Source organism: Acinetobacter sp. NCu2D-2 (assembly GCF_001647675.1).
Lineage (GTDB): Bacteria > Pseudomonadota > Gammaproteobacteria > Pseudomonadales > Moraxellaceae > Acinetobacter.
On record NZ_CP015594.1, the window covers coordinates 1,960,833 to 2,738,313 of the forward strand.

At 40.9% G+C, this 777,481-nt stretch carries 716 protein-coding genes, 23 tRNA genes, 15 rRNA genes and 18 pseudogenes (1 of these 772 running past the window's edge); 341 read left to right on the forward strand and 431 right to left on the reverse strand.

Going from position 1 to position 777,481, the window contains the following annotated elements; all coding sequences use genetic code 11:
• The 18 genes from A3K93_RS09360 to A3K93_RS09440 all read right to left on the reverse strand — a co-directional run.
• Window positions 1–349: the beginning of a carbohydrate porin gene (locus tag A3K93_RS09360; protein ID WP_067731000.1), read on the reverse strand. It extends 911 nt beyond the left edge of the window; 349 of the gene's 1,260 nt are visible here — the first part of the coding sequence; the start codon lies at window positions 347–349; the stop codon falls past the left edge of the window.
• 302 nt (window positions 350–651) lie between these two features.
• On the reverse strand, window positions 652–1,956 hold the full coding sequence (locus A3K93_RS09365; protein ID WP_067728195.1) for an IS4 family transposase: 1,305 nt from the start codon (window positions 1,954–1,956) through the stop codon (window positions 652–654).
• 97 nt (window positions 1,957–2,053) lie between these two features.
• Window positions 2,054–9,958: an Ig-like domain-containing protein gene (locus A3K93_RS09370; RefSeq protein WP_067731001.1), complete on the reverse strand. Its 7,905-nt coding sequence runs from the start codon at window positions 9,956–9,958 to the stop codon at window positions 2,054–2,056.
• Window positions 9,959–10,336: 378 nt separating this feature from the next.
• Window positions 10,337–11,212: an IS982-like element ISAba825 family transposase gene (locus A3K93_RS09375; RefSeq protein ID WP_067730024.1), complete on the reverse strand. Its 876-nt coding sequence runs from the start codon at window positions 11,210–11,212 to the stop codon at window positions 10,337–10,339.
• Window positions 11,213–11,374: 162 nt separating this feature from the next.
• Window positions 11,375–12,019 (reverse strand): HAD-IA family hydrolase, encoded by a 645-nt coding sequence (locus A3K93_RS09380; RefSeq protein WP_067731002.1) that lies wholly within the window; start codon window positions 12,017–12,019, stop codon window positions 11,375–11,377.
• A 99-nt stretch (window positions 12,020–12,118) separates the two neighbouring features.
• Window positions 12,119–12,574, reverse strand: a complete 456-nt coding sequence (locus A3K93_RS09385) for a nuclear transport factor 2 family protein (protein ID WP_067731003.1) — start codon at window positions 12,572–12,574, stop codon at window positions 12,119–12,121.
• 298 nt (window positions 12,575–12,872) lie between these two features.
• Window positions 12,873–13,244 carry a 5-carboxymethyl-2-hydroxymuconate Delta-isomerase gene (locus tag A3K93_RS09390; protein WP_067731004.1) on the reverse strand — a complete coding sequence of 124 codons (372 nt, stop codon included), beginning with the start codon at window positions 13,242–13,244 and terminating at the stop codon, window positions 12,873–12,875.
• A 136-nt stretch (window positions 13,245–13,380) separates the two neighbouring features.
• Window positions 13,381–13,719 (reverse strand): zinc ribbon domain-containing protein YjdM, encoded by a 339-nt coding sequence (locus A3K93_RS09395; protein ID WP_067731005.1) that lies wholly within the window; start codon window positions 13,717–13,719, stop codon window positions 13,381–13,383.
• A gap of 75 nt (window positions 13,720–13,794) precedes the next feature.
• Window positions 13,795–14,241 carry an SRPBCC family protein gene (locus A3K93_RS09400; protein ID WP_067731006.1) on the reverse strand — a complete coding sequence of 149 codons (447 nt, stop codon included), beginning with the start codon at window positions 14,239–14,241 and terminating at the stop codon, window positions 13,795–13,797.
• 199 nt (window positions 14,242–14,440) lie between these two features.
• Window positions 14,441–14,824, reverse strand: a complete 384-nt coding sequence (locus A3K93_RS09405) for a ribonuclease E inhibitor RraB (protein WP_067731007.1) — start codon at window positions 14,822–14,824, stop codon at window positions 14,441–14,443.
• Between the two features lie 189 nt (window positions 14,825–15,013).
• The gene (locus A3K93_RS09410; protein ID WP_067731008.1) at window positions 15,014–15,949 is read right to left on the reverse strand and encodes a DUF4041 domain-containing protein; all 936 of its coding nucleotides are present in this window, start codon (window positions 15,947–15,949) and stop codon (window positions 15,014–15,016) included.
• A gap of 468 nt (window positions 15,950–16,417) precedes the next feature.
• Window positions 16,418–17,083, reverse strand: coding sequence for a pseudouridine synthase (locus A3K93_RS09415; protein WP_067731009.1), 666 nt, complete (start codon window positions 17,081–17,083; stop codon window positions 16,418–16,420).
• A gap of 90 nt (window positions 17,084–17,173) precedes the next feature.
• Window positions 17,174–17,629, reverse strand: coding sequence for a hypothetical protein (locus A3K93_RS09420; protein WP_067731010.1), 456 nt, complete (start codon window positions 17,627–17,629; stop codon window positions 17,174–17,176).
• A 698-nt stretch (window positions 17,630–18,327) separates the two neighbouring features.
• Window positions 18,328–18,585, reverse strand: coding sequence for a hypothetical protein (locus A3K93_RS09425; protein ID WP_067731011.1), 258 nt, complete (start codon window positions 18,583–18,585; stop codon window positions 18,328–18,330).
• A 116-nt stretch (window positions 18,586–18,701) separates the two neighbouring features.
• Window positions 18,702–19,412 (reverse strand): hypothetical protein, encoded by a 711-nt coding sequence (locus A3K93_RS09430; RefSeq protein ID WP_067731012.1) that lies wholly within the window; start codon window positions 19,410–19,412, stop codon window positions 18,702–18,704.
• Window positions 19,413–19,485: 73 nt separating this feature from the next.
• Window positions 19,486–20,064: a DUF4126 domain-containing protein gene (locus A3K93_RS09435; RefSeq protein ID WP_067731013.1), complete on the reverse strand. Its 579-nt coding sequence runs from the start codon at window positions 20,062–20,064 to the stop codon at window positions 19,486–19,488.
• 122 nt (window positions 20,065–20,186) lie between these two features.
• Window positions 20,187–20,321, reverse strand: a complete 135-nt coding sequence (locus A3K93_RS15070; protein WP_227509865.1) for a zinc ribbon-containing protein — start codon at window positions 20,319–20,321, stop codon at window positions 20,187–20,189.
• Window positions 20,322–20,454: 133 nt separating this feature from the next.
• A complete protein-coding gene (locus A3K93_RS09440) occupies window positions 20,455–20,757 on the reverse strand; it encodes a hypothetical protein (protein ID WP_067731014.1) in 303 nt (100 codons plus the stop codon).
• Between the two features lie 199 nt (window positions 20,758–20,956).
• Between A3K93_RS09440 and A3K93_RS09445 the strand changes: the two genes are divergently transcribed.
• Complete coding sequence (locus A3K93_RS09445; protein ID WP_081408502.1) at window positions 20,957–21,889, forward strand: IS5-like element IS17 family transposase; 933 nt, start codon at window positions 20,957–20,959, stop codon at window positions 21,887–21,889.
• A 29-nt stretch (window positions 21,890–21,918) separates the two neighbouring features.
• On the opposite strand, the gene A3K93_RS14920 is transcribed toward A3K93_RS09445, so the two are convergent.
• The 3 genes from A3K93_RS14920 to acnD form a co-directional block, all read right to left on the reverse strand.
• Window positions 21,919–22,335, reverse strand: a complete 417-nt coding sequence (locus A3K93_RS14920) for a hypothetical protein (protein WP_067731015.1) — start codon at window positions 22,333–22,335, stop codon at window positions 21,919–21,921.
• Window positions 22,319–22,573, reverse strand: coding sequence for a hypothetical protein (locus tag A3K93_RS15075; RefSeq protein WP_067731016.1), 255 nt, complete (start codon window positions 22,571–22,573; stop codon window positions 22,319–22,321). Before A3K93_RS15075 ends, A3K93_RS14920 begins: the two co-directional genes overlap by 17 nt.
• Before the next feature lie 139 nt (window positions 22,574–22,712).
• On the reverse strand, window positions 22,713–25,316 hold the full coding sequence (gene acnD, locus A3K93_RS09460) for a Fe/S-dependent 2-methylisocitrate dehydratase AcnD (protein ID WP_067731017.1): 2,604 nt from the start codon (window positions 25,314–25,316) through the stop codon (window positions 22,713–22,715).
• A gap of 258 nt (window positions 25,317–25,574) precedes the next feature.
• On the opposite strand from acnD, the gene ygfZ reads away from it, so the two are divergent.
• Together ygfZ and A3K93_RS09470 are read left to right on the forward strand one after the other, a co-directional pair.
• The gene (gene ygfZ, locus A3K93_RS09465; protein ID WP_067731018.1) at window positions 25,575–26,297 is read left to right on the forward strand and encodes a CAF17-like 4Fe-4S cluster assembly/insertion protein YgfZ; all 723 of its coding nucleotides are present in this window, start codon (window positions 25,575–25,577) and stop codon (window positions 26,295–26,297) included.
• Window positions 26,298–26,366: 69 nt separating this feature from the next.
• A complete protein-coding gene (locus tag A3K93_RS09470) occupies window positions 26,367–26,900 on the forward strand; it encodes a hypothetical protein (protein ID WP_067731019.1) in 534 nt (177 codons plus the stop codon).
• A gap of 30 nt (window positions 26,901–26,930) precedes the next feature.
• Here the strand turns inward: A3K93_RS09470 and A3K93_RS09475 are convergent, their stop codons facing one another.
• Complete coding sequence (locus A3K93_RS09475) at window positions 26,931–27,182, reverse strand: hypothetical protein (RefSeq protein WP_067731020.1); 252 nt, start codon at window positions 27,180–27,182, stop codon at window positions 26,931–26,933.
• A 252-nt stretch (window positions 27,183–27,434) separates the two neighbouring features.
• On the opposite strand from A3K93_RS09475, the gene A3K93_RS09480 reads away from it, so the two are divergent.
• Window positions 27,435–28,259, forward strand: coding sequence for a tetratricopeptide repeat protein (locus A3K93_RS09480; RefSeq protein ID WP_067731021.1), 825 nt, complete (start codon window positions 27,435–27,437; stop codon window positions 28,257–28,259).
• 58 nt (window positions 28,260–28,317) lie between these two features.
• Here the strand turns inward: A3K93_RS09480 and A3K93_RS09485 are convergent, their stop codons facing one another.
• The 3 genes from A3K93_RS09485 to A3K93_RS09495 all read right to left on the reverse strand — a co-directional run bounded on the left by A3K93_RS09485 (window position 28,318) and on the right by A3K93_RS09495 (window position 31,794).
• Window positions 28,318–29,253: an AEC family transporter gene (locus A3K93_RS09485; protein WP_067731022.1), complete on the reverse strand. Its 936-nt coding sequence runs from the start codon at window positions 29,251–29,253 to the stop codon at window positions 28,318–28,320.
• A gap of 47 nt (window positions 29,254–29,300) precedes the next feature.
• Complete coding sequence (locus A3K93_RS09490; RefSeq protein WP_067731023.1) at window positions 29,301–30,416, reverse strand: NADH:flavin oxidoreductase/NADH oxidase; 1,116 nt, start codon at window positions 30,414–30,416, stop codon at window positions 29,301–29,303.
• Between the two features lie 91 nt (window positions 30,417–30,507).
• Window positions 30,508–31,794, reverse strand: coding sequence for a carbohydrate porin (locus tag A3K93_RS09495; protein WP_067731024.1), 1,287 nt, complete (start codon window positions 31,792–31,794; stop codon window positions 30,508–30,510).
• Window positions 31,795–32,132: 338 nt separating this feature from the next.
• Between A3K93_RS09495 and mutM the strand changes: the two genes are divergently transcribed.
• Complete coding sequence (gene mutM / locus A3K93_RS09500; protein WP_067731025.1) at window positions 32,133–32,984, forward strand: bifunctional DNA-formamidopyrimidine glycosylase/DNA-(apurinic or apyrimidinic site) lyase; 852 nt, start codon at window positions 32,133–32,135, stop codon at window positions 32,982–32,984.
• A 2-nt stretch (window positions 32,985–32,986) separates the two neighbouring features.
• Window positions 32,987–33,271 (forward strand): peptidylprolyl isomerase, encoded by a 285-nt coding sequence (locus A3K93_RS09505; protein WP_067731719.1) that lies wholly within the window; start codon window positions 32,987–32,989, stop codon window positions 33,269–33,271.
• Between the two features lie 52 nt (window positions 33,272–33,323).
• Here A3K93_RS09505 and A3K93_RS09510 read toward each other — a convergent pair whose 3' ends face one another.
• The 3 genes from A3K93_RS09510 to typA all read right to left on the reverse strand — a co-directional run bounded on the left by A3K93_RS09510 (window position 33,324) and on the right by typA (window position 37,241).
• Complete coding sequence (locus tag A3K93_RS09510) at window positions 33,324–34,628, reverse strand: IS4 family transposase (RefSeq protein ID WP_067728078.1); 1,305 nt, start codon at window positions 34,626–34,628, stop codon at window positions 33,324–33,326.
• A gap of 167 nt (window positions 34,629–34,795) precedes the next feature.
• Entirely contained in the window at window positions 34,796–35,230 is a 435-nt protein-coding gene (gene mscL, locus A3K93_RS09515; RefSeq protein ID WP_067731026.1) for a large conductance mechanosensitive channel protein MscL, read from the reverse strand.
• A gap of 175 nt (window positions 35,231–35,405) precedes the next feature.
• Complete coding sequence (typA, locus tag A3K93_RS09520) at window positions 35,406–37,241, reverse strand: translational GTPase TypA (RefSeq protein ID WP_067731027.1); 1,836 nt, start codon at window positions 37,239–37,241, stop codon at window positions 35,406–35,408.
• 173 nt (window positions 37,242–37,414) lie between these two features.
• Between typA and A3K93_RS09525 the strand changes: the two genes are divergently transcribed.
• From A3K93_RS09525 to A3K93_RS09535, 3 genes are all read left to right on the forward strand, one after another.
• Window positions 37,415–38,785, forward strand: a complete 1,371-nt coding sequence (locus tag A3K93_RS09525) for a uracil-xanthine permease family protein (RefSeq protein WP_067731028.1) — start codon at window positions 37,415–37,417, stop codon at window positions 38,783–38,785.
• Window positions 38,786–38,851: 66 nt separating this feature from the next.
• Window positions 38,852–39,886, forward strand: a complete 1,035-nt coding sequence (locus A3K93_RS09530) for a methyltransferase (RefSeq protein ID WP_067731029.1) — start codon at window positions 38,852–38,854, stop codon at window positions 39,884–39,886.
• Window positions 39,886–41,349, forward strand: coding sequence for an amino acid permease (locus tag A3K93_RS09535; RefSeq protein ID WP_067731030.1), 1,464 nt, complete (start codon window positions 39,886–39,888; stop codon window positions 41,347–41,349). The genes A3K93_RS09530 and A3K93_RS09535 overlap by 1 nt, the downstream gene beginning before the upstream one ends.
• Before the next feature lie 37 nt (window positions 41,350–41,386).
• Here the strand turns inward: A3K93_RS09535 and A3K93_RS09540 are convergent, their stop codons facing one another.
• Window positions 41,387–41,923, reverse strand: coding sequence for a cysteine peptidase family C39 domain-containing protein (locus A3K93_RS09540; protein WP_067731031.1), 537 nt, complete (start codon window positions 41,921–41,923; stop codon window positions 41,387–41,389).
• A 101-nt stretch (window positions 41,924–42,024) separates the two neighbouring features.
• Complete coding sequence (gene omp38, locus A3K93_RS09545) at window positions 42,025–43,068, reverse strand: outer membrane protein Omp38 (protein WP_067731032.1); 1,044 nt, start codon at window positions 43,066–43,068, stop codon at window positions 42,025–42,027.
• A 373-nt stretch (window positions 43,069–43,441) separates the two neighbouring features.
• On the opposite strand from omp38, the gene A3K93_RS09550 reads away from it, so the two are divergent.
• Both A3K93_RS09550 and A3K93_RS09555 read left to right on the forward strand, forming a co-directional pair.
• On the forward strand, window positions 43,442–43,963 hold the full coding sequence (locus A3K93_RS09550) for a GspH/FimT family pseudopilin (RefSeq protein ID WP_067731033.1): 522 nt from the start codon (window positions 43,442–43,444) through the stop codon (window positions 43,961–43,963).
• A gap of 108 nt (window positions 43,964–44,071) precedes the next feature.
• Window positions 44,072–45,247 (forward strand): thiolase family protein, encoded by a 1,176-nt coding sequence (locus A3K93_RS09555; protein ID WP_067731034.1) that lies wholly within the window; start codon window positions 44,072–44,074, stop codon window positions 45,245–45,247.
• A gap of 183 nt (window positions 45,248–45,430) precedes the next feature.
• On the opposite strand, the gene A3K93_RS09560 is transcribed toward A3K93_RS09555, so the two are convergent.
• From A3K93_RS09560 to A3K93_RS09570, 3 genes are all read right to left on the reverse strand, one after another.
• Window positions 45,431–45,916, reverse strand: coding sequence for a DUF934 domain-containing protein (locus A3K93_RS09560; protein ID WP_067731035.1), 486 nt, complete (start codon window positions 45,914–45,916; stop codon window positions 45,431–45,433).
• The gene (locus A3K93_RS09565; protein WP_067731036.1) at window positions 45,909–47,552 is read right to left on the reverse strand and encodes a nitrite/sulfite reductase; all 1,644 of its coding nucleotides are present in this window, start codon (window positions 47,550–47,552) and stop codon (window positions 45,909–45,911) included. The genes A3K93_RS09560 and A3K93_RS09565 overlap by 8 nt, the downstream gene beginning before the upstream one ends.
• Before the next feature lie 236 nt (window positions 47,553–47,788).
• Window positions 47,789–48,910 carry a CaiB/BaiF CoA transferase family protein gene (locus tag A3K93_RS09570; RefSeq protein ID WP_067731037.1) on the reverse strand — a complete coding sequence of 374 codons (1,122 nt, stop codon included), beginning with the start codon at window positions 48,908–48,910 and terminating at the stop codon, window positions 47,789–47,791.
• Window positions 48,911–49,093: 183 nt separating this feature from the next.
• Here A3K93_RS09570 and A3K93_RS09575 point away from each other — a divergent pair, with 183 nt between their 5' ends.
• The 4 genes from A3K93_RS09575 to A3K93_RS09590 all read left to right on the forward strand — a co-directional run bounded on the left by A3K93_RS09575 (window position 49,094) and on the right by A3K93_RS09590 (window position 54,080).
• A complete protein-coding gene (locus tag A3K93_RS09575) occupies window positions 49,094–50,134 on the forward strand; it encodes an AraC family transcriptional regulator (protein WP_067731038.1) in 1,041 nt (346 codons plus the stop codon).
• A gap of 160 nt (window positions 50,135–50,294) precedes the next feature.
• Window positions 50,295–51,500: an acetyl-CoA C-acetyltransferase gene (locus tag A3K93_RS09580; protein ID WP_067731039.1), complete on the forward strand. Its 1,206-nt coding sequence runs from the start codon at window positions 50,295–50,297 to the stop codon at window positions 51,498–51,500.
• A gap of 11 nt (window positions 51,501–51,511) precedes the next feature.
• Window positions 51,512–53,644, forward strand: coding sequence for a 3-hydroxyacyl-CoA dehydrogenase NAD-binding domain-containing protein (locus A3K93_RS09585; protein WP_067731040.1), 2,133 nt, complete (start codon window positions 51,512–51,514; stop codon window positions 53,642–53,644).
• A 160-nt stretch (window positions 53,645–53,804) separates the two neighbouring features.
• Window positions 53,805–54,080, forward strand: coding sequence for a hypothetical protein (locus A3K93_RS09590; RefSeq protein WP_067731041.1), 276 nt, complete (start codon window positions 53,805–53,807; stop codon window positions 54,078–54,080).
• Window positions 54,081–54,129: 49 nt separating this feature from the next.
• Here the strand turns inward: A3K93_RS09590 and A3K93_RS09595 are convergent, their stop codons facing one another.
• Complete coding sequence (locus A3K93_RS09595) at window positions 54,130–54,573, reverse strand: GNAT family N-acetyltransferase (RefSeq protein WP_067731042.1); 444 nt, start codon at window positions 54,571–54,573, stop codon at window positions 54,130–54,132.
• Window positions 54,567–55,784, reverse strand: coding sequence for a class I SAM-dependent methyltransferase (locus tag A3K93_RS09600; protein WP_067731043.1), 1,218 nt, complete (start codon window positions 55,782–55,784; stop codon window positions 54,567–54,569). The genes A3K93_RS09595 and A3K93_RS09600 overlap by 7 nt, the downstream gene beginning before the upstream one ends.
• Window positions 55,785–55,885: 101 nt before the next feature.
• Between A3K93_RS09600 and trhA the strand changes: the two genes are divergently transcribed.
• The 3 genes from trhA (at window position 55,886) to A3K93_RS09615 (ending at window position 58,766) form a co-directional block, all read left to right on the forward strand.
• A complete protein-coding gene (gene trhA / locus A3K93_RS09605; protein ID WP_067731044.1) occupies window positions 55,886–56,527 on the forward strand; it encodes a PAQR family membrane homeostasis protein TrhA in 642 nt (213 codons plus the stop codon).
• 142 nt (window positions 56,528–56,669) lie between these two features.
• Window positions 56,670–57,983, forward strand: coding sequence for an MFS transporter (locus A3K93_RS09610; protein ID WP_067731045.1), 1,314 nt, complete (start codon window positions 56,670–56,672; stop codon window positions 57,981–57,983).
• A gap of 147 nt (window positions 57,984–58,130) precedes the next feature.
• Complete coding sequence (locus A3K93_RS09615) at window positions 58,131–58,766, forward strand: hypothetical protein (protein ID WP_067731046.1); 636 nt, start codon at window positions 58,131–58,133, stop codon at window positions 58,764–58,766.
• Here A3K93_RS09615 and A3K93_RS09620 read toward each other — a convergent pair.
• Window positions 58,763–59,772: pseudogene (locus A3K93_RS09620) on the reverse strand (metallophosphoesterase). The gene A3K93_RS09615 and the pseudogene A3K93_RS09620 sit on opposite strands and share 4 nt — an antisense overlap.
• Window positions 59,773–59,866: 94 nt before the next feature.
• On the opposite strand from A3K93_RS09620, the gene A3K93_RS09625 reads away from it, so the two are divergent.
• Window positions 59,867–61,498 carry a phospholipase D family protein gene (locus A3K93_RS09625; protein WP_067731047.1) on the forward strand — a complete coding sequence of 544 codons (1,632 nt, stop codon included), beginning with the start codon at window positions 59,867–59,869 and terminating at the stop codon, window positions 61,496–61,498.
• A 20-nt stretch (window positions 61,499–61,518) separates the two neighbouring features.
• On the opposite strand, the gene A3K93_RS09630 is transcribed toward A3K93_RS09625, so the two are convergent.
• The gene (locus A3K93_RS09630) at window positions 61,519–62,328 is read right to left on the reverse strand and encodes a lysophospholipid acyltransferase family protein (protein ID WP_067731048.1); all 810 of its coding nucleotides are present in this window, start codon (window positions 62,326–62,328) and stop codon (window positions 61,519–61,521) included.
• A gap of 443 nt (window positions 62,329–62,771) precedes the next feature.
• Between A3K93_RS09630 and hflX the strand changes: the two genes are divergently transcribed.
• From hflX to A3K93_RS09655, 5 genes are all read left to right on the forward strand, one after another.
• Complete coding sequence (hflX, locus tag A3K93_RS09635) at window positions 62,772–64,052, forward strand: ribosome rescue GTPase HflX (protein ID WP_442855658.1); 1,281 nt, start codon at window positions 62,772–62,774, stop codon at window positions 64,050–64,052.
• Window positions 64,053–64,093: 41 nt separating this feature from the next.
• Window positions 64,094–64,465 carry a hypothetical protein gene (locus A3K93_RS09640; protein ID WP_067731050.1) on the forward strand — a complete coding sequence of 124 codons (372 nt, stop codon included), beginning with the start codon at window positions 64,094–64,096 and terminating at the stop codon, window positions 64,463–64,465.
• A 10-nt stretch (window positions 64,466–64,475) separates the two neighbouring features.
• Window positions 64,476–65,150, forward strand: a complete 675-nt coding sequence (locus tag A3K93_RS09645) for an LrgB family protein (protein WP_067731051.1) — start codon at window positions 64,476–64,478, stop codon at window positions 65,148–65,150.
• A 482-nt stretch (window positions 65,151–65,632) separates the two neighbouring features.
• Window positions 65,633–66,076, forward strand: coding sequence for a DUF2147 domain-containing protein (locus A3K93_RS09650; protein WP_067731052.1), 444 nt, complete (start codon window positions 65,633–65,635; stop codon window positions 66,074–66,076).
• Window positions 66,077–66,125: 49 nt separating this feature from the next.
• A complete protein-coding gene (locus A3K93_RS09655) occupies window positions 66,126–66,575 on the forward strand; it encodes a DUF2147 domain-containing protein (protein ID WP_067731053.1) in 450 nt (149 codons plus the stop codon).
• 65 nt (window positions 66,576–66,640) lie between these two features.
• Here A3K93_RS09655 and A3K93_RS09660 read toward each other — a convergent pair whose 3' ends face one another.
• The 3 genes from A3K93_RS09660 to pdxA are packed head-to-tail and all read right to left on the reverse strand — an operon-like array spanning window position 66,641 to window position 69,303.
• Window positions 66,641–67,489, reverse strand: a complete 849-nt coding sequence (locus tag A3K93_RS09660; RefSeq protein ID WP_067731054.1) for a symmetrical bis(5'-nucleosyl)-tetraphosphatase — start codon at window positions 67,487–67,489, stop codon at window positions 66,641–66,643.
• On the reverse strand, window positions 67,490–68,302 hold the full coding sequence (rsmA, locus tag A3K93_RS09665) for a 16S rRNA (adenine(1518)-N(6)/adenine(1519)-N(6))-dimethyltransferase RsmA (protein WP_067731055.1): 813 nt from the start codon (window positions 68,300–68,302) through the stop codon (window positions 67,490–67,492).
• Between the two features lie 32 nt (window positions 68,303–68,334).
• On the reverse strand, window positions 68,335–69,303 hold the full coding sequence (gene pdxA / locus A3K93_RS09670) for a 4-hydroxythreonine-4-phosphate dehydrogenase PdxA (protein WP_067731056.1): 969 nt from the start codon (window positions 69,301–69,303) through the stop codon (window positions 68,335–68,337).
• Window positions 69,304–69,594: 291 nt separating this feature from the next.
• Between pdxA and rplM the strand changes: the two genes are divergently transcribed.
• The 6 genes from rplM (at window position 69,595) to A3K93_RS09705 (ending at window position 73,782) form a co-directional block, all read left to right on the forward strand.
• The gene (rplM, locus tag A3K93_RS09675; protein WP_004811299.1) at window positions 69,595–70,023 is read left to right on the forward strand and encodes a 50S ribosomal protein L13; all 429 of its coding nucleotides are present in this window, start codon (window positions 69,595–69,597) and stop codon (window positions 70,021–70,023) included.
• A gap of 12 nt (window positions 70,024–70,035) precedes the next feature.
• Window positions 70,036–70,422, forward strand: a complete 387-nt coding sequence (rpsI, locus tag A3K93_RS09680) for a 30S ribosomal protein S9 (protein WP_067731057.1) — start codon at window positions 70,036–70,038, stop codon at window positions 70,420–70,422.
• 105 nt (window positions 70,423–70,527) lie between these two features.
• Window positions 70,528–71,750 (forward strand): IS3 family transposase gene (locus tag A3K93_RS14730; protein WP_101494813.1). Its coding sequence is split into 2 segments (ribosomal slippage): window positions 70,528–70,864 and window positions 70,864–71,750, totalling 1,224 coding nucleotides; the frame shifts between segments, so codons are not numbered across the junction.
• Between the two features lie 276 nt (window positions 71,751–72,026).
• Window positions 72,027–72,680: a glutathione S-transferase N-terminal domain-containing protein gene (locus A3K93_RS09695; RefSeq protein ID WP_067731058.1), complete on the forward strand. Its 654-nt coding sequence runs from the start codon at window positions 72,027–72,029 to the stop codon at window positions 72,678–72,680.
• Between the two features lie 9 nt (window positions 72,681–72,689).
• Entirely contained in the window at window positions 72,690–73,118 is a 429-nt protein-coding gene (locus A3K93_RS09700) for a ClpXP protease specificity-enhancing factor (protein WP_067731059.1), read from the forward strand.
• 16 nt (window positions 73,119–73,134) lie between these two features.
• Complete coding sequence (locus A3K93_RS09705; RefSeq protein WP_067731060.1) at window positions 73,135–73,782, forward strand: hypothetical protein; 648 nt, start codon at window positions 73,135–73,137, stop codon at window positions 73,780–73,782.
• A gap of 109 nt (window positions 73,783–73,891) precedes the next feature.
• Here the strand turns inward: A3K93_RS09705 and A3K93_RS09710 are convergent, their stop codons facing one another.
• Window positions 73,892–74,824: an IS5-like element IS17 family transposase gene (locus A3K93_RS09710; RefSeq protein ID WP_000743272.1), complete on the reverse strand. Its 933-nt coding sequence runs from the start codon at window positions 74,822–74,824 to the stop codon at window positions 73,892–73,894.
• Window positions 74,825–74,868: 44 nt separating this feature from the next.
• Here A3K93_RS09710 and A3K93_RS14925 point away from each other — a divergent pair.
• Both A3K93_RS14925 and A3K93_RS09715 read left to right on the forward strand, forming a co-directional pair.
• Window positions 74,869–75,039, forward strand: a pseudogene (locus A3K93_RS14925) (roadblock/LC7 domain-containing protein); the annotation flags it as partial.
• A 184-nt stretch (window positions 75,040–75,223) separates the two neighbouring features.
• Window positions 75,224–76,186 carry an IS30 family transposase gene (locus A3K93_RS09715; protein ID WP_067731061.1) on the forward strand — a complete coding sequence of 321 codons (963 nt, stop codon included), beginning with the start codon at window positions 75,224–75,226 and terminating at the stop codon, window positions 76,184–76,186.
• 77 nt (window positions 76,187–76,263) lie between these two features.
• Here A3K93_RS09715 and rrf (A3K93_RS09720) read toward each other — a convergent pair.
• The 5 genes from rrf (A3K93_RS09720) to A3K93_RS09740 form a co-directional block, all read right to left on the reverse strand.
• A 5S ribosomal RNA gene (gene rrf / locus A3K93_RS09720) occupies window positions 76,264–76,378 on the reverse strand.
• A gap of 231 nt (window positions 76,379–76,609) precedes the next feature.
• Window positions 76,610–79,503: ribosomal RNA gene (locus A3K93_RS09725) — 23S ribosomal RNA — on the reverse strand.
• A gap of 414 nt (window positions 79,504–79,917) precedes the next feature.
• Window positions 79,918–79,993: transfer RNA gene (locus A3K93_RS09730), tRNA-Ala, on the reverse strand.
• Between the two features lie 43 nt (window positions 79,994–80,036).
• Window positions 80,037–80,113: transfer RNA gene (locus A3K93_RS09735), tRNA-Ile, on the reverse strand.
• 61 nt (window positions 80,114–80,174) lie between these two features.
• Window positions 80,175–81,712: ribosomal RNA gene (locus A3K93_RS09740) — 16S ribosomal RNA — on the reverse strand.
• Between the two features lie 543 nt (window positions 81,713–82,255).
• On the opposite strand from A3K93_RS09740, the gene A3K93_RS09745 reads away from it, so the two are divergent.
• From A3K93_RS09745 to A3K93_RS09765, 5 genes are all read left to right on the forward strand, one after another.
• Window positions 82,256–83,143, forward strand: coding sequence for an MlaA family lipoprotein (locus A3K93_RS09745; RefSeq protein ID WP_067731062.1), 888 nt, complete (start codon window positions 82,256–82,258; stop codon window positions 83,141–83,143).
• A gap of 100 nt (window positions 83,144–83,243) precedes the next feature.
• On the forward strand, window positions 83,244–84,212 hold the full coding sequence (gene gigA / locus A3K93_RS09750; RefSeq protein WP_067731063.1) for an RsbU family protein phosphatase GigA: 969 nt from the start codon (window positions 83,244–83,246) through the stop codon (window positions 84,210–84,212).
• A gap of 112 nt (window positions 84,213–84,324) precedes the next feature.
• On the forward strand, window positions 84,325–84,843 hold the full coding sequence (gene gigB, locus A3K93_RS09755; RefSeq protein ID WP_067731064.1) for an anti-anti-sigma factor GigB: 519 nt from the start codon (window positions 84,325–84,327) through the stop codon (window positions 84,841–84,843).
• Window positions 84,844–84,866: 23 nt separating this feature from the next.
• Window positions 84,867–85,691, forward strand: a complete 825-nt coding sequence (locus tag A3K93_RS09760; RefSeq protein ID WP_067731720.1) for a carbon-nitrogen hydrolase family protein — start codon at window positions 84,867–84,869, stop codon at window positions 85,689–85,691.
• Between the two features lie 130 nt (window positions 85,692–85,821).
• On the forward strand, window positions 85,822–86,247 hold the full coding sequence (locus A3K93_RS09765) for an organic hydroperoxide resistance protein (protein ID WP_067731065.1): 426 nt from the start codon (window positions 85,822–85,824) through the stop codon (window positions 86,245–86,247).
• A 32-nt stretch (window positions 86,248–86,279) separates the two neighbouring features.
• Here A3K93_RS09765 and gspE read toward each other — a convergent pair whose 3' ends face one another.
• Window positions 86,280–87,767 (reverse strand): type II secretion system ATPase GspE, encoded by a 1,488-nt coding sequence (gene gspE / locus A3K93_RS09770; protein WP_067731721.1) that lies wholly within the window; start codon window positions 87,765–87,767, stop codon window positions 86,280–86,282.
• A gap of 140 nt (window positions 87,768–87,907) precedes the next feature.
• Between gspE and A3K93_RS09775 the strand changes: the two genes are divergently transcribed.
• Together A3K93_RS09775 and A3K93_RS09780 are read left to right on the forward strand one after the other, a co-directional pair.
• Window positions 87,908–88,690 (forward strand): hypothetical protein, encoded by a 783-nt coding sequence (locus A3K93_RS09775; RefSeq protein ID WP_067731722.1) that lies wholly within the window; start codon window positions 87,908–87,910, stop codon window positions 88,688–88,690.
• Window positions 88,691–88,699: 9 nt separating this feature from the next.
• Window positions 88,700–89,623: a mechanosensitive ion channel family protein gene (locus A3K93_RS09780; protein ID WP_067731066.1), complete on the forward strand. Its 924-nt coding sequence runs from the start codon at window positions 88,700–88,702 to the stop codon at window positions 89,621–89,623.
• Between the two features lie 72 nt (window positions 89,624–89,695).
• Here A3K93_RS09780 and A3K93_RS09785 read toward each other — a convergent pair whose 3' ends face one another.
• Window positions 89,696–92,404: a DUF2339 domain-containing protein gene (locus A3K93_RS09785; RefSeq protein WP_067731067.1), complete on the reverse strand. Its 2,709-nt coding sequence runs from the start codon at window positions 92,402–92,404 to the stop codon at window positions 89,696–89,698.
• Between the two features lie 158 nt (window positions 92,405–92,562).
• On the opposite strand from A3K93_RS09785, the gene polA reads away from it, so the two are divergent.
• Window positions 92,563–95,316: a DNA polymerase I gene (gene polA / locus A3K93_RS09790; protein ID WP_067731068.1), complete on the forward strand. Its 2,754-nt coding sequence runs from the start codon at window positions 92,563–92,565 to the stop codon at window positions 95,314–95,316.
• Window positions 95,317–95,476: 160 nt separating this feature from the next.
• Here the strand turns inward: polA and A3K93_RS09795 are convergent, their stop codons facing one another.
• Genes A3K93_RS09795 through ppx form a run of 5 tightly spaced genes read right to left on the reverse strand, consistent with a single transcriptional unit; the run spans window position 95,477 to window position 100,592 of the window.
• Window positions 95,477–96,046 carry a YggT family protein gene (locus A3K93_RS09795; RefSeq protein ID WP_067731069.1) on the reverse strand — a complete coding sequence of 190 codons (570 nt, stop codon included), beginning with the start codon at window positions 96,044–96,046 and terminating at the stop codon, window positions 95,477–95,479.
• Window positions 96,047–96,065: 19 nt separating this feature from the next.
• On the reverse strand, window positions 96,066–96,905 hold the full coding sequence (gene proC, locus A3K93_RS09800) for a pyrroline-5-carboxylate reductase (RefSeq protein WP_067731070.1): 840 nt from the start codon (window positions 96,903–96,905) through the stop codon (window positions 96,066–96,068).
• Window positions 96,906–96,933: 28 nt separating this feature from the next.
• Window positions 96,934–98,280, reverse strand: a complete 1,347-nt coding sequence (gene tilS / locus A3K93_RS09805; RefSeq protein WP_081408530.1) for a tRNA lysidine(34) synthetase TilS — start codon at window positions 98,278–98,280, stop codon at window positions 96,934–96,936.
• Entirely contained in the window at window positions 98,217–99,041 is an 825-nt protein-coding gene (locus A3K93_RS09810; RefSeq protein WP_067731071.1) for an acetyl-CoA carboxylase carboxyltransferase subunit alpha, read from the reverse strand. Before A3K93_RS09810 ends, tilS begins: the two co-directional genes overlap by 64 nt.
• Before the next feature lie 30 nt (window positions 99,042–99,071).
• Window positions 99,072–100,592, reverse strand: a complete 1,521-nt coding sequence (gene ppx / locus A3K93_RS09815; protein WP_067731072.1) for an exopolyphosphatase — start codon at window positions 100,590–100,592, stop codon at window positions 99,072–99,074.
• 265 nt (window positions 100,593–100,857) lie between these two features.
• Here ppx and trxA point away from each other — a divergent pair, with 265 nt between their 5' ends.
• From trxA to A3K93_RS09830, 3 genes are all read left to right on the forward strand, one after another.
• The gene (gene trxA, locus A3K93_RS09820) at window positions 100,858–101,184 is read left to right on the forward strand and encodes a thioredoxin (RefSeq protein WP_067731073.1); all 327 of its coding nucleotides are present in this window, start codon (window positions 100,858–100,860) and stop codon (window positions 101,182–101,184) included.
• 318 nt (window positions 101,185–101,502) lie between these two features.
• Window positions 101,503–102,771, forward strand: coding sequence for a transcription termination factor Rho (rho, locus tag A3K93_RS09825; protein ID WP_067731074.1), 1,269 nt, complete (start codon window positions 101,503–101,505; stop codon window positions 102,769–102,771).
• Between the two features lie 417 nt (window positions 102,772–103,188).
• Window positions 103,189–103,422 (forward strand): hypothetical protein, encoded by a 234-nt coding sequence (locus tag A3K93_RS09830; RefSeq protein WP_067731075.1) that lies wholly within the window; start codon window positions 103,189–103,191, stop codon window positions 103,420–103,422.
• Between the two features lie 110 nt (window positions 103,423–103,532).
• Here A3K93_RS09830 and A3K93_RS09835 read toward each other — a convergent pair whose 3' ends face one another.
• The 3 genes from A3K93_RS09835 to pheS form a co-directional block, all read right to left on the reverse strand.
• Window positions 103,533–103,829, reverse strand: a complete 297-nt coding sequence (locus A3K93_RS09835; RefSeq protein WP_067731076.1) for an integration host factor subunit alpha — start codon at window positions 103,827–103,829, stop codon at window positions 103,533–103,535.
• Window positions 103,826–106,207, reverse strand: coding sequence for a phenylalanine--tRNA ligase subunit beta (gene pheT, locus A3K93_RS09840; protein ID WP_067731077.1), 2,382 nt, complete (start codon window positions 106,205–106,207; stop codon window positions 103,826–103,828). The genes A3K93_RS09835 and pheT overlap by 4 nt, the downstream gene beginning before the upstream one ends.
• A gap of 175 nt (window positions 106,208–106,382) precedes the next feature.
• Window positions 106,383–107,363 (reverse strand): phenylalanine--tRNA ligase subunit alpha, encoded by a 981-nt coding sequence (gene pheS / locus A3K93_RS09845; RefSeq protein WP_067731078.1) that lies wholly within the window; start codon window positions 107,361–107,363, stop codon window positions 106,383–106,385.
• 159 nt (window positions 107,364–107,522) lie between these two features.
• On the opposite strand from pheS, the gene A3K93_RS09850 reads away from it, so the two are divergent.
• Window positions 107,523–108,542 carry a hypothetical protein gene (locus A3K93_RS09850; RefSeq protein ID WP_067731079.1) on the forward strand — a complete coding sequence of 340 codons (1,020 nt, stop codon included), beginning with the start codon at window positions 107,523–107,525 and terminating at the stop codon, window positions 108,540–108,542.
• Here A3K93_RS09850 and A3K93_RS09855 read toward each other — a convergent pair.
• The 4 genes from A3K93_RS09855 to rpmI form a co-directional block, all read right to left on the reverse strand.
• On the reverse strand, window positions 108,502–109,068 hold the full coding sequence (locus tag A3K93_RS09855) for an adenylate kinase (protein ID WP_067731080.1): 567 nt from the start codon (window positions 109,066–109,068) through the stop codon (window positions 108,502–108,504). The genes A3K93_RS09850 and A3K93_RS09855 overlap by 41 nt on opposite strands.
• A gap of 8 nt (window positions 109,069–109,076) precedes the next feature.
• Window positions 109,077–109,274, reverse strand: a complete 198-nt coding sequence (locus tag A3K93_RS09860; protein WP_067731081.1) for a hypothetical protein — start codon at window positions 109,272–109,274, stop codon at window positions 109,077–109,079.
• 163 nt (window positions 109,275–109,437) lie between these two features.
• Entirely contained in the window at window positions 109,438–109,797 is a 360-nt protein-coding gene (gene rplT, locus A3K93_RS09865) for a 50S ribosomal protein L20 (protein WP_067731082.1), read from the reverse strand.
• A gap of 11 nt (window positions 109,798–109,808) precedes the next feature.
• A complete protein-coding gene (gene rpmI, locus A3K93_RS09870) occupies window positions 109,809–110,003 on the reverse strand; it encodes a 50S ribosomal protein L35 (protein ID WP_004278281.1) in 195 nt (64 codons plus the stop codon).
• Between the two features lie 230 nt (window positions 110,004–110,233).
• On the opposite strand from rpmI, the gene A3K93_RS09875 reads away from it, so the two are divergent.
• Window positions 110,234–111,490, forward strand: coding sequence for an MFS transporter (locus tag A3K93_RS09875; RefSeq protein ID WP_067731083.1), 1,257 nt, complete (start codon window positions 110,234–110,236; stop codon window positions 111,488–111,490).
• Window positions 111,491–111,579: 89 nt separating this feature from the next.
• Window positions 111,580–112,305 (forward strand): energy transducer TonB, encoded by a 726-nt coding sequence (locus A3K93_RS09880; RefSeq protein ID WP_067731084.1) that lies wholly within the window; start codon window positions 111,580–111,582, stop codon window positions 112,303–112,305.
• 42 nt (window positions 112,306–112,347) lie between these two features.
• Here A3K93_RS09880 and A3K93_RS09885 read toward each other — a convergent pair whose 3' ends face one another.
• From A3K93_RS09885 to A3K93_RS09895, 3 genes are all read right to left on the reverse strand, one after another.
• A complete protein-coding gene (locus tag A3K93_RS09885; protein ID WP_067731085.1) occupies window positions 112,348–112,773 on the reverse strand; it encodes a YqaA family protein in 426 nt (141 codons plus the stop codon).
• A 7-nt stretch (window positions 112,774–112,780) separates the two neighbouring features.
• Window positions 112,781–113,068, reverse strand: a complete 288-nt coding sequence (locus A3K93_RS09890; RefSeq protein WP_067731724.1) for a hypothetical protein — start codon at window positions 113,066–113,068, stop codon at window positions 112,781–112,783.
• 69 nt (window positions 113,069–113,137) lie between these two features.
• A complete protein-coding gene (locus tag A3K93_RS09895; protein ID WP_067731086.1) occupies window positions 113,138–113,761 on the reverse strand; it encodes a glutathione S-transferase family protein in 624 nt (207 codons plus the stop codon).
• 282 nt (window positions 113,762–114,043) lie between these two features.
• On the opposite strand from A3K93_RS09895, the gene A3K93_RS09900 reads away from it, so the two are divergent.
• On the forward strand, window positions 114,044–114,517 hold the full coding sequence (locus A3K93_RS09900; protein WP_067731087.1) for an Hsp20 family protein: 474 nt from the start codon (window positions 114,044–114,046) through the stop codon (window positions 114,515–114,517).
• A gap of 108 nt (window positions 114,518–114,625) precedes the next feature.
• On the opposite strand, the pseudogene A3K93_RS09905 reads toward A3K93_RS09900, so the two are convergent.
• The 3 genes and pseudogenes from A3K93_RS09905 to thrS all read right to left on the reverse strand — a co-directional run bounded on the left by A3K93_RS09905 (window position 114,626) and on the right by thrS (window position 118,514).
• A pseudogene (locus A3K93_RS09905) lies at window positions 114,626–115,929 on the reverse strand (IS4 family transposase).
• A 105-nt stretch (window positions 115,930–116,034) separates the two neighbouring features.
• On the reverse strand, window positions 116,035–116,586 hold the full coding sequence (infC, locus tag A3K93_RS09910) for a translation initiation factor IF-3 (RefSeq protein ID WP_081408531.1): 552 nt from the start codon (window positions 116,584–116,586) through the stop codon (window positions 116,035–116,037).
• A 5-nt stretch (window positions 116,587–116,591) separates the two neighbouring features.
• Window positions 116,592–118,514, reverse strand: a complete 1,923-nt coding sequence (thrS, locus tag A3K93_RS09915; RefSeq protein WP_067731088.1) for a threonine--tRNA ligase — start codon at window positions 118,512–118,514, stop codon at window positions 116,592–116,594.
• A 308-nt stretch (window positions 118,515–118,822) separates the two neighbouring features.
• Here thrS and A3K93_RS15100 point away from each other — a divergent pair, with 308 nt between their 5' ends.
• The gene (locus tag A3K93_RS15100) at window positions 118,823–119,416 is read left to right on the forward strand and encodes a Rieske (2Fe-2S) protein (RefSeq protein WP_201787400.1); all 594 of its coding nucleotides are present in this window, start codon (window positions 118,823–118,825) and stop codon (window positions 119,414–119,416) included.
• The gene (locus A3K93_RS09920) at window positions 119,305–120,441 is read left to right on the forward strand and encodes an FMN-binding glutamate synthase family protein (RefSeq protein ID WP_201787401.1); all 1,137 of its coding nucleotides are present in this window, start codon (window positions 119,305–119,307) and stop codon (window positions 120,439–120,441) included. The genes A3K93_RS15100 and A3K93_RS09920 overlap by 112 nt, the downstream gene beginning before the upstream one ends.
• 37 nt (window positions 120,442–120,478) lie before the next feature.
• Here the strand turns inward: A3K93_RS09920 and A3K93_RS09925 are convergent, their stop codons facing one another.
• Both A3K93_RS09925 and A3K93_RS09930 read right to left on the reverse strand, forming a co-directional pair.
• The gene (locus tag A3K93_RS09925; RefSeq protein WP_067731089.1) at window positions 120,479–121,636 is read right to left on the reverse strand and encodes an alanine racemase; all 1,158 of its coding nucleotides are present in this window, start codon (window positions 121,634–121,636) and stop codon (window positions 120,479–120,481) included.
• 18 nt (window positions 121,637–121,654) lie between these two features.
• Entirely contained in the window at window positions 121,655–122,932 is a 1,278-nt protein-coding gene (locus A3K93_RS09930; protein ID WP_067731090.1) for a D-arabinono-1,4-lactone oxidase, read from the reverse strand.
• Window positions 122,933–123,267: 335 nt separating this feature from the next.
• On the opposite strand from A3K93_RS09930, the gene A3K93_RS09935 reads away from it, so the two are divergent.
• Window positions 123,268–124,908: an acyl-CoA synthetase gene (locus A3K93_RS09935; RefSeq protein WP_067731091.1), complete on the forward strand. Its 1,641-nt coding sequence runs from the start codon at window positions 123,268–123,270 to the stop codon at window positions 124,906–124,908.
• A 56-nt stretch (window positions 124,909–124,964) separates the two neighbouring features.
• Here A3K93_RS09935 and queA read toward each other — a convergent pair whose 3' ends face one another.
• Complete coding sequence (queA, locus tag A3K93_RS09940; protein WP_067731092.1) at window positions 124,965–125,999, reverse strand: tRNA preQ1(34) S-adenosylmethionine ribosyltransferase-isomerase QueA; 1,035 nt, start codon at window positions 125,997–125,999, stop codon at window positions 124,965–124,967.
• 163 nt (window positions 126,000–126,162) lie between these two features.
• Between queA and A3K93_RS09945 the strand changes: the two genes are divergently transcribed.
• From A3K93_RS09945 to secF, 9 genes are all read left to right on the forward strand, one after another.
• Window positions 126,163–126,249, forward strand: a tRNA-Leu gene (locus A3K93_RS09945).
• Window positions 126,250–126,619: 370 nt separating this feature from the next.
• On the forward strand, window positions 126,620–127,648 hold the full coding sequence (locus tag A3K93_RS09950) for a hypothetical protein (protein ID WP_067731093.1): 1,029 nt from the start codon (window positions 126,620–126,622) through the stop codon (window positions 127,646–127,648).
• 22 nt (window positions 127,649–127,670) lie between these two features.
• Window positions 127,671–128,237, forward strand: a complete 567-nt coding sequence (locus tag A3K93_RS09955; protein ID WP_067731094.1) for a LemA family protein — start codon at window positions 127,671–127,673, stop codon at window positions 128,235–128,237.
• A gap of 102 nt (window positions 128,238–128,339) precedes the next feature.
• Entirely contained in the window at window positions 128,340–128,789 is a 450-nt protein-coding gene (locus tag A3K93_RS15125; protein WP_335622335.1) for a DUF4303 domain-containing protein, read from the forward strand.
• Window positions 128,768–129,169 (forward strand): hypothetical protein, encoded by a 402-nt coding sequence (locus tag A3K93_RS15130; protein ID WP_335622336.1) that lies wholly within the window; start codon window positions 128,768–128,770, stop codon window positions 129,167–129,169. The genes A3K93_RS15125 and A3K93_RS15130 overlap by 22 nt, the downstream gene beginning before the upstream one ends.
• Window positions 129,170–129,297: 128 nt before the next feature.
• The gene (tgt, locus tag A3K93_RS09965; protein WP_067731095.1) at window positions 129,298–130,428 is read left to right on the forward strand and encodes a tRNA guanosine(34) transglycosylase Tgt; all 1,131 of its coding nucleotides are present in this window, start codon (window positions 129,298–129,300) and stop codon (window positions 130,426–130,428) included.
• A 103-nt stretch (window positions 130,429–130,531) separates the two neighbouring features.
• Window positions 130,532–130,861, forward strand: a complete 330-nt coding sequence (gene yajC / locus A3K93_RS09970) for a preprotein translocase subunit YajC (protein ID WP_067731096.1) — start codon at window positions 130,532–130,534, stop codon at window positions 130,859–130,861.
• 51 nt (window positions 130,862–130,912) lie between these two features.
• Entirely contained in the window at window positions 130,913–132,811 is a 1,899-nt protein-coding gene (gene secD, locus A3K93_RS09975) for a protein translocase subunit SecD (RefSeq protein WP_067731097.1), read from the forward strand.
• 7 nt (window positions 132,812–132,818) lie between these two features.
• The gene (secF, locus tag A3K93_RS09980; protein WP_171255067.1) at window positions 132,819–133,790 is read left to right on the forward strand and encodes a protein translocase subunit SecF; all 972 of its coding nucleotides are present in this window, start codon (window positions 132,819–132,821) and stop codon (window positions 133,788–133,790) included.
• A 64-nt stretch (window positions 133,791–133,854) separates the two neighbouring features.
• On the opposite strand, the gene A3K93_RS09985 is transcribed toward secF, so the two are convergent.
• The 5 genes from A3K93_RS09985 to cysM form a co-directional block, all read right to left on the reverse strand.
• Window positions 133,855–134,481 (reverse strand): hypothetical protein, encoded by a 627-nt coding sequence (locus A3K93_RS09985; protein ID WP_067731099.1) that lies wholly within the window; start codon window positions 134,479–134,481, stop codon window positions 133,855–133,857.
• Window positions 134,482–134,576: 95 nt separating this feature from the next.
• A complete protein-coding gene (locus A3K93_RS09990; RefSeq protein ID WP_067731100.1) occupies window positions 134,577–136,883 on the reverse strand; it encodes a RelA/SpoT family protein in 2,307 nt (768 codons plus the stop codon).
• 32 nt (window positions 136,884–136,915) lie between these two features.
• Window positions 136,916–138,304, reverse strand: a complete 1,389-nt coding sequence (gene rlmD, locus A3K93_RS09995; RefSeq protein WP_067731101.1) for a 23S rRNA (uracil(1939)-C(5))-methyltransferase RlmD — start codon at window positions 138,302–138,304, stop codon at window positions 136,916–136,918.
• Window positions 138,305–138,310: 6 nt separating this feature from the next.
• Window positions 138,311–139,129, reverse strand: coding sequence for a 3'-5' exonuclease (locus tag A3K93_RS10000; RefSeq protein WP_067731102.1), 819 nt, complete (start codon window positions 139,127–139,129; stop codon window positions 138,311–138,313).
• Window positions 139,130–139,145: 16 nt separating this feature from the next.
• Window positions 139,146–140,066 carry a cysteine synthase CysM gene (gene cysM / locus A3K93_RS10005; protein ID WP_067731103.1) on the reverse strand — a complete coding sequence of 307 codons (921 nt, stop codon included), beginning with the start codon at window positions 140,064–140,066 and terminating at the stop codon, window positions 139,146–139,148.
• Between the two features lie 323 nt (window positions 140,067–140,389).
• Here cysM and A3K93_RS10010 point away from each other — a divergent pair, with 323 nt between their 5' ends.
• The 5 genes from A3K93_RS10010 to rsfS all read left to right on the forward strand — a co-directional run bounded on the left by A3K93_RS10010 (window position 140,390) and on the right by rsfS (window position 146,276).
• A complete protein-coding gene (locus tag A3K93_RS10010) occupies window positions 140,390–143,197 on the forward strand; it encodes a GacS-like sensor histidine kinase (protein WP_067731104.1) in 2,808 nt (935 codons plus the stop codon).
• Between the two features lie 87 nt (window positions 143,198–143,284).
• Window positions 143,285–144,073, forward strand: a complete 789-nt coding sequence (locus A3K93_RS10015; protein WP_067731726.1) for a crotonase/enoyl-CoA hydratase family protein — start codon at window positions 143,285–143,287, stop codon at window positions 144,071–144,073.
• Window positions 144,074–144,108: 35 nt separating this feature from the next.
• Window positions 144,109–144,972, forward strand: coding sequence for an NAD(P)-dependent oxidoreductase (locus A3K93_RS10020; RefSeq protein WP_067731105.1), 864 nt, complete (start codon window positions 144,109–144,111; stop codon window positions 144,970–144,972).
• A 31-nt stretch (window positions 144,973–145,003) separates the two neighbouring features.
• Window positions 145,004–145,786 carry a hydroxypyruvate isomerase family protein gene (locus A3K93_RS10025; protein WP_067731106.1) on the forward strand — a complete coding sequence of 261 codons (783 nt, stop codon included), beginning with the start codon at window positions 145,004–145,006 and terminating at the stop codon, window positions 145,784–145,786.
• Between the two features lie 88 nt (window positions 145,787–145,874).
• Window positions 145,875–146,276 (forward strand): ribosome silencing factor, encoded by a 402-nt coding sequence (gene rsfS / locus A3K93_RS10030; RefSeq protein WP_067731107.1) that lies wholly within the window; start codon window positions 145,875–145,877, stop codon window positions 146,274–146,276.
• A 57-nt stretch (window positions 146,277–146,333) separates the two neighbouring features.
• Here rsfS and A3K93_RS10035 read toward each other — a convergent pair whose 3' ends face one another.
• From A3K93_RS10035 to A3K93_RS10055, 5 genes are all read right to left on the reverse strand, one after another.
• Window positions 146,334–146,948 carry a hypothetical protein gene (locus tag A3K93_RS10035; RefSeq protein WP_067731108.1) on the reverse strand — a complete coding sequence of 205 codons (615 nt, stop codon included), beginning with the start codon at window positions 146,946–146,948 and terminating at the stop codon, window positions 146,334–146,336.
• A 14-nt stretch (window positions 146,949–146,962) separates the two neighbouring features.
• Window positions 146,963–148,297 carry an ammonium transporter gene (locus tag A3K93_RS10040; protein WP_067731109.1) on the reverse strand — a complete coding sequence of 445 codons (1,335 nt, stop codon included), beginning with the start codon at window positions 148,295–148,297 and terminating at the stop codon, window positions 146,963–146,965.
• Window positions 148,298–148,581: 284 nt separating this feature from the next.
• Window positions 148,582–150,027 (reverse strand): NAD(P)(+) transhydrogenase (Re/Si-specific) subunit beta, encoded by a 1,446-nt coding sequence (locus A3K93_RS10045; protein ID WP_067731110.1) that lies wholly within the window; start codon window positions 150,025–150,027, stop codon window positions 148,582–148,584.
• A 3-nt stretch (window positions 150,028–150,030) separates the two neighbouring features.
• Window positions 150,031–150,354 (reverse strand): proton-translocating transhydrogenase family protein, encoded by a 324-nt coding sequence (locus A3K93_RS10050; protein ID WP_067731111.1) that lies wholly within the window; start codon window positions 150,352–150,354, stop codon window positions 150,031–150,033.
• A gap of 11 nt (window positions 150,355–150,365) precedes the next feature.
• Window positions 150,366–151,493 (reverse strand): Re/Si-specific NAD(P)(+) transhydrogenase subunit alpha, encoded by a 1,128-nt coding sequence (locus tag A3K93_RS10055; RefSeq protein ID WP_067731112.1) that lies wholly within the window; start codon window positions 151,491–151,493, stop codon window positions 150,366–150,368.
• Between the two features lie 862 nt (window positions 151,494–152,355).
• Between A3K93_RS10055 and A3K93_RS10060 the strand changes: the two genes are divergently transcribed.
• Window positions 152,356–153,540, forward strand: coding sequence for an MFS transporter (locus A3K93_RS10060; RefSeq protein WP_067731113.1), 1,185 nt, complete (start codon window positions 152,356–152,358; stop codon window positions 153,538–153,540).
• A gap of 160 nt (window positions 153,541–153,700) precedes the next feature.
• Window positions 153,701–154,723, forward strand: coding sequence for a tRNA dihydrouridine(20/20a) synthase DusA (dusA, locus tag A3K93_RS10065; RefSeq protein WP_067731114.1), 1,023 nt, complete (start codon window positions 153,701–153,703; stop codon window positions 154,721–154,723).
• A 50-nt stretch (window positions 154,724–154,773) separates the two neighbouring features.
• On the opposite strand, the gene A3K93_RS10070 is transcribed toward dusA, so the two are convergent.
• Both A3K93_RS10070 and coaBC read right to left on the reverse strand, forming a co-directional pair.
• Window positions 154,774–155,250 (reverse strand): hypothetical protein, encoded by a 477-nt coding sequence (locus A3K93_RS10070; protein ID WP_227509866.1) that lies wholly within the window; start codon window positions 155,248–155,250, stop codon window positions 154,774–154,776.
• A gap of 222 nt (window positions 155,251–155,472) precedes the next feature.
• Window positions 155,473–156,747, reverse strand: coding sequence for a bifunctional phosphopantothenoylcysteine decarboxylase/phosphopantothenate--cysteine ligase CoaBC (gene coaBC, locus A3K93_RS10075; protein ID WP_067731116.1), 1,275 nt, complete (start codon window positions 156,745–156,747; stop codon window positions 155,473–155,475).
• A gap of 113 nt (window positions 156,748–156,860) precedes the next feature.
• Between coaBC and radC the strand changes: the two genes are divergently transcribed.
• The 3 genes from radC to A3K93_RS10090 all read left to right on the forward strand — a co-directional run bounded on the left by radC (window position 156,861) and on the right by A3K93_RS10090 (window position 159,647).
• The gene (gene radC, locus A3K93_RS10080; protein ID WP_067731117.1) at window positions 156,861–157,562 is read left to right on the forward strand and encodes a RadC family protein; all 702 of its coding nucleotides are present in this window, start codon (window positions 156,861–156,863) and stop codon (window positions 157,560–157,562) included.
• A gap of 64 nt (window positions 157,563–157,626) precedes the next feature.
• Window positions 157,627–158,538 (forward strand): bestrophin family protein, encoded by a 912-nt coding sequence (locus A3K93_RS10085; protein ID WP_067731118.1) that lies wholly within the window; start codon window positions 157,627–157,629, stop codon window positions 158,536–158,538.
• Window positions 158,539–158,882: 344 nt separating this feature from the next.
• Window positions 158,883–159,647, forward strand: coding sequence for a hypothetical protein (locus A3K93_RS10090; protein ID WP_157883275.1), 765 nt, complete (start codon window positions 158,883–158,885; stop codon window positions 159,645–159,647).
• Here the strand turns inward: A3K93_RS10090 and A3K93_RS10095 are convergent.
• Window positions 159,641–160,492 carry a PHP domain-containing protein gene (locus A3K93_RS10095; RefSeq protein ID WP_067731120.1) on the reverse strand — a complete coding sequence of 284 codons (852 nt, stop codon included), beginning with the start codon at window positions 160,490–160,492 and terminating at the stop codon, window positions 159,641–159,643. The two genes, A3K93_RS10090 and A3K93_RS10095, sit on opposite strands and share 7 nt — an antisense overlap.
• A gap of 44 nt (window positions 160,493–160,536) precedes the next feature.
• Between A3K93_RS10095 and A3K93_RS10100 the strand changes: the two genes are divergently transcribed.
• From A3K93_RS10100 to mnmC, 4 genes are read left to right on the forward strand one after another with little or no spacing between them, the layout of a single operon-like run.
• A complete protein-coding gene (locus A3K93_RS10100; protein WP_067731121.1) occupies window positions 160,537–161,148 on the forward strand; it encodes a septation protein IspZ in 612 nt (203 codons plus the stop codon).
• Between the two features lie 29 nt (window positions 161,149–161,177).
• Window positions 161,178–161,480, forward strand: coding sequence for a YciI family protein (locus A3K93_RS10105; RefSeq protein ID WP_067731122.1), 303 nt, complete (start codon window positions 161,178–161,180; stop codon window positions 161,478–161,480).
• Window positions 161,481–161,485: 5 nt separating this feature from the next.
• A complete protein-coding gene (locus tag A3K93_RS10110) occupies window positions 161,486–162,004 on the forward strand; it encodes a hypothetical protein (protein ID WP_067731123.1) in 519 nt (172 codons plus the stop codon).
• 38 nt (window positions 162,005–162,042) lie between these two features.
• The gene (mnmC, locus tag A3K93_RS10115) at window positions 162,043–163,941 is read left to right on the forward strand and encodes an FAD-dependent 5-carboxymethylaminomethyl-2-thiouridine(34) oxidoreductase MnmC (RefSeq protein WP_067731124.1); all 1,899 of its coding nucleotides are present in this window, start codon (window positions 162,043–162,045) and stop codon (window positions 163,939–163,941) included.
• A 151-nt stretch (window positions 163,942–164,092) separates the two neighbouring features.
• Here mnmC and A3K93_RS10120 read toward each other — a convergent pair whose 3' ends face one another.
• The gene (locus tag A3K93_RS10120; protein WP_067731125.1) at window positions 164,093–164,407 is read right to left on the reverse strand and encodes a rhodanese-like domain-containing protein; all 315 of its coding nucleotides are present in this window, start codon (window positions 164,405–164,407) and stop codon (window positions 164,093–164,095) included.
• Between the two features lie 91 nt (window positions 164,408–164,498).
• Between A3K93_RS10120 and A3K93_RS10125 the strand changes: the two genes are divergently transcribed.
• Both A3K93_RS10125 and A3K93_RS10130 read left to right on the forward strand, forming a co-directional pair.
• On the forward strand, window positions 164,499–164,987 hold the full coding sequence (locus A3K93_RS10125) for a YajQ family cyclic di-GMP-binding protein (protein WP_067731126.1): 489 nt from the start codon (window positions 164,499–164,501) through the stop codon (window positions 164,985–164,987).
• Window positions 164,988–165,014: 27 nt separating this feature from the next.
• The gene (locus A3K93_RS10130; RefSeq protein ID WP_101494824.1) at window positions 165,015–165,527 is read left to right on the forward strand and encodes a DUF4442 domain-containing protein; all 513 of its coding nucleotides are present in this window, start codon (window positions 165,015–165,017) and stop codon (window positions 165,525–165,527) included.
• 95 nt (window positions 165,528–165,622) lie between these two features.
• On the opposite strand, the gene A3K93_RS10135 is transcribed toward A3K93_RS10130, so the two are convergent.
• The 3 genes from A3K93_RS10135 to A3K93_RS10145 are packed head-to-tail and all read right to left on the reverse strand — an operon-like array spanning window position 165,623 to window position 167,398.
• A complete protein-coding gene (locus A3K93_RS10135; protein WP_067731128.1) occupies window positions 165,623–166,051 on the reverse strand; it encodes an acyl-CoA thioesterase in 429 nt (142 codons plus the stop codon).
• A gap of 24 nt (window positions 166,052–166,075) precedes the next feature.
• Window positions 166,076–166,501, reverse strand: coding sequence for a thioredoxin TrxC (gene trxC, locus A3K93_RS10140; protein WP_067731129.1), 426 nt, complete (start codon window positions 166,499–166,501; stop codon window positions 166,076–166,078).
• Window positions 166,502–167,398 (reverse strand): alpha/beta hydrolase, encoded by an 897-nt coding sequence (locus A3K93_RS10145; protein WP_067731130.1) that lies wholly within the window; start codon window positions 167,396–167,398, stop codon window positions 166,502–166,504.
• A gap of 123 nt (window positions 167,399–167,521) precedes the next feature.
• Here A3K93_RS10145 and A3K93_RS10150 point away from each other — a divergent pair, with 123 nt between their 5' ends.
• The 3 genes from A3K93_RS10150 to A3K93_RS10160 all read left to right on the forward strand — a co-directional run bounded on the left by A3K93_RS10150 (window position 167,522) and on the right by A3K93_RS10160 (window position 169,854).
• Entirely contained in the window at window positions 167,522–167,857 is a 336-nt protein-coding gene (locus A3K93_RS10150; RefSeq protein ID WP_067731131.1) for a TIGR01244 family sulfur transferase, read from the forward strand.
• Window positions 167,850–168,272 carry a beta-lactamase hydrolase domain-containing protein gene (locus A3K93_RS10155; protein ID WP_067731132.1) on the forward strand — a complete coding sequence of 141 codons (423 nt, stop codon included), beginning with the start codon at window positions 167,850–167,852 and terminating at the stop codon, window positions 168,270–168,272. The genes A3K93_RS10150 and A3K93_RS10155 overlap by 8 nt, the downstream gene beginning before the upstream one ends.
• A gap of 199 nt (window positions 168,273–168,471) precedes the next feature.
• On the forward strand, window positions 168,472–169,854 hold the full coding sequence (locus A3K93_RS10160; protein WP_067731133.1) for a dihydrolipoyl dehydrogenase: 1,383 nt from the start codon (window positions 168,472–168,474) through the stop codon (window positions 169,852–169,854).
• Between the two features lie 4 nt (window positions 169,855–169,858).
• On the opposite strand, the gene A3K93_RS10165 is transcribed toward A3K93_RS10160, so the two are convergent.
• From A3K93_RS10165 to A3K93_RS10205, 9 genes are all read right to left on the reverse strand, one after another.
• Window positions 169,859–170,182: a hypothetical protein gene (locus tag A3K93_RS10165; RefSeq protein ID WP_227509867.1), complete on the reverse strand. Its 324-nt coding sequence runs from the start codon at window positions 170,180–170,182 to the stop codon at window positions 169,859–169,861.
• A gap of 172 nt (window positions 170,183–170,354) precedes the next feature.
• Window positions 170,355–170,469 (reverse strand): 5S ribosomal RNA (rrf, locus tag A3K93_RS10170).
• 167 nt (window positions 170,470–170,636) lie between these two features.
• A 23S ribosomal RNA gene (locus A3K93_RS10175) occupies window positions 170,637–173,530 on the reverse strand.
• A gap of 414 nt (window positions 173,531–173,944) precedes the next feature.
• Window positions 173,945–174,020: transfer RNA gene (locus A3K93_RS10180), tRNA-Ala, on the reverse strand.
• Between the two features lie 43 nt (window positions 174,021–174,063).
• Window positions 174,064–174,140, reverse strand: a tRNA-Ile gene (locus tag A3K93_RS10185).
• Between the two features lie 61 nt (window positions 174,141–174,201).
• Window positions 174,202–175,739: ribosomal RNA gene (locus A3K93_RS10190) — 16S ribosomal RNA — on the reverse strand.
• A 427-nt stretch (window positions 175,740–176,166) separates the two neighbouring features.
• The gene (locus A3K93_RS10195; RefSeq protein WP_067731135.1) at window positions 176,167–177,240 is read right to left on the reverse strand and encodes a DUF6670 family protein; all 1,074 of its coding nucleotides are present in this window, start codon (window positions 177,238–177,240) and stop codon (window positions 176,167–176,169) included.
• A 23-nt stretch (window positions 177,241–177,263) separates the two neighbouring features.
• On the reverse strand, window positions 177,264–178,076 hold the full coding sequence (gene pssA, locus A3K93_RS10200; RefSeq protein ID WP_067731136.1) for a CDP-diacylglycerol--serine O-phosphatidyltransferase: 813 nt from the start codon (window positions 178,074–178,076) through the stop codon (window positions 177,264–177,266).
• Window positions 178,077–178,118: 42 nt separating this feature from the next.
• Window positions 178,119–178,976, reverse strand: a complete 858-nt coding sequence (locus tag A3K93_RS10205; RefSeq protein ID WP_067731137.1) for a 23S rRNA (adenine(2030)-N(6))-methyltransferase RlmJ — start codon at window positions 178,974–178,976, stop codon at window positions 178,119–178,121.
• A 115-nt stretch (window positions 178,977–179,091) separates the two neighbouring features.
• Between A3K93_RS10205 and A3K93_RS10210 the strand changes: the two genes are divergently transcribed.
• A complete protein-coding gene (locus A3K93_RS10210; protein ID WP_067731138.1) occupies window positions 179,092–179,694 on the forward strand; it encodes a 2OG-Fe(II) oxygenase in 603 nt (200 codons plus the stop codon).
• A gap of 58 nt (window positions 179,695–179,752) precedes the next feature.
• Window positions 179,753–180,280 (forward strand): hypothetical protein, encoded by a 528-nt coding sequence (locus A3K93_RS10215; protein ID WP_067731139.1) that lies wholly within the window; start codon window positions 179,753–179,755, stop codon window positions 180,278–180,280.
• A 43-nt stretch (window positions 180,281–180,323) separates the two neighbouring features.
• On the opposite strand, the gene A3K93_RS10220 is transcribed toward A3K93_RS10215, so the two are convergent.
• The 6 genes from A3K93_RS10220 to A3K93_RS10245 form a co-directional block, all read right to left on the reverse strand.
• Window positions 180,324–181,628 carry an IS4 family transposase gene (locus A3K93_RS10220; RefSeq protein ID WP_067728195.1) on the reverse strand — a complete coding sequence of 435 codons (1,305 nt, stop codon included), beginning with the start codon at window positions 181,626–181,628 and terminating at the stop codon, window positions 180,324–180,326.
• Window positions 181,629–181,703: 75 nt separating this feature from the next.
• The gene (locus tag A3K93_RS10225; RefSeq protein ID WP_067731140.1) at window positions 181,704–181,982 is read right to left on the reverse strand and encodes a DUF2789 family protein; all 279 of its coding nucleotides are present in this window, start codon (window positions 181,980–181,982) and stop codon (window positions 181,704–181,706) included.
• A gap of 121 nt (window positions 181,983–182,103) precedes the next feature.
• On the reverse strand, window positions 182,104–182,349 hold the full coding sequence (locus A3K93_RS10230) for a DUF2789 family protein (protein ID WP_067731141.1): 246 nt from the start codon (window positions 182,347–182,349) through the stop codon (window positions 182,104–182,106).
• A 148-nt stretch (window positions 182,350–182,497) separates the two neighbouring features.
• A complete protein-coding gene (locus tag A3K93_RS10235) occupies window positions 182,498–183,484 on the reverse strand; it encodes a malate dehydrogenase (protein ID WP_067731142.1) in 987 nt (328 codons plus the stop codon).
• Window positions 183,485–183,656: 172 nt separating this feature from the next.
• On the reverse strand, window positions 183,657–184,289 hold the full coding sequence (locus A3K93_RS10240) for a ribonuclease T2 family protein (protein WP_067731143.1): 633 nt from the start codon (window positions 184,287–184,289) through the stop codon (window positions 183,657–183,659).
• 32 nt (window positions 184,290–184,321) lie between these two features.
• Window positions 184,322–186,280 (reverse strand): lytic transglycosylase domain-containing protein, encoded by a 1,959-nt coding sequence (locus tag A3K93_RS10245; RefSeq protein ID WP_067731144.1) that lies wholly within the window; start codon window positions 186,278–186,280, stop codon window positions 184,322–184,324.
• A gap of 317 nt (window positions 186,281–186,597) precedes the next feature.
• Here A3K93_RS10245 and miaB point away from each other — a divergent pair, with 317 nt between their 5' ends.
• The 4 genes from miaB to A3K93_RS10265 all read left to right on the forward strand — a co-directional run bounded on the left by miaB (window position 186,598) and on the right by A3K93_RS10265 (window position 191,222).
• Window positions 186,598–188,055, forward strand: coding sequence for a tRNA (N6-isopentenyl adenosine(37)-C2)-methylthiotransferase MiaB (gene miaB / locus A3K93_RS10250; RefSeq protein ID WP_067731145.1), 1,458 nt, complete (start codon window positions 186,598–186,600; stop codon window positions 188,053–188,055).
• Window positions 188,056–188,093: 38 nt separating this feature from the next.
• Window positions 188,094–189,176, forward strand: a complete 1,083-nt coding sequence (locus A3K93_RS10255) for a PhoH family protein (RefSeq protein WP_067731146.1) — start codon at window positions 188,094–188,096, stop codon at window positions 189,174–189,176.
• A gap of 15 nt (window positions 189,177–189,191) precedes the next feature.
• The gene (ybeY, locus tag A3K93_RS10260) at window positions 189,192–189,674 is read left to right on the forward strand and encodes an rRNA maturation RNase YbeY (RefSeq protein WP_067731147.1); all 483 of its coding nucleotides are present in this window, start codon (window positions 189,192–189,194) and stop codon (window positions 189,672–189,674) included.
• A 243-nt stretch (window positions 189,675–189,917) separates the two neighbouring features.
• On the forward strand, window positions 189,918–191,222 hold the full coding sequence (locus tag A3K93_RS10265) for a transposase (RefSeq protein ID WP_442855632.1): 1,305 nt from the start codon (window positions 189,918–189,920) through the stop codon (window positions 191,220–191,222).
• 52 nt (window positions 191,223–191,274) lie between these two features.
• On the opposite strand, the gene A3K93_RS10270 is transcribed toward A3K93_RS10265, so the two are convergent.
• Entirely contained in the window at window positions 191,275–192,138 is an 864-nt protein-coding gene (locus tag A3K93_RS10270; protein ID WP_171255106.1) for an energy transducer TonB, read from the reverse strand.
• A 257-nt stretch (window positions 192,139–192,395) separates the two neighbouring features.
• Between A3K93_RS10270 and A3K93_RS10275 the strand changes: the two genes are divergently transcribed.
• The 3 genes from A3K93_RS10275 (at window position 192,396) to A3K93_RS10285 (ending at window position 194,614) form a co-directional block, all read left to right on the forward strand.
• Entirely contained in the window at window positions 192,396–193,067 is a 672-nt protein-coding gene (locus A3K93_RS10275; protein ID WP_067731149.1) for a hypothetical protein, read from the forward strand.
• Between the two features lie 164 nt (window positions 193,068–193,231).
• Window positions 193,232–193,948 (forward strand): DUF3108 domain-containing protein, encoded by a 717-nt coding sequence (locus A3K93_RS10280; protein ID WP_067731150.1) that lies wholly within the window; start codon window positions 193,232–193,234, stop codon window positions 193,946–193,948.
• Between the two features lie 90 nt (window positions 193,949–194,038).
• Window positions 194,039–194,614: a xanthine phosphoribosyltransferase gene (locus A3K93_RS10285; RefSeq protein WP_067731151.1), complete on the forward strand. Its 576-nt coding sequence runs from the start codon at window positions 194,039–194,041 to the stop codon at window positions 194,612–194,614.
• A gap of 31 nt (window positions 194,615–194,645) precedes the next feature.
• Here A3K93_RS10285 and A3K93_RS10290 read toward each other — a convergent pair whose 3' ends face one another.
• Entirely contained in the window at window positions 194,646–194,840 is a 195-nt protein-coding gene (locus tag A3K93_RS10290) for a hypothetical protein (protein WP_067731152.1), read from the reverse strand.
• 12 nt (window positions 194,841–194,852) lie between these two features.
• Here A3K93_RS10290 and A3K93_RS10295 point away from each other — a divergent pair, with 12 nt between their 5' ends.
• On the forward strand, window positions 194,853–195,275 hold the full coding sequence (locus A3K93_RS10295; RefSeq protein ID WP_067731153.1) for a hypothetical protein: 423 nt from the start codon (window positions 194,853–194,855) through the stop codon (window positions 195,273–195,275).
• A 20-nt stretch (window positions 195,276–195,295) separates the two neighbouring features.
• Here A3K93_RS10295 and wrbA read toward each other — a convergent pair whose 3' ends face one another.
• The gene (gene wrbA / locus A3K93_RS10300; RefSeq protein ID WP_067731154.1) at window positions 195,296–195,886 is read right to left on the reverse strand and encodes an NAD(P)H:quinone oxidoreductase; all 591 of its coding nucleotides are present in this window, start codon (window positions 195,884–195,886) and stop codon (window positions 195,296–195,298) included.
• Between the two features lie 112 nt (window positions 195,887–195,998).
• Here wrbA and A3K93_RS10305 point away from each other — a divergent pair, with 112 nt between their 5' ends.
• Window positions 195,999–197,246 (forward strand): YihY family inner membrane protein, encoded by a 1,248-nt coding sequence (locus tag A3K93_RS10305; RefSeq protein WP_067731155.1) that lies wholly within the window; start codon window positions 195,999–196,001, stop codon window positions 197,244–197,246.
• A 52-nt stretch (window positions 197,247–197,298) separates the two neighbouring features.
• On the opposite strand, the gene A3K93_RS10310 is transcribed toward A3K93_RS10305, so the two are convergent.
• The 3 genes from A3K93_RS10310 to A3K93_RS10320 all read right to left on the reverse strand — a co-directional run bounded on the left by A3K93_RS10310 (window position 197,299) and on the right by A3K93_RS10320 (window position 199,653).
• Entirely contained in the window at window positions 197,299–198,222 is a 924-nt protein-coding gene (locus A3K93_RS10310; RefSeq protein WP_067731156.1) for a DMT family transporter, read from the reverse strand.
• 265 nt (window positions 198,223–198,487) lie between these two features.
• Complete coding sequence (locus tag A3K93_RS10315; RefSeq protein ID WP_067731157.1) at window positions 198,488–199,129, reverse strand: fumarylacetoacetate hydrolase family protein; 642 nt, start codon at window positions 199,127–199,129, stop codon at window positions 198,488–198,490.
• Between the two features lie 26 nt (window positions 199,130–199,155).
• Window positions 199,156–199,653 carry a YcxB family protein gene (locus A3K93_RS10320; RefSeq protein ID WP_067731158.1) on the reverse strand — a complete coding sequence of 166 codons (498 nt, stop codon included), beginning with the start codon at window positions 199,651–199,653 and terminating at the stop codon, window positions 199,156–199,158.
• 164 nt (window positions 199,654–199,817) lie between these two features.
• Between A3K93_RS10320 and A3K93_RS10325 the strand changes: the two genes are divergently transcribed.
• Window positions 199,818–201,119: a hypothetical protein gene (locus tag A3K93_RS10325; protein WP_067731159.1), complete on the forward strand. Its 1,302-nt coding sequence runs from the start codon at window positions 199,818–199,820 to the stop codon at window positions 201,117–201,119.
• Between the two features lie 98 nt (window positions 201,120–201,217).
• Here the strand turns inward: A3K93_RS10325 and A3K93_RS10330 are convergent.
• The 4 genes from A3K93_RS10330 to A3K93_RS10345 all read right to left on the reverse strand — a co-directional run bounded on the left by A3K93_RS10330 (window position 201,218) and on the right by A3K93_RS10345 (window position 201,895).
• Window positions 201,218–201,294 (reverse strand) — tRNA-Arg (locus A3K93_RS10330).
• Window positions 201,295–201,590: 296 nt separating this feature from the next.
• Window positions 201,591–201,667, reverse strand: a tRNA-Arg gene (locus A3K93_RS10335).
• Window positions 201,668–201,714: 47 nt separating this feature from the next.
• A tRNA-Arg gene (locus tag A3K93_RS10340) sits at window positions 201,715–201,791 on the reverse strand.
• Between the two features lie 14 nt (window positions 201,792–201,805).
• A tRNA-Ser gene (locus A3K93_RS10345) sits at window positions 201,806–201,895 on the reverse strand.
• Between the two features lie 262 nt (window positions 201,896–202,157).
• Between A3K93_RS10345 and rnr the strand changes: the two genes are divergently transcribed.
• The 6 genes from rnr to A3K93_RS10375 all read left to right on the forward strand — a co-directional run bounded on the left by rnr (window position 202,158) and on the right by A3K93_RS10375 (window position 209,004).
• Complete coding sequence (rnr, locus tag A3K93_RS10350; RefSeq protein WP_067731160.1) at window positions 202,158–204,599, forward strand: ribonuclease R; 2,442 nt, start codon at window positions 202,158–202,160, stop codon at window positions 204,597–204,599.
• A 78-nt stretch (window positions 204,600–204,677) separates the two neighbouring features.
• Window positions 204,678–205,265 (forward strand): hypothetical protein, encoded by a 588-nt coding sequence (locus A3K93_RS10355; protein WP_004896106.1) that lies wholly within the window; start codon window positions 204,678–204,680, stop codon window positions 205,263–205,265.
• 74 nt (window positions 205,266–205,339) lie between these two features.
• Window positions 205,340–207,379, forward strand: a complete 2,040-nt coding sequence (locus tag A3K93_RS10360) for a M3 family metallopeptidase (protein ID WP_067731161.1) — start codon at window positions 205,340–205,342, stop codon at window positions 207,377–207,379.
• Window positions 207,380–207,419: 40 nt separating this feature from the next.
• Window positions 207,420–207,620 carry a YheV family putative zinc ribbon protein gene (locus A3K93_RS10365; protein ID WP_171255107.1) on the forward strand — a complete coding sequence of 67 codons (201 nt, stop codon included), beginning with the start codon at window positions 207,420–207,422 and terminating at the stop codon, window positions 207,618–207,620.
• Window positions 207,621–207,647: 27 nt separating this feature from the next.
• The gene (locus A3K93_RS10370) at window positions 207,648–208,076 is read left to right on the forward strand and encodes a hypothetical protein (protein ID WP_067731163.1); all 429 of its coding nucleotides are present in this window, start codon (window positions 207,648–207,650) and stop codon (window positions 208,074–208,076) included.
• Window positions 208,077–208,128: 52 nt separating this feature from the next.
• Window positions 208,129–209,004 carry a DMT family transporter gene (locus A3K93_RS10375; RefSeq protein ID WP_067731164.1) on the forward strand — a complete coding sequence of 292 codons (876 nt, stop codon included), beginning with the start codon at window positions 208,129–208,131 and terminating at the stop codon, window positions 209,002–209,004.
• Window positions 209,005–209,047: 43 nt separating this feature from the next.
• Here the strand turns inward: A3K93_RS10375 and A3K93_RS10380 are convergent, their stop codons facing one another.
• The 5 genes from A3K93_RS10380 to A3K93_RS10400 all read right to left on the reverse strand — a co-directional run bounded on the left by A3K93_RS10380 (window position 209,048) and on the right by A3K93_RS10400 (window position 214,215).
• Window positions 209,048–211,234, reverse strand: coding sequence for a TRAP transporter large permease subunit (locus tag A3K93_RS10380; RefSeq protein ID WP_067731165.1), 2,187 nt, complete (start codon window positions 211,232–211,234; stop codon window positions 209,048–209,050).
• 157 nt (window positions 211,235–211,391) lie between these two features.
• A complete protein-coding gene (rrtA, locus tag A3K93_RS10385) occupies window positions 211,392–211,973 on the reverse strand; it encodes a rhombosortase (RefSeq protein WP_067731166.1) in 582 nt (193 codons plus the stop codon).
• An 80-nt stretch (window positions 211,974–212,053) separates the two neighbouring features.
• Window positions 212,054–213,085, reverse strand: coding sequence for a hypothetical protein (locus tag A3K93_RS10390; protein ID WP_067731167.1), 1,032 nt, complete (start codon window positions 213,083–213,085; stop codon window positions 212,054–212,056).
• A gap of 496 nt (window positions 213,086–213,581) precedes the next feature.
• Window positions 213,582–213,965 carry a hypothetical protein gene (locus A3K93_RS10395; protein ID WP_067731168.1) on the reverse strand — a complete coding sequence of 128 codons (384 nt, stop codon included), beginning with the start codon at window positions 213,963–213,965 and terminating at the stop codon, window positions 213,582–213,584.
• Entirely contained in the window at window positions 213,958–214,215 is a 258-nt protein-coding gene (locus A3K93_RS10400; protein WP_067731169.1) for an FAD assembly factor SdhE, read from the reverse strand. Before A3K93_RS10400 ends, A3K93_RS10395 begins: the two co-directional genes overlap by 8 nt.
• 184 nt (window positions 214,216–214,399) lie before the next feature.
• Between A3K93_RS10400 and A3K93_RS10405 the strand changes: the two genes are divergently transcribed.
• Window positions 214,400–215,572 carry an acyl-CoA dehydrogenase family protein gene (locus A3K93_RS10405; protein ID WP_067731170.1) on the forward strand — a complete coding sequence of 391 codons (1,173 nt, stop codon included), beginning with the start codon at window positions 214,400–214,402 and terminating at the stop codon, window positions 215,570–215,572.
• Between the two features lie 57 nt (window positions 215,573–215,629).
• Here A3K93_RS10405 and A3K93_RS10410 read toward each other — a convergent pair whose 3' ends face one another.
• The 30 genes and pseudogenes from A3K93_RS10410 to A3K93_RS10555 all read right to left on the reverse strand — a co-directional run bounded on the left by A3K93_RS10410 (window position 215,630) and on the right by A3K93_RS10555 (window position 231,887).
• Entirely contained in the window at window positions 215,630–217,120 is a 1,491-nt protein-coding gene (locus A3K93_RS10410; RefSeq protein ID WP_067731171.1) for a flavin-containing monooxygenase, read from the reverse strand.
• 206 nt (window positions 217,121–217,326) lie between these two features.
• Window positions 217,327–217,692: a 50S ribosomal protein L17 gene (gene rplQ, locus A3K93_RS10415; protein WP_004691290.1), complete on the reverse strand. Its 366-nt coding sequence runs from the start codon at window positions 217,690–217,692 to the stop codon at window positions 217,327–217,329.
• A gap of 18 nt (window positions 217,693–217,710) precedes the next feature.
• Entirely contained in the window at window positions 217,711–218,718 is a 1,008-nt protein-coding gene (locus A3K93_RS10420; RefSeq protein ID WP_004869497.1) for a DNA-directed RNA polymerase subunit alpha, read from the reverse strand.
• A gap of 16 nt (window positions 218,719–218,734) precedes the next feature.
• Window positions 218,735–219,361 carry a 30S ribosomal protein S4 gene (rpsD, locus tag A3K93_RS10425; RefSeq protein ID WP_067731172.1) on the reverse strand — a complete coding sequence of 209 codons (627 nt, stop codon included), beginning with the start codon at window positions 219,359–219,361 and terminating at the stop codon, window positions 218,735–218,737.
• A 12-nt stretch (window positions 219,362–219,373) separates the two neighbouring features.
• Window positions 219,374–219,760, reverse strand: a complete 387-nt coding sequence (gene rpsK, locus A3K93_RS10430; protein ID WP_001040166.1) for a 30S ribosomal protein S11 — start codon at window positions 219,758–219,760, stop codon at window positions 219,374–219,376.
• A 19-nt stretch (window positions 219,761–219,779) separates the two neighbouring features.
• A complete protein-coding gene (gene rpsM, locus A3K93_RS10435; RefSeq protein WP_004281492.1) occupies window positions 219,780–220,136 on the reverse strand; it encodes a 30S ribosomal protein S13 in 357 nt (118 codons plus the stop codon).
• 107 nt (window positions 220,137–220,243) lie between these two features.
• A complete protein-coding gene (gene rpmJ, locus A3K93_RS10440; protein ID WP_000867907.1) occupies window positions 220,244–220,360 on the reverse strand; it encodes a 50S ribosomal protein L36 in 117 nt (38 codons plus the stop codon).
• Between the two features lie 19 nt (window positions 220,361–220,379).
• Window positions 220,380–221,699 (reverse strand): preprotein translocase subunit SecY, encoded by a 1,320-nt coding sequence (secY, locus tag A3K93_RS10445; protein WP_171255108.1) that lies wholly within the window; start codon window positions 221,697–221,699, stop codon window positions 220,380–220,382.
• Window positions 221,700–221,744: 45 nt separating this feature from the next.
• The gene (gene rplO / locus A3K93_RS10450; RefSeq protein WP_067731174.1) at window positions 221,745–222,185 is read right to left on the reverse strand and encodes a 50S ribosomal protein L15; all 441 of its coding nucleotides are present in this window, start codon (window positions 222,183–222,185) and stop codon (window positions 221,745–221,747) included.
• A 3-nt stretch (window positions 222,186–222,188) separates the two neighbouring features.
• The gene (rpmD, locus tag A3K93_RS10455; protein WP_067731175.1) at window positions 222,189–222,365 is read right to left on the reverse strand and encodes a 50S ribosomal protein L30; all 177 of its coding nucleotides are present in this window, start codon (window positions 222,363–222,365) and stop codon (window positions 222,189–222,191) included.
• A 5-nt stretch (window positions 222,366–222,370) separates the two neighbouring features.
• Entirely contained in the window at window positions 222,371–222,868 is a 498-nt protein-coding gene (gene rpsE / locus A3K93_RS10460; protein WP_067731176.1) for a 30S ribosomal protein S5, read from the reverse strand.
• 2 nt (window positions 222,869–222,870) lie between these two features.
• The gene (gene rplR / locus A3K93_RS10465; RefSeq protein WP_067731177.1) at window positions 222,871–223,221 is read right to left on the reverse strand and encodes a 50S ribosomal protein L18; all 351 of its coding nucleotides are present in this window, start codon (window positions 223,219–223,221) and stop codon (window positions 222,871–222,873) included.
• 14 nt (window positions 223,222–223,235) lie between these two features.
• Complete coding sequence (rplF, locus tag A3K93_RS10470; RefSeq protein ID WP_067731178.1) at window positions 223,236–223,769, reverse strand: 50S ribosomal protein L6; 534 nt, start codon at window positions 223,767–223,769, stop codon at window positions 223,236–223,238.
• 13 nt (window positions 223,770–223,782) lie between these two features.
• Window positions 223,783–224,178: a 30S ribosomal protein S8 gene (gene rpsH, locus A3K93_RS10475; protein WP_067731179.1), complete on the reverse strand. Its 396-nt coding sequence runs from the start codon at window positions 224,176–224,178 to the stop codon at window positions 223,783–223,785.
• A 12-nt stretch (window positions 224,179–224,190) separates the two neighbouring features.
• Window positions 224,191–224,496 (reverse strand): 30S ribosomal protein S14, encoded by a 306-nt coding sequence (gene rpsN / locus A3K93_RS10480; protein ID WP_067731180.1) that lies wholly within the window; start codon window positions 224,494–224,496, stop codon window positions 224,191–224,193.
• A gap of 9 nt (window positions 224,497–224,505) precedes the next feature.
• Window positions 224,506–225,042 (reverse strand): 50S ribosomal protein L5, encoded by a 537-nt coding sequence (gene rplE / locus A3K93_RS10485; RefSeq protein ID WP_067731181.1) that lies wholly within the window; start codon window positions 225,040–225,042, stop codon window positions 224,506–224,508.
• 16 nt (window positions 225,043–225,058) lie between these two features.
• A complete protein-coding gene (rplX, locus tag A3K93_RS10490; protein ID WP_067731182.1) occupies window positions 225,059–225,376 on the reverse strand; it encodes a 50S ribosomal protein L24 in 318 nt (105 codons plus the stop codon).
• A gap of 9 nt (window positions 225,377–225,385) precedes the next feature.
• Complete coding sequence (gene rplN / locus A3K93_RS10495) at window positions 225,386–225,754, reverse strand: 50S ribosomal protein L14 (protein ID WP_004725701.1); 369 nt, start codon at window positions 225,752–225,754, stop codon at window positions 225,386–225,388.
• Between the two features lie 91 nt (window positions 225,755–225,845).
• Entirely contained in the window at window positions 225,846–226,103 is a 258-nt protein-coding gene (gene rpsQ, locus A3K93_RS10500; RefSeq protein ID WP_067731183.1) for a 30S ribosomal protein S17, read from the reverse strand.
• Window positions 226,100–226,297 (reverse strand): 50S ribosomal protein L29, encoded by a 198-nt coding sequence (gene rpmC / locus A3K93_RS10505; protein ID WP_067731184.1) that lies wholly within the window; start codon window positions 226,295–226,297, stop codon window positions 226,100–226,102. Before rpmC ends, rpsQ begins: the two co-directional genes overlap by 4 nt.
• On the reverse strand, window positions 226,297–226,710 hold the full coding sequence (gene rplP, locus A3K93_RS10510; RefSeq protein ID WP_067731185.1) for a 50S ribosomal protein L16: 414 nt from the start codon (window positions 226,708–226,710) through the stop codon (window positions 226,297–226,299). Before rplP ends, rpmC begins: the two co-directional genes overlap by 1 nt.
• A pseudogene (rpsC, locus tag A3K93_RS10515) lies at window positions 226,650–227,466 on the reverse strand (30S ribosomal protein S3). Before rpsC ends, rplP begins: the two are co-directional and overlap by 61 nt.
• Window position 227,467: 1 nt before the next feature.
• The gene (gene rplV, locus A3K93_RS10520; protein ID WP_035265103.1) at window positions 227,468–227,797 is read right to left on the reverse strand and encodes a 50S ribosomal protein L22; all 330 of its coding nucleotides are present in this window, start codon (window positions 227,795–227,797) and stop codon (window positions 227,468–227,470) included.
• Between the two features lie 11 nt (window positions 227,798–227,808).
• The gene (gene rpsS / locus A3K93_RS10525; RefSeq protein ID WP_004281508.1) at window positions 227,809–228,084 is read right to left on the reverse strand and encodes a 30S ribosomal protein S19; all 276 of its coding nucleotides are present in this window, start codon (window positions 228,082–228,084) and stop codon (window positions 227,809–227,811) included.
• Between the two features lie 19 nt (window positions 228,085–228,103).
• The gene (gene rplB / locus A3K93_RS10530; protein WP_067731187.1) at window positions 228,104–228,928 is read right to left on the reverse strand and encodes a 50S ribosomal protein L2; all 825 of its coding nucleotides are present in this window, start codon (window positions 228,926–228,928) and stop codon (window positions 228,104–228,106) included.
• Between the two features lie 11 nt (window positions 228,929–228,939).
• Window positions 228,940–229,260 (reverse strand): 50S ribosomal protein L23, encoded by a 321-nt coding sequence (gene rplW / locus A3K93_RS10535; RefSeq protein ID WP_067731188.1) that lies wholly within the window; start codon window positions 229,258–229,260, stop codon window positions 228,940–228,942.
• Window positions 229,257–229,859, reverse strand: coding sequence for a 50S ribosomal protein L4 (gene rplD, locus A3K93_RS10540; protein WP_067731189.1), 603 nt, complete (start codon window positions 229,857–229,859; stop codon window positions 229,257–229,259). The genes rplW and rplD overlap by 4 nt, the downstream gene beginning before the upstream one ends.
• 11 nt (window positions 229,860–229,870) lie before the next feature.
• Window positions 229,871–230,509, reverse strand: a complete 639-nt coding sequence (rplC, locus tag A3K93_RS10545) for a 50S ribosomal protein L3 (protein WP_067731190.1) — start codon at window positions 230,507–230,509, stop codon at window positions 229,871–229,873.
• A 60-nt stretch (window positions 230,510–230,569) separates the two neighbouring features.
• Window positions 230,570–230,881 carry a 30S ribosomal protein S10 gene (rpsJ, locus tag A3K93_RS10550; RefSeq protein ID WP_000070912.1) on the reverse strand — a complete coding sequence of 104 codons (312 nt, stop codon included), beginning with the start codon at window positions 230,879–230,881 and terminating at the stop codon, window positions 230,570–230,572.
• Window positions 230,882–231,149: 268 nt separating this feature from the next.
• On the reverse strand, window positions 231,150–231,887 hold the full coding sequence (locus tag A3K93_RS10555; protein WP_067731191.1) for a type 1 glutamine amidotransferase: 738 nt from the start codon (window positions 231,885–231,887) through the stop codon (window positions 231,150–231,152).
• Window positions 231,888–232,051: 164 nt separating this feature from the next.
• Between A3K93_RS10555 and A3K93_RS10560 the strand changes: the two genes are divergently transcribed.
• The 6 genes and pseudogenes from A3K93_RS10560 (at window position 232,052) to A3K93_RS10585 (ending at window position 238,716) form a co-directional block, all read left to right on the forward strand.
• A complete protein-coding gene (locus A3K93_RS10560) occupies window positions 232,052–233,254 on the forward strand; it encodes a PLP-dependent transferase (RefSeq protein WP_067731727.1) in 1,203 nt (400 codons plus the stop codon).
• 18 nt (window positions 233,255–233,272) lie between these two features.
• On the forward strand, window positions 233,273–234,823 hold the full coding sequence (locus A3K93_RS10565; RefSeq protein ID WP_067731192.1) for a helicase HerA-like domain-containing protein: 1,551 nt from the start codon (window positions 233,273–233,275) through the stop codon (window positions 234,821–234,823).
• 155 nt (window positions 234,824–234,978) lie between these two features.
• Window positions 234,979–236,187 carry an NO-inducible flavohemoprotein gene (gene hmpA, locus A3K93_RS10570; RefSeq protein ID WP_067731193.1) on the forward strand — a complete coding sequence of 403 codons (1,209 nt, stop codon included), beginning with the start codon at window positions 234,979–234,981 and terminating at the stop codon, window positions 236,185–236,187.
• An 85-nt stretch (window positions 236,188–236,272) separates the two neighbouring features.
• Window positions 236,273–236,713: an RrF2 family transcriptional regulator gene (locus A3K93_RS10575; RefSeq protein WP_067731194.1), complete on the forward strand. Its 441-nt coding sequence runs from the start codon at window positions 236,273–236,275 to the stop codon at window positions 236,711–236,713.
• Window positions 236,714–236,815: 102 nt separating this feature from the next.
• Window positions 236,816–237,670, forward strand: a complete 855-nt coding sequence (gene yihA / locus A3K93_RS10580) for a ribosome biogenesis GTP-binding protein YihA/YsxC (protein ID WP_067731195.1) — start codon at window positions 236,816–236,818, stop codon at window positions 237,668–237,670.
• Window positions 237,671–237,778: 108 nt separating this feature from the next.
• Window positions 237,779–238,716: pseudogene (locus tag A3K93_RS10585) on the forward strand (metal-dependent hydrolase).
• Window positions 238,717–238,762: 46 nt separating this feature from the next.
• On the opposite strand, the gene A3K93_RS10590 reads toward A3K93_RS10585, so the two are convergent.
• Window positions 238,763–240,007, reverse strand: coding sequence for a dicarboxylate/amino acid:cation symporter (locus A3K93_RS10590; RefSeq protein WP_067731196.1), 1,245 nt, complete (start codon window positions 240,005–240,007; stop codon window positions 238,763–238,765).
• Between the two features lie 189 nt (window positions 240,008–240,196).
• Between A3K93_RS10590 and A3K93_RS15115 the strand changes: the two genes are divergently transcribed.
• Window positions 240,197–240,331 (forward strand): hypothetical protein, encoded by a 135-nt coding sequence (locus tag A3K93_RS15115; protein WP_257736110.1) that lies wholly within the window; start codon window positions 240,197–240,199, stop codon window positions 240,329–240,331.
• A 46-nt stretch (window positions 240,332–240,377) separates the two neighbouring features.
• On the opposite strand, the gene A3K93_RS10595 is transcribed toward A3K93_RS15115, so the two are convergent.
• Window positions 240,378–241,250: an acyl-CoA thioesterase gene (locus tag A3K93_RS10595; RefSeq protein WP_067731197.1), complete on the reverse strand. Its 873-nt coding sequence runs from the start codon at window positions 241,248–241,250 to the stop codon at window positions 240,378–240,380.
• Between the two features lie 281 nt (window positions 241,251–241,531).
• On the opposite strand from A3K93_RS10595, the gene plsB reads away from it, so the two are divergent.
• Window positions 241,532–244,093 carry a glycerol-3-phosphate 1-O-acyltransferase PlsB gene (gene plsB, locus A3K93_RS10600; protein ID WP_067731198.1) on the forward strand — a complete coding sequence of 854 codons (2,562 nt, stop codon included), beginning with the start codon at window positions 241,532–241,534 and terminating at the stop codon, window positions 244,091–244,093.
• A gap of 125 nt (window positions 244,094–244,218) precedes the next feature.
• Here plsB and A3K93_RS10605 read toward each other — a convergent pair whose 3' ends face one another.
• On the reverse strand, window positions 244,219–245,019 hold the full coding sequence (locus A3K93_RS10605) for an NAD-dependent epimerase/dehydratase family protein (RefSeq protein WP_067731199.1): 801 nt from the start codon (window positions 245,017–245,019) through the stop codon (window positions 244,219–244,221).
• Window positions 245,020–245,052: 33 nt separating this feature from the next.
• Between A3K93_RS10605 and recG the strand changes: the two genes are divergently transcribed.
• Both recG and A3K93_RS10615 read left to right on the forward strand, forming a co-directional pair.
• A complete protein-coding gene (gene recG / locus A3K93_RS10610) occupies window positions 245,053–247,098 on the forward strand; it encodes an ATP-dependent DNA helicase RecG (RefSeq protein ID WP_067731200.1) in 2,046 nt (681 codons plus the stop codon).
• Entirely contained in the window at window positions 247,085–247,720 is a 636-nt protein-coding gene (locus A3K93_RS10615) for a ComF family protein (RefSeq protein ID WP_067731201.1), read from the forward strand. The genes recG and A3K93_RS10615 overlap by 14 nt, the downstream gene beginning before the upstream one ends.
• A 1-nt stretch (window position 247,721) precedes the next feature.
• Here A3K93_RS10615 and A3K93_RS10620 read toward each other — a convergent pair whose 3' ends face one another.
• Together A3K93_RS10620 and A3K93_RS10625 are read right to left on the reverse strand one after the other, a co-directional pair.
• Window positions 247,722–248,123, reverse strand: coding sequence for an NUDIX hydrolase (locus tag A3K93_RS10620; protein WP_067731202.1), 402 nt, complete (start codon window positions 248,121–248,123; stop codon window positions 247,722–247,724).
• A gap of 25 nt (window positions 248,124–248,148) precedes the next feature.
• Window positions 248,149–248,739, reverse strand: coding sequence for a TIGR00730 family Rossman fold protein (locus A3K93_RS10625; protein ID WP_067731203.1), 591 nt, complete (start codon window positions 248,737–248,739; stop codon window positions 248,149–248,151).
• 153 nt (window positions 248,740–248,892) lie between these two features.
• Here A3K93_RS10625 and A3K93_RS10630 point away from each other — a divergent pair, with 153 nt between their 5' ends.
• Window positions 248,893–249,906, forward strand: a complete 1,014-nt coding sequence (locus A3K93_RS10630) for a CorA family divalent cation transporter (protein WP_067731204.1) — start codon at window positions 248,893–248,895, stop codon at window positions 249,904–249,906.
• A gap of 129 nt (window positions 249,907–250,035) precedes the next feature.
• On the opposite strand, the gene A3K93_RS10635 is transcribed toward A3K93_RS10630, so the two are convergent.
• From A3K93_RS10635 to dxs, 8 genes are all read right to left on the reverse strand, one after another.
• Entirely contained in the window at window positions 250,036–250,323 is a 288-nt protein-coding gene (locus tag A3K93_RS10635; protein WP_067731205.1) for an STAS domain-containing protein, read from the reverse strand.
• A gap of 15 nt (window positions 250,324–250,338) precedes the next feature.
• Window positions 250,339–250,965, reverse strand: coding sequence for an MlaC/ttg2D family ABC transporter substrate-binding protein (locus tag A3K93_RS10640; RefSeq protein ID WP_067731728.1), 627 nt, complete (start codon window positions 250,963–250,965; stop codon window positions 250,339–250,341).
• Window positions 250,966–250,982: 17 nt separating this feature from the next.
• On the reverse strand, window positions 250,983–251,654 hold the full coding sequence (mlaD, locus tag A3K93_RS10645; protein ID WP_067731206.1) for an outer membrane lipid asymmetry maintenance protein MlaD: 672 nt from the start codon (window positions 251,652–251,654) through the stop codon (window positions 250,983–250,985).
• Window positions 251,654–252,433 (reverse strand): lipid asymmetry maintenance ABC transporter permease subunit MlaE, encoded by a 780-nt coding sequence (gene mlaE / locus A3K93_RS10650; protein ID WP_067731207.1) that lies wholly within the window; start codon window positions 252,431–252,433, stop codon window positions 251,654–251,656. The genes mlaD and mlaE overlap by 1 nt, the downstream gene beginning before the upstream one ends.
• Entirely contained in the window at window positions 252,430–253,248 is an 819-nt protein-coding gene (locus tag A3K93_RS10655) for an ABC transporter ATP-binding protein (protein ID WP_067731208.1), read from the reverse strand. Before A3K93_RS10655 ends, mlaE begins: the two co-directional genes overlap by 4 nt.
• A 391-nt stretch (window positions 253,249–253,639) precedes the next feature.
• Entirely contained in the window at window positions 253,640–255,439 is a 1,800-nt protein-coding gene (locus A3K93_RS10660; protein ID WP_067731209.1) for a DEAD/DEAH box helicase, read from the reverse strand.
• Between the two features lie 530 nt (window positions 255,440–255,969).
• Window positions 255,970–256,800 (reverse strand): inositol monophosphatase family protein, encoded by an 831-nt coding sequence (locus A3K93_RS10665; RefSeq protein WP_067731210.1) that lies wholly within the window; start codon window positions 256,798–256,800, stop codon window positions 255,970–255,972.
• 120 nt (window positions 256,801–256,920) lie between these two features.
• Window positions 256,921–258,825 carry a 1-deoxy-D-xylulose-5-phosphate synthase gene (dxs, locus tag A3K93_RS10670; RefSeq protein ID WP_067731211.1) on the reverse strand — a complete coding sequence of 635 codons (1,905 nt, stop codon included), beginning with the start codon at window positions 258,823–258,825 and terminating at the stop codon, window positions 256,921–256,923.
• Between the two features lie 308 nt (window positions 258,826–259,133).
• On the opposite strand from dxs, the gene ribA reads away from it, so the two are divergent.
• Entirely contained in the window at window positions 259,134–259,736 is a 603-nt protein-coding gene (gene ribA, locus A3K93_RS10675) for a GTP cyclohydrolase II (protein ID WP_067731212.1), read from the forward strand.
• Between the two features lie 153 nt (window positions 259,737–259,889).
• Here ribA and hemN read toward each other — a convergent pair whose 3' ends face one another.
• On the reverse strand, window positions 259,890–261,263 hold the full coding sequence (gene hemN / locus A3K93_RS10680) for an oxygen-independent coproporphyrinogen III oxidase (protein ID WP_067731213.1): 1,374 nt from the start codon (window positions 261,261–261,263) through the stop codon (window positions 259,890–259,892).
• 227 nt (window positions 261,264–261,490) lie between these two features.
• Between hemN and hemF the strand changes: the two genes are divergently transcribed.
• The 4 genes from hemF (at window position 261,491) to A3K93_RS10700 (ending at window position 265,884) form a co-directional block, all read left to right on the forward strand.
• Window positions 261,491–262,435 carry an oxygen-dependent coproporphyrinogen oxidase gene (hemF, locus tag A3K93_RS10685; RefSeq protein WP_067731214.1) on the forward strand — a complete coding sequence of 315 codons (945 nt, stop codon included), beginning with the start codon at window positions 261,491–261,493 and terminating at the stop codon, window positions 262,433–262,435.
• A gap of 161 nt (window positions 262,436–262,596) precedes the next feature.
• Window positions 262,597–262,803, forward strand: a complete 207-nt coding sequence (locus A3K93_RS10690) for a hypothetical protein (protein ID WP_067731215.1) — start codon at window positions 262,597–262,599, stop codon at window positions 262,801–262,803.
• 91 nt (window positions 262,804–262,894) lie between these two features.
• Window positions 262,895–263,683, forward strand: coding sequence for a shikimate dehydrogenase (gene aroE / locus A3K93_RS10695; RefSeq protein WP_067731216.1), 789 nt, complete (start codon window positions 262,895–262,897; stop codon window positions 263,681–263,683).
• A gap of 377 nt (window positions 263,684–264,060) precedes the next feature.
• Window positions 264,061–265,884 carry an acyl-CoA dehydrogenase C-terminal domain-containing protein gene (locus tag A3K93_RS10700; protein WP_067731217.1) on the forward strand — a complete coding sequence of 608 codons (1,824 nt, stop codon included), beginning with the start codon at window positions 264,061–264,063 and terminating at the stop codon, window positions 265,882–265,884.
• A gap of 118 nt (window positions 265,885–266,002) precedes the next feature.
• Here A3K93_RS10700 and A3K93_RS10705 read toward each other — a convergent pair whose 3' ends face one another.
• On the reverse strand, window positions 266,003–266,965 hold the full coding sequence (locus tag A3K93_RS10705) for an IS30 family transposase (RefSeq protein WP_067729673.1): 963 nt from the start codon (window positions 266,963–266,965) through the stop codon (window positions 266,003–266,005).
• A gap of 349 nt (window positions 266,966–267,314) precedes the next feature.
• On the opposite strand from A3K93_RS10705, the gene A3K93_RS10710 reads away from it, so the two are divergent.
• Window positions 267,315–267,524: a cold-shock protein gene (locus A3K93_RS10710; protein WP_004786992.1), complete on the forward strand. Its 210-nt coding sequence runs from the start codon at window positions 267,315–267,317 to the stop codon at window positions 267,522–267,524.
• A 323-nt stretch (window positions 267,525–267,847) separates the two neighbouring features.
• Window positions 267,848–268,099: a hypothetical protein gene (locus tag A3K93_RS10715; protein WP_067731218.1), complete on the forward strand. Its 252-nt coding sequence runs from the start codon at window positions 267,848–267,850 to the stop codon at window positions 268,097–268,099.
• Window positions 268,100–268,144: 45 nt separating this feature from the next.
• Here the strand turns inward: A3K93_RS10715 and hemW are convergent, their stop codons facing one another.
• The gene (hemW, locus tag A3K93_RS10720; protein ID WP_067731219.1) at window positions 268,145–269,299 is read right to left on the reverse strand and encodes a radical SAM family heme chaperone HemW; all 1,155 of its coding nucleotides are present in this window, start codon (window positions 269,297–269,299) and stop codon (window positions 268,145–268,147) included.
• 125 nt (window positions 269,300–269,424) lie between these two features.
• Here hemW and A3K93_RS10725 point away from each other — a divergent pair, with 125 nt between their 5' ends.
• Both A3K93_RS10725 and A3K93_RS10730 read left to right on the forward strand, forming a co-directional pair.
• Window positions 269,425–269,883: a DMT family transporter gene (locus A3K93_RS10725; RefSeq protein WP_067731220.1), complete on the forward strand. Its 459-nt coding sequence runs from the start codon at window positions 269,425–269,427 to the stop codon at window positions 269,881–269,883.
• A 50-nt stretch (window positions 269,884–269,933) separates the two neighbouring features.
• Complete coding sequence (locus tag A3K93_RS10730; RefSeq protein ID WP_171255109.1) at window positions 269,934–271,280, forward strand: MATE family efflux transporter; 1,347 nt, start codon at window positions 269,934–269,936, stop codon at window positions 271,278–271,280.
• 55 nt (window positions 271,281–271,335) lie between these two features.
• Here the strand turns inward: A3K93_RS10730 and A3K93_RS10735 are convergent, their stop codons facing one another.
• On the reverse strand, window positions 271,336–271,548 hold the full coding sequence (locus tag A3K93_RS10735) for a DUF1737 domain-containing protein (RefSeq protein WP_067731222.1): 213 nt from the start codon (window positions 271,546–271,548) through the stop codon (window positions 271,336–271,338).
• 226 nt (window positions 271,549–271,774) lie between these two features.
• Between A3K93_RS10735 and A3K93_RS10740 the strand changes: the two genes are divergently transcribed.
• Complete coding sequence (locus tag A3K93_RS10740; RefSeq protein ID WP_067731223.1) at window positions 271,775–273,073, forward strand: ABC1 kinase family protein; 1,299 nt, start codon at window positions 271,775–271,777, stop codon at window positions 273,071–273,073.
• Between the two features lie 111 nt (window positions 273,074–273,184).
• Window positions 273,185–273,439: a type B 50S ribosomal protein L31 gene (locus tag A3K93_RS10745; RefSeq protein WP_067731224.1), complete on the forward strand. Its 255-nt coding sequence runs from the start codon at window positions 273,185–273,187 to the stop codon at window positions 273,437–273,439.
• Window positions 273,440–273,519: 80 nt separating this feature from the next.
• Here the strand turns inward: A3K93_RS10745 and crcB are convergent, their stop codons facing one another.
• Entirely contained in the window at window positions 273,520–273,894 is a 375-nt protein-coding gene (gene crcB / locus A3K93_RS10750) for a fluoride efflux transporter CrcB (protein WP_067731729.1), read from the reverse strand.
• A 175-nt stretch (window positions 273,895–274,069) separates the two neighbouring features.
• Here crcB and A3K93_RS10755 point away from each other — a divergent pair, with 175 nt between their 5' ends.
• Window positions 274,070–274,402 (forward strand): HopJ type III effector protein, encoded by a 333-nt coding sequence (locus A3K93_RS10755; protein ID WP_067731225.1) that lies wholly within the window; start codon window positions 274,070–274,072, stop codon window positions 274,400–274,402.
• Window positions 274,403–274,461: 59 nt separating this feature from the next.
• Here the strand turns inward: A3K93_RS10755 and A3K93_RS10760 are convergent, their stop codons facing one another.
• Entirely contained in the window at window positions 274,462–274,983 is a 522-nt protein-coding gene (locus A3K93_RS10760) for a hypothetical protein (protein ID WP_442855659.1), read from the reverse strand.
• A gap of 221 nt (window positions 274,984–275,204) precedes the next feature.
• Here A3K93_RS10760 and A3K93_RS10765 point away from each other — a divergent pair, with 221 nt between their 5' ends.
• Entirely contained in the window at window positions 275,205–275,831 is a 627-nt protein-coding gene (locus A3K93_RS10765) for a class I SAM-dependent methyltransferase (RefSeq protein WP_067731226.1), read from the forward strand.
• Here A3K93_RS10765 and A3K93_RS10770 read toward each other — a convergent pair.
• A complete protein-coding gene (locus tag A3K93_RS10770; protein ID WP_067731227.1) occupies window positions 275,828–276,412 on the reverse strand; it encodes a hypothetical protein in 585 nt (194 codons plus the stop codon). The two genes, A3K93_RS10765 and A3K93_RS10770, sit on opposite strands and share 4 nt — an antisense overlap.
• An 18-nt stretch (window positions 276,413–276,430) precedes the next feature.
• On the reverse strand, window positions 276,431–276,898 hold the full coding sequence (locus A3K93_RS10775) for a Holliday junction resolvase-like protein (protein ID WP_067731228.1): 468 nt from the start codon (window positions 276,896–276,898) through the stop codon (window positions 276,431–276,433).
• 119 nt (window positions 276,899–277,017) lie between these two features.
• On the opposite strand from A3K93_RS10775, the gene A3K93_RS10780 reads away from it, so the two are divergent.
• The 4 genes from A3K93_RS10780 (at window position 277,018) to A3K93_RS10795 (ending at window position 280,081) form a co-directional block, all read left to right on the forward strand.
• Window positions 277,018–277,662 carry a ParA family protein gene (locus A3K93_RS10780; RefSeq protein WP_067731229.1) on the forward strand — a complete coding sequence of 215 codons (645 nt, stop codon included), beginning with the start codon at window positions 277,018–277,020 and terminating at the stop codon, window positions 277,660–277,662.
• 121 nt (window positions 277,663–277,783) lie between these two features.
• Window positions 277,784–278,908 (forward strand): AI-2E family transporter, encoded by a 1,125-nt coding sequence (locus A3K93_RS10785; protein ID WP_442855641.1) that lies wholly within the window; start codon window positions 277,784–277,786, stop codon window positions 278,906–278,908.
• A 113-nt stretch (window positions 278,909–279,021) separates the two neighbouring features.
• Complete coding sequence (sodC, locus tag A3K93_RS10790; protein WP_067731231.1) at window positions 279,022–279,591, forward strand: superoxide dismutase family protein; 570 nt, start codon at window positions 279,022–279,024, stop codon at window positions 279,589–279,591.
• Window positions 279,592–279,781: 190 nt separating this feature from the next.
• Window positions 279,782–280,081: a DUF3817 domain-containing protein gene (locus A3K93_RS10795; protein WP_067731232.1), complete on the forward strand. Its 300-nt coding sequence runs from the start codon at window positions 279,782–279,784 to the stop codon at window positions 280,079–280,081.
• A 39-nt stretch (window positions 280,082–280,120) separates the two neighbouring features.
• Here A3K93_RS10795 and craA read toward each other — a convergent pair.
• The 4 genes and pseudogenes from craA to A3K93_RS10815 form a co-directional block, all read right to left on the reverse strand.
• Window positions 280,121–281,350 (reverse strand): annotated as a pseudogene (gene craA / locus A3K93_RS10800) (chloramphenicol efflux MFS transporter CraA).
• Between the two features lie 163 nt (window positions 281,351–281,513).
• Window positions 281,514–281,888, reverse strand: a complete 375-nt coding sequence (locus A3K93_RS10805) for a hypothetical protein (RefSeq protein WP_067731233.1) — start codon at window positions 281,886–281,888, stop codon at window positions 281,514–281,516.
• A 144-nt stretch (window positions 281,889–282,032) separates the two neighbouring features.
• Window positions 282,033–282,533, reverse strand: coding sequence for a hypothetical protein (locus A3K93_RS10810; RefSeq protein ID WP_067731234.1), 501 nt, complete (start codon window positions 282,531–282,533; stop codon window positions 282,033–282,035).
• 116 nt (window positions 282,534–282,649) lie between these two features.
• Window positions 282,650–284,059 (reverse strand): FAD-binding oxidoreductase, encoded by a 1,410-nt coding sequence (locus tag A3K93_RS10815; RefSeq protein ID WP_067731235.1) that lies wholly within the window; start codon window positions 284,057–284,059, stop codon window positions 282,650–282,652.
• Window positions 284,060–284,413: 354 nt separating this feature from the next.
• On the opposite strand from A3K93_RS10815, the gene serA reads away from it, so the two are divergent.
• From serA to A3K93_RS10830, 3 genes are all read left to right on the forward strand, one after another.
• Complete coding sequence (gene serA, locus A3K93_RS10820) at window positions 284,414–285,646, forward strand: phosphoglycerate dehydrogenase (RefSeq protein ID WP_067731236.1); 1,233 nt, start codon at window positions 284,414–284,416, stop codon at window positions 285,644–285,646.
• Window positions 285,647–285,757: 111 nt separating this feature from the next.
• Window positions 285,758–286,627: an EamA family transporter gene (locus A3K93_RS10825; RefSeq protein WP_067731237.1), complete on the forward strand. Its 870-nt coding sequence runs from the start codon at window positions 285,758–285,760 to the stop codon at window positions 286,625–286,627.
• A gap of 101 nt (window positions 286,628–286,728) precedes the next feature.
• Entirely contained in the window at window positions 286,729–287,598 is an 870-nt protein-coding gene (locus tag A3K93_RS10830) for an EamA family transporter (RefSeq protein WP_067731238.1), read from the forward strand.
• A gap of 34 nt (window positions 287,599–287,632) precedes the next feature.
• Here the strand turns inward: A3K93_RS10830 and A3K93_RS10835 are convergent, their stop codons facing one another.
• From A3K93_RS10835 to truB, 3 genes are all read right to left on the reverse strand, one after another.
• Window positions 287,633–288,094, reverse strand: coding sequence for a hemerythrin domain-containing protein (locus tag A3K93_RS10835; RefSeq protein ID WP_067731239.1), 462 nt, complete (start codon window positions 288,092–288,094; stop codon window positions 287,633–287,635).
• 124 nt (window positions 288,095–288,218) lie between these two features.
• Complete coding sequence (locus A3K93_RS10840; RefSeq protein WP_067731240.1) at window positions 288,219–288,989, reverse strand: sulfite exporter TauE/SafE family protein; 771 nt, start codon at window positions 288,987–288,989, stop codon at window positions 288,219–288,221.
• Window positions 288,990–289,000: 11 nt separating this feature from the next.
• Window positions 289,001–289,906, reverse strand: coding sequence for a tRNA pseudouridine(55) synthase TruB (gene truB, locus A3K93_RS10845; RefSeq protein ID WP_067731241.1), 906 nt, complete (start codon window positions 289,904–289,906; stop codon window positions 289,001–289,003).
• Window positions 289,907–290,063: 157 nt separating this feature from the next.
• On the opposite strand from truB, the gene A3K93_RS10850 reads away from it, so the two are divergent.
• The 10 genes and pseudogenes from A3K93_RS10850 to A3K93_RS10895 all read left to right on the forward strand — a co-directional run.
• Complete coding sequence (locus A3K93_RS10850; RefSeq protein ID WP_067731242.1) at window positions 290,064–291,089, forward strand: lipase secretion chaperone; 1,026 nt, start codon at window positions 290,064–290,066, stop codon at window positions 291,087–291,089.
• A 378-nt stretch (window positions 291,090–291,467) separates the two neighbouring features.
• Window positions 291,468–292,478, forward strand: a complete 1,011-nt coding sequence (locus A3K93_RS10855; protein ID WP_067731243.1) for a lipase family alpha/beta hydrolase — start codon at window positions 291,468–291,470, stop codon at window positions 292,476–292,478.
• Between the two features lie 82 nt (window positions 292,479–292,560).
• On the forward strand, window positions 292,561–293,523 hold the full coding sequence (locus A3K93_RS10860; RefSeq protein ID WP_067731244.1) for an esterase/lipase family protein: 963 nt from the start codon (window positions 292,561–292,563) through the stop codon (window positions 293,521–293,523).
• Between the two features lie 152 nt (window positions 293,524–293,675).
• Entirely contained in the window at window positions 293,676–294,644 is a 969-nt protein-coding gene (locus tag A3K93_RS10865; protein ID WP_067731245.1) for an esterase/lipase family protein, read from the forward strand.
• An 85-nt stretch (window positions 294,645–294,729) separates the two neighbouring features.
• Window positions 294,730–295,677, forward strand: coding sequence for an esterase/lipase family protein (locus tag A3K93_RS10870; protein WP_067731246.1), 948 nt, complete (start codon window positions 294,730–294,732; stop codon window positions 295,675–295,677).
• 82 nt (window positions 295,678–295,759) lie between these two features.
• Window positions 295,760–296,143 (forward strand): IS66-like element accessory protein TnpA, encoded by a 384-nt coding sequence (gene tnpA, locus A3K93_RS10875; RefSeq protein WP_067731247.1) that lies wholly within the window; start codon window positions 295,760–295,762, stop codon window positions 296,141–296,143.
• Window positions 296,140–296,475, forward strand: a complete 336-nt coding sequence (tnpB, locus tag A3K93_RS10880) for an IS66 family insertion sequence element accessory protein TnpB (RefSeq protein WP_067728626.1) — start codon at window positions 296,140–296,142, stop codon at window positions 296,473–296,475. Before tnpA (A3K93_RS10875) ends, tnpB (A3K93_RS10880) begins: the two co-directional genes overlap by 4 nt.
• Before the next feature lie 74 nt (window positions 296,476–296,549).
• Window positions 296,550–297,929, forward strand: a pseudogene (gene tnpC, locus A3K93_RS10885) (IS66 family transposase); the annotation flags it as partial.
• Between the two features lie 575 nt (window positions 297,930–298,504).
• Entirely contained in the window at window positions 298,505–300,166 is a 1,662-nt protein-coding gene (gene ltrA / locus A3K93_RS10890; RefSeq protein WP_067731731.1) for a group II intron reverse transcriptase/maturase, read from the forward strand.
• Between the two features lie 104 nt (window positions 300,167–300,270).
• Window positions 300,271–300,498 (forward strand): annotated as a pseudogene (locus A3K93_RS10895) (transposase domain-containing protein); the annotation flags it as partial.
• 128 nt (window positions 300,499–300,626) lie between these two features.
• Here A3K93_RS10895 and rplS read toward each other — a convergent pair.
• The 5 genes from rplS to A3K93_RS10920 all read right to left on the reverse strand — a co-directional run bounded on the left by rplS (window position 300,627) and on the right by A3K93_RS10920 (window position 304,447).
• Window positions 300,627–301,001 (reverse strand): 50S ribosomal protein L19, encoded by a 375-nt coding sequence (rplS, locus tag A3K93_RS10900; protein ID WP_067731248.1) that lies wholly within the window; start codon window positions 300,999–301,001, stop codon window positions 300,627–300,629.
• Between the two features lie 172 nt (window positions 301,002–301,173).
• A complete protein-coding gene (gene trmD / locus A3K93_RS10905; protein ID WP_067731249.1) occupies window positions 301,174–301,923 on the reverse strand; it encodes a tRNA (guanosine(37)-N1)-methyltransferase TrmD in 750 nt (249 codons plus the stop codon).
• A gap of 26 nt (window positions 301,924–301,949) precedes the next feature.
• The gene (rimM, locus tag A3K93_RS10910) at window positions 301,950–302,498 is read right to left on the reverse strand and encodes a ribosome maturation factor RimM (protein WP_067731250.1); all 549 of its coding nucleotides are present in this window, start codon (window positions 302,496–302,498) and stop codon (window positions 301,950–301,952) included.
• 18 nt (window positions 302,499–302,516) lie between these two features.
• Window positions 302,517–302,774 (reverse strand): 30S ribosomal protein S16, encoded by a 258-nt coding sequence (gene rpsP / locus A3K93_RS10915; protein WP_004826436.1) that lies wholly within the window; start codon window positions 302,772–302,774, stop codon window positions 302,517–302,519.
• 368 nt (window positions 302,775–303,142) lie between these two features.
• Window positions 303,143–304,447, reverse strand: coding sequence for an RNA-guided endonuclease InsQ/TnpB family protein (locus A3K93_RS10920; protein WP_067731251.1), 1,305 nt, complete (start codon window positions 304,445–304,447; stop codon window positions 303,143–303,145).
• 58 nt (window positions 304,448–304,505) lie between these two features.
• Here A3K93_RS10920 and tnpA (A3K93_RS10925) point away from each other — a divergent pair, with 58 nt between their 5' ends.
• The gene (gene tnpA, locus A3K93_RS10925) at window positions 304,506–304,904 is read left to right on the forward strand and encodes an IS200/IS605 family transposase (RefSeq protein ID WP_067727883.1); all 399 of its coding nucleotides are present in this window, start codon (window positions 304,506–304,508) and stop codon (window positions 304,902–304,904) included.
• Between the two features lie 149 nt (window positions 304,905–305,053).
• Here tnpA (A3K93_RS10925) and A3K93_RS10930 read toward each other — a convergent pair.
• The 3 genes and pseudogenes from A3K93_RS10930 to A3K93_RS15080 all read right to left on the reverse strand — a co-directional run.
• Window positions 305,054–305,242 (reverse strand): annotated as a pseudogene (locus A3K93_RS10930) (type IV pilin protein); the annotation flags it as partial.
• Window positions 305,236–305,721 (reverse strand): type IV pilin protein, encoded by a 486-nt coding sequence (locus tag A3K93_RS10935; protein WP_269465702.1) that lies wholly within the window; start codon window positions 305,719–305,721, stop codon window positions 305,236–305,238. The pseudogene A3K93_RS10930 and the gene A3K93_RS10935, both read right to left, overlap by 7 nt.
• On the reverse strand, window positions 305,708–306,160 hold the full coding sequence (locus A3K93_RS15080; RefSeq protein ID WP_067731253.1) for a hypothetical protein: 453 nt from the start codon (window positions 306,158–306,160) through the stop codon (window positions 305,708–305,710). The genes A3K93_RS10935 and A3K93_RS15080 overlap by 14 nt, the downstream gene beginning before the upstream one ends.
• A gap of 385 nt (window positions 306,161–306,545) precedes the next feature.
• Between A3K93_RS15080 and A3K93_RS10945 the strand changes: the two genes are divergently transcribed.
• Window positions 306,546–307,532, forward strand: a complete 987-nt coding sequence (locus A3K93_RS10945; RefSeq protein ID WP_067731254.1) for an IS110 family transposase — start codon at window positions 306,546–306,548, stop codon at window positions 307,530–307,532.
• Between the two features lie 24 nt (window positions 307,533–307,556).
• Window positions 307,557–307,697, forward strand: a pseudogene (locus A3K93_RS14840) (IS3 family transposase); the annotation flags it as partial.
• On the opposite strand, the gene A3K93_RS10950 reads toward A3K93_RS14840, so the two are convergent.
• The gene (locus tag A3K93_RS10950; protein ID WP_067731732.1) at window positions 307,665–308,126 is read right to left on the reverse strand and encodes a pilus assembly FimT family protein; all 462 of its coding nucleotides are present in this window, start codon (window positions 308,124–308,126) and stop codon (window positions 307,665–307,667) included. The pseudogene A3K93_RS14840 and the gene A3K93_RS10950 overlap by 33 nt on opposite strands.
• A gap of 158 nt (window positions 308,127–308,284) precedes the next feature.
• Window positions 308,285–309,235 (reverse strand): 4-hydroxy-3-methylbut-2-enyl diphosphate reductase, encoded by a 951-nt coding sequence (gene ispH / locus A3K93_RS10955; protein WP_067731255.1) that lies wholly within the window; start codon window positions 309,233–309,235, stop codon window positions 308,285–308,287.
• Window positions 309,236–309,367: 132 nt separating this feature from the next.
• On the opposite strand from ispH, the gene gmk reads away from it, so the two are divergent.
• The 6 genes from gmk (at window position 309,368) to bfr (ending at window position 314,195) form a co-directional block, all read left to right on the forward strand.
• The gene (gmk, locus tag A3K93_RS10960; RefSeq protein WP_067731256.1) at window positions 309,368–309,991 is read left to right on the forward strand and encodes a guanylate kinase; all 624 of its coding nucleotides are present in this window, start codon (window positions 309,368–309,370) and stop codon (window positions 309,989–309,991) included.
• Window positions 309,992–310,065: 74 nt separating this feature from the next.
• On the forward strand, window positions 310,066–310,347 hold the full coding sequence (rpoZ, locus tag A3K93_RS10965) for a DNA-directed RNA polymerase subunit omega (RefSeq protein WP_067731257.1): 282 nt from the start codon (window positions 310,066–310,068) through the stop codon (window positions 310,345–310,347).
• A 215-nt stretch (window positions 310,348–310,562) separates the two neighbouring features.
• Window positions 310,563–312,665: a RelA/SpoT family protein gene (locus tag A3K93_RS10970; protein ID WP_067731258.1), complete on the forward strand. Its 2,103-nt coding sequence runs from the start codon at window positions 310,563–310,565 to the stop codon at window positions 312,663–312,665.
• A 75-nt stretch (window positions 312,666–312,740) separates the two neighbouring features.
• Window positions 312,741–313,124 carry a RidA family protein gene (locus tag A3K93_RS10975; protein ID WP_067731259.1) on the forward strand — a complete coding sequence of 128 codons (384 nt, stop codon included), beginning with the start codon at window positions 312,741–312,743 and terminating at the stop codon, window positions 313,122–313,124.
• 191 nt (window positions 313,125–313,315) lie between these two features.
• On the forward strand, window positions 313,316–313,510 hold the full coding sequence (locus A3K93_RS10980; protein WP_067731260.1) for a bacterioferritin-associated ferredoxin: 195 nt from the start codon (window positions 313,316–313,318) through the stop codon (window positions 313,508–313,510).
• Window positions 313,511–313,730: 220 nt separating this feature from the next.
• On the forward strand, window positions 313,731–314,195 hold the full coding sequence (gene bfr, locus A3K93_RS10985) for a heteropolymeric bacterioferritin subunit Bfr (protein ID WP_067731261.1): 465 nt from the start codon (window positions 313,731–313,733) through the stop codon (window positions 314,193–314,195).
• A 51-nt stretch (window positions 314,196–314,246) separates the two neighbouring features.
• Here the strand turns inward: bfr and A3K93_RS10990 are convergent, their stop codons facing one another.
• A complete protein-coding gene (locus A3K93_RS10990; RefSeq protein WP_067731262.1) occupies window positions 314,247–315,881 on the reverse strand; it encodes a PglL family O-oligosaccharyltransferase in 1,635 nt (544 codons plus the stop codon).
• Between the two features lie 238 nt (window positions 315,882–316,119).
• Here A3K93_RS10990 and A3K93_RS14740 point away from each other — a divergent pair.
• Window positions 316,120–317,252, forward strand: a protein-coding gene (locus A3K93_RS14740; protein WP_227509860.1) for an IS3 family transposase whose coding sequence is annotated in 2 segments (ribosomal slippage) — window positions 316,120–316,372 and window positions 316,372–317,252 — 1,134 coding nt in all. Because the reading frame shifts where the segments join, the coding sequence is not laid out codon by codon here.
• A gap of 31 nt (window positions 317,253–317,283) precedes the next feature.
• Here the strand turns inward: A3K93_RS14740 and tfpZ are convergent.
• A complete protein-coding gene (gene tfpZ / locus A3K93_RS11005) occupies window positions 317,284–317,985 on the reverse strand; it encodes a TfpX/TfpZ family type IV pilin accessory protein (RefSeq protein ID WP_067731263.1) in 702 nt (233 codons plus the stop codon).
• 178 nt (window positions 317,986–318,163) lie between these two features.
• On the opposite strand from tfpZ, the gene A3K93_RS11015 reads away from it, so the two are divergent.
• Window positions 318,164–319,239 (forward strand): IS3 family transposase gene (locus A3K93_RS11015; protein WP_101494812.1). Its coding sequence is split into 2 segments (ribosomal slippage): window positions 318,164–318,416 and window positions 318,416–319,239, totalling 1,077 coding nucleotides; the frame shifts between segments, so codons are not numbered across the junction.
• A 9-nt stretch (window positions 319,240–319,248) separates the two neighbouring features.
• Here the strand turns inward: A3K93_RS11015 and A3K93_RS11020 are convergent.
• The gene (locus tag A3K93_RS11020) at window positions 319,249–319,815 is read right to left on the reverse strand and encodes a pilin (RefSeq protein WP_067731264.1); all 567 of its coding nucleotides are present in this window, start codon (window positions 319,813–319,815) and stop codon (window positions 319,249–319,251) included.
• A gap of 281 nt (window positions 319,816–320,096) precedes the next feature.
• Between A3K93_RS11020 and A3K93_RS11025 the strand changes: the two genes are divergently transcribed.
• The 7 genes and pseudogenes from A3K93_RS11025 (at window position 320,097) to A3K93_RS11055 (ending at window position 327,689) form a co-directional block, all read left to right on the forward strand.
• Window positions 320,097–321,998 carry an acyltransferase family protein gene (locus A3K93_RS11025; protein WP_067731265.1) on the forward strand — a complete coding sequence of 634 codons (1,902 nt, stop codon included), beginning with the start codon at window positions 320,097–320,099 and terminating at the stop codon, window positions 321,996–321,998.
• A 198-nt stretch (window positions 321,999–322,196) separates the two neighbouring features.
• Window positions 322,197–322,580, forward strand: a complete 384-nt coding sequence (locus A3K93_RS11030) for a transposase (protein ID WP_001055589.1) — start codon at window positions 322,197–322,199, stop codon at window positions 322,578–322,580.
• A complete protein-coding gene (tnpB, locus tag A3K93_RS11035; RefSeq protein WP_067731266.1) occupies window positions 322,577–322,912 on the forward strand; it encodes an IS66 family insertion sequence element accessory protein TnpB in 336 nt (111 codons plus the stop codon). Before A3K93_RS11030 ends, tnpB (A3K93_RS11035) begins: the two co-directional genes overlap by 4 nt.
• A gap of 74 nt (window positions 322,913–322,986) precedes the next feature.
• A pseudogene (gene tnpC, locus A3K93_RS11040) lies at window positions 322,987–324,387 on the forward strand (IS66 family transposase); the annotation flags it as partial.
• A gap of 575 nt (window positions 324,388–324,962) precedes the next feature.
• Window positions 324,963–326,624, forward strand: coding sequence for a group II intron reverse transcriptase/maturase (ltrA, locus tag A3K93_RS11045; protein ID WP_067731626.1), 1,662 nt, complete (start codon window positions 324,963–324,965; stop codon window positions 326,622–326,624).
• A gap of 104 nt (window positions 326,625–326,728) precedes the next feature.
• Window positions 326,729–326,956 (forward strand): annotated as a pseudogene (locus A3K93_RS11050) (transposase domain-containing protein); the annotation flags it as partial.
• A 310-nt stretch (window positions 326,957–327,266) separates the two neighbouring features.
• Window positions 327,267–327,689: a pilin gene (locus A3K93_RS11055; RefSeq protein ID WP_442855660.1), complete on the forward strand. Its 423-nt coding sequence runs from the start codon at window positions 327,267–327,269 to the stop codon at window positions 327,687–327,689.
• 158 nt (window positions 327,690–327,847) lie between these two features.
• On the opposite strand, the gene A3K93_RS11060 is transcribed toward A3K93_RS11055, so the two are convergent.
• Entirely contained in the window at window positions 327,848–328,780 is a 933-nt protein-coding gene (locus A3K93_RS11060) for an IS5-like element IS17 family transposase (protein ID WP_081408534.1), read from the reverse strand.
• Between the two features lie 71 nt (window positions 328,781–328,851).
• Here A3K93_RS11060 and A3K93_RS11065 point away from each other — a divergent pair, with 71 nt between their 5' ends.
• The 3 genes from A3K93_RS11065 to A3K93_RS11075 all read left to right on the forward strand — a co-directional run bounded on the left by A3K93_RS11065 (window position 328,852) and on the right by A3K93_RS11075 (window position 331,611).
• A complete protein-coding gene (locus A3K93_RS11065) occupies window positions 328,852–329,211 on the forward strand; it encodes a hypothetical protein (protein ID WP_067731268.1) in 360 nt (119 codons plus the stop codon).
• Between the two features lie 172 nt (window positions 329,212–329,383).
• Entirely contained in the window at window positions 329,384–330,520 is a 1,137-nt protein-coding gene (locus A3K93_RS11070) for a glycosyltransferase family 4 protein (protein ID WP_067731269.1), read from the forward strand.
• Window positions 330,505–331,611, forward strand: a complete 1,107-nt coding sequence (locus A3K93_RS11075; RefSeq protein ID WP_157883276.1) for a glycosyltransferase family 4 protein — start codon at window positions 330,505–330,507, stop codon at window positions 331,609–331,611. The genes A3K93_RS11070 and A3K93_RS11075 overlap by 16 nt, the downstream gene beginning before the upstream one ends.
• Here the strand turns inward: A3K93_RS11075 and A3K93_RS11080 are convergent.
• Genes A3K93_RS11080 through A3K93_RS11095 form a run of 4 tightly spaced genes read right to left on the reverse strand, consistent with a single transcriptional unit; the run spans window position 331,592 to window position 335,747 of the window.
• The gene (locus tag A3K93_RS11080) at window positions 331,592–332,878 is read right to left on the reverse strand and encodes a CDP-glycerol glycerophosphotransferase family protein (RefSeq protein WP_067731271.1); all 1,287 of its coding nucleotides are present in this window, start codon (window positions 332,876–332,878) and stop codon (window positions 331,592–331,594) included. The genes A3K93_RS11075 and A3K93_RS11080 overlap by 20 nt on opposite strands.
• Window positions 332,865–334,229 carry a 2-C-methyl-D-erythritol 4-phosphate cytidylyltransferase gene (ispD, locus tag A3K93_RS11085; RefSeq protein WP_067731272.1) on the reverse strand — a complete coding sequence of 455 codons (1,365 nt, stop codon included), beginning with the start codon at window positions 334,227–334,229 and terminating at the stop codon, window positions 332,865–332,867. Before ispD ends, A3K93_RS11080 begins: the two co-directional genes overlap by 14 nt.
• Complete coding sequence (locus A3K93_RS11090) at window positions 334,226–335,137, reverse strand: LicD family protein (protein ID WP_067731273.1); 912 nt, start codon at window positions 335,135–335,137, stop codon at window positions 334,226–334,228. Before A3K93_RS11090 ends, ispD begins: the two co-directional genes overlap by 4 nt.
• Window positions 335,127–335,747, reverse strand: coding sequence for a class I SAM-dependent methyltransferase (locus tag A3K93_RS11095; RefSeq protein ID WP_067731274.1), 621 nt, complete (start codon window positions 335,745–335,747; stop codon window positions 335,127–335,129). The genes A3K93_RS11090 and A3K93_RS11095 overlap by 11 nt, the downstream gene beginning before the upstream one ends.
• A 145-nt stretch (window positions 335,748–335,892) precedes the next feature.
• Between A3K93_RS11095 and A3K93_RS11100 the strand changes: the two genes are divergently transcribed.
• Entirely contained in the window at window positions 335,893–336,855 is a 963-nt protein-coding gene (locus A3K93_RS11100) for an IS30 family transposase (protein WP_067729673.1), read from the forward strand.
• Here the strand turns inward: A3K93_RS11100 and A3K93_RS11105 are convergent.
• The 5 genes from A3K93_RS11105 to A3K93_RS11125 are packed head-to-tail and all read right to left on the reverse strand — an operon-like array spanning window position 336,831 to window position 343,114.
• Window positions 336,831–337,544 (reverse strand): aspartate/glutamate racemase family protein, encoded by a 714-nt coding sequence (locus tag A3K93_RS11105; protein ID WP_067731275.1) that lies wholly within the window; start codon window positions 337,542–337,544, stop codon window positions 336,831–336,833. The genes A3K93_RS11100 and A3K93_RS11105 overlap by 25 nt on opposite strands.
• Before the next feature lie 9 nt (window positions 337,545–337,553).
• Window positions 337,554–338,546 carry an adenylyltransferase/cytidyltransferase family protein gene (locus tag A3K93_RS11110; protein ID WP_067731276.1) on the reverse strand — a complete coding sequence of 331 codons (993 nt, stop codon included), beginning with the start codon at window positions 338,544–338,546 and terminating at the stop codon, window positions 337,554–337,556.
• 34 nt (window positions 338,547–338,580) lie between these two features.
• On the reverse strand, window positions 338,581–340,296 hold the full coding sequence (locus A3K93_RS11115; protein ID WP_067731277.1) for an ABC transporter ATP-binding protein: 1,716 nt from the start codon (window positions 340,294–340,296) through the stop codon (window positions 338,581–338,583).
• A gap of 3 nt (window positions 340,297–340,299) precedes the next feature.
• On the reverse strand, window positions 340,300–341,151 hold the full coding sequence (locus A3K93_RS11120; RefSeq protein WP_067731734.1) for a glycosyltransferase family 2 protein: 852 nt from the start codon (window positions 341,149–341,151) through the stop codon (window positions 340,300–340,302).
• On the reverse strand, window positions 341,141–343,114 hold the full coding sequence (locus A3K93_RS11125) for a hypothetical protein (protein WP_067731278.1): 1,974 nt from the start codon (window positions 343,112–343,114) through the stop codon (window positions 341,141–341,143). The genes A3K93_RS11120 and A3K93_RS11125 overlap by 11 nt, the downstream gene beginning before the upstream one ends.
• Window positions 343,115–343,229: 115 nt before the next feature.
• Here A3K93_RS11125 and A3K93_RS11130 point away from each other — a divergent pair, with 115 nt between their 5' ends.
• Window positions 343,230–344,162: an IS5-like element IS17 family transposase gene (locus A3K93_RS11130; protein WP_081408534.1), complete on the forward strand. Its 933-nt coding sequence runs from the start codon at window positions 343,230–343,232 to the stop codon at window positions 344,160–344,162.
• A gap of 7 nt (window positions 344,163–344,169) precedes the next feature.
• On the opposite strand, the gene A3K93_RS11135 is transcribed toward A3K93_RS11130, so the two are convergent.
• The 15 genes from A3K93_RS11135 to A3K93_RS11205 all read right to left on the reverse strand — a co-directional run bounded on the left by A3K93_RS11135 (window position 344,170) and on the right by A3K93_RS11205 (window position 362,453).
• Window positions 344,170–344,670, reverse strand: coding sequence for a hypothetical protein (locus A3K93_RS11135; RefSeq protein ID WP_067731279.1), 501 nt, complete (start codon window positions 344,668–344,670; stop codon window positions 344,170–344,172).
• A 308-nt stretch (window positions 344,671–344,978) separates the two neighbouring features.
• Window positions 344,979–345,539: a TPM domain-containing protein gene (locus tag A3K93_RS11140; protein ID WP_067731280.1), complete on the reverse strand. Its 561-nt coding sequence runs from the start codon at window positions 345,537–345,539 to the stop codon at window positions 344,979–344,981.
• Window positions 345,533–346,597, reverse strand: coding sequence for a TPM domain-containing protein (locus A3K93_RS11145; protein ID WP_067731281.1), 1,065 nt, complete (start codon window positions 346,595–346,597; stop codon window positions 345,533–345,535). The genes A3K93_RS11140 and A3K93_RS11145 overlap by 7 nt, the downstream gene beginning before the upstream one ends.
• 24 nt (window positions 346,598–346,621) lie before the next feature.
• A complete protein-coding gene (locus tag A3K93_RS11150) occupies window positions 346,622–347,212 on the reverse strand; it encodes a LemA family protein (protein WP_067731282.1) in 591 nt (196 codons plus the stop codon).
• A 134-nt stretch (window positions 347,213–347,346) separates the two neighbouring features.
• On the reverse strand, window positions 347,347–348,231 hold the full coding sequence (locus A3K93_RS11155; RefSeq protein WP_067731283.1) for a metal-dependent hydrolase: 885 nt from the start codon (window positions 348,229–348,231) through the stop codon (window positions 347,347–347,349).
• 205 nt (window positions 348,232–348,436) lie between these two features.
• Window positions 348,437–349,858 (reverse strand): FAD-dependent oxidoreductase, encoded by a 1,422-nt coding sequence (locus A3K93_RS11160; RefSeq protein ID WP_067731284.1) that lies wholly within the window; start codon window positions 349,856–349,858, stop codon window positions 348,437–348,439.
• Window positions 349,859–349,933: 75 nt separating this feature from the next.
• Entirely contained in the window at window positions 349,934–354,409 is a 4,476-nt protein-coding gene (gene gltB, locus A3K93_RS11165; RefSeq protein ID WP_171255070.1) for a glutamate synthase large subunit, read from the reverse strand.
• A gap of 441 nt (window positions 354,410–354,850) precedes the next feature.
• Complete coding sequence (locus A3K93_RS11170) at window positions 354,851–355,702, reverse strand: hypothetical protein (RefSeq protein WP_067731286.1); 852 nt, start codon at window positions 355,700–355,702, stop codon at window positions 354,851–354,853.
• 12 nt (window positions 355,703–355,714) lie between these two features.
• Entirely contained in the window at window positions 355,715–356,794 is a 1,080-nt protein-coding gene (gene aroB, locus A3K93_RS11175) for a 3-dehydroquinate synthase (RefSeq protein ID WP_067731287.1), read from the reverse strand.
• A gap of 26 nt (window positions 356,795–356,820) precedes the next feature.
• Window positions 356,821–357,357: a shikimate kinase AroK gene (gene aroK, locus A3K93_RS11180; protein ID WP_067731288.1), complete on the reverse strand. Its 537-nt coding sequence runs from the start codon at window positions 357,355–357,357 to the stop codon at window positions 356,821–356,823.
• A gap of 36 nt (window positions 357,358–357,393) precedes the next feature.
• Entirely contained in the window at window positions 357,394–359,499 is a 2,106-nt protein-coding gene (locus A3K93_RS11185; protein ID WP_067731289.1) for a type IV pilus secretin PilQ, read from the reverse strand.
• Between the two features lie 17 nt (window positions 359,500–359,516).
• Window positions 359,517–360,044, reverse strand: a complete 528-nt coding sequence (locus A3K93_RS11190) for a pilus assembly protein PilP (protein WP_067731290.1) — start codon at window positions 360,042–360,044, stop codon at window positions 359,517–359,519.
• Entirely contained in the window at window positions 360,044–360,754 is a 711-nt protein-coding gene (locus A3K93_RS11195) for a type 4a pilus biogenesis protein PilO (RefSeq protein ID WP_067731291.1), read from the reverse strand. The genes A3K93_RS11190 and A3K93_RS11195 overlap by 1 nt, the downstream gene beginning before the upstream one ends.
• Window positions 360,751–361,395, reverse strand: a complete 645-nt coding sequence (locus A3K93_RS11200; RefSeq protein ID WP_067731292.1) for a PilN domain-containing protein — start codon at window positions 361,393–361,395, stop codon at window positions 360,751–360,753. The genes A3K93_RS11195 and A3K93_RS11200 overlap by 4 nt, the downstream gene beginning before the upstream one ends.
• Window positions 361,395–362,453, reverse strand: a complete 1,059-nt coding sequence (locus A3K93_RS11205; protein ID WP_067731293.1) for a pilus assembly protein PilM — start codon at window positions 362,451–362,453, stop codon at window positions 361,395–361,397. Before A3K93_RS11205 ends, A3K93_RS11200 begins: the two co-directional genes overlap by 1 nt.
• 166 nt (window positions 362,454–362,619) lie before the next feature.
• Between A3K93_RS11205 and ponA the strand changes: the two genes are divergently transcribed.
• Window positions 362,620–365,148, forward strand: coding sequence for a penicillin-binding protein PBP1a (gene ponA / locus A3K93_RS11210; RefSeq protein WP_067731294.1), 2,529 nt, complete (start codon window positions 362,620–362,622; stop codon window positions 365,146–365,148).
• Window positions 365,149–365,190: 42 nt separating this feature from the next.
• Here ponA and A3K93_RS11215 read toward each other — a convergent pair whose 3' ends face one another.
• Genes A3K93_RS11215 through rsmH form a run of 7 tightly spaced genes read right to left on the reverse strand, consistent with a single transcriptional unit; the run spans window position 365,191 to window position 373,199 of the window.
• Window positions 365,191–365,994, reverse strand: a complete 804-nt coding sequence (locus A3K93_RS11215) for a putative RNA methyltransferase (protein WP_067731735.1) — start codon at window positions 365,992–365,994, stop codon at window positions 365,191–365,193.
• A 57-nt stretch (window positions 365,995–366,051) separates the two neighbouring features.
• Entirely contained in the window at window positions 366,052–367,170 is a 1,119-nt protein-coding gene (gene mraY, locus A3K93_RS11220; protein ID WP_067731295.1) for a phospho-N-acetylmuramoyl-pentapeptide-transferase, read from the reverse strand.
• Window positions 367,171–368,574 carry a UDP-N-acetylmuramoyl-tripeptide--D-alanyl-D-alanine ligase gene (locus A3K93_RS11225; RefSeq protein ID WP_067731296.1) on the reverse strand — a complete coding sequence of 468 codons (1,404 nt, stop codon included), beginning with the start codon at window positions 368,572–368,574 and terminating at the stop codon, window positions 367,171–367,173.
• Between the two features lie 15 nt (window positions 368,575–368,589).
• Window positions 368,590–370,086, reverse strand: coding sequence for a UDP-N-acetylmuramoyl-L-alanyl-D-glutamate--2,6-diaminopimelate ligase (locus A3K93_RS11230; protein WP_067731297.1), 1,497 nt, complete (start codon window positions 370,084–370,086; stop codon window positions 368,590–368,592).
• Between the two features lie 13 nt (window positions 370,087–370,099).
• Entirely contained in the window at window positions 370,100–371,926 is a 1,827-nt protein-coding gene (gene ftsI, locus A3K93_RS11235; RefSeq protein ID WP_067731298.1) for a penicillin-binding protein PBP3, read from the reverse strand.
• Between the two features lie 15 nt (window positions 371,927–371,941).
• A complete protein-coding gene (ftsL, locus tag A3K93_RS11240; RefSeq protein WP_067731299.1) occupies window positions 371,942–372,277 on the reverse strand; it encodes a cell division protein FtsL in 336 nt (111 codons plus the stop codon).
• A gap of 10 nt (window positions 372,278–372,287) precedes the next feature.
• Window positions 372,288–373,199, reverse strand: coding sequence for a 16S rRNA (cytosine(1402)-N(4))-methyltransferase RsmH (gene rsmH / locus A3K93_RS11245; protein ID WP_067731300.1), 912 nt, complete (start codon window positions 373,197–373,199; stop codon window positions 372,288–372,290).
• Window positions 373,200–373,488: 289 nt separating this feature from the next.
• On the opposite strand from rsmH, the gene A3K93_RS11250 reads away from it, so the two are divergent.
• Window positions 373,489–373,827: a hypothetical protein gene (locus A3K93_RS11250; protein ID WP_067731301.1), complete on the forward strand. Its 339-nt coding sequence runs from the start codon at window positions 373,489–373,491 to the stop codon at window positions 373,825–373,827.
• A 56-nt stretch (window positions 373,828–373,883) separates the two neighbouring features.
• Here A3K93_RS11250 and A3K93_RS14745 read toward each other — a convergent pair.
• The 3 genes from A3K93_RS14745 to A3K93_RS11270 form a co-directional block, all read right to left on the reverse strand.
• Window positions 373,884–375,106 (reverse strand): IS3 family transposase gene (locus A3K93_RS14745; protein ID WP_101494813.1). Its coding sequence is split into 2 segments (ribosomal slippage): window positions 373,884–374,770 and window positions 374,770–375,106, totalling 1,224 coding nucleotides; the frame shifts between segments, so codons are not numbered across the junction.
• Window positions 375,107–375,201: 95 nt separating this feature from the next.
• Window positions 375,202–376,221 carry a sulfate ABC transporter substrate-binding protein gene (locus A3K93_RS11265; RefSeq protein ID WP_067731736.1) on the reverse strand — a complete coding sequence of 340 codons (1,020 nt, stop codon included), beginning with the start codon at window positions 376,219–376,221 and terminating at the stop codon, window positions 375,202–375,204.
• A 248-nt stretch (window positions 376,222–376,469) separates the two neighbouring features.
• A complete protein-coding gene (locus A3K93_RS11270; protein WP_067731302.1) occupies window positions 376,470–377,471 on the reverse strand; it encodes a sulfate ABC transporter substrate-binding protein in 1,002 nt (333 codons plus the stop codon).
• A gap of 389 nt (window positions 377,472–377,860) precedes the next feature.
• Between A3K93_RS11270 and A3K93_RS11275 the strand changes: the two genes are divergently transcribed.
• From A3K93_RS11275 to A3K93_RS11290, 4 genes are all read left to right on the forward strand, one after another.
• Window positions 377,861–378,163, forward strand: a complete 303-nt coding sequence (locus A3K93_RS11275; RefSeq protein ID WP_067731303.1) for a hypothetical protein — start codon at window positions 377,861–377,863, stop codon at window positions 378,161–378,163.
• A gap of 115 nt (window positions 378,164–378,278) precedes the next feature.
• Window positions 378,279–379,787, forward strand: coding sequence for a glutamate--tRNA ligase (gene gltX / locus A3K93_RS11280; protein ID WP_067731304.1), 1,509 nt, complete (start codon window positions 378,279–378,281; stop codon window positions 379,785–379,787).
• 91 nt (window positions 379,788–379,878) lie between these two features.
• A tRNA-Glu gene (locus tag A3K93_RS11285) sits at window positions 379,879–379,954 on the forward strand.
• 162 nt (window positions 379,955–380,116) lie between these two features.
• Window positions 380,117–380,458 (forward strand): hypothetical protein, encoded by a 342-nt coding sequence (locus tag A3K93_RS11290; protein WP_067731305.1) that lies wholly within the window; start codon window positions 380,117–380,119, stop codon window positions 380,456–380,458.
• 64 nt (window positions 380,459–380,522) lie between these two features.
• Here the strand turns inward: A3K93_RS11290 and ettA are convergent, their stop codons facing one another.
• On the reverse strand, window positions 380,523–382,184 hold the full coding sequence (gene ettA, locus A3K93_RS11295; protein WP_067731306.1) for an energy-dependent translational throttle protein EttA: 1,662 nt from the start codon (window positions 382,182–382,184) through the stop codon (window positions 380,523–380,525).
• Window positions 382,185–382,493: 309 nt separating this feature from the next.
• Between ettA and A3K93_RS11300 the strand changes: the two genes are divergently transcribed.
• The 4 genes from A3K93_RS11300 (at window position 382,494) to A3K93_RS11315 (ending at window position 387,430) form a co-directional block, all read left to right on the forward strand.
• A complete protein-coding gene (locus A3K93_RS11300) occupies window positions 382,494–383,771 on the forward strand; it encodes an O-acetylhomoserine aminocarboxypropyltransferase/cysteine synthase family protein (RefSeq protein WP_067731307.1) in 1,278 nt (425 codons plus the stop codon).
• 265 nt (window positions 383,772–384,036) lie between these two features.
• A complete protein-coding gene (locus tag A3K93_RS11305) occupies window positions 384,037–384,939 on the forward strand; it encodes an SDR family NAD(P)-dependent oxidoreductase (protein WP_442855644.1) in 903 nt (300 codons plus the stop codon).
• Window positions 384,940–385,130: 191 nt separating this feature from the next.
• Complete coding sequence (gene hisIE / locus A3K93_RS11310; RefSeq protein ID WP_067731737.1) at window positions 385,131–385,913, forward strand: bifunctional phosphoribosyl-AMP cyclohydrolase/phosphoribosyl-ATP diphosphatase HisIE; 783 nt, start codon at window positions 385,131–385,133, stop codon at window positions 385,911–385,913.
• Window positions 385,914–385,927: 14 nt separating this feature from the next.
• Window positions 385,928–387,430 carry a UvrD-helicase domain-containing protein gene (locus A3K93_RS11315; protein ID WP_067731738.1) on the forward strand — a complete coding sequence of 501 codons (1,503 nt, stop codon included), beginning with the start codon at window positions 385,928–385,930 and terminating at the stop codon, window positions 387,428–387,430.
• Window positions 387,431–387,495: 65 nt separating this feature from the next.
• On the opposite strand, the gene A3K93_RS11320 is transcribed toward A3K93_RS11315, so the two are convergent.
• Window positions 387,496–388,800 carry an RNA-guided endonuclease InsQ/TnpB family protein gene (locus A3K93_RS11320; RefSeq protein ID WP_067731309.1) on the reverse strand — a complete coding sequence of 435 codons (1,305 nt, stop codon included), beginning with the start codon at window positions 388,798–388,800 and terminating at the stop codon, window positions 387,496–387,498.
• Between the two features lie 58 nt (window positions 388,801–388,858).
• On the opposite strand from A3K93_RS11320, the gene tnpA (A3K93_RS11325) reads away from it, so the two are divergent.
• The 8 genes from tnpA (A3K93_RS11325) to A3K93_RS11360 all read left to right on the forward strand — a co-directional run bounded on the left by tnpA (A3K93_RS11325) (window position 388,859) and on the right by A3K93_RS11360 (window position 397,331).
• Window positions 388,859–389,257 carry an IS200/IS605 family transposase gene (gene tnpA / locus A3K93_RS11325; RefSeq protein WP_067727883.1) on the forward strand — a complete coding sequence of 133 codons (399 nt, stop codon included), beginning with the start codon at window positions 388,859–388,861 and terminating at the stop codon, window positions 389,255–389,257.
• 86 nt (window positions 389,258–389,343) lie between these two features.
• On the forward strand, window positions 389,344–390,726 hold the full coding sequence (locus tag A3K93_RS11330) for an AAA family ATPase (RefSeq protein WP_067731310.1): 1,383 nt from the start codon (window positions 389,344–389,346) through the stop codon (window positions 390,724–390,726).
• 395 nt (window positions 390,727–391,121) lie between these two features.
• Window positions 391,122–393,959: a monovalent cation/H+ antiporter subunit A gene (locus A3K93_RS11335; RefSeq protein ID WP_067731311.1), complete on the forward strand. Its 2,838-nt coding sequence runs from the start codon at window positions 391,122–391,124 to the stop codon at window positions 393,957–393,959.
• A gap of 4 nt (window positions 393,960–393,963) precedes the next feature.
• Complete coding sequence (locus A3K93_RS11340) at window positions 393,964–394,326, forward strand: Na+/H+ antiporter subunit C (protein ID WP_067731312.1); 363 nt, start codon at window positions 393,964–393,966, stop codon at window positions 394,324–394,326.
• Window positions 394,326–396,134: a monovalent cation/H+ antiporter subunit D gene (locus A3K93_RS11345; RefSeq protein ID WP_067731313.1), complete on the forward strand. Its 1,809-nt coding sequence runs from the start codon at window positions 394,326–394,328 to the stop codon at window positions 396,132–396,134. Before A3K93_RS11340 ends, A3K93_RS11345 begins: the two co-directional genes overlap by 1 nt.
• Window positions 396,134–396,649, forward strand: a complete 516-nt coding sequence (locus A3K93_RS11350) for a Na+/H+ antiporter subunit E (RefSeq protein ID WP_067731314.1) — start codon at window positions 396,134–396,136, stop codon at window positions 396,647–396,649. The genes A3K93_RS11345 and A3K93_RS11350 overlap by 1 nt, the downstream gene beginning before the upstream one ends.
• Window positions 396,646–396,921 carry a monovalent cation/H+ antiporter subunit F gene (locus A3K93_RS11355; protein ID WP_067731315.1) on the forward strand — a complete coding sequence of 92 codons (276 nt, stop codon included), beginning with the start codon at window positions 396,646–396,648 and terminating at the stop codon, window positions 396,919–396,921. The genes A3K93_RS11350 and A3K93_RS11355 overlap by 4 nt, the downstream gene beginning before the upstream one ends.
• A gap of 11 nt (window positions 396,922–396,932) precedes the next feature.
• The gene (locus tag A3K93_RS11360; RefSeq protein ID WP_067731316.1) at window positions 396,933–397,331 is read left to right on the forward strand and encodes a Na+/H+ antiporter subunit G; all 399 of its coding nucleotides are present in this window, start codon (window positions 396,933–396,935) and stop codon (window positions 397,329–397,331) included.
• A gap of 59 nt (window positions 397,332–397,390) precedes the next feature.
• Here A3K93_RS11360 and A3K93_RS11365 read toward each other — a convergent pair whose 3' ends face one another.
• From A3K93_RS11365 to tpiA, 11 genes are all read right to left on the reverse strand, one after another.
• Window positions 397,391–397,795 (reverse strand): ribosome-binding factor A, encoded by a 405-nt coding sequence (locus A3K93_RS11365; protein ID WP_054580942.1) that lies wholly within the window; start codon window positions 397,793–397,795, stop codon window positions 397,391–397,393.
• On the reverse strand, window positions 397,795–400,500 hold the full coding sequence (infB, locus tag A3K93_RS11370; protein WP_067731317.1) for a translation initiation factor IF-2: 2,706 nt from the start codon (window positions 400,498–400,500) through the stop codon (window positions 397,795–397,797). Before infB ends, A3K93_RS11365 begins: the two co-directional genes overlap by 1 nt.
• 10 nt (window positions 400,501–400,510) lie before the next feature.
• Window positions 400,511–401,995: a transcription termination factor NusA gene (nusA, locus tag A3K93_RS11375; RefSeq protein WP_067731318.1), complete on the reverse strand. Its 1,485-nt coding sequence runs from the start codon at window positions 401,993–401,995 to the stop codon at window positions 400,511–400,513.
• 35 nt (window positions 401,996–402,030) lie between these two features.
• Window positions 402,031–402,555 (reverse strand): ribosome maturation factor RimP, encoded by a 525-nt coding sequence (rimP, locus tag A3K93_RS11380; RefSeq protein WP_067731319.1) that lies wholly within the window; start codon window positions 402,553–402,555, stop codon window positions 402,031–402,033.
• Between the two features lie 223 nt (window positions 402,556–402,778).
• Window positions 402,779–402,855: transfer RNA gene (locus A3K93_RS11385), tRNA-Met, on the reverse strand.
• A gap of 87 nt (window positions 402,856–402,942) precedes the next feature.
• Window positions 402,943–403,019, reverse strand: a tRNA-Met gene (locus A3K93_RS11390).
• A 64-nt stretch (window positions 403,020–403,083) separates the two neighbouring features.
• Window positions 403,084–403,160 (reverse strand) — tRNA-Met (locus A3K93_RS11395).
• 80 nt (window positions 403,161–403,240) lie between these two features.
• Window positions 403,241–403,317: transfer RNA gene (locus tag A3K93_RS11400), tRNA-Met, on the reverse strand.
• A 54-nt stretch (window positions 403,318–403,371) separates the two neighbouring features.
• Window positions 403,372–403,456: transfer RNA gene (locus A3K93_RS11405), tRNA-Leu, on the reverse strand.
• Window positions 403,457–403,510: 54 nt separating this feature from the next.
• A complete protein-coding gene (secG, locus tag A3K93_RS11410; protein ID WP_067731320.1) occupies window positions 403,511–403,840 on the reverse strand; it encodes a preprotein translocase subunit SecG in 330 nt (109 codons plus the stop codon).
• Between the two features lie 13 nt (window positions 403,841–403,853).
• The gene (tpiA, locus tag A3K93_RS11415; RefSeq protein WP_067731321.1) at window positions 403,854–404,645 is read right to left on the reverse strand and encodes a triose-phosphate isomerase; all 792 of its coding nucleotides are present in this window, start codon (window positions 404,643–404,645) and stop codon (window positions 403,854–403,856) included.
• A 284-nt stretch (window positions 404,646–404,929) separates the two neighbouring features.
• On the opposite strand from tpiA, the gene pilB reads away from it, so the two are divergent.
• The 4 genes from pilB to coaE are packed head-to-tail and all read left to right on the forward strand — an operon-like array spanning window position 404,930 to window position 409,360.
• Window positions 404,930–406,639, forward strand: a complete 1,710-nt coding sequence (gene pilB, locus A3K93_RS11420) for a type IV-A pilus assembly ATPase PilB (protein ID WP_067731322.1) — start codon at window positions 404,930–404,932, stop codon at window positions 406,637–406,639.
• Window positions 406,640–406,672: 33 nt separating this feature from the next.
• Complete coding sequence (locus tag A3K93_RS11425) at window positions 406,673–407,902, forward strand: type II secretion system F family protein (RefSeq protein WP_067731323.1); 1,230 nt, start codon at window positions 406,673–406,675, stop codon at window positions 407,900–407,902.
• Window positions 407,902–408,762 (forward strand): prepilin peptidase, encoded by an 861-nt coding sequence (locus tag A3K93_RS11430; protein WP_067731324.1) that lies wholly within the window; start codon window positions 407,902–407,904, stop codon window positions 408,760–408,762. The genes A3K93_RS11425 and A3K93_RS11430 overlap by 1 nt, the downstream gene beginning before the upstream one ends.
• Window position 408,763: 1 nt before the next feature.
• On the forward strand, window positions 408,764–409,360 hold the full coding sequence (gene coaE / locus A3K93_RS11435) for a dephospho-CoA kinase (RefSeq protein ID WP_067731325.1): 597 nt from the start codon (window positions 408,764–408,766) through the stop codon (window positions 409,358–409,360).
• Between the two features lie 18 nt (window positions 409,361–409,378).
• Here the strand turns inward: coaE and A3K93_RS11440 are convergent, their stop codons facing one another.
• The 3 genes from A3K93_RS11440 to ppnP form a co-directional block, all read right to left on the reverse strand.
• Complete coding sequence (locus A3K93_RS11440; protein ID WP_081408536.1) at window positions 409,379–410,299, reverse strand: DMT family transporter; 921 nt, start codon at window positions 410,297–410,299, stop codon at window positions 409,379–409,381.
• A 33-nt stretch (window positions 410,300–410,332) separates the two neighbouring features.
• Complete coding sequence (gene rlmB, locus A3K93_RS11445; RefSeq protein WP_067731326.1) at window positions 410,333–411,082, reverse strand: 23S rRNA (guanosine(2251)-2'-O)-methyltransferase RlmB; 750 nt, start codon at window positions 411,080–411,082, stop codon at window positions 410,333–410,335.
• Window positions 411,083–411,222: 140 nt separating this feature from the next.
• Window positions 411,223–411,546 (reverse strand): pyrimidine/purine nucleoside phosphorylase, encoded by a 324-nt coding sequence (gene ppnP / locus A3K93_RS11450; protein WP_067731327.1) that lies wholly within the window; start codon window positions 411,544–411,546, stop codon window positions 411,223–411,225.
• 413 nt (window positions 411,547–411,959) lie between these two features.
• Here ppnP and recN point away from each other — a divergent pair, with 413 nt between their 5' ends.
• The 3 genes from recN (at window position 411,960) to ruvX (ending at window position 414,728) form a co-directional block, all read left to right on the forward strand.
• The gene (gene recN / locus A3K93_RS11455; RefSeq protein ID WP_067731328.1) at window positions 411,960–413,621 is read left to right on the forward strand and encodes a DNA repair protein RecN; all 1,662 of its coding nucleotides are present in this window, start codon (window positions 411,960–411,962) and stop codon (window positions 413,619–413,621) included.
• Between the two features lie 116 nt (window positions 413,622–413,737).
• Complete coding sequence (locus tag A3K93_RS11460; RefSeq protein WP_067731329.1) at window positions 413,738–414,292, forward strand: YqgE/AlgH family protein; 555 nt, start codon at window positions 413,738–413,740, stop codon at window positions 414,290–414,292.
• The gene (gene ruvX / locus A3K93_RS11465; protein ID WP_067731330.1) at window positions 414,285–414,728 is read left to right on the forward strand and encodes a Holliday junction resolvase RuvX; all 444 of its coding nucleotides are present in this window, start codon (window positions 414,285–414,287) and stop codon (window positions 414,726–414,728) included. Before A3K93_RS11460 ends, ruvX begins: the two co-directional genes overlap by 8 nt.
• 54 nt (window positions 414,729–414,782) lie before the next feature.
• Here ruvX and A3K93_RS11470 read toward each other — a convergent pair whose 3' ends face one another.
• Genes A3K93_RS11470 through A3K93_RS11480 form a run of 3 tightly spaced genes read right to left on the reverse strand, consistent with a single transcriptional unit; the run spans window position 414,783 to window position 418,092 of the window.
• On the reverse strand, window positions 414,783–415,784 hold the full coding sequence (locus A3K93_RS11470) for an HlyD family secretion protein (protein ID WP_067731331.1): 1,002 nt from the start codon (window positions 415,782–415,784) through the stop codon (window positions 414,783–414,785).
• A gap of 38 nt (window positions 415,785–415,822) precedes the next feature.
• A complete protein-coding gene (locus A3K93_RS11475) occupies window positions 415,823–416,017 on the reverse strand; it encodes a DUF1656 domain-containing protein (protein ID WP_067731332.1) in 195 nt (64 codons plus the stop codon).
• On the reverse strand, window positions 416,005–418,092 hold the full coding sequence (locus A3K93_RS11480) for an FUSC family protein (protein ID WP_067731333.1): 2,088 nt from the start codon (window positions 418,090–418,092) through the stop codon (window positions 416,005–416,007). Before A3K93_RS11480 ends, A3K93_RS11475 begins: the two co-directional genes overlap by 13 nt.
• 441 nt (window positions 418,093–418,533) lie before the next feature.
• Between A3K93_RS11480 and A3K93_RS11485 the strand changes: the two genes are divergently transcribed.
• Window positions 418,534–419,316: an IclR family transcriptional regulator gene (locus tag A3K93_RS11485; RefSeq protein WP_067731334.1), complete on the forward strand. Its 783-nt coding sequence runs from the start codon at window positions 418,534–418,536 to the stop codon at window positions 419,314–419,316.
• Here the strand turns inward: A3K93_RS11485 and A3K93_RS11490 are convergent, their stop codons facing one another.
• On the reverse strand, window positions 419,317–419,943 hold the full coding sequence (locus A3K93_RS11490; protein WP_067731335.1) for an alpha-ketoglutarate-dependent dioxygenase AlkB family protein: 627 nt from the start codon (window positions 419,941–419,943) through the stop codon (window positions 419,317–419,319).
• Window positions 419,944–420,095: 152 nt separating this feature from the next.
• Here A3K93_RS11490 and A3K93_RS11495 point away from each other — a divergent pair, with 152 nt between their 5' ends.
• Window positions 420,096–421,898 carry an ABC transporter ATP-binding protein gene (locus tag A3K93_RS11495; protein WP_067731336.1) on the forward strand — a complete coding sequence of 601 codons (1,803 nt, stop codon included), beginning with the start codon at window positions 420,096–420,098 and terminating at the stop codon, window positions 421,896–421,898.
• Window positions 421,899–422,124: 226 nt separating this feature from the next.
• Here A3K93_RS11495 and phoU read toward each other — a convergent pair whose 3' ends face one another.
• Both phoU and A3K93_RS11505 read right to left on the reverse strand, forming a co-directional pair.
• Window positions 422,125–422,844, reverse strand: coding sequence for a phosphate signaling complex protein PhoU (gene phoU, locus A3K93_RS11500; RefSeq protein ID WP_067731337.1), 720 nt, complete (start codon window positions 422,842–422,844; stop codon window positions 422,125–422,127).
• An 88-nt stretch (window positions 422,845–422,932) separates the two neighbouring features.
• Window positions 422,933–424,264, reverse strand: a complete 1,332-nt coding sequence (locus A3K93_RS11505; RefSeq protein WP_067731338.1) for a TolC family outer membrane protein — start codon at window positions 424,262–424,264, stop codon at window positions 422,933–422,935.
• Between the two features lie 356 nt (window positions 424,265–424,620).
• On the opposite strand from A3K93_RS11505, the gene A3K93_RS11510 reads away from it, so the two are divergent.
• The 7 genes from A3K93_RS11510 to A3K93_RS11540 all read left to right on the forward strand — a co-directional run bounded on the left by A3K93_RS11510 (window position 424,621) and on the right by A3K93_RS11540 (window position 430,312).
• Window positions 424,621–425,652, forward strand: coding sequence for a hypothetical protein (locus A3K93_RS11510; RefSeq protein WP_067731339.1), 1,032 nt, complete (start codon window positions 424,621–424,623; stop codon window positions 425,650–425,652).
• 86 nt (window positions 425,653–425,738) lie between these two features.
• Entirely contained in the window at window positions 425,739–426,767 is a 1,029-nt protein-coding gene (locus A3K93_RS11515) for an IS701 family transposase (protein ID WP_081408506.1), read from the forward strand.
• 135 nt (window positions 426,768–426,902) lie between these two features.
• Entirely contained in the window at window positions 426,903–427,538 is a 636-nt protein-coding gene (locus A3K93_RS11520; protein WP_067731340.1) for an NUDIX domain-containing protein, read from the forward strand.
• A complete protein-coding gene (locus tag A3K93_RS11525) occupies window positions 427,535–428,344 on the forward strand; it encodes a metallophosphoesterase (RefSeq protein ID WP_067731341.1) in 810 nt (269 codons plus the stop codon). The genes A3K93_RS11520 and A3K93_RS11525 overlap by 4 nt, the downstream gene beginning before the upstream one ends.
• 211 nt (window positions 428,345–428,555) lie before the next feature.
• Entirely contained in the window at window positions 428,556–429,083 is a 528-nt protein-coding gene (gene dksA / locus A3K93_RS11530) for an RNA polymerase-binding protein DksA (RefSeq protein WP_067731342.1), read from the forward strand.
• A gap of 2 nt (window positions 429,084–429,085) precedes the next feature.
• Entirely contained in the window at window positions 429,086–430,003 is a 918-nt protein-coding gene (gluQRS, locus tag A3K93_RS11535; protein WP_171255071.1) for a tRNA glutamyl-Q(34) synthetase GluQRS, read from the forward strand.
• A gap of 48 nt (window positions 430,004–430,051) precedes the next feature.
• On the forward strand, window positions 430,052–430,312 hold the full coding sequence (locus A3K93_RS11540; RefSeq protein WP_067731344.1) for a zinc ribbon domain-containing protein: 261 nt from the start codon (window positions 430,052–430,054) through the stop codon (window positions 430,310–430,312).
• Here the strand turns inward: A3K93_RS11540 and ftsW are convergent.
• The 5 genes from ftsW to A3K93_RS11565 all read right to left on the reverse strand — a co-directional run bounded on the left by ftsW (window position 430,301) and on the right by A3K93_RS11565 (window position 435,422).
• A complete protein-coding gene (ftsW, locus tag A3K93_RS11545) occupies window positions 430,301–431,497 on the reverse strand; it encodes a putative lipid II flippase FtsW (RefSeq protein WP_067731345.1) in 1,197 nt (398 codons plus the stop codon). The genes A3K93_RS11540 and ftsW overlap by 12 nt on opposite strands.
• A 20-nt stretch (window positions 431,498–431,517) precedes the next feature.
• A complete protein-coding gene (gene murD / locus A3K93_RS11550) occupies window positions 431,518–432,864 on the reverse strand; it encodes a UDP-N-acetylmuramoyl-L-alanine--D-glutamate ligase (RefSeq protein ID WP_067731346.1) in 1,347 nt (448 codons plus the stop codon).
• A 161-nt stretch (window positions 432,865–433,025) separates the two neighbouring features.
• A complete protein-coding gene (locus A3K93_RS11555) occupies window positions 433,026–433,277 on the reverse strand; it encodes a DUF6587 family protein (RefSeq protein WP_067731347.1) in 252 nt (83 codons plus the stop codon).
• Window positions 433,278–433,311: 34 nt separating this feature from the next.
• Window positions 433,312–435,168 (reverse strand): ferrous iron transporter B, encoded by a 1,857-nt coding sequence (gene feoB, locus A3K93_RS11560; protein ID WP_067731348.1) that lies wholly within the window; start codon window positions 435,166–435,168, stop codon window positions 433,312–433,314.
• Complete coding sequence (locus A3K93_RS11565) at window positions 435,165–435,422, reverse strand: FeoA family protein (RefSeq protein WP_067731740.1); 258 nt, start codon at window positions 435,420–435,422, stop codon at window positions 435,165–435,167. The genes feoB and A3K93_RS11565 overlap by 4 nt, the downstream gene beginning before the upstream one ends.
• Window positions 435,423–435,598: 176 nt before the next feature.
• On the opposite strand from A3K93_RS11565, the gene xerD reads away from it, so the two are divergent.
• Window positions 435,599–436,516, forward strand: coding sequence for a site-specific tyrosine recombinase XerD (gene xerD / locus A3K93_RS11570; RefSeq protein WP_067731349.1), 918 nt, complete (start codon window positions 435,599–435,601; stop codon window positions 436,514–436,516).
• Between the two features lie 69 nt (window positions 436,517–436,585).
• Here the strand turns inward: xerD and A3K93_RS11575 are convergent, their stop codons facing one another.
• The gene (locus A3K93_RS11575) at window positions 436,586–437,890 is read right to left on the reverse strand and encodes an RNA-guided endonuclease InsQ/TnpB family protein (protein WP_067727884.1); all 1,305 of its coding nucleotides are present in this window, start codon (window positions 437,888–437,890) and stop codon (window positions 436,586–436,588) included.
• 58 nt (window positions 437,891–437,948) lie between these two features.
• Between A3K93_RS11575 and tnpA (A3K93_RS11580) the strand changes: the two genes are divergently transcribed.
• From tnpA (A3K93_RS11580) to thrC, 4 genes are all read left to right on the forward strand, one after another.
• On the forward strand, window positions 437,949–438,347 hold the full coding sequence (gene tnpA, locus A3K93_RS11580) for an IS200/IS605 family transposase (RefSeq protein ID WP_067727883.1): 399 nt from the start codon (window positions 437,949–437,951) through the stop codon (window positions 438,345–438,347).
• A 143-nt stretch (window positions 438,348–438,490) separates the two neighbouring features.
• Window positions 438,491–439,306, forward strand: coding sequence for a DsbC family protein (locus A3K93_RS11585; protein ID WP_067731350.1), 816 nt, complete (start codon window positions 438,491–438,493; stop codon window positions 439,304–439,306).
• Window positions 439,307–439,435: 129 nt separating this feature from the next.
• Window positions 439,436–440,740 carry a homoserine dehydrogenase gene (locus A3K93_RS11590; RefSeq protein WP_067731351.1) on the forward strand — a complete coding sequence of 435 codons (1,305 nt, stop codon included), beginning with the start codon at window positions 439,436–439,438 and terminating at the stop codon, window positions 440,738–440,740.
• Between the two features lie 57 nt (window positions 440,741–440,797).
• A complete protein-coding gene (gene thrC / locus A3K93_RS11595) occupies window positions 440,798–441,937 on the forward strand; it encodes a threonine synthase (protein WP_067731352.1) in 1,140 nt (379 codons plus the stop codon).
• A 61-nt stretch (window positions 441,938–441,998) separates the two neighbouring features.
• Here the strand turns inward: thrC and A3K93_RS11600 are convergent, their stop codons facing one another.
• Window positions 441,999–443,045 (reverse strand): D-alanyl-D-alanine endopeptidase, encoded by a 1,047-nt coding sequence (locus A3K93_RS11600; RefSeq protein ID WP_269465703.1) that lies wholly within the window; start codon window positions 443,043–443,045, stop codon window positions 441,999–442,001.
• Between the two features lie 217 nt (window positions 443,046–443,262).
• Between A3K93_RS11600 and gacA the strand changes: the two genes are divergently transcribed.
• The 3 genes from gacA (at window position 443,263) to A3K93_RS11615 (ending at window position 446,917) form a co-directional block, all read left to right on the forward strand.
• Window positions 443,263–443,898: a response regulator transcription factor GacA gene (gene gacA / locus A3K93_RS11605; RefSeq protein WP_067731354.1), complete on the forward strand. Its 636-nt coding sequence runs from the start codon at window positions 443,263–443,265 to the stop codon at window positions 443,896–443,898.
• 20 nt (window positions 443,899–443,918) lie between these two features.
• Window positions 443,919–445,484 (forward strand): sensor histidine kinase, encoded by a 1,566-nt coding sequence (locus A3K93_RS11610; RefSeq protein WP_067731355.1) that lies wholly within the window; start codon window positions 443,919–443,921, stop codon window positions 445,482–445,484.
• A gap of 74 nt (window positions 445,485–445,558) precedes the next feature.
• Window positions 445,559–446,917: a sigma-54-dependent transcriptional regulator gene (locus tag A3K93_RS11615; protein ID WP_236761088.1), complete on the forward strand. Its 1,359-nt coding sequence runs from the start codon at window positions 445,559–445,561 to the stop codon at window positions 446,915–446,917.
• Between the two features lie 4 nt (window positions 446,918–446,921).
• Here the strand turns inward: A3K93_RS11615 and A3K93_RS11620 are convergent, their stop codons facing one another.
• From A3K93_RS11620 to lptF, 4 genes are all read right to left on the reverse strand, one after another.
• On the reverse strand, window positions 446,922–448,094 hold the full coding sequence (locus A3K93_RS11620; protein ID WP_067731357.1) for a S41 family peptidase: 1,173 nt from the start codon (window positions 448,092–448,094) through the stop codon (window positions 446,922–446,924).
• Between the two features lie 16 nt (window positions 448,095–448,110).
• On the reverse strand, window positions 448,111–449,661 hold the full coding sequence (gene gpmI / locus A3K93_RS11625) for a 2,3-bisphosphoglycerate-independent phosphoglycerate mutase (RefSeq protein ID WP_067731358.1): 1,551 nt from the start codon (window positions 449,659–449,661) through the stop codon (window positions 448,111–448,113).
• A gap of 122 nt (window positions 449,662–449,783) precedes the next feature.
• Window positions 449,784–450,854 carry an LPS export ABC transporter permease LptG gene (gene lptG, locus A3K93_RS11630; RefSeq protein ID WP_067731359.1) on the reverse strand — a complete coding sequence of 357 codons (1,071 nt, stop codon included), beginning with the start codon at window positions 450,852–450,854 and terminating at the stop codon, window positions 449,784–449,786.
• A 2-nt stretch (window positions 450,855–450,856) separates the two neighbouring features.
• A complete protein-coding gene (lptF, locus tag A3K93_RS11635; RefSeq protein WP_067731360.1) occupies window positions 450,857–451,960 on the reverse strand; it encodes an LPS export ABC transporter permease LptF in 1,104 nt (367 codons plus the stop codon).
• Window positions 451,961–452,119: 159 nt separating this feature from the next.
• Here lptF and A3K93_RS11640 point away from each other — a divergent pair, with 159 nt between their 5' ends.
• From A3K93_RS11640 to blhA, 3 genes are read left to right on the forward strand one after another with little or no spacing between them, the layout of a single operon-like run.
• On the forward strand, window positions 452,120–453,568 hold the full coding sequence (locus tag A3K93_RS11640; RefSeq protein WP_067731361.1) for a leucyl aminopeptidase: 1,449 nt from the start codon (window positions 452,120–452,122) through the stop codon (window positions 453,566–453,568).
• Complete coding sequence (locus A3K93_RS11645) at window positions 453,561–453,968, forward strand: DNA polymerase III subunit chi (protein WP_067731362.1); 408 nt, start codon at window positions 453,561–453,563, stop codon at window positions 453,966–453,968. The genes A3K93_RS11640 and A3K93_RS11645 overlap by 8 nt, the downstream gene beginning before the upstream one ends.
• A gap of 22 nt (window positions 453,969–453,990) precedes the next feature.
• Window positions 453,991–454,620 carry a cell division protein BlhA gene (gene blhA, locus A3K93_RS11650; protein WP_067731741.1) on the forward strand — a complete coding sequence of 210 codons (630 nt, stop codon included), beginning with the start codon at window positions 453,991–453,993 and terminating at the stop codon, window positions 454,618–454,620.
• A gap of 52 nt (window positions 454,621–454,672) precedes the next feature.
• On the opposite strand, the gene A3K93_RS11655 is transcribed toward blhA, so the two are convergent.
• The 7 genes from A3K93_RS11655 to glnK form a co-directional block, all read right to left on the reverse strand.
• Window positions 454,673–455,218, reverse strand: coding sequence for a VTT domain-containing protein (locus tag A3K93_RS11655; RefSeq protein ID WP_067731363.1), 546 nt, complete (start codon window positions 455,216–455,218; stop codon window positions 454,673–454,675).
• 107 nt (window positions 455,219–455,325) lie between these two features.
• Entirely contained in the window at window positions 455,326–455,985 is a 660-nt protein-coding gene (locus A3K93_RS11660; protein ID WP_067731364.1) for a riboflavin synthase, read from the reverse strand.
• Window positions 455,986–456,009: 24 nt separating this feature from the next.
• On the reverse strand, window positions 456,010–457,302 hold the full coding sequence (locus A3K93_RS11665; RefSeq protein WP_067731365.1) for a DNA adenine methylase: 1,293 nt from the start codon (window positions 457,300–457,302) through the stop codon (window positions 456,010–456,012).
• On the reverse strand, window positions 457,299–458,387 hold the full coding sequence (gene ribD / locus A3K93_RS11670; RefSeq protein ID WP_067731366.1) for a bifunctional diaminohydroxyphosphoribosylaminopyrimidine deaminase/5-amino-6-(5-phosphoribosylamino)uracil reductase RibD: 1,089 nt from the start codon (window positions 458,385–458,387) through the stop codon (window positions 457,299–457,301). The genes A3K93_RS11665 and ribD overlap by 4 nt, the downstream gene beginning before the upstream one ends.
• A gap of 2 nt (window positions 458,388–458,389) precedes the next feature.
• The gene (gene nrdR, locus A3K93_RS11675) at window positions 458,390–458,854 is read right to left on the reverse strand and encodes a transcriptional regulator NrdR (protein WP_067731367.1); all 465 of its coding nucleotides are present in this window, start codon (window positions 458,852–458,854) and stop codon (window positions 458,390–458,392) included.
• A gap of 138 nt (window positions 458,855–458,992) precedes the next feature.
• Complete coding sequence (amt, locus tag A3K93_RS11680) at window positions 458,993–460,405, reverse strand: ammonium transporter (RefSeq protein ID WP_067731368.1); 1,413 nt, start codon at window positions 460,403–460,405, stop codon at window positions 458,993–458,995.
• Window positions 460,406–460,464: 59 nt separating this feature from the next.
• Window positions 460,465–460,803, reverse strand: a complete 339-nt coding sequence (glnK, locus tag A3K93_RS11685) for a P-II family nitrogen regulator (RefSeq protein ID WP_005094485.1) — start codon at window positions 460,801–460,803, stop codon at window positions 460,465–460,467.
• A gap of 277 nt (window positions 460,804–461,080) precedes the next feature.
• Here glnK and A3K93_RS11690 point away from each other — a divergent pair, with 277 nt between their 5' ends.
• Together A3K93_RS11690 and A3K93_RS11695 are read left to right on the forward strand one after the other, a co-directional pair.
• A complete protein-coding gene (locus tag A3K93_RS11690; RefSeq protein WP_067731742.1) occupies window positions 461,081–461,308 on the forward strand; it encodes an accessory factor UbiK family protein in 228 nt (75 codons plus the stop codon).
• Window positions 461,309–461,373: 65 nt separating this feature from the next.
• Window positions 461,374–462,867 (forward strand): YifB family Mg chelatase-like AAA ATPase, encoded by a 1,494-nt coding sequence (locus A3K93_RS11695; protein ID WP_067731369.1) that lies wholly within the window; start codon window positions 461,374–461,376, stop codon window positions 462,865–462,867.
• A gap of 37 nt (window positions 462,868–462,904) precedes the next feature.
• Here the strand turns inward: A3K93_RS11695 and A3K93_RS11700 are convergent, their stop codons facing one another.
• Complete coding sequence (locus A3K93_RS11700) at window positions 462,905–463,630, reverse strand: TorF family putative porin (protein ID WP_067731370.1); 726 nt, start codon at window positions 463,628–463,630, stop codon at window positions 462,905–462,907.
• Between the two features lie 754 nt (window positions 463,631–464,384).
• Between A3K93_RS11700 and A3K93_RS11705 the strand changes: the two genes are divergently transcribed.
• Window positions 464,385–465,683 carry an OprD family outer membrane porin gene (locus tag A3K93_RS11705; RefSeq protein ID WP_067731371.1) on the forward strand — a complete coding sequence of 433 codons (1,299 nt, stop codon included), beginning with the start codon at window positions 464,385–464,387 and terminating at the stop codon, window positions 465,681–465,683.
• Window positions 465,684–465,774: 91 nt separating this feature from the next.
• Here A3K93_RS11705 and ppa read toward each other — a convergent pair whose 3' ends face one another.
• Together ppa and A3K93_RS11715 are read right to left on the reverse strand one after the other, a co-directional pair.
• The gene (ppa, locus tag A3K93_RS11710; protein ID WP_067731372.1) at window positions 465,775–466,311 is read right to left on the reverse strand and encodes an inorganic diphosphatase; all 537 of its coding nucleotides are present in this window, start codon (window positions 466,309–466,311) and stop codon (window positions 465,775–465,777) included.
• A 122-nt stretch (window positions 466,312–466,433) separates the two neighbouring features.
• Window positions 466,434–466,832, reverse strand: coding sequence for an MAPEG family protein (locus tag A3K93_RS11715; RefSeq protein WP_067731373.1), 399 nt, complete (start codon window positions 466,830–466,832; stop codon window positions 466,434–466,436).
• Between the two features lie 99 nt (window positions 466,833–466,931).
• Here A3K93_RS11715 and A3K93_RS11720 point away from each other — a divergent pair, with 99 nt between their 5' ends.
• Window positions 466,932–467,312 (forward strand): hypothetical protein, encoded by a 381-nt coding sequence (locus A3K93_RS11720; protein ID WP_067731374.1) that lies wholly within the window; start codon window positions 466,932–466,934, stop codon window positions 467,310–467,312.
• A gap of 51 nt (window positions 467,313–467,363) precedes the next feature.
• Here A3K93_RS11720 and A3K93_RS11725 read toward each other — a convergent pair whose 3' ends face one another.
• From A3K93_RS11725 to A3K93_RS11750, 6 genes are all read right to left on the reverse strand, one after another.
• Complete coding sequence (locus tag A3K93_RS11725) at window positions 467,364–469,040, reverse strand: AMP-binding protein (RefSeq protein WP_067731743.1); 1,677 nt, start codon at window positions 469,038–469,040, stop codon at window positions 467,364–467,366.
• A gap of 150 nt (window positions 469,041–469,190) precedes the next feature.
• Window positions 469,191–471,410 (reverse strand): DNA topoisomerase IV subunit A, encoded by a 2,220-nt coding sequence (parC, locus tag A3K93_RS11730; protein ID WP_067731375.1) that lies wholly within the window; start codon window positions 471,408–471,410, stop codon window positions 469,191–469,193.
• A gap of 168 nt (window positions 471,411–471,578) precedes the next feature.
• Window positions 471,579–472,898, reverse strand: coding sequence for a niacin transporter NiaP (gene niaP, locus A3K93_RS11735; protein WP_067731376.1), 1,320 nt, complete (start codon window positions 472,896–472,898; stop codon window positions 471,579–471,581).
• Window positions 472,899–473,026: 128 nt separating this feature from the next.
• Window positions 473,027–473,671 (reverse strand): trimeric intracellular cation channel family protein, encoded by a 645-nt coding sequence (locus tag A3K93_RS11740; protein ID WP_067731377.1) that lies wholly within the window; start codon window positions 473,669–473,671, stop codon window positions 473,027–473,029.
• Between the two features lie 61 nt (window positions 473,672–473,732).
• Window positions 473,733–474,197: a YchJ family protein gene (locus A3K93_RS11745; protein WP_067731378.1), complete on the reverse strand. Its 465-nt coding sequence runs from the start codon at window positions 474,195–474,197 to the stop codon at window positions 473,733–473,735.
• Between the two features lie 71 nt (window positions 474,198–474,268).
• Window positions 474,269–475,846 carry a TerC family protein gene (locus A3K93_RS11750; RefSeq protein WP_067731379.1) on the reverse strand — a complete coding sequence of 526 codons (1,578 nt, stop codon included), beginning with the start codon at window positions 475,844–475,846 and terminating at the stop codon, window positions 474,269–474,271.
• 302 nt (window positions 475,847–476,148) lie between these two features.
• On the opposite strand from A3K93_RS11750, the gene A3K93_RS11755 reads away from it, so the two are divergent.
• A complete protein-coding gene (locus A3K93_RS11755) occupies window positions 476,149–476,769 on the forward strand; it encodes a TIGR00730 family Rossman fold protein (protein ID WP_067731380.1) in 621 nt (206 codons plus the stop codon).
• A 61-nt stretch (window positions 476,770–476,830) separates the two neighbouring features.
• On the opposite strand, the gene A3K93_RS11760 is transcribed toward A3K93_RS11755, so the two are convergent.
• Window positions 476,831–477,805: a hypothetical protein gene (locus tag A3K93_RS11760; protein ID WP_067731381.1), complete on the reverse strand. Its 975-nt coding sequence runs from the start codon at window positions 477,803–477,805 to the stop codon at window positions 476,831–476,833.
• Between the two features lie 523 nt (window positions 477,806–478,328).
• On the opposite strand from A3K93_RS11760, the gene mdtD reads away from it, so the two are divergent.
• The 5 genes from mdtD to A3K93_RS11785 all read left to right on the forward strand — a co-directional run bounded on the left by mdtD (window position 478,329) and on the right by A3K93_RS11785 (window position 483,599).
• Window positions 478,329–479,720 (forward strand): multidrug transporter subunit MdtD, encoded by a 1,392-nt coding sequence (gene mdtD / locus A3K93_RS11765; RefSeq protein WP_067731382.1) that lies wholly within the window; start codon window positions 478,329–478,331, stop codon window positions 479,718–479,720.
• 110 nt (window positions 479,721–479,830) lie between these two features.
• A complete protein-coding gene (locus tag A3K93_RS11770) occupies window positions 479,831–480,550 on the forward strand; it encodes a glycoside hydrolase family 25 protein (protein WP_227509900.1) in 720 nt (239 codons plus the stop codon).
• Window positions 480,551–480,665: 115 nt separating this feature from the next.
• Window positions 480,666–481,721: a DNA polymerase IV gene (dinB, locus tag A3K93_RS11775; protein WP_067731384.1), complete on the forward strand. Its 1,056-nt coding sequence runs from the start codon at window positions 480,666–480,668 to the stop codon at window positions 481,719–481,721.
• Between the two features lie 220 nt (window positions 481,722–481,941).
• Window positions 481,942–483,237: a shikimate transporter gene (gene shiA, locus A3K93_RS11780; protein WP_067731385.1), complete on the forward strand. Its 1,296-nt coding sequence runs from the start codon at window positions 481,942–481,944 to the stop codon at window positions 483,235–483,237.
• Between the two features lie 5 nt (window positions 483,238–483,242).
• Window positions 483,243–483,599, forward strand: a complete 357-nt coding sequence (locus A3K93_RS11785; protein ID WP_067731386.1) for a RidA family protein — start codon at window positions 483,243–483,245, stop codon at window positions 483,597–483,599.
• Window positions 483,600–483,644: 45 nt separating this feature from the next.
• Here the strand turns inward: A3K93_RS11785 and A3K93_RS11790 are convergent, their stop codons facing one another.
• The 10 genes from A3K93_RS11790 to def form a co-directional block, all read right to left on the reverse strand.
• Window positions 483,645–484,193 carry a DUF2726 domain-containing protein gene (locus tag A3K93_RS11790; protein ID WP_067731387.1) on the reverse strand — a complete coding sequence of 183 codons (549 nt, stop codon included), beginning with the start codon at window positions 484,191–484,193 and terminating at the stop codon, window positions 483,645–483,647.
• A 362-nt stretch (window positions 484,194–484,555) separates the two neighbouring features.
• Window positions 484,556–486,931 carry a YgiQ family radical SAM protein gene (locus A3K93_RS11795; RefSeq protein ID WP_067731388.1) on the reverse strand — a complete coding sequence of 792 codons (2,376 nt, stop codon included), beginning with the start codon at window positions 486,929–486,931 and terminating at the stop codon, window positions 484,556–484,558.
• Window positions 486,932–487,171: 240 nt separating this feature from the next.
• Window positions 487,172–487,286, reverse strand: a 5S ribosomal RNA gene (gene rrf, locus A3K93_RS11800).
• Window positions 487,287–487,453: 167 nt separating this feature from the next.
• Window positions 487,454–490,347: ribosomal RNA gene (locus A3K93_RS11805) — 23S ribosomal RNA — on the reverse strand.
• 414 nt (window positions 490,348–490,761) lie between these two features.
• A tRNA-Ala gene (locus tag A3K93_RS11810) sits at window positions 490,762–490,837 on the reverse strand.
• Between the two features lie 43 nt (window positions 490,838–490,880).
• Window positions 490,881–490,957, reverse strand: a tRNA-Ile gene (locus A3K93_RS11815).
• Between the two features lie 61 nt (window positions 490,958–491,018).
• A 16S ribosomal RNA gene (locus tag A3K93_RS11820) occupies window positions 491,019–492,556 on the reverse strand.
• 586 nt (window positions 492,557–493,142) lie between these two features.
• Window positions 493,143–495,239 (reverse strand): TonB-dependent copper receptor, encoded by a 2,097-nt coding sequence (locus tag A3K93_RS11825; RefSeq protein WP_067731389.1) that lies wholly within the window; start codon window positions 495,237–495,239, stop codon window positions 493,143–493,145.
• 69 nt (window positions 495,240–495,308) lie between these two features.
• A complete protein-coding gene (locus A3K93_RS11830; protein ID WP_067731744.1) occupies window positions 495,309–495,728 on the reverse strand; it encodes a DUF2946 family protein in 420 nt (139 codons plus the stop codon).
• Between the two features lie 95 nt (window positions 495,729–495,823).
• Window positions 495,824–496,354: a peptide deformylase gene (def, locus tag A3K93_RS11835; protein WP_067731390.1), complete on the reverse strand. Its 531-nt coding sequence runs from the start codon at window positions 496,352–496,354 to the stop codon at window positions 495,824–495,826.
• A gap of 120 nt (window positions 496,355–496,474) precedes the next feature.
• On the opposite strand from def, the gene A3K93_RS11840 reads away from it, so the two are divergent.
• From A3K93_RS11840 to A3K93_RS11850, 3 genes are all read left to right on the forward strand, one after another.
• The gene (locus A3K93_RS11840) at window positions 496,475–497,629 is read left to right on the forward strand and encodes a LysM peptidoglycan-binding domain-containing protein (RefSeq protein ID WP_067731391.1); all 1,155 of its coding nucleotides are present in this window, start codon (window positions 496,475–496,477) and stop codon (window positions 497,627–497,629) included.
• A 94-nt stretch (window positions 497,630–497,723) separates the two neighbouring features.
• Complete coding sequence (dprA, locus tag A3K93_RS11845) at window positions 497,724–498,863, forward strand: DNA-processing protein DprA (RefSeq protein WP_067731392.1); 1,140 nt, start codon at window positions 497,724–497,726, stop codon at window positions 498,861–498,863.
• Window positions 498,864–498,905: 42 nt separating this feature from the next.
• On the forward strand, window positions 498,906–499,475 hold the full coding sequence (locus A3K93_RS11850) for a Sua5/YciO/YrdC/YwlC family protein (protein ID WP_067731393.1): 570 nt from the start codon (window positions 498,906–498,908) through the stop codon (window positions 499,473–499,475).
• Window positions 499,476–499,891: 416 nt separating this feature from the next.
• Here the strand turns inward: A3K93_RS11850 and A3K93_RS11855 are convergent, their stop codons facing one another.
• On the reverse strand, window positions 499,892–500,800 hold the full coding sequence (locus tag A3K93_RS11855; protein WP_067731394.1) for a DMT family transporter: 909 nt from the start codon (window positions 500,798–500,800) through the stop codon (window positions 499,892–499,894).
• A gap of 186 nt (window positions 500,801–500,986) precedes the next feature.
• Here A3K93_RS11855 and A3K93_RS11860 point away from each other — a divergent pair, with 186 nt between their 5' ends.
• The 8 genes and pseudogenes from A3K93_RS11860 to A3K93_RS15160 all read left to right on the forward strand — a co-directional run.
• Window positions 500,987–501,532, forward strand: coding sequence for a glutathione peroxidase (locus tag A3K93_RS11860; RefSeq protein ID WP_067731395.1), 546 nt, complete (start codon window positions 500,987–500,989; stop codon window positions 501,530–501,532).
• A 173-nt stretch (window positions 501,533–501,705) separates the two neighbouring features.
• Entirely contained in the window at window positions 501,706–502,734 is a 1,029-nt protein-coding gene (locus A3K93_RS11865; RefSeq protein ID WP_081408506.1) for an IS701 family transposase, read from the forward strand.
• A 154-nt stretch (window positions 502,735–502,888) separates the two neighbouring features.
• The gene (locus tag A3K93_RS11870) at window positions 502,889–503,254 is read left to right on the forward strand and encodes an RcnB family protein (RefSeq protein WP_067731396.1); all 366 of its coding nucleotides are present in this window, start codon (window positions 502,889–502,891) and stop codon (window positions 503,252–503,254) included.
• A gap of 153 nt (window positions 503,255–503,407) precedes the next feature.
• A complete protein-coding gene (locus A3K93_RS11875; protein ID WP_067731397.1) occupies window positions 503,408–504,022 on the forward strand; it encodes a hypothetical protein in 615 nt (204 codons plus the stop codon).
• 115 nt (window positions 504,023–504,137) lie between these two features.
• A complete protein-coding gene (locus tag A3K93_RS11880) occupies window positions 504,138–505,136 on the forward strand; it encodes a pirin family protein (protein ID WP_067731398.1) in 999 nt (332 codons plus the stop codon).
• Between the two features lie 62 nt (window positions 505,137–505,198).
• Complete coding sequence (locus A3K93_RS11885; protein ID WP_067731399.1) at window positions 505,199–505,639, forward strand: AAA family ATPase; 441 nt, start codon at window positions 505,199–505,201, stop codon at window positions 505,637–505,639.
• 90 nt (window positions 505,640–505,729) lie between these two features.
• Window positions 505,730–506,245 (forward strand): annotated as a pseudogene (locus A3K93_RS15155) (RelA/SpoT domain-containing protein); the annotation flags it as partial.
• A gap of 339 nt (window positions 506,246–506,584) precedes the next feature.
• Window positions 506,585–506,659: pseudogene (locus A3K93_RS15160) on the forward strand (hypothetical protein); the annotation flags it as partial.
• Between the two features lie 58 nt (window positions 506,660–506,717).
• Here A3K93_RS15160 and A3K93_RS11895 read toward each other — a convergent pair.
• The 10 genes from A3K93_RS11895 to A3K93_RS11940 all read right to left on the reverse strand — a co-directional run bounded on the left by A3K93_RS11895 (window position 506,718) and on the right by A3K93_RS11940 (window position 514,911).
• Window positions 506,718–507,137: a F0F1 ATP synthase subunit epsilon gene (locus tag A3K93_RS11895; RefSeq protein ID WP_067731401.1), complete on the reverse strand. Its 420-nt coding sequence runs from the start codon at window positions 507,135–507,137 to the stop codon at window positions 506,718–506,720.
• A gap of 26 nt (window positions 507,138–507,163) precedes the next feature.
• The gene (gene atpD / locus A3K93_RS11900) at window positions 507,164–508,558 is read right to left on the reverse strand and encodes a F0F1 ATP synthase subunit beta (RefSeq protein WP_067731402.1); all 1,395 of its coding nucleotides are present in this window, start codon (window positions 508,556–508,558) and stop codon (window positions 507,164–507,166) included.
• 30 nt (window positions 508,559–508,588) lie between these two features.
• The gene (atpG, locus tag A3K93_RS11905) at window positions 508,589–509,458 is read right to left on the reverse strand and encodes a F0F1 ATP synthase subunit gamma (RefSeq protein ID WP_067731403.1); all 870 of its coding nucleotides are present in this window, start codon (window positions 509,456–509,458) and stop codon (window positions 508,589–508,591) included.
• Between the two features lie 89 nt (window positions 509,459–509,547).
• Window positions 509,548–511,092, reverse strand: a complete 1,545-nt coding sequence (gene atpA, locus A3K93_RS11910) for a F0F1 ATP synthase subunit alpha (RefSeq protein WP_067731404.1) — start codon at window positions 511,090–511,092, stop codon at window positions 509,548–509,550.
• Window positions 511,093–511,135: 43 nt separating this feature from the next.
• A complete protein-coding gene (locus tag A3K93_RS11915; protein ID WP_067731405.1) occupies window positions 511,136–511,672 on the reverse strand; it encodes a F0F1 ATP synthase subunit delta in 537 nt (178 codons plus the stop codon).
• A gap of 12 nt (window positions 511,673–511,684) precedes the next feature.
• Entirely contained in the window at window positions 511,685–512,155 is a 471-nt protein-coding gene (locus tag A3K93_RS11920; RefSeq protein ID WP_067731406.1) for a F0F1 ATP synthase subunit B, read from the reverse strand.
• Between the two features lie 39 nt (window positions 512,156–512,194).
• On the reverse strand, window positions 512,195–512,440 hold the full coding sequence (gene atpE, locus A3K93_RS11925; RefSeq protein WP_000424060.1) for a F0F1 ATP synthase subunit C: 246 nt from the start codon (window positions 512,438–512,440) through the stop codon (window positions 512,195–512,197).
• Window positions 512,441–512,522: 82 nt separating this feature from the next.
• Window positions 512,523–513,398 (reverse strand): F0F1 ATP synthase subunit A, encoded by an 876-nt coding sequence (atpB, locus tag A3K93_RS11930; RefSeq protein ID WP_067731407.1) that lies wholly within the window; start codon window positions 513,396–513,398, stop codon window positions 512,523–512,525.
• A 104-nt stretch (window positions 513,399–513,502) separates the two neighbouring features.
• Complete coding sequence (locus A3K93_RS11935; RefSeq protein WP_067731408.1) at window positions 513,503–513,901, reverse strand: ATP synthase subunit I; 399 nt, start codon at window positions 513,899–513,901, stop codon at window positions 513,503–513,505.
• Window positions 513,902–514,074: 173 nt separating this feature from the next.
• On the reverse strand, window positions 514,075–514,911 hold the full coding sequence (locus A3K93_RS11940; RefSeq protein ID WP_067731409.1) for a metal ABC transporter solute-binding protein, Zn/Mn family: 837 nt from the start codon (window positions 514,909–514,911) through the stop codon (window positions 514,075–514,077).
• A 138-nt stretch (window positions 514,912–515,049) separates the two neighbouring features.
• On the opposite strand from A3K93_RS11940, the gene A3K93_RS11945 reads away from it, so the two are divergent.
• From A3K93_RS11945 to A3K93_RS11960, 4 genes are read left to right on the forward strand one after another with little or no spacing between them, the layout of a single operon-like run.
• On the forward strand, window positions 515,050–515,547 hold the full coding sequence (locus A3K93_RS11945; RefSeq protein ID WP_067731410.1) for a transcriptional repressor: 498 nt from the start codon (window positions 515,050–515,052) through the stop codon (window positions 515,545–515,547).
• Window positions 515,520–516,311, forward strand: coding sequence for a zinc ABC transporter ATP-binding protein ZnuC (gene znuC / locus A3K93_RS11950; protein ID WP_067731411.1), 792 nt, complete (start codon window positions 515,520–515,522; stop codon window positions 516,309–516,311). The genes A3K93_RS11945 and znuC overlap by 28 nt, the downstream gene beginning before the upstream one ends.
• Window positions 516,312–516,314: 3 nt before the next feature.
• Entirely contained in the window at window positions 516,315–517,115 is an 801-nt protein-coding gene (znuB, locus tag A3K93_RS11955; RefSeq protein ID WP_067731412.1) for a zinc ABC transporter permease subunit ZnuB, read from the forward strand.
• A gap of 5 nt (window positions 517,116–517,120) precedes the next feature.
• Window positions 517,121–517,600, forward strand: coding sequence for a DUF523 domain-containing protein (locus A3K93_RS11960; protein ID WP_067731413.1), 480 nt, complete (start codon window positions 517,121–517,123; stop codon window positions 517,598–517,600).
• A 50-nt stretch (window positions 517,601–517,650) separates the two neighbouring features.
• On the opposite strand, the gene A3K93_RS11965 is transcribed toward A3K93_RS11960, so the two are convergent.
• Window positions 517,651–518,895 carry a mechanosensitive ion channel family protein gene (locus tag A3K93_RS11965; protein WP_067731745.1) on the reverse strand — a complete coding sequence of 415 codons (1,245 nt, stop codon included), beginning with the start codon at window positions 518,893–518,895 and terminating at the stop codon, window positions 517,651–517,653.
• A gap of 152 nt (window positions 518,896–519,047) precedes the next feature.
• Complete coding sequence (locus tag A3K93_RS11970; protein WP_067731414.1) at window positions 519,048–519,668, reverse strand: LysE family transporter; 621 nt, start codon at window positions 519,666–519,668, stop codon at window positions 519,048–519,050.
• 160 nt (window positions 519,669–519,828) lie between these two features.
• On the opposite strand from A3K93_RS11970, the gene A3K93_RS11975 reads away from it, so the two are divergent.
• From A3K93_RS11975 to A3K93_RS11985, 3 genes are all read left to right on the forward strand, one after another.
• Window positions 519,829–520,752, forward strand: a complete 924-nt coding sequence (locus A3K93_RS11975) for a Dyp-type peroxidase (protein ID WP_067731415.1) — start codon at window positions 519,829–519,831, stop codon at window positions 520,750–520,752.
• A gap of 136 nt (window positions 520,753–520,888) precedes the next feature.
• Window positions 520,889–522,043: a methionine aminotransferase gene (locus A3K93_RS11980; RefSeq protein ID WP_067731416.1), complete on the forward strand. Its 1,155-nt coding sequence runs from the start codon at window positions 520,889–520,891 to the stop codon at window positions 522,041–522,043.
• A gap of 114 nt (window positions 522,044–522,157) precedes the next feature.
• A complete protein-coding gene (locus tag A3K93_RS11985; RefSeq protein ID WP_067731417.1) occupies window positions 522,158–523,522 on the forward strand; it encodes an MATE family efflux transporter in 1,365 nt (454 codons plus the stop codon).
• Between the two features lie 24 nt (window positions 523,523–523,546).
• On the opposite strand, the gene A3K93_RS11990 is transcribed toward A3K93_RS11985, so the two are convergent.
• The 3 genes from A3K93_RS11990 to A3K93_RS12000 form a co-directional block, all read right to left on the reverse strand.
• A complete protein-coding gene (locus tag A3K93_RS11990; protein WP_067731418.1) occupies window positions 523,547–524,371 on the reverse strand; it encodes an ABC transporter ATP-binding protein in 825 nt (274 codons plus the stop codon).
• A 33-nt stretch (window positions 524,372–524,404) separates the two neighbouring features.
• A complete protein-coding gene (locus A3K93_RS11995) occupies window positions 524,405–524,620 on the reverse strand; it encodes a TOBE domain-containing protein (protein ID WP_067731419.1) in 216 nt (71 codons plus the stop codon).
• Between the two features lie 329 nt (window positions 524,621–524,949).
• Window positions 524,950–525,786, reverse strand: a complete 837-nt coding sequence (locus tag A3K93_RS12000; protein WP_067731420.1) for an SDR family NAD(P)-dependent oxidoreductase — start codon at window positions 525,784–525,786, stop codon at window positions 524,950–524,952.
• Between the two features lie 219 nt (window positions 525,787–526,005).
• Between A3K93_RS12000 and A3K93_RS12005 the strand changes: the two genes are divergently transcribed.
• The 3 genes from A3K93_RS12005 (at window position 526,006) to phoR (ending at window position 529,013) form a co-directional block, all read left to right on the forward strand.
• Window positions 526,006–526,686, forward strand: a complete 681-nt coding sequence (locus A3K93_RS12005) for a TetR/AcrR family transcriptional regulator (protein ID WP_067731421.1) — start codon at window positions 526,006–526,008, stop codon at window positions 526,684–526,686.
• A gap of 235 nt (window positions 526,687–526,921) precedes the next feature.
• Complete coding sequence (gene phoB, locus A3K93_RS12010) at window positions 526,922–527,632, forward strand: phosphate regulon transcriptional regulator PhoB (RefSeq protein WP_067731422.1); 711 nt, start codon at window positions 526,922–526,924, stop codon at window positions 527,630–527,632.
• Window positions 527,633–527,654: 22 nt separating this feature from the next.
• Window positions 527,655–529,013 carry a phosphate regulon sensor histidine kinase PhoR gene (phoR, locus tag A3K93_RS12015; RefSeq protein WP_067731423.1) on the forward strand — a complete coding sequence of 453 codons (1,359 nt, stop codon included), beginning with the start codon at window positions 527,655–527,657 and terminating at the stop codon, window positions 529,011–529,013.
• A 30-nt stretch (window positions 529,014–529,043) separates the two neighbouring features.
• Here the strand turns inward: phoR and A3K93_RS12020 are convergent, their stop codons facing one another.
• From A3K93_RS12020 to A3K93_RS12030, 3 genes are all read right to left on the reverse strand, one after another.
• The gene (locus tag A3K93_RS12020) at window positions 529,044–529,691 is read right to left on the reverse strand and encodes a glutathione S-transferase (RefSeq protein WP_067731424.1); all 648 of its coding nucleotides are present in this window, start codon (window positions 529,689–529,691) and stop codon (window positions 529,044–529,046) included.
• A 107-nt stretch (window positions 529,692–529,798) separates the two neighbouring features.
• Entirely contained in the window at window positions 529,799–530,200 is a 402-nt protein-coding gene (locus A3K93_RS12025; RefSeq protein ID WP_067731425.1) for an OsmC family protein, read from the reverse strand.
• A gap of 19 nt (window positions 530,201–530,219) precedes the next feature.
• Complete coding sequence (locus A3K93_RS12030; protein WP_067731426.1) at window positions 530,220–531,167, reverse strand: pirin family protein; 948 nt, start codon at window positions 531,165–531,167, stop codon at window positions 530,220–530,222.
• 388 nt (window positions 531,168–531,555) lie between these two features.
• Here A3K93_RS12030 and A3K93_RS12035 point away from each other — a divergent pair, with 388 nt between their 5' ends.
• The 4 genes from A3K93_RS12035 to A3K93_RS12055 all read left to right on the forward strand — a co-directional run bounded on the left by A3K93_RS12035 (window position 531,556) and on the right by A3K93_RS12055 (window position 535,160).
• A complete protein-coding gene (locus tag A3K93_RS12035; protein WP_067731427.1) occupies window positions 531,556–532,905 on the forward strand; it encodes a GGDEF domain-containing protein in 1,350 nt (449 codons plus the stop codon).
• A gap of 140 nt (window positions 532,906–533,045) precedes the next feature.
• Window positions 533,046–533,525, forward strand: coding sequence for a hypothetical protein (locus A3K93_RS12040; protein WP_081408537.1), 480 nt, complete (start codon window positions 533,046–533,048; stop codon window positions 533,523–533,525).
• A gap of 21 nt (window positions 533,526–533,546) precedes the next feature.
• Window positions 533,547–534,360, forward strand: a protein-coding gene (locus tag A3K93_RS14750; protein ID WP_442855646.1) for an IS5 family transposase whose coding sequence is annotated in 2 segments (ribosomal slippage) — window positions 533,547–533,929 and window positions 533,928–534,360 — 816 coding nt in all. Because the reading frame shifts where the segments join, the coding sequence is not laid out codon by codon here.
• Window positions 534,342–535,160: a GGDEF domain-containing protein gene (locus tag A3K93_RS12055; RefSeq protein ID WP_227509869.1), complete on the forward strand. Its 819-nt coding sequence runs from the start codon at window positions 534,342–534,344 to the stop codon at window positions 535,158–535,160. Before A3K93_RS14750 ends, A3K93_RS12055 begins: the two co-directional genes overlap by 19 nt.
• Before the next feature lie 125 nt (window positions 535,161–535,285).
• On the opposite strand, the gene guaA is transcribed toward A3K93_RS12055, so the two are convergent.
• The 3 genes from guaA to A3K93_RS12070 form a co-directional block, all read right to left on the reverse strand.
• On the reverse strand, window positions 535,286–536,854 hold the full coding sequence (gene guaA / locus A3K93_RS12060; RefSeq protein WP_067731428.1) for a glutamine-hydrolyzing GMP synthase: 1,569 nt from the start codon (window positions 536,852–536,854) through the stop codon (window positions 535,286–535,288).
• A gap of 176 nt (window positions 536,855–537,030) precedes the next feature.
• Window positions 537,031–537,399: a NirD/YgiW/YdeI family stress tolerance protein gene (locus A3K93_RS12065; protein ID WP_067731429.1), complete on the reverse strand. Its 369-nt coding sequence runs from the start codon at window positions 537,397–537,399 to the stop codon at window positions 537,031–537,033.
• A gap of 142 nt (window positions 537,400–537,541) precedes the next feature.
• Window positions 537,542–537,961, reverse strand: a complete 420-nt coding sequence (locus A3K93_RS12070; protein WP_067731430.1) for a DoxX family protein — start codon at window positions 537,959–537,961, stop codon at window positions 537,542–537,544.
• 190 nt (window positions 537,962–538,151) lie between these two features.
• On the opposite strand from A3K93_RS12070, the gene A3K93_RS12075 reads away from it, so the two are divergent.
• A complete protein-coding gene (locus A3K93_RS12075; RefSeq protein ID WP_067731431.1) occupies window positions 538,152–538,790 on the forward strand; it encodes a DedA family protein in 639 nt (212 codons plus the stop codon).
• 10 nt (window positions 538,791–538,800) lie between these two features.
• Here the strand turns inward: A3K93_RS12075 and A3K93_RS12080 are convergent, their stop codons facing one another.
• From A3K93_RS12080 to A3K93_RS12100, 5 genes are all read right to left on the reverse strand, one after another.
• Entirely contained in the window at window positions 538,801–539,394 is a 594-nt protein-coding gene (locus A3K93_RS12080) for a LysE family translocator (protein ID WP_067731432.1), read from the reverse strand.
• A gap of 171 nt (window positions 539,395–539,565) precedes the next feature.
• Window positions 539,566–539,955: a hypothetical protein gene (locus A3K93_RS12085; RefSeq protein WP_067731433.1), complete on the reverse strand. Its 390-nt coding sequence runs from the start codon at window positions 539,953–539,955 to the stop codon at window positions 539,566–539,568.
• 15 nt (window positions 539,956–539,970) lie between these two features.
• On the reverse strand, window positions 539,971–540,807 hold the full coding sequence (locus A3K93_RS12090) for a ParA family protein (RefSeq protein ID WP_067731434.1): 837 nt from the start codon (window positions 540,805–540,807) through the stop codon (window positions 539,971–539,973).
• Window positions 540,808–540,874: 67 nt separating this feature from the next.
• Window positions 540,875–541,267 carry a SirB2 family protein gene (locus tag A3K93_RS12095; RefSeq protein ID WP_067731435.1) on the reverse strand — a complete coding sequence of 131 codons (393 nt, stop codon included), beginning with the start codon at window positions 541,265–541,267 and terminating at the stop codon, window positions 540,875–540,877.
• Between the two features lie 9 nt (window positions 541,268–541,276).
• Entirely contained in the window at window positions 541,277–541,585 is a 309-nt protein-coding gene (locus A3K93_RS12100) for a BolA family protein (protein WP_067731436.1), read from the reverse strand.
• Between the two features lie 241 nt (window positions 541,586–541,826).
• Between A3K93_RS12100 and A3K93_RS12105 the strand changes: the two genes are divergently transcribed.
• The 17 genes from A3K93_RS12105 to A3K93_RS12185 all read left to right on the forward strand — a co-directional run bounded on the left by A3K93_RS12105 (window position 541,827) and on the right by A3K93_RS12185 (window position 561,796).
• Window positions 541,827–541,899 (forward strand) — tRNA-Gly (locus A3K93_RS12105).
• A gap of 48 nt (window positions 541,900–541,947) precedes the next feature.
• Window positions 541,948–542,023, forward strand: a tRNA-Gly gene (locus tag A3K93_RS12110).
• 122 nt (window positions 542,024–542,145) lie between these two features.
• Entirely contained in the window at window positions 542,146–543,108 is a 963-nt protein-coding gene (locus A3K93_RS12115) for an alpha/beta hydrolase (RefSeq protein WP_067731437.1), read from the forward strand.
• A gap of 371 nt (window positions 543,109–543,479) precedes the next feature.
• Window positions 543,480–544,991 carry an acetaldehyde dehydrogenase ExaC gene (exaC, locus tag A3K93_RS12120; RefSeq protein ID WP_067731438.1) on the forward strand — a complete coding sequence of 504 codons (1,512 nt, stop codon included), beginning with the start codon at window positions 543,480–543,482 and terminating at the stop codon, window positions 544,989–544,991.
• Between the two features lie 406 nt (window positions 544,992–545,397).
• Window positions 545,398–546,519: a bifunctional 3,4-dihydroxy-2-butanone-4-phosphate synthase/GTP cyclohydrolase II gene (gene ribBA / locus A3K93_RS12125; protein WP_067731439.1), complete on the forward strand. Its 1,122-nt coding sequence runs from the start codon at window positions 545,398–545,400 to the stop codon at window positions 546,517–546,519.
• 11 nt (window positions 546,520–546,530) lie between these two features.
• Window positions 546,531–547,001 carry a 6,7-dimethyl-8-ribityllumazine synthase gene (gene ribH / locus A3K93_RS12130; protein ID WP_067731440.1) on the forward strand — a complete coding sequence of 157 codons (471 nt, stop codon included), beginning with the start codon at window positions 546,531–546,533 and terminating at the stop codon, window positions 546,999–547,001.
• Between the two features lie 4 nt (window positions 547,002–547,005).
• Window positions 547,006–547,455, forward strand: a complete 450-nt coding sequence (gene nusB, locus A3K93_RS12135; protein ID WP_067731441.1) for a transcription antitermination factor NusB — start codon at window positions 547,006–547,008, stop codon at window positions 547,453–547,455.
• Between the two features lie 20 nt (window positions 547,456–547,475).
• Window positions 547,476–548,393 (forward strand): thiamine-phosphate kinase, encoded by a 918-nt coding sequence (gene thiL, locus A3K93_RS12140; RefSeq protein WP_067731442.1) that lies wholly within the window; start codon window positions 547,476–547,478, stop codon window positions 548,391–548,393.
• A complete protein-coding gene (locus A3K93_RS12145; protein ID WP_067731443.1) occupies window positions 548,371–548,892 on the forward strand; it encodes a phosphatidylglycerophosphatase A family protein in 522 nt (173 codons plus the stop codon). Before thiL ends, A3K93_RS12145 begins: the two co-directional genes overlap by 23 nt.
• A gap of 21 nt (window positions 548,893–548,913) precedes the next feature.
• The gene (gene glmU, locus A3K93_RS12150) at window positions 548,914–550,278 is read left to right on the forward strand and encodes a bifunctional UDP-N-acetylglucosamine diphosphorylase/glucosamine-1-phosphate N-acetyltransferase GlmU (RefSeq protein ID WP_067731444.1); all 1,365 of its coding nucleotides are present in this window, start codon (window positions 548,914–548,916) and stop codon (window positions 550,276–550,278) included.
• Window positions 550,279–550,290: 12 nt separating this feature from the next.
• Window positions 550,291–552,129, forward strand: coding sequence for a glutamine--fructose-6-phosphate transaminase (isomerizing) (glmS, locus tag A3K93_RS12155; RefSeq protein ID WP_067731445.1), 1,839 nt, complete (start codon window positions 550,291–550,293; stop codon window positions 552,127–552,129).
• A gap of 153 nt (window positions 552,130–552,282) precedes the next feature.
• Window positions 552,283–553,086, forward strand: a complete 804-nt coding sequence (locus A3K93_RS12160) for a heteromeric transposase endonuclease subunit TnsA (RefSeq protein WP_067731446.1) — start codon at window positions 552,283–552,285, stop codon at window positions 553,084–553,086.
• Window positions 553,070–555,232: a DDE-type integrase/transposase/recombinase gene (locus tag A3K93_RS12165; protein WP_067731447.1), complete on the forward strand. Its 2,163-nt coding sequence runs from the start codon at window positions 553,070–553,072 to the stop codon at window positions 555,230–555,232. Before A3K93_RS12160 ends, A3K93_RS12165 begins: the two co-directional genes overlap by 17 nt.
• Window positions 555,233–555,265: 33 nt before the next feature.
• On the forward strand, window positions 555,266–556,948 hold the full coding sequence (locus A3K93_RS12170; RefSeq protein ID WP_067731448.1) for an AAA family ATPase: 1,683 nt from the start codon (window positions 555,266–555,268) through the stop codon (window positions 556,946–556,948).
• Between the two features lie 2 nt (window positions 556,949–556,950).
• Window positions 556,951–558,483: a TnsD family Tn7-like transposition protein gene (locus A3K93_RS12175; protein ID WP_067731449.1), complete on the forward strand. Its 1,533-nt coding sequence runs from the start codon at window positions 556,951–556,953 to the stop codon at window positions 558,481–558,483.
• 111 nt (window positions 558,484–558,594) lie between these two features.
• Complete coding sequence (locus A3K93_RS12180; RefSeq protein ID WP_067731450.1) at window positions 558,595–560,193, forward strand: Tn7-like element transposition protein TnsE; 1,599 nt, start codon at window positions 558,595–558,597, stop codon at window positions 560,191–560,193.
• Window positions 560,194–560,428: 235 nt separating this feature from the next.
• A complete protein-coding gene (locus A3K93_RS12185; RefSeq protein WP_067731451.1) occupies window positions 560,429–561,796 on the forward strand; it encodes a phosphomannomutase/phosphoglucomutase in 1,368 nt (455 codons plus the stop codon).
• A gap of 60 nt (window positions 561,797–561,856) precedes the next feature.
• On the opposite strand, the gene galE is transcribed toward A3K93_RS12185, so the two are convergent.
• Genes galE through galU form a run of 4 tightly spaced genes read right to left on the reverse strand, consistent with a single transcriptional unit; the run spans window position 561,857 to window position 566,684 of the window.
• On the reverse strand, window positions 561,857–562,876 hold the full coding sequence (gene galE / locus A3K93_RS12190; RefSeq protein ID WP_067731452.1) for a UDP-glucose 4-epimerase GalE: 1,020 nt from the start codon (window positions 562,874–562,876) through the stop codon (window positions 561,857–561,859).
• Window positions 562,869–564,539 (reverse strand): glucose-6-phosphate isomerase, encoded by a 1,671-nt coding sequence (gene pgi / locus A3K93_RS12195; protein ID WP_067731453.1) that lies wholly within the window; start codon window positions 564,537–564,539, stop codon window positions 562,869–562,871. The genes galE and pgi overlap by 8 nt, the downstream gene beginning before the upstream one ends.
• A 2-nt stretch (window positions 564,540–564,541) precedes the next feature.
• Window positions 564,542–565,798, reverse strand: coding sequence for a UDP binding domain-containing protein (locus tag A3K93_RS12200; RefSeq protein WP_067731454.1), 1,257 nt, complete (start codon window positions 565,796–565,798; stop codon window positions 564,542–564,544).
• 10 nt (window positions 565,799–565,808) lie between these two features.
• Window positions 565,809–566,684: a UTP--glucose-1-phosphate uridylyltransferase GalU gene (galU, locus tag A3K93_RS12205; RefSeq protein WP_067731455.1), complete on the reverse strand. Its 876-nt coding sequence runs from the start codon at window positions 566,682–566,684 to the stop codon at window positions 565,809–565,811.
• A 222-nt stretch (window positions 566,685–566,906) separates the two neighbouring features.
• On the opposite strand from galU, the gene A3K93_RS12210 reads away from it, so the two are divergent.
• Together A3K93_RS12210 and A3K93_RS12215 are read left to right on the forward strand one after the other, a co-directional pair.
• Window positions 566,907–567,548 (forward strand): sugar transferase, encoded by a 642-nt coding sequence (locus tag A3K93_RS12210; protein WP_067731456.1) that lies wholly within the window; start codon window positions 566,907–566,909, stop codon window positions 567,546–567,548.
• A gap of 28 nt (window positions 567,549–567,576) precedes the next feature.
• Window positions 567,577–568,377 carry a glycosyltransferase gene (locus tag A3K93_RS12215; protein WP_067731457.1) on the forward strand — a complete coding sequence of 267 codons (801 nt, stop codon included), beginning with the start codon at window positions 567,577–567,579 and terminating at the stop codon, window positions 568,375–568,377.
• A 7-nt stretch (window positions 568,378–568,384) separates the two neighbouring features.
• Here the strand turns inward: A3K93_RS12215 and A3K93_RS12220 are convergent, their stop codons facing one another.
• The 12 genes from A3K93_RS12220 to A3K93_RS12275 all read right to left on the reverse strand — a co-directional run bounded on the left by A3K93_RS12220 (window position 568,385) and on the right by A3K93_RS12275 (window position 581,659).
• Window positions 568,385–569,242 (reverse strand): glycosyltransferase family 2 protein, encoded by an 858-nt coding sequence (locus A3K93_RS12220; RefSeq protein WP_157883277.1) that lies wholly within the window; start codon window positions 569,240–569,242, stop codon window positions 568,385–568,387.
• A gap of 132 nt (window positions 569,243–569,374) precedes the next feature.
• Window positions 569,375–570,544: a glycosyltransferase family 4 protein gene (locus A3K93_RS12225; RefSeq protein ID WP_067731459.1), complete on the reverse strand. Its 1,170-nt coding sequence runs from the start codon at window positions 570,542–570,544 to the stop codon at window positions 569,375–569,377.
• Complete coding sequence (gene rfbC, locus A3K93_RS12230) at window positions 570,545–571,102, reverse strand: dTDP-4-dehydrorhamnose 3,5-epimerase (protein ID WP_067731460.1); 558 nt, start codon at window positions 571,100–571,102, stop codon at window positions 570,545–570,547.
• A gap of 61 nt (window positions 571,103–571,163) precedes the next feature.
• Entirely contained in the window at window positions 571,164–572,063 is a 900-nt protein-coding gene (gene rfbA, locus A3K93_RS12235; protein ID WP_067731461.1) for a glucose-1-phosphate thymidylyltransferase RfbA, read from the reverse strand.
• 1 nt (window position 572,064) lies between these two features.
• Window positions 572,065–572,970: a dTDP-4-dehydrorhamnose reductase gene (gene rfbD / locus A3K93_RS12240; RefSeq protein WP_067731462.1), complete on the reverse strand. Its 906-nt coding sequence runs from the start codon at window positions 572,968–572,970 to the stop codon at window positions 572,065–572,067.
• Window positions 572,971–572,984: 14 nt separating this feature from the next.
• On the reverse strand, window positions 572,985–574,055 hold the full coding sequence (gene rfbB / locus A3K93_RS12245) for a dTDP-glucose 4,6-dehydratase (protein WP_067731463.1): 1,071 nt from the start codon (window positions 574,053–574,055) through the stop codon (window positions 572,985–572,987).
• Window positions 574,056–574,262: 207 nt separating this feature from the next.
• Window positions 574,263–575,315, reverse strand: a complete 1,053-nt coding sequence (locus A3K93_RS15165) for an EpsG family protein (protein ID WP_067731464.1) — start codon at window positions 575,313–575,315, stop codon at window positions 574,263–574,265.
• Window positions 575,316–575,483: 168 nt separating this feature from the next.
• Window positions 575,484–576,458: a glycosyltransferase family 2 protein gene (locus tag A3K93_RS12255; RefSeq protein ID WP_067731465.1), complete on the reverse strand. Its 975-nt coding sequence runs from the start codon at window positions 576,456–576,458 to the stop codon at window positions 575,484–575,486.
• Entirely contained in the window at window positions 576,455–577,582 is a 1,128-nt protein-coding gene (locus A3K93_RS12260) for a polysaccharide pyruvyl transferase family protein (RefSeq protein ID WP_067731466.1), read from the reverse strand. Before A3K93_RS12260 ends, A3K93_RS12255 begins: the two co-directional genes overlap by 4 nt.
• A gap of 7 nt (window positions 577,583–577,589) precedes the next feature.
• Window positions 577,590–578,924 carry a Coenzyme F420 hydrogenase/dehydrogenase, beta subunit C-terminal domain gene (locus A3K93_RS12265; protein WP_067731467.1) on the reverse strand — a complete coding sequence of 445 codons (1,335 nt, stop codon included), beginning with the start codon at window positions 578,922–578,924 and terminating at the stop codon, window positions 577,590–577,592.
• A complete protein-coding gene (locus A3K93_RS12270) occupies window positions 578,921–580,447 on the reverse strand; it encodes a hypothetical protein (RefSeq protein ID WP_067731468.1) in 1,527 nt (508 codons plus the stop codon). Before A3K93_RS12270 ends, A3K93_RS12265 begins: the two co-directional genes overlap by 4 nt.
• 45 nt (window positions 580,448–580,492) lie before the next feature.
• Window positions 580,493–581,659, reverse strand: a complete 1,167-nt coding sequence (locus A3K93_RS12275) for a nucleotide sugar dehydrogenase (protein WP_067731469.1) — start codon at window positions 581,657–581,659, stop codon at window positions 580,493–580,495.
• 302 nt (window positions 581,660–581,961) lie between these two features.
• Between A3K93_RS12275 and A3K93_RS12280 the strand changes: the two genes are divergently transcribed.
• Genes A3K93_RS12280 through A3K93_RS12290 form a run of 3 tightly spaced genes read left to right on the forward strand, consistent with a single transcriptional unit; the run spans window position 581,962 to window position 583,591 of the window.
• Entirely contained in the window at window positions 581,962–582,894 is a 933-nt protein-coding gene (locus A3K93_RS12280; RefSeq protein ID WP_067731470.1) for an IS5 family transposase, read from the forward strand.
• Between the two features lie 60 nt (window positions 582,895–582,954).
• Window positions 582,955–583,350 (forward strand): transposase family protein, encoded by a 396-nt coding sequence (locus A3K93_RS12285; RefSeq protein ID WP_067731471.1) that lies wholly within the window; start codon window positions 582,955–582,957, stop codon window positions 583,348–583,350.
• On the forward strand, window positions 583,298–583,591 hold the full coding sequence (locus A3K93_RS12290) for a transposase (RefSeq protein ID WP_067731472.1): 294 nt from the start codon (window positions 583,298–583,300) through the stop codon (window positions 583,589–583,591). Before A3K93_RS12285 ends, A3K93_RS12290 begins: the two co-directional genes overlap by 53 nt.
• 16 nt (window positions 583,592–583,607) lie before the next feature.
• Here the strand turns inward: A3K93_RS12290 and tnpC (A3K93_RS12295) are convergent, their stop codons facing one another.
• From tnpC (A3K93_RS12295) to tnpA (A3K93_RS12305), 3 genes are all read right to left on the reverse strand, one after another.
• Window positions 583,608–585,191, reverse strand: coding sequence for an IS66 family transposase (gene tnpC, locus A3K93_RS12295; RefSeq protein ID WP_067728624.1), 1,584 nt, complete (start codon window positions 585,189–585,191; stop codon window positions 583,608–583,610).
• Window positions 585,192–585,265: 74 nt separating this feature from the next.
• Entirely contained in the window at window positions 585,266–585,601 is a 336-nt protein-coding gene (tnpB, locus tag A3K93_RS12300; protein WP_067728626.1) for an IS66 family insertion sequence element accessory protein TnpB, read from the reverse strand.
• Window positions 585,598–585,981, reverse strand: coding sequence for an IS66-like element accessory protein TnpA (gene tnpA, locus A3K93_RS12305; protein ID WP_005404026.1), 384 nt, complete (start codon window positions 585,979–585,981; stop codon window positions 585,598–585,600). The genes tnpB (A3K93_RS12300) and tnpA (A3K93_RS12305) overlap by 4 nt, the downstream gene beginning before the upstream one ends.
• An 85-nt stretch (window positions 585,982–586,066) precedes the next feature.
• Between tnpA (A3K93_RS12305) and A3K93_RS14755 the strand changes: the two are divergent.
• Window positions 586,067–586,267: pseudogene (locus tag A3K93_RS14755) on the forward strand (transposase family protein); the annotation flags it as partial.
• Window positions 586,268–586,302: 35 nt separating this feature from the next.
• Here the strand turns inward: A3K93_RS14755 and A3K93_RS12310 are convergent.
• From A3K93_RS12310 to tviB, 12 genes are all read right to left on the reverse strand, one after another.
• The gene (locus A3K93_RS12310; protein WP_067731473.1) at window positions 586,303–588,153 is read right to left on the reverse strand and encodes a polysaccharide biosynthesis protein; all 1,851 of its coding nucleotides are present in this window, start codon (window positions 588,151–588,153) and stop codon (window positions 586,303–586,305) included.
• A gap of 50 nt (window positions 588,154–588,203) precedes the next feature.
• Window positions 588,204–589,379, reverse strand: a complete 1,176-nt coding sequence (locus A3K93_RS12315; protein WP_067731474.1) for a DegT/DnrJ/EryC1/StrS family aminotransferase — start codon at window positions 589,377–589,379, stop codon at window positions 588,204–588,206.
• Window positions 589,380–589,395: 16 nt separating this feature from the next.
• Window positions 589,396–590,058 carry an acetyltransferase gene (locus A3K93_RS12320; protein WP_067731475.1) on the reverse strand — a complete coding sequence of 221 codons (663 nt, stop codon included), beginning with the start codon at window positions 590,056–590,058 and terminating at the stop codon, window positions 589,396–589,398.
• Complete coding sequence (locus tag A3K93_RS12325; protein WP_067731476.1) at window positions 590,058–590,660, reverse strand: sugar transferase; 603 nt, start codon at window positions 590,658–590,660, stop codon at window positions 590,058–590,060. The genes A3K93_RS12320 and A3K93_RS12325 overlap by 1 nt, the downstream gene beginning before the upstream one ends.
• Window positions 590,657–591,799: a glycosyltransferase family 4 protein gene (locus A3K93_RS12330; protein ID WP_067731477.1), complete on the reverse strand. Its 1,143-nt coding sequence runs from the start codon at window positions 591,797–591,799 to the stop codon at window positions 590,657–590,659. Before A3K93_RS12330 ends, A3K93_RS12325 begins: the two co-directional genes overlap by 4 nt.
• Window positions 591,796–592,890 carry a glycosyltransferase gene (locus tag A3K93_RS12335; RefSeq protein ID WP_067731478.1) on the reverse strand — a complete coding sequence of 365 codons (1,095 nt, stop codon included), beginning with the start codon at window positions 592,888–592,890 and terminating at the stop codon, window positions 591,796–591,798. The genes A3K93_RS12330 and A3K93_RS12335 overlap by 4 nt, the downstream gene beginning before the upstream one ends.
• Window positions 592,887–594,005, reverse strand: a complete 1,119-nt coding sequence (locus tag A3K93_RS12340; protein ID WP_067731479.1) for a glycosyltransferase — start codon at window positions 594,003–594,005, stop codon at window positions 592,887–592,889. Before A3K93_RS12340 ends, A3K93_RS12335 begins: the two co-directional genes overlap by 4 nt.
• A gap of 29 nt (window positions 594,006–594,034) precedes the next feature.
• Window positions 594,035–594,580 (reverse strand): acyltransferase, encoded by a 546-nt coding sequence (locus tag A3K93_RS12345; RefSeq protein WP_067731480.1) that lies wholly within the window; start codon window positions 594,578–594,580, stop codon window positions 594,035–594,037.
• A gap of 106 nt (window positions 594,581–594,686) precedes the next feature.
• Window positions 594,687–595,280 carry an acyltransferase gene (locus A3K93_RS12350; protein ID WP_067731481.1) on the reverse strand — a complete coding sequence of 198 codons (594 nt, stop codon included), beginning with the start codon at window positions 595,278–595,280 and terminating at the stop codon, window positions 594,687–594,689.
• A complete protein-coding gene (locus tag A3K93_RS12355) occupies window positions 595,280–596,452 on the reverse strand; it encodes a lipopolysaccharide biosynthesis protein (protein WP_067731482.1) in 1,173 nt (390 codons plus the stop codon). Before A3K93_RS12355 ends, A3K93_RS12350 begins: the two co-directional genes overlap by 1 nt.
• A gap of 10 nt (window positions 596,453–596,462) precedes the next feature.
• Window positions 596,463–597,485, reverse strand: a complete 1,023-nt coding sequence (locus A3K93_RS12360; RefSeq protein WP_067731483.1) for an NAD-dependent epimerase/dehydratase family protein — start codon at window positions 597,483–597,485, stop codon at window positions 596,463–596,465.
• Window positions 597,486–597,497: 12 nt separating this feature from the next.
• Window positions 597,498–598,775, reverse strand: a complete 1,278-nt coding sequence (tviB, locus tag A3K93_RS12365) for a Vi polysaccharide biosynthesis UDP-N-acetylglucosamine C-6 dehydrogenase TviB (protein WP_067731484.1) — start codon at window positions 598,773–598,775, stop codon at window positions 597,498–597,500.
• Between the two features lie 403 nt (window positions 598,776–599,178).
• On the opposite strand from tviB, the gene A3K93_RS12370 reads away from it, so the two are divergent.
• The 12 genes from A3K93_RS12370 (at window position 599,179) to ahr (ending at window position 609,422) form a co-directional block, all read left to right on the forward strand.
• On the forward strand, window positions 599,179–600,234 hold the full coding sequence (locus tag A3K93_RS12370) for a polysaccharide biosynthesis/export family protein (RefSeq protein ID WP_081408555.1): 1,056 nt from the start codon (window positions 599,179–599,181) through the stop codon (window positions 600,232–600,234).
• A complete protein-coding gene (locus A3K93_RS12375; protein WP_067731486.1) occupies window positions 600,234–600,662 on the forward strand; it encodes a low molecular weight protein-tyrosine-phosphatase in 429 nt (142 codons plus the stop codon). The genes A3K93_RS12370 and A3K93_RS12375 overlap by 1 nt, the downstream gene beginning before the upstream one ends.
• Before the next feature lie 16 nt (window positions 600,663–600,678).
• A complete protein-coding gene (locus tag A3K93_RS12380) occupies window positions 600,679–602,859 on the forward strand; it encodes a polysaccharide biosynthesis tyrosine autokinase (RefSeq protein WP_067731487.1) in 2,181 nt (726 codons plus the stop codon).
• Between the two features lie 170 nt (window positions 602,860–603,029).
• On the forward strand, window positions 603,030–603,734 hold the full coding sequence (locus A3K93_RS12385; protein WP_067731488.1) for an FKBP-type peptidyl-prolyl cis-trans isomerase: 705 nt from the start codon (window positions 603,030–603,032) through the stop codon (window positions 603,732–603,734).
• 50 nt (window positions 603,735–603,784) lie between these two features.
• Window positions 603,785–604,477 (forward strand): FKBP-type peptidyl-prolyl cis-trans isomerase, encoded by a 693-nt coding sequence (locus A3K93_RS12390; RefSeq protein ID WP_067731489.1) that lies wholly within the window; start codon window positions 603,785–603,787, stop codon window positions 604,475–604,477.
• 141 nt (window positions 604,478–604,618) lie between these two features.
• Window positions 604,619–605,353, forward strand: coding sequence for a dienelactone hydrolase family protein (locus A3K93_RS12395; protein ID WP_067731490.1), 735 nt, complete (start codon window positions 604,619–604,621; stop codon window positions 605,351–605,353).
• A 60-nt stretch (window positions 605,354–605,413) separates the two neighbouring features.
• Entirely contained in the window at window positions 605,414–605,773 is a 360-nt protein-coding gene (locus tag A3K93_RS12400) for an HIT family protein (protein WP_067731491.1), read from the forward strand.
• Between the two features lie 146 nt (window positions 605,774–605,919).
• Complete coding sequence (gene mutY, locus A3K93_RS12405; RefSeq protein ID WP_067731492.1) at window positions 605,920–606,948, forward strand: A/G-specific adenine glycosylase; 1,029 nt, start codon at window positions 605,920–605,922, stop codon at window positions 606,946–606,948.
• Window positions 606,949–606,987: 39 nt separating this feature from the next.
• Window positions 606,988–607,536 (forward strand): M23 family metallopeptidase, encoded by a 549-nt coding sequence (locus A3K93_RS12410; RefSeq protein ID WP_067731493.1) that lies wholly within the window; start codon window positions 606,988–606,990, stop codon window positions 607,534–607,536.
• A gap of 14 nt (window positions 607,537–607,550) precedes the next feature.
• Window positions 607,551–607,796: a hypothetical protein gene (locus tag A3K93_RS12415; RefSeq protein ID WP_067731494.1), complete on the forward strand. Its 246-nt coding sequence runs from the start codon at window positions 607,551–607,553 to the stop codon at window positions 607,794–607,796.
• A 16-nt stretch (window positions 607,797–607,812) separates the two neighbouring features.
• Window positions 607,813–608,394 carry a DNA-3-methyladenine glycosylase I gene (locus tag A3K93_RS12420; RefSeq protein ID WP_067731495.1) on the forward strand — a complete coding sequence of 194 codons (582 nt, stop codon included), beginning with the start codon at window positions 607,813–607,815 and terminating at the stop codon, window positions 608,392–608,394.
• A gap of 5 nt (window positions 608,395–608,399) precedes the next feature.
• Entirely contained in the window at window positions 608,400–609,422 is a 1,023-nt protein-coding gene (ahr, locus tag A3K93_RS12425) for an NADPH-dependent aldehyde reductase Ahr (protein ID WP_067731496.1), read from the forward strand.
• A 3-nt stretch (window positions 609,423–609,425) separates the two neighbouring features.
• Here the strand turns inward: ahr and A3K93_RS12430 are convergent, their stop codons facing one another.
• Entirely contained in the window at window positions 609,426–610,859 is a 1,434-nt protein-coding gene (locus A3K93_RS12430) for an aminotransferase-like domain-containing protein (RefSeq protein ID WP_067731497.1), read from the reverse strand.
• Between the two features lie 89 nt (window positions 610,860–610,948).
• Here A3K93_RS12430 and A3K93_RS12435 point away from each other — a divergent pair, with 89 nt between their 5' ends.
• Window positions 610,949–611,350 carry a hypothetical protein gene (locus A3K93_RS12435; protein WP_067731498.1) on the forward strand — a complete coding sequence of 134 codons (402 nt, stop codon included), beginning with the start codon at window positions 610,949–610,951 and terminating at the stop codon, window positions 611,348–611,350.
• 14 nt (window positions 611,351–611,364) lie between these two features.
• Here the strand turns inward: A3K93_RS12435 and A3K93_RS12440 are convergent, their stop codons facing one another.
• From A3K93_RS12440 to A3K93_RS12465, 6 genes are all read right to left on the reverse strand, one after another.
• The gene (locus tag A3K93_RS12440; protein ID WP_067731499.1) at window positions 611,365–612,009 is read right to left on the reverse strand and encodes an START domain-containing protein; all 645 of its coding nucleotides are present in this window, start codon (window positions 612,007–612,009) and stop codon (window positions 611,365–611,367) included.
• Window positions 612,010–612,065: 56 nt separating this feature from the next.
• Entirely contained in the window at window positions 612,066–612,887 is an 822-nt protein-coding gene (gene dapB / locus A3K93_RS12445) for a 4-hydroxy-tetrahydrodipicolinate reductase (protein WP_067731500.1), read from the reverse strand.
• Between the two features lie 174 nt (window positions 612,888–613,061).
• The gene (dnaJ, locus tag A3K93_RS12450) at window positions 613,062–614,180 is read right to left on the reverse strand and encodes a molecular chaperone DnaJ (protein ID WP_067731501.1); all 1,119 of its coding nucleotides are present in this window, start codon (window positions 614,178–614,180) and stop codon (window positions 613,062–613,064) included.
• Between the two features lie 104 nt (window positions 614,181–614,284).
• Window positions 614,285–614,662: a hypothetical protein gene (locus A3K93_RS12455; protein WP_067731746.1), complete on the reverse strand. Its 378-nt coding sequence runs from the start codon at window positions 614,660–614,662 to the stop codon at window positions 614,285–614,287.
• Between the two features lie 136 nt (window positions 614,663–614,798).
• A complete protein-coding gene (locus A3K93_RS12460; protein WP_067731502.1) occupies window positions 614,799–617,933 on the reverse strand; it encodes an efflux RND transporter permease subunit in 3,135 nt (1,044 codons plus the stop codon).
• A 2-nt stretch (window positions 617,934–617,935) separates the two neighbouring features.
• Window positions 617,936–619,039, reverse strand: a complete 1,104-nt coding sequence (locus A3K93_RS12465; RefSeq protein ID WP_067731503.1) for an efflux RND transporter periplasmic adaptor subunit — start codon at window positions 619,037–619,039, stop codon at window positions 617,936–617,938.
• Window positions 619,040–619,186: 147 nt separating this feature from the next.
• On the opposite strand from A3K93_RS12465, the gene A3K93_RS12470 reads away from it, so the two are divergent.
• The 4 genes from A3K93_RS12470 (at window position 619,187) to A3K93_RS12485 (ending at window position 625,234) form a co-directional block, all read left to right on the forward strand.
• Window positions 619,187–619,807 carry a TetR/AcrR family transcriptional regulator gene (locus tag A3K93_RS12470; protein ID WP_171255072.1) on the forward strand — a complete coding sequence of 207 codons (621 nt, stop codon included), beginning with the start codon at window positions 619,187–619,189 and terminating at the stop codon, window positions 619,805–619,807.
• A gap of 146 nt (window positions 619,808–619,953) precedes the next feature.
• Complete coding sequence (gene ppc, locus A3K93_RS12475; protein WP_067731505.1) at window positions 619,954–622,638, forward strand: phosphoenolpyruvate carboxylase; 2,685 nt, start codon at window positions 619,954–619,956, stop codon at window positions 622,636–622,638.
• A gap of 297 nt (window positions 622,639–622,935) precedes the next feature.
• Window positions 622,936–624,231: a solute carrier family 23 protein gene (locus A3K93_RS12480; protein WP_067731747.1), complete on the forward strand. Its 1,296-nt coding sequence runs from the start codon at window positions 622,936–622,938 to the stop codon at window positions 624,229–624,231.
• A 97-nt stretch (window positions 624,232–624,328) separates the two neighbouring features.
• Complete coding sequence (locus A3K93_RS12485) at window positions 624,329–625,234, forward strand: LysR family transcriptional regulator (RefSeq protein WP_067731506.1); 906 nt, start codon at window positions 624,329–624,331, stop codon at window positions 625,232–625,234.
• On the opposite strand, the gene A3K93_RS12490 is transcribed toward A3K93_RS12485, so the two are convergent.
• From A3K93_RS12490 to ilvD (A3K93_RS12515), 6 genes are all read right to left on the reverse strand, one after another.
• Window positions 625,231–625,968 (reverse strand): sulfite exporter TauE/SafE family protein, encoded by a 738-nt coding sequence (locus A3K93_RS12490; protein WP_067731507.1) that lies wholly within the window; start codon window positions 625,966–625,968, stop codon window positions 625,231–625,233. The genes A3K93_RS12485 and A3K93_RS12490 overlap by 4 nt on opposite strands.
• 136 nt (window positions 625,969–626,104) lie before the next feature.
• Window positions 626,105–626,392, reverse strand: a complete 288-nt coding sequence (locus A3K93_RS12495; RefSeq protein WP_067731508.1) for a chorismate mutase — start codon at window positions 626,390–626,392, stop codon at window positions 626,105–626,107.
• A 17-nt stretch (window positions 626,393–626,409) separates the two neighbouring features.
• On the reverse strand, window positions 626,410–627,696 hold the full coding sequence (locus A3K93_RS12500; protein ID WP_067731509.1) for a hypothetical protein: 1,287 nt from the start codon (window positions 627,694–627,696) through the stop codon (window positions 626,410–626,412).
• Window positions 627,697–627,848: 152 nt separating this feature from the next.
• Entirely contained in the window at window positions 627,849–629,534 is a 1,686-nt protein-coding gene (gene ilvD, locus A3K93_RS12505) for a dihydroxy-acid dehydratase (RefSeq protein WP_067731510.1), read from the reverse strand.
• A 293-nt stretch (window positions 629,535–629,827) separates the two neighbouring features.
• Window positions 629,828–630,031 (reverse strand): hypothetical protein, encoded by a 204-nt coding sequence (locus tag A3K93_RS12510; RefSeq protein ID WP_067731511.1) that lies wholly within the window; start codon window positions 630,029–630,031, stop codon window positions 629,828–629,830.
• A 198-nt stretch (window positions 630,032–630,229) separates the two neighbouring features.
• Entirely contained in the window at window positions 630,230–632,059 is a 1,830-nt protein-coding gene (gene ilvD, locus A3K93_RS12515; RefSeq protein WP_067731512.1) for a dihydroxy-acid dehydratase, read from the reverse strand.
• Window positions 632,060–632,466: 407 nt separating this feature from the next.
• Here ilvD (A3K93_RS12515) and fmt point away from each other — a divergent pair, with 407 nt between their 5' ends.
• Both fmt and rsmB read left to right on the forward strand, forming a co-directional pair.
• The gene (gene fmt / locus A3K93_RS12520; RefSeq protein WP_067731513.1) at window positions 632,467–633,426 is read left to right on the forward strand and encodes a methionyl-tRNA formyltransferase; all 960 of its coding nucleotides are present in this window, start codon (window positions 632,467–632,469) and stop codon (window positions 633,424–633,426) included.
• The gene (gene rsmB / locus A3K93_RS12525; protein WP_067731514.1) at window positions 633,426–634,733 is read left to right on the forward strand and encodes a 16S rRNA (cytosine(967)-C(5))-methyltransferase RsmB; all 1,308 of its coding nucleotides are present in this window, start codon (window positions 633,426–633,428) and stop codon (window positions 634,731–634,733) included. The genes fmt and rsmB overlap by 1 nt, the downstream gene beginning before the upstream one ends.
• A gap of 46 nt (window positions 634,734–634,779) precedes the next feature.
• Here the strand turns inward: rsmB and A3K93_RS14760 are convergent, their stop codons facing one another.
• Window positions 634,780–634,887: a methionine/alanine import family NSS transporter small subunit gene (locus A3K93_RS14760; RefSeq protein WP_081408539.1), complete on the reverse strand. Its 108-nt coding sequence runs from the start codon at window positions 634,885–634,887 to the stop codon at window positions 634,780–634,782.
• A 4-nt stretch (window positions 634,888–634,891) separates the two neighbouring features.
• The gene (locus A3K93_RS12530; RefSeq protein ID WP_067731515.1) at window positions 634,892–636,373 is read right to left on the reverse strand and encodes a sodium-dependent transporter; all 1,482 of its coding nucleotides are present in this window, start codon (window positions 636,371–636,373) and stop codon (window positions 634,892–634,894) included.
• Between the two features lie 900 nt (window positions 636,374–637,273).
• On the opposite strand from A3K93_RS12530, the gene A3K93_RS12535 reads away from it, so the two are divergent.
• On the forward strand, window positions 637,274–637,816 hold the full coding sequence (locus A3K93_RS12535) for a type 1 glutamine amidotransferase domain-containing protein (protein WP_067731516.1): 543 nt from the start codon (window positions 637,274–637,276) through the stop codon (window positions 637,814–637,816).
• A 48-nt stretch (window positions 637,817–637,864) separates the two neighbouring features.
• Here the strand turns inward: A3K93_RS12535 and A3K93_RS12540 are convergent, their stop codons facing one another.
• From A3K93_RS12540 to A3K93_RS12580, 9 genes are all read right to left on the reverse strand, one after another.
• The gene (locus A3K93_RS12540; RefSeq protein ID WP_067731517.1) at window positions 637,865–638,176 is read right to left on the reverse strand and encodes an ankyrin repeat domain-containing protein; all 312 of its coding nucleotides are present in this window, start codon (window positions 638,174–638,176) and stop codon (window positions 637,865–637,867) included.
• A gap of 93 nt (window positions 638,177–638,269) precedes the next feature.
• Window positions 638,270–638,683 carry a hypothetical protein gene (locus tag A3K93_RS12545; RefSeq protein ID WP_157883278.1) on the reverse strand — a complete coding sequence of 138 codons (414 nt, stop codon included), beginning with the start codon at window positions 638,681–638,683 and terminating at the stop codon, window positions 638,270–638,272.
• 90 nt (window positions 638,684–638,773) lie between these two features.
• Window positions 638,774–640,123, reverse strand: coding sequence for an aromatic acid/H+ symport family MFS transporter (locus A3K93_RS12550; protein ID WP_067731519.1), 1,350 nt, complete (start codon window positions 640,121–640,123; stop codon window positions 638,774–638,776).
• Between the two features lie 527 nt (window positions 640,124–640,650).
• Window positions 640,651–640,765, reverse strand: a 5S ribosomal RNA gene (gene rrf, locus A3K93_RS12555).
• Between the two features lie 168 nt (window positions 640,766–640,933).
• Window positions 640,934–643,827, reverse strand: a 23S ribosomal RNA gene (locus tag A3K93_RS12560).
• Between the two features lie 414 nt (window positions 643,828–644,241).
• Window positions 644,242–644,317, reverse strand: a tRNA-Ala gene (locus A3K93_RS12565).
• A gap of 43 nt (window positions 644,318–644,360) precedes the next feature.
• A tRNA-Ile gene (locus A3K93_RS12570) sits at window positions 644,361–644,437 on the reverse strand.
• 61 nt (window positions 644,438–644,498) lie between these two features.
• A 16S ribosomal RNA gene (locus A3K93_RS12575) occupies window positions 644,499–646,036 on the reverse strand.
• A 423-nt stretch (window positions 646,037–646,459) separates the two neighbouring features.
• A complete protein-coding gene (locus A3K93_RS12580; RefSeq protein ID WP_067731520.1) occupies window positions 646,460–647,035 on the reverse strand; it encodes a peptidylprolyl isomerase in 576 nt (191 codons plus the stop codon).
• 99 nt (window positions 647,036–647,134) lie between these two features.
• On the opposite strand from A3K93_RS12580, the gene A3K93_RS12585 reads away from it, so the two are divergent.
• Window positions 647,135–647,806: an acetoacetate decarboxylase family protein gene (locus tag A3K93_RS12585; RefSeq protein WP_067731521.1), complete on the forward strand. Its 672-nt coding sequence runs from the start codon at window positions 647,135–647,137 to the stop codon at window positions 647,804–647,806.
• A gap of 40 nt (window positions 647,807–647,846) precedes the next feature.
• Here A3K93_RS12585 and A3K93_RS12590 read toward each other — a convergent pair whose 3' ends face one another.
• On the reverse strand, window positions 647,847–648,917 hold the full coding sequence (locus A3K93_RS12590) for an alpha/beta hydrolase (RefSeq protein ID WP_067731522.1): 1,071 nt from the start codon (window positions 648,915–648,917) through the stop codon (window positions 647,847–647,849).
• A 201-nt stretch (window positions 648,918–649,118) separates the two neighbouring features.
• Between A3K93_RS12590 and A3K93_RS12595 the strand changes: the two genes are divergently transcribed.
• The 3 genes from A3K93_RS12595 to dnaK all read left to right on the forward strand — a co-directional run bounded on the left by A3K93_RS12595 (window position 649,119) and on the right by dnaK (window position 653,311).
• Entirely contained in the window at window positions 649,119–649,679 is a 561-nt protein-coding gene (locus A3K93_RS12595; RefSeq protein WP_067731523.1) for a hypothetical protein, read from the forward strand.
• Between the two features lie 998 nt (window positions 649,680–650,677).
• Window positions 650,678–651,217, forward strand: coding sequence for a nucleotide exchange factor GrpE (gene grpE / locus A3K93_RS12600; protein ID WP_067731748.1), 540 nt, complete (start codon window positions 650,678–650,680; stop codon window positions 651,215–651,217).
• Window positions 651,218–651,370: 153 nt separating this feature from the next.
• The gene (gene dnaK / locus A3K93_RS12605; protein WP_067731524.1) at window positions 651,371–653,311 is read left to right on the forward strand and encodes a molecular chaperone DnaK; all 1,941 of its coding nucleotides are present in this window, start codon (window positions 651,371–651,373) and stop codon (window positions 653,309–653,311) included.
• 52 nt (window positions 653,312–653,363) lie between these two features.
• On the opposite strand, the gene A3K93_RS12610 is transcribed toward dnaK, so the two are convergent.
• Window positions 653,364–654,134 (reverse strand): hypothetical protein, encoded by a 771-nt coding sequence (locus A3K93_RS12610; RefSeq protein ID WP_067731749.1) that lies wholly within the window; start codon window positions 654,132–654,134, stop codon window positions 653,364–653,366.
• A gap of 210 nt (window positions 654,135–654,344) precedes the next feature.
• Between A3K93_RS12610 and A3K93_RS12615 the strand changes: the two genes are divergently transcribed.
• Window positions 654,345–655,208 (forward strand): matrixin family metalloprotease, encoded by an 864-nt coding sequence (locus A3K93_RS12615; protein ID WP_157883279.1) that lies wholly within the window; start codon window positions 654,345–654,347, stop codon window positions 655,206–655,208.
• Window positions 655,209–655,313: 105 nt separating this feature from the next.
• Window positions 655,314–655,685, forward strand: a complete 372-nt coding sequence (locus A3K93_RS12620) for a hypothetical protein (RefSeq protein WP_067731526.1) — start codon at window positions 655,314–655,316, stop codon at window positions 655,683–655,685.
• 49 nt (window positions 655,686–655,734) lie between these two features.
• Here the strand turns inward: A3K93_RS12620 and erpA are convergent, their stop codons facing one another.
• From erpA to A3K93_RS12640, 4 genes are all read right to left on the reverse strand, one after another.
• Window positions 655,735–656,070, reverse strand: coding sequence for an iron-sulfur cluster insertion protein ErpA (gene erpA, locus A3K93_RS12625; RefSeq protein WP_067731527.1), 336 nt, complete (start codon window positions 656,068–656,070; stop codon window positions 655,735–655,737).
• Window positions 656,071–656,191: 121 nt separating this feature from the next.
• The gene (locus A3K93_RS12630; protein WP_067731528.1) at window positions 656,192–657,199 is read right to left on the reverse strand and encodes a putative solute-binding protein; all 1,008 of its coding nucleotides are present in this window, start codon (window positions 657,197–657,199) and stop codon (window positions 656,192–656,194) included.
• 178 nt (window positions 657,200–657,377) lie between these two features.
• Window positions 657,378–658,388, reverse strand: coding sequence for a putative solute-binding protein (locus A3K93_RS12635; RefSeq protein ID WP_067731529.1), 1,011 nt, complete (start codon window positions 658,386–658,388; stop codon window positions 657,378–657,380).
• A 254-nt stretch (window positions 658,389–658,642) separates the two neighbouring features.
• Window positions 658,643–659,650, reverse strand: a complete 1,008-nt coding sequence (locus A3K93_RS12640) for a putative solute-binding protein (protein ID WP_067731530.1) — start codon at window positions 659,648–659,650, stop codon at window positions 658,643–658,645.
• A 213-nt stretch (window positions 659,651–659,863) separates the two neighbouring features.
• On the opposite strand from A3K93_RS12640, the gene A3K93_RS12645 reads away from it, so the two are divergent.
• Both A3K93_RS12645 and A3K93_RS12650 read left to right on the forward strand, forming a co-directional pair.
• On the forward strand, window positions 659,864–661,801 hold the full coding sequence (locus A3K93_RS12645; RefSeq protein ID WP_067731531.1) for an ATP-binding cassette domain-containing protein: 1,938 nt from the start codon (window positions 659,864–659,866) through the stop codon (window positions 661,799–661,801).
• 330 nt (window positions 661,802–662,131) lie between these two features.
• The gene (locus tag A3K93_RS12650) at window positions 662,132–663,295 is read left to right on the forward strand and encodes a zinc-dependent alcohol dehydrogenase (RefSeq protein ID WP_067731532.1); all 1,164 of its coding nucleotides are present in this window, start codon (window positions 662,132–662,134) and stop codon (window positions 663,293–663,295) included.
• A gap of 399 nt (window positions 663,296–663,694) precedes the next feature.
• Here A3K93_RS12650 and A3K93_RS12655 read toward each other — a convergent pair whose 3' ends face one another.
• The 5 genes from A3K93_RS12655 to dnaA all read right to left on the reverse strand — a co-directional run bounded on the left by A3K93_RS12655 (window position 663,695) and on the right by dnaA (window position 670,481).
• A complete protein-coding gene (locus A3K93_RS12655) occupies window positions 663,695–664,042 on the reverse strand; it encodes a hypothetical protein (protein ID WP_067731533.1) in 348 nt (115 codons plus the stop codon).
• A gap of 168 nt (window positions 664,043–664,210) precedes the next feature.
• The gene (gene gyrB / locus A3K93_RS12660) at window positions 664,211–666,679 is read right to left on the reverse strand and encodes a DNA topoisomerase (ATP-hydrolyzing) subunit B (RefSeq protein ID WP_067731534.1); all 2,469 of its coding nucleotides are present in this window, start codon (window positions 666,677–666,679) and stop codon (window positions 664,211–664,213) included.
• Between the two features lie 54 nt (window positions 666,680–666,733).
• Entirely contained in the window at window positions 666,734–667,816 is a 1,083-nt protein-coding gene (gene recF / locus A3K93_RS12665) for a DNA replication/repair protein RecF (RefSeq protein ID WP_067731535.1), read from the reverse strand.
• Between the two features lie 24 nt (window positions 667,817–667,840).
• A complete protein-coding gene (dnaN, locus tag A3K93_RS12670) occupies window positions 667,841–668,989 on the reverse strand; it encodes a DNA polymerase III subunit beta (protein WP_067731536.1) in 1,149 nt (382 codons plus the stop codon).
• A 109-nt stretch (window positions 668,990–669,098) separates the two neighbouring features.
• Window positions 669,099–670,481, reverse strand: coding sequence for a chromosomal replication initiator protein DnaA (gene dnaA, locus A3K93_RS12675; protein ID WP_067731537.1), 1,383 nt, complete (start codon window positions 670,479–670,481; stop codon window positions 669,099–669,101).
• Window positions 670,482–671,139: 658 nt separating this feature from the next.
• Here dnaA and rpmH point away from each other — a divergent pair.
• The 5 genes and pseudogenes from rpmH (at window position 671,140) to mnmE (ending at window position 675,243) form a co-directional block, all read left to right on the forward strand.
• Window positions 671,140–671,274 (forward strand): 50S ribosomal protein L34, encoded by a 135-nt coding sequence (gene rpmH, locus A3K93_RS12680; RefSeq protein WP_000831329.1) that lies wholly within the window; start codon window positions 671,140–671,142, stop codon window positions 671,272–671,274.
• Between the two features lie 29 nt (window positions 671,275–671,303).
• On the forward strand, window positions 671,304–671,696 hold the full coding sequence (rnpA, locus tag A3K93_RS12685) for a ribonuclease P protein component (RefSeq protein WP_067731538.1): 393 nt from the start codon (window positions 671,304–671,306) through the stop codon (window positions 671,694–671,696).
• A 9-nt stretch (window positions 671,697–671,705) separates the two neighbouring features.
• Window positions 671,706–672,027: pseudogene (gene yidD, locus A3K93_RS12690) on the forward strand (membrane protein insertion efficiency factor YidD).
• Between the two features lie 5 nt (window positions 672,028–672,032).
• Entirely contained in the window at window positions 672,033–673,796 is a 1,764-nt protein-coding gene (gene yidC / locus A3K93_RS12695; protein WP_067731540.1) for a membrane protein insertase YidC, read from the forward strand.
• 91 nt (window positions 673,797–673,887) lie between these two features.
• On the forward strand, window positions 673,888–675,243 hold the full coding sequence (gene mnmE / locus A3K93_RS12700; protein WP_067731541.1) for a tRNA uridine-5-carboxymethylaminomethyl(34) synthesis GTPase MnmE: 1,356 nt from the start codon (window positions 673,888–673,890) through the stop codon (window positions 675,241–675,243).
• A 24-nt stretch (window positions 675,244–675,267) separates the two neighbouring features.
• On the opposite strand, the gene A3K93_RS12705 is transcribed toward mnmE, so the two are convergent.
• Window positions 675,268–676,461, reverse strand: a complete 1,194-nt coding sequence (locus A3K93_RS12705; RefSeq protein WP_227509870.1) for an MFS transporter — start codon at window positions 676,459–676,461, stop codon at window positions 675,268–675,270.
• Window positions 676,462–676,962: 501 nt separating this feature from the next.
• Here A3K93_RS12705 and A3K93_RS12710 point away from each other — a divergent pair.
• The gene (locus A3K93_RS12710) at window positions 676,963–677,664 is read left to right on the forward strand and encodes a DsbC family protein (protein ID WP_067731751.1); all 702 of its coding nucleotides are present in this window, start codon (window positions 676,963–676,965) and stop codon (window positions 677,662–677,664) included.
• Between the two features lie 65 nt (window positions 677,665–677,729).
• On the opposite strand, the gene A3K93_RS12715 is transcribed toward A3K93_RS12710, so the two are convergent.
• The 5 genes from A3K93_RS12715 to A3K93_RS12735 form a co-directional block, all read right to left on the reverse strand.
• Entirely contained in the window at window positions 677,730–677,987 is a 258-nt protein-coding gene (locus A3K93_RS12715; protein WP_067731542.1) for a GlsB/YeaQ/YmgE family stress response membrane protein, read from the reverse strand.
• 166 nt (window positions 677,988–678,153) lie between these two features.
• Window positions 678,154–678,681, reverse strand: coding sequence for a hypoxanthine phosphoribosyltransferase (gene hpt, locus A3K93_RS12720; protein WP_067731543.1), 528 nt, complete (start codon window positions 678,679–678,681; stop codon window positions 678,154–678,156).
• A gap of 215 nt (window positions 678,682–678,896) precedes the next feature.
• A complete protein-coding gene (gene guaD, locus A3K93_RS12725) occupies window positions 678,897–680,219 on the reverse strand; it encodes a guanine deaminase (protein ID WP_067731544.1) in 1,323 nt (440 codons plus the stop codon).
• 154 nt (window positions 680,220–680,373) lie between these two features.
• The gene (locus tag A3K93_RS12730; protein WP_067731752.1) at window positions 680,374–681,336 is read right to left on the reverse strand and encodes a TerC family protein; all 963 of its coding nucleotides are present in this window, start codon (window positions 681,334–681,336) and stop codon (window positions 680,374–680,376) included.
• A 324-nt stretch (window positions 681,337–681,660) separates the two neighbouring features.
• A complete protein-coding gene (locus A3K93_RS12735; protein WP_067731545.1) occupies window positions 681,661–682,857 on the reverse strand; it encodes a sugar transporter in 1,197 nt (398 codons plus the stop codon).
• 161 nt (window positions 682,858–683,018) lie between these two features.
• Here A3K93_RS12735 and A3K93_RS12740 point away from each other — a divergent pair, with 161 nt between their 5' ends.
• Together A3K93_RS12740 and A3K93_RS12745 are read left to right on the forward strand one after the other, a co-directional pair.
• Window positions 683,019–683,300, forward strand: coding sequence for a GNAT family N-acetyltransferase (locus tag A3K93_RS12740; RefSeq protein WP_067731546.1), 282 nt, complete (start codon window positions 683,019–683,021; stop codon window positions 683,298–683,300).
• Between the two features lie 16 nt (window positions 683,301–683,316).
• A complete protein-coding gene (locus tag A3K93_RS12745; protein ID WP_067731547.1) occupies window positions 683,317–683,607 on the forward strand; it encodes a GNAT family N-acetyltransferase in 291 nt (96 codons plus the stop codon).
• Between the two features lie 625 nt (window positions 683,608–684,232).
• Here A3K93_RS12745 and mpl read toward each other — a convergent pair.
• The gene (gene mpl / locus A3K93_RS12750) at window positions 684,233–685,597 is read right to left on the reverse strand and encodes a UDP-N-acetylmuramate:L-alanyl-gamma-D-glutamyl-meso-diaminopimelate ligase (RefSeq protein ID WP_067731548.1); all 1,365 of its coding nucleotides are present in this window, start codon (window positions 685,595–685,597) and stop codon (window positions 684,233–684,235) included.
• Window positions 685,598–685,830: 233 nt separating this feature from the next.
• Between mpl and A3K93_RS12755 the strand changes: the two genes are divergently transcribed.
• The gene (locus tag A3K93_RS12755) at window positions 685,831–686,172 is read left to right on the forward strand and encodes a DMT family protein (RefSeq protein ID WP_067731549.1); all 342 of its coding nucleotides are present in this window, start codon (window positions 685,831–685,833) and stop codon (window positions 686,170–686,172) included.
• Here A3K93_RS12755 and A3K93_RS12760 read toward each other — a convergent pair.
• Together A3K93_RS12760 and tnpA (A3K93_RS12765) are read right to left on the reverse strand one after the other, a co-directional pair.
• Window positions 686,134–686,460 (reverse strand): hypothetical protein, encoded by a 327-nt coding sequence (locus A3K93_RS12760; protein ID WP_157883280.1) that lies wholly within the window; start codon window positions 686,458–686,460, stop codon window positions 686,134–686,136. The two genes, A3K93_RS12755 and A3K93_RS12760, sit on opposite strands and share 39 nt — an antisense overlap.
• A gap of 86 nt (window positions 686,461–686,546) precedes the next feature.
• A complete protein-coding gene (gene tnpA / locus A3K93_RS12765) occupies window positions 686,547–686,945 on the reverse strand; it encodes an IS200/IS605 family transposase (protein WP_067727883.1) in 399 nt (132 codons plus the stop codon).
• Window positions 686,946–687,003: 58 nt separating this feature from the next.
• Here tnpA (A3K93_RS12765) and A3K93_RS12770 point away from each other — a divergent pair, with 58 nt between their 5' ends.
• The 4 genes from A3K93_RS12770 to A3K93_RS12795 all read left to right on the forward strand — a co-directional run bounded on the left by A3K93_RS12770 (window position 687,004) and on the right by A3K93_RS12795 (window position 692,344).
• A complete protein-coding gene (locus A3K93_RS12770) occupies window positions 687,004–688,308 on the forward strand; it encodes an RNA-guided endonuclease InsQ/TnpB family protein (protein ID WP_067731551.1) in 1,305 nt (434 codons plus the stop codon).
• A 452-nt stretch (window positions 688,309–688,760) separates the two neighbouring features.
• Window positions 688,761–689,273 (forward strand): 5-(carboxyamino)imidazole ribonucleotide mutase, encoded by a 513-nt coding sequence (gene purE, locus A3K93_RS12780; protein ID WP_067731553.1) that lies wholly within the window; start codon window positions 688,761–688,763, stop codon window positions 689,271–689,273.
• Window positions 689,274–689,301: 28 nt separating this feature from the next.
• Window positions 689,302–690,423, forward strand: coding sequence for a 5-(carboxyamino)imidazole ribonucleotide synthase (locus A3K93_RS12785; RefSeq protein WP_067731554.1), 1,122 nt, complete (start codon window positions 689,302–689,304; stop codon window positions 690,421–690,423).
• Between the two features lie 637 nt (window positions 690,424–691,060).
• Complete coding sequence (locus A3K93_RS12795) at window positions 691,061–692,344, forward strand: lytic murein transglycosylase (protein ID WP_067731556.1); 1,284 nt, start codon at window positions 691,061–691,063, stop codon at window positions 692,342–692,344.
• 73 nt (window positions 692,345–692,417) lie between these two features.
• Here the strand turns inward: A3K93_RS12795 and A3K93_RS12800 are convergent, their stop codons facing one another.
• A complete protein-coding gene (locus A3K93_RS12800; RefSeq protein ID WP_067731557.1) occupies window positions 692,418–693,545 on the reverse strand; it encodes an anhydro-N-acetylmuramic acid kinase in 1,128 nt (375 codons plus the stop codon).
• Window positions 693,546–693,608: 63 nt separating this feature from the next.
• On the opposite strand from A3K93_RS12800, the gene tyrS reads away from it, so the two are divergent.
• Window positions 693,609–694,841 carry a tyrosine--tRNA ligase gene (gene tyrS / locus A3K93_RS12805; RefSeq protein ID WP_171255114.1) on the forward strand — a complete coding sequence of 411 codons (1,233 nt, stop codon included), beginning with the start codon at window positions 693,609–693,611 and terminating at the stop codon, window positions 694,839–694,841.
• A gap of 375 nt (window positions 694,842–695,216) precedes the next feature.
• Here tyrS and A3K93_RS12810 read toward each other — a convergent pair whose 3' ends face one another.
• Window positions 695,217–695,819, reverse strand: a complete 603-nt coding sequence (locus A3K93_RS12810) for a YczE/YyaS/YitT family protein (protein ID WP_067731559.1) — start codon at window positions 695,817–695,819, stop codon at window positions 695,217–695,219.
• Window positions 695,820–696,037: 218 nt separating this feature from the next.
• Here A3K93_RS12810 and A3K93_RS12815 point away from each other — a divergent pair, with 218 nt between their 5' ends.
• From A3K93_RS12815 to A3K93_RS12850, 8 genes are all read left to right on the forward strand, one after another.
• Window positions 696,038–696,310: a hypothetical protein gene (locus A3K93_RS12815; RefSeq protein ID WP_067731560.1), complete on the forward strand. Its 273-nt coding sequence runs from the start codon at window positions 696,038–696,040 to the stop codon at window positions 696,308–696,310.
• Between the two features lie 467 nt (window positions 696,311–696,777).
• Window positions 696,778–698,315 (forward strand): 16S ribosomal RNA (locus A3K93_RS12820).
• A gap of 61 nt (window positions 698,316–698,376) precedes the next feature.
• Window positions 698,377–698,453 (forward strand) — tRNA-Ile (locus tag A3K93_RS12825).
• A gap of 43 nt (window positions 698,454–698,496) precedes the next feature.
• Window positions 698,497–698,572, forward strand: a tRNA-Ala gene (locus A3K93_RS12830).
• Window positions 698,573–698,986: 414 nt separating this feature from the next.
• A 23S ribosomal RNA gene (locus A3K93_RS12835) occupies window positions 698,987–701,880 on the forward strand.
• Window positions 701,881–702,117: 237 nt separating this feature from the next.
• Window positions 702,118–702,232 (forward strand): 5S ribosomal RNA (gene rrf, locus A3K93_RS12840).
• Between the two features lie 244 nt (window positions 702,233–702,476).
• Complete coding sequence (locus tag A3K93_RS12845; RefSeq protein ID WP_157883281.1) at window positions 702,477–704,231, forward strand: sensor domain-containing diguanylate cyclase; 1,755 nt, start codon at window positions 702,477–702,479, stop codon at window positions 704,229–704,231.
• Window positions 704,232–704,362: 131 nt separating this feature from the next.
• Window positions 704,363–705,541, forward strand: a complete 1,179-nt coding sequence (locus A3K93_RS12850) for a PQQ-dependent sugar dehydrogenase (protein ID WP_067731562.1) — start codon at window positions 704,363–704,365, stop codon at window positions 705,539–705,541.
• A gap of 434 nt (window positions 705,542–705,975) precedes the next feature.
• Here the strand turns inward: A3K93_RS12850 and A3K93_RS12855 are convergent, their stop codons facing one another.
• From A3K93_RS12855 to ribF, 5 genes are all read right to left on the reverse strand, one after another.
• The gene (locus A3K93_RS12855) at window positions 705,976–706,518 is read right to left on the reverse strand and encodes an NADPH-dependent FMN reductase (RefSeq protein WP_067731563.1); all 543 of its coding nucleotides are present in this window, start codon (window positions 706,516–706,518) and stop codon (window positions 705,976–705,978) included.
• Window positions 706,519–706,647: 129 nt separating this feature from the next.
• On the reverse strand, window positions 706,648–707,130 hold the full coding sequence (locus tag A3K93_RS12860; protein ID WP_067731564.1) for an FKBP-type peptidyl-prolyl cis-trans isomerase: 483 nt from the start codon (window positions 707,128–707,130) through the stop codon (window positions 706,648–706,650).
• Entirely contained in the window at window positions 707,123–707,662 is a 540-nt protein-coding gene (gene lspA / locus A3K93_RS12865; RefSeq protein WP_067731565.1) for a signal peptidase II, read from the reverse strand. The genes A3K93_RS12860 and lspA overlap by 8 nt, the downstream gene beginning before the upstream one ends.
• The gene (gene ileS / locus A3K93_RS12870) at window positions 707,655–710,501 is read right to left on the reverse strand and encodes an isoleucine--tRNA ligase (protein WP_067731566.1); all 2,847 of its coding nucleotides are present in this window, start codon (window positions 710,499–710,501) and stop codon (window positions 707,655–707,657) included. Before ileS ends, lspA begins: the two co-directional genes overlap by 8 nt.
• A gap of 64 nt (window positions 710,502–710,565) precedes the next feature.
• On the reverse strand, window positions 710,566–711,567 hold the full coding sequence (ribF, locus tag A3K93_RS12875; protein ID WP_067731567.1) for a bifunctional riboflavin kinase/FAD synthetase: 1,002 nt from the start codon (window positions 711,565–711,567) through the stop codon (window positions 710,566–710,568).
• 173 nt (window positions 711,568–711,740) lie between these two features.
• On the opposite strand from ribF, the gene A3K93_RS12880 reads away from it, so the two are divergent.
• Window positions 711,741–712,310: a phosphorylase family protein gene (locus tag A3K93_RS12880; RefSeq protein WP_067731568.1), complete on the forward strand. Its 570-nt coding sequence runs from the start codon at window positions 711,741–711,743 to the stop codon at window positions 712,308–712,310.
• Window positions 712,311–712,373: 63 nt separating this feature from the next.
• Here A3K93_RS12880 and A3K93_RS12885 read toward each other — a convergent pair whose 3' ends face one another.
• The 15 genes from A3K93_RS12885 to ubiG all read right to left on the reverse strand — a co-directional run bounded on the left by A3K93_RS12885 (window position 712,374) and on the right by ubiG (window position 725,353).
• Complete coding sequence (locus A3K93_RS12885) at window positions 712,374–712,994, reverse strand: TetR/AcrR family transcriptional regulator (protein WP_067731569.1); 621 nt, start codon at window positions 712,992–712,994, stop codon at window positions 712,374–712,376.
• 271 nt (window positions 712,995–713,265) lie between these two features.
• Entirely contained in the window at window positions 713,266–714,228 is a 963-nt protein-coding gene (locus tag A3K93_RS12890) for an IS30 family transposase (RefSeq protein WP_067728081.1), read from the reverse strand.
• 190 nt (window positions 714,229–714,418) lie between these two features.
• Complete coding sequence (locus A3K93_RS12895) at window positions 714,419–715,228, reverse strand: ABC transporter ATP-binding protein (RefSeq protein WP_067731570.1); 810 nt, start codon at window positions 715,226–715,228, stop codon at window positions 714,419–714,421.
• A gap of 20 nt (window positions 715,229–715,248) precedes the next feature.
• Window positions 715,249–716,064, reverse strand: a complete 816-nt coding sequence (ssuC, locus tag A3K93_RS12900) for an aliphatic sulfonate ABC transporter permease SsuC (protein ID WP_067731571.1) — start codon at window positions 716,062–716,064, stop codon at window positions 715,249–715,251.
• Window positions 716,064–717,239: an FMNH2-dependent alkanesulfonate monooxygenase gene (gene ssuD / locus A3K93_RS12905; RefSeq protein ID WP_067731572.1), complete on the reverse strand. Its 1,176-nt coding sequence runs from the start codon at window positions 717,237–717,239 to the stop codon at window positions 716,064–716,066. Before ssuD ends, ssuC begins: the two co-directional genes overlap by 1 nt.
• Window positions 717,240–717,275: 36 nt before the next feature.
• Window positions 717,276–718,262, reverse strand: coding sequence for an aliphatic sulfonate ABC transporter substrate-binding protein (locus A3K93_RS12910; protein WP_067731573.1), 987 nt, complete (start codon window positions 718,260–718,262; stop codon window positions 717,276–717,278).
• Between the two features lie 14 nt (window positions 718,263–718,276).
• Window positions 718,277–719,233 carry a sulfonate ABC transporter substrate-binding protein gene (locus tag A3K93_RS12915; RefSeq protein ID WP_067731574.1) on the reverse strand — a complete coding sequence of 319 codons (957 nt, stop codon included), beginning with the start codon at window positions 719,231–719,233 and terminating at the stop codon, window positions 718,277–718,279.
• 448 nt (window positions 719,234–719,681) lie between these two features.
• Window positions 719,682–721,028: an amino-acid N-acetyltransferase gene (gene argA, locus A3K93_RS12920; protein WP_067731575.1), complete on the reverse strand. Its 1,347-nt coding sequence runs from the start codon at window positions 721,026–721,028 to the stop codon at window positions 719,682–719,684.
• Window positions 721,029–721,160: 132 nt separating this feature from the next.
• Complete coding sequence (locus A3K93_RS12925; protein WP_067731753.1) at window positions 721,161–721,532, reverse strand: RcnB family protein; 372 nt, start codon at window positions 721,530–721,532, stop codon at window positions 721,161–721,163.
• Window positions 721,533–721,730: 198 nt separating this feature from the next.
• Entirely contained in the window at window positions 721,731–722,093 is a 363-nt protein-coding gene (locus tag A3K93_RS12930) for an RcnB family protein (protein WP_067731576.1), read from the reverse strand.
• A 193-nt stretch (window positions 722,094–722,286) separates the two neighbouring features.
• The gene (locus A3K93_RS14980) at window positions 722,287–722,442 is read right to left on the reverse strand and encodes a hypothetical protein (protein ID WP_171255073.1); all 156 of its coding nucleotides are present in this window, start codon (window positions 722,440–722,442) and stop codon (window positions 722,287–722,289) included.
• Between the two features lie 153 nt (window positions 722,443–722,595).
• The gene (locus tag A3K93_RS12935) at window positions 722,596–723,015 is read right to left on the reverse strand and encodes a hypothetical protein (RefSeq protein ID WP_067731577.1); all 420 of its coding nucleotides are present in this window, start codon (window positions 723,013–723,015) and stop codon (window positions 722,596–722,598) included.
• Between the two features lie 154 nt (window positions 723,016–723,169).
• Window positions 723,170–723,916, reverse strand: a complete 747-nt coding sequence (locus A3K93_RS12940) for a YciK family oxidoreductase (protein WP_067731578.1) — start codon at window positions 723,914–723,916, stop codon at window positions 723,170–723,172.
• 34 nt (window positions 723,917–723,950) lie between these two features.
• Complete coding sequence (locus A3K93_RS12945; RefSeq protein WP_067731579.1) at window positions 723,951–724,640, reverse strand: HAD family hydrolase; 690 nt, start codon at window positions 724,638–724,640, stop codon at window positions 723,951–723,953.
• Entirely contained in the window at window positions 724,637–725,353 is a 717-nt protein-coding gene (gene ubiG / locus A3K93_RS12950; RefSeq protein ID WP_067731580.1) for a bifunctional 2-polyprenyl-6-hydroxyphenol methylase/3-demethylubiquinol 3-O-methyltransferase UbiG, read from the reverse strand. The genes A3K93_RS12945 and ubiG overlap by 4 nt, the downstream gene beginning before the upstream one ends.
• Before the next feature lie 217 nt (window positions 725,354–725,570).
• On the opposite strand from ubiG, the gene A3K93_RS12955 reads away from it, so the two are divergent.
• On the forward strand, window positions 725,571–726,191 hold the full coding sequence (locus tag A3K93_RS12955; RefSeq protein ID WP_067731581.1) for a thiol:disulfide interchange protein DsbA/DsbL: 621 nt from the start codon (window positions 725,571–725,573) through the stop codon (window positions 726,189–726,191).
• Window positions 726,192–726,233: 42 nt separating this feature from the next.
• On the opposite strand, the gene A3K93_RS12960 is transcribed toward A3K93_RS12955, so the two are convergent.
• A complete protein-coding gene (locus tag A3K93_RS12960) occupies window positions 726,234–726,854 on the reverse strand; it encodes a TetR family transcriptional regulator (RefSeq protein WP_067731582.1) in 621 nt (206 codons plus the stop codon).
• A gap of 197 nt (window positions 726,855–727,051) precedes the next feature.
• Here A3K93_RS12960 and rph point away from each other — a divergent pair, with 197 nt between their 5' ends.
• Entirely contained in the window at window positions 727,052–727,768 is a 717-nt protein-coding gene (rph, locus tag A3K93_RS12965) for a ribonuclease PH (RefSeq protein ID WP_067731583.1), read from the forward strand.
• A gap of 180 nt (window positions 727,769–727,948) precedes the next feature.
• On the opposite strand, the gene nadC is transcribed toward rph, so the two are convergent.
• On the reverse strand, window positions 727,949–728,794 hold the full coding sequence (nadC, locus tag A3K93_RS12970) for a carboxylating nicotinate-nucleotide diphosphorylase (protein WP_067731584.1): 846 nt from the start codon (window positions 728,792–728,794) through the stop codon (window positions 727,949–727,951).
• A 179-nt stretch (window positions 728,795–728,973) separates the two neighbouring features.
• On the opposite strand from nadC, the gene ampD reads away from it, so the two are divergent.
• On the forward strand, window positions 728,974–729,546 hold the full coding sequence (gene ampD, locus A3K93_RS12975; RefSeq protein ID WP_067731585.1) for a 1,6-anhydro-N-acetylmuramyl-L-alanine amidase AmpD: 573 nt from the start codon (window positions 728,974–728,976) through the stop codon (window positions 729,544–729,546).
• Between the two features lie 77 nt (window positions 729,547–729,623).
• Complete coding sequence (gene murJ, locus A3K93_RS12980) at window positions 729,624–731,174, forward strand: murein biosynthesis integral membrane protein MurJ (RefSeq protein ID WP_171255074.1); 1,551 nt, start codon at window positions 729,624–729,626, stop codon at window positions 731,172–731,174.
• A gap of 93 nt (window positions 731,175–731,267) precedes the next feature.
• On the opposite strand, the gene A3K93_RS12985 is transcribed toward murJ, so the two are convergent.
• A complete protein-coding gene (locus A3K93_RS12985) occupies window positions 731,268–731,426 on the reverse strand; it encodes a DUF1328 domain-containing protein (protein ID WP_005006601.1) in 159 nt (52 codons plus the stop codon).
• 190 nt (window positions 731,427–731,616) lie between these two features.
• Between A3K93_RS12985 and A3K93_RS12990 the strand changes: the two genes are divergently transcribed.
• Entirely contained in the window at window positions 731,617–732,069 is a 453-nt protein-coding gene (locus tag A3K93_RS12990) for a YcgN family cysteine cluster protein (protein ID WP_067731754.1), read from the forward strand.
• Window positions 732,070–732,072: 3 nt separating this feature from the next.
• On the opposite strand, the gene A3K93_RS12995 is transcribed toward A3K93_RS12990, so the two are convergent.
• Window positions 732,073–734,208, reverse strand: coding sequence for a putative bifunctional diguanylate cyclase/phosphodiesterase (locus A3K93_RS12995; protein ID WP_067731755.1), 2,136 nt, complete (start codon window positions 734,206–734,208; stop codon window positions 732,073–732,075).
• Between the two features lie 265 nt (window positions 734,209–734,473).
• Between A3K93_RS12995 and A3K93_RS13000 the strand changes: the two genes are divergently transcribed.
• Window positions 734,474–735,748, forward strand: a complete 1,275-nt coding sequence (locus tag A3K93_RS13000; RefSeq protein ID WP_067731587.1) for a replication-associated recombination protein A — start codon at window positions 734,474–734,476, stop codon at window positions 735,746–735,748.
• A 296-nt stretch (window positions 735,749–736,044) separates the two neighbouring features.
• On the opposite strand, the gene purC is transcribed toward A3K93_RS13000, so the two are convergent.
• From purC to dapA, 3 genes are read right to left on the reverse strand one after another with little or no spacing between them, the layout of a single operon-like run.
• A complete protein-coding gene (gene purC / locus A3K93_RS13005; RefSeq protein ID WP_067731588.1) occupies window positions 736,045–736,764 on the reverse strand; it encodes a phosphoribosylaminoimidazolesuccinocarboxamide synthase in 720 nt (239 codons plus the stop codon).
• Window positions 736,765–736,802: 38 nt separating this feature from the next.
• Entirely contained in the window at window positions 736,803–737,408 is a 606-nt protein-coding gene (locus tag A3K93_RS13010) for a lipoprotein-34 precursor (NlpB) (protein WP_067731589.1), read from the reverse strand.
• 13 nt (window positions 737,409–737,421) lie between these two features.
• Entirely contained in the window at window positions 737,422–738,321 is a 900-nt protein-coding gene (gene dapA / locus A3K93_RS13015) for a 4-hydroxy-tetrahydrodipicolinate synthase (protein ID WP_067731590.1), read from the reverse strand.
• A 724-nt stretch (window positions 738,322–739,045) separates the two neighbouring features.
• Here dapA and mhpT point away from each other — a divergent pair.
• The 3 genes from mhpT (at window position 739,046) to A3K93_RS13030 (ending at window position 742,078) form a co-directional block, all read left to right on the forward strand.
• Window positions 739,046–740,251: a 3-(3-hydroxy-phenyl)propionate transporter MhpT gene (gene mhpT / locus A3K93_RS13020; RefSeq protein ID WP_067731591.1), complete on the forward strand. Its 1,206-nt coding sequence runs from the start codon at window positions 739,046–739,048 to the stop codon at window positions 740,249–740,251.
• Window positions 740,252–740,375: 124 nt separating this feature from the next.
• The gene (gene pncA / locus A3K93_RS13025) at window positions 740,376–741,011 is read left to right on the forward strand and encodes a bifunctional nicotinamidase/pyrazinamidase (protein ID WP_067731756.1); all 636 of its coding nucleotides are present in this window, start codon (window positions 740,376–740,378) and stop codon (window positions 741,009–741,011) included.
• A gap of 122 nt (window positions 741,012–741,133) precedes the next feature.
• Entirely contained in the window at window positions 741,134–742,078 is a 945-nt protein-coding gene (locus A3K93_RS13030; protein ID WP_067731592.1) for a bile acid:sodium symporter family protein, read from the forward strand.
• A gap of 65 nt (window positions 742,079–742,143) precedes the next feature.
• Here the strand turns inward: A3K93_RS13030 and A3K93_RS13035 are convergent, their stop codons facing one another.
• The gene (locus A3K93_RS13035) at window positions 742,144–743,397 is read right to left on the reverse strand and encodes a hypothetical protein (protein ID WP_067731593.1); all 1,254 of its coding nucleotides are present in this window, start codon (window positions 743,395–743,397) and stop codon (window positions 742,144–742,146) included.
• Window positions 743,398–743,474: 77 nt separating this feature from the next.
• Here A3K93_RS13035 and serB point away from each other — a divergent pair, with 77 nt between their 5' ends.
• The 4 genes and pseudogenes from serB (at window position 743,475) to A3K93_RS13055 (ending at window position 747,542) form a co-directional block, all read left to right on the forward strand.
• A complete protein-coding gene (gene serB, locus A3K93_RS13040; protein WP_067731594.1) occupies window positions 743,475–744,698 on the forward strand; it encodes a phosphoserine phosphatase SerB in 1,224 nt (407 codons plus the stop codon).
• Between the two features lie 410 nt (window positions 744,699–745,108).
• On the forward strand, window positions 745,109–745,444 hold the full coding sequence (gene aciT, locus A3K93_RS13045) for an AciT family ciprofloxacin tolerance protein (protein WP_067731595.1): 336 nt from the start codon (window positions 745,109–745,111) through the stop codon (window positions 745,442–745,444).
• Between the two features lie 140 nt (window positions 745,445–745,584).
• Window positions 745,585–746,064 (forward strand): SCP-2 sterol transfer family protein, encoded by a 480-nt coding sequence (locus A3K93_RS13050; protein ID WP_067731596.1) that lies wholly within the window; start codon window positions 745,585–745,587, stop codon window positions 746,062–746,064.
• 174 nt (window positions 746,065–746,238) lie between these two features.
• A pseudogene (locus A3K93_RS13055) lies at window positions 746,239–747,542 on the forward strand (IS4 family transposase).
• A 38-nt stretch (window positions 747,543–747,580) separates the two neighbouring features.
• Here A3K93_RS13055 and dtd read toward each other — a convergent pair.
• Entirely contained in the window at window positions 747,581–748,021 is a 441-nt protein-coding gene (dtd, locus tag A3K93_RS13060) for a D-aminoacyl-tRNA deacylase (protein WP_067731597.1), read from the reverse strand.
• Between the two features lie 219 nt (window positions 748,022–748,240).
• On the opposite strand from dtd, the gene A3K93_RS13065 reads away from it, so the two are divergent.
• The 3 genes from A3K93_RS13065 (at window position 748,241) to A3K93_RS13075 (ending at window position 750,857) form a co-directional block, all read left to right on the forward strand.
• Entirely contained in the window at window positions 748,241–749,758 is a 1,518-nt protein-coding gene (locus tag A3K93_RS13065) for a catalase (RefSeq protein ID WP_067731598.1), read from the forward strand.
• Between the two features lie 180 nt (window positions 749,759–749,938).
• The gene (locus tag A3K93_RS13070; protein WP_067731599.1) at window positions 749,939–750,469 is read left to right on the forward strand and encodes an ankyrin repeat domain-containing protein; all 531 of its coding nucleotides are present in this window, start codon (window positions 749,939–749,941) and stop codon (window positions 750,467–750,469) included.
• Window positions 750,470–750,674: 205 nt separating this feature from the next.
• The gene (locus tag A3K93_RS13075) at window positions 750,675–750,857 is read left to right on the forward strand and encodes a CopG family transcriptional regulator (RefSeq protein ID WP_067731757.1); all 183 of its coding nucleotides are present in this window, start codon (window positions 750,675–750,677) and stop codon (window positions 750,855–750,857) included.
• Between the two features lie 70 nt (window positions 750,858–750,927).
• Here the strand turns inward: A3K93_RS13075 and A3K93_RS14930 are convergent.
• Window positions 750,928–751,065 (reverse strand): annotated as a pseudogene (locus tag A3K93_RS14930) (roadblock/LC7 domain-containing protein); the annotation flags it as partial.
• A 430-nt stretch (window positions 751,066–751,495) separates the two neighbouring features.
• Here A3K93_RS14930 and pncB point away from each other — a divergent pair.
• From pncB to asd, 3 genes are all read left to right on the forward strand, one after another.
• Complete coding sequence (pncB, locus tag A3K93_RS13080) at window positions 751,496–752,707, forward strand: nicotinate phosphoribosyltransferase (protein WP_067731600.1); 1,212 nt, start codon at window positions 751,496–751,498, stop codon at window positions 752,705–752,707.
• Between the two features lie 177 nt (window positions 752,708–752,884).
• Window positions 752,885–753,727: a sulfurtransferase gene (locus A3K93_RS13085; RefSeq protein WP_067731601.1), complete on the forward strand. Its 843-nt coding sequence runs from the start codon at window positions 752,885–752,887 to the stop codon at window positions 753,725–753,727.
• Window positions 753,724–754,575 (forward strand): archaetidylserine decarboxylase, encoded by an 852-nt coding sequence (asd, locus tag A3K93_RS13090; RefSeq protein ID WP_067731602.1) that lies wholly within the window; start codon window positions 753,724–753,726, stop codon window positions 754,573–754,575. Before A3K93_RS13085 ends, asd begins: the two co-directional genes overlap by 4 nt.
• Window positions 754,576–754,801: 226 nt before the next feature.
• Here the strand turns inward: asd and A3K93_RS13095 are convergent, their stop codons facing one another.
• Together A3K93_RS13095 and argS are read right to left on the reverse strand one after the other, a co-directional pair.
• Window positions 754,802–755,404 (reverse strand): SPOR domain-containing protein, encoded by a 603-nt coding sequence (locus tag A3K93_RS13095; protein WP_067731603.1) that lies wholly within the window; start codon window positions 755,402–755,404, stop codon window positions 754,802–754,804.
• Window positions 755,405–755,685: 281 nt separating this feature from the next.
• Window positions 755,686–757,476 carry an arginine--tRNA ligase gene (gene argS / locus A3K93_RS13100; RefSeq protein WP_067731604.1) on the reverse strand — a complete coding sequence of 597 codons (1,791 nt, stop codon included), beginning with the start codon at window positions 757,474–757,476 and terminating at the stop codon, window positions 755,686–755,688.
• A gap of 245 nt (window positions 757,477–757,721) precedes the next feature.
• Here argS and A3K93_RS13105 point away from each other — a divergent pair, with 245 nt between their 5' ends.
• On the forward strand, window positions 757,722–758,000 hold the full coding sequence (locus A3K93_RS13105; protein WP_067731605.1) for a DUF2798 domain-containing protein: 279 nt from the start codon (window positions 757,722–757,724) through the stop codon (window positions 757,998–758,000).
• 18 nt (window positions 758,001–758,018) lie between these two features.
• Here the strand turns inward: A3K93_RS13105 and A3K93_RS13110 are convergent, their stop codons facing one another.
• The 3 genes from A3K93_RS13110 to A3K93_RS13120 are packed head-to-tail and all read right to left on the reverse strand — an operon-like array spanning window position 758,019 to window position 760,465.
• Complete coding sequence (locus A3K93_RS13110) at window positions 758,019–759,320, reverse strand: DUF445 domain-containing protein (RefSeq protein WP_067731606.1); 1,302 nt, start codon at window positions 759,318–759,320, stop codon at window positions 758,019–758,021.
• A gap of 13 nt (window positions 759,321–759,333) precedes the next feature.
• Window positions 759,334–759,882: a CC0125/CC1285 family lipoprotein gene (locus tag A3K93_RS13115; RefSeq protein WP_067731607.1), complete on the reverse strand. Its 549-nt coding sequence runs from the start codon at window positions 759,880–759,882 to the stop codon at window positions 759,334–759,336.
• Window positions 759,883–759,925: 43 nt separating this feature from the next.
• On the reverse strand, window positions 759,926–760,465 hold the full coding sequence (locus A3K93_RS13120; RefSeq protein ID WP_067731608.1) for a DUF924 family protein: 540 nt from the start codon (window positions 760,463–760,465) through the stop codon (window positions 759,926–759,928).
• A gap of 211 nt (window positions 760,466–760,676) precedes the next feature.
• On the opposite strand from A3K93_RS13120, the gene gshA reads away from it, so the two are divergent.
• The 3 genes from gshA to A3K93_RS13135 all read left to right on the forward strand — a co-directional run bounded on the left by gshA (window position 760,677) and on the right by A3K93_RS13135 (window position 764,202).
• Entirely contained in the window at window positions 760,677–762,254 is a 1,578-nt protein-coding gene (gene gshA / locus A3K93_RS13125) for a glutamate--cysteine ligase (protein ID WP_067731609.1), read from the forward strand.
• 21 nt (window positions 762,255–762,275) lie between these two features.
• Window positions 762,276–762,803 carry a disulfide bond formation protein B gene (locus A3K93_RS13130; RefSeq protein ID WP_067731610.1) on the forward strand — a complete coding sequence of 176 codons (528 nt, stop codon included), beginning with the start codon at window positions 762,276–762,278 and terminating at the stop codon, window positions 762,801–762,803.
• A 94-nt stretch (window positions 762,804–762,897) separates the two neighbouring features.
• On the forward strand, window positions 762,898–764,202 hold the full coding sequence (locus A3K93_RS13135; RefSeq protein ID WP_067728078.1) for an IS4 family transposase: 1,305 nt from the start codon (window positions 762,898–762,900) through the stop codon (window positions 764,200–764,202).
• A gap of 31 nt (window positions 764,203–764,233) precedes the next feature.
• Here A3K93_RS13135 and A3K93_RS13140 read toward each other — a convergent pair whose 3' ends face one another.
• The gene (locus A3K93_RS13140; protein ID WP_067731611.1) at window positions 764,234–765,565 is read right to left on the reverse strand and encodes a PGAP1-like alpha/beta domain-containing protein; all 1,332 of its coding nucleotides are present in this window, start codon (window positions 765,563–765,565) and stop codon (window positions 764,234–764,236) included.
• 251 nt (window positions 765,566–765,816) lie between these two features.
• Between A3K93_RS13140 and A3K93_RS13145 the strand changes: the two genes are divergently transcribed.
• On the forward strand, window positions 765,817–766,410 hold the full coding sequence (locus tag A3K93_RS13145; RefSeq protein ID WP_067731612.1) for a YqiA/YcfP family alpha/beta fold hydrolase: 594 nt from the start codon (window positions 765,817–765,819) through the stop codon (window positions 766,408–766,410).
• Between the two features lies 1 nt (window position 766,411).
• Window positions 766,412–768,292, forward strand: coding sequence for a DNA topoisomerase IV subunit B (gene parE / locus A3K93_RS13150; RefSeq protein WP_067731613.1), 1,881 nt, complete (start codon window positions 766,412–766,414; stop codon window positions 768,290–768,292).
• A 57-nt stretch (window positions 768,293–768,349) separates the two neighbouring features.
• Here parE and A3K93_RS13155 read toward each other — a convergent pair whose 3' ends face one another.
• The 9 genes from A3K93_RS13155 to urtA form a co-directional block, all read right to left on the reverse strand.
• Window positions 768,350–768,646 (reverse strand): FmdB family zinc ribbon protein, encoded by a 297-nt coding sequence (locus A3K93_RS13155; RefSeq protein WP_067731614.1) that lies wholly within the window; start codon window positions 768,644–768,646, stop codon window positions 768,350–768,352.
• Window positions 768,647–768,756: 110 nt separating this feature from the next.
• Entirely contained in the window at window positions 768,757–769,935 is a 1,179-nt protein-coding gene (gene fmdA, locus A3K93_RS13160; RefSeq protein WP_067731615.1) for a formamidase, read from the reverse strand.
• Window positions 769,936–769,966: 31 nt separating this feature from the next.
• Window positions 769,967–771,091, reverse strand: a complete 1,125-nt coding sequence (locus A3K93_RS13165; protein WP_067731616.1) for an AAA family ATPase — start codon at window positions 771,089–771,091, stop codon at window positions 769,967–769,969.
• Between the two features lie 25 nt (window positions 771,092–771,116).
• Window positions 771,117–772,160, reverse strand: a complete 1,044-nt coding sequence (locus A3K93_RS13170; RefSeq protein WP_067731617.1) for an aliphatic amidase — start codon at window positions 772,158–772,160, stop codon at window positions 771,117–771,119.
• Window positions 772,161–772,386: 226 nt separating this feature from the next.
• Window positions 772,387–773,085, reverse strand: a complete 699-nt coding sequence (gene urtE, locus A3K93_RS13175) for an urea ABC transporter ATP-binding subunit UrtE (RefSeq protein WP_067731618.1) — start codon at window positions 773,083–773,085, stop codon at window positions 772,387–772,389.
• 12 nt (window positions 773,086–773,097) lie between these two features.
• Window positions 773,098–773,856, reverse strand: a complete 759-nt coding sequence (gene urtD, locus A3K93_RS13180) for an urea ABC transporter ATP-binding protein UrtD (RefSeq protein ID WP_067731619.1) — start codon at window positions 773,854–773,856, stop codon at window positions 773,098–773,100.
• Window positions 773,853–775,016, reverse strand: a complete 1,164-nt coding sequence (gene urtC, locus A3K93_RS13185; protein ID WP_067731620.1) for an urea ABC transporter permease subunit UrtC — start codon at window positions 775,014–775,016, stop codon at window positions 773,853–773,855. The genes urtD and urtC overlap by 4 nt, the downstream gene beginning before the upstream one ends.
• A gap of 17 nt (window positions 775,017–775,033) precedes the next feature.
• Complete coding sequence (gene urtB, locus A3K93_RS13190; protein ID WP_067731621.1) at window positions 775,034–775,954, reverse strand: urea ABC transporter permease subunit UrtB; 921 nt, start codon at window positions 775,952–775,954, stop codon at window positions 775,034–775,036.
• A gap of 81 nt (window positions 775,955–776,035) precedes the next feature.
• Complete coding sequence (urtA, locus tag A3K93_RS13195) at window positions 776,036–777,274, reverse strand: urea ABC transporter substrate-binding protein (RefSeq protein ID WP_067731622.1); 1,239 nt, start codon at window positions 777,272–777,274, stop codon at window positions 776,036–776,038.
• Window positions 777,275–777,481 lie beyond the last annotated feature (207 nt).

A 777,481-nucleotide genomic window follows, 5' to 3' on the forward strand; every position in this document is an offset into this window, starting at 1 on the left:
TATTAGAGAGATTGCGACCATTACGTTCAGTCACGGTAATTTGTGCTTCAGTGTCTTTCCAACCTGCAATTTTTTCGAGGTCAAGATGAGCACCTAACGCAAATTGATCTGCATATTCAGTACCATGGCTAGTCGAACGTTTTGCATCAAGCACAGTTGCCATTTCGCCAGTATAACCAAAGCTGAAATCGACACCTTTTTGTTGAAGTGCAGTACGTTGACCATTCCAATCACCAAGCATCCATTGACCTTCTGGGTCGAATGCATCAGCAGCATGTGTAGCTGTATTTGCCAATAGCAAAGCAGCTAAGGATGTGTATACAGCCTTAGATAACGGGGAGAGAAACATTAAATGATCGCCTTAATCACACACTTAGTTGGGATATTTTACACTGTTTTAGTTTAATATTTGTTAGTTATAGATAATAAGTCTATATAAATTAACAAAAGAATATGAATTTATGTAATATTTTTGTGAATTTTTCTACACATTTCTCGATTAATTTTAATAAATTAGCTCTATTTTTTACCTTTTCTTCACTTATAGAAATCATCAACCAAATTTGTTATTTGTTTTTCCTATAAGTTATTTGTTTCATATCTAAAGGTTATGGATTTAAAAAACCCCGCCGAGGCGGTAATGCCAGTCAGTTAAGAAATTGACTGGCATTTTCTTGGATATTTTTGTGCTTTAATTTTCACTACTCGCGGACATTGCCTTTGCCTTTTTTCAGGTAATACAAATATTTTAGATTGTTCAAATAATTGTGCTAAATGTTTGGGTAGATTTCCTGCTGATTCTAAAGGTGTGTGCCTTAAGATATTGATAATACTCATAGATGCAATATGGAAACTGATCCTTAAAGGACTCACCTTTGCATGTTCAGCGATAAACCTCATCTGTCTTCTTAAGATATTATAAGCAATAAATACCCCCCACAATTCTTGATAGACCAAATCAGGTTGTTTGCTTCTTAAAATTCTTGCATCCTGTAAATCACTTTTAATTTCCCGATAACACATTTCTATTTCCCAACGCTGGATATAAAGCATTGCAAGGTCTTTGAATGGATAAACTTCAGAATCTGTTAATGATGTAATGTAACGTCTTATTTTTCCTGCATATTCAACTTCAATTAAACGTGCTTCCCAATAGTCACCCAATGACGGATTTATCTTTTTTGCTCTTGCTGAAACAGGCATTTTGATCTGAAAGTCATGGGCCGCATTATGATGAATCACTTCATAACGCAGGTTGTCCTTTGCTCGCATCAACCAATGACTCTCTTCTGCCTGAGATTGCCAACTCACTAAAAAATCAGCAGAGAAGTAAGCACGATCAAATAGGGTAATACTGCGAACTGGTGCTTTTAATTGACTGGCTAAGGTTAATTCACCTTGATCCATACTGCCAATTTGGGCATCAATCATTTCATGTGTATTGGTATTCACCAGGCAAGTCGCTCTGACTTGTGGGTAAGGGGCAGCTGCTGTTTTGCCTTTGGATGAACCAAAGTGCTTAAAGTTTTCTTCTGTATGAGGCATAGACCAAACCACACCATCTACAGCACAAACGCATAGACCGTGAAAGTTGCTATATTGTTGTTGTGAGTCTTTAAACCATGCCTGACTTAATGTCGAAAATAAAGCACTCATGGGCTCTAAGCCTAAGCGCTGTCTTGCTTGTACGGATGCACTCGGTACACAGTATTCTGCCGTACCGAAAACAAGTTGCAATTGTTGAACCACATACCAAATCGGTTGATTTCGAAATAGAGCAAGTCCGATTACCAGCCAAACAACATGTTCAGCAGGCAGTTTTCTTTTTCGAATTGATGCTTTACCTGTTTGGTTTAAGCAATCTTCAATCCAGTTTAAATCAATCAATTCACTGAATTGTGAAAGTGAAGGTAGGGTTTGTTTTAATGTTAAATCTAAATTCTGAGATAAATTCATAAAAAAAGAGCGTATTTACATACGCTCTTTTTACAGTATTTTAACTTTTTTTGCTTAACTGACTGGCATTACCGCCGAGGCGGGGTTTTTGGATTTCCTAGAATAGAATTGATTTATTTTGTAGTAGATCTTCAAGCGTAATTGCTGAAGTTTGATTTGTTAACTCAATTAATGCTGTCGAAATAAGTGGACCACTACTGCCATCTCGATCAATTGATAAAGTTACTGTAGATACAGCCTCATTATAAGTTAAACTGATATATTGATCCAAATTATGTGCATTCACACTTTGTCCCTGGAGCAGCTCTGAAATATCAATTTTATCACCTTGCATCAGACTAAAATCAGTCCAAGTATCTTTACCATTACCACCTGTAGCATCCGTATTATTAAGTAAATCAAAGACTACTGTATCAGCACCAAGTCCACCAGTAATAGTATCATTACCAGAACCACCATTTAGATAGTCATCACCTGCTCCACCATTGAGGGTATCATTACCTGATCCACCACGGATGATGTCGTTAGCCGAACCACCCGTAAGCACATCATCACCATCGTATCCATAAATACGAACTGCACTAGTCAAAGTTGAGAAATTTAACTCATTATCAGTATCGTCACCTTCTTTTAAGTAGCTTGGAGTGTCGCCACCTAATAAACCATCTAACAAGTTGAGATTTACTAAGCTACCGACGTTTTGTGTAGTTGAACCTACACTATCAGTAGCGACAACTGTCACAGATTGGCCTATATTCAATCCAAGTAAAGATAAGCTCGATCTTACAGAGCCCAACATTTCTGTAATTTCTTGGATATCTAAGTACTCACCAGAAGCAGATTCAATAATAATATTCACACTTCCAGTATAAGTAGAGATAGCCGGTGTAACAACTACACCACCTATGATCACGGCAGGTATCGTAATTTCCGTCCAATCTGGTGTTACAGATACACTGTAGCCAAATTCATTAGCTAAAGTTTGCGAGAACAACCAAGTTGGAATAGAAGTACCAACACCTCCTGTAATAGCTAGCTTTAACTCTACTTTCGTCAGATCATCATTTAAATCGCCGACTACAAATTGTTGCTGTGATAAATCAATTAGATCTGCAGCATTACCACCTATTAAGCCTAGCAAGCTACCATCACTCGATTGAACCATAGGACGCACACTATCTACAACTGTGTACTCAAATGTATCAGTTGTTGTATTATCTGCAAGGTCAGTTACTCTCGCAGTAAAAGTATAGGTTCCTGGGGCTGGATTTGATCCTTCATCGAAGATAAATGACCAATTACCATTAGACCCAATAGTGCCAGTCGCTGGATTGTTTGTACTACCTGGGTTTCCAGCCGTAAGTTGATCTGACCATACTTCAATAAATGCTCCAGGCTCTCCTCGACCATAAAGTGTAGGAGCATTATCATCTGTCACTTCGCCAAAGTAGAAGTTACCCGTTTGACCCACAGCATCATAACCAGAAATAAAGTTCACATTAATTGATTGATCAACCGTAATTTGACCTAAATCGAAAGTACCACTTTCTGAACCAACTGCATTAAGTTGACGTACTTCAACTGAAGTATAGACACCTTCCTCCAGTACAAAGCTTGTACCTACACCATTGATCCATGGACCATCATCTGTACGGTATTGCCAAGTTGCACCTGCTTCTAGACCACTAACAGTAATTTCACCATTACTGGTATTACCATCAGTTTGACTTGAACCCGTATCAATATATGTTGCAGTTGGAACTGTAACATCAACATCGCCAATATTAATAGTAAGCGTCGCTTGACCACTTAATTCACCGTTCGCTGCGGTATAAGTAAATACTTCCGTTTGCCCTAAACCGTCTGTATTAGTCAAAGTATAGGTATAACCACCATCCGTATTGAGTACTAATACACCGTATGTTGTTTGAATTGTGATATTGCCGTTACCATCAGGTGAGTAAATCAAGCCATCATATTCCACACGACTTACGGTTGTACCAGCTGTTGGGAAATCAGCACCTGAATCACCATCTTCAATAATCACTTCACCTTCTAAAGAAGTATTAGTTAATTGAATCTCATTGACTTGCGTAATTACGGTAGTTTCCTGCCATACTGTCAACAAATTACTAAGCAAAGCATCTGCAATAGCATCTACAATCTCATCAGCATAATTGACAAGGCCTACTGAATTTAAAGTTTCCCTCACAATATTAACAAGTACACCTACACCTAGCCCATCGACAAGATCAAGTGCAACTTCTAAAGCACTACGTACTGGAGTCAATAGAATCGGTAAAATATTAAATTGATCAGTTAAGGTATTGATAACAGTATCTAAGATCAGGTCTTGATTATCTTGACCAAGTACAACGCCATTTTCACCTAAATCAGCTAATGTTAAACCATTAACCAAACTACCTAACGTACTTTCATCATTGCTTACAACGACTGTATAGGCTCCAGCAGGTAATCCTTCTACTGTCACAGTTAAGCCATCGTCACCAATTAAACCAAGTACTTGCAAACCAGCAACATCGCCCAAAAGTGAATTTTCAGTGACTGCTGAATACACAACAACACCATACTCATTTACGATATCTAAACGGAACGCATCAGCCACAGCAAGTAATGACGTTTGTTGAATTGTCACTGTTAAAGTACTTAGAGGACCCAAAGTGACAGAAACGACTGAATCAGTACCCGAGGTTGATTGACCTAAACCAATAACGTCAATATTGTTATTCACAACAGGATCGCCGACTACAACAGCGAATGTGCCAACATCAAGATCATCAAAGTCATCGTTGGCATCTAGAGGTAAAGTGACCGTTGTTGTAGATGAATCTGACTCATTACCGGCAGCGTCGGTCGCAGTAGCTGTTACCACGTCACCTGCAGAAAGACCTGGATTTGGCACACTCCAGTTGCCATTTGTACCTGCTATAGCGGTCGCTGTTGTATTGTCTGGGAATGTGACTGTCACTGTTGAACCAGGCTCTGATTTACCAGTGATATCAGGAGCAGGATCTAAACCAAGATCTTGGATAAGATTAATCACTGGAGGCTGAGGTGCAGTCACATCAAGTAAACCAATATTTATAGTTAAAGTTGCATCATCTGTATAGGTGCCATTTACAGCGGTATATGTAAATACTTCAGTTTGATCAATACCATTTAGATCGTTCAAGGTATAAACATAGCTACCTGTAGTTGGATTGATAACTAAGATGCCATATTCTGTTTGAACTGTAATTTCTCCATCGACTGGTAAGAATACCTCACCCTCATATAAAACTTGAGTAATTGTAGTTCCGGCTACCGGTGCATCAGCGCCTTGGCCATCATCAGCAATCAATTCACCAGTAAGAACATTGTCAGCAAAAGTAACCGCATCTAATTGGGTGGTAACTGTAGTTTCTTGCAATACTGTAAGTAAATTACTTAGTAAAGCATTTGAAACAGCATCGATGATCTCATCAGCATAGCTCACAAGTCCGAAGGTATTTAATGTATTCGTAATAACGCCTACAGCTACCCCCACACCCACACCATCTAACACATCAAGTGCAAGCTCAAGTGCTGCACGTAATGGATTTAAAACTATCGGTAGAATATTAAACTGATCACTTAATGCATTGACTACTGTATCTAGGATTAAATCTTGGTTATCTTGACCAAGCACAACTCCATTTTCACCTAAATCAGCAAGAGTTAAACCATCAAGCAACTGATCTACGGTTCCTTGGTCATTGCGTACTAAAACATAATAGGTTCCTGGTGCAAGCCCTTCGATAGTGGCTGTTAAACCATCATCTCCGACAATACCAAGTATTGGTAAACCTGCAACATCACCTAGCAATGAGTTTTGGGTAACTGCCGAATATACAACTACACCATTTTCGTCGACCAAATCTAGACGGAAAGCATCACCTACTGCAAGTAAAGCTGCTTGCTTTACGGTGACAGTTAAGTTACCTAAACTATTTGGTTGGACAACCACTTCAACTGCAGCATCAGTACCATCACTTGATTCGAGTAAACCAATTACGTCGACGTTTGACGTAGAATTTGGTTCTCCTGGTGTAACTACTGGCTCATCTAGCACTAGATTATCGATATCGTCATTTGCGACAAATAATTTGACTTCATACGCTAACGATTCACTCACAGGATCTGATGGATTACCTGCTGCATCATTCACCACCACACTGACAGTCACTTCTGGAGTTGTGGCACCCGCGAGTACATCACCTGGGATCGACGCTGTGAAACTGCCATCACTGTTGTATGTCGCTGGATAGTCTTCTCCATCAATCGTCACTGTGACTTCAACAGTTGCTGGATCTGCATCATCTGGTAAGCCGTCAATTTGCCCTGTGATTTCGATCTCACCTTCTGATTCTGCAAGATTGACTACACCATCTTCCGCGATCGGATCAATCGTGATCTCAATCTCACTGTTATCTGGTGCTTCAAGGTCTATGTCATATGCCTGTGTTTCAGTGACAGGATCCGATGGGTTACCTGCTGCATCACTCACCACCACACTGACAGTCACTTCTGGAGTTGTAGCTCCCGCAAGTACATCACCTGGGATCGATGCTGTGAAACTGCCATCACTGTTGTATGTCGCTGGATAGTCTTCGCCATCAATCATAACTGTGACTTCAACAGTTGCTGGATCTGCATCATCTGGTAAGCCGTCAATTTGCCCTGTGATTTCGATCTCACCTTCTGATTCTGCAAGATTGACTACACCATCTTCCGCGATCGGATCAATCGTGATCTCAATCTCACTGTTATCTGGTGCTTCAAGGTCTATGTCATATGCCTGTGTTTCAGTGACAGGATCCGATGGGTTACCTGCTGCATCACTCACCACCACACTGACAGTCACTTCTGGAGTTGCAGCTCCCGCAAGTACATCACCTGGGATCGATGCTGTGAAACTGCCATCACTGTTGTATGTCGCTGGATAGTCTTCTCCATCAATCGTAACCGTGACTTCAACACTTGCTGGATCTGCATCATCTGGTAAGCCGTCAATTTGCCCTGTGATTTCGATCTCACCTTCTGATTCTGCAAGATTGACTACACCATCTTCCGCGATCAGATCAATCGTAATTTCTATCTCAGTACTGTCTGGTGGGGTTTGATCTACAGTAAAGCTATCAGTCACTGTTTGAGAAATAACGCCGTCATATTCCGCATACACTTCAACATTATACGTATCATCTACCAAGCTACCCACTGGTACATTCGCTGTCCATGTACCATCGAGACCCACTATCGCTGAAATTAATTCTCCATTCAATAAAACATGAACATCAGCTTCGACATGACTCACTGTGCCTGAAAGAATTAAAGTTGGTGCGAGTGCGGCTAACTCTGCAGCATTCAGATAATCATCATCAGCTACATCGTTTAAGGTAACCAATGGTAATTTCACGACCACCGGATCACTAACATTACCTGCAGCATCTTGGGCTGAAATATTGATATTTTGATCGAGTGGTAAGTCATTCGATAAAATTACTGACCAATCACCATCCGTGTCGTCTGCTATCACGATGATTGGGATAGATGAATCAGGAATCGTAATTACAACTGTGGCACCAGGTTCAGTTATACCTTTTAAATCATAGTTCCCGTCATCTCCTGGAGTAATTGTGATATTGATTAGTTCTGGTACATCAACATCAACTTCATAAGCTAACGATTCACTCACAGGATCTGATGGGTTACCTGCTGCATCATTCACCACCACACTGACGGTCACTTCTGGAGTTGCAGCTCCCGCAAGTACATCACCTGGGATCGATGTTGTGAAACTGCCATCACTGTTATATGTCGCTGGATAGTCTTCTCCATCAATCGTCACTGTGACTTCAACAGTTGCTGGATCTGTATCATCTGGTAAGCCGTCAATTTGCCCTGTGATTTCGATCTCACCTTCTGATTCTGCAAGATTGACTACACCATCTTCCGCGATCGGATCAATCGTGATCTCAATCTCACTGTTATCTGGTGCTTCAAGGTCTATGTCATATGCCTGTGTTTCAGTGACAGGATCCGATGGGTTACCTGCTGCATCACTCACCACCACACTGACAGTCACTTCTGGAGTTGTAGCTCCCGCAAGTACATCACCTGGGATCGATGCTGTGAAACTGCCATCACTGTTGTATGTCGCTGGATAGTCTTCGCCATCAATCATAACTGTGACTTCAACAGTTGCTGGATCTGCATCATCTGGTAAGCCGTCAATTTGCCCTGTGATTTCGATCTCACCTTCTGATTCTGCAAGATTGACTACACCATCTTCCGCGATCGGATCAATCGTGATCTCAATCTCACTGTTATCTGGTGCTTCAAGGTCTATGTCATATGCCTGTGTTTCAGTGACAGGATCCGATGGGTTACCTGCTGCATCACTCACCACCACACTGACGGTCACTTCTGGAGTTGTAGCTCCCGCGAGTACATCACCTGGGATCGATGCTGTGAAACTGCCATCACTGTTGTATGTCGCTGGATAGTCTTCTCCATCAATCGTAACCGTGACTTCAACACTTGCTGGATCTGCATCATCTGGTAAGCCGTCAATTTGCCCTGTGATTTCGATCTCATCTTCTGATTCTGCGAGATTGACTGTGCCATCTCCTGCAATTGGATCAATCGTGATCTCAATCTCACTGTTATCCGGTGCTGTGGTATCTGGTGCATTGACAGTGGTTGGTTCAGACTCGTTACCTGCTTCATCTTTAGCAACAACATTGATTTCTTCACCATTGGTCAGCGGCTCATCTAGCTCTACACTAAAGTCACCATTTTCATCCGCAGTGTCTTCACCAATCACATTACCGTCTTTATCAGTGATAATGACCGTTGCCCCCGATTCAGTTTTACCCGTCACCGTTGTGCCGTCTTCGCTCACTACAACATCAGTTGGTGCACCCGGTGCTTCAAGGTCGATGTCATATGCCTGTGTTTCAGTGACAGGATCTGATGGATTACCTGCTGCATCACTCACCACCACACTGACGGTCACTTCTGGAGTTGTAGCTCCCGCGAGTACATCACCTGGGATCGATGCTGTGAAACTGCCATCACTGTTGTATGTCGCTGGATAGTCTTCTCCATCAATCGTAACCGTGACTTCAACACTTGCTGGATCTGCATCATCTGGTAAGCCGTCAATTTGCCCTGTGATTTCGATCTCATCTTCTGATTCTGCGAGATTGACTGTGCCATCTCCTGCAATTGGATCAATCGTGATCTCAATCTCACTGTTATCCGGTGCTGTGGTATCTGGTGCATTGACAGTGGTTGGTTCAGATTCATTGCCTGCTTCGTCTTTGGCAACAACATTGATTTCTTCACCATTGGTCAGTGGCTCATCAAGTTCAACCGTAAAGTCGCCATTTTCATCCGCAGTATCTTCACCAATCACGTTACCATCTTTATCAGTGATAATGACCGTTGCCCCCGATTCAGTTTTACCTATCACTGTTGTGCCGTCTTCGCTTACCACTACATCACTTGGCGGATTTGGCGGGGTCTTATCTATAAAGTTTCCTCCACTAGAACTACCCCCATCAGCTGCAGCTGCGATTCCACCTACAGCAGCAATACCTGCAATCCAAGGCCAAATTGCCCCACCTTCATTTAAAGGAGCATCTGTTATTGGATGATATTTAATTACATTTAATAAATTGCCAGCATCATCTGTAAATTCAACCCAATATAATTTCTCACCATTCTGAAACTCAATACGATTTTGCTCTAAAGGAAAATCAAAATAGTTTTCAATAACAATCACATCACCGTTTTTTAATGTAATTACGGCTGACTGACCATTTCTTGTTATATTTGCGACATCGTTAATGTCAGCTTCAATTCTAACGATAGAATTACGATCTAAAATTACTACATTATTTTGAACATTTTGGATGGGTTGCCCATCTTGACTTGAAAACACATTGATATTCGCCATTTTTAATTCTCCACCATGCTTTTCGAATATTTATTCATAAAATCTTGTTTTAGATATCAGCAAAAAAAAGGTTCAGGAATGGCATTTTTTAGTGCGTGTACTTACAAATTTAACGTTCCATAAAAAAATCGTTACACCACTTAAACAACAAAAATTAAGATATTGTTTTTTATAAATTTTATAAAAAACTTAATAAATCACAAAATTAAAAATAACTGTTTAAAGAAGCACATTATTGGTAAAAAAAATGAAGTAAATCACACTAAAAATTTTTATTATTATTTTGTTATCAAAATTACATGAATTAACGTAAATTAATATTTAGCAATAAACATTTAAATACTATAAATTTATATAATATTTACGCCAATCTCAACTTTAAATAAGCTTTTCAAATTGAATCGGCGAATAACCACATTTTTTATTCATAACGACGCAGACCGTATGTGACAAAATCTTTCTGATAAAACGATGCGATAAGTGCCATAAATCTCTTGCCCTTACTTTTTGAATATTAAAGCGATCAGTTAATTGACCAATGACCGTTTCAATTTTCCTTCGTGCTCTCATAAGCAACCTCATTGATTCTTGAGATCTAGAGTCCGGCATATTCTTTCTTAAAGGAGTTTGTAGATCAACATACTGAAATTTATAGTATTCTTTCAAGCTGGGTCTTAAGTAACCTTTATCTGCACCTAGTAACCCATGAATATTTTCTGTGATTTCTGGTGCAACATCACGCTCATCTACATTTGCTGGAGCGAAAGTATAGCCAGTAATCATACCCTCCAAATTAATTACAAGATGCCCTTTAAAACCATAGTATTTCTCTTGTTGTGCAGCACAATAACTAAAACCTGCATGTTCTTTGAAATTCTTGTGTCTTTTTGCTCGACTATAACGACAAACAGGTATAGGAAATCCATCAATAAAATGAATATGATCCTGACCATAATGTGCAGTTAATTGGGCTGTGATTTTTTGATGAACTTGCCATAAGTTTGCACAATGCTTACAAAAGTTAGGATATGAACCTAAATGAGGGAACCAACTTAAGTAATTGTTTTTAAAAAATATCCATATGCTTTTATCCGTATCCATTTTGAGACACTCACCAACAATTTGCATTGTGATAATTTCAATATCGGTTAAAGCCGGTGGAAAACCACGTTTTCTTAATGGTTCAGAGACTATAGTTGGGTAAATTTCCTCTATGATTAAATAGACAATGATGATAAATTCTTCAGTGGACATAACTGTAATTTTATTTTCATAGACGGATTTAAAATGAGGTTATGTCCTTTTTATTTCAATGACTTAAAAAGTTGAGATTGGCGTAATATTTATGAATATATTTTTAATATTCTTATTAAATTGACTGATTGCCTCTCACACAGTAAGAGGCAAATTTTTTGGTTAAAAGTATTTAAGTAATTCCGAAAATTGATCAATTTCGGCATAAGGTTTTGCAGCTTTTAGCTCATCCGCCGTGCCATAACCATATCGAACCGCAATCGTTTCAATTCCACTTCGACGAGCACCTAAAATGTCATGCTCACGATCGCCAACCATAAAGCATTCCTCAGGTTTTAAATGCTCTGTCGCAAGAATATACTCGATTAAATCACCTTTATTGGTACGCTCGCCTGTTAGCTCACTTCCATAAATCTTTTCAAAGCATTGTGCTAACTCAAAATGTTCTAAAATTTGAACTGCATATATAGTTGGCTTAGCTGTCGCAATAAAAAGTCGATATCCTTTTTGCTTTAGTCTTTCTAAGGTTTCTTTTACAGTTGGATAAACTTTATTCTCATAAAGCCCAGTGACTGCAAAACGCTCACGATATCCACACAGCGCTTGCTCAGCTAAATCATCCTCAGAATCGACATTCAGTAATTTGGCTAATGAGGCTTTTAAGGGGGGGCCAATAATCCAGTCAATATTGATATCGTCTTGTATCGGAAATCCGACCTTAGCCAGTCCATAACGTGCTGAAGTGGTGATTCCTACTTTAGGGTCTGTTAATGTCCCATCCAAATCGATCAGAATATTTTTAATCACCCACACACCTCATATATCGTATTTTTGCAAAAGCTGATTTCAAAAATCGACACATATTAACTGAATTCAGTTTTTTAAGGGTATGCTCATTGAAGTGATTTATAAAGCATCAGGCTCAAAATTCATTGGTTTAACTTGCATCGTCATCATATCGGCAGGTAAAGAAATATGCAGATGATTTACTTTCCAATTCTCATTCTTTTTTATAAAACCCATGGTAACTCGGCACCATTTCACTTTAGAAATACGTATTGGTTGAGTTTGATCAATCTTGCAATAACAGCTCAAAAAAGCTAAATCTCGACTGGCAAAAACCTTCATTTTTTGACGATGAACCTGGATCTCACCTGATAAGAAAGGTACATACTTATCCCAAAATTCGCGATAAGTTTTAAACCCTTCAAGCTGATAACCGATATCAAAGATATCTAAATTTTCATCACATAAGGGGGCAAGTTTTGATATGTCTAATTTGGAGATCGCATCATCCCACTGTTTTAGTTTAAAAATCACTGCGTGAGCGGACTGTTCATCTCCAACAATGTCTACATTCATTTTGAACCCTTTTAATGCGCTAGGCGCCTATACTTTTCTAGTTTTAATTTGCAATCTCGACATCCTATCGAGGTGCTCTATATCGTTTTGACATACAAGATCAAAACCACACATCGCTATTTGCAATAACATTCATAAGAATAATTTAAGAATTAATATTATATCTGTCGTAGGCTTTATATCATACTTTTTTAGTTTTTCTGATTAAATATTGAGTATAAATATATATTTAAGCCGAATAAATACTTTATTAATCCATAAAAAAAACCTTGATCGGTCTTTTCTTAATTCTAAAATTCTAAAATTCAGTTGCAAGCGTAACTTTGCTGTAGCAGCATTTTGGCATTTCAATGATTTCAACACAAATCTGCACTTCAAGATGATTCGGCTGCTGAAAGTGAGCTTGCGTCGCTTTAAGCACAGTATTGGAAATTTTTGCTTTGGTTTCGTCATCGCGACCACTAAGTAAAGCCACTTTTACATGTAAGTAACCGATGTCCTTTTCCCCTAAACCCACCAAATAATCCGACTGCATCAGAGCACGACTTTTTAGCTCATCCGCACTTTTTACAAATTGACCATCAAGCATACTTTGATTAATCGCTTTTAAAATGGGCTGAGTCTCAATTGTTTTTAGGTTTTCAGAATACTCAAGATAGATATGTGGCATAACGCTGACCTCGTGCTTCGGCAGCCTTTTTATAACATGTTATAAATCGAAGCTAACGTCGAGATATTCCACTTGGTTTTATTTTAAGCAAAAAAATGAGGACAAAAGCCTCATTTTTAAATCAGTTTTAAACGATTTAAACTTTCTTTACGTATTCAGATTTAAGTTTCATTGCCCCAATACCATCAATTTTACAGTCAATATCATGACCATCTGATGCATCATGGAGCAAACGAATTGATTTCACTTTTGTACCGACTTTGACTACCGATGATGAGCCTTTGATTTTCAAATCTTTGATGACAGTGACGCTATCACCATCTGCCAAGATATTACCATTAGCATCCTTAATCACGACCACATCATCAAGTTCCTCTCCCTCTCGCCATTCATGTGCACATTCTGGGCAAATTAATAAGTCCCCATCTTCATACGTATAAGTGGACTGGCATTTAGGGCAAGCAGGTAGAGACATCGCGACCTCAAAGGATAAAAATTAAAAAATCACTATAGCATTAGATCACTATATATCTGAAATATTTAAATTATTTTATTCATCTGGAATTTGTGGATTCACCAGCCATGACAAAAGCTGTAACGACTCTTGCCAACTTAGATGACATGCTGCAGGTGGAATCAAATCAGGATAACCCACTTGCGTAATATGTAAGCTCGTTCCTACCGAAACTTTTTCAAAAATCACCGTCATTTCAATTTCACCGCTTAATTCTGGTGTTGTGAAATTGTCGGTATATCGGAGTAATTGATTCGGAACAACTTCATGATAGTTGCCATGAAACACATGCTTAGTACCTGTGGAAAAATTGGTAAAGCTAATTTTATAACTCCCCCCTGTTTTCACCTCTGAATGTTCAACTTTGGCAATAAAACCATGTGGAGGTAGCCATTTAATAATGGCATCAGGGTTAGTAAAGGCACGATATACACGCTCTGGTGGTGCGCTAAATACACGGTGCAATTTCAGGGTATAACTCATGATTGACGTCCTTGATTATTTTATTTCATCTTTTTATTGTGTAACGACGATCATCCATCCGATGATCCAAATCATGTCTGAACGACATGAGCTTGAATGACACAGTATTTTATTGAGGTCATTCCATTAATCTTAAAATTATAAATAAACAATACAACAATGAAGCCCAAAATATCGGGCTTCATATAAACCAAACTTTTTAGCTCGATAGTGGCTCTTCATCATCGTCAATATCATCATAGACATATGCCATACAGCCCCAACCGTCGTACTCACCTTGGAAGTCTTCGGCTATTTTGCTAAACCACTGCTCTAGATCAACAATATCTTCGTAGGCAGGTTCCATATAAACATAAATCGTGATCACCCACTCTAAGCGGTCACTTTCTTCATCTTGGAATAGGCTAATTTTTTGCTCTTCTTTCAGCAAATGTAGTGCACAGCGATCGGCATTTTCTTCGGCTGTAAATGCGATTGAAAACTCAATTTCATGCGGTTCTGTTAGATCATCACCATCCTGATGCATTTGCCAAAGCACTTCACCATTTTCATCATCTGGAAACTGTTGGTAATCACGTGACATGAAAAAATCCTTATTATGATGCTGTTATTCTTATTTTTAGATTAGCTTATTTTTTAAACTTTAACGATAGATAGATCTAAAATATTTTTAAACCCAACACACCCGTTTAATTTTATTATTTAAATACAAAACAATGATTTAATAAAATTTTAATCACTCTTTAACCTTATATTTACATCTTGAATCAACTTATCCCATCTGTTCATCACGGACTTGGGTACGTTCTAACTGCTTTAAAACAGCGGCGAACTTTAATTCTTCCAGCCTTAACTCCAAATAGCTTTCGAGTATGTGTGCCTGACTTAAATCCGTGCCTTTAAAGTTAATCAATACATAATCATCGCGTAGCGCCTGTAACAACTCACCTAAATTATCCGCAGTAAGCTGTTGTAAATACAAATCTGCCTTACTATTAAATGCCATGCCAATCAGTTCAACTGTTGTATTACGACGACTGTCATCGACATAGTTACAGGTCGCAATTTGACCTTGTTGTTTAGCTTGCTCGATCCGCTCACGAATATCTGTTAAACGCTTTACAGCATCATGTTGGTTAAAATCATCAATAAGCTGCTGCATAAAATGATCAGCAGAATAATTCAAGGTCGTTGGATAGCCTTGAATTTTATGTTCCAGTGCAGTAATCACTTCACTTAAACGCTGCTGCTCTTCCGCCTGTTTAAAATAACCTTTTAGCTTTTCACGCGCCTGTTCATCTACATTTTGAAGCGCTTGCTTTTGGTAGCGATTGATATAGTCCTTTACACGCTCGATATAAGCTTTAATGTCCTCAATCATGATTGATGCATCGACCTTGGTCATTTCGACAAAGTTTTCAGCTTGCAGTGTTCTTGAAATAATATATTGCTCGATATCGCAGATATCTTGATACTTCAGATACTTATTTAAATCAGTTTTAAGACTACTGACTTGTACACGTAGTTGGGTTAATTCGTAGTTTAAATCATGTGTCTGGGTTTCATATTCAGCAAGTTTGGCTCGAGAATGATCAAGGTTTTCTTGCAGGGAACGAATATTGGTTCGTAATTGTTTACGTACTTGGATTGAATATAAAAATTGCAGAATCAAGGCAATGGCCAAAGCGAATACCGCGATCATCCACATGATATTTTCCTTATTAAAATACGAACAACCCAACACAAGGTGTGCAGGCGCATATTTTCACACGGTTTACAATTCAGTTACAAAGCTATTCATCTGATAATAGAAATGTTTTTATTATTGATATTTAAAGTGATTTTTATATTAATTCATTTTAAAGGCACCAATTCTTAAATCAAATACACTTTTAAGTTCGCCTAAAATTAGCATTTCATGATCATAATATTCAAAGAATATAAGAGATATAATCTTTAAAAATTACATTTTAAATTGAAATAGTTTAGTTGACCATTGCAACTCCTGAGGATGCTTCAAAGCTGTTCGGCCCAGCTTTTTTAGCTTAATACTGAATTAAAACTCCTATTTATCCATTCTGAATTATGTAGATTTTTTGACGCAAAAAATTGCTTATTTCATTCATATAACGAAATAAGCTGTAACATAATTTTGGTCAATCGAGCTTTTCAGCTTTTAAAAAGGTACTGATGACTCGATCTGCATAGGTTGCTGAGTAATGGGATGATGAAATGCCAAATAGCATGCATGTAATGCCAAACGCTTGAGTGGGCTTTGAGTCGGTGCAGGATGATAAATTTCGTCACCAGTAATCGGATGGCCGAGATGCATCATGTGAACGCGCAGTTGATGTGAACGTCCGGTAATTGGGGTGAGCACGACGCGCGTCATATCTTGGTTGGCATCATAATGGACAGCTTCATATAAAGTTTGTGAAGGCTTACCCAACTCAAAATGCACCATTTGACGTGGACGATTTTCCCAATCTGTAATCAGCGGAACATCCACACATCCAGATCCACTCAAATGCCCTTGAACCAAAGCTTCATAGCGTTTAGACACCGTTCTTGCCTGAAACATTTTACTGATTGCCACTTCTGCATCACGATGCTTGGCAAACATCAAAATGCCCGACGTTGCCATATCTAAACGATGGGTAATTTTCGCCGTGGGGAACTGCTCAACCACACGTAGATAAGCACTGTCATGATGCTCAGGTAGACGCCCTGGGACAGAAAGTAATCCAGCAGGTTTATCAATAATGATAATGTCATCATCCTGATACAAAATATTCAGTGGGTCTTGCGGTGGAGCATAGACGAAGTTGTCGTTAAGTGGCATGAAAATGACAATATGGGAGAAAAAGCGCAAAATAACAATGTCACGCTAGACTGTCAATGTACGCTTTCTATTTTTGGCAAAGGCATAATTTTAAGCACGTGAGGTCGCTGCAAAATGTGTGGCATGCCCTGCTTGGTATTCATTGATCATACTTTGAATATCATGGTTTAAAAAAGCCGTGAGGCAATTTTGTGTGCTTTGCAAACTCATGTGCTCGAATGCCACGTAATCTGTGCGTTTCATTTTCAATAACCCGAATAAATTATGGGTTTCTACTTCAATTTCAATGTCTGTGTCTGCTGAAAACTCAAGTTGATGTGTCGGTGAGAGTGCATTTAATTTGATCTGTAAGCTGTGCTCCGTTTCTGTATTGGTCACTGTAAACAGCACATCTGAACCTTGCATCTGTAATTGTAATATTTGTAATTGTTTCCAATTCATCGTATTGAACTTTTTTAAGATCTCAACAGCTTCAAACTCGCCTAATTGTTCGGCATCATCAATGCTTTTATGATGAGGATAATTGATCTCCAATGCGAATTTCATAACATGACTCCTCTATGGCCAGTTCAATTCATCTTAACATTGCTCAAATAACAACCATCATTTAATTTCTGAATAACCTTTTGATTATCATCATTTTTAAAAATTATTTTTTATGATGTATTTCAAATAATTAGTTTTATTTTTTGATCAATTATTCAGCTTATACATTACAGCGAGAATTGCGCTTTGCTCTGCACGAAATATGTGGAATATATAGATAATCTCAACAACAATGTGTTGTTAATAATAGGTTTGAAGAAAAATGTGTGGTGAAAATAAAGAAGAAGATATTTTTATTTTGAATTGTTATGAAGTTTTGAGGGTCTGGGAAAACTCTTGATGGTTTACTTCAACTGACAAGCTTGGTAAGACTTGACCTTATAGCCTATAAACTTTTGATCTATAGCGTCCTAAGCCGAATCGAGACCTTTTGGGTTCGTACTGCACTCGCGTTTTGCGCCGCTGACAGCATACTACTCTTTTCGATCCCATCACACCCTTGAGATTTATAGTAGCTAAAATGCAGTGGGATTAATTTCCGATGTTTTCTTAATTTTTCTATTTTTTGAAAATTAATCCCAAGAAATTATCATTTAATAAAAAAAATATTCAAACCACCCTCTTAATTGCGTTTTTATCCCTAGTTTAGGTTCTTTTTAAGAATATTTTGTCTGCATTTTTTGGGTCTCATCTTATGCTTACATCATGCGTTGTAGCCACTGTGCTGTGAACCACCATCCACTAATGGCAGTCATTCCACACATTAGGTTAGCCAAAATTTTATTCAGTTTGGTAAGTTCAGAGCCGTAAATTTTTAAATTGATGATATAAGCCAGCACGCCATAGGTCAGACCAATCGCGCCACCAAATAGCGCTAAAATCATCGGCCATGCTGAATAGAAATGTGCAGTGCGGTCTACTTTGCTTTTTTCAGGTGCATGTTCTAGGGTGGTCATATGAAATCTCCCGATTTTTGAGGCATGGTAATGCACTCATATGGTTCATTTTCTTGATATGGATGAGCACCTGCTCCCCCTACCCTAAAATTGCAAAATCTAAGCCAAGTTTTGTTTTAATCTAAAAAGTTTAATGCATCAAAGTCTTTAACTTTAGACAAATAAATCGGTGCGTACTGAATCTTGCTCCATGTCTCTTTAAAGCGTTCAGGCTGTTCGACATCATGTTTATTAAGATTGTCTTTCACCAATTTTTTAGCGGTTAGAAAATTAATACTGATATAAGTTTGCACAGTGGGACCATAATTTTCCGAGCGATCATAACCAATTAAACGCATATCGTTAGCGACCGTTTGGAATTTAAAGACCTGATAGCCATAGCGACCATGTTGATAATTTAAATGCAGCACGCCCTGCTTAATCTCAGGAATAAGTTCAGGTGGAAAGTACACGCCACCATTTTCCTGATCGGAACTCATAGCCGTTAAGTTTTGAGTCAGTAACTGATATTTGTTTGTTGCCTTTTGCCCGAGCAAGACTACGATGCCCCGTCGATTGCGGTCATAGGTTTTGCCATTTTCTTGCACGATGCCTTGTGGTTTCGTGGCTTTGACAATTAATACAGCATCTTGAATATGGTCTTTATTTAAATCACTACGGGTGACTGAAAAGAGTGTATAGCCTTTAGGAATAAAGGCTTTGAAGGTTTTACTGTCTTTTTTAAGCTGTAATTGTTCAGCCGATATTTGAGTTTGTGCCATGAGATTTGGCGTACAGATACCGAATATCATCGCTATAGTGAATGATTTGAGATGCTGCTTCATCATATCTTTCTCCTATCTAGCTCTATCTATCAATGAATTGAGCTTTTATAAGTGGATAGTGCATCATCTATATTGATTATGAAGCAGTGTGATCAAGTCTTTGCTGTTTCTTTTGTTTAATCCAACGCACGATCCAAATCATTGCAATAATCCCGACAATGACCACCAATACAGGCACTAAAAACGATAATACGGAAAGGATGACGGCGCTGATCCATTCACCTGTTGAAAATACAGGATTTGCCACACCACCTGTGGTTGCTGTAGAAAGCCCTCGTACCGCCACGGTACTCATCTGCACTGCGCCTGCTGTTCCGCCGCCGACAATAATCGCCGCTGCCCAACTGGCAAACTGTGACATTTCCCCTGAGCTGACTGCCATAGTGGTGAGTGTGCCTGCGACCATCGCTGCAGGTGTAGCAATGGTGTCTAAGGCATTATCTACCCATGGAATATAATAGGCTGCAATTTCACATACGGTTGCAATGCCTAACGCTAAACATACACTTGGCATGGCAAGCCATTCAAAGCCTTTCATCGGTTCGAACCAGCCAACAAGCGAGGCAAGGCTCATAATAAGTAATGGCACAAAGACACGAAAACCACATGCGGCACTCAGTCCAATGCCGATACATAAGCCTAAAATTGTTTCCATGTGGTCTACCTGTTTTTATATGTCTATTGTCTTTCTATAAGCTAACAAAAAAGCCCTATGGAGTAATAGGGCTTTTGTTAAAACAGGGGGTGTCTGTTTTAGTATTTTTTGCTTTTGTAATCTTATTTTTTAAATTGATTGCATAAGCATTTGGTACACGGTGGTAAACGATCCGTACCAATTTCTAAGTAAGCGCGTTTTCCGCACTGAACGCAAAAATAGAAACCTGTTCCCGGTTTAGAGCCAGCATTTACCATTTTTGTTCTCCATGTGTTCTAGAAATGGTCGAACGAGTATAGCCCCACTATTTGTTAAAGGTATTGTCCTTTTTGTTATAGGATTGTGGCAGTTGGGCGAAATATATTTGTAAACTACTTTTAAATCTTCAGTTTACAAATTTTGATTGAACAACTTCGGAACAATTACTTCTAACTTTTTATTTAATGGGAAAATTTTTGTACTTGATACATACATAAATCCCTCATTTGGTGGTTCAGTTACAACTCCAAAACAGCGACAATAGAAAAAAATTCCGTAAACATTTTTTAGAATATCTAATTTTAGTAAATTTTCATATTCCGACATAAAATATTCGCCCAAGAAGATATTGACCTTTTTCACAAGTATCATTGTATTCTTATGATTTGTTTCAGCTATTAACTTACCGACATTAATAACTTCAGTAATATCCACAAATATCAATCCAAAATCATGTATTGAATCAACCTTACTATCTATTTGTTTAGCTGCTTTTTTATATTTTTTATAATTGAACTGGGACTTTTAATTCTCTTACATTCAACATAAACAGTATCTTTTCCTTTTTTTAGTTTAATATGGCTTTGTTGCACAAACCTATCTATAAAGGCTTTTTCAGCGATATAATTTCCAAATGAATAAGCCTACACAGAAAATCTACCGCACAACCAATTGGCCCGCATATAACCGAGCACTCATGAGTCGCGGAAATATTGCCATTTGGTTTGATCCTGCTACGCAATGGTATGCGCCATCAAAAGGCAAACAAGGGCGAAATCAAACCTACTCCGACGCAGCCATCCAATGCTGCTTAATGATTAAATCCTTATTCCGTCTATCTTTACGTATGGTCACTGGCTTTGTGCAAAGTCTGATTAAACTTTGCGGATTAAATTGGACCGCACCAGATTACAGTACGCTTTGTAGAAGACAAAAGCATATTGATATTGCAATCAGCTACCAAAAAAGTAGCGATGGGCTGCATCTACTCGTAGACTCTACAGGCATGAAGTTTCTAGGTGAGGGCGAATGGAAACGCAAGAAACATGGAGCTGAATATCGTCGCCAATGGCGTAAACTACATATTGGTATAGATGCCAAAACCCTACAAATACGCGCTATTCAGCTCACAACCAATAATGTCAGTGATTCACAGGTGCTTGGTGATTTACTTAATCAGATTCCACAAGATGAGCAGATTGACTCTGTTTATACCGATGGAGCTTATGACACCAAGCAATGCCGTCAGGTTATTGCAGATCGGCAAGCACATGCGGTGATTCCACCTAGAAAAAATGCGAAACCATGGAAAGATACAAAAAGTAGCTCGCTAGAGCGAAATGAATTACTTCGAACAGTTAAACGTTTAGGCAGGACATTATGGAAAAAATGGTCAGGCTATCATCGCCGCAGTTTGGTGGAAACCAAGATGCATTGCATCAAATTATTAGGCGATAAATTAATGGCAAGAAGCTTTCCTAGTCAGGTGAATGAAATTCATGCACGTGTAGCAGTCCTCAACAGATTTACGGAATTAGGTCGACCACTTACCCAAGTTACGCCTTAAATTTGGCTCAATTAGGGGCGCTTTGCATTTCAAATCTTTGTGCAACAAAGCCGTTTAATATCAGAATCAGTATTTAATTCAATCTTATATTCTTTTGCATAAACAAATTTACTGGCAATCAGCAGTTCAAAAAGAAAATCACGCGATTGATCACTACTAGCAGCAAACTCCTGCCCTTTAAATAAAAATTTAGCTTGTCTTGACCAATTATCAATATTTATATGCTTTAAATTATTATAGATTTTTAAAAAATCAATCATTTCTAAATAAGCATTTTCAAGTTCAAAAACATATTTTTCATTAGCTACAAAATTATCTATATCTTTTAATTTTTTTTCATAAAATTTATACCTAGTTCTAGAATAATCGAAACCTATTGACGTAAACCATTTACAAGCTTCATCAAGTTTCCCAAGTAAATCATAGTGATTATATGCAAAATACATTAATACTACCCAATATCTTAATCGTATTTATATTTACATTTAGATTAATATACGAATTTAGTCCATCTCCTGAAGTAGCTAAGATTTTCATTCTATCCACGTGAAATTTTCCCGACTTTCCTGCATAACTGTAGGTATAAATTTTCGCTGTTCCATTAAATTTGACTCTGATGTAAGTATCCCCAATATCGTAATGTGTTACATTCGAATCATTATTGATATCTTTATAAATTTCCAATTGTTTTCCCTAAAATAAAAACGCCCCAATTCACATTAGAGCGTTTTTTAAACAATTTCAATCACTTTAATCCTCACCAACCCTCCTTTAAAAAAGGAGGGAGTTCCCCTCTTTAGAAAAGAGGGGTCAGGGGAGATTCTTAAACATTCCCCTCCAAGAAATCCTGCGCAAAACGTTGCAACACCCCACCCGCTTCATACACAGACACTTCTTCTTCGGTATCTAAACGACAGGTCACAGGCACTTTGATAATCTCATTCTTACCATCTGTCGTTGAACGCTCAATGACTAAAGTCAGGTCAGAACGTGGCGCAATATTGCCAATCACGCTATAGAGTTCCGTACCATCCAACTTCAAAGTCTTACGATCTGTGCCTGCTTTAAACTCCAGTGGCAACACGCCCATACCGACCAAATTGGTACGATGAATACGCTCAAAACCTTCCGCGACAATCGCTTCCACACCTGCAAGGCGCACACCTTTAGCAGCCCAGTCACGACTTGAACCTTGTCCGTAGTCTTTACCTGCAATCACGATGAGCGGCTGTTTGCGGTTCATATAGGTTTCTATCGCTTCCCACATACGCATCACTTCGCCTTCAGGCTCAACACGCGCTTTCGACCCTTGCTTAATCGTACCGTCAGAACGCACCACCATTTCATTAAACAGTTTCGGGTTGGCAAGCGTTGCCCGTTGTGCCGTTAAATGGTCGCCACGGTGTGTTGCATAAGAGTTAAAGTCTTCCTCAGGCAAGCCCATTTTCGCCAAATACTCACCCGCAGCCGAATCCAATACAATCGCATTTGATGGTGATAAATGATCGGTGGTAATGTTATCGCCCAAAATTGCCAGTGGACGCATATTGGCTAAAGTACGCGGTGCTGCCAATGCTCCTTCCCAATATGGCGGACGACGGATATAGGTACTTTGCGGACGCCAATCATAGAGTGGACTTGGTGCTTTCTCAGCCTCACCCAAATCAAACATTGGAATATAAACTTTCTTAAACTGCTCAGGCTTTACCGAAGTTTTGACCAAAGCATCAATTTCTTCATCGGATGGCCAAATATCTTTCAGGTAAATTGGATTGCCGTCTTTGTCCGTACCCAAAGCATCTTTTTCAATGTCAAAACGAATCGTCCCTGCAATCGCATAAGCCACAACCAATGGCGGAGAAGCCAAGAAGGCTTGTTTTGCATAAGGATGAATACGACCATCGAAGTTACGGTTACCCGAAAGTACTGCTGTGGCATATAGGTCACGGTCGATGATTTCTTGCTGAATCTTTGGATCTAACGCACCCGACATGCCGTTACAGGTGGTACATGCATACGCCACAATACCAAAACCAAGCTGTTCTAAATCTTTGAGTACGCCTGCTTCTTCCAAATACAACGCTGCTGCTTTAGACCCCGGTGCAAAAGATGATTTCACCCACGGTTTACGCACTAAGCCGAGTTCATTCGCTTTACGAGCAAGCAAACCCGCAGCAACCGTATTACGTGGGTTTGAGGTATTGGTACATGAGGTAATGGCAGCGATGATGATTGCGCCATCAGGCATTAAACCATCGGTACGATTTTCTACCACGCCTGCAATGCCTTTTTCTTTTAAATCACTTGTCGATACACGCGCATGTGGATTCGATGGCCCTGCAATATTACGGGTTACGGTTGATAAATCGAAACGTAACACGCGTGGATATTCCGCTTGCTTCATGCTTGAGGCCCAAAGACCAATTTCTTTGGCATAGGTTTCAACCAGTTTGACTTGCTCAGGCTCACGACCGGTCAGGGTTAAATAATCAATGGTGTTTTGATCAATATAGAACATCGCAGCCGTTGCGCCATATTCAGGGGTCATATTGGAAATCGTGGCACGATCCCCCACCGACATACTGTCTGCACCTTCACCAAAAAATTCTAAATACGCACCGACCACACGTTCTTTACGTAAAAACTCGGTTAATGCCAACACAATATCGGTTGCGGTAATCCCTGCTTGACGCTGACCTACAAGCTCGACACCAATAATATCGGGTAGACGCATCCAAGATGCACGACCAAGCATCACGTTCTCAGCCTCTAAGCCACCAACACCAATCGAAATCACACCCAAAGCATCGGTATGTGGCGTGTGTGAATCTGTACCTACACAGGTATCAGGGAAAGCCACACCATCACGGTTTTGAATCACCGGTGACATTTTTTCTAAGTTAATTTGATGCATAATGCCGTTGCCTGCCGGAATCACATCGACATTTTCAAAGGCGGTTTTGGTCCATTCAATAAAGTGGAATCGGTCTTCATTTCGACGGTCTTCTACCGCACGGTTCTTCTCAAAAGCATCGGGGTCGAAACCGCCATATTCCACTGCCAATGAATGATCGACAATCAGTTGTGTCGGCACGACTGGATTGACTTTAGATGGGTCGCCACCTTGTTCTGCAATGGCATCACGTAATCCTGCCAAATCGACCAATGCGGTTTGACCTAAGATGTCATGACACACCACACGCGCTGGATACCAAGGAAAATCATGCTCTTGCTTACGTTCAATCAGCTGACGTAAAGACTGTTCTAAAATGGCAGGATCACAACGGCGTACCAACTGTTCTGCCAGTACTTTTGAGGTATATGGAAGTTTTGCATAAGCGCCTGGCTGAATATCTTCAACGGCTTGACGCACGTCATAGTATTCAAGCTGAGTACCTTGCAATGGTTTACGGTAGTTGTTATTCATAGCGTTCCTGCCTGATGTGACTTGTTCTAGCTTTGTGTTTTATGGATGTTTCATCCTATTTATGCAGGCATAGTACACTGTCAAAACCCCATTTCCCAAATCTTATATTTTTCATAAACTTAAGACATATTTTGAGCATTTTTCTCTATTTTCAGCGCTTTAGTTTTAGAATTTATGCTCTAAATATGATTTTTTTTGAAAAATAGCGCAAAATTAGCCTTATTCTTTAGTCTTAAAATGTATACGCAAAGGTCATTTATGAGCGATTTAGCCTTCTCCTCTTTTACTCTTAACGGTGTTGATGCCCAAAAGTTCTTACAAGGACAAGTGACCTTACATGTGGAACGTTTAGAGGAAAACACCACCCGCTATACCAGCATTTGTAATTTAAAAGGTCGTATTGTATTTGGTTTATGGCTGACCAAAATCAACAGCGAAAGTTTTGAAATTGTCACGGTAGCTGACCAAGCAGAAGACTTTGCCAAACACATTAAAAAGTTTGGTGCATTTTCAAAAATGAAACTTGAAGAAGCAGGTTCTGTATACCCAACTGCAAATGGTATTCAAACCATATTTACCGCTGAGCCGACAGATATTCAAGCATGGATTTTAACTGCGATTGAATCAGGTCAAGCTTTTATTCAAGCAGCAAGCGCAGAACTCTTCCAACCACAAGAATTACGTATGCATCAACGTGATGGCATTCACTACGACAAAGGCTGTTACTTGGGTCAGGAAGTGATTGCCCGTCTTTGGTTTAAAGCACAACCCAAAGCATGGTTGCATCTCATTTCAGGCACTACTGCTGCACCTCAAGTGGGTGAACAGTTACATAACAATGTCCAAGTCATCAATAGTGTTGCTGTAGACGGCGGTTATAAAGCGCTTGTGGTAGCAAAACCTGAAGCTCTAACAGACATTGATGTGACAGTACTTGAACTGCCAGAAGCTTTAAGTGGTGATGTAGCGCGTCCACAATAACAGAGCTTGAAAAAGCCAAAGTATTTAGGTATTTTGGCTTTTAACTAAAAGTTAAATAAAAACAATAATATGAAAAATCAAACATTCGATTGGAATCATCATCTTATTGCAATTTACTATGGCATATTCTCATGCATTGCATTGTATAGACTCGTTCCCAATTATCTAGAATACAAAGAGTATCTTTCTTTTTTAGAACATGTCACATGCCTCAGTTTAATGGTGCAGGCAGGTATCGCTTTAGTCGGGATGTATTGGTATTGGAAGCAAGATACCCGAGGTTTAGTCGCCTTATATTGGATTAGCTTAAGCCTTAGTTTTGCGATTTTAACGCCGATTATTTTCCATATTCCTCAATTTACAATCACATTGATGCCGTATTTTGATTTCTCCAGCATGCATAACTCAACTGGATTCTTCTTTAAAATAGCCGACACATCTCAGTTGAGTCTTTTTAACCATCAAGGTTTTGGTTTTGGCATAAATATTATTGAGCTTTGCTTATTTTTAAGATTTAGAAAAATAGCCAAAAAAATAAATATATCTGTACATCCTTCTAAATTATTGAATAAGAGTAGACCATCCACCCCTTTTCCATTGTAAAAAATCCTCCTATCTGGAGGATTTTTTTATTTAAAGATTAAAGTCATGGAATAACTTATTCATATCTTTAATCACATAGTCTTTAAAATGAAAAGCACGCGCATGTTTGGCATCAATACGGGCTGTTTTGCCTTCATGTTCAAAAATATACACTCGGTCTTCATGACTTACTAAAAACTTTTCACCCAAACGCATCAACAACGCATCAAATTTGTCTTCATCTGCAATACTGTCATCTTTGGCGATTTGATCGTACGCACGTTTAATGCCTTTTATAAACATGATGTCATTTCCTTGCCAATTTGAGAGCAGCGATTAAAACAAAGATTGATCAAGATAGAAAGCCATTCATAAGTTTTCTCAAGCAATATGACATTAACCTATCTCATCTATACACAAATTCGATATTTACAAAGTTTAAAATCGTTTTATGATGGTTATAGATTTGACTCAAGACCAGAATCAAATAACAACGAATTTTTGCTTTAAACAACACCAAGGAATTAGGTGCTGAATAATATAGGTTTAGGAACCATGAAAAAAATCTTACTTGCTGCGTTAGTTGCAGTGTCTACTCAATTCACCTTTGCAAATACGGCGCCTGCTAGCACGCAAAAGGTCGATCCTGAATTTGCAAAAATTGAACAACTTGTAAATCAAAAGAATTTTAAAGGCGCATACAATGCCCTTTCAGCATTGGCAAACAAAGGCAATGCACAAGCCATTTACAACTTAGGCTATTTAACACAAACAGGTCAAGGCACGAAGAAAGATGAGAAACGTGCTATTCAGCTTTACCAACAAGCATCTGACAAAGGCTATCCAATTGCGAGCTATGTTCTCGGCAAAAACTATGCGGCAGGTACACTTGGTTTAACTCAAGACATCAACAAAGCAAAACAGCTTTTTGATAAAGCATCTAAAAATGGCTTAATGGATGCATCCATCGATTATGCCGTATTGATGTTCTCTGAGAACAAACCTGAATCTGACAAAAAAGGTTTAGAGCGTTTAGCTCCACTGATCAAAGCAGGCAATCAGCAAGCCATTCATGCTAAAGCCTTATATGACATCAGTAATGGCTTTAAGCTCAAAGATGACAAGCCAATTAAAGCAGGCTTAGAAAGCATTCAAAATTTGGCAAAACAAGGTTATATCCCAGCTTTAATGGCAATGGGTAATATGCTGGCGAATGGTAAAATTGTGGAACAAAACCTGCCAGAAGCGAAAAAAATCTTTGGTGCTTTAGCAGAAAACAATGTACCTCAGGCAAAAGAATCTCTACAAACTGTTGAGAAAATGATTGCTGAACAAGGGAAAAAACCTGCTCAATCTGCAACAACACAAAAGAAAAGCTAATCTCTAAATTAAAAAAGCCCGAATAATCGGGCTTTTTCATGGCTGTTTTAAACTCATTCTAGGATAGATAATGCACCGCTTGGGTTAACCAAATACTTGTGATCACAAAACCAAAGACTGTACTCAAGACCAATGCGGGTAAGGCTTTATCCTGTACACCATAATACTGTGCGAAAATCCCAAAGACAATTGGCATCGGCAATACCGCAATTAAAGTCCCCACATATAAAGTTTCACGATCTGCACCGAACAGTTTTAAGCTGCCAAATATTACCAACGGCATCAAAATGCCTTTAATCAGCACCAAGCTTATCCCTTGCAGATTCATTTGCTTGAATTGCATCCCCATCAAACTAGCACCAATCACAAACAGTGCCAAAGGCGATGCTGTTAAACCGATACCTTTCAAAGTTTGAGCGACGACATCTGGTAGTTTAATACCCATCAATACACAGCCAATCCCAAGGACAATTGAGAGAATGACTGGATTCTTACAAATCCGAAGTAGCGTATCTTTTAACATCTGACCATGATGATCCTGACGCAGATGTAATCCCCTTTCTGCCAAGATCATCATTAAAGTCACGATCAATAAATTTTCAACAATCAAGGTCAGGGATAAATAAACCGCAGCATGTGAACCAATCAGCAAAGTCAGCACTGCAGTACCAATAAACCCTGTATTTGACATCGAGCCACCGACCGCAAGCACACTCGATTCTGTCAGAGAAGATTTAAAATATCCTCGGCATAGATAAAACCCGATCGCATAAATCAGTAAAGAGCCTAGACCATAGGCTAAAAAATACGTTGGATGCCAAATTTGTGCTAAATCTTTTGAAGCCAATGCCTGTAATAAAAAAGCAGGCAACGCAATTTTAATGACAAATTGACTCATGCCTGTGATTAAAGCACTTTGAATAAATCCCGTTTTCGCAGAGAAATAACCTAAAGCCACCACAGCAAAGATAGGAAATAAAATATTTAACAGCATGAATCAATGCACCATTTCAACATGATGGACAATATCCCTTAATCTGCTTATTCAGAGAATGCTGTGAATAATTTTTTGTATTCATGCGGCTGACAGCGTAAATATTGCGGTGCAATTTCAATTTGTTCGCCTAACTCGGCAGCGGCTAACCATGGCCAACGTGGGTTAAATAGAATCGCACGCGCAATACCAATCGCGTCCGCGTGTTCATTCACTAAAATATCTTCAGCTTGCTGTGCTTGAGTAATTAGCCCTACTGCAATTACAGGTGTCTGAACTACTTTCTTAATAGCTGCGGCATGTGGTACTTGGTAATTCGGTCCAATCGCAATATTTTGATCAGGATGTAAACCTGCTGTAGAGACATGAATATAAGCAACATCCAGTTGTTCCAACGCTTTCGCGAGCTGAATGGAAGATTCTACATCCCAGCCATTCGCCTGATCCATCCAATCAGTTGCTGAAATTCGCACCCCCACAGGATATCCTTCAGGTACAACTGCTTTAATTGCTTGTACCACTTCAAGTACTAGGCGCATACGGTTTTCTAAGCAACCACCATAATTGTCTTGACGATGATTCGACAGCGGCGATAAAAACTGATGGAGTAAATAGCCATGCGCTGCATGGATTTCGATTAATGCAAAGCCAGCGTCTACAGCACGTTTTGCACTGGCAGCGAAGTCTTGAATGAGCGTTTGTATTTCTTGCTCAGACAGTGCAAGCGGTGGATGATCTGATAATTGAAAAGCAATGTCACTCGGTGCAACTGTCTGCCAGCCACGCGCTTGGTGAGGTGCAATCTGCCCTTTACCTGTCCATGGTTTATCCACCGATGCTTTACGTCCCGCATGTGCAAGCTGCACTGCAAACGGCATCGGTGAAATATGCTGAATTTTATTTAATAAATCTTTTATTTTTGTAGCTTGTTGATCATTCCAAAGACCAATATCTCCGTCACTAATTCGCCCATTGGGCTGCACAGCCGTGGCTTCAACAATGCATAAGCCTGCACCTGACAAGGCATAATTTGCCCATTGTTGCTCATGCCAATACGTCACTTCAGCATCCGTATTTGCCGAATATTGGCACATCGGGGCAATCACGATACGGTTCTTTAATTCTAATGAAGCAAAATGAATCGGTTGAAAGAGCTGAGCCATAAACATAATCCTTGTGATGCCAAACCATAATACGCATGCATAAAAAACAGGCTACGAGAGCCTGTTCTTTTATAACCTTATTCCTCTAATATTAGAAGATAATTCGGCTTGTTAAACCTAATACCAACGCATTATCTACGTTATTTGTAGAGCCTGGATTAATCACATATTGAACATTTGGACGTAACATTAACCATGATGTTGCATTGTAGCTATAGTTTAATTCTACGTTATATTCAGCACTTGCGTTGTAAGCAAAATTTGGCTTTTCTTTAGTTTCTTGGCTAGCAATGAAACGATCATTAACATGAACACGGTTTACAGCCAAACCTAAAATATCATTTGGATGGCTATCAACGAGACCAATGTATTTCACACCAACTTGTTGCGAATTATCGACTTTAGTTGTTACTCGATCATGCCAAGTAAAGTTTGCAAAGCTGTGTAAGCCTTGAAGGCCTGAACCCGTAGAAGTCAACTGTTGCTCAACCGCAATCCAACCACCAAAGGTACGATCTTCAGGCTGACCCGTTGCGATATCTTTTTGGTTCTTAACATCATCCGCGGTGTTATACATACCACCGATACGGTAACTACCCGGTAAACCATTTACAGCTTGTTTAGGTGTCCAAATCAATTCCACAGGAATGCTTACACCATCAGCATTGTCAGTGTCCAAACTCCAACCTTGTCCTTCGGCTTTAGCATTACCATTATCAGGATTGAATTCGTATACACCGACTTGTGCAGCAAGTTCTGGCGTTGCTTGATATTTAACACGACCACCCCATTGTGCTACAGGTGTGTTCATCCAAATTGTGCCTTGCCATTTACCCATTTGCGCTGCACAAAATGCGGTGCTGGCAAAGTCACATGCCATCACGTTAAAGTCCATACCTAGACCTAAACGACCTGCTTTTACACTAATGCCTTGTTCTTTGAAATTCTTTTCAATCGAAAGCTCAGTTAAGCGGCTGTCTTGGTTACCACGACCAAATGTTCCCTGAACATTCGCCAATTGCGGTGCACTGCTATCTTGTAAGTCACGTACCGTAGTACTTTGACCTTGACGCGCTGTCATGACTGCACGAACAGTTACATCATTCCAACCCGCAAGTTTACCCATATCTAACTGAGTACCTAACCATAATTGTGATGATGTCAAAGGATCTTGCCCTTCATCACGGCCACCCTCTGCCAAGTAAGTGGTATCCGCTAATACATTCGCTTCAAACTTAATCCCTTGGTCCGCAAGTTCAGTACGTTTACCATTCCAGTCACCAAATAGGTATTTACCGTTTGGATCAAATGCAGATTCAGCATGAACTTGTGTCATACCAGCGAGGATAGCGATTAAAGCGATGTTCAAATTTTTCATAAGAAACCTAAATGCAGAGAGAGCTATGAAATCACCGAAGTGAGTAACATTTAGATGACAAAATTACATAACTTTTCATATATTTTCGCGACTTTATTTTTATCTTTTTGATAACTTTTTTTTATAATAAAACAATACAATGTATTAATCTAAACTTAAGGCCCTGTTTTTCAAATATTTTTAAACATTTAAAAATTAGATATATCCTCAAAAAATAGTCATAATTTAGTTTATTTCTATTCTATCCACACCATCATCAGACTCTTACTCATCATAAAAGCTTGCAATCATCTTCAATTCACCCAATATATGCATCATCTTTAACGCTCTATACAAATATGCCTGAATTACCCGAAGTCGAAACCACCAAAACCAGTCTTCTGCCACTTTTAGATCAAAAAGTGTTGGATGTGACGGTGCATCAGTCAAGTTTACGTTGGCCTATCCCCGCTGATATTGCCAAGTTAAAAAACCAAAAATTAGTCAAACTGACCCGACGTTCGAAGTATATTTTGGCTGAATTTGAACAGGATTCGATGCTGTGGCATTTAGGTATGTCTGGCAGTTTTAGACTGTGTGAAATGGATGAGCCATTACGCAAACACGATCATTTGATTATTCAGTTCGAAGATATTCAATTGCGCTACCACGACCCGCGCCGTTTTGGCTGTATTTTGTGGCTCGATGCGCATTCACAAAGCAAATTATTAGATACTTTAGGCCCTGAACCTTTAAGTGACTCTTTTACCGCGAACTATCTCTTTGAAAAACTGAAAAATAAAAACGTTGGCACTAAAGTTGCAATTATGGATAACCATGTCGTTGTTGGTGTAGGCAACATCTATGCAACGGAAAGTTTATTTAATTTAGGTATACACCCTGCTCAACCTGCGAAAGATTTAAGTTTTAGCCAAGTTGAAGCTTTAGTCATTGAGATCAAACGAATCCTAAAACAGGCGATCGATTTAGGTGGCTCTACCCTTCGCGACTATACCAATGCCATGGGTGAGAATGGTTATTTTCAACAGACTTTATTGGCTTATGGACGCGCTGGGGAAATGTGTGTGAACTGCGAAACACCATTGCAAAATATCAAATTGGGTCAGCGAGCTTCGGTATTTTGCCCTGAATGCCAACCTTTAAAGAAACCTAAAGCATCGGTTAAATTAGCGGAAGTACGAGGCAAATGATTATGAAAACTGCAATTGTTCGTCACATCCTCGTTAAGGATAAAGAAACTGCTGAACAGCTGAAAAAGAAGATTTTATCAGGTGCAGATTTCGCCAAAATTGCGAAACAATATTCCACCTGTAATTCTGCCAAACGTGGCGGTGAATTGGGTGAAGTGAAAAAAGGACAACTTGTCCCCGTCATCGATAAATTAGTCTTTACCGCCGCTGAACGGGTTTTACATGGGCCTGTAAAAAGTCAGTTTGGTTTTCACTTGGTGGAAGTGAAGTTTCGGATGGATTTTTAATCCCCCTAAATCACCCTTTAAAAAAGGGGGACTTCTCCTTAATGCCAGTCAGTTAAGAAATTGACTGGCATTTTCTTGGATATTTTTGTGCTTTAATTTTCACTACTCGCGGACATTGCCTTTGCCTTTTTTCAGGTAATACAAATATTTTAGATTGTTCAAATAATTGTGCTAAATGTTTGGGTAGATTTCCTGCTGATTCTAAAGGTGTGTGCCTTAAGATATTGATAATACTCATAGATGCAATATGGAAACTGATCCTTAAAGGACTCACCTTTGCATGTTCAGCGATAAACCTCATCTGTCTTCTTAAGATATTATAAGCAATAAATACCCCCCACAATTCTTGATAGACCAAATCAGGTTGTTTGCTTCTTAAAATTCTTGCATCCTGTAAATCACTTTTAATTTCCCGATAACACATTTCTATTTCCCAACGCTGGATATAAAGCATTGCAAGGTCTTTGAATGGATAAACTTCAGAATCTGTTAATGATGTAATGTAACGTCTTATTTTTCCTGCATATTCAACTTCAATTAAACGTGCTTCCCAATAGTCACCCAATGACGGATTTATCTTTTTTGCTCTTGCTGAAACAGGCATTTTGATCTGAAAGTCATGGGCCGCATTATGATGAATCACTTCATAACGCAGGTTGTCCTTTGCTCGCATCAACCAATGACTCTCTTCTGCCTGAGATTGCCAACTCACTAAAAAATCAGCAGAGAAGTAAGCACGATCAAATAGGGTAATACTGCGAACTGGTGCTTTTAATTGACTGGCTAAGGTTAATTCACCTTGATCCATACTGCCAATTTGGGCATCAATCATTTCATGTGTATTGGTATTCACCAGGCAAGTCGCTCTGACTTGTGGGTAAGGGGTAGCTGCTGTTTTGCCTTTGGATGAACCAAAGTGCTTAAAGTTTTCTTCTGTATGAGGCATAGACCAAACCACACCATCTACAGCACAAACGCATAGACCGTGAAAGTTGCTATATTGTTGTTGTGAGTCTTTAAACCATGCCTGACTTAATGTCGAAAATAAAGCACTCATGGGCTCTAAGCCTAAGCGCTGTCTTGCTTGTACGGATGCACTCGGTACACAGTATTCTGCCGTACCGAAAACAAGTTGCAATTGTTGAACCACATACCAAATCGGTTGATTTCGAAATAGAGCAAGTCCGATTACCAGCCAAACAACATGTTCAGCAGGCAGTTTTCTTTTTCGAATTGATGCTTTACCTGTTTGGTTTAAGCAATCTTCAATCCAGTTTAAATCAATCAATTCACTGAATTGTGAAAGTGAAGGTAGGGTTTGTTTTAATGTTAAATCTAAATTCTGAGATAAATTCATAAAAAAAGAGCGTATTTACATACGCTCTTTTTACAGTATTTTAACTTTTTTTGCTTAACTGACTGGCATTAGGACTTCTCCTCCCTTTTTAAAGGGTGAGAAGCACTGCTTCGCAAGAGGCATTCAATAAAAAAACGGCGCACGCAGCGCCGTTTTTTATAAAGGTATTAACCTTTACGTTTTAATTCGTCACGAATTTCACGAAGCAATTCGATATCTTCGGGTGTTGCAGCTGGTGCTTCTTCTTCCACAGTTTTGTCACGACGGATTTTATTCATCACTTTAACAAGCAAGAAGACTACCCATGCCAATAACAAGAAGTTAATTAATACGGTGAGGAAACTACCGTAAGCAAAAACATTAAGACCCGCTTCTTGCGCCGCAGCGAGTGTTTGTACATTATTCGGATTATCGCCCAATACTAAGAACCAGTTTGAATAATCAACCTCACCACCTAAAATCCATGAGATTAAAGGCATGATGATGTCTTTCACCATTGAATCAATAATTTTACCGAAAGCACCACCGATGATCACACCGATAGCCAAATCCATAACATTGCCTTTGACAGCAAACTCTTTAAATTCCTGAATAATACTCATAAAGACTCCACAATGTTTGTTTTGAAATTTTGTGATGGATTATACATTATTTCATTGCCAGCATTTTTATCTAATTTACTAGATTTGAGTAACTTTGAGCATCACCTTTCATCCATAAAAAAACCGTAACCTTCGAAAAGATTACGGTTTCTTATTCAACCGAATAAACTAAAGATTAGTCGTTACGGTGACGTTTACGTTCGTTTTCAGTCAAGTAACGTTTACGGATACGGATTGACTTCGGTGTTACTTCAACTAGTTCGTCATCTTCGATGAATTCAAGCGCTTGCTCAAGTGTGAACTCGATATTCGGAACAAGAGTCAACGCATCATCAGTACCAGAAGCACGTACGTTTGTTAATTGTTTCGCTTTAGTTGGGTTAACAGTCATGTCGTCTGAACGAGAGTTAATACCTACGATCATACCTTCATAAACTTCTAACTGTGGTTTAGCGAATAGACGACCACGGTCTTGCAAGCTGAACAATGCATAGCCCAAGCAAGTACCTTGAACCATAGAGATCAACACACCATTTTGACGTTTAGCAACAGTACCTTGCTTCATCGGGCCATAGTGCGAGAAGCTTGAAGTCATGATACCAGTACCTGAAGTCATAGTCAGAAATTCAGAACGGAAACCAATCAAGCCACGTGAAGGTACAGTTGCTTCAATACGGATACGGCCTTTACCGTCAACTTCCATATTGGTCATTTCGCCTTTACGGTGACCCATTTGTTCCATTACAGCACCTTGATGCTGTTCTTCAACGTCAAATGTAACGTTTTCATAAGGTTCTTGTTTTTCACCATCAATTTCTTTGATGATTACTTGTGGACGTGATACGCCCATTTCGAAACCTTCACGACGCATGTTTTCAATTAATACTGAAAGGTGAAGTTCACCACGACCAGACACTTTGAAACGGTCAGGACTGTCAGTATCTTCAACACGAAGTGCTACGTTGTGAATCAATTCGCGGTCAAGACGTTCACGGATGTTACGTGAAGTTACGAATTTACCTTCTTTACCAGCAAACGGCGAGTTGTTGACTTGGAAAGTCATAGATACAGTCGGTTCGTCTACAGAAAGTGCAGGTAATGCTTCAACTGCTTTAGGATCACAAATTGTGTCAGAGATATGAAGTTCATCAATACCAGTTACACATACGATGTCACCAGCAGAAGCAGATTCAACATCAATACGCTCTAGACCATGGTAACCCATGATTTTTAAGATACGACCGTTACGTGTTTTGCCATCTTTGTCGATAACAGTAACAGGTGTATTTAATTTAACAGAACCACGTTGAATACGACCAACACCGATAACACCTACGAAGCTGTTATAGTCAAGTGAAGACACTTGCATTTGGAATGGACCGTCAACGTCAACTTTTGGTGGTTCAACGATGTCTACAATTGTTTGGAACAATGGAGTCATGTCGTCAGCAAGTTCTTCAGGAGAAGGACCCGCAACACCACGTAGACCAGAAGCATAAACCACTGGGAAGTCTAACTGTTCATCAGTACCACCAAGGTTGTCGAACAAATCGAATACTTGGTCAATGACCCAGTCAGGACGCGCGTTTGGTTTATCAACTTTGTTGATAATTACGATTGGTTTCAAACCACGTGCGAACGCTTTTTGCGTTACGAAACGAGTTTGTGGCATTGGGCCTTCTTGTGAATCGACAAGAAGAAGTACACAGTCAACCATCGACATTACACGTTCAACTTCACCACCGAAGTCGGCGTGTCCAGGGGTGTCCACGATGTTGATACGGTATTCAGTATCAGTACGTTTGTCTAACCATTTAATTGCAGTGTTTTTTGCAAGAATGGTAATACCACGTTCACTTTCAATAGCGCCCGAATCCATGACACGTTCGATCTCGCCTGCGCGATCGCCAAGAGCACCTGATTGCTGTAAAAGTTTGTCTACAAGAGTCGTTTTACCATGGTCGACGTGCGCGATGATGGCAATGTTACGGAGAGTTTTAATATCTGACATGTAAATTCGATACGCTTTAAATTTGAGGGCAAATTATACAGAAAAATAGAAAACTTTTGTAGTGACTGTTTACACACTACATCGATTTTTTTTCAGAAATGCTGCCTTTTGGTTTTGTAATGCTGTGTAAACAGATTAGAATAGCGCCACCCAGCCTTAACTTGCATGCACACATGTCTGATTTTAATCAATCTCCTCAAGCCAAAGATCAACTCGATTTAGTCTATGGGCTTGAAGATCGTCCAAAACCGTTGGTCGCTTTTTTAGCAGCTTTTCAACATTTACTTGCCATTATTGTTCCAATTGTGACGCCAGGACTGTTAATTTGTCTTGCTTTAGGCGTTTCAAAAGAAGACACCAACATGATTTTATCCATGTCATTGGTGATCTCAGGGATTGCAACATTTTTACAATGTAAGAAAGTTGGACCATTTGGTGCAGGTCTTCTGATTGTCCAAGGCACAAGCTTTAACTTTATCGGTCCTATTATCGGAATTGGTTCAGCAATGGTTGCAGCAGGTACACCCGTTGAAGCCGTGATGGCGTCAATTTTTGGTGTGGTGATTGCCGGTGCATTCATTGAGATGGGCGTATCGCGCATTCTGCCATGGGTGAAAAAACTGATTACTCCGCTTGTAACAGGTATTGTGGTATTGCTGATTGGTTTAACCTTAATTAAAGAAGGTTTGATCAGTATGGGTGGCGGTTATCAAGCCATGAGTGATAAAACATTCGCCAATGCAGATAACCTCATCATGTCATGTACGGTGCTTGCGCTGATTATTTTGCTCAACCGCATTCGTATTACATGGGTGAAAAGCTCAGCAATCTTAATTGCGCTAGTGGTGGGCTATATCCTTGCAGGCTTTATGGGTCATTTAAACTTTGATGGTTTAAAAGATGCGCCATTCGTTCAGATTCCAACACCTATGCACTTTGGCTTAAGCTTCTCTTGGAGCTTATTCATTCCAATGGCCTTTATTTACCTTGTTACTTCTTTAGAAGCGATTGGTGATATTACTGCGACCTCTAAATTATCCAACCAGCCTGTCGATGGTCCAGCTTGGATGAAACGTATTAAAGGTGGTGTATTGGTGAATGGTGCGAACTCACTATTGGCAGGTCTATTTAATACTTTCCCAAGTTCTGTATTTGCGCAAAATAATGGCGTCATTCAATTAACAGGCGTGGCAAGTCGTTATGTGGGGATCTGGATTGCAGCACTACTTGTGATTCTTGGTTTGTTGCCATCTGTTGCAGGAATTATCCAAGCGGTACCACAAGCAGTACTTGGTGGTGCTGTTATGGTCATGTTTGGTGCTGTTGCGGCTTCGGGTATTAATATTTTATCCGGTATTCAACTTGACCGCCGTGCCCTACTGATTATTGCGATTTCATTGGCACTCGGTTTAGGTGTTGCACAAGTTCCACAAATTTTGGAACATCTGCCTGAATTATTCCGTAATATCTTTAGTTCAGGTGTTGCGACAGGTGGTATTGCTGCCCTTATTTTAAATATCGTACTTCCTGAAAATAAGAAGTAATGTCACACCCAAAGAACACTGCTTAAGCATGTCTTAGGTGGTGTTTTTTTATTTAGAGAATTTTTCATGGACGCTAAAAGCGAAGTTCTGCTCAGACAACATGACTATTTAAAGGGTCGTGTCTTACTCATTAATGCCCCTACAGATGAATTACGTAGTGAGCTTGATGCATCTATTGTTCCAACATTTTGGACGTGGAACTTTAATGAGTTTCAATATTTTCAAAATCAAGGCACAGATGTTCATTTTGGCGTCGATTTGCCTGACCAAGACTTTGATCAGGCCATTATCTTTGTACCAAAGTCTAAAGAATTACTAAACTATATCATTCATAATATAGCCGTGAAATTAAGCCAAGGCTGCCATGTGTTCTTGGTGGGTGAAAAGAAAGGTGGTGTTGAGCGTGCTGCGAAACAGTTACAGCCTTATGGTAAAATCATCAAATTAGACAGTGCACGACATTGCCAACTTTGGCAATTGACTCTAGACTGCGCTGTCAAAGCCAAAGCCTTAGCCGATTGGGCACAAACTTATACAGTAAATACACCGAAAGGTGATTTAACCGTTTGTGCATTGCCTGGCGTATTTAGTCAAAATCGTTTAGATGTCGGCACTGCCGTCTTCTTGCCGTATTTGAACCAAGTCACCTCAGGTAAAATTGCTGACTTTGGCTGTGGTGCTGGTGTGATTAGTGCTTATTTAGCTAAACTTAATCCATCAAATCGTATCTTTGCCCTAGATGTCGATGCCTTTGCATTAGCATCGACACAAATGACATTTGAGAAAAATCAGCTCACTCCTGAACAGCTTGAGATTAAAGCGGTTTCGGGAATTGAAGATGCACCACTATTTTTACATGCGATTGTGAGTAACCCTCCCTTCCATCAAGGTATCCAGACCAACTACGATGCAAGCGAAAACTTATGTAAGACTTCGCGCCGTCATCTTAAGTCTGGTGGTGAATTGTGGATTGTTGCGAATCGCTTCTTAAATTATCCGATTTTAGTTGAACAAAGTTTTGGTGAGTGTACTGTCAAGACAGATCAACAAGGCTTCAAGGTGCTATTCGCGAGCACCAAAAAAAATGTTAAGGAATTTTGATGAGCGAAACTCAAAACAACACGCAACTTCAGCGTAAGCTTGGTGCTCGTCATCTCAATATGATCGCGATTGGCGGTTCAATCGGTACAGGTTTATTCCTTGCCTCAGGTGCGACGATTGCCAATGCAGGACCCGGTGGTGCTTTACTTGCTTACGCACTGATTGGTGTCATGATCTATTTCTTGATGACGAGTCTGGGTGAGCTTGCGACACATAACCCTACTTCAGGTGCATTTTTCACTTATGGTAGTAAATATGTCGAGGGCGGTTTTGGTTTCGCATTAGGTTGGAACTATTGGTATAACTGGGCAATTACCGTTGCGTTTGAATTGGTTGCAGTCCAATTCATCATGAAATTTTGGTTCCCAGATATTCCTGGTTTCTACTGGAGTGCCCTATTCCTTGCAATTGTATTTGCCATCAATGCCCTGACTGTAAAAGGCTTTGGTGAATCAGAATTTGTGTTCTCTCTTGTTAAAGTTTTAGCAATTGTAGTCTTTATTATCATTGGCTTAGCTATGATTGTGAAGATTATGCTCAGTACAGGTACAGCTGCTTTTGGTAACTGGACAAAGGGCGAAGCACCATTTGTAGGTGGTCTTTCTGCGCTGATTGGTGTTGCGATGATTGCTGGATTCTCTTTCCAAGGTACCGAAATGGTTGGCGTTGCCGCAGGTGAATCTAAAGACCCACAAAAAACGATTCCTGTTGCAATTAAGCAAATTTTCTGGCGTATTTTATTGTTCTATATCGTGTGTATCTTCATTATTGGTACACTGATTAGCTATGATGATCCACGTCTGTTACAAGCTGCTGCAAGTGATAACGTCGCACTTTCGCCATTTACATTACTCTATGAAAAAGCAGGTTTTGCTTTTGCTGCGAGCTTAATGAATGCCGTGATTTTAACTGCGATTTTATCTGCAGGTAACTCAGGCATGTATTCATCAACACGTATGTTGTTTGATATGGCACGTAAAGGCAGCGCCCCTAAAGTCTTTGGACGTTTAGATGCACGTGGTGTGCCAATGAATGCGCTTTATGCAACGACTGCTATTGCTGCCCTTTGCTTCCTCACCACATTTATTGGGGAACAAGAAGTCTTTAACTGGCTACTTAATATGTCAGGCATGTGTGGTTTTATTGTTTGGCTCGGTATTGCGGTTTCTCATTACCGTTTCCGTAAAGGTTATATCGCCCAAGGCTATAAACTTGAAGATCTCGCTTATAAAGCTAAATTCTTCCCATTTGCGCCGTGGTTCGCCTTTGTACTTTGTGCAATTGTGGTACTCGGTCAAAACTATCAAGCTGTACTGGATGGTGAATGGCTTGCAGTGCTTTCAACCTATATTGGGATCTTATTGTTCTTGGTAATTTGGTTGGTTTATAAATTTAAATATAAAACCAAGCTGATTTCTTATCAGGAAATGGATGTTAAACCGATTAAGATTGATCGTGAATAAACTAAAAAAGGCAGCCTATGAGCTGCCTTTTTTATCATCATCCTATTTGTCTTTCTACAAAATTTCGATCATCAATCACGATCACTTGCTGACATATTCCTTCGACTTTGCGCTGTTGTTCAAATATAGCTTTAGGCATACTTTCAAAACTATCAAAGAAACTAATTTCCTGACCATTTATCTCGTAAACAAGCGAATGATTACCTACACCCTCTAAAGTATCGTAGAAGACAATAATAAAACGTCCCGCTTCGTATTCATTTTGAATCTCTTCATAGCTTAATACACGTTGTTCAACTTGGATCTTTAAATCTGCTGCGTTTTTATAGAATTTTAATTCTTTATCTTGAATATCCGGATCATGATCCGTATAGAATTTTACATCCAACCCAAGTATTTTTAATGCAACACTGAGTGCAATGCTCGATGCTCCATATTCATCATCATGCTCACATAGACTAACTAAATCAGAAATATTGAGCTCGATGCCATAATGATGGAAGATCATCCATATTGCATAAATTCCACTATTTGCTTCAAGGTTCTGCAACTCTTCGGGAATTTGTATACTCATGCATCTATCTCATTTCTATTTCAAAATAAAAGCAGTGTAGCCAAAATACAGACATAAAAAAAGCGACTCAGAAGAGTCGCTTTCTTTTGCTTTAACTCAAATTATTGAGCAGCAGCTTCAGGTTGTACAGTTACTGTACGGCTACCAGAAATCGTAGCGAATACGCGACGGTTCATAGCACGACCTTCTTTAGTGTTGTTGTCAGCAATCGGTTGATCCCAAGCGAAACCTTGAGTAGACAAACGAGCTGCATCAACGTTGTATTCATTTACAAGTGAAGATTTAACAGAGTTAGCACGAGCAAGTGATAAACGTTCGTTTAGCGCACGTGGACCAGTGTTATCTGTGTGACCTTCGATGCGAGCAGTAGCGTTAGGGTATTCAACTAACTTCTCAGCAACTTTAGCAATTTCTGGTTTGTATTGATCTTTGATGTTTGATTTGTTTGTATCAAAGAACACACGAAGTTCCATGTTAAGGTCTTCAGTCAACTCTTGTGGAGCTGGAGCAACAGGTGCTACAGGAGCAACTGGAGCAACTTCAACTACAGGAGCAGCTGGTTTCAAGTGACCGCCAAGAACTACGTTAAGACCAGCTAAAGCTGTGTAATCCCAGAATTCATTGTCAAAGTTATAAGTAGCACGAGCTTCAGTACGTAGAGAAAGTGCATCATTTAAGCGCCAGAAAGCCCCTAGACCTGTATTACCAACAGTGCTCTCGTCAAATGTACCCACGCCGTCAGCTTTGTATTTTACGTGACCAGCACCTAAAAGTACGTATGGCTTGATTTTGCTGTCATAGTTTTTAGTGATTAAGTCAGAAGTTGCATAGAAGTTACCAGCAAGCTGAGTCTTTTTGTATTCACCAACAGTTTCATCAGTACTTGGCTGTTCTACATCACCTTTTACTTGTGAGTATTCAGCCTCAAAACCTAACCATGGAGTCAATTCAACACCAAGTGCAGCACCAACAAATAAATCGTCCTGAAGCTCACGATCTGCAGCATCAGCAATTAATTTATCATTGTTGTGTTTAGTGTCTACAAAGTTATAACCCACTAGTAGTGGAGTTACAGTTACACCTGCGTTTGCAGCAGCTAAAGGAGCAGCTACGAGCATCGCTAAAGCAATACGACTCATTTTCATGGATTTATCCTCCAGAGATAACAATTGTTGTTCAAGCTTAAGCCATAAATCGGCTCTATCTGAGATAGATTTTTGAATACCCCAGTTTTATTCTCAAGCTATTCACACGAAATCATACAAACACTTTGGTTTTTTTCCAAGTGCTTGATAAATCTAATCAAGTAAATTATTGACAAAATTACTTACAATTTCCGTTGTAATTCGGTAAATTTTTACTCAATTTTTTGTTGTGAATAACTTATTGTCCTTGTTCTACATTTTAACAGCTTTAGAACCAGATATGTAATAATTTATTACACATCTCGATAAGCGATTAAAAACACATAATAAATAACACGAAAAAAAAATAAAAATATATTAATCAGGTAACTCTATGTATATGAAATTTATTAGAGCTTTTACATTTGTAGAGCTCATGGTGACTCTTGCTGTCTTAGCAATTGTTGTATCTATTGCGCTGCCCCACTTTCACGAATATCTGGCTAAACTTGAAGCACAAACTACTCACAAAAAGATTATCTCTGCTTTAAATTATGCTCGCTCACAGGCTGCACTTCATCGTCAAAATATTGTGATCTGTCCTTCATCTAATTTTATCCAATGCGAGCCGAATAAATGGCAACAAGGTTACTTAATTTTTATTGATCAGAATAAAAATCGAAGAATTGATGACAATGAAATACTCATACATAAAGAAAATTTAGCTTTAAAATATGCAAATCTAGAATGGCGTGGTGCACTCAGTATTCCAAGTGTGACTTATCAGGCTATGACCGCGATGCCTATTGGTTCAAATGGCAGCTTTTATTATTGCCCTTTTAATGGTCAGGAAAATAAAAAAATTATTCTTAGTAAAATGGGACACACACGTAGTGAACCGATCAATCAATGCTAAATAACTCAACAGTCTGTATTTGCCGATCAAATATGCTTTTTTTCACTCCAATTTCAAATATACTGCTTCGGCAAAATAATTGATTAAAATGCATACGGAGATAATACAATGACTGACATCGTAATTGTCAATGGAGCTCGTACCGCAATGGGTGGCTTTCAAGGCAGCCTTTCAGCACTTACAGCACCTGAACTTGGTGCAGCTTCCATTAAAGAAGCAATTGCACGCTCAGGTTTACAACCAACCGATATCGAAGAAGTCATCATGGGTTGTGTTCTTCCTGCGGGATTAAAACAAGGTCCTGCTCGTCAAGCGATGCGTCTAGCAGGTCTACCTGATACGACAGGTGCAGTGACCATTAATAAACTCTGTGGTTCAGGTATGAAAGCTGTTATGCAAGCCGCAGATATGATTAGAGCAGGCTCTGCGACTTATGTGGTTGCTGGCGGAATGGAATCTATGACCAATGCGCCTTATGTCGTACCAAAAGCACGTGGCGGTTTCCGTATGGGCCATGGTGAAATTAAAGATCATATGTTCTTAGATGGCCTAGAAGATGCAGAAACTGGTCGCTTAATGGGTTCATTTGCCCAAGATATGGCAAATACCAAAGGTTATACTCGTGAGCAAATGGATGATTTTGCGATTCGTTCATTGAAACGTGCCCAAACTGCGATCACTGAAGGTTATTTCGCAGACGAAATCGTACCTGTAACCGTGAAGACACGTAAAGGGGATGTGGTTGTAGACAAAGATGAACAACCGTTTAATGCCAATATTGAAAAAATTCCAACATTACGCCCTGCCTTCGCTAAAGACGGTACGATTACTGCTGCCAATGCGAGCTCGATTTCAGACGGCGCATCTGCACTCGTTTTAACTTCAGCAGAGCAAGCTCAAGCGAAAGGTTTAAGCCCTCTAGCGAAAATTGTCGCTTATGCATCAAATTCACAGCATCCTTCAGAATTTACGATTGCCCCTGTCGGTGCAATTCAAAAAGTGTTGAACCAAACAGGTTGGAATGCACAAGACGTTGACCTATGGGAAATCAATGAAGCGTTTGCTATGGTGACTATGTGCCCAATGGATGAATTCAAACTTGACCCTGAAAAAGTCAACATCAATGGTGGTGCATGTGCACTTGGTCATCCTGTCGGTTCTACAGGTTCACGTATTATTTTAACCTTGATTCACGCATTAAAACGTACCGGTGGCAAACGTGGCATTGCCGCACTCTGTATTGGTGGTGGTGAAGCGACTGCGGTTGCGATTGAATTGATTTAAGCATTTAAGCCCCTCTTTCTCAAAGAGGGGTTTTGGGGGAGATTCTTCTAAAATAACCCCCTCTAAATCTCCCTCTTAAAAAGGGAGTTTCAAATAATCCTCCACTAACCCCTCCTTTACCAAAGGAGGGGAAATTAGGAAATAAAAAAGCCTCCACTTAGGAGGCTTTTTTATTTCGACAGATTATTTACCTGTTTGATAATTCGGTTGTGGTACAGCCGTTGACGCTTGATATGGGTGGGTAAAGTCGTTTAAACCTGCAGCTGCTTCCTGAATATCTTTACCTTCTTTAATGACGAAAGTATCAAAACCAGAACGCTTCATATAATTTAAAACGTCTTTGAATACATCACCTGTTGCACGAAGTTCGCCTTGGAAGCCTTGGCGACGCAATAGTGCAGCAAATGAATAACCACGACCATCATTAAAGCCTGCAAACTCGATAAAAATAGCATCAAGCTGATCAAGTGGGAATTCATTGCTTTCAGGTGACGCATTAACGGTTAAGTACAATGCTTTTTTACCTGAAATGTTAGCAATTTGATCTAACTGCTCAACGGTGAGAACGACATCACCTTGCGGCAATACACCATCTTCACCAATCAATTGGTAAGTATTGTCTGCAATCGTGCCATCTTTAGAGAGCACTTGTAGTGCGGTATTAAGCATATGCGCGCTCCTTAAATGGTTGAATGCCGACACGGCGATAGGTATCAATAAACTCTTCGCCTTCCTGACGCAAATCAAGATAAGTGTTTAGAATTTCTTCCACGACATCAGGAATACGATCTGCTGCAAATGATGGCCCTAAGATATCACCAATTGATGCATCATGGTCGGCATTACCACCTAGGGTAATTTGGTAGAATTCAGCGCCTTTTTTATCTACACCCAAAATACCAATGTTACCGACATGGTGATGACCACACGCGTTCATACAACCTGAGATGTTCAGATCCAATTTACCTAAGTTGTAAATCGTATCTAAGTCATCAAAACGGCGTGAAATTGCTTCAGAAATTGGAATAGATTTCGCATTGGCCAATGAACAGAAGTCACCGCCTGGGCAGCAAATAATATCGGTTAAGAAACCAATATGCGCACGCGCCAAGTTTGCTTGATCTAGCGTTTGCCAAAGTTCAAACAAATCTTTTTGTGGTACATCAACAAGCGCAATGTTTTGCTCATGCGTAGTACGTAATTCACCGAAGGTGTACTTGTCTGCCAGGTCTGCAATCAAGTTCATTTCTTCAGTAGTCACATCACCCGGTGCAACGCCTGCACGTTTGAGTGAAATGGTTACAATACGGTAGCCTTTCACTTTATGCGCATTGGTATTGATATTGAACCATTGCTTGAATTTTGGATGTGCAGCAAATAGTTCAGTGAAATCTTCATCGGCATAATCTTGGTAGTCAAATGGCGTAAAGTTTTCATCCATTTTCGCCAAAGTTTCTGCATCGATTTTCAATGTTTTAATCGTATGCGCGAATTCAGCTTCAACTTTCTCAGCAAACACTTCAGGTGTTAAAGCTTTAACTAAGATTTTGATACGTGCTTTATATTTGTTGTCACGACGACCATGCAAGTTATACACGCGAAGCACTGCCTCTAGGTAAGCAATTAAGTCTTCACGTGGCAAGAACTCACGAATAAAGCTACCGATGACAGGTGTACGGCCTAAACCACCACCGACTTTGATTTTGTAACCAATTTCGCCTGCTTCATTTTTCACGATATATACACCAATATCGTGGAATGCAGTTGCTGCACGGTCAATTTCTTCTAATGCAGATACCGCAATCTTGAACTTACGTGGCAAGAAAGCAAATTCAGGATGGAAAGTTGACCACTGACGAATCAATTCACAGGTTGGACGTGGATCCGCAATTTCACCTGCAACCACACCTGCATATTGGTCAGTTGTGGTATTACGAATACAGTTACCTGAAGTTTGAATCGCATGCATTTGTACTGATGCCAACTCTGCCAACATATCCGGTACGTTTTCTAACGCAGGCCAGTTAAATTGGAAGTTTTGACGCGTTGAAACGTGCGCATAACCACGGTCATACTCTTTTGCCAATTCCGCAATTTTACGTAATTGTTTTGAGTTCATTAAGCCATATGGCACCGCTACACGCAGCATCGGTGCATAACGCTGAACATAAAGACCATTTTGAAGGCGGAGTGGACGGTATTCATCTTCCGTCAATTTACCCGCTAAATAACGTTCCGTTTGGTCACGGAACTGTGCAACACGTTCATTAATCAGTTGCTGATCGAAATCAGTATATAAATACATGGCGTACAGCTAGTAGTTTCTATTATATCGTGGGCAAGGATAACGAGATTAAATCTATCAATAAAATGCTTTTTTTACATATTTAATAGCGGTTTTATTGATAAGCCTAAATCAAAATCAATGATTTCAGTATTTGCTGTAAATTTTCTACTATTTATCTAATAATGATTTATTTTTTAGATCTTTAGCATTTTTTATCATAAGCAAATGTTTAATCAGTAGCTCGAATGATTTGTTTACCAATCATCCGATTCACCCAAGTTTTGACCGATGAATTCATAACGTATTTTTGAACGTGAAAATTTAATCGGACAAGCAAGCTGTTGTTCAAATTCCGAACTATTTTCTCGTCTAGGTACTTGGACTGTCCAATCACGTTCTTGTGCTAGTTCTGAATGCAAAGCTTCCTCCAATCTCAATACGGGTTCCACACAAACATCATGGTGTTGGAAAATATCCTGCCAGTCCTGCAAGGACTTGGTTTTGATTTTGTCCTGGATCGCTTGTTTGACTATAGCTTGATCTTTGAGCTGATAGGTTAGCCCTTTTTCAATAAGGATCGGCAAATCTAAGATTTGAGCCAAACCGGATAAAAACTGTGGCTCTAAACTTCCAATTGCTAAATAACGCTGATCCAAAGTCTCATAATAGTCATAGAACGTGCCGCCATTTAAGTGACTTGATTCAGGTCTCGCTTGTTGTTTGGCAGCAAGGCTTGCTGCTGCAGCCATATTATTTAAAGGGACTGCGCAATCAGTTATCGAAATATCAATATATTGTCCTCTACCGCTTTTATGTCGTTCAATGACTGCGGCCAAGATTGCAACCATCGCATGCATTGAACCGCCCGCAATATCGGCAATTTGAATCCCTAATGCGGGCGGACGTTCACCCACCCGACCGCTATGCCCTGCAATCCCAGACAATGCCAAATAATTAATATCGTGTCCGGCTTTATCTTTATATGGACCTGTTTGACCATATCCAGTGATCGAACAATAGATGAGGCGCGGATTAATTTCTGAAAGTTCCGCATAGTCCAATCCTAGGCGTTGCATTACCCCAGGACGAAATTGCTCTATCACAATATCGTAATCCGAAATTTTACTTTTAATGAGATTAATATTCTTCGGATCTTTTAAATCCAAGGCAACAGACTGCTTATTTCGGTTCAAATAATTGTGTGAAACTGCTTGCCCATAGTTGAATGGTGGCATCAGCCTGAGTAAATCTGGTCGATTTGGTGATTCGATATGAACAACTGTTGCTCCCATGTCTGCCAAGTACATACTGGCAAAGGGCCCAGGTAAAAGTGTAGAAAAATCGAGGACTTTGAGACCGTCTAGTGCAAAATTCATTGGAGTATTTACTCTAATTATGTTGATTTTTTATCCATCTTACGAATATAAATGAGGCTTTACAATGTCATGTTCAGCCATTTACCTTGATCATTTCGGCAATTTAATATTGTCACAAATGGCAAATCAGATTTTGTAAATTGCCATTGCATTGTTATTTTTTGTCAATTAGGTCAAATATTAGTGAACATTAAAGAGACTGAAGGATTAAACGTTAGTCGCGATACGATCAGTATTCATTTCGTCAACGCAGCTTTATCTGGCGTGAAACGCCTTGGCATGGATGTCGATACTTTATTGTCTCATGTTGGCATTGAGGCTGAACTTTTGCATCAACCTAAAGCCCGTATTTCACCTGAACAATATACCCGTTTCATTAAAATGTTATGGATGGTGACACAAGACGAACATGTCGGCTTCGACAGTCAACCTCGTCGTTTAGGTACCTTTGCCATTATGTGTCAACTAATTATCCATGCAAAAACCTTAGGCGATGCACTCGAACTGTCTTCTCAGTTCTATAAGTTATTTGGTGATGATTGGGCAGTAACCTTAGAGCGTGATAAGCATGAAGCACGTTTGGTACCGCAAATTCCAGCAAGCATGGATCCAGATCATTTCATTACTGAAAGTATGCTGATGATTTGGCATGGTTTGGCTTCTTGGCTAATTGAACGTCGCTTACCTTTGGAACGTGTACATTTTAGTTATCCACGTCCAAACCATGCAGATGAATACGATGCGCTTTTCTTTGCACCTGTGATGCAATTTGATGCACCGCGTACAGAGATCACTTTTGCAGCCGATTATTTAGACCTACCTATTCGTCAAAACGAAGAAACCTTGGAAGAATTCCTTAAAGCTGCTCCTGCTCAACTGTTAGTGAAATTCAAAAATACCAACTCGCTTACTTCACGTATTCGTGATGTGTTAAAGAGCCAAATTGGCGAAGAAATGCCAACACTGAACGATGTTGCATCGATGCTGTATTTATCTCCGCAAACCTTGCGTCGTCGTTTAGCGGCTGAAGGCAAGAGCTATCAAGGTGTGAAAGATGCACTACGTCGTGATGCTGCGATTCATTTGTTACTAAACCCGTCTTTAACACTTGAAGATGTCGCTCAGCAAGTGGGTTTTAGTGAAACCAGTACCTTCCACCGCGCATTTAAGAAGTGGACAGGCGTAACACCGGGGCTATACCGTCAATTACACGGTTACCATTAATTTAAAAATCACCCTTCTCCTGCCCAAGCCTCAAAACTTGGGCTTTTTTTATTGGCAAAAATCACCAAATGATCTGATCCGTTCTCGTCATTGCACATCAAAAATTAATCATTACACTCAATAGCAACAATAATTTTTAAAATACGACAAGGATAAAGCGATGAGCGAAGCCTATATCATTGATGCCATTCGCACGCCGCGTGGCAAAGGCAAAAAAGATGGATCTTTACATGAAGTCAAACCGATTTCTTTACTCACAGGTTTACTCAATGAACTGCAAGCCCGCCATCAATTTGACACCTCAAAAGTCGATGATATCGTGCTTGGCTGCGTGACACCGATTGGTGATCAAGGTGCAGATATCGCAAAAACGGCCGCAATTGCAGCCGGTTGGGATAATGATGTCGCAGGCGTTCAAATTAACCGTTTTTGTGCATCAGGTTTAGAAGCTGTTAATTTAGCAGCACAAAAAGTGCGTTCAGGTTGGGAAGATTTAGTGGTCGCAGGTGGTGTAGAGAGCATGTCCCGTGTACCAATGGGTAGTGATGGTGGTCCTTGGGCACTCGATCCTGAAACCAATATGGCCTGCGATTTTATTCCACAAGGTATTGGTGCGGACTTAATTGCGACCATTGATGGCTATACACGAACTAATGTCGATGAGTTTGCAGCCGATTCGCAAAAAAAAGCCGCAGCGGCACAAGCCAATGGCTACTTTAACCAATCAGTGGTTCCTGTCAAAGATAAAGCGGGCGTCATCATTTTAGAAAAAGATGAGTTTATTAAACCAACGACAACTGTAGAAGGCTTAGCCAAGCTTAATCCAAGCTTTGCCATGATGGGACAAATGGGGTTCGATGCTATTGCCTTACAAAAATATCCTGAAGTAGGACAAGTCAATCATGTCCATCATGCAGGGAACTCCTCTGGTATTGTTGATGGTGCTGCAGTCGTACTCCTTGCATCAGAAAAAGCAGTCAAAGAACAAAATTTAAAACCACGTGCCAAAGTGTTAGCAACTGCACTCGTAGGGACTGATCCAACGATCATGCTGACCGGTCCTGCTCCAGCTGCACGCAAAGCCTTAGAAAAAGCAGGTTTAAGCATTGAGGATATTGACCTATTTGAAGTGAATGAAGCCTTTGCTGCGGTGGTCATGCATTTTATTAAGGAACTGAACGTTGACCCAAGCAAAGTTAATGTCAATGGCGGTGCGATTGCCATGGGCCATCCACTCGGAGCTACAGGTGCGATGATTTTGGGGACATTGCTGGATGAGTTAGAACGTCAGGGTAAAAAGCGTGGACTCGCAACACTTTGTGTCGGTGGCGGTATGGGTATCGCAACCATTATTGAGTTGGTATAAGGAGAATCATAATGAGCGCCATTCAATTTGAAAAAAACGCCGACAATATTGTCATCTTAACGCTAGATTCTCCAAACCAATCTGCCAACACCATGAATGCAGATTTTCGTCAGGCACTGAGCACAACTGTTGAACAACTCAAAGCTGATGAAAATATCGCAGGCATCATTTTCCGTTCCAATAAAAAAACCTTCTTTGCCGGTGGAGATTTAGACGAGCTGATTCAGGCTAAACCTGAAAACGCCACTGAATTTTTCCACATGATTGAAGATTTAAAAGCCAATTTACGTTACATCGAAACCCGTGACATTCCCGTAGTTGCAGCTCTGAATGGCACGGCTTTGGGCGGTGGCTGGGAACTCGCTTTAGGCTGTCATTATCGTATTGCGTTAAATGACCCAAAAACCAAATTTGGTTTACCTGAAGTCACGTTAGGCTTACTACCAGGTGGCGGTGGGATTGTGCGCATGGTGCGCTTATTAGGCTTACAAAATGCGTTGCCTTATTTAATAGAAGGCAAACAATTTGGCGTAGACAAAGCCAAAAGCTTAGGTTTAATTCATGATACGGCTGAAACATCAGAGGAACTTTTGGAAAAGGCCCTAACTTGGATCAAAGCCAATCCAAAATCGGCACAGCCCTTTGATGTCAAAGGCTATAAAATTCCAGGAGGAAGTCCATCCTCTCCAGCCGTGGCGCAGATGCTCGCCATTGCCCCTGCTATGCTACGTGATAAAACAAAAGGGTGTTATCCTGCGCCCGAAGCCATTCTTTCAGCTGCTGTTGAAGGTGCTCAAGTCGATCTCGATACAGCACTCACCATTGAATCACGTTACTTTACCTATCTTGCCACCGGTCAAATTTCTAAAAATATGATTGGCACTTTCTGGCATGGTCTCAATGCGATTAAATCCGGTGCAAGCCGCCCTCAAAATATTGAACGTTGGAAAGCACAAAAAGTCGGTATTTTAGGTGCTGGAATGATGGGTGCCGGTATTACCTATGTCACTGCATCTAAAGGTATTTCGGTTGTCCTTAAAGATGTATCGATAGAGGCTGCAGAAAAAGGTAAAGCCTATAGCCAAAAACTACTTGATAAAAAAGTATCTCAAGGTCGTTTAAGCACGGAACAGCGTGATCAGATTCTTGCACTTATTCAAACCACAGCCCAGGCAAGCGATTTACAAAGCTGCGACTTAATCATTGAAGCAGTCTTTGAAAATCCTATGCTGAAAGCACAAGTCACCCAAGAAACTGAAAGTTACTTAACTGAAAATGGCATATTTGCCTCAAATACCTCAACTTTACCCATTACAGAGTTAGCTCAGGCATCAAAGAATCAAGCCAACTTTATAGGTTTACACTTCTTTAGCCCTGTCGATAAAATGCAATTGGTAGAAATCATCAAAGGCAAACAGACCTCCGCCGAGACACTCGCTAAAGCCTTTGACTTTGTTCAGCAAATTGGAAAAACGCCAATTGTGGTCAATGACAGCCGTGGTTTCTTCACCAGTCGTGTATTTGGCACCTTCGTTCAGGAAGGTTTACGCTTACTTGCCGAAGGCGTACACCCTGCCCATATTGAAATGGCAGCACTCAAAGCAGGTATGCCTGTAGGACCACTTGCTATTCAGGATGAGGTCTCTTTAACACTTTCTGAACACGTTGCCACTGAAGCACGTAAAGCCTTACAAGCTCAAGGCAAAGATCTATCTTTGTCGAGTGCAGATGACGTTATTCATACCATGATTCATGAGTTTGGACGTAAAGGCAAAGCTGCAGGTGCGGGTTTCTATGATTATCCTGAAGGTGGTAAAAAACAGCTTTGGGAAGGCTTAAAGCATTGGACTAAAGACCATGATCTTTCAGAACAAGAAATGATTGACCGTTTCCTGTTTGTTCAGGCTTTAGACAGTTTACGTTGTCTAGAAGAAGGTGTCTTAGTATCTGCCAATGATGGTAATGTCGGTTCCATTTTTGGTATTGGTTTCCCTGCATGGACTGGCGGTGCAATTCAATTTTTAAACCAATACGGTTTATCGAAAGCCCTTGCCCGCGCAAATGTGCTTGAGAAAAAATACGGCGCTCGTTTTAAAGCATCGCAATTATTAATCGATCGTGCACGCAGCGAACACCATATCTAATCTATCTATAAAAAAAAGAGGGGTATATTGCCCCTCTTTTTTTATTAAATGCTTAATTCCATATAAAAACTATGTGTTTAAGCATTAAACATAAAAATCACAGTCTATTTGTGTTATAACAAGTTATTAGCTTACGTTATCTTTTGTTAGGATCGGCTTTATGAGCGATACATCTTCTGCTAAAAAATCACTATTACGTTCACCTGCCGTTTATATCGCAGTGATTCTTAGCTGTTTATTTTTAGGATTTTTCTATTTGGCTGTGACCAATGAACCAGATTATATGCCAAGTCAGCAAAATAAGAATGCACATGCTACGCATCAAGCTGCGCCAAGCTCTAGTTCAGAACCAACAGCAAGCGAAATGGGCATGACAGAAGAAGAACATGCAAATATGGACAGTAATCAAGAAACAAGTGCTGCACATGGACACTAATGTTTAGATCTAAAAAAAGCGAGATAATCATCTCGCTTTTTTATTGTTTTTAATCCGTCTTAGTCATTTGTAAATACATATCTATATGTGGAATACCACAATCTAAGTATTCTTGCCCTTGAACTTGAAAACCAAGACCCTCATAAAAACCAAGCGCATGCACTTGTGAAGATAATTGCAGAAATGGTCTGTATTCTTGCTTGGCAAAATCGATGATAAATTGCATCAATTGCTGACCAATATGAAGACCACGATAGTCTCTTAAAACTGCAACGCGTCCAATATGGTGATCTAGCAACAAACGTGCAGTTGCGACAGGCTGCTCACCTACATACACCACAAAATGTTCAGATACGGCATCCATCTCATCCCATTCATCTTCAGGCTGAATGTTTTGCTCTTGAATAAACACCGCCTCACGAATAGCTTTGGCATCTTTCATCAAAACCTGCCAAGTACCCGAACGGATGAAGAATTCTGCTGTCATCAACATTTACATCCAATATCTTGCTGATCCCACTCGCCTTTTAGCAATAATTCCAGCGAATGTTTTTGAATACCATACATTTCCTTTAAGGCTTGGATTTGTTCCATCACCTCAGGATCAGGTTCAGTCACATTTTTACGCTTCGTTGCCAAGATCATTTTATTTTTACTTGTATGCTCAAGTGCCACAAATTCAAACACTTTGGTTTCGTAGCCATAAGCTTTGAGTAAAAGAGCACGAATCGTATCGGTGAGCATTTCTGCTTGTTGTCCGGCATGAATACCAAATTGCAACATTGGCGCGAGCACTTTAGGCGCCTGTAACTGTGGACGTAATTCTTTATGACAACACGGCGCACACATAATCATTTGTGCATTTAAGCGAATCCCGGTATGAATCGCAAAATCAGTTGCAACATCACACGCATGCAATGCAATCATCACATCGAGTCGTTCAGGCTCGTAAGTTCTTACATCACCTTGGAAAAATTTTAGCTGATTAAAACCGGATTGATCCGCGACATTTTGGCAAAACTCGACCATTTTCGGATTCAGCTCTACCCCTGTCACATTCGGGGTCTGACCATGCTTTTGCATATAGTCATATAACGCACAGGTTAAATAGCCTTTACCCGAACCAAAGTCCACCACACGCAAGGCATGATCATCAGCTTGAATCTGACTAAGCGCACCAGAAAAAATTTCAACAAATTTATTAATCTGTTTCCATTTACGCGCCATGCTTGGAATGACTTGGGCTTTGGCATCGGTAACACCTAAGTGCTGTAAGAAGCTCGCATCCTGATCGACATAGCGCTGTTTAATACGGTCGTGTCCCTGCTCGAGCGGCTTTTTAACTTCAGTTTTAGTTTTGCTGCGTGTAAGCATGGCTTTCTTTTTATTCTTTTTAAGCTGTAACTCTTCTGTCATTGAAAATAAATTGGCTTGTTTACTCGCGAGCAGCATTACACCAACCACAGTTTCAGCCTGTGCTAAGGGATAGTTTTTGGTGACGTCTTGAGTCTTATACCGATACAGACATTGCAACACTTGCTCGCCTTGTAAGTGAATCACCCGCCAAGTCATTTTCTCTAAATCTTGGAGTTCGCCTTTATATTGGCTTAGAATTAAACGATCAAAACTTTGTGTTTCAATGGCTTGAACAAATGCTGCGAGAAATTCTTGCTCTTGTGGGAAAGGAGAAGCCAAAGACGACATAATAAAAGCCTAGTGTAAGTTACATTTCAATTTTAAATCTTCTTACACTAAATGCAAAATTGAATTACTATACAGTTGTATATTTATAAAGTTGGTTGCTTATGAACGCTCCACTGGTACAAGATTATTATCCACGAGAAGAACAAATCAATGCTTGGACACATGCAATTGGTGCTGTTGCAGCATGCTTTGCTGCTGCCATGATGATTATCAAAGGTTCGTACTTGCCGACAGGACAATGGATCGGACTTTGGGTCTACGGTTTTAGCATGATTTTATTGTTTACCGGTTCGGCACTGTATCACTTCTGCAAAACACCAGAAAAAAGAGCGTGGTATAAAAAACTCGACCATACAGCCATCTATTATTTAATTGCAGGCACCTACACGCCCTTTCTTGCAATTGCGATTCCTACTGCAAAAGCCCACTATTTATTAATCGCACTTTGGGTCATTGCCCTCATTGGAACACTATTCAAGTTAATCTTCATCCATCGTTTTCAAAAGATTTCACTGGCTGCCTATTTGGTCATGGGATGGCTCGCAGTGCTTGTCATTGATGATATGCAACGCTTTTTATCTGAACAAGCATTAACTTATTTAGTCATTGGCGGTCTTTCTTACACGGTCGGTGCATTGTTTTATGCATTAAAAAGAGTAAGATATACCCACGCTATCTGGCATATTTTTGTATTGATAGGCGCAGGATCACAATTTCTGTCTATCTATCTCTACGTGATTTAATCATCTCTTTCTTCATTCAGTGACCCTGAACGAGTCGAATCGAGAAGATTGCCGTTGTTTTTTTAAGAAATTACGCCTTTTTTTAAAAAGATTACGCTTTTAAAACTAAGTTTTTTTATTTTTAGTAAGTGTAAGGTCCTTCATGGCGTCATCAAATTCAGCTGCAACTCAAGAAGTAGCTACAAATTCAAAATATCGTGTACTTACAGCCAGTCTTGTAGGTACGACTATCGAATTCTTCGATTTCTATATTTACGCCACTGCGGCTGTAATTATTTTCCCGCATTTGTTCTTCCCTGCAAGTACAGATCCAACGACCGCCACAATTCAGTCTCTTGCAACATTCGCAATTGCCTTTATTGCACGTCCAATTGGTGCTGCCGTGTTTGGACACTTAGGTGACCGAATCGGTCGTAAAGCCACCTTGGTTGCCGCCCTGTTGACCATGGGTCTATCGACTGTCTGTATCGGTTTACTTCCAACCTATGCACAAGTGGGTATTGCTGCACCGCTTATGCTTGCACTTTGCCGTTTAGGTCAAGGTTTGGGTCTTGGTGGTGAATGGTCTGGTGCTGTACTTCTAGCGACAGAAAATGCACCTGAAGGTAAACGTGCTTGGTACGGTATGTTCCCTCAACTCGGTGCACCAATCGGCTTCATCTTGGCTACAGGCTCATTCTTGACCCTTGGCGCATTAATGTCTGAAGAAGCATTCATGACTTGGGGCTGGCGTATTCCGTTTATCTCAAGTGCCATCTTAGTGATTATGGGTCTTTGGATCCGTTTGAAACTGCATGAAACGCCTGCATTCCAAAAAGTACTGACTAAGCAAAAAGAAGTAAACGTACCGTTTAAAGAAGTGATTGTAAAACACTGGGGTATGTTGATTCTGGGTACGATTGCGGCGGTTTGTACTTTCGTTGTGTTCTACCTCACAACCGTATTTGCGCTGAACTGGGGTACAACAAAACTTGGTTATAGCCGTGCCGAATTCTTGGAATTACAGCTCGTTGCAACACTCTGCTTTGCTGCATTCATTCCGCTTTCTGCTGTATTTGCCGAAAAATTTGGTCGTAAAACTACCTCTATCGCTGTGTGCGTAATTTCTGCATTGTTCGGCCTTGTATTCTCAAGCATGCTGGAATCAGGTAGCACGGTTGTGGTGTTCTTGTTCTTATGTATCGGCTTAGCGATCATGGGCTTAACTTATGGTCCAATCGGTACTGTATTGTCGGAAATTTTCCCAACATCTGTACGCTATACAGGTTCAGCACTGACTTTCAACTTAGCTGGTATTTTAGGGGCTTCATTTGCGCCATTAATCGCAACAAAACTTGCAACTGATTATGGTCTTTATGCAGTAGGTTATTACCTTTCTGCGGCATCTATTCTTTCACTTTTAGCATTCTTGCTGATCCGTGAAACAAAACATGATGATGTAAACAATCAAATTTGATAGTTACATCGCATTAATGAAAGCCAACGTGTTGACGTTGGCTTTTTTTATTCTAAAAAACAAAAACTTGAAACAAAAAACAGATATAACTTACTGATTAATTGATCAATACTATTTCCTAAATATACAAGAACAAAGGACAAACGTATGCATCAACATCTATTAAAAATAAGTCCAGAACAACTCCAACAACTTGTGTCATTCATCGACCAAAATCAACGTGCCGAAGCCATCGATTATATTGCGGAGGAAACTTCACTTAACCAAATTCAGGCACTTCGTGTGATTGAAGTCATTCAAAATGAACGTGAAACTATTTTTGATGAACATACAGTCGCTTACGAAAATCAACCGGAAGAAATTTTTGATGAGAATATTTCACCCTTAGAAAATCAGGCTGAAACGGTTGTAGACATAACATTAAGTTCAAAAGAAGAATATTCAGAAAATACGCTGACGACTCAAGATGAAACATCCAATTCCGACTTGAATATTGAACCATCTCAAGAACATTTAACGACTCAAGCGCAAACAACTGAATCGATTCAAGCCCCTATTTTTGAACACAATGCAACATCAGATACTCAAACGATTGAACCAGAATTACCACTCTTTGCCAGTGAAACAGTCGCAACAGCATTGAAAGATTCCGATACGCACGAACAGCAACATTATGTGGCGGATGTCGTAGATCATATTCAAAGTGATAACCATAAAAACCTAATGATTATTGGCGCTGTATTTGTCGTAGTTCTGGCTATTCTCATTTGGGCAATGAGTTAAATCAGTTCAATCATATCAATCGTTGGCGGTACACGGAATCGGAATGGAACGCCGACCATTCCTGTACCGACCGTCACAAAGACATCGGCATGTTCATGGCGATACAAGCCCTTCTTATGCCCCAAGATAGACACTTTCTTCATGACATAATCCGTGAGCCATGGCAACTCGACCTGCCCCCATGGGTGTGACCAGCAAGCATTAATGGGCGATTCGGCAATTTAGGCACCATATCGACGGTATCGGGATTGTGCGACAGAATCACCCAAGGTTTATCTTGTGGTAAATCTGGCATAAAGCGCATATCGGCTTTACCTGCCCATAAATCACCAATACCAATCAGTCGAAACTCTTCAAAATCGACTACTTGCCCTTCAATATCCATGACCTGATTTTCTTCCAGTGCTTGTTTTAACAAAGCTTGAATTGGAGGTCCTGGGTATTGTTCATCATGGTTCCCATTTACGGAATAGACCGGTGCTTGAATCTCTTTTAATACAGCCAATTCTTCTACAAGTTTGTTTTCAGGCTCATAGGTCCAATCCCCTGCGACAACCACAAGGTCTGGCTGCTCAGCATTTAATTTTTCCACAATAAGTTTCAGTTGCTTTTCTCGACCAGAGAACAACCCGATATGAAGGTCTGCAATCAGCGCAATTTTAACAGGTCGATTCAGTGAGGCATCTTGTAGAATTTGGTACTGGGTATGCTGAACCTGGATCTGATGTGGCTCGATAAACCGCGCATAAATCATTACGCCAGTAATAAGGAAGATAAAGATCGATTCATGCCATGAGTAATAGCCAATAAACCCTGCAATTAAACTAAAAAGAAACAGAGGAATCAGCAAATATGAAAGATAATATGCCAACAAATGGACGAAAGCTTTTAAAGGATGAATCGTTTCGGTGTTCGCCTGACTCCTCCACGCTTGCACAATAGCCCACACCGCCAATAGTGCGAATGAAGCCCAGAACAAATAGACAAGCGTTGTTGTTAAAGTCATGTTGCGTTTACACCCTCGTCGAATATCGTTTCATTATTTATCTTTTCACAGCTGCCCCTTATACTCAAACCTTATTTTAGATTCATCGAGCTCTATGGCCACTCCAGATTGTTTTAACGCGCGAGCGAGTTCTTCTTCCCGATTATCTGGCTCTCGTAAAGCCCAGATATTATTGGCTTTTAGTTTAAGTTTAGGGTTATCGGCATGTAGTACCCTGCCCAAGCAAGTCGAATTAAAACAACATATGGCTTTTGAGCGTGATACCTCACAAACATCGCTTGCCAAAATTATTGAACCATTACGCAATAAAAATATTGGCTTAACGGGTTATCACGTTTTATATGATCCCCTTGAAGCTTTAGCCGCCCGCATTCAGCTAATTCATAAGGCAGAGAAAACTTTAGATCTGCAATACTACATTTGGGATAACGATAAAATTGGCGCGATGGCATTGAATGCCATTATTCAAGCTGCAGATCGTGGCGTGCATGTCCGCCTACTCATAGATGATAATAATGCCAAGAAAATGGAAGGGATTTACCTCGCCCTAGACCAACATCAAAATATTGATGTGCGTTTATATAATCCATACCGCTTCCGCCAATATCGCCCAATGGATATGGTGCTCGATTTAAAACGTATTAATCGACGTATGCATAACAAGAGCTTTATTGTCGATAATCAGATTGCCCTGATTGGCGGTCGCAACATGAGCAATCAATACTATAACGTCAGTGACACGTATCAGTTCTCTGATGTTGATGTGCTATTGGTCGGTGCAGCCTCTGATGAAATTATTCATTCCTTTGATGAATACTGGAATGATGAATATGCCTATAGCGTGAAAACTATTGTCAATCCACGCCATTACACCCTACGCTACGACAGCCTGAAGCAACAATTGGATGATTATAATCACGAAGCAACGGTTCAGAATTATCTTGATCTCGCCAATCGTTCACAGCGATTTAATCAGTGGTTAGATCACAGCATTGATTTAGATTGGGTGGAAGCTGAGGTGGTCAAAGATCACCCAAGCAAGATCAAATCAAAAGCTAAGAAAGAAGAACATCTCAATTTCCAACTGTTACAGCATTTAGAAAAGCCAGAACACAGCATTGATATTGTTTCTGCCTATTTTGTACCTGAGAAAAAAGGTGCTGATCGCCTGATCAATGTTGCAAATGACAAGGTTGAAGTTCGCGTATTAACCAATTCATATAAAGCCAATGACGTTCCCTTAGTACATGCTTTTTATGCAAAATATCGTCAACGGCTTTTAGAAAATAATGTGCAACTCTATGAGTTTCTATCTGCGCCTGAAGCTCAGAACCTCAATGAAAATACCCAAGAAATTGCGGAAAAATCCAAAGTCAGTCTTAAAGGCTTAAGCCGTTCGAGCTTACATGCCAAACTGATGGCACTTGATGAGAAACAAGTATTTATTGGATCATTTAACTTTGACCCACGTTCGGCCTACTTAAATACCGAGATTGGTGTTTTACTGAATAGCCCGAAACTTGCACGTACTGTGCATGAAACCATGGATAAAAATTTAAGCAAGTTCGCTTATAAATTGGTTTTAGATACTGAAAATCAGATTAATTGGAAGATTAAAAAAACCAGTGGTGAAGTCAAAACTTACACCTCTGAACCCAGCATGAAATGGTATGAAAAAGCTGCCATGAAGTTTGTTTCTTGGTTGCCGATCGAAGGCTTTATGTAAAACTTCATTTAAAAAGCCGCTTATTGCGGCTTTTTTAATACACGTGACTGTAAATCTTTCAAACCAGATAGCATTTTTTCTTGCACCAGCGCCGTAAGACTTTCTACCGTATGACCTTCCACCTGTATAGCCGGTAATGCCAATAGATGGGCGGTTACTTTTGGCATCTCAAGGACATTTTGAACATGCGCTGCAAAACTAATATCATCAATGTACGGCGCAACTAAATCCAGTTCACCATTTTGATTCACATAGCAAATTAAACAAATCTGCACGGGTCGATTGGCTTCAATCGCTGCACCTAAAAGACGCCCATGAACCTTTTTAATCGAACGACCGTCAGACGTCGTCGCTTCCGGGAAGAATAAAACTGGGATATCTTGTTTTAAGAACCCTGTAATTTGTTCACGAATACGGATTGAATCGCCTGAACCCCGCTTGATAAAGAGCGTACCGCCCCCTTTCGCCAGCTTTCCTAATAATGGCCATTTTTCAATTTCAGCCTTTGCTAAAAAGAAAACACGGGTACCTGAACCCAAAACGGCGACATCCAACCATGACACGTGATTACTCACCCACAGTGCAGGCTCACGTGGAATATTGCCATGGACTTGTACTTCAATATTAAAGACTTTACAAAGCTGACGGCAGAAATACTGCACATAGCGCGTATTTTCTGCATGATTTGGATTTTTATACAAACGATAGCGATAGACCAAATAAAAGCCTTCAATAATGGCAACTAGCATCGCAAAAAATTTGTGAGTGTAGAGAAAAATTTTCTTAAAGCCTTTTATTTCAGGGCTTTGTTGTTCAACAATGGGCTTCATAAAAAATCACTAGTCTGTATCAATACAAGTAAACGTCCGTGTCGCGAATTTATTCTATACGCTTCATCACAAACATGCATTGATAATAAAAACCGTATAACGCGATCATCTAATTCAATTTAAATCTTAAAACCAAATCAAATACAATATATTTATCGTATTTTTAGATCAGACAAACTATGCACTTACATTCTTCTAGTTCATCAGCGCTTCCATCAAAAATGGCAACAGTGCTTTATCTTGCCTTTGGGACACTCTGCTATATGGGTATCTTCATCTTATTTGCTTACTTCTTCTCACTTACACTCTAAGACAAGATTTGCCTGTGTTTATGCTATCTGCACAGTATATTTTGCTCTAAACTAGAGTTTTAAAAGTGGAGATTCGCCTGCGTGGAACATATTGTGCATCAACAAAAACAAGAACGTGTCATCTTAGTCAGTATGACCGTACAAATGTTAGAAAATCTAGATGCCGACGAGTTTCACCTTTTAGCGACCTCTGCAGGTGCAGAAGTCATTGAACATCTGTTTGTCACTCGTGTTAAACCTGATGCCAAATACTTTATTGGTTCAGGTAAAGCGGAAGAAATTGCCACACAGGTTGAAGCACAAGACATTAGTTTAGTGATTTTTGATCACTCATTAACACCAGCTCAAGTACGTAACCTTGAACAAGTGATGAAATGTCGTGTGATTGACCGGACTGAACTCATCCTAGATATTTTCGCCTTACGTGCGCGTACCTACGAAGGTAAATTACAAGTTGAATTGGCTCAGCTACAGCATCTTTCCTCACGTTTAATTCGTAGCCGAGGCAACCTAGACAGTCAAAAAGGCGGGATTGGGCTACGGGGTCCAGGTGAAACATTACTTGAAACTGACCGTCGTTTACTTCGCGTGCGAATGGGCCAACTGAAAGCTCGTTTAGAAAAAGTCCGTCAGACGCGTGAACAAGGTCGTGTCGCTCGTCAAAAAGCAGCTGTTCCAACCGTGTCATTGGTCGGTTATACCAATGCGGGCAAATCTACTCTGTTTAATATTTTAGCGGGTAGTGATGTTTATGCAGCAAACCAATTATTCGCGACGCTAGATCCGACATTACGGCGTTTAGATTGGCAAGGGATTGGTACTGTTGTCCTTGCCGATACAGTGGGTTTCGTCCGTAATCTTTCCCACTCACTGGTGGAATCTTTTAAAGCGACCCTTGAAGAAACGCTTGAGGCGACCTTACTTCTGCATGTCATTGATTCAAGCAGCCCTGAAATGCTGGAGCAGATCGATGCAGTAGAACAAGTATTGAAAGAAATTGGTGTCGATGTGCCAATTTTAAGGGTATACAACAAAATCGATTGTACAGACGAAGAAGCAAAAATCATCTATGCATCAAAAGATGTTCCTGAACGGGTCTATGTTTCTGCACACCAAGGTTTAGGCTTAGACCTGTTAAGAAAAGCAGTACATCAATCTTTAATGGGCAATATTCAAAATTTCCAACTTACCTTACAACCCTCACACGGTAAATTGCGTAATCAACTTTATGCGCTCAATGTTATCCAGTCGGAACAATATGACGAGCAAGGTCATTTAATTTTAAACGTCCATATGGCAGCCTCGAAACTCGAGCAGCTCTTGCGTCAGGCGCATCTTTCACTCGTTGAAATTCTGGGTGAGCAAGCACGCCAATTTGAACGTCCACTTGAAGAGTTTGAAATCAAAGAGTAGATTGCTCTTACGTGATAAGTAAACTTTCGAATGATGCACAAATGAAATTTCTAAAGCATATTGATTGGCCTGCATGGATTGGCACGCTATTTTTAATTATTGCCTTCCGTGAAGGTGCTGTTTGGTTAATGACCATGATCAATCACCCAGAATTAGGGAATTTGGTTGGATTATTAAGTTTACTTGCAGTGCTTTTTTTATGGCGACGTTTTTCTAAAATTCCGGCTCGTTTGGTCGACACCAATAATAAAATTATGAAAGAAAGTGCTTTTGCCTTTCTCCCTGTCAGCGCTGGTGCATTAATGATGCTGGTACATATGGGACAAAAAATACCGGTGTTCTTAATTGTTCTTTGTGCAAGTACGCTGATTCCGCTTTGGGTATATGCCAAGATGGCAAAACGTTGGTTATAAGGACTTCAAAATGTTTTCAATTATTTATGGCTTTTTGATTGCCCTTGTTGCTTATCTTTTGGCAAAACCGTGCAACCGTTTTATCCCACAAATTCCGGTGATCGTATTTAGTATGGTCATCATTTTATTGTTGCTTCTTGGCTTAGGTATGCCATATGAACAGTATATCGATACCGTCAATCCACTCTTTAATCATTTATTGGGTTATGTGACTGTGGCGCTGGCGATTCCACTCGCTGCGATGCGCTATGATGATTTACCTCTAAAAGGCATTGTCGGTATATTGGTATTTGCCAGTGTGAGTGCTGTTGCCCTGCCGATGGGACTTGCCTATTTACTTCATATGTCATCTGCTGACATCTTGGCATTTGCAACGCGCGCTGTAACTACCCCAATTGCAATTAATGTAGCAACCTTACTCGATGCTCCTGTGCATATGGCCATTTTGATTGTGATTTTATCTGGTGTAATTGGCGCTGCCTTTTCTCCATTTATTTTACGTCGCATTAATGATGAACGCGCAGCAGGTCTCGCACTTGGGCTAGCGGCACATGCCATTGGTACTGCACAAGCATGGCAACGAGGGAGTGTCGCAGGACGTTATGCTGCCTTTGGTATGGCAGTAAATGCAGTATTTACAGCAATCTGGTTGCCGACATTCATACTCATGTTGCATAAAATGTGACTAGTCAATCAATCTTTTTTAATTGATTTGAATAAATTCTATACTTATCATCATTATAGAACTGAATAATTCCTTTAATAAGGCTTCAGTTCTATGGATAAGTTCTTAAACAGTTGTACGCGTTTTAATTTAGCCATTATTCTTTAATTTATTTTAACAATTACATATTAAGTTAAAATACATTTGTATTTTTAAACTAAAAATATTCAGCATGAAAAATAAGATATCGATCGTTAATTCCTGATTATATTTTAGGCCAAAAACATATGATTTAAATATTGAAAATGGACTAGAGAATATATTGATTTATTATTCAATTTAACCAATTAATGCTAAATAAATCACAAAATCCAATTACTTATCGCTTAAATTTTAATCTTTATCTTTATTTTGAGATTATATATTGATTATTTTTATAATCCTGCTTAACATCAAAATCAGATACAAGGATATTTAATAGCTAAAAAGGATTAAAGGATAAAATGATTAAAATATATTCCGTAATCGCTGCTGCTCTTTTAACAAGTACAATTAGTTTTGCTCAAGATTTAACTGGAACTTGGCAGCAAATTGATGATAAAACTGGTTCACCAAAAGCATTAATTGATATTAAAAAATTGGGAGATGGCACATATACAGGAACGATTACGAAAGTAACACCTCGACCAGGTTATAAGCCTCAAGAAAATTGTGTTCAGTGCCCTGCTCCATATACCGACAAACCGATACTTGGTTTAGAGCTGATTAAAGGACTCAAAGAAAGTGCTCCTGATAATTACTCAGGCGGTAAAGTCTTAGATCCCTTAACCGGAAAAATTTATAACTTAAAAGGACGCATTTCGACGAACGGAAAGCGTTTAACCTTACGTGGCTACCTGGGTGTCTCTGCGATAGGACGTTCGCAAACTTGGTTACGCGTAAATTAATTAACAACACTTCACTTCCATTCATTTTATTAATAAGGGAATAAATATAATGAAAGCATTAAAACTTAGTCTAATGATGATTGGCTCATTATGGGCTGGATCAATTTATGCAAATGATCTTACTGGGACTTGGTTGCAAATCGATGATAAAACTGGATCATCTAAGGCTGTCATTGAAATCCGTAAAGATTCAAACGATTCTTATATTGGTAAAATCGTAAAAGTGACACCTCGTCCGGGTTATACACCTCAAAAAACCTGTAATAAGTGTCCTGCTCCATATACCAACCAAGCTATTTTAGGTATGGATGTTTTGACGGGTTTAAAACATATTGACGGCACAAATAACTACGATAAAGGTAAAGTGATCGACCCACTTGCTGGCAAAATCTATGATGCTAAAGTCCGTTTAGCTGCCAATGGCAAACGCTTAACCTTGCGCGGTTATATGGGTGTTTCAGCTTTAGGTCGTAGCCAAACTTGGATTCGCCAAGAATAAATTTAGCAATAAAAAAAGCCACGAAAAACGTGGCTTTTTTATATCTTTCACTTCGATATTACGTATTAAAACACTGGATTATCTACAGAAAATAAAGTCCTATCTTCTAGACGATAAGCAATCAACTGATTGCCCCATACACAGCCACCATCCAAATTTTGAATTTTCTCAGAAATGGTTTTTCCTTGAAGCGCAGCCCAATGACCAAATAACACTTGGTGTGTTTTAGTAGCTTTTGATTCAAACGCAAACCATGGTTTAAATCCTTCAGGCATCGGCTCATCTAGGCTGTCTTTAAAACTGAATTCTAAACGTCCTGTCTCATCTGTAAGACGCATACGAGTGAGATAATTGGTAATACAACGTAAGCGTGCATTGCCTGTTAAATCATCCGACCAAAGATCTGGCTTTTTGCCATACATCTCTTTTAAAAAGTCATCGACAACATCAAAATCGTCATGTGAAATCACCGCCTCTACTTCTTTTGCTAAAGCAGCCGTTTGCTCAACCGTCCAATTGAGTGGAATGCCTGCATGCGTGAGTACTGTTTCATCATTCGGAAATAGACAAAGTGGTTGCTTGCGTAACCATTCAATCAGGTCATCACTTTCTAAGGCATGAATCACATCATCAATATTGTCTTTCGGGTTAATGTCTTTAATCCCACGTGCCACGGCCAATAGGTTTAAATCATGATTTCCCAACACTGTCGCAGCGACACCGCTATCAACCATTTTTTTGATAAAGCGCAAAGCACCAATCGAGTTTTCACCACGCGCGACTAAATCACCGGCAAACCATAGAAAATCCTGGTCTGCATCGAATTTAATTTCACGAAGTAAGGCTTTCAAGGCTTCAAAGCAGCCTTGAACATCACCAATCACATAGTTGTATCGAACGTTTTCACGTGACATTTATGCATCTACCATTTGATCTGCAAGTGCAACAAACTGAGCAAGTGTCAAAGTTTCAGGGCGCGCCATCGGATCAACACCTGCTTTTTCAAAACCATCTTCAACCAACATGCCTTTTAAGCTGTTACGCAATGTTTTACGACGTTGGGTAAAGACATGCGATACCAAACGTGCCAAAGCTTTTTCATTTTTTGCCACAATCGGTTTCACATCATAAGGCTCTAAACGGAATACCGCAGAAGTGACTTTTGGTGGTGGGTTAAATGAACCCGGTGGCACTTCAAACAAGAATGTTGGCTTACAGTAATACTGAATCATCACCGACAAACGACCGTATTCTTTAGTATTTGGTTCTGCCGTAATACGATCGACCACTTCTTTTTGTAGCATGAAGTGCATGTCTTTAACTTTGTCACCAAATTCCAAGAGATGGAATAAAAGTGGTGTCGAAATGTTATACGGCAAGTTACCTACGACACGCAGCGGACGACCATCAAACAGTTCCGTAAAGTCGTATTTCAATGCATCGGTTTCAACAATAGTCAAACGCTCAGGATGTGGCACACGACCCGGTAAACCTGCTGCCAAATCACGGTCAAGTTCAATCACGGTCAATGCATCACATTCACCGATTAAAGGCGAGGTTAAAGCAGCCAAACCTGGGCCGATCTCAACAATATTGTCACCTGTACGCGGATTCACTGAACGTACAATTTTGGCAATGACACGTTGGTCATGTAAGAAGTTTTGACCAAAACGCTTACGCGTGTGATGCCCTTCATCTTTTGGGTTTAAGGCATTAATCTGATACATAAAAGATGTTCCAACGTGTAATTAAGACAAGATCACTGACGCGCTAAATCGAGCGCCAAGTCCACAGCCACATGTAAGCTCGAGCTTTTCGCAAGTCCTGTACCTGCGAGGGAGAGTGCTGTGCCATGATCGACAGAAGTGCGAATAAACGGTAAGCCCAAAGTAATATTAATGGCTTCACCAAATCCTTGCGATTTTAACACAGGTAAGCCTTGATCGTGATACATGGCTAAAACTGCATCGGCATCTTTTAGATTTTCAGGGGTAAATAAAGTATCAGCAGGAAGGCTCAGACTCATATTAATCCCCTGCGCGCGATATGTTTCAAGCACAGGATTGATCACTTCAATCTCTTCCATACCCAAATAACCGCCCTCACCTGCATGTGGGTTTAAACCACAGACGAGAATGTGTGGATGTTCAATCTTGAATTTTGATTTTAAATCATGAATGAGTATGTCGATGACTTGATGCAAACGTTCGGGGGTAATCGCATCTGCCACTGCACGAAGCGGTAAATGTGTCGTTGCAAGCGCCACACGTAAGGTTTTGGTCGCAAGCATCATCACTACTCGTGGTACACCAGCAAATTCTTGATAGAACTCGGTATGACCGCTGAAATGAATCCCGGCATCATTGATGACAGACTTTTGCACCGGTGCGGTTGCCACACCGACGCTTTTGCCTGTCATGGCATAGTCAGCAGATCGACGCAGTTGTTCAAGGACATAGGCTGCATTTTGTGCATTCAACTCGCCTAATACCACTGGGGTATTTAAAGGTACATGCTCGACGTAGAGCTGACCTTTTAGAGAAGATTCAGTTTGTCCACGATATTCAACAAATTCAACATCTGTTTTAAGCTGGGCTGCACGTGTCTGTAACAAGCTAAGGTCTGCAAGTACGACAATCGGTCGTTCATCAACACGATCTGCCAAACTCAAGCAAATGTCAGGACCAATACCAGCAGGCTCACCACTGGTTACATATAAAGGCAGCATAGTCATCTCAATCTATTCAGATACAGCTTAATTATAACGCGATCAGAACCTGCTGTTTGTAGCTAAATATCAAGCTTTTATATCTATAAGTAGAGATTAGGCATAGTCACTGATCGGCTCTGACATTTTTATGTATATTTTTTCTTCCTTTCTATGCCGACATTGTATAAAATATAGCGCTTGAAATTTTACTTTTTCATTTGTGATTCTAGGCTACATCGTTTAGAATCGCGTCTCCTTTTGTTTGGACAGATTCCATAGTCCAAACCAACTATAATAGGTAGTGGTTTAATGAAAACTCTCAGCGCTAAGCCAGCTGAAGTTCAACACGACTGGTACGTTGTTGATGCTTCTGGCAAAACTTTAGGTCGCCTTGCGACTGAAATCGCTCGTCGTTTACGCGGTAAGCACAAAACTTCTTATACTCCTCACGTTGACACTGGCGATTACATCGTTGTTATTAACGCTGAACAAGTTCAAGTGACTGGTAAAAAATCACTTGATAAGAAATATTATCGCCACACTGGTTTCCCTGGTGGTATCCGTGAAACTAATTTCGAAAAATTAGTTGCTCACAAACCAGAAGAAATCTTCCAACGTGCTGTTAAAGGCATGTTACCAAAAGGTCCTCTTGGTTATGCAATGATCAAGAAAATGAAAGTGTACGCTGGTACTGAGCATCCTCATACAGCTCAACAGCCACAAGTTTTGGACATCTAAGGGATACAGCACATGGCTACTAACTATGGTACAGGTCGCCGTAAGACCGCAACTGCACGTGTTTTCCTATCAGCTGGTACTGGTAAACTCGTTATTAACAACCGTTCTTTAGAACAATACTTCGGTCGTGAGACTGCTCGTATGGTTGTTAACCAACCGCTTGAGCTTCTTGAAGCGACTAACAAATATGACCTTTACATCACTGTTGCTGGTGGTGGTATCGGTGGTCAAGCAGGCGCTATCCGTCACGGTATTACTCGTGCATTGATCGCTTCTGACGAAACTTTAAAACCTGCTCTTCGTCAAGCTGGTTTCGTTACTCGTGATGCTCGTGAAGTTGAACGTAAGAAACTTGGTTTACGTAAAGCTCGTAAACGTCCACAATTCTCTAAACGTTAATTCGTTTTCCGAATTCGGACAAAAAAGCCTTGGTTTATCCAAGGCTTTTTTTATGCTTATCATGTCCCGTCCTGAAATAAGTTTACACCTTAAGAGACTTATTTTATGGAACATAAACGAGAACAACGAGTTAAACGTACACAACGTGACTATAGCTTTGCCTTTAAAATGATGGTGGTACATGAAGTAGAAAAAGGGCAAATTACTTATAAGCAAGCTCAGGCAAAATATGGTATTCAAGGAAGATCAACTGTGCTGGTATGGTTACGCAAGCACGGACAACAGGACTGGACTTCGAATATGCCGACTTCTTCTAAACGCCAATTGACACCCCAACAACGAATCCGCCAATTAGAAAAGCAGTTAGCCGCAGAAAAGCTTAAAACTGAATTTATTCAGGATGTGATTTATCACATTGATAAAGAATGTGGGACTGATCTTGGAAAAAAGTATACCGAGCACGTTTCAAAGATTGGCAAAGCCAAAGAAGACTAAGCGTTTCACGTTATTGTCAGTGGTTGGGAATCACCCGACAAGCTTATTATCAAGCAGAAAAACGTGCTCAAATGACTGCACAAGCAACTGAACAAATACTTGAGTTGGTTATGGAATATCGCTGTCTCATGCCAAGTATCGGAACACGTAAGCTGTATTGGCTTATTAAAGGCAAATTGTTGCAACGTGGTTTAAAGTGTGGACGGGATCAGTTATTTAAAATATTGAAAGAAAATAACTTATTGATTCGCCCTAAGCGTTGCTATACAAAAACTACGGATAGCAAGCATTGGATGAAGAAGCATCCAAATTTATTAAAGGATTATTCAGCAGTGCAAGCCAATGAAGTCTTTGTTAGTGATATTACCTATGTTGAGAGTGCTGAAGGTGTGCATTATTTATCCTTGGTGACAGATGCTTATACCCGACAGATTAAAGGTTATAAGTTATCGAATGATATGCGTGCGGAGAATGTTGTGCAGGCTCTACATATGGCGATGCAGCAAGCGACAGATCGAGCGACTAGGATGATTCATCATTCAGATAGAGGTGCTCAATATTGCTCTGAGCTATATCAATCGGCATTGCGCCATTATGGGATATGTCCTTCCATGACAGATGGCAAGGACTGTTATCAGAATGCATTAGCAGAGCGAATTAATGGAATATTAAAGCAGGAGTTTTTAACCACGCGATGTCAAACCATGAAGGAGTTAGATCACTTAATTGCGGAATCTATCATGATTTACAATTGTTATAGACCGCATTTAAGTTTAAATATGAACACCCCGAATCAGATGTATGAGCAAACAAAAACCGAGCTAATTGCTTAACTCGGTTTGAAGTGGAATACTGTCAATCTATTTCAGGACAAGACATCATTGTTGATGAACGTCCTCACCCCATACACCCTCATGGCACCAATACGATTTCGTCAAATAGTAATTTAAACAGCCAATTACAATTAATAAAACCCAAAATAAGACCTGTATTAGCATTGAAAGACCCTCTTGTTGTTTTATATCGTGCTTAGATCATCTACCGACAGTCCGTGCTTTTTCAGTTGAATTTTAGTATCCTATTCCATTCACTAATCATTGCATCGGAATATGTCTGTCGAAACAACTCAAATTCAAGGCATTACACTTTATAGCCATGCTGATGACTTTCGCTCTCATTGGATCCGCTATGTCCTCACCGAGAAACAAATCAAATATAACTTGATCGTCGTCGATGAAGATGATGAAGATCTTGCCAGTTTAAATCCGTATAATCAGTTACCTATGCTGATTGAAAATGATCTCAAACTCTTTAATACCAATATCATTTCAGAATATATTGATGATCGCTATCGACAGAATAAGTTATATGCCGATGCACCAATGCCGAGAGCAGAACAACGACAATATATTTGGCGTTTTGAAAATGATTGGTTAAAACTTGCAGATATTATGCTGCGTCATCCAGATACGCTTGATCAGCAGCAAATGAAAAAAGCGCAAAAACAGCTACAAGATATTCTGATTTCACTGACGCCGCTGTTTCAGCATTTTCCTTATTTTATGTCAGAGCATTTTAGTATTTTGGACTGCATGCTTGCACCAATCTTTATTCGTTTAAACAGTATGGGAATTCATCTTCCTGTACAGCAATGCAGACCATTTCATTTGTATTGTCAGCGTATTTTCAGTCGTCCTGCTTTCATCAAATCCATGACCATGCAGGAAAAAAATCGCTTCCAAACATTATTACCGAAACAGTAGAGAATATTCATGTCTGAACAAGAAATCCAACTTACACCGACACGTCCCTATATGGCTCGCGCAATTTATGAATGGATCTGTGACAATAACTTAACACCTTATCTTTTGGTCGATGCCACAATTCCAAATACAATGGTGCCAGAGCAATTTATTAAAGATGGTCAAATTGTCTTAAATATCGCTCCACACGCTGTACATGCGTTACACATGAGTAATGATGCCATCACCTTCTCTGCACGCTTTGGTGGTGTTTCACGTGATATCTATGTACCGATCTCAGCTGTAATTGGCATCTATGCACGAGAAAATGGTCAAGGTCTTTTCTTTGATCCAAATGAATATCAGCATACACAAATTGAATCAGATGCTTTAGAATCAGAAGCACAAGAAACAGTTGAAAAACCTAAGAAAAAACCAAGCCTAAGATTATTAGATTAAAACATGGAGTAAGTGAATGGCTTTTGATTTAGTACAATATTTTGTTGAACAAGTAGAATCTCAAAAGCCTGAGCTTCTAGCACAATATACGAGACAGGAACGTCGTCGTTTAAGTGCAGAGATTAATGCGCTCAGTTTAGGTAAATTGATCAGTGAATGGCGTCTAAATTCCAACAAGGTGTATCACGAAATCATTCATCCTGATGACTTATATGTTGAAGAAATTGCACGTCATTTAAGTACTTCAAAAAACAATAAATCAGAGTTAAGCCATGCAGTGCTAGAGCAAAGTATTTTTCAAACTTTGCAGCTTCAATTATTAGAACTAAAACAATTACATGATACTGGTGGACATAATCTCCATAGCATTCAAGAATTACTCTTAGGTCAAATTGAACATTTATCTGGTCAGGCTGATGATTGGGTTTGGTTAACAAACGACCTAATAGAATTAGTCGGTTCTAAACCTATCATTGAAGAGACGTTATCATTAGATGAGTCTTTAAAGGAGTTTAATCAAATGGTCAGCCAAAATCATACGACTGATGTAGATACAGTAAATACAACAGCTTCAGTTCCAACTTGGTCGAAAGTAGTTGAACCAATTGTTTCAATTGTCATTCTATGGATCTTATATGGTGCGCTAAGTAATATCTTTGCTTAAAAACATAATATTTAATTAAAAAAACCTGCATATATGCAGGTTTTTTTAATTTGTAATGGCTTTGTTGCACAAAGATTTGAAATGCAAAGCGCCCCTAATTGAGCCAAATTTAAGGCGTAACTTGGGTAAGTGGTCGACCTAATTCCGTAAATCTGTTGAGGACTGCTACACGTGCATGAATTTCATTCACCTGACTAGGAAAGCTTCTTGCCATTAATTTATCGCCTAATAATTTGATGCAATGCATCTTGGTTTCCACCAAACTGCGGCGATGATAGCCTGACCATTTTTTCCATAATGTCCTGCCTAAACGTTTAACTGTTCGAAGTAATTCATTTCGCTCTAGCGAGCTACTCTTTGTATCTTTCCATGGTTTCGCATTTTTTCTAGGTGGAATCACCGCATGTGCTTGCCGATCTGCAATGACCTGACGGCATTGCTTGGTGTCATAAGCTCCATCGGTATAAACAGAGTCAATCTGCTCATCTTGTGGAATCTGATTAAGTAAATCACCAAGCACCTGTGAATCACTGACATTATTGGTTGTGAGCTGAATAGCGCGTATTTGTAGGGTTTTGGCATCTATACCAATATGTAGTTTACGCCATTGGCGACGATATTCAGCTCCATGTTTCTTACGTTTCCATTCGCCCTCACCTAGAAACTTCATGCCTGTAGAGTCTACGAGTAGATGCAGCCCATCGCTACTTTTTTGGTAGCTGATTGCAATATCAATATGCTTTTGTCTTCTACAAAGCGTACTGTAATCTGGTGCGGTCCAATTTAATCCGCAAAGTTTAATCAGACTTTGCACAAAGCCAGTGACCATACGTAAAGATAGACGGAATAAGGATTTAATCATTAAGCAGCATTGGATAGCTGCGTCGGAGTAGGTTTGATTTCGCCCTTGTTTGCCTTTTGATGGAGCATACCATTGCGTAGCAGGATCAAACCAAATGGCAATATTTCCGCGACTCATGAGTGCTCGGTTATATGCGGGCCAATTGGTTGTGCGGTAGATTTTGTGTGTAGGCTTCTTCATTTGAAAATTATATCGCTGAAAAAGCCTTTACAGATAGGTTTGTGCAACAAAGCCCTTTAGATGCTGAAAATGGTAAAGCCATCCTATCAGCCGTACCTGCACCTAAACATCCTATGATCATTGTCGCACTTACTGAGAAAGATATTCTACTAGGGCAAGCTTTGTATGCACTTAAAGCTGCTACACAATCAATATCAGCTGCTGATATCTCATAAACACTCATCTTTCTTAGTTTTTAAATTACTTAACCTAGCGAATGCTAGGTTTTTTAATTAAATACCTCTTTTAATTTATACGCAGATTCAAATCCCAAGTGCAACACATTTGTAGTTAGTTGAAAAAGTTAGGTGTATTCATAGAATCATTAGACTTTTTCAACTCGCAATTGGAAAGCACACAATGAAGAAATACACCCAACTTTCTCAAGATGAAAGATACGAAATTTATGCTACTTTGAAAAGTAAAAGTTCAATCGCTACCCTTGCTCGGGAGTTAGGACGTTCACGATCAACCATCTACCGTGAAATAAAAAGAAATACTGGGCAACGTGGATATAGAGCTCAACAGGCAGCTAAATTTGCAAGTCAAAGACGGTACCGTCCTTCATCATCAATGACAGCATTTGCCTTCGCTTATATTGATTATTTGATTGGTTTGGACTGGTCACCAGAACAAATTTCAGGTGCTTTAACACAACGCGGTTGGCTGGATGTACCTTCACATGAGTGGATTTACCAGTACATTTATCAAGATAAATCACAAGGAGGTAAACTCCATCTACACTTAAGGCATCAGAAGAAATATCGAAAACGCGGTTACAAAAACACGGATCGTAGGGGGCAAATCATTGATAAAACAAGTATTCACTGCAGAGACCAGGTCATTGATCAACGACAACGTTTAGGAGATTTCGAAGGTGACACGGTGATTGGTAAACATCATAAAGGTGCTTTATTGACACTCGTTGATCGAAAGAGCCTGTATGTACATATTGTTCATTTAGGGCCAACGAGAGCATCCTCTCAAACGATTACTTGTGCATTAGATCGTTTACAAATGAGCCATGCTTATAGTGTGACATTTGATAATGGCAAAGAATTTTCCGAACACAAAAGAATTACTGATGCCGGCATAGATACGTATTTTGCTGATCCTTACAAGTCTATTCAACGAGCAAGGAATGAAAATACGAATGGTTTAATCCGGCAATATCTGCCAAAATCATCATCGTTTGATGACGTGTCAAACGAACAAATAGAGCAGATAGAATTTGCACTCAACCATCGTCCTAGAAAAACACTAGGTTGGTATACACCGAGTGAAGTTATGGCTGGTTTTTATACTGTTGCACTTGCCGTTTGAATCCGCCATAAATAACTTTTCTTCTTGCATAAAAAAATCCCCCCTGCTATTGAGCTAGGGGGGATTTTGGAATAATGAGCTGGCGATGACTTACTCTCACATGGCAAATGCCACACTACCATCAGCGCTAAGAGGTTTCACTTCTGAGTTCGGGAAGGGATCAGGTGGTTCACTCTTGCTATTGTCGCCAGCACAACTGTTTATGCTTACTCACTTAGGTCTTATTTAGATGCCTAGCTTTCGTCAAATAGAATTCATTAACAGGGATACTTGAGTTGTGAGTGTAACATAAAGCGTAGCTTTATGCCTTGCACTCAGGCAAACGCTTTCGCGTTTGCTTATTCTTCGTTCATCTTTAGCGTTAACTAAATCAAGTTATTGTGATGATGATTTGATCAACAACACCAACTGTTTGGGTGTTGTATAGTCAAGCCTCACGAGCAATTAGTATTGGTCAGCTTCATGCGTCACCGCACTTCCACATCCAACCTATCAACGTCGTAGTCTTCAACGGCTCTTTAGGAGACATAAAGTCTCGGGGAAATCTTATCTTGAGGTAGGCTTCCCGCTTAGATGCTTTCAGCGGTTATCCCTTCCGAACATAGCTACCCGGCGATGCGACTGGCGTCACAACCGGTACACCAGAGGTTCGTCCACTCTGGTCCTCTCGTACTAGGAGCAGATCCTCTCAAATTTCCAACGCCCACGGTAGATAGGGACCGAACTGTCTCACGACGTTCTAAACCCAGCTCGCGTACCTCTTTAAATGGCGAACAGCCATACCCTTGGGACCTGCTTCAGCCCCAGGATGAGATGAGCCGACATCGAGGTGCCAAACACCGCCGTCGATATGAACTCTTGGGCGGTATCAGCCTGTTATCCCCAGAGTACCTTTTATCCGTTGAGCGATGGCCCTTCCATACAGAACCACCGGATCACTAAGACCTACTTTCGTACCTGCTCGACTTGTGGGTCTCGCAGTTAAGCGCGCTTTTGCCTTTATACTCTACGCGTGATTTCCGACCACGCTGAGCGCACCTTCGTACTCCTCCGTTACTCTTTAGGAGGAGACCGCCCCAGTCAAACTACCCACCAGACATGGTCCTCGTCCCGGATTACGGGACAGAGTTAGAACCTCAATATTACCAGGGTGGTATTTCAAGATTGGCTCCATCGCAACTAGCGTCACGACTTCAAAGCCTCCCACCTATCCTACACAAGTAAGATCAAAGTTCAATGTCAAGCTGCAGTAAAGGTTCACGGGGTCTTTCCGTCTAGCCGCGGGTACACCGCATCTTCACGGCGATTTCGATTTCACTGAGCCTCTGCTGGAGACAGCGCCCCCATCATTATGCCATTCGTGCAGGTCGGAACTTACCCGACAAGGAATTTCGCTACCTTAGGACCGTTATAGTTACGGCCGCCGTTTACTGGGGCTTCGATCAATAGCTTCGCTTGCGCTAACCACATCAATTAACCTTCCAGCACCGGGCAGGCATCACACCCTATACGTCCACTTTCGTGTTTGCAGAGTGCTATGTTTTTAATAAACAGTTGCAGGGGCCTGGTTTCTGTGGCTGCTCTCAGCTCAGGAAGCAAGTTCCATCACCAAAAGCAGCGTACCTTCTCCCGAAGTTACGGTACCATTTTGCCTAGTTCCTTCAGCAGAGTTCTCTCAAGCGCTTTGGTCTACTCGACCTGACCACCTGTGTCGGTTTCGGGTACGATTCCTGTTTAACTGAAGCTTAGAGACTTTTCCTGGAAGTATGGTATCAGCCACTTCGCTGTACAAGTACAGCTTGCTATCAACTCTCAGCATAGAGCACCCCGGATTTGCCTAAGATGCATGCCTACTGTCTTCCACCTGGACAACCAACGCCAGGCTGACTTAACCTTCTCCGTCCTCTCATCGCATTAAACAGAAGTATTGGAATATTAACCAATTTCCCATCGACTACGCCTCTCGGCCTCGCCTTAGGGGTCGACTCACCCAGCCCCGATTAACGTTGGACTGGAACCCTTGGTCTTTCAGCGAACGGGTTTTTCACCCGTTTTATCGTTACTCACGTCAGCATTCGCACTTCTGATACCTCCAGCATGCTTCTCAACACACCTTCATCGGCTTACAGAACGCTCCCCTACCACTTGCAATAAATTGCAAATCCGCAGCTTCGGCATATAGTTTTAGCCCCGTTACATCTTCCGCGCAGGCCGACTCGACTAGTGAGCTATTACGCTTTCTTTAAAGGGTGGCTGCTTCTAAGCCAACCTCCTAGCTGTCTATGCCTTCCCACATCGTTTCCCACTTAACTATAATTTAGGGGCCTTAGCTGGCGGTCTGGATTGTTTTCCTCTTGACTACGGACGTTAGCACCCGCAGTCTGTCTCCCGGATAGTACTCATTGGTATTCGGAGTTTGCATCGGTTTGGTAAGTCGGGATGACCCCCTAGCCGAAACAGTGCTCTACCCCCAATGGTATTCGTCCGAGGCGCTACCTAAATAGCTTTCGGGGAGAACCAGCTATCACCGAGTTTGATTAGCCTTTCACCCCTATCCACAAGTCATCCCCTGGCTTTTCAACGACAGTGGGTTCGGTCCTCCAGTTAGTGTTACCCAACCTTCAACCTGCTCATGGATAGATCACCCGGTTTCGGGTCTACACCCAGCAACTAAACGCCCTATTAAGACTCGGTTTCCCTACGGCTCCCCTATACGGTTAACCTCGCTACTGAATGTAAGTCGCTGACCCATTATACAAAAGGTACGCAGTCACATCACGAAGATGCTCCCACTGCTTGTATGCATGCGGTTTCAGGATCTATTTCACTCCCCTCACAGGGGTTCTTTTCGCCTTTCCCTCACGGTACTGGTTCACTATCGGTCAGTCAGGAGTATTTAGCCTTAGAGGATGGTCCCCCTATATTCAGACAAGGTTTCACGTGCCTCGCCCTACTCGACATCATCATATAAGCCCTTTCGTGTACAGGACTATCACCATCTATGGTCGCACTTCCCAGAGCGTTCCACTAAAGCTTATATGACTTAATGGGCTGATCCCCGTTCGCTCGCCGCTACTGAGGGAATCTCAATTGATTTCTTTTCCTAAGGGTACTGAGATGTTTCACTTCCCCTCGTTTGCCTCATTAACCTATGTATTCAGTTAATGATACCTACCTTATGGTAAGTGGGTTTCCCCATTCAGAAATCTCCGGATCACAGGATATTTGCCGCCTCCCCGGAGCTTATCGCAGGCTATTACGTCTTTCATCGCCTCTGACTGCCAAGGCATCCACCACATGCACTTAATTACTTGACTATACAACCCCAAACAGTCGATCGATCCTACAAGTAGATCAACCAACAAGTCTTACGACTCACAGTTCGTTGTTCGTGTACTTAAACACTGTACAGCTTCAATCAAATTCACATACCAAAACGCTTGATTCAGTTTAATCGCTAGTACTCATTAATCTTTAAACAATTGCTTGTTTAAGTCTTAACGAGTATGAACAAATTATTTCAACTCAAATATATTCTGTTAATGATTTAATGCATCTTCGTCAGATTGCATTACTGTGATAAATCACAGAGATTATCAAGTGGTGCGTATCATAACGCTTCTACTTGTTAATCTCTAGGATCTAATCACTTGATCGCTTAGGAACTAAACATTCATCTTACTGAATGGTTATTCTTAACTCATTCTACTCAAATCTGATGATTTAAGTGATGGTGGAGACTAGGAGAGTCGAACTCCTGACCTCCTGCGTGCAAAGCAGGCGCTCTACCAACTAAGCTAAGTCCCCAGCTTATCAATAAGTCAATGTACTGATTACTGTCTATTGCAGATGGTGGGTCTGACAAGACTTGAACTTGTGACCCCACGCTTATCAAGCGTGTGCTCTAACCAACTGAGCTACAGACCCTCAGATACATCGTCATGAAGAACAACTTGTTGTGGATTCTTACCAATCGTCAATCTTTCGTTAAGGAGGTGATCCAGCCGCAGGTTCCCCTACGGCTACCTTGTTACGACTTCACCCCAGTCATCGGCCACACCGTGGTAAGCGTCCTCCCTAAGGTTAGACTACCTACTTCTGGTGCAACAAACTCCCATGGTGTGACGGGCGGTGTGTACAAGGCCCGGGAACGTATTCACCGCGGCATTCTGATCCGCGATTACTAGCGATTCCGACTTCATGGAGTCGAGTTGCAGACTCCAATCCGGACTACGATCGGCTTTTTGAGATTAGCATCCTATCGCTAGGTAGCAACCCTTTGTACCGACCATTGTAGCACGTGTGTAGCCCTGGTCGTAAGGGCCATGATGACTTGACGTCGTCCCCGCCTTCCTCCAGTTTGTCACTGGCAGTATCCTTAAAGTTCCCACCCGAAGTGCTGGCAAATAAGGAAAAGGGTTGCGCTCGTTGCGGGACTTAACCCAACATCTCACGACACGAGCTGACGACAGCCATGCAGCACCTGTATGTAAGCTCCCGAAGGCACCAATCCATCTCTGGAAAGTTCTTACTATGTCAAGACCAGGTAAGGTTCTTCGCGTTGCATCGAATTAAACCACATGCTCCACCGCTTGTGCGGGCCCCCGTCAATTCATTTGAGTTTTAGTCTTGCGACCGTACTCCCCAGGCGGTCTACTTATCGCGTTAGCTGCGCCACTAAAGCCTCAAAGGCCCCAACGGCTAGTAGACATCGTTTACGGCATGGACTACCAGGGTATCTAATCCTGTTTGCTCCCCATGCTTTCGCACCTCAGTGTCAGTATTAGGCCAGATGGCTGCCTTCGCCATCGGTATTCCTCCAGATCTCTACGCATTTCACCGCTACACCTGGAATTCTACCATCCTCTCCCATACTCTAGCCAACCAGTATCGAATGCAATTCCCAAGTTAAGCTCGGGGATTTCACATTTGACTTAATTGGCCACCTACGCGCGCTTTACGCCCAGTAAATCCGATTAACGCTTGCACCCTCTGTATTACCGCGGCTGCTGGCACAGAGTTAGCCGGTGCTTATTCTGCGAGTAACGTCCACTCTCTGTAGGTATTATCTACAGGAGCCTCCTCCTCGCTTAAAGTGCTTTACAACCAAAAGGCCTTCTTCACACACGCGGCATGGCTGGATCAGGGTTCCCCCCATTGTCCAATATTCCCCACTGCTGCCTCCCGTAGGAGTCTGGGCCGTGTCTCAGTCCCAGTGTGGCGGATCATCCTCTCAGACCCGCTACAGATCGTCGCCTTGGTAGGCCTTTACCCCACCAACTAGCTAATCCGACTTAGGCTCATCTATTAGCGCAAGGTCCGAAGATCCCCTGCTTTCCCCCGTAGGGCGTATGCGGTATTAGCAGCCGTTTCCAACTGTTGTCCCCCACTAATAGGCAGATTCCTAAGTATTACTCACCCGTCCGCCGCTAGGAATCAGTAGCAAGCTACCTATCCCCGCTCGACTTGCATGTGTTAAGCCTGCCGCCAGCGTTCAATCTGAGCCATGATCAAACTCTTCAGTTTAAAATCAGTAGCACCTTAAAGGGTGCCAATCTTGGCTCATCAATTTTCTGACAAATATTTCTCAAATAAACTTCGAGTAATTTCTACCATCAATCAATGAAAATAATTTCGATCAATCAACCAGTAAAAATCCACACAAGTTGTTCTTCATAATCTCTTAATGATCTTCTTGTTGGTTCGTCACCAGCAAGCTAGGTCGGCTATATTACGCTTTCTTTTCAGAAAGTCAACTGGTAATGAAAACTATTTTTAAACTTTCTTTCTAAAACCCAACTTAACCACTTTATGCTAAGTTACTGTTTTATCAGAAGTTTTAATCTTCATCACCGCCGATGGATGTGCATTCTACAGCATTTCAGAGCACACGCAACACCTTTTTCAAACATTTTATTACAACTGTATTATTTTTATTCTTTTTTGAGCTTTTTAATTAAAAATCACACAATTTTCACCTAAAATGGTTAATTTATGCAGATTATGTTTATAATTTTTCAAAAAATTCGTGGCATTAAGAAGTACTTTTAATAAGCATTGGGATGAATCATGCGCTTAACCTCTTATCTATATATAAGTTTATTTTCTGTTTTATCCCTATCTTCCGCTTGGGCTGCAGATGAATCTCAATCTAATTTAAGTAAGTCTGCAAAAATCAAAGAACGCGTGTCTACAAATATTCAGCATTTAAAAGAACAAATAAATGTTGATGCAAATGCAGCCCAATCTGATGAAGTAAAAGATCCGTTCCAAGCCATTAATAGAAAAATTTACGGATTTAATGATGTCTTAGACCAAAATATTGCCCGCCCTCTTGCGGTTCAATATGTTGCTAAATTTCCATCGGATGTTCGTGATTCGGCACGCTTGTTTAGAAAGAACTTAGGTGAGCCATGGAATGCTTTAAACCAATTAATGCAAGGTCGTCTAGTACGCTCAGCTCAAACTCTTGGTCGTTTTTCAATTAATACCATTACGACATTAGGTCTTGCTGATGTTGCCACACATTTCGGCCTGCCTTCTGAAGAAGAAGACTTTGGTACAACACTCGGCTACTTTGGTGTACCTTCTGGTCCTTACGTTATGCTACCTGTGTTAGGTCCTAGTTCATTCCGAGATACTGTAGGACGTGTCGTTGATAGCCAAGCTCGACCACAAAAATATATTCTTGAAGACCATGACGAAATTTATTATCCAGAACAAATCTGGCGTGGAATTGATGCCCGCTCTCAAGTTTTAGATATAGATCAAGTTTTACAAGGCGATAAGTACGCTCAATTGCGTGATATTTATTTACAACGCCAAAGCTTTACTATCGCGCAGAAAAAAGGTCTAGAAGAAGAAAGCTTATTTAGGAATGATGATTTTGATACTGAAGACTTTGAAGAAGACTCATCTGAATCTATAGTAGAGTCTTCTGACGAAGCAGAATCTTGATTTCATTTCATGGATCATTGCGAGTAAAATGTTTTCTCTCGCAATGATTTGCTTGATATAGTACATCTTATAAACAATCTAAGGATCGAAACACACTTATATGTATTTCATTCAACCCACTCGTGATATTTCATACTTAGAGCAAGTCATTGATGCTTTACCTGAAGTACAGATGATTTTCCTCGAAGATCGAGAGTTGTATGATCCTACGATTATTACTATTGCGGATGTCCACGACTATTTAAAATATAAATGGTCTCTACCTACAATTGTTCTGGCTTTAGAAAATGAAGGGAATGAACTGGCTCAAGCATGGGAACAAGGTGCTTTAGCGGGTTGGATTTGGAATAAACTTCCAGCCAATCCCGTCAATGCACTTAAAAAAATTGATGCCCAATATAAACGTAATCAAGATAGTCGTGACCTCCCTTCCGCTGCTGACCTGCAAAAACGTTTACTTCCAAATCCGATTGATTTAACCAATTATAAAGTTGAAACCTTATTCCAACCTTCTGCTTATTTATCTGGAGATTGGTATGACTACTGGAAAATTAGCGATAAAGAAGTGATGTTTTACTTGGCAGATGTCTCAGGACATGGTGTGACCAGTTCATTATTAACTTCTTGGATGGCTGCTTTTCATGGTCGTTCAAAAACGCCACGTGAATTAATTAAAAAATTAAATGGCATGTTGGTACAGGAAAATATTGAAAAGCACATCACCATGATTGCTGGCATTTTGAATCTTGAAACCCACACAATTAAGTGGTCAAGTGCTGGGCATTATCCACCACCGATTATCTTTGAACCTAATGAAGCACCCAAAATTCTATCGACTAGTAGCTTCCCTTTAGGCTTAACCGAAGAACTTGAGGTTCAAGAACAAGAATGTATTTTGACCAAAAATGCACGTTTTATTATCTGCTCTGATGGTGCGCTTGAGCTATATGATGGCGGTCTTAGCGAACAGTTCGCTCAACTGGTAAATCATCTTCAAAATCAATCATTTCAAGCACCTGAACATGTTGCAGATGACATCGCCATCTTAAGTTTAAGAAGAATAATTTAATAATATAATCATTGTCTTAATAAAGACTTAATTTGACTACAACTTTCAGCTACTTGAGTATAAATGTGCCCTATGGGATAATTTAATATCCTTCTCTGCAAATGGCATTTATATGTCAACAGGTCATGTTGAATATGCAAGTTTGAATGGAACGCATATTTTTAAGCTTATTGGCGAAGTGCGTGCCCAATCTTGTATTAGTCTAGACAAACTTTTAAACAAAATTGAACAGCAAGACGGTGTTGTCGGTGCGATTGTCGATCTTACCGAAACCAGTTTTATTGATAGTACTGTGCTTGGCATTCTTGCCAAACTTGGTTTAAAGCTAAAACAGGCACATCAAATTCAAGCAGTCATGCTGTCTACAAACTCCGATATCACAACTTTGGCAAATAGCATGGGCTTAGGTCAGGTTTTCGTGATTTTGGATTATTGTGGTGATCCAAATGTATGTACTCGTGCGTTAATCGATGAGCATATTACTCACCGTAATATGCTGAGCACTGTTTTAGATGCTCACAAAACACTAATGAAGCTTAATGAAAGCAATCAAAATATGTTTGAGCCATTAGTGAAACAACTTCAAAAAGAGCAAGAAAACTTAGATAACTTGTCTCAACAAAACGTATGACGCTTAATTTCGAGAGCGACATCATGACTTTACTTTCCGTTGCACAAATGAATTCACAAAACGATATTGATGCCAATTTCGTTGTGATTGAATCCTTGATGCAGCAAAGTAAAGCTGATGGTGCAGAGCTAATTGTTTTTCCCGAAAACTTTGTTTGTTTTGCCGCAGGCAAGCAACGTGAAACTGCAGCTCGGTTTGAAGAAATTCAACAACGTCTCGAAAGACTTGCACAGCAATACCAACTTTGGATCGTTGCAGGCACTCTCCCATGCCCGTTTCGTCCAGATGGTTCTATCATTGAAGATGGTCGAGTGCGTACTGTCAGTTTATGTATCAGTCCCGAAAAAACTGAAGCGCGTTATGACAAAATTCACTTGTTCGATGTGCAAGTCGGCGATGCGGTGGGCGGTTATCAAGAATCAGCTTTTTTTGAGCCGGGTAATGAATTAGTGGTTGCCAAAACACCTTTTGGTAATATTGGCATGATGGTCTGCTATGACCTACGCTTTCCTGAGTTAGCTTTAAAATTACGTGCCCAAGGTGCCAATATTTTAACTACGCCTGCTGCATTTACTTACACCACCGGACAGATGCACTGGCAATTATTGCTTCAAGCTCGTGCTATGGATAGTCAATGTCAGGTTTTAGGTGCAGCACAACAAGGTTGGCATGGTGAAAAGCGTCAAACTTGGGGACATGCTTCTGCCGCAAACAGTCGCGGACAACTTTTAGATATGATTCATACTGAAGGTGCACAATTAATTACTGTCCCTTTTGATTTAGATGAACAAAAGCAGGTACGTGAATCGATGCCTTTGATTCAACATCGCACTTTAATTGAACTTTAATTCTATCAACCTTTCTCATCCAACTTTCTGCATTTGTTGTTCTTGTACAGCATAATTTTACAAAATTACTGCTTTATCTTTGCCCTAAATCCCACAGGATAAAAACTCATCAAATATGAGGGATCTAATAATGGCATTAGAAAAAGCAGTATATACGGCTCACGCCAAAGCCACTGGTGGCCGCGATGGTCGTGCAACATCTTCAGATGGCAGTTTTGATATTCAACTTGCTGTTCCTAAGGAAATGGGTGGTTCAGGTGGTGGAGCCAATCCTGAACAGCTTTTTGCAGCCGGCTATTCGGCGTGTTTCTTAGGCGCAATGAAATTTGTTGCAAGTCGCGATAAAATTAGTCTGAGTAAAGATGCTTATATTGAAGGTGATGTAGGAATTGGTCCTATTCCAAATGGTTTTGGTATCGAAGTGACTCTGAATATTCATTTAGAAGGCATGGACGCTGCTGAAGCACAAAAGCTTGTAGATGCTGCACATATTGTATGTCCATATTCTAATGCGACACGTGGCAATATTGATGTCACCTTGAACGTTATTACCTAAAATAAAAAGCCCACATAGGTGGGCTTTCGTATTTATTCACCTGCTTCATTGGTTACACGCAGGACTTCTTCAACGGTCGTTTTACCTGTTAAGACTTTACGCAATCCATCATCACGAATAGAGCCGGAAAGTTGACGAGCATAATTTTCAATTTCATATTCAGCGGCATTACCATGAATCAGACGGCGCATATGATCATCGACAGGCACAATCTCATAAATTGCAGTTCGTCCTGTAAAACCTGTATGGCTGCAACGCTCACAGCCTTTAGGCTTAGGCAATTCTAACTGAGAACCTGAATGCAAATGGGCAAATAATCCTTGCTCAAACTCATCAGCTTGATGCCAAGTGGCACAATGTGAACACAAGGTTCGCACCAAACGCTGCGCAATCACCCCAATGAGTGAGCTGGACAATAAAAATGGCTCGATGCCCATATCTTTTAAACGGGTCACTGCACCAATGGCAGTATTGGTATGTAATGTAGATAACACCAAATGACCTGTAAGAGAGGCTTGTACGGCAATTTCTGCAGTTTCCAAATCTCGGATCTCACCGACCATCACTACATCGGGATCCTGACGCAGCATCGCTTTTAAGGCACGGGCAAATGTCATATCCACTTTAGTGTTGACCTGAGTTTGTCCAATTCCTTCCAGTTGATATTCAATTGGATCTTCGGCCGTCAAGATATTCTTAGAGCCATCATTTAAATCAGAAAGTGCAGCATATAAGGTTGTGGTTTTACCTGAACCTGTTGGCCCTGTGACCAAGATAATCCCATGTGGGCGATGCACCAATGTTTTTAAGCGATCATAATCATTATTCATTAAACCCAAATGAGTCATATTGAGTCGACCCGCTTGCTTATCGAGAAGACGCATCACCACACGTTCGCCATAAGATGATGGCAAGGTCGAAACACGGACATCTACCTCACGCCCTGCAAGACGTAAAGAGATACGACCATCTTGTGGAATACGTTTCTCCGCAATATCTAGTTTGGCCATGACTTTAATACGCGATACCAAAAGCGGAGCAAGTTCACGACGCGGTTGTACAATCTCGCGAAGCTGTCCATCGACACGTAAACGTACTGATAATTTTTTTTCAAAAGATTCAATATGAATATCAGAAGCACCGACTCGAATAGCTTCTGATAACAATGCATTGATTAAACGGACAATGGGCGCATCATCTTCCTGATCCATCAAATCTTCAGCTTCAGGAACTGAATCTGCAAGACTCATTAAATCAGGATGATCTTCAAGTCCCGCTGCAACTTGTTGTGATTCTCCACTATCCCCTGCAAAACTACTGCTGAGCAGTTGATTAAATTCTTGTTCGGTACAAAGTTGATATTGTGCAGGATGTCCAAGTACACGACGCGCTTCCTGTAATGCAAGCATAGAGGTATTCTCACGACGCACAATAATCGCTTGATCTCCTTCATAGCGAAGCAGCACACCATGGCGTTTGGCAAAACTATAAGGAATTTGTAATTGTTTAAGTACTTGCATCACAGTTTTATAATAATGATGAAAAAATTTAAATTGAGTGTACTCTAAGCACATGACAGCGTGAAGTATATTTCAAAGAATTCGCTAGAAAGGACTGGACATTGCCATTAGATCAAAGCTCATCGACCGAACCAACCCAAATGATTCCTTGGTGGGGAGAATATTCCTTTGAAATCAATGAATCTAAAGCATGGCAATTTGGCTCATTGCTCTTCCGCTTGACCCGTGGGTTGCAAGAATGGCGCATGGAATACTATCGCCCAACTGTGCAATATGACTATGAGCAAAAATGGTTTCAGATTGAGGATCCTCATTTTGGTTTTCCTCAACCGGTCAAAATTGAACGTTACATGTTCCAAAGTACCCAAGGCAAAATTCAGCTCATGCCGCGTTTGGCGGATCGTTCAGTCGTAATCAAACCTGTCGATCCAATCTACATTCCTGCGGGTCAAAGTGGCACACTTTATATCAGTACACCATTATGGATTGCTGGATTTATCGATGGCCAACGCGAACCAATTTTTGATATTCCGGTGATCTTGCCGAAAGATACATGGTTTGGACCAAATCATCGTTCAGGTGAAATCTGTTATGCGACCGCAGTTGATGGTAGAACTGAGCTAAAGCTCTTACGCCCTCGTGCCTTCCGTGCTGTCACCCCTATTGAGTTTCATAATAGTAGCCATAAACAATTACGTTTCGATCGTATGAATGTGCCGGTGGTAGCTTTACCGTTGTTCTTTAGTGCCAGTACCCAACGACTTTGGACCTCTCAGATCAAAGTTTTACATGAAAGCTCAGATCGTCCACCACGAATTCGTATTGAAAATCGCACACCACCACATGCAGGTGAAGTGGAATACTTGCATCCACCACGCGATGCAGCAAGTACTCTTTTTAATATGTTTGATTCATTTTTCTAAGGAGGCATGATGGCTAATTCAAGCATTTCAGGCGAAGTCACCAATAGCCTCAAAGGAATTTTCACCAATATCAATACCGATCGTTTGACGGAAATCTTAGTTGCGGTCGTTTTAAGTTTTATTGGTTTTTTAGTCGCTCGCTTTATATCAAATGCTTTTATTCGCACCATTGGTACGCGCTTCAATGCACATCAGCAGTTGGTTTGGCGTCGCGGGATTTTCTATTTTATTTTCTTGATCTTCGTGATGGCGAGCCTGAAAGAAGCGGGTTTTAAACTTAGTGTATTTTTAGGTGCTGCTGGTATTTTAACAGTTGCATTGGGTTTCGCTTCACAAACCTCAGCTTCAAACTTAATCAGCGGTATGTTCTTGATTGGTGAAGGCTCATTTGAAGTCGGTGATACCATTCAACTGACGCTTATTCGTGGACATACGGTTGAAGGCGAAGTGATTTCCATTGACCTTCTCTCTGTCAAACTTCTGACCAATGACAATGTTTATGTGCGTGTTCCGAATGAACAATTGATTCGAGCTCCTGTACACAACCTGTCGAAATTCCCAATACGGCGCATTCCGATTACTCTCGCCATTAATTTCCATGAAGACATTATTAAAGTACGTGAAGTGCTATTGGATGTTGCTAATAAATATCCATTGGTTTTGGCCGACCCAAAACCTGCGGTGACTGTAACTGCGTTTCGTGAGTCTTCAATTGAACTGTTATTTGCTGTTTGGTGTCAGCAAGAGAACTTCTTAAAAGTGAAAGATGAAATGCACGAACGCATTCGTAATGGTTTTGTGGAAAATCAGATTGAAATTCCTGTGCCGAAAATGGGCTTTGTTGGTCAACCACCTTCCCAAGCCTTAGACAATGAAGAAATTGATCAATATTCAAATGCACAAGAACTGAAACGTGAACCTGATTTGAAATAACATTAATCCCTCCTAGCCTCCCTTTAAAAAAGGGAGGAATGATCTTTTTTAAAGGGAGAAAAGTTTTGGAAATTAAGCTTTCTTCTCTACCTCTGGCATAGGGGCGATATAAGCAATTAACAACATACCCCCACCTGCTAACAAGAATGAAATCACACGCGTTAAAGTGCCCGTATGAGATAAGTCAAGTAACACTAACTTCAGGGTCACCACTACCAAAATACTGCCACCTAAAATCCACATTGGCTGAATTTTTTTCCAAGTTGCCGACCACATAGTGATAAAAGCCAAGACCACCCAAAGAATAGTTAAGCTGAGTTGAATTGTGGCATTGGACCAAATTTCGATTGAATTAAATGGTGTCTGCACATACATATGTAATGCACGTAGCACGATATAACTTGATAGCCACAGTAGACTTAGCACCATCATTACCGCAACGAGACCTTTATCTCGCCCGACTTTAGCTTGTTGTAGCAACATCCATATAAATGCTGTGAGCATACCAAGACTGACCAAATCAAATGGATTGAAAACGGGCATTAAATAATAAGCAAAGGCCTGCTGGCTAAAGAGCTGCGAGCAGACGATCCAAGCGAGCATGAGCGCTAAAGTACTTTTACTTTGCCAAAGTTGTTGCCAGTTTGAGTCTTGAGGTTGCTTGTAACACCAGAGTCCAAATAACAGCGGTAAAATCACCATACTGATATAAGGTAGCGCTGGTACAATACACAAACTTGCCAGTGTCAAACTGACAAATGCACCTGCACTGACAATTTCATTGGATAAGCGGATTGAGCTATTGAGATAAAGCCATAAACGCACCAACAACAAACTACTGAATGCAAAAATCAATTGTTCAATAGGTTGATCCCACAGAATCATCGCCTGGGTGCTATGACTGAATAAAATAGCCATCGCAATCAGCATTAAAGAAAGTAATCCACTCCACTTTGGCAACTGCCATGTCCATGATTGCGTTCGACGAGAAATCATTTCATTTAAAATAGCTAAAACTAGCGTGATAACACCAAGGCTCATGACCTCATTATTTGCCAAATTCCATTGATCTTCTAATAACAGCGCGATGGTTAAACTACTTAAAAAACTTAGAATACAAACAAAAGTCACGCCTGATGTTGCCAATTGTTGTCGATAACTGGCTTTTAACTGACTTAAGACCACAACCAGTAAATAACAAATACTGAGTACCCAGAAAATATGCGTCGGGGTTGGATTCATCTCAACGAGATAATACATACTGGTCAACCCTGCCATGATCAACAGCCCCATAGCAAGATTACGCGCGATAGCCTGCTGTTTCTCAAGTGACCATAAATAAATGATAAACCCTTCTATTGCCCATCCCATTACACTGAATTCTTGATGCAGCAAAATCGGTGGAATCAGGGCTAAAAAAATCAGCATCAAGCTAAAATAGCTATGTGCTACCACAGGCAAGTTGCTACGACGTGCAACCCATTGCCAGCAGACAGCAAAAATCAGAGCATAAAATAAGCTTAAGTCTGCTTGCCACATCACATCATTGAAATGTAAGAGATAAAGAAAAGCATATGCGGTGATGGGTGCAGCAAAAATTAATCCGACATCTAGAAGAGATTTTATCTTGGCTTGTTTAAAGTCGTGAATGCTAAGTAGTTGACTATATCGAAGACCTAACCATATAAAGATTGCACTATGTGCTAACACAAGTATAGTCAGCACCACATGATCTTTCTGATCAGCGTATATAAATGCATGAACACCAGCAAAAATGGCTGTCATGAGAAAGGCGATTTGATTCAACACCTTCCACGGTCGGACAGTCGTCAAACACGCAATACCTATATTGATAAATAAATAGTATGTAACCAACTCAACCGTACTAATCTTCAAATTTGGTAAGGTAAATGGCGCAATATAAGCAACAATGACGGCGATTAAGACCAGCTCGACACTCTCTTGCTTTAAGCTCAGCATCACCGTGGTCGCCATAATTAAAGTAAATAATAGGCTGGCAAAACCAAGCGTCGCGATCACTTGATTGGAATAAGCAAAAAATAAGGTTAAGAACAGTACTGCAAGCCCCAAGCCTTCAATTGCAAGTGCAAAACTCCGATTTCGTCGATGCAGTCCGAAACCACCTGCAACTGTCAACAGACTCACTATAGCAACTAGCCCAAGTTTAACGGCCAAACTTAATTGCCAATTTTCAGTCGCAAATCTGAGTAATAAAATTACCCCAATGACCAAGATTACAATCGCCGCTTTTAAAACCGGATTACCTTTAAATGCCCAATTCTGAATTTGATCAAGCAAAGACTCAGACTGATGCTGTGATGGTGACGATTGTGCTGTTGTGACATCCTGCTGATGATCTGGGATTGACTCAGGTTGAACATGTAAAGACGGATGTTTTAAGACCTGTTGTAGGATTCGCATCGAGGCTTCAATACGTTGCAACCATCGAAGCAAAAAGAAAATCCAAGCCGTGATGCCAACACCCATCAGGCCATCAAGTCCAGTTACACCGCCAATGATTGCGACAATAGAGGAAATATATAAAGGGACTTTTGAGCTTCGCTGAATGGGAGCCTGTAATGCTTCAGCAGTTGTATTCAGTGGAGTCTGAACAGCACTGACATATTGCATCACACTGATCATCAGACCCAAGCCACAAAACAAACTTAACATTAGCTGATCAAGATACCATGCCCCTGCCGCAACAATAATCAAACTGATCAGCCAAATCATTCGCAATTCATTTTGCCCTGTTGTCATTCTTGTCTTTCCTGTTCTGCATTTGGCTATGATATATCAGCTCAAGCGTGTTATTTCATCTTGCAACAATATTCGATAAGCTGTGCTCAGACTTGTCACAGCGTATAACATTAAAATCACGTACAATAGTGCGGTTATTTGAATAAGGAATTGATTACATGCCACCATTTGTCTTGGTCGATGGCTCTTACTTTTTATTTCGTGCCTTTCACGCAGTGCCACCGTTAACCACGTCAACCGGTTTGCACACCAATGCAGTCCGTGGTGCGATTTCTGCCATTCAAAAACTGATGCGCCGCATTGGACCAACACACATGGCGGTTATTTTCGATACGCCAGAGCCAACGTTCCGTCACGAATTGTCACCAATTTATAAAGGTGACCGTCCAAAAATGCCGGACGAATTGTCACAACAAATTCCATATTTGCATGCCCTAATTAAAGCTTTAGGTATTCCACTACATATGCTGCCAGGTGCTGAAGCCGATGATATTATCGGGACTTTAGCCAAACGTGCCGAAGCCTTAGGTCATCAAGTACTTATTTCAACTGGCGATAAAGATATGGCTCAGTTGGTGACAGACAAAGTGACTTTAGAAGACAGTTTTAAAGAACGTCCACTGGATGTCGATGGGGTCTTCGAAAAATTTGGCGTTTGGCCAAACCAAATTATTGATTATTTAACTCTGATGGGTGATGCCTCTGATGGCATTATGGGTGTACCAGGCGTAGGTGCAAAAACAGCAGCGAAACTTTTAAATGAATACGGCTCGATTGGCGGCATTTTAGAAAATGTCGATAAAATTAAAGGTAAAGTTGGTCAAAATATTAAAGACAATGTCGAAGGCATTGCACTCGATCATCAGCTTGCCAGCATTGTGATTGATCTTGATCTTAGCTTTGGTTATGACGATTTAAAACTGCAAGAACCGAATGTAGAAGCCCTACGTGCTTTATATACTGAACTTGAGTTCCGTAATCAGTTACAGTCTTTGGATCATCCGAATAATCCAAATAATGCAAAATATAAACAAGCTGCAAAAGCAGCGGTAACTACTGATGCTGCACCTGCAGAAGATCAAGCTTCAGTGACAAGTAATGATGATCAATTGGGTCAAGCGACATATCACACTGTATTAACTCAAGCAGATTGGGATGCTTTATTCCAACGCTTAAGTACAGAAAAACGTTTTGCTTTTGATACCGAAACCACAAGTTTAGATTATCGTATTGCTCAAGTGGTCGGCTTCTCTATTGCCTTTGATGCCAAAGATGCCTATTACGTTCCACTGGCACACGACTATGAGGGTGCGCCTGAACAGCTTGATCGTGACAGCATCTTGAATCAAATCAAGCCTATTTTAGAAAATGAAACCATTGAAAAGATTGGTCATCATTTAAAATATGATGCACACGTTTTAGAAAATCATGGCATTCATTTGGCAGGTTGGTATTTTGATACCATGTTGGCTTCTTATGTTCTGAATTCTGTTGCAACACGTCACGGCATGGATGATGTAGCACGTTTATATTTGAGTCATTTCACCACCACTTTCGAACAGATTGCAGGTAAAGGCGTTAAGCAAAAAACTTTCAATCAAATTGAGATTGAAACTGCTGCGCACTATGCTGCAGAAGACGCCCATGTGACCTATCGTCTATATGAAGTATTGAGCCAAAAACTTCAGCCACATCCTGAGTTGGTTAATATTCTGCATAATATTGAAATGCCTGTTGCACGTGTGCTGACCAGCATGGAAGAAAATGGGATTGCACTGGATACTGAGTTTTTAGGTCAACTCAGTACTGACTTTGCTGAAACCATGCAAAGTCTCGAAGCGAAGATTACTGAAATTGCGGGTGAAGCCTTTAATGTCAGCTCACCAAAACAAGTCGGTGAAGTGCTATTTGAAAAATTAGGTCTGAAAGGCGGTAAAAAAACTTCTACAGGTCAATACAGTACCAGTGAAAGTATTCTGGAAAAAATTGAGCACCCAATTGCTGAATTGATTTTGGATTATCGAGGACTGTCTAAACTGAAAAGTACATATACCGATGGTTTGCAAAAACAAGCTAATAATGACTCACATCGTGTACACACCAGCTATCATCAAGCATTAACCGCGACAGGTCGTTTGTCGTCAACCGATCCAAACTTACAAAACATTCCTGTACGTGAAGAAATTGGTCGTCAAATTCGTAAAGCCTTTGTCGCGCCTAAAGGTCGTGTTTTACTTGCAGCCGATTACTCACAAATCGAATTACGCCTCATGGCGCATTTCTCACAAGATGATGCCTTAGTTGATGCCTTCAATCACGGTCAGGACGTCCACCGTCGTACTGCATCTGAAGTTCTAGGTGTTGCGCTTGAAGATGTCACTAATGATCAACGTCGCCAAGCAAAAGCAGTTAACTTCGGTCTGCTGTATGGTATGTCTGAGTTTGGTTTAATTCGTCAACTTGGCTTTACTCGCCAAGAATCTCAGGAATATATCAAACAATACTTCCATCGTTACCCTGGTATTTACGAATACATGCAACGCACTCGCCAAGTCGCACTTGAGCAAGGCTTTGTCGAAACAATTCTGGGACGTCGTTTATATACGCCTGATATTGATGCACGTAACATGATGGTACGTAAAGCTGCAGAACGCGCTGCAATTAATGCCCCATTACAAGGTTCAGCGGCAGACATCATTAAACTTGCGATGATTGAAGTGGATAAAATGCTACCGAAAGATCAAGCCAAAATGTTACTTCAAGTACACGATGAATTGGTCTTTGAAGTAGATGAAGACATTGCGGATGATCTTGCACCAAAACTTGCAGAAGTCATGCAGTCAGTCTTACCAATTTCTGTGCCGCTAGTGGTTGAGGTGGGTAAAGGTATGAATTGGGATGAGGCGCATTAATACGCCTTGAAGCCCCTCTTTACCTTGCACTTCGTTAAAAGCAATACTTTTAACTTGTTCAGGGTTTGGGGAGATAAAAAAATCCCTCCCAACCTCCCTTTTTAAAGGGAGGAGTTAAATAAAAAAGGACGCCTAAGCGTCCTTTTTTATTTGGTTTAGATTACAAACCCGTCAGCAATACAAATGCCACCTGATTCATAATCATTTCAATAATAATCAGTGCCAAAATCGCCAAAATTGGAGACAAGTCAATCATTCCCATATTCGGCATAATACGGCGGAATGGTGCCAATAATGGTTCTGCAAGTTCTTGAATCACTTCAATATAAGGTGAACGAGATTGGGTAAACATGACCACCCAACTTAAAATAATCGTTGCGAAAATTAAGTAACGGCAGAAACGGATCAAATCCTGAATCATGGTGACAAAAGTCAGGATAATTAAATGCACTGGGCTATTTGGCATACCACCAGACAAATGCATAGTGCCGTAAATTTTCAAAAGATACAGCAACACTAGCAGTACAAGCGCAGCAGTATTTACACGCCCTTTTGCAAGCGTTGGAATAATACGGCTAAAGACATCAACAATCTTAGTGGCTTTGACCGTTGAAAGCACAACAGGATTGTAAGGACTTACCGCAGCCAACTGCATTAAGAATCTAAAGAATACGAGCAAAATCGCAACGTTAATGATAATGCCGAAAATTAGCGCAGAATTTGCACCCATATTGGAATATTCCTAAAAATTAAACTGAAGTTTTATTTGCTTCACTTAGCTCTTGCGCAAGTTCTTGACTGCGTTTTTGAGCTGCAGCAAGTGCAACTTGAATATTTTGCGAAATGTGTGCGCGATCGAACACTTCTAAAGCCGCTTGCGTTGTACCATTTGGCGAGGTTACGTTCTTCCGTAACTCAGCCGGTGTATTGGCGCTGGTAATTGCCATTTGTGCAGCACCAAGTGCAGTTTGCAAGGTCAATTCTGTGGCAACTTTTTCATCTAAACCCAAGTTTTTACCCGCACGGATCATGCTTTCCATCATATAGAAAAAGTAAGCAGGACCTGAACCTGAAACCGCAGTCACAGCATCAATTTGTGCTTCAGTTTTGACCCAAATAGTTAAACCTGTCGATGCCAAAACTTGGCTTGCGAGTTCGCGGTCTTGTGCTGAAACATTTTCATAGGCAAAAAGACCATGTGCGCCAGTTTGAACCAATGCTGGTGTATTTGGCATGACACGTACAATACGATCTGTACCGAGTAATGCGCCGACAGTTTTGATTTCAGCACCCGCCACAATCGAAATGACCAATTTACCGTCCAACAAACCGTTTAATGGTTTTAACACATTGGCTAAAACTTGCGGTTTTACTGCAAACAAAACAATTTGAGCATCTTGAATCGCAGCCTGATTATTGTCAGTCACATTCACACCTTTTTCTGCAAGAAGTGAACGTACTTTTTCAACCGGATCTGAAACTGTAATACGAGAAGGTGCTAAACCACGTGAAATCAAGCCACCAATAAGGGCTTGAGCCATGTTACCACCACCAATAAAACTAATATTACAATCTAAAGCTGCACTCATGATTTATGCTCGTCGTTGAGTTCTAAGGTTAAGAGGACCGAAGCGGTAGCCAACCATCCGCCACACAATAGGCAGATTGTGCTAACCAAAATCCGTTAGGAGTAAACACCCCTAGGATAACATTATCTTTACTTAATATTTGAATAGTATGGCGTTGCCAAGGAAAAATTTGCGCTTCCTGAATGGCTTTTTTTAGTGGCCATGTCCCGACTCGACCGTGTAAATGAACTTTTTCACCACCAGCACGAAACTGAATATGCAATGTTTGATGGAATAAATCTGGGGATAATCCGTACTCAGCCTGAGCAATACAAAACTCACCCGAAGGCAGAGTTAAAGGAAGATCGGGATGAATTTCTATGGGAGTTGTCCCCACATACTGGTTTGGATCAAATACATATTCCGAGCGATGCAAGCGAAAAAGTTGTCGCTGATAACGGACGTAGTAAAAATCTTTATAATGCAGCTCTGTTTTGGCATCGGGTTTGGCTTGAATCACTTCGCGTTGTAGCCGTTCCACCATATCTAAACTTGGACGATATTGATCCTGCCCTTTCATCCATGCAGATAAAAGTTGACGCTGCCGAGCCAGTGACAGCTCACTCAATTTATCTAGATTAAGCTGCTTATCATCACCGCACTGCTTTAAATCCTCAGACAATACATCCGCTAAAATATGTTGAGCATCCCGCATCAGCTCCGCCGTACGACTGAGTGCCATTTGCATTTTAGGAAAGCGTTCAGTGAGTAATGGCCATAACTGTTGTCTCGCCCATGCACGATCGTAATGAGTATCGAGATTGGTGGGATCTTCAATATGAGAAATATTTAAATCATCTGCCCATTGGCAAATCTGCTCACGAGATACATCTAAGAGTGGACGCCATATCGTGAAATCTTCACGAATATCGATGGCTTTCATTGCTGCCAAACCATCAACACCTGCACCAGATAACAAACGCAGCATTAATGTTTCCGCCTGATCTTGCTGGTGATGGGCGAGGACTAAAATTTCATGGTCTTTAAGATGCTGAGCATATGCTGCATAACGCGAATGTCGTGCTTGTTGTTCAAGATTTCCGCTTGCAACTGTCACTGTTTGAACGATACAGGGAATATTCAGCTTCTTACATTCTGCTGCAACAAATTCACCCCAGCTAGCGCTGACCGCTTGAAGCTGATGATCGACATAAATGGCGGTTATTTTTTCAGGGCACAAAAAAAACATCAGATGCAACAGCAGCATAGAATCTATGCCGCCACTACATCCAATGAGAAATTTTGTTTCTGCAGGAAAGTCTTGCAGTTGTTTTAAGACACGAGTCCTGAGTTGTCGCTGCCAAACTTCATTAAACGTTGGTAACGTGCTTCGCATCGTTCTTGAGCTTCCATTGGTTGCAATTCATTCAATGCTTCTTTAAGCACTGATTTTAAACTGTCCATGACCTGTTGCGTATTGATGTGAGCACCCTCACCTTCATCTACAACATATTCCACGATACCCATTTGCTGAAGTTTTTCAGCAGTTAATGCCAATGCTTCACTGGCTTGTTCCGCTTTTTCAGCAGTTTTCCACAAAATAGAAGCACAACCTTCAGGAGAAATCACTGAATAAATACTGTGTGACAACATTACTACACGGTCAGCAACACCAATACCAAGTGCACCACCTGAACCACCTTCACCTAAAACGGTTGCAATGACAGGCACTTTCAAATTAGAAAGCTGTGCCAAACTTGTGGCAATAGCTTCTGCCTGACCACGTTCTTCAGCACCAACGCCAGGGTATGCACCCATAGTATCAATAAAGGTAAATACGGGTAGATTGAAACGCTCAGCCATATCGAGTAAGCGCTGTGCTTTACGGTAACCTTCAGGGTTAGACATCCCGAAGTTGTGTTGTAATTTTTCGCGTGTACTACGACCACGGTGCTGACCCACAACCATGACAGGTTGACCATCAAGGCGAGCCAAACCACCGATCATTGCCCCATCATCACCAAATAGACGGTCACCATGTAAAGCATCAAATTCAGTGAATATTTCACCTACATAATCCAAAAATTGTGGACGTTCAGGATGACGTGCAATTTGCACCGTCGCCCACGCTTTTGATGGAGTTGCTTTATTTTTCATAGCTCAACCGTTTTCATCCCTAGAGAGGTATTAATCAACAAATTGTTCAGATTGAATCGAGAGTTCAATGTCCCAATTTTTAAATTGCACTTGTTCATCGTGCAATTCAGCAACCAGTAACGGCCATTGTTTGGCATCACCAGCGACACTGAGCTTCCATTGTTGCGCATTCTTAACCTTAAGTTCAATGGCAGGAAGCATCTCATCGCTGCGACTGTGATTGACCAAAATCGCCAGACGAAGTAACAGACATAACTGTAAAAGTTTCGTTCCACCGACTTTCATCACATCATGCTTGGCATCAGCGCGCAATTTACGACGGTGATGTGCGACCAAATGTGACAAATAGTTTTGATCAACCTGTGAGAAACCTGCGATATCTGAGTGTTGTAGCAGATACGCCCCATGACGATGATAACCACTGTGACTAATAGCTAAACCAATCTCATGCAAATAGGCTGCACGACGTAACAAGTCACCATCGTCACTGTTTAAATGCAGATCAGCCGCAACATTCTCAAATAAATGCTGTGCTGTGTTTACCACACGTTCTGCTTGCTTGCTGTCTGCATTATAACGCCCCATTAAGGCATGGACAGAACGATCACGGATGTCTTCGTGCTGAAAACGACCTAATAGGTCATACATGACCCCTTCACGTAGCGCACCATCTGAATACACCAGTGACTTGATATTTAAGACTTCAAAAACTGCATATAAAATCGCAATCCCTGCAGGTAATACGGCACGGCGGTCTTCTTTAAGGCCTTCAAATTCCATATCAGAAACATGCTTATACTTAAGCAGTTTATCTTTGAGTTTGTCTAAACCTTCACGGGTCAGCTCTTGTTTATCATTGCTCCAACCCATATTTACACAAATCTGACGACAGGCTTTGATAGTTCCACTTGAACCAACAACCGCTTCCCAACCCGCTGATTTATAAGTATTCACGATACCTGAAATTTCTTTACGGGCAGCAGTCATCGCTTTATCAAACGCTTTTTGTGTAATCTCACCATCTTGGAAATAGGCTTTGGTAAATGTCACACAGCCCATCTGAACAGATTCAGTATGAATCGGTTCAAATTCTTCACCAATAATCAGTTCAGTTGAACCACCACCGATATCAACAACCAAACGACGACCAGAATTGGCCATGGTATGTGAAACACCCAAATAAATTAGACGAGCTTCTTCACGACCCGCAATAATTTCAATCGGTTTCGGTAAAATTTCTGCGGCTTTTTGAATAAATTCGTGACCATTTTTAGCTTGGCGTAGCGCATTGGTGGCCACAATTCTTAAACGTTTTGGTTGAACTGAACCTAAACGACCGACAAAACGAGCCAAACAGGCCAAACCACGCTGCTGTGCGGCCTCAGTTAAATTTTTATTTTCATCTAGACCTGCAGCTAGCTGAACTTTTTCGGACATCGATGCGACTTTTTTTACTTCGCCATGATCTACTCGGGCAATGGCCAAATGGAAGCTGTTGGATCCCATATCAATGGCTGCAAGTAGTTCTTCATCAATTAAAAAGTCAGACATTACAGAAATAAACCTTGAACGCATTGTGCTTAGAGTAATTCACCTACATGCAATTGAAAAGCCATTTATATCGAGAATTTAACGCGTTACTGTTTTGCATGCTTTTATGACGATTGTGTTACACGATGATGGCTATCGTGATCATCCATTAGACAAAATATAATTATACGTTGAAAATTTGCATATATCCCTACATTGTTAAAGTTGGCTATGTAATACTTATATCCATATAGCTATCTTTTTATAAAATATTTTGGAGCATTACATGTCTGCTAACATCGTAAATACAACTGACGCTAACTTCGAAGCGGACGTACTTCAATCTGACGTTCCTGTACTTGTTGACTTTTGGGCTGGCTGGTGCGCGCCTTGTAAAGCCATTGCACCTGTACTTGAAGTTCTTTCTGAAGAATACCAAGGCAAAGTAAAAATCGTAAAAGTAGATGTAACTTCTTGCGAACAAACTGCAGTGAACTACAACATTCGTAACATCCCTGCTTTATTAATGTTCAAAAATGGTGAAGTTGTAGCAACTCAAGTTGGTGCTGCACCGAAGTCTAAATTGACTGCATTTATTGACGAAAATATCTAATATTTGACGTTAAGTGAAATACGCGGCACTGCCCGCGTATTTTTTTCGCCTATAAATTGACAAACTTAGTGCGATCTCTTATATTGCTTGTTCAAGAGATCAAGGATGTCAAATCCTGTCAATTTCTTACAAGACACAATACATAAGATGCCGCTCGGCAATAGAAATTGTTTTTCACATTTTTCATTGAAACAATCAATCAGACCTCTGAATTGTTCTTGTGCAAATTCAATTGCTTTCGTTTGAATGCTTGTATGCGGCCGAATGTTACTCCCTATCCAACCTGCACCTCAGAATTTTGATTCTATCTGACCACCTATGAATTTAACTGAACTTAAGAAAAAACCAATTGGCGAACTCATCAAGATTGCCGAGTTTATGGGCCTTGAAGGTATGGCTCGTAACCGTAAGCAAGACATTATCTTTGCCATCTTAAAACGTCATGCGATGAATGGCGAAGAGATCTTTGGTGATGGCGTTCTAGAAATTTTGTCGGATGGTTTTGGTTTCTTGCGCTCTGCGGCAGGTTCTTATTTGGCTGGTCCTGACGATATCTATGTCAGCCCTTCACAAATTCGTCGTTTTAACCTCCGTACGGGTGACACCATTACAGGTACAATTCGCCCACCAAAAGAAGGTGAACGTTATTTTGCTCTGTTAAAAGTTAACCAAATTAACTACGACACACCAGAAAACTCACGTAATAAAATTCTATTCGAAAACTTAACGCCTTTGTTCCCAACTGAACAATTGGTGATGGAACTTGGTAACGGCACAACTGAAGATTTAACTGCACGTGTGGTCGATCTTGTTGCACCAATCGGTAAAGGTCAACGTTCAATCATCGTTGCACCGCCTAAAGCCGGTAAAACCATGTTGCTACAAAACATCGCGCAATCGATTGTACGTAACAACCCTGAATGTTTCCTTATTGTGCTTCTTATTGACGAACGTCCTGAAGAAGTAACAGAAATGGAACGTACAGTACGTGGTGAAGTTGTTGCTTCTACATTCGATGAATCTCCTGCTCGTCACGTACAAGTGGCAGAAATGGTGATTGAGAAAGCAAAACGTCTGGTTGAACACAAGAAAGATGTTGTGATTCTGCTTGACTCAATTACCCGTCTTGCACGTGCGTACAACACTGTGATTCCTTCATCAGGTAAAGTATTAACGGGTGGTGTGGATGCACACGCACTTGAACGTCCAAAACGTTTCTTTGGTGCTGCACGTAATATCGAAGAAGGTGGCTCATTGACTATCATCTCAACCGCCCTGATCGAAACAGGTAGTAAGATGGATGAAGTGATTTACGAAGAATTCAAAGGTACAGGTAACCAAGAAATCACGCTTGATCGCCGTATTGCTGAAAAACGCGTATTCCCTGCCATGAACATCAAAAAATCTGGCACACGCCGTGAAGAACGTTTAATGTCTGAAGATAACTTACGTAAAGTGTGGATTCTACGTAAGCTGCTTCATACGCAAGACGAACTTGCAGCGATGGAATTCCTGCTTGATCGTATGAAAGAAACCAAGACCAATGATGATTTCTTCGATCAAATGAAACGCAAAGCTTCTAATTAAGTTTAAAGACAAGTTTTATTTCAAATGAAAGGTCACCTATATGGTGGCCTTTTTTAGGTTGACAAAATTTACATAAATACACAAAGTGGACTTTAAATTGTAATTTTATTTGCAAGTTAATGATTAATAAAAAAATCAGTAAAAAAAGCTTTTGAATTTTATGGGCTTATATTGCCTTTACCCAATGTAAATCATTCTATTAATTGTTATTTTCTGTTAAAAACCTCACGCTTTTAGTCGTTTTTTATCACTTTTTTGAGTCTACCCAGTAGCATTTAAAAATGCGCAGTGATAGCATATTTGCAGACCAGTTAGACTGCTCCTGCGTTGTTAGTACCTAACACAATTAGGAATAATAAAAGCACACAACAGGCTAACGTCGGTTATTTTTAATCTCAAATTTTAGAGAGTGATGCCATGTTATTCAAAAAAATCGCTATTGCTGCTGCAGTTGCTACTACTTTAGCTTTCGTTGGTTGTGCTAAAAAAACTGAAGAAGCTCCTGCTGCTGAAGCTGCTGCTTCTGAAGCTGTAGAAGCTGCTTCTGAAGCTTCTGCTGCTGCTGACGCTGCTGCTGTTGAAGCATCTGCTGCTGTTGAAGCTGCTTCTGAAGTTGCTGCTTCTGAAGTTGCTGCTTCTGAAGCTCAATAATCTATTACAGATTATTAAGTCAAAAAAAGAGAGCCATTGGCTCTCTTTTTTTATGTCTATAAAAATTAAAAAATTTAAATAAACACAATTAGCTTAAAGAAAAAAGCAGATCAATCGACCTGCTCTGTTCCCACGCGTTGACGGAATTTTTGTCCCGCACGGAAGGTCACAACACGGCGTGCAGAAATCGGAATCTCTTCACCCGTTTTAGGGTTACGGCCTGGGCGCTGACGTTTATCACGTAGCTCGAAGTTACCGAAACCTGATAGTTTCACCTGTTCGCCTGAGATTAGCGCTTGGCTAATCTCATCGAAGAACAACTCGACCATTTGTTTAGCTTCACGACGATTTAAACTCGTGAGCTCACTTAAATGATCAGCCATCTCTGCTTTAGTTAGTGCTGTCATGAAGCCCTCAATGTCGCTTGGTAAGTGTTTTCCAACACTTGTAGGATATTATCCATACCTGATTTAATTTCAGCATCTTCCAAAGTACGGGTCGGATGCTGCCAAAGAATTGCAAATGCAAGTGAGCGTTTGCCTTCCTCAACCCCTTGTCCAGTATACACATCGAACAACCAAGTAGAGTCTAGAAGCTCACCACCTGTTTTTTCGATAAGTTGCTGAATTTCGCTAACATTAATCTTATCACTAATTAAAAGCGCAATATCACGTCGAACCGACGGAAAACGTGATAATTCTGTAAAATTAGATACATAAGTTTGCAAAACAGCCTTTTGATCAAGTTCAGCGACCCAAGTGGTTGCCAAATCAAGCTCATCTTCAAGTGATGGGTGCAAGCGACCTAAGTAACCGATTGATTTTCCATCAACTAAAATTTCAGCAGATTGACCAGGATGTAACCAGCTACGCTCTGAACGGACATATTGAACGTTTAAACGTGCAGCATCTAAAATCTCTTCAATATCGCCTTTAAAGTCAAAGAAGTCCATTGGCTGAGCTTTGCCGTGCCAAGATTCAGTCGTACGTGAACCTGTTGCCACCATCGCAAAAGTTGGAATTTGTTTAAGGTCATGAATTGAAGCAGCATTTTGATAATCAAAACGCAAACCAAGTTCATAGAAACGTACACGGCTTTGCTGACGATTCACATTGTACTGTACACATGGAATCAAGCTTGAAAGCAATGTTGAACGCATTACTGCTAAATCACTTGAGATTGGGTTTGCCAATGCCAATGGATTTACCGCGGGGTTTAATTGTTTTTCAAGTTTTAAGTCGGCGAAACTAAAGCTAATTGCCTCTTGGTAACCTAAAGTCACAGCAGTTTGACGTAATTGAGCCAATTCAAATTGATCTTGATATTTAGCAAGTTTGACATCAATCACAGGTAAGCTGATTTGAATGTTGTCATAACCATGAATACGCGCAACTTCTTCAATCAAGTCTTGGTAAATCGTCATATCAAAACGATGTGATGGAGGAACAACTGTCCACTCACCTTCCGCTTTTACAGTCACCGCACAACCTAGGCGTGTTAAAGCATCGGTAATGAAGTCAGATTCAACTTTATAACCCAAAAGTTGATCCACTTGTGCTTGATTTAACTCAATCGCTTCACGTTTCGGTAGAAGCTCAGGTTTTTCAGCAACAGTGATTGGACCAAATTCACCGCCTGCAAGTTCAGCAATCAATTGTGATGCACGATGCATTGCCACCAATGGTAATTCAAAGTCAACACCACGTTCATAACGTTGTGATGCATCGGTATGTAAACCAAAGCTACGTGCACGACCAGCAATATACAATTGATCAAAGAATGCAGATTCCAGGAAGATCTCAGTCGTGGTATCTGAAACAGCAGATGATAAACCGCCCATGATCCCTGCAATGGCTAATGCTTTATTATCATCCGCAATCACCATCACTTTTTCAGAGAGCTCCACTTCTTGTTCATTCAGAAGTGTCAGTTTTTCTGAAGCAGTTGCTTGGCGAACATGGATAGAACCTTCCACTTTACCGCCATCAAAAGCGTGAAGCGGTTGACCCAATTCCATCAATACATAGTTGGTAATATCGACCAAAATGCTGTGCTGACGAATACCCGCACGTGCAAGTGCTCGTTCCATCCATTCAGGCGTTGGCGCTTTGGTGTTGACGTTTTTGATCACACGACCCAAGTAACGTGGACAACCGTCAGTTTCAACAACCACTTTCTTTTCATCAGGGATTGTTGCAGCTACTTCTTTAATTTCAGGCGCAGTCACAGGAAGTTGGTTAATCACACCAATTTCACGTGCAATACCACGGATACTGAAGCAGTCACCACGGTTCGGTGTGATACTGATATCAATCACATGATCATCTAAGTCTAGATATTCACGGATGTTCACACCAACAGGAGCATCAGCAGGAAGCTCTAATAGACCATCAATTTTGTCTTCTAAATCAATTTCAGAAGCACCGCAAAGCATACCGTGTGATTCAACACCACGTAGTTTGCCTTTTTTGATTTTGAAATCGCCCGGTAACACTGCACCAATCGTCGCAACAGGTGCTTTCATGCCAGCACGTACGTTTGGTGCGCCGCATACGATTTGTAAAGGTTCACCTGAACCGATGTTCACTGTGGTTACACGTAGACGATCCGCATCTGGATGTTGTTCTACAGTCAACACTTCACCAACCACAACACCTGTAAATGGTTTAGCAGCAGGTGCAAGTTCATCCACTTCTAGACCTAACATGGTCAATTGATCAGATAAAGTATTGCTATCGATGGCTGGGTTGACCCATGTGCGTAGCCAATTTTCGCTAATTTTCATACATTCATTTCCTGAATCTCCCCTAACCCCTCTTTAACCAAGAGGGGAACACCCACACTTTTATTTGTTTCGTGTAAGTCCCCCTTTTTCAAAGGGGGATTTAGGGGGATTTTTAAAATCCAAAAATAATCTATTCTCCTCACCCATTGTTAGGGAGAGGATTTAATAAAAAGTTTTAAGCAAACTGGCGTAAGAAACGCACATCATTTTGGTAGAACATACGCAAGTCGTTAATGCCATAACGCAGCATCGCAAAACGTTCAACACCTAAACCAAATGCAAAGCCTTTGTATTTGTCTGGGTCAATACCTGCAGCGCGTAGAACATTTGGATGCACCATACCGCAACCTAAAACTTCTAACCATTTGCCACGCTCATCCATAATATCCACTTCTGCACTTGGCTCAGTGAATGGGAAATAAGATGGACGGAAACGAACTTTTAAGTCTTTTTCGAAGAACTCGTTCAACAAGTTCACAAGCAAACCTTTCAGTTCAGCGAAGCTGGTGTTCTCAGCCACGTATAGACCTTCGATTTGATGGAACATTGGTGAATGCGTTTGATCCGAATCACAGCGGTATACACGGCCAGGACATACAATACGAATTGGCGGTTGTTGTGTTTCCATGGTACGAATCTGCACACCAGACGTATGCGTACGTAGCAAATGGTTCACATCAAAATAGAACGTGTCGTGCATCGCACGTGCTGGGTGATGACCCGGGATATTTAGAGCTTCAAAGTTGTGATAATCATCTTCAACTTCAGGGCCCGTTGCAACAGTAAAACCAGCTTTGGTAAAGAACTGACAAATACGCTCTTGTACTTGGGTCACTGGGTGGATACTGCCCACCTGTTGGCCACGACCGGGCAAAGTAATATCAATTGTTTCACTTGCTAATTTTTGTTCTAGCGCAGCTTTTTGCAATGCTGCTTGACGCTCGCTTAATGCACCGGTAATTGCTTCACGTACAGCGTGAATTTGTGCACCAAACTCTTTACGTTGTTCAGGATCCATTTTACCAAGCGACTTAGATTGTTCCGCGAGCTGGCTTTTTTTCCCCGTAAATTGCACTCGTACTTGATCAAGTGCAGCAAGGTCTTGAGCTGCTGCAATCGCAGCGAGCGCTTCAGTGGTCAGGGCTTCCAGTGACATAGTAACTCTCAAAGCAACAGGTTAAAAATATTTTTAAAAACCACATATTCTAACAGTTTTTAGGCACTATGATGAAGTGTCGTTTTAATGAAAATTAGAATAGCGTCAATAAATATAAAAAGTATAAGATAAACACATTATCAATCAGATCAAATCATTATGGCACTCGATCAAATTTGGAAGCAGCAACTCACTTTAGTGACCTACGGCAATGAATTTTTAAATCAAGATTTAAGCTTTAGCCGCTGGGTGCAGCATTCTATTTTTAATCAGCATGCCTTTGCTTTTCGTGATTTAATCTCGCAACATCTATTGGCACAACATTTTCAGGTTTGGCTTGAAGGTTTAAAAAAACAAGGGGTTAAACGACTTAGTCTGCATCGCTCTACCCTTCTGATTGATGAACAGAATCCAAATCCAAATGTTGAGCTTTTGGCTTTAGACCATTTCATTGTCAGTCATGAGTCACATAAGAAGCATGCATGGATCATTGGTAAAGAACTCGCAGAATGGTATAACGCAGATAATGACTATGAAGCGCCTGACGCTCAACGTTCGAAAATACGTTTTGAAACCATGTGGCGTTATGAACTCAGTCCAAAATTTGCAAAACGTATTGATGCTGACCTAGAACAACCGAAATGGAAAGATATTCAGGTCTTTACCAACCACGAATTATTTGAAAGCAAATTTGCACAAGACTTCCAGGATCCAACACAAATTGGGCAACCCTATTACGGTTTAAAATCCGCATTAGATGTCGGTATCAGTACGAAATTGGCACTCATTCCAACCGATTATCAAGCCGATTATGCCCATGAAACGCTTTATCGTTTCGATGCGCTCTATGATTTTATTCAAGCTCAAATTCAGCATCCGTATAACAACGAGGGTGAAACATTAACTCCTGAACAACAACTGGATTTACGCCATTTTGCTGAAAAGATTGAGGATTTACATTCTAAATTTGTTGTGAAAGTTGCTAATCATTATAAGACTGCACACATTCAACCACAGATGGTTTCTGACCCACTTGCAGGCGTAAGCACCGAAAACCGCCACGGTTTCAGTAAACCTGAACGTCCTAATTTGGCTCAAAGTTCAGGGGCATCTAGTGTGATTAAACTGATTTTAATTACTATTGTGATCTGTGTGATTGGCTATTACTTTGGGCTTTAAACATATTCATTAACAAAGTCAGTTGCTTCGGTTTTCGAATGCGAAGCCATTGGATATGTTGATACTCAGGTGCATGCATTAACTTCAAATAATGCTGTCGATTCTTGCGATGTGTTTTTACCATCCACCAAATAATTGAGTCTTGCCCAAAGAGTTTTGTTAGATTTTCCCGATTGTTTGAACTCGGCCAAAGTTTATGTTGCGTCCATGCACGATGGATTGCCCGTTGTATTGACCGTTTGAAATTGACATAAAACGGATAATCAAGCCAGATAATCGTATCGATGTTTGCCCATTTAATCGGAATGGTTCGGGTATAGTTTCCATCAATGACATAACCCTGCGGAGCATGATCAATCGCCTGCTGAATTTTCTGGAAAAAATCCTGATCCTGACTTTGTTCCCAGTTATCCAACCAAAATAAATCATCAAGTTCAATATAAGCTAAACCTAATTTATTCGCCAAACTTCGCGCAAAGGTAGATTTACCTGATGCCGAGATTCCAACAACATTGATTCTCTGCATACAACCAATTAATTAATAGGGCGAAGTTCTATTTTTATGCGCTGTTTTTGGGTAGATGTATGAATGTAATGTGTAATGGCTGCAATTTCAGCTTCAATTTCATTGCCTGAGTCATCGACAAAACGTAGATACTCCCCTTCACGCGGAATGACGGCCAAATCAATCTCAAGTGCTGTTTCATTTAGACCCACAATTTCTACACGCATATTGCACACCTTTTTTTATAATGAAATGATTTAGATCTTATTTAGCGTGATTTTTTTCAATAAGCCTAGATGAATTCTGTAATCAAAGATGAACAACTCATCCCATTAAAAATAAAGCAAAAAAAAGACCGCTTAAAGCGGTCTTTTTTTAAGTCATAAAGACTTATGCAGCCAATGCGTCTTTAGCTTTAGCAGCTAGAGCAGAAAACGCAACTGCGTCATGCATAGCGATGTCAGCAAGTACGCGACGGTCGATAATCACTTGAGCTTTTTTCAAGCCAGCGATCATACGGCTGTACGACAAACCATTTTGACGTGCACCAGCGTTGATACGTGCAATCCATAAAGCGCGGAATTGACGTTTCTTTTGACGACGGTCACGGTAAGCATATTGACCAGCTTTGATTACCGCTTGGAACGCTACGCGGTAAACGCGTGAACGAGCACCATAGTAACCTTTAGCGCGAGCAAGAATTTTTTTGTGACGGCGATGAGCCTGTACACCACGTTTTACACGAGCCATTTATAATCTCCTTAGATGTACGGGCACATACGGCGAACTGAAGCAACGTCACTTACGTGAACCATTACACAGCCGCGTAATTGACGAATACGCTTAGCAGATTTTTTGGTCAAAATGTGGCGTTTGAACGCTTGTTTACGCTTAAAACCGTTAGCAGTCGCTTTAAAGCGTTTAGCTGCACCACGGCGAGTTTTCATCTTAGGCATAACAACCTCTTTTGAACACCTGTTCGGCTCGTTTGCACCATTACAAAACGACCTGCAGGTAAGGGAGCGCATATTCTAATTCATATCGCTTCAAAACAAAAGCATTGCTCGTCGTTTATTCAATTCTTTTGCTCCCCCTACCAAATAACATGAGTAATACAGCAAGAAATGATTGGATTGTATAAAGATCACTCTATAATTCATCTACTGATTTTTGCCTTCATTTTCCCATGCTAAAACAAACAGATGCTTTTGCAGCGCTGCGGTATCGTGATTTCTCTATTGTGACTTTGAATCAATTTTTCCTGACTTTAGCGATTTTGATTCAGGAAATTATTGTGGCTTACTCCCTCTATAAAATTACCAAAGATCCGCTCACACTCGGTCTTATTGGGTTAGCGGAAGCAATTCCTTTTATTGCACTTTCGCTTTGGGGTGGCTATTTTGCTGACCGTTTTAATAAGCAGACCATTATGAAAATCTGTTTATTTTTCTCGATTCCGATGCCACTCATTTTATGGAATTTATTCCACCAACATATCTTAAATCACATCTCTACCCTGCAACTTTCTCTCGGCATTTATGCAGTGATCTTTTGTTTAGGGACAATTCGCGGTTTTTATGCACCTTCTGCAACTTCTCTTAAGCCGTTTCTAATTCCTCGTGAGCTTTATACCAATGGTGCAACATGGACGACAATTGGCTGGCAAAGTGGTGTGATTATCGGACCCATGCTCGGTGGATTTATGCTGGCATTTTTAGGACGTGAAACCAGCCTGTTTAGCGTGGCAGGCTTATTAGTCATCTGTTTCATTTTGATTCATCTATTAGAAAAAAGAGTTTTTCCGAAAATTGAAACCGATGACGTGCTGCGTAGTTTAGGTGATGGTTTTCGCTTTATTTGGGGCAATAAAATCGTGCTGTGGTCGATTTCTTTAGACCTTGTTTCAGTACTGTTTGGTGGCGTAATTGCCCTGCTTCCAATCTTCGCAGAAGACATATTAAAAGTCGGTCCTGAAGGATTAGGTTATTTACGTGCAGCCCCTTCCATCGGTGCATTGCTGACCATGATTGCCTTAACTCGTTTCCCACCAACACATCATGCATGGCGCAACATGTTGTTGGCTGTCGCAGGTTTTGGCTTCTTTACCCTCTTGTTTGCCGTATCCAATTCAATGTGGCTATCGCTTTTTGCATTGGCAATGACAGGTGCATGTGACAGCGTGTCAGTTGTGGTTCGACAAACCATTTTACAGATCTATCCACCTGAAAATATGCGTGGCCGTGTCGCTGCCGTAAATGGCATGTTTGTGTCATCCAGTAATGAATTAGGTGCTTTTGAATCAGGTCTTGCGGCCAAATACATGGGTACCATTATGGCGACTGTATTTGGAGGATGTATGACCTTGGTTGTGGTTGCGATCAGCTGGGCAAAAACCAAAGATTTATTTAGTGTAGATATCACCAAAGCATCAAAACCCGATTAATACAGCAATTGGACTTGTCAGTATTTCTGTTTCGAGAAATACTGCACAAGCTCTAGCACTCTACTCATGCGATTCAGAACTTTTAATTTATGAAATATGCACTTCCTCTTGCTGTGATTGCGAGTTTCACAGCAACCAGCACTTATGCAGACAAGATTCATCAACTCCCATCACAAAGCATTCAAGTGAGTTCTGCACATCTCACCACCCGCATTGAATGGCAAAAATTCCCACACATTAAGATTAATGATTCTGATCTTAAAGATTCACCACGTTCGGCAGTGGTCCGCATTCATGCCAATACCCAAGGCAAAGTGAACCATGCTGAGATTCAAGACAGTACTGGTTTAAAGGCGCTCGATCAGAAAATTATTCAAGCCGTTCTAAACGCACGCGTTAAACCGCATATTGAAAATGACATTGCAATGCCGATCATTGGTTATCAAGTTTTCAACCTTAAACCTTCTGAAGAGCATGAAGCATGTCAATACACATTTAACTCTCAGCTTTGGCAAAAACAGCAAAAGAATCCTAAAGCACAGTTTCAGTATTTAGAACAACCCAATCTACATATCAGCACTTTAGATTTAAAAGGTTCAGATCGTAAGATTATCTATAAAATGAAGCTAAAACATGATCAGATCCAAAGTATTAAGATCATTCAAGGTTCGGGGATCTATACTTTAGACCAGCAATTCAAGTCGGATTTACAAGGGACGAAAGTTCGTATAAAAGCCAAAGCATCTCATCTTTGGTTATATAAGCCACGCCAGATCAAAGACCAAATAACATTTAAATTAACAAGCTGTTCTTAATGAATAGCTTGTTTTTTGAGGCTGTGTTATTGAGTTATGATTTTACAAAACATTGAGAAAAATGAGATAGACACACAGATAACGCCCTATCTTTGCAATGCTAACCATCAATAGAAAACGGTAAAAATTTTCTTTCATTAAGCCCGCAATCAGGGTAATAGGATCGCCAATAATCGGCAGCCAACTCAGCAATAAAGACCAAAACCCATAGCGTTGATACAGTCTCTGGGCTTTAGATAATTGTTTCTGTGAAACAGGAAACCATTTCTTATTTTTGAAATGCTCAATTCGAAGCCCTAGATACCAATTGACACAAGACCCAAGTACGTTACCAATACTCGCCACTACAATAAGAACGAAGACAGAATCTTGTGCTTGTGCCAATAAAGCTAAAAGTACAGCCTCAGATTGCAAAGGTAAAAGAGTTGCTGCACCAAAGGCTGAAATAAAGAGCAGGATTAAGCTCATAGAGCGATTATTTTAATCCCAATTGTTTTTTAGTTTTTGAATATTCAAAGCTCGACCAAACCACCATTGCAAGAATGGCAAAAATACGCGCCCATTTATATGAACTTGCAATCGGATCAATGGCTGCAGACAAAATTGCCAGATCATGTGTATTTAAGCTTGTCAGGACATTTTGAATATGCACAATTTCAGCCACAAATAAAGCCAAGCATGCCACCACACCTAAAATAATGCTCCAATACACTTTGGGATTTGTTTCGACAATACGCGTCGCATTTAAGAAAAATGATTTCATAACATTACCTAATAAAAAACCACCCGAAGGCGGTTTATTCAATGAAGGATATCTTAGCATAAAGTCCAATCAAGGCTTGACCTCAATTGCCAATGCTTTTTGCACAGCAGAACGGGCTTTAATACGCTCTACATAATTTTGTATATTAGGATAGTCGACTAAATCTATCCCTTGCCATTCATAGCGCAGAATCCATGGGAAGATGGCCATATCTGCAATTGAGTATTCCCCTGCAACAAAGTCCTGCCCAACCAGATGTTTATTTAGAACACCATACAGACGCTTGGTTTCCTCTACATAACGATTGGTCGCATAAGGAATACGCTCAGGTGCAAATCGACTGAAATGATGGTTTTGTCCCAGCATTGGCCCAAAACCACCCATTTGCCACATCAGCCACTGCTCGACTTGAATACGATCTACTTCATTACTCGGGTAAAATTGACCTGTTTTACGACCTAAATATTGCAAGATCGCACCCGACTCAAATACAGAAATCGCTTCGTGATTTGGACCATCCTGATCGACGATAGCGGGAATTTTATTATTTGGTGAAATGGCTAAAAAGTCAGGTTGAAATTGATCATTAGCTAAAATATTAATGGGAATAATCTGATAATCGAGCCCCATTTCTTCCAATGCGATACTGATTTTTAGACCGTTTGGTGTACCCCAATAATACAGATCAATCATTTTTGTTATGCTCAATTAAAGCCATTTTTGGCGTGCGTTTACACCTTAATGCATTTCAAAAAAAACAACAAGATTGATTTTATAAAATTTTAATTTGTTTTATATCAATACCTTGTTTAAATATTTTAAAAAACTTCCCACTTTTATTCTTGAAAATCTTGGTACTGATCATATATTTATTTTGCATAAGGATTGAAGCAATCTTATGCACTGTTGATGTCCAACATGACAGATTGAATATCTTGTTTTTATAACTTTGCTTGATTTGAGAGAGTTCTAATCATGAGTAACTTAAATCTTCATCCATTATTTCGTCGTAGCATCGGTTTCGATCGCTTAAATGATTACATTGACTACGCAATGCAAAGCGATACCCCTAACTACCCACCTTATAACATTGAGAAATTAGGTGAAAATAGCTATCGCATTGTGGTTGCTACAGCAGGATTCTTACAAAGTGAGCTTGAGATTAATCTAGAAAATCAGCTGCTGACTATTTCAGGTAAACCAGAAGCTGTAACTGATGAAACCATTGAATATTTACATAAAGGCATTGCACGCCGTTCATTCAAACTGTCTTTACGTTTAGATGAATATATCGAAGTTCAACAAGCTGATTATGAAAATGGTCTGCTTGTGATCGACTTACAACGTGTTATTCCTGAAGAAAAATTACCACGTAAAATTCCAATTGGTAAAAAACTACTGTTAGAAACAGCTGAAAGTAATGAAAAAACTGTGAATGCGGAATCATAACTTATAACTAAGAAAGACCCGAATATGGGTCTTTCTTTTTATGTAATCATTGTTATTCATTTGAGCAAAACATAAAAAAAGCCCTGCAATTGCAGTAATGCCAGTCAGTTAAGAAATTGACTGGCATTTTCTTGGATATTTTTGTGCTTTAATTTTCACTACTCGCGGACATTGCCTTTGCCTTTTTTCAGGTAATACAAATATTTTAGATTGTTCAAATAATTGTGCTAAATGTTTGGGTAGATTTCCTGCTGATTCTAAAGGTGTGTGCCTTAAGATATTGATAATACTCATAGATGCAATATGGAAACTGATCCTTAAAGGACTCACCTTTGCATGTTCAGCGATAAACCTCATCTGTCTTCTTAAGATATTATAAGCAATAAATACCCCCACAATTCTTGATAGACCAAATCAGGTTGTTTGCTTCTTAAAATTCTTGCATCCTGTAAATCACTTTTAATTTCCCGATAACACATTTCTATTTCCCAACGCTGGATATAAAGCATTGCAAGGTCTTTGAATGGATAAACTTCAGAATCTGTTAATGATGTAATGTAACGTCTTATTTTTCCTGCATATTCAACTTCAATTAAACGTGCTTCCCAATAGTCACCCAATGACGGATTTATCTTTTTTGCTCTTGCTGAAACAGGCATTTTGATCTGAAAGTCATGGGCCGCATTATAATGAATCACTTCATAACGCAGGTTGTCCTTTGCTCGCATCAACCAATGACTCTCTTCTGCCTGAGATTGCCAACTCACTAAAAAATCAGCAGAGAAGTAAGCACGATCAAATAGGGTAATACTGCGAACTGGTGCTTTTAATTGACTGGCTAAGGTTAATTCACCTTGATCCATACTGCCAATTTGGGCATCAATCATTTCATGTGTATTGGTATTCACCAGGCAAGTCGCTCTGACTTGTGGGTAAGGGGTAGCTGCTGTTTTGCCTTTGGATGAACCAAAGTGCTTAAAGTTTTCTTCTGTATGAGGCATAGACCAAACCACACCATCTACAGCACAAACGCATAGACCGTGAAAGTTGCTATATTGTTGTTGTGAGTCTTTAAACCATGCCTGACTTAATGTCGAAAATAAAGCACTCATGGGCTCTAAGCCTAAGCGCTGTCTTGCTTGTACGGATGCACTCGGTACACAGTATTCTGCCGTACCGAAAACAAGTTGCAATTGTTGAACCACATACCAAATCGGTTGATTTCGAAATAGAGCAAGTCCGATTACCAGCCAAACAACATGTTCAGCAGGCAGTTTTCTTTTTCGAATTGATGCTTTACCTGTTTGGTTTAAGCAATCTTCAATCCAGTTTAAATCAATCAATTCACTGAATTGTGAAAGTGAAGGTAGGGTTTGTTTTAATGTTAAATCTAAATTCTGAGATAAATTCATAAAAAAAGAGCGTATTTACATACGCTCTTTTTACAGTATTTTAACTTTTTTTGCTTAACTGACTGGCATTACTGCAATTGCAGGGCTTTTTCGATCAATGGATGCTTACTTTTTACGTTTAGGTCCAAGTAGCATACCCATTTGACGACCTTCCATTTTAGGTGTTTGTTCAACTACACCAACTTCAGCTACGTCAGCTTCAATTTTTTGCAATTGAGCAAGACCCAATTGTTGGTGAGCCATTTCACGACCACGGAAACGAAGGGTGATTTTTACCTTGTTGCCTTCTTCAAGGAACTTGATAATTGCACGTAGTTTTACGTTGTAATCACCAACATCAGTACCAGGGCGTAGCTTGATTTCTTTCACCTGTACTTGATGCTGTTTTTTCTTCGCTTCTTTTTGCTTTTGCTTAAGATCAAACAAATGCTTGTTGAAGTCCATGATTTTACAAACAGGTGGCTCTGCATTGGCTACGATCTCAACAAGGTCAAGATCAACGGCTTCTGCTGCACGTAAAGCTTCAGCCAAGCTTACGATACCTTTTTGCTCACCATTTTCGTCTACAAGACGGACTTCTTTTGCACGAATTTCATCATTCAACGCAGGACGGTTTGACTTGTTACCGCCCTGTTGATTACGGTCAGGCTGTTTAATCGCTGTTACTCCACAATGTACCGGCCGCGTTCGGCTACGGCTGTTTTTACCAGGTCAACGAAAGCATCGATTGACATAGTACCCAAATTTTTTCCTGAGCGGGTACGGACATTTACTGTACCTTCCTCGACTTCACGGTCCCCAAGTACCAATAAGTAAGGAATACGCTCTAAAGTGCGTTCACGAATCTTAAAGCCGATTTTCTCATTTCTCAAGTCGGAAATCGAACGAATACCGCTTTCTTTAAGTTTTGCGACGACTGACTCGCAAGCCTCAGCTTGTGAATCTGTAATATTCATCACACACGCTTGCACTGGTGATAACCAAGGCGGCATAAAGCCAGCGTAGTGTTCGATTAGTATACCAATAAAACGCTCGAAACTGCCAAGAATTGCACGATGTAACATTACCGGCTGATCACGATCGTTATCTTCAGTCACATAAGAGGCATCTAAACGTTCAGGCAAGTTAAAGTCGCACTGAATTGTACCGCATTGCCATACACGGCCTAAGCAGTCTTTCAATGAGAATTCAATCTTAGGACCATAGAATGCGCCCTCACCTGGTTGAAGCTCCCATTCAAGACCTGCTGCATCCAAAGCATCTGCCAAAGATTTTTCAGCCATATCCCAAAGCGCATCATCACCCACACGTTTTTCAGGACGTGTAGACAGTTTCATTTGCACTTCTTCAAAGCCAAAGTCTTTATAAACATCTAAAGTCAGTTTAATAAAGTCCGCAACTTCAGAACCAATTTGTTCTTTAGTACAGAAGATATGTGCGTCATCTTGAGTAAAGCCACGTACACGCATAATACCGTGAAGTGAACCCGATGGCTCATTACGGTGACATGAACCAAATTCAGCTAAACGAATCGGAAGATCACGGTAAGATTTTAAACCTTGGTTAAACACTTGAACATGACATGGGCAGTTCATTGGTTTTACCGCATAGTTGCGGCTTTCTGAACTGGTGGTAAACATGTTTTCAGCATAGTTTGCCGCATGACCTGATTTTTCCCAAAGGGTGAAGTCCACCACTTGTGGAGTACGGATTTCAAGGTAGCCGTTTTCTTGCTGAACTTTACGCATGTATTGTTCAAGTACTTGGTAAATGGTCCAGCCGTTCGGATGCCAGAACACCATACCTGGTGCTTCTTCTTGCATATGGAACAGGTCAAGCGCTTTACCAATTTTACGGTGATCGCGTTTTTCAGCTTCTTCAATACGTTTTACATATGCTGCAAGCTGTTTCTTGTCTGCCCAAGCAGTACCATAGATCCGTTGTAGCTGTTCGTTTTTCGCATCACCACGCCAATAAGCGCCAGAGATTTTAGTGAGCTTGAACGATTTTAAGAATTTAGTATTTGGTACATGCGGACCACGGCACATATCCAAGTAGTCTTGATGGTAGTACAAGCCCATTTCAGTTTCGTCAGGCATGTCTTCGATCAGACGTAATTTGTATTCTTCGCCACGTTTAGTGAATTCTGCAATCACTTCATCACGTGGAGTCATTTTTTTGATGACGTCATAGTCTTGGTCGATGAGCTTTTTCATACGCTCTTCGATCGCTGCCATGTCGTCTAAAGTAAATGGACGTGGCATCCAGATGTCATAGTAGAAACCTTCTTCAATGACAGGACCAATCACCATTTTTGCTTCTGGGAAAAGTTGCTTAACTGCATGTCCCACCAAGTGAGCACATGAGTGACGAATGATGTGAATACCATCTTCATCTTTAGGCGTAATAATTTGTAAGGTTGCGTCTTCAGTAATTAAGTCAGATGCATCAACTAAACGATCGTTCACACGACCTGCAACTGTATTTTTCGCAAGACCAGGACCGATGCTTTGAGCAACTTCCATCACAGATACGGCTTGATCAAATTGTTTTTGATCGCCATTTGGCAAAGTGATAATTGGCATAAAAAATCCTTAAGGAGTGATGCCCCGTACAATAGAGCATGTCACCGCGAGATTATGATCGAGGAGAACCTCAAAAGATAAAAACGGTGGATAAATAAAAAATCGATTGGAATTTTACACGTCTTAGGCATTTTAATAAACCGTTAATGCCATTTCGTTGCGTTCTAGTCACATTTGTCAAAAATATAAGTGCTTACATTTTGGGGCAGAAAAATCCTGTTTTTCATATTATGTTGATCAACGTTATTTTTAATTTGTTATTTAAACCATAACTTTTTCGCCCACCCCAAAAATAATAGGCAGGCCATATGACAACAAAAGCCCTTCTTACCTTCTCCTCACTTGAACCCTTAAAACCAGCATACGCTTTAGCAGCAAATGTAGATCTCGTTGTAGTACGTTTAGCGGATGATGACCCGGAACAAGTGGTGGTCATGTATGGTCGCTGTCAGCATCGGGGGGCTTTAATGTCAGATGCCCATATTCAAGGTGATAAAATTGTCTGCGGCTTACATGGCTCACATTACATGTATAAAACAGGTATAAACCCACGCTACCTCAATAAAAACTTACAGAAATTTAAAGCCTGGGTTGAAAACGATCAGGTCATGGTCGATTTAGAAGAAATAGAAGCTTGGGAAAAACGCAATCCACAGCAATTCAATCGTGAACGCTACCAAGGGCTGTATGCAGATTCACAACCTGCACCCGAAGAACCACATAACCGTTTTATTTTAGACTTAGCCCGTAATGGTTTAAAAATGTTGGCCATCATGGACCCACTTCAGCTATGGGCGTGCCTTTCGATAAACTTCCAAAGTGGGAAGACATTCAACTGGTCACAGCACAGTTGTGGAAAGTGCCACTGCTTGATGATGCTCCTGTCGCCACCAAAGTGGTGATTGGCCCCAATGCAAAAAAACCGCTTGTACTCGATATTCCGTTATTTGTTTCAGATATGAGTTTTGGTGCATTGTCGCAAGAAGCCAAAACAGCTCTCGCCATGGGTGCGGAGCTTGCAGGTACAGGCATCTGCTCCGGTGAAGGAGGCATGCTCACCAATGAACAAGCAGCGAACTCACGTTATTTTTATGAATTAGCTTCAGGGCGTTTTGGTTATGACATTGAGAAAGTGAAAAAATGCCAAGCCTTTCATTTTAAAGGTGGCCAAGCAGCCAAAACCGGTACAGGCGGACATCTACCTGGACATAAAGTCGTGGGTAAAATTGCTGAAGTTCGTGGTTTACCTGAGGGCGAAGCGGCGATTTCCCCTGCCACTTTCCCCGATTGGACTGAGCTTTCGCAGTACAAGGACTTTGCTGAGTACGTTCGTAAGGAAACAGGCGGTATTCCGATTGGCTTTAAACTCTCGGCACAGCATATTGAGAAAGACATTGATGCTGCCCTTGCCATCGGTGTGGATTACATCATTTTAGATGGTCGTGGTGGCGGTACAGGTGCAGCGCCAACCCTATTCCGTGACAATATTTCCGTACCAACCATTCCTGCACTGGCACGAGCACGTCGCCATTTAGACCGCTTAGGACGCCGTGATATTAGCTTGGTGATTACTGGTGGCTTACGCGTGCCTGCCGACTTTATTAAAGCGCTAGCACTGGGTGCAGATGCCATTGCGGTGTCCAATTCTGCGATGCAAGCCATTGGCTGTTTAGGAATGCGTGCCTGTCAAACTAATGACTGTCCTGTGGGGATTGCCACACAGCAAGATCATTTACGCCGCCGCTTAGAAATTGAAAAATCCGCACAGCAACTAGCAAATTTCTTTAACGCTTCGGTTGAATTGATGCAAGTCATGGCACGTGCTTGCGGTCATGATGCTTTAAGTAAGTTTAGCTTGGATGACCTCACCACTTGGAAAAAAGACATAAGTGAGCTAACGGGCATTCATTATGGTGGAATTGTTTAATGTCTAAATAAGATGATCAGATCGCTGATCGTTCTGATCATTCTCTTAAATTTTCCCACACCTTAAATGTATCACTGTCATCATTTACATAGAGTTCAGCAAATTGCGGCAAAATGGACTCACTTTGCGCGGGTCTCAAAAACACATAATCATCTACATCAACTGCAGCATCGTTGGATATATTTAGAACTTCTTGATTGGTACTTCGACCAAAGAGCACATGCGGTTGCACACCCTTGGGATAAACATACTCACCACGCCAATAGCCCCCGTAAACACAAATACCTTGTTGTTTAGGTTGTACCGCTTGAAACTTTTCTAATCCTGGCACCTGAATATGATCAAGCACCTTCAAAATCGGGGCCGCTATCAGGAGCGCAGGTTTAAGCTGCGCTAACACGGATAATTCAAAGTCTAAAGGTTTAAGTAAAAGTGACCCAAACGAAAGATCGTTGCAGACGGTTTGGATAAAATGATGATGCAAGGTCGTACTTCCTGCACCATTAAAACACAACATTGAAACATCAATAGTTGGGAAAAACTGTTCAATAATTTGAATAAATTCTTGATATCGCTGTTGTGATTTTTGAAAGGCTTTAATTGGAGAAAATACCACTTTTGGAAGCTTTCTCACGTGTGCATCGTAGCCCATCAGTCCTGTTAGTTTTAAGTACTTCGAGTGATGCTGAATAAGTGTTAATGCTTGCTGAAATTGCACCAAGTCCTCAAAGCCTCCCCGATGTAAGCCAATATCAATTTCTAGATTAATATTCAGCTGTAATTGCTGCGACTGAGCTAAAGCCAAATACTGCCCTAGCCTTGAAACAGAATCGATTAACCAATGTACCTGAGTAGCTAAATAACTATGTTCTTTCAGCAAAGCGGTTACTCCTGATATGGGCATCGGTTTACCCAGCAACATATCTGCATCAGGGATCAAGTAGTACAGCGGTCTAATATGCGCAAGGTGAAAAACCATAAATGCTTTGGTTTGAAATTCATCCGCTGTGAGTTTCAATAGATTCAAATTAGCCAGCGATTTCACCACCAACCTTGGGGTTAAATGCTGGGGCCATTGACTGAGAATATGAGCAATATTGTGTTTAAAGCGCTTTAGATCCAGTATCAACTGAGGCTGTCCATTTCCCACTCGCTTGAGTTTTTCGTTCAATGCCTGAAAATATTGAGTCTGCATGATCCTTTGCCTCTTCAACTATGAAGTCAGTAACTGTTCCATATAGGGATTTAACCATTTCTTATGCGGATCCAATTCACGTCTTAAACGCATAAAATCATCCCATTTGGGGTATAAATGTCTCAGTTGCTGCGCACCCAATGAGTGTAATTTACCCCAATGTGGTCGACCGCCATATTTCAGAAAAATCGGCTCCACCAAATCAAAAATTAAAGCGTAATCTTGCTTATAAAATTGATGGATTGAGATAGACACCGAATCACGTTCAAAAAAAGGACTCAACCAAATATCATCAGCGCGTACATAACGGAACTCAATGGGGAAAAATACAGGTGCTTTTTGACGTTTTAATACCGTCATGATTTCCTGAAAACATTCTAGTCCGCGATCAACAGGTAACTGATATTCCATTTCATTAAAACGAGTAGCACGTGCACTTGGGAATAATCGCGTAGACCAATCCACAACGGTACTCGGTTGAATTGCAACATTGAGTAAGCGCTGCAAATATGGATTGAGTAATGGACATAATCGTGTCAGCTCAGAGCAAAGATGCAAAATAAAATCTTCATCTATCCAGGTTTTTTTTCGCTCCTGAATATCCTCTAAAGTTTCATCCAAAGTTTTTAAAATCACGTCCTGAGCATGGATAAAAGCAAAAAATTCGACATGTCGATGTTGATGTTTCCATTGGTCAATAGACTGATAAATCTCTGACAATGGAGATAGACGAATTTGTTCTTTGAGCCGATACATCGGGCGATTTTGTAGTTGGATTTTGGTCATTACACCAAAACTACCGAGTGCCACCCGCCCCGCCGCAAAAATATCTGTATGCTGCGTTGGATTGCACTGCAAAAGGCTGCCATCAGCCGTTAACAACTCAAAACCAGACACAAAAGCAGATAAACACGGCAGTTCAATACCTGTACCATGCGTACCTGTGGCAATCGCACCACCTAAAGATTGCTGATCGATATCCCCTTGATTCATTAAGGCTTGATCGACAACTGCAAGCTTTTCTCCTAGATCAAATAAGCGTGTACCTGCATAAAACTCACTTTGATAATGCTCGGCATCATGATTCAACATGCCTTTTAGATGATCTAATGACACCAAGACATCATTCGTCTTAGCTAAAGCACTAAATGAATGCCCTGCACCAACCACACGAACTTTAGGATACATGTCTGTAATTTGCTTTAGCGTATCTATGTGGTGCGGGTAAAAAATTTGCGGGTGTGATTGTTGTGATCCCGACCAATTTGACCATAATACATGTTGATCACTTGTCATTATTCTAATCCTTTGCCCCGCCGCTTATACGTGGAGGCCATACTTCTTTTTCTTGTTATTTCAATGGTTGTTTAAGCTTGAATAATGCTTTATAGAGACGGCTTAAGTCAATTTGATTGTCTATAGATATTTGTTAAAACCACAGTTTATATAGGGCACGGGTAGCGTTGTATTTGAACTAGAAAATAAACTTCAATGTGTGCTTAATCCTATCCAAGACCAGATGAAGTGTTGATTCACCCCGTTTACGAGTTATCGACTAAAGCATAACTGTGTCTTTCAATAAATACCCATATATTTAGAGTAATTACACAAAAATATCATGGAGTAGAATAATGGTCAGTGCATACGACGATTTACCACGTACACCAGCCAACTTTGTTGCCTTGTCCCCTTTACGTTATCTCGAGCGCGCGGCTTATATCTACCCTCAGCAAGATGCCATTATCCATGGCAATCGCCATATTTCTTGGCGTGAAACCTATCAACGTTGCCGCCAATTTGCATCACAACTACAACAGCTTGGCGTAGCTAAAAACGATACTGTTTCCACGCTTTTACCCAATATCCCTGCCATGATTGAAGCGCATTTTGCTGTTCCGATGGCAGGTGCAGTACTCAATACTTTAAATACTCGACTAGATGCAAAAACCATTGCGTTTATGCTTGAACATGCGGAAAGTAAAGTCCTTTTAGTCGATCCTGAATTTGCAGATTTAGCTCAAGAAGCCTTGGCACTCTTAGATCAAGAGATCTATGTCATTGATGTTGCGGATAGCGAATATGACGGCGTGTCTCGCACCATTGGTCAAATTGAATATGAAACATGGATTGCACAAGGGAATGCAGAATTTGAATGGCATTTACCACAAGATGAATGGGATGCGATCAGTTTAAGTTACACCTCAGGTACGACAGGTAGTCCAAAAGGTGTGGTTTATCATCACCGTGGTGCTTATATCAATGCAGCAAGTAATATCATTGCCTGCGGTATGCGTCCACGTGCAACTTATTTGTGGACACTACCCCTGTTCCACTGCAATGGCTGGTGTTTTGGTTGGACCATGGCAGCCAATGGCGGCACTAATATCTGTTTACGTAAAGTTGATCCTGAGTTGATCTATCAATTGATTGCCAAACATAAAGTTGATTATTTCTGTGGTGCGCCAATCGTTCTATCAATGCTGATCAACACCCCTGAAGAGAAAAAAGTACCATTTGACCATCCTGTCGAAGTCATGGTGGCTGGTGCTGCACCTCCAGCGGCCATTATTGAAGGCATGCGTCGTCAAGGCATTAATGTCACTCATGTCTATGGTCTGACAGAAACTTATGGTCCATCTGCCCTCTGTGCTTCACAAGCAGGTTGGTCTGATTTATCTATTCAGGAACAGGCACAATTGCATTCACGCCAAGGTGTACCGTATCCATTACAAGATGGTATGAAGGTGCTTGATCCTGAGACCATGCAGGAAGTGCCACATGATGGTCAAACTATGGGTGAAATCATGTTCCGCGGCAATATTGTAATGAAGGGTTATCTGAAAAATCCTCAAGCTACAGAGGAAGCCTTTGCCGGTGGCTGGTTCCATACTGGTGATTTGGCGGTCTGCCAACCTGATGGTTATGCCAAAATTACCGACCGCTCTAAAGATGTGATTATTTCAGGAGGTGAAAATATTTCATCGCTTGAAGTGGAAGAAGTACTGTATCAACACCCTGCAATTCTAACTGCAGCTGTGGTTGCTAAACCTGACCCACGCTGGCAAGAAGTTCCATGTGCGTTTATTGAGCTCAAGCAAGGGATGCAAGCCACGGAAGAAGAAATTATTGCCTTCTGTCGCGAGCATTTAGCACGCTTTAAAGTACCAAAAGATGTGGTCATTACTGAAATTCCAAAAACGTCGACCGGTAAGCTGCAAAAATTTGTCTTACGTGACTGGGCAAAAGAACGTTCCCAAGGTGAATTTAGCTAATTACTGTAAACATAAAAAAAGCCATGACGTATCATGGCTTTTTTATTCATTCAATTTTAGTTGATATTGTCGATCAACATTGCATCGCCATAACTAAAGAAGCGATATTTGCTTTCAACTGCATGATGATAAACATTCAAAATATTGTCACGATTTGACAATGCAGACACCAACATCAAAAGCGTAGATTCAGGTAAATGGAAGTTGGTAATTAAACGGTCAACCACTTTAAACTCATAACCTGGGTAGATAAAGATTTGGGTATCCCCTGTCCAGCCTTTAAGTTCACCACCATTGGCTTGTGCTGCACTTTCAGTTGCACGTGTTGCAGTTGTACCTACCGCAATCACTTTATTGCCACGTTCTTTAGTCGCTTTAATCAATGCCATTGATTCATCAGACACTTGGCACCATTCGCTGTGCATAATGTGATTTTCAATATCATTGGTACGTACAGGTAAGAAGGTACCTGCACCAACATGCAAAGTGACAAACGTTTTTTGAATGCCTTTTTCATCCAACTTTTGCAGTAATGCTTCATCAAAATGCAAACTTGCTGTTGGCGCTGCAACACTGGCAATTTTGGTCGGGTCATTGAATACGGTTTGATAACGCTCAGTATCAATATCTTCCGCTTCACGGTTGAAGTAAGGTGGAATTGGCAAAGCACCGTATTTATCCAAAACATCTAGAATCGGTTGAGAAAATTCAACAATAAATAGATTTTCATGGCGACCTTGAACCGTCACTTTGACTTCATCAGGACCAATGAACAATTCAGCACCGGCTTTAGGCGTGTTGCTGGCTTTAATATGGCAGTGTGCGATACGTTGATCCATCATACGTTCAACCAAGACTTCAACAGCACCACCCGATGCACGTTTGCCTTTTAAACGCGCTTTCATCACTTTGGTGTCATTCAACACCAATAAATCACCTTCATCTAACAAGTCTAAAATGTCAGTAAAATGATGGTCATGGTATTGACCGTTAGCATCTAGATAAAGCAGACGCGATGCACTACGAGTTTCAAGTGGGTAACGAGCAATCAGCTCATCTGGGAGATCAAAGTTAAAATCAGAAAGTTGCATGACGATTTACAATAAAAAAAACTGCGCCTAGTATAAACTTTTTTCCTTTTTATGGCTGAAATTGCCTAGTTTTGCTTCAAAAAATTAAGAGTTGTTTTAAAATTAAGCAAATGCAATTGTTCTGCGTTGACAAGTTTTTGAAACAGGGTAATATAGCTCCCATCCCGAGGTGGTGAAATTGGTAGACGCGGTGGATTCAAAATCCACTATCAGAGATGATGTGTCGGTTCGAGTCCGACCCTCGGGACCAGTTAACGAAAAGCCCTTAAGCACTATAAGACTTAAGGGCTTTTTTATTGTCTTAAACAATAACTTAGAACAAATTTCCGTATTATCTATTTAATTACATTAGCTATCCTTCAGGTGGTCACTTCGTAAAATGAGCACCTAAATAAGCACCTAAACGTGAATTTGGGTACTCATGGTATAATTCTCTAGCTAAAGACTGAATCGCCACAGATTTTATAGACACCTTTTATTTTATATCCACGCTTTCGATTCGCATAAATTTATAAATATTACGGTCTTCTGCTCTCGACCTTGCTCAACTGTATCTATTATGATCAGGTTTTCATCAAAATTATTTCGATTTTACAATAACAAATTCTAAGGAAGATAACGTGCCTATTGATGCAGTTCTCCACTCTATTCATCTGCGTCGTAAGAAAAATGCGGTGGTTTTTCGCAATATTGATCGACTTTGGGATTTAGCAAGAACCGCTCAAAGTCATCAAGACCTGCTCGATGGTTTGCACCCTTGGAATGCGTCTACTACTTTAAAATTTGAAAATACGCTGCCTATATTTCTTGCAGGATTTGGCTTCCTGCAAATGCTGAGCCTAATCATTGCACCAGCGAACATTTGGTTTCAACTCAATTTTGGAATGGGTTGTTTCATGCTGTTTTGGGCTTACTTGGTTTATGAAACCAAACAACCCATACAGGATGTGATTCTCCATTTAGAAGAAACAGCACTCTCTAAAAAATATGCACTTCAGTTTGATCAACAACCTCAATATCTAAATGTAAAGTTCAACACCTTACAATTTATCGGTCATCTTAAACGTCTGTTCCCCATTTTTGACCGTGGCACACTGAGTAATGAAATTAATCGCTTTGCCAGTACGGTTTGGGAAGATGAATCAGGCCAAAAGCATGATCTCGTTATTTTTCAATATCACTATATTGATGAACTACAAATTCGAGATAAAAACGGCGATCGTGTGACGGTTAAGGAAATCCATAAAGATCTTTGGGGCGTGTTTGTCTTTAATATTGAAACCCAAGGTCTAGCCGTCACCACCAATAATCGTAAGTTTTATTATCCCTATACCTCTCCTTGGCACAGCAGTGATATTCAGGCCAATCAAAGACTTAAATTCTATGGCACAGATTCACTGCAAACCGCCAAAATGATGAGTCCTGGTTTTGTCTTAAGATTGACTGAATTCTTCCACGACCGACAAGGTGATTTGCTGTTTCATCCTGAACAGCGTGTCATGTGTTACTTAGGTCCGCATGACTTATTTAAAGTCAGCAGTCGTCAAAAACAGATTACGGATATTTCGACATTGCGTGGACATTTAAGAACGTTTAAATTAGCAGAATTAGAGCGATTACAAAGTGCGCTCCTCACATTTTTAAAATAACGATTGATATGAGTATAACCCTATGGGATTTTTAATTTTTTTTGTCATACCTGTTTGCATCATCATTGCCATTATCTTTATACGTAATAGCATTGTTCGTCATCATAATGCCACGGTACGTGCATGGTCAGATGTTGCAAGTTATGAACGTCAAAAATTAAAAATTCTAGATGGCTTACAACCTTTGGTCGAGCAATATTCAAGTTTTGAGAAAGGCACACTTGAGAAAGTGACTGAACTGCGTCAAAACATTATGAATCTTAATTTAAATAATACTGATGTATCCCAACTACAAAAAATTGAAAGTCTGAATCAGGAATTGATGCGCAGCCTTAACCTTGTCATTGAAAATTATCCTGAGTTAAAAGCTAATGAAATTTATTTAAAAATGATGAATGAAATTGAAGAACAAAATGAAAATGTAGGCGCTGCCATCACAATTTTTAACCGCAACGTTGAGCTGTTTAATAATCAGATTCAGATTTTCCCACACAATATTATTAATAATATGTTGTTACGCAAAAAAGCAGTACGCCCGTTTCGCGATCAAACTGCTATGCAAAGTTTTGATTATCGACCAAATTTTTAAAATTCAAACAATTCGTGTAAGCTAAAAAGAATAACAACGGACATTCAGAATCTTTTAATTTCTCTGAATGCTCAGATTAAAAATATATAAAGAATAAAAACGATGCTGACACATATTGATGCCTTAAAAGATTTATTGGTGGAAAGCTTTTTAACGCTCTATCAGCGCTATCAACAAGATGAAATCTACGCGTGCTGTCTGATTCTGAACGATTTTCTCTTGATTGAAGATTTAGCTATTTCCACCGAGCAAAGTATTTTCAATGATCAGGAAGACCGCAAACAGTATTTAGCCGAACACGATCGCTGGAATGTCAGTAAGTGGCGTTATCGTGCGCAAACGACCAATGAGCAGCATCTTAAAAGTGCCCGTACGTTGCTGACAGAATATTTCCAAAGCCAATATCGTTTGAGTGCAGGCATACAGCATGAAAGCCATTTGACCCTGATCATCAATCGTTTTAACGCGGCCATTGATACGCTTAAAGATCAGCATAGAATTGATCCGACAAAGCTCATTTTTTTGTCAGTTTGCCTACGCATAAAAAAATAGACATCGAATCTGCAAATTTACTCAATAAAGATAGTCATTTATTACGTCAATTTTTAGCGAGTAAAACTCATAAAAGAGTTCAATCACCTCTTAGCCGACCTAAACTTTCTCAATCTGACAAAGACATCCTGATTGATCTTGCACAAATGGTCGAAGTCGAGCCTTATGACTATTTACAGGTGGCACATCAAGCCTACTTACTTACGCTGGAACCTTACTTTGTAGATATCAATATCTATATCAAAAAGTTAATTGAGAATATTGCAGCCATGGCATTTGAAACGGATGGTAGCTGTGCAATGACAAAACAAGAGATATTACAGCGACTTGAGCAATTCCATCATCAAGCAGAGCCTATTTTTTCAGATATTCCAATCTGAATTATGGAGAAGAAATTTACAGAGTTACTTCACTACAATGCTAGCGTTTAAAGCAGGAATCAAGGAAAATAACGCGTTTTAGCATTAGCAATCAGCGAACTGTTTTTTCGCCTCGATTTGGAACTCTTATGAAGTTTGAAAAATTAGCGCAGTCTGGTCGTGCTCGTCGCGGTCGTCTGACTTTAGAACATGGTGTGGTTGAAACGCCCATGTTCATGCCTGTAGGTACTTACGGCACAGTGAAAGGTGTTTTACCCCGGGATATTAAAGAGATCAAATCTCAAGTGATTTTGGGTAATACCTTCCATTTATATCTACGCCCAGGTTTAGATGTCATTCGTGAACACGGCGGTCTACACCAGTTTATGAAATGGAATAACCCGATTCTGACCGATTCAGGCGGTTTCCAAGTCTTTAGTTTAGGTGCAATGCGTAAGATTAAAGAAGAAGGTGTTACTTTCCGCTCTCCAATTGATGGTTCAAAAGTCTTTTTATCACCAGAAATTTCGATGGATATTCAACATACGTTGAACTCTGACATCGTGATGATTTTTGATGAATGTACACCTTACCCAGCCACTCACGAAGAAGCGCAAAAATCTTTGCAGCTCTCACTTCGCTGGGCGAAACGCTGTAAAACCCAACATCATGACGTTCTAAAAAACCATAATGCCCTATTCGGTATTATCCAAGGCGGCATGTATGAAGACCTTCGTGATGAATCACTCAATGGTCTAAAAGAAATTGGTTTTGATGGCTATGCAATTGGCGGTTTATCGGTTGGTGAACCAAAAGAAGAAATGATCAAGGTGCTTGATTATCTTCCGAACAAAATGCCAGAAGACAAGCCGCGTTATTTGATGGGCGTTGGTAAGCCTGAAGATATCGTGGAAGCGGTGCGCCGTGGTGTCGATATGTTCGACTGTGTGATGCCAACACGTAATGCACGTAACGGTCATTATTTTGTGACTGGCGGTTTAGTTCGTATTCGTAATGCGAAATATCGTCATGACCAAAGCCCATTGGATGCTGAGTGCGATTGCTACACTTGCCAAAACTTTACCCGTTCTTATTTGTTCCATCTTGAGAAATGTGGTGAAATGCTAGGCTCTATGCTCGGTACGATTCATAACCTACGTTATTACTTACGTCTGACTGAAGCAATGCGTGATGCACTGGATAACGGTACATTTGATGAATTTGTGAAAGACTTTTATGCACGCCGTGGTCAAGAAGTACCGCCTTGCCCTGAAGATTAATCTTTCAGCATTTGCACTGTCTAAAAAGACCATGTAAATTGCAGAACAAGTCTATGATTTATCAATTCGTTGATAACCTGTTTTTTTAGTTTAGGAAAATCTAATGAGCCTATTTATTTCAACTGCTCACGCTGCAGGTGAAGCTGCACAACAACCAAGCTTAATCGCAAACTTAGGTATGATTGCTGTCTTTATCGCAATCTTCTACTTCTTGATCTGGCGTCCACAATCAAAACGCGCTAAAGAACACCGTGCTTTAATTGAAAGCCTTGGTGTTGGTAGCGAAGTTGTGTTCGCAGGTGGCTTGATGGGTAAAATCACAAAAATTGAAGGTGATTTTGCAGTGGTTGAATTGAGTCGTGGCGTTGAAGTTAAAGTACAACGTGCAAGTGTGATTTCAGTTCTTCCTGAAGGCACTTTAAATAACATTTAATCAAAAGAAGTCGTGCTCTCGCACGGCTTTTTCATTTTAAGAAGAAAACAAATGCGTTACCCAGCATGGAAATATGTACTGATCCTTGTGGTACTCGTGATCAGTACTTTATATGCCCTGCCAAGTTTGTATCCAGATGAACCTGCTGTTCAGATTTCAGGTGCCAAAGCTGGTACTCAAATTGATGCAAGCATCGTACAAAAAGCAGAGCAAATTTTAAAAACTGAAAATATTGCCAGTCATGACAATAGCTTTGGTAACAACGCTGCATTATTACGTGTTGATTCAAGTGAATCGCAACTTAAAGCCAAAGAAGCTTTACGTCGTGGTTTAGGTGATGATTATGTTGTAGCGTTAAACCTTGCACCAACAACCCCAGAATGGCTACAAAAAATTGGTGCTAAACCAATGAAGCTCGGTCTGGACTTACGTGGTGGTGTTCACTTCTTGCTTGAAGTGGATATGGACAAAGCCATTGCTCAACGTTTAGAAACATCAGCAACTGACCTTCGTCGTCAATTGCGCGATAACAATCTTAAATTTAACAGTCTGTCATTGAACAACAACACCATTACTTTGCAGTTTGCAAACAATGATGACCGTTCAGCAGTGATGGACTTTTTACGTCGTAACGGCAATGAATATACACAACAAGCTGTAGCGACTGAGTCTGGTTCAACTTTACGTTTGAACTATACCGACGTACGTAAACAAGAAATTGAATCGTATGCTGTTAACCAAAACTTAACTACTCTACGTAACCGTATTAACGAACTCGGTGTAGCTGAAGCATTGGTACAAACCCAAGGTAGCAACCGTATTGTGGTTGAATTACCGGGTGTTCAAGATACTGCAGAAGCAAAACGTGTCCTTGGTCGTACAGCGAACTTAGAGTTCCGTTTGGTTTCTGACCTAAACGATCAAAGTATTGACCCGTACACAGGTCAAGTCAAAACCCCGACTCCTGCGGGCACAGAAGCATTTGCGTATGAGTCTTTGGACAGTGGTCGTCAACTTCTGTTGAACCGTACCCGTATTTTGACAGGTGAACGTGTTCAAAATGCATCAAGTGGTTTTAGCCAAGACACGGGTGGTGCTGAAGTAAACATTACGTTGGACAGCGCTGGCGGTAAGCTAATGTCAGATGCAACACGTAATGCTGTCGGCAAACGCATGGCGGTATTGTTCATTGAGAACAAACAAAAAATTAGCTATGTGACTGACCCTGAAACAGGTGCACAAGTTGAAGTACGTACACCGTATACCGAATCTGTGGTGATTAATGCTGCAACAATTCAAGCAGTATTAGGCTCAAGCTTCCGTATTACAGGTCTAGATTCACCACAAGAAGCAGCGGAACTTGCATTGATGCTTCGTGCAGGTGCTTTGGCGGCTCCAATGTACTTTGTTGAAGAACGTGTCATTGGTCCAAGTCTAGGCCAAGAAAACATTGATAAAGGTGTACTTTCAACTCAGATTGGTTTCTTGCTCGTTGCGATCTGGATGGTGGTGTTCTTCCGTGTGTTTGGTCTGATTGCTAACTTTGCCTTGGTCGTGAACTTAGCCATGATCTTAACCGTGATGTCGTGGATTGGCGCGTCACTGACCTTGCCAGGTATTGCCGGGATCGTGATCACGATTGGTATGGCGGTCGATGCCAACGTACTGATCTGTGAGCGAATACGGGAAGAAATGAAATGGGGTGCTTCACCGAAACAAGCGATTGTCGCGGGTTATGAACGTGCCTATAACACCATTTTCGACTCGAACTTAACCACATTCTTAGTGGCGTTTATTCTATTCGCCATTGGTACAGGTCCGATCAAAGGCTTTGCTGTTACTTTGATGATTGGTATTGTCTGCTCGATGTTCACAGCGATTACTGTAACTCGTGCGATCGTACAAATCATTTACGGCAAAAAACGTAACTTGAAAAAGTTGAGCATTTAGGAGATCCATGATGACTGAAAATACTCAACTCGATTCAAACAAATACGGCCGTCCTGATGAGCGTGTAATTCCGTTCATGAAGATTGCGCTACCTGCAGCAATTTTTTCAATTATCTTGACGCTTGGTAGTATCTTCTTTATCGCAACAAAAGGTCTAAACCTCGGCTTAGACTTTACCGGCGGTGTTTCCGCTGAGCTGAATTATACCCAGCCGGTTAAACCTGAAGATGTTACACAAGCCTTAGCCAAAGCTGGCTTTAAAGATGCTGTGGTGCAAACCCTCGGCTCTGACCGTGACCTTATGGTACGTATGCCTGTTCAGGAAGATGAACCTGCGGAAGATCTGACTAAAGATATTACTGCTGCGGTTCAGTTACCGAATAATGCAGCACAAGTGCCGAAAGTCGATGTGGTCGGTGGTCAAGTCGGTAATGAGCTTTATGTTCGTTCTGCGGGTGCCGTTGCCCTTGCCCTACTCTTGATGCTGGTTTACGTGACCATTCGTTTCGAGTTTAAACTGGCAATGGGTGCAGTACTGTCATTGTTCCACGATATCGTGGTGACCATTGGTATTTTTGCCATGATGCAATGGCCATTTGACTTGACTGTTCTCGCTGCAGTATTGGCGATTATCGGTTTCTCACTCAACGATAACATCGTGGTATCTGACCGTATCCGTGAGAACTTCCGTAAGATTCGTGGTGCTGAACCTGTTGAAATCATTAACATTGCGTTAACTGAAACCTTACGTCGTACCATTCATACCTCGATGACATTATTACTTGTTGTTGTCGCGATGATGATTATGGGCGGTGACGGTCTGAAATGGTTCTCTATTGCAATGTTTATTGGTGTATTCGTTGGTACTTACTCATCGATCTACATCGGTACAGCCTTCGCTTTATGGCGTGGTCTAAACCGTCAAGACTTCATTGTTCAAGTGAAGCCTGAATTTGATGAAGAAAATGAAATTCCATAATTTCATCTTTTAGATTCAAGCATAAAAAAGCCCATCAACTGATGGGCTTTGTTGCACTCTAATTTTAAGGACTGACAATCGCAACGATACGATCAATCTTTTTAATATCATCCTGATTAAGCTGAATCTTTCGTTTTCCATCCAAACTTTGGAATGCAACGTATTTGTCATCCTGATGCATAAATGTCAAAAAAAGTTGATAACCATTACTGAGATACACACAGCTACGATCTTGATCTTTAAGCTCTGCCGCTTGTTCACAAATCACCAAACTCGCTGCAGGAATAATCGGTTGATAGATAGTTGAGCTCATCTCAATTAAATAATGCGTATTGTTCAAGTTTAGAATGGAGATCGAACCTAAATCAAAGGCTTTCCGTTGTAATTGAAACAGTTCGGACTCAATTGTCTTCATACCATAACAGGCAACTGTCACAGTTTGACCCTCAGATACATCGAGATCTTTCTGATCTAAACTGCCTTTTTTAAGTGCTAATTTTTGTTCTAATTCTCGTGCTGCTTTTTCACCTATTTGCTTTTTAGTATTGAGTAATTGTGCAATATAGGTCGGTTCGATCTCAAAATATTCACACATCGCCTTACCTGTTTCAAAGCGTTTTGAAGCAATCCAATGATCAATCAATTTGGATAAATTTTCCCGCCTTAAATCAAATAATGCTGTCGCTGACATGCGAATAACATCCCTCTCATTTTATTTATGCATCTACATTACAATAAAAAAGCCCACATGAATATGTGAGCTTTTTTTTTAAAATGGCTTTAATTTTAACTGCCTTGAACCAGTCGACGTGCGCTAATAATGCCGGGCTGTTGCTCTAGACGTGCTAACAGTTTAGATAACTGTGCTAAGCCTTTTACTTCAATTAACAGTTTCATATTGGCAATACCATCTGCCTCAGAAATTGTATTAACCTGACGAATATTAATTTGATCTGAGAAGATAACTTGGGTTAAATCTTTCAACAGACCACGACGGTCGTATGCTTCCACCACAATCTGAACACTTTGACCACGAGTTGGCTGCATCTCCCAATCGGCTTCCACCGCGCGCTCAGGCTCTTGAGAAATCATGCGAACATAGTCAGGACACGCGACCTTATGGATACTTACACCACGGTTTAAGGTGATGTAACCTGCGATCGATTCACCATGTACAGGCTGACAGCACTGAGCGATGTGAAGCTCAACGTTATCCAAACCATCAATCAAAATACCATGTGCAGACAATGTATGGCTTGCACGTGGGTTCAATGTCGGTTTTAACACCAGCTCAGGTTCATCCTGATCAAGGTGCATATGACGGTTTACTTGATTGATTAAGGCATGTAGACTGATATCGCCATTGACGATCCCAATCAGAATATCTTCACCCGTTTTGACATTAAAGTGACTGCAATAGTCGCCTAAATCGATAGATTTCGGGTGAATCGCCAAACGTGAAAGTTCTTTATTGAGAATCTCACGTCCCACTTCCAAGTTCTTACTGCGGTCTTGCTGACGGAACCAATGGCGTAACTTGTCACGTGCGCGTGCAGTCTTAATATAACCAAGCGAATTCACCAACCAGTCACGGTTTGGCTCACGATCTTTCTTGGTTAAAATCTCAACTTGCTCACCTGTTTTTAAGGTATAAGTCAGCGGTACATAACGTTGGTTAACCCGTGCTGCATAGCACTTGTTCCCCACTTCCGTATGTACGTGATAAGCAAAGTCTAAAACCGTAGAACCACGTGGTAATTCTTTAATATCACCATCACGACTGAACACATAAATCTTTTCAAAGCTTTCAAAGTCCGGTACCTGTTCATAGGTTTCCAAATCTTCTTCGGCTTTATGTACGTTGGTATCACTACGTTCTTGATAATGCTCAAGTACAGCACGAAGTGAATGTAAGCGATGATTAAAGGAATGATCCGTGGTTTTCGCACCTTCTTTATAATTAAAGTGCGAACATACCCCAAGCTCAGCTTCGTTATGCATTGAATAAGTACGAATCTGAACTTCAAGTGATTTATTTTCGGCAATCACCGCAGTATGCAATGAGCGATAACCATTGGCTTTCGGGTTAGTAATATAGTCATCAAACTGATGTGGAATATGACGCCAAATTTGATGCACGATCCCTAAAGTGTGATAACACTCAGGTACACCTTTGACCAAAACACGTAAAGCACGAATGTCATAAAGCTGATCGAAGCTTAAATTCTTGCTTTTCATTTTTCGATAAATCGAATAAATGTGTTTCACCCGGCCATTTATCTCGGCTTCAATGCCGTGACTGGCTAACTCATCACGCAACTTATCGATTACGAATTGAATGTATTGCTCACGCTCCAAGCGCTTTTCATTCAGTAAAGATGCAATTTCTTTATAGCGGTCAGGGGCTAAATAACGGAACGCTAAATCTTCAAGCTCCCATTTAAGCTGTGCGATCCCTAAACGATGCGCCAATGGCGAATAGATGGTTAAAATTTCGCGAGCCACACGTTCCTGACGTTCACGTGAAGAACTGGTCAATTCACGTAAAGTATAGGTACGTTCTGCAAGCTTGATTAATACAACACGAACATCTTCAGTTACGGCAATCAGCATTTTGTAAATGCCTGACAGATGTTCACGTTGGTTATTATTAAAGTGATCTTCTAAACGTTTATTTTGCTCAATCAGTTCAGACAGCTTACCCATCGCCAAAGTACCTTTGACGAGGTTATGGACATTCTCACCGAATTTTTCCAAGACTTCTGCTAGAGGCATCACGCCTTCGCGCACGGAACGGTACAGCATTGCCGCAGATAAAGTATCTTCATCTACATGTAAATGCGCAAGAATATCTGCCATCTCAATACCGGTATAAAAGGTATTGGAACGATGTTCAACCGTAGATTCTAATTCACGTTGCAAGGTTAAATGCGCAACTTCTTCGAGCTGCTTCAAAGGTGCATCGTCTAATATGCCACGAACACGATCTAACCATTCGGTTAAATCATGATGAGCTTGTTCGGCATGCTCTACAGTCGTCTCCTGCGACAACTCATTGAGTCGCCCAGGGAGTTGCTCACGTACTGTGACCATACCCATCTCCTACTTTTATATACATCATTACTTTAATCGTTTATACAATCTTGTTTTTCGAACAGTGCTATCGATTCCACATGTGCGGTATGGGTAAACATATCCATCACACCCGCTTTACTGAGTCGATAACCTTGTTGTACCAAGAGCCCAGCATCTCTGGCAAGGGTCGCTGGGTTACATGATACATAAACGATTCTTTTTGCACCAAATTTAGGCAAATATTGCATCACCTCTTCCGCACCTGAGCGCGGTGGATCAATTAACAAAGCATCAAATGCTTGTTTTGCCCAACTATGTTGCGAAAAATCTTGTGTTAAGTCTTGTGAATAAAATGTGACGTTAGCTAAGCCATTGTTTTTGGCATTTTCCGCACCACGCTGGACCATTTCTTCACTTCCCTCAACAGCCACCACTTGACCAGTCGCACCAACACGACGCGCTAGTGGTAATGAGAAATTTCCTAAGCCACAGAAAAGATCAAGAACACGTTCACCTGATTGTAGGTCTAGCAAATCACATGCCAATCGCACCATTTGAGGGTTAATCGTTGAATTGACTTGGGTAAAGTCTAAAGGGTTAAAACCGAATTCAACATTAAAATCATCTAAACGGTAATGGAGTCGAGATGCTTGGTTTGGCTGATCTACTCGTGATAAATCGCTTTTACCTGCAGATTGAATATAGAGCTGCCACCCTTTACTTAACGTAAATGCTCGCAATTGGTTGACATCTTCAGCAGATAATTCGGCTGTTTCACGAACCAATAGCGAAATCTCTTGATCGCCCATAGCCAATTCTATATGACCAATGTCTGCCTTACCATTTAGACTTTGGATCAATTGTTTAAGACGTGTAACAGAACCAAACTGCTCATCTAAAATCATACAACAATCAATAGAGGTCAATTTATTCGATTGGCTTTCACGGAAACCGACCACCAATTTGTCATTATGCGGCAAGTAACGTACGCCAATACGGGCTTTACGGCGGTAATCTTCACGCGTTGATCGCAGTGGCGCTAACCATTCTTCAGGTTGAATTCCAGCAAAATGCTGTAAATGAGACTGTAAAACCTGTTGTTTATGCACAATCTGTGCATCTGCATCCACATGCTGCATATTACAGCCACCACAAATACCGTAGTGTGGACATTTCGGCTCAACACGAATATCTGATGGTTCACTTAATAGTGCAACGCTATCGGCTTCTTCAAGTTTTTTAACCACATTGGTAATGCGTGCACGTACCGTTTCACCCGGTAATGCATAGCGGATAAAGACTTTTTTACCGTGTTTTTCGACAGGATGATCTGGATGTGAACCATAGTGAGCAATGCCACGTCCCTCATGCGAAAGTGATTCAACTTGAAAAATATACTCAGGTTGTTGCGTTGGGCGTGGTTTAGCTCGATGTTTCATGAAAACCTAATCTGTGGGAGTGGGAAAATCAAATTGCGTAAATGCTGTCTGACGTGAGGTTTCACGCCACACCGCCAAAAATTCCGCATGTTGCGGTTGAGTGTGTAAATACTGAATCGTACTTTGTACCAAGTGCTGATAGTCAGGAAGTAATAACTGTCCTTTCAACAAAAGCCAGCGAATGTAGACCAACCAAGTATTTAAAACATCACCTTCACAGTAGCTGGTGAGTTTTGTCCATTCCTGATTGCGGACATATTCAGGCACATGGTAGCCACCATCACCGCGCTTACCGGGATAACCCAATAAATGCGCCACATCATCAAGTTTTTGAAAATGACGTGCATGGAACATGGCCATGACATCCATTAAATCGACATGACGCTGGTGGTAACGATTCTGATAGTTATTATAACGCTTTTGCGTATCAATTTCGCCCTGATCAAACAAACTCGGTGCAGACAGTCCGTGATACATGGCACGATACAAAATAACCGGCAAATCAAATTGTGAACCATTCCAACTTACAAGCGTTGGATGGCGCTTATCAAAAATAGACAGGAATTTTTTTAAAATTTCAGCTTCAGAATGCTGTTCACGGCTAAATGAAAACAGCTTCATGCCCTGCTCATCAATCCACATTCCTGAAATACAGACAATTTCATGCAGCGGTAAACGCTGAAAATCTGTGCCTGATTCCTGACGGCGTAATTTGGTGAGTGCCTGATCAAGTGAAGCTTCAGGCAAATCCAGACCAAACAAATGCGCGCCTGATTTTAGATCGGTTTGGGTTTCAATATCGAAAGTTAAAACAGGCAAGCGCATAAGCGATCTCAAATAATTATTCAGGGTCTTCTACAGAGAATAAACCAGTTGATAAGTAACGGTCACCTCGGTCACAAACAATACATACAATCACAGCATCAGGATGCTGTTCTGCAAGTTTAATAGATGCCCATACTGCACCACCTGAAGAGACACCCGCGCTAATCCCTTCTTGACGTGCAAGACGGCGCGCTGTTTTTTCTGCTTCAATTTGTGGGATATCCATAATTTGATCAACACGAGACGGATCAAAAATGGTTGGAAGATATTCTTTTGGCCAACGGCGAATACCTGCGATATTTGAACCTTCAGAGGGCTGTAAACCGACAATTTGAATCTCAGGATTTTTTTCTTTTAGGTATTTAGAAATACCCATGATAGTTCCTGTGGTGCCCATTGAACTCACAAAGTGAGTGATTTTTCCACCTGTTTGTTCCCAAATTTCAGGACCAGTCGTCAAATAATGTGCTTCAACATTGTCTGGGTTACCAAACTGATTGAGTACCAAGCCAATACCGTCTTGCTGCATTTGCAGCGCCATATCACGCGCTTGTTCCATATTTTCAGATTCAATCAATTCAGCACCGTAAGCACGCATGGCATCCTTACGCTCTTGACTCGAGCTGGCTGGCATAATGAGTTTCATCTTATAGCCACGCATGGCAGCAACCATGGCAAGTGCAATCCCGGTATTTCCGCTCGTCGCCTCAATTAAAGTATCACCCGGTTTAATTTGCCCGCGTTTTTCTGCTTGCATAATCATGTTATATGCTGGGCGGTCTTTCACCGAACCCGCTGGGTTATTACCTTCAAGTTTTGCTAAAACTGTCGCTTGAGTGTGACTTGCAAGACGCTGTAAACGCACAAGCGGTGTTTTACCGACAAAATGGTCTAACAGGTATTCGTCTTTTTTGAAATCAGGATTTGTATTACTCATTATTTGCACCTATATCGAGGTGCGGCTATTGTATGAAAAAATGCCTTTGCCTGCACTCATTTGCACCAGCTTTTTCCAAAGTCCGTTTATTTTATCATCAGCACCTGAATCCAAAGTTCAGCAATTCATCTATATATCTTGAGATATCCTTGCTTAGATAAAACGTTGAAGCTTAGAGCTATCATCATTTTGATGCAGCAATTCTTTTAAGCTCAAACACAGTTTAGTATTTGCTGTAAATACCACGAAAATCATTGATGAAATTTTAACTGATGATTTAAAGCATGCTAATATGCGGGCATAGGGAAAACGCTGCTTAAATCATGTCGAATATCAATAAAAAGCTGTTTAAACGTCTACACTTAAATCACGCTTATGGACAGCTGATTGCACTTATTTTCGTGCCGATTATGATTTTGGCATTCGTGGGTGCCATGTTGGTGACCTCTGAAACTTCCAATGCAGCACGTGCCCAACAAAAACAAATGGCGATTGCGATTTTAACGCGCTTTCAAAGCACAGCCGAATCTGCATTACAAATCGTCAAAGATTACCCTTGGCAGTACGAGCAAGCCCGTATTGCCATGCAAAATATGCTCAATGAGAAGCATTTAATTCGTGCAGGCGTGGTCGATCTTAAAGGTGTTAATCGTTTAAGTATTGGTTATCAAGATCAAGCTCCTTGGCCAAAATTCAATACCAATGCCTCATTTATCGGTCCTATTCTGCACGATAAAAATCATATTTATGCCATTCACATTAATGAGAACACCAATAGCCCAGGTTGGTTTGCCGTTGAAATTGATAATCAGCCTTTAGAAATCGCACGTTACCGTGTTCTGATTGTGCTCGTTGCCACAGGCCTGCTGACGCTCTTATTACTTCTACTCTGTTTGAATTTTTATTCTCGTCGTTGGATTGCCCCAATGTACGAGATTCGCATGCAGCTACAACGCCTAAATGCCGACACCTTAGATCAGCATATGGTGATTAACAGTACTGGAGAACTGCGCTTATTACAGCGTGATATTGCCAATGTAGTGAAGCGTCTGCATTTCAGCTTTTTAGAATTACGCGAACACACGGAACAAACTGAGGACGATTTAAGACGAACACTAGATACGCTTGAAGTGCAAAACATTACTTATCGTCAAGCCCGTGACCAAGCAATTTCTGCCAACCAAGCCAAGTCGGTTTTTCTTGCCAATATTTCCCATGAACTTCGAACACCTTTAAATAGTATCGACGGTTTTATCCATTTATTACTACGTCAGGGCAATCTAAGTAACGAACAACGTTTATACCTACAAACCATTCGTAAATCTTCAGCGCATCTTTTGGCACTGATCAATGATGTTTTAGATTTTTCTAAAATTGATGCAGGTAAACTTGAACTCGAAACCGCACCGTTTGATCTGGAAGAAGCGATTTTCGATGTCATGGATATGCTCTCTCCGCTTGCCGCACAAAAGCATATTGATATGGCGTTCTACTATGCTGATAACGTGCCGAAATATGTCATTGGCGATGCACTGCGCTTTAAACAGATTCTGACCAACTTAATTTCCAATGCGATTAAATTCACCCCTGATGGTGAAATTATTGTGCGTGTGCGTATGGAACATGACGATATTGGTCAATGTCTACTGCACTTTAGCGTACAGGACAGTGGTATTGGCTTAAGCGGCACCGATCGTAAAAAGCTGTTTGAATCCTTCTCTCAAGGGGATACTTCAGTAACGCGTCAATTTGGTGGAACAGGTTTAGGTCTTGCAATCTCCAAACAACTGGTCAGTTTGATGCATGGTCAAATTGGCTTTGAAGATAACCAAGAACGCGCACCAACAGAAAAAGGGTCAACATTCTGGTTTACTGCACAGTTTACAACCAATGATGATGAACTGATTGAACATCCGGACTTTAATGATTTAACTGTTGTCTCTTATTTGGCGCATCCTGCAACAGCAAATGTTTTACGTCATTACTTGGAAAATTATCGCGTACAGCACACCGAGACATCATCAATTCTGGATTTATTCAGTCGCTTGAATCATTTGCAGCATAGTGAAAATACATGGCTGATTGTCGATCATAGTGGTGATACTGAAGCCCTACTGACTGAAATCCGCCTGCGTTATAGTGGCAATATTGCAGTTTACGGCTATCAGATGGCACTTGATCCAAATATGCTCAATGAACATCGTGCACGTCCATTGCATCAACCACTTAGCCGTAGCGCCTTGATTCAACTATTAAGCAATCAACCAATCTTTGAACAGGATGTACATGAAGACTTTAATGGACAGGGTCTACATATTTTAGCGATCGATGACCATTTACCGAACTTAATTGTGCTGGAAGCATTATTAGGTGAACTCAATGTCAAAACCACTAAAGCAACCAGTGGACAAGAAGCGATTGATATTATTCAAAACCGTTATGAAAAAGGTTTAACGGCTTTTGATCTAGTCTTTATGGATATTCAAATGCCTGTGATGTCAGGTATTGATACCACACGTGCCATCCGTTCACTTGAATCAACGTTTGAAAATCATCGTCGTCTACCGATTATTGCCCTGACAGCTCATGCCCTGTCCGATGAAAAACAAAAATTGCTGCAAGGCGGTATGGATGATTATGTTACCAAGCCGATTCAGATTGAACAGATTATTCAAATTTTGACACAGTGGACGACCGAGAACTTTAAAAAGATCCCTGTCCTAGAACGTGCGAATGTGATTGATGCACTAGATACCTCAATTATTGATTGGCAACAAAGTTTGCAACTCGCTGCCAATAAAGAAGACTTGGCTGTGGATTTATTACGGATGTTGCTCGACAGTTTTGAAACTGAATTAAATGAGATGCAAGAATTGATTGAAGTGGAAGACTTCCCTCAACTTGAACATGTACTACACCGTTTATATGGTGCAACACGCTATGTCGGTGTGCCAAGTCTACAAAAAGTCTCTGGTGATTTTGAGCAATTTGTTTCAACCCTACGTAAAGAACGCCGTAAAGCCGATGATGCCTTTATGACAGAGGTGGCTAAACGCTTCGATGAACTTAAAACTGTGATTGATCAAGTGAAGCAAGCAGCTACACAAATTTTAAATCAGCACAGTGTATAAGATTGAATGATTAAGGGTGACTTGTGTGTCATGCAATTCAAATCTGGCTCATGCTATGCTCAAGCCATAAAAATGAAGGGTAAATCTATGTCAGTCGTCCGTTTAGAAAAAAATAATGGCATTGCCACAGTCAGCTTAAACCGTCCTGAAAAACGTAATGCCATGAGCTTTGCGTTATTACGTGAATTGGTTGAAACCGCAAAAAAAATTAAAAAAGACAAAAGTATCCGCTGTGTCATCCTGACAGGTGAAGCAGAAGTTTTTAGTGCAGGCATCGACTTAAGTGACCTAAATAACCCCAAAAATCGTGCTTATGCCGCATGGGAACTACTTAAACCCGGACAAAGTTTATTTCAAAAAGCCTTCCTAATTTGGCAGGAACTTCCCGTTCCTGTAATTGCAGCCATTGAAGGTTATTGTTTTGGTGCAGGGATGCAACTTGCGTTGGCTGCCGACATTCGTGTAGCGCATCAAAATACGCAAATGTCGATTATGGAAAGTCGTTGGGGCTTGGTGCCTGATATGGGGCTCACGCGCTCACTTAAAGGCTTGATTGGCTTGGACCTTGCCAAGGAATTAACCTTAACTGCACGAATCTTTGATGCTGCTTATGCCCATCAAATTGGCTTGGTTACTCATCTAGATGAAAAGCCTCTTGCTAAAGCACAGGCATTAGCCGAAGAAATGTTACAGCGTTCTCCAGATGCATTGATGGCTTCTAAATTCGTGCTTGATGCCATGGAACACCGTCCAAACAAATCACTAAGGATGGAAAAAATTTGGCAATTCAAACTATTGCTGGGTAAGAATAGTCAATTGGCACGTAAGAAAGATAAAAATCCAGACATCAATTTTTTACCACGCCAATATAAATAATCACAGTCAGTTTTCAGAGGGATGTGAGCATCATCATGCATATTCAGCAGCAAAAAATTGCCTTTTTAGGTATGGGCTTAATGGGTAGCCGTATGGCCAAACGACTTTTAGATGCCAACTTTCAGGTCGGCGTTTGGAACCGTACTGCGAGTGCCTGTGATGCTTTAGTAAAACGCGGTGCGGAAGCCATCGCTTTAGACCAAATTGCTGATTATCCTATTGTGCTGCTCTGCCTTGCTGATGATGATGCAGTCGAGAGTGTGTTTCGCCAGATCGAAAATCATATGACTGCCCAACACGTGCTGGTCGATTTTTCGAGTTTATCTGTACAAAAAACCAAGCACTTGGCTCAGCGCGCAACACATCGTCAGGCAATCTGGATTGATTCGCCTGTATCAGGTGGCACCATAGGTGCGGAAGATGGTAGCTTGGTTATTTTCGCGGGTGGTGATGCCGAAGTGATTCAACAATTAAGTCCTATCTATGATGTGCTATCACAACGCGTTACGCGAATGGGCGATACAGGAACTGGGCAGGCAACCAAAATTTGTAATCAACTGATTGTTGCGGCAAATAGCACACTCATCGCTGAAGCGGTTGCCTTGGCAGGTTTAGCTGGCGTTGACACCACACTCCTTGCCCCGGCACTCTCAGGCGGTTTTGCCGACTCAAAACCTTTTCAAATTTTAGCACCCCGTATGGCGACCCATACGTTTGAGCCCGTGCAGTGGAAAGTGCAAACGCTCTCGAAAGATTTAAATAATGCTGTCACTTTGGCAACAGAACTGAAATTAAACATTCCAGTTGCAGAAAAAGCACTAACACAACTGAAAACACACCAAAACTCGGGTTATGCTGAAGCTGATTTAGCGACTGTAATTCAACAAGTTAAAGCCTAAATGAAGTATTCAAAGATAAAGGAATGCCGCCATGATTAAATTGGCCGTTAATCTCTCGATGATTTTTACTGAAGTGCCTTTAATTGAGCGTTTTGCCGAAGCACGCGCCCATGGCTTTGATCATGTTGAAATACAATTTCCTTATGAATTAAGTATTGAGGAAATTCAGCAAAAACTTCATGAATACAATTTAAGTCTTTGCCTGATTAATGTCCCTGCCGGTGATTTGATGCAAGGTGGCAATGGACTGGCAGGCGTGCCTGGACAAGAAGTTGCATTTCGCCAAGCAGTGAATCAAGCCATAGAATATGCAACAGCATTAAATGTACCGAGCGTGAATATCTTGGCAGGCAAACAACCGACCGATAGTGATTTACTACCATGCCTAAAAACATTAGCCAGTAATCTAAAAATGGCTTGTTCAATGTTGATGGATTATCATATTCAACCTGTCTTTGAAATGATCAATGGCAAAGATATGCCACGTTTTCTAATCCAAAATGTAGCTCAAGCGCAAGAAATGCTAGAAGCCGTAAATCATCCTGCCTTAAAAATGCAATACGATTGCTATCACATGGCAATGATGGGTGAAGATGTTTTAGATGCCTTAAAAGAAAATATTGCTGATATTGGACATATCCAGTTTGCAGACTGTCCTGGTCGTCATGAACCCAATACAGCTGCCGTTAACTATAGCGATATATTTCAATGGCTAGAGCGAAGCAACTACACAGGATATGTAGCAGCAGAGTATCGACCAAGCAATCATTCCAATGAATCTTTTGCGTGGAAAGGTCGTTATTTTCAGAGTTAAGCACTGATCAATTCGGCAGCAAATTTGAAATCTGGCGACAAAACCGCTATATTAGATCATGCATAATTGTTAGGAAATTATACCCCCCATGAATTTAGAACCATCGCCCAGCGCTTCTAATTCTCACAATCAAACCTCAAATTCACATGAGCAAGCAGTACAAGATTGTGTAAACGTTGTACTGAACGCGCTTGAAGATGTAAAAGCAAAAGAAATCGTTAAAATTGATGTCGCTGGTATCAGCAATGTTGCTGATGCTATGATCATCGCAAGTGGTACATCTACCCGTCACATTAAATCATTGGCTGATAACGTTGCTGAAGAAGCACGTAAAGCTGGCTTCCGTCCCATCGGTATTGAAGGCGAACGTGATGCTGAGTGGATCTTAATCGACTTAGGTTACGTTGTTGTACACTGCATGTTACCTACTGCACGTAAGTTCTATGACCTAGAGAGCTTATGGCGCAACACTACAGACTCTGTAGCATAAACACAGTGTAAAAAAAGCGACCCTTTTGGTCGCTTTTTTTATGCCTGTCATTTTCATCTACAACAATTGATGCAAATCTAAATCTGGATATTTAAACTTGATTTCATTTTTATGTGCTGCATAGAGTCGGTCTGTTTTCTGAGGACCATAAAAATCACAATAGACCGTATATAACGCTGTCACCGCTTGAGCAACAGAATGTGTTTCAATACAAGCCATTAATTTTTCGCTTTGATAGATGCGTTCTGCACGTTCTCCTACGAGTAAATTTTTCGCAATCACATGTCGACGTAGTTCCAAGAAAAAATCTTCACGATCTGAACTTGGAACACTGTGTAAAATCGCCTCAACAAAATCTTGATACGCTGTTTTAAGTGTATGAGTGTCTTGAACTTCGACCTCAGTTTCAAGCTGCAAGATTTCTGTCTTTTCAATATTGGTCAGTTCATACAAGACATCTTTTAGCATGTCCTTACGGCTTTGCTTCAACTCATCTGTTGTGCAAATATCACTTAAAAAACGATTTAACACGAAAGCAGGTTTTTCACTATATTCCTGCTCCCAATAACCCACCACCTGTTCAAGTGCTGTCCCTTGAAAATAGTGCTTCAGTCCGCGTTGAATTGCTTGACGGCGTTGAGCCACATTGAGCACTTCATGTTCTGCTTCCATCTGTGTCTCCTGAATTAATGACGCTTATGAATATCATCAGTTTCAAAGGTCAGATCACGTTGAAACTCGGGATAAGAGAGCTCCGCATGCTCGGTATAATCCAAACCGCGTTGTTCATGTTGTGCACTGACACGCAGTCCACCCAACAATTTAGACAGGATTTTAAAGACGATAAATGCAACACCAAAGCCCCACGCAAAACCGGCTGCTACACCAATGGCTTGAACCATAATCACTTCACTGTTAAAGAGATTGGTTTCCAAAAAAATCCCCGCTGCAAGCGTGCCCCATGCACCGCAAAAGCCATGTACGGTAACCGCATCAACAACGTCATCGACACGAAATTTTTCTAGTAATTGTGGTAAAGTACTAACCATCAAACCAGCAATAGCACCGGTTAAAATTGCAAATACAGGGTTCATCGTTGCACAACCCGCAGTAATGCCGACCAAACCACCCAGCGATGCATTGATTGTAGTTTTAATTAAAATCGCTTTACCACAGACTAAGGCATACCCCATATAAGCCACAGCACCTGCGCAAGCAGCCAAATGTGTATTTAACGCGATACGTCCAATGCTCACATCGGCATTTACTGTGGATGCAGCGTTAAAACCAAACCAAGCCAACCAGAGAATAAAACCACCCAATGCCACTAAAGGTAAGCTATGTCCTGGTAAATCATGCACTTGACCATTCCGCCCAAAACGTCCTAAACGTGGCCCAAGTACAATAATTCCTGCCAGTGCCACCCAACCACCAATCGAATGCACCACAGTTGAACCTGCAAAGTCGATAAAGCCCAGTGCTTTTAACCAACCATCGCCACCAAAAATACTTCCCCATGCCCAGCTACCAAAGACTGGATAAATCAGACCACTGACAAAGCCCGCACTCACTACATATGCCACAAAATGAATACGCTCTGCCATCGCACCACTGGCAATAGTCGTTGCAGTAGCAGCAAACATCATTTGGAAAAATAGAAGATTCCAATGCCAGCTATCTAACTCACTCGGTGCAAAATGCGAAAAACCGAACCAGCCAGTGTGATTGATCCCAAACATTAATCCAAAGCCTAAAAGCCAGAAGATCAATCCACCAAAACATGCATCCATATAATTCTTCATCAGAACATTCACGGTATTTTTACTTCTTACCGAGCCGCTCTCTATCAGTGCAAAACCTGCTTGCATGAAGAAAACCAAGATACCGCCCATTACCACCCAAACACTGTCGAGTGAGATTCGTATTTCTTGTACATTCTTAGCAATATCGACTGGTTCTGCTGCATATACAGAAGAACTGAATACTAAACACAGCAGCCAGAATAATTTATTTTTGTTCATCGTTATCCCCCAATATTAAGCAAGGGATAGCAAGAACAATGCCATATAAGAAGTGAACGATCACTACATTATTGCAATGGTTTTAAACCTTGACCTGCAGTAAAAATTATTGATTGTTAAACAGTTATGCACTGAATTAAAACATTAAAGAAAATAGATGATTTATTAGAGTGAATTGGTCTAAAAAATGACCTATTTTCTCGCATACACAACTTTATATAGCTGTCAAAATAAAAAATCCCCCTGCAATGAGGGGGATTTTTTATTTTGAATGATTTACGTCTTTAGTGACCTGTACCATTAATGGCTTTAGTCATATCTTCAACTACTTTTTTCGCATCACCGAAGATCATCATGGTCTTGTCGTTATAGAACAAGTCATTATCTAGACCAGCATAACCTGTTGCCATAGAACGTTTGATGACCATAATTGTACGTGCTTTATGAGCTTCCAAAATTGGCATACCGTAAATTGGAGAGTTTGGATCGTCTTTCGCTGCTGGGTTTACAACGTCGTTTGCACCAATCACAAGCACCACGTCCGTTGCAGGGAAGTCAGAGTTGATTTCGTCCATCTCTAAAATATCTTCATACGGTACGTCAGCTTCAGCAAGCAATACGTTCATATGACCTGGCATACGACCAGCAACTGGGTGAATCGCAAAGCGTACAGTAACACCTTGTTCTTTCAACAAGTTGGCTAATTCTTTTACCGCATTTTGCGCACGACCTTGTGCCATACCATAACCCGGTACGATCACAACGCTGTCCGCATTTGACATCAAGAAACCTGCGTCATCTGCTGAACCTGAACGATAATTGCGCTGAACTGCTGCACCCGCCGCTGCCGTAGGAGCCGCTGCACCGCCCATTGCACCGCCGAATAATACGTTGATGATTGAACGGTTCATTGCTTTACACATGATGTAAGACAGAATCGCACCTGATGAACCCACCAGTGAACCAGCAACAATCAACATGTTGTTTTCTAAAGTGAAACCAATCCCTGCTGCAGCCCAACCTGAGAATGAGTTTAATAGTGATACCACGACTGGCATATCACCACCACCGACTGGTGCAATCCATACCCAACCGAACACTAACGCAAAGCCCGTCATTGCCCAGAATGAGTTCATGTTACCTGTAAGGAAGAAGTGAATTCCTGCTGCCAGCATGGCAATAAAGATCAGTGCTTGAACTGGTTTAACCCAGCCACCTGAAATGGTTTTTGCCCATTTTTTTGCAGCCAATTTACCGTATGCAAATACAGATGCAGTAAAGGTAATCGCACCCACGAAACAGCCCACAAACAATTCAAACAAATGAACTTTGCTCATCGCATGGAAGCTGACATTGTTTGCTGCAAGTAGGTCTGTGCCCACTTCAACCAATTTGTTGTTATGCAAGATTGCAGCAATCGCAATCAGTACCGCAGCAAGACCCACTAATGAGTGCATTAATGCAACTGTTTCAGGCATTTGTGTCATTGGTACAGTACGCGCACGCGCAATACCGACAATTGCACCCAATACCATTGCACCGACAATCATCCAAACCACTGGACTTTCAGCAACAAAGAATGTGGTCACTACCGCAATCGCCATTGCGATCATACCGTAACGGTTACCTGCAATTGCAGTTTTAGGACCTGATAAACCACGTAAGGTTAAGATAAAGAGAATGGCACCAATCAGGTAGAACCAGTTTGCATATTCACGAATGAATTCCATGGCTTAACCCTCTTTTTTCTTTTGTTTTGGTTTAAACATTTCCAGCATACGTGCAGTTACCGCAAAGCCACCAAAAATATTGATACTTGCTAGGAATACCGCAATCGCACCCAATACACTCACCACATTAATGGTTTGGAAATCTACATTGCCTTCAACACCAACCACCGGCAAACCTACGGTTTGAATCATTGCACCGACAATAATGATCGATGAAAGTGCATTGGTCACTGCCATTAATGGCGTATGTAATGCAGGCGTAACACCCCAAACCACGTAGTAACCTACGAAAATGGCAAGAACAAAAATCGTAATCGTTTCAACCATGAGTCTTCTCCTTAACCACGTTTCAACAGCACTTGGCCGCCGTGAGTTACAAGTAGTGCTTTTTGGATTTCATCTTCTTGATTGATGGCAAAATTCTTTTCACTATCAAATAATGTTTCAACAAAGTTATAGACGTTACGTGCATATAAAGCTGATGCTTCAGTCGATACTGTCGATGGAATATTAGGTACACCTAAAATCTTCACACCATTTTCAGTCACAACAGTTTCACCGCACTTCGAGCCTTCAACGTTACCGCCAGTCTCAACCGCCATATCTAAGATGACTGAACCTGGTTTCATTTTGACAACCGTTTCCGCACGGATCAGACGCGGTGCATCACGACCTGGAAGTAGTGCCGTAGTAATCACGATGTCAGCATTCGATACAGCTTTATCGACAATCACAGCTTGGTCTTTAATGTATTGCTCGCCCGGCATCCAGCCATAACCGTTTTTTGCAGCGTCAGCGGCTTTTTGTTGTTCTTCTTCAGACATTGGCACATCAAGCCATTTACCGCCTAAAGATTCAACTTGGTCTTTTGCTGTTGGACGTAAATCTGTGGCTTCAACCACAGCGCCTAAACGTTTGGCTGTTGCAATCGCTTGTAAACCTGCAACACCAACACCCATGATCACGACACGTGCAGGTTTTACTGTTCCTGCTGCCGTCATCAGCATTGGGAACATACGTTGATATTCAGCTGCGGCTAAAAGCACAGATTTATAACCCGCAAGGTTGGCTTGAGAAGACAATACGTCCATGTTTTGCGCACGAGATAAAGTACGTGGCAAAAGTTCCAATGCAAATGCCGATACATTTTGCGAAGCAAATTGGTCAAGCTCAGTATTACGGTACGGGTCAAACATAGCGACCACGGTTGCATTTGGATTCAGTTTTTGAATTTCATCACCAGCAGGTGCACGAACTTTCAAAACCAATTGACTGCCGTTATAAGCATCATCCGTAATGGTTGCGCCAACTTGTTCATAAGCACTATCGATGTAAGCAGCTTTAAGCCCTGCTCCACGTTCGATCACAACATGATGACCTGCGCTGATCAATTTCTTGACTGTCTCAGGCGTCGCAGCGACGCGATTTTCACCGACAACAGTTTCGGCTGGAATTCCGATTTGCATGAGCGTCCCTCAAGCTAATTTTTCTTAAGTAAACACCGAATAAACGATGTTTCCCCTCAGGATGTTTTTTATTGAATTTTTGGATTCTAAATAAACTTTTCGAAAATACTACCTAATATTTATTTAATAAATACCCATATAATGAACTGATGATTCATAAAAATGCACTTTCTTGATGCCAAATTTTAAAATCTAATTCGACGTTTAGATGGACATCTCAGCTCATTCATTGTTATAGACAATAAATAACTTCCATAATTTGCCAAATTGACAATTAAAAATTGAGAAATATTCACTTACATTGATCATTCTGACATTCAGACAGAATGAATATAAAGCATCAAACATCATCGGAACGGCTGCTTTTGCTTTTCAAATCAGTGCTTTTATTTCATTTAAATATCACTTTGACATAAATGACATTTTTGGACCTTTTTAGAATTTTTAGATTGGCTTTTTTTACTGAATCTTCGGGCAGAATCATCAATCGTGTTCTAAATAAACATCATGATCCACCATCTAAGTTATGTGATTATCGGCTCCCCAAAAATTGACCGAAAAGCCCTAAATGAAAACCTCAAATTAAATTCAAAAAAAGTTAAAAAAGTTGTATAGATATTCAGCAATGAAATAATAGTCTGAAAAACTCTATATAAATATGCACCAAATTAGCGCTTTAAAATTTAAAAGATGAGAATGCACTCCCAACTCATTGTTTCTATTTGATTTAAAAAATATTTAACCCGTTACATCTACAAAATCAGAACTAAATTAAAAACAGACATTCTTTTATCACGATGGTTTTTGACCTATAGTGCCGCCTGAAACATCCAAATAAAACCATGACGTGAGGGGAAATCACATGCAAATCGACATTAGTCAGGATCGGTCTTTGCTCTGGCTTATGGCAATTGCATGCGGGTTATGTGCAGGTGCAAATTACTACTGTCAGCCGCTCATTTCCTCAATTCAAGCCTATTATCGCGTTGCTGAAGCGCAAGTCGCTTTGACGGTCACCTTTGCCCAAGTCTCATATGCTCTCGGTCTACTGTTTATTGTACCTTTAGGCGATATGCTCAATAAAAAGAAACTAATACCTTACTTAATGCTTGGGGCAGCCTGTGGTCTATTTCTTTGTGCAACGGCTATTAATATTCAAATGCTTTGGCTCGGTACGATTATTACAGGTCTATTTTCTGTGGCTGCCCAAGTGTTAATTCCCCTTGCGACCATGGCCGTTAAACCTGAAAAAACAGGTGAAGTTGTCGGTTTTCTTATGAGTGGTTTATTGGTGGGTATTCTGCTGTCGACCAGTATTGCAGGCTTACTTTCTGATCTAATTCATTGGAAAGCGATTTATATTTTAAGTGGGGTGATGATGCTGTTTTTAAGTTTCTACTTAAAATCTAAGCTTCCCACTATGCCAAAATTTAGAATCAGTTATTTCGACATTTTTAAGTCGATGGGACAATTGCTGAAGCAAGAGCCACGTTTAGTCTTTCGCTCACTCACAGGCGCGTGCGCCTTTGCCGCAATGAGTATGCTATTTTCAACCATCGCACTTCTTTTAACACAAAAGCCATTTCATTTATCGGATGTGATGGTCGGTTTAGTCACTTTAGTCGGTGTATTTGGTGCATTGTCGACACAACAAATTGGTAAATGGGCCGATCAAGGTTATATCAAAATTCTCACTTGGGTGGGTTGTTCAATTCTAGTGGGAAGCTGGTTACTGCTTTATTTTGGTAGCGTGTCTTTAATCAGTTATATCGTCGGCTATGGACTGATTAACCTTGGTTTAGCGATTACGCATAGCTGCAATCAAAATGTGATCTTTCGCCTAAGACCCAATGCAAAATCTCGAATTAACTCGATTTATATGACCTTGTATTTTATTGGTGGTGCATGTGGTTCAGCACTCGGCGTATATGCTTGGCATTTAGGTGGATGGCATTACACCTGTTATTTTGGTTTAGCATTAGCACTTGGTGCAGCATTCTTTAACTTGCTAGATCAATACGTCCATACCCAGGCACAAGCCGAATAAGAAGCATACGCTTTTTAACTCGTTAAGCACTCATTGAGCACATACATCTGACACAAACTGATTTTCATTTTTTATGCTAATATTGCGCCCTAATTTTATGAGCCACCCAATCAATGATCGGGTTTGCTCGCCCCTCCCATCTGTTAAGGCGTGATTGTGAATGACTGATCTCAATTCCATTGATAATAAACTTCAACCACGAATCAGTGTTGCGCCAATGATGGATTGGACCACCAAAGATTATCGTTTTTTTGCGCGTCTATTTAATCCCAATGTTATCCTTTACACAGAAATGGTGACCACGGGTGCCATTATTCATGGCGATGCCAAACGTCATTTGGATTTTAATGGTGAAGAACACCCGATTGTGTTGCAACTTGGCGGTTCAAATCCGAAAGATTTAGCACTGTGTACAAAAATGGCTCAAGATTGGGGATATAACGAAGTTAACCTCAACGTGGGTTGTCCTAGTGATCGCGTGCAAAATAATAAAATTGGTGCCTGCTTAATGGCAGAGCCTGATTTGGTTGCAGAATGTATCGCTGAAATGCAAAATGCAGTCGATATTCCAGTAACGGTAAAACATCGTATTGGCATTGATGATATGCAGTCTTATGAAGAGATGCTGAATTTTGTCGATACAGTTGCAAAAACTGGCTGCAACAATTTTATCGTGCATGCCCGTATTGCCCTATTAAAAGGTTTATCGCCAAAAGAAAACCGCGACATTCCACCATTACGCTATGAAGAAGTCTATCGTTTAAAACAAGAACGCCCTGAACTATTGATTGAAATTAATGGTGGGGTCAAAACGTATGCGGAAACTTTAGAACATTTAAAGCATGTGGATGGCGTGATGATTGGTCGTGAGGCCTACCACAATCCTTATCTTTTGGCTGAGCTTGGTCAGTTGTGGAATCTTGAAATGCCTGATCGTTTTGAGATTATGCAGCAAATGATGCCCTATATTGCACAGCGTGTTGCTGAAGGTGCACCACTTTCAATTATTACCCGTCATATTTTAGGTTTATTCCAAAACTTACCTGGGGCACGTAAATGGCGTCAGGCTTTAAGTGGTGGTAATGCCAAAACCTTAAAAGATGTCGAAAATGCATTGTTAAATATTCAGGATGCGATGAAACGTACTGAAGATTATTTACGAGAGCATCAAGATCAGGCTTAATTACCTTAAACCTGTCGATAAAAAAGCACCTCAATGAAGGTGCTTTTTTATTATTTGCTGTATGCCGTAACATTCCCCACAGGATATGGCTGTTCGTCATAGCTCTTCACGGTATAGCTCGAATCAGTATTGGATGTTTGATTGGCTTGATACGTTATGACCACAACTTGTGGCTCTTTTTCAATCGATTGTGCAATGAGCCTTAACTCATCATCTAATTGTTGCTGATATTTTGCAATTTCAATTTCATCAATAAAACTAAATGCATCATGGTCAATTTTCCAGCCAAACCCGCCATTTTCTTTGTAAATTACAACGTCAATAACAAAAGGTTGTCCTTGATATTTCAGTTTTGAAATTGCTTTAAATTCATTTCCCTTGCGTTCAGTAATTTGCACATCATCCACCACCAAATGATAATTCTTATACTCGATATTGGCATTAAACTCGCGCTGCATCTGTGCTTCCACATGGCGCGCAACTTCATCTATGGATACAAAATAACTGCAGCCTGATAATGCAGCCATACACATCATTAATCCAACTTTCAATCTCTTTCCCCCTTAGAGATCTCAACCCAAATGGGTTAAACCTTATTTTTATTATGTGTTTTCATTTTAAATGGCTTTTAATTTTTAGACTATATATTGAACAATTTATTTTCTAGAACATAAAGTCACTTTTATCGTAGATACCTACTTTTCCTCATAAAAAAGCCCCGAACCATCGGGGCTTTTTACTTTAAATTTTTACAGCTCATCATCTGCTTGAATGGTGTGATGCAGTGCATCATGCATCGCTTCAACCAATTGCTGTGCAATTTCTTGTTTGGATGCTTTTTCTAAATCACGTTTATCCAACTGATATTGTTCAGCGAAAAATACAGTCATGGCATTTTCATCTGAAGCAAACCCAATATCTGCACGCGATACATCGTTACACGCAATCATATCCAGCTTTTTCGCCACCAACTTGCCAGCAGCATATTCTTCGATATTACGCGTTTCTGCAGCAAAGCCAACCATAAATGGACGTTTTGCTTGCTGGGCAATTGTTGCAACAATATCTGGGTTTTTAATCAAGGCAACATTGAGTTCATCGCCGGCTTTTTTAATTTTATGCTCTGCAACTTGCGCCACACGATAATCGGCCACAGCAGCAGTTGCAATAAAGATGTCACAGCCTTCATCAAGCTGCGCCAAACTCTGATCTAACATTTGAATGGCAGAAGATACATTTTTACGTTGCACACCATTCGGTGTATCGAGACTTACAGGACCCGCAATGAGGGTCACATCCGCCCCTGCTGCATAACACGCTGCCGCTAAAGCAAAGCCCATTTTCCCTGTACTATGATTAGAGATATAACGTACAGGATCAATTGCTTCACGGGTTGGACCTGCGGTAATAGTGACTTTTTTACCCGCAAGTAAGCCAAATTTTTCTGCAATGGCACGCTGCGCTTTATGAAAATATTGTGTTACTTGATGGGCAATATCTTCAGGCTCAGGCATACGGCCCAATCCAACATCGCCACAGGCTTGTGATCCGGCATCCGGCATGATGACGTGCACACCATCTTCAATTAAAGTTGCCAAATTACGTTGTGTCGCTTTTGCTGCCCACATTTGCTGATTCATGGCAGGCGCCACCCAAACAGGTGCTTTAGTTGCTAAATATAAGGTACTAAGTAAATCATCTGCCAAACCAGCAGCAAATTTTGCCAAGGTGTCGCAGCTTGCAGGTGCCACCAAAACCAAATCAGCCCAACGCGCCAATTCGATATGCCCCATTCCCGCTTCGGCTTCAGGGTCTAATAATTGTGTATGAACTGGATTGCCAGAAAGGGCTTGAAAGGTCAGAGGGGTAATAAAAGCTTGTGCACCCTCAGTCATCACAACGCGGACGTTAAAACCTGCGTCTTTTAAACGGCGTACCAGAATTGCACTTTTATAAGCAGCAATACCACCGGTTACGGCTAAAATGATATTTTTATGTGGAATAACACTGAGATCGAAGCTCACGAACAGGCTACCTTTCTGTTGCAGTGGCGCTCACAATAGCATTAAATAATCCCATACCCAAGAGAATCACTCATGGGAAAACTGATAATTCATAATAAATAAGTCTAATAACCATGCAATTTTCAATTAAACATTGGCCTGAAAATGAACGGCCTCGCGAACGCCTGATTCAACATGGTGCTGAAAGTCTTTCAGATGCTGAACTGCTGGCCATCTTTTTACGTTCCGGTTCACAAAAACATTCTGCCGTTGAATTGGCTCGGCTTTTAATTCAGCACTTTGGCGATTTAACCCAACTCCTCAATGCATCAATCGATGAACTGAGTCAGTTTCATGGCATGGGGGTGAGCAAATTTACCCAACTCATGGCAATTAAAGAATTAGGACGGCGTTATGTTTCCATGCAGCTACATCAAGAAATGCTCCAGCTACAGGACTCTACCCGTTTAATGGACTATTTACGCTTTGAACTGTTATCTGAACAACAGGAAGTATTTGCCGTCTTATGTTTAGATGCCAATTTGCGCAAAATCCATTTTAAAAAATTATTTTATGGCTCAACGCATTATTGCGATATTTCCATTAATCAAATTCTTCGCTATGCCATCAGTCAAAATGCCAGTGCCATTGTGATTGCACACAACCATCCTGCTGCAGAAGCACAGCCATCTCCTGCAGATCGAGAGCTGACCGAGCAAATTCAAAAAGCGTGTGCCCTAGTGGAAATTCAGTTGATTGATCATTGTATTATTGCGAAAAATACAAATTTTTCTTTCGCTGAACATCAACTCATCAATACCACAACAACGGGCTAATTTGACCTTGACAAAGCCCACAGTTATACAGAAGATCAGGAGAAATTTAAGATGACTAAATTCCATGATTGTCCGTGATCAACTCAATGTGTTTAAACTGCTATTTTCATGGCGTGGCACAATTTTGCCAAAGGTTTTACCGCCTTTAGGCTTCGTGATGTTGATCTCAGCCATTATTGGTGGATTGTCTTATAGCGATTATTTTCATTTCCCTGAATTACCCTTAGTCGGCTTCACTCTAATTGGGGTTGTACTCTCTATTTTCTTAGGTTTTAAAAATACGGCGTGTTATGACCGTTGGTGGGAAGCGCGAAAATTATGGGGTATTCTGATTGCCAACTCACGTCACTTTGACCGTGATGCCCGAATTCTCACTCAAGGTCGCCGTGAACGTGTCATCCAACATGTGATTGTATTTGCCAACGTCCTTCGTGACCGCTTACGTCATCAAACTGCAAATCCGACTGCATTGATTGAAACCAGTGGCATGTCTGCCCAAGCATTAACTCAGCTCTATCAACAAGCCAATGCACCGCAATACACCTTAAGCCTGATTCAATGGGAATTGATGCAAGCACTTAAGGAAGGTGAAATTTCCGATATCATCTATACCCAAATGAATCAGCATATTGCTGAACTGAGTATTGTACAAACAGGTTGTGATCGTATTGCGACCACACCTTTGCCTTTTGCGTATTCAGTTTTATTAAACCGTACCGTTTACTTCTTCTGTTTTATGTTGCCGTTTAGCTTAGGCTCAACTTTAGGTCTAGCAACACCGCTTTTGGTCGGAATTCTGGCTTATACCTTCTTAGGTTTAGATGCATTAAGTTCAGAAATTGAAGAACCATTTGGTATGCAAAGCAATGACTTACCTTTAGATGCCATGGTACGCACCATCGAAATTGAACTTTTGGGAACACTCGGCAAACCGACACCACCACCTATTCAAGCACAAGACAACAATTTACTATAAATGCCTTGATCTTAGGCTTGAGTCGAGATAACACTTAAGCCAATTAAAAACATAATTTATATTGCTCGAAGATGAAAACAAGAAGACGTATTCGGCTATTTACCCCGCAATATATTGCGCGCCCTTGGCGTGCAATTGGCATCTTTTCACTATTTAGCCTGATCATTTTTTTAGTGCTAATCAGTTCTGCTTACTTTATTTTCGAGAAGAATCTTATCAGCGATAAAATTATTACGCTTGTCATCATCAGTCCACTATTGGTTCTAGGCCTATTTTTTGACACAAAAGTTTTTTTAAGATTTCCCTATTTTATTCAGCGTCATTTAATTCATCCACATTTAAAAATGGATTTGAAAAATGTTGCGCTTCGTAGCTCCGATGGAAAAATTCTTAACTTCCGCACACAAAAGTCCGCTTTTTGGCGCCCTGCACAAACTCAGTTACTGATCCAATGTCATGATCTTGCTGAGCCAATCTGGTTCAATATTGATTTAACCCATGTGTTCAGCACACAGTATTTTCGTCAAATTGAAGTCGAAGCTAATCCTAAACTCATTGGACAACAGGTACATTTTTATTATCTGGCCGCTTCAAAGTGCATTATTCAAATGTACAGCCAAAGCCAAAATAATGATTTCAGTATCTTAAAACGCTATTTGGAACAGCCCTATGCACACCAAGTCATTATTGAGCAAATTCCTACCCGTCTTATTCAAGACTTACCAAATATCATTCGGATTGAGGCAGTGCGTGATCATCAAAAATCTTTCGACCTAAAATTACGGACTAGCTACGGGCATATTTATCAAGTGCAATCGAGCGCTAAAGCTTTTGACCAATTGGAATTGGCACTTGCTTCATTACTGGACTTTGTCAGCTATCGACGTTTTAAGCAGAATTTAGATATTAAGCACAGTATCGTGTCTAAGCCGCATCCTTATCGTTACCGCAATCTCATAATCTACAGTCTGCTGCTGATTTTGCCTATATTGAGTGTGGTTACAGGGAATTGGCTGTTTGTGATTTTGGCCATCGGAATTTATTGGTTTTATATTAAAACCAGTATCCAGCAGCAAGTCCCACCGTTTATTTCAGAAGAACATTACTGAAAGCTTTCCCAAATCCCGACCTGCCCTTCTTTTAAACTCGGGATATTGCCTAGTTTAATCCACGGCATATAGTCCCCATGGAAATCACTCCCCACCGAAACTTTTAGACCATTCTCAGCAATCATACGATCAACCATTTGCCGTGTGGACGCTGGATCAATAGCAGGTGGCAGTTCGACTGCATCTCCGCCCAGTTTGGCAAAGAGTTCAATTAAGTATCGAACATTGGTTGCAGACAAATCATAGCGTGTGGGATGTGCCAATACGGCGAAACCACCACTCTCATGAATGACTTGGATTGTTTCTTCAAGTCCTAAACCATCAAATTTGACGTAGGCTTTCTTGCCTTCTTTAATATATTTATCAAAAGCCTGCTGTGGACGTGCCACTATGCCTTTTTCCACCAGCGTTTTGGCAATATGAGAACGTGTCACTCGATCGGGAACATGATCCACTTTCGCAAGCACATCAGGGTAAATATCTTGCCCAACCAATGGAATTAATAAATCACAGATTTTTTTAGAACGCTCGGCACGAATAATTTTTTGTTGAATCAGAACATCCTGCAAGGGCTTAGGATTTTGCATATTCAGCGCAACAATATGTACACCATAGGTTTTCTTGGTTGCAGGACGCGACCATTGGCTGGAAATTTCAACCCCAGAGATTAGTTTAATCTGATGTTTTTCTGCGGTTTCTTGAGCCAAAGCTAAGCCATCCATGGTGTCATGATCCGTCAATGCCAAAGTATGCACGAACTTCTCTGCCGCAGCTTCGACCAGTTGCTGCGGACTCAAGGTTCCATCAGAAATATTACTATGTGTATGTAAATCTACGCCGTGCATCTCTATACTATGACATTTATTTAATCAGATTCAGATACTCTAACATGAAAGCACTTTTAGACTTTGTGCCACTCATTATTTTCTTTTATTTATATAAAACTGTAGATCCAAAAGATACTCAACATCCTCTTCTACAATTGATCGGTTCTGCGGGTGGAGTCGATAACAATAATATTCTTGTGGCGACGACAGGTCTGATTATTTCAATGTTAGTGGTGTATGGCGCACTCTTTGTCATGCAAAAATTCCGTCTTGATAAACAACAGTGGATTGTATTGTTTATGACGGTGATTTTTGGTGGTATCACCCTGATGTTATCTGATGATTTTTACATCCGTCTGAAAGCAGTTTTGCTCAATTTGGTCTTTGCGGGTGTATTCTTACTCTCTCCATGGTTTAGTAAAGATAAGAAACCGCTGATTCAGCGTTTGTTTGGTCCAGTGTTTAATCTAACCAGTAAAGGTTGGATGAAATTAAACATCGCGTGGGCAATTATGTTCGCCGTAATGTCATTTTTACACTGCTTCTTTGCTTACATTTGGATGGATGGAAAATATTGGGGTGAATTCACCGCATTCGGTGACATGATCGTCATGTTTTCATTTATCATTGTTCAGTTTATTGTATTGCGTAAATACTTTAAAACATCTGAATAAATACAAATTCACTGTAATTGAGAACCATCATGCCATTATTTGTCGTTAGCTGCACTGATCAAGAAGGTACAGTTGAAAAACGTCTTGCCACTCGTCCTCAACATTTAGCACGTTTAGAACAGCTCGATGCAGAAGGTCGTTTAATTGTTGCGGGTGCAATGCCAAAAGACCCAAGTAATCCGCAAGCTGGCTTTTATGGCAGTACGATTATTGTTGACTTTGACAGTCGTGAAGCACTTGATGCTTGGCTTGCTGAAGAACCTTTCTTAAAAGAAGGTGTTTATTCACATATTGACGTGAAACCATTTAATAAAGCATTCCCTAAAGGATAAGCCCCATGCGTGTTGTTTTCGCAAGCATCCTAACGCTAAGTTTAGCAAGTCAAATGGTCTGGGCAGTTGAACCTGCTCAGCCTGCAAATCCACAGCCTACAGCTGCGCCTGCTACCACAGCTCAGCCTGCTGTCGCGACGACACAAAAACCGCAAACTTTAGCAGCAAACAAGACAGGCTTTGCTACAGCGAATGCAACGCAGGCCAGCCTTGAAAATGGTGAAAAGCCATTAACGGCTGAACAAATTGCCAAAAATAAGGCACAGCAGGATGCGAAGGTTAAAGCTTTAGTCAAAGACCAAGCGACACGTTTACAACAGCTTGAAAAAGCCAATCTCGAAGCACTTGCTCAAAACCAAGAGTTACAGCTCAAAAACGATAACTTAGGTGTTCAAGTTCAAGTACTGCAAAGTGAACGTAGTGCACAAATGTTCTTATACGGCGCTGCGACCATTGCTGTGGGTGTACTTTTAGGCTTTTTGATCGCGAGCTACGTTTATACCAAACGTCGTCGTCAGTGGTAATTTCTCCCTCTTCTTTACATATTTAAGGTTGTTCTGTTTTGTCTCATGCAATCCAAACTGCAGATCTCGATTGGCAAATGGTGGATGGCATTGACATCCCTGTATCCAAACAATTCGGTGATGTTTACTTTTCCAAAGATAATGGTCTTTTAGAAACACGACATGTGTTTTTAAATGGTAATGATCTCAGTACTCGACTCGCCGAACTGAAAGCATTCGAATATTTTTGTGTCGGTGAGACAGGTTTCGGAACAGGCTTAAATATTTTGGCGCTGTGGCAACTCTGGCAACAGGTTCGTCCAAATAATCAAAGTCATTTACATGCGATTTCCGTGGAAAAATTTCCACTGACCAAACAAGACCTGACACGTGCGTTAAATGTATGGCCAGAACTCAAGCCATTCGCAGATCAGCTCTTAGCACAATACCCTATGCCAATTGCAGGTTGCCATCGTTTAAGTTTTCCTGAAGAACGCTTCTCTATCGATCTTTGGCTCGGTGATGCCCACGACGTCTTTCCTGTAATCGAGAAAACTGCACCTGTAAATGCTTGGTTCTTAGATGGCTTTGCGCCATCCTGCAATCCTGACATGTGGGAAGATAAAGTGCTAAGCAATATCGTGCGCTTATCTGACATAGGAACAACTTTCTCATCATTTAGTGTTGCCGGTGTCCTAAAACGTGGTTTAAAGCAACACGGTATTTCAATCTCACGTCCGCGTGGTTTTGGACATAAACGTGAAATGCTTAAAGCAATTTGGAACTTGCCTGAAGATGAGCAAAATCCTGATAAATTAGAAACAGCTCAAAAAAAAACTGTAAATGATCCTGAAGCGATTCAGCACCCGCGTCAAATCGCGATTATTGGCGCAGGAATCGCAGGTTTAAGCAGCGCTTGGGTATTTGCTCGTCGCGGACATCAGGTGTGCATTTACGATCGAACAGCGCCACTTTCAGGTGGGTCGGGTAATCCTTTAGCCCTACTCAATCCCAAACTTTGCCCGATTGAACAAAGTCACGAGCATTTGATGACTTTGGCATGGCAACATGCCTTAAATCACTACAAAAAATTTAAAGCCTTTCGCCCAATTCAGGTCAATCAACTGGCTTTGAAAAATACTGATGCCCTGCTCGGCCTTGCATCTGAATATCCAAAAGATGTACTCAGCATGCAGTCTGCAAACGAACAAGATATTCAAACAGAATATCCAAGTCTGAATCTGTTACAGGCAGGCACCATTGCTCCACATATCTTAAAAGATGAAATTCTGCAGCATCCTCATATTGAATATCATCAAGCGAGAATCACGCGGATTGAGCAAGACACTCAAGTCAAAGTATATGCAAATGATCAATTGCTCGGTGTCTATGACCATGTGATTGTCTGCACTGCACGAGATACAAGTCAATTCTTTGAAAATTATCCAGTGCTTAAACCAATTCGCGGCCAAGTCAGTTGGCTCAACAATCAAGACTGTCCTTTAGAACAAGACAAAGCGTATAGCTATGGCGGTTATTGCATGCAGCTAGATTCCGAGCATTTAATTCTCGGGGCATCATTCTATCCAAACCGCGATGATGCTGAAATTCTGTTGGAAGATCATGTGCATAACTATGATCTTATCCACAGTGTCTTTCCAAATTATGCACAATCCTTAGCCGATGTCAGTACGTGGCAAGGTCGTGCTTCGGTTCGTGCTCAAAGTCAGGACTATTTCCCTTTACTTGGAAAAATGAAATCTGATGAAGAGATTTATAGTTTTGCTGGACTGGGTTCCAAAGGCTTTTTATTTGCCCCGCTCTGTAGTGAAATTCTAGTCGCTCAAATTCTAGGTGAGGCGTGCCCTGTACCCTCAAATCTTGTGAAAAAACTGAGTGCTAAGCGCTTTCAAAAGAAAGTCAAAGCGAAGAAACCTTATTTTAAGCCTGAAGGTTAAAGCCCCTCCCTTTATAAAAGGGAGGTTGGGAGGGATTTATAGAAAGAATTTAATCCCCCTAAATCCCCCTAAATCCCCCTTTTTCAAAGGGGGACGTTGAAGAAATATAGCCAACAAAAAAGCGCCTTTCGGCGCTTTTTTAAATGCTTAATTACGCACCTTGTTCAAGGGGTAATCCCGCATCACGAGCAGCACGAGTACCGCCCATTAAAATGACATATTCACGTGAGCTGTCCAAACCCTCTAATAGTTCAGCTGCACGTGGGGCCTTGCTGCCGCCACCACATAGAATATAAATCGGCTGATCCGCTGACACCTGAGTCAGGCTGTCTGCTGAGAGGCTTGCAATGGGCTGATTAACAGCGCCTTTGATATGCGCTTCAGCATAAGCACTCGTATCTCGTACATCCCAGATAATGGCATTTTCTGGGAACTCAAATGTTGTAATTTCTTGTTTACGGATCATTGTGCACTCCTTTGATGTAAACAACACTTGGCAAATGAAGAAAACATCCCTAGCATCTCAGATATTCTTTCCATTTGTAAAGGTCTAAACCATGCCTTCTTTTGATATTGTTTCTGAATTAGAAATTTTTGAAGTGAACCATGCCGTTCAAAACACGCAAAAAGAGATTGCGACTCGTTTTGACTTCCGTGGTCAAGACGTATCTATTGAATTAAATGAGAAAAATAAGGAAATCAAAATTTCGACTGAAAGTGATTTCCAATGTGAGCAAGTCTATACCATGCTTGAAAACCACTTCTTTAAACGTAAAGTGGATATCCAAGCACTTGACCCACAAAAAATGACAGCTTCTGGTAAAAATGTCATTCAAGTGATCAAACTTAAAGACGGTCTTGACTCAGATACAGCAAAAAAAATTAATAAAGCCATTAAAGAGAGCGGCATTAAAGCGCAATCTTCTATTCAAGGTGACAAAATTCGTGTGACAGATAAGAAACGTGATACTTTGCAACAAGTAATGGCTTTCTTAAAAGAGCAACAATTTGGTCTACCTTTACAGTTCAATAACTTTAAAGACTAAGATCATTCTTGATCTTGCTGAGGGATCATTATGCCGACCAATCGACTTTCTAAACTTGTAAAAGCTAGCTCTAAACTGCCTAAAGCTATACAGAGCACTCTACTTAGTAAAACGTTTGGTCGTATTGTCCCGATGGTTGGCAGTGCAAAGATTCGCTATGTTGAAGTCACAGCTTCAAAAGTGGAAGTGACACTTGCCAACCATAAATCTGTACAAAATCATATCGGACAAGTTCATGCCTGTGCGATGGCTTTACTCGCAGAAACCGCCACTGGCTTTGTCACTGCGATGAATGTCCCAGACTCAGCCATTGTACTAATCAAAACCATCAAAATTGACTATAAGCGCCCAACCAAAGGGGCTATGCGTGCGATTGCAACGCTCACCGATGAACAGCGCCAATTAATGCAAAACAGCGAAAAAGGTGAAACCTTAGTTCAAGTTTCCGTTACAGATGAATCAAATGAAGCGCCGATCCAATGCGAAATGTTATGGGCGTGGGTATCGAAATCACATCTTAAAAATAAAAATACAAACTAAGTCATTTAGAGTTTAGCGAGAAAAGCTAATTATTCTTTCTAAAATTTAAACATAAAAAAGCCAGACCGATAGTCTGGCTTTTTTGATGAAGCAAGTTAAGCTTGAGCCTGTTGTAGCTCAGCAAACTTCTGCTTAGATTCTTCAGGAATAGGGCGTTTATTGCCTTTTACATCTACAGCAACAAAGGTAAATACACCTTCAGTCACACGTTTCGCTTCGCGTGAACTGTCATGACTATCCCAAACTTCAATTTGCATTTGAATTGAGGTATTGCCAACTTTCAAAATCTTGGTATAGACGCTGATGACATCACCGACTTTGACTGGCACCAAAAATGTCATTTGATTAATGGAAATGGTCGCACAACGTCCTTTAGAAAAACGCTCTGCATGGATTGCTCCTGCCAAGTCCATTTGTGACACAATCCATCCACCAAATACATCGCCGCTCCAGTTGGTATCGGCAGGCATTGCAATTGTCTGTAGGGATAATGTTCCCTCTGGTTTTACATGAGATTCTGACACGTTCACTCCAAAATTCTGATTGGATTAGGCATTTAGCTGCTGATCAAGCCATTGTTGTAACTCAGGCGTTCTAAGCGCACCGCTTATTCTAGCAACTTCTGTTGTTTTATTCATCAACACCAGTGTTGGAATACTACGAACATTAAATGCTGCACTTAAGCGTGGATTTGCTTCTGTGTCTATTTTAGCAAAAACCACATTTGGGTACATCTTGGCTACATTGGCAAAATGCGGTGCCATCATTTTACAAGGACCGCACCAGTCCGCCCATAAATCAATCAGAATGGGTAGATCACTATGAGTAATGAACTGACTAAAATTTTGCTCATTCAGCTCAATAGGTGCCAATGGCACTAAACTTTGATGACATTGTCCACAAGCAGGACTTTCTGCCAATTTTTCTTCTGGCACGCGATTTTTTGCCTGACATGACGGGCATACAATGATCATCTAAGAAACTCCAATATGTTGATGCAAGAATTCTAATTGGGTCGAAACTGCTTTTTCAAACCATTCACCATGATAAATATCAAAATGTTGCATATTCCATTCATGATATTCAGCAAAAGGTGCAATATTGGTCGCAGTTTCACGACTGGACTCAATCGAGATGATGCTATCTTGTTTTGCCGCGATAAACAGTACAGGAATGGTGATTTTCCTGACATCTTGTATCGGTCGATAACGAATTAAATTAAAAAATACCCGTGCAGGAATTTCACCGCTCCAATAATAATCTGGATTGACAATCGAACGATAACCAGCATAACCATCTGCTGTTGGCATAAAACACAAGTCAGTTTGATGAATCACAGGTAAAGTCCGTGGACTCATCCCCACTTTCGACCCCATATAATCCTGACTGGATATTTTCAATGCTTTAGGCAGTTGTTGTAAGGGATATAACTTCGCGCTTTCAGCACCATCGACAAATGGAATTTGTGTAATCACCGCTTGAATATTCTGCAGTTGTGAAGCGAGCGTTAAAACATAACCGCCACTTAATGAAGTTCCCCATAACACTACTCTTTTGCTATCAATCGAGCGTCTTTGCTTAATATGAGCGATCATTGTCCGCCAATCTTCAAGCTGGGCACTCAAGGAGACCAATTCGCGTGGACGGCCTGTACTCCCACCCCAATAACGATAATCAAACAGCACAACGGCATAGCCTGCCTGTGCAAATCGTTTCGCATATTCAATTAATTTAAACTGACGCAGTGCGGCTAAACCATGTGCCATTAATATAACAGCGGGTTTTTCAATATTTTTTGGGCGATAAAAATCCGCAGCAATCACGTCCTGATCACTTTTGACATACAGTGGTTCGACTGTATAAGCGTACATAAGCGCTCCATTGCGTTATTTTTAGTATGAATCGTTTATAAAGTTTTAAGAAGGTTCTGCTCATTTTTGTGCTTAATGCTATCATAAAGCATATCCCGATGAATAAAATGATGGAGTGACATCATGAGCGAAAATGTAGGCTTTGCAGGTCAAATTGGTCCTGAGCATGTTTCTCAAGTGGTTGAAAAAGGTTTTAAATCAATCATCAATAACCGTCCAGATATGGAAGGTGGTCCAGAACAACCGACCAGCGCACAAATTGAAGAAGTCGCTCGCCAAGCAGGTTTAGACTATGTGCATCAACCTGTAGTCGCAGGTCAAATTACTGAAATTGACGTTCGTGCTTTCGCAAATCACTACAATGAATTACCAAAACCAATCTTGATGTTCTGCCGTACAGGTAATCGTTCGAACAATCTTTACCAACTTGCTAAACAAATGGATCTTCTTGATGACTAAACTATTGTTGAAAAGTGCAGCTTTATTTTGCATTTTTACAATAGCTTCCCTTACTCATGCTGCCGAAGCATTGAGCCGTGCCTTAAATAGCAAGGTCAGTGTCAGTGGGCACATGAGTATTGATAAGTTTCAGCAGTTGCTAAAAGATGGCTATAGATCTGTCATTGTGAATCAGCCTGATCAAGAACAAGGTAATGCGGTAAGCGTAAGTCAATTACGTAATATTGCAGAAAAGTCACATGTTAGCGTGATTTACCAACCTGTGGTTAATGGTCAGTTGAATCAAGCAAATGTAAATGAATTTGCTAAATATTATAATGAGTTACCAAAGCCTATCTTAATGATTTGTCGTACTGGTGCTCGTTCAGCAGATTTATTTAATCAAGCAAAAGCACAAGGATTATTACATGAATAAAGTACTTTTGATTTTATGCTGTGCACTCGCATTAACCGCTTGTAGCTCAATGAATGTGAGACCTACTGTCGGTGTGAGTGTTGGTTCTACGCTTTAAGATAAAACGGCTTTTAAGCCGTTTTTCTTTGCAAAATTCATCTAGGCGCTTACCCGCTTCTATGCTAAGAATAATTTAAATAGATAGCTTTATAACGACACAATGTACGACTTAATTATTATTGGTGCTGGAACCGCTGGAATCTCTGCTTATAAAGAGGCAATTAAATATACCAATAACCTCCTGATCATCAATGATGGGCCTTGGGATACCACCTGTGCACGTGTCGGTTGTATGCCGAGTAAAGTACTCATTGCCAGTGCCAATCGTGCCTATGAGATGCAACACTTTAGCAGCTTAGGCTTATCTGCTGAAGTTAAGCTTGATACTTCACAAGTCATGCAACATGTACAACAACTGCGTGATCGTTTTACTAAAGCAACCTTAAAAGATGTCGACTCTTGGAAAGCTGAACACAAGATTTCAGGTCGTGCTGAATTCATTGATGAGCATACTGTTCAAGTTGGAGACCAACAATTCCATGCCAAAACCTTTATTATTGCAGTGGGCAGTACGCCAAATATTGATACTAATTTAAAACAACAACTTAAAGACAGACTGATTACTACAGATCAAATCTTTGAATTAAAGCAATTACCCACATCGCTTGCTGTGATAGGCAGCGGTGTAATTGCAATTGAACTTGCTCAAGCCATGCATCGTTTAGGGGTTCTAACAGATATTTTTGCACGTAGTCGTAAAGTAGGCTCACTCAGTAGCCCAGATTTGCAAAAGCTCGCACAAGAACAATTATCCAAAGAATTAAATCTGCATTTCGAAACTTTGCCAGATCAATATCACTATCAAGATGACGGTATTGAAATCCAATATACCGATGCTAGTGAAGCTAAAACAATTAAGGTCGAATACGTACTCACAGCGACTGGACGTAAATCACGTTTAAATTCATTAAAATTAGAAAATATAAATGCAGAATATCGTGATCTTAAATCACTTCCTGTTGATGCTAAAACCAAGCAGTTGGCGAACTATTCGATCTATATCGCAGGCGATGCTCATACAACTACCCCGATACAACATGAAGCAGCACATGAAGGTAGAATGCTTGCCCAAATGATTTGTAAAAATCAAAATTCAAAAATAGTTAAAATACTGACCCCGTTAGGGATTATGTTTAGTTCACCAGAGATGGCTGCTATTGGTAAAACTTATAAACAACTGACTGAAGAAAAGATTGAGTTTGTTACTGGATATATTGATTATTCAAAACAAGGGCGTTCAATTGTGAATGCAAAGAATCAAGGTGCAGCAGAAATTTATGTAGATAAAACCTCACGCAAAGTCTTAGGTGCTGAATTGTTTTGTTATGAAGCGGAACACCTCGCCCATTTATTGGCGTGGATGATTGCTGAATCGCTGACGATTGATGATTTGCTTAATAAGCCGTTCTACCATCCAACAGTTGAAGAAGGACTAAGAACTGCATTAAAGCATGCGAGAAGGCAATTAAACGCAAATGAATAATAATTCAGGGAGTATAGTAATAACTCATATTACCTGTTGATAATGCCGTAATAAAAGCATATTCCACATAGTGTTGAGTCAAATTTAAGAAATAAAGTGTAGTGCAAGCAATAACGAAAACAACGGTCCCAGACATTACAGGTGCCGCTTTATGTTCTGCATGGTTATATTTTCGCGTCTGTACAACGATATTTTTAAGCTTCTTACGATTGATATAAAAGTCTTTAAAAATTGGTAAATGCAGAATGACAAAATGCATGAAGAAGATGCCGATGATCCAACTCAGTCCTATCATCCAATAATTCAAATGTAAGTTTGTAGGATACATGACAATAACTATAAAAATCGATGAAACTAAAATATTGAGCAATAGGTAATTGAAATAAAATTTCCGGTACATTTCTTATAGATTTTTTTAGGATTAATTTTTAACTATAACTTTTCTTCTTGCATAAAAAAATCCCCCCTGCTATTGAGCTAGGGGGGATTTTGGAATAATGAGCTGGCGATGACTTACTCTCACATGGCAAATGCCACACTACCATCAGCGCTAAGAGGTTTCACTTCTGAGTTCGGGAAGGGATCAGGTGGTTCACTCTTGCTATTGTCGCCAGCACAACTGTTTATGCTTACTCGCTTAGGTCTTATTTAGATGCCTAGCTTTCGTCAAATAGAATTCATTAACAGGGATACTTGAGTTGTATAGTTTGATCTTTAGCGTTAACTAAATCAAGTTATTGTGATGATGATTTGATCAACAACACCAACTGTTTGGGTGTTGTATAGTCAAGCCTCACGAGCAATTAGTATTGGTCAGCTTCATGCGTCACCGCACTTCCACATCCAACCTATCAACGTCGTAGTCTTCAACGGCTCTTTAGGAGACATAAAGTCTCGGGGAAATCTTATCTTGAGGTAGGCTTCCCGCTTAGATGCTTTCAGCGGTTATCCCTTCCGAACATAGCTACCCGGCGATGCGACTGGCGTCACAACCGGTACACCAGAGGTTCGTCCACTCTGGTCCTCTCGTACTAGGAGCAGATCCTCTCAAATTTCCAACGCCCACGGTAGATAGGGACCGAACTGTCTCACGACGTTCTAAACCCAGCTCGCGTACCTCTTTAAATGGCGAACAGCCATACCCTTGGGACCTGCTTCAGCCCCAGGATGAGATGAGCCGACATCGAGGTGCCAAACACCGCCGTCGATATGAACTCTTGGGCGGTATCAGCCTGTTATCCCCAGAGTACCTTTTATCCGTTGAGCGATGGCCCTTCCATACAGAACCACCGGATCACTAAGACCTACTTTCGTACCTGCTCGACTTGTGGGTCTCGCAGTTAAGCGCGCTTTTGCCTTTATACTCTACGCGTGATTTCCGACCACGCTGAGCGCACCTTCGTACTCCTCCGTTACTCTTTAGGAGGAGACCGCCCCAGTCAAACTACCCACCAGACATGGTCCTCGTCCCGGATTACGGGACAGAGTTAGAACCTCAATATTACCAGGGTGGTATTTCAAGATTGGCTCCATCGCAACTAGCGTCACGACTTCAAAGCCTCCCACCTATCCTACACAAGTAAGATCAAAGTTCAATGTCAAGCTGCAGTAAAGGTTCACGGGGTCTTTCCGTCTAGCCGCGGGTACACCGCATCTTCACGGCGATTTCGATTTCACTGAGCCTCTGCTGGAGACAGCGCCCCCATCATTATGCCATTCGTGCAGGTCGGAACTTACCCGACAAGGAATTTCGCTACCTTAGGACCGTTATAGTTACGGCCGCCGTTTACTGGGGCTTCGATCAATAGCTTCGCTTGCGCTAACCACATCAATTAACCTTCCAGCACCGGGCAGGCATCACACCCTATACGTCCACTTTCGTGTTTGCAGAGTGCTATGTTTTTAATAAACAGTTGCAGGGGCCTGGTTTCTGTGGCTGCTCTCAGCTCAGGAAGCAAGTTCCATCACCAAAAGCAGCGTACCTTCTCCCGAAGTTACGGTACCATTTTGCCTAGTTCCTTCAGCAGAGTTCTCTCAAGCGCTTTGGTCTACTCGACCTGACCACCTGTGTCGGTTTCGGGTACGATTCCTGTTTAACTGAAGCTTAGAGACTTTTCCTGGAAGTATGGTATCAGCCACTTCGCTGTACAAGTACAGCTTGCTATCAACTCTCAGCATAGAGCACCCCGGATTTGCCTAAGATGCATGCCTACTGTCTTCCACCTGGACAACCAACGCCAGGCTGACTTAACCTTCTCCGTCCTCTCATCGCATTAAACAGAAGTATTGGAATATTAACCAATTTCCCATCGACTACGCCTCTCGGCCTCGCCTTAGGGGTCGACTCACCCAGCCCCGATTAACGTTGGACTGGAACCCTTGGTCTTTCAGCGAACGGGTTTTTCACCCGTTTTATCGTTACTCACGTCAGCATTCGCACTTCTGATACCTCCAGCAGACTTCTCAATCCACCTTCATCGGCTTACAGAACGCTCCCCTACCACTTGCAATAAATTGCAAATCCGCAGCTTCGGCATATAGTTTTAGCCCCGTTACATCTTCCGCGCAGGCCGACTCGACTAGTGAGCTATTACGCTTTCTTTAAAGGGTGGCTGCTTCTAAGCCAACCTCCTAGCTGTCTATGCCTTCCCACATCGTTTCCCACTTAACTATAATTTAGGGGCCTTAGCTGGCGGTCTGGATTGTTTTCCTCTTGACTACGGACGTTAGCACCCGCAGTCTGTCTCCCGGATAGTACTCATTGGTATTCGGAGTTTGCATCGGTTTGGTAAGTCGGGATGACCCCCTAGCCGAAACAGTGCTCTACCCCCAATGGTATTCGTCCGAGGCGCTACCTAAATAGCTTTCGGGGAGAACCAGCTATCACCGAGTTTGATTAGCCTTTCACCCCTATCCACAAGTCATCCCCTGGCTTTTCAACGACAGTGGGTTCGGTCCTCCAGTTAGTGTTACCCAACCTTCAACCTGCTCATGGATAGATCACCCGGTTTCGGGTCTACACCCAGCAACTAAACGCCCTATTAAGACTCGGTTTCCCTACGGCTCCCCTATACGGTTAACCTCGCTACTGAATGTAAGTCGCTGACCCATTATACAAAAGGTACGCAGTCACATCACGAAGATGCTCCCACTGCTTGTATGCATGCGGTTTCAGGATCTATTTCACTCCCCTCACAGGGGTTCTTTTCGCCTTTCCCTCACGGTACTGGTTCACTATCGGTCAGTCAGGAGTATTTAGCCTTAGAGGATGGTCCCCCTATATTCAGACAAGGTTTCACGTGCCTCGCCCTACTCGACATCATCATATAAGCCCTTTCGTGTACAGGACTATCACCATCTATGGTCGCACTTCCCAGAGCGTTCCACTAAAGCTTATATGACTTAATGGGCTGATCCCCGTTCGCTCGCCGCTACTGAGGGAATCTCAATTGATTTCTTTTCCTAAGGGTACTGAGATGTTTCACTTCCCCTCGTTTGCCTCATTAACCTATGTATTCAGTTAATGATACCTACCTTATGGTAAGTGGGTTTCCCCATTCAGAAATCTCCGGATCACAGGATATTTGCCGCCTCCCCGGAGCTTATCGCAGGCTATTACGTCTTTCATCGCCTCTGACTGCCAAGGCATCCACCACATGCACTTAATTACTTGACTATACAACCCCAAACAGTCGATCAATCCTACAAGTAGATCAACCAACAAGTCCTAAGACTCACAGTTCGTTGTTTGTGTACTTAAACACTGTACAGCTTCAATCAAATTCACATACCAAAACGCTTGATTCAGTTTAATCGCTAGTACTCATTAATCTTTAAACAATTGCTTGTTTAAGTCTTAACGAGTATGAACAAATTATTTCAACTCAAATATATTCTGTTAATGATTTAATGCATCTTCGTCAGATTGCATTACTGTGATAAATCACAGAGATTATCAAGTGGTGCGTATCATAACGCTTCTACTTGTTAATCTCTAGGATCTAATCACTTGATCGCTTAGGAACTAAACATTCATCTTACTGAATGGTTATTCTTAACTCATTCTACTTAAATCTGATGATTTAAGTGATGGTGGAGACTAGGAGAGTCGAACTCCTGACCTCCTGCGTGCAAAGCAGGCGCTCTACCAACTAAGCTAAGTCCCCAGCTTATCAATAAGTCAATGTATCGATTACTGTCTATTGCAGATGGTGGGTCTGACAAGACTTGAACTTGTGACCCCACGCTTATCAAGCGTGTGCTCTAACCAACTGAGCTACAGACCCTCAGATACATCGTCATGAAGAACAACTTGTTGTGGATTCTTACCAATCGTCAATCTTTCGTTAAGGAGGTGATCCAGCCGCAGGTTCCCCTACGGCTACCTTGTTACGACTTCACCCCAGTCATCGGCCACACCGTGGTAAGCGTCCTCCCTAAGGTTAGACTACCTACTTCTGGTGCAACAAACTCCCATGGTGTGACGGGCGGTGTGTACAAGGCCCGGGAACGTATTCACCGCGGCATTCTGATCCGCGATTACTAGCGATTCCGACTTCATGGAGTCGAGTTGCAGACTCCAATCCGGACTACGATCGGCTTTTTGAGATTAGCATCCTATCGCTAGGTAGCAACCCTTTGTACCGACCATTGTAGCACGTGTGTAGCCCTGGTCGTAAGGGCCATGATGACTTGACGTCGTCCCCGCCTTCCTCCAGTTTGTCACTGGCAGTATCCTTAAAGTTCCCACCCGAAGTGCTGGCAAATAAGGAAAAGGGTTGCGCTCGTTGCGGGACTTAACCCAACATCTCACGACACGAGCTGACGACAGCCATGCAGCACCTGTATGTAAGCTCCCGAAGGCACCAATCCATCTCTGGAAAGTTCTTACTATGTCAAGACCAGGTAAGGTTCTTCGCGTTGCATCGAATTAAACCACATGCTCCACCGCTTGTGCGGGCCCCCGTCAATTCATTTGAGTTTTAGTCTTGCGACCGTACTCCCCAGGCGGTCTACTTATCGCGTTAGCTGCGCCACTAAAGCCTCAAAGGCCCCAACGGCTAGTAGACATCGTTTACGGCATGGACTACCAGGGTATCTAATCCTGTTTGCTCCCCATGCTTTCGCACCTCAGTGTCAGTATTAGGCCAGATGGCTGCCTTCGCCATCGGTATTCCTCCAGATCTCTACGCATTTCACCGCTACACCTGGAATTCTACCATCCTCTCCCATACTCTAGCCAACCAGTATCGAATGCAATTCCCAAGTTAAGCTCGGGGATTTCACATTTGACTTAATTGGCCACCTACGCGCGCTTTACGCCCAGTAAATCCGATTAACGCTTGCACCCTCTGTATTACCGCGGCTGCTGGCACAGAGTTAGCCGGTGCTTATTCTGCGAGTAACGTCCACTCTCTGTAGGTATTATCTACAGGAGCCTCCTCCTCGCTTAAAGTGCTTTACAACCAAAAGGCCTTCTTCACACACGCGGCATGGCTGGATCAGGGTTCCCCCCATTGTCCAATATTCCCCACTGCTGCCTCCCGTAGGAGTCTGGGCCGTGTCTCAGTCCCAGTGTGGCGGATCATCCTCTCAGACCCGCTACAGATCGTCGCCTTGGTAGGCCTTTACCCCACCAACTAGCTAATCCGACTTAGGCTCATCTATTAGCGCAAGGTCCGAAGATCCCCTGCTTTCCCCCGTAGGGCGTATGCGGTATTAGCAGCCGTTTCCAACTGTTGTCCCCCACTAATAGGCAGATTCCTAAGTATTACTCACCCGTCCGCCGCTAGGAATCAGTAGCAAGCTACCTATCCCCGCTCGACTTGCATGTGTTAAGCCTGCCGCCAGCGTTCAATCTGAGCCATGATCAAACTCTTCAGTTTAAAATCAGTAGCACCTTAAAGGGTGCCAATCTTGGCTCATCAATTTTCTGACAAATATTTCTCAAATAAACTTCGAGTAATTTCTACCATCAATCAATGAAAATAATTTCGATCAATCAACCAGTAAAAATCCACACAAGTTGTTCTTCATAATCTCTTAATGATCTTCTTGTTGGTTCGTCACCAGCAAGCTAGGTCGGCTATATTACGCTTTCTTTTCAGAAAGTCAACTGGTAATGAAAACTATTTTTAAACTTTCTTTCTAAAACCCAACTTAACCACTTTATGCTAAGTTACTGTTTTATCAGAAGTTTTAATCTTCATCACCGCCGATGGATGTGCATTCTACAGCATTTCACACCTAACACAACCCCTATTTTTAACAAAATTTATCGTCTGTTTATTTATTCTACAAATTTGAAGGTTTTTAATGTTTTTTGCGTATTAATACAGCAACTTCTGCAAAATATTTTGGATTTTTATTTAAATCATCTAATTCTTGAAACTTTAAATTCCTGCAATCGACATATTGAACATACCCCCCTGCCCCATTTTCCAATACGCCATTTATTTTTAAATTGAAATCGAAACTACCGACATAACCTGCACCATATCCAAATTTATAATCCCCAATACAATTTCCGGATATTTCTATATTTAAATCTTTGTCTTGGTATTGCCATTCAAATTCACGAGGTAAATACATTGTTCGACCATAAGAATTGGTTACCTGAGGAAAAACCCTGTGAACCTTAAAATATACATTTTGCTCAAAGCTCAATGATTCATTTTGGACTAAATCACGTAAATACATTTTTGATTGTACGACTCGATTAAACAAATCACGAAGTTGCATACATAGTAACTGACGATCTCCGCTAATATTCATGACCATATATACCATGTAGGCAATCGGCAATGCAGGCAAATCTACACTGCGCGCATATTCAAAGCTCCCAAGGCTACTGATGTCATAAATTTTATTTTGGTATTTAAGATGCCCCTCACATTTCACCAACACAGACCAATGCTCAAATAAACCCAATTGCATTTTTTTGAAGTAGGACATGTACTGAGTAGTAAAGATTTTTAAATCACAGCTCAATTCATCATCATCGCGTTTCAATTCAAAGATCGGAAAATCTCCACTAAGAATTTCTCTTTGTGAAAAGTCGAAATTACCCTGCTGTAAATGACATTCTTGTTGAAGCGAATATGTGTGTAAGTGATGTTGCATATGCGGACTTACACTAGACATCACTGTGACACAATCCAGTACTTGCTCTCGATTGAGCTGTTGATTTTGAAATATAGGAAGTGAGGGTTGCCCCATTAGACTATAGAAATTGAAATATCTTAAAGGCGTAGCAAGGTTGGGAAGAATAAGAGCTTGATGAACGATTTTATATTTATTATTCGGTGGGTGATAGGCAAGTTTCAAGGCTGCCTCGGAAGTCTGAGGATCTCGCTTTCGATCAAATAATCTTTGGAAAAAGCGCATCTCAGACTCCTAGGCCATGAACGCTAGCCTTTTTTTGCCATCAGTGTTGTGACAAAACCTGAAAGTGCGTAAATCAGTGAAATCACCAAAATACCGACAGGAATATTATAAGTCATTGCTGCAAAAATAAACACAGCAATCGGTAACACAAAGAATGGAACACGCTTACGTTCTACCGTCTTAAAAGAGTAGTACTTGATGTTTGAAATCATCAATAAGCCTGAAATAATAATTACAGCAGCATTGGCGATTTGAACCGATGTTTCACGAGTATCAAAGATTTGTGGGAAATCTAAACCAACCCACACCCATGAAATAATCATGACGGCAGCCAGTGGACTTGCCACACCAATAAAGTAACGCTTATCGACCACACCAATTTGTACATTAAAGCGCGCTAAGCGGAACGCAGCACATGCCGTAAAGACAAAACATGCCGCCAAGCCAATGCGACCTAAATCGTGTAATGCCCAGCTATACATTAAAATTGCTGGCGCAACACCAAATGCCAACATATCAGACAATGAGTCGAACTGCTCACCAAAAGGACTTTGTGCGCCAATGGCACGCGCAACACGACCATCAAGTCCATCAAATAATGCAGCTAGGAAAATGGCATAGATCGCTTGCTGGAAATTACCATCCATACTGGCAATGATTGAATAAAAACCTGACAACAACGCAGCCGTTGTAATCAAGTTCGGCCATAGATAGATACCACGACGTTTGACTTTTAAGCCTTCAGGATTTTGCTCTTCTTCCTCAACTTCAAAAGTAATGCCATCAAAAGGCAAATCAGTTGAAGACTCACTTTCTGGCTTATGTATATTTGTCATTTTTATCGATCCATTCTATCTATGAACTAGGTATTGTCCGTTTTATTCGCCAACCAACCAACGTACAGCAGCATGTCCGCCATTTTCAGCCATACGTAAGTGTGGGAATAACCATTGAAGTGCTTCATCTGCATCTTCAGAGAATTTCCAAGGTGGATTGATCACCAGTAAACCACAACCATTCAGACCTACTGGCGTATCATCTGGCCATACACATACTTCACAAATCAGCTGACGACGAATACCCGTTTTAAACATTTTCTTTTCAAAACGTTCAATCATCGCGCGGTCTTTAATTGGATACCAAACTGCAAAACAGCCTGTCGGCCATTTTTTATAAGCAGCCGCAATCAGTTCAACCAATTGTGGAAAATCTTTACGCTCTAATTCATAAGGCGGATCGATAATGACCATGCCGCGCTTTTCTTTCGGAGGAATAACCGCCAAAAGCCCTTCATAAGCATCACGCTCATGCAAGCCTGCACGTTTGTCAAAAATGTTATGACGTAACTGCTGGAAGACATCGCGCTGCATTTCAAAGATCGTTGCTTTATCTATTTCACGCATGGCTTCAAGAGCAAACCACGGTGAACCCGGATAAGCACCCTTACCGAAGTTTTCACGCATTTTTTCAACAACTTTTAAATATTGTTGAACACCTTCAGGCGCAGTACGTTTCACTGAATCATCAAGCTTCACTAGTCGATGAATACCGTTTAAAAACTCACCTGACTTTTGTGCTTCAGCAGTCGAAAGATCGTATTTACCTGCTCCACCGTGCGTATCGATATAGCGATAAGGTTTATCTTTCGCGTTTAAACGGGTCAAGATCTGCATTAATAAGACATGCTTCATGACATCGGCAAAGTTGCCGGCATGAAAATGGTGACGGTAATTCATGTTTCGTTTATTCCTAATATCAATGACTATTTTAACATGAAAAAATGTTTCGTTCAGTTTCCTTTCTTACACTAGAATAGCAGCGCTCTTGATTCTGCATTTTTAGGTTATTGTTATGGATACAATTCAACTCCCAAAGTCATGGTCTGTTGATCAAATTTTAGATGATTTAGATCAACAGGGTTTCAGTATCATCGATGATGCTTATGACACTGAATATATTCAGAACTTAATTCAGGAATGCACCACCAATTTAGAACGTTTCCGCGATGCCGCGATTCAAAACGGCGTTGTCAGTAACATTCGTAGCGATCATATTTTATGGCTGAACGAAGAATTACCCATTTCGAATGTACATGTCGAAAATTTATCTCACATGGGACAGATCTTTAATCGCGCCTTCTTTCTAGGAATTAAAGATGTGGAAGCACATTTTGCCTGCTATAACGCAGGTGAATTCTATGCCTTACATCGTGATAATCCACAAGGCAAAAATGGTCGTATGATCTCGAGTGTGTACTATCTCCATGATGATTGGCACAGTGATTGGGGCGGTCAACTTCGTTTACAGGATAAAAATGATCAATGGCATATCATTGAACCGCGACCCAATCGAATTGCATTTTTCCAAAGTGATTTATTACACGAAGTTCTTGAAGCAAAACATCAGCGTTTATCAATTACGGCATGGCTGCGCAGTGATGCAGGCATTATTTAACTTTAAATCGTAATTTTCAGCCTCATATAGCTGATATAGAGAAATGAGGACATCGTTCATGCGATTAACTACCAAGCAAATCATTACGCGCATTGGTGAAACCGACCAATTGTTTTTGCAAGGCAATAGCCCTGAGCTTGCGCTTGAACGTGCCGATCTACGTTTACAACTGGTGACTTTGAGTCAGGTTCGCCAAGAACAAGTGCATTTCCTTCAAGAAGCCATTGTGTTACTTGAGCAATCACGAGTTGAATTTGAGGAAATGCCGCTCAGTCTTTATATCAACTTGTCATTGCATTTGGCGAAGGCTTATATGATCTTCTTTGAACTGACCAAAGAAAATCGTTATGCCATTATTACGCAGCAAATCATGAAACCGATGGTCAATTACGGACATGGCGATATTTTGTTTTTCTTGGCTTATGCCTATGCAAGCAATAAAGAACCGTCTTTAACACGTCATTGGCTAAGTAAATATGCCAAAACTAAAGAGTTTGACTTAGAGCTATTGCAGCAACATCCAGCCTTTGAAGATTATCGTTCTCTTGATTGGTTTAAGACGATTTTAAAAAGTCGTATGCATTAATCTATAAAAATAAAAAAGCCTCACTATGAGTAATGCCAGTCAGTTAAGAAATTGACTGGCATTTTCTTGGATATTTTTGTGCTTTAATTTTCACTACTCGCGGACATTGCCTTTGCCTTTTTTCAGGTAATACAAATATTTTAGATTGTTCAAATAATTGTGCTAAATGTTTGGGTAGATTTCCTGCTGATTCTAAAGGTGTGTGCCTTAAGATATTGATAATACTCATAGATGCAATATGGAAACTGATCCTTAAAGGACTCACCTTTGCATGTTCAGCGATAAACCTCATCTGTCTTCTTAAGATATTATAAGCAATAAATACCCCCCACAATTCTTGATAGACCAAATCAGGTTGTTTGCTTCTTAAAATTCTTGCATCCTGTAAATCACTTTTAATTTCCCGATAACACATTTCTATTTCCCAACGCTGGATATAAAGCATTGCAAGGTCTTTGAATGGATAAACTTCAGAATCTGTTAATGATGTAATGTAACGTCTTATTTTTCCTGCATATTCAACTTCAATTAAACGTGCTTCCCAATAGTCACCCAATGACGGATTTATCTTTTTTGCTCTTGCTGAAACAGGCATTTTGATCTGAAAGTCATGGGCCGCATTATGATGAATCACTTCATAACGCAGGTTGTCCTTTGCTCGCATCAACCAATGACTCTCTTCTGCCTGAGATTGCCAACTCACTAAAAAATCAGCAGAGAAGTAAGCACGATCAAATAGGGTAATACTGCGAACTGGTGCTTTTAATTGACTGGCTAAGGTTAATTCACCTTGATCCATACTGCCAATTTGGGCATCAATCATTTCATGTGTATTGGTATTCACCAGGCAAGTCGCTCTGACTTGTGGGTAAGGGGCAGCTGCTGTTTTGCCTTTGGATGAACCAAAGTGCTTAAAGTTTTCTTCTGTATGAGGCATAGACCAAACCACACCATCTACAGCACAAACGCATAGACCGTGAAAGTTGCTATATTGTTGTTGTGAGTCTTTAAACCATGCCTGACTTAATGTCGAAAATAAAGCACTCATGGGCTCTAAGCCTAAGCGCTGTCTTGCTTGTACGGATGCACTCGGTACACAGTATTCTGCCGTACCGAAAACAAGTTGCAATTGTTGAACCACATACCAAATCGGTTGATTTCGAAATAGAGCAAGTCCGATTACCAGCCAAACAACATGTTCAGCAGGCAGTTTTCTTTTTCGAATTGATGCTTTACCTGTTTGGTTTAAGCAATCTTCTATCCAGTTTAAATCAATCAATTCACTGAATTGTGAAAGTGAAGGTAGGGTTTGTTTTAATGTTAAATCTAAATTCTGAGATAAATTCATAAAAAAAGAGCGTATTTACATACGCTCTTTTTACAGTATTTTAACTTTTTTTGCTTAACTGACTGGCATTACTCACTATGAGGCTTTTTTATCGAGTAATCGTTGTCGATTTTTATAGGCATCGAGATGTAACTGTTGATTCAGCTCATCGACCCAAATCGCCCAATCATCATCCTGTACCAAATGACTAATTAACAATGAGCGCTGTCCTTTATTCCAAAATGGTGCATCATGGAGTGAAAGCTCGGCTGGAAGTTGATGAGTACGCACATAAAGCTCAATTGCAGCAGGACTGTTGGCTAAACCGAGTTGTGAAAAAAGTAGTTCTAAGGATGGTTTCTGTTGAGTGAGCATCTCGCCCTCCTTATCAATAATTTTGTGATTATTTATTCATCAAACTTATTATATATTGCAAAAAAAACCTAGCTGCTCAGCTAGGTTTGTTGTTTCAAATTGTAGTTGTGTTTTTGAGTGTCTAATCAACACCATCATTTTGATGTAAGAGTGCATTCAATTCATCTACCACGATGGCCCACTCATCATCCTTTTTCCAATGACTGATAATAAAATTTTTCTGATTTTCATTCCAAAACGGCGCCTGATGAAGTGCTGTGTTCTGGTCAAGCTGATGCGATTCAACAAATGCCTCAATTTGCTCCTGACTACTGTCTAGTCCCAATTGATCAAACAGCAGTTCGAGCGTAACGTGCATATCTAACATATGTACCTTCCTTTGATTTATTGTTATCCCTACCCTACTCGGCATAGCCGTAAGATTCAGCTATAAGATTTTTGCAAGATGTTATTTTTTGTGCATAAAAAAAGCACCCCAAATGGAGTGCTTTTTTCTAACTTAGTTTAATACTAAATTATTTTACCATGTCAGCGATAGCTGCACGTTCGTCTTCAAGTTCTTGAAGAGTTACGTTAATGCGTTCACGGCTGAATTCGTCGATTTCAAGACCTTGAACGATTTTGTATTCGCCATTTTCAGTTGTTACAGGGAAGCCGAACATTACGCCTTCAGGAATACCGTAAGAACCGTCAGATGGGATACCCATAGTTACCCATTTGCCGTTTGTGCCAAGAGCCCAATCGCGCATATGGTCGATTGCAGCGTTTGCAGCAGAAGCAGCAGAAGATAGACCACGTGCTTCGATAATTGCAGCACCACGTTTACCAACAGTTGGAAGGAATACGTCTTTGTTCCAAGCTGCATCGTTGATTTTGTCTTTTAAGCTTTCGCCGTTCACATTTGCAAAACGGTAGTCAGCATACATTGTTGGAGAGTGGTTACCCCAAACAGTCATGTTTTCGATGTCAGAAACTGCAACACCCGCTTTTTGAGCAAGTTGAGTTAACGCACGGTTGTGGTCAAGACGTAACATTGCTGTGAAGTTTTTCGCTGGAAGATCTGGAGCAGATTTCATTGCGATGTAAGCGTTAGTGTTCGCAGGGTTACCTACAACAAGAACTTTAACGTCACGGCTAGCAACTTCGTTAAGTGCTTTACCTTGACCGATGAAGATTTCGCCGTTTACTTTAAGAAGGTCAGCACGTTCCATACCTGGACCACGTGGACGTGAACCAACTAAAAGAGCGTAGTCAGCATCTTTGAAAGCTACTTTAGGATCATCAGTACCGATCATGCCCGCCAATAATGGGAAAGCACAGTCGTCTAGTTCCATCATTACGCCTTTAAGCGCTTGCTGAGCTTTCTCAACAGGAATTTCTAATAATTGAAGAATAACTGGTTGGTCTTTACCAAGCATTTCACCGCTTGCGATACGGAATAATAGGCTGTAACCAATTTGACCAGCAGCGCCAGTAACGGCAACGCGAACAGGTTGCTTCATGTAATTATCTCCAATTGAGAGGATCGTCATAATGATTAAATAGCTGTTCTATCTAATCTTAATAATCATAAACGGCAAAGATTGTACTCTAATCCTTTTCGAGATGCATTTAAAAGACAATGATTTTCAACAAAAGTCTGATAGGAAATATGAATTAAATTGTAAAAAATACTTAATAGGTCCCTTTAATTAACACATTATGTGCGCATGTGTTAATTACGTTACTCGGGCATTGTTTATACTTACCATTGTGGTAATAACAAATTTTGATTGAGGTTAATAAACTGCCTTTTGCTACCTTCTGACAGCTAAATTTCACCCCATGACTCGGCAATCCTGGATTGATTTTTAGGAATTTACTACGTAAAGACTCAATTGGCATGACAATGTTTTCTTGCCCTGTCAGCTCCTCTGGAACTTTAAGATGAGCCGCATAATTAATAATATTTCTAAAATATTGTGTCGCATTCATCGGCATACATCCACCAATATTCCGCCACAATAATGTCCGACTTTGTTCATCAGGCATGACACGAGCAACAACTTTAGATTGTAAAGGCGATAATTTTGCAGAAGAGGTCGTGGTGCAATCCCCTGACGGATGTTCAGGATATAACCCTGCAATATTGAGTGAATACCCTTCAAGACATTTACGTTTTTTTGAAAAATCAGCATGTAAACTACAGACAGCAGGAACGAGCTGCACATCCATAATATAATTTGGGGTTGCTGCAGATACAGTGTTGCCCGCCCCAGCCAATAAGACTGAAGCGACAACAAGCAGACGATTACTCATTACTCCCATGAATAAATCACCATTCCCCAATAGTTCAAAATTTATTGTTGTGTGTTTCTAAGCGGGATTTGCTGCATGCGCTTCCCAATGGATTGAGCACCCTGTCCTAATAAAATACCGTAATGTGTGGCATTCGTCATAACATGTTTCACATAATCTCGTGTTTCCAAAAGTGGAATCGTTTCTGTGTACTGGTCAGCCGCGATCGGTTGGTTTTCAGGTTGCCAACGACGTGCACGGTTCGGTCCTGCATTGTAGCCTGCTGTTGCAAGTACTGGGCTACCACTGAGCTGACCCAAAATTGTCGACAAATAATAAGTACCGTAACGGATATTGGTATTCATATCGGTTAGCGCTGCTGGGTTATACGTCTCACCCATTTTCTTTGCCACAAGTTTTGCGGTATCTGGCATGATTTGCATCAAACCACCTGCCCCAACATTAGAGCGCGCACCAGTATTAAACCGACTTTCTTGACGCATCAAACCATAAGCCCATGCAGGATCAATGCCAGCGTTTTGGCTATGACTCACGACATAGTTTTGATGTGGCATTGGATAACGATAGGTATAGTTATGTTTTTTAGTGGTGCGGTCTGCGGCATAAATCGCACGATCATGCCACCCCATATCTAAAGCACGTTTTGCAGCAGCCAAAATCAGATCATCATCATTTTTTAAATAGGCCTGACGTACTGCCCAGTTCCACTCACGGTTAATATAGGTTGCCGGTGCACCAATATCACGTAAGGCAAATGCACGGCGGAAATGAATATCTTGATTCAAACGCTGCATCGCTTGATTGGATGGCTGTGCTTGTGTATTTGACCCCAAAGTCAGTTGTCCAATGCGGTCACGTGCCAATAAATTATAGTAGTCATCGCCAGTGGCTAAGCGTTTATAAATTTCTTCAGCTGCTTTTTTCGATGCACGATCACTCCGCTGTTCCGATGCACGTGCTAACCAATATTGCCAACGATCTTCCTGCTTTTGCGTAACACTCATGGCATCAATAGCACGAATTAAACTTTCCCACGCACTAAAACGAATCGCTTGGCGTGCATAAATTTCGGCTTCTTCAGGGCTAAATGGCAAGCCATAACTCGCATCTAAGTAATTGAGTACTTCACGGTTAAAATTATTTTTCATTACCGTGGTACCACCAATATAACCTACGGTTCTGTATAAAGCTTTTTGAACATTTTCAGGTGTTCCAGCAGCAGATTGCTTCACGATTGCAAATGCAGAATTCAAATCATTATTGGCTAAGCGCCCCATGGCATAAATCAAATACGCGTAGTCTGCTGCATTGGTTTTAGGCGCAGTCCACAAATATTGCTGCGGATTGGCTTGGATTGAATTAAGCTGCGCCAAACTTAGACTTTGACCAATACTTTGCGCTGTCGCAATGGCTTGACCCGATTGTCCTGCACGAAGCTGCGCCCATAAGCGTTGCTGACGATCTTCCGTTGTCAGTAAAGGACTTGAGAGCATCATACGCCCTAAACCTGTACATGATTCAGGTTGCGACTCAGTGGTTAGCCATACATCTTTAAATTCTGCATAAACCAAAGGATCGCCAGTTTTTGCCCGCACTTGAGCTACAGCACAGGCTTCCGCGCGGTCAGCATTAGTCACAAAAGAAAGTACCGGTTGTGCAGTTGCAAAGTCGGCTTGTTTAACTTTTTCTTCAACATAGTCCGCACTGAGTTTTTCCGCCATAGCCGATTGAGGATAGCGCTGAGCGAAACTTAAAATTGCTGATACAGGTTGCTGTGCAAGGTTTTGATTGAGTAACCAATATTCAGGGTAATACCCTAAGGCATCATTTTGCATAGCAGCACGATATTGCTGCAACAATTCAGTATTACCTGCATTTGCTGCACTTAAAGCATCATTAAATTGTTGCTCAGCAGCTTGAATCTCGGTTATTGCAAAGCAGGCCACACTTAAGCCCAAGAATTTAGAATAATTATGTGTTTTAAACTTTAGCTTTAACATCCACTCGCCTTCTCTAATCTCTTGCGCTCTCAAACTGTCCTATGCAGCCTGACTTTTAGCTAGTTTAGTAGCTCTAAACTGGCATATTGTTCTGTATATGTAACCTTATGATTAAGCAATATTAATTTTCAAACACTTTTCGTTCATAAATCAATCTTTTTACGTGCTTAATTATCTCTACAAGTTTAAGCGACTTTCCTGCTAAAATACGTGCCTTTCCAAAATTTCATGCTGTGAATTGAATTTTAATTGTCCCGATCATACCTTGATTCGGCTTATTTGTTCACATTTTCTCCGCATTACCCTCAGGAGCGTACATGACGGTTCAAACCTTCATTCCGAATGGTGCCCCAGCTGCCTCAGAAAACACTGTCACCCAGCCAGCGCACACCCCAGCCACCGATGGTTCAGTTAAAAAACTGTATATCGAAACGCAAGGGTGTCAGATGAATGAGTATGACAGTCATCGTATGGCAGACCTTTTAGGCGATTCACATGGCTATGTGCTGACTACAGATCCTAAAGAAGCAGATATTCTACTGATGAACACCTGTTCAATTCGAGAGAAAGCACAAGAAAAAGTATTCTCAGAATTGGGTCGCTGGCGCAAACTCAAAGAAAAAAATCCCGATGTGATTATTGGTGTCGGTGGATGTGTCGCCTCTCAAGAAGGTGACAACATTCAAAAACGTGCCAATTATGTGGATATGATTTTTGGTCCACAAACCTTGCACCGTTTGCCACAAATGCTGGATCAGCACTTTGAGCAAGTTGAAAAACCGAAAAAAGAAAAAATCAAATTGGTGGATATTTCCTTCCCCGATATTGAAAAATTCGACTTTTTACCTGAACCACGTGTTGAAGGTTATAAAGCTTTTGTTTCGATTATGGAAGGCTGTTCAAAATACTGCTCATTCTGTGTTGTACCGTACACACGCGGTGAAGAAGTATCTCGCCCGCTTGATGATGTCCTTGCCGAAATTGCTGGTCTTGCTGAAAAAGGTGTTCGTGAGGTTTCGCTTCTTGGTCAAAATGTGAATGGTTATCGCGGTGAAACTTTCGATGGCAAAATCTGTACCTTTGCCGACTTACTGCGTTTGGTTGCTGAAATTCCAGGAATCGGTCGTATTCGTTACACCACCTCGCATCCGCTTGAATTTAACGATGACTTAATTCAATGCTACCGTGACTTGCCACAAATGGTGTCGCATCTGCATTTACCTGTGCAATCAGGTTCAAATGATGTCTTGCAAGCGATGAAACGTAACCACACCATTGATGTGTATATCGAAAAGATTAAAAAGTTACGTGCAGTACGCCCAGATATGCATTTGTCGAGTGACTTTATTATTGGTTTCCCTGGCGAAACGGATGAAAACTTTAACGAGACTTATCAATTCATCCAAGATTTAGACTTCGATCATTCATACAGCTTTATCTATTCAAAACGTCCGGGTACACCGGCATCTGAACTCGAAGATACAACGCCTGAAGATGTGAAGAAAGAACGCTTGGCGAAAGTTCAAGAATGGATTCGTCAGTCAAGTATCGATAAGACTGATGCCATGCTGGGTACTATTCAACGTGTACTGATTGAAAAAGTTTCTGATAAAGATCCAAACCTTTTGGTCGGTACAGCAGATAATACACGTTACGTGACATTTATTGGCGACCCGGCTTGGGTTGGACGTTTTGCCGAGATCGAAATCACCGAAATTAAAACTTTAAATTTAGTTTATGGTGAGCTCTTGAATCTTGAGCCTGACGTGGCGTAATGTAGAAGTCATAGCGAAAACTTCTATAAGGAACTCTCTTGACTGCAGCGATTCGACGTACAGTAGCTTTTCCTGGGCTTTCAATGGAACGTTTACAAAGCATGCTTGGTGCTTATAACGGTCATTTGAAACAAATAGAACAACGTTTAGACGTCAAAATTTCCCAGCGCGGCGAAACTTTTTCGCTTGATGGTGAAATCGATGCCGTTGAGAGAGCCGAAATTCTCTTGCAACGCTTGCATGAAGAGTCTGAACATAGCCATCAAATCAGTGCCGATACTTTGCATTTAATGATTCAAGGCAGTCAGACTGACCGAGAACTGCAAGAAGATTTTTCCGACAATGACCACACAGGTTTAGATGCAGTTTGGTTACAAACTCGTAAAGGTCGCATCAATCCACGTGGTGCCAACCAGAAACGTTATGTGCAGCGCATTTTGCAAAGCGATATTTCCTTCGGGATTGGTCCTGCCGGTACAGGTAAAACTTACCTTGCCGTGGCAGCTGCAGTCGACATGCTTGAGCGTAACGAAATTCAGCGTATTTTGTTGGTGCGTCCTGCGGTAGAAGCCGGTGAAAAACTTGGTTTCTTACCAGGTGATTTAACCCAAAAAATCGATCCCTACTTACGTCCGCTTTACGATGCCTTATACGAAATGTTGGGCTTTGAAAAAGTCGCGAAACTGATTGAGCGTCAAGTGATTGAAGTTGCGCCACTCGCTTATATGCGTGGTCGTACCCTCAATCATTCTTTCGTAATTTTGGATGAAGCGCAAAACACCACACCTGAACAGATGAAAATGTTCCTGACCCGTCTAGGTTTTGGTTCACGTGCCGTGATTACTGGTGACGTAACACAGGTCGATTTACCGCGTGGTCAACAATCCGGGCTATCACATGCGCTGCGTGTGGTGGAAAAGATTAAAGAAATTCATATTACCCGCTTCCACTCTCGTGATGTGGTGCGTCATCAATTGGTGCAAAAGATTGTTGAAGCCTACGAGGGTTGGGACAGTGAACAACAGCGTTTAAGTGCAGAAGCACGTGCCGAACGCAAAGCACGTCAGGAAGCCTTAATCGCTGAAAATGATGCTAAAGCTGATGAGCAGCATCAAGATTAACTTTAAGGATTCATTTTGAAACTTAGTCTCTCACTACAACAGAACGTTCAAGCGCCAGAATTGGTCTTGAAACGTGCCCACATTAAAAAAGTTGTAGAAACTGCATTACGTCATATCGACACACAAAGCGATTGCGAAATTGGGATTGCCTGTGTCGACAATGACGAAAGTCATAAGCTGAATTTGGAATATCGCGGTAAAGACAAACCGACCAATGTGCTGTCTTTCCCAAGTGATATACCAGATGAAATGGCTGAAATTTTGGATGCATTTCCAATCGGTGATTTAGTGATTTGTATTCCTATAGTTTTACGTGAAGCTCAGGAGCAACAAAAAGTACCACTCACCCATTTCACCCATATGCTTGTGCATGGCACTTTACATTTGATGGGCTATGACCACGAAACTTCAGATGAAGATGCTGAAGAAATGGAAGCATTGGAAATTGAGATTTTGGCGAAACTCGGTTTTGACAACCCATACTTAGAACGCGACTAAGTTTCTTATGCAAGAAAAAGTGAGCTGCGGCTCGCTTTTTTTATTTCTGCACGTTCACTCTCCCATGGAAAGGATTAGAGAGATTTTTTTATGTAAAAGCCCCTCATCCTAACCTTCTCCCAAAGGGAGAAGGAACTTCAATGGAAGTCTATGCTTCTTATAGCAAGGATAAGAGCATTATTCCCTCTCCTTACAGGCATAGGTATCTACACAATTTCCATGTTTTGCGTTAAATTGAAGAGCATGCTCTTCAATTTTAACATCTCTCGCTTAGATCAGCGCCTTGTCAAACGTTACAACAACCTTGTTCAACTCAATATGAATCCTCTTGCTTCACTTGCTCCTGCAATCAAAGATATTGCCTCTGCTCAAAAAAATAGTTTCGCAACGACGCAAGCTGTATGGCGGTTTTTAAATAATGATAAAATCTCATTTAAACAATTAAATGAACCTATTCAAAAACTTGCTTGTGATCAGATTAAGACATCGCTGCATCGTTATGCTTTAGTTATTCATGATTGGTCACAAATCCAATATGTGACACATCGTAATAAAACCCAAAAACTCCAAAGGACACATCAGTACGACTCAGGCTATGAATTACAAACGAGCTTACTTGTTGATGCTGCTTCTGGACTTCCTGTTGCTCCATTAGCTCAGACCCTTTCTAGTGCTTCAGGTTGCTATTCGACATTCAATGAGCAACAGACCGAACGTAAAACCCATTTAGACTCCCTTTCTGAACAAATTCAAAAAGTTGAACAGTTTCCTCTTGATAAAACCTGCGTACATATTATTGATCGTGAAGGAGATTCCATTGCTCATCTCAGGGAATTAAGCAGTCATGGTTTTCAATGGCTTATTCGAGCAAAGGAAGGAAATCGGATTGAGCATCAGGGTGAAATATGTAAAGTTGGAGAAGTTGCTGAACGTATCGAAATACAGCAAGTGAAACCCATTTCTTATAAGGGTAATCAACATATGCTTTATGTTGGAGAAACCAATGTTCGGCTTACCCGTGCTGCAAAATCAAATAAAAAAGATTGTTTAGGTCAAAGAGTTACTCCTCAGAAAGGTGCTGCAATTGAGGCTAGACTGATTATTGCGGTGGTTAAAGATATTAATGAAAAGACAGTTGCAAGATGGTCATTGATCAGTAATGTACCAACTGAGATTACCGCAGTAGAACTGACGACTTGGTATTACTGGCGTTGGTCAATCGAATGTTATTTCAAACTTCTCAAGCAAGCAGGCCATGATATTGAGTCATGGCTTCAGACTACGCCAGAAGCGATTTTAAGGCGTTTGCTAATCAGTTGTATGGCTTGTGTGTTGACGTGGAGAGTACAGCGCTGTACAGATGAACAAAATCAGAAAGTCCGTGCATTTTTGACTAGACTTTCAGGTAGACAACAGAAAAGAGGCAAGGTAGAGAGTGCGCCTGCCATATTGGCAGGACTCTCGATTTTACTAAATACTCTTCAACTGCTCTCAGAATATTCAATAGATGAACTGAATGAAATCGCAACTATTGCACTAGGTACCTAAAGATGTGTAGATACCTATGCCTTACAGGAGAGGGTTAGGGAGAGGTCAATATTTAACGCACTTCAAATTCTGCCTCCGCAGGATCAAAACGCCATGTGCGAATAATGCGTAGCTCAGAAATTTCCTTCATATTGGCATCGAAGCATCCATACGGCGCAGACTTACGTACTGAGGCTTTAGCTGCTTCATCTAAAATCGCATGACCTGAAGAATCAATGAGTCGAATCGCGCGAATACCACCATTGGAGTTCAGAATCACCATCAAACGCACTTCACCCGATAATCGCTGAGCACGTGCTGCTTCGGGATAAAACTTATTCCCATAGAATTCGACTTTTTGACGGAACTTTTCTAAATACGCCGCAGAAACATCTTGTTTCGCTTGAATTCCATCGACGGTTTTGATTTTTTGCTGACGACTAAAGTTTTTTTGTCGCTGTAAATATTGTGCTTCTAAACTTGCCACCATCGCAGCCTTAGCTTGAAATTGACTATTGAGCTGTTCCTGAATCTTTTTACGTTTCGCATCTTCGGCTTGTTTCTGCCAACTTAAGGTCGTCATCAAGACTTTTTCTTCAAAACTCAGTTCTTGCTGTTGTTGGGTCAAATCTGTGCTTTGTTGTTCTTGCTGCTCTTCCCCTGCTTTTTGTTCAATCATCGGTGCAGGCATGTCACTCGACATTTTATGGGCTTCACGGAATTGCCCTGAACCATCCTGATGTGTCTGCGCCAAGAAATCGACATGATCTGGCTCTTTTTCAGCTGTTCTTAGACTAATGGCAATTTCTTTGGTTTGAGCGCTATTTTCTTGAGGCATACCAAATTGCAGGGTCAAAATCAGCGTGTGTAAGATCGCAGCAATGATTACAGCTGTACTAAAAACAGGATCTTTCCACCATGACTTAACCAATGGCATGACTGACATCGTTTACATGCTTCCTGCTGAAATTTCGATAAAAATTTCAGTCCCCAAAAGAGCGAAATGCCCAAAATAGATAGAGTTTTCATTTGTGCCTGATTATGCCAAATGTATCAAAAAATACACGATACATAACCAAAACCATAAAAATGGTGCAATTTATTTTGTTAAACTGCAAGTCTAAATACTTGTATTTTTCAAATAATTAGACAAGATACATCACAAGTAAACTTTGTCGCTAGGACGCTTCAAGCATGCAGACACTCATTTCCAGTATTTCAAAACGTATACGCCGGGTTTATCAAAAGGCGGAAGGTTTTATTGAAGATGAGCGTGAATTCCCTCTCTCGCAAGTTTTTCTAAATGCCACCTTTCAACGCTTTGTCACAGACAATGTGCAAATGCTCAAAGACTTGCATGCCGATTTGCATGATGATTGGTTACGCCTGTATGCAACGCTCGACTATAACGGACTCAATATTACACTATCGGTCGATTTAAAACTGGTGCAAATGGAACTGAACAAAGATAAGCAATTAATTGTCTTTGAACAGATCAGTGATACCCAGTTGATCGAAGCGAAATATCCAAATATTTTCTACAAATGGGGCGTCAAATTTGCCCTGTTCTTTTATCAGCGTGTTCTCAATAAAGACCCATTGGGCATGATTCTGGAAAAATTAGGCGTCATTAAAGTGGTTGATGATTTACTGCATCTGGATCTTAATCGTTGGTTAGGCAAGAGTCGTTCCATCATAGACACCTTAGCCAAAGTACACGTCAACCATGCTGTCTTACGTGAAGCAGAATTGGTGGTGATGGGCAATGTTAACTTGACTGCTCTATTTACCAAACTCTCTGAAGATAAAGACGACTGGGATGATGAATATAGCGAATCGGAAGTGACGCCAATCCGACAAAAGTGATTTATTTTTATTGCATGAGTTGTTTATATAGACAATCGACTGATCCAACTACAGTAAATATACATTTAGTACGTTTTTATCAGTTCATTCTTCACAATTCAAAGCAATAATAAAGCAGTGGTAAACAAATGATTTACCTGATAACTGCATAGGAAACATAACTTATGGCACATTCAACTTTAAAACGATTTGGTTTAACTGCAAGTTTAACGACTGCTGTGGTCTTTACTGCAGCATTGACTGGTCAAGCCTTTGCCATGAGTCCTTTCCAAGCCAGCTATCAATTTAGCTATAACGGTAAAAATGTCGGTTCCGCAACGCGTACACTGAGTCATTCAGGCAATAATTGGACTTATGTCTTTGCTGCTAAAGCTGCGGGTATAGCATCTGCGACAGAAACCAGTCACTTTACTTTTAATAACGGCAAGATTAGTTCAAGCTCATTTAGCCGTACCAGTAAAGTGCTCGTTCATAACAACACAATGAGCATTAAATTTAACCCAAGCTCAAAAACCATTAACACCAAGAAAGATGATAAAGCACGTTCATTTGCTTGGCGTTCAGATGTATTAGATGAACTGAATGCTGAATTACAGATTCGTGAGGACTTAAAATCTTCAGGCTTAAAATCAAGTTATCACCTTGCTGATGCCAAAGAAATTGAATCTCGTCGCTTTGTGAAGTCAGGCACTGAAAATGTAAAAACCAACTATGGCACATTCAGTACCATTAAAGTGGTGATGAAACATGATAAACCTGGACGTGAAACTATTTTCTGGTTAGCACCAAAACTAGATTATTTACCGGTTAAAGTGACTCATGTAGACAAAAAATCTTCATATGGTTTATTGCTGACTGGCTATAAAGGTACAACCCATTAAATATTTTTCGTGAATTTCGCTTGATTTTTTTCAGTTGCTTTTTAAAATACGCTTTTGCTTTAAAAAGCATCTGCCCTTGAGGAATCTCCCGTGCACGCACTAGAACAGAAAATCTTGGCTGAAGGTATCGTTCTATCTGAAGAAGTCTTGAAAGTCGATTCATTTCTAAATCACCAAATTGATCCAGTAATGATGCAGCAAATTGGTCAAGAATTTGCACGTCTATTTAAAGACGCTGGTATTACCAAAATCATCACGATCGAAGCTTCAGGTATTGCACCTGCTGTTATGGCTGGTTTGGAACTTGGCGTTCCTGTTATCTTTGCACGCAAATATCAATCTTTAACGCTTAAAGATGATTTGTATCGCTCAAAAGTGTTCTCGTTTACTAAACAAACTGAAAGCACGATTGCGATTTCTAAAAAACACATCGATTCAACTGACAAAGTTTTAGTGATCGATGACTTCCTAGCAAATGGTCAAGCTGCGCTTGGTCTCGCTGATCTAATTCATCAAGCAGCTGCATCTGTTGTAGGTATTGGTATTGTGATTGAAAAATCATTCCAACCAGGCCGCGATATTCTGCTTGAAAAAGGTTACCGTGTTGAATCTCTTGCACGTGTTAAATCTTTGGCAAACGGTACTGTTGAATTTGTTCGTGACTAATTCAATATTGCTCTTGCAACAATTAAGGCGCCTAATGTGGCGCTTTTTTTGTGCCGTAGATTATCATTCTTTCATTTTTTATGATTATATTTTTGATGATCTTGGCAATTGCATTTGTTTCACTAAAGCCCAAAATGGAACTCAACAATTCATAACCAATCATGACTTTATTTAAAGCCTTGTTCTTGTTATTTATTGTATTGATCAAATCACTCGCCACAATCATGGAATGACCAATATGCAATGTCCCAAATGCGGTTCAACTGACATTCAACAACGCGACCACGAACAACACTTGAAAAAAATTGGTGGCATTTTAATGACATCGGCTGGCGCAACTGCTGGTACTGTTGGCGGTGCAGCATCGGGTGCATCCATTGGCGCGGCAATCGGCACAGTCGCTGGACCTTTAGGTGTCATTGTAGGTGGAACAGTGGGCACATTTGTAGGTGCCATTGGTGTCGGCATTACTGGTGGTGTCATTGGTAATATCTTTGGTAAAAAAGCTGGGATCTCTGTTGACCGCAATCTATTTCAAGACTATCAATGCCTGAAGTGCAAACATCGTTTTAGTGCAGCGAAAGACACTAAAACTAAAAATAAGAAAGATGATAAACAAGTCAAATCAGACAATGCATCAGATGAAAAAAATGAAGCTTAATCGCTTCATTTTTTTGTTCATTAATTTAATTTCAATGCGACTTCCGCCAAACGTTTCCCTTGTGTCTCACACAAAATACGCTCATCTTGACTGAGTGATTGATCATGGCGTGGACCACTGACATGCGAAGCACCATACGGCGTTCCACCTGTTTTTGTGTTTGATAGCGCAGGCTGTGCATTGCTCAAGCCCATAATCATCATGCCGTGATGAAACAGCGGTGGAAGCATGGTAAGCAATGTACTTTCTTGCCCACCATGCATCGAACCTGATGAGGTAAAGACACAAGCAGGTTTACCGTGTAAGGTACCATTTAGCCAAAGACTGGTGGTTTGATCCCAAAAATATTTCATTTCGGATGCCATATTACCAAAGCGTGTTGGTGAACCAAGTGCCAGAGCAGAACATTGTGCAAGTTCATCTAAAGTGCAGTAAATATCACCCTCTTCAGGAATACTTGGCTCAGCTTCCTTTACCACAGTTGAAAGATTTGGCACTGTTCTAATTTTGACTGCCATACTTGCCGATTCAACGCCATTGGCAATTAAATGCGCCATTTCCTTGGTCGAACCATATTTGCTGTAATATAAAACAAGGACATAAGGTTGCATAAGAATGATGCCCAAAACTCAAAAAAGAAAACTATACGGTATTTTTGTGCATTTTTGGGTAAGCTGATACATGAAAATTCATGATGTATAAGAATATTGAGATTGAAAGCGCATGATCGTTGAATATTTAAAGAAGTTACCCTTTTATGAGAAACATTGGTTTCAGTTTATTTTATTTGTTTTACGACGCTTTGAAGCCGACCGTTGCCGCGAACAAGCAGGCTCTTTAACCTATACCACCTTGTTTGCGGTTGTCCCAATGCTGACCGTGTTTCTTGTGATCATTTCTTCAATTAAGGCCTTAGAACCTGCAAGGCAGCAATTACAGCAAATGATTTATACCAACTTTTTGCCGAAAACCACGATTGCTTTTGATAAAGCCTTAGGTGCATTTACGGATAAATCCAGTAATCTGACCATTATTGGTATTTTGTTCTTGTTTGTAACGACTGTGCTGATGCTCACCAGCATCGAAACCGTGTTTAACCGCATCTGGCGTGTGACTGAAACACGTGGTGGCATTATTGGCTTTATGCGCTATTGGACCATTATTTCTCTAGGGCCGATTCTGCTCGGCAGTGCATTTGTGATTTCATCAACGGTCGCATCGATGAATGTATTGAGTAATAACTTTGCAGGTTATGAACTGAATGGCGCCTTTATTTTATGGGCAATTTCATTTTCTTTAACTATTTTGGGTTTCTTCATTCTGAATTGGACGATTCCAAATCGTAGCGTTCCAATTAAGTCAGCTTTGGTCGGTGGCTTGTTTAGCGCGATCGTTTTCGAACTACTGAAAAATTTATTTGGTTTTGTAATGTCCAACTTCACCAGTTATGAGTTGGTCTATGGTGCGTTCGCTGCGGTGCCTATTTTCCTGTTATGGATTTATCTGTCTTGGAACATCATTTTACTGGGTGTAGAAATCAGCTATGCCATGACAGCATTTGAATCAGGTCAAGATCAGAAACGTCACCCAATCGTGATGCTTGTGGATTTATTAGCGCTGTTTTATGCCAAACAAAAAACTGGTGAAAGTATCAGTGAAAGCCAAGCGCTTGAAGTGTTGGGTCGCGATGAAATCGGACGCTGGCCAAGTTATGTCTCTATGTTTGAAAAGCAAAATTTGATTAAACGTACCGATGATAATGAATATGTTTTGGTACGAGATTTAGATCAGGTCAATTTTTGGGATTTCTATCAACAGCTTCCTTATCCACTCCCGCAAGATCAACAATTAGAAAATGTGCATGTCGATGATCAGTGGATGCAAACCCTTTCACCTTCATTAAAAGATGCCAATCGTTATTTAAAAGAAAAACTCAGCTTTCCACTCTCTTCATTATTTCAGCAGCGTTAAAAGTAAAAAGCCTCTCACATGAGAGGCTTTTTCATCGTATTGATCTATTTTTTTAAAACAGTTTTTTCCATTGTTCAGCAAGCCAAGTATGTAGGCTGACCATCAAAACACCACACATGACTAACACGGTACCAATCACAAAGTTCATTTCAACATGTTCATCGAGCAAAATTACACCAAAAACCAGACCAAAAATTGGGGTTAAAAATGAGAATACCCCAAGCCGTGAAGCTAAATATTTTTTCAGAAGCCAAAACCAAATTAAATAACTGGCAAAGGAAATCACTACAGTATGGAAAATCAAACTACCAATCGCCAACCCCGACCAATGAATCTCTGCCTGCCCTGTTATATAGCTGACTGGAATTAAAAACAGCCCTGCCATAAACAATTGATAAAATAAGGTTTGGGTTGCAGGAGCTTCTGAAAGTCTAGTTAAGCGAACACTAATCGTTGTAGCTGCCCAAAATACCCCTGCCAGTAAAGCAATAAAATCACCGAATAGGACATTCGGTTGGGCTGACTGCTGTGTTTGATCCCGCAGTAGAAAACTCACCACAATGCCAAGGAATGCAACTAAAATCCCAGACCATTGCAAACGCGATAAACGCTCAGATGGCAACTTATAATGCAGACCTAAAGCCACGAAAATTGGTGCGGTATAGAGCAAAACCACGGTATGAGCAGCCGAGGTAAAACGTAAAGCTTCAGCAACCAAGAAGAACTCAACTGCAAATAAGCTCCCGACCAATATGCCTGCACCTAAGAATTCTTTTTTCCATAAGCGACGGCGCAAACTGACATGAATTAAGGGATATACCATCAGTGCTGAAGCGGCAGAACGAATCCCAACTTGCATGAGTGCAGAAATATCTGTTGACGCAAGTTTCAATACGACCTGCTGTAATCCCCACAACATACAGAGTACAAACATAATTGTAGATGCTTGTACATCGAGTGCTTTACGCTGTTCCACACCAATGACCTATTCAAATATTACGCGGGCTACTATAGCGCTATATTGAAGAAAAGATAGCGATAAGTTTCCACCATTTAGGCATCTATCAAACGATATTTATATAAAGTCTTTAGATCAAAATGGAGTCTGATGCGTGATCATATTTATCCTTTTTTAATCATTCATATACTAGCTTAAGTTGTGAGTTGCTGATTCAGCTAACAATTAAAGAAAACATAAAATAAAAAAAGGCTGCGAGATGCAGCCTTTTTGAATACCTTGATTATTTTACAAAGGTTGTCCAAACATAATCTTTGGACTGACCTTTCAATGTCATCTTCAGTTGATCGCCTGACTGTAGTGCTGCTACACCTGCAGGTGTGCCTGTCATCACCACATCGCCTGGTTCTAGACTAAATGCTTGGCTGATATCACAGAGCAGACTTGCGATATCAAAGATCAAATATGACGTATCACCTTTCTGACGAACTTCATCATTCACTTCTAAAGTGTAATGTACGGCATTCCAATCCGAAATCACCTCGGCAGTAGCCACCCAGTCAGACAATACACAAGCACCATAAAATGCTTTTGAGCGTTCCCAAGGCTGACCTTTCTTTTTCAAATCATCTTGTAGGTCACGTAAGGTTAAGTCCAAACCTAACGTTACCGCACCGACAGCTGCCAATGCTTTTGCTGGATCTGTTTCATTTTTTAAAGGCTGATCAATACGCAGGGTCAGTTCACATTCATAATGACAGCTGCCTAGGTCACGATTCCAATCAATTCCCGCTTCTAAAGTTGTTAGTGCACTCGGTGGCTTCATAAACAAAACCGGTGAAGTCGGCACAGCATTACCAAGTTCTTTCGCATGATCAGCATAGCTACGACCGACGCAAACAATTTTAGATGGGCGTGAATTCATGAGAGTATTTTCCTTGACTGTAATCGTTACTTCTTAAATGTATTTTCAAATAAATGCTGTTCAGTTGTATCTTTAAATGCACGCTTCGGCACGATCACAACTGTTTTATTTTTTAATTCGATCATATAGGTTAGTTTGCCTGTCGCAAAATGAGCCACTTCATTGTAATGCACGACTTTACTGCGACCGTTGTGATAAAGCTCTGCATAATCCTGATACAAAGCAATGCCTTGTTCACTTTTGCCAAATTGATGTTTTAAAAATTGACGCTTAAACATCATCGGCAAGAACCAATAACGCATGACCAACTGCATTACTAAAAAAAATGCACCTAGTGCAACGTAGTAGCGCCCTACACCATTAAAGCCCATAGAAAAGCCCCAAATGATGATCCCGATACTCACCAAAGGCGTTAAAAATTGGGTAAATTGTTTTTTACCAAAGGTCGCCAATGCGAAACCATCTTGAGATTCTTCTAATGTCAGAAAATAACGCGTAGATAAAGTCGGGTTTGACTCAGACATAACATCACATAAAAAATATAAAATCTTGGTTCAATACTATACCAAAATCCTGCCTAGCCCTTATCAATTCCGTGCAAGTTTTACATATATTTGCTTTCGTTTTCTCTTCAAATCGTTTTTAATTTTCAGCAAATAAAACAAGAAAATTCACAACAGGATGTTGTATGAGATTATTCAAAGCAGGACTATTACTCACCACTTTAATTGCTATAACACCGCTCTCTTTCGCCAAAATTTTACCGTGGAACGCTCAGATTCCCAGTAGTTTAGAAGGCTTTAAAGGTGATGCCCAAGACCTCGCCACACTCACTGCAAACCATATTTTTATATACGCACATCCCACTGAAAAAATAAAACTACCCACGTTTAAATCTAATCATCCACAAAATGCGCAGTTTTATAGTGCTGCCGTAGTTTTACCGACACCAATTGCTCAAGTCGAACGTGTACTCAAAAACTATGAACAATATGTCGGGCTATTTCCAACTTTAAAATCAGCCACCACGCTTGAAAGTGCGGGTGATATTAAGCAAGTGAAATATCAGATTCATATTCCCACCCCAATCCCTGTTTTAAACTTTAAAGAAACCGTCATCATGCAGCATCAAGTTGGTAAAAATAGTATTGATACCTTAATTATTGATGCCCCGATTCCCTTTGCTGCTGGAAAATTAGAATGGTTTGCCTTGGATAACAATAAGACGCTGGTCACTGTTACCCAGTGGGGGGATTTGAATCAACCCAAAGGTTTTTTATTTTCAAAAATTCTAAATGCCTTACCTGAAGCTAAACTTGGCATCCCCACAGGGGTAAATGGCTTTTTACTTGAAGCCTTACAACAACGCTTTAAGAAACAAAGCTCTCTGAATCTAAGTCTAGATCAAATACCTCAGCCGCAGCTTACAGCACAACAGCTCAGTAAAATATCGACTTTAAGTCAACGCTCGATGCAGCCTGTGACGTTTATTTTGCCGAACTATAAACTTAAAGATGCTAAAAAAACGGAAAATTTAAGATTTAGCACTGCTTTTCATTATTACCCTCATGCATCCAACAAACTGCAACCGTGGCTTGCCGCCAATGCCAGTCAACAACTTTTTCCACGACAAATTAAACGTGTCCATATTCAACCGATCGATCCGCAAAATGTCGATGCTGACTTTAAAGTGTCTGTTGGTTTAGGTGTGATTCAAATTCCATTTCATTTTAAAGTTCGATTTAAACAAATGGATGCTTTGCAAACCCAATATCACGCAATAGGGGGTGATTTAAAATATGTGAAGGGTGGAATGAAACTTATTCCTCAAACACAAGGCACACTTTTTCAAATGACCAGCAGTCTAAAAATTGACAATCAAGCACCCTTTTTACTTCGTGCTATGCGAAGTATGCCTTATCACGATATCCTGCCTGCCGCAGGTGCAAACACAGTATATGCTTTAAAAATACACCAGAAACTAAAATAAACTCATGTGAGTTATTGTTTTTAAGTCTTTTTATTCAAAACATACAGACGTAAAAAAACCGCATCAATGTGCGGTTTTTTCGGAATTCTTATCAAGATTGGTGCGCTCAGAGAGATTCGAACTCCCGACCCCTTAGTTCGTAGCCAAGTGCTCTATCCAGCTGAGCTATGAGCGCGACGTCTTGATGGAGTGCATTATATATGTTTTTTAACGCTTGTTAAGTCTTTTTTAATAAAAACCCAATCAAACGTACAACAAATAAACGATAACCCAATATTCTTGATTTTTCGTGTAAATAAACAACAGATTTAGAGTTAAAAGCAATTAATCGATGCTCGTCGAACTCATCTATAGACGATCTATAAAGTTCAGAAATCTTGAATGAAAAAATACATTGAGGATGCTCAAACATCTACATCACTAAATTTTAGGCACAAAAAAACCGCTGCTAAAGCGGTTTAATGTTCAAGTTGGTGCGCTCAGAGAGATTCGAACTCCCGACCCCTTAGTTCGTAGCCAAGTGCTCTATCCAGCTGAGCTATGAGCGCGTAACTTGTGTCGTCTTAAAAGACTTACGTTTAAAATCTTTACTTATTGGTGCGCTCAGAGAGATTCGAACTCCCGACCCCTTAGTTCGTAGCCAAGTGCTCTATCCAGCTGAGCTATGAGCGCGACATAAGTAAAGTTGGCGGTGAGAGAGGGATTCGAACCCTCGATACAGTTGCCCGTATGCATCCTTAGCAGGGATGTGGTTTCAGCCACTCACCCATCTCACCGTAACGTGCCGCCATAATACAAAGTTCGGCATAGCACTGCAAGCACAGCCGTAAAAAAAAGTGCATATTTTTGCTCATTTAAATACTTTTTAAACAATTTATAATAATTCGTTCATTCCTTGAGCAAAAAATATTTCAAATTTTCCAATTATCTAAAATAATCCCAAAATCTAAAACTTACACAGTTTATTGCAATCATTTACGTGCAGTCTGCGCGTACATGACTTATGCTAAACCTATCTCCTATAGATAAATTTAAGACATGATGAAAAATTGGGTCGATCCTGAAGCAAAAGCTGAAGCCGAACGTTATGACAACCCTATTCCTAGCCGAACTTTGATTCTCGAAGTCGTAGAAAAAAATGAATCCCAGTCACATGCTGAACTGGTGGAATATTTTGAAATTGCTGACCAAAAAAGTATTGATGCTTTAAGTCACCGCCTGATTGCAATGGTACGTGATGGTCAGTTAATGAAAGATGGTTATAAGTTCCAAATTGCGGCAAAGCAACCTGAACATGAAGCGACGGTCTATATCAATTCCAAAGGTATGGGCACAGCAAATATTTCAGGTCAGGACGATTTACTTTTACCTGAACGTGAATTACGCCAAGTCTTTAATGGCGATCGCGTCAAAGTACGTCAGACTTCTGTCGATCGTAAAGGTAAAGCATGGGGCTTTATTACAGAAGTCGTGCAGCACCGCGTTAAACAAATTATTGGTAAAGTGGCAGTGCATGAGGGCGAATACTTTATTCAGCCCGGCAATCCGAATGCCCATCAGCCAATTACCTTAGAAAAAGAATTGATTGAACACGCCAAAGTAAATGTAGGCGATTCAGTTCGTATTGCGATTGATGACTATCCAACAAAAGAAGAATTGGCGACTGGTCACATCGTACAATCGATGGCAGACAAAGCCGATACTGAAATTATTATTCCGCAAACCATTTTAGAATTTGGTCTGCCTTACGAATTCCCTGAAGACGTAGTCAAAGAAGCCGAAAGCTTTAAAGAACCAAGTGCAAAAGATCGTGAAGGTCGTATCGACTTACGTGACTTAGCTTTAGTCACTATTGATGGTGAAGATGCACGTGACTTTGACGATGCAGTCTATGCCGAAAAACGTCCAGGTGGCGGTTACCGTGTCGTAGTTGCGATTGCCGATGTCAGTCACTATGTGCGTCCAGGTAAACCCTTAGATGATGAAGCACAAGAACGTGGTACATCGGTGTATTTTCCACATTTCGTCTTACCAATGTTGCCTGAAGCATTATCAAACGGACTTTGTTCACTCAATCCAAACGTTGACCGCTTATGTATGGTCTGCGACCTGAAACTGTCTCGTGCAGGTCGTGTGACAGGTTATGAGTTCTACCCTTCTGTAATGCATTCAAAAGCGCGTCTTACTTATGATCAAGTTGCGCAATATTTTGAAGGCGATAGCCAAGCCATTACTGAAGATCGTGATGTACGTAAATCCCTGAATACGCTATTCCAGTTGTATCAAGTGCTTAAAGGTCTTCGTGCTGAACGCCACGCAATGGAATTCGAAACTGTTGAAACATACATGACATTCGATGAACTCGGTGGAATCAACGAAATCTTACCGCGCACCCGCAATGATGCACATAAGCTGATTGAAGAATGTATGTTGCTTGCTAACGTTGCTGCTGCAGAATATTCATTAAAAAATGAAATTCCAATGCTATACCGTGTGCATGAGCCACCTGAATTCTCTCGCATTCAAAAAGTTCGCGATTTCGTTAAACTTTTAGGTTTGAATTTCCCTGAGCAACCAACTCAAGCTGATTATCAAGCGGTGATTGAAGCAACCAAAGATCGTATTGATGCGCCAAGTATTCATGCGGTTTTATTGCGTTCTATGATGCAGGCCTACTATGGTGCAAACAACGCAGGTCACTTCGGTTTGGCTTATGATGCCTATACGCATTTCACATCACCAATTCGTCGCTACCCTGACTTGCTATTACACCGTGCGATCAAAGCACAGTTAGCTAAAAAACCATATCCAATTTCAGGTGCTGCACTTGATGATGCCGGTGAACATTTCTCTGCAACAGAGCGCCGTGCAGATGAAGCCTCTCGTTCTGTAACCACTTGGCTGAAATGTCATTATATGAAACAGCATTTGGGCGAGGAATTTGTTGGGACTATCAGTGCTACTGCTGAATTTGGTTTGTTCGTCACCTTAAAAGACCTTTATGTTGATGGCATGATCCATGTCAGCCAACTCGGTGATGACTTCTTTGTGTTTGATCAAGCAAGTCAAAACTTAGTCGGTCAAAACCGTGGTCAAATCTTTGGTTTAGGCGATGAAGTTAAAATCAAAGTGGCAGGTGTAAACCTTGAAGAACGTAAAATTGACTTTGAACTGATTCAACAATTGTCTCATGCGGGTCGTCCAATTCGCGAACGTGCACCACGTGTGGCGAATAAAGCGAAAGCACCTCGTGTAGAGCCGCAAGAAGATGTCTTTATTAAAGACCGTCCCCGGCTTGCAAGTAGCGAAGACAACGGAGACCAGCCCAGACGAAAGAAAGGCAAAGGAAAGCCAAGCTCCTACAGCAAAAAGCCTGCTAAGAAATCTGCAGGAAAGTCTGAAACAAAGGCTAAAGATAAAGTAAAGAAAAAAGCCAAAGCGAAAAAGAAAAAATCCAATGCCAAAGCAAAGGGTGAATGATTTTTGCTAAATAAAAAGAGCGCTACGGCGCTCTTTTTGTTTTAATATATCCATATAAAAATAAGCTACTTAAAAACAATGAATCCGCAAAAGATCTCGAAATATGATTATCACAACTATGTCTTGTTCGCATTTTTCTTGCTGACGATCTCAGCGCTTTTTGCCATCTTTAGCTTAGATTTCACCCCAACGGATCACGTCAAAATATGTGCTTTCATTTTAGCAATCGTTATGTATTTGGTGATTTTGATCTACTTTTATATGCTCCATCGACAGGGTGAATGGGTCATTCCCCGCACATGGAAAAATGCAAAGAAAAAACCGAAATTCTATTTCTTACTGCTACTGCCTCTTTTTGCAATTTTGATTTGTTATTTGAATCTGGTGTTTTATCCCCCTCTACTGCATACCCTTGTTTTTGGTACACCTAGTGTCGTGACCGTTGAGACAAGTGCAGTGAAAGAGCAGACATATAAACATGGCGTCAGCTATTTTTTGGATACAGCGTATGATGGATCTGGTATTTTTCGACTCAGTTCAAATGAATATGAACACTATAAAAATCAGGTTTTACAGATAAAGCTGTCCGTCATCCAAGGGCAATTTGGGACTTACATCAAAAAGATCGAATCCATCCAAATTGTCAAAGCAACACAGAATAAATAGCACCCAAGGCTTGATTTATCCTTCTAGAAGCCTTACTTCTAGAATTAACACAGGAAATAAATCAGTAGACCGATATGACTTTAGAAAAGGCAACGTTGCCTGTACCACTGTTTGACCAAATTACACTTGCGGATTTAAAACAACAAATTGAAAACACTATTCAATCTGGACAGCAATTTTTAGATGCGTTGACTGCTACGCCTGAAAGCGTGGTCGAACAGTTAAAAACCCTAGAACAGATCGATACGCTTGAAAATGAGATGAGCGAATCATGGGGTGTACTTTCGCATTTAAATGCCGTGATGAATAACGCGGAAACACGCGAAGTTTATCAGTCTTTATTACCTGCACTGAGTGAATACTATACTGCACTCGGTCAACATACGGCGCTTTATCAAGCCTATCAGCACGTACATGACTCACCTGTATTTAACGACTTACCTGCTGCACAACAAAGTGCAATTAAACTTGCACTGCGTGACTTCAAATTGTCAGGCGTCGCTTTAGTAGGTGACGCGAAAAAACGTTATGCCGAAATCTCTGCACGTTTATCTCAGTTATCTTCTGATTTCTCCAATCACGTGTTAGACGCCACTCAAGCCTATTTCAAACCACTCAATGAAGAACAGCTTAAAGGTCTTCCTAAAAGTAGTATTGAGCTGCTTAAACAATATGGTCAGCAACGTGAGCTAGAACAGCCTGTCGCAACTTTAGATTTTCCGTCGTATTTAGCGATTATGACCTATGCTGAAAATCGTGAATTACGTGAAGAACTGTATAAAGCCTATACCACACGTGCATCAGATCAGTCTGATAAAACTGAATTTGATAATACGCCTGTCATCGAAGAAATCTTAAGTCTGCGTCATGAAATGGCACATTTACTCGGCTTTGACAGCTATGCAGATTTATCTTTAGCTAGCAAAATGGCACCGAGTGTTACTGCTGTCGATGAGTTTCTACGTGATTTGGCTGAACATGCTCGTGAACCTGCAACGAAAGAAATTGCTGAACTCAAAGCGATTGCTGCACAGGATGGCATTACCGAGTTACAACCGTGGGACAGCACGTATTATTCTGAAAAACTCAAAGTCCAGCAGTTCAATTTATCTCAAGAAGCCTTAAAACCGTATTTCCCTGCACCCAAAGTAGTAAAAGGTTTATTCAGCATCGTAAACCGCCTATACGGTATTAAAGTCATTGAACGTGAAGCGCCTGTTTGGCATCCCGATGCACGTTACTTCGAACTGGAAGATCAAGGTCAAGTGATTGGCGGTTTCTACTTTGACTTATATGCACGTCAAGGCAAACGTGGCGGTGCTTGGATGAGTGGCTTCCGTTCACGCATGCAAACTTCAAATGGCTTGCAAAAACCAATTTGCTATATGGTCGGTAACTTTACCCCTGCCATTGGTGATCAACCTGCCCTGCTCACCCATGATGAAGTGATTACTTTATTCCACGAATTTGGTCATGGCTTACATCATATGCTGACTGAAGTGGATAACATTGCTGTTGCGGGTACACATGGCGTAGCGTGGGATGCCGTAGAATTACCAAGTCAGTTTATGGAATTCTGGGCGTGGGATAAAGAAAGTTTAGATGTATTAAGTGAGCATATTGAGAGTAAAGAAACGCTACCTGCCGATTTATTAAAATCTTTGCTCGATGCACGTTTCTTCCAATCCGGTATGCAAACTTTACGTCAACTTGAATTTGCATTATTTGACTTAAGCATTCATAAAGCAACTTCCGCATTAAATGCTGAACAAGTTCAACAGACACTGAACGAAATTCGTGCCCAATATACTGTCTTACCGACCACAGCTTATAACCGATTCCAACATAGCTTTAGTCATATCTTCGCAGGTGGGTATGCTGCGGGTTATTACTCATATAAATGGGCGGAAGTCTTAGCCAGTGATGCCTTTGACCGTTTTGAAAATGAAGGAATTTTCAATACTGAAACAGGTAAAGCATTCCGTAAAAATATTCTTGCGGTCGGTGGTAAAGACACCGCACTTGATGCATTCGTGAATTTCCGTGGACGTGAACCAAAAATTGATGCCTTACTGCGTCATCAAGGTTGGACGAATGGCGCTAAAAACGCTTAAACTACTGTTTTAAGTTGTTCACAAGGTGAGTATGATGACGATAAAACGACGCTTCATTGCGGGTGCGAAATGTCCAAAATGTCAGGCAATGGATCGGGTTGTCATGCTGACCTCAGGTGATGATGAATGGATTGAGTGTATTGACTGCGGTTACGAAGAAAACCGTCCAACACATGTCGACCAACCTGAGCAACCTGCTGTACCCGACGAAATTGGAGTGATTCAATTTAAACCGCGCTAAACACAAAATATGATTCAGGTTTAAGCCATGTCAGTGAATGAAAAAAATAATCAAAAACTTTTGATGGGGATTATTGGGGGATTAATAGCAATTGTTGCACTGATTGCTGGTTATCAATGGTTCATGTCTTCTCAGCAAACCGAACAAGCTGAGGAGGTGCTTATTGCACCTACTTCCTCAAAAGAAGACAACTCACCTTCCTCTACAATTCAAACTGATGTTACACCTGAATCATCACAAACTAAAAAACTGGTAGATGATGATTTACTTCAAGCCGAGATTCCAGAAAATCCAACCTTGGCTCAGGACGAATTAGCCAAGTTAGATGATATTCAGGCACAGCTTAAGGAACAGCAGCAAACACTTGCCGCTCAACACCAAGATGCGGATCAACTGATTGCGCTGAAAGAAGAACAAATTAAATTATTAGGAGCTCAACTCGCTCAAGGCAAATAATGTGCATAAAATAAGCTAGAATATTCAAATATTTCCTAGCTTAGAATGCACTATGACAGCAGCACCTCCTTCTCAGTTGCTCAAAGCAATTTTATGTTTGACTTGCTCCGCGCTGCTCTTTTCCATTATGGGCGTTTGCATTCGTTACGCCTCAGGAAGCGTTGATAATTTCACGATTGTATTTTTTAGAAATGTCGTCGGACTCTTTCTGTTCATGCCTTTTATTTTGACTAAAGGCATTCAACATTTTAAAACTGAAAAACTTTGGATGCATACCTGGCGGGCAATTATTGGCTCAATTGCTATGTATGGCTTTTTCTATGCGATTGCCCATTTAAAACTCTCCAATGCCATGGTGTTCACCTATTCAGCGCCTATTTTTATTCCTTTAATTGCATGGTTATTTCTTAAAGAGCAAGTCACAGCCAGCATGATTGTGGCTGCATCGATTGGGTTCTTAGGCGTACTTTGTGTTGCGAAACCCGATGCGGGTCTATTTGATCTCATGTCCTTCGTCGGACTGACTGCAAGTTTTATGGCAGCCTTGGCATTTGTAACAGTGCGCGCACTGACTCAAACAGAACCACCAGAGCGAATCGTGTTTTATTTTTGCCTGATTGGAACAATCATCTCAATCATTCCGATGTTTTGGCTATGGCGACCCTATACATGGACGGAATTAACATATTTAGTGGTGGCTGGAATTCTCGCTAATGTCAGTCAAATCTTTTTATCCTATGCCTATAAACTTGCACCTGCGGGTCAAATCGGACCTGTAAATTATATTGCGATTATTTTTGCGGGAATTTGGGGATATCTATTTTGGAATGAGCTACCTGATTTTTATAGTTTAATCGGTCTAAGTCTGATCTTCTGTGCAATTGTACTCTGTAGCCCAATGCTACAAAAACGTCTCAATCGAAATTAAGACATATAAAAAAGCACCCGAAGGTGCTTTTTTTATTTCTGACTTATTGATACCAACCAAACAACTTAAAGATGTATGGCACATAGGCAATGATCAGCATCGCCGGTAACAATACAATCACTGGCAGAATCCACCGTTCATAACGATAGTAGAAGGACATATGACGGACTTCTGCATCGGCTGCCGCAACCTCTTCATCACCAATGGACTGCCTAGCCAATAAGTGATTCAGTGCCACAGGTGGGGTCACATAACCCAATTCAAAACCAATCAACGTAATCATCCAGAAATGTACTGGATCAATACCATATTGATAAGCCACTGGTGCAACTGTCGCAGAAATCAGAATCACAGCACCGAATGGGTCCATGATCATCCCCACAAAGATCATTAAGCCGACAATCATCGTAATCACTAAAATTGTACTGTTAATATCTGTCGGGAACGCTTCCATAATTTCCATACGTTCAAGTAGGCCACCCACACTGACAGACAACGCCATTAAGATAACCAGTGCCCCAATGTGCCCTACTGTTTCACTGGTAGAGATATGCATTGATTTCCAGAAACCAAGTTGACGTTGTGGCGCTTCTGGACGTTCCTCTGGAGCAGGGGCATGACCTGTGGTATTGACATCTAGTGCAGCATCCCAATGTCCAACTGGTGGCAGTGGTGCAGGCTCATGACGTAATTTATCAAATAACACCACCATCAGTAGAATCACTGGCATCATGACTGGTGCAGTAAACTCATTTAGATCGGTAGATAGTGCATATTTGTAGAATACCCATGTCATTAAGAAAATAATCACATATGGCACAACAGCAACCAATGCACGACCAGAATCAGGTGCGGCTACACTTGGTTTTGCAATACGGAACTTACTTTCTGCAAAGAATAATGAAATCAGTAAGAAGAGTGTTGAACTCACAAGGAACACATACACGCCATAGTGGTAAAGCAGATCTGTTGTCACCTCTTTGTTGAGAGATGCCACTACGACAATCAATAGACATGGACGTAGTACGACACCCAATGAGCCTGACATTGCTGTTGCAGCCAAGGCAAATTGACGGCGCCCTCCTGCATTCCACACTTCTTTATAAATGATTGCACCGGCAGCAATCACGAAAATCCCTGATGCACCGGTATATGCCGTTGGTAATGCTGCTGCAATCAAAATTAACCACGTCAGCGTTTCAGGTGCCAAGTTCCAAGGGCGTAAAACATTCAGGAATTTGTCGACCACACGAGTTTGTTTCAGCAACATACCCGCCCAAATAAACAATGCCAAGTTTAAGAAAATACTGGAGAACTCAACCAACTGACCGAGATAAATCCCCTGTCCCATTGGGTAATCCATTAGGAAAGTAAAATTAAATCCTGTTGAAATCGCCATATAGGCATAGAGTGGAATACTCAAGAATGCCATGCCGATACTGCCACCCTCTTTAGTTGGCTTCGGCTGCTTAACCATTTGGAATAGGCTGATCAGGGTTAAGGTGCTAAATAAAATCATCCATAACCAATAGATGTATTTCATTTCCCCCATTGGCACGCCGGAATTCAGTACCGATTGATATTGACTATAAGCAGAGAATGCCAAGAACCCATTGGCAATCAACATTGCAATACTGTAAAGCCTGAAATCAATTTTAGTTGCAGGGCTGCGTAAGCCAATATGATGGGTTTTTAAAGTCGCGCTAATTGCTGCAAACACCACCATAATCACTAAGAGTAATGCACGATTTTCAGTACCGAATTTGAATAAACCAAAGAATGTGGTTTCAAACTGACGGTACGCTCTGATACTTGGATTGGCTTTAATATGCTCAACCGCTTTATCGTAGAACGTATAGGATTCTTCACAGACTTGCTGTGCTTGCATAATTGCGCCACGTACATCTGCTTCTGAACGCACACCAAAGAAATCTGCATATTCATCTGCAGCATCTTCTTTCATTTGTTTTTGTACCGCAGCATCGACGTCGATATTACGATTACATTGTGGCGCTGTCGGCTCTGCTCGAAGGAATGAATACTGCATACCTGTCGCAGGGTCGCCATAAAGACGTTCACCCATACGTAATAATTGGCCGTGAATCATTTCACCCGTACCAATCACCAAGGTGAGAAGCAGCAGAATAAGGACAACGAAGGTCGAGATCCATTCGGTCCATATATAACTCAACAGACCTTGTCCTGATCTGTTTTGATCATCTTGTTGCATGTAATTTCCTATTCTTCTTTTCGAGCACCCTACAGCGCTTCTTCCTTTTGCTTTGAAAATATCCTTTTCTCAGCACCTTATTTATTTTGCTTTTGACTCTGCCTTAAATTTGGCAGGATTAAAATGACAATTTAAATTTTCTTTTGCGATTTTTTGATCAATTTCCATCACGGTCGAGCCAGTAATCACCTGCGATATACACTATTGCGACCACAATCCCCCAAATCACACCTAGCAAATGGGCTTCGACCAAGACAGGGGTACCAATTAACTGCGCTGTCCCTGTACTGCCAATGGTATTTTCCCAAATCAATTTTACGAATATTAAAAACAGTACCCCTGCAGCAAATTGTCGTTCACGTTTATAAAGTAAATGTACACAGGCGACTGCAGCATAAGCACCATGTAATAAACCTGATAAACCGGCATAAGCGCCAATATCCGTGAGGTAATAGTAAAAACTTAAGCTCACCAGTGGCGGAATGATGAGAAATAAAGCAATAAAATGAGCGACAGAAACACGTGGAAAAATGAAAGGTAAACACGCAAATGCGAGAATATTAAGAAAATAATGAATCCAACCGACATGAACCCAATGTGCCGTCCATAAACGCCAAGGTTCACTTAAGATATAATCTTGCCAATAGATAAAAGTATCTTTAAAAATTTGAAGGCAAGCCGAAATCGAGACCACAACCGCAATAAAAATAATTTTATGTTGCAGATGGTGTTCCTTCATCGGCTGCTCCAATTTAATCTCTCAAGAGATGTCGCAATTGCACGATACCTCTCGAATATCCATCATCAGATAACACTGACTTAATTAAATAATTCATCCAAATCTGATGAATCTTCTGTGTCATCCCAGAAACGCTCTAAACCTTCATCTGTACTACGTACACCGGTATTTTCAGTCCAATAGCGATCTGCGATGCCGTGCACCATACTCGCTGCCATACTATCAATCAGCTTGAACTGCGGGTTAATTGGTTTCTCTTCACTCCGTGCTTGTGAGAATGTTCTTAAAGCATCACGGATTTTGGCATCATCACCACTGGCTTGTGCAGCGACAGCATACAATGCATGAGATAAACGTACACCCTTTTGCTCACCAATTTGTGTAGATTGTTTCAAGGTTTGGTACGGATCTGGTTTACCATCCCCTGCACCTGGCAGTAATGTCCAAATCACAGCACGAGTCGCGTTTGGTGCACCCCAGAATTTAGTATTGTCCAAGCACACCATGCCGCGCTCTACCACAGCAGCAATATCTTTTGGTACTTGTACTGCACCACCAGAATTGATGTCATTGGTCATCGCCTGAAGACCACTTAACATACCGAGTAAATAAACGGTTTGTTCGATATCACTATTCATACGTGGGCAGCTATCACCCAGCGGCTTCTTGTATTTTTTCTCATAACGCGTCTGGAACAGTTGATAACCTGTGTATTGGCGCTGTGCTGCTAGTGCTGCCCAACGTTTTTGCTCTACACGGGCATCTTGAGCTTCAGCCACTTTATGATCTTTTGAAGCTCGCATATAACGCAGTTCAGCATCTAAGGCTTTTTGTTCCGCACAAATACCTGCTGCCGAGTACATCAGCACGGCAACACGGGTCGGATCGGCCCCCATATCTTTGGTTGCCATAATTGCTGGCGTTAAAGAATTACCAGAATTACACACCATTTCAGCATCATCCATCGCCAAAATAGGTGGAACAATATGTTTTTCAGTGAAACCGAGTGCAACATTGGCACCTGTTTTAATGACTTGAGAACAACCGGTTAATACTGTTGTTGTTATTGCAATTGCAGCCACACCTTGGCATATTTTTTGGACGCTCGACATTTTCCTGTCCTCTATAATTGTGATTATGTCCTTCCCGATAAACATATCAGATGCATTTTATGATGAAAAGAGTAATTACTCTAAATTAGACGATTCACTTTGACATGAATGACCACAACTGCAATTGACTGAAGCTCGACTTTATCCAAATTTTAGGCAAAAAAAAGTAGCATTGCGACGGTTCAGCACATGCTACTTATTAACTGAGAAAGTGTTTCTCACACTTATTTTTCCGAAAACTGATCCTTCAGCAATGTTCCAAGTCGTCCAATGACTATGGCCATAACAATGGCTACGATTAGAAACACCCACATTGGCAAAACGACCATAACGATCTCCTTTGTTTGCTGTTGGTGAATTTACTGTACATATTTTGACGAGAAGAAAAAGGGATAATTGTCAGACAATTTAGATATTTATAAACTTTTTATTGATTTTGTCTGACAATTTGAGAGTTAAAATGCGGCTAAATTGAGCGCATTTTTATAAAGATAACTCAAGCAAGCTGGGTAAATGCTTTTAAGGCTTTCCATTGTTGCATAGGCAATTGATCACACCAAATCAAGAGTGGACGTGCTTTAGCATGACGAAAATACACCACGATATACACTTGATGATCGATCACATGGCTAATCTCAACCCGTTTGACTTGGTCTTGACAAGAAATACTCCATTCCCGTCCATCCAAATATTCAAACTGATCAATCTTAGGTGATTTTTGATAAAACAGTTGATACATCACCAGTCCTGCGATCACACACATCGCCCATAACCACAGTGGCACCAACTGGTACAATACAAACATCAATATAATAAAAATCAAAAGCTGAAACCCAAGCGCAAACCAACTGCGTTTCAGCTTAAAACAGCGACTATCCATGAACGTAAAATTTCAACTTCTTAATAAAATCTTTTAATTCAGGACGTGGTGGCTCAGAGACTTCCATAAACCAATCGAGTAAATCTGGATCTTCTTGTGCAACTAAATCTGCAAACATCTGTTTTTCTTCCGCAGATGCCGACAAATAGTGATTTTTCACATACGGATCAAAATATACATCAATTTCTTTTAAACCACGACGTGCGCGGTAAATGACTTTGCGTTCTTCTAGGCTGATGTCATCAGTCATCGCATACCCCAATCATCAATGAATCTGAATAGTTTACCCGATCCCAAGCTACTTGTTGACTAGAAATCAAGAGATTGACCAAATCCATCATGCATTTATTCATAATTGAGCACACTGCACATTGTGAGCGTGCCGCAAGTCTTTTACTTTGGTTTCATCACAATAAGACTGAGATAAAAACAATATGCAATCTGCTGCGATTCGTCCCTTAAGCAATATGTTACCGCGCCAACTATTTAACAGTGAACATGAAGCATTCCGTGACACTGTACGACGCTTTTACGAAAGTGAAGTAATTCCAAATACCGAAAAATATGAGCAGCAACAGCATGTTGATCGAGCGCTCTGGAATAAAGCAGGCGAACTTGGACTACTCTGCTCCACAATGCCTGAAGAATATGGCGGCTCAGGTGTAGATCGCTTATATAGCATGATCCTGATTGAAGAACAGGCCTATGCGGGTGATTCTGCGACAGGCTTTTCACTGCATTCCGATATTGTCGCCAATTATATTTATAACTTTGGCAACGAAACCCAAAAACAAAATTGGCTCCCAAAAATGGCAACAGGCGAAGTCGTTACTGCTATTGCGATGACGGAACCGGGTACGGGTTCAGATTTACAGTCCGTACGAACCAGTGCTGTTGCCGATGGTGATGACTACATTATTAATGGATCAAAGATTTTCATTACTAATGGTTATTTGTGTGACATGGCGATTGTGGTATGTAAAACAGGTCAAAATGAAAAAGGTTCAGCCAACCTCTCACTCATCATAGTCGAAGCAGATCGCGCGGGTTTTTCTAAGGGTAAACCTTTAAATAAAATTGGTATGAAAGGCCAAGATACCTGTGAGCTATTCTTTGACAATGTTCGTGTACCGAAAAGCAATCTATTAGGTGCAGAAGGTATGGGCTTTATGATGCTCATGAAAGAGCTAGCATGGGAACGGCTCATTGTGGCAATTATCTGCCAAGCAGGTTCAGAAGCGGCTTTTGCGCATACCGTGAAATACACCAAAGAACGTCAAGCGTTTGGCAAACCGATTTCGTCATTTCAAAATACCCGTTTTAAACTCGCGGAACTCAGAACAGAAATCGATTTCTGCCGTGCATACTTAGACCATTGTATGCAACTACAAATTAAAAATGAATTAGGTATTGATGCGGCAGCAGCGGCTAAATACAAAATTTCAGATTTATACAGCAAAGTCGTCGATGAATGCTTACAACTGCATGGTGGCTATGGCTATATGATGGAATATCCAATTGCACGTGCCTATATCGACCATCGTGCCAATCGTATTTATGCAGGCACCAATGAAATTATGAAAGAGCTGATCTCTAGAACACTATAAAAGCCCGTCTAAGAAACAAAAAAAAGAGCACATGATGTGCTCTTTTTTATATCTAAATTACGATACCAATTTTGGCTTACGATCTAACTGATGTTCACGCTTATGAAATTTAAGCACAGCATCGGTAAAACTTGAGTTCTTTAACTCTTTACGATCAGCTAGATAATTATTGGTTACTTTCCATGGTGCGTGTTTACCCTGCTTAGGCATCACATTGGCAGCACGTGCAATATAACCTGAAGTCAGGCTACCCATCACCGTATCATCCATCAACTCTGTGGCATCACCTGTGGCAACCACTTCATCGTATTGGTTTTGATCCATGTGATTCAGTAAGCGACAAATATATTCCGCAGCGATATCGACTTTTAATGTCCATGATGCGTTGATATAACCAATAATCATGGCCATATTTGGTACATCACTCACCATTACACCTTTGTAAAGCATATGTTTTGAAGTGTCTAAAGGCTTACCATCAACTGTACCCTGAATACCACCTAGAATTTGGATATTCAAGCCTGTCGCTGAGACAATAATATCAGCATCTAAATGTTTACCCGATTTAAGCTGAATACCATTTTCAGTAAATTGTTCGATTTGATCAGTTTCAACTGATGCTTTACCTGAACGTAAGATTTTAAATAAGTCACCATCTGGCACAACACATAAACGCTGATCCCATGGATTATAGTCAGGGGTAAAGTGTTTCATATCCACTTTACCTTTAAGCTGTAACTCAATCGATTTCAATAGGAATTTACGTAATAGCTTTGGTTGTTTTTGCGCAACTGCATAAATCGCACGCTGTACACCAATATTTCGTGCACGGGTTAACTTATAAGCAACATCTTCAGGCAAAAGTTTACGCATTTTTTCGTAAACAATATCAATAGATGGTATTGAAGCGATATACGTCGGTGAACGCTGTAACATCGTTACATGCGCTGCCCCACCCTTAGACATAGCAGGTACAAGGGTAATTGCAGTTGCACCACTACCAATGATCACGACTTTTTTACCTGTGTAATCTAAATTTTCCGGCCAATGTTGCGGATGAATAAATTGTCCTTTAAATGCAGATTGATTTGGAAAATCAGGCTGGAAGCCGGCATCGTAATTGTAATAGCCCGTACAGCCTAAAACGAAATTCGCCACCCAGGTTTCTTTTTTGCCTTTAGCGTTTTCAATCTCAGCAGTCCATTTTTTGGTGGTTGAGTCATAGTTCGCAGTCAAAACACGATATTTAAAATGAATTTTTTCTTTCAGTTTAAATTCATCAATCACTTCTGATAAATAATTTTTAATCGCTGGTCCTTCAGCCAAAACATTGGCTTTTTTCCACGGTTTGAAGTTAAAACCGAACGTTGACATATCTGAGTCAGAACGTATACCCGGATATTTAAATAAATCCCATGTACCGCCAAAACTTTCACGGCGTTCAATGATATCGAAGCTACGTTGCGGACAGTGCTTAGAAAGGTGGGCAGCTAGACCTAAACCTGAAATACCTGCACCGACAATTAGAATATCAACTTGCTTTTCCATGTTGTTCTTTTAACCTAAGTGATCTCATTTATTTTATTAAAACACAAAATTGACAATACACAATGTCAAGTTTAGTTAAAACAGTCCTATTATTTATCTTTTGAGGTCATTTATATTTTTTGTCTGACAATACTATAACCATAAAAAAAGGCCGGTTTATTCAACCGACCTTTTTCGAGAACAACTGAGTTGTTTTCTACACGAAATTATTTAACTTCGCGATCTACTAGCTCAACGTAAGCCATTGGCGCAGCATCACCTGCACGGAAGCCCGCTTTAAGAACACGTAGATAACCGCCGTTACGTTCTTTGTAACGAGGGCCAAGAACGGTAAATAATTTACCAACAGTTGCTGCTGAACGAGTACGAGCAAACGCTAAACGGCGGTTTGCAACAGTATCGTTTTTAGCTAAAGTGATTAAAGGCTCAGCTACACGACGTAACTCTTTTGCTTTAGGCACAGTAGTTTTGATTAACTCGTGCTCGAACAAAGAATTAGCCATGTTTTGGAACATCGCTTTACGATGACTGCTTGTACGGCCTAATTTCACACCACTATTACGATGACGCATGGTGATAGTCCTACTTAATTAACGGCTACGATAGGCGAAACGATCGTCCATACGGAGACTAGCTGGTGGCCAGTTCTCTAAACGCATGCCGAGTTGTAAGCCTTTAGAAGCCAGAACATCTTTGATCTCAGTAAGCGATTTTTTACCAAGGTTAGGAGTTTTAAGCAACTCAACCTCAGTACGCTGTACAAGATCACCAATGTAGTAAATGTTTTCTGCTTTCAAACAGTTAGCAGAACGAACAGTAAGCTCTAGATCATCTACTGGACGAAGCAAAATCGGATCAACTTCTTCACGAGGTTCTTGAGCAACAGGTGCTTGATCTTTTTGAAGGTCAACGAAGATCGCAATTTGTTGCTGCAAGATTGTTGCAGCTTTGCGGATCGCTTCTTCAGGATCTACAGTACCGTTGGTTTCAAGATCAATGATCAGTTTATCAAGGTCAGTACGTTGTTCTACACGAGCATTTTCTACTGTGTAAGACACACGTTTGATTGGGCTATAAGACGCATCTAACTGCAAACGACCCACTGGGCGAGTTTCGCCTTCTGGGAAACGAGAGTCAGAAGTCTCGTAGCCACGACCTTGAGAAACTTTCAGGCGCATCTTAAGATTGCCTGAAGCACTTAAAGTACCGATCAAATGTTCAGGGTTAACCACTTCAACATTATGAGGTAAACGAAGGTCAGCGGCTGTTACGTCGCCAGGACCTTGTTTTTCTAATGTCAAATAAGCTTCATTTTGATCGAACAGCTTAATAGACAATCCTTTTAGGTTCAGCAAGAGCTCGACGATGTCCTGCTGCAAGCCTTCCAAAGTACTGTACTCGTGCTCAACACCCTCAATTTCAACTTCAACCACAGCAGCGCCAGGTAAAGAAGAAAGAAGGATGCGACGTAAAGCATTACCAAGAGTATGACCAAAGCCACGCTCTAAGGGTTCTAGAATAACTTTTGCCGAGGTCCCGCTTGCCGCTTCGACCTTGATCGCTTGCGGTGTTAGAAACTCATTTGCAGTACGCGTCATATTGCTACCTCAAGGATTATTTAGAATACAATTCTACAATCAAGCTTTCGTTGATTTCAGCAGGTAAATCAGAACGATCTGGTGCAGCTTTGAACGTACCTTCTAATTTAGAATGGTCTACTTCCATCCAAGAAGGAGTACCACGTTGAGCAGCTAATTCAATTGCGTTTTTGATACGTAATTGTTGTTTAGCGCCTTCGTGTACTGCAACAACGTCACCAGCTTTAACTTGGATAGACGCGATGTTAACGCGACGGCCATTTAAAGTGATTGAACGGTGAGATACAAGCTGACGAGCTTCTGCACGTGTAGAACCAAAACCCATGCGATAAACAACGTTATCAAGACGGCTTTCAAGCAATTTCAACAAGTTTTCACCTGTTGCGCCTTTAACACGAGCTGCTTCTTTGTAGTAGTTACTAAATTGACGTTCTAAAACACCGTACATACGACGTACTTTTTGTTTTTCACGTAATTGTAGTGAGTACTCAGATTGTTTGCCGCCACGAGCTCCACCGTGTTGACCAGGAGCTTTAGCGTGTTTTTTAGTCTTAACGTCAAATGGTTTAACGCCAGATTTTAATTGCAGGTCTGTCCCTTCGCGGCGAGAGAGTTTGCATTTTGGACCAATATAACGAGCCATGAATGATTCTCCTTAGACGCGACGTTTTTTAGGTGGACGGCAACCGTTGTGAGGAATTGGAGTCACATCGGTAATGCTATTAATTTTATAACCCACTGCACCTAAAGCACGAACCGCAGATTCACGACCTGGACCAGGACCTTTAACAAGGACGTCCAAGTTTTTCAAACCGTAATCCAAAGCTGCTTTACCAGCAACTTCAGCAGCTACCTGAGCAGCGAACGGAGTTGATTTACGTGATCCACGGAAGCCTTGTCCACCTGAAGTGGCCCAAGCCAGTGCATTACCTTGACGATCGGTAATAGTCACAATGGTGTTATTAAAAGAAGCGTGAATGTGTGCAACACCTTCAGAGACGGTACGAGTGACCTTCTTGCGTGTGCGTGTATCTTTAGCCATCTTTTAGCTTCCAGAAATCTTATTTCTTAATTGGTTTGCGCGGACCTTTACGGGTACGTGCGTTAGTTTTGGTGCGTTGACCACGGACAGGCAAGCTGCGACGATGACGAAGACCGCGGTAGCAGCCTAAATCCATTAAACGTTTAATGTTCATGGAAATTTCGCGACGTAAATCACCTTCGGTCGGAACCTTAGCAACTTCTGCACGAATCGCATCAAGCTGAGCGTCATCTAGTTCACGAATCTTAGTAGTTGGAGCAATACCAGCAGCAGCTAAGATAGCTTTTGAAGTATGGCGACCAATACCAAAGATATACGTTAGAGAGATAACAGCATGCTTGTTATCCGGAATGTTTACACCGGCAATACGAGCCATTCAATTTTCTCCAAAAAGGCAGTAGAGATAATCAACCGCCCCACAAAAATCTTGAGGGGCGGATAATAACCTAATTCGCCTACTGAAATCAACAGGTCTTGATCAGATTAACCTTGACGCTGCTTATGACGAGGTTCTGCGCTACAAATTACGCGGATAACCCCATTACGACGGATAACTTTGCAGCTACCACAAATTTTCTTTACAGAAGCTTGTACTTTCATGATGAAACCTCAAGTGCGCTTATCCCTTAGGATGAGCAGTCGTTTTTCTCATTAATGTTTGACTATCGTACTGGTGCGAAGTGAGATGTGCTTGTAGCTGAGCCATAAAGTCCATCACAACAACCACTACAATCAGTAACGATGTACCACCTAAGCTAAATGGAATACCAAATGAGCTTTGTAGAATCATCGGCATTAAACAGATGACTGTGATATAGATCGCGCCAATAAAGGTCAAACGATTGAGAATATGATCTAAGTAACGAGCAGTTTGCTCACCTGGACGTATACCAGGCACATAAGCTCCGCTGCGTTTCAAGTTCTCTGACACTTCTTTAGGACTGAACACAAGTGCAGTATAGAAGTAGCAGAAAAAGATAATTAACGCACCAAAGAGCACCAAATACAACGGCTGACCAGGCGATAAAACTAGTGCCAAATCTTGTAGACTACGCTGAATAATACCCGCTTTAGGATCTGCACTACCCACCCACTGACCTAAGCTCGCAGGGAACAAAAGCAGTGAACTTGCGAAAATCGCTGGAATCACACCCGCCATATTAATTTTTAATGGCAAATGTGTTTGTTGTGCAGTAAATACGCGACGACCTTGTTGTTTTTGAGCATAGTTTACTGGAATACGACGTTGCGCTTTCTCAATAAACACGATTGCTGCAAGTACAGCCACTGATAACAAAGCGAATACAGCCAAGCCAATCAAGCTTGATTGTCCGTTATCAACAGAAGTTAAAGATTGCATAACCAAGTTAGGCAACCCTGCAACAATACCCGCGAAGATGATCATGGAAATACCATTACCCACCCCACGCTCGGTGATCTGTTCACCCAACCACATCAAGAACATTGTACCTGCAACCAGTGAAGTTACAGCCGGCACATAAAATGCTAAGCCTGAAGTCAAAGTAATGCCCTGACTAATCAAACCTGCACACATACCAACAGACTGCACAAATGCAAGTAACAACGTACCTTGTCGTGTGTACTGATTTATCTTACGTTTGCCTTGTTCGCCTTCTTTTTTCAAAGCTTCCAGCGAAGGAATTACCGTAGACATTAACTGCACGATAATCGAAGCAGAAATGTACGGCATAATCCCAAGAGCAAGAATAGACATTCGCTCTAATGCACCGCCTGAGAACATATTAAACAAACCCAGGATGGTGCCTGAGTTTGCATTAAATAAATTCTCTAAAGCGGCACTATTAATGCCTGGTACTGGAATATGCGCTCCTAGTCGAAACACCAACAACGCACCAATGAGAAACATCATTCGGCGAATAATTTCACGGTATTTCACATGAAACGGTTGGCCTTTCATCATATTGACATGACCTGTAGAACTAGGAGACATAGACACTGGAGATTACTCCTCGACTTTGCCGCCAGCAGCTTCAACAGCAGCTTTAGCGCCTTTAGTCAAAGCAACACCTTGAACAGTGAATGCACGAGTAATTTCACCAGAAAGCACGATACGAGCACGAAGCATATCTTTACGTACAACGTTCGCAGCTTTTAAAGTTTCAAGAGACACGATGTCGCCTTCAACTTTGCTAAGCTCAGATAAACGTACTTCAGCAGTTTTCAAAGCTTGTTGGCTAGTGAAACCGAATTTAGGTAGACGACGGTAGATCGCAGTTTGACCACCTTCGAAACCTGGACGAGTACCACCGCTCTTACGAGAGTTTTGACCTTTGACACCACGGCCACCAGTCTTACCAACGCCAGAACCGATACCACGACCTAAACGTAAGTTATTACGTTTAGCACCTTCTGCAGGTGCAATAGTATTTAAACGCAGAGTCATGGCTTATTCCTCTACACTAACCATATAGTAAACTTGGTTGATCATACCACGGTTAGAAGGTGTATCTTGCACTTCTACAGTATGACCAATACGACGCAGACCTAAACCTTTGAGGCTAAGCTTGTGATTTTTCAAGCGGTGCGCTGCAGATTTAGTCTGGGTAACTTTAATCGTTTTCATGATTATTACCCTTGAATTTGTTCAACAGTAAGACCACGTTTCGCAGCGACTTTCTCAGGAGAAGTCATATCACGCAAACCGTTGAAAGTTGCGTTTACTACGTTAGCAGCATTTGTAGAACCATAACATTTAGTTAATACGTTACGTACACCAACAGCTTCTAAAACTGCACGCATAGCGCCACCAGCAATTACACCAGTACCTTCAGAAGCAGGTTGCATGTAAACGCGGCTTGCACCGTGACGAGCGTTAATAGGGTGTTGTACAGTACCGTTAACAAGTTCAACAGTAATCATGTTACGACGAGCAGCTTCAAGTGCTTTAGAGATAGCAGCTGGAACTTCACGTGCTTTACCACGACCAAAACCTACACGACCGTTACCGTCGCCCACAACAGTTAATGCTGTGAAAGAGAAGATACGACCACCCTTAACAACTTTGGCTACACGATCAACGGCAACCAGCTTTTCAACAAGACCTTCGTTTTGTTCAACTTTAGCCATGATTAGAACTCCAAGCCGTTTTCACGAGCAGCATCAGCCAAGGCTTTGATACGACCATGATATTTGAAACCAGAACGGTCAAATGCAACTTTAGTAATACCAGCTGCTTTAGCGCGTTCTGCGATTAAAGCACCTACTTTTTGAGCTGCTTCAACATTACCAGTTGTACCCGCACGTAAAGTAGCGTCTAAAGTAGAAGCTTGCGCTAATACTTTGCCACCATCTGCTGAGATAACTTGAGCATAGATGTGACGCGGAGTGCGGTTTACACACAAACGAGTCGCACCCAATGCACGAATGTGCAAGCGTGTGCTTTTCGCACGACGCAAACGGGATTGTTTCTTTTCGTTCATAAGAACCTCGCGCCTTATTTCTTCTTAGCTTCTTTACGAAGTACAACTTCATCAGAATAACGAACACCTTTACCTTTATAAGGCTCTGGTGGACGGTAACCACGGATATCTGCAGCAACTTGACCTAAACGTGCTTTATCAGCAGATTTAAGAACGATTTCAGTTGCTGTTGGAGTTTCAGCAGTTACACCTTCAGGAAGGTTGTAGTCGATCGGGTGAGAGAAACCAAGGTTAAGGTTAATAACATTACCTTTAACCGCAGCTTTATAACCAACACCGATAAGCTGTAACTTACGTTCGAAACCTTCGCTAACACCTTTTACAAGGTTGTTAAGCACAGCGCGAGCAGTACCAGCTTGCATCCAAGCATCTTTCGATTCAGCTTTTGGAGCAACAACTAGAGTACCGTCTTCCTGTTTAAGCTCGACCAGCGCATGCAGGTTGAAAGACAATGTACCTTTAGTGCCTTTCACTTCGACCTGCCGGCCGTTCTGAGTAACTGTTACACCGTTAGGTACAGTTACTGGGGCTTTAGCCACACGAGACATGAGGAATCACCTATTAAGAAACAAAAGCAATAACTTCACCACCAACGCCTGCAGCACGTGCAGCGCGATCAGTCATGATGCCTTTGCTTGTAGAAACAATTGCAATACCTAAACCTTGCTTAACGCTAGGAAGTGCATCTTTACCGCGATATTGACGTAGACCTGGACGGCTTACGCGTTTCACAGTTTCGATAACTGGTTTGCCTTCGAAATATTTTAACGTAATTGTTAAAGTTGGTTTGCCTTCAGCTTCCGCAACTTCTACGTTAGAGATGTAACCTTCTTGTTGAAGTACGTTAGCAATCGCAACTTTCAACTTAGAATTAGGCATAGAAACAGTTTGTTTCTTCGCCATTTGAGCGTTACGAACACGAGTTAACATGTCGGCAACGGTATCTTGCATACTCATTTATAGTGCTCCTTACCAGCTTGCCTTAACAACGCCCGGTACATCACCTTGCATTACTGTATCGCGTAATTTGTTACGGCTTAGACCGAACTTACGGAAGTAACCATGAGGACGACCAGTTAAACCACAACGGTTACGTAGACGTACTGGAGATGCATTACGTGGTAATGCTTGTAATTTCATCATCGCTTCGAAACGTTCTTCGTCTGATGCATTTACGTTTGCAATAACAGCTTTTAATTCAGCACGTTTTGCAGCGTATTTAGCAACAGTAGCTTCGCGTTTCAATTCGCGATTAATCATACCTTTCTTAGCCATATCGACCTCTTATTTGAACGGGAAGCCGAATGCACGCATAAGCGCACGGCCTTCGTCATCGGTGCGAGCAGTCGTAGTGATGGTAATGTCCATACCACGAATACGATCAATCTTATCAAAATCGATCTCAGGGAACATGATTTGTTCTTTAAGACCCATTGAGTAGTTACCACGACCGTCGAACGATTTCGCAGAGAAACCGCGGAAGTCACGGATACGAGGAATCGCAATCGAGATCAAACGGTCTAAGAATTCGTACATACGTTCGCCGCGTAAAGTAACTTTACAACCAATCGGCCAACCATCACGGATTTTGAAACCAGCGATAGATTTACGAGCTAACGTAAGAACTGGTTTTTGACCAGCAATCGCTTGCATATCTGCAAGAGCACCATCAAGGAGTTTTTTGTCAGCAGAAGCTGCACCAACACCCATGTTGATTGTGATTTTAGTGATGCGAGGAATATCCATCACATTCTTAACGCCCAATGTCTCTTGTAATTGAGCTTTAAGTTCGTCGTTGTAACGCGCTTTAAGTCTGGCCATTGCCTATTTCAACCTATTACTTCGCTACCGCCACTGATTCACCATTTGATTTGTAAACGCGAGTTTTCACGCCGTCAATCACTTGGTAACCAACACGGTCAGCCTTTTGGGTTGTAGCATTAAAAATTGCCACGTTAGAAATATGAAGCGAAGCTTCTTGAGTTACGATTGCGCCTTCAGCGCCTGTAGCTCGGTTCGGCTTTTGATGCTTCTTAACTAAGTTAAGACCTTCAACCTTAACTTGGTCGTTAGAAACTGACAATACAGTACCCTGTTTGCCTTTTTCTTTACCTGCGATCACAATTACTTGATCGCCCTTTTTAATCTTAGCCATGATCGCCTCTTATAGAACTTCAGGAGCCAATGAAATAATTTTCATGAACTGTTCAGTACGAAGTTCACGAGTCACTGGTCCAAAAATACGAGTTGCAATCGGTGCTTTGTTGTTGTTCAAAATAACAGCAGCGTTATCATCGAAACGAATAACAGAACCATCTGGACGACGGATACCGAATTTTGTACGTACAACTACTGCATTCATTACGTCGCCTTTTTTAACACGGCCACGTGGAATTGCTTCTTTTACAGTAACTTTAATAATATCGCCAACTGAAGCATAACGACGATGTGAACCACCAAGTACTTTAATACATTGTACGCGGCGTGCACCACTGTTGTCTGCTACGTCGAGCATACTTTCGGTCTGAATCATTGCCCTACTCCAAAACCGAGCAACACCGGTCGAAAATTCGAAAGGCTCAAAGAGTACTCGAAATCGACCGATGATGCAACAAGAACGTTAATTACTCAGCAGCTGCTTCAACAACTTCAACTAAAGTCCAAGACTTAGTTTTAGAAATTGGGCGGCTTTCTTTGATAGTCACAACATCGCCAAGTTTAGCTGTGTTGTTCTCATCATGAGCATGTAATTTTGTTGAACGGCGGATTAATTTGCCATACAACGGGTGTTGAACACGACGTTCGATAAGCACAACAATAGACTTGTCCATTTTGTCGCTTACTACTTTGCCTGTTAACGTGCGGACTGTTTGTTCACTCATTGTCCGTTCCCCTGTTTTTCGGTAAGGAGGGTCTTGATGCGAGCAATAGTCTTACGAGTAAGCGCTACTTCGTGCGATTTACCCAATTGACCAGTTGCCTTAGCCATACGAAGACGGAATTGGTTCAACTGTTGCTCATCAAGCAAAGTTTTCAACTCTTCTACCGACTTTTCACGTAGATCTTTAGTTTTCATTACATTACCGTCCGAGTCACGATAGCGGTTTTGAACGGAAGCTTAGCAGCAGCAAGCGTGAACGCTTCGCGAGCCAATTCTTCGTTAACACCATCAATTTCGTACAAGACTTTACCTGGTTTGATTTGACAAACCCAATATTCCACAGAACCTTTACCTTTACCCATACGCACTTCAAGTGGTTTAGAAGTAATAGGCTTGTCCGGGAATACACGGATAAAGATTTTACCACCACGTTTAATACGACGGCTAATTGTACGACGCGCTGCTTCAATTTGACGCGCAGTCATTTGACCACGTTCAATTGATTTAAGAGCGATAGTACCAAAAGATACTGTGCTACCGCGGTGTGCTAGACCAGTGTTACGGCCTTTTTGCACTTTACGGAATTTAGTACGTTTAGGTTGCAACATGGATTATTCTCCTTTTTCAGCAGAACGATCATTGCGACGACCACGACGCTCTTGACCTTCACCACGACCGCGACCGCGTTTAGCTGGACGTTCTTCAGCAGGAGCTGGGTTCATGACTTGTTTCATGCCGCCCAAGATCTCACCACGGAAGATCCAAACTTTAACACCGATCGTACCGTAAGTAGTCTCAGCACGCATAGTAGCGTAGTCGATGTCTGCACGAAGAGTATGTAGAGGTACACGACCTTCACGATACCATTCAGTACGAGCAATTTCAGCACCGCCTAAACGACCTGATACTTCAACTTTGATACCTTTCGCACCAGCACGCATAGTGTTTTGAACCGCACGTTTCATAGCACGACGGAACATAACGCGTTTTTCTAATTGAGAAGCAATTGCTTCAGCAACTAAACGAGCGTCTAAGTCTGGACGATCAATTTCATTGATACTTACTTGCGCAGGAACACCCATGATAGATGTTAATTCGCGTTGTAATTTCTCAATATCTTCGCCTTTTTTACCGATCACGATACCAGGGCGCGCAGTGCTAATAGTCACTTTCGCAGCGCCTGTAGGGCGTTCGATAAGAATATTGCTTACCATTGCATTCTTAAGTTTTTTAGTTAAAAACTCACGAACTTGCAAATCTTTAAGCAAGTATTCTGCGTATTGTTTCGGACTCGCATACCAGTTAGCGTTATGACGTTTCACAACACCTAGGCGGATACCGATTGGATGAACCTTCTGACCCATATCAAACCCCTACCTTAACGGTAATGTGACAAGTACGCTTAGTAATACGATCTGCACGGCCTTTAGCACGTGGCAAAATACGTTTCAGGCTCATGCCTTCATCAACGTAGATCGTAGAAACTTTAAGGTCGTCTACATCTAAACTGTTATTGTGTTCAGCGTTTGCAATCGCAGACTCTAACGCTTTCTTAACTAAAACTGCAGCTTTTTTGTTGCTGAAGTTCAAAATGTTAAGTGCGTGCGCAACAGATTTGCCGCGGATAAGATCTGCAACCAAACGAGCTTTCTGTGCCGAGATAGCGGCACCGCGTAATTTAGCAGTTACTTCCATCATAGCACCTATTAACGTTTAGACTTCTTGTCAACACCGTGACCGCGATAAGTACGAGTTGGTGCAAATTCACCAAGCTTGTGACCAACCATGTGTTCAGAAACGATCACAGGTACGTGGTTACGGCCATTGTGTACAGAAATTGTTAGACCAACAAAATCTGGGAGGATCATCGAACGACGCGACCAAGTTTTGATCGGCTTACGGTTATTAGCCGCGATAGCCGCTTCAACCTTAGCGAACAAGTGCGCATCGACGAATGGGCCTTTTTTCAGAGAACGAGGCATTGTCAGATTCCTTTACTTGTTACTTAACGCGACGGTCGCGAATAATCATCTTAGTCGTACGCTTGTTGGTACGTGTTTTGTACCCTTTAGCTTTTTGACCCCATGGGCTTACAGGTTGAATACCTTTGCTACGACCTTCACCACCACCGTGCGGGTGATCAACTGGGTTCATCGCCATACCACGAACGGTAGGACGAACGCCACGCCAGCGAGCTGCACCAGCTTTACCTAGTGAACGAAGGTTGCTTTCTGAGTTAGATACTTCACCTAACACAGCGCGACATTCAACATGCACTTTACGCATTTCGCCTGAACGAAGACGAATGATTGCGTAAGAACCGTCACGACCCAACAACTGCGCTGAAGTACCAGCAGAACGCACTAATTGAGCGCCTTTACCGATTTTAAGCTCGATGTTGTGAAGAGTAGAACCGATAGGCATGTTACGAAGTGGTAAGCAGTTACCTGGACGAATTGGAGCATCGTTACCAGATTGAACTGAATCACCAGCACGTAAACCTTTAGGCGCGATGATGTAGCGACGTTCACCGTCAGCATACTTCAACAACGCAATGTGCGCAGTACGGTTTGGATCGTATTCAATACGTTCAACTACAGCAGGGATGCCGTCTTTGTTACGTTTGAAGTCTACGATACGGTAGTGTTGCTTATGACCGCCACCAACGTGACGAGTCGTGATGTGACCGTTGTTATTACGGCCGCCAGTACGTTTTTTAGCTTCAACTAGTGGAGCATAAGGCGCGCCTTTGTGAAGGTGATTATGAACCACTTTCTCTACAAAGCGACGTCCTGGAGACGTTGGCTTACATTTTTGAATAGGCATAGTTTTCGTCCTTATTCCGCTGCGCTTTCAGCGGCATCGCCCAAGTCAGCCATTTCAACATCTTGGCCAGCTTTCAGGGTGACGTATGCTTTTTTAACATCAGAACGACGTCCGATAGTTTTACCAAAGCGTTTAGTCTTACCTTTAGTGATCGTAGTGTTAACTTTAACAACTTGAACACCAAACAATTGTTCAACTGCTTTTTTGATTTCAAGTTTGTTTGCATCAAGTGCAACTTTGAAAACTTGAACACCAGCAGTCTCACCTAAAACTTGCGCTTTTTCTGAGAAAACAGGTCCTTGAAGGACTTGATATAAACGTTCGTTGTTCATCCGAGTTCTACCTCAATTTTCTTAGCAGCAGCTACAGACATAACAACTTTATCGAACGCGATCAAGCTAACAGGATCGATTGCAGTCGCATCAACCACATCTACGTGTGGAATGTTGCGTGCAGCAAGATACAAGTTCTCATCAACAGCATCAGTAACGATCAATGCGCGAGTCGCATTTAAGTCGTTAAGTTTTGCAAGCAATTCTTTAGTTTTTGGAGCTGCAACAGCAAACTCTTCAACTAATACCAAGCGATCTTGACGAACAAGTTCAGCAAGGATGCATTGCATAGCACCGCGGTACATTTTACGGTTTACTTTTTGAGACCAGTCTTGTGGACGAGCAGCAAAAGTTTTACCACCGCCAACCCAGATTGGGCTACGAATAGAACCAGCACGAGCGCGGCCAGTACCTTTTTGACGGAATGGTTTTTTACCACCGCCAGAAACGTCTGCGCGTGATTTTTGAGCTTTAGAACCTTGACGACCACCAGCTAAATAAGCTGTAACAACTTGGTGTACAAGAGCTTCATTAAATTCACGACCGAACGCAACTTCTGATAATTCAACAGCAGAGCCGGAAACAGTATTTAAATTCACGTTATTTCCCCTCAGGCCTTGATAGTAGGACGAACAGTTACGTCGCCACCAGTAGCACCAGGAACCGCGCCTTTAACAACAAGAACTGAACGTTCTGCGTCGATTGCAACGATTTCAAGACCCTGTGTAGTTACGCGTTCAGCACCTAAATGGCCAGCCATTTTTTTGCCTTTGAATACGCGACCAGGAGTCTGGTTTTGACCTGTAGAACCTAGAACACGGTGAGAAACAGAGTTACCGTGAGTAGCGTCTTGGGTACGGAAGTTCCAACGTTTAACACCACCTTGGAAACCTTTACCTTTAGATGTACCAGTTACGTCAACAATTTGACCAACTGTGAACAAATCTACACCGATAGTAGCGCCAACTTCACGACCTTCAAGCTCAGCTTCTGAAACGCGGAATTCTTGAACTAGACGACCAGCAGCAACACCCGCTTTCGCGAAGTGACCTTTCTGAGCGTTAGTCACGCGAGATTCGCGACGTTCACCAGTAGTGATTTGAATCGCTTGATAACCATCAGTTTCAAGCGTTTTGATTTGAGTGATGCGGTTAGGATCAACCTCAATCACTGTAACAGGCACAGAAACACCAGCATCTGTAAAGATACGTGTCATACCGCACTTGCGACCGACTAAACCAATAGCCATGTGCATAAACCTCTAAAAAAGCGGCCTAATTAACTCAGAGTGTTAATTAACCCGAAAGCCTTAACCCAATGCGATCTGAACATCAACACCAGCTGCAAGATCTAACTTCATCAACGCATCTACAGTTTTGTCTGTAGGTTGAACGATGTCGATCAAACGTTTGTAAGTGCGGATCTCGTATTGGTCACGCGCATCTTTGTTAACGTGTGGTGATGTTAAAACGTTAAAACGTTCAATGCGTGTAGGCATTGGAATTGGACCACAAACTTGTGCGCCAGTACGTTTTGCTGTTTCTACGATTTCTTGAGCTGATTGATCAATTAGACGGTGATCAAAAGACTTAAGACGGATACGAATTCTCTGGTTAGACATACCAGTTAACTCCAAGCCAAATATATAAAGAATCACCCTTGACGCATCTCACCCCACTAAATAAGGCAAGTGTCAAAGGCAGTGAGTTATCACTAAGGTCATGATCGATGCCACGACTGTAACGATAGTTAACTACTTTCTTCGCAGTTAACCCCCTTTCATTAAAGGGTCGCTTATTATAGCTATTGTTTATTGCATAAGCAAATCTCTTTTTACTGTTTTCTCTAACAATTCAAATTATTCCGCAAATCAAGAGCTTATTTTTTAATCACTGGTATGTTTTTTCTACAACATATTGAATCGCATTATTAAGCAATTGATTTCCTTGTATAAATTTTTCTTTTGGTGATTTTCTCAAGCTTTCGAAATCTTGCACATACTTCCCTTTAAATATCGCAATTTCATCATCATCTTCCAAAAACAACGCTAAAGATTCAGGTGTAATTTCTGGGTGAAACTGAAAGCCAAGAACATTTTGTCCAAGTTGGTACATTTGATTACGACAAGCGTCATTTTCAGCTAAGTGCACTGCACCTTTAGGAATTTCAAAAGTTTCGCTATGCCACTGCAGCACTTCTATTTCTTTTGGTAGCAAAAAGACATCATTGGGTACATTGGCAATACGGCGTACACTACTCCAACCTAATTCTTGTTCTGGATTACGACTCACTGCTGCCCCCAAAGCATTCGCAATGAGCTGTCCACCTAGACACAATCCGATGGCAGGTTTTCCTTGTGCCAAGTAACGTCTTAGCCAGCGTTTTTCGACTTTTAACCATGGGTAATTTGCTTCATCATTGACACTCATGGTGCCACCCATGATGATGAGTAAATCCACTTCTTCAACCGTTGGTAATGCTTCGATATCCAAGGGACGATCTACAGGTAATGCAAAAAACTCGGTTGCTGTGATTTTTGCATTGTGTTCCTTTAAATACTGATAGCAACTACCAAAACCTTCACCAGCAATATGCTGAAAATAATGAACTCTTAAATGCGACTTCATGCGCTACAAACCTATTGTTTTATCTCTATGATTGAAGGTTTTGCAAAAATGAAGCCAACTTTTTAGATGACGTGTTGTTTTTAAACAATTTGCAACTGAACTGGCGTGAATACCGAGATTCTCTTAAAGTAGAGCAATATTTGATTACATTTAAGAGCATTGGCGTGAAAATAAATCCTCAAACTTCTCTTATTCATGCACCACGAAAGGCCCCACAATATATTTCAACCGTACAACCTCCCCTCTATCGTGCATCGACCATTATTTTTAACAACACCGATGCCCTATTTAATCGCCATTGGACGGATGCTTATGACTATAGTTATGGCACACATGGGACACCAACGACTTTTACCCTAGGCGACAACATTGCTCAACTTGAAGGCGGAACACATCATCTGCTCTGCCCAAGTGGTTTATCAGCTATTAATTTGGTGAATTCATGCTTTTTAAGTCATGGAGATGAAGTTTGGGTCGCAGATAATATCTATGGTCCAAATATGGAGCATCTACGCAACTTAGAAACACGCTATGGCATTCACGTTAAGGTATATAACCCCATTGATGTGAACACCTTTACTCCAAGCGATAAAGCTAAGCTGCTTTGGCTCGAAGCTGCTGGCTCTGTGACGCTTGAATTTCCAGACTTAACAGGACTCGTAAAAAAAGCTCAAGCCCACAATATACTGACTGCACTCGATAATACTTGGGGTGCAGGCCTTGCATTTAATGCGTTTGATTTTGGTGATGAACATTTAAGTGTAGACATCACCGTACATGCCCTCACTAAATACCCAAGTGGTGGTGGCGATATCTTGATGGGATCTGTAGTAACGCGCGATCAGAAACTCCATCACAAATTGTTCCGTATGCATGCAATTCAAGGTATTAGTGTATCTGGCGATGACACTGCACAAATTCAGCGTAGTCTTGCCTCTATGCGTGTACGTTATGAAGCGCAAGCACAAAGTGCATTAATACTGAAAGATTGGCTAAAACAACAAACAGAATTTGTACAAGTCCTACACCCAGCAGATGAAAACTCAGCAGGTCATGATTATTGGAAAGAAATTTGCAAGGATCAGCAGAGCGCAGGTTTAGTCAGTGTCGTTTTTGATGCGAAATATGACCTACAAGATATTCGCAACTTTTGTGATGCCTTAGCACTATTCAAACTTGGCTTTAGCTGGGGTGGCCCGGTCAGCCTTGTGATGCTGTATAACTTAAAAGAGATGCGCAGCCTTGCTCATAAACATTTACAACAAGGTTTATTGGTTCGTTTTTGTATAGGACTAGAACATCCACAAGATTTAATACAAGATATCGAACACGCTTTAAAACAAATGAATCAACAAAAAATTGAATAAAAACCAATAGGTGAAAATATGGGAACACCAATCGTTATTGCAAAAAAAACCTCAGATACCTCACAAGAAATTGTTTTACATTCAGAGTTCGCTAACCGGCACGGTTTAATTGCGGGTGCAACAGGAACAGGTAAAACGGTGACCTTAAAGGTACTGGCAGAAAATTTTTCACGAATTGGTGTACCCGTTTTTTTAGCCGATGCTAAAGGTGATGTGTCGAGTCTTGCCCAAGCGGGAGAAAGTAACCCAAAATTTGACGAACGTATTCAGAGCTTAAATATTGATTCAATACCCTTTGCTGCCTCACCTGTGGTGTTTTGGGATTTGTTTGCTGAACAAGGTCACCCCATTCGCACCACCATTTCCGAAATCGGCCCACTACTCTTAGCACGCATACTTAATTTGAACGATACACAAGAAGGTGTCCTCTCCGCTGTTTTTAGAATAGCAGATGATCAAGGCTTATTGCTGATTGATTTTAAAGACTTAAAAGCCATGATCAGCTATGTGTCAGAACATGCTGCAGAGTTTAAAAAGGACTACGGCAATTTATCCCCTGCGAGCCTAGGTGCAATTCAACGTAATTTATTAGCACTCGCTGACCAAGGTGGTGACCAATTCTTTGGTGAACCCGCTTTAGATATTATGGATTTTATCCAAACTGACAGCCAAGGTCGTGGCAATATCAACATCTTGGCTGCCGATAAACTCATGAATACACCAAAGCTGTATGCCACTTTTTTGCTATGGATGTTATCGGAACTGTTTGAGCAACTCCCTGAAGTGGGCGACTTAGATCAACCGAAACTCGTATTCTTCTTTGATGAAGCACATCTACTGTTCGACAATGCCAGCCCTGCCCTTCAAGACAAGATCGAACAGGTGGTGCGTCTGATCCGCTCCAAAGGTGTCGGGATTTACTTTGTTACCCAGAATCCACTGGATCTACCGGAAAGTGTGCTTGGCCAGCTCGGTAATCGTATCCAGCATGCCCTTCGTGCCTTTACCCCAAAAGACCAGAAAGCGGTTAAAACGGCAGCGGATACTTTCCGGGCTAATCCGGAGTTTAAAGTGCAGGAAGCCATCACTGAACTTGCTGTGGGTGAAGCCTTGATTAGCTGTCTGGATGAGAAAGGTACGCCACAGATCGTAGAGCGCGGCTGGATCATGCCACCGCATTCCTCTTTTAGCCCGATTATACCTGAAGAACGTAAAGTACTAATGCAGCAAAGCATTGTTGCGGGCATTTATGAGCAGCAGGTCGACCGGGATAGTGCACATGAAATGCTGCAGCAAAAAGTACAGGAACGTCAGCAGCAGGCACAGGCCGCTGAACTTGCCAAACAACAAGCCAAAGAACAGGAAGCACTCGCTAAGCAGCAAGCCAAGGAACAGGAACGTCTGGCCCGTGAACAGCAGAAAGAAGTGGAACGTGCCGCCAAGCAGCGTGAAAAACTCACCCAGGACATTGTCGGCACTTTTGCAAAAAATGCAGCTCGCAGCCTTGGAAGCAACACTGGGCAGAAAATTGTCCGTGGCTTATTAGGTTCCCTCTTCGGCCGCAAATAATCCTCTCCTTTCTCCGATCAAAAGCATCATTTTTATGGGATATTTTTATATCCCATAATTTTTTTCATGGTTTTAATTTAAAGATGCATTGCAAATACATCTTTAAAGATGTATTTTAAATACATCTTATAAATAACAGCCATGAGAGATCAGCTATGACTCCACAGCAAATTGAACTTGTAAAAGCAACTGTTCCTGTTCTTCGTGAAAACGGTGTTGCACTCACTGGTTATTTCTATAACCGTATGCTGGGCAATAACCCGGATCTGAAAGAAACTTTTAATATGGGTCATCAGCGTAGTGGCGCGCAGGCACAAGCCCTGGCAGGTGCGGTACTGGCATACGCAGAAAATATTGAAGATCCTTCTGTGCTGTTACCTGTGGTTGAGCTGATCGCACACAAACACGTGAGTCTGAACATTAAGGCGCCGGATTACAGCATTGTTGGGGAAAACCTGCTGCATTCCATCAGTGAAGTGCTCAACATTTCAATGGATGATCCACTGATTGAGGCGTGGGCTGCAGCGTATGGTCAACTGGCGGATCTGTTCATCGCGACTGAAAAAGCGATTTACGACCAACATGAACAAACTAAAGGTAGCTGGTTAGGCTGGCGCAACTTCAAAATTGCTAAGAAAGTGGTGGAAAGTGACGAAATCACTTCCTTCTACCTGGCTCCTGTCGACGGCGGTCCTTTACCAAAATATGAAGCGGGCCAATACATTTCAGTACGTGTATTCGTACCTGAACTCAACCTGAGACAGCCACGTCAATACACTCTGTCGACTTGTCCACAAGCGGATTACCTGCGTATTTCGGTAAAACGTGAAGACCAGAAAGGTGACATGGTGCCAGGCTGGGTATCCAACACCCTACACAGCCTGCCAGAAGGTTCGGAAATTGAAGTGTCAGCGCCAACAGGTAACTTCTACCTGATCGATCCAAACAAACGTAATGTGTTTATCAGTGGTGGTGTAGGTCTGACTCCAATGGTCGCCATGCTGAACCAGCTAGTGACACTGGATATGCCACAACCTGTAACTTTCATTCATGCCTGCCGTAGCAAACAGGTACATGCGATGAAACAGCACATTCATGACCTGAAAGCAAAATATCCACGCCTGCATACGGTAACTGCCTACGAATTCCCGCATGCCAGTGACAAGCTGGGTGAGGATTATAATTTTGCTGGCCGTCTGGATCTAAGCATAATTGACCGTGCACTACTTCCAGAAAATGCCGACTATTACCTGTGTGGTCCAATACCATTTATGGCTGCACAGCATAAAGCACTGGTTGCCCGAGGCATACCTGCCGAGAATATTCACAGTGAAGCCTTCGGCACTGGTGGTGTTCACCACTAAGCAGCCAGTTTAAACTGAAAGCATACAAGGGCTAGTCTGGCTGTGTTAGACTAGCCCTGACTTTTATGAAAACTCCTGTTTTATAATGCAGTTAAATAAATTTACCGATTACGCTTTACGGATTCTTATGTACATCGCCCAGCCGAAAGAAGTGCCGTACAACATTGCGGAACTGGCAAATGAGCTGCAGGTGTCCGAGAATCATGCCATGAAAATTGTACATTTCATGGCAAAGCAGGACTGGCTGATTACTACCCGTGGTCGTGGTGGCGGTATTCGCCTGAATCCGGTCACCCTGAAAATTCCTTTGGGCCAAATCGTACGTGTACTACAACAAGACAGCCAGGTGGTGGAATGCAATACCCCACCCTGCGTGCTGCGGAGTAACTGTGGCTTGAAAGGTATTTTAGACAATGCCGTTGAGCAATTTTATGCCAGTCTGGACCAATATAGCTTGAGCGATGTCGTGACTCCTTTGCAGGGACATTACAGCACCCAGTCACCGATCAGCCTGATCAATCTTTAATTTTCCTTTCATTTCTCCCTATATGACTTTTCCGGAAAGTTCGCTTGCCCGGATGACTTCCTTTATAATGGCTGCTTGTAAATTTAAGTTTGAAGTTGAGCCATGCACCACAGCAGAGGAAAGTCGAAAAACAGTAAGGCAGCCAATGCCCCAAAGCAAAAGATTAGCTATGCCAAAAAAGTTGATCCGGCCATTACTGAATATTCGCGGCAAGCCCTCAACTGGCTGCGCAAAGCTGAATTCCTGATGAGTGCGCCAAAGCTCAGCCTATGCGTAGAAGATATTGGTTTTGAGGTCGCATTTGCAGGTCGTTCTAATGCGGGCAAATCAAGTGCGATTAATGCCTTAACCAATCAAAAACAGCTTGCACGCGCGTCAAAGAAACCTGGTCGTACACAAATGATCAACTTCTTTAGCTTGGGCAATCCAAATCAACGTCTAGTCGATTTGCCGGGTTATGGATATGCCGCAGTTCCTGAAGCGATGAAAATCGTGTGGCAAAAAGAACTTGAAAACTACCTCATTCATCGTGAAAGTTTACAAGGCCTAGTGTTATTGATGGATATTCGTCATCCATTACAACACTTTGACGTGATGATGCTGGAATGGGCATATTCACGCCAACTGTTTGTGCATGTGCTGTTAACCAAGTCAGATAAACTTAACCGCGGTCCTGCCTCAAAAGCCTTACAAGAAGTCAAAGCTGCATTGAAAAAAATGAAGCTTAACTTCTCAATTCAATTATTCTCATCTTTAAACAAAGAAGGCTTAGAAGAATTGGCGAGCGTGATGGGTGGTCGTTTAAACTTCACCCTTGGCGAGCAAGTTGAATATAACTTTGATGCAATTCCTGAAGTTAGCGAAGACGACATTGAAGAAGATTTTGATGAAGTCGATGGCAAAATTACTGAAGTTCTTGAGCCAGAAGAAAACTCAAAATCAGAGCAACAAAACTAAACATTTTGTGATATAATTGACAAATAACTGTCCCGTATTGCTTTAAGCTGTACGGGATTTTTTATTGATACTGTGAGCATAACCCTTTATGGATAGCGTTATGGTACTATTTTCAATGTTAAAAAAACAAAAATTGGTTCTTCCATTTCCTATTTTATTCAGCCACGAAAAGTAAAATTTGAATGGCAAGATACCCCTTTAGACTGGATTCCAAATCAGGCGTTTGCCAGCTATTTTATTAATGAGATTAATAATATTCTTCCCGCTGGTGAATTTTGGTTCTGTCGCCTCTACAACAAAGTCCTACCGCAGATTACGGATGAAAAATTAAAAAATGATGTACAGGCATTCATTCGCCAAGAAGCTATGCATGCTCAGGCACATAACAGTGCCAATAAAGAATACTTAAATGAACGTAATATTGATGTTCAGCGCAATTTGGATGTCATGAATTTTTTATTCAACAAACTGCTTGCCGATCAACCCTTGGGTTATCAGCTTCCTAAGTTTGCTGAACATCAATGGGATTTGTTCCGTTTGGGTATCGTGGCAACTGTTGAGCACATGACTTGTGTGCTGGGCAAATATGTTCTGTATAATACTGAATGGCAAAAATTGGGTGCAGATCCGAATATGCTCGATTTGGTCAAATGGCACGGTGCGGAAGAAATCGAACATCGCAGTGTGGCTTTTGACTTATATCGCCATTTAGGTGGAAGTTATATTGCGCGTTATTACTTAAGTGTTGCTGTTATTATCGGTGTAATTGGGCTATGGGTGGATGGTGCAGCACATATCTACTGTCGCAAGACCCGCGTTTCAAATCCATCAAACCAAAAGTTTATAAACCTTGGATTTGGCGTGAGTGGGCGAGTTTAGCGAAAGACAACCACAATATTATGCCGCATCCACTTTGGTTGGTGTCACAACAGCTTGGCTATCTCATGCCATGGTATGACCCTGTACATGAAGCAAGTACAGAAGATGCGCTAGATTATTTAAATCAATCTGCTGCAGCAAAACGCGCACTGATGAAAATCGCATAATTGATGATTATAAAAAAAGCAGGGAGAGCACCCTGCTTTTTTTATTTTAGGCAGATGTCTCTGACTCTATATTTTTGGTGTATCGATCGACGACCACACTGATCATCATATCCCCTTGAACATTGACTACCGTACGTACGGTATCAAGTAAACGGTCAATCGGCAGTAAAATCGCAATCGCTTCAGCAGGTAAACCGACAGATTGCAAAACCATAATCATGGTCACCATACCCGCACTTGGAATACCTGGAGCACCGAGTGAGGCAATCATTGCTGTGGCACACACCACGAGCTGCTGCCCCAGTGTTAAATCCAATCCCATTAAATTCGCAATAAATAAGGCAGCGGCTGCTTCATACAGTGCTGTACCATCCATATTTAATTGCGTGCCGAGTGGAATTACAAAACCTGCAGTTTGTGGGCGTACGCCAAGGTTTTCCTGAGCGCATTTCATGGATAAAGGCATGGTTGCCGAACTGGAACTGGTTGCAAATGCTGTAATCAATGCTGATCGTGTTCCTCTGAAAAACGTCAACGGATTCATCTTGCCAAAGATCCACAATAACAGCGGTAACACCACAGCACCATGGAAAATAGTCGTTCCTGTCACCACTGCTGCAAACTCAGCTAAACGGCTGAGTACACTAATATCTTCAGCAGCGACCAATTTAGCTAATAACGCAAAAATACCAATTGGTGCAATTTTCATAATCCAGCCAATGATCAACATCATGATGTCAAAAAACTGCTGGGTTAGTTGGCGTACGCTTTTAAACTTTTCTCCACCTGCCACCAATGCCACACCTATAAACAGCGCAAAAACAACCACTGCTAACACATTGCCTTCCGCAAATGCTTTAAAGGGGTTAATTAAGGTGTTTTGGATAAAATTGGTAAAGAATGAAGACGGCGTTAACGTATCTGGTGTTTGATGTGCTGACATAGCATCTTTAAACATCACCACGTCCACACCCTTTCCAACATCAAACAGGTGCGCACAGCTTAAGCCTAAAATCAGCGCTAAAGTTGTGGTCGTTACACAGCAAGCCAAGGTAATTTTCCATGTCCGACTGAGTTGCCCCCCTGATTGCAAGTTAGATACACCCACCACAATTGATGTAAAAATCAGTGGGATCAGAATCATCTTTAGCAAGCCAATAAATACGCTGCTGCCGATGCCTAACAGATACAAACCATTGCTATAAAATGCGGTTTCAGGAAAAAGTGTGAGTACAAAACCAAACAACACACCCAATATTGCGGCAATTAGAATTTGTGTATTCAGGCTCATTATTGAAGCTATTCAATATCCATATTAAGCGTCACTATGCCATGCTCAAATCAGATAATCGAGTACTATTTTGGCAGTTTGATGTTAATCACAAACCGATAAAAATGAATAAAAACAGTATATAAATTGGCACATTCTGTGCTTCAACAGTGCAATCTATTGTCCAATAAATAAGGATTAATCACCATAATGAAACATCTTGTTATTAGCATTGCACTTATTTGCAGCATTGGTCAGGCTTTTGCACACTCATCGAGCCATCAAGGTCAAGGAAAAGAAGGTTGTCATAAACATGACAATGAAAAAGTTGTACATTGCCATTAAACAAAAAAAGCCGAATCAATGATTCAGCTTTTTTATCTTTTATACTTTATTGAGTTTCGATTTCACGTAAGCGAATAAGACCCTCTTGGGTCGTACTACAGACTAACTCACCATTTTGCCACATACGTCCAAAGTTCAGACCACGTGAACTTGCACTGACTGTCGCATCCATATCATAAAGCATCCATTCATCTGCTCTGAATGGTTTATGGAAATACATGGCATGGTCAATGCTTGCGCATTGTAGACTTGGCGAAATATAACTTAGACCATGTGGACGCAAGGCTGTGGTCATTAAAGTAAAGTCTGAATAGAATGCCGCAATCGCTTGGTGTAGTGAAACCTCATCTACGTCCTGAGCAATCTTATCGTGAGTACGAATATAGTGTGCATACGTTGGTGCTTCAGGCTGAGGCTGGAATGGATTCACTGGCATCACTGGACGAAGCTCAACATGACGATCACGCATAAATGAAGCACGTACATTTTCAGGGACAAATTCAACGATTTGTTTTTTCAATTCCGCTTCATTTTTTAAAGTTTCAACTGCAGGATATTCAGGTTCTGAAATTTGATAGTTCAACCCTTCTTCTTGTTCCGCAAATGACACCATACACATAAAAATGGTTTTGCCATGCTGAATAGCGCGTACTTGGCGACTAACAAAACTACGACCATCACGAATACGGTCTACTTCATAAATAATCGGTGCATTTACATCACCACCAAATAAGAAGTATGCATGCAATGAATGCGCTGGACGATCCGTTGTATAAGACGCTGCACGTAATGCCTGACCGAGCACTTGCCCACCAAACACACGTTTACCCACCAGATTACGACTCTGACCTCGAAAAATATTTTCTTCCAGTTTTTCTAAGCTGAGCAAATCAACCAATTCTTGGGTTAAAGCATTCATAAGCGACCTATAGTATATTTGGGATATCCAAAATGGACCGATAAAAATCTATATCACAATGCCTGTATTTTGCCATAAATTCCAACTAAAACTCTAAACTTAGATTGACTACGCTGTCATAGTGAATTTGTTAATTTCTAGAAAAAACACCTTCTTTCAGGCTAAAATCAAACAACTTCTGTGAATTTGTCAGAAAATGACATATTGTTTTTAACAAGAATCACGCAAAATATTTTCCCCTCAGACGTTCTGTGGTTTTGCTCAGTAAATTAGGAGTTTGTATGTCCAAGAGTGGCTTTGGTCAAATGTATCGCAAGTTATCAAGTAAGATGCTTGATCTTGTGGTAACCCCACATGTTTTAGGGGATGTACCAACTGAAGCACCAGCTCCAGCATCAACTGAACAAGCACAGAAAAAAGTGGTTTGCTACGTCTTACAAACACATTCACGTAGTAATGCGCTGGTGGTGGATGGTGAAACCCGTCGTTTAAAATTACCTGCGGCACTCGATCCGATGGATTTAGGCAATGCAAAAGAAAAAGCCTCTGTGCTGTTTTTACAACATCGTGATGAAAATAATTTACTCAGCACACCGCCGCATGCGTTCCCCCCGCGCCTACTCCGTTTAATCGAGTTATTAGAAAAAAATCCCGAGCTTGATGTTGAACTGATTCCAGTGACCGTGCTTTGGGGTCGTGATCCTGAAAAAGAAGATTCTTGGTTTAAATTACTCTTTACCGATACGTGGTCTACCCCAAGTCGCGTAAAACAGCTCGTCAATATTGGCTTACATGGTCGTCAATCCTATTTAGAATTCCATGAAGGTCAGTCACTACGTTCATTAGTTGAATACGCCAAAACCACACATCCAAATTTATCGCCAGCGACTTATATCGTTAGCACATTAAACGACTACTTAGATGCTCAGCGTGAAGTGGTCTTGGGTCCAGACTTATCTGACCGTCGTAATGTCATGCAAGGTCTGATCAAATCTGCAGATGTACAAGCAGCCATCCGTAATGAAAGTATCCGCAGCAAAATTAGTATGCTGGATGCAGAGCGCCGTGCGATTGGCTATTTAAACGAAATCGTATCTGACTACTCGCATTCAACAGTTCGTTTTGCAGATAAATTATTAACCCGTTTATGGACGCAGCTGTATGACGGTGTTGAAGTGCATAACTTCAGTACAGTACGTGAACTGGCAAAAGACTACGAAATTGTCTACACCCCATGTCACCGTAGTCATATCGATTATTTGTTATTGTCTTATGTGATTTATAGCCGTGGTTTGATGGTGCCGTATATTGCTGCGGGTGATAACTTAAATATGCCATTTGTGGGGCAAATTCTTCGTGGTGGTGGTGCATTCTTTATTCGCCGTACTTTCCGCGGCAATGCACTTTACACCACCGTATTTAAAGAATACCTCTACAGTATTTTGTCTCGTAACAACCCACTGGAATACTTCATTGAAGGTGGTCGTTCACGTACCGGACGTTTGCTTCCACCAAAAACCGGTATGTTGGCAATGACCGTTCATGGTCATTTACGCGGCAAGGCTAAACCGATTGTGTTCTTACCAACTTATATTGGTTACGAACGTCTGATGGAAGGTGCGACTTATGTTGGTGAAATGAATGGTAAGGAAAAAGAAGCGGAATCGATCTTTGGTATTCTAAAAACCTTACGCAAAATTGAACGTATCTTCGGTAAAGTCCATCTGAACTTTGGTGAACCCGTTTTCCTTGATGACATTCTCAAAGAACACGGTGCAGAGCACGTGAAGATTGAAAAGAATGATGACCCTATTCCACATGAAGTGTCGGAAGCGGTGAATTCATCCGCACAAGCGATTTTGGAAAATATTAACCGTGCAGCCGTGGTGAATCCGATCTCATTGTTATCGTTAATCTTACTGGCAACACCAAAACATACGCTTGATGAAGAAATTTGTATTAAGCAATTAGATACTTACCGTAACTTGCTTCAATCACTTCCATATGACAATCGTATGCAAGTGACACCATTGTCCGGTAAAGAAATTATTGCTTATGCACTGAAGCTCAAACATATCAAACGTGTCAGCCATGTACTCGGTGATATTATTGCCATTGAAGATGGTCAAGCTGTATTGCTCACCTACTTCCGTAATAATATTTTGCACGCTTTTGTTGTGCCGTCATTGGTTGCTGCTTTGGTGAATCATAATGGCATTATTCGACGCAGTGATGTGTTGAATATGAGTGCAACACTTTATCCATTCTTAAAAGCAGAACTGTTCTTAAAATGGCGTGAAGATGAAATTGCAGATCAAGTTAATGCCTATATTGATGGATTGATTCAAGCCAAATTGATGACGGTGGATGGCGAAAATCTCGTTGCGCCTACACCAAACAGTGAAGCACATCATCAGCTAGAAGTCCTTGCAGCACCTGTAATGCAAAGTATCGAACGCTACTACATGACGCTTGCGCTCATTACTCAGCGTGGTTCAGGTACGATGTCGACACGCCAAGTTGAAGAGCTCAGTCAATTGGTGGGCCAACGTTTATCCGTTCTTTATGAATTCAACTCACCAGAGTTCTTCGATAAAGCGCTCTTCCAAACCTTCATTAAGGTATTGACGCAAAAAGGTTATATCAGTACCAATGATGATAATGCGATTGTCTTTGATGAGAACTTTAGCCAAATCGCGCAATATGCCGACTTAGTACTTGATGAAGTAAAACTGCAAATGTTGCATAACATCACTTCATTTAACGATGAAGAATTGAAAGAAGCTTTAGAAGCACTTGCTGCTGCGAAAGCCAAGAAAAATCAGAAGCGGAAGAAGAAATAGGACTGATCAAAAACCCTTCTCCCTTTGGATAAGGAATATATTCCGCAAGAGGATAAGGGTATATAAAATCCCTCCTAACCTCCCTTTATTAAAGGGAGGAAGTTCCCTCCTTTGAAAAAGGAGGGTTAACTCATCAATTCCAAATAATCCTTCAAACAATCTTGATGTTTTAATTCAAAACCCATTTTTTGCATTCGTGTTGCATAAAGTCTTTTTCCTGTCACTTCATCACGTTCCACACTCAGCAATGGTAAATTCATCTGCTTTTGAAACCACTGAATCGTTTCTTGTAAAAGCTGTGGTTGGTTATTGGTTAAAATATAAGAATTTTCAAAATATTCCACGTGAATCATCCGTGACAAGAAAAATGATAAGTCATCAATATGGATACGGTTCGACCAATGTAAATTTGGATAGCTCGCTAAGTTCCTCGCCATGTTTTGCATACGGGCAACTGATGTGCCATAAATGCCACTCGGACGAATGATCGTACAGCGTTCAGGAAATGCCTTGAGATACGCTTTTTCCATCTGATACAAAATTTCACCTTGAGCATCATTGGGTTGAATTAAGCTCTCATCATTTACGATTTCACCAGCATTCTGACCATACACACGAGTCGAAGAAACCACAATCATGCGTTTGATAGGATGAAATTTTAAAGCGCTAACAATAGGTTGTACGGAATCCAAATAAGTTTCTTGATAGCCTTTTACACTACTATCTTTCGGGCTTAACAATATATAAACCCAATCAATCGGCTGATGCTGAGATAACTCAAGCTGATGAACATCCTGAATCTGATGAGTAGCAAATAGATCTGTTTTAGCACTGAGACTGATTGTGCTAATTTGATGTCCTTGTTCAAATAATTGTTTGGCAATGCGCGCGGATGTTTTACCATAACCTATAAATAAAATATGCATTTACACCGAATCACGAACTTGAGTTGAGAGGAAATGGCTGCAGTACAACAGTTACAAGGCGTCGGCAATGCCGCTGCTGCTTTACTCGAAAAACTAAATATTTTTAATACGGACGATTTACTTTTTCATCTGCCGCGTGACTACGAAGACCGTAGCACGATCATTCCCATGAATCAATTGAACGTGGGTCGCAGCTATTTATTGGAAGGTATCGTCAAAGGTGTAGATTTTCCACCCGGTAAACGCAAGTCGATGGCGGTTTTGCTTGATGACGAGAGTGGCAAAGTCACCTTACGTTTTTATCATATTTATAAAGGCATTACCGATCGTTGCAAACTTGGTGCTCGCTTACGTGTCTTTGGCGAAGTCCGTGTCGGTGCGCGTGGTTTGGAAATGTATCATCCTGAACTGCAACTGATTACTGAGCATACACCACTCCCACAAACTGAACTCACCGCAATTTACCCTGCCACTGAAGGTTTAACGCAACCTAAACTACGTGAATTTATTAAACAGGCTTTGGCACAATACAGTGATGATCTTCCTGAGTTACTGCCGAAAAAATTCACCAATGGCTATGCCCTCAAGCAATCACTCGAATATATCCACCATCCGCCTGTGGATGCCAATATGTTGCAATTGGCTCAAGGTACTCATCCTGCTCAGCAGCGCTTGATTTTTGAAGAACTAGTTGCACATCAGATCAGCTTATTAACGCGCCGTGCTTATGTACAACAAATCGAAGCGCCCTCATTTTCACCCAGCAAAACTTTTGCTCAACGTTTGCTCGCTACACTTCCCTTTGAGATGACGGGTGCACAAAAACGAGTATCCAACGAAATTGCACAAGACCTGAAAGGCAATAAACCCATGCTTCGTCTAGTGCAGGGTGATGTCGGTGCAGGTAAAACACTGGTTGCAGGCGTTGCAGCGTGTCATGCACTTGAAGAAGGTTGGCAAGTGGCACTCATGGCACCCACTGAAATTTTGGCAGAACAACATTATTTAAATTTTAAAAAATGGCTTGAGCCACTCGGTCTTAATATTGCTTGGCTGTCAGGCAAGCAAAAAGGAAAAGCCCGTGCTGCCGCTGAACAAATGATTCGCGATGGTTCAGCACATATGGTGGTGGGTACGCATGCCCTATTCCAAGACAATATTGTGTTTGCCAAACTTGGACTCGTGATTATTGATGAACAGCATCGTTTTGGTGTCGATCAGCGTTTAGCACTACGCAATAAAGGTCTAAATGGCATGTCACCGCATCAACTGGTGATGACTGCAACCCCAATTCCACGCACACTGGCGATGTCGGCTTATGGGGATTTAGATACCTCTGTGATTGATGAACTTCCACCAGGTCGTACACCCATTCAGACTGTAACCATCCCGCTCGATCGACGTGCAGAAGTACTAGACCGTATTGCCACAAATTGTGCCGAAGGCAAACAAGCCTATTGGGTATGTACTTTGGTGGAGCAATCCGAAACTTTAGATGCACAAGCCGCTGAAGCAACCTTTGCTGAAATTCAGGAAAAATATCCGCATCTAAACATCGGCTTGGTGCATGGCAAAATGAAAGCAGATGAAAAACAAGCCGTGATGCAGCAATTTAAAAATAATGAGTTGCAATTACTCATTGCAACAACTGTCATTGAGGTCGGTGTCGATGTGCCTAATGCGTCTATCATGGTGATTGAAAATGCGGAACGCTTAGGACTGTCACAGCTGCATCAGTTACGTGGTCGTGTTGGACGTGGTGCAACAGCCAGCTTCTGTGCCCTACTATATAAGCATCCATTGTCGCAAAATGGACAAGAACGTCTGCGCATTATGCGTGAAACCAATGATGGCTTTATGATTGCTGAAAAAGATTTGGAAATCCGTGGTCCCGGTGAATTGCTTGGCACTAAACAAACAGGCGATATGAATTTTCGGGTCGCGAAACTCGAACGCGATGACCATTTGCTCAGTCAGGCGCATTACGTGGCACAGCAAATGTTAAAAGATTATCCAAAACAGGCAGAAGCACTTTTAAAACGTTGGCTTCCAGAGGCACCTCGATATGCCTATGTTTAATCTGCTGCAAACAGCGCAGACTTGGCTCAGACATTTACAGCCATGTCAGCTTTGCCATGCAGATTATCAAACACACTATGCACTCTGTCAGGACTGCTGGAACAGTTTGCCTTGGTCAAGAACAGTTATCCAACGACAAGCACTCGATATTCATATTGCCTGTGACTATGCCTATCCGATGGATCGACTCATTCAATTATTTAAATATGAACAAAAACTACATTTGCAGTCGATTTTGGCTGGGAGTTTACTGAGCTTAAGGTTACCCAAAGTCAGCGCGATCGTCCCCATGCCAATCTCAACAGAACGTATCATTGAGCGTGGTTATAATCAATCCTTAGTGTTAGCTAAGCATATAGCGAAGCACTTAAATGTTCCGGTGTGGCAACCAATTACACGTCGCGCACAACATTCACAAAAAGGTTTAAGCCGACTCGAGCGAATTGAAGATATTGATTCCCAATTTGAGATCAATAATCCATCTAAACTGTGTTATCGCCGTGTGCTGATTATTGATGATGTCGTGACTACAGGCAGTTCGATCCGCGCACTCAGCGATCAACTTAAACTACTTGGCTGCACGCATATACATGCAGCCTGTATCGCTGGTGCAAAAATCTGAATTAGGCTTGGGCTAATAGATATTCTTTGACCCAAGGCATGACAATTTCTGTGGTTAACGGCGCTAATCGTGTTTCAGTATCATCAAGATTAACCCATTTCATTTCAGCAATTTCTGCTTCAATATGTGGTGTATCATCTAAAGTTACATGATACAGATAACTCACCAACTGATGATCTGGCTCATTTGCCGTTTTAGTTTCAAATCGTCCAATAAAAGATTCAATTTGAGCATCGCAACAAATTTCTTCTTTAATCTCACGTAGCATGGCAAGTTCTGCTGCTTCATTTGGTTCAAGCTTTCCGCCCACCTGCATAAAACATGCTGTGCCTTTCTTACGCACCACCAATAGCTGATGGGCTTCATTTAAAATGACCGCAGCAGCAACTGTAATAACTTTCATGAATTTCTATCTTCTGTAAATGAGCTTATTTGACAAGATCTTGCTGATCAACCATCCCCCATTTTGCTTGAGGTGCTTGATACTGTTCAAATTGATCTAAAATAGATTCAAAGTCTGTATCTACAATCAATTTTTCAGCGAAACGTTCTTTGGTAAAACCTTGCTCAGTGGTATGTTGGATAAATTGAATCAATCCTGTATAGAAATTTTCTGCATTTAAAAATGCACAAGGTTTCTCATGAATCCCGAGCTGCGCCCAAGTCCACTGTTCGAAAATTTCTTCAAGCGTACCGACACCACCAGGAATCGCTACAAAGCCATCAGCCAATTCTGACATTTTGGTCTTACGCTCATGCATATTTTCAACCACATGCAACTCGGTTAAATGTGGATGTGCAAGCTCGTGATCCACCAACTGAGTTGGAATCACACCAATCACTTTACCGCCTGCCGCCAAAGCAGCATCAGCCACGATACCCATCAAACCTGAACGACCACCACCATAGACCAAGGTCATGTTACGGTTTGCCAGGCTTTGTCCAACTTTCTCTGCGATTGCAGCGTACACTGGGCTATTGCCCAATGCTGAACCACAAAAGATTGCGATAGAATTCATGAATATGCTCCATTACAGCCAAAGACTGAATAATCAGCTCTAAGTTTAGGCAATTTTTTAAAAAATTAACCGTTTAATCAGTGTTTTTATTTAAATCCTTGTCTAAAATACACCCATTCGGATTTACATACGGCGCAAGGGAGAAAAGACAACATGCTTGAAGCCTTTTACGCCACTGAGCGCGGTAGTCTAGAAGACGTTACCATTAACGGTGATTTCGATTTACATCAAGATCTGGTCTGGCTAGATTTAATTGCGCCTTCACAAGAAGAACAGCAATGGATTTTAGATGCTTATGATCAAAATCTCCCGACATTAAAATCTCTTGAAGACATTTCATCGAGCGCACGATTCTATCGTGACGATGATGGCATTCTACATATCAGTACGTATTTTTTAACAAAAAATAAAAATTATCAGGTCGATGATGAGACCGAAGACCAATCGAGTATTTTAGCCACGGTACAAACGGTTGCCTTTATTTTGCATAAAGATCGGTTATTCACTTTACGTGGTGAAAAACTCGTTGCTTTCCGTGCCTTTCGTGCCCGTGCGCGCCGTAATGATTATGAAATCGATTATAAAGATCCGACTTGGATTTTACTTGGCTTACTGGAAGCAAAACTCGATGAGCTTGCGGATATTCTTGAAGATGTTCATAAAGATTTAGAAAAATATTCAACTGAAGTTTTGAATAACCGTCATCGTGAACAAATTTTAGATTTAGATGACATGATTACCCGACTCGCTCAACTCGAAGATATGCTCGGGAAAGCACAGCTATGTTTAATCGATTTACGTCGCGTGTTGACCTTCTTGTCACGTCCACGTGCGTTGGGTAGTCATATTTATGATGCCGATATTCGAGAACTTAGTGAGGATGTTCGCTCATTGGTCGAACATGATGCCTTCTTGTTCCAAAAAGTGCGATTCTTGCTCGACACCACATCGGGATTCATTAACACAGAACAGAACGATACGATTCGTCGATTCTCGATTTTACCAAGTATGCTCGCGCCCCCCATGCTTGTAGCAAGCGTCTATGGTATGAATACCGAAGTGCTACCATTTGCGCATGGCACCACGAGTTTTGTGATTGTCAGTATTATTTTGCTCGCGTTCTTTATTGGTCCATTGATTTACTTTAGATGGAAAAAATGGATTTGATACTACATGTGTCCTTATCTCCCTCAGGGAGATAAGCAGCACTGCTGCGCTTTTAATCCCTCCTAACCTCCCTTTAATAAAGGGAGGAACTCAATGCAATAAAAAAAGCACCTTACGGTGCTTTTTTAATTAGATGATTTTTAGGTCATGCTCAAGATGACACGCTTGTATGATCTTCATCATCTTTTCAGGAACTGACTTAAATGCTAGGCCCTGAGCCTTAGGTGTTTGACGCAGCCAACGCACTAATACAGCCAATGCTACCGTACTACCACTGTCTAATTTTTCTAAGTTTACCGTAATGGGTGCACTAGAATATTTTTGGACATACTCAAGCCCTTTTAAATAATAAGCCTGCGCATTGTCATAGTCGATTTTGCCTGAAACATGCAATTCCTGATCTTTGAATTCAATCACATCTCACCTACAGTCTTATTTTTTATCAATATCAGCATCTGGTTTAAAGTTAGCAATGGCTTTATCAAGGTTGCCACCATTACGCTTCACTGTTGCTGCAAACTGATTACGGAACTGTAAGCCTAGATCAATACCTGAGACGTTAATGTTACGAATTTTCCATGTAGAACCTTTGTCGACTAACTGGAACGAAACTGGAATTTTTTCGCCTTTGTTATTGAAATCGATTGTCACTACAGGGTTCTTACTGGTGCTCGCTTTATAAGGACGCATGGTATAGGTTTGATTAGTAAACTTAGCGAATGCTGATCCGTAGTTTTCGATCAAAGTTTCACGGAAGTTCTTTTCAAACTGAGCACGTTGTGCCGCACTACTGTATTGATTGGTCGCATAAGTCCCCATCACAATACGGGTAAACGATTGGGAATCGATATATGGGTCTAAGTTCTGACGAACAATTGAACGTGTTAAAGCTGGATTATTTTGCAATTTTGCATGATCTGCTTTTAAACGTGCAATCAGATTATCAGCCACTTTTTTAACAAAAGCAGGTGGAGTTTCAGTTGGCGCAGCAAATACGCTTCCAGCAACAAAAGTCGATAGAATGCTCGCAGCAAGTGTTTGTTTAACTAATGTTTTCACTAAAATCTCCTCAATCATTACTCAACAAATGACGGTTCTGCATCTGTTGTTTCAGTCGCTTCATCACCCGATGCATCAGCTGATTTATCTTTTTCACCCGCACCACCTGTGACGAACTTAGTGACTAAGTCTTCAATTTCCATGGTGCCTTGGGTATTTGCGATTTGCTCACCACGTTTTAGGTAATTCAAACCACCGCCCGGAACAATTTTCAAATACTTCTCACCGAGCAAACCATTCGTCGCTACAGATATATAAGCATCTTCATCCAAGTTTGTGATGGATTTCATGTTTTCTAAGAGTTGCTTTTCTTGCTGTTTTTGTAATTCAGGTGTTGCTTCCTGATATTCAGCGTTATAGCGTAGCTCTTCAAGTGCTTGTTGTTGCACTTGTTTTAACTGTTCGGCATTGAAACTTGTTAATGAGCCGTCCATTGTCATATGCACAGTCGCTAAACGTGTGACAGGATCAAGAGTAATCGAATCAACTTGACCGACTTTTACACCGCTCATTGCAACTTTAGCGCGTGGCTTAATGCCATTAATATTTTCAAATACCGCGGTCATTTGATAACTGTCTTTCATATTGGTTCCGACTAATCCACTGACGCGCATTGCCAAGAAGAAAATCGCAATCCCAAATAAAATGACAAAAATACCGACTGCTAGCTCACTAGTACGTGATTTCATTAAACACCTCCGAACATGACCGCAGTCAACACGAAATCAAAACCTAAAACACAAAGCGATGAATACACCACAGTTCTCGTGGTCGATGTAGCAATCCCTTCAGATGTCGGTACACAAGCATAACCTTGATACACCGCAATCCATGTACAAATCAGGGCAAACACTAAACTTTTAATTAATGTGCCATTAAAGACATCTTTTAGAAATTGCACGCTGCTTTGCATGCCACTCCAATATGCCCCTTCATCTGCACCCAAGAAGTCAACACCAACTAACTTACCGCCCATAATGCCAACCGCTGCAAAGATCACTGCAAGCATAGGCAGACTGAAAATCCCCGCCCATAAACGTGGTGAAATCACACGTTTTAACGGATCAACCCCAATCATTTCCATGCTCGACAATTGTTCGGTGGCTTTCATCAAACCAATTTCGGCAGTTAAAGCAGAGCCTGCTCGGCCGGCAAATAACAGTGCCGCTACCACAGGTGCAAGCTCACGTAATAATGTCAGTGCAACTGCTGTACCGAGCATCGACTCACTACCAAAGGTCGATAAAATGCTAAACATTTGCAGACCAAGTACAGCACCGATAAACAGTCCTGACACCACAATAATCAGCAATGACATTACACCTACACGATACATTTGGTAGATGAATAATTTAAAACCCAGCCATGTCGGCATAGAAAAAAGAATCTGTAGCAACATTAAGGTTGCTGTACCAATTCCTTGTACACGTTCAATGACGCGTCTACCTAATAAGGCAATACCATTCATGAACGTACCTCATCACTTAAATAAGCTTGATGGCTAAACTGATAATCCACTGGTCCTTCAACAGAACCTGTTAAGAACTGTTGTACAAATGCGGAAGGATGAGATTTTAATTGTTCAGGTGTGCCCTCACCTTGTACCTTACCTTCCGCCACAACATAAATGTAATCGGCAATCGATAAGGTTTCAGCCACATCATGCGACACGATAATCGTGGTAAGGTCTAATGCCTCACGAAGAGAGCGAATTAAACGAGTTAAGACACCCATGACAATTGGGTCTTGGCCTGCAAAAGGCTCGTCATACATAATCAGTTCAGGGTCAAGCGCAATTGCTCGTGCTAATGCAACACGTCGATTCATACCGCCTGAAAGCTCTGAAGGCATCATGTGCTCAGCACCACGCAAGCCAACTGATTCAAGCTTCAGTGCCACAATTTCTGCAATTAAATGCTCAGGTAGTTTGGTATGCGCACGAATTGGAAAAGCGACATTTTCATATACCGACATATCGGTAAATAATGCACCACTTTGAAAAAGCATCCCCATACGAGCACGTGAAGCGAACAATTCACTACGAGACATCTTGGCAATATCTTGACCATCAAGCAAAACCTGACCTGCATCTGGCGTCAGCTGTCCGCCAATTAAACGAAGCAATGTAGTTTTACCCGTTCCAGATGGTCCCATAATCGCGGTGATTTGCCCTCGACGAATGTTCAAACTGACATTGTCGTAAATCACACGATCGCCTCGTTTAAAGCTCAAATTTTTGACTTCAATCAAAGACTGCGCATCAAACGTTGTTTGATTTTTCATAGCTGAGCTTATTCCTGCATTTTTTCAGCATGCGTAATATAAAGGATTGAAAATTAAATTGTTAGCAATGAATCAGCAATCCTCGTAAAGATAAGTAATTTGCTGAATGGTAAATTCTTATAGATTGGGCGCAAAGATAACACAAGAAATAGGATAATTTATGAACTAATTCAAAAAATTATATAAATAAAAGATGATATTGCACAGCAACAATGTCAGAGCAAGATAAGGCATAAAAAACCCCAAAAATATTATATTGAGCACAGCAGCTCATATTGTTGTTATTAGCATAAACTATTTTTTTGTTGATTTAGTATACATTTTATTTCAAAAAGTAAAAACATCACGCAAAAAAAGACCAGCTTAACGCTGGTCTTTTTCTTTCATTCAATTAGTCGTTAAATTTACGACGTGGACGGTCTTCACCGCCGAATGAACGTTCGCCACGAGGTTTATCATCGAAGCTACGACGTGGACGATCACCGAAATCACGTTTTGGACGATCATCACCAAATGAACGCTGTGGACGGTCACCGAATGAACGTTGTGGACGGTCGCCAAAGTCACGTTTTGGACGATCAAAACCGCCTTCACGTGGTTTGTAGTCTACGCGGTTACCACGGTTGTCATCGTTAGAACGAGGACGATCACCGAAATCACGTTTTGGACGATCATCGAAAGAACGTTGTGGACGGTCACCGAAGCCACCTTCACGGCGTGGACGATCGTTGTTAAATTCGCGACGCGGACGATCTTCATTGAAGTCACGACGTGGACGATCACCGAAACCGCCTTCACGACGTGGACGATCATTGTTAAATTCGCGACGTGGACGATCTTCGCCACCGAAACGCTCACCACGTGGTTTGTCATCGAAGTTACGACGTGGACGATCATCACCGCCTTCACGACGTTTGAAGTTACCTTCACCTTCGAAGCGACGACCACCGCCGAAGCCACCACGACCGCCATCACGACGACCACGACCACGACCTGCACCATCACGGCTACCACGCGCTGGAGGTGGAGATGGCTCAAGACCTTCAATTTCAGACACGTTCAAACGTGCTTCAAGGAAGTCTTCTAGCGCACGGATTTTACCGCGTTCACGGTACGTCGCTAAAGTAATTGCTTTACCCGTACGACCAGCACGACCTGTACGACCGATACGGTGTACATAATCTTCGTTCTTCATAGGAAGACCGAAGTTAATTACGTGAGAAATCGTTGGTACGTCAAGACCACGTGCTGCAACGTCAGTTGCAACTAAGATTTTTGCACGACCTTCACGGATGCTGCGTAGACGACGGTTACGTACAGTTTGTGGCATAGCACCGTGAAGTGCTACAACAGATAAACCAGCTTCAGCAAGTTCTTCAGCCAACATGTCTGTATCTTCTTGAGTAGAAGCAAACACAACTGCTTGATCAACGTCTTCTTCGTTCAACCAGTGAGTTAAAAGTTTTTTCTTATGTTCAAAACCGTCAGTCCAATGCAAAGTCTGAGTAATATCAGTATTTGTAGAGTGACCAGTTTCAATCGAAATACGCATTGGATCATTCATCATGCGTTCTGCAAGTGTAATGATACGTGGTGCGAATGTCGCAGAGAACATCAATGTTTGTTTACGATTTGCAGCTAAGTCACCGATTGCTTCTAGGTCTTCAGAGAAACCAAGATCAAGCATACGGTCTGCTTCGTCGACGATTAATGCATCAACATTGTCAAGTTTGATTTGACGACGGTTTACTAAGTCAAGTAGACGACCTGGAGTCGCTACAACCACTTGTGCACCTTTTAATTGTTGAATTTGTTTACCGAAAGGCATACCACCCATGATTGCAGCAATACGAACACCTTTCATGTGACGTACAAATGCAATCGCGTCTTGACATACTTGTTGTGCCAATTCACGAGTCGGTGAAATCACCAAAATGTTCGGTTGTGTAATCGCTTTCATACGTTCTTTAAACGGAACGAATGTATCTTGATTTGCTAACGCGTTTAACGTTGGAAGTAAGAATGCTGCAGTTTTACCAGAACCTGTTTGGCTTGATACAAGAAGGTCTTTACCTTCAAGTGCTGCTGGAATCGCCTGTTCTTGTACAGGTGTTGGGGTAGTAAAACCTAAACCTTCGAGAGCCTGCTTTAGAGAGTCATCAAGGGGAAAATCAGCAAAAGTTTTGCTCATAGAGTCTTTCACCCGAAAAATGGGTGCTCCATCAAAAATAAAGTCAAATGAACATCGACAAAAAGCGGTACAGCAATAAACACTGAAAAGAGATTATTCAGCGGCGATCCGAGTAACGACGATGTGATATAACGCACGCATGATTACGGCATAACCTGAAGGAATCGCTTTAGCGATTGGGGCGCGAGATATCGTCCTCTCTATGGACCGCACGCGCATACACAATGATAAGAAGAGAAATGTTCAGGTGACGAACAGAAATTAAGTGCGTGGGCGGATTATAGCAGGATTTTTAATAATGTCATTAAGTTTTATTGTTATTTTCGTCATAGATAATTTAAATGATAATTTTTAATCACTTATACAAATTTTAATGTGTAAATTATTGTACAGATGGTCAATTTTTCATTTTAAAAGCTGTTTTCAAGCATTAAATAAGTTCTATTTTTTAATTGATGATTCTTATATTCATAAAAAAGGCATCCCCAAGGATGCCTTTTTTGATTTAGACGAATGTCATCTAAACTCGATTATTTTGCTGCTTCACCCCAAGCAGGAACAACCGCTTGCATTAAAGGTTTAAGCATTTTCATTGAACAAGCCAAGACTTGACCATTTTCCATAGATTCGCTACCACCACGCGCATCTACAACTGTACCGCCTGCTTCTTTCACAATGAGTTCGCCTGCTGCGATATCCCAAGGTTTAAGACCAAGTTCGAAGTAACCATCTAAACGACCAGCAGCCACATAAGCAAGGTCAAGTGCAGCAGAACCAGAACGACGGTATTGAGCACCCGCTTCAGTCACGTTTAAAAGTGATTCGAAATGATTTTTTGCATACGACACGACTTCGCCACCGCGTTTAGCGCGGTAAGCATGACCAACGGCCATGAACGTATTTTGTAAGCTGTCTTTGACATTTACGCGAATACGGCGTTGATTCAACATCGCACCACGACCACGACTTGCAGAGAATAGCTCATCTTTCACAGGGTCATAAATAACACCGTGTTGAGTTACACCTTTATGTTGTACAGCGATAGAGATACAGAAATGCGGGAAACCATTGATGAAGTTTAAAGTACCGTCAAGTGGGTCAATAATCCAACACCAATCAGCGTCGTGACCTTTACCTTCTTGTAAACCAAACTCTTCACCAAGGAAGCTGTGATTTTTATAGCTTTTACGTAGCGTATCGATAGTCAATTGTTCCAAGTAACGGTCTACACGCGTTACAGGACCATCAATTCCTTTTTCTTCGACTTGTAAATCGAGTTTATGACGATTTTGATGCGCTTTTAAAAGCTCTTGACCAACTAATTGAGCCGCACGCGCAGCCATCACCACCATAGGTTCCATTGAACACCCATTACAAATTTGAAGATATTGATAAAGAATAATGCATAAAAGCCCTTACATTTTAGCAAATATAAGGGCTTTTAGGGGAAAAAATGTTTCTAAAATTTATACACGGTGTAATCAAACATTCTGTGCAAGCGCAGACCATGCCTGATTAATTGATTTTTCAATACCTTGCGCATCGAGACCAGACTGTTGCAACATTTGTGCATGAGTCGCCTGTGCCATGAAGTGATCGGCCAAACCAAGGTTTAAGATTGGTTTGATGATCTGTGCTTGTGCTAAATATTCATTGACCGCACTGCCCGCGCCTGCCATTACCGCATGCTCTTCAACAGTCACAAACAATTGTGTATTAGTCGCAATTGTATCAAGCATTTGAGTATCAAGTGGTTTAATGAAACGCATATTGATCACACGGATCGCCACCTCGTGCTGCGCTGCAAAACGTTCAACGGCTTGAACTGCAGCCTGAACACGACTACCAAAAGCTAATACTGAAATGTAATCATCAAATTGTTCATTCAAGGTCGCCACAATTTCAGATTGACCAATTGGAATTTCTGTCATGTCCTGTTGAATTTCGACACCTAGGCCATTACCGCGTGGGTAACGGACTGCCGCAGGACCATTATATAAATAAGCCGTATGCAGCATTTGACGACATTCATTTTCGTCTTTTGGTGCCATCAACACTAAATTTGGAATAGTCCGCATATAGGCATAGTCATAGGCCCCTGCATGAGTTGGGCCATCCTCTCCGACTAAACCTGCGCGGTCGATACCAAAGGTAACATCCAAATTTTGTAAAGCAACATCATGAACCAATTGGTCATAACCGCGTTGCAAGAAAGTCGAATAAATTGCAACAACAGGTTTTAAACCTTCACAGGCCATACCTGCAGCCAAAGTCACCGCATGCTGTTCCGCAATCGCCACATCAAAGAAGCGCTCAGGATAGTCTTTGGCAAATTTTACCATGCCTGAGCCTTCGCACATCGCAGGAGTAATTGCCAATAAACGTTGATCTTGCGCTGCTTCATCACAGAGCCATTGACCAAATACATCTGAATATTTCGGTGCAGCAGTTGAAGATGTTGCTGTATTTAATTTGCTAATGGCGTGGTATTTGATTTGATCTGCTTCTGCAGGCGCAAAACCTTTACCCTTCTTGGTATAGATATGGATTAAACGTGGACCTTTACGTTTTTTCATTGCATTGAACACATGCACAAGTCCTTGCACATCATGTCCGTCAAATGGTCCAAAGTAGTCAAAGCCAATGGCTTTAAATAAATTATCTGCTGCATCCGTTGCTGCGCTATGCAAACGTGAGTTGTAGCTCCACTCAGGATACGGCTTTACAAATGCTTCACCATCATCGGAAATATCAACCGATTCCCCACGCTCCCAAATGGCAGCCAAATGCTTGGCAAAACCACCGGTACTGCATGAGATCGACATATCGTTATCATTGAGTATGACCATCATGTCCGCGTTATGCGCCACAGCATCATTCATGGCTTCAAACGCCATACCTGCAGTCATCGCACCATCACCAATAATCGCCACAACTTCACGAGCAATGTCTTGATAACGTGTTGCCAACGCCATACCTAGGCCTGCAGAAATCGCAGTGGATGAATGCCCTACCCCAAAAGTATCGAATTCTGATTCTTCACGTGATGGAAATGCGGCTAGACCATCTTTTGCGCGAATTGTGGTGAGCTGTTCACGGCGACCCGTTAATGCTTTATGCGGATAAGCTTGATGACCCACATCCCAGATCAAACGATCATTGGGTGTGTTAAAACAATAGTGCAATGCGACGCTCAGTTCGATTACACCTAAGTTTGCGCCAAAGTGTCCACCACTTTGACCTGCAGCATACAAAATAAACTGACGTAACTCATCTGCCACTTGCTCTAACTGGCTTTGCTCAAGTGCCCGCAATTGCTGAGGATGATCAATTGTATCCAGCAATGGGGTAACAGGGCGTTGAGTTGGTATTTCTGTATACAGCATAAATGGCAAAGCCTTCTAAAGCCTGGCAAATCCTAAGCTAGGTAAATGGGGAGTACCCGATCATATAGTTGAATTGTAGCAGCTTCAATTCAGTAACGCTCAAGGCGATGTAATGTTAAACAATCGTTTTATCGGGCTAAAAAAATTGCAGGCTACGATTATCCTGAATAACATTACTAATTATCAACTATTATCGTGTGCTTTATACAAAAAAGAAAATGTTCTCCATAAATTCCTATATGCAATCCTACTAATGTTTAATCATTACGCTATACTTTGAGCAATTTCAGGATTTAACAGGTTTAGTTGTGCCGATCGAATTTGTTGCGACTTCAAGATTACCTACCGCACATGGTGAATTTAAAATTTCAGTGTTTCAAGATCCTCAAACAGGTGAAGAACATGTGGCTTTATCTAAAGGTTTAGAAGAAGCATCTGATGAGCCAGTAGTGGTACGTATTCATTCTGAATGTTTAACGGGTGATGCTTTTGCCTCACTCAAATGCGACTGTGGTCCACAGCTACAAGCCACTCAAAAACTAATTAATGAAATTGGTCGTGGTGTGATTTTATATTTGCGCCAAGAAGGTCGCGGGATTGGTCTGACCAATAAAATTCGTGCCTATGCCTTGCAAGATCAAGGGCATGATACGGTTGATGCCAACCTCATGCTCAACCTCCCCGCCGATGCACGTAAGTATGATATGTGTAGCATTATGCTAGATCATTTAAATGTTAAAGCAGTGCGCTTAGTCACCAACAATCCACTGAAGATTCAAGCATTAAAAGATCAAGGCATTAATGTGGTCGGTCGTGTGCCATTAACTGTGGGCTTAAACCCGTTTAATGAGCAATATTTAAAAACCAAACATGACCGTATGTCACATATGTATCAAAAGGAAGATTTTTGATTAAAGCTTTCCTACCCTCCTCTTAAGAATCCCTCCAAACCTCCCTTTAAAAAAGGGAGGCTTCCCATTTTAGCTTAAGAAGGGCGTTCCCCCTCCTTTTCAAAGAAATGGCAATCCCTCCTTTCCTAAAGGAGGGTTGGGGTGGATTACCAATTAAATCGTCATCGAAAAAATCCGATTCTCAGGCTTGTTGCGCTTCAGTCTTAAATCAAAGGCCATACAAATATTACGAACGAAAGGCTTGCCCGCTTCTAAAATTGTGACCGATGCGTCTTCAATTTGAATCAAACCATCTTGCTGCATTTCTGCTAATTGTGCCAAAACAGACTTAATCTCGGGAAATTGCATGTCGGGATTGACCCATGAGGTTTGGAAGCTACACATCAAATTTAAAATATGTTTACGGATGATCAAATCTTCCTGATTCAAGATATGCCCTTTAAAGACGGGAATCTGATTTTGCTCGAGCAAGGCATAGTATTCATCTAAAGTTTTCACGTTTTGCGCAAAGCTGTACCAACTGTCACTAATCGATGAAATCCCGAGACCAATCATCACTTGCGTTTTTGATGCGGTATAGCCCATAAAGTTCCGATGCAAACTTCCTGCTTTAAAGGACTGATACATGCTGTCTTTTGCGAGAGCAAAATGATCCATACCAATTTCATGATAGCCATGCTGTAGCAGTTTCTTTTTGCCCTTTTCATAACATTGACGTTTGATGTCATCTTTCGGGACATCTGCATCTTTAAAACCGCGTTGACCATTGCCTTTAATCCATGGCACATGCGCATAGCTATACAAAGCCAAACGATCCGGCATTAAGGTATTGGTTTGATCAATTGTATTTAAAACATCTTCTAAACTTTGAAATGGCAGGCCAAAGACTAAATCATGTGAAATAGAGGTATAGCCAATCTCACGCGCCCACTCAGTGACGTTTTTGACATTTTCATAGGGTTGAATACGGTGAATGGCTTTCTGCACAGTTTCGTTATAGTCCTGCACGCCATAACTGACACGTCGAAATCCGACATCATAGAGCGCCTGCAAATGTTCACGTGTGGTGTTGTTGGGATGTCCCTCAAAACTAAACTCATGCTCATCTGCAACTTCAGCTTTAGCCAATATTCCCTTAATCAACTGTGTTAAATGTTCAGGACTAAAAAATGTCGGGGTTCCCCCACCCAAATGAATTTCTTTAATACGTGGTTTATCGACCAACAGATCACAATAGAGCTGCCATTCTTTTAGCACCGCCTGAATATAAGGTTGTTCCATTTCATGCTTTTTGGTCACACGTTTATGACAACCGCAAAAGGTACATAAGCTTTCACAAAAAGGCAGATGAATATAAAGACTGATCCCTTCACTTACATTCGACTCATCAAAGGAAGTTTTCAGTGTGTGTTGCCACTCTTTCAGTGAAAAATGCTCATTTTCCCAATACGGCACGGTTGGATAACTGGTATAGCGCGGCCCTGGCACATTATATTTTTGAATCAATGAATTGACAGATCCCGACATAATCAGCGCACCTTAAAAAAGAAAAAATGACATCGCAATTGCTGCGTATTCCTGCATTGTGATCAGCCACAAATAACATTTCAACCTAGCAGATTGGTCGGAATTCAGTGGCATGACACAAGGTATTCTCTATTTTCCCAATAAGCTTGATTGAGAAATACACCTTAATTTTTTATGTAATTTATGCTTTGATGTGACATATTTTATTTTCCTCTATGAGGACTGTTATGCAGCATCCAAACTCAGCGGATATTCAACGTGTTCGCGATTATCTCACCGATCTTCAAGCACGCATTTGTGCAGCACTCGAACAACAAGAACAACTCGGTGGTGGACAGGCACAATTTGAGATTGATGAATGGCAACGACCTGAAGGTGGGGGTGGTCGCTCACGTGTCCTTGAAAATGGCACCGTGATTGAAAAAGGCGGTGTGATGTTCTCACACATCGATATTTCAAAACTACCTGCGTCTGCAACTGCACGCCATCCGCAAATTGCTGGCGCCAAAGCACAAGCGATGGGTGTCTCCCTGGTGATTCATCCAAAGAACCCAAACGTGCCAACATCACACGCCAACGTGCGTTTATTTGTGGCGGAAAAAGAAGGTCAAGACCCAATTTGGTGGTTTGGAGGTGGCTTTGATTTAACGCCATTTTATCCAAATGACGAAGACGTGCTGTCTTGGCATCAAACAGCACATGATTTATGTGCACCGTTTGGCGAACAGATTTATGCAGAACATAAAAAATGGTGTGATGATTATTTCTATTTAAAGCATCGTGATGAACAGCGTGGTGTGGGTGGTTTATTCTTTGATGATTTAAACCAATGGGACTTCGAAACGTGCTTTCAATATATGCAAGCCGTAGGGAATGGTTACTTAGAGGCAATTCTCCCGATCTTTAAGCGCAATCAAGACAAGCCGTATAGCGATGAACAGCGTGAGTTCCAACTTTACCGTCGTGGTCGTTATGTTGAATATAACTTGGTATATGACCGAGGTACATTATTTGGTTTACAAACGGGTGGTCGGATTGAATCAATCTTAGTCAGTCTGCCGCCATTGACCGGATGGCGTTATCGCCCTGAATGGGAAGAAGGTTCTGCTGAAAAACGATTAACCGACTATTATCTAAAACCACACGATTGGTTAACTGAACTTAAAAAATAATCCTAAAAAAAGCCTCACTTTGTGAGGTTTTTTTAAATAAAAAAGACTTCTCGATTTTTTTGCTGCATACTGTTTTTAGAAATAGATGTCAGATTTTTTAATCATGCACGTAGTGAACGAAATCGCTCTATTCATTACCTGTACTGAACAAGGATTAAGACATGAATCAACAAAAAATTAGCAGTCGTCCAATTTTATTTTGGACCTTGGCCATTGCCCTACTTAGCTCAATTAGCACAGTCATCTTTAGTGAAACGATCTTAAACGACAGTCTTGGTACACTCATGATTGTGATGAGTTCTATCGGCTTAGTCATCTATGGCTCACTTCGCCTTTTAGAAGGTATTTATAATATCTGTAACCCATAGAATATTTGAGCTTTTCATTTTATTGTAGGCTTTAGCCGATCTATATTTTGCCGTATAGTATTGCCAAAATTTCAACACTCGGATCTCGGCTATGAGTAAACAATTCGCAGTTATTGGCAATCCCATTGAGCAATCACGCTCCCCTGAACTTCATCATGCGTTCGCAGCCAAAACTGGAATTGATTTAACCTATAGCAAGCGCCTTGCCCCACTTGATGGTTTTGATGCGAGTGTCGAAGATTTCTTCTCTCATGGCGGCATTGGTATGAATGTCACTGTGCCATTTAAAGAACAAGCCTTTGCGAAATGCCAAGTCTTGACTGAACGTGCTCAGATTGCCAAAGCAGTCAATACGCTGTGGGTGGAAGATGGTGTATTGCATGGTGACAACACCGATGGACAAGGTTTGGTCGATGCCATTCATGCACTCGACTGGTCATTAAACAATACAGATATTTTGATCATTGGTGCAGGCGGTGCAACACGCGGCGTCATTTATCCATTGGTACAAGCAGGTGCAAAAAAAATTGTGATTGCCAATCGCACTTTAGCGCGTGCTGAACAGTTGGTTGCAGATCTACGCGATGCTGTTCCACAAGCGGAACTTGCAGCGATTTCACTGAATGATCTCGCGGGTGAATTTGATTTAGTGATTAATGCGACGTCTGCAAGTTTAAGTGGCGATGTACTGGTTTTACCAGAAAGCTTACAGTTTACACATGCCTACGAAATGGCCTATGGCAAACCATCGAGTTTTATTGATCAAGCCCAAGCACGCAATATTCCGACATCTGAGGGCTATGGCATGCTTGTGGGTCAAGCGATTGAGTCCTTTAGAATTTGGAATGGCGTTAAACCAAACCTAAAAGATTTTCTCTAAGATTTAAGACAGTGAATTTTAAAAGCCGCATAATGCGGCTTTTGTTTCTTTGAATGACACTTAAAATATCCTATTGGTTTTTTTGACGTAAAATTTTATACCGATAAAATTCGACATCTGTTTATTATTCACACAAAATTTAACTTGTATAAAATTCATCTTTAACGCTAAATAATGATCACAACGATACTTTTATAATTTTAATTTGGGTTTGATGGAATTCTTTTCACATTGTTTTTGCGAATACTAATAAAACTTTCAATTCGCCTTTCTGACATTTTAAATGGCTCACCTTATCAATGTTTTTTACAGCGCAATGTGAATAATCAAAGAATCGATACAGATAATCCAATACTATTTTAATCAGGATTAAACGCATGCCAGCTTATAAAGCCCCTTTACATGACATTCGCTTCTTAATGAACGAAGTGCTTGATTACCCTGCTCACTATCAAAAACTGTCAAATGGTGAAAATGCTGATCCAGATACAGTAGATATGATTTTAGAAGGTGCGGCAGATTTCTGTGAAAATGTTCTCTCACCTTTAAATCAAAGTGGTGATGAAGAAGGCTGTCATTTTAAAGACGGCGAAGTCACTACACCGAAAGGCTTTAAAGAAGCATACGACCAGTTCGTACAAGGTGGTTGGCAAGGTTTATCTTATCCTGAAGAATTTGGTGGTCAGAATCTGCCTCAATCATTGAACCTTGTTAAGTCTGAAATGATGGGTACGGCTAACTGGTCATTCCAAATGTATCCTGGTTTGAGTGTTGGCTGTATCAACACCATCATTCAATTCGGTTCAGATGAGCAAAAGAATCTTTATCTTCCTCATCTCGTTGCAGGTACATGGTCAGGTACGATGTGTTTGACTGAACCACAATGTGGTACTGACTTGGGTCAGGTCAAAACCAAAGCTGAACCGAATGCAGATGGTACCTACTCAATTTCTGGTACAAAAATCTTCATCTCTGCAGGTGAACATGATTTAACTGAAAATATCATCCATATCGTGCTTGCACGTCTTCCAGATGCGCCAGTAGGTACACGTGGTATTTCACTCTTCATCGTACCTAAGTTTATTGCCAATACAGATGGCAGCATCGGTGAACGTAACCCTGTAAATTGTGGTTCAATCGAGCACAAAATGGGGATCCGTGCCTCTGCGACAGCAGTATTAAACTTTGATAATGCTGTTGGTTACCTCATTGGTGAAAAACATAAAGGTTTACACGCAATGTTTACCTTTATGAACACAGCGCGTATTGGTACAGCAATTCAAGGTATCTGTCATGCAGAATTGGCATTCCAAGGTGCATTGCCTTATGCCAAAGAACGTATGTCGATGCGTGCGCTTTCAGGTAAAAAAGACCCTGAAAAAGTGGCTGATGCCATCATTCACCATGCTGACGTACGTCGTATGTTATTGACACAAAAAGCCATCGCTGAAGGTGGTCGCTCAATGATTTATTATGCCGCGCAAATCGCAGATAAAATGACGGATGCCCTACTTCGTGGTGATACCGCAGAGTTTGAACAGCACGATGATCATTTAGGCTTCTATACACCAATTCTAAAAGGCTTCTTGACTGAAATGGGTTATGAAGCAGCAAACCATGGTATGCAAGTGTATGGTGGTCATGGCTATATTAAAGAATGGGGTATGGAGCAAATCGTACGTGACTCACGTATCTCTACTCTTTACGAAGGAACAACTGGTGTACAAGCACTGGATTTGATCGGTCGTAAAGTTTTACTAACCTCTAAAGGTAAAGTGATTCGTGACTATACCGCTGAAATCTTGAAGTTCTGTGGTCAGCACGCACGTAACAAATACATGCGCCGTTTTGCATGGGACTTAACTAAGCTATGTGCACAGTGGAATGCTTTAACTGTACGTATTATGCTTGCTGCACGTAAAGACCGTGACATCGTGTCATCTGCTTCTGTTGATTTCTTGATGTTCTCAGGTTACGTGATGATGGCTTACTTCTGGGCTCAACAAGCAGCCGTTGCATCTGCAAAATTGGCATCAGGTGATGGTGCTGAAGTCCCTGAATTCTATAAAGCGAAAATCAAAACAGCGGACTTCTACTTCGAACGCATGTTGCCACGTGCACAAGGTCATGCTGAAGCAATGGTGAATCCATCTAAGACCATGACTTCTCTTGCTGCTGAACATTTTAGTTTTGACTATTAATTCAAAAAGTTAGCATTAAATAGAGAGCACTTCGGTGCTCTTTATTTTTTTAAGATGATAAATTTCAAGTTTGCTTATTCTTTAATCACTCATTTTCTATTTTTTAAATGTGGCGGATTCAAACGGCAAGTGCAACAGTATAAAAACCAGCCATAACTTCACTCGGTGTATACCAACCTAGTGTTTTTCTAGGACGATGGTTGAGTGCAAATTCTATCTGCTCTATTTGTTCGTTTGACACATCATCAAACGATGATGATTTTGGCAGATATTGACGGATTAAACCATTCGTATTTTCATTTCTAGCTCGCTGAATAGACTTGTAAGGATCAGCAAAATACGTCTCTATCCCAGCATCAGTAATTCTTTTGTGTTCGGAAAATTCTTTGCCATTATCAAATGTCACACTATAAGCATGGCTCATTTGTAAACGATCTAATGCACAAGTAATCGTTTGAGAGGATGCTCTCGTTGGCCCTAAATGAACAATATGTACATACAGGCTCTTTCGATCAACGAGTGTCAATAAAGCACCTTTATGATGTTTACCAATCACCGTGTCACCTTCGAAATCTCCTAAACGTTGTCGTTGATCAATGACCTGGTCTCTGCAGTGAATACTTGTTTTATCAATGATTTGCCCCCTACGATCCGTGTTTTTGTAACCGCGTTTTCGATATTTCTTCTGATGCCTTAAGTGTAGATGGAGTTTACCTCCTTGTGATTTATCTTGATAAATGTACTGGTAAATCCACTCATGTGAAGGTACATCCAGCCAACCGCGTTGTGTTAAAGCACCTGAAATTTGTTCTGGTGACCAGTCCAAACCAATCAAATAATCAATATAAGCGAAGGCAAATGCTGTCATTGATGATGAAGGACGGTACCGTCTTTGACTTGCAAATTTAGCTGCCTGTTGAGCTCTATATCCACGTTGCCCAGTATTTCTTTTTATTTCACGGTAGATGGTTGATCGTGAACGTCCTAACTCCCGAGCAAGGGTAGCAATTGAACTTTTACTTTTCAAAGTAGCATAAATTTCGTATCTTTCATCTTGAGAAAGTTGGGTGTATTTCTTCATTGTGTGCTTTCCAATTGCGAGTTGAAAAAGTCTAATGATTCTATGAATACACCTAACTTTTTCAACTAACTACAAATGTGTTGCACTTGGGATTTGAATATGCGTGTCTATATTTCAAATGCATATAAAATAATGCGCATAATATTCTTGAATAATTCCGAATTCAGGGTATGATGAATGCAACTAGAAAAATTCTTGTTTTGGTAAGTCTTCTTTAAGTATCGCAGTTTTAGTCATAAACCTTCGTTTTTTATAGATCAAAAGCTCCATCCTTTTTATTTTTCAAAGTTACAGTTTAGTCATCTTCAAGCTTGGCTATGAATCAATATAAAACTCTATAGGTTACACTATGTCTAATACAGTTACTGGTACAGTAAAATGGTTTAACGAAACTAAAGGTTTCGGTTTCATTCAACAAGACAACGGTCCAGATGTTTTCGCTCACTTCAGCGAAATCCAAGGTTCAGGTTTCAAAACTTTAGCTGAAGGCCAAAAGGTTTCTTTCAGCGTTGCTCAAGGTCAAAAAGGCCCTACAGCGACTAACATCACTGCAATCTAATTTGTTGCATTGACGCTAGATAAAAAAGCACTCTGTTGAGTGCTTTTTTTGTGCCTGATGAAATCTCATCAGTCCATTTGAACAATCTTTAAAAATTGATTCAGAACTGTAAAACATGAAGAAAATAAGAAGAATATCTGTTTAAAGCCTATCCTATTTTTGTCTAAATATAATTCAAAATTTTATAATTAATATTATTTATTAAATACTTAAATCTACTTAAAAAGATTTTTTTTAAATTTACAATTGATAGCATAAGGACTTCATAGTCTCTCCATTGCTGCACACTATGCTTAAGTCATTGAATAACACAGAGCATTACCATGAAAAAATTGATTTCTTCTCTTATGATTGGTCTTATTGCAACAACAGCATCAATCTCTGCAATGGCTGCACCACACTTTGATCATAAGCAACCAGCTCATGCTGCACATTTTGATAAAAAGCCAGCGCCACATAAAGTGTTCCATAAAGCACCACCAAAACCGCATTTTAATAAACATAACAAACATGATCGCTTTGATAAGAAGCCACATCACAGCTTCTTCCATAAAACAGACAAACATCATCGTTAATCAACAATAAAAAAGAGCGCATCAGCGCTCTTTTTTATGTCTCGTTTATAAGAATTCTTCTAAAACAGAATTTAAGAAAATATGCCCCTGCTCGGTACAGGCAAGACGTTGCTCGTCATCTAACATCAATTTACGCTCACGCAAAGAATTTAAGAGTGTAGACAAAGTGTTGAGTTCAATCCCTGTACGCTCTACATATAACTTTGCCTCTACCCCAGTATTTAAACGCAGGGCATTCATCATAAACTCAAATGGCATATCCTCAGCTTCAATGCGCTTAAACTGCAAATGTTCAGCGGGGACTTTTGCCAAATAGTCTCTGGGTAAGCGAGTTTTTTGATAACGATACACACCATCAGGCAAAGTAACTTTACCATGTGCCCCTGCCCCAATAGCCAAATAGTCACCAAATTGCCAGTAATTTAAATTATGTGCCGATGGTTTCTCTTTACGCCATGCAGACACTTCATAATTGATAAAGCCCTGCTCAATTAAATAGGCTTCGCCTTGTTCCTGAATTGCTTCTAAAACTTCATCTGTAGGCAAAATAGGCTTGGTACGGAAGAAAACGGTATTGGGTTCAATGGTGAGTTGATACCATGAAATATGGGTTGCGCCATTTTCCACCGCCAATTTCAAATCGAGCAAGCCCTGCTCTAAGGTCTGTTCAGGCAGACCATGCATTAAATCAACATTAATCCGCTTAAATCCTGCTTCGCGCGCATGTGCAATGGCGGAGATCGCATCTTCATTACTATGAATACGGCCAAGCTTTTTTAAGTGTTCAGTATTAAAACTTTGCACCCCAAGCGATAGACGATTAATCCCTGCTACCAAATAACCTGCAAATGGATCATGTTCTACAGTACCGGGATTGGCTTCAAGGGTAATTTCGCAATCCTGCTCAAAAGGTAACAATGCTTTTAACTCAGTAAAGAGCCACTGATACCCTTGAGCCGAAATTAAAGATGGCGTGCCTCCGCCAATGAAAACACTATGAATCTCTCGACCTTGAGCAAAATCGAGTTGTGTTTTGAAGTCCTCAACCAATGCCTGTAAATATTCCTGTTCCAAATCGAGTGATAGCTTGCCATCGGGTACGGCATGCGAGTTAAAGTCACAATACGGACACTTACGCACACACCACGGCATATGAATGTACAAAGACAAAGGAATATTGGCAGGGTTTAAATCGGACAAGGACAACGCTCAAAATAAATTTACGAAGAATAATTAATTCTAACATGACCACATCAAACTACTTATGAATTCTCTGCAGCTATAGGCTAAGCTTGTGATGACGTTATAAAAATAAAATTCAGAGTATGAAAATATCTTCAGAGTTATTAATCTTCCTACCACTTTCACTGCTGATTGGTATTGTCCTAACCTTCCAAACAGCGATTAATACCCAATTAAGGGTCTATTTATATTCTCCTCTACAGGCCGCGCTTTTATCATTTTTGGTTGGTACAATAGTGCTGGCAATCATGGTGTGTTTTCAAAATACTGAAAAACCTAATTTAAGTCAGCTTTTGTCTATGCCTTGGTATTTATGGCTAGGTGGATGCTTGGGTGTTTATGCCATTAGCGTCAGTATTTACGCAGCACCAAAGCTTGGCTTTTTGACGTTGTCCGGCATGGTGATTTTTGGTCAAATTCTGATGTCCATGATTGTCGATCAGCTGGGTTTATTGGGCAATGAAAAAATGCCGATAAACTGGCAACGTTTTTTGGGTGGCGTGGTGATTTTTATAGGTGTGCTTCTCACTCTACAACGCTAAACCTTTCTCTAAGCACATGATGAACATGAGTAATTTTTGTGTCTTCTACAATGGCTGTAACTACAACCAGTTTTGAAATAAAGAAACTCTTTACCCTAATGATTCCCATCCTGATTACGCAGTTTGCGCAAGCAGGATTTGGTCTGATTGATACCATTATGGCAGGTCATTTGTCTGCCAATGATTTGGCTGCAATTGCGGTCGGTGTCGGACTTTGGGTGCCGATTATGGTGCTCTTTAGTGGCATCATGATTGCAACGACACCATTGGTAGCTGAAGCCAACGGTGCACGTACACCGGAAAAAATTGCCACCATTACTCGGCAATCTTTATGGGTCGCGCTCTTTCTTGGCATTATTGCAGCATTGATTCTGCAAGCCATGCCGTTATTGCTTCCTGTGTTTGGTGTTCCTGAAGCATTACAATCGAAAGCAGGTCTATTCCTACATGCGATTGGTTTTGGTATGCCCGCTGTGACCATGTATGCTGCATTACGCGGTTACTCTGAAGCCATTGGTTATCCACGTCCTGTGACCGCACTGAGTCTTGTTGCACTATTGGTTTTAATTCCGCTTAACTTTATTTTTATGTATGGCATGGGCCCAATTCCTGCATTAGGTAGTGCTGGCTGCGGTTTTGCGACCGCCATCCTACAATGGTTAATGCTTTTTGCACTTGCAGCTTATATTTTTAAAAATAATCGTTACCGTGCAACCCAACCTTTTACCCAATGGGAAAGCTTACATTCGCTGTGGATCAGACGCATTTTAAAATTGGGACTACCGATCGGTTTAGCCATTTTCTTTGAAGTGAGTATTTTCAGTACTGCTGCAATTGTACTTAGTCCACTCGGTGAAATTACCATTGCGGCACATCAAATTGCGATTTCGGTCACTACGCAGTTATTTATGATTCCGATGTCACTGGCGATTGCACTCACTATTCGAGTCGGCACCTATTATGGTGAAAAGAACTGGGCAAATATGCGTAAGGTGCAATGGGTCGGTTTAGCGACAGCAACTTTGCTGGCTTGTATGACTATGCTGTTGTTGTTCTTCTTCCGCTATGAAATTGTTGCGCTATATACCTCAGATGTCTTCGTGACACAGATTGCCGTTGCCTTAGTATTCTATGCGATTGCTTATCAACTTATGGATGGCTGGCAAGTCAGTGCAGCGGGTTGCCTTCGCGGTATGCAAGATACCAAAGCACCAATGTGGATTACCATGATTGCCTATTGGGTCATTGCCTTCCCGATCGGTGTTTATCTATCACGCTTTACTGAAATGGGTGCAGCAGGCGTTTGGATCGGTTTGATTGTCGGCTTATCTGTCGCTTGTGTATTGCTGATCACACGTCTGTATTTAAATAATAAGAAGCTCAGCCAACAAAGCTAAGCGTAACAACAATTAAAAAGTATCAAGCTTAAAGACAGTTTCAAGATTCTCGTCTTTAAGCTTGTGCATCCATTGCAGCCTTTAAGCCTTGAGGCACTTCTGACTCATCCGCAACATCTTTAATCACGACCTGTCCAACAATGACATCAGTGCCATTAAACGTCATGGTAGGCGCACCATATAACTCATAGCCGTCATTTAATGCCTTAGTCACTCGGGCGCAAAAGTGAACATCATCTTTGCCAGTAAAGTAACGATAAATTTTCATCTCAGAACCATTTTTAAATATCGGGATTATTTTAATCCTTATCTGCAAATTCCTGCAGAATAATTATTTTTTAACGTGACTAAGCAAATTAAAACAAGATATACGGAGAAAATATGAAGAAAGCTTTGCACTTGACACATAACGGCAACAATTAATTCTAGGCAAGATTGAACTTGTCGCCTATGATCAAAGACAACACATCGCTGCTGATCTGAAGGACTTTCGCATGGCTAAATCGGCTAGTACACCCGGTCGCCGCTTTATGAAGCTTGCTGGCATGACCGCAAGTATTGCAACAAAAACCTTATCGAATTCAATTAAGAATATCACTGCCGATGAAGAACAGAAAAATGCCTCACGCAGCCGTTTGTTCCAAGATATCGGACTTCAAATTGCAGACACCTTAGGTGAAATGAAAGGTGCTGTGATGAAAGTCGGTCAAATTGCTTCACAATATAAAGATATTTTTCCGCCTGAAGTGGCTCGTGCCATCGCAAAGCTGCAACGCCAAGCACCACCAATGCCTTTTTCTCAGATCAAAGCCCAAGTTGAAAAAGAACTGGGTAAACCCCTCAGTGAAAGCTTTAAGCATTTTGAAGAACAGCCTTTCGCTGCAGCCTCAATTGGACAGGTACATAAAGCGACCTTACCCAACGGGCAAAATGTCGTCGTGAAGGTGCAATATCCTGGAGTCGATGAAGCTTGTGAAAGTGATCTAAAACAAGTACGTTTGGCTTTACGCTTAATGGGCGTACTGAAAATTGATCGTAAACTTCAGGATCAACTGTTTAAAGAAATTCAGCAAAGTTTGGATGATGAGCTTAACTACGAAGTTGAAGCACAAAATCTAGAAGTAGCACGTGCCTTCCATGAAGCATTGGATTCCAAAATTGTGATTCCAAAAGTCTTTAATGATTACTCATCACGCCATATTTTAACTTTAAGCCTAGAACAAGGTAACAGTATTGAAACTGCCAGCACATGGCCCGTTGAAGTGCGCAATGATTTAGGTCGTCGTTTGCTTCGCGCAATTGGTCAGGAAATCTTTTATCTAAAACGTTTCCACTGCGACCCTCATCCGGGTAATTTTGCATTTCGCGAAGATGGCACCGTGATCATTTATGACTTCGGTGGCGTAAAAACCTTATCGACCGATGTCGTCGCTTCATTTAAAGCACTGATTCATGCAGCCCGTGAACATGACATTGCCAATATTGAAAAAGAGTTAGATTCACTGCATTCACTGACCGAGCTGGGCAAATTCCCAACTGAGTTATACGAACAATGGCTAGAGGTTCTCTTACGTCCTTTAAGCGGTCCTTATGATTTTGCAGAAAACTCAGCCCACCATGACGGCGTTGAATTAATTAAACCCTCATTAAAATATTGGGATGTTTTTAAACCCTCCCCTGATACCCTCATGGTCAACCGTACGATCTCTGGACATTATTGGAATCTAATCCACTTAAAAGTGGACGATGACTTAAGCGATGTGTTTGAAGAATTGGTGCCTCTACGGTCATAAATAACCCAAAGCACCCTAAACCCAGTTACATAAAGTTACTGGGTTTTATTGATTGAGTTATTGTTATATTATAACATTACATAAAAGATTAATTTGAATGAGGGCTGTAACATGCGTGCAAATATTCATCCTGAATACCGTGAAGTATTGTTCCATGACACCAATGCCGATGTGTATTTCGTAATTGGAAGTACTTTAAATTCAACACAAACGCGTGAATATGAAGGCAAGACTTATCCATATATCAGTTTAGATATTTCCAGTGCTTCGCATCCGTTCTATACGGGTGAACAACGTCAAACCAGTAATGAAGGACGTGTGGCAAGTTTCAATAAACGCTTTGCTCGTTTCAATCGCTCACGATAAATCCATATTTAGCCAAGTTTTATGGCTTAAGATAAATCTATTGAAAGCCCAAGCCTTATCCTCCAGCTTGGGCTTCTTTTTTAGCGTAAAACCAATCGACACAACATATAAGCAACAATCAGCGCGATGACACCAACCACTACACTACTCAATACATAACTGAGCGCAAGACCAGAGTGACCTTGTCGCAGCAATTGAAACGTTTCTAAACCAAAACTCGAAAATGTGGTAAACCCACCTAAAATGCCGACCATCAAAAACAGGCGCGCCTCTTGTTGTAAGACCGGAAATTTCTGACTGAATGCGAAAAATATCCCTGCACATGCACAACCGATAATATTGATCCACCATGTTGGCCACGGAAATTGCAGATGTGGTTTCAGTAACAATAGTCCTGCACCGTAACGCAAACTTGCTCCAATTGCCCCACCCATTGCGACCAATAGCCAATTCATCATTCAATACTCTTACCTTGTGTATAACGTTTAATTTATCCACAGTTTTGCTCGATTCTGTGGATAGTTTAGACAATATCTTGAACCTAAATTTTATGAATTACCATGGAAGTTCTAGAAAAAATTGGTATATTCATCGCCATTGGAACTCAATGATCTCAAGGTTGAATACATCATGGCACAAGAACTTTTAGCACAATTGGCAGCAGGCGAAGCAAAATTTAGCGATGTGATTGCACACATCGATGCTGCATATACACATACGCCAACAGCGTTTAAAAATGGTTTACAACACAATGCTGCAACTGAAAACCAAGGCAGTGCTAAAGTTTTTTCTTTTGCTAAATTAAATGGGTTAGATCAAGCACAGACCTTAAGTTTATTTGCTGAACATTATGCTGCTGTACTGGCAACACCTGATGCAACTGACCATCAAAACATTCGTCAATTTATGATTAATGGCTGGGATGGCATCGAATTTGAAGGCACGGCTCTTATTGCTAAATAATGTCAAATTCTAAAAAAACCGCTCATTTGAGCGGTTTTTTTAGAATTTGAACGGCAAGATTAACTGCGTGAAACTTTCTCAATCCATTGGATTGAATTGACACGGAATACTTCACACGCACCATCACCAATATCGGTCGGTGTTAATGATGATGTCCAGACCATATCTTTATCTTTGACTTCAACTAATTCACCTTTCAAACGCACTAAATCACCACGTTGGACATTTTTAATGGCTTTGGCAATTTGTGGATTGGCAGGGATGATATGCATATTTGAAACCATCTGCATAGCCTGTTCTTTAGGAACAGGGACACGGTCCATTTTCCAATTTAAAAAGCGGTCATATTGATTCACCGTAATATGACGGGCAATTTCAGGCTCTGCAAATAAGCCCCAACTCACAGCATAATCAATTGGGGAAAACTTCGCTTGTTCATCATCTTGATATTCTTTTGAACCCAAAATACGAAAATCACCCTTAAATGGTTTTAGCACTGAAATAGACTGACCTTGAGCCACAGGAGGTAAACCTTTCGCAATATTGTGCTCAATCGATGCTTGGCTATACATCGGAATCATTAAACATGCCACAAGCGCAGAAACAGTCAGTGTTTTGAACATCATTTTGCGATTCATTCCATATATCATTTGAACCATCATGCATTGATACTAATGCTTTTTGCCCATTCAAACTGTTGAATTGGGTAACAAATTGCAGAATATTGTGCAAATCATGAAGTTCACAAAAGCTGTTTTTATGCTTAAGCTAGATGCAATATCTTTATTATTCTTAGAACATCATGCTTTATAAACTCTATCAAAAACATATTTTTCCGCATGTTTTAAACCAAGTCATGCAAACCCCGTCTTTAATGGATTTACGTCGTGAACTTCTGCTGGATGTTTCTGGTGAAGTTTTAGAAATTGGCTTTGGTTCAGGTCTCAATTTAGCTTTTTATCAACGGGTAGATTGCGTTTTTGCGCTCGAGCCAAATATGGAAATTTTCCAATTGGCAGAGGAACGGATCAAACTTGCGCCTTTTCAGGTTGAGCACATTCAATCAGGTGCAGAAGCCATTGCTTTAGCGGACAACAGCATTGTACATGTCGTATCGACATGGACTTTATGCAGCATTCAACAACTTGAGCAAAGTCTGCAAGAAATTTATCGCGTCCTACAACCAGGTGGTATGTTCCATGTCGTGGAGCATGTGTTGAACCGCGAACATCTTAATATTCAACGGTTACAGCATCTTCTTACCCCTATTCAAAAACGTGTTGCTGATGGATGTCATCTTAATCGGGATATTGAAACAGCCATCTTAAGTACAGGTTTTGAGATCGAAAAACTGAATTATGTCGATGCTGAAGGCATTCCGAGTATTGGGAAGCGGATGCTCTTAGCGCATTTTAAAAAACCTTATTAAAGCGGTTTAATATCTCGAACTAAAAAAAGATGACACTGCGAATTATTTTTATGGCGAAAACCCACCAAATAAGGCTGCTTGGTTTTCGCAGCATTCACTTTGACCCAATCCCCCTCAAGTTGAATGGTCTGTTTCGACTTTAAATGCCGAATCTGAGCAGCGACTTCATCGGTGGCTGCAATCACAGAAAGATTTAACAATTGCGGAATCAGCGATTTTAATTGTTGAGGGGATAGGTCTTGAGCAATGACCTCAAAACAACGCTGATCTTGCTCAAAGTCGAATCCTTTTAAGCTCCCTAGACTTAAAGATTTTGGTGCGAGTAAGACATCAATATTACTCAAGTATGCTAAATCATTAAAACTAGAAACCATCGGTGCGGCGGGATGAAGCATACGCTGACCTGGACTGTAATAACGTTTATCCACCACCTGGTAAGTACCACTGTGTGGCTCGACAACCTCAACATTAAAATTCTTGAGTACACCGACTTGTTCTAGATGTGGGATAGCACGGAAATATTCCGACCAAATCCACAACCCAAGCGCAAATAATGCAGCCGTGATCAGAAGCTTTTCCATGCTGCTCTTCCCTATTTTTTAATCATCAAAATCAATTCGAATGGTTTCAAAGCGAACGCGGCCTTCACTAATCGCACGAGCAATGGCTTGCTGTCCTTTGGTTAAGCGTGCACCACCACTTTTAATATCAATTAAGACCACCTCAATATCATCTGCACTGCCTTCACCATCCCGAAAATCGGTATAGCCATCAAATACGACATAGTCGACAGGATCACCTAAGAACTTGGCATCACTCGGTAAATACTGAAATTCAGGCATAATGGGCGCAAGTTGCTCTGCCATTTTGCCTTTAAGCACCGCACGACTGGTATTCACACTGCGTTTTTGCGCAGCACTGAGTGCCTGTTGATGCTCTAATTCAAGTTCCGCAATGTAGCGTTCATATTCTGCTTTAATACGTCCATTTCGTGATTGACCCAAAATTAATGTGGTCAGTACCACACCAATACATGCACCGATCAACATTGCCATCCATATGGACATCTTTATTTCCCTGCTTCTTACTGTCTTAGTTCACTCGACTGAAGTCGAACACTTGCGTCATTGGTCATGATTAAAAGAATGATATGCTAGCCGTATAGAGAATAAAATCATTCAGGGTCATGAAAACGATATTAGTTGCCAATCAAAAAGGCGGTTGCGGTAAAACTTTAACAGCCATTACATTGGCTTCGGCACTGTCTGTCAAAGGTTATCGTGTGGCGCTGGCCGATGCCGATCCGCAAAAATCAGCCGCGCAGTGGTTAAAGCAACGTCCTGATTCCGCAGCGCCCATCGTCCATTTAGATTGGCGACGTCATAAATCGATTGGTGATGTACCGAAAGACTTCGACTATTTAATTATCGATGCACCTGGCACTTATGATGAAAATCAAATGAATGCATTGATTGCAGAGTCCGACACTATTTTGACGCCATTACAGCCTTCTTTTTTTGATATCGATGCGACACGCCGCTTTTTAAAGAAAATTAAAGACATTAAAAAAATTCGTAAAGCCAAGGTTGATCTTTTGTTATTGGCAAATCGAACTAAAGCCAACAGTGCACAGCATGCTGATATTCAGCAATTCTTTGAAAAAATTGAACAACAACCTGTGGCATGGATTGCAGAACGTACCGCTTACAACCGCCTTGCTGCACAAGGTTTAGCGATTTTTGATCAATCTCAGAAAGCCTATCAAGAACTCCATGCACAGTGGCAACCTGTCCTCAATGCCACTGTTGATGACCCGAGCCAATGGTTCTAATGCTGGCTCTTTTTAACAAAGCATCGACTTAAATCTGCAGTCGAGTTGCATCGGTACGTTTTCGTGTGCTTTTTTTTCAGTTAATATGCTGAATAAGCCTTACAAAAAATCATGGAAGTCTGTGCAACCCTACGCGCCTACATTACAAAAAGTCTTGTTGTTTGGACTGTTCTTTATCCTGCTGTTTTTGAGTTTCAGCATTCTCAAATACTTTATCGTGCCTGTGGTTTGGGCTGCGATTATTGCTTATATGACGTGGCCACTCTATCAAAAAGTCATGCATATGTGCGGACAGCGTCGAACGGTCAGTGCGACAGTGATGATTTTGATGGTACTGTTGGTACTGGGCTTACCTTTTATTTTTGCAATCTTTATGTTGCAACATGAAGGCCGTAATTTATATTTCGAATTGCAAAAGCAAGTCTTTTCCGGGCATCTGCATGTACCTGATTTTATTCGTCAACTGCCTTTTGTGGGTAAAGAAATTGCCCGTACAATTCGTGATATCAATACCGATCCGAATAGCATTATTCAAACCGTGTCTGCATGGATTCAAGGTCACCTAAATTACGGTAAAGTTCTGTTTAATGAAATCAGTAAAAATATTTTTAAACTGGTTTTTGCCGTCATGTCGCTGTTTTTCTTCTACCGTGATGGTCAAACCATTTTAAATCAGGTACGTAAAGCCTTCGAAATGGTCGTTGGTCCGCGTATTCATCATTACTTAGATACAATTTCAGATACCACACGTGCCGTAGTTTATGGTGTCGGTCTAACCGCTGTCGCACAGGCTTTGCTTGCAGGCGTGAGTTATTTTGTTGCGGGTGTACCAAATCCAATGGTGCTGACCATTGTGACCTTTATCTTTGCTTTAATTCCATTTGGTCCACCTCTAGCGTATAGCTCCGTGGCTCTATGGCTCTTTTCACAGGGTCAAACTATTGAAGCTGTAGGTGTAATGGTCTGGGGTGTATGTGTGGTGAGTACCGCAGACAACGTCATTCGTCCATTGGTGATTTCAGGTGCAACCCAAATTCCATTCTTACTGATTATGTTTGGTGTATTGGGCGGTATCGCCAGTTTTGGTTTAGTTGGGGTATTTATTGGTCCAGTGATTTTGGCGGTGTTACTCGCAATTTGGCGTGAATGGTTGCATGAGACCAATCAAAATGAACCATTGATGATGCCAAAAGCCACGATGGCACATGATATTGATCCTGATATCGACGATAAATCACCACTTTAAAGTTTTAAAAAACTTACAAAGCTAAACATTTCAGCCGCTTATTATTTACTGAATTCGCAGAGCAATGATGTTTCAATTTATTCAGTTCATCACAATAAATTGGAAGTATCTGTATGACGAATTCAGTAAAAATGACCGCATTAGCTGCTTTCTGCGCCCTCGGCTTTAGCGCATGTAGCACGACCTCAGAACCAAACCATCAAAATAACAGCACAACTGCACATGGTCATGCACGCACTGTCACCATCAATGCGGTTTCTGCCAATGGCATTGGTCAGTCTATTGGTACGCTGCAAATGTTCGATAGTGCTGAAGGTCTTGTGATTCAAACCAATTTACGCAATTTGCCATCGGGTCCGCATGGTTTCCATGTGCATGAAAAAGGCTCATGTGCACCAGCCATGAAAGATGGAAAAATGGGCGCTGCACTTGCCGCAGGTGGACATTACAATCCAACCAATGCCAAAAATCACGGTACGCCTTTAACAGGACATTTAGGTGACTTGCCTGCCCTGTTAGTGGCAATTGACGGCACAGCAAAAGTCAATGTTATTGCGCCACGACTTAAACTGGCTGACGTAAAAGGTCGTGCCATTATGATTCACGCCGGTGGTGATAACTACGCTGATGACCCTAAACCATTAGGCGGTGGCGGTGATCGTATTGCTTGTGGCGTGATCTAAACATCAATTTAAAAAGAGCACCTATTTGGGGTGCTTTTTTTATGGCACTTTTCAAGTTTAACACCATAAAAACAGACCAATTCACTCAGAATTATTATTTAAATACAGGCACTTAATATTTATTTTCACTATTTCTCTATGCTTGTATTTCCGTTACACTCAAAACAATTATTAGATGATATGAAACACTATGACGATTAAAACATTACGCCTTGTAGGCTTATTCGAAGGTATTTCCTTTTTATTGCTGTTATTCATTGCCATGCCTGTGAAATACATGATGGATAATCCCATCTTGGTCAAATACATCGGTATGGGACATGGCGTTTTGTTCGTTTTATTCTTGGTCGTGCTATTTACGGTATGCGAAAAACAAAAATGGTCTTTAGGCATGTTTATTATGGGCTTGATTGCTTCAATCGTGCCATTTGGACCTTTCATTTTCGACTTAAAATTAAAGAAAATGCAGCAGCCTACTGCGAAAGCCTAAACGGTTTAAGATCAATTGGCTTCATAGGGAGTTTGTAGTTTAGAACTCCCCATTATCCTGCCGTTCTTGCATCAACTGTTTGAGCTGCATACGTGGTATGCCAAACCAAAAAGCAATAAAGATAAAACATACTGTGATGTAAGCCACAAGGTCAAATGCTTCATATAACATTCTGACCAGTTCAATGACGGTAAAGAAAGTCAGCATCATCAATACAGATACGGCAGCAGCGACCGTGCCTTTAGCAACATCTGATGACATGAGCGCAAAGCGATACATCACGGCAAAGCTAATCCCCTCGCCAAAACTGATCATGGTCATGCCGACAATCAAACAATGCACAAAATAATCCGGCATATATAAGCCTGCAACAATGACAAGTGTGCCAATGAACATCATCGGTACAGCACGCATCACGGTTTGTCCAAGTGGCAGTGTGTCGATAATTTTCAGTAACACCAAATTGCCAGCAATGAGTCCGCCCAATACCGGAATTTGCGCCAAGCCATATTGCATACTTGTTAGACCTAGACGTTCTACAAGCATCACTGGTGATAAGGCAATCCATAACATCAGTGGCATACTAATGGTCGGCAAGGACAGAGTTAAAATTAAAAAGCGTTTATTTTTCAGAACCTGTTTAAAGTCATCCCATACATAGCTGAGCGGCTGTTTTACTACATTAAGGGTCGGATTCGGCATTTTGGCTTTTAATCCAAACCAACTCACAAATGCCAAAGCCGCAATTCCGATAAAGCCCCAATGCCATGACACATGCTCAATCATAAATGCGCCAAGCACCGGTCCGAGCAAAGGTGCAAGTAGGGACACATTGGCCATGAGTGCCATGACTTTAATCGCATCGCGTTCTTCAAAGGTTTCTTGAATGGCGGCATAACCCACTGCCCCAATGACAGACAACCCAAAACCTTGTAAGAAGCGTAATGCAAGAAAACTTTCAATATTGGGTGTGAGCAAAATAGCAAGGCAAGTCACAACAAAAAATGCCACCCCACCGAGCAATACGGCTTTTCGTCCAAGTCGGTCTGACAGCGGCCCAAGCAAAATGGCAATAAATGCCCCACCTCATAAGTAAAATGACATGGACGAGGGTGCCCATGTGCTACTTACGCCAAAGTCTTTGGTAATGGCAAGCATGGCGGGTTGTACAAGGTCATTGCCAATATAAACAGAGAACTCAAACAACACCAATGCCAAAGGAAACATGAGTGTGGCACGGGTGAGTTTAGAAGTTTGAGTGCTTTGCATAAGGTCTAAGCGCTTTTCAATCGCTTGAATTTGAATGAATTTTAGACAGTTTAACAGAGTTTAGGATTCAAAACTGTTATGGATCAACATCAAGATAGGCTCAATCAAAAAGCACATCCTAAGATACGCTTTTAAAGAATTTTTGCTTAAAAAGCAAACAATATTATGGACAATTTGCCGTTTGGAAATCTTTGGTATTTTTGCCGCGTGCACAGCGATGCTCATGCTTTTTGCCCACTTGCACCCACTTATGATCGACCAATTTAAAATTATAGGTGGTGCGTTTAGCAGCAACCGAATCATCCATTAAACCGGTTTGGGTAACTTTGACTTCCGCTAAAGTCGGATTTTCAACATTATTAAAGTATTGGCGGAATTCAACTGTGGCAAGTTCATGTACCAAATCAGCGCGCTCTTTTAAAATTTGTTCCAACGGCGTATTGGGGCTTTGTACTTTAGAAATGACCTGTTGTGTTGTAGCACAACCCGATAATGTCGCAGCCAAGATCAAACCCGAAACCACTAAAAAACGCTGCATCATGCCTCCTTATTGTTTTGTCATTTTTATCTGCAACTATGATGCCGCGGTTTCTAACTCAAAACTATTGATGCTATGTAATTCCATTTACACAAAAACAAAAAAAGCGCTCCTTTCGAAGCGCTTTTTTGTAAAAAGAATGCTTTATTCATCAGATCGACCTTGAATTAAGTATTGATCATTTTGTTGAATAAAATTGAATACATAGCGTATTTTTTCGCTATTATTTAGCATGATTTCTGCCTGACATGTCATTGTACTGCCTGACTCTGTATCTAGTTGTTTAGTTTGAACAGTAATAGCTTTAAGGTTTAGACTTAAGGCATATTGGCTTTGATCAAATGCCGATTTCATTTGATTATAAGCGCCTGTCGAATCACATGATCTCATCTCATTCTCAGTCACAACATCACTATTTGGATTCAGCATTCGTAAAACGTGTACACGGACATCAGGTGCCATCGCAAGAAATACAACAACACCGAACACAATACTGCCTATCCAACCCCAAATTGAATTATCGTCGCTATCTTTTTCAGCTTGATTTACTTGTGATAAATCGTCATTTGGCGCTCCACAATGAATGCAAGTCGGTGCTCTTAAACTATACTGTTTCCCGCAATCCTGACAATTTTTTAAGTTCATACGCCCTCATTATATTTATCTATATTTTGGGCCCATCATAACGCAAGTCGTTCTTTATTTTTATTTTTTAATAAAAAAAGCGCTCCTTTCGAAGCGCTTTTTTGTAAATGTTTCGATTATAAATCGAATAATTTACCTGGGTTCATAATCCCTTGAGGGTCAAATACTTGTTTGAGTGCCTTCATGTATTGGATTTCTTCTGCTGAACGGGTGTAATCAAGATACGGTTTTTTGGTCATACCCACACCGTGTTCCGCTGAAATTGAACCATCGTATTTTTTAACAGTATCAAATACGTATTTGTTCACCACCTGACATTTACCAAAGAACTCGTCTTTGCTTAAATTCTCAGGTTTTAAAATATTTAAGTGCAAGTTACCGTCACCAATATGACCGAACCAACAAATTTCAAAGTCAGGGTAGTTTTCATTCACGATCGCATCAATTTCTTTAATAAATGCAGGAACGTGCGTAATTAACACTGAAATATCATTTTTGTATGGTGTAAATGGTGCGATTGACTCAGAAATGTCTTCGCGTAAACGCCATAAGTTATGTACTTGCTCAAGGCTTTGGCTCATCACGCCATCAAGCACCCAACCTTGTTCCATACAGTGTTCAAAGATTTCCATCGCTGAATCCATAATCGGTTCAAATGGTGCTTCAAACTCAAGCAATACATAGAATGGACATTCAGTTTCAAATGGACGTTGTACATGACCATTGGCCAAGACTTTTTGCATTGCAAGTTCACCAAAGAACTCAAATGCAGTGAGGTCGATTTTCTTTTGGAATGCGTGAAGGACTGGCATCACCGCATCAAAATCAGGAACACCAAGCACTAACACTTGTAAGTCGTGCGGTTGACGTTCAAGTTTAATTTCAGCTTCAGTCACTAAACCTAATGTGCCTTCACCACCAATAAATAAGTGTTGAAGTGCATAACCGGTTGCGTTTTTGATCATGCCTTTGTTCAAACGCAGGATGTCGCCTTTACCTGTCACGACAGTCAGACCTAGCACCCAATTACGTGTCATGCCGTATTTGATGACTTTAATACCACCGGCATTTGTACCGATGTTACCGCCAATTTGACTTGAACCTGATGATGCAAAATCGACTGGGTAATACATGCCTTGTTCTTCGGCATAGTTTTGCAGTTGTTCAGTCACTACACCTGCTTGCACACGCACCATACGGTCTGCTGGGTAGAAGTCCAAGATTTGGTTCATCTTGTCCATGCTCACCACGATTTCACCGTTCGCTGCTACCGCACCTGCAGAAAGACCGGTACGACCGCCACTTGGGGTAATCGCTACATTGAACTGATTAGCAAGTTTTACAATCGCTTGAACTTGTTCAGTCGAAGATGGGAAAACGATGACAGATGGGTTTGGATCAAAGTGCTTAGTATGATCGCGACCCCAATTTTGGAGACTATCCGTATCGGTTTTAATACGGTTTTCACCCACAATTGCAGTCAATTGGGTCAATAACTCAGGGGTTAAAGCGACTGGAGCATTCATCGTTTGCAGACCTAGCGTGATATAAACAGGAAAGACTTCATCTGATCGTTTGCACAGTTTTTAAGCATAAAAATCTGTATAAATCCTAGACGAAACATGCACATTAAAGCACCAAAACGCACGGCTTTAAAAGCATGGCGCAATATTATAAGCTATTTTTTGAGGTTTCCCTGAAAAAATGACATTTTTCATAATATACCTTTGAAAATGCACATTTAATTCAACCATCCTTACCATTTTTACTGATATCACTTGCAAAAATAGTTGATGTTTTGGTCATAAAGGAAATATATATCCTGTTCTGTCCTATGCTATGATATGCGCACTAAATTTGGCCTTTGTAGCGGAGCCGTAATGAGCCAACATCTATCTCTACCTAAAGATAAAATCCGTTTCTTATTGTTAGAAGGCGTTCATCAAAACGCAATCGACACATTAAATGCTGCTGGATATACCAACATCGACTATCGCAAAACAGCGCTTGAGGGTGAAGCACTGAAAGAAGCGATCAAAGATGCGCATTTCATTGGTATTCGTTCACGTACTCAATTGACTGAAGAAATCTTCGAAGCTGCGAACAAACTGATCGCTGTGGGTTGTTTCTGTATTGGTACGAACCAAGTGAACTTAGATGCAGCCATGCGTCGCGGTATTCCAGTATTTAACGCACCTTACTCAAATACACGTTCGGTTGCTGAACTTGTACTTGCTGAAGCAATTCTTCTTCTTCGCCGTGTCCCTGAAAAATCAACAGATACACACGCTGGCGGTTGGAACAAATCTGCAGTCGGTTCGTTTGAAACTCGTGGTAAGACTTTAGGTATCGTAGGTTACGGTTCAATTGGTTCACAACTTTCTGTCCTTGCTGAAAGCATGGGTATGAAAGTAATTTACTTCGACACAGTGACTAAATTACCGCTTGGTAATGCACGTCAAGTTGGCTCAATGGGCGAATTGCTTGCAAATGCAGACGTGGTATCAATCCACGTACCTGACGTTCCGTCTACTCGTAACTTCATGGGTAAAGAACAGTTTGCTCAAATGAAAGAAGGTTCAATCTTCATCAATGCGGCACGTGGTACATGTGTTGTGATTGAAGACTTGGCTGAAGCGTTGAAATCAGGTCACCTTGCAGGTGCTGCGGTTGACGTATTCCCGAAAGAACCGAAAGCGAACGGTGAAGAGTTTGTTTCTCCACTTCGTAACATCCCGAACGTGATCTTAACACCGCACGTGGGTGGTTCGACCATGGAAGCGCAAGCCAACATCGGTCTTGAAGTGGGCGAGAAATTCGTAGCTTACTCTGATAAAGGTATGACTTTATCTGCAGTGAACTTCCCTGAAATCGCACTTCCATTGACTGAAGGTAAACACCGTTTACTTCACATTCATAAAAACATTCCAGGCGTCTTGTCAAAAATCAATAACTTGTTTGCTGAGCATGGCATCAACATTTCTGGTCAGTCTTTAATGACTAAAGGCGATGTGGGTTACTTAGTGATGGATGTTGATGCAACTGCATCTTCAGAAGCACTCGATACTCTGCACGAAGTTGAAGGTACAATCCGCGTTCGCGTATTGTTCTAAGCAACGCTTGCTCCAAAAACCACAGCCTTACGCTGTGGTTTTTTATTTCTGCTATTTATATTTATTGCTTAGCACGTCATATTTTTATTCTGAATACCCCTACTCTGTTTTATGCCCAATTTTAGAATTGCACCTGCGGTGCAAGCACCACTAATTTTACTGATTGCGATGATCAGCATGCAAAGCAGTGGTTCATTCGCCAAAATACTCTTTGAGCAATTTCCAATTGTGACGGTTTCAGCAATGCGTTTACTGTTGGGCGCTTTGGTTTTGGCACTGATTTTTAAAATTTGGCAGATCAATTGTCAGCAAGTGAAATGGAAAGCCATTATTAGTTATGGTGTCGCGCTTGCCGGTATGAATCTATTGTTCTATCTCGCGATTCATCGCTTACCGCTTGGCATTGCGGTGTCGTTTGAATTTATTGGTCCATTGTCAGTGGCATTATTTCATGCGCGGCAAAAGTTTGATTTTATTTGGGTTGGTCTTGCCATTCTTGGTTTAATTTTACTATTCCCATTCAATCAAGCTATAGAACCACTCGACCCGATTGGAATTTTATTTGCCTTAGGGGCTGGGAGCTGTTGGGCACTATATATTGTGGCAGGACAAAAACCATCCGGTGTTTCAGGCAACCATACTGTATGTCTCGGTATGTTTGTGGGGATGTGTATTTTAATGCCAATTGCCCTCTGTTTAAGGATGCCTGCACATACCTTTGAGCCGATCAGCCTGATGTATTTTTTAGGCTTAGCAGTTTTAGCAAGTGCGCTGCCTTTTACTTTAGAAATGATTGCACTGCGTAATTTAACAGCACTGAGTTTTGGCACACTCATGAGCTTAGAACCTGCCATTGCAGCATTATCCGGTTTTGTATTTTTAGGTGAGTCTTTACTATGGACACAGTGGCTAGCACTTGCCACCATTATCAGCGCGTCCATTGGCTGTACCGTGACGATGCAAAAACGCAAAGCACGATAAAGTAAATTTTCAAGCCAAAGTACTCATCAAAATTTAACCAATTTGCTATAATTCATCTTTCCTTTTGCCCCCAATTGCACCGTTTGGTGTAGCGCTCTCCCATGCCAAATGCTCAATTACTTGCTGTGCTGTATATGGTCTTATCCATGACCTCATACCAAATCAGCGCATCCTTTGCGAAACAGCTATTTAGCGTACTTGACCCTGTCACTGTTACCATTTTACGGCTGTGTTTTGCATCGATTATTGTCTGTGTGATGTTCCGTTCATGGAAGATTTTATCTCGCCTGCCTTATTTAAAATGGAAAGACTTATTGTGCTATAGCACAGCATTGGGATTGATGAATATTCTATTTTATATGTCCCTCGGCAAATTACCGCAAGGAATTGCTGTCGGTTTAGAGTTTGTTGGACCATTAGGGTTAGCATTGCTGTCAATCAAAAACCGTGGCGATTATATTTGGGTGATTTTGGCGATTTTAGGCATTGGTTTGATGGTGCCATGGAGTCAGGCTGCACATCATCAATTTGATTTATGGGGCGCAGCCTGTGCCTTAGGTGCGGGATTGTGCTGGGCATTTTATATTTTCTTTGGGCAACGTGTGGTGCAGCAAAACATTGGGATGCATGCGCTGACCATCGCAATCAGTATTTCTGCTCTATGCTTACTACCTATTGGACTCTATAACAACGCCGCTCAAGTGGTAGATACTCAATACTGGGGCAAAGCCATTGTGATTGCGATTTTAGCGACTGCGATTCCTTATGCACTCGATTTAAAAGCGCTGAAACAGTTAAATAAAATGAGCTATGGCACGCTGTCGAGTTTATCCCCTGCACTTGCAGCACTCACCGGTTTTATTCTGCTCGGTGAACGCATTGGCATACTGCAATGGATTGCCTTAGGCTGCATCATGCTGGCTTCCGTTGGAGTAACATTCCGAGCGGCACGACAAACCAAACAGGCATAAAAAAGATGGCACGTGCCATCTTTTTATTTTCAACTTAGACCAAACTGTCTTTATCGAGCTTTTTATATTTTTTATATTCAGTCTGATATTTTTTCGCAAGGCTCTCTTTTTGCTTATCTTCTAAAATTTTACCGGCTTGTTGGAAAAAGCCATGCTCTTCTTCTTCCAAATGGTGATGAACCGTTTCAGAAAGTTTTTTCGCAATTGCCAACCACCCCGGATTACTAAATTCAGTTTCTGTCAGTTGCTCTAATAATTCATCCATTTCATGATGTTCTGCCAAAGCGTGACGGGTGATATTCAGACCTGAATCGGTCATCATTAAAGGAATATAAAAGTAACGGTCTTCTGCAACAGCATGCGCAAATAATTCATTTTTAAGCTGATCAAATAGCTCACGACGTTCAGGTGTGTCCCCTGAGGTTTGCACTAATTTTTCTGCCAATTCACGCTGTACATCATGACTTTCACGCAGTGCTTCAAAAATAGTTGTCATGTGTTCAAGCTCCTTTTTTTGTTATGTATGTGCAGCATCATAACCAAATGGTTACGTCAACTCAGGGTATTTTATGCGCGTAATTTGTATAGAAAACTTTAATATTGAGAATGGTTTACATCTTTTAAACAGCAAACCACATTTGATAACTCAGACGTAAAATTAAAAGACTGACTAAAATGAGAAATAAAATTCGAATAAAACCACTGCCGTATTTCAGTGCGAGCTTTACTCCAACAAGTGATCCACAAATATTTGCAACCGCCATCATGGCACCAATTTGAAAGAGCACATGCCCTGTCGGCACAAAAAAGCTTAATGCCGCTAAATTGGTGGTGAAATTACCGAGTTTCGACAATGCAGAAGCATGTAGAAAATCGACTTTTAAATAACGAATAAAGAAGAAAATAAAGAAACTGCCCGTTCCCGGACCAAAGATTCCATCATAAAAACCAATCGCAAGACTACCTAGTGCAGCAAGGATAAGGATCCTTGTGGTCAGCTCAGTTTCGACATGAACACGACCAAACTGCTTTTTAAGTAAGGTATAGATCGCAATCACGATCAACATTACGAGAACTAGAGGTTTTAAAACATCGACAGGAATCAGCGTGACACTGGCTGCGCCAATAAAGGCGCTGACGAAACTGCATAGCGCAATCACACCAAGTAGCAGCCAAGGCAATTTGACTTGTTTTAAATACGACAAAGTAGCGGATGCCGTACCAAAAATCGATGCCAATTTATTGGTGCCAAATACCGTCGCGGGCACTAAATGCGGCAGGCTTCCCATAATGGCGGGAATTTGAATCAGACCACCACCGCCCACTGCAGCATCAATTGCCCCTGCCATAAAAGCAAAGACAATTAAACTGATGATGATCTCAATTTCCATAAATGTGCTGCTTAGAGATTGAGTACGCGTTTAGGGATCAGGCGTTTTTTATCGTTAATTTCTGCCAATCCTAAACATTTTTCCCCATCAAAAACTAACACCTGTGGCTCTGCTGCATGTTCAATATTACTTTCCATACCACGGCTAAAAGATTCTCCGCGACCTTCAGGCACCTGAACCTGTGGCAAATGTTGAACCGGTGCATACGCAGGCAAGAGCAATGCTTCACGTTCTTGTTCGGTCAAGCTTTCCAAATATTCAATGGTATATGTAGGAATCAGATCAAATAGACCGGTTTTGGTACGGTGCAAATAGGTTAAATGCCCATACGTGCCTAGAGCTTTGGCAATATCTTCACCAAGCACACGGATATACGTGCCTTTTGAACAAGTTACATCAAGGGTAATACTGTTTTCAGTCCATGATAAAAGTTCAATCGCTGAAATGGTAATTGGACGCACTTCACGTTCAATTTCAATGCCTTGACGCGCTAGCTCGTATAAAGGACGACCTTCTTTTTTTAATGCCGAATACATCGGTGGCACTTGTTGAATATCACCCACAAACTTTGCAAGTGTCTCTTGAATGAATTGCTCTGAAAGTTCAGGGACTGCTTTTTCTAAAAGCACTTCACCCTCAACATCACCCGTTGTGGTGCTATGTCCAAGTTGGATCGTGGTTTGGTAGCGTTTAACTGAGTCGAGTAAATAATGCGAAAACTTGGTCGCTTCACCCAAACAAATTGGCAATAAACCTGAAGCGAGTGGATCTAGCGCGCCGGTATGTCCTGCTTTTTGTGCACGATACAACCATCGCACTTTTTGCAACGCGCCATTTGAGCTAATACCCAAAGGTTTATTGAGTAGAAATACACCGCTGATATGACGACGCTGAATTTTAGGAGATGATGCTTTCATGACAAAAAATCAGACAATATAAAAAATTGGCGCAATGGTAAAACCCTGATGAATTATTTACAACTTTTCTATGTTATTCGAAACGATTTATGGCATATTGAGCCGATTAAAAATTGCTAAAAAATTCTGAAATAATTAAAAATTAGGTGCATAGGATATGCAGAAATATAAAATTTGGATCATTATTGCCATCATCCTCGCTTGTTTAGTGGGTCTGATTATGTGGTTAGCACCATCGAAGGATCAACGTGCACAGGATGCCGACCTCAGCCCCGAAAGCAGTATTGAACAGTCCCAATTGGCGGCTTTAAATTCAGGATCAGACAGTATATTTCCAAGTCGTAGCCAACAAGATACTGAAATTAATTGCCAGATGCAGCTAGATGCCGGTAATCGTTTGATTGTGAATGAACTTACCCGCAATTGTTTTGAATATTTTATTACCCAATACGGCGAAAAATCCTTAGAAAAAATTCAGAAAGACTTTAAGACATATATTAGCCAAAACCACAAAGAACCGGCATTGTCACAAATTATTGATTTATGGACGCGCTATATCGATTACCGCAAATCTTTAGGTGAAATCACTGCCCCCGCTGGTCTTAATCAAGAAGATCCTGCTTACTACCGCAGTATTTATAATAGTACCCAAAGTCTAAGAAAACGCTTCTTCTCCAATTATGAAATTGAAGGATTATTTGGCACAGAAGACACCTATCATGAATATACCTTAGATCGTATGGCAGTTTTGGATGATAAAAATTTAACTGAAGCACAAAAAGCTGAAAAACTAAAAGCCTTATTCGATGCCCTTCCAGAGGATTGGAAAGAAAACCTTGAACAGATCAATAAACTCGATGATTTACGTAAGCTGACAGCCGACATTAAAGCGCGCGGTGGCTCAAGCGAAGATATCCGTCAGATGCGACTTAAATTGGTCGGGCCTGAGGCAACCCAACGTTTAGAGAATCTCGACAGTGAACGTGTGCAATGGAAAAACAGCGTTAATCAATATCTATCCGAGCGAGATCAAATTGTAAAAAGCACGATGAGTGATTCAGCAAAACAACAAGCAATTCAACAGCTACGTAATCAGCACTTTAATAAACCGGAAGATAAATTACGTATTGAAACTTTTGAGCAAGTGCATGATCAGGGTGGCAAATTACCTTTTGCTGATTAAGCAGCCCTTTTTATATAGAACTCACTTAACTAAAATACAGCCTTTTATTTTGAAACCGCGAATATACTGATTTCGCGGTTTTTTTTGTCTTATTTTTTATCCCACATAAATGTTACCAATTATGTCTGTAAATCATAAATTACTTAATTAATTTCAAACACTTATAATTAACTTAAAAATACTTCAACTTAATATGCTGACTTTCCCGACCAACGTACAGGTGCTGTCCTGAAATGACATGGTTTTCACAGCATAAGCTGAAAAAATAAGCGCCTGAAAATAATTAAAACATGAACTGGCAAAACCACCTATGCCACTTCTCAGGCCCTATAAACACAATTCGATCACCCATTAAAAATACATAAAGGATTATTCAATATGCGAAGTTTTTTAAAAATTGCGACCCCGCTAACCCTTGGGCTTAGCACTGCTTTCGCCACTGGCTTAAGTACAGAAACGAGTGCTGCTGTAAATGCGGTACAAGTGGTTGAAAAAGCAAAATCTGACTATGCCAAAACCAAATATCCAATTTTAATGGTACACGGTTGGTTAGGTTGGCAACGTATGGGCACCAATACCATTGGACTGGATTATTGGTATCAAATTTTGCCAGACATGGCACGCAATGGGTCTACAGTTTTTGCAGCTCAGCTCTCTCCTGCCAATACCACAGCACATCGTGGTGAACAACTCATTCAACAGGTTGAAGATGTGTTGGCCATTACAGGTAAGCCAAAACTGAATTTAATTGGTCACTCACATGGTGGACCAACAGTGCTTTATGTTGCACAGACCAAACCTCAATACATTGCTTCGATCACAGGCGTTGCTGGTACATATCACGGTTCTAAAGTTGCCGATGACATCCAAAACAGTTCTTTACTGCGAACTGCATTTAATATTGTTGGTGATTATCTGCTTGGTCCACTGATTGCCTTAGCGCAATTGAAACCTGAATTAGAAATTAACTTTGATGCCTCGATGAAATCGCTCACTCAAACGGGTTCTAAAAGCTTCAATGACACTGTAGCTCAAAATGCAGTAAAAGATGGCGTACTTGCAGCAACTGAAAATTGCAATAAAAACTTAAAAACCAAGGACAGTAAAGGGATCTATTACTACTCATGGACTGGGGTGGCTCAAGCGACCAACGCTTTAGATATCGATACCATCTTGATGCAACTCGGTCCTTTATCTTATGGCAATAAAGATAATGACGGTATGGTGTCACGTTGCAGTGCATATATCGGCAAGGTCATCAACGACAACTACAGACTTAATCATACCGACCTTGCCAATATGATGTTTGGTCTGACAGGTTTACTAGCGCCTGATCCAGTTGCAACTTATCGCCAACATGCCAACCGTTTAAAACTACAAGGTTTATAAGCAAACTCGCGCCTTTATCCTCTAGATAAAGGCGTTTTAAATACGCTTTATCACCCCAATGTAAAATGGATGCGTAGCCACAATGAAAACAATATTTACGCTTGGTGCATTGAGCTTTATGTTTAGCTCGCTGGTTCATGCTTCAGCATTACAGGACTATAAAACCAATTTTGTCATGTCGACTTATGCCAAGACGCAATATCCAATTATATTTGTTCATGGCTTTGGTTTGGGTTTTAACAGGATTGGTACAGATCGCATTGGCTTAGATTATTGGTACCAAATTCCACAAGATTTAAGTCGTCATGGTGCACGTGTATTTGCTGCTGAACTCTCTGCTGTGGGTTCCAATGGAATTCGTGGTGAACAACTGTTACAGCAAATTGATGAAGTCTTGGCAATTACAGGGAAAACTAAAGTCAATTTAATTGGTCATAGCCAAGGTGGCCCAACCATTCAATATATTGAGGGTGTAGCACCTCAAAAAGCAGCTTCCCTGACTGCTATTGCTGGCGCAATGAAAGGCACACCTGTCTTTATCAATGCAGCTAAAACACCGCTACTTGAACCATTTATTCAGGCATTTGGCACACTACTGGGCTATGCCATGAACGTGTTAACAACCAATCGATATCCTGTCGACATTGAAGCAGCACTCGATGCAATGAATCCAAATCGTATCGATAGTTTTAACACGAAATATGGCTCAAGTGCTATTCCAAAAGACTGCAAGTCACAAGGGACAAAACGTACAAGCAATGGGATTTATCATTATTCATGGATGGGCAATCGACAAGTCACCAATCCACTGGATGTTATCGAAAGTACTGTGGTCAGCTTAGGTGGAACCTTTTTAAAAGGTGAAGCCAATGATGGTGCATTACCTTTATGTAGTGGTCGCTATGGGCAGATTATTCGACAAGATTATTATCACAATCATTTTGATGAAGTAAATCAGTTCTTTGGCATTTTATCTCCTTTTGCACAAGACCCGATTGGATTGTATCGCCAACATGCCAACCGTTTAAAACTACAAGGTTTATAAAGTCTATTTTAAGGAAAGGAATTTTTTAAGATATTTACCCGTGTTTAAGTCGTTTACACAAGCCTCTATAAAACACAGCATTTTTTATAAAAATCAGCTTTACACTAATTTATGGCTTGGAAAGCCATAAAAACAAAAATGAGGAAATAACAATGAAATATGGACTGTTAAGCCTAGGCTTAATCGCGGCTTCGATGGCAATGTTAACGCAAGCCTCCACACATGCCAGCCAAGTGACAGCTAAATCAAACAGCACCTATGCAAAAACCAAATACCCAATTGTGTTCTCACACGGTATGGCTGGTTTTATTCGTATTGGTACCGATCAATTCGGTATGGACTACTGGTACCAAATCTTGCCTGACCTAGCACGTAATGGCACTAATGTATGGGCAACTCGCGTTTCACCATTTAACTCATCGGAAGTTCGTGGTGAACAACTTCTTCAACAGGTTCAAGAAATCACAGCAATTACCGGTGCTAAAAAGGTAAACCTAATTGGGCATTCACACGGTGGCCCAACGATTCGTTATGTCGCTGGTGTTGCGCCACAACTGGTTGCGTCATTAACAGGTGTCGGTGCGCCACATAAAGGTTCTCCTGTTGCAGATTTAATTTTATCTGCTGAAGGTACTCCAATTGAAAATCCACTTGTTGGTACAGTGAACTTTGTTTCTAAAGCCATCACATGGGCACAAGGTTTAGATCCAAAAAGCTTCCCACATGATGCACTAGCTGGTGGTAAAAGCTTAACTCTTGCCGGCTCTGCTGATTTTAATAAACGCTTCCCACTCGGCATGCCAACGACAGCGTGTGGTGAAGGTAAAGCTGTCGATGGTGGGATCTATAACTATACCTTTACGGGCACAGGTACAGTCACCAACATCTTAGATCCTGATTCAGCACTAAAAGTCACCAGCCTGTTAATTGATAAAGGTAAAAATAACGACGGTCTTGTTTCAGTGTGTAGTGCGCGTTTCGGTAAAACCATCCGTGATAATTACAACTGGAACCATATGGATGAAGTGAATATGGTACTTGGCTTACGCAATATCTTTGCGCCAGATCCAGTCGATGTCTATCGTCAACATGCCAATCGTTTAAAGCTACAAGGCCTATAAAAATTTAAACAAGAAAATAGTCAACCCAGCGAGTCATATAGGAATGTATGGCTTGCTGTTTTAATTCGGGGAATAAAATGAAAAAATATTGCTTACTGCAAGCTTAATTTTAAGCAGTGGATTTTTCAACGCACAAGCATCTGAAGCCACTCAAGTCACTGCAAAAGCAACGTCGACTTATGCCAAAACCAAATATCCGATTGTATTTACTCACGGTATGGCAGGCTTTATACGTGTAGGAACGGATCAGTTTGGTCTAGATTACTGGTATCAAATTCTGCCTGATTTAGCACGTAATGGTGCAAATGTATGGGCAACTCGTGTTTCACCTTTTAATTTAACAGAAATTCGTGGTGAACAACTGCTTCAGCAAGTCGAAGATATTCGCGCTGTCACAGGTGCTGCTAAAGTGAACCTCATCGGGCATTCACATGGTGGACCTACGATTCGTTATGTGGCAGGGGTTAAACCACAATATGTTGCATCTTTAACCGGTGTGGGTGCAACCAATAAAGGCTCCCCTGTCTCAGATCTTATTCTAACCATTCGTGATATTGCACCTGTATTAGAAACGCCTGTAACAACAGTCGTAAATGGTCTGTCTAAAGCGATTACATGGGCTCAAGGATTAGATCCAAATAGCTATCCACATGATTCCTTGGCAAGTGCGAACAGCTTAAGTACACAAGGCTCAGCTCAATTCGCAAAACAATATCCTTTAGGGATGCCTACTACTCAATGTGGTGAAGGTAAGGCTTTAGACGGCGGCATCTATCACTATTCTTTTACTGGTGTAGGGACTGTGACCAATCTACTCGATGTAGACTCTATTTTAAAAGCAACCAGTCTTTTAATTGATGGTGGTCGAGATAATGATGGTTTAGTGCCATGTTGCAGCGCTAAATTCGGTAAAACCATTCGCGATAACTACAATTGGAATCACCTTGATGAAGTGAACCAAGTCCTAGGTCTAAAAGCACTCTTTGCTCCAGATCCTGTAGACGTCTACCGCCAACATGCCAATCGTTTGTAAGCGTCCGCTGAACACACCTTATGAATTCATCCTATAAGCCTTAATTTAGTCCCCACTTAAAAACAAGTGGGGACTAAAATTTATGACTACAAATCACCAGACATCCATCGCATCTCTTGCGAAAAAACGAAGAACATACAGTGCTGAATTTAAACAGCAGATCGTTCAGGCTTGTAAAGCACCGAACGTTTTAATTGCTTCGGTCGCTTTGCAACATGGATTGAATACAAATCTTGTATCCAAATGGATTCGCTTAATTGATGGTAAGCCAGGGAATGATCGCTCACCACTACCGAATAAACCTGCATTTATTGCCTTATCTTGCTCTGCACCATTAGATCCTACTCCTACTGACATGTTAACGGTTCAAATTACTTTACCCCACTCAAAAGCAGAAATTGGCTTGAAATGGCAAGTATCAGAAATATCTACTTTAGCAGAATTACTCAAGGCACTTGCAACATGATCCGCATTGATGAAATCTGGCTTTCTACCCAACCTCTGGATATGCGAGCAGGGATGGATACTGTCATGGCTCAGGTGGTGAGAGCCTTTGGCTACATTAAACCGCATTGTGCTTACCTGTTCTGTAATAAACGTGGCCATCGCATGAAAGTGCTGGTACATGATGGACTGGGCATCTGGCTGTGTGCCCGGCGGCTGGAACAGGGAAAATTCCACTGGGCGCAGGTTCACCAGGGTGAAAGCATGGCGATCAGTCCGGAACAGTTACAAGCACTGATCCAGGGTTTACCTTGGCAGCGCATTGGACGACAGCAGGTGGTGACGATGCTTTAAACCAGGCTGGTCCATTCTGCTATTCTCCAAACGTTCTATTTCCTCTGCGTCATGACCTCAGGCATACTGCGGTCATGAATACGCTGCCAGACTTAAGCCAACTGACCCATGAACAACTGCTGGAATTTACCAGACAGTTGGCAATGCAGCATCAGTCTCTGGCACAATCAAATCAAGAATTAGAAAAATCAAACCAGCAATTGGATGCCAAAGTTCAGCATCTTTCTATTCTCAATCAAAAATACGAGCATGAACTGGCGCTGTTTAAACAGCACAAATTCGGTAGTAAAAACGAACATCTCACCGCAAAACAAATCCATCTGTGGGATGAGGCGGTCGAAGAAGATATCGCAGCAGTTGATTTGGAACTGGAGCGGCTGAATGCAGATAAAACCGATGCATCGACAGAGAAAGCCACAGTCAACAAACCTAAACGTCGACTGCTGCCCGATCATCTACACACCATCCGTATTGAGCATGAACCTGCATCAACCCAATGCAGTTGTGGCTGCCAGTTACGTCGTATCGGCGAAGATATCAGTGAAAAACTGCATTTCAGACCGGCACAGTTCTACAAGGAACAGCATGTCCGTGGCAAATGGGTCTGTGATCAGTGTGACACCCTGACTCAGCAAGCGATGCCTGCCTATGTGATTGATAAAGGCATTGCTTCACCTGAACTGCTCAGCCATGTGCTGGTATCGAAGTATGCCGATCATTTACCGCTGTACCGTCAACGTCTGATCTATCAGCGGGCGGGAATCGAGCTTTCTAGATCAACGTTATCTGACTGGATAGGTCGCTGCGGTGTGGAACTGGAACCTCTGGCCAATGCCTTAAAACAGGTGGTGCTGCAACAGCGGGTGATCCATGCCGATGAAACGCCGGTCACCATCATGCGGATGGGTGAGAATGATAAAAAACCGAAGAAAGGTTATGTCTGGGCCTATGCCACTACACAGTACAATCCAGTTCAGGCGGTGATCTATGACTTTCAGGATAGTCGTTCAGGCCAGCATGCTGCAGAGTTCTTGAAAGGCTGGCAGGGCAATCTAGTCTGTGATGATTACAGTGGTTATAAAGCACGCTTTAAATCAGGCCAGGTCATCGAGGTGGGCTGCATGGCCCATGCACGTCGTAAATTCCATGAACTGCATGTGACCGGGAAAAGTCAGGTCGCTGCACAGGCATTGGTGCTGATTCAGAAACTGTATGCGATAGAAGCAGAACTCAGGAAAAAGACCGATGGTACAGTGGAAGACCGCCGCGAATACCGACAACAGCATAGTCAACCAGTGATGCAACAACTATATGAATGGCTCAACCAACATCAACTGACGGTACCATCGAGTTCTCCAACCGCCAAGGCGATCAATTACACTCTGAAGCGTTGGCCAGCCTTAAGCCGCTATCTGGATGATGGCAATTTACCTATAGATAATAATTGGGTTGAGGTGCGACACGAAGTCGCTTAATGAAGTTGTTCCCCCTGCGGGAACCACCCGTGTCACCGGGTGAATCTAGAAGGCTGAATAAAGAGCGCCTTCGACAATGTAACGAGGCACCGCAAGGTGCGGGGTATCAATCGTGAGAGGCGTACCCTTCTGGCAGCCATAGCCGGACAAGGGCTAGATAATCGGTATGGTGAACACATGTGAATCTGCGTAACGATCGTTAAGTTGAACGAGCGGAAATGGCTGATACGCTCGAACCAAAACGGTAATGGAGGTGGGAATTGCGTCTTTCGACTACGCATTCGTGACCCATACGCCTCCCGGTCGATAGCAGGCACCTAAGCCGATGTACTTCAGTAAGCGGAACGTGGAAATCCCGTATTACTCCCATTGGGAAAGCAGTTTGCAAAAACTGCCCATGGTGATGCGGGCGAAGGAACGAGGAAAAAGCGAATGCCAGTCTGTAATGGGTTGGATAGAGGTTGAAACATTACCCCACGCGAAAGCGGGCTGACGTCCTTATGGTCTCTCATCACAAGAGAGTGTGTAGAACCCTTTTAATGGAGGGAGAGCAAATGAATGCAGCAGTATCAGCGTGTGCACCTTCCAGCACATCGTGGGACAGCATCGATTGGATTGCTGTACAGCGTCATGTCAGAGGGCTGCAAGCGCGTATTGTGAAGGCGGTACAAGACGGCAGGCATAACAAGGCGAAAGCTTTGCAATGGCTGCTGACTCACTCGTTTAGTGGCAAAGCATTGGCCGTCAAACGAGTGTCTGAAAACAAAGGCAAAAACACGGCTGGGGTCGACAAGGTGACTTGGAATACACCCAAGGCCAAGACCGGTGCGATGATGTCGTTGAAGAGGCGAGGTTACACGCCCCTTCCGCTTCGGAGAGTCCTTATTCCGAAGAAAAATGGCAAGATGAGACCTCTCGGGATACCCACGATGAAATGCCGGGCCATGCAGGCGCTCCATCTGCTGGCTTTGGAACCCATCGCGGAGACCATCGCTGATCGGAACTCTTATGGGTTCAGACCGCAACGCTCAACCGCGGATGCTGCAGCACAGTGCTTTGGTGTGCTGTCAAGAAAAGTAAGTGCGGAGTGGGTGCTAGAGGGTGACATTCAAGGCTGTTTCGACAATATCAGCCATGACTGGATGATCGCCAACCTCCCAATGGACAAGGTGATTCTACGGAAATGGCTCAAAGCCGGTTACGTCTACCAAAGCAAGCTGTTTCCCAGTCTTTCCGGAACACCGCAAGGAGGTATTATCTCCCCGGTGCTGGCCAACATGACCTTGGACGGACTGGAAACGATGCTGGCTAAGAGGTTCTCTAACGCCAAATGGACAGGCAAAAAGCTGCAACTGGTACGGTATGCGGATGATTTCATCATCACGGGGTATTCTAAAGAGTGGCTCGAAAATGAAGTTCGTCCTGCCGTGGTTGAATTTCTGGCGCAGCGCGGTCTCGTGCTCTCTCAGGAAAAGACCAAAATCACGCACATAGGGAACGGGTTCGATTTTCTTGGCTGGAACGTACGTAAGTACAACGGCAAGCTACTGATCAAGCCGTCAAAGGCAAACATCAGCGCTCACCTTGACAAGCTGCGAGCATTAATCAATGCAAATAAAGCGACACGACAGGCCACTTTGATCGGTTTGCTCAACCCGATTCTAAGGGGTTGGGCCAACTATCATAGTCATGTCGTTGCCAAGAAGGTTTTCAACCAGGTAGACAACGCAGTGTGGGAAATGCTCTGGCGATGGGCTGTACGTCGCCACCCTCGCAAGACACTCCGATGGGTCAAAGATCGGTATTTCAAAGTACAAGGAGCGCGTCGATGGGTGTTCTCATGTGATGAACAGTCCGCCGATGGTCGGAAGCGACAATACACATTAGTGTCTGCCTCGGACACGCCAATTGTGCGACATATCAAGATCAAGGCTGCTGCTAACCCTCATGACCCCGCATGGGATGAGTACTTCGAATCCCGATGGGGTAAAAGAATGCTGGTCTCCGCAAAGGGGCGAGCCAAGCTGTATCGGGTGTGGCTAAAACAAGGTGGTCGCTGCTGCGCCTGTCTTAAACCAGTCACCAAAGATACACCATGGCACAGCCGTCATATTGTGAAGCTAAGTCATGGTGGAACGGATGCAGTTGCTAATCTTGAGATTTACCATCTGTATTGTCCGAGGAATGTTCAGTTTGCCAATGTCAACGATGTATAACCGGGTGCCGAATGGCGCCTTAGCAGAGGCTTGAGCCGTGTGCTGGGAAACTCGCATGCACGGTTCTTAGGGGGTTGGACGTAGGTAACTGCGTCTGACTACCCGACAACCAGATGCGCCCCTGGGCGTTGGGACGTAAGAACTGGTTATTTGCAGGTTCGCTGCGCAGCGGTCAGCGAGCAGCCAATATCATGACTTTAATCCAGTCAGCAAAGCTGAATGGGTTGGATCCGTATGCCTATTTAAGTGATGTGCTGAAAAGGTTGCCGACACATAAAGTGACTCAGATTGAAGAATTGCTACCACACCGCTGGAAACCTGAACCGAATTAAAAAATAGGCATGGGGTTCAGCGGACGCTTACAATCGTTTAAAACTCCAAGGCTTATAAAGCAGCCCAATTTTAGACATAAAAAAATGCGCCAAAAGGCGCATTTTTTAACTCATTAAAACAGCAACAATTAAGCTGAAGTTTTACGAGCTGGTAATTTTTCACGGATACGTGCAGCTTTACCAGACAATTCGCGTAGGTAGTAAAGTTTAGCACGACGTACGTCACCACGACGTTTCACATCGATTTTAGCAACGATTGGTGAGTGAGTTTGGAAAACACGTTCAACACCAACACCGCTAGAAATTTTACGTACTGTGAACGCAGAGTTCAAACCACGGTTTTTCTTAGCGATTACAACGCCTTCGAACGCTTGTAGACGTTCACGGTCGCCTTCTTTTACTTTTACTTGAACAACTACTGTGTCACCAGGAGCAAAAGCAGGGATGTCTTGTTTAAGCTGAGCATTTTCTACAGCTTGTACTAAAGGATGTTTACCGCTCATGGGGTATCTCCAATATGTGCGAGTTAGAAGAGGTCTAATCATCGCTGGGGCTAGAGGCTAAAGCGCATAGACCCGATTAGCTTTCCCTTTATGCTTGACCGCTTCAATGCATAAAGAGCCTATTTAATACTTAATCCGAAGATCAAGCTTTTCATTGTGCGCAGAGCATAAATTAAGCTTTATGTTCTGGCAAATCTTTTAGCCATTTTTTTTGCTTTTTAGTCAGCTCGACTTGTTCAACCAATTCAGGTCGACGTTCAAGTGTACGCTGATAACGCTGCAAAAACCGCCATTTTTCTATGTTTGCATGGTGACCTGATTTAAGTACCTCAGGCACATCCAAACCTTCAAAATGATCTGGCTTGGTATATTGTGGGCAATCTAAAAGACCATCCACAAAGGAGTCTTGCACATGGGATTGTTCATCAGACATGGCACCCGGAAGTCTCCGAATAATACTGTCTAATAACACCATCGCAGGCAACTCACCACCCGATAACACGTAATCCCCGATTGACCATTCCTGATCAACGTATTTTTGGATTAAGCGTTCATCAACACCTTCATAACGACCACAGAGTACAATCAATCCATCATATTTGACGAAATCCTGTACTGCAGGTTCATTTAAGGTTTTGCCTTGCGGTGACATATACACCACAGGAACATGGGTTACACCTGCTTCACAAGCAAGCTCTTTGGCACGGTGGATTGCTTTTGCCAATGGCTCAGCCATCATCACCATACCGGGACCACCACCAAATGGACGTTCATCCACTCGTTTGTAATTCCCTTCAGCATAGTCACGAGGATTAATACAATGCACTTGTATTAAGTTACGCTGTGCTGCGCGCCCGCTAATACCGAAACGTGTAATCGCTTCAAACATTTCAGGAAAAAGCGTAATGACTGCAAAAAACATCGCAGACTCCCGTATTTCCAAAAATGTTAGTAGTCTACGCCCCAATTGACGTAAATACGACCCGCTTCGAGATCAACGCGTTGTACCACATCTTTATGCCATGGAATCATGCGTTCTTCGCCATCGACGCTGTCTGAAGTTGCACGAACTACCATCACATCGTTGGCACCTGTCTCAAACAATTCATGGATTTGACCGAGATTCACTTCTTGTTCTTCATCGTCCAGACCTAACACTGTTAGACCTTTTAAATCAGACCAATAATACTCGTCCACGCCCGGTTGAGGCAGTTGCGCTTTTGAAATCCAGATATTTGCGCCAACCAGTTCGTCTGCTCCAGTGCGATCGCTCACACCTTTTAAGCTAACAACCAGGCCTTTGCCATGTGGTTTCCAACGTTTTACATCTGCTACTTGCCAACCTGCTTTAGTCTCAATGTACCAAGGCAGGTAGTCAAAGATATTGCTCATAGGTTCTGTATTGGAATAAACCCAGAGCCACCCATTTAATCCATATGCTGAACGTAGCTGTCCAATCTGAATACGATCTTCGGGAACATTCTGTGTTGGTGTCATGGGCTAGCTACTACCGTATTACGCAGCAGCTGCAGCTTTTTTAGCTTGAGCAGCTAAAGAAGCAACACGTTCAGAAGGTTGAGCACCTTGAGAAACCCAGTGAGCAAAACGGTCAGCGTCTAAACGAAGTTTTTCTGCTTTACCTTGAGCTGTAGGGTTGAAGAAACCGATACGTTCGATGAAACGACCGTCACGTGCATTACGGCTATCAGTCACAATGATTTGATAGAACGGACGTTTTTTAGCACCACCGCGTGCAAGACGAATAACAACCATGATAGAACCTTATAGTTTTTACGGATTATCCCTGCACCGACCATCGATACAATTCAAACCCCTTTCATAGAGGGCAGTATTTTACGTGAACTTTGCCCTGAATGAAAGATCAAAAATTGTTTGGCTACAATTTTGATTTTTTATTTACCGTCCCAATTGGTAGTTGCAGATGGTGTACACGATGAACCTTTATACCAACATTTTTCACCGCGGTGGTTAAGCCTGTTATGACCATCCGTTTGTTGGACAGTACCTGAAATAGGCACTGCATTTAAAACCCATGTATTTGCTGTAACATCAGTAAGACTATTGACACACTCCCACCACTTTCGACTAGCTCAAGTGGAGGATTCTAAAAGCAAAAGCTCTTAGGCGACTTCCTCACGGATTTCACTTGCTTTCTGCTTCACAAGGCGACCTTTACCGCATCCACCCTCCACAGACAAAACGGTGTGTCCCACCGCCAAAATATTGCGAGAAGCATTTATATCCGCATTCTCGCTAAAACCACACTCAATACAGTTAAAGTTTGCCTGAGTGAGCCTATTTTCTTTTGCAACATGACCACATGAACTACAAGTCTGACTTGTATATTTAGGGTCAACTTTAACAAGTAAGCCACCTCGCCATTGTTGCTTATACTCCAACATATCAACAAGCATTGACCACCCTTGATCTAGGATTGATTTGTTTAAGCCTGATTTGGCTTTAACATTCTTTCCTTTTTTCTCAATTGAGCCTTTTGCAGACTTCGACATATTAGCTACTTTTAAGTCCTCAACTACGATCATTGCGTGGTTTTTGCTGAGAGTTGTAGTGACTTTGTGCAAGTAGTCATGCCGAATATTGGCAATATGATGATGTAGTTTGTTAACTTTTAAATTAAGTTTTTTCCAATTTTCACTGAACTTGGTTTTCTTTTTCAACTTGCGTTGAAGTCTAGCTAATTTCACTTGATTGGCTTTAAAACTATTGATCGGGTTGAATACCTGACCATTAGAGGTTGTGACCAATTTCTTGATGCCAAGATCAACACCAATAGCTGATTTAGATGGGTGAATTGGTGTTTCAATTGTGTTTTCAACACCAAAAGAGATATACCACTTGCCAACATGCTTTGAGATTGTGACGTTCTTAATCTCGCCTAAAATATCTTGTGATTTTCTAAATTTTACAACGCCAATATCACTAGGCAATTTAACTTGGTTGCCTTTAACCCAACAATACCTATTAAATTGAACAATACGAATTGAATCATAACCATCTGATTTTTTCTTGAATCGTGGCATGAGTGGTCTAAGTTGAATTTCATTACCATCGGGTAATTTAAAAAATTTTGGCTTCTTAGCTTTGAATGGTTTTTGCTTTAGCTTGGCTTGTTCTTTTTTATCGAAGAATTTACCCCAAGCATCACCAAGATCACGAACTTTTTGTTGAAGTGAGACACCATTTGAACTGTTTTCTAAAAAAGCACACTCAGGCTTTTTGCGTAATTCAGGGATTTTATTAACTAAATTAACTTTGTTAATTCGCTCATTATTAGCAAGCATCTCGAATGATGCAGCCAATATCTGATTCCAAACAAAACGTGCAGAACCAAGCAACTTGTTTAAAACAAGCTCCTGTTCTGCATTAGGCTCAAGCCTAAATTTGTACGCTTTGTTGATTTTCATAAATGAGTGTGTATGTGTTAATATGTATAAATACTACCACTAATTAAGCCATTTACCAATGACAGAAATATATAAAAACCGACATTCAGCCTTTAATTTGCATGTACATTTAGTGTTTATTACTAAGTACAGAAAGAAAATTCTAGGTGAGTTGCATCATAAGTATTTTATTGAGTGTGCATCTGAAATCTGCAAAGAGTTTGATGCGGAATTAAAGGAGTGTAATGGTGAAGCTGACCATGTTCATATGCTTATTCAGTACCCACCGACAGTTCAACTCAGTAAATTGGTAAATAACTTAAAATCAGTAACAAGCAGAAGAATGAGAAATGAGTTTTTAGATTTACGTGGTAGTTATGCAAAACCTGTTTTGTGGTCACGCTCATATTTTGCAGGGTCTTGTGGTGGCGCACCTTTGGATATTATTAAAAAATACATTGAAAACCAACAAGGTTAAAATCCTTGAAATTCACCTCCACCCTGACTGTCGGGTGGAGTCCTCTTTCACTTTAAGATAGTATAGAGCGCTTGACCTTGTCTTGGATATGATATTGTTGCTGTTTCCCCTATATTCGCCAATGTAATTGGATTACCATTTGCTTGTAAATAGCGAAAATTTGCCACTTTATAACGTTGTAGTTTTTTAGCGATATCTAACATTTCTGACTGCACTGCAACACGATGTGTCTTACGCACATATTCCTGATACGACGGGTATGCAATCGCAGCCAAAATACCAATAATGGTAACGACAATCATGATCTCAATGAGCGTAAAACCTGTATTTTTTACCATGGTTCGCTCCCGACAGTACCACAATTTTCAAATGAAATATTAGCAAGTGTCTTATTCTTACAGCGCATGCCTGTGCTCGTCAGTAAATAAGAGAAATTTTTATTGTCCGTACTCAAAGCACGCATGACCCAGTTACGACCCGATGCATTTGCATCGGTAAGCATCGAATCTGTATCGTCTGCATCAAAAATTTCAATATTGTACTTAATCGTACTTCCTGTAGCATTAGCAGGACTCGTCGCCGTAGTAGTTGCAAAATTCTGGTACGAAAAACTTCGTGCTTTATGCCGCTCTAATAAGTTAGAGATTCGTAACATTTCCTGTTCAACCTGACTGGCAGCAACTCGTCGGGTATAACTTTGATAGGATGGAATCGCAATAGCTGCAAACATAGCTAAAATCACCACCACTATCATCAGTTCAACCAAAGTAAATCCTAAGGATTGTTTTTGCATCATATACTCCTTAACGCTGGTCATACCAACGCTGCGGAATTAACTGGTTAGCAGTGTTATAGCGTTTTTGTAAAATTGCATTATTTGAGATACCGGTAGAATCAACGTTCGCCACGATTAGACGCTGCATACCAGATCCACCCCCCGCACCGATAGCACCACCTACAATACCAGCCCCCAAGTTCAAACGGTAAGATGACACTGAACCACCGTTACATTGACCATAAGGCATGCAGAATAATGTCATAAAACTTTCACCCTTAACGCCTGCACCACAATCGCCAGCAAGACCATCTTTACTACCGTCAAATGTTGTCACATAAAGGTCATTGTTGATAACAATTGGGGTTGACATGACCTTTTCACTTTGTAATTTAAAGCTCTTAAATTTATAGAACCAACCATGCGTTGTCGCATAAGGTGCATGACGTGTAGCGGTCGAAAAACGATTGGTATCGGTCAATTCAATAAGTTTAGATGCTGAATCTGTGGTTCCCCCTGTGACGGTACTAGACTGTAAAGTGATATCTGATCCTAGACAAAATAATGGACAGCACGTCCCTCTAAAGATAACGTAACTTTAATCTTTGGAGATTCAAGAAATGGCTATCTTGCACAGCAATGCTGCTTGTATCTTGATTGATATAGTGATTAGCTACCACTATACGCAAATTGTAGAGTTTGGAATGCTGCTAAAATCTTAAATTTGAACCTGAGATAAAACCTACAATTTGCCCTTATCCCTCATACAACTCTGAACGGTAACTAAGCACTTTGATGCTGTATTCACAAGGTAAGATGATGGTTAATGGGATAAAAATCATAGCTTAAACTCAAGGAATATCACCATGATTATGCTAGGTATTGATGTCAGTAAAACCAAAATAGATTGTTGCATTTTCCCTCAAGGTTTGACTGGAAAAAGAAAAAATAAAATATTTACTAATACAGAAAGTGGCTTTGGCAGTCTGCTCAAATGGCTCATCACTCTTAAAATTGAACCTGATCAAGTGACAGCAATCATGGAAGCGACTTCGGTTTATCATGAGAATTTGGGATATTATCTATATGATGCAGGTGTAAAGGTTTGTGTGGCTAATCCTTCACGAGTAAGAGCCTTTGCCAAAGGCATGTCCATGCTAAATAAAACGGATAAAGCTGATAGTGAAGCTCTTTCACGTTATGGTTACACCGCAAAGTTAATCATATGGCAGCCTGAACCTGAAAATGTCAGATTATTAAAAGCTTTACTAGGCAGACGAGATGTCTATCTAGGTAGTCTATTACAGGAAAAGAATCGACTTGAAAAGGCGCAGTCTACTCATACCTCCGTTGTTGTGATTAAATTACTTGAAGAGAATATTGAGTATTTAAATCAGCAACTTGAACATATTGATAAGTTAATAAATAATCATATAGATCAAAATCCAACATTGAAACAGGATTTGAAATTACTGCAAACTATTCCTTCAATCGGTGAACGATCAGGCTTATTACTGTTGGGGTTATTTCATTCGCACAAGTTTGAAAAAGCAAGTCAAGCTGCTGCATATGTAGGTTTGGTTCCAGTACATCAGTTGTCTGGCAGTTCAGTCAACAAGCAAAGTCACTTATCAAAAGCAGGTGACAGTAAAATACGCTCAGTATTGTATATGTCAGCATTAACAGCGATTAAATATAATCCACACATTGAAGCTTTATATCAACGATTATTAAGCCAGGGTAAAAATAAAATGTGTGCTTTAGGTGCTGCAATGCGCAAGCTTATACATCTGTGTTATGGCGTTTTAAAACATCAGACTGCCTATCAAAGAGATTATTTATTGGTCGAATAATCTCAAAACCTGATTGACTACTAAGACGGTATCTTGTTTGACTATATTGAGATTTATTACAATCGGGTCAGAAGGCATTCTGCAAACGGTTGGTTAAGTCCAGAAGCCTTTGAACAGAAATATATTAAAAGTTTAGAGGGATCGATTGTCCACGATACTGTCTAGGATCATCGTCCCCATACGCGAAATGGATATAATTTTTGATGTGGTGGGGTCATCTGCTCGGTCACATACTTCAAATGTAGTCGTTGTGGTGATTACACGTAAGGTTGCTGGATCTTGCACCATTCCATTCGGCATAAACGTAATGACAGTCGGTGTAGATTGCAGTGTAGCCTTCCCAGAAGGTATCCAATGTAGCGTCTCATCATCATCTGTACCCGCTGTACCGATGTTGACACTAATTTCTCTACGATCTAATGCAGCTTTAGATCTTGCCTGAGCTAAAATATTCACTAACTCAGTACTACTTTTATTTAAATTTTGACGATCTAACATAGTGCCAAACGAAGGTGCTGCCATCACAGCAACAATGGCCACGACAGCTATCGTCACCATCAACTCTACCAAGGTGAATCCACTCTTCCTTCGCATAAACTTACCAAGCACATAAAATCCCTATTACAAATCTTAACCAAATTATTGTGAAATACATTCTCTATAAAGACGGATGGCATAAAAAAACAGACAATTGTCATTCGACAACTGTCTGTTAGATAAGAATTAAATTAACGTATTAAATAAGATTCAATCTAAGCCTGAGTAACAGGAATTCTGAGTTCTTTAGGTAAACTAAACGTGATGTTCTCTTCACGGCCTTCAAGTTCTTTAGGTACTGCCGCACCCCAATCTTGTAGACGCTGTAAAACTTGTTTAATTAAGATTTCAGGTGCAGATGCCCCAGCAGTCACTCCAATTTTGGAATTTGCCTCAAACCAGTCTTGTTGAAGTTCATCGGCATTATCCACCAAGTATGCAGATTTACCCATACGCTCAGCCAATTCACGCAAACGATTTGAATTAGATGAATTCGGTGATCCAACAACCAATACAACATCACACTGTTCAGATAAATCTCTCACTGCATCCTGACGATTTTGCGTTGCATAACAAATATCATCTTTGCGAGGACCTTGAATTTCGGGGTATTTACTGCGTAATGCATCAATCACTTTCGCTGTATCATCAATTGAAAGTGTAGTCTGAGTGACGAAAGCGACTTTTTGAGGATTACGCACATTAAGTGCAGCCACATCTTCTTCGTCTTCGACTAAATAAATGTCACCACCATTATTTTTATCGTACTGCCCCATGGTTCCTTCAACTTCAGGATGCCCTTCATGACCAATTAAAATCGCTTCTACGCCTTCACGAGCATATTTCGTCACCTCAATATGGACTTTAGTCACCAATGGACAGGTCGCATCAAAAACTTTTAGACCACGGCGTGCTGCTTCTTGTTGAACAGCTTTAGAAACACCATGTGCACTAAAAATCACAATATTATCATCTGGCACTTCATCAAGTTCATCGACAAAGATCGCACCCCGTTGACGTAGATCATCAACTACAAATTTATTATGAACTACTTCGTGTCGGACATAGATGGGAGGATTAAAACATTCTAGTGCGCGGTTCACGATCGCAATCGCTCGATCTACACCTGCACAAAAACCACGTGGGTTTGCTAAAACAATTTCCATAAAATCCTCAATGCCGACTAATTTATAGGGGGTGATTTGAAATAAATGTAAACAATCGACGCACAACTATTTAGTTTAATGCCCGTCTACTCTAAAATAGAGAAGATATTTTATCATATCAGGAAAAATATCATGTCGGGTCTCTTGTTTGTCGTTTCTGCTGCGTCTGGAACAGGCAAAACATCCCTCGTTAAAGCACTACTTGAACGTGTGAATAATCTTCATGTTTCGGTTTCACATACAACACGTGGTCAACGACCTGGCGAACTTGATGGTGTTCACTATCATTTTGCAACCAAAGAAGACTTCTTAAACCTTGTCAATGAAGGTGGTTTTATTGAATACGCTGAAGTATTTGGTAACTACTACGGTACTGCTCAGGCGACTGTGAAAGAGCAACTTGCTAAAGGTCATGATGTTCTTCTAGAGATTGATTGGCAAGGTGCTGAGCAAGTTCGTAAGCTTTTTCCTGAATCTAAACAAATTTTCATTTTACCACCAAGCCAGTTTGATTTACGTCAGCGTTTATCAAATCGTGGTACCGATTCTGTGGAAGTTATTGAACATCGTTTAAGCTGTGCGGTTGAAGACATGCAGCAATATGTGAACTTTGACTATGTCATTATTAATGATGACTTTAATAAAGCATTGCATGATCTTGAAGCGGTAATTATTGCCAATCGTTTAGTGTTATCACAACAGTCAGAACGCCACCAAAAGTTGATTGAAAAGTTAATTACTCCGACAGAACAGTGATTAAAACTTGAGTCTATAGACAAAGCATTTTATACTTTGCAGTCTGTTAAAATATTACTCAAACGAGATTTCTTATGGCACGCGTCACCGTTGAAGACTGTTTAGAGCACGTAGACAACCGCTTTGAGCTTGTATTAGTGGCAAGCAAACGCGCGCGTCAATTGGCACGTCAAGGCATTGAACCTACTGTTGAATGGGACAATGACAAGCCAACTGTTGTTGCGTTGCGTGAAATCGCTGAAGGTCATGTATCTAAAGATATTTTGAAACAACGTGATCAAGATTATCAAACGTCTAGTTTAGACCTTGCGCTTTCTGCAAATAATCTAAACTTGGATGGTTTTTCTTTCCAATAAGATCACCATCGTAAAAAAGCCTAGTTTTTAACTAGGCTTTTTTTATATGCATACTTTTATCTTGGCGTCAGAACAGTTATAACATAAGGTTGAAGAATATCGTTTGTGTAAATTTTACGCCATTTTCAGCTTAAAAAATTGACAAGCGTCGCGATATGCATTTCATTAAAGTATTAACCTATTTTTTGTAGAATTTTTAGTTTTAAAGGTGTTTTATGCCAGGCCCACAGGTCAGCCAAGCCAAGCAGCAGCTTAAAATCATTATCGACGAATACTTAGCACCAAGTGACGTCGAGCGTGTACTTGCGGCCTGTGATTATGCCGATATGGCGCATGATGGAATCACCCGAAAAAGTGGTGAGCCCTATGTGTTACACCCTATTGCAGTAGCCAGCATTTTGGCGCATATGCGACTAGATACTGAAACGCTCATGGCTGCACTTTTACATGATGTGATTGAAGACACCGAATTTTCCAAAGAAGATATTACCAATACCTTTAGTAAAACAGTGGCTGAACTGGTCGATGGGGTGACGAAACTCAGCCATTCAAGCGACAAAGAATTTAATAAAGCGGCTTCTTTCCGAAAAATTCTACAAGCTACCTTACAAGATCCACGTGTCATTATTGTGAAACTCGCTGACCGTTATCACAACATGACGACTTTAGAAGCCTTGCGTCCAGATAAACGTGCTCGTATTGCCAAAGAAACCTTTGAAATATTTGTGCCTATGGCACGCTTGGTCGGCATGAATGAAATTGCCGACAATCTAGAACATCTTTGTTATCAAAATCTCGATTTAGATATGTATAACGATGTTCAAGCTGCCTTGCAGCAAACCAAATCCAAACGCTGTGAATATCAAGCCATTTGGGAAAAGAAACTCTCTGAAATTCTTGAAAAACAAAATATCCAAGGGCGTATTAAGAAAAAAGATAATAATATTGAGTTGCTTCGCCACTTTGTAAAAAATGACATTGATCTACAAGAACTCACCCACAGCCATGCCTTCGAAATTATTCTGCAAAATATTGCTGACTGTGACCGCTTCGCAGAACTAATGAAAGAAAGCTTTAAAGTACTCAGTTTTCAAGATCATATTCGCCAACCACTTCCTGGTGGCAACCAATCCTTAATGATGCGGATTAAGGGTGAAAAAACCACGCTCTCTTTGACCATCCAAACCGAGTTGATGCGTAAAGCGGCTCGATTAGGTGTGGTACTTGGCGAAAATGCTCCTCAGGCCTGTCGTTCTGCAATTCAAGCCTCAATGCAAAACTTAAATGTGCTCGTTGATGGTGAGTGTGCTAAAACAACCTTTAGCGAATTACTTGATTATTTACACCAAGAAAAAATTTGGGTGTATACCCCGCAAGGTCATTTACACGAACTCCCTCAAGGGGCAACTGCAGTCGATTTTGCTTACTCTGCAAGTTTATTTTTAGGTAACCATGCGGTTGGTAGTAAGGTTAATGGCGAGATTAAACCGCTTTCGACCCCGCTTGCAAGTGGTCAAGTGATTGAAATCATCACCGATGTCCTTGCCACGCCAAATCCTGATTGGCTGAGCTTTATTAATACACAAAAAGCGCGTCGTGCCATCCAAAATATTTTGCGTGAGCAAGATCGGGATGAACAAATTTTGGTAGGCCAGCAAGCCTTAAATCGTGCATTAAAACTCTTCAATCGTTCAATTCACGATTTGACCCAACAAGATTGGGAATCACTACTCACTTGGCGTCATATTCAAGAAAAAGACCGATTATTTGAGCAAATTGCGGTTGGTGATTTACTACCGCAGTTGGTTGCCAATCATCTTTTTGCACATGACAGCCAAGATGAATCAGCATCAAGTCGACTGATTAAAGGTACTGAAGGTGCTGATGTTAAATATGCGCATTGCTGCAACCCTGTTCTCGGCGATCCAATCCAAGGCCATTTAACCCGTCGCGGTTTGATTGTGCATCGTGCGCGTTGTCATAATTTATTGCATGAACAGCATTTGCACCCTGAAAATATCATGCCGTTAAGCTGGGCTACGGATGACAGTGAAGATATTAGTTTCACCGCTTATCTCTGCATCGATCTAGCGATGAATGATGAGCAAATTTCAGATCTGATTTATCAATGTCGTAAAGCTAAGTCTGGGGTGGAGTCGGTACGTAATTATGAAGGCAAAACCTATGTAAATGTCGTCGTGCATAACCGTAAGCAAATTGCTCAACTGATTCGTGATCTGCGTATGAATTACGGCTTCCCACGCATCACCCGTTTGCCGCAACCCATTACCATTGCGGAAACTTCTAAGGCAAGTTAATCATTTAAAACGATAGTGCTTTCGTCTTTTGACAAGTGCTAATATGATGTATGTAGATGATAATAGGAGAAATTGATGTCCCGCCAAGTGATCCATACTGAAAATGCCCCTGCAGCGATTGGTACTTACTCTCAAGCGATTTTAGTGGGCGATACGCTATATCTTTCTGGCCAAATTGGCTTAGATCCATATAGCATGGAATTGGTTGAAGGCATTGAAGCTCAAATTCGTCGTGTGTTTGATAATTTAAAAGCAGTTTGTGAAGCCGCTGGAGGCTCCCTCGCTGATATTGCGAAATTAAATATTTTCTTGACTGATTTATCCCACTTTCAATTGGTCAATCAAATTATGGGTGAGTATTTTGCTCAACCGTATCCTGCACGTGCAGCCCTAGGTGTTGCAAGCCTACCAAAAGGTGCATTGGTGGAAATGGATGGCGTGGTCATTATTCAACAATAATTTTACAACCTTTTCGTTTTTATAAAACCTGAGCAAGATTGCGAGTCATACTCACTTTTCCGCTCAGGTTTTATTTTGCCATCTAAAACATCAATGAGCTTAAATCCTTTTTTAAATGATTTTTATTGACAAACGATAACAATTATCAATAATATTACTTATCTTATTTAATCACTGTGGTTATCTACAATATGTACGTTTGTTTGTGCCGTGGCATTACAGATCAAGACATTAAAGATGCGATTGCAAATGGTGCTGAAAGTTATCGTGAAATCCGCGAATTACTTGATTTAGGTACATGTTGTGGGCGTTGTGCTCCTGAAGCAAAAATGATCATTAGTGATGAAATATCTCAAATTGCCGCTCGATTGGCTGTTGCTGCTTAAATATTAAAGATAAACATAAGCAAAAAATAAATGGTCTTAAGATCATTACTCCTCCCCCGCCCTTGACTCTGGCGGGTTTTATTTTTTATACACATTTAAACTGATTGCGATTTTCATTTGCTGTTCAATAAATTACTCGCCATCTACATAACAGTTCGATTAAGATAAGTGTTATACGCTTCTGATTCAGAAGTTTTGCAACATGGAATGGAGTACGTGCATGAAAGGCAATCGTGATGTTATTAATCAGCTGAATCAGGTGCTTTATCACCATCTCACTGCGATTAACCAATATTTTCTACATTCACGTATGTTCAATGATTGGGGAATTGAACAACTGGGTTCTGCAGAATATAAAGAATCTATTCGTCAGATGAAGCATGCAGATAAGATTATAGAGCGTATTTTATTTTTAGAAGGTCTGCCAAACTTACAACATTTAGGCAAACTTTATATTGGTCAGCACACTGTTGAAGTGTTGCAATGCGACGTTCGCAAAGTGAAAGAAAATATTGAAGCGATCCAGAAATCAGTCGAGCTTGCTGAAGCTACGATGGATTATGTGACTCGTGACTTGCTGCAAGAAATTCTTGAAAAAGAAGAAGAATATTTGGATTGGGCCACAACTCAGCTCGATTTAGCTGAAACAGTGGGTATTGAAAACTACATTCAAAGCCAACTTTAATCTTTGAACAAAAAGCCAGCAAATGCTGGCTTTTTTATTGATCTATTCAGATTACTCAGCAATCATTTCAAGTAACTCTTCATAACTCAAATCAACTTTTTGAATCAATTTCAAACGAAGTAACTGATGATATGCTTCTTGCTCATAGCCATTATAAGCAAGTAGTTTTGCATACTTCATTAAGTTGTAACGAGTTGGATAGCTTAAAACTAAATGCTCACCCTCTTGAATGATTGATGGATCAACTTTGCTTAGTGGATTCAAACAAATCCATTCAATACGATGATTTAATTCACTCAATAAATAAATTGGCTGTTGATTTTGAATTTTCTCAGGCTGCTTTTCATAGCGCATAGATTCACCTATCTTCGCTACAGCGACATCATAATCGCGAACAATGACACAGGTTAAAATGATCGCTATAACCACTATAAGCTTTGACCAAATTGCATTTAGCGTAATGACTTTTAAATCTTTTTCTTGCGCGAGAATCGTCCCAATAATAAAGCCTACAGGTAAAAGGAAATAAGCATAGTTCTGAGGGAATTCAAACATCGTATGGGTAATGAAAGCGCCAATCATCAAAATACCGATGACTGATTCAGGACTGTTTACCCATTTTTGTAAGCGATATGCCAGATAACCAAAATAAGCCAAGAATGGCACACCAACGATCACACCATTCCATAAAATAAAGTCGAGAATAAAATTATGTGCACTACGTACCCAAACTGGTCCTTGAACCGTTTCTGAAATCGACGTGAATGCTGTACTAGTTTGATACCAACCATAACCAAACCAAGGACGTGCTTCAATTGCAGCGATCATTTGTTGCCAAATTGCAAGACGCGACATATCCCCTGTTGCACGAGACACTACACTGCGGCTACGGATAACTTCGGCATCCATGGCTTGAACTGCAAGCTGACTGAGTATTGGGAATAACCAGATAAAGCCAATAAATAAACCTAACCATAACAGGCTATAGAACCATTTAAGGCGAATAACACTTTTATATTGATAGAAACTTAAATAACAAACGATTGCGATTGCCGCGACCCATGCAGTACGTGACTGGCTTAAGGCTAAGCCCATTATCATAATAAGTGCCGCGGGAACTAACCAAACTGTTCTGAGTTTATTTTTCTCATACAGATATAGTGTTGCCATTAATGCCATGAGCAAAAATGTCGCCATGTTATTTGGCTGGGCAAAATTGGCAAATGGGCGTGTTGTGCCACTGATATTCATAACACCAGGGATAATTGCATCTAGATTTGACCATTGGCATAGCGCAATTAGGCCTGTCAGAACACCTGAAATAGCAAAGGTTTGACTTAAATAAGTAAAGGTTTGCTCTCGAGAATATTGCTCAGCAGACAACTGTCGACCAAGTATCAGCGCTAACCAAAAACTCAAAATATACAAACATCCCATTAGAGCGATACTTGAGAAAAAGACCTGATCTAGAAAATATTTAAAGATAGGAACAGTTGCGAGAGCAATTAAAGGTAAACTCACTTTTGGAATAGTCAATTTATCTTTAAAGCATATTGCGGCAAGCGCAATTAAGGCAATAAATGCATAGAGCTCGCCCGTATAAGTCACCCACGGACGGTAATGTACTGGGCTAAGCCATGCAAGAGAGATAAGGAATGCAGCTATAAGTGCAAGGACAGTTTTCATGACCAATTCGGAAATATTAAATTGGGCATATGATAATTAAAAAGCAGATTAAAAGATAATCTGCTTTTTTAGTACTAAAAATGTAACTCAATTCCATGGACGCAGATCTATAATTTCGACTATTTCTGCATTTTCTCTATTAATTAAGACAGAGATGGATCCGGAAATTTGAACAACTCCTATAAGTGATATTCTGCTCCTCAAATGATGTTATAAACATCAATATATGGAGTATTTTATGGCACGTAGACCAAGAAGAAATCATTCAAACGACTTTAAAGCTAAGGTAGCACTTGCTGCGATCAAAGCAGAAAAAACACTTGCTGAATTGAGTTCTGAGTTTGATGTTCATCAAAACCAAATTATTGACTGGAAAAATCAATTGATCTCAGCTTCCTCGCAAGCTTTCGATCAATCAAAAGCTCCATCAGAACCCCCCATTGATCTTAAAAAGTTACATGCAAAAATCGGTGAGCAGGCATTAGAAATTGATTTTTTAGAAGGTGTGTTGAAGAAACTGGGCCGCTTCAACCACAAAAGTTAATCGATCACTCACTTCAGATTTCAGTATCTAAACAGGCTAAGTTACTGAAAGTCTCTCGTGGTTGTTATTATTATCGCCCAAAACCTGTTAGCTCATCAGATCTGAAGCTGATGCGATGTATTGATGAATTACATATGCAATATCCTTTTGCAGGCAGTCGTATGATGCGTGATTTGTTGAATCGTCAAGGGCATCATATAGGACGACGTCATACACGTACTTTAATGAAGAAAATGGGTATTCAGGCGTTATATTGCAAACCAAATTTAAGCCAGGCTAATCAAGCTCACCGTAAATATCCATATCTGCTCAAAGGGTTGGCTATTCTGCGCAGTAATCAAGTGTGGTCTACGGATATAACGTATATCCCTATGGCAAAAGGCTTTGTTTATTTATGTGCTGTGATTGATTGGCATAGCCGCAAGGTACTTGCGCATAGGGTATCGATTAGTATGGAGGTGGATTTTTGTATTTCGGCTTTAAATGAAGCAATTGAAAAATATGGATCACCTGAAATATTTAATACAGACCAAGGCAGTCAGTTCACCAGTGATGCATTTATTGATGTATTGAAATCAAATGGCATTCAAATCAGTATGGATGGTAAAGGTCGATGGATTGATAATGTGATGGTTGAACGATTATGGCGGAGCGTTAAATATGAAGAGGTGTATCTCAAAGCTTATAGCAGTGTCACAGATGCGAAAAAGCAATTGAGTGCATATTTTGAGTTTTATAATTTGAAACGACCTCATTCGAGTCTAGACAAATTGACACCAAATGAGTTTTACTATGATCAGCTACCCCAACAAAACAAGGTGGCTTAACTAGAGCGGAATATCACTTATAAATACGCTTTTAGTTGTTCAAACAAGTGGGACCACCTCTGACTACCATATCAACAGCATTAGCTTTCAATGGTAACCACGCATTTGCCTGAGAATATTTTTGCAGAAATGATTTAACATGAATTGATTCGTTAAATGCCTCTAACTTGTGAAGATCTTGAGCACGATACACCATATCTTGTCGAATATCTTTTAATGCAAAGTAACGTTCAGGACGTTGTGCAATTGAAATCCCTCCGAGTGCTTCCACAAATAAATCTTCATTCTTTTGCTCTACATCGGAAGCAACTTTGACTGCAGCCCACTTTGGCCCAAACCAACCAACATGTGAAAATGCTGTTTCAGGTTTTTTTTCTGATAAAATAAGATCAGTATTACGAATCAATTCAAAACGGTCTGTATTGAATACAATCCATGCTGGACGTGCCTGTGCAATATTATAGATACCAAAACTAAGTGCTGATATTTGAATCAAAATAATAATGCTTAGGTCAAATTTGAGTGATTTTTTTGCTTTTTTATAAACTACAAAACCCAGCAAAGGACCCAAAACCACGTCAGTCGCTAATAACATCAGAAAGATAGGTGTCACGCCCACAGCCATTGCAAAGGGTGCTGGATACCATAGCCCATATACGAGACTGAGTACAACGAGAGCAATACACAAGGAGACAACCAAATGCCCCACAAAAAACCGTAACCGTTTAGACATAGTCGTGTTCTTTTTAGCAATATTTAAAACAAAGTAATTATGACTATACATAAAAAAAGCTGACCTAAGTCAGCTTTTATTTATAAAGATATTAGTTAAGGTCATCTGGTAATCCCCCCTAAAAATAATAGGATCTAAAAGTAGAATTTTCTCTTAAGATACGAGCAGGAGATTCTGCATGAAAACATCTAAATTTACTGACAGTCAGATCATGTCCATCTTGAAACAGGCAGAATCTGGCACACCTGTAGCGACCCTTTGCCGTGAACACGGCATGAGTAATGCTACCTTTTATAAATGGCGTGCCAAATATGGTGGTATGGATACATCATTAATGGCTCGACTGAAAGAGCTAGAAGCCGAAAATACCAGACTTAAAAAGATGTATGCGGAAGAGCGATTAAAGGCCGAAATCATCCAGGAAGCGATGGTAAAAAAGTGGTAAAGCCATCTTGCCGGCGTAAGATGGCACAACAGGCAGTTGCCCAGCATGCCATTAGTATTCGTTTGGCTTGTAAAGCATTTGGCATTAGTGAAACCTGCTACCGCTATCAAGCCAAACTCAGCGATGACAATGCACTCATTGCTGAACAGCTCATTGAACTCACTGAGGAAAATTCCGACTGGGGCTTTGGTTTGTGCTTCTCGTATTTACGGCATGTTGAGAGTTGCTGCTGGAATCACAAGCGGGTTTACCGCATTTACTGTGAGTTGGCACTGAATCTGCGTATTAAACCGAGAAGAAGACTAAAACGGCATGCGCCTGAACCATTGAAAGAACCAATCCGAGAAAATCAGGTTTGGTCATTAGATTTTATGCATGATCAGCTTTCCGATGGTCGCAAGTTTCGATTATTGAATGTGATTGATGATTACCGCCGCGAAGGCCTAGCCATTGAAGCAGGGTTCTCATTGCCCACAATCAGGGTTATTCGTACGTTGAATCAATTGCTGGAGTGGAGAGAAAAACCGTTAGTGATCCGATGCGATAATGGTCCCGAATTTATCAGTCACGAATTTGTGCGCTGGGCTACTGAGCACGGTATTCGTATTGAATATATTCAACCGGGTAAGCCACAGCAGAATGCGTATATTGAACGCTATAATCGGACCATACGTTATAGTTGGCTGAGCAAGCATTTATTTGATACTTTGGATGAAGTACAAGATTATGCAACAAACTGGTTGTGGCATTACAACCATGAAAGACCACATCAAGCTAACAAAGGAAAGCCACCTCTAATGGCTGCTTAACCTCTACTTTTAACTTCGGTTATTTATGGGAGGATTACCATCTAAATTTACACGACAGCTAGCTGGTAGGTACTTCGCTGGTGTTGGTGTACCATTACCTGAAGCAGCTGGCCCACAAGCCCACTCAGAAATAGTTGCTGCAGCAACATTACCAAAATCCCACTTATCTGCATCCTCATCGTAATTACCTTTTAATGCTACATTAGACGCAGTTAAAGGAACCATCGTAATTGAACTCTCAGAAGCAGCTTTTAATTCGTTTAGTTTTTCAAACTTCACAGTAATCTGACCTGGTGTCGCTGGCTCTGAGCTTACTTTAATTGTTGAAACAAATTTAGATGCACGTTCTGCTTGTACAGGAGGATTACTTCCAATTGCATCTTGAGCCGTTACTCCTTGTTCACAACCCCATTTACCTTGCTCAGGAATCATGCCATTTTGAATTGCTTCTGTTACCGCAGTACGGCAAGACGACGCAGCAAGAATACCTTCAGACACTTTTGCACGTACTGTATAGTCTTGGTACGCAGGAAGTGCTACTGCAGCAAGAATACCGATAATCGCAACAACGATCATTAATTCAATTCATTCCATAAGTCACTTTGTATGGACACACACCAAACTATTGAATTCTATTCATTTACTCAATTTTATATTTTGTCCATATAGACATGCCTTTATAACGACAAATTTTTCAAGTTTGTCCACATCAAACAAGGAGCTATGTCAGTTTGAATTAAAGCAACTAACTATTCTGATATCTGAAAAACTGCAAAAAATAATAAGGCATTCTCAAATCGCAATTCTTCTGCTACATTTCCTTAAATTTTTATTTATAAAAAATGACTTAGCATCCTATGAAGTCCGAATATCAATCGCATATCGATATTTTACGTGCACTTGCAGTATTACTAGTAATACTGAATCATTTAGATTTTTCTTTTTTTTCAGGTGGATTTATAGGCGTAGATGTCTTTTTTGTTATTTCAGGATATCTCATTACAAAAAATATTCTGTCGGAAAAAAAGAAATCAGGATCATTTTCTTTCAAACACTTCTACCAAAGAAGAGTGCTACGTCTAGCGCCAGCTTTTTTTACTGTATTATCAATTTGCTCTATTGCTTTTTACTTCATTCTTACCCCTGAAGAATGGTTTCAGTATTTAAAAACAGCAGCAGCAACTGTCACTCTCACATCCAATATTTATTACACCACTTTATTAAACGATTATTTTAGTATTTCAGGGAAATCAACACCTCTCTTACATATTTGGTCTTTAAGCCTAGAAGAGCAATTTTATTTAATTTGGCCGTTATTACTTTTAGGGATCATTCAACTATCAAAAAATTTTAAAATTTTTTCATTATTTTTTATTACTATACTCTCATTGATTACCTCTCACCTACTAATTCAAAGTAATCCAATTGCTGCCTACTATTTGCTTCCTTCTCGAATATTTGAATTTACAATCGGTGCTGCTTTAGTATTTTTACCTTCTTCAAATCTCGATAAAAATACATCAATATTATTAAGCATTCTTTTTATTTTTATCATTGTTGCATCAAGTTCTTTTATTGATAGTCGATCTCTATTTCCTTCTTTTACAGCCTTACTCCCTTGTCTTTCTGCTGCAGGGTTTATCTACTTTGGAAAGTACTCCACTGGACTTTCAACCAAATGGATAGAGTATATTGGAAAAATTTCATATCCAATGTACTTGTGGCATTGGCCTATTATCGTTTATTTAACAATACTTTCTATTAGTTTAAATTTAATTGTAAAAATTTTAATTTTAGTTTTTACGATTGTATTTTCTGTCTTAACTTATGAAAAAATTGAGAAAAAAATTAAAAAAACTTCAAAAACAGCAACTATGCCCATAAAAAAATTATTTATCCTTCCATCCTTATTTATTATTTTTCTCAGTACAAGTAGTTCACTATTTCACCAAAAAGAAGAAAATAATAATACACTGGATACACCAATCATAAAATGTATTGACCAAAATCAACACCCCATTAACGATTGTTTAATGGGTAATAAAAATGCTGAAAAAATTTCTGTATTATTGATTGGAGATAGTCATGCTAATGCACAATCAGGCTTCATCAATCACCTTTTATTAGATGCCAATTTACAAGGTTATGAACTCACAAAGTCTTCCTCAGCCTTTTTATACGGACTGCACAGATCTGTACAAAATCCAAAAAGCAAGGAGATTCATTTAATATCAGATTATTACCCCCATAACACAACAGTTGCTAATCTCATACATGCAAATAAATTTAAGTATGTCGTTATGGGTGGTTACTTCCCTCATAACTGGAAGCGCAATCTTTACTCTACAAATACAACTCCTTCCACCTCTTCCTCTAAAGCATTCTTTATAGAAGGATTGAAGAATTCTATAACTCTGATTGAAAATTCAGGTGCTATACCTGTTTTAATGAATGACAATCCAATTCTTACAGACGTGGATGTCAACTGTCATGTGAGATCTTCTTTTTCAGATTGCAGTTTTGAAAGAAAAAAATATGAAGAAGACTTTATGGAATGGCATGAAATATTAAACATAATTAAAAAAGAACATAAAAATCTTGTGGTTATAGATTTTAACAATATAATTTGTAATAAGAATTCTTGTTTTTCTTCACTTAATAATGTTGCTTTATATAGAGATAATCAACATCTAACTTACGCTGGTTCTAAGCAAATTGGTATCGAGTACTTAAAACAGCACACAAATCCTTTTCAATAGCCAAGATGACAAAACTTAACTACTATTTCAAATAGCATATTACGTTGATCCGCATAGTTGCGAATTATCACAAGCTTACTGCATACAAATGGACAAGCAACTTAAGTGAGTCGTAAGCATCCGGCTAACACAGCCTTACCAAGCGATCCTATAAGCCTTAATTTAGTTCCCACCTAAAAACAAGTGGGGACTTAATCCATGAACATGGATATATATTCAGCAACACCTCCTGTTGCTAAAAAACGCAGAACATACAGCAAAGAATTCAAACTCAGTATTGTCAATGCCTGCAAAAATCCTAATACCTCGATCGCTTCGGTCGCACTGCAACATAGTATTAATGCCAACCTTGTCAGTCGTTGGATCAGGATCTTCAGCCATCATGAGGGTGCCGTGCAGGATCCTACTCATGTGAATCCAGCATTTATTGCTTTGCCTTACACTGCTGCAATCAGCCAACCTATTGATGAGAGGATCACGTTGTGTATCACCGTGCCTCATACGAATAATGATATTCAGCTAAAATGGCAGACATCAGAAATACCTGCCTTGGCAGAATTACTCAAGGCACTTGCAACATGATCCGCATTGATGAAATCTGGTTGTCTACTCAGCCCATGGACATGCGTGCAGGTATGGATACGACCATGGCTCAGGTGGTGAGAGCCTTTGGCTACATCAAACCGCATTGTGCTTACCTGTTCTGTAATAAACGTGGCCATCGCATGAAAGTACTGGTACATGATGGATTGGGCATCTGGCTGTGTGCCCGGCGGCTGGAACAGGGCAAATTTCACTGGGCTCAAGTTCACCAAGGTGAAACCGTGGCCCTCAGCCCGGAACAGTTACAGGCACTGATCCAAGGTTTGCCCTGGCAGCGCATTGGACGACAGCAGGTGGTGGCGATGCTTTAAACCAGGCTGCTCCATTCTGCTATTCTCCAAACGTTCTATTTCATTCTTCTCATGACCTCAGGCATACTGCGGTCATGAATACGCTGCCTGACTTAAGCCAACTGACCCATGAACAACTGCTGGAATTCACCAGGCAGTTGGCGCTGCAGCATCAGTCTCTAGCACAATCAAACCAGCAATTAGATGCCAGAGTTCAACATCTTGAAGTCACCAATCAGCAATTAGATTCTAAAGTTCAACATCTTTCTATTCTCAATCAAAAATACGAGCATGAACTCGCACTATTTAAACAGCACAAATTCGGCAGTAAAAACGAACATCTTACTGCAAAACAAATCCATCTCTGGGATGAAGCGGTCGAAGAAGATATTGCAGCCGTTGATCTGGAACTGGAACGGCTGAATGCAGATAAAACCGATGCAGCGACACACAAAGCCAAAGCAAATAAACCTAAACGTCGACTGCTGCCCGATCATCTACACACCATCCGTATTGAGCATGAACCTGCATCAACCCAATGCAGTTGTGGCTGCCAGTTACGTCGTATCGGCGAAGATATCAGTGAAAAACTGCATTTCAGACCGGCACAGTTCTACAAGGAACAGCATGTCCGTGGCAAATGGGTCTGTGATCAGTGTGACACCCTGACTCAGCAAGCGATGCCTGCCTATGTGATTGATAAAGGCATTGCTTCACCTGAACTGCTCAGCCATGTGCTGGTATCGAAGTATGCCGATCATTTACCGCTGTACCGTCAACGTCTGATCTATCAGCGGGCGGGAATCGAGCTTTCTAGATCAACGTTATCTGACTGGATAGGTCGCTGCGGTGTGGAACTGGAACCTCTGGCCAATGCCTTAAAACAGGTGGTGCTGCAACAGCGGGTGATCCATGCCGATGAAACGCCGGTCACCATCATGCGGATGGGTGAGAATGATAAAAAACCGAAGAAAGGTTATGTCTGGGCCTATGCCACTACACAGTACAATCCAGTTCAGGCGGTGATCTATGACTTTCAGGATAGTCGTTCAGGCCAGCATGCTGCAGAGTTCTTGAAAGGCTGGCAGGGCAATCTAGTCTGTGATGATTACAGTGGTTATAAAGCACGCTTTAAATCAGGCCAGGTCATCGAGGTGGGCTGCATGGCCCATGCACGTCGTAAATTCCATGAACTGCATGTGACCGGGAAAAGTCAGGTCGCTGCACAGGCATTGGTGCTGATTCAGAAACTGTATGCGATAGAAGCAGAACTCAGGAAAAAGACCGATGGTACAGTGGAAGACCGCCGCGAATACCGACAACAGCATAGTCAACCAGTGATGCAACAACTATATGAATGGCTCAACCAACATCAACTGACGGTACCATCGAGTTCTCCAACCGCCAAGGCGATCAATTACACTCTGAAGCGTTGGCCAGCCTTAAGCCGCTATCTGGATGATGGCAATTTACCTATAGATAATAATTGGGTTGAGGTGCGACACGAAGTCGCTTAATGAAGTTGTTCCCCCTGCGGGAACCACCCGTGTCACCGGGTGAATCTAGAAGGCTGAATAAAGAGCGCCTTCGACAATGTAACGAGGCACCGCAAGGTGCGGGGTATCAATCGTGAGAGGCGTACCCTTCTGGCAGCCATAGCCGGACAAGGGCTAGATAATCGGTATGGTGAACACATGTGAATCTGCGTAACGATCGTTAAGTTGAACGAGCGGAAATGGCTGATACGCTCGAACCAAAACGGTAATGGAGGTGGGAATTGCGTCTTTCGACTACGCATTCGTGACCCATACGCCTCCCGGTCGATAGCAGGCACCTAAGCCGATGTACTTCAGTAAGCGGAACGTGGAAATCCCGTATTACTCCCATTGGGAAAGCAGTTTGCAAAAACTGCCCATGGTGATGCGGGCGAAGGAACGAGGAAAAAGCGAATGCCAGTCTGTAATGGGTTGGATAGAGGTTGAAACATTACCCCACGCGAAAGCGGGCTGACGTCCTTATGGTCTCTCATCACAAGAGAGTGTGTAGAACCCTTTTAATGGAGGGAGAGCAAATGAATGCAGCAGTATCAGCGTGTGCACCTTCCAGCACATCGTGGGACAGCATCGATTGGATTGCTGTACAGCGTCATGTCAGAGGGCTGCAAGCGCGTATTGTGAAGGCGGTACAAGACGGCAGGCATAACAAGGCGAAAGCTTTGCAATGGCTGCTGACTCACTCGTTTAGTGGCAAAGCATTGGCCGTCAAACGAGTGTCTGAAAACAAAGGCAAAAACACGGCTGGGGTCGACAAGGTGACTTGGAATACACCCAAGGCCAAGACCGGTGCGATGATGTCGTTGAAGAGGCGAGGTTACACGCCCCTTCCGCTTCGGAGAGTCCTTATTCCGAAGAAAAATGGCAAGATGAGACCTCTCGGGATACCCACGATGAAATGCCGGGCCATGCAGGCGCTCCATCTGCTGGCTTTGGAACCCATCGCGGAGACCATCGCTGATCGGAACTCTTATGGGTTCAGACCGCAACGCTCAACCGCGGATGCTGCAGCACAGTGCTTTGGTGTGCTGTCAAGAAAAGTAAGTGCGGAGTGGGTGCTAGAGGGTGACATTCAAGGCTGTTTCGACAATATCAGCCATGACTGGATGATCGCCAACCTCCCAATGGACAAGGTGATTCTACGGAAATGGCTCAAAGCCGGTTACGTCTACCAAAGCAAGCTGTTTCCCAGTCTTTCCGGAACACCGCAAGGAGGTATTATCTCCCCGGTGCTGGCCAACATGACCTTGGACGGACTGGAAACGATGCTGGCTAAGAGGTTCTCTAACGCCAAATGGACAGGCAAAAAGCTGCAACTGGTACGGTATGCGGATGATTTCATCATCACGGGGTATTCTAAAGAGTGGCTCGAAAATGAAGTTCGTCCTGCCGTGGTTGAATTTCTGGCGCAGCGCGGTCTCGTGCTCTCTCAGGAAAAGACCAAAATCACGCACATAGGGAACGGGTTCGATTTTCTTGGCTGGAACGTACGTAAGTACAACGGCAAGCTACTGATCAAGCCGTCAAAGGCAAACATCAGCGCTCACCTTGACAAGCTGCGAGCATTAATCAATGCAAACAAAGCGACACGACAGGCCACTTTGATCGGTTTGCTCAACCCGACTCTAAGGGGTTGGGCCAACTATCATAGTCATGTCGTTGCCAAGAAGGTTTTCAACCAGGTAGACAACGCAGTGTGGGAAATGCTCTGGCGATGGGCTGTACGTCGCCACCCTCGCAAGACACTCCGATGGGTCAAAGATCGGTATTTCAAAGTACAAGGAGCGCGTCGATGGGTGTTCTCATGTGATGAACAGTCCGCCGATGGTCGGAAGCGACAATACACATTAGTGTCTGCCTCGGACACGCCAATTGTGCGACATATCAAGATCAAGGCTGCTGCTAACCCTCATGACCCCGCATGGGATGAGTACTTCGAATCCCGATGGGGTAAAAGAATGCTGGTCTCCGCAAAGGGGCGAGCCAAGCTGTATCGGGTGTGGCTAAAACAAGGTGGTCGCTGCTGCGCCTGTCTTAAACCAGTCACCAAAGATACACCATGGCACAGCCGTCATATTGTGAAGCTAAGTCATGGTGGAACGGATGCAGTTGCTAATCTTGAGATTTACCATCTGTATTGTCCGAGGAATGTTCAGTTTGCCAATGTCAACGATGTATAACCGGGTGCCGAATGGCGCCTTAGCAGAGGCTTGAGCCGTGTGCTGGGAAACTCGCATGCACGGTTCTTAGGGGGTTGGACGTAGGTAACTGCGTCTGACTACCCGACAATCAGATGCGCCCCTGGGCGTTGGGACGTAAGAACTGGCTGTTTGCTGGCTCGCTGCGCAGCGGCCAACGAGCTGCCAATATCATGACTTTAATCCAGTCAGCAAAGCTGAATGGCTTGGATCCGTATGCCTATTTAAGTGATGTGCTGAAAAGGCTGCCGACACATAAAGTGACCCAGATTGAAGAGTTACTGCCACACTGCTGGAAACCTAAATCGGATTAAAAATTGGTATGGGATTCAGCGGACGCTTACAGTGAGTCTCGTTATACTTCCACTGCTTAGCTTAAAAATGTGATATAAATCACATAATGACAATATTTGTCTAAATCACAGAACACTGCCTGACAATAATTGTCACTTTTTAACAAAAATATACAGATGAATTAGTGGTCTGAATTTTTTTATGTATAAGATGCTGTTTTTCTGTGTAAATTGTCTATAATAAAAGTTGGCGCGTTTAGTGCTAATATTAAAATAGCTTACAAAGCTTATAACTAAATTAACAACATTTGTGGAGAATGTTATGAATACAATGCAGAAGGGCTTCACGCTCATCGAGCTTATGATTGTGGTCGCTATTATCGGTATTCTTGCTGCAATTGCGATTCCTGCTTATCAGAACTATACGAAACGTTCACACGTTTCTGAAGGTTTAAGTTTGGCTGGTGGTGCTAAAACAGGTATTACTGAGTTTTATTCATCTAATAATCGTTGGCCTGGCGCTACCGGTAATGCTTCAGTTGGCTTGGCACCTGCTGGCAGTATTAAGGGTAATGCTGTAAGATCTGTGCTTGTAAATGGTAGTACGATTGTTATTACTTATAATACTAAAGTTGCTGCAGGCGAAACTTTAATTATGAAAGGTACTCCATCAGGTGGTGGTATGGAGTGGTCTTGTTCCGGTTCAACTAGTGGTACTTTAGATCCTAAATTCCGTCCTTCAAATTGTCGCTAATTTATATTAAGAGGCTATTTAGGTTTTTAATATATGAAAATCACCGCAATATGGTTTAAAATTAATCATATTGCGGTTTTATTTAAATTAATTTTACTGTTTTTTAGGCTTTGTTGCACAAAGATTTGAAATGCAAAGTGCCCCTAATTGAGCCAAATTTAAGGCGTAACTTGGGTAAGTGGTCGACCTAATTCCGTAAATCTGTTGAGGACTGCTACACGTGCATGAATTTCATTCACCTGACTAGGAAAGCTTCTTGCCATTAATTTATCGCCTAATAATTTGATGCAATGCATCTTGGTTTCCACCAAACTGCGGCGATGATAGCCTGACCATTTTTTCCATAATGTCCTGCCTAAACGTTTAACTGTTCGAAGTAATTCATTTCGCTCTAGCGAGCTACTCTTTGTATCTTTCCATGGTTTCGCATTTTTTCTAGGTGGAATCACCGCATGTGCTTGCCGATCTGCAATGACCTGACGGCATTGCTTGGTGTCATAAGCTCCATCGGTATAAACAGAGTCAATCTGCTCATCTTGTGGAATCTGATTAAGTAAATCACCAAGCACCTGTGAATCACTGACATTATTGGTTGTGAGCTGAATAGCGCGTATTTGTAGGGTTTTGGCATCTATACCAATATGTAGTTTACGCCATTGGCGACGATATTCAGATCCATGTTTCTTGCGTTTCCATTCGCCCTCACCTAGAAACTTCATGCCTGTAGAGTCTACGAGTAGATGCAGCCCATCGCTACTTTTTTGGTAGCTGATTGCAATATCAATATGCTTTTGTCTTCTACAAAGCGTACTGTAATCTGGTGCGGTCCAATTTAATCCGCAAAGTTTAATCAGACTTTGCACAAAGCCAGTGACCATACGTAAAGATAGACGGAATAAGGATTTAATCATTAAGCAGCATTGGATAGCTGCGTCGGAGTAGGTTTGATTTCGCCCTTGTTTGCCTTTTGATGGAGCATACCATTGCGTAGCAGGATCAAACCAAATGGCAATATTTCCGCGACTTATGAGTGCTCGGTTATATGCGGGCCAATTGGTTGTGCGGTAGATTTTGTGTGTAGGCTTCTTCATTTGAAAATTATATCGCTGAAAAAGCCTTTACAGATAGGTTTGTGCAACAAAGCCATATTGAGGTGTAAAATATGAGTGCACTTAATGATTATTACGCTGCTTTAGAGCGATTAAAAGCTAACAAACCGATTGTTCTACCGAAAGGCTCTGCCATTAATAACGATACGGTTGCAATGGAGGCTGGACGTAAACGAGGCTCAATTAAAAAGAGCCGTCATGCTGCATTAATTGAGGCAATTGAGCTAGCTGCACAGGCAGCAGGGCAAAATCTTCTTTCGCCTGCCCAGCAAATTGAGCAAGCGAAAACTAAGACCAAGGCGGTGAAAAGTGATTATGAGCAGCTGAAAGAAGATTATGAAAAACTGCTGGAAAAGTGCAATTCGCTGTTGCTGGAAAATTTTGAGTTGAAGCAAAGTGCTCGGACTATTTGATTGATATAGCCACTAAGTTTGATAATTTAGTGGCTTTTTAGTCTTTATTTCTTTTTTTCCAGTTACAGGGGTAAAATGCTATATTTGTTCATTCTTTTATCTTAGAAAATATTTAAGATACTTTAGGTTTAAGTATTTCAAAGGTAGGCTTTGAATTGGGGAAAATTAAAAAATGAAGAAGCAACGTATTCTTCTTATAACACGTAATTTACCACCTCTGGTTGGTGGAATGGAGCGGCTAAACTGGCACATGGCAGATGAATTATCTAAATATCATCAGGTAACCGTCATTGCACCTAAAGGGTCTAAAGCACTAAAACCTGCCAATGTGGATATTATCGAAGTTCCATTAAAGCCGTTATTTCTATTTTTATGGTGTGCATTTTTCAAAGGGTTTGTTCTAACACTTAAACTACAGCCAAAGGTACTACTTGCAGGCAGTGGTTTAACTGCGCCACTTGTATGGTTACTGGCTAAATTAAACCATGCTAAGGCGATTGCTTATTTACATGGTTTGGATATTACAGCAAACCAAATGGTATATCGCCTACTATGGCGTTCTCGTTTTAAACGGTTAGATCGTGTGATCGTCAATAGCAGCCCAACTAAAGCATTGGCAATGCAGGCAGGTGTAGCAGCAGAGAAGTTAGATATTGTTTCTCCAGGAGTGAGTATCCCCGACACAATGCAACCTCAGGACAGCATTCACGCTTTTAAGCAGCAGCATGGTTTGGTAGGCAAAAAGATCCTACTTTCCGTTGGGCGCTTGACGACACGTAAAGGATTAAGAGAGTTTGTTGAAAACTCATTACTTGATATTGTTCAGTCTGTACCTGAAACGGTACTAGTAGTTGTGGGCGAAGCGCCAAAAAACTCTCTAGGTGCAAGTATTCAGACCATAGACAGCATCCAACAATCTGCTACGCTGCACAACGTAGCTGCGCATATTTTGTTTTTAGGTGTGGTTACAGATCCACAGCAGCTCGCAATCGTATATGAAGCTGCGGATATTCATGTTTTCCCTGTGCGGTATATTCCCGATGATCCAGAAGGTTTTGGTATGGTGGCAGTCGAAGCAGCAGCACATGGTACCCCTACGGTGGCATTTGCAACAGGTGGTATTGTGGATGCGGTAGCGGAAGGTATCTCGGGTTATCTTGTCGAAAAGAACAACTATAGCCAGCTGAGTAAACAAGTTATTGCATTATTAGCTGTTCCTCTACCAAAAGAGAACATCCAAGATTTTGCGAGGCAGTTTGAGTGGGGGCGTTTTGGTAGTAAGGTTAAAAGTGTGTGCTCAAGAATATGATAAATATTTTATTTATAGGTAAGCGCTTTAACACTAATCGTGACGCCCTGCTGGAGAAATTTGGACGCAACTACCAATTCCCACTGCACCTAGCAAAAAATAACAACGTAACATTATGGCTGGTGGATTATCACAGCAAGCAAACCATCACGACTCAGAATGATACATTAAGTATCACCTCCACGCCTGTAAAAAACCTGTCATTAGCTACGCACTACTGGCAACAAAGCCGCCAGCGTCCTACTGTGGACGTTGTAATAGCCAGCGGTGATTGCTACATCGCATTCATGGCCTATCGGCTGGCACAAAAACTCAAGACCAAGTTTGTATTTGACGTGTATGACAAATATGACGAGTTTGGCGGCTATGTACGGCCTTTTGGTTTTGATCTGTTTGGTTATCTACTGAAAAAAGCCGACATGCGCCTGTTTGCCAGTCATGCGCTGCTGCGCGACCTAGGGCAAGACGGCATAGATGCTATTTTGAGCAACGGTATAGATGCCGAGCACTTTCGCCCGATAGACCAAGCTCTGGCACGACAAAAACTACAACTTCCCGCTGATGCTTGCTATGTGGGCTATTTCGGCAGCATGGAGCCAGACCGTGGTGTACAAGACCTCATTGCCGCCGTGCAGCTGTTGCGTAAACAAGGGCAGAACATAGAACTGCTGTTGGGCGGCAAAGCTGCCGCTGACCTTGACCTCACTCAAGACGGCATTCACTATCTGGGCAATGTGCTGTTTCAAGATGTGCCTTATGCGCAGGCCGCGTGTGATGTTTTAGCGATTCCACATCGCCGCTCGCCATTCTTAGATGCTGCTGCACCCAATAAAGTAAGCGAGGCCATGATTATGCAACGGCCGATCGTAGCTACTCACGCACCAAACTTGACTGCGAACTTTCCCGAGTTAGTAGAACAGTTGACCCCTTATTTAGCCAGCCCTGGAAATCCAAGCAGCCTCGCACAAGCAATAAAAAAACAAATGACAGACCGTTTTGTGATGATTGGTTCTAGAGGGTTTTATTGGAATGATATTACCGAAAAAATAGAAAAACATTTGTACAGGTTGACTAGCGAACACCCCGAGTAGTCTGAATATTAGATCTTAACCACCCTTTTTCCAGTATCAACTGCAATATTTTGGGTGTTGCCTCTTCTTGAGGCAAGCCGTCAAATGCTTTTAATGCCAAATCTTGTCGCTGTGAACAGTAACTATCACTTTTCCACTGCTGCTCCAGCGCACAAATCAATTCACCCCATGTTTTAACTTTCGGACCTGGCGTCATCGTCGCATAATCAAACTGAATCTGACGATCATACTGCACATAATCCTCCATATCCGGAACCAAAAATAGCACCGGTTTATCAAGCAGCAAGAAATCCATATAAATGGACGAATAATCTGTCACCATGGCATCGACGCAGGACATCAATGGATATAAGTCTGCTCCTGATTCATATTGATGAAGGTGTTTTCCTGCAATTTCAGTTGCACCCTTTTCCGACGCATGGAACTTAAACACAAATTCTATCTCGTTTATTTCACACCAGTTATCCAGAATATTTCGGGTAGTTACATCAAGTCCTATCGGTGTAGAGCGAGAATCCCTAAATGTGGGCACAACCAACACTACTTTGCGCCCTGAGCTTTTCCAGGCTTTAGCTTTATGGATGATATGAGCATCAGTACCTATCAGCGCCTTATCAGAGCAGTCGAAGGTATTGCGCGGATAGCCTGATACAAGAAAATAGTGACTGGAAAAAGCAGGTCGAAAAACCTCATCCAGATAAAAGCGGGATGTCGTATTAACCAGATCATAGCGGATATTTCGGCCTGTCAAAAATCGTAAGCCCGAGCGTAAACGTGCTATCAGCGGATTACTAATCCATTTCTTTGTACTGGCCTCATGTTGTACTTTGTTGCTTTCAATCCGCTTGAAACCAACACCATGCCAGAGTTGAACTTTGCGAGAGCCTGACAATAAAAAGCGACGCATTCGCAAGTGCCAATCAACAGAATCCACCACCAAGATACCAGCACGCATAAGCAACCAAACACCCCGCCATGATGGATAGGCGGCGACAGGCAAACCACAGCTTTCTAGCTTTGTTTGCTCATGATGGAAAGAAGACAGCCAAACGCACCTCACGCCAGAGGGTAAAAGGCTTTGCGCCTGTAGAAAAAAATATTTTGTATTGTCGGTAAACTTGCCGCCATCCCGCCCAATCACCACAATCAAATCTTTGCGGCGTGGCACCAGCCAAACCAAAGGGACAATCAATAACCAGCCAGCCAGTGCCAAAGCAGATTGCAGCAGCAACCTCCAACCTTCACGCACCCATTTAACGCCTGACATCAATCACCTGCCCGGTCCGTTCGGTCAACAAGACCCGAAGCGTCGCACCAGCGACTGTCTTTGCATCCAGCAAGGAATCATGCGGCTCGTTACCAAAGTTTTCTGTACGCATCGGGGTGGCTGTGCGCTCCGGGTTGATTGCGTTGATACGCACATTGAACGGCAAATATTCTTCAGCCAGGCCCTGCATCAAGTTGACCACAGCTGCCTTGGTGGCTGAATAAACGGCTGAGCGGGCGCGCCCCCTCGTATATGAGCTAGAGGCAAACAGAGCAATACTGCCCCCTTGCTCTTTTAGCACTTCAAACGCTTCACGCGCAACGACAATACTGCCACGCAAGTTAGTTAAAAGTTGCTCGTCAATTACCTCATCACTCTGCCCCGCCAGCAAGCCTGTATGCAGCACCCCGGCCGTATTAACCACATAATCAATACGACCAAACTGCTCCATGGCGCTTGTAAACAGATGCCTTACCGCCTGGCTGTTGGCAACATCCATTCCACTACTGCGCGAAGCTGCCACTATATGAGCACCGTGCAGTTCTGCCAGCTGTTGCACTGCCTGCCCAATTCCCTTACTGGCCCCCAGAACTACAACTACTTTGTTTTGTAAGGCGGAAAGGTTTTCATCTGCCTGGAATGTGCCCGAGCGCAGTTGAAATAAGCGATCAGCAAGGTAAACATCTGACGGATATGTAATTTTGATATTGCTGGTATCTCCGGCGACCACATGCACCTTGCCCAGTCCATAATGCAAAATCAATCCACAATCATCCGTAACCTTGAGCTCTGAATCAGTGGCAGCCAGTGCATGTGCCTTGCGCAATAAGCCCGCCCGAAATGCCTGCGGAGTTTGCCCAAGACGCAACTGCTCACGGTCGGGAATCTTTGTAATACAGTTTTCTGCATCCACCTGAATCACTGTATCTGGGGAAGGTACTCCAGTATCAACGGCGTCAAAGTGTTCCAATGCATTCAGACACCGGTCAATGGTGGCAGCATCCAGCAAAGGTCGCACCGCATCATGGACGAGGACTTTGTGGTTGTCCCCTTTGATCGCTGCAATACCAGCAGCCGAACTAGCCTGCCGTGTATCGCCACCTAGCAACACTCGTGTGACCTTGCTGTAATCACCATGCAGAATAATTTCCTCCATAAGCGCTATTTGCTCACGGGAAGTGACGATGATGATTTCATCAATGCCTGCATGGTTCTGAAAACAATCCAGCGTGTGTTCAATGACACGCTTGCCGGCTAGCTTTAGAAATTGTTTAGGAGTTTCTGAGCGAAAGCGGGTGCCAGAACCAGAGGCAAGGATAATGGCGATATTTCGAACATTATTAGGCATCATAACGTATCTTTCATTTTATCTAATATTTTTTGGGTTATATCTGTGTCGAAAATAACGGTAGAGAAATGGTGAGTATTACGTTTATCGATCGGAGGCGGCTGCATGTAGCTTGAACCATAAAATATGGGCAATACATTTTCAGGTCTGTGCGGTGCGTTCACTTCTATACTTTCAAACTTGATGCGCTGTAAGGGAAAGATATCATTTTTCTTAAATATTCTTTTCCAATAAACATCGAATCCATAACCAAGATCTCCATTGGTTTCGTCATTGAAAGGGCGATAAATAAATCTTTTTCGAACCCAGTTGCGAAAAAGCCTTATGGGAGTATCGGCCTTTAATCGTAATAAGCCAGTCATTAAAAAATGAAACATAACGAGTACCTTATCAATAAAGGTTGCGTTCCGCTGTGGCTTATAGAGTTTGCAAAGATATCGATAAATGACCTTGGCGCATATTTCTAACACCCGCCGAGGACCTGAAACATGAAAACTGTCTATCGGTATAATATCAATAAAAAGTCCGCGATTAAGATGAACTGTACTTTTTGTCTCAATAATTTTGGTGCGTTTATCTCGGATTCGACAGGGAATGGCATAGTCTGCATCTTGTTCGATGTTGGCATGGTCAATTTCTATGTAGTCAGGGAATAATTTATGAGCCTTTGCCAAAAAACGTTTCAGTTCATTTCGTGGCATACAAATATCAATATCATCATCCCAAGGGATAAAACCACCATGCCTGATCGCTCCAAGTAGCGTGCCACCGTCAATCCAGTAAAGAATGTTCTCGTCGCGACAAACTTTATCAAGCTCTTTAAGAAGCTGTAACTCTACAAGCTGTATTTTTCGTAGCTGTCCTGTAGCTGGCGGTATGCTTTCCTGCTGGGGCTCGGTTTTATTTTTCATTGTCAGGAAGCTTGCGCCAAACACAGGTGGCTATGTCGCGTTTAATGGGTGTTTCAATCGTAAACTCACGACTGTCGATAAGCTCAAAACCGGCATCATAAAAGGCACGTTGATACATGTTTCTATTACGAATTACTCCACCAAACGCCATATAAATTTTGTGTTCAACATCGGTTAATCCATCACGCGTAATCAATAAACCACCTGCTTGAAGGGCATTGGCCATCTTATTGATAGCCGAAACAAAGGCGTGGTCTTCTGAAATGCAGTAAAGCAGCCCCAAACAAAGTGTGAGGTCGTATTGAGTGTTTGGAAAAAAAGATTTGAAATCGCCATGCTCGAAAGTCGTGGTGATGTTTTTTTCTGCGGTATAGATGGGGCGAGCTGCGTTCAGTGAATCAGCCGAAATATCAAGCAAGGTGATTTGGCTAGTTTTCGATGACAATCGTTTTGCAAGCTTAAGAGAGTGACCCGTTGAACTACCGCCAACATCTAAAATATTTGGAATTTCAATATTGTCTAAGTTCAGATTATCAAAAACATCATATAACTGCTGTGTTTTTTTGTCTGTTTGCGGAGCGTCAGACTCGCTCACATATTTATAGCGCATGTATGTACGGGCATCGGATACAGCATCAAGAAACTGAGTATCGCATATTCAAATCCCAAGTGCAACACATTTGTAGTTAGTTGAAAAAGTTAGGTGTATTCATAGAATCATTAGACTTTTTCAACTCGCAATTGGAAAGCACACAATGAAGAAATACACCCAACTTTCTCAAGATGAAAGATACGAAATTTATGCTACTTTGAAAAGTAAAAGTTCAATTGCTACCCTTGCTCGGGAGTTAGGACGTTCACGATCAACCATCTACCGTGAAATAAAAAGAAATACTGGGCAACGTGGATATAGAGCTCAACAGGCAGCTAAATTTGCAAGTCAAAGACGGTACCGTCCTTCATCATCAATGACAGCATTTGCCTTCGCTTATATTGATTATTTGATTGGTTTGGACTGGTCACCAGAACAAATTTCAGGTGCTTTAACACAACGCGGTTGGCTGGATGTACCTTCACATGAGTGGATTTACCAGTACATTTATCAAGATAAATCACAAGGAGGTAAACTCCATCTACACTTAAGGCATCAGAAGAAATATCGAAAACGCGGTTACAAAAACACGGATCGTAGGGGGCAAATCATTGATAAAACAAGTATTCACTGCAGAGACCAGGTCATTGATCAACGACAACGTTTAGGAGATTTCGAAGGTGACACGGTGATTGGTAAACATCATAAAGGTGCTTTATTGACACTCGTTGATCGAAAGAGCCTGTATGTACATATTGTTCATTTAGGGCCAACGAGAGCATCCTCTCAAACGATTACTTGTGCATTAGATCGTTTACAAATGAGCCATGCTTATAGTGTGACATTTGATAATGGCAAAGAATTTTCCGAACACAAAAGAATTACTGATGCTGGGATAGAGACGTATTTTGCTGATCCTTACAAGTCTATTCAGCGAGCTAGAAATGAAAATACGAATGGTTTAATCCGTCAATATCTGCCAAAATCATCATCGTTTGATGATGTGTCAAACGAACAAATAGAGCAGATAGAATTTGCACTCAACCATCGTCCTAGAAAAACACTAGGTTGGTATACACCGAGTGAAGTTATGGCTGGTTTTTATACTGTTGCACTTGCCGTTTGAATCCGCCTATTGTAAAGCCGCCCATTTCGATCAATAATTTCATTGGCGGCTATATCTATAATACTGATAATATCGCTCTCTAAGACCCCAATATTTATCAGTTCATCTTTACAGCTATGAAGATCTGTACAAGCTAAAAAAAATCTTTTCGCACCTATCCCTTTAAATTGATTAACAATACTTTTTAGCAAGTGATTGGGGTGGGCAGCATAATTTTTTCCAAGCTCAGAGTAGCCGCGCTTCACCGACGTAATAAGGTCTCCTATTATATCTGCATGATTTGGTAGTGTTATAAAGCTTTCATTTTCATCTTGCATGCTCTCAAAAGTACCAAGAAAAGCAATTGGCTCTTGGACATCTACTATGGTTTTATTAACGGCTTCCCATAAATTGACGCATTTCATTTTTGTTTTTATATTAGGTATTAGCTTATGTGCCGTTAAGCAAAGAATCATATAGCTATCATTATGTTGCTCTGCATACTTAAGCTTTTCATTTATTTTATCAATTACAACGCTAGCACTTCCTTCACGGATACTCTTGGATACAGATGGAATTTGCGTAGCAAAATCAAGCGTATACTCCGGCAAATCATTATCCCACAGAACACCTTTTTGTTGGCACAGTTTCAATATAGAAGTCGCAAGATCAACACCAGCAACACTACCTTTACCTGACAAAATGTACATACGGTTCCTTTAAATATTTTCACTCGAAGAATCTGATAGCACTGCCCGAATAACTTCCCCGCTACAATGAACTCCAAGTGATCGTTCAACAAATTTTGCCTTTACTCCTTGCTTCTCCGCCCAGTGAATTACATCTGGATTGCCAGAGCAAAGTAAATCGAATTTGGGTAATCCGCAGGTATCGTTTTTTTGTGTCAGTGTGTCATTTATCTTTAATACTTCTATATTATCAAATGTTTCCAACACATCACTTAGAACCTGAATAATTTGATTTTGTGTCATGATATCATTACTAGGAGTATCTCCTGTCACTCCAATAATGAGTTTTTTACAATTTGATGCTAACTGTAGGATTGTTTGTACATGCCCCATATGTGGCGGGTGAAATTTTCCAGGGAAAAATATCACTGGCTGTGAAGCTTTAAGCATATCAACCTGTGTAGTCAAGTATGTGCGTGACTCAACCATTTCAGCAATATAATCACTGAGTATGCGCAACTCCTCATCTATTTCGGCCAAGTAGCTCTTATTATGAGAAATTTCTTCAGAGATATTAACTTTGGCCAATAAATGATCAATTTCTCGCTTTGGACCCGGCTTTAAATCCGCTAGTGATACAGTAATACTATTTTTTCTAAAAGGAAAAAAATGTCGCGTTGTTCGTGGTGAAAAAAGTTCACCTGTGCTGCTACGCCGTATGCACTCGCTTTTGTTTACAAACGAACATCCATCTGTGAGGAAGCGGTGCGCCAGTTTAGATCCAACTCGAATATTTTCGTCTTGATAGTTTACCCAGTGAACCGGGGCAAGTTTATACCCCTCTTCCAATAAAAAGGCGTAACGATGGCTGCCGTCGAGTATGGTCCCTGTCATCCGGTCTGCAATCAGTGCTTTGTGTATCTCACCATCTCGGTAAATAAGCTGCCTAATGTTCTCCAGGTGATTGGGAAATACTTCTTCTAAAGGTATCAACCTTTCAAGTTCAACAAGTTCGTATTTCATTTTTTCAAGCCTTTTTTGAATATCGGAGGAAACGCTAACTATTTGAAGGAAGCTCTATAACTAACTCACAAACATGTAATGAAGTAGTACGATGCGCAATAATAACGATCGTTTTTTGCCCTGCCAAGGCATTCACGGCTTGATTCAGCGCTGCTTCGGTATCACTATCCAACGCACTAGTCGCCTCATCCATCAATAACACTGGCGGATCACGATACAAAGCACGGGCAATGCCAATACGCTGCCTTTGCCCACCCGATAAGCGTATGCCTCGGTCGCCCACTTTACTTTGATAGCCGTCAGGCAATTCCTTAGTAATAAATTCATGAATTTGTGCAGCGCAGGCGGCGCGTTCGACGGCTTGCATATCGATCTGCCCGGCAGGTACGCCAAAGGCGATGTTTTCGGCAATGCTGGTATCGGCCAGATAAATATGTTGCGGCACATAGCCGATGGCGGCCTGCCAGTTTTGAATATTGGTGCTGTCAATGATCTGTCCATCGATAGAGAGCGTGCCCGCCTGCGGCTCCAGTAGGCCCAGCAGCAAGTCCATGACGGTGCTTTTGCCAGCACCACTTTTGCCAACGATGCCAACGCTGGTGTTGGCAGGAATCACCAGTTCAAAATCCTGCAAAACGCTCTTGTCTGGCGCAGACGGGTAGGCAAAGCGAATGCCTTGCAGGCGGATTTCTTGCTGTGGGGCCAGCACGGTTGAAGCGGCGCGACTCGCCTGGCGTGGCAGGCTCAGATGCTGGTGAACGGTATCCAGCGCAGCGGATGAAAACTTTAGCTGGGCGAAGCCCCGATACATGATTTGTGCTGATGGCAGCAGACGGTAGGCGGCAAAGCCGTACAAGCCCAGCACGGGCAGTACCTGGCCAATGTCGTTGCTTTGTTTCATCAGAATGAGCGCCAGGATAATCAGCCCGCTATAGCCAGCGGTTTCCACCATATATAGCGGCGACTGGCTTAGGGTTTCGGCATTGGCTTGATGGCGTGAGAAGTCGCGGGAAGATTGGTTAAATTTGTGCTGGTAGGTTTCGGCTGCTTGGGTAATTTTTACATCCTTGATGCCACCCAATACCTCGTTACATGCCTGAAAGCGGGCACCGTTAGCGGCCTGACGTGCTTTGCCGGTATCTCCCAGTCGCTTGCGCACCAGGGTATAAATTACGCCATAGAGCACTCCTATCATGGCGGCGGCACTAATGGCAATCCAGGGGTTGTAGAAAAACAGCAACAACATCATGGCGGTTGCTACTGCGCCCTGTGCAATCAACTGCGAGAGCGGCTTGATCAGCCCACCTTGCAGCTGGTCAATCTCCGACAACACATTACGGCTAAGCTCGGACGGGTTATAGCGCAGGAAAAACTCGTAAGGCTGGTGCAAGTAGCCCGACAGCAGCCGTGCGCTGATGCTGTGGCGCAGCAAAAAGGTAAAGCGGTTAACCAGATGCAGGGTAACGGTTTTGAAAGCGGATGAGCCGACCACCAACACAATGGAGGCAATGCCCAGCGCAGTGATGAATTCCTGATTGCTGTTAAAAGCAAACTGGTTATAGAGCCAGCTCAGGGCAGCATTGTCTTGCACGATATCGGGTCGGGCCAGCACCGACAAAAACGGCATGATGGACACTACGCCTGCTGTTTCCGCAAAGGCCATTAACACCACCAGCATAAGCATCAACACCGAATGGCGTTTTTCCTGCTTAGTTAGCATTTGCCAGAATCTTTTAATATCGGTTTTCATTTATTATTTATCATCTTTATACATCAACGCCGTTATCTGCTCACTAATCAGTCCCATCAAAAACACCATTACACTCCCTGTATAGAGTAGGGCACTCATATTGGTAAAACGATTATATTCGTACAACGTATAACCATACCAGCCAGTTGCCACTATAAATAACATGACCGCAATAGGCAAAAACATTTTTAAAGGTGAAAATAGTGTGGCAATCTTAAAAATAATTAAAAAGAAGCGTACCCCGTCTTTCAGGGGTTGAATATGACTTTTGCCTATGCGTTTTGCTGCATGTATTGGAACATAAGTTACTGAGTAACCTGCGCGGAAAAATGCCATGGTGCTAGTAGTTGGATAAGAAAAACCATTAGGCAGTAAATATAAAAATTCACGGAATTTATCTGCACGGACTGCACGAAAACCAGAGGTGAGGTCTTCTACTTTTTGTTCAGTCATATATGTTGCAAGGTTGTTATAGAGTGCATTGGCAATACCACGGCCAATACTGGCTTGTGAACCTTTTTGCCTAGCGCCAACGACTAAATCATAGCCTTGTTCAATTTTCTCAATCAAGCGAGGGATATCTTGCGGATCATGCTGCCCATCTGCATCCATAAATACAATGATGTCACCTGTTGCAGTACGTGCCCCTGTTTTAATGGCTGCACCATTACCTTTTGAGTAAGGATGAGTGACTACTTTAGCACCAGCAGTTTCTGCGACTTGTTTGGTTTGGTCTGTAGAACCATCATTCACCACAATAATTTCATGAGCAAGCTGTAATTGTTGAATCTGTGCAAGGGTTTGACCAATTGCAGCAGATTCATTTTTTGCAGGGAGAACGATACTAACTTTCATGGTTTGCTCTTTTTCCAGTAAGCATGGCATTATCTATATTACGCTGTTCAATCGCAATTTCTTTAGCCCAAACTCTACTGGTATCTATTTCCTTGGCTCGTTGTAACTGTGCTTTCGCTTCAATTAATTTACCTTGTAATCTATAAACCTGAGAAAATAGCAATCTACCATTGACATCTTCATGTAACGTGATCGCATGTTGCATAAACTCTTCACCTTTTTTAAAATCAGAAATCACTCCCACAAAATATTGTGTTAATAATTTATAAATTTCTGATTTTAAACGATTGTCTATTCCTTTGTTATCTAGTCCAGCAGCAATAATCGATATAGCTTGCTCATGAGGCACTTTACAAAAGCCATTAATTTGACAATTTGAAAAGGTGCTCAAAAAACTGACATTGCTATTTTGAAAGGGTTTATATTCCAAACGCCAGATTAATTCATTAATAGTTTGCTGTGAAACAGGGTTTCCGAGATAAGATGCTAAGTGTAACTCAGCAAACCAAGCACCATTCGCAGGTATATAGCTTTTTTTCGCTTTATTTAAGGCGTGTTGAGCAAGCTGTGCATAATGCATTTTTTGTTGTGAATTGGGCTCGTTTTGCATTAGTTTCATATAAATACGAGCCAATTGATAATTAGCACGATCTGACTGTGGGTGCATCGCTGCTTCATATACTGCATGATCTACAAGATTTGACCAAATTTCGGAGCGTTGCCATGTTGTCCATGCTAAATTTGCAATATAGATAGCACTTAATATATAAATAAAAGGTTGAATTTTTTTATTTTTAATTTGGGCAATATAATAGACTGCTGCAACTATAAAGCCAATGATGCCAAAGTAATTACGGTGTTCATGGACTAATTCAAGACTAATAAAAGTTGATTCGAGCAACTGACTTACCACATACCAACCCCAAGCAAAAAGCAACATAGGGTGTTTTTTGAACAAGGTTATACAAGCTAGGCTAATTCCAAGCAGTCCAGCAAAAGAGTATAGGGTTGTTATTGGCTGAGTGATTGATTTGGAAATAGTAAAATCATCATGATATAAACTTAAATCCGAAAGTAATGGATAAAAGGTCATTTTTAGATAATAAAAAATCACTCGTGATTCGGTAAGTAGTCGCTCATCTAAAGTAAAATCACGTCTTGTGAAATTTACAGGGTTAAGATAGGGTGGCAATAAATATAAAAATATTAATCCAGCAGCAATTACTCCACCCCAAAGCATATGAATTAATTTAATTTTTTTGATATAAATCGGTTGAAATTGTAGGTTTTTAGCTTGGAAAATAATCAATTCAACCCAGTAAATTAAGGGGATAAATAAAATTCCAGATTCTTTACTTAGTATAGAGGCTAATAGGCTTAAAGCTACACCGCATAACGCAAATATAGTATTTAACCCCGTGATTGCTCGAGTACGCCAGAAACAATAAATAGCAAGTGCGAATAATCCGAATAATGTGGATAGGCTCGTCATGCGTTGTACAACATACAATACGCTGGTTAGATTTAAAGGGTGAATGAGCCATATTAAACTGACTAAACAAGCAAGATATACGGCAGATTGAAGCGGAATTCTTTGGTATTGGTGGCTTAGCCATTGAAATAATTTTAGGCTAATAATAAAAACCAATAAACCATTGATTAAGTGAATAAATAGATTCGTAAGTTTAAAATAAAAAGGCTCAAAACCTGTAAAATAATAGTTTAAAGCAAAAGAAAGCATACTGATCGGACGACCCAATGGACCAGCATCACCAGAATACCAAGCAGATTTTAAATTTTCATAATCTAAAGCTGAAATTGCTATTTTTTTATTATCAATAATATTTGCTATATCATCAAAAACATAATCACCATGTAATCCTGGAAAATACATTAAAAATGAAAATAATAATAAAAAAATTAAAATAAATATTGGTTTAATTTTATAAATTATTTTAATCAAATCAAGCCCCAAATACAAAAATCAGAAAATTCATCTTACTAGTAAAACTTTATAAAAAACAGGCTTTGTTGCACAAACCTATCTGTAAAGGCTTTTTCAGCGATATAATTTTCAAATGAAGAAGCCTACACACAAAATCTACCGCACAACCAATTGGCCCGCATATAACCGAGCACTCATAAGTCGCGGAAATATTGCCATTTGGTTTGATCCTGCTACGCAATGGTATGCTCCATCAAAAGGCAAACAAGGGCGAAATCAAACCTACTCCGACGCAGCTATCCAATGCTGCTTAATGATTAAATCCTTATTCCGTCTATCTTTACGTATGGTCACTGGCTTTGTGCAAAGTCTGATTAAACTTTGCGGATTAAATTGGACCGCACCAGATTACAGTACGCTTTGTAGAAGACAAAAGCATATTGATATTGCAATCAGCTACCAAAAAAGTAGCGATGGGCTGCATCTACTCGTAGACTCTACAGGCATGAAGTTTCTAGGTGAGGGCGAATGGAAACGCAAGAAACATGGATCTGAATATCGTCGCCAATGGCGTAAACTACATATTGGTATAGATGCCAAAACCCTACAAATACGCGCTATTCAGCTCACAACCAATAATGTCAGTGATTCACAGGTGCTTGGTGATTTACTTAATCAGATTCCACAAGATGAGCAGATTGACTCTGTTTATACCGATGGAGCTTATGACACCAAGCAATGCCGTCAGGTCATTGCAGATCGGCAAGCACATGCGGTGATTCCACCTAGAAAAAATGCGAAACCATGGAAAGATACAAAGAGTAGCTCGCTAGAGCGAAATGAATTACTTCGAACAGTTAAACGTTTAGGCAGGACATTATGGAAAAAATGGTCAGGCTATCATCGCCGCAGTTTGGTGGAAACCAAGATGCATTGCATCAAATTATTAGGCGATAAATTAATGGCAAGAAGCTTTCCTAGTCAGGTGAATGAAATTCATGCACGTGTAGCAGTCCTCAACAGATTTACGGAATTAGGTCGACCACTTACCCAAGTTACGCCTTAAATTTGGCTCAATTAGGGGCACTTTGCATTTCAAATCTTTGTGCAACAAAGCCTTTTAAAGCTGTATCAACTCTAGCTGTTGCATACTCAATACTTTGAATTTCACGCTGCTGAGCAAAAATTTGAATCGCAGGATGTAACTGTTCTGAACAACTTGCATCATTGCTAAAGTATTTTAACGTCTTGGTTTCGGCAAAATAAATTGCAGCAAACAATCGCCCATCTTTAAAAACAATAACCGATGAAGCACCTAAACTGGATGCAGACCTACCTTCATAATACAAAGCCTCATCTGTTTTCAGTAAATAGAGGGCTGAGTAATGTTCAAAATTAGATTGGAATTTTTGATAATCGTGCTTTAACAGCTTTTGAAGTTCTGTTTGCATTTTTTGATTCGAAGCGATTTGAGCAACTGATGAAATATCTGAATAATGAGCTAAGTCTAATGCTTGTGTCTGGGTAACCGTGGAAAGAAGCAAAATAAGAGCAAGATAATATTTATTCTTCATATCAAATTTATTATTTTTATGTCCATACGAGCTTACTTATGGATTGTTCATTTTATATGGACACTTATGGAGTATCGATAAGGGTAAAACCCTTTTGAACTGATTTCATAACATTCTCCACAAATGTTTTATGTTTATTTATAAGCTTAATTGTTAAAGCTATTTATATTTAGCATCTAACGTGCCAACTTTTATTATAGTAATTTTGACAGAAAAAACAGCACTTTAAAAAAATATTTTTTTATTTGTAATTTTTAGGTTTCATTTTGTGTAACTAAGTGACATTTTTTGTCAGCATCTAACGACTTTTAATTCAGGATAATCGGATGATTCGTTAATTCATTATTTTGGTCTTTTAATCTCCGATCATAGTATTCATCTAATACCTGCCCAATTTGTAGAATTCCATCTACGACAGCTTGCCTGTAATTTTTTTCCTGAAACTCTTTCACAATTGTTTGGCAAATTTTCTCCCAAATGTCTTGGGTTGTTGCTTGCTTTACCCCGCGATCAATCACGATTTCTACTTTTTGCTCACACAGGTTTAAATACAACAGAACGCCACTATTATATTCCGTATCCCAAACACCCAATTCTGCAAATAACTGACGTGCACGCGCACAAGTATCCTGATAATACGCTTGATTAGCAGGAATATGACCTTCAATCACGACCTGAATTTCACCCACATGTCCATGCTCAGCCTGAGTTACAGCTTGTGCAATGGCATCTTGGTCTTGCTTATTAAAATAGCGTTTTGTCGCAGGCATATAACACGCATGTTTTAACCAACGCTTAAAACTTGGTTGTACCACTTCTTCAGTTTTAGGTTTGGTTAAAATTTCCGTCGTTTCTGTTGCTGTTACCATGATCCTGATGCTCCTCCCCCACCAAAGCCGCCACCGCCGCCACTAAATCCACCGCCACCACGACCGCCGCCAAAACCACCACCACGTCCACCTGATGAGAGAAATAGTTGGAAAATCGTTTGTGCAATCGCAGTGATGAGCAAAAAGAAAATACCGCCACCAATCAATAAACTGGTGATTAAGCCTGCGCCATTCACTAATCCTGCTGCTACACCTGCAACAGCAGCTGTAGATGCACTTAATCGTTTACCAACAATAAATGACCCAATAATGCCAGCGACTAAAATAAATAAAGCAGTATTAAAGGTTTTTTCTTTGGCTTGTTGCTCGTGAAGCGCTTGTTCTTGACGTTCTTTTAAATCTTGCGCAGCCTTTGCCGCAATTTCCGGATCTAAATTTAAAATACGTTCAATTTCAGCTAAACCTGCATCAATCCCTTGAGCATATTGAGCTTGCTTAAAATATGGCGTGATTTTTTGATTAATAATCCGACTGACAATAATGTCAGGTAAAACACCTTCAAGTCCATAACCTGTCAGGATTTGTATACGACGATCATTAACCGCGATTGCCATCAATACACCATTATCTTGTTTGGCTGAACCGAGTTGCCATTTCTCAGCTACACGCATCGCATAACCAAAAATATCTTCCTGACCTGTCGTGGGTACAATCACAACACCAATTTGCGCTTTGCCTTGTTCATGCAAATTTAATATGCGCTGACTGATTTGCTGTTTTTCAGTTACCGATAATAAATTAGCTTGATCTACCACAGGTTCATTCAGTGTTGGCAGCCCCCGAATGGATTCCCCATCTGCCATATCATTAGCAATCTGTGGTTGCTGAACGGTTGATTCAGAGTCTGTTGGGGATTGGACTTGCTGATTGTTTTGCTGCTGATCTTTCAGAATTTTACTCGCAATCACAACCTCTTCTGCTGTATCCGTTGCAGTCGCGACTTCAGCCCACGTGAAATGACTCATCATCAGCATCCATATGATGATCAGATATCGAGTAATATTCCACATGGTCTGTTTTTTCCTGAAATTCAGCATCTAGATTTTCCCGATTAAATTACTTTAATCAAAAGAGACTTTAGGTGCATTTTGCGCAGCTTGATCCGCACTAAAGTTTGGCTTGGTATCCATACCGATCACTTTTGCAGTCATCACTTGCGGGAATTGACGCACATAAGAGTTATAGTCTTGCACAGTAGTGATATAACGGTTACGCGCTACAGCAATACGGTTTTCTGTACCTTCGAGCTGAACTTGTAAATCACGGAATTGTTCATTGGCTTTTAAATCTGGATAATTTTCCGAAACTGCAATCAAACGTGATAAAGCACTGGTCATCTGTGCTTGTGCCTGTTGATATTTTTCAAACAGCGCAGGGTTTTCTAAAACTTCTTTATCGACTTTTAAGCCTGCAACATTGGCACGTGCCTGAGTCACCTCAGTCAGTACTTGCTCTTCATGTTTCGCATAGCCTTTAACAACATTGACCAAATTTGGCACCAAGTCGGCACGACGTTGATATTGGTTTTGCACCTCAGACCAGGATGCTGTCACTGCCTCATCTTTGACTTGCAACGTGTTATAGCCACAGCCTGTGAGCGTTAAGGTACTCGCCATCGCCAAGGCAAGGACTGTATTTTTCATTAAGCGCATCGAATTCATCCTCTATTATTTATTTGTATTTGTTTACATAAATCCATTTTATACGGAACTGCACATTGTTTTGTTTATTTTATATAAAGATCAACAATTAAAAATAAAGCCCATCATCTGGGCTTTTCAATTATTTAACAAGGTAATGTGATTGGCTTATTTTCAACAAAGCCTTCTAGTGAATACTCTTGGGCTAAGCGTACTTTCCAATATTTGACGATGTCCGTGTAATCAATATCTGACGGATGAAAATCTGCTTTGTAATAGGATAAATATTCAGGTAAAAGTTGAATCAACATTTTACCCAGCAAATAAAGTCCAAATATATTTCCACCGACTTTCGGTACACTTTTTTTCTTATCTTGTAGAAAGAGTCGTGTGGCTGAATAAAAAGTTAAGCTGGCAAAACCTGTCGTGACGCTGCGCATAATTAACCGGCGCAATTTATCATCTTTATACACATGCTGATACACATCAAAGGCCACTGCACGGTGTTCAATTTCCTCAATAGCATGCCAGACCCAAAGTTTCACTGCATCTTCATCAAGCGTACTCAACACTTCAGGATGCCTTAAAATATATCCACCCAACAGTGCAGTAAAATGCTCGAAGGCACAGGTGATTGCAAGCTGTACTTTAGGATCGAGTTTTTTCACATACTGATCCTTACGCGCCAACCAAGCTTGAAAGCGATCTAAATTGTAATCATCACTGCGCCATGCATCATTGAACTCAGTATGTGCTTTCGAGTGCATGGCTTCTTGTCCAATAAATGCCGCAATTTGTGCCTGTAACTTTTCATCCTTTACACGGTCTCGCACATTACGCACGCTATGTACAAAGAATTGCTCACCGATGGGAAATGTCGAAGATAAAGCGGTTAATAAATGCGACATTACGGGTGAATTAGCAAAGTAATGTCGAGAAATCTTGTGTGGATTAAATTGTAATCGTCTTACGGTAATACCAATCGCTTTGGGTCGGTTTTGATAAGCCTTTTGTGTCGTCTGCTGTGTCATTTTTATTCTCAGTCATTCCGTATTGAGCACAGTATGTGAATGAAGTCACAAAATCGAAATAGCCAAAATGCTTATTGAGTTTGTAAAAAGGCTCAAATTTATTGTTTTTAATGTTCTAATTATTGAACGTGTAATGCCAAAATTTAAAAAATAAAACCCGCACAGGGCGGGTTTTATTTAAATATCAATGAATATTTAGAGCAGATTAAACATCTAAATAATCCAAGATCCCTTCAGCTGCTTGGCGACCTTCCCAAATTGCAGTCACGACAAGATCCGAACCACGAACCATATCCCCACCTGCGAAGATTTTTGGATTCGACGTCTGGAACTTATAGTCTTGCTTTTCAGCTGCAACGACACGTCCTGAACCATCAAGGTTGATATTTACATCAGCAAACCAATCTGCTGGACTGGTACGGAAACCAAAGGCAAGAAGTACTGCATCAGCAGGTAGAATTTCTTCAGAACCTGGAATTGGCTCTGGGCTACGACGACCACGACTGTCAGGCTCACCGAGTTGAGTGGTAACGACTTTAACACCCGTTACTTTGCCATTTTCACCGACAATTTCGATTGGCTGACGGTTAAATTGGAATTCCACCCCTTCTTCACGCGCATTTTTCACTTCTCGACGTGAACCTGGCATATTTTGCTCATCACGGCGGTATGCACAAGTCACTGAGCTTGCGCCTTGACGGATTGAAGTACGGTTACAGTCCATCGCGGTATCACCACCACCAAGAACAATCACCTTTTTGCCTTCAACAGAAATGTATTCAGATGGATCTTTTTCCCAGCCTTGGGTGCGGTTAACATTAGCAATTAAGAAATCAAGCGCATCATACACACCATCAAGATCTTCACCTGCAAAACCACCTTTCATGTAGGTATATGTTCCCATACCCATGAAGACCGCATCGTAATCGGCAAGAAGTTGATCAATCGTCACATCTTTGCCAATTTCAGTATTTAAGCGGAATTCAACGCCCATACCTGTGAAAATTTCACGACGGCGTTTCATGACGTCTTTTTCCATCTTGAATTCTGGAATACCAAAAGTCAGTAAACCACCAATTTCAGGACGTTTATCGAATACAACTGGTTTAACACCATTACGAACAAGGATGTCTGCGCAGCCTAGACCCGCAGGACCTGCACCAATGATTGCTACTTTTTTATCTGTCCATTTCACATGAGACATATCTGGACGCCAGCCCAGTGCAAAAGCGGTATCGTTAATATATTTTTCGGCATTACCAATGGTCACGGCACCGAAACCATCATTGAGGGTACATGCACCCTCACACAAACGGTCTTGTGGACATACACGACCACATACTTCAGGCAAAGTATTGGTTTGATGGCAGAGTTCAGCCGCTTGGAAAATACGACCTTCCGAAATCAGTTTAAGCCAGTTTGGAATATAGTTATGTACTGGACATTTCCATTCACAGTACGGGTTACCGCAACCTAAGCAACGATGCGTTTGGTTTGCCGCAATTTCAGCTGTAAACGGTTTATAGATTTCCACAAATTCTGCTTTGCGGACATTAAGATCTTTTTTCTCTGGATCTTGGCGTGCGACATCCAGGAATTGAAAGTCATTGTTTAGGCGTTCTGCCATGTCTCTCTCCGTGGGTGGGTGCAAGCTGAACATTGTCAGCCTGCGCACCTACCTATATATCTGCAAGTAGTGGAATTATTGTGGATCAGCTTGAGTTGTTTTTAACAACGTCTGCAAGTTTGCAGCTTTTGGTTTCACCAGCCAGAATTTACGGCTGTAGAAATCAAACTCATTGCGGATCTTATACGCCCAAGCACTACCTGTTTCTTTAATGTGTTCATCTAAGATACGAAGTAAGAATGATTGATGCTCTTCCATCGCTTCAGTTGAAATACGGTTCAGTTCGATCAATTCGTGATTGTAATGATCAACGAAGTCATTATCTAAATCAAGAACATAAGCGAAACCACCAGTCATACCTGCACCGAAGTTATGACCTACTTTACCAAGTACAGTCACAATACCGCCAGTCATATATTCACAGCAGTGATCGCCTGCACCTTCAATTACAGCAAACGCACCTGAGTTACGTACCGCGAAACGTTCACCCGCAGTACCCGCAGCAAAGAGTTTACCGCCTGTCGCACCGTATAAGCAGGTATTACCAATGATGGCAGTTTCTTGAGTTTGGAAAGGTGAACCTTTTGGTGGGAAGATCGATACTCGACCACCAGCCATACCTTTACCCACATAGTCATTCGCATCACCTTCAAGGCTGATATGCAAACCACCTGCGTTCCAAACACCGAGTGACTGACCTGCTGTCCCTTTTAACTTCACTTTAACTGGATGCGCTTCCATGCTGAGGTTGCCATAACGTTTTGCAATCTCACCTGAAATACGTGCACCAATCGAACGGTCACAGTTACCAATGCTATAACTGAACTCACCACCTGTGCCTTCTTCAATGGCAGGTAGCATATCTGCAACCATTTGTTCAGCAAGAACACCCTTATCAAACGGTTCATTGCCTTGAACTTCGCAGTACTGCGCTTTACCTTCAGCAGCAGGATGTGACTGCAACAATGCACTTAAGTCTAAGTTAGCATGTTTATCGGTTTCACCTGGTAGCATTTCAAGTAAGTCAGTACGACCAATCAGGTCTTTCAGGCTTGATACACCAAGCGCTGCCAACCATTCACGTGTTTCTTCTGCAATAAAGTGGAAGAAGTTAATCAACATTTCAGGTTCACCAATATAGTGTTCCTGACGTAAATGGCCTTGTTGAGTCGCAACACCGGTCGCACAGTTATTTAAGTGACAGATACGAAGATATTTACAACCAAGTGCAATCATTGGTGTCGAACCGAAACCAAAACTTTCTGCACCCAAGATTGCTGCTTTCACAACATCGAGACCTGTTTTCAAACCACCATCAGTTTGAACGCGAACTTTACCACGTAGATCGTTAACACGAAGTGCTTGATGCGCCTCGCTTAAACCAAGCTCCCATGGAGAACCTGCATGGTGAATTGAGGAAAGTGGAGAAGCCGCTGTACCGCCGTCATAACCTGAAATGGTAATGAAATCGGCATAAGCTTTCGCTACACCTGCCGCAATCGTACCAACACCTGGCTCTGAAACAAGCTTAACTGACACCATCGCCTGTGGGTTAACTTGTTTTAAATCGAAGATTAACTGTGATAAATCTTCAATTGAGTAAATGTCGTGATGCGGAGGTGGCGAAATAAGGGTAACGCCTGGTACAGAGTAGCGTAAACGCGCAATTAAGCCATTCACTTTACCACCCGGCAACTGACCACCTTCACCTGGTTTTGCACCTTGTGCCACTTTAATTTGAAGGACTTCTGCAGAAGTTAAGTATGCAGGTGTCACACCAAAACGGCCTGATGCAATTTGTTTGATTTTCGAGTTACGAATTGTGCCGTAACGCGCTGGGTCTTCACCACCCTCACCAGAGTTGGAACGACCACCAATAGTGTTCATTGCAATCGCAATGGCTTCATGCGCTTCAGGTGAAAGTGCACCTAAAGACATACCCGCAGAGTCGAAGCGCGGCAGAATTTCTTCTACAGATTCAACTTGCTCAAGCGGAATTGAATTTTCTGTTTTAAGTTTCAACAAGTCACGAATGGTTGCGACTGGACGTGTATTGACAAGCTCTGCATATTCTTTGAAATCTGCATATTTGCCTGAACGCACAGCTTTATGTAAGGCATTGATTACATCAGGGTTAAATGCATGGTATTCCTTATCGAATACGAATTTCAGCATACCGCCTTGATCGATTGGCTTACGAGATTTCCATGCCAAAGATGCTAATTTTTTCAGATCATTTTCAAGATCGCTGAATGACGCACCTTTAATACGGCTTGGTACACCTGTGAAGCATTTGTTAACCACTTCATCAGATAAACCGACAGCTTCGAATAACTGACCGCCACGGTAAGATGCAACAGTCGAGATACCCATTTTCGAAAGAACTTTAAGTAGACCTTTCTCAATACCTTTACGGAAGTTTGATTGCGCGTGAATTGGATCACCCAATAACTCACCTTTGGCAATCAAATCATTAATCACATCGTAAGCAAGGTATGGATAGATTGCTGTCGCACCAAAGCCTAACATCACAGCAAACTGATGCGCGTCACGTGCTAAACCAGTTTCAACAATAATATTGGCATCCGTACGTAGACCTGAATTAATCAAGTGATGATGTACAGCACCTGTTGCCATCAATGCATTGGCTGGTAGGTAACCTTGACGAATTTTCTTATCTGAAAGAACCAGTAAAGTTTTACCATCACGAATCGCTTGAGCAGCTTCTTCACAGATACGTGCAATCGCAGCTTCAAGACCTTCTGACTCTTCATAGTTCAAGTCGATATCAGCAATTTCATACCCCTTACGACCGAGCGTACGGATTTGATGCATTTTAGAGTTCGACAATACTGGGCTTGAAATAATCAGACGATCCGCATGTTCAGGGCCTTGCTCAAAGACGTTTTGTTCACGACCTAAACAGGTTTCAAGCGACATCACAATTGATTCACGTAATGGATCGATTGGTGGGTTTGTGACTTGGGCAAACTGTTGACGGAAATAATCCGATACATGACGCACTTGACGCGACAATACCGCCATTGGCGTATCATCACCCATAGAACCCACAGCTTCCTGACCGCTTTCTGCGATTGGACGAAGCAATTGATCACGCTCTTCAAACGTTACCATGAATATTTTTTGTGATGCTTTTAGGTCATCGCCTTTTAAGCCTTGTTCACATAAATATTCTTCTAATTCAGGGCTACCTTGAATACGTACTGAATTTTCACGCAACCATTCACGGTATGGACGCATGTTTTTCAGGTGATTGCTGACATCTTTGGTATCCAGCATTTTGCCAGTTAGGGTATCAATCACGAGGATTTGACCAGGACCAACACGACCTTTAGAAATTACATCTTCAGGTTCATAGCCCCAAACACCAATTTCTGACGCCAGTGTGATGTAGTCATTTTTAGTAATGACCCAACGCGCTGGACGCAAACCATTACGGTCAAGCATACAGATTGCATGACGACCATCTTGAATCACAAGACCTGCAGGACCATCCCATGCTTCCATATGTTTAGAGTTAAACTCATAGAATGCACGTAAGTCAGCATCTAAAGTTTCAACGTTTTGCCACGCTGGTGGAACTAACATACGAAGTGCACGGAATAAATCCATACCCCCACCCACCAAGATTTCAAGCATATTATCTAAGCTTGAAGAATCCGAACCCGTACGGTTCACGATCGGATTAAGATCAGTTAAACCTGGCAATAATGGGTTTTCAAATTTTGGTGTACGTGCCATTGCCCAGTTACGGTTTGCAGTGATGGTATTAATCTCACCATTGTGTGCAAGGTAACGGAATGGCTGTGCCAACGGCCAACGCGGTAACGTATTTGTAGAGAAACGTTGGTGGAATACCACAATGTGTGATTCTAAACGCTCATCAGCAAGGTCGGTATAGAAGTCAGCGATTGCAGCTGGCATCATTAAACCTTTATAGCTGATCACAGTTGAGCATAAAGTCGTCACATAGAAATATGGATCATTGGTGAGTTGTTGTTCTGCACGACGACGCGCTAAGAACAATTTACGGTTGAATTCAACCTCTGTTACACCCATTGGGCAGTTAACAATAATTTGCTCAAAAGCAGGTAAAGACTGCATTGCAATTGAACCCAAAGCATCGTTATTGGTTGGCACAACACGCCATGCCAACACTTTACAGCCTTCAGATTCAATTTCTTTCGTTAGAATTTGTTTTGCATGTGCAGCAAGAGCAGGATCAAGATTTAAAAATACCGTACCTACAGCGAAGACTTCACTTAAGGTAATGTCACTTAAGCGTTTTGCTTCTTCACGGAAAAATTGCTTTGGCATAGCCAAAAGTAGACCACAGCCGTCCCCTGTTTTGCCATCAGCGGCAATACCACCACGGTGGGTCATACAACTTAAACTATGAATAGCGGTTTTAACCAGATCGTGGCTTGCATCACCCTGCATATGGGCAATCAAACCAAAACCACAGTTATCCTTAAACTCATCCGGTTGGTATAAACCTTGAGCGGGAGCTACATTATTAGGCGATGACATGTGCATAGCGTACCCTTCTTTTCACAGAGCCTTTACAGGCTATTAAACAATAGAATTATTCTTTGAAATGGTGTTGTCATTTACACATAGAAAAATCGAACAAGCGAAATAGGAGTTAATGCATATCGGAATGTGCATGTTCCAAAGCTGTTAAATATTGAGGATTCTCATCGAGCGATGTTCAAAACTTAAAGGGTGAACACAATTGAAGCTTCATCTACAACACTTAAACCAATTTCGCGCCAAAACAGGGAGATTCGTTCATTTCACGCACCAATAAAGCAAATTTCATGCCACATTTATGATCTCGTGCAGAAACTAAGCTACACCTGCTTTTATTCTTTTATACCGTGGATAACGTTATTTTTATATCGAATTATTTGCACCAATTGGGCACAATTTCACTATTTCTTATAAAAGGCTGCGCTATTTTAGGACAACTTAATTAAATGGGTCTTCAATTTCAGGAACAGTATGACGCTGTGTGTTCTGTGGCTTAGCACTTGGCACTTCAACAGCGCTTTCTGAACGATGCACATCCACCACTTCACCATGCTCATCACGGCGTGTAATGGTGGTTGTCGTTGTAGATACACTCATTTTAGCCCGTTCTGCCGCTTGTTGGGCACGCTTAGCCGCAAGTGCTGCTTCATCTACTTGAGGAATTGGAACATTCTTTAAGATGACTTCACGGATTTTTTGATTAGGTAATAGTTCATCCGAACCTAAATTATCAACTAATGATTCAAATTGTTTCATTGCAATCACTTTAGGCTGAATAGACTTAGGCAATCCCATATCTAGACCACCGAGTGCTTGTTTAGCATCTGCTTCTGATGAATACAAACCATAGAGCAAAACATATTGTTCAGGGACATTTTCACCAGCAACGCGTAAATAGGTAAAGTCTTTACGGTCGAGCTGTTTTTTGAGGAAGTTTTTTAGAATAAGTTCATCTGTTACTCTAAACACTTCAATCGCAAACATCCTTTGGTGATCATTTACATATTTTGTGCCACGAAATTCTGCTTCATGATTGGCATTTACAATTGTGCGTTTATTTAAATTAAGTGGATGCACTTCATCCATTAATGCACCAAGATGGTTCATTGATGCCACTTTTTCAGGCTGAATCTGTAATTCAACCTCTGTTTCTGGATTTTTAGTCAGCTCAACCAGCTCATCTTTATCGGTAATCGCCCAAAAGACTAATGCAATAAAAAGACAGCCTACGCCACAGACCAGCCAAAAATAATGCTGAATCTTTTGCCAAGGTGTACGTAAAGCTGTCATTGAATAATTTACCTATTGCTGATTCGCTAAAATTGCTTGTTTCATGGCTTCGACATCAAATTCATTGGTAATCACAGCCTGACCTAATTTTTTCAGTAAAATCAGACGTAATTGACCATTCAGAACTTTTTTATCATGCGCCATATATGCCAAAAATTCATCTAAAGGAATTTTAGGACAATTCACAGGTAATTGGGCACGTGAAATGATTTTTTTTGTACGTTCTAAGTCTGTTGCCGAAATCCAGCCCATACGCATAGACAAATCCGCAGCCATCACCATACCTGTGGCAACAGCTTCGCCATGTAACCAAACGCCATAGCCAAGGTAAGATTCAATGGCATGACCAAACGTATGTCCTAAATTCAATAAGGCACGTTCACCTTGTTCTTTTTCATCATTGGCTACAATACGTGCTTTATGCGCACAAGAACGATATACCGCTTCAGCTAGAAGATCAGCATTTCCTGCCACAAGACCGTCCATATTCGCTTCAAGCCAAACCAAAAATTCTTGATCACAGAGCAGCGCATATTTAATGACTTCAGCTAAGCCTGCTGAAAGTTCACGTGATGGCAAGGTTTTTAGCTGTGCCATATCAGCCAAAACTACTTGCGGCTGCTGAAATGCGCCTATCATATTCTTGCCTAATGGATGATTAATCCCTGTCTTTCCACCTACACTTGAATCGACTTGTGACAGCAATGTGGTTGGCACTTGAACAAAATACACGCCGCGTTGGAAGCATGCGGATGCAAAACCAGACATATCACCAATCACACCACCACCAAGTGCAAGCACCGTTGCATCACGGTTAAACCCTGCTTCCAGCAAAGCATCAAAAATTAGATTCAAATGTTCAATATTTTTATATTTTTCACCATCAGGCAAAATGCAGGTGGCAACCTTTTTGCCTAATTGCTCAATCGCTTCCACATAGTGACTAAGATACAAAGGCGCTACCGTATCATTGGTGACAATCATCACTTGTTTACCTTTGATATACGGCTCAAGTAAAGTTTGTGGATTTAAATCACTGCCAATAAAAATAGGGTAGCGGCGATCACCAAGTTCAACGTATAGGGTTTGCATTTTATTAACCACGTAAATAACAGAATTTATTGAGCAGAAACAATCAGATTTAATATCTTTTGGGCTAAATCACGTGCAGCCCCTTGATTGGTTTCAATAATATGGTGTGCAACTTCACGATAAAGTGGGTCGCGAACAGCCAATAAATCCTTGAGCTTTTGTTCAGGATTTTCAACTTGAAGAAGTGGACGATTTTTATCGCGATAGGTACGCTGTAGCTGAATTTCTACAGGTGTATAAAGGTAGATCACAATACCACGGTGTTTTAAAAATTCCCGATTGGGTGCTTGAGTCACTGCACCACCACCCGTTGCGAGAACCAACTGAGGTTTAGCTGTTAACTCATCAATTACAACAGTTTCACGACTACGAAAACCACGCTCACCCTCTTTTTCAAAGATCCATGGAATCGTTGCACCTGTTTTACGTTCAATTTCATGATCGCTATCTAGAAACTCACGCCCTAACAGTTCTGCTAAATGTCGTCCTACTGTTGTTTTTCCCGCCCCCATCGGACCTACCAAATAAATATTTGGTAGGTTTTCAAACTCTTTGCTTGGCAAGGAGTCACCTATTCATTTTGTTAATTTCAAAATATATTAATGATTTCTTGAAACACTGTCATTAACAATTCGTGGTGTAACAAAAATCAGTAACTCTGCTTGGTTAGAAACTTTGGAATTATTTTTGAACAGGTTCCCAACTACAGGTAAATCTCCAAAGAATGGCACTTTGTCTGAAGTTGTAGTTTTAAAATCATCAAAAATACCACCAAGAACAACCGTTTCCCCGTCATTAATCAATACATTTGTCTCTAGTTCATTTGTATTAATAGATGGTCCTTCTGTTGTCATTTCACCAATAGAATCTTTTTCCACCTTAAGTTCGAGTTGAACCTTTCCTTCAGGAGTAATACTCGGTGTGACTTCTAACTTCAAATTTGCTTCTTTAAATGAAGTCGTTGAGCCTTCATTGGCACTATAAGTTTGATAAGGTATTTCAGTACCACGAAGAATATAAGCTTTTTGCTTGTCACCCGTTAAGATTTTTGGCGCTGATAAAACCTCACCCATTCCATCAGATTGTAATGCTGTTAATTGCAAATCTAACATATAGTCGGAAATTTTAAGTAAGCCAAAGTTAAAAGTTCCTGCAGAAGCAGTACTTAAATCCACACCTAAATCAACTTTCGGTGAAAAATCTCCTCCCCACACGGTAGAGCCTGGAGCATTTAATCCTGTCGGGTTATTACGTTGTAATCCCCACTTAATCCCTAAATCACGCGAGAAAGAACGTTCAGCTGTTACAATACGTGCTTCAACCATGACTTGCTTAACGGCCACATCGAGTAAATCGATCATCTTACGAATTTGATCAATACGCTGTGATGTATCATTAATAATCAAAGTATTAGTTCTAGTATCAACTGAAACAGTACCACGAGGACTTAAGAGATTCGCTTCACCCAATGGATCATCACCACTACTCCCACCTGTAGAGGACGATGAGTTACTTGCTTTTTTAGAAGAAGTTAACAGTTTTTCAATATCTGCTGCTTTTGCATAACTAAGTTGAATATATTCAGTTTGCAATGGAGAAAGTTTAATAGATTGAGCAATCGCCTTAGCTTCCTCCTCCTCTGCTTTAGTTAACTCTTCAATAGGTGCAATCCAAATCACATTGCCATTACGGCGTTTATCCAGTTTTTTAGTTTTTAAGACAATATCAAGTGCCTGATCCCAAGGTACCTCTTTCAGTCTTAAAGTAATATTTCCTTGTACCGAATCAGCTGCCACCATATTGATATCGGTAAAGTCAGCTAAAAGCTGTAACACACGGCGAACTTCAATATCTTGGAAATCTAAAGAAATTTTCTTACCTGAATAATGACTAACCGCTTTAGGACGCAAAGGATTTTTGTCTTCAGGTCGTTTTAAGCTAATCGTTAATTTATTATCTGTTTGATAGGCCATATATTCATAACTACCGTTAGTTTGAATGGTAATTAAACCTGACCCATTTTGATTGACTGCATCCACTGTTGAAGCAGGTGTTGCAAAATCATTGACATTTAACCGACGAATTAAATGCGCAGGAATTTTTGATCCAAGAGAGCGAATAACAACTTTGGTTCCTTGCTGCTGAACATCAACTGGTGTATTTGCGCCTGCAAGATCTATCACAATCTGACCTTCACCTTTGCTGCCGCGCTGGAAGCCGATATTGGTGATACCTTGCTCTACATATCGTGGTGATACATTTTTTGCCACTGCTGGAGCTGCGGCATTGATTTTGAGAATAAATGTGTTCCCTTCTACACGCGTCGTAAACGCACCTGGATCCGTCAAATTCACGGTTAAACGTGAACGTTCAGCATCAGAACTAACACCTAACTGCGATGCTTCTTTAGTCCCAATCGCAATATTCTTTTGCGCAAAATTTTCTCGCGTATTTTCAAAATCTAAAATTAAACGTGATGGTGTTTCTAATTGATAGGCATTTGGCTGTGGTGGTAAACCATTAAACATGACACGAATCTCAGTGCCTTGCCCTGGAATCTGCATCGGTACAATATTGGTGATCTCAACTTGAGCGCTCGCTACCTGTGAGATCGCAATGGCAATCGAAGCCATAGAAAACTGACGAAACACATGATTCATTGTATTACCATCCCCAAAAATATAATCTCTAAAACTATTTTTCATTGTTATTCCTTAAAATCTTATGGCGTCGGGCCAATGAGTACAAGACTTCTTGGTCGTTCTACATAGCCCTCACGACCGTCAGGTATAATCTCAATTAAATCAATTTGCGTCGGTATAATATTGACCACACGACCATGATTTAAGCCCATATAACTACCCCGTTGTATACGCTCAATTTCCCCATCTGGTGTTTGAATCAACGCCACGATTTGACCAGCTTGATTCTTCAAACTGCCTTTCATATTTAAGGATTCAAGTGGATAGCTTTCTAGAGGTTGTAATTGACGTGAAAAATTCGGATAAACACGTTTACCTTCCATAACTTTCAATTCTGCCGCAAGTGAACTTGGCAAGAATGGGCTCTTTAGCTGCTGTGCTGCATAATTAAATGTTTCAGCAGGAGGAAAATCTGGAGCAGGCTCAATCGGTAATGCGGGTTGATTACGAATATTCGCCATTTCTTGATTCACGACGTCAATCCGTGATTCACACCCCACCAGTAAATATCCAAGCATCACGGCTGAAGTCAATTTTAAAATTTTCATTATTGAGTACCTCCAGCTGAGGTATTACTATTTTGCTTTACTGATGCATTTCCAACATAACGATAAGTCTTCGCTTTTAAAGAATAATCAATGGTTGGAATCTCACTTCTTTTTTCTTTATTTTCTGTACCCGTAATCGTGAAATCATGTAATGTCACAATACGTGATAAAGCCGCAATACTGCTCACAAACGTACCAAATGCATGATAATCGCCTGTGGCTTCAATCGAAATCGGCTGTTCGATAAAGAATTCTTGTTGCACTTCAGGTTCTAAGCGAATATTTTTAAATTTGAGGCCTGAATTCACACCACTTAAGTTAATGTCTTCAACCAAGCCAGGAATTTCTGTTTCTTTCGGCAATTGTTCTAATTGCTGATTAAAACTTGCTTTCATTTCCTGCAATTGAATTTGATATTGCTGCAAGTTACGCAACTTAGAATCTTTTTCACGAAATTCATTTAATAAGTTTTGTTCTTGTGCATTGGCTTGCTCAATTGCCTCAATTTTACCTTTGATAAAACCAAAATAGACTAATGCCAAAACAAGGAAAATGATAAACAGCCAACACGTAATTTTGACTGCAAGTGGCCAAGAGCCATAATTATTTGGATCTAAGGTATTAAACTGCTGGAAAAACTTCTCTACAGTCATTTTATTTTTTGGTGCTACAACTGCATCGTCATTTAATTCATTGATTTGCTGACTCATGATGTTGCCCCTCCTGTCGCTGTAGCAGGTGGTTGACTGGCTGGATCAGCAGCTACAGGTGCAGCAGGTTGATCTAAATCAACAGTCACTGTAAATGTGCCATAAGATTCTTCAACACGTGGAATCACTGAACTTGCAGGCTTATCCTTTTTCTCTTCAGCCACGAGGAATGAATTCATAAAGGCATTACGGTACCAAGAAGACGCTTCCAAATTACGTAGCAACTCAGCCACAGTATTTGGACTTTCAGCCTTACCTTCGATGGTAAATTTATTCCCTGCACGTACAAATTTGGTAATGTACATATTGCTTGGTGTGATACGGACAATCTCATCAATCAAATGTACTGCGATCGGACGCTGTGTTTGTAAACCTTGAATTAACTTCATACGTTCAACAATTGCATTGCGCTGTTCTTGTAGACCATCCAATGCTTTAAGCTGTACATCCAAGTTCTGGTTGGTGCTCACAATCAATTGATTGGCTTGTTCTTGATCTTGTAATTTTTGATCAAAGTAGAACCATGTTCCCCCAGCTGCCGCCAGACCAATAAGCAGTGCTGCAACAGAATACGCAATAAATTCGTTATTTCTTTTTAGTCTTAGCTCGTCGCGCCAAGGCAGTAAGTTAATTTTAGCCATTAATCAAAACTCCTTAATGCCAAACCGCATGCAACCATAAGTGATGACGCATCATTTTCAATTCTTTTGATATCGATTTGAGGAGAAAAGCCCATCTGTAAAAAAGGATTTGCTACGGTGACACGGTAACCGAGTTTTTGTTGTAATAATTTTGCCAGACCAGGAATATTGGCATTACCACCCGCCAATAAAATATGGTCAATTTCATTAAACTGAGATGAAGAGAAGAAGAACTGTAATGAACGTGCAGCTTGCTGAACGACAGCATCCAAGAAGGGTTCAAGCACTTCAATATCATAGTCATCAGGCAGTGCGCGGGTTTTTTTCGCACGTCCAGCTTCTTCAAATGACAAACCATAACGGTTTTGAATTTCTTGAGTGAGCTGCTTGCCACCAAAAACTTGCTCACGCGTATAAATAATTTTGTTATTTTGCATGACAGATAAGGTCGTCATACTGTGACCGATATCCAAGATACCGACAGTATTCACACCCATCGGCAAGGTATCTGAAAACACCTTAAATGCATTTTCAAGTGCAAAGCTTTCGACATCCGCAATTTTAGGATGTGTACCTGCGATTTGAAGCACTTCAGAACGCGCTTCAACATTTTCAATTCGCGTTGCAACAAGTAATACGTTGACACGATTTGGATTGGATAAACGATCTGGCAGTACTTCAAAATCAATACTAGCTTCATCAAGTGGGAAAGGAATATATTGCTCTGCATCTTCACGAATCTGAACTTCACGCTCATCACTCGTCATATCTGCATCCATTTCAATGATTTTGGTAATTGCCATTGATGTTGGAATTGCAAAAGCCGCTTGGTTAGACTGTGTATTGGCTAAATTGATCGCACGCCCCAGCGCATCCCCAACTGCTTCTGGATTTAATATATTTTTTTCGACAACACTTCCTTCCGGCAAAGGGACTAAAGCATAGCTTTCTACCCAATACCGTCCGCTTTTCATTGAAAGTTCCAAAACTTTAACGGAGGTCGAACTAATGTCGACGCCCATTAACCCCTTATTTGGCTTACGATATAACCTGCGCACAATATAATTCCTATTATTTTTTTATCCCCAATTTAAAGTAACCCACTAATTCGCTTCGGTCTATAATTTTATGCAGATACAATAACTCATCTAACATTATGTATATCTAAAGGATATACTGACCACTCATTAGTTTGCCATTAGCTCTTATTAAAACTTACTTGTTATGAAAAAGCTATCTTGTTCAGGCCTTGTTCATCCATTTTTTTTGATCATCATTATTCTTATGATCTCAATTCCGATGGGTTTTTATGGCATGTACCTATATATTGCCCCATCTTTACCTGAAATGTCTATGCTTAAAAAGGCACCATTATTAAAGCCTTTACAAGTTTATAGTGCAGATCAAAAATTAATTGCTGAATACGGCGGTAAGCTGTCTGTGCCTGTGGAATATGATCAGATTCCACAAGACTTTATTCATGCGTTCCTTGCTGCAGAAGATTCGAGCTTTTTTAAGCATAGTGGTATTAGTTTCAAGGGCTTAGGTCGTGCAGTCAGTGAAACGATCACGGGCTCTGACGTGCAAACAGGTGGTTCAACCATCACTATGCAAGTGGCAAAAAACTATTATTTAAGTCCTGAACGAACCTTAAAACGCAAACTGACCGAAATTTTCCTTGCTCGAAAAATTGAACAAAATCTGACGAAAGAAGAAATTTTAACACTGTATGTGAATAAAATTTTCTTAGGGAAGAATGCCTACGGTATCGCTGCTGCAGCAAAAATTTACTATAACAAAAGTTTAGCAGAGCTATCACTTGCGCAGATGGCAATGATTTCAGGTTTACCAAAAGCGCCTTCTAAATATAACCCTGTTGCCAATCCAAAACGTGCCTTAGAACGTCGTAACTGGATTTTAGGTCGTATGTTACAACTGGGTTATATTCAACAAAACCAATATCAAGCAGCAATTGCTGAACCCCTAAACTTGGATATGCCGGATCGTAGCACACGAAATTTATTTCCTTACGTCGGTGAAATGGTTCGTGCAGAGCTGATCCAAAATTTTGGTGAACAAGCGATTGATTCAGGCTATAAGGTTTACACCACTATTGATAGCCAACGTCAAACTTATGCCGAGCAAGCAGTTCAAGATGGTTTAGAGGCTTATGACCGTCGTCATGGTTGGCGAGGTGCTGAAGCAAACGATGAGCCATTAGAAAATTTTCAACCTTATGCCAATACCTACCCTGCTCAAGTGGTTAAAGTGGCAAATAACAGCTTTGATGCCTTAATGCAGGATGGCTCGATCATTACTGTACCTTGGTCAGGCATGTCATGGGCGCTCCCCTACCGCAATGCCAATGCTGTAGGCAATGCACCCAGTAAAGCCAGCGACATTGTTAAACTTAAAGATATTATTCGCATAAGACCAAATGAAGCTAAAACAGCATGGTCTTTGGTGCAGGTGCCAAAAGTACAAGGACAATTAATTGCATTAAACCCAAACAATGGTGCAATCGAAGCAATTGTTGGTGGTTATAACTTCTATCAATCTAAATTTAACCGTGCAATTCAAGGTTGGCGCCAACCCGGTTCAACAATCAAACCGTTCATCTACGCTTTAGCACTTGAACGTGGGATGACACCTTACAGCATGGTGAGTGATAGTCCCATCACCATTGGAAAATGGACACCGCGTAACTCGGATGGTCGCTATTTGGGTATGATTCCCCTTCGCCGTGCGCTGTATCTGTCTCGAAATACCGTGTCTGTTCGTTTATTACAAACGGTTGGTATTGAGCGTGCACGTCAGTTGCTCATGGATTTTGGTCTTGAAGATCAACAAATTCCGCGTAACTACACTATTGCACTGGGTACGCCACAAGTCTTACCTATTCAAATGGCAACAGGCTATGCCACTTTTGCTAATGGTGGTTACCGCATTCAACCGCATTTTATCAGTCGCATTGAAGATGCCTATGGCAATACAATTTTTGAAGCCAAGCCAGAATATGCTTGCATCAAATGTATTAATGAGCCTGAACCTGAAGTAGAAGAAGCTGCCAGCGAAGCGATTACCCCTGATGACGAAGTGATCGAAGTCACCAATCAATCTCTAGAGAAAAAAGACTTAACACCATTAAATGCAGCGCAAAATAGCAATTATCGTCAAGCACAGCGCATCTTAAAATCTAGCTCAGCATTTGATATGGCCAATATTTTGCGTGACGTGATTCAACATGGTACAGGTCGTGCTGCACTGAAAATTGGTCGTAGTGACTTAGGGGGTAAAACAGGTACTACGAATGATGCCAAAGATGCATGGTTCGCAGGGTTTAATGGTAAGTTGGTGACTGTAGCATGGGTTGGTTTTGATAAACCAACTACGCTTGGTCGCCGTGAATATGGTGGCGTCGCAGCACTTCCTATTTGGACCAACTTTATGGCCAATGCCTTAAAAGGCAAACCTGAATCTTGGGTTCATTTAGATAAAAATGCCAAAGCACCGATTGACCGGACACGTGTTGTAAATGTCGATCAACATGATCCATCTTCACCACCTCTGGCAACGCCTGCTTATCGCCCTGCCCCAGTGGCTCCACCTAAACGTATCGATAGTGACTTTGAAGATTTACCAGGACAGGAAATTAAAAATCCTGATGAACCAGAGCCGACACCAACTCGAGAACAACCTTTACAGCCGAAAAAAGTAGATACGCTTGATCATTTGATTGAGCAAGTTCGCTAATAAAAAAGCCCTCTTTAAGAGGGCTTTTTTATAACTATACGTTTATTTCTTTTGGAAGAGATAAATTTGATATTGTGCTTTCACTTCAAATTGATCCTGAGCTTCCAAGGCTTCGCGGCGCTCAGCTTTTACTTTATAAGCATATGGTGTCATTGCAATTAAGTTTTTCAAATCTTGCTGCGGCAATATCATCGGTGCATCGACCACCATCTCATCGACCAAATCAAAGCCCTCTGCCAATTGATCGACAAACTTATGCGGCTCATGCGGTTTTACTTCTTCAAATAAAGCCTCACGCATAGCATAAAGATGATCTGGTGCAGGTGTAACCACCATCAAATAACCTTCAGGTTTTAAAACACGCAAAATTTCTTGTTCTGGAATTGGGCTAAATAAACTCGTACATAGATCAATAGAGTGATCGAGCACGGGTAATGTCGCTCCAGTGGCAACCACCCAAGTGATTTCTTTATTCAGTTTAGCTGCCACTTGTACTGCATTTTTGGCAATATCAACGCCAACACATTGCAAAACTTCTGCTTGCATAGCATTGGTGTAATACCCCTCACCACAACCAATATCGAGTAAGTTTTCAATACGTAAATCACGAATTTTTTTAACGACAGCTTGCTGTAATGGCGCATAGTGACCTGCACTTAAAAATGCTCGACGCGCCTGCACAGACTCAGGGGTATCGCCTGGATTTTTACTGTGTTTATGCTGAACCACATGTAGGTTTACGTAGCCTTGCTTCGCAACGTCATAGCTATGCTGATTGTCACAGCGCCACGTGCGATCGTTCAATTTGAGCTGCTCACGACAAACAGGACACATCAGTAGGTTCATTGATTTATTCTCCAAAACAAAAAAGCCGGCATGCGCCGACTTTTTCAAATGCATTTCTTAGCGTAATTTTAAAGTCATTAGACCCAAAACTACCAGCATAATTGTAATAATCCAGAAACGAATCACGACTTGAGTTTCGCGCCAACCTTTCTTCTCGTAGTGATGATGCAGCGGTGCCATCAAGAACACGCGTTTATTGCGCATACGTAATGAACCGATCTGTAAGAATACAGAAATCGCTTCAACTAAGAATACACCAGCCATAATCGCAAATACGATTTCTTGACGAACCATCACCGCGATCGTACCGAGCATCGCACCGAGTGATAACGCACCAACATCACCCATAAACACTTGCGCAGGATGGGCATTAAACCAAAGGAATGCCAAGCCCGCACCAATCATCGCAGCACAGATCACTACAAGTTCAGATGAATATTTCACATACGGAATATGAAGATAATTGGCAAAGCGTACATCACCAGCAAGATAAGCAAATACACCTAAACCTGTTGCAACCAAAACGATTGGCATAATAGCCAAACCATCAAGACCATCGGTTAAGTTCACCGCATTCGATGCACCGTTAATCACGAAGTAAGTAAAGATAATAAAACCTATACCCAGCGGTACAACTGATAGTGGAATGCTATGATCTTTAAAGAATGGAATCAGTACATCCAGCATATTCGCTGTAACAACAGGATTAGTTTGCTGTTGTGCAATCACATACAATGCAATACCTGCACCCAATGAACCCACAGAGGTCCAAAAGAATTTTTTACGCGCAGGTAAACCGGCATTGTCTTTATAACGAATTTTGATCCAGTCATCTGCCCAACCGACCGCACCAAAGATCACCATCACCGCAAGCACAATCCACACATATGGATTGGATAAATCTGCCCAAAGTAAGGTTGAAATACCAATTGAAAGTAAAATTAATACACCACCCATAGTTGGTGTACCCATTTTTTTCGCATGGTTTTCAGGTGCAAATGAACTTACTGCTTGACCATATTTCAAGGCTTGTAGCTTGCGAATCATAATCGGACCAAGCACAAGACCAATGGTCAATGCAGTCAATACACTGAGCAATGAACGTAATGTTAAATAACGAACCACCTGAAACGTGCTGTCATAGCCCGCCAAATGTTCAAATAGCCATAACAGCATTTAAAGTTTCTCCATCAATGCAGCCATCAATGTTTCCATGTGGGTATAACGTGACCCTTTGAACAGGAACGACATCGGCTGAGGTTGATGTGTTTCAATCAAATTAATTAAAAATGGCAATGCCTGCTCTTGGTTTAAGAAGGCCTGCATTTTCTTACCATATTGGGTACTACGAGCGCCTTCTTGTGCTGCTGGTGCAAATTCACCGACAGCAACCACAAAGTTAAGCCCTTTCACCGAAACCAAATCACGACCGAGCTTATAATGCTCAATGGCGGCAGATGAACCTAATTCGCCAATATCCCCAGTCACCATGACACGGATGCCTTCTTGCTGTGCAAGTACATCAGCAGCAGCACGCATAGATGTTGGGTTGGCATTGTAGGTATCATCAATAAATAAATATTCTTTGTGCTTGATGAAATTCAAACGACCTTTAGCACCAACAGCATGCTCAAGACCAATAACAATATCATCAAGACCTACACCTATTGCCAAGGCAAATGCTGCAGCAGCCGTTGCATTTTGAACATTGTGCTCACCTGCAAACGGAAGTTGTACAGTTTTTATACCTTGTGGTGTATTTAATGTAAATGTTGCAGACTGTGATTGCAGTTCGATATTTGTAGCGAAGACTTCCCCACCCTCACCAAAACTCATTACTTGTTCAGTTTGAACAGCATTACGAATCTCTTGGGTAAAATCATCATGTGCTGGGACAATTGATATATCTGAAATATGAGAATAAATTTCAGACTTGGCGCGGCAGATACCATCGCGGCCACCAAACTCACCCATATGTGCAGTACCGATGTTTAAGATACCTGCCACATGCGGTTGAACTAAATTTGAGGTGTAATCGATTTCACCTTTATGGCTTGCACCAAGCTCCATGACAGCATATTGATGCTCATGACGAAGCTCCAATAACATCATTGGTACACCCAAATCGTTATTTAAGTTACCGCGTGTAATCAGTGTTGGCGCAATGCGAGACAGAATACTTCCCAGCATTTCTTTAGTGGTGGTTTTACCGCTACTTCCTGTTAAAGCAATCACTTTAAGCTGAGGATTTTGGCGACGACGATACGCGCCCAATGCACCTAAAGCCAATCGCGTGTCGGCAACAACGAGCTGACAAATATCGGCGTCAACAGGATGATCAACAATAGCAACCTGACAGCCATTGTCCGCAACTAGTTTAACGAAATCATGTGCATCAAAACGTTCGCCTTTCAACGCAAGGAAGGCATCGCCTGTTTCGGCATGACGTGAATCCGTTAAAATTCGCTTAATATCACCTTGAGGAACTCGGTCATTCAGCCAATAACCTTGAGTTGCTTGTTTTAATTGTTCTGCTGTCCATGGCTCTAAAGGCACTGTACTGGTGGTCGATGTATGCATAAATCAATGTCCTTATTATTGTGCTGGATAGGCTGAATCAGTTGTATGGTGCTGAGCATCAATTGCTGCCTGCACTTCAACTACATCGTCAAACCAATGACGGACACCATCAATTTCTTGATAATTTTCATGCCCTTTTCCTGCAATCACCACAATGTCACCCGATTTTGCATGTTCTACAGCAAATTTAATCGCTTCTCGACGGTCATGAATTTCGTGATAAGTTTTGCCTGAAAAATCGATTCCATTTTTCATATCGGCAAAAATTTGCTCAGGGTTTTCAGTCCGCGGATTATCGGACGTTAAAATTGCAATATCAGCACCATCTAATGCTGCTTGTGTCATCAGTGGACGTTTACCGCGATCGCGATCACCACCACAACCAAACACCGCCCACAGGTTTTGACTCACGTGACGTTTTAAGGTCACTAAAACTTGAGTCAATGCATCAGGGGTATGGGCATAATCGACCACAAATAAACGCTCGTCATCACGAATGACTTGCATACGACCCGGCGCACCTTTGAGTTTAGGTACTTCCGCAATCAATTGTGCTAAATCAAAACCAGCTTGTTCAGCCACAATCAGGCTTGCAACTAAGTTTTCAATATTGAAATGCCCGAGCAATGGACTGTGAACATTAAATGTCCCTTGCTTGGTCACCAACTTAAATTCAGCACCTGAAATGCGGTATTCAATCTCTGTAACTTGATAGTCCGCTGCTTGCGTTGTTGAGTAACTAAGAATTTTCGGCTGTGCGGGATTGTTTTTTGCCGCGTCCAGCATCACGTTCGCATGCGCGTCATCAATATTGATGACAGCCACTTTCAAGCTTTCAAACTGAAATAAACGAGATTTTGCTTCTGCATAGGCTTCTAGAGTCCCGTGATAATCCAAATGATCACGGCTTAAATTGCTGTATGCTGCAATTTCAATTTCACAACCATTCAGACGACCTTGCTCCAAGCCATGCGAACTGGCCTCAATCGAAGTAAACTCAGCACCTTGCTGTGCATACTCATGTAATGCATTTTGCAGCTGTAGTGCATCTAACGTCGTATGAGAAGAGGCCTCTAAATTCGGTAAAATTCCATTTCCTGTGGTGCCCATCACTGCACATGCTTTCGATTGCAGCATAATCAGTTCAGCCACTAAGCGTGAAATCGTGGTTTTACCATTGGTTCCCGTCACCGCCAAAATTCGAGCTGGCTGTACAGGCTGAGTCGCTTGTAAATACTGACGTTGCCACGTACCCATCAAATGACGTAAATCAGGTACAACCACGCTCGGCTCTACAGCTAAATCTTGTTCAGAAATGACCGCGAGCGCACCTTGTGCCAAAGCTTTACGCGCATAATCTGCGGTTTTTTCTGGTTGCGACAAACTGGTTAAGGCTATAAAAATTTGCCCTAATTTTACTTTTCGACTGTCCAGCTCAAAACCTTGAAAGGATTGGTTCATCCATTCGGCAGTCTCTTGAACGGCATAGATATCTTTAAATGTAATAGACATTGCTCACCTATTTTTACTGGACTTTGGGAGATTCTAAAGGTTTGTCCAATGGGACATTCAATAAACGTAATGATTCCTGCATCACACGTGCAAATACCGGTGCCGCTACTAAACCACCGTAATACGCGCCCGTTGGATTCTCTACCACAACAATCATGGCTATACGTGGATCACTTACAGGTGCAATGCCGGCAAATAAAGCACGATATTCACTTTGTGAATAACCTTTGCGGTCAGCACGAAGTTTATGCGCGGTACCAGTTTTACCTGCAACGCGGTAGCCTGGAATATTGGCTTGCTGCGCTGTACCACCTGGTAAAGTTACAGCTTCCATCATTAACAATACTTGTTGAGCAATCTTAGGATCGATCATTTGCTCACCTTTTGGCTGCTCTTCAAGTTTGTATAAACTGAGTGGTAATTTTACGCCTTTATTGGCAATCATGGCATAGGCATCTGCAATCTGTAACACAGTTGCATTCAAGCCATAACCATATGACATTGTTGCAACTTCAGATACGTTCCACTTGCTTGGCGGCAAGATCAAACCACTACTTTCACCCGGGAATTTAACGGCAGAGCGCTGACCAAATCCTAGACGTTTGTAGAAGGTCGGTAAGGTTTCATACGGTAAGGATAAAGCAATTTTAGCCACACCGACGTTGGATGATTTTTGAATAATCCCACCCAATGTCAATGGACCATAGTTATGCGTATCACGAATAGTATGATTGCCTACACGCATTGAACCTGGTGTGGTATTAATGACACTATTGGCATTGTATTTACCACTTTCGAGTGCCATCGCCACAGTCAATGGTTTCATGGTTGAACCCGGCTCAAAGGCATCAATCGCACCGCGGTTACGCATGGCATCTTTATTGCCCAAGCCTTTTTTATCATTTGGGTTATAAGATGGCCATGATGTCATTGCCAAGATTTCACCGGTTTTTACATCCACCGCAAGTGCTGTTGCCGAACGTGCATTATTCGCCACACCTGCCGCGGTTAATTCACGGTACATGATGTACTGCAAACGTGAGTCGATACTTAAGGTGATGTTCTCCCCTGCTTCGACTTCTTTAATTACTTCAGGGTCTTTAACACGGTTACCTTTTTTATCCCGGACAATTTGTTGCTCGCCATCTTCACCAGATAGGCGTTCATTGAGCTGCATTTCCAAGCCTTCAATCCCCATCCCTTCACTATTGGTCAAACCAATAATTTGTGAGTTGGGCTGCGGCTGTGGGTAGTAACGCTTATAAGTTTTTTCGGTATATACGCCTTGGAATTTACGCGCCATAATCATTTCCGCTTGTTGCGGTGGCACTTCTTTTTTCAAGATTAAATAACGTGAACGCGGCTTATCCTGCATCTTTTTACGCAGTTCAGCACGATCCATCCCAATAGCATCAGCCAATTCATCCAAGTTCAGATTTTTTTCAGGAAGCTGACGTTTTAACTTTTTACTGTTTGGCTCTTTCTGTAGTGCCAACATGGTTTCGTCATAGAGTTTTTTATTATCGAAATAATCACGTGGATCCATGACCAACTTCATAATCGGTGTACTAATCGCGAGTGGTACACCATTTCGATCATAAATCACGCCGCGCATGGCTTTGATTTTATCGGTTCTTAAAATATTGGCATTGGCTTTATTCTGTAAAAAGTCTTTATTGATAACTTGCACATAAAAAGCACGCCCCACCAATGCAATAAAGCACAGTAGAACCACCGCCCACATGATGTAAAAACGGGTCATGTCGACATTTAAGGCATTTTTATTGGTCACAGATTGCTGTTTTTTACGCGTCGTCTGCTTAGTTTTCTTATCTACCATGTTGAAACATTAGCCTTATTTTTTAGCATCATCTGAAGTTTGAGGTAAAGACACCACTACGGTTTGCGAAATTGGCGGTGAATACATGCGTAGTTGTGTCACAGCACGCGTACCAATTTGAGCGGTTGCCCCAAAGGTTTGTTGCTCAATCAGCAAACGCCCCCATTCGGCATTTAAATCGTCTCGTTCGCGCATATACGTGCTGAGCTTTCGATAATCTTGACGATATTCAAAAACCTGGAACACCACAAAAATTGCACTCACAAATACCATTAACAATAAGATGGCATAAGTGATACTTTTTTTAAGCCGCAATTTGTCCGTTTTTTTGTCGACCACTTCAGTTTTCATTATGTGCCTATTAAGCCAATCGTTCCGCAACTCGAAGCCAAGCACTACGTGAACGTGGATTTGCTTTAACTTCTTCTTCGCTTGCTTTCACACGGGATACTTTCTTTAAGCGTCGTGTATCCTTCTGTTGCTGTGGCATTCCCCAGCTTAAATCTTCTTCCAATGTCGATTCTTTCTGGATAAATTGCTTAATCAAGCGATCTTCCAATGAATGGAAGCTGATCACTGCCAAGCGTGCCTCAGGCTTTAATACCTCAACTGCTTGAGGTAGAAAGATTTCAATATCTTCTAATTCTTTATTAATAGCAATACGAATTGCTTGGAAAGTACGTGTTGCCGCATGTTTATTTTTTTCCCATTTTGGATGGGCAACTTTCACAATTTCAGCCAGTTGTGCAGTGGTTTCAATGTAACCTGCGGCTTTAATGGCTTTGGCAATACGGCGGCTATAACGTTCTTCACCATATTGATAGATCACATTGGCAAGGGCTTCTTCTTCAATATCGACCAACCATTCTGCTGCCGTTGGACCTTGAGAATTATCCATACGCATGTCCAAAGGACCATCTTTCATAAAACTAAAACCACGTTCAGCCTGATCCAGCTGCGGAGATGACACACCTAAATCCGCCATTACGCCATCAACCAATTCAACGCCACGCGCATGTAATTCTTGTTTAATGTCAGCAAAACTGGCATGAATGATTTTAAAACGTGAATCTTCTTGTTCTAATTGAGCTGCAACTTCTAAGGCTTGTGGGTCTTTATCAAAGGCATAAACACGTGCATTTTCATCTAAACGAGAGAGTAATTCACGGGTATGGCCACCACGTCCAAAAGTGCCGTCCACATACACTCCTGTATTGCGACCTGCCAATAAGGCATCAACCGTTTCATGAAGTAATACAGAAATATGTGACATAGAGACTCAATCAAAGGGGCTGAAAATTTAACTGCACATTATCACTCTGTTTCAACAAAGCTCCAAACGACTTTTTGTAGATATATATTATTTTCTATAGAGAAAACCGTTTTTTGTTCGTTCTATCAAATCTATAATCGCATTTCTAACAGTTTTCAGAATTTCACTTCGGCTCACTCGCCTAAAATTGCAATTATCGACAAAAACACAGGGCTTCTTTTTTTCTTGTTATCATCCTCTTGATTGTTTCATCTTTTTATATTTCTCCCATTTTAAGCTGAGCTTTACCATGAAAAAACCCGTATTGTGGATTTTGGCAGCTGCTCTTATGACGCTTTTAATCGGCTATCAGATGTTATATCCGAATGCTGAGTTAAGAGCAAAACATCAAGCGACACTGTGTAATGTTGTCCGTTTAAGTCCTGAATTAAATACCAAAGCTGAACTTTTACAGCGGTTGAATTTTATTTATGACAATAGCACACCGACTTATGCCTATTATCATCCGAAATTTTATCGCGTTTATAGCCAATATTTGATTCAGCAGTTTCTCGCTTTAAGCCCAGAACAACAGCACATCGCTCGACAAGATTTTGAACAATGCCGTCAAATGATTGATCGTGACTAAGTCATATAGCCTGTCTTGTCCTGAAATAGATTGACAGTATTCCACTTCAAACCGAGTTAAGCAATTAGCTCGGTTTTTGTTTGCTCATACATCTGATTCGGGGTGTTCATATTTAAACTTAAATGCGGTCTATAACAATTGTAAATCATGATAGATTCCGCAATTAAGTGATCTAACTCCTTCATGGTTTGACATCGCGTGGTTAAAAACTCCTGCTTTAATATTCCATTAATTCGCTCTGCTAATGCATTCTGATAACAGTCCTTGCCATCTGTCATGGAAGGACATATCCCATAATGGCGCAATGCCGATTGATATAGCTCAGAGCAATATTGAGCACCTCTATCTGAATGATGAATCATCCTAGTCGCTCGATCTGTCGCTTGCTGCATCGCCATATGTAGAGCCTGCACAACATTCTCCGCACGCATATCATTCGATAACTTATAACCTTTAATCTGTCGGGTATAAGCATCTGTCACCAAGGATAAATAATGCACACCTTCAGCACTCTCAACATAGGTAATATCACTAACAAAGACTTCATTGGCTTGCACTGCTGAATAATCCTTTAATAAATTTGGATGCTTCTTCATCCAATGCTTGCTATCCGTAGTTTTTGTATAGCAACGCTTAGGGCGAATCAATAAGTTATTTTCTTTCAATATTTTAAATAACTGATCCCGTCCACACTTTAAACCACGTTGCAACAATTTGCCTTTAATAAGCCAATACAGCTTACGTGTTCCGATACTTGGCATGAGACAGCGATATTCCATAACCAACTCAAGTATTTGTTCAGTTGCTTGTGCAGTCATTTGAGCACGTTTTTCTGCTTGATAATAAGCTTGTCGGGTGATTCCCAACCACTGACAATAACGTGAAACGCTTAGTCTTCTTTGGCTTTGCCAATCTTTGAAACGTGCTCGGTATACTTTTTTCCAAGATCAGTCCCACATTCTTTATCAATGTGATAAATCACATCCTGAATAAATTCAGTTTTAAGCTTTTCTGCGGCTAACTGCTTTTCTAATTGGCGGATTCGTTGTTGGGGTGTCAATTGGCGTTTAGAAGAAGTCGGCATATTCGAAGTCCAGTCCTGTTGTCCGTGCTTGCGTAACCATACCAGCACAGTTGATCTTCCTTGAATACCATATTTTGCCTGAGCTTGCTTATAAGTAATTTGCCCTTTTTCTACTTCATGTACCACCATCATTTTAAAGGCAAAGCTATAGTCACGTTGTGTACGTTTAACTCGTTGTTCTCGTTTATGTTCCATAAAATAAGTCTCTTAAGGTGTAAACTTATTTCAGGACGGGACAGCCTACAAAATAAAAAAGCCCGCTTAAATGCGGGCTTTTTATAAGCTTAATCTTAACGTTTGCTGTTATAGATTTGATCGAAGATCGCACCATTTACGAAGTGAGTTTTCTGTGCATTTGCCCAACCACCAAATACTTCATCAATCGTAAATGTTTTGATTTTCGGGAACTGTGCAGAATATTTCGCAAGTGCTTTGGCATTACGTGGACGATAGAAATGTTTTGCAGCCATTTCCTGACCAAGTGGTGAATATAGATAGTTGATATAGCCTTTTGCTAGCCACTTATTACCATTTTTCTCAACAGTTTTATCTACAATCGCAACCGAAGGTTCTGTCAAAATTGAAATAGATGGATAAACAATTTCAAATTTGTTTTTACCCAAGGCTTTTTGTGTCACAAGGGCTTCATTTTCCCATGTTAACAATACATCACCAATGCCGCGCTCAGCGAAGGTAGTCATAGAAGCACGTGCAGCAGAGTCCATCACTTTCACGTTTTTGTACATCTTGCCGACAAATTCTTGTGCTTTTGCCTTATTACCACCTGGTTGTTTCTCTGCATAACCCCAAGCTGATAAATATACCCAACGAGGTAAACCACCTGTTTTAGGGTTTGGTGTAATAATTTCTACACCCGGCTTAACCAAGTCATTCCAGTCTTTGATGTGTTTTGGGTTGCCTTTACGCACCATCATAACCACTGTAGATGTATATGGTGCTGAGTTATGCGGAAACTCTTTTTGCCAACCTGAATTGATTTGTCCTGAACGCACAATCTCTTCAATATCATTGGCCAACGCCAAGGTCACCACGTCACCTTTTAAACCATCCACAACAGAACGTGCTTGTTTGCCTGAACCACCGTGTGATTGTTTAAAGTTCACATCAATACCTGTGCGGCTCTTCCAATAAGCACCAAATGACTTATTGAACTCGTCATAGAATTCACGTGTTGCATCATAAGATACGTTAAGGAATTCACGGTCTGCAGCGTGTGTCGCAGTTGTTGTCACTGCAAAACCAGCAACCAACAACACTGAACTGAAAATAGATTTTAATTGAGTCTTCATGAGATCAAAATACATATATAGATTACATATAACTATATGAAATAAAATCACAAATCGCAATTCACCGTAATTGATAAAAACTAAATAAAATCAAACTATTTTTTGTTTTAATTTAACGCCTTATATCACAAAAAGTTCTAAAGAAAGCCTTTCTTATCAAGTTATAGCTTTTTATTCTTTAGATATGAAAAAAACGGATAAGAGACCTCTTATCCGTTTTAATTTAACCCAAACTTTTATTTTTTAGCTTAGCGATTTTCTGCTGCAATTTGATCGTAGATTGCACCGTTCACAAAATGTGTTTTCTGTGCCTTTGCCCAACCCCCAAAAACTTTATCAATGGTAAAGGTTTGGATTTTAGGGAACTGCGCTGAATATTTTGCAGCTGCTTTACTATCACGTGGTCGGAAGTAGTATTTTGCTGCTAACTCCTGCCCCTTCGGTGAATATAAATAGTTTAAATAGCCTTTGGCCAAATTGCGGTTTCCATTTTTATCAACAATCTTATCAACGATCGCAACCGATGGCTCTGCAAGAATTGAAATCGATGGATACACAATTTCAAACTTTTCTTTACCCAAACCTTGCGTCGCAAGCAGTGCTTCATTTTCCCAAGACAACAGCACATCGCCAATACCACGCTCAGCAAAAGTGGTTAAAGAGCCGCGTGCGCCTGAATCAAGTACTTTGACATTGCCGTATAATTTTTTAACCAGTTCTTTGGCTTTGGCATCATTACCACCCGGTTGTTTCAGTGCATAACCCCATGCTGATAAATAAATCCAACGCGGTGCGCCACCAGTTTTTGGATTTGGTGTAATGATTTCAACACCTGGCTTGGTCAGATCATTCCAATCTTTAATTTTCTTTGGATTACCCTTACGCACAAGGAATACGATAGTTGAAGTATAGGGTGCTGAGTTACTCGGAAATTCTTTTTGCCAACCTTTCTGAATCAGGCCTGCAGCTACGATTTCTTCAATATCATTTGCCAATGCCAAGGTCACGACATCTGCTTGTAAACCATCTACTACTGATCGTGCTTGCTTACCTGAGCCGCCATGTGATTGCTTAAAATTAACCGTTTGTCCGGTTTTTTGTTTCCAGAATTTTCCAAACTCTTCGTTATATTCTTGATAAAATTCACGTGTTGGATCGTAAGAAACATTTAAAAAGTCTTTTGCGAACAGTTGCTGTGTAGCTGCTTCACTAAGCAGCAATAATGCTGCTGATGCAATTATTTTTTTCATTTGAAATACTCTGTGTGTAATTATTGAGCAATATATAAATAAAAAAATTATTTCACAATCAGTCCTTTATATGAATAAATCCAATCTATTTCTGATTTAGAGATATTCAAGCAATCAGGCGATTTAGCATTTTTTTCCATAAGTTAAGCGATATAAATTTTTATTTTTTTCTTTAAATTCACGCTATCTTCATAGTTGTTTGTTACAAAGGTGACAATTATGGAAAAACTTGCAAAGTTAAGTGAATTCCTTCAACGATATTTTACTTTTTTGTAATTTTTGTGACGTAGTTCTACTTTTTTTAAAGTGAATTGTGATTAAATTGTAGTCATATTAAAAACACGTTCACAAAAATTAATCCAAATCAGATACAAGGGGGACGTTTAGAAATGAAACTTACAGTGTTCACGACAAGCATCCTAAGTCTTTTTCTTCTTTTAACTTCACAATTGGGTTATGCCGTTGTGGTGAAAGAAAATATGGTGAAGCAACCGATGAGTACATTGGCGGCTAAGTCTTCTCCAATTGAAAAAGCGTTACAACAACAAAATGCTGAAAAACGTTTACAGTCAGAAGATAATCTGAAAATGCTCACAGCATTAAAAGTTGCTCCTGCACAAAGTTTCCTGGCAGAACAAAATTTACGTTTCAGCCGTTTATTGCAAACTCTATTTGCATCTTCAAGTTCTTAAATCTGTTCTAACTACCTAACTTTTACGCCTCATCATTCAATGTGAATTAAGCATTAAGTGATGAGGCTTTTTCGTTATAATAGTCCCTAATTTACATTCTGATTAATAGCTGATTATGACTGTTCGTACCCGTATTGCGCCCTCTCCTACAGGCTTTCCTCATGTAGGAACTGCCTATATCGCTTTGTTTAACCTATGCTTTGCAAAACAACATGGCGGTGAATTCATTCTTCGTATTGAAGATACAGACCAATTACGTTCTACACCTGAATCTGAAAAAATGATTTTAGATTCGCTTCGTTGGTTAGGTCTAAACTGGTCAGAGGGTCCAGACGTGGGTGGTCCACATGCACCTTATCGCCAATCTGAACGTATGGACATTTATAAAAAATATGCGTTGGAACTGGTTGAAAAAGGTCATGCATTCTATTGCTTCGCAACTGCAGAAGAATTGGATCAAATGCGTGCTGAACAGCAAGCACGTGGCGAAACACCACGTTACGATGGTCGTGGTCTAAAACATACGCCTGAAGAAGTGGCACGTCGTTTAGCTGCGGGCGAACCACACGTGATTCGTATGAAAGTGCCTGAGGAAGGCATCTGTAAATTTAACGATTTGCTCCGTGGTGAAGTTGAAATTCCATGGGCACAAGTCGACATGCAAATTTTGCTTAAAACTGACGGTCTGCCAACTTATCATTTGGCGAACGTGGTCGATGACCATTTAATGGAAATCACCCATGTCATCCGAGGTGAAGAATGGATTCCATCTGCACCAAAACACCAATTACTTTATAAATACTTTGGTTGGGACATGCCGGTACTGTGCCACATGCCACTTTTACGTAACCCAGATAAATCAAAACTGTCTAAACGTAAAAACCCAACTTCAATTAACTACTACAAAGACATCGGTGTTTTACCTGAAGCCTTGTTGAACTACTTGGGCCGTATGGGTTGGTCTATGCCGGATGAACGTGAAAAATTCACTTTGGCTGAAATGATCGAAAATTTCGACATCAAGCGCGTATCTTTAGGTGGTCCAATCTTTGATGTGGAAAAACTGAATTGGCTCAATGGTCAATGGATTAAAGGTTTAACCCCAGGTCAATTGCTTGATACTTTACTTGCTTGGAAATCTGACCGTAATACGCTTGAAGAAATCGCTACTGCGATTCAACCCCGTATTAACTTATTGTCAGAAGCTGTGAATTGGGCAGGTTTCTATTTCAATCAGTTCCCGAATATCAGCAAAGAACAGTTTGAAAGCAAGAAATTGACCGAAGAACAAGTGCGTCAAAGCCTGCAGTTTGCCATTTGGCGTTTAGAAAGCATGTTCACATGGAATAATGACACCGTAAGCCAAACCTTGATGGATTTGGCAAACCAAATGGGCATTAAACTACGTGACTTTATGCCAACCTTCTTTATTGCCATTGCAGGTTCAACGTCTTCTACCCCTGTGATGCAATCGATGGTGACCATTGGTCCTGATTTGACCTTTGCCCGTTTACGTCATGCGCTTGAAATTGTCGGCGCACCGAGCAAAAAAGAAACAAAAGCATGGGAAAAACTCAATGAAAGCTTAAAATTGCCGAAAAATGACGCAGTTGATGAAGCTTAATTGATTTTAGTGTTGACGCATGGGCGTTATATCCCTAATATAGCGCCCATACAGAGATACAGCGTTAAACACTGATTCTGTTGCCTCACTTGTCCCTATCGTCTAGAGGCCTAGGACATCGCCCTTTCACGGCGGTAACCGGGGTTCGAATCCCCGTAGGGACGCCATATTCAAGATGGTCAAACATCTTAATAAAAAACCCAAGCATTACGACTTGGGTTTTTTATTGCCTAAAATTTCTTATACAATGATTTACCTGTGTTTTTGGCTTTCAGAGCGTTTCTTGATTACAATAACAAAATCTAATCTAAGAAATATTCGGAGCCGCAATGCAATATCGTTGCCCTCAATGTCAAAGTCCTAAAATCATGCCGGTTGCACAACCAGGACAACCTGCAGCACGTCCTGTCGTGCCAAAAAGCCTTGTATTTTTAGTGCCTGCCCTATTTGTATTATTGCTGCTTGTCATCATTAGTATTGCGATGTGGATTTTCGGTGATGGTGCCGGTTCGACCCTACAAACAGCGACTGTGATTGTCTTTATCATGACCTTAATCTCAGGCTTTATGTTCTATAAAGATTTGCCTGATTTTAAAATTTCGATGCAAGCCTTTATGCAATCGCAAAAGAAATGGAAATGTCGTGAATGTAATCACGAATGGGAAATTTAATTTTCTTTAAAAAAATAAAAAACCAGCTCGAAAGCTGGTTTTTTTATTTCAAATTTGGCAGGAATTAACCACCAATTTTGCGATATTTTTGACGCTTGGTAATCAAGTCATCACCATCGCGTTTACGACGAAATTCTTCAAACTCAGCATAGTTACCGGTGAAGAATTCAGGTGTTTCACCTTCGAATGACAAGATATGCGTTGCAATACGGTCAAGGAACCAACGGTCATGCGAGATCACCATGACTGTACCTGGGAAGACAAGAATTGCATCTTCAAGCGCACGTAAAGTTTCGATATCCAAGTCGTTAGATGGTTCATCGAGTAAGATTACGTTTGCACCCATTTGCAAGATTTTTGCAAGTTGAAGACGGTTACGCTCACCACCTGACAATTGACCTACACGTTTTTGCTGATCTTGGCCTTTAAAGTTAAAGCGACCAATATACGCACGTGATGCAATTTCGTATTCACCAATACGTAAGATGTCTAAACCGCCAGAAACTTCTTCCCAAACAGTTTTGTTGTCATCTAGCGTGTCACGAATCTGACCGACGTAAGCTACTTTAACAGACTCACCAAGCGTTACAGTACCAGTATCCGGCTGTAACTCACCTGTCATCATACGGAAGAGTGTAGTTTTACCCGCACCGTTCTCACCCACGATACCGACGATCGCACATGGTGGCACAACAAATGATAAATCTTTATATAATAATTTATCACCAAACGATTTGCTGATGCCTTCAACTTCAACCACCTTATTACCCAAACGTGGACCAGGTGGAATATAAATTTCAGAGGTTTCATTACGTTGTTGGAATTCACGCGAGTTCAACTCTTCGAAACGTTCCATACGTGCTTTGTTTTTCTTTTGCTGACCTTTGGCATTTGAACGAACCCATTCAAGTTCTTTTTTCAATGCCTTCGCAAAAGATTCTTCTTGTTTCTGTTCTTGCTCTAGACGCGCGTTCTTTTGCTCCAACCAAGAAGAATAGTTACCTTGGTAAGGAATACCATGGCCACGGTCAAGTTCAAGAATCCATTCCGCAACGTTATCAAGGAAGTAACGGTCATGGGTAATCGCAACGATGGTACCAGAGAAGTCTTTTAAGAAACGTTCTAACCATGCTACAGATGAAGCATCCAAATGGTTGGTCGGTTCGTCAAGAAGCAACATATCTGGTTTAGACAACAATAGACGGCATAAAGCAACACGACGGCGTTCACCACCTGAAAGCTTAGTTACATCTGCATCCCATGCAGGCAGGTTCAAGGCAGCTGCAGCTTGATCCATTTGGTTGACAATATTATGTGCATCCCAAGCATGGATAATTGCTTCTAATTTTTCTTGCTCTTTTGCAAGTGCATCGAAGTCAGCATCTTCAGCAGCATATTCAGCGAATACTTCATCAAGACGTGCTAAAGCATCAAGTGGTTCACGTAAACCATCTTCAACGTTACCACGCACGTCTTTATTTGGATCAAGCGGTGGCTCTTGCTCGAGGTAACCGATTTTGATACCTGGTTGAGCACGCGCTTCACCAGAGAAATCTTTATCTACGCCCGCCATAATACGAAGCAAAGTAGATTTACCCGCACCGTTTAGACCAAGCACACCAATTTTTGCGCCTGGGAAAAATGATAAGGAGATATCTTTCAGGATTTCGCGCTTCGGCGGCACCATCTTAGATACTCGGTTCATCGTATAAATATATTGGGCCACGTAGGACTCCTCAATTGAAAAACCAAATGGGGGTGAAACTCATACCCCTGCTCAAAAAAGAGCGAAAAAATAATCAGCTATTATACGCAGAAAGTACCGAAAACATAAGCTATTCCCGTCATCTTCAATGCATTGTTACAAGTTTAGCAATGTTTGTTTTTTAAACAGTTCAAAACAGAGGTGTATGTCCTTTAAAATTCGGGCAATATATGAAGAAAGCAGATATATATTTGAATAATTCTGCGCTTTTATTCATATGCTTTTATGCTAATCTTTTCCAAAATCAAAAACACAAGAAGACCAAATATTATGAGTTATAAAGCAGAAACCCTTGCCATTCATGCAGGTTACACTCCTGAAGCAACAACAAAAGCAGTGGCTGTGCCCATTTATCAAACGACATCCTATTCATTTGATAATACTCAGCATGGCGCAGACCTGTTTGATTTAAAAGTCGCGGGAAATATTTATACCCGCATTATGAATCCAACCACTGCGGTACTTGAACAACGTGTGGCAGCACTTGAAGGTGGGATTGGTGCATTGGCTTTAGCTTCAGGTATGGCAGCAATTACTTATGCCATTCAAACGATTGCTGAAGCAGGTGACAATATTGCATCTGTTTCAACGCTCTATGGTGGAACCTATAACTTATTTGCGCATACTCTGCCAAAGCAAGGTATTGAAGTGCGCTTCTTTGATTATCAAAAACCTGAAAGCCTGCGTGAGCTTGTCGATGCAAAAACCAAACTCGTGTTTGTCGAATCGATTGGTAATCCGCTTGGTAATATTATTGATTTAGAAGCAATTTCCAATATTGCGCATGAACTCGGTATTCCTGTGATCGTTGACAATACCGTTGCAACTCCTGTGCTGCAAAAGTCGTTTGATTTTGGTGCAGACATCGTGGTGCATTCACTCACTAAATATATCGGTGGGCATGGTAATTCAATCGGTGGAATTATTGTCGACAGTGGCAAGTTCCCTTGGGGCAAACATGCTGAACGCTTCCCTGCTTTAAATACGCCTGACCCAAGTTATCACGGGGTGAATTATGTCGAAGCCTTAGGCGAAGCGGCATATATCGCGCGTGCTCGTGTGGTACCGCTACGCAATACCGGTGCAGCCATCAGCCCGCAAAATGTGTTCTTAATTTTGCAAGGCTTAGAAACTTTAAGCTTGCGTATGGAACGCCATACCGAAAATGCACTGAAAGTGGCCGAATATTTAAAACAGCATCCAAAAGTGAAATGGGTCAACTATGCAGGTCTACCTGACCATCCACAGCATGCTTTGGCACAGAAATATGTTAAAGGGAAACCTTCTGCAATTTTAACCTTTGGTGTTGAAGATGGTCGTGATGGCGGTGCACGTTTTATTGATGCATTACAACTATTTACTCGTCTTGTAAATATTGGCGATGCCAAAAGCTTGGCTTGCCACCCTGCAACCACGACACATCGTCAGCTCAATGCTGAAGAATTGAAATCAGCAGGTGTCAGTGAAGATATGGTGCGGTTAAGTATTGGGATCGAACATATTGACGATTTGATTGCCGATCTTGAACAAGCTTTGGCTCAAGTTTAAAACCTGTTTTCATCTAATCATTCAAAACCTCCTTCTTATGAAAGAAGGAGGTTTTATTTTGCTTGCAATATTTGCCACTTGTGGTAAAAATTAAATGAAAAGAAGAACAAAAATAGAGCAATTACTCTAAAAATTATTTATTTTTCAATACTTTAATCTGTAGATTTTTATATAAAATTCGTTATCATAGCCTTATTCAGAATAGCGCAATTTCTCACTATTCGAGCGCAACTCTACTTCTATAAAAATGACTAAATTCACTTTCATGAGGAATAACGACGTGAAAGAAAGACTACAGAAAAAACTTCAAGCCAAAATTAATGGAAAAACCATTCTCATCACAGGTGCCTCAAGTGGTATTGGCCTAACAACCGCACACCGTCTTGCTGATGCAGGTGCACATGTTCTGCTTGTGGCGCGTACCAAAGAAACATTAGAACAAGTTAAAGCTGAAATTGAAGCCAAAGGTGGTAAAGCCTCTGTATTTCCATGTGATTTAAATGACATGGACTCGATTGATGAAGTCGCAAAGCAAATTGTTGCGTCTGTCGATCAAATTGATATTTTAATTAACAATGCCGGGCGTTCAATCCGCCGCGCAGTGCATGAATCAACTGAACGTTTCCATGATTTTGAACGCACCATGCAGCTAAATTACTTCGGTGCTGTCCGTTTAGTTATGAACATTTTGCCGCAAATGATGATTCGTCGTGATGGTCATATCATTAATATCAGCTCGATTGGTGTCTTGGCCAATGCAACTCGTTTCTCTGCATATGTGGCGTCTAAAGCTGCGCTTGATGCTTTTAGCCGCTGTTTATCGGCAGAAGTTCATTCACATCGCATCGCAATTACCTCAATCTATATGCCATTGGTGCGTACACCAATGATTGCACCCACCAAGATTTATAAATATGTACCGACGCTTTCGCCTGAACAAGCGACTGATTTAATTGCGCATGCCATCTTAAAACGTCCGAAAAAAGTCGCAACAGGACTTGGACGTTTGGCATCAATTACTTATGCGATTGCACCGGATATTAACAATAAGCTGATGTCGATTGGTTATAACCTATTCCCAAGTTCTACTGCATCGGTCGGTGAACAGCAAAAACTCAATTGGGTGCAAAAAGCGTATGCACGTATTTTCCCGGGTGAACATTGGTAATTCGCACTTGATACACAAACCGCCTTCGGGCGGTTTTTAGCTTTTTTGATATCAAGATTACAAAAAATTGAACGACAAGTCCTGTCATTTAACGAAGATTTTTTCGCGCAAAATGGTTTAGATCACGTACACTATGTAAGGATCAACTGATCCCTATTTTTTATTTTTAGATTCAACTGATGGAACTCCTTATGAACAACGTGCAATGGCTCGATGAAGTAAAATTTAACGAACAAGGCTTAGTGCCGGCTATTGCACAGCATCATCAAACCGGCCGTGTGTTGATGGTGGCGTGGATGAACCGTGAAGCATTGGCTTTAACTGCTGAGAAAAACCAAGCGGTGTATTTCTCACGTTCACGCAATAAGTTGTGGCATAAGGGCGAAGAATCAGGTCATTTCCAAACCGTGCATGAAATCCGTTTAGACTGTGATGCTGACGTGATCGTGCTGCAAATTGAACAGCATGGTGGTATTGCTTGCCATACCGGTCGTGAATCTTGCTTCTATCGTAAATTGACACCAAACGGTTGGGAAATTGTTGATGCTCAGCTGAAAGACCCTGCTGCAATTTACGGTGAGAAATCATCAAATCCGCACACCCAAGCGATGAATGCGTCAAATGCACAAGCAGAACAAGTTGAAGTTCTAGCTTACTTGGGTCAAATGATGGCAGATCGTAAACAAGCCAATCCTGACTCATCTTATGTGGCAAAGCTGTATCACAAAGGCTTGAATAAAATCTTAGAAAAAGTTGGTGAAGAAAGCGTTGAAACCATCATTGCTGCGAAAGATTTTAAATTTGAAGCCAATGAAGACAATAAAAATGACTTGATCTACGAAGTTGCCGATCTTTGGTTCCATACCATCGTGATGCTCGGTTACTTCGATCTTGATGTGCAGCTAGTACTGAATGAATTGGCGCGTCGTCAAGGCTTGTCAGGTTTGGTTGAAAAAGCCAATCGTCAGCATTAATTTTGAATCGTTCTGTGTCCGACATACAAAAACCCACTGCGACCTATGAGCAGGCGACTGCCATAGATAACGCACGTCTAGGCAAATCTTTTAAAGTCATTGCCTATGCCGGCACAGGTAAAACGACGACATTACAAATGATCAGTGATGCCATGCCTGAGCGGCGTGGTATGTATTTAGCCTTTAACAAAGCGATTGCAGCAGAAGCACAGTCTAAGTTCCATCGCGGTGTTGATTGTCGAACCTTTCACTCACTTGCCTATCGCAGTGTTCCACGTGGAATCACGGATAAACTACGTCTTCCGCGACTCAGTCCAAGTTTTATCGCCAAAGAATATCGCTTAGAGCCAATGACCTTGCGTCGTATGATGGGCGGACGCTATGAAAAATACGTCTTGATGCCCTCACGTTTGGCAAGTTTGGTGGCGAATGCCGTCAGCTACTTCTGCTCGACTAGCTCGCAATACCCGGCACCACGACACATTCAAGCGCCAAGTTGGCTCCACCCTGATGACGTCGATGCACTACAAAAAAAACTTTATCCTGCTGTTGAACGTCGTTGGTTGGAATCGATTAATCCGCAGCATCAAGCAGGGATTGGTCACGATATTTATTTAAAACTATGGGCGCTGTCTGAACCGAATATTCCAGCGGACTATGTGCTATTTGATGAAGCTCAAGATGCTGACCCACTCATGCTTGGGATTTTACTTAAACAACGTAATACCCAAGTCATTTATGTGGGCGATGCCCATCAGCAAATTTATGCATGGCGCGGTGCGGTTAATGCCATGCAGCAATTGCCACTACCTGAAAGTCGTCTCACTACGTCTTTCCGTTTTGGTGAAGAAATTGCCTTAAATGCCAATGCGATTTTGGGGGCACTCAATGAGACAGTGCCCTTACTGGGTAATCCCCTGCTGAATTCAAAAGTCGTGAATAAACCGCATACCAAAATGCGCGATGCAATTTTATGTCGTACCAATGCGCGGGCGATGGAATTGCTATTATCGGGTTTATTACGCGGTGATAAAGTCAGCTTACAAGCCGATCATGTCAAATTAAATCGTTTTGTCGATGCGGCAGCCATGCTTAAACAAGGCAAACGCGTGACTGATGTACCTGAACTTGCGTGGTTTAACTCTTGGCATGATGTACATGAATACTGCGAAACCAATGATGGTAGTGATATTAAGCCTTTAGTTAAATTGGTCGATGAACACGGCACAGATCCACTGAAAAAAGCTTTAGCGAAAATCACACCAATTGGACAAGCGGATTACATCATTTCGACTGCACATAAAGCCAAAGGTTTAGAGTGGGATCGTGTCCATATCGAAGATGATTACCAATTTAAACTCAATGAAAAAGATCACAAAATTAGTGACGAAGAGTTACGGCTACTTTACGTGGCGTGTACACGTGCTAAAGTGAGTTTAAATATTCATCACATCTATGATCTGATTCAACAATTAAAACGCACAATGCCGCAGTCTTTAAGGCAAATTGCAGGATAAATCAGCTTGACACACTCCCACCACTTTCGACTAGCTCAAGTGGAGGATTCTAAAAGCAAAAGCTCTTAGGCGACTCCCTCACGGATTTCGCTTGCTTTCTGCTTCACAAGGCGACCTTTACCGCATCCACCCTCCACAGACAAAACGGTGTGTCCCACCGCCAAAATATTGCGAGAAGCATTTATATCCGCATTCTCGCTAAAACCACACTCAATACAGTTAAAGTTTGCCTGAGTGAGCCTATTTTCTTTTGCAACATGACCACATGAACTACAAGTCTGACTTGTATATTTAGGGTCAACTTTAACAAGTAAGCCACCTCGCCATTGTTGCTTATACTCCAACATATCAACAAGCATTGACCACCCTTGATCTAGGATTGATTTGTTTAAGCCTGTTTTGGCTTTAACATTCTTTCCTTTTTTCTCAATTGAGCCTTTTGCAGACTTCGACATATTAGCTACTTTTAAGTCCTCAACTACGATCATTGCGTGGTTTTTGCTGAGAGTTGTAGTGACTTTGTGCAAGTAGTCATGCCGAATATTGGCAATATGATGATGTAGTTTGTTAACTTTTAAATTAAGTTTTTTCCAATTTTCACTGAACTTGGTTTTCTTTTTCAACTTGCGTTGAAGTCTAGCTAATTTCACTTGATTGGCTTTAAAACTATTGATCGGGTTGAATACCTGACCATTAGAGGTTGTGACCAATTTCTTGATGCCAAGATCAACACCAATAGCTGATTTAGATGGGTGAATTGGTGTTTCAATTGTGTTTTCAACACCAAAAGAGATATACCACTTGCCAACATGCTTTGAGAGTGTGACGTTCTTAATCTCGCCTAAAATATCTTGTGATTTTCTAAATTTTACAACGCCAATATCACTAGGCAATTTAACTTGGTTGCCTTTAACCCAACAATACCTATTAAATTGAACAATACGAATTGAATCATAACCATCTGATTTTTTCTTGAATCGTGGCATGAGTGGTCTAAGTTGAATTTCATTACCATCGGGTAATTTAAAAAATTTTGGCTTCTTAGCTTTGAATGGTTTTTGCTTTAGCTTGGCTTGTTCTTTTTTATCGAAGAATTTACCCCAAGCATCACCAAGATCACGAACTTTTTGTTGAAGTGAGACACCATTTGAACTGTTTTCTAAAAAAGCACACTCAGGCTTTTTGCGTAATTCAGGGATTTTATTAACTAAATTAACTTTGTTAATTCGCTCATTATTAGCAAGCATCTCGAATGATGCAGCCAATATCTGATTCCAAACAAAACGTGCAGAACCAAGCAACTTGTTTAAAACAAGCTCCTGTTCTGCATTAGGCTCAAGCCTAAATTTGTACGCTTTGTTGATTTTCATAAATGAGTGTGTATGTGTTAATATGTATAAATACTACCACTAATTAAGCCATTCACCAATGACAGAAATATATAAAAACCGACATTCAGCCTTTAATTTGCATGTACATTTAGTGTTTATTACTAAGTACAGAAAGAAAATTCTAGGTGAGTTGCATCATAAGTATTTTATTGAGTGTGCATCTGAAATCTGCAAAGAGTTTGATGCGGAATTAAAGGAGTGTAATGGTGAAGCTGACCATGTTCATATGCTTATTCAGTACCCACCGACAGTTCAACTCAGTAAATTGGTAAATAACTTAAAATCAGTAACAAGCAGAAGAATGAGAAATGAGTTTTTGGATTTACGTGGTAGTTATGCAAAACCTGTTTTGTGGTCACGCTCATATTTTGCAGGGTCTTGTGGTGGCGCACCTTTGGATATTATTAAAAAATACATTGAAAACCAACAAGGTTAAAATCCTTGAAATTCACCTCCACCCTGACTGTCGGGTGGAGTCCTCTTTCACTTTAAGATAGATGTCTTTGACATCAAAGGTGCTGTATGCAAGTCGAATCATTACAACTCAAACACGTCCTGCATTTTTCTGATCTTAAACTTGATTTTAAATATCATGCCGCACCTGTCACTCTTATTTTAGGTGATCAAGGTTCTGGCAAAACGACCCTAATGCGGTTTTGTTACCAAGCACTAACTTGGTTTGTAGCACGCCAACGCGATATTCGAACCGCAGGTTTGGTGATGTTAGATCAAGACATTATGCTGAACCGCTTGCAGTCCAAAATTGAAATTGGGGTGAAGTTTTCAGAAGATATCGGTGCTTTTGATGAGGCTAGTGATTTAAACAAAGCATCCTTACAGCAATGTCGTTGGCACATGTATAAAACTCTAAATGCCCAAGGCGTTGGAATCAGTAAAGTTGAAACTCAACAACTCGATGAGATGGTCAATCTTTATCAGCGTGCCATTAAAAAAGATCCTTTGCTGGGTTTACCTTTGATTGCCTATTATCCTGAAGAGCGCTTCGTTAACGACATTAATCTTATCAGTAAAAATAATCCTGCCATTTTCCAAACGGCGCATGCTTATGAACTAACTGCCATTCCTTTCACTACCTTTGCACGATTTTTTGAATGGATCCGTGAGATTAGTGATATTGAAAATGCTCAAAGTGCTCAATTGATTCAGGATTTGTTAAAACCTTATGAAAATACCGAGCAACAAGCATCCTATGATAACTTAGCTGCACAGATTGCCAAAGCACAAAGCAATATTCATGCACCAGCACTCAAAGCTTTACGCCACGCTTTAAGTATTGTGATCCCCGGACTTACGAATCTCTATATCCACTACGCACCTAAACTTCAGCTTATGGTGGAATATCAAGGTCAGAAACTGCTGTTCCAACAACTTTCTAACAGTGTTCGAAATTGGGTTGCTTTGGTAGGTGATATTGTCAGACGTCTATGTGTGCTGAATCCTAAAAGCCTATTTCCCTGTCAGGAAGGTACAGGTATTTTGATGATTGATGCGATTGATCATCAACTCGATCAAGAGCATGTCACACAGATTCTGCCACGCTTGCATCAAGCATTTCCTCAACTACAAATTCTTGCCACAGGCAATCGCAGTGAACTTTTAGATCAAGCACAAGATTTTCAATGTTTACAACTCAATCAACAGCAAGTCCATACAATAGATTTGACACAGGATCAGCAACATTTTGAACAAATTTATGCTGATCTTGGCATGAATAAAATCAAGGATGATGTGTCCTTTATAGACGATACCCTGATTGATCCGATAGCAGAACCCATGAAAATAGACTCTATCTTAGAGTCGATTCAGCACCTATCACTTGAACAAAAACAACACATCCTAGAATCTTTATTGGCAGAGCAAGATACTGAAGATAAAGGACTCTAAATACTTACGCAAAACAGGAATTAGACGGAAGCTTAGCTTTCACAGTCAGCATACATTTTTATCAATAAAATAATCTGAATTAATCTTATTTTTCTGTCAATTTAATTCGGACTGCTTAGACATGCGCCCCATACATTTATCGCTGGGGCGTATAATCTTAGACATCAACATAAAAAGATTGATGTTGATGTCCTCCTGTAATATGATCGGTTTTATTTGCAAATTTCATTGTAAAATCGGATTTTGCTATCGTTCATAAGTTGTGCAATACAACTGTTTTAATTTTTTATACCTAATTTGGCTTTCAAGATTAGGAGTTTTGGATCACGTTTTGTTGTCCTCGCATTCTTGAAAGATAAAGATTCACTAGAGGCTTTTTTGCCTTAATCACGACAATGGAAATGAGTGTGCTGCCAATTATTGTATTGTTACCCTTACTCCTAGGCACAACCCTTGTCTCATTGCTACAGCGTGTTTCACGAGGCGCAACTGCGCTTGGGGCAATTGCTGTCAGCCTGAGCTGCTTTATTTTATTACTGTTACAAGCACCTGATATTTTTGCAGGGAAAACCCTGATTGAAACATGGGCATGGTTGCCACAACTTGGGCTAGATTTTAGTTTTCGCTTAGATGCGCTCGCAATTTTATTTGGCTTATTGATTAGTGGTATTGGCACACTCATTTATATCTATGCCTATTATTATTTAAATCCGAAAAATTCCCTCAGCAAATTGTATTTTTTGCTGATGCTGTTCATGTCAGCCATGCTCGGGATTTCGCTCTCTAATAACCTGATTTTATTATTGGTATTTTGGGAGCTGACCAGTATTTCTTCTTTCCTGCTGGTGGGCTATTGGAGCAATTACGAAGCTGCTCAGCGTGGTGCGCGTATGGCGCTCACCATTACAGGCATGGGCGGTTTAGCAATGCTGGGGGGCTTTATTTTACTGGGTCAAATCACAGGCACTTATCAGATTGATAAAATCCTAACCATGACCAATCTGATTCAGTCACATACGCTATTTGTTCCGACATTACTCTTAATTTTGTTGGGTGCATTTACCAAAAGTGCGCAATTCCCCTTCCACTTTTGGCTACCCAATGCGATGGCAGCACCGACTCCTGTATCGGCATATTTACACTCCGCAACGATGGTTAAAGCTGGACTTTTCTTAGTCGCTCGTCTTTTACCTATTTTTGCGGGCGCTGCCCTCTTCCACAATATTGTGACCTTTGTTGGGCTATTTACCCTATGCATGGCGGCATTCTTCGCCATCTTTAAAGAAGATTTAAAAGGCCTATTGGCATATTCGACTATTAGTCACTTAGGCTTAATCATGTGCCTATTGGGCATTGGTTCGCCACTGGCTGTTGCTGCTGCAATTTTCCATATCATTAACCATGCGACCTTTAAAGCAGCGCTGTTTATGATTGCCGGCATCATTGACCATGAAACGGGTACCCGTGATTTACGTAAGTTATCTGGTCTTTGGCAGTTGCTTCCTTATACAGCAACGCTGACCATGATTACAGCTGCATCCATGGCAGGTGTACCGCTGACTAATGGTTTCTTATCCAAAGAAATGTTCTTTACAGAATTATTAGCGAATTTAAGTGGTTCAGCCCTAATGCTGTCTGCAATTATCGCGACATTTGCCGGTATTTTTGCAGTTACCTATTCGATTCGATTGGTGCATGGCGTATTTTTCGATGGGCCATTAGGTAAAAATATTCCAAATCAACATGCCCACGAACCAACATTTGGAATGCGTGCACCAGCAACTTTATTGGCCATTTTATGTATTTTAGTCGGTGTATTACCTGCTCTACTGGTTGAACCCATCGTCAATGCAACTGCACGTGCCAGCACACAGAATTTTGATTTTGAAGGTACACACTTAGCTATTTGGCATGGCTTTAATCTACCTTTACTCATGAGTGCAATTGCTCTAGTTGGCGGTATTATTTTCTATTTCGCCTTAGCCAAAGGCAGCCGCATTCGTGATATTGATTTAGATCCTGCCTTAGGTCGCCTACAAGGACGAATCTTATTCGATCTGTTTTTGAAATCACTGATGTTAAATACACGTGCGTTTAGACGTGCAACTGAAAATGGAAAATTACAAAGCTATTTATTATGGATTGTCGTCTTTAGCATTGGATTAATGGCTGTTCCATTTATATCAAGTGGAATTAGCACAGGGACACGTGAGCTTACCCATGCACCTATCTTAGCCATTGTACTGTGGTTATTACTGTTCTCTGCATGTTGGATGATGCTGTGGTTCCATCACGAACGTATTAAAGCGGTACTGATCAGTGGTGCTGTGGGTCTTGTCGTTACATTAGTTTTTGTCTGCTTCTCAGCACCTGACTTAGCCTTAACGCAAATTACAGTTGATGTCGTAACAACCGTACTGCTGTTAATGAGCTTATCGTTGTTACCTCAGCTAACACCTTATGAATCCAGTGTTACACGTCGTTGGCGCGATGCCCTTATTGCCATCGGTTCAGGTGTAGGGATTACTTGGTTAGCATGGCTCGTGATGACTCGCGACTACAATTCCATCTCGTGGTTCTTTATCCAGCAAGTGATTCCACTCGGTGGTGGTACCAATGTTGTAAACGTAATTTTGGTCGATTTCCGTGGTTTCGATACCTTTGGAGAAATTACCGTTCTCGGTATTGCAGCCATTGGTGCACTTTGCATGATGGATGGTATGCGTGCACATAGTACAACCATTACACAAGGTCTCACCTATCGCTTTAACCCCTCCCCGCTTATGCTGCGTATTACCGCATCTTGGGTGTTGCCTGTCGCACTTGTGGTTAGCCTTTATATTTTCCTTCGGGGGCATAACCTCCCGGGTGGTGGATTCATCGCAGGTCTAATTACGTCCTTAGCTCTGGTGATTCAATATATCGCGATTGGTCAGGATAAAGCAGAACAACTCCTTGGTGCTAAATCTGGTCGCCTCTATGAAATATGGATTGGTGTGGGTTTATTGGTAGCAGGATTAACCGGTATTGGGGCATGGTTCTGGTCTCGTCCGTTCTTAACCAGTGCACATATTTATGTTTCACCACCCCTACTCGGTGAAATGCATTTAGCTTCAGCTGCACTATTTGATATTGGGGTTTATGTCACCGTTGTCGGCGCAACCATGCTGATGATTTCTGTATTAGGCGACTCCCGTCACTCTAGCATGTCTGGTCCAGTACCACGAGGATAATAGAATGATTAGTATTGAACTTTTATTAGCTTCAGCGATTGGTTTACTGACCGCAACTGGGGTGTATCTGATCCTACGTGCACGTACATTCCCTGTGGTGTTAGGTTTAGCCATGATTGGCTATGCGGTGAATTTATTCTTATTTTCAATGGGGCGTATCCAAATTCATACCCCAGCCGTACTTACGGAAGCGACCAAAGTCGTTGATCCATTACCACAAGCTTTGGTCTTAACCGCGATTGTGATTGGCTTTGCCACTACCGCATTTATTGTTCAACTTGCATTACGCAGCCGCTACGAATCAGGAACAGATCACGTTGATTCAAAAGAAGAAATACCTGTTGACCTACGTGAGGATGAGCCTTAATGACTGATCTTCTAAGTTTTTGGCAACAACACACTCCAATTGTTAGTATTTTACTGCCAGCGATCACTGCATTTTTGCTTTTATTGCTCGGTAATCCGGGGTCAGGTTCACTCACTACGGATTGGCGGCAACCTTGGCGTCGTGGTATTAGCCATGTATCGACTTTCTTAGGTTTACTGCTTGCACTGAGTTATGTGAGTCTTGTCAGTAATGGGCAGATCCATGTCTACACTTTAAGTGAATGGTCAGCACCTTTTGGTATTGTGCTTGTACTTGATCGCTTATCTGCGCTGATGCTCCTGCTGACGTATGTGCTGGCTGTACCGATTATTTGGTATGCAAGTAAACATTGGGATGCGCAAGGTCGTTATTTCCACGCCATGATGCATTTTTTGCTCATGGGACTTAGTGGTGCGTTCCTGACAGGTGACTTATTTAACCTGTTTGTATTCTTCGAAATTCTATTGATGGCATCCTATGTGCTGTTACTGCATGGCCAAGGTAAAGCCCGCTTCCAGCTCGGTATTCATTATGTGACCATCAACTTACTGGCTTCTGCCATGTTCCTGATTGGACTCGGTCTCATCTATGGCAGCGTCGGTAGTTTAAATATGGCAGATGTTGCCCGCCTTATGCCATTGTTGGAGCATGATCAGCATCGTATTGCGGTCGCTGGTGCTTTACTACTCTTTGTGGTATTTGGAATTAAAGCAGCCATGTTACCTGTAGGTTTTTGGCTACCAAAAACTTACGCAGTTGCCACCACGCCAGTTGCTGCGATCTTTACCATTATGACCAAAGTGGGTGTCTATGCCATTTTAAGAATTAATGGAACAGTCTTTGATGATGAATATAGCCATCAAATTCTGATGAACACCTTACTGGTCATTGGTATTGTGACTTCAGTGTATGGTGCATTTTGTGCGATTGGTACAGATCGTTTACGTCGCTTTGTCGGCTTTATGATCTTATCATCTGTGGGTACGATCCTCATTGCGATTTCGTTAAACAATGACGATGCTTGGGCAGGTGCGCTGTATTACATGGTGCATAGTACAATCATTGCTGCTGTATTTTATGTACTTAGTGGCTGGATTACATCACAGCGCGGTGAATTTAAAGATCACTTTAAAATTGCACCGCAGATGAAGCAAAATACCTTAGTTTCCATCATCTACTTTATCATTGCTTTAATGATGGCAGGTTTACCACCATTCAGTGGATTCTTGGGCAAGGTCTTCATTCTACAAGCGAGCGCAGATTCACCTTATCAGCTCATCATTATTATCAGTGTGCTGTTAGTGAGCTTACTCAGCATTTTGGGCTTTACCCGTGTCGGCTTTGTATTGTTCTGGCGTTCAACCAAACCCGAAGATGATATCAACAGTCCTGACTATGCCAAATATCAAGCCTTACCAAGTATCGCTCCAGCTCGAAATGATAAAGTCATTTATGTATTGCTTGCTGTATTAATGGCTTATATGGCCTTTGCTGCGCCGCTATATCAATATAGTTTGGCAACTGCACAGCAAATTAAAGACAATGCCTTGTATGAAGCTGCTTTAATTAAACGCGATGGCGAAGGCAATGCAATCAGTGTGCAACCATTTGATTCAGAATATTTACCTGAAACCAAATATGGCGGTGAAACCGTTGATCCAAATGCACACCTTATTCCTTATGTGATTTCTGAAAACACCTTAAATGGTAGCCATATTTCAGAATTTAAGCAGCGTCAAATACAAAAGCAATATATTGAACAACGCCAAGCGGGCGACAACCAATTAAAACCGATGGAGGAACAATAATGAATCAAACATTATTACGCTGGTTCCCCCACCCTTTGGTGTCACTGATTGTTGGCTTGAGCTGGGTATTGCTTGGTAAAAGTATTGATGCAGGGACGATTTTGATGGCCATCGTGTTGGCCATTCTCATTCCACGTATGGTGAAGCCATTTATTGACTACACGCCAAATATTCAGTGGGGCCCGGCATTCAAGCTATTCTTTGTCGTGCTTTGGGATATTGTGATTTCGAATATCAAAGTGGCGAAGTTAGTGCTCGGTCCAACTAAAAATCTGCATCCAAAATGGTTCCGTGTACCTTTAGATACCGAACATGAAGAAGTCAATGCATTATTGGCGATGATCATTACCACTACACCAGGTACGGTATCGGCGGGGATCGATCAGGACCGTGGTGATATCTTGGTACATGCACTCAGTACGGATGATATTGACAGCGAAATTGAATCGATTAAACAGCGCTATGAACAGCCTTTAATTCGTATTTTTAGTGCCAAAACAGGAGCATCAGAATGACGATTTTACCTTATGCGCTGATGATCGCTTTAGGGGCAGTAACCATTTCAATGCTGCTCTGCCTGATTCGTTTGGTGATGGGACCTTCAATTGTAGACCGCTTGCTGGCTTTAGATACTTTGTTCCTAAATGGAATTTGCCTGATGGTTATTCTAGGTATCTATTGGACCAGTACCTACTTATTTGAAGGTGCTTTACTCATTGCCATGCTCGGTTTTGTTTCCACTGCTGCTCTTGCCCGCTATTTCACTAGCGGTCATGTGATTGATTAAGAGGATTTAACATGTCTTTGTTCTTGGAAATCCTCGTTTCGATCTTTTTGGTGATTGGCTCATTCTTTATGTTGGTCGGTGGGATTGGCATGGTTCGCTTGCCTGATCTGTTCATGCGATTGCATGCACCAACCAAATCCAGCACATTAGGACTAGGTAGTTTCTTACTTGCAGCGATGATCTTCTCAGGTATACAAGGTCATTTTGGCTTTGCTGAAATTTTGATTACGCTGTTTGCCTTTATTACAGCACCTGTATCAGCAAATCTGATGGCACAAGCTGCACTACACTTACGTTTACGTTCAATGAGTGGTGATGCACCTGAAACTTTAGAGCGACCACTACCTTGGCAGAAATCACCGCGACAAGCATTCTATGAAAAGAAAAATTGTGATGATGATTTAAAATAAAATTATCCTGCCATAAAAAAGCCACCCTAAGGTGGCTTTTTTTATGAATAAGTTAAAACTTATTCTTCATCTTTTTTGTCTTCTGCTGGAGGTAAATCCTTCACAGCTTCAGCAATCAAACCAAACATGTAGTTACCGTATGCATTGGTTTTGTCGTAATGGAAACGTAAACGTGGCGTAATACGCGTCTTGATACGACGACCAAGTTCGTGACGCAAGAAACCAGAGGCCTTATTTAAAACATCTAAAGTTTCTTTATTTGCCGCTTCACTTTGTTCATCACCAAGTTCACGACCCATTACAGTCACATAAACTTCAGCATAACCTAAGTCTGGGCTGACCTTCACAGCAGAGATGGTCACAAGACCACCTAAGCGTGGATCTTTAAGCTCTTGACGAATGAGTTCAGAGAGTTCTCTCTGAACTGTATCAGCCATACGCTTCAGACGTTGACTACCCGCCATTAAAGACTCCGTTTAATGAGTTGAACATCGTACACTTCGATCTTATCGAGAGGTTTGATGTCTTTGTAGCCTTTAACCGCAAGACCACATTCCATACCTGCGCGAACTTCTTCAACTGCGTCTTTATAACGACGAAGTGACTCAAGTTCACCTTGGAAGATTACGACATCATCACGAAGGACACGAATTGGTTTGTTACGGTGTAATGTACCCTCAAGTACCATACAACCCGCTGCAGCACCAAATTTACTTGAGTGGAATACTTCACGTACTTGAGCCACACCAAGAATTGTTTCGCGATGTTCAGGCGCAAGCTTACCGCTCATCGCTGCTTTCACGTCATCGATCAATTGGTAGATCACTGAGTAGTAACGAATGTCGATACTGTCAGCATCTGCTTTTTGACGTGCTGCGTTGTCGGCACGAACGTTGAAGCCAAGAAGAACTGCTTCTGAAGATTCAGCAAGTGTTACGTCTGATTCAGTGATTGCACCCACACCAGAACCAATAATACGTACTTTCACTTCATCAGTTGCCAAGTCAGCAAGTGCAACATGTAGTGCTTCTAATGTACCACGTACGTCTGTTTTTAATACCACATTGACAATAGGCACATCTTTTTTGCCCATAGACGCCATGATGTTTTCAAGACGCATTGCGGATTGACGCTCAAGACGTTTTTGACGTTCACGATCCATACGCGCATCAGCAACTTCACGTGCTTTTTTCTCGTCATTCACAACAAGAACTTCATCACCCGCCATTGGCGCTTCTGGAAGACCCAAGATTTCTACTGGAATCGAAGGACCTGCAGATTTAATACGTTGACCATTTTCATCAGTCATCGCACGGACACGACCGTAAGAAGAACCTGCAAGAACAAGATCACCTACTTTCAATGTACCGTTTTGTACAAGGATTGATGTCACTGCACCACGGCTGTTATCAACACGTGCTTCAATCACAACACCTTGTGCTGCACCTTCTTCAGATGCTTTAAGCTCAAGAAGTTCGGCTTGAATCGAAATCAAATCAAGAAGTTCATCAATACCCGCACCTGTGTGTGCAGATACTTTCGCTACAGGAACGTCACCACCCCATTCTTCAGGTACGATTTCTTTAGTGGTTAATTCGTTCAATACGCGATCTGGATCAGCAGAGTCTTTATCCATTTTGTTGATCGCAACAATAATTGGCGTACCCGCTGCACGAGCGTGATCGATTGCTTCTGCAGTTTGTGGCATTACACCATCATCTGCCGCTACAACAAGAACTACGATATCTGTCGCTTTCGCACCACGTGAACGCATTGCAGTAAACGCTGCGTGTCCCGGAGTATCGAGGAAAGTGATAATACCTTTGTCAGTTTTAACGTGGTAAGCACCGATATGCTGTGTGATACCGCCCGCTTCGCCTTGAGCCACTTTAGCACGACGAATACGGTCAAGAAGCGATGTTTTACCATGGTCAACGTGACCCATAATCGTCACAACTGGCGCACGTGTTGTTTGTGCACCACGTGCTTCTTCTGCTTGCTCAAGAAGGTTATCTTCGACAGCAGTTTCAGAAACAAGCACTGGGTTATGACCCATCTCTTCAACGATTAATGCAGCAATTTCTTGATCAATCGCTTGGTTTTGCGTAACCAATTCACCCATTTTCATGAGTGATTTAATTACTTCACGTACTTTGATCGCCATTTTTGCAGCTAAGTCAGCCACAATAATCGTTTCACCGATTTCTACATCGTAAACTTGTTTTTTAACAGGTTTTTCGAAACCGTGTTTGTTCGATTGGCTTGTTTTCAAACCACGACGGTGTGAGTTATCACGGAATGATTGCTCTTCACCACGACGACCACCTTTCTTAGAAGTACGTGTATTGTTGGTGTTTGTACCACGCTTAATTTCACGGTCTTCTTTCGCGAAAGAATCTTCGTATGCTTGACCAACAAGGCCGGCAGCAAGTGGAGAATCATCAATCACACGAATCGTTGCAGTTGCATCTTCAGATGAATATTTAGATGCCATCTGACGCATTTGCTCAAGCGTACGTTGTTGAGCTTCTTCAGCTGCCTTGCGACGCGCTGCTTCTTCAACCGCTTTAAGTTTTGCTGCTTCTGCTTCACGTGCTTTACGTTGTTCAGGAGTTTCAACTTGTTTAACCGCTGCTTTCACAATCGGTTTATTGGTTGATTTACGTTTTACAACAACGGCTGCTTTAGGTGTTTCTTGTTTCGCTGTTTCCTGTTTTTGCGCTGCACGCATTGCTTCTAAAGCTTTGCTTGCATTGCTCACACCTTGTTTAGGTGCTTCAGCAGGTTTTTGCTCTGATTTTTGAGCAGATGCAGCTTTGGCTTGCTGTTCAGCTTGAGCCTTCGCTAATGCTTCTGCTTTGATTTGTTCTGGATCAGGCTTTGTAAATGTATGCTTCTTACGAACTTCTACATTAATCGTTTTAGCCTTACCTGAAGTACTCGCTACTTTAGCAGTACTAGTCGTTTTACGTTTCAACGTGATTTGTCCTGCATGGCCATCTGAACCTTGTGATTTTTTCACATGGCTCATCAAGCGATCTTGTTGTTCGGGGGTAATAATATCGTCAGCTTTACGCTGTGGTAAACCTGCCTCACGAACCTGCTCTAGGAGCTTCTCAACTGGACGTCCCACGCTGAGGGCTAACTCTTTAATCAACTTGTCCGTCATATACTACCTCCTAGTTAAACCATGATTCGCGCGCTTTCATAATGAGTTGACCTGCTTTCTCAGCACCTAAACCTTCGATATCTTCAATATCGTCAGTTGCTTGGTCTGCTAAGTCATCTACGGTTACTACACCACGAGCAGCTAATGCTTGCGCGATCTCTGTTGTCATGCCTTCCATTGCTACAAGTTCTTCACTTGGCGCTTGTACGTTTTCTTGCTGTTTTAAAGCATCAGCAAGTGCAACTTCTTTTGCACGGCTTTGCAATAGTTCAACTAGTTCAGCTTCAAGTTCGATTTCTTCGAACGTTTCAGCAGGTACGTATGCGATTTCTTCAAGCGACGTGAAGCCCATTTCTACGAGCGCCATAGCCAAGTCTTCAGCAATATCTAAACGAGTGACGAACATGTCTAGATATTTTTGAGCTTCGCTTTGTTGACGTGCGTAATATTCTTCTTCCAACATCATGTCTAGCTTATAGCCAGTCAATTCTGATGCCAAACGAACGTTTTGACCTTGCGAACCAATCGCACGTGCCAACTGATCACTTGTTGCGAAGATGATGTCGGCAGTGTGTGCATCTTCATCAATCACAATACTTGATACATCAGCTGGTTCTAATGCGCTTGCGATGTATTGAGCAGGATCATCAGACCATACTACAACATCGATACGCTCACCATTGAGTTCTTGTTGAACTGCTTGGATACGTGTACCACGCATACCAATACAAGCACCAACAGGGTCAATCCGATGGTCGTTTGTTTTCACTGCAATTTTAGCACGCACACCCGGTTGACGAGCTGCAGCTTTAATTTCAATGATTTCTTCAGCGATTTCAGGAATCTCTTTCTTCATCAATGCAATCAGCATTTCAGGTTTAGAACGAGATAATTGAAGCTGTGCACCGCGACCTTCACGGTTCACGTTGAACAAAATCGCTGTTACACGTTGTTTAGGACGCAAAATTTCTTTTGCAATCATTTCTTCACGTGCAAGGTAAGCTTCTGCATTTTCACCTAAGTCAATGATAAAGCCATCTTTGGTTTGTTTTTTCACTTCACCGTAGATGAGTTCACCGACTTTAGATTCGTATGCATCAGCAACTAAAGCACGTTCAGCTTCACGAATTTTTTGTACAATCACTTGCTTCGCAATTTGCGCAGCAATACGACCGAAGTCAATCGACTCTACTTCAAGTTCACGAATATCACCAATTGACCATTGTGCTGGATCAACGTCTGAAATCGCGTCTTGGCAAGCAGGCATTTCATGATCTTCATCCGCAACCACTTCCCATTGACGGAAAGTACGGTAATCACCTGTCTTACGATCAATTTCCACACGTAAACGTGCTTCTTCTGAATGTGTGCCTTCGTAGAATTTTTTCTTAGTCGCTGCAACTAAAGCTTGTTCTAGTGCTTCGAAGATCGCTTCACGAGGTACACCTTTTTCGTTACTGACCGTTTCAACTACGGTAAGAATTTCACGTGCCATAAGTCACCTATTCGTTCAGATTCTTATTAATAGAATTAATCTTGGTAAATCAAATTTGCTTTATCGATGTTGTGACTGTCGATATCTAGAATTTGTTGCTTTTCCACTTCCACTTGAATCATTTCATTTTCAAGATCAACGCTGACCAATTTAGCTTGGAATTTGCGACGGTTATCTACTGCGCTAATCAAACGTAAAGCAATCGTTTGACCAATGTATGCAGGCAACTGGCTCAGCTGGAAGAAAGGACGATCCCAACCTGGTGAAGACACTTCGAGTGAGTACTCACCTGAAATTGGATCATGGACATCAAGCATAGCGCCGACTTGCTGCGTTACACGAACACAGTCTTGCACGCCAATACCACGACCTTGTTCGACTTCGCCATCTTCATTGATTACAGGCTCTTGAGCTGCATCATCTGCTTTGTCGATATAGATACGTAATAAAGAACGTTTACCTTGAGGAAGAAATTCAATTCCCCATAAATCTACATTACAAGCTTCAACTGCGGGTGCAATTAAATCTTGAAGTGCTTGAGTTTTATTAGATAGCTTCATTTACTCTCGTCATCTGGTGCGATTTATGATCTATTTGACCACTACAAAACAATCAAAACTATAGTAGTAGTGAAACATGGAGACGTGACCAAATACTGTCGACACTACACGATAGCCAATAAAAAAGGGCGATAATCGCCCCAATTACTGCACAATTCTGGATTTTTTCAAATCCCACTGTGCAAAAAGGCCCACCATAGTTGTGAGCCTCTTTTTAGAAACTTGGTAGCGGGAGCTGGATTTGAACCAACGACCTTCGGGTTATGAGCCCGACGAGCTACCAGACTGCTCCATCCCGCATCAACGTGCAAAAATTATATACAGAAAGTGGAAACTTTTCAATCAAAACCACAAGCTTGTACATATTTGTTATAAGTCACTGAAAAGTGGTAGCGGGAGCTGGATTTGAACCAACGACCTTCGGGTTATGAGCCCGACGAGCTACCAGACTGCTCCATCCCGCATCAGCGTACAAATAACTTTCAGTTTAAAATTAAACTGCTTTTAAAGTTTGCATCTTTAAAAGATTGGTAGCGGGAGCTGGATTTGAACCAACGACCTTCGGGTTATGAGCCCGACGAGCTACCAGACTGCTCCATCCCGCAACAACATGCAAATAACTCTTCTCAACTTAAAACCAGTTTAAGCTGCCTCTTTAAAGTTTGCGTCTTTTAAAAGGATTGATTGGTAGCGGGAGCTGGATTTGAACCAACGACCTTCGGGTTATGAGCCCGACGAGCTACCAGACTGCTCCATCCCGCAACAACAGAAGTTTTTTTAGCTGCATACACCAACTTATATTCTGGATTCATAAGTTGGTGCGGAAGGGGGGACTTGAACCCCCACGCCCGAAAGCACTACCACCTCAAGGTAGCGTGTCTACCAATTCCACCACCACCGCAGCTGTTTGGCATTCTAGTCGCATCACGTGCAAAAAGAAAGCCATTAAACAAAATTATTCAGCAGATTTTGGCGCAGTTGGCGAAGTTTCATTCGATTCCAAGGGTGCTGAAGTTGTCGATGAGATCGATTTCAAGCTATAAGCATCTGTGGTTTGTTTTTTTGCAAAAATAGCTAATGTCAAACTTGTTACAAAAAACAACGCTGTAAAAACAGCAGTTAAACGCGTTAGGAAGTTACCTGAACCTGAAGCACCAAATACAGTCGCAGCACCGCCGCCACCGAAAGACGCACCCGCATCCGCACCTTTACCATGCTGAACCAAAATCAAGACAATCATCAAAATCGCTAAGATAATATGTACTACCAGCACAAAAGTTTGCATGCTGAACTCCTAATTATTGTGTATTTGCAAATGCTTGAGCAATTTGATGGAACGACTCAGCATTGAGCGATGCACCACCCACCAATGCCCCGTTGATATCAGGGCAGGCTGCTAACTCTACTGCATTTTCAGGTTTAACACTACCACCATATAAGATCGCCATAGTCGAACCATAGCCAGTAATTTGGTTTAAGCCCTGACGAATTTGAGCATGCATGGCTTGAGCATCTTGAGGTGAAGCAGTCTTACCTGTACCAATGGCCCAGATCGGCTCATACGCAATCACAATGTTGCGCCATTGCTCTGCTTGAACCACAGCTGCGATATCACAAATTTGTTGCAACACCACAGCCTCAGCCTGCCCTGCTTCACGTTGTTCTAGGCTTTCACCCACACAATAAATCACAGTTAAACCCGCATTTAGAGCATTTTGAATTTTAGCATTTAAAATATCTTTGTTTTCAGCAAAGATTTCGCGGCGCTCTGAGTGCCCGATGAGCACATATTGAATGCCATGATCTGTCAAAAGTTCAGCACTCTGTTCACCCGTATATGCACCTGTACCTGAAATACGAGAGACATCTTGTGCTACGGTATGTACTTTACGGTTGGCTGTACTTAATTCTGATTGGATTGTTGTTAAAGCAATAGAAATCGGTGCGATACCTAAGATACATTTTTCTTCTGCAATGGGTGCATTATTCAGTAAACTATTAAAATCCTGAATTAACTTCAATGCATCTGCTTTGACTGGATTCATTTTCCAGTTGCCCACAACCCAAGGGGTAATCGTCGAAGCCGACATATAAAACCTATTAAACTGACTAATCTCAAATTGGGCACATTCTACACGTAATTGTAAGAAGAGCAGAATAGTTTTCTTATCGCATTTCTATGCAAAACACTGTTCAAACTGCTCATTTTTTGTTATCACTTAAAAATAAAAAAGGGGATTCTTCCTATTGGTTCAAGCTTTTCTTGAATATTAGGAAGTTAGTGACACATCTAAGTATGGTAATTTTATACAACAACCGTATAATTTTAATTAAACCAATTAAAAAACAAATTTGATTCAAGGCATATTGAAGTATGGCAGCAATTCAGGGGACTCCAAGATTTACAGGCTTTATTCGTCGTATTGTCGATGAAGGTCTTTTATCTGCAGAACATATGCAAGAAGCATTAATCAATTCTAAGCGCGATAAAATTGATATCGTGCCGTATTTGATTGACTTTCATAAGCTCTCCCCGACTGTTATTGCTGAAAATATTTCAACTGAATTTGGTGAGCCACTATTTGATATTGGGGCATATGATCCAGGTCAAGTTTTAAAAGAAGAAATCGATGAAAAATTAATTACTAAACATCGTATTTTACCGATTTTTAAAAATTCCAGTATTTTGTATATCGCAACCAGCAATCCAACCAATTTAGAGGCGATGGATGCAATACGTTTTGCGACAAAACTCAATATTGAAACCGTCATTGTTGAGCACAATAAACTTGAAAAACTGATTGAGCAAAACTTTACCGAAGAAAGCACCTTTGATTTCGATGATGATTTTGATCTAGATATTGATGTCGAAAACCCTGAAGCCAATAAAGATCAGGAAGATGACAACAAAGGTGATGAAGCACCGATTGTTAAATACATCAATAAATTGCTGATTGATGCTATTCGTATGGGTGCATCGGATTTACACTTTGAACCTTATGAAAAAATTTACCGTGTGCGTTACCGTGTCGATGGTGTACTGCGTCAAATCGCGACACCGCCACTACAGTTAGCGACTCGCCTATCTTCACGTTTAAAAGTCATGTCACAAATGGACATTTCTGAAAAACGTGTTCCTCAAGATGGTCGTATTAAACTTAAACTGTCGAAAAACAAAGCCATCGATTTCCGTGTCAACTCATTGCCAACACTATTTGGTGAAAAACTAGTATTGCGTATTCTCGACCCATCGAGTGCAATGCTTGGGATTGATGCTCTTGGTTATGAGCCTGATCAGAAAGAACTCTTCATGCAGGCGCTTGAAAAACCTCAAGGCATGCTATTAATTACAGGTCCAACAGGTTCAGGTAAGACCGTATCTTTATATACGGGTCTTAACATTTTAAACCGTGAAGATACCAATATTTCAACGGCGGAAGACCCAGTCGAAATTAACCTACAAGGGATTAATCAGGTCAACGTAAACAATAAAGTCGGCCTGACTTTCTCTGCTGCATTGAAATCTTTCTTGCGTCAGGACCCTGATATCGTCATGGTCGGTGAGATTCGTGATTTAGAGACTGCTGAAATTGCAGTGAAAGCCGCTCAAACCGGTCATATGGTGATGTCAACACTGCATACCAACAGTGCACCTGAAACTTTGACCCGTTTACGCAATATGGGTGTGCCCTCTTTTAATATTGCAACTTCGGTGAACTTGGTGATTGCACAGCGTCTTGCCCGTCGTCTTTGCTCACAATGTAAAAAGCCCGCTGATATTCCACATCAAAGTTTGCTGGAAATGGGCTTCACTGAAGAAGATTTACAACAACCCGATTTTCAAATTTATGAGCCAAATGGCTGTAGTGAATGCCGTGAAGGCTATAAAGGCCGAGTAGGTATTTATGAAGTCATGAAAGTAACTCCAGAAATTTCAAGAATTATTATGGAAGATGGCAATGCATTACAAATTGCCGAAGCTTCCGCACGTGCAGGTTTTAATAATTTACGCCGATCAGGTTTATTGAAGGTTATGCAGGGGGTGACTTCTCTACAGGAAGTCAATCGTGTAACCAGCGAATGATCGTGCGCTTAGCTCTAAAATAAGGATAAACTCATGGCAACAGCGAAAAAAGGTCAGATGATGCCAACCTTCAGTTATGAAGGGATTGACCGTAAAGGTGTAAAAATCAAGGGGGAATTACCCGCTCGTAATATGGCACTCGCTAAAGTGACGCTGCGTAAACAAGGCATCAGCATCAAGAGCATTCGAGAAAAGAAAAAGAATATTCTTGAAGGCTTAATGAAAAAGAAAGTTACGACGCTTGATATCACAATCTTTACCCGTCAGCTTGCCACGATGATGAAAGCAGGTGTACCACTCGTACAAGGGTTTGAAATTGTCGCTGAAGGTCTCGAAAATCCTGCAATGCGCGAAGTGGTATTAGGGATTAAAGGCGAAGTCGAAGGCGGTAATACCTTCGCTGGGGCTCTGCGTAAATACCCCCAATATTTTGATAAATTGTTCTGCTCTTTGGTTGAATCTGGTGAACAATCAGGTGCGCTTGAGACCATGCTTGATCGTGTTGCAATTTATAAAGAAAAAAGCGAGCTATTAAAGCAAAAAATTAAAAAAGCCATGAAATATCCAGCGACTGTTATTGTCGTCGCTGTCATCGTAACAATTATTTTGATGGTCAAAGTTGTTCCTGTATTCCAAGATCTTTTTTCGTCTTTTGGCGCTGACTTGCCCGCCTTCACAAAAATGGTCGTTGCAATGTCTGAATGGACACAAAAGTATTGGTTCCTCTTGATTATTTTTATTGCAGTAATTATTACAGCTTTCTTGGAAGCTAAAAAGCGTAGTAAAAAATTCCGTGATTTCCTGGATAAAGCTGCACTTAAAGCGCCTATTTTTGGTGATTTAGTTTATAAAGCGATTATTGCTCGCTATAGCAGAACACTTGCAACAACGTTTGCTGCGGGTGTTCCCTTAATTGATGCCCTTGAATCGACAGCGGGTGCAACCAACAACTGTGTCTATGAAGATGCTGTAATGAAAATCCGTGAAGATGTCGCCACAGGTCAACAGCTGCAATTTGCTATGCGGGTCACCAACAAATTCCCATCAATGGCGGTACAAATGGTCGCTATTGGTGAAGAGTCAGGTGCGCTAGATGCGATGCTCGATAAAGTCGCAACCCATTATGAAAATGAAGTTGACAACGCCGTTGACGGCTTAACTGCCATGATGGAACCTCTGATTATGGCAATTTTAGGCGTCCTCGTCGGTGGTCTCGTCGTTGCAATGTATCTACCAATCTTCCAAATGGGTTCTGTGGTTTAATGCACGATTTAATTCAGTACTGTGTTCAAAACCCAATTGCGCTGTATAGCGTAATTGGGCTTTTTAGCTTATGCATCGGTAGTTTTCTCAATGTTGTGATCTACCGTACCCCAAAAATGATGGAACAAGAGTGGCGGACAGACTGCCAACTCTTTTTACATCCTGAACAACCGATTATTGATGAGTCAAAAATCACGCTCAGCAAACCAGCATCCACCTGCCCTCAATGTCACAACCCAATTCGCTGGTATCAAAATATTCCTGTGATCAGTTGGCTGATATTAAGAGGAAAATGTGGCAACTGCCAAAATCCGATCAGCATTCGCTATCCATTTATTGAGTTATTGACTGCGGTATGTGCATTGGTCGTTGTTTCAGTTTTTGGACCCACAATCCATATGCTATTTGGCTTGGTATTAACTTATGTACTGATCACTTTAACCTTTATCGACTTTGACACCCAGTTACTTCCCGATCGTTATACTCTCCCCTTAGCTGCATTAGGTCTCGCGATCAATAGCTATAGCCTTTACACCACACCGACTATGGCCATTTGGGGTTATATCATTGGTTTCTTATGCCTATGGGTTGTGTACTACTTGTTTAAGATTGTGACTGGTAAAGAAGGCATGGGCTATGGTGACTTTAAACTCCTTGCAGCATTGGGCGCTTGGATGGGTCCACTTTTACTGCCTTTGATCGTTTTACTATCCTCTCTCGTGGGTGCAATCATCGGAATTATTCTGCTAAAAATCCGTAAAGAAAATCAGCCCTTTGCTTTCGGTCCTTATATCGCAATCGCAGGCTGGATTGCCTTCCTGTGGGGCGAAAAAATCATGCAAATCTATTTAGGACAATAAGTTGAAATTCATACTGGGACTAACAGGTGGGATTGGCAGTGGCAAGTCTGCTGCGAGCCACTGGTTTGAACAACAAGGTATTGTTGTGGTGGATGCGGATGTGGTCGCACGTGAAGTTGTTGAACCAGGTCAACCCGCATTGTTTGAAATTCAACGTGTCTTTGGAGATGAGATTCTACTGGAAGATGGCCATTTAAACCGACGTGCTTTACGTGACATCGTTTTTCAATCCAATACAGCACGAGAGCAACTTGAGGCCATTACTCATCCTGCAATTCGGCTTTCGATTATTGAGCAACTGCAAGCAGCTGAAAGTCCCTATGTGATTTTGGTTTCTCCGCTTTTATTTGAAACAAATCAACATGAACTCACTCAGCATACTTTGCTAATTGATGCCTCTGTTGAATTACAAATTCAACGTGCCGTACAACGAGATGGACAAAATATCGAGCAGATTAAAAAGATCATCGCAGCACAAATGCCGCGTGAACAAAAACAGCAACTTGCCGATGATATCGTATTAAATGATGGGCATTTAGATCATCTGTATCAACAGCTCGAAAAACTCCATCAACAATATCTACTTCGGGCAAAGTAAAAATATAAAAAAGCAGTCTTATTTTGACTGCTTTTTTTGTTCTGCAAGTCGAGCTTCCAAGCTATCTCTATGCAATACCCAGCGCCAAGGTTGTAATGCACCAATCGCCATACCCACTAAACCACAAATCATGGCAATACTGAGTGATTCACCCAACAATGGCACAGCCAAAAGTGCTGCAATAAAAGGAGCTAAATTGGTAATACTGCCTGCCTTAAAAGCGCCTAAACGTTTAATCGCTTCTGCATAAGTCAAGGTTGCAATAATCACTACAAAAATACCGTGGAATAGCGTCTGGCTGATTAAATGAATCGGAGTTGGATCGGTTAAATGTTTCGGTAAAAACAAGAGATAAATCGGTACATAAACCACAGCAGACCAGATCGCAACACCCGACATCGCCTGCCAAGCCGATAGCTGATATTTACGTAGTAGAACAGTGAACATACCCCACAGAATCGCACTAATAAAAAACAGCACATCCCCCATTCCAAAAGGAATGCCCGTTTCTCGGTACATCAGGATGCTCATTAAACAAATCGCAATGATCATAATGACCAGACTTGCCCACGTATGTTTATCAAAAGCTTGATTTAATAAAAAATACGCAACTATCGCTGTACATAAAGGAATACAGCCATTTAAAAAAATAGCAGCGTGAGCAGTGGGTGCGTAATGAAAAGCACTATAAGCAAATAGACAATAAATCACCCCACCAATCATGGCGAGAATAAAAGCCTCTTTTCGCAGTAAAAAAGAAGCTTCTTTTCGATAGAGCAGAATTGGCATCAAAATCAGAAATGCCAAACTAAAGCGCAGTGCAACAATATCCCATGCACTAATATTCCATAGTGCATTTAGACGTGCAGTTAAGGTAAAACCACCCCAAATACACATGGTAATTAAAACAAAGGCATAACCTTGTATACGGGGTGACATAGCAATCTTCTTTGTAATTTAAAAATGAATGGTTTAAGCGATACGTTGACGGCAAGCTTCGTAAAGTGCCATACCCGTTGCCACACTCACATTTAAACTTTGTAAATTACCTGACATTGGAATATAAACCGTTTGATCACATTGGCTTTGTGTGATTGGACGTAGACCTGTATCTTCAGCACCCATCACAATGCACACACCTGTACCTGTGAAATCAAATTTTTGAATCGGTAATGCCTGTTCATCCAGCATGGTGCCAACAATACGCACATTAAAGTCTTCTTTGATCTGACCCAAAGTACGCGCCAAGTTGGTTACTTGAATAAACTTCACTTTTTCAGCACCACCTGCAGCCACTTTACGCGCGGTTGGCGTTAAGGTTGCTGAACGATCACGTGGACAGATTACCGCTTCAACCCCCATCGCAGCTGCTGTACGAATACATGCGCCCAGGTTATGAGGATCGGTAATATGATCTAGTGCAAGCAACAAAGTGTTTGAATTTGCTTGTAAAACTGCTTCAAGATCTTTTTCATTTAAGACAGGGTGTGGTCGAACTGCAGCTACAACGCCTTGATGGAACGGCTGCCCTGCTAGTTTTTCTAATTTGTCGCGACTGGCTTGTTGTACGCTAATACCGAAAGGTTCAGCCAACTCTAAAACACGTTTTAAACGTTGATCATCGCGACCTTTGAGAGTGAATAATGTCAAGACACGTTCAGGCTCAAGCTCCAACAATGACTCGACTGAATGTACGCCATAAAAATATTCAGGTTTAGCCATGAACGACCTCTAATTGCTATTTCATTCCAAAAGAAAAATCCTGCAAAACAAAGTTCACAGGATTTCTGTACAAAGATTAGTTTAACCGATTCAGACCAAGATTGCTGTTCGGTTTTTTGCTATCTCGTTAATGCATTCAATTAGCCTTCAAAATGGCACACATAATCAAGGACTTCATCTGTTTCAATTTTGAAATAACTTTCACCAGCCACATAGAAAGATTGACCTGCACGGAATAATTCGCTTTCTTCGCTATCACCAATCACCACGCGGCATTCGCCAGAAATGATTTCCATACGCTCAGGAACGCTGGTTTTAAATGTCAGTGCTGTTTCTGTGGGTAAAATCACACCTAAAGTTTTTTTAGTGCCATCTTCAAATTGCACGATATGACTAATGCACAAGCCACCAAAGTATACATTCGATTTTTTTACTACAGATACATGATCAAACTGAGCTGACATGTGCGTTCTCCAAATAAAGCATTTTGTAATAATTGAATGCCTGTAGTTTAAATGTGCACTTTGAACTAATCAATCAAAGTTTAAGCACTTCAAGAAATATTTTGTAGCTGACAACATGTTCTTTACATAGGATTTTTATCTTTTGTAAAGCTTAACTAAACCGACTCATTTAAGGCCTAAAATCTTCGCCATTTATTTTATAAAATAATCCGTATACGCCTTTGCAACTTTCATTAAATTTGTATGCTCGCTTTCAGGTTCTCAGCAAATATTGAGAGAAAGAATGATGTATCCCTTGAGTCAAATTAATATAGAATGAATGCAATTCACCTGATTTATAATGATAATAACGTTGTGACACGCGTTGAAGATCACTATATTTAATTGAAACTTTTCGCAGCTCGGATGCGTTTATGCTGACACATTTAACTCTGATTAATTTTGCTTTAGCCGATCACCTTGCCATTGATATTGATCAAGGTTTTAACGTACTGACGGGTGAAACAGGTGCAGGTAAATCGCTTTTACTTGATGCATTATCTGCTTGTTTAGGTGAACGTACCGATACCAACTATGTGCGTTATGGTTCAGAAAAAGCAGATGTGACAGCCAGTTTTAGTTATCAGGACAATAGTCCTGAATCACAATGGCTTAAAGAACATGAATTAGATGATGAGTCAGGCGAAATTCATTTGCGTCGTGTTATTTTTGCAACCGGTCGAAGTAAAGCATGGATTAATGGACGTCCGAGCAGTTTATCTGAACTGAAAGAAATCGGACGCTTACTGGTTCAGCTTTATAGCCAGCACAGCCAACAACAATTGCTCGAGCCGCCCTATCCACGCCGCTGGATCGATCGTTACAGTAACTTTTATGCACCTGCTCAAGAAGTGCGTAATACTTACAGTACTTGGCAAAAGAATATTCGTCAGCACCAAGCGGCTCTCGATGCACAGGCGACACGTAAGCAGCGCATTGAAACCCTTGAATTACAACTCGAAGAATTGGCTGAAATCATACAAATTGATTATCAAGAAATTGAGCAAGAATTTGACCGACTGTCTCATCATGAGACCATCATGCAAGACTGCGTCTACAGCTTAAATGGCTTGGATGAAGCTGAACAAAATATTAATCAGGAATTAGGCTCGATCATTCGCCGCATTGAAAGTCATGCAGGCAGAAGTGAACTTCTTGCTGAAATTCATACCTCATTACTTAATGCACAAAGTGAAATTGAAGATGCTACTTCAAATTTACGCCACTTTATGGATCGTCAAAGTTTCGATCCTGAACGCATGGAAGAGCTGAATGCATCTTTAGAAGTTTTCCATCGTTTAGCACGCAAATATCGTACGCAACCCGAACTGCTGAAACAGGAATTTGATGCATGGCAAGCTGAACTTAAACAGCTGCATCAATTAGAAGACCCTGAAACCTTGGCTGAGCAAGTGACTTTGTCTTATGAAGCCTTCTTGGCTGCTGCACAGCATCTGGATCAAATTCGTCGCGATGCTGCTGGGCCTTTAGCGAAACAACTCACTGAACAAGTTAAGCAATTAGCGCTTCCTGAAGCCTATTTTGAGTTCAAGTTTGAAGCTTTAGATGAACCTGGCATGGAAGGCTTAAGCAATATACAGCTGCTATTTACTGCCAATAAAGGCATGCCTGCTCAACCACTTGCAAAAGTTGCCTCAGGGGGTGAATTGTCGCGTATCGCATTGGTCATGCAAGTGATGAATGCTGAAAAGACTGAAGCTGAAGTCTTGGTATTCGATGAAATTGATGTCGGGATTAGTGGAGGCACAGCTGAAATTGTCGGTCGTCTATTAGGTGACTTAGGTCAGCATGTACAAATTTTGTGTATTACCCATCAAGCCCAAGTCGCAGCTCAATCTGATCAGCATTTACTTGTAAAAAAACGTCAGACTGATCCTGCAAGCAGTACCATCTTTGAATTGGATGAAGACCAACGCATTCAGGAACTCGCGCGCATGACCGGTGGTGTCGAAATTAATGAGACGACGTTACAACATGCACGCCAATTGCGACAGCTTAAGTTTCAGCATGCATAAAAAGTATCAAATTCATCACAAAAAATAGTTGGTGAAATGAGCAAGCTCAGTTAAGTTAATGAAAAGACGTTAAAACATATTCATGCGAAGAAGTTGATTTAAGGAGAATTGCTCAGGTGCCCAAACAATATTTGACACATCGCTGTCTAATTGCTCCACCAGAAATGAGTGATGATTTTTTTGCAAACACTGTCATTTATCTCGCACGTCATGATGCGGATGGAGCTCAAGGCATTATTATCAATCGGCCTTCAGGGATTCAAATTCGTGAGTTACTCAACGATTTAGACATTGAAGCCGATAATGTCAATCCGCATGCCGTATTGCAAGGTGGTCCTTTACGCCCGGAAGCAGGCTTTGTCCTGCATACAGGGCAACCGACATGGCATTCATCCATTGCTGTCGGTGAAAATGTCTGTATTACTACCTCTAAAGACATTTTAGATGCGATCGCGCATAATGAAGGCGTCGGTCGTTATCAAATTGCGCTTGGTTATGCGAGTTGGGGAAAACATCAACTTGAAGAAGAAATCGCGCGCGGCGACTGGCTCATCTGCGAATCTGATATGGATTTGATTTTTAATTTACCTTATGACGACCGTTGGGATGCTGCCTATAAAAAAATTGGCGTAGACCGTACTTGGTTATCTTCTGAGATTGGACATGCCTGATGTAAACGCGCCACAGATGATTATGGCGTTTGACTTTGGTACACAAAAAATGGGAATGGCAGTTGGTCAATCCCTGATTGAAAGTGCCAATCCCCTTGCTTTATTTCCGATGAAAGATGGTATTCCCAACTGGGATGATCTTTTAAAAATTGTTAAACAGTATCAACCTACGCTGTTTTTGGTCGGTTTACCCTTAAACATGGATGATACTGAATCTGAACTCTCCACACGTGCACGTAAATTTGCCCGTCGTTTACGTCATCAAACCAATATCGAAACACTGATGGTCGATGAACGATTAACGACGCGTGAAGCACGCGATGAACTTGATCATTACCAAGCTCAAGGCCGTGGTAAAAAGCTCTCTGCAGATAGTATTGCAGCAGCGCTATTTATTGAAAGTTGGTATCGAAATCCACAAGGATTAAATCCTTAAACTCTTGCATGAAAAAGGCATCTCGAAAGATGCCTTTTTTAGATCTATATTTTATTATTTGTCTTCAATGTGAATAGTTGCAGTACGCCCTGCCACAAATGCCAATTCATTCTTGGGCACTTCATCTAAAACAATTTTAACAGGAACACGCTGTGCTAAACGTACCCAACTAAAGGTTGGATTCACATTTGCCAACAGACCAGAAGTCGATGTACGTTCACGGTCTTCGATCCCTAATGCCACACCTTGAACATGCCCTTTAAATGTTTGTGAATCACCCATCAATTGAATGGTTGCTGGTGCGCCAATATAAATTTTATTCAGTTTGGTTTCTTCAAAATATCCAACAACATACAGCTGTTTACGATCAAGTAGTGCTGCAACAGCTTGTCCGACTTTGACATAATTACCAGCTCGAAGTTCAAAGTTTGACAACGTACCATCCGCAGGGGCAACAACTTCTGAACGGTTCATATTGAGTTTAGCTAAGTTCACCTGACTTTGCGCAGCTTCGATCAGGGCTTTTTGCTGCACAATATTGGCTTTGGCTTTTTCAATTGCAGCTGCCATTTGTTCATGCTCGGCATTCGATTGATCACGCTCTGCCAATTTCTGATCTTGTTCCAGTTTAGAAATCGCACCATCCATCAAACTTTCGTAACGATTCGCGGTTTTATCTGCCAGTTTTAAATTGGCTTGTGACTTGGCAAAATCTGCTTTACTTTGCATCAATTCTGCTTCTGCCTGTGCCAAACCTGCTTTGGCTTTGGCTAAGTCTGATTTTGCTTCTTCGACATCCAGTGCTTGACGTGCCACATCAATTTTGAATAGGACCTGCCCTTTTTTCACCGTTTGGTTATCGTGAACAAGCACTTCAGTCACAATGCCTGACACATCTGAAGACACCTGAATCACATCACCACGTACACGACCATCACGTGTCCACGGCTCCGCATTGTAATAGTTCCAAATATGTCGAATCACCAGAATTGCCGCTATAGCAACAAGCACAAGCAGGACTGGACGGAGATATTTTTTTAAATTGACAGCTGTCATTGTAAGATTCCTCAATTATTTAATATGTGCTGGATGATTTAGAGAAATAACCAATGCACACCGCCCAAAATCACGACATACACACACAGGTAAAAAATACCGGGTAAAGCAATCCAATCTTGCTCAACCCATCGGTTCATGGCTTTCATCAGCAGGTTTAAAAGCACATAGGCCAAAATGGCTTGAATCAAGAGAATTGGCACATAAATACCGTAGATATTTATTTCGCCCATGATGTTGCCTCACGCGTTTCATTCGTTTGTGCAACTTGAAAATGAAACAAGCTGCTAGAAATATTGTTTAAAGAAATATGTAGACGTTGCAGCACATTGGCATCTTCAACCTGAATTTCTTGCTGAAGTTGTACTAAATGTTGCGCTATGACTGCTTGAATGGAATCTGTAGATTGTTGCTCTGCCTTGGCTTCAAAATAGTGTTGAAGTTGCTGTTGTAACTCGATCAATGCAGATTTAAATGGATGATCAGCGGCTAATTGTTGTGATAATTCTTGCAGTCGCGTTAAATCCACCACCGCGCTGGTTTCAATTAATGCACGATCGATCTGTTTTTTTACCCGTTCAGATTGAACAACTTTGGTATTTAATATCCCAATACGATCGAGCATTCCGCGCAAATGAATACGAAATTCCAGACCATAGGGAATATATAAGGCCTCACCAAACGCTTGGTAATGCAGTGCCAATATACGTTTTGCACTGATCTCAGGGGACATCGCCCGAACCAAATGAATGATATAAGCTGCCAAGATTGGACCCATAATCGTACCAATCGTTGCATCAAAGAAAAAAACTTGGTCGAGTGAATAACGGTTTTGAAAGTTCAGCCCCATAATGACACCCATCAGCATCGGTAGTGCCAAACCCGTCAAAGGTGGATGCGGGAAAAGCAGCAAACAATAAATAATAAACAGAGCCAAAACCACAGCGAGTTGCCAAAAAGCAGTAACATTCGGAAAGATGCCGTAGGCATAAATAAAAACAATAATCGCAGCATACACATTCCCGCGAATAAACATTTTTAAGGCTGGAACAGGGTTATCCATCGCACTTAAAATACAAGCAGCAATCGCAGCCATTTCGGCAAACATAAAGCCTGCTTTCCAGCCACTTAGAATCCATAAGCCGCTCGACAGAAATACCACTAAACACGCCGAGATCCCGCCACGTAATGCCACACCATGATCACGATGCAAATTAGGATAACTTGTACCTAATGGCGTCACGTTGGCAGGCAAAGTGCTGTCACCTTGCTGAATACGTTGCCAAATTAAGCGAATCGCCCGAATACTTTGGATAAAGTGGCGCAAGTCCATTTTTAGACTGGATAACGCAACATGTTGTGAAGGCTGCGCTATAGCAAAGATCTGTTGAAAATCCTGCTCAAACGTTGTAGGTAAAGTATTGAGCTCACTCTCGTCAATCATTGTTTCTGGAGATAGAAAGTCGACAATATTTTGATGTAACTGCCGTAAAGGTTCACGATATGCAGTATCAATTTGATCCAACTGTTTAATTCGTTCTGACATCGCCACCAAGTTAGCAACCAATAGGCTGATTTGATTGAGCATCTCTTGCAAGGGCTTAGTCATGCCCTGCAATGTCGATTTTTCATAGTTAAGATGCGTTGCCATGACATGAATATCTGCAATATCACGGGCTAAATGGCTCAACAATTGGCTGTAATTATTTTTTTGTTCACTATCTATTAAAATTTTATCGAAGATACCCCGTGTGTCTTTCAAGGTTTTTGACACCCGCATAGCCACTGCAGGACCAATATTCATTGGCAATATGGTCGTCATGATCAAGGCACTGGATAACACCCCGACAGTAATTTCTAATACCCGTCCGACCGCCATATCAAAGAGCGACGAGGTTTCAATGTTATAGACAATATTGAAACTGATGATGACGGTGGTATAGCCCGCCAACATAAAGATATAACTGCGCGGTGTGCGATCTAATAAAGAGATATACAAACAAAGCCCGACCCAAAAAGCTAAAAACGCACTAAATAGCCATGGATAATTCATTAGAACGGGAGTTGCGGCCACCGAGACCACTGCACCCAATAAAGTCCCCAAAACCCGAAACACACTTTTTGAAGCAGCCATGCCCGAGTAGGGATTGGCAATCACAAAGACTGTGCCGATAGCCCAGATCGGATAGGTCAAATTCAACATGAATGCGACATAAAGTGCCAACATACCTGCCACAAAGGTCTTTATCGCAAAAATCCAATCCATCTTATTGGGACGGAATGCGAGTAAAGGTTTAATCAGCAACATATATCGGCTCTATTTTGGTCAATCAGGCAAATTTAGAGATCAAAAAACCGCACAATATCGAGAAATATTGCGGGCTAAAAATCTACATACAATTTAGATAAAGATGTTCAAATCAGTGCTGATTTGGAACTGAAAGGACATTAATGATCAATAATTAATAGATTGATTAATTATTCACCATAAGATATTTTTCATGTGAATTTTTTCAAAATTAATCTTTTTTGTCAATTAAAATATCCAAATATGAGAATTTGAGCAAAATCAACCGATTTTTTAAGCTTATATAAGCCTTTAATTCTTGTTTATCACATATAAGCTATCGAAAAAGTGATGACGAAATAAAATTAAATTCAGGGAAATCGCAAAATTTAGCTGCTTTTTTTGTTATAAAGTAACTCTAGAATTTATGATTTCACAATTAAACCACGCAGGTTGTTGGTTATGGCGCTTTCCAGTTTTGGTAAAATTTTAACGGTTCTCGATCTTTTTTCTGTATCGCGACCGGTCATCAATGTCGATACCATCAGTGAAGAATTGGGCCTCTCAAAACCAACCAGTTATCGCTATTTAAAAGAATTAGTCTCTAATGAACTACTGCAACGTCTAAGTGGTACATCGGGTGATTACACTTTAGGTTCAAAGATCGCAGTTTTGGATTTTATTTCGCGTACCACCGACCCTTTGGTGCAAATTAGCATTCCTTTTATGCAAGAAATTGTGCATCGCACTGAATTTTCTTGTCTGCTCACACATTTAAATTACGACTCGTGTATCGACCTACACAGTGAAGTGTTTAAAAATACATTACTGTTGTCGTATGGTCGTGGCTGTCCTCGTCCGGTCTATGTCGGCTCATCCGCTAAAATTATGCTGGCGTATTTACCAAAACAAAGTCAGCTCGATTACTATGAGCGTTATGCTACACAGCTTTCAGAAGTTAATTTTGCCAAAAGCCAAGATGAATTTCTAACTCAGCTCAAAAAAATAAAAAAACAAGGATATTATTTTTCTAATGGTGAGTTAGATCCGAATATTGCGGGCGTATCAGTTCCGGTTAAATTCTCAAGTAAAGAACCACCCTTAGCACTGACTTTATTGGCTTCGAAAAATCGCTTTGAGTTTGTCAATTTGGCAAAACTTATTGAAATTCTGCAAGAAAATGCACGTTTGATTGAACAGAAGTTTGCAGCCTTGAATCCAGAACCTATCGAAGTACTGAAATAATTATTCAAGATAATAAAACTGGCGAAAGGTTAAGTTAATTCGAGGTTGGGTAATTTTGCTGGATTTATGAATTTGATGTTTCCAGTGCTGCTGCGTCACGCCACGCATCACAATCAATTGTCCACTCATTAAAAGTAGTTCAACTTTTTCGTTGCTGCTTTTATGTTTAAAGCTCATCTTACGGGTTGTACCTAAACTTAAGGATGCAATCACGCTTTCCCTGCTCTGCCCTTGGTATAAAGTCGGTTCATCATCACTGTGCCAACCTAAGCCTTGGCTGCCATTTTCATATAAATTGGCTAAACATGAATTAAAGCTCTGTCCGACCAATGCTTCAATATGCTGTTTTAACCGATAAAGCGCAGGTTGCCAGATATGAGCCTGTTTGATACTTCCAGAGTAACGATATTGAAAGTTTTCATCGCCATACCACACCACTTTTCGATCTGTGATGTAGTGTTTACCAAACAAGAAGACTTCATCCTGCTGCCAAGCGAGTTTTCTTAAAAAATAATTGAAATATTTTTCGCTATCTTGCAAGTTCATGACGCAGCCTAAATCCTCCACCACCCCATCATAAGGCAGTAAATTGGCTTTTGGCTCTGGCGGAAATAGATCAAACGTCATCAGCAATACATCATGATGTTTCCCTGCATAGTGACATGACTCAAACCCATTCCACAATGTGTAATTCACAAATCAAAACATCTTTTCTACTTGAGCAATCACAATTTGAGGCATAGACTCAGATTAACTTTTACAATAAAAATTAATTACTTATGAATTTATGGCATCTTTTTCAGAAGCTTAGACCTTTTGTTCGACCTTATCGAATATTGGTCATTGCCACCTTATTACTGACATTAGTGAGTTCTTTTACTGCTCAGGTCAACGCCATTACCTTACAGTATGCCGTAGATAGCATTAATAAATTGCTCGCAGCAGGTGAAGGTCTCGATCAAGGTTGGCATATTCTGATTACGATTACAGCCATCTTACTCGGTAAAGAAGTCATCAATGCCATCGTTCAGTTTGGACAGAAATTTTACGGTGAAAAGTTAAGAATCTTTGTTTCACAAGACTTAGCTCAGGGCATTATTGAGAAATTTCTCAAATATCGTCTGGCTTTTTTTAATGAAGACAATAACCAAGCGGGTAAATTGCAAACCCGTATTGACCGTGGAATTGGTTCACTAACCCGTTTAGTACAGATCTTCTTTATTGATATTTTGCCGTTATTTACCAGTGCAATTGTGGCATTGGCACTGATGTACTATGCCAATTTTTATGTCGGTTTAGTGGCAACGGCAATTGTACCTATCTATTTCTGGCTAACGTATAAACAGGCACAAAAGCTTGGCGGATGGCGACGTAGCCTGCGTGATGGTCGTGAGAAAAAGAGCCAAGGCATTTTAAGTATTATCAACTCCATTACAGTAATTAAGTCCTTTAACCGTGAGTCAATTGAGTCAGAGAAGCAGCTCGGCTTACAACGTGAGCTGACGGACAACCAAATGAAAACCCGTCAGACCAGTTTCCTGTTTGACGGTTTAAAAACCTTTATTGAACAAATCGGTATCGTGCTGATTATTATTCTGACGGCTTATTTCGTCCTTGATGGTCAAATGAGTATCGGCATGATCATGTATCACGTGCTGTTGTTTAATAACGTGTCTGCGCCAATTCGCTCATTGCATCGTATTTATGACGAGGTCAATGATGCGATGATTTACTCAGAAAGCTTTTTCCAAATTCTGGAAGCCGATGATGAGATTGAGGCGAGTGGCGAGCAAAAACCACCTGTACAAGGTAAGTTCCAACTGAGCAATGTCGACTTTTATTATCCAAATGGTTTCCATGCCTTAAAAGACATTAATATGGAAATCCGCCCAAATAAAATTACGGCTTTAGTTGGTTTATCAGGTGCCGGTAAATCGACCCTCATTAGCTTATTAGACAAATTTTATGAACCCCAAGGCGGTTCAATTAAGCTAGATGGCATAGATCTCAAAGACTATGACACGCAATATTTACGTGATCATATTGGTTTAGTGCTGCAGAAGAATCATATTTTCCAAGGCACCATTTTTGACAACATTCGTTATGGTAAAACCGACGCGTCTATGGATGATGTCATTGATGCTGCGAAAAAAGCCTCGATTCATGAGCAAATTTTGCAGCTACCACAGCAGTATGATTCAGATGCATTACAGCTTTCCGGTGGTCAACAACAGCGTATTGCTTTGGCACGTATGTTCCTGAAAAATCCACCGATTATTTTCTTAGATGAACCGACTGCAAGTCTTGATGCAATTGCCACTGAGCAAATTAAGCAAAGTTTAGATCAGATCAAACAAGGCCGCACCGTGATTATGATTTCACATAGCCTGTCTCAAATTATTGATGCTGATTATACCTACGTGATGAAAGATGGTGCGATTGCGGAGCATGGCGAACACGACGACTTGTATCATCAAGACGGCGCATATAAGGAAATTTTTGATGCGATGGCAAAAAGTTTAAATATTGAAAAAATTGCCAAAACCTTTGAGGATGATGCTGAGGAAGAAACGCATAGTTAGATGCCTATGCTTCACGTGCTATATCTCTTAAACCAATTTCATCTCATGACCTCGACATAAATACCGATTTTATTCTGGTGCTACATAGATGTAGCATCAGAAAAACAAAGCGTTTTTTTACGTTTCTCACTTTAAAAATAGGCTTATATCAATATAAAAATTTTTAAACATTGCATATATAATATAAATCTCACTTGTGTTGACTTGAATAAAATGCTTTGAAAAATTAACGCTGCACTTTTTGTTCTATTTCTTCAATACTGGTATGGCGGGCGTCAAAACCTTTGACCATATAAATGACTTGCTCTGAGATATTACGAGCGTGATCACCGACTCGCTCAAGTGAACGAAGCACCCAAAGTACATTGATCACACGGCTGATCTGACGAGAATCTTCCATCATATAAGTCATCAACGTGCGCGTTGCAGATTGATACTCGCGATCTATATCGGCATCTGCCTGTAATACACGTAACGCTTGATCTGCATCTAAGCGTGCAAAAGCATCTAAAGCATCATGAATCATGACCCGTACTTGATTACCAATATGCCGCGTTTCCATATAGCCGCGCGGTGAGCCACCCTCTTCTGACAATGCCTGTGCAATACGGGCAATCTTCGCGGCTTCATCACCAATTCGTTCTAAATCTGTATTGGCTTTAGACATCGCAATCACCATACGCAGGTCAATCGCAGCAGGATGACGGCGCGCCAAAATCAAAGTCAAAGCTTCATCAATTTCACGTTCTAATTGGTTGACCATGTTGTCTTGAAACTGTACGTCGACGGCAAGTGTAGCATTGGTATCTAAGAGTGCATGAATGGCATTGCTGACTTGCTGCTCCACCAAACCGCCCATACTCATAAATTTAGTATTGACGTCCTGAAGTTCCTCATTGAACTGCGAAGAAATATGATGATGTAACACAGGATTATTTGGACACACAGCAGCTTACTCCACATCCATGAGGACGAAATTTGATCTCAGTTATTTAAGCACAGCAAAGATGAAAGTTTGATGACAAGCCATTTGCTTATGAGTAATCAACCAACCATGCGTTCATTTCAGCTAAAGTTTTTTCTGTAAGTTGTCCGACCGAGGCTTGCAACTGTAAAACATGAATTAAGTAATCATATTTAGCATTCAAATAATCAGTTTTGGCTGAAAATGCATTACGCTGTGCTAACAGTACATCAACCATGGTTTTCAGCCCTTCTTGATACTGTGCTCTTGATGCTTTAGCAACAATTTCAGAAGATTCCATCGCTGCTTTACGGGCATTGAGTTTGGATTGATCGGTTTCAACCTGCATAAAAGACTGTTTAACATCTGTATTGGCTTTTAAAATAGCCGCATCCAGCTGAGCATCACTTTGACGCACATTCACACCTGCCTGACGAATGCTTCTTTGTGTACGAAAGCCTGTAAATACATTCCAGTTCATCTCAATACCGACCTGATTAAAGTCACCATTGGTGGACATCACGGTATCAGGGCTTTGTTTGGTATAGCCATAGGTACCCACAGCTTCCACTTGTGGATACAACGCAGCCTGCTCTACACGTTTCGCATCTTCGGCATATTGCTTTTGGGTTCTGGCTTGAAGAATCCCAAGATTCTGACTTTGTGCTAAATCACGCCAAGACTGTATATCGCTTGGAATCGGTTTTTGAAACTGGAAGTCTTCGCGTAGCACCGCAAGATTTTCTTGATATGGCCCAATTAATTGCGCCAATTGTTCTTGTGCCAAGACTAATTGGACTTGGCTTGAAATTCGATTGGCCTGTGCATTTTGATACTGTGCATTGGCTTCACTGACATCACTTCGTGCTACCAAACCTTCTTTGAGTTTGGCGTTCATCATGCGCAATTGTTCAGATAGGGCTTGCTCTTCTTGTAAGTAAGCTGTAGTCAAAGATTGCTGGCGTAAAACATTAAAATAAGCTTCTGAAACTTGTAAAATATGTTGTTGTTTTTGCAGTCTTAAATTAACTTCGCTCAGCAGAATGGAGGTTTTCACCTGCTTATAGCCTTGCCATGCATCCCAGCGGAAAAGCGGCTGGCGTGCAGTAATACTGATCTGCTGACTATTGGTGGTATCACTGAGAAAATTACCAAACTGTGCATTGTTCGCAGTATCAACGGATTGATTTTTACGGGTGACATTGCCTGAAACCGTGACCGTCGGTAATAAGTTCCCACCAGCAATGCCCAAATTTAATTGATCAGATTCATATTGCAAGACATTCGCAAGCCATGTTGGGTCATTTTGCTTTGCCCGTTCATATGCCTCAGACAAATCCAGCGCATTTACCCATGGACTGTTCAACACACATAATGCACTTATGAGAAATTTGGTTTTCATAAAATAATGTTTATCCCTGCAACAGACCATCCATCAACAACTGATACGCAATTTATCAATCAGCTTGATGATTCGAGTAGTTTTAAAGTCCATCAAATGATTGATTCTTAAAATATTGTCAATATTAATGAGATTTGCCTCATGATTATGTATGAGTTTTATTCATTTTTCATAGCCAAGCAGCATTTTTATTCTTAATTCATTCATGTTCTGACTTTACTCACACAGCATAACAAAGCCTTTAACAATACTAAACAGAGTCTTTAAAACAGGGCGCTAAAATGTCCGCTCTCCTCTGCTTTACAACATAAATCACACTGTGTTGTTTGGTCTTAGCATACGTCGATCGAGGTTTTGTGTTTAAGCATATTCAATCTATTTTGCAACTCAGTTTGTTGTCAGGCTTATGTTTGTTGTCAGTTGGCTGTCAGCCCAGCAAAGATCCTCAGTGGGTCGCAGACCCTGTTGATGTCAAAGAAGCATCATCGGCTGCGGTTGACCTGAATCAAATGTGCCAAGATATTGAAAATGATATGCAGCAGATCAATGCAGAACGTACGACACTTGCGTTGGAACAAATTAACCAAAACCTCAAAATTTGCTTACCATTACTGAATCATGAACAACAGCAACATTTAATACAGCAGTCAACTGCGATGTATCAGCGGTTTCTCAGTGTTCCCCGTAATGAAAATCAACAGATTGCTTTTGAACAATATGCCTTTGATATGGCACAGCATCCGACCATTCAGCAAGAGCATTTACAGGCGCTTCACTTACGTGATCAATATTTATTGAAACATAAAGGTCAAGCCTTTATTGAACTGGTCGACCGCGGTGAAGGCGAACTGAATTTCAGGCGTAGTCCCGAATATTTGGAACGTATTTTTGCGCCTTATCTACCCAAAGCAGAAAAAGTTTTTATTCAACAATTAGCCGCGCAAAATCGTGAAGTTGTCTTGCAAAATGGAAATTTGTTAATTAGTCCAAATGAGCTTTTAGTCCGGGCGTTATATTGGCAGAACTATCTTAAACAATACCCGAACAGTAGTTATAGTGCAGATGCACGTTATCTAATGCAGCAATATGCCTATTATTTATTTTTTGGTTCGTCTAAAACTCAAGTTTCACAATATTATACAGATCGCTTATCCATCACTGCAGATCATCTAGATGCAATCATCCGTTTAGCAAAAGGTCCTGATTCAATGTTGGCAGAGACCGCAAGACGTTATTTAAATTTTCTAGATTTATCACCTGAACAGCAACTTGAAGCTGAACCAGATGACTCACTAAGCCAACAACAACGATTAGAACGTTATAGCAAAATTGAGTCGCCTAAACATCCAAAGGGAAAAGACTGTTTTATTGATGCCATTTGTATCTAAAGCGATTACATATCACTTAACGAAAAATGCTAGGACTTACGCATTGACGGATTCAAAAAAGTCTCAAACTACTTTATAACGTATCTGTGATCAGACGAACTAAACATGCTTCTACAGCAACTTGTACATTACCCATTTATATGGGCTTTCTCATGACAGAACCAAACTCTATTAGCTGCACACAACTTGCCGAGACTTATAATATCTCGCATGACAGTGTAAATCGCTTTTTGGAGCGTGAAGACTACACAGCTCACGATCTATATCAAGAAGCAATTCAACACATTGATAATAATAAACTTATAGTCAGTATTGATGATACTGTTTTAGATAAGCCATATAGTCAACATATGGACTTAGTTAGCTATTTTTGGTCAGGTAAACACCACCGATCCGTCAAGGGTATTAATCTCATTACCTTGTATGCGACAGATCAACATGGCAAAAATATTCCAATTAATTTTCGAATTTATGATAAGTCAGAAAGTAAAACCAAGAATGATTACTTTATGGAGATGTTAAGTGAAGTACTCAATTGGGGTGCAAAGATTCAATTTATTACAGGTGATAGTTGGTATTCATCGACTGAAAATCTAAAAACCATAAGAAAACATGGTATTCGATTTATGTTTGGTGTCGACAGTAACCGTAAGGTTTCCCCTGAAAAAGGACAATGGTTTCAACTCCGTTTATTGCCGAATTTTCATCAGGGTCAAGTGGTCTGGCTCAAAGATGTTGGCTTTGTACAATTATTTAAGACTCAGTTAAAAGAACAGCAGAGATTTTATATTGTGCATCAAGATGAAGATGATTTATTGTCCTTTGATGGTTTTTATGAATTACATTCAAGTCATTGGAAAATAGAACAATATCATCGAGTAATTAAACAGGTTTGTCATATTGAAAAGTTTCAAGTAAGACGATCCAAGCTGATTTTGAATCATATTTTCTCAGCCTTGATGGCCTATGTTGAGATACAAAAGAACCAATTTGAGCGGATCTTTGAAAATGTATATCGTTGGCAGAAGAAATTATTTAGACCAATTATCAAGAACTTTATTGATGAATTTATTCTCGATAAGAATCATCTGCTGCCACAGAAAATCTATAAATAATAGTGCGTAAGTCCTAAATGCTTAAATTTTGAATAAAAAATTGCGGATATGAAAGCAAATTGCATGAAAAGCATTTGTGATTAAGAAAATCTCAGCTAGGATGAAGAAAATATCGCTTCGTCATGCGTTGAGTTTATGAAAATTATCGATTCCGCTTCTTACAATAAGAAAGACTACGAGATATTAGAACGAGAATATCAATATCAGGGTTTCGTCAAAGTCGAAAAGCTGAGTATTCGTCATCGGCTATTTGGTCGGGACGACTTTATTGCCCCTATTCAACGTGAATTGATTCAACGTAAAACTGCAGCAGGCGTTTTAATTTATAACGATCAACAACAAAAGTTTGCCCTGATTGAGCAATTTCGTGTCGGTGCGATTGATGATCCCGAATCACCTTGGCAACTCGAGATCATTGCAGGTGTACTCGATGGCGATGAAGCCCCTGAAACCTGTGTTCGCCGTGAAGCATTAGAAGAATCTGGGTGTCAAATTCATGATTTGACCCATTTATTCAGCTTTTATCCATCTGCTGGTGCATGTTCAGAACTGTTTCATTTATATTTCGCAGAAGCAGAACTTCCTCAAGAAGGTGGCGTATTTGGTATGCCAGATGAAGGTGAGAATATTCAGTTGCATCTGATTGACTATGCCGATTTAAGCGCATTAATGACCAGTGGTCGGTTAAAGAATGCACCTGTCATTATGGCCTTGCAATGGCTCCAACAGCATATTCATACTCAAAGCGTATGTCTTGAGGAGCGAACGTGACCTTCTGTAGTAGCGACACGCAGTACAAACAATGGACCCTTGTCCAAATTTCCGATACGCACCTCATGGATCGTGTCGAGCTTGAATTCGTCAAAATGAATCCTGAAAAAAGCTTTCATGACGTGGTTCAGCATATTCGCAAGCATTACCCTGTACTCGATGCTTTGGTACACACAGGCGATTTGGCACAAGTGCCTGTTCAAGCAACTTATGATCGTTATTTACAGTTCATGCAAACTTGGAATATTCCACACTATCAAATTCCAGGAAATCATGACGACAGCGCAATTTTTCCTTTCTATCAAAATAGCAATCTAGCGCATGCAGTTCATTTTGGTCCATGGACACTGATTCTTTTAAATAGTGCCGTCAAAGGTAAAGTGGATGGCTGGGTAGAACAGGAGCAATTAGATCAACTGCAAGAGCTTCTTGTTCAATATCAGCATCAACATATTATTGTGGCTTGTCATCATCATCCATTCGCAATGCAATCACATTGGATTGATCAACATCGTCTTAAAAATGCCGATTCACTTAAAGACGTCATTGCACAGCATAAACATGTGAAGTTAGTCCTATTTGGCCATGTCCACCAAGACTCGCACAATGACTGGAATGGTGTGCAGTTTTTATCAACACCCTCCACCAGTGTTCAATTTAAGCCTTTAAGTGATAATTTTGCACTGGATACCATTGCCCCAGGTTATCGTGTCATTCATTTAAATCACGATGGAACATTTGAAACACGCGTAGAACGTGTATTTCTTAACCAGCAGAAAATTAATACCGAAATTTCAGGTTATTAACTTTTCAATTTGTTTTTTTTGCATTACTTTATTGCTCTTAAAGGAAATGTGATATCTACAATCCCGTCAGCAAAGACTATCAAAAAGCAAAAAAAGTCTATATGATGACGACCCCCATAGGAGGATAATCCTTCTTCAGGGTGGATAAAAATTTGCATATCACCATATTTTTTGCGTAGATATCATACGCATATGATGAGGAATGCCCTAAATGGCGAATGACAACCAGAATCAAGTCTTAGACGAACTAACTGATGTTGTAGACGAGAAAACTACAAAGCGTGTACGTAAAGCTAAGCCAAAAGCGACTGACGGTGGTTCAACTGCTAGCTTGTTTGGTATTGAGCCTTATCAGCCTAAAAAAAATGAAGAGTACATGTCTGAGGGTCAGCTTGAGCACTTCCGTCAAATTTTATTGGCATGGAAAGCTGAGTTGATGTCTGAAGTCGATCGTACTTTAAACACCATGCAAGATGAAAATACAGCGCTTCCTGATGTAAACGACCGTGCTACTCAAGAAGAAGAGTTTGCCATCGAACTTCGTACACGTGACCGTGAACGTAAATTGATCCGTAAAATCGAACAATCGATTGAAGCTATTAAAAATGACGACTACGGTTTCTGTGAAACTTGTGGTATTGAAATTGGTTTACGTCGCTTAGAAGCACGTCCAACAGCGACTTTATGTATTGATTGTAAGACTTTGGCTGAGATCAAAGAGAAACAAAATAACGGTTAATCATGTTAAATAATCCTCCCCTAACCCCTCCTATGATAAAGGAGGGGGAAAATAGGATGGCTTATGTGGGTCGGTTTGCGCCATCGCCAACCGGCCCTTTACATTTCGGGTCACTCATTACTGCGGTTGCCAGTTATTGCGATGCCAAAGCCCATCAAGGGCGCTGGATCGTTCGCATTGAAGATACCGACATTCCCCGCATTTATCCTGGTAGCGAAGAGCATATCCTACGTGCGATGGATGCTTTTGCCTTTGAATCTGATACTAAGATCATTTTCCAGAAAGATCGCTTAGACATTTATGAAAGTGTGATTGAGCAGCTACAGCAAAAAAATCTCGTATATGCCTGCCAATGTACGCGCAAGATGCTCGGTTCCAATCATATTTATCAGGATACTTGTCGTAATTTGGGTTTGGACTTCAAAGATCAGGCCATTCGCTTAAAAGTCGAAGATGTTGAAATTTGCTTTGAAGACCGATTACAAGGCAGACACTGCTCTCATCTAAAACAAGATTTAGGTGATTTTATCTTAAAACGCCGTGATGGGATTATTAATTATCAACTTGCAGTGGTTGTCGATGATTATTTACAAGGCATGAGCCATGTGGTTCGAGGCGCAGATCTTTTGGATAATACTGAACGGCAGATTTATCTGGGGCAACTCCTCGGCTACCCTCGCCTGCAATATATGCATTTACCGCTTGCTATGAATGATCAAGGGCAGAAACTTTCTAAACAGAATTTGGCACAGGCTTTAGATTTAAGCCAAGCACCTCAGCTTCTGCTACAAGCACTCAAAGCCCTTCATCAAGATCCTATTGATTTAGATACGCCAGATCGTATGCTCAAACAAGCCGTTGCACAGTGGGATGTTGAAAAAATTCCACATACAACCATGCTACAAGGTCACTACCTATAATATTGGATTTTGGCTTAAGCTAAAGAAAAGGAATATGGAGAAGGTGTCGTGTTTTTTATCTTTGGAATTGGACCAAAAACAAAGCTGATAGAGAAAAATCAGTTCATCTGCCCTGTGTGTCAAACCACAACAAGCTATGAACTTAAACATCAGCGTAATTATTTTTCTTTATTTTTTATTCCACTAATTCCGCTGTCTAAACCTAAACATGCTTTTGTCCGTTGTTTAAACTGCGGAACGTCAATGCCGAGCACAGTGCTTGACCATGCTCAGCCACTTCAGCCACGGTCTTCCGATTTAGAAGCTTGATTCTTCTCGGCTAGGATTGGACTCGCGAGTATTGGCATCAATTTTTAAAATTAAACTGATCATGACTGCGCAGACAATCAAAGATGAACCACCATAACTAATGAATGGCAATGTCAAACCTTTGGTTGGTAGCATACCCATATTCATCCCAGCATTTACCAAAACTTGTAGCAAGAAAATAATACTAATCCCGTAAGCCAAATAACCTGCACGTAGATATTGGTTTTGCAAAGCACGATGCCCAATACGAATACAGCAAATCATCATGGTAAATGACAATAACAAGACCGTTGAGATGCCAAAGAAACCAAATTCTTCGCCTAAAATCGCGAGCATAAAGTCGGTATGTGCTTCAGGCAAATACGACATCTTTTGAATACTATGACCCAAGCCCACACCTGTCCATTCCCCACGACCAAATGCCATTAAGGCATTCGATAACTGATAACCGGTACCGAGTGGATCTTCCCACGGATTTGAGAAAGACAAAAGACGCTGTAAACGATAAGGTTCTAGTAAAATCGCTGCGACAAACACGCCAAATAACGTGACAAATGCCACACCAAACTGAACCCATGGCGCACCCGCCAAGAAGAAAATTCCCAGCATGGTTAATGTGATTACCACGGTTGCACCTAAGTCAGGCTCTAGAATAATCAGACCCACAGTTGCACCCATAATGACAGAAAGACGTATCAAGCCTTTGATGTTATTACGGACTTCTTCTGCCCTTCGCACCACATAATCGGCAGTAAAAATTGCCATCATGACCTTACCGACTTCGGATGCTTGTAAAGTAAACCCTGCAACACGAATCCAACGCTTGGAACCATTAACCTCGGTTCCGACAACCAAGACCGCAAGCAACAGAACAATGGTGATAATCCATAAAAAGAAGGTATTGTTAAACCAGACATTCAATGGAACTTTATAGGCCAAATAAGCCGCTGCTGCAGCGACAAAGATTGAAATCCCGTGGCGTGTCACATAGTGAAAAGCATTTTCATGCATACGTTCAGCATAGGGCATCGATGCCGATGCCACCATAATCGAACCAATACAAAGTAGTGCCAACACGCAGAAAATCAATACATTGCGTGGATTCACTTCGGCAGGTAATTTGGGTATCCACCGAGCATATAGCTGATTTAATTTATTGATCGTCGTCTGAGCAAACTCAGCCATATCACGAGTCCTTGTTATTTTTAGTTGAGTTCATTCACGTAAGCAACAAACTTATGTCCACGTTCAGGATAACCTGAGAACATATCAAAACTTGCACATGCCGGCGATAACAACACGACATCATTCGCCTCTGCATGTTTCTGACAAACCTGTACAGCCTCTTCTAGACTTTCTGCATGAATCAGCTCAGTTGTGCCTGAAATCGCTTCTTCGATAATTGGACGGTCAATCCCAATCAATACCGCTACTTTGGCATATTTAGTCAGCGAGTCACGTAATGCAGTAAAGTCCTGACCTTTACCTTGACCACCCAAGATGATTGCAACCTTGCCACCTTTGGCTTCAATTGCCATGCCTAAACCATCGAGTGCAGCGAGTGTTGCACCAATGTTTGTGCCTTTAGAATCGTTATAGTAACGAACGCCATTCACTTCTTTTACGAATTCACAGCGATGTTCAAGACCTTTAAAGGTTTTTAAAGTTTCAAGCATGCCTTCGAGTGGTAAACCAATCGCTTCACCTAATGCTAAACACGCCAAAGCATTCGCCACGTTATGTGTGCCTTGAATATACATATCACTGCTTTTCAGCAAACGATCACGACCACGTGCCAGCCAAATGGTACCATCGTCATCTTTTAATACGCCAAATTGATTCATATCAGGTGCATTAAGACCAAAACTTTGCATTGGTGTTGCATCTGGAACCAGTGGACGAGTCAAAGAATCATCGCGGTTAAAGACCACTTTTTTCACGCCTTGGAAAATACGGTGTTTTGCGGTGTGATAACCCATCATATCGCCATGACGATCTAAATGGTCTTCACTCATATTGAGCACAACAGCGACTTCAGCATTTAAATTTGAAGTGGTCTCCAATTGGAAGCTTGAAAGCTCCAAAATATAAAGCTCTGGATCATCTTTGGTTAAATCGAGTGCAGGACGACCTAAGTTACCGCCAACCGCTACTTTTTTACCTGCATCTTTCGCCATTAAACCCATCAAGGTGGTTACAGTACTTTTCGCATTTGAACCTGTAATCCCAACAATCGGTTTATCTGTGGCACGGCATAGAATTTGAATCTCGCTCACCACCGGAATATTTTTATTGATCGCAGCTTGAATTTCTGGGGTTTTAGGATCAAGTCCTGGGCTGATGATAATTTCTTCAGCACTGAGCAACAGGTTTTCATCTAATTGACCAAATGAGGTCTGTACTTCCGCAGGGATTTTGTCATGCCCTGGAGGAGTTGCACGAGAGTCAGTGACTGCAACACGGTAGCCCTTTTCATTCAAGAAATTCACTGCTGCTACACCTGAAATACCCAGTCCTGCAACGACTTTAAGTCCACCACGTTGAATTAACATTTTCGCCCCATAGTTGGTCTAATTTGAAACTTTAGAAATGTTAGCACTTTGCCGTTTTGAATGCTTTTTCTGTTTTCACTTTATCTACATTATTTTTGTCCAATGTGAAAAAAAACCGCCATAAAGATGACGGTTTTCTCGCAGCTAAAAAAACTGAAAATTTATTTCCATTTTACCACTTGTACAGGGGCTTTCTCTTTGGGCTGCGCTTCGTTACTTGAACAACCACAGCTCCCTCCACAACCTGACACCATATTGGGCTTTAAGCGTGCAGCAAGTTTGTTCCAGCCACGTCCTGCACAATATCGGGATAACTTTTGCAGCATCGAATTGGCTGTCTTTGGAAAGACCTTTTTAAAGACAACCACAGCACTCCAAAGCACCAAAGCTGCAACAATGAGAATTTCGATCATATCCAATCTCCAAAGCCGATCTGCAAATGCAGTATCAACCTAAATAATGTGATGCAATTTGATAGGTTAAGAACGCCATCAAATATGCAAGACCAAACAAGTAAATGGTCATGAAACTGACCGTTTTCCACGAACCTGTTTCACGTTTCACAGTTGCCAATGTCGCTAAGCAATGTGGTGCATAGATAAACCACACCATCAGTGATAAACCTGTGGCAATCGACCAACTTAAATCACCACCATTGCTGATGAGGGAAGCTAAGCCTTCTGAGATCGCATCATCATCGACCGCAGACAGTGCATAGACTGTACCAAGTGCCGCCACCACAACTTCACGTGCTGCCATCGCAGGAATCAACGCAATACAGATCTGCCAGTTAAAGCCAAGTGGTGCAAAGATTGGCTGCATCAAGTGACCCAGCATACCCGCCAATGAATAATCAATGTCAGGTAGCGTTGCCCCTTCTGGCGGTTGTGGGAAAGTACACAAGAACCAAAGCAAAATTGAAAGCGCAAAGATAATCCCACCCACACGGCGTAAGAAAATCTTGGCACGATCCAGTAAACCGATCCAAACGTTTTTTAAGTCAGGGAAACGGTAGCTTGGCAATTCCATCAGCAACATCTGCTGAGATTTATCTTTATTAAAGAATTTCAGTACAAAAGAAACGACCAATGCACTGACAATACCTGCCATATACAAGCCAAAGAGCACTAAACCTTGCAGATTTAAAATACCCCAGACGGTTTGCGATGGAATAAACGCCGCAATCAGAAGTGCATACACAGGTAAACGTGCTGAACACGTCATGAGCGGTGCCACTAAAATTGTGGTTAAACGGTCACGCGGATCACTAATTGTCCGTGATGCCATAATCCCCGGAATTGCACAGGCAAAACTTGAAAGCAGTGGAATAAAGGCACGACCTGAAAGACCAGCTTTAAACATCAATTTATCGAGTAGGAATGCAGCGCGTGGTAAATAACCGGATTCTTCTAAGACCAAAATAAAGAAGAACAGAATGAGAATTTGTGGCAGGAACACTACAACACCACCTGCACCCGCAATCACACCATCCACAATTAAACTATTTAATAATGGATGCGCAATTCCCCCACCCACAACTTCGCCGAGCCAGCCAAAGAAGGCTTCGATGCCATCCATAAAGGGTGCAGCCCAAGCAAAGACTGCTTGGAAGATGATAAACATCATGACTGCAAGGCTAAGCAAACCTAACACGGGATGTAAGAAAATTCGATCGAGAAATTCAGTACGTTTATCTTCATGATCAATAAAGTTCACTGCATCTTTTAGGATACTTTCGACTTTTTGGTGCGTATCGCCTGTTAGACCTGTCATTTCAGTATCAGGAACTGCATATTTGCCTTGGTCTAAAGCATTCATCAAACCTTCGATGCCTGAATTACGCACAGCAACCGTTTCAACGACCGGAATACCTAAACGTTGTGAAAGTTTTTGTGTGTTGATCTGCATACCACGACGGCGTGCTTCATCCATCATATTTAATACAAGAAGCACAGGTCGACCGAGTTCGGTCATCTCTAAAACCAAACCTAAGTTCAGTTTTAAATTAGTCGCATCAACTACACATAAAAAGGCATCTTGCTGACCTTCATCGGCAATTTTACCTTGCACCACATCACGAGTAATTTCTTCATCTGGACTGGTGGCATCTAAGCTATATGTACCCGGTAAATCGAGTACACGTACCGCCTTTCCAGAAGGTAAATTAAAATGACCAACCTTACGTTCAACAGTAACACCGGCGTAGTTCCCTACTTTTTGGCGTGTTCCAGTTAAATGGTTAAATAAAGAGGTTTTACCGCAGTTTGGATTCCCGACAAGGGCAATACGTAACGCATCACTCATGCGGCAACTCCATGTTCAATTTCAATTTTTTCAGCTTCTGACTTACGTAGTGCAAAACGGGTAAATCCCACTTGAATTAAGATGGGATCTCCACCAAAAATCCCTTTGGTAATCACTTGTACCTGTGTACCGGGTACAAATCCTAAAGTTTCTAAGCGGCTTGCCACCACATCGTGGTGATTACCTTCGCCATTCGCTCGATTCACTTTTCGAATGATGGCAGTTTGTTTTGCTTTCAGTTCGGACAAACGCACCGTGATATTTCCTAAACGATTTCGTACAGTATACAAACAAATGAGAATAATTAACAAATAAGGTTGAGTTCCATTCTTCATCAGCCGATTTAGTCAATCGACATTCCCTGCAAAATCCTCTACATTGCAGAACAATCATCACAAAAAACATTTGCGTAAAAGTATCGCTCTATATCATGCTGAATAAAAAACCTCGCCTTCCCTCTCCTGTGTACATTCCGGAATCTTCAAGCTATCTACAAGGTTTTAAAGACTATTTAATTGCACAAACGGTGAGTCCACACACCCGTAATGCCTATTTATCCGATTTATTACAATGCAGCGAATGTATTGCTAAACCTTTACCCGAATGGACGCATGATGATATTTCAGACGTTCTGATTGAATTAACCAAGCAACAAAAAAGTCCTCGCTCAATTGCACGTTGTTTATCCGCACTCAGATCGTTTTATAAATTTTTACGTGAACAAAAGCTTAGAAGTGATAATCCCGTTGCTGGGCATAAAACACCGAAGTTGGGTCGTGCTTTACCTAAAGATTTATCTGAAGCCGATGTAGAAGCCTTAATTAATGCACCAGATATTAATACCGCATTGGGACTGCGTGATCGTGCTATGTTTGAAGTGCTGTACGCTTGCGGCTTACGCGTTTCTGAACTGATCAACTTACGTTTAGATTTGATTAATCTTAAACAAGGTTATCTACGTATTATTGGTAAAGGCAACAAAGAACGCTTAGTTCCCATGGGACAAGTGGCTTGCGAATGGATTGAAAAATATCTCAATGAAGCACGCTCACACCTGTATAAATCTGCCACAGATTATTTATTCTTGACCCAACATGGCGGCATCATGAGCCGACAAAACTTTTGGTATGCAATTAAGCGCTATGCATTACAAGCAGGCATTCAAGCCGAACTATCACCGCATACCTTACGTCATGCATTTGCTACGCATTTACTTAATCATGGCGCAGACTTACGTGTAGTACAGATGCTACTTGGGCATAGTGATTTATCGACCACTCAAATCTATACCCACGTGGCACAAGTACGAATGCAACAATTACATGCCACCCATCACCCACGTGCTTAACGATTTTCAGTTGACACACTCCCACCACTTTCGACTAGCTCAAGTGGAGGATTCTAAAAGCAAAAGCTCTTAGGCGACTCCCTCACGGATTTCGCTTGCTTTCTGCTTCACAAGGCGACCTTTACCGCATCCACCCTCCACAGACAAAACGGTGTGTCCCACCGCCAAAATATTGCGAGAAGCATTTATATCCGCATTCTCGCTAAAACCACACTCAATACAGTTAAAGTTTGCTTGAGTGAGCCTATTTTCTTTTGCAACATGACCACATGAACTACAAGTCTGACTTGTATATTTAGGGTCAACTTTAACAAGTAAGCCACCTCGCCATTGTTGCTTATACTCCAACATATCAACAAGCATTGACCACCCTTGATCTAGGATTGATTTGTTTAAGCCTGATTTGGCTTTAACATTCTTTCCTTTTTTCTCAATTGAGCCTTTTGCAGACTTCGACATATTAGCTACTTTTAAGTCCTCAACTACGATCATTGCGTGGTTTTTGCTGAGAGTTGTAGTGACTTTGTGCAAGTAGTCATGCCGAATATTGGCAATATGATGATGTAGTTTGTTAACTTTTAAATTAAGTTTTTTCCAATTTTCACTGAACTTGGTTTTCTTTTTCAACTTGCGTTGAAGTCTAGCTAATTTCACTTGATTGGCTTTAAAACTATTGATCGGGTTGAATACCTGACCATTAGAGGTTGTGACCAATTTCTTGATGCCAAGATCAACACCAATAGCTGATTTAGATGGGTGAATTGGTGTTTCAATTGTGTTTTCAACACCAAAAGAGATATACCACTTGCCAACATGCTTTGAGATTGTGACGTTCTTAATCTCGCCTAAAATATCTTGTGATTTTCTAAATTTTACAACGCCAATATCACTAGGCAATTTAACTTGGTTGCCTTTAACCCAACAATACCTATTAAATTGAACAATACGAATTGAATCATAACCATCTGATTTTTTCTTGAATCGTGGCATGAGTGGTCTAAGTTGAATTTCATTACCATCGGGTAATTTAAAAAATTTTGGCTTCTTAGCTTTGAATGGTTTTTGCTTTAGCTTGGCTTGTTCTTTTTTATCGAAGAATTTACCCCAAGCATCACCAAGATCACGAACTTTTTGTTGAAGTGAGACACCATTTGAACTGTTTTCTAAAAAAGCACACTCAGGCTTTTTGCGTAATTCAGGGATTTTATTAACTAAATTAACTTTGTTAATTCGCTCATTATTAGCAAGCATCTCGAATGATGCAGCCAATATCTGATTCCAAACAAAACGTGCAGAACCAAGCAACTTGTTTAAAACAAGCTCCTGTTCTGCATTAGGCTCAAGCCTAAATTTGTACGCTTTGTTGATTTTCATAAATGAGTGTGTATATGTTAATATGTATAAATACTACCACTAATTAAGCCATTCACCAATGACAGAAATATATAAAAACCGACATTCAGCCTTTAATTTGCATGTACATTTAGTGTTTATTACTAAGTACAGAAAGAAAATTCTAGGTGAGTTGCATCATAAGTATTTTATTGAGTGTGCATCTGAAATCTGCAAAGAGTTTGATGCGGAATTAAAGGAGTGTAATGGTGAAGCTGACCATGTTCATATGCTTATTCAGTACCCACCGACAGTTCAACTCAGTAAATTGGTAAATAACTTAAAATCAGTAACAAGCAGAAGAATGAGAAATGAGTTTTTGGATTTACGTGGTAGTTATGCAAAACCTGTTTTGTGGTCACGCTCATATTTTGCAGGGTCTTGTGGTGGCGCACCTTTGGATATTATTAAAAAATACATTGAAAACCAACAAGGTTAAAATCCTTGAAATTCACCTCCACCCTGACTGTCGGGTGGAGTCCTCTTTCACTTTAAGATAGACGAGTCACAGAAGTTTCACGTCTGTCTGGATTTTTTTGTTATGCTAATGCGCTATATTTATCGAAGAAAAAAGGGTCATTTATGACATTTGCTCGCTCAAAAGTTTTTGTTGCGTGTGCGCTTGTGGCTGGCTTAGGGCTCACTGCGTGTTCAAAATCTAACAATGAAGATAGTAAACAAACGACTTTGACGGCAAGTGCTCCTGCAACAGGTGAAGCATCTACGCTTACTGAGCGTAATGCGCAGCAGCGTTTAATGACCAATTTAGAAAAGAATTTCAAAACCGCAGGCATTAAAGCCAAAATTACTGATATTAAAGCGACTGAAGTACCGAATCTCTATTGGGTCAGTCTTGAAGGTATGTCATCTGTCTATGCAACCAGTGATGGCAAATACATACTGCAAGGTGATGTGATCCGCTTAGGCGGTAAATCGCTTTATAACGTCAGTGAAAATCTACAGGCAAATGTGACTAAAAAACAATTTGCAGCTTTAAAAGCGGAAGATTTACTGATCTACCCTGCTAAAGGTAAAGCCAAACATGTGATTTATGTATTTACTGACGTGAGCTGTCCGTATTGCCATAAATTCCATGAACAAATGGATGAAATGAATGCCAAAGGCATTGAGGTTCGTTATATTGCTTGGCCACGTGGCGAAGAACATATGCCTGCGATGGAAGCGATTTGGTGTAGTGAAAACCGCCGTGAAGCCTTTGATTTAGCGATTGCAGGTGGACAAATTCCAGCTGGAGCAAGCTGTAAAAATCCTGTACGTGAACAATATCAAATGGGCTTAAACATCGGTGTCAATGGTACGCCAGGTGTATATAACGCAGAAGGTTTATACCTTGGTGGCTATATGAGCACGGATGAATTATTGAATCGGCTTAAATAACTAATATTCATACGTTATTTTACTTAATTTTATACCTAAAGATATTATGAGATCGCGCTAGAGTCATTGCATTTTTTTAGCTATGATCTAGGCTCTCGTTAAGAATACTGTTTATATTTGGAGTGTGACGTGAAACCAGTTCGTCTGGCAATCCTCGGTCTTGGTACTGTGGGTGGTGGTGCCCTTAAACTATTACAAGAAAATGCTGCTGAGATTAGACGTCGCACCGGTCGTGAAATTCAAATTACCCATGTAGGTACTCGTCGTCCACGTCCTGACCTTAATTTACCTGATTCGGTAAAACAAAGTGCTGATTTACTTGAAATCGTTCGTCAAGATGACGTAGATGTTGTCGTTGAAGTGATGGGTGGTATTCACCCTGCGTATGAAGTCATTAAAGAAGCAATTTTGCATGGCAAACAAATCGTGACTGCCAACAAAGCATTATTGGCTGAACATGGTAATGAGCTGTTTAAACTTGCGGATGATCATCACGTACAAATCGCTTACGAGGCAGCAGTTGCTGGTGGTATTCCAATTATTAAAGTGATGCGTGAAGGTTTGGCTGCCAATAAGATTGATTGGCTTGCAGGTATCATTAATGGTACAGGTAACTTCATTCTGACTGAAATGCGTGATAAAGGTCGTGCATTTAACGATGTATTAGCAGAAGCACAAGCACTTGGTTATGCCGAAGCCGATCCTACCTTTGACGTTGAAGGCATTGATGCTGCGCATAAATTAACTTTGCTTGCTTCGATTGCATTTGGTATTCCACTTCAGTTCGATAAAGTCTTTACTGAAGGTATCAGCAAAATTACTGCGCAGGATGTGAAATATGCAGAAGACCTTGGCTTCCGTATTAAGCATTTAGGTATTGCACGCCGTGCGGAAACTGGAATTGAACTTCGTGTTCACCCAACCCTAATTCCTGAAGAACAATTGATTGCCAATGTTAACGGCGTGAAAAATGCGGTACTGGTACAAGCCAATGCCGTTGGCCCTACACTTTACTATGGTGCAGGCGCAGGTGCAGGTCCTACAGCTTCAGCAGTCGTTGCTGACGTGGTCGACATCGTTCGTGATATTTCATATACCGAAGATGGTTCAGGTACGATTCCGCAATTGGCATTTGAAAGCTTAAGCGACTTGCCAATTCTCTCTCGTGAAGAAATGACAACTGGCTACTACATCCGTATCAATGCTGAAGATCAAACGGGCGTCTTAGCAGAAGTTACATCTATTTTGAGTCGCAATGGCATTAGCATAGATGCCATCATGCAACAATCACGTCTTAAAGACCTTATTCCTATCGTGATCCTGACTGACCCAGTTAAGGAAGCGAAAATGGATGAAGCGTTAAAGCAAATTCAAGCTCTTCCTGTCATTCATGGCGAAATTGTACGAATTCGTTTAGAATCGCTTGATAATTAATCGGGTTGGGGGGAATATTTCCCCTCGCCAAGCTCTACACACAATTGGAACATCATCATGTCGAATGCCAATCGTTATACTGGTTTAGTTGACCGCTATCGCGACCGTTTACCAGTGTCTGCCACTACTAAAGCCATCTCTCTAGGTGAAGGTAATACGCCACTGATTAAGCTTGCAAATATTCCGCGCATTATTGGCAAAAATGTTGAAATTTATGTGAAGTATGAGGGCTTAAACCCGACTGGTTCATTTAAAGACCGCGGTATGACCATGGCTGTAACTAAAGCGGTTGAAGAAGGCTCTAAAGCGATTATCTGTGCATCTACAGGTAATACGTCTGCAGCGGCAGCAGCTTATGCAGCACGTGCGGGTATCAAAGCATTCGTGTTAATTCCTGAAGGCAAAATTGCCATGGGTAAAATGGCACAAGCGATGATGTACGGTGCAATCACCATGCAAATCCGTGGTAACTTTGACGATGGTATGCGCCTCGTGAAAGAAATCGCAGATAAAGCGCCTGTAACTATCGTGAACTCAATCAACCCTTACCGTTTGCAAGGTCAAAAGACTATTGCTTACGAAATCGTAGATGAGCTTGGCCGCGCACCAGACTACCACTGCCTACCTGTAGGTAACGCAGGTAACATTACTGCTCACTGGATGGGTTATACCGAAGCTGTTGCAAACCAACCTGCGGGTGAGTTTGAACAAGTGGTTTACGATGCTGAAACTGATCAGTTTACAGGTCCTAAACCAGAAGGCCTACCAACCATGGTTGGTTATCAAGCTGCAGGTGCTGCACCGTTCTTACGTGGTGCACCAGTTGAAAACCCAGAGACTGTAGCAACTGCAATCCGTATTGGTAACCCACAAAGCTGGAACCACGCGAAAGCTGTTGTTCGCGACTCTAAAGGTTGGTTCGATGAACTTCAAGATGCTGAAATCTTAGAAGCACAACGCCTACTTTCAATGTACGAAGGTGTATTCGTAGAGCCTGCTTCTGCAGCGTCAATCGGTGGTGCAATTCGTGACATTAAAGCGGGTAAAATTGCCGAGGGTTCTGTGATCGTTTGTACTGTAACAGGTAACGGTCTAAAAGATCCTGATACTGCAATCAAACAATGTTCTGATGCTGTGATGTTGTCTATTGATGCAACACTTGATCAAGTACGTGAATCTATTCTGTCTAATATGTAATTTAGACTGAATCAAAAAACCCTGCATATGCAGGGTTTTTTATTGTTTAAAGATCTAAAATTTAGATATTTTTTGGCAAGCTGCTGACCCAGTTCATCAAGCGAATCGCATCATTAGTACGTGCCTGAGATGTAGATGCACCTAACAACACCACCGCTACAGGACGATTATTTAAAGTAGTATGCATCACCACACAGCGCCCTGCTTCATTAATAAATCCAGTCTTAGAAATATTAATGTTATAGCCACCATTACGGACTAAGGCGTTGGTATTATTGGATGGTAATACACGATAACCTAAATTAAAGTCATATCGAGGTGTGGTCGAGAACTGACGAATCACGCCATATTGTGAAGCCACATTCACCAAAATCCCTAAGTCACGCGCAGATGATACGTTACCCGGATGTAAGCCTGTAGATTCCATATAATGCGTTGAATTCATACCTAAGGCTTTGGCTTTTTTATTCATCGCTGCGATAAACGCTGAACGGCCACCTGGATAAGTGCGTGCTAATGCGGATGCTGCTGGATTCTCAGATTTCATTAACGCAAACAGTAACACTTCTGCACGGTTCATCGTATCGCCAACACGAAGTGTCGAACTCGAAGTTTTACAGCCTGAACATGAAAAATCACTTTGTTGTAAGGTAATTTTTTCATTCATGTTTAAGCGTGCATCTGAGGTCACCACCGCAGTCATGAGCTTGGTAATTGATGCAATTGGAAGCGCAGCGTTTGAATTTTTACTATACAGCACTTCACCGGTTTGCGCGTCCATCACCAAAGCTGCACGTGCATTGACTGAGGGCTGATTGGCATGTGTCTGCGTATCTAAAATCTGTACTTTTTTTGCAGGGACTTGAGTCGTTGCAGGGGTACTGCGTAACGTCGTCGTTACTGTTGTAGACCCTTGAGGCGATGGCTCATCCAATGCATCGCCGCCATGACTCAAAAATTGGCTGGCATCTTCAGATGTCCAACTGATACTTCCTTGTGATTCTGATGGGGTTGAATTCACGATAATTTCAGCAAAGCTGCTCGAACTCATACCCATTAGAATAGAAAGCCCTAACACATGCATTAGTGGCGTCTTGTTTTTTTTCACAATTCCTTCTCTCAATTGACCGAGGTAAGATTCATTTGCCTAATACCTCTAATATGCCTTACATTTAGACACAATGCAGAACATTTTTTGATCTTGACACTGCAAATGTAGTTTTAACGATACAATGAGAATAGGATTGCTAATTTTGTCGTTTCATTGCAAGCTTATTTTTCGTTATGTAACAAAAAAATCAAAATTTTAAAGAGGGAGAGTGTACGTGATCACAGTTTTAGTTGTAGATGACCATGAATTAGTACGCACTGGGATTTGTCGAATGCTCGAAGACCATGCCGATGTTCAGGTTGTTGGACAAGCTGAATCTGGAGAAGAAGCCATTGCGCTCGTACGCCAACATCATCCTAATGTGGTGCTTCTCGATGTAAATATGCCAGGTATTGGCGGTGTAGAAACAACGCGTCGACTCTTACAAACAGCACCCGATACCAAAGTTTTGGCGGTCAGTGGTTTAGCTGAAGAACCCTACCCTTCACTGTTATTGAAAGCTGGTGCCAAAGGCTATATCACCAAAGGTGCACCTGTCACTGAGATGGTTCGTGCCATTAATAAAGTCGTGCAAGGTGGTAAATATTTCAGTGCGGATATTGCTGAACAACTTGCCAGTTCTTATTTATCCGATACTCAGCAATCCCCTTTCGATGCCTTGTCTGAACGTGAAATGCAAGTAGCCATGATGGTGGTGAATTGTATCAGTGCCCAAGAAATTGCAGACAAATTGTTTGTTAGTGTTAAAACCGTCAATACCTATCGTTATCGTATTTTTGAAAAGTTAAATATTGATAGCGATGTTAAGCTGACTCACCTTGCAATGCGTTATGGCTTAATTAAACCTTAAGCCTTTCAAAACATATCAATATGCCGCAGCGCTCGATTTATTCTGAGTTAAATCAATACCATTTAGGCTTATGGTACAACGCTTATCGGCTAATTATTAGCATTGGTTTACTGATTGTTTTTTTGCTGACCTATTCAGATGCAAATGGCGAATTTCAGTTTCCTCTGTTATATGGCTATGTACTGGCTACTTTTGTCGTGGTCAGTTCGATCCAACTACTGACCATCCGCTTAATCAAAAACTATGTTAGCCAGCAACTGACAATCATCTTTTTTACGGATTTATGTGCTTTAAGTTTAATGACCCTAGCTACGAATGGGCCAAACTTAAATCTCAGTCTACTGTTTGTCATCACGATATTTTCAGCATCTTTATTATTAGACTCGAAAAAGTCTCTAGTGATTACCCTGATCTCGGTAATTTCTGTAGTTTATCAGCACTTAATTAGCTCTATTTTTGAAGGGGCGAATTTCTCTACCATTGGTAATGGCACCCTGCTCGCCTTTTTATTTTTTGTAGTCTATGGCACAGGGCAAATCGCAGTTAAACGCTTCCAGATTTTGGAAAATTTAAACTTTTCGCAGTCAATCGAACTCAATCGACTGCAAAACGTAAACCGTTATATCTTAGAACAAATTGAAACGGGCTATTTAGTGTTAGATGAAAACTGTCATGTGGTGCTAAGTAACCCTGCTGCATGTCAATTACTCGGTATATCGCCAATGTATGCACAAAATAAATTTCCGTTGTATCAGTCGCAGCCAGATCTATTTGAGCTAATTAAATTTGAAGATTTGGCCAATGGTGAACGCTTCCAATTTGAATCACAACAAAGCCGCTATAACATTCATGTGCGGGTACAAAAACTGATTGTTCCACATCAAACACTAATGCTCTTGGTCCTTGAAGATGCACAAAAACTCAATCAACAAGTACAGCAACTGAAACTTGCATCTTTAGGACAATTGTCTGCCAGTATTGCCCATGAAATTCGTAACCCTTTGGCAGCCATTGTTCAAGCCAATGAATTATTGACAGATAGCGATCAAGAGCAACAACAAGCACTGAGCAGCATGATTGCTAAGCAAGCTCAGCGTATTGATCGAATCATTCAAGATACCTTGAATATGGTCAAAAATAAGGAAATGCACCCTGTACTGATCAAATTAAATGAATTTCTGCCAAATTTTATTGCGGAAGATTTATCGGATATTGCGAACCAAATCAAATTACATATGGATATACCACTTGCGATTCAATTTGATGAAGCACAGCTCAGACAGGTGTTGATTAATTTAATCCGAAATGCCATCCGGCATAACGATCCAGAAGTGCCTTATATCGAAGTAAAAATTCATCCAAATCAGCATAATGTTTGGATTGATGTACGTGACTTTGGTGCTGGGGTAGCTCCCCATGATCTCGCATCATTATTCAAGCCATTTTTTAGTACATCTATTAACGGTACAGGTTTGGGATTATATTTATCCCATAGTTTTTGTGAAGCAAATCAAGCACAACTGAATTATATACAACAAGAACAAGGCGCCTGCTTCCGTATCAGTAGTCGGCGCGTCGTCGTTTAAAATAAAGGGGAAATCACGTGGAGCAACAGCCACTGGTCTTATTGGTCGATGATGAAGAAGATCTTTGTACTTTAATGCAAATGTCTTTAATGCGGATGGGAATTAAAACCCATATCGCACATCGTTTAGCAGATGCCAAACAACGTCTAACGGATTATCAATACGATGCCTGTCTGACTGACTTAAATCTACCTGATGGAAATGGTCTACAACTTTTAGACTGGATCAATCAGCATTGTCCGAGCCTACCTGTGGCTGTATTAACGGCTTATGGCAATATGGACATTGCGATCGCTGCACTTAAAGCAGGTGCTTTCGATTTTGTCAGTAAACCGATCAACCAGAAGCATCTAGAACAACTTCTACAAAAAGCCCTGAATAAACCCGTTGATTATGCACAGCAAAGTCAGGAAGACGCGCTCGAACACCGAATGCTTATCGGTCAATCTCAACCGATTCAACAATTACGGATCACATTAAAAAAATTAGCCCGTTCACAAGCGCCTGTGTTTATTACAGGCGAATCGGGTACAGGTAAAGAAGTGGTTGCCAACCTCGTCCACCGCCTAAGCAACCGTAATGAAGGACCTTTCATCGCAATTAACTGCGGTGCGATTCCATCTGAATTAATGGAAAGTGAACTCTTTGGGCACAAAAAAGGTAGCTTTACCGGTGCTACTCAAGATAAACAGGGTCTAATTCAATCAGCACATGGTGGGAGCTTGTTCTTAGATGAAATTGCTGAGCTCCCACTTTCTATGCAGGTCAAATTATTGCGCGCTGTACAGGAGAAACGTATTCGGCCACTCGGTTCAGATACTGAAATTGATGTCGATTTTCGTGTCATCAGTGCCAGTCATCAAGATTTGGATGCCCTAGTTCAACAAGGAAAATTTCGTCAGGATCTGTATTTCCGCATTCATGTTATGGATTTGGAACTGCCACCCCTGCGTGAACGTGGCAATGATATTTTGCTTCTTGCTGAACATTTTATTCAGAAAATTGCCAAAGAATGGGAAATCCCAACCAAACGTTTAACTGAGCGCAGTAAAGAGCTCCTTTTAGGGCAATATTATCCGGGAAATGTGCGTGAGTTACGTAATATTATTGAACGTGCAATGACTTTATCTGATGAAGAATTCATTGATATTCAGCATTTGCAAACTGCCCCATTAAGACAAAATATTGTCGCTCCTGATGATTCGAATACGGCGCAAGTCGCAACGAATACAGATAGCTTTAGCATTCCCAAAAAACTGCCTGAAGAAGGGCTAGAGCTCTTCATGGAAAAAATTGAAAAAGAAATTCTGCTCAATGCGTTGAATATCACGCATTGGAATCGTACCTTAGCTGCAAAAAAACTTGGTATGACTTTCCGATCTTTACGCTATCGCCTAAAGAAATTTGGCTTAGATACCGATGAAGAAGAATAAAGATTTATTTATGTAGCAGTAATAAATCTGTGATGTGCTCGAGATAGCTTTCTTCTCGGGCATCTAGTCCCAATGGATAGGTCAAATGAGGTTGTACCCCAATACCCTCAATCGGGCGACCTGATGGACTGAAGTACTGGGCAACTGTCATTTGAATTGCGGAGCCATTACTGAGTGGAAAAAGTTTCTGGATAACGCCTTTTCCATAACTTTTTTCACCGACAATCCATGCCCGATTATGTTCTTTCATTGCAGCTGTAAAGACTTCTGCTGCGGATGCAGAACGCTGATTAATCACAATACCAATCTTCAGCTGATTAAACTCATTGCCTGGCAGTGCCTGAAAGGCTTGCTCTCCTTCCGAACGACTTTTCGTCGTCACAATAATGCCCTGGTTTAAAAATAAATCAGCTGTTTCAACCGCAGAAGAAAGTAGTCCACCAGGATTATTTCTTAAATCAAATAACACGGCTTTTAGGCGTTGATCCTGCGCATTATCTAAAATGCGTTTAATTTCATTGGCAGTATCTTGTTGGAAAACTTTCAGCTTAATTAACAGTACTTGATTGTTATATAACTGCGTCTGTATCTCGGTTTCTATCTTGGTATTTCGAACAAGATTCAACACTGGACTTTGTGGTGTGAGCTGCAAACTTAAGGTCGATCCGATTGAACCACTTAACAAATGACGTACTTGCTCATGATTCAGTGTTGTTAACACTTGATCATCAATTTTATAAACGGACTGACCATTATTTAAGCCCAATTTGGCTGAATCAGAGTCATTTTTTAGACCTTGAATGACCCATTGCTTACGCTGTGGTTGATACGTCAGATCAAAATCAATACTGGCTAAATCGCCTTCGGTATATTGGCGTAGTTGTTTAAAATCTTCAGGTGAGAGATAACGAGAATAACGATCGAGTCCAGAAACCAAACCTTGAATGGCTTGCTGGAATAACGCGATATCATTTTTTTCTTGAATATAATTGTCTTTCACAAGACCATAAATTTGTACAAACTCTTGAATGGAGGAAACGGGAATTTCACTATAAGTTTGAGTATCCGTTTCCATATCATCAAGTGCTAGTTGCGAACTCCCAGCACTCCATGCCACATGGCTCGAACATATCAGTAAGCAAGAAACAATCAGTGACTTACAAAAAGATCGAACCATGCTTTATCCTTATTATTTAAGCGTTTGCTAATGTCACCAAGTTACGACCTTTCATTTCCGCAGGCACTGGAATATTCATTAGGCTCAAGAGTGTAGGTGCAACATCTGCCAGCACACCACCTTCTGCAATTGTTGCTGAAGTTGGACCCACATAAATGAACGGAACCAATTCAGTCGTATGCTGAGTATGCACCTGACCGCTTTGATAATCCTGCATTTGTTCTACATTACCATGGTCAGCAGTGATTAGCATATGGCCTTTTTGTGCCATTACTGCATCATAAACTCGGCCTAAGCAAGTGTCGACCGCTTCAACTGCTTTGACTGCCGCCTCAAATACACCCGTATGACCAACCATGTCACCGTTAGCGTAGTTCACCACCAAAAGATCAAATTCACCTGAGTTAATCGCAGCAACCAATTCATCAGTCACTTCATATGCGCTCATTTCAGGTTTCAAGTCATATGTTGCAACGCTTGGTGAAGGAATCAAAATACGTTTTTCACCTGGGTATTCGTCTTCACGACCACCACTGAAGAAAAATGTTACGTGGGCATATTTTTCAGTTTCCGCAATACGCAGCTGAGTTTTACCCAAGTTAGACAGGTATTCACCAATTGAGTTCACCAATGCTTCTGGCATATAAGCCACAGGTGCATCAATGGTTGCTTGGTAACGGGTCAACATGACAAATTTTGCAAGATTTGGAACCACTTTACGTTCAAAACCAGCAAAGTCTTTTTCAACAAATGCTTTCGTGATTTCACGTGCACGGTCAGCACGGAAGTTCATAAATACCACGCTATCGTTATCTTGAATCTTAGCGACATCACCAATACGTGTTGCTTTAACGAATTCATCAGACTCATCTGCAGCATAGGCTTGCTCAAGACCATCAACAGCAGTAGCAGCGGTACGTGCAGCCTCACCCTCGGTCAATAAACGATAAGCTTGTTCAACACGATCCCAACGGTTATCACGGTCCATGGCAAAGTAACGACCAATCATAGTCGCAATACGACCTTGACCTGGATATTGCGCGAACAATGCATCTAACTTTTCAAGAGAAGGTTGTGCACTACGCGGTGGTGTATCACGACCGTCTAAAAATGCATGTAGATAAACTTGAGCACCACGTTTAAGCGCAAGTTCAGCCATCGCCACAATATGATCTTGGTGCGAATGTACGCCCCCTTCAGACAAAAGACCCATGATATGTACAGCACCCTGAGATGCTTTGGCTTTTTCTACTGCATCTACAAGGACTTCATGCTCAAAGAATGCACCAGTACGAATGTCTTTGGTGATACGTGTAAAATCTTGATACAGCACACGACCTGCACCTAGGTTCATGTGACCTACTTCAGAGTTACCCATCTGACCGTCAGGCAGACCCACATCTTCACCAGAACCTGAGATCAAACCATGCGGATGCTTCTCTTGCATCGCAGTTAAGTTTGGTCGTTTAGCTGCTAAAAACGCATTGTCTTCGACCGCTTCGCGATGACCCACACCATCCATAATTACCAATACGTGAGGGATTTTGCCAGCAGTTGCATCCGTCATAATGAATACTCTTTCGTTTAAGATTTAATCGCTCTATTTTAGCGAATTTTGTCATCAGAGACTATGACCGAATCATGGTTTAAGTCTCTCATTACGATTGATTTGTTCTATTTAAGCTAAGTTTATCGCGCGCGATGTAACAGCCATCCACCAATTAAAAAGATCAGTAAAATTGGAATAAAGACGAACCACGCTGGCGATGGCGCATAAACCAAACTTGCGTAGCCCATAAAGTCTTGTAAGTAGAAAAAGCCTAAACCTACGAACAAAGCGATCACCAAACGGAAGCCCATTGACTGTTGACGTAATGGTCCAAAAATAAATGAACACGCCACAACTACCAAAGCAATCAACGCAAATGGTGAGCCAACTTTTTGCCAAAATGCCAATTCATAAGTTTTAGGCACTTGGCTATATTCATGCATATAGCTCATGAAGCTGACCAGCTGACTAGGTGATAGATCTTCAGGATCAATCGTCACCATATGGACATATTTGGGTTGTAGTGCCAGTGCCAATGGCTGTGTATCATGGGTGCTTAAATTGGCTGTTCCATCTTGAAGAATATTGACTTCTTCAGTTTGATTGAGCTTCCAAGAGCCATCTTGGACGAACTGACCATCCTGTGCACGTAAGGTACTACGTAAACGATAATCTTGGTCAAAGTCGACCATTTGTACATTTTTAAGTTCACCTTTCGCATTGGCATAATCAATGAAAATAAAACGCTGCCCTTCACGCGTCCAGTAACCACGAACTTCACCGACTTTAACGGGTTTATTAAAGCTTTTAATCGCTTTGGCTTGCTCATTGGTATATGGAATCACCCATTCACTCAGCGCAAATGACAAAATCACCAGAATCAATGCCGAGCGGATCACCCAACCTACAATACGCCATAAGCTCACGCCCACAGAACGCATCACGATCAGTTCACTGTTCGATGCCAAAGTGCCAAGACCCAATACCGCACCAATCAGTGCCGCGATCGGTAAAATCTCATACAAATAAGTCGGTGCACCCCAAAGCACATATTTCAAGGCTTCCCATGCACCATAACCTTCTTTTAACGAGCCAAGCTCACCCAAATAAGTGAACAGTACTTGTAAACCTGAAAGTACGGCAGTTGCGCCCAACATTGCCAGCGCAGTAGTTTGGGTCACATGTTTTGCAACTATACGACGTGCCAACATTGTTAAGACCTCACTCGCTGAATCTGTTTCTTAATTTTGGGTGCTAATTTTTGCTTACGGGAGAATAAAGCACCTGCAATGGCATACGCCATCAAGACCAATGGATAGGCAAAGATTCCCATTTCACCCTTACTGACTCGTGTTTTTACCGCCATCAACGCCACAATTAAGCTGGCGAAAATTAATAATGCAGGGAACAGTTTCAAATAACGCCCTTGACGAGGACTCACTTCAGACAAAGCCACCGCCAAGATCAACGCAATAATCATGGCAAAAGGAACAAATAGACGCCAACCCAACTCACTACTCACGACAGGATCTTGACGGTTTTCCCAAAGCTGTGAAATTGGCAATGCTTCTACATCACTGCTTTCAAATTTAGCTTCTTTATCATTTTCTAAACGTAAGCGATAAGACTGGAACTCGGCTTGAGTATATTTTGGTGTACCTGGGAAGATTTCATAACGGCGACCTTGGACTAGGTCAACAACGTTCGCGCTATTGTCATCTTTAATTTCAACGCGTGTCGCTTCCTGAGCCAAAATCATGACATCAGGCTTGCCCTCTTTGGTTGCGCGCTGATAGAAGAAAATATCTTTTAAATTTTTACGATCTTCAGACAAGCTGCCGGCATAAATCGTATAGGGACCAGAGGAAATAAACTCTTTTGGTCTGACTAAGTCAAAGCCTGTACGTACCGCCTGCTCATTGGTTAATGCATCGAACTGACGTAAGCCCCATGATGACACCCAAATCATCAAGACGCCTTGCACCACGACAAAGACCAAAGTCATTGGAATCAGCAAACGCGCCAGCTTATGACGGCTCACCCCACTACCATTTAACACGGCCATTTCATGGTCGACATATAAACGACCAAACACCAGCATCAAACCAATAAAGAAACCTAAAGGAAGAATTAAAGTTAAAAATTCAGGAAGTCGGTAGCCAATGATGCTAAATAAAATTCCCGCATCTAAACGACCTTGTGCCGCCATACCAAAATACTTGATCAATCGACCACCCATCATGATCAAGGTCAATAAGGCAATCACAACCAAGGATGTCGACACCACTTGCTTGACTAGGTAACGCCGAATAATCAAATTTAATCTTCCAATAAATAAGGGGGTAATAAACTTGGCTTAGTTTACCCGAATGTGAATGTTAAAAATATAAAAGCGATATGTGTGTTGCACATTGAAACTCTATTCAGAAAAATGTTTCAATGGTTTGCAAATTTGATAAGGCTTGTATAAACGCTCATGAAACTCACAATTAATAATGCATTCCAAGCGGATGCTTCCAGCGAATATTTGTTGATTCTTGTAGATGCTGAACAAGTACAAAATGCAGCTTCAACATATCAAATCAATAACTTAGACACGATAATTAATGCCACGCAATTTAAAGCGGGTTTTAATGAAAGCCTTGCATTAGTTGCAAGCGTTCCTACATGCAACAATGTAGCTTTGATTGGTCTAGGTAAAGCGACTGAAGTTAAAGCAAATAAAATTGCAAAAATTGCACAAACAGCCATAAAAGCTGCACAAAAGAAATTTAAAAAAATTGATATCGATATTTCAGCTTTACCTGCTGAATTGCATTATTTATTTGCCTTAAGCTTGACTCAAGCTGCTTATGCATTTGATGAATTCAAATCGAAGAAAAATGAGTTTGTTCTTGAACAGATCAATTTGATTGCACAAAGTACTTCTCTAAGTACTGAACAGCTCACCTTGATTGAAGCGATTCAAAAAGGTCAAAGCCACACACGTGATTTAGGCAACCGTCCAGGTAATATTTGCTTCCCTGAATATCTTGCGGATCAAGCATTGGCTTTAGCTGCTGAATATCCTGATCTTTTGAAAGTAAATGTACTTGATGAACAGCAAATGGCTGATTTGGGTATGGGCGCATTCTTAGCAGTGAGCAAAGGTTCTGATCGTCCAGGACGTATTATTACCATCGAATACAATGCACAACGCTCAGAAGCACCGGTAGTCTTGGTGGGTAAAGGTGTAACTTTCGACACTGGCGGTATTTCATTAAAACCAGGCGCTGGTATGGATGAAATGAAATACGATATGTGCGGTGCAGCTTCTGTGATTGGTACATTACGTGCACTTTGCGAAGCGAAGCTTGATATTCATGTGGTGGGTGCAATTGCAGCGGCTGAAAATATGCCGTCAGGTCATGCGACACGTCCAGGCGATATCGTGACAACCATGAGTGGTCAAACGGTTGAAATCTTAAATACCGATGCTGAAGGTCGTTTAGTGCTTTGTGACACATTGACATACATCAAACGTTTCAACCCTGCCCTTGTAATTGATATTGCAACGTTAACAGGTGCTTGTGTTGTGGCACTGGGTACCGTATTAACCGGTATGTTTACGCCTGATGATGAGCTTGCAGCAGAGTTAGATGCAGCCGGTCAAACTGCGTTTGACCGTGTATGGCGTATGCCTGTGATTGATGACTATCAAGAACAGCTTGATTCACCATTTGCGGATATTGCCAATATTGGTGGTCCAAAAGCAGGTTCTGTCACAGCGGCATGCTTCTTACAACGTTTTACACGTGAATACCGCTGGGCACATTTAGATGTTGCTGGTACTGCATGGACATCTGGCACCAACAAAAATGCCACAGGTCGTCCTGTACCATTATTGGTACAATTCCTTGCCAATCGCGCGAGCAAAAATGGCTAAGGTCAGCTTTTATTTATTTGAAAAAAGCCCTGAACGACAAGTCGAAAGTGCTTGTCGTTTAAGTCGTAAAATTCTGCGTCAGCACGCACGTATTTGGATATTGTGTGATGATGCAGATGTACGACAAGAACTGGATGAGCGCCTTTGGACCTTTGATCCGACCAGCTTTTTAGCACACGGTATCGATCAACCTGAGGCGAGCATTTGTATTTCTGCCGATCAACCCGAACAAAATGACTGGATTATTTTCAATTTTAATTCAGAAGCGCTTGAACCCGAGCCAAAATTTAGTCACATTATCGAGATTATTGAAAATAATGAATCGGCTAAAAAAATTGGTCGACAAAAGTTCAAGCAATACCGCAGTTACGGTATAGAACCACAAACACATAAACTGTAAAAACGCTTCTAAGGAGATGCAAGTGGCATTAAATGTTGGTCCAGATTTTAAACAGCGCTGGTTAAATGTGCCTGAAGCTGTACGTCAGACCTTTATTGATGACCTGACTCGCATCAGCGAAGTGCTCAAACCTGAGACAAATTTACAGGAATGGATTAAACAAGATCAGTATTCACAACAACGTTCTGAGCAGCGTATCGAAGAGGCTTATGTCAAGCGTAAAGCTGAATTGATTGAAGAAGCCCGTGTACGAAAACAAATGGCTTTGGAAAAGGCTTTAGCCGATAAACGTGCTGCTGAACAGGCATATGCTGATAAATTACGTAAAGATGAAGAACGTAAATATGCAGAACAAACCCAAACGCTAGCACTCATTAGCCAAAAGTTAGCACTTGAAGTCGATCAGTATGCTTCGCGTTATGAAAAAAATGCCGCGCATCAATTGGCTCATGGCAAATTTACCATTGATGATCAAGATATTGACACTGAATTAGAAAATTTGCGTGTTCGTTTAGAATTAGAATCTGAACTTCTCATTGAAGAAACGTTAAAAGCGTTTCGTGACAAGTTAAAAGCAGCTGCAAAAGAAGAAATTGATTATATTTTGTCGATGACTCAAAACCAAAATCAGGATCAATCATCACAAGATTAAGAGAGATTTAAGTCAAATACCGCATCAAAATGGTATGTGTACTTAGATCGGTCTAGAACAAATCAGCCAACATAAATGCTGCATTACCCACCATATAGCCAATAATTAATAGACTCGGTATCCACAATAACCCGCCTAGAATATTGTAAAAGCTAAACGTGGCAAAATTCATATGGGCTGAACCTGCAGCAAACGGTCCAAATGAACGAACAAACGGGACAAAACGGGCAATTAAAATCGTTTTACCGCCATGTTTGCAAAAATATTGATTGGTTTTCACCATATATTCGGGTTTGAAAAAACGTGAATGTTCATTGAAGAACTTCAAACCTAAAAAACGACCCGTATAGTAATTGACGGTGTAACCTAAAACCGAAGCAGTAAACAGCAATAAGCCCATAGAATGTAAGGTAATAAGGTCGCTGCTGGCACACAGTGCACCGATTGCAATCAGTAGACTATCGCCTGGTAGAAAAAAGAAGAAGACCGATCCTGTTTCAGCAAAAATGACTAAAAATAAGATCGCGTAGATCCAAGTCCCATACTGATTGAGTAGAATGGGCAACCACTCTTCAAGATGAAGTAAAAAATCGAGCATTCAAGCTTGTCCACTGCATAAAACTTGCAGACTGAGGTACGGATTATCCCGAAAAACAAAAAAACAGTCTAATTTTTCAACTAAACTGTTTTCGAATAGGTCAGAATTTACTTCAAAAATCCGTTTTCGGCAAGGAATTCCATACTCAGCTTCGACTGCTGCGGCTGTTCGGCAGCACGGTCACCGAGTAATAAACGCTCAATATATCGAGCTAAAACATCAACTTCCAAGTTAACTTTTTGCCCTACTTGCCACGTTCCGATATTGGTTCTTTCTGCGGTATGCGGAATTAAATTTAGACTTAAAATGTTGCCACGCAGATGGTTAATGGTCAGACTAATTCCATCCACAGTGATAGAACCTTTTTCTGCCAAATATTTTGCAATCTCAACAGGTGCAGTCACTTCAAAATAAAGTGAACGGGCATCCTCACGGACCAAAGTAATTTCACCGACGGCATCGACATGACCTGAAACAATATGCCCACCAAAACGGGTGGTTGGCAGCATGGCTTTTTCAACATTAACAAGTTGACCGACTTTCCATTGACCGAGTGTGGTACGGTTTAAGCTCTCACGAGAAACATCCGCTGCATACCAGTTTTCGCCCCAAGCAATCACCGTTAAACAGATGCCATTGGTGGCAATTGAGTCACCTAAATGTACATCAGACATATCGAGGTCTGTTCCAATGCTGAGGCGAATATCACCACCGACATTTTGTAGACTTTTAACTTTGCCCAGACTTTCGATAATCCCTGTAAACATGGTGCTCTCTCTTTTTAATTTCTTTTACCAAAGTGCCAATTGTGTACTTACACCTGTCGTATCTACACCGCCCAATTCCGCATAGTGATGCAACTGCCCTAAGAGCTGACGAATTGACGGTCCAGATTTGGCATGAGTATCCGTAATCACAATGAACTCAAGTACACGTGCACGCTCAGACTGGCGTTGCTTACTGACGCGATAGCGCGGTACATCCTGAGTCAATAAAGTTACACGACCACGTTTTAAATTGGCTTGCAGCAAGTCTGTAGCACTAATATTGCCATCTGTTGAATAGCTGGTCAGAATAAAACGTGCATTAATCGTTTCAAGTAGCTTCTCATAAGCTTCTTTGGCATGTTTAGATGAGTTGTAGTGACTCGGACGTTCTTTACGCCATGCGCGGTCAATACCGCTCTTAAAGCCTTTCGTATCTGGAGTTGGCAAATCCACCTGATCCCATAGGGTTAAGGCATTCAAGACATGATAATTACTGCTGTATGCATGTTGGTTATACGGTGGATCAAGATAAGCGACATCCACTTCAAAGCCACTCATTTGATTGGCCAAATGCTGTGCATCTACACACCACATTTCCGCAGCAGGACCTTGATGCTTGGCATCTTCACAGAAACGACTTGGTGTTAACCAAAGTAAAGATTCTATACGCTCTAAAGCTGTTTGGGTTTTACCACCCCAACCATGGTGGAAACTTTTAAATACGCCTGAGGTATTACTAACAAAGCTGGCTGAATACAACAGGGGTGCAAGTAGTGCCGACATCTCGACATCATCAATTGCACCTTGAGCTTGCCATGTTGCAATTTGCTGACGGATCGCATCAATACGCATACCGTTACGACGTTTGAAGAATAAACGGTCACGACTTGGATCGTAAATTTCATCATTACGCGGACACAGATTATGTGTCACCCAGCCTTTGACTTCTGGTAAGCGGTTTAAATAATCAATGGCCTTTTGATAGCCACCCAATTCTTTAAATGCAGGTGCTTCTGTACATGCTAGAACGGCATGGTTTAATGCATGACTATACGGTTCCCAGTCATTGGCAATCACGCGATAACCATTTTGACGTGCCAAACGCGATACCACACCAGAGCCCGCAAAGAAATCAGCAAAAATGGGTGCTCTACCATCTTCACGTTTTAAGGTTCCCGTGCTCTCAAGTGCTTCCAGAATCAAATGCAATAGACGGCGTTTGTTCCCCAAATAAGGAACCAACTGATGGAAAAGATATTCATCGGTGGTACGTGCCGCATGGCGACGTTTATGGTAAACCGTTGACTCTGGATTCATAGTGTCTCTTGAGAAGGAATTAACCTAAAGCGGACGTCATCACCCAATTGAGTAACATCGTGCAGCTTAAATCGGAGTTGTTCAGCCATGAGGCTAAAATTTGCATTAAACATACTACGTGCCGTATTTCCCAACAATGTTGGCGCCACATAGCTCATCAGTTCATCAACCAATTTTTCTTGTAAAAATGCAGTAGATAGGGTTGCCCCTGCTTCAATCATGACATCGTAAATTTGATGCTGTTGAACTAGTTGTTGCAGTAATTCTTTTAACGGCTGCACAGGAAATTGTATCACACCTAAATCTGCAAGCTCTTGACGAAATGGCCCCATCACTATGACGCTTGCGGCATCTTCTAGAATTTTAGCGCTCAGCGGTAACCGGCCTTGACGATCTAAAATTAGGCGCTTTGGCTGTACAATATTTTCCAGATCATCAACACCATTAAGATGCCGAACATTAAGCTGACAATCATCTGCCAAGACAGTATCAATACCCGTAATCACCACACCCGAAATCGCACGCCAATGTTGTACATCCTGACGAGCAGCCGAACCAGTAATCCATTTCGATTCACCCGATGCCATCGCAGTTCGACCATCTAGACTCGATGCAATTTTTAATCTGACATAAGGCATGCCTGTTGCCATGGCTTTTAAGAAGCCAAGATTCAATTGATGTGCTTCATCTTGGCAAATACCAACTTCGACTTCGATTCCCGCATCACGAAGGATTTGCACACCTTTTCCTGCAACCAGTGGATTTGGATCGGGACAAGCCACAATCACCTTAGCAACACCTGCCTCAACCAAGCCTTTGGCACACGGTGGGGTTCGACCATAATGCGCACAAGGTTCTAAAGTGACATAAGCTGTTGCCCCACGTGCTAATTCACCTGCCTGACGCATGGCAAATACTTCAGCATGCGGTTGCCCTGCTTTCGGATGAAAACCTTCTCCTACCATTTGTCCATCTTTAACAATGACACAACCGACATTGGGATTAGGTTTAGTGGAGTACTGTCCTTGCTGCGCTAATTCGATCGCACGGCGCATCCAGATTTGATCTTGCATACAATCAGGCATGTTTATTCTTGGGTATCCCGTTGTTGCATTTGTTCAATTTGATGACGAAACGCCTCGACATCTTGGAAATCTTGGTACACGGAAGCAAAGCGGACATAAGCCACGTGATCCAATGCAAATAATGATTGCATGACAATTTCACCAATAGTGCGTGATTTGACATCACGTTCACCGAGACGACGAATTTGTAATTGGATATCACTGAGTACTGTTTCGATTTGTTCCTGCGTTACAGGACGTTTTTGTAATGCATGCATCAAAGAACGGCGTAATTTTGCTTCATCAAATGGTTCATTTTTACCATCTGATTTAATCACACGTGGCATGACAACTTCATAGCTTTCAAAAGTCGTGAAACGCTCGTTACAACTAATACATTCACGACGACGACGAATTTGACAGCCTTCAGCAGCCAATCGTGAGTCAATCACTTTACTGTCTGCGGTATTGCAAAATGGGCAGTGCATAGCGGTTTAATTGAACAAATCTAGACGGTTTCTGAGTGTAGCAAAAATTCTAAACTTTGTAGAGTTTTACGCAAGATATAGAAAAAAAACAGCCCCGAAGGGCTGTTTTACACAATATATTGATTATTGCGATTTATTTTATTCTACGCGTTCGCCGTGTTGACTTAAGTCTAGACCCATACGTTCGTCATCAGCTTCTACGCGGATACCAATGACAAGGTCAATCACTTTTAAGATAATGAATGTCAAGATTGCAGAGTAAGCGATGGTCGCAAGTACACCTTCAATTTGAATCCAAAGTTGAGTCAATACATTTGTTGGCGCGCTGTCACCCATAATGAATGAACTTGCGAATACTGCAGTTAAGATTGCACCAACAATACCACCAACACCGTGCAGACCAAATGCATCTAGAGAGTCGTCCGCTTTAAGTGCGCGTTTAAGTCCTGTAATACCCCAGAAGCAAACTACACCACCGATCAGACCCATTGCTAAGGCACCGCCGACAGTCACGAAACCAGCTGCTGGTGTAATCACCACAAGACCTGCAACCGCACCTGATGCTGCACCCAGTACAGAACCTTTACCACGTGCCAGTTTTTCAGTAATTAACCAAGAGATTGCTGCCGCTGCTGCTGCAACTTGAGTCACTACAAGTGCATAACCTGCTGAACCATTTGCGCCTAATGCAGAACCACCGTTGAAACCGAACCAACCTACCCAGATTAAGCTCGCACCCACTACAGTTAATGCAAGGTTATGAGGCGCCATTGATTCACGCCCAAGCCCCATACGTTTACCAAGCATGTACGCTGCAACTAGACCAGCGACACCCGAGTTAATATGAACAACTGTACCACCAGCAAAGTCAAGCGCACCATCGCTACCTAACCAGCCGCCACCCCATACCCAGTGAGTAATTGGTGCATAAACCACAATCACCCAGATCGTAATGAAGGCAACAAAAGCACCAAACTTCATACGTTCTGCGATAGAACCACTGATAATGGCAACCGTAATGATGGCAAATGTCATTTGGAAGATGACAAATAGAATCTCAGGAATTGTGCCCGAAAGTGCATCTGTGGTAATGCCTGCAAGCATGAACTTGTCTAGGCTACCAATGAAGGCATTACCCTCACCAAATGCCAAAGTATAACCAATCACAACCCAAACGATACTTACTACTGCCGCAGCAACAAAGCTATGCGCCATAGTGCTCAGTACGTTTTTCTTACGTACCATACCGCCGTAGAATAATGCGAGGCCAGGAATAGTCATTAAAAGAACAAGTGCTGTCGATACTAAAATCCAAGCTGTATCACCAGTATCTAGAGTAGGTTCTTCTTCTGCCGCAGGAGCTTCTTCAGCTGGCACTGCTTCATCGACAATTGCCTCATCGGCAACATCTGCTGTTGTTAATTCTTCTGTTGCTTCTGATACTGCAACTTCTTCAGTAGGAGCAGGTGCTGTTACCGCTTCTTCAGCCCATGTAACAGAACCGCCCAATAATGCGCTGGACATAGCCAACGCGACTAGCATTTTTTTCATTCGTATCCCCCAACCAAGTTTTTGTGAGTTATTCGCTACTCAGCAAACTTCGTGCCAAATTAAACGGCATCTGCACCTGTTTCACCTGTACGAATACGGATGACCTGTTCTAAATTGGTTACGAAAATTTTTCCGTCACCGATTTTGCCTGTGCTAGCAACACGAGTGATTGATTCAATAACAGAATCCACCATGTCATCGCTGATCGCGATTTCGATTTTCACTTTTGGTAGAAAATCAACAACGTATTCAGCACCACGATAAAGTTCAGTGTGGCCTTTTTGACGACCAAAGCCTTTGACTTCAGTCACAGTGATGCCTTGAACACCGATTTCAGACAATGCTTCACGCACGTCGTCTAATTTAAAAGGTTTTACAATTGCAGTTACGAGCTTCATGTTTGTTTTCCTTCGGCTTATTTCACCAGTAAGGTTTTATGTTCAAATTTCATGCCAAGATCTCTAAGGTCGGGGGAAATTAGAAAGCTCGACATGTCGTTTCTTTATACCTTATTTTAACCCTTTAAATTGTTCGAATTTAAAAAAAATGTTGATTTTTATGTGGAGATTTTCAATATAAGCGATCGGTTAAACCCATATTTTGTCTGAAACACTATGGGCTGCACTTGAGCAATGCTACACTGTGCTTTCAATTTTTTTAGCTTTGGGAATCCCCATGATCGAAACCCTATTAGAAGCGATTTTGCAGCAGGTTGAACAACCGAAAAAAGACTTAGAAAAAAATCTACGTGCGTTGCTTAAAGAAGCAGTTACAAAAATGGATCTAGTTTCTAAGGATGAAATTGAACGACAAAAACAAGCATTGAATAATGCCAATTTACGTCTCAATGAATTACTAAAACAGGTTTCTGAACTCGAACAGCGCATTGCGAACAAAAAATAAGCACACTTAAAGTGCATAAAAGACAAGACACCAATAAAAATAATGCACCATAACGGAACAATAAAATGTCTTTTGCAAAAATTTATACCCGAGGTCTACTCGGGTTGCATGCACCTCTCATTGAAGTTGAGGTACATGTCAGTCAGGGAATGCCCTCTTTAACCATTGTTGGACTAGCAGAAGCCGCGGTACGAGAAAGTAAAGACCGTGTCCGTTCTGCCATTTTAAATAGTGGTTTTCAATTTCCAACCAAACGCTTAACCATTAACTTAGCACCCGCTGATCTACCCAAAGATGGTTCAAGACTAGATTTACCGATTGCCCTTGGAATCTTAATCGCATCTGGGCAACTCCCTGAACATTGCACGGACGGATTAGAGTTTGTAGGAGAGCTAGCCTTAGACGGTCAGCTTCGCCCTGTGACAGGTGTACTCAGTATTGCGATTGCCTGCCAACAACAGCAGCACACGTTAATATTACCTAGCCCAAATGCAGAAGAAGCCTGCCAACTTCCCGATTTTAAAGTTTATGGGGCTAATCATCTAAAAGAAGTCTGCGATCACTTAAGCGATGCTGCTCGACTCACTGAATTTCAAACTCAGCAACACACGGTCCAATATGCCTATAAATTTGATTTAGCCGATGTTAAAGGACAATTACGTCCACGACGGGCATTAGAAATTGCTGCTGCCGGCGGACATTCATTACTGTTTAAAGGGCCTCCCGGGACAGGTAAAACATTATTGGCTTCTCGTTTAGCCAGTATTTTGCCGCCACTCAATACTCAAGAAAATTTAGAGGTTGCGAGTATTTATTCCATTGCCAATGCTCAACATCCTTTTGGACAAAGACCTTTTCGAGCACCACATCACACTGCATCTGCGATCGCACTTGTCGGTGGTGGTTCTCATCCAAAACCAGGTGAAATCACTTTGGCACATCTGGGCGTTTTATTTTTAGATGAACTCCCTGAATTTGATCGTAAAGTATTAGAAGTTTTAAGACAACCTTTAGAATCTAAAGAAATTGTGATTTCCCGAGCATCACGTCAAATCACTTTCCCTGCAAATTTTCAATTAATTGCAGCAATGAATCCCTGCCCTTGTGGATATGCCTTTAACCATGATGTTCGTTGCCAATGTTCGCCAGAACAAATCAAGCGTTATCAAAACCGAATTTCAGGACCTTTATTAGATCGAATAGATTTGCATATTGATGTACCCCCTTTGCCAGCAAAAGAATTACAAAGCCAGCAAGCCACTGAAAACTCAGAAACCGTACGTCAACGTGTGATACAGGCTTATGAACGGCAAATGCAGCGGCAAAATTGCTTAAACATGAGTTTAAGCCCGAAACAGCTTGAGCAGTATGCTGAACTTAATACCGAGGCTGCCAAAATGATTGAATTAGCTCAGCAGAAACTTGATTTATCTGCCCGTGCCTATCATCGGGTACTTCGTGTCGCGAGAACCATTGCCGATTTAGCAGAAAGTGAGGCCATTCAGAGTCTTCATTTATCTGAAGCATTGTCTTATCGAAGCCAAATTCCACAGATATAAAAAAGCGACCTAAAGGCCGCTTTTTTTATAATTTTACTTAGAAGCCGTAGCTTAGACCAAAGACTACTTTGTTGTTTTGTTTGATATCCATACGGTCATAACCACCTAAAATGTAATTTACACTTGCAGTCACGCCTGTATCAGCAATAGATTTGCTTAAGCCAATGTCGAAATGGCGGAAACCAAAAGTATCCGTTGCTTCGATTGGGCCATTTTTGTCATAGATATACAAACCTAATGCTGTATCTAAGCTAAAATCATGTGGTAAAGCATAGCTGTATGTACCTTTGATATATGTATCTCCAGCATTACCCCAATCAAGATCTTCTAATAATGTTTGTACAGTTACTCCAAAGTCTTTATAGCTTAAACCTAACATTGTTTCGAAGCCGTTAGAGCCTGTGTTACCGATGTCATAGTAATAATAATAAGTTAAGCCAACGGTATAGCCTAAATCTTCATTGATCGAGCCGTTGTAACCTGCGTAGAAATCATTTTCAAATTCTGAACCATTGTCTGAACCATAATCGAGTGTTGAACCCCACCAACCTGCATAAAAACCAGAAGCGTGGCTATAATCTAACCCCCCGTTAATTGTTGCGCCTTTATTCTCAGGGCCATTTGTAATACCACGAAGGTTATAGCTAGAAAGAATACCAATGTTTCCAGAGAAACTATGTTCAGATGGTGCTTCTTCTGCAAAAGTAAAAGTAGATGTAGAAGCAACTGCTGCAAGAGCTAAGGCTTTCAATGTAAATTTCATTATTCGTTTCCCCCGACCGTCCAGAGACGTTTTTTTATGGTCATTTGATTAACTCAATCTAGACTTTGCAATTGCTATGCCAAAATTTTTAGCTCTTAGTTTTAATTAATTTATTTCTTTTTTATTTCAACATAATATTTTGATTTTTAATTATTTTTTTATTTTTCAACATTTACTTCAACTCTTCAGGCTTACTCTTAGACCTAAAAAATACATCCTTTTTCTCATTCATCATCATCTACATATTTATTTACAACTTGCATCCAAATGAGTCTATTTTTTGTGCAATTTCATTTTTTTGCTTTTAAACAGTGCATAACAAATAGTCAAACCATTGATCTCATGAGTATGAGGAAGTACATATCTCTAATTTGCTTGCTAAAAGATTTATATTTTGAAATGAGGATTAGTGTCGTTTACCAATATTTACATTTGATTAAAATCAATCCGATAAACGGTTGAATATTTTGTATGGCTTTGTGATCAGTTCCTCATTCTTATTTAATATTAATTAATTATCTTAAATACACACAAGACATTGGTTTTTTTACCATTTTTTATAATTTAATTTTGAAAGCCTTGTGTTTACAAGAATACAGAAAAGTAAAACTTAAAAATAATGCATAACTTTAGTTTAACTTGACGGTCAAAAACGATATTTTTTTTCAGTTTGCTTATACAATTCTTCTTAAATATCTGCATTCACGTTTTCTTATGAATGCCTATCTTTAAAATATGATGAGGCTCTCTCCTGATGTTAAACGCTCAGAAACTCACTTTAGCAGTATTAGTTCAAGCTGCTTTAGTATCGACAGCATATGCAAGTGAACAAAGTGAAGCAAAAGGCTTCGTAGAAGATGCTGAAGGATCTGTACTTTTCCGTACTGGCTACATTAGCCGTGATAAAAAAGACGTAAATCCTGGTAGCGATACAAGCTCTGCAGCGCAATCTGCGATAGTTGAATTGAAATCAGGCTTCACTAAAGGTGTTGTTGGTTTCGGTGTAAATGCGGTTGGTGATGCATCATTTAAATTGGGTAAAAACAAACATGCTGGCAATGGCATGATCCCACGTGAAAACGGCATCGTCGATGGCAAGCTTACTTCTGGCGCAGGTGACAGTTACGATCACTGGGCACGTGGTGGTGCAAGCGTAAAAGCACGTGTGTCAAACACGACTGTTGAATATGGTACTCAGGTCTTAGATCTACCTGTTCTAGCATCAAATACTGCACGTATGGTGCCTGAATATTTTACTGGTGTACTTGCAACAAGCCGTGAAATTAATGGTCTAGAGTTGACTGCGGGTAAATTCACGAAGAACCAATATTCAGATCAAATCTCAACTGACAGCAACAACTTAGACCGTGCTGTGGTTTGGGGAGCAAAATACAAAGTTAATGATCAGCTAAATACGTCTTATTATGGATTAGATAGCAAAGATACATTGCAACGTCATTATGTAAATGCAAACTATGCAATGCCTTTAGCTAATAAAGATACGTTGACTTTAGATTTCAGTGGTTATCACACTAAATTTGAAGAAGGTAGTCGTTCTAATATTGCTACATTAACTGAAGATAAATCCAACTCGATTTGGGCAATTTCAGGAACTTATAATACTGGTGCACACAACGTGATGTTGGCTTACCAACAAAACACCGGTAGCATTGGTTATGATTACGGCAATAACGCTGATGGTGCACAAAGTATTTATGTACCGAACTCATATCTTTCAGATTTCATCGGTAAACATGAGAAATCTGCTCAAGTTCAGTATAGCTACAACTTTGCCGATCAAGGTCTTGCAGGTTTGAACTGGACGTCTGCATTTGTTTATGGCTGGGATATTGAAACTCCAACCAAAGATGACGCTCAAGAACGTGAATTCTTTAACCAAGTGAAATATACCGTTCAATCTGGTTTTGCTAAAGATGCGAGTCTGCGTGTACGTCACTCTTATTATCGTGCAGATGATGCATATAACGACATCTACATGGCTGATACCAACGAATGGCGTATCTTCCTTGATATTCCCGTGAAATTATTCTAATCCACTCGAATTTCAAGCCATAAAAAAACCTGCACAATGTGCAGGTTTTTTTATTTCTAGTCCTATAACTAGAAAAAGATTCAAACAAAGATTATTTGTTTGCTTCTTGGTATGCAGCAATTGAGCTAAGCACTTCTTGTTTTGCAACATCAGCACCTTCCCAACCACTTAACTTAACCCATTTACCAGGTTCTAAGTCTTTGTAGTGTTGGAAGAAGTGTTCAATTTGGCTAATCAATAGAGGAGGAAGATCAGTATATTCTTGAACGTCTTTGTAAAGTGGAGTCAATTTGTCGTGTGGAACAGCAACAAGTTTCGCGTCAACACCACCGTCATCTTCCATGTTCAATTTACCAACAGGACGGCAACGAATTACTGAACCTGGTTCAACTGGGTGTGGAGTCACAACCAATACGTCTAATGGGTCACCATCAAGAGATAAAGTGTTTGGTACATAACCATAGTTCGCTGGGTAGAACATTGCTGTACCCATGAAACGGTCTACGAATAATGCATCAGAATCTTTATCGATTTCGTATTTGATTGGCGCTGCGTTTGCAGGGATTTCGATAATTACATAGATGTCGTTTGGTGCATCTTTACCCGCTGGGATATTGCTGTAGCTCATAGCATCACTCTTTAAAAAGTTGTATCTTTTAAAAACCGCAACAATTATAACGGTTTTTACAGATTTTTTTAGCGTTTAAAAAAATTGAACTGTAAATATGTCCACCGTCTGTCTATTCGTGTTTAAAGAATACGAATAATCAGTAACAGTAAGGTGATTGGACATAACATGGAAAGTAGCCAAACAATCGAACGTAAAGTTGCCCAATTTGCCAAATAGCAAATCCCATAGACCACACGGAAAAACAAATAACCGATACCAAAAGTCATCACCAGACTTTGCGGTACTACCAAATATTCAGCCATTAAAATTGCAGCAATAAATAGCGGTAAACTCTCAAAACTATTTTGCTGTGCAGCATGAGCACGTGCTGCAAGACCCGTGGATTTCGCTAAAAATTCACGTGGATTTTGATTATCTTTGCCTTTAAATCCTGCTGCCTTTTTGGCAATTAAAGTAAAGACATAAGGCAATAAACATGCAGCTAAAATAAGATAAATTACGCCACTCACACTCTGCATCTGCTCTTCTCATGACAAATTTGTCACTATCATAACATGGCAATTTGTGAATAAATTTTGTTAAATACAGTGTTTTTATTAATGTTTTAAGGATTTGCAATGGTCACACCTGATGACAATGAATTGTTTGACGTGCTGACAAAACAGCGCCAACATCAGCTTCAAGTGGATCGTGTATTAAAAATCGTACTGCCTATTGTTGCTTTTTTACTGACGGTCATCTGTGCCAATATGAATATTTGGTCGACCATCTTCACGTTTATTATTCTATGGATCGCGTTTTATGCGGTGGGTATTAAACGTTTACCGCTATGGTATTGGATTGTTGTGATTCTTGTATATGCCATTGCTGATAATATTTTATCCTATGGACAGTTCCAGCAATCCGGCTTTAGCCGCCACTTTGGCACCATGTTTATTTTCGTTGGCATTGTAGGTGTTGGGCGTCCTTATTTTGACCGCTGGTTGATGAAAAAGTAAAAATAAGCCGTAAAAAAAGCGCCCTCATGGCGCTTTTTTTATTTTTACAGATTAAGCAGTTTTACGTAAATCTTTACGAAGGATTTTACCTACGTTCGATTTTGGTAGCTCATCCATAAATTCAACATAACGAGGACGTTTGTAGCCTGTTAAGTTTTCTTTTGCGAAAGCTAAAACTTCTTCAGTAGTTAATGAAGGATCTTTTTTCACAACGAAAAGTTTAGGCACTTCACCTGATTTTTCATCAGGTACACCAATTGCTGCCACTTCCAACACTTTTGGATGTGTTGCAATCACTTCTTCAATTTCAGATGGGTAAACGTTGAAGCCTGATACCAAGATCATGTCTTTCTTACGGTCTACAATTTTCACATAGCCACGTTCATTCATGACACCGATATCACCCGTACGGAAGAACCCATTGAACATCACTTTCGCGGTTTCATCAGGACGGTTCCAGTAGCCTTTCATCACTTGAGGACCACGGATTGAAATTTCACCTTGTTCACCGAGTGCAACTTCATTGCCATCATCATCAAGAATTGCAACTTCAGTCAATGGAAGTGGAATACCAATTGTGCCACTGAATTCTTCAGATGCAGGTGGATTCGCTGTTGCCACTGGAGAAGTTTCAGATAAACCATAACCTTCGATGATATTTGTACCTGTAACTTTCTTCCATGCTTCTGCAGTTGAAGGAAGTACTGCCATACCACCACCCATTGCCATTTTTAAGCGGCTATGGTCAAGTTGTTTGAATTCTTCATTGTTCACCAATGCATTAAACAAAGTGTTTACTGCTGGGAAGAAGGTTGGTTGGTACTTACGTAATTCTTTAATTACCGCAGGTAGGTCGCGTGGGTTTGGAATAAGTACGTTCGCTTGACCTTTATACATACCGTACAGCGCGCACACCATGAATGCAAAGATGTGATATAGCGGTAATGCACAGAAAATACGATCATCTGGCTCGCCATCTTGCGCACCAAATTTACTTTGGAAGATACCGTCACATTGCAACATGTTTGATACTAAGTTGCGATGCGTCAATTCTGCACCTTTAGATACACCTGTTGTACCACCTGTGTACTGAAGTACTGCCGTATCGCTAAGTGTCAATTCTGGGCGTTTGTAGTTATTTACATTCACCTTAGACATCGCTGTATTGAATTTGATATGACCCGGAATGTTCCACGCTGGAATTTGTTTACGTACAGAGCGTAGAACAAAGTTCACTAAAGTACCTTTTAATGTACCAAGCATGTCACCTACAGAAGCCACAACCACTTGCTTCACAGGCGTTTTACCAATAATTGCTTGGTAAACAGACGCGAAGTTTTCGATGATCACGAGTACTTCAGCGCCAGAGTCATTCAATTGATGCTCAAGTTCACGTGAAGTGTAAAGTGGGTTCACGTTTACCAATACCAAACCTGCACGGAAGATACCCAATGCAACGACTGGATACTGTAGTACGTTCGGCATCATCACGGCTACGCGTGTACCTTTAGGTAAGTTCAGGCTTTGTAAATACGTTGCAAATTTGCGGCTAGCTTCATCAAGTTCTTTATAAGTTAGAACTTTATCCATGAAGATAAAGGCATCACGTGAGCCAAATTTTTGGAAATTGCGTTCAAACACATCCACTAAAGAAGTATTTTCAGCTGGTAGTTCTACCGTTTGTGGAATCCCTGTTTTCTGATATTCAGCAAACCAAATTTTTTCCATAATGCCAATTTCTCCAATCATAATCCTTAGAATTTCAACTGTTTTTTTCAATGCTGCACGTCATTTTTGAAGTTGTTTATATGCAGCACCGCATCCATCTTGTCGAAGTAGTTATCATATATAACGTATTTCAACAGATGGACGCTAGTATTATCTCTGAATCAACAGTCTATTTGCTTTCTGATAACCGCGTGGTAAAAGCTGCCCTTTCGAACCTCGTTTACCCACATATTTCAGCAGATCATCACCTTTTAGTTTTAATTGTTGTTGCCCTGCAAGCACTTGAATTATTTCATCTAAATTCAATGTTGTCATGGACAAAATTTGATCTTTCGATTCAAGTTGTATCAATTTATTACCTTTACCTTTGTTAAGTACAGGTAATTCAGATAAATCCATCACTAAAAGGCGACCAGCGGTACTCAAAACTGCCAAATGCGTTGCATTTTCAATTGCTTGCAAATTCATAGCACTTGCCCCTTCAGGCAAAGTTAAGAAGGATTTACCCGCTTTTGCATTGGTATCCAATTGTTTGGCTTGTGTTTTAAAGCCATACCCTTTGCTGCTTACGGCCAAGACTTCTGTTTCATCATCAGCAACAAACACTTGTTTAAAGCCAACGCCACTTGCAGGTGAAAGTTTTGAACTTAAAGGTTCACCTAAACCACGTGCGGATGGTAGCTGACTGATCGGTAGTGCATAACTCCGACCCGTGTCATCTAAAACATAAACACGTTGATTTGACTTGGCTTGAGCATGACTTAAGTACTGATCACCCGCACGGTAATTTAAGTTTTCAGCATCAACTTCATGCCCTTTGGCACAGCGAATCCAACCTGCTTCTGAAAGTACAACGGTCACAGGATCCGCAGGCAACATTTCTGATTCATCAATCGCATGCGCTTCTTCACGATGCACGATTGGTGAACGACGATCATCGCCAAATTTTTTCGCGTCGTCTTTCAGCTCATCAATAATGAGTGACTTTAATGACTCAGGATTTGCCAACTGTTCACGAATGACTGCAGCTTTGGCTTCAAGTTCTTCCTGCTCACGGCGCATTTCCATTTCTTCAAGACGTGCCAAATGACGGAGTTTCAGTTCCAAAATGGCTTCGGCTTGAACTTCATCAATACCAAAACGTTCCATCAATACAGGTTTTGGCTGATCTTCTTCACGGATGATTTGAATCACTTCGTCAATATTTAAATATGCAACGATTAAACCGCCCAGAATATGCAGACGTTTTTCGATTTTATTTAAATGATATTGTAGACGACGCGTTACTGTGGTTTTACGAATCTCAATCCATTCCAACAGGATTTTACGAATCGATTTCACTTGAGGACGGCCATCTGCACCGATCATGTTCATATTGACACGATAGCTAGACTCAAGGTCAGTCGTTGCAAACAAGTGACTCATCACCGATTCTGCATCAATACGATTTGAACGCAGCACAATCACCAGACGCGTTGGATTGGCATGATCCGATTCATCACGCACATCAGTCACAAGCGGCAGTTTCTTCGCCTGCATCTGATCGGCAATTTGGGTAATAATTTTTGAACCAGAAACTTGATATGGCAGTTCAGTGATCACGATTTCGTTTTTATCGACCGTATAAACGGCACGCATACGGTAACTACCGCGACCCGTGGTTTGAATTTTGAGTAATTCTGCAGGTGCTGTAATAATTTCTGCTTTCGTTGGCAAATCTGGACCTGGAATATATTCCGCCATTTTGGCATCAGTCAGATTAGGATTACGAATTAAAGCAATAGTACCTTTAACCACTTCACGTAAGTTATGCGGTGGAATATCGGTTGCCATCCCCACAGCAATACCAGTCGTACCATTTAACAGGATATTAGGTACGCGTGCAGGGAGATTGATCGGCTCTTTCATTGAACCATCAAAGTTATCCTGCCAATCGCATGTGCCTTGTCCCAATTCAGACAGTAGCAATTCACTATACTGCGATAATTTCGCTTCGGTATAACGCATCGCTGCGAATGATTTTGGATCGTCAGGTGAACCCCAGTTACCTTGTCCTTCAATAAATGGATAGCGATAACTAAAAGGTTGAGCCATAAGCACCATGGCTTCATAGCAAGCTGAGTCGCCATGCGGATGATATTTACCAAGTACATCACCGACCGTACGTGCAGATTTTTTGGGCTTACTTGTCCACTTTAAACCAAGCTCACTCATGGCATAAACAATACGGCGTTGAACAGGTTTCAAGCCATCACTGATATGCGGCAATGCACGATCCATAATCACGTACATGGCATAGTTTAAGTAAGCTTGTTCGGTAAATTCCGCTACGGAACGGTTTTCTGTCGCATGATGCGCAAGGCTTGTCATAACAACCTATATTCCTAAATCATTCGTTTTTGTATCAATGGTTCTTATGCTAAGTCGCGTCTGTGTATGGCACAAGGGCATGAAATGACACAGCGCGACAAATCGTGTCTTATGGCGTAAAAATATCCACTTTATACGCCCTAAGCAACTAAAAAATCATCAGTGGATTTAAAGCCCCATCGATTCGAGGGTTTTGCCTTTGGTTTCTTCACCTAAAACCAGAATCACTAAAGCTACAGCGATGAGTACAACGGTGAACATACTAAACACATAACTAAAGCCATTTGGCAGCACCATCAAATGAGTCACCGCAAAAGGCGCTGCAATTCCGCCGATACGACCAATCGCCCCTGCCCAGCCTGAACCAAAGGCACGGATATTGGTCGGATATTGCTCTGGTGTATAGGTATATAACACGCCCCATGCCCCCAAGTTGAAGAAAGACATGAAACAGCCCCAAATCACAATTTCAGTGACATTGTCGGACTGTCCAAAGAAGTATGCCGAGATCGCACACATACCGATAAAGCCTGCTAGTGTTGCTTTACGTCCAAGTTTTTCAACTAACCATGCTGCAGCGATATAACCTGGCAGCTGTGCCAAAATCATGACTAATACATATTCAAAAGACTGCACGATGGTATAGCCTTCTTTAACCAAAAGGCTTGGCAACCACGTGAAGATGCCATAGTAAGAAAAGACAATACCAAACCAGATTAACCACAGCATTAAAGTTCGGCGTGCAAAAATGCCTGACCAAAGCTGAGTAAATGAAATGCTTTGTTTTTCTGCAACCGCTTTGACTTCAAAGATTTCAATCACGTTCACGCCACATTTGGCTTCAATCTTTTTCACCAAGGCATGTGCTTCATCGACACGACCACGGTTAATCAGAAATGGAATAGATTCAGGAATCATCTTCCAAATCACGATGGCATACAGTGCAGGAATCCCGCCAATTAGAAACGCAGCGTGCCAGCCAAGGTCAGGAATTACAAAGCGTGAAACCAAGGCTGCAACGAGCCAACCTAAGCCCCAAAAACTTTCCAATAAAACGATAAAGCGACCACGTACATGGGCGGGAATATATTCACTGACCAAAGTCACGGCAACAGGTAACTGTCCACCCAAACCTAAGCCCACAATAAAGCGAAACACCAATAACCAGGTTAAGTTAGGCGCAAAAGCACAAGCAGCAGTTGCTGAACTATAAATTACTAAAGTCGCTGCAAAGATCGTTTTTCGTCCAAAGCGATCCGCTAAACCACCTGAGCAGATGGCACCAATCGCCATCCCCACAAAGCCAATCGACACAACCCAGCTTTTTTGATCAGGCGACATCTGCCAGTCTTCAGCCATTTTCGCCAAAATAAAGGAGATCAGCCCGGTATCCATGGCATCAAACATCCAGCCAAGGCCAATGACCCACAGCAAGGTATAGTGAAATTTACCAATCGGGAGGCGCTGTATCCGAGAAACTAAATCCATAAACAAATCTCTGATTTGATGATACGTGGGAGGCTGCATCACACCTAAGTCAGTCTTATTCTTTTTATACTCGGTTTGAATACAGAAGCGAGGCTTTTCTGCCCCGCTTTGATAAAAATACGATGAAATTAATTGGCATCTTTGGAGGATGCAGACTGTTCGTCATCCTCTTTATAAATGAACTTCGGCATCTCTAAACCAAAGTAAATCGCAATAATACGTAAGCTAAAGCCAAAGACGAGCGTTGAGATAATCGTAAGCTCAAGTCCAATCCCCAATTGAGTACAAATCCAGTAGAAGATTACCGCAACAAAGGAAATACTGGCATAAAGTTCTCGACGGAAAACTAAAGGCACATCATTACACAAGATATCACGCAAAATACCGCCTGAGACCCCAGTCAGTACACCTGCGACGGCTGAGACCACAAAGCCCTGCCCCATAGAAATCGCAATTTGCGAACCGATAATGGTAAAACCGATCAGACCTAAAGCATCGAGCACCAAGAAGATGTTACGCAGATGCTTCATCCATTTTGCAATAATGATGGTGACAAATGCTGCACAGCAGGTCAAAACAAGGTATTCAGGATGTTTGACCCATGTCAGTGGATAATGCCCTAAAAGTACATCTCGGACTGAACCGCCGCCAAGTGCCGTGACACAAGCGATAATGACCACCCCAAACCAGTCCATGCTACGCCGACCGGCAGACAAGGCACCTGTCATCGCTTCCGCTGTAATTGCAATGATATAGATAATGGTCAACAACATCGCCCTACTTCCGTCTGAGGCTTCGAGATGGCGGCTATTCTAAGCTAAATCGCTGTCGAAGTTACAAAAATTGCGCGCAACATTGTTTAAATTTTTTATCCGATCCACAAACACATGGCTGCTTCATTGTCAGCTTCTGTTCGGTAGTTGGATCAAGGAAATACCAGATGCCATCATGTTTTACAAAGTGTGAGGCTTCATGATGAATATGTACCTGCTGACCATCATTAAAATGCGCTTTAAACTCGACCAAGGCATGATTTTTATCTAACTTTTCATTCACCTGAACAATTTCAAGTTTGAGCCATTGATTACTTACACTCCATTCCCGTATCGCAGGCATATCCAAGGCTTGTTGCTGCCCGAGCGCCGTGGTTTTTTGAATATAGTCTGTTTCATGTTTTGCAAAGGCGCTATAACGTGAGCGCATCAACTGTTCAGCAGTCTGAGCTGTCACAACACCTAAATGTAGAGGCTGACAACATTGCTGATATAACCCTCGCCCACATGGACACGCATCTGACATAAAAATTTCCAAAAAAATAGCCCGTATATACGAGCTATTTTAACAAAAATCCTATCTCAGCGCGGATGGTATCAATCTTTCTCAATCACTTTTGCAGTGATATGAACTTTATCAATTTTATGTCCATCCATTGTGACCACTTCAAAGATATGATCATCGGCTTCGAACTTTTCACCATCATGCGGTAAACGTGCCATATGGAACAAGATATAACCCGATAAAGTTGAATATTCTTCAGATTCATTGACCAAATCACGTCCGAGCAATAAAGACACATGTCGAATATCCGTTGAACCTTCAAGCAATAAGCTACCGTCATCAAGGCTCTCAGCTGAAGTATCCATTTCATCTTCGTCTGGGAATTCACCGGCAATGGCTTCAAGCACATCAATTGGCGTTGCAATCCCTTCAATCGAGCCATATTCGTTCAGTACGATTGCCATTTGTAGCGGTGCTTGACGAAGCTGATCCATCACCATCAACACTTGAGCATTTTCATGTACGATGACAGGTTCACGTAGATGTTTTTCAAACTCGAGACGACCTGTTTCAATGTATTCATTAAGGACACGATGGGTTAGAACAATCCCCGCAATGTTATCGAGTTCGCCACGCGCGACAATTAAGCGTGAATGGCTCATCTGCAAGAGATTTTCTTTGATGACTTCAGGATCTTCATCCAAATCAATCCATTCCAACTCAGGACGTGGCGTCATCACCGATTTTACAGGGCGTTCAGATAAACCGAGGACACCTTGTACCATGACACTGTGGTAAACCCCATTTTCATCATCAAAGACTTCATCAGCAAATGCACGTGTAGCCAAAACATCTTCAGGTTCCGCATGTTCTGTATCTTGTGCAGATTTACCACCTAACATACGCATCACAGCAGAAGCGGTACGGTAGCGTAAGTCTGTCGTGGTCACCAATTTCTCTTGGTTACGACGCATAGCTTGGTTAATAAATTCAACTGCAACAGAGAACCCAATCGCGGCATATAAGTAACCTTTTGGAATATGGAAACCAAAGCCTTCCACCACCAAAGAGAAACCAATCATCATCAAGAAACCAAGGCACAAAATCACAATAGTTGGATGACGGTTGACGAAATCCATTAATGCTTTAGATGCCCACAACATGATGCCAACTGCAATCACCACAGCAATCATCATTACAGATAGCTCTTTCACCATACCCACTGCCGTGATCACACTGTCGAGTGAGAATACGGCGTCAAGTACAACTATCTGTACAATCACCATCCAGAACACGGCATGCACTGGATTTTCTTCTTTTACGACGGGTTTAGCTTCAAGGCGCTCATGTAACTCCATGGTGCCTTTAAACAGTAAGAACACACCACCAAAGAGCAGAATCAGATCTCGACCAGAGAATGCATGGTCAAAGACGTAGAACAGCGGATTGGTTAAGGTCACCACCCATGCAATTGACGCAAGTAGAATCAATCGCATGATTAAGGCTAAGCAAAGGCCGACAATACGCGCAGCATTACGTTGCTCAGGTGGAAGTTTTTCTGCCAGAATTGCAATAAAAACAAGGTTATCGATACCCAATACAATTTCAAGCACAACAAGCGTAAGTAAACCCACCCATGCGGATGGATCTGACATCCATTCAAAGATCATCGTACGATCTCCTGAATGTCTTGTGCAGTATATGCGTTGAGATTTTTGCTGCGATGTTGCAGCATGTGAAGCTTGATTTTAGCGATTTGACAATTTGTTTGGTGACAGCACCAACTTCCACTACCCATGTTAGTTCTATTGTTGTTTAAAACAATTTCAGTATAACAAGAACAAAATGAATTTCATCTGTTTTCAATTGAGCAGGTTTTGTAAGCTGCCAATAACAGCGAATCATCGAAATGTCATATTTTTCACTTAGTCTTTAAAAGTAAAAGAAAATAATGCTAAGGTGAAAACAATACATGCAAAGTGTGATAGCAATGACAGAATTAAATACAACTCTATCTCCTCAAACAACTCGCCCACTTGTGGCACTTTATTGCGGCTCACGTGCTGGCAACAATCCCATTTATTTAGAAAAAGCAATTCAATTGGCAGAGGGCTTGGCTCAACATGGTTTTGGTCTGGTCTATGGCGGCGCCAGCATCGGTCTCATGGGTCAAGTCGCAGACACTATGATGCAAAACGGCGGCGAAGTGGTCGGTGTCATCCCTGAATTTATGCTGGATTATGAAATTGCACATAGTGATTTGACTGAACTGCATATTGTTCGAAATATGCATGAACGTAAAGCCATGATGGCAGAACGTGCCAGTGCTTTTGTCGCTTTACCCGGTGGACTCGGAACATTTGAAGAAATTTTAGAAATTGCTACATGGGGACAGCTGAATCAGCATCAAAAACCCATGATGCTATACAACGTTAATGGCTTTTATGATCCGATGATTCAGCAATTGGATGTTGCGGTGAAAGAAGGTTTCTTACCTCCTCAACATCGTGCCAAACTCATTGTGTGCGAAAGCTCAAAAGATATTTATTGTGCCATTCAGAATTTAGGTCATCCTGAGCAGTTTCTTGCTTAAGATGAATTCCAGACATAAAAAAGCGGATTATTGATCCACTTTTTTTTATTTAAATAATTTCTTAAGGTGTGTATTGGCTGACATACTGATAGAACATCGGCAGAGTCGTTGCAAGTAATACCGACATTGCCAAACCGAACATAAGTTTCATCGCATCTTTACTCACATTACGTGAGGTACGGTGTTTATTCACTTCGGTTAAGAACATCGACATTGCAAACTCACGACCAGCAAGTAAACCTAAGAATACCCATGTGGTACTCATTGGGATATTACTCCACTCTTTAAATACCAACAGAATTGCACCATACATGAAGTCAATAATGGTGGCTGAGCGAATGTCTGTTACACCTGTTTTGGTATCAATGATTTTTTGAATCGCACCACCACGTTGATAGAGAATAATCCCGATCAATAAGACAAAGACGCTAATTGCAAAGATTAAAAAGCCGAAAGGCACTTGGCGTGGTACATAAACGAAGATATTGGCTAAGTCTTGAATCAGCCATTGGCTCCACAAGAATGCCGTTGAGATCCACTGCAAAGCAATCCAAACATTGGACACAGGTAAATGACGCGTCTTAGCAAAGTGCTGCGAGAGTTTATACATCACAAAGCGATAGACCACGATAGCGACAATAAATGCCACCGCATAGCCCATCATCGATTTGACCATCATCGAGCCCAAACTGGTTGGGGAGAAAATAGTAAGAACTAAGAATGTGGTACTAACAGGAATCCCGTATTTGGTCAAAAGCAGCAGTAAAATCGGCGGAACAACATATAACCAGGTAATCCCACCCTCAGGGAAAGGAATCGTTTCCAGTCGACCATAGGATGCATCCCCTACGCCCGAGCTATACCAGCCATAAATCAGTACGACAACCAAAATCGTACTGATGTAGATCCACAAAACCCACCATGGACGATGTGCATTAGACGAGATAAACGTACCGAGTGTCTGTGGTACGTCATTTCCGACGATTGAATAAGCTGCTAAACAGAAGCCTATCACCATCAAGATTTCGATTGTCATAAAAACAAACCTTGTGAATAATTTTGTCCAACACAGCACCGTTGGAATTTTGCTCAAGATTATGACGGTTTTATTTCACTAAAGTGACAATTAACGCATAAAAATTTGTAGCCATATATAAAAAAGAGCACCGAGGTGCTCTTTAGAATCTGCGCAGTATAGCGCTAATTTTCGCAATATTTCACGCAAGGCCACTAATCTGTTGAGTTCGCTCGCTTATCAAGCAGTGATAAAACTGGGATTTTCTAGTTTTAAGAACGAAATGAAGTGCTTATGTATTTTTTTTAAATTTTTATGTTTTTAAATCAAGTTTGAATATTTCTTTGCTCATTTTTAAATATAAATTCTAACTGTAAAGCGATGAATGATCAGAAAATATGAAAAGCTGTGCCTAAAATTTTATAACGGATTGACTTATGCTCATGCGACATTTCTGTGTGTGTTATTTAAAATGAAAAGCTTTTAATACATCTCTAAACGTTTGATTGCTTTAAACTAGCCCAAAACATCTGACTCAATTCATATGAATGAAACACCCGTCCACCAAGCCTTAAATCCCGAATTTCGCCTCCTTGTATTTTTGGTGTCGATTGGATTTTTTATGCAAGGTCTGGACACCACGATTATCAATACGGCGCTTCCTGCAATTGCACAGAATTTAGGGGAAGATCCTCTACGTATGCATAGTGTCGTGGTAGCTTATGTGTTGTCGGTTGCCGCGTGCATTCCCTTAAGTGGTTGGCTAGCCGATCGTTTTGGTGTCAGAAATATTTTCTTCGCTGCAATTATTATTTTTGCTTTGGCATCACTCGGCTGTGCGTTCTCTCAAGATTTAAATCAGTTGCTGTTCTTTCGGGTGTTACAAGGGATTGGCGGTTCATTGCTTCTACCTGTGGGTCGTTTGGCATTACTCAAAATTATTCCACGTACCCAATTTCTTGCTGCAATGAGCTTAATGAGCCTTGCCGGGCTGATGGGACCTCTGATTGGCCCAACTTTAGGCGGTTGGATGGTCGAATATATGTCATGGCAATGGGTATTTTTCATCAATTTGCCTATTGGTATTGCTGGTGCATTGCTCACCCTCAAAGCAATGCCCAATGTGACTGAGCCCACGGTTGCACATTTTGACTTCGGTGGCTTTGTTCTTTTAGTTGTGGCCATGGTGGGTTTATGTTTAGGGGTAGAAAACTTTTCAAATCCGCAATATCCACTGTGGTGGAGCCTGACTTTAATCAGCGTTGGGTTAATCTGTAGTCTGTTTTATGCCTACCATTCACACACGCATCAAAATGCACTATTTCGCAGTAAATTATTTCAAAATCAAATTTTTACTATCGGTATTTTAGGTAATTTTTTTGCCCGCTTAGGTGGCAATGCGATGCCGTTTTTACTGCCACTGATGCTGCAAGTCGCTTTCAAATTCGAACCCTTTATGACGGGTTTGATGATGATTCCAACAGTACTGGGGTCTTTGGCCTCTAAGCCGATTATCCGTCGTGTCATCCAGCGTTTTGGCTATCGTCAAGTGCTACTGGTCAACACCTTATTGGTCGGTACATGTATTGCGAGCTTCTCACTGACCAATATCGACACACCAATTTGGTTACGTGCTTTGCATTTTTTTGCTTTTGGTATTTTAAATTCATTGCAGTTCGTGTCGATGAATACCCTGACCTTAAAAGACCTCAGTCAGCAAGATGCTAGTAGTGGGAATAGCTTCTTATCCATGATCATGATGCTCTCGATGAGCCTAGGTGTAGCCCTAGCAGGCACTTTGGTAAATATGTTCAGCGCGTATTTTGGCCCTGAACAAATCACCACAGCGTTTCATACTGTATTACTGTGTTTGGGGTGCATCAATATTATTGCTGCTTATATTTTCTGGCATATCCCTAAACATGTTTCAGTTTAGTCAAATTCTTTTGCAGCTTGTTTAAATAGGTTTAAGCTAAAGATCACAGCACAATTGAATGATTTATGAAAACTCAAGCAAAAACACCTTTTCCGATTTGGCCACTCGCGATGAGTAGTGGACTGGTCATTGCGGTCATGTGTTTGCTTTATGTTTTTATTTTCTCACCGCCTTCTGCCAATGCTGCCGACTATCCCATTCAAGGCTTTGATGTCTCACATCATCAAAAAGAAATTGATTGGAAAAAAATCTCGCCGCAGAAATATCGTTTTGTCTATTTAAAAGCTACGGAAGGCGGCGATTTCAAAGACACCAAGTTTCAGCAATATTGGCTAGAAGCACGTGAACGTGGTTTCTTAGTCGGTGCCTATCATTTTTATCGTTTATGTCGTGATGGTCAGGTTCAGGCTGAAAATTTCATTGCAACAGTACCGAATAAAACAGATGCTCTTCCGCCCGTGATCGACTTGGAATATGACAGTAATTGCATCAATACTTATTCAAAAGAACAGTTGTTGGCAGAAATTCAAATCATTCACGATGCATTCAAAAAGCATTATGGCAAGCAACCCATTTTCTACACCTCGAAAGCCTTTTATAACATTGTGCTTGCAGGATCATTCCAAGATGTCCCGCTTTGGGTTCGTGAATACAAAGGTTTACCAGATTTAAAAGACCAACCGAAATGGCATTTTTGGCAACATACCAATCAAGGTAAAATAAGTGGCATCAGCACACCTGTAGACCTCAATGTCTTTTATGGTTCAGAGCAAGCGTGGATTAAATTCCTTGAGCAAAATCACCTTCCACTGCCTAAGCCTGCTAAATAACGTATAAATCATCCGATACTCCATTTAAATACAGCGACACCAGTTTACGCATCTGAGAAATTATCGAATTTAAGCAACTTCACAACATAACTAAATCACTCTAAGATGCTTTGCTATGCGCAAAATTATTCATATTGATATGGATGCTTTTTACGCCTCAGTTGAGCTGCGTGAACGTCCCGATTTAAAAGACCTCCCCGTGGTGATAGCTTCCCATCATCCGCGTGCTGTGGTCACGGCTGCATCTTACCCTGCACGCCAATTTGGGTTACGTTCCGCCATGTCTATGACACAAGCGCGAAAGCTATGTCCTCAAGTCATCGTCATTGAGCCAAATTTTCAGAAATACCGTGAAGTATCGGCACAGATTCATCATGTTTTTCGTCAATATACTGACCAGATTGAACCACTTTCACTGGATGAAGCCTATTTAGATGTCACTGAAAATTTTAAAAATATTCCCAGTGCAACTGAAGTAGCTATGCGTATTCGAGAGGATATTTTTAAACTGACTGGGCTTACGGCCTCTGCCGGTGTCGCACCCAATAAATTTCTAGCAAAAGTGGCTTCAGATTGGCATAAACCCAATGGAATTTGTGTGATCAAGCCCTCTCAAGTGCAACGCTTTATTCAGGAACTTCCGCTCAAAAAAATTCCAGGCGTCGGTAAAGTTACCCAAGAAAAACTGCAAGCATTAAACCTACATACTTTAGGTGACTTACAACAAATTGAAGAATCGTTGTTGATCCAACATTTTGGCAAATATGGGCATCGACTTTTTCTTTATGCGCAAGGTATTGATGAACGTCCTGTTGAAGCCAGCCGTGAACGTCAACAAATCTCCAAAGAAACAACTTTTGATACAGATTTGTCTCTGCATGAATGTCAGGAACATTGGCAGCGCTTAATCGAACAGGTTTGGTATGTATTAGATAAAAAACAACTGCATGCACGCGGAGTTTCAATTAAATTGAAATTGCCAAATTTTAAAGTCATGCAACATAGCAAAAGTTTCAAATCTGTTTTGACACATCCTCATCAATTACAACAGGTACTTGATAGCTTGATTGATGAGATGCATCTTGACCCAAAGCTGAAGTTTCGACTGATTGGATTAGGCGTTTATTTACTTTCAGCAAAACAACAAGACCCTCAACTTTCTTTGCTCTAAGGACTTTGCTCAAGATCTGAGCATTAGTGTAAAAATCCCGCAACTTTGTTTTTACATTTTTAAAAATTAGAGTACTCTATCTGCGCAATGCATTATCCATGTATGTGCTGAGATGCTGAAAATCACCTTTACTTTCAGCATGCTGTCCTGTGATTGGCGTGACGATCGAATCCGAATATTACAGGGCAACTCTGTTGTAAACCATGGAACCCCTTCTTGCATGTCCTCTGCGAATTTATCTGTTGTTCAAGAACAACGCGCGCGTAAAGCTGCGCTCTCTAGTTTTGTTGGTGCTGTTGTCGATTGGTACGATTTCCTTCTCTACGGAATTGTTGCAGCCTTAATTTTTAAAGATCAGTTTTTCCCAAGTATTGGCGAAAATATGGGTACCCTTGCGGCACTCGCAACCTTTGGTGTTGGTTTCCTATTCCGTCCTTTAGGCGGAGTCGTATTTGGACACTTTGGCGATAAACTCGGTCGTAAAAAAATGCTCGTCCTCACCGTTTTCTTAATGGGGATTTCGACCGTAGGTATTGGTCTTTTACCTAACTTTGCAGCCATTGGTTGGTGGGCGCCCGTACTGCTCGTCACACTACGTGCGATTCAAGGTTTTGCGGTTGGTGGTGAATGGGGCGGTGCAGCCTTGATGGCTGTTGAAAATGCACCTAAAGGTAAAAAAGCCTTCTACAGTAGTGGTGTTCAAGTTGGCTATGGTGTGGGTCTGGTTCTCGCAACAGGTGCAGTCTCTTTAATTATTGCAACGCTCGGTGAACAAGCCTTTAATGAGTGGGCATGGCGTATTCCATTTATTGCCAGTATTGTCCTAATTGCCATTGCGATGTGGATTCGTCGTGACCAAGATGAGTCTCAAGAATTCGTAGAAAAAGTCGTAAAAGCAGATCAAAAACCAAAAAAACTCCCAATTTTACAAGCAATTAGCAAGCATCCTAAAGCGTTCTTCTACATTATCGCACTGCGTTTTACAGAATTATTGACCATGTACCTTGTCACAAACTTTGCGTTGAATTATTCAACCAATAACCTAGGTATGGATAAGCAATTCTTCCTGAATATCACCCTCATGGTCGGTGCGATCAGTTGTTTTAGTATTCCATTCTTTGCGTGGATTTCAGACAAGATTAACCACAAAACCATGTGTGTTTGGGGTGGTTTGATTGGTGCTGCTGCTGCATTCCCTTTCTTTATTGCACTCGATGCACAAAATACGCTGTTTATTATTGTTGGCGCAATTTTACTTGCCAACGTTGCGCATGATATGGTGGTGAGTGTACATCAGCCAATTTTCACCTCGCTGTTTGGTACGGAATACCGCTACAGTGGTGCAGGTGTTGGTTATCAAGTTGCAAGTATTATTGGTGGTGGTTTTACACCGATGATCGCAGCCTCACTCGTGATTTGGGGTGATGGCTCATGGCATTATGTCGCGATTTACTTAGCGATTGGTTGCCTATTGACTGCATTGGTTGCTGCTTTAATGCCTAAAACTCAGGATTAAATAATATGACTGTTCAACGTTTGCATGTATCGAAACGCTTTTCTGAAATTGCGATCTCAGGTGATTTAATTCATCTTGCGGGTCAATTAGCTTCAGATCTTGATCTCGATATTCAAGGTCAAACTCAGCAAACATTGGATATTATCGATCAGTTCTTAAAAGATGCTGGCTCTGACAAAAGTCATATTATGTCTGTGACGATTTATCTCAAAGACATTGAAAAAGACTATGCCGCCTTTAATGAAGTCTGGGACGAATGGGTCGCTGATATTGAAGCCCTACCCCGCACCTGCGTCGAGGCAAAACTCTATGATCCTAGAGTATTGGTCGAATTAACAGTGGTTGCTGTAAAAGCAAAATAATGAAGACTGATATTAAAAAAGCATGCTTCTACATGCTTTTTTTATTTAACTGACTGCTTTAATTTTTCGACGTTCTAAGTCTGAATATAAATGATATTTCTTTAAATCACTTAAACTATTGGTCTTGGTTTCTTGATCGACCACATCTTGCTCACGTAAAAAGTCCTGTCGAAGTTGCTGATATTCTGGAACATCCTCATACCGAATGACACGGTAACCTGCCATGGTCAGTAAAGCATCCTGATATTGTGCTTGTTGAGGACGCTTTAATACCAACGGGTCATCAACGGCAACAATGGCAACAATTTGATGGTGTTGATCAAGTACCACAAAATCTGCAATTAAGTGACGGTACTTATTACGGGTACGGTAAAATTTAGTGGTCAGTAAGGCATCATAAGATACATGTGCCAATATGGTACGGTCAGGTAATACTTCTTTAAGCCGAGTATAGGTGAGTTGCTCATTTAAGTTAAAAATAGCACGTTGCTTTAAGGCACTGTCTTGACGTTTGCCACTATTTTCAATTTTTTTCCATGCCATCAGCACGACACAGAAGAGTATGAAACTCCCAATCATGATATAAACAGTCATGCCACATTCCTTGCATTCTTATAATCTTTTCTTGTTGTAGTGCAGGTCAGTATAGAACTACTTGTTATTAAATTATGAACCTACAACTTTTATAGTGAGATACTTATACATCCTGTATCAAAATCGCTATACACCGATTACATATTAAGGAGCTGCAGCCCCTTTTTTAATAGTTAGTATATTCTCAGCTGTGAATCTAAAACAGATATGAATAGCCTCGCAAGCATAATAAGTTGTTTTGTCGAACAATTCCGATAAGCTGTACTTTTCGCTTTTTATCTGCTGTCACATCTCTTAGTTTATTTAAGAAAAATTACTCGCTCATATAAAAAAGACACCGAAGTGTCTTTTTTTTCATTTAATCAGGCTTTGCTTTTACGTTTTGGTTTTGGACCACCAAACGGCTTTTTAGCGCCAGTTTCACGTGGTGGTAGACCAGTATGTTGCGTTAATACCTGCCCTTTCTTCGGACGGTTATTTTGCGCTTGAGCTTGACCACGATTCCCCGCTTGACCGGTACGTTTTTGTGAATCACCGGCAACCGTTGAATTTTTCTTACGTGCAGATTGATACTGTCCGTCTACACCTGCAGGTTGATAGGTCGGGATCAAATGCTGTTTTGAGTTACCAATTAAGTCCTGACGCCCCATTTCACATAAAGCATCACGGAGCATTGGCCAGTTGTTTGGATCATGGTAACGCAAGAAGGCTTTATGTAAACGACGACGCTTTTCACCTTTCACAATGTCCACTTGCTCGGTATAACGTGCCACTTTTGCCAGTGGGTTTTTACCGGTGTAGTACATGGTGGTTGCAGTTGCCATTGGCGATGGATAGAACGTCTGTACCTGATCGGCACGGAAACCATTCTTTTTCAGCCAAATCGCAAGGTTCATCATGTCGTAATCGGTGGTACCCGGATGCGCCGCGATAAAGTAAGGAATCAAGTATTGTTCTTTACCCGCTTCTTTACTGAAACGATCAAACATTTGCTTGAAGCGATCATACGTCCCGATCCCCGGTTTCATCATCTTCGACAATGGACCTTTTTCGGTATGCTCAGGCGCAATTTTTAAGTAACCACCAACGTGATGGGTCACCAATTCTTTAACATATTCAGGGTTCAACACCGCAAGGTCATAACGTAAACCTGAACCAATCAGAATCTTTTTAATCCCCGGCAAGCTACGCGCTTTACGATATAACTGCGTCAATGGCGCATGATCGGTATGTAAATTTTGACATACACCTGGGAATACACATGACGGTTTACGACAGTTCTTTTCAATCTCAGGGTCTTTACATGCCAAACGATACATGTTAGCAGTTGGACCACCTAAATCCGAGATAATGCCGGTAAAGCCGGGTGCGGTATCACGAATTTTTTCCACTTCACGTAGAATCGATTCTTCAGAACGGTTCTGAATAATTCGGCCTTCATGTTCTGTGATCGAACAGAAAGTACAACCACCGAAACAGCCACGCATGATGTTCACAGAGAACTTAATCATGTCAAAGGCTGGGAAGCGGGCATTACCATAAGATGGATGTGGCAAACGTGCATAAGGCAAGTCAAACACATAGTCCATTTCTTCAGTGGTCAATGGAATCGGAGGTGGATTTAGCCAAACATCACGCTCACCATGTTTTTGTACTAAGGCACGCGCATTGCCTGGATTGGTTTCCAAATGCAAAATACGGTTCGCATGGGCATACAATACAGGGTCATTCGAAACTTCTTCAAATGCAGGTAAGCGAATCACCGCCAATTCACGTGGTGGTAATTTATGCTTAATTGCTTTAGAAGCAGGTTGTAACTGCACAATTTGCGTGTCTGCATCCAAATGATCCCCTTCACGGATAATTGGATTAGAGACATGTTCTTTTTGGAAGCCTTGATATTGTTTGGTGTCTTTGCCCTGCTCAATTTCACAGCCTTCCAAATCTTCAGTCATCACATAAGGGTTGATGATTGGGTCAACACGACCTACGGTATCCACGTCATTCGATGCAATTTCAACAAACTTGGCTTTTGAAGCACGATTGTTCTTATTCACAATAAATGCAGTACCACGAACATCCGTAATTTCGTGAACTTTTTCACCACGTGCCAAACGATGCATAATTTCAGTGATTGAACGCTCACCGTTACCATACATCAAGATATCGGCTTTCGAGTCCATCAAAATAGAACGACGAACTTTATCTGACCAGTAATCATAATGTGCAATACGACGTAAGGATGCTTCAATACCGCCTAAAAGAACCGGCACATCAGGATAAGCTTCACGTACACGTTGACAATACACAGTTGCTGCACGGTCTGGACGTTTATTCGGTTGATTATCAGGAGAATAGGCATCATCAGAGCGGATTTTACGGTCAGCCGTATAACGGTTGATCATCGAGTCCATGTTCCCTGCAGTCACACCCCACGCAATATTCGGTTTACCGAGTACACGGAAAGATTCCACATTGGTCCAATCTGGCTGCGCAATAATACCGACACGGAAACCTTGGGCTTCTAAAGTACGGCCAATGATGCCTGAACAGAACGATGGATGGTCGATATACGCATCACCACAGACCAAAATAAAGTCACAACTGTCCCAACCGAGTTGATCCATTTCCTCGCGTGACATCGGCAAAAATGGCGCTGGGTCGAAACATGACGCCCAATATTTGTCGTAATCAAACAACGCTTTAGGCGCAGTCTGCATAGTATAAGCAGTAGACATGGCTAGCAATTCTCGGCTGGCAGATGATAGGAGATCTAAAATTAGATCAAAAGATGAAAGGCGCGTATTTTAACATACATAGACAAAGGCATGCTTGATTATATTTTATACAAAACCAACTCATTTCGACTATTCAGGAATGAATAAAATGGCAGATATACTAAAAATTAACTGCCTTAGAAATTCCAAGCATAAAAAAATCCCCCTCTACTTTTCGTAGAGGGGGATTTTGGAATAATGAGCTGGCGATGACTTACTCTCACATGGCAAATGCCACACTACCATCAGCGCTAAGAGGTTTCACTTCTGAGTTCGGGAAGGGATCAGGTGGTTCACTCTTGCTATTGTCGCCAGCACAACTGTTTATGCTTACTCGCTTAGGTCTTATTTAGATGCCTAGCTTTCGTCAAATAGAATTCATTAACAGGGATACTTGAGTTGTATAGTTTGATCTTTAGCGTTAACTAAATCAAGTTATTGTGATGATGATTTGATCAACAACACCAACTGTTTGGGTGTTGTATAGTCAAGCCTCACGAGCAATTAGTATTGGTCAGCTTCATGCGTCACCGCACTTCCACATCCAACCTATCAACGTCGTAGTCTTCAACGGCTCTTTAGGAGACATAAAGTCTCGGGGAAATCTTATCTTGAGGTAGGCTTCCCGCTTAGATGCTTTCAGCGGTTATCCCTTCCGAACATAGCTACCCGGCGATGCGACTGGCGTCACAACCGGTACACCAGAGGTTCGTCCACTCTGGTCCTCTCGTACTAGGAGCAGATCCTCTCAAATTTCCAACGCCCACGGTAGATAGGGACCGAACTGTCTCACGACGTTCTAAACCCAGCTCGCGTACCTCTTTAAATGGCGAACAGCCATACCCTTGGGACCTGCTTCAGCCCCAGGATGAGATGAGCCGACATCGAGGTGCCAAACACCGCCGTCGATATGAACTCTTGGGCGGTATCAGCCTGTTATCCCCAGAGTACCTTTTATCCGTTGAGCGATGGCCCTTCCATACAGAACCACCGGATCACTAAGACCTACTTTCGTACCTGCTCGACTTGTGGGTCTCGCAGTTAAGCGCGCTTTTGCCTTTATACTCTACGCGTGATTTCCGACCACGCTGAGCGCACCTTCGTACTCCTCCGTTACTCTTTAGGAGGAGACCGCCCCAGTCAAACTACCCACCAGACATGGTCCTCGTCCCGGATTACGGGACAGAGTTAGAACCTCAATATTACCAGGGTGGTATTTCAAGATTGGCTCCATCGCAACTAGCGTCACGACTTCAAAGCCTCCCACCTATCCTACACAAGTAAGATCAAAGTTCAATGTCAAGCTGCAGTAAAGGTTCACGGGGTCTTTCCGTCTAGCCGCGGGTACACCGCATCTTCACGGCGATTTCGATTTCACTGAGCCTCTGCTGGAGACAGCGCCCCCATCATTATGCCATTCGTGCAGGTCGGAACTTACCCGACAAGGAATTTCGCTACCTTAGGACCGTTATAGTTACGGCCGCCGTTTACTGGGGCTTCGATCAATAGCTTCGCTTGCGCTAACCACATCAATTAACCTTCCAGCACCGGGCAGGCATCACACCCTATACGTCCACTTTCGTGTTTGCAGAGTGCTATGTTTTTAATAAACAGTTGCAGGGGCCTGGTTTCTGTGGCTGCTCTCAGCTCAGGAAGCAAGTTCCATCACCAAAAGCAGCGTACCTTCTCCCGAAGTTACGGTACCATTTTGCCTAGTTCCTTCAGCAGAGTTCTCTCAAGCGCTTTGGTCTACTCGACCTGACCACCTGTGTCGGTTTCGGGTACGATTCCTGTTTAACTGAAGCTTAGAGACTTTTCCTGGAAGTATGGTATCAGCCACTTCGCTGTACAAGTACAGCTTGCTATCAACTCTCAGCATAGAGCACCCCGGATTTGCCTAAGATGCATGCCTACTGTCTTCCACCTGGACAACCAACGCCAGGCTGACTTAACCTTCTCCGTCCTCTCATCGCATTAAACAGAAGTATTGGAATATTAACCAATTTCCCATCGACTACGCCTCTCGGCCTCGCCTTAGGGGTCGACTCACCCAGCCCCGATTAACGTTGGACTGGAACCCTTGGTCTTTCAGCGAACGGGTTTTTCACCCGTTTTATCGTTACTCACGTCAGCATTCGCACTTCTGATACCTCCAGCAGACTTCTCAATCCACCTTCATCGGCTTACAGAACGCTCCCCTACCACTTGCAATAAATTGCAAATCCGCAGCTTCGGCATATAGTTTTAGCCCCGTTACATCTTCCGCGCAGGCCGACTCGACTAGTGAGCTATTACGCTTTCTTTAAAGGGTGGCTGCTTCTAAGCCAACCTCCTAGCTGTCTATGCCTTCCCACATCGTTTCCCACTTAACTATAATTTAGGGGCCTTAGCTGGCGGTCTGGATTGTTTTCCTCTTGACTACGGACGTTAGCACCCGCAGTCTGTCTCCCGGATAGTACTCATTGGTATTCGGAGTTTGCATCGGTTTGGTAAGTCGGGATGACCCCCTAGCCGAAACAGTGCTCTACCCCCAATGGTATTCGTCCGAGGCGCTACCTAAATAGCTTTCGGGGAGAACCAGCTATCACCGAGTTTGATTAGCCTTTCACCCCTATCCACAAGTCATCCCCTGGCTTTTCAACGACAGTGGGTTCGGTCCTCCAGTTAGTGTTACCCAACCTTCAACCTGCTCATGGATAGATCACCCGGTTTCGGGTCTACACCCAGCAACTAAACGCCCTATTAAGACTCGGTTTCCCTACGGCTCCCCTATACGGTTAACCTCGCTACTGAATGTAAGTCGCTGACCCATTATACAAAAGGTACGCAGTCACATCACGAAGATGCTCCCACTGCTTGTATGCATGCGGTTTCAGGATCTATTTCACTCCCCTCACAGGGGTTCTTTTCGCCTTTCCCTCACGGTACTGGTTCACTATCGGTCAGTCAGGAGTATTTAGCCTTAGAGGATGGTCCCCCTATATTCAGACAAGGTTTCACGTGCCTCGCCCTACTCGACATCATCATATAAGCCCTTTCGTGTACAGGACTATCACCATCTATGGTCGCACTTCCCAGAGCGTTCCACTAAAGCTTATATGACTTAATGGGCTGATCCCCGTTCGCTCGCCGCTACTGAGGGAATCTCAATTGATTTCTTTTCCTAAGGGTACTGAGATGTTTCACTTCCCCTCGTTTGCCTCATTAACCTATGTATTCAGTTAATGATACCTACCTTATGGTAAGTGGGTTTCCCCATTCAGAAATCTCCGGATCACAGGATATTTGCCGCCTCCCCGGAGCTTATCGCAGGCTATTACGTCTTTCATCGCCTCTGACTGCCAAGGCATCCACCACATGCACTTAATTACTTGACTATACAACCCCAAACAGTCGATCAATCCTACAAGTAGATCAACCAACAAGTCCTAAGACTCACAGTTCGTTGTTTGTGTACTTAAACACTGTACAGCTTCAATCAAATTCACATACCAAAACGCTTGATTCAGTTTAATCGCTAGTACTCATTAATCTTTAAACAATTGCTTGTTTAAGTCTTAACGAGTATGAACAAATTATTTCAACTCAAATATATTCTGTTAATGATTTAATGCATCTTCGTCAGATTGCATTACTGTGATAAATCACAGAGATTATCAAGTGGTGCGTATCATAACGCTTCTACTTGTTAATCTCTAGGATCTAATCACTTGATCGCTTAGGAACTAAACATTCATCTTACTGAATGGTTATTCTTAACTCATTCTACTTAAATCTGATGATTTAAGTGATGGTGGAGACTAGGAGAGTCGAACTCCTGACCTCCTGCGTGCAAAGCAGGCGCTCTACCAACTAAGCTAAGTCCCCAGCTTATCAATAAGTCAATGTATCGATTACTGTCTATTGCAGATGGTGGGTCTGACAAGACTTGAACTTGTGACCCCACGCTTATCAAGCGTGTGCTCTAACCAACTGAGCTACAGACCCTCAGATACATCGTCATGAAGAACAACTTGTTGTGGATTCTTACCAATCGTCAATCTTTCGTTAAGGAGGTGATCCAGCCGCAGGTTCCCCTACGGCTACCTTGTTACGACTTCACCCCAGTCATCGGCCACACCGTGGTAAGCGTCCTCCCTAAGGTTAGACTACCTACTTCTGGTGCAACAAACTCCCATGGTGTGACGGGCGGTGTGTACAAGGCCCGGGAACGTATTCACCGCGGCATTCTGATCCGCGATTACTAGCGATTCCGACTTCATGGAGTCGAGTTGCAGACTCCAATCCGGACTACGATCGGCTTTTTGAGATTAGCATCCTATCGCTAGGTAGCAACCCTTTGTACCGACCATTGTAGCACGTGTGTAGCCCTGGTCGTAAGGGCCATGATGACTTGACGTCGTCCCCGCCTTCCTCCAGTTTGTCACTGGCAGTATCCTTAAAGTTCCCACCCGAAGTGCTGGCAAATAAGGAAAAGGGTTGCGCTCGTTGCGGGACTTAACCCAACATCTCACGACACGAGCTGACGACAGCCATGCAGCACCTGTATGTAAGCTCCCGAAGGCACCAATCCATCTCTGGAAAGTTCTTACTATGTCAAGACCAGGTAAGGTTCTTCGCGTTGCATCGAATTAAACCACATGCTCCACCGCTTGTGCGGGCCCCCGTCAATTCATTTGAGTTTTAGTCTTGCGACCGTACTCCCCAGGCGGTCTACTTATCGCGTTAGCTGCGCCACTAAAGCCTCAAAGGCCCCAACGGCTAGTAGACATCGTTTACGGCATGGACTACCAGGGTATCTAATCCTGTTTGCTCCCCATGCTTTCGCACCTCAGTGTCAGTATTAGGCCAGATGGCTGCCTTCGCCATCGGTATTCCTCCAGATCTCTACGCATTTCACCGCTACACCTGGAATTCTACCATCCTCTCCCATACTCTAGCCAACCAGTATCGAATGCAATTCCCAAGTTAAGCTCGGGGATTTCACATTTGACTTAATTGGCCACCTACGCGCGCTTTACGCCCAGTAAATCCGATTAACGCTTGCACCCTCTGTATTACCGCGGCTGCTGGCACAGAGTTAGCCGGTGCTTATTCTGCGAGTAACGTCCACTCTCTGTAGGTATTATCTACAGGAGCCTCCTCCTCGCTTAAAGTGCTTTACAACCAAAAGGCCTTCTTCACACACGCGGCATGGCTGGATCAGGGTTCCCCCCATTGTCCAATATTCCCCACTGCTGCCTCCCGTAGGAGTCTGGGCCGTGTCTCAGTCCCAGTGTGGCGGATCATCCTCTCAGACCCGCTACAGATCGTCGCCTTGGTAGGCCTTTACCCCACCAACTAGCTAATCCGACTTAGGCTCATCTATTAGCGCAAGGTCCGAAGATCCCCTGCTTTCCCCCGTAGGGCGTATGCGGTATTAGCAGCCGTTTCCAACTGTTGTCCCCCACTAATAGGCAGATTCCTAAGTATTACTCACCCGTCCGCCGCTAGGAATCAGTAGCAAGCTACCTATCCCCGCTCGACTTGCATGTGTTAAGCCTGCCGCCAGCGTTCAATCTGAGCCATGATCAAACTCTTCAGTTTAAAATCAGTAGCACCTTAAAGGGTGCCAATCTTGGCTCATCAATTTTCTGACAAATATTTCTCAAATAAACTTCGAGTAATTTCTACCATCAATCAATGAAAATAATTTCGATCAATCAACCAGTAAAAATCCACACAAGTTGTTCTTCATAATCTCTTAATGATCTTCTTGTTGGTTCGTCACCAGCAAGCTAGGTCGGCTATATTACGCTTTCTTTTCAGAAAGTCAACTGGTAATGAAAACTATTTTTAAACTTTCTTTCTAAAACCCAACTTAACCACTTTATGCTAAGCCACTGTTTTATCAGAAGTTTTAATCTTCATCACCGCCGATGGATGTGCATTCTACAGCATTTCAGAGCGCACGCAACACCTTTTTCAAAAGTTTTAAAACGCATGTTTATTTTATAAACCAGTAAATCAATAAGATATTGTTTTATTTAAGAAAATTATTTAAATAAAAATGTTCGTCATTTTCTTTCGAGACACTAATTAATCATAAATAATTGAAATATATAAAATTTAATGACTTAAAAATGCAAAAAGCAGGAGAAAACCTCTGCTTTTTGCTCACTTTTCAATCAAATTAGAATTTCACACTGATACGTGCCCAGTAATTTCGCCCGATATTATTAAATTGCTCAGTGGTCGGTAAGCCTGTACCTGATGCACCCATTTTGTTTAGGTGCTCGGTATAAATACGGTCGAGCACATTATCAATACCCACTGAGAGGTCAACACCATCAATAAGATGATATGTAGCATTTAAAGACAACGTACCAAAACCTGAGCTTTTTTTGTTGTCATAACCAACAATATTACCTTCACGTTCACTTATCCGATTTTGACCATCAACTATGCGCCAATAGGCCCCCAGCGTGTAACGATCTTGGATATAACGAAGATTCACGCGACCTTCTAAGGGTGCAATTTGTGGCAACGGCGTATTGTTCGTAGTGTTTTCACCCCATGCATACATAGCACTGACATCTGCCTGAATCGTATCCGTAAATTGATAGCCTATTCCGGCTTCTGCACCTGCAATCAATGCATCTACATTTCGTGAATTCACTGCATTGCCATGCGCATGAGCACTACTCGATTCAGAATCAGACTTATGGTGTCCATCGCCCATAGCCATAGCACTGCCATGTGCTTTAGTCTCACTCGCATAGGACATTAAAATAAAATCTTGGATCAAACCTGTATAGGCAGATACCCAAGAATTAAAGTTGCCCATATGATGTTGATAGCCAAAATCGAGCTGTAAGGTTTTCTCTGTCTCTAACTGCTTAAAGGTATTGGCTTCATGACCATGATAATTGGTTTTAAATAATTCCCAATAATCTGGCATACGCTCGACATAACCTAAACCAATATAGGTTTTGCCATCTTCATGTTCAGGGTGAATGTTCTCTAAACGGACAAAGGCACTCGGCAGACTCTCTTTACGATTGCGACCATTTTTCAAATCATTAACATCAACTTGATCGACACGTACACCCGTGACAAAACGGTTGTCATTGCCTAAGTCATAGGTCAATTCACCAAATGCGCCATAAGACTGATATTTCATATCTGCATTTAATGCCATACCATTCATAGCACCAGCATGTTGATTATATTGCGAATCAAAACCTGTAATGAACTGAATTTTCTCCCATTCATGTGTTACTGCCATACGGGCATTTAAAGTACGACGTGTCACCTGCATTTCAGATGGATCTTCAAGCACCATACCAAGATGCTCATCATGTTTCATCTGTAACGGACGTAAACTGAAATTATCCATGACATGGTCGTTATAGTTATAGTTCACCTGTGCTTCAATTTTCTTAATTACATCGCTGATATTTTTCTTTTCGACACGCAAACCTAAGCTTTCACGGGCAAACTGTGCGCCATCCTTATCACGACCTGCATAGACTGCTTCACCATCGGCTTTACCACCCGTCAGTTCCACCCAAGTGTTTTCATCAGGTGTCCAACCCAAAGCTAGATCAGCATTCCAACGTTCCCAATCTGAAGGAACAGTCGTACCATCGCCATCTTGATAGCTATTTGAAACTGAACGATTGGTATTTAAACGGATATATTTTTTCTCGTCACCTACTGCAACTTCAACATTTTGATCTAAACGCCCGAATGAACCGAGTAATACACTGGCTTGACCACGGTAATTGTTATTTTCATCAAACTGTTCAGGCGTGCGTTCAAAAATCACTGTCGCTGCCGAGCCTGTATTGGCGTATTGAACGGTTTGCGGCCCTTTAATCACTGAAATACGGTCATAGCTTTCAGGTGAAATATAGGAGGTTGGTGAATCCATGCGACTTGGACAAGCCCCTAAATTTTCCGTGCCATCGGTGAGAATTTTAATACGTGAACCAAACATGCCGCGGAAAGTCACATCACCATTGGTGCCTGCACCACTATTGACTGAACTAAACCCAACAATACTTTGTAAATAGTCCGCTCCATCTGTTGCAGGAATTGGTTGAATCGGTTGTTTGGGATCGGCACGTACAATTAAACCATTGGCATCTGTACCTGCTGCGGATGTCACCACAATCGGTGCCAAACTATGTGTAGTGGATGATGTATCTGCAAAAACTACAGGTGAATAACACACAACACCAATCGCAGCCGCGAGTGGCTGTAAAAAGAATTTTGGCTGAGCCATTTTATTTCTCACTCAAATACATAAAACACGGCTTAAGTCATTCAAGACCCAAGCGAAATCAACATGGTTTTATGCAAAAAGTGGCGGTGCCCTACCCTGAGGAATTAAAAAGAGTTGCTGAAGTACAAACCAAACATGTTGGAATGCTTTTTCGAACGCGATTAAACGAACCTGAATACGATCAAGGATTTCTTTTACGCTCAGTTCAGGTGGTAAAACAAGATTGCCATACACCGTACAGTACTGACACTGATGATTGGCATCATGATGATCATGACCTGTATCTGTAGAATGAGTCTGTATGTGAGGTTCGGCATGATGCGTATGAGTCGTATGATGCTGATGTGATGATGGTAATAAAAGTGCACGCGTGATGGTTTCACAGACCGGCGCAATTTGATATTGCTGCGGCAACAAGGGCTGTAAGAATACAGCGATCTGTAAAAATACGGCTGCAACAGAAAGAAGCAGACCACCACGGAAGATCAACAACAGGCAAATCCTAAAATTTGTCGTGTTATAGTATAACAAAGCCCAATCGAAATTGGGCTTTTATCAATCAAAATTCAGTGTATCTATTTCACTTAGCGTTTCGCTGCAACTTTCGCTTTTTCACGTTGACGCTGCGCTTTTTCAATTTTTTCACGCGCACGTTGACGTTTTAATGGCGATAAATAATCGACAAATAATTTGCCGTTTAAGTGATCCATTTCGTGCTGAATACACACTGCAAGTAAGTCGTCTGCTTCCATCTCAAATGCTTGACCTTCAAGATTAATTGCTTCAATTTTTACACGTGACGGACGTTCAACTTTGTCGTATATTTGAGGTACTGATAGACAGCCTTCTTCATATGGCTGTGTTTCTTCAGTCAATGGTGTTATTTTGGGGTTAATGAACACCATAGGTTGATCTTTGTTTTCAGATAAGTCCATGACAATCAACTGAATATGACGATCGACCTGAGTCGCAGCTAAACCAATGCCGGGCGCTTCATACATGGTTTCAAACATATCTGCAGCGAGCTGACGAATTTCATCAGTAACCTCTTCGACTGGTTGTGCAATGGTACGAAGACGGGGATCCGGGAAACTTAAAATAGGTAATAAGGCCATACTGCGTCCTCAATTATGCCATTGATCAAAAAACCAAATGAAGGGAATGCTTCATCAAAAAAATCGGTGTAAGATCGTTATTATAACGCAACTACATACATAATTTTAGGAATTATGATAATGAAAAAAGTTTTGACGGGCGCGCCAACTTTTAGTGCCTTGGGGTTAAAAAAACAAATGCTTGCGCTCGCCGTTACCGTCGGGGTAAGCCTAGGAACCGTGTCTATTGCTGAGGCAGCACCAGCACGTAATGTCAATCCTCCTTCACTAAAAGCCAATGCACCGCAAGTGTATGTAGTGAAAAAAGGCGACACACTTTGGGATATCTCTAAACGTTTTCTAAAGAACCCTGTACGTTGGCGTGAAATTTGGGCGAGCAACCGACACGTTAAAAATCCACACTGGATTTTCCCAGGTGACCGCTTACTGATGTGTACCTATAACGGCAAACCGATTATTGGCAAGGACGAAGGTGATGGCTGTGCCGGAATTATCCGTCGATATGCTGGCGGTACCAATGTCAAACCACAAGTTCGCGTCGAGGAATTAAGTAATACTATTCCGGTTATTCCACTTGAACACATTAAACACTGGTTGACTCGCAGTACGATTTTACCTGCAGACACATTGGACGGCGTGCCATATATCGTTGGTGCAGCAGATCATCGTGTGCTTGCCGCAAAAGGTCAAACCGTTTATGCCCGTGGAAATGGTTTAGAAATTGGTAAACGCTATGCGGTTTATCATGAAGGCGAACCGTATATTTTCACAGATGCAAATGGCGTTAAATACAATGCAGGTCTTGAACTGACTCAAGTAGCTTCAGGTATTGCTGTACGTGGTGAAGGTGATATAACTACACTTGAACTGACTAACAGTTTTGACCGTGAAGTGCGCCGCGGTGATCGTATCTTGCCTGAATACGATGCCATGCTACCTACCCTGTTCTACCCTACAAGTGCAGAGAACATTACTGCTGGCGGTATTGTCGTGCGTGTACAAGGTTCTATTGGTACAGCTGCAAAACACAGTGTGGTGACCATTGACCGTGGTGCTTCACATGGTGTCGAAGTAGGTGATGTTTTTGAAGTCAATCAAGCAGGTGAATGGACCGTTGATCCAAAAACCAATGAGCGCATTCAATTACCGGGTGAAGAAATCGGTAGCATCATGGTATTTAAGACCTTTAACAACCTAAGTTATGCCTACGTGCTTGAAAGTGCATTACCAATGAAAGTCGGTGCACAAATCCAAGTACCATCTTTAGAAGATTAATCCATTCTCTGTAGAGGTCTAGCATACGTCTAGGCCTCTCAGCTCTAATAAAAAAATCACATCATAATAAGAAGACGCATCTATAGGTCTCACTATGCTAAATACCTTGTCGTCCGAACAATTAGATACGCTAACCCTATGGTTTTTAGTACAACACTCGATTTCAAGTTTTAATAAAATCCGTCATCACTATCCCTATCTTGCTCAAGCAATACTACCGAGTCAGGTCGAAACATGGCGAAGCTTAGGTATTCACGCCAATCACCTAAAAAGACTACAAGACTTTCATCAAATTGATGTGCAGAAGCAGTTTCAGCGCTGTATTGAACGCGTTAAACAATTTTCAGATTTTATCTTGATCGATACTGATGCCAATTATCCGCAACAACTACAACCCTATGCCGATAAACCACCGATTTTATTTGGTCAAGGTAATGCAGATGCTCTCCTACAAGCCCAAATTGCAATTGTTGGTAGCCGTAAACCGAGTCATCATGGTCGACAAGTGGCTTATGACTTTGCGTTTTACTTGAGTGAACAAGGTTTCTATATCAATAGCGGACTCGCGCAAGGCATTGATGAAGCTGCGCATCGAGCTGCACTGCAACATAAACGCACGATTGCCGTAATGGGAACAGGACTGGATCAAACCTATCCATCTCAACATCAAACGTTAAGACACAACATTATTGAAAACGGCGGTACGGTGATTACTGAGTTTTTGCCCGATACTCCCCCATTACAACATCACTTTCCAAGACGAAATCGTATTGTCAGTGGTTTAAGTCTAGGCGTCATTGTGGCAGAAGCAACACTTAAAAGTGGTTCCTTACTCACAGCGCAATGGGCAGCTGAACAAGGCAAAACTATTTTTGCCATTCCGGGACATATTTATAGTGAGCAACATCAAGGGTGTCATCAATTGATCCGTGACGGCGCGACATTGATTGATCACCCGCAGCAAGTCATTGAAGACCTCGCACTTGCTACGCAATGGCAATCTTTACAAAATTCTCTACCTAAAGAAGCGCCTTCTAGTGAACCAACGCGTATCCCTGAACACCTGATTGCACTTTACAATCAGTTAGATTGGGTCGGGCAAGACCTTGATTCTTTAAGCATTCAACTAAAACAGGATGTCTCCATTCTGACTAGCCACTTGATGGAATTAGAATTACTGGGTTTAAGTACACAACAATCTGGCATGTTTGTGCGTTGTCGTAATAGTAAATAAGGTTCAAAATAGTCTTTTTTCGTTATTCGAAGGACATCTCCTATGATCACCACCTCTGTTGCCGAAGCAGCGACTCTGCTCAATAAAGGCGATGTGTTAGCTTATCCTACAGAGGCTGTTTGGGGCTTGGGCTGCGACCCTTACAACGAACAGGCATTTTTAGAAATTCTACGTTTAAAACAACGCCCAATCGAAAAAGGCGTGATTTTATTGGCAGGTCATATCTCTCAGGTCGAGCATTTATTTGCAGGCTTGTCAGATGAAACCAAAGCACAAATTATTGATTCGTGGACCAATCGAGGACCTGCAGAACGTGCCACTACATGGTTATTGCCTGCAAGCTGTGATATTCCGACCTGGATTAAAGGTCAACATCCTAAAGTCGCAGTACGTGTGACGACTCATCCTTTATGTGTTGCGCTCTGCCAAGCATTTGGCGGATTTATTGTATCGACCAGTGCCAATCCTGCTGGATTAGAACCTGCACGTTCACTACAAGATGCGATGAATTATTTTGGTGAAGAATTGAATTATCTAAATGGTGATTTGGGCATGAGTCAAAAACCAAGTCGAATTTTGGATGCGGTAACTGGTGAAGTGATTCGCGATTAAGCGAATCAACTTCTTTGCTATTTTCAAATAAGACAAAAGTTGCAGACAAAAAAAAGCTCAACCATATAGGGATGGTTGAGCATAAAAAAGGATGTGCATAAATCACATCCAGAGGGTTCAAAAATCTCTGGGAGTTTGATAATTCAGAACATTTTCTGCGTCATCATTCTCGATGTGTGTATTATGGGAGAAAGCTTAGCTCACAACAAATACAATAAAAAAATTAATTAAGACTTAAAAACTATCAATAAATTCATCAAACATCTGAAAATTCAAAATATCTTGCTATTTTTACTTCAATTTTAATCGTTATTTGTTTCAAAACATGTCTAATTTCAATATAAAAAATAAGCAAAATAAGTTCTACAAATATAAAAACACAAAATCATTTGCTTATTTTTTAATCAAATTGAATTTTATAAACGCGCTGGAGCAGGTTTTGGCGTGTACTGCGCAAGTAAAATTCCAATCAAAATAATGAAACCACCAATACTGTGATACTGCGTCCAAGATTCATTTAACCAAAGATAAGCAATCAAGGCTGTAAACACCGGAATCAAGTTCATAAAAATGCTGCTACGGTTTGGCCCAAGTTGCTGCACAGCCAACATCCATAAAAACGGCGCTGCAATTGAAGGAAAAATTCCCGCATAGGCAATACTTGCAGCATTATGAATATTAATTGGATCTAACCCCATATAAAAAACAAAAGGTAAATGCAGTAAAAAGGCAAAACATATTTGGATATAAAGACTAGAAATTAAGGGAATTTGAATATTCCACTTTTTAAGAAAAATCCCATAACAGGCATAAAAGAATACCGCGACCAGCATGAGAAAATCGCCGATATAGTTATGACCGGCTTGTAGTAGATGACTCCACTGCCCTTGAGCAATGACATAAAACAAGCCGAGCAAAGACACGATACTTCCAATCACTGCAGCCAAGGTCGGTTTAGTTTTGAGAATAAAAATCCCCACAATAATGGTAAAAACTGGGATAAATGCATTAATCAGCCCCATATTGGTCGCGCTGGTATAATGCGCTGCGGTATAGGCCAAACCCTGATAAAACACCATACCAAAAGCACTAAGCACTGCTAAATGCCCGAGATGGGGACGAATGCTCGACCATTGCTGACATACAGGTTTCAATACAAAAGGTGTCATACACAGTAATGCCAACACCCATCGATAAAAACTAATACTGAGTGGGGAAATATAATCAGCGACATAGCGGTTAATGGTCATATTTAGAGACCAAATCAAAACAGCCATTAATGGCAGCAGCAAAGCATAGCCCACTACTTTTTGTTGTTGCGTCATACCCTCAAACCTACAGTTTTTATGTTCTCATGATGAGATTTTCATTGCTGGCAAGCATACTGGAATTTTCCAATAAATTTAATGCTTAAACTGTATGCTGTTTAATTTATACACGTGATCCCACTTGTACTGACTGTGTTTTATCGTTAAAACAGAATGCAACTTTTAATACACAATGGATCGCGTATGAACACTTCAGTTTATGATATTCCAGTAAAAACTATCCAAGGTCAGGACACGACACTTAATCAATATGCAGGTAAGGTACTTCTTATTGTCAATACTGCCTCAAAATGTGGTCTTACCCCACAATATGAAGGCTTGCAAAAACTGTATGCCGAGAAGAAAAATCAAGGTTTAGAAATTCTTGGCTTTCCATCAAATGATTTCTTGGCACAAGAACCCGGTTCAGAAGCTGAAATTCAGGAATTCTGTTCATTGAATTATCAAGTGGATTTCCCGCTGTTCGCTAAGATTCCTGTGGTCGGCGAGGCAAAACATCCTCTATACGCTGCTTTAACACAAGCGATTCCTGAGCGTATTGGTGAAGGTCCTTGGTTTAAAGATTTGGTCGATTATGGATTAACGCCTAATGAACCACCTGAAGTGTTGTGGAACTTTGAAAAATTCCTCATCAATAAGCAAGGTGAAGTGGTTGCTCGCTTTGCGCCAGATATTACTGCGGATGATGCACGTATCGTGGATGCGATTAATGCAGAATTGGCAAAATAAATGACATCAATTACGGATTAAATTGGGATAAATCCGGTCATTTGTAACAGTAATGTAAGCAACTCTAGCTCTTAGCATTGCTTACATTAAATGATAAATAACAATGATTTAAATTAATAGGACTTACGCATTGACGGATTCAAAAAAGTCTCAAACTACTTTATAACGTATCTGTGATCAGACGAACTAAACATGCTTCTACAGCAACTTGTACATTACCCATTTATATGGGCTTTCTCATGACAGAACCAAACTCTATTAGCTGCACACAACTTGCCGAGACTTATAATATCTCGCATGACAGTGTAAATCGCTTTTTGGAGCGTGAAGACTACACAGCTCACGATCTATATCAAGAAGCAATTCAACACATTGATAATAATAAACTTATAGTCAGTATTGATGATACTGTTTTAGATAAGCCATATAGTCAACATATGGACTTAGTTAGCTATTTTTGGTCAGGTAAACACCACCGATCCGTCAAGGGTATTAATCTCATTACCTTGTATGCGACAGATCAACATGGCAAAAATATTCCAATTAATTTTCGAATTTATGATAAGTCAGAAAGTAAAACCAAGAATGATTACTTTATGGAGATGTTAAGTGAAGTACTCAATTGGGGTGCAAAGATTCAATTTATTACAGGTGATAGTTGGTATTCATCGACTGAAAATCTAAAAACCATAAGAAAACATGGTATTCGATTTATGTTTGGTGTCGACAGTAACCGTAAGGTTTCCCCTGAAAAAGGACAATGGTTTCAACTCCGTTTATTGCCGAATTTTCATCAGGGTCAAGTGGTCTGGCTCAAAGATGTTGGCTTTGTACAATTATTTAAGACTCAGTTAAAAGAACAGCAGAGATTTTATATTGTGCATCAAGATGAAGATGATTTATTGTCCTTTGATGGTTTTTATGAATTACATTCAAGTCATTGGAAAATAGAACAATATCATCGAGTAATTAAACAGGTTTGTCATATTGAAAAGTTTCAAGTAAGACGATCCAAGCTGATTTTGAATCATATTTTCTCAGCCTTGATGGCCTATGTTGAGATACAAAAGAACCAATTTGAGCGGATCTTTGAAAATGTATATCGTTGGCAGAAGAAATTATTTAGACCAATTATCAAGAACTTTATTGATGAATTTATTCTCGATAAGAATCATCTGCTGCCACAGAAAATCTATAAATAATAGTGCGTAAGTCCTAATTAATAAAATCCAACTATTCTCTACTTCATGATTTCTACTTTATTTTTATATTTATCAAACACTTTATTCACTATGTTTCAAAACATTACGCCTATGCTGAGTTCATACAAAGATGAACTACTCCATAAGGTGAAGTATGAACACATTATTCAAAGCAATCGTTTTATCGGTATCTACTGCTTTAGTTGCTGCACCCGCTATGGCAGCTCCTCAAGATCATCAGCGCCATGCGCCACAGGTACAAAATAAACATCACCAAGCGCCTGTACATCAACAGCAAAAAGCGAAACCTTTTGCTAAAAAGGCAGTGAATCCTTCACGTGACTGGCGTGTAGGTCAAAAAGTTCCAAGCCAATATTATGGTCAAGGCTTTAAAATCGACCATAAACACTACAAAAAATTGAGTAAACCTGGCAAAAACCAACAATGGTTGAAAGTAAATGGCGACTACATTTTGACGAACGTAATTAACCATAAAATTCTCAAAATCATTGCAGGTTAATCCCCTACTCAATCTCGGTGAAAGAAGAGTGCCTCGGCACTCTTTTTTAATGGCTAAAATAAATACGGTTTTGTTATAAGTTTGCAACTCTACATGGTGCATACTTATTTCATGGTTATAGTAAGTCTATGGTCACCTTTGCTTGAAATTTGAATGAAAAATATACTTCAAAACAGTGTTTTACCTTTTGCACTCTTTGCTGGTGCCTTAGCCCTTTTTGGTTGTGACCAATCTTCAAATCCAATGTCTGAATCAGTAAATGCTGAACCCGAGACTCGAACACAGGTTCAGACTGCAGATGAATCAGTATCGTCTACCCAAAATTCAGCAACCTTAAAATCAGGCAATATGTTTTACATCGTTCGGGACGTTGCCGATGTACAAAGCCAAGCGGGTGAATATTTAGAAAAGATTCAACAACTGCAAACGGACGTACAAACTGCAGTCGACCATAAAGATACTGCTCAATTACAAACCACAGTTACCAACCTCAAAACTGAACTGACTGAATTTAATGACATCTTAAATAAGCTCAATTTAAAAAGTCAGGAAATTGATCAAATCCGACAAAAAATTATTCAATCTAATCAACAAGTTTTAAGCTCATCTTTAATGAATGGTGATATTGACCTTAGCAAAGTTGATGTGAAAAAAATTGAACAGCAAATGGGAAATATTCAATCTGAGATGATCAAACTCGGCGGTTTATTATTGGAAAATGGTGCGAAATCATCAACTGATACGTCTGAAGATCGCCCAGATGCTTAACGATTAATTTTTTACCAATAAGGCAGCTTTACAGTTTATCTATAGATCAAAAACCATACGCTGATTAGAGTTAAATCAGCGTCATGATGATTCAGATAAATTAAGGAGCTGTTTTATGTCGAATCCGGTTATTTATAGTGTTACCCCTGTCGGTTTTCGACTTGATTTTAAAGATCCCTTTATTTTCTGCGCCCATCATATTGACCACTTTCCTAAAGGAAATGCTGATTTAGGCCCTGCTACACCCGCGTTGAATGACGAATACAATATGTATTATGGTGAGGTGGTTCCCGGCTTTCCTGAGCATCCACATACGGGTTTTGAAACCATTACCTTAGTTGAGTCTGGTACAGTCGATCATTTTGATTCACTCGGTAATGCTGGCCGTTATGCCGATGGTGATGTGCAATGGCTCACCACAGGCAATGGTGTTGAACACTGTGAAATGTTCCCATTAATTCACGATGAACGTGAAAATCCTTTGGAGTTATTTCAAATCTGGTTTAACTCGTCCCCTGAGCAGAAGAAACAACCTGCTGACTATAAGATGTTTTGGCGTGAGCAAATCCCGCACGTTATTGAGAATGATGTATCTGGAAGAAAATCAGATCTACGCGTGATTTCAGGTCAATTTAAGCATACCGAAGCGATTCCCCGCCCACCGCATTCATGGGCTGCAGCAGCTGAAAACCGCGTAAATATCTATATGATTACACTCGATCCTGAAGCAGAGCTGATCATTCCAGCGACAACCGCAACATCGACACGTTTTTGTTATTTCTATCAAGGTAAGACCTTACAAGTAGAAGACCAAAGCATTGATTTCAAACATTTACTTGAGCTGCAGCCTGATACCGACATTCACTTAAAAGCGGGCAATTTAGAATCACGCATTTTATGGCTTGAGGGCGAACCGATTGGTGCACCTGTGGCAATGCGTGGACCTTTTGTTTTAAACAGTGATGAAGAGTTGAATGCTGCCTTTAGACGTTATCGTGAAACACATTTTGGTGAATGGCCTTGGCCAAGTCCTGCACCTGTGTTTAAAAAAGAACAACCGCGTTTTGCTACCTATAATGGCGGAGAACATAAAGAATTTCCTGAACAGCTTTAACTTGCCAAACTGAATAAAAACAGCCTATTGTGTCTTTCACTTTAAGCTTTTTTATAAAAATTATGCAGCTGATTATTTTTACAGGGGTGCAGGCTTCGGGAAAATCGAGCTTTTATTTGCTAAATTTGGCACATAGTCATTTGCGCATTAACTTAGATATGCTGAAAACGCGACATCGTGAAAATATGATTTTTGAAGCCTGTTTAACCTCAAAAACCAAAACAGTGATTGATAATACTAACCCGACCAAAGCCGACCGAGCACGCTATATTCAACGAGCTATCGACGCAGGCTTTGAAGTGATTTCTTATTATTTTGAAACGGATTTAAACAGCACTTTGGAACGAAATCATCAGCGTATTGGTAAAGCCAATATTCCTGAAGTCGGTGTTCGAGCAACCTATAAAAAGCTAGAAGTTCCAAGTTTGGATGAAGGGTTTGATGAAATGTTTAAGGTAAAGATTGTAGGGAATGGGGAGTTTTCGATTATTTCTTTAAATTAAGATAAAATAATTATAGAACAACAACTTATAAAACGTATTAGGGTAGAAATTTTGAAAATTAGCCAAGAACATCAAGATTTTTTAGAAAAAATGCGGATCGAATTAGAAACAGTTAAAGCTTTGAATTTAGATCCTCAAATATTAGTCGATATTGCAGATGATTATGAGAAATCGAAAGAAGATCTATTTGATTCAGCAGAGTATATTGCGAAAAAACTACAACGGTGTAAACACGTTCACTCTGTACGTTGGCGCGTAAAAGATACTAGTCATTTAATTGAAAAAATTATTAGAAAAAAAGAAGCTCAATCTGAAAAATATGAAGATATTGATGTCATTAACTACAAATCCAAAATAGATGATTTAATTGGTGTTAGAGCCATATATCTTTTTAAACAAGATTGGTTACCTGTTCATCAACATATTTTATCGAAATGGACACCTAAAGAAAAAGTTGTTGTTTACTATCGTGAGGGAGATGATTTAGATCAATACCTAGATAAACCTGATTGTGAGACAAAGAAGCATAATGATAGCTACAGGTCTATTCATTACATCGTTCCCGCTGGTGAAATTCATAGTCAAACTATATCTTGTGAAATCCAAACTAGAACTATTTTTGAAGAAGGTTGGAGTGAAATTGACCATAAAGTAAGATATCCAAATTTTTCCAAAGATCCTAATTTGAAAGAATACTTGGATACTTTTAATCGCTTAGCTGGTAGTGCGGATGAAATGGGCACCTTTGTTATAACGTTAAAAGGCATTATTGAAAGTGAATTACAAGCTAAAGAAGAGATGCAAAAGCATCAAATGAAAATTACTGATCTAGAAAATAAAATCGACTTACTATTAGACAAAGTCAAAGATCATGAAGAATTAAAACAAGCATTTAAAGAACTTAAGAATACAAGTAGTACGATAAATACAGAAATTATTGGTCGTAGAGTTGCTAATGATCCTAGAGAAAGAAGAAGGTTAGCGAAGCTTGCAGCAGAACAAGCTTTAATTAGAGCAAAGAATTTACAGCCATAAAAAAACCACCCTTTCGGGTGGTTTTTTAATCTCAAACCGTCTCTTATTGAGCGCGGTTCTTGATTTTGCGGATCGTTTCCAACTGAGCAGCAGTTTCTGCAAGAGCAGCCAATGCAGCAGCAGCATCCAAATCGCTCTTTTGATTTGCAAGCAATGCTTCAGCGTTTTTACGCGCTTCAAGAATTGCAGCTTCATCAAGGTTGTCAGCACGAACTGCAGTATCTGCAAGAACAGTAACAACGTGCGGTTGAACTTCTAGAACACCACCTGATACATAGATTAACTCTTCTGTACCATTTTCCAAAATAACGCGAATCGCGCCAGGTTGGAGCAAAGTTACAAGTGGTGCGTGACCAGGCATAATACCTAGCTCACCACCCGCACCTTTTGCGATCAGCATGCTGACAGTGCCTGAGTACAAAGACTCTTTAACACTTACAACATCACATTGCATAGTCGCCATGAGAATCTCCTAAATTAGGTAACTAATTAAAGTTTCTCAGCTTTAGCAATCACTTCGTCAATACCACCAACCATGTAGAACGCTTGTTCTGGGATGTGATCGTATTCACCAGCTAGAAGACCTTTAAAGCCACGAATTGTTTCTTTAAGCGGTACAAGTTTACCAGGAGCACCAGTAAACACTTCAGCTACGTGGAACGGTTGAGAGAAGAAACGTTGGATCTTACGTGCACGGTATACAGTAAGTTTGTCTTCTTCTGACAATTCGTCCATACCAAGAATTGCGATAATGTCTTTCAATTCTTTGTAACGTTGAAGAACGTTTTGAACTGAACGAGCGATTTCGTAATGCTCAGTACCTACTACAAGTGGATCTAACTGACGTGAAGTAGAGTCAAGTGGATCGATCGCAGGGTAAATACCTTGAGAAGCGATGTCACGGCTCAATACAACAGTTGCGTCCAAGTGAGCGAACGTAGTTGCAGGCGATGGATCTGTTAAGTCATCGGCAGGTACGTATACCGCTTGGATTGACGTAATAGAACCAGACTTAGTAGATGTAATACGTTCTTGAAGAACACCCATCTCTTCTGCAAGTGTTGGTTGGTAACCTACTGCAGACGGCATACGACCTAGAAGTGCTGATACTTCAGTACCCGCTAGTGTATAACGATAGATGTTATCAACGAACAATAGTACGTCACGGCCTTTACCGTTTTCGTCTTTTTGATCACGGAAGTACTCAGCCATAGTCAAACCAGTCAACGCTACGCGTAAACGGTTACCTGGTGGCTCGTTCATCTGACCGTAGACCATTGCTACTTTGTCAAGAACGTTAGAGTCTTTCATTTCGTGATAGAAGTCATTACCTTCACGAGTACGTTCACCAACACCAGCAAACACAGATAAACCTGAGTGAGCTTTCGCGATGTTGTTGATCAACTCCATCATGTTTACAGTTTTACCAACACCGGCACCACCGAACAAACCAACTTTACCACCTTTCGCGAACGGGCAAAGTAAGTCAATTACTTTAATACCAGTTTCTAGAAGGTCAGTAGAAGCCGCTTGGTCAGCATAAGAAGGTGCTTGACGGTGAATTGGTAAACGCTCTTCAGTCGCAACAGGACCTGCTTCGTCGATAGGGCGACCAAGAACGTCCATGATACGGCCTAGAGTCGCTGTACCTACTGGTACAGAGATCGGAGCGTTAGTGTTAGTTACGTTCAAACCACGCTTAAGGCCTTCAGTAGAACCCATTGCAATAGTACGAACTACGCCATCACCAAGTTGTTGCTGAACTTCTAATGTAGTTTCAGTACCGTCAACTTGGAGAGCGTCATAGATCTTAGGAACGCTGTTACGTTCAAACTCGACGTCGATAACCGCGCCGATGATCTGAATGATACGACCGCTACTCATTGCTGTCTCCTCAATTCAAACTAATATATGTTAAACGGCAGCGGCACCACCAACGATCTCAGAAATTTCCTGAGTAATCGCGGCTTGACGCAGCTTGTTATAAATAAGTTGTAGGTTCTTGATCAACTCACCCGCGTTATCAGTTGCAGCTTTCATTGCAACCATACGAGCAGACTGCTCACACGCGATGTTTTCGATCACACCTTGATACACCACAGACTCGATGTAACGAACCAACAAACCATTTAAAAGCTCTTCAGCTTCAGGTTCGTATAAATAATCCCAACCGTATTGACGGTTCAGATTCTCGCTCTCTTCAGCAGCTGCTAAAGGAACAAGTTGTTCGATTTTTTGGTTTTGAGTCATGGCGTTAACAAAGCCGTTAGAAACTAGATAAATACGATCTAACTCGCCTTTATCGTAAGCGTCTAACATCACCTGTACAGAACCAGATAACTGTTCAAGACTTGGAGCGTCGCCAACCTGAGTTGTGGCACCAAGCACTTTACCGCCGTAGTTTTTAAAAAACGAAACCGCTTTTTGACCAATCAAAGCAAATTGAACTTCAATTGACTGCTCTTGTTGCTGTTGAACGTGTTTTACCACTTTCTTGAACAAGTTAATGTTCAAACCACCAGCAAGGCCGCGATCTGATGACACGATGATATAGCCAACGCGCTTAACAGGGCGTTCAACCATATAACGGTGTTTGTATTCAGGGTTCGCTTGTACCAAGTGAGCAATTACACGGTGCATATTTTCGGCATACGGACGGCCTTGAGCCATGCGCTCTTGCGCACGACGCATCTTAGAAGCTGCTACCATTTGCATCGCGCGAGTAATCTTTTGCGTGCTCTTGATACTAGCTACTTTGGCGCGAATTTCTTTTAAATTTGCCATACGCTTAACCTAGTATTCGAAAGCTCTTTCGAGCTTCCGAAGGTTGATTCCGTGAACCAAACCGACACTAAATCCAACTAAGGTTGAAATTAGTAAGTTTGAGTCGCTTTAAAGCTTTCAATACCAGCTTTGAATGCTGCTTCGATGTCTTTATCCCAAGCACCAGTCTCATCAATTTTTTGCATTAACGCAGCTTGTTCTGAACGGAAGTAAGCAACTAACGCAGCATCAAATGCAACGATTTTCTTCACTTCTACGTCAGACATGTAGCCTTCGTTAGATGCATAAATTGAAACAGCTTGGTCAGCAATTGAATATGGAGCATATTGTTTTTGCTTCATTAATTCAGTTACACGTTGACCATGTTCAAGTTGCTTACGAGTTGCTTCGTCAAGGTCAGAAGCGAACTGAGCAAACGCTGCCAATTCACGGTATTGTGCTAGAGCGGTACGGATACCACCTGACAATTTTTTGATGATCTTAGTTTGCGCTGAACCACCAACACGAGATACAGAGATACCCGCGTTCACAGCAGGACGGATACCTGCGTTGAATAATGATGTTTCAAGGAAGATCTGACCATCAGTAATCGAAATTACGTTTGTCGGTACGAATGCAGATACGTCACCTGCTTGAGTTTCAATAATCGGCAATGCAGTTAATGAACCAGTTTGGCCTTTAACTTCACCGTTAGTGAATTTCTCAACGTAGTCAGCAGATACACGAGAAGCACGTTCAAGTAGACGTGAATGTAGATAGAACACGTCACCTGGATAAGCTTCACGACCTGGTGGACGACGAAGAAGCAATGAAATTTGACGGTATGCTACAGCTTGTTTAGACAAGTCATCATAAATGATAAGAGCATCTTCACCGCGGTCACGGAAGTATTCACCCATTGTACAACCAGCGTAAGGAGCTAGGAACAACATTGCTGCTGGATCCGCTGCCGCTGCTGCTACAACAGTTGTATACGCCATTGCGCCAGTTTCTTCTAACTTACGTACAACGTTTGCGATAGTTGATTGTTTTTGACCAACTGCAACGTAGATACATTTAATGCCAGAATTCTTCTGAGCGATGATCGCGTCGATCGCCATTGCTGTTTTACCAGTTTGACGGTCACCAATGATCAACTCACGTTGACCACGGCCTACTGGGATCATTGTATCAACTGATTTATAACCAGTTTGTACAGGTTGATCCACTGATTGACGCCAAATTACGCCTGGTGCTACTTTTTCAACAGCATCAGTTAATTTTGCATCAATAGGGCCTTTACCATCAATTGGGTTACCCAAAGCATCTACTACACGGCCAAGAAGTTCAGGACCAACTGGAACTTCTAATACACGACCTGTGCAACGAGCTTTTTGACCTTCTTGAAGGCTTAAGTAGTTACCTAAAACAACGACGCCCACTGAATCCTGTTCTAGGTTCAGTGCCATACCGTAAAGGCCGCCGTCGAATTCGATCATTTCACCGTACATAGCGTCAGCTAAGCCGTGAATACGCACAATACCGTCGGAAACCATAACAATGGTCCCTTCGTTCTTAGCGGTTGCGCTGGTGTCCAGATCGCCGATACGCTGTTTAATGAGCGCACTGATCTCGGATGGATTCAGTTGTTGCATTGCGCTATACCTCAATCTTTTTAAAGTTCAGTCTTCTTATTTATTAAGCAAGAAGACGAGTACGCATTTTTTCAAGCTTATTAAGCGCAGAATCATCTATCACTTGGTCGCCTGCACGAATAACTACACCAGCAATAAGCTCTGGCTTAACTTCTACAGAAACATTTACGGCAGCTTCGAATTTTTTCTCTAATGCATGCGCAAGTAATTGTTCTTGAACAGAAGATAATGGGAATGCAGATTCAATCACTACATCCACAGTATTGTTATTCTGTGATTTAAGCTGCTCAAATTCTGCTGCAATCTCAGGAAGAAGAACCAAACGATCGTTTTCAGCAAGCAATGTCAAAAAGTTTGACACTGATGCAGTTTGGTCTTCACCTAAAACTTTAGCGAAAAGAGCCACCTGCTCAGCAGGTGTAAGCTCAGGGCGATTTAGATAAGCTGAAAATGCTTCGTCTTGCACCGCAGCACTAAGCAATTCAAGTACAGTTGACCAAGTGTCAGCTGCACTTTGCTCAGAAGCGTAAGCAAATGCTGCTTTTGCGTAAGGGCGTGCCAACGTCAAGAGTTCAGCCATAATCCGCCTCTCTTAAAGTTTAGCAGCCAGCTGAGTCAGCATGGCATTGTGAGCTTCTGCGTCAACTTGTTGGCTAAGAATTTTCTCAGCGCCAGCTACTGCAAGAGCAGCCACTTGTTGACGTAATTCTTCGCGAGCAGCATTGATTTCAGTATCAACAGCATCTTTCGCTTGTTGACGAATGCGTTCACCTTCAGCAGATGCTTGAGTGCGCGCCTCTTCTACCAATTGTGCTGCACGACGGTTCGCTTGTTCGATCAATTGAGCCGCTTGTGCTTTTGCCGCGTCTAGTTCAGCTTTCACTTGTGCTTGCGCATCTGCAAGGTCAGCCTTCGCTTTTTCAGCAGCATTTAAGCCATCAGCGATTTTACGCTGACGTTCACTAATCGCATTGATTAGTGGTGGCCATACAAACTTCATGCAGAATGCGACAAAAATCGCAAATGCAATCGCTTGGCCAAACAATGTGAGGTTGATATTCATTGCAAATTCCTCAAATAGTGAATTTCGGAATTAAGCTGATTAACCTACAAATGGATTAGCGAAGATGAAGAACAAGCCAATACCAACACCGATCATAGGCACAGCATCAAGAAGACCCGCGATTAAGAACATACGAGTTTGAAGTTGTGGAGCCAATTCTGGTTGACGAGCTACAGCTTCAAGGAAACGGCCGCCTAGAAGACCAAAACCAATCGCAGTACCTAAAGCACCGAAAGCGATCAAGATAGCAGATGCAATTGCAACTAGACCTAAAGTGAGTTCCATGATAATTCCTCAGAGGTTAGGTTTATACCAAATTAAGTTAAAAAATTGTGCCCAACCATCCCGTGATAGTTAGGCAATACCATTAATGCTTTTCGCTTGCCATGCTCAAGTATACGATAGTCAGCATCATGAAAATGAATGCTTGTAGCGTAATAACAAGAATGTGGAAGATCGCCCAAGGCACAGACAACGCCCACTGGATCCAGAACGGTAATAACGCGATAAGAATGAAGATTAACTCACCCGCATACATGTTACCGAACAAACGTAGAGCCAATGAAACTGGACGTGCAAGGAAGGTTACGAGTTCCAGAATTAAGTTCACTGGAATAAGTAACGCTTTTGCAACTGGGTTACTTGGGTTAAATGGGTTGAGTGCCAATTCACCGACGAAACCGCCAATGCCTTTCTCACGAATACTGTAGAACAAGATAAGAGCAAATACAGACAATGACATACCAAGGGTAATGTTAGGGTCAGTAGAAGGAACAATCTTGAAGTATACGTGGTGTGGATCAATACCAAACGCACTACCAATCACGTGTTGAGCTACATAAGGAATCCAGTCAACAGGGATTAAGTCCATCGCGTTCATGAGGAAAATCCACACGAAGATGGTTAGTGCAAGCGGTGCGATCAAACGAGACTTCCCGTGGAAAGTATCGCGCACACTTGAGTCAACAAACTCGATGATCATTTCGATTGCAGACTGGAACTTGGTAGGAACACCAGCGTTTGCAGCTTTCGCTACTAACCAGAATAACAAACAGAAAATGATACCGAGGCCAATTGACCAACCCATTGAATCCAAGTGAATAGCAGTGAACCCCATCTGTTGAGCTTCAGCACCGTTCTCAGCCAATTTCCATGTACCGTCCGGCATTTTGCCGTAAGTCATGTTGGTCAAGTGGTGCTTGATGTACTCGGTCGAAGTAAGGGCATGTTCTTCAGCAGCCATAAATCACACCTGGTCAATGTCAAAAACTAATGAAACTTACGAATATCGCGTGCTGCTTGATATCTCGCTTATTTCTGAAAAAACTTTTCAATTTCTTGTTGCGCTTAAACTCGTTTTTGTAATCGTGACGCCCAAAAAGGAGCGACCCACGACATGGCTTGAACGAGAATAAAACCACAGAACAATGCAACCACTGACAACGGTTCAACATTCTTCAAAATCAAAATGAATCCAACAATCACAATTGCAAACTTACCGAGCATGCCCCTATACATGTTCGATAGAACTTGTTTGGTTGCTCGAGCGCCCGCAGCACGAAACGACTGCCATGTAAAATAGCAGCTCGCCAGCCAACATACGAATGCACCTAAAGCTGCACTCAAGGCTGCTGTTTGACCACTCACGGCCCAACAGATCAACGCTGAAACGGGTATCATTACTGCTTGTAATATGACTAAAGCTTTCGCTAATCGTCGGTCAATCAAGCGACTAGTTCGGCTCATTATTTATCCACTCACAGCAATCATGCTTGACAAGTTTAGCTGATGATTATTTTAAATCGCAGGCATTATAGAGTTACACCCCTGAACATGCAATCTTTTCCCGACCTTAGTCGCGATTTTTTAAATGTTCTAAATGCCTTTAAACTAATCAAAATATGATTAATTTTTGATCATTATTGCGAATTTAACACACATTTTTGGGTTTGTTTAGCCAATTGCTGCCAAGCCTGCACAAAGTCCCCTGCCCCACTCATACTTTCATCGACTGCTTGGAACACGATTGGATTGAGCTTTTTATACTGATTTGCACTGGCATGCGCTTCCGCGAGCAAGCACATTTTGCTACGTACACGGGTATCTTGTAGGTATTTGATTTGCGCAACAGTCGGTGACACATGCGGATCATCCGTCAATGCACCTTTGAACTTCAAACCAAGAGAACGCTCTAAATATTGGTAAGCATCGTGATATGACCAATAAGGCTGAGTTTTGCTATTTACATTGAAATGCTGTGCTGTTAGGAACATTTTCTGTGCAAAATCACGTGCATTTTTAAAATAGGCTTCGCGATACTGTGGCAACTGTTGTGAACGTAGTGCTGCAATAAAAAATGCAATACGCACCGCATTGTTTGGTTCAAGCCAGACGTGAGTATCGACGGTATCTTTTAATGCCTGACCGCGTGGGTTACGCAGTGGCAATGTGGTTAAGATGCCTGAGTCCAGTAAAGCAATACTTCTTTTATTATCACTGAGTACTTTAGCCAATGGCGCTTCATGCGCCTGACCCAACCAAATTACCAGACTGGCATTTTGAATAGTCTTGCGATGTTCTGGAGTTAAGCTGACATCATGTCCTGTTTGGTTTGCCAAGAGTAAAACTGGCTTCTCAATTCCTTGAGTCACTTGTTTTGCAATCAAGTAAATCGGATGGGTGGAAATCACCAAGTTTTGTGACCAACTCAGGCTACTGAATAAAGCCAGAGCACAAAACGCAAGGAAACGGGACATGAGAGAGAATCGCTAAAAAAACTTAAGTGTTATAATATAACAAATCGCTAAAAATACCTATGCCTCATCGTAACTCTGAGCGCTTCATGGTAAAATTTACAATCCTTTTCTTTTTTATTTTGGCACTTGAGGTGGACTATGAGTTCATGTTCGCACGAACACCACAATGCATTGCACGGCGTACACGACCATCCAAATGTGGAAACTCGTCTTGCCGAAGCAGAACGCTTTTGTGTTGAAAATGGCGTGCGACTTACTCCGCTACGTAAAGAAGTGCTCGAACTGATTTTAAATGCCACAGGTCCAATGGGCGCCTATGACCTTTTGGCAAAAATTAAAAACAATAGCGACCGCCCTGCTGCCCCGCCAACGGTCTATCGCACCCTCGATTTTTTACTTGAAAACGGTTTTATTCACCGTTTGACCTCAATTAATGCCTATATTCCGTGTTGCCATCCACGTGAAGGGCATCAAGCCGCATTCTTGATTTGCACTGAATGTCAGGCAGTCAAAGAAGCCTCTGCTCAAGGTTTGTTGGATCAACTGGCTTCTCTAGCTGCGTCCGATGACTTTAGTGCACATCACAGTATTATTGAAATTTCAGGAATATGTCAGCAGTGTCGCAACAAAGCTTAGTTTCATCACCGCTGATTCAACTCTCAAAAATTTGGGTCAACATAGATGAACGTGACATCTTAAAAAATATTGATTTCTCGCTACAAGAGAAAGAAATTGTCACGCTGATTGGTCCCAATGGCGCAGGTAAATCGACTTTAATTAAAGTTATGCTCGGCATTGTGAAACCGAAATCAGGTGAGATCAAAACGGCGCGTCATCTTAAATTTTCCTATGTGCCACAAAAATTCAATCCTTCGCACAGCCTACCTTTACGTGTAAAAGATTTACTCGCACTTGAAAAATGCGATGCAAAAATTAAAGATCAGATTATTCGCGATACTGGCATTGCTAAGCTGGAAAATTCGAAAGTACAGCAACTTTCAGGCGGTGAACGTCAACGTGTGCTTTTAGCGCGTGCATTATTACGCCAGCCCGACATTTTGGTTCTTGATGAACCGATGCAAGGTTTAGACATTCAGTCTGAAGCTGAATTGTATGATTATGTCCGTAGCCTGCCTGAAAAATATGGCTGTGCTATTTTGATGGTTTCACACGATTTACAATGGGTGATGCAAGGCACTTCACGTGTGGTTTGCCTGAATAAACACATCTGTTGTAGCGGCACACCTGCCAATGTGCAACAGCACCCAGAATATCAAGCGATTTTCGGCACCAACCGTGTGTTCTATCAGCATCATCACGATCACTGTGCGCATGGCGACGCAGCAACACCGTGTCAACATGACCCTCGTCCACACATTCACCCTGAGCCGGAAGCTTAAACCATGATGGATTGGTTACAACTCCTTTTACCTGCATGGATTATGGGAACACTGCTGGTGTTTCTCACCGCTCCGCTTGGCTGTTTAATGCTCTGGCGTCGTATGTCATTTTTTGCCGATACCATGGCACATGGCACCTTACTCGGTGTGGCAATCGCTGGTGCGCTTAGCCTACCGCTGTGGACAGGTGTAACACTCATTGCACTACTCTTGGTGGGTGTGCTGTGGATTTTGCATGACCCTCGCTTACCCAATGATGCTTTGTTGGCACTCTGCTCTGCGACTTTGCTGTGTTCGGGTTTATTACTAATTCAACATTTGCCTGCACTGCGTCCTGAATTGCTCAGTTACTTGTTTGGTGATCTGCTCACCATTTCATGGTCAGACTTACCTGTGTTTGCAGGCGTGATTATTGTCGCGCTCGCTGTACTCTATAAAAGTTGGCAAGCACAAATCCAAATTGCGATTGACCCAGATATGGCTGTGAGTGAAGGTGTGAGTGCCAATTGGCAACGTCTGATCTTTATGCTGCTCTTGGCTCTATTTACCGTACTCGCTTTACGTGCAGTTGGTTCATTGCTGATGGGTGCATTACTTGTCATTCCAGCATTAACCGCACGGTTACTCGCTCACTCACCAAAACAAATGGTGTTGTTTGCCTTTATCATTGCTCAGATTGGAATCACCGTGGGGTTATGGTCAAGTGCAGGTTTAAACACTTCGACTGGTTTAACCATTGTGCTAACGATGGCGGTTGTTTTTGCCATTATTTTTATGGTTCAAAAATTTAAAAAAATGAGATAACTGACATGAGCAAACGTTACTTTATTAGTGCTTGTTTGCTCGGTCATAAAGTCCGTTACGATGGTAAAGACTGTTTAGTTCAAGATATTCTCAATCATCTACTTCCTCAGCAATATGTCACGCTTTGTCCTGAAATAGCAGGTGGACTCCCCACACCACGCCCTGCTGCTGAAATTCAATTTGGTTCAGGGCAAATAGTGCTTGAACGAAAAATATCTATTCTGAATATCCTGCATGAAGATGTGTCTGAAGCCTTTATTCAAGGTGCTTATGCAGCTTTAAAAGTTGCTCAGGATTTTCAGGTGACGCATGCTATTTTAAAAGCCAATAGCCCATCCTGTGGTAGTGGCTTAATTTACGATGGTTCATTTTCAGGAAATAAAATTTCAGGCGATGGTGTGACAGCTGCACTGTTTAAACAGCATGGCATTGTTGTGCTGACAGAAGATGAGTTTTTACAGTCTTTAAAACACCCACCTATTTAATCGTGATGAGAATGGGATGATGTACCCCCCTCCTCACCACAATGGTTATCTTAGTTACTTTCGCTTATGTGCTTAGAGATCAATCCAGACACATCTGCACCTGAAGGTGCTTGATAGGTTTTCAAACCGAATTCACCAATAATTGCCAACAGATGATCAAAAATATCAGATTGGATATCTTCATACTCGCCCCAAGCTGTGGTCTGAGTAAAAGCATAAATTTCTAAAGGTAAGCCTTCCGTTGTGGGCTGCAACTGACGCACCAACAGGCTCTCATGCTGAGCAATCCCTGTATGCTGACTTAGATAGTATTTCACGTAGGCACGAAAAGTTCCCAAATTAGTTAAACGACGCTGATTCATCAAATCATTCACCGTTTCGTTCCATGCTTTAAGTTCTACGTTTTTGGTTTCTAAATACTGCTGTAAAACTAGAAATTTTCTCAGTTTTTCAAATTCTTTATCATTTAAAAAATGAATGCTGCTTTGATCAATAAAAATGGAGCGTTTGATCCTACGGCAATTCGCATCCGCCATGCCACGCCAGTTTTTAAAGGTATCTGTCACCAAACGATTGGTTGGAATCGTGGTATAGGTCTTATCAAAATTTTGCACCGTCACCGTATGTAAAGACATGTCAATTACACTACCATCCGCACCTAAAGATGGCATTTCAATCCAATCGCCAACACGAATCATGTCATAGGAAGAAATTTGTACGCTCGCGACAAGCGATAAAATCGTATTTTGAAAGACCAACATCAACACTGCGGCCATCGCACCAAAGCCTGCCAGTAAAGTAAACACATCTTTTTTTAAGAATGTGCCTAGAATCATCAAACCACACACAATAAAGATAATTAACTTAACCAGTTGCAAGTAACCTTTAATCGGTTTGTTTTGCGACTTAGGATTACGCTGATACATCAGATTAAAAATATTCAGCATTTCTGCAATCGACAAGGCAATCGTGAGAAAAATCCAAGCCTGAGCCAACATCTGAACCAACTGAACAAACTTTTCCGATAGATGCGGTACGGTATTAATAGTATTGATAATAAATAAAGCAGGTACGATATTCGCAATTCGACGAATCACGCTGTGATTAGCGAAAATATCTTGATTAACGAAAGGTAATTTCGAAATTAACCGGCGCAGCCCGACGACAACAAACTTCTTGGTGATGAAATAAAGAACAAATGCGATGGATAGCAACATCAATAAGGAGCTCAACATATCCAACCATGGATATTGATCAATCCATGTGGTTATTTTTGTATAGCCATCTGCCAGCATTATAGAACCCTTGTTTTCAGTCAAACTCACGAACATCGTCTACCTAAGATATATTTAAAGCACACCCTAACAAATAATTGATAATGCCTACCTGATGTATTGACATATCTTTACATTTCGAATCAATCACAAAGCAGAAATAACAAGATGGATTACTGATGTACCAAACTTAATAAACTTGCCGCACAAGCAAACAATACCGCGAAGGTACGATTTAAAATCTTTTGTTGTTTTGGTGACTTGAGCAAGCGCAATACTTTAGCGGCTAAGCCTGTATAGCCCGCCATGACAATTAAATCAATGGTCACCATCGTTGCAGCCATAATCACATATTGAATCCACTGTGGTTTAGATAAATCTAAAAACTGTGGCAAAACCGCAAGTAAAAATACGATGGCTTTTGGATTACTCATATTTACCAAGAAACCATGCCAAACCAATTTGGCTTTCGATTTGGTTTGAGTATCCTGCTGAATTTCGATTGAGCTAACAGGCGCCGTCCACTGCAAATACGCCAAATACAATAAATATCCGACACCAAACCATTTCACTGCTAAGAATGCCCATTCAGTCGTTGCAAACAATACCCCTGCCCCTGCAGCAACAATGCCAATCTGCACGAGTAATGCGATCTGCAAACCAAATGCATTCCAATAACCATGCTTAAAGCCGTAGTTTAAACCACTCGACATTGATGCGATTGCACCTGCGCCTGGGGACACGCTAATCACCCAACACGCCAACATGTACGCAATCCACACCTGATATGCCATGACTCTATCCTCAATTCGATTGGCGTATTATATGACAATTCACCTTTTACTCGTGGTATAAAATCCTTCGACTAAATGCATATAGAGACTATTCACCGTAATAGCCTTCAGGCACAATAGCTCGTATTGCTGAGGAAATATAACTATATAGGAGCCAAGAATGACCGCTCAATCTGTCATTTTGCCACTACCGTCCGATCATGCTCGCTTTATTGTTTTACGCTTAAAAGACTTAAGTATTGACGAGTTAAAAGAAAAATTAGCTGACTTATTTACCACTCGTGATCGCTTAATCACTCAGCATCCTCACGCGCAAATTAAAACGGCGGTGGCTTTTGGTCCTGAACTTTGGTCAAAACTCTACGATCAAAGCCCTGAAGGATTTAAACAACTTGAACCGATTCAGGGTGCATTTCCAATGCCGGTGGTTCCTGCCGATGTAATTATTCATCTTGCTTCTCAGCGTACTGATATCTGCTTTGCCATGAGCCAAGCCTTTTTTGAAGATATTCAGGATAAAGTCGAAGTGCTAGACGAGCGTGTTTGCTTCCGTCATTTCGATGGTCGTGACATGACTGGCTTTATTGATGGTACTGAAAACCCACAATTCCCAGATGACCGTGCGGAAACTGCGCTTCTTCCTGAAGAAGCAGGTGTTTTTGCAGATGGTTCATTTATCTTTGCGCAGCGCTACGCACATGACTTAAATAAATGGAAAAAACTGAAAGTTGATGCGCAAGAACAAGTCATGGGTCGAACCAAACTTGAAAGCATTGAACTCGATGACGATGTTAAACCTGAAAATGCGCATACTGCGCGTACCATCGTTGAAGATGAAGACGGCGAAGAATTAGCAATTTTACGTCATTCATTACCGTATGGTGATGGACGTGGCGATCAAGGTTTATTCTTCATTGCCTATACCAAAGACTTATCCATCATTGATGCAATGTTGTATCGCATGTTTGGTACCAGTGGTGATGGCATTCACGATCGCCTACTACACTTCGTGACTCCAAAAGATGGTGCTTATTACTTTGCACCGAGTGAAGAATTACTCGAAGAAGTATTGGATCTAGATTAAAACTCAAAAAGCAGCCATCGTGCTGCTTTTTTTTAACTTATGCAATTTTGCTGATAACTTAAATAAAAATGAATAACTTGGCTCATTGCAATGAGCTGCTACACTTGCTTATTCATGAAAATAAGAGCGTCTATCCATGCGAGAACTACCGTCTAAACTACCTGATTTGGGTGTCACTATTTTTAGTACCATGTCTGCGTTGGCTCAGCAGTTAGGCGCACTTAATTTATCGCAAGGTTTTCCTGACTTCGGCGCACCACAGGACTTGATTGATGCACTCGCCAAAGCCACAACATCCGGCTTTAACCAATATGCCCCGGGTGATGGTTTGCCGATTCTGCGTCAATTACTTGCAGAACAATATGCACAGCGTGATCAAGTCACTTTAGATCCAAATCGTCATATCACCATTACCCCAGGCGCCACCATTGCAATTTTCTGTGCGATTCAAGCCACCGTTCGCGCGGGTGATGAAGTTATTATTTTCGACCCAAGTTATGACAGTTATGCCCCAACCGTTCAGGTCTTAGGTGCAAAGCCAGTACATATTGCCTTAAAGCATCCTGACTTTTCAGTCGACTGGAATGAAGTTAAAGATGCCATCAATGATCGTACACGTATGGTGATTGTGAATACACCGCACAATCCAACAGGGAGCATTTGGTCCACTACAGATTGGCATAATCTGATCCAACTCATTCAAGATAAAGACATTGTGGTGCTTTCGGACGAGGTATATGAACATTTGATTTTTGATGGTCAGCAGCATCGTTCAGCGTGTTCATTTCCTGAATTACGTGACCGAAGTTTTGTGATTGGCTCTTTTGGCAAAACATTCCATGTCACAGGCTGGAAAACCGGCTTTTGTGTTGCTTCTGATCATTTGATGAAATTATTCCGTCAAGTCTATCAATTTGCCAGCTTCTGTGGTGTAACACCGGTGCAAGTGGCACTGGCTGAGTACATTCAGCAACATCCTGAGCATATTCGAGAGTTGTCATCTTTCTATCAAGCCAAACGTGATTTGTTTAATCAGTCAATTCAAGGCTCTCGTTTTAAATGGACACCTTCGCAAGGTACCTATTTCCAAAATTTAGATTACAGTGATATTCGCCCTGATTTAAACGACACTGACATGTGCCAAGTCCTTGCACATGAGCATGGCATCGTGGCGATTCCTGTGTCTGTGTTTTATAAAAATGCACCGCAGGATTTACGTTTATTACGCTTCTGCTTTGCGAAAAAAGACCAGACTTTGCAACAGGCAGGCGAAATTCTAAAAAAAGTCTAATTCACAAAAAAACGTCATATTTCAAGCCTGAGTTACTGAAATACTCAGGCTTTTTTACTTTAAAACGATCATAATTCAAGGTGATAACAATATAGAAAGTCTTTAGGTTCGCGCATGGCACAGCAGGCATTAGTCAATCAAAACAATTTATGGAAGACATTTTTCATTTTCCTGTTGCCATTAATTGCCACCAATATTCTGCAAAGTTTGTCAGGTACGATTAATACCATTTTCGTTGGGCAGATGCTGGGCGTAAAAGCGATTGCTGCCGTCGCAGTATTCTTTCCTATTTTGTTCTGCCTGATGGCATTCGTGATTGGTTTGTCTGCAGGTTCGACCGTACTCATTGGTCAGGCTTGGGGTGCGAAAAACGTCGATAAAATTCGTGATGTGGTCGGCTCGACTTTATTTATGACCTTAATTGGCGGATCAATCATTGCCATTTTCGGAGTAATTTTTGCTGAAAAAATCTTACTGGGTTTAGGAACCGACCCTGACGTTATGCATCTATCACTGCCTTATGTACAATGGATGTTGGCAGGTAGTCCCCTCATCTTTATTTATATTATTTACACCTCAATTCTGCGTGGTGTCGGTGATAGTACCACTCCACTTTTTGCATCTGCTCTTACCATTGGCGTTGGTTTAATCGTCACCCCGATTTTAATTGCGGGTTATTTTGGTTTTCCTCAAATGGGGATCATTTCCCCTGCAATTGCGAGTATTTTGGGGAACTGTGCGGTATTAATTTATCTCATGATTTATCTAAATTATAAAGATCATCCACTGCGCCCCAATACGGCCATGCTCAAAAGCATTCGTCATCAACCTGCTTTAAGCAAAATTATTTTACGCTTGGGTATTCCAACAGGCATTCAGATGGTGACCACATCCGTTGCAGGCTTAGTGATTGTTGGCTTGGTGAATCGTTATGGCGCTGAAGCGACTGCTGCCTATGGTGCAGTAAATCAGGTACTCAATTATATTCAGTTCCCTGCACTTTCAATTGCAATTGCAGCGTCCGTGTTTGGTGCACAGGCTATTGGTGCAGGACGTGAAGACTTACTCAATAAAGTGACCCGTACTGCGTTGATTATGAATATTCTGTTTACGGGCTGTTTGGTGGTTCTTGCTTATTTATTCTCAAAATATCTCATGGCGCTTTTTATCACCGATGAACATGTCATGGAATTAGGTCAACAGCTACTCTTTATTGTGCTGTGGTCGATTTTATTCTTTGGTGCCAGTGCCATCTTTGCCTCCATCATGCGTTCAAGTGGTACGGTCACAGTTCCTATGATCATTAATATTTTCGCGATTTTATGTATTGAAGTGCCGTGTGCTTATTTATTTAGTCAGTGGTGGGGATTACACGGTATTTGGTACGCTTATGCACTCGCATTTGTGAGTCTTGCGGTTTTGCAAGGGACTTATTATCAATTTATTTGGAAGAAAAAAACCATTCAGAAGTTGGTCTAAGTTTAGGGCATCTTAATTGATGCCTTACCATGCAAATTTATAAGCTGAAAATGGTTTAGATTTATGGCTAAGAGCTTGTTTGAGCTTTGGTTCAGACATCTCATTTAACACGATAAATTTTAGATGCTGTAAACGTGCATCGGTACGTTTACGTGGGTAAGGAATCGGAATATCTATACTCCGTTTTACCTGCCCTGGCTGACCATGCAGCACAATCACTTTTTGACTTAAAAACACCGCCTCATCTAAATCATGCGTCACATGGATAACCGTGATTTTTTCGGTTTGCCAAATGCGTTGTAATTCAGCTTGTAAACTTTGACGATTTAACGCATCCAAGCCTTTAAATGGATCATCCAACAACAACAGTTTTGGTTTGTTGACCAAGCTTCGGGCAATCGCCACTTTCTGATTCATGCTTTCTGACAATTGTGTCGGATACGCATTTCTAAAATCACTGAGACTCAACAGTTCAAGATATTGCTCAATTAACTGATCTTCTTCGCTTCGTGACAGATGATTTTTATATAAGGCACTGCGAATATTTTCTTTGACACTTAACCATGGAAATAAGCGGTTATCCTGAAATAAAAGACCACACTGCAAACTCTTGCCAAAGGACACTTCATCATCAATCAAAATCTGCCCTTGATATTGATTTTCTAAGCCCACAATCAAACGCAACAAGGTCGATTTACCACAACCTTTGGGTCCAACAATAGAAATAAACTCACCCGATTGAATGGAAAGATGAATATCTGAAAGGATATGAATCGGTTGCTGTGCCCCAGATGGATATGCCTTGCTGACATGCTCAATAGAGACACGTCCTAAACCTTGCTGTGTCATACTTTATTCTCATTCAATCTGTTCACGTTCAGTTTAGATTTTGGCTAATGCCACTTCTGTAGACTTAATCAGCACCACGACTTCAGAGCCAAGTTTAAGATCTAAATCTTTGACCGAACGTGTGCTAATAATCGAGGTAAAAATACCCGCTGGGGTCTCTACGTTGACTTCGGACACCACAGTGCCGAGTACAATTTCCTGAATCGTGCCTTTGAATTGATTACGTACATTGACTGAGGTAATTGGCATTTCTTCTACTCTATAAGTTCCAAATATTTTTTAAATATAGAGTATTTTGAGTACCGTTCTTATCTTGATTTAATATTTGATTATCTCGTTCAATTTTATCTTTTATTGTTCTAATAAAATCTACAAAAGTGATGTTTAACAGAAAAACTTTAAAGTTCAATATTTTGATTTCTAAAATAAAATTTAATTTTCACATTTTAAATTGGATGATTTTAGCTTATCTCAGATGACTATAAAGAATTGAACATTTGATCAAATCAATCTGCCTCAAATCTGATTTTTTTAAGTTAAAAAAAGCCCGCATCAGCAGGCTTTTCAGCATTTAATTTTTATGCTTTTTGCGTGAGCTTGGTTGCCAATGCAACCACTTTTTGATAGCCCGTCGGTAAAATCCGCTGCATCAAATCAATGGCTTTCGCATCATTGCCAATCAAAAGACGGCGTTTGTCTTTTTGCACCGCTTCTAGGATTTGACGTGCTGCTTCTTCTGGTGGGCAACGTAATAACTTATTAAAACTTTTCGCTGATTTTTCTGGATTCATCCCCAAACTGCGTAAGCTATCATTCATTTTCGCAGCATTGGCAATATTGGTACGGATACCGCCTGGGTGAACGCAAAGTGCACTCACGCCACAGTTTTCCATATCTAATTCTTGACGTAATGCTTCGGTAAAACCACGTACCGCAAATTTAGTCGCGTTATAGGCCGATTGAGTTGGCTGTGCAGTTAAACCAAAAAGACTGGAAATATTGATGATATGACCATCGCCTGTTTTCTTGATTAAAGGCAGGAACTCTTTGGTACCGTAAACAACGCCCCAGAAGTTAATATTTACAATCCATTCCAGTTCTTCGTAAGAAGCACCTTCAACTGTTGAACCCAATGCAACACCTGCATTATTAAAGATCATGTTGACACTGCCATGCTCCTGTTCAACTTTGGCTGCCCATGCACGCACTTCTTCGAGCTTCGCTACATCAACTTTTAGGCTTGTTACACGTACGCCTGTTTCTTTAACCAGTGCCACAGTGTCCGCGAGCCCTTTTTCATTGACATCACTTAATGCCAAATGACAGCCTTGTTTTGCAAGAAGTACAGCAAGTTGCTGACCAATACCTGAACCTGCACCTGTGATTGCTGCGACTTTGTTATTGAATTCTTTCATGAATAATCCTTAGGTCTTGACCCATCTGTGCAGACAGGACTTTTTTATTCTAAATAAATTGAAGATAAGTTGTTTCAATATAGTTTTGACAATAATCATTGTCAACTATGCGCTTATATCTAAACAGGTCAAGTTTTTATCATCAGATGATACTCTTAGATATGTGACCCATTTATTGTTAATATGTCTAAAATTGCATGTTCAAGACCCATATTACTTATGACAGCATTGGATACTACAGAAAATAAAACCGTCAAAACTGCCAGCAAAGAACGCCAGTTTAAAGGACTTTCTATGGCGGAACGCCAACAGGCACGCCGAGAAAAACTGATTGAAGCTGGGATCGAAGCCTACGGCACTCATGGCTTTTTTTCCGTGACAGTCAAAGACATCTGTAACCAAGCCAAGCTGACTGAACGTTATTTTTATGAGTCTTTTAAAAAGAGTGAGCAACTGTTCCAAGCCATCTTTTTAAAGTTAATTGATGAATTGCAACACAATGTGATGCAGGCAATCATGCAAAACTCAGGCGATCCTGAAAAAATGATTAAAGCGGGTCTGACTGCACTTCTGACCACCTTAAAAGATAATCCCAAAATGGCACGCATTATTTATATTGATGCCATGCTGGTTCAAGAATTACATAATCAAGCAACCATCCAAGAAACTATGCAAAGGTTTGATCGTATGATTCATGCCTTTGTGATGCTGATGATGCCCAATCTGAAACGTACTGACGGCGAAATTGCCTTAGTGGCAACTGGTTTAAATGGTTACGTCACTCAGATTGCCATTCGTTGGGTCATGAGTGGCTTTAAGCAGTCGATGGATGATGTGCTTTCTTCATGCAGTATCGTATTTATGGCGTTATTGGAAAGCTTTTCTGAACAAGCTGAATGATGCGGATGCTTTGTAAAAAATGATTTCAATTGACCGCTTTTACGCATGATTACAGAAATGTGACTAAAATTTAGATCAATTGAAAACAAAGGCTTACCTCATTTTAATTTGAATTTATTGGCAGAATGATCAGAATCCTGTGACTTGCAATGATACTGTCACAATTAATCTTTGTAATAAGCCTGTCATATAAAATAGAACGGACCACCGTTGACATGAAAAAGGATATTGCGTTGTGAAAGATGACTATATTTTAATCGTCGATGACGAACTCCCGATTCGGGAAATGATCCATACGTCTTTAGATATGGCAGGTTTTCAGTGCCTACAAGCTGAAGATGCAAAACAAGCCCATCAAATGATTGTCGACCAACGTCCAGCTTTAATTTTACTGGACTGGATGATGCCGGGTGGTGTTAGCGGTGTAGATCTTTGCCGTCGTTTAAAACGCGATGAAAACCTCTCTGAAATTCCAGTGATTATGCTGACCGCTCGTGCAGAAGAAGACCATAAAGTTCAAGGTCTGGATGCCGGTGCAGACGACTACATGACCAAACCTTTTTCAACACGTGAATTGGTCTCGCGCATTAAAGCAGTATTACGCCGTGCCAATGCCATGAACGGTGAAAAAACCATTGATGCCAATGGCTTGGTGTTGGATCCTGTCAGCCAACGTGTGAGTTTTGCCAACAATATTTTAGATATGGGACCGACAGAATACCGTCTTTTGGCTTTCTTTATGACCCATCCAGAACGTGCTTATACACGCGCACAATTGCTTGACCAAGTTTGGGGTGTCAACGTATATATTGAAGACCGTACGATTGATGTGCATATTCGTCGCCTACGTAAGGTTTTAGAACCGTATAATGCTGACCGTTATGTGCAAACTGTACGTGGTACAGGTTATCGCTTCTCAACACGTGCTGATGCTGCGCTCGGCTAAATTTTAAGGTCAATATTGCTTTATGTATGAACCCTACCCCGTCCCCGAACTTGCTCGCGAACATAAACAATTTCGCTATAGCAGCTTGTGGGATTTTGCCAAACAGGATTTACGCTTACTGGCGTTATTCTTAGTCATTGCCTGCTTTATTGGCTATGGCATTGGTTATTTTTGGGTCTGCATCGTATTGGCTTTCGTGGCGTTCTTTGCTACACAAATGCGTTCACTGTATTTGGTCAATGAATGGATTTCCAATCGTCCTTATGATGTTCCACCCAACATCAATGGCATTTGGGGTGCATTGCTCTTTAACGTTTATCGTGCACAGCGCCAAGAACGCATTGTTCAGGCAGAAATGATGGCTTTAATTGACCGTGCTCAATCTTCATTAATTGCCTTGCAAGAAGCAGTTGTGTTGATTGATGAAAATCAACAAATTGAATGGTGGAATCCAGCGTCAGAACAGTTACTCGGCATTTCAGAAAATGACAAAGCTCGTAATATCTTAACCTTATTACGTCAGCCAAGCTTTGTTGAGTATTACAACGATATTGATGCTTCACCCGATGGTCTAAAGATGAAATCTTCAATGTTTGAAGATCATTATGTGCAAATCAAAATGACCCGCTTTGGTGGGGAAAGCCGTTTATTGGTCGCTTATGACATTACGCGGATGCATAACCTCGAGCAAATGCGTAAAGACTTTGTCGACAATATTTCGCATGAACTACGCACACCGCTGACCGTGCTGAGTGGCTATATTGAAACCTTTACCGACCAAGAAGATATAAGCCCACGCTGGAAGCGTGCTTTTGATCAAATGCAATCGCAAACGCGTCGTATGAATGCCTTGGTCAATGACTTACTACTCTTGTCGCGTTTAGAAAACGAAAAGAAAATTGCCAAAAACCAAATTATCGACATGCCAAATTTGATGAACCAATTGTTCGATGATGCACAGGCCTATAACGTCGATTATGGTCATACGCTTAATTTAGACATCGACAGCCACTGCGATTTGATCGGTTCAGATACAGAGCTTGCCAGTGCCTTTAGCAACCTGATTTCCAACGCCATCAAATACACACCTAAAGGTGGGACGATCACTATGGGTTGGCACGATACAGGAGATACTGCTTATTTTGTGGTTGAAGACACAGGAATCGGTATTGACCCTAAACATCTGCCCCGTTTGACTGAACGTTTTTATCGAGTTGATTCAGACCGTAGTCGTCGTACAGGTGGTACAGGTTTGGGCTTAGCCATTGTCAAACATGTGCTGATGCAGCATCAAGCCTATTTAGAAATTGACTCAAAAGAAAATCAAGGCTCAACCTTTAAAGTAATTTTCCCTAAAGAGCGCTTAAGTTTTCCTGACTAAAACGTTAAAAAGGTGCACGAAGCACCTTTTTTATTTCAGTGTCTGCTCTTTAGCTTTAGCCCTAAAAAAAGCTGGCCGATGTGCCAAGCGATCTAAATAAGACTGAATAGCAGGATAATCATGACCTAAGCGTGATTGAATTGCTTCTAAAGGAAAGCTCATTTGAATATCGGCAAAGCTAAAGCGACCTGAAAAATATTCATGCTGAGCTAAGTAGCCCTCTATGTAGTCAATATGATCTTTCAGACGCGGGCCGACAAATTGAGATTGCACCCCTTTAGTCATTTTCTTGGCAATCGGTTTAATTAAAAAAGGGACTTGTGCAGAGACTTTATCCATCACCAAATGCATCACTAACAAAGGCATTAATGAGCCTTCTGCATAATGCATCCAATAGCGATACTGCTGCTTTGATGTCGTATTGAGGGGCTGAAACTCGAGTGCTGTATCATAAGTCTCTTGTAGATAATCCAAGATAACTGCGGACTCTGCGATGACTTGGTCATCATCAACAAGAATGGGAGCTTTACCCAAAGGATGAATTTCTTTCAAGCTTTTCGGTGCCGCAAAGCTCGGCAGTCGCTTATAAAACTTCAGCTCATAATCCAGTTCAAGCTCTTCTAAAGCCCATAAGATGCGGAAAGATCGGGATTGTTCTAAATGATGTAAAACACGCATATAAGTGGGTTATTCTTGTTTTCGGAAAGCGCATCATAGCAAAAAGCACCCAAAGGGATTCGGATGCTTTACTGATTATTTTAAATTTCCAACATTGCCTTACATAATCATTCAATCAGACTGGTTTTGATCTCAACACTGCGTAGAAGCGTTTTGGTCACAGGTGTCTTTTGGCAAATCGCTAAAATTTTATCTTTTAACGTAGGCTCATGTGCTGTTTTAAAATGCAGACGACGCTCAATCCATTCCTCACCTTCTCTGTTAGCATGAAATTCTGCCTCGACCTCAAATTCACCCAGCTCAATTTCTTTATGCTTGGCATACATTCTGAGTGTAATCATGGTACATGAAATTAATCCTGCGATTAAAAAATCATATGTGGCAGGTCCACCATCTTGTCCGCCAAAAGACGCTGGCTTATCGGTCATATAATGATGTTTACCATGTGAAACTTCACCCTGCCATGGTGTTTCTAAACTATGTACTTTGGCTGTTGCAACAATTCCCATTTGATCATCCTTTTTATCTTTATTTTGAGGCGCGCATACTGTCAGGAAATGCTGGTGCTTCTAAGCGTGGTCCGACATAACTTGGAATTGAGCCAAAACGTTCATGTTCTGCTATCCATTGATCACGTGCGGTTCTGAGTTCCTCTGTGGTACGTCCAACAAAGTTCCACCACAGCAAAATTGGACTTTCAAACGGCTCACCGCCCAGCAATAGAACACGACCACCTGCATGTAGATCCACATCGACATGTTTTAAACCTGGCTCAAGAATGACCATATTATCTTCAGTCAATTCATGCCCATTAATACTGGCAGTGCCCTCCAGTGCCATAAAACCGTATTCAAATTTTGGGTTTAAAGGCAATCGGGCATGCGTACTTTCTGCAGCAAATAAATCAACACCCAGCAGCTCAGTATGGACTTTAACAGGTGATGTTGTATTTAAGTATTCACCAACCAAAACTGTAAATTCAATGCCCTGATCTTGTACCACAGGTAGTTCAGGATAATGATCAAAGGCTGGTGCCATATTGATTTTATCATCAGGCAAAGCAATCCAAAGCTGTGCAGCATGCATCTTCGTTTCTGTATCAGGCGCAACTTCGGTATGAGAAATACCATAACCAGCAGTCATTAAATTAACCTGTTTCGGACGAATTAACTGTTCTGAACCTAAGCTGTCGGTGTGCATCATCGTGCCTTCAATCATCCACGTAAAGGTTTGCAAACCAATATGTGGATGTGGTCCTACATCAAGGCCATCACCTTGAGGGAAGGTCACAGGTCCTGCATGATCTAAAAAGCACCACGCACCAATCATACGTTTATGGCGACTCGGTAGCGCACGTTTAATCACCGTCCCTTGACCGATTTCTGCGCGTCGCAAGGTAAATTCTTGAATAAATTGATTGACGTATTTTTCGCAATCGTCAGAGTGAGATAATTCGCTATCGTTATTATGTGACATAACACTGACTCTAAACTGTCTAAATTTTATTGATCATAGCAATTCAAACTGCGAGAAACACCATTAGTTATAAGATAGTGTGTAACAGTTTTAGGATAATCGTTTACTCATAATTCAACGCAAAGAATATACTGAAATAAAACCACACAAGGTTTTTTAAGAAACATGTGTTTCACGTGAAACACCTTTTTTTAATCAGTCAGTGAACATGCTCACAGATTTTCATCGTTCTATGAATAAACCTTCATTTAAACCTGATGTAACACATATTTTGTTACTTTTTAATTTACCGTTCATAAAAAAATATCACTTAAGATAGGTTAATTTTTACACAAATTAAGCATAATACGGGCTTCACAATAACAATGACATAAAAGGAGGAAGTCTGATGTCCATCTTTGGTCCATATAAGACCTTAAATGCTTCCTTAAAAACTTTTAAAAATAAAAACTCCCAACTGCTGAAACTTTCTGAATGTAACTTAAAAACCCGTCAGCTGATTGAACAATGTTTGGTAAATCGAAAAGCACCTATTCCAACACAATTTGAATCGTATTTTCATCAGTTTTTATATGACCGTCATCGCGGTGAACTTCGACGCTTCAACTATTTGGCACAAATCGCTTTTTTACTGTATTTCTTTGCCGATATTTTCATTATTCCTGATATGACCATGATCTCAGGCATCTCTCGAATTGTCATGATTTTAGTCGGTTTGGCTGGTTGCTATTATCTATTTAAATATCAAAAAGATATTCGAATACTCGATTTGATTCTGCCTGTTGGTACAGCCATTTGTGCCGCGACTTGGATTGCCCTGCTGGTCTTTTCACAAAGTCCGCACGTCAATATTTATATTTACGCTTCTTTAATTTTTATCTTGGTGGCAAATTTAGGCGTACAAACCCAATTTAAACACGCGCTATACAGTTCTATTTTCATTGGCTTATTTATGATGATTGGCGTAAGTATGCTCATGACAGCATCTCAAGCCTTTGTCTTTGCAGTGGTTTCAATTCCGATCTGGTTATTTAGCCTATATATCAACTGGAATAATTTGCTTAATACACGGCTTTCATTTTTAAGAACTTTATTGGATGAGTGGAACTATCACACCCTCAAAAATTTAGCGCATACCGATGATCTGACACAGCTATGTAATCGTCGTCATTTTGTCGATGTGGCTGAACAATCCATTCAGCAATGGCCACGCGCTGCAAGTAGTTGCCTTCTGATGTTCGATGTCGATCATTTCAAAGCGATTAATGATACCTATGGACACGATTTAGGGGATCGTGTTTTACAGATAATTGCGGATACTGCTCGAAAGGAAATGCGTCAAAGTGATCTACTGGCTCGGTTTGGTGGCGAGGAATTTGTGGTTCTCCTCAATGACACTCAAATACAGGATGCCATCGTGATAGCGGAGCGTTTACGCAGTTCTATTCAAAAACAGTATTTATATGAAACTCCTGAACGCAGCTTACGTTTTACCATTTCTGTCGGTTTAGCGGAGCTCGAATCCCCTTTGCAAAACCTAGATGATTTGATTAAAAAAGCAGACATTGCACTGTATGCAGCGAAAGCATCTGGACGTAATCGGGTTGAGGTTTACCATCCCAATATGCTACAGAACAACTCGAGTGCACCTTCGAAAGCGTGGATTGCCAAACGCTATAGCACAGCACCTGTCTTAATCCATCCACAAAAATCAGAAAACTCTTGGTCAATTCTTTAATTATGCTAAAAAAAGTACCATAAAGTTCATATATTATTCATTTATATACTTTGAAATAACACCATAAGAGAATAGAATAATTTTTATACAATTTAATAATTGAATGTATACATTAGAATCTCATTTCTCAGGAAGGCGACATGCCACAAGAGTACGAAAAAGATGCTCGTGCACTGATTCAAGAGGCTTTAAAAGATCCTCTTGCTCGCATTCCTCAGCCTTTAAAAACAGCTTACTATCAATATCAAGAACATCTCAATTTAAAATATTTACTTCAGGTGAACTTGTTTGCACAGTTCTCCTATGTCACCTATACCATTGCTGATCTTTTGGTTTTAAATGATATCCCTCGTTTGGTGATTACCAGCAAATTAAGTTTTGCCCTGCTGATGACGCTCATCACGATTTGGATGTACAACTATTATCGTCATCTTAAGTTTTTTGACTTGCTATTGCCCTGCTCTATCGTTGGAGCAAGTGCCATTTGGTTTACTAACTTAAATATCTCTGAAAGTCCTTATACCCTAATTTATCAGTATTCTTCGGTGGTGTTTATTGTGCTTGCGAATCTGTGTGTGCAAATCCGTTTTAGACCCTCACTAGACCTCTTGCGAAAGTAAAAAATTGTTTATACTAGTCCCATGAAATATGAAAATTTAACTAGATTTAATGATGGGGAATTTAAACGACTTGTTGGCGTTCCTCGTCCATTATTCTTAAAAATGGTATCAGTGTTACAACACGCTGAACTTGCCAAGAAAAAATCTGGAAGACCTCATTCGTTGTGTTTAGAGGATCAATTGTTGTTAACTTTAAATTACTTACGCTGTTATAGAACTCAAATTGAGTTATCCGCCGACTATAACCTAGCTGAAAGTAATGTGAATCGTACGATTCAGAAAGTTGAAAAGGCTCTGATTCAATCACGGATTTTCGCATTGCCTAAAAGGAATCAAAAGTTTAGTGAGGAGGATTATGTAATCGTTGATGTCACTGAGTCACAGATTGAGCGTCCCAAAAAAACAAAGAAAATTCTATAGCGGTAAAAAGAAGAAACATACGCTAAAAACACAGGTCATTTTTAACCCAAAATTAAAGCAAATTGTAAGTATACAGATTGAAGATGGCAGAAAACACGATCTGACGATTGCGCGTAAGTATTTGAAGGAGATGGTCATTTATCCTTGTATCATGGCAGATTTAGCCTATAAAGGATTTCATCAGATTAAGAGTAAGTTACTCATTCCCATCAAGAAACCTAAGAATTTATCATTACCCCAAATAGCAAAACAGATCAACCAAGAAATCAGTCGGCGTAGGATCACAATTGAACATATCAACGGCAAACTTAAACATTTTCGGATATTAACAGAACGCTATAGAAATAGACGGAAACGCTTTGGTCTAAGAATGAATTTAATTGCTGGAATGGTGAATTGGATGCTCTTAAATTAACTTTCGCAAGAGATCTACTGATCACCTCACTTTTAATTAGCACTGTACTTTTTGTCGGTGTTTACTTTAATAGTCATGGCGATGCCTATCAGATGCTGCTCTTTTCGCTGATTTATCTGCCGATTTTGGTCTTTAGTGTGTACATCAGTTGGAATTCAACACTGAAATCACGGGTTGTGTTTTTGCATCATACTTTAAATGATTATAACCGCCGTGCTTTTGAGAAACTGGCACATACCGATGCATTAACAGGGCTCAATAATAGACGCTATTTTGAGTATTTGGCAAAGCAGCATCTCGAACAACAATTAGAAAATCCAACACCAACGACGCTTTTAGTTTTTGATGTTGATCATTTTAAAAAGATTAATGATACCTATGGACATGATGTCGGTGATCAAGTCATTCAGATGATTGCCAATATTGCCAGTCAAGAAATGCGGCATACCGATGTCTTGGCGCGTTATGGCGGTGAGGAGTTTATTGCTTTACTTCCGCATACGCATTTGGATGATGCGCTCAGAATCGGTGAGCGTTTACGTCAAAAAATTGAAAATACAGTGGTTGAGCTGGATCATCGCGTACAGCTTCGCTTCACTATTTCAATTGGTGCAACGATTTTAGAAAGCTGTGACATTGATTTAAATCATTTTGTGAAACAAGCGGATCTTGCACTGTATCAAGCCAAAGCGAATGGTCGAAACCGTGTTGAACAATATGACCACAGTATGGATTCCTTAGCACTCAAGCACATGAAACATACTTGGCAAATGGAAGAGCGGAAGTTGGTTCAGGAATAAAAAAAGGACACCAAAGTGTCCTTTTTTATTGGATATTAGAGATATTCATTTGATATCCCTAACTGGCGCAGGCATAGCCTTTGCCGTAAAACTGGCACGAAGCAGTGCTTCGTGAAACCCCAGTTTTACTCCCATTCAATTGTTGCAGGTGGTTTAGACGATACGTCATAAACAACACGAGAAACTTCAGCAATTTCATTCATGATACGAGTCGAGATCTTATCGACTAAGTCGTATGGAAGGTGAGCGAAACGTGCAGTCATAAAGTCCACAGTTTCAACCGCACGAAGTGCAATTACCCATGCATAACGGCGACCATCACCCACAACACCTACAGATTTCACAGGTTGGAATACCGCAAATGCTTGAGCAGTTTTGTCATACCAACCGCTTGCACGAAGTTCTTGCATGAAAATGTCATCTGCTAAACGAAGAATGTCAGCATATTCTTTTTTCACTTCACCCAAAATACGAACACCTAGACCTGGACCTGGGAATGGATGACGGTAAAGCATTTCGTAAGGAAGACCTAAAGTCGTACCCAATTTACGCACTTCATCTTTAAACAAGTCACGGATGGGTTCAACCAATTCAAATGCTAAATCTTCTGGTAAACCACCCACGTTATGGTGCGATTTAATCACATGTGCTTTACCATTTTTAGTCGCAGCAGATTCGATCACGTCAGGGTAAATCGTACCTTGTGCAAGGAAGTTTACGCCATCAAGTTTACGTGCTTCTTCAGCGAACACTTCAATGAATTCACGACCGATGATTTTACGTTTTTTCTCAGGATCAACTTCACCTGCAAGCGCAGACAAGAAGCGATCTTCAGCATCAGCGCGGATCACACGGATACCCATGTTTTTCGCAAACATGTCCATCACTTGCTCGCCTTCATTCAAACGAAGTAAGCCGTTGTCCACGAATACACAAGTCAATTGATCGCCAATCGCTTTATGTAAAAGTGCAGCAACAACAGATGAATCCACACCACCTGAAAGACCAAGAAGAACTTTTTGATCGCCAATTTGTGCGCGAAGTTGTTCAACACGAAGGTCGATAATGTTTTCAGAGTTCCAAAGACTACGGCAACCACAAATGTTGTGTACGAAGTTAGACAATAACTCTTTACCTTTAGCAGTGTGAGTTACTTCTGGGTGGAACTGAATACCGTAGAAACGACGAGCTTCATCAGACACCATTGCGAATGGGCAGCTTGGTGTGCTTGCAGTCACTTGGAAGCCTTCAGGGATCGCAGTCACTTTATCGCCGTGACTCATCCAAACTTTAAGTTTGTCAGCAGAGTCTTCAAGATCGCCAATCAATTTATCACGAACTTGAATGTCTACTTCTGCATAACCAAATTCATGTACATCACCTGGCTCTACTTTACCGCCAAGTTGTTGTGACATGGTTTGTAGACCGTAGCAGATACCCAATACAGGAACGCCTAAGTTGAATACAACTTCAGGAGCGCGTGGGCTACCTTCAACATAAACGCTTTCTGGACCACCTGAAAGGATGATACCGTTTGGATTAAATGCACGAATGTCTTCTTCAGACATGTCATAGGCAAACATTTCAGAATATACGCCAGCTTCACGTACGCGACGTGCAATGAGCTGACTGTATTGAGATCCGAAATCCAAAATCAGGATACGATCTTCAGTGATTTGAGTATTGGTAGTCATGACAAACAACTATGAAAGGCAAACGAAAGATAAGCGCCGTATTCTATCATTTTTAAAGCATTTACGCACACCATTCGAATATGTCTGAAATATAAACGATTTCTATTCTTTCACACATAAATTCAATTGCTTTAGCACATTAAAAAAGGGAGACCTGCTCCCTTTAATATTCATACTTATTTGATTCGTTCAATGCGAACCACTTCAATTTCTGTCGGCTTTTTAATGTGGGTATCCACTTCACCAATTACGCGGACTTTATCCCCTGCTTTAAGGTTTAAAGGCTCCCATAAATCATCATCAATATCGAGTACGATCGAGCCTGTTTTATCACGGAACTCAAAGTCGTCTTCATGCAAGGTAATTTGACGGACAATTTGCCCTGTCAATGTCACACCAGTTTTGTCTTTCATTTTATGTGCTTGAGCAACAGTTACCACATTGGTTTTGGCTTCTTGAATAATTGCCACATCTGATTTTGCCCATGCAGTCGTTGCCATCATCGCGCCTGACAAAAGCAGTGCTGCCCAAATCGATTGCTTCATTTTTATCCCTCTCTATGACTTTTCTATCTTTTATTAGAGCAATACAAACACAGAGATACAGGACGAATTTTGTAAAGATGTCACATTAAATTGTAGCAAGAGCGCCAAGTTTCCACTTTAGCGCTCTTGCTTTAAAAGGATGTTATTTCGATTCAATCCAATGATCTAAGCTGAACTTACCCGCACCTAAGACCGCTAAAGCAATAAATCCACCTGCCATGGCAAAGTTTTTCATAAAGTTCACCGCATCCTCAGCACTACCGTGGAATAAAAATGCAGTCACAATACTAAAACCCGCCAAACCTAATGCCACAAGTCGGGTTTGGAAACCGAATAAAATAGCAAGACCACCACCAAGCTCTAGCAGAATAGTCAGAGGCAATAAACCACCTGGAACACCCATAGCTTGCATATAAGCGACTGTTGCATCGTAGCCTGAAAGTTTGCCCCAACCTGCCACGATAAAAATGTAAGCCAATAAAATACGCGCCAATAAAGCCAAACTATTTTGCATTGAAGGTTGTTGGATCATATTTTTAATAACGACATTAGGATTAAACATAGCGAAACTCATTCGGGATATTGAAAAGATGCAGCCATATTAATCAGTTCATTTTTGTGAATAAATATCCATATGAGTGACTAAACGTTGCATTTTTGAAACGATGGTGCATGAATTAATCCGCTTTTTCTACTGACATCCAAATCGATCACTGATAGGATTTCTGCACACTTTGGCTTATAAGCAGCTCATGGAACTGATTGATTTTATCTTACATGTTGACGAACATTTGCTTGAATTCATTACCAATTATGGAGTGTGGATTTATGCAATTTTATTCCTGATTATTTTTGTGGAAACAGGCTTAGTCGTTATGCCTTTCTTGCCGGGCGATAGTTTACTTTTCGCAGCTGGTGCATTAGCGGCTTCAACAGGTGTAATGGATCCATGGGTGCTCATCCCATTATTGTTCCTTGCTGCAGTATTGGGCGATACGCTGAACTACCATATCGGGCGCTATATCGGTCCACGTGTCTTTGAAATCGAATCTCGTTTTATTAATAAACAGCATTTAGTGGCAACGCAGCAGTTTTTTGCGAAACACGGTGGTAAAACCATTATTTTTGCGCGCTTCATTCCTTTTGCACGTACCTTCGCACCATTTGTTGCTGGTGCAGGACATATGAATTACAAATTCTTCCTGAGCTATAATGTTATTGGTGCAATTTGCTGGGTCGGTTCGTTTGTTATTTTGGGCTATCTATTTGGCAATATGCCGATCGTGAAAGATAACTTTACTCATCTTATTTTCGGCATCATTATTATCAGTGTATTGCCGGGTGTGATTGGTTTTATTCGTCAAAAATTAAAGAAATCTCCACAAGTCTAAGCGTGTTCACTTAACGAAATACGTTAATTAAAAGTGGAATCAAACATAACAGCAATACAAGAGCCGACCCTTTATAAATGAGGTCGGTTTTTATTTTCTTAGACTGCCCTGACAGTACAGCCTGTCCAAATGCCATCCAAAAAGCAAAAACTGGCAAAGTTACCAAACTAAATGCAGCAAAGACCAAAACAAAATTGGTGGGGCTTTCCCACGTCATATCTGGAAAAATCGCGGCTGCAAATAATGCCGCTTTAGGGTTTTTTAGGGTTGCAGTAAACATATGCCATGGACGCACCATGGGATGCTTTTTATTGTGAAGCTGTAATTGATCACTTTTAAATAATTTAAAGGTCATCCAGCCCATGTAAATGGCGCTAAGCACATGCACCAATGCTGCGAAATTAGGCCAAATGGGTGTCGCAAGATGAATGAGCAATGCCCATACATTAATGGCATAAAGATAGCCCAATAAAATAACGGGAATATATAAACTGGTTTTAGCTTGCCCGTGTTGATGTGCAGAACTGGCAACCATTGCATTGCCTGGTCCTGGAATCATCAAAATCACAATGACAGGTAATAGAAATAACCAATTTTCGACCATATACAACCGATATCCCAAAGAATGACGCTACATTAACGAAAGAGCAGGTCAAATCACAAGATCAATCCAATGCAAAAATATGCACCGATTCGTCATGATCAATTTATTTTTTTGAAGATAAAACAAATAAGCTGGTGTTAAAACCAGCTTATTGATTCGTGCTGTAAAACTTTATTTCGCAGGTTTGGTACGCACAATAATCGGACAAGATTTATATTTTGCAGCTTGAACAATGGCTTCTTGCTCACCTAAAACGCGTGCTAGTTCCGTATTTTTGGTGTTACTCGACTGACCCATATTCACTGAAATACTTGGACCAATGCCCCAACCATGACTTCCCCAGCCACCACCAAGACCAACACCCACGCCCATACCGGTACGTTTCGGCGGTGTCACACCAGTATCGATGTACTGTTGAATACGATTATATTCGCCTTGTAATTGCTGACAATTAAAAGACTGATACTGCGTAGGCGACACGTAGGTGGGTTTCACTGTACTTGCACAAGCTGTTAGTAATACAGCACTGCTTATTGCAAGGGTAAAAGTCAGCAATTTCATACAAAACTCGATGTTTTAAGGTTTCTCTATTTCATTGAACAACGAGACATAGGCCTGCGTCAATTTATGATCTGTTGCTAAATGAATCAGCGGTAAATTTTTCTGATGAGATTCTTTCATCAATACCGAAGGTGGCAACATGCTTTCAAGTACAGGTAAGCCCTCAGTTTTCAACTGTTCAACCACTTCGCGTGGCAGTTTGGCCTGTGCTTGGAACTGATTCACTACAATTCCTTCAATCTCTAAATCTTCATTATGATCATCTTGGGTTTCAATCACGTTCTCAATTAAAGTATGCAGTGCACGTTTAGAAAACACGTCACAGTCAAAAGGAATTAATACACGATTTGCCGCGATCAACGCTGAAAGGGTAAAAAAGTTAAACGCAGGCGGTGTATCAATAAATACACGGTCATATTGACCGGATAATTGCTGTAGCGCATCGCGAAGTTTATAAATTTTGTGTTTAGACTCAAGTGCATGTGCCAAAGCCCCCAGACTGGGGCTGGCTGGAATCACATCTAAATGCTTAAACGGTGATTGATGCACGTAGCTTTCTAAACCTTTGCTGCGATTTTTCAAAATCGAACCGATGGCATTCCCAATTAAACCTTTACTTTGCTGAGTACCGAGTACATCCTCAAAATAGTTTTCAATATTGGGTTCTAATGCGGGTTTATCGCCAGAATAGGTGGCATCATCGCCAAGCAAATACTGGCTCGAATTGGCTTGTGGATCAAGGTCAATTAACAAGGTCTTTAAACCTTGTGCTGCGCTAATGGCAGCCAAATTGACAGTAATACTCGATTTTCCTACTCCACCTTTTTGGTTAAAGACCACACGTGTAAGCATTAGAACCCCCTAAACTTTTATTATAGATATTGAATGGCTAAGGTCATGATTCAAACATCACGGACATTTAGCCAAAATTTGGTTTAATGATGACTAAAGTAATAATTGAAATAAGTGAAACAATTGCAATAAACAAGCCAGCACGGCGCTGAACCAACAATACAGCCTCATCTTTTTTATACGCTTTCGCCAAAGATGAAATCAGTACCAAGAATAAAATAACTTTGGCATAAAACCATGGCTGTACTTCAAAATTTTTCAGCACTAAAGCCACAACACCTGTCAGTGCAATCACGGCCACTGAAAAATGCTGCAATCCAACCAACAATTTTCGTGCTTTTGGATTGGGTAAATTTCCTTGAGTTCCAACAAACAAAGTTGTTGCACGTGCAAGCACTGCAATGATCAGTAAACTTGCCACCGACATGTGAATAATTTTAACAATCAGTTGTGTATCCATGAGGCATCCTTACGGTTTTGGCGCATGTGCACATTCAGGACTACTGGTATCTTGCCCTTTCCATTCCTCTGGCAAGAATGCATGAATCGCAAGTGCATGGATTTTACCGCCACCTAACAAATCTCCTGCTGCAGCATAAACTTTTTGATGACGCTGAACCAAACGTAGCCCTGCAAAGGCATCACTGACAATCACCGCTTTAAAGTGTGATTCTTTACCTGGGAAATAACCACCGTGACCTGAAGATTCGTTCACAACTTCCAAGTGTTGCGGTGAAAGCTGTTGTAAACGCTCAATTAACTGTTGTTCTAAGCTCAAAATCGGCTCCCAAAATGAATTGCCTAAATATAAATCTAGTATAACGTGTTATGTCTTACATTGTGCTGTCAGACACATTTGACTAAACACGTGAAATACTGATGATTTTTTCTACAAAATGCCTTTTAAAACCCTGTGATTGACATTTTATGCTTAAAATTGTTTTTATTTTATTCAAACGATACAAGTTTTTTCACAAAGGTGTTGACCTCATTTTTTCATACTGTATTATACACGGCATGCGGGAATAGCTCAGTTGGTAGAGCATAACCTTGCCAAGGTTGGGGTCGGGAGTTCGAGTCTCCTTTCCCGCTCAAAATTTTTTAGTTTGGTTTTTTCATTTAAAAAACTGAATAGACTCCGCGGGAATAGCTCAGTTGGTAGAGCATAACCTTGCCAAGGTTGGGGTCGGGAGTTCGAGTCTCCTTTCCCGCTCCAGATTCTAAAAAGCCCTGATCATTTGATCGGGGCTTTTTTTTGCTTATGCAATTTAGATTGTGAATTGACAAAAAAAGCAAAATACTCAAGGATAATTATTAAAAATAAATGAGTATAAAAAAATGGCGAATAATAATATTCAATATCAGAACGATATTTTGGGCGATGGCTACGAACAGGCAACGCTCTCCTTTCCTGACGATTACGAAGGCAAAGTTGTTGCAACCTTAGTTCGTAAGAAAGCAGCTCAATCAACTACTAAAGCGGTGCTCTATATTCATGGCTTTGTCGATTATTTCTTTCAGACCGAAATGGCTGAACGCTTTAACAATGAAGGTTTTGATTTTTACGCTTTAGACCTGCGCAAATATGGTCGTTCTCACCTTCCCCATCAAAAATACTATAACGTCTATGACATCGCAGAATATGATGCCGAAATTACCGAAGCCTTAGACATTATTGGTCACGAAGGACATGACACAGTATTACTCTGTGGGCATTCTACTGGTGGACTCACCACTACACTGTATGCAGCACATCATCCTAATCATCCCTTGATCAAAGCCTTGTGGTGCAACAGCCCATTTTATGACTTCAATATGAGCGCTTTTGAGAAAAAATTAGCCATCCCGCAAATGAGTGCACTAGGTAAACGTTTTCCAGATCTATTATTTCCAAGTCGTCTAAACCGCTTTTATGTGCAAAGTTTACATGTCAGTTATCACGGTGAATGGAACTTTAACCTTGAATGGAAAAAGCCAACCTATCATTTAGTCCGCTTAAGCTTTGTACATGCCATTCATCAAGCACAAAAAGAAATTCACCAAGGCGTGACTTTAACTGTACCAACTTTGATTATGCATTCTGCAAAAACAAGCTATCCGCTGCGTTTTAATCGCGATGCACAAAGCACCGATGTCATCTTAGAAGTCCAAGACATGATTAAATATGCCAATAAAATGTCAGGTGATGTACGTTTATGCAGTATTCAAGATGGCATGCATGATTTGGTTTTATCTGAAAAGCACGCCCGTGAACAGGTCTATCAAAGCCTATTTGCATGGCTAAAATCTAAAAATATTTAATCAATTTTGAGTCAACCAAAAGACTTCTAGATCGCATCTATTTAGAAGTCTTTTTTTTATTGGGGTTATCTGTCTTGAAGACATTTATGCATTAATTTCTTTTGTTATTGTCCATATGAAAATCATGTGAACAATGTCATGTTCTGTATTTCAATCTATGTTTCATCTTTCATTTCAAAACTTTGTTTTATATAAATTTATTAAGATTTTTTTGGCAATACTGATGTTGTCTTTTGTAGCATGCTTGTAAGTTGTCAACTCACGTTCAATTTGGGTCTTTATATTAACTCAAGCATATCCAATATTCGGCAAAAATGACCGAATTATTCCTCTTTTTCTACACCATAACAATCAAAGATAAGGAAACTATTATGCGTTATGCAGATCCAAATACTGACGGTTCAAAAGTTCAATTCAAGCAGCAATACGAAAATTTTATTGGTGGCAAATGGGTGCCACCTGTCAAAGGTGAATACTTTGATAATATTTCACCTGTAGATGGTAAAGTGTTTACCAAAGTACCTCGCTCATCGGTAGAAGATATTGAATTGGCACTTGATGCTGCACACGCGGCAAAACAACAATGGAATTCATCTTCACCCACCACACGCTCTAATATTTTATTAAAAATAGCAGATCGTCTTGAGGAAAATCTTGAACTCCTCGCTGTCGCCGAAACATGGGATAACGGTAAACCCATTCGTGAAACTTTAGCTGCCGACATTCCACTCTGTATTGATCATTTCCGTTATTTTGCTGGCTGTATCCGCGCTCAGGAAGGCGGAATTTCAGAAATTGACGAAGACACGATTGCCTACCATTTCCATGAGCCTTTAGGCGTCGTCGGTCAGATTATTCCATGGAACTTCCCGATTTTAATGGCAGCATGGAAACTTGCACCTGCACTCGCAGCGGGTAACTGTATTGTACTGAAACCTGCTGAACAAACGCCTGTGAGTATTTTAGTCTTGGCGGAACTCATTCAAGACATCTTGCCACCGGGCGTGCTGAATATTGTTAATGGCTATGGGGTTGAAGTGGGTCGTCCACTGGCAACCAATCCACGCATTGCCAAAATTGCCTTTACCGGTTCAACTGCAGTGGGTCAGTTGATCATGCAATATGCCACTGAAAATATCATCCCTGTAACGCTAGAACTCGGCGGGAAGTCACCTAACTTGTTCTTTGAAGACATCATGGACAAAGAAGATGATTACCTAGATAAAGCCCTTGAAGGCTTTGCCATGTTCGCCCTCAACCAAGGTGAAATCTGTACCTGTCCATCACGTGCACTTGTACAAGAAAGTATTGCAGATAAATTTTTAGAACGTGCTGTAGAGCGTGTACAACGCATTAAAACAGGTCATCCACTAGATACGACAACCATGATTGGTGCACAAGCATCACAAGAGCAACAAGATAAAATTCTAGGTTGTATCGCGACAGGTCGTGAAGAAGGTGCTCAAGTGTTGACAGGTGGTGGCGAACGTCAGGAAGTCGGACAAGGCTTCTACATTGAGCCGACGATCTTTAAAGGCACCAATGACATGCGTACCTTCCAGGAAGAAATTTTTGGTCCTGTACTTGCGGTCACCACGTTTAAAGACTTTGATGATGCAATCAAAATTGCCAACGACACCATTTATGGTCTAGGTGCAGGGGTATGGTCACGTTCGGTACACACCTCATATCGAGCAGGTCGAGCAATTCAAGCCGGTCGGGTTTGGACCAACTGTTATCACATGTACCCTGCCCATGCAGCATTTGGTGGTTATAAAAAATCAGGCATTGGGCGTGAAAACCATAAAATGATGCTAGAGCATTATCAACAAACCAAAAACTTGCTGGTGAGCTACTCAACTAAGCCAGCAGGTTTCTTCTAAAATCCAATCCATATCAGAAGCGAACTTCGGTTCGCTTTTTTCTTTTCATTAATCATTGTACGTTTCAGACTAAATTTTGGATTTTTAGAATGATCCAAGTTCTAAATCTCAATCTTTTACATAATTTTAAACATGTTACAGCTTCTAATTTTCAAAATAATCAGCAGCTTATTTTTCTACTGCATAAGTATCTATATGTATATGATTTTCAACTGCTTAAAAAACAAACATAAAATAACGGCATTAAATTAAAGTCGGCTTTTAAAGCGTAGAAAGACTGTGTATAACAATGAACCATACAGGGAAATGGATAAGCATAAGCAAAATCGCTCAAAAAGCGTTAGACTATGCACCCAATAATGTCGTGACTCGATCTGTACAAGATCAAAAAAGAAGGTGAAGGTTGATGCCGCTCAATACCGTTGAAGAGCTCGTAGCAGATATCCGTGCAGGAAAAATGGTTATCCTTATGGATGATGAAGACCGCGAAAATGAAGGCGATCTTGTCATTGCTGCGACGCATGTACGCGCTGAAGACATTAACTTTATGATCACCCATGCTCGTGGTTTGGTATGTTTAACGCTTAGCAAAGAGCGCTGCCAACAGTTGAATCTTCCTTTAATGGTCGATGCCAACGGTGCACAACACGGTACCAACTTCACACTCTCAATTGAAGCGGCTCAAGGGATTTCAACAGGTATTTCTCCTGCAGAACGCGCACATACCATTCAAACTGCAGTCGCTGCACATGCAAAACCTGCTGACATTGTGCAACCGGGTCATATCTTCCCACTCATGGCACAGCCAGGTGGCGTGTTACACCGTGCAGGTCATACCGAAGCGGGCTGTGACTTATCCCGTCTTGCAGGTTTAGAACCCGCATCTGTGATTTGTGAAATCATCAATGAAGACGGTACGATGGCGCGTCGCCCTGACCTTGAAGTCTTTGCAGAAAAACATGGCTTAAAAATCGGTACGATTGCTGACCTCATTCATTACCGCATGACCAATGAACAAACGGTTGAACGTTTGGATCATCAAAAATTAGATACTGAATATGGTGTCTTTGATCTGTATCGTTACCGTGAGTTTGGCAACCCAGACATTCATTTGGCTTTAGTTAAAGGCGAGCCAAAAGATGGCGTGACTACTGTTCGCGTACATGGCTTCAATCCAACGCGTGATTTATTAAAACTCAATAAACAAGACGGCGAACCGGCTTGGAACTTAGACCGTGCGTTAAAAGAAGTTTCAAATAGCGAACGTGGTGTTCTGGTTTGGATCGGTCAACGTCATTTACAAGATTTAGGTCCTGCTTTAGATACCCTTAATGCACCAAAAAATGTAAAATCGAATGCTGCACTTTCTCAGCAGTATCAAACCATTGGTGTGGGTGCACAAATTTTACGTGATTTAGGCGTAGAAAAGATGAAGCTTTTAAGCTCTCCTTTACGTTTTAATGCACTTTCAGGTTTTAACTTAGAAGTGGTGGAATACATCACCGCACATCAAACATCAGAGAAATAATCGAGGTTGTTATGGCAGTTCGCCGTATTGAAGGTATGTTACATCTCGCGAACGAAGACCGTTATGCGATTTTAGTTGGTCGTTTTAACAGCTTTGTTGTTGAACATCTGTTAGAAGGTGCCGTTGATACATTGAAACGTCATGGTGTATCAGAGGATAATATCACTGTTGTTCACGCCCCTGGTGCTTGGGAACTCCCTATCGTTGCGAAAAAATTAGCTGCGACTGGTCGTTTTGATGCCATCATTGCGCTTGGTGCAGTGATTCGCGGTAGCACACCTCACTTCGATTTTGTTGCTGGCGAATGTGCCAAAGGTTTAGGCGTAGTTGGTCTAGACGCTGGCCTTCCAGTCATCAACGGTGTACTCACTACGGATAGTATTGAACAAGCGATTGAACGCTCTGGAACAAAAGCAGGTAATAAAGGTAGTGAAGCTGCCTTGACTGCTATTGAAATGGTAAACTTGTTAAAGGCTATTTAACGCTATGTCGCAAACACTTCAAGCAACTTATGCAGCAAAACGTAAAGCACGTCGCTTTGCTGTACAAGGAATTTATGAATGGCAAATGAGCCACAATCCAGTCCATGAGATTGAAGCACGTACACGTGTCGACAATGCCATGCACAAAGTGGATCTTAGCTATTATCATGAATTGTTGACCGAGGTGGTTGCCAATCATGAAGCATTGGATGCGCTCTTAATCCCTGTACTCGATCGTGATATTTCAGCACTTGATGGTGTTGAGCTTGCGACACTTCGTCTTGGCGCTTATGAATTGAAAGAACATCTTGAAATTCCATACCGCGTTGTACTTGATGAAGCTATCGAGTTAGCTAAACATTTCGGCGGTGCAGATAGCCACAAATACATCAACGGTGTATTAGATCGTTTAGCGACAACTTTACGTGCAGCAGAAAAACAACAAGCCAACTAATTTAAAGTCGAATTGTTGTAATGGCTGAGTTCTCGATTATCGATACCTATTTTAATCGACATACGTCTACGTCTGTCGATTTAGGTGTGGGTGATGACTCAGCCGTGCTCACTCCCCCGCCTCAGCAACAATTGGTGATTTGTGCCGATACTTTGGTTGCTGGACGACATTTCCCCTTAGATACAAACCCACATGCAATTGGCTGGAAATCTGTGGCTGTCAATTTATCTGACATTGCTGCCATGGGTGCTAAACCGCACAGTATTTTATTGGCATTGAGCCTACCCCAAATTGATCATGATTGGCTAAAAGGTTTCAGCCAAGGTCTCTATGATTGCTGCGATCAATTTGGTGTGCGCTTAATTGGTGGTGACACCACACAAAGTCCGCATTTGACCATCTCAGTGACCGCGCTGGGTTGGATTGACCAAGGACAGGCAATTACACGTGCTGGCGCTCAAGTTGGCGATTTGATTTGTGTATCAGGTACAGTGGGTGATGCTGCTTTTGGCTTGCAGCACCGAGGCCATGAATTACAAAAACGATTAGATTACCCCACCCCACGCTGTGAACTCGGACAACACCTTAAAGGCTTGGCCAACAGCATGATTGATGTGTCTGATGGCTTAGCGCAAGACCTTGGTCATATCTTGGCTGCATCCAAGGTCGGTGCGGAACTCTATTTAGAAAAACTCCCCCTAAGTCCTGCTTTGCAACAGCTTCCTGATCAGCAAAAATGGCATTATGCGCTTGCCGGTGGTGACGATTACGAACTTTGTTTTACCATTTCGCCTGATCACTATAAAATACTGAAACAGCAAACACCGCATGTAAATATAACAATGATTGGCACAATTAATAATACGAACACCTTGAGTCTGCTGCATCATCATGATTCAGTGGTGCTCGATTTGAATGGATATCAACATTTTGCATAAGCCTAAAATTAATTTTAAAGCCATGTCATGGCCAAATCGACTCATTGTCTTCTGTGGTGTAGGTTTTGGTTCAGGACTTTTACCGAAAGCACCCGGTACTTTCGGTTCTGCTTTTGCACTACTTTTTGTGCCGATTTGGCTTGCAATTGGTTTTTTCAACTCTATTTTAGCCATTGTACTGATGTCAATTCTTGGCATTTATATTTGTGGTCAAACTGCCAAAGTGATGGGCGTACACGATGATGGACGTATTGTTTGGGACGAGTTCGCCGGACAATCCATCACCTTTTTACCCATTTTGTATTTGGGTCAAATGAATGTCTGGTGGGTGATCATTGGTTTTGCCCTATTTCGTTTATTTGATGTTTGGAAACCATGGCCAATCCGTGTCATCGATCGTCAAGTCGGTGGTGGTTTTGGTATTATGTTTGACGATATTGTTGCCGGCATTTGGGCCGCCATCTGTATTGCCATCTACCTCTATATTTCAATGGCTTAAGCCAAGTTTCTAAGGTGTAATATGTCAACTTCTGTGATTATTCTTGCTGCAGGTAAAGGCACTCGAATGCGTTCGAGTTTACCCAAAGTGTTGCAGCCGCTCGCAGGACGCCCTCTACTCGCTCATGTCATTGAAACTACAAAACAATTAAATGCTGAAAATATCATTACTATTTATGGACATGGTGGTGATTTGGTTCAACAGGCCTTTGCACATGAACAGGTGCAATGGGTTGAGCAAAAAGAACAATTGGGGACAGGTCATGCGGTCAAAGTGACTTTACCTGTTCTACCACAAACAGGCGTATCTTTAATCTTATCAGGTGATGTTCCGTGTATTCGCCCTGCCACATTACAGCGTTTGCTCGATGTATCGACTGAAACCGGAATTGGTTTGGTCACATTAACCCTGCCAGATGCAACAGGTTATGGCCGTATTGTACGTAAGAATGGTGAGATTCAAGCCATTGTTGAGCATAAAGATGCATCAGATGAACAACGCCAGATTAAAGAAATTAACACCGGTATTTACTGCGTCAGCAATGCCAAATTGCACGAGTGGTTACCACGTTTAAGTAATCATAATGCACAGGGCGAATATTACCTGACTGACATCGTAGCCATGGCGCTTGCCGATGGCATGCAGGTGGTTTCTGTCGAACCTGAGCAAGCCTTTGAAGTAGACGGTGTCAATGACCGCGTACAGCTTGCAGCCTTAGAACGTCAATTCCAAACGGCTCAAGCCAAAGCATTGATGCAACAAGGTGTGCATTTGATTGATCCAAGTCGTTTTGACCTGCGTGGTACGCTTAAAGTCGGTCAGGATGTGCGTATTGATATTAATGTGATTATTGAAGGCGAGTGTGAACTCGGTGATGGCGTTGAAATTGGTGCAGGCTGTGTGCTTAAAAATACCAAAATTGCAGCGGGCACCAAAGTTCAGCCTTATAGCGTATTTGATAGCGCCATTGTCGGTGAAAATACGCAAATTGGTCCATTTGCCCGTCTACGTCCTGGTGCAAAATTGGCTGCCGAAGTTCACATTGGTAACTTTGTTGAAGTAAAAAATAGTACGATCGGTCACGGCTCAAAAGCCAATCACTTTACTTACCTGGGTGATGCAGAAGTTGGCTCAGGCTCAAATATTGGTGCTGGTACGATTACCTGTAACTACGATGGTGCCAATAAATTTAAAACCATTATTGGTGATCGTGCCTTTATTGGTTCAAACAGTTCATTGGTTGCCCCTGTTCAAATTGGCAACGGTGCAACTGTTGGTGCAGGCTCAACCATCACCCGTGATGTAGCAGAGAACAGTTTAGCGGTAGAACGTTCGAAGCAATTTGCCAAAGAAAATTATCAACGTCCGCAAAAGATCAAGAAATAAGAGGAAATCATCATGTGTGGTATCGTCGGTGGCGTTGCAGAACGTAATATCAGTACTATTCTGATTGAAGGCTTAAAACGCCTTGAATACCGTGGCTATGATTCAGCTGGTCTTGCACTCGTGAATGCAGAGCAAGTTCTACGTGAACGTCGTGTTGGTAAAGTGACCAACCTTGAACAAGCTGTCAATGCATCCAAAATCACAGGTTCACTTGGGATTGCGCACACCCGTTGGGCAACCCATGGTAAACCAACTGAAGCCAATGCCCACCCGCATATCTCTGGCAATGTAGCCGTAGTACATAACGGTATTATTGAAAATTATCAAGAACTTAAAGATGATCTTGAAGCTTTAGGTTATGTGTTTACCTCACAAACAGATACCGAAGTGGTTGCTCATTTGGTCAATCATGCACTGAAAAGCACACCAAGTTTACTTGAAGCCGTCAAACAAGTCGTGCCTCAACTCAAAGGTGCCTATGCACTTGGAATTGCGCATACCGACCATCCTGATGAATTGATTACGGTACGTGAAGGTTCGCCATTGGTGATTGGTGTTGGTATTGGTGAAAACTTTATTAGTTCAGACCAATTGGCGCTGTTACCGATCACCAACCGTTTTATTTACCTTGAAGAAGGTGATATTGCACGCTTAACCCGTAATAGCATTGAAGTTTTCGCGAATGGTCAACGTGTGGAACGTCCAATTAAAGAATTGGATGCTACGGTGAGCAATGCCTCAAAAGGCGAATATAAGCATTACATGCTGAAAGAAATTTACGAGCAGCCAGAAGCCATTAAACAAACCATTTCTCAAGCGTTAAATGGTAATGCACTGCGTGAAGATTTCTTGGCATCTGCAGTAACAGACTTTTCCAACATTCAACAAGTGCAAATTATTGCCTGTGGGACCAGCTACCACGCGGGTATGATTGCAAAATATTGGTTTGAACAACTGATTGATTTGCCGTGCCAAGTCGAAATTGCCAGCGAATTCCGTTATCGTACACCCGTCATTGTTAACAATACACTGTATGTGTGTATTTCTCAGTCTGGTGAAACAGCCGATACCTTAGCAGCACTTCGTGATACACAAAAACGTGCAGCTGCCAAAGGCTTAAATATCACCACCATGACCATTTGCAATGTCGCAACATCGTCAATGGTTCGTGAAACCAATCATAGCTTATTGACCCTTGCTGGCCCTGAAATTGGTGTGGCATCAACCAAAGCCTTTACCACTCAGCTTGCTGCGCTTATGTTGTTGATTTTAAAAATTGGTCAAATCAAACACACTATTTCAGAAGATGCCATTGCAAAAATTGTGGCTGAATTGTGGCATACGCCAAAAGTGATTTTGGATACACTGCAAAATAATGCTGAAATTTTGCGCCTGTCTGAATTGTTTGTTGAAAAACAGCACTGCTTGTTCTTAGGTCGCGGCACGCACTTCCCAATTGCGTTGGAAGGTGCATTGAAACTGAAAGAGATTTCATATATTCATGCCGAAGGTTATGCTGCTGGTGAACTGAAACATGGTCCATTAGCATTGGTTGATAACGATATGCCTGTAGTAATTTTGGCACCGAAGGATGACATGCTCGACAAGCTAAAATCCAATATGGAAGAAGTTCAAGCACGTGGCGGTGAACTTTTTGTCTTTGCCGATGAAAACAGCGGAATTAAAGCGAAAGACCGTCAACATGTGGTGAATGTCCCAACTGTTGATCCGGTATTGGCACCAATTGTGTATAGCATTCCAGTACAACTTCTTTCTTATCATGTTGCAGTTCTGCGAGGTACGGACGTTGACCAACCACGTAACCTTGCGAAATCTGTGACTGTTGAATAATTTTTTTGAGGCTGATCATTCAGCTGTATTTAGGTAATAAAGTATCACCCTAGGTAATATAGTTTCATCTTTAGCAATAAAGTATCATCTCATATTGATTAAAGATTGATCGCCTGCTATTCTGAATAAATAAAGAATAGCGGGCGATTTGTTATGGTTACAGAACATCAGCAGAAACGCTGGATCAAAGAAGGACGTGGTCAAGGCTATCTAAAAGATTATAAGCCATGGATTACTGTACGAGATGTTAGCTCAAAAGGTCGTTCTCACCGAGTTTTTGGCCATACAACGAAACGCACCCATCATTTATTATCTGATTTAGAACTTGCAATTTTTCTACTTTTAGACTGGAATCCGTTAATTACTGATATCAGAGAGCAGTTCCCCTTGCCTCTCAACACTACGCTCGAAATTTCAGAAGGAGCCCAAATATCTCACCCCAAAATTAAAGATACTCTACAAACTATAAGTTCAAGTTTTTATGTAAATAGTCAAAGTACTAACCAACCAAATTTTGTCATCCGAACTAAATACACAAATAGCTTAAAGGATGAGAGAATCATTGAAAAACTAGAGCTTGAGCGTAGATATTGGAAAAGTACAGATACACCTTGGTATATCCTTACAGAAAAAGAAATTCCTTCCGTTATTTTGAATAACATCAAATGGCTTTATCCAGCCATGAGAGAATCTAGTACTGAAATTTACAATCGTTTAAACGATTATATTCATATATTTACACAGTATCCTGAGCTCGACTTAATTACTTTAAGTAAAAAAATAGATCAAGTGTATAATTTAACGATTGGTACGTCTTTAGCTGAGCTCCGAGAACTGCTTGCTCAACGCTATTTTATTTTCGATATAACTAAAGACTATAAAAAGATTAAAGCCTCTGAGATCAAGTTAGGAAATTTTGAAATATGGGAGGAGATTCGCCATGTTTCGAATCAATAGTGTATATAAATTTCAAGGTAAAGATTACCGCATTCTTAAAATTATTCCTTCTCATATTATCTGGATTGATTTAAATCATCCTAATGCTAATCCCTCTATAATAAAAAAAGAAGAACTGATTACAGCCATAGAAGTAGGCGAAGCAGAAATAACCGATGATCCTTTTGCCGATATCTCCTTGATTAATGTGACAGAAGGCTCTGTACAGCAAAAAAAACGTGATATGGGAATGAACATTATAGATTTACTCATATCTAATGAGCATTTCTATGATCCATCTATTCGTTTTAGCCTTGTTAAAATAATTATTGAGCAGCATAAAACAACTCATCAAACCATTTATAGATTAGCACGTCGATACTGGCAACGAGGTCAAACACCAAATGCACTTATTCCCAGTTATAACAATTCTGGTGCTAAAGGTGTTAAACGTATTGCAAAAAATAAAAAACTAGGTAGGCCAAGAAAATATAGTGAAGGTGTTGGTGCATTAGTTGATCAGAATGTCGAGCGACTTTTCAGAATTAATATTAATAAATATATGTTAACGAAGGATAAATATTCTTTGAGTTATGCCTATCGTAAATTTTCTACGATGTATCATTCATTATTTCCAGATATTGCTGATAGCGAAATTCCGACCATCTGGCAATTTAAATATTTTTATGAGCGTGAGTTTCCAAAAGTAACTCAACTTACTGCTCGAACCAATCCAATTATCTATGCAAAAGACATCCGAGAGCTCCATTCAACTGTCAACACCCAAGTCCTAGGGCCAGGTTCTCGCTATGAAATTGATGCAACCATTGCTGATATTTATCTTGTATCAGATTCAGATCGTGCCTGTATTGTCGGAAGACCCACTATTTATTTAGTTGCTGACGTATTTAGTAGAATGGTGGTTGGTTTCTATATTGGATTTGAAAATGCCTCCTATGTAACTGCAATGCAAGCTCTACAAGTCGCCATGACAGATAAAGTTGAGTTATGCAAACAATATGGTTATGAAATTACATATGATGACTGGCCATGTATTGGATTACCCGATGCTATTTTAGCAGATCGAGGAGAATTATTAGGGCATCAGATTGAAGCTTTAGAATATAACTTTTCTATTCGTATCGAAAATACTGCACCTTATCGTGGAGATTTAAAACCAATTGTTGAACGTTATTTCAGAACTATTCAGACAAAATTTAAGCCTTTTGCTTCTGGTGTAGTACAACAGGTTAAAGAAAAAAAACGTGGGGGCTCTGACTACCGGTTAGATGCAACACTTACTATAACTGAATTTAAGCAGATCATTATTGGTTCAATACTTGCACATAATACATCACATCAATTGACAACTTATGATCGTGATATAGATATGCCTAGCGATTTGCCTTTAGTTCCTATTCATTTATGGAATTGGGGAATACAACATCGTGTGGGTCAGTTAAAACAAGTTTCTGAAAAAGCATTACGTGTTGCTTTATTACCTAAAATTAAAGCGACCTTGTCTGACCTTGGCCTAAAAATGTTTGGAGTATTTTATAATTGCCCTGAAATATATAAACAAGGCTGGATGCATCGTAAAAAATCTATTTCTCGTCCAGAATCATTTCAAGTGGCTTATGATCCAAGTAATGCAGAAATAATTTATGTGTTTTATCAGGAGCATAGTTTAGATTATTGGGAAGCTACACTTTCTCCAAGATCTAGAGAATTCATGGGCTGTAGTTTTTGGGAAGTTTGGCAGGTTCAACACGAACAAAAGAAAACAAAAGCCGCTCAAAATCTAAAAACCAATAGGTCTCAAGCAAACCTTGAAGAACATATTGAATCAATTATTGCTCGGGCAGATGCAAAAAAACCTTCTTCAACACTTAGTAAAAAAGAACGTTTAACTGATCTTCGTAAAAATAAACAAGCTGAAAAAGATAGTGAACGATTGAAACAGAGAAACAACAGCCAAAAATCGTCAAAATCTGCCTTTACGGTTCTAGACCACTCTGAACAGTCTTCAGAAAATCAAAGTAATATTATTCCTATGCCTAAGTCTAGACAATTTATAGATTTAGAAAATGATGAAGATTACAAACTACGTTTTGGCATTTATCAAGAGTTACTAGATGACCTTGGAGATTCTGGCGATGAAAATTGATATTCACTAAATTCAAATAAGCGGGATACAATTATGACTAATAAAAACGACCATGCAGTGTATACAGAAAGTCCTGTTTCCGACTATCAGGGAAATCCTTTTATCGAAGCCTTACCCGAAATTTTTGAGGCAAAAGATACAATCCAAGCCATTAGGGGTACTATCGAATTTAAATTATCTGATCGACAACTACCCAACAATACTCGTGCTCATATTATATCCCAGTTATTAAATAATTTTTTTCACCCTATTAAACGGCATTTAACATTAGAACAAAAAATTTCTATTATGTTGAGAAAAGGCTATGTAGGACGAAATATTACTACAGGTGATTTAAATCGGCATTTACAAAATAGTTTTGAACATATTAAAAGCAATGATTTTAATGCTTCTCGCCATACAGATTTAATATCAACAGCACAAAGTCTAGTGTTTATCGGTTTCTCTGGTAGTGGCAAAACAACCACGTTAAATCGCATTCTTAGAAATTACCCACAAAAAATTTATCATCCTGAACATAATTTCACTCAGCTGGTCTATCTAAAAATAGACTGCCCATATAATGGCTCACTTAAATCCCTATATTTAAGTTTCTTTAGTGCTGTTGACCGTGCTTTAGGAACTAATTATGAGCAACAATATACTCAAAAAAGACATAATGAACAAAAGCTCTTGCAACTTATGGGACACATTGCCCATCTTCATGCAATCGGTCTTTTGGTGATTGATGAAATTCAACACCTCATGGCAAACAGATCTAAAAATTCTGATGAAATGTTAAATTTTTTTGTGACCTTAGTGAATATTTATAGCTTGCCAATCATTATGGTAGGAACACCTAAAGCAAGTAACATATTTGAACGTGATCTGCGCTCATCACGTCGAGCTGTAGGTTTTGGTTCAATTCACTGGGAACCTATAAAAAATGAGCCTGTAATAAAAACCCCAGATGGGAAAGTTCGAAAATCTGAGTGGATGACATTTACAGATGCTCTTTGGAAATATCAGTGGTTAAGAAAAGCTGATCTCGCACTCTCAGAGGAGTTACGACAATGCTGGTTTGATCTAACCCAAGGTATTTTAGACGTAACAGTTAAGCTTTTTGTCCTTGCACAAATACGAGCAATTGAATCTGGTTTAGAACGAATCACTGTAAAATTGCTCCAAAATACATATCAAGAAGACTTTAAACCAATTCATCATATTATAGATGCCTTACGTTCAGGTGATGCTCGACGAATTGCACAATATCCTGATTTGATCACACCTGAAATTGACAGACAATTGTTAAAACTTTTTTCCAAAATCGAAGAAAGTGCAATTGAGCAAGAAGATGAGCTTGATGAATATCAAGGACATGATGAATCTATGCGTTTACATGCTCTGTTACTTGAGCTTGGTTATGACTCCAAGATTTTGATACCGATGGTTAAAAAAGTATTTATTAAACATCCTGATAAACACTTAACCGAGCTACTCCCCATCATTATGGACTGGTTAAAGCAGGATGTAGATCCAACAAAGAGTCCCTCATTATCGAAACCCAAAACATCCAAACCTAAACTGCTTAAATATGATCAATGGCATACATTAGATTCACTTGACTTACGTTTTCAATTTTCACAAAAAGAGAGTGATCAAAGCTTTTATGATCATTTAAAAGCCCAAACAGATTTGATCTTTAATATATCTAATTGGATAAAACAAGTGAGTTAGGTATGCTAAATTTTCCTATGCCTTATGAACATGAGCTAATTTATAGTACAGTGGCTCGTGCTGGAATTCGTTTAGCATTTGAAAGTCCAAAGCAATTACTTGATGCAGTGTTTCAAAATAGGAAGGTTATTGCTACGGTTGATTTACCCTGTCATCTTAATTCGATTGTTAATCAGTATACTGAGGAACAATTGAGTCTACAAAATATAATATATAAACATACATTATTTCCTATATATGCACCTTTTGTACCTGAAACAAGGCGACAACAATGTTTCAAATGGATGGCTAATATTTCACAAGGCTCAGTACATCTTTCTTTGGGAATTAATGCTTCACGAGTCCCTGTTATTCATAGACTACGTTACTGCCCACAATGTTTGAAAGAGCAAGCGCTTCAAAAAGGTGAATTCTACTGGCTACGTTTATGGCAAATACAGGGAGCTTGCTGTCCGCAACACGGTAGGCTTGTAGAATCAACAATAGATTTAAGATCATTACATCGACATGATTTCATGGTACCTTCAGATGTTTTTTGTACTGAATGGAATCAGGTACCAGCAACAAGTGATGAACTTTTCATTAGCTCAAAATTAATAGAATTGTTATCTACACCACCTTTTGTATCATCGAGTTACGAACAGTGGACGATGTTTTATAATGAATTAGCCAGACGAAATGACTGTATTCGTGGGCAAAACCAAATTGCTTTCGATCAAATTTTAGAAAAAATATTGTTACGGTGGCCACAAAAATTTCTTAGACAATATCATTTGGATGACTTAGCTTCTGAAACCAGTTGGCTACGTCATATTTTTAGAAAGCATCGTAAAAGCTTTAGTTATCTGGAACATATTATTGTAATTGAAGCTTTTCTAAATGCCGACTGGTCTTTTGCAGATATGTTCACTCAAGTTAAATCTTTCAAGAAAGTAACAACTCAACAGAATAATCAAACAAAATATCAGGATGCTAATTTTGAAATAACCAGAGCTGAGAATCGTGAAAAATGGGTAGATTTAGTACAAAACCATGGGGTTAAACCCGCTCGTCACCTACAGGCAGCTCTTTATGCATGGCTATATCGAAACGATAAAGATTGGCTTTTGCAGACAAACCAAAACTTCCATCAGAAGTTTATTCCTCAAGGGACTAAAATTGATTGGCAAAAACGCGATCTTTTGTATGTAAGGCAACTTATTCAGCTTAAGAATACTTTAATCTGGGATTTAGATAGTCCAAGACGTTCTATGAAATGGTGGTTAAAACAAACGTCTACTTCAAATACATTAGAAAAAAACTTGCATAAACTCCCCCTAATTAGACGCTTTCTAGAGCGATATTGTGAAGATATTAGCTGTTATCAAATCAGGCGCCTAACAAAAGTTTTTATAGATAGTAATCTCAACAGACAACCACTTCCTCAGTGGCGCATTCTACGAAAAGCTGGATTAAGTGAGGATCGGATGACTTCTGAAACAAAAAAATTTCTGGAATACATCATTCATGAATTTCCTAATATGATTCAAAATTAATTTGATTAAAGCGTTACCTTAATGAAATTAAACTTTGAAATTTCAATAAAATAAGCTTTAATATATGCAGTGTTTTTTCAATCGACTAAAGATTCAAATGGTAAAGCATAGATGATAAAAATTAAAAATTTTCCTGAAAATGCTAGAATTACTTTTTTAGGTTCTATTTTTAAAGAAAGAAAAAACACTGAATGCTATATAAATATAGGATTAGAAAATTATAAATATTCAATAGAAAATCAGAGATATATACTGAAATATGCTCGTTTTTCTAATATGCCATTATTAGCGCGCAATCGACGTTTCAATCAGACTGAAACCTTTATTCCTTTTAATGAATCTACTATCACCATTCAAATTGATAACTTTCAAAAATGGAATATTTTAATTAATGATTCAGGACAGTATAATTTCAGTAATATTGTTAGCGATATTAATGAAAAATATAAAGATATTGAAATTATTTTACCCCAGATAGAACTCGCTAGAGTATTATTCTTGCATAATGCCTATCTATCTCGTAGTGCACTGAATCAAACACGTCTTTCTGGTGAATTTGATATCATAAAGGGAGAAAATCAAACTCTGATCAATATTCCTACATTTTGTAACTTCCCACTATCTCAATATGATAATGTCGGAATGCGCCGCTTGCTCGCATGGATATTACTCGATACAGAGGCCCGAACATCTTTCGAAAGCATCTCCAAAAATTTTTTAAGTGAGAAATTTCAGACAAAAGTCCGAGAATACTGGAACTTTAATTTTATCCCACCTTCATTAAAAGGTGCTGAAATCACATTAAAAGTATATTTTAGTCCGAAGAAAAACAAATATTATGTAAATGAAATTCTAGCAATATCAAACTTACCCAGTGAAATTAATCATACTGTCATTTTTTGCAGCCCTAAATTTACGGTAAAAAATACTCAGGAAAGCTCACAGGGCTCTTCTAGAGGTAGTAAGCATCTCCAAGAGGAAGATCCTATAATTGATGATAAAAAAGAAGCAAATAGTGATAAAAAAATAGCAATTATTGATTCACCTAAAATCACACTAGCACTCTCATCTCCTTTTGAAACGAAAAAAGCAGTAATTAAACGTTCTGGTAAAAAGGGCAGCTTTAATAACGATGATATAACTATCTTACCTGAACCTGACGTCGGTACAGGGGAATCCACTATTTTTGGAGAAATTGGCCGGGGGGAATTTGAAAATTGTCAAGATGAGAGTGATGACCTTAAACTATTTATGAAAAGATTTGAATCATTTCAAGCTATGATTGAGGAATTCAGATCACAGAATAATATTCTATCAAAATTTAGATTTACCATTTCTAAGCTTCCCGCTGTCAATCGATCCAAGCTACATAAGACCGATGATGGCAACTTTCGAAGTATTGCGGAAGTACAGCTAGAATTTCAAGGTAAAAAATTTTCCATTCTAGAAATTGATACTAGCGACAATTACAAACCACTTTCAACATTAATTGTTAAAGTCGAAAATTTTGAAGCCTGGGATCAAAATTTTCCAATTTTTAAACAACAGATTATCAGACGTTCTTTGCGTTGGCCCACGGCAAAATCCTTAAAAGATATTGGCATTCCCAAAGGCATTAACCATCCAAAAAACAAATTTGAGATAAGTGAGTCTGATAAAGAGTTTACAGATTGGTTGAAGCGGTTTACAGAAGTCTTAAAATCTGCTTAATAGTTTTCTCTATGGCATAAATATTTGGGTCTTTGGATTGAACTCACCTACCATAAGATGATACTTTATTACTGGCTATCTTATAGAATTAAGAATGCATGATGATATACGATGATACTTTATTTTCAAAATTTATGATCAGTAGCTATAAAAATCAATCATATATTAGTGATTCAAGATGAAACTTTATTACTGGATTACAATCAGCCTCTTTTCATTTTATTAGGGAACAAACATGAGCCTCACTTGTTTTAAAGCTTACGATATCCGCGGCAAACTTGGCACAGAACTCAATGAAGAGATTGCTTATAAAATTGGTCGTGCTTATGGTGAAATTTATCAGCCCAAATCTGTTGTTGTGGGTTGCGATGTCCGTTTAACAAGTGAAGATCTAAAACAAGCGACCATCAAAGGTTTAAATGATGCAGGTGTTAATGTTTTAGATTTGGGCATGACCGGTACTGAAGAAGTGTACTTTGGTGCCTTTCACCTTGATGTCCAAGGGGGCATCGAAATCACAGCCAGTCATAATCCAATGGACTATAACGGTATGAAATTGGTTCGTGAAAATGCACGTCCAATCAGTGCTGATACCGGTTTAAAAGATATTCAATTACTTGCGGAATCAGGCAAATTCAAAGAAGTTGATTCTAAAGGTACAACCCAAAAATATAATATCCTCCCTGAATTTGTCGATCATTTAATGACGTATATTGATCCTGCAAAAATTAGCCCATTAAGACTTGTCGTAAATGCCGGCAATGGTGCAGCAGGTCACGTGATTGATGCGATTGAAGAAAAATTTAAAACTCTCAATATTCCCGTTGAGTTTATTAAAATTCATCATGAAGCAGATGGTACGTTCCCAAATGGTATCCCCAACCCACTATTAGTAGAAAACCGTGATAGCACACGAAATGCGGTACTAGAATATGGTGCAGATATGGGCTTAGCATGGGATGGTGACTTCGACCGTTGTTTTCTTTTTGATGAAAAAGGTCAATTTATTGAAGGTTATTACATCGTCGGTCTCTTGGCACAAGCGTTCTTACTAAAACAATCTGGTGAGAAAATTGTCCATGACCCACGTTTAGTATGGAATACATTTGATATTGTTGAACAATTCAAAGGTGAAGCAATCCAGTCAAAATCAGGTCACTCTTTCATTAAAGAAAAAATGCGTGAGCATAATGCTGTGTATGGCGGTGAAATGTCAGCACACCATTATTTCCGTGATTTTGCTTATTGTGATAGCGGTATGATTCCTTGGTTATTGGCTGTTTCAGTATTGTCTGAAACACAAAAACCATTGTCTTCTTTGGTTGAAGAGATGATTGAAAAATTCCCATGTTCTGGTGAAATCAATTTTAAAGTAGCTGACACACAAGTAACTATTCAGAAGATCTTTGATCACTTCGCAGATCAACATCCAACAATTGATAAAACTGATGGTGTAAGTTTAGATTTTGGTGCTTGGCGTTTAAATGTCCGAGCTTCTAACACAGAACCATTGTTACGCCTTAATATTGAAAGCCGTAAAGATCAAAACCCTCAACCAATTCAATATTATATTGATCAACTTACTCACTTGATTCAATCGTAATTTGATTTGTTATAAAATAATAAAAAAGAGCCTAGAGGCTCTTTTTTATTACATCAAAATTTAATCTCGATATCCGTTGGGATTTTTTTTCTGCCAATTCCAACTATCTGCCAACATATCTTCTAAGCCAAATTTTGGTTGCCAACCCAATTCAGCAACTGCACGTGCATTATTTGCAAATGTTGTTGCAACATCACCTGCACGACGTGGTGCAAACTCAAATGGAATCTCAATCCGATTGACTTTTTCAAAGGTATTTTTAATTTCTAGAACCGAACAACCCTTGCCTGTACCGATGTTCCAAGCACGACAGCCTTGCGCATTTAAGCGATTTTCAAGTGCGCATAAATGGGCATTAGCCAAATCCACGACATGAATATAATCGCGCACCCCTGTTCCATCGACAGTCTCATAATCATTACCAAAAATTGATAATTTTTCACGACGCCCCACCGCCACTTGAGTCACATAAGGCATTAAATTGTTTGGAATGCCTTGTGGATCTTCACCGATCTGTCCACTTTTATGCGCACCAACAGGGTTAAAATAGCGCAATAAAGCAATCGACCATCGCTCATCGGCTTGTGAAATTTTTTCAAGTAACTGCTCAACAATGAGTTTGGTATAGCCATAGTTATTACTTGGCATGCCAGTAGGCATCTCTTCATTGAGTGGTGAAATATTTGCTTCATCATATACGGTTGCAGAAGAGCTAAAGACCAAATTAAATACCTTTGCACGCTCCATGGCTTGGACTAAGCTAATCGAACCCGCAATGTTATTTTCAAAGTATTTCAAAGGAATTTGCTGACTTTCACCCACCGCTTTTAAGCCAGCAAAATGAATCACCGCATCAATGTTATGATTTTGAAAAATTTGGTCTAATACGTTTTGATCAAGGATATTTCCTTCAAAAAAATCTAAAGATTTTTCGGTCAGTTGCTGAACTCGATTTAAAGCTTCTCTAGAACTATTTGATAAATTATCAATGACAACAACATCATGTCCCGCATTGAGCAATTCAACACAGGTATGTGAGCCAATATAACCAGCACCACCCGTCACCAAAATTTTAGTCATTCTTTTTTCCAAAAAATAGATTCAATAAGCCCTGCGTTGAAGCATCTAAATCGGATAAATCAGTTTCTTCACCACTCAATATTGGTAATAACTGATTCGCAATCTGCTTACCTTTTTCAACACCCCATTGATCAAATGGGTTGATATTCCATAAGACAGATTGAACAAAGACTTTATGTTCATAAAGCGCAATTAGCATCCCTAAACTATAAGGGTTGAGTTCTTCAAGTAATATTGTGGTACTTGGCTGATTACCCTCATATTGTTTATATTTTGGCAAGCCCACTAATTCGTTTTGATCAAGCGCTTGATTACCAAAAGCCAGTAAACGGGATTGTGCCAAACAATTCGATAATGCCAAATGATGCTGTTGAACCAGCGCCGCTGCATTATCCACATAAGTAAAGTGCTTGGCATTATAACGACGAATCGGTGCGATAAAGTCACAACTTACAGCATGAGTACCTTGGTGCAACAATTGGTAGAAGGCATGCTGTGCATTTGGACCAACCTCCCCCCAAATAATAGGGCAAGTTGTCCATTCAACTTTTTCACCACTACGTTGGATGGATTTACCATTAGATTCCATTTCCAACTGTTGCAAATAAGGTGCAAAGTATTTTAAACGACCGTCATAAGGTAAAACCGCATGAGTTTGAATATCTAAGAAATTACTATTCCATGCACTTAATAAGCCCATTAAAACAGGAATATTTTGCTCAAATGGCGCATTTTGAAAATGTTCATCTATCGCATGTGCACCTGCTAAAAGATGCTTAAAACCTTTTACACCAATCGTGAGTGCAATCGGAAAACCGATACATGACCATAATGAATAACGTCCACCGACCCAATCCCACAGCAATAATTGCTTCTCGGGATGAATCCCCCATTCGGTCATTTTATCAGGCTTAGTCGATACACCGACAAAATGATGCTTGAGCATTTGAGGCGTTTGACCTAAAGATTTTTCCAACCAAAGACGTGCTGTTTGAGCATTGGATAAAGTATCTATGGTGCCGAATGACTTTGAAGAAATAATAAACAGTGTCGTTTCAGGGCGCAGCTTATGTAAAATTTCAGAGAGCTGACTACCATCAATCGTTGATACAAAATGGACATTTAATGGCTTTTCTGTTTGTTGTTTAAAATCAGAAAGTGCTTGACTCACCATCAGTGGACCTAAGTCTGAACCACCTACCCCAATATTCACAACATCTTGAATCACTTCACCAGTCACACCACGATATTGACCCTCATGAAGCTGCTCAACAAGTTGATACATACGTTCCAATTGTTGATGAACTTGAGCCGCAATATCCTGATGTACTTTAGTTGTTTTCGGTAGCCGCAAAGCCCAATGCATTGCTGCACGTTGCTCAGATTGGTTAATATCTTCTTTTGAAAATAATTTTTTAATCCAATGATTTAAGTCACTGGCTTGCGCCCAATGCACTAAATTATTTAAGACATTGCCATCAATTCGATGTTTACTATAATCAAAAACCAATGGCTCAAGCTTAACGCTGAAATTGTTGAACCGTTGATCATCCTCAGCAAATAATTCCGTCAGATGCTTAGACTGTGTTTTTCTTTTTAATTCTACAAGTCTTGCCAAAACATCATCTATGTTTTCAACTGTATAAGGATATCCCTTAGCCATGATTAACGCCCTACCCCTATATAAGCAAATCCTAGTGATTTAACGTAGTTCGGATTATAAATATTCCGACCATCTAAAATGAATGGATGTGCCATGCTCTGCAATAAATCTTTATAACTCGGACTCCAATATTGTTTCCAAGCTGTCAATAAACAAAGCGCATGTGCCCCTTGAACTGCCTCATACTGATCTGTACAGTAAATGAGATCATCTCGATGACCATACACTTTTTCAATTTCAGCCAGAGCTTGAGGATCATGTAAGCGAACAGTAACTCCCTGCGCCCACAACGCTTTTAACATGGTATGTACGGGTGACTGTTGGATACGAACAGTATTTTCTTTAAAAGACGCACCCCAAATTGCTACCGTCTTTCCTTCTAGATCACCATGGTAGTAATTCCATAATTTACGGAACAGTAATTCTTTTTGTTGTTCATTAATATCCCAAACTTGCGCAAGCAACTGACTTTTAGCCCCTGTGCCTGATACAGTATTGGCTAGCGTTAATATATCGTGCGAGAAGTTTTCACCGCCAAAACCTGCACCTGGATACAAATAAGAACTTCCGATACGACTATCTGCAGCCATACCTTGACGGACATGTTCAATATCAATTCCCAGTTTTTCAGCCACTACAGCTAAATCATTGATATAACTAATACGTGTCGCTAACATGCCAGAAATACTGAGTTTAGTAAATTCTGCATCCAAAATCGGCATAAACAGATATTGATTTTCGCGCGGGAATAAAGGTCTTAATAGCTCTTGGATGTGCATTTGTGCTGTTGGAACATCACAACCAACAATGAGCTGCTCAGCCTGTGTGATACTCGCAATTGCATTTCCTTCCTGAATAATATCGGGTAGATAAATCCAATGATCTTCAGGCAGATACTTCTGTAATTTTGATGTTCCGTTTAGACCCAGTGTTGATGCATTAATCATCAATTTAGGATGAATAATCGTTCTTAAACCAATTTCTTTAATAAGTTCAATCCCTACATCAACTTCTGTTGGGTTAAAACTATAGATATAAGTATCTATATCTAAAGGCACATCCTGAAGGGTACAATATCGAAGAAACTCATTACGTTCTTGCTTAATTAACAAGTTTTTGACTGCATCATCTTGAGCAAAGATATGCTCAGATGTGTTTTTTAAAAAAACATCACACCAATACACTTGATGACCGTATTCAGCCAACACCCCTGCCAATACACCTGAATAAAGTGTTCTACCAAATACTGCAACCTTCATAAAATACCTATTAAAGTGCTAGTTCTTTAATCATTGCTTTGAAGTCTTCACCCAATTTTGGATGATCAATACCGTAATTTAATACTGCTTTTAAGTAACCAAGCTTACTACCACAGTCAAAAGTTTGACCTTTCATACGATAAGCTTCTACGACTTCTGTTTGCTGTAACATCGCAATTGCATCGGTCAACTGAATTTCGTTACCCGCACCTTTGGGTGTTTGTTCTAATAACTGCATAATTTTGGCAGGTAAAATATAACGACCTACAACGGATAAATTAGACGGTGCTTTTTCGACTGCTGGTTTTTCCACAATACCACGCATTTGGATACTGTGCCCTTCCTCAGGTATTTCAGCAACATCAACAATACCATATTGATCAACCAAGTGTTGCGGTACAGCTTCCACCATGATTTGAGATGCTTGAGATGCTTCAAAGCGTTTGATCATGAGACTCAAATCATTTTCTGCATCTGAGTCCTTCACCAATACATCAGGAAGTAATACGGCGAAGTGTTCTTGACCTACCACAGCTTTAGCACAAAGTACTGCATGACCTAAACCTAGAGGTTGAGGCTGACGGACACTAATTACTTTTACATTTGGCGGTAATATTTCTGTAATTTCTTTTAGCAAATCAAATTTCTTTTTATTTTCTAAGGTCGTTTCAAGTTCAAAACTTCGATCAAAGTAGTTCTCAATCGATGCTTTAGATGAATGTGTGACTAAAATAATCTCTTCGATACCTGCCGCAACTGCTTCTCGAACAACATATTCAATGGCTGGACGATCTACAACCGTCACCATTTCTTTTGGAATAGATTTACTTGCTGGTAAAAAACGTGTGCCTAGTCCTGCGACAGGTAAAATTGCTTTTTTAATCATATCAATAAATATTAGGTTCAGAGAAAGGCAAATAGTCTAGCTTAAAATATATTTACAATTACAGTTTAAAACAATAAACTGCGTTAAATTGAATACATTTAAACTCTAGATTCTATAATATTTTATGGATAAATTATTTTTTTTTTACGATAAAATACATAAAATTTAAGAGTTTCGTTTCCATTAGCACTTCATCACTCTTCACGATGAAATCCAAACATTATGAATGAACAGCCAATGACTATATTAAAACCTAATTCTCGTTTTTTAAAACGGGCATTTGATATTATATTTGCACTTTTTTTTCTCATTATACTTTCTCCTTTTATTCTTATTCTAGCATTACTTATCAAAAAAGATGGTGGACCTGCCTTTTATGGTCATGAACGAATTGGACAAAATGGCATAAGGTTTAAGTGTTTAAAGTTCCGTTCAATGGCTGTTAATTCTCAAGAATTACTACAACAAATCCTTAATAATAATCCAGAAGCTAGACAGGAGTGGGAAACCACTTTTAAACTTAAAAATGATCCTAGAATTACAACGATAGGACATTTTATTCGTAAAACCAGTCTTGATGAAATCCCTCAATTAATTAATATTCTTAAAGGTGAAATGAGCACAGTCGGTCCACGCCCTGTTACAGAAAAAGAATTACCCATGTACAATGAGGATGTGAAATATTACTTAATGACTAAGCCAGGGATGACTGGATTATGGCAAGTCAGTGGTCGTAGTGATGTTGATTATAATACACGTGTCAAAATGGATACAGATTATGTGCTACATTGGTCATTTATTAAAGACATCATTATTATTTTAAAAACAGTTAAAGTCGTACTTAAAAAAGATGGCGCTTATTAATTTATAAATTGAGGAAATATTAAACTATATGTCAGTTATTGCATCGATTGTTCTTTATAAACATCTCTATGAAGAACTCTCACCTACTCTAGACTCTTTATTAAATTCTGATGAAATTAGCAAAATTGTTTTAGTTGACAATGACCAAAGTGATTGGGCCAATAAATTAAGTAATCCAAAAATTATTTACCTAAAGTCTGAAGGAAATTATGGTTTTGGTTATGGGCACAATATAGCTATCAAAAAATTTTCTCATGACTGCCAATATTTTCTCATTTGTAATCCCGATATTTCTTTCGAAAAATCTGAATTTACTAGATTAATAGAATTTGCAAAAACCCAACCTCATATTGGGCTTTTTCTTCCTAGAATTATGAAACTGGATGGAAGTAATCAATATGGTGCACGTTTGCTGCCAACGCCCATGAATCTTTTTGCACGCCGTTTCTCACCTAAAATTGCATCTTATTTAGATGATAATTATTTGCTGCGGAAATACAAAATAGATAAACCAATTTTTGCACCGAGTTTATTAGGATGCTTTATGCTTTTTGATAGTAATAAGTTAATGACATTAGGTGGATTTGATGAAAGATTTTTTATGTATATGGAAGATATAGATCTATCAAGAAGATGTGCCGAAAAATTTGGGAATATTTATTACCCTTTTGCATTTGTAACACATTTGCATGAACAAGGTTCTTATAAGAACCCAGTACTGCTAAAAGCCCATATTAAAAGTGCATGGCAATATTTTAATAAGTGGGGGTGGTTAATTGACACTAAAAGAACACACATCAATAAAAACTGTATAAAACAATTTGAATAAAAAGAGGTTAACCTCTTTTTATCTCTTTAATACCATCTCGGATAGACTTTATAAAATATTTGATATAAGCCATTCTATTTTTTTGCGTAAGAATAAGTAAAATTTGTGCAATTAAATTATGTACAAACATCTTAATAATCCATTTTTTTTTAATATGTCTCATATTCCACATTAAAAAAAGATTTCGAACTCTATAGTAACGTCTAAAAGCTGAATGAACAGGGCAAGTTAACCCCATGAAACGAATAGTAGAATCACCTACACTGTGGTGCATTATTGCTCTAGGCGAAACATAAATTTTATAGCCTTTACTTAAAGCTCGAAAACACCACTCTGTATCCACATAATCTATAAAAAAATCTTCATTCATTAACCCTACATCTTGTAAAACTTCAATGGGAATCAATGAACCTGAAGAGATAATAAGATCTACTTTTTTAGGCTCTTTAATTTTACTAATATCGATTTTTTTTACCAAACCATTTTTTCTCAAAATCAGCCCAGGCGCATAGAAACCTAATTTTTTATCTATAAATTGCGGCCCTATTGCTGCAACTTTATTTCCTTTATCTTTCAATTTTTCGTAGTCTGAAATCAGATTTTTAATAAAATCATGATCAATCTGACTATCTTGGTCAAAGAAAATAATTTTTTTACAACCTACTTCTATAGCTTTTCTAATACCGATATTTTGTGCTTTTGCAATACCAAGGTTATCTTTAAGAGCAATTACAATAACATCATTCATTTTTTCAAATGAAATTTTTTGACTAGATGCATTATCTACAACTATTACTTTTAATTGACTTTGATGTAAACTACTGACCAGATTAATTAAATTTTCAATATCTGGATTATATGTCACTATTACACAGCAATTCTTCACACAAATCTCTTTTAATATCTAATTAAACACAATATTTTAATTACATCTCAAACATCACAAGTTTAAAACTTCATAAAATACAATATATCATTCAAAATTAAAAATAAAAAATTAATTTGAGTGACAATCTATTAAGATTCTATATATACTCTTAGCACACAAATCTACAGTAAATTTATTTGATACTTCCATAGATTTTTTTATTTTATCTAATTTGAAAATTTCATCCTGAAAATAAATATATTCAAGAATATCAACCAAACTCTTTGTACTATTACCCATATAAATATATCCATTTTCATCAGATACCAATTCCTTGTTTGCACCAGTATTAGAACAAACAATAAGTAAACCCATTATCATTGATTCAACTGTAACACGACCAAAAGCTTCCGATTTAGATGAAATAATTGCAATATCATAATTATCTAAAATCGTTTCCATATTAGAAACAAAACCATGAAAATTCACACTTTCTGCAATATTATATTTATTACATTTTTCCTTTAAATAATTAACGTATGAACTTTTACCATCACCAGCAATTCCTAGCTGAAATGGTATATTTCTTAATTTTAACTGGTATAATGCCTCAATTACAAACTCTTGACCCTTATTTGGGATTACGGATCCTGTAATGATTAATCTTAATGGACTTTTATTCTTAAGACTTATTTCGTTTTTCTTTATAATATTTTTACTATCTATTCCATTGTAAACCTGAAATATTTTTTTTCCATCAATATATTTTCTTATTTTTTCTTCTAATGATCGTGAAATAACAATAATTTTATCTGAATACTTATTCGCTAATTTATAAAAAAAATGGTCACTAAATATATGTTTACAATTTTGATCCTCAAACCCAAACTCTCTAAAGTGCCATACATGCTTTATACATAATATTTGTGATAAAAAAAATCCAAAGTAAATGCTACTTGTATTACTATATATATAATCCACATTATTAAATATTCTATTCCCCCTTAAATTAAAAACAGTAAAAATATCACGAATAACACGAAAAAAAGCTCTTAAATATTTTAAAGCTCGTGTTCCAATATTATTATCAACATGATATCTAACCATATTATAATTAAAAATATAATAATTAATTGAAAACTTATCCAACTCCCCCGCCAAAGATCCTTTATCTTTAGGTATAATAGCCTCAACTTCAAAATAGTTATGGGTTTTCCAATATTTGATAAGCGATAGCATGGATGCTGTTGCACCACTTTTAATATTATTATCATGAAAAACCACAATAACCTTTTTCATTTAGTCTACCTCTTTCAGACTTTTCGCCATTTTATCTTTTTCAGTTAATAGCAATTCAATCTCATTTAAAATTGGCCACTCAATTGCAATATCTGGATCATTCCAAACAATTGAACGCTCACACTCTTTTGAATAATAGTCAGTGGTTTTATATAAGAACTGAGTATTGTCTTCTAAAGCAACAAAGCCATGGGCAAAACCAGCAGGAATCCAAAACTGCTTATGGTTTTCACCACTCAGCTCTACCCCTACCCATTGTCCAAAGGTCTCTGACTCTTTACGAATATCAACCGCAACGTCCCATGCACGCCCCTGAACCACACGTACAAGCTTGCCTTGTGCATGAGGATTTAACTGATAATGTAGACCGCGTAATACGCCTTTTTTAGAAAAGGAATGATTGTCCTGTACAAATTGAGGAATATCTAAACTGCGATCTTTTAGAATTTTTTCAAAAGCCTGTTGATTAAAACTTTCCATAAACCAACCACGATCATCCCCAAACACTCGCGGTTCAAAAATCAATAGATCTTTAATTTTAGTTTCGATGACATTCATTCGCTTTCCTAACTATCATGTATTTAAAATGAAAGTGCCCTGATGAACACTTTTTAATAGATCAGCCCTTCGAATTGTATTCAGTGTAAAGTTTTAAAAGATACTGACCATAACCTGTTTTCTTAAAGAATTCTCCACGTGCCTTCAACTGATCAGCATCAATCCAACCATTGTTAAATGAAATCTCTTCAAGACTTGCCACTTTTAAACCTTGTCGATTTTCAATGGTTTGTACAAACTGGCTTGCTTCAAGCAGTGAGTCATGCGTACCTGTATCTAACCAAGCAAAACCACGACCTAAAACTTCAACATTTAATGCATTTTTTTCTAAATAAATGTTATTCACATCGGTAATTTCTAGTTCACCGCGATGCGAAGGCTGAATATTTTTTGCAATTTCTACTACATCATTATCATAGAAATAAAGACCTGTGACAGCATAATTTGACTTTGGACTTTCAGGCTTTTCTTCAATGCTTAGTGCTTTTCCTTGAGCATCAAAATCAACTACGCCAAAACGCTCAGGATCATTCACATAATAACCAAATACTGTTGCTCCAGATGTTTGATTCGCTGCACGTTTTAATTGGTCACTAAAGTGCTGACCATAGAAAATGTTATCTCCCAAAATCAGACAAACATTATCATCACCAATAAATTCTTCACCTAAAATAAAGGCTTGTGCTAAACCATCTGGAGAAGGTTGAACTTTATAAGACAGTTGAATACCAAGCTCTTCACCTTTACCCAATAATTTTTCAAAATTAGGCAAATCTTCAGGTGTTGAAATAATAAGGATTTCTTTAATACCAGCTAGCATCAATACAGAAAGCGGATAATAAATCATTGGCTTGTCATAAATTGGCAATAGCTGTTTAGACGTACCCATTGTGATCGGATATAAACGTGTTCCCGAACCACCAGCTAAGATAATACCTTTACGTGTTATTGATGTTGTCATGTTATAGAATCTCATTAATTACTTGTGTTACACCCTGTTCCCAATTCGGCAAGTGCAACTTAAATGACTGTTGTAGCTTCTCTGTATTTAAACGTGAATTCAGCGGACGACTTGCAGGAGTCGGATAAGCTGCGGTTAAGATTGGATTCACTTTTTGAATAGCTAAGTTCATACCATTTTGGCGAGCTTGCTCAAAAATATATTGAGCATAATCATACCATGTAGTTTCACCCGTTGGCGCCAAATGATAATGCCCATGTAATTCCAACTGTTGTTCAGATGGCTGCAATGTGTAATAGCGCAAAACTTGAGCCGTTACATCTGCAATCAAAGCTGCACCTGTTGGCACACCGACTTGATCCTGAATGATCCCCAGCTCTTCTTTGGTTTGTGCCAACTTCAACATTGTCTTAATAAAATTATGACCATGTGCACCATATACCCAACAAGTACGGAAATTAAGAAAACGCACTTGGCTATTTTCTAATGCAATTTCACCATCACGTTTAGTACGTCCATAATGGTTTATGGGTGCTTTGATATCATCTTCAGTCCAAGCACTTGTACCCATCCCATTGAACACATAGTCTGTTGAATAATGTATAAACAAAGCGTTCTGTTGTTTGCACTGCTCTGCAAGGTTTGCAACAGCAAGGTGATTAATCAGATTCGCTTGATCTTGTTCAGATTCGGCTTTATCTACAGCTGTATAAGCAGTGGCATTTACGACAATATCAGGTTGTACTTGCTTTAATACATGTTCCATTGCTGTAAAGTTTGCTATATCTCCACAGAGACCATCGCCATTAATAGAACGATCCAAAGCAATCACTTCACCAAGTGGCTGTAGTGCTCGTTGCAATTCCCAGCCAACCTGACCATTTTTACCCAAAAGCAAAATTTTCATCTAATTAATTAAGCCTATTCAGTCTGATATTGCTGTTGAATCCAGTTTTGATATTCACCACTTTGAATATGCTCAACCCACCCTTGATTATTCAGATACCATTCGACCGTTTTACGTAGACCAGTTTCAAAACTTTCTTGTGGAACCCAGCCTAGATCTTGTTTGATTTTACTTGCATCAATCGCATAACGTAAGTCATGTCCGGGACGATCTTTCACATAAGTAATTAAGTCTTGATAATTTTGAACACCTTTTGGTTTGTTTGGTGCTAACTCTTCGAGTAATTCGCAAATTGCTTTCACAACATCAATATTTTTTTGCTCGTTATGTCCACCAATATTATAGGTTTCACCTATACGAGCTTCAGTCACGACCTTATATAAAGCACGTGCATGATCTTCAACAAACAGCCAATCACGAATCTGGTGCCCATTACCATACACAGGTAATGCTTTGCCTGCTAAAGCATTTTGAATAATCAAAGGAATGAGTTTTTCAGGGAAGTGATATGGTCCATAGTTGTTTGAACAGTTGGTCACAACTACAGGTAAACCATAGGTACGGTTCCATGCACGAACTAAATGATCTGAGCTCGCTTTACTTGCAGAATATGGTGAACTTGGTGCATATGGGGTAGTTTCAAGAAACAAATCATCTGTTCCTTCTAAGTCACCATACACCTCATCAGTTGAAATATGATGAAAACGGAATGCTTGTTTTTTTTCTTCAGATAACATATTCCAATATTGGCGCGTTGCCTCTAACAACTGATATGTACCAATAATATTAGTCTCAATAAAAGTAGCAGGTCCTGAGATTGAACGATCGACATGTGACTCTGCAGCCAAATGCATGACAGCATCTGGTTGAAAGTCTTTAAACAATTGGTCTAGCGCAGCTCGGTCACAAATATCAGTTTGTGAAAAGTGATAACGTTCACTCTGTTCAATACTTGATAAAGACTCAAGATTGCCAGCATAAGTTAACTTGTCTACATTCAACACATGATGGTTCGTGTGCTGAATAATATGACGTACTACAGCCGAACCAATAAATCCCGCACCACCTGTAACTAGTAGCTTCATCCTACCCCTCAATAAATTTTAATCAATAATTTAGCTGTGTAAATATTATTCACCATAATAATCACTTTTTAACAGAATATAGCATCATCATCAATATAATTTTCTCATTAAATATAAAAAATCCACTAATTCTTGAAAACATAAAAACAGTTTTAAAAATCAGAATATAAAAAAATTAATATAAAATATCCCAATAAAATAAATCAATCAAAATATCGACTCATACGGTAAAATTCTATGAAGACCTTTAATCCAAAAATTATAAAAGAAAAAGAAAAGAAAAAGAAAAATAAAGATCAAGTAATGTAGAACAACATATTTTCCATACTTTAAATAAGAAAAAATAAATATCAAAGAAAAATAACAACAAACTATAAGCCTGCCAGGACCCTCGTAAGCCAAGTTAAAAAATGATATATTAGTATAAAAACCTAGCAACAGAATATATGAACAAACAAAAAAGTAATATTCATAACTATTCTTATTCCTAAGAATGATAAAATAAATCAATACGAGCAAATAAAAAATATACCAAATACCAGCACCAGATTCTTGCCCTCTGCCAACATAGTTTTCTATAGCAACCTTACCTGTAAAATTACTTAAAATAAAAATTAAGTTCTTCTGTACAAAATTATATATAAATGGAAATGTAAATGCCAACATATAGGCAGATATAATGTATTTATTAAAAATAAGAATAAATAATGGGATGAAAAAAATAAAAAATATAGAGGAATAATGTATTGAAGTCGCAATAAGAACAAAAATTATATAATTTAAGTACTTCTTTTCAAAAAGAAAATTAACAGAATATATGAATATAGAAAGAGCTAAGTACTGTCTTAAAATATTAAAACCAATAAGAAAAATCTGAGAAAAAGTTAAATAAGACAATAGTGCTAAAAATCTATTTTTTTTAAGATTAAAAATAGTGCTAACTATAAGTAAATTAGCGAAAAAAGAGACTACATAAAAGAAATATGGTTCAATAGAGAAAATCTGAAATATATTAACCAGAAATATATATCCCGGCTCAATATTAGTTACAAAATAACTCCCTTCCGACAAATCTGAATATAAAATACTATCATACATATATGTGTCCGTACCTATATGTAACGCCCTGAATCCAGGTAGAATACTTAATATTAAAGAGATAATTAAAACTATAAATTTATCAACAACTTTATTATTAAATAAATTTGATAATACATAAAGCCCAATTACAGCAAAATAAATCCCAAAAAATAATATCACAACTTGCCTCGACTAGAAGTATCTAGAAATATACCAACATAAAAATTCATTAATCATTCCAGATATTTAAAATTCGCCATAAATTAAATATAATCTATACTTCCTTTAGGATACAACCAATAGCATAAAAATCAAACTTCAGAATAAAAACTTAAAGAATATTTAATATCAATCAGAAAAAAACCTTTGATTAAGAATTATTTTTTTGAAAAAAAATTGAATTCTCATAGCTATTTGAATACCACCAATAAATAACAATATAAAAATTATTAACTCCTTAAAAGATAGAAATGGAAATATTTTTATTTCAAAATTTCTATGCTCTTGTTTATAAAATTGATATAAATTATTAGATCCAAATTTAGCTCTAAATATAATCTGCTCAATCACATGTTTTTTCACATACTCTCTTTTTCTTTGTAAATACTCTATATTGATAAGATTGGTTCCATATACATATTCCACTTTTTCCAAATCTGTACTAGTAGATAATGTACCACCATCATATATAAAATATATATATAGGTAGTTATCAATAATTCTAACGTTACCTCTTCTAGCAAACACTTCTAAATTAAAGCGCCTATCCTCTGACAGTGTTAAGTTCTCATTAAAAAAAATATTTTTAATAAATTCTGATTTATAAAACTTATTCCAAATAAAACTCATATTATTTTTTTTAGTAAAATAATTATATTTTACTGAAAAATCATGCGTACTTAATAGTCCATACTTTTCAAAAGTAAAGTACTCATTTAAATTATATTTAATAATTTTTTTATTATAATTGAAAACCAATATATCCTCATTATGATTTTCTAATTGATAAATAATATTTAAGATATCAGGACCAACTTGATCATCAGGATCAAAAAACCATATATATTTAGATTTTGATTGCTTCAATCCGTAGTTACGTGCAGATGAAACACCACCATTTTCTTTATCATATATATAAAAATTATCTATCGAATTTGATTTTAATATCATAAGAGATTGGTCAGTCGACCCATCATCTACAAAAATAACATTTACACGTTTTTCACACAAAGTAGCTAAACTATTAATCAAGTCAATCAAGAACTTTTGTTTATTATAAACAGGAATAATAATATCTAAAAGCTTGGCTTCAATAGAACTCATTTGATCACTCTAGCTAATTTGTCTTTAATCTGCATAACTCTTTCACTGATTAAAAAGTTGATTTTCTCATAGTCAATCTTTTCTAATCTTGATATATCAAATGATTCATCATGGATTATTCTTTTTTCTAAGTTTAGAAACTTTAATAATGAATAAAAACGAGAAGCCCCCCTTTCTTTATTAACAAAAACTAAAAATTCTTTATTAAAAATAATTGAAAACACCATACCATGAAATGAGTCTGTTACAATAAACTCAGCATCTCTAAAATTAGCTAACCACGTTTCTATATGGGGTGTAACTATTTTATCAATTTCATGAATGAGCGGTATGTTTTTATTTTTAAAGAGCTCAATCTCAGTTACTGGTAAGTTTTTATCAGCAGAGATCTTATTGATCCAGTCATTCTTATATAAATCTTTATCAAGTATATATGTAAATAGTTTGTTTCGACTTTTACTTTTGAAATCTTTCATAAGATCTAAATACTTTTCTTTACCTAATAGTAGCGTTGGATCTAGGACATGTTCACTATCTACATGAAGATAATTCTTACATAAATCTACAGCATCAGACTCACGTACAGAAATATAGTCAAAATCCTCTGCCAGTTTAGCAAGATCTAATGTCGTTTCTCTATCATATTGCCACTTTTCCAACCCAAAAGATGCTGCGTAAGCTATTTTTTTTATTCTTTTATCTTTTACAAAATTCAAGAAGTAAGTTTGTATATTAGGTGTATAAGCTTTACGCCAGACTTGATCACTTCCTACTACCACAGCGTCGAATTTATGAAAATTAACCGTAGCCTCTAGACGACTTAAGTCAGTAATTTCTTCTGTAAGATTTAATTTTTCCTTTAGAAATTGAGTATGATTCTTATATAATTTTTTCTTTTCTGACTCTAATACCACAAAATTTATGCTTTTTGATAAAAATATTTTTTTCAAAATATTTTTACCAAAATTCTTTATAATGGCAACATTTGTTAGTTTTTTATTTTGAATATTTAATACAATTACTTGATGACCCAAATCTTTTAGGGTTTCACTTAATGCATAGGCTTGTAAATTACCACCAAAATTATGGTGTAATGGTAGTGTTAATATGGCAATTTTTTTCATTTTTAACCTATTTCAAGAATCGAGCTATTAATTTTTTCAATCGATTTAACTTATGATTGATTTTAGTTAACCTATTAAGACGTATCCTCAATGGAAGAATAGCACCCCTAAAAACACTCACATTACTGCTTTTTTTCCACTGCTCTAAACTAAATTTACGAATTTTCATTCGGTTAGCTTGAACCATATTAAAAACTATACCTTTATTAACTAAAAATCTGGCTCTCTTTTTGGGAAATATCAAATTACTCTTCTTTCTATAACCAATTCTAAATTTAAGACCGTCATGCCTATGATTAAATGAACCACTTTGTGATTTTATAATATCATCTTCTTTAACACTTACTAATTTAAGATCTTTATTTTCTACTCCTTTATTAATAATATTTTTAGCTAAAAGTGATCTTACAATAACAATACTATTACCAAGTCCTTCTTTGCTATAAGGCTCAATCCAAGCATCACCCAGTGAAATATCTGCTAATTCTGTTAATACATCATCACAAAAATCACAAGCATTACTTTTAAATAAACCTGTACCCCACATATCACCCAAACTACGCATTTCTACCATATGGATTCTATTTTCAGATTTTGATCTGCATTGAAACTTATAATCTAATGCATAACTTTCTGGTTTTTTGATCCGATATTCAACTTCATCATATTCATCAAAGCAATTTGCTTCTTGTGCAAGATAATCTGTGTAAAACCTACTTTTCAATCCACCGCAAACAATTCCCACTAGAAAAGGAATTTTATTTACTAAATGGGGATGTTTTAATTGTTTCAGTCTTATTGCTTTTAGAAAACATGCCACTCCTGATACAGCAATCTTTCCATCCAAATCATCAATGATCAGAAAAAGCTGTTCCAATGTTACAGGAGTATATCTGGTCTTAGAAATTGACGTTATCTCCGTATTTCTATCAACCAGTTTATATTTATAACCATCTTCACTCGAAGCAACTATAAAGAGGTAATCTACTATGTTATTTGAGATTAAATATTCAAAAACATATGTTGCAAGCCCACCAGAGGATGAGCTTTTCCTAAATTTATGACTATAACCTATATATAAATCTTGATAATATCCTATCTTTTGATTAAAAATAGATTTCGAATGTTTAGTAAATTTTTCACCCAAAAAATCTTCATTATATTGATCTATCTTAAAAGGACAAATATCGTACATAGATTTAGTATCCGCCCCCTTTCCAATATTAGGAACTAAGAAGCCATATTCATTCCAATCCATTTTTGAATCTTTTTTGGAATCTTCCGAGATACATACTCCACAGCCCGTACATAAATCATTTTTAATAATTTCATTTATGTTCATTTCTTAAGCCACCATATTTTTTGCATAATAAATTTTCTTTCATTATTTTGCATAACAAAAAAATAAAAGAATAGAATAGCCAAGATTTCTATAAGAAATAAAATTAACAATTTAATCAATCCACTAGAGTTATTTAAAATAAATAAGCTATATAAAAAGTAGATCACTAATAGAAACAAAAGAAAACAAAATGAGGGAAACAACACTACTTTCATATAATTTCTTAGATCAAATTCAATAAGTTTTCTTAAAAAGATCAACCTTAGTATCAAACAAAATATAGCCAAAAACATCGAAACATAATAAATAAAATATGGTTCACCAAATAACTTTAAAATCATATAAGAAAATGGCAGGTTTATCATAGATGTCATACCCACTACAATCTGGTATATCTTAATTTTACCCGTTGCATGTAAACCAGTAATAAGAGTTAGTGATAAACTATCAATAGCTAAAATAAGTAATGCTAGAGTAACAAAAACATCTGTATAGATTGGTACTTTTTCAAGCCAAAAACCTAAAAATAAGTTTGCATCTAAAAATATCGGCAATATAATCAATAAAAAAATACTAAAACAGTACTTTGACCCCAAGGAAATGAGTTTAAAATTTCGGCTCATATCCCCATTTCCATAACTTTTATATATTTGAGGATTAATAGCATTAGTTACCGAATTAATAAGTTGATTAAAAACATTTGAAATACTAATAGCCAATGCATATGATGCATTAAAAGCCAAGCCAAAAATTATATTTAAAATTACATTTACTCCTTGGTTTTTTAAAACAGATGCTAAATTACCTATAAGATTCCACCCCATAAAATCTTTCATTTCTTTTGCAACTATCTTAATTCTACCAAATCTTAAATTAACATTCCTAATATTTTTTAATACCTTATAACTCGCATACATATACATCAAAAGACATGATACAGATACTAGTAGCAATAAATATCCATATACAGTTATATTCTCCCCCAATCCAAGATATAGAATATATACAGATATCAATTTTAGAACTGCTTCAACAATACTTATAAATGAAAAAAACTTCATGTTTTCAAATGCTGTTATTACAGCAACAAAAACAGATTGAACCAAAGTAATAAAAATATTCAATACTGCTAAGTTATATAAAACACTAGCAATATCATAATAACCGTTGATATTTAGAAATTTATTTAAAATTACACCTTTTATTGTAAATAATACACTAACAATTGAAAATCCAACAATAGCATGAATAAATACACTACAATAAAAAGTGTCAATCACACCACTTTCATTTTTTTTACCGATTTCAATACTAATGAATCTTTGCGTAGCAGATGTCATCGCACCATTTACAAATGCAAACAAAGCAACGAAACCAAATATTAAATTAAATAATCCATAGCCTTCAACACCTAGAATATTCAAAATCTCTCTAACGGTATATAAGCTAATTGCAGTTAGAATTAATGTACGACTTAACAAGTAAATTGAATTTTTTACAATCAGCTTATTTGCACTACTCATGCGCTAGAACACTCATATGGTGAATTTCTATTTAAAAATATAACACTAGTTATCACCAAACAAATCACGTGTAAACACTTTGTCTAGCACATCATCCAAATCGGAAACCATACGATTTGCTACAATGACATCTGCTCTTCTCTTAAACTCTGTAAAGTCTTTTAAAACTTTGGAGTTATAAAAATCATCTTGTGCCAAGTTAGGCTCAAAAATAATGACCTCTATGCCCTTGGCCTTCAGACGCTTCATAATGCCTTGAATTGCAGATTGCCTAAAGTTATCACTACCAGCCTTCATCACAAGACGATAAATACCAACCACTTTTGGCTCTCGTTTTAAAATTTCATCCGCAATAAAATCTTTACGTGTAGTATTTGATTGAATAATGGCTGAGATTAAACTTTGTGGCACATCTTGATAATTCGCTAAAAGCTGCTTGGTATCTTTCGGCAGACAATAACCACCATAACCAAAAGAAGGATTATTATAATGTGTGCCAATACGTGGGTCTAAGCCTACAGCCTGAATAATATCTTTGCTATTTAGCCCACGCAAAGCGCAGTAACTATCTAGTTCATTGAAGTAAGCAACACGCATCGCAAGATAAGTATTTGAGAATAACTTTACTGCTTCTGCTTCAGTTGAATCCATTAATGCAATATCAACTTCTGGCTTTAGACTTGCACTTTTAAAAAGTTCAGCAATTTTTTGCCCCACTTCACTTTTATCTCCAACGACAATGCGTGATGGATATAAATTATCAAATAAGGCTTTGCCTTCACGTAAAAATTCAGGTGAAAAGACGATTTTAAGATTTGGGAACAGCTCTTGAACTCTTTTTGTAAAACCAACAGGAATAGTTGATTTAATAATAATTATTGCCGATGTATCTAATAGATTTAGATCATTTAAAACTTGTTCAATTGAACTGGTATCAAAATAATTGGTTTGTTCATCGTAATTCGTTGGTGTTGCAATAATAATATAATCTGAATTTTGATAAGCCTTCGTTTTATCTAAAGTCGCTTCAAAATTAATATCTTTTAATAAATACTCTTCAATTAAAGTATCTTGAATTGGTGATTTTTTTTGTTGTAATAAATTTACACGATGTTCATCAATATCTAATGCAACAACTTGATGGTGCTGACTAAAGAGCATCGCATTTGAAAGGCCTACGTACCCTGTGCCAACAACTGTCAATTTTAACATTAATAACTCTACCTTTTTAATCAATTTGTATAAGTCAATTAGTATGATGTAGACTTAATTTTATGAAGTGAAACTATAGCAAAAGCTGAGTTAAATGAGTATATGTTTATCTTAGAGATAGTTTATATGTTAGATCATTTAATAATTCAAAACTTCACAATAGATCTCTTTCATAAATCAAAAAACGATCTATCTTTTGCTGATTATCTGTACCGAAGAATTTTAAATATTCATGCATAATCTGCGGAGGCTTTGTTGCACAAACCTATCTGTAAAGGCTTTTTCAGCGATATAATTTTCAAATGAAGAAGCCTACACACAAAATCTACCGCACAACCAATTGGCCCGCATATAACCGAGCACTCATGAGTCGCGGAAATATTGCCATTTGGTTTGATCCTGCTACGCAATGGTATGCTCCATCAAAAGGCAAACAAGGGCGAAATCAAACCTACTCCGACGCAGCCATCCAATGCTGCTTAATGATTAAATCCTTATTCCGTCTGTCTTTACGTATGGTTACTGGCTTTGTGCAAAGTCTGATTAAACTTTGCGGATTAAATTGGATAGCTCCAGATTACACCACGCTTTGTAGAAGACAAAAGCATATTGATATTGTAATCAGCTACCAAAAAAGTAGCGATGGGCTGCATCTACTCATGGACTCTACAGGCATGAAGTTTCTAGGTGAGGGCGAATGGAAGCGCAAGAAACATGGACCTGAATATCGTCGCCAATGGCGTAAACTTCATATTGGTATAGATGCTAAAACCCTACAAATACGAGCAGTTCAGCTTACAACCAATAATGTCAGTGATTCACAGGTGCTTGGTGATTTACTTAATCAGATTCCACAAGATGAGCAGATTGACTCTGTTTATACCGATGGAGCTTATGACACCAAGCAATGCCGTCAGGTCATTGCAGATCGGCAAGGGCATGCGGTGATTCCACCTAGAAAAAATGCGAAACCATGGAAAGATACAAAGAGTAGCTCCCTAGAGCGAAATGAATTACTTCGAACAATTAAACGTTTAGGCAGGACACTATGGAAAAAATGGTCAGGCTATCATCGGCGAAGTTTGGTTGAAACTAAGATGCATTGCATCAAATTATTAGGAGATAAACTCAGTGCAAGGAGTTTTGATAGCCAAGTGAATGAGATCCATGCACGTGTAGCATTCCTTAACAGATTTACGGAATTAGGTCGACCACTTACCCAAGTTACGCCTTAAATTTAGCTCAATTAGGGGCGCTTTACATTTCAAATCTTTGTGCAACAAAGCCATCTGCGGATGAAATACATCGATTTGAAGAAGCTTTCTGAAACACAGTTTAAGCGATATACAGGCATCAGTTTTTCAACCTTTGATTTAATGGTTGAACAACTGAAAATGCATGTCCCGACTAAAGGTAGACCACCTAAGTTAAGTGTAGAAGATCAGGTTTTACTCTGTCTGAGCTATTGGCGTGAATACCGAACTTTATTCCATGTCGCAACAAGTTATGGCGTGTCAGAGCCTACTGCTTCAAGAATCGTTCGCCATGTAGAGGATTGTCTAATCAAGTCCAATCTATTCAATTTACCGAAGAATTTGCCTGAAGGCGAAGGTATCGACTGGAATGTGGTGATCGTAGATGCCACAGAAATTCCAATACAAAGACCTAAAAAAACAGAAGAAAAGCTATAGTGGCAAGAAGAAGGCACATACTTTTAAAGTTCAAGCCATTATCCATTATAGAACTCGGCAAGTTCTGAGTTTATGCACGAGTCGTGGTGCTGTACATGATTTCGAGCTATTCAAACGCAATTTAAATCAGGTTCCTAAAGGGTCTTTTATCCTTGCAGATAAAGGCTATCAAGGGATTTACGCAGTGTATCCAAATAGCTTATTGCCTCTTAAAGCAAAGAAGCGCGTAAGCGTCCGCTGAACCCCATGCCTATTTTTTAATTTGAGTTGGATTTCCAGCGATGTGGCAGTAATTCTTCTATTTGGGTCGCTTTATGCGTCGGCAGCCTTTTCAGCACATCACTGAGATAGGCATACGGATCCAACCCATTCAGCTTTGCTGACTGGATTAAAGTCATGATATTTGCCGCTCGCTGTCCACTGCGCAGCGAACCTGCAAACAACCAGTTCTTACGGCCCAATGCCCAGGGACGCATTGAGTTCTCTGCCCAGTTATTGTCAATGGGTAGATTGCCATCATCCAGATAGCGGCTTAAGGCTGGCCAACGTTTTAGGCTGTAATTGATCGCCCGGGCGGTTGGAGAACTCGATGGCACCGTCAGCTGATGTTGGTTGAGCCATTCATATAGTTGTTGCATGACCGGTTGACTATGCTGTTGTCGGTATTCGCAGCGGGCTTCCGCTGTACCATCCGTCTTTTTTCTTAATTCTGCTTCTATCGCATATAATTTCTGAATCAGCACTAATGCCTGTTCAGCGACCTGACTTTTCTTGGTCACATGTAGTTCATGGAATTTACGACGTGCATGTGCCATGCAGCCCACCTCAATGACCTGACCTGATCTAAAGCGTGCTTTATAACCACTGTAATCATCACAGACCAAATGACCCTGCCAGCCTTTCAGGAAGTCTTCAGCATGCTGGCCAGAACGGCTATCTTGAAAGTCATAGATCACTGCCTGAACTGGATTGTACTGTGTGCTGGCATAGGCCCAGACATAACCTTTTTTGGGCTTTTTCTCATTTTCACCCATCTGCATGACCGTCACCGGTGTTTCATCTGCATGGATCACCTGCTGTTGCAGTACCACCTGTTTTAAGGCATTGGCCAGAGGTTCCAGTTCCACCCCACAGCGGCCAATCCAGTCAGATAACGTTGATCTAGACAGATCAACACCTGCGCGTAGAAAGATTTGACGTTGACGGTACAAAGGCAAATGATCGGCATACTTTGACACCAGCACATGGCTAAGCAATTCAGGTGAAGCAATGCCTTTATCAATCACATAGGCGGGCATCGCTTGCTGAGTCAGGGTGTCACACTGATCACAGACCCATTTGCCACGCACATGCTGTTCCTTATAGAACTGTGCCGGTCTGAAATGCAGTTTTTCACTGACATCTTCGCCGATACGACGTAACTGGCAGCCACAACTGCATTGGGTTGATGCAGGTTCATGCTCAATACGGATGGTGTGTAGATGATCCGGCAGCAGTCGACGTTTAGGTTTGTTGACTGTGGCTTTGTGTGTCGCTGCATCGGTTTTATCTGCATTTAATCGTTCTAATTCCTGATCAACGGCTGCGATATCTTCTTCGACCGCTTCGTCCCATAGATGGATTTGTTTTGCTGTGAGATGTTCGTTTTTACTGCTGAATTTATGCTTTTTAAACAGCGCCAGTTCATGCTCGTATTTTTGAGTGAGAACAGAGAGGTGTTGAACTTTGGCATCCAATTCTTGATTTGATTGCGCCAGAGACTGATGCTGCAGAGCCAACTGTCTGGTGAATTCCAGTAGTTGTTCATGGGTCAGTTGGCTTAAGTCAGGCAGCGTATTCATGACCGCAGTATGCCTGAGGTCATGACGCAGAGGAAATAGAACGTTTGGAGGATGGCAGAATAGCCGAGCTTGGTTTAGAGCATCGTGACCACCTGCTGTCGTCCAATGCGCTGCCAAGGTAAACCCTGGATCAGTGCCTGTAACTGTTCCGGACTGATCGCCATGCTTTCACCCTGGTGAACCTGCGCCCAGTGGAATTTTCCCTGTTCCAGCCGCCTGGCACACAGCCAGATGCCCAGTCCATCATGTACCAGCACTTTCATGCGATGGCCACGTTTATTACAGAACAGGTAAGCACAATGCGGTTTAATGTAGCCAAAGGCTCTCACCACCTGAGCCATGACAGTATCCATCCCTGCTCGCATATCCAGAGGTTGGGTAGAAAGCCAGATTTCATCAATGCGGATCATGTTGCAAGTGCCTTGAGTAATTCTGCTAAAGCAGATATTTCTGATACTTGCCATTTCAAGCCAATTTCTACTTTTGAGTGGGGTAAAGTAATTTGAACCGTTAACATGTCAGTAGGAGTAGGATCTAATGGTGCAGAGCAAGATAAGGCAATAAATGCAGGTTTATTCGGTAGTGGTGAGCGATCATTCCCTGGCTTACCATCAATTAAGCGAATCCATTTGGATACAAGATTTGTATTCAATCCATGTTGCAAAGCGACCGAAGCAATTGAAACGTCCGGTGCTTTACAAGCCTGAACGATCTGCTGTTTAAATTCAGCACTGTATGTTCTTCGTTTTTTCGCAAGAGATGCGATGGATGTCTGGTGATTTGTAGTCATAAATTTTAGTCCCCACTTGTTTTTAAGTGGGGACTAAATTAAGGCTTATAGGATGAATTCATAAGGTGTGTTCAGCGGACGCTTACAGAAGCGCTGCAAATTACATCCCGAACTAAAAGTCTACAATCAAGAAATCAATAAAAGAAGAATTGGGATTGAGCATGTATTTGGCAGTTTGAAAACCTTCAAAATCCTTACCGAGCGATATCGCAATCGAAGCAAAAGACTGGGCTTAAGATTTAATTTAATTGCTGGAGTCTACAACATGGAGCTGAGTAAAAAATGACTTATGAAAGAACTCTAATAATAATGAATTTCTTTTTATTTATTCTTATAACCATCTACATATTGGTTTAATATTTTAAACACTAGATTGTAATCATATTGAGTGGTAGAAGCCTTGTCCAATTGCATCAATATTTCATAAATTTCAATGTAATCAAAGTATTTTTCAAAAGACTTTAAAATTCGTTCATGTGAAGTTTTTTCTACCCCTTCCGCATCAATCAATAGTTCTTCATACAGCTTTTCACCCGGACGCAGCCCTGTAAAGTGAATCTCAATATCCCCCACCCCATTTTCATCAACGGGTTTAAAACCACTGAGTCGAATCATTTGTCGGGCTAAGTCAACAATCTTTACCGATTCCCCCATATCCAATAAAAATACATCACCACCTTTGCCCATTGCACCTGCTTGGATGACCAACTGAGCAGCTTCCGGAATGGTCATAAAGTAACGTGTCACTTCAGGATGGGTCACAGTGACTGGACCACCTTGGGCAATTTGCTTTTTAAACAGGGGTACAACCGAACCCGATGAACCCAAAACATTACCAAAGCGCACGATACTGATTTGAGTCTTCGGATTCGTCGAAGCTAAACCCTGACAGTACAACTCTGCCATACGTTTTGAAGCACCCATAACATTGGTTGGACGTACCGCTTTATCCGTTGAAATCAGCACAAATGTTTCTACACCTTGCGCTACTGCAGCATCGACACTACGCTGCGTACCAATCGAAGTGTTATAAATCCCTTCAAAAGGATTGGCTTCCACCAATGGCACATGTTTATAAGCCGCCGCGTGATACACCGTTTGCACGCTGTATTGTTGCAAAATACGTTCCAATTTTACTTGATTGGTTACCGAACCTAAAACTGGAATCACCTGTACATCAGAAGTTTGCAATTCTCGATCAATCGAATATAGAGCAAACTCGGACATCTCAAATAACACCAGCATTTTAGGCTGATGCTTGACGATCTGACGACACAGCTCAGAGCCAATTGACCCCCCTGCCCCAGTCACCATCACCACTTTATCTTTAATATTTTTTTCTAACAGCTCAGGTTTTGGTGGTACAGGGTCACGACCAAGTAAATCAATAATGTCGACTTCACGGATATCAGAAACTTTGACTTTACCATCAACGAGTTGTGTCACACCCGGTAATTCCATGATTTTCACATCTGTCGCTTCAAAGGATTCAATAATGTCCTTTTTGCGTGCACGCCCTACCGATGGCATAGCAAGTAAAACTTCTTCAATGCCAAATTTACCGAGTTTTTTTTGGGCTTTTTTTGGTGAATAAATTTTTAAACCACTTAAAGACTGACCACGTAGTGATTTTTTATCATCAATAAAACATACGGGTAGATAATCATCAGAACGGTTTAAGGCTGCCGCAATTTGTTGTCCTGCAAGCCCTGCCCCATAAATCGCCACACGTTTACGAGTTTGTTTTTTAGCAAAAGTTTTAAGCGTCGCATAACGAATCACCGCACGACTCCACCACATGTAGGAAAACAGCATAAAGCCGTACATAAGTGGAATACTCATCGGGATAAAAGCAACATCTAATTTTTTGATGGCATACAACGCCACAATTTGAATAAATGTACCTACCGAAATACGCAGTAAATAATCTTCGTTAAATGAGCGTACAATGGCACGGTAAATCCCGAGCAAAGCGAAAATCATTACACCTGCGATGGCAACATAGGTATACCAAGCCTCAAGTCCTTGCATCACGCTAACATTTGGATGTGCCAAACGAATGGCATATGCCAGCCACATCATCAGTGGCAACATGCACATGTCCATGGTCACCAAAACCACTTGTTTTTGGCGACGCGGTAAAGATGCAATGGAACGAATAAAATCTTTCATTGAGGCTCAGTTATCTTGGCTGAAAAAGCACGCTGTGATTATACGCTGTTTTAGGCTTGAATCTTGGCAATCACGTTTTGAATCACATTTACGGTTTTTTGTAGGCTTTGTTCAGATAGTGTTGGATGCACCAAGAACATCAGACTGCTTTCACCTAATGCTTTCGCATTGGCTAAACGTGTTTTTGGACGCCACGATGTCTCATCAAAGGCTTTTTCTAAATACACTTCTGAACATGAGCCACTAAAACATGGTACCGCTTGCGCACTGATTTCTGCCATAATGCGATCACGTGACCAGCCTTCAGGCAAAGCATCAACATTGACTTGCACATAGCATTTATAGGCTGCATGCACATAATCAGATGATGGTTTAGCGACTGTAAAATAAGGACTATGTTCAAATACCTCTTGGATGCGTGCCATGTTGGCATTACGTTTTGCTGTCCATTCAGGCATTTGTTTCAGTTGCAAACGACCAATCACCGCTTGCATTTCCATCATGCGCCAGTTGGTGCCAAATGAGTCATGCAACCAACGGAAACCTGGTGGATGTTGCTTGTTATAGACGCTATCAAAATTTTTGCCGTGATCTTTGTATGACCACATTTTTTTCCAAAGATGTTCATCATTGGTGGTGACCATACCGCCCTCACCGCCGGTAGTCATAATCTTGTCTTGGCAGAAAGACCATGCGCCAATATGACCGATTGAACCTGCGGATTTGCCTTTATACATCGCACCATGCGCTTGGGCACAATCTTCAATCACGAAGATGCCTTTTTCCTCGGCCAATTGCATGATCGGGTCCATATCACACATCCAACCTGCCAAATGCACACAAATAATGGCTTTGGTCTTTGGCGTGATCACCGCTTCAATGGTACGGCGTGAGATATTTTGTGAATCGAGCTCCACATCAGCAAAAATAGGATTGGCACCTGCAGTGACAATCGAGCTTGCTGAAGCCAAGAACGTCCGTGAGGTGACAATCACATCATCACCTGCACCAATACCTAAAGCTTTCAAGGCTAAATCCAGTGCCACTGTGCCATTTGCCACGGCAACGGCATGTTTTGTTCCAACAAACTGTGCAAATTCCTTTTCAAATTCACGGCATTCCTGACCTGTCCAATAATTCACTTTATTGGACAAAAGGACCTTAGACACCGCATCGGCTTCTGCTTGGGTAAAGCTTGGCCAAGGCTCAAATGCACTGTTTAACATGGAATTTTCCTAAAACTTATTGCTGTGAAGTGCTGACAATCCGCGCAGGATTACCGACCACTGTTGCACCGGCAGGGACACTTTTGGTGACCACGGCACCCATGCCGACAATCGCACCTTTGCCAATCACCAAAGGCTGATCGGGGGTACCCTGCTTAATCATGGCACCTGCGCCAATATAGGCATGGTCATGAATATGAATATTGCCGTTGCATTTTACGCCTGGTGCGAAAGTAACGAAATCCCCAATCACACAATCATGCTCAACATAGCTATATAAATTGGCATGGAAGCATTTGCCAATTTTAATATTGGAGGTGATGGTGACAAATGGGCTTAAAGCAGAACCTTCCGCAATTTGGACCTCATCCATCAAAATGACGTTATCGGCAGAGATTGACCAAAGCTGAATGCCATCCACTTCTAAACACTGGGCGATTTTTTCGCGTACACGACTATTGGCAATCGCAATTTGTACGTATTTTTTAGATGCTGATTCATTTAAAAAAGCTTGATAATTCATGGCACGATGACCATTCACCTCACCAATCTCTGTTAAAGCATCATCAATAAAGACAATTTCAGATTGATCTTGTTCACGTGTCAACTGCTGACGCGCGACAGGCATCAGACTGCGTCCACAACCTGAAGCACCATAAATCGCATAGAGTGTTGTCATTATTTTTGTTCCGGTGTGCCGGTAAATTTCGTCATGGTTGCCTCGCCTTCGGCACTGATATCATCCTTGGTAATGACTTTTTTGATGGTTTTGAGCATGATTTTAAAATCGAGCCATAGCGATTGATTTTCAACATACCATGTATCGAGTTCGAATTTCTTTTCCCATGAAATCGCATTGCGCCCATTCACTTGTGCATAACCAGTAATGCCCGGACGCACATTGTGGCGTTTAGCTTGTTGCTCATTATATAAAGGCAAATATTCCATGAGTAATGGGCGTGGCCCAACAATGCTCATATCGCCTTTAATCACGTTCCACATTTCAGGCATTTCATCGAGACTGGTGGCACGAAGCATTTTGCCAAATGGGGTCAGACGTTCACTGTCGGGTAATGGATTGCCCTCAGCATCTAGTGCATCTTTCATGGTGCGGAACTTAATCATCTCAAAAGGTTTGCCATTTAAACCCGGTCGTACCTGACGAAAGAGTACAGGTGAACCTAAATTCTTTTTCACCTTATGTGCCACGATGAAATACACAGGCGACAGTAGAATTAAAGCAGTCGATGCAATGGTGATATCTAAAATACGTTTGATCATGCTGAAATTCCTATTTCACCCAGCATATGTTTATTTACCTGATGCACATCATATTTATTGAGGGCAATTTCACGGGAACGTTGCCCCATAAGCTCAATGAGTTTTGGATCTTCAATAAAATATTGCATGCTGTGTACCAAATCATCGACTGATTTTACTCCGACCAAATAACCATTTAAACCATGGGATACCGTTTCACGACAACCCGGTGCATCGGTGGTAATGACCGCTCGTCCCATTGCCATCGCTTCTAATACGGTACGTGGCGTGCCTTCACGATAAGACGGCAATACATAGACCGAACTTTCCGCAATAGCAGGACGGACATCACTGAGTTTACCCCAATATTTCAGGCGACCATCGGCGATCCATTCATCCAGTTCAGTTTGGGCAATCGCAGATGGATTATCATCAATCCAACCGACCAAATGAAATTCCGCTTCAGGATACTTTTCTTTGATAATCCGTGCCGATTCCGCATATTCACGCACACCTTTATCACCGAGCAATCGTGCAATGAGTAAGAATGACGCTTTAACCTGACCTTGTGCATTTTTCGGTAATGGCATGACATCAAAGTCTTGTACATTCACGCCTGAGCCATTCACCACCACAGTCGGTTTATTCGCTTCAAGCAAGTGCATGTCTTGGAACAGTTTTAAATCATCCGGATTTTGGAAAAAGACTTTATCACTATGTTTTAAGGCTTGGGCATATAAGCCATGTACCATTTTTTGAAACAGACTACGCTTGCCTGATTCGACATTTTGAAAGGCATAGCCGAGACCGGTAATCAGTGCAAAACGATGCGGGACTTTGGCAAGCCATGATGCGAGCGTACCATAAATCACCGGTTTAATGGTATAGGACAGCACATAGTCTGGCTGAATATGACGAATCTGCTGATACAGGTTTTTAAGCAGTTTTAAGTCCGCCAGTGGATTGGTGCCAGTGCGTTGCATCGGAATTTCATGCAAGTGATAGCCGAGTGCTTTTAGTTTTTGCTGTTCTTCAGGGAATGATGCGAATTCAGGCGCCATAATATGAATTTCGTAGCCTTGTGCATGAATAGCTTCCAATAATTTGCCACGAAAGTTCAGCACCGACGGCAAAAAACTACTGATCATTAAAAATTTCATGCCTGTTGGCTCCACACCTGCATATATTGACGGCTAACGGTCGCAATACTGAAATTCTGTTCAACACGTTCACGGGTTGCTTGTTTTAAGGCTTGTTTTTCTGCTTCAGTTTTTTGTGCATATTGTAAAATCGCCTCTGCCAAGGCTTGGGCATTACGTGGCGGAACAATACTGCCTAAATCCTGTACAATGTATTTAGCATCGCCGACATCTGTACTGATACACGGCAAACCTGATGCCATCGCTTCAACCAACACATTCGGGAAACCTTCAGTAATTGAGGTCATCAGGAATGCATCAATCGATTGATAAAAGGCAGGCATATCGGAGATTTGATCAAGCAGATGAACCTTTTTAGCATCTAACTGATATTGTTCAAATAAAGCTTTAACATCTGGATTGTCTAAACTTGCCCCACCACCCGCAATTTTAAAGATGATGTTTTCATCTTTGAGCAAGCCCATGGTTTCAAACAAATACGGATAACCTTTTGCGGTATGATAACGCCCTGCAAAACCAATTACAGTGGGCTGATTTAGCTGTAAATTGGGCTGAAATTTATCGAGAAATACACCATTAGCAATCACATGCTGATGGGCATTTTTAAAGCCAAAATCAGTATGTTGCTGTTTGGATGAATGCGCACAGTAAATAATCGCACTTGGTTGTTTAGATAGAACCTTACTTAAACCGAGTGCGATTTTAGTGCTGATCGATTCGTCTTTTGGGGACGCAAGCGAGTGATGAATCCCCCATACCACTTTTGGCTTTTGGGCTAAGCCAATGACACTTAAACTAGTTAAAGCATTGGCATGGTACATCCAACATTGCACGGTTTTGGGTTGTAGTTGTTTGAGTAGTCCACGCAGTTTTTGAATCGTACCCAGTGTATTTAAACCATTCCAACCCAAGGCATAATGTGACTGACAACGATCTAAAGTGCTTTGATACACCTCAGAGGTTTTCATCAAGCTAATAATCACATGCCGATACTGATCTTCCGTATATTGAATCAGGCGTGCCAACATCATCTCGGCACCGCCGACGCCTGCAAAGTTGGTGATGACATGTACCATCAATGGCTTGCTCATGATGTAGACTCCATCATGCGTAAATACTGCTTCAACACAGTTTGTTTATGGAACTGCTGAATATGCGCATCAAATTCGGCATCTGAATAGTGTACATACTCTGCAAAAATCGCTTCTTGCATCGCTTGGGTTAAACCTGTTTGATCATTGCATTTAACCAATAAACCAAACTTGGAATGGTCTAAAATTTCACGTGGACCACTTGGGCAATCGGTGCTGACCACTTTGACTTTGGATGCCAAAGCCTGAATCAACACGCCCGGCAAACCTTCCCAATTCGAACTTAAAACAAACAGCGAGGCATATTTAAAATAGGCATAGGGATTGGCATCAAAACCAGGTAAATCCACCACGTCTGTTAAATTTAGTTCAGCAATTAAGGCTTCAAACTCACTACGTAACTCGCCTTCACCCAAAATAATCAAACGGGTTTCAGGATGAATCTGATGCAATTCATGGAATGCTCTAATCAATAAACCAAAATTCTTGGCTTCAGTTAAACGCCCAACCGCCAAAATGACCTTGTTGGTCTCATTGAAAAATTTGTGCGAGACTGGGGCGTTGAGCTTTTCAAAATAAGCATCATCCAGCACAGGGTTATAAATGGTGCTCAGGTTATTTTTCTTATAAGCATAATATTCACGAAAATCGGCTTCTACGCCTTTAGAGACACAAACCACTTGCTGTGCCATGGGATACGTCCAATTCACCAAACGGTTAAAGACAAACTTTTTCAGCCCCGTCAGCTTCATATTTTTCGAGGGTGTCGATACTTCACGTAAAATGAGTTTGCTCTGACTTTTTGCCAAACGTTTTGCAATAGCACAGACGATATTGCTGTGGCTTTGGGTGGCAATCACCGCATCATAAAGCACGGCTTTGAGTAGTTGTTTTAATGGCGTGATCGCTCGAAAAACACGACCGCAATTTAAGTCGATGAGCTGAATTTTAGCGTCGACTTCTGGCAGTAATTTGGCTTTTTCACCGCTTAAATCACAGACCACCACATCGACATCACGGCCTTGCTGTACCAAGTTATTTGCCAGTTGGATCACGGTACGCTCCGCACCGCCACCGCCTAGAGTTGGCAAGAAAAACATGACTTTATTCAGCATAGAACAACCTAAAATGTGGGGAGAATGAATTAAGAGGATTTTTGCTGCTGCACTTGCATAGCACGTTCAACACGCTGTTGATAATCGGTGATCCCGACCAAGTCGCTATCACTGGCGCAAGTGCTTTGAATTTTGGCTTGATAATCGGCAAAGCTCGAGACCACCTTGGCTGGTACACCAATGGCGACACTATTGTCAGGAATATCTTTGGTTACGACTGAACCTGCACCAATCACCACATTGGAGCCAATACTCACGCCCGGCATAATAATGCTATTTACACCAATAAAGACGTGCGAGCCGACTTGAATCGGAGCAAAGCGTTGATAGCGCTTAGCTTGGGCATCTTTGACCAAACAGGTACTGCCATCATGGGTAATAAATTTTACGCCTGAGGTCACGGTGACATGATCACCCATAGAGACTAAAAATGGTTCTGAGCCCCAATTTTTAATATAAATTCGGCAGTTTTCACCGACTTTAACACCCTTTTTACGTGCATATGCCACACTGCCTTTGGCCATAAAATAAGCCAAATCAAACAACTGTCGAAAAGCAGAAACAATAAATGCCATATACATGACCTATGTCAGGTTCTAAAAAGGAGGAAAAATCGCTGAATATTTTACGCTGAAAATGCGCTTGAAGATATGCGCACCAAAGTCAGCATGATGACCTTATTTATAGATCTTTGATTTTCTTCACGGGACTACCGACATACACACCTGCATCATCCAGTGGTTTAGCCACTAAACTACAGGCACCAATCACACTATTACTTGGAATAGTGACACCATCTAAAATCGTCACCCGTGCACCTAGCCAAATATTTTCACCGAGGCTGACACCGAGTTTGGTAATCGCATCTTTGACCAAAAGATCAGGCTCACCGAACTTATGATTACTGGCAATCATAATGCTTTGCGTACCAATACGGGTGTTATCGCCAATCGTCACACCGCCACAGCCATTAATATAGGACTTGGAATTGATGCTGACATCTTTACCAATCACCACCTTGCCACCAAAGCATTTGATATAGCAATTTTCACCAATAAAGCTGTTGTCGGCAATCTCAAGCACCGCACCTTTTTCCACGATGAGACTGACGTAATCGCCAATATAAACATTGTTGCCGATCTTCACTTGTCCACCAATATCCACGCTACAGCCTTTACCGAAATAGCGAAATTTGGTGCCAAAAGCCAGGTTATAAAATTGCTGACGACATTGTGCAGTGAACCAATTCATCAGTTTTAAGAGTTTAAAAAACATCAGTTTTTGTTTCTCCACACCACATATAAAATGGCAAAGTTATAGATGATGAGTGCCACCGGCACTGCCAACAGCATATAAATTTTATTCTCAAATAAAACATATAGCCCTGCAAATAATGCAAACTTAATGATCAGTTCCACAATTTGAAGTTTAAATAGTACTTGGCTGTTGCGCTTGGCAATTAAAAAAGCCGAGCTAGGCGGATTACAGAAAATCGCCCAATAGCCCAAAGCTAAAATTTGGAAATAGCTTGAAATACCGACCCATTCACTGCCAAAAATCCATAAATACAGCGATTCAGGCAAGATAAAGAAAACGGCAAATAACGGTAGTGAAACCAGACTGAGTAGTACACTCGCCTTTAAAGCACTTTGATTGGAATCCGTGGTTTTAAATTTGCGAATAAAGAACTGACGCAAAGTTTGCGAAATCAGATTGATCGGCACACGTAAAGTTCGCTCGACAATGGCATAAAAACCCATCGCCTGCACACCGACAAAATGCGATACCACATAGTACGGCAAGTTATGCGAAAAACTATTTAGTAAGGCATGCGGTGTATTGGCGTAAATGAAATCTTTATAATGTTTAAAAGCCTGCCAACTGACTTGATACAACTGATATTTTAGTAAATAAATCGATACTGCCACAATCATGATAATCGAGCTGACGTTATAACTATTCACCAAGCTGATCTGCATCACGAATGGCAACGAGAGTTGCACCAACACCACAATCGCACTTCTAAAAATATTCAAACCTGCACAGAAATATTCTTTGTGTGCGGAAAATTGATAATTATAAAGACTTTGAATCAAGGTGTTGGCAAGCACACCTGTGGCAACCGCCCCTGCCATTTCAACATTGAATATCACGCTGATGACAATGCCACTGATCATGGCAATTGCTATAGAGAACACCGCCCCTTCAAAGATCAGGCTTTTTTTATCCTGCTCCTCAGCAACCAATAAAGCTTGATCCAGACGTAAATTCGCCACCGTGGATAAAACACTGACAATCGCTAAGGCAATGCCGTATGCACCAAAATCCGCAACAGAATAAAGGCGCGTTAAAACAGGAAGTGCGATAAATGTCATTATCGCACCTGCCAGTAAACTTAAGGTAATCAGCCCAATCGACTGATACTTTGCGAAGATTTTCGCAATCATCTGTTTAAGATCATTTTAAGTTATTCACGTACCAACGCATCGCCAGTTGAATGCCTTCGGCAATTTTAAACTCAGGCGCATAACCCAAATGTTGCTGAATTTTGGCAATGCTCGCTTGGGAGTGACGCACATCCCCTGCACGGAAATCACGGTACACCGGTTCACGATCAAACTGCACATCATTTTCCGCAAGTGCCACTTGAATCGCACGGTATAATTCATTCAGTGTGGTACGGTCACCGACTGCTACATTGTAAACCTGATTTTTCGCTTCATCTGATGCGGTCGCCGCCAAAATATTGGCTTGAACAGTATTGTCGATAAAACAGAAATCACGACTCGTTTCACCATCACCATTAATGAAGACATCTTCACCATTGATCATAGATGCCGTCCATTTTGGAATCACTGCTGCATAAGCACCATTTGGATCTTGGCGTTTACCAAACACATTGAAGTAACGTAGACCAATCGCTTTAAAACCATACGCACGTGCAAATACATCGGCATAGAGTTCATTGACATACTTGGTCACCGCATAAGGTGACAATGGATTACCAATATTTTCTTCTACTTTTGGCAATGCAGGATGATCACCATAAGTTGAGCTACTTGCCGCATATGTAAAGCTTGCAACACCGGCATCACGTGCTGCAGTCAGCATATTGAGGAAGCCGCTGATATTGGTGTCATTGGTGGTGATTGGGTCGGCAATTGAGCGTGGCACTGAACCCAGTGCCGCTTCATGCAAGACGTAGTCCACACCAACACAGGCTTTTTGGCAATTTGCAAACTGACGAATATCCCCTTCAATAAAGCAGAATTTTGCCCATTGTTCAGCAGTCACTGAAGCTTGCACTTCATCCAAATTATGCTGATGACCTGTGGCAAAGTTATCTAACCCTACGACTTTTTGATCGAGATTAAGCAAAGTTTCTAAAAGGTTTGAGCCGATAAAGCCTGCAACACCAGTCACAAGCCATGTTTTTGGTTGGGCTTTAAGTTGCTCACATACCTGTTGATATTGATTCATGGGTATGTCCTCTTACAAACGCAAATCAGATTCGGCTTGAGATAACACATATTTCAAGTCATAGAGCACATGTTCAGCTTTACCTAAAGCACGGATCGCATCTGCACCCATAGCTTTAAACTGTTCATGTGCCACTGCCAAAATTACGGCATCGTATTTGCCATTTTCTAAAGTTGAAATTGGCTGAATGCCATATTCATGCTGTGCCTCTTGAGCATCCACCCACGGATCATAAACATCAGCATCGATATGATATTCTTTGAGTTCATTGACGATATCAATAATTCGGGTATTACGAATATCAGGACAGTTTTCTTTAAAACTTAAACCCAAAATGAGCACTTTGGCATCTTCAACTTGGATGCGTTTTTTTAACATCGCTTTAACCAGTTGCGTCACCACATAAGCACCCATCCCATCATTTAAACGACGACCCGCCAAAATAATCTCCGGGTGATAACCAATCGACTGTGCTTTATGGGTTAAATAATACGGATCAACCCCGATACAGTGACCACCCACAAGACCTGGACGGAATGGTAGGAAGTTCCATTTGGTACCTGCGGCTTGAAGCACAGCTTCTGTGTCGATACCCATTTTATTAAAGATCACAGCAAGCTCATTGATCAGCGCAATATTCACATCACGCTGGGTATTTTCAATGACTTTGGCGGCTTCAGCGACTTTAATGCTTGCTGCTTTATGTGTGCCTGCTTCAATAATCAAGTTATAAACTTCATCAACAAAGTCAGCGACTTCAGGCGTAGAACCTGAAGTAATTTTCAGAATATTGGTGACACGATGCAGCTTATCGCCTGGGTTAATCCGTTCAGGGCTATAACCTGCAAAGAAATCGACATTAAATTTTAAATCTGAAACTTTCTCAAGTTCAGGAATACAGACTTCTTCTGTCGCACCAGGATATACCGTTGATTCATAGACCACGATATCGCCTTTTTTTAGTACCTTGCCAATACTTTGTGATGCTTTGACGAGTGGTGTTAAATCGGGTTGTTTATATTCATCAATCGGTGTTGGCACAGTGACAATAAAGAAGTTACAGTCAGAGAGATCTTCAAGCTGAGAGCTATAAGTTAAATGTGTAGCTTGTTTTAATTCTTCAGGAGATACTTCTAAAGTATGGTCTTCACCACTGCGTAATTCATCAATACGTTTTTGATGAATATCAAAGCCCACGACAGGAACTTCCTTACCAAACTCTACCGCCAGTGGTAATCCGACATAACCTAATCCGATAATCGCAATTTTAAGTTCAGAGATGGACAGCATGTGATAGCCTTACATGATTTTAATGAAAATGTCCTCTACGCGGACAAGGCATAATATAGCAGAATTTCGATATCAGCGGATTTACTAATTTTTTACATTTACTTAGCTGATTAAATAAGGCTATATTTGGAAAATATAAATCTATAAAAATATTCATGATTTATTATTTTTGATAACTTGTATAATTTTCATATCAAATGATCTTTTTTCATTTTATTAAAATCTGATCATTGATAAAGGGCGGATCTTACCTAGGCTTATCTAACAACTTAGTATAAAATCCGAGTGTATCGAATGATTAGTCAGATAGATTTGTCGATAACGATCAGGTCATTATTTTTATAACATAGGATTTCGAGTGAGTTATTATCGTTTTAGCTTATTGTTGGCACTGGGTTTAGGGATGACAGGTTGTGCAATCACGTCTGGATTGCAAACCTATGATTTACCAACCGAAGGTTTATATCAAACAGATGCTGGCACTCAAGTTAATGTCATTAAGCTGACTCAAGATAATCTTTATGCAGTACAACCAGCACAAACCAACCCACAAGAACTCGCTCATCTTTTTCAAAAACAGCACAGACAATATACTCTAGGGGTTGGCGATATTTTGTCCATTTATTTATGGGCCTATCCAGAAATTACCCCGCCGACCAATAATATTTCAAGCGATCAGAGTGTAAATTCCAACGGTTTTCAAATCGACTCGCAAGGCTATATCCAGTTTCCGATGATTGGTCGTTACAAAGCTGCAGGAAAATCATTAAACCAAGTTAATACAGAATTGCGTGCGCAACTCGCACGTTACCTGAAAACACCTGATGTCATTGTACGCGTACTGTCTTATCAAGGACAACGATTCTCTGTACAAGGCAATGTCATGAAAGGCGGACAATTCTACTTAAGTGATCAACCTGTCAGTGTCTACACAGCCCTAGGTATGGCGGGTGGTGTCAATAGCCAATATGGCGATAATGCATCGCTCACTCTGGTTCGACATGGTCGCAGCTATATCTTAAATAGCGTTGAATTGGAAAAGATGGGCTTATCTCTGCATAACTTGCTCATTCAACCGCAAGACACTTTATATGTAAATTCCCGTGAAAATCAAAAAGTCTATGTCATGGGTGAATCAGGTAAAAATCAGTCTTTACCACTACGTGAACAAGGCATGACTTTGAGTGATGTTTTAGGTGAAAGCTTAGGGCTGAATTCACTAACAGCGAGTCGTAATAAAATTTATGTTGTGCGAAGCAGTAATCAAGCCAATATGACTGAAATTTATCATCTAGATTTGACCAGTATTGGCGACTTTGGTTTAGCCAATCAATTTAAAATGCAACGTAACGATATCGTGTATGTCGATGCTTCTGGTCTAGCACGTTGGCAACGTGTTGTGAATCAGGTGATGCCTTTTTCAAATATGATTTACAATCTTGACCGTTTGGGGCAGTAATGCAGTTTAAAAATATTCTCGTCGTATGTGTTGGCAATATTTGCCGCAGTCCGATGGCTGAGTACTTTTTTAAAGAGAGCTATCCTGAACTAAATATACAGTCAGCAGGAATTGCTGCCATGGTTGGTCATCCTGCGGACGTGAAAGCCAAACAATGCATGCAGGATTATGGCATCAACATAGATGCGCATATTGCACAAAAATTAAATGCTCAGCTGATTAAACAAGCTGATTTAATTTTAGTCATGAGCAAAAATCAGCAGCAACATATAGAACAGCAATGGCCTTTTGCTAAAGGTAAAATATTTCGACTAGGACATTGGCGTCATCAAAATATTAGTGATCCTTATCAACATGATCAGCAATTTTTTAATGAAACTTGCCAATTGATTAAACAGTGCGTTAACGACTGGAAAACACATTTTTAATTTTTGAATGACAACTATGAGCCAAAATACCCAGACTGAAGACACCATTGACCTCAAAGAACTGTTTTTTTCTTTGATCGCTCAATGGAAACTGATCGCACTTTGCATCATCTTAAGTTTAATTGCTGCCCTACTTTATCTAAGAACGACGCCTGATACCTATAGTGTTAATGCACTCGTCCAAGTCGAAGAAAATAAAGGGGCTTCAGCAGCTTTACTCGGTGATCTGTCGGGTATGATTGATCAAAAGCAGCCCGCTCAGGCTGAAATAGAAATTCTGAAGTCCCGTATGGTGCTCGGTAAGGCCATTCAAAAGTTAAATCTTGATGTTGTTATCCATTCTAAAGAAAACAGTTTAATTAGTCGTCTATTTAACCCTCATGATTATCGTACTGATTATTCAGAACACCATGTACAGTTTCATGATGATCTGAAACATTTTGATATCCGTCAGTTCAATATTCCACAAGACTATTTGAATAAAGAGCTCAATTTAAGCTTCAATCAAAATCAATTCAGTCTGATTGATCCCAAAACTGAGCAAGTTGTTTATAAAGGTTTAATTAACCAAAACCCTCAAACCCAAGGCTCTTGGCAGGTTGCCATCTTTACTCAAGATCAAATTAGCAATCAATATACAGTTCAAAAAAGATCTTTACCTGCAGCAGTTGAGCATTTGCTTCAAGAGTTTTCTGTTGCCGAAAAAGGCAAATTAACCGGAATCCTTGGCTTAAATCTACAAGGCGAAGATAAACAACATATTACACGTGTGCTTAATGAAATTTTAGTGGCATATAATCAACAAAATGTTGAGCGCCGTTCGGCAGAAACCGCACAAACACTGAAATTCCTTGATGAACAATTACCTGAACTAAAAACCAAACTCGATATTGCGGAACGTGAGTTTAATACCTTCCGTCAAAAATATAATACGGTTGATGTCACGAAAGAATCCGAGCTTTATTTAAGTCAAAGCATAGCACTTGAGACTCAAAAGACTCAGCTTGAACAAAAAGTTGCTGAAGCCTCTGCCAAATACACATCCGAACATCCGATCATACAACAAATGGAAGCACAGCTTTCTGCCATCAATACAAAAATTACTGAACTCAACAATACGTTAAAGCAACTGCCAGACTTACAACGCCGCTATTTACAACTCTATCGCGAAGTTGAAGTACAACAACAGCTATATACCTCTTTATTGAATTCTTATCAGCAATTACGTATTGCTAAAGCAGGTGAAATTGGTAACGTTCGCATTGTAGATACTGCTGTAGAGCCGATTAAACCTATTAAACCTAAAAAACTTATTGTGCTGGTTTTATCTTTATTTGTGGGCGGCTTCCTTGGTATCTTACTCGCTCTATTACGCAACATGATGCGTTCTGGTGTTAAAGATGCAACCCAAATTGAAAATGAGTTAGAACTCCCAGTTTATGCGACTGTGCCGAGGTCACCAATCCAAGAGAGTCGCATTAAAAATTTGAAAAAGAAAAAGACTATCCCTTTATTAGCAATCAAAGACAGTAATGATATTGCCATTGAAAGCATTCGTAGTATTCGCACAACTATTCATTTTGCACTGAATGAAGCTAAAAATAATATTATTGCTATTTCAGGACCATCGCCCGAAGTAGGTAAGTCATTTATTACTGCCAATTTAGGCGCAATTTTGGCACAAGGTGGGAAAAAAGTACTGATTATCGATGCTGATATGCGACGTGGCTATCTACATAAGTATTTTAATCAAAGTACTACGACAGGTTTATCAGAACTATTATTAGGAACTGTATCGAAAGATGAAGTTATTAAGAAAACTCAGCTAGACTCTTTATTCTTTTTAGCTCGTGGTAAGAACCCATCAAACCCGTCTGAATTATTGAGCTCACAAAAATTTAAAGATTTATTAGATGAACTGAGTCCTCATTATGATCATATTTTAATTGATACTCCACCAACCTTAGCAGTTACAGATGGTGTGATCATCGCACAATATGCAGGCGTTAATTTATTAATTGTCCGCCATGCCAAAACACAACTTAAAGAAATTGAAATTACTGTTAATCGTTTTGAACAAGCCAATGTACGCGTTAATGGCGTAATTCTGAATGATGTAGAATATCGTCATGGTTATGGTTATGGATACGGATATAACTATACTTATGGTTACAAATCTAACAAAAGCCTAGATTAACTCGTTAAGCTTTCTTAAAAAAACCAGTCTTAGACTGGTTTTTTTATCTTTATATTTCACAGAAATCCAACTTAAACTAAAGTGATTTTCAAATTTATCTGCAAGTTTAGATAAAATTTTCTGCTAATATTAAAAACAACATTAACGATAACACCCTATTGGAATAATACATGAGTAAGGCCTTACCGATCGCTGTCGCTGTCATTCTAGGCGGTGCTGCGCTAGTTCCTGTTTACTACGCAACTCAACATCCTGTAAATCAAGAAAGTAAAGCATCTAAAGATGCATCTGCTGTTTCTAAAATCAGCTATGCTTTAGGTTATGAAGTTGCGAATCAAACACCACCTGAACTAGATATCAACAGTTTTATTACAGGTGTTCATGAAGGTCATGCACGTACTGCTCCTGCTTATACAGAAGAAGAATTGCAAAAAGCTTACGAGCAATTCCAAAAAGACATGCAACAAAAGCAAGTTGAAAGTGCTAAACAAACACAAACATCAAGCGATTCGTTCTTAACTGAGAATGCGAAAAAAGCTGGTGTTAAAACCACTGCTTCTGGTCTTCAATATGTCATCACGAAAGAGGGTACAGGCAAATCACCTAAAGCTGATTCTATTGTTAAAGTGCATTACACCGGTAAGTTAGTCGATGGTAAAGTTTTCGACAGCTCTGTTGAACGTGGTGAGCCTATCGAATTCCCATTAAATCAAGTTATTCCAGGTTGGACTGAAGGTCTACAATTAATGAAAGAAGGTGGTAAAGCAACTCTCTATATCCCTTCTCAACTTGGCTATGGCGAACAAGGTGTGCCAGGAACAATTCCTGCGAATAGCACGTTGATTTTTGATGTTGAGCTTATTCAAGTTAAATAATCAGCCAACAAAGGAGAGTACATTGCTCTCCTTTATTTTGAGATCATAGAATGAAAATATACATTGGCTTAGTGAGTCTTCTTTTAAGTTCACATGCAGTTTTTGCAGCAGAAATAAATCAAAAAAGTTCGCAAGCAGAACAAGTCGGTTATAGCTTTGGTTATTTAATGGGACGCAGTAATGCTGAAACGTTAAAAGGCATGGATTTAGACGCTTTTAGCAAGGGGTTAAAAGCTGCAAGTCGCGGTGAAAAAGCCACACTGACTGATGAACAAATGGCAACGATTTTGACTCAATTCAAACGTCAAAATGAAGCGAAAGAACTGATTGAGCTCAAACAGAAAGCTGAAAATAATACCAAAATTGGTCAAGCTTTCCTTGCAGAAAATGCGAAAAAACCTGAAATAAAAACCACGAAATCAGGCTTACAGTATCAAGTCATTCAAGCAGGTCAAGGTAAAACACCCAAAGCCAATAGTCGCGTCAAAGTCCATTATGAAGGACGTTTGATTGATGGAACAGTTTTCGACAGTTCAATTGCACGTCAGCAACCTGTCGAGTTCGGTACGAGCCAAGTGATTATGGGCTGGACTGAAGGGCTACAACTGATGAAAGAAGGTGCGAAATACCGCTTCTTTATTCCGGCTGAACTGGCTTACGGTCAAATTGGTTCAGGGGATGTAATTGAACCAAATAGCACATTAATCTTCGATGTTGAACTTATTGAAGTGCTTAAAAATTAAATGAAAATGAGATGCAAATAAGCATCTCTTTTTTTATAAAAATAAATTGTCTTATCTTTTTATTTTCTGTATTTAAACCCCTTTTTTTCACATTTTTTATGCTTTAATCAAAGAACAGAATATATTTAATTGGAGCTCAGCATGGCTGCTATTCAGACTCGAGAAATTCAATATACCGCTCAGGATGGGCAAACCTTAGTCGGTTATTTTGCCGCCCCTGCCAGTGAAAAACCTGTTGCTGGCGTTTTAGTTGCACCTGAATGGTGGGGCCGTAATGAATATACTGAACAGCGTGCTCGAGAACTGGCAGAACATGGTTATGCAGCGCTGGCGATTGATATGTATGGTGATAAAAAAGTCACAACAACATCAGCACAAGCCTACGAATGGATGATGCAAACCTTTGAGTCACCTGAAACCATTGTTCAGCGTGCAACTGCAGCACTTGAGACATTGGTGGCACAACCTGAAGTGGATGCTGAACGGATCGGTGCAATTGGTTTCTGCTATGGTGGTAAAGTTGTTCTAGATTTAGCGCGCTCCAATGCGCCTGTGAAAGCCGTTGCTACTTTCCATGCAAACTTATCTGCACAATCTCCTGCAAAAAAAGGTCAAGTTCAGGCAGAAATTTTAGTGTTACATGGTGAACTAGATAGCATGGTATCACTAGGTGATGTTGCTCAATTTAAAGCAGAGATGCATGCGGCAGAAGTTGAACATGAAGTCATTATTTTTGAAGATGCTAAACATGGCTTTAGTAACCCACTTGCTGATGAACGTGCCAAAGCCAATGGTGTAGATTTAGCTTATAACGCACAGGCAGAAGAACAAGGTTTGGCTGCAATGTATGAACTTTTAGCTAAACAATTAGGCTAATACACAGTTCAATTATGTGAATTGCCAAATCAAATTAGATAATAAAGTGAGGACAATAAAATGACAGAACATCGATGTGAATATTGCAATGTCGACGATTACGACGTTATGGCAAAAAATGATTTCGCAGCTATTATGCCGGAACCTCGTGCTTTATCTAAAGGTCATAGCGTCATTGTGCCTTTACGCCATGTGGCTTCATTTTTTGATCTGACAGATAAAGAGCGTAAAGCCATGATGTCACTGTTGGAACAAGCACGTAATGAGCTACAACTACGTTATCAGCCTGCAGGTTTCCATGTTGGATTTAATGACGGTGAAGTATTTGATGAAAAACCAGATCATCTACATATCCACTTAATCCCTCGTTATGAAAATCAACCTTTAAAACTCGATGCTCGCTGGGGTATTCAAGATTAATTTTAGTCGATGAAAAAGTAGGTGAATGCACTTTGCATTCACCTCTATCTTTTATAAGAACACTTTCCTATTTATCTACTTTTCACATTTCAATGACATCAAATCCGCTATAATTTTCACTTCTTCTCGCGGTTTAAAATAATTTCATGTTCGTATTTTCAGATGCACTTCTTGAATGGTTTGATGTTCACGGTCGCCATGACTTACCGTGGCAAGTGGCAGATGACCCTTATAAAGTTTGGGTGTCTGAAATTATGCTCCAGCAAACCCAAGTCAAAACCGTACTGCAATATTTCGATCGTTTTATCGAGCGATTTCCAACGGTCAAAGACTTAGGTACAGCCGCTTGGGATGATGTTGCTCCCTACTGGGCAGGACTCGGTTATTACGCCCGTGCACGCAATCTACATAAAGCCGCAGGTATCGTAGCAGCACGTGGCGAATTTCCAACAACACTCAAAGAATGGATTGAATTACCGGGTATTGGTCGTTCAACCGCGGGTGCCCTAATGTCACTCGGTTTACGTCAATACGGCGTGATTATGGATGGTAATGTCAAACGGGTATTGGCACGCTTCTTTGCCATAGAAGATGATTTATCCAAACCTGTACATGAACGCGCCATGTGGCAATTGGCTGAAGAGCTTTGTCCGACTGAACGCAATCACGACTATACCCAAGCCATTATGGATTTAGGAGCGACTGTCTGTACCCCGAAAAAACCGTTATGTTTGTATTGTCCGATGCAACAGCACTGTAAAGCGCATGCGCAAGGTTTAGAAAATGAATTGCCCTTTAAGAAAGCCAAAAAATCAGTGCCCGTACGCCAAGCACAAGTTTTGGTGATCAAACATCAGCAAGAATATTTATGGTTACAACGTCCCAATAGCGGGCTTTGGGGTGGCTTATGGTGCATGCCAATTATGGATACACCGATCGAATTTACAGCGACATGCCAACGCCTCGGTTTAAAAAACAGTATTCAACGTGGTCATATCTCACATAGCTTCACCCATTTTACTTGGGAACTCGAGGCGACAGTATTTGAAGTTGAAAACGATTTAACTGAACATGTTGCCATTGAGCTGGAAGGTGTGTGGATGACTGCCCAAGCCGCAATTGATGCAGGTATTCCAACTGCCATGAAAAAATTGATTTCAAGCCTGAGCTTATGACATAGTCAGTGTCCCCAATACAACAGTTTCACGATCAGGATGATGAGAAAAATACGCTGGGCACCTTTATTCCTATGTTTCTTTATCATCACGCTGCATGGATGCAGTTCAAGCTCTAAACAACAACCGCCAGCAACGTTGTCTCAGGCACAATTGGCCAAGCTCAAACGCATGCCTATGCCCAATCGTTTGCCGGTTCCCGTAGACGGGGTGAAAGCCAAACAACTTCGTGATACATGGGGTGCTGCACGCAGTCAAGGACGCAGCCATGAAGGTATTGATATTATGGCTCCACGTGGAACCAAAGTGCTGAGCAGCACAGAGGGTTTGGTTGCCGATTTACGGAATAACAATTTGGGTGGTAAAGTAGTTTGGATTCGTGGTCCGCAAGATGTATGGCATTACTATGCTCATTTAGACAAGCATAAGCGTGGTCTTAAGGTTGGCGATTATGTCAAAAAAGGCGATGTAATTGGCTACGTGGGCAATACAGGCAATGCACGTCATACAGCACCACATTTACATTATGGTATTTATTTAAATGGGAAAGGTCGCGGTGCAACCAATCCGTACCCCTATTTACGTTAGTTTAGGAAATTTTCATGTCAGAAGCCTTGATCAATCGTTTGGTCGAATTCGCTGAATCAGGTAATCAACAAAAAATCGTGCTCAATGGTCAGAGCTATCAGGGCTGGATTATGGAAATTACAGAAGAAGCACTTTTGATCAGTACTGGTTATGCCGATAAATCAGGGAAAGACAGCTGGATTTCATTTGCCGATCTTGAACACGCTGCACTGAGCTATTGGGATACCCAAACTGATCAATGGCTCGACTTTAAGCTTTAAGGCATAAACCACGCCTATGCACATACAACGTTGTGGTTGGTGTACATCAGACCCCATTTATATGGCCTATCATGACCAAGAATGGGGACAGGCGGTCTATGACGAAAAAACCCTGTTTGAAATGCTGTGTTTAGAAGGGCAACAAGCAGGACTGTCTTGGATTACTGTACTTAAAAAACGTGATTGCTACCGTGCACACTTTTTTCAATACAGTATTGCAGAGATTGCTGCCTTTTCTGATGCTGAATTAGCAGAAAAATGTCAGGATGCAGGATTGATCCGACATTTAGGTAAGCTCACCGCCATTCGTGACAATGCGCAAGCATGGCTTCGGCTCAAGCAACAACAGATTGATGTTGTGAAATGGTTATGGGCTTTTGCAGCACAGCCAAAACTCAATAATAATGTTCCTCATTATGCTGATGCAGCAGCACAAAGTGCTGAAAGTCAGCGCATGTCTAAAACCTTAAAAAAAATGGGATTTAAATTTGTGGGTCCGACCATTTGCTATGCATTTATGCAAGCGGTCGGCATGGTCGATGACCATGAAAATCACTGTACTTTTAAAACTCCTCCTCTCCCATCAGATAAGAGTTAAAAATCATGTCAAATAATATCATTCAAGCCTACGCGGCTATGTCAGCCGGTGCAGCGTTACAACCTTACCAATTTGATGCAGGTGAATTACAACCCCATCAAGTGGAAATTCAAGTGCAATACTGCGGTCTTTGCCATTCTGATCTTTCTGTGATTGAAAATGATTGGGGCATTTCGCAGTACCCTGTTGTGGCAGGTCATGAAGTGGTAGGTATAGTTACTGCCTTAGGTAGTGAAGCCAAAGGTTTAGAAATTGGTCAACGCGTCGGTTTAGGTTGGACTGCGGAAAGCTGTCAACATTGTGACCCTTGTCTTGATGGTCGTCAGGTGCAATGTGAAACCGGCGGTACACCGACCATTGTCGGTCATGCGGGTGGTTTTGCTGACAAAGTACGTGCAGGCTGGCAATGGGTGATTCCACTTCCTGATGACTTAGATATCGAAAGTGCAGGTCCTTTACTCTGTGGCGGGATCACTGTCTTTACGCCATTACTGCAACATCAAATTCAAGCCACCCATCATGTCGGTGTGATTGGCATTGGTGGACTTGGGCATATTGCTATTAAGTTACTCAAAGCATGGGGCTGCGAAATTACAGCATTTACCTCGAATTTAGATAAAACAGATGAACTGAAAGCCATGGGTGCAGACCATGTGGTGAATACACGTGATACAGCAGCCTTAAAAGCACTGCGTGGACGTTTTGACTTATTGCTTTCAACCGTCAATGTCGGTTTAGACTGGTCAGCTCTGATGACAACACTTGCTCCAAATGGTCAATTACATACTGTAGGCGTACCTCTTGAACCCATGGCGATTCCGGCTATTTCCCTAATTGGTGGTGCAAAAGCGGTTACGGGTTCATCAACAGGTTCACCATCAACTTTACGCTTACTGATGAAGTTTGCTGCACGTAAGCAAATTCGTCCGCAAGTTGAAGTCTATCCAATGTCGAAAATTAATGAAGCGATTGAACGCTTACATTCAGGTCAGGCACGTTACCGTATTGTGTTAAAAGCAGATTTTTAAATTTCAATTAATCTGCTGTTTTACCCAATCTGCCAAGCATTGAATTGCTTGGCAGATGTCCTCTGATAATTCATGTCCCGCATTGAATCTCACACAATTGTTATAACGTGCTTCTTCACCAAACAACATCCCAGGCACAATATTAATCCCCTGTTGCTGCGCAAAAGTGTACATGGCAAGGCTGTCGATAGCTTCAGGCATTTGAATCCAAAGCACATATCCACCCATCGGCTGATTAATTCTGATATCCACGCCCATAAAGGCTTGATGAATAAAAATTCGATAATCTTGCAGTTGTTTTTTTAAGATGGGTTTGAGCTGATTTAAATGTTGCCGATAGGCACGACTATGAATTAAATCAGTCAGCCCCAATTGCAATGGCGTATTCACCGACACATTTTGCAGTATGAATTGTGGATGCAGATTTTTCAAACGTTCAGGTAAGCAAAACCAGCCAACACGATAGGCTGATGACAATGACTTTGACACTGAACCACAATAGACCACATAACCCGCTTGATCCCAATATTGAATCGGCAAAGGTCGCTGTGGTTCATGGCTACATTCTGCATAGATATCATCTTCAATAACGACACATTGATATTTGGCAGCCAGTTGCGCGATTTTTTCTTTATCTTCATGGCTTAAGCAAAAGCCCAAAGGATTTTGATAATTTGCAGTCAATAAGCATGCTTTGGCATTAGGTTGCTGCATGGCATGTTCTAATCGAGCCAGATCAAAGCCTTGAGTATTGGCAGGAATTTCGATGATCTTACGTTTTAGTAAAGCCAAGAGTTGCAACTGACCATTGTAATTTGGGGTCGGTACAATCACGGCGTCATTGATATCAGTCAGATTTTGTAACAACACCGATAAGGCAGGCATACAGCCATTACTAATATAAATGTGAGAGCTGGCGATAAAAAAGCCATCCTCTGCCCAATGCTCAGACAGTGCTTGGCGCAAACTCAAATGCCCTTGGCGATCACTATATAAAAAATCTTCAGGCTTGGCATGTTTTAACGCTCTTTGTAGCGAACGATGCAAAGCTTGGATCGGCACAAGATTGGGCGACAATTGAATTGAACCGAGTTGAATCAATCGACTATCGATGGCAGCATTTTGGATTTGAATTTGGAGATCTAAATTTGAGACTTGCCGTGCAGATGCTTGAAAATCTGGATGTTGTGGTAATGCGAGCTCGGGCTGAGTAGTTCGAGCTTTCACGAAATAGCCAATTTTTTCTTTCGCTTCGATCCACCCTTGTGCTTCAAGTAAGGCATAACAGCTTTTAACGGTATTAAGACTGACCTGATGTTGCAACGCAAGTTGCCGAATCGAACAGAGTCGTTGCCCCTGAACCAATTCCCCTGCTCGTATCTTTTCTGCAAGGCTATCAGCAAGGAGTTGGTATTCGAATTGAAGTGCTGTACCCATTTTTTAAATTTTCTTGTAGCTGTACCCAATAGCCTAACAAATTTAAGCTCTGCCCTATACAAGAAAAGATAAAATCTAAGGGGAAACGCATGAATTTATATGTAAAAGTGGCAGGATTAACACTGATATTGTTCTTAACCGCTTGCCAAAATGAGACTGAAAAATCAGTCAATGCGCAACAACATTTTATATGCCAAGCCCTGATCCAAGGCTTTTTAAGCACACAACAGTTAACGAACTATGAACTTAATCTTGAAGATCATCCGTTGAAAACCCAATTAAATTACACTGCACAACTGAAAAGTGCACAACGCTTAATGCCACAACCCAAACAACTTCAGTTCAACTGTATCCAAGCTGAAAACGCCAAAGTTCGGCTCCATTTAGTCGATCCAACTCAAGCTCAAGCCCATGTCGTGCTGAGTCTCAATATACCCAAAGCAGTCGATATTAAACGTCTAACCGCTTATCAATTTCCACCCCACCCTTAATTGGATGCCTAATTTTATTTTAAAACCTCAGGTAAAGGAGCGTATTTACTCTGCGCAGCAAGCTGCTTTTTCATTTTTTGCAGCATCTGATACGGTTGCTGCTGTACAAACATATTCACAAAAGTCAGTGGAATCGAGCCTTCTGGGTTGGCATAGCCATAAGTGGAGACTTTTACTTTATTCGTTGCTAATTTTTGGAAGGTCCAATCCCCTTCATAATGGGTTAAACGAACATAGTTCGGGTTCAAAGGATAGCCTGTTTTTAAAGCTTTGTTCTTAATTGTGATTTGACCATTGGCTTCTTTAATCATTTTACCTTGAACCACTAAATCACGGTCTTTCAGTGGAAAAGGAAAATCGAGCACCATATACAAGGTAAAATCACCTTTTACATCATCACGGTTCAGGACTTTGACACTGCCCATATAAGGCACCCATTTCACTGCATTATCGACATCTAAAATCAGTGATACAGCATGTTCAATTGGTTCATTAAATGTCGTTTCAGCTCTGTATAAGAACACAGGGTTTTGCTGATTTTGAAAGGTCCATACTTTAATATTATTTTTATTAATACTCAGTTTTGCTTTCTCGATCGAGTTAGCCTGCGCTGTGGCAATCAAAGCCACAGCACATGCCATAAATATGACTTTTTTCATTCCATTGTCGTCTTATTTTAGTTTTATCTATTGTTATATCGGATTTTGATGAAAGTTTAAACTTGAATATCGTTAAAACCTAAAACATCTTTCATGTCATATTTGCGTGCATCACGACCCACCACCCATGCTGCTGCACGTACCGCACCTGAAGCAAAGTTCATGCGGTTGGTTGCTTTATGCGTGATTTCAACACGTTCACCATCGGCAATAAACATTGCAGTATGTTCACCCACGATATCACCACCACGAATGGTTTGGAAACCAATGCTTTTACGTTCACGTGGACCAGTATGCCCTTCACGGTGATAGACAGCATCTTCTTTCAAATCACGTCCTAACGCACCAGCAATCGCCTCACCCCACATCAGTGCTGTACCTGATGGTGCATCAACTTTATGACGGTGATGCGCTTCGATCACTTCAATATCTACAGTATCGCCAAACACTTTAGAGGCAAGTTCTAACAGTTTAATTGAAACGTTTACACCGACTGAATAGTTCGCTGCATACACCACAGGGGTCTCAGTTGCAGTTTCTTCTAAATAGGCTTTTTGTTCGTCATTTAGACCCGTTGTACCAATGACAATCGCGACACCGTTTTCACGGCAAACTTTTAAATGATGTACTGTTGCGGCAGGTGCAGTAAAGTCAATCACAACGTCACAGTCTTTTACAGCTTCTTCGAGGCTACCAACCACTTTCACGCCAAGACTGCCTACACCTGCAAGTTCACCCGCGTCTGAACCTAATAGCGTGCTTTCAGGGCGCTCTACTGCAGCTGCAAGTTGGTAACCTGCTTCTTTTACAGCCTGAATAAGAATACGACCCATACGGCCGCCTGCACCTAAAATACCAATGCGTGGTGTTGCTGACATAAACGTGTCCTGAGTTTAGTTCAAAATTGCTTCTACTATAGCAAAACTGCTGTATAACGCTAAGATTGATCTCAGAAAAATCAATGAAAAGATATGAGAGGTGTTATGAGAGATTTTTATATATGTCTAGATATTAAAAAAGGACGCCTCAGCGTCCTTTTTATATCTTTAAGATCAGTCAAATAAACGATCAAAGAATGATTTTTTCTTCGGTGAAGATTTACCGCCTTCTTCCCCTTCAAAAGATGCTTGAAGTTCTTTCAACAATTCGCGTTGACGAGAAGATAGGTTTACTGGTGTTTCCACCACAATACGGCAAAGCAAATCACCCTGCATGCTAGTACGTACAGGTTTTACGCCTTTACCACGTAAGCGGAAGAGTTTACCTGTTTGTGTACCTTCTGGTACTTTCAAGCTCACACGACCTTCAAGCGTAGGAATCTCAATCTCTTTACCAAGCGCAGCATCGGCAATTGATACAGGTACATCCATATAAAGATCTGCACCATCACGTTGGAAGATTTCATGCTCACGCACTTGAACTTCTACGTATAAGTCACCTGATTGACCATCACGGATCGCTTCACCTTTACCCGTCAAACGGACGCGGTCGCCATTGTCCACACCTGCCGGAATTGTAACTTCCAAGGTTTGTTGACGATCTGCAACACCAGAACCATGACATGACTTACATGGGTTCTTAATGATTTTACCTTGACCGCGACAAGTGCCACAGGTTTGCTGAACAGAGAAGAAACCTTGCTGCATACGCACTTGACCCGCACCATGACAGGTTTTACATGTTTCTACATCATTCGGATTTTGTGAACCTTTACCGTTACAGCTTTCACAAGGTGCTGGCGCTGTAAATGTAATGGTTTTCTTGACGCCTTTCACCGCTTCTTCAAGGGTGAGTTCCATCACATAACGTAAGTCTGAACCACGACGCGCACGTTGTTGCTGACGACCACCGCCACCAAATGCACCACCGAAAATATCACCAAACTGGCTGAAAATGTCTTCTGCGCTGAAACCACCACCGAAGCCGCCACCGCCGCCCATACCGCCTTCAAACGCTTGATGCCCCATACGGTCGTACATGCTGCGTTTTTCGCTGTCGGATAAAATCTCATACGCTTCTGACGCTTCTTTAAATTTTTCTTCAGCTTCAGGATTGTCTGGATTACGGTCTGGATGATATTTCATCGCCAACTTACGGTAGGCTTTTTTAATTTCATCATCACTAGCGGTTTTAGAAACGCCCAAAACCTCATAATAATCACGTTTAGCCATGTCTGGCGATGCTCCTCACGGAATTTTATTTAATACTTAACTGTGGTTTGAAATTGGGGTCAAACCAAGTTTTACAAGGGGAATTTTTGAAAAAAATTGAACTTTTAAAAGACTGCTTTATTTTGTAGGAATTTAGATAGACCTTTGATCCATACATTCACTAAGAAAATAAAAGCAATAAAGCTAAATACAACCCCAGTCACAGTACATGCTTTTACCCATAATTGGCTATCCCAAGCAAAGAAAAATAAAGGAATAAACCAAAGTGCAGCGAACAGTACCAATAAGGTGTAAATCACAATATTACGCATAATCCAAAGTGCTTGGGCTTGTAACCACACTTCGGCATAATCAATTTGAGTGACTTTTCGTGCAAACCAATAAGCAAGAGCACCAAACACTAAGGTAAAAGATGCGAAAAACATGAAGACATAAGCCAGTGCTACTGAGCGTCGCAGTTTGGTTAAAGTCTCTTGAGTCATGTCCGTATCAACCTCGTTGTCTGATGTGGTGAGAGTGCCAAGCATCGCAACTTCGTATTTCTTAAAATTGTAAATATATCAGGCGCTACTATATTGAATTTTTCAGTATTTCGCACCTGATATTATGACAGCTTTATCAGATTTTGTTGATTTTTTTCACTTTAAACCATTGTGCATACAAGGCAGGTAAGAAAAACAGAGTGAGTAGCGTCGCGACAATCAATCCGCCCATAATCGCAACCGCCATCGGACCAAAGAAAATGCTTCTAGAAAGTGGAATCATAGCAAGGACAGCAGCCAAAGCCGTCAGCACAATAGGGCGACAACGGCGCACAGTGGCATTGATAATGGCATCCCAAGTTTCTGCTCCATCCAAAATATCTTGCTCAATTTGATCGATCAAAATCAATGAATTTCGCATGATCATGCCCGAGAGTGCGATTGTCCCGAGCATTGCCACAAAGCCAAAAGGTTTATTGAACAATAACAGGAACAGTACCACACCAATAATACCGAGCGGCGCAGTTAAAAATACGATAATTGAACGCGAGATACTTTTGAGCTGAATCATCAGTAAAGTCATCACGACTGCTAAGAACAGTGGCATTCCCGCATTCACAGAATTTTGTCCGCGTGCAGACTCTTCTACTGTACCGCCCACTTCTATCAGATAACCACTTGGCAATTGACCTTTAATACTCTCAAGTATAGGGGTGATTTGATTCACCACCGTTGCAGGCTGTAAATCTGTACGAATATCTGCCCGAACGGTAATGGTTGGCAAACGATTACGATGCCAGATCAGACCTTCTTCAAAACCGTATTCAATGTTGGCAATTTGAGCCAGTGGAATAAATGTCCCTTGCGATGTTGGCACAGCCAAACTACTCAGTGAACTTACATCCACACGTTCTGCTTGATCCCCACGTAAACGGATTTCAATCAATTCACGCTTTTCACGATATTGATCAATGGCAGCACCTGCAATGGAGCTATTTAAGAAATTCGCCAAATCTGTACTGGTCACGCCCATTAAGCGCGCACGGTCTTGGTCGATATCGAGTTTAATAACTTTACTTGGCTCACCCCAATCCAAATGCACGTTAGTGGTATTGCTGTTTTCACCGACTTTCGCTGCAACGGTGTGTGCCCATTCACGCACCAAGCTTAGGTCTTCACCCGATACACGAAATTGTAATGGATAGCCCACAGGTGGACCATTTTCCAGTAAAGAGACTCGAGTACGGACTTCAGGCAGAAGCAAGCGAATTTTATTACTCAGGTTTTCACGAATTTCATTACGATCATCAAGTGATGAGGCTAAAACCACAAATTGGGCAAAACTGTTTTGTGGTAATTGCTGATCAAGTGGTAAATAGAAACGCGGTGAGCCTGTTCCGACATAGGCCACATAATTATCAATGCCGTCTTGTTGATTCAAAAAGGCTTCGACTTTACGGACGGCAGCTTCGGTTGCTTTCAGTGACGCGCCTTCTTCAAGCTTCAAATCCACTAAAATTTCTGCACGGTTTGAGGGTGGGAAAAACTGCTGTGGAACCAACTTAAATATCACAATCGAGAGGACAAAAATACCCACTGTGGCTGCAATCACGGTCTTTCGATAGGTCACGCATGCATCCACCCACCGACGAAAACCCTGATAGAACTTGGTCTGATAGGGATCATGTTGCTCACCCGCATGATGCACGATCGGTTGAGGTTCAGGTTGTTTACGTAATCGCGCCCATAAACGCTGATACCATTTGGCTTTTTCAATATGGTTCTGATTAAAATCTGGCAGTAGCTTATCACCTAAATAAGGCACAAAAACCACTGCTGCAATCCATGATACAAGTAACGCAATCGTGACCACTTGGAAGATTGAACGTGTATATTCACCTGTACTTGATGCTGCTGTAGCAATCGGTAAAAAACCTGCTGCGGTAATTAAGGTACCTGTGAGCATTGGAAAAGCTGTGGTTCGCCATGCATGACCTGCAGCTTGTAGACGACTAAAACCCTGCTCCATTTTGATCGCCATCATTTCAATGGCAATAATCGCATCATCCACCAATAGTCCGAGTGCCAAAATTAATGCACCCAAGGAAATCTTATGCAGCCCAACATCAAAGAGGTTCATTCCTGCAAAGGTCATGGCTAAAACCAAAGGAATGGAAAATGCCACCACCAATCCAGTACGGAAACCTAAAGAGAAAAAACTCACCAGCAGTACAATAATGACGGCTTCCGCTAAAACCTTCATAAACTCATTGATTGAGCGCTTCACCGCAACGGGTTGATCAGACACTTTCTGTAGCTGCATGCCTAAAGGCAAAGTCTTTTGTAAGCGTGAAAACTCTTTTTCCAGGTTTTTACCCAGTGCAATAATGTCGCCATTTTTACGCATGGAAACCGCAATACCAATACCATTTTCGCCCATAAAACGCATACGTGGCTGCGCTGGATCAGTAAAGCCACGATAGACTTCTGCGACATCGCCTAGTTGAATAGTCTTGCCATTTACGTGAAGTGGAAGTTGCTGCAATTCTTCTACACTTGCCAATGCACCACTGACTCGCACTTGAATTCGATCGGATGCGGTTTCAAAAAAGCCCGCATTTGCCATGGCATTTTGCTGTTGTAGTGCTTGTTGAATCGTGGTGATGGGTACACCCAGCTGAGCCGCTTTAGTATTTGAAATTTCAATCCAAATTTTTTGATCCTGTAGACCAATTAAATCGACCTTTCCAACATCTTTGACCCGTTGTAGCTGAAGTTGCAAACGATCTGCATATTCTTTTAAGGTCGCATAATCAAAGTCTTTACCATTTAAGACATAAATATTACCGAAGGTGTCACCAAACTCATCGTTAAAGAAAGGGCCTTGTACCCCTTGCGGAAGTTCATGGCGAATATCATTGACCTTCTTACGTACCGTATACCAGACGTCTGCGATGTCTTTAGAGCGCAAATTATCTTTGGCAATAAAGGTGACCATCGACTCACCCGGACGCGAATACGCCATGATGCGTTCATACTGTCCTGTGGTCATCAGTTCTTTTTCAATACGGTCTGTCACTTGTAAAGAAACTTCTTTAGCACTCGCACCCGGCCAGTAACTTTGGATGACCATGACTTTAAAGGTAAAAGGTGGATCTTCACTTTGCGCTAGTTTGGAGTAAGACACGACTCCAATAATGCCCAGCAAAATCATAAAATAAAGCACTAAACCTTTATTTTTCAGTGCCCATTCAGACAGGTTAAAGTTCATATTTAACCTCCTGCCTGAATTTTCACGCTACGATTTTCACGATCAATCGGGCGAATCGTCTGTTTATCACGTAATAAATGAATGCCCCCAATCACCACATATTCATCTGCTTTTAAACCACTAAGGACTGGCACACTGTCACGACCATATGCACCTAATGTCACGGGAACTTTACGCAGCGTATTGTCGGGCTTGACGGTCATGACATACGCCTGACCATTTTCAGCCGATACACTTGAAAGTGGTACGGTCAGAATATCTGTCCGATTAGAAACAAAAAATACCCGTGCACTCTGCCCGAGTTGAATGAGGCTATGACCTTCACGCAAAGCGACTTTGATACGGAAAGTACGTGACTGATCTGCTGCAGGAGAAATTTCTCGTATGTAGCCTGCAAACTTTTCATTCGGTTTAGACCAAAGTGTCACCCATGCACTTTGTCCAACTTTAAACTCACTCACTGCTTGTTCAGGAACCCCGATCACCACTTCACGATCACCATTGACAGCAAAATCAAAAGCCGCCTGCCCTGCAGCAACGACTTGCCCGACCTCAATATGACGCCCTGTAATCACCCCATTTTGCGTTGCGATGAGTTTGTTATAACTGGTTTGATTTTGACTGACTTCAAAGTTGGCTTGGGCTTGTTTAAGTGTGGATGCTGCGGCTTTATATTGATTTTCCACCGCGTCATATTGAGAACGACTTACGGCATTAAGCGGTAAAAGTTGCTGAAAACGATGAAGCTCATCTTGAGCAATTTTGGCTGCAGACTTGGCGTTGTCCAATTGGGCACGAGCAACATTACTCTGCAGCAGGGCATCTTTGACATCTAAAATAGCCAAGACTTGCCCTTTACTGACACGATCCCCTACATCAACAAGACGTTGTGTGATCTGTCCCGGAACGCGAAAAGCCAATGCTGTTTGTTGCTTGGCTTGTACGTCGCCTGCATAACTTTTTTGCTCAGTATGTGAACCAGAAGGCTGACTCACCATGACAAATGGAACTTCCTGTTCTACTGCGGTCTTATCTTTGCTACATCCCCATAAGGTTAGACTGCAAACGATAATCATCCCTGTGATTGCCTGATGAATCGTGCTCATACTGTTCACTCTTATCTCTTCTTTTTGTCTGGGTTGTTTTATTGAAGTATATTAAGTTGGTGATTTTTTAATTAATATACTCACGGGTACATTAATTACTAAACTCATCTTAAAACAATGACCCTATTTATTTTTTTTGGAAAAAATGTGCAAATCACACCCGGACGACCGAAAGATCTTGAAAAGAGACAGCGCATTTTAGACGCTGCGAAAAATGCATTTTTAAGCCATGGTTATCATGGCTCGAACATGAATGAAATTGCTAAAGATGCAGGCGTGACCAAGCTGACGGTGTATAACCATTTTCAGGATAAAGCCAACTTATTTGCCTGTGCCATTAAAGAAACCTGTGCTTCTATTTTGCATACTTTACCTATTCAGTTGAATGAACATTCCAATTTTGCTCAAGCCTTTTATGACTTATGTGAATTGGCGATGGATATGGTGCATTTACCTGAAGCCATTAAACTGGATTTATTATTAATGGAACTTTCTGCGCAGCAGAATCCATTGGTACAGCAGTTTTATCAAGCTGCACATGTGCCACTGCAACACATGTGGAAACAGTTTTTATTACAAGCACAGCACTATCATTTCATTCAAGTTGCAGATGTCGAACAACAAATCGAATTGCTAGGCTCACTGTTATTTGGTTTTCGTCATCAAAAGATTTTACTCGGTGTAAAAGCCGTGCCTACGCCTGAGGAAAAGCAGCAGATTATTCAGGACAGTATCGAAATCTTCTTACTTCGCTATCCAGCCAGATAAAAATCGCTTAAATTTCCAACATTTTTCACGCAAATCCTCTTTGCCTTGCTATTTTATAGACAAAGTATGTCCGACTTTTGTCTGTAAACGGCTTGGAATGCCATGCAAGCGCGGTATAGTCAAAGCAAGCACCAGAGGGTATAAAAATGATTCAACAGATTGATGCGCCACTACGCGAAGACGTCCGCTTACTGGGTAATTTACTCGGTGAAACCTTAAAGTTACACGCGGGTCAGGATTTGTTTAATCAGGTTGAACAAATTCGTGCTTTGGCCAAAGGTGCACGAGATGGACAAGTCGAAGCCGAAAAACAGCTTGAGCAACTTTTTTTAAGCTTGGAAGATGATGAAATCTTGCCGCTCACCCGCGCCTTCACGCACTTTTTGAATTTTGCCAATATTGCAGAGCAATATCATGTCGTGCGCCGTCGTCGCCAAAGTGAATTCGATGAAAATAGCGAATCACCAAATCCATTGATACCATTATTTGAAAAATTTAAAGCCAAAGATATTTCCTCAGAACAATTATTCAAACAAATCTGTGAACTAAAAATTGAGTTGGTACTGACTGCACATCCAACTGAAGTCAGTCGTCGTACCCTGATTCAAAAATATGATGGCATCAATGATTGCCTGTCCAAGTGTGATCAGCAAAAACTGACTCCTCGTGAACGCGCACAAGTGCTTGCTGAACTCAAACAACTGATTACTTCTGCATGGCAAACCGACGAAATCCGTCAGCATCGCCCTACACCTGTAGATGAGGCAAAATGGGGCTTCACGACCATTGAGCAAACCCTTTGGAATGCCGTACCGAAGTTCATTCGTGAATTAAATGGCATGGTCGAAGACCAATGCGGTAAAACTTTACCGCTTGATGTTGCGCCTGTTCGTTTCGCTTCATGGATGGGCGGTGACCGCGACGGTAATCCAAATGTCACACATAAGATCACGCAAGAAGTCCTATGGCTGTCTCGCTGGAAAGCTGCCGATTTATATTTACGTGATATTGAAGACTTACGTTGGGAATTATCTATTCAACAATGCAGCGATGAAATCTTAAATGCATTACCTGAAGCACATCCTGAACCTTACCGTGAGTTCTTGCGTGACACGCGCCAACGTTTAAAAGCAACCCGTCATTGGTTAGCCGAAAAACTGGCAGGCCGTGATAGTGATGATCGTTTAGTGATTAAAACCAAAGATGAACTGTTACAGCCACTACTCACCTGCTATCGTTCGCTCATTGCATGCAACTTACCTGAAATTGCCAATGGCAAATTGCTCGACTTTATTTATCGTGTGAATAGCTTTGGCGTAGAACTGTTAAAACTCGATATTCGCCAAGAATCAGGTCGCCATCGCCAAGCCATTTCAGCTATTACTGAATATTTAGGTTTAGGTAACTTTGAAACGTGGACCGAACAAGCACGTCAAAACTTCTTGCTACAAGAATTACAAAGCAAACGTCCGTTATTGCCTAAACATTTAAATGAGCCTGCAGGCAGTTTAATTGAGCATCCTGATGTTCAAGAAGTCTTTGCCACCATGCGCACTTTGGCTGCACAACCAAGTGAATCTTTAGGGGCTTATATTATTTCTATGGCAGAGCATCCGAGTGATGTCCTTGCCGTACTCTTACTACAAAAAGAAGCAGGCATTAAGCATGCGCTGCGTGTGGTCCCTCTTTTTGAAACATTAAAAGACCTAGACGGCGCAGCAAGCACCATGTCGACCTTGTTTAATATGCATTGGTACAAACAGCATATTCAGGGCAAACATGAAGTCATGATTGGCTACTCAGATTCTGCCAAAGATGCCGGCTTTATGTCTGCAAACTGGGCACAATATCGTGCGCAGGAAGAATTGACTGCTGTTGCCAAACAACATGATGTGAAATTAACCCTGTTCCATGGTCGTGGTGGCTCAATCAGTCGTGGTGGTGCGCCAACTCAACAGGCATTGTTCTCACAACCACCGGGATCGATTTCTGGTGCGATTCGTGTCACTGAACAAGGTGAAATGATTCGCTTTAAATTTGGTTTAGAAGAGATTGCTCTACAGAACCTTGAAATTTATACCGCAGCAACTTTAGAAGCGACATTATTACCACCACCAAATCCGAAACAAGAATGGCGTGACTTGATGTACAGCATGACTGATTTATCGGTACAGGTATATCGTCAAACCGTGCGGGATAATCCTCATTTTGTGAAGTACCTTCGTACTGTAACACCTGAGCTGGAACTGCAAATGTTGCCGCTCGGTTCACGTCCAGCCAAACGTAAAGTCAGTGGTGGAATTGAATCCTTACGTGCCATTCCTTGGGTCTTTGCTTGGACACAGATTCGTTTGATGCTTCCAGCTTGGCTTGGAACAGGTGCGGCTTTAAATCAAGTGTTGGATCAAGGTCAACGTGCCATCTTAGATGAAATGCTCACTGAATGGCCGTATTTCCAAACCTTAATTGATATGCTCGAAATGGTTTTATCAAAAGCCGATCGTCATGTTGCGCTGTATTACGAATCTCATCTCACTCAGGATGAAGACTTAAAAGCCTTGGGTGAGGAACTCCGTCAACGTCTACAAGATGCTGTACAAACCTTGCTGACTCTAAAAGGTGAATCGAAATTACTCAGCAGTAATGGTGTGCTGGATCAGTCGATGAAAGTCCGTAAACCCTATTTACTTCCGCTACATCTATTACAAGCTGAATTGATGAAGCGTCGTCGTGCCTACTTACTGCAACAACAAGCGGAACATACGCCTGTCGATCATGCACTCATGGTCAGTATCGCCGGAATTGCAGCAGGTTTACGTAATACAGGCTAATTTTCTATAGCATCTGAAAAGCACATCTTGAGGATGTGCTTTTTTTTTGATCATTCATTTTAGATCAATTCTTTTATATATAACTAAAATCAGATTTTTTTATGATGACACAAATCATGGATAATCCCTTTAATCCTATGATTTAAAGCTATTTTAAAAATATCAAAACTTTTACCATACGGTAAAAAAACAAATAAAGTCAGACAATTAATTTGAACATTTTTTTTACTAGAGTGATTAAATCTTAGGAAAAACAGGAGTATGATGTGCTCAATTTATCTTTTGAGTGCTCACTTTATGACCAATTGGTTTCCCAAGTGGCGTCCCTATACGGGCGATATCGATGCACGACCTGTAGGTACCGCAGAGTATTTACCACCCGCACAAACAGTAATATTGGGTGTACAACATGCTTTCGCAATGTTCGGTGCGACCGTTCTTGCGCCTTTTCTTATGGGCTTTGACCCGAACCTTGCCATTTTAATGTCAGGGATTTGTACCATTCTGTTCTTCTTGATGACAGGTGGTCGTGTTCCAAGTTATTTAGGCTCAAGTTTTGCCTTCATTGGTGTGGTCATTGCCGCAACAGGTTATGCCGGTAGTAATGGCTTTAACCCGAATATTGCGGTTGCTGCAGGCGGCATCATGGTGTGCGGTATTTTATACGCACTGATGGGCTTCTTAGTCATGGCAACGGGTACCCGTTGGATTGAAAAACTCATGCCACCTGTTGTGACAGGCGCGGTCGTGATGATTATTGGTCTGAACCTTGCACCTGTAACTGTGAAAAACGTGATGGGCAATACCTTCAACATGTGGATGTCTTTGGTGACTGTCCTTTGTATGGGGTCAATTGCTGTCTTTACCCGTGGCTTATTACAACGTCTATTATTGCTGGTTGGTTTATTGCTCGCATATATCGTGTATTACCTGCTCAGTAATGTGATGGGACACGGTACACCAATCAATTTCCTACCTGTACAACAAGCTGCTTGGTTTGGTGTTCCACATTTCCATGCCCCTGTGTTTGATATCAATGCAGTGCTGATCATTGCACCAATTGCCTTGATTCTAATTGCAGAAAACTTAGGTCATATTAAAGCTGTGGGTGCAATGACAGGTGAAAACCTTGATCCACATATTGGTAAAGCCTTTGTTGCAGATGGCGTTGCCACAACTTTAGCTGGCGGTGTCGGTGCACCGGGTATGACTACCTATGGTGAAAACATCGGTGTGATGGCAGTCACTCGTGTTTACTCTACTGTCATCTTTGCAGTTGCCGGTGTATTTGCGGTGTTCTTAGGTTTATCACCTAAATTTGGTGCCATTATTCACACCATTCCAACCGCTATTTTGACTGGTGCTTCAATCGTGGTTTTTGGTTTAATTACCATTGCCGGTGCGAAAATCTGGATCGAAAATAAAGTCGATTTCTCACAAAACAAAAATCTGATGGTTGCTGCGGTCACTATTATTTTAGGTACAGGTGATTTTGCTTTAACTTTCGGTAGCTTTAACTTAGGTGGTATTGGTACAGCAACGTTTGCAGCACTGATTCTCAACTGGTTCTTTAGCCTTGCCGATAAAAAATAAAGATTAGATTGATATTTAAGAGCAGCCTTTGGGCTGCTTTTTTTATCCTACGCGTTTTAGTTTAAGATAGAACTGATCTTTCACTAGGCTGGCGCACATGCGTTTAGATTTTTTTGATTTACGTCTATTTTTAAATATTGTCGATACAGGTAGTCTGACCAAAGGCGCGGCGCAATCCAATATTTCATTACAAGCTGCCAGTGAACGGATTAAAAAACTAGAACAACAATATCGGGTCAGTTTGTTTAGCCGTCATGCGGGCGGAGTGAAACTCACCTTTGCAGGTCAGATTTTTGCAGAACATGCACAAGCCATCTTACAACAAGGGCAACAGCTTCAGCATGCCATGACCCCTTTTCAGGAAGGTCTCAATTCCAATATTACCCTGTGGTGCAATTCATCGGCACAGAGCGAATATTTGCCTTTATTGCTGCCTCAATATTTAGTCAACAATCCCAATATTCAAATTAATTTAAAAGAAGCGGAAAGCAATGACATTATTCAGGCTTTAAGTTCTGGCACAGCGAAACTCGGGCTAATTTCCAGTTTTTTCCAAGCAAAAGAATTACAAACGCTGGATTTTTCAGAAGATCCCTTAGTATTAATTTGTCCACTTCAACATGAACTCAGTCAAGTAGACTCATTACAACTTGCAGACTGTTTGCATTTTCCTTTTGTCGGTTTAATGCAATATCATTCCTTGCAGCAATCTATCGAAGCCCAAGCTCAACTGCTGCATTGCGATATTCAATATCGACTCCGACTCCCAAACTTTGCTGCAATCGCGCAAGTCGTGGCTAATGGTGTAGGCATTGCCATTATGCCCAAACGTGCAGCGCAACGTCTCTCAAAGCACTATGCGTTTCAATCCATTCAACTCATGGGCAATTGGGCAAATCGCAAGTTATTGCTGGCAGCAAAAAACTTTGATGAACTGAGTACCGCTTACCAGCATTTCAGTCAATTTTTACTTTCAAGCGATGCACAAAAGATCTTGAATTAAATCCAGCCAACTTGATGCGCAATCATATAAAGACCAAGTGCAATTAAACCCACGAAAAAGATCTTTCTAAACTTTTGTTCGGGAATACGATAACGGATTTTTTTACCTAAACCCATCCCGATCAACGCGGGAATTAAAGCAATTGCAGACAAGGTATAATCTATTGGTTGATCAGCAAGTGGATTTTGCTGCAAGAAAAATGCTAAACACAGTGTGGATGTGGTAAATGCCAGACCCAATGCTTGCACCAAGTCATCGCGTTTCAAATGTAAACTTTGCAAATAAGGTACAACGGGGATTACCACAACACCTGTGGCAACGGTCAGCGCACCACCTAAATAGCCGATAATAGGTGCTAACCATCTATCGTGTCGGCTTAAATTTGGCATCTTCTTGGCACATAATCCATAGAGACCATAGAGTGCCAACATGCCTCCAAGTAATGCCTCACTGTGAAATTCACTATGGCCCAATGTTGGAAAAATGCTCCACACTGAACCAATAATTATGCCCACTAATAATGGCCAAAAACGACGAATTAAACTCAGTACACGTCCTTCGGCAAACAACTGCCAAAAGTTAGTCACCATCGAAGGAATAATTAACAGACTGGCTGCTTGAAAGGGACTAATCACCATGGTGAGTAAACCCATCGAAACCGCAGGTAAACCTAAACCAATGGTGCCTTTAATTAACCCAGCTAGCGCAAATACGCCGATGACAAATGCAATCATTCCATCGCCCTAAAATCATTTAGGCACATGCTATAGAAAGGTCGCAAAAAGAAAAATCAGGGAATTATGTAGCCAGCCTCAAGCAAATCTTGAGGCTCAATGACAGGACAATGCTGAACGACTTTTATTTTTAAGTTTAAGGACGAAACTCTTTAAGTTCACGTTGAATGAAATGTTTAAACATTTCACGATAAATATGTTCTACAAAATCAGGATCGATCCCCTGCTGCTGTGCCAATGCACGAACATTTTCAACCACTTGTTCCATACGATCAGGTGATTGCAAGTCGGTTTCAGTCTTTTTAAAACGTGTGGTTTGATCAACATAAAATTGACGTGCCACGATCAACTCAACTAAGGCTGTATCAATGGCATCGATCTGTTGGCGAGCATGTTGTAATGATTCAGCTTTTGATTTATTCATCTTTATTTGGTTCACTTTCAGTTTAAATTATCACTCTTATACTTTTCTTCTAACACATTACTGAAAATACTTTCAATCATCCATACGCGATATAAGCTATTAAATACAAAACTTTGTCCATCGATGCGTAGTTCAAGGACAGGGAAATTCGGCTGTGACTTCATTTCACAAAGTACATCATTTTCTTTTAATTTGGCTTGAATATCTTCATGAATTACGTGCTCAATGCCAAGCTCTGCCTGCAATGCACTAAAATGTGAACCTGCAGATAAATCTTTTCCTTTGGTCCAGACCGCTTCCAAAATTTTGTACATTACATCAATGCGTTGCTCTTCTGGCGCGCTATAAAATAATTTTGCCATCGGCTCGATTGAATTCGCAGTGGGACGACAAAACGGCGTAAATTTAACTTCCGTTCGCTTGGAAAGTCGGGTCGCCAAACTCCAATCAAAACCATCCCGTCCACGATAAGACAGTGGATAAACATTAAGATGAATATTATAAAAATCCGCTAATTCTTCTTTGATATATGCCAATAACAGCCATGAAATCGGATCTTCTAAAGCGATATATAAATCCAATTCAGGATCAAGTGCTTGGATCTCATTCAGCTCTTCAGCATCACTAATCAGATGCTCACGCCACTCAATATGATTGATGAGAAAAATCGGATTGCCTGTCAGCAGTTTTTGTTGTTTTAAGCGTCGTGTTAACCGTAAGAGATCATCCACAGCATGATATTGACGACCACCAAATTTAAAATAGCTGGCTAAAATAGGACTGTCATCAAAAATTCGCTCAGGGAAATTTTGCGCTTTATGGCGTTGGCTCGCCATTGAATATAAGGTTTTGAGCTTGCCTGTTTGCTGTTGCCACAGCATATGGAAAACGTCTTCGAGTAAATATAAAAAGTCCTGCCCACGAAGTGGTGTATGTCGCAAAATCGTTTCGGCTTGTTGTATTGATTCTGGCGTTGGTACAACCGGTGTTTCATGAAAACTAAAACGATGTTGTTTAGATAAAATCTTGGCATCGTTTAAACAATAATGCTGCCATTCATCAAAAGACATCTGATTGGGTGGTTCTGCTCTTTGGTGTGAAATCACAACTTTTAGCGGTAATAATTCTGGGCTTAATATTTCTTCTAATTGGGGTAAAAGCTGTACAGCCAAATAGCTATACACATCATCGAGCCTTAAATGGATGCTCAGCCCATCTTCAATAGATAACACCGTTTGACGAACTGGTTTCTGGTAAAACCAACTCGATCGGATTGGATCAAACCAACGGCGTAGCAGGGACATGAGAAGTGCCTCGAAAAGATTTTGTCATGCCAGCCCTTGCCAGCAGGATCGTTTTATTCAACATCCTATTATGAGGATGTTTATGACCTGATATAAGTCTTGTGCAAAACTTATATCAAGTCAGCAACAAATGTTCAATGTTTTCTAAGACTTTAGATTTCAAGATTTAGGTCAGTTACAGCCCCGGTCTCCGCCCCAGAAGTCAGTTTGGCGAATTTCGCCAGTGCCCCGTGGGTATAATTTGGTTTTGGTTTTACCCAAGTCGCCTGACGTGCAGCGAGCTCTTCATCCGAAATATGCCAGGTCATTTCACGGGTTTCCGCATTAATGGAAATTTCATCACCATTTTGCACCAGACCAATCGGACCACCCTCATAGGCTTCTGGTGTGACATGACCAATCACAAAACCATGACTTCCACCTGAGAAACGGCCATCAGTAATCAGTGCGACTGAATCCCCCAGACCTTTACCAATAATAGCAGAAGTCGGTTTCAGCATTTCCGGCATACCCGGCCCACCTTTAGGCCCGACACCGCGAATCACGACCACTTCACCTGGCTGAACTTCGCCATCCAGAATCCCGCGCATCGCGCCCTGTTCACCTTCAAACACCCGTGCCGGTCCTTTGAAATATAGGCCTTCCTTACCGGTAATTTTGGCGACTGCCCCATTCGGTGACAGGTTGCCTTTCATAATGATCAGATGTGAGTCTTTTTTCACTGGCTTGTCGAATGGCAAAATAATCTGCTGACCTTCTGGATAATCTTCTACATCGGCCAGGTTTTCTGCCAGTGTTTTTCCAGTCACAGTCAGGCAGGAACCATCTAGCATACCGGCATCCAGCATGCGTTTCATCAATGGCTGGATCCCACCAATAGCAATCAGTTCTGACATTAGATATTTACCGGATGGGCGGACATCGGCCACAACAGGAATCTCTTTTCCAATTCGTACAAAGTCATCCAGACTCAGCTCCACACCCGCCGTATGCGCCATGGCTAACAGATGCAGTACACCATTGGTTGATCCACCTAATGCAATTAATACTTTAATTGAATTTTCAAAAGCCGCTTTGGTCATGATGTCACGTGGCTTGATATCCAGACGGAGCAGATTCATCACTGCTTCACCAGCACGGGCACAGTCAATCTGCTTGTCTTCAGACACCGCTTCCTGTGCAGAGGAACCCGGCAGGCTCATTCCCAGAGCTTCAATCGCAGAGGCCATAGAATTCGCGGTATACATCCCCCCACAAGAACCCGGCCCTGGCAAAGACACTTCTTCAATATGTTTCACCTGAATCGCATTAATTTCGCCTTTGGCATGCTGACCCACCGCTTCAAATACCGAAATCATGTCGGTATGCCCTTCACCCGGCTTGATGGTGCCACCATAAATAAACAGACCTGGACGGTTTAAACGTGCCAAGCCCATGATGCAGCCCGGCATATTTTTGTCACAGCCCCCAATCGCAATCACGCCATCATAGGCCTGACAACCGACCACCGCTTCAATCGAATCGGCAATAATTTCACGCGACAGCAAGGAGTATTTCATCCCTTCAGTCCCGTTGGAGATCCCGTCGGAAATAGTGATGGTATTGAAGATAATCCCCTTACCACCGGCAGCATTAACGCCCTGCTCGACTGTACGCGCCAGACCATCAATATGCATGTTGCAGGGAGTGACATTGGCCCAGGTCGAAGCGATCCCAATAAAAGGACGAGTAAAGTCTTCATCCTGAAAACCGGTGGCACGCATCATGGATCGGGCCGGTGCATTTTCAATGCCTTCATAAACAGGCGCGGAATGTTCTCGGATATTGTCTTTACTCATTTTATTCGTCCTGAGTGTAATTTTTGAGAAGCCTAAATATTGGCTAGGTTTTATCCGATTGTATAGAAAGCAATCTCGACATAAAAGTAAGACTCTGTGTATCTGACTCAGTTATTTTTTATTTTCTTAGATGAGTATTTGAAGTACGAAGTTGCCATACATAATAAAAGACCCGGTCTTTTCAAGCCGGGCCTTTTACTGAGACTGTAAATCAGTCATGGGATGATTTCTGATTAGATTCATCTTTACACTATTTAAAATCAATTACTTATAAATTTTTAGTGTAGGCGTACTTAATTCACCTGATGCAGACCAAGTTCTTCATTGGAAGCCAACACCACAGATGCCAGAATCGGAGCCGCCAAAATCACAGGAACAGCTAAGATCCAAAAGACGACGGTATAATGTGGATCAAAGAAAAATTGAATGCTCAGTGCAGCTAAAATCATAATGAGCGCTAAAATTGCCACAAAGCGGCTAATAAATTTCATGGACATGCGTGTAATCACTTTTGCATTGATACTGTCGCTTTAGTATACACATACTTTTTTCAAGACTTTATCGGTTTTAAGTATCTAAAGCCCTCTCTCCATTGATTTTATTGAAAGTTTAGGTGTTTTACTTAAGTTTAAATCGCTAAGGAATAAAAAAGCACCCCATCTGGAGTGCTTTTTCGCGCTATAAAAATTTACAGCTTAGATTTCACGTACCGCACCTTTTGCAGCACTTGTGGTATGCATTGCATAAGCTTTCAAAGCTTTAGAAATCTTACGTGGACGGTCTTCCACTGGGTGCCAGCCTTTTTCATCCTGTGCTGTACGACGAGCGGCCATGGTCGCATCATCTACTGCCAGGTGAATGGTACGGTTTGGAATATCGATTTCGATACGATCGCCATCTTCAACCAGACCAATCGCACCGCCTTCAGCCGCTTCTGGAGAAACGTGACCAATCGACAGACCTGATGAACCGCCAGAGAAGCGGCCGTCTGTTAACAGTGCACATTCCTTACCTAAACCTTTCGATTTCAGGTAGCTGGTTGGGTACAGCATTTCCTGCATACCAGGGCCACCACGTGGGCCTTCGTAACGAATCACAACCACATCACCTGCTGTGATTTTGCCACCCAGAATCGCGTCTACCGCAGAATCCTGGCTTTCAAATACACGTGCAGTCCCATTGAATTTCAGGATTGATTCATCTACACCGGCCGTTTTTACGATACAACCATCTAGCGCGATGTTGCCATAAAGTACAGCCAGACCACCGTCTTTAGAGAATGCATGTTCTGCATTACGGATCACACCATTTTCACGGTCGCCATCCAAACGTGAGTAGTAACGGTCTTGTGAGAATGCAGTCTGGGTTGGTACGCCACCTGGTGCTGATTTAAAGAATTGATATACGTCTTCATCTTCAGTACGGATGATGTCCCATTTATCTAAAGCATCTTTTAATGTTGCTTCGTGAACCGTACCAACAGAGGTATCTAACAGGCCTGCACGATCTAGTTCACCGAGGATCGACATGATCCCGCCGGCACGGTGCACGTCTTCCATATGTACATCATTCTTCGCAGGAGCGACCTTACAAAGCACTGGTACTTTACGAGATAGACGATCGATGTCATCCATGGTGAAGTCCACACCCGCTTCGTTTGCAGCAGCTAATAAGTGTAGAACGGTATTGGTTGAACCACCCATTGCGATGTCCAAAGTCATGGCATTTTCATACGAAGCTTTAGTCACCATTGAACGTGGTAATACGCTGTAATCGTCTTGTTCATAATGGCGTTTTGCCAGTTCAACAATGAGAGAACCTGCACGTTCGAACAGTTTTTTACGGTTCGCATGAGTTGCCAAAGTTGAACCGTTACCTGGAAGCGATAGACCCAATGCTTCAGTCAAGCAGTTCATTGAGTTCGCAGTGAACATGCCTGAACATGAACCACAGGTTGGACATGCAGAACGTTCGTATTCAGCCACTTCTTCATCAGTATAGTTATCATCTGCAGCGACGATCATGGCATCGATCAAGTCGATGGCTTTATCATTACCACGGATTTTCACTTTACCGGCTTCCATCGGACCGCCAGACACGAATACCACTGGAATGTTCAGGCGCATTGCTGCCATTAACATCCCCGGAGTGATCTTGTCACAGTTCGAGATACAGACCATCGCATCGGCACAGTGTGCGCTGACCATATATTCTACCGAGTCAGCAATTAGGTCACGTGAAGGCAGTGAATACAGCATACCGTCATGACCCATCGCGATGCCGTCATCTACAGCAATGGTATTGAATTCTTTTGCTACACCGCCTGCCTGTTCAATCTGACGTGCCACGAGCTGACCTAGATCTTTAAGGTGAACATGACCCGGTACAAACTGGGTGAATGAGTTCACCACTGCAATAATCGGTTTACCGAAGTCTTCATCCTTCATCCCAGTTGCGCGCCATAAGCCACGCGCACCCGCCATGTTTCTTCCGTGTGTCGATGTTTTTGAACGATAGTCAGGCATTTTATATTTCCAACAAAGTTTGAGCTTGGAATGAACCAAAAAAGGTTCACTCTGGCTAGATCATACTGACAATGAGCTTAAATCAGTCGAATGTTAGACCTATCATACTACAAGCCATTGTTTTACAAGATGACCTATTCGTTGTAGATGCAGACAAAAATGTCTATAGAGAGGTCTCGGTGAGCTGACAATAAAAATCTCTTAATAAAGCTACTATACCGCCATCATGGATCGGACAATACAAAACTTTCATGAATAATTTTTAGAATTTGCATGAGTTTTTTTTATATAAAATTTAATTAAAAGTAGGAATCTATAATCGCTGTAACAGTTAAGTGCATTGTAGATTAGGCGGCCATTTGGCTTTTAGCTTATAATAGCTGCCAAGTTTATTTGGAATTTCATGTGTGAAAATCATATTTGCAGGCACACCAGAATTTGCAGCAACTGCATTGGCTGCGCTTCTCAAAACCGATCATGAAATTGTGGCGGTCTATACTCAGCCGGATCGTAAAGCCGGCCGTGGTCAGAAACTTACCGCTTCTGCTGTGAAACAGCTGGCGCTTGAACATGACATTCCGGTATATCAGCCACTTCATTTTAAGTCTTCAACTGAAGAAGGTCTTGCTGCTCAGGCTGAGTTAAAAGCGTTGAATGCCGATGTGATGGTTGTAGCTGCCTATGGTCTGATTTTGCCGCAAGTGGTTCTGGATACGCCTAAATATGGTTGCCTGAATATTCATGGTTCACTGCTGCCACGCTGGCGTGGTGCTGCGCCGATCCAACGTGCAATTGCAACAGGTGATCACGAAACTGGCGTGACCATCATGAAAATGGCTGCCGGGCTGGATACTGGTGACATGATGTATAAAACCTTATGTCCAATTACTGCAGAAGATACCTCAGCCAGCCTGCATGATAAACTGGCTGCTCAAGGTGCTGAAGCAATTGTAGCGGTACTGGAATCTGAAGAAAAATTACAACAGTATTTAGCTGCCCGGGAAGTGCAGGACGAAGCACTTACGGTTTATGCACATAAACTCTCTAAGGCTGAAGCTAAAATTGATTGGTCGATTGACGCTGTTCAAATTGACCGTAATATTCGTGCATTTAACCCATGGCCTGTGGCATTTATTCAGCTTGATGAAACGAATAACCTGCGTGTATGGAATTCAAAATTATCGAATGAAAATGCACAAGGTGCTCAACCTGGTCAAATTCTTGCCATCGATAAGCAAGGTGTTCATGTGGCATGCGGCAATGATTCAGTGATCATTTTGACCTCACTGCAATGGCCAGGTGCAAAACCTTTAACCCCTGTACAGATTAACCAAACCCAAAAACTGACTATTGGACAAATTTTATAATGAAGCATTCTCCCAACGCCTCTACCCGAGATCTAAGTTTACGTGCTCAGGTGGTGAAGACGTTATTGGCTGTCCAAAATGGTCAATCGCTGCAATCTGTCCTCGCGCAGCAAATGAACATTGTGTCAGACAAAGACCGTGCTTTATTCCATGAATTGGTTTTAGGTTGTTTACGCCAATGGTATGCCTTAAAGCAACTCACATTGCCTTTATTGGCTAAACCACTCGACAACCAAGTGGTCGAAACATGTTTATACCTTGGTTTATACCAATTGCTTTGTACGCGTGTCGCTGCGCATGCTGCGATTTCTGAAACAGTAGAAGCAACGAAGCAACTTGGTATGGAAAGTTTAAGTGGTGTGGTGAACGCGATTTTACGTCGTGCGACACGTGAAACTGAACAGTTCTACGATGTGCTTGAGCAAGCGACAAATTTACCTAGCTGGCTGTCTAAACGCTTGAGGAAAGATTGGGGTGAACAATTTGCCGAACTTAGCTATGAGCTAAAGCAAGTCGCACCTTTAACTTTGCGTGTGAATACCCGCCAAGTCAGCCGTGATGAATACTTAGATATCTTGGAAGATGAAGGCATTGATGCACATCGCTGTGAGATTTCTAAAGTCGGTATCGTGATGGATGAAAGTCTGCATGTACCAAGTCTGCCAGGTTTTGAAGCAGGTGGTTTCTCAGTCCAAGATGAACATGCGCAGCTTTGTGCCACATTATTGCCTAATTTAGATGGCAAATTCGTGATTGATGCCTGCGCTGCCCCAGGGGGTAAAACGGCGCACATTTTGGAAACGTTTGAGCCTAAAAAACTCATTGCGATTGACCAAGATGAAAAACGTTTAAAACGCGTGCATGAAAACTTAGACCGTTTATTACTCGATGGTAAACATGTCGAAGTGATTGCAGCAGATGCCGTGACGTGGACTGCGCCAGAGCAAGCAGATTGCATCGTGCTTGATGCACCATGTACTGCCATTGGGGTGATGCGTCGTCATCCTGATATTCGCCTGCTGCGCCAATCAGGTGACATTGCCAAAACTGTTGCATTGCAAAAGCAAATTTTGGAAAACATGTGGAAGCAACTTAAAGTCGGTGGAACGCTGCTTTATATCACTTGCTCGATTTTAAAAGCTGAAAATGAGCAGCAAATGATGGACTTCTTTGCCCATCATGCTGATGCCAAAGAAATTAAAATTGAAGCGGATTGGGGCATTGAACAAATCCACGGTCGCCAACTTCTACCTAAAGTCGGTCATGGCGATGGTTTCTTCTATTGTCGTATTCAAAAAATCGCTTAAGCCATCCATAAAAAAAGCAGCCTAGGCTGCTTTTTTTGACTCTGTTTTATTCTTCTTCATCGGGATGTTTTGCCAAATGCACCATGGCAACAACCAATCCACCCCAAAGTAAGATAATTGACAATAACATCATCATAATTGCTGAAGTATTCATGTTATTACTCCTTACCGTGATGGTCTTTGATTAGGCTAAACAACACCGAACCAATAACAAAGAATGCGAGTGTAGAACCACCAACAATCCAAAGAATATCCGCAGAATAACCACCATAACCTTCCGCCATAATTGACTTAACAGTTAAAAGTAACGCCACCAACAAAGATAGTGGTGTCACTATGGTTAATAGGAAATTCCAGCTACTGCCCAATTTCAAACTCGAGTACTGATTCACATGGGCTTTCAATTGTTCCATCAATGGACGACGGAACCAAGACACCAAGATGATAGACAACAAGCCACCGCCCACAATACCAACGTTATTGGCAAAGTAATCGATAATATCAACAAAGGTAATTGCGCTATGTGACGAGAATAGAATAGTCGATACTACAGCCGAACTACCAGCCACGATTGTTACCGCTTTCTTGTGTGACCAGCCGAGTTTATCTTCAAACGCAGCAATAGGTACTTGCAAGATACTCACCATAGACGTGATCCCTGCAACGGTTAATGATGCAAAGAATAAGAATCCAAATAAATCACCACCCGCGCCTAAGCTTGAGATAATTTTCGGGAATGCAATAAAGGCTAAGCCAATACCGCCTGATACCACGTCTTCCACTTTTGCACCTGAGCTATACGCCATAAAGCCAAGCGCAGCAAATACACCAATACCGGCTAAAATTTCAAATGATGAGTTCGCCAAAGCAACCACAACACCTGAACCCGTCAAATTGGTTTTTTTCTTTAAGTACGATGCATAGGTCAACATAATCCCGAAACCTACAGATAACGAGAAGAAAATATGACCAAAGGCAGCAAGCCAGACTTTATAGTTCGCCATGGCTTCCCAGTTCGGGGTAAAGAATGCATTTAAGCCTTGTGCTGCACCCGGCAAACGCACCGCTTGAATCACCAAAATCGAGAACAAGATCACCAAAAGTGGCATAAAGATTTTATTAGCAAGTTCAACACCACGACGTACGCCACCGTATAAAATCAGCATCACCGCAGCCCAAACCACAACCAAACCAATAAACAGCGTTGGAACAAAACCAAATGCTAAGCCTTCGCCATTTTGCAAGTAACTATTGAAGAAAAAGGCTTGTGTGTCCGCACCCCATTGTTGACCAAAGGAATAGAACATATAGCTGCCAGCCCATGACAATACGCTGGCGTAATAGATGCCGATAATGAGCGTTACCATCACTTGCCACCAGCCCAAAGACTCAGCATTCATGAGTTTTTTATAGGCTGCAGGTGGTGCATTACGGAACTTATGTCCGACTGCATAATCTAAAAAAAGTAATGGTAAACCCGCTGCAAAAATTGCAACTAAATAAGGAATAAGGAACGCACCGCCACCGTTTTCATAAGCGACATAGGGAAAGCGCCAGATATTACCCAAGCCAACCGCAGAGCCAATCGCTGCAATAATAAATCCTGATCGTGCTGACCAGTTTTCACGAATTTCTGTCATAGAACACCTAAACTTTAGGCATCTTTATGTGCTGCTTATTTTGGTTATGTCGCGAGCAAAAAAAGAAGCAATTAAATAATTTTGGGTGTTTGAATTAGGGCTGTGCCTTTTGAGCTCGAGCATCTAATGTGCAAACAGAACAACCTTGCCGAAAACTTGCTTAAAGTTCGAGGTCAGGAAATTCCTGTATATGCTTCAACAATACTAAGTTTTAGAAACTTTTTGTGTAATTTATCTTTCAAAATTGGCATTTTTACGACTATTGAACGCTTTTCATGCTAAAAAACTTAATAAACCAACTTCTCACTATTTTTGTTGAGTAAGTCAGTCAAAACTTGCTGATTAAATCTGCTTAAAATCTATACGCAACAGATGAGCTAAGACCGTTTCACGACATAGTTGCCTATTTTATATTTTTAAATATGTGCAAAATGACCAAGGCTATTATCGGATAACTCCGTCAGCATTTATGTATGCGATTCTACTAAGATACAACTGTCATATGTGGGAACGGATTTAATTTGTATATCGGGATAAAGCTCTCCCCTCGCCGTAAAAAAGTTATGTTGAAAATGGCAACAGTTTTGTACGCCAAAGCGTACATCAATTACAGTCAACAGCGTCTATTCGACAAGTCAGAATTATCTTAATTTATAGACATAGAGAGCAGGAAGCTCCTAGGACATAAAAACAAAAAAAATAGATTGCACCAGGACGTGAGGTACGACAGGAGTTATACCTAGAACACGAAATACGAAAAAGCCTCGACAGGATGTCGGGGCTTTTTCACATCTATACATTTCTTTTCAAGACTTACAGTTCCCCTGCAAAAAATGAACATTCACTCAAAAGCTGCATTGTTAAGCTGTGGGTCAATTCAATTTTTTGAGAATGCTGATCATGGTCAAAAAAGTGTTATTTATAACCTCGAATGCGGGTGTCGAGCGTGATGAATTAATTAAACCTTTAGAGTTCCTAAAATCAAAAGGAATTGAAGTGATTCATGCTGCTGAAAAGAATGAAGATGTTGAAACAATGGAAAGTGATAAAAAACCATCAAGCAGTTATACCCCAGATACGACCCTTTCTAATATTAATGCAGATGAATACGATTTATTGGTGATTCCGGGCGGTACGGTTAATGCTGATACCTTACGGATCAATGAGGATGCACAAAAGATTATTCAGTCTTTCACAGATCATCAAAAACCAATTGCAGCCATTTGTCATGCGCCTTGGACATTAATTAATGCTGAGCGCATCCGTGATAAGAATCTAACCTCCTATGAAAGTATTCGTTTAGATCTGGAAAATGCAGGTGGCAAGTGGGTCGATGAAGAAGTGCATCGTTGTAATACAGGTGGATGGATATTAATTACCTCACGTAATCCAAACGATATTCCTGCTTTTAATCATGCAATTTTAAAAGAGCTGGAAGCCTAATATTTTAGGTAATAAAAAACCCCATTCTGGGGTTTTTCTGTTTTGAAATTATAGACTTTTTAGATACGCCACAATTTCGTCTTCTTCTGCCATTTCAGCCAGTTGCAGTGCAGTATATTCGCCTTTGTAGGCAACATTTGCGCCTTTTGCTACAAGGAGTTTTACGACATCTAAATAGCCATTTTCAGCGGCAGCTTGAAGTGCGCTATAGCCTTCATCATCGGTTTGGTTGACGTCATTGCCATTGGCTAATGCTTTTTCAACTTGGGCAACGTCACCAATGGATGACCAGTAGACGAGTTCAGGAAGATGAAGTTCTTCATCATCTTCCGGGATTGGGGAGATGGAATTGAATTGCATATTTAATCTCATTGAGTTTTATAGGGAGGATATTGGTTCTTTCCAAAATGTCTGTGCAAATCCCGTATCGTTCACCAAAGATAATAGCATTACCTATTTATATTTTCGTCCATCTAAATCTTCGTAATGAATGGAAAGTGGTATTTTAGCATTTGGAATCCAAGAATTATTATGCCCTAAATGCCAAAAAGCATTTGTTAATACATGGTTATTAGCTAGAACAGGGATTAGAACATCACTAAAAAAGCATCTTGAGGCATCAATCGGAATTTCTTTTTTAAGTTGTGCATTTTCTACGTCTTTTTTATTAACCTTTAAAACTATATTCTTTGCTGGCCTATTCCCTGTATTTTCTAGTAACAAATTAAGCGCTCCTGCTTTTCCTGCACTCGTTACCCTTGCTGTTACTAATGGTCGATTTGCATTACTCCACGAATACATAGCAAAGGCTAATGAAAGCAAAGAAACAACAATCGAAAATAAACTGATAAAAATTGATATATTCATGTTCTAAGATTTAATAATTTTCTATAACATAAACCTTAATTTAGTCAAAAAGAAGCCCCCTTTCGGAGGCTTCTTTTAATCTAAATCTTTTTACGCTTTTGCGACTGCTGGCTGACTTGAAGCAATTTTTTCAGACTCGCTTTCATTCATAATCAATGCCACAGCAATAGCTGTAATCAAAACAGGTAGACCCACTGCAATAAAGTTAAAGTGTGCAGGTAAATTCATTCCCAACAAACCGCCAATCAAAATTGGACCAATAATCGCACCCATACGACCAATCGCAGACGACCAACCAATTCCTGTAGAACGCACTGCCAATGGGTAATATTGCGCAACATAGCTATATAGCAACATTTGCGAACCGATTGATGCAGCACCTGCCAAGAATACCAAGATGTAGAGCAAGAATTGATTTGATTGGAAGCCCATTAAGCTCATCACAATCGCACCCATAATGCCGAGGAACATTAGTACAGGTTTTAAATGGAAACGGTCTGCCAGAATGCCCCCGCCTACAATACCAATCACAGCGCCAACATTCATGACCAACATAAACATCAAGCTGTTATCCATTGAATAGCCTGCTGCCATCATCAATTTTGGTAACCAGCTGCTTAAAGCATACATCGTTAATAAACAGGTAAAAAATGCTGTCCAAAACAGTAATGTATTTACAGCACGTCCACGACGGAACAAACTCAAAACACTTGCGGACTCAGGAACATCAACTTTGTTTAGCTCGAAGGTTGTCTCTTCCTTTACTGTAACTTTAGGCTCCAGCTGACGCACAATGCGACGTGCTTCTGCTTGTCGATTTTGCTGCACAATAAAAGTTAAAGATTCGGGTAAGAATTTCCAAATCACAGGGAGTAAAAATAACGGAATACCTGCAATAAAAAACATGATTTGCCAACCAAAATCTGGCGTAAACCATGAACCTAATAATGCAGCCATAACGCCACCTACTGCATAACCGCTGAACATAGTCGTCACTAAAGTACTACGCATTTTCTGAGGAGCATATTCAGAGGTTAACGCCACAAGGTTTGGCATAACACCACCAATCCCTAAACCTGCTAAAAAGCGCAAAATACCAAATTCAGTTGGATTCGAAGCAAAACCGCCCGCAAAAGTTAATCCACTAAATAACACGATACAAATCATAATGACTTTCTTACGACCGATCTTGTCTGCAAGTGAACCAAATAACATTGCGCCAAACATCATGCCAGCCAAAGCTGTACTTGCAAGCATGCCCGCCTGCATTGCACTGAGTCCCCAGTCTTGCATCAATAATGGCAATACAACACCATTAATCGCGAGGTCATAACCATCAAATAAGATGATGAGCAAACACCAAGCAACAACTTTAAAATGAAATCCTGAAAATTTTGCGTGATCAATAATATCGTTTGCATTTAATGCTTTATTAGACATTATTCACCTCCTGTGAATTAATATTGCGTTGCACTTTAACTAGCGCCCTTCAGTTTAGAGTTGTGATTTTTAAAATAAAACTGAAGCCATTTACTAAAGCAATTTCAATCAGGATATTCACACGCCCAATAGCTCTGTAAATATTCAACATTAGTCTAATTATGTGTTTATAAAGAAGAAGTTAATAAAATTTAAAATAAATATACAAATAAATCAGTATCTTACAAAAATAATAAAAACCCATGAGTTCAGTTTTTTTAACGTCATTATTAACTAGATAATCCTTATAAATTAATAATAAGCCGAGACTAATTCAATAATTCAATTTATAAAAACTTTAATTAAGATATAAAAAATGAAATATTAAAAATATTCAGAAACTCGTTAAGAGTATTTCTATGATTAGGTAAAAAATCTAAATTGATAACTACAGTAACGGATAATATTTATACGTTTTAAGTAAATAACTTTCTTCCTGCATAAAAAAATCCCCCCTGCTATTGAGCTAGGGGGATTTTGGAATAATGAGCTGGCGATGACTTACTCTCACATGGCAAATGCCACACTACCATCAGCGCTAAGAGGTTTCACTTCTGAGTTCGGGAAGGGATCAGGTGGTTCACTCTTGCTATTGTCGCCAGCACAACTGTTTATGCTTACTCACTTAGGTCTTATTTAGATGCCTTAGCTTTCGTCAAATAGAATTCATTAACAGGGATACTTGAGTTGTATAGTTTGATCTTTAGCGTTAACTAAATCAAGTTATTGTGATGATGATTTGATCAACAACACCAACTGTTTGGGTGTTGTATAGTCAAGCCTCACGAGCAATTAGTATTGGTCAGCTTCATGCGTCACCGCACTTCCACATCCAACCTATCAACGTCGTAGTCTTCAACGGCTCTTTAGGAGACATAAAGTCTCGGGGAAATCTTATCTTGAGGTAGGCTTCCCGCTTAGATGCTTTCAGCGGTTATCCCTTCCGAACATAGCTACCCGGCGATGCGACTGGCGTCACAACCGGTACACCAGAGGTTCGTCCACTCTGGTCCTCTCGTACTAGGAGCAGATCCTCTCAAATTTCCAACGCCCACGGTAGATAGGGACCGAACTGTCTCACGACGTTCTAAACCCAGCTCGCGTACCTCTTTAAATGGCGAACAGCCATACCCTTGGGACCTGCTTCAGCCCCAGGATGAGATGAGCCGACATCGAGGTGCCAAACACCGCCGTCGATATGAACTCTTGGGCGGTATCAGCCTGTTATCCCCAGAGTACCTTTTATCCGTTGAGCGATGGCCCTTCCATACAGAACCACCGGATCACTAAGACCTACTTTCGTACCTGCTCGACTTGTGGGTCTCGCAGTTAAGCGCGCTTTTGCCTTTATACTCTACGCGTGATTTCCGACCACGCTGAGCGCACCTTCGTACTCCTCCGTTACTCTTTAGGAGGAGACCGCCCCAGTCAAACTACCCACCAGACATGGTCCTCGTCCCGGATTACGGGACAGAGTTAGAACCTCAATATTACCAGGGTGGTATTTCAAGATTGGCTCCATCGCAACTAGCGTCACGACTTCAAAGCCTCCCACCTATCCTACACAAGTAAGATCAAAGTTCAATGTCAAGCTGCAGTAAAGGTTCACGGGGTCTTTCCGTCTAGCCGCGGGTACACCGCATCTTCACGGCGATTTCGATTTCACTGAGCCTCTGCTGGAGACAGCGCCCCCATCATTATGCCATTCGTGCAGGTCGGAACTTACCCGACAAGGAATTTCGCTACCTTAGGACCGTTATAGTTACGGCCGCCGTTTACTGGGGCTTCGATCAATAGCTTCGCTTGCGCTAACCACATCAATTAACCTTCCAGCACCGGGCAGGCATCACACCCTATACGTCCACTTTCGTGTTTGCAGAGTGCTATGTTTTTAATAAACAGTTGCAGGGGCCTGGTTTCTGTGGCTGCTCTCAGCTCAGGAAGCAAGTTCCATCACCAAAAGCAGCGTACCTTCTCCCGAAGTTACGGTACCATTTTGCCTAGTTCCTTCAGCAGAGTTCTCTCAAGCGCTTTGGTCTACTCGACCTGACCACCTGTGTCGGTTTCGGGTACGATTCCTGTTTAACTGAAGCTTAGAGACTTTTCCTGGAAGTATGGTATCAGCCACTTCGCTGTACAAGTACAGCTTGCTATCAACTCTCAGCATAGAGCACCCCGGATTTGCCTAAGATGCATGCCTACTGTCTTCCACCTGGACAACCAACGCCAGGCTGACTTAACCTTCTCCGTCCTCTCATCGCATTAAACAGAAGTATTGGAATATTAACCAATTTCCCATCGACTACGCCTCTCGGCCTCGCCTTAGGGGTCGACTCACCCAGCCCCGATTAACGTTGGACTGGAACCCTTGGTCTTTCAGCGAACGGGTTTTTCACCCGTTTTATCGTTACTCACGTCAGCATTCGCACTTCTGATACCTCCAGCAGACTTCTCAATCCACCTTCATCGGCTTACAGAACGCTCCCCTACCACTTGCAATAAATTGCAAATCCGCAGCTTCGGCATATAGTTTTAGCCCCGTTACATCTTCCGCGCAGGCCGACTCGACTAGTGAGCTATTACGCTTTCTTTAAAGGGTGGCTGCTTCTAAGCCAACCTCCTAGCTGTCTATGCCTTCCCACATCGTTTCCCACTTAACTATAATTTAGGGGCCTTAGCTGGCGGTCTGGATTGTTTTCCTCTTGACTACGGACGTTAGCACCCGCAGTCTGTCTCCCGGATAGTACTCATTGGTATTCGGAGTTTGCATCGGTTTGGTAAGTCGGGATGACCCCCTAGCCGAAACAGTGCTCTACCCCCAATGGTATTCGTCCGAGGCGCTACCTAAATAGCTTTCGGGGAGAACCAGCTATCACCGAGTTTGATTAGCCTTTCACCCCTATCCACAAGTCATCCCCTGGCTTTTCAACGACAGTGGGTTCGGTCCTCCAGTTAGTGTTACCCAACCTTCAACCTGCTCATGGATAGATCACCCGGTTTCGGGTCTACACCCAGCAACTAAACGCCCTATTAAGACTCGGTTTCCCTACGGCTCCCCTATACGGTTAACCTCGCTACTGAATGTAAGTCGCTGACCCATTATACAAAAGGTACGCAGTCACATCACGAAGATGCTCCCACTGCTTGTATGCATGCGGTTTCAGGATCTATTTCACTCCCCTCACAGGGGTTCTTTTCGCCTTTCCCTCACGGTACTGGTTCACTATCGGTCAGTCAGGAGTATTTAGCCTTAGAGGATGGTCCCCCTATATTCAGACAAGGTTTCACGTGCCTCGCCCTACTCGACATCATCATATAAGCCCTTTCGTGTACAGGACTATCACCATCTATGGTCGCACTTCCCAGAGCGTTCCACTAAAGCTTATATGACTTAATGGGCTGATCCCCGTTCGCTCGCCGCTACTGAGGGAATCTCAATTGATTTCTTTTCCTAAGGGTACTGAGATGTTTCACTTCCCCTCGTTTGCCTCATTAACCTATGTATTCAGTTAATGATACCTACCTTATGGTAAGTGGGTTTCCCCATTCAGAAATCTCCGGATCACAGGATATTTGCCGCCTCCCCGGAGCTTATCGCAGGCTATTACGTCTTTCATCGCCTCTGACTGCCAAGGCATCCACCACATGCACTTAATTACTTGACTATACAACCCCAAACAGTCGATCGATCCTACAAGTAGATCAACCAACAAGTCTTACGACTCACAGTTCGTTGTTCGTGTACTTAAACACTGTACAGCTTCAATCAAATTCACATACCAAAACGCTTGATTCAGTTTAATCGCTAGTACTCATTAATCTTTAAACAATTGCTTGTTTAAGTCTTAACGAGTATGAACAAATTATTTCAACTCAAATATATTCTGTTAATGATTTAATGCATCTTCGTCAGATTGCATTACTGTGATAAATCACAGAGATTATCAAGTGGTGCGTATCATAACGCTTCTACTTGTTAATCTCTAGGATCTAATCACTTGATCGCTTAGGAACTAAACATTCATCTTACTGAATGGTTATTCTTAACTCATTCTACTCAAATCTGATGATTTAAGTGATGGTGGAGACTAGGAGAGTCGAACTCCTGACCTCCTGCGTGCAAAGCAGGCGCTCTACCAACTAAGCTAAGTCCCCAGCTTATCAATAAGTCAATGTACTGATTACTGTCTATTGCAGATGGTGGGTCTGACAAGACTTGAACTTGTGACCCCACGCTTATCAAGCGTGTGCTCTAACCAACTGAGCTACAGACCCTCAGATACATCGTCATGAAGAACAACTTGTTGTGGATTCTTACCAATCGTCAATCTTTCGTTAAGGAGGTGATCCAGCCGCAGGTTCCCCTACGGCTACCTTGTTACGACTTCACCCCAGTCATCGGCCACACCGTGGTAAGCGTCCTCCCTAAGGTTAGACTACCTACTTCTGGTGCAACAAACTCCCATGGTGTGACGGGCGGTGTGTACAAGGCCCGGGAACGTATTCACCGCGGCATTCTGATCCGCGATTACTAGCGATTCCGACTTCATGGAGTCGAGTTGCAGACTCCAATCCGGACTACGATCGGCTTTTTGAGATTAGCATCCTATCGCTAGGTAGCAACCCTTTGTACCGACCATTGTAGCACGTGTGTAGCCCTGGTCGTAAGGGCCATGATGACTTGACGTCGTCCCCGCCTTCCTCCAGTTTGTCACTGGCAGTATCCTTAAAGTTCCCACCCGAAGTGCTGGCAAATAAGGAAAAGGGTTGCGCTCGTTGCGGGACTTAACCCAACATCTCACGACACGAGCTGACGACAGCCATGCAGCACCTGTATGTAAGCTCCCGAAGGCACCAATCCATCTCTGGAAAGTTCTTACTATGTCAAGACCAGGTAAGGTTCTTCGCGTTGCATCGAATTAAACCACATGCTCCACCGCTTGTGCGGGCCCCCGTCAATTCATTTGAGTTTTAGTCTTGCGACCGTACTCCCCAGGCGGTCTACTTATCGCGTTAGCTGCGCCACTAAAGCCTCAAAGGCCCCAACGGCTAGTAGACATCGTTTACGGCATGGACTACCAGGGTATCTAATCCTGTTTGCTCCCCATGCTTTCGCACCTCAGTGTCAGTATTAGGCCAGATGGCTGCCTTCGCCATCGGTATTCCTCCAGATCTCTACGCATTTCACCGCTACACCTGGAATTCTACCATCCTCTCCCATACTCTAGCCAACCAGTATCGAATGCAATTCCCAAGTTAAGCTCGGGGATTTCACATTTGACTTAATTGGCCACCTACGCGCGCTTTACGCCCAGTAAATCCGATTAACGCTTGCACCCTCTGTATTACCGCGGCTGCTGGCACAGAGTTAGCCGGTGCTTATTCTGCGAGTAACGTCCACTCTCTGCAGGTATTATCTACAGGAGCCTCCTCCTCGCTTAAAGTGCTTTACAACCAAAAGGCCTTCTTCACACACGCGGCATGGCTGGATCAGGGTTCCCCCCATTGTCCAATATTCCCCACTGCTGCCTCCCGTAGGAGTCTGGGCCGTGTCTCAGTCCCAGTGTGGCGGATCATCCTCTCAGACCCGCTACAGATCGTCGCCTTGGTAGGCCTTTACCCCACCAACTAGCTAATCCGACTTAGGCTCATCTATTAGCGCAAGGTCCGAAGATCCCCTGCTTTCCCCCGTAGGGCGTATGCGGTATTAGCAGCCGTTTCCAACTGTTGTCCCCCACTAATAGGCAGATTCCTAAGTATTACTCACCCGTCCGCCGCTAGGAATCAGTAGCAAGCTACCTATCCCCGCTCGACTTGCATGTGTTAAGCCTGCCGCCAGCGTTCAATCTGAGCCATGATCAAACTCTTCAGTTTAAAATCAGTAGCACCTTAAAGGGTGCCAATCTTGGCTCATCAATTTTCTGACAAATATTTCTCAAATAAACTTCGAGTAATTTCTACCATCAATCAATGAAAATAATTTCGATCAATCAACCGGTAAAAATCCACACAAGTTGTTCTTCATAATCTCTTAATGATCTTTCTAACATCTCGTCAATGCTAGAAGCTGGACTCGAACACTTTACAACTTAACGCTTCGCGTTTCGTTCGTACCGTGTATCTCGTCGGTATGGGTGCATTATAGGGCAATTTCGTACACGTGCAAGTGCTTTTAACTGACACAAATCACGAGTGTTTTATTTTTATGCACCATTTTGTATCAATTACACACAAATTTACATATAACTCAATGAATTATATAAGAAATAATTATTTTAAATTATTTCTTATTATTTTTCACTGTTTTACTTGCGGTGCAGGTTTAATGCGCATTTTAATAATTTTAATTGGGGTACGTGGTACATTTTGATGCATGTTATAGGTATGCGTTGGCACAATTGACATCTGATCTACGATTTCCATCCCTTTTTTAACTTCACCAAAGACTGCATATCCTGCATTCATTACAGATCGGTTTAAAAAGTCATTATCTTTTACATTAATGAAGAACTGAGAACGTGCCGAATTCGGTTGATTGGTTCGTGCCATTGCCAAGGTGCCACGTTTATTGGTTAAGCCATTACTTGATTCATTAATAATAGCTGGGCGTGGATTATCTTTTTCCTGCATGTTCTCTTCAAAGCCACCTCCCTGCACCATAAAATCTGTAATCGTACGATGGAAGATCGTGCCGTTATAAAAACCTGACTTGATATAGTCTTCAAAATTTTTAGTGGTAATGGGTGCTTTATCGTTATATAGCTCTACTTCAATTTTGCCGAGACTGGTATTAATCTCAACTTGAGTATTGGCAGCAAAAATTTGTGTACTGATTAAAACCCCTGCCAAAACAGCTAAATTTTGCTTTAACATTTTTTAACTCATCTGCTTTTATAGATGAAGGTATATTAAGCTTAGATCAAAAATAATGCAGCATTTGTGTAAATGCTTATCGTAATAAGAGAATGAAAAATGAAATACCCAGTATTAAATGAAAAGAATATTCATCATTACCCGCCTTGGCAGTTACAAGGTGAAGGCTATATTTTAAATTATTGGATTTCACCAAACTTTATTAAAGAGGCTTCTTCCTTTTATATTGCACCGTCTCCGTTGGGGCGTGTAGTTCAAGTGATTTTGGTGCGTTATCAAAATTCACCTGTTGGACCTTATGATGAAATATTGATATTGGATCATCCTTTATTAAGTAAACGTCGCTTGAGTTCTATCCCGACCATTTATGTTTCTACTTTAGATTCGGTTGTTCATGGACAGCACTTGTGGGGCATTCCAAAAAAATTGGCAGATTTTGAATGGCAAGAACAAGGCTCACAATTAAGTTGTACCATCACTTATGAAGGTCAAAGTATGCAGATTAATATAGATAAGCCTAAATCTGCACGACGCTTCTATATGAATAGTCATCATATTCCAAATTCGATGCTCACCATTCATCAAGCTTGGCAAGGAAAACGTTATCAGTTTGCACCAAAATTTCGAGGACATTTATCTAAAATAAAAAATGTGGAATGGCATCATACCGATGACATTTTCCCTGATTTCAATAAAGCTCGTTACTTACAAAGCTTTTATGTACCAAACTTTAATTTGGTTTTTCCTGAAGCAAAGGTCATGCATAAATAAAAAAAGGTGTTTCACGTGAAACACCTTTAGCGTTTTCCAATTAACTATTTTTATCCCAGAAGCGTCGGAAGTTTTTACTCATTTCGATCACATGTTTTTTTGCTCGACGCGAAATTGGCGTCAAATTAATAAAGCCATGGGTTTGATCGACATATTCCTGATAAAACACTTTTACCCCACCCTGCTGTAATTTATGCGCGTAAATTGAACCTTCATCATGAAGGACATCATGACGTGCGGTAATCACATAGGCAGGTGCCAGTTTTTTGGTATTGCCATAAGTCGGTGAAATCATTGGATCATCAAATTCAACCTGATGTCTCAATGCATAATATTCAGTGACATTATCAACATCCTGTTCAGTCAACACTAAGCCTTCTTTATAAGCATAAAATGAAGGATGACGACTTTTAAAATCAACAACCGGATAAATCAATAATTGTGCATGCGGTGCATAGACTTTATTTGCACTACGCTGTGCAATAACTGCTGCCAAATTACCACCTGCACTATCACCGGCAACGGCAATTCTATTTTTTAAAATTTTAAATTGTTTGCTATGTTGATGTACCCAAGCCAATGCGTCTTCACAAACTTTGACAATTTGCTGTGGACTTGCTTCAGGCGCCAATGGATAACCAATACTTAAAACTTGTGCATTGGCATGTGTTGCCAATAGACGACAGTATTCATCATGGGTTTCTAGACTACCCACCACAAAGCCACCCCCGTGATAAAACACAATGAGAGGGAGTTTTTTATTCGGTGCAGGATGGTAATGTCGCGCAAAAATCGTCGCGCTTTGTAAAGGTAGTTTTAAATCATCAACGCTTTTCACTTCAGTTTGCTGACCTGCAATAGCCTGCATATTCAGTTCAAAGTTTTCACGTGATTTTTGAATATCTGTACCAATGAATCCAGTTTTGCCTTGCTTCAATTGGGCTGCCATCAGGCATTTTATAAAAGGGTCTAAATCGGGATAGATATACGGATATTTCAGTGTTTTTACTAAGCCTTCCTGAGCCACTGAAGGTAAACGATCTAATAGGCGTGCCGCTGTTCCTTGGCTTTTATCGAGAACGGTTTGTAAGCGTTGATACATCGCGGTCATTCTTTTCATCCTTTGTTTTCATTCTTCACACTTTCTACATGATCAATGGAAAATGATCATAAATTAATACATGTTCCTACATCTCAACACATAGTTTTTCTGCTTAATACGCTAATCTTATTTCTATATGTTGTCATTGACAATTTACGAACAGAGACTGAGTTGATTTGACTGCTTGGTAACTGGTACAGGAGCACGCATATGGCTAAAAAATTAATTCTACTTTCAGTTGCAACCACCTTTTTAGCTGTAGGTTGTGTGGCTTTGCCTGATGATGGTTATGGCTATGATGGACGCTATAACACAGGTTATGGTTATGGCTCAGATCGACGCTATGATAACGATCGCCAGCGTTGGGAATATGAACAACGTCAACGTTTAGCACTTGAACGTCGTAAGCAAGAAATTGAACGTCGCAATTGGGAACAAAAACGTCAAAATCAGCTTCAGCTTGACCGTCGTAAAGCCGAACTTGAACGCCAGCGTTTGAATGACATCAAAAAACGTAATGCTGAACAACAACGCAAGCTACAGTTAGAGCAACGTAAAAAGATGGAAAATGATCGCCAAAGACAAATTCAGTTAAATAAAAATAAAGCTGATGCAGAACGTCGTCGTGTAGAGCAGCAACGTCAACGCGCTAACAACGATGCACGCAAGAAAGCGGAAGAACAACGCAAACGTGCTGAAGATGCACGTAAAAAGGCAGATCAACAACGTCAACATCCATTTGCTAAACGTGTAGAAGAACAACGACGCTAATTCGCTAAAAGAAGCTCACAACCATGTGGGCTTTTTTTATATAAAATAAAACCCTTAAAGACATTCATCTTTAAGGGTTTTATAGGGGGTTGTGTTTTAAACGAGTCCAATTCGTTTATGTATGCTTCTCAGCAACTTTTTAAGAACATCCTGTCCTTGTGTTTTCAGTATAGAAAGAGTCGCTAGTGCAAAAAAGTCGTGATTGGCAATAGTCCTTGTAGGAGAAAACTTACATGAACATTAATTTAAATAAAAAGATGACTTTTGCACTGGCAAAAAAAAGGCTTACCAAGAGATAGGTAAGCCAGAAAACACAATAAGAAAATAAGAAGAAACTACAGCGATAGAATCTGAAACGAATAATACAAAGCTCTAGCAGTATTGTGAAATACTTTTTTGCTTAACAATTAATCGTTTTTATGTATAAAAAAACAACAATATTGCTTTTAACTCTGTCAAAAATTTAGCTTAAAAGCGCTATAAATCAATAATTCAATAGAACAGCGGCTTAGTTCCGCTCTCTCCTCAAAACCAAGCCACCGCTGTTAAACATCATATTGCATGTATCTTGGTGTTTTTCAAAACAGATAAATTTCATTATTTTTATCTAATTTCACGATTTATACTTTTTAATAATAAAAAAGAATGAATTATCATATAATTAACATATTAATTAACTTTTCTATCGTTCTAATTTTCAATTTTTTTCTACCTTATCGTTCTTTCCTCGCCATCCACTATACATAGAAGAATTAAGTGAGAAAATACTAAAATCACAGTAGCTAAGATTGTCAAAAATGTGCATTTCGTCGTTTTACCGCATCTTTTCGCATAAAAATGAAAATTAATTGTGCATTTTGCTTGAATTTTTTTGCCCTGCCCCGATTTCTTTAACTAATCAAGAACTTCATAAGTCATGGCAGTTCGGTGTGACTACAGTTAAACCTGATAGCTAAGGGCTGTACATGTTTAAAAACCCATTTAAACGGAGTAAATCAATGGCAACTGAGCAAAATGAGCAAGCTCAAGAACTTGAGCAAGAGCAAGCAGAACAGCAAACTCAAGCTGAAACAGAGCAAGCTGAAGTTACCGTTGAGTCTTTACAAGAAAAAATCGCTCAACTCGAAGGTGACCTTAAGTTAGAGAAAGCACGTACTGCAAATGCAGTATACGAAGCACAAAAAAGTGTTGAGCGTATCCAACGTGAATCTGAAAAGCATAAAGACACTGTTTTAGAAAAATTTGCAAAGGCGCTCCTCGATTCAGTTGATAACTTAGAACGTGCGATTGCAGCTGCTGGCGAAGAAAAAACACCATTTTCTGAAGGTGTTGAATTAACGCTCAAAGGTCTACTGACTACGCTAGAAAAATTCGGTGTGACTGCAGTTGATACAGAAAATGGCTTTAATGCAGATCTTCATCAAGCTGTAGGTATTGCACCTGATGCAAAAGCCAATGAAATTGGCACAGTGTTGCAAAAAGGCTACAGCTTAAACGGTCGTTTACTACGCCCTGCTATGGTTTTAGTGGGTCAATAAGCTAAGAAAATTCGAGAGTTTTTAATTTTTTTCTGAATATTAACTTGAAAAAAATTGAATGGCTCTCATATCGAATGACAAGTAAATTCCTTTTAATTTTCCTGTCATAAAGGGAAAAACTGGGAATAAAAGAATTTTAGAGGAAACACCCACATGGCTAAAATCATTGGTATTGACTTAGGTACAACAAACTCATGTGTTGCTGTACTTGAAGGCGACAAAGTTAAAGTAATCGACAACGCTGAAGGCGCTCGTACAACTCCATCTATTATTGCGTATAAAGATGGCGAAATTCTTGTTGGTCAATCAGCAAAACGTCAAGCGGTAACAAACCCTAAAAATACATTGTTCGCGATCAAACGTTTGATCGGTCGTCGTTATGAAGACCAAGCGGTACAAAAAGATATCGGTATTGCACCATTCAAAATCATCAAAGCTGACAATGGTGATGCTTGGGTTGAAGTAAACGATAAAAAATTAGCACCTCAACAAATCTCTGCAGAAGTTCTTAAGAAAATGAAGAAAACTGCTGAAGATTACCTAGGTGAAACAGTAACTGAAGCGGTTGTAACCGTTCCTGCTTACTTCAACGATGCACAGCGTCAAGCAACTAAAGATGCAGGTAAAATTGCGGGTTTAGAAGTTAAACGTATCATCAACGAACCAACAGCTGCGGCGTTAGCGTTCGGTATGGACAAAAAAGAAGGCGACCGTAAAATCGCGGTTTACGACTTAGGTGGTGGTACTTTTGACGTATCAATCATTGAAATCGCTGACCTTGATGGCGACCAACAAATTGAAGTGTTATCAACTAACGGTGATACATTCCTTGGTGGTGAAGACTTTGATAACGCGTTGATCGACTTCTTGGTTGAAGAGTTCAAAAAAGAACAAAACGTTAACCTTAAAAATGATCCACTTGCATTACAACGTTTGAAAGAAGCTGCTGAAAAAGCAAAAATCGAGCTTTCTTCTTCGAATGCAACTGAAATCAACCTTCCATACATCACTGCTGATGCGACTGGTCCTAAACACTTAGTGATCAACGTAACTCGTGCAAAACTTGAAGGTTTAGTTGCTGACTTAGTTGCTCGTACAATCGAACCTTGTAAGATTGCGCTTAAAGATGCGGGTCTTTCAACTTCTGACATCTCTGACGTAATTTTGGTTGGTGGTCAGTCTCGTATGCCACTTGTACAACAAAAAGTACAAGAATTCTTCGGTAAAGAACCACGTAAAGACGTGAACCCTGACGAAGCTGTGGCAATGGGTGCTGCAATTCAAGGTGCGGTATTGTCTGGTGACAAGAACGACGTTCTTCTTCTTGACGTAACACCACTTACACTTGGTATTGAAACAATGGGTGGCGTGTTAACTCCAATCATCGAGAAAAACACCACAATCCCTGCGAAAAAATCACAAGTGTTCTCTACCGCTGCTGACAACCAGCCTGCAGTAGACATTTCAGTTTACCAAGGTGAACGTAAAATGGCTCAACAAAACAAATTGTTGGGTAACTTCCAATTGGGCGACATCCCACCTGCTCCACGTGGTGTGCCACAAATTGAAGTATCGTTCGACATCAACGCTGATGGTATCTTGAAAGTATCTGCGAAAGATAAGAGCACTGGTAAAGAGCAATCGATTCAGATTAAAGCAAACTCAGGTTTGTCTGATGCTGAAATCGAAGCAATGATTAAAGATGCTGAAGCGAATGCTGAAGAAGACCGTAAGTTCGAAGAGCTTGCTAAAGCACGTAACGAAGCGGATGCTTTAATTGCTTCTGCAAACAAAGCAGTGAAAGATCTTGGTGAACAAGTAACAGCTGACGAAAAAACTGCAATCGAAACTGCGGTTTCTGAATTAGAGTCAACTGCGAAAGAAAATGATGTTGAAGCAATCAAAGCGAAAACTGAAGCACTTCAAAACATCATTATGCCGATCACTCAACGTGCTTATGAAGCAGCTCAACAAGCTGGCGGTGCGCAAGGTTTCGATCCTAACGCATTCCAAGGCGGTGAAGGCCAAGCTCAAAAAGCAGATGACGGCGTTGTAGATGCTGAATTCACTGAAGTGAAAGATGACAAAAAATAATTTGTCGATCTAAAAAAAACCGCGCGAAAGCGCGGTTTTTTTTGGCTAAAATTTATTCTTCAATAAGATGACCCGATTCATTTAAAATGATCTTATCGTTTTTATATACAGCTAAGTTAATAGGTGGATTAGATTTTTCACCTACCCGAAAGTAATTAATTTCATATCGATAAGGACCACTCTTAAAATAATAGCTTTCATTACGTGCTGTTCCCTCAACTCGTAACTCGCCTTTATTCAAAACCAGTTCAGGCTTTGAAGATACATCAAATGGATGTTTCCAAGCGGCATAACGCATTTGTCCATTGCTGAGTTCATCAATACGAACCAAATAATGCTGTGTTTTAAAAACTAATTTCGGTTCACTAAATGCGCGCATAGAAGGATGTAATTTATTTTTTTGTTGTGTGAGAAGGTGTTGACGTAATTTCTGCTCTGCAGCACCTGAATAATTCACGACCATAATTTTCAATGGTTCATTCGGAGCATCGGCCTTGCTCCTTAGCCACATTTCTCCTCTTTTAAACATAATGCCGCGCCAACCGACTTCTTGCCAATCTTCTAAGCTTGAAGCTGCAATGCTTTGTCTAAAAGGCGCATCAAACACTTGGTCAAACCATTTCAGCATTTCACTCGCATTTTGAATTGCAGGTAAAGGTTGATCACGTTTTAGTGGATAATTCACCTGCTGGCTAATCACATTTACATTATTGGTTTTAAACGCCTGAATGAGCTGCTGAATATCTTTTTTCTCTGCAGCAGTAAGTTCTGCATAACTCACGGAACTCAATAAACTTAAACTCAGTAGCGCTGTTATTTTCATGCTATTCATCTTATACCTCACCCGCGTTAAAGTTGAGACTAAACCTTTCCATTTTCATTCAGTTCTTATGCCGCGAAAGTATGAAATTTTTATATTCAATTTCCTCAGTTTCAGCTATTTTATGAGTTAGCCCAACTCAATAAAAATATAATACTGCTCATGCTTCGCTTCCTTGCTCTTATCGTAATGCTGGTGATTGGTTTTTTTCTGTTGCAAAATTATCAAAATCCACAGCAACGTCATACTGCATGGTCAGATCGGTTGAGCCAACCTTTTGATAGTCGAGTGCGCTTTCGTATTGGCGACATTGATCCACGTTTTGGCTTAACTGAACAGCAGCTGATTCAACTCAGTCAGGAAGCGATTCAAATCTGGCATCAAGGCACGGCGAAAGAGCTATTTGTCTACGATCCTAAAGCGAGTCTAACGATTAATTTAATTTATGATCAACGCCAGATTGAGCATCAAGCCCTAAAACAAAGCCAGCAACAACTCGACAATATTCAGAGTCAAAATCAGCAAAATTCTCAACAGCTTGATCAGCGTTATCAGTATTTACAGCAACGTCAGCACACGCTGCAAACCGAACGAGATGAACTTTCAGCAGAATTTAACCGTTTAAATCAAGAAAGACAAAGTTGGAGTCGAATTGAAAATCAAGACGGTGTCAATCGTCAGCGGATCGAACAACAATATCAAACACTCAAAGCAAAAGCTGAACAGCTTGATGCCGACATTGCAGACTTACGCGCCCAGAATGATGAATACAACCGACAAGTTGACCAGCACAATCAAAATATTGAATCTTATAATGTGAATGTCACGCATTTTAATCAGCGCTTTGCAGCACGTGAGTTCCATAAGGGAATTTATAATGGCAAGAGCATACAGATTTATCAGTTTGATGCCTTAGATGATTTACGACTCACCATTGCACATGAACTGGGACACGCGCTTGGTTTGGGACATAACCATGATCCAGAAGCATTAATGTATCCAATTTTATCTGCGCAAAATGACAAACACTTCCAACTAAAACCAGCAGATATCTCCATGCTTAATACTTTGAAATAAAATGATAAAAATCCCATAAAAAATATATGCCTTTAGCCCGCAAAACTGCGTGATTTCATGTTATGGTTAAGATGAAATATCGGCATACACCTATTGGAGAGGCATGTGAGTTATTATCATATTTTAATCGAAGTGAATGACCACATTAGTACGCATACTGAAACACGTGATATCCAACTCTTTGATATTGTTGATCTCAAACCGTATCTTCATTCGATTTTATTGCCGTATTTCAATGAGCAATTGATTGAACTGGATGATGAGAATATTCAGTTCAGCGATGTACTGCATGTCGAGATTAAACAGACACTTTTGCCGATTCAAGATTTAATTATCGAAGAACAAAGCTTATTACCAAGCGACACTGATGTGACCATTACGGCTTATGAAGTCTTTAATAATCGCGCTCTAAGCCAGGATGTGACTTCGGTGGTTTTTGATTTATTAGAAGCGGTCAAACTCGATACCGAAATTTAAAACTAAAAAAGTCCTCAAATGAGGACTTTTTTAAATCTATGCATGCAGATTAAATTGAGAATGAAGATCCACAACCACAGGTTGTTGTTGCATTTGGGTTATTCACCACAAAACGTGAACCTTCTAAACCTTCAACATAATCCACAACAGAACCCACAAGATACTGATAACTCAAAGAATCGACAAGCATCGTTACATCACCATTTACGAATTCTGCATCATCTTCATTTTTACTTTCAGCAAAGTTAAAACCGTAAGAGAAACCTGAACAACCGCCACCTGTGACATATACACGGAGCATTAAGTCTTGGTTTCCTTCACTGTCGCGTAATTGGCGTACTTTATTTGCGGCATTGTCGGTCAGCTCAAGGGCTTGTGCAGTCATGGTGAATTCCTCTGTTAAATGGGATGTCTTTTAAGAAAAAGACCATATTTCAAGTATAGCATACTCAATATATGGTCAGTCTCTGTCAATTAAAAGTCAAATCAGAGTATTTTTATCAAGATTATTTGTAGTTTTCATCCTGCATTGCGCATTCGAAATTGGTTGGGTCTTTCTTACAACGGAATTGCCATAACAATTTCATCATGCGCTTGTCATAAATACCACGTTTGGTCAGATCTATACGCGCATCACGCATCATTTTTTGATATCCAGGCTTATCCGCCGCAGGTACATCCATCCAATATTTACTTGGAATATCAGCTTTCATTTTACCTAATATGCCAAATGCACGTGGTAATTCACCTTTGACCCATTCACGTGACTTTTGACCAAAGCCTTTCGGGAATTTGTCTGGGCGAATAATAATGTTTCCTGTGACCTGTAAAATTGGATAATTGACGATCGCGCCTTTATTGCCCAAACCTTTATGCAGCTCAAGGGGTTTAAATGCCGCCGCTGGTGCACCAATGATGTCGACCTGACCATTATTAAACATGCTGGCAAAGTTAGTAATCTCCGCGCTTACCGCCTGAGCACCCACCTGTTGAACCATAATTTTTTGTGCTTCGTCATAGCTGAGCACGGCAATCTTTTTACCCGCAGCTTTGGCTACGGTATTGATACTACGATCATTCACCAACAGATAAGCATCGCCAATTGGAATCACACCGGCAATTTCGTATTTGCCTTGCACCATATTTGGCGCAAACTTTGGACTCGCCAAACCTTGCATCACTTGTACTGCAAGTTTTAAATCGGTAATGGCACCAATAGCATCGAGTGAACCTGTAAATGAGTTAAATTGGCGACCACGCATACCCGTCACGCTGATGCCATCACATTTACCTGCTTTAAAATCTTCAGCAACCACAGCTTCATTGGTATTTACTCGAAGCTCAATATCCGCGCCCCAATTTTTTGCTGCCAGCTGATAATCTTTCATAACGGTATAAACATCGCCATTTTTGCCTACCAGATCAAATACACATACCACTTGTTTTGCTTGTGCCATGCTAGAGACAGCTGCGACCCCGACACTAAACAATAAAGCATTTAAATATGATTTCATTGCGGATACATCCTTGGTTAATTTTTGTTTTTAAAATGAATTTTTCAATTTGAACAAAGTCGTTCATCTATTTTTAATTAAGCTTACCCAATTTTAAAACCTTCACAATGGCTGAATTGCCCCGTTCTCATATAAAAAAAGCTTAGACGAATCTAAGCTTTTTCTCTTTTAAATCAGATTATTCGCCGCCCATTGAGCACTCAAAGTTTGCTTTATCGACAGAGCAACGCGCTTTTTTCAATACGCTCATCATTGCAGGATCATAGATACCACGCTTGGTCATATCCATACGTCCATCACGTAGCATTTTTTGATACTTGATTTTATCTTCAGCAGAAAGATTCATTTTGTATTTCGCTGGAATACCTGCTTCTAAACGGTTAATCATCGCAATGCTTTTCGGTAAGTTTTTCACAAACCAATCACGTGATTTTTGACCAAAACCTTCAGGGAATTTTTCAGGGCGAATCACAAAGTCCGCTGTCACTTGTAATACAGGGAAGTTAAACATGGCACCGTTGTTGCCTAAACCTTTATAGATCTCAAGTGGCTTGTAGGCATAAGCTGGCGCACCCACCATATCCACCTGACCATTATTAAACTTCGCCACAAAGTTAGATACATCAGAAATTACAGCTTGCGCACCGACACGTTGCACCATAATTTTTTGTGCATCGTCATAACCCAATACGGCAAACTTTTTACCCGCCGCTTTTTCAATTGAGTTAATGTTTTTATCACGAACGAAAATGAAAGCTGAACCCAATGGTGAAATACCTGCGATTTCGTATTTCTTACCACCCATTGTGGTCACCATTTTGCTTGCATTACGTTTATCTAAAGCAAATGTAATAGCACGCTGTGCAATTGCGTTACTTGGGGCACCACCTAAGGAATCAATTGAACCTGCGAATTTATTATATTGACGTGCACGCATCGCGGTCATAAAGACGCCGTCACACTTCCCTGCTTTAAAATCATTGTCTGCAACTGCTTCATCTTGACGTGCAATCAGATTAATTTCTGCACCCCATCCTTTTGCAGCCAATGCCCATTCTTGAGCCATTTGGAATGATTCACCTGACTTACCGAGTAAGTCAAATACACAGATATCAAGTTTTGCAGCGTGTGCGTTATTGGTCAGTGCAATTGCTGAAAGTGCCGCCAAAGACAGGAGTGTTTTTTTCATTGTATGTTCCTTTAAAATCTTGTTGTTTGGGAGTGTTGTCCATACACGCCACAAATATTAAGCAAGTTTTATTAAAAAAAATAGAGCTTTTACTCCATTTTTTTTAGGATGATGGTCATATTGTTTAAGCCTGTTAAATCGCAAGATAAAAATTCAATTTAATGTCTTAAATATCAAAAAATTATAAACTTATCTGCATTTTTGCTAATTACAATTTCCTAAAACTGGTTACAAACTTAAACAGGCCTTTTCAGTTATTCACCGCCAATAGAACATTCAAAATTGGTTCTTTCCACTGTGCAACGCGCTTTTTTGAGTACCGTCATCATCGTTGGGTTATAAATTCCTTGTTTGGTCAGCTCGATGCGACCGTCACGTAAAAGTTTTTGATATTTTTCTTTTTCTTCTTTCGAAAGTGTCATTTTATAACGCGCAGGGATATCCGATTCCAAGCGTTGCACCATGGCAAAGTTTTTTGGAATCTGTTTTACAAACCACTGACGTGATTGACTAGTAAAGTTAGGACTAAATTTATCTGCGTTTAAAATTAAATCTGCTGTGACGTTAATCACTGGAAAATGAATCATCGCCCCTTGGTTGCCCAAGCCTTTTTGAATTTCTAAGGGTTTAAAGGCATATGCAGGTGCAGCAATGATGTCCACTTCACCTTGATTAAACTTACGTACAAAATTTGAAATATCTGACATTACGGGGATCGCACCAATACGCTCCACCATAATCTTTTGAGCGGCATCATAGTGTAAAACAGCAAATTTCTTACCTTTGGCATGTTCAATACTATTTACTTTACGATCGCGTACAAAGATATAGGCCGTTCCAATTTGTGCAACACCCCCTACCGTATAGTTTTGTTGATTGAGTGTGCTATTTAGACGTTGGTTATTGCGCTTGTCTAAGACATAAGCAATGGCTTTTTTGGCAATTTCATTTGAAGGCACGCCACCTAAAGCATCAATCGAACCTGCGAATTTATTGTAGTATCGTGCACGCATAGAGGTGAGATATACCCCATCACACTTACCGTCTTTAAAATCTTGATCCGCCTTGGCTTCATCCTGATAGGCCACCAACTTGACTGCATTTCCCCAAGTTTTGGTATTTAAAGCCCATTCCTCAAGGAACTTATAAGATTCACCACTTTTACCCAATAGATCAAATACACATACCGAATTTTGTGCCCAACTGATACTACTGAACATCGCTAGCCCTAATCCCGACAAAAATATCCCTATTTTGTTCATTACGTGATCCTACACTATTATTTTTATACTGAATTTTTCCCTATCATAGTTTTACCCTTGTTCAAGTTATGATCAATATTTATTCGCTAAATTCGGATGAATAACAAAAAAATCCTTTGCCGAAATGTATGGATTAAATACGTGAGATTTTTTTCATTTCCTTAAGGCTTCATTTAGAATAGCCGCATCATTTTTCTCATTTTAGATATTTCAATGATTCAGTTAGATCAACTCTCTATACGTCGCGGTGGACGTGTTTTATTTCAAAAAGCGTCAATGCAATTACACCCGGGATGGAAGATTGGCCTGACTGGTGTCAATGGTGCAGGTAAATCGACCTTGTTTTCTGCATTATTGGGTGGAATGGAATCAGATAGTGGATCTTTGACCCGTCCTGCGGTATGGACCGTCGCACATATGGCACAGGAAATTAAAGCCTTAAATATGAAGGCGATTGATTTCGTTTTATCGGGTGATGAAGAGTATTGGGATATTCAGCATAAACTTGAGCATCCAGAACAATTGAAAGATGATGAACTTGCTCAACTGTATGGCCGTTTTGATGAAATTTCAGGTTATTCAGCACCTTCTAAAGCTTCACAATTGATGGCAGGTTTGGGTTTCTTCGAACATCAATCTCAACTCGATGTTGCAAGTTTCTCAGGTGGTTGGCGTATGCGTTTAAATCTTGCACGTACACTGATGAGCCGTTCAGACTTACTGTTACTCGATGAACCGACCAACCATTTGGATTTAGATGCGATTCTTTGGTTAGAAGATTGGCTGAAAGCTTATGAAGGTACATTGGTGCTGATTTCACACGACCGTGATTTCTTAGATGCGATTACTGATCATATTTTGCATATTGAAAATCAGGAACTGACTTTATATACAGGGAATTATTCGACCTTCGAACGTACCCGTAGTGAACGTTTAGCACAGCAACAACAGGCCTATGAGAAGCAACTTGAAACGCGTGCCCATTTACAAAAATTTATTGATCGCTTTAAAGCTAAAGCAACTAAAGCAAAACAGGCTCAAAGTCGTATTAAACAATTAGAGCGTATGCAGGAACTCTCTGCAGCTCATGTGGATACACCTTTTACTTTTAGTTTCCGCGAACCCACCAAAATGAGTTCCCCGCTTTTGCAAATGGAACATGCTGACATTGGTTATGGTGAAAAACTCATTGTGACCAATGTGAATTTACAGATTACACCGACTAGTCGTATTGGTTTGCTGGGAATGAACGGTGCAGGTAAATCGACCTTAATTAAATCTTTGGTTGGTGATTTAGAGCTGCTAAAAGGATCCCGTAAGGCTTCTGAGTTATTAAATATTGGTTACTTTGCCCAGCATCAAATGGATGCTTTGGATGGTAATGCCAGCCCAATGTTGCAATTATCCCGTATTGCCAATAAAAAAATTAGCGAAGCCTCATTACGTTCATTCTTAGGCAGCTTCGGCTTTAGTGGCGAACGCATGGATACGCCGAGTGAAAGCTTCTCAGGTGGTGAACGTGCCCGCCTCGCTTTGGCTTTAATTGTATGGCAACGCCCAAATGTATTGATTCTGGATGAACCAACCAACCATTTAGACTTGGATATGCGTCATGCTTTAACCATGGCATTACAAGACTTTGAAGGTGCTGTGGTCTTGGTCTCTCACGAACGTCAATTGATTGCCAGTGTTTGTGATGAGTTATTGTTGGTACATAACGGACAATGTAAAGAATTTGATGGTGACTTAGTTGCCTACGCAGATTGGTTACGTCAAGCCCGTGCAGAGCTAATGAAAACCGCGCAAAAACCTGCTGAACCGATTAAATCTCTCGTTGAAGACAAACCTGTGATCTCTAAGTTAGATAAAGAAGCACAGCGAAAGGAAGCAGCACGCCAACGAGAGCAAACTCGCCCAATTCGTAAGAATATTGAGAAAATCGAAGCCCAGATTGCAAAAATTCAACCTCGATTAGCAGAAATTGAAGCTGCACTTGCGGATAGCAGTCTTTATGACGCATCTCGTAAAAATGATTTGCTTAAACTCATGAATGAGCAAACCACCGAAAAAGCCAAACTCGAAAAAGCTGAAGAAGAAATGTTAGAACTGATGATGCAACTTGAAGAAATGGAACAATCATTTCAAAGCTAAGCCGCTCATGTTTTAAGTCATCAATAGAGAGATTAGTGATTCAGGTCACTAATCTCTTTTTAATTTTTATGATTTAAACTGTCTTTTTCCACAGTTTTAATGCCTGTTTTTCTAATTTTTTACTCTTAAAATTAGTTATAAATATTTAGATTTTTTATTTATTTATCACTTATTTTCAGCCATGTTAATGGCATTTATATTTACAGACATTTCCACTTTCGATCTTATACATTCATTTACAGCAATGCCATGCATCATTAATCCCTGATGAATAGATCTGTCTTATGCAGACCGCAACAGCTTATTCAAACATAAACAGAGGGAACAGTTATGCGTGCACTGACTTACCATGGTACTCGAGATGTTCGGGTTGAGTCCGTTTCCGATCCCATTATTCAGGAAAATGACGATGTAATTTTAAGAGTCACAGCGACTGCAATTTGTGGCTCAGACTTACATCTATATCGTGGGAAAATTCCAGCAACAGAACCTGGCGATATTTTTGGACATGAGTTTATGGGCGTGGTTGAAGAAGTCGGTCCAGCCGTAACATCTGTTCAGAAAGGTGATCGTGTTATTATTCCTTTTGTGATTGCCTGTGGTCACTGCTTCTTCTGCGAACATGATTTAACCGCAGCATGTGAAAATACCAATCCCGGCCGTGGTGCAATTTTAAATAAAAAACAAATTCCGCCTGGCGCTGCACTTTTCGGTTATAGCCATCTATATGGCGGTGTACCGGGTGGACAAGCTAAATATGTCCGTATTCCTAAAGGCAATGTCGGCCCTTTTAAAGTACCAGGCTCGCTCAGTGATGAAAAAGTTCTATTTTTGACTGATATTTTACCAACTGCATGGCAAGCAATTACCAATGCAGAAGTCAAACAAGGATCAACGGTTGCGATTTATGGTGCAGGTCCTGTGGGATTACTCGCTGCATCTTGTGCAAAAATGTTAGGCGCTGAACAGATTTTTATGGTGGATCATCATGATTATCGTCTCGCGTTTGCTCAGCAAACTTACGGCGTCATTCCTGTCAATTTCGATAAAGTCGATGCAGCCGCTTATATCATTGAAAACACCAAGGGTTATCGAGGTGTCGACGCTGTTATTGATGCAGTTGGTTTTGAAGCCAAAGGAAGCATCGTAGAAACCGTCTTAACCAATCTAAAAATTGAAGGCTCAAGTGGTTATACCCTGCGTCAATGTATTGCTGCTGTTCGACGCGGAGGCATTGTGAGTATACCAGGTGTCTATGCAGGTCCAATCCATGGCTTCTTGTTTGGTGATGCTTTTGATAAAGGTTTAACCTTTAAGATGGGACAAACTCATGTTCATCACTATTTACCACAATTACTCGAGCACATTGAAAATGGCGATCTGTCCCCTGAGGTGATTATTACCCATCGGATGAAACTTGAAGATGCAGCCGAAGCTTATCGGATTTTTGATCAACGTAAAGAAGATTGTCGTAAAATTATTCTTACACCTTAATTAATGCCATACATAAACATAAAGCGGTATTTAGCCGCTTTTTTATATAAAAAATGAAAGCGTTTAAGTATTAAAAATAATAGAAATATGTTCCACGCAATTTATCATTTTTTCTTAACAATCAAATTTTGAAACTATGTAGCAAAACTAATCACTTACTCAATCAGTAAATCTAAACTCGAAAATTGCCAAGATAATTCCCAGCAATTTAAATTCATTTTTTAGTTTTAAATTTAAAAACAGAATCTAAATTATTTTAAATTTAAAACTACATTTATAATCAGTAAATATAAGATTGTGGATAATACTTTATTTTTCACATAAAACTGTGGATAAGTCTAGACTTATCCACAACTAAGAATTGTATAGAAATTAGAGATTGATATGCAAATTATATTTTTATGATTTTAAAAATCTTAATTTATTGATTTTCCATTCATTTTTATAATCCCATAACTCGCGAATCTTTTGCTTTGAATCCGCTAAAGTGATGGTGATTTCGCATTGGGTTTGATCTTCATTAAATGAATATTCTTCTAATTCTATATTGGGTTTCTGAGGTTTCCAGACGCCGTTTTGCACTGCATGAGCGATTAAATCGTAGCGGGTATAGTTACTTTCCACACGATCCTGCTGCTCATAAATCACTTTAAAATGTTCACTTTCATACTGTCGCAAGACTTCATAATCGCCCGCAAAAAAAGCATTCATCCAAATATCACGTATTTGCTCAAGTTGTTTATCCATCTGAATCACCTTATATTGCTGGTTTACATACTTCATCTGTTAATGAAAGTCGCGAATTAGCACAAGCTAATTACTCCTATTTGCGTATGTATTTTGAACAATTTAAATGACAATAGCATAAAAAAAGCACCTCGAAAGGTGCTTTTTTCAGATCATTCTGTAAAGAATTTATGCATCAATATCCGCATTCAGGGCATTTTCTTCAATGAATGCACGACGTGGTTCAACATCATCACCCATTAAGCATGCAAACATACGATCAGCTTCAATCGCATCCTGAACAGTTACTTGCAGCATATTACGGTTTTCAGGATCCATCGTGGTTTCCCAAAGCTGATCCGCATTCATCTCACCCAAACCTTTATAGCGCTGAATCATCATGCCGCGACGTGAGTCTTGTAAGATGTTTTGCCATACTTGGTGGAAGCTTGATACTGGAATCTTTCGCTCACCTTTTTGTAAGTAAGCACCTTCTTCCAACAAGGTAAACCAGCTCTTCGAGTTTTTAAGCAAGCGAGCATATTCGCTTGAACCCAACAGGTTGGCATCCAACAAGTAAGAATGTGGCAAGTTGTGAATATAGATCGTAATACGTGGTAAGTACGTAGTCGATTTATTGCCTTCAGCATCTTCTTTTTCAAAGCTTTCAATGCTGAGTTCTGGACGTAAACTTGGCTGCATGTTTTCAACATGATCGCGCATTTGTTTAGCCCAGTTTTCTACATAATCCAAGCTGGTTGCTTGATCAAGTTTAAATGCATCAAGTGCCAATAAACCATCAAGAACAGTCGCTGGATAACGTACAGTTAGACGATGCAAACTCTTCTGTGAAGTTTGATAATCTGCAATCACATTTGCCAATGCTTCACCACGGATGGCTGGGGCATTTTCACTGATATGCAATTCAAGTTCATCAATGGCATTTGAAATGAGGTAAGTTTCGAGTGCATCGTTATCTTTGATGTACTGCTCTTGTTTACCTTTTTTCAATTTATAAAGCGGCGGCTGTGCGATATAGATATGACCGCGTTCCACAAGCTCAGGCATTTGACGGAAGAAGAACGTCAACAGTAGCGTACGAATGTGCGAACCATCGACATCGGCATCGGTCATAATAATGATTTTGTGATAACGCAGTTTGTCTGGGTTATATTCTTCGCGACCAATACCACAGCCAAGTGCAGTAATTAGGGTACCGACTTCCGCAGAAGAAATCATACGGTCGAAGCGCGCACGTTCTACGTTCAGGATTTTACCTTTCAGTGGCAAAATCGCCTGCATCTTACGGTTACGGCCCTGTTTTGCAGAACCACCCGCAGAGTCACCTTCGACTAGGTACAATTCAGACAATGCTGGATCTTTTTCTTGGCAATCGGCCAATTTTCCTGGAAGACCTGCAATATCGAGTGCGCTTTTACGACGTGTCATTTCACGTGCTTTACGTGCTGCATCACGCGCACGTGCAGCATCAATAATCTTACCTGCAATCGATTTTGCTGCTTGCGGGTTCTCTAAAAGATATTCAGAGAATGATTTGTTCATCGCCTGCTCTACCGCAGACTTCACTTCACTTGAAACCAATTTTTCTTTGGTTTGTGACGAGAATTTTGGATCTGGCACTTTCACTGACACGATCGCGGTTAAACCTTCACGCGCATCATCACCTGAAACAACGACTTTTTCTTTTTTAAGAATATTTTCGCTGTCCATATAGCTGTTTAAGCCACGTGTTAACGCAGCACGGAAACCAGCTAGGTGTGTACCACCATCTTTTTGCGGAATGTTGTTGGTAAAGCAGCGAACATTTTCCTGATAAGAATCATTCCATTGCAATGCAACTTCAACACCAATGCCATTTTCAGCTTGAGTGGTGAAATGGAAGATGTCATTGAGATGTGTTTTACCTTGGTTAATGTATTTCACAAACTCAGATAAACCACCTTCATAATCGTAAACGTGTTCAAGGTTAATACGCTCATCACGAAGAACGATACGTACACCTGCATTTAAGAATGAAAGTTCGCGTAGACGACGCGCCAAAATATCAACGTTGAAAATCGTTTGGCTAAATGTTTCAGCACTTGGCCAGAAACGAACACGTGTACCAGTACGGTCTGTTTCACCAATCACTTTAAGCGGATATTGCGAGTCGCCATGACGGTATTCTTGTTGGTGAATTTTGCCAGCACGATGAATGGTCAATTCAAGTTTTTCAGACAAGGCGTTTACAACCGAAACACCTACACCATGTAGACCACCAGACACTTTATAGCTGTTGTCATCAAACTTACCACCCGCATGCAGAATAGTAAGAATTACCTCTGCTGCAGACACACCTTCTTCAGGGTGAATATCGGTTGGAATACCACGGCCATTATCAGCTACAGAGACCGATTCATCTTCATGAATGGTTACTAAAATCTCGTCACAGTGACCCGCCAAGGCTTCATCAATCGAGTTATCGACGACTTCAAACACCATGTGGTGTAGGCCTGTCCCATCATCGGTGTCACCAATGTACATACCGGGACGCTTACGTACTGCGTCTAAACCACGTAATACCTTGATGCTAGAGGAATCATAAGCCTTTTCAGTGGTTTGTTCTGTTTGAGAAGCAGCTTGATCTTCTGAACTCATGGTTTCTCCCTAGTGAAAAATAGGTCTATCCATAGTTGGATAAAATTCAAAAAACTATTGCACAACAACTTGAACTGTACCGTTTTCAACATTGAATAACTGATATGAGATAGACAAATCATGTAAGTGCTTTTGTACTGATTCATGGTCTAAGGTGGTAATAAAAACTTGACTACCAAGTTGGCTCAATCGCTCAATTAAACGTTGTTGTGCGGTTAAATCTAATTCTGCTGTCACATCATCTAATAATACCACAGTTTCCTTATTACAAGAATGTAGCATTGCGATTTGCGATAGTTTTAAAGCGGTCATCAACAGCTTTTTTTGACCACGCGACAAGATGACATCTGCATCACCTAAATCGGTCTTTAAACGCAAATCAGCACGATGTGGACCATATTCTGTATAACGTCTTTCACAGTCTTTTTCATGATAATTAGTCAGATCATTGAGTAAACCCAATTCACTGTGAAAACCAGGTACATACTCCATCTCAATATTCAGATCTGGCAATAAATGTTTTAAGTCTTCTAGAAAAAATGCCTTCCACTGCTCCACGATACCAACACGCTGTGAATGTAAAATTTCACCATATTCACTGAGCATTTGGTTCCACGGTTCTAAATCCGAAAGACTTAAAAATCGCTTCGACTTCAGCAGACTATTTCGTTGTTTGAGTGCCCGTGAATAATATTGCCATGCATGAAAAAATTCAGGTTCCACGTGGAACATTAACCAATCTAATAATTGTCGTCTTGGCTTTGCACCATGATCAATCACGTCAGTACTTTGTGGATCAATTAACTGTAAGGGCAATAACTTTGCAAGCTGTCCTTGCGTTGCAACCAGGTCACCATTGACCTTAATAACTTGCTCCCCACTCGCCAGTTTTTGCATGCCAATTTTTTCAGTTAAAGATTGGGCAAATACAATCGCATCCTGCGCACTATGCTGAATGTAATTTTTAGGAATATGTGTACGGAAAGAACGGCCTGTTGCCAGTAAATGAATCGCTTCTAGAATCGAAGTCTTACCTGAGCCATTTTGTCCATAAAAAACGTTAAACGGCTGCAACTCATGGAGTGCAACCGTTTTTAAGTTTCGTACACGTTCAATATGTAAACGCGTGATATGCATGTTTAGATTCGCATCAAGATGAAATTAAACACGCATCGGCATTACAACATACGTTTGATCTGTATGTGCAGGGTCTTGTACCAATACCGATTGGTTAGCTTCTGTCATAGTCATCGACACATCATCACCATCGAGTACGCTCAGTACTTCAAGCAAATATTGCGCATTGAATGACATTTCTAAAGGTGAATCCGCATATTGAATTGCTAAGTCTTCAATTGCTTCATCTTGCTCTGGGTTATTGGCGCGAAGCTGTAACGAATCGGCATTGAAGTTTAGGAATACACCACGCAATTTTTCATTACTCAAAATCGCAACACGCTGTAAAGATTGCTTAAATACGTCATGCGCAATAATCACATTTTTATCGCCACCACGTGGAATAACGCGGCGGTAATCAGGGAATTTACCATCGATTAATTTAGTCGTGAAACGAACGGTAATGTCACCCTGCTCTTTGTCACGACTTGGTGCTTGAATGGTAACATTCAACAATTCACGACCAATCAACAAAGATAATTGCTCATCTTCAACACTTAAAAGACGTTGTAATTCTGCAACTGCTTTACGTGGAACAATCGCTTGAATCGCTTGTGTTGCAGTCGATTGTGCCGCTGTTTCACAGAGTGCCAAACGGTGACCATCTGTTGTTACTGCACGAAGCTGATTTTCATCAATTTCAAGCAAAGTACCAGTTAGGTAAAAACGAACGTCCTGAACCGCCATAGCAAAAGCAGTTTTCTCAAATAGACGCTTTAATTCACGCTGAGTGACCGTCACTTGCGTACCTTGGGTATTTTCAGTCGTCAATAATGGGTAATCATCTGCAGGTAAAGTACCTAACACAAAACGGCTGTTGCCTGATTTTAAAATACAACGTTGATCTTCAGTAATTTGTAAATCAATCAGCGCAGATGACGGCAATGATTTACAGATATCAATTAATTTACGTGCAGGAACGGTCGTTACGCCTGCTTGTAAACATGCACCTTCAGCAAGCGTTGTACTTGCGACCAATTCCACTTCTAAATCCGAGCCTGTAACAGTCAATGCATCCGCTGTCACTTGGATTTTAAGGTTCGATAAAATATTTAAGGTATGGCGACGTTCAACCGCTCCTACGACATGTGAGAGAACATTCAGTAAGCTTTCTTTCGCGATTTTTAAACGCACGATACATTCCTCTAGAAACCGAAGATAATTATGAAAAAATTAATTTTTTAGCAGTGTACTATGCGGCAAAAAATGCCGCTTAGCAAGAACAGAATTTGAGCAAATTAGGTTAACTTTGCAACAAGCGCTGTAAGTTTTTATAGTCTTCGTTAAAGATTGGATCTTCCTCACGAAGGCTTTGAACTTTTTCGCATGCATGCATCACAGTACTGTGGTCCCGACCACCAAATGCCATACCAATTTCAGGGAAACTATCGCCTGTCAATTCACGTGCCAAACCCATTGCGAGTTGACGTGGACGAGCATAAATACGGGTACGTTTTGGACCAACAAGTTCTTTGAGTGGAATACGGAAATATTCACTCACCACGCGCTGAATGTTTTCAGTACTAATAGTACGAGCACGAATTGCCAATACGTCTTTAAGCGACTCACGAACCACATCTAAGTCAATTGGCGTACCTTTAAAGCGAGAAATGGCTACAACCTTGTTGAGTGCACCTTCTAGTTCACGAACGTTCGCAACCACTTGCTGAGCAATAAATAATGCACAATTTCGCGGTAAGTCAACTTCACTGTTTTCCGCTTTTTTCAGCAAAATCTCAATACGCGTTTCGATATCTGGTGGTTCAACACCAACCGATAAGCCCCAAGAGAAACGTGACACCAATCGAGGGTCAAGTTCAGTCAGTTCTTTAGGATAACGATCTGAAGTCAAAATAATTTGTTTTGACTCATCCAATAGCGCGTTAAAGGTATAGAAGAATTCAACCAAACTTGCTTCTTTACCTGCGAGCAAATGAATATCATCGACAAGCAATAAATCAAGAGAGCGACAGTTTTTCTTAAACTCTTCCACTTTGCCTTGTTGTAAAGAACTCACAAAGTCCTGCACAAAACTTTCAGCTGTCATATACATAACACGCGCATTCGGTTTAGCTTGCAGCAAAGCATTACCTACCGCTTGCATTAAATGCGTTTTACCCAAACCTGTAGGACCATATAGGAACAGTGGGTTATGCTGAGATGCACCTAATTGAGTTAAAACCTTACGGCAAGTTTCAGCTGCCATTTGGTTTGATCGACCTTCAACAAATAGAGAGAAGGTAAACAATGGGTTTAATTGGCGCTTACGGCTATTTTTAACCGATTCTTCTTTTTCTTTACGTGGACGCGGTGCAGGTGCACTCACGGGTTGTGTTTCTAATGCGGCAGTTGTTGTTGCAGGTTGTTCATTAGAAGATAAAATTGCACCCGGACGCGAATCAACAAGAATTTCGACCTTACGAATACGCCCTTCAGAAAGCTGTTCAGCCAAAATAGAGATCAACTCTAAATGATGTTCCTGAATATAACGTGTCCAATATGGGTTTGGTGCATATAGTCTTAAAGTATCTTCAAGTTCTTCTGCCACCAAGGGACGAATCCACATTGTAAAGACATTTCCAGATAGCTCTTGTCGCAAGCGATTTAAGCAGTCCGTCCAAAGCATGTGAATCCCCTATTTCAGTCCATTGAGTGCAAAACATTTCCCGCAATAAAAGCGGGTCGCCATTCTAACCAAGTTATCCACATCTGTCATGGCAAAATCCACATAAATTGCTCAAAAAAGAATATTTCACACATAAATTTAAATTTAAAAGGTTATGTGGATAAGTTTATCCGCAAGCTGTGGATAAAATATATCATAAAGTTATCCACAAAGTGTTAAAATTATAAAAACAACTTTATTCACAACTTAAATTATTGAATTTAATATTTAAAACTACGATTTCCACAGAAAAACACTACCCTAATAGTAATAAATTTAAATTTATAAATTTGAATTTATTTATAAGTTCGCTTGTTTTTGTGGATAACTAGACGGTTGTTTAAATTTAAATTCAAAATAAAGAAATTCAAAACAGTGTGAGTAATTATGTGGATAACTTTGTTGATATTATTGTAGATAACTATATTTTATAAAAATATCAAAAACTTATGTTGTGATTAACTTAATTTCTTATTCTTTGATTACACGATTTATATTTCTAGATGCAAGTCATGAATGTGACTTATTTTAAAAGAAATACGCTTTTGCATTGACAGCTCAAGCAATGAGCACTAAAATCGCGGACCTTCATAGAAAGATCATTTTTTGGAGTTTCAATATGAAACGTACATTCCAACCATCTGAATTAAAGCGTAAACGCGTTCATGGTTTCCGTGCTCGTATGGCTACTAAAGCTGGTCGTCAAGTATTAGCTCGCCGTCGTGCAAAAGGTCGTCATAGCTTAACTGTTTAATCAGTTTCGCTAAGTCGATTTTGGGTGTTATGACAACACTTTTTAGCTTCGGTACAGAGCTTCGCTTACGTTGTGCTGAAGATTATAAAGGTGTGTTTGATGGTGCGCTTTTTAAAGTGCATCAACCCCATTTCTTATTTCTAGCAAAACCTTCCGAACTGGCCAACAGCCGTTTGGGTTTAGTTGTTGCTAAAAAGAAAGTGCGCCGCGCACACGAACGAAATAGAGTAAAACGACTTGCTCGCGAAAGTTTTCGCCTGCATCAACAGCAATTAAGTGATTTAGACATTGTTGTTTTGCCTAAAATGGGCATTGAATCAGTGACTAATGCAGAGTTGCATCAGCAATTACAATTTGCTTGGCAAAAACTTAACCGTCTTGCCAAAAAGCATACAAAAATAGCACCCTCCCCACAAAAGTAGAGACAACCAATGGTACGTTTACTGCATTGGTGTATCCGTTTCTATCAGATTGCGATTAGTCCTTTACTTGGACCACGCTGTCGCTATATTCCAACATGTTCTCAATATTCTTTGGAAGCAGTCCATACACATGGTGCTGTACGTGGTGTTTGGCTCGCTACTAAACGTATTTGCCGTTGTCATCCGTGGGGTGGCTCAGGTTATGACCCTGTTCCCTCTAAAGCAATTCGTTTTATTTCATTTCAGCAAATAGATTCTCAAACGCGTCACGTTGTTGTACCCTTTCGTGATCGTTTTATGAACCAAAAATCACTCTAACCACTTGGGGTAATACATATGCAACAATGGGCCAGGATTGCTATTCTCGGGGCTATGTTTGTTGTCGCATATTTGCTCATTTTGGCTTGGCAAAAAGATTATGGAAATGTTGAAAATAAACCTCAGCAAGAAGCTGCGGTGGTTTCACATGAAGTATCTGCAGATTTGCCAAATGCTCAAACGGCTGCAGCAGCGTCTGACGTGCCACAAGCAAATATTCCTGCACAACAAGCAACTGATGCCACAGCACCTGTAAGTCAACAGCTTATTTCAGTTCAAACTGACCTTTATCATCTTTGGATCAATCCTAAAGGTGGTGATATTGTTCGTGTTGAATTACTCAACCATGACAAGAATAAAGACAGTGATGAACCATTTGTCATGCTGGAAAGCGATGCAAAACGTACTTACGTTGCGCAATCAGGCTTGGTCGGTTTAAACGGACCTGACAGCAGTCGTAATGGTCGTCCTACATATGAGTTAGAAAAAACAACTTATACTGTAGCTGATGCGAAATCTGCAAAAGATAAAGATGGTAAAGAAACAAAAGTGTTGTCTGTACCTCTTGTTCTTAAAACAGCAGATGGCATTGAAATCATCAAAACCTTTAATTTCACCATGGGTGAATATCCTGTTGTTGTAAACCATAAAGTGGTGAACCGCAGTAGCCAAAATTGGCAAGGTCAATTATTCGGTCAACTGAAACGTGATAATTCAGAAGATCCGGGTAAATCAGATCAAGGGATTTTCACACTCGGTACATTCCTTGGGGGCGCATGGGGTACACCTGATGAGCAGTACAACAAGCTGAAGTTCAACAACTTCGTTGATGAAAAGCTGAGTACTGAAGCAAAAGGTGGCTGGATTGCAATGGTTCAGCATTACTTTGTCAGCGCATGGGTTCCAGGTAACCTTAAACTGACTCAAGGTAATGGTGAGGCTTACACAGCTAAACTGGAATCGCGTAAATCTAGCGATGATATGAATATCATCGGTTTCACATCTCCTGCATTTAATGTCCCTGCAGGTACTGTGGCTGAAATTGATGCGAAATTCTATTCAGGTCCAAAAATCCAATCTGAACTGAAAGATCTTGCTGCTGGTTTAAACCAAACTGTGGATTACGGTTGGTTATGGCCAATTGCGAAGCTTCTATTTGTTGGTCTTGAGTTCTTCCACGGCTTAGTGGGTAACTGGGGCTGGGCAATCATTCTATTAACCATTTTGGTGAAATTGATTCTTTGGCCTTTATCGTCAAAAAGCTATCGCTCAATGGCGAAAATGCGTGTCATTGCACCTGAAATGCAACGTATGAAAGAAGAGTTCGGTGAAGACCGTATGCGCTTCTCTCAAGAAATGATGGCATTGTATAAGCGTGAACAAGTCAACCCGCTTGCAGGTTGCTTACCGTTATTACTGCAAATGCCTATTTTCTTAGCATTGTATTGGGTATTGATGGAATCTGTAGAACTTCGTCATGCGCCATGGTTGCTTTGGATTCAAGATTTATCTGCAATGGATCCATGGTTTATCCTGCCGTTATTGATGGGTCTTACCATGTATATTCAGCAAATGTTGAACCCTCAACCTGCAGATCCAATGCAAGCAAAAGTGTTCCGCATTATGCCGGTTATCTTCACAGTATTTATGCTGTTCTTCCCTGCGGGTCTCGTGCTGTACTGGATTTGCAACAACAGTATTACAATCTTGCAGCAAAGCTTGATTAACAAAGCTGTTGAAAAAGAACGTATTCAACGTGAGAATTCAACTCCAGCAAACTAAGTACTGCTGATGAGCTGAATTAATCCGCTTAAGATGGTAATCTTAGGCGGATTTTTATTTGGCTGTATTTTGAGATTTTTAGGTGAATTTTATGCAAAACCAAACCACGATTGCTGCAATTGCTACCCCTCCAGGGCGTGGCGGCGTTGGGGTAATTCGCCTATCTGGTCCGAAAGCCTATGCCATTGCTGAAGCATTAACACAGCAGCCACTTGCAGGCGCGCGTTATGCGGCTTTTCGTAAATTCTACGATGCGAAAGGCGAAATTATGGATGAAGGTCTAGCGATTGCCTTCCCGAATCCGCATTCATTTACCGGTGAAGATGTTGTTGAGCTTCAGGGTCATGGTGGTCCAGTTATTCAAAATGCCTTACTAGCGCGATTACTTGAGCTTGGTGCGACTGCTGCCAAAGCCGGTGAGTTTTCTATGCGTGCTTTTGAAAATGGCAAAATGGATTTGGTACAAGCTGAAGCGATTGCCGATCTGATTGATGCCACTTCACAAGCGGCCGCACGTTCTGCTGTTCGCTCATTACAAGGTGCATTCTCGACCAAAGTGAATGCTGTACTTGAGCAATTGATCCATCTTCGTTTGCATGTTGAAGCTGCGATTGATTTTCCAGAAGAAGAAATCGACTTTCTCGCTGACGGCAAAATTTTAAAATTATTGGATGGCGTTGCTGGTGCAGTCTCGGACGTTCAGCAATCTGCACGTCAAGGTCAGTTATTACGTGAAGGTTTACAAGTGGTCATTGCAGGTAAGCCGAATGCAGGTAAATCTTCGCTGCTAAATGCGTTAGCTGGGATTGAGCGTGCCATCGTGACAGATATTGCAGGCACAACGCGTGATGTATTGCATGAAAAAATCACCTTAAATGGTTTGCCAATTACACTAACAGATACCGCAGGTTTGCATGAAACAGGCGATATCGTCGAAAAAGAAGGGATTCGCCGCGCGATTAAAGAGATTGAACAGGCAGACTTGTTATTACTTGTGTATGACTTAAGTCAAGGCGAGGATCCATTACAATTGGCAAAAGATTACTTTGCTGATCATATTGAACCAAAACGCTTAATGCTGATTGGTAATAAGTGCGATTTAACAGGCACAGCAGCTGCGTTGGGCGATTTAAGTGGCTTTCGCCACATCACGGTATCAGCGAAGCAAGAAATGGGTGTACAAGCGCTGATTGATGCGATTACAGCGCATGCAGGCTTCCAACCTGAAGAAGATACCTTTATTGCCCGTACACGCCATTTAGACGCAATGAAGCGTACACAGGCATATCTTGCGGAAGCGCGTGAGCAATTAGTGGTGTATAACGCAGGTGAGTTGGTCGCTGAATCACTTCGTCTTGCACAGAATGCTTTAGGCGAGATTACGGGTGATTTCAGTGCCGATGACCTACTTGGTAAAATCTTCGGTTCATTCTGTATTGGTAAATAATTAAAAAAATAAAAAAAGCCCTGATTACAGGGCTTTTTTTAACACTGGATTTTTTAAGACTCGTTTAAAGCCGATCCAGAGACTCAAACACAGTGTTCCAATCACCATACAATATCCTGTTACGCTGATATTTAAACCAAAATGATCGGCACACCAGCCAATAATAAGAATCGGAATAATGGCACCTAAGTAGCCAAAAAACAGATAGGTTGAAGTCACTGCAGCACGATTTTGTGTGTCTGTCATGGTTTGGATTAAGCCAAATGCGCCCATCAAAGCAATACCATGACCCGCACCAAAAATCGCAGCACTTATAAAAAACAAGGCACTCATTTTTAAGGTCATACAGAGTGCTAAACAGATCAAGCTGATAAACATCCAAAACAAGCCAAAACTCAGACACTTTTGTGCAGCTAAATGGCGCGCCAACCATTGGGATGACCCTGAAATTATCAAAATCAAAGTAATTGAAAAACCACTCATCAATGGACCATGCCAAGGCAGAACTTCACGAGCAAAAGATGGTGACAATGAGGCAAAAAGACTAAACGCCGCAAATGTACTAAATGCGGTTAAAATAATGATGCTAAATGCTGTATTAAACTCATTAGAAGGTCTTTCTAACCTAGGGCAAATGTTAAATGCTTGAGGTTGGAATGGCTTAACCTTAATGAACTGCAAACCTATAAAACAGATCAAAGCCATCACGGTTACAGGGATATAAGGCGTAACCAGAGGATATTGCGCAAACTGTCCGATTAATCCGCCTACAAACGGACCTAAACCAAAGCCAATTACGGTAATGATTGAGACAATTTGAGATGCTAACGGTTCTAATTTTTGCGGAATATTTTGCATCAAGCCTATCAGTGACGAGGTGCTAATCAATCCTGATGCAATACCAATAATGAAGCGTCCAAAACTCAGATGAATCGCATTTTCAGAAAAGATGGAAATCACCAACCCTAAACAGATAAACATCAGACCAATTTTTAGGGTATTTAAAAAGCCAATGGTATTACTGGTTCTTCCGAAAAATAATAATGTGGCAAGACAACCAAACATATAGGCCACAAAAATATAGGTAATTTGACTCGGACTTAGCTCCCATGCATATTGATAAAGTGGATAGAGCGGACTGGGTAATGCGGTGCCTAACATGCCAATGATCAATCCTAGACTGATCATAATGAAAGGTTGCCATGAAGATGTGGTCATAAAGAAAACTTATCTTAGATTTTAATGTGCTGTTGTTGCTGTAATATTCATCTAGTTTAGAGTAGATATTAAACGATTAGAGATCAAGCTAAGCTGAAAGTTAAATAAGTAGCGTTATTAATTATTGAATGACGAGAAAAAGTTTTAGTATTTAAAATTATAGATAATATTTAAGATAAAGCTTTATTTTGAATGAATTTTTTATTTTATAAAAGTTATATAAATCAATATTTTAAAAAGTTATTTATCGATCTTTCTAAGTTTTAAAATTTTATTAAATACAGAACTACTGACGATGAATGCTTAAGACGATTTTATTTTTCATACAAAACACAAAATGCTGTTTTGAAGTACCGAGTCTATGTAAATATCTATTTAAAATAATGATGTTTCACGTGGAACGTTACTCATATTATTTGTGAGTTCAGGTAATTCGGAATTTCTTTTTTATTGAACAAGGTTAGAATGCAAAGAACTAAAAATATCATGAGTTCTATTTTAATGTTTAAAACAACAATCATGTTGGCAACTACCTTGCTGGTAAGCTCATTGAGCTTTGCGAATGTAGATACAGTGAAAGCCAATCTTGTGAAAAATCATACAAATTTACAGATTGATCATGTCCAAGCAACCGAAATGAAAGGGATCTATAGCGCTTCGATGCAAGGACAAGTCGTTTATTTAAATGAAGATGCCAAACATATCATTGCAGGTTCAATGATCCGCTTACAAGATCAGCATAATTTGACTCGCGATTTACTCATTCAGCAAAACAGTATCGACTGGAAAAAACTGCCATTAAAAGATGCTTTAAAAACTGTGAAAGGTACAGGGAAACGTCAATTGGCAATCTTTTCTGACCCAAATTGCCCGTACTGTAAACAGCTTGAATTAGAATTGGCAAAGCTGAATGATGTGACAATTTATACCTTTGTGTTGCCCTTAAAATCACAGTCTGTAGCGCCATCGAAACAACTGTTTTGTGAGAAAAATCCTGAACAGGCTTGGCATGATCTGATTGTCAAAGGTGTAAAACCAGCCTCGACCAAAGCATGTGATAACCCAATTCAACGTAATATTGATTTGGCTAAATCATTACAATTAAATGGTACGCCAGCCATTATTTTATCGAACGGCTTAAAATTTATGGGTGCCCACCCTGCCGATCAACTTGAAAAAATGTTTGCTGAGTTTAGTCTTTAAGCCAAAATTTTGATATTAAAAAGCACCCAAATGGGTGCTTTTTAATGGGAGATTGGACCAGAGTATTAAACCGATTTATTTTTGGTAACCATGTTATAAATAAATAGGATGACGATTGCACCAATCACAGATGCAATAAAACCTGCAGCAGAGCCATCTGCATAAAGGCCTAGCAGTCGACCTGCAAATGTCGCCAGTAATGAACCTGCAATACCGAGCACAGTTGTCATGATAAAGCCTGCTTTGTCATCACCCGGATGAATCGCACGTGCAATCAGACCTGCGATAAAACCAACTACAATCGCGACAATAATTGACCACATGATGATGCTCCTTTCTTATCAAGTCATTTATTTGTTATTACTATCATCAAACAAAATATGTCTTTGAAACAGTCGACTAGTGCAAAGACATGTTGTTTTTTTGTTCATTGCTTCTAAAAAAAGACATAAAAAAAGTGGCAGAGCGCCACTTTTAAATCAGGAACTATTACAGACCGATTTCGCCAATATAAGGAATATGACGATATTTTTGGTCGTAATCTAAGCCGTAACCGACAATAAAACGATCTTCAACTTCAAAGCCTAAGAACTTAACATCAAGTTCAATTTCACGGCGTGAAGGCTTGCTGACAAGCGTACATAATTCAATTGAATTTGGCTGACGGGTTTTCAGAATTTCTAAAACTTTACTTAAGGTATTCCCTGAGTCGATGATGTCTTCAACCACCAATACGTCTTTACCACGAATCTCGCCGTCTAAATCTTTTAAAATTTTGACATCACGCGTCGATACAGTACCGCCACCATAGCTAGAAACAGTCATGAAATCGAGTTCATGTGGTTTTGTAATAGCACGACATAAGTCCGCCATGAAAATCACTGAACCGCGTAATAAACCGATAAGTACAAGCTCTTTGTCACTATTAGCATAGTGTGCATCGATTTTAGCACCAAGCTCTTTGACTTTAGCTTGAATTTCTTCAGCGGAAATCATTACGCTCATTTGAACGGTCATGGGTAGATACCTAAAAAGTAAAAATAGCAAAATAAAAAAGGCGTTGACTTGCAACACCTGTTATACCTGCAATTTTAATACATCCACCACGTAGATGCACCTATTTTGCTTGTTGTAAATGTAATCATTTTTTCGGCTTTTGTGAATCCCGTTTTAAACCAAAAATGATGAACAGACCAAGTGCAGTAAAAATACCGGCACGTTTAAGGGTTTTATTAGAAGGTTTCTTTGACATAAGCGGCTTGTCCATAGACATAAGTGGCTGCAATATTTCGATCATCCCCGAGCATCATTAGTGCAAAGAATGTATCCTCAATATTTTTCGCATTTGACTGGCGTAACTGTTGTAATGCTGTAGCATTTAAGTCGAGAACAACAAAATCTGCTTCTTTACCCACTTCGAAATTACCCAGCTGATCATCTAAATTCAGCGCTTTTGCTCCGCCTAAGGTGGCATGATAGAGCGATTCAAAAGCAGACAGTTTTTCACCTTGTAGTTGCTGTACTTTATAGGCTTCATTCAAGGTTTGTAATTGATTGAAAGAGGTTCCAGCGCCAATATCTGTGCCTAAACCCACTTTAACACCAGCTTGCCATGCACGTTTTAATGGAAATAATCCACTGCCTAAAAATAGATTCGATGTTGGGCAAAAGGCGATAGCAGAATCTGTGTCATGCATACATTGCCATTCTTCATCTTCCAAGTGCACACAATGTGCAAAAACGGATTGAGCGCCAGTTAAACCATAGTGATGGTAAACATCAAGATAGCCCTGACGTTTTGGGAATAGTTCTTTAACCCATGCAATTTCATTTTTATTTTCACTTAAATGGGTATGCACATAAACGTCAGGATATTCCGCTTTTAGTTGCCCTGCTTTTTCAAGTTGTTCAGGTGTAGAGGTTGGCGCAAAACGTGGGGTAATCGCATATAGGTTACGTCCTTTGCCATGCCATTTTTCAATGAGATTTTTAGACTCCTGATAGCCTGTTTCCGCTGTATCGGTCAATGCTTCAGGCGCATGACGATCCATTAATACCTTACCTGCAATCAGACGCATATTTTTTGCAGTTGCAGCTTCAAATAAGGCATCGACTGATTCGGGGTGCACGGTACAAAATACTAAAGCGGTTGTTGTGCCATTTTTTAATAGTTCATTGACAAAAAATCCTGCAATTTTCTTTGAATAATCAGGATCTTTAAACTGGATTTCAGTGGGGAATGTATAGGTGTTGAGCCACTCTAAAAGTTGTTCACCATAGGCACCCACCATTTCAGTTTGTGGAAAATGGATATGGGTATCAATAAAGCCCGGGACAATGAGCTGCTCAGGATAATGTTGAACTTCAATCCTTGGATTTAGTTCAGATTGTCCTTGTTCCCAAGTGCCAAACCATTGAATTTTACCGTTCTGTGTAATGAGTAATCCGTCTTCAATATAGCGAACCTGCTCTTGGATTTTTCTAGGGTCTGTCACGATATTTTGAATATCTAGAAAACGACCACGAATTGCTGTAGTTGCAAAATGAACAGACATGAAGAACCCTATACACAGTTATTTTTTCGATTCATTGTACCTGAACTGATCGTATAAAAATGTAATCAATTTATGTGATGCTTATTCTATTTTTTCGAACACTTGAACTAAAATATTAAAAAAGCCATCCTTGCGGATGGCTTAAATTTACACCTTAAAGTGTGGTTTCATGATGTCGTTTACTGTGACGAATAGATAGAAAAGCGGTAATCGCTAAGACTAATACGATAAAGCTCAAAGAGATCCAAATTGGCATATGGAACACATCGAGCATCAGCATTTTAAAGCCGATAAAAATCAAAATAATGCCAAGTCCATAAGGTAAATAATGCATCTTCGATGCTGCACCTGAGAGCAGGAAGAACATCGCACGTAAGCCTAAAATTGCCATTAGGTTTGCAGTTAAGACAATAAATGGGTCTGTAGTCACCGCAAAAATTGCTGGAATCGAATCGACCGCAAAAATCACGTCAGATGCTTCTACCAAAATCAAAACTAAAAACAGTGGTGTTGCCCATAAAATCCCATCTTTACGTACGAAGAATTTATTTCCTTCCATCGTAGGTGTAAGACACATATGTTTACGTAACCATTTTAGTAAAGCCATATCTTCAATATTCGGGTCATCATCCTGCCCTTTCAGGAATTTAAAACCGGTATACAGTAAGAAGGCACCGAATAGGTATAACACCCATGAGAATTCTTGAACGAACCATGCACCAATAAAGATAAAAATGGTTCTAAGCACAATGGCACCGAGTACACCATAGAGTAGTAATTGACGCTGCAGCACAGGTGGAATCGCAAAAGCAGCAAAGATCATCAGCCAAACAAAGACGTTATCAATCGCTAAGGATTTTTCCAGTAAATAGCCCGCGAAATATTCCATCACTTTTGCATTGGCAATCTGAACACCTGCGGTTTGCTCTAAATAAAGCCATAGTCCGCCACCAAATAAAGCGGCAACTGAAACCCAAGCAATACTCCAATAGGCAGCAGTTTTAATTTTAATTTCTTGATCTTTCTTTTGTTTAAAGCCTAAAAAGTCGATCAATAGCATGACAATCACAATGCTAAAGAAGGCTAAATAAAGCCAAGGTGTACCAATCGTTTGCATGGTTTTCTCCACATCTAACAATTGGCCATAAAAAAAACCTTGACCAGTTGCTAGATGAAAAAACATCTATAACAACATGATCAAGGTCTTGCCTACATTTGCATCTAAAACTGTCTTTATCAGTCTTAGATGGAAATGCTCAGATACCGACTTCATATGAAGTGTAATGACGATATTCTGACACGTTTAAGTCAAATAACAGTGCTTAAACGTTTGGAGGAGGCTACTCCCCTTGTTCAAAATTCAATAATTGAGTCATAACTCAATGTTTGAAAATCATGACAGATTTAATGTCTAAATACAAACCGATTTACAAAAAGTAAATCATGCGTTTGGCACGACTTTAATGAAGTCTTTTCGGTTGACTAAATATAAGGTGAGCAAGAAACCTAAGCCCGCAAGTAGCGCACCCACCCAACCAATACTAGATAAACCGATTTGAGTCGTTACGATGCCACCTAACAGCGCACCACCGCCAATACCGACATTATAAAGACCTGAATAAATCGCCATCGCGACATCGGTCGCATCATGGGCTAAATTTAGGCATTTTGCTTGTAGAGCTAAACTAAAACCAATAATGCTAATGCCCCACAAAATACTCAGTGCATTAAAGCCAATCAGGTGATGAGACAATGGCAACAGCATACACATGGAAACGGCTAAGCCTAAAGTGAAAAATGGAATGGTAAGTTTTGGAAATTTCGGTGCAAATTTGCCAAATAAATACGAACCAATGAAGCCTGCACCACCATAGATAAGTAATAAAGTCGTAGTTTGACCCGAACTTAAATTTGCAATATCCAGTGCAAAAGGTTCGATATAACTATATGCGGTGAATTGCGAGCTAATCACAATCACGGTTAACGCAAAAATCAGCATTAAACTTGGACGTCGAATTAAGCTTTTTAAGCTGCTGATGGAACCAGCATTGACACTTGGTAAGAGCGGTAAGGTTTTGGCGAGAATTAAACACACCACTGTCGCCACAATTCCGATCAGAGCAAAACTATTGCGCCAGCCGTACATTTCTCCAATCATTCGACCAAAAGGAATACCGAGTACCATCGCCATGGCTGTCCCCGTAGAAAGCAGCCCGAGTGCCTGAAACTCTTTACCTTTAGGCGCAACACGTACCGCAAGCGACGCTGTAAGTGACCAAAATAGCGCATGTGATATAGCAATCCCTACTCGGCTGAGTACCAAGATCTCAAAACTCCAAGCCAAATAAGACAACACATGACTAACAATAAATACGCAAAAAAGTGTGGTTAGCAAAAAACGGCGTTCGATATTTTTGGTTAACAACATAATGGGCAAAGACAACAGCGCCACAATCCATGCATAAATCGTCAGCATGATTCCAACATCCGTTGGTGACATAGCAAAGCTGCGCCCAATATCGCTTAATAGAGCAACGGGAATAAACTCAGTGGTGTTAAAGATAAAAGCGGCGCAAGCAAGCGCAATCACACAGATCCATTGGCGTGTGGTATTGGTTGAAGGATTGGATGAAGACATAACAACAAGGGGAAGAAAATACAGAGCTGTAGTGTATACATGAACCTACTCTAGCGGCTAAATAAAACGCAATATTTTGAGTGTTTATATAAAGCCAACAGTATTGGTTCAATAAATATGCAAATCTTAATGATGACAATATGTTTGACGAGAACAGAGAAATGCAGATTTCCCATCAAGAAAATAATAACAAAGGCGAATGGTATGTAGAACCCAATGGAGAGCGCCTAGCTGAAATGACCTACTCATGGGCAGGTGATGATAAATTTATTATTGATCATACATGGGTTGATGAGAGTTTGCGTGGTCAGCATGTTGGGCGTTATCTATTAGACGAAGCTGTAAAATATGCACGTGATAAGAATGTAAAAATTATTCCGCTATGCCCGTTTGCTAAATCTGTATTTGATAAAGATCCTGAAATACGTGACGTTTTAAGATAAATAAGAGACCAATCAAATGACTATCGTTCATCAAACATCAAAACATGGCGGTGCATTTGCACTTGAAGAAGCTGGACAACGTATTGCTGAAATTAGTTATCAATATAAAGATCGGCAAACCATTATTGCGGATCATACTTGGGTCGATCCAAGTCAGCGTGGGGCTGGTGTTGCCCGAAAAATGTTGGATGCTTTAGTTAGTTATGCCCGTGAACAACAACTTAAAATTGTTCCACAGTGTTCTTATGTTGATGTGATGTTTAGACGAGACTCAAGCTTTGCAGATGTGAATGCCAGAAATAACTAACTGGTTTTATTCAGGGTCAAGGCTTACTTGTTGGTCGACGCTTCATGAAATGTCGAACTGTTTTTAAGGTTTTTTGCTGTGTGCAGCGGTGCAAGGTATAGCCCATCAATAATCCAATAGCGCTGATGAACATGTGTTCGTATGGATTAATAGTAAAAATTATGCAAAGTACTAAAGACACAGCATAGGCAATAAGAAATGTGTTCTTAATATATTTGAGTAAGCTGAAACTGAGAATGCATGAACTAATCAGTAGATTTGCCTCCATAGAGATATGGAGCTGATGTAAGCCAATAATCATAAAGCAGCTACAGCAGAGCACAAATAACGTTAAAATCAGATCCTTATGCAATCATCTATTTCCCTATCATTGAAATATTAAAAGTTTTATTAAAATTAGAATTTGTGGTGATGAAATATACACTGTATATGCACTTTAATCCTGAACAGTAGATTGAAACAATTCAACTAAAGTCAAAGATATTCAAATACTTTTGTTAAACAGATGGTCAAGCAATAGCTTTCTAATGTCTGTAAAAGTTAAAGCAATAGGTTCATTTTTAAGTATAAAAAATATGCAAAAAATAAAAAAAGCCCGCTTCGCGGCTTCTCTCAAGTATTTAAATTAAGCTTTTAACGCCGTAATCAGTTTTTGATGTAAGCCACCAAAACCGCCATTCGACATAATCACGACAGCATCGCCCTCGCCTGCCTCAGCTACGACAGTACGAATAATGTCATGTAAGCTACGAGCAACAATCGCCTTGTTAGGTGCCGCGTCCACAATCGGTTGCAAATCCCAATCTAAACCTTCTGGTTGGTACCAAATCACTTCATCTGCCAAACGTGCTGAATGCGCTAAGCCATCTTTATGACTACCCATACGCATGGTGTTTGAACGTGGTTCAATGATCGCCCACAATTTACGTTCGCCTAAGCGCTTACGTGCACCTTCAAGGGTGGTATCAATAGCTGTTGGGTGATGGGCAAAGTCATCATACACTTCAATGCCACGTACTGTACCTAACAATTCCATACGGCGTTTCACACCGCCAAAATTCGATAAGGCTTCACATGCAGTTTCAATGGAAACACCGACATGTTCCGCCGCTGCAATAGTCGCTAAGGCATTAGCAACACTATGCTGCCCTGTCATATTCCAACGCACTTCACCTTTCACTACGCCGTGTTGTAGCACTTTAAAGCATGAACCATCTTCAGACAGTTGCTCAGCATAGAGTTCAGATTTGTCATTGGCATCTAAAGATGTACGAACCACAGGCGTCCAACAGCCTTTCTCTAATACTTCATCAATATTGGTTTCGGTGATGGGCGCGATAATGCGACCTTCTGATGGAATGGTACGTACCAAGTGATGGAACTGTTTTTGAATCGCAGCCAAATCATCAAAGATATCGGCATGGTCAAATTCAAGGTTATTTAAAATCGCCGTTTTTGGATGGTAATGCACAAACTTCGAACGTTTATCGAAGAAGGCAGAATCATACTCGTCTGCTTCCACGCAGAAGTATTTACCGCCACCTAAACGCGCACTTTCACTAAAACCAAGTGGCACACCGCCAATCAAGAAGCCAGGTTCAAGCCCTGCTTGATCAAGTACCCAAGCGAGCATAGTTGTAGTGGTCGTTTTCCCGTGTGTCCCTGCCACACCCAAGACATGTTTACCTTGTAACACATGGTCAGCCAAGAACTGTGGACCTGAAATATACGGTAAACCTTCATTCAGCATATATTCAACGGCATCAATGCCGCGTTTCATGGCATTACCAACAATGACTAAATCGGGATGCGGCTGTAAATGGCTACGGTCATAACCTTGCATGAGCGTGATGCCTGCATTTTCCAATTGGGTCGACATTGGTGGATATACGTTCTGATCTGAACCTGTCACCTTATGTCCAAGATCGCGCGCCAACAGTGCTAACGAACCCATAAAGGTGCCACAAATGCCCAAGATATGCAGATGCATCGACTTCACTCCGTTTTTTAACTGACACATCACTTTGTTTTTGTGCTGTTGTCATGATTTATTCGATTTACAGGCAACGATAGCAAGGCTTTTACCGAAAAGATAGCATCACGATGATGGAAAATCGCAAAGAGCTTGTGATGACGATGGATTTAAAAAAATCATCCGCTTTACACAGCTTCAGATCAATTCAACGTAAAATAACGAATCATTTTATAAGATAGATCATTTTCATGGCATGGGCGTTTGTCTTACTGATTTGTGCTAACTGTTTTATGACCTTGGCATGGTATGGTCATTTAAAATTTTTGCCGCATGATGCCCCGATTTGGCAGGCGGTGCTGTTTAGTTGGTTTATTGCATTATTTGAATATAGCTTGATGATTCCTGCTACACGTCTTTTGGCAAAACACGGTTGGGTGGTGGGAGAAATGAAGATCACCCAAGAAGTGGTGACCTTACTCGTTTTTGTACCTTTTATGATTTTCCTCTTTAAACAGCCCTTTAAGCTTGACTATATTTGGGCTGCCTTATGTTTATATGGTTGTGTGTATTTTGTCTTCCGTAGTGCTTAACCGTGCAAATTGCTTAGGGAAAAGTGCTTGAAACTCTTGAAGTAGAACGTCTTGATCAGGCTGAAAATCGAGATGTTTTAAACAGCGCTGTAAGATCTCGACAGCCATTTCCTCTGCTGCTTGCTGTAGCACTTGCTCAGGCACGTTGTGTTGAATCATATGTAAGGATTTAAGCATACGTTGATTCAGTTCTAAGTTGGCTACACAGTCGCGTGCCATCGGACCAAATGAACCTGTAATTAAGTCTTTCAGTTCAAACATATCGAGACTGATGTACGGATAATCCAAAGTTTCCGCTTCAGGATCAGCTTTACTATCTTAAAGTGAAAGAGGACTCCACCCGACAGTCAGGGTGGAGGTGAATTTCAAGGATTTTAACCTTGTTGGTTTTCAATGTATTTTTTAATAATATCCAAAGGTGCGCCACCACAAGACCCTGCAAAATATGAGCGTGACCACAAAACAGGTTTTGCATAACTACCACGTAAATCCAAAAACTCATTTCTCATTCTTCTGCTTGTTACTGATTTTAAGTTATTTACCAATTTACTGAGTTGAACTGTCGGTGGGTACTGAATAAGCATGTGAACATGGTCAGCTTCACCATTACATTCCTTTAATTCCGCATCAAACTCTTTGCAGATTTCAGATGCACACTCAATAAAATACTTATGATGCAACTCACCTAGAATTTTCTTTCTGTACTTAGTAATAAACACTAAATGTACATGCAAATTAAAGGCTGAATGTCGGTTTTTATATATTTCTGTCATTGGTGAATGGCTTAATTAGTGGTAGTATTTATACATATTAACACATACACACTCATTTATGAAAATCAACAAAGCGTACAAATTTAGGCTTGAGCCTAATGCAGAACAGGAGCTTGTTTTAAACAAGTTGCTTGGTTCTGCACGTTTTGTTTGGAATCAGATATTGGCTGCATCATTCGAGATGCTTGCTAATAATGAGCGAATTAACAAAGTTAATTTAGTTAATAAAATCCCTGAATTGCGCAAAAAGCCTGAGTGTGCTTTTTTAGAAAACAGTTCAAATGGTGTCTCACTTCAACAAAAAGTTCGTGATCTTGGTGATGCTTGGGGTAAATTCTTCGATAAAAAAGAACAAGCCAAGCTAAAGCAAAAACCATTCAAAGCTAAGAAGCCAAAATTTTTTAAATTACCCGATGGTAATGAAATTCAACTTAGACCACTCATGCCACGATTCAAGAAAAAATCAGATGGTTATGATTCAATTCGTATTGTTCAATTTAATAGGTATTGTTGGGTTAAAGGCAACCAAGTTAAATTGCCTAGTGATATTGGCGTTGTAAAATTTAGAAAATCACAAGATATTTTAGGCGAGATTAAGAACGTCACACTCTCAAAGCATGTTGGCAAGTGGTATATCTCTTTTGGTGTTGAAAACACAATTGAAACACCAATTCACCCATCTAAATCAGCTATTGGTGTTGATCTTGGCATCAAGAAATTGGTCACAACCTCTAATGGTCAGGTATTCAACCCGATCAATAGTTTTAAAGCCAATCAAGTGAAATTAGCTAGACTTCAACGCAAGTTGAAAAAGAAAACCAAGTTCAGTGAAAATTGGAAAAAACTTAATTTAAAAGTTAACAAACTACATCATCATATTGCCAATATTCGGCATGACTACTTGCACAAAGTCACTACAACTCTCAGCAAAAACCACGCAATGATCGTAGTTGAGGACTTAAAAGTAGCTAATATGTCGAAGTCTGCAAAAGGCTCAATTGAGAAAAAAGGAAAGAATGTTAAAGCCAAATCAGGCTTAAACAAATCAATCCTAGATCAAGGGTGGTCAATGCTTGTTGATATGTTGGAGTATAAGCAACAATGGCGAGGTGGCTTACTTGTTAAAGTTGACCCTAAATATACAAGTCAGACTTGTAGTTCATGTGGTCATGTTGCAAAAGAAAATAGGCTCACTCAGGCAAACTTTAACTGTATTGAGTGTGGTTTTAGCGAGAATGCGGATATAAATGCTTCTCGCAATATTTTGGCGGTGGGACACACCGTTTTGTCTGTGGAGGGTGGATGCGGTAAAGGTCGCCTTGTGAAGCAGAAAGCAAGCGAAATCCGTGAGGGAGTCGCCTAAGAGCTTTTGCTTTTAGAATCCTCCACTTGAGCTAGTCGAAAGTGGTGGGAGTGTGTCAAAAAATAACGGCTCACTGTGGCAAATAAAGAGAAGAAAATGGCAAAAATCGCACCCAAAGCGGGATTGAGCCATAAATTTTCTGATGGATTTTGCAGCCAAAGCCGGAGTTTGTACCACATATGCCTGCCCTGCCTATTGTTCTCAATTGAGTTATAAAGTCTTTAATTTGATTGATATTTATGCAGTTTTTATCTGAATTGTCTGTCAGGGTTTTGTATTTATGCTGCAAAAGGAATTATTTGATTTCCCTTATTTTTACAAACAGATAAATTTACTTTTATTATGAAGCTGAACTTTAGACCGCGTGCATTTCAGTCTATAATATCGGCTCTTATTAAAGCTTGGCGCTAGTCGGGATTTATCTCTCTTAACTAATCTCTGGAAACATTGCAATGAATGCGGCCGCTTCACAAGACACTCCTCTCGTTGGAATCATCATGGGTTCTCAGTCAGACTGGGCAACACTAGAACACACTGCCAATATGCTTAAGCAACTTGGTGTCCCATTTGAAGCCGAAGTTGTTTCAGCTCACCGTACGCCTGACCGTTTATTTGAATATGCTGAAACTGCACGTGACCGTGGTATTCAGGTGATTATTGCTGGTGCGGGTGGTGCTGCGCATTTGCCGGGTATGTGTGCGGCAAAAACTGATCTTCCTGTGCTTGGTGTTCCTGTGAAATCATCGATTTTAAATGGTGTCGATTCATTGCTTTCAATTGTGCAAATGCCGGCAGGTATTGCTGTGGGTACTTTGGCGATTGGCCCTGCAGGTGCCACCAATGCTGCGATTATGGCAGCGCAAATTTTAGGTCTAACCCGCCCTGAAATTGCCAAAAATGTTGCAGATTTTCGTGCAGCACAAACTGAGAAAGTCGCAAGCAAAAATATTCCCGGTCAAGCCTAAGTCATTGCTGAAATAAGGAAAGATTCTCATGGATAAAACCATTGGTATTTTTGGTGGTGGTCAGTTGGGTCGCATGATGGCGCAAGCAGCATTGCCACTTAACATTCAATGTACCTTCTTTGAAGCAAGTACCGACTGCCCTTCAGCTGCTCTAGGTCCTGTGATTTCGACCAAAGCTGAAAACGGTTTACAAGATTTCATCAACAGTGCAGATGTATTTTCGCTGGAGTTTGAAAATACGCCACTCGCGGATGTAGATGTGCTGACTCAAAGCAAAACATTGCATCCACCGCGTCAGGCGTTAGCAATTGCACAGCATCGCTTATCTGAAAAAGCCTTGTTTGATGAACTCGATATTCCTGTTGCACCGTATAAAGCAGTGACTTCACTTGAGGGCTTGCAAAGCGCTGTGGCTGAACTCGGTTTGCCTATCGTACTGAAAACCTCACGTGGCGGTTACGATGGTAAAGGTCAGTTTGTCCTGCGTACAGCAGATCAAATCGATCAAGCATGGGCGGAACTCGGTCCTGCGGGTGAACTCATTGCAGAAAGCTTTGTGACTTTTTCACGTGAAGTGTCGATTATTGCAGTCCGTGGTCAAAATGGGGATGTGAAAACCTGGCCACTTGCTGAAAACCATCATCATAATGGCATTTTGTCGCACTCGATTGTTCCTGCGCCAAATAGCGCAGATTTACAACCTGTGGCACAGGACTACATCACTCGCCTACTCAATCATTTGAACTATGTTGGTGTGTTGACGCTTGAGCTGTTTGTGACAGAAAAAGGTTTATATGCCAATGAGATGGCGCCACGTGTGCATAACTCTGGTCACTGGTCGATTGAAGGTGCAGTGTGTTCTCAGTTTGAAAACCATATTCGTGCTGTAGCAGGCTTACCACTTGGTTCAACTGAGATTATTCGTCCAAGCGTTTTGGTGAATATCATTGGTCAGCATCCCAAGACTGAAGATGTATTGGCTTTAGACGGTGCGCATTTGCATCTGTATAACAAGTCAGAGCGTGAAGGTCGTAAGATTGGTCACATTACTTTAATGCCGAATGACAGCGCTGAATTGACGACTTTGTGCCGTCAATTGGCGAAAATTTTACCGAATTCATTGGCGCTGAGCGAAGATATGATCATCTAAGTTCTAGAATGCCGATAAATAAAGCGATCACACCTGTGGTCGCTTTTTTATTTGTCTTGATTCAGGCATGATTGCGCCTCTTTGAAAATTGACTCATTCCTTTTATCGGATTTTGATGTTTTTCAATTGCTTGTAAAATATACAATTGATTATAAATTAATAAAGAAAAATCCGAATCAATCGCAGATCAATAGTTTGAATTTAAAAGATGGTAAAAGTTTTAAATTCAAAAATGAATTTAAAATCTGTGAAATAAATTCAAAGAACAATAAATTTAAAATTATGAATTTAAATTCAAATCCTCTATACGAATTCAAAGTTTGAATTTAAATTAACAGGGAACTTTCTGAAGTTTTAAATTCGTTCTCTAAGACTTTGAATTACTGTTTTTAATTGTATCTTATCCATAATTTGTTTTTTTGAATTTAAAGCAGATAAATGAAGTTTTAAATTTAAATTCAAAAATCTCAAAATATGAATTTAAAACATAGGTGTGGATAACTTTTTAAATTTAAAAATAAGAAATAAATTCAAATGTGCACAAATTATGAATTTAAATTTACGTTCAGATGCTTTTCTTTTTGGAGTGAGCTGCTAAGGTAAAACCATAATTCAAAATCAATGATGAAAGGGTTTTATGCAAAGGCTTGCACTTATTTTGGGTGGTTTATTGTTGGTGGGTGCGGAAGCCCAAGCAGAACTGATTATCAATGGTCAGCGATTAAGTTCGGCTGAGATGTCTTCATCATTGCCGAAAGCATCTTCATCATCATTTCAGACGTGTTTGGCAAATCTTCAATCACAAGCGCTTGCTCGTGGTGTCAGTAGCACAACGTATCAACGCTATACACAAAATTTAAGCCCAGATTATTCAGTGCTGGAGAAGCTGAATTATCAACCTGAGTTCTCAACGCCAATTTGGGATTATTTATCCGGTTTAGTCGATGAAGAGCGTGTGCAGCTCGGCAAACAAAAATTACAACAGCATCGTGAGGTGCTAAATCGTGTTTCTGCACGCTATGGTGTACCAGCAGAAGTTATTGTGGCGGTGTGGGGTGTGGAAAGTAACTATGGGGATATTTCAGGTAAATATCCATTGTTACAAGCGTTGGGTACGTTAAGCTGTGAAGGTCGTCGGCAAAGTTTCTTCCGTGGTGAATTCTTTACCACTTTAAAATTATTACAACGTGGTGATGTTCGTGAAGAACAATTGAAAGGTTCGTGGGCCGGTGCATTTGGTCATACTCAGTTTATGCCGTCGACTTATGATGAACTCGCAGTGGACTTTGATGGCGATGGTCGCCGTGATTTGGTCGCAAGTATTCCAGATGCTTTGGCATCTACAGCCAATTTCTTAAAAAAGCGCGGTTGGCAAACAGGAGAGCCATGGGGTTTTGAAGTAAAGTTGCCTGAAGGTGTCTCTATTTCTGGTGAGGGTCGACGTAATAAAAAAGCTTTAAGCACCTGGGTAAATCAAGGTCTGACGCGTGCTGATGGTTCTGCTTTAATTCAAGGTAATTTAATTGAATCTTCACAGGCCGGACTGATGACGCCTGCAGGACAAAATGGTCCTGTGTTTTTAGTCTTCAAAAATTTTGATGCAATCTATAGTTATAACGCTGCTGAAAGTTATGCTTTAGCGATTGCACATTTATCAGACCGCTTACAAGGTAAAAATGGCTTCATGCAATCATGGCCAACAGATGATGCAGGCACATCGCGTGCCGAACGTCGTGAGATTCAACAATATTTATTGAAAAAAGGCTACGATATTGGTGAAGTGGATGGTTTGATTGGTGACAAGTCTCGTCAAGCCATTCGACAGGAGCAAATTCGTTTAGGGTTAAATCCAACAGGGCGGGCAGGACAGCAAATTTTACGTGCTTTTCGTAATGAACATGCCAAAACCTTGATGCGTTAATTCAAAGTATAAAAAACAAAAAAGGTCTGTTTAAACAGACCTTTTTATTTTAATTAATAAAGAGTTGCAGAAGTTAAACCGAAGTAATCGTACCAAGAACACGATAGCCTGATGCACCTGTCACGGCGGGCAAATTGCCGCTAAGTTGATTCATAAAGCGCATTGCCAGCCATGCAAACGCAGTACCTTCGACCCATGTAGGATTGAGACCTAAATCAGCCGTAGTTTGTACACTCCAATTGTGTTTACGTAAACGCCAGCGCAATTGTTCTAGTAAATGTGAGTTATACGCACCGCCACCACAGACATAGACTTCACCTGTGTCCATGCCAGAACGGTAAATGGCTTTTTTAATGGCACGCGTAGTGAGCTTCATTAAGGTTGCTTGCACGTTTTCAGGGGTATCTTCAAGCTCGTCATATTCTAAATCGCTGCGCCAATCTAAAATCTGCTCATCTAACCATTCCAAATTAAAGTCTTCACGACCTGTACTTTTAGGTGGTTCTTTAGAGAAGAATTCGTGCGCTTGTAAGCGGTCGAGTAAGCTGCGAATCGGGGTGCCGTAAGCGGCCCAATTACCATTTTCATCATAAGGCTGACCGGTATAACGCTCACACCAAGCATCCATTAGAATATTGGCAGGACCCGTATCAAATCCATAAACTTTGTCAGGTTGACCTGCAGGTAATAAGCTGACATTGGCGATACCGCCTAAATTCAAAATCACGCGGTGAATGCTTTCATGTTGGAAAATATCTTGATGGAAAGCGGGTACAAGCGGTGCGCCTTGACCACCAGCGGCGAGATCACGACGACGGAAATCTGAAATCACTGGAATCTGGGTGATTTCTGTAATGATATTGGGATCGCCAATTTGTAGGGTAAAAGCATGTTCAGGGCGATGGCGAATCGTTTGCCCGTGTGAGCCAATGGCTTTAATTTGGCTACGGTCTAGGTTGTTTTTCTCAATCAGCTCATTGATGCCATGACCAATCATTTTAGCTAGTGCAACATCAGCTTTGCCCATGCGATCAATCTCATTGTCATCGGGCAATGTTAGTGCCATGAGTTCGTTGCGTAAGTCAGGATCGAAAGCAAGTGTCAGTGTGGCATGTAGATGCAAGGGATCAAAAGAAGCAGCAACAATATCGACACCATCCATGCTTGTGCCGGTCATTACCCCAATATAGATCGCTGTCATGATGATTCTTAAGCCTGCAATGTGCTGAAAAAGTGTTAGTATATCGCACAAATTGTATAACTGATCTATTTGGATTTTGTGATGTCAAATTTCCTGCCGGCTGAAGAACAACTTGCCCTCATCCAACGAGGCACACATGAGATTATTTCTGAAGAAGATCTTCTGAAGAAATTAAAACAGAATCGCCCATTAAAAATTAAAGCGGGTTTTGACCCTACAGCGCCTGATCTACATTTAGGTCATACAGTTCTTATTAATAAACTTAAAGTTTTCCAAGACTTGGGTCATGAAGTTTACTTCTTGATTGGTGACTATACTGCCATGATCGGTGACCCGACTGGTAAAAGTGCAACACGTCCACCTTTGTCACGTGAACAAGTGCTTGAAAATGCCAAAACTTATCAAGAACAAGTGTTTAAAATTCTTGATCCGGCAAAAACCAAAGTGGTGTTTAACTCAGAGTGGTTTGGTCAAAAGACTGCAGCTGATTTAATTCAATTGGCATCGCAGCAAACTGTTGCGCGTATGCTTGAACGTGATGACTTTACTAAGCGTTATAACAATCATCAGCCCATCGCAATTCATGAATTCTTGTATCCATTGGTACAGGGTTATGACTCAATTGCTTTGCAAGCTGACGTTGAACTTGGTGGTACAGACCAGACCTTCAACTTGTTGATGGGTCGTACGCTTCAAGGTCGTTATGATCAAGAACCACAAGTGTGTATTACTGTGCCAATTCTTGAAGGTTTAGATGGCGTAAATAAAATGTCTAAATCTTTAGGTAACTATATTGGTGTATTTGATGCACCGGGTGCAATGTACCAAAAAGTACTTTCAATGCCTGATTCGTTGATTGAGCGTTATTTCGATTTGCTCAGCTTCAAAACAGTGGCTGAAATTCAACAGTTGTTGAAAGAAGTGGCAGAAGGTCGTAACCCACAAGAAGTGAAAAAGATTCTTGCGCTTGAATTAGTCGAACGTTTCCATGGTGCGGAAGCTGCTGCACATGCTCATAAAGGTGCAGGGAACATCATTACTGAAGGTGAATTGCCAGAAGGTACACCTGAAGTAACCATTTCATTGTCTGAGTTTGGCGGTGAAATTTTCATTACTTCAATCTTGCGTGAAGCTGGTTTGACTAAAAACTCTGCACAAGCGAAAGATGCATTAGGTCGTGGTGCTGTAAAAGTAGACTGGAAAGCAGTCGATACGTCTTATTCTGTTAAAGAAAAAGTAACTTTGATTGTGCAAGCAAGTAAAAAAGCGATCGCAAAAGTAACCTTCGTAGATTAAAAACCTACATAAGTTATTGAAATAAAAGCAGGCTTCGGTCTGCTTTTTTTTTATGATGTTCTATATTAATATTACAAATAAGTAAATTCAAAAAAAACCTTATAAAAACAATAATTAAATTTTCCTAATGGCTTGCGTTTCTAAAATATTGTGTATAAGATTTATTCATCTAGAGATACCGTTTTGTAACATCTAGAGGGTAGTGGGATATAACAAGACTCCACAATTTAATAGTCTCTTCCCCAAGGGACTTTTTTTAAGATTTAACAGATAACTATAACAATGACATAGCTGGATCGAGTAAAGATTCAATTCTAAGGGAGAGATTTTGGGAGAGATCTCTTCCTTTTTTATTTGCTGTAAACCTACTTTATTTTAATTTTCCGTAGGTTTAGGTTTTGATTCAAACTTTAAGATATGTACATTGGCAAGTAAGAGTCGCACAATATAGCCGACAGAAAGTGCACAGATAAATGTACCTTCACGGACACCAATCACTTTTCCTAAGCAGCTTAAACCTGCGATTACTGCAATCATGACTAAAGCAATATCGCCATAGATTTTGCATTTACCAAACTCAATCTTAAAACGTTGCGAAATAGCACTATAAAGCCCTTCACCCGCCAAAAAGATCAGATTGGCTTTGACCATGAGAAAAACGCCAATTGCGGTGACAACGCAGCTCAATAGGCATAATACAAGTTGCAGACTATAGGCTTGGATGCTCCAGCTATTGGTTAGCCACATTAAAGCATCTATGAGGCCACCAAAAGCGATCCCAATAGGAAGTTGGAGGTATTGATACCACTGAAAACTTTTGCCAAGCAAAAGTGCTTGAGTAAGGATCATGATGATATGAAGTAAAATGGTGAGTTGTCCCACGCTCAAATCGATAATAAAACTAAAACTATACGGAACTGATGAGATCGGTGAAGTACCAAGGTGAGAATGAATAGATAGGACAACGCCAAAAGCCATAAGTGTCAGTGCTAAAAATAAAAGGCTAAGGCGGGGGAATAAGAACACAGGCATATATAGTTTCTTTATAAATAATGTAATGCTGCTTGATGAATGAAAATGAGCAGAAAAAAAGATGAATGCTGCAGTTTATAAAAGATGGATGAAATTTCAACAAAAATCGTCTAATTTTTAAGACTTACTAGTAGTTGAGTAAAATAAGAATTAAAGAGGGTGTGATGCAAGCTTACGATACCAATAATCAAGACTTCGAAATTCAGCAAATTATGGCGTATTTATTTGGTTGTGAACTTTCAGAACATAAAAGCAATAGCTACCCAGCTATATTGGAAAAGTTTGAACAGCTTGAAATGGATGCGATGTACCAACTTTTTGCCTTAGTACAGGAACAATTACCAAAACGAGCAAAGCTATTTTTCGCAGGGGAGAATTTTATGGGTAAAAAACAGGTGATAGAGGAAGTGATGTATCACTTATTTAAAAACAAATAGGATTAAGACCTAAAAACGCTTAATGATGTCATGGTGAAATAAAAAGAAAAAAGGTAAATCAGAAAATAAAACGATAAATTTTCATAAAAATGAGTAAAAAACAGGTAAAAAAGCATTTTTTTCACGTTTTTTGTAGAAAAAAGATACATACGTGAAAAATATAGTGAATTGGGGGTTGCAATGATTCTGAAATCCTCTAGAATGCACCCATACCGACGAGATACACGGTACGAACGAAACGCGAAGCGTTAAGTTGTAAAGTGTTCGAGTCCAGCTTCTAGCATTGACGAGATGTTAGAAAGATCATTAAGAGATTATGAAGAACAACTTGTGTGGATTTTTACTGGTTGATTGATCGAAATTATTTTCATTGATTGATGGTAGAAATTACTCGAAGTTTATTTGAGAAATATTTGTCAGAAAATTGATGAGCCAAGATTGGCACCCTTTAAGGTGCTACTGATTTTAAACTGAAGAGTTTGATCATGGCTCAGATTGAACGCTGGCGGCAGGCTTAACACATGCAAGTCGAGCGGGGATAGGTAGCTTGCTACTGATTCCTAGCGGCGGACGGGTGAGTAATACTTAGGAATCTGCCTATTAGTGGGGGACAACAGTTGGAAACGGCTGCTAATACCGCATACGCCCTACGGGGGAAAGCAGGGGATCTTCGGACCTTGCGCTAATAGATGAGCCTAAGTCGGATTAGCTAGTTGGTGGGGTAAAGGCCTACCAAGGCGACGATCTGTAGCGGGTCTGAGAGGATGATCCGCCACACTGGGACTGAGACACGGCCCAGACTCCTACGGGAGGCAGCAGTGGGGAATATTGGACAATGGGGGGAACCCTGATCCAGCCATGCCGCGTGTGTGAAGAAGGCCTTTTGGTTGTAAAGCACTTTAAGCGAGGAGGAGGCTCCTGTAGATAATACCTACAGAGAGTGGACGTTACTCGCAGAATAAGCACCGGCTAACTCTGTGCCAGCAGCCGCGGTAATACAGAGGGTGCAAGCGTTAATCGGATTTACTGGGCGTAAAGCGCGCGTAGGTGGCCAATTAAGTCAAATGTGAAATCCCCGAGCTTAACTTGGGAATTGCATTCGATACTGGTTGGCTAGAGTATGGGAGAGGATGGTAGAATTCCAGGTGTAGCGGTGAAATGCGTAGAGATCTGGAGGAATACCGATGGCGAAGGCAGCCATCTGGCCTAATACTGACACTGAGGTGCGAAAGCATGGGGAGCAAACAGGATTAGATACCCTGGTAGTCCATGCCGTAAACGATGTCTACTAGCCGTTGGGGCCTTTGAGGCTTTAGTGGCGCAGCTAACGCGATAAGTAGACCGCCTGGGGAGTACGGTCGCAAGACTAAAACTCAAATGAATTGACGGGGGCCCGCACAAGCGGTGGAGCATGTGGTTTAATTCGATGCAACGCGAAGAACCTTACCTGGTCTTGACATAGTAAGAACTTTCCAGAGATGGATTGGTGCCTTCGGGAGCTTACATACAGGTGCTGCATGGCTGTCGTCAGCTCGTGTCGTGAGATGTTGGGTTAAGTCCCGCAACGAGCGCAACCCTTTTCCTTATTTGCCAGCACTTCGGGTGGGAACTTTAAGGATACTGCCAGTGACAAACTGGAGGAAGGCGGGGACGACGTCAAGTCATCATGGCCCTTACGACCAGGGCTACACACGTGCTACAATGGTCGGTACAAAGGGTTGCTACCTAGCGATAGGATGCTAATCTCAAAAAGCCGATCGTAGTCCGGATTGGAGTCTGCAACTCGACTCCATGAAGTCGGAATCGCTAGTAATCGCGGATCAGAATGCCGCGGTGAATACGTTCCCGGGCCTTGTACACACCGCCCGTCACACCATGGGAGTTTGTTGCACCAGAAGTAGGTAGTCTAACCTTAGGGAGGACGCTTACCACGGTGTGGCCGATGACTGGGGTGAAGTCGTAACAAGGTAGCCGTAGGGGAACCTGCGGCTGGATCACCTCCTTAACGAAAGATTGACGATTGGTAAGAATCCACAACAAGTTGTTCTTCATGACGATGTATCTGAGGGTCTGTAGCTCAGTTGGTTAGAGCACACGCTTGATAAGCGTGGGGTCACAAGTTCAAGTCTTGTCAGACCCACCATCTGCAATAGACAGTAATCGATACATTGACTTATTGATAAGCTGGGGACTTAGCTTAGTTGGTAGAGCGCCTGCTTTGCACGCAGGAGGTCAGGAGTTCGACTCTCCTAGTCTCCACCATCACTTAAATCATCAGATTTAAGTAGAATGAGTTAAGAATAACCATTCAGTAAGATGAATGTTTAGTTCCTAAGCGATCAAGTGATTAGATCCTAGAGATTAACAAGTAGAAGCGTTATGATACGCACCACTTGATAATCTCTGTGATTTATCACAGTAATGCAATCTGACGAAGATGCATTAAATCATTAACAGAATATATTTGAGTTGAAATAATTTGTTCATACTCGTTAAGACTTAAACAAGCAATTGTTTAAAGATTAATGAGTACTAGCGATTAAACTGAATCAAGCGTTTTGGTATGTGAATTTGATTGAAGCTGTACAGTGTTTAAGTACACAAACAACGAACTGTGAGTCTTAGGACTTGTTGGTTGATCTACTTGTAGGATTGATCGACTGTTTGGGGTTGTATAGTCAAGTAATTAAGTGCATGTGGTGGATGCCTTGGCAGTCAGAGGCGATGAAAGACGTAATAGCCTGCGATAAGCTCCGGGGAGGCGGCAAATATCCTGTGATCCGGAGATTTCTGAATGGGGAAACCCACTTACCATAAGGTAGGTATCATTAACTGAATACATAGGTTAATGAGGCAAACGAGGGGAAGTGAAACATCTCAGTACCCTTAGGAAAAGAAATCAATTGAGATTCCCTCAGTAGCGGCGAGCGAACGGGGATCAGCCCATTAAGTCATATAAGCTTTAGTGGAACGCTCTGGGAAGTGCGACCATAGATGGTGATAGTCCTGTACACGAAAGGGCTTATATGATGATGTCGAGTAGGGCGAGGCACGTGAAACCTTGTCTGAATATAGGGGGACCATCCTCTAAGGCTAAATACTCCTGACTGACCGATAGTGAACCAGTACCGTGAGGGAAAGGCGAAAAGAACCCCTGTGAGGGGAGTGAAATAGATCCTGAAACCGCATGCATACAAGCAGTGGGAGCATCTTCGTGATGTGACTGCGTACCTTTTGTATAATGGGTCAGCGACTTACATTCAGTAGCGAGGTTAACCGTATAGGGGAGCCGTAGGGAAACCGAGTCTTAATAGGGCGTTTAGTTGCTGGGTGTAGACCCGAAACCGGGTGATCTATCCATGAGCAGGTTGAAGGTTGGGTAACACTAACTGGAGGACCGAACCCACTGTCGTTGAAAAGCCAGGGGATGACTTGTGGATAGGGGTGAAAGGCTAATCAAACTCGGTGATAGCTGGTTCTCCCCGAAAGCTATTTAGGTAGCGCCTCGGACGAATACCATTGGGGGTAGAGCACTGTTTCGGCTAGGGGGTCATCCCGACTTACCAAACCGATGCAAACTCCGAATACCAATGAGTACTATCCGGGAGACAGACTGCGGGTGCTAACGTCCGTAGTCAAGAGGAAAACAATCCAGACCGCCAGCTAAGGCCCCTAAATTATAGTTAAGTGGGAAACGATGTGGGAAGGCATAGACAGCTAGGAGGTTGGCTTAGAAGCAGCCACCCTTTAAAGAAAGCGTAATAGCTCACTAGTCGAGTCGGCCTGCGCGGAAGATGTAACGGGGCTAAAACTATATGCCGAAGCTGCGGATTTGCAATTTATTGCAAGTGGTAGGGGAGCGTTCTGTAAGCCGATGAAGGTGGATTGAGAAGTCTGCTGGAGGTATCAGAAGTGCGAATGCTGACGTGAGTAACGATAAAACGGGTGAAAAACCCGTTCGCTGAAAGACCAAGGGTTCCAGTCCAACGTTAATCGGGGCTGGGTGAGTCGACCCCTAAGGCGAGGCCGAGAGGCGTAGTCGATGGGAAATTGGTTAATATTCCAATACTTCTGTTTAATGCGATGAGAGGACGGAGAAGGTTAAGTCAGCCTGGCGTTGGTTGTCCAGGTGGAAGACAGTAGGCATGCATCTTAGGCAAATCCGGGGTGCTCTATGCTGAGAGTTGATAGCAAGCTGTACTTGTACAGCGAAGTGGCTGATACCATACTTCCAGGAAAAGTCTCTAAGCTTCAGTTAAACAGGAATCGTACCCGAAACCGACACAGGTGGTCAGGTCGAGTAGACCAAAGCGCTTGAGAGAACTCTGCTGAAGGAACTAGGCAAAATGGTACCGTAACTTCGGGAGAAGGTACGCTGCTTTTGGTGATGGAACTTGCTTCCTGAGCTGAGAGCAGCCACAGAAACCAGGCCCCTGCAACTGTTTATTAAAAACATAGCACTCTGCAAACACGAAAGTGGACGTATAGGGTGTGATGCCTGCCCGGTGCTGGAAGGTTAATTGATGTGGTTAGCGCAAGCGAAGCTATTGATCGAAGCCCCAGTAAACGGCGGCCGTAACTATAACGGTCCTAAGGTAGCGAAATTCCTTGTCGGGTAAGTTCCGACCTGCACGAATGGCATAATGATGGGGGCGCTGTCTCCAGCAGAGGCTCAGTGAAATCGAAATCGCCGTGAAGATGCGGTGTACCCGCGGCTAGACGGAAAGACCCCGTGAACCTTTACTGCAGCTTGACATTGAACTTTGATCTTACTTGTGTAGGATAGGTGGGAGGCTTTGAAGTCGTGACGCTAGTTGCGATGGAGCCAATCTTGAAATACCACCCTGGTAATATTGAGGTTCTAACTCTGTCCCGTAATCCGGGACGAGGACCATGTCTGGTGGGTAGTTTGACTGGGGCGGTCTCCTCCTAAAGAGTAACGGAGGAGTACGAAGGTGCGCTCAGCGTGGTCGGAAATCACGCGTAGAGTATAAAGGCAAAAGCGCGCTTAACTGCGAGACCCACAAGTCGAGCAGGTACGAAAGTAGGTCTTAGTGATCCGGTGGTTCTGTATGGAAGGGCCATCGCTCAACGGATAAAAGGTACTCTGGGGATAACAGGCTGATACCGCCCAAGAGTTCATATCGACGGCGGTGTTTGGCACCTCGATGTCGGCTCATCTCATCCTGGGGCTGAAGCAGGTCCCAAGGGTATGGCTGTTCGCCATTTAAAGAGGTACGCGAGCTGGGTTTAGAACGTCGTGAGACAGTTCGGTCCCTATCTACCGTGGGCGTTGGAAATTTGAGAGGATCTGCTCCTAGTACGAGAGGACCAGAGTGGACGAACCTCTGGTGTACCGGTTGTGACGCCAGTCGCATCGCCGGGTAGCTATGTTCGGAAGGGATAACCGCTGAAAGCATCTAAGCGGGAAGCCTACCTCAAGATAAGATTTCCCCGAGACTTTATGTCTCCTAAAGAGCCGTTGAAGACTACGACGTTGATAGGTTGGATGTGGAAGTGCGGTGACGCATGAAGCTGACCAATACTAATTGCTCGTGAGGCTTGACTATACAACACCCAAACAGTTGGTGTTGTTGATCAAATCATCATCACAATAACTTGATTTAGTTAACGCTAAAGATGAACGAAGAATAAGCAAACGCGAAAGCGTTTGCCTGAGTGCAAGGCATAAAGCTACGCTTTATGTTACACTCACAACTCAAGTATCCCTGTTAATGAACTCTATTTGGTACGAAGTAAGGCATACACAACGTGTAATAAGACCCGAACAAGTCCATAACAGTTGTGCTGGCGACAATAGCAAGAGTGAACCACCTGATCCCTTCCCGAACTCAGAAGTGAAACCTCTTAGCGCTGATGGTAGTGTGGCATTTGCCATGTGAGAGTAAGTCATCGCCAGCTCATTATTCCAAAATCCCCCCTAGCTCAATAGCAGGGGGGATTTTTTTATGCAGGAAGAAAAGTTATTTATTAAATGAGCTAGTCACTTATTCGTATTGGTTACATTAAAAGCAATGAATATGCTGCTTAAGAGATAAATGGTCAATTATTTGGCTTGCTTCAATAGTATAATGTTCACATAAATTTTGTTGTGATGTGATGCATGTTCCGCACCCATTTATATCTTCTTTTTATGCTGGGTTTTGTGTGGAATTCATTAGCAAACGCAGCGATTCCGATCGATTTTAATACAGATCGAAATACATCACTGTCAGGTCAATGGCAATATTATCCCAATACTTTAATTTATACTCCAAATTATCCCCATCACGCGCTTGAAGCTGACTCAGAAACGGTTGAATTACCCAATTCTTTTCTAAATTTGACTGGAAATAGAGATGGTATAGGCTCTTTTCAACAGCATTTTTTACTACCAGAGGCTGCGGTTGGTAAAACGGTTTACGTCTATGTTCCCTACCAATATGGTGCGTATGAAATTTATGTAAATGGCCGTTTGATCGCGAAAATGGGGCAGGTGGGTGATGTAAACTCGCATAAAACCATGATGGCACCGAAGCTAGCCTCTTTTTTCTCGGATCGTCGTGATGTCGAACTGACAATTCAAGCTTCAAGTTTTAAACATATTCGTGGTGGTTTAGAAAACCAAATGTATATGGGCTATACCCAGCCTATTTTGCATCAATTCTATCGTCAAGTGATTCCACTAAGTTTGACCAGCGGTATGCTCTTTATGACCGGTAGCTTTATGCTGTTATTTGTGTTGTATCGAAGCCGTCAGACTTTCCTTAAAAACCCTTTACTATACCTCAGCTTATTTATCCTTTTCTTTAGCTTTAGAAGTTTCTTTGCTGTTCCATTTTTATATAGTTTATTTACGAATATCAACTGGTTATGGGGAACTAGATTTGAGTATTTGCTTACAGAATTAGCCAGTATTTCTTTCGTTTTCTACTTGTATTTGTTGCCACTGAATCTGATTCATCGCTGGATATTTAGAACATCTTTAGTCTTGATTGTGATTAATATTGTTCTGACTTTGAGTCTTCAGCCGGTTATTTTTCAGGATGTTTTCTTTAAAAGTTTCATCTTTAGTTTTGTGTTGTTTGCGAATTTAATTTTATCTATTTTTAGAATCTATAAAAATAAAATCCACTATTCTAAAGTGAATGCATTTGCCATTTTTATATTGTGCATGACTTTTTTGCATGATTATTTATTGGGTCTAAAGCTCATTGATTCGGTTGAAATCGCATTTTATTCCTCATGCATTTATTTTATTTGCGTTACTTTCCAGCTCAGCTATGACTATGCCAATAAAAGCTTTCAGTCAGAGCATTTAAATTACAAACTACTGCAGTTGAATAAAAGTCTAGACCGCAAAGTGGCAGAGCGTACACGTACGGTTGAAGAGCTCAATCAGAAGTTGGAACGACAAGTACTGACCGATGCTTTAACGGGAAGTTATAACCGTCATGCGCTTAATATAGAAGTGAAAAAGCGATATGAAGAAGCATGTCGCTTGCATCATACACTCGCATTTTTGATGATCGATGTCGATTTCTTTAAAAATTATAATGATATGTATGGGCACCTAAAGGGTGATGACGTTTTAAAGAATTTAGTCACAACATTACAAAAGATCTTACCAGACAATGCCTTCTTGGCTCGTTATGGTGGTGAAGAGTTTGCTGTGATCTTCAGTGATCTTTCATTTGAAACAGTTACAGATTTAGCTGCCCAATGTTTAGAGGAAATTCGTCAGCAGAATTGGCAACATCACAATCGTCCTGATCATAAAACGATAGTCACGATTAGTATTGGCGGGGCTGTGATGGATTGTCAGCATGTTTATGCTGATCTATTTGAACTAATGAAAGAAGCGGATCGACAACTGTATAAGGCAAAAGAACAGCGCGATTCAGCTTGTATTAACAGTTAGATGTCCACTAACTTCATATTTATTAAAGAATACTGTTTGGGTAAAGTTTACGATTGCTCACCTTTTTATACTTGTAGAAAGGGCAATTATTGCTAAATTGGAAAGAAGTTTTTTCGTGATAAAAAATAACAATGAAGACGATCCATCTAACAACACTATTATGTTTTGGTTCTATTGCGTATGGTTTATCGGCTTGTCATGCACCAGATAAGACTATAGCAAATAATAACCCAAGCACTTCCTCAGCACATTCAACGCAAACAACGACTTCAGTCAATCAGTCCTACAAAATTGAAACAGTAGCAGTATTCGATGAGCCTTGGGCGGTGACATCGCTTGAAAATGGTCATCTACTCATTACTGAACGCAAAGGAAAGTTATTTTTATATGACCCATCAACTCAGAAAAAAACTGAGATAACAGGGCTTCCTAAAGTTGCGTATGGCGGACAAGGTGGATTAGGGGATATTAAACTGCATCCTGATTTTGCCAAAAATCAGTGGGTTTATCTCAGTTATGCAGAACAAGGTCAGGGCGGTTACGGTGCTGTCGTTATCCGTGGAAAATTAGATTTAAAGCAAAGCACACCACAATTGACCAATATTGAGAAAATTTGGACACAGGTTCCTAAATTTACCTCAGGACAGGGTCATTATGGTTACCGAATTGCCTTTGATGCAGCTAAAAAGTTATGGATAAGCTCGGGTGAACGTCAACAGTTTGATCCTGCACAGGATATGAATTCGAATGCAGGCAAAATTATTCGCTTAAATGATAATGGTTCGAATCCGAAAAATAATCCCTTTATGAATCAGGGCAAGATCGCTCAGCAAGTATGGAGCTTAGGACATCGAAATCCGCTAGGTTTAGCTTTTGATCCAGAAGGGCAGCTTTGGGTGGTGGAAATGGGACCTAAAGGGGGAGATGAGCTCAATAAAGTGCTGAAAGGTAAAAATTATGGTTATCCAATCGTTTCTAATGGCGATCATTACGATGGTAAACCTATCCCGAACCATCATACTCGACCGGAATTTGAAGCACCTGCATTGCACTGGACACCGGTGATTTCGCCTTCAAGTTTAATGTTCTATACAGGCCCAGTGTTTCCTCAATGGCAAAATAAAGCCATGGTGACAGGATTGTCTTCTCAAGCGATTGTGATTGTCGATACTGCACAGACACCTGTCAAAGAGATTCAACGCTTAGATATGGGTGCACGTATACGCGGGCTGACACAGGCCAATGATGGCTCACTATGGGCAATTGAAGATGGTCCTCAAGCGAAGCTACTAAAAATTACGGCTAAATAGCGAGATGAATTGATTAAAAAATCTTTCATCTGATATGGAGGATTTTTTAAATTTCACTTGATAATAGATTGAGTTTAGGTAGCGATTTTTTTATAAGAAAATAATTTTTTCGATATCTAAATAAGAAAAAACCCCGACATCCTGTCGAGGTTTTTTGGATCTTTTATTACAGATACAACTCCTGTCATATCTATCAGCTTCCTGCTGTTTATCTATTGTTATTGTTTCAAGACATCCTGTCTTGCTATGTGATTAATATAAGTTTTTTACCTCTTTACGACTAGCCTCAAATAGCGGCTTCTTGTGTAAGTAAATGCTTACATGAATGTTTAAAAATTCTTCTTCATTGAAAAATCTATTATAAAATCCTGTTAAAACCAAAACTTTATAAGATTTGGAAAGATGGCTTTTATGCTAGCTTTAACCAAATCATTCTAAGCACTAACATATTGAATGAGTTTATCTACCGCAGATTTCAGCGCTTTATTGTCAAAATCATTGCCTTGGAAGGTTTCATCTTTATTGCGTGAGAAAATGTCACGAATCTCGATAACGGCATTGGTATCAACTAAACCAAGTTGTGTACCGACTTGTCGGATTTGATCAATCGAGCGAGAGCCATTGCTGCCGCCATAACTGATATATGCCGCAGGTTTAGCTTGCCATTCTTTGCCTAAGTAATCGAGTGCATTTTTAAGGGCAGGACTATAGCCATGATTGTATTCTGGACTGATAAAAATAAATGCATCACCTTGAGCAATTTTATCTGCCCATGCTTGCTGTTTGGGTTGATCATAGATGCCTGTCAGTGGCGGATTTGGACCTGTAAAAATCGGTAAATCCCATTCTTTTAAATCTACGATTTCTGTATTTAAGGTAGAGAATTGGTAGCTTTGGATTTGATTGAGTACCCAATTGGCGACTTTAATGGCTGTACGTCCCTCACGCACACTACCGACGACAATATAAATTTTCATATTTTTCTCTGATCGTTTGAATTATTTTAAATTAATCAGATTTTAAGCTTATGAATAGTTTGGATTTGTATCGTTGTGATTACAGCGAATAAAAAAGCACCCGAAGGCGCTTTCTTGAAAGTCATAGACTTACATCAATTTCACACCTTGCTGGCCCGCAGGGGTAACTTTAAAGATTTCCACTTCAAAGGTAATGTTTTTGCCTGCAAGTGGGTGGTTAAAGTCAACTTCGGTAATATCATCACCAACGGTTTTGACCACGCCATATAAGCTTTGTTTGGCTTTGTCTTCAAACTCGATCATATGACCTTCGATTGGACGTTCTTCAAACTTCACCGTATCGAATTTTTGTACGTTTTCAGGGTTCCACGGACCGAATGCATCTTCAGGAGGAAGACTTACGGTACGACGGTCACCGGCGCGTAAACCAAACAGTGCTTTTTCAAAACCAGGTAACAGGCTACCGTCACCGATCACAAGGCTTACAGGCTCAGCACGGCTACGGGTGTTATCAATTTCAACACCATTTTCAATGGCAACAGAGAAATGAAGATCTACTTTTGCACCATCTTCAATACGAGTGTCTTCATTTGGATTAATAAAATCAGTCATGTTGTTGTTCCGCAGCTTGGATACGTTTTTTCTCAAGGAAGAACGTATCAATCAAGAGCAAGATAGTCCCAAGTGTGATGGCACTATCGGCAATATTAAAGGCAGGAAAGTGGCTGTTGTTGTAATACACATGAATAAAATCGACCACATAACCGAGTGAAACGCGATCGATTAAATTACCAATCGCACCACCCAGAATCAGAGCAATGGCAATCGGTAATACTTTCACATTTTTAGGCATACGCATCAGCCAAAATACAAACACCACAGACACTAAACCTGCCAATGAAGTAAAGAAATAACGTTGCCATCCACCGGCATCGGACAAGAAACTAAAGGCAGCGCCATAGTTATGTAGCAATGTCCAATTTAAAAAGGGCAGGACAGGTACAGGTTCTGCGTAATTCAGACTGTCACTGGCAATCCATTTGGTCCATTGGTCCAAAATAATGGACACAATGGATAAGCCGATCCACACGAGGTTGTGTGGATAGAATTGGAATAAGCCCTTTTTAGGTTGTGGATTAGGCATATTTTCTCTCTTCGCCTTGGCCTGAAGGTAAGTTAATAATACAACGACCGCATAGACCTGGGTGTGACGCATGAGTATTTACGTCAGGAAGCACATGCCAGCAACGTACGCATTTTTCGCCATCTGCAGCCGATACTTTCACGTTTAAGCCTTCAAGATCAGATGCTTCACCTTGTGCTGCATCAAAGCCATTCACGATGACTTGAGAGGTAATCAGCACGAAACGAAGCTCGTTACCAAGTTTATCCAGTACCGCTTTTAACTCATCATTGGCCCAAAGTTCAACTTTTGCTGACAAGTTCGAACCAACAGTTTTCGCACCACGTGCAGCTTCAATAAACTTGTTCACGGCAGATTTAACTGCAATGAGAGTTTGCCATTCAGCTTCAGATACAAGGTTTGCATTAGATGCCACAGGAATGTCATACCATTCCGCAGTGAACACATATTTCTCTGATTGCTCAGGAATCAGTGGCCATGCTTCTTGCGCAGTAAAGGTCAAGATTGGTGCCATCCAACGTACGAAAGCTTGTACCAAGTGATACAACGCAGTTTGTGCCGAATGACGTGCAGCAGAGTCTGCTTTGGTGGTGTATTGACGGTCTTTGATGATGTCGAGGTAGAAACCACCCAAGTCGTTAATACAGAAGTTGGTGAGTGCGCTTGTGACGATATGGAAGTTCATATCTTCATACGCTTTCTTAATGGTTTCTTGAACTTCAGCTGCACGTTGCAAGATGTATTGATCAAGCGCGATCAATTGATCGACAGGAAGTGCATCTGTTGAAGGTTTGAAGCCATTCAAGTTCGCAAGTAAGAAACGTAAGGTGTTACGGATACGACGGTAACCATCAGAGGCACGGCTAAAGATTTCTTTACCCGCAGTCATTTCATAACGGTAATCCGAAGATGCAATCCAGAAACGTAAGCCGTCTGCACCCATATCTTTAATGATGTCTTGCGGTGTGATCACGTTACCGATGGATTTTGACATCTTACGGCCTTTTTCATCGACTACGAAGCCGTGAGTCAACAAGCCTTTATACGGTGCACGTTCATTAATTGCCATTGAAGTCAGCAATGATGATTGGAACCAGCCACGGTGTTGGTCTGAACCTTCAAGGTACAAATCAGCAGGGTCTTGGAGTTCTTCACGTTCACGAAGCACAGCGTAGTGGGTTGTTCCTGAGTCGAACCATACGTCTAAGGTGTCACGTACCGCATTGTATTGTTCAGCGTCATCACCGATGAACTCACGTGCATCACGGTTGTACCAACCATCAATCCCTTCTTGTTCGATGAGTTTCGCAACTTCTTCGATCAATTCAGGCGTACGTGGGTGCAATTCATTGGTGTCTTTATGCACGAAGAATGGAATTGGCACACCCCATGTACGTTGACGTGAGATACACCAGTCCGGACGACCTTCGATCATGGCCTCAATACGGTTTTTACCCCAATCTGGCACGAAGCTGATATCATTTTCAATCGCGTTCAATGCACCTTGGCGTAAACCTTTAGCATCCATGCTGATAAACCATTGTGGTGTCGCACGGAAGATAATTGGTGTTTTATGGCGCCAGCAGTGTGGGTAACTATGTTTGATTGGCTTATGTGCCCAAAGCTTATTGCTTTCAGTCAGTGCTGCAATAATTTTTGGATTGGCTTTATAGATGTGCTCACCCGGGAAGATCGGTGAGGTTGGTAAATACACACCATTACCGCCAACAGGGTTATCCACTTTAAGGTTGTACTGTAAACCCACTTTATAGTCGTCTACACCGTGGCCTGGCGCGGTATGTACTGCACCTGTACCGCTTGCATCTGTGACGTGTTCACCCAAGATCACAGGCACTTGGCGGTCGCTAATTAATGGATGTTGTAGGACTAAGTTTTCCAATTTGCTACCGGCAAATTCTGCGATCACTTCAACGCTGTTAAAGCCATAACGCTCAGTTGCAGATTCAACCAATGATTTAGCCAAAATAAAGTTTTGAGCTGCTTTTTCTTCGCCTGTTGCTTTAACCAATTGATACTCAAGCTCAGCATGTAAAGCCACTGCTTGGTTGGCAGGCAAGGTCCAAGGTGTTGTGGTCCAGATCACGATATCAGTCGATTCTGAAACAGTTATACCCAAACGTGCAGACAAGTCAGCAAGGTCTACAACGGTAAAGCCAACGTCAATCGCGTCCGATTTTTTATCTTCGTATTCAACTTCCGCTTCAGCGAGTGATGAACCACAGTCTAAACACCAGTTGACTGGTTTCAAACCTGGCTCGATATGACCCGCTTTGGCAATTGCACCTAAAGCACGTACGATGTCAGCTTCTTGTTTGAAGTTCATGGTGAGGTACGGATTATCCCAGTCACCAAACACACCCATACGCACGAAGTCTTTCTTTTGAAGCTCAACTTGGGTGTACGCATATTCACGGCAAGCTTTACGGAAAGTTGAAGCATCGACTTTCGCACCGACTTTACCAACTTTTTCTTCAACTTTCAGTTCAATTGGAAGACCGTGACAGTCCCAACCTGGTACGTATGGCGCATCATAGCCATCCATAATACGGCTTTTCAGGATAATGTCTTTTAGCACTTTGTTGACTGCATGGCCTAAATGGATTTGACCATTTGCATACGGAGGGCCGTCATGCAATACATATTTTTTCTTGCCAATACGCGATGCACGAATCTGCTGATAAATGTTGTCGGCATACCACTCTTCTAACCATTTCGCTTCACGTACTGCCAAATTTGCTTTCATTGCAAATTCAGTACCTGGGAGGTTCAGCGTGGCTTTATAGTCCACTGCATTTTCAGGAGTTTGCTTATCGCTCATGCAAGTTGTCTTCCAATTTAATCCATCTTTTGATGGACACGTTTTACAATAAAAATACGAGAGTTTAAAAGGGGAATGTGGGGTGATTTCGACGAAACTCAAGGAGCTTTTCGACATCATCATCAATTCCGGCCTTTAAGGCTTCAAGCGAAGGATAATTCTTTTCGCCATGCAAATAATCTAAGAACGTTACCCGCATTAACAGGCCATACAGATTAGCAGAAACATCAGGGAAATGTACTTCTAATCGCCATTCCGGATGATCTTGTTTGATTGCAGGACGAGTCCCGACATGACCAGCACCAAAAAGTGCTGTAGGGCTATAGCCTGCCACGCCTTTTTTGTCAGGATGGCTAGCTTGTGCCCTGTCTTTTAAGGATTCAGTTTCACAGACCACATCGACTGCATAAATGCCATGTAAACACGGTTTGTGGCGGTTTAAACGCACATTAATGGTCGGAAAATTAATGGTACGACCAATTTGATCGCCGTATTGCACACGACCGGTGATGCTATAAGGACGACCGAGTAACTTGGCTGCAAGGGCTAAATCGCCTGCTTGTAAGGTTTGACGTATACGGGTTGAACTGACCCGTTCACCATTAAGCTCTACGGTATTCAAATTGGTGACCGCAAAGCCATAGTTTTTTAAGAATTCGCTGTTGCCTTGACGGTTTTTCCCAAAGTGAAAATCATCGCCCAAGACCAAATGCTCGGCATTGAGTTTAGTTTTTAAAATCTCAGCAAAATCGGTTGCACTTAAATTACGGAAAGTCTCATCAAATTTCGCCACCGCAATATAGTCAACACCGAGTTTAGTTAAATATTCGACTTTTTCACGCAGTGATGAGATGCGAGGAGGTGCTTCATAATGCTTAAAATATTCAAGCGGTTGTGGTTCAAAAATCATGACCACAGATTTTAAATTTTCTTGCTCAGCCACAGCTCTTAACTGTTGAATCATCGACTGATGACCTAAATGCACACCATCAAAATTGCCGATAGTCACGGCAGTTTTTTCTGAGACAGAATGGGAGTTTAAAGCATTTAGACGGAGCAGCTTCATGGGCGAATCAAGTGCTTAGAAATATCGAGAGGGTATATATTGCCACAAACTCTGCGTTTCGTCTTGTTGTTGTGTTTTTATTCAATATTTTTACCAAAGCATGCGATTTTTCAGATTGCAGTCAGGCCATTTTTTATATTGAATACAGCAGTAATTTTTTATGAACAAAGACCATGGCATCTGAATTAGCTTTAATTATGGCACTCCCTAATGAATCAAAGGGTTTATTTGAACAAGCGGGTATTGAAGTACATTACAGTGGTATTGGTAAGGTGAATGCTGCATTTAAAGCGTTTGAAATAATTCAGAAAACGGGCTGTAAAACCTTACTTAACTTAGGCACGGCCGGAAGCTCACATTTTGATGCACATGAGTTGGTTGAAGTGCTGACCTTTGTCCAGCGTGATATGGATGTTTCCCCACTTGGTTTTGAAGTGGGGGTGACACCTATGGATGAAGATCATCCAGCTGAAATCCATTTGGAACCTTATTTTCAGCATCTGAAGCAAGGTACATGCGGTACTGGCGACAGCTTTGAAACAGGGCTGCCCAAAGTACCGTGTAACTTAGTTGATATGGAAGGCTACGCCATTGCTAAAGTGTGTAAAAAACTCGGCGTTCGCTGCGTATCAGTCAAATACATTACTGATGGAGCAAATGACACCGCACACTTAGATTGGGAAGAAAACTTATTGTTGGGTGCAAGGAAGTTATTATCGTTGTATCAAATGGTCAAAATTTAATTTGAATAAAGAGAGTTCGGCGACCATAGCAATTATGGTCGTATGCCAAGCAATAGCAAAAAACTATTTTTCAGAACGCGGGATTACACCGTAAAGCATCATATGCACAGTATGTTGAATAATACGCTGTTGCATGCTGCGATTACGTAAAGTCTTACCGGTCACCATTTCCATTTGCGTTGCAAAGTCAGCATAGTTTTGGGTGAGTGCCCAAATATTTAAAATCAGCAGTTCAGGGTCAATATCTTTCGAGATTTTGCCTTGCTCTTGCCAATTGCTGATCACCTTAGCTTTACGCTTCACCAATTTCTTGAGTGGACCTTTTAAGATTTCAAGAATATGCGGTGCACCTTGAATGACTTCCAAAGCAAACAAACGTGAGGCTTTCGGTTGCGTACGAGAGACTTCAATCTTTTGTAGCAAGTAATTGGTAATGGCTTCTTCAGGCTCTAGATCGGCTTCCAAAGTTTGCAAAGGCGCAAGCCACTTTTGTAGAACAGTCGTTAAAACTTCTACATAGAGGGCTTCTTTATTTTCATAGTAATAGAAAATATTCGATTTATGCATTTCAGCAATTTGAGCGATCTCATCTAGGCTCGCACCATTAAACCCATACAGGGAAAATACGTCGAGGGCAGCACTCAGTAACTGATTGCGTTTTTGGGTACTCTTTTTTTGTTCCATCGGCAATGTAAAAGCAACGAAAAAGGGAATCTTTTATTGTACGGCAAATCGTCAGATTTGTGCATAAGCAAGCATCGTAATTTTATGAATATTGATGATTTATTCTGTAGAACAGCTATTAAATTGCTATAAATTCGACAAATGAACGTTTAAGAAACAAGTTTTTGAAAATTCTAATATTATTTGTAAAATTCTGTTTAACAAGGAAATAGACGATTTTTAAGTGTGAATGATCACATTTTGAAGGATTTTTTATTTAAGAAAGGCGGATTCAAACGGCAAGTGCAACAGTATAAAAACCAGCCATAACTTCACTCGGTGTATACCAACCTAGTGTTTTTCTAGGACGATGGTTGAGTGCAAATTCTATCTGCTCTATTTGTTCGTTTGACACATCATCAAACGATGATGATTTTGGCAGATATTGACGGATTAAACCATTCGTATTTTCATTTCTAGCTCGCTGAATAGACTTGTAAGGATCAGCAAAATACGTCTCTATCCCAGCATTAGTAATTCTTTTGTGTTCGGAAAATTCTTTGCCATTATCAAATGTCACACTATAAGCATGGCTCATTTGTAAACGATCTAATGCACAAGTAATCGTTTGAGAGGATGCTCTCGTTGGCCCTAAATGAACAATATGTACATACAGGCTCTTTCGATCAACGAGTGTCAATAAAGCACCTTTATGATGTTTACCAATCACCGTGTCACCTTCGAAATCTCCTAAACGTTGTCGTTGATCAATGACCTGGTCTCTGCAGTGAATACTTGTTTTATCAATGATTTGCCCCCTACGATCCGTGTTTTTGTAACCGCGTTTTCGATATTTCTTCTGATGCCTTAAGTGTAGATGGAGTTTACCTCCTTGTGATTTATCTTGATAAATGTACTGGTAAATCCACTCATGTGAAGGTACATCCAGCCAACCGCGTTGTGTTAAAGCACCTGAAATTTGTTCTGGTGACCAGTCCAAACCAATCAAATAATCAATATAAGCGAAGGCAAATGCTGTCATTGATGATGAAGGACGGTACCGTCTTTGACTTGCAAATTTAGCTGCCTGTTGAGCTCTATATCCACGTTGCCCAGTATTTCTTTTTATTTCACGGTAGATGGTTGATCGTGAACGTCCTAACTCCCGAGCAAGGGTAGCGATTGAACTTTTACTTTTCAAAGTAGCATAAATTTCGTATCTTTCATCTTGAGAAAGTTGGGTGTATTTCTTCATTGTGTGCTTTCCAATTGCGAGTTGAAAAAGTCTAATGATTCTATGAATACACCTAACTTTTTCAACTAACTACAAATGTGTTGCACTTGGGATTTGAATCTGCGAAATAATTAAAGAAAGCTCAAATCTATAAAATTTTCACTTACAAAAAACAACGGCTTAAAATCATTTTGACTTTAAGCCGCATGTCTTAGGTTGCTAGAACAGCTTGTAAAACTTGTTGTTCAAGTTCTGCAAAGTCTGCATTTTTTTGACGCGGACGTGCTAACTCAACTTTAAATTCTTTAGCGATATGACCTTTATCCAGCAAGATAATACGGTCAGCCAATTGAACAGCTTCACTTACATCATGGGTGACTAAGATCGCTGTAAAGCCTTGTTCTGTCCACAGTTTTTCAATTAAGTTCTGCATGTCCAAACGTGTTAACGCATCGAGTGCTCCCAATGGTTCGTCTAGCAGCAAAATACGTGGCTTATGCGATAAAGCACGTGCAAGTGCGGTACGTTGACGCTGACCACCTGACAGTTGCGATGGCCAAAGCCCTGCTTTTTCTTTTAAGCCGACTTTTTCCAGCATCTGTGAGGCTGCAGCATGTTGCTCTTCAGGTAAACCCAATTGCACATTTTGTTCGATACTACGCCATGGTAAAAGACGTGGGTCTTGGAACATCACGCGAATATCATCAGCGGTAATGCCTTCACGGATATGGCGTGCTGACTTAAATTTAATTTCGCCGTAGCTTTGTTTTTCCAAATCGGCAATTAAACGGAGCAGTGTTGATTTACCACAACCACTGCGCCCGACAATCGCCAGAAACTCACCTGGCTGAATATGCAGATCTAAATCTTCAAGAACTTTAACTGAGCCATAAAATTTATGTAATTGCTCAATGATAATTTCTGCACCGATGACTGCATTAGGATTGATATCAGTGACAGAAGGGTTTGACGGGCTAAGCTCTTCTTCATTTGCATGACGGCCTAAACTTAAATCAGTCATCTAGTACTCCTTAATTTCGATTATTTTTGATAGCCAGCATGCCAACGAAGTAGGTAACGTTCTAGGCTTACCGCTAAAACATCTGCCAATTTACCGAGTAGGGCATAGAGCAAAATACCGACCAATACGACATCGGTTTGTAAAAATTCACGTGCATTCATGGTCATGTAACCAATACCAGACTGTGCTGAAATGGTTTCTGCCACAATTAAAAGTACCCACACTAAACCAAGTGAAAAACGTAAACCGACTAAAATTGACGGCATTGCACCAGGCAAAATAATTTCTTTATAGAGCTGCCAACGGGTAAGACCGTAGCTTTTACCCATTTCAATCAGTTGTGGATCGACAGAGCGGATGCCGTGATAGGTATTGATATAAATAGGGAAGAACACACCAATCGCGACCAAAAACAGTTTTGCGGATTCATCGATTCCGAACCACAAAATCACCAATGGGATTAAGGCTAGTGCAGGGATGTTTCGAATCATCTGTAAGGTGGTATCGAGCAAATTCGATGCGGTTTTTGATGAACCGTTAAGTAAGCCTAAAATCAGACCTAATCCACCGCCGACCAATAAGCCGCTAATTGCACGACCTGCACTGACTTTGATATGCGTCCATAGCACACCTGAGACTAACAAATCCCAAAACGCAATGGCGACCGCACTAGGTGCAGGCAAGATCCGACTTTCAAGCAAACCTGTACTGGATGCGATTTGCCATAGCAAAATTAAAGCAATTGGAACTAACCAAGGCAGCAAACGCTGCCCAAGTTGTGTTCCACGTGAAACCTTGCGTTCAGCCAAAGTTTCAACTGAAACCACTTTTGACATTAAGCTGGCTCCTGAACTTTGTCAGCTTTTTTGTTTTCATCTGGTGTGTAGTTATTTGCCACGATTTCACCAAATGGACCTGTCAAATTCGGCTGAGTTAATTTTGCTTGTGTTTCAAGAGGTAGAAGTGGGAACACAAGTTCTGCAAAACGAATTGATTCTTCAAGATGTGGGTAGCCTGAGAAGATAAATGTGCTAATACCCAAATCAGCATACTCTTGAATGCGCGCTGCAACAGTTTCAGGATCGCCAACCAATGCTGTACCTGCACCACCGCGAACCAGACCGACACCTGCCCAAAGGTTAGGAGATACTTCAAGTTTGGTACGATCGCCATTATGTAATTCAGCCATACGACGTTGACCCACAGAATCCATCGATTTAAATTTCTTCTGTGCAGCAGCAATGGTTGCATCATCGACATACTGAATCAGTTCATCGGCTGCTTTCCATGCTTCTTCATTGGTCTCACGTACAATCACGTGTAAACGAATACCGTAATTTAAAGTACGACCTTTGGCTTCAGCTTTTTTGCGTACCACTTCAATTTTTTCTTTTACAGCTGCAGGTGGTTCGCCCCAAGTCAGGTAGGTATCAACTTGATCTGTTGCAAGTTCAATGGCTTCTTCTGATGAACCACCGAACCATAGTGGTGGGTGGGGTTCTTGAACAGGTGGATAAAGCAATTTTGCATCGTCAACGCTTAAGCGTTCACCACGGAAAGTGAAGCTTTCACCTGTATGTGAGCGTTTTAAAATTTCACGCCAAATGGTGGTGTATTCAGTTGCTGTTTTATAACGCGTGCTGTGATCTTCATAAACACCGTCACCTTTTAACTCTTGTTCATCACCACCTGTTACGAGGTTGAGTAAAACACGACCACCAGATAGACGGTCAAATGTTGCAGCCATACGTGCAGCAAGTGCAGGTGTGGTCACGCCAGGGCGCAGCGCAACTAAGAATTTTAATTTTTTGGTTGCATCAATCAGGCTTGCTGCTGTTAACCAAGGATCTTCACATGAACGGCCTGTTGGAATAAGTACACCTTCATAGCCAAGGTTATCTACCGCAACAGCAATTTGCTTCATATATGCGTGGTCAACGATACGAGCGCCTTTGCTCGTACCTAAGTAACGACTGTCACCATGTGTTGGGATAAACCAAAAAATTTTCATGTGATGTTCCTTTAGTTAAAAGATATAGCTCGGTTATCAATTTGACGCAGGGGCCACCCAAACAATTGGTTGGATGTTAATTTTCTTTGGAATCAGGCCTAAAGTTTGGAAACTATCGGCAATATTCTGTTGGGCTTGAATCTGTTTGTCGGTTAAAGACAGAATTGGAGAAGGCTTTAAGCGACGGTCAAATGCCAGTTGGGCAATATCAGCATCAAGCCCCGTATTTTTTTGATAGATCTCAAGCGCGACGCTTTGATTCTTCAGAATCCACTCATCTGAATCATTGAGTGCTTTCAAGAATTTGCTTGGTGCTTGTGGATGAGCAGCAATAAATTTTGGATTAGCAATGTAGAACGAGTAAGTCTCATCAAAGTCACCAGTTTTCGTGACCACACGTGCTTGACCGTGTTTTTCAGCAGCAGCTAGGAATGGATCCCAAATTGCCCAAGCATCGACAGATTTTTTGTCAAAGGCTGCACGCGCATCGGCAGGAGGTAAGAAGATCGGTTGAATATCTTGCCAAGTCAGTCCTGCACGCTGTAGCACCTTAGATAAAAACTCATGTGCATTAGAGCCTTTTTGTAAAGCAATGCGCTTACCTTTTAAGTCTTCCAATTTTTGAATCGTACTGTCTTTGGAAACGACAAGTGCAAGACTGTGAGCAGGTGATACTTCATAGCCGATGTACGTCAGATCTTTATCGGCAGCTTGTGCGAAGATGGGTGGTGTGTTGCCGACATAACCCAAGTCCACTGCACCAATTGCTAAAGCTTCCAGCATTTGAGGGCCAGCAGGGAATTCTTTCCATTCAATATTGGCATTTGGAAATTGCTGGTTAATCAGTTTTTCGTCGCGCGAAACCAACAGGTTTAACGCAGATTTTTGAAAACCAATGACAACGTTTTTGACTTCATCGGTTGTCGCTGCGCTTTCTTGTTTTTGTTCTTGCTTTTGGCAGGCACTAAGAGTGAGTCCTAATGCTGTAATACCAATCAATGAAAGTGTTTTAAGCGTTGTCATGGTTCTACCTATTTTTATTTAATAATGGCAGCTTCAATGTTCAGCTTTTGCGGAATCAATTGCTGGCCATAGAAAGCATCTGCGACGAGTTGTTGTTTTTGTACGATGTCACCGGTCAATGGTTTTACCCCAAAGCCCATGCGTGAAATCGATGTTTTTAAGACGTTGAAATCTAAGCCTGTTGGTTTCTGTAGTAATTTGGCTGCTTCATCTTGGTTTTGAGCGACCCATTCAGTGGTAAGGTTCAGCTCATTGACTACAGCCTTAATCACTTGTGGGTTGCTTTCTGCAAACTTACGATCTGCCAAATAGAACTGAAGGTTATTTACCAAGTTTTCGCCTGTGGCGATGACACGTGCACCAATTTGATGTTCAGCAGCTGCGAAGAATGGATCCCAAATCACCCATGCATCGACTGCACCACGTTCAAATGCCGCACGTGCATCAGATGGTGGCAAATAAATCACTTCAATGTCTGAAAGTTTGAGGTTATTGGCTTCAAGGACTTTAAGCAGCAAGTAATGCACATTAGAGCCTTTATTGAGTGCAACACGCTTGCCTTTTAAATCTGCGACAGATTGAATTTTTGAATCTTTTTGTACGATCAGCGCTTCGGCTTTAGGTGCTTCAGGTTGGTTCGCCACATAGACAAGATTTGAGTTTGCAGCTTGAGCAAAGATTGGTGGAGCTTCACCAGACTCACCGAAAGACACGCTACCAACATTTAAGCCTTCAAGTAATTGAGGACCTGCTGGAAACTCAACCCATTTCACATTCACATTTTGTGCTTTGAGTGCAGTTTCCAAAGTGCCACGTTCTTTTAGAATAGGTAGCACGCCGTATTTTTGGAAACCAATATTTAAGGTAATGTTTTCTTCTTTTTTCGCGCAGCCAGTAAGTATCATGACGCCAGCAATCGCAGAAGTTAATACCGCCGTTTTTGCTAAAAATTTAAGTTGAGATTGGCGCATGAATCGAAACTCCTGACTAAATCCGAAAGGGACGAAATGTATTAAGTGAGGACTAAACTAATCGATTAGGCTTTTCATAAAAAATAACAATTCAGGAATTTCTAATGAGAAAATCAGATAAATAAAATTGTGCAAAAGATATACATAAATCAGAAAAAGAAAGGAAAGATATAAGTAGATTTATTTTTATTAAGTTTATGAATTTTAAATATAATTTATAATATTAAGTCGAGAGATAAGGTTATCTTTAAATATGAAAAGAAGGTGATTTGCAATATACGGCAGAAATTCATAACGATATATATAAATATGCTAAATCATCGTTTAAAAAATATTCACCAGCCTTTATAAATTGCCAATATATTTTCGAATCAAAATGAAATAAAAACAATAAAAAAGCCGAACCAAACGTATTTGATTCAGCTTAATTTGAACATAGAAAAATGATTTAAAGCATTTTTTTACACACTAAAGAATTCCGCTGATAGTTATACAGTTCTTGTCGTGCATTGGGTAGATCATCGACTGAGACTTGTTCAAAACCATGTTCAATGAACCAGTGTGCAGTACGTGTGGTGAGAATAAATAACTGTTCAAAATTAAGACTGCGTGCTTTTTCTTCTAGGTAGTGCAGAATTTGACTACCACGGTTCGACTTACGATAACTTGGATGTACGGCAACACAAGCAATTTCTGCAGAGCGTAATTCATCCTCTGTGGTTGGAATTGGATAAAGCGCGGCACAAGCCAAAATCATCCCATCACGTTCAATCACAGCAAATTGTTCAATTTCACTTTCCAAACGTTCCCGTGAGCGATAAACCAAAATCCCTTGTTCTTCTAACGGTCGTAATAAGCTAATCAGTCCGCCGACGTCGTGAATATTGGCCATACGTACTTCTTCATAGTGAGCATCAGTGACCATAGTGCCGCAACCATCACGGGTGAAGAGTTCTTCAACTAGGGCTCCGTCATGGGTATAAGAGAGTAAATGTACCCGGTTCACGCCATTCATCGATGCAGTTTGCGCTGCACGTAAAGACATCATCCATTGCGGATGGGTGTTTTGATATTGCTGAATATAAGGATCAAGCTGCTCAGAACTAATTTCACGTAATAATTCGTTGTTAGGATTTAAAATCTCAGCCTGCTCACCTAGGAAAATTAATTTGTCGGCTTTAATCGAGATCGCAGTTTTGGTCGCAACTTCTTCGGTTAATAAATTAAACACTTCACCGGTAGTGGAGTAACCACTTGGGCCAAGCAGAACAATATTGTGGTTATCTAAATGGCGTTGAATGGCATCGGTATCGACACTACGCACTTCACCTGTGAGCTGAAAATCCACACCATCTCGTATGCCATAGGGTTTTGCGGTAATAAAGTTTCCTGAAACCACATCAATTCGTGCGCCGTACATGGGTGAGTTAGCAAGACCCATCGAAAGCTGTGCTTCAATTTGCAAACGAATTGCACCGACTGCGCTCATGACACTGTTTAAAGATTCACGTGTCGTTACCCGAATATCTTCATGGAAAGGGGTCTGGATCTGACTTTTTTCCAGTTGGGCATTAATTTGTGGTCTTGCCCCGTGAACTAAAATCAGTCGAATGCCTAAAGAATGCAGGAGGGCAATATCGTGAATAATATGTTGGAAATTTTGATGCTCGACCGCTTCACCATCAAACATGATGACAAAGGTTTTATTGCGGTGTGCATTGATATAGGGTGCAGAATGCCGAAACCAATGCACATATTGTAGTGTTGTGCTATGAGATTGTTCAGCTGAATTCATGCTTTAACCTATTTTATAAAGAATGTATCTATAGCTTTTGATTCTAATGTAAAAATCTTGAAGTGGAAGCCTACACACAAAAAAACACCTGAAACAATGTTCAGGTGTCTTATGGCTTGTATCAAAAATAACTTAGTTGATGATACGGATAATTCGGTTAGTACGCTCATTGACTAAGACATAGTCGCCATTGACTTTATACCATTGTTGGTAGCGACCTGTATTAGGTAAACGACGTGCATCACGATCACTGACTTTATAACCACGAGAATCATATTGGCGAGGGAAAGTTTGACCTACACGCCAGTCACGACTTGGATTGACAGCACGATTATTAAAACGTTTGTTATCGCGTTGATCATTCCATTTTTGCACTTTTTTATGATCTAAATGTGCTGGTGGATGTTTTGGTGCGAAACGTGGATCATGTTGAGGTGCTGCCATTGCAGAAGTTGCAACCAAAGCACTCATCGATAAAGCGATTGTTGTAAACAATGTTTTCATAGCTGTTTTCATGGCATTCACCTACGAGATTCATATTCAGATTCGATAGGTTTAAATTAGCCAAAGACTGCCGAGAAAGCGTGAGCAGAGTAGAGTGAAATTGTTAAATCTATGGAGAAATTGCAGAGATTGTAATTCTAAGTTTTATGGCAATAAAAAAGCTTCTAAGTCTAGGAGCTTTTTCGTATAGAGGATCAATCAATTATTCTGAATTCGTAGAATATTATTGTTGTTTGAGTCAACTAAGATGTAGTCATTGTTGACCTTGTACCATTGTTGGTTACGATTTGGGCGTGGAAGATTATTTTCTTTAAAGCCAACTTTATAACCACTGCTACGATAATGCTGAGGCATTACATAACCGGGCTGCCATTTAAACTGTTGCAGACGTTGAACACCACGTTCTTCACGCACACTGCGGCGTTTGTCCGAGTCACGATAATCACGTGCTTTTTTATGAGCTTGCTCAGCGTGTTCATCAAAATGAGGCGCAGCTGTTGCAATATTCGTCATCACTAGCGAACTAAGCGACATTACCAACACCACTAAAGCCTTTTTCATTTTGAACCCTCATTCAATTGTTCAATCTTTTACAATGCTCACTTTACGCAATAATTGCAGAGAAACTGTGAAGATCGAACACGAGTTTTTTTAAAAATGTGGAAGCATGACGATTATGCCATGATTCCACAGGATTTTTGAATGTTCAAGACGATTGGCTTAGGGATCAAAGTTAATCACCTAGACAGTTTATTTAGTTCCAATGTTCGGTTAATGCCTGTAATGAATCAAGGGCATTAAGCACCTTTTCTGCAGTCAAGGCATCATCCAAAGCAGGGATTAAACTTGAAGGAAGCTGTAAACGTTCAATACGACGAATCGTTTCTAATTTACGAACTGGATCAGTCATGCTGTGCTCCTTGCAGTGATTTTTTCAATGCGCTAAGCATAGGCTCATCGGTTTTATTTATAAAACCGAATATTTTCATATTAAAGATATAAAAAACCGATTATCAGTTTTAATAAAAAGCACCCTTGATGGGTGCTTTATTTAATAGCTGACTTAGTAAGCGTAATTTAAATCTGTGTAGTCAGTTAATGATTTTTGAATATGAGCATGAATGAATTGACGAACGTCATCTGCAGTCATGGCCTTACCTTGATTAGTAATCACATGTTCGATATCAGGTTGGTTTTCGATTTTAATGCGATAGACAAAGTTTTTAGCTAATCGGTAGCCATCGTCTAATTTTTCAATACCTGTCACATAGTAATACGCGTGTTCAAAGTTCAGATCGGTATGTGAAAAAATAAACTGTTCAAACAGCTTCAGCTTTTGACCATTTTCGAGTGCTTTGATGTCATCAACAATACTGGCATCAAACTTGGTTTCATATTTTTCAGAGATTGGCTGTGCATCAATCCATAGCGACACCATGCCATCGTCTAAGGTTTTGATCGTGATATTGTTCAAATCAGTCATGTTGCACTCGAATAAAAATCGGATGGACTAAGTATGGTGGAAATTAGCATAAAGGCAAACTAGACCAAAGCGGAGTGCTGAATATTTATTCATGCTGTAATGCCATAAAAAAGCCAATTCAATTGAATTGGCTTTTTTAAAAGATCGGACTTTTTTAGTCTTGCGCATCAATACTTTGACCATTCATATGTCGACTATCATCACCCATTAAATATAAATAGGCTGGCATAATCGATTCAGGTAAGGGCAAGCTAAGCGGATCTTCATTTGGATATGCTTTAGCACGCATCGCTGTACGAGTCGCTCCAGGATTGATGCAGTTAAAGCGAATATTTGGATGAACATTCTCTTTGGCAAATAGGGTACTAACCGCTTCGATGGCAATTTTAGAAACCGAGTAGGCTCCCCAATTTTCACGTGCTTCACGGCCAACACCTGAACTGGCGAACACCACAGAGGCTTGCTCAGATTTTTGCAACAGCGGTAATAATTCTTGCGTCAGTACAAAGGGTGCGCGTAAGTTCACGGCCATCACATCATCCCAAACATCCACAGGGTAATGTGCAAGCTCGGTACGCTCACCTAAAATGCCGGCATTATGCAAAATACCATCTAAACGTCCAAACTGACGATCGAGTGTATCGACCAAGAGTTCATAATCACGTGGAGATGCACTGGATAACTGTAGCGGTAAAATTGCAGGCTGAGGTGCGCCTAAACCCTCAATTTCATCATAAATGACTTCGAGTTTATTTAAGGTTCGACCATGCAGCACAACGGTTGCGCCATGTAAGGCATAACTGATCGCCGCTGCACGTCCAATCCCATCGCCCGCACCTGTAATTAAGATGATGCGATCTTTGAGTAGATCGGGGCGAGGTTGATATTCTGAATATTTCAAATCTACCTCCTCAATTCTTATTGTTTATACCGCTTTAAGAGATGACCTGCTGAGGTTGAAAGACCAAAGCTTCGATCTGCTGTTGTAATTCTGACACTGTATTGACTATACAATCTGCGCGCCAAGCTGTTAAGTCATCTTTGTATTGTAGCGGTAAGTATCCGTAAGCAGCCAAGATGGTATACATGCCAGCGGCACGACCTGCCTCAATATCACGCGGATGATCACCGACATAAATACAGTCTTTGGCATCGACCTGAATGTGCTGTGCTGCCAAATACATTGGCTCAGGATCGGGCTTGGTTTTACTGACATCTTCAGGACAAACCAACACAGAACAACGCTCGGTAAGATTCAGTGCCGTAAGTAAAGCTTCACTTAACCAGCGCGGTTTATTGGTGACAATGCCCCAAGGAATCTGTTTGGCTTCTAATGTTTCTAGAAGGGGATACATCCCAGCAAATAAATCGGTATCGACAGCAATATCTGCACCATATGTGTCTAAAAAACGTTGGCGATGTGACAAGAAAATTGGATCTTCAACCTCAAGTTCGGGATAAACCAATTTCACCATCGCCCGTGCACCTTCCGACACTTGGGTGCGAATAAGGGCTGCGTCTACGATGTCACGACCTTCTTCGCGGCACATATCCTGAATAATTCGAATAAAATCCGCTGCGGTGTCAATTAAGGTGCCATCGAGGTCAAATAAGACAGCTTTCATTCAGCTGCCTCTCGTACGGTATGTACCATATAGTTCACATCCACATTCGGTGCTAACCAATAACGCTTGGTTAATGGGTTGTAGTGCAGACCGGTCATATCTTTGAGTTTTAAACCTGCGCCACGAATATCATGTGCCAATTCAGATGGCTTAATAAATTTGCTGTAATCGTGTGTGCCTTTGGCCAACATACGCAGAATATATTCAGCCCCAATAATGGCAAATAAGTAAGATTTAGGATTACGGTTAATGGTCGAGAAGAACACATGCCCGTTTGGTTTAACCAGTTTATAGCAGGCTTGAATAATCGATGCTGGGTCAGGCACATGCTCTAACATTTCCATACAGGTCACGACATCATATTGCCCAGCTTGTTCTTCTGCGAGCTGTTCGACAGGCACTTGGCGATATTCAATATTTTCAACGCCTTCTTGCTCAGCATGAATACGCGCTACATTTAAAGGAGCAAGACCCATATCAATACCAAGTACATTGGCACCACGGCGCGCCATGCTCTCTGCCAAGATTCCACCGCCGCAACCGACATCCAATACTTTCTTGCCTTGAATGCCACCTGAGTGTTCATCAATCCAGTTTAAGCGTAGTGGGTTGATCATATGGAGTGGGCGGAACTCAGAATGCTGATCCCACCAGATAGCAGCAAATGCTTCAAATTTAGCAATTTCTTGTGGATCAACATTCAGTTGCGACATCGGTGTTACCTCAATCAAGTATTTTTTAAAAAGAGTAATATAAAGTGCGGTGTTTCAGAAAAATATTCTGAATTTTATGCTTCGTTTAGTGTAGCGATTTTGTCAGAAAAAGCGATAAAAGCAGTAAAAAACTTCACAGAATGAAAACGAAATCGGCATATTTGTTTTATAGTATCGCCATAAGCTAATCATAATGATTTAGAGGACTATAAGTTCAATGAAAAAATTCCTTTTCAGCAGCATTGCAGCTGCTCTTTTTGCAGTTTCAGGTAGTTCAATGGCTGCTCAGTTTGCTGCTGGTCAAGATTACACCGTTGTTTCTAATCCTGTAAAAATTGAAAAACCAGGAAAAATTGAAGTCCGTGAATTCTTTTGGTATGGCTGCCCGCATTGCTATAAATTAGAACCGCATATGCAAACATGGTTGAAAAAATTACCTAGCGATGTTCGTTTTGTACGTACACCCGCAGCAATGAATCCTCTTTGGGAAGAAGGTGCGCGTGCTTATTATGCTTCTGAAGTATTAGGCGTACGTCAAAAATCGCATTTACAAATCTTCCATGATGTTCATGCACGAGGTAAGCAAACTATATTACAACAACAAGGCTTTGCTAAATTCTTCACTCGTTATGGCATTCCTGAGGCGAAATTTAACAGTACCTTTAAATCTTTTGCTGTGACTTCAAAAATTGCTCAAGCAAAAAGCCTAGCACAGACCTATCAATTGACAGGTGTACCTGCAGTTGTGGTTAATGGTAAATACATCGTGCAAGGTGAAGACCAAAAAGTGGTTGATGTTGTGAACTACCTTGTTGAAAAAGAGCGTAAAGCAAAATAATTGATATGATTGAAAAGGCCCGCGATTGCGGGCTTTTTTATATCAAAGCGCAGCATGTAAAAATGCCACGCGTTTTAAAATTCGTTGTTTAAGCATCTGTTTCTTGTATTCTTGAGTCGCTATGTCTTGTTGCAAAATGGCTAGATAATCTTTTGCCCATGCCATTAAAGACTGTAAGAAAAATTCTGCAAAGCTTTCGGCTTTTTCTGGATCTTTAACGTTCTTAAAATCATTGATATCGGCCAGACGTTCGATCATATCTTGCAGTAAAAAATCATATTCACGATGTAAAGCTTTTCGGCTTTGAGCATTTCCTGTTAAATATTCCGCAATAAAAAAATGCCAATATTCGGGATACTTTTCGACCATTTTAAAAAAATAACCAATACGCTCTTCGCGTTGTATTTCTGGCCTTTCCATAATCATTTTACCAATACAGTGGCATACATTACGGATCTGATGGGAAACATGATCAATTAGCTCTAGGCAGAGCTGTTCAAGACTTGGAAAATGACGATAGAACGCGCTAGGTACTAAATCCACAGCTAGGGTGAGTTCTCGTAAACTGATATTGGAAAAACTGCCTTTTTCGTAGCTTAACTGGAGTGCAGCTTGCATCAATGCCTGACGTGTCTGATGCTTTTTTTCTTCACGTACAGACATTTTTTATTCCTCTATTCTTTTATAGAACAGTCTAACAAATATTCAATAAATACGTTAAGTTTTAAGTGAAAAATGTCGTGTGTAAGCATTCAACACATGCATGGATTTTGTAAATCCTTTGTTTGCTCAACTCATCTTGTAACAGGCATCTGCTATAATCTGTCGCAATTATTTTGAATAAAGTATCAGGACTTATTATGCGTATCGACCAACGAGCATTAGATCAATTACGTGAAGTGAAAATCACCCGTAACTACACACGTTATGCGGAAGGTTCAGTATTGGTTGAATTTGGTCATACAAAAGTTTTGTGTACTGCAAGTGTTGATCATTCAGTACCACGTTTCTTAAAAGGTCAAGGTCAAGGTTGGGTGACTGCAGAATACGGCATGTTGCCACGTTCAACTCATACACGTAGTGACCGTGAAGCTGCTCGTGGTAAACAAAGTGGCCGTACACAAGAAATCCAACGCTTAATTGGTCGTAGCTTACGTGCCATGGTGGATTTGAAAAAACTCGGTGAAAATACCATTACGATCGACTGTGATGTGATCCAAGCTGATGGTGGTACACGTACAGCATCTATCACCGGTGCAGCAGTTGCGCTTGTTGATGCAGTAAACGTGCTTCTTGAGAAGAAAAAAATTAAACAAGATCCACTGAAAGGTTTAGTTGCTGCAGTATCTGTTGGTATTTTCCAAGATGAAGTGTTATTAGACCTTTGCTACGAAGAAGATTCAAACTGCCAAACTGACTTAAACGTTGTGATGACTCAAGCAGGGGAATTCATTGAAATTCAAGGGACTGCTGAAGATAAGCCATTTACACGCGCACAATCAAATGCGATGTTAGAAATGGCTGAAAAAGGTATTCAAGAATTAGTGAAAAAACAGCAAGAAGCATTGGGCTGGTAAGTTCAATTGTTTAAAAAAACGCAGCTTTGGGTGCGTTTTTTTATATTTAGATTTTTTAAAGCATGAAAATAGAAGATTATTCGGGTAAAAATTATCCTGTATAAAATATATGCAAAAATTTTTAAAAAAATAAAAAAAGGGTGCTTCGCACCCTCACTTGGCACATCTCATAGATCGAGTTTATGCATTAAACCGCATAGATAAATCAACTGCTTTGACATCCTTGGTCAGTACACCCATCGAAATATAATCTACACCGGTTGTTGCCACTTCTCGCAAATTCTCAATAGTAATATTCCCTGAAGCTTCCAGTTTACAACGTCCAGCCACATGAGCTACAGCATCAATCATTTGTTGTTGGCTAAAATTATCGAGCATCACAATATCTGCTTGTGCCTCTAAGGCTTGGTTAAGTTCATCCCAAGTTTCAACTTCAACTTCAACAGGTTTTCCTGGTGCAATTTGGCGGGCTTTTTCGATGGCTTGTTGGATGCCACCGGCTGCCATAATATGATTTTCTTTAATTAAAAAAGCATCAAATAAACCCAGACGATGATTCTGACCACCACCAATGGCTACGGCATATTTTTGTGCAATACGAAGTCCCGGAATGGTTTTTCGCGTATCCAATAACTTGGTATTTAAACCTTCAAGCTCTTTTACATAAAGCGCCGTTTTGGTCGCAACAGCAGATAACGTCTGAATAAAATTCAATGCGGGACGTTCTACTGTCAGTAAACTACGTGCTGAACCTGCTAATTTTAGAAAGGCTTCGTTGGCAGCAACTTTTTCACCTTCTTGTTTTAACCAAACGACTTCTACCGATGCATCATAAGCAGAAATAAGTGCATTTACCCATGGCTGACCTGCAAGCACCATATCTTCACGGCTAATAATGGTTGCAGTTGCTTGTTCATCCTCAGGTGTAAGTAGGGCAGTGATATCACCATCGCCAATATCTTCAGATAATGCGTGTTGAATATTGATTTGAATCGACTGATCTAACAAAGCTTGAGATATGCTCATGAGTATTTCCGTATCTTTTTTAGCCGTATAAATTGCGCGCTATATTAACATTGTTACAGAAAAATGAACCAATTTTCATAGACATTGTTTGCTTCAATTGAGATTTAAACCTGAAAGTTTTAGCATGGAGTGACTGCAGCAAAAACTGTGGTTCATTTATTTTTAGCAAGGTAATGTGTATGCAACAGGCAGCGGAATTTTATGTGAAAAATGGGCAACTGATTGGTGCACGACAGATTCCTTCACCAAATTTTAATCAGCGTCCTGAGCATACCGATATTCAGCTGGTTGTCGTACATAATATTAGTTTACCACCATCGCAATTTGGCGGTGGTTATATCGAACAGTTTTTCCAGAATAAACTTGATTGGTCTGTACATCCTTATTTCCAAACTATCGAAGGGATGCAGGTGTCCTCGCATCTTCTGATTTTACGTTCAGGAGAAGTCCTGCAATTTGTGAATTTTAATGATCGCGCTTGGCATGCAGGCCGCTCAAGTTATTTGGGTAAAAAGGAATGTAACGATTATTCGATTGGTATTGAACTGGAGGGCAGTGATGATCTGCCTTTTGAACAGGCTCAGTATCAAAGTTTAGTGAACGTTGTTACAGCTTTACAGGCACATTATCCAAAAATTCAACAGCATATTGCAGGGCATTCTGACATTGCCCCAGGACGTAAAACTGACCCAGGTCCATTTTTTGATTGGGCAAAGTTTCGTGAACATTTAGCGCATTCTAAAAATATATAAACATCGAATTCAGGATGTAATAAAGCAATCAACTTCGCGCTGAAGTTTCATTACAATAGGCACAAATTAATTATTAGGTGAATAGGATGGCGCTTTGGCGTTCGACTGTAATCGTCAGTGCGATGACCATGTTGTCACGCGTACTGGGCTTAGTCCGAGATGTGGTCTTACTGAATGTATTTGGTGCAGGTAAAGATTTCGATACTTTTGTGGTCGCATTTCGTATTCCAAACTTTTTTCGGCGCTTATTTGCTGAAGGTGCATTTTCTCAAGCCTTTATTCCGGTATTAACCGAATATAAAACCACGCGTACTCATGCAGAAGTACAGATTCTGATTAGTCGGGTTTTTGGTTGCCTAGCGACTTTTATGACCACGCTGACATTGATTGCCATGATCGCTGCACCTGCGATTTTGTATATCTACGCACCTGGGTTCCATGGTGATGCTGAGAAATTTGCCTTAGCCACAGAGATGTTTCGTCTCACGATTCCATACTTACTGTTCATGTCTTTAACGGCATTTGCCAGCAGTATTCTCAACAGTTATGGTTCGTTTAGTACACCTGCTTTTGCGCCAGTACTTTTGAATATCACCATGATTGCTGCCGCGTGGTGGCTGACACCATACATGGCTGAGCCAATTATGGCTTTGGGTTGGGCAGTTGTCATTGCTGGTTTCTTACAGCTGGTGATTCAAATTCCTGAATTATGGCGTAAAAAATTACTGATTCCACCTAAGGTCGACTTTAAGCACGAAGGTGTCGATCGCATCATGAAATTGATGCTTCCTGCTTTATTTGGTGTGTCAGTAACGCAGATTAACTTGTTATTGAATACCATTTGGGCGTCATTTATGCAGGATGGTTCGGTCTCATGGTTGTACAGTGCAGAACGAATGACAGAGTTGCCTCTTGGTTTGATTGGTGTGGCGATTGGTACGGTGATTTTACCTTCGCTTTCAGCACGCCATGCTGAACAAGATCAGACTAAATTCCGCGGGATGATTGATTGGGCTGCAAAAATTATTGTTATGGTCGGTGTACCAGCCAGCATCGCATTATTTATGTTATCAACCCCGATCATTCAAGCGTTATTCCAACATGGTCAGTTTGACTTTGAAGATACACAAATGACTGCGCTTGCTTTGCAGTGTATGAGTGCAGGCGTGATTTCATTTATGTTGATTAAGGTATTTGCACCCGGTTTCTATGCGCAGCAAGACACTAAAACACCTGTACGCGTTGGTTTAATGGCAGTGGCTGCTAATGCCATTTTAAACGTGGTGTTTATTGGTATCTTTAAACTGATAAATTGGGAAGCTGAGCATATGGCTTTGGCACTTGCTTCGTCAGGCTCTGCTTTGGTCAATGCGGGTATGCTGTATTTCTACTTGCATAAACGTAATATTTACCGTTTTGGTGCACATTGGAAGAAATTAATCGCACAGTTTGCGGTTGCGAATATTGCCATGATTGCTGCGCTATATATGGGTTTACAGTGGTATAACGGTGATGTTGCCCAGTGGGTGCGTGTATTAGAAGTTGCGGGCCTTTGTGTAGTAGGTATTGTGGCTTACCTTGTGGCATTGATTGTCGTCGGTATTCGTCCGCGTCATTTAAAACCTTAATTTACTGTTTTAAAAAGTTGAGATATTTAAAAAGTTGAGATAAAAAAATAAGAGCTTTAAAGCTCTTATTTTTTTGCGTAAATTAAATTACAGCTAAACCTTTCCGCGAGAAAGGAAACCAACAATTGCTAAAATCACGGCAATTACCAGTAAAATCACTGCAAAGTCTTTAGATAATCCTGCGACACCACCAAAACCTAGTAAACTAGCAATCAGTGCAATCACCGCAAATATAATCGCCCAACGAAACATTTTTAATCTCCATCTGCTTTTTTATTTTCAATTTCAGTATATAAATACAGCATCTCTCAGGCTGTTTGTCTTTTGTTGAGATTATGTCTATTAGTTAACAATAAGTTAATGCACTGTCATCAAATACAGGAACTATGTGTGCGATTTAGGACACTGTTATAATGAGATATTCACGCAATGTTTGATGATTATGACGGATAACTTACGCCCAGAGTTCTGGAAAAAATACGCCTTAAATGAACTGACATCTCAGGAATGGGAAGCCTTGTGCGATGGTTGTGGGTTGTGTTGTTTAATCAAACTCGAAGATGAAGATACGCATGAAGTCGCCTACACCAAAGTAGCGTGTAAACTTTTAGATTGTAAAACCGCTCGATGTGCTGATTATCCAAATCGCTTGGAATATGTACCGGATTGCATCCAACTAAGTCCAGATCGACTTGATGAACTGCATTGGCTACCGCCAAGTTGTGCCTATAAACGTTTAAATGAAGGTCAAAGTTTGCCGAGATGGCATTATTTAAATACAGGGTCACGTGACACGGTGATTAAAGCCAAAAAGTCAGCAGCAGGGCGTTGCCTGAGTGAAGTTGAGGTTAATGAGGACGACATCGAAGATTATATCGTCCGTTGGGTACGCTAATTTTTAAGAGGGGCGGGTTTGTAGAAGTTTTTCTGCAGATTGTCCTGCCATTGGACGATAGAAGTAAAAGCCCTGACCAATCTGACAATCACAGTTAATCAGTGTGGTGAGTTGATCAGTATTTTCAATGCCTTCGACCAAGACATCGAGGGAAATACTGGAACCAATCTGAGTAATCGCTTTAACAATCGCAAGAGCAGAAGGATCGCTATTCATTCGATTTACAAAGTTACGGTCGATCTTAATACAATCCACAGGATATTCCTGTAAGCGTGTTAAAGACGAATGACCTGTTCCAAAGTCATCGAGTGAAATGCTAATACCGAATTCTTTTAAAACATTCAGTGCGCGAATCACGTAGTTTGCGCCACGTTCCGATAAACTTTGTTCAGTAATCTCGAGTTCGACTTTATCTGCAGGAATATCAAAGCGAGATAATCGCTCTAAGAGTTTTTCTGCATAATCGTCACGTAAAAACTCAACCGGCGCTGCGTTAATTGAAATGGGCATGATTTCAAGACCTTGCTCTTTCCAGCGCATCATATCTTCAAAGACTTTTAACTGCATGGTTTCACTAATACGTGAAGCCAATTCATAGTCTTGGAAGGCACAGAAGATATGTGATGGCAGCTGAATCTGTTGGTCCTGATCTTTCCAACGTAGTAGCGCCTCGAAGCCAATAACAGCCCCATCGGACAAACGAACCTTTGGTTGGTAATACGGTAGGATTTGATCTGATTTAATAATTTTACGTGCCAAGGTGAGCTGCTTGGTCATGTCATCAAGTGATTTAAACATCTCTTGATTGAACATGCGAATGCCACCACGACCACTATTTTTTAAATCGTTGAGCGCAATATCGGCACATTTAAGTAAGTTTGATGTACTTAACCCATCACGTGGATACATGGCGCAGCCGATACTCATGCCGCCATTAATGGTCTGACCGGTATAATTAATCGGTTGGTCCATTTGAGCACAAGCAAGTCGAGCAATATCAAAGAGTTGAGCTTCGCTTTCTAAGTTTTTCACCAAGATCACGAATTCATCACCACCTAAGCGGGAAATGATAGTGTTTTTACCAAAATTAGCATGGAAACGCTCACCAAGCACATGCAGTAAATGGTCACCTGCAATATGTCCCATGGTGTCATTAATATGCTTAAAGTAATCCAAATCAATCAGTAAAACACCGACTTCAGTATTTTGCTGCTTGGCTTTAAGTAAAGCGCGTTTAAATAATTTATAGAACGTACGACGGTTATATAAACCCGTTAATTCATCACGTTCAATGACGGTTTTTAAGCGTGATTCCGCAATACGTTGTTGACTGACATTACGTGTAACGCAGAGGATATTTTGGGTGACATTGTTTTCATCCAGAATTGGGGTGAGTAAATTATCCCAATATTGTATAGGCTGATTAGGTTGCTGACTTTTCCCTGCAAAACGCGCATTCATACCTTGAGCCGCACGTTTGAGCGCACGTTGACCCGCTCTACGAACCTCAGAAGGTAACAGTTTTAACCACGGCATGCCGAACTTTTTCTCTTCGAGATCGACACCTAAAGCCACACAACCAGAACGGTTCATATGGCTTACTTCACCTGTTGGAGTAACAATTTTGATGCAGTCGACACTGGCATCCAGCATGTTTTTTTGCGTCGCGACCACATGAGAAAGTTGTTGTTGAATTTCGAAATAATCATGTACATCCGTCAGTGAAACAGCCCACTGTAATAATGAGTCTTCATCATTATGAAACTTCATCGACAACAGACACATGCGATAATCATAGTTTGGCTGACGAATACGACACTGAATCTCTACATTTTTTTGTAGGTCTAAGGCTTCATGCCATTGTATTAAAAATAGATTCAGATCATCGGGATGAATATAAATACGCCAGTTAAAGTCAGCGAACTGGTTCAGACGAATACCGAGGTATTGCATCATTGATGTATTAAAATATTCGACATTGTCATGTGCATTGACCCACATGGGATGTGGCAGACTATCAATCAGATTTTGAATCAAATTGGATTCAGAAAGATGACCAGCTGGGGAAACATTGAGTTGTGATGATGCAGGCATATCCATACGCTCCGCTGTCATTTGTCTATGTTTATCATACGTCATGTATTCACCAACATTCGCCGTCCAAAGTCGATTGTAAATCCAATTACACATTCGCTGTAAGTGAACAATTAATGTGCTTAATGCATTAATTTAAAATGTAAATCTATTTTAGAGTAAGTTTACTAAGCCCAAGATTAATTCATTCAGAATCAAAAAAATAGTGCATTTCGTCACAAATCGTTGTGAGAGATTACTCTCTTTTTTGATTGGAATCAAAAAAGCTAATGTTAGAATAATGTTAGAAAGAAATTGAGCCAATAACAACATGTCAGACAGTCACATCCCATTGCCCGAGCGTTTAAGACCACGCGATCTCTGTGAAATTATTGGACAGGATCATCTTCTTGGTGAAGAAGCACCGCTTCGTCAAATGATTGATCAGGGACATTTGCCGTCTATTATTTTTTGGGGACCTCCTGGGGTGGGCAAGACCACCATTGCTTTATTGCTGGCACAGGCAATCGACCGTCCTTTTGTCAGTCTATCGGCATTAAGTACTGGGGTAAAAGAATTAAGAGAAGTCATTGCTGAAGGGACGGACTTATTTACGCCTGTGGTTTTTATTGATGAAATACACCGCTTTAATAAGTCTCAGCAGGATGCACTGCTTAGCGCGGTAGAAAAAGGCAAAATTACTTTAATTGGTGCGACTACAGAAAATCCGTCTTTTGAAGTCAATAGTGCTTTATTGTCACGTTGTCAGGTTTATACCTTAAATGCTTTGAGCAATGAGTCGATTCAGACCTTGCTTGAACATGCGATTGCCAAAGATGCTTTTTTACAAGAGCGTTATATTAAGGTTGAAGAATTTGATGCGCTGATTCAGTTTGCAGCAGGCGATGCTCGTAAAGCGCTTAATTTACTGGACTTAGTGGCGAGTACATTTGAGCCTGACCAAGAAAATATCATCAACAATGCCATTGTGGTGAAAGTCGCTCAGCAAAATATTGCCCGTTACGATAAATCAGGCGAACAACACTACGATCTGGTGTCTGCATTTATTAAGTCGATTCGAGGCAGTGACCCTGACGCCGCGCTTTATTGGATGGCACGCATGCTTAAAGGTGGAGAAGACCCAGTCTTTATTGCACGCCGTATGCTCATCGCTGCTTCGGAAGATATTGGAAACTCTAACCCAAATGCTTTATTGCTGGCAGGAGAATGCTTCCGCTCAGTCCAAGCGATTGGCATGCCGGAATGTCGGATTATTTTAGGACAGTGTGCAGTGTACTTGGCGACCAGTGCGAAAAGTAACAGTACTTATCTTGCGATTAACCGTGCCATGGAATTGGCAGAGAAAACTGCAAATTTAGCGGTGCCTTTACATTTACGTAATGCGCCAACCAAATTGATGAAAGCTCAAGGTTATGGTGCAGATTATCTGTATCCACATAATTATCCTGAGCATTTTGTATTGCAAGAGTATATGCCGCCTGAATTGAAAGGCACCAAGCTGTATGAATCAGCACGAAATAAACGTGAAGTTGAAGGCGAACGCTTACAACAACGCCGTTGGCAGCAAGAGCAGCAACAACAATAGGGTGTTGAAAACACGCTTCACTATGAAATAAAAAAAGCCCGATTCAGGGTGAGTCGGGCAAAAATAGGATGTTCTTGGGGGAGAAACATCCTAGAGGGTAGCTAGGAATATTTGGTCGGCAAACATATGTTCTGCTGAGGTTGAACAGTCTGTTTGCCTGGTATGAATGCTATTTTAGGCCGAAAAATATCTGATGTAAAAACGATCATTTTTATAATTAAAATCCATTTTTCCGATTAAATAGCCATAAAAAAACCGAGCAATCAAGCTCGGTTTTTTTGAAGAATCAGATCAGATTAGATATCTGAAAGGTCGATGCCTAAACGTGCAGCAACTTCTTCATATGCTTCAACCACACCACCTAAACCTTGGCGGAAACGGTCTTTATCTAATTTTTTCTTAGTGTCTTTATCCCATAAACGGCAACCGTCTGGAGAGAACTCATCACCAAGTACGATGCGGTCATGGAACACACCAAATTCAAGTTTAAAGTCAACAAGAAGCATGTTGCCAGCATCGAATAATGCTTTAAGGACGTCATTTACTTTGTAAGTCAGTTCTTTCATTTGAGCTAATTGTTCAGCAGTTGCCCAGCCTAAAGAAATCGCTTGAGACTCGTTTACCATTGGGTCGCCAAGTGCATCATCTTTAAAGAACAACTCGAAAGTTGGTGGAACAAGCTCTTTACCTTCTTCTACACCAAGACGGCGGCATAGAGAACCTGCTGCATAGTTACGAACAACACATTCCACAGGAATCATGCTGAGTTTTTTCACAAGAACTTCAGTTGGAGAAAGAAGTTTTTCAAAGTGAGTTTCAATGCCTGCAGCAGCCAATTTTTCCATGATAAAGGCGTTAAAACGGTTGTTCACCTTGCCTTTACGATCCAGTTGCTCGATTTTTTCACCGTTAAATGCAGATGCATCGTCACGGAATACGAGGATGAGGTGGTCTGAACTATCTGTTGTGTAAACAGATTTCGCTTTACCAGTATAGAGCAAGGTTTGTTTTAACATGGAGGGAACCTTTTGCAAAAAAAATGCCTAGAAAATGTCTAGGCTGGCCAATTTTGGTAAATCTGGTTTAACAATTCTGCGGATTTTTCAGGGTCTGCAAAATTGTTATCGGCATTGAACACAGCTAGGTTGTTACTCGAACCTACAGGAGACAATCTTAATATATAAGTCTGCTGATCGACTTTAATGGTTGCTTCATAACGATTTTTGTTCTGAGCAACAATTGAATAGTTAAGACTACTGAGGGTGGCAAGTGTGTATTGCCATATTGTAGCAGAGTTTCCATCAATTTTAAGCAGTGGATTTCGATTTCCATCACTTAATAACTGTGGTTTTCCGATAATATCTGATTGAAGATCATTATCTTGCGTTGACCGATCGGCGCTTACTGGTGGGCGTGGCATCACATAACGGTTGCCACGCTCATTCACAAGCTTCGGTGCATTTTCAATCGCAAGCACGTCGACAGTAGGTGCAGGATACAACGGTGTTGCAGGACGAACCATGGCACCTTCTGGATATTTCAGTGGTTCTAAGGTCGTGGTGTCTTTGTAATCAAGTGAACCATTACTGATTCCCATTGAACTACAACCCGTCATACTGAAGACTGAAAGTGCGAGAGTAAGTCCTAAAAATCGTTGCATCATATATTGCTCTTTATTTGTTAACGCCCGCTGCAACAAGTGCTTCATGAAGCGGTGCGCGATATTGTTCTGCAAGTGGTGTTAATGGAAGGCGAATACCAGTTCCAATTAAGCCCATGTCATGGAGTGCCCATTTCACAGGAATCGGGTTCGATTCGCAAAATAGAATATTGTGTAAATTTGCAACTGTTGCATTCAGACTTTCTGCTTTTTCAGCATCACCGGCAATGGCTGCCGCACAAACTTGGCTCATTACTTTCGGTGCAACGTTTGCAGTCACAGAAATATTGCCTTTGGCACCATGTGCAATTAATTGATATGCAGTTGGATCATCGCCTGAATAAACAGTCATGGCTTTGCCTTCAAGACCTTTAATCAGTTCGGCACCACGTGCAACATCACCTGTTGCATCTTTAATACCGACAATTTGCGGTAAGTCTGCAAGACGAATTACAGTTTCATTCGACATATCAACGCCAGTACGACCTGGTACGTTATATAGAATTTGAGGAAGATCAACCGCTTCAGCAATGGCTTTATAGTGTTGATAAAGACCTTCTTGCGTCGGTTTATTATAATAAGGTGTCACAAGTAGGGCAGCATCTGCACCTAGCTCTTTCGCTTCACGAGTTAATTCAATGGCTTCGTGAGTAGAATTTGCACCTGTACCCGCAATAATCGGAATGCGTTTATTTGCCACACGGATGATTTCTTTGATCACTTGTGTGTGTTCATTCATACTGAGAGTAGATGCTTCGCCAGTTGTACCAACAGCAACAATACTGTTAGTGCCTTCAGCAATATGCCACTCAACGAGCTTCTCTAGACCCTTCCAATCTACGCTGCCATCTTCAAACATTGGGGTGACGAGTGCGACAATGGAACCCTGAATGGTCTGTGCTTGCTGAGTCATTTTAAAAAACTATCCTGTTGGTCCATCCGAAGAGAATGAGAAACATAATTTGGATGGGTTTATATTTGATTTATAGCAAATTCAATCAGATTCTAGCCAGATTGAATAATGCTTATGCAAATTATGACTGATCAAACGCATAAGAACAATATGCTTTAGTCAAAGCCACTGAATTCTTTATACAAAGCCTATACCAAACAATCAAGTATTTAGATCGTTGATTAATACAGCAAATGTAGCTTCGTTTGAGCGACGGGGGCACAAATTAGAATTTAAGCGTCAAATTGGACCAAACAACAAATTTGCTGCGAATTTATACGCTAAAACTGATTTTAAACATCAATTTTTAAAATGACCTCAATTTTGATTAAGAGCTATAAAAGATCAGTTAAGTATTAAAAGCTATAGCATTGATAAAGGCGTTTATACAAAAAACTTGCTCGAAAATAGAAAATTAATCTGTTTTTTATCTGAGTGATTGATCTGTCAGATTGTTATTTCTCAACACATCCATAGCTACAGATCAGTTTCATTTTTAAATGTTATTTAAAAACCGAGTGGAGTTATTGGTTTTAAGACTTTGTTAAAAAAATGAAGTTTCATCATAGTTATTTATTATGATGAAAATTCTATACGGAATATTCCACCTATTGATAGTTATGAAGCCCAATTCATTCATAGATGATTGCGCTTTATTTAGGTACTGATTGAAAAGGATATTCCGATGGAAAGATCAGATAATAAACACGCAATTATTACCGTTGCGATTTGTTTTTTAATCGCGGTAATTGAAGGACTAGATATTCAGGCGGCAGGGATTGCCGCTGCAGGTATCCGTGAGTATTTCTCACTTGATAGTTCACAACTTGGCGTATTTTTCAGTGCAGGGATTTTGGGTTTATTACCAGGTGCCTTAATTGCAGGTCGTTTGGCAGATCGTATTGGTCGTAAAACGGTTTTGATTTGGTCAGTGGTGATGTTCGCGATCTTTACTCTGTGCACAGTATGGGTAAATAGCTTCTATTCATTGCTAACAGTGCGCTTTTTAGCAGGTGCAGGTTTAGGTGGCGCAATGCCAATTCTCATTACCTTGGCATCTGAAGCTGTATCGCCAGCCAATCGTGGTCGTGCTGTCGGTTTGATGTATTGTGGTATGCCAGTGGGTGCAGCGATTTTATCGCTGATTGCTGCAACAGAATTTGGTGCGAACTGGAAAAATGTGTTCTATCTAGGTGGTTTGCTACCGATTATTGTTGTGCCTTTAATGCTGTGGTGCTTACCAGAGTCAAAAGAATACTTGCTGGCAAAAAACAAAACTGAAGCAGAAAAATCTTCAGCACCACAAGGTTCATTTAAAGATTTATTCAATGTACAAAACCGCTTACGTACCATCTTAATCTGGATCAGCTACTTCTTTACGCTGATGGTGGTCTATATCATGCTGAGCTGGTTGCCATCGTTGTTCATGGAACTTGGCTTTACCCGTCAAAATGGTTCAACAGCACAGTTCTACTTCATGGTGACTGCAACAATCGGTACGGTTATCTTGGGTATGCTGACTGATCGCTGGAAAAAAGCATATGTGATCGTATTGATGTACGGTGGTATTTTGGCAGGCTTGTTGGCACTGAATGGCGCGAGTTCATTAAATCAAATGTACTTGGCGGCAGCATTGGCAGGTGCCTTCGTGATTGGTTGCCAAGGCGTACTCTATGCATTCGGTAGTATTGTGTATCCTACAGAAGTACGTGGTACAGGCGTAGGTGTAGCATCTGCTGTAGGTCGTATCGGTGCAATGCTTGGTCCTGCAATTGCGGGTCAATTATTGGCAGCAGGCTTTGGTGCAGCGGGTGTAATCTCGGCAGCAATTCCATGTATCGTGATTTCATCACTTTGTATGTTGCTGCTCGTAAGCCGTACAAAAGTTTAAGTATTTCAAATGTTAAAGAGCCTGCAGATGCAGGCTTTTTTTATGGATTTTTCAAATCAAAACTGCAAATTTGCTGACTATTTAAGCTATGCTTGAGCGGATTTAAATGTTAGTGGATAAAGGAATGTTCGATCAGGCAGCTTTAATTGTGGTAGATGTACAACGTGGTTTTTGTCCAGGTGGAAACTTGGCTGTTGCCCATGCAGATGAAATTATTCCAAATATTCATCAGGTTGCAGAAGCATTTAACACCATCGTGTTAACCCAAGATTGGCATCCTGCGGATCACATTTCTTTTGCAGAAAATCATGAGGGCAAGAGACCTTATGACACGATTCAATTGAATTACGGTGAACAGGTATTGTGGCCGAGTCATTGTGTGCAAGGCACCGTAGATGCGGAATTGCATCCAAATTTGAATTTGCCACAGGCACAGCTTGTTATCCGTAAAGGTTTTCACCCAGCCATCGACAGCTATTCTGCATTTATGGAAGCTGATCGTAAAACTTTGACCGGCCTTGCTGGCTATCTAAAAGAACGTGGTATTCAAAAAGTATTCATTACGGGGATTGCTACAGATTTCTGTGTGGCATGGACAGCAATTGATGCTTGTAAATTCGGTTTCGAAAGTTACGTCATTTCGGATGCAACCAAAGGAATCGATTTAAATGGTTCATTGCAACATGCTTGGCAGGAAATGTTGGCCAGTGGCGTTAAACGTGTCTATGTCAAAGATGTGCTACATGCTTTAAATGCCTAAGTAAAACTCGAGTAGCGATGCATCTTCATTCATTTTGATGTTTATATGCTGATGTTCAATTGTGGTGCATACCCTAAATGTGGCAGGGTATATCTATATTTTGATTGAATATGGACATTGGGATGTCAGCATTCTTCGTATTTACACAATGGATTCAAAAAACCTTCGCGCTCTGGGTGATTCTTTTTGCAGGAATTGCCTTGATCGCGCCAGACTTATTTATCTGGCTGAAAGCCTATATTCCGTGGTTACTCGGAATTGTCATGCTCGGTATGGGCATGACCATGACTCTGAACGACTTTAAAGGTGTATTACAAAGCCCGAAAGCTGTGTTAATTGGTGTAGCAGCACAATTCATGGTGATGCCAGGACTGGCATTTTTACTTTGCAAATTGATGCAACTGCCTCCAGAAATTGCAATCGGGGTGATCTTGGTGGGATGTTGCCCAGGGGGGACAGCATCAAATGTCATTACTTATATGGCAAAGGGTAATACCGCACTGTCAGTTGCCTGCACTTCAGTATCCACATTGCTTGCACCACTTTTAACACCTGCGATTTTCTATGTATTGGCTAGTCAATGGATTGAGATCAATGCAGGTTCGATGTTTATTTCGATCCTTCAAGTGGTGCTGTTTCCTATTATTTTGGGTCTTATCATTCGTGCCTTATTAAAAACCAAAGCGGAAGCGTATGTTCAGGTGATGCCTTTGGTTTCGGTTGTGGCGATTGTCGCGATTGTGGCAGCAATTATTGCAGGTAGTAAGGCACAAATTTTGGAATCAGGTCTACTTATTTTAGGTGTGGTCGCACTGCATAATGGACTCGGTTATTTGGTTGGGTTCTGGGCAAGCCGATGGATGAAGTTGCCTTATGCAGACTGTAAAGCGGTAGCCGTTGAGGTCGGTATGCAAAACTCAGGTTTGGGTGTGGCATTGGCAGCAACACATTTTGTAGCATCACCACTGACTGCTGTTCCAAGTGCAATCTTTAGTTTATGGCACAATATTTCGGGTCCAGCCCTAGCCACATATTGGGCAAGTAAAGCAGATAAGACTGAAGATTAATCTGATTGATACATACAGATTCAATAAAAAAGCCTGCATCTGCAGGCTTTTTTAGTTCAAATGATTTAAGACGCTTTCGATTGCTTGGATTTTAAAATCTCAGTACGGAAAGTTTGCGCCAGTTCAGCTGTGGTTGCGTCCATACCATTAAAGACAAAGGCATGACGGGTTAACACGTTGGTAGGGTTTGGCATGCTCACCAATTCAAAATGATCGGCAACGTCTTTGAGTAAGGTGTTTGGCACATGTAATGCACTTTCTTTTGCCACCAGATGTTGTGTAAGTCGTTCAGCAGCCTGACTTGAGCTGAGCTGCATTTCTTCAATTGCAGAGGAAATCGCACTACGCGTTTGCAAGACAAAACGCTTTTCTTCACGGTAGCGTTTGTAGAGCACCTCAGACAAGAGTTGGAATACAGAACTGATCATGGTTAAGCAGGCGAGGGCATTCGGCTTATCTGCACAAATACTGATGGTTGCGCCTTTCTCATCAAACTTATGTAAAGTCCAAATATCAGCACTATTTAATTTGTAATGTTGAATACATAGCTCAGTCGCTTTATTTAGGAAGATCTGACATAAATTAAAATAAGGTACAGAAACAGTTTTGTTGACCGAATCTAAGAGTTGCTTTGGATCGTAGTATTGAATATTTAAAGACAAACTTGGTGCATCGTTGACTTTCGCTTTATCGTCATGCGCTTTTGGTTTTTGCTGAGCTGCTTGTTGCACCTGAGCAATCATTAATGCTGCATTATGTTTTTCTTGTTCTAAAGCTTGGGTCAAGGTCTGAATTTCGAATTTCAGACGTGATTCATTGTTGATGCGCGCCAGATATTCACTGCGGCTTGGACGAGCAATCGCACGGTATGCCAACCACAATAAAACATGAATCAAGAATGAGAATAAAATAGCGACCCATTGAGTACGTAAGATTTCCCCAATACTTGGCTCAATCAGCGTGATTTCAATCAGACCGACTTTCTTTTCATTTTGCAGGGCATCGCGAACGAAAACGTCCCCTTCACGGGTTTTGGTTAAGCCGCCCGTTGCCAAGACTTGATTGTTCGCGTCTAAGATTCGAATAGAGGCCACGCTAGGGTTCGTCGCATATCGATTGGCCAAGAGTGCAAGTGAGACACGGTTAGCGGGTTCAAGTTCCGATAAGCTGTCTGTCACCAGTTGACTGGTGATGAGCTGACCCTGACTTGCACGGTTTTCATTAAGTTGGTGAGTCGTTGCTAATACCAATAAAAAGGTATGAAAAGCAAAACTTACTATCAGTAGGCTAGCAAATAGCCCTTGTCTAGGCGCATTCAACGTAAACTTCCAAGGCAATTCTATTCAAATTCGATTATGATTCTTACAATAGTTGTAGCTCAGACCCGAGTCAATTCATGCGAGAAATCATTCTTATATCATTCTTAGGACCTGACCAGCCTAATCAATTTACACGATTAATGCAGGTACTCTCCGCTCATTCCTTACAGATTCTAGATGTGGGACAAGCGGTTATCCATAACCAACTGACTTTAGGTATTGTTGTATCGTCTGATGACCAAACTGCAACAGCATTAGCCATGAAGGAAATCCTGATTCTAGCACATGATATCGGGTTAACAGTGCGCTTTAAACCAATCTCCGCAACTGTTTATGATCAATGGGTAAAAGAAGGCGGTCGTACACGTTATATCGTGACAGCTTTGGCACCTGAATTAACGGCATCGCACTTACAAGCTGTAACAAATATTGTTTCAAGTCAGGGCTTTAATATTGAAACAGTCACACGTCTTTCTGGTCGTCCTGAATTGGATGGTTCAAGCCAAGGCCCACGTCGTGCATGTGTTGAATTTGGACTCAAGGGTCAAATGCTCGATGCTGCGGCAATGCGTGCAGCATGTTTACGTCTATCGACTGAATTAAATGTCGATGTTGCGGTACAAGAAGACAATGCGTATCGCCGTAATCGCCGTTTAGTTTGCTTCGATATGGACTCAACCTTGATTGAGCAAGAAGTGATTGATGAACTTGCCATTGAGGCAGGGGTAGGCGATCAAGTTGCAGAGATTACAGAACGTGCCATGCAAGGCGAGCTTGATTTCCAAGCCAGCTTCCGTGCCCGTGTTGCGCTACTCAAAGGTATGGATGCTTCAGTGCTTCCTAAAATTGCTGAACGCCTCACCATTACTGAAGGTGCCGAACGTTTAATCTCAACATTAAAATCATTGGGTTATCGTACCGCCATTTTATCAGGTGGCTTCCAATACTTTGCTGAATATCTGCAAGCCAAATTAGGGATTGATGAAGTCCATGCCAATATCTTGGATGTTCAAGATGGCGTGGTCACAGGTGAAGTCAAAGGTCACATTGTTGATGGCGCGCGTAAAGCTCATCTTTTGACTCAAATTGCAGAAGAAATGGGTATTTCACTTGAGCAAGCCATTGCAGTTGGTGATGGTGCCAATGATTTACCAATGCTCTCTATTGCAGGTTTAGGTGTGGCATTCCGTGCGAAACCTTTGGTGCGTCAAAATGCTAATCAAGCGATTTCAAGTGTTGGCTTAGATGGTGTGTTATATCTATTGGGTGTACACGATAAAGACCTGAACCGTCAGGCATAAGCACCGATCACATCACAAACGCGTCCCTTGAGGCGCGTTTTTTATTGCAACACGCAGATTAAAATGAAACTGTGAATCGGTTATCAGGTCGTAAAAAAGCGATTAAGTTGAACGGAAAATAATTATTTTAGGTCAAAAAAACAGGGTATTTTTTTGTAATGACACGCCAAGTCTCATGTGGCAAATGTTCTAGAAAATCTCAAAAAATAAAAAATGTAATGACAAAATAATATCGCGACAGAATGTGTCGTGGCTATAGATAAGAGGACTTTTCTTCATGCAAAAACGCAGCATAATGCTTGCATAGAGATAGAAATCAACACATTCCATTTGAGTATTTACGACATTCAATAGGCAATGCGAACGACGAAAATCGTAGACATCATTGTGTATTGGACGGAGGGGATTTTATGTTAACAGCGAATTTAGCAACCTTAGTTGGCTTCGGTTTATTGGCTGTAGCTGTGTTTGCTGTGTTGTTATCGCCTTATCGCCGCTGGTTAAGCTATATGGTTGCAGGCATGTTGGTTTGGGGATTAATCGAGATGATTCGTTTCGGTACCCAAATCCTGTTTGAACTACCAATGACCTATAGTTATCTTGCTGCATTGACCACTGTGATGATGGTGGTGACTTTACTATTATTACGTGAAGACCGCCGTGCAGAACGTGCTTTGGCGAATCGCCACTGTATCGAACATACTCCAGTGTATGAAGATGATCAGCAGCAGTTACCAAGCCGATAAAATTTATAAAATAACAAGATAAAATGCACCTTCGGGTGCATTTTTCATTTGTAAAATATCATACAAAGACCATGCTCAGAGGGGCATGGTTTATGCTAGGATACCTGTCAATTTTCATACAATTACAATAGGCATAATTCATGAAACTGTCGTCAATTCCTGTCTTAAAACTTCCTTTGGTTGATGTCAGCACAGATCCGCTCGATTTATTGGTTGCAGGTCTTGCACTTCGCATGAAGCAATTGGCGCGTACCAGCCCAAAATTTGTAGAATTGGTGCATGAACGCCATTTCCGTATCCAAATTGGGACTGACTTGGGTGTTGCTCGTCAAATTATTGTAAATAATGGACAGATTGATACAGTTTCAGGTGCACCTGAACAAGCGGACTTTATTTTGCAATTTGCTGATAGTGAGCAAGGTGTAAAAACATTGTTAAAAGGCGATCCAACTGCATTTATGACAGGCATGCAAAATGGCTCAATTAAAATGGAAGGTGATTTTGGTCTATTGGTTTGGTTTAACCAAGTGGCGAAGATGATTCCACCAAAATTGCCAAAACCTGTGAAAGAAAAATTGAAAATTGCACGGGCATTTATTAAAGAAAAAACAGGTAAATAAAAAAATCTTTCATCTCACCTTATATTTCTCCCTATGGGAGAAAAACAAAGAGGGTGTCAATCACGATGAAAGATTTTGACCAATAAAAAAGCCCTCATTTGAGTAATGCCAGTCAGTTAAGCAAAAAAAGTTAAAATACTGTAAAAAGAGCGTATGTAAATACGCTCTTTTTTTATGAATTTATCTCAGAATTTAGATTTAACATTAAAACAAACCCTACCTTCACTTTCACAATTCAGTGAATTGATTGATTTAAACTGGATTGAAGATTGCTTAAACCAAACAGGTAAAGCATCAATTCGAAAAAGAAAACTGCCTGCTGAACATGTTGTTTGGCTGGTAATCGGACTTGCTCTATTTCGAAATCAACCGATTTGGTATGTGGTTCAACAATTGCAACTTGTTTTCGGTACGGCAGAATACTGTGTACCGAGTGCATCCGTACAAGCAAGACAGCGCTTAGGCTTAGAGCCCATGAGTGCTTTATTTTCGACATTAAGTCAGGCATGGTTTAAAGACTCACAACAACAATATAGCAACTTTCACGGTCTATGCGTTTGTGCTGTAGATGGTGTGGTTTGGTCTATGCCTCATACAGAAGAAAACTTTAAGCACTTTGGTTCATCCAAAGGCAAAACAGCAGCTACCCCTTACCCACAAGTCAGAGCGACTTGCCTGGTGAATACCAATACACATGAAATGATTGATGCCCAAATTGGCAGTATGGATCAAGGTGAATTAACCTTAGCCAGTCAATTAAAAGCACCAGTTCGCAGTATTACCCTATTTGATCGTGCTTACTTCTCTGCTGATTTTTTAGTGAGTTGGCAATCTCAGGCAGAAGAGAGTCATTGGTTGATGCGAGCAAAGGACAACCTGCGTTATGAAGTGATTCATCATAATGCGGCCCATGACTTTCAGATCAAAATGCCTGTTTCAGCAAGAGCAAAAAAGATAAATCCGTCATTGGGTGACTATTGGGAAGCACGTTTAATTGAAGTTGAATATGCAGGAAAAATAAGACGTTACATTACATCATTAACAGATTCTGAAGTTTATCCATTCAAAGACCTTGCAATGCTTTATATCCAGCGTTGGGAAATAGAAATGTGTTATCGGGAAATTAAAAGTGATTTACAGGATGCAAGAATTTTAAGAAGCAAACAACCTGATTTGGTCTATCAAGAATTGTGGGGGTATTTATTGCTTATAATATCTTAAGAAGACAGATGAGGTTTATCGCTGAACATGCAAAGGTGAGTCCTTTAAGGATCAGTTTCCATATTGCATCTATGAGTATTATCAATATCTTAAGGCACACACCTTTAGAATCAGCAGGAAATCTACCCAAACATTTAGCACAATTATTTGAACAATCTAAAATATTTGTATTACCTGAAAAAAGGCAAAGGCAATGTCCGCGAGTAGTGAAAATTAAAGCACAAAAATATCCAAGAAAATGCCAGTCAATTTCTTAACTGACTGGCATTACTCATTTGAGGGCTTTTTTATTGAATCACTCTACTTCTAAATTAAACGTCACTGGTCCATCATTGACCAAATGCACCTTCATATCTGCAGCGAAGATACCAGTCTGCACATTGTCGAATTGTGATTTAGCATACTCGACCAATTGTTCATAAAGTTCTTTTGCGGCACTCGGTGGCATCGCTGGACCAAAGTCAGGACGTAGCCCTTTTTGTGTTTGTGCCATGAGTGTGAACTGCGAAACAAGCAATAAACCGCCACCTGCTTGAGTGACATTCCAGCCCATTTTTCCATCTTGGTCATCGAAGCAACGATATTTTAAAATTTTATCGATCAGCTTTTTGCCTTTTTCCAAGTTATCTTCTTTACCTAAACCGAGAAAAACCAAAATACCGTGATCGATTTGACCTGTGATTTCACCATCGACCACCACTTTTGCTTCTAACACTCGTTGTAATAATGCACGCATTGAATTTGTTCACAGACTGAATTAAACCAAAGTCGATTGTAGCAAAACTCATTTTTAAATAGCGGACGAATAATTTTTGATAAATATATGAAATTAAATTGATTTCATTATAAAATCTAGTAAAACGATTGAAATAATAAAAATAAGCTGTTTTACCAATTTAAAACTTTCACGTAGTTTAGCACCTGCAGGAAAGGTATTAAATTGAGAGATTTAACAATGTTTAAGCGTTCTTTACTCGTTGCAATGCTTGCAGCAGTGACAGCAGGCACACAAGCGGCACCATTAACCAAAGACAATGGTGCACCCGTTGGCGATAACCAAAATTCGATTACCGCAGGTGAGCATGGCGGTACCTTATTACAAGACGTGCAGTTGGTACAAAAACTACAACGTTTTGGCCGTGAGCGTATTCCTGAGCGTGTGGTTCATGCGCGTGGTGTAGGTGCATATGGTGAGTTCGTTGCCACTAAAGATTTATCAGATCTTACATTGGCTTCTCTATTCAAAGCCGGTACAAAAACACCTGTATTCTTACGTTTCTCAACCGTAATTCATGGTAAAGGTTCACCAGAGACTTTACGTGACCCACATGGTTTTGCAGTTAAATTCTATACGCAAGAAGGTAACTGGGACTTAGTGGGTAACCAAACACCGGTGTTCTTCATTAAAGATGCGATCAAGTTCCCTGACTTTATCCATGCGATGAAACCAAGCCCAATTAACAACGTGCAAGATGCGAACCGCGTATTTGATTTCTTATCGAGCCAACCATGGGCAACCAATATGCTCACTTATGTATACGGTAAACAAGGTGTGCCAACCAGTTTCCGTGAGCAAGACGGTTTCGGCGTGCATGCGTACAAATTGTATAACGATAAAGGCGAATACAAATACGTGAAGTTTAACTTCCGCTCTAAGCAGGGTGTGAAAGGTCTGAACGTTAAAGAAGCAATGGAACAGCAAGGTAAAGATTTCAATCACTTGACCAATGATCTTTATAAAAACATTAATGCGGGTAACTTCCCGAAATGGGATTTATATATCCAAGTTTTAGATCCTAAAGATTTAGATAGCTTCGATTTCGATCCACTTGATCCTACTAAGATCTGGCCGACTGATTTAGTGCCAGAGAAAAAAGTGGGTACCTTGACATTGAATCGTATGCCGAAAAACTTCTTTAATGAAACTGAGCAATCAGCATTTGCACCAGGTAACTTGGTTCCAGGCATTGAACCTTCTGAAGACCGCTTACTTCAAGGTCGTATCTTCTCGTATTCAGATACACAAATGTACCGTTTAGGTGCGAATCATCAGCAAATTCCAGTGAACCGTCCAATTGTTGCGGTGAACAACAATAACCAAGATGGTTCAATGAATGTGAGCGAGCGTGATTCTGATGTGAACTACGAGCCAAGCCGTATTGAACCAAAACCTGCAACTGAAAAAGCACGCGCTGTACAAACACCATTGATGGGTACAGTTCAGCAAAAAGGCGTGAAAGAGCAAAACTTCAAACAAGCAGGTGAGCTATACCGTTCTTACACAGCAAAAGAGAAAGATGACTTGATCATGAACTTGGCTGCTGACCTTGGCAATGTGAAGGATTCAGAGACCAAACACATCATGTTGTCTTACTTCTATAAAGCTGACGCGGACTACGGTATGCGTATGACCAAAGCTGTTAACGGTAACTTGGCAACAGTAAAAGCCAAAGCGGCAATGCTTAAAGACTAATACTTAGTCTTAGGAATTGGTGACTAGGGTCTTGAAATCACCTCCGAAAAGTCCTGTAGAACTCTAAACCTTTCCTGCACCCTAGGGAGAGTTTTACAGGCATCCTGTTTTTTTTCTCATTTTCTGATACTCTGTGCGCCCTCCAGCGTATTTGTATCTCGATTTCTGTTGGAGCTCATCATGAACGTCCTGCCACGTATTGTTTTAGCCAGTTTTTTCGCTTTCAGTTCCGCATTCGCAAACGTAACGCTAGCGAAAGAAATCTCCCCCGCTAAAACCAGCGCAAGCGTTCAGGTGACCTCACAACAGGAATTGATCGATCTGTTTTTTGCAGCAGCTAAAACAGGCAATACTGAAGTCATTCAAGAATTCTTAAAATATGGCTTTCCAGTCGATGTTCGTAACAGTGATGGCTATACACCTTTGATGATGGCGACTTATTATGGTCATCAGCCAGTAATTACTTTGTTGTTAAAGCATGGTGCAGATCGTTGTCTACGTGATAAACGAGGCAATACGGCTTTAATGGGTGCTCTGTTTAAAATGGAATTTACCATTGCTAAACAGCTGCGCCAAATTGATTGTGATGCCAATGCAAAAGCCACAGGTCAAAAGACCACAGCTGAATTTGCCAAAGTCATTGGTCAAGACAAACAGCTGCAACAGATTATTCGCGAAGCTGAAAAGCAGGTCACGACCTCTAAAAAATAAATTGGGGCGAGAATTGAGAGAATATTTTTAATTTGCTTAAAAAGTAGCCATAACTTTGCTAAAGTAATCGCTAAGTTATCGTTTACAGATAGTTTCATCTTATAGATTAACGCGTTATCAATCGTTCACATAAATATCATTGTCAAAGCTGTATGTTAATTTTATTATCATTTAATGATAATAAAATTGATTGAGTAACATGATTATGGAAAATAAAACTGCGCGACTTACGGTGCTGATTGATCCCGTAAAAAAGCAAGCATTTGAAGACTTATGTGAGCGTCAAGATTTAAAGCCATCACAAGTGGTGCGTCAGCTGATTCGTGAATATTTACAGAAGCATAATGTCGATTATGCGACTAAGCCCAAAGTATCTGAGTCAGAATAAAGAAATTAAATAGTTCAAATCGAGCTATAAAAAAACTGCCATTTCGGCAGTTTTTTTATTTGAAATAACATTAAGAGAAATCGAGCTCTTTTTCGAATTTGCGTAGGTCATGACGTGCCATCGCAAGATTGGCTTTTTGACGGTCTAAAACCAAGTATAAAAATAAATCTGGATTACGGTCTAAAGGGCGGAGGATATGATACTGCTTAATCATAATATGTGCATATAGTTTAAATATAAATCTAATTAATTATAAAAATGATATTTATCAATAGATTGTGTCTAAACCACAGGAACATTGTTATATCTTTTATCGATGAGTGTGGATCCATAGCTATTAGACAGCTTAATTTTTGAAACAAAGAATCAACATTACAAACAATACAGAAACATAAGTTTTAATTTTATTTACATTGTAAATGTGACCTAGTTGGAGAATTTAGAAAATAAGTTTAGTGAGTGTGACTTCATCATTTAAATAAGTGCAGATTTAATTGATGGTGAAAAAATGTTGAAATAGCTTAGACTTTAGTCTAAAAACTCCCCTAAAATTTCAGTTAGCTGTATGTAAAACCTACAATATTCTGCATCTATTTGTGCTTTAATGCTGAGAAGCACAGCGATATTACCTATTAGTTATGGCGCCAATCATTCATTCATTGCTCGATACTGACCTGTATAAATTCACAATGTTGCAGGTGGTGTTGCACAAGTTTCCACAAACGCACAGTGTTTATCATTTCCGTTGTCGTAATCTCGAAGATACAGCTTATCCGCTGGTTGAGATTCTGGATGAATTGAATGAGCAGCTCGATTTACTTTGTACTTTAAAATTTAAAGAGGATGAGCTGCAATATTTACGCAGTCTTCGTTTTATCAAAAGTGACTTTGTCGATTATTTAGAACTCTTCCAATTAAAACGCCGTTTTATTAAAGCCTCAATAGATGAAGAAGGCCGTTTGGACATTTGGGTCGAAGGACCGATGGTTCAAGCGATGATGTTTGAAATCTTCGTTCTTGCAATTGTGAACGAGCTCTATTTCCGCCGCATTACAAGTGATGACGTGATTGCCGAAGGCGAGCGTCGTTTAAAAGCGAAAGTTGAATTATTAAAACGCTATGAAAAAGACCAAGACCCAAATGATCCGCCATTCTTGGTGTCTGACTTCGGTACACGCCGTCGTTATAGCTTTGCATGGCAAAAACATGTGGTTGAAGAACTGAATAAAGCTGCACCTCATGTATTCCGTGGTACCAGTAACGTCCTGCTTGCAAAGGATTTAGGCATTACACCAATTGGTACGATGGCGCATGAATTTCTGCAAGCCTTTCAAGCACTGGATGTGCGTCTGCGTAATTTCCAAAAATCTGCCTTAGAAACTTGGGTCCAAGAATACCGCGGTGACTTAGGAATTGCCTTGACCGACGTGGTGGGCATGGATGCGTTCTTAAATGACTTCGATTTATACTTTGCCAAACTCTTTGATGGCTTACGTCACGACAGTGGCGACCCCTATGAATGGGGTGATAAAGCCTACGCACACTATAAAAAGTTAAAAATAGACAGTAAGACCAAAATGCTGACCTTCAGCGATGGTCTAAACATCGAAAAAGCCTGGAATTTACACCAGTACTTTAAAGATCGTTTCCAAGTCAGTTTTGGTATTGGAACCAACTTGACCAATGATATGGGCCAAACAGCACTGAATATCGTGTTGAAACTAGTGGAATGTAATGGTCAATCCGTGGCTAAAATTTCTGATAGCCCAGGTAAAACCATGACAGATAACGATACGTTCTTGGCATATTTAAGACAGGTATTTGAGATCACCGAACCTGCTGAAGTTTAAAACCGATTATTTCAATTTAAAGCCGTCTCAATTAGAGGCGGCTTTTTTATGCATTATGATTTTTTTATCAACTTTATTATCTTAAAAAATGCTAAAGATCTCGATAAAAACAGCATAATCGAGAAAATGAGCTGTGCTAAGATCAAATGGATTTGAATGAAAATAGCTTAGAACACCATGACAGCTTTTAATTTTGGTCTGCTGATTGAAGCAGAAGATTTGGTACCGTATTTGGGAAATGACAAGCTTCGAATTGTCGATTTGAGCCGTGCATCTGTTTATGAACAGCTACATATTCCACATGCGATCCATGTTCAGCCAAAATTATTGGTACGCCAAGAAGAAAATGCGATGGGCCTGTTACCTGAGCAAGAGCAACTTGAAGAACTCATTCGTTACTTAAATATTTCTCCTGAGCATCATGTTGTTGCCTATGATGATGAAGGTGGTGCGTGGGCAGGGCGCTTACTTTGGAATTTGCATTGTCTTGGCTTTGAAAATACCAGTCTACTTAATGGTGGCATTCATGCATGGCTTGCAGCGGGCTTGCCCACATCGATGGAACAACAAAAAAGTGCAGCAGTAGATAACCTGGTTTCCGTGAATCTGGCAGCAAAAAATCAATTCCATATTGACTATGACGCATTGCGTGAACAGGTGGAACAAGGGCAGATTCAAGTCTGGGATTGCCGTACTGAAGATGAATATACCGGTCTGCGTTTAGCAGCGCGACGCGGCGGTCACATTCCTGGGGCACGTCATTTCGAGTGGAGTACTGCCCTTAACCGTCAAAATCATTTAAAATTACATCCACTACAGCGCACACAGCAGCGTTTGGAACAACTTGGTTTTGACTTAAAACAGCCTGTTGTGGTGTATTGCCAGTCGCATCACCGTTCAGGTTTGGCCTACATGTTAGGACGTCTATTGGGTTGGCAAATCCGAGCCTATGATGGTGCGTGGAGTGAGTGGGGCAACCGCCTCGATAGTCCAATCGCTACTGGGGAGTTGCAATCTTGAGCATCACATCGCGTTTAAAACAACAAATCTTTATTCAAGCTCAAAAAGTGGTGCCACAACACAAATTATCACGTGTCGTCGGTAAAGTCGCAGCCAGCGAAAACCCATTGATTAAAAATGCCGTGATTACTGCATTCAAAGCACAATATGGCATTGATATGTCGATTGCTGAACAGCAAAATGCCCTAAAATTTAAATCATTTAATGAATTCTTTACCCGTGCTTTAAAGCAAGGTGTACGTGCGGTAGATAGCAACCCAAGCAGTATTGTTTCACCTGCGGATGGCGCAATCTCTCAACTGGGTCAAATTGTTGAAGGTGATGTTTTCCAAGCCAAAGGCCAAAAATTTACCGTTGAAAATTTAATTGCCGATCCGCAATTGGCTGAACCGTTTAAAAATGGTCAGTTTGCTACAGTTTACTTATCACCGAAAGATTATCACCGTGTGCATATGCCGTTTGCAGGGACTTTGACCGAGACTCTGTATGTACCAGGTGAACTGTTTTCTGTGAATCAAACCACAGCCGAGAATATTCCAGGGTTGTTCGCTCGAAATGAACGTATGGTGTGTTTGTTCGATACTGAATTAGGGCGTATGGCAGTGGTCTTGGTGGGTGCCATGATCGTGGCGGGTATTGAAACGGTTGCAACTGGTAAAGTAAAACCATCAGGTCGTATTGAACTGAATCAGCACAATTTATTTTTGGAAAAAGGTGCAGAGCTCGGTCGTTTCTACTTGGGTTCAACTGCTGTGGTTTTATTTGAAGAAAATAAAATGCAATGGGATACAGAGTTTAAAGCCAATTCAACTGTCGTAATGGGCGAAGCGATGGGGCATATACTTTAATTGAAATCTTCCCCCTTTGTAAAAGGGGGATTGAGGGGGATTTATAAAAATACTGGAGTTAGGTGTTAAAATTTAAAGCTGATTTCCACAGATAATCCCTCCTAATAATCTTCTTTTAGGAAGAATTTAGGTGAAGGGACAAGACCTCTCCCTAACCCTCTCCTGAAAGGAGAGGGAATAATAGGCAGTAAAAAAGCACCATTCGGTGCTTTTTTATTTTCTGGACTTAGCGTTTTACAACGATTGAGTCGATCCCACTATGTTGTAAAGTTTGTTGTGCGATGACCGCAGCATCAGCTGAATCATAAGGACCTGAAATTACGCGGTACCAAACTTTGCCACCTTCAACACTTCGTACGACATCGGCAGAAAGACCATTCAAGATGATTTCAGCACGACGTGCATCGGCTTGATCTGGGTCATCATAGCTACGTACTTGCAGAATATAAGATTGTACAGGTGCAGCAGTATCGGCAGATTCTAAGCCAGGTTCAGTGGCTTCTTCAGCGTTATTTTTAGGTGCTTCAACAATGACAACAGCTTCCTGACTTTTAGTTTCAGGAACTGCCTGATCTGGAATAGGGGTAACTTGCTGCTGAGGGAGGAGATCATAAAAACGGTAGTCTTTATTGGTGTCTTCTTCTTCGTAATGCTCAGAACTCAGTTGATCCTTCGGTTTAACAGGTTCCCATGGTTTCCACAGCATCAATGCCATGAGAAAACTCAAAACGATCAAAATGACCACAAGTGTACCGAGCCACGTTGGAATTAAAGGCTTTTTCGGTTTATTCGGTCTTTCAGATACACCGCGCTGAGTCTTACCAAACACTAGGGACGTCCTCTTATCTTTATTCTCAGGATAGAAAAGGCATAACCAAAGTTATGCCTTGTTCTGTGTATCCTATGTGATCATGTGCTAAATGTCATCATTTTGCATACAGATCTCATGTGATTTTTATCGTTGATCTGTATTCAATACAGATCAACCTAGCGCTTTCAACAGCTGATGTGATCTACAAGGTGCTCACTTCGAGACAGCTCTCATCTTGCGAGCATACAAAGCAATTCTTTGTACTATTAACCTTCTTGAATCAATGTAAAAGCAGTGCTTTACATTGATTCAGGTGCAGACACACCAAGAAGCTCTAAACCATTGCGCAGTACTTGACGTACGTTTACAGATAACAATAAACGTGCTTGAGTGAGTTCAGCATCATCACCCAATACTTTGTTTTCGTTATACCAGCCATGGAACAGTGCAGCGAGTTCTTTTAAGTAGTTACCCACTTGGTGTGGTTCATAGCTGTTCGCAGCACGAGTCAGAATTTCTGGGTAAGCTGCAAGTTTTGCTAAGATTTCAGTTTCAGCATCAAGCTCAAGTTTAGATGCCAAGCTGCGTGCCGCAGTTGCATCGAAGTTCACATTGAGGCTCGCTGCTTTTTCTAACATACGGCAGATACGGGCATGTGCGTATTGGATGTAGTACACCGCATTGTCTTTACTTTGAGACACAGCAAGGTCTAAGTCAAAGTCAATGTGTTGTTCAGACTTACGCATCACGTAGTAGAAACGAGCAGCATCGTTACCAACTTCTTTACGAAGGTCACGTAAAGTTACGTACTGACCTGAACGAGATGACATTTGCACCATCTCACCGCCACGCCATAGGCTCACGAACTGAACGAGAAGAACTGTTAGTTTTTTAGAGTCATAGCCAAGCGCATCAATTGCAGCTTTCACACGTGCAATATAACCGTGGTGGTCTGAACCCCAGATATCAATGATGTCGGTATAACCACGTTGCAGTTTGTTTAAGTGATAGGCAATGTCTGACGCAAAGTAAGTGGTTTGACCATTACGACGTTTTACTACACGGTCTTTTTCATCACCGAATTCAGTCGATTTAAACCAGATGTTGCCGTCTTTTTCGTATAAGAAGCCACGTTGATCTAATGTTTGAAGCGCTTCATCAATCTTTTCAGTCAACGTTGCTTCACTGAACCAATTGTTGAAGGTTACACCAAACTCACCAAGGTCATCTTTAATATCATCCAAGATGGCATGTAAAGCAGCTTGATGGAACACGCGGTAGCCTGCGCCAAGTAGGTTTTGTGAGTTAAAGATCAAACCATCGATATGTTTTTCTTTATCGCCTGAAAGTACGACTTTATTGCCCTCAGCATCAAGCTCAGGTGCATATTGCACATCTTCAGGAACATCTTTATAGACATCTGCGACATCGCGTACATAAGCATCGCCATCTTTGTCGATGATGCTTTGCGCGATTTCTTTAACGTAGTCACCTTGGTAGGCATTTTTAGGGAAAACTAAAGTTTGACCCTTTAATTCTAAGTAACGTAAGTAAGTTGAAGTCGCCAAAATGTCCATTTGACGGCCAGCATCGTTGACATAGTATTCGCGATCCACTTTAGCACCAGTGGCTTCAAGAAGATTGGCAACCGTCATACCATACGCTGCACCACGACCATGACCCACGTGTAGACTTGAAGTTGGGTTTGCAGAGACAAACTCAACTTGAATACGTTTTTCAGCATTGGCTTGAGTGCGACCAAAGCTGTCTTTTTGCGCTTGAATTTGGTCAAGGATTGCAAAACGCTGATCGGCATTTAGGAAGAAGTTAATAAAGCCAGGACCTGCGATCTCAGCTTTGCTGATGTCTACCACTTCAGGCAATGCAGCTAAAATTTTCTCAGCTAAGTCACGTGGTTTCATCCCCGCAGCTTTAGAGGCAATCATCGCAATATTTGAAGCGAAGTCACCGTGCGATCGGTCTTTGGTACGCGTCAAATTACTGGTATTTTTCCAGTCAGATGGGAGGACACCTTCAGCTTGAAGGGATTGCACTGCATGTTCTAGAGCTGCTTGGATTGCCGTGTTCATAATCAGTCGAAAATAAATGTCGCGGAAAAACAGCAAATATAGCAAATTTCAGGCTCTTTAGGGGAAACCATTTGTATCGCTCGGAAAATATAGAGATAAAAAATTGAGAAAACAGGCCCCAATTTTGACGTGGGTGAAGATTATGATTTGTGTGAAATAGCTCTTATTTTATACAGAAAAGCGAAACATTGATCAGCAAAATCCTTTATAGTATTGCGCCTAATAAAGGCATTTAAGAGTAAGTTGTGGCAGCGTCAAAACGACCGACAATTATTGGTCATATTCCCAAATTACCCGGAAAATGGGCGCTTATTGTGATTCCATTTTTCTTATCAAGTCTGATGAGTGGCATTATCTCATTAATTAACATGCTACGTAATTTGGGTTGGTTCGATGGCTTTATTCAGCTATGGTTATATAACTGGATGATTTCTTGGGCGATTGCGTTTCCCATTGTGGTCACTTTACTGCCGTTTGTGCGCAAATTTGCTTCACTATTTGTTGATATGGCACCACCCAAATAAAACGAACTCGAAATTTACTTAAAGTAAATTTTCGACCACTGCACGAATCACTCCCAAAACTAAACCGATAAATGCGCCCACAACTACACCGTTGACGCGAATCATATGTAAGTCGCCACCGACTTCATTTTCAATCTTATCGATCATCTCCGTTGAATCCCATTCGTGAATACGCTCGCTGATAAAACGAATAACTTTTTCACTGTATTGGTCGCTGAGTTCAACTGCAATGCCACTTAGGCGATGGTTCAGTAGTTCACGTACAGAAGCATTGGAAACGATATTTTGTCCGACCTGTTGAATGGCGATACGAATATTTTCAGCGATGCCTGAATTGGCTTGTTCTAAGTCAGCTTTAATAGCATCACAAAGGATGACAACGGCACCACTGATAAAATTCAGCACTTGTGGGCTATCGAGTAGGGCGTTTTTACTTGAATTGAGCTTTTGACTCGCTTCACTATTCGGATCTGAGAGTTGCAGCATTAAAGTATTTGCTGCTTCTTCAATTTTAATCCGCCACGGATGATCTGCATCTGCCAGCATGGCTTCAACTCGCCCAATCACGGAATCGATACTGCGCTGCTGTACATCAATGCCAATCCAACTGGCACCTTTGGCGAGGCGCCACACACCCATTTCTTTAAATAAATTACGGGTAATCTCTTGGGTTTTTTCAGGGTGTGAAATCATCCACTCATGTGCGAGATCAAGCCCGCGTTGTAGCACGTCTTGATGGAAGTCATTTTCCAAAACCGCACGTAGCATTTCACTCGCCAAGTGATTAATTTGCGTATTTTTGACCCATTGCACGCTGTTGCTTTGAATAAAGCCCGAAATTTGTTCCTGTCCAACAAACTCAAAAATCTTGGGTACAGATTGCTGAATGGCTTGCGTGACCTGTGCATTATTTTTGGGATTGGCGAGCCATTTTCCTGCGGCAAGACTGAGATCCGTATTGGCAAGACTGCGTTGCACAATTTGAGGTGAAAGAAAATTTTCCTGTACAAAGCGCCCCATCGACTCAGCAATACGAGCTTTATTACGGGGAATAATTTCTGTGTGATCACGCAAAAACTTCGGAATGGGCATTTTGCCAAACGGATTACGGAATAACACCGTAATGGCATACCAATCTGCCAAACCGCCGACCACACCTGCTTCAGCGGATAGCATTAAAATATGAATCAGCCAAAGATATTCAGGAAAGATTTTTGCAGTGACCATCAGCGCCAGCCACGCCACAACTGCGCTTACCAAGGCGATGGTGGCAAATCGTTTACTGCGTTGTAAGCTCGGAGCGATGGTCTGATTTTGCATAAATATCCTGTTGTTATTGTGATGTCATAGGTGGTTGCAATACTTCACCACGTGGACCTACACCATATTTTTGACCTAATGATTGCAAGATTAAACGGGCATCAAAAGCATCATCAGGTTGTTTTTTTTCTTTAAAACATTGAATGGTATAAGAAACTTGAGCAGGTTCCAAGGTTACTGTGTACGGCGCTTCATAAAAAGGATTTGACCAATAATAAGGTGATCTTCGGTACATACCATATGGCGGGAAATTGTTTTGTGGATAGACAATTGCTTGTCGCGCAGGTTTTTGCGCTTGATTGCTTGGATCATCTATCACTTTAAAAAATTGGAATCCATTTTGTACGGTAATTTGCGCTGACTTTAATAATGCAATTTCTTCGGCAGTGCCCAGGCTCATATTTGGTCGTGCTGTAAAACTGACCCGATAACTGTTTTGATTCAGGGGTGTTGCAGTAAATTGACCAAGTTGATCAAAAGTTAAGGGTTTTGTTGGCGTAGAAGCACATCCTGACAAACCGATTAGGGCTGCAGTGCAAAGCCCTAGCATCACTTTTTTCATCTGATGTCTCCTTTAAATGATAAATCTCATGGCATTAAATTTGTTAAAAACTACTGTTGGGTTGTTTGAGAAACTCAATTTCATCAGGTGTGGACTCGCGTCCTAAAATAGCATTACGGTGTGGGTAACGACCAAAGCGATCAATAATCACCTTATGCTTTTTCTCAAACTCTAAATTGGTTTCATTGCCCAATCGTTGAAATAGTTTTAACGCGAACTCATGAATGAGTTTGGACTCACTATGCATAAAGGGCATATATAAAAATGAGCGTTGCTCAGGACTGAGTTGCTGATCGAGCTTTAAACTAATTGCTTCTTGTGCCAAAGCTAAAGCCAGTCCATCTTGTGCAAAGGCTTGAGCGGTATCTCGATAGATATTTCTTGAAAATTGATCAAGCACGATGATCTCAGCCAAGCGTCCTTCAGCGCTTTTACGCCATGACCATAACTCGGCTTGTGCTGCTTGAGCCAAGACTTGACCAAATTGTGATGTAAGTTTTTGGTCGAATTCTATGCTCTTGGCAAACCAATGAGGTTCAGTTTCAGTGCTAAACCAAAATTTTAAAATATCTTCATAATTCATAATGGTTACAACTTGTTAGCATTTATTTGTTAATAAAATCACAAATTTCACATGTCTTATAGAGAAAGATTGTGTTAAAAATTTGCCAAATTAAAAGTCGATGATTTGCTTGAAATCTAGACAGCGTGTCATGTCTGACTGCGAAATCAAGTTATACTCATATAAACTGATGATTTTATTTTAATAGTGTATCCCATTAAGCGAGATTGTAATGAGTCAACTGGAATCGACCACTCAAGATGTATTGCCAAATTGGGTAGATTCGTCGCTCCTGAAAGGAATGCTGCGCGGTATTGAACGAGAAAGCCTGCGTATGCAAAGCAACGGTTTTCTATCGCAATCGCAACATCCTAAAAGTTTAGGTTCTGCACTGACTCATCCACATATCACGACGGACTATTCTGAAGCGTTGATGGAGTTTATTACTCCGCCAAAAGACAGCATTAAAAAAGCACTCGATTACTTAATGGATATCCATGCTGTTGCCAATCAGCATCTAGAAAATGACGAAAAACTTTGGCCTATGTCGATGCCATGTATGCTCGATAGCAGTGATGATCGTATTCCATTGGCACAATATGGCACATCCAATATCGGTCTATTTAAGACCTTATATCGTCGTGGTTTAGGGGTTCGTTATGGTCGCCGTATGCAGACCATTTCAGGGGTACATTATAATTTATCGTTCCCAGATGAACTCTTTGAAGCGCTGCAAGCTCAAGAACAAGATAAAAAATTAAAAGCACTGAGCCTGCAAGATTATCGTAGCGAACGCTATATGGGCTTAATTCGAAACTTTATTCGTTTAACGCCATTGGTGATGTTCTTGATCGGAGCGAGTCCTGCAGTATGCCAATGCTTTATGGTTGGTCGTGACCATCATCTACTACCATTGGTGAAAGGCACGCTTTATTCGCCGTATGCGACTGCACTGCGTATGGGACGTTTTGGTTATCAAAACTCAGCGCAAAAACAATTGGGCATTCATTACAACAATCTGAAAGATTATTTAAAAGGTTTGCAAAAAGCGGTGAAAACCTCTTATAAACCATTTAAACATTTAGGTCTAAAAGATCAAAACGGTGAGCCGATTCAGATTAATGACCACGTACTGCAGATTGAAAATGAGTACTACAGTCTAGTACGTCCAAAACAAGTGCCGCAGGCAGGGGAAACACCATCTCAAGCGCTTGCAAATCGCGGTATCGGTTATGTTGAGCTTCGTGCGGTAGACGTGAACCCATATAGCCCGATTGGGATTAATGAAGACACGGCGGGTTTCTTAGAAATCGTGGCGCTGTATTGTTTATTGCAAGACAGTCCTGCATTACTCAGTGATGAGCAAGATGTGATTGAGCAAAACCAAGCGGAAGTCGTCAACCGTGGTCGCGCACCTAATGTTGAAATGATTGAAAATGGTCAGTCTTATCCAATTGAAGATTGGTGTGCCATGTATTTAAAACGTATGCAGCCTTTAGCTAAACTTTTGGATGCGACATACGAGACAGACCTCTATGCAAATGCATTAAATACCATGCAAACCCGCGTAGATGAAGTGGATGCCACTTTGTCAGCCTTAATGGTGGGTGATACACGTGAACATGGTGGTATGTGGCATTTTGGACAAATGTTGGCACAACAACATACTGCAGTATATGCTCAGCATCAGTTGAGTGCTGAAACAGCCGCGTATTTCAAACAGGCTGCTAAAGCATCTATTCAACAGCAACAACAACTTGAGCAAGATCAAAGCATCAGTTTTGAAGAATACTTAGCTCAATTCCAATAAAAAAATATTTGAGGATTTCGCATGCGAGCAGGCTATCGCTTTGTCAGTGCTGCACTATTTTTAGCGTCTGTGCTTGGAATGGCATTCGCTTTGTTTTTAGAACATGTGCAAGGTTTAGAGCCTTGCCCATTGTGTATTTTTCAGCGTATTGGATTGATTGGTTTAGGCATTATTTCCTTAGTGGCATTGCTGCATCATCCAAAATCCAATATCGGCAAACGTATTTATGCATTGCTCGCAAGTTTAAGTATTCTATGGTCAGCAGGTGTGGCTGCACGTCATGTTTGGCTGCAAAACTTACCACCGGATAAAGTACCAAGCTGTGGTCCTGGTCTGGAATACTGGGTGGAAACCTTGCCGATGAAAGCTGTGTTTGAGCAAGTGCTGACCGGTTCAGGCGAATGTGCAAAAGTGGATTGGACCTTCCTGGGGCAGTCGCTACCTGTATGGTCGTTGATCTTCTTTAGCATTTTATTCATTGTGTGCTTATGGCAGCTATTCCGCCGTTATGAAGATGCGCCGGTTCAGCGTCTTCGAGACAAATACTGATACAAAAAAAGCCCTCATATGAGTAATGCCAGTCAGTTAAGCAAAAAAAGTTAAAATACTGTAAAAAGAGCGTATGTAAATACGCTCTTTTTTTATGAATTTATCTCAGAATTTAGATTTAACATTAAAACAAACCCTACCTTCACTTTCACAATTCAGTGAATTGATTGATTTAAACTGGATTGAAGATTGCTTAAACCAAACAGGTAAAGCATCAATTCGAAAAAGAAAACTGCCTGCTGAACATGTTGTTTGGCTGGTAATCGGACTTGCTCTATTTCGAAATCAACCGATTTGGTATGTGGTTCAACAATTGCAACTTGTTTTCGGTACGGCAGAATACTGTGTACCGAGTGCATCCGTACAAGCAAGACAGCGCTTAGGCTTAGAGCCCATGAGTGCTTTATTTTCGACATTAAGTCAGGCATGGTTTAAAGACTCACAACAACAATATAGCAACTTTCACGGTCTATGCGTTTGTGCTGTAGATGGTGTGGTTTGGTCTATGCCTCATACAGAAGAAAACTTTAAGCACTTTGGTTCATCCAAAGGCAAAACAGCAGCTACCCCTTACCCACAAGTCAGAGCGACTTGCCTGGTGAATACCAATACACATGAAATGATTGATGCCCAAATTGGCAGTATGGATCAAGGTGAATTAACCTTAGCCAGTCAATTAAAAGCACCAGTTCGCAGTATTACCCTATTTGATCGTGCTTACTTCTCTGCTGATTTTTTAGTGAGTTGGCAATCTCAGGCAGAAGAGAGTCATTGGTTGATGCGAGCAAAGGACAACCTGCGTTATGAAGTGATTCATCATAATGCGGCCCATGACTTTCAGATCAAAATGCCTGTTTCAGCAAGAGCAAAAAAGATAAATCCGTCATTGGGTGACTATTGGGAAGCACGTTTAATTGAAGTTGAATATGCAGGAAAAATAAGACGTTACATTACATCATTAACAGATTCTGAAGTTTATCCATTCAAAGACCTTGCAATGCTTTATATCCAGCGTTGGGAAATAGAAATGTGTTATCGGGAAATTAAAAGTGATTTACAGGATGCAAGAATTTTAAGAAGCAAACAACCTGATTTGGTCTATCAAGAATTGTGGGGGGTATTTATTGCTTATAATATCTTAAGAAGACAGATGAGGTTTATCGCTGAACATGCAAAGGTGAGTCCTTTAAGGATCAGTTTCCATATTGCATCTATGAGTATTATCAATATCTTAAGGCACACACCTTTAGAATCAGCAGGAAATCTACCCAAACATTTAGCACAATTATTTGAACAATCTAAAATATTTGTATTACCTGAAAAAAGGCAAAGGCAATGTCCGCGAGTAGTGAAAATTAAAGCACAAAAATATCCAAGAAAATGCCAGTCAATTTCTTAACTGACTGGCATTACTCATATGAGGGCTTTTTTTAGGTTAATGCAATGCCTTCAAGGCTTTCCAAATCCATCATATATTCATGGATTTGATCATCGTCTTGATCTTCTGCACTTGGATAGAACCAGCGTGCGATTTGTTCAGCCACACTTGGGTGGTACTGAATATCAAAATGATTCAATCCATAAAAAATTGCTTTATGAGATTCTGGAATTTTCAGCTCGAAGCGCGGATTAGGATGTTCACCCAAAGCACTTTTCACACTCACCAAATAATCACCGATGACATTTAAAGTGCGGTTATGCCTATTTTGAAATTCAATCGTACCCGCAACAAGATAGGCATTGATATGAGATGGAATAGGCGCAGGTTTACGGTTGTCATCCATAAAGCCTATACGCACATCATTGTGCTCCCAGTCATCATCACGCACGCTGCCATGACGTAAATCTAAGATGCCATTACTGCGGATATTTACCACATGACCGACAATTTTCATAAATGGGAATTGCCCCAGTTTTTCTTGCAGGCTAAAACCGAAACGTTCCAATACAGCCCCATGATGTGGTGAACCCAAGCACACGATATTATGAACCATAGACACCCATGGATAGACATTTTGCTTGCCGTAAAACAGGGCACTACGTGACACCAATCCACCCATACTGTGACCAATTAAATCAAAGCCAGTAATTTTAGGATTACGATTCAACAGGTCTTGTAAAGTATTGGCAAGGCTACGCCCATTGGCAGAAATGCGTCGACCTGTATTGTAGTTCAGATACAACATGGTGTTGTGATCACGCTGAGATAACAGCTTTTCACCAATGCCTTCATATTTGTTGTTTGACCAATCTAAATGGTTCATACACAAGCCATGGACAAAGATGGTCACGCGTCCTGAAAGTTCACCTTTTTGTAGGCTGCCATAATGGTCATACAGACACATCGGTAATGCCATTGGGTTTTGATCACGCAGCAAGTAATCGCCAATTACACCATTTAAAGCACCCACCAGAAAGTGCAGCGTTGGGGTTAAAGGTTTGTCATGTAATTTTGGAAATTTTTCGATAATCCCACGTAGACTTGGTGCCACCAACGTATTGCCATAGTGGAAAATCATGTCATAAGACATTTGATACAGCTTGGTGATATAGGGAATATTCTGCAGCTTCTTAGAGTTTTGTTCACTCAGACCAAACACACTCATCAAAATTTCACGTTGAATGGTCTTGATCAGCTCTTGTACTACATCACTAAAACGCATGGTGACCAGCTGTGCCAAGCCTTCAAGCACATCGGCCTGACTCGGAGGTGTACGGTCCCATTTACAATAGGTTTCATGCAACGGAGTTAAGCTTGGCATCTGATCCTATCCCTCAAATGAATGCGCGAACAGACATCTTTCTTTTTAAGGCGCTTCGCGGTATAAATTCTTTTATCTTCGATATTTAATGAAATGCATGTTCGAATGCTTTTAAAATACCGATGATTGCGACATTGCACGGTTTTTTTTGTCTAACAATGTCACCATTAAAACAAATTAATTAATGTGACCCATGTCTCATATATAAGATAAAAAATGGTCAAATTCTATACTTTTTTGTTAATTAGCAGATGAATGTCATATATCTACATGGCTTTAATAGCAGTGCGCTGTCTGTAAAAGGTCAGTTGTTAAAAAAATATTGTGAGCATAATCATGATATTAAAGTTCATTTGCCCGATTTAAATATGTCGCCTAAAGCTGCGATTCAACAGGTTTCACAGCTCATCGAATCGATGAATGACGTGGCTTTAGTCGGAAGTAGTTTAGGTGGATTTTATGCGACACATTTGGTCGCAAAGCATCATGTGCCTGCTGTTTTGATTAATCCAGCTGTGCGACCATGGCAGTTGTTTCGAGAATTATTTGATGTGGTTTTACCTTATCAGGTACATCCAAATTGGTCCTTGGATGAAACAGATCTTGAACAACTCGAAGCATTGGCACTGCCAACTGCACAAGATGCAGACAAAATTTTGGTCTTGTTACAACAAGGCGATGAAGTTTTGGATTATCGTGATGCACAACGCTATTATAGTGCTGCTCATCCACCTGCGAGAATCATAACGGAAGCCTATGGTTCACATGGTATGGATGATTTTGCGGATAAAATTCCGTTGGTCTTACAGTTTTTATTGGACTGCATAAAAAAGGAAACCGAATAACGTGTCTCAATATACGGCTCAATCTCTTGAAGTTTTATCAGGTCTGGATCCGGTACGTCGTCGTCCGGGTATGTATACCGATACCACTCGTCCGAACCATTTGGCGCAGGAAGTGATTGATAATGCTGTCGATGAGGCACTTGCAGGGCATGCCAACAAAATTACCGTCACGGTGTATAAAGATGGCTCATTGTCTGTGGAAGACAACGGTCGTGGTATGCCAGTCGATATTCACCCTGAATATGGACAAAGCGGTATCGAAATTATTCTGACTAAGCTGCATGCCGGTGGTAAGTTTAGTACCGATAACTACCAATTCTCAGGTGGTTTGCATGGCGTAGGTATTTCGGTTGTCAACGCATTATCGACACGTGTTGAAGTCGCGGTACAGCGTCAGGGTAACCTTTATAAAATGGCCTTTGAACACGGTGAACCGACAGGGCCACTTGAAGTGTTGGAAGGCAAATGCGCCAAACGAGCAACTGGTACTACCGTACAATTCTGGCCAGAAGCAAAATATTTCGATTCACCGAAATTCGCACTGAAAGCCCTTAAACATAATTTAAAAGCTAAAGCCGTACTTGCAGCGGGTCTACAAATTAACTATGTCGATCAAATCAATGATGAGAAGATCACATGGCAGTTTGAAAATGGTCTGGTTGACTATTTGATGGATGAACTCCAAGACCGTGAAATTATTCCTGCGCCTGCTTTTGTCGCAACCGGTGAAGCAGAGCGTGCCAGCGCTGAGTTTGCCATTTGTTGGAATGTCGAAGGCGGTGAAAGTATTCAAGAATCCTATGTGAACTTGATTCCAACTGCGCAAGGCGGTACACATGTCAACGGTTTACGTTCGGGCGTGACCGATGCGATGCGTGAGTTCTGCGAATTACGTAATTTATTGCCACGTAATATGAAACTCTCAGCAGAAGATGTCTGGGATGGCGTGAACTATATCTTGTCACTCAAATTCCAGGAACCGCAATTCTCAGGTCAAACCAAAGAACGTCTTTCAAGTCGTGAAGCCTCAGGCATTGTTCAAAATATTGCTAAAGATGCCTTTGCACTGTGGCTGAATCAAAATTCTGACATTGCCATGCAATTGGCAGAAATGGCAATTTCCAAAGCGGGTCGACGTTTAAAAGCAGCGAAAAAAGTAGAACGTAAAAAGATTGTTGCAGGGCCAACCTTACCGGGTAAATTGTCAGATTGCGTCGGGCATGAGCTGGATCAATCTGAACTGTTTATTGTGGAAGGGGATTCTGCGGGTGGTTCGGCAAAACAAGCGCGTGATAAAAACTTCCAAGCGATTATGCCGATTCGCGGTAAGATTTTAAACACGTGGGAAGTCTCTTCAGATGAAGTTTTAGCTTCTCAGGAAGTGCATAACATTGCGATTGCGATTGGTGTCGATCCAGGTTCAGATGATTTATCAGAACTGCGTTACGGCAAAATCTGTATTCTTGCCGATGCCGATTCGGATGGTCTGCATATTGCGACCTTGCTGTGTGCGTTATTCGTGAAACATTTCCCTGCGTTGGTTGAGGAAGGGCATTTGTTCGTGGCGATGCCACCGTTATTCCGTATCGATGACAACAAAGATGTCCATTACGCATTGGATGAAGACGAACTAAATGGCATTTTGAAAAAATGTAAAACCAAAAATCCGCAAATCACACGATTTAAAGGTTTAGGTGAAATGAATGCCAGTCAACTGCGTGAAACTACACTTGATCCAAATACCCGCCGTCTTGTACAGCTCGATTTAGACGACTTGCAATTTACTTCAGGTTTATTGGATAAGTTACTTGCGAAAAAACGTGCCAGCGATCGTAAAGACTGGTTAGAGCAAAAAGGTAATTTGGCCGATTTAGTGGTTTAAAAGCGTAATGGTTTAGATAAAAAAGCCCGCACAATGCGGGCTTTTTTATATTCAGAATTAGACATCGCATAAAGAACAATTTACGCCGCGGCAATTATGTAAAACCGAGCTGCGTGCGCTATTTTTATTGGTGCCCGGACCCTCAACCAGTGGGCCAGCAAGCTGTTCAGCACCAGAAGATGGTCGCCATTTTGTTTTCATATTAATTTGCTGATGACCTGTAATCATCGGTTTTGCCAAAGTTTGTTGTTTGCAGTATTGGCATTCAATGGTATCCGTTGAAATGCGTGCAATCGGTACACGTTGTTCAAAAATCCCTTCGCAATGTTCACAGCGGAAATCATATAACGGCATTTCTGTACTCCTCAATGACGAAGGTTTAGAATTAAAAAGCCGAGTAGCCGAAGGCTTTGGGTTGATGGCTACTCGGTGCGAAGCTCAAGTTAAAAACAACAATTTAAAGCTTAACGTTTTCTCCCCCAGAATTTATCGTCATTCAGTGCACCTTTCGGCAAGATATCTTGCTCAAAGATCGATGTTGGTAAAGACACCGTACATGCACAGTTTGGAATATCTACGATCCCACCGATACGACCTTCAACAGGTGCAGCGGTTAAAAGCATGTAAGCTTGTGAACCTGTGAAACCGAAGTTTTCTAAGTATTTAATTGCTTTCAAACATGCTTGACGGTAGGCAACGGTTGCATCTAAGTAGTAGTTCACGTCATTTTCAACGCTAATACCTTCAAACGTTAACCATTGGTCATAGTTTGGTTTGACATTACTTGGCACAAAGATTGGAGAATCGATGTTGTATTTCGCCATACCGCCTTTGATAAGGTCAAAGCCAACACGGGTTACACCGTCCATCTCAATGGCACCACAGAAACCGATTTCGCCATCACCTTGTGAGAAGTGAAGGTCACCCATCGAGAAACCTGCACCTTTTTGGTAAACAGGGAAGTAGATTCGGCTACCTGCAGCCAAGTCTTTAATATCAGTATTACCACCGTGTTCACGCGGTGGAACAGTACGTGCAGCTTCTGCCGCCATACGATCAAATTCAGCACCCGTTACACCGCGAAGTACGGCTGTACGTGGGTCAGGTGGGTTTGCTTGACCTTTAGGAACAAGCAGTGCTTCACGACGGTTCCATTCTTTCAATAAGTCATGAGAAGGCAGGGTACCCATCAAACCTGGATGTTTTAAACCTGCAATACGAACACCTGGAATGTGACGTGAAGTTGCAAATAAACCTTTTAAATCCCAAATCGCTTTGTCTGCTTCAGGGAAATAATCCGCGAGGAAACCACCGCCATTTTCTTTAGCAAATACACCAGAGAAACCAACATCAGAAATTGGCTGAATGTCGAGTAGGTCGATGACCAGCAAATCACCTGGTTCAGCACCTTCGACATAGAACGGTCCTGTCAGTGGATGTGCACGTGTTAAATCGACATTCTTAACATCAGAAACATCATCTGTATCTTTAATTTGGGCATCAAGGAAGTCCAAACTTTCAATCAGAATCTCTTCCCCTGGCTTTACAGAAGTCAAAAATGGCAAATCCGGATGCCAACGGTTATGACCAATCTCCGCTTGTTCAGCCAGCGGAACCCCCGGTTTAATTTTGATGTGTTGCATGTTCCCATCCCCTATGTGAGGTCAAATAAATTTAGTTTTTGCTGTTATCGTCTGTACCATTGTTGTGTGAAGTATTGTCTTGAACTTCCTTGACATGCTCAATGGCACAGACATTTATTCCTTGGGCATCACAATCAATAATGATGTGACTTGCTTCAGGGTGTTGGATAAAAAACTTGGCTAATTTTGGTTCAACCAAAACACGGAAACGACGTCCTAGTCCGCGTGCGCCAAATCGGACATCATGTCCAGTCGATAAAAATGCATTGGCTGTTGCGGTCAGTTCGATGGTTCGACTTTGTTTACGTAGGCGCTGATTGAGTTTCTCAACTTCTAAATCGACTAATGTGCCTGCAAAGTCAGCTTCGACTGCTTGGTAATGCAAGATTCGTTCGATACGGTTTAAAAACTCAGGATCAAACTTTTTATGCAGTGCTTTATTGGTGATTTCGCTGTCATCCAGCTTGCTGAAACGTGCCAGTTTTTGCAGTGGTTTTGGTAGTTTCGCCAGTTGTTTTAAACGTGCCTGAGCATCTTTCGCACCGACGTTACTGGTCATAAAGATCATGCAGTTTTTAAAGTCGAGAACTTTAGTGCCCGCAGTGAGCTTTAAGGTGCCTGTTTCTAATACATTGAGCAGACCACGAATCACTTCAGTACTGGCTTTCTCAATTTCATCGAACAATACAATGCCGGGTTTGGTAAAACTGCCTTGAATAGCCGCTTCATCAAATAATGTATTGCCTTCTTTAGAGCCGACATAACCTGGAGGCGCACCTGTGAGGGCCGCAGCATAGTGCTCTTGTGCCAACGTGTTCATATCAATTCGGCAAAAAGCATCAGGTTTACCGTGAATGGCTTCTGCAATCAGGCGTACAGTTTCGGTTTTACCAACACCTGTAGGACCGAGCATTAACGTGACTGAAAGCGGTCGATTGGGTGAGTTGAAGTCAGCTTTAACCGTCACCAGCATATTTTCAATTTCGTCCAATGCTTCACTTTGTCCAATGATTCGGTCACGCACATGCTGCATGACCAAATCCGGATCAAAACTAAAGCGAGAGGTACGTGCAATACGTTCTTTGCTTTGCATCTCGTAACGTTGCTTGACCAAAGTTTCTTGGTTAGCACTGATGCGGTCACTGGCAAATGTCATGTTGAGTACCTCCTACACAATTTAATTAAGATGCTTCTTTTTCTAAGCCTTCATGAGGTAAGTTGCCGATTGGGCACTCTGCAACCCCAATAGTAGAGCGTGTAATCTTCTCCACATCTTCTTGTGCTTTTTGTGCATCCAAGACCCAAGTTTTGTAGAAATCGAATGGGCAGTCTGCAACACCTTTATCACCATCACCGTTGGTATGAACGCCGGTGTAACCACGGTGTAGGAGTTTGAATAAATGGTTTTGTGATTGGTCGTATTTACGTGCATCACGAATTTCGTGTAGGGATAATTGCGCGTATTGGATGCCGTTTTCTTCTGTGCCACATTCACCGAGGGTACGACCATCGAAGCCAATTACAGATGAGTGACCGAAGTATGTGTAAACGCCGTCGAAGCCGGTACAGTTCGCGACTGCAACATAGACATTATTTGCCCATGCCATACTCTTAGACATATTCACTTGCTGTTCAGCAGCCGGGTACATATAACCTTGGCAACGAACGACAAGTTCAGCACCTTTCATGGCACAGTCACGCCAGATTTCAGGATAGTTACCGTCATCACAGATGATCAGTGACATTTTGATGCCTTTAGGACCTTCAGTAACGTGAGTCGTATCACCAGGGCACCAGCCTTCAATTGGGCACCATGGAATAATTTTGCGATATTTCTGAACGATTTCGCCTTTGTTATTGATTAAAATTAAAGTGTTATAAGGTACTTTGTTTGGGTGTTCTTCGTGCTGTTCACCTGTAATAGAGAACACGCCCCATACATTTGCTTCAATACATGCTTGAGAGAAAATTGCAGTTTCATCGCCTGGAATGGTGGCAGCTGTTGCCATCATTTCATCATGGTCGTACATAATGCCCATGGTGCTGTATTCAGGGAAAACAATCAGGTCTATACCTGGAATACCTTGTTTAATCCCTTTCAACATTTCAGCAATTTTTTTTGCGTTCTCAAGAACTTCTGCTTTGGTGTGTAAACGAGGAATTTTGTAGTTTACAACCGCAACACCCACTGTATCTGGACTGCTTGAGATATCACCGTGACGCATTTAACTTTCTCCAACTTTTTACATCTAAATCAATCTATGCAGAGAGTGTCGCGTGAAAAGGAGTTTTGAAAAATACGTTGAATTGCGTATATAGGGACGTCTATTTGTCTAATTATTAAACGTGATTTTTCATTCAAATAAAAAAGTATAAAAAAGCATCTATTTTTTATTTTTTGGTAAAAAATCCCCTGATTAATCAGGGGAAATGTGGAGAGTTTTATCGTTATTACACCGATAAGAATTTACTGATGGTTTGCTCATCGACATTGGCACGGACATCTTCATAAGCAAAACGTCCTTTATCAATCACCAGAAAACGATCTGCCATCGCCATAGTGAAACTTAAGACCTGTTCAGAAACCACGATGGTTAAATCACGTTTATCTCGGATCTCTTTTAAGGTTTTGGCGATGTCTTTGATGATCGAAGGTTGGATCCCTTCGGTTGGTTCATCGAGAAGCAGCACTTTAGGGTTGGTTGCCAAAGCACGTGCAATCGCAAGCTGCTGCTGTTGACCACCCGATAAGTTACCGCCTTTACGTTTACGCATATCCCAAAGTACAGGGAAGAGCTCATAGAGGTCATCAGGCACTTTACCGTGAGCAGAAGCAGGTAAACCTGTTTGTATGTTCTCAAGTACGGACATGGTCGAAAAAATCATACGACCTTGCGGCACATACGCGACACCGTTTTCAACACGCTGGTAAGGATCAAGTTTTTCGATATTCTTACCATCCAGCTTGATTTCACCTTTGGTATTTTTAATATCACCGATCAAAGTCTTGAACAGGGTGGTTTTACCCATACCGTTACGCCCCATGATCGCAACGATTTCTTTGGGCTGAATTTTAATATCAAGATCGTGAATGACCTGACTTTGTTTATAACCTGAACACAAAGAATTTATTTCGAATAATCCGCTCATATGGCTTCCTCCTTAGTGTCCTAGATAGACTTCAATCACTTTTGGATCATTTTGAACATCGTCCATTTTTCCTGCTGCCAAGATTTTGCCTTGGTGAAGAACGGTAACTTTGTCTGCAATGGTTTTAACGAATTCCATATCGTGCTCAATTACGAGCACTGAACGTCCTTGGCTGATTTTTTTCAAAAGTTGCGCGGTCTGTTCACGCTCTGAGACACTCATGCCTGCCACAGGCTCATCGAGCATTAAAAGTTCAGGATCTTGCATGAGTAACATGCCAATCTCGAGCCATTGCTTTTGACCATGAGACAGCAGGCCTGCTGGCGTATCGAGTAAGTCAGTCAGGAAAATCATCCCCGCGACTTCATTGATTCGGTCTTCAACGTCTTTGGTACGTTTAAAGAACAGCGCACCAAAGACATTACGACCACGCGGGAATGACATTTCTAAGTTGTCATAGACCGAGAGGTTTTCGTAGATATTTGGGTTTTGGAATTTGCGTCCGACACCCTTACGCACAATGTCAAACTCTTTGAGTTTGGTGAGTTCGATATCGTTGAATTTAATCGTGCCTGAGGTAGCTTTGGTTTTACCGCAGATTAAATCCAGCACGGTGGTTTTACCTGCACCGTTTGGTCCAATGACCACGTGTACTTCGTTTTTGTCCAAGTAGAAGTTGAGGTCGCTGACGGCTTTGAAGCCGTCAAACGAAACTGTGAGATCTTCAATGACAAGGACAGGTTTCGCCATTTCTACACCGACTTTACTCATTTGACACCTCCTTCTACAACTGGGTCTTGGATATCTTCAGGGTCGTTGGCAGGTGGTGGGGTAGGTTTGTCAGCCACTTTCTTTTTCAGGAAGATTGGACGAACATATTTTTCATAAACACCAGCCAAACCATTTGGAAGGAACATCACCACGAAGATGAATAGACCACCGAGTAAGAACAACCACAGTTCTGGGAATGCTTCAGAGAAGTAAGTTTTACCCAGGTTCACAAGTACAGCACCATAAACAGCGCCAATCAGAGATAAACGACCACCGACAGCAGCAAGAATCACCATCTCAATAGAAGGCACAATGCCGATAATCGTTGGTGACATAAAGCCCACTTGTAGGGTAAACATCGCACCACCGATTGCAGAGACAACCGCTGCAAAACAGAAGATGAACACTTTGTACATTGCAACGTCATAACCCGAGAAACGTACACGTTCTTCTTTGTCACGCATTGCAGAGAGGAGACGACCGAGTTTAGAACTGAGGACAAAACGACTAATCATGATCACTGCAATTAACAGTAGGGCATTGATGTAGTAAAGCACGTATTTTGCTTCGTCTGTACGGATGTCCCAGCCATGTAATGTTTTAAGGTCTGTAATCCCGTTAATACCGCCTGTGAAACCTTGTTGACCAATAATCAGAATCGTCAATATGGCTACGATCGCTTGCATAATGATTGAGAAGTAGACATCACCAACACGGCGGGTAAACATCGCAAAACCAATGATAAAGGCAAGCAAAATAGGAATAATAATGATGGCAAACAGGGTGAAGCCAAAGCTATGGAAGGGTTCCCAAAACATTGGCAGACTGGTGATTTGGTTCCAGTCCATAAAGTCTGGAATACCCGGTGTGGTTTGTGCTGCCGTACTTTGCATGTCTGAAGCTTCTAGCTTTAAGAACATAGCCATACAGTAGCCACCGATCCCGAAGAAGATCCCTTGACCTAAACTTAAGATACCGCCATGCCCCCAGCAGAGTACAAGACCAATTGCCACGAAAGCGAAAGTTAAATATTTACCCATCAAATTCAGACGGAAAATATCTAAGAACATTGGCATCACCAGAAGGATGAGAACTGCCAGAATCGCAAGTCCAATTGCTCCTTCTTTACCACCAAAAAATGCATTTGCTAAATTTTTCATTGTATCTCTCCTGAATCCTATTTACGAACTTTGATTGAGAAGAGACCTTGAGGACGTAACATCAAGATGATGATCACAGTCGCCAAAGTAATCACTTTTGCTACAGAACCTGAGAGGAAGAACTCCAATACTGATTGTGCTTGCGCGATACTGAATGCCGATGCCACAGTACCCAATAAACTTGCTGCGCCACCAAAGACCACAACTAAGAAGGTATCTACGATATAAAGTGAGCCTGCAGTTGGACCTGTAGAACCGATTGTTGTGAATGCTGCACCCGCGATCCCAGCAAGGCCACAACCCAGTGCAAAAGTCAGACTATCTACACGTTTGGTATTGATCCCCACCGCGCCACTCATAAAGCGGTTTTGGTTGGTTGCACGCAGTTGTAAACCCCAACGAGAGCGATAAATCAGGAAGTAAACGAAAGCTGTTACTGTGAGTGTTACACCCACTAAGAACAAACCGTTAATTGGAATATCAATAGTTTCAGTCGGTTGGTACGAACCCATCAGCCAATCTGGCAGGGTAGGGCTGACTTCTTTAGGACCAAAGATTGAACGGAAAAGCTGTTGCATGATGAGACTTAAGCCCCATGTTGCAAGGAGCGTATCAAGTGGCCGTTGATAGAGCCGACTGATCATCAGCCGTTCGACCATGTAGCCAATAATGCCTGCAGTGAGGAATGCTGCAATGATGGCGATGAGGAAGTAATACGGTAAAAGTTGTGGGAACAAACTTTCAGTTAAGGTTGAAATGAAAAAGGTTGTGTAGGCACCAATGGTCAGAAATTCACCGTGAGCCATGTTAATCACGCCCATTTGCCCAAAGATAATTGCAAGGCCGAGTGCCATCAGTAACAGCACACAGAACACAGAAAGACCATTAAAGCCTTGCATGGCAAATATTGCACCGAATTCAGCAAATGAAATATCCATCGCATCATCCTCCAAGCTTTAAAATTGTGTGGAATAAAAAGATCAGGAGAATGGACTTCCCCTGATCATGTGGCTGTTAAATTAGTAACCTTTAGGGAATGGGTTTGGTTTGATTAAGTTTTTAGATTCGTAAACCACTTTGAATTGACCGTTAGTTTGCACTTCAGCAATACGTGATTTGCTCCATAAGTGATGGTTCGGGTCGATTTTCACGTAGCCTTCAGGCGCAGTTTTCATTTCCAAGCCTTTAGATGCTGCTGTGACTTTAGCAACATCGAAGCTACCTGCTTTTTCAACTGCTGCTTTCCATAACCATGGGCCTAAGTAAGCCGCTTGTGTTACGTCACCGATGACTGCTTTAGGACCATATTTCGCTTTGAATGCTTTGACGAAAGCTGCGTTGTTCGGGTTGTTTAGACTTTGGAAATATTTCATTGAAGAGTAGAAGCCCTTCATGTTTTCGCCGCCAATACCAAGCAACTCATCTTCAGTTACAGAAAGAGTAAGCAGAGTTTGTTTGTCACCTGTTACACCTGCAGCTTTCATTTGTTTGTAGAACGATACGTTTGAACCACCCACAACAGCAGCGAAGATTGCATCAGGTTTTTTCAGTTTGGTCTTGTTGATGAGTGAGCCGAATTGAGTGTGACCTAGAGGGTAGTACTCTTCGCCAACCACTTTACCTTTCAATACTTTTTCGATGTGCGTACGTGCAATTTTCATTGTGGTACGTGGCCAAATATAGTCAGAACCAATCAGGTAGAAGGTCTTAGCTTTTTTCACTGAAGATAACCAGTTCAGTGCCTCAAGTACCTGTTGAGTTGCTTCCTGACCGGTATAAATTACGTTTTTAGACTGCTCTAAACCTTCATAGAATGTTGGGTAGTACAGCAATGAGTTATTGCGTTCAATAATTGGCAGCACTGCTTTACGAGATGCAGATGTCCAACAACCAAAAATCGCAGCAACGCGGTCTTTTTCAGAAAGTTTACGTGCCTTTTCTGCAAATGTTGGCCAGTCAGAAGCGCCGTCTTCCTGAATGATTTTGATCTGGCGACCGAGGACACCTCCTTGCTTGTTAATCTGCTCAATGGCTAAGCGTTCTGCCTGAATTGAACCAGTTTCAGAAATCGCCATCGTACCGGTTGCAGAGTGCAACTGACCGACGTAAACAAATTTATCGTCAACTTTGAGCTTGGTTGTATTCACTTTAGCGGTTGCAGGAACGCTGGCATTTGTCAGCATTGGTGCAAGTAAAAACGGTACTGCAAGTACACCTGCAAGTAATCCTGATGTTTTGATTTTTGCTTTGATGGTCATGCGTTTTCCCCTGTCGAATCAAATTTGATTGAATTTTGCGCTTTATGTTTGTATTGCGCTTGGTATGGCTTAAGCCTAAGGGGAGTTAAAAAATGAGCATATACGTCACTTTACGTATATGCCGACAAGCAGAATTATTTTTAGATGCTGATAGGCTGGGCATAGATTTTGCTTTAAAGACCAAATATTTATGAATATTTTGATGTC

Bases quoted from the DNA above. Each gene is read 5' to 3' on its own strand.
- tnpB (WP_067731266.1), top strand. From the start codon at position 322,577: ATGATCCGCATTGATGAAATCTGGTTGTCTACTCAGCCCATGGACATG.
- A3K93_RS09705 (WP_067731060.1), top strand. From the start codon at position 73,135: ATGGCTTTTGATTTAGTACAATATTTTGTTGAACAAGTAGAATCTCAA.
- A3K93_RS11140 (WP_067731280.1), bottom strand. From the start codon at position 345,539: ATGGTAACAGCAACAGAAACGACGGAAATTTTAACCAAACCTAAAACT.
- rplO (WP_067731174.1), bottom strand. From the start codon at position 222,185: ATGACTCTGCGTTTAAATACTATTGCACCTGCAGAAGGTGCTAAACGT.
- secD (WP_067731097.1), top strand. From the start codon at position 130,913: ATGCGTTACCCAGCATGGAAATATGTACTGATCCTTGTGGTACTCGTG.
- A3K93_RS10590 (WP_067731196.1), bottom strand. From the start codon at position 240,007: ATGAGCCTGAATACACAAATTCTAATTGCCGCAATATTGGGTGTGTTG.
- A3K93_RS10400 (WP_067731169.1), bottom strand. From the start codon at position 214,215: ATGACTGATGACATCAGCCTAGAAGAACGCAAAGTCATTTACCGCGCA.
- rpsS (WP_004281508.1), bottom strand. From the start codon at position 228,084: ATGCCTCGTTCTCTGAAAAAAGGCCCATTCGTCGATGCGCACTTGTTC.
- A3K93_RS10805 (WP_067731233.1), bottom strand. From the start codon at position 281,888: ATGCAGCGTTTTTTAGTGGTTTCGGGTTTGATCTTGGCTGCGACATTA.
- rplR (WP_067731177.1), bottom strand. From the start codon at position 223,221: ATGAACGAAAAGAAACAATCCCGTTTGCGTCGTGCGAAAAGCACACGC.
- A3K93_RS12265 (WP_067731467.1), bottom strand. From the start codon at position 578,924: ATGAACATAAATGAAATTATTAAAAATGATTTATGTACGGGCTGTGGA.
- A3K93_RS13130 (WP_067731610.1), top strand. From the start codon at position 762,276: ATGCGAGCAGGCTATCGCTTTGTCAGTGCTGCACTATTTTTAGCGTCT.
- A3K93_RS11485 (WP_067731334.1), top strand. From the start codon at position 418,534: ATGGCGCTTTCCAGTTTTGGTAAAATTTTAACGGTTCTCGATCTTTTT.
- tnpA (WP_067727883.1), bottom strand. From the start codon at position 686,945: ATGACAGAAATATATAAAAACCGACATTCAGCCTTTAATTTGCATGTA.
- shiA (WP_067731385.1), top strand. From the start codon at position 481,942: ATGTCCTCTGCGAATTTATCTGTTGTTCAAGAACAACGCGCGCGTAAA.
- rplE (WP_067731181.1), bottom strand. From the start codon at position 225,042: ATGGCCAGACTTAAAGCGCGTTACAACGACGAACTTAAAGCTCAATTA.
- A3K93_RS09745 (WP_067731062.1), top strand. From the start codon at position 82,256: ATGCGCTTAACCTCTTATCTATATATAAGTTTATTTTCTGTTTTATCC.
- A3K93_RS11660 (WP_067731364.1), bottom strand. From the start codon at position 455,985: ATGTTTACAGGGATTATCGAAAGTCTGGGCAAAGTTAAAAGTCTACAA.
- A3K93_RS09880 (WP_067731084.1), top strand. From the start codon at position 111,580: ATGAAATATGCACTTCCTCTTGCTGTGATTGCGAGTTTCACAGCAACC.
- A3K93_RS12275 (WP_067731469.1), bottom strand. From the start codon at position 581,659: ATGTTAAAATTGACAGTTGTTGGCACAGGGTACGTAGGCCTTTCAAAT.
- ileS (WP_067731566.1), bottom strand. From the start codon at position 710,501: ATGAGCGATAAGCAAACTCCTGAAAATGCAGTGGACTATAAAGCCACG.
- tilS (WP_081408530.1), bottom strand. From the start codon at position 98,280: ATGCGAAGCACGTTACCAACGTTTAATGAAGTTTGGCAGCGACAACTC.
- A3K93_RS12810 (WP_067731559.1), bottom strand. From the start codon at position 695,819: ATGGCTTTTGGCGTTGTCCTATCTATTCATTCTCACCTTGGTACTTCA.
- rsfS (WP_067731107.1), top strand. From the start codon at position 145,875: ATGAATTTAGAACCATCGCCCAGCGCTTCTAATTCTCACAATCAAACC.
- A3K93_RS10835 (WP_067731239.1), bottom strand. From the start codon at position 288,094: ATGACAACTATTTTTGAAGCACTGCGTGAAAGTCATGATGTACAGCGT.
- A3K93_RS13165 (WP_067731616.1), bottom strand. From the start codon at position 771,091: ATGACATTTGCCAGTGACCGCATCAGTGCTAACCAAGAAACTTTGGTC.
- A3K93_RS11250 (WP_067731301.1), top strand. From the start codon at position 373,489: ATGAAAAAACCCGTATTGTGGATTTTGGCAGCTGCTCTTATGACGCTT.
- ygfZ (WP_067731018.1), top strand. From the start codon at position 25,575: ATGAGCGATTTAGCCTTCTCCTCTTTTACTCTTAACGGTGTTGATGCC.
- A3K93_RS11855 (WP_067731394.1), bottom strand. From the start codon at position 500,800: ATGACGCAACAACAAAAAGTAGTGGGCTATGCTTTGCTGCTGCCATTA.
- A3K93_RS09470 (WP_067731019.1), top strand. From the start codon at position 26,367: ATGAAAAATCAAACATTCGATTGGAATCATCATCTTATTGCAATTTAC.
- A3K93_RS09775 (WP_067731722.1), top strand. From the start codon at position 87,908: ATGATTCCTTGGTGGGGAGAATATTCCTTTGAAATCAATGAATCTAAA.
- A3K93_RS11305 (WP_442855644.1), top strand. From the start codon at position 384,037: ATGAGGAATAACGACGTGAAAGAAAGACTACAGAAAAAACTTCAAGCC.
- A3K93_RS09385 (WP_067731003.1), bottom strand. From the start codon at position 12,574: ATGAATGTAGACATTGTTGGAGATGAACAGTCCGCTCACGCAGTGATT.
- A3K93_RS11290 (WP_067731305.1), top strand. From the start codon at position 380,117: ATGCAATATCGTTGCCCTCAATGTCAAAGTCCTAAAATCATGCCGGTT.
- A3K93_RS12735 (WP_067731545.1), bottom strand. From the start codon at position 682,857: ATGTCTTCATCCAATCCTTCAACCAATACCACACGCCAATGGATCTGT.
- A3K93_RS11870 (WP_067731396.1), top strand. From the start codon at position 502,889: ATGAACACATTATTCAAAGCAATCGTTTTATCGGTATCTACTGCTTTA.
- A3K93_RS11190 (WP_067731290.1), bottom strand. From the start codon at position 360,044: ATGAAAATTTTAAAATTGACTTCAGCCGTGATGCTTGGATATTTACTG.
- A3K93_RS11770 (WP_227509900.1), top strand. From the start codon at position 479,831: ATGAGTAGTGGACTGGTCATTGCGGTCATGTGTTTGCTTTATGTTTTT.
- argA (WP_067731575.1), bottom strand. From the start codon at position 721,028: ATGAATTCAGCTGAACAATCTCATAGCACAACACTACAATATGTGCAT.
- A3K93_RS11740 (WP_067731377.1), bottom strand. From the start codon at position 473,671: ATGTTGTTGACCATTATCTATATCATTGCAATTACAGCGGAAGCGATG.
- A3K93_RS12115 (WP_067731437.1), top strand. From the start codon at position 542,146: ATGGCGAATAATAATATTCAATATCAGAACGATATTTTGGGCGATGGC.
- A3K93_RS11655 (WP_067731363.1), bottom strand. From the start codon at position 455,218: ATGCTCGATTTTTTACTTCATCTTGAAGAGTGGTTGCCCATTCTACTC.
- rplN (WP_004725701.1), bottom strand. From the start codon at position 225,754: ATGATTCAGACCGAAAGTATGCTCGACGTAGCAGACAACAGTGGTGCA.
- hflX (WP_442855658.1), top strand. From the start codon at position 62,772: ATGACCGTACAAATGTTAGAAAATCTAGATGCCGACGAGTTTCACCTT.
- A3K93_RS11785 (WP_067731386.1), top strand. From the start codon at position 483,243: ATGACTGTTCAACGTTTGCATGTATCGAAACGCTTTTCTGAAATTGCG.
- A3K93_RS09785 (WP_067731067.1), bottom strand. From the start codon at position 92,404: ATGACAACAGGGCAAAATGAATTGCGAATGATTTGGCTGATCAGTTTG.
- A3K93_RS09570 (WP_067731037.1), bottom strand. From the start codon at position 48,910: ATGAATTTTGCACTAGACGGTCTCAAAGTCCTCGATTTTTCTACACTT.
- A3K93_RS12340 (WP_067731479.1), bottom strand. From the start codon at position 594,005: ATGCTGAATAAAGTCATGTTTTTCTTGCCAACTCTAGGCGGTGGCGGT.
- A3K93_RS11155 (WP_067731283.1), bottom strand. From the start codon at position 348,231: ATGACACAGCAGACGACACAAAAGGCTTATCAAAACCGACCCAAAGCG.
- A3K93_RS10700 (WP_067731217.1), top strand. From the start codon at position 264,061: ATGCCAGCTTATAAAGCCCCTTTACATGACATTCGCTTCTTAATGAAC.
- A3K93_RS09780 (WP_067731066.1), top strand. From the start codon at position 88,700: ATGGCTAATTCAAGCATTTCAGGCGAAGTCACCAATAGCCTCAAAGGA.
- A3K93_RS12380 (WP_067731487.1), top strand. From the start codon at position 600,679: ATGAGCCAAAATACCCAGACTGAAGACACCATTGACCTCAAAGAACTG.
- A3K93_RS10195 (WP_067731135.1), bottom strand. From the start codon at position 177,240: ATGCGCTTTTTCCAAAGATTATTTGATCGAAAGCGAGATCCTCAGACT.
- A3K93_RS10220 (WP_067728195.1), bottom strand. From the start codon at position 181,628: ATGAATTTATCTCAGAATTTAGATTTAACATTAAAACAAACCCTACCT.
- A3K93_RS13030 (WP_067731592.1), top strand. From the start codon at position 741,134: ATGTCAGCATTCTTCGTATTTACACAATGGATTCAAAAAACCTTCGCG.
- rimM (WP_067731250.1), bottom strand. From the start codon at position 302,498: ATGACACCAACACAGAATGTTCCCGAAGATCGTATTCAGATTGGACAG.
- A3K93_RS11985 (WP_067731417.1), top strand. From the start codon at position 522,158: ATGGCACAGCAGGCATTAGTCAATCAAAACAATTTATGGAAGACATTT.
- A3K93_RS11725 (WP_067731743.1), bottom strand. From the start codon at position 469,040: ATGGAAAAAATTTGGTTTGCTGAATATCAGAAAACAGGGATTCCACAA.
- A3K93_RS10825 (WP_067731237.1), top strand. From the start codon at position 285,758: ATGCCCAATTTTAGAATTGCACCTGCGGTGCAAGCACCACTAATTTTA.
- hisIE (WP_067731737.1), top strand. From the start codon at position 385,131: ATGAACAACGTGCAATGGCTCGATGAAGTAAAATTTAACGAACAAGGC.
- A3K93_RS09650 (WP_067731052.1), top strand. From the start codon at position 65,633: ATGATTAAAATATATTCCGTAATCGCTGCTGCTCTTTTAACAAGTACA.
- ssuC (WP_067731571.1), bottom strand. From the start codon at position 716,064: ATGTCAAAAGTGGTTTCAGTTGAAACTTTGGCTGAACGCAAGGTTTCA.
- A3K93_RS12930 (WP_067731576.1), bottom strand. From the start codon at position 722,093: ATGAAAAAGGCTTTAGTGGTGTTGGTAATGTCGCTTAGTTCGCTAGTG.
- A3K93_RS10565 (WP_067731192.1), top strand. From the start codon at position 233,273: ATGGGAACACCAATCGTTATTGCAAAAAAAACCTCAGATACCTCACAA.
- rpmJ (WP_000867907.1), bottom strand. From the start codon at position 220,360: ATGAAAGTACAAGCTTCTGTAAAGAAAATTTGTGGTAGCTGCAAAGTT.
- dprA (WP_067731392.1), top strand. From the start codon at position 497,724: ATGCTAAATACCTTGTCGTCCGAACAATTAGATACGCTAACCCTATGG.
- A3K93_RS11100 (WP_067729673.1), top strand. From the start codon at position 335,893: ATGAAGAAATACACCCAACTTTCTCAAGATGAAAGATACGAAATTTAT.
- A3K93_RS09600 (WP_067731043.1), bottom strand. From the start codon at position 55,784: ATGTCGTCTTTGGCTTCTCCTTTCCCACAAGAGCAAGAATTTCTCGCA.
- A3K93_RS11620 (WP_067731357.1), bottom strand. From the start codon at position 448,094: ATGGTTCGATCTTTTTGTAAGTCACTGATTGTTTCTTGCTTACTGATA.
- A3K93_RS12170 (WP_067731448.1), top strand. From the start codon at position 555,266: ATGACTAATAAAAACGACCATGCAGTGTATACAGAAAGTCCTGTTTCC.
- A3K93_RS10245 (WP_067731144.1), bottom strand. From the start codon at position 186,280: ATGTTAAAGCTAAAGTTTAAAACACATAATTATTCTAAATTCTTGGGC.
- urtC (WP_067731620.1), bottom strand. From the start codon at position 775,016: ATGAAAAATTTAGCAAATGCATTTTTTGGTGGTAAAGAAGGAGCAATT.
- A3K93_RS09415 (WP_067731009.1), bottom strand. From the start codon at position 17,083: ATGCCACTTAACGACAACTTCGTCTATGCTCCACCGCAAGACCCACTG.
- A3K93_RS09590 (WP_067731041.1), top strand. From the start codon at position 53,805: ATGAGCGATACATCTTCTGCTAAAAAATCACTATTACGTTCACCTGCC.
- A3K93_RS12580 (WP_067731520.1), bottom strand. From the start codon at position 647,035: ATGTTAAAGCAAAATTTAGCTGTTTTGGCAGGGGTTTTAATCAGTACA.
- A3K93_RS10595 (WP_067731197.1), bottom strand. From the start codon at position 241,250: ATGAATGCTTTAACCCAAGAATTGGTTGATTTGCTCAGCTTAGAAAAA.
- A3K93_RS09420 (WP_067731010.1), bottom strand. From the start codon at position 17,629: ATGAAATTCGCATTGGAGATCAATTATCCTCATCATAAAAGCATTGAT.
- gltB (WP_171255070.1), bottom strand. From the start codon at position 354,409: ATGTCATCGCCTAATAATGTAGCTCCCGCTCAAGGTTTATACCAACCG.
- A3K93_RS09480 (WP_067731021.1), top strand. From the start codon at position 27,435: ATGAAAAAAATCTTACTTGCTGCGTTAGTTGCAGTGTCTACTCAATTC.
- A3K93_RS10050 (WP_067731111.1), bottom strand. From the start codon at position 150,354: ATGGTTGAAACGATTACGATTTTTGTTCTTGCCATTTTCGTAGGTTAC.
- A3K93_RS13110 (WP_067731606.1), bottom strand. From the start codon at position 759,320: ATGCAAAATCAGACCATCGCTCCGAGCTTACAACGCAGTAAACGATTT.
- A3K93_RS12400 (WP_067731491.1), top strand. From the start codon at position 605,414: ATGACAGAACATCGATGTGAATATTGCAATGTCGACGATTACGACGTT.
- tgt (WP_067731095.1), top strand. From the start codon at position 129,298: ATGAAGTTTGAAAAATTAGCGCAGTCTGGTCGTGCTCGTCGCGGTCGT.
- A3K93_RS12755 (WP_067731549.1), top strand. From the start codon at position 685,831: ATGGCATGGGCGTTTGTCTTACTGATTTGTGCTAACTGTTTTATGACC.
- A3K93_RS09370 (WP_067731001.1), bottom strand. From the start codon at position 9,958: ATGGCGAATATCAATGTGTTTTCAAGTCAAGATGGGCAACCCATCCAA.
- A3K93_RS11895 (WP_067731401.1), bottom strand. From the start codon at position 507,137: ATGGCGACTATGCAATGTGATGTTGTAAGTGTTAAAGAGTCTTTGTAC.
- A3K93_RS09760 (WP_067731720.1), top strand. From the start codon at position 84,867: ATGACTTTACTTTCCGTTGCACAAATGAATTCACAAAACGATATTGAT.
- A3K93_RS12395 (WP_067731490.1), top strand. From the start codon at position 604,619: ATGGCTGCTATTCAGACTCGAGAAATTCAATATACCGCTCAGGATGGG.
- A3K93_RS12705 (WP_227509870.1), bottom strand. From the start codon at position 676,461: ATGACCACATCTTCATGGCAACCTTTCATTATGATCAGTCTAGGATTG.
- tnpA (WP_005404026.1), bottom strand. From the start codon at position 585,981: ATGACTACAAATCACCAGACATCCATCGCATCTCTTGCGAAAAAACGA.
- A3K93_RS12535 (WP_067731516.1), top strand. From the start codon at position 637,274: ATGGTCAAAAAAGTGTTATTTATAACCTCGAATGCGGGTGTCGAGCGT.
- A3K93_RS12500 (WP_067731509.1), bottom strand. From the start codon at position 627,696: ATGTCCCTGCTACGCCGTTGGTTTGATCCAATCCGATCGAGTTGGTTT.
- A3K93_RS11230 (WP_067731297.1), bottom strand. From the start codon at position 370,086: ATGTCTATTACATTTAAAGATATCTATGCCGTTCAAGAGACTGCCGAA.
- A3K93_RS10780 (WP_067731229.1), top strand. From the start codon at position 277,018: ATGAAAACGATATTAGTTGCCAATCAAAAAGGCGGTTGCGGTAAAACT.
- mutM (WP_067731025.1), top strand. From the start codon at position 32,133: ATGCCTGAATTACCCGAAGTCGAAACCACCAAAACCAGTCTTCTGCCA.
- hpt (WP_067731543.1), bottom strand. From the start codon at position 678,681: ATGACCGTTCAAATGAGCGTAATGATTTCCGCTGAAGAAATTCAAGCT.
- rfbC (WP_067731460.1), bottom strand. From the start codon at position 571,102: ATGAATGTCATCGAAACTAAAATTAAAGATCTATTGATTTTTGAACCG.
- A3K93_RS12935 (WP_067731577.1), bottom strand. From the start codon at position 723,015: ATGACTGATTTGAACAATATCACGATCAAAACCTTAGACGATGGCATG.
- argS (WP_067731604.1), bottom strand. From the start codon at position 757,476: ATGAACACGGCAATCCAAGCAGCTCTAGAACATGCAGTGCAATCCCTT.
- A3K93_RS12420 (WP_067731495.1), top strand. From the start codon at position 607,813: ATGCACATACAACGTTGTGGTTGGTGTACATCAGACCCCATTTATATG.
- dxs (WP_067731211.1), bottom strand. From the start codon at position 258,825: ATGCTGTATACAGAAATACCAACTCAACGCCCTGTTACCCCATTGCTG.
- plsB (WP_067731198.1), top strand. From the start codon at position 241,532: ATGTCCAAGAGTGGCTTTGGTCAAATGTATCGCAAGTTATCAAGTAAG.
- tnpB (WP_067728626.1), bottom strand. From the start codon at position 585,601: ATGATCCGCATTGATGAAATCTGGCTTTCTACCCAACCTCTGGATATG.
- A3K93_RS10830 (WP_067731238.1), top strand. From the start codon at position 286,729: ATGCCAAATGCTCAATTACTTGCTGTGCTGTATATGGTCTTATCCATG.
- rnpA (WP_067731538.1), top strand. From the start codon at position 671,304: ATGACAACACTTTTTAGCTTCGGTACAGAGCTTCGCTTACGTTGTGCT.
- A3K93_RS12645 (WP_067731531.1), top strand. From the start codon at position 659,864: ATGATTCAGTTAGATCAACTCTCTATACGTCGCGGTGGACGTGTTTTA.
- A3K93_RS10630 (WP_067731204.1), top strand. From the start codon at position 248,893: ATGCTTGAAGCCTTTTACGCCACTGAGCGCGGTAGTCTAGAAGACGTT.
- A3K93_RS11795 (WP_067731388.1), bottom strand. From the start codon at position 486,931: ATGTCTACTGCTTATACTATGCAGACTGCGCCTAAAGCGTTGTTTGAT.
- A3K93_RS09990 (WP_067731100.1), bottom strand. From the start codon at position 136,883: ATGGTCACAGTACGTGAGCAACTCCCTGGGCGACTCAATGAGTTGTCG.
- mraY (WP_067731295.1), bottom strand. From the start codon at position 367,170: ATGCTGTTATGGCTATTTGAACATTTGGCGGGCTATGACAGCACGTTT.
- A3K93_RS12530 (WP_067731515.1), bottom strand. From the start codon at position 636,373: ATGACAGAAATTCGTGAAAACTGGTCAGCACGATCAGGATTTATTATT.
- A3K93_RS11185 (WP_067731289.1), bottom strand. From the start codon at position 359,499: ATGAAAAATAGTTTTAGAGATTATATTTTTGGGGATGGTAATACAATG.
- A3K93_RS10125 (WP_067731126.1), top strand. From the start codon at position 164,499: ATGCCTTCTTTTGATATTGTTTCTGAATTAGAAATTTTTGAAGTGAAC.
- rsmH (WP_067731300.1), bottom strand. From the start codon at position 373,199: ATGTCACATATTTCTGTATTACTTCATGAAACGGTTGATGCCTTATTG.
- mutY (WP_067731492.1), top strand. From the start codon at position 605,920: ATGTTCGTATTTTCAGATGCACTTCTTGAATGGTTTGATGTTCACGGT.
- A3K93_RS10575 (WP_067731194.1), top strand. From the start codon at position 236,273: ATGCAGTTAAATAAATTTACCGATTACGCTTTACGGATTCTTATGTAC.
- dapA (WP_067731590.1), bottom strand. From the start codon at position 738,321: ATGACTCAGCAAGCACAGACCATTCAGGGTTCCATTGTCGCACTCGTC.
- truB (WP_067731241.1), bottom strand. From the start codon at position 289,906: ATGAAAGCATCATCTCCTAAAATTCAGCGTCGTCATATCAGCGGTGTA.
- A3K93_RS11965 (WP_067731745.1), bottom strand. From the start codon at position 518,895: ATGCTGGCAGATGGCTATACAAAAATAACCACATGGATTGATCAATAT.
- serB (WP_067731594.1), top strand. From the start codon at position 743,475: ATGCGAGAAATCATTCTTATATCATTCTTAGGACCTGACCAGCCTAAT.
- A3K93_RS10070 (WP_227509866.1), bottom strand. From the start codon at position 155,250: ATGGCTGCATTATCAGGCTGCAGTTATTTTGTATCCATAGATGAAGTT.
- tnpA (WP_067727883.1), top strand. From the start codon at position 388,859: ATGACAGAAATATATAAAAACCGACATTCAGCCTTTAATTTGCATGTA.
- A3K93_RS12740 (WP_067731546.1), top strand. From the start codon at position 683,019: ATGCAGATTTCCCATCAAGAAAATAATAACAAAGGCGAATGGTATGTA.
- ribF (WP_067731567.1), bottom strand. From the start codon at position 711,567: ATGAAGCTGCTCCGTCTAAATGCTTTAAACTCCCATTCTGTCTCAGAA.
- niaP (WP_067731376.1), bottom strand. From the start codon at position 472,898: ATGGATTTAGTTTCTCGGATACAGCGCCTCCCGATTGGTAAATTTCAC.
- A3K93_RS09540 (WP_067731031.1), bottom strand. From the start codon at position 41,923: ATGAGTATACAAATTCCCGAAGAGTTGCAGAACCTTGAAGCAAATAGT.
- A3K93_RS11940 (WP_067731409.1), bottom strand. From the start codon at position 514,911: ATGTCCCGTTTCCTTGCGTTTTGTGCTCTGGCTTTATTCAGTAGCCTG.
- A3K93_RS09925 (WP_067731089.1), bottom strand. From the start codon at position 121,636: ATGCAGACTCAATATTTTCAGGCATTGAACGAAAAACTCAAGCGAGTG.
- A3K93_RS10380 (WP_067731165.1), bottom strand. From the start codon at position 211,234: ATGCAACAAGATGATCAAAACAGATCAGGACAAGGTCTGTTGAGTTAT.
- A3K93_RS12910 (WP_067731573.1), bottom strand. From the start codon at position 718,262: ATGACAACGCTTAAAACACTTTCATTGATTGGTATTACAGCATTAGGA.
- A3K93_RS09920 (WP_201787401.1), top strand. From the start codon at position 119,305: ATGGGCGTGCCTTTCGATAAACTTCCAAAGTGGGAAGACATTCAACTG.
- A3K93_RS12465 (WP_067731503.1), bottom strand. From the start codon at position 619,039: ATGAGCACGATTCATCAGGCAATCACAGGGATGATTATCGTTTGCAGT.
- A3K93_RS12020 (WP_067731424.1), bottom strand. From the start codon at position 529,691: ATGCGTGTTTTACATCATTTAGAACAATCCCGATCTTTCCGCATCTTA.
- rplS (WP_067731248.1), bottom strand. From the start codon at position 301,001: ATGAGCGGTAAACATCCTTTAGTACAAGCTGTAGAAAATGCTCAGCTT.
- A3K93_RS11915 (WP_067731405.1), bottom strand. From the start codon at position 511,672: ATGGCTGAACTCTTGACGTTGGCACGCCCTTACGCAAAAGCAGCATTT.
- dinB (WP_067731384.1), top strand. From the start codon at position 480,666: ATGCGCAAAATTATTCATATTGATATGGATGCTTTTTACGCCTCAGTT.
- A3K93_RS09900 (WP_067731087.1), top strand. From the start codon at position 114,044: ATGAGTAACTTAAATCTTCATCCATTATTTCGTCGTAGCATCGGTTTC.
- ilvD (WP_067731512.1), bottom strand. From the start codon at position 632,059: ATGCCTGACTATCGTTCAAAAACATCGACACACGGAAGAAACATGGCG.
- A3K93_RS14980 (WP_171255073.1), bottom strand. From the start codon at position 722,442: ATGACTGATCCAGTTCGTAAATTAGAAACGATTCGTCGTATTGAACGT.
- A3K93_RS10710 (WP_004786992.1), top strand. From the start codon at position 267,315: ATGTCTAATACAGTTACTGGTACAGTAAAATGGTTTAACGAAACTAAA.
- A3K93_RS11920 (WP_067731406.1), bottom strand. From the start codon at position 512,155: ATGAATATCAACCTCACATTGTTTGGCCAAGCGATTGCATTTGCGATT.
- wrbA (WP_067731154.1), bottom strand. From the start codon at position 195,886: ATGCAACCTTATGTCCTTGTTTTATATTACAGCAAATATGGTTCGACC.
- A3K93_RS12610 (WP_067731749.1), bottom strand. From the start codon at position 654,134: ATGAAAATAACAGCGCTACTGAGTTTAAGTTTATTGAGTTCCGTGAGT.
- polA (WP_067731068.1), top strand. From the start codon at position 92,563: ATGCCACCATTTGTCTTGGTCGATGGCTCTTACTTTTTATTTCGTGCC.
- A3K93_RS11615 (WP_236761088.1), top strand. From the start codon at position 445,559: ATGCAAATGTCTTTAATGCGGATGGGAATTAAAACCCATATCGCACAT.
- A3K93_RS10375 (WP_067731164.1), top strand. From the start codon at position 208,129: ATGACAGCAGCACCTCCTTCTCAGTTGCTCAAAGCAATTTTATGTTTG.
- A3K93_RS12000 (WP_067731420.1), bottom strand. From the start codon at position 525,786: ATGAAAGAATTCAATAACAAAGTCGCAGCAATCACAGGTGCAGGTTCA.
- A3K93_RS12350 (WP_067731481.1), bottom strand. From the start codon at position 595,280: ATGTTTTTTAAACTCTTAAAACTGATGAATTGGTTCACTGCACAATGT.
- mpl (WP_067731548.1), bottom strand. From the start codon at position 685,597: ATGCATCTGCATATCTTGGGCATTTGTGGCACCTTTATGGGTTCGTTA.
- secG (WP_067731320.1), bottom strand. From the start codon at position 403,840: ATGCAAACTTTTGTGCTGGTAGTACATATTATCTTAGCGATTTTGATG.
- A3K93_RS10775 (WP_067731228.1), bottom strand. From the start codon at position 276,898: ATGTCCATATGGATGGCAATGTTGATCGGTGCATGTATTGGTGTGGTA.
- A3K93_RS10950 (WP_067731732.1), bottom strand. From the start codon at position 308,126: ATGCGAAGGAAGAGTGGATTCACCTTGGTAGAGTTGATGGTGACGATA.
- pdxA (WP_067731056.1), bottom strand. From the start codon at position 69,303: ATGCTGCCTTTATATGTAACCAGTGGTGAGCCTGCTGGTATTGGTCCT.
- A3K93_RS12795 (WP_067731556.1), top strand. From the start codon at position 691,061: ATGCAAAGGCTTGCACTTATTTTGGGTGGTTTATTGTTGGTGGGTGCG.
- A3K93_RS10690 (WP_067731215.1), top strand. From the start codon at position 262,597: ATGAATCAACAAAAAATTAGCAGTCGTCCAATTTTATTTTGGACCTTG.
- A3K93_RS11745 (WP_067731378.1), bottom strand. From the start codon at position 474,197: ATGTCAGATGCGTGTCCATGTGGGCGAGGGTTATATCAGCAATGTTGT.
- A3K93_RS11080 (WP_067731271.1), bottom strand. From the start codon at position 332,878: ATGTCAGGCGTTAAATGGGTGCGTGAAGGTTGGAGGTTGCTGCTGCAA.
- dnaK (WP_067731524.1), top strand. From the start codon at position 651,371: ATGGCTAAAATCATTGGTATTGACTTAGGTACAACAAACTCATGTGTT.
- A3K93_RS10730 (WP_171255109.1), top strand. From the start codon at position 269,934: ATGGCTGTAACTACAACCAGTTTTGAAATAAAGAAACTCTTTACCCTA.
- recG (WP_067731200.1), top strand. From the start codon at position 245,053: ATGGCTGCAGTACAACAGTTACAAGGCGTCGGCAATGCCGCTGCTGCT.
- A3K93_RS10390 (WP_067731167.1), bottom strand. From the start codon at position 213,085: ATGTCGAGCGTCCAAAAAATATGCCAAGGTGTGGCTGCAATTGCAATA.
- A3K93_RS12160 (WP_067731446.1), top strand. From the start codon at position 552,283: ATGGTTACAGAACATCAGCAGAAACGCTGGATCAAAGAAGGACGTGGT.
- A3K93_RS12800 (WP_067731557.1), bottom strand. From the start codon at position 693,545: ATGACAGCGATCTATATTGGGGTAATGACCGGCACAAGCATGGATGGT.
- A3K93_RS10145 (WP_067731130.1), bottom strand. From the start codon at position 167,398: ATGTACGCTTATACAGTCGAACCACTGTATGTCAAAAGTGATCAGGAC.
- A3K93_RS13010 (WP_067731589.1), bottom strand. From the start codon at position 737,408: ATGCAACGATTTTTAGGACTTACTCTCGCACTTTCAGTCTTCAGTATG.
- proC (WP_067731070.1), bottom strand. From the start codon at position 96,905: ATGAGTGCAGCTTTAGATTGTAATATTAGTTTTATTGGTGGTGGTAAC.
- A3K93_RS09930 (WP_067731090.1), bottom strand. From the start codon at position 122,932: ATGACAAGTGATCAACATGTATTATGGTCAAATTGGTCGGGATCACAA.
- A3K93_RS10755 (WP_067731225.1), top strand. From the start codon at position 274,070: ATGGCACAAGAACTTTTAGCACAATTGGCAGCAGGCGAAGCAAAATTT.
- A3K93_RS11970 (WP_067731414.1), bottom strand. From the start codon at position 519,668: ATGGCATATCAGGTGTGGATTGCGTACATGTTGGCGTGTTGGGTGATT.
- znuC (WP_067731411.1), top strand. From the start codon at position 515,520: ATGTCAGCAGTGTCGCAACAAAGCTTAGTTTCATCACCGCTGATTCAA.
- urtB (WP_067731621.1), bottom strand. From the start codon at position 775,954: ATGGATATTTCATTTGCTGAATTCGGTGCAATATTTGCCATGCAAGGC.
- A3K93_RS09525 (WP_067731028.1), top strand. From the start codon at position 37,415: ATGTCTGATTTTAATCAATCTCCTCAAGCCAAAGATCAACTCGATTTA.
- A3K93_RS12005 (WP_067731421.1), top strand. From the start codon at position 526,006: ATGACAGCATTGGATACTACAGAAAATAAAACCGTCAAAACTGCCAGC.
- A3K93_RS10625 (WP_067731203.1), bottom strand. From the start codon at position 248,739: ATGAATTCTATCGCAATCTTTTGTGGTTCAGCATTGGGCAATAGCCCA.
- thiL (WP_067731442.1), top strand. From the start codon at position 547,476: ATGGCTGAGTTCTCGATTATCGATACCTATTTTAATCGACATACGTCT.
- A3K93_RS12895 (WP_067731570.1), bottom strand. From the start codon at position 715,228: ATGACTGATTTAAGTTTAGGCCGTCATGCAAATGAAGAAGAGCTTAGC.
- A3K93_RS10935 (WP_269465702.1), bottom strand. From the start codon at position 305,721: ATGACCAGCGTTAAGGAGTATATGATGCAAAAACAATCCTTAGGATTT.
- rpsP (WP_004826436.1), bottom strand. From the start codon at position 302,774: ATGGTTGTTATTCGTCTTGCACGCGGTGGTGCTAAAAAACGTCCGTTC.
- tnpB (WP_067728626.1), top strand. From the start codon at position 296,140: ATGATCCGCATTGATGAAATCTGGCTTTCTACCCAACCTCTGGATATG.
- A3K93_RS12710 (WP_067731751.1), top strand. From the start codon at position 676,963: ATGTTTAAAACAACAATCATGTTGGCAACTACCTTGCTGGTAAGCTCA.
- A3K93_RS09475 (WP_067731020.1), bottom strand. From the start codon at position 27,182: ATGTTTATAAAAGGCATTAAACGTGCGTACGATCAAATCGCCAAAGAT.
- rpsE (WP_067731176.1), bottom strand. From the start codon at position 222,868: ATGGCTAAAGTTGAACAAAACGAAGGTCTTGTTGAAAAGCTGGTTGCC.
- A3K93_RS10705 (WP_067729673.1), bottom strand. From the start codon at position 266,965: ATGAAGAAATACACCCAACTTTCTCAAGATGAAAGATACGAAATTTAT.
- A3K93_RS11495 (WP_067731336.1), top strand. From the start codon at position 420,096: ATGAATTTATGGCATCTTTTTCAGAAGCTTAGACCTTTTGTTCGACCT.
- ftsL (WP_067731299.1), bottom strand. From the start codon at position 372,277: ATGAAAACTGAAGTGGTCGACAAAAAAACGGACAAATTGCGGCTTAAA.
- A3K93_RS10655 (WP_067731208.1), bottom strand. From the start codon at position 253,248: ATGAAAAATCAAACAACGTTTGATGCGCAGTCTTTGATTGAAGTCAAA.
- A3K93_RS12785 (WP_067731554.1), top strand. From the start codon at position 689,302: ATGGATAAAACCATTGGTATTTTTGGTGGTGGTCAGTTGGGTCGCATG.
- parC (WP_067731375.1), bottom strand. From the start codon at position 471,410: ATGACAAGCCTTGCGCATCATGCGACAGAAAACCGTTCCGTAGCGGAA.
- A3K93_RS11345 (WP_067731313.1), top strand. From the start codon at position 394,326: ATGACTGATCTTCTAAGTTTTTGGCAACAACACACTCCAATTGTTAGT.
- A3K93_RS11440 (WP_081408536.1), bottom strand. From the start codon at position 410,299: ATGTCACCCCGTATACAAGGTTATGCCTTTGTTTTAATTACCATGTGT.
- rplP (WP_067731185.1), bottom strand. From the start codon at position 226,710: ATGTTGCAACCTAAACGTACTAAATTCCGTAAAGTGCAAAAAGGCCGT.
- A3K93_RS11110 (WP_067731276.1), bottom strand. From the start codon at position 338,546: ATGAAATACGAACTTGTTGAACTTGAAAGGTTGATACCTTTAGAAGAA.
- galE (WP_067731452.1), bottom strand. From the start codon at position 562,876: ATGACTAAAATTTTGGTGACGGGTGGTGCTGGTTATATTGGCTCACAT.
- A3K93_RS10945 (WP_067731254.1), top strand. From the start codon at position 306,546: ATGATTATGCTAGGTATTGATGTCAGTAAAACCAAAATAGATTGTTGC.
- rsmA (WP_067731055.1), bottom strand. From the start codon at position 68,302: ATGTATCAGATTAATGCCTTAAACCCAAAAGATGAAGGGCATCACACG.
- A3K93_RS11160 (WP_067731284.1), bottom strand. From the start codon at position 349,858: ATGGCAGAACGCCTAAACAATGACTTTCAATTCCTGGATGTCGCACGC.
- A3K93_RS11945 (WP_067731410.1), top strand. From the start codon at position 515,050: ATGAGTTCATGTTCGCACGAACACCACAATGCATTGCACGGCGTACAC.
- A3K93_RS10990 (WP_067731262.1), bottom strand. From the start codon at position 315,881: ATGAAAACTGTCCTTGCACTTATAGCTGCATTCCTTATCTCTCTTGCA.
- A3K93_RS10210 (WP_067731138.1), top strand. From the start codon at position 179,092: ATGGATACAATTCAACTCCCAAAGTCATGGTCTGTTGATCAAATTTTA.
- A3K93_RS10745 (WP_067731224.1), top strand. From the start codon at position 273,185: ATGCGTGCAAATATTCATCCTGAATACCGTGAAGTATTGTTCCATGAC.
- A3K93_RS12325 (WP_067731476.1), bottom strand. From the start codon at position 590,660: ATGATCAAACGTATTTTAGATATCACCATTGCATCGACTGCTTTAATT.
- ruvX (WP_067731330.1), top strand. From the start codon at position 414,285: ATGCCTGATGTAAACGCGCCACAGATGATTATGGCGTTTGACTTTGGT.
- A3K93_RS10795 (WP_067731232.1), top strand. From the start codon at position 279,782: ATGACGATTAAAACATTACGCCTTGTAGGCTTATTCGAAGGTATTTCC.
- bfr (WP_067731261.1), top strand. From the start codon at position 313,731: ATGAAAGGCAATCGTGATGTTATTAATCAGCTGAATCAGGTGCTTTAT.
- A3K93_RS12495 (WP_067731508.1), bottom strand. From the start codon at position 626,392: ATGAATAAATCAAAAGCTGAATCATTACAACATGCTCGCCAACAGATC.
- A3K93_RS12185 (WP_067731451.1), top strand. From the start codon at position 560,429: ATGAGCCTCACTTGTTTTAAAGCTTACGATATCCGCGGCAAACTTGGC.
- A3K93_RS10215 (WP_067731139.1), top strand. From the start codon at position 179,753: ATGCGATTAACTACCAAGCAAATCATTACGCGCATTGGTGAAACCGAC.
- nusB (WP_067731441.1), top strand. From the start codon at position 547,006: ATGTCGCAAACACTTCAAGCAACTTATGCAGCAAAACGTAAAGCACGT.
- miaB (WP_067731145.1), top strand. From the start codon at position 186,598: ATGACGGTTCAAACCTTCATTCCGAATGGTGCCCCAGCTGCCTCAGAA.
- A3K93_RS10420 (WP_004869497.1), bottom strand. From the start codon at position 218,718: ATGACGCGTACTGCAAATGAGTTTCTAACACCGCAAGCGATCAAGGTC.
- A3K93_RS10740 (WP_067731223.1), top strand. From the start codon at position 271,775: ATGGCTAAATCGGCTAGTACACCCGGTCGCCGCTTTATGAAGCTTGCT.
- rpmC (WP_067731184.1), bottom strand. From the start codon at position 226,297: ATGAAAACTAAAGATCTACGTGAAAAGTCGGTAGAAGAGTTGAAAACT.
- A3K93_RS11095 (WP_067731274.1), bottom strand. From the start codon at position 335,747: ATGCGCTATAAATATGTGAGCGAGTCTGACGCTCCGCAAACAGACAAA.
- A3K93_RS11225 (WP_067731296.1), bottom strand. From the start codon at position 368,574: ATGCATACATCGACCACCAGTACAGTGCCTTTAGAGCCATGGACAGCA.
- ftsI (WP_067731298.1), bottom strand. From the start codon at position 371,926: ATGGTAGATAAGAAAACTAAGCAGACGACGCGTAAAAAACAGCAATCT.
- hmpA (WP_067731193.1), top strand. From the start codon at position 234,979: ATGACTCCACAGCAAATTGAACTTGTAAAAGCAACTGTTCCTGTTCTT.
- rpsK (WP_001040166.1), bottom strand. From the start codon at position 219,760: ATGGCTAAAGATACACGCACACGCAAGAAGGTCACTCGTACCGTCTCT.
- A3K93_RS11980 (WP_067731416.1), top strand. From the start codon at position 520,889: ATGCGAGAACTACCGTCTAAACTACCTGATTTGGGTGTCACTATTTTT.
- A3K93_RS12255 (WP_067731465.1), bottom strand. From the start codon at position 576,458: ATGAGTTCTATTGAAGCCAAGCTTTTAGATATTATTATTCCTGTTTAT.
- A3K93_RS09660 (WP_067731054.1), bottom strand. From the start codon at position 67,489: ATGTCACGTGAAAACGTTCGATACAACTATGTGATTGGTGATGTTCAA.
- A3K93_RS10295 (WP_067731153.1), top strand. From the start codon at position 194,853: ATGCAATGTCCCAAATGCGGTTCAACTGACATTCAACAACGCGACCAC.
- rpsD (WP_067731172.1), bottom strand. From the start codon at position 219,361: ATGGCTCGTTATATTGGTCCAAAATGCAAACTCTCTCGCCGCGAAGGG.
- A3K93_RS09955 (WP_067731094.1), top strand. From the start codon at position 127,671: ATGGGATTTTTAATTTTTTTTGTCATACCTGTTTGCATCATCATTGCC.
- A3K93_RS09850 (WP_067731079.1), top strand. From the start codon at position 107,523: ATGGCACTCGATCAAATTTGGAAGCAGCAACTCACTTTAGTGACCTAC.
- A3K93_RS12030 (WP_067731426.1), bottom strand. From the start codon at position 531,167: ATGTCACATAATAACGATAGCGAATTATCTCACTCTGACGATTGCGAA.
- A3K93_RS09405 (WP_067731007.1), bottom strand. From the start codon at position 14,824: ATGTCACGTGATTACCAACAGTTTCCAGATGATGAAAATGGTGAAGTG.
- A3K93_RS12730 (WP_067731752.1), bottom strand. From the start codon at position 681,336: ATGCAAACGATTGGTACACCTTGGCTTTATTTAGCCTTCTTTAGCATT.
- rplW (WP_067731188.1), bottom strand. From the start codon at position 229,260: ATGAACAACGAACGTTTATATCAAGTCCTTCAAGGACCTGTTTTCTCA.
- A3K93_RS11355 (WP_067731315.1), top strand. From the start codon at position 396,646: ATGACGATTTTACCTTATGCGCTGATGATCGCTTTAGGGGCAGTAACC.
- A3K93_RS12815 (WP_067731560.1), top strand. From the start codon at position 696,038: ATGCAAGCTTACGATACCAATAATCAAGACTTCGAAATTCAGCAAATT.
- rpmH (WP_000831329.1), top strand. From the start codon at position 671,140: ATGAAACGTACATTCCAACCATCTGAATTAAAGCGTAAACGCGTTCAT.
- A3K93_RS09700 (WP_067731059.1), top strand. From the start codon at position 72,690: ATGTCTGAACAAGAAATCCAACTTACACCGACACGTCCCTATATGGCT.
- rfbD (WP_067731462.1), bottom strand. From the start codon at position 572,970: ATGAAAATTTTGCTTTTGGGTAAAAATGGTCAGGTTGGCTGGGAATTG.
- A3K93_RS09585 (WP_067731040.1), top strand. From the start codon at position 51,512: ATGAGCGCCATTCAATTTGAAAAAAACGCCGACAATATTGTCATCTTA.
- A3K93_RS11055 (WP_442855660.1), top strand. From the start codon at position 327,267: ATGCAGAAGGGCTTCACGCTCATCGAGCTTATGATTGTGGTCGCTATT.
- A3K93_RS13075 (WP_067731757.1), top strand. From the start codon at position 750,675: ATGGAAAATAAAACTGCGCGACTTACGGTGCTGATTGATCCCGTAAAA.
- A3K93_RS10015 (WP_067731726.1), top strand. From the start codon at position 143,285: ATGTCAGTCGTCCGTTTAGAAAAAAATAATGGCATTGCCACAGTCAGC.
- A3K93_RS12270 (WP_067731468.1), bottom strand. From the start codon at position 580,447: ATGAGTAGTGCAAATAAGCTGATTGTAAAAAATTCAATTTACTTGTTA.
- rpoZ (WP_067731257.1), top strand. From the start codon at position 310,066: ATGGCACGCGTCACCGTTGAAGACTGTTTAGAGCACGTAGACAACCGC.
- A3K93_RS11875 (WP_067731397.1), top strand. From the start codon at position 503,408: ATGAAAAATATACTTCAAAACAGTGTTTTACCTTTTGCACTCTTTGCT.
- A3K93_RS12440 (WP_067731499.1), bottom strand. From the start codon at position 612,009: ATGAAAAAAGTCATATTTATGGCATGTGCTGTGGCTTTGATTGCCACA.
- gmk (WP_067731256.1), top strand. From the start codon at position 309,368: ATGTCGGGTCTCTTGTTTGTCGTTTCTGCTGCGTCTGGAACAGGCAAA.
- A3K93_RS11170 (WP_067731286.1), bottom strand. From the start codon at position 355,702: ATGACAGCTTTACGTACACCTTGGCAAAAGATTCAGCATTATTTTTGG.
- A3K93_RS11060 (WP_081408534.1), bottom strand. From the start codon at position 328,780: ATGAAGAAGCCTACACACAAAATCTACCGCACAACCAATTGGCCCGCA.
- A3K93_RS12655 (WP_067731533.1), bottom strand. From the start codon at position 664,042: ATGGATAAACAACTTGAGCAAATACGTGATATTTGGATGAATGCTTTT.
- A3K93_RS12335 (WP_067731478.1), bottom strand. From the start codon at position 592,890: ATGAGCAAGCCATTGATGGTACATGTCATCACCAACTTTGCAGGCGTC.
- A3K93_RS09875 (WP_067731083.1), top strand. From the start codon at position 110,234: ATGCTAAAACAAACAGATGCTTTTGCAGCGCTGCGGTATCGTGATTTC.
- atpA (WP_067731404.1), bottom strand. From the start codon at position 511,092: ATGCAACAACTGAATCCATCCGAGATCAGTGCGCTCATTAAACAGCGT.
- A3K93_RS12925 (WP_067731753.1), bottom strand. From the start codon at position 721,532: ATGAAAACATTGTTTACAACAATCGCTTTATCGATGAGTGCTTTGGTT.
- A3K93_RS13065 (WP_067731598.1), top strand. From the start codon at position 748,241: ATGTTTAAGCGTTCTTTACTCGTTGCAATGCTTGCAGCAGTGACAGCA.
- trmD (WP_067731249.1), bottom strand. From the start codon at position 301,923: ATGTTTTTTGCAGTCATTACGCTTTTTCCTGAAATGTTTGAAGCGATT.
- atpG (WP_067731403.1), bottom strand. From the start codon at position 509,458: ATGGCAAATTTAAAAGAAATTCGCGCCAAAGTAGCTAGTATCAAGAGC.
- A3K93_RS10020 (WP_067731105.1), top strand. From the start codon at position 144,109: ATGCATATTCAGCAGCAAAAAATTGCCTTTTTAGGTATGGGCTTAATG.
- A3K93_RS11720 (WP_067731374.1), top strand. From the start codon at position 466,932: ATGGTCACACCTGATGACAATGAATTGTTTGACGTGCTGACAAAACAG.
- A3K93_RS11025 (WP_067731265.1), top strand. From the start codon at position 320,097: ATGAAGTCCGAATATCAATCGCATATCGATATTTTACGTGCACTTGCA.
- A3K93_RS09695 (WP_067731058.1), top strand. From the start codon at position 72,027: ATGTCTGTCGAAACAACTCAAATTCAAGGCATTACACTTTATAGCCAT.
- A3K93_RS12490 (WP_067731507.1), bottom strand. From the start codon at position 625,968: ATGATTGCATTTGTCATCGGCGTATTTGCGCTAGCTGGGTTAATTAAA.
- nusA (WP_067731318.1), bottom strand. From the start codon at position 401,995: ATGGCACGTGAAATTCTTACCGTAGTTGAAACGGTCAGTAACGAAAAA.
- mscL (WP_067731026.1), bottom strand. From the start codon at position 35,230: ATGAGTATTATTCAGGAATTTAAAGAGTTTGCTGTCAAAGGCAATGTT.
- A3K93_RS11750 (WP_067731379.1), bottom strand. From the start codon at position 475,846: ATGATCTTTGAATGGATGTCAGATCCATCCGCATGGGTGGGTTTACTT.
- A3K93_RS09835 (WP_067731076.1), bottom strand. From the start codon at position 103,829: ATGACAGCACTAACTAAAGCAGAGATGGCTGATCATTTAAGTGAGCTC.
- rplX (WP_067731182.1), bottom strand. From the start codon at position 225,376: ATGGCTAAGATTAAAAAGGGCGATCAAGTAATTGTGATCGCAGGTAAA.
- trxC (WP_067731129.1), bottom strand. From the start codon at position 166,501: ATGATCATTGTATGCCCGTCATGTCAGGCAAAAAATCGCGTGCCAGAA.
- grpE (WP_067731748.1), top strand. From the start codon at position 650,678: ATGGCAACTGAGCAAAATGAGCAAGCTCAAGAACTTGAGCAAGAGCAA.
- ppnP (WP_067731327.1), bottom strand. From the start codon at position 411,546: ATGTCAGCTCAGTTTGATCATGTATCTGTAGTAAAAAAATCGAATGTA.
- A3K93_RS10275 (WP_067731149.1), top strand. From the start codon at position 192,396: ATGCAGACACTCATTTCCAGTATTTCAAAACGTATACGCCGGGTTTAT.
- A3K93_RS11475 (WP_067731332.1), bottom strand. From the start codon at position 416,017: ATGGGCGAAATAAATATCTACGGTATTTATGTGCCAATTCTCTTGATT.
- A3K93_RS11350 (WP_067731314.1), top strand. From the start codon at position 396,134: ATGAATCAAACATTATTACGCTGGTTCCCCCACCCTTTGGTGTCACTG.
- ribBA (WP_067731439.1), top strand. From the start codon at position 545,398: ATGCCGCTCAATACCGTTGAAGAGCTCGTAGCAGATATCCGTGCAGGA.
- A3K93_RS13120 (WP_067731608.1), bottom strand. From the start codon at position 760,465: ATGAATTATGAAGATATTTTAAAATTTTGGTTTAGCACTGAAACTGAA.
- infB (WP_067731317.1), bottom strand. From the start codon at position 400,500: ATGACGGACAAGTTGATTAAAGAGTTAGCCCTCAGCGTGGGACGTCCA.
- sodC (WP_067731231.1), top strand. From the start codon at position 279,022: ATGACGAATTCAGTAAAAATGACCGCATTAGCTGCTTTCTGCGCCCTC.
- A3K93_RS11715 (WP_067731373.1), bottom strand. From the start codon at position 466,832: ATGCAGAGTGTGAGTGGCGTAATTTATCTTATTTTAGCTGCATGTTTA.
- A3K93_RS09895 (WP_067731086.1), bottom strand. From the start codon at position 113,761: ATGATTGATCTGTATTATTGGGGTACACCAAACGGTCTAAAAATCAGT.
- gshA (WP_067731609.1), top strand. From the start codon at position 760,677: ATGAGTCAACTGGAATCGACCACTCAAGATGTATTGCCAAATTGGGTA.
- cysM (WP_067731103.1), bottom strand. From the start codon at position 140,066: ATGAGTAATACAAATCCTGATTTCAAAAAAGACGAATACCTGTTAGAC.
- ftsW (WP_067731345.1), bottom strand. From the start codon at position 431,497: ATGGCTGAGTTTGCTCAGACGACGATCAATAAATTAAATCAGCTATAT.
- A3K93_RS09710 (WP_000743272.1), bottom strand. From the start codon at position 74,824: ATGAAGAAGCCTACACACAAAATCTACCGCACAACCAATTGGCCCGCA.
- A3K93_RS12915 (WP_067731574.1), bottom strand. From the start codon at position 719,233: ATGCGCCAATCTCAACTTAAATTTTTAGCAAAAACGGCGGTATTAACT.
- tnpA (WP_067727883.1), top strand. From the start codon at position 437,949: ATGACAGAAATATATAAAAACCGACATTCAGCCTTTAATTTGCATGTA.
- A3K93_RS11425 (WP_067731323.1), top strand. From the start codon at position 406,673: ATGGCAACAGCGAAAAAAGGTCAGATGATGCCAACCTTCAGTTATGAA.
- A3K93_RS13170 (WP_067731617.1), bottom strand. From the start codon at position 772,160: ATGCGTCACGGTGATATCTCAAGCAGTCCAGATACAGTGGGTGTTGCG.
- aciT (WP_067731595.1), top strand. From the start codon at position 745,109: ATGTTAACAGCGAATTTAGCAACCTTAGTTGGCTTCGGTTTATTGGCT.
- dusA (WP_067731114.1), top strand. From the start codon at position 153,701: ATGACTGATCTCAATTCCATTGATAATAAACTTCAACCACGAATCAGT.
- A3K93_RS12460 (WP_067731502.1), bottom strand. From the start codon at position 617,933: ATGAACTTTAACCTGTCTGAATGGGCACTGAAAAATAAAGGTTTAGTG.
- A3K93_RS11330 (WP_067731310.1), top strand. From the start codon at position 389,344: ATGCAAGTCGAATCATTACAACTCAAACACGTCCTGCATTTTTCTGAT.
- A3K93_RS10055 (WP_067731112.1), bottom strand. From the start codon at position 151,493: ATGCAAATCGGAATTCCAGCCGAAACTGTTGTCGGTGAAAATCGCGTC.
- pssA (WP_067731136.1), bottom strand. From the start codon at position 178,076: ATGACAAATATACATAAGCCAGAAAGTGAGTCTTCAACTGATTTGCCT.
- A3K93_RS12080 (WP_067731432.1), bottom strand. From the start codon at position 539,394: ATGGTCGAAAATTGGTTATTTCTATTACCTGTCATTGTGATTTTGATG.
- gigA (WP_067731063.1), top strand. From the start codon at position 83,244: ATGTATTTCATTCAACCCACTCGTGATATTTCATACTTAGAGCAAGTC.
- A3K93_RS11850 (WP_067731393.1), top strand. From the start codon at position 498,906: ATGATCACCACCTCTGTTGCCGAAGCAGCGACTCTGCTCAATAAAGGC.
- A3K93_RS09375 (WP_067730024.1), bottom strand. From the start codon at position 11,212: ATGTCCACTGAAGAATTTATCATCATTGTCTATTTAATCATAGAGGAA.
- A3K93_RS12630 (WP_067731528.1), bottom strand. From the start codon at position 657,199: ATGAAATCATATTTAAATGCTTTATTGTTTAGTGTCGGGGTCGCAGCT.
- A3K93_RS10225 (WP_067731140.1), bottom strand. From the start codon at position 181,982: ATGCTCACTCAACAGAAACCATCCTTAGAACTACTTTTTTCACAACTC.
- A3K93_RS11090 (WP_067731273.1), bottom strand. From the start codon at position 335,137: ATGAAAAATAAAACCGAGCCCCAGCAGGAAAGCATACCGCCAGCTACA.
- dnaJ (WP_067731501.1), bottom strand. From the start codon at position 614,180: ATGGCTAAACGTGATTATTATGAGGTTTTGGGCGTTTCTAAAACCGCT.
- radC (WP_067731117.1), top strand. From the start codon at position 156,861: ATGCAATTTTCAATTAAACATTGGCCTGAAAATGAACGGCCTCGCGAA.
- A3K93_RS12345 (WP_067731480.1), bottom strand. From the start codon at position 594,580: ATGGCATTTATTGTTTCTGCTTTTCGACAGTTGTTTGATTTGGCTTAT.
- A3K93_RS12880 (WP_067731568.1), top strand. From the start codon at position 711,741: ATGGCATCTGAATTAGCTTTAATTATGGCACTCCCTAATGAATCAAAG.
- A3K93_RS12090 (WP_067731434.1), bottom strand. From the start codon at position 540,807: ATGCTTACACGTGTGGTCTTTAACCAAAAAGGTGGAGTAGGAAAATCG.
- A3K93_RS11695 (WP_067731369.1), top strand. From the start codon at position 461,374: ATGTCTTTTGCAAAAATTTATACCCGAGGTCTACTCGGGTTGCATGCA.
- A3K93_RS09445 (WP_081408502.1), top strand. From the start codon at position 20,957: ATGAATAAGCCTACACAGAAAATCTACCGCACAACCAATTGGCCCGCA.
- A3K93_RS11150 (WP_067731282.1), bottom strand. From the start codon at position 347,212: ATGCGCTTAATGAAAAATACAGTCCTTGCCTTGGCGATGGCGAGTACC.
- A3K93_RS13115 (WP_067731607.1), bottom strand. From the start codon at position 759,882: ATGAAAAAAGTGATGCTAGGGCTTTGCACTGCAGCCCTAATCGGTTTG.
- A3K93_RS10240 (WP_067731143.1), bottom strand. From the start codon at position 184,289: ATGGGAGTAATGAGTAATCGTCTGCTTGTTGTCGCTTCAGTCTTATTG.
- A3K93_RS11320 (WP_067731309.1), bottom strand. From the start codon at position 388,800: ATGAAAATCAACAAAGCGTACAAATTTAGGCTTGAGCCTAATGCAGAA.
- def (WP_067731390.1), bottom strand. From the start codon at position 496,354: ATGGCCTTATTACCTATTTTAAGTTTCCCGGATCCCCGTCTTCGTACC.
- A3K93_RS12165 (WP_067731447.1), top strand. From the start codon at position 553,070: ATGTTTCGAATCAATAGTGTATATAAATTTCAAGGTAAAGATTACCGC.
- A3K93_RS09855 (WP_067731080.1), bottom strand. From the start codon at position 109,068: ATGCAGAGAATCAATGTTGTTGGAATCTCGGCATCAGGTAAATCTACC.
- A3K93_RS12585 (WP_067731521.1), top strand. From the start codon at position 647,135: ATGAAATACCCAGTATTAAATGAAAAGAATATTCATCATTACCCGCCT.
- A3K93_RS09645 (WP_067731051.1), top strand. From the start codon at position 64,476: ATGTTTTCAATTATTTATGGCTTTTTGATTGCCCTTGTTGCTTATCTT.
- A3K93_RS09595 (WP_067731042.1), bottom strand. From the start codon at position 54,573: ATGTTGATGACAGCAGAATTCTTCATCCGTTCGGGTACTTGGCAGGTT.
- rplF (WP_067731178.1), bottom strand. From the start codon at position 223,769: ATGTCTCGTGTGGCTAAAGCCCCAGTAACTGTACCTAACGGTGTAACA.
- ispD (WP_067731272.1), bottom strand. From the start codon at position 334,229: ATGATGCCTAATAATGTTCGAAATATCGCCATTATCCTTGCCTCTGGT.
- A3K93_RS12025 (WP_067731425.1), bottom strand. From the start codon at position 530,200: ATGGGAATTGTTGCAACAGCCAAAGTACATAGTTTAGAAACACCATGG.
- dtd (WP_067731597.1), bottom strand. From the start codon at position 748,021: ATGCGTGCATTATTACAACGAGTGTTAGAAGCAAAAGTGGTGGTCGAT.
- A3K93_RS12280 (WP_067731470.1), top strand. From the start codon at position 581,962: ATGAAGAAGCCTACACACAAAATCTACCGCACAACCAATTGGCCCGCA.
- A3K93_RS11825 (WP_067731389.1), bottom strand. From the start codon at position 495,239: ATGGCTCAGCCAAAATTCTTTTTACAGCCACTCGCGGCTGCGATTGGT.
- yidC (WP_067731540.1), top strand. From the start codon at position 672,033: ATGCAACAATGGGCCAGGATTGCTATTCTCGGGGCTATGTTTGTTGTC.
- A3K93_RS10325 (WP_067731159.1), top strand. From the start codon at position 199,818: ATGAGATTATTCAAAGCAGGACTATTACTCACCACTTTAATTGCTATA.
- lptG (WP_067731359.1), bottom strand. From the start codon at position 450,854: ATGTTGGCACGTCGTATAGTTGCAAAACATGTGACCCAAACTACTGCG.
- ltrA (WP_067731626.1), top strand. From the start codon at position 324,963: ATGAATGCAGCAGTATCAGCGTGTGCACCTTCCAGCACATCGTGGGAC.
- A3K93_RS11760 (WP_067731381.1), bottom strand. From the start codon at position 477,805: ATGACAATCGAAATCTTGATGGTGATAGGCTTCTGTTTAGCAGCTTAT.
- purE (WP_067731553.1), top strand. From the start codon at position 688,761: ATGAATGCGGCCGCTTCACAAGACACTCCTCTCGTTGGAATCATCATG.
- erpA (WP_067731527.1), bottom strand. From the start codon at position 656,070: ATGACTGCACAAGCCCTTGAGCTGACCGACAATGCCGCAAATAAAGTA.
- A3K93_RS11065 (WP_067731268.1), top strand. From the start codon at position 328,852: ATGAGTGCACTTAATGATTATTACGCTGCTTTAGAGCGATTAAAAGCT.
- A3K93_RS13050 (WP_067731596.1), top strand. From the start codon at position 745,585: ATGAAACTGTCGTCAATTCCTGTCTTAAAACTTCCTTTGGTTGATGTC.
- crcB (WP_067731729.1), bottom strand. From the start codon at position 273,894: ATGAATTGGCTATTGGTCGCAATGGGTGGGGCAATTGGAGCAAGTTTG.
- A3K93_RS10095 (WP_067731120.1), bottom strand. From the start codon at position 160,492: ATGCACGGCGTAGATTTACATACACATAGTAATATTTCTGATGGAACC.
- A3K93_RS09365 (WP_067728195.1), bottom strand. From the start codon at position 1,956: ATGAATTTATCTCAGAATTTAGATTTAACATTAAAACAAACCCTACCT.
- A3K93_RS11700 (WP_067731370.1), bottom strand. From the start codon at position 463,630: ATGAAATTTACATTGAAAGCCTTAGCTCTTGCAGCAGTTGCTTCTACA.
- A3K93_RS09610 (WP_067731045.1), top strand. From the start codon at position 56,670: ATGGCGTCATCAAATTCAGCTGCAACTCAAGAAGTAGCTACAAATTCA.
- A3K93_RS11860 (WP_067731395.1), top strand. From the start codon at position 500,987: ATGAACACTTCAGTTTATGATATTCCAGTAAAAACTATCCAAGGTCAG.
- rpsJ (WP_000070912.1), bottom strand. From the start codon at position 230,881: ATGTCTAACCAGAGAATTCGTATCCGTCTTAAGTCTTTTGATCACCGT.
- ppa (WP_067731372.1), bottom strand. From the start codon at position 466,311: ATGAGCTACAGCAATATCCCAGCGGGTAAAGATGCACCAAACGACATC.
- A3K93_RS13000 (WP_067731587.1), top strand. From the start codon at position 734,474: ATGTCAGACAGTCACATCCCATTGCCCGAGCGTTTAAGACCACGCGAT.
- A3K93_RS09430 (WP_067731012.1), bottom strand. From the start codon at position 19,412: ATGATGAAGCAGCATCTCAAATCATTCACTATAGCGATGATATTCGGT.
- A3K93_RS11215 (WP_067731735.1), bottom strand. From the start codon at position 365,994: ATGAACCTACTGATGTGTCCTGTTTGTCGTGAGCAGCTCAAATTGAAC.
- A3K93_RS15100 (WP_201787400.1), top strand. From the start codon at position 118,823: ATGACAACAAAAGCCCTTCTTACCTTCTCCTCACTTGAACCCTTAAAA.
- A3K93_RS09890 (WP_067731724.1), bottom strand. From the start codon at position 113,068: ATGAAATCATTTTTCTTAAATGCGACGCGTATTGTCGAAACAAATCCC.
- rplT (WP_067731082.1), bottom strand. From the start codon at position 109,797: ATGGCTCGTGTAAAACGTGGTGTACAGGCTCATCGCCGTCACAAAAAA.
- A3K93_RS11145 (WP_067731281.1), bottom strand. From the start codon at position 346,597: ATGCTGAATTTCAGGAAAAAACAGACCATGTGGAATATTACTCGATAT.
- A3K93_RS09935 (WP_067731091.1), top strand. From the start codon at position 123,268: ATGGTCAGTGCATACGACGATTTACCACGTACACCAGCCAACTTTGTT.
- A3K93_RS10155 (WP_067731132.1), top strand. From the start codon at position 167,850: ATGACTAAACTATTGTTGAAAAGTGCAGCTTTATTTTGCATTTTTACA.
- A3K93_RS09985 (WP_067731099.1), bottom strand. From the start codon at position 134,481: ATGTCAGCGACAGCATTATTTGATTTAAGGCGGGAAAATTTATCCAAA.
- A3K93_RS10810 (WP_067731234.1), bottom strand. From the start codon at position 282,533: ATGAACTTAAAAAATTGTCAGGATTGCGGGAAACAGTATAGTTTAAGA.
- A3K93_RS12390 (WP_067731489.1), top strand. From the start codon at position 603,785: ATGAAAATATACATTGGCTTAGTGAGTCTTCTTTTAAGTTCACATGCA.
- A3K93_RS10735 (WP_067731222.1), bottom strand. From the start codon at position 271,548: ATGAAAATTTATCGTTACTTTACTGGCAAAGATGATGTTCACTTTTGC.
- A3K93_RS13070 (WP_067731599.1), top strand. From the start codon at position 749,939: ATGAACGTCCTGCCACGTATTGTTTTAGCCAGTTTTTTCGCTTTCAGT.
- pncB (WP_067731600.1), top strand. From the start codon at position 751,496: ATGGCGCCAATCATTCATTCATTGCTCGATACTGACCTGTATAAATTC.
- A3K93_RS10840 (WP_067731240.1), bottom strand. From the start codon at position 288,989: ATGGAAATTGAGATCATCATCAGTTTAATTGTCTTTGCTTTTATGGCA.
- feoB (WP_067731348.1), bottom strand. From the start codon at position 435,168: ATGAGTGATGCGTTACGTATTGCCCTTGTCGGGAATCCAAACTGCGGT.
- A3K93_RS09425 (WP_067731011.1), bottom strand. From the start codon at position 18,585: ATGACCACCCTAGAACATGCACCTGAAAAAAGCAAAGTAGACCGCACT.
- rplB (WP_067731187.1), bottom strand. From the start codon at position 228,928: ATGCCTATTCAAAAATGTAAGCCAACGTCTCCAGGACGTCGCTTTGTA.
- A3K93_RS09625 (WP_067731047.1), top strand. From the start codon at position 59,867: ATGGCCACTCCAGATTGTTTTAACGCGCGAGCGAGTTCTTCTTCCCGA.
- A3K93_RS10150 (WP_067731131.1), top strand. From the start codon at position 167,522: ATGAGCGAAAATGTAGGCTTTGCAGGTCAAATTGGTCCTGAGCATGTT.
- A3K93_RS09535 (WP_067731030.1), top strand. From the start codon at position 39,886: ATGAGCGAAACTCAAAACAACACGCAACTTCAGCGTAAGCTTGGTGCT.
- A3K93_RS09715 (WP_067731061.1), top strand. From the start codon at position 75,224: ATGAAGAAATACACCCAACTTTCTCAAGATGAAAGATACGAAATTTAT.
- yihA (WP_067731195.1), top strand. From the start codon at position 236,816: ATGCACCACAGCAGAGGAAAGTCGAAAAACAGTAAGGCAGCCAATGCC.
- A3K93_RS12145 (WP_067731443.1), top strand. From the start codon at position 548,371: ATGGATATCAACATTTTGCATAAGCCTAAAATTAATTTTAAAGCCATG.
- gltX (WP_067731304.1), top strand. From the start codon at position 378,279: ATGACTGTTCGTACCCGTATTGCGCCCTCTCCTACAGGCTTTCCTCAT.
- A3K93_RS11755 (WP_067731380.1), top strand. From the start codon at position 476,149: ATGCAAAGTGTGATAGCAATGACAGAATTAAATACAACTCTATCTCCT.
- A3K93_RS12550 (WP_067731519.1), bottom strand. From the start codon at position 640,123: ATGTCTAATAAAGCATTAAATGCAAACGATATTATTGATCACGCAAAA.
- galU (WP_067731455.1), bottom strand. From the start codon at position 566,684: ATGATTAAAAAAGCAATTTTACCTGTCGCAGGACTAGGCACACGTTTT.
- hemN (WP_067731213.1), bottom strand. From the start codon at position 261,263: ATGTCGGGATCTGTCAATTCATTGATTCAAAAATATAATGTGCCAGGG.
- dnaA (WP_067731537.1), bottom strand. From the start codon at position 670,481: ATGCTTTGGACGGACTGCTTAAATCGCTTGCGACAAGAGCTATCTGGA.
- A3K93_RS11430 (WP_067731324.1), top strand. From the start codon at position 407,902: ATGCACGATTTAATTCAGTACTGTGTTCAAAACCCAATTGCGCTGTAT.
- A3K93_RS11885 (WP_067731399.1), top strand. From the start codon at position 505,199: ATGCAGCTGATTATTTTTACAGGGGTGCAGGCTTCGGGAAAATCGAGC.
- A3K93_RS09640 (WP_067731050.1), top strand. From the start codon at position 64,094: ATGAAATTTCTAAAGCATATTGATTGGCCTGCATGGATTGGCACGCTA.
- rfbA (WP_067731461.1), bottom strand. From the start codon at position 572,063: ATGACAACATCAATAACACGTAAAGGTATTATCTTAGCTGGTGGTTCG.
- tnpA (WP_067731247.1), top strand. From the start codon at position 295,760: ATGACTACAAATCACCAGACATCCATCGCATCTCTTGCGAAAAAACGA.
- A3K93_RS10085 (WP_067731118.1), top strand. From the start codon at position 157,627: ATGATTGTCCGTGATCAACTCAATGTGTTTAAACTGCTATTTTCATGG.
- A3K93_RS11840 (WP_067731391.1), top strand. From the start codon at position 496,475: ATGAAAAAAGTTTTGACGGGCGCGCCAACTTTTAGTGCCTTGGGGTTA.
- A3K93_RS09830 (WP_067731075.1), top strand. From the start codon at position 103,189: ATGTTATTCAAAAAAATCGCTATTGCTGCTGCAGTTGCTACTACTTTA.
- znuB (WP_067731412.1), top strand. From the start codon at position 516,315: ATGATGGATTGGTTACAACTCCTTTTACCTGCATGGATTATGGGAACA.
- A3K93_RS09510 (WP_067728078.1), bottom strand. From the start codon at position 34,628: ATGAATTTATCTCAGAATTTAGATTTAACATTAAAACAAACCCTACCT.
- tnpA (WP_067727883.1), top strand. From the start codon at position 304,506: ATGACAGAAATATATAAAAACCGACATTCAGCCTTTAATTTGCATGTA.
- A3K93_RS09485 (WP_067731022.1), bottom strand. From the start codon at position 29,253: ATGCTGTTAAATATTTTATTTCCTATCTTTGCTGTGGTGGCTTTAGGT.
- A3K93_RS10665 (WP_067731210.1), bottom strand. From the start codon at position 256,800: ATGGAACCTATGGTGGTGATGGCTGCGCGTGCGGCTCAATTAGTTGGT.
- A3K93_RS12200 (WP_067731454.1), bottom strand. From the start codon at position 565,798: ATGAAGGTTGCAGTATTTGGTAGAACACTTTATTCAGGTGTATTGGCA.
- A3K93_RS12745 (WP_067731547.1), top strand. From the start codon at position 683,317: ATGACTATCGTTCATCAAACATCAAAACATGGCGGTGCATTTGCACTT.
- guaA (WP_067731428.1), bottom strand. From the start codon at position 536,854: ATGACTACCAATACTCAAATCACTGAAGATCGTATCCTGATTTTGGAT.
- A3K93_RS12995 (WP_067731755.1), bottom strand. From the start codon at position 734,208: ATGACGTATGATAAACATAGACAAATGACAGCGGAGCGTATGGATATG.
- A3K93_RS10010 (WP_067731104.1), top strand. From the start codon at position 140,390: ATGTCGAATATCAATAAAAAGCTGTTTAAACGTCTACACTTAAATCAC.
- A3K93_RS10660 (WP_067731209.1), bottom strand. From the start codon at position 255,439: ATGAGCAAAACTTTTGCTGATTTTCCCCTTGATGACTCTCTAAAGCAG.
- A3K93_RS12435 (WP_067731498.1), top strand. From the start codon at position 610,949: ATGAATTTATATGTAAAAGTGGCAGGATTAACACTGATATTGTTCTTA.
- typA (WP_067731027.1), bottom strand. From the start codon at position 37,241: ATGTCAGATATTAAAACTCTCCGTAACATTGCCATCATCGCGCACGTC.
- A3K93_RS12855 (WP_067731563.1), bottom strand. From the start codon at position 706,518: ATGAAAATTTATATTGTCGTCGGTAGTGTGCGTGAGGGACGTACAGCC.
- A3K93_RS09655 (WP_067731053.1), top strand. From the start codon at position 66,126: ATGAAAGCATTAAAACTTAGTCTAATGATGATTGGCTCATTATGGGCT.
- A3K93_RS12210 (WP_067731456.1), top strand. From the start codon at position 566,907: ATGAATGAACAGCCAATGACTATATTAAAACCTAATTCTCGTTTTTTA.
- urtA (WP_067731622.1), bottom strand. From the start codon at position 777,274: ATGACCATCAAAGCAAAAATCAAAACATCAGGATTACTTGCAGGTGTA.
- A3K93_RS11200 (WP_067731292.1), bottom strand. From the start codon at position 361,395: ATGGCTAAAATTAACTTACTGCCTTGGCGCGACGAGCTAAGACTAAAA.
- A3K93_RS12770 (WP_067731551.1), top strand. From the start codon at position 687,004: ATGAAAATCAACAAAGCGTACAAATTTAGGCTTGAGCCTAATGCAGAA.
- tfpZ (WP_067731263.1), bottom strand. From the start codon at position 317,985: ATGTCTAAACGGTTACGGTTTTTTGTGGGGCATTTGGTTGTCTCCTTG.
- A3K93_RS10975 (WP_067731259.1), top strand. From the start codon at position 312,741: ATGTCCCGCCAAGTGATCCATACTGAAAATGCCCCTGCAGCGATTGGT.
- A3K93_RS12215 (WP_067731457.1), top strand. From the start codon at position 567,577: ATGTCAGTTATTGCATCGATTGTTCTTTATAAACATCTCTATGAAGAA.
- A3K93_RS12590 (WP_067731522.1), bottom strand. From the start codon at position 648,917: ATGACCGCGATGTATCAACGCTTACAAACCGTTCTCGATAAAAGCCAA.
- A3K93_RS12410 (WP_067731493.1), top strand. From the start codon at position 606,988: ATGATGAGAAAAATACGCTGGGCACCTTTATTCCTATGTTTCTTTATC.
- tviB (WP_067731484.1), bottom strand. From the start codon at position 598,775: ATGCTGTCCATCTCTGAACTTAAAATTGCGATTATCGGATTAGGTTAT.
- ahr (WP_067731496.1), top strand. From the start codon at position 608,400: ATGTCAAATAATATCATTCAAGCCTACGCGGCTATGTCAGCCGGTGCA.
- rpsM (WP_004281492.1), bottom strand. From the start codon at position 220,136: ATGGCTCGTATTGCCGGTGTAAACATTCCGGATAACAAGCATGCTGTT.
- glnK (WP_005094485.1), bottom strand. From the start codon at position 460,803: ATGAAGCTCGTAACTGCAATTGTAAAACCTTTTAAATTAGACGACGTG.
- A3K93_RS12315 (WP_067731474.1), bottom strand. From the start codon at position 589,379: ATGTTAAACAGTGCATTTGAGCCTTGGCCAAGCTTTACCCAAGCAGAA.
- A3K93_RS12175 (WP_067731449.1), top strand. From the start codon at position 556,951: ATGCTAAATTTTCCTATGCCTTATGAACATGAGCTAATTTATAGTACA.
- A3K93_RS10980 (WP_067731260.1), top strand. From the start codon at position 313,316: ATGTACGTTTGTTTGTGCCGTGGCATTACAGATCAAGACATTAAAGAT.
- glmU (WP_067731444.1), top strand. From the start codon at position 548,914: ATGTCAACTTCTGTGATTATTCTTGCTGCAGGTAAAGGCACTCGAATG.
- rpmI (WP_004278281.1), bottom strand. From the start codon at position 110,003: ATGCCTAAGATGAAAACTCGCCGTGGTGCAGCTAAACGCTTTAAAGCG.
- A3K93_RS12375 (WP_067731486.1), top strand. From the start codon at position 600,234: ATGCAGTTTAAAAATATTCTCGTCGTATGTGTTGGCAATATTTGCCGC.
- A3K93_RS13140 (WP_067731611.1), bottom strand. From the start codon at position 765,565: ATGCCAAGCTTAACTCCGTTGCATGAAACCTATTGTAAATGGGACCGT.
- A3K93_RS10105 (WP_067731122.1), top strand. From the start codon at position 161,178: ATGCCATTATTTGTCGTTAGCTGCACTGATCAAGAAGGTACAGTTGAA.
- pilB (WP_067731322.1), top strand. From the start codon at position 404,930: ATGGCAGCAATTCAGGGGACTCCAAGATTTACAGGCTTTATTCGTCGT.
- A3K93_RS11555 (WP_067731347.1), bottom strand. From the start codon at position 433,277: ATGATCGAAATTCTCATTGTTGCAGCTTTGGTGCTTTGGAGTGCTGTG.
- A3K93_RS13145 (WP_067731612.1), top strand. From the start codon at position 765,817: ATGAATGTCATATATCTACATGGCTTTAATAGCAGTGCGCTGTCTGTA.
- A3K93_RS12065 (WP_067731429.1), bottom strand. From the start codon at position 537,399: ATGAAGCAATCGATTTGGGCAGCACTGCTTTTGTCAGGCGCGATGATG.
- A3K93_RS10370 (WP_067731163.1), top strand. From the start codon at position 207,648: ATGTCAGTGAATGAAAAAAATAATCAAAAACTTTTGATGGGGATTATT.
- A3K93_RS10815 (WP_067731235.1), bottom strand. From the start codon at position 284,059: ATGAATGCTCCAGTCGCTTTAACCCCTGAGTTATTGACCCAATTGACT.
- rplV (WP_035265103.1), bottom strand. From the start codon at position 227,797: ATGGAAGTAACTGCTAAATTACGCGGTGCCGCTATCTCGGCACAGAAA.
- A3K93_RS12095 (WP_067731435.1), bottom strand. From the start codon at position 541,267: ATGGATACACAACTGATTGTTAAAATTATTCACATGTCGGTGGCAAGT.
- A3K93_RS10110 (WP_067731123.1), top strand. From the start codon at position 161,486: ATGCGTGTTGTTTTCGCAAGCATCCTAACGCTAAGTTTAGCAAGTCAA.
- A3K93_RS10060 (WP_067731113.1), top strand. From the start codon at position 152,356: ATGCAAATCGACATTAGTCAGGATCGGTCTTTGCTCTGGCTTATGGCA.
- A3K93_RS12480 (WP_067731747.1), top strand. From the start codon at position 622,936: ATGACCAATTGGTTTCCCAAGTGGCGTCCCTATACGGGCGATATCGAT.
- A3K93_RS10715 (WP_067731218.1), top strand. From the start codon at position 267,848: ATGAAAAAATTGATTTCTTCTCTTATGATTGGTCTTATTGCAACAACA.
- rho (WP_067731074.1), top strand. From the start codon at position 101,503: ATGAATTTAACTGAACTTAAGAAAAAACCAATTGGCGAACTCATCAAG.
- ssuD (WP_067731572.1), bottom strand. From the start codon at position 717,239: ATGAAAATTTTTTGGTTTATCCCAACACATGGTGACAGTCGTTACTTA.
- A3K93_RS09795 (WP_067731069.1), bottom strand. From the start codon at position 96,046: ATGGGTGCAAATTCTGCGCTAATTTTCGGCATTATCATTAACGTTGCG.
- rpsQ (WP_067731183.1), bottom strand. From the start codon at position 226,103: ATGAGTGAACAAACAGTCCGCACGTTAACAGGCAAAGTAGTAAGCGAC.
- A3K93_RS15125 (WP_335622335.1), top strand. From the start codon at position 128,340: ATGCTGACACATATTGATGCCTTAAAAGATTTATTGGTGGAAAGCTTT.
- rnr (WP_067731160.1), top strand. From the start codon at position 202,158: ATGATGAAAAATTGGGTCGATCCTGAAGCAAAAGCTGAAGCCGAACGT.
- A3K93_RS12540 (WP_067731517.1), bottom strand. From the start codon at position 638,176: ATGCAATTCAATTCCATCTCCCCAATCCCGGAAGATGATGAAGAACTT.
- thrS (WP_067731088.1), bottom strand. From the start codon at position 118,514: ATGCCAATTATCACTTTGCCAAATGGCGATCAAAAACAATTTGATCAA.
- atpD (WP_067731402.1), bottom strand. From the start codon at position 508,558: ATGAGTAGCGGTCGTATCATTCAGATCATCGGCGCGGTTATCGACGTC.
- A3K93_RS11360 (WP_067731316.1), top strand. From the start codon at position 396,933: ATGTCTTTGTTCTTGGAAATCCTCGTTTCGATCTTTTTGGTGATTGGC.
- A3K93_RS10035 (WP_067731108.1), bottom strand. From the start codon at position 146,948: ATGGAAGCAGAACATGAAGTGCTCAATGTGGCTCAACGCCGTCAAGCA.
- mnmE (WP_067731541.1), top strand. From the start codon at position 673,888: ATGCAAAACCAAACCACGATTGCTGCAATTGCTACCCCTCCAGGGCGT.
- A3K93_RS10090 (WP_157883275.1), top strand. From the start codon at position 158,883: ATGGATTTGAAAAATGTTGCGCTTCGTAGCTCCGATGGAAAAATTCTT.
- A3K93_RS11505 (WP_067731338.1), bottom strand. From the start codon at position 424,264: ATGAAAACCAAATTTCTCATAAGTGCATTATGTGTGTTGAACAGTCCA.
- pheT (WP_067731077.1), bottom strand. From the start codon at position 106,207: ATGAAAATTAGCGAAAATTGGCTACGCACATGGGTCAACCCAGCCATC.
- A3K93_RS11790 (WP_067731387.1), bottom strand. From the start codon at position 484,193: ATGACTGTTTATATCATGATTGGGAGTTTCATACTCTTCTGTGTCGTG.
- A3K93_RS10360 (WP_067731161.1), top strand. From the start codon at position 205,340: ATGACTTTAGAAAAGGCAACGTTGCCTGTACCACTGTTTGACCAAATT.
- mhpT (WP_067731591.1), top strand. From the start codon at position 739,046: ATGGAAAGATCAGATAATAAACACGCAATTATTACCGTTGCGATTTGT.
- A3K93_RS12370 (WP_081408555.1), top strand. From the start codon at position 599,179: ATGACAGGTTGTGCAATCACGTCTGGATTGCAAACCTATGATTTACCA.
- A3K93_RS12320 (WP_067731475.1), bottom strand. From the start codon at position 590,058: ATGACAACACTCTATGCGATTTATGGTGCTTCAGGTTGTGGACGCAGT.
- yajC (WP_067731096.1), top strand. From the start codon at position 130,532: ATGAGCCTATTTATTTCAACTGCTCACGCTGCAGGTGAAGCTGCACAA.
- rplC (WP_067731190.1), bottom strand. From the start codon at position 230,509: ATGGCTATTGGTTTAGTCGGTCGCAAGTGCGGTATGACACGTATCTTT.
- A3K93_RS10850 (WP_067731242.1), top strand. From the start codon at position 290,064: ATGCAGAAATATAAAATTTGGATCATTATTGCCATCATCCTCGCTTGT.
- purC (WP_067731588.1), bottom strand. From the start codon at position 736,764: ATGTTAAAACAAACCTTGCTCTATACTGGTAAAGCGAAATCTGTTTAC.
- A3K93_RS12355 (WP_067731482.1), bottom strand. From the start codon at position 596,452: ATGATTGCGAAAATCTTCGCAAAGTATCAGTCGATTGGGCTGATTACC.
- A3K93_RS12075 (WP_067731431.1), top strand. From the start codon at position 538,152: ATGGAACTGATTGATTTTATCTTACATGTTGACGAACATTTGCTTGAA.
- A3K93_RS09555 (WP_067731034.1), top strand. From the start codon at position 44,072: ATGACTGACATCGTAATTGTCAATGGAGCTCGTACCGCAATGGGTGGC.
- rpsN (WP_067731180.1), bottom strand. From the start codon at position 224,496: ATGGCTAAGAAAGGTATGATTAATCGCGAATTGAAACGCGAAGCTACT.
- A3K93_RS10265 (WP_442855632.1), top strand. From the start codon at position 189,918: ATGCTCTTCAATTTTAACATCTCTCGCTTAGATCAGCGCCTTGTCAAA.
- ppx (WP_067731072.1), bottom strand. From the start codon at position 100,592: ATGTCTGACTTTTTAATTGATGAAGAACTACTTGCAGCCATTGATATG.
- omp38 (WP_067731032.1), bottom strand. From the start codon at position 43,068: ATGAAAATGAGTCGTATTGCTTTAGCGATGCTCGTAGCTGCTCCTTTA.
- A3K93_RS12310 (WP_067731473.1), bottom strand. From the start codon at position 588,153: ATGAAAGATTTTATTCGTTCCATTGCATCTTTACCGCGTCGCCAAAAA.
- A3K93_RS09560 (WP_067731035.1), bottom strand. From the start codon at position 45,916: ATGCTTAATACCGCACTACAAGTGCTCTCTAAAGATGGCACGATTGCA.
- A3K93_RS11880 (WP_067731398.1), top strand. From the start codon at position 504,138: ATGTCGAATCCGGTTATTTATAGTGTTACCCCTGTCGGTTTTCGACTT.
- A3K93_RS10165 (WP_227509867.1), bottom strand. From the start codon at position 170,182: ATGTATCCTACAAACTTACATTTGAATTATTGGATGATAGGACTGAGT.
- ribD (WP_067731366.1), bottom strand. From the start codon at position 458,387: ATGCCTGATTGTATGCAAGATCAAATCTGGATGCGCCGTGCGATCGAA.
- recN (WP_067731328.1), top strand. From the start codon at position 411,960: ATGCTGACACATTTAACTCTGATTAATTTTGCTTTAGCCGATCACCTT.
- gspE (WP_067731721.1), bottom strand. From the start codon at position 87,767: ATGCAAGTACTTAAACAATTACAAATTCCTTATAGTTTTGCCAAACGC.
- A3K93_RS13085 (WP_067731601.1), top strand. From the start codon at position 752,885: ATGACAGCTTTTAATTTTGGTCTGCTGATTGAAGCAGAAGATTTGGTA.
- A3K93_RS12955 (WP_067731581.1), top strand. From the start codon at position 725,571: ATGAAAAAATTCCTTTTCAGCAGCATTGCAGCTGCTCTTTTTGCAGTT.
- pncA (WP_067731756.1), top strand. From the start codon at position 740,376: ATGTTCGATCAGGCAGCTTTAATTGTGGTAGATGTACAACGTGGTTTT.
- A3K93_RS10395 (WP_067731168.1), bottom strand. From the start codon at position 213,965: ATGGATAGTCGCTGTTTTAAGCTGAAACGCAGTTGGTTTGCGCTTGGG.
- A3K93_RS10860 (WP_067731244.1), top strand. From the start codon at position 292,561: ATGAAAACAATATTTACGCTTGGTGCATTGAGCTTTATGTTTAGCTCG.
- A3K93_RS10410 (WP_067731171.1), bottom strand. From the start codon at position 217,120: ATGGAAAAGCAAGTTGATATTCTAATTGTCGGTGCAGGTATTTCAGGT.
- A3K93_RS09410 (WP_067731008.1), bottom strand. From the start codon at position 15,949: ATGTGGATGATCGCGGTATTCGCTTTGGCCATTGCCTTGATTCTGCAA.
- A3K93_RS11335 (WP_067731311.1), top strand. From the start codon at position 391,122: ATGGAAATGAGTGTGCTGCCAATTATTGTATTGTTACCCTTACTCCTA.
- A3K93_RS10270 (WP_171255106.1), bottom strand. From the start codon at position 192,138: ATGCCATTGGTTAAGTCATGGTGGAAAGATCCTGTTTTTAGTACAGCT.
- A3K93_RS12285 (WP_067731471.1), top strand. From the start codon at position 582,955: ATGAAATACATCGATTTGAAGAAGCTTTCTGAAACACAGTTTAAGCGA.
- A3K93_RS10725 (WP_067731220.1), top strand. From the start codon at position 269,425: ATGAAAATATCTTCAGAGTTATTAATCTTCCTACCACTTTCACTGCTG.
- aroE (WP_067731216.1), top strand. From the start codon at position 262,895: ATGAGTAAACAATTCGCAGTTATTGGCAATCCCATTGAGCAATCACGC.
- A3K93_RS09565 (WP_067731036.1), bottom strand. From the start codon at position 47,552: ATGTATTTATATACTGATTTCGATCAGCAACTGATTAATGAACGTGTT.
- A3K93_RS12960 (WP_067731582.1), bottom strand. From the start codon at position 726,854: ATGTCTGTACGTGAAGAAAAAAAGCATCAGACACGTCAGGCATTGATG.
- fmdA (WP_067731615.1), bottom strand. From the start codon at position 769,935: ATGCAACACATCAAAATTAAACCGGGGGTTCCGCTGGCTGAACAAGCG.
- rpmD (WP_067731175.1), bottom strand. From the start codon at position 222,365: ATGAAAACGATTAAAGTTACCCAGACTAAATCTGCAGCGCACCGCTTG.
- rrtA (WP_067731166.1), bottom strand. From the start codon at position 211,973: ATGAAGGAACACCATCTGCAACATAAAATTATTTTTATTGCGGTTGTG.
- A3K93_RS10280 (WP_067731150.1), top strand. From the start codon at position 193,232: ATGGCACATTCAACTTTAAAACGATTTGGTTTAACTGCAAGTTTAACG.
- ribH (WP_067731440.1), top strand. From the start codon at position 546,531: ATGGCAGTTCGCCGTATTGAAGGTATGTTACATCTCGCGAACGAAGAC.
- A3K93_RS09860 (WP_067731081.1), bottom strand. From the start codon at position 109,274: ATGCGTGTAGAAATTGTGGGTCTAAATGAAACAGCACTTGAGATTGAT.
- A3K93_RS12360 (WP_067731483.1), bottom strand. From the start codon at position 597,485: ATGAATCAATATCAACAGGTATGTGAGCAACTTAAAGCCCAACCAAAA.
- A3K93_RS10315 (WP_067731157.1), bottom strand. From the start codon at position 199,129: ATGAATTCACGCCCATCTAAAATTGTTTGCGTCGGTCGTAGCTATGCT.
- gigB (WP_067731064.1), top strand. From the start codon at position 84,325: ATGTCAACAGGTCATGTTGAATATGCAAGTTTGAATGGAACGCATATT.
- A3K93_RS10045 (WP_067731110.1), bottom strand. From the start codon at position 150,027: ATGGAATTCATTCGTGAATATGCAAACTGGTTCTACCTGATTGGTGCC.
- A3K93_RS12650 (WP_067731532.1), top strand. From the start codon at position 662,132: ATGCGTGCACTGACTTACCATGGTACTCGAGATGTTCGGGTTGAGTCC.
- A3K93_RS10855 (WP_067731243.1), top strand. From the start codon at position 291,468: ATGCGAAGTTTTTTAAAAATTGCGACCCCGCTAACCCTTGGGCTTAGC.
- A3K93_RS09530 (WP_067731029.1), top strand. From the start codon at position 38,852: ATGGACGCTAAAAGCGAAGTTCTGCTCAGACAACATGACTATTTAAAG.
- A3K93_RS11130 (WP_081408534.1), top strand. From the start codon at position 343,230: ATGAAGAAGCCTACACACAAAATCTACCGCACAACCAATTGGCCCGCA.
- lspA (WP_067731565.1), bottom strand. From the start codon at position 707,662: ATGCCTAATCCACAACCTAAAAAGGGCTTATTCCAATTCTATCCACAC.
- pheS (WP_067731078.1), bottom strand. From the start codon at position 107,363: ATGTCACTGGAAGCCCTGACCACTGAAGCGCTCGCTGCGATTGCAGCA.
- gluQRS (WP_171255071.1), top strand. From the start codon at position 429,086: ATGTTAAATAATCCTCCCCTAACCCCTCCTATGATAAAGGAGGGGGAA.
- A3K93_RS11365 (WP_054580942.1), bottom strand. From the start codon at position 397,795: ATGGCGGGTAGTCAACGTCTGAAGCGTATGGCTGATACAGTTCAGAGA.
- A3K93_RS11990 (WP_067731418.1), bottom strand. From the start codon at position 524,371: ATGACACAGCAAGGTTTAGGACGTGTCTCTATTGAGCATGTCAGCAAG.
- A3K93_RS11340 (WP_067731312.1), top strand. From the start codon at position 393,964: ATGATTAGTATTGAACTTTTATTAGCTTCAGCGATTGGTTTACTGACC.
- A3K93_RS11995 (WP_067731419.1), bottom strand. From the start codon at position 524,620: ATGCCAATTACCTCAGTCAATGTACGTAATCAATTCAAAGGCACGATT.
- A3K93_RS11470 (WP_067731331.1), bottom strand. From the start codon at position 415,784: ATGACAGCTGTCAATTTAAAAAAATATCTCCGTCCAGTCCTGCTTGTG.
- A3K93_RS11195 (WP_067731291.1), bottom strand. From the start codon at position 360,754: ATGAGTCAGCAAATCAATGAATTAAATGACGATGCAGTTGTAGCACCA.
- A3K93_RS10920 (WP_067731251.1), bottom strand. From the start codon at position 304,447: ATGAAAATCAACAAAGCGTACAAATTTAGGCTTGAGCCTAATGCAGAA.
- A3K93_RS12885 (WP_067731569.1), bottom strand. From the start codon at position 712,994: ATGGAACAAAAAAAGAGTACCCAAAAACGCAATCAGTTACTGAGTGCT.
- A3K93_RS09495 (WP_067731024.1), bottom strand. From the start codon at position 31,794: ATGAAAAATTTGAACATCGCTTTAATCGCTATCCTCGCTGGTATGACA.
- A3K93_RS11020 (WP_067731264.1), bottom strand. From the start codon at position 319,815: ATGATCGTTGTTGCGATTATCGGTATTCTTGCTGCAGTAGCACTTCCT.
- glmS (WP_067731445.1), top strand. From the start codon at position 550,291: ATGTGTGGTATCGTCGGTGGCGTTGCAGAACGTAATATCAGTACTATT.
- murD (WP_067731346.1), bottom strand. From the start codon at position 432,864: ATGTTAATTCAACGTGGTGGACTTAAAGTCGTTGCAGGACTGGGTATT.
- A3K93_RS11640 (WP_067731361.1), top strand. From the start codon at position 452,120: ATGAAACTCACAATTAATAATGCATTCCAAGCGGATGCTTCCAGCGAA.
- acnD (WP_067731017.1), bottom strand. From the start codon at position 25,316: ATGAATAACAACTACCGTAAACCATTGCAAGGTACTCAGCTTGAATAC.
- amt (WP_067731368.1), bottom strand. From the start codon at position 460,405: ATGAAAAAAATGCTAGTCGCGTTGGCTATGTCCAGCGCATTATTGGGC.
- rph (WP_067731583.1), top strand. From the start codon at position 727,052: ATGCGTATCGACCAACGAGCATTAGATCAATTACGTGAAGTGAAAATC.
- A3K93_RS11690 (WP_067731742.1), top strand. From the start codon at position 461,081: ATGATCGAAACCCTATTAGAAGCGATTTTGCAGCAGGTTGAACAACCG.
- phoR (WP_067731423.1), top strand. From the start codon at position 527,655: ATGTATGAACCCTACCCCGTCCCCGAACTTGCTCGCGAACATAAACAA.
- gyrB (WP_067731534.1), bottom strand. From the start codon at position 666,679: ATGAGTTCAGAAGATCAAGCTGCTTCTCAAACAGAACAAACCACTGAA.
- A3K93_RS12035 (WP_067731427.1), top strand. From the start codon at position 531,556: ATGTCCATCTTTGGTCCATATAAGACCTTAAATGCTTCCTTAAAAACT.
- A3K93_RS10765 (WP_067731226.1), top strand. From the start codon at position 275,205: ATGCTTTATAAACTCTATCAAAAACATATTTTTCCGCATGTTTTAAAC.
- A3K93_RS10865 (WP_067731245.1), top strand. From the start codon at position 293,676: ATGAAATATGGACTGTTAAGCCTAGGCTTAATCGCGGCTTCGATGGCA.
- A3K93_RS13155 (WP_067731614.1), bottom strand. From the start codon at position 768,646: ATGCCGTTATATGATTTCCGCTGTGAACATTGCGAAGGGATTTTTGAA.
- pgi (WP_067731453.1), bottom strand. From the start codon at position 564,539: ATGGCTAAGGGATATCCTTATACAGTTGAAAACATAGATGATGTTTTG.
- A3K93_RS11275 (WP_067731303.1), top strand. From the start codon at position 377,861: ATGAAACTTACAGTGTTCACGACAAGCATCCTAAGTCTTTTTCTTCTT.
- ponA (WP_067731294.1), top strand. From the start codon at position 362,620: ATGAAAAAGCTATCTTGTTCAGGCCTTGTTCATCCATTTTTTTTGATC.
- A3K93_RS14760 (WP_081408539.1), bottom strand. From the start codon at position 634,887: ATGAATACTTCAGCAATTATGATGATGTTATTGTCAATTATCTTACTT.
- A3K93_RS10120 (WP_067731125.1), bottom strand. From the start codon at position 164,407: ATGATCCGTAAACAAGAAATTACAACATTTGAGTTCCCAGAAAATGCC.
- A3K93_RS09885 (WP_067731085.1), bottom strand. From the start codon at position 112,773: ATGAGCTTAATCCTGCTCTTTATTTCAGCCTTTGGTGCAGCAACTCTT.
- dksA (WP_067731342.1), top strand. From the start codon at position 428,556: ATGGCGAATGACAACCAGAATCAAGTCTTAGACGAACTAACTGATGTT.
- recF (WP_067731535.1), bottom strand. From the start codon at position 667,816: ATGCATATCACGCGTTTACATATTGAACGTGTACGAAACTTAAAAACG.
- A3K93_RS09505 (WP_067731719.1), top strand. From the start codon at position 32,987: ATGAAAACTGCAATTGTTCGTCACATCCTCGTTAAGGATAAAGAAACT.
- urtE (WP_067731618.1), bottom strand. From the start codon at position 773,085: ATGAGCGGATTATTCGAAATAAATTCTTTGTGTTCAGGTTATAAACAA.
- ppc (WP_067731505.1), top strand. From the start codon at position 619,954: ATGATTCAACAGATTGATGCGCCACTACGCGAAGACGTCCGCTTACTG.
- A3K93_RS12040 (WP_081408537.1), top strand. From the start codon at position 533,046: ATGCCACAAGAGTACGAAAAAGATGCTCGTGCACTGATTCAAGAGGCT.
- rlmB (WP_067731326.1), bottom strand. From the start codon at position 411,082: ATGGCTAAACCTGAATATTTTTATGGCGTACATTCAGTCGAGTCATTG.
- A3K93_RS12860 (WP_067731564.1), bottom strand. From the start codon at position 707,130: ATGACTGATTTTATTAATCCAAATGAAGACACTCGTATTGAAGATGGT.
- ilvD (WP_067731510.1), bottom strand. From the start codon at position 629,534: ATGAGTAAAGACAATATCCGAGAACATTCCGCGCCTGTTTATGAAGGC.
- A3K93_RS10320 (WP_067731158.1), bottom strand. From the start codon at position 199,653: ATGTCTGAGTCAAACCCGACTTTATCTACGCGTTATTTTCTGACATTA.
- A3K93_RS11070 (WP_067731269.1), top strand. From the start codon at position 329,384: ATGAAGAAGCAACGTATTCTTCTTATAACACGTAATTTACCACCTCTG.
- serA (WP_067731236.1), top strand. From the start codon at position 284,414: ATGAGCCAACATCTATCTCTACCTAAAGATAAAATCCGTTTCTTATTG.
- A3K93_RS15115 (WP_257736110.1), top strand. From the start codon at position 240,197: ATGAAACATCTTGTTATTAGCATTGCACTTATTTGCAGCATTGGTCAG.
- A3K93_RS09395 (WP_067731005.1), bottom strand. From the start codon at position 13,719: ATGTCTCTACCTGCTTGCCCTAAATGCCAGTCCACTTATACGTATGAA.
- A3K93_RS09580 (WP_067731039.1), top strand. From the start codon at position 50,295: ATGAGCGAAGCCTATATCATTGATGCCATTCGCACGCCGCGTGGCAAA.
- mlaD (WP_067731206.1), bottom strand. From the start codon at position 251,654: ATGAAATCACGTACTAGTGAGCTAGCAGTCGGTATTTTTGTCATTTTA.
- rlmD (WP_067731101.1), bottom strand. From the start codon at position 138,304: ATGAAACATCGAGCTAAACCACGCCCAACGCAACAACCTGAGTATATT.
- A3K93_RS10615 (WP_067731201.1), top strand. From the start codon at position 247,085: ATGCCTATGTTTAATCTGCTGCAAACAGCGCAGACTTGGCTCAGACAT.
- A3K93_RS11705 (WP_067731371.1), top strand. From the start codon at position 464,385: ATGTTAAACGCTCAGAAACTCACTTTAGCAGTATTAGTTCAAGCTGCT.
- thrC (WP_067731352.1), top strand. From the start codon at position 440,798: ATGTCGAATGCCAATCGTTATACTGGTTTAGTTGACCGCTATCGCGAC.
- trxA (WP_067731073.1), top strand. From the start codon at position 100,858: ATGTCTGCTAACATCGTAAATACAACTGACGCTAACTTCGAAGCGGAC.
- aroB (WP_067731287.1), bottom strand. From the start codon at position 356,794: ATGCAAACCCTATACGTTGAACTTGGTGATCGCCGCTACCCTATTTTT.
- A3K93_RS11270 (WP_067731302.1), bottom strand. From the start codon at position 377,471: ATGAAAAAAATAATTGCATCAGCAGCATTATTGCTGCTTAGTGAAGCA.
- secY (WP_171255108.1), bottom strand. From the start codon at position 221,699: ATGAAAGGCCAACCGTTTCATGTGAAATACCGTGAAATTATTCGCCGA.
- A3K93_RS11265 (WP_067731736.1), bottom strand. From the start codon at position 376,221: ATGAAGACTCAATTAAAATCTATTTTCAGTTCAGTGTTGTTGGTTGCT.
- gpmI (WP_067731358.1), bottom strand. From the start codon at position 449,661: ATGACGGATGCAACTGCTGGCAAAATCCCTCACGTATTGGTAATTATG.
- mdtD (WP_067731382.1), top strand. From the start codon at position 478,329: ATGAATGAAACACCCGTCCACCAAGCCTTAAATCCCGAATTTCGCCTC.
- tpiA (WP_067731321.1), bottom strand. From the start codon at position 404,645: ATGTCGGCTTCGACGATTACCCCTTGGGTTGTGGGCAACTGGAAAATG.
- A3K93_RS11490 (WP_067731335.1), bottom strand. From the start codon at position 419,943: ATGACGTTTGATCTATTTCCGCCAGAGCCAAAAGCCAATTTACTGCCT.
- rfbB (WP_067731463.1), bottom strand. From the start codon at position 574,055: ATGAAGCTACTAGTTACAGGTGGTGCGGGATTTATTGGTTCGGCTGTA.
- A3K93_RS10100 (WP_067731121.1), top strand. From the start codon at position 160,537: ATGAAAGCACTTTTAGACTTTGTGCCACTCATTATTTTCTTTTATTTA.
- mlaE (WP_067731207.1), bottom strand. From the start codon at position 252,433: ATGAATGGTATTGCCTTATTAGGTAGACGCGTCATTGAACGTGTACAA.
- A3K93_RS10235 (WP_067731142.1), bottom strand. From the start codon at position 183,484: ATGAAGCAACCTGTTCGCGTTGCCGTTACTGGCGCTGCTGGTCAAATT.
- A3K93_RS12070 (WP_067731430.1), bottom strand. From the start codon at position 537,961: ATGTTTAATCCTAATGTCGTTATTAAAAATATGATCCAACAACCTTCA.
- A3K93_RS14920 (WP_067731015.1), bottom strand. From the start codon at position 22,335: ATGTATTTTGCATATAATCACTATGATTTACTTGGGAAACTTGATGAA.
- nadC (WP_067731584.1), bottom strand. From the start codon at position 728,794: ATGAGCATATCTCAAGCTTTGTTAGATCAGTCGATTCAAATCAATATT.
- A3K93_RS10355 (WP_004896106.1), top strand. From the start codon at position 204,678: ATGAATCCGCAAAAGATCTCGAAATATGATTATCACAACTATGTCTTG.
- A3K93_RS09550 (WP_067731033.1), top strand. From the start codon at position 43,442: ATGTATATGAAATTTATTAGAGCTTTTACATTTGTAGAGCTCATGGTG.
- A3K93_RS12455 (WP_067731746.1), bottom strand. From the start codon at position 614,662: ATGACTCAAGAGACTTTAACCAAACTGCGACGCTCAGTAGCACTGGCT.
- A3K93_RS10025 (WP_067731106.1), top strand. From the start codon at position 145,004: ATGATTAAATTGGCCGTTAATCTCTCGATGATTTTTACTGAAGTGCCT.
- A3K93_RS11645 (WP_067731362.1), top strand. From the start codon at position 453,561: ATGGCTAAGGTCAGCTTTTATTTATTTGAAAAAAGCCCTGAACGACAA.
- A3K93_RS11135 (WP_067731279.1), bottom strand. From the start codon at position 344,670: ATGAAGAATAAATATTATCTTGCTCTTATTTTGCTTCTTTCCACGGTT.
- A3K93_RS11115 (WP_067731277.1), bottom strand. From the start codon at position 340,296: ATGAAAACCGATATTAAAAGATTCTGGCAAATGCTAACTAAGCAGGAA.
- A3K93_RS11520 (WP_067731340.1), top strand. From the start codon at position 426,903: ATGAAAATTATCGATTCCGCTTCTTACAATAAGAAAGACTACGAGATA.
- secF (WP_171255067.1), top strand. From the start codon at position 132,819: ATGATGACTGAAAATACTCAACTCGATTCAAACAAATACGGCCGTCCT.
- A3K93_RS10290 (WP_067731152.1), bottom strand. From the start codon at position 194,840: ATGATTGTGGCGAGTGATTTGATCAATACAATAAATAACAAGAACAAG.
- hemF (WP_067731214.1), top strand. From the start codon at position 261,491: ATGCAGCATCCAAACTCAGCGGATATTCAACGTGTTCGCGATTATCTC.
- exaC (WP_067731438.1), top strand. From the start codon at position 543,480: ATGCGTTATGCAGATCCAAATACTGACGGTTCAAAAGTTCAATTCAAG.
- A3K93_RS10405 (WP_067731170.1), top strand. From the start codon at position 214,400: ATGCAATCTGCTGCGATTCGTCCCTTAAGCAATATGTTACCGCGCCAA.
- A3K93_RS10770 (WP_067731227.1), bottom strand. From the start codon at position 276,412: ATGGAAAAGCTTCTGATCACGGCTGCATTATTTGCGCTTGGGTTGTGG.
- A3K93_RS11960 (WP_067731413.1), top strand. From the start codon at position 517,121: ATGAGCAAACGTTACTTTATTAGTGCTTGTTTGCTCGGTCATAAAGTC.
- rplQ (WP_004691290.1), bottom strand. From the start codon at position 217,692: ATGCGTCATCGTAATAGTGGTGTGAAATTAGGCCGTACAAGCAGTCAT.
- urtD (WP_067731619.1), bottom strand. From the start codon at position 773,856: ATGAGTAAAGTCGGTGTAGAAATGGCGAAACCTGTCCTTGTCATTGAA.
- A3K93_RS09435 (WP_067731013.1), bottom strand. From the start codon at position 20,064: ATGGAAACAATTTTAGGCTTATGTATCGGCATTGGACTGAGTGCCGCA.
- A3K93_RS12225 (WP_067731459.1), bottom strand. From the start codon at position 570,544: ATGAAAAAGGTTATTGTGGTTTTTCATGATAATAATATTAAAAGTGGT.
- A3K93_RS12545 (WP_157883278.1), bottom strand. From the start codon at position 638,683: ATGAATATATCAATTTTTATCAGTTTATTTTCGATTGTTGTTTCTTTG.
- A3K93_RS12595 (WP_067731523.1), top strand. From the start codon at position 649,119: ATGGCTAAAAAATTAATTCTACTTTCAGTTGCAACCACCTTTTTAGCT.
- rimP (WP_067731319.1), bottom strand. From the start codon at position 402,555: ATGAAGCTATCTAATAAAACTCAAGCACTTCAAGATTTAATTGCACCC.
- A3K93_RS12180 (WP_067731450.1), top strand. From the start codon at position 558,595: ATGATAAAAATTAAAAATTTTCCTGAAAATGCTAGAATTACTTTTTTA.
- A3K93_RS11575 (WP_067727884.1), bottom strand. From the start codon at position 437,890: ATGAAAATCAACAAAGCGTACAAATTTAGGCTTGAGCCTAATGCAGAA.
- A3K93_RS10305 (WP_067731155.1), top strand. From the start codon at position 195,999: ATGATCGTTGAATATTTAAAGAAGTTACCCTTTTATGAGAAACATTGG.
- A3K93_RS11935 (WP_067731408.1), bottom strand. From the start codon at position 513,901: ATGAGCCGAACTAGTCGCTTGATTGACCGACGATTAGCGAAAGCTTTA.
- rsmB (WP_067731514.1), top strand. From the start codon at position 633,426: ATGAAGCATTCTCCCAACGCCTCTACCCGAGATCTAAGTTTACGTGCT.
- ltrA (WP_067731731.1), top strand. From the start codon at position 298,505: ATGAATGCAGCAGTATCAGCGTGTGCACCTTCCAGCACATCGTGGGAC.
- A3K93_RS12290 (WP_067731472.1), top strand. From the start codon at position 583,298: ATGCCACAGAAATTCCAATACAAAGACCTAAAAAAACAGAAGAAAAGC.
- A3K93_RS09810 (WP_067731071.1), bottom strand. From the start codon at position 99,041: ATGAAAAATAAAGCAACTCCATCAAAAGCGTGGGCGACGGTGCAAATT.
- A3K93_RS11585 (WP_067731350.1), top strand. From the start codon at position 438,491: ATGACATTTGCTCGCTCAAAAGTTTTTGTTGCGTGTGCGCTTGTGGCT.
- dapB (WP_067731500.1), bottom strand. From the start codon at position 612,887: ATGTCAGCAACACCACGCATTGGTATTTTAGGTGCAGGCGGCCGTATG.
- A3K93_RS10205 (WP_067731137.1), bottom strand. From the start codon at position 178,976: ATGAATTACCGTCACCATTTTCATGCCGGCAACTTTGCCGATGTCATG.
- A3K93_RS11105 (WP_067731275.1), bottom strand. From the start codon at position 337,544: ATGTACATTTTGTCAGGTAAAGGTAGTGTTGCTGGTGTTGATCTTGCG.
- A3K93_RS12485 (WP_067731506.1), top strand. From the start codon at position 624,329: ATGCGTTTAGATTTTTTTGATTTACGTCTATTTTTAAATATTGTCGAT.
- A3K93_RS12330 (WP_067731477.1), bottom strand. From the start codon at position 591,799: ATGAAATTTTTAATGATCAGTAGTTTTTTGCCGTCGGTGCTGAACTTT.
- A3K93_RS10555 (WP_067731191.1), bottom strand. From the start codon at position 231,887: ATGAAGTCGCATTTAAGAGTTCATTATTTTCAGCATATTGCTGGTGAA.
- A3K93_RS10040 (WP_067731109.1), bottom strand. From the start codon at position 148,297: ATGAACAAAAATAAATTATTCTGGCTGCTGTGTTTAGTATTCAGTTCT.
- A3K93_RS09765 (WP_067731065.1), top strand. From the start codon at position 85,822: ATGGCATTAGAAAAAGCAGTATATACGGCTCACGCCAAAGCCACTGGT.
- A3K93_RS12945 (WP_067731579.1), bottom strand. From the start codon at position 724,640: ATGAAAGCTGTCTTATTTGACCTCGATGGCACCTTAATTGACACCGCA.
- A3K93_RS12715 (WP_067731542.1), bottom strand. From the start codon at position 677,987: ATGTGGTCAATTATTGTCGCGATTGTAGTTGGTTTTATCGCAGGTCTG.
- A3K93_RS09490 (WP_067731023.1), bottom strand. From the start codon at position 30,416: ATGGCTCAGCTCTTTCAACCGATTCATTTTGCTTCATTAGAATTAAAG.
- A3K93_RS10230 (WP_067731141.1), bottom strand. From the start codon at position 182,349: ATGTTAGATATGCACGTTACGCTCGAACTGCTGTTTGATCAATTGGGA.
- A3K93_RS12510 (WP_067731511.1), bottom strand. From the start codon at position 630,031: ATGTCCATGAAATTTATTAGCCGCTTTGTGGCAATTTTAGCGCTCATT.
- ispH (WP_067731255.1), bottom strand. From the start codon at position 309,235: ATGGAAATTGTTTTAGCAAACCCACGTGGTTTTTGTGCAGGTGTAGAT.
- A3K93_RS11975 (WP_067731415.1), top strand. From the start codon at position 519,829: ATGACCGCTCAATCTGTCATTTTGCCACTACCGTCCGATCATGCTCGC.
- queA (WP_067731092.1), bottom strand. From the start codon at position 125,999: ATGCAACTTTCTGATTTTAACTTTGATCTCCCAGATGAGCTGATTGCT.
- A3K93_RS11610 (WP_067731355.1), top strand. From the start codon at position 443,919: ATGCCGCAGCGCTCGATTTATTCTGAGTTAAATCAATACCATTTAGGC.
- A3K93_RS10160 (WP_067731133.1), top strand. From the start codon at position 168,472: ATGTACGACTTAATTATTATTGGTGCTGGAACCGCTGGAATCTCTGCT.
- A3K93_RS12890 (WP_067728081.1), bottom strand. From the start codon at position 714,228: ATGAAGAAATACACCCAACTTTCTCAAGATGAAAGATACGAAATTTAT.
- A3K93_RS12990 (WP_067731754.1), top strand. From the start codon at position 731,617: ATGACGGATAACTTACGCCCAGAGTTCTGGAAAAAATACGCCTTAAAT.
- rplM (WP_004811299.1), top strand. From the start codon at position 69,595: ATGAAAACTCTCAGCGCTAAGCCAGCTGAAGTTCAACACGACTGGTAC.
- xerD (WP_067731349.1), top strand. From the start codon at position 435,599: ATGCTGAATAAAAAACCTCGCCTTCCCTCTCCTGTGTACATTCCGGAA.
- A3K93_RS09390 (WP_067731004.1), bottom strand. From the start codon at position 13,244: ATGCCACATATCTATCTTGAGTATTCTGAAAACCTAAAAACAATTGAG.
- atpE (WP_000424060.1), bottom strand. From the start codon at position 512,440: ATGGAACTCACTTTAGGTCTAGTTGCAATTGCATCTGCTATCTTGATC.
- A3K93_RS11120 (WP_067731734.1), bottom strand. From the start codon at position 341,151: ATGAAAGTTAGTATCGTTCTCCCTGCAAAAAATGAATCTGCTGCAATT.
- A3K93_RS10620 (WP_067731202.1), bottom strand. From the start codon at position 248,123: ATGAAAGTTATTACAGTTGCTGCTGCGGTCATTTTAAATGAAGCCCAT.
- A3K93_RS11665 (WP_067731365.1), bottom strand. From the start codon at position 457,302: ATGAATCCAGAGTCAACGGTTTACCATAAACGTCGCCATGCGGCACGT.
- A3K93_RS10970 (WP_067731258.1), top strand. From the start codon at position 310,563: ATGCCAGGCCCACAGGTCAGCCAAGCCAAGCAGCAGCTTAAAATCATT.
- atpB (WP_067731407.1), bottom strand. From the start codon at position 513,398: ATGGCTGCTGAAGAACATGCCCTTACTTCGACCGAGTACATCAAGCAC.
- ubiG (WP_067731580.1), bottom strand. From the start codon at position 725,353: ATGTCGCAACTGAATGTTGATCCACAAGAAATTGCTAAATTTGAAGCA.
- A3K93_RS12260 (WP_067731466.1), bottom strand. From the start codon at position 577,582: ATGAAAAAAATTGCCATATTAACACTACCATTACACCATAATTTTGGT.
- ampD (WP_067731585.1), top strand. From the start codon at position 728,974: ATGCAACAGGCAGCGGAATTTTATGTGAAAAATGGGCAACTGATTGGT.
- tnpC (WP_067728624.1), bottom strand. From the start codon at position 585,191: ATGAATACGCTGCCTGACTTAAGCCAACTGACCCATGAACAACTACTG.
- nrdR (WP_067731367.1), bottom strand. From the start codon at position 458,854: ATGCACTGCCCATTTTGCAATACCGCAGACAGTAAAGTGATTGACTCA.
- A3K93_RS12430 (WP_067731497.1), bottom strand. From the start codon at position 610,859: ATGGGTACAGCACTTCAATTCGAATACCAACTCCTTGCTGATAGCCTT.
- A3K93_RS12640 (WP_067731530.1), bottom strand. From the start codon at position 659,650: ATGAACAAAATAGGGATATTTTTGTCGGGATTAGGGCTAGCGATGTTC.
- A3K93_RS12415 (WP_067731494.1), top strand. From the start codon at position 607,551: ATGTCAGAAGCCTTGATCAATCGTTTGGTCGAATTCGCTGAATCAGGT.
- A3K93_RS13135 (WP_067728078.1), top strand. From the start codon at position 762,898: ATGAATTTATCTCAGAATTTAGATTTAACATTAAAACAAACCCTACCT.
- A3K93_RS09630 (WP_067731048.1), bottom strand. From the start codon at position 62,328: ATGAAGCCCATTGTTGAACAACAAAGCCCTGAAATAAAAGGCTTTAAG.
- A3K93_RS10605 (WP_067731199.1), bottom strand. From the start codon at position 245,019: ATGCATATTTTATTTATAGGTTATGGTAAAACATCCGCGCGCATTGCC.
- guaD (WP_067731544.1), bottom strand. From the start codon at position 680,219: ATGTCTGTTCATTTTGCAACTACAGCAATTCGTGGTCGTTTTCTAGAT.
- rpsH (WP_067731179.1), bottom strand. From the start codon at position 224,178: ATGAGTATGCAAGATACCGTTGCCGACATGTTAACTCGTGTTCGTAAC.
- A3K93_RS15070 (WP_227509865.1), bottom strand. From the start codon at position 20,321: ATGGTAAATGCTGGCTCTAAACCGGGAACAGGTTTCTATTTTTGCGTT.
- A3K93_RS12085 (WP_067731433.1), bottom strand. From the start codon at position 539,955: ATGAAATTGCTGACTTTTACCCTTGCAATAAGCAGTGCTGTATTACTA.
- A3K93_RS12385 (WP_067731488.1), top strand. From the start codon at position 603,030: ATGAGTAAGGCCTTACCGATCGCTGTCGCTGTCATTCTAGGCGGTGCT.
- A3K93_RS11030 (WP_001055589.1), top strand. From the start codon at position 322,197: ATGAACATGGATATATATTCAGCAACACCTCCTGTTGCTAAAAAACGC.
- A3K93_RS12985 (WP_005006601.1), bottom strand. From the start codon at position 731,426: ATGTTTCGTTGGGCGATTATATTTGCGGTGATTGCACTGATTGCTAGT.
- rpsI (WP_067731057.1), top strand. From the start codon at position 70,036: ATGGCTACTAACTATGGTACAGGTCGCCGTAAGACCGCAACTGCACGT.
- A3K93_RS11300 (WP_067731307.1), top strand. From the start codon at position 382,494: ATGAGTTATAAAGCAGAAACCCTTGCCATTCATGCAGGTTACACTCCT.
- A3K93_RS12850 (WP_067731562.1), top strand. From the start codon at position 704,363: ATGAAGACGATCCATCTAACAACACTATTATGTTTTGGTTCTATTGCG.
- A3K93_RS10000 (WP_067731102.1), bottom strand. From the start codon at position 139,129: ATGCGCTTGCCTGTTTTAACTTTCGATATTGAAACCCAAACCGATCTA.
- A3K93_RS11480 (WP_067731333.1), bottom strand. From the start codon at position 418,092: ATGTTGCTGATTAAACCTTTACTCGCATTCCGTCCCAATAAGATGGAT.
- A3K93_RS10760 (WP_442855659.1), bottom strand. From the start codon at position 274,983: ATGATTCCGATGTATAGCCAAGCATCGATTGAGCACAATATTGCGAAA.
- trhA (WP_067731044.1), top strand. From the start codon at position 55,886: ATGAACGCTCCACTGGTACAAGATTATTATCCACGAGAAGAACAAATC.
- A3K93_RS12635 (WP_067731529.1), bottom strand. From the start codon at position 658,388: ATGAAAAAAACACTCCTGTCTTTGGCGGCACTTTCAGCAATTGCACTG.
- A3K93_RS09400 (WP_067731006.1), bottom strand. From the start codon at position 14,241: ATGAGTTATACCCTGAAATTGCACCGTGTATTTAGCGCACCACCAGAG.
- A3K93_RS09615 (WP_067731046.1), top strand. From the start codon at position 58,131: ATGCATCAACATCTATTAAAAATAAGTCCAGAACAACTCCAACAACTT.